952 protein-coding genes, 2 tRNA genes, 3 other RNA genes, 6 pseudogenes, 7 riboswitches and 10 other annotated features (2 of these 980 only partly in view) are annotated in these 922,746 nt (G+C 41.7%); of the genes and pseudogenes, 207 read left to right on the plus strand and 756 right to left on the minus strand.

Features of this window, described 5'->3' with window-relative positions:
• The 7 genes from AAYR28_RS08725 to AAYR28_RS08755 form a co-directional block, all read left to right on the plus strand.
• On the plus strand, positions 1-377 hold the 3' portion of the coding sequence (locus tag AAYR28_RS08725) for an RNA ligase (RefSeq protein WP_345808972.1). The gene continues 1,840 nt to the left of window position 1, outside the view; the window shows 377 of its 2,217 coding nt (coding positions 1,841-2,217); its start codon lies off the left edge, out of view; the stop codon is at positions 375-377.
• Between the two features lie 64 nt (positions 378-441).
• Complete coding sequence (locus tag AAYR28_RS08730; protein ID WP_061109909.1) at positions 442-1,152, plus strand: DUF421 domain-containing protein; 711 nt, start codon at positions 442-444, stop codon at positions 1,150-1,152.
• 228 nt (positions 1,153-1,380) lie between these two features.
• Positions 1,381-1,959, plus strand: coding sequence for a TetR/AcrR family transcriptional regulator (locus tag AAYR28_RS08735; RefSeq protein WP_345808973.1), 579 nt, complete (start codon positions 1,381-1,383; stop codon positions 1,957-1,959).
• A 21-nt stretch (positions 1,960-1,980) separates the two neighbouring features.
• A complete protein-coding gene (locus AAYR28_RS08740) occupies positions 1,981-5,124 on the plus strand; it encodes a bifunctional cytochrome P450/NADPH--P450 reductase (protein WP_345808974.1) in 3,144 nt (1,047 codons plus the stop codon).
• Positions 5,125-5,317: 193 nt separating this feature from the next.
• Positions 5,318-6,226, plus strand: a complete 909-nt coding sequence (locus tag AAYR28_RS08745) for a trypsin-like serine peptidase (protein WP_024425124.1) — start codon at positions 5,318-5,320, stop codon at positions 6,224-6,226.
• A 258-nt stretch (positions 6,227-6,484) separates the two neighbouring features.
• On the plus strand, positions 6,485-6,865 hold the full coding sequence (locus tag AAYR28_RS08750) for a NucA/NucB deoxyribonuclease domain-containing protein (protein ID WP_345808985.1): 381 nt from the start codon (positions 6,485-6,487) through the stop codon (positions 6,863-6,865).
• A 145-nt stretch (positions 6,866-7,010) separates the two neighbouring features.
• Complete coding sequence (locus AAYR28_RS08755; protein ID WP_342496180.1) at positions 7,011-7,859, plus strand: STAS domain-containing protein; 849 nt, start codon at positions 7,011-7,013, stop codon at positions 7,857-7,859.
• A gap of 32 nt (positions 7,860-7,891) precedes the next feature.
• On the opposite strand, the gene AAYR28_RS08760 is transcribed toward AAYR28_RS08755, so the two are convergent.
• Positions 7,892-8,434: an IseA DL-endopeptidase inhibitor family protein gene (locus tag AAYR28_RS08760; RefSeq protein ID WP_024425127.1), complete on the minus strand. Its 543-nt coding sequence runs from the start codon at positions 8,432-8,434 to the stop codon at positions 7,892-7,894.
• A gap of 295 nt (positions 8,435-8,729) precedes the next feature.
• Here AAYR28_RS08760 and AAYR28_RS08765 point away from each other — a divergent pair, with 295 nt between their 5' ends.
• On the plus strand, positions 8,730-9,173 hold the full coding sequence (locus tag AAYR28_RS08765) for a hypothetical protein (protein WP_034283419.1): 444 nt from the start codon (positions 8,730-8,732) through the stop codon (positions 9,171-9,173).
• A gap of 45 nt (positions 9,174-9,218) precedes the next feature.
• Here AAYR28_RS08765 and lexA read toward each other — a convergent pair whose 3' ends face one another.
• Entirely contained in the window at positions 9,219-9,839 is a 621-nt protein-coding gene (lexA, locus tag AAYR28_RS08770; RefSeq protein WP_034283422.1) for a transcriptional repressor LexA, read from the minus strand.
• A gap of 158 nt (positions 9,840-9,997) precedes the next feature.
• Here lexA and yneA point away from each other — a divergent pair, with 158 nt between their 5' ends.
• The 6 genes from yneA to AAYR28_RS08800 all read left to right on the plus strand — a co-directional run bounded on the left by yneA (position 9,998) and on the right by AAYR28_RS08800 (position 14,413).
• Positions 9,998-10,309 (plus strand): cell division suppressor protein YneA, encoded by a 312-nt coding sequence (yneA, locus tag AAYR28_RS08775; protein WP_024425130.1) that lies wholly within the window; start codon positions 9,998-10,000, stop codon positions 10,307-10,309.
• Positions 10,310-10,326: 17 nt separating this feature from the next.
• Positions 10,327-10,974: a YneB family resolvase-like protein gene (locus AAYR28_RS08780; RefSeq protein ID WP_034283427.1), complete on the plus strand. Its 648-nt coding sequence runs from the start codon at positions 10,327-10,329 to the stop codon at positions 10,972-10,974.
• 69 nt (positions 10,975-11,043) lie between these two features.
• Positions 11,044-11,274, plus strand: coding sequence for a DUF896 domain-containing protein (locus AAYR28_RS08785; protein WP_024425132.1), 231 nt, complete (start codon positions 11,044-11,046; stop codon positions 11,272-11,274).
• A gap of 187 nt (positions 11,275-11,461) precedes the next feature.
• A complete protein-coding gene (gene tkt, locus AAYR28_RS08790; RefSeq protein WP_024427083.1) occupies positions 11,462-13,465 on the plus strand; it encodes a transketolase in 2,004 nt (667 codons plus the stop codon).
• A 198-nt stretch (positions 13,466-13,663) separates the two neighbouring features.
• Positions 13,664-14,110 (plus strand): sporulation inhibitor of replication protein SirA, encoded by a 447-nt coding sequence (gene sirA, locus AAYR28_RS08795; RefSeq protein ID WP_024425134.1) that lies wholly within the window; start codon positions 13,664-13,666, stop codon positions 14,108-14,110.
• Between the two features lie 84 nt (positions 14,111-14,194).
• A complete protein-coding gene (locus AAYR28_RS08800) occupies positions 14,195-14,413 on the plus strand; it encodes a YneF family protein (RefSeq protein ID WP_003212379.1) in 219 nt (72 codons plus the stop codon).
• A 261-nt stretch (positions 14,414-14,674) separates the two neighbouring features.
• Here the strand turns inward: AAYR28_RS08800 and AAYR28_RS08805 are convergent, their stop codons facing one another.
• Complete coding sequence (locus tag AAYR28_RS08805) at positions 14,675-14,848, minus strand: aspartyl-phosphate phosphatase Spo0E family protein (protein ID WP_369810454.1); 174 nt, start codon at positions 14,846-14,848, stop codon at positions 14,675-14,677.
• 208 nt (positions 14,849-15,056) lie between these two features.
• Here AAYR28_RS08805 and AAYR28_RS08810 point away from each other — a divergent pair, with 208 nt between their 5' ends.
• Both AAYR28_RS08810 and AAYR28_RS08815 read left to right on the plus strand, forming a co-directional pair.
• Positions 15,057-15,764, plus strand: coding sequence for a cytochrome c biogenesis CcdA family protein (locus AAYR28_RS08810; protein WP_024427084.1), 708 nt, complete (start codon positions 15,057-15,059; stop codon positions 15,762-15,764).
• Positions 15,765-15,858: 94 nt separating this feature from the next.
• A complete protein-coding gene (locus AAYR28_RS08815) occupies positions 15,859-16,341 on the plus strand; it encodes a CcdC family protein (RefSeq protein ID WP_024425136.1) in 483 nt (160 codons plus the stop codon).
• Between the two features lie 222 nt (positions 16,342-16,563).
• On the opposite strand, the gene AAYR28_RS08820 is transcribed toward AAYR28_RS08815, so the two are convergent.
• The 4 genes from AAYR28_RS08820 to sspO form a co-directional block, all read right to left on the minus strand.
• Positions 16,564-16,992, minus strand: coding sequence for a DUF2621 domain-containing protein (locus AAYR28_RS08820; protein ID WP_024427086.1), 429 nt, complete (start codon positions 16,990-16,992; stop codon positions 16,564-16,566).
• Between the two features lie 262 nt (positions 16,993-17,254).
• Positions 17,255-17,656: an Hsp20/alpha crystallin family protein gene (locus AAYR28_RS08825; protein WP_041117524.1), complete on the minus strand. Its 402-nt coding sequence runs from the start codon at positions 17,654-17,656 to the stop codon at positions 17,255-17,257.
• A 102-nt stretch (positions 17,657-17,758) separates the two neighbouring features.
• A complete protein-coding gene (locus tag AAYR28_RS08830) occupies positions 17,759-17,905 on the minus strand; it encodes a small acid-soluble spore protein P (protein WP_003211331.1) in 147 nt (48 codons plus the stop codon).
• Positions 17,906-17,921: 16 nt separating this feature from the next.
• Positions 17,922-18,068 carry a small acid-soluble spore protein O gene (sspO, locus tag AAYR28_RS08835; RefSeq protein ID WP_034283440.1) on the minus strand — a complete coding sequence of 49 codons (147 nt, stop codon included), beginning with the start codon at positions 18,066-18,068 and terminating at the stop codon, positions 17,922-17,924.
• Positions 18,069-18,288: 220 nt separating this feature from the next.
• Between sspO and acnA the strand changes: the two genes are divergently transcribed.
• The 7 genes from acnA to AAYR28_RS08870 all read left to right on the plus strand — a co-directional run bounded on the left by acnA (position 18,289) and on the right by AAYR28_RS08870 (position 23,085).
• Positions 18,289-21,018, plus strand: a complete 2,730-nt coding sequence (gene acnA, locus AAYR28_RS08840) for an aconitate hydratase AcnA (RefSeq protein ID WP_120206952.1) — start codon at positions 18,289-18,291, stop codon at positions 21,016-21,018.
• 66 nt (positions 21,019-21,084) lie between these two features.
• Entirely contained in the window at positions 21,085-21,588 is a 504-nt protein-coding gene (locus AAYR28_RS08845; RefSeq protein WP_024425141.1) for a TlpA family protein disulfide reductase, read from the plus strand.
• A gap of 73 nt (positions 21,589-21,661) precedes the next feature.
• Positions 21,662-21,787, plus strand: coding sequence for an FbpB family small basic protein (locus tag AAYR28_RS08850; protein WP_003211002.1), 126 nt, complete (start codon positions 21,662-21,664; stop codon positions 21,785-21,787).
• A gap of 50 nt (positions 21,788-21,837) precedes the next feature.
• Positions 21,838-21,981, plus strand: a complete 144-nt coding sequence (locus AAYR28_RS08855; protein ID WP_008357830.1) for an acid-soluble spore protein N — start codon at positions 21,838-21,840, stop codon at positions 21,979-21,981.
• Between the two features lie 13 nt (positions 21,982-21,994).
• Complete coding sequence (gene tlp / locus AAYR28_RS08860) at positions 21,995-22,237, plus strand: small acid-soluble spore protein Tlp (protein ID WP_024425142.1); 243 nt, start codon at positions 21,995-21,997, stop codon at positions 22,235-22,237.
• A 107-nt stretch (positions 22,238-22,344) separates the two neighbouring features.
• Positions 22,345-22,770 carry an acyl-CoA thioesterase gene (locus AAYR28_RS08865; RefSeq protein WP_065214407.1) on the plus strand — a complete coding sequence of 142 codons (426 nt, stop codon included), beginning with the start codon at positions 22,345-22,347 and terminating at the stop codon, positions 22,768-22,770.
• A 3-nt stretch (positions 22,771-22,773) separates the two neighbouring features.
• Positions 22,774-23,085: a hypothetical protein gene (locus AAYR28_RS08870; protein WP_101677141.1), complete on the plus strand. Its 312-nt coding sequence runs from the start codon at positions 22,774-22,776 to the stop codon at positions 23,083-23,085.
• Positions 23,086-23,124: 39 nt separating this feature from the next.
• Here AAYR28_RS08870 and AAYR28_RS08875 read toward each other — a convergent pair whose 3' ends face one another.
• Positions 23,125-23,412 carry a HesB/YadR/YfhF family protein gene (locus AAYR28_RS08875; protein ID WP_024425145.1) on the minus strand — a complete coding sequence of 96 codons (288 nt, stop codon included), beginning with the start codon at positions 23,410-23,412 and terminating at the stop codon, positions 23,125-23,127.
• Between the two features lie 97 nt (positions 23,413-23,509).
• The gene (gene plsY, locus AAYR28_RS08880; RefSeq protein WP_024425146.1) at positions 23,510-24,091 is read right to left on the minus strand and encodes a glycerol-3-phosphate 1-O-acyltransferase PlsY; all 582 of its coding nucleotides are present in this window, start codon (positions 24,089-24,091) and stop codon (positions 23,510-23,512) included.
• Between the two features lie 154 nt (positions 24,092-24,245).
• On the opposite strand from plsY, the gene AAYR28_RS08885 reads away from it, so the two are divergent.
• From AAYR28_RS08885 to parC, 3 genes are all read left to right on the plus strand, one after another.
• Positions 24,246-24,659, plus strand: a complete 414-nt coding sequence (locus AAYR28_RS08885) for a CoA-binding protein (RefSeq protein WP_034283453.1) — start codon at positions 24,246-24,248, stop codon at positions 24,657-24,659.
• A 417-nt stretch (positions 24,660-25,076) separates the two neighbouring features.
• Positions 25,077-27,044 (plus strand): DNA topoisomerase IV subunit B, encoded by a 1,968-nt coding sequence (gene parE, locus AAYR28_RS08890; RefSeq protein WP_039178939.1) that lies wholly within the window; start codon positions 25,077-25,079, stop codon positions 27,042-27,044.
• 2 nt (positions 27,045-27,046) lie between these two features.
• Positions 27,047-29,485: a DNA topoisomerase IV subunit A gene (gene parC / locus AAYR28_RS08895; RefSeq protein ID WP_254001704.1), complete on the plus strand. Its 2,439-nt coding sequence runs from the start codon at positions 27,047-27,049 to the stop codon at positions 29,483-29,485.
• Between the two features lie 53 nt (positions 29,486-29,538).
• Here the strand turns inward: parC and AAYR28_RS08900 are convergent, their stop codons facing one another.
• From AAYR28_RS08900 to AAYR28_RS08910, 3 genes are all read right to left on the minus strand, one after another.
• Positions 29,539-29,664 (minus strand): hypothetical protein, encoded by a 126-nt coding sequence (locus AAYR28_RS08900; protein ID WP_255222231.1) that lies wholly within the window; start codon positions 29,662-29,664, stop codon positions 29,539-29,541.
• 43 nt (positions 29,665-29,707) lie between these two features.
• The gene (locus tag AAYR28_RS08905; RefSeq protein WP_034283456.1) at positions 29,708-30,043 is read right to left on the minus strand and encodes a hypothetical protein; all 336 of its coding nucleotides are present in this window, start codon (positions 30,041-30,043) and stop codon (positions 29,708-29,710) included.
• Positions 30,044-30,237: 194 nt separating this feature from the next.
• Positions 30,238-31,410 (minus strand): MFS transporter, encoded by a 1,173-nt coding sequence (locus AAYR28_RS08910; protein ID WP_254001705.1) that lies wholly within the window; start codon positions 31,408-31,410, stop codon positions 30,238-30,240.
• Positions 31,411-31,637: 227 nt separating this feature from the next.
• On the opposite strand from AAYR28_RS08910, the gene AAYR28_RS08915 reads away from it, so the two are divergent.
• Positions 31,638-32,207, plus strand: a complete 570-nt coding sequence (locus AAYR28_RS08915) for a sugar O-acetyltransferase (protein ID WP_254001706.1) — start codon at positions 31,638-31,640, stop codon at positions 32,205-32,207.
• Between the two features lie 136 nt (positions 32,208-32,343).
• Here AAYR28_RS08915 and AAYR28_RS08920 read toward each other — a convergent pair whose 3' ends face one another.
• The 4 genes from AAYR28_RS08920 to AAYR28_RS08935 form a co-directional block, all read right to left on the minus strand.
• Positions 32,344-32,778 carry a VOC family protein gene (locus AAYR28_RS08920; protein ID WP_046311224.1) on the minus strand — a complete coding sequence of 145 codons (435 nt, stop codon included), beginning with the start codon at positions 32,776-32,778 and terminating at the stop codon, positions 32,344-32,346.
• 179 nt (positions 32,779-32,957) lie between these two features.
• A complete protein-coding gene (locus AAYR28_RS08925) occupies positions 32,958-33,671 on the minus strand; it encodes a DsbA family oxidoreductase (protein ID WP_046311226.1) in 714 nt (237 codons plus the stop codon).
• 89 nt (positions 33,672-33,760) lie between these two features.
• Positions 33,761-34,381 carry an FMN-dependent NADH-azoreductase gene (locus AAYR28_RS08930; protein ID WP_061109931.1) on the minus strand — a complete coding sequence of 207 codons (621 nt, stop codon included), beginning with the start codon at positions 34,379-34,381 and terminating at the stop codon, positions 33,761-33,763.
• 154 nt (positions 34,382-34,535) lie between these two features.
• Positions 34,536-35,180, minus strand: a complete 645-nt coding sequence (locus AAYR28_RS08935) for an NAD(P)-dependent oxidoreductase (RefSeq protein ID WP_098676919.1) — start codon at positions 35,178-35,180, stop codon at positions 34,536-34,538.
• 226 nt (positions 35,181-35,406) lie between these two features.
• Here AAYR28_RS08935 and AAYR28_RS08940 point away from each other — a divergent pair, with 226 nt between their 5' ends.
• A complete protein-coding gene (locus tag AAYR28_RS08940) occupies positions 35,407-35,994 on the plus strand; it encodes a TetR/AcrR family transcriptional regulator (protein WP_034283465.1) in 588 nt (195 codons plus the stop codon).
• 357 nt (positions 35,995-36,351) lie between these two features.
• Here AAYR28_RS08940 and AAYR28_RS08945 read toward each other — a convergent pair whose 3' ends face one another.
• Entirely contained in the window at positions 36,352-36,933 is a 582-nt protein-coding gene (locus AAYR28_RS08945; protein ID WP_046311235.1) for an NAD(P)H-dependent oxidoreductase, read from the minus strand.
• Between the two features lie 122 nt (positions 36,934-37,055).
• Between AAYR28_RS08945 and AAYR28_RS08950 the strand changes: the two genes are divergently transcribed.
• A complete protein-coding gene (locus AAYR28_RS08950; RefSeq protein ID WP_267542745.1) occupies positions 37,056-37,400 on the plus strand; it encodes a winged helix-turn-helix transcriptional regulator in 345 nt (114 codons plus the stop codon).
• 568 nt (positions 37,401-37,968) lie between these two features.
• Here the strand turns inward: AAYR28_RS08950 and AAYR28_RS08955 are convergent.
• The 8 genes from AAYR28_RS08955 to AAYR28_RS08990 form a co-directional block, all read right to left on the minus strand.
• Positions 37,969-38,619 carry a response regulator gene (locus AAYR28_RS08955; RefSeq protein ID WP_034283472.1) on the minus strand — a complete coding sequence of 217 codons (651 nt, stop codon included), beginning with the start codon at positions 38,617-38,619 and terminating at the stop codon, positions 37,969-37,971.
• A gap of 5 nt (positions 38,620-38,624) precedes the next feature.
• The gene (locus AAYR28_RS08960) at positions 38,625-39,809 is read right to left on the minus strand and encodes a sensor histidine kinase (protein WP_034283474.1); all 1,185 of its coding nucleotides are present in this window, start codon (positions 39,807-39,809) and stop codon (positions 38,625-38,627) included.
• 101 nt (positions 39,810-39,910) lie between these two features.
• Positions 39,911-42,073: an MMPL family transporter gene (locus AAYR28_RS08965; RefSeq protein ID WP_345808975.1), complete on the minus strand. Its 2,163-nt coding sequence runs from the start codon at positions 42,071-42,073 to the stop codon at positions 39,911-39,913.
• A gap of 195 nt (positions 42,074-42,268) precedes the next feature.
• The gene (locus tag AAYR28_RS08970; protein WP_345808976.1) at positions 42,269-42,568 is read right to left on the minus strand and encodes a hypothetical protein; all 300 of its coding nucleotides are present in this window, start codon (positions 42,566-42,568) and stop codon (positions 42,269-42,271) included.
• 28 nt (positions 42,569-42,596) lie between these two features.
• Complete coding sequence (locus tag AAYR28_RS08975; protein ID WP_070325884.1) at positions 42,597-43,700, minus strand: threonine synthase; 1,104 nt, start codon at positions 43,698-43,700, stop codon at positions 42,597-42,599.
• A gap of 72 nt (positions 43,701-43,772) precedes the next feature.
• Complete coding sequence (locus tag AAYR28_RS08980; protein ID WP_024427108.1) at positions 43,773-44,147, minus strand: RidA family protein; 375 nt, start codon at positions 44,145-44,147, stop codon at positions 43,773-43,775.
• Entirely contained in the window at positions 44,144-44,809 is a 666-nt protein-coding gene (locus tag AAYR28_RS08985; RefSeq protein ID WP_070325885.1) for a helix-turn-helix transcriptional regulator, read from the minus strand. The genes AAYR28_RS08980 and AAYR28_RS08985 overlap by 4 nt, the downstream gene beginning before the upstream one ends.
• A 323-nt stretch (positions 44,810-45,132) precedes the next feature.
• Complete coding sequence (locus AAYR28_RS08990) at positions 45,133-45,360, minus strand: hypothetical protein (protein ID WP_335371283.1); 228 nt, start codon at positions 45,358-45,360, stop codon at positions 45,133-45,135.
• A 298-nt stretch (positions 45,361-45,658) separates the two neighbouring features.
• Here AAYR28_RS08990 and AAYR28_RS09000 point away from each other — a divergent pair.
• A pseudogene (locus AAYR28_RS09000) lies at positions 45,659-45,829 on the plus strand (YdhR family protein); the annotation flags it as partial.
• 858 nt (positions 45,830-46,687) lie between these two features.
• On the opposite strand, the gene AAYR28_RS09005 reads toward AAYR28_RS09000, so the two are convergent.
• The 14 genes and pseudogenes from AAYR28_RS09005 to AAYR28_RS19060 form a co-directional block, all read right to left on the minus strand.
• Entirely contained in the window at positions 46,688-47,554 is an 867-nt protein-coding gene (locus AAYR28_RS09005) for a sugar phosphate isomerase/epimerase family protein (protein ID WP_061109939.1), read from the minus strand.
• Between the two features lie 32 nt (positions 47,555-47,586).
• On the minus strand, positions 47,587-48,621 hold the full coding sequence (locus tag AAYR28_RS09010; protein ID WP_061109940.1) for a Gfo/Idh/MocA family oxidoreductase: 1,035 nt from the start codon (positions 48,619-48,621) through the stop codon (positions 47,587-47,589).
• Positions 48,622-48,649: 28 nt separating this feature from the next.
• Positions 48,650-49,840 carry an MFS transporter gene (locus tag AAYR28_RS09015; RefSeq protein WP_345808977.1) on the minus strand — a complete coding sequence of 397 codons (1,191 nt, stop codon included), beginning with the start codon at positions 49,838-49,840 and terminating at the stop codon, positions 48,650-48,652.
• A 49-nt stretch (positions 49,841-49,889) separates the two neighbouring features.
• Positions 49,890-51,350, minus strand: coding sequence for a CoA-acylating methylmalonate-semialdehyde dehydrogenase (locus AAYR28_RS09020; protein ID WP_024427113.1), 1,461 nt, complete (start codon positions 51,348-51,350; stop codon positions 49,890-49,892).
• Between the two features lie 25 nt (positions 51,351-51,375).
• A complete protein-coding gene (iolC, locus tag AAYR28_RS09025) occupies positions 51,376-52,386 on the minus strand; it encodes a 5-dehydro-2-deoxygluconokinase (protein ID WP_061109942.1) in 1,011 nt (336 codons plus the stop codon).
• Between the two features lie 2 nt (positions 52,387-52,388).
• Complete coding sequence (gene iolB / locus AAYR28_RS09030) at positions 52,389-53,216, minus strand: 5-deoxy-glucuronate isomerase (protein WP_024427115.1); 828 nt, start codon at positions 53,214-53,216, stop codon at positions 52,389-52,391.
• Between the two features lie 30 nt (positions 53,217-53,246).
• Positions 53,247-55,172 carry a 3D-(3,5/4)-trihydroxycyclohexane-1,2-dione acylhydrolase (decyclizing) gene (iolD, locus tag AAYR28_RS09035; protein ID WP_024427116.1) on the minus strand — a complete coding sequence of 642 codons (1,926 nt, stop codon included), beginning with the start codon at positions 55,170-55,172 and terminating at the stop codon, positions 53,247-53,249.
• Between the two features lie 104 nt (positions 55,173-55,276).
• Entirely contained in the window at positions 55,277-56,041 is a 765-nt protein-coding gene (locus AAYR28_RS09040; protein ID WP_061109943.1) for a DeoR/GlpR family DNA-binding transcription regulator, read from the minus strand.
• Between the two features lie 60 nt (positions 56,042-56,101).
• Positions 56,102-56,959, minus strand: coding sequence for a class II fructose-1,6-bisphosphate aldolase (gene fba, locus AAYR28_RS09045; RefSeq protein WP_024427118.1), 858 nt, complete (start codon positions 56,957-56,959; stop codon positions 56,102-56,104).
• A gap of 37 nt (positions 56,960-56,996) precedes the next feature.
• Positions 56,997-57,830, minus strand: a complete 834-nt coding sequence (locus AAYR28_RS09050) for a sugar phosphate isomerase/epimerase family protein (RefSeq protein WP_061109944.1) — start codon at positions 57,828-57,830, stop codon at positions 56,997-56,999.
• Between the two features lie 16 nt (positions 57,831-57,846).
• Positions 57,847-59,268: a sugar porter family MFS transporter gene (locus AAYR28_RS09055; RefSeq protein WP_024427120.1), complete on the minus strand. Its 1,422-nt coding sequence runs from the start codon at positions 59,266-59,268 to the stop codon at positions 57,847-57,849.
• A 22-nt stretch (positions 59,269-59,290) separates the two neighbouring features.
• A complete protein-coding gene (gene iolE / locus AAYR28_RS09060) occupies positions 59,291-60,187 on the minus strand; it encodes a myo-inosose-2 dehydratase (RefSeq protein ID WP_024427121.1) in 897 nt (298 codons plus the stop codon).
• A gap of 686 nt (positions 60,188-60,873) precedes the next feature.
• A pseudogene (locus AAYR28_RS09065) lies at positions 60,874-61,202 on the minus strand (alpha/beta hydrolase); the annotation flags it as partial.
• Positions 61,192-61,401, minus strand: coding sequence for a MerR family DNA-binding transcriptional regulator (locus AAYR28_RS19060; protein ID WP_051149979.1), 210 nt, complete (start codon positions 61,399-61,401; stop codon positions 61,192-61,194). The gene AAYR28_RS19060 and the pseudogene AAYR28_RS09065, both read right to left, overlap by 11 nt.
• Positions 61,402-61,664: 263 nt before the next feature.
• Between AAYR28_RS19060 and AAYR28_RS09075 the strand changes: the two genes are divergently transcribed.
• On the plus strand, positions 61,665-61,973 hold the full coding sequence (locus tag AAYR28_RS09075; protein ID WP_034283494.1) for a DUF4870 domain-containing protein: 309 nt from the start codon (positions 61,665-61,667) through the stop codon (positions 61,971-61,973).
• A 55-nt stretch (positions 61,974-62,028) separates the two neighbouring features.
• On the opposite strand, the gene AAYR28_RS09080 is transcribed toward AAYR28_RS09075, so the two are convergent.
• From AAYR28_RS09080 to AAYR28_RS09155, 16 genes are all read right to left on the minus strand, one after another.
• Positions 62,029-63,432 carry a HAMP domain-containing sensor histidine kinase gene (locus AAYR28_RS09080; RefSeq protein ID WP_120206944.1) on the minus strand — a complete coding sequence of 468 codons (1,404 nt, stop codon included), beginning with the start codon at positions 63,430-63,432 and terminating at the stop codon, positions 62,029-62,031.
• Positions 63,433-63,434: 2 nt separating this feature from the next.
• Complete coding sequence (locus tag AAYR28_RS09085; protein WP_061109948.1) at positions 63,435-64,142, minus strand: response regulator transcription factor; 708 nt, start codon at positions 64,140-64,142, stop codon at positions 63,435-63,437.
• 140 nt (positions 64,143-64,282) lie between these two features.
• A complete protein-coding gene (locus AAYR28_RS09090) occupies positions 64,283-65,548 on the minus strand; it encodes a glucuronoxylanase (protein ID WP_046311292.1) in 1,266 nt (421 codons plus the stop codon).
• A 35-nt stretch (positions 65,549-65,583) separates the two neighbouring features.
• Entirely contained in the window at positions 65,584-67,122 is a 1,539-nt protein-coding gene (locus AAYR28_RS09095) for a glycoside hydrolase family 43 protein (protein ID WP_061109949.1), read from the minus strand.
• 220 nt (positions 67,123-67,342) lie between these two features.
• Positions 67,343-68,803 (minus strand): CoA-acylating methylmalonate-semialdehyde dehydrogenase, encoded by a 1,461-nt coding sequence (locus AAYR28_RS09100; RefSeq protein WP_120206942.1) that lies wholly within the window; start codon positions 68,801-68,803, stop codon positions 67,343-67,345.
• Between the two features lie 313 nt (positions 68,804-69,116).
• Positions 69,117-70,448 (minus strand): alpha-glucosidase/alpha-galactosidase, encoded by a 1,332-nt coding sequence (locus AAYR28_RS09105; protein ID WP_034622049.1) that lies wholly within the window; start codon positions 70,446-70,448, stop codon positions 69,117-69,119.
• Positions 70,449-70,479: 31 nt separating this feature from the next.
• Positions 70,480-71,310 carry a carbohydrate ABC transporter permease gene (locus tag AAYR28_RS09110; RefSeq protein WP_024425187.1) on the minus strand — a complete coding sequence of 277 codons (831 nt, stop codon included), beginning with the start codon at positions 71,308-71,310 and terminating at the stop codon, positions 70,480-70,482.
• On the minus strand, positions 71,310-72,242 hold the full coding sequence (locus tag AAYR28_RS09115; RefSeq protein ID WP_120207546.1) for a carbohydrate ABC transporter permease: 933 nt from the start codon (positions 72,240-72,242) through the stop codon (positions 71,310-71,312). The genes AAYR28_RS09110 and AAYR28_RS09115 overlap by 1 nt, the downstream gene beginning before the upstream one ends.
• 31 nt (positions 72,243-72,273) lie before the next feature.
• A complete protein-coding gene (locus tag AAYR28_RS09120; RefSeq protein ID WP_120206940.1) occupies positions 72,274-73,530 on the minus strand; it encodes an ABC transporter substrate-binding protein in 1,257 nt (418 codons plus the stop codon).
• Positions 73,531-73,748: 218 nt separating this feature from the next.
• Positions 73,749-74,789 (minus strand): LacI family DNA-binding transcriptional regulator, encoded by a 1,041-nt coding sequence (locus AAYR28_RS09125; protein ID WP_025093198.1) that lies wholly within the window; start codon positions 74,787-74,789, stop codon positions 73,749-73,751.
• A 186-nt stretch (positions 74,790-74,975) separates the two neighbouring features.
• Complete coding sequence (alsE, locus tag AAYR28_RS09130) at positions 74,976-75,668, minus strand: D-allulose 6-phosphate 3-epimerase (RefSeq protein ID WP_034283513.1); 693 nt, start codon at positions 75,666-75,668, stop codon at positions 74,976-74,978.
• Between the two features lie 17 nt (positions 75,669-75,685).
• Positions 75,686-76,948, minus strand: coding sequence for a PTS ascorbate transporter subunit IIC (locus tag AAYR28_RS09135; protein WP_101677124.1), 1,263 nt, complete (start codon positions 76,946-76,948; stop codon positions 75,686-75,688).
• Between the two features lie 25 nt (positions 76,949-76,973).
• A complete protein-coding gene (locus AAYR28_RS09140) occupies positions 76,974-77,240 on the minus strand; it encodes a PTS sugar transporter subunit IIB (protein ID WP_024425192.1) in 267 nt (88 codons plus the stop codon).
• Between the two features lie 15 nt (positions 77,241-77,255).
• Entirely contained in the window at positions 77,256-79,328 is a 2,073-nt protein-coding gene (locus tag AAYR28_RS09145) for a BglG family transcription antiterminator (protein ID WP_120206938.1), read from the minus strand.
• A gap of 282 nt (positions 79,329-79,610) precedes the next feature.
• Positions 79,611-80,051, minus strand: coding sequence for a rhs-associated protein (locus AAYR28_RS09150; RefSeq protein ID WP_120206936.1), 441 nt, complete (start codon positions 80,049-80,051; stop codon positions 79,611-79,613).
• 89 nt (positions 80,052-80,140) lie between these two features.
• A complete protein-coding gene (locus AAYR28_RS09155) occupies positions 80,141-81,103 on the minus strand; it encodes a helix-turn-helix transcriptional regulator (RefSeq protein ID WP_111927456.1) in 963 nt (320 codons plus the stop codon).
• Between the two features lie 108 nt (positions 81,104-81,211).
• On the opposite strand from AAYR28_RS09155, the gene AAYR28_RS09160 reads away from it, so the two are divergent.
• Together AAYR28_RS09160 and AAYR28_RS09165 are read left to right on the plus strand one after the other, a co-directional pair.
• Positions 81,212-81,691 (plus strand): GyrI-like domain-containing protein, encoded by a 480-nt coding sequence (locus tag AAYR28_RS09160; RefSeq protein ID WP_120206934.1) that lies wholly within the window; start codon positions 81,212-81,214, stop codon positions 81,689-81,691.
• Positions 81,692-81,712: 21 nt separating this feature from the next.
• Positions 81,713-82,177 (plus strand): phage tail protein, encoded by a 465-nt coding sequence (locus tag AAYR28_RS09165; RefSeq protein WP_120206933.1) that lies wholly within the window; start codon positions 81,713-81,715, stop codon positions 82,175-82,177.
• A 424-nt stretch (positions 82,178-82,601) separates the two neighbouring features.
• Here AAYR28_RS09165 and AAYR28_RS09170 read toward each other — a convergent pair whose 3' ends face one another.
• The 3 genes from AAYR28_RS09170 to AAYR28_RS09180 all read right to left on the minus strand — a co-directional run bounded on the left by AAYR28_RS09170 (position 82,602) and on the right by AAYR28_RS09180 (position 85,356).
• A complete protein-coding gene (locus AAYR28_RS09170) occupies positions 82,602-82,883 on the minus strand; it encodes a hypothetical protein (RefSeq protein ID WP_101677119.1) in 282 nt (93 codons plus the stop codon).
• A 5-nt stretch (positions 82,884-82,888) separates the two neighbouring features.
• Entirely contained in the window at positions 82,889-84,616 is a 1,728-nt protein-coding gene (locus tag AAYR28_RS09175) for a ribonuclease YeeF family protein (protein ID WP_345808986.1), read from the minus strand.
• 320 nt (positions 84,617-84,936) lie between these two features.
• On the minus strand, positions 84,937-85,356 hold the full coding sequence (locus AAYR28_RS09180; protein WP_259455875.1) for a MarR family winged helix-turn-helix transcriptional regulator: 420 nt from the start codon (positions 85,354-85,356) through the stop codon (positions 84,937-84,939).
• 170 nt (positions 85,357-85,526) lie between these two features.
• Here AAYR28_RS09180 and AAYR28_RS09185 point away from each other — a divergent pair, with 170 nt between their 5' ends.
• Positions 85,527-87,047 (plus strand): MDR family MFS transporter, encoded by a 1,521-nt coding sequence (locus AAYR28_RS09185; protein ID WP_041117607.1) that lies wholly within the window; start codon positions 85,527-85,529, stop codon positions 87,045-87,047.
• Positions 87,048-87,085: 38 nt separating this feature from the next.
• On the opposite strand, the gene AAYR28_RS09190 is transcribed toward AAYR28_RS09185, so the two are convergent.
• From AAYR28_RS09190 to AAYR28_RS09210, 5 genes are all read right to left on the minus strand, one after another.
• Entirely contained in the window at positions 87,086-87,955 is an 870-nt protein-coding gene (locus AAYR28_RS09190; protein WP_120206921.1) for a class II fructose-bisphosphate aldolase, read from the minus strand.
• 2 nt (positions 87,956-87,957) lie between these two features.
• Positions 87,958-88,416, minus strand: a complete 459-nt coding sequence (locus AAYR28_RS09195) for a PTS sugar transporter subunit IIA (RefSeq protein ID WP_024427781.1) — start codon at positions 88,414-88,416, stop codon at positions 87,958-87,960.
• A 15-nt stretch (positions 88,417-88,431) separates the two neighbouring features.
• Positions 88,432-89,847, minus strand: a complete 1,416-nt coding sequence (locus tag AAYR28_RS09200) for a PTS fructose transporter subunit IIC (protein ID WP_120206919.1) — start codon at positions 89,845-89,847, stop codon at positions 88,432-88,434.
• A gap of 13 nt (positions 89,848-89,860) precedes the next feature.
• Positions 89,861-90,775, minus strand: coding sequence for a 1-phosphofructokinase (gene pfkB / locus AAYR28_RS09205; RefSeq protein ID WP_326136331.1), 915 nt, complete (start codon positions 90,773-90,775; stop codon positions 89,861-89,863).
• A gap of 130 nt (positions 90,776-90,905) precedes the next feature.
• Positions 90,906-91,682, minus strand: coding sequence for a MurR/RpiR family transcriptional regulator (locus AAYR28_RS09210; protein ID WP_034284000.1), 777 nt, complete (start codon positions 91,680-91,682; stop codon positions 90,906-90,908).
• Between the two features lie 159 nt (positions 91,683-91,841).
• Between AAYR28_RS09210 and AAYR28_RS09215 the strand changes: the two genes are divergently transcribed.
• Positions 91,842-93,248, plus strand: a complete 1,407-nt coding sequence (locus AAYR28_RS09215; protein WP_345808978.1) for a phospholipase D family protein — start codon at positions 91,842-91,844, stop codon at positions 93,246-93,248.
• A gap of 8 nt (positions 93,249-93,256) precedes the next feature.
• On the opposite strand, the gene AAYR28_RS09220 is transcribed toward AAYR28_RS09215, so the two are convergent.
• Genes AAYR28_RS09220 through AAYR28_RS09230 form a run of 3 tightly spaced genes read right to left on the minus strand, consistent with a single transcriptional unit; the run spans position 93,257 to position 94,883 of the window.
• The gene (locus AAYR28_RS09220) at positions 93,257-93,742 is read right to left on the minus strand and encodes a DMT family transporter (RefSeq protein WP_034284003.1); all 486 of its coding nucleotides are present in this window, start codon (positions 93,740-93,742) and stop codon (positions 93,257-93,259) included.
• 21 nt (positions 93,743-93,763) lie between these two features.
• A complete protein-coding gene (locus AAYR28_RS09225; RefSeq protein ID WP_098677256.1) occupies positions 93,764-94,444 on the minus strand; it encodes a Crp/Fnr family transcriptional regulator in 681 nt (226 codons plus the stop codon).
• A gap of 13 nt (positions 94,445-94,457) precedes the next feature.
• Positions 94,458-94,883, minus strand: a complete 426-nt coding sequence (locus AAYR28_RS09230) for a DMT family transporter (RefSeq protein WP_098677255.1) — start codon at positions 94,881-94,883, stop codon at positions 94,458-94,460.
• Between the two features lie 211 nt (positions 94,884-95,094).
• Here AAYR28_RS09230 and AAYR28_RS09235 point away from each other — a divergent pair, with 211 nt between their 5' ends.
• On the plus strand, positions 95,095-96,522 hold the full coding sequence (locus tag AAYR28_RS09235; RefSeq protein WP_095408710.1) for an aldehyde dehydrogenase family protein: 1,428 nt from the start codon (positions 95,095-95,097) through the stop codon (positions 96,520-96,522).
• 69 nt (positions 96,523-96,591) lie between these two features.
• Here the strand turns inward: AAYR28_RS09235 and AAYR28_RS09240 are convergent, their stop codons facing one another.
• Positions 96,592-96,990, minus strand: a complete 399-nt coding sequence (locus AAYR28_RS09240) for a DUF3221 domain-containing protein (protein ID WP_231122768.1) — start codon at positions 96,988-96,990, stop codon at positions 96,592-96,594.
• A 260-nt stretch (positions 96,991-97,250) separates the two neighbouring features.
• Here AAYR28_RS09240 and AAYR28_RS09245 point away from each other — a divergent pair, with 260 nt between their 5' ends.
• Together AAYR28_RS09245 and cysI are read left to right on the plus strand one after the other, a co-directional pair.
• Complete coding sequence (locus AAYR28_RS09245) at positions 97,251-99,071, plus strand: assimilatory sulfite reductase (NADPH) flavoprotein subunit (RefSeq protein ID WP_081124471.1); 1,821 nt, start codon at positions 97,251-97,253, stop codon at positions 99,069-99,071.
• Between the two features lie 33 nt (positions 99,072-99,104).
• Positions 99,105-100,823 (plus strand): assimilatory sulfite reductase (NADPH) hemoprotein subunit, encoded by a 1,719-nt coding sequence (cysI, locus tag AAYR28_RS09250; protein ID WP_034284013.1) that lies wholly within the window; start codon positions 99,105-99,107, stop codon positions 100,821-100,823.
• A gap of 28 nt (positions 100,824-100,851) precedes the next feature.
• Here cysI and AAYR28_RS09255 read toward each other — a convergent pair whose 3' ends face one another.
• The 10 genes from AAYR28_RS09255 to AAYR28_RS09300 all read right to left on the minus strand — a co-directional run bounded on the left by AAYR28_RS09255 (position 100,852) and on the right by AAYR28_RS09300 (position 112,967).
• Positions 100,852-102,786, minus strand: coding sequence for an AMP-binding protein (locus tag AAYR28_RS09255; protein ID WP_120206914.1), 1,935 nt, complete (start codon positions 102,784-102,786; stop codon positions 100,852-100,854).
• 13 nt (positions 102,787-102,799) lie between these two features.
• Positions 102,800-104,323, minus strand: a complete 1,524-nt coding sequence (locus AAYR28_RS09260) for an acyl-CoA carboxylase subunit beta (protein ID WP_120206912.1) — start codon at positions 104,321-104,323, stop codon at positions 102,800-102,802.
• A gap of 18 nt (positions 104,324-104,341) precedes the next feature.
• Entirely contained in the window at positions 104,342-105,124 is a 783-nt protein-coding gene (locus AAYR28_RS09265; protein WP_046311349.1) for an enoyl-CoA hydratase, read from the minus strand.
• 12 nt (positions 105,125-105,136) lie between these two features.
• Positions 105,137-106,045, minus strand: a complete 909-nt coding sequence (locus tag AAYR28_RS09270) for a hydroxymethylglutaryl-CoA lyase (RefSeq protein ID WP_120206910.1) — start codon at positions 106,043-106,045, stop codon at positions 105,137-105,139.
• Between the two features lie 11 nt (positions 106,046-106,056).
• Positions 106,057-106,272, minus strand: coding sequence for an acetyl-CoA carboxylase biotin carboxyl carrier protein subunit (locus AAYR28_RS09275; protein WP_034284022.1), 216 nt, complete (start codon positions 106,270-106,272; stop codon positions 106,057-106,059).
• Positions 106,269-107,618 (minus strand): acetyl-CoA carboxylase biotin carboxylase subunit, encoded by a 1,350-nt coding sequence (locus tag AAYR28_RS09280; protein ID WP_120206908.1) that lies wholly within the window; start codon positions 107,616-107,618, stop codon positions 106,269-106,271. The genes AAYR28_RS09275 and AAYR28_RS09280 overlap by 4 nt, the downstream gene beginning before the upstream one ends.
• Before the next feature lie 8 nt (positions 107,619-107,626).
• Entirely contained in the window at positions 107,627-109,264 is a 1,638-nt protein-coding gene (locus AAYR28_RS09285; protein WP_120206906.1) for an AMP-binding protein, read from the minus strand.
• A 42-nt stretch (positions 109,265-109,306) separates the two neighbouring features.
• Positions 109,307-110,449: an acyl-CoA dehydrogenase family protein gene (locus tag AAYR28_RS09290; RefSeq protein ID WP_120206905.1), complete on the minus strand. Its 1,143-nt coding sequence runs from the start codon at positions 110,447-110,449 to the stop codon at positions 109,307-109,309.
• A 148-nt stretch (positions 110,450-110,597) separates the two neighbouring features.
• Positions 110,598-112,136 (minus strand): glycoside hydrolase family 10 protein, encoded by a 1,539-nt coding sequence (locus tag AAYR28_RS09295; protein ID WP_342474487.1) that lies wholly within the window; start codon positions 112,134-112,136, stop codon positions 110,598-110,600.
• 24 nt (positions 112,137-112,160) lie between these two features.
• Entirely contained in the window at positions 112,161-112,967 is an 807-nt protein-coding gene (locus AAYR28_RS09300; RefSeq protein ID WP_176967384.1) for a tyrosine-protein phosphatase, read from the minus strand.
• A gap of 150 nt (positions 112,968-113,117) precedes the next feature.
• Between AAYR28_RS09300 and AAYR28_RS09305 the strand changes: the two genes are divergently transcribed.
• Entirely contained in the window at positions 113,118-113,882 is a 765-nt protein-coding gene (locus tag AAYR28_RS09305) for a DeoR/GlpR family DNA-binding transcription regulator (protein ID WP_034284036.1), read from the plus strand.
• Between the two features lie 18 nt (positions 113,883-113,900).
• On the opposite strand, the gene AAYR28_RS09310 is transcribed toward AAYR28_RS09305, so the two are convergent.
• Positions 113,901-114,479 (minus strand): hypothetical protein, encoded by a 579-nt coding sequence (locus tag AAYR28_RS09310; protein WP_034284037.1) that lies wholly within the window; start codon positions 114,477-114,479, stop codon positions 113,901-113,903.
• Positions 114,480-114,604: 125 nt separating this feature from the next.
• Between AAYR28_RS09310 and AAYR28_RS09315 the strand changes: the two genes are divergently transcribed.
• The 6 genes from AAYR28_RS09315 (at position 114,605) to AAYR28_RS09340 (ending at position 122,331) form a co-directional block, all read left to right on the plus strand.
• Positions 114,605-115,738, plus strand: a complete 1,134-nt coding sequence (locus tag AAYR28_RS09315) for a CdaR family transcriptional regulator (RefSeq protein ID WP_345808979.1) — start codon at positions 114,605-114,607, stop codon at positions 115,736-115,738.
• 78 nt (positions 115,739-115,816) lie between these two features.
• Complete coding sequence (glcD, locus tag AAYR28_RS09320; protein ID WP_345808980.1) at positions 115,817-117,226, plus strand: glycolate oxidase subunit GlcD; 1,410 nt, start codon at positions 115,817-115,819, stop codon at positions 117,224-117,226.
• Positions 117,223-118,563, plus strand: coding sequence for a (Fe-S)-binding protein (locus tag AAYR28_RS09325; protein WP_342496210.1), 1,341 nt, complete (start codon positions 117,223-117,225; stop codon positions 118,561-118,563). The genes glcD and AAYR28_RS09325 overlap by 4 nt, the downstream gene beginning before the upstream one ends.
• A gap of 73 nt (positions 118,564-118,636) precedes the next feature.
• Positions 118,637-120,121, plus strand: a complete 1,485-nt coding sequence (locus AAYR28_RS09330; protein ID WP_345808981.1) for a spore germination protein — start codon at positions 118,637-118,639, stop codon at positions 120,119-120,121.
• A gap of 12 nt (positions 120,122-120,133) precedes the next feature.
• The gene (locus AAYR28_RS09335) at positions 120,134-121,234 is read left to right on the plus strand and encodes a GerAB/ArcD/ProY family transporter (protein WP_061109567.1); all 1,101 of its coding nucleotides are present in this window, start codon (positions 120,134-120,136) and stop codon (positions 121,232-121,234) included.
• On the plus strand, positions 121,231-122,331 hold the full coding sequence (locus tag AAYR28_RS09340) for a Ger(x)C family spore germination protein (protein ID WP_081124484.1): 1,101 nt from the start codon (positions 121,231-121,233) through the stop codon (positions 122,329-122,331). The genes AAYR28_RS09335 and AAYR28_RS09340 overlap by 4 nt, the downstream gene beginning before the upstream one ends.
• Positions 122,332-122,337: 6 nt before the next feature.
• On the opposite strand, the gene AAYR28_RS09345 is transcribed toward AAYR28_RS09340, so the two are convergent.
• From AAYR28_RS09345 to AAYR28_RS09355, 3 genes are all read right to left on the minus strand, one after another.
• Positions 122,338-122,901: a hypothetical protein gene (locus AAYR28_RS09345; RefSeq protein WP_259455873.1), complete on the minus strand. Its 564-nt coding sequence runs from the start codon at positions 122,899-122,901 to the stop codon at positions 122,338-122,340.
• Positions 122,902-123,037: 136 nt separating this feature from the next.
• A complete protein-coding gene (locus AAYR28_RS09350) occupies positions 123,038-123,262 on the minus strand; it encodes a hypothetical protein (RefSeq protein WP_259455872.1) in 225 nt (74 codons plus the stop codon).
• Positions 123,263-123,392: 130 nt separating this feature from the next.
• Positions 123,393-123,623 (minus strand): excisionase family DNA-binding protein, encoded by a 231-nt coding sequence (locus AAYR28_RS09355; protein WP_120206895.1) that lies wholly within the window; start codon positions 123,621-123,623, stop codon positions 123,393-123,395.
• A 322-nt stretch (positions 123,624-123,945) separates the two neighbouring features.
• Between AAYR28_RS09355 and AAYR28_RS09360 the strand changes: the two genes are divergently transcribed.
• On the plus strand, positions 123,946-124,548 hold the full coding sequence (locus AAYR28_RS09360) for a DedA family protein (RefSeq protein WP_034284052.1): 603 nt from the start codon (positions 123,946-123,948) through the stop codon (positions 124,546-124,548).
• Between the two features lie 38 nt (positions 124,549-124,586).
• Here the strand turns inward: AAYR28_RS09360 and AAYR28_RS09365 are convergent, their stop codons facing one another.
• Positions 124,587-125,408, minus strand: coding sequence for a uroporphyrinogen-III synthase (locus AAYR28_RS09365; RefSeq protein ID WP_101676655.1), 822 nt, complete (start codon positions 125,406-125,408; stop codon positions 124,587-124,589).
• Between the two features lie 142 nt (positions 125,409-125,550).
• On the opposite strand from AAYR28_RS09365, the gene AAYR28_RS09370 reads away from it, so the two are divergent.
• Positions 125,551-126,171: an acetate uptake transporter gene (locus AAYR28_RS09370; RefSeq protein ID WP_024425703.1), complete on the plus strand. Its 621-nt coding sequence runs from the start codon at positions 125,551-125,553 to the stop codon at positions 126,169-126,171.
• Positions 126,172-126,209: 38 nt separating this feature from the next.
• Here AAYR28_RS09370 and AAYR28_RS09375 read toward each other — a convergent pair whose 3' ends face one another.
• Positions 126,210-127,229, minus strand: a complete 1,020-nt coding sequence (locus AAYR28_RS09375; protein WP_024427753.1) for an LLM class flavin-dependent oxidoreductase — start codon at positions 127,227-127,229, stop codon at positions 126,210-126,212.
• A gap of 182 nt (positions 127,230-127,411) precedes the next feature.
• On the opposite strand from AAYR28_RS09375, the gene AAYR28_RS09380 reads away from it, so the two are divergent.
• Entirely contained in the window at positions 127,412-134,284 is a 6,873-nt protein-coding gene (locus AAYR28_RS09380; RefSeq protein WP_427846922.1) for a hypothetical protein, read from the plus strand.
• Between the two features lie 21 nt (positions 134,285-134,305).
• Here the strand turns inward: AAYR28_RS09380 and AAYR28_RS09385 are convergent, their stop codons facing one another.
• From AAYR28_RS09385 to AAYR28_RS09425, 9 genes are all read right to left on the minus strand, one after another.
• Complete coding sequence (locus AAYR28_RS09385) at positions 134,306-134,866, minus strand: CatB-related O-acetyltransferase (protein WP_024428380.1); 561 nt, start codon at positions 134,864-134,866, stop codon at positions 134,306-134,308.
• Between the two features lie 63 nt (positions 134,867-134,929).
• Positions 134,930-136,297: an MATE family efflux transporter gene (locus tag AAYR28_RS09390; RefSeq protein ID WP_120208053.1), complete on the minus strand. Its 1,368-nt coding sequence runs from the start codon at positions 136,295-136,297 to the stop codon at positions 134,930-134,932.
• Between the two features lie 25 nt (positions 136,298-136,322).
• On the minus strand, positions 136,323-137,807 hold the full coding sequence (dacB, locus tag AAYR28_RS09395; protein WP_120208055.1) for a D-alanyl-D-alanine carboxypeptidase/D-alanyl-D-alanine endopeptidase: 1,485 nt from the start codon (positions 137,805-137,807) through the stop codon (positions 136,323-136,325).
• A gap of 126 nt (positions 137,808-137,933) precedes the next feature.
• Positions 137,934-138,908 carry a pectinesterase family protein gene (locus AAYR28_RS09400; protein ID WP_034280701.1) on the minus strand — a complete coding sequence of 325 codons (975 nt, stop codon included), beginning with the start codon at positions 138,906-138,908 and terminating at the stop codon, positions 137,934-137,936.
• Between the two features lie 88 nt (positions 138,909-138,996).
• A complete protein-coding gene (locus AAYR28_RS09405; protein ID WP_101676952.1) occupies positions 138,997-139,698 on the minus strand; it encodes a DUF421 domain-containing protein in 702 nt (233 codons plus the stop codon).
• A gap of 66 nt (positions 139,699-139,764) precedes the next feature.
• A complete protein-coding gene (nirD, locus tag AAYR28_RS09410) occupies positions 139,765-140,088 on the minus strand; it encodes a nitrite reductase small subunit NirD (protein ID WP_024422642.1) in 324 nt (107 codons plus the stop codon).
• Between the two features lie 23 nt (positions 140,089-140,111).
• Positions 140,112-142,523 carry a nitrite reductase large subunit NirB gene (gene nirB / locus AAYR28_RS09415; RefSeq protein ID WP_080943454.1) on the minus strand — a complete coding sequence of 804 codons (2,412 nt, stop codon included), beginning with the start codon at positions 142,521-142,523 and terminating at the stop codon, positions 140,112-140,114.
• Positions 142,524-142,592: 69 nt separating this feature from the next.
• Positions 142,593-144,752, minus strand: a complete 2,160-nt coding sequence (nasC, locus tag AAYR28_RS09420; protein WP_111926579.1) for an assimilatory nitrate reductase catalytic subunit NasC — start codon at positions 144,750-144,752, stop codon at positions 142,593-142,595.
• The gene (locus AAYR28_RS09425) at positions 144,749-146,998 is read right to left on the minus strand and encodes an FAD-dependent oxidoreductase (protein WP_098677734.1); all 2,250 of its coding nucleotides are present in this window, start codon (positions 146,996-146,998) and stop codon (positions 144,749-144,751) included. The genes nasC and AAYR28_RS09425 overlap by 4 nt, the downstream gene beginning before the upstream one ends.
• 168 nt (positions 146,999-147,166) lie before the next feature.
• On the opposite strand from AAYR28_RS09425, the gene AAYR28_RS09430 reads away from it, so the two are divergent.
• Entirely contained in the window at positions 147,167-148,369 is a 1,203-nt protein-coding gene (locus AAYR28_RS09430) for an MFS transporter (protein ID WP_034280687.1), read from the plus strand.
• 60 nt (positions 148,370-148,429) lie between these two features.
• On the opposite strand, the gene gltD is transcribed toward AAYR28_RS09430, so the two are convergent.
• Positions 148,430-149,914 carry a glutamate synthase small subunit gene (gene gltD / locus AAYR28_RS09435; RefSeq protein WP_024428371.1) on the minus strand — a complete coding sequence of 495 codons (1,485 nt, stop codon included), beginning with the start codon at positions 149,912-149,914 and terminating at the stop codon, positions 148,430-148,432.
• 16 nt (positions 149,915-149,930) lie between these two features.
• Complete coding sequence (gltB, locus tag AAYR28_RS09440) at positions 149,931-154,502, minus strand: glutamate synthase large subunit (RefSeq protein ID WP_120208057.1); 4,572 nt, start codon at positions 154,500-154,502, stop codon at positions 149,931-149,933.
• A 153-nt stretch (positions 154,503-154,655) separates the two neighbouring features.
• Here gltB and AAYR28_RS09445 point away from each other — a divergent pair, with 153 nt between their 5' ends.
• From AAYR28_RS09445 to AAYR28_RS09455, 3 genes are all read left to right on the plus strand, one after another.
• The gene (locus tag AAYR28_RS09445; protein ID WP_046311400.1) at positions 154,656-155,558 is read left to right on the plus strand and encodes a LysR family transcriptional regulator; all 903 of its coding nucleotides are present in this window, start codon (positions 154,656-154,658) and stop codon (positions 155,556-155,558) included.
• Between the two features lie 94 nt (positions 155,559-155,652).
• Positions 155,653-157,389, plus strand: a complete 1,737-nt coding sequence (locus AAYR28_RS09450) for an ABC transporter ATP-binding protein (RefSeq protein WP_046311402.1) — start codon at positions 155,653-155,655, stop codon at positions 157,387-157,389.
• Positions 157,382-159,211 (plus strand): ABC transporter ATP-binding protein, encoded by a 1,830-nt coding sequence (locus AAYR28_RS09455; protein ID WP_120208059.1) that lies wholly within the window; start codon positions 157,382-157,384, stop codon positions 159,209-159,211. Before AAYR28_RS09450 ends, AAYR28_RS09455 begins: the two co-directional genes overlap by 8 nt.
• 49 nt (positions 159,212-159,260) lie before the next feature.
• On the opposite strand, the gene AAYR28_RS09460 is transcribed toward AAYR28_RS09455, so the two are convergent.
• Positions 159,261-160,088 carry a MerR family transcriptional regulator gene (locus AAYR28_RS09460; protein WP_120208061.1) on the minus strand — a complete coding sequence of 276 codons (828 nt, stop codon included), beginning with the start codon at positions 160,086-160,088 and terminating at the stop codon, positions 159,261-159,263.
• 87 nt (positions 160,089-160,175) lie between these two features.
• Here AAYR28_RS09460 and AAYR28_RS09465 point away from each other — a divergent pair, with 87 nt between their 5' ends.
• A complete protein-coding gene (locus AAYR28_RS09465; RefSeq protein WP_120208063.1) occupies positions 160,176-160,748 on the plus strand; it encodes a GNAT family N-acetyltransferase in 573 nt (190 codons plus the stop codon).
• 66 nt (positions 160,749-160,814) lie between these two features.
• Here the strand turns inward: AAYR28_RS09465 and AAYR28_RS09470 are convergent, their stop codons facing one another.
• From AAYR28_RS09470 to proC (AAYR28_RS09480), 3 genes are read right to left on the minus strand one after another with little or no spacing between them, the layout of a single operon-like run.
• A complete protein-coding gene (locus AAYR28_RS09470; protein ID WP_120208064.1) occupies positions 160,815-162,083 on the minus strand; it encodes a glutamate-5-semialdehyde dehydrogenase in 1,269 nt (422 codons plus the stop codon).
• Positions 162,084-162,101: 18 nt separating this feature from the next.
• The gene (gene proB, locus AAYR28_RS09475) at positions 162,102-163,220 is read right to left on the minus strand and encodes a glutamate 5-kinase (RefSeq protein WP_120208066.1); all 1,119 of its coding nucleotides are present in this window, start codon (positions 163,218-163,220) and stop codon (positions 162,102-162,104) included.
• A gap of 27 nt (positions 163,221-163,247) precedes the next feature.
• On the minus strand, positions 163,248-164,045 hold the full coding sequence (gene proC, locus AAYR28_RS09480; RefSeq protein ID WP_024422653.1) for a pyrroline-5-carboxylate reductase: 798 nt from the start codon (positions 164,043-164,045) through the stop codon (positions 163,248-163,250).
• Positions 164,046-164,515: 470 nt separating this feature from the next.
• Here proC (AAYR28_RS09480) and AAYR28_RS09485 point away from each other — a divergent pair, with 470 nt between their 5' ends.
• Together AAYR28_RS09485 and AAYR28_RS09490 are read left to right on the plus strand one after the other, a co-directional pair.
• Complete coding sequence (locus AAYR28_RS09485) at positions 164,516-165,712, plus strand: cytochrome P450 (protein ID WP_120208068.1); 1,197 nt, start codon at positions 164,516-164,518, stop codon at positions 165,710-165,712.
• Between the two features lie 130 nt (positions 165,713-165,842).
• Complete coding sequence (locus AAYR28_RS09490) at positions 165,843-167,885, plus strand: molybdopterin oxidoreductase family protein (protein ID WP_120208070.1); 2,043 nt, start codon at positions 165,843-165,845, stop codon at positions 167,883-167,885.
• 41 nt (positions 167,886-167,926) lie between these two features.
• On the opposite strand, the gene AAYR28_RS09495 is transcribed toward AAYR28_RS09490, so the two are convergent.
• From AAYR28_RS09495 to xylA, 3 genes are all read right to left on the minus strand, one after another.
• Positions 167,927-168,610, minus strand: coding sequence for a glycoside hydrolase family 11 protein (locus tag AAYR28_RS09495; protein ID WP_034280656.1), 684 nt, complete (start codon positions 168,608-168,610; stop codon positions 167,927-167,929).
• Between the two features lie 87 nt (positions 168,611-168,697).
• A complete protein-coding gene (xylB, locus tag AAYR28_RS09500; protein ID WP_061109239.1) occupies positions 168,698-170,197 on the minus strand; it encodes a xylulokinase in 1,500 nt (499 codons plus the stop codon).
• 35 nt (positions 170,198-170,232) lie between these two features.
• Positions 170,233-171,570 carry a xylose isomerase gene (gene xylA / locus AAYR28_RS09505; protein WP_120208072.1) on the minus strand — a complete coding sequence of 446 codons (1,338 nt, stop codon included), beginning with the start codon at positions 171,568-171,570 and terminating at the stop codon, positions 170,233-170,235.
• Between the two features lie 210 nt (positions 171,571-171,780).
• On the opposite strand from xylA, the gene xylR reads away from it, so the two are divergent.
• Positions 171,781-172,941, plus strand: coding sequence for a transcriptional repressor XylR (xylR, locus tag AAYR28_RS09510; RefSeq protein WP_111926563.1), 1,161 nt, complete (start codon positions 171,781-171,783; stop codon positions 172,939-172,941).
• A 46-nt stretch (positions 172,942-172,987) separates the two neighbouring features.
• Here the strand turns inward: xylR and AAYR28_RS09515 are convergent, their stop codons facing one another.
• The 3 genes from AAYR28_RS09515 to csaA all read right to left on the minus strand — a co-directional run bounded on the left by AAYR28_RS09515 (position 172,988) and on the right by csaA (position 176,857).
• The gene (locus AAYR28_RS09515; RefSeq protein WP_120208074.1) at positions 172,988-174,595 is read right to left on the minus strand and encodes a glycoside hydrolase family 43 protein; all 1,608 of its coding nucleotides are present in this window, start codon (positions 174,593-174,595) and stop codon (positions 172,988-172,990) included.
• A 24-nt stretch (positions 174,596-174,619) separates the two neighbouring features.
• Positions 174,620-176,011, minus strand: a complete 1,392-nt coding sequence (locus AAYR28_RS09520; RefSeq protein ID WP_034280643.1) for an MFS transporter — start codon at positions 176,009-176,011, stop codon at positions 174,620-174,622.
• Positions 176,012-176,524: 513 nt separating this feature from the next.
• A complete protein-coding gene (gene csaA, locus AAYR28_RS09525) occupies positions 176,525-176,857 on the minus strand; it encodes a chaperone CsaA (RefSeq protein ID WP_034280640.1) in 333 nt (110 codons plus the stop codon).
• Between the two features lie 245 nt (positions 176,858-177,102).
• On the opposite strand from csaA, the gene AAYR28_RS09530 reads away from it, so the two are divergent.
• Entirely contained in the window at positions 177,103-177,582 is a 480-nt protein-coding gene (locus AAYR28_RS09530) for a hypothetical protein (RefSeq protein ID WP_024422662.1), read from the plus strand.
• On the opposite strand, the gene AAYR28_RS09535 is transcribed toward AAYR28_RS09530, so the two are convergent.
• From AAYR28_RS09535 to AAYR28_RS09565, 7 genes are all read right to left on the minus strand, one after another.
• A complete protein-coding gene (locus AAYR28_RS09535) occupies positions 177,579-179,204 on the minus strand; it encodes a YndJ family protein (protein WP_120208329.1) in 1,626 nt (541 codons plus the stop codon). The genes AAYR28_RS09530 and AAYR28_RS09535 overlap by 4 nt on opposite strands.
• A complete protein-coding gene (locus tag AAYR28_RS09540; RefSeq protein ID WP_345808826.1) occupies positions 179,197-179,805 on the minus strand; it encodes a DUF4166 domain-containing protein in 609 nt (202 codons plus the stop codon). Before AAYR28_RS09540 ends, AAYR28_RS09535 begins: the two co-directional genes overlap by 8 nt.
• Positions 179,768-180,649 (minus strand): SRPBCC family protein, encoded by an 882-nt coding sequence (locus tag AAYR28_RS09545; RefSeq protein WP_061109242.1) that lies wholly within the window; start codon positions 180,647-180,649, stop codon positions 179,768-179,770. Before AAYR28_RS09545 ends, AAYR28_RS09540 begins: the two co-directional genes overlap by 38 nt.
• A gap of 149 nt (positions 180,650-180,798) precedes the next feature.
• Positions 180,799-181,371 carry a TetR/AcrR family transcriptional regulator gene (locus AAYR28_RS09550; RefSeq protein WP_041117675.1) on the minus strand — a complete coding sequence of 191 codons (573 nt, stop codon included), beginning with the start codon at positions 181,369-181,371 and terminating at the stop codon, positions 180,799-180,801.
• Between the two features lie 3 nt (positions 181,372-181,374).
• Positions 181,375-182,094, minus strand: coding sequence for an MBL fold metallo-hydrolase (locus AAYR28_RS09555; protein ID WP_061109243.1), 720 nt, complete (start codon positions 182,092-182,094; stop codon positions 181,375-181,377).
• A gap of 36 nt (positions 182,095-182,130) precedes the next feature.
• Positions 182,131-182,604 carry a GyrI-like domain-containing protein gene (locus AAYR28_RS09560; RefSeq protein WP_120208076.1) on the minus strand — a complete coding sequence of 158 codons (474 nt, stop codon included), beginning with the start codon at positions 182,602-182,604 and terminating at the stop codon, positions 182,131-182,133.
• Between the two features lie 54 nt (positions 182,605-182,658).
• Positions 182,659-183,591 carry a helix-turn-helix transcriptional regulator gene (locus tag AAYR28_RS09565; protein WP_120208077.1) on the minus strand — a complete coding sequence of 311 codons (933 nt, stop codon included), beginning with the start codon at positions 183,589-183,591 and terminating at the stop codon, positions 182,659-182,661.
• Between the two features lie 117 nt (positions 183,592-183,708).
• Here AAYR28_RS09565 and AAYR28_RS09570 point away from each other — a divergent pair, with 117 nt between their 5' ends.
• Positions 183,709-184,233 carry a mother cell-specific membrane sporulation protein gene (locus AAYR28_RS09570; RefSeq protein ID WP_120208079.1) on the plus strand — a complete coding sequence of 175 codons (525 nt, stop codon included), beginning with the start codon at positions 183,709-183,711 and terminating at the stop codon, positions 184,231-184,233.
• Positions 184,234-184,264: 31 nt separating this feature from the next.
• Here AAYR28_RS09570 and czrA read toward each other — a convergent pair whose 3' ends face one another.
• Complete coding sequence (gene czrA / locus AAYR28_RS09575; protein WP_024422670.1) at positions 184,265-184,594, minus strand: Zn(II)-responsive metalloregulatory transcriptional repressor CzrA; 330 nt, start codon at positions 184,592-184,594, stop codon at positions 184,265-184,267.
• Between the two features lie 186 nt (positions 184,595-184,780).
• Between czrA and AAYR28_RS09580 the strand changes: the two genes are divergently transcribed.
• Positions 184,781-186,106, plus strand: coding sequence for an APC family permease (locus AAYR28_RS09580; protein WP_046311455.1), 1,326 nt, complete (start codon positions 184,781-184,783; stop codon positions 186,104-186,106).
• A gap of 97 nt (positions 186,107-186,203) precedes the next feature.
• The gene (locus AAYR28_RS09585; protein WP_120208081.1) at positions 186,204-186,866 is read left to right on the plus strand and encodes a lysozyme family protein; all 663 of its coding nucleotides are present in this window, start codon (positions 186,204-186,206) and stop codon (positions 186,864-186,866) included.
• 233 nt (positions 186,867-187,099) lie between these two features.
• Here AAYR28_RS09585 and prpB read toward each other — a convergent pair whose 3' ends face one another.
• From prpB to AAYR28_RS09605, 4 genes are all read right to left on the minus strand, one after another.
• A complete protein-coding gene (gene prpB / locus AAYR28_RS09590; RefSeq protein WP_120208083.1) occupies positions 187,100-188,017 on the minus strand; it encodes a methylisocitrate lyase in 918 nt (305 codons plus the stop codon).
• Positions 188,018-188,029: 12 nt separating this feature from the next.
• The gene (locus AAYR28_RS09595) at positions 188,030-189,466 is read right to left on the minus strand and encodes a bifunctional 2-methylcitrate dehydratase/aconitate hydratase (RefSeq protein ID WP_024422674.1); all 1,437 of its coding nucleotides are present in this window, start codon (positions 189,464-189,466) and stop codon (positions 188,030-188,032) included.
• A gap of 2 nt (positions 189,467-189,468) precedes the next feature.
• Complete coding sequence (gene mmgD / locus AAYR28_RS09600) at positions 189,469-190,611, minus strand: citrate synthase (protein ID WP_120208085.1); 1,143 nt, start codon at positions 190,609-190,611, stop codon at positions 189,469-189,471.
• Positions 190,612-190,779: 168 nt separating this feature from the next.
• A complete protein-coding gene (locus AAYR28_RS09605; protein ID WP_024422676.1) occupies positions 190,780-191,319 on the minus strand; it encodes a DUF420 domain-containing protein in 540 nt (179 codons plus the stop codon).
• Between the two features lie 198 nt (positions 191,320-191,517).
• Between AAYR28_RS09605 and AAYR28_RS09610 the strand changes: the two genes are divergently transcribed.
• Entirely contained in the window at positions 191,518-192,030 is a 513-nt protein-coding gene (locus AAYR28_RS09610; RefSeq protein WP_029708157.1) for a GNAT family N-acetyltransferase, read from the plus strand.
• 154 nt (positions 192,031-192,184) lie between these two features.
• Here AAYR28_RS09610 and AAYR28_RS09615 read toward each other — a convergent pair whose 3' ends face one another.
• The 8 genes from AAYR28_RS09615 to AAYR28_RS09650 all read right to left on the minus strand — a co-directional run bounded on the left by AAYR28_RS09615 (position 192,185) and on the right by AAYR28_RS09650 (position 197,926).
• Positions 192,185-193,006, minus strand: coding sequence for a LysM peptidoglycan-binding and 3D domain-containing protein (locus tag AAYR28_RS09615; RefSeq protein ID WP_024422678.1), 822 nt, complete (start codon positions 193,004-193,006; stop codon positions 192,185-192,187).
• Positions 193,007-193,240: 234 nt separating this feature from the next.
• Positions 193,241-195,043 (minus strand): DNA helicase RecQ, encoded by a 1,803-nt coding sequence (recQ, locus tag AAYR28_RS09620; protein WP_120208087.1) that lies wholly within the window; start codon positions 195,041-195,043, stop codon positions 193,241-193,243.
• A 133-nt stretch (positions 195,044-195,176) separates the two neighbouring features.
• Positions 195,177-195,362: non-coding RNA, 6S RNA (ssrS, locus tag AAYR28_RS09625), on the minus strand.
• Positions 195,363-195,494: 132 nt separating this feature from the next.
• Positions 195,495-195,995 carry a TraR/DksA family transcriptional regulator gene (locus AAYR28_RS09630; RefSeq protein ID WP_034280603.1) on the minus strand — a complete coding sequence of 167 codons (501 nt, stop codon included), beginning with the start codon at positions 195,993-195,995 and terminating at the stop codon, positions 195,495-195,497.
• A 91-nt stretch (positions 195,996-196,086) separates the two neighbouring features.
• Positions 196,087-196,734, minus strand: a complete 648-nt coding sequence (locus AAYR28_RS09635) for an SDR family oxidoreductase (RefSeq protein WP_041117693.1) — start codon at positions 196,732-196,734, stop codon at positions 196,087-196,089.
• Positions 196,735-196,909: 175 nt separating this feature from the next.
• Complete coding sequence (locus tag AAYR28_RS09640; RefSeq protein ID WP_024422682.1) at positions 196,910-197,248, minus strand: PH domain-containing protein; 339 nt, start codon at positions 197,246-197,248, stop codon at positions 196,910-196,912.
• Between the two features lie 278 nt (positions 197,249-197,526).
• The gene (locus AAYR28_RS09645; protein WP_080701155.1) at positions 197,527-197,664 is read right to left on the minus strand and encodes a DUF4025 domain-containing protein; all 138 of its coding nucleotides are present in this window, start codon (positions 197,662-197,664) and stop codon (positions 197,527-197,529) included.
• A 49-nt stretch (positions 197,665-197,713) separates the two neighbouring features.
• Positions 197,714-197,926 carry a DUF6501 family protein gene (locus AAYR28_RS09650; RefSeq protein WP_024422683.1) on the minus strand — a complete coding sequence of 71 codons (213 nt, stop codon included), beginning with the start codon at positions 197,924-197,926 and terminating at the stop codon, positions 197,714-197,716.
• 212 nt (positions 197,927-198,138) lie between these two features.
• Between AAYR28_RS09650 and AAYR28_RS09655 the strand changes: the two genes are divergently transcribed.
• The 4 genes from AAYR28_RS09655 to AAYR28_RS09670 all read left to right on the plus strand — a co-directional run bounded on the left by AAYR28_RS09655 (position 198,139) and on the right by AAYR28_RS09670 (position 203,514).
• The gene (locus AAYR28_RS09655; protein ID WP_034280593.1) at positions 198,139-199,623 is read left to right on the plus strand and encodes an aldehyde dehydrogenase family protein; all 1,485 of its coding nucleotides are present in this window, start codon (positions 198,139-198,141) and stop codon (positions 199,621-199,623) included.
• A 102-nt stretch (positions 199,624-199,725) separates the two neighbouring features.
• Positions 199,726-201,600, plus strand: a complete 1,875-nt coding sequence (locus AAYR28_RS09660; protein WP_120208088.1) for a terpene cyclase/mutase family protein — start codon at positions 199,726-199,728, stop codon at positions 201,598-201,600.
• Positions 201,593-202,414: a superoxide dismutase gene (locus AAYR28_RS09665; protein ID WP_034280588.1), complete on the plus strand. Its 822-nt coding sequence runs from the start codon at positions 201,593-201,595 to the stop codon at positions 202,412-202,414. The genes AAYR28_RS09660 and AAYR28_RS09665 overlap by 8 nt, the downstream gene beginning before the upstream one ends.
• A 149-nt stretch (positions 202,415-202,563) precedes the next feature.
• A complete protein-coding gene (locus tag AAYR28_RS09670) occupies positions 202,564-203,514 on the plus strand; it encodes a bile acid:sodium symporter family protein (RefSeq protein ID WP_034280586.1) in 951 nt (316 codons plus the stop codon).
• A gap of 35 nt (positions 203,515-203,549) precedes the next feature.
• On the opposite strand, the gene odhB is transcribed toward AAYR28_RS09670, so the two are convergent.
• The 7 genes from odhB to cdaS all read right to left on the minus strand — a co-directional run bounded on the left by odhB (position 203,550) and on the right by cdaS (position 213,787).
• Entirely contained in the window at positions 203,550-204,806 is a 1,257-nt protein-coding gene (odhB, locus tag AAYR28_RS09675; RefSeq protein WP_024422686.1) for a 2-oxoglutarate dehydrogenase complex dihydrolipoyllysine-residue succinyltransferase, read from the minus strand.
• Between the two features lie 14 nt (positions 204,807-204,820).
• Positions 204,821-207,655 (minus strand): 2-oxoglutarate dehydrogenase E1 component, encoded by a 2,835-nt coding sequence (sucA, locus tag AAYR28_RS09680; RefSeq protein WP_034280582.1) that lies wholly within the window; start codon positions 207,653-207,655, stop codon positions 204,821-204,823.
• A 224-nt stretch (positions 207,656-207,879) separates the two neighbouring features.
• The gene (locus AAYR28_RS09685; RefSeq protein ID WP_120208090.1) at positions 207,880-209,796 is read right to left on the minus strand and encodes a vWA domain-containing protein; all 1,917 of its coding nucleotides are present in this window, start codon (positions 209,794-209,796) and stop codon (positions 207,880-207,882) included.
• An 11-nt stretch (positions 209,797-209,807) separates the two neighbouring features.
• Positions 209,808-210,686, minus strand: a complete 879-nt coding sequence (locus AAYR28_RS09690; RefSeq protein WP_120208092.1) for an ATP-binding protein — start codon at positions 210,684-210,686, stop codon at positions 209,808-209,810.
• Between the two features lie 89 nt (positions 210,687-210,775).
• Positions 210,776-211,354 (minus strand): superoxide dismutase family protein, encoded by a 579-nt coding sequence (locus tag AAYR28_RS09695; protein WP_120208094.1) that lies wholly within the window; start codon positions 211,352-211,354, stop codon positions 210,776-210,778.
• A 78-nt stretch (positions 211,355-211,432) separates the two neighbouring features.
• Positions 211,433-212,755 carry a LysM peptidoglycan-binding domain-containing protein gene (locus tag AAYR28_RS09700; RefSeq protein ID WP_024428330.1) on the minus strand — a complete coding sequence of 441 codons (1,323 nt, stop codon included), beginning with the start codon at positions 212,753-212,755 and terminating at the stop codon, positions 211,433-211,435.
• Positions 212,756-213,160: 405 nt separating this feature from the next.
• Positions 213,161-213,787 (minus strand): sporulation-specific diadenylate cyclase CdaS, encoded by a 627-nt coding sequence (gene cdaS / locus AAYR28_RS09705; protein ID WP_120208096.1) that lies wholly within the window; start codon positions 213,785-213,787, stop codon positions 213,161-213,163.
• Positions 213,788-213,869: 82 nt separating this feature from the next.
• Between cdaS and AAYR28_RS09710 the strand changes: the two genes are divergently transcribed.
• The gene (locus AAYR28_RS09710) at positions 213,870-213,995 is read left to right on the plus strand and encodes a hypothetical protein (RefSeq protein ID WP_008359993.1); all 126 of its coding nucleotides are present in this window, start codon (positions 213,870-213,872) and stop codon (positions 213,993-213,995) included.
• Positions 213,996-214,054: 59 nt separating this feature from the next.
• Positions 214,055-215,416, plus strand: a complete 1,362-nt coding sequence (locus AAYR28_RS09715) for an MATE family efflux transporter (RefSeq protein WP_120208098.1) — start codon at positions 214,055-214,057, stop codon at positions 215,414-215,416.
• A gap of 45 nt (positions 215,417-215,461) precedes the next feature.
• Here the strand turns inward: AAYR28_RS09715 and bshB2 are convergent, their stop codons facing one another.
• The 4 genes from bshB2 to rarD form a co-directional block, all read right to left on the minus strand.
• Entirely contained in the window at positions 215,462-216,127 is a 666-nt protein-coding gene (bshB2, locus tag AAYR28_RS09720; RefSeq protein ID WP_024422693.1) for a bacillithiol biosynthesis deacetylase BshB2, read from the minus strand.
• A gap of 18 nt (positions 216,128-216,145) precedes the next feature.
• On the minus strand, positions 216,146-216,496 hold the full coding sequence (locus AAYR28_RS09725; RefSeq protein ID WP_008359999.1) for a YojF family protein: 351 nt from the start codon (positions 216,494-216,496) through the stop codon (positions 216,146-216,148).
• Entirely contained in the window at positions 216,493-216,774 is a 282-nt protein-coding gene (locus tag AAYR28_RS09730; protein WP_120208100.1) for a hypothetical protein, read from the minus strand. The genes AAYR28_RS09725 and AAYR28_RS09730 overlap by 4 nt, the downstream gene beginning before the upstream one ends.
• Before the next feature lie 78 nt (positions 216,775-216,852).
• Complete coding sequence (gene rarD, locus AAYR28_RS09735) at positions 216,853-217,764, minus strand: EamA family transporter RarD (protein ID WP_048239421.1); 912 nt, start codon at positions 217,762-217,764, stop codon at positions 216,853-216,855.
• Between the two features lie 86 nt (positions 217,765-217,850).
• Here rarD and AAYR28_RS09740 point away from each other — a divergent pair, with 86 nt between their 5' ends.
• Positions 217,851-218,324 (plus strand): Hsp20/alpha crystallin family protein, encoded by a 474-nt coding sequence (locus AAYR28_RS09740; protein ID WP_044332887.1) that lies wholly within the window; start codon positions 217,851-217,853, stop codon positions 218,322-218,324.
• 41 nt (positions 218,325-218,365) lie between these two features.
• On the opposite strand, the gene AAYR28_RS09745 is transcribed toward AAYR28_RS09740, so the two are convergent.
• Positions 218,366-218,584 (minus strand): hypothetical protein, encoded by a 219-nt coding sequence (locus tag AAYR28_RS09745; RefSeq protein WP_024422697.1) that lies wholly within the window; start codon positions 218,582-218,584, stop codon positions 218,366-218,368.
• 75 nt (positions 218,585-218,659) lie between these two features.
• Entirely contained in the window at positions 218,660-218,992 is a 333-nt protein-coding gene (locus AAYR28_RS09750) for a winged helix-turn-helix transcriptional regulator (RefSeq protein WP_098677493.1), read from the minus strand.
• A 138-nt stretch (positions 218,993-219,130) separates the two neighbouring features.
• On the opposite strand from AAYR28_RS09750, the gene AAYR28_RS09755 reads away from it, so the two are divergent.
• The 3 genes from AAYR28_RS09755 to AAYR28_RS09765 all read left to right on the plus strand — a co-directional run bounded on the left by AAYR28_RS09755 (position 219,131) and on the right by AAYR28_RS09765 (position 221,683).
• Entirely contained in the window at positions 219,131-219,748 is a 618-nt protein-coding gene (locus tag AAYR28_RS09755) for a nitroreductase family protein (RefSeq protein WP_024428323.1), read from the plus strand.
• Positions 219,749-219,986: 238 nt separating this feature from the next.
• Positions 219,987-220,190 (plus strand): DUF3311 domain-containing protein, encoded by a 204-nt coding sequence (locus AAYR28_RS09760; protein ID WP_024422700.1) that lies wholly within the window; start codon positions 219,987-219,989, stop codon positions 220,188-220,190.
• Positions 220,190-221,683 (plus strand): sodium:solute symporter family protein, encoded by a 1,494-nt coding sequence (locus AAYR28_RS09765; RefSeq protein ID WP_120208102.1) that lies wholly within the window; start codon positions 220,190-220,192, stop codon positions 221,681-221,683. The genes AAYR28_RS09760 and AAYR28_RS09765 overlap by 1 nt, the downstream gene beginning before the upstream one ends.
• A 39-nt stretch (positions 221,684-221,722) precedes the next feature.
• Here AAYR28_RS09765 and AAYR28_RS09770 read toward each other — a convergent pair whose 3' ends face one another.
• Positions 221,723-223,108, minus strand: a complete 1,386-nt coding sequence (locus tag AAYR28_RS09770; RefSeq protein WP_061109253.1) for a S41 family peptidase — start codon at positions 223,106-223,108, stop codon at positions 221,723-221,725.
• 150 nt (positions 223,109-223,258) lie between these two features.
• On the opposite strand from AAYR28_RS09770, the gene AAYR28_RS09775 reads away from it, so the two are divergent.
• Both AAYR28_RS09775 and AAYR28_RS09780 read left to right on the plus strand, forming a co-directional pair.
• Positions 223,259-223,957: a class I SAM-dependent methyltransferase gene (locus AAYR28_RS09775; protein WP_041117718.1), complete on the plus strand. Its 699-nt coding sequence runs from the start codon at positions 223,259-223,261 to the stop codon at positions 223,955-223,957.
• Between the two features lie 92 nt (positions 223,958-224,049).
• Positions 224,050-224,301: a hypothetical protein gene (locus AAYR28_RS09780; RefSeq protein ID WP_024422704.1), complete on the plus strand. Its 252-nt coding sequence runs from the start codon at positions 224,050-224,052 to the stop codon at positions 224,299-224,301.
• A 54-nt stretch (positions 224,302-224,355) separates the two neighbouring features.
• On the opposite strand, the gene AAYR28_RS09785 is transcribed toward AAYR28_RS09780, so the two are convergent.
• The 12 genes from AAYR28_RS09785 to cgeC form a co-directional block, all read right to left on the minus strand.
• Complete coding sequence (locus AAYR28_RS09785; protein ID WP_101676934.1) at positions 224,356-225,186, minus strand: M15 family metallopeptidase; 831 nt, start codon at positions 225,184-225,186, stop codon at positions 224,356-224,358.
• A gap of 68 nt (positions 225,187-225,254) precedes the next feature.
• Positions 225,255-225,950, minus strand: coding sequence for a purine-nucleoside phosphorylase (gene deoD, locus AAYR28_RS09790; protein ID WP_012010274.1), 696 nt, complete (start codon positions 225,948-225,950; stop codon positions 225,255-225,257).
• Positions 225,951-226,062: 112 nt separating this feature from the next.
• Positions 226,063-226,380: a hypothetical protein gene (locus AAYR28_RS09795; protein WP_034280548.1), complete on the minus strand. Its 318-nt coding sequence runs from the start codon at positions 226,378-226,380 to the stop codon at positions 226,063-226,065.
• Positions 226,381-226,434: 54 nt separating this feature from the next.
• Positions 226,435-227,043: a phosphatase PAP2 family protein gene (locus AAYR28_RS09800; protein ID WP_034280546.1), complete on the minus strand. Its 609-nt coding sequence runs from the start codon at positions 227,041-227,043 to the stop codon at positions 226,435-226,437.
• Between the two features lie 50 nt (positions 227,044-227,093).
• The gene (locus AAYR28_RS09805; protein WP_065214722.1) at positions 227,094-227,264 is read right to left on the minus strand and encodes a YozD family protein; all 171 of its coding nucleotides are present in this window, start codon (positions 227,262-227,264) and stop codon (positions 227,094-227,096) included.
• Positions 227,265-227,514: 250 nt separating this feature from the next.
• Positions 227,515-228,195 (minus strand): hypothetical protein, encoded by a 681-nt coding sequence (locus AAYR28_RS09810; protein ID WP_024422708.1) that lies wholly within the window; start codon positions 228,193-228,195, stop codon positions 227,515-227,517.
• A gap of 142 nt (positions 228,196-228,337) precedes the next feature.
• The gene (locus AAYR28_RS09815) at positions 228,338-228,562 is read right to left on the minus strand and encodes a YozE family protein (RefSeq protein WP_024422709.1); all 225 of its coding nucleotides are present in this window, start codon (positions 228,560-228,562) and stop codon (positions 228,338-228,340) included.
• A 79-nt stretch (positions 228,563-228,641) separates the two neighbouring features.
• Positions 228,642-228,923, minus strand: coding sequence for a YokU family protein (locus AAYR28_RS09820; protein ID WP_012010281.1), 282 nt, complete (start codon positions 228,921-228,923; stop codon positions 228,642-228,644).
• 2 nt (positions 228,924-228,925) lie between these two features.
• Positions 228,926-230,326 (minus strand): lysine 2,3-aminomutase, encoded by a 1,401-nt coding sequence (gene ablA, locus AAYR28_RS09825; protein WP_034280543.1) that lies wholly within the window; start codon positions 230,324-230,326, stop codon positions 228,926-228,928.
• 118 nt (positions 230,327-230,444) lie between these two features.
• The gene (locus tag AAYR28_RS09830; protein ID WP_120208104.1) at positions 230,445-231,821 is read right to left on the minus strand and encodes a sigma-54 interaction domain-containing protein; all 1,377 of its coding nucleotides are present in this window, start codon (positions 231,819-231,821) and stop codon (positions 230,445-230,447) included.
• A 146-nt stretch (positions 231,822-231,967) separates the two neighbouring features.
• A complete protein-coding gene (locus AAYR28_RS09835) occupies positions 231,968-233,263 on the minus strand; it encodes a glycosyltransferase family 2 protein (protein WP_120208106.1) in 1,296 nt (431 codons plus the stop codon).
• Positions 233,264-233,280: 17 nt separating this feature from the next.
• Positions 233,281-233,601 carry a spore maturation protein CgeC gene (cgeC, locus tag AAYR28_RS09840; protein ID WP_120208108.1) on the minus strand — a complete coding sequence of 107 codons (321 nt, stop codon included), beginning with the start codon at positions 233,599-233,601 and terminating at the stop codon, positions 233,281-233,283.
• Positions 233,602-233,807: 206 nt separating this feature from the next.
• Between cgeC and AAYR28_RS09845 the strand changes: the two genes are divergently transcribed.
• Both AAYR28_RS09845 and AAYR28_RS09850 read left to right on the plus strand, forming a co-directional pair.
• Entirely contained in the window at positions 233,808-234,209 is a 402-nt protein-coding gene (locus tag AAYR28_RS09845; RefSeq protein WP_024422714.1) for a hypothetical protein, read from the plus strand.
• A gap of 15 nt (positions 234,210-234,224) precedes the next feature.
• Positions 234,225-235,187: a CgeB family protein gene (locus AAYR28_RS09850; RefSeq protein WP_034280534.1), complete on the plus strand. Its 963-nt coding sequence runs from the start codon at positions 234,225-234,227 to the stop codon at positions 235,185-235,187.
• A gap of 29 nt (positions 235,188-235,216) precedes the next feature.
• Here the strand turns inward: AAYR28_RS09850 and AAYR28_RS09855 are convergent, their stop codons facing one another.
• Positions 235,217-235,939, minus strand: coding sequence for a cytidylyltransferase domain-containing protein (locus AAYR28_RS09855; protein ID WP_061109258.1), 723 nt, complete (start codon positions 235,937-235,939; stop codon positions 235,217-235,219).
• A gap of 246 nt (positions 235,940-236,185) precedes the next feature.
• Between AAYR28_RS09855 and AAYR28_RS09860 the strand changes: the two genes are divergently transcribed.
• Positions 236,186-237,214, plus strand: a complete 1,029-nt coding sequence (locus tag AAYR28_RS09860) for an SDR family NAD(P)-dependent oxidoreductase (protein ID WP_061109259.1) — start codon at positions 236,186-236,188, stop codon at positions 237,212-237,214.
• A gap of 51 nt (positions 237,215-237,265) precedes the next feature.
• Here the strand turns inward: AAYR28_RS09860 and msrB are convergent, their stop codons facing one another.
• Positions 237,266-237,697, minus strand: coding sequence for a peptide-methionine (R)-S-oxide reductase MsrB (gene msrB, locus AAYR28_RS09865; protein WP_061109260.1), 432 nt, complete (start codon positions 237,695-237,697; stop codon positions 237,266-237,268).
• Positions 237,697-238,230 carry a peptide-methionine (S)-S-oxide reductase MsrA gene (msrA, locus tag AAYR28_RS09870; RefSeq protein ID WP_024422720.1) on the minus strand — a complete coding sequence of 178 codons (534 nt, stop codon included), beginning with the start codon at positions 238,228-238,230 and terminating at the stop codon, positions 237,697-237,699. Before msrA ends, msrB begins: the two co-directional genes overlap by 1 nt.
• Before the next feature lie 138 nt (positions 238,231-238,368).
• Here msrA and AAYR28_RS09875 point away from each other — a divergent pair, with 138 nt between their 5' ends.
• The 3 genes from AAYR28_RS09875 (at position 238,369) to AAYR28_RS09885 (ending at position 239,901) form a co-directional block, all read left to right on the plus strand.
• A complete protein-coding gene (locus tag AAYR28_RS09875; RefSeq protein WP_007500780.1) occupies positions 238,369-238,800 on the plus strand; it encodes a MarR family transcriptional regulator in 432 nt (143 codons plus the stop codon).
• Between the two features lie 54 nt (positions 238,801-238,854).
• Positions 238,855-239,115 carry a hypothetical protein gene (locus AAYR28_RS09880; protein ID WP_061109261.1) on the plus strand — a complete coding sequence of 87 codons (261 nt, stop codon included), beginning with the start codon at positions 238,855-238,857 and terminating at the stop codon, positions 239,113-239,115.
• Between the two features lie 69 nt (positions 239,116-239,184).
• Positions 239,185-239,901, plus strand: a complete 717-nt coding sequence (locus AAYR28_RS09885) for a DUF4397 domain-containing protein (RefSeq protein WP_235046713.1) — start codon at positions 239,185-239,187, stop codon at positions 239,899-239,901.
• 32 nt (positions 239,902-239,933) lie between these two features.
• Here AAYR28_RS09885 and ypmT read toward each other — a convergent pair whose 3' ends face one another.
• The 7 genes from ypmT to ilvA form a co-directional block, all read right to left on the minus strand.
• A complete protein-coding gene (gene ypmT / locus AAYR28_RS09890) occupies positions 239,934-240,131 on the minus strand; it encodes a protein YpmT (RefSeq protein WP_024422723.1) in 198 nt (65 codons plus the stop codon).
• Positions 240,132-240,155: 24 nt separating this feature from the next.
• A complete protein-coding gene (locus AAYR28_RS09895) occupies positions 240,156-240,722 on the minus strand; it encodes a YpmS family protein (protein ID WP_024422724.1) in 567 nt (188 codons plus the stop codon).
• 10 nt (positions 240,723-240,732) lie between these two features.
• Positions 240,733-241,494, minus strand: a complete 762-nt coding sequence (locus AAYR28_RS09900; RefSeq protein WP_259455928.1) for an SGNH/GDSL hydrolase family protein — start codon at positions 241,492-241,494, stop codon at positions 240,733-240,735.
• Between the two features lie 69 nt (positions 241,495-241,563).
• Entirely contained in the window at positions 241,564-242,154 is a 591-nt protein-coding gene (locus tag AAYR28_RS09905; RefSeq protein WP_034280525.1) for an SCO family protein, read from the minus strand.
• A 23-nt stretch (positions 242,155-242,177) separates the two neighbouring features.
• Positions 242,178-243,020, minus strand: coding sequence for a DegV family protein (locus AAYR28_RS09910; protein WP_024422727.1), 843 nt, complete (start codon positions 243,018-243,020; stop codon positions 242,178-242,180).
• A 187-nt stretch (positions 243,021-243,207) separates the two neighbouring features.
• Positions 243,208-243,459 carry a YpmP family protein gene (locus AAYR28_RS09915; RefSeq protein WP_024428147.1) on the minus strand — a complete coding sequence of 84 codons (252 nt, stop codon included), beginning with the start codon at positions 243,457-243,459 and terminating at the stop codon, positions 243,208-243,210.
• A gap of 36 nt (positions 243,460-243,495) precedes the next feature.
• Positions 243,496-244,764, minus strand: coding sequence for a threonine ammonia-lyase IlvA (gene ilvA, locus AAYR28_RS09920; protein ID WP_024428146.1), 1,269 nt, complete (start codon positions 244,762-244,764; stop codon positions 243,496-243,498).
• A 181-nt stretch (positions 244,765-244,945) separates the two neighbouring features.
• On the opposite strand from ilvA, the gene AAYR28_RS09925 reads away from it, so the two are divergent.
• Positions 244,946-245,914: a sigma 54-interacting transcriptional regulator gene (locus AAYR28_RS09925; protein WP_024428145.1), complete on the plus strand. Its 969-nt coding sequence runs from the start codon at positions 244,946-244,948 to the stop codon at positions 245,912-245,914.
• 14 nt (positions 245,915-245,928) lie between these two features.
• On the plus strand, positions 245,929-246,567 hold the full coding sequence (gene trhA, locus AAYR28_RS09930) for a PAQR family membrane homeostasis protein TrhA (RefSeq protein WP_024428144.1): 639 nt from the start codon (positions 245,929-245,931) through the stop codon (positions 246,565-246,567).
• Between the two features lie 41 nt (positions 246,568-246,608).
• Here the strand turns inward: trhA and AAYR28_RS09935 are convergent, their stop codons facing one another.
• From AAYR28_RS09935 to AAYR28_RS09990, 12 genes are all read right to left on the minus strand, one after another.
• Entirely contained in the window at positions 246,609-247,232 is a 624-nt protein-coding gene (locus AAYR28_RS09935) for a lysophospholipid acyltransferase family protein (protein WP_024428143.1), read from the minus strand.
• Positions 247,233-247,251: 19 nt separating this feature from the next.
• On the minus strand, positions 247,252-247,737 hold the full coding sequence (gene folA, locus AAYR28_RS09940; protein WP_024428142.1) for a type 3 dihydrofolate reductase: 486 nt from the start codon (positions 247,735-247,737) through the stop codon (positions 247,252-247,254).
• Positions 247,734-248,528 (minus strand): thymidylate synthase, encoded by a 795-nt coding sequence (locus AAYR28_RS09945; RefSeq protein ID WP_024428141.1) that lies wholly within the window; start codon positions 248,526-248,528, stop codon positions 247,734-247,736. Before AAYR28_RS09945 ends, folA begins: the two co-directional genes overlap by 4 nt.
• 103 nt (positions 248,529-248,631) lie before the next feature.
• Positions 248,632-249,159, minus strand: coding sequence for a phosphatidylglycerophosphatase A family protein (locus tag AAYR28_RS09950; RefSeq protein WP_024428140.1), 528 nt, complete (start codon positions 249,157-249,159; stop codon positions 248,632-248,634).
• Positions 249,160-249,177: 18 nt separating this feature from the next.
• Positions 249,178-249,795, minus strand: a complete 618-nt coding sequence (locus AAYR28_RS09955) for a YpjP family protein (RefSeq protein ID WP_024428139.1) — start codon at positions 249,793-249,795, stop codon at positions 249,178-249,180.
• Positions 249,796-250,093: 298 nt separating this feature from the next.
• A complete protein-coding gene (locus AAYR28_RS09960; RefSeq protein WP_024428138.1) occupies positions 250,094-250,882 on the minus strand; it encodes a class I SAM-dependent methyltransferase in 789 nt (262 codons plus the stop codon).
• A 66-nt stretch (positions 250,883-250,948) separates the two neighbouring features.
• Positions 250,949-251,383 (minus strand): BrxA/BrxB family bacilliredoxin, encoded by a 435-nt coding sequence (locus tag AAYR28_RS09965; RefSeq protein WP_024422738.1) that lies wholly within the window; start codon positions 251,381-251,383, stop codon positions 250,949-250,951.
• 81 nt (positions 251,384-251,464) lie between these two features.
• On the minus strand, positions 251,465-253,141 hold the full coding sequence (gene ilvD, locus AAYR28_RS09970; protein ID WP_024422739.1) for a dihydroxy-acid dehydratase: 1,677 nt from the start codon (positions 253,139-253,141) through the stop codon (positions 251,465-251,467).
• Positions 253,142-253,448: 307 nt separating this feature from the next.
• Positions 253,449-254,585 (minus strand): conserved virulence factor C family protein, encoded by a 1,137-nt coding sequence (locus AAYR28_RS09975; RefSeq protein WP_120208112.1) that lies wholly within the window; start codon positions 254,583-254,585, stop codon positions 253,449-253,451.
• Positions 254,586-254,615: 30 nt separating this feature from the next.
• On the minus strand, positions 254,616-255,227 hold the full coding sequence (locus AAYR28_RS09980) for an HD domain-containing protein (protein WP_259455929.1): 612 nt from the start codon (positions 255,225-255,227) through the stop codon (positions 254,616-254,618).
• A gap of 13 nt (positions 255,228-255,240) precedes the next feature.
• Complete coding sequence (locus tag AAYR28_RS09985; protein ID WP_024428135.1) at positions 255,241-255,723, minus strand: glutathione peroxidase; 483 nt, start codon at positions 255,721-255,723, stop codon at positions 255,241-255,243.
• 74 nt (positions 255,724-255,797) lie between these two features.
• Entirely contained in the window at positions 255,798-257,480 is a 1,683-nt protein-coding gene (locus tag AAYR28_RS09990; RefSeq protein ID WP_120208116.1) for a formate--tetrahydrofolate ligase, read from the minus strand.
• 139 nt (positions 257,481-257,619) lie between these two features.
• Between AAYR28_RS09990 and metA the strand changes: the two genes are divergently transcribed.
• Together metA and AAYR28_RS10000 are read left to right on the plus strand one after the other, a co-directional pair.
• A complete protein-coding gene (metA, locus tag AAYR28_RS09995; protein ID WP_024428133.1) occupies positions 257,620-258,528 on the plus strand; it encodes a homoserine O-acetyltransferase MetA in 909 nt (302 codons plus the stop codon).
• A gap of 228 nt (positions 258,529-258,756) precedes the next feature.
• On the plus strand, positions 258,757-259,908 hold the full coding sequence (locus tag AAYR28_RS10000; protein ID WP_024428132.1) for a diglucosyl diacylglycerol synthase: 1,152 nt from the start codon (positions 258,757-258,759) through the stop codon (positions 259,906-259,908).
• Between the two features lie 33 nt (positions 259,909-259,941).
• On the opposite strand, the gene AAYR28_RS10005 is transcribed toward AAYR28_RS10000, so the two are convergent.
• A complete protein-coding gene (locus tag AAYR28_RS10005) occupies positions 259,942-260,643 on the minus strand; it encodes an AIM24 family protein (protein WP_024428131.1) in 702 nt (233 codons plus the stop codon).
• Positions 260,644-260,902: 259 nt separating this feature from the next.
• Here AAYR28_RS10005 and cspD point away from each other — a divergent pair, with 259 nt between their 5' ends.
• On the plus strand, positions 260,903-261,103 hold the full coding sequence (cspD, locus tag AAYR28_RS10010) for a cold-shock protein CspD (RefSeq protein WP_003215784.1): 201 nt from the start codon (positions 260,903-260,905) through the stop codon (positions 261,101-261,103).
• 51 nt (positions 261,104-261,154) lie between these two features.
• Here cspD and AAYR28_RS10015 read toward each other — a convergent pair whose 3' ends face one another.
• From AAYR28_RS10015 to AAYR28_RS10025, 3 genes are all read right to left on the minus strand, one after another.
• Positions 261,155-261,337 (minus strand): hypothetical protein, encoded by a 183-nt coding sequence (locus tag AAYR28_RS10015; RefSeq protein WP_008346368.1) that lies wholly within the window; start codon positions 261,335-261,337, stop codon positions 261,155-261,157.
• Between the two features lie 172 nt (positions 261,338-261,509).
• Complete coding sequence (locus AAYR28_RS10020) at positions 261,510-261,692, minus strand: zinc-finger domain-containing protein (protein ID WP_024422748.1); 183 nt, start codon at positions 261,690-261,692, stop codon at positions 261,510-261,512.
• Position 261,693: 1 nt separating this feature from the next.
• Positions 261,694-262,365 (minus strand): ribonuclease H family protein, encoded by a 672-nt coding sequence (locus AAYR28_RS10025; RefSeq protein ID WP_120208118.1) that lies wholly within the window; start codon positions 262,363-262,365, stop codon positions 261,694-261,696.
• Positions 262,366-262,459: 94 nt separating this feature from the next.
• On the opposite strand from AAYR28_RS10025, the gene AAYR28_RS10030 reads away from it, so the two are divergent.
• The 3 genes from AAYR28_RS10030 to AAYR28_RS10040 are packed head-to-tail and all read left to right on the plus strand — an operon-like array spanning position 262,460 to position 263,714.
• Positions 262,460-263,149, plus strand: a complete 690-nt coding sequence (locus AAYR28_RS10030; protein WP_024422750.1) for a queuosine precursor transporter — start codon at positions 262,460-262,462, stop codon at positions 263,147-263,149.
• Between the two features lies 1 nt (position 263,150).
• Positions 263,151-263,546, plus strand: a complete 396-nt coding sequence (locus tag AAYR28_RS10035; RefSeq protein WP_024428129.1) for a reverse transcriptase-like protein — start codon at positions 263,151-263,153, stop codon at positions 263,544-263,546.
• Positions 263,547-263,588: 42 nt separating this feature from the next.
• Complete coding sequence (locus tag AAYR28_RS10040; protein ID WP_003215584.1) at positions 263,589-263,714, plus strand: hypothetical protein; 126 nt, start codon at positions 263,589-263,591, stop codon at positions 263,712-263,714.
• A gap of 14 nt (positions 263,715-263,728) precedes the next feature.
• Here the strand turns inward: AAYR28_RS10040 and AAYR28_RS10045 are convergent, their stop codons facing one another.
• The 6 genes from AAYR28_RS10045 to AAYR28_RS10070 all read right to left on the minus strand — a co-directional run bounded on the left by AAYR28_RS10045 (position 263,729) and on the right by AAYR28_RS10070 (position 270,707).
• Entirely contained in the window at positions 263,729-264,616 is an 888-nt protein-coding gene (locus tag AAYR28_RS10045; protein WP_024428128.1) for a 5'-3' exonuclease, read from the minus strand.
• A gap of 277 nt (positions 264,617-264,893) precedes the next feature.
• On the minus strand, positions 264,894-265,157 hold the full coding sequence (locus AAYR28_RS10050; RefSeq protein WP_120208120.1) for a YpbS family protein: 264 nt from the start codon (positions 265,155-265,157) through the stop codon (positions 264,894-264,896).
• Between the two features lie 41 nt (positions 265,158-265,198).
• Positions 265,199-268,795 (minus strand): dynamin family protein, encoded by a 3,597-nt coding sequence (locus AAYR28_RS10055; RefSeq protein WP_120208122.1) that lies wholly within the window; start codon positions 268,793-268,795, stop codon positions 265,199-265,201.
• A 133-nt stretch (positions 268,796-268,928) separates the two neighbouring features.
• On the minus strand, positions 268,929-269,036 hold the full coding sequence (gene fbpC, locus AAYR28_RS10060) for a Fur-regulated basic protein FbpC (protein WP_306299200.1): 108 nt from the start codon (positions 269,034-269,036) through the stop codon (positions 268,929-268,931).
• A 64-nt stretch (positions 269,037-269,100) separates the two neighbouring features.
• Positions 269,101-269,610: an isoprenylcysteine carboxyl methyltransferase family protein gene (locus AAYR28_RS10065; RefSeq protein ID WP_061109269.1), complete on the minus strand. Its 510-nt coding sequence runs from the start codon at positions 269,608-269,610 to the stop codon at positions 269,101-269,103.
• Between the two features lie 2 nt (positions 269,611-269,612).
• Positions 269,613-270,707, minus strand: a complete 1,095-nt coding sequence (locus AAYR28_RS10070) for a type III polyketide synthase (protein ID WP_061109270.1) — start codon at positions 270,705-270,707, stop codon at positions 269,613-269,615.
• A gap of 573 nt (positions 270,708-271,280) precedes the next feature.
• On the opposite strand from AAYR28_RS10070, the gene AAYR28_RS10075 reads away from it, so the two are divergent.
• Positions 271,281-272,138 (plus strand): polysaccharide deacetylase family protein, encoded by an 858-nt coding sequence (locus AAYR28_RS10075; protein WP_120208124.1) that lies wholly within the window; start codon positions 271,281-271,283, stop codon positions 272,136-272,138.
• A 190-nt stretch (positions 272,139-272,328) separates the two neighbouring features.
• Here AAYR28_RS10075 and pbuX read toward each other — a convergent pair whose 3' ends face one another.
• The 12 genes from pbuX to AAYR28_RS10135 form a co-directional block, all read right to left on the minus strand.
• On the minus strand, positions 272,329-273,648 hold the full coding sequence (gene pbuX / locus AAYR28_RS10080; RefSeq protein ID WP_120208126.1) for a xanthine permease PbuX: 1,320 nt from the start codon (positions 273,646-273,648) through the stop codon (positions 272,329-272,331).
• The gene (xpt, locus tag AAYR28_RS10085; RefSeq protein ID WP_024422759.1) at positions 273,645-274,229 is read right to left on the minus strand and encodes a xanthine phosphoribosyltransferase; all 585 of its coding nucleotides are present in this window, start codon (positions 274,227-274,229) and stop codon (positions 273,645-273,647) included. The genes pbuX and xpt overlap by 4 nt, the downstream gene beginning before the upstream one ends.
• A 118-nt stretch (positions 274,230-274,347) precedes the next feature.
• A riboswitch (purine riboswitch) is annotated at positions 274,348-274,447 on the minus strand.
• Positions 274,448-274,583: 136 nt separating this feature from the next.
• Positions 274,584-276,089, minus strand: a complete 1,506-nt coding sequence (locus AAYR28_RS10090) for a carboxypeptidase M32 (protein WP_024428121.1) — start codon at positions 276,087-276,089, stop codon at positions 274,584-274,586.
• A 125-nt stretch (positions 276,090-276,214) separates the two neighbouring features.
• Positions 276,215-278,152 (minus strand): ATP-dependent DNA helicase, encoded by a 1,938-nt coding sequence (locus AAYR28_RS10095; RefSeq protein ID WP_046311556.1) that lies wholly within the window; start codon positions 278,150-278,152, stop codon positions 276,215-276,217.
• Between the two features lie 75 nt (positions 278,153-278,227).
• On the minus strand, positions 278,228-278,425 hold the full coding sequence (locus AAYR28_RS10100) for a hypothetical protein (protein ID WP_024428119.1): 198 nt from the start codon (positions 278,423-278,425) through the stop codon (positions 278,228-278,230).
• Positions 278,426-278,530: 105 nt separating this feature from the next.
• Positions 278,531-279,685, minus strand: a complete 1,155-nt coding sequence (locus tag AAYR28_RS10105; protein ID WP_024428118.1) for a THUMP domain-containing class I SAM-dependent RNA methyltransferase — start codon at positions 279,683-279,685, stop codon at positions 278,531-278,533.
• A gap of 108 nt (positions 279,686-279,793) precedes the next feature.
• An RNA gene (rnpB, locus tag AAYR28_RS10110) (RNase P RNA component class B) lies at positions 279,794-280,180 on the minus strand.
• 60 nt (positions 280,181-280,240) lie between these two features.
• Entirely contained in the window at positions 280,241-280,546 is a 306-nt protein-coding gene (gene gpsB / locus AAYR28_RS10115; protein ID WP_012010336.1) for a cell division regulator GpsB, read from the minus strand.
• A gap of 75 nt (positions 280,547-280,621) precedes the next feature.
• Positions 280,622-281,164 carry a DUF1273 domain-containing protein gene (locus AAYR28_RS10120; protein ID WP_029706022.1) on the minus strand — a complete coding sequence of 181 codons (543 nt, stop codon included), beginning with the start codon at positions 281,162-281,164 and terminating at the stop codon, positions 280,622-280,624.
• 48 nt (positions 281,165-281,212) lie between these two features.
• The gene (locus AAYR28_RS10125; protein WP_080652975.1) at positions 281,213-281,449 is read right to left on the minus strand and encodes a CotD family spore coat protein; all 237 of its coding nucleotides are present in this window, start codon (positions 281,447-281,449) and stop codon (positions 281,213-281,215) included.
• A 316-nt stretch (positions 281,450-281,765) separates the two neighbouring features.
• Entirely contained in the window at positions 281,766-283,013 is a 1,248-nt protein-coding gene (locus AAYR28_RS10130) for a ribonuclease H-like domain-containing protein (RefSeq protein ID WP_120208128.1), read from the minus strand.
• A 24-nt stretch (positions 283,014-283,037) separates the two neighbouring features.
• Positions 283,038-285,284, minus strand: a complete 2,247-nt coding sequence (locus tag AAYR28_RS10135; protein ID WP_120208130.1) for a DEAD/DEAH box helicase — start codon at positions 285,282-285,284, stop codon at positions 283,038-283,040.
• Between the two features lie 159 nt (positions 285,285-285,443).
• Here AAYR28_RS10135 and AAYR28_RS10140 point away from each other — a divergent pair, with 159 nt between their 5' ends.
• Positions 285,444-286,562 carry an NADH-dependent flavin oxidoreductase gene (locus AAYR28_RS10140; protein WP_024428115.1) on the plus strand — a complete coding sequence of 373 codons (1,119 nt, stop codon included), beginning with the start codon at positions 285,444-285,446 and terminating at the stop codon, positions 286,560-286,562.
• 57 nt (positions 286,563-286,619) lie between these two features.
• Here the strand turns inward: AAYR28_RS10140 and AAYR28_RS10145 are convergent, their stop codons facing one another.
• A complete protein-coding gene (locus tag AAYR28_RS10145; RefSeq protein WP_120208331.1) occupies positions 286,620-287,126 on the minus strand; it encodes a PTS sugar transporter subunit IIA in 507 nt (168 codons plus the stop codon).
• A 169-nt stretch (positions 287,127-287,295) separates the two neighbouring features.
• Between AAYR28_RS10145 and AAYR28_RS10150 the strand changes: the two genes are divergently transcribed.
• The gene (locus AAYR28_RS10150) at positions 287,296-287,715 is read left to right on the plus strand and encodes an Hsp20/alpha crystallin family protein (protein WP_120208132.1); all 420 of its coding nucleotides are present in this window, start codon (positions 287,296-287,298) and stop codon (positions 287,713-287,715) included.
• 20 nt (positions 287,716-287,735) lie between these two features.
• Here AAYR28_RS10150 and AAYR28_RS10155 read toward each other — a convergent pair whose 3' ends face one another.
• The 3 genes from AAYR28_RS10155 to AAYR28_RS10165 form a co-directional block, all read right to left on the minus strand.
• Complete coding sequence (locus tag AAYR28_RS10155) at positions 287,736-288,197, minus strand: YppG family protein (protein ID WP_034280480.1); 462 nt, start codon at positions 288,195-288,197, stop codon at positions 287,736-287,738.
• A 107-nt stretch (positions 288,198-288,304) separates the two neighbouring features.
• A complete protein-coding gene (locus AAYR28_RS10160; protein WP_224426683.1) occupies positions 288,305-288,685 on the minus strand; it encodes a YppE family protein in 381 nt (126 codons plus the stop codon).
• Between the two features lie 49 nt (positions 288,686-288,734).
• Positions 288,735-288,968, minus strand: a complete 234-nt coding sequence (locus tag AAYR28_RS10165; RefSeq protein WP_224426684.1) for a DUF5446 family protein — start codon at positions 288,966-288,968, stop codon at positions 288,735-288,737.
• Positions 288,969-289,165: 197 nt separating this feature from the next.
• Here AAYR28_RS10165 and sspM point away from each other — a divergent pair, with 197 nt between their 5' ends.
• Positions 289,166-289,270 (plus strand): acid-soluble spore protein SspM, encoded by a 105-nt coding sequence (gene sspM, locus AAYR28_RS10170; RefSeq protein WP_024422772.1) that lies wholly within the window; start codon positions 289,166-289,168, stop codon positions 289,268-289,270.
• Positions 289,271-289,293: 23 nt separating this feature from the next.
• Here the strand turns inward: sspM and AAYR28_RS10175 are convergent, their stop codons facing one another.
• Positions 289,294-290,250 (minus strand): DUF2515 domain-containing protein, encoded by a 957-nt coding sequence (locus AAYR28_RS10175; protein ID WP_061109278.1) that lies wholly within the window; start codon positions 290,248-290,250, stop codon positions 289,294-289,296.
• A 46-nt stretch (positions 290,251-290,296) separates the two neighbouring features.
• Here AAYR28_RS10175 and recU point away from each other — a divergent pair, with 46 nt between their 5' ends.
• Both recU and AAYR28_RS10185 read left to right on the plus strand, forming a co-directional pair.
• Positions 290,297-290,932, plus strand: a complete 636-nt coding sequence (gene recU, locus AAYR28_RS10180) for a Holliday junction resolvase RecU (protein ID WP_034280474.1) — start codon at positions 290,297-290,299, stop codon at positions 290,930-290,932.
• Between the two features lie 19 nt (positions 290,933-290,951).
• The gene (locus tag AAYR28_RS10185) at positions 290,952-293,657 is read left to right on the plus strand and encodes a PBP1A family penicillin-binding protein (protein ID WP_120208133.1); all 2,706 of its coding nucleotides are present in this window, start codon (positions 290,952-290,954) and stop codon (positions 293,655-293,657) included.
• 36 nt (positions 293,658-293,693) lie between these two features.
• Here the strand turns inward: AAYR28_RS10185 and AAYR28_RS10190 are convergent, their stop codons facing one another.
• The 17 genes from AAYR28_RS10190 to AAYR28_RS10270 all read right to left on the minus strand — a co-directional run bounded on the left by AAYR28_RS10190 (position 293,694) and on the right by AAYR28_RS10270 (position 308,645).
• Positions 293,694-294,203 (minus strand): YpoC family protein, encoded by a 510-nt coding sequence (locus AAYR28_RS10190; RefSeq protein ID WP_065214700.1) that lies wholly within the window; start codon positions 294,201-294,203, stop codon positions 293,694-293,696.
• Positions 294,200-294,862, minus strand: a complete 663-nt coding sequence (gene nth / locus AAYR28_RS10195; RefSeq protein ID WP_024422776.1) for an endonuclease III — start codon at positions 294,860-294,862, stop codon at positions 294,200-294,202. Before nth ends, AAYR28_RS10190 begins: the two co-directional genes overlap by 4 nt.
• A 17-nt stretch (positions 294,863-294,879) precedes the next feature.
• A complete protein-coding gene (locus AAYR28_RS10200; RefSeq protein WP_120208135.1) occupies positions 294,880-295,584 on the minus strand; it encodes a DnaD domain-containing protein in 705 nt (234 codons plus the stop codon).
• A 99-nt stretch (positions 295,585-295,683) separates the two neighbouring features.
• A complete protein-coding gene (gene asnS / locus AAYR28_RS10205; RefSeq protein ID WP_120208333.1) occupies positions 295,684-296,976 on the minus strand; it encodes an asparagine--tRNA ligase in 1,293 nt (430 codons plus the stop codon).
• 114 nt (positions 296,977-297,090) lie between these two features.
• A complete protein-coding gene (gene tseB, locus AAYR28_RS10210) occupies positions 297,091-297,576 on the minus strand; it encodes a cell wall elongation/penicillin-binding protein regulator TseB (protein WP_024422779.1) in 486 nt (161 codons plus the stop codon).
• A gap of 12 nt (positions 297,577-297,588) precedes the next feature.
• Complete coding sequence (locus AAYR28_RS10215; protein WP_065214698.1) at positions 297,589-297,759, minus strand: YpmA family protein; 171 nt, start codon at positions 297,757-297,759, stop codon at positions 297,589-297,591.
• A gap of 132 nt (positions 297,760-297,891) precedes the next feature.
• Positions 297,892-300,684 carry an ATP-dependent DNA helicase DinG gene (gene dinG / locus AAYR28_RS10220; protein ID WP_065214697.1) on the minus strand — a complete coding sequence of 931 codons (2,793 nt, stop codon included), beginning with the start codon at positions 300,682-300,684 and terminating at the stop codon, positions 297,892-297,894.
• 113 nt (positions 300,685-300,797) lie between these two features.
• Positions 300,798-301,181, minus strand: coding sequence for an aspartate 1-decarboxylase (gene panD, locus AAYR28_RS10225; RefSeq protein ID WP_024422780.1), 384 nt, complete (start codon positions 301,179-301,181; stop codon positions 300,798-300,800).
• Entirely contained in the window at positions 301,174-302,040 is an 867-nt protein-coding gene (gene panC / locus AAYR28_RS10230) for a pantoate--beta-alanine ligase (RefSeq protein WP_065214696.1), read from the minus strand. Before panC ends, panD begins: the two co-directional genes overlap by 8 nt.
• Positions 302,037-302,876 carry a 3-methyl-2-oxobutanoate hydroxymethyltransferase gene (gene panB, locus AAYR28_RS10235; RefSeq protein WP_024422781.1) on the minus strand — a complete coding sequence of 280 codons (840 nt, stop codon included), beginning with the start codon at positions 302,874-302,876 and terminating at the stop codon, positions 302,037-302,039. The genes panC and panB overlap by 4 nt, the downstream gene beginning before the upstream one ends.
• A 197-nt stretch (positions 302,877-303,073) precedes the next feature.
• The gene (locus AAYR28_RS10240; RefSeq protein ID WP_065214695.1) at positions 303,074-304,057 is read right to left on the minus strand and encodes a biotin--[acetyl-CoA-carboxylase] ligase; all 984 of its coding nucleotides are present in this window, start codon (positions 304,055-304,057) and stop codon (positions 303,074-303,076) included.
• Entirely contained in the window at positions 304,030-305,232 is a 1,203-nt protein-coding gene (locus AAYR28_RS10245; protein WP_120208137.1) for a CCA tRNA nucleotidyltransferase, read from the minus strand. The genes AAYR28_RS10240 and AAYR28_RS10245 overlap by 28 nt, the downstream gene beginning before the upstream one ends.
• Positions 305,225-306,370 carry an N-acetyl-alpha-D-glucosaminyl L-malate synthase BshA gene (bshA, locus tag AAYR28_RS10250; protein WP_081124530.1) on the minus strand — a complete coding sequence of 382 codons (1,146 nt, stop codon included), beginning with the start codon at positions 306,368-306,370 and terminating at the stop codon, positions 305,225-305,227. Before bshA ends, AAYR28_RS10245 begins: the two co-directional genes overlap by 8 nt.
• Before the next feature lie 2 nt (positions 306,371-306,372).
• Positions 306,373-307,077, minus strand: coding sequence for a bacillithiol biosynthesis deacetylase BshB1 (gene bshB1, locus AAYR28_RS10255; protein WP_046311596.1), 705 nt, complete (start codon positions 307,075-307,077; stop codon positions 306,373-306,375).
• Entirely contained in the window at positions 307,064-307,483 is a 420-nt protein-coding gene (mgsA, locus tag AAYR28_RS10260) for a methylglyoxal synthase (RefSeq protein ID WP_034280445.1), read from the minus strand. The genes bshB1 and mgsA overlap by 14 nt, the downstream gene beginning before the upstream one ends.
• A 17-nt stretch (positions 307,484-307,500) precedes the next feature.
• A complete protein-coding gene (gene dapB / locus AAYR28_RS10265; RefSeq protein ID WP_034280443.1) occupies positions 307,501-308,304 on the minus strand; it encodes a 4-hydroxy-tetrahydrodipicolinate reductase in 804 nt (267 codons plus the stop codon).
• A gap of 5 nt (positions 308,305-308,309) precedes the next feature.
• The gene (locus tag AAYR28_RS10270) at positions 308,310-308,645 is read right to left on the minus strand and encodes a nucleotide pyrophosphohydrolase (RefSeq protein ID WP_024422788.1); all 336 of its coding nucleotides are present in this window, start codon (positions 308,643-308,645) and stop codon (positions 308,310-308,312) included.
• Between the two features lie 137 nt (positions 308,646-308,782).
• On the opposite strand from AAYR28_RS10270, the gene AAYR28_RS10275 reads away from it, so the two are divergent.
• Positions 308,783-309,655 (plus strand): YitT family protein, encoded by an 873-nt coding sequence (locus AAYR28_RS10275; RefSeq protein WP_024422789.1) that lies wholly within the window; start codon positions 308,783-308,785, stop codon positions 309,653-309,655.
• Positions 309,656-309,685: 30 nt separating this feature from the next.
• On the opposite strand, the gene ypjB is transcribed toward AAYR28_RS10275, so the two are convergent.
• From ypjB to AAYR28_RS10455, 36 genes are all read right to left on the minus strand, one after another.
• Entirely contained in the window at positions 309,686-310,489 is an 804-nt protein-coding gene (ypjB, locus tag AAYR28_RS10280; protein ID WP_041109608.1) for a sporulation protein YpjB, read from the minus strand.
• A gap of 65 nt (positions 310,490-310,554) precedes the next feature.
• Positions 310,555-311,148 (minus strand): DUF1405 domain-containing protein, encoded by a 594-nt coding sequence (locus AAYR28_RS10285; protein ID WP_024428102.1) that lies wholly within the window; start codon positions 311,146-311,148, stop codon positions 310,555-310,557.
• 100 nt (positions 311,149-311,248) lie between these two features.
• Entirely contained in the window at positions 311,249-312,016 is a 768-nt protein-coding gene (locus AAYR28_RS10290) for a menaquinol-cytochrome c reductase cytochrome b/c subunit (protein WP_024422792.1), read from the minus strand.
• Positions 312,017-312,057: 41 nt separating this feature from the next.
• On the minus strand, positions 312,058-312,732 hold the full coding sequence (qcrB, locus tag AAYR28_RS10295; protein WP_003215804.1) for a menaquinol-cytochrome c reductase cytochrome b subunit: 675 nt from the start codon (positions 312,730-312,732) through the stop codon (positions 312,058-312,060).
• A gap of 2 nt (positions 312,733-312,734) precedes the next feature.
• Positions 312,735-313,241: a ubiquinol-cytochrome c reductase iron-sulfur subunit gene (locus AAYR28_RS10300; RefSeq protein WP_007500911.1), complete on the minus strand. Its 507-nt coding sequence runs from the start codon at positions 313,239-313,241 to the stop codon at positions 312,735-312,737.
• A gap of 144 nt (positions 313,242-313,385) precedes the next feature.
• Positions 313,386-313,832 (minus strand): YpiF family protein, encoded by a 447-nt coding sequence (locus AAYR28_RS10305; RefSeq protein ID WP_120208139.1) that lies wholly within the window; start codon positions 313,830-313,832, stop codon positions 313,386-313,388.
• Positions 313,833-313,893: 61 nt separating this feature from the next.
• Positions 313,894-314,433, minus strand: coding sequence for a ReoY family proteolytic degradation factor (locus AAYR28_RS10310; RefSeq protein ID WP_008344562.1), 540 nt, complete (start codon positions 314,431-314,433; stop codon positions 313,894-313,896).
• 75 nt (positions 314,434-314,508) lie between these two features.
• On the minus strand, positions 314,509-315,780 hold the full coding sequence (locus tag AAYR28_RS10315) for a tetratricopeptide repeat protein (RefSeq protein WP_034280436.1): 1,272 nt from the start codon (positions 315,778-315,780) through the stop codon (positions 314,509-314,511).
• Positions 315,781-316,060: 280 nt separating this feature from the next.
• Positions 316,061-317,347, minus strand: a complete 1,287-nt coding sequence (gene aroA / locus AAYR28_RS10320; protein ID WP_034280435.1) for a 3-phosphoshikimate 1-carboxyvinyltransferase — start codon at positions 317,345-317,347, stop codon at positions 316,061-316,063.
• 10 nt (positions 317,348-317,357) lie between these two features.
• Positions 317,358-318,473 carry a prephenate dehydrogenase gene (locus tag AAYR28_RS10325; RefSeq protein ID WP_034280434.1) on the minus strand — a complete coding sequence of 372 codons (1,116 nt, stop codon included), beginning with the start codon at positions 318,471-318,473 and terminating at the stop codon, positions 317,358-317,360.
• Between the two features lie 114 nt (positions 318,474-318,587).
• Positions 318,588-319,685 (minus strand): histidinol-phosphate transaminase, encoded by a 1,098-nt coding sequence (gene hisC, locus AAYR28_RS10330; RefSeq protein WP_024422797.1) that lies wholly within the window; start codon positions 319,683-319,685, stop codon positions 318,588-318,590.
• A gap of 11 nt (positions 319,686-319,696) precedes the next feature.
• Entirely contained in the window at positions 319,697-320,500 is an 804-nt protein-coding gene (gene trpA, locus AAYR28_RS10335) for a tryptophan synthase subunit alpha (protein ID WP_046311603.1), read from the minus strand.
• On the minus strand, positions 320,497-321,696 hold the full coding sequence (gene trpB, locus AAYR28_RS10340) for a tryptophan synthase subunit beta (protein ID WP_120208141.1): 1,200 nt from the start codon (positions 321,694-321,696) through the stop codon (positions 320,497-320,499). The genes trpA and trpB overlap by 4 nt, the downstream gene beginning before the upstream one ends.
• On the minus strand, positions 321,677-322,345 hold the full coding sequence (locus AAYR28_RS10345) for a phosphoribosylanthranilate isomerase (protein ID WP_120208143.1): 669 nt from the start codon (positions 322,343-322,345) through the stop codon (positions 321,677-321,679). The genes trpB and AAYR28_RS10345 overlap by 20 nt, the downstream gene beginning before the upstream one ends.
• Complete coding sequence (gene trpC / locus AAYR28_RS10350) at positions 322,342-323,094, minus strand: indole-3-glycerol phosphate synthase TrpC (RefSeq protein ID WP_120208145.1); 753 nt, start codon at positions 323,092-323,094, stop codon at positions 322,342-322,344. Before trpC ends, AAYR28_RS10345 begins: the two co-directional genes overlap by 4 nt.
• Entirely contained in the window at positions 323,087-324,109 is a 1,023-nt protein-coding gene (gene trpD / locus AAYR28_RS10355; RefSeq protein WP_061109290.1) for an anthranilate phosphoribosyltransferase, read from the minus strand. The genes trpC and trpD overlap by 8 nt, the downstream gene beginning before the upstream one ends.
• Entirely contained in the window at positions 324,081-325,628 is a 1,548-nt protein-coding gene (gene trpE / locus AAYR28_RS10360; RefSeq protein ID WP_046311614.1) for an anthranilate synthase component I, read from the minus strand. The genes trpD and trpE overlap by 29 nt, the downstream gene beginning before the upstream one ends.
• Positions 325,629-325,859: 231 nt before the next feature.
• Positions 325,860-326,243, minus strand: a complete 384-nt coding sequence (gene aroH / locus AAYR28_RS10365) for a chorismate mutase (RefSeq protein ID WP_024422804.1) — start codon at positions 326,241-326,243, stop codon at positions 325,860-325,862.
• On the minus strand, positions 326,240-327,331 hold the full coding sequence (gene aroB, locus AAYR28_RS10370) for a 3-dehydroquinate synthase (RefSeq protein WP_101676908.1): 1,092 nt from the start codon (positions 327,329-327,331) through the stop codon (positions 326,240-326,242). The genes aroH and aroB overlap by 4 nt, the downstream gene beginning before the upstream one ends.
• Positions 327,331-328,503, minus strand: coding sequence for a chorismate synthase (gene aroC, locus AAYR28_RS10375; protein WP_024422806.1), 1,173 nt, complete (start codon positions 328,501-328,503; stop codon positions 327,331-327,333). The genes aroB and aroC overlap by 1 nt, the downstream gene beginning before the upstream one ends.
• A gap of 73 nt (positions 328,504-328,576) precedes the next feature.
• Positions 328,577-329,356 carry a CheR family methyltransferase gene (locus AAYR28_RS10380; RefSeq protein ID WP_024422807.1) on the minus strand — a complete coding sequence of 260 codons (780 nt, stop codon included), beginning with the start codon at positions 329,354-329,356 and terminating at the stop codon, positions 328,577-328,579.
• 145 nt (positions 329,357-329,501) lie between these two features.
• Positions 329,502-329,948, minus strand: a complete 447-nt coding sequence (gene ndk / locus AAYR28_RS10385; protein WP_024422808.1) for a nucleoside-diphosphate kinase — start codon at positions 329,946-329,948, stop codon at positions 329,502-329,504.
• Between the two features lie 129 nt (positions 329,949-330,077).
• Positions 330,078-331,040 (minus strand): heptaprenyl diphosphate synthase component II, encoded by a 963-nt coding sequence (gene hepT / locus AAYR28_RS10390; protein WP_024422809.1) that lies wholly within the window; start codon positions 331,038-331,040, stop codon positions 330,078-330,080.
• 24 nt (positions 331,041-331,064) lie between these two features.
• Entirely contained in the window at positions 331,065-331,769 is a 705-nt protein-coding gene (locus tag AAYR28_RS10395; RefSeq protein WP_024422810.1) for a demethylmenaquinone methyltransferase, read from the minus strand.
• A gap of 3 nt (positions 331,770-331,772) precedes the next feature.
• Positions 331,773-332,540: a heptaprenyl diphosphate synthase component 1 gene (locus AAYR28_RS10400; protein ID WP_024422811.1), complete on the minus strand. Its 768-nt coding sequence runs from the start codon at positions 332,538-332,540 to the stop codon at positions 331,773-331,775.
• Positions 332,541-332,654: 114 nt separating this feature from the next.
• A complete protein-coding gene (mtrB, locus tag AAYR28_RS10405; RefSeq protein ID WP_008344541.1) occupies positions 332,655-332,885 on the minus strand; it encodes a trp RNA-binding attenuation protein MtrB in 231 nt (76 codons plus the stop codon).
• A gap of 24 nt (positions 332,886-332,909) precedes the next feature.
• A complete protein-coding gene (gene folE / locus AAYR28_RS10410; RefSeq protein WP_003215789.1) occupies positions 332,910-333,479 on the minus strand; it encodes a GTP cyclohydrolase I FolE in 570 nt (189 codons plus the stop codon).
• Positions 333,480-333,669: 190 nt separating this feature from the next.
• Positions 333,670-333,948, minus strand: a complete 279-nt coding sequence (hbs, locus tag AAYR28_RS10415; protein ID WP_003215863.1) for a non-specific DNA-binding protein Hbs — start codon at positions 333,946-333,948, stop codon at positions 333,670-333,672.
• 374 nt (positions 333,949-334,322) lie between these two features.
• Positions 334,323-335,801 carry a stage IV sporulation protein A gene (spoIVA, locus tag AAYR28_RS10420; protein ID WP_008344534.1) on the minus strand — a complete coding sequence of 493 codons (1,479 nt, stop codon included), beginning with the start codon at positions 335,799-335,801 and terminating at the stop codon, positions 334,323-334,325.
• A 204-nt stretch (positions 335,802-336,005) separates the two neighbouring features.
• A complete protein-coding gene (locus AAYR28_RS10425; RefSeq protein ID WP_025093054.1) occupies positions 336,006-336,731 on the minus strand; it encodes a hypothetical protein in 726 nt (241 codons plus the stop codon).
• 18 nt (positions 336,732-336,749) lie between these two features.
• Complete coding sequence (locus AAYR28_RS10430) at positions 336,750-336,953, minus strand: DUF2768 domain-containing protein (protein ID WP_024422813.1); 204 nt, start codon at positions 336,951-336,953, stop codon at positions 336,750-336,752.
• 266 nt (positions 336,954-337,219) lie between these two features.
• Positions 337,220-338,257, minus strand: a complete 1,038-nt coding sequence (locus AAYR28_RS10435; RefSeq protein WP_024428086.1) for an NAD(P)H-dependent glycerol-3-phosphate dehydrogenase — start codon at positions 338,255-338,257, stop codon at positions 337,220-337,222.
• 14 nt (positions 338,258-338,271) lie between these two features.
• The gene (gene der, locus AAYR28_RS10440; RefSeq protein ID WP_034280419.1) at positions 338,272-339,582 is read right to left on the minus strand and encodes a ribosome biogenesis GTPase Der; all 1,311 of its coding nucleotides are present in this window, start codon (positions 339,580-339,582) and stop codon (positions 338,272-338,274) included.
• A 159-nt stretch (positions 339,583-339,741) separates the two neighbouring features.
• Positions 339,742-339,936, minus strand: a complete 195-nt coding sequence (locus tag AAYR28_RS10445; protein WP_008344527.1) for a capping complex subunit for YIEGIA — start codon at positions 339,934-339,936, stop codon at positions 339,742-339,744.
• 6 nt (positions 339,937-339,942) lie between these two features.
• Positions 339,943-340,827: a YIEGIA family protein gene (locus AAYR28_RS10450; RefSeq protein ID WP_024422816.1), complete on the minus strand. Its 885-nt coding sequence runs from the start codon at positions 340,825-340,827 to the stop codon at positions 339,943-339,945.
• Complete coding sequence (locus AAYR28_RS10455; protein WP_418202179.1) at positions 340,824-341,426, minus strand: YphA family membrane protein; 603 nt, start codon at positions 341,424-341,426, stop codon at positions 340,824-340,826. Before AAYR28_RS10455 ends, AAYR28_RS10450 begins: the two co-directional genes overlap by 4 nt.
• Before the next feature lie 120 nt (positions 341,427-341,546).
• Here AAYR28_RS10455 and AAYR28_RS10460 point away from each other — a divergent pair, with 120 nt between their 5' ends.
• Positions 341,547-341,678 (plus strand): YpzI family protein, encoded by a 132-nt coding sequence (locus tag AAYR28_RS10460; protein ID WP_064497540.1) that lies wholly within the window; start codon positions 341,547-341,549, stop codon positions 341,676-341,678.
• Between the two features lie 16 nt (positions 341,679-341,694).
• Here AAYR28_RS10460 and fni read toward each other — a convergent pair whose 3' ends face one another.
• The 17 genes from fni to AAYR28_RS10545 all read right to left on the minus strand — a co-directional run bounded on the left by fni (position 341,695) and on the right by AAYR28_RS10545 (position 357,735).
• Positions 341,695-342,750 carry a type 2 isopentenyl-diphosphate Delta-isomerase gene (fni, locus tag AAYR28_RS10465; protein ID WP_120208147.1) on the minus strand — a complete coding sequence of 352 codons (1,056 nt, stop codon included), beginning with the start codon at positions 342,748-342,750 and terminating at the stop codon, positions 341,695-341,697.
• Positions 342,751-342,764: 14 nt separating this feature from the next.
• A complete protein-coding gene (gene rpsA / locus AAYR28_RS10470) occupies positions 342,765-343,916 on the minus strand; it encodes a 30S ribosomal protein S1 (protein ID WP_024422818.1) in 1,152 nt (383 codons plus the stop codon).
• 223 nt (positions 343,917-344,139) lie between these two features.
• Positions 344,140-344,817 carry a (d)CMP kinase gene (gene cmk / locus AAYR28_RS10475; RefSeq protein WP_024428083.1) on the minus strand — a complete coding sequence of 226 codons (678 nt, stop codon included), beginning with the start codon at positions 344,815-344,817 and terminating at the stop codon, positions 344,140-344,142.
• A gap of 71 nt (positions 344,818-344,888) precedes the next feature.
• Complete coding sequence (locus AAYR28_RS10480; RefSeq protein ID WP_024422820.1) at positions 344,889-345,071, minus strand: DUF5359 family protein; 183 nt, start codon at positions 345,069-345,071, stop codon at positions 344,889-344,891.
• Positions 345,072-345,134: 63 nt separating this feature from the next.
• Entirely contained in the window at positions 345,135-345,782 is a 648-nt protein-coding gene (locus tag AAYR28_RS10485) for a flagellar brake protein (RefSeq protein ID WP_024422821.1), read from the minus strand.
• A 102-nt stretch (positions 345,783-345,884) separates the two neighbouring features.
• On the minus strand, positions 345,885-347,234 hold the full coding sequence (gene ypeB / locus AAYR28_RS10490) for a germination protein YpeB (RefSeq protein WP_046311625.1): 1,350 nt from the start codon (positions 347,232-347,234) through the stop codon (positions 345,885-345,887).
• Between the two features lie 16 nt (positions 347,235-347,250).
• On the minus strand, positions 347,251-348,162 hold the full coding sequence (sleB, locus tag AAYR28_RS10495; RefSeq protein WP_101676905.1) for a spore cortex-lytic enzyme: 912 nt from the start codon (positions 348,160-348,162) through the stop codon (positions 347,251-347,253).
• Between the two features lie 133 nt (positions 348,163-348,295).
• Complete coding sequence (prsW, locus tag AAYR28_RS10500) at positions 348,296-348,952, minus strand: glutamic-type intramembrane protease PrsW (RefSeq protein WP_024422824.1); 657 nt, start codon at positions 348,950-348,952, stop codon at positions 348,296-348,298.
• A 154-nt stretch (positions 348,953-349,106) separates the two neighbouring features.
• Entirely contained in the window at positions 349,107-350,078 is a 972-nt protein-coding gene (locus tag AAYR28_RS10505; protein ID WP_034280402.1) for a YpdA family putative bacillithiol disulfide reductase, read from the minus strand.
• Between the two features lie 124 nt (positions 350,079-350,202).
• Positions 350,203-351,477 carry a Glu/Leu/Phe/Val family dehydrogenase gene (locus tag AAYR28_RS10510; RefSeq protein WP_007500982.1) on the minus strand — a complete coding sequence of 425 codons (1,275 nt, stop codon included), beginning with the start codon at positions 351,475-351,477 and terminating at the stop codon, positions 350,203-350,205.
• 196 nt (positions 351,478-351,673) lie between these two features.
• Positions 351,674-352,252 carry a genetic competence negative regulator gene (locus AAYR28_RS10515; RefSeq protein WP_024428080.1) on the minus strand — a complete coding sequence of 193 codons (579 nt, stop codon included), beginning with the start codon at positions 352,250-352,252 and terminating at the stop codon, positions 351,674-351,676.
• 165 nt (positions 352,253-352,417) lie between these two features.
• Positions 352,418-353,206, minus strand: coding sequence for a metallophosphoesterase (locus AAYR28_RS10520; RefSeq protein WP_120208149.1), 789 nt, complete (start codon positions 353,204-353,206; stop codon positions 352,418-352,420).
• Between the two features lie 87 nt (positions 353,207-353,293).
• Positions 353,294-353,749 (minus strand): DUF2663 family protein, encoded by a 456-nt coding sequence (locus tag AAYR28_RS10525; protein WP_070326536.1) that lies wholly within the window; start codon positions 353,747-353,749, stop codon positions 353,294-353,296.
• Between the two features lie 64 nt (positions 353,750-353,813).
• Positions 353,814-354,599 (minus strand): LysM peptidoglycan-binding domain-containing protein, encoded by a 786-nt coding sequence (locus AAYR28_RS10530; RefSeq protein WP_061109299.1) that lies wholly within the window; start codon positions 354,597-354,599, stop codon positions 353,814-353,816.
• Positions 354,544-355,185, minus strand: coding sequence for a CPBP family intramembrane glutamic endopeptidase (locus AAYR28_RS10535; protein ID WP_061109300.1), 642 nt, complete (start codon positions 355,183-355,185; stop codon positions 354,544-354,546). The genes AAYR28_RS10530 and AAYR28_RS10535 overlap by 56 nt, the downstream gene beginning before the upstream one ends.
• Positions 355,182-356,690, minus strand: coding sequence for a RecQ family ATP-dependent DNA helicase (locus AAYR28_RS10540; RefSeq protein WP_034280393.1), 1,509 nt, complete (start codon positions 356,688-356,690; stop codon positions 355,182-355,184). Before AAYR28_RS10540 ends, AAYR28_RS10535 begins: the two co-directional genes overlap by 4 nt.
• The gene (locus AAYR28_RS10545) at positions 356,683-357,735 is read right to left on the minus strand and encodes a helix-turn-helix domain-containing protein (protein ID WP_034280391.1); all 1,053 of its coding nucleotides are present in this window, start codon (positions 357,733-357,735) and stop codon (positions 356,683-356,685) included. Before AAYR28_RS10545 ends, AAYR28_RS10540 begins: the two co-directional genes overlap by 8 nt.
• Positions 357,736-358,002: 267 nt before the next feature.
• On the opposite strand from AAYR28_RS10545, the gene AAYR28_RS10550 reads away from it, so the two are divergent.
• The gene (locus AAYR28_RS10550) at positions 358,003-358,251 is read left to right on the plus strand and encodes a ferredoxin (RefSeq protein ID WP_008361239.1); all 249 of its coding nucleotides are present in this window, start codon (positions 358,003-358,005) and stop codon (positions 358,249-358,251) included.
• 34 nt (positions 358,252-358,285) lie between these two features.
• On the opposite strand, the gene AAYR28_RS10555 is transcribed toward AAYR28_RS10550, so the two are convergent.
• Positions 358,286-358,867, minus strand: a complete 582-nt coding sequence (locus AAYR28_RS10555) for an ECF transporter S component (RefSeq protein ID WP_034280389.1) — start codon at positions 358,865-358,867, stop codon at positions 358,286-358,288.
• A 144-nt stretch (positions 358,868-359,011) separates the two neighbouring features.
• A riboswitch (FMN riboswitch) is annotated at positions 359,012-359,142 on the minus strand.
• A gap of 286 nt (positions 359,143-359,428) precedes the next feature.
• On the opposite strand from AAYR28_RS10555, the gene serA reads away from it, so the two are divergent.
• Positions 359,429-361,003 (plus strand): phosphoglycerate dehydrogenase, encoded by a 1,575-nt coding sequence (gene serA, locus AAYR28_RS10560; protein WP_024422834.1) that lies wholly within the window; start codon positions 359,429-359,431, stop codon positions 361,001-361,003.
• Between the two features lie 235 nt (positions 361,004-361,238).
• Here the strand turns inward: serA and AAYR28_RS10565 are convergent, their stop codons facing one another.
• From AAYR28_RS10565 to AAYR28_RS10635, 15 genes are all read right to left on the minus strand, one after another.
• Positions 361,239-361,886 (minus strand): M23 family metallopeptidase, encoded by a 648-nt coding sequence (locus AAYR28_RS10565; RefSeq protein ID WP_075623421.1) that lies wholly within the window; start codon positions 361,884-361,886, stop codon positions 361,239-361,241.
• 104 nt (positions 361,887-361,990) lie between these two features.
• Entirely contained in the window at positions 361,991-363,097 is a 1,107-nt protein-coding gene (locus AAYR28_RS10570; protein WP_176967022.1) for a sigma X negative regulator, read from the minus strand.
• Entirely contained in the window at positions 363,009-363,617 is a 609-nt protein-coding gene (gene sigX, locus AAYR28_RS10575) for an RNA polymerase sigma factor SigX (protein WP_024422837.1), read from the minus strand. Before sigX ends, AAYR28_RS10570 begins: the two co-directional genes overlap by 89 nt.
• 203 nt (positions 363,618-363,820) lie before the next feature.
• The gene (locus tag AAYR28_RS10580; RefSeq protein ID WP_034280386.1) at positions 363,821-365,602 is read right to left on the minus strand and encodes an ATP-binding protein; all 1,782 of its coding nucleotides are present in this window, start codon (positions 365,600-365,602) and stop codon (positions 363,821-363,823) included.
• On the minus strand, positions 365,599-366,321 hold the full coding sequence (locus tag AAYR28_RS10585) for a response regulator transcription factor (RefSeq protein WP_003215596.1): 723 nt from the start codon (positions 366,319-366,321) through the stop codon (positions 365,599-365,601). The genes AAYR28_RS10580 and AAYR28_RS10585 overlap by 4 nt, the downstream gene beginning before the upstream one ends.
• 85 nt (positions 366,322-366,406) lie before the next feature.
• Positions 366,407-367,585 carry a c-type cytochrome biogenesis protein CcsB gene (ccsB, locus tag AAYR28_RS10590; protein WP_340907753.1) on the minus strand — a complete coding sequence of 393 codons (1,179 nt, stop codon included), beginning with the start codon at positions 367,583-367,585 and terminating at the stop codon, positions 366,407-366,409.
• A complete protein-coding gene (gene resB, locus AAYR28_RS10595) occupies positions 367,569-369,248 on the minus strand; it encodes a cytochrome c biogenesis protein ResB (RefSeq protein ID WP_340907755.1) in 1,680 nt (559 codons plus the stop codon). The genes ccsB and resB overlap by 17 nt, the downstream gene beginning before the upstream one ends.
• 1 nt (position 369,249) lies before the next feature.
• A complete protein-coding gene (resA, locus tag AAYR28_RS10600) occupies positions 369,250-369,780 on the minus strand; it encodes a thiol-disulfide oxidoreductase ResA (protein ID WP_041085967.1) in 531 nt (176 codons plus the stop codon).
• Between the two features lie 90 nt (positions 369,781-369,870).
• Positions 369,871-370,605, minus strand: coding sequence for a 23S rRNA pseudouridine(2605) synthase RluB (rluB, locus tag AAYR28_RS10605; RefSeq protein ID WP_024422842.1), 735 nt, complete (start codon positions 370,603-370,605; stop codon positions 369,871-369,873).
• Positions 370,606-370,740: 135 nt separating this feature from the next.
• Entirely contained in the window at positions 370,741-371,277 is a 537-nt protein-coding gene (locus tag AAYR28_RS10610; RefSeq protein ID WP_024422843.1) for a spore maturation protein, read from the minus strand.
• Positions 371,278-371,281: 4 nt separating this feature from the next.
• Entirely contained in the window at positions 371,282-371,869 is a 588-nt protein-coding gene (locus AAYR28_RS10615) for a nucleoside recognition domain-containing protein (RefSeq protein WP_034280382.1), read from the minus strand.
• On the minus strand, positions 371,857-373,008 hold the full coding sequence (locus tag AAYR28_RS10620) for a D-alanyl-D-alanine carboxypeptidase family protein (RefSeq protein ID WP_034280381.1): 1,152 nt from the start codon (positions 373,006-373,008) through the stop codon (positions 371,857-371,859). Before AAYR28_RS10620 ends, AAYR28_RS10615 begins: the two co-directional genes overlap by 13 nt.
• Positions 373,009-373,121: 113 nt before the next feature.
• The gene (locus tag AAYR28_RS10625; RefSeq protein ID WP_034280380.1) at positions 373,122-373,601 is read right to left on the minus strand and encodes a YpuI family protein; all 480 of its coding nucleotides are present in this window, start codon (positions 373,599-373,601) and stop codon (positions 373,122-373,124) included.
• 113 nt (positions 373,602-373,714) lie between these two features.
• On the minus strand, positions 373,715-374,308 hold the full coding sequence (scpB, locus tag AAYR28_RS10630) for an SMC-Scp complex subunit ScpB (RefSeq protein WP_342495548.1): 594 nt from the start codon (positions 374,306-374,308) through the stop codon (positions 373,715-373,717).
• The gene (locus AAYR28_RS10635; protein WP_034280379.1) at positions 374,298-375,056 is read right to left on the minus strand and encodes a segregation/condensation protein A; all 759 of its coding nucleotides are present in this window, start codon (positions 375,054-375,056) and stop codon (positions 374,298-374,300) included. The genes scpB and AAYR28_RS10635 overlap by 11 nt, the downstream gene beginning before the upstream one ends.
• A gap of 209 nt (positions 375,057-375,265) precedes the next feature.
• On the opposite strand from AAYR28_RS10635, the gene AAYR28_RS10640 reads away from it, so the two are divergent.
• Both AAYR28_RS10640 and AAYR28_RS10645 read left to right on the plus strand, forming a co-directional pair.
• Entirely contained in the window at positions 375,266-375,358 is a 93-nt protein-coding gene (locus tag AAYR28_RS10640; RefSeq protein WP_012010430.1) for a YjcZ family sporulation protein, read from the plus strand.
• 90 nt (positions 375,359-375,448) lie between these two features.
• Positions 375,449-375,973, plus strand: coding sequence for a DUF309 domain-containing protein (locus AAYR28_RS10645; RefSeq protein ID WP_024422849.1), 525 nt, complete (start codon positions 375,449-375,451; stop codon positions 375,971-375,973).
• Between the two features lie 24 nt (positions 375,974-375,997).
• On the opposite strand, the gene AAYR28_RS10650 is transcribed toward AAYR28_RS10645, so the two are convergent.
• The 7 genes from AAYR28_RS10650 to AAYR28_RS10680 all read right to left on the minus strand — a co-directional run bounded on the left by AAYR28_RS10650 (position 375,998) and on the right by AAYR28_RS10680 (position 380,353).
• Complete coding sequence (locus AAYR28_RS10650) at positions 375,998-376,351, minus strand: GNAT family N-acetyltransferase (RefSeq protein WP_024422850.1); 354 nt, start codon at positions 376,349-376,351, stop codon at positions 375,998-376,000.
• A 113-nt stretch (positions 376,352-376,464) separates the two neighbouring features.
• Positions 376,465-376,929 (minus strand): 6,7-dimethyl-8-ribityllumazine synthase, encoded by a 465-nt coding sequence (gene ribH / locus AAYR28_RS10655; RefSeq protein ID WP_029706184.1) that lies wholly within the window; start codon positions 376,927-376,929, stop codon positions 376,465-376,467.
• 26 nt (positions 376,930-376,955) lie between these two features.
• Positions 376,956-377,582 carry a 3,4-dihydroxy-2-butanone-4-phosphate synthase gene (gene ribB / locus AAYR28_RS10660; RefSeq protein WP_080701153.1) on the minus strand — a complete coding sequence of 209 codons (627 nt, stop codon included), beginning with the start codon at positions 377,580-377,582 and terminating at the stop codon, positions 376,956-376,958.
• Positions 377,583-377,593: 11 nt separating this feature from the next.
• The gene (ribE, locus tag AAYR28_RS10665) at positions 377,594-378,244 is read right to left on the minus strand and encodes a riboflavin synthase (protein WP_120208156.1); all 651 of its coding nucleotides are present in this window, start codon (positions 378,242-378,244) and stop codon (positions 377,594-377,596) included.
• Positions 378,245-378,497: 253 nt separating this feature from the next.
• A riboswitch (FMN riboswitch) is annotated at positions 378,498-378,639 on the minus strand.
• A 106-nt stretch (positions 378,640-378,745) separates the two neighbouring features.
• Positions 378,746-379,090: a hypothetical protein gene (locus tag AAYR28_RS10670; RefSeq protein WP_008344451.1), complete on the minus strand. Its 345-nt coding sequence runs from the start codon at positions 379,088-379,090 to the stop codon at positions 378,746-378,748.
• Positions 379,091-379,319: 229 nt separating this feature from the next.
• The gene (locus tag AAYR28_RS10675; RefSeq protein WP_061109305.1) at positions 379,320-379,556 is read right to left on the minus strand and encodes a DUF2164 domain-containing protein; all 237 of its coding nucleotides are present in this window, start codon (positions 379,554-379,556) and stop codon (positions 379,320-379,322) included.
• Positions 379,557-379,771: 215 nt separating this feature from the next.
• Positions 379,772-380,353, minus strand: a complete 582-nt coding sequence (locus AAYR28_RS10680; protein WP_034280371.1) for a TetR/AcrR family transcriptional regulator — start codon at positions 380,351-380,353, stop codon at positions 379,772-379,774.
• A 237-nt stretch (positions 380,354-380,590) separates the two neighbouring features.
• Between AAYR28_RS10680 and AAYR28_RS10685 the strand changes: the two genes are divergently transcribed.
• Positions 380,591-381,853, plus strand: a complete 1,263-nt coding sequence (locus AAYR28_RS10685) for an MFS transporter (RefSeq protein ID WP_120208158.1) — start codon at positions 380,591-380,593, stop codon at positions 381,851-381,853.
• 30 nt (positions 381,854-381,883) lie between these two features.
• On the opposite strand, the gene AAYR28_RS10690 is transcribed toward AAYR28_RS10685, so the two are convergent.
• The gene (locus tag AAYR28_RS10690; protein ID WP_008359679.1) at positions 381,884-382,321 is read right to left on the minus strand and encodes a peptidylprolyl isomerase; all 438 of its coding nucleotides are present in this window, start codon (positions 382,319-382,321) and stop codon (positions 381,884-381,886) included.
• A gap of 321 nt (positions 382,322-382,642) precedes the next feature.
• Here AAYR28_RS10690 and AAYR28_RS10695 point away from each other — a divergent pair, with 321 nt between their 5' ends.
• On the plus strand, positions 382,643-383,527 hold the full coding sequence (locus AAYR28_RS10695; RefSeq protein WP_081124552.1) for a DUF1002 domain-containing protein: 885 nt from the start codon (positions 382,643-382,645) through the stop codon (positions 383,525-383,527).
• 39 nt (positions 383,528-383,566) lie between these two features.
• Here AAYR28_RS10695 and lysA read toward each other — a convergent pair whose 3' ends face one another.
• The 23 genes from lysA to AAYR28_RS10810 form a co-directional block, all read right to left on the minus strand.
• A complete protein-coding gene (gene lysA, locus AAYR28_RS10700) occupies positions 383,567-384,892 on the minus strand; it encodes a diaminopimelate decarboxylase (protein ID WP_120208160.1) in 1,326 nt (441 codons plus the stop codon).
• A 115-nt stretch (positions 384,893-385,007) separates the two neighbouring features.
• Positions 385,008-386,480 carry a spore germination protein gene (locus AAYR28_RS10705; protein ID WP_034280365.1) on the minus strand — a complete coding sequence of 491 codons (1,473 nt, stop codon included), beginning with the start codon at positions 386,478-386,480 and terminating at the stop codon, positions 385,008-385,010.
• Positions 386,434-387,042 (minus strand): stage V sporulation protein AE, encoded by a 609-nt coding sequence (locus AAYR28_RS10710; RefSeq protein ID WP_046311665.1) that lies wholly within the window; start codon positions 387,040-387,042, stop codon positions 386,434-386,436. The genes AAYR28_RS10705 and AAYR28_RS10710 overlap by 47 nt, the downstream gene beginning before the upstream one ends.
• Before the next feature lie 6 nt (positions 387,043-387,048).
• Complete coding sequence (spoVAE, locus tag AAYR28_RS10715; protein WP_024422860.1) at positions 387,049-387,399, minus strand: stage V sporulation protein AE; 351 nt, start codon at positions 387,397-387,399, stop codon at positions 387,049-387,051.
• Positions 387,399-388,415 carry a stage V sporulation protein AD gene (gene spoVAD, locus AAYR28_RS10720; RefSeq protein ID WP_034280361.1) on the minus strand — a complete coding sequence of 339 codons (1,017 nt, stop codon included), beginning with the start codon at positions 388,413-388,415 and terminating at the stop codon, positions 387,399-387,401. The genes spoVAE and spoVAD overlap by 1 nt, the downstream gene beginning before the upstream one ends.
• A gap of 12 nt (positions 388,416-388,427) precedes the next feature.
• Positions 388,428-388,880: a stage V sporulation protein AC gene (spoVAC, locus tag AAYR28_RS10725; RefSeq protein ID WP_120208162.1), complete on the minus strand. Its 453-nt coding sequence runs from the start codon at positions 388,878-388,880 to the stop codon at positions 388,428-388,430.
• A 20-nt stretch (positions 388,881-388,900) separates the two neighbouring features.
• Positions 388,901-389,317, minus strand: a complete 417-nt coding sequence (locus AAYR28_RS10730) for a stage V sporulation protein AB (RefSeq protein ID WP_034280358.1) — start codon at positions 389,315-389,317, stop codon at positions 388,901-388,903.
• On the minus strand, positions 389,307-389,927 hold the full coding sequence (locus AAYR28_RS10735; protein ID WP_034280357.1) for a stage V sporulation protein AA: 621 nt from the start codon (positions 389,925-389,927) through the stop codon (positions 389,307-389,309). The genes AAYR28_RS10730 and AAYR28_RS10735 overlap by 11 nt, the downstream gene beginning before the upstream one ends.
• A 114-nt stretch (positions 389,928-390,041) precedes the next feature.
• Entirely contained in the window at positions 390,042-390,809 is a 768-nt protein-coding gene (gene sigF, locus AAYR28_RS10740) for an RNA polymerase sporulation sigma factor SigF (protein WP_024422864.1), read from the minus strand.
• Positions 390,810-390,822: 13 nt separating this feature from the next.
• Complete coding sequence (gene spoIIAB, locus AAYR28_RS10745; RefSeq protein WP_024422865.1) at positions 390,823-391,263, minus strand: anti-sigma F factor; 441 nt, start codon at positions 391,261-391,263, stop codon at positions 390,823-390,825.
• Positions 391,260-391,613 carry an anti-sigma F factor antagonist gene (gene spoIIAA / locus AAYR28_RS10750; RefSeq protein ID WP_024422866.1) on the minus strand — a complete coding sequence of 118 codons (354 nt, stop codon included), beginning with the start codon at positions 391,611-391,613 and terminating at the stop codon, positions 391,260-391,262. Before spoIIAA ends, spoIIAB begins: the two co-directional genes overlap by 4 nt.
• Positions 391,614-391,774: 161 nt before the next feature.
• Positions 391,775-392,929 (minus strand): D-alanyl-D-alanine carboxypeptidase family protein, encoded by a 1,155-nt coding sequence (locus AAYR28_RS10755; RefSeq protein WP_369810471.1) that lies wholly within the window; start codon positions 392,927-392,929, stop codon positions 391,775-391,777.
• A 159-nt stretch (positions 392,930-393,088) separates the two neighbouring features.
• On the minus strand, positions 393,089-393,901 hold the full coding sequence (locus tag AAYR28_RS10760) for a purine-nucleoside phosphorylase (RefSeq protein ID WP_041117867.1): 813 nt from the start codon (positions 393,899-393,901) through the stop codon (positions 393,089-393,091).
• 11 nt (positions 393,902-393,912) lie between these two features.
• Positions 393,913-395,097, minus strand: a complete 1,185-nt coding sequence (gene deoB, locus AAYR28_RS10765) for a phosphopentomutase (RefSeq protein ID WP_041117869.1) — start codon at positions 395,095-395,097, stop codon at positions 393,913-393,915.
• A gap of 153 nt (positions 395,098-395,250) precedes the next feature.
• Entirely contained in the window at positions 395,251-396,141 is an 891-nt protein-coding gene (xerD, locus tag AAYR28_RS10770; protein ID WP_120208164.1) for a site-specific tyrosine recombinase XerD, read from the minus strand.
• 6 nt (positions 396,142-396,147) lie between these two features.
• Complete coding sequence (locus AAYR28_RS10775) at positions 396,148-396,375, minus strand: YqzK family protein (protein ID WP_024428058.1); 228 nt, start codon at positions 396,373-396,375, stop codon at positions 396,148-396,150.
• A 117-nt stretch (positions 396,376-396,492) separates the two neighbouring features.
• Positions 396,493-396,945, minus strand: coding sequence for a ferric iron uptake transcriptional regulator (gene fur, locus AAYR28_RS10780; RefSeq protein ID WP_003215577.1), 453 nt, complete (start codon positions 396,943-396,945; stop codon positions 396,493-396,495).
• A 110-nt stretch (positions 396,946-397,055) separates the two neighbouring features.
• Entirely contained in the window at positions 397,056-397,700 is a 645-nt protein-coding gene (gene spoIIM / locus AAYR28_RS10785; RefSeq protein WP_024422873.1) for a stage II sporulation protein M, read from the minus strand.
• 116 nt (positions 397,701-397,816) lie between these two features.
• Positions 397,817-398,947 (minus strand): S8 family peptidase, encoded by a 1,131-nt coding sequence (locus tag AAYR28_RS10790; protein WP_081124553.1) that lies wholly within the window; start codon positions 398,945-398,947, stop codon positions 397,817-397,819.
• Positions 398,948-399,057: 110 nt separating this feature from the next.
• Entirely contained in the window at positions 399,058-399,279 is a 222-nt protein-coding gene (locus AAYR28_RS10795) for a hypothetical protein (RefSeq protein ID WP_034280349.1), read from the minus strand.
• A gap of 60 nt (positions 399,280-399,339) precedes the next feature.
• Positions 399,340-399,792, minus strand: a complete 453-nt coding sequence (locus AAYR28_RS10800) for a GNAT family N-acetyltransferase (RefSeq protein ID WP_034280347.1) — start codon at positions 399,790-399,792, stop codon at positions 399,340-399,342.
• On the minus strand, positions 399,779-400,960 hold the full coding sequence (locus AAYR28_RS10805) for a TIGR00375 family protein (protein ID WP_081124554.1): 1,182 nt from the start codon (positions 400,958-400,960) through the stop codon (positions 399,779-399,781). Before AAYR28_RS10805 ends, AAYR28_RS10800 begins: the two co-directional genes overlap by 14 nt.
• A complete protein-coding gene (locus tag AAYR28_RS10810; RefSeq protein WP_065214662.1) occupies positions 400,957-401,514 on the minus strand; it encodes an NUDIX hydrolase in 558 nt (185 codons plus the stop codon). The genes AAYR28_RS10805 and AAYR28_RS10810 overlap by 4 nt, the downstream gene beginning before the upstream one ends.
• 168 nt (positions 401,515-401,682) lie before the next feature.
• Between AAYR28_RS10810 and AAYR28_RS10815 the strand changes: the two genes are divergently transcribed.
• Positions 401,683-402,606 (plus strand): aldo/keto reductase, encoded by a 924-nt coding sequence (locus AAYR28_RS10815; RefSeq protein ID WP_024422879.1) that lies wholly within the window; start codon positions 401,683-401,685, stop codon positions 402,604-402,606.
• 135 nt (positions 402,607-402,741) lie between these two features.
• On the opposite strand, the gene AAYR28_RS10820 is transcribed toward AAYR28_RS10815, so the two are convergent.
• On the minus strand, positions 402,742-403,146 hold the full coding sequence (locus AAYR28_RS10820; protein ID WP_259455931.1) for an antimicrobial peptide LCI: 405 nt from the start codon (positions 403,144-403,146) through the stop codon (positions 402,742-402,744).
• Between the two features lie 195 nt (positions 403,147-403,341).
• On the minus strand, positions 403,342-403,566 hold the full coding sequence (locus AAYR28_RS10825; protein WP_120208166.1) for a YqkE family protein: 225 nt from the start codon (positions 403,564-403,566) through the stop codon (positions 403,342-403,344).
• Between the two features lie 122 nt (positions 403,567-403,688).
• On the opposite strand from AAYR28_RS10825, the gene AAYR28_RS10830 reads away from it, so the two are divergent.
• Positions 403,689-404,615, plus strand: a complete 927-nt coding sequence (locus AAYR28_RS10830; protein ID WP_034280338.1) for an alpha/beta hydrolase — start codon at positions 403,689-403,691, stop codon at positions 404,613-404,615.
• Between the two features lie 26 nt (positions 404,616-404,641).
• On the opposite strand, the gene AAYR28_RS10835 is transcribed toward AAYR28_RS10830, so the two are convergent.
• The 5 genes from AAYR28_RS10835 to AAYR28_RS10855 all read right to left on the minus strand — a co-directional run bounded on the left by AAYR28_RS10835 (position 404,642) and on the right by AAYR28_RS10855 (position 408,315).
• Entirely contained in the window at positions 404,642-405,904 is a 1,263-nt protein-coding gene (locus AAYR28_RS10835; RefSeq protein WP_120208168.1) for a tetratricopeptide repeat protein, read from the minus strand.
• Between the two features lie 302 nt (positions 405,905-406,206).
• Entirely contained in the window at positions 406,207-406,446 is a 240-nt protein-coding gene (locus tag AAYR28_RS10840) for a YqkC family protein (protein ID WP_061109315.1), read from the minus strand.
• A 12-nt stretch (positions 406,447-406,458) separates the two neighbouring features.
• Complete coding sequence (locus AAYR28_RS10845; RefSeq protein ID WP_024428050.1) at positions 406,459-406,785, minus strand: iron-sulfur cluster biosynthesis family protein; 327 nt, start codon at positions 406,783-406,785, stop codon at positions 406,459-406,461.
• A 79-nt stretch (positions 406,786-406,864) separates the two neighbouring features.
• The gene (locus AAYR28_RS10850) at positions 406,865-407,839 is read right to left on the minus strand and encodes a GNAT family N-acetyltransferase (protein ID WP_034280332.1); all 975 of its coding nucleotides are present in this window, start codon (positions 407,837-407,839) and stop codon (positions 406,865-406,867) included.
• Positions 407,836-408,315, minus strand: coding sequence for a GNAT family N-acetyltransferase (locus tag AAYR28_RS10855; RefSeq protein WP_024428048.1), 480 nt, complete (start codon positions 408,313-408,315; stop codon positions 407,836-407,838). Before AAYR28_RS10855 ends, AAYR28_RS10850 begins: the two co-directional genes overlap by 4 nt.
• 279 nt (positions 408,316-408,594) lie before the next feature.
• On the opposite strand from AAYR28_RS10855, the gene AAYR28_RS10860 reads away from it, so the two are divergent.
• The 4 genes from AAYR28_RS10860 to AAYR28_RS10875 all read left to right on the plus strand — a co-directional run bounded on the left by AAYR28_RS10860 (position 408,595) and on the right by AAYR28_RS10875 (position 412,224).
• Positions 408,595-409,044, plus strand: a complete 450-nt coding sequence (locus tag AAYR28_RS10860; RefSeq protein WP_024422888.1) for a YfmQ family protein — start codon at positions 408,595-408,597, stop codon at positions 409,042-409,044.
• A 152-nt stretch (positions 409,045-409,196) separates the two neighbouring features.
• On the plus strand, positions 409,197-410,429 hold the full coding sequence (locus AAYR28_RS10865) for a DNA polymerase IV (RefSeq protein ID WP_120208170.1): 1,233 nt from the start codon (positions 409,197-409,199) through the stop codon (positions 410,427-410,429).
• Between the two features lie 15 nt (positions 410,430-410,444).
• Positions 410,445-410,789, plus strand: a complete 345-nt coding sequence (locus tag AAYR28_RS10870; RefSeq protein ID WP_034280328.1) for a YolD-like family protein — start codon at positions 410,445-410,447, stop codon at positions 410,787-410,789.
• A 199-nt stretch (positions 410,790-410,988) separates the two neighbouring features.
• Positions 410,989-412,224, plus strand: a complete 1,236-nt coding sequence (locus tag AAYR28_RS10875) for an MDR family MFS transporter (protein ID WP_024428045.1) — start codon at positions 410,989-410,991, stop codon at positions 412,222-412,224.
• Between the two features lie 33 nt (positions 412,225-412,257).
• On the opposite strand, the gene coaA is transcribed toward AAYR28_RS10875, so the two are convergent.
• Complete coding sequence (gene coaA / locus AAYR28_RS10880; RefSeq protein WP_024428044.1) at positions 412,258-413,217, minus strand: type I pantothenate kinase; 960 nt, start codon at positions 413,215-413,217, stop codon at positions 412,258-412,260.
• Positions 413,218-413,405: 188 nt separating this feature from the next.
• Here coaA and AAYR28_RS10885 point away from each other — a divergent pair, with 188 nt between their 5' ends.
• The gene (locus AAYR28_RS10885) at positions 413,406-414,734 is read left to right on the plus strand and encodes a CoA-disulfide reductase (RefSeq protein ID WP_061109319.1); all 1,329 of its coding nucleotides are present in this window, start codon (positions 413,406-413,408) and stop codon (positions 414,732-414,734) included.
• Between the two features lie 63 nt (positions 414,735-414,797).
• On the opposite strand, the gene AAYR28_RS10890 is transcribed toward AAYR28_RS10885, so the two are convergent.
• On the minus strand, positions 414,798-415,574 hold the full coding sequence (locus AAYR28_RS10890; protein WP_061109320.1) for an SDR family NAD(P)-dependent oxidoreductase: 777 nt from the start codon (positions 415,572-415,574) through the stop codon (positions 414,798-414,800).
• A 12-nt stretch (positions 415,575-415,586) separates the two neighbouring features.
• Positions 415,587-416,537, minus strand: a complete 951-nt coding sequence (locus AAYR28_RS10895; RefSeq protein ID WP_061109321.1) for an MBL fold metallo-hydrolase — start codon at positions 416,535-416,537, stop codon at positions 415,587-415,589.
• Between the two features lie 168 nt (positions 416,538-416,705).
• Positions 416,706-416,917 (plus strand) — a binding site (T-box leader).
• 41 nt (positions 416,918-416,958) lie between these two features.
• Between AAYR28_RS10895 and proC (AAYR28_RS10900) the strand changes: the two genes are divergently transcribed.
• Positions 416,959-417,786, plus strand: a complete 828-nt coding sequence (gene proC / locus AAYR28_RS10900; RefSeq protein ID WP_061109322.1) for a pyrroline-5-carboxylate reductase — start codon at positions 416,959-416,961, stop codon at positions 417,784-417,786.
• A 50-nt stretch (positions 417,787-417,836) separates the two neighbouring features.
• Here the strand turns inward: proC (AAYR28_RS10900) and AAYR28_RS10905 are convergent, their stop codons facing one another.
• The 5 genes from AAYR28_RS10905 to AAYR28_RS10925 all read right to left on the minus strand — a co-directional run bounded on the left by AAYR28_RS10905 (position 417,837) and on the right by AAYR28_RS10925 (position 423,087).
• Positions 417,837-417,980, minus strand: a complete 144-nt coding sequence (locus AAYR28_RS10905) for a hypothetical protein (protein WP_155267113.1) — start codon at positions 417,978-417,980, stop codon at positions 417,837-417,839.
• 12 nt (positions 417,981-417,992) lie between these two features.
• A complete protein-coding gene (locus tag AAYR28_RS10910) occupies positions 417,993-418,481 on the minus strand; it encodes a DinB family protein (RefSeq protein WP_061109323.1) in 489 nt (162 codons plus the stop codon).
• A 19-nt stretch (positions 418,482-418,500) separates the two neighbouring features.
• Entirely contained in the window at positions 418,501-419,757 is a 1,257-nt protein-coding gene (locus AAYR28_RS10915; protein ID WP_061109324.1) for an MFS transporter, read from the minus strand.
• Complete coding sequence (locus AAYR28_RS10920; protein WP_034280314.1) at positions 419,757-421,106, minus strand: coproporphyrinogen-III oxidase family protein; 1,350 nt, start codon at positions 421,104-421,106, stop codon at positions 419,757-419,759. The genes AAYR28_RS10915 and AAYR28_RS10920 overlap by 1 nt, the downstream gene beginning before the upstream one ends.
• Before the next feature lie 364 nt (positions 421,107-421,470).
• Positions 421,471-423,087 (minus strand): M20/M25/M40 family metallo-hydrolase, encoded by a 1,617-nt coding sequence (locus AAYR28_RS10925; protein WP_061109325.1) that lies wholly within the window; start codon positions 423,085-423,087, stop codon positions 421,471-421,473.
• A gap of 140 nt (positions 423,088-423,227) precedes the next feature.
• On the opposite strand from AAYR28_RS10925, the gene namA reads away from it, so the two are divergent.
• Together namA and AAYR28_RS10935 are read left to right on the plus strand one after the other, a co-directional pair.
• Positions 423,228-424,244: an NADPH dehydrogenase NamA gene (namA, locus tag AAYR28_RS10930; protein WP_081124558.1), complete on the plus strand. Its 1,017-nt coding sequence runs from the start codon at positions 423,228-423,230 to the stop codon at positions 424,242-424,244.
• Positions 424,245-424,364: 120 nt separating this feature from the next.
• Positions 424,365-425,129: an alpha/beta fold hydrolase gene (locus AAYR28_RS10935; RefSeq protein WP_061109326.1), complete on the plus strand. Its 765-nt coding sequence runs from the start codon at positions 424,365-424,367 to the stop codon at positions 425,127-425,129.
• A 46-nt stretch (positions 425,130-425,175) separates the two neighbouring features.
• On the opposite strand, the gene AAYR28_RS10940 is transcribed toward AAYR28_RS10935, so the two are convergent.
• Entirely contained in the window at positions 425,176-426,483 is a 1,308-nt protein-coding gene (locus AAYR28_RS10940) for an aminotransferase class I/II-fold pyridoxal phosphate-dependent enzyme (protein WP_034280307.1), read from the minus strand.
• 139 nt (positions 426,484-426,622) lie between these two features.
• A complete protein-coding gene (gene rnz / locus AAYR28_RS10945) occupies positions 426,623-427,552 on the minus strand; it encodes a ribonuclease Z (RefSeq protein WP_061109327.1) in 930 nt (309 codons plus the stop codon).
• A gap of 221 nt (positions 427,553-427,773) precedes the next feature.
• On the opposite strand from rnz, the gene zwf reads away from it, so the two are divergent.
• Positions 427,774-429,249 (plus strand): glucose-6-phosphate dehydrogenase, encoded by a 1,476-nt coding sequence (zwf, locus tag AAYR28_RS10950; protein WP_034280304.1) that lies wholly within the window; start codon positions 427,774-427,776, stop codon positions 429,247-429,249.
• Between the two features lie 47 nt (positions 429,250-429,296).
• Here the strand turns inward: zwf and AAYR28_RS10955 are convergent, their stop codons facing one another.
• From AAYR28_RS10955 to AAYR28_RS11000, 10 genes are all read right to left on the minus strand, one after another.
• Positions 429,297-430,019, minus strand: coding sequence for a GntR family transcriptional regulator (locus tag AAYR28_RS10955; RefSeq protein ID WP_041117910.1), 723 nt, complete (start codon positions 430,017-430,019; stop codon positions 429,297-429,299).
• A gap of 189 nt (positions 430,020-430,208) precedes the next feature.
• The gene (locus AAYR28_RS10960) at positions 430,209-431,615 is read right to left on the minus strand and encodes a glycoside hydrolase family 1 protein (RefSeq protein ID WP_034280300.1); all 1,407 of its coding nucleotides are present in this window, start codon (positions 431,613-431,615) and stop codon (positions 430,209-430,211) included.
• Positions 431,599-432,945, minus strand: a complete 1,347-nt coding sequence (gene celB / locus AAYR28_RS10965) for a PTS cellobiose transporter subunit IIC (RefSeq protein ID WP_120208174.1) — start codon at positions 432,943-432,945, stop codon at positions 431,599-431,601. The genes AAYR28_RS10960 and celB overlap by 17 nt, the downstream gene beginning before the upstream one ends.
• Before the next feature lie 25 nt (positions 432,946-432,970).
• Positions 432,971-433,303, minus strand: coding sequence for a PTS lactose/cellobiose transporter subunit IIA (locus AAYR28_RS10970; RefSeq protein WP_120208176.1), 333 nt, complete (start codon positions 433,301-433,303; stop codon positions 432,971-432,973).
• A gap of 3 nt (positions 433,304-433,306) precedes the next feature.
• Complete coding sequence (locus AAYR28_RS10975; protein WP_024422905.1) at positions 433,307-433,618, minus strand: PTS sugar transporter subunit IIB; 312 nt, start codon at positions 433,616-433,618, stop codon at positions 433,307-433,309.
• 337 nt (positions 433,619-433,955) lie between these two features.
• Complete coding sequence (locus AAYR28_RS10980) at positions 433,956-434,741, minus strand: SDR family oxidoreductase (RefSeq protein WP_120208178.1); 786 nt, start codon at positions 434,739-434,741, stop codon at positions 433,956-433,958.
• A 12-nt stretch (positions 434,742-434,753) separates the two neighbouring features.
• Entirely contained in the window at positions 434,754-435,602 is an 849-nt protein-coding gene (locus AAYR28_RS10985; protein ID WP_034280777.1) for a GRP family sugar transporter, read from the minus strand.
• A 116-nt stretch (positions 435,603-435,718) separates the two neighbouring features.
• Complete coding sequence (gndA, locus tag AAYR28_RS10990; protein WP_034280291.1) at positions 435,719-437,128, minus strand: NADP-dependent phosphogluconate dehydrogenase; 1,410 nt, start codon at positions 437,126-437,128, stop codon at positions 435,719-435,721.
• 98 nt (positions 437,129-437,226) lie between these two features.
• Positions 437,227-438,471, minus strand: a complete 1,245-nt coding sequence (locus AAYR28_RS10995) for a DNA polymerase IV (RefSeq protein ID WP_046312288.1) — start codon at positions 438,469-438,471, stop codon at positions 437,227-437,229.
• A gap of 297 nt (positions 438,472-438,768) precedes the next feature.
• Positions 438,769-439,761 carry a carbon-nitrogen hydrolase family protein gene (locus AAYR28_RS11000; RefSeq protein WP_284381691.1) on the minus strand — a complete coding sequence of 331 codons (993 nt, stop codon included), beginning with the start codon at positions 439,759-439,761 and terminating at the stop codon, positions 438,769-438,771.
• A 180-nt stretch (positions 439,762-439,941) separates the two neighbouring features.
• On the opposite strand from AAYR28_RS11000, the gene AAYR28_RS11005 reads away from it, so the two are divergent.
• Both AAYR28_RS11005 and AAYR28_RS11010 read left to right on the plus strand, forming a co-directional pair.
• Entirely contained in the window at positions 439,942-440,223 is a 282-nt protein-coding gene (locus AAYR28_RS11005) for a hypothetical protein (RefSeq protein WP_024422910.1), read from the plus strand.
• A gap of 27 nt (positions 440,224-440,250) precedes the next feature.
• Positions 440,251-441,069 (plus strand): membrane protein insertase YidC, encoded by an 819-nt coding sequence (locus AAYR28_RS11010; protein ID WP_025093006.1) that lies wholly within the window; start codon positions 440,251-440,253, stop codon positions 441,067-441,069.
• Positions 441,070-441,105: 36 nt separating this feature from the next.
• On the opposite strand, the gene AAYR28_RS11015 is transcribed toward AAYR28_RS11010, so the two are convergent.
• From AAYR28_RS11015 to mce, 4 genes are read right to left on the minus strand one after another with little or no spacing between them, the layout of a single operon-like run.
• Positions 441,106-441,570, minus strand: coding sequence for a chemotaxis protein CheW (locus tag AAYR28_RS11015; protein WP_024422912.1), 465 nt, complete (start codon positions 441,568-441,570; stop codon positions 441,106-441,108).
• Positions 441,571-441,584: 14 nt separating this feature from the next.
• Positions 441,585-442,706 carry a M20/M25/M40 family metallo-hydrolase gene (locus AAYR28_RS11020; RefSeq protein ID WP_120208180.1) on the minus strand — a complete coding sequence of 374 codons (1,122 nt, stop codon included), beginning with the start codon at positions 442,704-442,706 and terminating at the stop codon, positions 441,585-441,587.
• Between the two features lie 16 nt (positions 442,707-442,722).
• Positions 442,723-444,186, minus strand: coding sequence for an acyl-CoA carboxylase subunit beta (locus tag AAYR28_RS11025; protein ID WP_120208182.1), 1,464 nt, complete (start codon positions 444,184-444,186; stop codon positions 442,723-442,725).
• The gene (mce, locus tag AAYR28_RS11030) at positions 444,179-444,601 is read right to left on the minus strand and encodes a methylmalonyl-CoA epimerase (RefSeq protein WP_120208184.1); all 423 of its coding nucleotides are present in this window, start codon (positions 444,599-444,601) and stop codon (positions 444,179-444,181) included. The genes AAYR28_RS11025 and mce overlap by 8 nt, the downstream gene beginning before the upstream one ends.
• Before the next feature lie 101 nt (positions 444,602-444,702).
• Between mce and prli42 the strand changes: the two genes are divergently transcribed.
• Positions 444,703-444,795 carry a stressosome-associated protein Prli42 gene (gene prli42 / locus AAYR28_RS11035; RefSeq protein WP_149126490.1) on the plus strand — a complete coding sequence of 31 codons (93 nt, stop codon included), beginning with the start codon at positions 444,703-444,705 and terminating at the stop codon, positions 444,793-444,795.
• A gap of 38 nt (positions 444,796-444,833) precedes the next feature.
• Here prli42 and AAYR28_RS11040 read toward each other — a convergent pair whose 3' ends face one another.
• From AAYR28_RS11040 to AAYR28_RS11065, 6 genes are all read right to left on the minus strand, one after another.
• Positions 444,834-445,343, minus strand: a complete 510-nt coding sequence (locus AAYR28_RS11040) for a L,D-transpeptidase (RefSeq protein ID WP_120208186.1) — start codon at positions 445,341-445,343, stop codon at positions 444,834-444,836.
• Between the two features lie 52 nt (positions 445,344-445,395).
• Positions 445,396-446,349 (minus strand): aromatic acid exporter family protein, encoded by a 954-nt coding sequence (locus AAYR28_RS11045; protein ID WP_024422917.1) that lies wholly within the window; start codon positions 446,347-446,349, stop codon positions 445,396-445,398.
• A 119-nt stretch (positions 446,350-446,468) separates the two neighbouring features.
• Positions 446,469-447,191 carry an amino acid ABC transporter ATP-binding protein gene (locus tag AAYR28_RS11050; protein ID WP_034280282.1) on the minus strand — a complete coding sequence of 241 codons (723 nt, stop codon included), beginning with the start codon at positions 447,189-447,191 and terminating at the stop codon, positions 446,469-446,471.
• Positions 447,184-447,840 carry an amino acid ABC transporter permease gene (locus tag AAYR28_RS11055; RefSeq protein WP_046312293.1) on the minus strand — a complete coding sequence of 219 codons (657 nt, stop codon included), beginning with the start codon at positions 447,838-447,840 and terminating at the stop codon, positions 447,184-447,186. Before AAYR28_RS11055 ends, AAYR28_RS11050 begins: the two co-directional genes overlap by 8 nt.
• A gap of 114 nt (positions 447,841-447,954) precedes the next feature.
• Positions 447,955-448,719 carry a transporter substrate-binding domain-containing protein gene (locus tag AAYR28_RS11060; RefSeq protein WP_041086095.1) on the minus strand — a complete coding sequence of 255 codons (765 nt, stop codon included), beginning with the start codon at positions 448,717-448,719 and terminating at the stop codon, positions 447,955-447,957.
• Positions 448,720-448,914: 195 nt separating this feature from the next.
• Positions 448,915-449,352, minus strand: a complete 438-nt coding sequence (locus tag AAYR28_RS11065) for a BrxA/BrxB family bacilliredoxin (protein ID WP_024428021.1) — start codon at positions 449,350-449,352, stop codon at positions 448,915-448,917.
• 169 nt (positions 449,353-449,521) lie between these two features.
• Between AAYR28_RS11065 and AAYR28_RS11070 the strand changes: the two genes are divergently transcribed.
• Positions 449,522-450,415, plus strand: coding sequence for a YegS/Rv2252/BmrU family lipid kinase (locus tag AAYR28_RS11070; protein WP_120208188.1), 894 nt, complete (start codon positions 449,522-449,524; stop codon positions 450,413-450,415).
• Positions 450,416-450,429: 14 nt separating this feature from the next.
• On the opposite strand, the gene AAYR28_RS11075 is transcribed toward AAYR28_RS11070, so the two are convergent.
• The 9 genes from AAYR28_RS11075 to AAYR28_RS11115 form a co-directional block, all read right to left on the minus strand.
• Positions 450,430-450,723, minus strand: a complete 294-nt coding sequence (locus tag AAYR28_RS11075; RefSeq protein ID WP_024428019.1) for a YesK family protein — start codon at positions 450,721-450,723, stop codon at positions 450,430-450,432.
• Between the two features lie 65 nt (positions 450,724-450,788).
• The gene (locus tag AAYR28_RS11080; RefSeq protein ID WP_120208190.1) at positions 450,789-452,045 is read right to left on the minus strand and encodes a dihydrolipoamide acetyltransferase family protein; all 1,257 of its coding nucleotides are present in this window, start codon (positions 452,043-452,045) and stop codon (positions 450,789-450,791) included.
• Between the two features lie 19 nt (positions 452,046-452,064).
• On the minus strand, positions 452,065-453,048 hold the full coding sequence (locus tag AAYR28_RS11085; RefSeq protein WP_120208192.1) for an alpha-ketoacid dehydrogenase subunit beta: 984 nt from the start codon (positions 453,046-453,048) through the stop codon (positions 452,065-452,067).
• Between the two features lie 12 nt (positions 453,049-453,060).
• Positions 453,061-454,053 carry a thiamine pyrophosphate-dependent dehydrogenase E1 component subunit alpha gene (locus AAYR28_RS11090; protein ID WP_034280276.1) on the minus strand — a complete coding sequence of 331 codons (993 nt, stop codon included), beginning with the start codon at positions 454,051-454,053 and terminating at the stop codon, positions 453,061-453,063.
• A gap of 17 nt (positions 454,054-454,070) precedes the next feature.
• Positions 454,071-455,495, minus strand: a complete 1,425-nt coding sequence (gene lpdA, locus AAYR28_RS11095) for a dihydrolipoyl dehydrogenase (protein ID WP_120208194.1) — start codon at positions 455,493-455,495, stop codon at positions 454,071-454,073.
• A complete protein-coding gene (gene buk, locus AAYR28_RS11100) occupies positions 455,485-456,606 on the minus strand; it encodes a butyrate kinase (RefSeq protein WP_070326509.1) in 1,122 nt (373 codons plus the stop codon). Before buk ends, lpdA begins: the two co-directional genes overlap by 11 nt.
• Positions 456,607-456,639: 33 nt before the next feature.
• The gene (gene bcd / locus AAYR28_RS11105) at positions 456,640-457,734 is read right to left on the minus strand and encodes a branched-chain amino acid dehydrogenase (RefSeq protein ID WP_120208196.1); all 1,095 of its coding nucleotides are present in this window, start codon (positions 457,732-457,734) and stop codon (positions 456,640-456,642) included.
• Between the two features lie 26 nt (positions 457,735-457,760).
• Positions 457,761-458,654 (minus strand): phosphate butyryltransferase, encoded by an 894-nt coding sequence (gene yqiS / locus AAYR28_RS11110; protein WP_065214644.1) that lies wholly within the window; start codon positions 458,652-458,654, stop codon positions 457,761-457,763.
• 124 nt (positions 458,655-458,778) lie between these two features.
• Complete coding sequence (locus tag AAYR28_RS11115; protein WP_034280272.1) at positions 458,779-460,851, minus strand: sigma-54 interaction domain-containing protein; 2,073 nt, start codon at positions 460,849-460,851, stop codon at positions 458,779-458,781.
• 149 nt (positions 460,852-461,000) lie between these two features.
• On the opposite strand from AAYR28_RS11115, the gene AAYR28_RS11120 reads away from it, so the two are divergent.
• The gene (locus tag AAYR28_RS11120; protein WP_024422931.1) at positions 461,001-461,237 is read left to right on the plus strand and encodes a DUF2627 domain-containing protein; all 237 of its coding nucleotides are present in this window, start codon (positions 461,001-461,003) and stop codon (positions 461,235-461,237) included.
• 36 nt (positions 461,238-461,273) lie between these two features.
• Here the strand turns inward: AAYR28_RS11120 and AAYR28_RS11125 are convergent, their stop codons facing one another.
• From AAYR28_RS11125 to AAYR28_RS11270, 30 genes are all read right to left on the minus strand, one after another.
• Positions 461,274-462,011, minus strand: a complete 738-nt coding sequence (locus AAYR28_RS11125; protein WP_120208197.1) for a glycerophosphodiester phosphodiesterase — start codon at positions 462,009-462,011, stop codon at positions 461,274-461,276.
• A 227-nt stretch (positions 462,012-462,238) separates the two neighbouring features.
• Positions 462,239-463,339, minus strand: coding sequence for a Rap family tetratricopeptide repeat protein (locus tag AAYR28_RS11130; protein ID WP_024422933.1), 1,101 nt, complete (start codon positions 463,337-463,339; stop codon positions 462,239-462,241).
• Positions 463,327-463,524: a hypothetical protein gene (locus tag AAYR28_RS11135; protein ID WP_024422934.1), complete on the minus strand. Its 198-nt coding sequence runs from the start codon at positions 463,522-463,524 to the stop codon at positions 463,327-463,329. The genes AAYR28_RS11130 and AAYR28_RS11135 overlap by 13 nt, the downstream gene beginning before the upstream one ends.
• Before the next feature lie 271 nt (positions 463,525-463,795).
• Positions 463,796-464,599 carry a sporulation transcription factor Spo0A gene (gene spo0A / locus AAYR28_RS11140; RefSeq protein WP_024422935.1) on the minus strand — a complete coding sequence of 268 codons (804 nt, stop codon included), beginning with the start codon at positions 464,597-464,599 and terminating at the stop codon, positions 463,796-463,798.
• Between the two features lie 285 nt (positions 464,600-464,884).
• Positions 464,885-466,162, minus strand: coding sequence for a SpoIVB peptidase (gene spoIVB / locus AAYR28_RS11145; RefSeq protein ID WP_120208199.1), 1,278 nt, complete (start codon positions 466,160-466,162; stop codon positions 464,885-464,887).
• Positions 466,163-466,362: 200 nt separating this feature from the next.
• Positions 466,363-468,096 carry a DNA repair protein RecN gene (recN, locus tag AAYR28_RS11150; RefSeq protein ID WP_034280267.1) on the minus strand — a complete coding sequence of 578 codons (1,734 nt, stop codon included), beginning with the start codon at positions 468,094-468,096 and terminating at the stop codon, positions 466,363-466,365.
• 33 nt (positions 468,097-468,129) lie between these two features.
• Positions 468,130-468,579: a transcriptional regulator AhrC/ArgR gene (gene ahrC, locus AAYR28_RS11155; RefSeq protein WP_024422938.1), complete on the minus strand. Its 450-nt coding sequence runs from the start codon at positions 468,577-468,579 to the stop codon at positions 468,130-468,132.
• A 163-nt stretch (positions 468,580-468,742) separates the two neighbouring features.
• Positions 468,743-469,597, minus strand: a complete 855-nt coding sequence (locus AAYR28_RS11160; protein ID WP_034280266.1) for a TlyA family RNA methyltransferase — start codon at positions 469,595-469,597, stop codon at positions 468,743-468,745.
• On the minus strand, positions 469,594-471,495 hold the full coding sequence (gene dxs / locus AAYR28_RS11165; protein WP_061109340.1) for a 1-deoxy-D-xylulose-5-phosphate synthase: 1,902 nt from the start codon (positions 471,493-471,495) through the stop codon (positions 469,594-469,596). The genes AAYR28_RS11160 and dxs overlap by 4 nt, the downstream gene beginning before the upstream one ends.
• 150 nt (positions 471,496-471,645) lie before the next feature.
• The gene (locus AAYR28_RS11170) at positions 471,646-472,542 is read right to left on the minus strand and encodes a polyprenyl synthetase family protein (RefSeq protein WP_198422863.1); all 897 of its coding nucleotides are present in this window, start codon (positions 472,540-472,542) and stop codon (positions 471,646-471,648) included.
• Positions 472,526-472,786: an exodeoxyribonuclease VII small subunit gene (locus tag AAYR28_RS11175; protein WP_003215880.1), complete on the minus strand. Its 261-nt coding sequence runs from the start codon at positions 472,784-472,786 to the stop codon at positions 472,526-472,528. The genes AAYR28_RS11170 and AAYR28_RS11175 overlap by 17 nt, the downstream gene beginning before the upstream one ends.
• The gene (xseA, locus tag AAYR28_RS11180; RefSeq protein ID WP_120208201.1) at positions 472,783-474,129 is read right to left on the minus strand and encodes an exodeoxyribonuclease VII large subunit; all 1,347 of its coding nucleotides are present in this window, start codon (positions 474,127-474,129) and stop codon (positions 472,783-472,785) included. The genes AAYR28_RS11175 and xseA overlap by 4 nt, the downstream gene beginning before the upstream one ends.
• A 70-nt stretch (positions 474,130-474,199) precedes the next feature.
• Positions 474,200-475,051 carry a bifunctional methylenetetrahydrofolate dehydrogenase/methenyltetrahydrofolate cyclohydrolase FolD gene (folD, locus tag AAYR28_RS11185; protein WP_024422943.1) on the minus strand — a complete coding sequence of 284 codons (852 nt, stop codon included), beginning with the start codon at positions 475,049-475,051 and terminating at the stop codon, positions 474,200-474,202.
• 11 nt (positions 475,052-475,062) lie between these two features.
• Entirely contained in the window at positions 475,063-475,458 is a 396-nt protein-coding gene (gene nusB / locus AAYR28_RS11190; protein WP_012010530.1) for a transcription antitermination factor NusB, read from the minus strand.
• Positions 475,459-475,665: 207 nt separating this feature from the next.
• Entirely contained in the window at positions 475,666-476,073 is a 408-nt protein-coding gene (locus AAYR28_RS11195; protein ID WP_034280262.1) for an Asp23/Gls24 family envelope stress response protein, read from the minus strand.
• Positions 476,074-476,098: 25 nt separating this feature from the next.
• Positions 476,099-477,448, minus strand: coding sequence for an acetyl-CoA carboxylase biotin carboxylase subunit (gene accC, locus AAYR28_RS11200; RefSeq protein ID WP_024422945.1), 1,350 nt, complete (start codon positions 477,446-477,448; stop codon positions 476,099-476,101).
• 11 nt (positions 477,449-477,459) lie between these two features.
• Positions 477,460-477,942 carry an acetyl-CoA carboxylase biotin carboxyl carrier protein gene (gene accB, locus AAYR28_RS11205; RefSeq protein ID WP_061109343.1) on the minus strand — a complete coding sequence of 161 codons (483 nt, stop codon included), beginning with the start codon at positions 477,940-477,942 and terminating at the stop codon, positions 477,460-477,462.
• A 194-nt stretch (positions 477,943-478,136) separates the two neighbouring features.
• Positions 478,137-478,769, minus strand: coding sequence for a SpoIIIAH-like family protein (locus AAYR28_RS11210; RefSeq protein ID WP_034280770.1), 633 nt, complete (start codon positions 478,767-478,769; stop codon positions 478,137-478,139).
• Positions 478,769-479,440, minus strand: a complete 672-nt coding sequence (gene spoIIIAG, locus AAYR28_RS11215; RefSeq protein WP_120208203.1) for a stage III sporulation protein AG — start codon at positions 479,438-479,440, stop codon at positions 478,769-478,771. The genes AAYR28_RS11210 and spoIIIAG overlap by 1 nt, the downstream gene beginning before the upstream one ends.
• Positions 479,433-480,065, minus strand: coding sequence for a stage III sporulation protein AF (spoIIIAF, locus tag AAYR28_RS11220; protein ID WP_034280256.1), 633 nt, complete (start codon positions 480,063-480,065; stop codon positions 479,433-479,435). The genes spoIIIAG and spoIIIAF overlap by 8 nt, the downstream gene beginning before the upstream one ends.
• Before the next feature lie 14 nt (positions 480,066-480,079).
• On the minus strand, positions 480,080-481,273 hold the full coding sequence (spoIIIAE, locus tag AAYR28_RS11225; RefSeq protein ID WP_061109344.1) for a stage III sporulation protein AE: 1,194 nt from the start codon (positions 481,271-481,273) through the stop codon (positions 480,080-480,082).
• Positions 481,274-481,292: 19 nt separating this feature from the next.
• Positions 481,293-481,706: a stage III sporulation protein AD gene (gene spoIIIAD / locus AAYR28_RS11230; RefSeq protein ID WP_101676878.1), complete on the minus strand. Its 414-nt coding sequence runs from the start codon at positions 481,704-481,706 to the stop codon at positions 481,293-481,295.
• Positions 481,703-481,909: a stage III sporulation protein AC gene (spoIIIAC, locus tag AAYR28_RS11235; protein ID WP_003153142.1), complete on the minus strand. Its 207-nt coding sequence runs from the start codon at positions 481,907-481,909 to the stop codon at positions 481,703-481,705. Before spoIIIAC ends, spoIIIAD begins: the two co-directional genes overlap by 4 nt.
• Before the next feature lie 19 nt (positions 481,910-481,928).
• Complete coding sequence (gene spoIIIAB / locus AAYR28_RS11240; RefSeq protein WP_024428003.1) at positions 481,929-482,444, minus strand: stage III sporulation protein SpoIIIAB; 516 nt, start codon at positions 482,442-482,444, stop codon at positions 481,929-481,931.
• Positions 482,438-483,361 (minus strand): stage III sporulation protein AA, encoded by a 924-nt coding sequence (spoIIIAA, locus tag AAYR28_RS11245; RefSeq protein WP_034280251.1) that lies wholly within the window; start codon positions 483,359-483,361, stop codon positions 482,438-482,440. Before spoIIIAA ends, spoIIIAB begins: the two co-directional genes overlap by 7 nt.
• 66 nt (positions 483,362-483,427) lie before the next feature.
• Positions 483,428-483,709: a YqhV family protein gene (locus AAYR28_RS11250; RefSeq protein WP_024422953.1), complete on the minus strand. Its 282-nt coding sequence runs from the start codon at positions 483,707-483,709 to the stop codon at positions 483,428-483,430.
• A gap of 170 nt (positions 483,710-483,879) precedes the next feature.
• On the minus strand, positions 483,880-484,437 hold the full coding sequence (efp, locus tag AAYR28_RS11255; protein ID WP_007501192.1) for an elongation factor P: 558 nt from the start codon (positions 484,435-484,437) through the stop codon (positions 483,880-483,882).
• Between the two features lie 25 nt (positions 484,438-484,462).
• Positions 484,463-485,524: a M24 family metallopeptidase gene (locus AAYR28_RS11260; protein ID WP_041117955.1), complete on the minus strand. Its 1,062-nt coding sequence runs from the start codon at positions 485,522-485,524 to the stop codon at positions 484,463-484,465.
• Positions 485,521-485,964, minus strand: coding sequence for a type II 3-dehydroquinate dehydratase (gene aroQ, locus AAYR28_RS11265; protein ID WP_034280247.1), 444 nt, complete (start codon positions 485,962-485,964; stop codon positions 485,521-485,523). The genes AAYR28_RS11260 and aroQ overlap by 4 nt, the downstream gene beginning before the upstream one ends.
• 108 nt (positions 485,965-486,072) lie before the next feature.
• Positions 486,073-486,600, minus strand: coding sequence for a YqhR family membrane protein (locus AAYR28_RS11270; RefSeq protein WP_034280245.1), 528 nt, complete (start codon positions 486,598-486,600; stop codon positions 486,073-486,075).
• Between the two features lie 223 nt (positions 486,601-486,823).
• Here AAYR28_RS11270 and AAYR28_RS11275 point away from each other — a divergent pair, with 223 nt between their 5' ends.
• Together AAYR28_RS11275 and AAYR28_RS11280 are read left to right on the plus strand one after the other, a co-directional pair.
• Positions 486,824-487,780 carry a DUF1385 domain-containing protein gene (locus AAYR28_RS11275; protein WP_039179902.1) on the plus strand — a complete coding sequence of 319 codons (957 nt, stop codon included), beginning with the start codon at positions 486,824-486,826 and terminating at the stop codon, positions 487,778-487,780.
• A gap of 38 nt (positions 487,781-487,818) precedes the next feature.
• A complete protein-coding gene (locus AAYR28_RS11280; RefSeq protein ID WP_034280242.1) occupies positions 487,819-488,214 on the plus strand; it encodes an SA1362 family protein in 396 nt (131 codons plus the stop codon).
• Here AAYR28_RS11280 and AAYR28_RS11285 read toward each other — a convergent pair.
• The 3 genes from AAYR28_RS11285 to AAYR28_RS11295 form a co-directional block, all read right to left on the minus strand.
• Complete coding sequence (locus AAYR28_RS11285; RefSeq protein ID WP_024422960.1) at positions 488,211-489,086, minus strand: patatin-like phospholipase family protein; 876 nt, start codon at positions 489,084-489,086, stop codon at positions 488,211-488,213. The two genes, AAYR28_RS11280 and AAYR28_RS11285, sit on opposite strands and share 4 nt — an antisense overlap.
• A 104-nt stretch (positions 489,087-489,190) precedes the next feature.
• The gene (mntR, locus tag AAYR28_RS11290) at positions 489,191-489,625 is read right to left on the minus strand and encodes a transcriptional regulator MntR (RefSeq protein ID WP_003215946.1); all 435 of its coding nucleotides are present in this window, start codon (positions 489,623-489,625) and stop codon (positions 489,191-489,193) included.
• Positions 489,626-489,710: 85 nt separating this feature from the next.
• The gene (locus AAYR28_RS11295; RefSeq protein ID WP_034280239.1) at positions 489,711-490,547 is read right to left on the minus strand and encodes a lipoate--protein ligase family protein; all 837 of its coding nucleotides are present in this window, start codon (positions 490,545-490,547) and stop codon (positions 489,711-489,713) included.
• Positions 490,548-490,766: 219 nt separating this feature from the next.
• Here AAYR28_RS11295 and AAYR28_RS11300 point away from each other — a divergent pair, with 219 nt between their 5' ends.
• Positions 490,767-491,147: a rhodanese-like domain-containing protein gene (locus AAYR28_RS11300; protein ID WP_024422963.1), complete on the plus strand. Its 381-nt coding sequence runs from the start codon at positions 490,767-490,769 to the stop codon at positions 491,145-491,147.
• A 45-nt stretch (positions 491,148-491,192) separates the two neighbouring features.
• Here AAYR28_RS11300 and gcvPB read toward each other — a convergent pair whose 3' ends face one another.
• Genes gcvPB through gcvT form a run of 3 tightly spaced genes read right to left on the minus strand, consistent with a single transcriptional unit; the run spans position 491,193 to position 495,106 of the window.
• Positions 491,193-492,653 (minus strand): aminomethyl-transferring glycine dehydrogenase subunit GcvPB, encoded by a 1,461-nt coding sequence (gcvPB, locus tag AAYR28_RS11305; RefSeq protein ID WP_345808827.1) that lies wholly within the window; start codon positions 492,651-492,653, stop codon positions 491,193-491,195.
• Positions 492,646-493,992, minus strand: a complete 1,347-nt coding sequence (gene gcvPA, locus AAYR28_RS11310) for an aminomethyl-transferring glycine dehydrogenase subunit GcvPA (RefSeq protein WP_024427996.1) — start codon at positions 493,990-493,992, stop codon at positions 492,646-492,648. Before gcvPA ends, gcvPB begins: the two co-directional genes overlap by 8 nt.
• Positions 493,993-494,008: 16 nt before the next feature.
• Positions 494,009-495,106, minus strand: a complete 1,098-nt coding sequence (gene gcvT, locus AAYR28_RS11315; RefSeq protein ID WP_120208207.1) for a glycine cleavage system aminomethyltransferase GcvT — start codon at positions 495,104-495,106, stop codon at positions 494,009-494,011.
• Between the two features lie 103 nt (positions 495,107-495,209).
• A riboswitch (glycine riboswitch) is annotated at positions 495,210-495,304 on the minus strand.
• A 3-nt stretch (positions 495,305-495,307) separates the two neighbouring features.
• Positions 495,308-495,414: riboswitch (glycine riboswitch) on the minus strand.
• Between the two features lie 253 nt (positions 495,415-495,667).
• On the opposite strand from gcvT, the gene AAYR28_RS11320 reads away from it, so the two are divergent.
• The 4 genes from AAYR28_RS11320 (at position 495,668) to sinR (ending at position 498,867) form a co-directional block, all read left to right on the plus strand.
• Positions 495,668-497,338: a DEAD/DEAH box helicase gene (locus AAYR28_RS11320; RefSeq protein WP_034280230.1), complete on the plus strand. Its 1,671-nt coding sequence runs from the start codon at positions 495,668-495,670 to the stop codon at positions 497,336-497,338.
• A 14-nt stretch (positions 497,339-497,352) separates the two neighbouring features.
• A complete protein-coding gene (locus AAYR28_RS11325) occupies positions 497,353-498,150 on the plus strand; it encodes a YqhG family protein (protein ID WP_034280228.1) in 798 nt (265 codons plus the stop codon).
• Positions 498,151-498,333: 183 nt separating this feature from the next.
• Positions 498,334-498,498: an anti-repressor SinI family protein gene (locus AAYR28_RS11330; RefSeq protein WP_075623492.1), complete on the plus strand. Its 165-nt coding sequence runs from the start codon at positions 498,334-498,336 to the stop codon at positions 498,496-498,498.
• A 33-nt stretch (positions 498,499-498,531) separates the two neighbouring features.
• Complete coding sequence (gene sinR / locus AAYR28_RS11335) at positions 498,532-498,867, plus strand: transcriptional regulator SinR (protein WP_024422969.1); 336 nt, start codon at positions 498,532-498,534, stop codon at positions 498,865-498,867.
• A gap of 67 nt (positions 498,868-498,934) precedes the next feature.
• Here sinR and tasA read toward each other — a convergent pair whose 3' ends face one another.
• From tasA to tapA, 3 genes are read right to left on the minus strand one after another with little or no spacing between them, the layout of a single operon-like run.
• Positions 498,935-499,735: a biofilm matrix protein TasA gene (tasA, locus tag AAYR28_RS11340; RefSeq protein WP_034280222.1), complete on the minus strand. Its 801-nt coding sequence runs from the start codon at positions 499,733-499,735 to the stop codon at positions 498,935-498,937.
• Between the two features lie 57 nt (positions 499,736-499,792).
• Positions 499,793-500,365, minus strand: a complete 573-nt coding sequence (gene sipW, locus AAYR28_RS11345; protein WP_034280218.1) for a signal peptidase I SipW — start codon at positions 500,363-500,365, stop codon at positions 499,793-499,795.
• Positions 500,366-500,417: 52 nt separating this feature from the next.
• Positions 500,418-500,945 (minus strand): amyloid fiber anchoring/assembly protein TapA, encoded by a 528-nt coding sequence (tapA, locus tag AAYR28_RS11350; RefSeq protein ID WP_120208209.1) that lies wholly within the window; start codon positions 500,943-500,945, stop codon positions 500,418-500,420.
• Positions 500,946-501,244: 299 nt separating this feature from the next.
• Between tapA and AAYR28_RS11355 the strand changes: the two genes are divergently transcribed.
• The gene (locus tag AAYR28_RS11355) at positions 501,245-501,523 is read left to right on the plus strand and encodes a DUF3889 domain-containing protein (RefSeq protein ID WP_061109527.1); all 279 of its coding nucleotides are present in this window, start codon (positions 501,245-501,247) and stop codon (positions 501,521-501,523) included.
• Positions 501,524-501,557: 34 nt separating this feature from the next.
• Here the strand turns inward: AAYR28_RS11355 and AAYR28_RS11360 are convergent, their stop codons facing one another.
• The 9 genes from AAYR28_RS11360 to AAYR28_RS11400 form a co-directional block, all read right to left on the minus strand.
• Positions 501,558-501,752: a YqzE family protein gene (locus tag AAYR28_RS11360; protein ID WP_120208337.1), complete on the minus strand. Its 195-nt coding sequence runs from the start codon at positions 501,750-501,752 to the stop codon at positions 501,558-501,560.
• Between the two features lie 59 nt (positions 501,753-501,811).
• Entirely contained in the window at positions 501,812-502,195 is a 384-nt protein-coding gene (locus AAYR28_RS11365) for a competence type IV pilus minor pilin ComGG (RefSeq protein ID WP_345808828.1), read from the minus strand.
• Positions 502,192-502,719: a competence type IV pilus minor pilin ComGF gene (gene comGF / locus AAYR28_RS11370; RefSeq protein ID WP_326487288.1), complete on the minus strand. Its 528-nt coding sequence runs from the start codon at positions 502,717-502,719 to the stop codon at positions 502,192-502,194. Before comGF ends, AAYR28_RS11365 begins: the two co-directional genes overlap by 4 nt.
• A complete protein-coding gene (gene comGE, locus AAYR28_RS11375) occupies positions 502,631-502,945 on the minus strand; it encodes a competence type IV pilus minor pilin ComGE (protein ID WP_208946439.1) in 315 nt (104 codons plus the stop codon). Before comGE ends, comGF begins: the two co-directional genes overlap by 89 nt.
• Entirely contained in the window at positions 502,929-503,375 is a 447-nt protein-coding gene (gene comGD / locus AAYR28_RS11380; protein WP_197172667.1) for a competence type IV pilus minor pilin ComGD, read from the minus strand. Before comGD ends, comGE begins: the two co-directional genes overlap by 17 nt.
• Positions 503,368-503,661, minus strand: coding sequence for a competence type IV pilus major pilin ComGC (gene comGC, locus AAYR28_RS11385; RefSeq protein WP_024422977.1), 294 nt, complete (start codon positions 503,659-503,661; stop codon positions 503,368-503,370). Before comGC ends, comGD begins: the two co-directional genes overlap by 8 nt.
• Positions 503,662-503,677: 16 nt before the next feature.
• Complete coding sequence (gene comGB / locus AAYR28_RS11390) at positions 503,678-504,718, minus strand: competence type IV pilus assembly protein ComGB (RefSeq protein ID WP_125586580.1); 1,041 nt, start codon at positions 504,716-504,718, stop codon at positions 503,678-503,680.
• Positions 504,699-505,769 (minus strand): competence type IV pilus ATPase ComGA, encoded by a 1,071-nt coding sequence (gene comGA / locus AAYR28_RS11395; protein WP_041117979.1) that lies wholly within the window; start codon positions 505,767-505,769, stop codon positions 504,699-504,701. The genes comGB and comGA overlap by 20 nt, the downstream gene beginning before the upstream one ends.
• Before the next feature lie 180 nt (positions 505,770-505,949).
• Positions 505,950-506,825, minus strand: a complete 876-nt coding sequence (locus tag AAYR28_RS11400; protein WP_024422979.1) for an STAS domain-containing protein — start codon at positions 506,823-506,825, stop codon at positions 505,950-505,952.
• A gap of 97 nt (positions 506,826-506,922) precedes the next feature.
• On the opposite strand from AAYR28_RS11400, the gene AAYR28_RS11405 reads away from it, so the two are divergent.
• Positions 506,923-506,993, plus strand: a tRNA-Gln gene (locus tag AAYR28_RS11405).
• Positions 506,994-507,048: 55 nt separating this feature from the next.
• Here AAYR28_RS11405 and AAYR28_RS11410 read toward each other — a convergent pair.
• A complete protein-coding gene (locus AAYR28_RS11410) occupies positions 507,049-507,429 on the minus strand; it encodes a Spx/MgsR family RNA polymerase-binding regulatory protein (RefSeq protein ID WP_007501232.1) in 381 nt (126 codons plus the stop codon).
• 212 nt (positions 507,430-507,641) lie between these two features.
• On the opposite strand from AAYR28_RS11410, the gene AAYR28_RS11415 reads away from it, so the two are divergent.
• On the plus strand, positions 507,642-507,884 hold the full coding sequence (locus AAYR28_RS11415) for a DUF2626 domain-containing protein (RefSeq protein ID WP_003217440.1): 243 nt from the start codon (positions 507,642-507,644) through the stop codon (positions 507,882-507,884).
• A gap of 46 nt (positions 507,885-507,930) precedes the next feature.
• Here AAYR28_RS11415 and AAYR28_RS11420 read toward each other — a convergent pair whose 3' ends face one another.
• Positions 507,931-508,569, minus strand: a complete 639-nt coding sequence (locus tag AAYR28_RS11420; RefSeq protein ID WP_034280195.1) for an MBL fold metallo-hydrolase — start codon at positions 508,567-508,569, stop codon at positions 507,931-507,933.
• A gap of 155 nt (positions 508,570-508,724) precedes the next feature.
• On the opposite strand from AAYR28_RS11420, the gene AAYR28_RS11425 reads away from it, so the two are divergent.
• Positions 508,725-508,898: a DUF2759 domain-containing protein gene (locus AAYR28_RS11425; RefSeq protein ID WP_003217333.1), complete on the plus strand. Its 174-nt coding sequence runs from the start codon at positions 508,725-508,727 to the stop codon at positions 508,896-508,898.
• Positions 508,899-508,921: 23 nt separating this feature from the next.
• Here AAYR28_RS11425 and AAYR28_RS11430 read toward each other — a convergent pair whose 3' ends face one another.
• From AAYR28_RS11430 to rpmG, 10 genes are all read right to left on the minus strand, one after another.
• Positions 508,922-509,236 (minus strand): MTH1187 family thiamine-binding protein, encoded by a 315-nt coding sequence (locus AAYR28_RS11430; RefSeq protein WP_024427984.1) that lies wholly within the window; start codon positions 509,234-509,236, stop codon positions 508,922-508,924.
• 76 nt (positions 509,237-509,312) lie between these two features.
• Positions 509,313-510,566 carry an MFS transporter gene (locus AAYR28_RS11435; protein ID WP_065214634.1) on the minus strand — a complete coding sequence of 418 codons (1,254 nt, stop codon included), beginning with the start codon at positions 510,564-510,566 and terminating at the stop codon, positions 509,313-509,315.
• A gap of 156 nt (positions 510,567-510,722) precedes the next feature.
• Positions 510,723-511,847, minus strand: coding sequence for a M14 family zinc carboxypeptidase (locus tag AAYR28_RS11440; protein ID WP_065214633.1), 1,125 nt, complete (start codon positions 511,845-511,847; stop codon positions 510,723-510,725).
• 86 nt (positions 511,848-511,933) lie between these two features.
• Positions 511,934-513,853 (minus strand): LTA synthase family protein, encoded by a 1,920-nt coding sequence (locus AAYR28_RS11445; protein ID WP_046311768.1) that lies wholly within the window; start codon positions 513,851-513,853, stop codon positions 511,934-511,936.
• 213 nt (positions 513,854-514,066) lie between these two features.
• The gene (locus tag AAYR28_RS11450; RefSeq protein WP_025092968.1) at positions 514,067-515,020 is read right to left on the minus strand and encodes an ROK family glucokinase; all 954 of its coding nucleotides are present in this window, start codon (positions 515,018-515,020) and stop codon (positions 514,067-514,069) included.
• 13 nt (positions 515,021-515,033) lie between these two features.
• The gene (locus AAYR28_RS11455) at positions 515,034-515,237 is read right to left on the minus strand and encodes a YqgQ family protein (RefSeq protein WP_008342322.1); all 204 of its coding nucleotides are present in this window, start codon (positions 515,235-515,237) and stop codon (positions 515,034-515,036) included.
• A 70-nt stretch (positions 515,238-515,307) separates the two neighbouring features.
• A complete protein-coding gene (locus tag AAYR28_RS11460; protein ID WP_081124577.1) occupies positions 515,308-516,846 on the minus strand; it encodes a rhomboid family intramembrane serine protease in 1,539 nt (512 codons plus the stop codon).
• 86 nt (positions 516,847-516,932) lie between these two features.
• Positions 516,933-517,106 carry a hypothetical protein gene (locus tag AAYR28_RS11465; protein ID WP_162176177.1) on the minus strand — a complete coding sequence of 58 codons (174 nt, stop codon included), beginning with the start codon at positions 517,104-517,106 and terminating at the stop codon, positions 516,933-516,935.
• 698 nt (positions 517,107-517,804) lie between these two features.
• A complete protein-coding gene (locus AAYR28_RS11470; RefSeq protein ID WP_034280180.1) occupies positions 517,805-518,365 on the minus strand; it encodes a 5-formyltetrahydrofolate cyclo-ligase in 561 nt (186 codons plus the stop codon).
• A gap of 48 nt (positions 518,366-518,413) precedes the next feature.
• The gene (gene rpmG, locus AAYR28_RS11475; protein ID WP_008360061.1) at positions 518,414-518,563 is read right to left on the minus strand and encodes a 50S ribosomal protein L33; all 150 of its coding nucleotides are present in this window, start codon (positions 518,561-518,563) and stop codon (positions 518,414-518,416) included.
• A 413-nt stretch (positions 518,564-518,976) separates the two neighbouring features.
• Between rpmG and AAYR28_RS11480 the strand changes: the two genes are divergently transcribed.
• The gene (locus AAYR28_RS11480) at positions 518,977-519,324 is read left to right on the plus strand and encodes a hypothetical protein (RefSeq protein WP_024422989.1); all 348 of its coding nucleotides are present in this window, start codon (positions 518,977-518,979) and stop codon (positions 519,322-519,324) included.
• A complete protein-coding gene (locus tag AAYR28_RS11485; RefSeq protein WP_268413857.1) occupies positions 519,321-519,821 on the plus strand; it encodes an endolytic transglycosylase MltG in 501 nt (166 codons plus the stop codon). The genes AAYR28_RS11480 and AAYR28_RS11485 overlap by 4 nt, the downstream gene beginning before the upstream one ends.
• A gap of 43 nt (positions 519,822-519,864) precedes the next feature.
• On the opposite strand, the gene pstB (AAYR28_RS11490) is transcribed toward AAYR28_RS11485, so the two are convergent.
• From pstB (AAYR28_RS11490) to AAYR28_RS11530, 9 genes are all read right to left on the minus strand, one after another.
• A complete protein-coding gene (pstB, locus tag AAYR28_RS11490) occupies positions 519,865-520,647 on the minus strand; it encodes a phosphate ABC transporter ATP-binding protein PstB (RefSeq protein ID WP_034280173.1) in 783 nt (260 codons plus the stop codon).
• Positions 520,648-520,662: 15 nt separating this feature from the next.
• The gene (gene pstB, locus AAYR28_RS11495) at positions 520,663-521,475 is read right to left on the minus strand and encodes a phosphate ABC transporter ATP-binding protein PstB (RefSeq protein WP_034280171.1); all 813 of its coding nucleotides are present in this window, start codon (positions 521,473-521,475) and stop codon (positions 520,663-520,665) included.
• Between the two features lie 23 nt (positions 521,476-521,498).
• Positions 521,499-522,383 carry a phosphate ABC transporter permease PstA gene (pstA, locus tag AAYR28_RS11500; RefSeq protein ID WP_046311778.1) on the minus strand — a complete coding sequence of 295 codons (885 nt, stop codon included), beginning with the start codon at positions 522,381-522,383 and terminating at the stop codon, positions 521,499-521,501.
• A complete protein-coding gene (pstC, locus tag AAYR28_RS11505; protein ID WP_024422994.1) occupies positions 522,383-523,309 on the minus strand; it encodes a phosphate ABC transporter permease subunit PstC in 927 nt (308 codons plus the stop codon). The genes pstA and pstC overlap by 1 nt, the downstream gene beginning before the upstream one ends.
• Positions 523,310-523,388: 79 nt before the next feature.
• Positions 523,389-524,306: a phosphate ABC transporter substrate-binding protein gene (locus AAYR28_RS11510; RefSeq protein WP_046311780.1), complete on the minus strand. Its 918-nt coding sequence runs from the start codon at positions 524,304-524,306 to the stop codon at positions 523,389-523,391.
• 213 nt (positions 524,307-524,519) lie between these two features.
• Positions 524,520-526,655 (minus strand): peptidoglycan D,D-transpeptidase FtsI family protein, encoded by a 2,136-nt coding sequence (locus tag AAYR28_RS11515; protein ID WP_024427976.1) that lies wholly within the window; start codon positions 526,653-526,655, stop codon positions 524,520-524,522.
• A gap of 122 nt (positions 526,656-526,777) precedes the next feature.
• A complete protein-coding gene (locus AAYR28_RS11520) occupies positions 526,778-528,064 on the minus strand; it encodes an MFS transporter (protein WP_034280166.1) in 1,287 nt (428 codons plus the stop codon).
• Between the two features lie 122 nt (positions 528,065-528,186).
• Complete coding sequence (gene sodA / locus AAYR28_RS11525) at positions 528,187-528,795, minus strand: superoxide dismutase SodA (protein ID WP_007501264.1); 609 nt, start codon at positions 528,793-528,795, stop codon at positions 528,187-528,189.
• Positions 528,796-528,977: 182 nt separating this feature from the next.
• On the minus strand, positions 528,978-529,463 hold the full coding sequence (locus AAYR28_RS11530) for a DUF456 domain-containing protein (RefSeq protein ID WP_345808829.1): 486 nt from the start codon (positions 529,461-529,463) through the stop codon (positions 528,978-528,980).
• Positions 529,464-529,607: 144 nt separating this feature from the next.
• Here AAYR28_RS11530 and AAYR28_RS11535 point away from each other — a divergent pair, with 144 nt between their 5' ends.
• A complete protein-coding gene (locus AAYR28_RS11535) occupies positions 529,608-530,366 on the plus strand; it encodes a DUF1189 domain-containing protein (protein WP_041117993.1) in 759 nt (252 codons plus the stop codon).
• A 72-nt stretch (positions 530,367-530,438) separates the two neighbouring features.
• Here AAYR28_RS11535 and AAYR28_RS11540 read toward each other — a convergent pair whose 3' ends face one another.
• A complete protein-coding gene (locus tag AAYR28_RS11540) occupies positions 530,439-530,984 on the minus strand; it encodes a GNAT family protein (RefSeq protein ID WP_342495572.1) in 546 nt (181 codons plus the stop codon).
• A gap of 200 nt (positions 530,985-531,184) precedes the next feature.
• Between AAYR28_RS11540 and AAYR28_RS11545 the strand changes: the two genes are divergently transcribed.
• Together AAYR28_RS11545 and ispG are read left to right on the plus strand one after the other, a co-directional pair.
• On the plus strand, positions 531,185-531,487 hold the full coding sequence (locus AAYR28_RS11545; protein ID WP_039180007.1) for a hypothetical protein: 303 nt from the start codon (positions 531,185-531,187) through the stop codon (positions 531,485-531,487).
• Positions 531,488-531,592: 105 nt separating this feature from the next.
• Complete coding sequence (ispG, locus tag AAYR28_RS11550; protein ID WP_345808830.1) at positions 531,593-532,708, plus strand: flavodoxin-dependent (E)-4-hydroxy-3-methylbut-2-enyl-diphosphate synthase; 1,116 nt, start codon at positions 531,593-531,595, stop codon at positions 532,706-532,708.
• 43 nt (positions 532,709-532,751) lie between these two features.
• On the opposite strand, the gene AAYR28_RS11555 is transcribed toward ispG, so the two are convergent.
• The gene (locus AAYR28_RS11555) at positions 532,752-533,114 is read right to left on the minus strand and encodes a DUF308 domain-containing protein (protein ID WP_342495573.1); all 363 of its coding nucleotides are present in this window, start codon (positions 533,112-533,114) and stop codon (positions 532,752-532,754) included.
• Between the two features lie 139 nt (positions 533,115-533,253).
• Between AAYR28_RS11555 and AAYR28_RS11560 the strand changes: the two genes are divergently transcribed.
• Complete coding sequence (locus AAYR28_RS11560) at positions 533,254-533,832, plus strand: 5' nucleotidase, NT5C type (RefSeq protein ID WP_327827634.1); 579 nt, start codon at positions 533,254-533,256, stop codon at positions 533,830-533,832.
• A gap of 66 nt (positions 533,833-533,898) precedes the next feature.
• Here the strand turns inward: AAYR28_RS11560 and AAYR28_RS11565 are convergent, their stop codons facing one another.
• From AAYR28_RS11565 to AAYR28_RS11585, 5 genes are all read right to left on the minus strand, one after another.
• Positions 533,899-534,816, minus strand: a complete 918-nt coding sequence (locus tag AAYR28_RS11565) for an ROK family protein (RefSeq protein WP_342495574.1) — start codon at positions 534,814-534,816, stop codon at positions 533,899-533,901.
• Positions 534,817-534,937: 121 nt separating this feature from the next.
• Entirely contained in the window at positions 534,938-535,366 is a 429-nt protein-coding gene (locus AAYR28_RS11570) for a Fur family transcriptional regulator (RefSeq protein WP_342495575.1), read from the minus strand.
• Positions 535,344-536,204 carry a metal ABC transporter permease gene (locus AAYR28_RS11575; RefSeq protein ID WP_034280150.1) on the minus strand — a complete coding sequence of 287 codons (861 nt, stop codon included), beginning with the start codon at positions 536,202-536,204 and terminating at the stop codon, positions 535,344-535,346. Before AAYR28_RS11575 ends, AAYR28_RS11570 begins: the two co-directional genes overlap by 23 nt.
• Positions 536,204-536,980, minus strand: a complete 777-nt coding sequence (locus AAYR28_RS11580) for a metal ABC transporter ATP-binding protein (protein ID WP_024423006.1) — start codon at positions 536,978-536,980, stop codon at positions 536,204-536,206. The genes AAYR28_RS11575 and AAYR28_RS11580 overlap by 1 nt, the downstream gene beginning before the upstream one ends.
• A gap of 135 nt (positions 536,981-537,115) precedes the next feature.
• Complete coding sequence (locus AAYR28_RS11585) at positions 537,116-537,997, minus strand: YitT family protein (RefSeq protein ID WP_024427967.1); 882 nt, start codon at positions 537,995-537,997, stop codon at positions 537,116-537,118.
• A gap of 140 nt (positions 537,998-538,137) precedes the next feature.
• Here AAYR28_RS11585 and AAYR28_RS11590 point away from each other — a divergent pair, with 140 nt between their 5' ends.
• Positions 538,138-538,392: a DUF2624 domain-containing protein gene (locus AAYR28_RS11590; protein WP_024423008.1), complete on the plus strand. Its 255-nt coding sequence runs from the start codon at positions 538,138-538,140 to the stop codon at positions 538,390-538,392.
• Positions 538,393-538,440: 48 nt separating this feature from the next.
• On the opposite strand, the gene AAYR28_RS11595 is transcribed toward AAYR28_RS11590, so the two are convergent.
• Both AAYR28_RS11595 and AAYR28_RS11600 read right to left on the minus strand, forming a co-directional pair.
• Positions 538,441-539,334 (minus strand): deoxyribonuclease IV, encoded by an 894-nt coding sequence (locus tag AAYR28_RS11595; RefSeq protein ID WP_041117997.1) that lies wholly within the window; start codon positions 539,332-539,334, stop codon positions 538,441-538,443.
• Positions 539,335-539,343: 9 nt separating this feature from the next.
• Positions 539,344-540,663 (minus strand): DEAD/DEAH box helicase, encoded by a 1,320-nt coding sequence (locus AAYR28_RS11600; RefSeq protein ID WP_034280145.1) that lies wholly within the window; start codon positions 540,661-540,663, stop codon positions 539,344-539,346.
• 155 nt (positions 540,664-540,818) lie between these two features.
• Between AAYR28_RS11600 and vrrA the strand changes: the two genes are divergently transcribed.
• Both vrrA and AAYR28_RS11610 read left to right on the plus strand, forming a co-directional pair.
• Entirely contained in the window at positions 540,819-541,523 is a 705-nt protein-coding gene (vrrA, locus tag AAYR28_RS11605; RefSeq protein ID WP_041117998.1) for a VrrA/YqfQ family protein, read from the plus strand.
• Positions 541,524-541,680: 157 nt separating this feature from the next.
• Positions 541,681-542,625 carry a 4-hydroxy-3-methylbut-2-enyl diphosphate reductase gene (locus AAYR28_RS11610; RefSeq protein WP_034280141.1) on the plus strand — a complete coding sequence of 315 codons (945 nt, stop codon included), beginning with the start codon at positions 541,681-541,683 and terminating at the stop codon, positions 542,623-542,625.
• 37 nt (positions 542,626-542,662) lie between these two features.
• On the opposite strand, the gene AAYR28_RS11615 is transcribed toward AAYR28_RS11610, so the two are convergent.
• The 25 genes from AAYR28_RS11615 to rpsU form a co-directional block, all read right to left on the minus strand.
• Entirely contained in the window at positions 542,663-543,784 is a 1,122-nt protein-coding gene (locus AAYR28_RS11615; protein ID WP_342495576.1) for a Nif3-like dinuclear metal center hexameric protein, read from the minus strand.
• Complete coding sequence (locus AAYR28_RS11620) at positions 543,777-544,493, minus strand: tRNA (adenine(22)-N(1))-methyltransferase TrmK (protein WP_345808831.1); 717 nt, start codon at positions 544,491-544,493, stop codon at positions 543,777-543,779. The genes AAYR28_RS11615 and AAYR28_RS11620 overlap by 8 nt, the downstream gene beginning before the upstream one ends.
• A 120-nt stretch (positions 544,494-544,613) precedes the next feature.
• The gene (gene cccA / locus AAYR28_RS11625; RefSeq protein ID WP_034280134.1) at positions 544,614-544,973 is read right to left on the minus strand and encodes a cytochrome c550; all 360 of its coding nucleotides are present in this window, start codon (positions 544,971-544,973) and stop codon (positions 544,614-544,616) included.
• A gap of 301 nt (positions 544,974-545,274) precedes the next feature.
• Positions 545,275-546,396 carry an RNA polymerase sigma factor RpoD gene (gene rpoD / locus AAYR28_RS11630; protein WP_008342392.1) on the minus strand — a complete coding sequence of 374 codons (1,122 nt, stop codon included), beginning with the start codon at positions 546,394-546,396 and terminating at the stop codon, positions 545,275-545,277.
• Between the two features lie 206 nt (positions 546,397-546,602).
• A complete protein-coding gene (dnaG, locus tag AAYR28_RS11635; protein WP_024423015.1) occupies positions 546,603-548,432 on the minus strand; it encodes a DNA primase in 1,830 nt (609 codons plus the stop codon).
• Positions 548,433-548,465: 33 nt separating this feature from the next.
• Complete coding sequence (locus tag AAYR28_RS11640; RefSeq protein ID WP_024423016.1) at positions 548,466-548,966, minus strand: YaiI/YqxD family protein; 501 nt, start codon at positions 548,964-548,966, stop codon at positions 548,466-548,468.
• Between the two features lie 261 nt (positions 548,967-549,227).
• Positions 549,228-550,049, minus strand: a complete 822-nt coding sequence (locus AAYR28_RS11645; RefSeq protein WP_008342399.1) for a pyruvate, water dikinase regulatory protein — start codon at positions 550,047-550,049, stop codon at positions 549,228-549,230.
• Positions 550,050-550,074: 25 nt separating this feature from the next.
• A complete protein-coding gene (locus AAYR28_RS11650; RefSeq protein ID WP_024423017.1) occupies positions 550,075-550,713 on the minus strand; it encodes a helix-turn-helix transcriptional regulator in 639 nt (212 codons plus the stop codon).
• 167 nt (positions 550,714-550,880) lie between these two features.
• Complete coding sequence (glyS, locus tag AAYR28_RS11655; protein WP_070326494.1) at positions 550,881-552,926, minus strand: glycine--tRNA ligase subunit beta; 2,046 nt, start codon at positions 552,924-552,926, stop codon at positions 550,881-550,883.
• Positions 552,919-553,806 carry a glycine--tRNA ligase subunit alpha gene (gene glyQ, locus AAYR28_RS11660; RefSeq protein WP_012010611.1) on the minus strand — a complete coding sequence of 296 codons (888 nt, stop codon included), beginning with the start codon at positions 553,804-553,806 and terminating at the stop codon, positions 552,919-552,921. The genes glyS and glyQ overlap by 8 nt, the downstream gene beginning before the upstream one ends.
• 111 nt (positions 553,807-553,917) lie before the next feature.
• Positions 553,918-554,095 (minus strand) — a binding site (T-box leader).
• 39 nt (positions 554,096-554,134) lie between these two features.
• Positions 554,135-554,905, minus strand: a complete 771-nt coding sequence (gene recO, locus AAYR28_RS11665) for a DNA repair protein RecO (protein WP_034280128.1) — start codon at positions 554,903-554,905, stop codon at positions 554,135-554,137.
• A 35-nt stretch (positions 554,906-554,940) separates the two neighbouring features.
• Positions 554,941-555,084: a YqzL family protein gene (locus tag AAYR28_RS11670; protein WP_003217288.1), complete on the minus strand. Its 144-nt coding sequence runs from the start codon at positions 555,082-555,084 to the stop codon at positions 554,941-554,943.
• Between the two features lie 148 nt (positions 555,085-555,232).
• Positions 555,233-556,138, minus strand: a complete 906-nt coding sequence (gene era, locus AAYR28_RS11675; protein ID WP_007501305.1) for a GTPase Era — start codon at positions 556,136-556,138, stop codon at positions 555,233-555,235.
• The gene (locus AAYR28_RS11680; protein WP_345808832.1) at positions 556,131-556,529 is read right to left on the minus strand and encodes a cytidine deaminase; all 399 of its coding nucleotides are present in this window, start codon (positions 556,527-556,529) and stop codon (positions 556,131-556,133) included. The genes era and AAYR28_RS11680 overlap by 8 nt, the downstream gene beginning before the upstream one ends.
• Before the next feature lie 113 nt (positions 556,530-556,642).
• Positions 556,643-557,029 carry a diacylglycerol kinase family protein gene (locus AAYR28_RS11685; protein WP_024423020.1) on the minus strand — a complete coding sequence of 129 codons (387 nt, stop codon included), beginning with the start codon at positions 557,027-557,029 and terminating at the stop codon, positions 556,643-556,645.
• Positions 557,007-557,486: an rRNA maturation RNase YbeY gene (ybeY, locus tag AAYR28_RS11690; protein ID WP_024423021.1), complete on the minus strand. Its 480-nt coding sequence runs from the start codon at positions 557,484-557,486 to the stop codon at positions 557,007-557,009. Before ybeY ends, AAYR28_RS11685 begins: the two co-directional genes overlap by 23 nt.
• A complete protein-coding gene (locus AAYR28_RS11695; RefSeq protein ID WP_369810472.1) occupies positions 557,487-559,598 on the minus strand; it encodes an HD family phosphohydrolase in 2,112 nt (703 codons plus the stop codon).
• Positions 559,599-559,712: 114 nt separating this feature from the next.
• Positions 559,713-560,672, minus strand: coding sequence for a PhoH family protein (locus tag AAYR28_RS11700; RefSeq protein ID WP_046311804.1), 960 nt, complete (start codon positions 560,670-560,672; stop codon positions 559,713-559,715).
• 3 nt (positions 560,673-560,675) lie between these two features.
• On the minus strand, positions 560,676-561,866 hold the full coding sequence (gene yqfD / locus AAYR28_RS11705; protein ID WP_034280120.1) for a sporulation protein YqfD: 1,191 nt from the start codon (positions 561,864-561,866) through the stop codon (positions 560,676-560,678).
• A gap of 18 nt (positions 561,867-561,884) precedes the next feature.
• The gene (yqfC, locus tag AAYR28_RS11710; protein WP_012010618.1) at positions 561,885-562,166 is read right to left on the minus strand and encodes a sporulation protein YqfC; all 282 of its coding nucleotides are present in this window, start codon (positions 562,164-562,166) and stop codon (positions 561,885-561,887) included.
• Between the two features lie 205 nt (positions 562,167-562,371).
• Entirely contained in the window at positions 562,372-562,869 is a 498-nt protein-coding gene (locus AAYR28_RS11715) for a hypothetical protein (protein ID WP_070326493.1), read from the minus strand.
• Between the two features lie 31 nt (positions 562,870-562,900).
• Positions 562,901-563,893: a flotillin-like protein FloA gene (gene floA / locus AAYR28_RS11720; RefSeq protein ID WP_024423026.1), complete on the minus strand. Its 993-nt coding sequence runs from the start codon at positions 563,891-563,893 to the stop codon at positions 562,901-562,903.
• Between the two features lie 27 nt (positions 563,894-563,920).
• On the minus strand, positions 563,921-565,234 hold the full coding sequence (locus AAYR28_RS11725) for an NfeD family protein (protein WP_120208223.1): 1,314 nt from the start codon (positions 565,232-565,234) through the stop codon (positions 563,921-563,923).
• Between the two features lie 139 nt (positions 565,235-565,373).
• Positions 565,374-565,823, minus strand: a complete 450-nt coding sequence (locus AAYR28_RS11730) for a GatB/YqeY domain-containing protein (RefSeq protein WP_034280115.1) — start codon at positions 565,821-565,823, stop codon at positions 565,374-565,376.
• 14 nt (positions 565,824-565,837) lie between these two features.
• Positions 565,838-566,011 (minus strand): 30S ribosomal protein S21, encoded by a 174-nt coding sequence (gene rpsU / locus AAYR28_RS11735; protein WP_003152957.1) that lies wholly within the window; start codon positions 566,009-566,011, stop codon positions 565,838-565,840.
• A 182-nt stretch (positions 566,012-566,193) separates the two neighbouring features.
• Between rpsU and AAYR28_RS11740 the strand changes: the two genes are divergently transcribed.
• Positions 566,194-567,123: a Na/Pi symporter gene (locus AAYR28_RS11740; protein WP_065214622.1), complete on the plus strand. Its 930-nt coding sequence runs from the start codon at positions 566,194-566,196 to the stop codon at positions 567,121-567,123.
• A 42-nt stretch (positions 567,124-567,165) separates the two neighbouring features.
• Here the strand turns inward: AAYR28_RS11740 and mtaB are convergent, their stop codons facing one another.
• From mtaB to gpr, 12 genes are all read right to left on the minus strand, one after another.
• Positions 567,166-568,524, minus strand: coding sequence for a tRNA (N(6)-L-threonylcarbamoyladenosine(37)-C(2))-methylthiotransferase MtaB (mtaB, locus tag AAYR28_RS11745; protein WP_024423030.1), 1,359 nt, complete (start codon positions 568,522-568,524; stop codon positions 567,166-567,168).
• Positions 568,524-569,294, minus strand: a complete 771-nt coding sequence (locus AAYR28_RS11750; protein ID WP_024427953.1) for a 16S rRNA (uracil(1498)-N(3))-methyltransferase — start codon at positions 569,292-569,294, stop codon at positions 568,524-568,526. Before AAYR28_RS11750 ends, mtaB begins: the two co-directional genes overlap by 1 nt.
• A 23-nt stretch (positions 569,295-569,317) precedes the next feature.
• Positions 569,318-570,253, minus strand: coding sequence for a 50S ribosomal protein L11 methyltransferase (prmA, locus tag AAYR28_RS11755; protein WP_024423032.1), 936 nt, complete (start codon positions 570,251-570,253; stop codon positions 569,318-569,320).
• Positions 570,254-570,275: 22 nt separating this feature from the next.
• A complete protein-coding gene (gene dnaJ, locus AAYR28_RS11760; protein WP_024427952.1) occupies positions 570,276-571,409 on the minus strand; it encodes a molecular chaperone DnaJ in 1,134 nt (377 codons plus the stop codon).
• A gap of 165 nt (positions 571,410-571,574) precedes the next feature.
• A complete protein-coding gene (gene dnaK, locus AAYR28_RS11765; RefSeq protein ID WP_024423034.1) occupies positions 571,575-573,413 on the minus strand; it encodes a molecular chaperone DnaK in 1,839 nt (612 codons plus the stop codon).
• A 24-nt stretch (positions 573,414-573,437) separates the two neighbouring features.
• On the minus strand, positions 573,438-573,983 hold the full coding sequence (grpE, locus tag AAYR28_RS11770; RefSeq protein ID WP_120208225.1) for a nucleotide exchange factor GrpE: 546 nt from the start codon (positions 573,981-573,983) through the stop codon (positions 573,438-573,440).
• A 63-nt stretch (positions 573,984-574,046) separates the two neighbouring features.
• Positions 574,047-575,078 (minus strand): heat-inducible transcriptional repressor HrcA, encoded by a 1,032-nt coding sequence (gene hrcA / locus AAYR28_RS11775; protein ID WP_120208227.1) that lies wholly within the window; start codon positions 575,076-575,078, stop codon positions 574,047-574,049.
• An 81-nt stretch (positions 575,079-575,159) separates the two neighbouring features.
• The gene (hemW, locus tag AAYR28_RS11780; protein WP_024423037.1) at positions 575,160-576,299 is read right to left on the minus strand and encodes a radical SAM family heme chaperone HemW; all 1,140 of its coding nucleotides are present in this window, start codon (positions 576,297-576,299) and stop codon (positions 575,160-575,162) included.
• A gap of 114 nt (positions 576,300-576,413) precedes the next feature.
• Entirely contained in the window at positions 576,414-578,252 is a 1,839-nt protein-coding gene (gene lepA / locus AAYR28_RS11785; protein ID WP_024423038.1) for a translation elongation factor 4, read from the minus strand.
• A 141-nt stretch (positions 578,253-578,393) separates the two neighbouring features.
• A complete protein-coding gene (locus tag AAYR28_RS11790; protein WP_024423039.1) occupies positions 578,394-578,726 on the minus strand; it encodes a YqxA family protein in 333 nt (110 codons plus the stop codon).
• A gap of 13 nt (positions 578,727-578,739) precedes the next feature.
• Positions 578,740-579,948 carry a stage II sporulation protein P gene (locus AAYR28_RS11795; RefSeq protein ID WP_120208229.1) on the minus strand — a complete coding sequence of 403 codons (1,209 nt, stop codon included), beginning with the start codon at positions 579,946-579,948 and terminating at the stop codon, positions 578,740-578,742.
• A gap of 66 nt (positions 579,949-580,014) precedes the next feature.
• On the minus strand, positions 580,015-581,130 hold the full coding sequence (gene gpr, locus AAYR28_RS11800) for a GPR endopeptidase (protein WP_120208231.1): 1,116 nt from the start codon (positions 581,128-581,130) through the stop codon (positions 580,015-580,017).
• A gap of 198 nt (positions 581,131-581,328) precedes the next feature.
• Between gpr and rpsT the strand changes: the two genes are divergently transcribed.
• Positions 581,329-581,595 (plus strand): 30S ribosomal protein S20, encoded by a 267-nt coding sequence (gene rpsT, locus AAYR28_RS11805; protein ID WP_024423042.1) that lies wholly within the window; start codon positions 581,329-581,331, stop codon positions 581,593-581,595.
• Positions 581,596-581,729: 134 nt separating this feature from the next.
• Here rpsT and holA read toward each other — a convergent pair whose 3' ends face one another.
• Positions 581,730-582,749: a DNA polymerase III subunit delta gene (gene holA / locus AAYR28_RS11810; RefSeq protein ID WP_034280095.1), complete on the minus strand. Its 1,020-nt coding sequence runs from the start codon at positions 582,747-582,749 to the stop codon at positions 581,730-581,732.
• Between the two features lie 236 nt (positions 582,750-582,985).
• On the opposite strand from holA, the gene AAYR28_RS11815 reads away from it, so the two are divergent.
• Positions 582,986-583,120, plus strand: a complete 135-nt coding sequence (locus AAYR28_RS11815; protein WP_012010638.1) for a YqzM family protein — start codon at positions 582,986-582,988, stop codon at positions 583,118-583,120.
• Positions 583,121-583,160: 40 nt separating this feature from the next.
• Here the strand turns inward: AAYR28_RS11815 and AAYR28_RS11820 are convergent.
• The 3 genes and pseudogenes from AAYR28_RS11820 to AAYR28_RS11830 all read right to left on the minus strand — a co-directional run bounded on the left by AAYR28_RS11820 (position 583,161) and on the right by AAYR28_RS11830 (position 586,745).
• Positions 583,161-585,488, minus strand: a pseudogene (locus AAYR28_RS11820) (DNA internalization-related competence protein ComEC/Rec2).
• Positions 585,481-586,050 carry a ComE operon protein 2 gene (locus AAYR28_RS11825; protein ID WP_120208234.1) on the minus strand — a complete coding sequence of 190 codons (570 nt, stop codon included), beginning with the start codon at positions 586,048-586,050 and terminating at the stop codon, positions 585,481-585,483. Before AAYR28_RS11825 ends, AAYR28_RS11820 begins: the two are co-directional and overlap by 8 nt.
• Positions 586,051-586,115: 65 nt before the next feature.
• The gene (locus AAYR28_RS11830; RefSeq protein ID WP_111926441.1) at positions 586,116-586,745 is read right to left on the minus strand and encodes a helix-hairpin-helix domain-containing protein; all 630 of its coding nucleotides are present in this window, start codon (positions 586,743-586,745) and stop codon (positions 586,116-586,118) included.
• 90 nt (positions 586,746-586,835) lie between these two features.
• Between AAYR28_RS11830 and comER the strand changes: the two genes are divergently transcribed.
• Positions 586,836-587,684, plus strand: a complete 849-nt coding sequence (gene comER / locus AAYR28_RS11835) for a late competence protein ComER (protein WP_070326486.1) — start codon at positions 586,836-586,838, stop codon at positions 587,682-587,684.
• A gap of 48 nt (positions 587,685-587,732) precedes the next feature.
• On the opposite strand, the gene AAYR28_RS11840 is transcribed toward comER, so the two are convergent.
• Genes AAYR28_RS11840 through AAYR28_RS11875 form a run of 8 tightly spaced genes read right to left on the minus strand, consistent with a single transcriptional unit; the run spans position 587,733 to position 592,751 of the window.
• Complete coding sequence (locus AAYR28_RS11840; protein WP_041106941.1) at positions 587,733-588,476, minus strand: class I SAM-dependent DNA methyltransferase; 744 nt, start codon at positions 588,474-588,476, stop codon at positions 587,733-587,735.
• Positions 588,473-588,829 carry a ribosome silencing factor gene (gene rsfS, locus AAYR28_RS11845; protein WP_003217467.1) on the minus strand — a complete coding sequence of 119 codons (357 nt, stop codon included), beginning with the start codon at positions 588,827-588,829 and terminating at the stop codon, positions 588,473-588,475. The genes AAYR28_RS11840 and rsfS overlap by 4 nt, the downstream gene beginning before the upstream one ends.
• A 13-nt stretch (positions 588,830-588,842) precedes the next feature.
• On the minus strand, positions 588,843-589,406 hold the full coding sequence (yqeK, locus tag AAYR28_RS11850) for a bis(5'-nucleosyl)-tetraphosphatase (symmetrical) YqeK (protein WP_120208236.1): 564 nt from the start codon (positions 589,404-589,406) through the stop codon (positions 588,843-588,845).
• Positions 589,396-589,965, minus strand: a complete 570-nt coding sequence (locus AAYR28_RS11855) for a nicotinate-nucleotide adenylyltransferase (RefSeq protein ID WP_098676957.1) — start codon at positions 589,963-589,965, stop codon at positions 589,396-589,398. Before AAYR28_RS11855 ends, yqeK begins: the two co-directional genes overlap by 11 nt.
• 13 nt (positions 589,966-589,978) lie before the next feature.
• On the minus strand, positions 589,979-590,269 hold the full coding sequence (gene yhbY / locus AAYR28_RS11860; RefSeq protein ID WP_008342507.1) for a ribosome assembly RNA-binding protein YhbY: 291 nt from the start codon (positions 590,267-590,269) through the stop codon (positions 589,979-589,981).
• A complete protein-coding gene (gene aroE, locus AAYR28_RS11865) occupies positions 590,263-591,105 on the minus strand; it encodes a shikimate dehydrogenase (RefSeq protein WP_061109378.1) in 843 nt (280 codons plus the stop codon). The genes yhbY and aroE overlap by 7 nt, the downstream gene beginning before the upstream one ends.
• A 21-nt stretch (positions 591,106-591,126) precedes the next feature.
• Positions 591,127-592,227: a ribosome biogenesis GTPase YqeH gene (gene yqeH, locus AAYR28_RS11870; protein WP_034661381.1), complete on the minus strand. Its 1,101-nt coding sequence runs from the start codon at positions 592,225-592,227 to the stop codon at positions 591,127-591,129.
• A gap of 2 nt (positions 592,228-592,229) precedes the next feature.
• Complete coding sequence (locus AAYR28_RS11875; protein WP_008356191.1) at positions 592,230-592,751, minus strand: YqeG family HAD IIIA-type phosphatase; 522 nt, start codon at positions 592,749-592,751, stop codon at positions 592,230-592,232.
• Positions 592,752-593,112: 361 nt separating this feature from the next.
• Between AAYR28_RS11875 and AAYR28_RS11880 the strand changes: the two genes are divergently transcribed.
• The gene (locus tag AAYR28_RS11880) at positions 593,113-593,253 is read left to right on the plus strand and encodes a sporulation histidine kinase inhibitor Sda (RefSeq protein ID WP_003217327.1); all 141 of its coding nucleotides are present in this window, start codon (positions 593,113-593,115) and stop codon (positions 593,251-593,253) included.
• A 135-nt stretch (positions 593,254-593,388) separates the two neighbouring features.
• Here AAYR28_RS11880 and AAYR28_RS11885 read toward each other — a convergent pair whose 3' ends face one another.
• The 4 genes from AAYR28_RS11885 to AAYR28_RS11900 all read right to left on the minus strand — a co-directional run bounded on the left by AAYR28_RS11885 (position 593,389) and on the right by AAYR28_RS11900 (position 596,448).
• Positions 593,389-593,538 (minus strand): hypothetical protein, encoded by a 150-nt coding sequence (locus AAYR28_RS11885; RefSeq protein ID WP_162842499.1) that lies wholly within the window; start codon positions 593,536-593,538, stop codon positions 593,389-593,391.
• A 78-nt stretch (positions 593,539-593,616) separates the two neighbouring features.
• On the minus strand, positions 593,617-594,345 hold the full coding sequence (locus tag AAYR28_RS11890; protein ID WP_259455941.1) for an SGNH/GDSL hydrolase family protein: 729 nt from the start codon (positions 594,343-594,345) through the stop codon (positions 593,617-593,619).
• A gap of 84 nt (positions 594,346-594,429) precedes the next feature.
• Complete coding sequence (locus tag AAYR28_RS11895; RefSeq protein ID WP_120208240.1) at positions 594,430-595,170, minus strand: polysaccharide deacetylase family protein; 741 nt, start codon at positions 595,168-595,170, stop codon at positions 594,430-594,432.
• A gap of 156 nt (positions 595,171-595,326) precedes the next feature.
• A complete protein-coding gene (locus AAYR28_RS11900) occupies positions 595,327-596,448 on the minus strand; it encodes a tetratricopeptide repeat protein (protein WP_024427938.1) in 1,122 nt (373 codons plus the stop codon).
• Between the two features lie 221 nt (positions 596,449-596,669).
• On the opposite strand from AAYR28_RS11900, the gene sigK reads away from it, so the two are divergent.
• Entirely contained in the window at positions 596,670-597,398 is a 729-nt protein-coding gene (gene sigK / locus AAYR28_RS11905) for an RNA polymerase sporulation sigma factor SigK (protein WP_034738387.1), read from the plus strand.
• A 663-nt stretch (positions 597,399-598,061) separates the two neighbouring features.
• Complete coding sequence (locus tag AAYR28_RS11910) at positions 598,062-598,544, plus strand: DinB family protein (RefSeq protein WP_120208242.1); 483 nt, start codon at positions 598,062-598,064, stop codon at positions 598,542-598,544.
• Positions 598,545-598,566: 22 nt separating this feature from the next.
• On the opposite strand, the gene AAYR28_RS11915 is transcribed toward AAYR28_RS11910, so the two are convergent.
• The 7 genes from AAYR28_RS11915 to AAYR28_RS11945 all read right to left on the minus strand — a co-directional run bounded on the left by AAYR28_RS11915 (position 598,567) and on the right by AAYR28_RS11945 (position 604,170).
• Positions 598,567-598,857, minus strand: a complete 291-nt coding sequence (locus tag AAYR28_RS11915; RefSeq protein ID WP_259455942.1) for a DUF3986 family protein — start codon at positions 598,855-598,857, stop codon at positions 598,567-598,569.
• 2 nt (positions 598,858-598,859) lie between these two features.
• Positions 598,860-599,288, minus strand: coding sequence for a hypothetical protein (locus AAYR28_RS11920; RefSeq protein WP_120208243.1), 429 nt, complete (start codon positions 599,286-599,288; stop codon positions 598,860-598,862).
• Positions 599,289-600,322: 1,034 nt separating this feature from the next.
• Positions 600,323-600,877, minus strand: a complete 555-nt coding sequence (locus AAYR28_RS11925; RefSeq protein WP_061109385.1) for a hypothetical protein — start codon at positions 600,875-600,877, stop codon at positions 600,323-600,325.
• Between the two features lie 256 nt (positions 600,878-601,133).
• Positions 601,134-602,528: a polysaccharide deacetylase family protein gene (locus tag AAYR28_RS11930; RefSeq protein WP_061109386.1), complete on the minus strand. Its 1,395-nt coding sequence runs from the start codon at positions 602,526-602,528 to the stop codon at positions 601,134-601,136.
• Positions 602,529-602,687: 159 nt separating this feature from the next.
• Positions 602,688-603,242, minus strand: a complete 555-nt coding sequence (locus AAYR28_RS11935; RefSeq protein WP_034280049.1) for a hypothetical protein — start codon at positions 603,240-603,242, stop codon at positions 602,688-602,690.
• A 16-nt stretch (positions 603,243-603,258) separates the two neighbouring features.
• Positions 603,259-603,858: a GNAT family N-acetyltransferase gene (locus tag AAYR28_RS11940; RefSeq protein ID WP_120208245.1), complete on the minus strand. Its 600-nt coding sequence runs from the start codon at positions 603,856-603,858 to the stop codon at positions 603,259-603,261.
• Positions 603,859-603,876: 18 nt separating this feature from the next.
• Complete coding sequence (locus AAYR28_RS11945; RefSeq protein ID WP_024423071.1) at positions 603,877-604,170, minus strand: spore coat protein; 294 nt, start codon at positions 604,168-604,170, stop codon at positions 603,877-603,879.
• Positions 604,171-604,420: 250 nt separating this feature from the next.
• Here AAYR28_RS11945 and AAYR28_RS11950 point away from each other — a divergent pair, with 250 nt between their 5' ends.
• Entirely contained in the window at positions 604,421-604,633 is a 213-nt protein-coding gene (locus tag AAYR28_RS11950) for a hypothetical protein (RefSeq protein ID WP_120208247.1), read from the plus strand.
• 40 nt (positions 604,634-604,673) lie between these two features.
• Here AAYR28_RS11950 and AAYR28_RS11955 read toward each other — a convergent pair whose 3' ends face one another.
• From AAYR28_RS11955 to AAYR28_RS11970, 4 genes are all read right to left on the minus strand, one after another.
• On the minus strand, positions 604,674-606,014 hold the full coding sequence (locus AAYR28_RS11955) for a sugar porter family MFS transporter (protein ID WP_034280034.1): 1,341 nt from the start codon (positions 606,012-606,014) through the stop codon (positions 604,674-604,676).
• An 81-nt stretch (positions 606,015-606,095) separates the two neighbouring features.
• Positions 606,096-607,517, minus strand: coding sequence for an L-arabinose isomerase (gene araA, locus AAYR28_RS11960; RefSeq protein ID WP_061109387.1), 1,422 nt, complete (start codon positions 607,515-607,517; stop codon positions 606,096-606,098).
• Positions 607,518-607,534: 17 nt separating this feature from the next.
• Positions 607,535-608,239: an L-ribulose-5-phosphate 4-epimerase gene (locus tag AAYR28_RS11965; protein ID WP_034280028.1), complete on the minus strand. Its 705-nt coding sequence runs from the start codon at positions 608,237-608,239 to the stop codon at positions 607,535-607,537.
• Entirely contained in the window at positions 608,233-609,858 is a 1,626-nt protein-coding gene (locus AAYR28_RS11970; RefSeq protein WP_345808833.1) for a xylulokinase, read from the minus strand. Before AAYR28_RS11970 ends, AAYR28_RS11965 begins: the two co-directional genes overlap by 7 nt.
• Positions 609,859-610,131: 273 nt before the next feature.
• Here AAYR28_RS11970 and AAYR28_RS11975 point away from each other — a divergent pair, with 273 nt between their 5' ends.
• A complete protein-coding gene (locus AAYR28_RS11975) occupies positions 610,132-611,220 on the plus strand; it encodes a GntR family transcriptional regulator (protein ID WP_025092855.1) in 1,089 nt (362 codons plus the stop codon).
• 18 nt (positions 611,221-611,238) lie between these two features.
• Here AAYR28_RS11975 and AAYR28_RS11980 read toward each other — a convergent pair whose 3' ends face one another.
• The 13 genes from AAYR28_RS11980 to AAYR28_RS12040 all read right to left on the minus strand — a co-directional run bounded on the left by AAYR28_RS11980 (position 611,239) and on the right by AAYR28_RS12040 (position 620,761).
• On the minus strand, positions 611,239-612,249 hold the full coding sequence (locus AAYR28_RS11980) for a serine hydrolase domain-containing protein (RefSeq protein ID WP_120208253.1): 1,011 nt from the start codon (positions 612,247-612,249) through the stop codon (positions 611,239-611,241).
• Between the two features lie 6 nt (positions 612,250-612,255).
• A complete protein-coding gene (locus AAYR28_RS11985; RefSeq protein WP_052470354.1) occupies positions 612,256-612,705 on the minus strand; it encodes a MarR family winged helix-turn-helix transcriptional regulator in 450 nt (149 codons plus the stop codon).
• A 100-nt stretch (positions 612,706-612,805) separates the two neighbouring features.
• Positions 612,806-613,531: a DsbA family oxidoreductase gene (locus AAYR28_RS11990; RefSeq protein WP_061109389.1), complete on the minus strand. Its 726-nt coding sequence runs from the start codon at positions 613,529-613,531 to the stop codon at positions 612,806-612,808.
• Between the two features lie 140 nt (positions 613,532-613,671).
• Complete coding sequence (gene hxlB / locus AAYR28_RS11995) at positions 613,672-614,229, minus strand: 6-phospho-3-hexuloisomerase (RefSeq protein ID WP_034280016.1); 558 nt, start codon at positions 614,227-614,229, stop codon at positions 613,672-613,674.
• Entirely contained in the window at positions 614,226-614,858 is a 633-nt protein-coding gene (hxlA, locus tag AAYR28_RS12000; protein ID WP_061109390.1) for a 3-hexulose-6-phosphate synthase, read from the minus strand. Before hxlA ends, hxlB begins: the two co-directional genes overlap by 4 nt.
• Before the next feature lie 239 nt (positions 614,859-615,097).
• A complete protein-coding gene (locus AAYR28_RS12005) occupies positions 615,098-615,454 on the minus strand; it encodes a winged helix-turn-helix transcriptional regulator (protein ID WP_029708013.1) in 357 nt (118 codons plus the stop codon).
• Between the two features lie 77 nt (positions 615,455-615,531).
• On the minus strand, positions 615,532-616,401 hold the full coding sequence (locus AAYR28_RS12010; RefSeq protein WP_101676850.1) for an alpha/beta hydrolase: 870 nt from the start codon (positions 616,399-616,401) through the stop codon (positions 615,532-615,534).
• A 55-nt stretch (positions 616,402-616,456) separates the two neighbouring features.
• Complete coding sequence (locus tag AAYR28_RS12015) at positions 616,457-616,831, minus strand: hypothetical protein (protein WP_041118065.1); 375 nt, start codon at positions 616,829-616,831, stop codon at positions 616,457-616,459.
• Between the two features lie 17 nt (positions 616,832-616,848).
• Positions 616,849-617,196, minus strand: a complete 348-nt coding sequence (locus tag AAYR28_RS12020) for a YxiJ family protein (RefSeq protein ID WP_101676849.1) — start codon at positions 617,194-617,196, stop codon at positions 616,849-616,851.
• 66 nt (positions 617,197-617,262) lie between these two features.
• The gene (locus AAYR28_RS12025; RefSeq protein WP_081124606.1) at positions 617,263-617,871 is read right to left on the minus strand and encodes a hypothetical protein; all 609 of its coding nucleotides are present in this window, start codon (positions 617,869-617,871) and stop codon (positions 617,263-617,265) included.
• 94 nt (positions 617,872-617,965) lie between these two features.
• Positions 617,966-618,580 (minus strand): hypothetical protein, encoded by a 615-nt coding sequence (locus AAYR28_RS12030; protein WP_120208259.1) that lies wholly within the window; start codon positions 618,578-618,580, stop codon positions 617,966-617,968.
• A 103-nt stretch (positions 618,581-618,683) separates the two neighbouring features.
• A complete protein-coding gene (gene blaBPU / locus AAYR28_RS12035; RefSeq protein ID WP_120208340.1) occupies positions 618,684-619,472 on the minus strand; it encodes a BPU family class D beta-lactamase in 789 nt (262 codons plus the stop codon).
• A 125-nt stretch (positions 619,473-619,597) separates the two neighbouring features.
• Positions 619,598-620,761, minus strand: a complete 1,164-nt coding sequence (locus AAYR28_RS12040) for an acyl-CoA dehydrogenase family protein (protein ID WP_034280002.1) — start codon at positions 620,759-620,761, stop codon at positions 619,598-619,600.
• Between the two features lie 144 nt (positions 620,762-620,905).
• Here AAYR28_RS12040 and AAYR28_RS12045 point away from each other — a divergent pair, with 144 nt between their 5' ends.
• Genes AAYR28_RS12045 through AAYR28_RS12060 form a run of 4 tightly spaced genes read left to right on the plus strand, consistent with a single transcriptional unit; the run spans position 620,906 to position 623,948 of the window.
• Positions 620,906-621,670, plus strand: coding sequence for an amino acid ABC transporter ATP-binding protein (locus AAYR28_RS12045; RefSeq protein WP_024427908.1), 765 nt, complete (start codon positions 620,906-620,908; stop codon positions 621,668-621,670).
• The gene (locus AAYR28_RS12050) at positions 621,667-622,527 is read left to right on the plus strand and encodes an amino acid ABC transporter substrate-binding protein (RefSeq protein WP_024427907.1); all 861 of its coding nucleotides are present in this window, start codon (positions 621,667-621,669) and stop codon (positions 622,525-622,527) included. Before AAYR28_RS12045 ends, AAYR28_RS12050 begins: the two co-directional genes overlap by 4 nt.
• On the plus strand, positions 622,524-623,222 hold the full coding sequence (locus tag AAYR28_RS12055; RefSeq protein WP_025092844.1) for an amino acid ABC transporter permease: 699 nt from the start codon (positions 622,524-622,526) through the stop codon (positions 623,220-623,222). Before AAYR28_RS12050 ends, AAYR28_RS12055 begins: the two co-directional genes overlap by 4 nt.
• A 12-nt stretch (positions 623,223-623,234) precedes the next feature.
• Entirely contained in the window at positions 623,235-623,948 is a 714-nt protein-coding gene (locus tag AAYR28_RS12060; protein ID WP_034279995.1) for an amino acid ABC transporter permease, read from the plus strand.
• A gap of 35 nt (positions 623,949-623,983) precedes the next feature.
• Here AAYR28_RS12060 and AAYR28_RS12065 read toward each other — a convergent pair whose 3' ends face one another.
• The 10 genes from AAYR28_RS12065 to AAYR28_RS12110 all read right to left on the minus strand — a co-directional run bounded on the left by AAYR28_RS12065 (position 623,984) and on the right by AAYR28_RS12110 (position 635,191).
• Positions 623,984-624,814, minus strand: a complete 831-nt coding sequence (locus AAYR28_RS12065; protein WP_041118071.1) for a manganese catalase family protein — start codon at positions 624,812-624,814, stop codon at positions 623,984-623,986.
• Between the two features lie 125 nt (positions 624,815-624,939).
• Entirely contained in the window at positions 624,940-625,980 is a 1,041-nt protein-coding gene (locus AAYR28_RS12070) for a 2,3-butanediol dehydrogenase (RefSeq protein ID WP_024427903.1), read from the minus strand.
• Between the two features lie 70 nt (positions 625,981-626,050).
• Positions 626,051-627,271 (minus strand): MFS transporter, encoded by a 1,221-nt coding sequence (locus AAYR28_RS12075; RefSeq protein ID WP_120208261.1) that lies wholly within the window; start codon positions 627,269-627,271, stop codon positions 626,051-626,053.
• Positions 627,272-627,641: 370 nt separating this feature from the next.
• On the minus strand, positions 627,642-628,391 hold the full coding sequence (locus tag AAYR28_RS12080; RefSeq protein WP_120208343.1) for an SDR family oxidoreductase: 750 nt from the start codon (positions 628,389-628,391) through the stop codon (positions 627,642-627,644).
• Positions 628,392-628,529: 138 nt separating this feature from the next.
• A complete protein-coding gene (locus tag AAYR28_RS12085) occupies positions 628,530-629,651 on the minus strand; it encodes an ABC transporter permease (RefSeq protein WP_120208263.1) in 1,122 nt (373 codons plus the stop codon).
• The gene (locus AAYR28_RS12090) at positions 629,644-630,810 is read right to left on the minus strand and encodes an ABC transporter permease (protein WP_120208265.1); all 1,167 of its coding nucleotides are present in this window, start codon (positions 630,808-630,810) and stop codon (positions 629,644-629,646) included. The genes AAYR28_RS12085 and AAYR28_RS12090 overlap by 8 nt, the downstream gene beginning before the upstream one ends.
• A gap of 19 nt (positions 630,811-630,829) precedes the next feature.
• Positions 630,830-631,774, minus strand: coding sequence for an ABC transporter ATP-binding protein (locus AAYR28_RS12095; RefSeq protein WP_120208267.1), 945 nt, complete (start codon positions 631,772-631,774; stop codon positions 630,830-630,832).
• Positions 631,775-632,099: 325 nt separating this feature from the next.
• Complete coding sequence (locus AAYR28_RS12100) at positions 632,100-632,873, minus strand: class I SAM-dependent methyltransferase (protein ID WP_120208345.1); 774 nt, start codon at positions 632,871-632,873, stop codon at positions 632,100-632,102.
• Positions 632,874-632,972: 99 nt separating this feature from the next.
• Entirely contained in the window at positions 632,973-634,187 is a 1,215-nt protein-coding gene (gene fdhA / locus AAYR28_RS12105) for a formaldehyde dehydrogenase, glutathione-independent (RefSeq protein WP_024423097.1), read from the minus strand.
• Positions 634,188-634,588: 401 nt separating this feature from the next.
• On the minus strand, positions 634,589-635,191 hold the full coding sequence (locus AAYR28_RS12110; RefSeq protein ID WP_024427897.1) for a class I SAM-dependent methyltransferase: 603 nt from the start codon (positions 635,189-635,191) through the stop codon (positions 634,589-634,591).
• A 268-nt stretch (positions 635,192-635,459) separates the two neighbouring features.
• Here AAYR28_RS12110 and AAYR28_RS19065 point away from each other — a divergent pair, with 268 nt between their 5' ends.
• Positions 635,460-635,585, plus strand: a complete 126-nt coding sequence (locus AAYR28_RS19065; protein ID WP_008342643.1) for a YjcZ family sporulation protein — start codon at positions 635,460-635,462, stop codon at positions 635,583-635,585.
• A gap of 43 nt (positions 635,586-635,628) precedes the next feature.
• Here the strand turns inward: AAYR28_RS19065 and AAYR28_RS12120 are convergent, their stop codons facing one another.
• From AAYR28_RS12120 to AAYR28_RS12150, 7 genes are all read right to left on the minus strand, one after another.
• On the minus strand, positions 635,629-635,790 hold the full coding sequence (locus AAYR28_RS12120) for a hypothetical protein (RefSeq protein WP_155267112.1): 162 nt from the start codon (positions 635,788-635,790) through the stop codon (positions 635,629-635,631).
• A gap of 159 nt (positions 635,791-635,949) precedes the next feature.
• Entirely contained in the window at positions 635,950-636,084 is a 135-nt protein-coding gene (locus AAYR28_RS12125; RefSeq protein WP_065214597.1) for a YrzI family small protein, read from the minus strand.
• 451 nt (positions 636,085-636,535) lie between these two features.
• Positions 636,536-636,766: a YrhC family protein gene (locus tag AAYR28_RS12130; RefSeq protein WP_034624035.1), complete on the minus strand. Its 231-nt coding sequence runs from the start codon at positions 636,764-636,766 to the stop codon at positions 636,536-636,538.
• A gap of 72 nt (positions 636,767-636,838) precedes the next feature.
• The gene (locus tag AAYR28_RS12135; protein WP_024423100.1) at positions 636,839-637,987 is read right to left on the minus strand and encodes a bifunctional cystathionine gamma-lyase/homocysteine desulfhydrase; all 1,149 of its coding nucleotides are present in this window, start codon (positions 637,985-637,987) and stop codon (positions 636,839-636,841) included.
• A gap of 1 nt (position 637,988) precedes the next feature.
• A complete protein-coding gene (locus AAYR28_RS12140; protein WP_061109398.1) occupies positions 637,989-638,912 on the minus strand; it encodes a PLP-dependent cysteine synthase family protein in 924 nt (307 codons plus the stop codon).
• A gap of 46 nt (positions 638,913-638,958) precedes the next feature.
• On the minus strand, positions 638,959-639,654 hold the full coding sequence (mtnN, locus tag AAYR28_RS12145) for a 5'-methylthioadenosine/S-adenosylhomocysteine nucleosidase (RefSeq protein ID WP_024423101.1): 696 nt from the start codon (positions 639,652-639,654) through the stop codon (positions 638,959-638,961).
• A gap of 15 nt (positions 639,655-639,669) precedes the next feature.
• Complete coding sequence (locus AAYR28_RS12150; protein WP_046311888.1) at positions 639,670-640,311, minus strand: class I SAM-dependent DNA methyltransferase; 642 nt, start codon at positions 640,309-640,311, stop codon at positions 639,670-639,672.
• Positions 640,312-640,497: 186 nt separating this feature from the next.
• On the opposite strand from AAYR28_RS12150, the gene AAYR28_RS12155 reads away from it, so the two are divergent.
• Complete coding sequence (locus tag AAYR28_RS12155; RefSeq protein ID WP_024423103.1) at positions 640,498-640,701, plus strand: YrzA family protein; 204 nt, start codon at positions 640,498-640,500, stop codon at positions 640,699-640,701.
• Positions 640,702-640,739: 38 nt separating this feature from the next.
• Here the strand turns inward: AAYR28_RS12155 and AAYR28_RS12160 are convergent, their stop codons facing one another.
• The 3 genes from AAYR28_RS12160 to greA all read right to left on the minus strand — a co-directional run bounded on the left by AAYR28_RS12160 (position 640,740) and on the right by greA (position 643,739).
• Positions 640,740-641,405 (minus strand): YrrS family protein, encoded by a 666-nt coding sequence (locus AAYR28_RS12160; protein ID WP_025092411.1) that lies wholly within the window; start codon positions 641,403-641,405, stop codon positions 640,740-640,742.
• A gap of 67 nt (positions 641,406-641,472) precedes the next feature.
• Positions 641,473-643,215 (minus strand): peptidoglycan D,D-transpeptidase FtsI family protein, encoded by a 1,743-nt coding sequence (locus AAYR28_RS12165; RefSeq protein WP_061109400.1) that lies wholly within the window; start codon positions 643,213-643,215, stop codon positions 641,473-641,475.
• A 50-nt stretch (positions 643,216-643,265) separates the two neighbouring features.
• The gene (gene greA / locus AAYR28_RS12170) at positions 643,266-643,739 is read right to left on the minus strand and encodes a transcription elongation factor GreA (RefSeq protein WP_008358505.1); all 474 of its coding nucleotides are present in this window, start codon (positions 643,737-643,739) and stop codon (positions 643,266-643,268) included.
• A 623-nt stretch (positions 643,740-644,362) separates the two neighbouring features.
• Between greA and AAYR28_RS12175 the strand changes: the two genes are divergently transcribed.
• Entirely contained in the window at positions 644,363-644,710 is a 348-nt protein-coding gene (locus AAYR28_RS12175) for an Ig-like domain-containing protein (protein WP_061109401.1), read from the plus strand.
• Between the two features lie 52 nt (positions 644,711-644,762).
• Here the strand turns inward: AAYR28_RS12175 and udk are convergent, their stop codons facing one another.
• From udk to AAYR28_RS12240, 13 genes are all read right to left on the minus strand, one after another.
• The gene (gene udk, locus AAYR28_RS12180) at positions 644,763-645,395 is read right to left on the minus strand and encodes a uridine kinase (protein WP_024423106.1); all 633 of its coding nucleotides are present in this window, start codon (positions 645,393-645,395) and stop codon (positions 644,763-644,765) included.
• 7 nt (positions 645,396-645,402) lie between these two features.
• Positions 645,403-646,671 (minus strand): peptidase U32 family protein, encoded by a 1,269-nt coding sequence (locus AAYR28_RS12185; RefSeq protein WP_024423107.1) that lies wholly within the window; start codon positions 646,669-646,671, stop codon positions 645,403-645,405.
• Positions 646,672-646,691: 20 nt separating this feature from the next.
• Entirely contained in the window at positions 646,692-647,621 is a 930-nt protein-coding gene (locus AAYR28_RS12190) for a peptidase U32 family protein (protein ID WP_120208271.1), read from the minus strand.
• Entirely contained in the window at positions 647,618-648,283 is a 666-nt protein-coding gene (locus AAYR28_RS12195) for an O-methyltransferase (protein WP_039180249.1), read from the minus strand. The genes AAYR28_RS12190 and AAYR28_RS12195 overlap by 4 nt, the downstream gene beginning before the upstream one ends.
• A 211-nt stretch (positions 648,284-648,494) precedes the next feature.
• A complete protein-coding gene (mltG, locus tag AAYR28_RS12200) occupies positions 648,495-649,577 on the minus strand; it encodes an endolytic transglycosylase MltG (RefSeq protein ID WP_120208273.1) in 1,083 nt (360 codons plus the stop codon).
• 73 nt (positions 649,578-649,650) lie between these two features.
• Positions 649,651-650,739 (minus strand): acetyl-CoA C-acyltransferase, encoded by a 1,089-nt coding sequence (locus AAYR28_RS12205; RefSeq protein ID WP_120208275.1) that lies wholly within the window; start codon positions 650,737-650,739, stop codon positions 649,651-649,653.
• The gene (locus AAYR28_RS12210; RefSeq protein WP_120208277.1) at positions 650,727-652,190 is read right to left on the minus strand and encodes an acyl-CoA synthetase; all 1,464 of its coding nucleotides are present in this window, start codon (positions 652,188-652,190) and stop codon (positions 650,727-650,729) included. The genes AAYR28_RS12205 and AAYR28_RS12210 overlap by 13 nt, the downstream gene beginning before the upstream one ends.
• A complete protein-coding gene (locus AAYR28_RS12215; RefSeq protein ID WP_024427872.1) occupies positions 652,187-652,753 on the minus strand; it encodes a biotin transporter BioY in 567 nt (188 codons plus the stop codon). The genes AAYR28_RS12210 and AAYR28_RS12215 overlap by 4 nt, the downstream gene beginning before the upstream one ends.
• A gap of 154 nt (positions 652,754-652,907) precedes the next feature.
• The gene (locus AAYR28_RS12220; protein WP_024423112.1) at positions 652,908-653,189 is read right to left on the minus strand and encodes a DUF1292 domain-containing protein; all 282 of its coding nucleotides are present in this window, start codon (positions 653,187-653,189) and stop codon (positions 652,908-652,910) included.
• Between the two features lie 15 nt (positions 653,190-653,204).
• Entirely contained in the window at positions 653,205-653,621 is a 417-nt protein-coding gene (ruvX, locus tag AAYR28_RS12225) for a Holliday junction resolvase RuvX (protein WP_034279935.1), read from the minus strand.
• Positions 653,622-653,624: 3 nt separating this feature from the next.
• Positions 653,625-653,891, minus strand: a complete 267-nt coding sequence (locus tag AAYR28_RS12230; protein ID WP_008358522.1) for an IreB family regulatory phosphoprotein — start codon at positions 653,889-653,891, stop codon at positions 653,625-653,627.
• Between the two features lie 89 nt (positions 653,892-653,980).
• Positions 653,981-656,617: an alanine--tRNA ligase gene (gene alaS, locus AAYR28_RS12235; RefSeq protein WP_120208279.1), complete on the minus strand. Its 2,637-nt coding sequence runs from the start codon at positions 656,615-656,617 to the stop codon at positions 653,981-653,983.
• Positions 656,618-656,697: 80 nt separating this feature from the next.
• Positions 656,698-656,905, minus strand: a binding site (T-box leader).
• A 44-nt stretch (positions 656,906-656,949) separates the two neighbouring features.
• A complete protein-coding gene (locus tag AAYR28_RS12240; protein ID WP_041118105.1) occupies positions 656,950-658,014 on the minus strand; it encodes an AI-2E family transporter in 1,065 nt (354 codons plus the stop codon).
• 230 nt (positions 658,015-658,244) lie between these two features.
• Between AAYR28_RS12240 and AAYR28_RS12245 the strand changes: the two genes are divergently transcribed.
• The 4 genes from AAYR28_RS12245 to AAYR28_RS12260 all read left to right on the plus strand — a co-directional run bounded on the left by AAYR28_RS12245 (position 658,245) and on the right by AAYR28_RS12260 (position 661,193).
• Positions 658,245-658,973: an amino acid ABC transporter ATP-binding protein gene (locus AAYR28_RS12245; protein ID WP_024423116.1), complete on the plus strand. Its 729-nt coding sequence runs from the start codon at positions 658,245-658,247 to the stop codon at positions 658,971-658,973.
• Positions 658,974-658,986: 13 nt separating this feature from the next.
• Positions 658,987-659,796 carry a transporter substrate-binding domain-containing protein gene (locus tag AAYR28_RS12250; RefSeq protein ID WP_034279926.1) on the plus strand — a complete coding sequence of 270 codons (810 nt, stop codon included), beginning with the start codon at positions 658,987-658,989 and terminating at the stop codon, positions 659,794-659,796.
• Positions 659,797-659,873: 77 nt separating this feature from the next.
• Positions 659,874-660,527, plus strand: a complete 654-nt coding sequence (locus AAYR28_RS12255; RefSeq protein WP_120208281.1) for an amino acid ABC transporter permease — start codon at positions 659,874-659,876, stop codon at positions 660,525-660,527.
• Positions 660,528-660,542: 15 nt separating this feature from the next.
• Positions 660,543-661,193 carry an amino acid ABC transporter permease gene (locus AAYR28_RS12260; RefSeq protein ID WP_024427867.1) on the plus strand — a complete coding sequence of 217 codons (651 nt, stop codon included), beginning with the start codon at positions 660,543-660,545 and terminating at the stop codon, positions 661,191-661,193.
• Positions 661,194-661,295: 102 nt separating this feature from the next.
• Here AAYR28_RS12260 and AAYR28_RS12265 read toward each other — a convergent pair whose 3' ends face one another.
• The 8 genes from AAYR28_RS12265 to cymR all read right to left on the minus strand — a co-directional run bounded on the left by AAYR28_RS12265 (position 661,296) and on the right by cymR (position 668,153).
• Entirely contained in the window at positions 661,296-661,427 is a 132-nt protein-coding gene (locus AAYR28_RS12265; RefSeq protein WP_003216198.1) for a YrzQ family protein, read from the minus strand.
• Between the two features lie 20 nt (positions 661,428-661,447).
• Complete coding sequence (locus tag AAYR28_RS12270) at positions 661,448-661,639, minus strand: hypothetical protein (RefSeq protein WP_003216308.1); 192 nt, start codon at positions 661,637-661,639, stop codon at positions 661,448-661,450.
• Between the two features lie 13 nt (positions 661,640-661,652).
• The gene (locus tag AAYR28_RS12275; RefSeq protein ID WP_051582016.1) at positions 661,653-662,171 is read right to left on the minus strand and encodes a PRC-barrel domain-containing protein; all 519 of its coding nucleotides are present in this window, start codon (positions 662,169-662,171) and stop codon (positions 661,653-661,655) included.
• Between the two features lie 73 nt (positions 662,172-662,244).
• Positions 662,245-664,629: an SF1B family DNA helicase RecD2 gene (gene recD2, locus AAYR28_RS12280; protein ID WP_041118108.1), complete on the minus strand. Its 2,385-nt coding sequence runs from the start codon at positions 664,627-664,629 to the stop codon at positions 662,245-662,247.
• Between the two features lie 17 nt (positions 664,630-664,646).
• Positions 664,647-665,300 (minus strand): tetratricopeptide repeat protein, encoded by a 654-nt coding sequence (locus tag AAYR28_RS12285; RefSeq protein WP_034279920.1) that lies wholly within the window; start codon positions 665,298-665,300, stop codon positions 664,647-664,649.
• Positions 665,301-665,359: 59 nt separating this feature from the next.
• A complete protein-coding gene (gene mnmA / locus AAYR28_RS12290; RefSeq protein ID WP_039180282.1) occupies positions 665,360-666,478 on the minus strand; it encodes a tRNA 2-thiouridine(34) synthase MnmA in 1,119 nt (372 codons plus the stop codon).
• A gap of 94 nt (positions 666,479-666,572) precedes the next feature.
• Positions 666,573-667,715, minus strand: a complete 1,143-nt coding sequence (locus tag AAYR28_RS12295) for a cysteine desulfurase family protein (protein WP_024427863.1) — start codon at positions 667,713-667,715, stop codon at positions 666,573-666,575.
• A gap of 18 nt (positions 667,716-667,733) precedes the next feature.
• Positions 667,734-668,153 carry a cysteine metabolism transcriptional regulator CymR gene (cymR, locus tag AAYR28_RS12300; RefSeq protein WP_024423125.1) on the minus strand — a complete coding sequence of 140 codons (420 nt, stop codon included), beginning with the start codon at positions 668,151-668,153 and terminating at the stop codon, positions 667,734-667,736.
• Positions 668,154-668,361: 208 nt separating this feature from the next.
• On the opposite strand from cymR, the gene AAYR28_RS12305 reads away from it, so the two are divergent.
• Entirely contained in the window at positions 668,362-669,627 is a 1,266-nt protein-coding gene (locus AAYR28_RS12305; protein ID WP_024427862.1) for a replication-associated recombination protein A, read from the plus strand.
• Between the two features lie 33 nt (positions 669,628-669,660).
• Here the strand turns inward: AAYR28_RS12305 and AAYR28_RS12310 are convergent.
• From AAYR28_RS12310 to AAYR28_RS12330, 5 genes and pseudogenes are all read right to left on the minus strand, one after another.
• A pseudogene (locus AAYR28_RS12310) lies at positions 669,661-670,426 on the minus strand (tRNA threonylcarbamoyladenosine dehydratase).
• A 92-nt stretch (positions 670,427-670,518) separates the two neighbouring features.
• Positions 670,519-670,699: non-coding RNA, 6S RNA (gene ssrS, locus AAYR28_RS12315), on the minus strand.
• 76 nt (positions 670,700-670,775) lie between these two features.
• Complete coding sequence (gene aspS / locus AAYR28_RS12320; protein WP_139142201.1) at positions 670,776-672,554, minus strand: aspartate--tRNA ligase; 1,779 nt, start codon at positions 672,552-672,554, stop codon at positions 670,776-670,778.
• A gap of 18 nt (positions 672,555-672,572) precedes the next feature.
• On the minus strand, positions 672,573-673,847 hold the full coding sequence (gene hisS, locus AAYR28_RS12325; RefSeq protein WP_041115117.1) for a histidine--tRNA ligase: 1,275 nt from the start codon (positions 673,845-673,847) through the stop codon (positions 672,573-672,575).
• Positions 673,848-673,920: 73 nt separating this feature from the next.
• Positions 673,921-674,160, minus strand: a binding site (T-box leader).
• A 58-nt stretch (positions 674,161-674,218) separates the two neighbouring features.
• Positions 674,219-674,389 carry a YrzK family protein gene (locus tag AAYR28_RS12330; RefSeq protein WP_003216250.1) on the minus strand — a complete coding sequence of 57 codons (171 nt, stop codon included), beginning with the start codon at positions 674,387-674,389 and terminating at the stop codon, positions 674,219-674,221.
• A gap of 137 nt (positions 674,390-674,526) precedes the next feature.
• Here AAYR28_RS12330 and AAYR28_RS12335 point away from each other — a divergent pair, with 137 nt between their 5' ends.
• Positions 674,527-676,107, plus strand: a complete 1,581-nt coding sequence (locus AAYR28_RS12335; protein ID WP_120208285.1) for an SH3 domain-containing protein — start codon at positions 674,527-674,529, stop codon at positions 676,105-676,107.
• Between the two features lie 97 nt (positions 676,108-676,204).
• Here the strand turns inward: AAYR28_RS12335 and dtd are convergent, their stop codons facing one another.
• The 8 genes from dtd to AAYR28_RS12375 form a co-directional block, all read right to left on the minus strand.
• Positions 676,205-676,648 (minus strand): D-aminoacyl-tRNA deacylase, encoded by a 444-nt coding sequence (dtd, locus tag AAYR28_RS12340; RefSeq protein ID WP_024427859.1) that lies wholly within the window; start codon positions 676,646-676,648, stop codon positions 676,205-676,207.
• Between the two features lie 18 nt (positions 676,649-676,666).
• A complete protein-coding gene (locus AAYR28_RS12345) occupies positions 676,667-678,877 on the minus strand; it encodes a RelA/SpoT family protein (protein ID WP_034279902.1) in 2,211 nt (736 codons plus the stop codon).
• Positions 678,878-679,018: 141 nt separating this feature from the next.
• Positions 679,019-679,531, minus strand: a complete 513-nt coding sequence (locus AAYR28_RS12350; protein WP_034279900.1) for an adenine phosphoribosyltransferase — start codon at positions 679,529-679,531, stop codon at positions 679,019-679,021.
• 23 nt (positions 679,532-679,554) lie between these two features.
• Positions 679,555-681,879, minus strand: a complete 2,325-nt coding sequence (gene recJ, locus AAYR28_RS12355) for a single-stranded-DNA-specific exonuclease RecJ (protein WP_034279898.1) — start codon at positions 681,877-681,879, stop codon at positions 679,555-679,557.
• Between the two features lie 81 nt (positions 681,880-681,960).
• Positions 681,961-682,311: a LapA family protein gene (locus tag AAYR28_RS12360; protein WP_120208287.1), complete on the minus strand. Its 351-nt coding sequence runs from the start codon at positions 682,309-682,311 to the stop codon at positions 681,961-681,963.
• A 101-nt stretch (positions 682,312-682,412) separates the two neighbouring features.
• Positions 682,413-682,901 (minus strand): cation:proton antiporter regulatory subunit, encoded by a 489-nt coding sequence (locus tag AAYR28_RS12365; RefSeq protein WP_041115109.1) that lies wholly within the window; start codon positions 682,899-682,901, stop codon positions 682,413-682,415.
• Between the two features lie 186 nt (positions 682,902-683,087).
• Positions 683,088-685,316: a protein translocase subunit SecDF gene (gene secDF / locus AAYR28_RS12370; RefSeq protein ID WP_061109412.1), complete on the minus strand. Its 2,229-nt coding sequence runs from the start codon at positions 685,314-685,316 to the stop codon at positions 683,088-683,090.
• A 41-nt stretch (positions 685,317-685,357) separates the two neighbouring features.
• Positions 685,358-685,654 (minus strand): post-transcriptional regulator, encoded by a 297-nt coding sequence (locus AAYR28_RS12375; RefSeq protein ID WP_003216788.1) that lies wholly within the window; start codon positions 685,652-685,654, stop codon positions 685,358-685,360.
• Between the two features lie 116 nt (positions 685,655-685,770).
• Between AAYR28_RS12375 and spoVB the strand changes: the two genes are divergently transcribed.
• The gene (spoVB, locus tag AAYR28_RS12380) at positions 685,771-687,321 is read left to right on the plus strand and encodes a stage V sporulation protein B (RefSeq protein ID WP_034279890.1); all 1,551 of its coding nucleotides are present in this window, start codon (positions 685,771-685,773) and stop codon (positions 687,319-687,321) included.
• 1 nt (position 687,322) lies between these two features.
• Here spoVB and AAYR28_RS12385 read toward each other — a convergent pair whose 3' ends face one another.
• Complete coding sequence (locus AAYR28_RS12385; protein WP_034279889.1) at positions 687,323-687,985, minus strand: DUF421 domain-containing protein; 663 nt, start codon at positions 687,983-687,985, stop codon at positions 687,323-687,325.
• A 152-nt stretch (positions 687,986-688,137) separates the two neighbouring features.
• On the opposite strand from AAYR28_RS12385, the gene AAYR28_RS12390 reads away from it, so the two are divergent.
• Positions 688,138-688,515 carry a TIGR04086 family membrane protein gene (locus tag AAYR28_RS12390; protein ID WP_034279887.1) on the plus strand — a complete coding sequence of 126 codons (378 nt, stop codon included), beginning with the start codon at positions 688,138-688,140 and terminating at the stop codon, positions 688,513-688,515.
• A 49-nt stretch (positions 688,516-688,564) separates the two neighbouring features.
• Here the strand turns inward: AAYR28_RS12390 and yajC are convergent, their stop codons facing one another.
• The 7 genes from yajC to AAYR28_RS12425 all read right to left on the minus strand — a co-directional run bounded on the left by yajC (position 688,565) and on the right by AAYR28_RS12425 (position 693,582).
• Entirely contained in the window at positions 688,565-688,831 is a 267-nt protein-coding gene (yajC, locus tag AAYR28_RS12395) for a preprotein translocase subunit YajC (RefSeq protein WP_008360993.1), read from the minus strand.
• 47 nt (positions 688,832-688,878) lie between these two features.
• Positions 688,879-690,024, minus strand: coding sequence for a tRNA guanosine(34) transglycosylase Tgt (gene tgt / locus AAYR28_RS12400; protein WP_024423141.1), 1,146 nt, complete (start codon positions 690,022-690,024; stop codon positions 688,879-688,881).
• A gap of 31 nt (positions 690,025-690,055) precedes the next feature.
• Positions 690,056-691,084 carry a tRNA preQ1(34) S-adenosylmethionine ribosyltransferase-isomerase QueA gene (gene queA, locus AAYR28_RS12405; RefSeq protein WP_041115105.1) on the minus strand — a complete coding sequence of 343 codons (1,029 nt, stop codon included), beginning with the start codon at positions 691,082-691,084 and terminating at the stop codon, positions 690,056-690,058.
• A gap of 34 nt (positions 691,085-691,118) precedes the next feature.
• On the minus strand, positions 691,119-691,319 hold the full coding sequence (locus tag AAYR28_RS12410) for a DUF2905 domain-containing protein (RefSeq protein ID WP_012010741.1): 201 nt from the start codon (positions 691,317-691,319) through the stop codon (positions 691,119-691,121).
• On the minus strand, positions 691,312-692,316 hold the full coding sequence (gene ruvB, locus AAYR28_RS12415; RefSeq protein ID WP_024423143.1) for a Holliday junction branch migration DNA helicase RuvB: 1,005 nt from the start codon (positions 692,314-692,316) through the stop codon (positions 691,312-691,314). The genes AAYR28_RS12410 and ruvB overlap by 8 nt, the downstream gene beginning before the upstream one ends.
• 11 nt (positions 692,317-692,327) lie before the next feature.
• Positions 692,328-692,933, minus strand: coding sequence for a Holliday junction branch migration protein RuvA (gene ruvA, locus AAYR28_RS12420; RefSeq protein WP_120208289.1), 606 nt, complete (start codon positions 692,931-692,933; stop codon positions 692,328-692,330).
• Between the two features lie 148 nt (positions 692,934-693,081).
• Positions 693,082-693,582, minus strand: coding sequence for an intercompartmental signaling factor BofC (locus AAYR28_RS12425; RefSeq protein ID WP_073979823.1), 501 nt, complete (start codon positions 693,580-693,582; stop codon positions 693,082-693,084).
• A 239-nt stretch (positions 693,583-693,821) separates the two neighbouring features.
• On the opposite strand from AAYR28_RS12425, the gene AAYR28_RS12430 reads away from it, so the two are divergent.
• Complete coding sequence (locus AAYR28_RS12430) at positions 693,822-694,466, plus strand: serine/threonine protein kinase (RefSeq protein WP_034279877.1); 645 nt, start codon at positions 693,822-693,824, stop codon at positions 694,464-694,466.
• Between the two features lie 32 nt (positions 694,467-694,498).
• Here AAYR28_RS12430 and AAYR28_RS12435 read toward each other — a convergent pair whose 3' ends face one another.
• Positions 694,499-694,681 (minus strand): hypothetical protein, encoded by a 183-nt coding sequence (locus tag AAYR28_RS12435; protein WP_008342761.1) that lies wholly within the window; start codon positions 694,679-694,681, stop codon positions 694,499-694,501.
• A 190-nt stretch (positions 694,682-694,871) separates the two neighbouring features.
• Here AAYR28_RS12435 and AAYR28_RS12440 point away from each other — a divergent pair, with 190 nt between their 5' ends.
• A complete protein-coding gene (locus AAYR28_RS12440; RefSeq protein WP_183002031.1) occupies positions 694,872-695,018 on the plus strand; it encodes a hypothetical protein in 147 nt (48 codons plus the stop codon).
• 35 nt (positions 695,019-695,053) lie between these two features.
• Here the strand turns inward: AAYR28_RS12440 and thiC are convergent, their stop codons facing one another.
• Complete coding sequence (gene thiC, locus AAYR28_RS12445; RefSeq protein ID WP_120208290.1) at positions 695,054-696,814, minus strand: phosphomethylpyrimidine synthase ThiC; 1,761 nt, start codon at positions 696,812-696,814, stop codon at positions 695,054-695,056.
• Positions 696,815-696,940: 126 nt separating this feature from the next.
• A riboswitch (TPP riboswitch) is annotated at positions 696,941-697,049 on the minus strand.
• A 235-nt stretch (positions 697,050-697,284) separates the two neighbouring features.
• Here thiC and AAYR28_RS12450 point away from each other — a divergent pair.
• Positions 697,285-697,917 (plus strand): LysE family transporter, encoded by a 633-nt coding sequence (locus tag AAYR28_RS12450; protein WP_041115101.1) that lies wholly within the window; start codon positions 697,285-697,287, stop codon positions 697,915-697,917.
• Between the two features lie 45 nt (positions 697,918-697,962).
• Here the strand turns inward: AAYR28_RS12450 and AAYR28_RS12455 are convergent, their stop codons facing one another.
• From AAYR28_RS12455 to nadB, 5 genes are all read right to left on the minus strand, one after another.
• Entirely contained in the window at positions 697,963-698,580 is a 618-nt protein-coding gene (locus AAYR28_RS12455; RefSeq protein WP_034279869.1) for a YhcN/YlaJ family sporulation lipoprotein, read from the minus strand.
• Positions 698,581-698,713: 133 nt separating this feature from the next.
• A complete protein-coding gene (safA, locus tag AAYR28_RS12460) occupies positions 698,714-700,012 on the minus strand; it encodes a SafA/ExsA family spore coat assembly protein (RefSeq protein ID WP_120208294.1) in 1,299 nt (432 codons plus the stop codon).
• A 131-nt stretch (positions 700,013-700,143) separates the two neighbouring features.
• Positions 700,144-701,253 carry a quinolinate synthase NadA gene (gene nadA, locus AAYR28_RS12465; RefSeq protein WP_034279863.1) on the minus strand — a complete coding sequence of 370 codons (1,110 nt, stop codon included), beginning with the start codon at positions 701,251-701,253 and terminating at the stop codon, positions 700,144-700,146.
• On the minus strand, positions 701,240-702,103 hold the full coding sequence (gene nadC / locus AAYR28_RS12470; RefSeq protein WP_098677001.1) for a carboxylating nicotinate-nucleotide diphosphorylase: 864 nt from the start codon (positions 702,101-702,103) through the stop codon (positions 701,240-701,242). Before nadC ends, nadA begins: the two co-directional genes overlap by 14 nt.
• Positions 702,085-703,659, minus strand: coding sequence for an L-aspartate oxidase (nadB, locus tag AAYR28_RS12475; RefSeq protein ID WP_120208296.1), 1,575 nt, complete (start codon positions 703,657-703,659; stop codon positions 702,085-702,087). Before nadB ends, nadC begins: the two co-directional genes overlap by 19 nt.
• A gap of 94 nt (positions 703,660-703,753) precedes the next feature.
• Between nadB and AAYR28_RS12480 the strand changes: the two genes are divergently transcribed.
• On the plus strand, positions 703,754-704,896 hold the full coding sequence (locus AAYR28_RS12480; RefSeq protein ID WP_183002032.1) for an IscS subfamily cysteine desulfurase: 1,143 nt from the start codon (positions 703,754-703,756) through the stop codon (positions 704,894-704,896).
• Positions 704,897-704,899: 3 nt separating this feature from the next.
• Positions 704,900-705,442 carry a transcription repressor NadR gene (locus AAYR28_RS12485; RefSeq protein ID WP_024423154.1) on the plus strand — a complete coding sequence of 181 codons (543 nt, stop codon included), beginning with the start codon at positions 704,900-704,902 and terminating at the stop codon, positions 705,440-705,442.
• Positions 705,443-705,465: 23 nt separating this feature from the next.
• Here the strand turns inward: AAYR28_RS12485 and pheA are convergent, their stop codons facing one another.
• The 20 genes from pheA to AAYR28_RS12585 all read right to left on the minus strand — a co-directional run bounded on the left by pheA (position 705,466) and on the right by AAYR28_RS12585 (position 723,633).
• The gene (gene pheA, locus AAYR28_RS12490) at positions 705,466-706,344 is read right to left on the minus strand and encodes a prephenate dehydratase (RefSeq protein WP_024423155.1); all 879 of its coding nucleotides are present in this window, start codon (positions 706,342-706,344) and stop codon (positions 705,466-705,468) included.
• Between the two features lie 18 nt (positions 706,345-706,362).
• Positions 706,363-706,806, minus strand: a complete 444-nt coding sequence (locus AAYR28_RS12495; RefSeq protein ID WP_008342790.1) for an ACT domain-containing protein — start codon at positions 706,804-706,806, stop codon at positions 706,363-706,365.
• 55 nt (positions 706,807-706,861) lie between these two features.
• On the minus strand, positions 706,862-708,148 hold the full coding sequence (obgE, locus tag AAYR28_RS12500; RefSeq protein WP_024423156.1) for a GTPase ObgE: 1,287 nt from the start codon (positions 708,146-708,148) through the stop codon (positions 706,862-706,864).
• Positions 708,149-708,169: 21 nt separating this feature from the next.
• Entirely contained in the window at positions 708,170-708,763 is a 594-nt protein-coding gene (locus AAYR28_RS12505) for a sporulation initiation phosphotransferase B (RefSeq protein WP_120208300.1), read from the minus strand.
• Positions 708,764-709,019: 256 nt separating this feature from the next.
• Positions 709,020-709,304: a 50S ribosomal protein L27 gene (gene rpmA / locus AAYR28_RS12510; RefSeq protein WP_003216586.1), complete on the minus strand. Its 285-nt coding sequence runs from the start codon at positions 709,302-709,304 to the stop codon at positions 709,020-709,022.
• 12 nt (positions 709,305-709,316) lie between these two features.
• Positions 709,317-709,655, minus strand: a complete 339-nt coding sequence (locus AAYR28_RS12515; protein WP_034621123.1) for a ribosomal-processing cysteine protease Prp — start codon at positions 709,653-709,655, stop codon at positions 709,317-709,319.
• A gap of 14 nt (positions 709,656-709,669) precedes the next feature.
• Positions 709,670-709,978, minus strand: a complete 309-nt coding sequence (gene rplU, locus AAYR28_RS12520; RefSeq protein ID WP_003216781.1) for a 50S ribosomal protein L21 — start codon at positions 709,976-709,978, stop codon at positions 709,670-709,672.
• Between the two features lie 12 nt (positions 709,979-709,990).
• Positions 709,991-710,063: a sequence feature (ribosomal protein L21 leader region), on the minus strand.
• 66 nt (positions 710,064-710,129) lie between these two features.
• The gene (locus AAYR28_RS12525; protein ID WP_120208301.1) at positions 710,130-710,999 is read right to left on the minus strand and encodes a M50 family metallopeptidase; all 870 of its coding nucleotides are present in this window, start codon (positions 710,997-710,999) and stop codon (positions 710,130-710,132) included.
• Complete coding sequence (locus AAYR28_RS12530) at positions 710,992-711,783, minus strand: M23 family metallopeptidase (protein WP_034621125.1); 792 nt, start codon at positions 711,781-711,783, stop codon at positions 710,992-710,994. Before AAYR28_RS12530 ends, AAYR28_RS12525 begins: the two co-directional genes overlap by 8 nt.
• Before the next feature lie 219 nt (positions 711,784-712,002).
• Entirely contained in the window at positions 712,003-712,806 is an 804-nt protein-coding gene (gene minD / locus AAYR28_RS12535) for a septum site-determining protein MinD (RefSeq protein WP_017358134.1), read from the minus strand.
• Positions 712,807-712,808: 2 nt separating this feature from the next.
• Complete coding sequence (gene minC, locus AAYR28_RS12540) at positions 712,809-713,492, minus strand: septum site-determining protein MinC (protein ID WP_046311942.1); 684 nt, start codon at positions 713,490-713,492, stop codon at positions 712,809-712,811.
• 54 nt (positions 713,493-713,546) lie between these two features.
• Positions 713,547-714,065, minus strand: a complete 519-nt coding sequence (gene mreD, locus AAYR28_RS12545; protein WP_061109422.1) for a rod shape-determining protein MreD — start codon at positions 714,063-714,065, stop codon at positions 713,547-713,549.
• On the minus strand, positions 714,062-714,961 hold the full coding sequence (gene mreC, locus AAYR28_RS12550) for a rod shape-determining protein MreC (protein ID WP_048239013.1): 900 nt from the start codon (positions 714,959-714,961) through the stop codon (positions 714,062-714,064). The genes mreD and mreC overlap by 4 nt, the downstream gene beginning before the upstream one ends.
• 27 nt (positions 714,962-714,988) lie before the next feature.
• On the minus strand, positions 714,989-716,008 hold the full coding sequence (locus AAYR28_RS12555; RefSeq protein WP_120208303.1) for a rod shape-determining protein: 1,020 nt from the start codon (positions 716,006-716,008) through the stop codon (positions 714,989-714,991).
• A gap of 89 nt (positions 716,009-716,097) precedes the next feature.
• The gene (gene radC, locus AAYR28_RS12560; RefSeq protein WP_034280738.1) at positions 716,098-716,772 is read right to left on the minus strand and encodes a RadC family protein; all 675 of its coding nucleotides are present in this window, start codon (positions 716,770-716,772) and stop codon (positions 716,098-716,100) included.
• A gap of 47 nt (positions 716,773-716,819) precedes the next feature.
• Positions 716,820-717,389, minus strand: a complete 570-nt coding sequence (locus AAYR28_RS12565; RefSeq protein ID WP_120208305.1) for a Maf family protein — start codon at positions 717,387-717,389, stop codon at positions 716,820-716,822.
• Positions 717,390-717,566: 177 nt separating this feature from the next.
• On the minus strand, positions 717,567-718,583 hold the full coding sequence (locus AAYR28_RS12570; protein ID WP_259455943.1) for an SPOR domain-containing protein: 1,017 nt from the start codon (positions 718,581-718,583) through the stop codon (positions 717,567-717,569).
• A gap of 157 nt (positions 718,584-718,740) precedes the next feature.
• Positions 718,741-719,472, minus strand: a complete 732-nt coding sequence (locus tag AAYR28_RS12575) for a prepilin peptidase (protein WP_120208309.1) — start codon at positions 719,470-719,472, stop codon at positions 718,741-718,743.
• 148 nt (positions 719,473-719,620) lie between these two features.
• On the minus strand, positions 719,621-720,925 hold the full coding sequence (locus AAYR28_RS12580; RefSeq protein ID WP_120208311.1) for a bifunctional folylpolyglutamate synthase/dihydrofolate synthase: 1,305 nt from the start codon (positions 720,923-720,925) through the stop codon (positions 719,621-719,623).
• 65 nt (positions 720,926-720,990) lie between these two features.
• Complete coding sequence (locus AAYR28_RS12585; RefSeq protein ID WP_120208313.1) at positions 720,991-723,633, minus strand: valine--tRNA ligase; 2,643 nt, start codon at positions 723,631-723,633, stop codon at positions 720,991-720,993.
• A 59-nt stretch (positions 723,634-723,692) separates the two neighbouring features.
• Positions 723,693-723,922: a binding site (T-box leader), on the minus strand.
• A gap of 168 nt (positions 723,923-724,090) precedes the next feature.
• On the opposite strand from AAYR28_RS12585, the gene AAYR28_RS12590 reads away from it, so the two are divergent.
• Positions 724,091-724,279 (plus strand): hypothetical protein, encoded by a 189-nt coding sequence (locus AAYR28_RS12590; protein WP_003216497.1) that lies wholly within the window; start codon positions 724,091-724,093, stop codon positions 724,277-724,279.
• A 51-nt stretch (positions 724,280-724,330) separates the two neighbouring features.
• Here the strand turns inward: AAYR28_RS12590 and ysxE are convergent, their stop codons facing one another.
• The 8 genes from ysxE to hemA form a co-directional block, all read right to left on the minus strand.
• Positions 724,331-725,362, minus strand: coding sequence for a spore coat protein YsxE (gene ysxE, locus AAYR28_RS12595; protein WP_034621137.1), 1,032 nt, complete (start codon positions 725,360-725,362; stop codon positions 724,331-724,333).
• 37 nt (positions 725,363-725,399) lie between these two features.
• Positions 725,400-726,722 (minus strand): LysM peptidoglycan-binding domain-containing protein, encoded by a 1,323-nt coding sequence (locus tag AAYR28_RS12600; protein ID WP_025092447.1) that lies wholly within the window; start codon positions 726,720-726,722, stop codon positions 725,400-725,402.
• Positions 726,723-726,858: 136 nt separating this feature from the next.
• On the minus strand, positions 726,859-728,151 hold the full coding sequence (gene hemL / locus AAYR28_RS12605) for a glutamate-1-semialdehyde 2,1-aminomutase (RefSeq protein WP_120208315.1): 1,293 nt from the start codon (positions 728,149-728,151) through the stop codon (positions 726,859-726,861).
• Between the two features lie 27 nt (positions 728,152-728,178).
• Entirely contained in the window at positions 728,179-729,147 is a 969-nt protein-coding gene (hemB, locus tag AAYR28_RS12610) for a porphobilinogen synthase (RefSeq protein ID WP_029706177.1), read from the minus strand.
• Complete coding sequence (locus AAYR28_RS12615) at positions 729,147-729,938, minus strand: uroporphyrinogen-III synthase (protein ID WP_120208317.1); 792 nt, start codon at positions 729,936-729,938, stop codon at positions 729,147-729,149. Before AAYR28_RS12615 ends, hemB begins: the two co-directional genes overlap by 1 nt.
• A complete protein-coding gene (hemC, locus tag AAYR28_RS12620; RefSeq protein ID WP_024423173.1) occupies positions 729,935-730,867 on the minus strand; it encodes a hydroxymethylbilane synthase in 933 nt (310 codons plus the stop codon). Before hemC ends, AAYR28_RS12615 begins: the two co-directional genes overlap by 4 nt.
• Before the next feature lie 37 nt (positions 730,868-730,904).
• Positions 730,905-731,735, minus strand: a complete 831-nt coding sequence (locus AAYR28_RS12625) for a cytochrome c biogenesis protein (protein ID WP_024423174.1) — start codon at positions 731,733-731,735, stop codon at positions 730,905-730,907.
• Positions 731,736-731,742: 7 nt separating this feature from the next.
• A complete protein-coding gene (hemA, locus tag AAYR28_RS12630; RefSeq protein WP_024427831.1) occupies positions 731,743-733,110 on the minus strand; it encodes a glutamyl-tRNA reductase in 1,368 nt (455 codons plus the stop codon).
• Positions 733,111-733,352: 242 nt separating this feature from the next.
• Between hemA and AAYR28_RS12635 the strand changes: the two genes are divergently transcribed.
• Positions 733,353-733,838, plus strand: coding sequence for a hypothetical protein (locus AAYR28_RS12635; RefSeq protein WP_034279808.1), 486 nt, complete (start codon positions 733,353-733,355; stop codon positions 733,836-733,838).
• Positions 733,839-733,880: 42 nt separating this feature from the next.
• Here the strand turns inward: AAYR28_RS12635 and yihA are convergent, their stop codons facing one another.
• The 14 genes from yihA to ilvE form a co-directional block, all read right to left on the minus strand.
• Positions 733,881-734,468: a ribosome biogenesis GTP-binding protein YihA/YsxC gene (gene yihA, locus AAYR28_RS12640; protein WP_024423177.1), complete on the minus strand. Its 588-nt coding sequence runs from the start codon at positions 734,466-734,468 to the stop codon at positions 733,881-733,883.
• Positions 734,465-736,789 carry an endopeptidase La gene (gene lon / locus AAYR28_RS12645; RefSeq protein WP_034279805.1) on the minus strand — a complete coding sequence of 775 codons (2,325 nt, stop codon included), beginning with the start codon at positions 736,787-736,789 and terminating at the stop codon, positions 734,465-734,467. Before lon ends, yihA begins: the two co-directional genes overlap by 4 nt.
• A gap of 171 nt (positions 736,790-736,960) precedes the next feature.
• Entirely contained in the window at positions 736,961-738,622 is a 1,662-nt protein-coding gene (gene lonB, locus AAYR28_RS12650) for an ATP-dependent protease LonB (RefSeq protein ID WP_024423179.1), read from the minus strand.
• A 137-nt stretch (positions 738,623-738,759) separates the two neighbouring features.
• Positions 738,760-740,025, minus strand: a complete 1,266-nt coding sequence (gene clpX, locus AAYR28_RS12655) for an ATP-dependent protease ATP-binding subunit ClpX (protein ID WP_024423180.1) — start codon at positions 740,023-740,025, stop codon at positions 738,760-738,762.
• A gap of 251 nt (positions 740,026-740,276) precedes the next feature.
• A complete protein-coding gene (gene tig, locus AAYR28_RS12660) occupies positions 740,277-741,551 on the minus strand; it encodes a trigger factor (RefSeq protein ID WP_034279803.1) in 1,275 nt (424 codons plus the stop codon).
• A gap of 240 nt (positions 741,552-741,791) precedes the next feature.
• Positions 741,792-742,799 (minus strand): DNA damage checkpoint antagonist DdcA, encoded by a 1,008-nt coding sequence (gene ddcA / locus AAYR28_RS12665; RefSeq protein ID WP_046311957.1) that lies wholly within the window; start codon positions 742,797-742,799, stop codon positions 741,792-741,794.
• A 125-nt stretch (positions 742,800-742,924) separates the two neighbouring features.
• On the minus strand, positions 742,925-743,524 hold the full coding sequence (gene leuD / locus AAYR28_RS12670; protein WP_024423183.1) for a 3-isopropylmalate dehydratase small subunit: 600 nt from the start codon (positions 743,522-743,524) through the stop codon (positions 742,925-742,927).
• Positions 743,525-743,537: 13 nt separating this feature from the next.
• On the minus strand, positions 743,538-744,953 hold the full coding sequence (gene leuC / locus AAYR28_RS12675) for a 3-isopropylmalate dehydratase large subunit (protein WP_025092482.1): 1,416 nt from the start codon (positions 744,951-744,953) through the stop codon (positions 743,538-743,540).
• 40 nt (positions 744,954-744,993) lie between these two features.
• The gene (gene leuB, locus AAYR28_RS12680; protein WP_120208319.1) at positions 744,994-746,091 is read right to left on the minus strand and encodes a 3-isopropylmalate dehydrogenase; all 1,098 of its coding nucleotides are present in this window, start codon (positions 746,089-746,091) and stop codon (positions 744,994-744,996) included.
• An 18-nt stretch (positions 746,092-746,109) separates the two neighbouring features.
• Positions 746,110-747,663 (minus strand): 2-isopropylmalate synthase, encoded by a 1,554-nt coding sequence (locus tag AAYR28_RS12685; RefSeq protein WP_034279793.1) that lies wholly within the window; start codon positions 747,661-747,663, stop codon positions 746,110-746,112.
• Positions 747,650-748,678 carry a ketol-acid reductoisomerase gene (gene ilvC / locus AAYR28_RS12690; RefSeq protein WP_024423187.1) on the minus strand — a complete coding sequence of 343 codons (1,029 nt, stop codon included), beginning with the start codon at positions 748,676-748,678 and terminating at the stop codon, positions 747,650-747,652. Before ilvC ends, AAYR28_RS12685 begins: the two co-directional genes overlap by 14 nt.
• Before the next feature lie 18 nt (positions 748,679-748,696).
• Positions 748,697-749,215 (minus strand): acetolactate synthase small subunit, encoded by a 519-nt coding sequence (ilvN, locus tag AAYR28_RS12695; protein ID WP_007501584.1) that lies wholly within the window; start codon positions 749,213-749,215, stop codon positions 748,697-748,699.
• The gene (gene ilvB, locus AAYR28_RS12700; RefSeq protein WP_120208321.1) at positions 749,212-750,936 is read right to left on the minus strand and encodes an acetolactate synthase large subunit; all 1,725 of its coding nucleotides are present in this window, start codon (positions 750,934-750,936) and stop codon (positions 749,212-749,214) included. Before ilvB ends, ilvN begins: the two co-directional genes overlap by 4 nt.
• A gap of 122 nt (positions 750,937-751,058) precedes the next feature.
• Positions 751,059-751,305: a binding site (T-box leader), on the minus strand.
• Positions 751,306-751,313: 8 nt separating this feature from the next.
• The gene (gene ilvE / locus AAYR28_RS12705) at positions 751,314-752,228 is read right to left on the minus strand and encodes a branched-chain-amino-acid transaminase (RefSeq protein WP_120208323.1); all 915 of its coding nucleotides are present in this window, start codon (positions 752,226-752,228) and stop codon (positions 751,314-751,316) included.
• Between the two features lie 432 nt (positions 752,229-752,660).
• Here ilvE and AAYR28_RS12710 point away from each other — a divergent pair, with 432 nt between their 5' ends.
• Complete coding sequence (locus AAYR28_RS12710) at positions 752,661-753,704, plus strand: lactonase family protein (RefSeq protein ID WP_034621158.1); 1,044 nt, start codon at positions 752,661-752,663, stop codon at positions 753,702-753,704.
• 231 nt (positions 753,705-753,935) lie between these two features.
• On the opposite strand, the gene AAYR28_RS12715 is transcribed toward AAYR28_RS12710, so the two are convergent.
• The 7 genes from AAYR28_RS12715 to AAYR28_RS12745 all read right to left on the minus strand — a co-directional run bounded on the left by AAYR28_RS12715 (position 753,936) and on the right by AAYR28_RS12745 (position 760,271).
• On the minus strand, positions 753,936-754,355 hold the full coding sequence (locus AAYR28_RS12715; RefSeq protein ID WP_024423190.1) for a YkvA family protein: 420 nt from the start codon (positions 754,353-754,355) through the stop codon (positions 753,936-753,938).
• A gap of 95 nt (positions 754,356-754,450) precedes the next feature.
• Positions 754,451-755,617: a D-alanyl-lipoteichoic acid biosynthesis protein DltD gene (gene dltD, locus AAYR28_RS12720; RefSeq protein WP_025092477.1), complete on the minus strand. Its 1,167-nt coding sequence runs from the start codon at positions 755,615-755,617 to the stop codon at positions 754,451-754,453.
• A complete protein-coding gene (gene dltC, locus AAYR28_RS12725; protein WP_024423191.1) occupies positions 755,617-755,853 on the minus strand; it encodes a D-alanine--poly(phosphoribitol) ligase subunit 2 in 237 nt (78 codons plus the stop codon). The genes dltD and dltC overlap by 1 nt, the downstream gene beginning before the upstream one ends.
• 21 nt (positions 755,854-755,874) lie before the next feature.
• Positions 755,875-757,059 (minus strand): D-alanyl-lipoteichoic acid biosynthesis protein DltB, encoded by a 1,185-nt coding sequence (gene dltB / locus AAYR28_RS12730; RefSeq protein WP_041107125.1) that lies wholly within the window; start codon positions 757,057-757,059, stop codon positions 755,875-755,877.
• Complete coding sequence (gene dltA, locus AAYR28_RS12735; protein WP_120208325.1) at positions 757,056-758,561, minus strand: D-alanine--poly(phosphoribitol) ligase subunit DltA; 1,506 nt, start codon at positions 758,559-758,561, stop codon at positions 757,056-757,058. Before dltA ends, dltB begins: the two co-directional genes overlap by 4 nt.
• A gap of 14 nt (positions 758,562-758,575) precedes the next feature.
• Positions 758,576-758,725, minus strand: a complete 150-nt coding sequence (locus AAYR28_RS12740; protein WP_024427820.1) for a teichoic acid D-Ala incorporation-associated protein DltX — start codon at positions 758,723-758,725, stop codon at positions 758,576-758,578.
• A gap of 253 nt (positions 758,726-758,978) precedes the next feature.
• Positions 758,979-760,271, minus strand: coding sequence for a Kelch repeat-containing protein (locus tag AAYR28_RS12745; protein ID WP_120208327.1), 1,293 nt, complete (start codon positions 760,269-760,271; stop codon positions 758,979-758,981).
• Between the two features lie 239 nt (positions 760,272-760,510).
• Here AAYR28_RS12745 and AAYR28_RS12750 point away from each other — a divergent pair, with 239 nt between their 5' ends.
• Both AAYR28_RS12750 and AAYR28_RS12755 read left to right on the plus strand, forming a co-directional pair.
• Positions 760,511-762,082, plus strand: coding sequence for a T7SS effector LXG polymorphic toxin (locus tag AAYR28_RS12750; protein ID WP_369877151.1), 1,572 nt, complete (start codon positions 760,511-760,513; stop codon positions 762,080-762,082).
• 20 nt (positions 762,083-762,102) lie between these two features.
• Positions 762,103-762,492, plus strand: coding sequence for an immunity 50 family protein (locus AAYR28_RS12755; RefSeq protein WP_120208740.1), 390 nt, complete (start codon positions 762,103-762,105; stop codon positions 762,490-762,492).
• Between the two features lie 265 nt (positions 762,493-762,757).
• Here the strand turns inward: AAYR28_RS12755 and AAYR28_RS12760 are convergent.
• The 6 genes and pseudogenes from AAYR28_RS12760 to AAYR28_RS12785 all read right to left on the minus strand — a co-directional run.
• Positions 762,758-762,988, minus strand: a pseudogene (locus tag AAYR28_RS12760) (HNH endonuclease); the annotation flags it as partial.
• Between the two features lie 172 nt (positions 762,989-763,160).
• The gene (locus AAYR28_RS12765) at positions 763,161-763,520 is read right to left on the minus strand and encodes a hypothetical protein (RefSeq protein ID WP_120208745.1); all 360 of its coding nucleotides are present in this window, start codon (positions 763,518-763,520) and stop codon (positions 763,161-763,163) included.
• A 225-nt stretch (positions 763,521-763,745) separates the two neighbouring features.
• Positions 763,746-764,177: a hypothetical protein gene (locus tag AAYR28_RS12770; RefSeq protein ID WP_120208748.1), complete on the minus strand. Its 432-nt coding sequence runs from the start codon at positions 764,175-764,177 to the stop codon at positions 763,746-763,748.
• 362 nt (positions 764,178-764,539) lie between these two features.
• Complete coding sequence (locus tag AAYR28_RS12775) at positions 764,540-765,805, minus strand: hypothetical protein (RefSeq protein WP_120208750.1); 1,266 nt, start codon at positions 765,803-765,805, stop codon at positions 764,540-764,542.
• Positions 765,806-766,093: 288 nt separating this feature from the next.
• Complete coding sequence (locus tag AAYR28_RS12780; RefSeq protein WP_183002037.1) at positions 766,094-767,005, minus strand: DUF2971 domain-containing protein; 912 nt, start codon at positions 767,003-767,005, stop codon at positions 766,094-766,096.
• A gap of 126 nt (positions 767,006-767,131) precedes the next feature.
• Positions 767,132-767,658 (minus strand): annotated as a pseudogene (locus AAYR28_RS12785) (site-specific integrase).
• Positions 767,659-767,837: 179 nt separating this feature from the next.
• On the opposite strand from AAYR28_RS12785, the gene AAYR28_RS12790 reads away from it, so the two are divergent.
• Together AAYR28_RS12790 and AAYR28_RS12795 are read left to right on the plus strand one after the other, a co-directional pair.
• A complete protein-coding gene (locus tag AAYR28_RS12790) occupies positions 767,838-768,818 on the plus strand; it encodes an SDR family oxidoreductase (protein WP_098677018.1) in 981 nt (326 codons plus the stop codon).
• A gap of 18 nt (positions 768,819-768,836) precedes the next feature.
• A complete protein-coding gene (locus AAYR28_RS12795; protein WP_183002038.1) occupies positions 768,837-769,001 on the plus strand; it encodes a hypothetical protein in 165 nt (54 codons plus the stop codon).
• Positions 769,002-769,175: 174 nt separating this feature from the next.
• Here the strand turns inward: AAYR28_RS12795 and AAYR28_RS12800 are convergent.
• The 10 genes from AAYR28_RS12800 to AAYR28_RS12845 form a co-directional block, all read right to left on the minus strand.
• Positions 769,176-769,249, minus strand: a tRNA-Arg gene (locus AAYR28_RS12800).
• A gap of 120 nt (positions 769,250-769,369) precedes the next feature.
• Positions 769,370-769,894, minus strand: a complete 525-nt coding sequence (locus AAYR28_RS12805) for a YfcE family phosphodiesterase (protein ID WP_024427164.1) — start codon at positions 769,892-769,894, stop codon at positions 769,370-769,372.
• A gap of 14 nt (positions 769,895-769,908) precedes the next feature.
• The gene (locus tag AAYR28_RS12810) at positions 769,909-770,511 is read right to left on the minus strand and encodes an XTP/dITP diphosphatase (RefSeq protein WP_162860205.1); all 603 of its coding nucleotides are present in this window, start codon (positions 770,509-770,511) and stop codon (positions 769,909-769,911) included.
• A gap of 10 nt (positions 770,512-770,521) precedes the next feature.
• Positions 770,522-771,250, minus strand: coding sequence for a ribonuclease PH (rph, locus tag AAYR28_RS12815; protein WP_024427165.1), 729 nt, complete (start codon positions 771,248-771,250; stop codon positions 770,522-770,524).
• A gap of 151 nt (positions 771,251-771,401) precedes the next feature.
• Entirely contained in the window at positions 771,402-772,463 is a 1,062-nt protein-coding gene (locus AAYR28_RS12820; RefSeq protein WP_024423204.1) for a GerMN domain-containing protein, read from the minus strand.
• Positions 772,464-772,564: 101 nt separating this feature from the next.
• On the minus strand, positions 772,565-773,383 hold the full coding sequence (gene racE, locus AAYR28_RS12825; RefSeq protein WP_369810464.1) for a glutamate racemase: 819 nt from the start codon (positions 773,381-773,383) through the stop codon (positions 772,565-772,567).
• 7 nt (positions 773,384-773,390) lie between these two features.
• The gene (locus AAYR28_RS12830) at positions 773,391-773,831 is read right to left on the minus strand and encodes a MarR family winged helix-turn-helix transcriptional regulator (RefSeq protein WP_024423206.1); all 441 of its coding nucleotides are present in this window, start codon (positions 773,829-773,831) and stop codon (positions 773,391-773,393) included.
• Between the two features lie 149 nt (positions 773,832-773,980).
• Positions 773,981-774,205, minus strand: a complete 225-nt coding sequence (gene gerE / locus AAYR28_RS12835; RefSeq protein ID WP_003184172.1) for a spore germination transcription factor GerE — start codon at positions 774,203-774,205, stop codon at positions 773,981-773,983.
• 205 nt (positions 774,206-774,410) lie between these two features.
• Complete coding sequence (locus tag AAYR28_RS12840) at positions 774,411-775,727, minus strand: CitMHS family transporter (RefSeq protein ID WP_025092462.1); 1,317 nt, start codon at positions 775,725-775,727, stop codon at positions 774,411-774,413.
• A 153-nt stretch (positions 775,728-775,880) separates the two neighbouring features.
• A complete protein-coding gene (locus AAYR28_RS12845) occupies positions 775,881-776,741 on the minus strand; it encodes a LysR family transcriptional regulator (protein ID WP_345808835.1) in 861 nt (286 codons plus the stop codon).
• 135 nt (positions 776,742-776,876) lie between these two features.
• On the opposite strand from AAYR28_RS12845, the gene AAYR28_RS12850 reads away from it, so the two are divergent.
• The gene (locus AAYR28_RS12850; protein ID WP_024427166.1) at positions 776,877-778,007 is read left to right on the plus strand and encodes a 2-methylaconitate cis-trans isomerase PrpF family protein; all 1,131 of its coding nucleotides are present in this window, start codon (positions 776,877-776,879) and stop codon (positions 778,005-778,007) included.
• 26 nt (positions 778,008-778,033) lie between these two features.
• Here the strand turns inward: AAYR28_RS12850 and AAYR28_RS12855 are convergent, their stop codons facing one another.
• The 5 genes from AAYR28_RS12855 to AAYR28_RS12875 form a co-directional block, all read right to left on the minus strand.
• Complete coding sequence (locus tag AAYR28_RS12855; RefSeq protein WP_024427167.1) at positions 778,034-778,753, minus strand: biotin--[acetyl-CoA-carboxylase] ligase; 720 nt, start codon at positions 778,751-778,753, stop codon at positions 778,034-778,036.
• 77 nt (positions 778,754-778,830) lie between these two features.
• Positions 778,831-779,292: an acyl-CoA thioesterase gene (locus tag AAYR28_RS12860; protein WP_024427168.1), complete on the minus strand. Its 462-nt coding sequence runs from the start codon at positions 779,290-779,292 to the stop codon at positions 778,831-778,833.
• Positions 779,293-779,413: 121 nt separating this feature from the next.
• On the minus strand, positions 779,414-780,178 hold the full coding sequence (sdhB, locus tag AAYR28_RS12865) for a succinate dehydrogenase iron-sulfur subunit (protein ID WP_024427169.1): 765 nt from the start codon (positions 780,176-780,178) through the stop codon (positions 779,414-779,416).
• Between the two features lies 1 nt (position 780,179).
• On the minus strand, positions 780,180-781,940 hold the full coding sequence (gene sdhA, locus AAYR28_RS12870; RefSeq protein ID WP_024423212.1) for a succinate dehydrogenase flavoprotein subunit: 1,761 nt from the start codon (positions 781,938-781,940) through the stop codon (positions 780,180-780,182).
• 37 nt (positions 781,941-781,977) lie between these two features.
• Positions 781,978-782,586 carry a succinate dehydrogenase cytochrome b558 subunit gene (locus tag AAYR28_RS12875; RefSeq protein ID WP_024423213.1) on the minus strand — a complete coding sequence of 203 codons (609 nt, stop codon included), beginning with the start codon at positions 782,584-782,586 and terminating at the stop codon, positions 781,978-781,980.
• 283 nt (positions 782,587-782,869) lie between these two features.
• On the opposite strand from AAYR28_RS12875, the gene AAYR28_RS12880 reads away from it, so the two are divergent.
• Positions 782,870-783,313, plus strand: coding sequence for a YslB family protein (locus tag AAYR28_RS12880; RefSeq protein WP_024423214.1), 444 nt, complete (start codon positions 782,870-782,872; stop codon positions 783,311-783,313).
• 154 nt (positions 783,314-783,467) lie between these two features.
• On the opposite strand, the gene AAYR28_RS12885 is transcribed toward AAYR28_RS12880, so the two are convergent.
• The 15 genes from AAYR28_RS12885 to zapA all read right to left on the minus strand — a co-directional run bounded on the left by AAYR28_RS12885 (position 783,468) and on the right by zapA (position 800,346).
• Positions 783,468-784,703: an aspartate kinase gene (locus tag AAYR28_RS12885; RefSeq protein ID WP_120208755.1), complete on the minus strand. Its 1,236-nt coding sequence runs from the start codon at positions 784,701-784,703 to the stop codon at positions 783,468-783,470.
• A gap of 132 nt (positions 784,704-784,835) precedes the next feature.
• A riboswitch (Lysine riboswitch) is annotated at positions 784,836-785,013 on the minus strand.
• A gap of 61 nt (positions 785,014-785,074) precedes the next feature.
• Positions 785,075-786,847, minus strand: a complete 1,773-nt coding sequence (uvrC, locus tag AAYR28_RS12890; protein ID WP_345808836.1) for an excinuclease ABC subunit UvrC — start codon at positions 786,845-786,847, stop codon at positions 785,075-785,077.
• Between the two features lie 139 nt (positions 786,848-786,986).
• Positions 786,987-787,301, minus strand: a complete 315-nt coding sequence (gene trxA, locus AAYR28_RS12895; protein ID WP_007501629.1) for a thioredoxin — start codon at positions 787,299-787,301, stop codon at positions 786,987-786,989.
• Positions 787,302-787,547: 246 nt separating this feature from the next.
• Positions 787,548-789,026 (minus strand): alpha-N-arabinofuranosidase, encoded by a 1,479-nt coding sequence (locus AAYR28_RS12900; protein WP_120208757.1) that lies wholly within the window; start codon positions 789,024-789,026, stop codon positions 787,548-787,550.
• A 75-nt stretch (positions 789,027-789,101) separates the two neighbouring features.
• On the minus strand, positions 789,102-790,079 hold the full coding sequence (locus AAYR28_RS12905; RefSeq protein ID WP_041115051.1) for an electron transfer flavoprotein subunit alpha/FixB family protein: 978 nt from the start codon (positions 790,077-790,079) through the stop codon (positions 789,102-789,104).
• A gap of 43 nt (positions 790,080-790,122) precedes the next feature.
• Positions 790,123-790,896, minus strand: coding sequence for an electron transfer flavoprotein subunit beta/FixA family protein (locus AAYR28_RS12910; RefSeq protein WP_065214553.1), 774 nt, complete (start codon positions 790,894-790,896; stop codon positions 790,123-790,125).
• 31 nt (positions 790,897-790,927) lie between these two features.
• Positions 790,928-791,707 carry an enoyl-CoA hydratase gene (locus tag AAYR28_RS12915; protein WP_101676785.1) on the minus strand — a complete coding sequence of 260 codons (780 nt, stop codon included), beginning with the start codon at positions 791,705-791,707 and terminating at the stop codon, positions 790,928-790,930.
• Positions 791,708-791,733: 26 nt separating this feature from the next.
• The gene (locus tag AAYR28_RS12920) at positions 791,734-792,318 is read right to left on the minus strand and encodes a TetR/AcrR family transcriptional regulator (protein ID WP_024423221.1); all 585 of its coding nucleotides are present in this window, start codon (positions 792,316-792,318) and stop codon (positions 791,734-791,736) included.
• Positions 792,319-792,486: 168 nt separating this feature from the next.
• A complete protein-coding gene (locus tag AAYR28_RS12925) occupies positions 792,487-794,205 on the minus strand; it encodes an AMP-binding protein (RefSeq protein ID WP_065214552.1) in 1,719 nt (572 codons plus the stop codon).
• 99 nt (positions 794,206-794,304) lie between these two features.
• The gene (locus tag AAYR28_RS12930) at positions 794,305-794,760 is read right to left on the minus strand and encodes an immunity 63 family protein (protein WP_120208881.1); all 456 of its coding nucleotides are present in this window, start codon (positions 794,758-794,760) and stop codon (positions 794,305-794,307) included.
• 162 nt (positions 794,761-794,922) lie between these two features.
• Positions 794,923-795,327, minus strand: a complete 405-nt coding sequence (locus AAYR28_RS12935; RefSeq protein WP_008345990.1) for a DUF350 domain-containing protein — start codon at positions 795,325-795,327, stop codon at positions 794,923-794,925.
• 14 nt (positions 795,328-795,341) lie between these two features.
• Positions 795,342-797,699: an endonuclease MutS2 gene (locus tag AAYR28_RS12940; RefSeq protein ID WP_034280729.1), complete on the minus strand. Its 2,358-nt coding sequence runs from the start codon at positions 797,697-797,699 to the stop codon at positions 795,342-795,344.
• 21 nt (positions 797,700-797,720) lie between these two features.
• Entirely contained in the window at positions 797,721-799,433 is a 1,713-nt protein-coding gene (gene polX, locus AAYR28_RS12945; RefSeq protein WP_034279715.1) for a DNA polymerase/3'-5' exonuclease PolX, read from the minus strand.
• Between the two features lie 114 nt (positions 799,434-799,547).
• Positions 799,548-800,081, minus strand: coding sequence for a CvpA family protein (locus tag AAYR28_RS12950; protein WP_024423226.1), 534 nt, complete (start codon positions 800,079-800,081; stop codon positions 799,548-799,550).
• A 7-nt stretch (positions 800,082-800,088) separates the two neighbouring features.
• On the minus strand, positions 800,089-800,346 hold the full coding sequence (gene zapA / locus AAYR28_RS12955) for a cell division protein ZapA (protein ID WP_012010831.1): 258 nt from the start codon (positions 800,344-800,346) through the stop codon (positions 800,089-800,091).
• Positions 800,347-800,525: 179 nt separating this feature from the next.
• Between zapA and rnhC the strand changes: the two genes are divergently transcribed.
• Positions 800,526-801,404, plus strand: coding sequence for a ribonuclease HIII (gene rnhC / locus AAYR28_RS12960; protein WP_061109533.1), 879 nt, complete (start codon positions 800,526-800,528; stop codon positions 801,402-801,404).
• A 37-nt stretch (positions 801,405-801,441) separates the two neighbouring features.
• Here the strand turns inward: rnhC and pheT are convergent, their stop codons facing one another.
• The 3 genes from pheT to AAYR28_RS12975 all read right to left on the minus strand — a co-directional run bounded on the left by pheT (position 801,442) and on the right by AAYR28_RS12975 (position 806,026).
• Entirely contained in the window at positions 801,442-803,856 is a 2,415-nt protein-coding gene (gene pheT / locus AAYR28_RS12965) for a phenylalanine--tRNA ligase subunit beta (protein ID WP_120208759.1), read from the minus strand.
• 15 nt (positions 803,857-803,871) lie between these two features.
• Positions 803,872-804,906, minus strand: coding sequence for a phenylalanine--tRNA ligase subunit alpha (gene pheS / locus AAYR28_RS12970; protein ID WP_065214549.1), 1,035 nt, complete (start codon positions 804,904-804,906; stop codon positions 803,872-803,874).
• Between the two features lie 376 nt (positions 804,907-805,282).
• The gene (locus tag AAYR28_RS12975; RefSeq protein ID WP_120208762.1) at positions 805,283-806,026 is read right to left on the minus strand and encodes a TrmH family RNA methyltransferase; all 744 of its coding nucleotides are present in this window, start codon (positions 806,024-806,026) and stop codon (positions 805,283-805,285) included.
• 113 nt (positions 806,027-806,139) lie between these two features.
• On the opposite strand from AAYR28_RS12975, the gene sspI reads away from it, so the two are divergent.
• Positions 806,140-806,361, plus strand: a complete 222-nt coding sequence (gene sspI / locus AAYR28_RS12980) for a small acid-soluble spore protein SspI (RefSeq protein WP_024425725.1) — start codon at positions 806,140-806,142, stop codon at positions 806,359-806,361.
• A 42-nt stretch (positions 806,362-806,403) separates the two neighbouring features.
• Here the strand turns inward: sspI and cstA are convergent, their stop codons facing one another.
• Together cstA and AAYR28_RS12990 are read right to left on the minus strand one after the other, a co-directional pair.
• A complete protein-coding gene (cstA, locus tag AAYR28_RS12985; RefSeq protein WP_046312019.1) occupies positions 806,404-808,200 on the minus strand; it encodes a carbon starvation protein CstA in 1,797 nt (598 codons plus the stop codon).
• A 345-nt stretch (positions 808,201-808,545) separates the two neighbouring features.
• The gene (locus AAYR28_RS12990; RefSeq protein ID WP_024425723.1) at positions 808,546-809,634 is read right to left on the minus strand and encodes a M42 family metallopeptidase; all 1,089 of its coding nucleotides are present in this window, start codon (positions 809,632-809,634) and stop codon (positions 808,546-808,548) included.
• A gap of 179 nt (positions 809,635-809,813) precedes the next feature.
• Between AAYR28_RS12990 and AAYR28_RS12995 the strand changes: the two genes are divergently transcribed.
• Complete coding sequence (locus AAYR28_RS12995) at positions 809,814-810,218, plus strand: hypothetical protein (RefSeq protein ID WP_024426127.1); 405 nt, start codon at positions 809,814-809,816, stop codon at positions 810,216-810,218.
• Positions 810,219-810,235: 17 nt separating this feature from the next.
• Here AAYR28_RS12995 and AAYR28_RS13000 read toward each other — a convergent pair whose 3' ends face one another.
• The 8 genes from AAYR28_RS13000 to AAYR28_RS13035 all read right to left on the minus strand — a co-directional run bounded on the left by AAYR28_RS13000 (position 810,236) and on the right by AAYR28_RS13035 (position 815,810).
• Positions 810,236-810,502 (minus strand): DUF1294 domain-containing protein, encoded by a 267-nt coding sequence (locus AAYR28_RS13000; RefSeq protein ID WP_034279690.1) that lies wholly within the window; start codon positions 810,500-810,502, stop codon positions 810,236-810,238.
• 63 nt (positions 810,503-810,565) lie between these two features.
• Entirely contained in the window at positions 810,566-810,925 is a 360-nt protein-coding gene (gene rplT, locus AAYR28_RS13005; RefSeq protein WP_007501659.1) for a 50S ribosomal protein L20, read from the minus strand.
• A 31-nt stretch (positions 810,926-810,956) separates the two neighbouring features.
• A complete protein-coding gene (rpmI, locus tag AAYR28_RS13010) occupies positions 810,957-811,157 on the minus strand; it encodes a 50S ribosomal protein L35 (protein ID WP_003216324.1) in 201 nt (66 codons plus the stop codon).
• Between the two features lie 24 nt (positions 811,158-811,181).
• Positions 811,182-811,697: a translation initiation factor IF-3 gene (gene infC, locus AAYR28_RS13015; RefSeq protein WP_024425720.1), complete on the minus strand. Its 516-nt coding sequence runs from the start codon at positions 811,695-811,697 to the stop codon at positions 811,182-811,184.
• Positions 811,698-811,767: 70 nt separating this feature from the next.
• Positions 811,768-811,899, minus strand: a sequence feature (ribosomal protein L20 leader region).
• A 128-nt stretch (positions 811,900-812,027) separates the two neighbouring features.
• A complete protein-coding gene (lrgB, locus tag AAYR28_RS13020; RefSeq protein WP_024425719.1) occupies positions 812,028-812,723 on the minus strand; it encodes an antiholin-like protein LrgB in 696 nt (231 codons plus the stop codon).
• A 14-nt stretch (positions 812,724-812,737) separates the two neighbouring features.
• A complete protein-coding gene (lrgA, locus tag AAYR28_RS13025) occupies positions 812,738-813,181 on the minus strand; it encodes an antiholin-like murein hydrolase modulator LrgA (protein WP_024425718.1) in 444 nt (147 codons plus the stop codon).
• 137 nt (positions 813,182-813,318) lie between these two features.
• Positions 813,319-814,056 (minus strand): LytR/AlgR family response regulator transcription factor, encoded by a 738-nt coding sequence (locus tag AAYR28_RS13030; RefSeq protein ID WP_120208765.1) that lies wholly within the window; start codon positions 814,054-814,056, stop codon positions 813,319-813,321.
• Complete coding sequence (locus tag AAYR28_RS13035) at positions 814,053-815,810, minus strand: sensor histidine kinase (protein ID WP_120208767.1); 1,758 nt, start codon at positions 815,808-815,810, stop codon at positions 814,053-814,055. Before AAYR28_RS13035 ends, AAYR28_RS13030 begins: the two co-directional genes overlap by 4 nt.
• Positions 815,811-815,986: 176 nt before the next feature.
• On the opposite strand from AAYR28_RS13035, the gene AAYR28_RS13040 reads away from it, so the two are divergent.
• Positions 815,987-816,766: an HAD family hydrolase gene (locus tag AAYR28_RS13040; RefSeq protein WP_120208770.1), complete on the plus strand. Its 780-nt coding sequence runs from the start codon at positions 815,987-815,989 to the stop codon at positions 816,764-816,766.
• Between the two features lie 56 nt (positions 816,767-816,822).
• On the opposite strand, the gene AAYR28_RS13045 is transcribed toward AAYR28_RS13040, so the two are convergent.
• From AAYR28_RS13045 to AAYR28_RS13140, 20 genes are all read right to left on the minus strand, one after another.
• Positions 816,823-817,743 carry a methyl-accepting chemotaxis protein gene (locus AAYR28_RS13045; RefSeq protein ID WP_120208772.1) on the minus strand — a complete coding sequence of 307 codons (921 nt, stop codon included), beginning with the start codon at positions 817,741-817,743 and terminating at the stop codon, positions 816,823-816,825.
• Between the two features lie 157 nt (positions 817,744-817,900).
• Positions 817,901-819,841 carry a threonine--tRNA ligase gene (gene thrS, locus AAYR28_RS13050; protein ID WP_120208775.1) on the minus strand — a complete coding sequence of 647 codons (1,941 nt, stop codon included), beginning with the start codon at positions 819,839-819,841 and terminating at the stop codon, positions 817,901-817,903.
• A gap of 45 nt (positions 819,842-819,886) precedes the next feature.
• Positions 819,887-820,134, minus strand: a binding site (T-box leader).
• Between the two features lie 43 nt (positions 820,135-820,177).
• Positions 820,178-821,047 (minus strand): putative sporulation protein YtxC, encoded by an 870-nt coding sequence (ytxC, locus tag AAYR28_RS13055; RefSeq protein ID WP_120208776.1) that lies wholly within the window; start codon positions 821,045-821,047, stop codon positions 820,178-820,180.
• Between the two features lie 60 nt (positions 821,048-821,107).
• Positions 821,108-821,746 carry a TVP38/TMEM64 family protein gene (locus AAYR28_RS13060; protein WP_024426136.1) on the minus strand — a complete coding sequence of 213 codons (639 nt, stop codon included), beginning with the start codon at positions 821,744-821,746 and terminating at the stop codon, positions 821,108-821,110.
• A gap of 33 nt (positions 821,747-821,779) precedes the next feature.
• Positions 821,780-822,709 (minus strand): primosomal protein DnaI, encoded by a 930-nt coding sequence (gene dnaI / locus AAYR28_RS13065; protein WP_024425710.1) that lies wholly within the window; start codon positions 822,707-822,709, stop codon positions 821,780-821,782.
• Positions 822,710-822,725: 16 nt separating this feature from the next.
• Positions 822,726-824,150: a replication initiation and membrane attachment family protein gene (locus AAYR28_RS13070; protein WP_024426137.1), complete on the minus strand. Its 1,425-nt coding sequence runs from the start codon at positions 824,148-824,150 to the stop codon at positions 822,726-822,728.
• A gap of 101 nt (positions 824,151-824,251) precedes the next feature.
• Positions 824,252-824,710, minus strand: coding sequence for a transcriptional regulator NrdR (nrdR, locus tag AAYR28_RS13075; RefSeq protein WP_003216720.1), 459 nt, complete (start codon positions 824,708-824,710; stop codon positions 824,252-824,254).
• A 4-nt stretch (positions 824,711-824,714) separates the two neighbouring features.
• Positions 824,715-825,101 (minus strand): hypothetical protein, encoded by a 387-nt coding sequence (locus AAYR28_RS13080; protein ID WP_024425708.1) that lies wholly within the window; start codon positions 825,099-825,101, stop codon positions 824,715-824,717.
• A gap of 183 nt (positions 825,102-825,284) precedes the next feature.
• Positions 825,285-825,665, minus strand: coding sequence for an adenosylmethionine decarboxylase (gene speD, locus AAYR28_RS13085; protein ID WP_003216492.1), 381 nt, complete (start codon positions 825,663-825,665; stop codon positions 825,285-825,287).
• 235 nt (positions 825,666-825,900) lie between these two features.
• On the minus strand, positions 825,901-826,923 hold the full coding sequence (locus tag AAYR28_RS13090; protein ID WP_046312033.1) for a glyceraldehyde-3-phosphate dehydrogenase: 1,023 nt from the start codon (positions 826,921-826,923) through the stop codon (positions 825,901-825,903).
• A gap of 172 nt (positions 826,924-827,095) precedes the next feature.
• Complete coding sequence (gene coaE / locus AAYR28_RS13095) at positions 827,096-827,701, minus strand: dephospho-CoA kinase (RefSeq protein WP_034279663.1); 606 nt, start codon at positions 827,699-827,701, stop codon at positions 827,096-827,098.
• Between the two features lie 13 nt (positions 827,702-827,714).
• On the minus strand, positions 827,715-828,347 hold the full coding sequence (ytaF, locus tag AAYR28_RS13100) for a sporulation membrane protein YtaF (RefSeq protein WP_034279660.1): 633 nt from the start codon (positions 828,345-828,347) through the stop codon (positions 827,715-827,717).
• 174 nt (positions 828,348-828,521) lie between these two features.
• Positions 828,522-829,355, minus strand: coding sequence for a DNA-formamidopyrimidine glycosylase (mutM, locus tag AAYR28_RS13105; protein ID WP_107163244.1), 834 nt, complete (start codon positions 829,353-829,355; stop codon positions 828,522-828,524).
• 26 nt (positions 829,356-829,381) lie between these two features.
• Positions 829,382-832,021, minus strand: a complete 2,640-nt coding sequence (gene polA, locus AAYR28_RS13110) for a DNA polymerase I (protein WP_061109458.1) — start codon at positions 832,019-832,021, stop codon at positions 829,382-829,384.
• A gap of 255 nt (positions 832,022-832,276) precedes the next feature.
• Positions 832,277-834,019 carry a two-component system histidine kinase PnpS gene (pnpS, locus tag AAYR28_RS13115; protein ID WP_034279651.1) on the minus strand — a complete coding sequence of 581 codons (1,743 nt, stop codon included), beginning with the start codon at positions 834,017-834,019 and terminating at the stop codon, positions 832,277-832,279.
• Positions 834,012-834,740, minus strand: coding sequence for a response regulator transcription factor (locus tag AAYR28_RS13120; RefSeq protein WP_342495669.1), 729 nt, complete (start codon positions 834,738-834,740; stop codon positions 834,012-834,014). Before AAYR28_RS13120 ends, pnpS begins: the two co-directional genes overlap by 8 nt.
• Positions 834,741-834,925: 185 nt before the next feature.
• Positions 834,926-835,864 (minus strand): malate dehydrogenase, encoded by a 939-nt coding sequence (mdh, locus tag AAYR28_RS13125; RefSeq protein ID WP_008356047.1) that lies wholly within the window; start codon positions 835,862-835,864, stop codon positions 834,926-834,928.
• 34 nt (positions 835,865-835,898) lie between these two features.
• On the minus strand, positions 835,899-837,170 hold the full coding sequence (icd, locus tag AAYR28_RS13130; RefSeq protein ID WP_024424789.1) for an NADP-dependent isocitrate dehydrogenase: 1,272 nt from the start codon (positions 837,168-837,170) through the stop codon (positions 835,899-835,901).
• 148 nt (positions 837,171-837,318) lie between these two features.
• Positions 837,319-838,437 carry a citrate synthase gene (gene citZ / locus AAYR28_RS13135; RefSeq protein WP_024424790.1) on the minus strand — a complete coding sequence of 373 codons (1,119 nt, stop codon included), beginning with the start codon at positions 838,435-838,437 and terminating at the stop codon, positions 837,319-837,321.
• A 376-nt stretch (positions 838,438-838,813) separates the two neighbouring features.
• Entirely contained in the window at positions 838,814-839,278 is a 465-nt protein-coding gene (locus AAYR28_RS13140) for a DUF441 domain-containing protein (protein ID WP_024424791.1), read from the minus strand.
• Between the two features lie 100 nt (positions 839,279-839,378).
• On the opposite strand from AAYR28_RS13140, the gene ytvI reads away from it, so the two are divergent.
• Positions 839,379-840,497, plus strand: a complete 1,119-nt coding sequence (gene ytvI / locus AAYR28_RS13145) for a sporulation integral membrane protein YtvI (RefSeq protein WP_345808837.1) — start codon at positions 839,379-839,381, stop codon at positions 840,495-840,497.
• A gap of 25 nt (positions 840,498-840,522) precedes the next feature.
• Here the strand turns inward: ytvI and AAYR28_RS13150 are convergent, their stop codons facing one another.
• The 7 genes from AAYR28_RS13150 to dnaE all read right to left on the minus strand — a co-directional run bounded on the left by AAYR28_RS13150 (position 840,523) and on the right by dnaE (position 850,953).
• Positions 840,523-840,912, minus strand: a complete 390-nt coding sequence (locus AAYR28_RS13150) for an FxsA family protein (RefSeq protein ID WP_024424793.1) — start codon at positions 840,910-840,912, stop codon at positions 840,523-840,525.
• Positions 840,913-841,011: 99 nt separating this feature from the next.
• A complete protein-coding gene (pyk, locus tag AAYR28_RS13155) occupies positions 841,012-842,772 on the minus strand; it encodes a pyruvate kinase (RefSeq protein WP_211043111.1) in 1,761 nt (586 codons plus the stop codon).
• Between the two features lie 27 nt (positions 842,773-842,799).
• Positions 842,800-843,759: a 6-phosphofructokinase gene (pfkA, locus tag AAYR28_RS13160; protein WP_024424794.1), complete on the minus strand. Its 960-nt coding sequence runs from the start codon at positions 843,757-843,759 to the stop codon at positions 842,800-842,802.
• A 342-nt stretch (positions 843,760-844,101) separates the two neighbouring features.
• Positions 844,102-845,079 (minus strand): acetyl-CoA carboxylase carboxyl transferase subunit alpha, encoded by a 978-nt coding sequence (accA, locus tag AAYR28_RS13165; RefSeq protein ID WP_345808838.1) that lies wholly within the window; start codon positions 845,077-845,079, stop codon positions 844,102-844,104.
• Entirely contained in the window at positions 845,064-845,939 is an 876-nt protein-coding gene (gene accD / locus AAYR28_RS13170; protein WP_034279640.1) for an acetyl-CoA carboxylase, carboxyltransferase subunit beta, read from the minus strand. The genes accA and accD overlap by 16 nt, the downstream gene beginning before the upstream one ends.
• 304 nt (positions 845,940-846,243) lie before the next feature.
• Complete coding sequence (locus AAYR28_RS13175; protein ID WP_025092260.1) at positions 846,244-847,476, minus strand: NAD(P)-dependent malic enzyme; 1,233 nt, start codon at positions 847,474-847,476, stop codon at positions 846,244-846,246.
• 141 nt (positions 847,477-847,617) lie between these two features.
• A complete protein-coding gene (gene dnaE / locus AAYR28_RS13180) occupies positions 847,618-850,953 on the minus strand; it encodes a DNA polymerase III subunit alpha (RefSeq protein ID WP_034279637.1) in 3,336 nt (1,111 codons plus the stop codon).
• Positions 850,954-851,090: 137 nt separating this feature from the next.
• Here dnaE and AAYR28_RS13185 point away from each other — a divergent pair, with 137 nt between their 5' ends.
• The 3 genes from AAYR28_RS13185 (at position 851,091) to AAYR28_RS13195 (ending at position 852,226) form a co-directional block, all read left to right on the plus strand.
• Positions 851,091-851,432, plus strand: a complete 342-nt coding sequence (locus AAYR28_RS13185; protein WP_024424798.1) for a YtrH family sporulation protein — start codon at positions 851,091-851,093, stop codon at positions 851,430-851,432.
• Positions 851,429-851,932 (plus strand): sporulation membrane protein YtrI, encoded by a 504-nt coding sequence (gene ytrI / locus AAYR28_RS13190; RefSeq protein ID WP_003216226.1) that lies wholly within the window; start codon positions 851,429-851,431, stop codon positions 851,930-851,932. The genes AAYR28_RS13185 and ytrI overlap by 4 nt, the downstream gene beginning before the upstream one ends.
• Positions 851,933-852,040: 108 nt before the next feature.
• A complete protein-coding gene (locus AAYR28_RS13195; protein WP_003216400.1) occupies positions 852,041-852,226 on the plus strand; it encodes a hypothetical protein in 186 nt (61 codons plus the stop codon).
• A gap of 52 nt (positions 852,227-852,278) precedes the next feature.
• On the opposite strand, the gene AAYR28_RS13200 is transcribed toward AAYR28_RS13195, so the two are convergent.
• The gene (locus tag AAYR28_RS13200) at positions 852,279-853,220 is read right to left on the minus strand and encodes a DHH family phosphoesterase (protein ID WP_024424800.1); all 942 of its coding nucleotides are present in this window, start codon (positions 853,218-853,220) and stop codon (positions 852,279-852,281) included.
• A gap of 147 nt (positions 853,221-853,367) precedes the next feature.
• Here AAYR28_RS13200 and AAYR28_RS13205 point away from each other — a divergent pair, with 147 nt between their 5' ends.
• A complete protein-coding gene (locus tag AAYR28_RS13205) occupies positions 853,368-853,670 on the plus strand; it encodes a YtpI family protein (protein ID WP_003216665.1) in 303 nt (100 codons plus the stop codon).
• 37 nt (positions 853,671-853,707) lie between these two features.
• On the opposite strand, the gene AAYR28_RS13210 is transcribed toward AAYR28_RS13205, so the two are convergent.
• The 14 genes from AAYR28_RS13210 to sppA form a co-directional block, all read right to left on the minus strand.
• Entirely contained in the window at positions 853,708-855,030 is a 1,323-nt protein-coding gene (locus AAYR28_RS13210) for a CBS domain-containing protein (protein ID WP_034279630.1), read from the minus strand.
• Between the two features lie 148 nt (positions 855,031-855,178).
• The gene (locus AAYR28_RS13215; RefSeq protein WP_345808839.1) at positions 855,179-855,862 is read right to left on the minus strand and encodes a metal-dependent hydrolase; all 684 of its coding nucleotides are present in this window, start codon (positions 855,860-855,862) and stop codon (positions 855,179-855,181) included.
• A 67-nt stretch (positions 855,863-855,929) separates the two neighbouring features.
• The gene (locus AAYR28_RS13220) at positions 855,930-856,685 is read right to left on the minus strand and encodes an SDR family oxidoreductase (protein WP_034279624.1); all 756 of its coding nucleotides are present in this window, start codon (positions 856,683-856,685) and stop codon (positions 855,930-855,932) included.
• A 95-nt stretch (positions 856,686-856,780) separates the two neighbouring features.
• Complete coding sequence (locus AAYR28_RS13225) at positions 856,781-857,689, minus strand: phosphotransferase (protein WP_176966879.1); 909 nt, start codon at positions 857,687-857,689, stop codon at positions 856,781-856,783.
• A gap of 118 nt (positions 857,690-857,807) precedes the next feature.
• On the minus strand, positions 857,808-859,181 hold the full coding sequence (gene argH / locus AAYR28_RS13230; protein ID WP_024424805.1) for an argininosuccinate lyase: 1,374 nt from the start codon (positions 859,179-859,181) through the stop codon (positions 857,808-857,810).
• A complete protein-coding gene (locus tag AAYR28_RS13235; RefSeq protein WP_024424806.1) occupies positions 859,178-860,389 on the minus strand; it encodes an argininosuccinate synthase in 1,212 nt (403 codons plus the stop codon). Before AAYR28_RS13235 ends, argH begins: the two co-directional genes overlap by 4 nt.
• A 172-nt stretch (positions 860,390-860,561) precedes the next feature.
• Complete coding sequence (locus AAYR28_RS13240) at positions 860,562-861,077, minus strand: MogA/MoaB family molybdenum cofactor biosynthesis protein (RefSeq protein WP_024426150.1); 516 nt, start codon at positions 861,075-861,077, stop codon at positions 860,562-860,564.
• A 105-nt stretch (positions 861,078-861,182) separates the two neighbouring features.
• A complete protein-coding gene (locus AAYR28_RS13245; RefSeq protein ID WP_024424808.1) occupies positions 861,183-862,367 on the minus strand; it encodes an acetate kinase in 1,185 nt (394 codons plus the stop codon).
• Positions 862,368-862,596: 229 nt separating this feature from the next.
• On the minus strand, positions 862,597-863,571 hold the full coding sequence (locus tag AAYR28_RS13250; protein WP_034279615.1) for a class I SAM-dependent methyltransferase: 975 nt from the start codon (positions 863,569-863,571) through the stop codon (positions 862,597-862,599).
• Between the two features lie 87 nt (positions 863,572-863,658).
• Positions 863,659-864,159 (minus strand): thiol peroxidase, encoded by a 501-nt coding sequence (gene tpx / locus AAYR28_RS13255; protein ID WP_024424810.1) that lies wholly within the window; start codon positions 864,157-864,159, stop codon positions 863,659-863,661.
• 112 nt (positions 864,160-864,271) lie between these two features.
• Complete coding sequence (ytfJ, locus tag AAYR28_RS13260) at positions 864,272-864,724, minus strand: GerW family sporulation protein (protein WP_007501733.1); 453 nt, start codon at positions 864,722-864,724, stop codon at positions 864,272-864,274.
• A gap of 14 nt (positions 864,725-864,738) precedes the next feature.
• Positions 864,739-865,446 carry a DUF2953 domain-containing protein gene (locus tag AAYR28_RS13265; RefSeq protein ID WP_345808840.1) on the minus strand — a complete coding sequence of 236 codons (708 nt, stop codon included), beginning with the start codon at positions 865,444-865,446 and terminating at the stop codon, positions 864,739-864,741.
• Between the two features lie 97 nt (positions 865,447-865,543).
• Positions 865,544-866,068, minus strand: a complete 525-nt coding sequence (locus AAYR28_RS13270) for an RDD family protein (protein ID WP_024424812.1) — start codon at positions 866,066-866,068, stop codon at positions 865,544-865,546.
• Between the two features lie 14 nt (positions 866,069-866,082).
• Positions 866,083-867,084: a signal peptide peptidase SppA gene (gene sppA, locus AAYR28_RS13275; RefSeq protein ID WP_345808841.1), complete on the minus strand. Its 1,002-nt coding sequence runs from the start codon at positions 867,082-867,084 to the stop codon at positions 866,083-866,085.
• Between the two features lie 445 nt (positions 867,085-867,529).
• Between sppA and AAYR28_RS13280 the strand changes: the two genes are divergently transcribed.
• From AAYR28_RS13280 to AAYR28_RS13315, 8 genes are all read left to right on the plus strand, one after another.
• Positions 867,530-868,333 (plus strand): NAD kinase, encoded by an 804-nt coding sequence (locus AAYR28_RS13280; RefSeq protein WP_034279604.1) that lies wholly within the window; start codon positions 867,530-867,532, stop codon positions 868,331-868,333.
• 114 nt (positions 868,334-868,447) lie between these two features.
• The gene (locus AAYR28_RS13285) at positions 868,448-869,890 is read left to right on the plus strand and encodes a DEAD/DEAH box helicase (protein WP_041115008.1); all 1,443 of its coding nucleotides are present in this window, start codon (positions 868,448-868,450) and stop codon (positions 869,888-869,890) included.
• A gap of 188 nt (positions 869,891-870,078) precedes the next feature.
• Positions 870,079-871,134, plus strand: coding sequence for a fatty acid desaturase (locus AAYR28_RS13290; protein WP_034279598.1), 1,056 nt, complete (start codon positions 870,079-870,081; stop codon positions 871,132-871,134).
• 116 nt (positions 871,135-871,250) lie between these two features.
• The gene (locus AAYR28_RS13295; RefSeq protein ID WP_034279595.1) at positions 871,251-872,387 is read left to right on the plus strand and encodes a sensor histidine kinase; all 1,137 of its coding nucleotides are present in this window, start codon (positions 871,251-871,253) and stop codon (positions 872,385-872,387) included.
• The gene (locus AAYR28_RS13300) at positions 872,384-872,983 is read left to right on the plus strand and encodes a response regulator transcription factor (RefSeq protein WP_041115006.1); all 600 of its coding nucleotides are present in this window, start codon (positions 872,384-872,386) and stop codon (positions 872,981-872,983) included. Before AAYR28_RS13295 ends, AAYR28_RS13300 begins: the two co-directional genes overlap by 4 nt.
• Positions 872,984-873,180: 197 nt before the next feature.
• The gene (locus AAYR28_RS13305) at positions 873,181-874,101 is read left to right on the plus strand and encodes an iron-hydroxamate ABC transporter substrate-binding protein (RefSeq protein WP_034279589.1); all 921 of its coding nucleotides are present in this window, start codon (positions 873,181-873,183) and stop codon (positions 874,099-874,101) included.
• A 109-nt stretch (positions 874,102-874,210) separates the two neighbouring features.
• Positions 874,211-874,900 carry a response regulator transcription factor gene (locus tag AAYR28_RS13310; RefSeq protein WP_065214755.1) on the plus strand — a complete coding sequence of 230 codons (690 nt, stop codon included), beginning with the start codon at positions 874,211-874,213 and terminating at the stop codon, positions 874,898-874,900.
• On the plus strand, positions 874,900-875,904 hold the full coding sequence (locus AAYR28_RS13315; protein WP_061109469.1) for a sensor histidine kinase: 1,005 nt from the start codon (positions 874,900-874,902) through the stop codon (positions 875,902-875,904). Before AAYR28_RS13310 ends, AAYR28_RS13315 begins: the two co-directional genes overlap by 1 nt.
• A 57-nt stretch (positions 875,905-875,961) precedes the next feature.
• Here the strand turns inward: AAYR28_RS13315 and AAYR28_RS13320 are convergent, their stop codons facing one another.
• Positions 875,962-877,215: an FtsW/RodA/SpoVE family cell cycle protein gene (locus AAYR28_RS13320; RefSeq protein ID WP_061109470.1), complete on the minus strand. Its 1,254-nt coding sequence runs from the start codon at positions 877,213-877,215 to the stop codon at positions 875,962-875,964.
• On the minus strand, positions 877,206-877,550 hold the full coding sequence (locus tag AAYR28_RS13325) for a PadR family transcriptional regulator (protein WP_061109471.1): 345 nt from the start codon (positions 877,548-877,550) through the stop codon (positions 877,206-877,208). Before AAYR28_RS13325 ends, AAYR28_RS13320 begins: the two co-directional genes overlap by 10 nt.
• 312 nt (positions 877,551-877,862) lie before the next feature.
• Here AAYR28_RS13325 and AAYR28_RS13330 point away from each other — a divergent pair, with 312 nt between their 5' ends.
• Together AAYR28_RS13330 and AAYR28_RS13335 are read left to right on the plus strand one after the other, a co-directional pair.
• The gene (locus AAYR28_RS13330) at positions 877,863-878,624 is read left to right on the plus strand and encodes an ABC transporter ATP-binding protein (protein ID WP_144496305.1); all 762 of its coding nucleotides are present in this window, start codon (positions 877,863-877,865) and stop codon (positions 878,622-878,624) included.
• Complete coding sequence (locus AAYR28_RS13335; protein WP_345808842.1) at positions 878,614-880,551, plus strand: ABC transporter permease; 1,938 nt, start codon at positions 878,614-878,616, stop codon at positions 880,549-880,551. The genes AAYR28_RS13330 and AAYR28_RS13335 overlap by 11 nt, the downstream gene beginning before the upstream one ends.
• A gap of 38 nt (positions 880,552-880,589) precedes the next feature.
• On the opposite strand, the gene AAYR28_RS13340 is transcribed toward AAYR28_RS13335, so the two are convergent.
• From AAYR28_RS13340 to AAYR28_RS13365, 6 genes are all read right to left on the minus strand, one after another.
• Positions 880,590-881,942, minus strand: a complete 1,353-nt coding sequence (locus AAYR28_RS13340) for an amidohydrolase family protein (RefSeq protein ID WP_345808843.1) — start codon at positions 881,940-881,942, stop codon at positions 880,590-880,592.
• 264 nt (positions 881,943-882,206) lie between these two features.
• On the minus strand, positions 882,207-882,821 hold the full coding sequence (locus AAYR28_RS13345) for a LysE/ArgO family amino acid transporter (RefSeq protein ID WP_034279570.1): 615 nt from the start codon (positions 882,819-882,821) through the stop codon (positions 882,207-882,209).
• A gap of 132 nt (positions 882,822-882,953) precedes the next feature.
• The gene (gene mbcS / locus AAYR28_RS13350; RefSeq protein ID WP_065214526.1) at positions 882,954-884,534 is read right to left on the minus strand and encodes an acyl-CoA synthetase MbcS; all 1,581 of its coding nucleotides are present in this window, start codon (positions 884,532-884,534) and stop codon (positions 882,954-882,956) included.
• Between the two features lie 226 nt (positions 884,535-884,760).
• Complete coding sequence (locus tag AAYR28_RS13355) at positions 884,761-884,973, minus strand: alpha/beta-type small acid-soluble spore protein (protein ID WP_024424829.1); 213 nt, start codon at positions 884,971-884,973, stop codon at positions 884,761-884,763.
• A gap of 89 nt (positions 884,974-885,062) precedes the next feature.
• Positions 885,063-886,268 (minus strand): tRNA uracil 4-sulfurtransferase ThiI, encoded by a 1,206-nt coding sequence (gene thiI / locus AAYR28_RS13360; RefSeq protein ID WP_345808844.1) that lies wholly within the window; start codon positions 886,266-886,268, stop codon positions 885,063-885,065.
• Between the two features lie 4 nt (positions 886,269-886,272).
• A complete protein-coding gene (locus tag AAYR28_RS13365) occupies positions 886,273-887,415 on the minus strand; it encodes a cysteine desulfurase family protein (RefSeq protein ID WP_061109477.1) in 1,143 nt (380 codons plus the stop codon).
• 186 nt (positions 887,416-887,601) lie between these two features.
• Between AAYR28_RS13365 and brnQ (AAYR28_RS13370) the strand changes: the two genes are divergently transcribed.
• Together brnQ (AAYR28_RS13370) and brnQ (AAYR28_RS13375) are read left to right on the plus strand one after the other, a co-directional pair.
• Positions 887,602-888,942, plus strand: a complete 1,341-nt coding sequence (brnQ, locus tag AAYR28_RS13370) for a branched-chain amino acid transport system II carrier protein (protein WP_070326332.1) — start codon at positions 887,602-887,604, stop codon at positions 888,940-888,942.
• A 215-nt stretch (positions 888,943-889,157) separates the two neighbouring features.
• Positions 889,158-890,501 (plus strand): branched-chain amino acid transport system II carrier protein, encoded by a 1,344-nt coding sequence (gene brnQ / locus AAYR28_RS13375; RefSeq protein WP_061109479.1) that lies wholly within the window; start codon positions 889,158-889,160, stop codon positions 890,499-890,501.
• Positions 890,502-890,542: 41 nt separating this feature from the next.
• Here the strand turns inward: brnQ (AAYR28_RS13375) and ezrA are convergent, their stop codons facing one another.
• On the minus strand, positions 890,543-892,246 hold the full coding sequence (gene ezrA, locus AAYR28_RS13380; RefSeq protein ID WP_345808845.1) for a septation ring formation regulator EzrA: 1,704 nt from the start codon (positions 892,244-892,246) through the stop codon (positions 890,543-890,545).
• A gap of 341 nt (positions 892,247-892,587) precedes the next feature.
• Between ezrA and hisJ the strand changes: the two genes are divergently transcribed.
• Positions 892,588-893,403 (plus strand): histidinol-phosphatase HisJ, encoded by an 816-nt coding sequence (hisJ, locus tag AAYR28_RS13385; protein ID WP_034624242.1) that lies wholly within the window; start codon positions 892,588-892,590, stop codon positions 893,401-893,403.
• On the opposite strand, the gene refZ is transcribed toward hisJ, so the two are convergent.
• Positions 893,373-894,038, minus strand: a complete 666-nt coding sequence (gene refZ, locus AAYR28_RS13390) for a forespore capture DNA-binding protein RefZ (protein ID WP_024426169.1) — start codon at positions 894,036-894,038, stop codon at positions 893,373-893,375. The genes hisJ and refZ overlap by 31 nt on opposite strands.
• A 126-nt stretch (positions 894,039-894,164) precedes the next feature.
• On the opposite strand from refZ, the gene AAYR28_RS13395 reads away from it, so the two are divergent.
• The 3 genes from AAYR28_RS13395 (at position 894,165) to AAYR28_RS13405 (ending at position 896,419) form a co-directional block, all read left to right on the plus strand.
• Positions 894,165-894,662 (plus strand): GAF domain-containing protein, encoded by a 498-nt coding sequence (locus AAYR28_RS13395; RefSeq protein ID WP_061109481.1) that lies wholly within the window; start codon positions 894,165-894,167, stop codon positions 894,660-894,662.
• 303 nt (positions 894,663-894,965) lie between these two features.
• Entirely contained in the window at positions 894,966-895,568 is a 603-nt protein-coding gene (gene rpsD / locus AAYR28_RS13400) for a 30S ribosomal protein S4 (RefSeq protein WP_024424838.1), read from the plus strand.
• A gap of 296 nt (positions 895,569-895,864) precedes the next feature.
• Positions 895,865-896,419 (plus strand): hypothetical protein, encoded by a 555-nt coding sequence (locus tag AAYR28_RS13405; RefSeq protein ID WP_041114979.1) that lies wholly within the window; start codon positions 895,865-895,867, stop codon positions 896,417-896,419.
• Positions 896,420-896,463: 44 nt separating this feature from the next.
• Here the strand turns inward: AAYR28_RS13405 and AAYR28_RS13410 are convergent, their stop codons facing one another.
• Both AAYR28_RS13410 and AAYR28_RS13415 read right to left on the minus strand, forming a co-directional pair.
• The gene (locus AAYR28_RS13410) at positions 896,464-897,030 is read right to left on the minus strand and encodes a cysteine hydrolase family protein (protein WP_041114978.1); all 567 of its coding nucleotides are present in this window, start codon (positions 897,028-897,030) and stop codon (positions 896,464-896,466) included.
• Positions 897,031-897,226: 196 nt separating this feature from the next.
• Positions 897,227-897,805, minus strand: a complete 579-nt coding sequence (locus tag AAYR28_RS13415; protein WP_369810476.1) for an esterase/lipase family protein — start codon at positions 897,803-897,805, stop codon at positions 897,227-897,229.
• A gap of 270 nt (positions 897,806-898,075) precedes the next feature.
• Between AAYR28_RS13415 and AAYR28_RS13420 the strand changes: the two genes are divergently transcribed.
• Positions 898,076-898,432, plus strand: a complete 357-nt coding sequence (locus tag AAYR28_RS13420) for an antibiotic biosynthesis monooxygenase family protein (protein ID WP_041114974.1) — start codon at positions 898,076-898,078, stop codon at positions 898,430-898,432.
• Positions 898,433-898,518: 86 nt separating this feature from the next.
• Here the strand turns inward: AAYR28_RS13420 and tyrS are convergent, their stop codons facing one another.
• Positions 898,519-899,787: a tyrosine--tRNA ligase gene (gene tyrS, locus AAYR28_RS13425; RefSeq protein ID WP_025092286.1), complete on the minus strand. Its 1,269-nt coding sequence runs from the start codon at positions 899,785-899,787 to the stop codon at positions 898,519-898,521.
• Positions 899,788-899,839: 52 nt separating this feature from the next.
• Positions 899,840-900,071 (minus strand) — a binding site (T-box leader).
• 59 nt (positions 900,072-900,130) lie between these two features.
• Positions 900,131-901,855, minus strand: a complete 1,725-nt coding sequence (gene acsA, locus AAYR28_RS13430; protein WP_024426174.1) for an acetate--CoA ligase — start codon at positions 901,853-901,855, stop codon at positions 900,131-900,133.
• Between the two features lie 155 nt (positions 901,856-902,010).
• Between acsA and AAYR28_RS13435 the strand changes: the two genes are divergently transcribed.
• The 3 genes from AAYR28_RS13435 to AAYR28_RS13445 are packed head-to-tail and all read left to right on the plus strand — an operon-like array spanning position 902,011 to position 904,481.
• Positions 902,011-902,643, plus strand: coding sequence for a GNAT family N-acetyltransferase (locus tag AAYR28_RS13435; protein ID WP_034279534.1), 633 nt, complete (start codon positions 902,011-902,013; stop codon positions 902,641-902,643).
• Positions 902,644-902,682: 39 nt separating this feature from the next.
• Positions 902,683-903,324: a CBS and ACT domain-containing protein gene (locus AAYR28_RS13440; RefSeq protein WP_034279532.1), complete on the plus strand. Its 642-nt coding sequence runs from the start codon at positions 902,683-902,685 to the stop codon at positions 903,322-903,324.
• A complete protein-coding gene (locus AAYR28_RS13445) occupies positions 903,321-904,481 on the plus strand; it encodes an acetoin utilization protein AcuC (RefSeq protein ID WP_081124681.1) in 1,161 nt (386 codons plus the stop codon). Before AAYR28_RS13440 ends, AAYR28_RS13445 begins: the two co-directional genes overlap by 4 nt.
• Before the next feature lie 43 nt (positions 904,482-904,524).
• On the opposite strand, the gene ccpA is transcribed toward AAYR28_RS13445, so the two are convergent.
• The 11 genes from ccpA to AAYR28_RS13500 form a co-directional block, all read right to left on the minus strand.
• Positions 904,525-905,526, minus strand: a complete 1,002-nt coding sequence (gene ccpA, locus AAYR28_RS13450; RefSeq protein WP_041114968.1) for a catabolite control protein A — start codon at positions 905,524-905,526, stop codon at positions 904,525-904,527.
• Positions 905,527-905,977: 451 nt separating this feature from the next.
• Positions 905,978-907,054 carry a bifunctional 3-deoxy-7-phosphoheptulonate synthase/chorismate mutase gene (locus tag AAYR28_RS13455; RefSeq protein WP_345808846.1) on the minus strand — a complete coding sequence of 359 codons (1,077 nt, stop codon included), beginning with the start codon at positions 907,052-907,054 and terminating at the stop codon, positions 905,978-905,980.
• Positions 907,055-907,275: 221 nt separating this feature from the next.
• Positions 907,276-907,599, minus strand: a complete 324-nt coding sequence (gene ytxJ / locus AAYR28_RS13460) for a bacillithiol system redox-active protein YtxJ (RefSeq protein WP_046312088.1) — start codon at positions 907,597-907,599, stop codon at positions 907,276-907,278.
• 33 nt (positions 907,600-907,632) lie between these two features.
• The gene (locus AAYR28_RS13465) at positions 907,633-908,103 is read right to left on the minus strand and encodes a YtxH domain-containing protein (protein ID WP_034279523.1); all 471 of its coding nucleotides are present in this window, start codon (positions 908,101-908,103) and stop codon (positions 907,633-907,635) included.
• 26 nt (positions 908,104-908,129) lie between these two features.
• A complete protein-coding gene (locus tag AAYR28_RS13470; protein ID WP_024424855.1) occupies positions 908,130-908,549 on the minus strand; it encodes a DUF948 domain-containing protein in 420 nt (139 codons plus the stop codon).
• 223 nt (positions 908,550-908,772) lie between these two features.
• Positions 908,773-910,071 (minus strand): UDP-N-acetylmuramate--L-alanine ligase, encoded by a 1,299-nt coding sequence (gene murC / locus AAYR28_RS13475; protein WP_345808847.1) that lies wholly within the window; start codon positions 910,069-910,071, stop codon positions 908,773-908,775.
• Between the two features lie 301 nt (positions 910,072-910,372).
• On the minus strand, positions 910,373-913,105 hold the full coding sequence (locus tag AAYR28_RS13480) for a DNA translocase FtsK (RefSeq protein ID WP_120208820.1): 2,733 nt from the start codon (positions 913,103-913,105) through the stop codon (positions 910,373-910,375).
• Between the two features lie 195 nt (positions 913,106-913,300).
• A complete protein-coding gene (ytpR, locus tag AAYR28_RS13485) occupies positions 913,301-913,906 on the minus strand; it encodes a YtpR family tRNA-binding protein (protein ID WP_024424858.1) in 606 nt (201 codons plus the stop codon).
• 16 nt (positions 913,907-913,922) lie between these two features.
• Positions 913,923-914,735: a DUF1444 domain-containing protein gene (locus AAYR28_RS13490; protein ID WP_034279516.1), complete on the minus strand. Its 813-nt coding sequence runs from the start codon at positions 914,733-914,735 to the stop codon at positions 913,923-913,925.
• Between the two features lie 20 nt (positions 914,736-914,755).
• On the minus strand, positions 914,756-915,076 hold the full coding sequence (locus tag AAYR28_RS13495) for a thioredoxin family protein (protein WP_024424860.1): 321 nt from the start codon (positions 915,074-915,076) through the stop codon (positions 914,756-914,758).
• Positions 915,063-916,091, minus strand: a complete 1,029-nt coding sequence (locus tag AAYR28_RS13500) for a PTS transporter subunit IIC (RefSeq protein ID WP_268414226.1) — start codon at positions 916,089-916,091, stop codon at positions 915,063-915,065. The genes AAYR28_RS13495 and AAYR28_RS13500 overlap by 14 nt, the downstream gene beginning before the upstream one ends.
• 200 nt (positions 916,092-916,291) lie before the next feature.
• On the opposite strand from AAYR28_RS13500, the gene AAYR28_RS13505 reads away from it, so the two are divergent.
• Positions 916,292-916,738, plus strand: a complete 447-nt coding sequence (locus AAYR28_RS13505; RefSeq protein WP_024426182.1) for a YtoQ family protein — start codon at positions 916,292-916,294, stop codon at positions 916,736-916,738.
• Between the two features lie 46 nt (positions 916,739-916,784).
• Here the strand turns inward: AAYR28_RS13505 and AAYR28_RS13510 are convergent, their stop codons facing one another.
• Positions 916,785-917,858: a M42 family metallopeptidase gene (locus tag AAYR28_RS13510; protein WP_034279511.1), complete on the minus strand. Its 1,074-nt coding sequence runs from the start codon at positions 917,856-917,858 to the stop codon at positions 916,785-916,787.
• 199 nt (positions 917,859-918,057) lie between these two features.
• Between AAYR28_RS13510 and AAYR28_RS13515 the strand changes: the two genes are divergently transcribed.
• A complete protein-coding gene (locus AAYR28_RS13515; protein ID WP_003217759.1) occupies positions 918,058-918,372 on the plus strand; it encodes a PepSY domain-containing protein in 315 nt (104 codons plus the stop codon).
• Positions 918,373-918,413: 41 nt separating this feature from the next.
• Here the strand turns inward: AAYR28_RS13515 and AAYR28_RS13520 are convergent, their stop codons facing one another.
• The 3 genes from AAYR28_RS13520 to trmB all read right to left on the minus strand — a co-directional run bounded on the left by AAYR28_RS13520 (position 918,414) and on the right by trmB (position 921,792).
• On the minus strand, positions 918,414-920,111 hold the full coding sequence (locus tag AAYR28_RS13520) for an NAD-dependent malic enzyme (protein ID WP_345808848.1): 1,698 nt from the start codon (positions 920,109-920,111) through the stop codon (positions 918,414-918,416).
• Positions 920,112-920,185: 74 nt separating this feature from the next.
• On the minus strand, positions 920,186-921,034 hold the full coding sequence (locus AAYR28_RS13525; RefSeq protein ID WP_340900043.1) for a YtnP family quorum-quenching lactonase: 849 nt from the start codon (positions 921,032-921,034) through the stop codon (positions 920,186-920,188).
• Positions 921,035-921,150: 116 nt separating this feature from the next.
• Positions 921,151-921,792 (minus strand): tRNA (guanosine(46)-N7)-methyltransferase TrmB, encoded by a 642-nt coding sequence (trmB, locus tag AAYR28_RS13530; RefSeq protein WP_024424866.1) that lies wholly within the window; start codon positions 921,790-921,792, stop codon positions 921,151-921,153.
• Between the two features lie 188 nt (positions 921,793-921,980).
• Between trmB and AAYR28_RS13535 the strand changes: the two genes are divergently transcribed.
• On the plus strand, positions 921,981-922,256 hold the full coding sequence (locus tag AAYR28_RS13535; protein WP_024424867.1) for a YtzH-like family protein: 276 nt from the start codon (positions 921,981-921,983) through the stop codon (positions 922,254-922,256).
• Here the strand turns inward: AAYR28_RS13535 and AAYR28_RS13540 are convergent.
• On the minus strand, positions 922,253-922,746 hold the 3' portion of the coding sequence (locus AAYR28_RS13540; protein ID WP_024424868.1) for a phosphotransferase family protein. 307 nt of this gene lie beyond the right edge of the window; only the last 494 of its 801 coding nucleotides appear in the window; its start codon lies beyond the right edge, outside the window; its stop codon occupies positions 922,253-922,255. The two genes, AAYR28_RS13535 and AAYR28_RS13540, sit on opposite strands and share 4 nt — an antisense overlap.

Below are 922,746 nucleotides of genomic sequence, written 5' to 3' on the forward strand. Positions count from 1 at the left end.
GAATATCCTGTAAGCAGGAAGTGGCTGTTTTCCATGATTGGACGTCTTTTTATAAATGGTATCAGGCGGTCTCTCATGATGACACAATAAAAGAAGAGGGATATGTCATTGAGGATGCTCGCGGCTTTATGACCAAACTCAAGCTTCCTTATTATCAATTCTGGAAGCAGATGCGCGGGATGAAGCAGCGCGTTGCAGAGAAGCGTTCCTCGCAAAAATTTATGCAGGCGTTGCAGACAGCGGAGCAAGCTAGGTTCTATACGTGGCTTCTTGAGCAAGAAGCAGATCATGTGAGGAATAGCACAATTATTGAACTGCGGTCACAATTTGAACAAAGCGGTACTGCCCAATTGAATAATGGTGGGATAAATGCATAGTCTAACAAAGAGTCTTTTCTAAGGAAAAGGCTTTTTTTGATGCAATTGAAAGGTGGACACTTGCATGCCTGACCATATTGAAGTCATTCTTCGGACGATGTTTGCTTTTGCAATTTTATTTGGAGGAGCACGTCTTTTAGGAAAACAAACCATTGCGCAAATGAATATTTTTGATTTTATAGCAGCCATCAGCTTAGGTTCAATTGCAGCGAACCTGGCGTTTAATACAACGCTCCCGCTTCAGCACACAACGATTTCCTTTGTGTCACTTGTCATGATTATTTATGTGATTTCCCTGCTTGCATTAAGAAGCCGGAAGATGAGAGGGTTTATGGCTGGTAAACCAACCCTTGTCATACAAAATGGAAAAATTCTTGAAGGAAATATGAAAGGGATGAGATATACCCTTGATTATTTAAATCAACAGCTGAGAGAAAAAGACATCTTTGATATTAGCGAAGTTGAATTTGCGATGATTGAAACAGATGGGCATATGTCAGTGAAAAAATACCCTTCGTTTGAAAAAGTCACGCGGAAAGACCTACATTTATTCATGGAGGCAGAGCGTTACATGCCGATTGAAGTCATCATGGACGGGAAACTCATCCAAAAGAACATACAAGAAAATCAATTAACAGAGCAATGGATAGAAGAAGAGCTTAAAAAAAGGCAGCTGTCCTTAAAGGACATTGTTTATGCTGTTCGTTCAAGTAATGGAAACTTATATATTGATACATATGACGACCATATTCATTCTCCAATAGATCAGGAATGAATGTGTAGTGCTGATGACACCTGTGTGACACACATTTGACAAACTTTATAAGTCCTTTGGGTGTCATACGACTAGGTAGCATTTCTCAATTATTATTATTTTCAGAAAATGTGATGACGGATTAAAATAAGTATGTTTAAGTATAAATAGATGGAATTAAAATATTAATATAATATACCGAAAGCGGAATGAACGTTCATTCCTATATTTTTATAAGGAGGGGATGAAATGCCAGCAGTGACTGATAAACAAGAACAGATCATGAAGGCTTCGCTGGAACTATTTATTGAACGAGGCTTTGACGGCACCACAATGCCGATGATTTCAAAAAGAGCAAACGTCGGAGCGGGCACCATTTACCGTTATTTCGACAGCAAGGAGGCGCTCGTCAATATTTTGTACCAGAGCAGTCTCTCAGCATTTATCGAAAAAATGAACACAAACAGTCCAGATCCAAAGTTAAGTATCCGGGCGTACTTTAAGCATGTATTTTATTGCTTGGTTTTATTTACAAAGGAGAATCCAAGCGGGCTGTATTTCTTAGAGATTGATAAACGGTCTCATTACTTAGACGAGACGAGCAAAGAGAAAATGCAGCATTTGTTACATGAGCTTTTCCTTATCTTTGAAGAAGGGAAAAAGGATGGAATTCATCCAAATCTCTCAGGCAGAACCATTTTATCTATTGTATTTGGTGCCTTCGTGCAGCTGCATAAACAAATTCTTGCAGAAGAAATAGAGCCAACGATTGATTTTTTAGAGGATATTGAGCAATGTTTATGGCGCGCCATCAGCGTTGCATCTTAAAGAGATAAAGGGAGTGGGCATATGAAGCAACCATCAATCATTCCAAAACCAAAAACATACGGACCTTTTAAAAATATTCCCCATATAAAAAAAGGAGAGCTTTCTCAAACCTTTTGGCGGCTGGCAGATGAATTAGGACCGATCTTTCAGTTTGAATTTTCAAATGCAACAAGTATTTTTGTTTCCAGCCATGAACTTGTCAAAGAAGTATGTGACGAGAGCCGTTTTGATAAATATATTGGGACTAGTCTGAGTAAAGTTAGAGCATTTTCAGGGGATGGACTATTTACAAGCTGGACAGAAGAACCGAACTGGAGAAAGGCTCATCAAATTTTGATGCCTGCATTCAGCCAGCAGGCCATGAAGGGCTATCATGAAATGATGCTCGATATTGCCACACAGCTTGTGCAAAAATGGCAAAGAACAGGCCGCGATGAAGAAATTGAAGTAGCTGAGGATATGACAAAGCTGACTTTAGATACAATCGGCCTTTGCGGTTTTGATTTTCGCTTTAACAGCTTTTATAAAGAAAATCAGCATCCGTTCATCGACAGCATGCTGAAAGGTTTAAATGAAGCAATGGAGCAGTCGAGCCGATTGCCAATTGCAGATAAACTGATGATCAAAAGAAGAAAAGAATTTGAACAGCATGTCGATTTTATGAAGAAATTAGTAGATGACATTATTCAGGAACGAAGAAAACAAGATAAAACGGGCGATGATTTACTGTCTCTTATGCTGCATGCAGAGGACCCTGAAACAGGTGAACGTTTATCCGATGAAAATATCCGTTATCAAATCATCACCTTCTTAATTGCAGGCCACGAAACAACAAGCGGGCTGCTATCATTTGCGATTTATTTCTTACTGAAGAATCCAGAGAAATTAAAGAAAGCCGTCCAGGAAGCAGATGAGGTGCTGCAGGGCGGGCTTCCGGCATTTAAACAGGTGCAAAAGCTAAGCTACACTCGTATGGTGTTAAATGAAGCTCTCCGCCTCTGGCCAACAGCGCCTACGTTCTCTCTTTATGCGAAAGAGGACACAGTAATCGGGGGGAAATATCCGATTCAAAAGAATCAAAGTGTCTCTGTTCTGCTCCCTAAACTACACCGTGATCAAGCGGTATGGGGAGAGGATGCAGAAGACTTTAAACCAGAGCGGTTTATGCACCCTGAGAAAATTCCGCAGCATGCCTATAAACCGTTCGGAAATGGCCAGCGTGCATGTATCGGTATGCAGTTCGCCCTGCATGAAGCTACGATGGTTCTCGCGATGGTTCTGCACAATTTAGAGTTAATTGATCACACATCTTATGAGCTAGATTTAAAAGAATCTCTCACAATTAAACCTAACGATTTTAAAATCAAAGTGCGGCCAAGGAAGCAGCAATTCTTTATGGCACCACCGAAGGAAGAACCGAAGAAAAACACCAATTCTAGTGAGTCAAAAGTGGCGAGTCACGGTACACCGCTGCTAGTTTTGTACGGATCAAATCTTGGCACAGCAAAGCAAATAGCGAACGAACTGGCTGAAGACGGGAAAGCAAAAGGGTTCGATGTAACCACTGCGCCGCTTGATGACTTTACACGCCAATTGCCAGACACAGGTGCTGTCTTCATCGTGACCGCTTCATACAACGGACATCCGCCTGACAATGCGAAGCAATTTGTGGATTGGCTGGCGCAGGATGAAGAGCAGGATTTATCAAACGTGACATTTGCTGTCTTTGGATGCGGAGATCGAAATTGGGCGAGTACGTACCAGCGGATCCCCCGTCTAATTGATGAAGCTCTAGAAAGAAAAGGAGCCAAACGTGTAGCTGATTTAGGAGAAGGGGATGCAGGCGGTGATATGGATGAGGATAAAGAAATCTTCCAGAAAACAGTCTTCGAACAACTTGCAAAAGAATTTAAGCTCACCTTCCAAGAAAAGGGGAAGGAAAAACCAAACCTATCAGTTTCTTATACGAATGAGCTAGTGGAGCGTCCTGTAGCTAAAATATATGATGCCTTTTCAGCTGTTGTATTGAGAAATGAAGAATTACAATCAGAAACAAGCACGCGTCAGACAAGGCATATTGAACTGAAATTGCCTGCTGGAAAAGCATACAAAGAAGGGGATCATATCGGGATTGTGCCGAAAAATAGTGATGCACTCGTTGAGCGTGTGACCCGCCGCTTTAAACTAGATCCAGAGCAGCACATTAAGCTTTCATCTGATAAAGAGGCAAGTCATTTACCATTAGATAAGCCGATTCCAATCAAAGAATTACTTGCCTCGCATGTTGAGCTTCAAGAGCCTGCGACACGTACACAGCTAAGAGAGCTTGCAGCACATACGGTATGTCCGCCTCACCGCGTGGAACTTGAACAAATGGCTGGTGAAGCATATCAAGAAGCCATCTTAAAGAAACGAGTAACCATGCTGGATTTATTAGATCAATATGAAGCATGTGAGCTGCCATTTGTACACTTTTTGGCGCTTTTACCAGCTTTAAAGCCGCGTTATTATTCGATCTCAAGCTCGCCAAAGGTAGATGAAGAAAAAGTCAGTATCACAGTGGCAGTTGTCAAAGGTAAAGCATGGAGCGGCAGCGGAGAATATGCCGGAGTCGCATCAACCTATTTATGTGGTCTGAAAGAAGGGGAAGAAGTAGCCTGCTTCCTGCATGAAGCCCAAGACGGATTCCAGCTGCCCCCTTCATCAGACATACCGATGATTATGATTGGACCAGGTACAGGAATCGCTCCATTTAGAGGATTTGTTCAGGCAAGAGAAGTGTGGCAGAAGGAAGGGAAGCAGCTAGGCGAAGCCCACCTATATTTTGGCTGCCGTCACCCTCAGGAAGATGATCTATATTTTGATGAAATGAAGCTTGCAGCGCAAAACGGCATTGTCCATATCCATCGTGCTTATTCTCGTTACGATGAGCAAAAAGTATATGTTCAGCATTTGTTGAAAGAAGACGGCGGCATGCTGATCGAATTGCTTGATCAAGGTGCTTATCTGTACGTGTGCGGAGACGGAAAAGTTATGGCCCCAGATGTAGAGGCTACACTGATCGATCTTTATCAAAACGAGAAACAATGCTCGAGAGAAACAGCTGAAAATTGGCTGACAACCCTCGCAAATGACAATAGATATGTAAAAGATGTGTGGAGCTGACAAAGAGGAAAGACCGCCTATTAGGCGGTTTTTTCTATTCTCATAGAAAGAGATCGATAGAATGAAGGTTGGGAAGTTACAAAACACCTAATTTGGAAATGAAATATTTTGTAAAAAATAAGAATATTCTCTCATTTACTCCAATATGAAACAATCGTATGATTTTTGATATAGGACATAAAGGAGGAATATGATGAAAAAGGTGAAAATGTTACTCCCTTCTCTTCTCGTTTTTGGTGCTTTAAGTGTGCCTAGTTTTGCCCATGCCGCATCGGATTCAGTACTAACGTCTGATTATGACATGGTGACTTCTGATGGTAAAGTGATTTCTTCAAGTGATTTCCACAATGATACGAAAGCCCCCTCATCCTTTGACAAAGTGGATGATCTTTCTTCTACTGTTGGCGAAAAAGTAAAACCACTATCAAAATATTTAAAAGATTTTCAAACGAAAGTCGTCATTGGAGACGATGGTAGAACCAAAGTAGCAAATACAAGAGTGGCACCATACAATTCGATTGCTTATATTACATTTGGCGGCTCAAGCTGTACGGGAACACTCATTGCTCCTAACAAAATTTTGACAAACGGACACTGTGTGTACAATACGGCATCGAGAAGCTATAGTGAGAAAGGGACTGTATATCCTGGTATGAATGATAGTACTGCGGTGAACGGTTCAGCAAAAATGACTGAGTTCTATGTGCCAAGCGGGTATATTAATACTGGTGCAAGCCAATATGACTTTGCCGTGATTAAAACCGATACGAACATTGGCAATACGGTCGGCTACCGATCCATCCGTCAGGTGACAAACTTGACTGGGACAACCATTAAAATCTCAGGATATCCTGGTGATAAAATGAGATCGACTGGCAAGGTGTCACAATGGGAGATGTCGGGTCCTGTGACGAGAGAAGATACGAATCTAGCATACTATACGATTGATACATTCAGCGGAAATTCAGGTTCTGCCATGCTGGATCAGAACCAGCAAATCGTTGGAGTTCATAACGCTGGGTATTCAAACGGAACGATAAATGGCGGGCCGAAAGCGACAGCTGCCTTTGTTGAGTTTATAAACTATGCGAAAGCGCAATAAAAAATAGAGCTTGTTTCCTTCATAGGGGACAAGCTTTTTTGTATGAATCGATTTGATAGGATTCATATTTCTAACCTGAGAGATTTGAGATTGAGAGCCTCATCATTTTTTTCTCATGTCATCTGCGCACCACTCATACATTAAAATGACACATTTCCTTTAAGTCAAGATGATGCTGAAGATGGATGAGGAGGTCACACGCTTTTGAAGATGAAAAGAGGCTGGATCGCTGCTGTCGCCTTATGTTTTGTGATATGGATGGGCACGTTGTTTGGCGGATTTGGAGAGAAGCAGGCAGCAAAAGGGGCTGATCGATATGATCATGTCGTTCAATTTCCAAAGGAAAGGTACCCTGAAACAGGCAGTCATATTCAAGAAGCCATTCGAAAAGGGCATTCAGATGTGTGTACCATTGACCGAAATGGAGCAGATGCCCGCAGGCAAGAATCATTAAAAGGAATTCCGACAAAACCTGGCTTTGACCGGGATGAATGGCCAATGGCGGTTTGTCTTGAGGGAGGAAAAGGCGCAAGAGTTCAATATGTCAGTCCATCTGATAATAGGGGGGCAGGCTCATGGGTCGGGCATCAAATCAGCGGGTTTCCTGATGGGAAAAGAATATTATTCATTGTGAAATAAATCGGAAAGAGTCTCCCTTGAGTGGGGAGCTCTTTTGTTTATCATCAGAGCCTATTCGAGCTAGCAGGGTCAAAAGATTCAGTGGTACAATCAATCTATAAGGTACAAAGACTGACAAGAAGAAAATGTGAAGGGACATTTGCTTATGGATAAGAACCGTGCATTATACGATTTTTTTATGCAGCATGCAGAGAAGCTGACTGAAACATGGTATGAATCAATTGAGGACGATGATCCAGAATCCATATATCGTTCAACAGATTCCAGCATCATAGCTGAGCTAAAACGGCAGAATCAAGATTATTACCAGCATTTTATACGAGCTATTATTGAAGATAAGACGTATTTACATACTGAATTTAAAAAATGGTCTGAGGATTTAGCCAGTGACCCAAAGCATTTAAATACACCATTAGATTATGTCGTGAGAGAATACATGTCCAATCAAAGAGTGGTTCTGCATTACTTAAAAGAATTTATCAAACAGCGTCAAGATGAAATTGATATTGAGCGCATCTTTTATTGGTATGATTTAATTTCCGAAGCGTTTAATATTTCAATCCATGTGTTTATCCAGCAATATGTGAAAAATACAACCGAAAAACTCGTGGCTCAAAGAGATATGATTTATGAATTGAGCTCGCCGGTAATTGTCCTAAAAAGCCAGATTGCGTTATTGCCATTAGTAGGTGACATTGACACAGCGAGAGCCAAGATTATTTTAGAAAATACGCTAAATCAGTGCTCGCAAAAAGGTGTTCAGCATTTATGTATTGATCTATCGGGTGTCGTCATGATTGATACAATGGTGGCTCATCAAATCTTTGATCTTGTCACGTCACTTCGGTTAATTGGAGTAGAGACGACCATTTCAGGGATTAGACCAGAAATTGCCCAAACAGCAGTGCAGCTTGGGCTTCCTTTTAATGAATTTCGCACGGCATCATCACTTGCTCACGCGCTGGACCGAATGACTGAATTTTCTTCAATATAAAAACCAGGCCGATGAAAGGCCTGGTTTTTTATTTAGATGACAGCGTCAATTTGTGTGACTTTCCAATTTTTTTGTACTTTTTCGTACGTAACAGTTCGTTTTACTTTGCGTCCATCAAGTGTTGGGACAGTAAATTCATATGTGCGGACCGTTTGTTTTTTAGAAACAAGTTTAGGTGTGGCTTTTTCCCAATTGAGCATGTTGTCTCCATCACCGACTGGAACAGCCATTTTGCCTTTATGAACAATGAACTGATAATCTTTTAAACCATGTTTGATGGCATCTGGAGTGAAAACTTGAGATAGGTAGCTGTTTAATTTTTTCTTTGTATCAAATGTTTTAGAAAGATAGTTGTACGTCATATCTTTATAGGTAAATGATTTTAATTTGACATTAGAATGGTCTTTAATTTTGTAGCCTGACATTGCACTCCAAAAATGTTCTCTTGCATCAAGGGCAATATGTAACGCTTCTTTATTTGTCAAAGCGGCTGATTTCTTGGAAGCGGCCAATGTTGTTGTTTGTAATGAGATCATAAGCATAATAGCAGTTAATAAAACAAATAATTTTTTCAAGGCGATTGCCTCCTTTTCTCAATGAAAACTTCTTATGTTACAAATGTTACAATAATTACAGTGATATTACAAGTATTAAATCTAAATGTTTTTTATTTCTTTTGTTTCTAATTATATAACGTTTGAGGGAGACAAAAAGTTTTCATTTTTTTTATTTTTCTTCTTAATCATTATTTAACCGTTCTAAAGAAGAACGAAACGTCTTTTGGAAAAATTTCTATTTAGACGTTTAACACTCTTTTTTATTTATGACATATACTGTCGTGATGAAAGTCTAAAGAAAGTGGTGTTTCGTATGTATCAACCGTATGAAGATATGTGGAATGGTTACTCATATGATAGGCAGATGCAGGGATTGCCATCGATTTCTATTCCTCAAATTGGAGGTTTTCCTGGGTTTCCGATTGGAGGAGGTACTTGGCCAGGTCAAGGGTCAGGCGGGCAATCGGCACCGCCAGCTCCGCCGCAGCATATCATTTCGCAGTATCAGCAAGCACTCTCTCAGCCTCAAAGTATGCAGTCGCTTATATCTGCGCAAAGTGCAGGAGGCCATCAAGCTGTTCATTTTGCAGCGGGCTGTAATAGAAGATGGACGATTGTGCTTTTGAGAAACGGTCAAGTATTTTTAATGTTTGTCCTTTCCTCACAGCCATTTGGCAGAACAACTGGCTTTATATGGCCGAACTTTACTTTTGGCTCCTTCCCAAGTTCAAGTATTCTTGCATATTCCTGTGCATAAGAAAAAGCCGGTTCTCATCAGCAGCTGATGAAATACCGGCTTTTTTTAATGAATATTTCGAAATACGCCAATCACTTTACCTAGTATACTCACATTCTGTAAAATAATCGGTTCCATAGATGGATTCTCTGGCTGTAATCTAAAGTGTGTATTTTCTTTATAGAAACGTTTCACTGTCGCTTCATCTTCCTCTGTCATGGCGACCACAATATCTCCATTGTTAGCGGTGCTTTGCTGACGCACAATGACATAGTCCTTGTCCAAAATACCTGCATCAATCATACTTTCTCCCATAATTTCAAGCATAAACACTTGTTCGTCTGGTGCTGCAAAAGTCTCTGGTAGAGGGAAGTATTCTTCTACATTCTCAACAGCTGTGATAGGAAGGCCGGCGGTTACTTTTCCGATGACTGGAACGTTCATTACAGCACTCTTTGGAATATTCATTTCCTCTTCATCTAGTACTTCGATCGCTCTAGGTTTTGTCGGGTCTCTTCTTATTAAGCCCTTTGTTTCCAGTCTAGCTAAATGTCCATGGACCGTTGAACTGGATGCTAGACCGACAGCTTCTCCAATTTCACGGACGGATGGGGGATAACCCTTGCTTTTTACTTCATCTTTGATGAATTTCAGGATATCGAGTTGTCTTTTTGATAGCTTCGTCATCTTTTGCACCTCAAAACGTCAATTTTAAAGAAATTATAGCATGTTTTTCCTAACAGTACAAACATAGGTTCGAAAAAACGTTTGACAGAAACGTTTGTTCGTATTTATAATGAGAGACAGAAAGAGCGAACACACATTCTATTAGGAGAGATGACATTATGAGGTTAAAAGAATCTATTATTTTTATTGGGGTATTCTCATTCATCGTTGGCATATTTCTCTCACTTATTGCAGTCACAAGCCATAATGATTCAAATCAATATGTTAAAATAGAGGTTCAATCAGGAGATACTCTTTGGGGATTAGCTGATCAAGTAAATGACAGCAAATCAATCGACAAAAATGCATTTATTGACTGGGTAACAGAACACAATGATCTTGCTTCAACAGAAATCCAGCCTGGAGACATTCTTGTCATACCCGTGAAAAAAGAGCATCCAGTCGTATATCAGCTTGCAACAGTACAGTAGAAAGGTCGATTGAAGACATGAACGCAATCATTTATGCGAGAGTAAGCACTGTGAAAGAAGAGCAGGAAACCTCGCTGAAAAGACAAGAAGAAGAACTGCTGGCTTTAGCTGCCATGCACAAGATGAATGTGGTCAAAGTCATCAAAGAAAAAGCAAGTGGATATGAGCTAGATCGTGATGGCGTGTTTGAAATGCTTGCTGCACTGAAGGAAGAGTCGATCGATGCCGTTCTTATCCAAGATGAAACACGTCTTGGAAGAGGACAAGCTAAAATTGCGCTTCTTCATTGTCTATTTAAAGAGAACGTAAAGGTATACAGCGTGTTTCATAGAGGAGAGCTTGAGCTTTCAGAAGCAGATGAAATGGTCATCGAGATTGTAGGAGTCGTCGAAGAGTACCAACGGAAAATTCATAACCTGAAAATCAAGCGGGGGATGAAAAGGGCTGTTGAGCGCGGATATCAGCCTGAACTAAATTTAAGGCAGCAGGACCATGCACCTGGCCGTGAGCGTATTGAAGTGCCTATTTCAGAAATTGTTCGATTAAGAAAAAATAACATGACGTTCGCCGAAATTGCCGCAACTCTTCAGGCATTAGGTTTTGACATTTCAAAAGCAACAGTGCATAGAAGGTATCAAGAATATGAAAAAGGCCTTACCACCTAAAGCGTGATTTGTTGTCAAAATGATTGATATTTAGTAGTATGTAGAGAAAATGCTTTAAAGGAGTTTGTCATGATTTCTAAAGAACAGCTTGCAAGAATAAATGAGCTTTCAAAAAAGTCGAAAGAAACCGGTTTATCAGACGCTGAAAAAACAGAACAAAAGCAGTTGAGAGAAGAGTATTTAAAAGCTTTTCGTTCTTCTATGAAAAATACACTTAAAACTGTCAAAATCGTTGACCCTGAAGGAAACGATGTCACACCAGAAAAATTAAAAAGAGAAAAAGATCAGAACCTTCATTAAGGCTGTGATTTCTTGAATTTTGAAAAGATGGGAAGAATATTCTCGTCTTTTTTCATATTTGCATAACTTTTTAGGTGATCGATAAACTAAATGTGACAAAATCCTTCTTTTTCAGCGTGAAATAGTTGTGAAAAAAGGACAGTAGATTTATGATAATGGTGTACACAAGATACGGAAGGGGATTTATATGGAAACGATTGAATTGAAATCTATTGCAACAATACGTACTCTCTCCATAGACGCAATTGAAAAAGCGAATTCCGGTCACCCAGGAATGCCGATGGGTGCTGCACCAATGGCATACGCTTTATGGACGAATCACTTAAACGTAAGTCCGCAAAATCCAAATTGGTTTAACAGAGACCGCTTTGTTTTATCTGCGGGCCATGGTTCTATGCTTCTATACAGCATGCTTCATTTAAGCGGATACAATCTGAGCATTGAAGATTTAAAACAATTCCGCCAATGGGGAAGCAAAACACCTGGACATCCTGAATTTGGACACACAGAAGGCGTAGACGCGACAACGGGTCCTTTAGGCCAGGGAATTGCTATGGCAGTAGGAATGGCACTTGCAGAAAGACATCTTGCGGAAACGTATAACAAAGACAACTTTCATGTTGTAGACCACTATACATACAGCATTTGTGGAGATGGAGACTTAATGGAGGGAATTTCCTCTGAAGCAGCTTCACTTGCTGGTCATTTAGGCTTAGGCCGTTTAATCGTTCTTTACGATTCAAATGACATTTCTTTAGATGGCGATTTAGATCGTTCATTCTCTGAAAATGTGAAGAATCGTTTTGAAGCGATGAACTGGGAAGTTCTTTACGTGAAAGACGGCAACAACATCGAAGAAGTAACAGCTGCTATTGAAAAGGCGAAGCAAAGCACAGACAGACCTACATTAATCGAAGTGAAAACAACGATCGGTTTCGGATCTCCAAACCGTGCGGGAACGTCTGGTGTGCATGGTGCACCGCTTGGCAGCGAGGAAGCAAAGCTGACGAAGGAAGCTTACTCTTGGACGTTTGAAGAAGATTTCCATGTACCTTCTGAAGTGTACGATCATTTCAAAGAAGCTGTCAAAGACGCTGGACAGAAAAAAGAAGCAGCGTGGAATGAATTGTTTGCGCAATACGAAAAAGAATATCCAGAGCTGGCAGCACAGCTGAAGCTTGCGATTGAAGGAAAGCTTCCTGAGAATTGGGATCAAGAAATTCCTGTTTATGAAGCAGGTTCAAGCCTTGCTTCCCGCGCATCTTCAGGTGAAGTGTTAAATGGCATTGCAAAGCAAGTACCTTTCTTTATTGGCGGGTCTGCTGACCTTGCTGGATCAAATAAAACAACGATTAAAAACACAGATGATTTCGGGAAAAATAATTATGCCGGCAAAAACATTTGGTTCGGGGTCAGAGAATTTGCAATGGGTGCAGCGCTCAATGGTATGGCACTTCACGGCGGTCTTCGTGTATTCGGCGGAACGTTCTTTGTTTTCTCAGATTACTTAAGACCAGCGATTCGTCTTGCTGCCTTAATGGGACTTCCAGTCACTTACGTCTTTACTCATGATAGTATCGCTGTTGGTGAAGATGGTCCAACGCATGAACCGGTTGAACAGCTTGCTTCACTGCGTGCGATGCCTAATCTTTCCGTTATCCGCCCAGCAGATGGAAATGAAACAGCTGCAGCGTGGAAACTAGCTGTATCTTCAACGGATAAACCGACAGCACTAGTTCTTACTCGTCAAAACCTTCCAACAATTGACCAGGCACCAGAGAAGGCATATGAGGGAGTAGAAAAAGGTGGATACGTTGTGGTTGAAGCAGCTGATGCACAGCCGGAAGCACTTCTACTCGCTTCAGGATCTGAGGTTGGTTTAGCCATTGAAGCACAAAAGGCACTTGAAAAAGAAGGTATCCGCGCGTCTGTTGTCAGCCTTCCTGCATGGGATCGCTTCGATCAGCAGTCAGACGAATACAAAGAATCCGTTCTTCCTAAAGCAGTACGTGCACGTATTGCAATTGAAATGGGTGCTTCACTTGGCTGGGAGCGTTACACGGGGCTTGATGGTGACGTGATTGCAATTGATAAATTTGGCGCTTCTGCACCAGGAGAAACCATTATCGAGAAATACGGCTTTACTGTCAGCAATGTAGTCAGCCGTGTGAAAGCGAAGCTGAATAAATAAACGAACTCCAAGCATCATGCTTTTTTGCTATCTGTTTGCAGAGCATTTTCATCCGCTCTGCAAACTTTTATCTTTTTTCTTGTTTTTTTGACAAAACTAGTTTCTTCTTGCTTCATATATAGACAATTCTTTCTTTCACATTTTTGTATAATACAAGCAATAAACGAGATTGACGAAATGTGAAAGGAAGGGATAGACATGGAACGTCATTATTATATTTATTGGATTGAGGATGAATTTGCGCATCACTATTTTGGCAGAGAATCGATTTTGTTTCATTTGTTTGAGTCGTTACATTGGACGAACCGCACTGACGATGAACTTGTAATGCTTGTGAAGCAAGTGGATTATGTGACGAAACGAATCCCTGCTTTTCATATGCACCAGCGTCTAATGAATAACTTAACGAACATTCACTATACACAAATAGGCTCGATTTACAGCGCTTCCTTACCAGATGGAAAAGGAACTGCAGCATTTATTATTAAAGACCGGTATATTCAAATGTCTGCCACTGGCAGTTATGAGGCAGAAGCGGTGTTTTTTGAAGTGCTGAGAAAAATCAGCCCTTGTTTTCTTGCGATGGACTTTAGTTCAAAGAAACACGGATGGCTCAATCCAGTAAAAGTGAGGAATTTTGTTTAAAAAAATAAAATTGAACGTGAAATGTTGTATAATAGCCTTTTGTTTAGTACACTTTATACGAGACAACATGAAGGAGGAAGAATTATGGATTTATGGGTTGTCATCCTTGTAGGCGTTGTTGCACTGCTTGCAGGAGTTGCACTCGGATTCTTTATTGCTCGTAAGTATATGATGAGCTATTTGAAAAAGAATCCACCGATTAATGAACAAATGCTTCGAATGATGATGATGCAAATGGGCATGAAACCGTCCCAGAAGAAAATCAATCAAATGATGAAAGCCATGAACAACCAAGCGAAATAATACGTACGATATTATGATCATAGATGGAACATGGTTTTAAAGAATGGACAAGCATTGTCCTTTCTTTATTCAATTCACCTTCATCAGACGCTTAAAACCACTGTACTTGCATGAATGAAGCAGGGAAGGTGGTTTTTATTATGGCGTCAAGAGTATGTAAAAAACAAAAAACCCCTATGTTAGAGGTTTTTGTTTCGTTTATGGTCACACATATCAACTGTTCTAAAAATGGTGCGGCATGTTTGATATCATGAAGTATGATTAGTTGGCTGAGTTTGAGTGTAAGTGTCGTTGATATTGTAAGAGGAGATGATCTAGCTGCTGGCTATGTTCGATGGTCACTGTTGATGTCATCCCATTATGCAAGACAACTTTCATCAGCTCTTCTCTTTTTTCTTCGATTTGAGTTAATAATGATGTTTTTACCAAAGTCATGTTCCTTTCATGCAAATCTTGATAAAAAGAATCGATTCTATTATATCCATTTTAAGGTTTATTTTCAAATTTAAAGGATTCATTATCTTGATGTCAAATTAAATTATATAAGGTTTTAAGAGAATAGACCATCTTTATTGAGGTGATGTAAAAAAAATGAAATGATTTTGTCATCTCTTATTGTATATTGTAAGAAGGGGGTGTTCTTTTGACAGATTTGAATTACTTTTTAGCATTTGGAGCAGGATTTCTTTCTTTTATTTCACCGTGCTGTCTGCCGCTTTATCCAGCATTTTTATCGTATATTACGGGCGTTAGTATAGATGAAGTGAAATCCGAGAAGGTGATGCTGAGAAGAAGAAGTCTGCTTCATACTTTATTCTTTTTAGTTGGGTTCTCTATTATATTTATTGCGATTGGCTTTGGGACATCGTTTGTCGGGAAGTTTTTTAATGATTATCATCAAGCGATTCGTCAAATTGGAGCCATCCTCATTATTTTCTTTGGTTTTATGACTCTTGGTGTATTCAAGCCCTCTTTTCTCATGGGCGAAAAGAGAATCCAGTTCAAAAATCGTCCTGCTGGTTTTTTTGGATCCATTCTCATCGGTATGGGCTTTGCCGCTGGATGGACACCTTGTACTGGACCTATTTTATCCGCTGTTATCACACTGGCGAGTAACCATCCTGAGTCGGCGGTTATGTATATGATTGCGTATGTTTTTGGATTTGCCGTCCCGTTTTTTATTCTCTCCTTTTTCATTACGAAAATGGCGTGGATCAGAAAACGTCAGCAGCTCATCATGCGAATTGGCGGAATCATTATGATTGTGGTAGGGATTTTGCTGTTCTTTGATCTTCTGACATGGATTATCATCATGTTCTCATCATTGTTTGGCGGCTTTACAGGCTTTTGAAATCGTTTTCTACAGTCGCGGCGAATGGTTTTTTTTCGTCAATTGGAGTATATTATACATAGGCTGACCTTAAAGAATAAAGGAATGATTTGATATGATGATCTTGATCTCTTCTATAATTGCGGTATGTATGGCGGTGGCCGTCATGTTTATTCGCATTAAGTCATCTGCAAAACCTGCAACTGCGAAAAAAATTATCTTACCTCCTATTTTCATGAGCACTGGTGCATTGATGTTTTTTGTTCCTATGTTTCGGGTAACTGGAGCTGAATTTCTAGAAGCGATCACAGTGGGGATGTTTTTCTCCATATTTTTAATCAAAACATCGAAGTTTGAAATTAGAGGTAATGACATCTACTTAAAACGGTCAAAAGCATTTGTGTTCATTCTCATTGGACTTCTTGTCCTTCGTATCGGGATGAAGACCATCTTGAGTTCTTCTATTGATTATGGTTCATTAAGCGGGATGTTTTGGATTCTTGCCTTTGGCATGATCGTGCCTTGGCGGGTTGCCATGTATTTATCGTTTAGAAAGCTGTCTAAACAATTAGATCCGCAGCAGATTCAAATGAATTAAACCTCCTTTTAATAAAGGAGGTTACATATTGTTGACAAAGGGCTAAAATGATCTTTTATTTTAGCCCTTTGTCTTCTATTCAGCGTTATTGAAAACCTTTGAAGTCTAGGAAGGACGAGCACTGGCGCGGAGCGAATTTAACATTCGTGAGCACCAGCGCGCAGGACTGACAAAGAATGCGAGGGTTTGTCTAAACGCTGAAACCTCCTTTATAAAAGGAGGTTATTTTAATAACGATTCATATGGCGAGTGATCAATGTTTTTTTCTTGAAGGCGCTTCAGTAAAAACTTATGATCCCGCTTTGGTGTGGCCATAATGTAGCCGCGAATGATTAAGTCTAAATTAATGCTGGCAGCCTGTTCTTTTAATGCCAGCTCACCGATTTTACCTGCAATTTTTTCTTTGGCAACATCTCTAAACAGCTCTGGAACAGGTAATACGAGTTCATTTAACAGCTGTTTGTCCTCATCCCGCCATAGGTGAAGGCTCTTTTGAATATATTCATCCTGCCAATCAAGCTCTGATTTCCCATCTTCCTTTGGCAATCGTTTTAAAAACTTGCGAAACATAAAAAAGCCACCGATTGCGAGTAATCCGATCATCACTGTACCCCAAAATAAAATGAACCACAAAAACCAGCCGCTTAACATGTTCTCACTCCTTATACCCCTTATCTCTCTATTTTATATTACATGAAGAGAGGATAGAAGAAAATAACAAAAATGTATGTCTATGATCTCTATAAATGCCCTTTTTCATTGATAGCCGCCCATTTACTAGAATGACCCAAACCAATTAATAGAAAAAGAATACATTATCATATAGCGACTCTACTATTTGGCCATGGTGGTTCGCAAAAGGTATTGACTTGAAACGAACGGGAAGAGAGCCCACCTATATAAAGGTGGGCTCTTAATGTTTGAAGTGCGGGATTTGAAAGGAAAATGCACCGTTTGGATGGTCGGAACATTTTTTAATTTTGATCGATATGACTCGGTTTTCATAATCTGTTTCAATGTCTTTGTCGTTTAAATAAAAAGGGAGCATCACGCTTTTTTCAATTGGCTGTTCGCCTTCACCATTTGCATGTTGTACTGTGTAAGTCAACGTTAGCTCATGTCCAGCGAAGGTCAGCTTTACATCAGTGATCGATAAGGTGGAGACATCGATTTCGATAATATAATCACGGCTTGTTTCATAAAGATCAATTGGGAGGTGTTCATCATACCAGGCAAATGGATCATCCATTAAAACATTGAGCCAATCATCTATTTCAATAAAATCAGAGGAATTCGATTGCTTTTCATTCTCCATAAACACTCCTCCATCACATCTCATAATAAATCATATGATGAAAATAGAAATGTGTGAAAGACCTAAAACATCCCGTGTGGTCACGGGATGAGAGGGGGATCATTACATATCATGATGAGAATTGTGCTTTTGTCTTGTATGGTTGCGGTTTTTCACTTTTTTACTGCCTGATAACGGCTCAGGCTGACCGCCTTGATGCTCCTTAGGAGAGTTTTGACGGATGTCTTTCCCTGTGTTTTTATTCGTCATGATGTTTGGCTCCTTCTTATTGATTCTTTTTACGTTTTTTATTGTTTTGCCTTTGTTCTTCTGTTAAAACGAGCTGATCATCTTCCGTATAGCCTGCGCCATTACCCTGGCTTTTGGCTGCGTTCATGCCATTAATGACATGATTCGCTTTGCGTTTTGTCATGTTTTATCACCTCATTTGTAGTATGAGCCCGCCCCGCTTCGTTTATGAAGAGTAATCATTTCCTAATGATAAGTTAAACTTATTGAATTTAATAAAAGCATTGTTATTTACTTATGTATGAATTTGTTTTAAGATGAAATTGTGAGAAAATTGTGGTGAAATACGACGATTTTTCTGAGAATTGAAATTGATCTTGATCATCAAAAGGGGGATTTTGGACATGTCGAAACAGCAGCAAGTCGCTAAACAAGACGCTTTTCAATCTAGAAAAACGTTTTCGACAAATGGGAAAACGTATCACTATTATTCGTTAGAAGCACTAGAGAAACAAGGAATTGGAAATGTTTCTAAGCTGCCTTATTCCATTAAGGTACTTTTAGAATCAGTGCTTCGGCAAGTAGACGGTAGAGTGATCAAGAAGGAACACGTTGAAAACTTGGCAAAATGGGGAACTGCCGAGGTAAAAGAAATTGATGTTCCATTTAAACCTTCTCGAGTTATTTTACAAGACTTCACGGGTGTACCAGCAGTCGTTGACCTTGCTTCTTTAAGAAAAGCAATGGCAGATGTAGGCGGGGATCCGGATAAAATCAACCCTGAAATTCCAGTTGACCTTGTGATTGACCACTCAGTACAAGTTGATAAAGCTGGAACTGAAGATGCATTAAACATTAACATGGACTTAGAATTCGAACGTAACGCAGAGCGTTATAACTTCCTTAGCTGGGCAAAGAAAGCGTTTAATAACTACCAAGCTGTTCCGCCTGCAACAGGAATTGTTCACCAAGTGAACTTAGAGTATCTTGCAAGTGTTGTTCATGCGATTGAAGAAGATGGCGAGATCATCACTTACCCAGATACATTAGTTGGAACTGACTCTCATACAACGATGATTAACGGTATCGGTGTACTTGGATGGGGCGTTGGCGGTATCGAAGCGGAAGCTGGTATGCTTGGTCAGCCTTCATACTTCCCAGTACCAGAAGTGATTGGTGCTAAATTAGTTGGAGAGCTTCCAAACGGAACAACTGCAACTGACCTTGCATTAAAAGTCACACAAGTCCTTCGTGAAAAAGGCGTAGTGAACAAGTTCGTTGAGTTCTTCGGACCTGGTGTTGCACAATTGCCATTAGCAGATCGTGCAACGATTGCGAACATGGCGCCAGAATACGGTGCTACTTGCGGATTCTTCCCAGTAGATGAAGAAGCCCTTGCTTACCTTCGCCTTACTGGACGTGATGAAGAGCAAATTAATATCGTTGAAGAATATTCTCGCGCAAATGGCTTATTCTATACGCCAGATGCAGAAGAGCCAATTTTTACTGATGTTGTGGAAATTGATCTTTCTAAAATTGAGTCAAACTTATCTGGACCAAAACGTCCACAAGATTTGATTCCACTTTCTCAAATGAAAGAAACGTTCCATCAACACATCGAAAGCCCAGCTGGTAACCAAGGTTTTGGCTTAGATAAATCAGAGCTTGATAAACAAATCGAATTTGATCTTGCAAACGGTGAAAAAGCTGTGATGAAGACAGGTGCGATTGCCATTGCAGCGATTACGAGCTGTACAAATACATCGAATCCATACGTGTTAATCGGAGCAGGTCTTGTTGCGAAGAAAGCAAGTGAGCTCGGTATGAAAGTGCCAAACTACGTCAAAACGTCACTAGCACCGGGTTCTAAAGTTGTAACAGGCTACCTTGTGAATTCGGGACTTCTTCCATATTTAAGAGACCTCGGATTTAACATTGTTGGATATGGCTGTACAACATGTATCGGAAACTCAGGACCGCTTGAGAAAGAAATTGAAGATGCAGTTTCTGAAAATGATCTGCTGATCACTTCTGTTTTATCAGGTAACCGTAACTTTGAAGGTCGTATCCATCCGCTCGTGAAAGGGAACTACCTTGCATCTCCACCATTAGTTGTGGCTTATGCACTTGCTGGTACGGTGAATATTGATTTAACAAAAGATCCTATCGGTGTCGATAAAAATGGCGAGAACGTTTATTTCAATGACATTTGGCCATCAATGGACGAAATCAACAGCGTCGTTAAAAGCACTGTCACACCTGAGCTATTCCGTTCAGAGTATGAAACTGTTTTTGACAACAATGAACGATGGAATGAAATTAAAACGACGGATGATGCATTGTACAAATGGGATGAAAATTCCACATACATTGATAACCCGCCATTCTTTGAAAACTTATCAGTTGAACCTGGTAAAGTTGAACCGCTTAAAGGCTTGCGCGTCGTTGCGAAGTTCGGTGACTCTGTCACAACTGACCATATTTCTCCTGCTGGAGCGATTGGTAAGGACACACCGGCGGGCAAATACTTGCAAGAAAGAGGCGTATCGCCTAGAGACTTTAACTCATATGGATCCCGCCGTGGTAACCACCATGTCATGATGAGAGGGACTTTTGCAAACATCCGTATTAAGAACCAAATTGCACCAGGAACAGAAGGCGGTTATACAACTTACTGGCCAACTGGTGAAGTGACATCGATTTATGATGCATGCATGCGTTATAAAGAGGATGGAACAGGTCTTGCGATTTTAGCAGGTAAAGACTACGGAATGGGTTCTTCACGTGACTGGGCAGCAAAAGGAACAAACCTTCTTGGAATTAAATTTGTTCTAGCTGAAAGCTTTGAGCGTATCCACAGAAGTAACCTTGTCTTCATGGGCGTACTTCCTTTGCAGTTTAAAGACGGAGAAAGTGCAGAAACTCATGGTCTAACAGGAACAGAAACATTTGAAGTTCATGTTGACGAAACAGTTCGTCCACGTGATCTCGTCACTGTGAAAGCAATTGACACAGATGGAAACGAGAAAACGTTTGAAGTGGTGGTTCGCTTTGACAGTGAAGTCGAAATTGACTACTATCGTCATGGCGGTATCCTTCAAATGGTACTTCGCGAAAAATTGGCAAGCAACTAATACAGCAAAGAAGAGAAGGCGATCCAACAGCTTTCTCTTCTTTTTTAAAATAGTGGAGGATCAATCATGTGGAAAAAAGGAATGGCAAGCGCTGTTTTACTTGTGTTGATTGGTTTACTTGCGTGGAATTTATTTGGGCCAAAAGAGCCCGCAATCGGTCTTGAAAAAGGCGATCAGGCCCCTGATTTTGAACTGAAAACCCTTGACGGCAAAACCGCCTCGTTATCTGATTACCGAGGGAAAAAGGTGCTCGTCAATTTTTGGGCGACATGGTGTAAGCCGTGCAGGACGGAAATGCCGGATTTAGACGCGATTAGGAGCGAAAATGACCAAGTTGAAGTACTAGCGGTGAATTTAACGACCACTGAAAAGAGTGTGGATCATGTGGCAGCATTCACAAAAGAATTAAAGGTGAGCTTTCCTGTTTTATTGGACCAAAAAGGCATTCAAGCAAGATATCAGGTGCTCTCATACCCAACGACATACATATTAGACGAAAAAGGACGCATCATGTCTGTGAAGCATCAAATGCTGACAAAAAAAGAAATTGAAAAAGAGCTGGATCTATAATGATTCAGCTCTTTTGCTTATTTTCTAAATGTTTTGGCGAAAATGTAATCATACATATATGGAGGTGAGTGGAATGAGAAGAAGAAAACGACGCACATTTGAAGAGCTTGTGCTTGAAAATAAAAAAGAATTATTAAGCAATGAGGAATTTTTAAACCAGCTTGAAGAAAAGTTGGAAGAGCGATTTAGACAGAAATAAGTTATGAATTATCCGTTTTCGTTCATCCTAAAGAAGAGGGAGGGATGATAATGGGTAGAGAGCATGATAAACAAGCGCAGTTTACACCAGACCATTTAGGGACAAAACCTGTAGCATACAAACGGAATAAAGGTAAAAAGATGCATAATAAATCAAATGAACAGCCTGATGTGATACAGACGAAGGGCGAATAAGGAGGGAATCATGATGAATGACAAGTCCTATCAATCCAATCCAGATGATCGTTCTGATAATGTTGAAAAGCTGCAAGATATGATCGAGAACACTCTTGACAATATTGATGAATCTGAAGCAGCGATGTCCGTTTCAACAGAGACAGAAAAGCAAATGATCAAACAAAAAAACGAAAACCGCAAAATGAGTATTGACGCGATGCGTTCTGAGATCAAGGACGAAGAAGCGGCAAGAAAGAATGGCTATACCGAATAAACCAGGGATTCCTGGTTTATTTTATTGCCTCTTTTTAGAAGAACCATTTGGAATGTGGTAAAATGGCAGAGACAGACCTTAGGTTTTGATAGGAGAGCGATGAAAACGTGTATGTATCCAAAAAAGAAATAGAAGTCCGTTATGCAGAAACAGATCAAATGGGCATCGTGTATCATGCCAATTATTTAATTTGGATGGAAGTCGGCAGAACAGCATTGATTAAAGAATTAGGGTTTTCCTATGCACAGCTAGAAGCAGACGGCGCTCTTGCACCTGTGATAGACTTGCAGGTTCAATATAAAAAACCATTGCTGTACGGTGAAACAGCAACCGTTCATACATGGATTGAAGAATATAATGGTGTCAAAACGGTGTATGGCTATGAAATTCAAAAACCTGATGGACAAACAGCGATTACAGGGACAACCTCACATATATGTGTGGATAAAGACACCTTTAGACCTATTCAATTTAGAAAAGCCTTTCCTGCCTGGCATAAAGTATATGAACAGTCGAAGAAGAAGCAGGTTTAATTTATGGCTTTTGGTATTAAACGAAGCGATTTAAACGCTTGGAAATCAGCTGTCCAGCAAGGAAAAGTTGCTTTTTTAACACACTACTGGCTTGATGACCGTTTTCCAAATGCCAATACTGTCACAAAAGCAGCCTGTCAGGATATGAAGCGGTTAGTTGAGTGGGGAGAAAGACATGGACTAAAAAAAGAATGGATTCATGACCGCGAAGGGTTTCCTCATTTTGACTTGATCGGTGAGCCGCAAAAAAGAATTCTGCAAAAGGAACGATCTTTAGGGAACATTCAGGAGTTTGGGCTGTATATTGAAGTGTAAAACAAAAAAGATACCCGAGGGATGAGGTATCTTTTTTGTTTATTCATAATGAAATTCTGGTTCTTTCACGGACTCGTTATAATCAATATGCAGATCATGGTTGTCAAAGTACCAAATATCACTTTCCTCAATAAAGAAAGTAATACCTTCTATTTCAGCGGTTGCGCCGGCATTTTGAGGTTCATCTTTTGCGACGCCTAGAGAAAAGCCTTTTTGTACATTACTGCACCCGCCATATCTCACAAAAAAGCGAACTTGATCACCTTTTTCTAAATCTAATTCATCCTTGTACCAATTGAGTGCATCTTCTTTTATCGTTAATTTCAATGTGATCGCCCCTTTTTGAAGTCATGCTGTTTTTAAAATGCAGGATGCAAAAACAGCTTTTCTTTACTTTTACCACATATTTAAATGGATGAAACGGCTAGAGCCATTTGATTTTCGGTTCAGTTTTGTTGAGAATTCGTTTGAGGTTGGCGATGTGTCTGTAGATCACAAAGCCAGCAAGAACGGCAACAACAATGATTAAGAAAAGGTCTTTGGTGAATATGCTGTAAATGAATGTATAGATCCCGGTCAGCATAGATGATAGTGAAACATATTTACTAATGTATAAAAATAAGAAAAAAGCAGCGATCATCGTGATAAATAGGAATGGGGCATAAAATAGCAGCACACCGCCTGATGTAGCGACTGCCTTTCCCCCTTTAAATTTTGCAAAGACAGGAAAGCTGTGACCGATAACAGCAGCAACTCCTGCTAATAAGGGATGGATGTCCAGCTGCATGAAAAACGGTAGAGCTGAAGCAAGCGTCCCTTTTAGGATATCAGCAGTAATCACAATAGACCCTGCTTTTACGCCAAGTGTACGAAATGCATTCGTCGCACCTAGGTTTCCGCTGCCATGTTCACGGATATCGATTCCCTTTGCAGCTTTCCCGACAATGAGACCGGATGGAATACTGCCGAGAAGATAAGCCAAAATAAACATCAAAGCAATTAACATCTGCATAACTCCTTTATATTCTCCCTCTTGTCTTACATTTTAACATGATCTTGTGAAAAACATGGGGAACTTTTTTTGAAAAAATCGAAAGCAGATGGATTCAGCTTTGTTTTTAAGCAGAAATTCGCTAAAATAGAGGAAAAGGAGTGTTTGGATGAACAATCCTACGAAAGAAGAAATTGGCCGTATATTAAAGAGCAGTAAACGAATTGCTGTTGTTGGTTTATCAGATCAGCCGCACCGGACGTCTTATATGGTGTCTAAAGCGATGCAGGATGCCGGGTATGAGATCATTCCAGTGAATCCAACGATCGATGAAGCTCTCGGTGTGAAAGCAGTCGCTTCTTTAAAAGACATAAAAGAGCCTGTTGATATCGTCAATGTTTTCAGACGTTCAGAGTTTTTACCAGAGGTGGCAGAAGAGTTTCTCGAAATAGACGCACCTGTTTTTTGGGCGCAGCAAGGCATATATCACGAAGAAGCGAAAAGGCTGATTGAGGAAAATGGCAAGGTCGCCATCATGGATTTATGTATCAAGGTGGCTCATGCGATGACAAAAACTCATTAAATCGTCAAAAATCCTTGGTTTTTCAAGGATTTTTGCTTTTTTGTTGAAGAAATATATTTGCGATTCTGAAAGAAAGCGATAAAATAAGGCGACAGGGACATATCGGCGGCCTTGCATATCGAGAAAAAGAGCGATAAGATAAATATAGAACATTTGTTCTGTTTTGCTAAAACCATCATATGATTGCATTTGGCTTATGAAACAGTCTTGTTTATAATGGACTTCTAGTTCTGATTGCAGAATGTAGAATGATTCTCATAGCTGTGCAAAAGAGCATGTATTGGTGAATGACACATGCATGATGATGATGCAGCTTATTAAAGTGGACAGTAATGAGCAGCATGATCATCATTAAAATCTAGAGAGATCATTTGATGATTAGCCGGTTATGTTTGTTAGTGAAAGGGGATTAAGCATTTGGTTAAAAAGCAGCAAGTAGATTATAACGATGATTCTATTCAGGTGCTAGAGGGGCTTGAAGCGGTCCGTAAACGTCCAGGGATGTATATTGGATCTACGGATTCGCGCGGTCTTCATCACCTTGTCTATGAGATTGTAGACAACTCTGTTGATGAAGTGCTCGCTGGCCATGGAGATCATATCATTGTCAAAATACATAAAGATAACAGCATTTCCGTCCAAGATAAAGGGCGTGGAATGCCTACTGGTATGCATAAGCTTGGAAAACCGACACCTGAGATCATTTTAACGGTCCTGCACGCAGGCGGAAAATTTGGTCAAGGCGGATATAAAACAAGTGGTGGCCTTCACGGAGTTGGGGCATCTGTTGTGAACGCGCTGTCAGAATGGCTCACTGTCACAATTGAACGTGACGGATTTATTTATCATCAGCGCTTTGAAAACGGCGGTAAACCAGTCACATCACTTGAAAAAGTCGGAAAATCGAAAAAAACGGGAACACTGATTCATTTTAAGCCTGACCCTACCATGTTCAGTGTTACGACCTATAATTTCGATACATTATCAGAGCGTTTAAGAGAATCTGCCTTTTTATTAAAAGGGTTAAAAATAGAGTTGATCGATGAACGGCATGATGTACAAGAAACGTTTTATTATGAGACAGGCATTGAAGCCTTTGTTGCTTATTTAAATGAAGAAAAAGATGTTCTGAGTGAAGTCGTCTCATTTGAAGGAGAGCATCAGTCCATTGAAGTAGATTTTGCTTTTCAATTTAATGATGGCTATTCGGAAAATATCCTTTCCTTCGTTAATAACGTCAGAACAAAAGATGGCGGTACACATGAGTCTGGTGCCAAAACGGCCATGACGAGAGCCTTTAACGAATATGCACGTAAAGTGGCCCTTTTAAAGGAAAAAGACAAAAATTTAGAAGGCACTGACATTCGTGAGGGACTGTCTGCTATTATTTCTGTCAGAATTCCTGAAGAGCTGCTTCAATTTGAAGGACAGACAAAAGGAAAGCTTGGGACAAGTGAGGCACGCTCAGCTGTTGATGCTGTTATTTCTGAAAAGCTTGCGTATTTCCTTGAAGAAAACCGGGAAACAGCCACTCTTCTTGTGAAAAAAGCGATTAAAGCGCAGCAGGCAAGAGAGGCTGCTAGAAAAGCCCGTGAAGAAGCAAGGAGCGGCAAGAAACGGAAAAAGTCTGAAGCAACACTGAGCGGAAAATTAACACCTGCTCAATCTAGAAACCCAGCAAGAAACGAACTATATCTAGTAGAGGGTGACTCTGCGGGCGGGTCAGCAAAACAGGGGCGCGACCGTAAATTCCAGGCGGTGCTGCCGCTGCGCGGAAAGGTCATCAATACAGAAAAAGCAAAGCTTGCTGATATTTTCAAAAACGAAGAAATCAACACCATTATTCATGCAATTGGTGGAGGCGTTGGAGTCGACTTTAATGTAGAAGACATCAATTATGACAAAATTGTGATCATGACAGATGCGGATACGGATGGAGCGCATATTCAAGTGCTTCTCTTAACATTCTTCTACCGCTATATGAAGCCGCTGATTGAGCATGGCAAAGTGTTTATTGCACTCCCGCCTTTATATAAAGTTAGCAAAGGCTCAGGAAAAAAAGAGATTATTGAGTACGCATGGTCTGATGAAGAAATGGATGACGTACTGAAGAAAGTTGGAAAAGGGTACACGATTCAGCGCTACAAAGGGTTAGGTGAAATGAATGCCGACCAGCTATGGGAAACGACAATGAATCCAGAATCGAGAACACTTGTCAGGGTCAAAATTGATGATGCTGCACGTGTGGAACGCCGCGTCACAACTCTAATGGGTGACAAAGTAGAACCACGCCGTAAATGGATTGAAAAGAATGTCGCCTTTGGACTTGATGAGGAAAGCAACATTCTTGAAAATGAAAACTTGTCGCTAGCTGAGGAGGTTTAAACATGGCACAACAAGAACGATTTCATGATTTACCATTAGAAGAAGTAATCGGCGACCGGTTTGGCCGCTATAGTAAATATATTATCCAAGACCGTGCGCTCCCGGATGCACGTGATGGTCTAAAACCTGTACAAAGAAGAATTTTATATGCGATGTACGCAGAAGGAAATACGCAGGATAAAAACTTCCGTAAAGCCGCTAAAACAGTCGGTAACGTGATTGGTAACTATCACCCGCACGGGGACTCATCTGTTTATGAAGCGATGGTAAGAATGAGTCAGGAGTGGAAAGTACGGAATGTACTGATTGAGATGCACGGGAATAACGGGAGTATCGATGGAGATCCGCCTGCTGCCATGCGTTATACGGAAGCAAGGCTGTCTGCTATTGCTTCAGAGCTTTTAAAGGACTTAGACAAGGAAACGGTCGAATTTGTCGCAAACTTTGATGATACAAGTAAAGAGCCCGTTGTATTACCAGCGATGTTCCCAAACCTTCTTGTAAACGGATCAACAGGGATTTCAGCCGGGTATGCCACAGATATCCCTCCGCATCACTTGGGAGAAGTCATTGATGGCGTTATTAAACGAATCGAACAGCCGCATTGTACGGTTGAGGATTTAATGACGGTCATAAAAGGGCCAGATTTCCCAACAGGCGGTATCATTCAAGGTGTAGACGGTATTAAGAAGGCGTATGAAACAGGAAAAGGAAAGATTATGATTCGAGGCAAAGCGGAGATTGAAACCATCCGCGGCGGACGCCAGCAAATCGTGATCACAGAAATTCCTTACGAAGTGAATAAGGCGAACCTTGTCAAAAAGATGGACGAGTTCCGAATTGAAAGAAAAGTAGAAGGCATTTCAGAGGTCCGAGATGAGACAGACCGTACTGGGCTTCGAATCGTAGTAGAGCTGAAAAAAGAAGCAGATGCAAATGGTGTGCTGAATTTCTTATATAAAAACTCAGATCTGCAAATCCCATATAACTTTAATATGGTAGCGATACATAATCGAAGACCGACCTTAATGACGCTGACAACTATACTAGATGCATATATTGCCCATCAAAAAGAAGTGGTAACGAACCGCTCAGCGTACGAGCTTCGAAAAGCGAAGGAACGCCACCATATTGTCGACGGTTTAATTAAGGCACTTTCCATCTTAGATGAAGTCATTGCAACAATCCGCTCCTCTAATGATAAGCGTGATGCAAAGAACAACTTGATGGCGAATTATGACTTTACAGAAGCACAATCAGAAGCGATTGTTTCACTCCAGTTATATCGTTTAACCAATACAGATATTACGCAATTAAGAGAGGAAGCAAGAGAGCTAGATGTGAGGATAGCAGAGCTTGAAGACATTTTAGCGAACGAGAAAAAGCTGCTGAAGGTCATTACAAACAGCCTGAAAAAGCTCAAAAAGACATATGCTGATGAGAGAAGATCCGTTATTGAGGAAAAAATCGAAGAAATTAAGATTAACCTTGAAGTGATGATCGCATCAGAGGATGTTTATGTGACAGTCACGAAGGATGGTTACATCAAGCGAACAAGCCAGCGCTCCTATGCTGCCTCTAACGGTAAGGACTTTGGCATGAAGGATACTGACCGTTTGATTCATCAGTTTGAAATGAATACAACGGATGTTCTTCTGCTGTTTACGAATAAAGGAAGCTACATTTATTGTCCTGTTCATCAGCTGCCAGATATACGCTGGAAAGACATGGGGCAGCATATTACGAATATCATTTCGATTGATCGCGAGGAATCAATCCAAAAAGCCATTCCAATAAAAGAATTTGATGAAACATCATATCTTTTATTCTTTACGAAAGGCGGAATGGTGAAGAAAACAGAGCTTCTTCAATATAAAGCGCAGCGTTATTCGAAACCGCTTGTCGCCTTGAACCTAAAAGGTGACGATGAACTCGTCGATGTTCATGTCACAACAGGACAGCAGGAATTGTTTATTGCAACGAAAAATGGTTACGGTTTGTGGTTTGATGAAGAAGAAGTAAGTGTTGTTGGACCGAGAGCGGCCGGCGTCAAAGGAATCAATTTGAAGGAAGGGGACGAGGTAGTCTCTGGCCAGATCATCGATCCGAAAAACGATGTCCTTGTGCTCACGACACAAAGAGGGGCTGTAAAGCGAATGAACCTCTCTGAGTTTGATAAAACATCAAGAGCGAAACGCGGGGTTCTTATGCTGAGAGAATTAAAGAAAAACCCGCACCGTATTGTGGCTGTGATCGCTGCATCTCTGCACGATACACTTGAAATAGATACAGAAAAGGGTACAACGATTCCGCTTGAAATCTCTACTCTAAGAGCAAATGACCGTTATAGCAATGGATCATTTATTGTAGATGAGGAAGAGCAGGGAGAAGTGACTCATGTCCTTCTGACGCCTGAACGTGTGCCAGATGACAATAAATAAGCAAACGAAAACCCCCTGCGACTGGCAGGGGGTTTCTTTTATATACGGGTCTTTTAGCTCTCGTGGTTGCCAAACATGCTTGAAATGGCGTGCACTACTTCAATTCCTTGGTAGACGAAAAGAGAAAGTGAAGTGACAGAGAATAGACCTAGAATGAAAATTCTTAAGAAAAATAACATCGTGTAAAACCTCCCAATTTTTGTTTTGATTTAGATGGTTGGGTTAAACACGAGCTAGTCGGAAATAAGAAGATTGGTAGAACACTGCAAGTAAATGCTTCTTTTTCCGGTCAAATCGATCAGTATGAGTGATGCGTGCAAATCCAGCTGTCATACTGCCAATAATCAGCAGTGCTGTAAATGCGGCAAATACTGCGCTCACATGTTTTTGTTTCTTTTCATCGCCCATTGTCTGAACGATTTTCATTTCATGTGATTCTTGATCGGCAACCACCTTTGCATGATGGTATACCTGAACGGAATGAGGCATTGAGAACAAATGAAAACTTGCAAGTGCTATGCATAAAACACCTAATTTTAATAGCATATTTTTTTTCATTTTTCTCACCCCTTCCTGGTTATTTTCATGATCTTACCACGTTTTCAGTTATTTGAAAAGTCTTATTTTTTTACTTTCCCTCTTTAAAAAAGCGATAAACATCAGGACATCTATAGGACTGTTTCACTTCATGAAAGGTTTCAATTTTATTTTTTAAATTTAAAAAAAGTGCCATGATCATGGATCAGACACTTTTAGTGAGCTTGTAATGAATGCGGTTTTGCTACAGCTTTAGTAAAGATTCCTGCAATACATATGGCAAATAGAACAAAGATAAAGGCATGAAGCAGTCCTACTTGATTGGCAAGCAGCCCTAATATAGGAGGGCCGGAAAGGGAAGCTGTGTAACCAGATAAGGACACAATACTGACGCGTTTGACAGCGTACCGGCTATCATCGCCAGCTGCAGAAATGGTCAGCGGAAAGCCTAAAGATGCGCCAAGTCCCCATAAAAAGATCGATATCATACATACAACAAGTGAAATTTTTAAAATGACTAAGAATAGGCCGGCAGCTGCTGATAAAATCGCAACTCTTAGCAATAACACTCTGCCAAAGCGATCGATCAAACGTCCGCTGATCAGTCTACCACTAATCATGCCGCACAAAAACAAAGCATAGATGACTGTACTCATGGAATGTGAAACTTGGTAGCCATCTACCATTGCAAGTGGAATCCAATCATTGGCCGAGCCTTCGACAAACGCAAGACATAAGGCGATCATCGCAAGAGATATCGTTCGTTTGTTCAGCCATGCCGTTTGACTAGACTCAACTGTATCGGGCTGCTTCTCATGCTGATCCTTTCCTGTCCCATGCGGGATAAACCGTGTACAAATCAATATGCTGAGGAACAGCAGAAGGGCAATAGCGAGAAGGTGTATCAATACAGAGATGCCTAGATGGATAAAAAGAATACCAGCACCTGCTCCAATTAAAGTCCCAATACTAAAGGAAGCGTGCAATATAGGCAGAATGGTTTTCTTGATGCTGTATTCAATCTCTGTTCCTTCTAAGTTCATCGCTACATTACACATGCCAGAGCCTGCGCCAAAAAGAAAAAGACCGGCAGTGACGACAAAGATAGAAGAGAGCGTTGAACCAATGGCAAGAGTAGTGAATCCAAGGAACATCAAAAAAGCACTGATCACAATCGCCACTCGGCCGCCTTTTTTGCGGACGAATACATTTGAAAGAACAAGCCCAACAATTGAACCAACAGATAAACCGAGTAAAATAAGTCCCATTGTTCCTGTGTTTGCTTGTAATAAATCTCTAACTTCCGGTGTCCGTGAAAACCATGTAGAAATGGAGATTCCAGACATCGTAAAGATCACAATAATTGCTTTATACCACTTTAATTCCATCTAATCCCTCGCATTTAAAGATATATATATGTTATTGAACAAATCTACTCGATTATAAATGAGACTTGCTGATTCGTAAATAACTTGCTGCAGGAACATGATTAATTCTAGCCAAAAGAAATCATTCCTTCCCAATTCTTTTGATGAGAAGGTAAAATAAACATAAAGAGGCGGTAGGATGGAAATCATATCGCATCGGTATAAATAGAAGGGAGGAGAGGAACAACATGAAAAGTGAAAAGGAAAAAATGATTCAAGGAGAACATTATGTATCTAGTGACCAAACACTGATCGCAGATCGTGAAAGAGCCAGACAATTGACATACGCATATCAGCAAACCAATCAGCAAGAAAAAAGAGCATCCATTTTAAAGGAATTATTAGGCGCTTGCGGAAATGATGTCGTTTTTGAAGGAAGACTGCAGTGCGATTACGGATACAATATCGAGATTGGTGAGCATTTTTTTGCAAATTTTGATGCAGTGTTATTAGACGTTTGCAAAATTACCATTGGACATCACTGTTTATTAGGTCCGAATGTACATATTTATACGGCTGGACACCCGCTTGATCCGATAGAACGTGCAAAGGGCATTGAATTCGGCAAACCAGTCACCATTGGAAACCATGTATGGATTGGCGGCGGTGCTATTATTAATCCAGGTGTCACAATTGGCGACAATGCTGTCATTGCATCTGGTGCCGTTGTGACAAAAAGTGTTCCAGCAAACGTGGTGGTTGGCGGAAATCCTGCGAAAATCATTAAATATCTTGATGAATCAAAATCTGGCGAATAAACGGCAGATTTTGATTTTTTCTATTTTGTCTCAATAAGATAAGTATACTTAATTATGAGACAAGAGAAATTCGTTTAATGTGTAGCTTCCTAGAATATATATTATGTAAACTAGGAAATGAGAATACATATTAGCGTCATTCCATTATTTGAATCTCCATCCCCCATGATGTTGTGATATAGAAAAATCCAAGAGGGCTCAGCTCTCTAACTTTAACATCAGGCTGTTCTGCAAAATATTTCAAAGCCTCTTCTATATTGGTCACTGTAATAGCTAAATGAGCTACACCGATATCACTCGGTTTTAGGTGAACATTCTGTTGATCTGGCGTCGACCATTGGACCAGTTCGATCTTTCTACCGCCGTATTGCAAAAATGCCGCCCCTTCTACAACTGAATGATCGTGAACCCCAAAGTATCTTTTAAAACTATCGTCTTCAAAGTGCATCCGTCCTGGCCGGAACAAGACTTCAAAACCCAAAATATTAGTGAAGAATTCAACTGCTGCTTCGATATCGGGTACTACAAATCCTGAATGCTCTATTGTGCCTTGAAAAATTGTATTTTTCATATCGCTAAACCCCTTTGATTTTTTTGGAAGTAAACGATTAATTATAAAGTAGTATTTAATGCAGCCATATAACACAAGTACCGATGATGTTGGCACTACTACAAGATTTAGAACAACAATACCTGAGCCTTGAGATACTATATTATTTTTTTGTAATTTCTATCTTTTTTGATTATCCATTAAAATTTACATGTTCCATCTGAACAATAATCATCGAGCGACGACTCTAATTTATGCTCTTCAACCTTAGCATTCGCGTACTCTTCTTTCCAAACCTGTTGTAATGTTTCTAAAAATACTTCGCTAGGTTGTGCTCCTGAGATGACATATTTATCATTCACTACGTAAAAGGGAACGCCCTGAATCCCAATTTTTGATCCCTCGGCTCTATCAGCTGCAATATTCTCGCTATATTTATCATTTGCTAAAACATCCAAAGCTTCGTTGCCATCAAGACCTATTTCACTTGTAAGTTGAGCAAGTGTTGCGTGATCACCGATATCTAGTGAATCCGTGAAATGAGCTTTCAAAATACGCTCCATAAACTCCCGTATCTTCCCTTTCTCTTTTGCATAATAAGAAAGACGAAGTGCATCATATGAATTCGTGGGAATCATTGTATCAAATTGATAATCTAATTCAACATCTTTTGCTTTCTGTTTCAATTGATTGTTCAGTACTTTTGCTTTTTCATATGGGACACCATGCTTGGAGGATAATACTTGATGGATATCCATTCCTGTATTTTTTTTCGCATATGGATCTAATTGGAAATGACGAAATAAGACTTCTACCTCTTCTTTATATTCAAACTGTTCTAACCCTATTTCAAATTGACGTTTGCCAATATAACAAAACGGACAAACAAAATCAGACCAAATTTCTACTTTCATCATATGTTCCCCCTTTATGATTTTGATGAATGTGCGAGGGGGATTATGTTAATAAACATCTTTTTAACTAATCCCACCAAAGCTCTTTTTTAAAAAGTTCGTGCTGCCGCTTTTGCCTTTTCAATTGCTGCAGCAACAACTTCTTCTTTCTTAGTTGGATCATAGTCAATACCTTCAACAAAAATCGTTGGTTCCACTTCAATTCCAACAAACTTTAGCGCACCTCTCACGTAAGAATCGGAATGTTCCATTCCAATTGCCTGCGAATAAAATCCTCCCATTCCATGAATATGGATTGCTTTTTTTCCTTTCATCAATCCTTCTGGACCTTCTGCTGTATATTTAAACGTTTTTCCAGCACTCATGATTGTATCAAAATAGGCTTTTAATAATGGTTGGATTCCTAAATTCCACATTGAAGACTGAATGATGTATTTATCTACTTCCATAAATTGCTTTGTGAATGCATTCACTGCTTCTATTTTTTGTGCTTCAACATCTGTTAGCGCTTCGCCACTTCTTAACTTCTTTTGTCCAGTTAAAAAATCAGCATCAATTAATGGAACATTTGCATAATAGACATCTACTTCTATTATTTCATCCGTTGGATTTACTTCCTTATATTCATTGATAAATGCTCTAGCAACTTGCGTACTTCTTGATTGTTCCTCACTTTGGGGTGTTCCTTTAACAAATAATACTTTTGACATAATCATTTCCCCTTTATGATTTTGATGAATGTTTTTTGTTCCTAAACATTTTTTGAATACTTATTAAAAGAATTTACACGTTTCATCTAAACAATATTTTCGGTATGATCCCTACAATTTTTGCTGAATCAACACCCTCACACAAAAAGCTGAATTAATGATTATAGACAATGGGCATTTTTCCGATTAATTGGCTTTGCCTAGCGGCTTCATACATGAGTTTAGCGACATTTTCCCTTGATACGGACATTTTAGCTGGCTGATCGCCGAATGAATAACCGTAAGATTGCCCTTTGTATTTGATATTAGGATTAATGATTCGAACGACTGTCCAATCCAGGTTTGATTGTTTAATCAGTTCTCCTATCTTCTTCATTTCGGCATAACCATTTGGCATGAAAAGTTTAGGTAGTATTCTCGGCAGTATCGTCGATAAGCTTTTCTTATCGTCTTCAGATTGCAAGGCTGGCGTCGCGAGTGTAATCAATCTTTTTTTGGTGAACTTCTTCATCGCTTTGACAATCCGGTTATGTCCGTCGGCAATCGGTGTGCCTTTTCGTTTTCGCGACAAATCAATCCCGGGGCCTAAGGTGCTTATCACGACATCAGCTTCTGAAACTGCCGTTTCAATAGCTGAAGTGTTCGTTAGTTCCCCCGTTACAATGCGTAAATTCGAATGCTTTTGCTTGATTTTCTCAGGGTTTCTAACATATACCGTAACGAAATCTCCGTTTTCTAATGCGAACTGTGTTAAAAGTTGACCGATTGCACCAGTTGCACCAAAAATAGTGATGTTCATGGTCTTCTATCTCCTTTTGTTATTCTGAATGATCACAATTATTTCCTTGATCAAAACTTTTTCGTAATAACATGTGTTATTTAAGCAACGCGCGTTGTATAATTTGATGATAAGATGAAAAAGAATAATAAACAATAACCAAAATAGCCAATATGTTGTTTACGCAACACTTCTATTGTATTGTCGTTTTTAAACACCATATGAACCCTTAAAAGGAGAAGAAAAAATGATTATGCCAAAAAAAGATCCAAGAACACTTCGTACAAGACAATTGATTGTAGACTCTTTTCTTTCGTTAGCTAGTGAAAAAGATTTCAACAATATAACGGTACGTGATATCACAGAAAAGGCTACTATTAACCGCGCTACATTTTATGCGCACTTTGACGATAAATTTGATTTATTACATTCTACAATCACCAATACATTTACAGACAAATTGAAAAAAAGATTAAATGATCACGATGGATTCAATGAAAAAGTCATTGCAAATATTTTTCTAGCCATGTGTGATCACCATAAAGAGCTAAGCGAATTATGTCCTAAAGGTTATCATTCTTTAGGAACGATTATAGAAAGTAAAATTAAAGAGGAGTTACAGAAGCTCATAGCTGATCTTGTGCTAAAAGGAACTGAAAATACGATTGAATTAGAGGATAAACAATTGATAACAATCCTATCTACTATGCTAAGTTGGGGGATATACGGAGCTGCATACACATGGAATAAGGATGGTAGACCTATTTCATCAGAAGAGCTAGTGACTAAGACCCTGCCTATCTTTAAAAATGGTATGAGTAAGTATTTTCTTTAATGAATATCAATTATTTTCAGCCATTTTAAAGTAGCCTTTATTAATAAATTACGCAACAAATCGTTATTAGAATAAAACAGTTGCTGTAATTGGCAGTGGGCATTCTTTAGCTGCCGATTATGAGCAGGCTCGATTTGTTTTTGCTTAAAGGACTGGTGATTAAGAGTCTGCTGAACGTATAGAACTTAAGTTACAAAGCTTTACCTTCTTGTACAGGTCTATCCTTTTGTTTGTCTAAATCTCACCTCTTTTAAATTTCAAAAACTTCTACGACCTTCTCAATAAATTAAATCGGTCGTAGAGGTTGGGCCTTTTTGGGCTTCCTTGATTTGTTACCGAATTTGTTGGTACTGTAAATCAAATATTCTGGGATATTTCTTTTAAAAATTGCTTTCTCTTTTCATCTGTTGTTAAGTTAACTCCCGAAAAATGAATCCATTTGGTGTCTTCATTTTTAATTCCCAAGTCAGCAAGAGTTCTGTTAATAAAAACGCTTTGAATCGCATTCCCGCCTTCAGATTCTATATAATCCTTATCTGTTGTAGATGTTGAGATGACGGTTGTTTTTTTTATATTTGTCAATAAACCTTTTAAAGCCCCAGTGTTTTTATCTTCCAAGAATGCGAAACCTCTTAACATGACTTTATCAATAAATCCTTTTAAAATTGCAGGTAAATCCCACCACCAGACAGGAAATATAAATATTAATTCAGTTGATTGACTTAATTTCTTTTGATAATCCTTAACTAATTGATAAGGCGTTTCTCCTTTATGAAAATACTTCAATTCCTCAGCTGAAAAAACGGGATTGAATCCATCTTTATATAAATCGATCACTTGAAATGGTTCTCTCTTTGTTTCTAGATTTTCTGTAATGGAAGTCAAAATGGCATGATTATAGCTTCCGTCCCAAGGATGTGCATAGACAATTGTTTTCATGATTCATTCACCCTTTTTTGTTATTTTCATCATATTTTGATGTACATTCATTTTATTGTATGCTATAACGTACTACAAGTACGGTAATTAAAGTGCGATACTAACCTAAAGGAGAGTGTAAAATGACTAAAGAATCCTTTACAGCTCATGTTGATCTAAAAGAAACTGGATTTGGGTACACTTTATCATTAATTGGTGGGAAATATAAGATGACGGTACTGTATGCTTTATATGCAAACAATGCGCCTATTCGCTATAATCAGTTGAAACGAATGCTTGGGGCAATCTCTTTTAAAACATTAACCAATACACTAAAAGAACTTGAAGCAGATCAGTTAATTAATCGTAAAGAATATCCTCAAGTGCCTCCAAAAGTAGAATATAGTTTATCGGAAAAGGGATTATCATTGATCCCTGTATTAGATGAGATTTGTTATTGGGGAGAAGAACAAATGAAAATGAAATAGTTAGGCTGGCAAATCTTTCTCCTCAAACACATCCTTTTTAATTTTAAGTTCATTTCTCTCAAAACGTGCTATATCTTTCCTCGTTCCGATGACAATTTGAGCTATCCGTTTGACCAAATCTCTTTCTGGTTGCATAACAGAGGCTGAAGTTTTTGTGTTGCAATTGATGAGCACAAAAAAAGAGCCTTTGCTGGCTCCTTATTGTTAATCATATAAAGTTGATCTTAAGACTTTGAAAAGCCTGTTCTCCATGTGGGATATTTAAGAATCCACCCAATTTCGTTCTTGGCTTTGTGGTTCGAGGCCCCTCTCTCCCAAGAGTTTGTTTGAGGATACGATGAACCAGTTTTGTCTTGAAGGGTGCCTTTTAAGAAGCTGCTGCACAACGGTACCACTTGGAATTTGTATCAATGCGAACAAAGAAGGACATTTTGTCCTTCCTTTCTTGTACCTGCTTGAGGTTATGCTTTGCAGATCAATATATAGCTCATTCGGGTAAATCCTTATTGCACTTTCACAATCTTATACTTATTCGACTTCCCCTATGCCCCTATGAAGAGAATGAAATCTAAAAATGAATGATTCCTAATTCTATTGATGTTTTAATTGCTTCAGCTCTTGAAGTCACATTTAGTTTTTGATATATGTTTGTTAAATGTGCTTTTACAGTTCTTTCAGAAATTCCCATATCGAATGCAATTTCCTTACTCCGGAACCCTCTAGCTACTGCTTGCAAAACGAGCATCTCTTTTTCGGTAAGCGAGTGGTTGTCTGTTTTCAATTTTTCTTGAGGTTCTTTGTGTGCGGTTGATTCAAACACCTTTGAGGCCACATTTGATTGAAGTAAAATGTCTCCTCTGATGGCTGCTTCAATTGTATTAAATAAGTTTTCTCTGCTGGTATCCTTTAAGAGGTAGCCTTTTGCACCAAGCTGTAACCCTTGAATCATTAAGTTCTCTTCATTATAAGTAGTCAGAATGAGTACGGGAACTTTTATTTGAAGAGACTGCATTTCTCTAAGCATATCAAGCCCGCTCATCATAGGCATGTTGAGGTCAAGTAATACAAGGTCTGGGGATTTTTCTTTTATGACATCTAACCCCTTTCCTCCATCTTCTGCTTCTCCAACAACTTCAAATCTTTCGTCTGTTTCAAGAATTAATTTTAATCCTTCTCTCACAACATAATGATCATCCACAATCACAATTCGATAAGACACTGTATTTACTCCTTTTTCAAAGGTATGTTTACTATTACTTGTGTACCTTCATTTTTTTTACTTTTCAAATGGATCTCTCCACCAAGCAGCCGGACACGTTCTGACATACCAATGATGCCGTAATGTCCAAAAGTGGATTCTCGTTTTTTCTCATCAAACCCCACTCCATTGTCTGCTATTTCCAAATGGATGTGATCACCTTGTTGTACGATCACTAACTCGACATGGCTTGCTTTGGCATGTTTTGAAACATTCGTTAAGCATTCTTTTATTATGTAAACAGTATGTTCAATAAAAAAAGGCGACATATTCTGAAGTACAGAGATCTTTGTGCGAATTGGGATATTCGTTGCTGTCGTAAATCGATTTACTTCATTTTTTACTGTTTCGGTTAAATCGTATTGATCATGACGATCCTTCCGAAGATCATCAATCACCATCCGTGCCTCACCTAGTGTTTTTCGCGCTTGGCTCATTGAGCCCTTGATAATGCTTTGAGCACGCTGGGTATTTTGATTCTCTAAATGTGCTTGAACAGCTTCCAATTGCATAATAATGCCTGCAAGCCCTTGTGCAAGGGTATCATGTAAATCTCTAGCCATTCTTTGACGCTCATTAGCAAGGGTTAACTCTTCCACCTGCTGATGTGCGAGTTCGAGTTCCTTTAGAAACGTTTGAGTTCGAATTCTAGCCTTTACTTGTCTAAAAAATAAGATAGAGTATGCAACGACCACAATAAGGATAAGAAATAAAATCGGAATGTAGACAGTCAGATCATCTGTATCATTAGCCAAAATAAGAGCTAGAAAAAAAAGCACATAAAAACAAAGTCCTGTCAAAATAATCTTTAATGTATGATAGTATACACCGATGCTCTGAGCAATTAATACCGGTAAAAGACCAATTAAAATAACAGGAGAGGCAGCTGGCATAGCTAAAACACAAAGTAGAATAACGATTCCTTGTATGAAGAAATAAATCCAAGGCTTCTTCTGGAACCAATAAAAAGACCACCAATGAAAAATGAGATGAATTGCAAAAAGGCCAGAAAAAAACAAACTTGAAAGCGATAGAGATACTGTTAAAAACTGAAAAATCATCGCTGCAACATACACAAGAATACCCCATAATAACGTGGGAATTCGGGAATAGATCATTTCATTAAATGGGTCTATCCGTTTCTTATCCATAAACGTTCACCTTCCAAACCCCATCATAACACGAAAAATACCGCCCGCCTTTGAAAGAGGCAATGGCGGTATTAGAATTTTAACATTTAAAGAAGAATAAATTATATAATCTTCTTTTCTTTTTGGGCAATTGACTCTCCTTCAATATCAATATGCGGAAGCAATCGTGCCAGCCATTTAGGTAAGTACCAATTTGCACGCCCTAATAGCATCATACAAGCGGGGATAAAGGTCATTCTAATAACAAATGCATCGAATAAAACCCCAAATGCCAATGTTAATCCCATTGTTTTAATAATCAAGTCTTGAGCAAAAATAAAGCTTGCGAAAACGAAAATCATAATTAAGCCTGCTGCAGTTACAACCCTGCCACTATGCTGTAATCCAGAAATAACAGATTTCTTTGCATCCTGAGATAGAAGAAATTCTTCCCTCATTCTACTAACTAAAAATACTTCATAATCCATTGCAAGACCAAATAATATTCCTGTTACTAGTACAGGCATAAAGTTCAACAGAGGACCTGCTGCAGGTATTCCAAACAATGGGGCAAGATGTCCATCCTGTAAAACAAAGACAGCAAAACCTAATGTAGCAGTTAATGTCATTAAAAACCCTAGTACAGCCTTTAATGGAACAAGGAATGATCTAAATACAAGAATCATTAACACAAAAGCAAATCCAATAATGACTCCTGCAAATTTTGGCAATGCTTGACTGAGTCTATCTGAAATATCTATATTCACGGCAGTAGAACCAGTCACAAAAAACTTTGTGTCAGTCACACTCGATTCATTTCGAATGTCTTTTACTAATTGCTTCGTTTCTTTATCCTCCGGACCACTTCTAGGTAAGATTGTTAACATTGCGTACTCACCCGATTGATCAGGGATCGCCGGCGTGATTTGTTTGATACCATCCATTTTTTCTAACAATTTTGATGATTCCTCGATGGACTTGGACTTCCTCGTTTCATCTGCTTGAGAGGCATCTATGATGACAACAAGTGGTCCATTAAACCCCTTGCCAAATCCTTCTGCTAAAAGATCGTATCCTTTACGTTCAGTTGTTTCTTTGCCTTTCATACCGTTATCCGGAAGGCCAAGCTCCATATGAAGTGCTGGCCAGCTTACCAATCCTGTCAATAAAATGACACCTAGCATTATTTTACCCGGATGCTTTTGAATAAATCTTCCCCAGCCCATTGTTTTTTTCTCTTTTTTTGGCTGTAATTTAGAAAATAACTTATTTTGTCTGGAAGGACTCACCTTATCTCCAAGAAGCCCTAGTATAGCTGGAACAATCGTCAGAGAAACAAGCATAACAGATAGTACCATAAAGGCTCCCACAAGGCCCATGATACCTAGAAACGGTATGTCAACTAATACAAGTCCACATAATGCAACAATAACAGTGACGCCCGCAAATAATACAGCACTTCCTGCGGTACCCACTGCTCTAGCAGCAGCCTCATTCAAATTGTTCCCTTCTGCTAACAGCTGTCGATATCTTGAAATGATAAACAGTGCATAATCAATTCCTACTGCAAGACCAATCATCACCGCTAATGTGAGACTAAATGCAGACATTTCTACAAAGTTTGAGGTGATTAAAATGACCATAACACCTATGACTAACCCGATCACAGCCGTCAATATTGGTAATCCTGCGACCAAAAGTGAAGCAAATGTAAAGACTAAAATCAAGAAGGCGAAGACAATCCCTATGATTTCAGAAATCCCACCTACTTCAATTTCAGAGAATGTGACGGAGCCGCCTAATTCCGTTTGGATGCCGGCATCTCTTGAAATCTTTATGCTATTTAATACTTTCTCTTTTGAGGATTCCTTTACCTTATCCGCTTTCACTCGATACGTAATATCCGCATATCCTATCTTCTTATCTTTACTTATCGTAAAGTTTTGATATAAATCGGTCACCTGCTTAACTGCTTTATCCTTTTTAATTTCTTTCATCGTCTCATTTATTTTATGTTTTACTTTCTTTGCTTCTAATGTTTCATCCTTAGGTGCTTTAAATATCAGACGAATCGTTCCCCCATCATCACCTGCTGGGAACTTCTTTTCCAAGAGATCCATCGCCTTTTCAGATTTTGTTCCTGGAATCGACATATCTCCATTAAATGAAACGCCTGTCCCTATTGTTGCTGCAACTACAGCTACTAAAATAAGTAACCAACCGATTAACATTCGTTTAGGCTTCATAAAAGCAAAGTTTCCTAAGTTATATAAAAATTTAGCCATTCACTTACTCCTTTTTCATCGAATTCATGATATTCACCTCTTTATTCTACGCAATGAAATAGTGAAGTAAAATTGTACTTTTGGGCAAAAGGGATTGTACATTCAGGCAAGAAAAAGAGCATCTCTCTTGAGATACCCTTCATATTTATATTCAAGATCTACCATATATCTGCTTCCTATATAAATCCCAATATCTCATTTTGTTGATGCGCTAGTTCCATTCCCTTTATCTATATCATCATCTGGCCAATGGCGGATCAGTTGACGCAATCTAGCTGCAACGGTCTGACAAACATCTGGTGATAAGCAGCTATCAGAATCGGGCTGTTCCAGCAATGGGATGATGTCATCTTGGTAGTTTTTAAAGGGTATTTCCCCACCAAACCCCTCCATATCATCTAAATTCATACCAATACAAGCAGCTAACCTTTTTCTAAAACCATGGAAGTCACTGTATGACCAATGTGCTTCGCAATGAGTAAAATCCAAACCCATGAAACATTCCTCCGATTTCAAGTTTGGGTTATTTTGATTTAATTCCTGCACCACAAAGAGGTATGACGATTGTTTCTTTTGATTTCTTTTTATATTTCATGTAGCCCGCAAAATTGACTGCAGATGTCACTTCCACATAAAATCCTTTCTCACTTAGTTTAGAGCGTGCATTCAATATCTCTTCTTCTTCAATATCTATAAATGTGCCATTGGTATTTTGTACAGCTTCTAGAATTTGTTTGGAGCGCGCTGGGGCAGCAATGGCTATGCCTTCTGCCAAGGTTCCTGTATTCGTAACAGGCGATGCTGATTCTTTCGCATTTTGATAAGCTTTCACAAGAGGTGCACAGTTTTTCGCTTGTATGGCAATGATTTTCGGTATTTGATGAATCAAACCATTTTCAAATAACTCTTTAAAACCATAATACGTACCTAGGAGGAGAGTACCGTTTCCAACTGGAATGATTAAAGCATCAGGTGCTCCTTTTATTTGTTCATAAATTTCATAGGCGTATGTTTTTGTTCCTTCAAAAAAATAAGGATGATACACATGGCTTGCATAAAAGACGTTTTCGTCGTCTACTGCTTTTTGGGCCGCGGCTGCAATATCCTCTCGTGTACCGCGAATTTCTTTAATCGTTGCTCCATGGGCTTTTATTTGAGCGACCTTTTTAGGTGAAGTTTCATCGCTTAGATAGATGTCACATGCAATCTCGCAGCGAGCTGCATAAGCGGCAATCGCCGTTCCTGCATTCCCGCTGCTATCCGCAATGACTTTTGATACCCCTAATTCCTTTGCCTTTGTCATTAAAACAGCAGCTCCTCGATCTTTAAAGGATAGCGTAGGCATCATATAATCAACTTTTACATAAGTGTTTGGCTCATTAGGATCTAAAACGATTAACGGAGTTTGACCTTCACCCATTGTCACAGATTCCCAAGTCTTAGAACCTTTTGAAAATGGCATGGTTTCAACATAACGCCATAAGGAGTTTGGGTAGTGATTCCAAGCCTCTATATCTATTTTAGGGGTATCTTTCACCAGATTTAATACGCCGTTACAATCACATTTCCATAAAGTTGGTGTCATCTCATACTTTTTGCCGCACTGGTTACAAATCAATTGATCCATCAATCATCAACCCCTTTAAATAATTTTTTATATGAAATATACTTTTTTATATAACATGTGCAAAAAAATATTCTAAATATAAGAAATAGCATCAATTTCAATTTTGAAACCAAAATGTAATTCATTCGTTGGTACAACAGTACGTGCTGGTTGATGTTCACCGAAAAATTCAGTATAAACCGCATCTACTTTGTCCCATAGTTCAATATCCGAAATGTATAATGTCATACGCAAAATCTTTTCTTTTTTACTTCCGGCTGCTTCTACAATCATCTCCACATTCTTAAGCGCTTGTAATGTCTCTTCTTCAATGGGGCCGAATTCTTTTTCTCTCGTTTCTGGATTGATGGCAAATTGTCCTGAAACGTAGACCGTGTTTTGATGAATGGTTGCGAATGCATAGTGTCCGTTGGATTTTAGATTCCCTACCTCAAGGATACTTTTCATTTCGTTTTCCCTTCATTCGATTTATGTTTGATCTCATCCAAATAGCTGTAGACAGTGACTTTAGAAATACCTAACATAGATGCGACCTTCTCAACCGAACCTTTCATTAAAAAGATTCCCTTTTCATCCATGAACCTTATTAATTCAATTTTTTCATGACGTTTCATAACTGGGTGGACACTGTTTTGAATGATCTGTTGAATCAATTGATCTACTATTCCTTCCACATTATCAAAATCATCATTTGGTGTTGTATCATTCTCTTGAACTTCAACTTTTGAAGAAAGAAAAGTATCCATAAATTGCTGCATTTGATTCAAAGCTTCAACATCAAAATTGATACAGAATGCTCCAACCACCTTTTTCTTAGAATCACGAATTAATGAAGTCGAAGAACGAATGGTACGGTTGTCTTCTGTTTTAAATGTATACCCAGCAAGATAATCTTCTTTAAAATCTTCTGATTGTAATACAGTCTTGACTAGATGATCAAATGATTGACCGATTTCTCTTCCTGTCACATGGTTATTTACTGTAAACATGACAGATGCTTGAGGGTTCGTTAAATCATGAATCACTACTTCACAATTTGGTCCAAACATTTTTGCCGTAGATTTTGCTAAAGGAATATAGCTCTCTAATAAATTCTTCGTATTTTCCATGCCTAAGCACCTCATTTGTTTATTCCACTAGATTATATAATTTTTTATATATAAAAACAATATATAGATTTTTTTATATATGTTGAAAAGGTTGAGAAAATATAAAAAAAGCAGCCATTGACTGCTTTTTGCTCGTGCTCCTTTCTAATTGATTTCTTGCTGGATTCCATACAAAATGACTTCAATTCCCCACCTGAACCGTTCCATTGATACGGTATCACCTGCAAACATTTCTTCTTTCAGGCTATGGATGAAAGAAATGCTGTCATCGTATGCATCTCCTCTTCTTTATGGAAATCGTTTAAAGCTACATCACATTTATATTATAACGTACACCGTTCGTTTAAAAAGTTTATTTCACGATTGTGTGTTTTAATGAAAAGAAACCAATCGTCCGCCATCATATGATACACTCCAACTAGGAATGTGATAACGATGATTCTTGAATCAGTCGTTTCCATTGTTCTAATTCTGAGTGTAAGAGGTGTTTCTATGAATAAATTATTGGCAACGTTGATATTAGGATTGGGCTTTAGTGGTGCTGCTCTCATTCTTTCTGTCCCTTTGTTATTCAAGTCCAAACCAGAACAATTTGAGCTGGTGTTTACTGCTGGATCAGCGGGCGCTTTCGCAGTATTCGCTGTCTCGTGCCTAGTTATTCGAAAACAATTCATTCGCTAAAAAACCTAAACACAATTGGCCATTAGAACAACAAGTCCAATTAATCCTGCTAGTTGACCCATCAGATGTACGTTTTTTTATGGAGAAGGAACTTCCGCGAGAGCAGTATCAAATGAAAGAAGTGCTGGGAGAACTCTATTTTACAACTTCAACATAAGGAGAATGACGATAGTACACTTATTACAGATAGATTTTAAGATGAAGGGTCCTTTCGGTGATGAAATGGCAAAAGAGTTTTCTGATTTAGCGAAAAGTATAAATGTGGAAGACGGATTCATATGGAAAATATGGACGGAGAATGCTCAAAAAAATGAGGATGAGGGTGAAATCATTATCTATACAATAGGTTCAAGACCTGTTTATTCCCTCGTCATAACGTTGCTTCATCAGGCATTCCCCCGTTTGAATGATGAGGAGAAAGCGATGTCAACTCTCCGTCTAGTTCAACCTATTTCTTGTCATTCCTATCTTATTTCCAGTAGACCAACTCTCTTACTAAGCCATTACCTGTGTAACCAACGTTTATATCATGCAGAATAACCATTAGAGTAATTAATAAAGAACGCACCCTCGTCATCTGTAGATTTTGAAAGTGACTTTGTATGTAGAGGGCTTACTCCTCAGTTTTCTTATCTAGAGATATGTGAAAGTTAGACTTATTAGATGAAAAGTAGATGTTATTATTGCTCTGAGTAGATGACGTGAATCCCACACAGTCTTTCATTGATACGTTAGAAAAAGTCTTCCCTGTGTTATCATAGTTGACTATTTCGCAACCCCTGTCCATTACCTCTGAAAAAGTTACAGCAAATTTACTATCTTTTAAGCTGCTTAACTCTCTTTTTGGAGAGTCTACCACTGCATCCTACTCTTTGAACATGCTGAGCAGATTAATACTATGGTGCAAATTGATACAAGTAATTTATAGTAATTCATTTAATCATCTCCTTTTTCAATTATAAACAAGCAAAGCAATCGGGAAGCCCGGCTGCTTAACCTCTCACTTTTTATGATAAAAGACTTTTGTGTTATTCGATTTGACAAATCCATTGGAACTTTTCTCAAGGTCGAATGGCGCCATCGCGACCGTGGTGTTAAAGACACATTTTGCATCGAGCACAAGCACTGAAAATATGCAATCGACACATATGAAAAACCAGCGTTCCCTTATTTGAGAATAAACGCTGGTTTTTTTTATTATTTGATGTTTAATCCTTCTTTAATGGACTTTAACGTGATTTCATTCGACCATTCTGGGCGATCAGAATATGCAAAGACTGCATTTGTAACAATTCCATCGAATTTCATTTCGCGTAATTTCCGGTAAAGTGCTTCAAAATTAATTTCTCCTTCACCAGGATTCAAGTGCTGGTGAACGGTTACATTGGCATCTGGTGGATTCACGATATAACGTAGCCCGTGAGCTGCTTTATGATTTAGTGTATCTGCGATTAATACATGTGCAAGCAGATCTCCTGCCTCACCAAGGTGCTTCTCTACATCACCAATCCCATCGTCATAGAAGAACGCATGGGGAACAGAATACACAAGTTTGATCCATTCTTTATCTAGTGCACGAATCATGCGGATCGCTTCAATGTTCAACTCTATAAAGTCATGTGGATGTGACTGAAGGTTTAGCTTAATCCCTTCTTTTTCAAAGATTGGCATCAGTTCGTCCATTGATCTGACAAATGCTGCTTCACTTTCTAAAGGGCGTGTTTTGTCTCCACTAAATTCACTGTTCATGAGATCAACACCAAGTTCTGATGTGATCTCAATACATCTTTTCCAGTTTCTCACTGCCGCTTGCCGCTCTTGCTCATTTGGTGAAGACCATTGTTGAACAGGAAGTACAGAAGAAATTTTTACACCTGCATCACGACAATATCTCTTTAAGTCTCTGATCAAATGTTTATCAACTTTTGGATAGTCATAAAACCAAATGAAATCTTTACGCGGGGACAGCTCTACATATTCATAGCCGAGTCTTGCAACGTTATCAATTGTATCTTTTAAATTTGTATGATCACGGTAATGAGACGGGTCGTATGCTAAAATCATGTTCAATCTCCCTTTCTTTTTCAGCTAAGTATTTATTTTTGGACGGTTGTTAATGCTTGATCATAAAATGCTGGGCGGTCATCAAGGTGAATCGGAGTGACTTCACCAGATACTCTCGCTTCTAAACATGCATCAGATGTGACTGCTGCGACATAACCATCCCATGCTGTTGGACCATTGACTTCCCCTTTTAATGTAGAATCAATCCAATCTTGTAGTTCAGCATCATACGCGCTTTTAAAACGAGCTTGCCAGTCTACTAAAATATCTTTTGAATGTTTTGCATCAGTACGCAAAACAACCGTAGCAGGCTCAGGAAGACTGGCAATTCCTTTTTCTCCAACGACTTGGCACTGAATATCATATCCATACTCACAATTGACAAAAATTTCTCCACTAATGAGTGCCCCACGTTTTGTTTTCATCAAGACTATGATTGGATCTTGAAGGTGATCGGCTGCTTGACTTGTTTTCTTTGGTGCAATTGTTTGTACTGACACATAGTCGTCGTTTAGTAACCAGCGGTGAATATCAATTTCGTGGATAAATGTATCGACAATTGACATATCACCAGTATAAGTTTCAGGTACTGTTGGGTTCCTATGTGCAGAATGAATGATTAATGGTTCACCAACAGTTCCTTGATCAAGAGTTGCTTTCAATGCTAGATAGCTTGGGTCATAACGGCGCATGTATCCAACCTGCACGAATAACTTCCCTGCTTCGATTTCAGCATTCACAATGCGCTTACACCCTTCTGCTGTTGTCGCAAGTGGTTTTTCGCAGAAAACAGGTTTTCCTGCTTGTATCGCAGCTAATACAAACTCTTCATGTGTTGGTCCCCAAGAAGTGACGATAATCGCATCAACATCATCAGCTTGAATGAGTTGATGGCCATCGTTGTAGACTGTTGCATCTAAATGTAATGCGTTTACAATCGCTTGGGCTTGCGCTTGATTCACATCTGTTACTGCCACAATTTTTCCTTTTGACAATGTATTTGTGATTCTTTTCATATGTTCTTGACCAATTGCTCCAGTACCAATAACACCAATTCTTAATTTCATTTGAGAACCCCCTCTGAATGAAAGCGCTTTATGTATGGCGCTTAATCGTGTGTGTATCATGATTTTGTATCTTTTCAAAAGTCTTTGTCATAATAAGTCCGACTGCACATACCCCTAAGATGGCTTCAAAATAAAATCCAAATGCGATGCCAAATACATGATTGACCATTCCTGCAATAAACGGACCACCGAAAATACCAAGTGCATATAATGCTTGATACGCACCCATGGCAGTCGCTCTAAAACTTTGTGACACAGATTCAATGGCCATTCCTAGAAGTATTGGAAAAATAAAACCTAATGCAAGTCCACCTACTCCTTGGTTGATATAAAAGATGACCTTTTGTTGAATAAAAGGAATCATAAAGATCGAAAATGAGGCAACCGTAAATGAACCGATTAAGATGTTTCTTTTATTCGCCTCCTTAAGCAGTCTCGCAAGTAATAAAGGTGCTAAGGTGTGCGGCATCATAAAAGAACAGACAACGTAAAAAAGTTCACTTTGTTTCATGCCGATGGTGAGTGCATACGTTGATGTAAATCCAAACATCGTCGTAAAAATCATACTGTGCGCTAAAATAGACAACAGTGAAATCTTTAGTAACGCTGGTTCTTTCGCGACTTTAATGAGTTGCTTCATTTTCAATTGGGTCTTGTTTTCTGTTTTTTGTTCGAGAATAAAAAGTGATAAAACAAGACCAATCAAGCCGATGAAGGATCCAATCCAAAACGGTGCTTTCCATCCAAAGATATCGACGATATAACCACTAAAGCTCATACCTAACAACTGCGCGAGGACAACGATAAATGAAATGTAATTCATTGCCTTCTGTGATTCATTTTCTTTGAAATAATTCGCATACATTATTGTGAAGGCAACCCATGTTGCTGCTGCTAAGCCAGCAAGACACCTCGCAATAAGCCCCAATATGAAGGCGTCCGTTAAGGCAAATAAAAGACAGCTACAAGTGGCCGTCATCATGCCGAAGACAATAAACGGTTTTCTCATGTTTAAGAAGTCGGAAAAGATCCCCACAGGTAGCCTGCAAAAAAGCTGCATCAGCCCGTAACTACTTAACACGATACCAATAAAGGTATAGTGTCCACCAAGTGTTTTTAAATAAGGTGATAAAATCGGGACATAGAGAAACTGTGTAAACCAAAAGAAAAATGAAATGATAGAAAATAGGACTTTGTCTTTCGCGATGACCACATCCATTTATTTGGCAGGCTGTGATCAGAAGGGACACAGCCGCCTGTTCGCTCGTTTACATATAACGAGCTGTAACCATTTTCTTTCTAGTATAGAATTCTACGCCGTCTGTCCCGTTGGCGTGAAGATCACCGTAGAATGAATCTTTCCAACCGGAGAATGGGAAGAATGCCATTGGAGCTGGGACACCCACGTTAACGCCTAGCATACCTGCTTCAATGTTTTCACGAAATTCTCGGACACTTGATGCACTGTCAGTGTAAAGGCAAGCACCGTTCGCAAATCTTGAATGGTTGGCAATGTCAATCGCTTCACCAAGTGATTTCACACGTACAACAGAAAGAACAGGTGCGAAAATTTCGTCTTGCCAAATTTTCATTTCTTCTGTAACGTGATCAAAAATCGTTGGTCCAACGAAGTAGCCTTCGCCTTCTGTCTCACTGTCTTTTCTTCCATCACGAATGAGGCATGCGCCTTCGTCTACTCCTGATTGAATGTATTGTAACGTGCGCTCTTTATGACCTTCACGGATGACAGGTCCAAGGAACACATCTTCCTCAATGCCATTACCAATGACAATTTGATTTGATTCAATTACTAATTTTTCAATGAATTCATCCGCAATCTCTTCTTCTACTGCCACAACAGCAGCTGCCATACATCTCTCACCAGCTGATCCGAACGCAGCACCGATGATTTGTTTTGTTGCCCCATCTAAATCAGCATCCTTTAAGACGATAGAATGGTTTTTCGCTCCAGCTAACGCTTGAACGCGTTTGCCGTGCTCTGTTCCTTTTTTGTATACATACTCTGCCACTGGCTGAGAGCCAACAAATGAAATCGCTTTGACGTTTTTGTGCTCAAGCAACCCATTTACCACATCATGTGCACCGTTCACAATGTTAAGTACGCCTTTTGGGAGACCAGCTTCTTCAAATAGCTCTGCTAATCTTGCGGCAAGGATTGGTGTTCTTTCAGATGGCTTTAAGACAAATGTGTTTCCACAAGCAATGGCGAGTGGGAACATCCAGCAAGGAACCATCATAGGGAAGTTAAACGGTGTAATCCCGCCAATGACACCGATGGGGTAGCGATACATACCAGACTCAAGTCCTGTTGCAATGTCAGGTAGTTGTTTCCCCATCATGAGGGTTGGTGCACCAGCAGCGAATTCCACACACTCTATGCCGCGTTGTACTTCTCCTTTAGCTTCTGTTAAGCTCTTTCCGTTTTCAAGCGTCACAAGCTCAGCTAATTCTTCCCATTTCTCCACAAGCAATTGCTGGTATTTGAAAAGGATACGCGCACGTTTTGGTACAGCTGTTTTGGACCAAGTTTTGAATGCTTCGTTTGCTGACTGGACAGCACGATCTACGTCTTCTATTGTTGATAAAGGTACTTCTGCAATTACTTCACCGGTTGCAGGATTGAAAACCTTTTCTGTTTGCGTTGTTGCAGCTTCGGTCCATTTGCCACCAATATAATTTTTCACTGTTTTTAAGGTTGTTTTTGCCATGTTTTTTCTCTCTCCTCTACTACTGTTATGGTTGATTTAGAATGAATTCTTCTGCTGTTGCCATAAACGCTTTGATTTCTTCTACAGATGGCATCGCATCAGATGAACTATGTTTTGAAATAACAATTGATGCTGAAGCACTGCCAAAGCGCATTGCTTCTTGAATTGTCAACCCATTCATTAGTGCATAAATGAGAGCAGATGCATATGAATCGCCAGCGCCAAATGTTTTCAGTACTTTCGTTTTAAAAATGCCCCCGCGATGGGAAAGACCATCTTTTGTATAGGCGATTGATCCTTCTCCTCCATGTTTAATGATGACAATTTTTGCATGATGTGAAAACCATTTATTTGCAGTGGATTCATCGTTTGATGGGCCGTCAACTGTCAATTTTTCCATCATGTCAAACTCTTCCCTTGTCCCGATGATCAAATCTGATTTTTCAGCAGCAAGGTTATAATAAATTGATGTTTCCTCTTCGGACTGCCAAGTATATGGACGATAATCGACATCAAAAATGATGGTCACTTGATGTTTTTTTGCATAATCTAGCGCAACGAAAACGGCTTCTCTAGAAGGACTTTTTGCTAGCGCTGTTCCTGAGATAAGAATGGCTTTCGCTTGTTTGATGTAATCTTCAGACACTTCGCTGATTTCAAGTTTAAGATCAGCGACATTGTCTCTATACATTAAAATGCTGCATTCTTCAGGGCTTTTAATTTCAGTGAATGCAAGGCCTGTCACCGCGCCTGTTCGATCAATGACAATTCCTTCAGTATCAATGTTGTTTTCTTGCAAATAGTGTGTCGCAAAACGCCCCATTTGGTCATCGGCAACCTTTCCGATAAAGCCTGACTTCATGCCAAGTCTCGCAAGACCGATGGAAATATTCGCAGGAGACCCGCCGACATATTTAGTAAATGTCACTGTTTCTTCCATTGGACAGTTGATTTCATTTGCATTTAAATCAATACATAATCTACCGATCGCAATGACGTCTAGTTTTCTATCTTGTTCAAAAGTTAAATAGGACATTGTCACTTCTCCTTGCTCGCAGCTAATTTGTGTTCCATAATCCACTCATGTTCCTTGCTGTTATGAAACTTCCATGTCCGAACAGGCCCTGCCATCACATTCAAATAGTAAATGTCATAACCAGGGGGCGCTGATACTGGATGATACCCTTTTGGTACTAAAACAGCACTGCCATCTTTGACAGCCATTGTTTCATCTAAAGAAAGGTCATCTGTATACACCCTTTGGAGCGCAAATCCGTGATCTGGTTTTACCTTATGATAATACGTTTCTTCTAAGTAAGATTCATATGGTAAATGATCTTGATCATGCTTATGTGGCGGGTAACTCGACCAGTTTCCTTCTGGTGTAAATACTTCGACTACAAGCAAATGATCTGCAGGCTCTTGCTCTGGTAAAATATTATGAACCTGCCTTGCAATATTGCCTGCTCCTCTATGTTCAACCCCTATATGTTCTGGGGTAATGAGGCGCGCTTTGTATGTGCCTTTTCCTGGAGCAGAGCAAATGGCTATTTCTACATCTGTTGTTGCCTTGATATCAAACTTGTCACCATTTGGTACATAGACAGAATATGGAGGAATCTTTTCAAAAATATCCATGCGCTCTCCGATGTTCTCCCATTTTTCTGTTGTTGTTGAAAGGTGGAGTTTACCAGAAAGAATGACAACACAAACCTCTTTGTCTCCCGTTTCGTGATGAAGCGTTTCACCTTTTGAGAGGGTATACACATCAAATCCAATATACGTCCAGCCTGCAGATTCAGGCGTGATGCTCAGCACCTTTCCCTCTTTATCACGTTTTTGTCCTGGTACGATTAGATCAGTCATGATGATCACACCTTTCGTTTTTTTAGCTTTTTAATATCTTCTTGCTTTGTTTAGTTGATTTTCCTTTGCTTCGAATGCTTTTTGCACAGACTCCTGCTCTGATACAGCTGCGATGCCAACATGCCACCATGAACCACCGTAACCGTCTGTCATCGTTTTTGGCAGCACTTTGATATCAATCAATGTGCTTACCGTTTGATGTTTTGCATCTTCAATCGCTGCTTTTAGCTCATCAAGTGTATACACTTCATACGTTTTTGCACCGTAAGCTGCTGCTGATTGAGCAAAATTGATTTTCATGATCTCGCCATCAAGCTGACCTGTCTTTTTATTTCTCATACGGAATTCTGTTGCAAAGCTGGAGATTCCGTTATCCATTTGAAGGTTGTTGATACAGCCAAAACCTGAGTTGTCAAAAAGCATAATGTTGATTTTATAACCTTCTTGAATACTCGTGACAAGCTCACTGTGTAGCATTAAGTAGCTCCCGTCTCCAGTCATCGCATATACTTCTTGGTCAGGTGCAGCCATTTTTGCACCGAATGCAGATGCGACTTCGTATCCCATACAAGAATAGCCATACTCTAAGTGGTACGTATTTCTCTCTTTTGCGACCCACATACGTTGCAAGTCACCTGGTAAACTCCCTGCTGCGCAAGTGATGATGCTATCTTTTGGAATCCATTCGTTAATGCAACCAAGAACGGTTGTTTGCGGGAGTGTTGTGTTTAATTCTTTTTTGTATTCTTCCATTTCTTCTTTGAAATGCCCTTTGATCTCTGGCTCAAAGTCATCGCCTGAGTATTCGATGTTGCGGAGTCTTTCAAGTTCTTGCTCCCACTTCGCTTTTGCTTCTTTAATCTCGTTCGTATAACCAGATTGATAGCCGTCTAGCGCTTTTCTTAATGCACGAAGTCCTAGTTTCGCATCAGCGATGATTTTTGTCGCTTCTAGTTTAGAAGCATGGAAGTCTGATAGATTAATTGTCAGGACATCTCTTTCTGCGTAAAAACGTTTGGATGATGTCGTAAAGTCAGTGAACCGAGTGCCTACACCGATGATCAGATCAGCATCATGTGAGATTTCGTTTGCCGAACTATTTCCTGTCACACCAAGTCCGCCAACGTTTAATGGGTGCGTGCTTTCAATTCCGCTCTTGCCAGCTTGTGTTTCACTAAATGGAATATTGAACGTTTCTGCAAATTGTTTGAATTCGTCAGCAGCCTCTGAATAGCGAACGCCTCCGCCAAGAATTAAGAGTGGTTTTTTCTTCGTTTTGATCAGCTCAGCCGCTTCTTCGATGCTTCTGGTAGAAGGCGCCTGCCGATCTAAGTAATGCGTACGTTCTTTAAAGAATGACATAGGATAATCCCATGCCTCGCCTTGTACATCTTGAGGTAAAGAGATGGTAACAGCACCTGTATCCATTTGATTTGTTAACACGCGCATGGCGCTGACCATTGCACTCATCAGCTGTTCTGGACGTGTAATGCGATCCCAATATTTGCTGACGGCTCGAAACGTATCATTTGTAGATAAGCTCAGATCATGCGTTTGTTCCATTTGTTGTAACACTGGATCTGGCTGACGAGTAGCAAAGACGTCACTTGGCAAAAGAAGAAGTGGAATTTGGTTCGCTGTTGCTGTTGCTGCCGCTGTCACCATATTGGCTGAGCCCGGGCCAACGGATGAAGAGCAAGCGATAATTTGTTTCCGGTGTTTTTGCTTTGCAAAAGCCATTGCCGCATGAGCCATTCCCTGTTCATTTCTTCCTTGATAGACTTCGAGTCTTCCTGGGTTTTCTTGAAGTGCTTGACCAATTCCTACAACGTTTCCATGACCAAAAATGGTGAAGATTCCTTTAATAAATGGTTCTCTCTTTCCATCGAACTCAACATATTGGGCATTTAAGAACTTGACCAATGCCTGACTCATTGTCAATCTAATTGTTTCCATCGTACTCCCTACCTTATCGTATAAATTTATTTCTGCTCTTGAGAGGGTCTCTCTTACCCAAACAGCCTCGCTTGTTTCAAACGTATCAATCATCATGTCAATACTTATTCTTTGTCTGTCGCTACAATCAATTTAATATCGTTTTGTTCAATAAAGTTGACATACTGTGTATTTAATGGATCATCAGTGATTAAATAGTCTATCTCATTCAAACCGCAGTAGGTAACCATTGCATATTTGTCGAACTTCGTATGATCGACAAGTAAAAAAACATCTCTTCCTTTTTTTACAACTAGCTCCTTCATAGTTGTTTCGACAGGTGATGAGTTGGTGACACCATTAGAGATGGAGACACCTGTAGATGCCATGAATACTTTATCAAAGTTATATAGATTTAACTCCTCAGCTATAGAATAGTTGGAAAAGGATTTCGTCTTTCGTTCTAATTGTCCCCCTGTCGAAATCACTTGTAGCTGTTTATAAGGCATTGCTTGAACGATGAAATCCACGTTATTTGTCACAACTGTTACCTGTTTGTTGTGAATGAAATGTATGAGCTCCAGTGTTGTCGTACCAGAATCAATAAAGATCACATCTCCATCCTTCACCCAGCTTGCTGCCTCTCTTGCAATCAGACGTTTTTGCGCTTGATTTCTAATTTGTCTGTCTTGAAAGGCTTCAAGCTTCGCATGATTTGCAGCAACTCCTCCGTAGACCTTTTGAATATGTCCTTCGTTTACTAATTTTTGGACATCACGTCGAATGGTATTTTTGGAAACGTCAAATGTCTCGACAAGGTCGTCTAAAGATACAGACTGATTTTTCAAGATATATTCTTTGATTTGTTGAATTCTTTTCATTTTTAACATCGTGATCTTCCTTTTCATCATGGCTTATGGAAGGCGGCTTCATGTGATGTGATGGGTTTTTTATCTGATGCGCTGGCTAGATCCGAATTCCCTCATTTTCATTTTGACCACACTTTTAATAGCCTCTGTACCTGGCGTTAGGATGGTTTGTGGATCGTATATGTCAGCATCCTCTTTTAATTTAGAGCGTATAGCTTGATTCCAAGCTAGTAGACATTCTGTATTGACATTAATTTTCGCATGCCCTAATGAAATCGCTCGCTGAATTTGTTCGACCGGAATCCCAGAACCACCGTGGAGTACTAATGGGATATCTGTGCGTTCAGAAATATCTTTCATTTCTTCAAATCCAAGCTTTGGTTCACCTTGGTATGGCCCATGTACTGAACCAAGTGCTGCCGCAAGTGCGTCTACATTGGTTTCTTGTACAAGTCGATGACAGTCTAATGGATTAGCATATACAATGTTGCCAATCATCCCATCTTCCATACCACCGACTGAGCCAACTTCTGCCTCTACTGATACACCTCTTTTCATCGCATAGCTGACAACATCGTTTGTCATACGGATGTTTTCTTTTAAAGAAAAGGATGAACCATCAATCATGACAGAGCTGAAACCTGCTTCAATGGCTGATTGGCACCTAGCAACGCTCGCCCCGTGATCAAGGTGCAAAGCAACTGGAACTGTAATCGATAAATCTCTCATCAATCCCTCTACCATTCCAACAATCGTTTGAAAGCCACCTAGGTAATCAACAAGTCGATCAGAAGCTGCAACAATGACAGGAGAGTTCTCTTCTTCTGCGGCAAGTAGAATGGCTTTCGTCCATTGCAATCCATTGATATTAAACTGCCCAATAGCATATTTTGCTTGCTTCGCTTCTTTTAACATCTCTTTCATTGAAACTAATTTCACATCAGTTACAGTCATTATGAACACTCCTTCATGGCAATTAGACCCCCATTTTTGTAAGTACGTTGTTTGTCGTTTGTTTGGCTTTTTTAATGACTACTTCTGCATCAAGGTTGTAATAATCGGGTCTAAATAGCTCAACAGATACCACACCGTCATATCCTTTTTCTTTTAAGATGCTGAAAATCCCTTGAAGATCGATGGCGCCTTCACCTGGCCATACGCGATCTTCATCTGTTAAAAAGCCGATTGGGAAGTCCTCTGTATCATCGATATGGACGATAAAGATTTTTGAAATATCAACCTTTTGTAAGTCCTCTAAACGTGAGCCCATTGCATGGAAATGAAAACAGTCTAGAACAAGCCCTACGTTGTCACAATTAACCTCTTCAATGATTTTGTATGCTTGAGACAATGTGTTGACAGTACATTCAGGGTGACCTACGAATTCTAAAGCGATTTTTACTTCATAAGGAGAAGCGAGCGTAGAAAGTTCCTTTAACACGCTTACACAACTTTTATGAATCTCTGATTTAAGAAATTTTTCTTTTGTTACTAGTGGAACGACAACTATGTAAGGTGCACCAATTGTTTTGGCCGTTTCAAGCATGTCTTTAAATGTTTGAATTGTCGCTTCGTATTGTTCTTTTGATTGATTATTGAAGAAGACGAGAGCATTTAAGGCAAGTGGTTTAATTGTGGTTGATTGAAAATAGTTGTTTAGATCCTCAAGTGAAGCAGTCTCAAGGTATTCTGGTAATTTATCCATTGTTCGAATTTCAATAAAATCATAACCGTGTTTTTCGCAAAGGTTTAAATCTTTTGATAAATTAGAATTTTTGAGAGTTGTCGCTTGGTTAAATGCAAGTTTCATTTATATACCTCTTTCATTAAGAAATTGTTTTATTATTTGATGTAACATCAACGCCTGAATGACCATGATTTCGGAAATTCGCTTCAAGTTCTTCTAATGTAAGCCCTTTCGTTTCTGGCAAGAATTTAGTAACAAACAATATTGACAAGATACCGAATCCAACGAAGATAAAGAATGTCACAGACAACCCAAGTTGAGATAGTAGAATAGGGAACGTTAGACCGACTAAGAAATTAACAATCCAAAGGCAGAAAACTGTGACACCCATGCCGAGCCCTCTAAGGCGGAGTGGAAATATCTCAGACAACATGAGCCAAGTCACTGGAGAAATTGCACCTTGTTGGAACGCAAGGAAGGTAATGGTTAATAATAACACGATATATGGAAGTAATTCTGACCCAGCAAAAAGATTTGAAAAAATTCCGATGAAAAGTAATGTTGTCGTTGTACCGATTAATCCTGTAATGAGCATAGGGCGGCGTCCGATTTTGCCTAGCAAGACAATTCCTACAATTGTCGCGATAACCGAAATAATACCATTTCCAATGTTACCAATCAACGCTGCTTTTGTATCAAAGCCGGCACCTCTTAATATCTCGGTTCCATAATACATAATAGAGTTGACACCAGTTATTTGTTGGACAATCGCAATCCCTACTCCGATGAGTACAAGCCTTCTCACCCAAGAAATAGAGAAATCTTTAAAGGTTGCTTTGTCAAGGTTCTTTTCTTTTTCATAGGCATTTTCAATCTCACTAAGCTCTCTTTCTGCATCTACCTTTGAGCGAATCTTTTGTAGCACTTGCAGGGCTTCATCTCTTTTCCCACTAGTGACAAGCCACCTTGGGCTTTCAGGGACTCTCAACATGCCAAAGAATAAAATGATCGCTGGAAGAGCAGCAATCGGTAGCATAATTCGCCATACAAATGGGTTCTCTCCTAATAAGTTACCAATGATAGCATTGAAAACGAACGCAAGTAATTGACCTGTTACGATCATCAATTCATTTTGTGTAACGATTCTTCCGCGCTGATTCGCAGGTGACATTTCTGCTAAGAAAGTTGGCACTGCAACAGATGCTCCCCCAACTGCTAGGCCAAGGAGGAATCGGAAAATAATCATAATTTCTGCATTCGGTGAAACTGTACAACCGATCGTGGAAAAAAAGAACATCGCTGCGAGAGAAAAAATCGTTCTACGCCTGCCATAACGGTCTGATAACCGACCGCATATCACTGCCCCAAATGCTGCCCCAAAAAGTAATGCACTTGTCACTAAACCTTGTGTAAGCGCTGTTAAATTGAGCTGCCCTGGTTGTGACATATATGGTAATGCCCCATTTAAGACGCCAGTATCATATCCGAAAAGAAGTCCGCCAAAAGTCGAAATTAAAATAATCGCCCTAAGATTTTGGTGTTGGTTGACTTGTTTATTCATGCTCGTTTTCTCCTGTTCTATTTTAAGTATGGATCACTAATTTCTCATCAATATACTTACGAGCCAACAGCGCATATTCAAGTGGATGTGCAATTGAAGGATCTTGCTCAGCTTCAACCACAATCCATCCGTTATAACCATTTTCTAATAGAACGCGGTATACTTCTTCAAAATTAATACATCCGTCACCTGGAACAGTGAAAATACCTTTAAGAAAGGATTGTAGAAAAGGCAAATCTTCTTGCTTACAAAGGTCCATTATTTCTTTTCTAACATCCTTAAAGTGAACATGATGTATGCGGTCAATATGTGTATGCAATAGGGGCATATAATCGCCATCTGATACGAAAATATGACCAGTATCATATAGAAGATGAACATATTTTTCGTCCGTTCCTTCTAATAAACGAGTAATATCTGATAAGGTTTGAACCCCTGTGCCAAGGTGATGATGGTACACAAGTTTCAGATTGAAAGCGTTAGCAATTTTGCCTAACTCATTTATTCCTGTGCAGAGTAAGTCCCATTCTTTATCCGAAAAAGTGGGTTGATTTTTGTAAACACTCACTTCTTTTTTTTGAATAGAGTACGTTTGTTCAGATACAACCGCTACACTTGCATTTACTTCTTGTAAATATCGACAATGATCAGTAAATTTTTTTTTCGTCATCTCTAGTCCGTCTTGTATGATGTAACTACTAAACCACTTGCCTGCAATTTTTAGATTACGTAATTGAAGCTCTTTATTTAAAATGTTGGGTTCGGGGAAAAAACCACCTACTTCAGTTCCTTGAAAACCAGCGACACATATATCGCTTAATAAGTGAGATAATGTATTATCAGCTCCTATCGTTGGAATATCATCATTCCTCCAGCCAATCGGAGCAATGCCCCACGAAATACAGTTCGGGTTGGTCACGCGTTTGTCAGCCTCCTTTATGACTAAATACTTGAAAAATAGAGTTAACCATAAGTTTTTCAAAAAATAATCATATTTTTGGTTAACTTATGGTTAACTTTGAAATAATCATAATATCAAAAGCGCTTTCAGTCAATTGTTTTTCGAAATTTTTTCATTATTTTAACTATTCATCACGAAAAAAAGCCTGATGCAATTGCACCAGACTAGACACCTATTAAAATTAAAGGCTATACATTGGATTTAATTTTAATGATAGCTTCTCCATATTGTTTCATGGCACGATTGAGTTCTTTCAGCATAGCTTGAACATTTTTTTTCAAAGTTCATGACCCCTTTATGCTTCATTCTCTTTTCATTATGAAGATGATGATTTCGTTTGGCAAAGTCAATGTATGCGCCAACAATCTTCATGAAAACGCAAACAACACTTGAAAACTTATGCATGTCTCATTTTCCTGCAATTTTTACAGGTTTTCTTTACTTGTGAATATTCATTGAAAAAGATCACTAATCTGTTCTTAGCCTTGTCAACTTGGCGAATATAAAAAACTTAAAATTGCCAGTGTGTGACGGTATTCTATCGGAGTACACTGATTTAATTTTTTCAGGATTCGGGAAAGGTGTTTCCATCAAATATTAAATTGAGTGTGTTTCATTTATTTCGTGACATAAAAGGACGATACCTAGCTATTAATGATCTGAATGATTTTTTGTTTAGCATCTTTTGCTTCTGGGATTAGCATGACAACAAACACATGAAGCATTTCCAGATAAACGTAGGTGTTGATCTCAATTCCTTGCTCTGTTAGTTTTTCATCAAGTTTTATCGCATCTGGATATAAAGCTTCGTGTGTGCCAATAAATGAGTGATTTTCCCCAATCCTTTAAAATCTCCGTAGATTGGGCTGATCAATGAGTCTGTTGGGTGTTTATCAGCAGCCCATATGTTTGTAATGACTTCCATTCCTTCACGAGCCAGCATCTGATTTTTTTCAGCATATTCAGGGAGTAACTAACGATTTAGCCCCTTTTATGAATTCAATTTTTAATAGGTCATCTTCTGTATATAATCGATAACCATTAGAATAGCGTATTGGGACAGGTAAAATGCCGTTTTCTTCATAGTACCGAATGGCAGCAGCGCTTATTCCTGTTCTTTTTGCAAGTTCACCTTTTGTCATCAGCTCTATTCCTATGTTCGTATTTTTCATGTATAGGTTAGTCACCTGTTGATATTTCCATTATAAAGGTTGAAGTATACTACAAGGTCAAGAATAAGGTCAAAAATATGGATATGTGATTTTCAATTTAGCCTTTTGAAACGGAAATGCCACTATTTATTCATTTTTAAGGTTGCTGTAAGGTTCGGATTAATACAGGTTAAGGTTGAGGTTGTACAATGGGTTTGTAAGGAAGTGAGGGATGAGTCGAATGATTCTCCTCCCTTCTAAATTAATCATAGAGGTGAAAAGTTTTGAGAGAAAATAAAATTTTGTCTTCATTATGTTACTTCAGTATCTTTTTTGCACCGTTTCTGTTTCCGATTATCGTCTACTTCTTAGGAAAGGATGAAGTGAAATATCATGCGAAAAAGTCACTATGGACGCATGTTATTCCTTATTTGATTTTCGGTATTGGTATTGTCGGTTCAGGTTTACTTGGCATGAACGATATCAGTCATGCTGGTCCGTTCTTAATTGCTACGTATGCTCTGACATTCCTTGTGGCGATTTACTTCTTCATTTGGAACATTGTGAAAGGCATTAAAGTGTTTTCAGAATAATAATAGATGAAAAAACGGTTCTGTCATTGAGCAGAACCGTTTTTTGTATGTCTATTCAAGTGGGTAATTGGATATCAATCGTTGTTCCTTCTCCAATTATACTTTGTATCGTAATATCTCCGCCGTGTTTTTGGATAATATCTTTTGCAATCGCCATTCCAAGACCAGAGCCAGCATGTGTCCCTGCTGTATTCGTCCCTCTATAGTAGCGGTCAAACACTTTTTCTAGCTCTGCCTCTTCAATTCCTTTGCCGTTGTCTTTAATTGTGATATGGGTATGTTCTTTTTGCTCAAGCTGTACAATGATTTTCACATCAGCATCATTGTGGACAAGGGCATTTAAAATGAGATTGGTGACTGCTCTTCGTATGAGGACCGTATCAATATTCAGCATGAGCTTGTCTACATTCGTTTGCAGCTCAATGCTTTGATCTGCATATCTCGAATCGTTTAGGATATCAATTAACGTTTTACGCAGCAACGGCACAATGTTCACAAGCTCTTTATGTAGCATCACGTCGTTATTTTTCAGCCTTGTTGTTAAATTTAGATCCTCCATGACATCTTTAATGTACAGTGATTTATTCTCTATGATGCTGGCATAATGCATCATCTCTTGATCTGAAAGAGGATAATTTCGATCCTTCATGATTTCAGCATAGCCTTGAATAGAGGATAATGGCGTTTTAATATCATGAGAAATATGGCTGATCCATTCTTCACGCATTTGTTCTAGTTTGTCTTTTTCTTTTTTGCTTGAAGCGAGCTGCTCTGATAAGTGATTGACATTATAGAAGACATCTTTATAAATTCCTTTAGCAGGCAGATTTGTCGTGTAATCTCCGTTTGCCAGCCGCTGGATGCTATGAATGGCACGGCCGAGCGGTTTTGTGAGCTGCCGGCTGAATAAGTAACCAATGAGTAATGCTATGATGGCATCAATTGATAATAAAATCATCGTCCCGATATTGAATCTTGTTACTAAATCCTTCGTGTCAAACGAGAATAGGTATTTTCCGATGGAAGGGTCTTTAAAACCGATAAAGTAGCTGTATTCTTTGCCCTTTACTTTTTTTCCGCCAGCATAAATGGTCGATAATAATTGCTTATCTTTATATTTATGTAAGTTCACGATGTCTATCGGTGTATATTTGTTCTTTAATCCTTTAGGTGCCTGCGCATGATACACGTTTTGGCCATTTTCATCTAAAATTTGAATCCATGCATTCTGTTGTTTTAAGGCTTTCTGCCCTTCTTTGTTTACGGTTATCCCTTGATCAGAAAAAGAGATGTATTGTTCAAATGATCTTGTGAAGGTTTCGGGCGTATTTTCCTCGTTATGCTGGCTGTTTGCCTGAAGTACGAGCCAAATCATAAATACGAATAAGTTGATAAAGACCGTGATAATGGTCACGATAATGACAGAGACCATATACCTGCCTGTTAATCGCCATTTCATCCTTACGCATCCTTTACAACAAATTTATAGCCAAGCCCTTTGACTGTGACGAGAAACTCTGGTGTTGACGGGGAATTTTCTATTTTTTCCCGAAGTCTTCGGATATGAACCATTACCGTATTGTCAGAACCGAAGAAGTCTTCCCCCCAAACAGTTTGATAAAGCGTTTCTTTACTGATGATGCGGTTCGGGTGCTGCAAGAAGTAGGTCATCAGCAGAAGCTCTTTCGGTGTGAGCTCAATGACCGCGCCATTTTTCTTCAGTTCTGCTTGCTGTTCGTTTAACTCAAACGGCCCTTTTTTGATGACGGGATCCGCTTGAGATGACTGCAAGTATGAGAGCCGTCTCAGCTGCGCTTTCACCCGGTAGGCGACTTCCTTTGGACTGAACGGTTTTGTAATGTAGTCATCCCCGCCGATGGCAAGACCTACAATTTTGTCTGATTCCTCTCCCTTTGCTGATAAAAAGATAATCGGAACATGGGAGGTCTCTCTGATTTGTCTGCAAATATCATAGCCTTCACCGTCTGGCAGCATAATATCAAGTATGACAAGATCAGGCTGTTCTTGGTGGAATTTCGTGAGCCCATCACGGGCAGTTGAAGCTGTTATAACGCGATCAATGCCTTCTCTTGTTAATACTGTGTTGATTAATTCCAAAATTTCTTTTTCGTCATCGATCATTAATACTTTGCTTTGATGCTTTGGCATACATTGATCACTCTCCTGAAGTCATTGCCATTATTATACCCAATGTAAGAACATAGTGAAAAAATCAACTTCCTATTTGCATAAAAAAAGCCAATTTTCTTTTGAAATGAGAAAATTGGCTTTTGGTGATTCAATTGATTCTAGCGTTTGACTACAAATGTTGTCACACTTTGAGCCGGGAGATGAGCCCAAAATTGATTACCTGATATATTTAAGTCTGTACCGGGCTGAAGGTTGCTGTTGCTGCTTGTAATCCATCTTGATGCTTGCGAAGCAGTTCCATTTTGCATCACAAAGTGCTGATTGACTCCTGTATTGTTTTTGTTAATCGCGACAATGACAACCTGATTGTTTCCTTTGTAGGCAGATACGAAAACATTTGGTTCAGGACTTTTCGTTGCATCAATTCTGACGTATCCTGGGCGTACAAACTTGGAGAAATGCGCCATGTTGTAACCGCGTTTACTGATCAGGCCATCTTCCTTCATAGGGCCGTAGGATCTGCGGATGTACCACCAAACATATGCCTGAAAGTCCCCTTCTACCATCGAATGGTGAATATGCTCTGAAACCCCTAATGCCTCAGGCCAGCGGTCCGCTGAATTGTTATCGCTATTCGGGTAGTAGACCTCTGTCATCCAAAGCTCCTTCCCCCCTCCTTTTTGTTTGAACAGAGGATATGGAAGCTGGCTGATTTGGGTTCCGTACAAATGGGCTCCGAGAATGTCCATATTTCTAAGCGCTTGCGGATCATTTAAGATAGGATCTGATATATTTTTAAGGTATTGAAAGGATTCTGGCGCAATCACGCGGGCATTAATGGAGCCGGCATTTTCTCTCATGAAACGCAGGATTTCCTGAGGAGTCCACCATGTCCATTCATGTGCATAATCAGGCTCGTTTTGTACTGATATCGCATAGAGATTGACTCCATTATTTTTCATATACGTCACAAAATCGTTCAGATGCTGAGCATATGCAGCGTATTGATTGTATCTCAGCCGCTTTGCAGTTGTACCATTACGGTTGAAAGTCTCGACCATATGGCTTGGAGGATTCCAAGGTGAAGCGATCACTAAAGCTCCATGCTCTATTGCTCTTTTGGCTGTGGCGACCTCTCTGTGCCAATTATTTCTGTTCTCATCTACAAAAATTCTTAGAATGGAAAACCCTAACTGATTCTGCCCATTGCCAAAAGCGGTTTCCCTTTGAGGTGCGGTCAAATCACCAATCCAAGCCGGGTGGTTCATTCCGCCAAAGCCGCGAATCACTTGTCTTTCTGCATTGATATTAATATTGGCATCTGCTGCTGAAACTTCAGTTGCGCCAGGTCCGATGAACATGACAGACAGCATGGTGAAGCAGATCAATAAAGTACAGATTGTTTTTTTGATCATTGACATCAAATTTTTCCACTCTCCTATCATTTTCTCATCCTTTGTTATTGAGTAAACCGCCAGGAATCAAACTGAAATAGGTTTGCACCTGTTCCAGTAAAGACAAAAAATACGTTGTGCACGCCAGCTGCTCCGTTTACTGTCGTTTCTACTTCTCGCCAATTGTTTGTTCCGCCTGTGGAAGGGACATTTAATGTTCCGACGAGTCTGCCGTCAGGGCTTCCGAGGCGTACTTCTATTTTTCCGCCTGCATTTGATGCTACATTCGCTTTAAATGTTCTTGCGCCGTTTGATCCGAAATCGACGTTACTGGCAGCCACCCAATCTCCGTTTTGAATGTTTGTGACATGCTGGTTATTGACCGGTCCGCCTGGAGCTGAAGAGGCCTCTGTCAAAATGCGTCCATTCCATGCAAATGTTTCAGCTTCTACCCGCTGATAAGGATTCAGGTTGGAAAGCTGTTTGACCCCTTCAAAATTGGCTGCAACCTCTCGAAGGGAGCCGTCAGCATTATGCACAAGCTTATTAATATGCGGAGATCTGTAGCCTTTTCCTGCCCCGTATAAAGCAGAGCTGACCGTTTGGGTATGATACACGACATACCACTCGTTTTTAAAATTGAACACCGCATGATGGTTGTTACCGCCGCCGCCAAAAAATGCACCCGGATTTTTCAGGAAATGCCCTCTATACGTAAATGGACCCATCGGACTTGAGCTCGTCATATAACCGATCTCACCAGGTGGTTTATCTGCTGGGTGGGAGCCGCCAAAGTTGATGCAATAGGAATAGTAATAGGTTCCGTTATACTTATGCATCCCTGAGTCTTCAAACATAAAAGGAGCATCAATGGTCGAGGCGCTACTGGCAACACTTGTCATATCAGGCCCTAGTTTTAAGACTCTTGCTGTTTTAGGATTGGCCCATTGTCCCTGCGTTGGATTAGAACCGCCTGGTACGCCTCCACCTGCATATAAATAACCAGTGCCGTCATCATCTACAAAAACGGCTGGATCAAACAGCCATACAACCCCGGACATTCCTGGTGTATTTGGCGTGACAAGCGCTTTTCCGATAGGATCTGTCCATGGACCGATTGGGGAATCTGCTGTCAGAACACCAATCCCTCCGCCGCTGTTCGCAAAATAAAGAAAAAATTTATCTTTCCCATTGATTTTTTTCACCGCCGCTGATGGAGCCCAGGAAGCACCTGCCCATTTAGCAATCCCTTTGCCGCCATTTGCCCCATTTGCACCGGCTACTGGAATCGCGCCATGATCTGTCCAGTTCACCATATCTGCTGAAGAGATGACGAAGACCCTATTCAAATTGGCAAAAGAATTATCTTTAATCGTACCGTTGCTGTGATATTCATAGTCATCACTCGACATATAAATGTACACTCTTCCGTTATAGGTGAGCGCAAACGGATCAGCGCCCAAGTGGTGGTCTATGAGCGGGTTTGCATTTCCTACACGTTTTGCAATTGTTGTGCTTGCCGCACTCGCATCATATACCGGTAAACAACTCAGTACCAAAGCAAAAATCAATAAACCAACGCCGCACTTCATCCTCGTCCTCATCGTTTCATTTCCTCCTGTTTTCATCTTCCTAATATTGGGGTTTAGGCCCAATTTCAAAATATGTTGATAGATACTGATGAAGAATGAATAGAAAGAATGATTTCTAGTGCAAATCCTTGCTGGAATCACGATGAAAACCCTTACTTTTTGACTAGAAGACAACAAAAAATGCAGTTCTCCTTTTGGAACTGCATTTTCTAAGTTAATTGATGAGTGTTGATCACATATAACGAGCGGTCACCATCTTCTTTCTTGTGTAAAACTCTACTCCGTCTGTTCCATTGGCATGCAAGTCTCCGTAGAAGGAATCCTTCCAGCCGGAAAACGGGAAGAATGCCATTGGTGCGGGAACACCGATATTGACGCCGAGCATCCCTGCTTCAATATTTTCGCGAAATTCTCTGATGCTTGATGCACTGTCTGTGTACAGGCAGGCACCGTTCGCAAATTTTGATTGATTAGACAGGTCGATCGCTTCTGTCAGTGAAGAGACACGAACTATTGATAAGACTGGGGCGAAAATCTCGTCCTGCCAAATTTTCATTTGATTTGTCACATGGTCAAAGATCGTTGGTCCAACGAAATACCCTTTTCCATTTGTTTCGTGATCTTTCCTGCCATCTCGAATGAGACTTGCGCCTTCTTCAATCCCTGACTGAATGTATTGAAGCGTTCGCTCCTTATGTTCCTCTCGAATGACTGGACCAAGAAAGACCTCTTCATTTATTCCGTTTCCAATGACAAGCTTATTCGATTCATCAACTAATTTTTGAATGAGATCATCTGCCACTTCTTCTTCCACTGCGACAACGGCCGCGGCCATGCAGCGCTCTCCTGCTGATCCAAAGGCAGCACCAATGATTTGTTTCGTTGTCGCGTCTAAATCTGCATCTTTGAGGACAATGGAGTGATTTTTTGCTCCTGCAAGTGCTTGGACACGTTTGCCATGCTCTGTGCCTTTTTTATAGACGTATTCTGCAACTGGCTGAGAGCCGACAAATGAAATGGCTTTGACCTTTTGGTGTTCAAGCAGACCATTGACGACATCATGAGCTCCATTGACAATGTTGAGAACCCCTTTTGGAAGACCAGCTTCTTCAAATAATTCGGCTAATCGTGCGGCAAGAATCGGCGTGCGCTCTGAAGGTTTTAAAACAAACGTATTTCCGCAGGCAATGGCAAGCGGGAACATCCAGCAAGGAACCATCATCGGAAAGTTAAATGGTGTAATTCCGCCGATGACGCCAATTGGATAGCGGTACATGCCAGATTCGAGTCCAGATGCGATATCTGGTAATTGTTTTCCCATCATTAAGGTTGGTGCACCAGCGGCAAATTCGACACATTCAATTCCGCGCTGCACTTCTCCTTTTGCTTCTGTGATGCTTTTTCCGTTTTCAATCGTTACGAGTTCAGCCAGCTCATCCCATTTGTCAACGAGTAACTGTTGGTATTTAAATAAAATGCGTGCACGGCGGGGAACGGGAGTTTTCGACCAAGTGGCAAATGCTTCTTGTGCTGCCTGTACCGCATGTTCGACATCTGTTTTTGTTGAAAGCGGCACTTCCGCGATGATTTCGCCAGTGGCTGGGTTATACACTGCTTCTGTTTGACTTGTTTCTGCTTCAATCCATTGTCCGCCGATATAATTTTTCAACGTTTGTACATCTGTTTTGGTCATGTTCCCTCTCTCCTCTTTTGTTAAAGATTGTCTTGTTAAAGGATGTGTATGTATCGTCATTGTCTCATCTAACGGGCATTCATCTGTATACACTCTTTGTCAAATCAAACGGCAGTTTTGGTTTACGTTGTGATAAACTGGTTTGTTTGTGACATGTGACACTAGAATGCCAAAAATTCATGATGTGTTTTTGGTTAACTGTTGATTAACTTTAGAAAAATCATAATATTAAAATTGCCCTCAGTCAATCCTCTTTTTGCTTCATAACAAAAACCTGATGCGCGGTGCATCAGGTAGAGACTGGTTCATTCTGTTATTTGGTTGATGCGGCATATTGATTTGGTTCTATATAATTTGGCAGCATTTCTCCATGTGCTTCAATGAGTTCATCACATAATTTAATGGTGTCATCAATTGATAATTCAGCGCTTGTGTGTGGATCCAGTAGAGCTGCTTGATAAATGTGTTCTTTTTTACCGCTGATCGCTGCTTCAATGGTCATCAGCTGTGAGCTGATATTCGTTCGGTTGAGTCCTGCCAATTGTTCAGGTATTTCTCCGACATAGCATGGCATGATGCCGCTTCGATCTGCCACACACGGTACTTCTACACAAGCTTTTTCAGGCAGGTTGTCAATGAGCCCGCCAGTGTTCAGAACATTTCCGCCAAATTTAAAGGGAACGTTCGTTTCAATCGCTTCAATGATCCGGGAACCATATTCTTTTGAGCGGGTATGTGTGATCTGTGTGTTTCCCACCAGGTCATGCTTCATTGTATTCCAATTGTTGATTTGTTCCTCGCAGCGTCTCGGGTATTCATCGAGCGGAATGTTAAACTGACCGATTAGTTCAGGGTACCGTGATTTGATGAAATATGGATGGTATTCGGCATTGTGCTCTGAGGATTCTGTGACATAGTAGCCGAATTTATCCATCAGTTCAAAACGAACCATATCATGATGCCGCGATTGCTGCTTTTCTTTTGCTCGTCTTTTGATTTCTGGATACAAGTCTTTTCCGTCCCGTTTTACTTCTAATAACCATGCCATATGGTTAATGCCGGCGATTTTTTCTTCAATGCCTTCATGTTCCATTTCAAGAGATTCAAATAGGTCCTTTGTACACACCTGCACACTATGACAGAGACCAACCGTTTGAATCTGTGTATAGCGAAGCATCGCACCAGTCAGTGTAGCCATTGGATTTGTGTAATTTAACAATAAAGCATTTGGGCAAACCTCTTCCATATCCTTTGCAAAGTCTAGCATGACAGGAATCGTCCGAAGAGAACGGAAGATGCCGCCGATCCCTACCGTATCCGCAATCGTTTGTCTTAATCCGTATTTTTTAGGTATTTCAAAATCAATGACAGTACTTGGCCGATAGCCTCCAACTTGGATGGCATTGATGACATATTTTGCATCCTTTAAGGCTTCTTTGCGGTTGTGATAGGACTGGATGGTCACGTTTGCACCGTAATTTGCTTTTAAATGCGACAGCATTGTTTCTGATTCTTTCAGCCGGTTGTGGTCGATATCATATAATGCGAATTCAAACCCTGCAAGGGCGGGAACAAACAGACAATCTCCTAATATATTTTTAGCAAACACGGTACTCCCTGCACCGATAAATGTAATTTTAGACATAGACGACTCTCCTTTTTACATCCATATTGGGCTAGCCTTTGACAGAGCCTTGTGAAAGCCCTGCGATAAAATATTTTTGCAAAAGTAAAAACATCGTGACCATTGGCAGCATCGCAATGAGTGCAGCTGCCCCAACGAGCTGAAGCTGATGCTGATTTTGACCAAAAAAATGGGATAAGGCGACTGTGAGTGTATGCATCTCTTTATCTTGCAAAAAGAAGATAGCAAATTGATAGTCGTTCCAAATATACACGCAGGCAATGATTAATACAGAAGCGGTAATGGGCTTCAAAAGCGGAAAAACGACTGTGAAAAAAACTCTGAGTGTCCCTGCTCCATCAATACGAGCAGCTTCTTCAAGCTCCTTTGGAATTGTCGACCGGATAAAGCCTGCGTATAAGAAAATTGTCAGCGGCAAAAAAGCAGCCACATTATTTAAAATAGCAATTTGATAGGTATTCATCATCCCGATTTGAACGACCATTTTATAGAGCGGGACAAGGGCTGTAAGCGGTGGAATGACCATAATGGCAATAAATAAAACATAGACTGCTTTATTCAGCTTTGTGTTCCTTCTTGCAAGCGGATAGGCTGCAAGAGATCCAAAGATAATGAGCAATACAGCGGAACTGAACGTAATGATCACTGTATTCAAAAAGGACTGGCCAAGCTGAGCCTCTGTCCATGCTGTGCGGAAGTTTTCAAGATGCAGTGCTTTCGGAAACAGCCATTTTGAACTGAAATCTCCTATCCCCTTTAATGATGTTGTCACCAAAATATAAAATGGAATGAGGTGCAGCAATGTGATCAATAGTGCGAGGACGGAGTACCATCTTTTCTTGCGTTTATAGGCGTTATCCATCACACCTCGGTCTCCTTTCGTTTGAAATAAATCAGCGCTGCGACACTAATGACAAGGATGATGACCGCCATGAACACCCCTTGCGTCGCTGCATAGCCTGCATCCTGACGTTTGAAATACAGATCATACATAAAGGTCGACATGGATTGCGAGGAATCTCCAGGTCCGCCGCCCGTGAGTGCCACAATGACATCAAAGAGCTTGAGCCCGCCAATGACATTCAGCACAACATTAATGGTGATCGACGGCATAAGCAGTGGCAATGTAATCCGCCTGAATTGCTGGAAGCTCGATGCGCCGTCTAATTGCGCCGCTTCATAATAATCCTTAGGAATACTTTGAAGTCCTGCTAAATAAATGATCATCGCAATCCCCACAAATTGATATGTGTTGACAAGCACAATGATCCATGTGTTGAATTCCGGATTGCCGAGCGCATTTATGTGATCGAATCCAAAAAGCGTCACCACATCATTTAAGGCACCGCCTTGGTAAGCAAACACAAAATACCAAATATAGCCCATCGCAATCGGGCTGATCATGACAGGTAAATAGATGACCGTTCTTGTGATGGCTTTCATCTTTAAGCTTTGATTTAATAAAAGAGCATATCCAAGTCCGATGATATTTTGCAAGATGGTGCTCCCAATTCCATAGAGAAGCGTGTTTTTGACAACAAGCCATGTCGCTTGATCCTGAAGCAGCCGCTCATATTGCTCAAGACCAATCCATTGATAAGTTTGTGAGAAACCGTTCCAATTCGTAAAAGAAAGCTGAATGCCGTTCAAAAAAGGATAAATGATAAAGGTACTGACGACGAGAACAGCTGGCATGTACATCCACCAAAGTGAGGAATTCTGGCGTTTTTGCATCTTTTGTTTTGGTAAAGAGGTGAATGCGGCTGGCTGCTTTGCTTTTGTGATGTTATTCATTGGCTTCACTCCTGTTTTCAGCATCCATCGGCTATTGTTTTTTCAAACGCTTATATTCCTCTTCCATTTTCTTTGATAACTGTTCTGGTGTGATCGAGCCTGCTAATAATTCTTGACCGGTTGTTGCCATGACCGCCCACATTCCGCTTGGTAAGTATTTTCGATCGAAATACGGTTCAATCTTCACCTGTTTGTATTGATCGTAAAATGTAGAGTAATAATTTTTCGCTTTCACTTGTTTTAGAGCTGTTTCAGAGGATGTGCCCTCTGCGATTTTTTTTGCGTTTTCAGGTTTTGCTAAAAAATCGATGAATTGTTTTGCTTCTTTTAGATGCTTAGAGCCTTTCCAAGCAGCAACAGTAAAACGTTCTCCGCCAATCCAGCTTTGTTCATCTGCTTTATGAATGGCTGGAACAGGCATCGTGCCTACTTTGATCGATGAATTCAGCTCTGTTGCTTCAGGTCCTAAGGATCCTCCGACAAAGGTGAAAGCGATTTTGTTTTGCGCCATGAGTTCAGGCGCTTGAGATAGTTTCGCTGTCAGGACATCCTTGTTTAAAAGGTCTTGATCCTTCAGATCTTTCATGAATTGTGCAAGCGGGGTATAGAGAGACCAATCAAATGATCCGTTTTCAAGTTCCTTTCCGTATTGATGCTTTTGATCGGTGATTAATAAAGGCGTCGCCAGCTCATCAAAGACTTGGGCAATATTTGAGTTATCTCCTCCTGGTATCCAGAGCGGCACAACATCTCCTTTGCTCTTTTCTTTCACTGTCAGCAAAGCAGATTTTAATTCATCAAGTGTTCTAGGCACTTCTATGCCATATTCCTTTAATAGATTGGCATTAAAGCTAAGCCCGTCTTTTGCTTGATTCAGCGGATAAGCGTACACTTTCCCATCTTGGTCTTTTAAAATCTGGTCGAGTGAAGGATCAAGCTGTTTGACCCAATCCATCTCTTTTAAATCAGCCACATACTCGCTATAGCGCAGTTTGGCCCAGCCATGTGTATCAAACAGGTCTGGCATATCGTTTGCTCCCATTTTGACGCGGATCATATCTTCATAGCTGTTGCCTGGGAAATTAGCATCGATTCGAATCTGCTCATGCTTCTTCTCAAACTCGCGAATGACTTCTTCAAACGCTTTTCTTTCCCCGCTGTTGCTCATCGTTGAAAATAGCGTCAAGGTGACCTTTCCATTTGCTTCAGATGAGCTGTTATTACCGCAAGCAGACAAAATCATGGTCAAGAACATGGCTGCAGTCAGCAGCATGATTTTTTTATTCATGGTTTCCTCCTTTTAATCACTGAAAATTCAGACGATAATCGGTAGAATTCATGCAGTTGCGGAAACAAAGGAAGTCCATTATACTGGAATTCTATTCTTTTCTAAGAGATAAGAGAGCATACCGGCAGGCTGCCTTGTTCTTAGCATGATCTGGCCATCATGCTAAGCAGCTTGCTTTCTGCTTTTTTGTCTCTTTTTTGTGTTCTGAAATCTATGGTTCACCCCCTTTCATGGATGAGACATGTACTGCCTCGCTCGATGAGTGTTGTTGGCACGACGACTTTCAGAGGAAGTTTTCTTCCGTTTATTCTCTCAAGCAAAAGCTTCAGACCGACTTCCCCCATTTCTTCTGTATATACTTTGACGGTCGTAAGCGGCGGGCTTGAAAATGACGCGGCTTCAATGTCATTAAACCCAACAATGGATACATCTGAAGGTACGTGTAGACCGGCTTCATGCAGAGCGCGCATTGCGCCGATTGCCATAGAGTCACTTCCAATGAAAAAGGCTTGCGGCAGTTTTCCCTTTTTGATCGCTTGCTGCATAAGCGTATAGCCTTCTTGCATGGAGTATTCACCAATGTGGATGTCTTCCATATGAAGAGCGCCCGCCTCCTGCATTCTTTTCATAAACGTCGTTTGTCTTTCGTCCTCAATCACAGCATTACCTTCAAAATAATGCTCCCGCTCTTTCCCGCCAATATAGCCTAGATGTGTATAGCCGAGAGATTGCAGATGACGAATGGCGCGATCTGCCGCTCTGACAAAATCCACATGTACACAATCATACAGATCTTCATCCGCATAATGATTGATAAAAACAATGTGTTCCATTCGATTTGTCATTTTTTCAACCGTATCGGGGCTGATTCGTCCAATGACGATCAAGCCGTCAATATCCTTTAGCATCGCCCCTTTATCCATGCTTCTTAGGCGAAAGGTATGGAGAGTGGACAGGCCTTGTTTGGCATATTCTTTTTCAATTCCTTTTCGAATCGATGAAAAAAAGGGATCATTTAATTCTTCGTCAATGGATTGAGCGACAACGACACCGATGACTGGGGATTCAGATGGGCTTTTTTCTTCTGCTTGATCGGCTTTTCTTGCTCTCACTGGGGTATAGTTTAACTTCTTAGCAATGTCGAGGATGTTTTGTCTCGTTGCGTGTGAAACGGCAAGCGTTTGATCGCCATTTAACACACGGGATACAGTGGAAACGGACACTTTTGCATCATGAGCAATATCTTTGAGTGTGGTCATAGGCAAACTCCTCATCGTTATTTGACTAAATATTTACTAAAGATATTTGAAGGATAACACATAAATAAAGCGCTTTCAATTATGAATTTTTGATTTTTATTTTGTTTTTGGGTAAGTTTTGGTGAATGAATTGTGTTTTAGTAAAATTTGCGTAAAAAAAGAGGATGGTTTTCATCCTCTCTTTTTCTAACGTGATTCGATTGAGGCTGTTTCTTTTGCAAATATTTGCTTCATTCTTTCCCAAGCAGTGTCGAGTTCTTTATGAAGTCCAAATAAACCTGAGGTGCCGATGATGTAGATCTCATTTCCAGCCTCAGCAAGCAGCCGGAACGTGCTCTCATTACAAGAGCCATCTACTTCAATTGAAAACGAGTATCCTTCGTGTTTTTTGATATCTTTCACCTGTTTAATTTTCTGAAGCATTTCTTTAATAAAAGGCTGTCCGGCAAAGCCTGGATCGATCGTCATGATCGTCACTCTGTCTATTAAATGAATAAAGGAATCTAATGCTGCAACAGGTGTGGCGGGATTTAGAACAAAGCCAACCTCACATTTTCTTTGGTGAATATGGCGTATGATTCGAAAGGCATCTTTTTGCACGACTTCTGGGTGTAAACAAATCATCGTTGCGCCTGCATCAATACATGCATCGATTAAAAATTCCTGCGGATGTTCGGCCATTAGATGAACATCAATCGGTAAATTTGTCAGTTTCCGAAGCTGTTCAATGAAAAAGGGTGATAACGTAATATTCTTCACATAATGCCCATCCATCACGTCGACATGGTACCGGTCTGCTCTCGTGTTGAGAAGATGAATTTGTTCACGGAAATGCGTTAGATCCATGCACATCAGTGAAGGTGAAAAAACGGCTGTCATTCTCAGGCTCCTCCTTTTTACAGTTGAAATAAAAACTTGATCAATCCAATCAAGATTCCGATGATACCAAAGTCTGTATCTCCAAACGTTGTCCCTTCAAAGCCAAGGGTTCCTAACACAGGTAATAAACAAGCAGGTAAAAAGGAAAGAAGCAATCCATTTACAAAGGCCCCAGCGACAGCCCCTCTAACCCCTCCTGTTGCATTGCCATACACGCCTGCTGTAGCACCGCAAAAAAAGTGCGGGACAAGACCAGGGACAATGACAGTTAAACCAAACAAAGGTAAAAGAAAAATGGATACGATGCCTCCTGCAAAGCTGCATAAAAAACCGATAATGACCGCATTTGGCGCAAATGGAAAAACGGTTGGCGCATCAAGTGCCGGCTTTGCCCCCTTCACGAATCGATCGGCAATCCCTTTAAATGCAGGCACGATCTCGCCAATGGCCATCCGTACCCCTGCTAAAATAATGTACACACCAGCAGCAAACGTAATCGCCTGAATGAGAATGAAGACAGCGAAGTTCGTGCCCCCGCTAATTTGTTCTATATAAGGAATTCCTGCAAACGGTGCAATTGCAAAGAACAGTAAAGCCATCGTAATCGAAATGGCAACAGATGTATCTCTTAGAAAACCGAGTGATTTAGGCACTTGAATGGTTTCCGTTGATTTTTCAGGAGAACCAACCCATTTGCCGATCATTCCCGCAGTAAAATACCCGAAAGTACTGAAGTGTCCGAGCGCGAGATCATTGCTTCCGGTGACTTTCCTCGTAAACGGCTGAAGGATTGCGGGTGCAATGACCATAGCTGCACCTAATATCATTGAGCCAGTAGAGATGAGCAGCCATCCGTGCAGGCCGGCTGTCGAGAGAACGACGGCGAGCATAGCCGCCATATACAACGTGTGGTGACCAGTCAAAAAGATGTATTTAAAGGGTGTGAATCTTGCAAGTAACAAATTGACCAGCATACCAAAAATCATGATAAGTGCTGTCTGTGTACCGAATTCCTTTTGAGCAATGGCGGCCATAGCATCTGTATTTGGGACAACCCCTTGAATGTGAAAGGCTGCTTCAAACATCTTTCGAAAAACCCCGAGTGAATCAGAGACGACTGTAGCGCCCGCCCCTAATATTAAGAAACCCATGGTTGTTTTCAAGGTGCCTGACACAGTGTCTGCAGCTGATTTTTTCTGTAAAAGTAAACCGGCTAGTGCAAACAAACCGATGAGAATGGCAGGTGTGCCCAATATATCGTTCATGATCAGTTCTATCATGATGTGAATCCCCCTTTTTCATGACTTAAATATGTTGACGAAGGACGTCTTTAATGGCTTCCTGGTCTAACAAATTGTTTAAGCCAGCCACATTTCTTGTGCCGTCATTCAGCTGGTCAATAATATCAGCTGCTCCGATATAAAGGTCTGCTTGTTCATTTTTACTTGTACTGAGATCGGTATGATCCACTTCAGCTTTAAGACCTAATTCTTCTAATGCTTTTTTGACATTCATTTCTACAATAAAGCTGCTTCCTAACCCGTTTCCACATACAACAAGAATTTTTTTCATTTTCTTTTTCCTCCTTTATACTTGTGAAAATTGATCAATTAGTTTTTGAACCGATGCTAAATCTTCTGCTTCAATCAATTGTTTCGTCTGTTTCTCTTCACTTAACAGCATGGTCAGCTGTTTGAGTGCTTTCAGGTGGCTCATGCTGTCAATAGCCGCTAGCACTATGACGAGCCGCACCTGTTTTTTTCCATCCTTTGAAAACGAAATGGGCTGTTTGAATGACATGAGTGTCATGCTCAATTTGTTCACGCCGTCCTCGGGCCTTGCATGTGGAATGGCCACTTGTGGTGCAATGACAATATAAGGACCATTTTGATGAACAGACTGTATCATGGCTTCTACATAACTTGGTTTAATAGCATGTTGATCAAGTAAAGGCTGCGCCGCTTTTGTAATCGCCTCTTGCCATGTGTCTGCTGTTTGGTGGAGCTTGATGGTTTGTTCTGTTAATAAATCATTTAACACTGGATTCCACCCTTTCTGATAGGATACATATGTGGGATAAAGCAGCTCCTGAATATCATGAAGCAGTGCTTGTTTATTTTGTACGATGGTATGCTGCTGAATGATGTTAAATAAAGCGTTTACATGCCCCTCTTCAATCTTCGTTTCTGAGCCTTTCCCGTATTGAAGTAATGTTTTTTTCTCATAGGCAGTTAAAATAGGATGAACGAGATGAACTGGTTTTCCTTTAAACGAAATAGGTGTTGTGGACACAACGAAATCTGCATCAACGGCTGTTAATTCTTCATATGCACGCTTTGATAACAGTCCGCGTACTTCAATGTAGCCGATTAATTCGAGAAGCTGAGTTTTCAGCATGTTACTTGTGCCGATTCCTTCTCCGCAGACAATGTATACAGAACGCCTGACAATGGATGAAATTCCTTCTCTTCTCATCCAGCTGCCAAAATGCATGGCGAGATATGCAATTTCATGGTCACTCAACTTTGAACAGACCGCCTTTTCTAAATGACAAGCAACTTTTTGAGTGATTTCAAACACTTCTGGCTGTGCCTTTTTTATAGAATCCGTCAATTCATTGATGATACCAATGTGATAGATGAGCCTGTAATAAGCTGGAATTAAATGCATTGTTAAGTTTTGCTCCAATGCTTTTGGTTCTTGAAAGGTAATACAAGCATATCTCTGAAAGTCAAATATCATTTGTCTGGCGATCGTGCGAATGAGATGTTCTTCTGGTTTTTTAATTGATGGAAGTTTTTGTTTTTTGGCACTGAGCCATAAGGTGCTAAGAAAATAGATCTCATCATCATGAACAATGAGACTGGCCTCTTTTTGAATCTGCGCCATGAAACGAATAGCAGCCAAGCATTCCTCTGTTTCCTGCAATGTTCGCTTTTCTTCGTTTGAAATGTGTACAGCATGCCCCAGCTTCATCCGCTTGAAGTAGAAAAAGAGATCCAAAGAGAGCTGTTCCAGCATCTCATCTGCAAATTCAAGCTTAAGTTCTTGTTCTGACTGCTGGAGGAGATGGTGTACCCGTTTGGATGAAATAGGTCCCTTTAACCAAAACGACGGAAACGTTTTTTCGTTTTTTATCATGGTGCGAATGAAATGTATATAAGGTTTGAGTGCCAATCGAATGGCCCTTTCGTCTCCTGAAATGACATAGCCGCTTGCTGCCTGATAGCGGAGTGTGATCTCCTGCTTTAAAAGCGCTTCTTTTAGCTGTTTCATATCCTCGAGCAATGTATTTCGGCTCACCTTTGTCATCTTCATAAAATCATCAATTCTTAGGCAATGCTGGCTGCATGCAATGGATAAAAGCAAAATGGCCCTTCGTTCCTTTACACATGGTTCATAATCGTGACCAATAAGAATGGTATCAGCTTTTTGAATAATGACTTCTTTTTCATGAGGGTTTAAATAATAGCCAAGTTGGCCTTTTCGCTGCACACCACTAAGCTGATGAGTTTCCAGCCAGCTGTTCATTCGTTTGATTTCAGCGTAAACGGTTCGAGTCGAGACATTCATTCGATTCTGTAAATCTTCTATTGATAGATAAGATGTCGTATGAAGCAGCATAGATAGTAACGTCGTGCCCCTTTTGGTTAAGTACAGTTGGAATTCCTCCCTTCTTCCCTTTGGTTATAAGTCTAATCAACTCACATGCATCAAAGAAGCCCAAATGTCTTCAGCACGTGCTGTGCAGCGATTGTGTGCTCTTTTCATAAGAAAAACACACCAATTGAGTGTGCTTTCAGGCTTGTATATAAAGAGTCCTTTGTCTTCTTTTAGTTGTTTAAGGACCAATAAAAGCAAAAAACCTAGAATGGTATAAAGCCAGTCAAGGTTTTTTCACTTCTTATCATCTTTTATTTTTCCTATATGTGAAGCTTAAAATTATTTTTTGTTTAAACTAAATCCGAAATCCAAATAGTTTTCAAATGAAATACAAATACACCAATCACCTTCTAACGATATAAAGTAGTGGTGCTGTGGGATATCTAAAAAATAGACTAGTAACTCTTTTGAATGTTTTAATTCAAACTGGTACCCAAACTCTGTAAGGTTATCCCCTATGTAAATTACTTGTAAGTCATTAGCTAAATATTTTTCTTTTAATTCAGTTATAAATAGAAGAGCATCAGAAAGTAACGATTCATTATTTGAGCTCTTACTATGGTGTTTATTGGTTTGTAACCAATTTATTTTTGAACCAGTAAAATCAAATTTTTGTTCTATTAAATCTAAATAAATTTCTGGATTTTCATGTACTTTGACATATTTAAGTAGGTCTTTTAATTCCAAATCCTTTATTAGATCTTCATCATAAGAATTCAATAAAATGAACCCCTTTATCTAAATGTATTTATTTAACTACCTTCTTGTCAAAATTCATAGGAATCGCTGTGAGGTCTAACCAGCATTGATTATGGACAATATAGGAGGAGTCTCTCTTGTAAACCTTCCAAGATTTCTACAGGCATTTCCCTGACCTTGATATCATCGCCTAGGAAAAATAGCCAATTTGTTATTTCGGTTATTTCTTCTGTATGATTAACATCGATAAAAGTCTTTAAAATGGCTGTAGTTTGGTAAGGATTCGTATAAGAAATTGACATTTTGAAAGGATGGTATTTTTTGAACTGTGCAATTGCCTTTGGACCAAGTTCAAGGACAAGGTTAATTACTTCTTCCTGTTTACTTAGTTTTTCTAAAATCTTTTTCCTGCTTAATCGAATATTTGTAGAGCATGGTTCTACATCTGTGAGATGGTCGACAGGCAAAATCCGTTTCTTCTCCTCCTTTAAATCAAAGCCTTCAATCAGCCACAGGCTTTTTTCACGATAAAGATTCAAGAGGTAAATAGGATAGGACTTTATCACGTTCTCCTCTCTTATGGTAATCAGTAAATATCGATCCAAAATAAGCAGTTGGATTAATTTTTCTAACATGGGATGAGGGAGATCTGTCAAATCAAGCAGATCAGGATTATTCGGATTAGTCCCTTCAAATAGTAAGAGGCGATTTAAAAGAACAAGGTCATCTTGCTGGGTTTCTGAGATGAGTCCTAGTAATTTTTCAGCTAAAGACTGACGACTCTTTAAATAAGGGAGTTGTTGGTTTCTCGTAGCCATAAAGGCAATAAAAAGAGCTTTAATCTCATTATCGGTAAAACGAACAGTTGGCAGGACAGAGTTGTTCATCACAAAATATCCCCCGTCCCTTCCGACTTCTGCGACAAGCGGCATCCCCATAGCTTCAATTTCTCTGATGTCTCTAATTGCTGTCGAACGAGAGATATTAAATTCTCTCATGATTTCAGAAATTGTAAAGTTGGCGCGGTTGTTGATATACCGCATGATGGTATTAATCCGTTCAACTTTTTTCATCTGGCCCCCCTAAACAGTATCATTTTTTGACATGGTTTAAGCCTATTATATATTTATCAAGTGAAAAGAAAAAACATTTGATCAATTTTTCAAAAGGAAGTGTTGAATATGGCAGATTATATACTAGAAGAAAAAGACAGCTTTCACGTGTTAGGTATTGGAACTGAACTTAAGAGTCATTACACAGACTATGCGGGCATAACGAAGGAAAAAGCAGACTTTTGGCAAGCAGTCACACAAGAAGGTAAGCTTGACACCTTAAAAGCCATTGCCTCAAATGACTGTATTTTTATCGTAAACGAAGCGGTAAATAACAAGCTGATGCATTATGTCGGGGTCATGACAGAGGAATCGTTACCAGAAGCGGACAGAGTGATTCAATTTCCTAAAGGGGAATATTTAATCGTTAAAGGGGAAGCTAAAACCGCTGATGATTTGCATCAAACGCTTACTGGCACTGCATTTGGTCAAGTCTTGCCTGAAGCAAAGAATTTCGCTTATGTTGGTGGACCAAATGCAGTGGTAGAGATGGGGCAGCGAAACGGCTTATTACTTGGTGAGATGTGGATTCCTGTTGTACGAAAATAAGAAGGATATGGAGGGATAGAAATGGCCTATATCGTTGATTTTAAAAATGTGTCTACGATTGGTTTAGAGTCTTCACCTGTAGCAGACGCACTTGCTGGCTTACGAGCGAATGAGGCTCGTTACTTTATGAACAAATATAAGCATGAATTTACAGTATTACCTGCCAGCGAAAGTCAGGATACCCTTGATTATGTGAACCGAGTGTTAAAAGAAGAACGTGAACTAGAGTTTGCAGCCAAACCTTTAGAAACGGCAAGTTTTCAAGTGGAAAATATCAAATGGACCTACGTCTTTTATGAGGATGGTCTTGCAATTAACGTCCTGTATACAGTCGATGACCCAAAAAAACGTGCTGTTGGTTTTAAGCTTTCTGAAGGGATGGAAGTACCAAAGGAATTAGAAGGGAAATTTAAATTTGCTAGGCAGAAGTCTAAACTAGCTGGAACGATTCGTGGGTCATTTTTTAAAATTAAAGGGGAATATTGAACTCGAATTTGTGAATCTGATGAAACAAATAAATTAAAATTATTTCCCCCTTCTAAACAGAGCAGCATTCTCTATGCATTATTAGAGGATGTTTTTCTGTTTATTGTACCAACTTTATTTTCTTATGAAGAAGTTCGCCGTTAAAATGGCTTGGCTATTGCACTGTTTAACATCTATACTTTTTTCAGACCTATATTCAAAGAAAATGATGTGAAGTATCCCTCATTCAAAAAAACACTCACCATAAAAGCTGTGAGTGCCTAGTTTTGCTTGTCTCTATCATACGATGACCCACACAGGAAAAAAGATCCCCATTCTCCTTTTGGTCGGTTTTTTCTCGGATAGGAGTCCAGAGTCCAATAAACACCAAAAACCTTGAAGCATTAGCCCATCAAGGTTTTATATAATCTATAAATTCTGTAAATCATCTCCACCGCCAGCTAATTTCCCTATCAGGATAAACTGCAGGTATATATATCCCCCTTCTTTTATTTTCATCATCAATAATGTACCAATTGTTATCCTCTAACCATTCTTCATTAAAATTTGTTTCTACAAAATCATTTTCTTCATCAACAAGTGCTGCGAAAAAATCATTAAATTTGTCTATATTATTTGAAGGGATAATCTCACCATTAACCCACATACCATCAACATTAATATCGCGTATATCTCCTAAAAACTCGTTTAGAAAGTATAATTTCACAATTCTCACTCCTTAGGTGAAACCTTAATATATTGGCTTGGAACTTCCCCTTTAATCAAATACTCATTATCCCTTTTAGTCCAATTAATCGCTCTTTTCTTCCAAAAATCAGAACAAGTAACATCTCTTTCAATCAACTTTTGAATTTGTTTTGGAGAAAGTATAACAACACCTTTTAGCTTTCCAGACTGTATATCTTTCCTTAAAGCTGATATGTTTAGTTCAATTGCATTTTCTCCATAATTTCCAATAACATTTTTGTTATTTGTAAAACTAGTATAAGGGCTATTAGATTTAGCTCCTTTTCTATAACCTCCAAGTATATGCTCTGTAACAGTCACTTCTCGTCCTTTATATAAACCTTCTTTACTAGCTGGTACTAAATCACCTGAACTTGATATATGAGGTTTACCAATTCCATTTGGTCTAGTTGGAGAGTGTAGTAAACTATCCCCTCTATATAAATTACTTTTGTTGGTTAAAGAAGCATCATCTATACCCCTAATCCCCATCTTCCCATGAAACCTCTTCGACCCGATCGGCAAAAGCATTCCAAGCGCCGCGTTCATACTCGCTTCCTGCTGTTCTTTCGAGATCTTATTTCCAAACATGTCTCGGCCTGTGATCGCTTCGCTGAAACCGTTGGTGGCGGTGAGACCATATAAGCCTTTTTGCGATGTTTTCAGGGCGTCAAAGGATTTTTGTGATGTCTTGTAAATGTCGACTGCCCTGACCGCGGCTGATGTGGCTTGGGTCGTTTTATAGACAGCTTTTCCGCCTTTGAAAATGCGGCCTGCCCAGCCGACGATTGGGATGTAGCCTGCGGCTGCCATGCCGCCTGCCGCGACTCGCTGTCCTGCGGTGAGTTCCTCGCCTGTGATTGGATCAACGCCCGTTGCGGCACGTTTTGCATCGTTCACGCCGGTCAGTTCATTCACGATGTTTCCACCATAATCGAGGGCTTTTTCATACCAAGGGCGGTTGGCGAGGGCTTCTTGTTCCTTTGCGATCTTGCGGGCTTCTTCTTGTTCTTTTTTGATTTTCAGATATTCAGCAGTTTGCTTCTCAATATCGCTCTTTGCCTTGTAGATTTCGCTATTTTGATACGCTTTCTTATCAAAATTCATAGGCGAAATCGCTTTTCCGTCATTTGTCGCATTCATCATTTCAGCGTACAATGCCATTGTAGCTTGCTGCTCCGTCTCTGACAAAGCATATTCATCTTTTAAATTTTGATCAAGCTCTCTCAGTTCTTTGACCGTCTTTTTTCGATCATCTTCCGCATCTTCTATTTTTTCATCAAAGGTTTGGCTATCAAATACCTCTAGGGAAATGAGGTCATCAATGTCTTGAAAAATCGTTTTGAGTGCCTTTTTTTGATCCTTTACAATGCTTTTGGCGTTTTTGATGCCTATATGTACTGCGTTGTCTAAAAAGTGTTCTTCTACAAAGGTATCGCCGCCAAAACTCGTATCATCCAGTGTTCCAGAAACACCTTCATGAAAGGCTTTTTGCTTATCAATGAAGCTGATAAACATGTCTACATTTCCAGCGAGCTCTTTATAGAAACTTTTAATATTATCGGCTCCTTTCCCAGTGAAATCATCACCGAGGTTGGCAACACCTTGTAATGCCTTTTTTAAATCTACCATTTGTTCGCGGAGTTCCTGATAGTGTTTTGCCCTTGTGTCCATGGCACTGGTTAGTGCTTTTGCATCAAGTATCTTACCCAGAAGAATTCACTCCTTCCTATTCATTGACAAGGTCAATTTTACCAATAAAAATTTTGTCATTAAATAGGAATATTGATACAAAAAACAGTACTTATTATATAAGTGGACAATGTTTCAATAGAATACTTTAGCTCCACTTTTGTCAGTAATAATTATGATGCGATATTTAGAACATCTTTTAAATAAATATTTTTTTAAGCTACTTCATTATAAAATTGTTATAGAGCACTTCCATGGTAAGGAAGATGTCACTAGTCGAGGCAATCCCTACATGAATTAGGAATGCACTTAGAAAAAGCACACCCGCATCAGTGTACTTTTTACGATTTAGACTTCAGCAATTGCAGCTCTTGCTCCATGATATCTGCTGCTTCAGTTATAAATTGAATAATTAAATCTAATTCTTCAGGTTTGTATTCATTTGTGAGTTCCTTCGTTGATGTTGATAAGGATCGAAAGAGTTCTTTTACCTGTGATTTCCCCGCTGTTAGAGGAACGATGATGACTCTTCGTTTGTCTTTTGAGTCCTTTTCTCTTTTGGCGTAGCCCGCTTTGACAAGGCGGTCAATGAGAGCTGTGACTGCACCTGAGCTAAGGCCTGTTTTTTCACTTAATTCCCCCGCTGTGAGGGGGCCGAGTTCGTTTAATAGATCGGCGGATTTGAGATCTGTTGGAAAAAGGCCGAGCGATTGAGCGGCCGCTTGGTGGAACAAGACGGTTCGTGTGGCGAGGCGCCTCATTGTATGGATGATCTGGGCTGCTCTGTCTTCAGCCTCGTTCTTTATTGACAACTTGTTCTCCTCCCTTTAAAATCAATTTATCTTGATCATCAAGATAAATGTTCTCTTACTTTATGGTTAAGTTGATCATAGCAAAAATAATGAGAGAACGTAAGCAGGAGGTAAATGAAATGAATCATGTGGATAAAGGCAAGGCATCCACTCGCTTTGTTGTCATCGGTTTGCTGTTAGGGATTTTTATGGCAGCGATGGACAATACCATTGTTGCAACAGCAATGGGAAGCATCGTAGCAGATTTAGGCAGTTTTGATAAATTTGCTTGGGTGACGGCTTCTTATATGGTGGCAGTGATGGCGGGAATGCCGATTTACGGAAAGCTTTCTGATATGTATGGTCGAAAGCGTTTTTTTCTGTTTGGACTTATTTTCTTTTTAATTGGATCAGCGCTGTGCGGTATCGCGCAAACGATGGATCAGCTCATTATTTACCGAGCCATTCAAGGGCTTGGGGGCGGTGCACTTCTTCCAATCGCATTTACGATTATCTTTGACATCTTCCCGCCTGAAAAGCGCGGAAAAATGTCTGGTATGTTTGGAGCAGTCTTTGGTTTATCAAGTGTACTCGGACCGCTTTTAGGTGCTATTATTACGGATTCGATCGGCTGGCATTGGGTTTTCTATATTAATGTGCCAATTGGTATTGTCAGTGTCTTCTTGATCGCCAGATACTATCAGGAATCGCTTGAACATCGTAAGCAGAAAATCGACTGGTCAGGTGCTATTACACTTGTCGTTGCGGTTGTCAGCTTAATGTTCGCGCTTGAGCTTGGCGGTAAATCTTATGCTTGGGATTCGGTGCAAATCCTCACACTTTTTGCTGTGTTTCTTGTGTTCGGTACGATCTTCTTTATTGTTGAGCGTAAGGCTGAGGAGCCGATTATCTCATTTTGGATGTTTAAAAATCGATTATTTGCAACATCTCAAATTTTGGCGTTTTTATATGGCGGGACATTTATTATTCTTGCTGTCTTTATTCCTATTTTCGTGCAGGCTGTGTACGGTGAATCTGCAACAAGTGCAGGGTTCATTTTAACACCGATGATGATTGGATCAGTCATTGGCAGTATGATTGGCGGAACGATGCAGACGAAAGTGCCTTTCAGACGTCTTATGACTATTTCTGTCATTTCATTTTTCGCTGGGATGCTGCTGCTTGCCAATATGTCACCAGATACAGCAAGACTGTGGCTCACACTCTTTATGATGATATCAGGCTTTGGCGTCGGGTTCAGCTTCTCCCTTCTGCCGTCAGCTTCAATGAATGATCTTGAGCCGCGCTACCGAGGCAGTGCAAACTCGACCAATTCATTTATGAGATCACTTGGAATGACGCTCGGTGTAACGATTTTCGGGACGATTCAAACCAATGTGCTGACAAATCGTTTAGCTGATGCCTTTAGCGGAATGAAAGGAGCCCCTTCTCAAGTAGGCGATCCACAGGCTATTTTCCAAGAAGGTGCCCGCTCACAAATTCCGCCTGATATTTTAAATAAAGTCATCGATGCGATGTCACAAAGTATTACGTACGTATTTTTGCTTGCATTATTCCCGATTGCACTTGCGGCGATTACGGTCGTATTTATGGGAAATGCACGGGTACGCACATCTAATGAAATGAAGGAAAACGAATAAAGGGAAAAAGCAGAGCGATAGCAGCTCTGCTTTTTTTCTTATTGATATAACGGATGGGCTTTGCCCTCACTGCCAACGATTCGTATTTTCGATTGGACCATGTCTTTTGCTGCTTGTTTTGCTTTTTGTAAATACATACGCGGATCTAAGCTTTCAGGTTCGTTTGAGAAATGATCACGTATCGCCTCGGAATATGCATTTTTCAGTTCAGTTGAGACATTCACCTTTGCCATACCAAGTGCAACGCATCGCTTGACATCCTCATCTGGTACAGCGGAACCACCGTGCAGGACAAGTGGTACATCGACCAGCGCTGCAATTTGTTCAATGCGGGCAAAGTCAATATCCGGCACCCCTTTATAAATGCCATGGGCAGTACCAATCGCAGGCGCTAAAGTAGGCACCCCAGTTTCTTCTACAAATTGGCGGCATTCTGATGGAACGGCTTTTTCAGCATCCTTTTCGTCGACGACGATATCATCTTCTACGCCGCCTACCTTGCCTAGCTCTGCTTCGACATTTACACCGACTTTTAAGGCAAGATCTACGACTTCTTTTGTGCGGCGTACATTTTCTTCATATGAGTGCATAGATGCATCGATCATAACGGATGTATATCCAGCCCTGATACAGGTGAGAATCACATCAAAGTCTGTGCAGTGATCCAGGTGAAGACCGATTGGGATTTGATATTGATCAGCCGCCGCCTTCACTGTATCTGCAATCGCTTTTGCTCCAAGAGATTGAACCGTTCCAACCGTTGTTTGCAAAATCACAGGTGACTTTAATTCTACAGCAGTTTCGAGCACCCAATAGATACTGTCAAAGGAGTGTACATTGAATGCCACAATTCCGTATTTTTCTTTTTTCGCAGCCTCAAGCATTGGTGTTGTTGAAAGTAAAGGCATGATCAAACATCCTCTCTAGTTAAAATATCCGTTTCTAATACAGCAAGCATGTCTTCATTTGTTCTTGTTTCCAGCAGTTTTTGACGTTTCGTTTCATCCATTAAGCCTCGTGAAAGGGCTGAAAGAGCTTTTAAATGAGTCGTCCCTGCTTCACTTTTAGGGATCAGTAAGGATAGGAAGAAAAAGCAAGGCTTCCCATCAAAAGCGTCCCATTCAATTCCTGTTTCCGTGCGGACGATCACAAGTGCTGGTTTCGTGATGGCTTCTGTTTGTGTATGCGGAATGGCAAATCCATCTTGAAATCCGGTTGTACTAAGTGCTTCCCTTTCCGCTAAACCTTTTTTGACATCCTCTGGTGAGGTGCAAATACCTGCTTTGTAGGCAATGTCAGCAATGGCTGCGAACACGCCAGCCTGTGAAGAAGCTGTTTCGTGAAGATTCATATAGATATGTTCCATCATTTCTCCTCCTCCGTTTTAAACTGCGGGGTTGTCTATTTTTTTACGGTAAAGTCCGTAGAGAATCGCACCTACTAGTGAGCCGATTAGTATGGAAAGCACCCATTGGAATGCACCTGTGACAACTGGGAGGACAAGGAACCCGCCATGCGGAGCTGGAACCTGTACGCCAAAGAGATACGTCAATATAGCAGAGATAGCCGAGCCAAACATGATAATTGGCAGGACAACGACCGGGTTTTTTGCCGCAAATGGGATGGCTCCTTCTGTAATATGTGTCGCCCCCAGAATATAGTTGATTGCCCCTGCATTTCGTTCTTGTGGCGTGAAATGTTTTCGGAAAATCGTTGTAGCAATCGCAATGATAAGCGGTGGTGTGATACATGCTGCTGACACACCTGCCATGAAGTAAAGGTTACCTTCTGCAAGTAAAGCCGTTCCTGTGACATAGGCTGCTTTGTTAAAAGGTCCTCCCATATCAAATCCACACATCGCTCCAACAATTAAGCCTAAAAGCAGAGGGTTTGTGGATTGTACAGATGAGAGAAAATCCATTAAGGAATTATTTAGCCCTGTGATTGGAACTAACAGCGGGGTCATGACAGCCCCGATTAAGAAAATACCGATGACAGGATAGATGAAGATCGATTTTAATCCATCAAGTGATGCTGGTAATTTTTGAAGCAAGAATTGAAGCAATAAAATGATATATCCTGCTGCAAAACCTGCGATAATACCGCCTAAGAAACCAGCACCTCCATCATTTGCAAGGAGACCCCCTATAAATCCAACGACCATCCCTGGGCGTCTTGCGATTGAATCAGCAATAAATGCTGCTAAAATTGGCACCATTAAGCTGAAGCCAAGTCCGCCAATGCTTTTCAAATAGGCAGCAAACGGATGATACGTTTCGTGCTTAGGATCAGCAGAGTAGATACCAAATAAGAAAGAAAGGGCAATTAAGACCCCGCCTCCAACGACAAATGGCAGCATGTGTGATACACCATTCATTAAGTGCTTATAGATGGTGTGTATCCATTTATTTGCCGACTTTTGTTGAGAGGATGAAGGAGCAGATGGTTTTTCTGTTCCAGAAGCTCTTCCTTTCACTTGATGAACGGGAGCATCTTCATTTATAATGCTCTGGATCAGCTCAGCCGGCGTGCGAATGCCTTTGGCTACAGGCACTTCAATCAGTGGTTTGCCGTGAAAACGATCTGTATTTACATCTTTGTCAGCTGCCACAATGACCCCATCTGCTTCCATAATGTCTTGATCAGTTAAAGCGTTTTCAATTCCTACTTGACCATGCGTTTCGACTTTAATGTCGACCCCTAGCTGCTCAGCAGCGATTTTTAATGCTTCAGCTGCCATGAATGTGTGTGCAATGCCTGTTGGACAGCCGGTTGCAGCGACAATTTTTTTACGGCTCATGTGTTATTCCCCCTTAGATCTTCTGAATGTGTACTTGCTCAATCAATGAATCAATATCATGTAAATCACTTAAGCCTTTCGAAAACGCAGTAGAGGCCCCCGTTGCAATGCCGTAGCGTAAGCATTCTTCAGGTGAATGTCCTTCAAGATGTTTACTAAGAAAAGCTGCGAGCATCGCATCTCCAGAACAAGCTGTGTTTACGACAGTGCCTGTTGGTGCGTTTCCTTTAAACACTGCGTCCTTCGTAATGAATAAAGCTCCTTCCTCGCCTCGGGAAATAAGCACTTGTTCTGCACCCATCTCAATGAGTTTCTCTCCTGATTGAATGAGTTCTATTTCTGACAAAGGATGTGTTTTGCCGAAAAAAGCAGCAATTTCTTCTTCATTCGGTTTTAGTAAATACGGCTTGTATTGAAGCGTCTCAAGAACTGCTGCTGAGCTTGTGTCTAAAATGAACTTGACCTTCTGTTGATGGCAAATAGCTGCTACTTCTGAAAAAATGCTGGCAGGAACGCCTTTTGGCAGACTGCCTGACATGATGAGGATGCCTCCCTGCGGGATAGCCGCAATTTTCTCACGAAAGGCGTGAAGCGCTTTTTCTTCAATTGCAGGGCCCTGATTCACGAGCTTGTATTCTTCTGTCGTATTGATAAAAACATTAATTCGTGTGATTCCTTCAACCGAGATAAAATCGGTCTGAATGGAGAGATCCTTTAAAGATTGTTCAATATAAGAGCCTGAAAACCCAGCAATAAATCCTAATGCAGTGCTGGTGAAGCCATATTTCTTTAGCATAATTGACACGTTCACGCCTTTTCCATTCGGCTGATAATCTTCATCTTCTGTGCGATTGACTGCATTTGCCCGCATTTCTTTTAATGCAATATATAGGTCAATAGCAGGATTTAAGGTGCAGGTATAAATCAATTGGTTTCACCTTCTTTCTTTTCTCTAAAGAAAGTATCTCATACGATTCAGTGAAAATGTTTTCAGAATGTGTAAAGGTTTTCATGAGAAAAAGCCTTCCAGATCAAAGTCTCGAAGGCTTTCTTATTGGTTATTTCATTCGGATCACATAAGCATCAAGTAAAATGCGGGCAATGACATGAAGAGACAGGCGGGATCTGACTTCATAATCTGGGAAGAAAGATTGTTCCCCTTTATATCCGACTAGTGTCATATCTGATATTTTGCTTAATGTAGAATCTATTCTTGTCGTAAGCGTAATAGTTGTGACTTGCTTCATGCTGAGGTTTTGACACGCTTCAACAAGCTCAGCTGTTTCGCCATTTAATGAAACAAAGATGGCAAGCTCACTTTTATCAATGTCTCGCGATTTCAGCCGAATGATATTCGGATCGTCGTGTACTTCACATGTTTTCCCGATGAGCTGTAATTTGATGGTCATCTCTTTGGCGATCATCTCTGAGAAGCCCCTACCGAAAATATAAATTTTGTCTGCATTATGTATTTTTTGAACGGCATCTTCAATTTGTCCAATACTTTGCAGCTGTATCGTTTTTAAAACCTCTTCTTCATTTTTCCGAATTGCTAGTTTGATGTCTTCATCAATATTTTTGAGCTGGTCGCTTGCATCTGTCATTTTCTTTTCTTGTTTCAATCGATATTTAAAGGATGTATAGCCGTTATAGCCAATTTTTTTCATCAGTCTGACAATCGTGGCCGTTGATACATTGGCTCTTTCGCTTAAAGTGACAATGGATAAGGTGGAGATATCCTCTAAATGCTGGTGAATATAATTGAGTAAATATCGTTCTGTTTCACTTAATGTTTGATATACATCACTTGGGATGTTAAATAATGATTCATTCAATTCGATTCCCCCTTATTCATTTCATACTATAATTAAATGCCCAATAAAAACAAGATGATTCTTTTGTCATGTATTTAGATAAAAGGCGAAAATGAGTGAAATTTTATTTTTGACATAAACTAAGGAAAAGTTGTGTCTATGTGAAAGGAGCTGATCCGTATGCTTCATCTTTTGTTTTTTCTGATCCTTCTCTATGTCGTTTATGTCTTTTTGACCGCATTTGTTTTGTTTTATTTACCGATCCAAAAAACATGCAAAGAACATTGTATCTATAAAGCCTCTTCGATCTCAGGAGACGATCAGGGCACAAATCAAGTGATGCTTCTTGACGATGGATTTGAGTCTGGTCAGGTCAGAATCCAAATGATTCGTGAGTCAAAGAGGATGATCCGCCTTAGTTATTATTCCATTCAAAAGGGAAAAACAGCCGAATGGGTACTAGGTGCTTTAATTGAAGCTGCTGATCGAGGGGTGAAAGTTCAGCTGCTTTTAGACGGCATCTGCCACAGTTTGCGTGGACCGCTAAAAGATTTACGATATGCCGTGGCAAATCACCCGAACATGGCCATTCGTTTTTATGAGCCCTTTCGGTTATTTAAGCCATGGACGTGGCATAACCGCCTTCATGATAAGCTGCTGCTGGCAGATGGCCGAGTGGCTGTGATGGGCGGAAGAAATATCGGTGATAAATACTTTGCAGATCAGCCCCCTAAAGATTTTGCATTTGACCGCGATGTGCTGCTTTATAACGACAAAAAAGGAAAAGTATTAGATGAAATGGAGCAATACTTCGTTTATTTATGGAATCATGACTTTACGAAAAGAACAAAAGCAGTGTTCTCTAAACAAAAAGCAAAGAAAGGCTTAAAACTAAGAAAGAAACTGCTTAGATCCTATCAGGAGGCAGTGCATGCGAAAGAACCTTTTGTGATGTCGTCCTTTAATTGGGCAGCAGATGGCACCTCAGTAAAGCAGATTGCATTTTTTACAAATCCTGTGGAGCGCTTCAATAAGCGTCCTCTTGTGCTCAAAAAACTAAACGATCTAGCTCACCGGGCAAAGCGTTCTGTGCTCATACAGACGCCTTATGTCATCCCGACACGACCCATGAAAGACGGCCTCACTCCCTTAGCCAGCGGGATTCAAACGACAGTTGTCACGAATTCTCTCACAGCGACGCCAAATCCGTTAGCTTTTGCAGGTTACTTAAGCACGAAAAAGGAACTGATGAAAACAGGCGTTCATTTGTACGAATATGAAGGTCCGTATTCCATTCATGCGAAATCAATGGTCATTGATGATTATTTAAGTATTATTGGCACATATAATTTAGATGCGAGGTCTAGTTTTTTAAATACAGAGTCAATTTTGGTCATTGATAGTGCCCCGTTTGCGCTATCACTTACTCAGGCAATAGAACGTAAAATTTCCTATAGTATACTTGTCGCGAAGGACAAAGCAGCCTATAAAGCGGAGTCCTATGGGCAGAAAAAAAAGCCTTTGATGAAAAGGCTCCTTTTAAATGGTTTATCCGCGATAACTGTTCTATGGCGGCGGTTGATCTAAAGGGCAGCTTACTCTTGTGGCAGCCCTTTTTCTTCTGATTGATCCTCTTCTGCTGACTCCAATTTGGTCAATTTAAACACTAGGATCCCCGCAACAATTACAATGACACCTAATAGTTTTGCGGGAGAAAATTCCACTTTCTCTAACCCAAGCCAGCCAAGCGAATCGAACAAAAGCGCAGAACCGAGCTGTGAAATCAGGACAATCGAGATTCCATAAGTCGGACCAAGACGTTTGATACTTTGAACGAGGCAGATGACCACCCCTACTCCAATGGCTCCGCTCATCCAGTACCACGCTTCCATATGTCTTAATTGAAACATGCCGGTTCCTTCTAGCAAAAGACCCATCAAAAGTGAAGCAATAAAGCCCATACCTAGAACGAGAGTGGTCGTTGACCAAGAGCCTGTCTGCTCATTGACCTTACTGTTAAAAATGGTTTGTAAGCTGACGAGTGCGCCAGCCGTGATGGCTAATCCTATTCCTATGATCATGTCTGAATCCCTTCATTTCTTCTATTCATAAATGTTTCGCTCCGCTATTTCTAAGAGTCCTTCCCGGTCAAGAATCGTAATCTTCCCTCTTCGCCTCTCTATCAGCCCTTTTTCACAAAATTGCTGAATCACCCGGTTAATATGACGGTAGCTTGTACCAATTAAGCTCGCCGCATCAGTAAGACGCAGTGCGCTCGCGCTGTTATCCCCTGTTAACACAGACAATAAGTAGCTTGCGAGTCTGACCTCTACAGGGTATAAAAGGTGGAAGCTCAAATCGTTTGATTTCGTATAAAATTTGTTTGTGATGCCCTTTAGTAAAAAGGTTAACACGCGGGGGTCATCCTTCGCATGGCGCATGAGCGCTTGATGAGAAATCCTTAGCATATGTACTTCTGTGACAGCCTCCACTGTATTGACCATATCAGTCTGCTGAACGTATTCAATATCTCCAATCGCTTCAAGAGGATGTTTAAAACAAAGAATGAAGGTCTTTCCTTCTTTTGTGGTGGTGAAAATCTTTAATTTTCCTTTTACTAACAAGTACAAGTGCTCCCTCTGATCTCCCTTTGAACAAATCAGCTCACCTTGCTCATAGCGCCATAAGCTGACGTGTGATATGAGTTTCTGATGAAAGACGTTTTCTAATTCATGTGCCTTGAGATAAGTGGAAAATAGAGATTCATCATGAAGCTCCTCCATCTGACGCCCTCCTTTATAGCTTTAAAATGATTACGCCTGCGATCATCAATAGAATTCCTGCATAATGCTGCCATTTCATTTTCTTCTTCTGTACACCAAACCATCCTTTTGCATCGATTGCAAAGGTGAAAGCAAGCTGAGCAATGAGTAAAGCAGCGATGGTCAGTGTGACACCGATCATTTGAATCGCAGTCACTTCATTGAAAATAATAATGGCTGCAAATGCGCCTCCAATTAAATACAGTGGCTTCACCTTTCGATATTCCCTGAAGTGTCCGTCACGTACGATCAGTAAAATGATCAGTGCGATCATAAAGCCGGTCAGCTGCGTGATGGTTGCCGCCTGCCATGTGCCGATATCCTGGCTGATCCTTGCGTTTGCTACGCCTTGCAGTGTAATACAAGCGCCTCCTAATAAAGCGAAAATAACACCTTTCATTCGTTCAAATGCTCCTTCTTTTTCAGTCTAGTTCCATTAAAAGATAGATGCCCTGATGTTGAAAAGGACATATGTCCCACTTTGCGTATTATATCAGAAACTTTTTCTTTTACAGTTGCATCGTTTTAGATTTTTCACAGTGGGTACAGTTTTATATCACCTGAAAACAGAATATTGAATGGAATCACATATAAAAAGGAGACATGTCAGAATGAGAAATCAAGAGAAACATTTTATTAACGGAGAATGGATCGCATCAACAGGAAACGAAACGACGGAAGTCATCAATCCTGCTACAGAGGAAGTCATTGGCACCATTAGTTTAGGAACAAAAGAAGATTTAGATAAGGCAGTCAAAGCTGCTCGTGCCGCCTTCCCTTCTTTCTCAAAAACATCTCGAAATGAACGCGTAAAGATGCTGGAAAACATTGTGCGTGGCTACGAAAAGCGTAAGGATGAACTAATTGAAGTCATGACACAAGAGCTCGGTGCACCGCTGAAAGTATCGGAAGAGGTTCATTACAAAATGGGACATGAACATTTTTCTAAAGCAGCGGAAGCACTTAAATCGTATACATTTACTGAGGACCGCGGCGGGCACACTATTATAAAAGAAGCGATTGGTGTCAGCGGATTGATTACACCTTGGAATTTCCCAACAAATCAAACATCACTTAAAATCGCGGGTGCCATTGCAGCTGGCTCACCAGTTGTCTTAAAGCCTGCGGAAATTACACCTTTTGCCGCAATGATTCTTGCAGACATCATTGATGAAGCTGGCGTACCGAAAGGCGTCTTCAACCTAGTTAACGGAACTGGTGATGTCATTGGTGACGGCATTAGCTCACACCCTGATATTGACTTTGTTTCATTTACGGGATCAGGTGCTGTCGGCTCTAAAATAATGGAAAATGCTGCAGACAATATTAAGAAAGTGGCTCTTGAGCTCGGCGGGAAATCCCCTCTTATCGTCTTAGATGATGCAGATGTGGATGAGGCAGCCGAAACAGCCGTTCATCATATTGCGATGAATACAGGTCAAGTGTGTTCCGCAGCTACACGTGTGCTGATTCCTGAATCAATGAAAGACGCATTTGAAAAAGCGCTGCTGAATGCTCTGCCTAAGTTTACAGTTGGTGATCCGAGAGAAGATCACGCCACTGGCCCGCTTGTGTCCAAAAAGCAATGGGATACTGTGCAGTCTTATATTGAAAAAGGAATTGAAGAAGGTGCTCACCTGCTTGCTGGGGGAACTGGTAAGCCGGACGGACTAGACAAAGGATATTTCGCCAAGCATACTATTTTCACAAATGTGAAAAATGATATGACCATTGCGCAAGAGGAAATATTCGGACCCGTCATGAGTGTGATCACATATAAGGACCTTGATCATGCCCTTGAGATTGCCAATGATACAGTGTATGGCCTTGCTGGCTATGTGGTTGGAAAAGATGAAAAAACATTAAAATATGTAGCTGAACATATTCGTGCCGGTCAAATTACCATCAACAATGCCGAAACAGATTACTTTGCCCCGTTTGGCGGCTTTAAGCAATCTGGTATCGGAAGAGAATGGGGAGACTTCGGAATCGAGGAATATTTAGAAGTGAAAGCTGTGATGGGACTTCCAACAGCATAATTTGATAAAGGAGAAAAACCTTAGGGTTTTTCTCCTTTATCTTGATAGAAAGAATCTGCCCCTGCTCCCCTACTTATCCACCAAGATGTGATATTTTTTGACCGTTGCTTTAGGAGGAAACGATTCTTGTAACTCATCAAACCAAACCTCAATCGTTTGACCCTGTGACAGCTCTTTAGAATCTACTTTTGTTAAATCCATAACGATGAGATTATTTTTATACTTTTCAATAAGAAGATGAGTTTTCAATGAATCATCGCTTTTTAGAGGCGTTTTATTGTTAATAAGAAGTAAGTTCGTTTCCCCTTTTCTTAGAAGGATGCCTTTTTTTGAAAAAGGTGCTGTTATTTTATTCTTATTGTCTGAATTCTTTATATGGCCCTTTGGTGAATGGCACGCTACTAATAAAATGAGAAAAATCAAGATGACAAGCCGAAAATATTTTGTGTTTTTAAATTTTAGCTGCATCAACTTTCATACACCCCTTTTCAATTCCTTACGATCGCTTCTTCATTCAAAACGGCTCATTTTTCTAAAGGTGCTTTATCCAGTTAAACGATTCACCTTCATGTTCCTTCACCTTGCAAAGGTATTAGAAATCTTAATCATGACAATCAATATTATATATTTTACTTAATGGCAAACTTTCGGTAAAGTTCAAATTGAACCTATATATATAATTCCTATCGAATTAATCTATGTTTATATTCCTTGTGAGGTGGATATCGTTGCAACTTCATGTATTGAACAGTCCGTTTAGTCAGGAGCAGGCAGAACTGCTTAATCAGCTGCTTCCGACTTTAACAGATCAGCAAAAAATTTGGCTTACCGGTTATTTATCAGCACAGGCAGCTTTAACCGGATTAGAAAATACTGCCCAAACCCCTTCTCCTTCTGCTGCAGCACCAGCGCAGCCTGTCAGTAAAGATGTGACCGTGCTTTATGGCTCGCAAACAGGCAATTCTGAAGGGTTAGCAAAAAAGACAGCGCAGCATCTTGAAGAGAAAGGTTTTCAAGTGACGCTCTCTTCTATGTCAGATTTTAAACCAAATAGTCTGAAAAAAATAAACAATTTACTGATTATCGTCAGCACACATGGCGAGGGAGATCCGCCTGATAATGCCCTTTCTTTCCATGAATATGTTCACGGCAGACGTGCACCAAAGCTTGATCATTTAAGCTTTTCTGTCCTTTCACTTGGTGACAGCTCTTACGAATTCTTCTGTCAAACAGGTAAAGAATTTGATGAGCGCTTAAAAGAGCTTGGCGGAACGCGTCTTTTCGATCGAGTGGACTGTGATCTTGATTATGATGAGCCGTTTTCTGAATGGCTTCAAGGGGTGGCATCTTCACTTAGCGAAGGCGGAGCCGCAGCAGCCCCGCAGGAATCAGCGGAAGCAAACACTCAAACAGCTGCATCTGAATACTCAAGAACAAATCCTTTTTATGCTGAAGTGCTTGAAAATATCAACCTAAATGGCCGCGGTTCTAACAAAGAAACCCGTCATTTGGAGCTTTCTCTTGAAGGATCAGGACTTGTTTATGAGCCGGGTGACAGCCTTGGTATTTATCCAACAAATGATCCAGCCCTTGTTGATGAACTGATCAAGGCATGCGGATGGGATGCAGAGGAAGCCGTAACCGTTCATAAAAACGGCGACACGCTTCCTTTAAAGGAAGCACTCACCTCTCATTTTGAGATTACTGTCTTAACAAAACCTCTTCTTCAAAAGATGGCGTCCTTTACAAAGAGCGAAGCCTTGCAGGCCCTTTTAGAAGAAGGAAACGAAGAAAAGTTAAAAGCATATATAGCAGGAAGAGATTTAGTAGATGCTGCTCGTGATTTCGGTCCTTTTGAAGGAACAGCGGCAGACTTCACTGCCATTTTAAGAAAAATTCCGGCACGCCTTTATTCCATTGCAAGCAGCCTTAAAGCAAATGAAGAAGAAGTTCATTTGACAATCGGTGCTGTGAGATATGATGCTCACGGAAGAGAACGTCAAGGTGTCTGCTCAATCTTATGTGCGGAGCGCTTAGAGCCAGGTGATAAGCTGCCTGTTTATATTCAGCACAATCAAAACTTTAAGCTTCCTGAAAACCCTGATGCACCGATCATTATGGTAGGACCAGGCACAGGCATTGCGCCTTTCCGTTCCTTTATGCAGGAGCGCGAGGAAGTCGGTGCAGACGGAAAGTCATGGTTGTTCTTCGGTGATCAGCACTTTGTGACGGATTTCTTATATCAAACCGAATGGCAAAAGTGGTTAAAAGATGGTGTGTTAACGAAAATGGATGTGGCTTTTTCAAGAGATTCAGAGGAAAAAGTATATGTCCAGCATCAAATGAAGAAACAAAGTAAAGAATTATTCGAATGGCTGGAGCAAGGTGCCTATGTATATGTCTGCGGAGATGAAAAACATATGGCGCATGATGTTCATGATACCCTTCTATCAATCATCCAAGAAGAAGGTGCGATGAGCAAAGAGAAAGCTGAAAGCTATCTAGCCAACTTGCAGCAGCAAAAACGCTATCAGCGTGACGTATATTGATTGAATGCTTGAAAGAAAGGAGCTTTTACTTACATGGTGAAGACAGCATTAACAGCGCCGGATGGACCTCCGAGCGACGTAGAGGAAATCAAAGAAAAAAGTGATTATTTACGGGGTACTTTAAAAGAAGTGATGCTTGATCCGATTTCAGCGGGTATTCCTGATGATGACAACCGTCTGATGAAGCATCACGGCAGTTATTTACAGGATGATCGTGACCTGAGAAATGAACGGCAAAAACAAAAGCTTGAGCCTGCCTATCAATTTATGCTGCGCGTCCGCCTGCCTGGCGGAATCGCTACATCCAAACAGTGGCTTGTGATGGATGAGCTTGCTCATCAATATGGAAACGGTACGTTAAAGCTGACAACTCGTGAAACCTTTCAGCTTCACGGTATTTTAAAATGGAACATGAAAAAGACCATTCAAGACATTCATTCCACTATGCTTGATACGATCGCTGCTTGCGGCGATGTGAACCGTAATGTCATGTGTACATCAAACCCCTATCAATCAGAAGTACACCATGATGTTTACGAGCTCGCCAAAAAATTAAGTGATGACCTGCTTCCGCAAACAAGAGCGTATCATGAAATTTGGCTTGATGAGGAAAAGGTAGCGGCAACGCCTGATACAGAGGTTGAGCCGATGTATGGACCGCTTTATTTGCCAAGAAAATTCAAGATTGGTGTGGCAGTTCCTCCTGCTAACGATATTGATGTGTTTTCGCAGGATTTAGGCTTCATTGCGATTATTGAAAATGATCAATTAGTCGGCTTTAATGTCGCGATTGGCGGCGGAATGGGCATGACTCATGGTGATACAGCGACCTATCCTCAGCTTGCAAAAGTAATTGGCTTTTGTACACCGGAACAAGTTGTAGAGATTGCCAAACAAGTGATCACCATTCAGCGTGACTATGGAAACCGTTCGGTGAGAAAAAATGCCCGCTTTAAATATACAGTGGACCGCCTCGGTCTTGAGAATGTAAAAGAAGAGCTTGAGCGCCGCCTTGGATTTACCCTATTAGATGCAAGAGATTATCACTTCGATCATAACGGTGACCGCTATGGCTGGGTAAAAGGCATCAATGGCAGATGGCATTATACGATGTTTGTAGAAGGCGGACGCATCACGGATTACGATGACTACCCGCTGATGACAGGCATTCGTGAAATCGCGAAGATTCATACAGGTGACTTCCGCTTAACAGCGAATCAAAATTTGATCATTGGAAACGTCACATCTCACAAAAAGAAACAAATCGAGCAGCTCATTGAGGAGTTTGGTTTGTCAGATGGACAGCAGCACTCTGCACTGCGCCGCAGTTCAATGGCCTGTGTTGCTCTTCCGACATGCGGCTTAGCAATGGCAGAGGCAGAACGCTACCTCCCGCGCTTGATTGACAAAATTGAAGAGATTGTCGAAGAAAATGGCTTAAGTGATAAAGAAATCACGATTCGTATGACTGGATGTCCAAATGGATGCGCCCGTCATGCGCTTGGTGAAATTGGCTTTATCGGGAAATCACCTGGTAAATACAACATGTATCTTGGCGCTGCGTTTGATGGCAGCAGATTAAGTAAACTGTACCGAGAAAATGTAGGAGAAGAAGACATTTTAAACGAGCTTGGCTCTCTTCTCCCCCGCTATGCAAAAGAACGCGAGGAACATGAACATTTCGGTGATTTTGTGATTCGGGCAGGTATTGTAAAAGAAACAACAGATGGCACGAATTTTCATGTGCAATAAAAAAGACAGGATGCTCTCCTGTCTTTTTTTATGGATTTTGTTTTCTTTTCAAGTATTCGCAAATGCTGTTATACACATCAGGATTATCTAGAGACGAAAGATCTGGTGAATGCTGCTGTTCATAAGCTCCTTTTAATAAACGACGGACGATTTTTCCGTTTCTTGTTTTCGGTAAAGCTGAAATGAGATGAATTTCCTTTGGTGTGAGCGCTTTTCCCGCATATGAACCAACATGTATTTTGAGCTCTTGAATGAATGCTGCTTCTTCTAAAGACTGTGAACTTGCCACAATGAAACAAACTAGTGCTTCTCCCTTCACCTCATCCTTTACTCCAATCACAGCAGCCTCATGTACGGCTGGATGCCCGACAAGAATGGATTCAATTTCAGCTGGACCAATGCGTTTACCAGCTGTATTAATGACATCATCCGATCTGCCCGTGATATGGAATGCGCCATCCTCTGATTGCATCACCCAATCACCGTGCGTCCACACCCCATCAAATCGTTTAAAATAGGTGTCTTCATATCGCTTCGGATCTTTCCAAAACCCACATGTCATGCCGACCCACGGCTTTTTCACAACGAGCTCTCCTACTTCATTTAGAACGCTCTCTCCTGCCTCATTATACACATCTGCCGCCATTCCTAAGATTGCCGCATTAAAAAGGATCGGTTTGATTGGGCGAAGCAGCGTACTTCCTACAATACCGCCAGAAACCTCTGTTCCCCCTGAGTAATTTAAGATCGGAATGTGCTTTTGACCAATGGTGTCAAAAAGCCATTGCCATGGTGCTTCATTCCACGGTTCACCTGTAGATATGATGGCTTTCACGTGCGGCAGCTCAATGTCTGAAAGGTTTTGCTGCATCGCAGATCGAACAAAAGTAGGTGAAAGTCCAAAATGGGTGACTTTTTGCTCGTGGATGAATGACCAAAGGTGCTGTTCATCTGGATAATCGGGTGCGCCGTCATATAAAACAATTGCAGCTCCATTGATCAAGCCGCCAAAGACGAGAAAGGGCCCCATCATCCATCCCATGTCTGTGAGCCAAAACAAACGGTCTCCTTTTGCAACGTCCATACAAAGACCGGCATCAAAAGCCGCTTTTACAGGAAAGCCTGCGTGTGTATGAACAGCCCCTTTGGGTGTACCGGTTGTTCCAGAAGTGTATAAGATCATAAGGGGATCTTCATTTGAAAGATAAGTCGTTTCACTCATTGGTTCTTCTTTTAACAAATCGTTTAGCTGAATATCCTCTTTATATCCAGTAGGAGAGGAAGCATGTACAATGACTGTTTGGACAGTCTTGGTTTTGTCGATTGCTTCTGCCGCACATTCACGCATGTTGATCGTCTTTCCCCGGCGCGTCACGCTCGAGCCTGTGACGACAATGGTTGCACCGGAAGCACGAATACGTACGGCTAGAGGCTCGCTTCCATAGCCGGAAAAGACTGGGCTAAAGATGACACCAATCTTTGCAAAGGCAAGCATGACAGCAGCCGTTTCCGGAAGCATCGGCATATAAATGACTGCCACATCCCCTTTTTGAATCCCCTTCTTCAAAAAACCAGCAGCGAGACGATTGACCTTTTCCTGAAGTTCGAGGAACGTCCATCTTCTCTCTTCGCCCGCTTCATTTCTCCAAATCACGGCTGGTTGATGCTGGGTTTCTTCATTCTCTGCCCATTTGTCAACAGCCGTTTCGACCACGTTGAGCCGGCCGCCTTTATACCAATTGGGCCACATGAATGAATCTTGGCCTAATGCGGCTTCATACGGCTCCTTCCACACGATGCCGACCGCCTTTTCGGCTTCTCTCCAAAACCAATCGGTGCGCTCGATACTAGCTTGATAGAACGCATCATAAGTAGAAAAACCAAGTGAATGCATCCATTTGTAAAGGCGTGTTTGTTTCATCATCTGCTCTTCGGGTATCCACGCTGGTTTTAGGTTCATCATGAGGCCGCCCCCTTTAGACCGGATAAACCGGGTGTTTTCGTCTTGTAAATGTCATTTCTTTAGAGGTATAGGCTTGTAATCTATGACAAAGCTCATCTCGCAAATGGTCAAATGGGATGACACCATCGACAATCATTTCAGAGGCAAGCTCATATATATTCATATCTTCCTGGTATTCCTTGCGTTTCTCTTGAATAAATGCTGCTCTTTCCTCAGCAGGCAGTTCGGCAATTTTATTCGCATAGACAGCATTTACAGCGGCTTCTGGCCCCATGACAGCAATTTGCGCCGATGGAAGAGCGAGACAGCAGTCCGGTTCAAAGGCTGGTCCTGCCATTGCATATAAACCTGCACCGTATGCTTTACGAACAATGACGGATATTTTCGGAACTGTTGCCTCCGACATGGCGGAGATCATTTTCGCCCCGTGCCTGATAATGCCTGCTTGTTCCACTTTTGTTCCGATCATAAACCCCGGTATATCGGCAAGGAAAAGGAGTGGAATATGAAAGGCGTCACATAGCTGAATAAACTTGGCGGCTTTGTCGGCTGAGTCATGGAATAAAACGCCTCCTTTTACCCTCGGCTGGTTGGCAATAAGACCGACAGGCTGACCATTCATACGGCCAAATCCTGTAATCAGCTCTGCGGCAAACAACTTTTTGATTTCAAAAAATGATCCTTCATCAATGAGTAAATCAATGAGCTGATACATATCAAAAGGGGTATTCTGCCCCTTAGGGATAAGGTCCTGGAGGGTGATCTCTGATGGTTTAGGTGCGATTGCGGCTGCCCGTTTTGGTTTTTCTGTATAGTTGGCAGGCATGTAAGTTAAATAAGTGCGGGCGGTTTGAATGGCTTCTTCCTCTGTTTTTGCTAATATATCGCCGCATCCAGAAATGCTGCAATGCATTTTTGCCCCGCCCATTTCTTCAAGTGATACTTTCTCTCCAATCACCATTTCGGCCATTCGCGGTGAGCCTAAGTACATTGAGGCATTCCCTTCGACCATGACGACGATGTCACAAAAAGCAGGAATGTAAGCACCTCCGGCTGCCGAAGGACCAAATAGTAAACAAATTTGCGGAATACGTCCAGACAGCTTCACCTGGTTATAAAAAATGCGGCCTGCGCCCCTTCTGCCTGGAAACATGGCGATTTGATCGGTGATTCTAGCACCCGCAGAGTCGACTAAATACAGCATTGGGCAGTTGAGCTTTTCGGCTGTTTCCTGGATTCTAATGATTTTTTCTACCGTTTTGACGCCCCATGATCCTGCCTTGACGGTAGAATCATTTGCCATGACGCAAACAGTCTGCCCATTCATCCGCCCTGTCCCTGTGATAACACCATCTGCTGGTAAATGTTCATTTTGACACTCGGCAAACATGGCATCCTCAATGAAAGAATCCTCATCTAATAACAACTGGAGGCGGTCACGGACAAACAATTTTCCTTTTTCTTTGTTTTTTTGATGGTATCGGTCTGCCCCGCCTTTCAGAATCTGCTGTTTTTTCAGTTCATATTCTTCGATCATACCCATTCCCCTTTCTTGCTACCTGCCTCTGTATTGAGGCGTGCGTTTTTCTTGGAAGGCTTGAAGACCTTCCGTTCGATCTTCTGTCTCAATGAGCCGTAGATAGGCTTCGTATTCCTTTGTCAAACCTGTATGCAAATCGTGATCAAGGCTTGATTGAATCGCTTGTTTCGCTTCTTTTAAGGCAAGCGGGCCATTTTTGATGATTTGTTTTGCAAGAGAGATGGCCTCGTTCATGAGGGAATCTGCTAAAGAGATATGCTCAATGAGCCCGATTTGAATGGCTTCTTCTGCTTGTAATGATGCGCCTGTGAAAATAAGTTCTTTTGCTTTACCGAGTCCAATGAGGCGCGGAAGCCGCTGCGTCCCTCCGGCTCCTGGTATGATAGCTAGTCCTGTTTCTGGCAGGCCGAGTCTTGCTCCGGCTCGTGCAATGCGGAGATCACAAGCGAGCGCGAGCTCAAGTCCTCCGCCTAGTGCGTGTCCGTTCATCACTGCAATGACAGGTACAGGAATGGATTCAATCTCGATAAACGTTTGCTGAATCGAGAGAACAGCTCCTTTCGCTTCTGCTTCTGTCATCAATCGTCGTTCTTTTAAATCTGCTCCAGCACAAAAGACTTTTGAACCGGCTCCTGTAATGAGCAGACAGCGAATGCTTTCATCGTGTTTGATTTCTTGAATGATTTGATTGATCTCCTCCAGCATTAGAGCAGATAGGGAATTCGCTTGTTCTGGCCTGTTTAAGGTCATGATGCCGATCTGTTCATCTTGTATCGAAAAATGGACCAATGATGTCATGTTATTCATCCTTTATGAAGTAGTCTGAGAGTGAAAAGCGCGTAAACAGTGACTAGGCAGGGTTCGATCTACTTTTGCTTCAATCCATTCTGCCGCTTTAATTAATGCAGGAAGGTGAATATTTGTCTCAATTCCTAGTTTTTGAAGCATATGCACCACATCTTCTGTCGCCACATTTCCGCTGGAGCCAGGTGCATAAGGACATCCGCCAAGCCCGCCGCTGGAGGAGTCAAATATGGTAATCCCTGCTTTTAATGCCGTATAAATATTGGCAAGAGCCATCCCCTTCGTATCATGAAAATGAAGAGCGATTTTATCAGCAGGAAAACGTTCAAGTAAAATGTCTAAGCGCCTTTCTACTTGAAGCGGATGGGCTTCACCGATGGTGTCACCGAGAGATATTTCATCAATGCCATAAGAAAGCAAAATATCCGTTAACCGCAGGACTTGATCCATTGGCACTTGTTTTTCATACGGGCAGCCAAACACAGTGGAAATATACGCGCGCGTGTTTTTTCCTGCTGCTTTTAAATCAGCTGTCATTTGTTTGATAACAGGAAGTGTTTCATGGATGGATTGATTCATATTTTTCTTGTTATGTGTTTCACTCGAAGAGATAAACATAGCGCCTGTGTCAAGATTGGCTTCAAAAAAATGAGCTAAGCCTTTTTCATTGGGAATGAGTGCTGCATAGGTGATGTCGTCTTCTTTGTTAAAGGATTGGGTGAGTTCTTTGGCATCTTTTAAGGCTGGAACCCATTTAGGATGAACAAATGATGTGACTTCAATATAAGGGAGCTGGGCTGCTGCGAGCAGGTCAATCCACGTTCGCTTCTCGCCTGTGTCCAGCCAGACTGATTCATTTTGCAGTCCGTCCCGCGGGCCGACCTCCCTGATAATCACACTCTTTGGTAATGCCATCTGGCTCCCTCCTATTCTGTCAGTTCTAGAAGAACCTCTCCTTCATCGACAAACTCTCCCTCTGCCTTATGCACTTTGCTGATGGTTCCGGTCTCTTCAGCAACGATCGGAATCTCCATTTTCATTGATTCTAAGATGGCAACCTCCTGTCCTTTTTGCACTTCATCGCCTTGTTTCACAAGAAGCTTCCATAAGTTTCCGGCCATTTGAATCGTGACAGTTTTCATGAACGGTTTCCCTCCCTTTTTTTCATGAGAAAATCGGTTGTGATGCTGCCTTGTAAGAAAGCAGAAGATCCGGCCATTTCCCTTAAAAGCGGTAAGTTGGTTTTGATCCCTTCTATTTCATATGCTTGTAGTGCCTCTTTTAATCGTTCTATTGCAAGTTTTCGCGTATCACCGTAAACGATCATTTTCGCCATCATTGGATCGTAAAAAGGGGTAATGAGGCTTCCATTTGTCACACTTGACTCATGACGGATATACGGAGCTTCAGGTGTGGAGAGCCGAGTGATTGTTCCTGGTGATGGATAAAAGGTGACGGGATCTTCCGCATAAATTCTAACCTCGATGGCATGACCGATTTGATGAATATCCTCCTGATTAAAGGAAAGCGGCTCACGTGCAGCGATTTTCAGCTGCTCCTCGACAAGGTCAATGCCTGTAATTTCTTCTGTGACAGGATGCTCTACTTGTAATCTCGTGTTCATTTCTAGGAAATAAAATTGTTGATGCTGATCGACTAAACATTCAATCGTTCCTGCATTTTCATACCCAATCGCTTTAGCTGCTTTGACGGCCATCTCCCCCATTTGATGTCTCACCGATTCATCGAGACAGGCGGCTGGTGCTTCTTCAATGATTTTTTGATGTCTTCGCTGGAGTGAACAGTCGCGCTCAAATAAGTGGACCCCATGGCCGAAGGAATCAAAAAGGACCTGAATTTCAATGTGACGCGCGTTTTCAATGACCTTTTCCATATACAGCGTCCCATCGTTGAAAAAGCTTTGCGCTCTTTTTTGATTCCCTTCAAAAGCCCTGTACAGCTCATCGTCATTTTGCACGAGCTGCATGCCAATTCCTCCGCCCCCGCTTGATGCCTTGAGCATGATCGGATAACCGAGTGACTGCGCTTGACTGACCCCTTCTTCTGCATCATGCAGCGGAGCTGAAACGCCTGGTACAATGGGGATACCTGCTTGAGCCATCGTTTTTCTTGCTTCAATTTTATTCCCCATTCGCTGAATGACTTGTGCGGATGGGCCAATAAAGGCGATTCCTTCGCTGCGGCAGCGTTCTGCAAAGTCTGCATTTTCTGATAAGAGGCCATATCCTGGGTGGATGGCATCTGTATTTGTCTGTTTGGCTGCCCTAATGATTGCTTCCATGTTTAAATAGCTTTCAGATACTTTCGCGCCTCCAATCGGATAGGCGCTGTCTGCTTCTTGCACATGAAGTGCATGTTGATCTGCTTCTGAATAAACGGCGACGGTGTAGATCCCGAGCCTTTTACACGTTCGAATAATTCGCCTGGCAATTTCGCCTCGATTTGCAATCAGTACTTTTTGAAACATCGCTGCCTTCACTCCTTTATTAGATCAAGCGCCTGCTTTTTCAGACGAAATTTTTGAATCTTCCCTGATGCAGTCATTGGATACTCGTCAGTGATGAAAAAATATTTAGGAATTTTGTAGCGTGCCATTTGCGACTGACAATAGCTGGTGAGTGTCTCAATCGTCACCGCCCTGCCTTGCTTGAGCCGAATGAATGCGGCGGCTTCTTCTCCATACGTCTCGTCAGGTATACCAACGACCTGTGCATCAAGAATGTCCGGATGAGTATAAAGAACGTCCTCAATCTCTTTTGGGTATACATTTTCCCCGCCTCTAATGATCATATCTTTCAGCCGTCCTGTGATTTTCACATAGCCGTCCTCATCCATCTCTGCTAAATCACCCGTATGAAGCCAGCCGTCCTGATCAATCACTTCATTTGTGGCTTCTTCATTTTTATAGTAGCCTTTCATCACATGATAACCTCTTGTACACAGCTCTCCTTGTTCTCCTCTTGGTACTTCCTCCGGTGTGCCTGGAACGGTGATTTTCACTTCGATGTGAGGAAGCGCCCGGCCGACCGTTTGAACCCGCCTTTCAAATGAATCATCCGTTCTTGTTTGGGTAATGACAGGAGAGCTTTCGGTCTGTCCGTAGGCAATCGTGAGCTCCTTCAATCCCATTTGTTCAATGACGGCCTTCATCACATGGGATGGGCAAAGAGATCCTGCCATAATGCCCGTTCGTAATGTGGACAGATCGTATTGGTGAAAATTCGGATGGTCGAGCTCTGCAATGAACATTGTCGGGACGCCGTGAAGGACGGTGCACTTTTCTTTTTCCACTGTTTGAAGAACTCTCTCTGGATGGAAGGATTCAATTGGAATGATCGTTCCTCCTTTTGTGAGACATGCAAGCACGCCAAGAACGGATCCAAAGCAATGAAAGAAAGGAACAGGGATACACATTCGGTCCTTTTGGGTGAGCTTCATACAATCTGCGATTTGGCTGGCATTGCAGACAATGTTTGTATGGCTGAGCATGACTCCTTTTGGATAGCCGGTTGTGCCTGAAGTATATTGCATATTAATGACATCATCAGGCGCAAGCTCATCCATTCGTTTCTCCCACTCATGATCCTCTGTTCTTTTAGCAGCTGCTTGAATACTATCCCAGCTGCGCATGCCCTTTGGCGTGTGCTCGCCAATATAGACGACACTTTTTAAATAAGGAAAAGATGAGGATGTGATCTCACCTTGATGAGCGTTTTGAAACTCCGGTATAAGTTCTTCAAGCATTTTGACATAGGATGTCTCTTTAAACCCGTCTACGATAAACAGCATGCTGCTATCAGAGTGCTTGAGTAAATAGGCGAGTTCTTGTGCTTGAAAATTCGTATTTACGGTGACAAGAACGGCTCCTATCGACGCGCAGGCGAATTGCAGCATGAGCCATTCGGGTACATTGGACGCCATGATGGCGATATGATCGCCTTTTTGAACACCTAATGCCATAAGACCTTTCCCGGTTTCCTTGACTTCTCGATAAAACGCTTCATATGAAAAACGTAAGGAACGTTCTGGATACACAATGGCTTCATGTGCTGGATGCTGCTCCATTTTCCCTTTTAATAAGGAACCGATCGTTTGTGGATGAATCGACATCATGGCTTTCCTCCTCCATTGATGGTAAGCGTTTTCATTATCGGATTACCCTAACAGTTGTCTTGCGATGACTAGACGCTGAATTTCAGAGGTCCCTTCTCCAATTTCCATTAGCTTCGCATCTCTCACAAGTCGTTCTACACCACATTCTTTCATGTAGCCTGTTCCCCCGTGAATTTGAACAGCATCAAGACTTGCTTTTGTCGCCATTTCAGAAGCGAAAAGTTTGGCATAGGCAGCTTCTTTTGTAAACGGCTTGCCGTGATCTTTCAGCCAAGCGGCTTTCCATACCATTTGTCTGGCGAGCTCTATTTGCATCGCCATATCTGCCAGCTTAAACTGAATCGCTTGGAAGGAAGAAAGGGTCTGCCCAAATTGCTTTCTTTCTTTTGCATGCGAGAGCGAAGCATCTAGTGCAGCTTGTGCGATACCAACTGATAACGCAGCAATTGAAATGCGTCCCCCGTCTAATGTATATAAAAATTGCTTAAAGCCTTTCGCTGGGTCTCCTAAAATATTCTGGGCGGGTACACGTACACCGTCTAAAATGATTTCTGCTGTATCTGAACCGCGCACGCCCATTTTGTCATATGGATTTGTAATGGTCAGCCCTTTTTGCCCTTTCTCCACAATGAAGGCGGAGATGATTGGGCGGCCGTTTTCATCATGATCCGAGACTGCAGTGACGATAATGGTTCTGGCAAAATTGGCGTTTGTGATCCAGCACTTCTCCCCGCTGATGACATATTCTTGTCCGTCTTTGACCGCTTTTGTTTTTGTCCCTTTTGCATCTGATCCTGCGTTTGGTTCTGTTAATCCAAAGGAGCCGAGTGCTGTTCCAGAAGCCAGCGGGACAAGGTGGTCCATCTTTTGCTCCTCTGTACCGAAGTAATAAAGCGGGCTTGCGCCTAAGGAGACGGCTGCAGCATAGCTAAGACCTGTACTACCGCACTGTTTGCCGATTTCTTCTACAGCCAGTGCATATGATATCGTATCTCCACCTGAGCCGCCGTATTTCTCTGGAAAGGGGATGCCCATAAAGCCGAGCTCCCCCATTTTTTGAAACGTTTTGACTGGGAATACGGCCTGTTCATCAATGGTTTGAGCGAGTGGTGCAATTTCTGCTTTGGCGAAATCTTTGACCATCTGGCGGATCATTTGTTGTTCTTTCGTTAATTCAAAATCCATCTTGTTTCCCCCTTTGGCTCTTTTCTATCATATTTATTAATCAAGCAGCTGCTTCATGCCAAGCTTGATTGAATTCAGAAAATTAAAACAAAAATAATAGAAAAAAAGCATGATTGAAGAAAAATCCTCATTCATGCTTTTTTTTCTATTATTTCACTATTTTTGTAGAAGGCTTGCTTTCGTGATGAAGACGATTAAGAGCCGTAATCTTGTAAGTATCCATTTTCTTTTGATTGACTGGGAGGTCTTTGATCGTTGTTATGGCGCCTTTTTCTTTTCTGACTGTTTGCAGTAATTCGTATGTTCCTTTATTTGTTAATCGATAGACTGCATAATAGGATACGGTAGAATGATCATTTTTGATTTGTAAAGCCGCACCATCCGCTGTCTTTTTCACAGATTGAATGATTGGTTTTTTAGGCGCTTTCTGATGAAGCCAAGGCATTTCTGGAATGAGAGCTGGTTTGCGGTATGACTCTTCTATCAATCGATCCTTTACATTCAAAGGGTTGCGATTGAGATCCTTCAGGCTGAAATGCATGCTTCCCTGCACGAGCTGTGACTGCCTGTTCAGCTCAATCTGCCTAAAATATTCTTCCGGGTCAGACCAAGCAGGATCACTGTTTTGATTAATTTTATACGCCGCTTGACCAATGTACAGGTGAACCGGCTCCCCTTTCACCTCATTTGACCACCATTTCGTCAGCACGTCATAAGCGGCAGCTTGAAAGCCGATGCTCCAGTAAATTTGTGGAGTGACATAATCAATATCGTGCTGCTGAATCCACTCTCTTGTATCAGCATACAAATCATCGTAGTTGGTCATTCCTGCTGTGGTGTTTGAACCAGTCGGGTCATCTTTTATGTTGCGCCATACACCGAATGGACTAATACCAAATTTCACATAAGGTTTTTCTTTCTTAATGGTGTCATTGATTTGCTTCACCAGCTGGTTCACATTATCTCTTCGCCAATCTTCTATATGTGTAAATGCTTTTTTTCCATATGTTTCATACGTTTCTTGATCTGGAAACGGGACACCAGCTATTTTATTAGGGTAAAAATAATCATCCATATGCACCGCATCAATATCGTAGTTTTTCACAACTTCTTCTATGCCGCCTACAATGAAGTCCTGAGCCTCAGGAATGCCTGGGTTGTAATAAAGCTGATTACCATATGCAATCGTCCAATCAGGATGCTCTCTTGCAGGGTGATCGGCTGACAAACGGCTGAGATCAGTATGATTCATTGTGATTCGATAAGGGTTAAACCAAGCGTGAAATTCAAGACCGCGTTTATGAGCTTCTTTGATCATAAACTCAAGCGGATCATACCCAGGATCTTTCCCTTGTGTTCCAGTCAAATATTCTGACCACGGCCCGTATGCTGAAGGATAAAAGGCATCTGCTGTTGGTTTAATTTGCATAATGACGGCATTCATATTCATCGCTTTGATCTCATCTAACAAACGAATAAACTCTTGTTTCTGCTCTGCTACGGGCAGCCCCTTCTTTGAGGGCCAATCTAAGTTATAAACTGATGCAATCCATACCGCGCGCATCTCTCTTGTGCTCTCAAGCTTCCCTTTTGGCACTGCACGAGCTGCTAGACTGCTAGAAGGAATCAATAAAAATACAAACATCAACATCAGTGTTAAAACTGTCATACTGATCTTTTTCAGCATGTTTTGCATCACCTCACCTTAAGTTTATTCCGCTTTTTGTGATGGAATGCCAGCAGATGGTGTAAGCAGAATATTTTTCATTTCCTTGAGCTGGGATTCAGGGACTTTGCAGGCTTCAATTAAATACTGCTCTGCACTCCCGTATGTCTCCAGCATTTCGTGCAGCACATCTTCAAGATAATCTTGCTGCACACCGACAAGCGGCTGAATTTGTTCTTTTGACACCCGGTATAAACTCATCAATCGGACAAATCGTTCCTGCCTTCTGACGAGCATTTGCACGCCTTCATTGGAACGCATATATTCACTTAAAACGACAGCCAGCGGTACACCTGCTGTTAACTGAATCAGGGCAGATAAAAAACCTGTACGGTCCTTGCCACTCGTGCAGTGAAGCATCAGCGGGTAATGGCTTTGATCTGAAAGCAGTGTGAACAGCTGCCGAATCTCTTCTTTACGCTCTGTCAGCATGCTTTGATATAACTCTTTCATGATCGGTGTAAATGAGAGAGACTTCCCTTCTGTTACCAGCATACGAAACATGGTCCATTTACTCGGCATCTTACTGTCAGGCTGCATCGGAATATGAACGATTTTGTCGTGTTCCTTGATCTTTGGCGGATGTGATTTACGTTCTGAGGCTGTACGGAGGTCACAAACGGTTTGAATTCCGAGTGCTGAGAATATCTCGATGTCTTGTTTCGTCAAACGGGATAAGTCTGCGGATCGATAAATCATTCCCTTTTTGATCACCATCCCATCTGTTGTTTGAAGTCCCCCTACTTCTCTAAAATTCGCAAGCTTTGAAAATGGGTTGTTTGATTGATTCATAGAAGTGAAAGTTCCTTTCTGGTTTCTTTCTTTTTTCTATCATACGCTTTTATATCAAAGGAGAAAAGAGAATCAATTGGCCTAATCCCAGTAAGAGAATTTATTGGTATAATGGAAAAAGGACATTCGGATTGATTGGAGATATGAAGTATGATAAAAACAAAACGGATTCAGCAAATCAAAGAGTATGTGTTTGACCGTGAATCTGCCTCACTTGATGAGCTTGTGGCGCATTTTGGTGTCTCAAAAAACACGATACGCCGAGATGTACAGGCATTGGTCGAGTCTGGCGTGCTCAAAAAAGTGTATGGCGGAGTGGCTGTGAACCATTCAACGTTAGTGGTGTATCAGGAGCGAAAGACCCGTCAGCTCAGTAAAAAGCAATTGATCGGTCAGACGGCTGCCGCTTTTGTGGAAAACGGGGATATGATTTTTATTGATTCTGGTACGACAACGCTTGAGATGCTCCCCTATTTGACTGAGAAACAGGTGACCATTGTGACCAATAATGTGGATTTCATTACACAGGCGATGCCTTATGAAAATCTCACCATCTTTTCCACTGGCGGGATGCTTGAAAGAAAAACGAATTCTTTCGTTGGCTATCAAAGTGTTGAGCGCTTAAAAGCTTACAATGTCAATAAAGCCTTTATCGCATCAACTGGTTTATCCATTGATCACGGCGTCACGAATTCGTCTCCGCTTGAAACCGATATTAAAAAGACGCTTGTTCAAAAAAGTGCCAAGACCTTTTTATTAGTGGATGATAGCAAATTCGATCATTACGCCTTGACCACGTTTTGTGATTTGCACGAGATTGATATCGTCGTGACCAATCAGGAGCCAAATGAAGATTATCTCCAATATGGAAAAGAGCATGATGTACGGTTTGTCACACCTTCATCGAATGAATAGATGGACAAAAAAAACGGCTCAGGAATTTGAGCCGTTTTTTGATTCATTGATTTCAAGCTGCATGATCATACGGAATAAAAATCGATACACGGCCGAGATGACGTCAATGAAAGCCGTATCTTCGTGGATATCCTCAAGCTCAAGAAGCTGCAAATTCACATCAAATAAGCCATCTTGTCCATTAAATTGAAGCTGAGCACCATTTAATGGCGATAGCATGTCCTTTAGAATATTCGTGTCTTTTTTAGGACGTTTTAAACCGAATAGGACGGTATACGTTTGAAACACTTCATCCCATTCAATGGCCAAGCCATCCACTTTCACGACATCAAACCACTTGGATTCGATATAAATGAATTCTTTTTGATGTTTTTTCACATATGTAAGCGGTGTGTTTAGAAATGAGGCGTTTTCTGTTTGAATCATGTTCTCTGATTCCTTGTCTACACGCTCTATATATACATCGCCAAAACGGGCTTCTTCTTTTATTCTCGCCCCTTCTAATGTCCAATTGCGGCGCGCCGCTTCATCATATTCAAAGTCGGTCAGCGCCTGTCCTTCTTTTAGTAAGTCTTGTAAGCGATTTTGCAGTGACATGGCTATGTCTCCTTTCTTCTCCTTCATGTGTGTTTATTATTTTAGCATAACTCATGAAAAGAAAGATATGTCCCAGCATATGATGGTATGATAGTGTCAAAAGAAACATCTCGGAGGGGTACGTTTTGCTCACAATGACACTGGCAGAAAAAATCGTAGACGAGGTTAAAAAGGTGCTGACTGAGGAAATCATCATCGCACAAACAAACGGCACCATCATTGCAGCAACAGATCCAGCGCGCGTTGGACAATTTCATGAAGGAGCGTATCTGACATCTTTTGAAGGACAGAAACGAATTCTCACAAAGGATGACCAGCAGCACATGAAAGGCGTCAAAGCTGGCATCAATCTGCCTATTTATTTTAAGCAAGAGGTCATCGGGGTCATTGGATTGACAGGAGATCCTGTACATGTGTCTCCTTTTGGCGAAATATTAAGAAAAATGACCGAGCTGCTTATTCATGAACATGAATTTTTTCAAGAAACTGAAACGGATGAACGTCAGCTCGAAGCGTTTGTATTCGACTGGCTTCATCTGCCAGAGACAGCGATTGATCTCACTGAAAAAGCGTCGCGGCTTCAGCTTGATATCACCAAGGAGCGCGCAGTTGTTCTGATCGATTGTCAGGATGAATCGTTTATGAAGCAGAATCAATACAAAGAATTGAAGGAAACGCTGCATCTCACTATGCAGGAGATCATCGTCCGCTGGGGGCATGCCCGTTTTTTGCTCATGCTGCAGACAACAGCAGATGATCGTAAAGCCTTGCAGCAGCGCCTGTTTCACATCCATGCCTCCCTTACGGCGCGGGGCACACAGGGGGTTTTGATTGGAACGGGAAAACCAGCAGCTGCTCATTTGATGAAGCAATCCTTTCAACAAGCCTTTCGAGCATTAAAAATGGCACATGCTGATACACCGATTGTATTTGATGAAGATTTAACGCTTGAACTTTTTATGGAGGAAGTGAGTCAGGAAACAAAAGAAGTGTTTCTTGATCGAACAATCGCCCCTCTTCTCCCCTATCCTGAATTAGTAAAAACATTGCGGGTGCTTATGACATCAGATTGCTCATTGAAATATACAGCAGAAGCGATGCATGTTCATATCAATACACTGCATTACAGGCTAAAACGCATCCAGGATTTAACGACACTTGATCCAAAGCGTATGCAAGATGCAATGCTCTTTTATTTAGCCTTCATGTTATTAGATCATGATCCAAAAAAACGAAGCGAACAGCCCGATATTTTGTAGAATCGTCCATAGGCATGAGGCGATTCTTTTTTTATACTGAAAGAAACGATACGTCTCATCAATAGGAGTTGAATGCGTATGTTACATTCTGAATTTTTAAATCAATTAAAAAAGATTGTCGGTGCGTCTTACATGCAGGACAGTAAAGCCGATCGGGTTGCCTACTCTTATGATGCAACACCAAATTTTCAGCATATGCCAGATGTCATCGTAAGCCCGCGCGCGGCTGAGGAAGTCCAGCAAATTGTCCGGCTCTGCGCCTCATATAACATACCGATCGTGCCAAGAGGATCAGGAACGAACCTTTGTGCAGGCACATGTCCCACTCAAGGCGGACTTGTGATGCTGTTTACAAGAATGAACCAATTAATAGAAATAGATGAAGAAAACCTGACAGCAACGGTGCAGCCTGGTTTGATCACACAGGAACTCATTCGCCAAGTAGAGGCGAAAGGCCTCTTCTATCCACCTGATCCAAGCTCTATGAAAATCTCTACATTAGGCGGAAATATTAATGAAAATTCAGGCGGTCTCCGGGGGTTAAAGTATGGAGTGACAAGAGATTATGTCCTTGGACTTGAAGTCGTTCTGCCAAACGGTGACATCATTAAAACAGGTGGCAAGCTTGCAAAGGACGTGGCCGGGTATGATATGACCCGTTTGTTCGTAGGTTCAGAAGGAACGCTCGGGATTGTCACTGAAGCCACGCTGAAGCTTTTGCCGCTTCCAGAAACAAAACAAACGATGCTTTGCTTATATGAAAACTTAGAGGAAGCCGCCGCTTCAGTATCGGCTATTATTGCCGAGCGTATCATCCCCGCCACATTAGAATTTATGGATCAGCCGACTCTGGAAGTCGTTGAAGATTTTGCAAAAATCGGTTTGCCGACTGATGTTCAAGCGGTGCTGTTAATCGAACAAGACGGCCATCCTGAGGCGGTTGCCCGTGATATGCAGAGCATCGCAAAAATTTGCCAGCAGTACGGTGCAAAAGAAGTGAATATCGCTCATTCTGAAGAAGAAGCAAATGCACTTTTAACAGCGAGACGATCCGCTTTATCTGCCCTCGCCCGCTTAAGCCCGACGACCATTTTAGAAGATGCCACAGTTCCCCGGTCTGAAATTGCCAGCATGGTGCGGGCGATCGAAGACATTGCGAAGGAGTACAAAGTGAAAATCTGTACATTTGGTCATGCAGGTGATGGCAATTTGCATCCTACTTGTGCAGCAGATGCAAGAAATGAAGAAGAAATGAAACGGGTGGAAGAAGCCTTTCAGGCCATTTTTGAAAAAGCAGTCTCACTTGGCGGCACCATTACGGGTGAACATGGCGTAGGTCTTATGAAAGCCCCTTACTTAGAACTAAAGGTTAAAAAAGAAGGCATTGCGGCAATGAAAGCGATCAAACAAGCGCTTGACCCGGAAAATATCATGAACCCTGATAAAGTGTTTGGAAAAGCCGAAAGAAAGCGGGTGGTGGTCTCATGAGTTCTAAACAAACAGAGATTCAGCAAACATTTCAGCAGCAGATGGACGAAAAAGAGCTGCTCAATTGCATGCGCTGCGGCTTCTGCCTCCCTTCCTGCCCTACTTATATTGAATCTGGTCAACAAGAAACACACTCTCCCCGCGGCCGAATTGCTTTAATGAAGGCGGTGAGAGACGGCGTCATTGAGCCAGATGAAGATGTCGAGCATTCACTGAATCTTTGTCTTGGCTGCCGTGCATGTGAACCGGTCTGCCCTTCCGGCGTCAAATATGGAAGGTTACTTGAGGATGCAAGAGACATCATTCAGCAGCACAAAAAACAATCCATCCCTGTCAAACTTGTAAGACGTGTCGTGTTTAAAGGTCTCTTTCCTTCACAAAGCCGAATGCGGAAAGCGGCAGGACTTCTTCGATTTTATCAAACATCTGGTCTGCAAACGGCTGCCCGCAAAACTGGCATGCTGAAGGTGCTTCCACCGCACTTACGCCTGATGGAACAGGCGCTTCCAAAGGTGCCGCGTCAACAGAAAAGCCGTTTGATGGAATACAAAGCCGCCGGGCCAGCGAGAAAACGTGTCGCCTTTTTTACTGGCTGTTTAATGGACACGGTTTTTTCCAGTACAAACGAAGCAACCATCCAGCTTTTGCAGCTGGCAGGCTGTGACGTCATCGTCCCTCCTATTCAGACGTGCTGCGGAGCGCTCCATGGCCATAGCGGTGAAAAAGAACAAGCGAAACAGTTAGCAAAGCGGAATATTGAAGCTTTTGAACAGATAGATGCGGATGCCATTGTCATGAATGCGGGCGGTTGTGGCGCTTTTTTAAGTGATTACGATCATTTGCTTTGCGATGATCCGGATTTTCAAAAGCGAAGTGAAGACTTCTCAAAGAAAATCACGGATATATCAGACATTTTAGTGGAGCTGGAATTTCACCGCCGCATGCCGCTTGCTTTGCCAGAGCAAGTCATCACCTATCAAGATTCTTGTCATTTGCGGAACGGAATGGGTGTACAGCATACGCCAAGGGTGCTGATGAAGGCCATTCAGGGTGTATCATTTAAAGAAATGAAGGATGCGGGCCGGTGCTGCGGCTCAGCTGGCATTTACAACATCTTGCAGCCAAAGATGTCAATGCAAATTTTAGATCATAAAATGACAGAAGCCAGCCAAACAAAGGCGGCTGCCATCGTTACATCTAATCCAGGCTGTCAGCTACAAATGGCAGCAGGCATCAAACGCTCAGGGCACTCGCCGAGCATGCGCGCGGTCCATTTAGCTGATTTATTATTAGAAGCCGTTCTATATGGAAAAAAAGCGTCCAGCCCATCAAGCTGAACGCTTTTTTTCATGCATATCTTTAGACAATTGGTTAGATAATAGAGGCAAATCGCCGAAGGAGCTGGTTCAAATGCTGAAGAAAAACAAACAACACAAGGACTCAAATTCAGTATTTGAAGCATTATCACGTTCTGCTGATTTTACAAATGAGCTGTCTCGAAATGGAGATTTCCTGTATAGGATTTCCTTTTTTCGTTCGTTAATTAATGGACATCTTCTACATGAACAAATCCTCCCCTCCCTCAAACAACTGCACCTGACACCCACTCTTGAAGAGCTGAAAGAACGAATTCCCATTGAGCAGGCTGTCATCACGAGCGATCTTCAAAAAGTGGAAGAAGCCCTTCACCGGGGCAGCATTGCCATTAGACTTGAGACAGACTGGGGCAAAACGCTTCTTTTGCCGATTGAAGAAAAGAAAGGCAGACAAGTAGGTCCGCCTGAGATTGAATTTGGCATTATCAGTGCTCAGGAAGCATTTGTGGAGGTTTTAGATACCAATTTAAATTTGGTCAGGCGGCGGCTGCCGACGCCTAACCTGAAAGTTGAGGAAAAGACGGTTGGTACGCTGTCTCAAACAAAAGTAGCCGTGTTATATATTGAAGAAATCGCCAACCCGGAAAACATCGAAACGGTTCTTCAGCGAATTGAGGACGTTAATTATGATCAGATTTTAGATGCGAATTACCTCGCTCAAATGCTTTATGATGTATCCAATACGATCTTTCCGTTGTTTTTGAATACAGAAAGACCCGACCGCGTGTCTTCAGGCTTATCAGAAGGGAAAATTGCCATATTAGTGGATGGTTCGCCTCATGTCTTGCTTGCCCCAACTATTTTACTTGAGTATTTTTCCACGATGGAAGACTACAATATGTCATGGATTGCGGCTTCTTGCTTTAGGCTGTTACGCATATTTGCTGTGATATTTTCCATTTTTGCGACACCTTTATATGTCGCCGTTTTAACCTTTCATTATGAACTGATCCCAAAGGATTTATTAGAAACCATTGTCTCCTCGCGCTATCTTGTGCCATTTCCTCCGATCATTGAGGCACTATTTTTAGAGATTTCGATTGAATTACTAAGAGAAGCAGGTTCAAGGCTCCCAGCTAAAGTCGGTCAGACGCTCGGGATTGTTGGAGGGATTGTCATTGGACAGGCTGCTGTAGCAGCAGGCTTAACGAGCAATATTTTACTCATTATTGTTGCCCTGTCTGCTCTCGCCTCATTTGTCACGCCTATATACAAAATGGGCAGTACCATTCGGCTGCTGAGATTTCCTTTTTTAGTTGCAGCACAGGTTTGGGGCGCATTAGGTATTGCTGTGATGGGATCTTTTCTGCTCACCCATTTAATGAAATTAACTTCAATTGGCCGGCCGTATTTAGAGCCTATTTTTCCAATGCGCCTTGCTGATTTAAAGGGCAGTTTGATTCGTCCTCAGCTCCGTTTTTTGAACAAAAGGCCGGAAAATTTACGTCCGCAAAATGAAACCATCCATCGCTCTAAGCCGAAGCAAGGCCGCAAGGGGAAAAATGATTTTTATGAATAAGGAAGTGAAGGCATGAGCTCTTCTTCTGTCAAAGAGAAATTTCAAGTATCCCCTTTTTTTGTGTTTTTTCTCATTAATGCCAATCAAGTAGGTGTCGGCATTTTAAACTTTCAAACGAACCTTGTCCGTTCCATGAATAATGACGGATGGATCGCCATTCTAATTTCTGGCATCAGTGTCAATGTGATGATCTTTCTGATTTACTTGATGTTTAAAAAGGCTCCTTCGGATGAATTTGTTCATATTACAAAATTCGTATTTGGTAAATGGATTGGGCAATTATTCAATATTCTCTACATCTTATACTTTTCATGTTTGTCGCTTACTGTCCTCGTCCATTATATGGATGTAATCCATGTGTGGCTGTTTAAAGAAATTCCGGGTTTTTTGTTTGCTGCTGTACTGCTTGTGCTAGTGTATTACATTCATACCGGCGGCTTTAGAACCATTGCAGGATGGGCGTTTTTTAGCATTATACTCACATATTGGATGACGTTTATTTGCTTTTACGTCATGAAATATAGTCACATTCGCTTTATGTTTCCAATGTTTGATCATACATTCTCGCAGCTGGTAATGGGTCTCAAAGATGCCTCCTTACCCATGTTTGGTTTTGGAACGCTGCTTGTCTATTATCCCTTTATTAAAAAAGCACAAACGTCACAAAAATTTGCCCACATGGGAGCATTATTCACGACATGCTTAAATTTACTTGTCTTTCTCGTATCCATTGCGTATTATTCGAGTGCTCAGCTTAAATTAACAAAATGGCCAACATTGACGTTAACAAGCATTGTGAAACTTCCCTTCATTCAGCGCTTTGAATTTATTGAAGTGTCTCTTTGGCTGCTTCTTATTATTCCAAATATCGCGATTCCATTATGGGCTGCGAGCCGAATGGCGAAACAAGTATTTCATACAAGCCAGCGCGTCAATTTAATCGGTCTCAGCATTCTCATTCTGATCATGTTTTCGTTTTTTGCCGGTGCAACTTCTTTTGAAACCTTTAATCAATGGGTGGAATATAGCGGATTCATTCTGATCTATGGATTGATTGTCTGTATGGTCATTGGACTGATGCTGAAAAAAAGGTGGGTGAAAAAACGAACATGAAACAGTATGTACTCATAGGTCTTATGTTGTTTAGTCTTTTGTTAACTAGCTGTGCACAGCCCCGGCTATTAGATGAATTAAATATCTCTCAGGCGGCAGGATTTGATTTAATGGAAGATGGCGAAATGAAGGGCTTTTTTGTCTTTCCCGTCTTTAAAAGTGAAGAGCAAGGCAGCTATCAAATATTAAGTGCAAAGTCAAACACGATTAGTAATATCCAATTTCTCGTGTCAGAAAAATCGCCTTTTCCGGTGGTTATGGGCCAGGTGCTCGTTATTTTAGTCAGTGAAAAGTTAGCAAAAGAAGTCGGCATGATCGATTTAATGAATTACATTTATCGTGATCCTATTATTGGTTCACGCCAAGTGTTTGCGATTGTTGGCGGAGAAGTCGAAGAATTATTATACACAAAAATGAATCAAACGAACTTAAATATAGGTGTATATCTCTCTGATTTGTTAACGCAAAATATGCGAAATGGCAATGAGCCGGTCACAAATCAGCATATTTTTATGAATCAGATGATGGCAAAAGGGGTCGATGCTTATCTCCCTTACATTGAAAGAACAAGCAATGCCATCAAGGTCTCGGGCGTTGCTCTATTTGATCAAGAAAAAATGGTGGGTCATATTCCAGGAGAAGACACGTTCACATTTAAAGCGATGATTGAAAATCATAAAAATGGCATCTATGAGTTTCAATTGCATGATCGAGCAAAGACTCATGTTGTCATTGAAAATATCAAATCACATGTGTCTTACCAGATCAAACCGACGAAAAACCTAACAAAAAAGCCTCATATCACGATTGATATCAAACTAAAAGGCGAATTAAAAGAATTCATGAAGTCCAAAAAAATTGATAAACCGAATATATTGGACCAAGTCGAAAAAGAAGTTGAAAAACGTATCACTCAGCAAGGAGAAGATCTTGTACAATCCTTTAAAAAGCAAAACATAGACCCGCTTGGACTGGGCCTTAGGTATAGATCAAAAGACAAGGCAATGACACCAGAAAAATGGCAAGACATTTATCCTGATGCGGATGTAAAAGTGAAATGCCGCATGAAAATTGTTCAAACGGGAGTCAGCCAATAAAAAGGCTTATTCAAATATGTCTTGTTTGTTCTCCAAGATATTGGACACTTTCATTTTCACTCGTGGAACCTGATCTTTTTGATTAACATCATGTAAAATCTTCTCTACTTCATTTTTATCAGTTTTAAGGATTTTAGGTGAAAATTGTTCCACAAGAGCCGGTCCATTCCCTTTTGCACAGTTTGCCATTGTATCTAGTGCAATGAAGCTGAAAGGCCTTCCTTTGTTTAGCCAAGATTTCATTCTTTCCCAGGTTGGACAGCTGACGGCTGCCAGCCTTCCCCACTGATCGTGAAAATGGGTGCAATTTGACTCCATCCAATCCAATATTTTGTGAGAACGGAAACGGTGCAGGCAAATAAAAGCCTCTAACGGCAATTCTTTTTCACTGATCGATTTCATTTTTTTCAATATATGGTGTAATCCCTCATCTTCTGGCAAACAGCTGGCTGCTGCCCACGAAAGCGGATAAAGGAATTCTTCGTCCGCCTGATCCAAAAGTTCCCTTACCCATTCAGCGGCAACTGTACCTAGAACATCAGCTGCGATTTCTAACATTCGTGATTTCACTTCGGCATGCTCCGTTTCATAAAACCTACTATGAACAGAATCCAAGATTTTTTGCCGGTCGTGCTGTTTCAGCGCATCGATGACATCATCCTCAAGAAACCATCTAGTAATTGAAAAGTCTATTAAAGACGCCAAATCATCTAACGACGTGTAATGTTGGTGCTTTCTCACTTTTGGTGACGATGACGTTCTTCTCTGATTGGAAAGCCTGTCCATCCTCTCCATAAAAATCATCGTGCAGTAAAAATTGATTAGGAGAATGGAGAACGGCTAAGTGATAAGGCTGTTTCGGTTCATCAGACGCTTCTACAACATTCATTTCGTTTTTTTGACAGGCTTCACATAAAGTAGTTGTCCCCACCATTTTCACTTCCTTTTACTGCTAATGATTGTCATTCGAGAAAGAGCGGAAACCATTTGAGCATAAGTTAATATAAAGATTATTCTTTCTACATTGATCCATGTTGAATCAATTGAAAAAATGACATATTCTAATCTTCATCCTTTACATCGGGGTCTTCCGGAATCGGTTCATTTAAGATCTCTTGGACGAGCTCTTTATATTGTTCGAGCTGCTTTAAATGGGTTTGAAACTGCCCTTGATAAATAAGATAAGATTCCCCGTCAAATACGTAACGGATCTTTTTTTGCTGGATTAATTTTTTAATATACGTTTCTGATACTTCCAAGTATTCAGCTGTTTCTGCAATTGTTAGATACATGTTTGTGCACCACCCGTTCGTTTCATCTAGCAAATTATATCATGTTCTGCTGAAAAAACGGATGCAGCCTATTCTTTTATGGTGACTATTTTTCACATAGCAAGTAGATCGTCTAAATGCCGGCAAATATGGTATGATAAAATCTGCTAGACGAGAGCTTTTTAACATAGACTTGATGAAAAAGGCAGGTTCAGTGGTGTCTGTATGAGCCGCAAGCCATCCTGGCATATATAGAAAGCATACTCATGAGAAAAGCAAAACAAGCATAGGCTCTTATAAGGATACTTGAAGAAAAATCGTATTTAAAGGCAGAGTGAAATGAATGGGAACCTTTTTTAATGAAATTTTAACCTGGCTGACAAGCCTTGGTTATGTAGGTGTAGCACTAGGGCTGATGATTGAAATCATTCCGAGTGAAATTGTACTTGCCTATGGCGGATATATGGTGTCAACAGGCACAATTGGTTTTGTAGGAGCTGTGATTGCCGGCGTCATCGGTGGTACGCTCGCCCAGTGTTTTATTTACTGGATCGGTCTGTACGGCGGAAGACCTTTTTTAACAAAGTATGGAAAGTATTTGTTCATCCATGAACATCATATCGCGACTGCAGAGCGCTGGTTTGACCGGTATGGAACCGGTGTAGTCTTTACCGCCCGCTTTATCCCTGTTGTCCGTCATGCCATCTCGATTCCAGCGGGTATTGCCAAGATGCCTTTTTTGAAATTCGTTTTCTTGACAGGATTAGCTGCCATCCCTTGGTCTATCTTATTTATCTATCTTGGCATGCAGCTTGGGACAAAATGGGATCATATTCAAAGTGTTGCTCATGCTTATACAACCCCTATTATGGTCATTGCCATTGTCCTGATTGTTCTCTACTTTGTACTCAAAAAAATTCGGACGAATCGAAAACGGACAATCTAACCAAAACGCCTTTCACTGATCTGGTGAAAGGCGTTTTTTTATGAGTGTGCTGATTGTTTTTCCATATATCGAGATAGCTCTATTATCATTGCACCCATTCTCTCAAGTGACGGGGCAAGAATTCGGTCTATTCCCTCTTCTTTTAAAGCTTCAGCAGTGACTTTCCCGACTGCTACTGCAAGCACGTGCTGCTCGAATAATGCTTGCAATTCTTCTTTTCTTCCCCATTCTGCAGCTAGTTTGAAAAAGGCGTGAACTTGGACAGCGGTTGTAAAACAAACGGCATGAACTTGTCCATCTTTCATTTCTTTCAGCAGCGTTTCAGCTGCCTCTGGTTCAGGAGGTGTGTGCTGATATGGTAAAAGCGGCAAAACATCTGCCCCTTTTTCATGTAAAAACTGAATGAGAGCTGGTGCATTTTCACCATGAAGCTGCACCATCACACGTTTGCCTTGAAATTCCTTGTCTTCAAGCTTTGAAATCAAGTCACGAACTGTACCGTCTTCATCAGAGACCTCAGGCTGAATTCCGCGTTTTTTCAAAGCAGCAAAGGTTTTGTACCCTCTTGAAGCAATATGGGCATTTGATAGAATGTTCATAAATTCTTTACCAAGCTGCAGCTCTTCTGCACTCTCAATCAATGTATCTGTACCGATGCCTGTTGTCAAGATCACCCAGTCGGCCCCTTGTTTCACAAAGGTTTCTATGCCTGGCTTTAATTCCTCTTTGGCTAAAAATACGGTTCCTTGAAGAGAACGAATAACGGCTTGTCCCCCTTGCTTTTCGACAAGTGTACGCATTTCTTCTGTTTTTCTCGTACCACAAATGGCAATCGTTTTTCCAGATAAGCCCTTCCTCATTTTATCCCTCTTTTTCTATCACATTTGATATGTATTAAATATAGATTTATTTGGAAGACGATGCAAGTGTCTACTAAAAAAGAGCTTGACGTTTCTATCGAATTCGAGTATCTTTTGTAAGTGCAAATTGTAGGAGGTCATTATGGAAAAACAGAATGTTCAAGCAATTCGATTATCAATTGCAGACCCAACACCACTTGGTTTGTTTGGTTTAGCAATGGTGACGCTCGTTGCGTCCTCACAAAAACTAGGAATCACAGATGGCACTTCCCTTATTTTACCTTGGGCTATCTTCCTTGGAGGAATCGCGCAGCTGATCGCGTCCATACAAGATTCAAAGCATCATAATATTTTTGGAGCCACTGCTTTTGGCGCATTCGGTCTTTTCTGGATGGGCGTTGGAACAACTTGGCTCATTCAAGCCGGCGTTTTTGGGAAAACGCTTGCGGGAGCAGCAGATCCAAAACAGTTAGGTTTTGCGTTTATTGGTTATTTGATTTTCAGCTTGTTTATGACGATTGGTGCAATGGAAACACATAAAGTATTATTTTTGATTTTCGTCTTTATTGATTTCTTATTCATTGGTCTTTCCCTTAGCACTTTTGGTGTGATGTACGATGTGACTCATACCATGGCTGGTATTGCAGAATTGATTATTTCCCTGCTTTCATTTTATGGTTCTGCAGCTGTTGTCCTTAATACACATTTTGGCCGTATTGTTCTGCCAATCGGACAACCATTTCGCATTTTTACAAAAGCTTAAATAAAAAAGAACTGCTCTGTGCAGTTCTTTTTTTATGTTTATTTTTCTTGTGCCTCTTGAAAGATCTCTCCGATGATTTCATACGAACGCATTCTTTCTTGATGATCGAACATATCAGAATTAATCATCACTTCATCTGCTTGAGTAGCTTCTATAAAGGCTTCTAATTCTGTTTTCACCTTTTCTTTATCCCCAATGATAGTCGAGCTTAATTGTTCATCCACCATCGCCTTTTCATATGGACTCCAAAGACCGTCCATGCTGTCGACAGGCGCCTTCAGTTTTCCTGGTGTGTTGCGAATGAGACTTAAAAACCGCTGATAATGAGAGGTTGCCAAGTATTCAGCCCGTTCTGTTTGATCTGCAGCAAAAACCGTCACACCGACCATGGCATAAGGCTCTTTTAATACATCAGAAGGTCTAAATGACTGTCTGTACAACTCTAACGCGGGAATTGTATTTTTAGGTGAGAAATGTGCTGCAAAGGCAAATGGTAATCCAAGTTCTCCTGCGAGTCTGGCGCTAAAACCACTTGAACCAAGGAGCCAAATCGGAATGTCCAGACCTTCTCCTGGAACAGCTCTTACATGTTTTTTAACCTGACCGGTCGGCTTGAAATATTGACGAAGTTCTTCAAGCTGCTCTGGGAAATCTTCTCCGTTATGAAGATTACGTCTAAGCGCTCTTGCTGTTAACTGATCCGTCCCTGGTGCTCTGCCAAGACCTAAATCAATTCTCCCTGGATACAATGTCTCAAGTGTGCCAAATTGTTCGGCAATGACAAGTGAAGAGTGGTTTGGCAGCATAATCCCGCCAGATCCTACTCGAATTTTTTCGGTTCCTCCCGCAATATATCCAATTAAAACAGACGTTGCAGAGCTCGCTACCCCTTCCATGTTATGGTGTTCTGCCAGCCAGTATCTATGATAGCCCCACTTCTCCGCCTTCTTTGCTAAATCCATACTACGATCAAAAGATTCTTTAATGGTACCTCCTTCTGTCACTGAGGATAAATTTAAAACGGAATAGGCTTTGCCTTGTAAAACTGATTGACTCATAAATGATGTCCCCATTTCTGTCAAAAATCATACTATTTTATACTTTCAACACCATAACACAAATCCATGAAAGATTTAAATGATTTGATTCGATGATTTTCGAAATGATGATTTCCTAGGTTTTACTTCCAATTTGAAAATTTGCACATAGAATGAAATATCAATTCTAGGAGATGGGCAATTTGTACAATCAATTCGAACACAAATGTCCCTTTTGCGGTAAATACCATGAACAGCCTCATTACAAAAGATCACGTCATGACCGTCCTCGAAAAAGAGACTGTCCATTCATTAAACAAGAATATCCAACACAAAAGATATCTCAAGGGAATCAACCTTGCCAGATTGCAAAAGGAATAAAACAATCAAAACCAAATCAAAGAGCTGGACCAAGAGGCCCGGCAGGCCCAGCAGGTCCCCCTGGACCAACCGGACCTACTGGACCCGCTGGCGGGTTAACCGGCGCTCTTCCTTTTGATCCCTCACAATCACAAGATTACGATGCAGGGCAAGTGGTCACGTTTAATGGCAGTACTTACATTGCCAATGTTGACGCTCCATCAGGAATACCTGGACTCTCCCCCGACTATACCCTTTTGGCTGCTTCTGGAGAAACTGGGCCTACGGGGCCTACTGGGATCGGATTAAGTGGTGTTGAAGCCTATGATCCTGTTATGGCAACAACATATTCAGTAGGGCAAGTGGTCACTTATGGTGGTGGTACGTATATAGTGGATTCTGCACCACCTTCAGGTACGCCAGATACGTCGTCAGATTACACACTTTTAGCAGCACCAGGTGAAACTGGGCCTGCAGGCGCTACGGGTATTACCGGATCTACCGGTCCTACTGGTGGCACTGGTATTACTGGACCAACAGGTCCTACGGGTGCCACGGGGATTACTGGAGCTACGGGTCCTACGGGTGCGACAGGGATTACCGGATCTACTGGTGATACAGGGGCCACGGGCATCACTGGACCAACAGGTCCTACTGGTGTGACGGGTATCACTGGAGCTACCGGTCCTACTGGCGCCACGGGGATTACTGGATCTACCGGTCCTACTGGCGCCACGGGGATTACCGGATCTACCGGTCCTACTGGTGCCACGGGGATTACTGGAGCTACTGGTGATACAGGGGCGACGGGCATCACTGGTTCTACTGGACCTACTGGTGCCACCGGTATTACCGGATCTACCGGTCCTACTGGTGCCACGGGGATTACTGGAGCTACTGGTCCTACTGGCGCCACGGGCATCACTGGTTCTACTGGACCTACTGGTGCCACGGGGATCACCGGTTCAACTGGACCTACTGGTGCCACGGGCATCACTGGATCAACAGGTCCTACGGGTGCCACCGGTATTACCGGAGCTACTGGTGATACAGGTGCCACGGGCATCACTGGACCAACTGGTCCTACTGGTGCCACGGGCATCACCGGTTCAACCGGATCTACCGGTCCTACTGGTGGCACTGGTATTACTGGACCAACTGGTCCTACTGGTGTGACGGGTATCACTGGACCTACCGGACCTACCGGTGCCACGGGCATCACTGGTTCAACTGGACCTACCGGGACCACGGGGATCACTGGAGCTACCGGACCTACTGGTGCGACAGGGATTACTGGATCAACTGGCTCTACCGGCGCTACGGGGATCACTGGTTCAACTGGACCTACGGGTGCGACAGGGATTACCGGAGCTACTGGTGATACAGGTGCCACGGGCATCACTGGACCAACTGGTCCTACTGGTGCCACGGGCATCACCGGTTCAACCGGATCTACCGGTCCTACTGGTGGCACTGGTATTACTGGACCAACTGGTCCTACTGGTGTGACGGGTATCACTGGACCTACCGGACCTACCGGTGCCACGGGCATCACCGGTTCAACCGGATCTACCGGTCCTACTGGTGTTACTGGTATTACTGGACCAACAGGTCCTACTGGTGTGACGGGTATCACTGGAGCTACTGGTCCTACTGGCGCCACGGGCATCACTGGTTCAACTGGACCTACGGGTGCCACGGGGATCACCGGTTCAACTGGACCTACCGGGACCACGGGGATCACTGGACCTACCGGACCTACGGGTGCGACAGGGATTACTGGATCAACTGGCTCTACCGGCGCTACGGGGATCACTGGTTCAACTGGACCTACGGGTGCGACAGGGATTACTGGATCTACCGGTCCTACTGGTGTCACTGGTCCTACTGGTGCCACGGGGATTACTGGAGCTACTGGTGATACAGGGGCGACGGGCATCACTGGTTCTACTGGAGCTACTGGTGATACAGGGGCGACGGGCATCACTGGTTCAACTGGACCTACTGGTGCCACCGGTATTACCGGATCTACCGGTCCTACTGGTGCCACGGGGATTACTGGAGCTACTGGTCCTACTGGCGCCACGGGCATCACTGGTTCTACTGGACCTACTGGTGCGACAGGGATTACCGGAGCTACTGGTGATACAGGGGCCACGGGCATCACTGGACCAACTGGTCCTACTGGTGTGACGGGTATCACTGGATCAACTGGTCCTACTGGTGCCACCGGGATTACCGGAGCTACTGGTGATACAGGGGCCACGGGCATCACTGGACCAACTGGTCCTACTGGTGTGACGGGCATCACCGGTTCAACCGGTCCTACTGGTGTCACTGGTATTACTGGACCTACCGGACCTACCGGGGCCACGGGCATCACTGGATCAACTGGACCTACTGGTGCCACCGGTATTACCGGATCTACCGGTCCTACTGGCGCCACGGGCATCACTGGTTCAACTGGACCTACTGGTGCCACGGGCATCACCGGTTCAACTGGACCTACCGGTGCCACGGGCATCACCGGTTCAACCGGATCTACCGGTCCTACTGGTGTCACTGGTATTACTGGACCAACAGGTCCTACTGGTGTGACGGGTATCACTGGAGCTACTGGGCCTACTGGTGCGACAGGTATTACTGGATCAACTGGCTCTACCGGCGCTACGGGGATCACTGGATCAACAGGTCCTACGGGTGCCACCGGTATTACCGGATCTACCGGTCCTACTGGTGCCACTGGTATCACCGGTTCAACTGGACCTACCGGGACCACGGGGATCACTGGACCTACCGGACCTACTGGTGCGACAGGTATTACTGGATCAACTGGCTCTACCGGCGCTACGGGGATCACTGGATCAACTGGTCCTACGGGTGCCACCGGTATTACCGGATCTACCGGTCCTACTGGTGCCACTGGTATCACCGGTTCAACTGGACCTACCGGGACCACGGGGATCACTGGACCTACCGGACCTACTGGTGCGACAGGTATTACTGGATCAACTGGCTCTACCGGCGCTACGGGGATCACTGGTTCAACTGGACCTACTGGTGCCACGGGCATCACTGGATCAACAGGTCCTACGGGTGCCACCGGTATTACCGGAGCTACTGGTGATACAGGTGCCACGGGCATCACTGGACCAACTGGTCCTACTGGTGCCACGGGCATCACCGGTTCAACCGGATCTACCGGTCCTACTGGTGGCACTGGTATTACTGGACCAACTGGTCCTACTGGTGTGACGGGTATCACTGGACCTACCGGACCTACCGGTGCCACGGGCATCACTGGTTCAACTGGACCTACCGGGACCACGGGGATCACTGGAGCTACCGGACCTACTGGTGCGACAGGGATTACTGGATCAACTGGCTCTACCGGCGCTACGGGGATCACTGGTTCAACTGGACCTACGGGTGCGACAGGGATTACCGGAGCTACTGGTGATACAGGTGCCACGGGCATCACTGGACCAACTGGTCCTACTGGTGCCACGGGCATCACCGGTTCAACCGGATCTACCGGTCCTACTGGTGGCACTGGTATTACTGGACCAACTGGTCCTACTGGTGTGACGGGTATCACTGGACCTACCGGACCTACCGGTGCCACGGGCATCACCGGTTCAACCGGATCTACCGGTCCTACTGGTGTTACTGGTATTACTGGACCAACAGGTCCTACTGGTGTGACGGGTATCACTGGAGCTACTGGTCCTACTGGCGCCACGGGCATCACTGGTTCAACTGGACCTACGGGTGCCACGGGGATCACCGGTTCAACTGGACCTACCGGGACCACGGGGATCACTGGACCTACCGGACCTACGGGTGCGACAGGGATTACTGGATCAACTGGCTCTACCGGCGCTACGGGGATCACTGGTTCAACTGGACCTACGGGTGCGACAGGGATTACTGGATCTACCGGTCCTACTGGTGTCACTGGTCCTACTGGTGCCACCGGGATTACCGGAGCTACTGGTGATACAGGGGCCACGGGCATCACTGGACCAACTGGTCCTACTGGTGTGACGGGCATCACCGGTTCAACCGGTCCTACTGGTGTCACTGGTATTACTGGACCTACCGGACCTACCGGGGCCACGGGCATCACTGGATCAACTGGACCTACTGGTGCCACCGGTATTACCGGATCTACCGGTCCTACTGGCGCCACGGGCATCACTGGTTCAACTGGACCTACTGGTGCCACGGGCATCACCGGTTCAACTGGACCTACCGGTGCCACGGGCATCACCGGTTCAACCGGATCTACCGGTCCTACTGGTGTCACTGGTATTACTGGACCAACAGGTCCTACTGGTGTGACGGGTATCACTGGAGCTACTGGGCCTACTGGTGCGACAGGTATTACTGGATCAACTGGCTCTACCGGCGCTACGGGGATCACTGGATCAACTGGTCCTACGGGTGCCACCGGTATTACCGGATCTACCGGTCCTACTGGTGCCACTGGTATCACCGGTTCAACTGGACCTACCGGGACCACGGGGATCACTGGACCTACCGGACCTACTGGTGCGACAGGTATTACTGGATCAACTGGCTCTACCGGCGCTACGGGGATCACTGGATCAACTGGTCCTACGGGTGCCACCGGTATTACCGGATCTACCGGTCCTACTGGTGCCACTGGTATCACCGGTTCAACTGGACCTACCGGGACCACGGGGATCACTGGACCTACCGGACCTACTGGTGCGACAGGTATTACTGGATCAACTGGCTCTACCGGCGCTACGGGGATCACTGGTTCAACTGGACCTACTGGTGCCACTGGTATCACCGGTTCAACTGGACCTACCGGGACCACGGGTATCACTGGATCTACCGGTCCTACGGGTGCCACTGGTATTACTGGAGCTACTGGTCCTACTGGCGCCACGGGCATCACTGGTTCAACTGGACCTACTGGTGCCACGGGCATCACCGGTTCAACTGGACCTACCGGTGCCACGGGCATCACCGGTTCAACCGGATCTACCGGTCCTACTGGTGTCACTGGTATTACTGGACCAACAGGTCCTACTGGTGTGACGGGTATCACTGGAGCTACTGGTCCTACTGGCGCCACGGGCATCACTGGTTCAACAGGTCCTACTGGTGCCACTGGTATCACCGGTTCAACTGGACCTACCGGGACCACGGGTATCACTGGATCTACTGGACCTACTGGTGCCACGGGCATCACCGGTTCAACTGGCTCTACCGGCGCTACGGGGATCACTGGTTCAACTGGACCTACGGGTGCCACCGGTATTACCGGATCTACCGGTCCTACTGGTGTCACTGGTATTACTGGAGCTACTGGTCCTACTGGCGCCACGGGCATCACTGGTTCAACTGGACCTACTGGTGCCACTGGTATCACCGGTTCAACTGGACCTACCGGGACCACGGGTATCACTGGATCTACCGGTCCTACGGGTGCCACTGGTATTACTGGAGCTACTGGTCCTACTGGCGCCACGGGCATCACTGGTTCAACTGGACCTACTGGTGCCACGGGCATCACCGGTTCAACTGGACCTACTGGTGCCACGGGCATCACCGGTTCAACTGGACCTACCGGTGCCACGGGGATCACCGGTTCAACCGGATCTACCGGTCCTACTGGTGTCACTGGTATTACTGGACCAACAGGTCCTACTGGTGTGACGGGTATCACTGGAGCTACTGGTCCTACTGGCGCCACGGGCATCACTGGTTCAACAGGTCCTACTGGTGCCACTGGTATCACCGGTTCAACTGGACCTACCGGGACCACGGGGATCACCGGTTCAACCGGATCTACCGGTCCTACTGGTGTTACTGGTATTACTGGACCAACAGGTCCTACTGGTGCGACAGGGATTACCGGAGCTACTGGTGATACAGGGGCCACGGGCATCACTGGATCAACTGGTCCTACGGGTGCCACCGGTATTACCGGATCTACCGGTCCTACTGGTGTGACGGGTATCACTGGATCTACCGGTCCTACTGGTGCCACGGGGATTACTGGATCAACTGGCTCTACCGGCGCTACGGGGATCACTGGTTCAACTGGACCTACTGGTGTCACTGGTATTACTGGACCAACAGGTCCTACTGGTGTCACTGGTATTACTGGACCAACAGGTCCTACTGGTGTGACGGGGATCACTGGATCAACTGGACCTACTGGTGCCACCGGCATCACTGGAGCTACCGGGGCCACGGGTATTACTGGACCAACAGGTCCTACTGGCGTGACAGGTGTCACTGGGGCTACTGGAACAGGTGGTTTTACAGATACAGCACTTTATGCTGCTAATAGTTCTGGCCCTACCATCGTTACTGTAGCAGGAGGAACGAATATTCCTTTGCCAAACTTTCAAAACATTACTGGTTTTACAGCAAACGGCACTAGTACTGTTTTTACCGTTCTGCAAACTGGTAAATATTATATTACGTATCAAATCAACACCACTACAGCTCTTTTGATTAATACACGTTTGCTTTTAAATGGAACAACTACTATTTCTGGTTCTGTTCAATCACCTGTTATCTCAACTTCATTAATCAACAACACTGTTATTGTTAATTTAACAGCTGGTAATACCATCTCACTGCAGTTTTTTGGGGCGGTTGTCACAGCTATTTTAGTTAGCGGAGGTGGTGCTGCTGGAGCAGCCTTGACCATCATACGTCTTAGCTAAACTAAAAAAAGAAAGGCTTTTTCAGCCTTTCTTTTTTATGTCTTCTATTACATTTATACACTGTTCAATATCATACGATTGCAAAAGATGAAAAATAGATTGGATGATTGAAAACTCTAAATTCCACCATTCTAATAACTGCAGTTTTTCGATTATTTCGGATGAAAATCGATATTTCATGAGCTGCTGGGGATTTCCTGCGGCAATTGCATATGGCGGCACATCTTTTGTGATCACACTATTTGCCCCGATCACGGCCCCGTTTCCTATACATACTCCTGACATAATCGTCGCACCATATCCAATCCATACGTCATGTCCAATATGAACATCTCCCTTCGATTTGGGATGTCCTTTAATGTCGGCAGCTTCTTTGAAAATTTGATTAAACGGATACGTTGTGACCCAATCTGTACGGTGTTCCCCGCCTAGAAAAATTTTCACTTCGTTTGCGATGGAACAAAACTTCCCAATATTTAATGTCGTTCCTTCCCCCCACGTCAGCACTTGGAAATCTGGTCCGGCATAAGAAAAGTCACCGATATTGTACGAGCTCAGTTCACTTCTTTGATTCAAAAACATAGAAGATCCGGCCTCCTTAAAGTGAGAGATCTTCGTATGTATATGCTGCTTTAACCCTTTACATTATGATTGAACAAGCGCTACAATTTGTTTTTTCTTCCATACGAGCTGATAGTAGCTGTATTGGAGGAGTAAGTTTACAAAGAAAGCTGCAGGGTAGCCAATCCATATTCCTTTAATGCCAAGGGATGTATAGTGTGATAGCACATAAGCGACTGGTACTTCTACAAGCCAAATGGAACAAATACTAAAGATCGTCGGCCAAAGAACCGTCCCGCTTGCTCTCATTGTGGCTGCAACAATTTGGGCCGTTCCAAAAATGAGATAGCTCCATAATGTAATGACGACCAAACTATAGGCAATGTCTATCGTCTTAGGATCTGTTAAAAAGATAGATAAAATCTGCGGTGCAAAAATATAAACGAAAATAATGATACATCCGCCTATGGCAAAGTTAAGACCTAACCCAATTTTAATGACATCTTTCAGTCGATTCATATTTCCTGCGCCAATGAATTGAGCTGCAAAGATCGAGACCGCAATGCCAAGGCTCACTGCCGGCATCTGCACATAACTCACAACTTGATTGACAACACCATAGGCAGCTGTCGCCTGTGATCCATAATCGTTGACGAAAGAAATAACGGCAATTTCTGATAAAGAAATGAGGATCATATTAATGCTTGATGGGATACTGAGCTTTAATAACGTTTTTAATAGATCCCCTTTCATCAATAAATGCTTTCTCACCGATGCATCAATGCGAAGCGGGTGCTTTGTCTTATATAAGTAGATGTGTAGAATGATAAATGTCACAATTGTTGAAATCACAGAAGCATACGCAGCGCCGTATAAGCCGAACGCTGGCAGTCCCAGCCATCCAAATAATAAAATGGGCAGCATCAAAATATTCGTTGCAGTACTAATCATTAAGAAATAAAATGGCGTTTTCGAATCCCCTGTCCCTCGCAAGAAGGTCGTATAAACAAAATAAAGAAATAAGATCGGCATTGAGATGAATAGAATTCTAGCATAGCCCGCACTTTCCTCCACGATATTGGCGGGTGTTCTCATAAGGTTTAAGATGTCTGTTGCGAAAAAACCTCCAATGATCGCTAAAGATACTCCGATCAAAAAAGTGAATGAAAGCGTTGTGCCAATAATTTCTTTTAATTTCTGTTCATTTTTTGCTCCATACGCTTGTCCAATAAGGATCGAGCTTCCCGATCCAATTCCAATGGAAAAAGAAACGAGTAAAAAGAAAAGCGGAAAGAATGCAGAAATGGCAGCTACTGCATCCTCTCCAATCCATCTTCCGACAAGAACAATAGACACTAATTGTCCGATCGATTGCAAAATATTACTTAGCAAAAGCGGGATGAGAAAAATGGACATGGTTTTTACTAAAGATTGATTATTATCTAACGTCATGATGGTTCTCCTTCTCTCTCTAAATCTAAAGATTCTCAGCTAGTATGCTGACAATACGGTCTTCTATCTCTTTCCCATTTTCGTCATCAACAAGGTGATTTAATAAGATGGAAAAAGCGAGCGTTTTCCCGCCCTGCGTGTCAATATATCCAGAAAGTGTGCTGACCGTTGTTAACGACCCTGTTTTTGCACGTACTTTTTCTAGTGTAGCTGGTTCCTTCAATCTGTTCCTTAACGTTCCCCCTACCATTCGTTCACTTGCCCCTGCTAAAGGGAGCGCATGTTCATAGGTTTTAAACCATTTTTCCTTTTGAATGTTTGTCAAAAATAAAGTGAACTGGTTAGCGGAGACAAGGTTAATAGGTGATATCCCCGATCCGTCACGCAGCACTGCAAGCGAAGGATCGATGCCAAACGCAGGAAGCCGTTCATTCATGACGTCCAGCCCAGCTTCAAAGCTCCCTTTGTTCTTCACTTTTTTCCCTAGTTCCTTTAGCAAAATTTCTGCATGGGTATTGTTGCTTAATTTCATCATAGGAACAAGCAGCTCAGATAATGGCATCGATGTATGGGAGGCAATTTTTTTGGCTTTTTTAGGAACTTGTTTTGATTTCAGCGGTCCCTTTACTTGAATCCCTTCCGCCTTTAACGCTCGTTTCATTAAGTCTAAAGCATAGACGGACGGATCCCATAAAGCTACCCATTGTTTAGATGAGCTCGCTTTAACCGGAATAGTCCCAGTCAACGTAATCTTGTTGGTTCCGTGAGAGCGCTTAAAAGAGATTTTCTTTTTTTCACCTTCTGGAACTGTTTTCACTTGATTGATGACTTGAGCGACATCCGTCTTTGGGATCATATCATATGCGGCTTTCTGTCCTGCTTTTTTTCCTGGTTTTACTTCGAGAATCACGGTCCCTGCATCATAATCTTGATTCGGTGAAGCCGTGAGAGCAGAAATTTGTGCCCCGTAATATTGATCCTCATCACTCCAAGGCAGGTCAATGGAGTATCTCGTGTCATCAAACCAAGTGTCATCTGCCGCAAGCTGCCCGCGAATGGTATGTATTCCGGCCTTTTTGACTTGTTTGGCAAGTGCTGCAAAATCCTCCTCTAATAAAGCCGGATCGCCGGTGCCGCGAAGATAAAGGCTGCCATGTAGCGTTTTCTTTTGAATGGAACCATCCATCCAGATGTCTGTAGGGAATGTGTGTGTTTCTCCAAGTATATCAAGTGCGATGGCTGATGTGAGCAGTTTCATATTAGAAGCAGGAGTAAGACGAATATCGGCTTGATGTTCATAAAGAAGAGAGGTGTCAGAAGTATCGCGGACGCTGATGCCAGAGATCGCGCCCTCTAAATCAGGTGCTGTTCGTATGAATTCGTCTAAAGCTGTCATCCATTGAAGTGAATCGTCACGAGCTTTGAGTTGTTCATCTTTCGCTGAAAAAGGGAGAAATAAAATCGACAGGATACATATTTGTAAAAACATGAGCTGTGAAAAACGCTTCACGCAATCCCTCCTTTTTGTTGCAGCCAATTTTAGAAGAATATGTTCATTATACACAAAAGAACGTTTGTTCTCAAAGGTTTTTTAAACAGAAAAGTCAGCTTTCTTTGACGAAAACTGACAAGCCCCTTACCTCTTTTCTGGATTCCAGCCATCGGTTCCGCGAAGAACAGCCTGAACCGTGATTTGACTTGCTTCATTTTGGGTTAAAATGGTTGACCATTTTACGCGGTTTGCTGGACTGCTTCCCGCTCCTGTCGATCCAAATTCTTTATATCTGGCCGTTCTTTCATTGTCACGGTTATCCCAGTTATGCCATCCCTCTGCTTTCACATGATCATCCATTTTTGTATGAAGGAATGTTACAGCCGAATGAGGTCTCCACGGACGTCCTAAATAAACCGATTGCGCAGCTGCCGTCCCCTTTTTCAGCGTAGAGTCCATGAATACATAGCCGTACCTTTGCGCTTCTGTTGTGGATGCTGCAGTAATATACCCATTTCCAAGGCTTTTTATTTCAGCTCTTTTAAACACAGCTGTGGCTGATCCAAAAATAAAATCAACCGTGCCCTCAATATAGCAGTTTTCATAATATTGCCGCCCTGTGCCTGTTGCATAAAGTGTATCTTGATAGCCTAACACGCGTATTTGTTTGAACACAGCCCGGTCGCCAGACACATACAGCGCAACTGCCTGACCAGCATGTCTGCCAGCTGTATTTTGAAAGGTGATATTTTCTGCATAAAAATCGTTTGCACGAATCATTGTGCTTGAGCTGTTTGTTGTACTCCCAGTGCTTGCATTTGTATCATCATACGTAAGGATCGTCTTGTGCTGGTTTTCGCCAATAAAGGATACGTGTGGTTTATTTTGCGGAAGCAAAATTTTTTCTTTATATACGCCATTTTTAATATAGATCGTTGCCGGTTGTTGATTGTTTGCTGGAATCGCATCAATGGCAGACTGAACGGTGCGGTATGTCCCGCTTCCCTTTTGATCAACGACAAGGACGCGGTTATGCCCGGCTTCTGCTGCTTGAAGTGAAGCGAAGTCAAAAAGAAAGAAAGACAAGACCATAACAATCCATACGTTTCTATATTTCATCACATATCTCCTCCTCATTTTGTGAACGTTTTCACCAAACATTCTTTTTGATCCTATTCCATACACGCACAAAAAAACACCCACGTTTTTATGTTGTGGATGTTTTTTTAGACTTTTCATATTGCATCGCATAAATCCCTTCATTTTCAACCCATTCACAAAATAGAACGTCTCGATAAGAGGAAATATGCTGCTTTTTTAATTGCTTATTCAGCCAGGATTCATCAAAGCCGGCTTCTTGTAAATCATCTTTTAAGATTTCGCCGTCAATAATAAATGTTCTAGGCAATTTCACTTCTTTTCCCTTCACGTTCACATCTTCTGCTGTGGCTGGCGCGTATTTCATTTTCGGAAGAACACTGACAGAACCGTCCGTTTCCAAAATGGCATATTCAATTTCATTCAGTGCAAAATGGCCTTTTGCGCGAACCAGTGTCTGCAGCTGATTGATATCAAGCATATTCTTCTTTAACCGATTGTAGTGAATCTTCCCCTTATCAATCACAAGAGTAGGTCTTCCTTCTAAAAAAGCGCGAATGGATTTAAAGCGCTGTGAAAGCCATTCAACTGTATAAATAAGTACGCCCCATACCGCAACAGCAAATAAAATGTGCTGAATCCTGACTTCTGGGTCAAAAATGGCGTTTCCGACCATTTCGCCTAAAATTAGTGCAGAAATAAAATCAAACGGTGTGATTTGTGCAAATTGTGTTTTCCCTAATAATTTTGTAATAAAAAATAAAGCGAAAAATCCGATTAAGAGTTCAATCAAAATATTAACGAACGGCACAAAAATTCCTTCCTTTCTTGCTGCATTTATATACAGCATATACATGAAAGGAAGGATCTAAACCATTTATGAAGGCAATAAAATAAAGACATTGTCCCCTTCAACGAATGTTTCATATGTTTTAACGCATCCGTGATCTGGTGCTTGCACGTTTCCTGATGAAAGATCAATTTTCCAATCATGCATTGGGCAGAAAACGTGATTCCCGCTGACCATGCCTTCAGCCAGAACGCCGCCTTTATGAGGACAGCGATTTTCAATGGCTTTGAACTGCTTATTAGAGGTTTGAAAAACAGCTAATTCAAGTGTACCGGCTTCAACTGTTTTACCTAGCTGTAGCGGAAAATCTGATAGGGTGCCAATGTGAACTTTAACAACTGAAACTGTCATATGATCTCATCCCTTCAATTGATTTATACGGAAGCCGTCGCTTTTTGAAATAATTGTCTCGTGTCTTTTTGACTCTCGCGAAGCTCCTGCCAAGGCTCTTCATATGTTGAAAGCGCAATGTCCATTCTTTCGATTAAGGCTGCTCGTTTTTCATCATCCAGGAGTACTGATTGAATATGATCTAACCCAAGTCGCTCAACCCAAGCAGAGGTTCTTTCTAAATAATTTGCCGTTTCTCTGTAATATTGCAGGTATGCTGCGGCCATTTGCTCTACTTCTTCTGCTGTACTGACCTTCATTAATAAATCTCCAGCCCGCAGGTGTGTGCCGCCATTTCCGCCGGCGTACAATTCAAACCCCCCATCTATCCCCACAATACCGAGGTCTTTAATTCCGGACTCTGCACAGTTTCTCGGACAAGCAGAGACGGCCATTTTTACTTTATGCGGTGTCGCAAGACCTTCAAATTTCTTCTCAAGTGCAATTCCAAGAGCCATGGAGTCCTGCGTGCCGAACCTGCAAAATTGTTCTCCAACACATGTTTTAACTGTTCTTAAAGATTTTCCATATGCATAACCCGATGGCATATCTAGATCCGCCCACACTTTAGGTAAATCTTCTTTTTTGACACCTAGAAGATCAATACGCTGACCGCCAGTCATTTTCACAAGCGGTATTTCATATTTGTCGACGACATCGGCTATTTTTCTCAAGTCATTTGCATTGGTGACGCCGCCGTACATTCGCGGAACAACTGAATAGGTGCCATCGTTTTGAATATTGGCGTGCATGCGTTCATTTACAAAACGTGAGCTCTTTTCATCTTTGTATTCAAGTGGATGAAGCATGCCTAAATAATAATTCAGTGCAGGGCGGCATTTTGAACAGCCCTCTTCTGTATTCCAGTCAAGTACATTCATCACTTCTTTGACATGCTGCAGCCCTTTCTCTTTGATTTCATGAATGACTTCATCTCGTGAAAGGGTAGTGCAGGCGCAGATGGTTTCTTTTTGGGCTGTCCGGCTTGCATCCTCACCTAGCGTATGCCAAAGAATCTCTTCGACAACAGGCTGACAGCCTCCGCAAGATCGTGAGGCACTTGTACATTGCTTGACTTCCTGAAACGTTGTTAAGCCTTCTTTCTGAATGGCTTCCACAATCTGCCCTTTTGACACGCCATTACAGCCGCAAACGATATGGTCGTTTGCCATGCTGTCAATCGTGCTTTCTTGCGCCGGATCATTGGAGGTTAAGACAGATACCTTCTCCATATCCGACATATCTATTCCTTCTTTAATGTACGAGAATAAACGAGGTCCGTCGCTTGTTTCTCCAAACATGACGGCGCCTACTAATCGGTTTTGCTGGAAGACGAGTTTTTGATAGATGCCTTTTTGTTCGTCAAAAATTTTAATCGCTTTTTTCTCATCGTTTTCAATAAAATCACCAGCTGAAAATACATCAACTCCTGATACTTTCAGCTGTGTTGACAGAACAGAGCCTTCATATGGAGCAGGGTTCAAGCCGCATACATGCTTGGCAAGTACAGTCGCTTGATCGTATAAAGGAGCAACTAATCCGTACGTTTGTCCCCTGTGTTCCACACATTCTCCGACGGCATAAATGCCCGGGACACTTGTTTCCATAAAATCATTGACGATAATCCCACGGTTCACTTCAAGCCCGCTTATTTCTGCAAGCATTTTACTTGGTTTAATTCCCGCAGCCATGACGACTAGGTCTGTCTCAAGTGTAGTGCCGTCTGAAAATGATAATCCTTCTACTCTTGTATCTCCTAAAATCTCATTTGTCTGTTTTCCTAACAGGAATTTCATCCCCTGTTCTTCTAATGCTTTTTGAAGAAGCTGGCCTGCAATAGGGTCTAGCTGGCGTTCCATTAAATGAGAGCTGAGGTGGATGACATTCACTTCCATGCCTAAGTTTAATAGACCGCGTGCTGCTTCAAGCCCAAGGAGTCCGCCTCCGATGACTGCTGCTTTTTTGTACATAGTAGAGGCATTGACCATTTCCTCAGTGTCTTGCAATGTACGAAAAGCCGTCACGCCTTTTTTATCACTCCCTGGAATTGGAAGGATGAATGGAAGTGACCCTGTTGCTAAAATCAATCGGTCATAATGCACGGTCCGTCCTTGATCACTGGTGACTGTTTGGTTCTCTGTATCGATCTTCACTATGGTCTCGTTTGTAAACAGTTGAATATCATGCTTTTGATACCAGTTCCAATCGTTTAACGTAATATCTTCGACCTTCGTATCCCCTTGAAGCACTTTCGATAAAAGAATTCGGTTATAGTTAGGATGCGGTTCAGTCCCAAATACCGTCATGTCGAAACGTTCGCCGTCTGTTTTTAAAATGTTTTCAAGGCTTCGAATGCCGGCCATACCGTTCCCCACTAATACGAGTTTTTCTTTCATGATAAAACACCCCTCATGTGATCATTTTTTAGAAAGTACCATAATCTAAACATAGATGGAAAATACATGTTAAAATTTCTCACATAGTTTTTCATTCACGTAGGCTGACAGCTGTACAGGACAATATTTAAAGCCTGGCATTTTACTGTGCGGATCTAGTTGGTCATCAATTAATTGATTAATTGATTGATGTTTGCTCCAGTGAAATGGAACAAATACGGTATCTTTTCGAATGGTGTCTGATATGCGGCATCTGATGATGACACTTCCTCTTTTTGACTTGATGGTCACGAGCTCCCCGTGCTGAAGTCCATACGTTTTCGCTGTGTCAGGGTGAAGCTCTGCATATGCTTCAAACTGTCTGGCAACAAGAGAGGTGCTCCTTCTTGTTTGAACGCCTGTTTGGTAATGAGCCATCACCCTGCCGGTCGTTAAATAAAGAGGGTATTCTTGACTGACGGGTTCCTTTGCAGCCTTTTTTCCATGTGTGACAACGGCAAACTTCGCTAAACTGTCAGAATGTGAGAATGCATGTTCAAATAATCTTTCAGTTCCCGGGTCTTCTAAATGAGTACAAGGCCACCTTATGCCTTGTTCCTTCCTCAGCCTTTCATAGGTTATGCCTGAATAATCAGCCTTTGCACCTTTCGTTACGGCTCTTATTTCCTCAAAGATCTCTTCTGCGGATGAAAAGGAAAAATGGCTGCCTTTGCCTAATACAGCTGCTATTTCACAAATGATTTGCCAATCGTGCTTTCTTTGGTGTTTAAGTGGATATGTTGCTTCTCTAAGCGTAACGCGCCCCTCTATGTTTGTCACGGTACCTTCATCCTCTAAATATGACGAAGTCGGTAAAATTACATCTGCCAGCGCAGCTGTCTCAGACATAAATAAATCAACGGCAACAAAAAAGGACAAGTTCTTGATGGCTTGCTGAATCAGGTGCGCGTTCGGCCCTGACTGGACAGGGTTTGAGCACATTAAAAAGAGCGCTTTGATCTCACCTGCCTCCATTTTTTCAAACATCTCAAAAGCAGACACACCCTTTCCTGGGAGTTCTTTTTCATCAATGTTCCATCGTTCAGCCATTTCTTTTCTGTGACCAGGGTTTGAGATATCTCGATATCCTGGAAGCTGATCTGCTTTTTGCCCATGCTCTCTTGCTCCCTGGCCATTTCCCTGGCCGGTTATTGCGCCATAGCCGCATCCAAAGCGGCCGATCTTCCCAGTAACAAGCAGAATATTCAGGAAATTACGCACAGAGGCTGTACCGTCTATTTGCTGCTCAATGCCTCTTGCTGTAAAAATCATGCCTGTCTTTTCTTGTGCGAATTTCCTTGCTATTTTCTGCATCACATCAATCGTCACGCCGGTTTGCTCAGCTATGTCTGGCAGGGAGATGCGTGAGATATGCTCCTTTAGTTCTTGGAAACCTGACGTTCGTTGATGAATAAATGATTCATCGATTAAATGCTCATGCATCATGATGTGCAATATGCCGTTTGCCAGTGCGGCATCTGACCCTGGTTTTAGGCTGACATGTAAATCGGCTAATTGGGCTGTCGGAGTTCTGCGCGGATCAATGACGATGAGAAATGCGCCATTGTTTTTCGCCTCTTCGATGTAGGGCAGGAAGGTTGGCTGACATTCCGCTATATTCGTTCCAACCAATATCAACACTCGTGCATGCTTGATGTCGCTGAGAGGAAAGGTCAGGCCACGGTCAAGTCCGAATGTTTGATTTGCGGCAGTTGCTGCCGAAGACATACATAGTCTCCCGTTATAATCGATGTATTTTGTTTTCAGCGCCACTCTTGCAAATTTCCCGAGTAAGTACGCTTCCTCATTTGTAATTGATGCGCTTCCGTACACACTGATCACATCATGGCCATGTGACAGCTGAAGAGATTCTATGTTTGTTTTGATTTCCTCAAGAGCCTCCTGCCATGTTGCTTTTACAAATTGTCCGTTTCTTTTGATCAGTGGGTGATTCAGGCGATCTTTATGAAGCGCGTGCTGGTGGGCATGCTGTCCTTTCATACAAAGTCTTCCGTGCGTAGTTGGATTGTGTACACCAATCGTTTGGTAGCGTGTTCGCCCTTCCACATGCTGCTCGATTAATTGCATTTTGCACTGCATACTGCAAAAAGGACATTGGGCTGGGAACACTCGCTTTTGTTCTTCCTGCTTTGATTTTTGCTGGGCATATTGTAAAAAAGATTGACTCATACCTTCACATCCTTATGACTTACATTTTCTTGTCTGCTTTGGTCAAATTGCGCACAGAGCTCTTCTCTTATTTCCTCATCAAGTAACTTTTCTCGAATAGAAATGTTCCCTTGCCGGGAAAGCCAATCACCAATGGATTCTTGAAAGTAAGCATTTTTTCTATACTCTTCAAGCAGCGCTTTTAAAAAAGGAATAAGCTCACTTGAATGAGCCAAGGTGTAAAAAAGCTGGCCTCCTATATAAATGTTCCATTCACCCAGCTGCTTTTTCAGACAGATGTCATCAATTGGAGCAAGTTTACACGTGCAGGAAGCACCGGTGATATGAATGGAGGTGACAGCTGGAAAAAGTGTATCTTCCACTTGTCTTTCCAGCTCTATCACAAGTGACGTGACTGCTGGATCACTGCAGTCGCATGAAAGGATATGAGATAGTCTTCTTTTCTCATTGGGCATAATTGGCCAATGATTTTTGACGATTTGTGCCGCCTGTTTTGACACACCGATAAGCCGTATTCGTTTATGCTTTGTCAGCTCTGCCTGCTCAATCAGCCTGTTCTCTAACAAAGACGTAATGATTTTCAAAAAATCCAAATCAAGCCGGCCTCCATATAATTGAGGAATCAACATGTCTTCCTGCTCAGCAGCGCCGATTTTTTCCACCGATCCTTGAAATTGCTCGAGATAGTATTGAATGGCCGGCCGGCAGATGCCGCAGCCGTGATTCGTTTTCCATTGAAAATGTCTTCTTATTTCTTCAGCATTCACCGGCTGCTGCTTTTTAATAAACGAAAAAATGGTCTGCTCATCTGCTTCTGTACATGGACAATAAAAGGCCTGCGATTCCGTTTGTTCATGTGATGATAACTGGCAGCAAGCACGGACGAGCTCTTGACACCCGCCGCACCCGGTTGCTGCCCCTGTCTGTTTTTTCACCTCTTCTAAGTTTGTCAGCTGATGAACCGAAATGCTTTTTAAAATCGTCCCTTTTGTAACGGTTTGACATTGGCAGACGAGATCTTCCATTTTTAATGAATCTAGTGGGGATGCTTGCTTTTCATAAAGGGATTTCATGACCACACTTTTATCACGTCCCACTTTCACATCTTGCAAAAGCTGATCGGCATGCTCCAGCTCTCCGACGAATAAAATGCCTGCCAGCGCCTCACGTTCAAAAACGAATTTTTTATATACCTCTTGCTCTTCATCTAAATAAGTCACAGCTGACATAAACGGAGAATGATGTTCAATACATCCAGCAGAATAAATCGGCAAATCAGGTACTTTTAATTTTGTTGAGTAAATGGGCTTGGGTGTATGTGTGATTTTTTCCCCTAAAAGATGCTTAGCGAGCACGCTTGCTTGTTCATAAATGGGCTGAACAAGACCGTGCACCATCCCTTTGTGCTCTGCACATTCTCCAATCGCATAAATATTTGGGATATTTGTCTCCATCACGTCATTGACAACAATGGCTTTTCTCGTGTGTATGCCATAATTCTCTGCAAGCTGTATATTCGGACGGATACCTGTTGTAAAAACAACAAGATCAGCCTCCACGATGTCGCCATTTTTCAATAGAACGCCTTCTACCCTCTCACCGCCTAAGCATGCAATGGTATGGGCATTTGTTTTCACCTGAATCCCTTTTCGTATAAATTGTCGCTGTAATAATCCGGCGGCTGTTTCATCTAATTGTCGCTGCATGAGCCGCTCCGTATGATGAATGATGGTGGTTTCCAGCCCCGCCATCTGTAGACCAGCTGCCACCTCCACACCAAGCACGCCGCCTCCGATCACTGCTGCTTGTTGATAATGCACCGCATCCGCACAAATGGCCTCATAATCATCAATTGTCCGAAAAGCGTATATCCCTTTTTTGGACACACCCTGAATAGGAAGAAAATTCGGCGATGAACCCGTTGCAATGACGAGCTTGTCATAGGGAATTTCCCGGCGCGCATCTGTCATGACACATTTTCGATTTGTATCGATATGTATAACTGATTCTCCTTTGTACAATGTGATGTCATGCGCTGTGTACCATTCTTTATCCTTTAGTTCAATTTGAGCTAATGATTCGCTTTTTTGTAAAATGGGCGAAAGTTTTATTCGATTGTAGGCAGAGTGCTTCTCTTTTCCAATGACTGTTATGGCGTAATGTTCTGGCTGCTTTTGAATGATCTCTTCGATACATTTCATACTCGCCATGCCGTTTCCGATAAACACAAGTTTGCGTTTTGTCATCTGAAATCAACCTTTCTAAGCCTCTGGCTCGAGCACTTTGTATGGATTGATTATGGCACACACTTGTAAAAAAGTGTTTATTCATGTCAATTTTTCTCACATAATACTTTCATTATATAAGTGAACTCGCTATCTTTAAGTCAGAAAATTCAATAGAGGAGGCGTTTTATGAAACTCTCAGAATTAAAATCAAGTGGTCATCCTAAGACATTGTTTGGTTCCTTTTTATATTTTGATGTGAGCTTTATGATCTGGGTTTTGTTAGGGGCGCTGGGTGCTTTTATTGCGCAAGATTTTGCTTTATCAACCGTAGAGAAAGGCATGATTGTGGCCATTCCAATTCTATCTGGTTCTTTTTTTCGGATTGTGCTCGGTTTATTCACCGATCGAATAGGACCTAAAAAGACTGCAGTGATGGGAATGCTTTTAACGACCATTCCGCTCATTTGGGGGTTTATCGCTGGTACAACCCTTTCAGAGCTCGTACTGATTGGGATTTTGCTTGGAGTAGCAGGAGCAAGTTTTGCTGTTGCTTTGCCAATGGCAAGCCGCTGGTATCCTCCTCACTTACAAGGAGTAGCTATGGGGATTGCAGGCGCGGGGAATAGTGGAACACTGATCTCCACATTATTTGGTCCAAGGCTTGCGGAGATTTACGGGTGGCATGCCGTAATGGGGCTCGCTCTGATTCCGTTAAGTCTTGTCTTTTTGTTCTTTATTTTCACTGCAAAAGATGCACCAAATCAGCCCGCTCCTCAGCCGATTCGGTCGTACTTTTCAGTATTTCAAGTGAAATCGACATGGTTTTTCTGTCTGCTTTATGCGATCACATTCGGAGGGTTTGTCGGGCTTTCTAGTTTCCTCAGTATTTTCTTTGTGGATCAATATGGGGTTTCGAAGATTCATGCTGGTGATTTTGTGACCCTTTGTGTGGCGGCAGGCAGCTTCTTTCGTCCTGTAGGCGGTCTCATTGCCGATAAAATAGGTGGAATGAAAGTACTGCTTGGATTATTCGGAATCATCGGCATCTGCTTAGGGGGAGTGAGCAGTCTTCCAGCTTTACCTGTGGTCATTGCGCTTTTATTTGCCGGGATGATGTGTCTTGGGATGGGGAATGGCGCTGTTTTTCAGCTGGTGCCTCAAGTATTTCATAAAGAAATTGGGATTGTGACCGGAATTGTTGGGGCTGCTGGAGGCATTGGCGGATTCTTTTTACCTAATATTCTTGGCAGTTTAAAAGAATTGACTGGCTCATATACGTTTGGCTTTTTGACCATTTCTCTTTTTGTTCTTATTGTCTTCCTCTGTTTAGTCGTATCGCAGCTTAAACGTAAAAAAGTGTTGATCAACCATACCATTTCTGAATCATAAAAAGCCATGACCACACGTTGGTCATGGCTTTTCTTTATATTGTAACACCCTTTGTTTGACCTATTTTGGCAGAACTGAACTCCCCATTAAATAACGGTCTACCTCGTGCGCCACTTGTCTGCCTTCATTAATTGCCCAGACAATCAAGCTTTGCCCGCGTCTTGCATCTCCCGCTGCAAATACGCCTTCTACATTTGTTGTATATTCCCCATACTTTGCGTCAATGCGATTGTTTTTGCTGTCCACGCCAAAGTGTTTCACAAGCGGCTGTTCAGTTCCCTCAAAACCAATTGCAATAAAGACGAGCTGAGCAGGCCATACCTTCTCTGTTCCTGGAATCTCATGAAATTCAAACTTCCCTTGTTCGTTTTTCACCTTTTCCATTTGAATGGTATGAAGCTCTTTTAATTTCCCATTTTTATCTGCCACAATTTTTGTGGTTTGAATTGAATATTGACGCGGATCTTCTCCGAATTTGGCTTGTGCTTCTTCATAAGCATAATCCAGCGAGAAGACATAAGGCTGTTCTGGCCACATGTTATCCCCTACACGTGTATCCGGAAGCTTTGGATGCTTCCCGAATTGAACAACACTTTTTGCTTTTTGGCGAAGTGCAGTTGCAACGCAGTCTGCACCTGTGTCTCCTCCGCCAATCACAATCACGTCTTTTCCTTTTGCATCAATGAAGTTTTTGTCTTTAAATCCTGAATCAAGCATGCTTTTCGTTGCGAGGGTTAAATAATCCATCGCAAGGTGAATTCCTTTTGCTTCCCGGCCTTCAATCAACAGATCACGCTGCTTTTGTGCACCTGTACAAAGGATAACGGCATCAAACTGCTCTTTCAGTTCATCAGCAGTAATATCCACACCGATTTCTGTGTTCGTCACAAAGTCAATGCCTTCTTGTCTTAGAAGTTTGACTCTTCGCTCGACCACTTCTTTATCGAGCTTCATATTCGGAATCCCGTATGTCAGCAGTCCGCCAAGACGGTCAGAACGCTCGAACACTGTTACAGCGTGCCCTGCTTGGTTTAATTGATCAGCACTTGCAAGTCCTGCTGGTCCTGAGCCGACAATGGCAATTTTCTTCCCTGTACGGCTTGAAGGGATTCTTGGTGTGATCCATCCATTTTCAAAGCCTTTATCAATGATCGTACGTTCGATATTTTTAATCGAAACAGCTGGATCATTGATAGCGACTGTACATGACCCTTCACAAGGTGCCGGACATACTCTCCCAGTAAACTCTGGGAAATTATTTGTTTTTTGAAGTCTTTCGAGAGCTTCTTTCCATCTTCCGCGATAGACAAGATCATTCCACTCTGGAATTAAATTGTAGATCGGGCAGCCAGACACGCCGCCCCTGATCTCCATCCCAATTTGACAAAACGGTGTTCCGCAATCCATACATCTAGCGCCCTGCTTTTTCAATACGTCATCTGTATAAGGAGCTGAATATTCTTTCCAGTCATTTTGACGAGTGAGAGGGTCACGTTCATTTGGCTTTTCTCTTTTATAATCCATAAAACCTGTTGCTTTGCCCATTGTCCTCTCCCCTTTCTTAATGAGCGAGGGCTGCTTTTTGCCCGTTTGCCGTTTCTTGATTTTTCGGTTTTGTGTTTGCTTCAAAGGCAAACATCACCGCTTCTTCATGACTGAGGCCCGCTTGTTTTTGTTCTTCGATGCTTTGAAGCATCATTTTGTAATTTCTCGGAATGACTTTGATGAATTGATCCTTTTCTTGCTCCCAGTTTTCAAGAAGTGCTGCTGCTTTTGAGCTGTTTGTATAATCAAGGTGTTCCTTGATCATTTGTTTCACTTCTTGTTCTTCTTCATGATCTGTGAGCTTTTCAAACATGATCATTTCCATATTGCACATTCTTTTGAACTGTTTTGCATCCGATGTATGGATGTAAGCCACACCGCCAGACATACCTGCACCAAAGTTTTTCCCAACGTCTCCTAAAATAACGACACGTCCGCCAGTCATGTATTCACAGCCGTGATCTCCGATTCCTTCAACAACCACATGTACACCTGAATTACGAACAGCAAATCGTTCACCAGCACGCCCGTTAATATAAGCTTTTCCGCTAGTTGCGCCGTAAAATGCGACGTTTCCTACAATGACGTTTTCATGTCCATTTTGTACAAAATGATCAGACGTTTTAACAGCAATTTTGCCTCCTGAGAGTCCTTTGCCGATATAGTCATTTGAATCACCTGTTAAATAGAGAGACATGCCCTTTGGCACAAATGCGCCGAAGCTTTGTCCAGCTGAACCAGTGAATCTTAGTGTGATGGTATCCTCTGGCAAGCCCTCTTCCCCGTAGCGCTTAGACACTTCACTGCCAGTAATAGTTCCGGCCACACGGTTGATATTGCGAATGTTCAATGATAGATCAACCGGTGTTTGATGATTCAGCGCTTCTTGCACATAAGGAAGGATTTCATTCATATCCAGCGATTCATCAATTTTATGATTTTGTGGTGTTCTGAATGTCCGCGCTCCTTCTGGCTGATAAAGCAATGTTTCAAGGTTTAGCTGCCCTGCTTTCCAGTGAGCTTTTGCTCGTTCACTGACCGCTAGGACGTCCGTGCGTCCGATTAATTCATCCATTGATGTAAAGCCGAGTTCCGCTAAGATTTCTCTTACTTCCTCTGCAATAAACATCATGAAGTTCACAATGTGATCGGGGTTACCCATGAATTTTTTGCGGAGCTCTGGATTTTGTGTGGCTACACCGACTGGGCAAGTATCTAAATGACATGCTCTCATCATCACGCAGCCCAGCACGACAAGTGGAGCTGTCGCAAAGCCATACTCTTCTGCTCCTAAAATCGCAGCCATCACAACGTCGCGGCCAGTCATTAACTTTCCGTCTGTTTCAAGAACGACTCTCTCGCGAAGACCATTTAACACAAGGGTTTGATGCGCTTCTGCCAATCCAAGCTCCCAAGGAAGCCCTGTGTGTTTAATACTCGTTTTCGGTGAAGCTCCAGTACCGCCGTCATAACCACTGATGACAATGACGTCCGCAGTTCCTTTTGCTACACCTGCTGCAATCGTGCCAACGCCGGCTTTAGATACAAGCTTGACACTGATGCGTGCATCACGGTTCGCGTTTTTCAAATCATGAATCAGCTGTGCCAAATCTTCAATGGAATAAATATCATGATGCGGCGGTGGTGAAATCAATCCGACACCTGGCGTAGAACCACGTACATCGGCAACCCAAGGATACACTTTATTTCCTGGCAGCTGTCCGCCTTCTCCAGGTTTTGCTCCTTGCGCCATTTTAATTTGCAGTTCATCTGCATTGACTAAGTAATGACTTTTCACACCAAATCGGCCAGAAGCGATTTGTTTAATTGCACTTCTGCGGTCATCACCATGTTCATCTACTGTAAAGCGGGCAGGATCTTCTCCGCCTTCTCCGCTGTTACTTTTACCGCCAATTCGGTTCATCGCAATCGCAAGTGCCTCATGCGCTTCTTTACTTAAAGATCCAAATGACATGGCACCTGTCTTAAAGCGGCGCACGATGGATTCAGCAGATTCAACCTCTTCCAGACGAACCGGCTTTTGTTTTGGCTGAAATGCAAACAAGTTTCTGAGGAAGCCGATTCTTTCTTCATCCGCTGCTTTTGTATATTGTTTAAATAGATCGTAATCTTCATTACGGCATGCCCACTGGAGCGTATGGATCGTTTTTGGGTTAAAAGCATGATGTTCTCCATTTTTTCTCCACTGGAATTCACTGCCTGATTCAAGTGTCTGGTCAGTTGCTGCTTGATACCCTGCTTCATGGCGGAGTTTTGCCTCATGAGCAATGGTGTCAAGATCAATTCCGCCAAGCTGAGAAGCTGTTCCTGTGAAATACACTTGAATGACGTCTTCACTAATCCCAACTGCTTCAAAGATTTGCGCGCCTCTATAGCTTTGCACAGTGGAAATCCCCACTTTGGACATGACTTTGACGACACCTTCTGTCACGCTTTTACCAAACTTTGTAACAGCTTCATCAAAGCTGATCGAAATCGCTTCGTCTGCAATCAGCTGTTTGTACGTTTCATAGACAAGGTAAGGGTGAATCGCATCTGCGCCGTAGCCAATTAGTGCGGCAAAATGATGGACCTCTCTCACCTCTCCAGATTCAACGATCAGACTGACCTTTGTCCGCAGGCCTTGACGCACAAGATGCTGATGAAGTGCACTTAGCGCAAGAAGTGGTGGAATCGGTACTTTTTGTTCTGTCATTTCACGATCTGAAAGGATTAATAAAGAGACACCTTCTCTGATCGCTTTTTCCGCCTCTTCAAACATCGCATCCAGTCCGCGTTTTAAATCATCGGTGAAAAGTGTATGGATTGTTTTGCTTTTAAAGGCATTATGAACAATCGTTTTCAAGCCGTTAAATTGCCCGCTCGTTAAGACCGGTGTATAAAGTTTAATTCTTCGGCATGAATATTCATTCGGATGTAAAATATCGCCTTCGGCACCTAACCAAGTCATGGTTGATGTCACGAGCTGCTCACGAATGGCATCAATCGGCGGGTTCGTGACTTGTGCAAACAGCTGCTTAAAATAATGAAAAAGAGACTGCGCACGATCTGATAACACAGCAAGCGGTGTGTCACTTCCCATTGAACCGATTGGATCCTTGCCTTCTTCTAGTAAAGGAATTAAATACTTTTGAATGTCTTCATACGTATAATGGAACGCACGCTGACGTGTCAATAAATCATCCATTATACTAGAATTTTCTGAATTTTCTTCCGAGCGATTGACGTGGACCATTTCTTCATCGAGCCATTTTTGATAAGGAAGTTCATTCGCAATGGTCGATTTCACTTCTTCGTCAGAAATAATTCGTCCTTCTTCTAGATCAATGAGCAGCATTTTACCAGGCTCAAGTCGATCTTTATACTTAACATCTTCTTCATTTGTGTCGATTACGCCAACCTCAGAAGAGAAAATGATATGATCATCATTCGTGACATAATATCTTGCCGGTCTTAATCCATTTCGGTCTAAGATGGCCCCGATTTGTTTCCCGTCAGTAAAGGAAATCGCTGTTGGTCCATCCCACGGCTCCATGAGAGAACTATGGTATTCATAAAATGCCCGTTTCTCTTTCGACATGTGCGTGTTTTCCGTCCAAGGCTCAGGAATCAGCATCATTGCTGTATGAGCAGGTGTACGGCCTGCAAGCACAAAGAATTCAAAGGCATTGTCTAAAATGGATGAATCACTTCCGTCTGCATTCAGTACTGGCAAAATCTTGTCTAAATCGTCTCCGAAGGCTTCAGATACGAATTGTTGTTCTCTTGCTCTCATCCAATTGATGTTCCCTCTTAATGTGTTGATTTCTCCGTTGTGAATTAAGTAACGGTTTGGATGGGCTCTTTCCCATGTAGGAAATGTATTTGTACTAAATCTTGAATGAACAAGCGAAAATGCAGAAACAAATGTTTCATCCTGTAGATCAAGATAAAAAGCATCGACTTGATCTGATGTTAAAAGCCCCTTGTATACGATGGTTTGACTAGACAGGCTGACAAAGTAAAATTGTTTTTCTTCTCTTGTTCCCCAGTTCTCAGCCTGTTTACGGATGACATATAATTTTCGTTCAAATGACAAACGATCTGTGATCTTGTCGTTTGCTCCAATAAAGACCTGTCTCACAACCGGACAGCTCTTCGCTGCGACAGTACCAATTTTTCCGGCATCGACAGGAACCGTTCTCCAGCCAATTAATGTTTGGCCTTCTTGTTTAATGAACCCGTTGATTTTCTGTTCGATGGCTTGACGCGTTTTTTCGTCATCATCTTTTGAAAAGAAGACCATTCCTACCCCGTAACGGCCTTTTTCAGGAAGTGCAAATTCTTTGCAGTTCTTTCTAAAGAAAGCGTCTGGCAGCTGTACCATTAAACCGGCACCATCACCTGTATACGGATCACTGCCTTGCCCGCCGCGATGATCAAGCTGGCACAGCATTTGTAATCCCTTTTTGACGATGCTATGTGTCGCCTCCCCTTTTAAATGGGCGTACAGTCCGATTCCACATGCATCATGTTCAAATTCAGGACGGTAGAGACCTTGTGGTTGTGGTAGTTGATTATAAGTCATCGTTTCTCTCCCCCGTTTAAAAGATCCGTTTTTTCACAGTAATAAAATCTCACAAACTCTGTAACTTATTTTAAGTTTTCAAATTGATATAAACAATATATAATTTAGATCAAAACAATCTCTTTTTGAGATAGATGGGTGTGAAGTGCAAAAATGGAGCTTCGTCAGTTACGTTATTTTGTAGAAGTCGCAGACCGTGAACACGTGTCAGAAGCGGCTGAAAACTTACATGTTGCCCAATCTGCCATCAGCCGGCAGATTGCGAATTTAGAAGAAGAACTTGGAGTGGCCTTATTCGAACGAGAAGGACGAAATATCAAATTAACGAAGATCGGCAGACAATTTTTAGAGCATGTCAGAACTGCACTCAAAGCCATTGATTATGCGAAAGAGCAAATTGATGAATACTTAGATCCGCACAAAGGAACGGTGAATATTGGCTTTCCTACAAGTCTAGCAAGCCAAGTACTCCCTTCTGTCATCTCCGCCTTTAAGCAGGAATATCCAGAGGTCGATTTTTTACTTCGTCAAGGATCCTATAAATTTCTTATTGAAGCGGTCAAAAATCGAGATATCGATCTCGCCTTTTTAGGACCCGTACCGACAAACGATTCTCAAATAGAAGGAAATATTTTGTTTTCCGAAAGCATTTATGCCCTTTTACCGGTTAGCCACCCCTTTAGTGGACAAAGAAGTATTCATTTAAGTGATTTAAGAAAGGATCATTTCGTGTTATTTCCTGAAGGGTATGTGTTGAGACAAATTGCGGTTGATGCTTGCAAGCAGGCAGGCTATGAGCCTACCATTTCATCTGAAGGAGAAGATTTGGATGCCATTAAAGGTCTCGTATCTGCAGGTATGGGCGTTACCTTATTACCCGAAAGCGCCTTTTATGAAACAACACCGCGATTTACAGTGAAAATTCCGATCGATTTCCCTCAAGTGAGAAGAACGGTTGGAATTATTGCATCTAAAACGCGCGAAATGTCTCCTTCTGCCCATGATTTTTATGTGTTTGTGAAGGATTTCTTTTCTAAAATTGAACAATATAAATAATTCACTAAAACAAGACATTTCATTTGTAGAAATAATCCCACTTTGTATATGATGGGTTACAGAACAAAAGACTATATGGAAGAAAGGTATTCATATGAAATCAATTTTATCGTTTTTAAAGCCGTATCGGCTGTCCGTTGTGTCCATTGTCATTCTCACCTTTTTAAGCAGTATGCTTCAGCTGTATTTACCGACGTTAACAGCAGATATCGTTGATGTCGGTATCGTCCAGGGAGATATTGCTTACATATGGAAGGTTGGCGGCTGGATGGTGGCTTGTTCTTTACTCGCCATTTTGCTCACCATTTGGAAGTCTTACTTGTCATCAAAAACAGCACTTGGCTTCGGGCGTGATATGAGAAGACAGCTGTTTGTGCATGTCGAACAATTTTCATTAGAAGAATTTCAAAAGATCGGCACGTCTTCCTTTATTACGAGATCAACAAATGATGTGAAACAAGTCCAAGATGTGACGATTATGATTTTACAAATGATGACGCGGGCCCCGCTCATGCTTGTAGGCGGAATTATTTTGGCTGTTTCCAGGGATGCTGTCCTGTCTCTTATCTTTTTAGCGGCCCTCCCCCTTCTTGGCGGATTCATCTATTTAGTGTCAAGAAAAGCCATCCCGCTATTCGGCCAGCTTCAGAAAAAAACAGACCGGCTGAATTTAATTATGCGAGAATCTCTTTCAGGCATCCGCGTCATTCGCGCCTTTAACCGTGTGGATGATGAAAAGGAGCGATTCCAAGAAGCCAACACGTCCTATAAGGATACTGGTCTTAGAGTCAACCGATTAATGGCTTACTTGTTTCCATTTATGCTGATTATCATGAACTTCACGAATATCGGCATTGTCTGGCTTGGCGCAAACCGAATTGATGCCGGAGAAATGGAAGTTGGAAATCTCATTGCCTTCATTCAATATGCGATGATGATTTTAATGGCGCTTATTATGCTGTCGATGAGCTTTATTATGGTCCCAAGAGCACAAGCGTCAGCTAAACGCATGAATGAAGTGTTAAACATGGAACCAAAGATTAAAGACAAAGAAGAGTCTATCACTGACCTTCACGAGCCCGCCCAATCCATTCGCTTTGAGGATGTGTCATTTTATTACTCAAATGCTGAGAAACCGGCCGTTCAAGGTATCACGTTTGAAGCTAAAACTGGTGAAACAACAGCCATTATCGGAAGTACGGGTTCTGGGAAAACAACACTTCTCCAGCTGATGACGCGCTTTTATGAAGTGACAGAAGGCCGGATTACACTAGATGGTGTAGATATTAGAGAGCTGCCTCAAGAGAAACTGAGAAACCAGATGGGCTATGTCTCTCAAAAAGCTGTTCTATTCAGTGGAACCATTGCCGAGAATGTACGCTTTGGCAAGCAGGATGCAAGCGATGAAGACATCTGGCAGGCGCTGCGAACTGCGCAGGCCGAAGAATTTGTTTTGCAAAAAGATGGCGGAATTGATGCAGAAATTGATCAAGGTGGTTCCAATCTATCCGGCGGCCAAAAGCAGCGGCTTTCCATTGCAAGGGCGCTAGTGAGAAAACCATCATTCTATCTGTTTGACGATAGCTTTTCAGCACTTGATTACAAAACAGATGCAAAGCTGCGGGCATCATTAGAAGCAGAAAAAGCTCATGCAGCCCTCATCATTGTGGCTCAACGAATCAGTACAGTGAAGCATAGTGATAAAATCATTGTACTTGATGAAGGAAAAATTGCAGGTATCGGAACACATGAACAATTAATAAAGGATAATCTTGTATATCAAGAGATTGTCGCATCTCAGGAAGGTCAGGAGGTGAGCGAGGATGAGTAAAAAAATGTCTTCCGGCATGGGCCATAAAGGCGGCCACCCTAAAGGGCCAGCCGCAAAACCAAAGGAATTTAAGAAAACACTGCTTCGTTTGACAGGCTATTTAAAACCAAGGAAATTTCAGCTGATCATCGTCTTTATTGCAGCGATTGGTTCAACTGTCTTTAATGTCATTAGTCCAAAGCTGCTCGGGGATGCCACCTCTTCCCTATTTGACAGCTTTACGAATGGAACAGACGTTCAATTTGATGTCATTTCACGAATTCTTTTGCTGCTTGTCGTGCTGTACGTCGTTGCTTCCCTCTTTTCATTCGTTCAGCAATATGTCATGGCTGGTGTCTCTCAACAGACCATTGCTGAATTACGGCAGGAAGCAAATGACAAGCTCACACGTCTCCCCCTTCGTTATTTTGATAAAACAACCCACGGGGACACGCTGAGCCGTGTGATGAATGATATCGATAATATTAATACATCGCTTCAGCAGGCGCTCACCCAAGTGATTACTTCTGTGATTACAGTCATTGGGATTGTCGTCATGATGCTCTTCATCAGTCCGCTGCTTACGTTGCTTGTTTGTTTGACGCTGCCACTCAGCCTGTTTGCGATTCGCGGCATTACGTCATTTTCTCAAAAGCATTTTAAAGCGCAGCAAAAAGAGCTTGGCACGATCAATGGACATATTAATGAGATGTTCACAGGACATCAGACTGTTCGTGCGTATGGCTACGAAAAGAAAGCAATCGATACATTTGATGAATTAAACGAAAAGCTGTATGAATCTTCAAGGAAAGCGCAGTTCATTTCTGGTTTAATGATGCCAATGATGACCTTTATCGGGAACCTTGGCTATGTGGCAGTCAGTGTAGCCGGCGGGATTCTAGTCATTAACGGGAATATTCGTGTCGGGGATGTGCAGGCGTTTATCCAATACACACAGCAAATGTCTCAGCCGCTTGTTCAAGCATCAAGCGTCGCAAACTTAGTTCAATCGGCGATCGCTTCTGCTGAAAGGGTGTTTGAAATCCTAGATGAGGAAGAAGAAAGTACCGAAGAAGATGCGGCAATTGATCTTGCATCACTCTCAGGCGATGTGAGCTTTGAACAAGTTCAATTCGGATATGAAAAAGATCATCCGATTATTAAAGATTTGAATTTAGATGTGCAAGAAGGACAGACTGTTGCCATTGTCGGACCAACAGGCGCGGGAAAAACGACCATCATTAACCTTTTAATGCGTTTTTACGAATTAGATCAAGGCTCCATACGCATTGGCGGTGTCAAAACAACTGACCTCAGCCGTCAGCAAGTACGAGAATTATTTGCGATGGTTCTTCAAGATACATGGCTCTTTGAAGGAACGATTTACGACAACATTGCCTATGGCAGGCAGCACGTTTCCAAAGAGGATGTCATCAAAGCCGCCAAACATGCCTATGCAGATGATTTCATCCGCACGCTTCCAGATGGATATGACACACTGTTAACAGAAGATGCAGGCAACCTGTCTCAAGGTCAGCGCCAGCTGTTAACCATCGCCCGTGCCATTTTATCTGATCCAAAGATCTTGATATTAGATGAAGCAACAAGCAGTGTGGATACACGGACAGAGATGCATATTCAAAAAGCAATGAATGAATTGATGAAAGGCAGAACGAGCTTTGTGATTGCACACAGACTTTCAACGATTAAGGATGCAGACCTTATTTTAGTCATGAAGGATGGAAGCATCATTGAAAAAGGATCGCACAGCGAACTCTTAAAACAAAAAGGCTTCTATGCAGACTTATATATGAGTCAATTTGCCGAAAATCAAGTGGGATAACATCAAAAAAGAGGATAGACACGCATGTCACATGCTGTCTATCCTCTTTTCAATTGTCATCTGCTCGCTTCTTCACTTTTACACTGAGCTTCGTTATATACTCTGCTTCATCTTTAGACATGAGCGAATGAAGTAAATACTCCTCAAATACATCTCCATCCAGCATCATGCCCTCTTTCTCGATTTCATCTAACAAATGCGAATAAGCAGATTCGATCTGATCAAATGCTCCTTGATCATACATCACCGCATAGAGCCCGCCAGGTTTTTTGACTGCCCCCGGGCCATCCATTCGGCAGAACAGCTGATCTGACTGATGATAGTGCCGCTTACGGAACTGCTCCTTTTTTAAGACAGAACCATTTGCCGCAGCCCCTTTTATGCCAACTCCCTTTAAAAATTCCCCTACAATACGTGATATTTCTTCTACAGGTGTATTGAAGTCGATCGGGTTTGATGCACTTAGTACAACGGGTTCTTCTGGCAGCTCTTGAAACAGGACCTCCCCTATTTTCACATTTGCTAATTCAAGTGTCGTCTCCATCACCCGCATAAGAAAAGCCTGGATGTCTTGAAGTTTTTCAATCTCTTGTTTGACCTTTTTTATTTGGTCGGCCGCTAGGCTTTGCAGTCTCTCGCGGGAAGGTTCTGTGAAATATTGTTTTAACTCTTTGATCGGAAATTGAACAGCTCGCAACGATTGAATCGCAATAAAATGGTCAAATTGCTCAAGTGTATAGTAACGGTATCCATTTTCGTGAACACCAGCCGGCTTAAATAAATCGATTTTATCATAATACAGAAGCGTATCTTTTTTGACATCAAATAGCTTGGCAAATTCTCCAGTGAAAAACGTTTTTTGCACATCATTGATCATGATAAAGGCTCCTTTCTTGACTATGGAGTAACTCCATCCTTTATCATAACATCCAGAAACACCACTACGCAGGGAAAGGATAAGAAAATGAACAAAATAATTCAACATGAAGTGACATTAGCACATGCAAATAAAGAGGACTTCCCTTCTATGAAAAAAGAGCTTCAGAAAGCTTTTACAGCAGGCGTGATCGACGCATTTGGCGATGCGCATGGTGGACCAATTCCTCCAGATGAAGTGATTGATGAATCTTTTCATTCCAATGACCACATTGTTTATCATATTATGCTAAATGGTGAAAAGGCAGGCGGCGTTGTGATCAAAATCAACCAAGAGACACATCACAACTCGGTTGATTTGCTATACATTTCATCATCCTCTCACGACCGGGGCATTGGTCAGGCAGCATGGAAAGCCATCGAGGCGCAATATCCAGAAACGATTGTATGGGAGGTTGTGACTCCATACTTTGAAAAACGCAACATTCATTTTTATGTCAATAAATGCGGTTTTCAAATAGTTGAATTTTATCACTTACACCATCCAGATCCAAACGCACATCATGAAGCACATCACGGCAATGAACCTTTAGCACCTGAGGAATTTGAATTTTTTAAATTTGAGAAGGTCATGAAGAAAAATTGTGCAAACGTAGGATAACGTGTATTTCTTTTAAATAAAGTTAAAAACACTACCTCATAAAAAGGTAGTGTTTCTTGAATCTTTCTAGCTTCTAATCTGACCATCACCACTTAGAAGCAGCTTAGTTGTCGTAAGTGCAGGGAGTCCCATTGGCCCTCTTGCGTGCAGTTTTTGAGTAGAGATGCCGATTTCAGCTCCATAGCCAAGTGCGCCGCCGTCTGTAAAGCGAGTCGATGCGTTATGGTAAACGGCTGCCGCATCGACTTCGTTTAGAAACGTGAGTGCATTTTTTTCATCTTCTGTCACGATGGCTTCTGAATGCTTTGTGCCGTACTGATCGATATGGCTGATTGCTTCCTCAATTGAATCGACTACCTTTACTGCAAGATCCAGACTTAAATACTCATCTGTCCAATCCACTTCTCCAGCAGGAACCGCGTTTGAGAAGTAAGACTCTGCTGCCTGGTCGCCATGTACAGTGACACGGTGCTCCTGCAAAGCTTCATTTAATGAGGCTGCATTCTCTTTCAGCCAATCGCGATGAATAATCAGCGTCTCAAGTGCATTACATACGGCCGGACGATTCGTTTTCGCATTGATTACAATCTCAATGGCTTTTTTCACATTCGCGGTTTGATCAACATAGACATGACAGTTTCCTGTCCCTGTTTCAAGCACTGGGATAGTGGATTCTTCTACCACTGTTTTGATTAAAGATGCTCCGCCTCGCGGAATTAAAACATCAATCCATTCTTTTAGTTGAAACATCGCCTGAACCGATGAACGGTCTGTTTGTTCAATCAATTGCACCGCATCACGAGGAATCTTTGTTTGATCCAATGCTTCATGGATCACACTGACGATGGCTTTGTTGGAAGAAATAGCGGAGGAACCGCCTTTTAAAATCACTGAGTTGCCTGCCTTAAGGGCAAGGCCTGCTGCATCGACAGTGACATTCGGTCTCGCTTCATAGATCATCCCGATCACGCCGAGCGGTACTCTTCGGCTTTTCACGTGTAAGCCGTTATCAAGAGTCCATTCATCCAATATTTCTCCAACAGGATCTGTTAATCTCGTCACAAGCCGCAAACTTTCAGCAAAATCGTGAATTCTTTCTTCATTTAACATTAATCGATCCATGAGTGCCTCTGAGAAGCCCTTTTCTTTCCCAGCATCTAAATCCTTTTGATTCTCCTGTAAAATGAAACGGCTGTTTTGCTCTAACGCTTCTGCCATTTTAAGCAGCGCGTCATTTTTTTCCTCTGTCTGAAGTAAACCGAGTTTTTTTGAAACATGCTTTGCTTTCTTCGCTTTTTCTTTGACCGATGTGACAACTTCAGCTGTCAGTGTCATGGAATTCCTCCCTTTTGGTTAACAAACTGGAATCGATAAATCTAAATGACAAACAAATGCTTCTAGATCGACGACATGCACGATTTCATCTTGTAACAAGTCACTCTTACGTGCGAGTTCATCTGATGCATAATTCACAACGCCAAGCCCTATTTCTCTTTTATCTTGATCTAAAATACGGACCACATCGCCTTTTTTAAATGAACCTTTCACATTGACAATCCCATCAGAATCAAGACTTCCCTCACGGTGCATGAGAAATTCCTGTGTTTTCTCTTGAACCACGATCTCACCCTTTGGTCCAGAATGAAAGGCAATCCACTGCTTCTTATAATTGAGCGGCGCTACATTTTCGTCAGCGGTAAAATAAGTGCCGTCCTCTGTCCCATTGATCGCTTTGTCTAAAATGTGAGGCGTATCTGCTTTTCCTAAAAAGCCGTTGATCCCTGCGGCCATTGATATTTTAAAGGCATCGAGCTTTGATTTCATTCCGCCTGTACCTACGCTGCTTCCTGAGTCTCCAGCAGCTGCTTCGATGTCTTCTGTGATGTCTGTCACTTCAAGAATTCTCTTCGCATTTGGATTTGTATGAGGATTATCTTCATACAAGCCATCAATATCAGATAAAATAGCAAGGAAATCCGCATCAATGAGTCCAGCTACTTTTGCAGACAATGTATCGTTGTCTCCAAACTTCAACCGATTGATCGTCACTGTATCATTCTCATTAATAATTGGGATGATGCCTCGATCCAATAACACGTTCATTGTGTTACGCACATTTTGATAGCGCGTTTCATCAGAAAAATCACTTCTTGTGATTAAGAGCTGTGAGGCAATATAACCGTGTGATAAAAATAAAGTAGAATATGATTCCATTAAAAGCCCTTGCCCAATTGAGGCAGATGCCTGCTTTTCCGGCAGTGTTTTGGGTCTATCGATAAATCCTAGTTTTCGGTAACCAGCTGCAACCGCACCAGATGAAACCAAAATGACTTCATGTCCTTCATCTTTGAGTTTCACAATTTGATTGACGAGGTTTTCTAGTTTTTTCAAACTAATCTCACCTTGAAAGCTAGTAAGAGAGCTGCTTCCGATTTTCACAACAATTCGTTTTCTCTCTTTATCTGCGTACACCTAATCACTCCTGTACCTGAGCTCTATTTATATAGATACTTTTTGTTTTTGCTGATTGCTTATCTCTTTTGATCGATTGGCAGCATGCTTAACAGCCTGCTTGATCGCTTCTCCTCCGCCAAAATCATCTAATGCATTGAGTCCTGCAGCAGTTGTTCCATTTGGTGACGTAATTTTCTCTCTTAGGACAGAAGGATTTTCCTCTGTTTCTTGCAGCATTTTTGCCGCACCGAGGAGTGTCTGCGCGCCAATTTGGCGAGACAATTCCTTTGATAAACCTGCCTCTTCTCCTGCTTCTTCGATTCTTTCCATTAAGAAATAAAAGTAGGCGGGCCCGCTTCCAGCAATTCCAGTAAAAATATCCATTTGCTCTTCCTGAATGGTATAGACTTCGCCCATTTCAGATAAAAGAGCCTGGCTTATGCTCATATGGTCGTTTTTCACGTAACGTCCAGCAGATAAAGCAGTCGCTGATGCTCCGATCGTACTTGATGTATTTGGCATGACCCTCATAACAGGCTGGCCTTCATGTAGCATGTCTTCAATATACGATAGCTTAACACCTGCAAGGACAGACATGATGAGCTGATCTGGCTGAATACGAGGTTTTAATGATTCAAGGGCTGCTTCAGCATCCTTTGGCTTCATGGCCAGGATCAACATATCCATTTCTTCAAAAGGAAATGAATCCATTGCGGCTGTTTGGATTCCGTATCGTTTCGTTAGTTCATTCAATCGAAGTTGATTTTGTCTGTTTGTTGCGTAAATTTGGTCTAGCGGCATCTGTCCTGATCGTACAATCCCTGCGATCATTCCTTCCGCCATAGAGCCTGCTCCAATGAAAGCAACTTTCTTTTGATCAATGATATTGATCCTCTCCCTTGTTCGCTTTTTGTTCGTGTTTTTCGCACGTTAGTAATCGTAACATGATGAGAAATCGTGTCAAGAAAGAGCCAGCGCTTTTCAAAAGTCCCGAATGCATGGCCGGCAGCTTGCTGCAAGTATGTTAGCCGTGTTTTTGAAATACAGTAATTTAGATCAAAAGAACTATGATCATTTGAATCATAGGACCCTTTCGTTCGACTGGATTCACCAATTTATTTTTGGTTTCGGTGACTTCAATTCTATTTTTCAGAAAGCGCTCTCATTTAATTGACTTTCTATTTTCCTATATAGTGAATGTGCTTGAATCTTTCGATTAGACTATTGACATATTTTAGAAAACATGTCCGTTGAAATGATATTTTACTGGTGATACCGTGAAAGAGAAATCATGTGAAAAAGGAGCGTTCATAATGAAAGTGAAAGAAAACTATGTCAATGTGATTCCAATGAAAGAAATCCGTTCTACCGATGACCTTCTTTTCCCATTCCCTATTTACAATGAGCTGCGTGCAGAGAGTGATATTAGATATGATGAGACAAGAAAGTGCTGGGATCTTTTTCGATATGCGGATATCCAGTCTGTTCTAAAGCAGCCTAAAGTGTTCTCTTCACAGCGAGGAAGAAGCACGTCTAAAACAAGTATTTTAACGATGGATCCTCCAAAACATACAAAGATGAGAGCGCTTGTGAATAAAGCGTTCACCCCAAAAGCGATCAAGCAATTAGAAGATAAGATCAAAGACTTGACACATGATCTATTAAATCAAGTTAAGGATCAACGTACGTTTGATATTGTGCAAGATTTAGCAGCTCCCCTGCCAGTGATGATCATCGCTGAGCTTCTCGGTGCAGAGGTGCAGGACAGAGAGCTGATTAAAAAACATTCTGATGCCCTTGTGGCAGGTGCTAAGGATGAATCAAAAGAAGCCATTCAGGCTGTTGTAGATATGCAGAAACGTGCTGAAGAGGAGCTGTCCGTTTATTTTGCTCATTTGATCAAAAAACGAAAAGAAACGCCTGCCGATGACCTGATCTCGCTTCTCATTCAAGCGGAAATCGATGGAGAGCGTTTAACCGAGAATGAACTGCTTGGCTTTTGTATTCTATTACTCGTTGCAGGCAATGAGACAACGACCAATTTAATAACCAATGCCGTACGACTGCTGACAGAGCAGCCGCATATCGCTGAATCAGTTCGGCAGGACCCCTCTCTTATTCCTCAATTGACTGAGGAAACGTTACGGTATTATCCCCCTGTTCAAGCCATTGGCCGAATCGCTGCAGAAGATGTTGAAATTGCAGGCGCGCACATTGAAAAAGGAGACTATCTCATCAGCTGGGTTGCTTCAGCAAATCGGGATGAACAGAAGTTTGAAGATCCAGATACGTTTCGGCTTGACCGGAAATCAAATCCACATATGAGCTTTGGGTTTGGCATTCACTTTTGTCTCGGTGCACCGCTTGCCCGGCTTGAAAGCAACATTGCGCTTGACGTTTTACTCCATACGTTTCAAGACATCACCTGTATTGCAGATCAGCTAAAACCTATTCAAAGCACGTTTGTTTTTGGGGTAAAAGAATTTCCTGTACAAGTCACCCGTTTTTAAAAGTCCCTTTTCAGGGGCTTTTTTTCATTTTCTTCAATTCATCATCTCTTTCTTACCTTCCTCCTCCGAACATGCTAAAATAAAATCCATACAAAGTGATAACGGAATGCAGAAAGGAAGCCGAAAACTCATGACCGATTATACAGCGATGAAAGACGGAATATTCAAATCAGTTTGTTCGTTAGACTGCCCGGATCAGTGCGGTCTTTTAATACATAAAGAAAATGGAAAGATCGTGAAAGTGCAGGGAGATCCGGACCACCCTGTCACACAAGGAAACATATGCAACAAAGTGCGTAATGTCACAGCACGTTTATATGATGAAAAAAGACTGACCACTCCGTTAAAACGTGTTGGCCAAAAAGGCGAAGCACAGTTTGTGCCGATTACGTGGGAAGAAGCCATTGAAACCATTCGTCAAAAATGGACAAAGCTGATCGAAGAAAAAGGACCAGAAAGCATTCTGCCTTACAGCTTCTATGGGAACATGGGCAATCTCAACGCAGAAGGAATGGACCGCCGCTTTTTTTATCGTCTTGGTTCAAGCCAGTTAGACCGGACGATCTGTCAGTCAGCAGGAACGACTGGCTATAAATATACAATGGGCGCAAGCATTGGGACAGATCCTGAAGACACCATTCATACGAAACTATTTATCTTTTGGGGCATCAATGCTGTGTCGACCAATATGCACCAAATCACCTTGGCACAAAAAGCGCGAAAGCAAGGAGCTAAGATTGTCGTGATTGATGTTCACAAGAACCAAACCGGCCGGATGGCAGATTGGTTCATTCCGCTTCGTCCTGGTACTGACAGTGCACTTGCCCTTGGCATCATGCATGTTCTTTTTAAAGAGGAACGTACAGATGAAGCCTTTTTAGAGACTTACACGGTCGGCCATAAAGAGCTGCGCGAGCATGTAAAGCAGTATGATCCAGACACAGTTGAGCGCATCACAGGTGTCCCTAAAGGCGACATCATTACACTTGCAAGAATGTACGCTGAGACATCACCCTCTCTTATTCGCATTGGGAATGGTTTGCAGCACCATGATAATGGCGGGATGAGTATTAGAACCATTTCCTGCCTCCCTGCCCTGACTGGCCAATGGCTTCACAAGGGCGGCGGCGCGATGAAATCAAACTCTTCTTTTCTCAGCTATAATGAAACAGCCCTTCAGCGGCCGGATTTATTAAAAGAACGCACGCCTAGATCATTCAATATGAATCAGCTGGGCAGCGTGCTGACAAGCGCAGAGCCTTCCGTTGATTCTCTCTTTATCTACTCGTGCAACCCAGCGGTTGTGACACCTGAAGCGAATAAAGTCAGAGAAGGTTTGCTGAGAGAGGACTTATTTACAGTGGTTCATGATTTATTCCTGACAGAAACAGCGGCGTATGCAGACATTGTCCTGCCGGCGACATCAGCCTTTGAAAACGAGGATTTCTATACATCATACTGGCATCATTATATTCAAATTCAGGAGCCAGTGATAGAACGCTACGGAGAAAGCAAATCCAATACTGAAGTATTCCGCCTGTTAGCCCATGCGATGGGCTTTGAAGATGAAGCCTTCCGCGAGACAGACGCTGAACTGATGGAACAAGCTCTTCATCATCCAGAAAATCCACATTATGAGGACATTTCATACGAAGCATTAAAAGAAAAGAAATGGATCAAAGCGAAACGTGGACCTTTCCAGGAATTAAAGCTTCAAACCCCAAGCGGGAAAATTGAGCTTTATTCTGAACAAATGAAAAAAGACGGGTATCCAGCACTTCCAACCTATGTGCCCCTTTATCAGGAAAGCGATTATCCGCTTACCTTTATACCGGGACCGAACCATAATTTTCTGAACTCCACCTTCTCACTTCATGAAAAGCATCAAAAGCTTGAGAAATTTCCGAAGCTTCACATGAATGAACAGGATGCAAAGGAAAGAAAAATTGAAGATGGTGACATGGTGCGTGTGCTAAACGACCGAGGAGAGTGTGAGCTTGTCGTGTCAGTCGGTCAAAATGTATTATCTGGTGTTGTGGTCAGTCAAGGATTATGGGCAGATCAAAAAGGCAAAAAGCATTTAGTGAATGGATTAACACCTGATCGATTGGCAGATATGGGCGGCGGCGCGACGTTCTTTTCTGGCAGAGTGGAAGTTGAAAAATTATCATAGAAAAAAGCCAGCCGTTTTTTGCTGGCTTTTTTCATATGCTTTTATCGAATCATCAGCTGATTCGTCATGACATTCGCACTTCCGTTGCTTCGGTAGCCTTCTACAGTTAATGCTGTTTCATACATTTTTCCCATTGGCATGCCTAAGCTTTCCCATTTTTTAAAATGCTCACTGACGGAGACAGTTCCGCTTGTGCGTTTTGTTTGACGTACACTCCAATATTGTTTGAAGGTAGCGTCTCCAATGATAGAAGGCTGATTGACACGGAGCGTTTCATATATGTCATATGTGCCTCCATCGGCATAAAATGATCCTTTATACGTTCCTGTTGGACGATATGTGCCCCATGACTCAACAATGTAGTATTCAGCTAATGGAGATTGTGTCCAGCCATAGACACATAAATAGGAATTCCCGCCCGGGTTAAAGGCTGCGTTGTAGTTGATGGAGATGTTGCCAAGTTGATGATGAGTTTTAGTGGAATCAAACTTCTTTCCTTTTCGAAATAAGGCATTTCCAATATTGTTCCAGCTTGCACTAAATGCCCCGCCGTTATTGAGTGTCATCGAGGTATTTCCGTAATCCTTCCATAATTCAAAATCGTATCCGCTGTGTGTCCCTATCCTATTATCATAAATCGTTTCCGCATGAGCTGGCACAGCCGTCAGTGTCAGCACAAATCCAATACACATCACAAACAACAGCCTCAATCTTTTCAATTTCATTTTCCATCCCTCTCCTTTTTTCATCCGTATTGTTCTGTCATCCCTAAGATGAAAAACCCATCACCTCCTTTCATGCAGCCCTTTCTGCTAGATGGAACGATACTGATTTAACCCTGCATGGATGTCTTTTGTTTGTGTATAAATCCTTTGATACAAATGAAATAGATCGGCATATACTTCTGCGTGCGGCTGATTTGGCTCATAAACAGCAGCTTGATGGATCAACTGATGTGCACATACTTCAAGTGATGGATACCATTCGCAGCCAACTGCGGCAAGCATCGCTGCACCTAAAGCGGGCCCTTGTTCATTGTCTAACTGGATGACTTCAGCCTGAAAAATGTCTGCTTGCATTTGAAGCCATGTCCGGCTTCTCGCACCGCCGCCAATAGATACAATAGAATCTATGTTTTTTCCTGCCTGCCGGAATAATGCGATAGATTCATTTAGCGAAAAGGTAATTCCCTCTAACACTGCTCTGACAACATGTGCCCTTTCATGCCTGCTGTCTAATCCAATCAAGCTGCCGCGAATGATCGAATCCGCATGAGGTGTTCTTTCCCCAACTAAATAGGGTGTAAAGAGCAATCCTTTCGCTCCTGGTGCAACATGAGCCGCACCTTCTAAAAGTGACTGAAACGATTCCTCAGGAGCCAGTAAGTGTTTTGCCCAGTTCAGGCTATATCCTGCTGAAAGGGTGACACCCATTGTGTAAAAAGCGTCTTTTTTTGCATGATGAAACAAATGCAAATTCCCTTGAAGCTCCCTTTCATGATCCTCTTCATAGGAAAGAATGACCCCAGATGTGCCGATACTGCATAACGTGCGGTCAGAGGACAAGATGCCAGCACCAATTGCTCCGCAGGCATTATCTGCCCCGCCGGCAAAAACCTTTGCGCCTTCTTTCATCCCAACTTCACGTGCAATGTGCGGCAAAAGTGTACCAACCTCCGCCTCTGATGTGACAAGCGGCGGGCAAATGTGAGGAGAAATATCAAACGCCTGACAAATCTCCTCACTCCACGTCTGTTCACCGATATTTAACAGCAAGGTGCCAGCCGCATCAGAATAATCCATATGGACTGCGCCTGTTAAACGAAATCTGACATAATCTTTTGGGAGTAAAAACATGTCGATTTGCTGATCAATATGTGGTTCATGTTCCTTTACCCATAATAATTTTGGCAGTGTGAATCCTTCTAACGCCTGGTTTTTTGTGATCTTTTGCAGCCGGTCTCCCAGCTTTTTTGTCATGTGCGTACATTGTGCTGTCGTCCGTGTATCATTCCATAAAATTGCAGGGCGGAGCACTTCGCGAGATTCATTTAATAGAACTAATCCATGCATCTGGCCGGAAAAGCTGATGCCTTCAACTCGTCTTGAATGAACAGGCTGCTTTGCCATCAGTTCTTTCATCGCAGCCATTGTCTGCTTTACCCAATCCTCGGGGTGCTGCTCACAATATCCAGGCTTCTCTTGAATGAGGCGGTACGGCTTAGAGGCTTCGCAGCACACCTTCCCGCTCTCATCAACTAATATCGCCTTGACCCCGCTTGTTCCAAGATCAATTCCCATCACATATTTCATGTTTTCACTCCTTCAAAACAGGTCAGCCCCTTCAATTAATCTTCTAACAAGTATTGATTTAAACGGGCTTTCAGCTGTTCCTCTCTTCCCGATTCGTTTCTGATCAAAGGATGTTTCAGCGCATATTCTTCTAATGTATGAAAGTTTGCCTTTCCTTCTGAAATATCACGTCCAATTCCTTCAGAAAAGCTGCGATACCGGTGCTTTATAACATCTTCAAACACACGGTCTTCTATGAGTCTATGAGCGACCCGCAGTCCTTTTGCGAATGCATCCATCCCGGCAATATGGGCATATAAAATATCTTCAAGTTCAAAGGAAGCTCTTCTCACTTTTGCATCAAAATTGAGGCCGCCAGACCCTAGACCGCCATTTTGCAGAATTTCATACATGGCAAGAGTTGTGGCATACAGATCGGTTGGAAATTCATCTGTATCCCAGCCAAGAAGCGAATTTCCTTGGTTTGCATCAACAGAACCGAGCAGCCCATGAATTCTTGCGACACGTAATTCATGCTCAAACGTATGGCCGGCCAGTGTCGCATGATTGGCCTCGATATTTAATTTGAAATGGGAATCTAATCCGTATTGTTTTAAAAAGGCGATGGATGTCGCTGCATCTGTGTCGTATTGATGAGTGGTTGGTTCCTTTGGTTTTGGTTCGATTAAAAATTGGCCAGTGTACCCAATTTCTTTTGCATAATCAACAGCCATATGCAAGAAAGCCGCCATGTGATCAAGCTCTCTTTTCATATCTGTATTGAGCAGCGTATCGTACCCTTCTCGTCCACCCCAGAAAACATAATTTTCTGCACCGAGTTCTTTGGCGGTTTCAATGCCTTTTTTGACCTGTGCGGCCGCATAGGCAAAGACATCTGCATGACAAGATGTCGCAGCACCGTGTACAAATCTAGGATGCTTGAACATATTGGCCGTGTTCCACAGCAGCTTTACTCCGCTTTGCTTCATGTATTCTTTCACTCTTTCTAAAATGATGTCTAATTGTTGATTGGTCTCTTGAAGCGTCTCCCCCTCTGGCGCGATGTCACGATCATGGAATGAAAAATACGGAACATCCAATAGGTCAAAAAGCTGAAAGGCGACTTCCAATCTAGCTTTTGCTAAATCCATTCCGCTATAAGAGTCCCACGCTCTTTGCATCGTGCCAGTTCCAAACATGTCTGTTCCATCAGCAGTTAATGTATGCCAATAAGCGACTGAAAAACGCAGGTGGTCTTTCATTGTTTTTCCGCCAATCACTTCGCTTGGATTATAGTATTGAAAGGCGAGTGGATTTTTTGATTGTTTTCCTTCATATTGAATTTTGCCGATTCCTTCTAAGCTGTATAACGTTTTCATATTTGATTTGGTCATTCTTCATTCCTCCTGAGTACACTTTGTAAGTTGATTCAACAAACTAATGATCAATCTATGAAAAAATCACTTTGAATTTTCCATATTTTTTAGTTTTTTAAAAATATTTTCGTTATAATAAAGTTAAAATCATTTATCTTACTAAATACATGCTGAAAAAAGCAGCTCTTCTCAACTTAATCTAAAGACGAAACAAATGGAGTGGATAACGTGGATATCGCTGATCAGAACTTTGTAAAAAAAATAAATCAAAAACTATTATTAAAAGAAATTCTCCAGCATGCGCCCATTTCGAGAGCAAAATTATCTGAACGCACTGGATTAAATAAATCGACTGTTTCTTCTCAAGTAAGTACATTAATGAAAGAACATCTTGTCTATGAAATCGGTCAAGGTGAGTCTAGCGGCGGGAGAAGACCGGTTTTACTAATGTTTAATAAACGTGCTGGCTGCTCCATCGGAATCGATGTCGGCGTTGATTATGTCAATGGCATATTAACTGACCTTGAAGGGTCCATTCTTTACGAAGAGCAGATCAAGCTCCCACCCAGCTCTCCTGAGGTCACAATACGTAAATTAATTGAATTAATACAGCAGCTCATCTCACGAATGCCCTCTTCCCCATACGGGCTCATTGGCATTGGCCTATGCATACATGGTTTAGTGGATGCAGGTGAACAAATCGTGTTTACGCCTCATTCCAAATGGAAAAATGTTGATCTGAAAACCACGCTGCAAGAGACATTCCAAGTACCGATCTTCATTGAAAATGAAGCAAATGCCGGTGCATATGGTGAAAAAATCTTTGGTGCCGCTAAACATTATGACCATTTGATCTATGCAAGCATCGGCACTGGCATCGGGATCGGAATCATCATCGATCATCATTTATACAGAGGGGCGTACGGCTTTTCTGGTGAAATGGGACATATGACAATCGATTTTAACGGACCGACATGCAGCTGCGGGAACCGTGGATGCTGGGAATTGTATGCTTCTGAGAAAGCCTTGTTTCAGTCTCTTCAAACAGATGATCAGCACATCTCCCATCAAGACCTGGAACAGCTGGCCAAGTTAAATGATATGAAAACGCTCAATGCCCTGCGCAACTTTGGCTTTTACCTTGGTGTCGGTCTCACAAACGTCCTGCATACCTTTAACCCGCAAGCCATTATTTTAAGAAACAAAGTGATCGAATCACATCAGGCGGTTCTACATGTGATTGAGGAGGAGGTATCCTCGCGAATGGATACGCAATTCAGCTCACATGTAGAGCTGCTCCCTTCATCATTAGGACACAATGCGCCAGTATTGGGGATGACATCTCTTGTCATAGAAGCTTTTCTGCAAGATGCCACCCTCACAACATGACCTATTTGTTTTTTAAAAAGAGACAGCTCGTAGCGAGTTGTCTTTCTTATTCGTCTGTTTCCTCATAGCGAAAATAGTGAAAATCAGCAGGAAGACGCTCGCCGCTCGTATCTTGGCACTGCATACCGACAAATGCCCCTGTAAAAAACCCCCCGCCTCGAATAAAATCATCGGATAAATGGATGGATTCAAGCGGTACATCAATTTCCTTCCACTCTTTCTGATCAAATGAATAAGAATATTTATATGTCTCTTTCCGAACGGTCACTTTTAAATAGACATAAGTGACCTCGTCAGGAATGATGATTTTATGTGCCAATGGCTGAGAAAAGGCAAGGTTTTCACAGACAGATAGTTCAAGCGTGCGGCCAAGTTCCTCATCATATGTCACCTGGAGTGCTGTCCAGTTTTCCGTATTATAATAATTCACAAGACCAGCTGATTGCTGAAAGTTTTCTGGGAAGAACGAAACAGCTGTCTCTGCTTCAAAATAAAAGCTTTGCCAGCGCCTTGCAACGAAAGCTTGGGTAAACTTAGACGTTAAAGATTCGTGACCGAATAACCTTAAATGCTGAGGTTTCTCCGTTAACGAACCAATCTGATCGGTAAACGGAATTCTTAATGTCTGGAAGTGCCTATTTAGTGTTGATTCTTTAAATTCATCGACTGTATGATAGGTTGGTGCAAAAACCTTTTCTTCGATCTTTGGCGCTTCAACCTCAAGCGTCCCCTCTTTTCCGCCTACAACATAAGGCCAGCCATCCTTCCATTCGAGCTTTTGTATCGCTGTTTCTCTTCCTAAAGGACACCAGCCTCTCTGTTGAAAAATAGATTCCTTGCTTGATTGAATTGGGCGGCCAGTGAGATGAGCGAGATACCATTCATTTGTATGCGTTTGAACGATTGAAGCATGCCCGCACTTTTGAAGTGGATGGTCAGGCGCATGGAAGGCACTTAAGATCGGGTTATCAGGATGAACCTCATAAGGCCCTTCAATATGCGAGGAGCGGGCGATCGTTGCTGCATGCTCATACCTGGTACCTCCTTCTGCCGTTAATAAATAGTAGTAGTCACCGATATGATACAGATGCGGCGCTTCTGTCAGTTTAATCGGTGTGCCTTTAAAAATGACCTTCCTTTGACCGATGAGCTTCTTTTCAGCCACACTATATTCCTGCAAGGCAATACCTGCAAAGGAATGATGCTTTTCCCTATGATCCCACAGCATATTTAAGACGTATTTCTTCCCGCTGTGATCATGGAATAAAGATGGATCAAAGCCGGAGCTGTTGAGCCGGATCGGTTCACTCCAATCGCCGTCCACTTCGCTTGCCGTGACCAAATAATTATGACCGTCTTTAAATGGACCATCCACTACTTTGATATCTGAATAAATAAGCCAAAACTGTCCATCGGCATAGCTTAAGCACGGCGCCCATACCCCGCCAGAATCAGGATTTCCCTTCATATCCAGCTGCGACGTTTTTTGCAAAGGACGCGCAGCAAGGCGCCAATGGACTAGATCCTTCGAATGATAAATTTGTACCCCTGGGAACCATTCAAATGTAGAGACGGCCATATAATAATCTTCTCCAACACGGCAAATACTTGGATCGGGGTTAAACCCTTTGAGCACTGGATTGATAATCTTCATTGAATTTCCTCCTCTTTCAGAGACCTACATTTTAAAATCGTCCATATGATCGAGATACACTTTGTCTCTATTCTCAAGTTCCCGTACGACTTTTTTATGTTTTTCTTCATCTAGGTTATAAAAATTAATATCCACCATCGCTAAAATCAGTAAGCATACAGGAATCACCGTTGTCGTGATTAAAATGCCCAGTAAAGCTTCTGGTGTTTGCATTTGGTTGGCAACATAGCCAAAGCGATCGAGTACAAGCCCTGGCACAATCCCGCCTAATGCCATCCCAAATTTAAAGAAAAATCCGATGATGGCATAGATGAGCCCGCCCATCCTTTTCCCTGTTTTATATTCGCCATATTCAACGGTTTCAGGAATGAGCGCCCACATGTAAGCACCGGCTGTAATACTTCCTGCAGCTGCAACGAGCCTAAAAATCAGTATTAAAGTGATTTGACTCGGCGGTATCACAAGTAATGCAAGAAGACCTACAATATTCAGCAATAATGAATAATTCAGCAGCTTTTTCTTTCCTAACAGCTTGTGCAGTTTTGGAATAAACGGCAGCACCATTAATGCTGGCAGACTGCCAATGAGTCCGTACCATTTCACTAAATCTTCTCTGCCGAGGTTATACGTCACATAATAGATCCCAACTGAATTACTGATCGAATTCACGCCAAAAATAATAATAAAGAAAATGCTTAATACAACAAGCGGACGATTGACACGTAACTGCACAAAGATATCACTGAACTTAATTTTTTCCTCCGGCTTTTGAAGCGTGACACGTTCATTCGTGCTTTTAAAACAGAAAATAAGTAATGCACCGCCAAGAACGCCGAGAAAAGCCATCGTCATCTGCCAGCCGAGGGCTGTATTTCCTGTTTTATCACTCAAAAAAGTCGCAAGAAAAGGAACAAAAAAAGCAACAACTAGACCTCCGAGATTAGCAAAAAGCATACGAACAGACGTAATACTGACAACCTCTTGGTTATTTCTTGTCATTGCTGATGTTAAAGCACCATAAGGAACATTGATGAATGTGTATGTAAGCGATAAACCAACATACGTGATGTAGGCATAAACGAGTTTACCCATTTCAGAAAGATCAGGTGTTGTAAAGCAAAGAATAGCAAGTACTACAAAAGGAAACGCACCGAATAACAAGTAAGGTCTGAACCTGCCAAAACGGCTGTTCGTTCGATCCACCAATGCACCAATAAACGGATCTGCAAGCGCATCAATGGCGCGGACAACTAAAAACATCGTCCCTGCTGCCGCCGCTGATAAACCATACACATCTGTATAAAAAAATAATAGATACGTAGAGACAGTTGCATAAATTAAGTTACATGCGAAATCTCCTGAAGCATATCCCACTTTTTCAGACATACGAATCTTTTTTAAATTCTCACTTACCATGAGCTTTCTCCCTTCTTCTCTTAGCCTCTTCTAACGAACAGATGATGGAGGGCAGCAGCAGTCAATGCGAAGAATATAAAGCGCTTTCAATTTGTTGTAAAAATGAAGCTGAACATCTGATCTTTCAGCTTAGCCCACATACGCAGCAAATGATTTGAATGACGGAATCATCCCCTTTAATGGTCGGATCATCACTTGGAATTCATCTTAGTTTATCGACTAAACAAACTAAGATGAATTCATTTTATAAAATCTGATCTGACTTTTCAATATTTTTCGAAAAAATAATCCAAATAATTGATTTCTTGTCATTTTTCCGGCTGAAATGACGTGAAAAACTGAAGTGAATCATTTAATGGTTGCAATTCAGCTCATCCCATGCTATATTTATCAAGCGATGAGCTGAATTGTGTAAGTCGGGTAACATGTCTCCTTGAGACACACACGAATGTGGCGTGTGGTTATTCCGCCTCAATACGCAAAAGACATCTTCTCAGGAAGATGTCTTTTTTCTTATCCTATTTTTGTTCCATTTTCAACAGGCTCATCTGTGGCTAGTAAAACCACGTCTTCTTTTGACGGCATGCCCCCTAAGACAAGCACTTCTGATTTGAACCCTGCAATTCTTCTTGGCGGAAAATTGACGACTGCTACGATTTGTCTGCCAGTGAGATTCTCAGCCGTATAACGTTTTGTCAGCTGAGCACTGGATTGCTTTAAACCAATCTCTTCACCAAAATCAATCTTGAGTTTCAATGCAGGAACTCTTGCCTCTGCAAAGAATTCTGCTTCAATGATCGTCCCAACACGAATATCTAACGCCAAAAACTGTTCAATATCTGCCATCTGTTTCTCTCCTCTTCTTTCAAGGGTAAGTTCATTTACTAGAGTCATCTATTGTTTTTTTCATTGTAGCACATTCATTTCGTAAAAAAGTGAGTCAAAAAGCCGATTCACGGCAAAAACCACCCTTTAGTTTACATAATGTTTTTATCGTCTTGTATTAAATGTTTGCATCCTGAAAATGAATTCAGTAAAATGGCAAATAATCCTACTGCTTCCTCCCAAATATATTGGGGAGGGGTTAACACTTGTTTACATTATCAGATATGTGGACATTTTGCTGGTCGTTTTTCGTCATTCTTCCTATCGTTGCCATCTTGCATCAGCTTGGCCATATTATGGTCGCATGGATGTTTGGCGCAAAGGTTTCTTTTGCTCTTGGCAGAGGCAAAAAAGTATTGAAAATAGGCGTTGTGGAAATTAGACGAATCTATTTTCTAGATGCATTTTGCCATTATGAAGAAATGAGGAAAAATAACCGATTCTCGCACATTCTTGTCTACCTAGGCGGATCATTATGCAACCTGCTCAGTGTTCTCATACTGAATACAATGATCGCCAATGATATCCTGCCAGAACATCAATTTTTCTATCAATTTGCTTACTTCTCAGTCTACTATGTATTTTTTGCACTGCTGCCAGTCCAGTATGCAGATCATCATCCAAGTGATGGGCAAGCAATTGTGAACATCATTCGGCACGGTGAACCATGTGACATCATTGATTAACAGGATGGCTTCCCGCTGTTAATTTGATAATGAATCGTTAAAAAGGGAATGCCGAATAGCTTCATTTGATGAACCGCTGTGAGACTTTTATCTGTCTCCGGCTTCATATGAAAGCTTTCTTCCATTGGCAGTTTCATGGTGATAAAAGGTGTATGCAAATACAACCCTTCGTCACCGGTACTGCCTTTTGGACATGCACTTTTTAATAGAAAGTCTTCCTTTTCATTAAAAGGTTTTAAAATGGCGGTCAGCTGAGAATATGGAAGCGGCAGCGCAATATTCATATAGCCCGCAGCTGCATCGTGATGATGAGCATAAAGTGCAAAAAAGACCTGCTCCCCTTTTTCGTTGTGACGAATCCACGCCCTGACATCCTTTCGCTCTTCTTTAGGATGTTGAAATGCAGTCAGACGTCCCTTCATTTCATACGGCTTACGAGATGTTCCCAAATAGAGCTGCCCTAGTTTCTTAAACATGGGCTGAAGTAAAAAAACAAACGGCCTCACCCACCAATGAAAACGGACTGCTGCTTTTAACGTAAAGGCCATCGGATTCTCATAAAACCTTCGAATCACAGGTGACACCCTTTCAGCTGAAAATGTCGTTCCATTTAAATCATCAAGTGAATCGACTAAACCGAGGTTCTCTCGATCACCCATTCTTTCCTTTTGAAAAGAGATTAAATGAAAACGGCCATGCACTTTTGATATCGGAAAGTCCTTCTGCTTCAATTGATCCTTTGGCCCTTCGATCAGCCATCCAATCAAACCTGGTAAAATCACAAAAAAGGCATTAATACTGCCATGAAACCAAATCATCTGATCAATGCTGATGTAGGTCACGCGCATGAGCATGCCAGCGGAATAAAGAAGAGATAGCACGATTGTTCCCATTAAGACGCAGCTAGAAAACACAATCAGCACTTTTGCCACAGTCGATCGAAACCTTGTTTTCATACAAAGAATGCCGTACAAGTAGAGGGCAATGACATATAGCGTGACGCTGAACGTATCAAATAGACGGGAGAAGCTAATCCCAACAGCGATCATCACAGGCGACAGCAAAATCACCCATCCTGCCGCTTTGTATAAAGCTGTCTCTTTTTCTCGATTTCTCCCTAATAATCCATAGAAAAGCGGGATAAAAAAAGCCGAGTAATGAAAATGAATAGCGGTCAAAAGCACGATGATTGGTGAAAAGGTCATTACCTGTATATCTGCCGTGTACAGCCAAAACCAAAGCCCTCCTAAAGCGAGATACATCCATGCACCACCCGTCATCAATTCATGAAGTGGAAAGATTCCCCTTTTCAGCAAACGAGTACAGCCATATAACGCCAAAAGAATCGTATACAAAAACCATCCCGATGCAAACAAGGCAGAATGATAGATGAATGCAGCCGTTGCACAAAGAGCAGCTAATGGAAAGGCTTTCATTAAAAAGCCGAGCAGTATCCACGGCTTACTCTCCCTCTCTTCCTTCACAAAAAAGGCTAAAACTGCAGGAAGGAAAAACAGAATCGCTATCAGTAAAAACAACTCTGCTAACGGACCTGTCATTAAACGGGTGGCGATAAACCAGCACATAAAGAGGAAGCTTGATATCAAATGCCATTTATTCATCATGAGACATCACCCTTTCAGTAAACCGGCCTTTATATGTAAAAAGGGTCCCAAACAGTCGATTTTTCACATGCACATCAATGGTATAATCACCCGCGTGCTCGTCGTAGCCTTCTGTGACATCTGACACACCGTAAAGCCATGAAGGCAGCGGCCACTCACGTCCTAACATCAACAGCTTCTGCCGGCCGGATTGAATGTGAAGGAACCCATGCTTTGTTACTGTAAAATGAAGCTCTGACATAAGAAGTCTAGGCTTTCCAAAATAGTCTAGTACTTTATGACTCTTCTGATCAATGATCATATCTGCATCAAAGTGACGTTCCTTCTTTGGGAAATAAAACGTACGGAACCAGTGCATGCCTTCCTCTCCCTTATTTGTCATAAAGGGTTTATTGACAATTCGGAAGGGAATGTTTTTTCCTCTCTCAGGGAAAAAACAGCGAAAGAGTGGACCAATTTTGAAGAAAAATCGAATGAGCCTCGTTCCGCCGCCTATTTCCTCCATAGTGCCTTCAGCGGTAAACGCACGGTTGTATCTCTCTTTTAATTTTGGATGAAGCTTATCGTAATCCTTTACTTGATGACGATGAACGACCATGTCTACCTCCCCTTTTTCGTTTGATCGAGAATACGTCTATACAATCTTTTAAATTAATCATTCCTGCAATGGATAGGATCAAAAATGCACTCATCACAAGCGGCTCATGGAGTGTCGTTTGGGGGGATAGGATCCCGATACAAAGCATCAGCAGCAGAAACACACTTTGAAGAATGAACAAATATTTCTTTGATAGCTTAGGTATCAGCCATGATACGCCTATAAGGGCATAAAACAACCGAAATCCGGTGCTATGATCAAAAGCAGAATGTGAAAAAGGGATAACCGCTTGGCATAGCCAGACGATGGCAAACAGCAAACAAATTCCATAATGGGCAAGTGTTCTCTCCAGTAACAACCGAGGGTGCGTACCCTTTTCAAGCCACGTCTTTAGTGCGCCAAAACTAAAGGCCGTCATAAGCCCCATCATCGGGCGAAAAAGTAATCGATCTGCCCACGCCCATCCTTTTCCTTCTTTCGGTTCATAATCAAATTGCGTTTGAAACACAATATGATCATTCGTTTTCACATATTTCCAATAGCCGCCGCCTTCTTTGATAAAAGACAACGGGTGTGACGATTTGAATTTAAGTGAGGATGACCTTTCATTTCGTTCATCCATCATTCTAGTTCGATATGCTCCTGTCCCTGTGACACTTACACCAAATCCAAGATGCTTTTCATACAAAAAGGTTTGGGGCTGTTCATCTTGAGGTCCATTTAATGAAATGGTTGAAAAACGCAAATCCCACTGTTCATGAAGCTTTGGATTTTGCGTATATTCCCATACTTTCTCTAAAGGTGCATGAATGGTTGTTTCCACATAAACAGGCTTTCTTTTCATCTGCCTCTACTCCTCTATGTGAATTATTTCACATAATAAGCATACCATGTTTCACAAAACTGTCAAATCTTTATTCGTTTTCTCTCAAAAAAATGGTTCCAGAAGGATGCTTCTCTATGATATCGGTTCACTGTAAAAAAAAAGACCTGTCAAATAGACAGATCTTCTTTTTGCAATACACCTGTGATATAGAGCCGAACTGCATAACTCACACTTTCTTCAAGCTGTTCTTTTCGTTGGAATCCCTTTTTATTAGAAATATCACCGAAGCCGTGCAGTAAGCTTCTCAGTCCTCTGACGACATGTGTCATTTCCTCTTCCTTTACACCAAAGCGTGACATGATGGTTTGGACAAACTGAACAAGGCGCTCTGCTGCAATACGTACTTCTTTTTCGTTCATATGTGAAAAGGCAGCTTCATAAAGACCTGGGTGTTCTCGGACAAAGTGCACATATTGTCTGGCAAAGGCTAAAACAGCTTCTCCTTTTTCCAGCCCCTCTGTGACTTGCATCCCTTCCTCACAAAGCATGGAGAGCCCTTTTACTGCGAGTGCTGCCTGAATCTCATGAAGGCCGGATACATGATTATAAAGAGAAGGCGGCCTGATATTCAGTCTTTTAGACAATGTAGCAATAGTCAAAGCGGAGAAGCCCTCTTCATCAACAAATGCAGCCGCTGTATCCATAATTTTTTCTTGTGTAATTCCCATTCTTGGAGACACGGTTTACTGCCCTCCTTTTTTTAGCTGGTGCTGTCTTTTTTTAACGGCAGCTTGAAGCTTTTCATGAGGCTCTATGATAAGGTCACCATGTCCTGCAGCAAGACAGGATATGCGCAATGTCAGTAACTTTTCAGCGCTTTTTAGTGCGGTTTCTGCATCCCATGTGGCAAAAGCCGGGAACGGGAAGCTCCACCGAAACTCACCCGTTACTGATAAGCCGCCTTTTGTCACAAGTGCATCCCCTGCAATGACAACTCCTGACCTTTCATCGTATAAAGAAATGCTGCCAGGTGTATGCCCTGGTGTTGCAATCACTTTGAGCGGCCCAATCTCATCTCCTTCTTCAACAAGCACATCTGGTTTTGTGTGAATATTTTTCATAAAACTGCCTTTAATTTTTTGCTGAGGTTCATCAGGGAGCAAGGAAAAGTCACCTTCAAAAAGGCGTGCATCACGTTTTGATAAATAGACAACTGCCTCTGGAAAAGCCTTCTTCACCTCATCTAATGCGCCGATATGATCCATATGGCTATGAGTGAGAATAATCTTATGAATTGGTTTGTTCTTTTTACGGGCAAATTCGATGATCGAGTTCGCCGCCATTTTTAAAGCAGCATCAATTAAGATGAGTCCTTCCTCTTCCTCAAAGACATAGCAATTTACCGGAAATAATCGCGGCATCAATGTAAGCTGGTGCAGACGGTCAAAAGTTGTTAATCTCATGATTGCCCTCCTAAAACTAATATCGTTAGTTTTATATTAACTAATAGCATTAGTTTTAGCAATCATTTTTTCATCAACCGCAATGTAAATATCAATTTGCGCTTCTTTTGGATCAATAGATCTTTCATCATACCATTCAAAATCACCTGTATAAGTGCGGTATTGACGCTGATCCCACGTCCAAATCTTGTGCCATGTTTCAAGCACGACCTCTTCAATCGGTCCTTTTCTCGTTTGAAATCTTGCGTAGGTGGACGCAGGAATCTCTTTTACATGTTCGATCTGCTGATCCGCGAACTCTCCAGCTGTAAATAAATAAGAACCATGTTCATCTTTTTCATAATCTGAATACAGCCCTATGACTGGAGCTTGTCCCCCATGTAGCTGCTGCGCAAAAAAATCCTGCCAAAGCGGTGCAATCTTACGCTCTTTTGTTTTCTCTATTTCATTTGTTGTTCGAACAGACAACCCTTTGACCCATTGTTTCTCTAATGTGACGATATCGTACATACATTCTCATCTCCTTTTCTCCCATCATATAAAAAGAAACCTGACAACAGTGTGTCAAGTTTCTATTCGCTTCATAAATTGTTTTAATTGGAGATCAAATGCTTCCTTGATGTGCTGCGGTGAAAGAATGTCGGCGTCCGGTCCTAAATGGAATAGGAAACTGTGCAGCCAATCATCTTGCGGCACGGTCAATGCTGCCAGATAGGTTCCGTCTGAACATACGATCAATTCGTTCTCATCCACCCATTCCTTCACTTTACCAACTGATGCTTCCGTTAACCTAAGCGTGAGGGTTGTGACTGAAGGTTCTTCATGCCAAGAGTCATTCCAAGGCTTCTCTTCATTTTTGATTCTTTTCGGCCTGAAATATGCTGAAATGGTGATGAGGTCTGTCATTCTGGTCAGCTTGAACAGACGAAAAGCATTTTTCACACAACAAAACGCATACAAATACCAATGCCTTCCTTTTAAGACAAGCGTATAAGGCTCCACTTTCCGTGGAAGTGTTTCACCTTTCGCATTGCGATAGGTAAACTGAATGTATTGTTGCGCGGAGGCAGCTGTATGGATCAGCTGGAGTTTCTTCTCTGCCTGGCTGTCTTTCCCCCATGAGCTTAAATCAATAAAGACATGGTGCTGTTTCTCGCTTTCATCAATATTTGGCGGAATGAGAGATTTGATTTTTTTCAGCACATGTTCGCTTTCTTTAAAGGAGTATGCACTCGTCATGCTTTCAAGGGCAGTTAAAATAAGCTCAATGTCATCATCGGTAAATAATTTTTTCTCTAAACGATAGTCGTCAACAAGCGAAATGCCCCCGCCTGCTCCTTGTGTTGTCACAACAGGAATCCCGGCTTGATTGATGGTCTCAATATCGCGATAAATCGTCCTCACACTCACTTCGTGAAGTTCAGCGAGGTCCTTCGCTTGTACTTGCTTCTTACTAATGAGCAGCATCACAATAGACAAAATACGATCAATTTTCATGACTTTTCCTCTTTTTCATAAATGTAGGTTTTGATTTGATAAAAAAAGAAAGAATGGTAAAGATAAGGAACAGCCAGCATCGTTTACATCCCTGCACATGCAGGAGGAGGTTGCATCATGACACATCACGTGTGGCAGTTATTCATCATTGGGAGCATTATGCTGATCTGCGTCATTTTTCGAATGAATCGAATGAGACGCTATCAGCTTGTGCGCCCGATCAGTCTTTTGATGAGAATGTATGTATTTGGACTCACTGCCCTTATTCTCTTATTAGAAGGCTGGCAAAATCACAGCATTTTCATCTACGCCGCTATTGGTATGCTCTTTGGAAGCAGTCTGGCCATTCATGCTTACGAGACGATCCGCATGAAAGAAGAAAGTGGCCGTCTTTATGTGAAAACGAGTAAATGGATTGAAAGCTTCATTTTATGCTTATTTTTATCTAGACTTAGTTTTAAGCTGGGTGAGCTGACGAACCATTCGCTCACAAAAATTGGTGTCGTTGAACTGTATCAGCATATTGTGAGTGATGATGCCCTGACCATGCTCAGCTTTTTTCTGTTAGCTGCTTACTATGTTGTTTTTTCTTATCAAATGATGAAAGCAGGTAAACGAACAGCACATACGCATCATGCGTAAAAACCTTCCTATTTGAGTAGGAAGGTTTTTATTAGTCATGCTGTGCATGATGAATCATTTGTTCAAGCACTTCCATCACATGCTGATCTTCAGGGCTGTAAAAAATCGATGTCCCTGCTCGTCTAGATTTCACGAGACGAAGGTTTTTTAAAAAACGCAGCTGATGAGAAACAGTTGATTGCATGAGATTCAGTGTTTCTGCGATATCATTTACCGAGTATTCACCTTGAGACAGCAGGTGCAGAATACGAATACGTGTCGGATCAGATAAGGCTTTAAACGTTTGGGAGACAAGAAATAAACTTTCTTCATCCAGCTCCATCCGTTCCTGTTCTTGATTTGTATTCAGTTCTTCCTTCATTTCGCTTCACCTTTCTTGTTAGTCAAATCACGACTTATTCTATGTATCATCATATACTAAAACGTCCGGCGTGCAAAGCGGGCACACTTTAGAAAAAAGATTTATTCAAATAGCATTGACACTTGGTAGCATTCTTTTTAAAATGAGCATTATTTATTCATTTTTTTAGAGGAGCTGATAGGCAAATTGACTGAAGAGCCAAGACTAAAACGCAGCCTGACTGTCTTTCCACTTGTTGTGATCGGGCTTGCTTATATGGATCCACTTGTCGTATTTGATTCATACGGCATTGTTGCTCAGCTGACGAAAGGACACGTCGCTGCAGCTTATATATTTACGTTACTTGCATTACTATTGACAGCGCTTAGCTATGGGAATATGGTGAAGGCTTTTCCAAAAGCAGGATCTGCTTATACATATGCGCAAAAAAGTATTCATCCTCATGTCGGCTTCCTTGTGGGCTGGACACTTTTACTGGATTATTTATTTCTGCCTATGGTGAATTTTGCGATTGGTAGTGCTTATTTAACCGCAGCCTTTCCTGATGTACCTCATTACATTTGGATCATCATACTTGCTATCGCCATAACGACTGTCAATGTCATCGGTATACGGCTTACAGCCAACATTACGGCGCTATTTGTGACGTTTCAGGTCATTGTCGCCGTCACCTTTGTTGGGTTTGTTATTTATGGGCTCACACAAAACACTGGCAGTGGAGCGTTATTGTCAGCCCGGCCTTTTTATTCAGCGAGCTTAGATCCAGCGCTTATTTTTTCAGGAGCGACCATTTTATGTTTCTCCTTTCTAGGATTTGATGCCATTTCGACGATGTCTGAGGAAACCATTAAACCAAAAAAGACCATTCCGCTTGCCATTTTCTTAACAGTTGCGATTGGAGGCGTACTGTTTACTTTGACGTCTTATTTTTTGCAGCAGGTGTTTCCAAATTTTCAGCAGTTCAAGCATCCTGATGCAGCCTCACTTGAAATTGCAGAATTTGTGGGCGGCGCATTTCTCCACTCGTTCTTTTTAGCAGGCACAATGGTGGCTGTCATTTCTTCCTCCTTATCGTCACATGCGAGTGCAGCAAGGCTTTTATATGCAATGGGAAGAGATCAATCGTTACCGAAGCGTTTCTTCGGGTATATTCATCCGAGATTAAAAACCCCTGTTTTTAATATTTTATTAATCGGAGCTTTCTCCTTAACCGCAGTCGTTGGCGAACTTGAAGTCATTTATTCCTTTATCAGCTTCGGCGCGTTAATTGGATTTACCTTTGTGAATTTGTCTGTTTTTGCGTACTTTTTCGTCAGACAAAAACAAAGAGGTGTGCTGAATACATTGAGATATGCAGTGATCCCTCTATGCGGGACGGCGTTTTGTCTTTGGCTGTTAACGAGCATCAGCACAAATGCATTAATCATTGGCATGATGTGGCTGATTATCGGTTTTGTTTATTTCTGCTTCAGGCTGAAAACACGACCTGAATTTACGTTTGGATATGATTGATTATAAGGTTTTCACTTGGTATCCTGCACAGGATATGGCATAATAAAAAGGCTGTACTTCCCTTTTAAAAGCGGGGCAAAACAGGGGTGAACTGACCTTGAAAAAGAAAAAAACAGGATGTTTTGCCATTTCAGGCTGTTTCACGATTTTTCTCTTTGTTTTCGTATTAGCAGCCATTGCCATCTCCTTTAATCAAAAGGAGTTAAAAAAGCTGCCGATTGATACGGAATCAATTGTTTTGTCGAGATTGGATGATTACAAACCGCTTGTAGAAACAGAGTTAAGAGATCAAGATTTAGATCAGTATACCGGGTTAATCCTCGGTATGATGTATCAAGAATCAAAAGGCAGAGGCGGAGATCCAATGCAGGCCTCTGAATCTCTTGGTTTGAAACGAAATGAAATCAATGACCCTCAGAAAAGCATTAAACAAGGAGTCCATCATTTTTCGACTATGTACAAGCATGGGAAGAAAAAAGGCGTTGATTTGGAAACCATTATTCAAAGCTATAACATGGGAATCGGCTATATTGATTTTGTTGCAAAAAACGGGGGAAAACATTCCGAGAAACTGGCAAAGCAATACTCCAAAAAGCAAGTGAAACGAAACCCCAAGGTCTATACGTGCGGCGGCAACAAAGATAACTTCCGCTATCCGTATTGCTACGGTGACTTCACTTACGCTGAAAAAGTAAAAGAAAAAACGAAAACAATTGAAGAAAAGATGAAATTGGCTTCTTCATCCACACCATCATCGTAAAAAAGCATTTCCGTCAAGGAAGTGTTTCAGATTGTTGTCAAAGTGCTAAAATAATCTTTATTTTAGCACTTTGTCTTTTTTCAGCGTGATAGAAAACCTTTGCAGCCCTAGGAAGGACGAGCACTGGCGCGGAGCGAATTTGACATTCGTGAGCACCAGCGCGCAGGACTGACAACGAATGCGAGGGTTTGTCTACACGCTGAAGCACTTCCGTAAAGGAAGTGCTTTTCATTTTATCGCTGTTCTTTCCCAATTTCCGGGAGGATTGTTTTTGCTAAATGCTGATCCATTTCCTCATATTCATCATAATGAATCGTTTCATACAGCTCTTTTCTCGTTTGCATATCCCCAAGTATCCCCTGCTGCGTTCCCTTTTCCATGATTTCTGTAAATAAACGCTCATACGCTTTTGCAGCAACTCTAAGTGATGACACAGGGTAAATGACCATTTGAAAGCCAAATACAGAAAATTCGTCTGCATGATAATAAGGCGTCTTGCCAAACTCCGTCATGTTTGCAAGGAGCGGACCTTTAATATTACTTGACGCATGCGTGAAGTCCTCCGCTGTAATGAGTGCCTCAGGAAAAATAGCGTCAGCTCCTGCTTCTACGTAAAGATTGGCCCGGCGGATGACATCCTCCATCCCATTTACGGACTTTGCATCGGTTCTTGCAATCACCAAAAGCGTTGGTGCCGCTTGTTTGATGGCTTTGATTTTTGCGACCATTTCTTCTACTGGAACGAGTGATTTCCCGTTTAAATGCCCGCATTTTTTCGGCATTTGCTGATCTTCAATTTGAACAGCTGCCACTTTGCTCTCAACCATTTCTTTTGCCGCTCTTGCTGCATTTAAAACACCGCCATAACCTGTGTCCATATCGACCAAAAGCGGCAGCTGGGAAGCTCGAATGATCTCCTTCGCTTTTTCTGCCATTTCTGTTGAATGGATCATGCCGAGATCAGGCAGTCCTTTGCTGGCACAAAAAGCGGCACCTGATAAATAGAGCCCTTGAAAGCCCATTTTTTTCGCATAGAGCGCAGACATTCCATCGTGAACGCCTGGAATTTGAAATAAAGCTGATTTGTTCATTTGTTCTTTAAAGGCTGCGGCTAAATCAGCCTGACTTCTTTCTTCATTCACGATCCACACGCTAGCTCCCCCTTATATGACGAATAAGTCCATAAATGCTGGTACTGTTGTTGTTTTTAATTGATTTGGATTTTGGCAGAGTGACACAATTTGATCCACTTGTTTTTGTGGAAATCTTGTCTTTAAATGATAGACCCATTTCTTTTCAAGCAGCGGAATGCCTTCCTGTCTTCTTCTGCGATGACCAAGCGGGTATTCAATTTCAATTCGGTCTGTCATCGTCCCGTCTTTAAAGAAAATTTGTACACAGTTTGCAATCGATCTCTTTTTCGGATCTAAATAATCCTCTGTGTAACGTTTATCCTCTTTCACAATCATTCGATCACGAAGACGATCAATGGCTGGATTTTGCGCCGTTTCTTCTTCATAATGGTCAGCTGTTAGTTCACCATAGATCAGTCCAATGGCTGTAATATACTGCAAGCAATGATCACGGTCTGCCGGATTATAAAGCGGCCCTTTCTTATCAATAATCCGAATTGCTGACTCATGTGTCGTAATCTCTACCCGGTCAATTTCATCTAAACGATCTTTTACAGCGTCATGCAGCATCACAGCCGCCTCTGCAGCTGTCTGTGCATGAAACTCAGCAGGATAAGCAATTTTGAAAAGAACATTTTCTATGACGTATGATCCAAGGGGCTGGGCGAGCGTAAGTGGTTTTCCTTTCATAAGAACATCTTCAAAGCCCCACTTCTCTGCACTGAGGGGCGTTTGATAACCCATTTCCCCTTTACGTGTCATCATTGCCAGCCTCACTCCGCGGCTTGTTGCGTCCCCCGCTGCCCATGATTTCCTCGATCCTGTGTTTGGGGCGTGGCGATACGTCCTAAGCGGGGAATTATCAACAAACGCTTGTGATAAAACATGCTGGACCTCTTCCTTTGTTCCGCCAAGCATTGCACACACAACTGCACTTGTTGCCACTTTGACAAATAAAACATGGTCCAATCCATTTCGATTTAGACAATTTTCTAAAGCAAGGACACCTTGAATTTCATGTGCCTTGACGATTGCATGCAGTACATCATTCATCGTTAGCGGCTCTTCTCCGTTTGCAAGGCGTGTTCTGCTGATATAATCACTTACAGCTAATATTCCGCCTAAGTTATCTGACGGATGACCCCACTCCTGTGCAAGCCACGTGTCATTATAATCTAACCAGCGGATCATACAGCCAATATCAAAAGCCGCTTGAACGGGATCTAGCACAAACGAAGTGCCTGGAACTCTTGCTCCGTTAGGCACGACTGTTCCAGGTACGATGGGTCCAAGGTGCTTCGTACATTCTGGAAAATTGAGCGCCAGCATTCCGCACCCGAGCGTGTCTATGAGCACATACCGCGCGGTTTCAATGGCCTCTTTGCTCGTAATTTCTCCGTCTACTGCATAGGCAGCGATTTCTTCTAATAGCTGATCTGTTTGATTGGCGACTGCTGTTTTGTTCATGTTCATTCCCCCGTTTTTCCATCATCATTTGAAACCTTTAATCCTCTTGGCCCTAGATACCGGACTCTCGGTCTAAAAATGCGATTATGCAAATGCTGTTCAATCACATGTGCGGCTAATCCGCTAGCTCTTGCAGCAAAGAAAATGGGTGTATAAAGTGAAATGGGGATTCCGAGCACGTAATAAATAGGTGCAGCATAATAATCAAGATTTGGATAAAGGTTTTTCTGCTCTTTCATGTATGCCTCTCCTGCTACACACATGTCATATAGTGTTGTATCTCCCTTTGATTCCGTAAGCGTTTTCAATGAACGTTTTAAAAGAGCGGCTCGCGGGTCCATTTTTCTCATGTATACCCTGTGGCCAAAGCCCATCATTTTTTCTTTTGCGGCTAATTTTCGTTCAATGAGCGCAAGGAATCCTTCTGTTGTTTTTCCTTCAAGAAGCATGTGCATGACAGCTTCATTTGCACCTCCGTGGAGGTCACCTTTTAATGAAGAGATCGCTCCAGTAAAAGCACCATACATGTCAGAATGCGTGGATGCAATCACTCTAGCCGCAAACGTTGAATTCGGCAGCTCATGTTCGCTATATAATGTGAGTGTTTGGTCAAAAGCGGTAATTTCGTCTTGTTCCGGGGTGCGTCCTGTTAGCATGGATAAAAAGTTTTCAGTGTAGGATTTGGTCTGATCTGGAGAAATAGCGGCGTCTTTTGTGAGAATATAATAGCTTCCAGCAACAATGGCCGGCAGCTGGCCTAGTAATCGAACTGCACGCCTTACTTGGCACGCTTCAGATCGATCATGTAATGCGTCATCATACCCTGCAAGAGCAGATAAGCACGTTCTCATCGCATCCATAGGGTGAGTGGTTTTTGGCAGATTCGTTAATATGGTTTGAATGGTTGGATGTAAGCTCGTTTGTGAGGATATATCTTGCTGAAATTGGTGATATTCCATCTGATCTGGTAATCTTCCATAAATAAGCAGATAGGCTGTTTCTAAATATGTCTTGTTTTGTGCCAGCTCAATGAGGTCGTACCCGCGAATCACAATTTCCTCTTGCTCCACATCTAAGTATGATATGGATGTTTCGCTTGCCACAATGTCTTCAAGCCCCGGTTTATACTGCAATTGTTCAGTCATCATATAACCCCCGTTTCGTCCAATTGTTGATCTCCAAACGAGCAAACGGCCAAAAATGATGTGAATCTATAGATGGGAAGATACCGTGCTAGTCGGATACCCAATTTCCATTCTATCCAAAGCACTTCATCTTGTAAATAAAAGAACGTATGTCCAGTTGGACATACGTTAGCTGTAATATGGAGAAATCATGATATAGACAATGACGCCAGTGAGACTAACATAGAGCCAAAGCGGCATCGTCCAGCGGGCAATTTTACGGTGACGCTCGACCTGCATCTGTGCGCCTCTAAATAGTGTAATCAGTGCAAGCGGTACAATAATAGCTGAGAGTACAATATGTGTAATCAAAATAAAGAAGTAAATCGGACGGATGATCCCTTCTCCTCCGAAGTGTGTATCAGCTGCCATTGAATGATATGTCACATAGGAAATTAAAAAGACAAGTGTTGTTGAAAATGCAGCAAAGATAAATCGTCTATGTGCTTTAATGTTCTTTTGTTTAATCATAATGAGTGCTGAAAGTAAGAAGATAAACGTAAAGCTGTTCATCACGGCATTCAGTAACGGCAGAAATGTAATATCCAGATGACTAAATTTATCTGTTTTTGGCATTAAAAATAATAAAGCGATTAATCCGTTTATGGCAATTGTTAAAATGACAACAATGCCGGTGAAATTTTTCGGTTTTTGATTCTGTTCGTTCATGTTTGAAAACCTCTCTTTATTAGTTCCGACTAAGAGTATGTTATTTAACTTTCTCTATAAAGTCAATGAATTCGCTGTCTTCGTCGAATTTTAGACAAACTTGCCGATTACTGGCGTTTTAACGGGTTGAAAGATTCATCCACTTCCTTTAAAATTGGAATTTATGTGATTTTTATCATTTCTTATATGAAAGGAGTAATGGACTTGTCAATCTTACAGGAAACACCCAAAGATGTGAAGGCGTTAGAGCAAGAATTACAGCAATTGCAGTTCCAAATGTATCGAATGCAAGAAAATATGAAAGATATTTCGAAAAAGGCAAAGATCATTGGCATTGATCAGGCGAAAGAAGATGAATGGATGATTGTCTCTGCCATTGAAAATGCTGATACATGTAAAATCATGCTGACTGATTGTGAAAAAGCTTTTCGCGGACAATCTGATTTTTCCTTAATTGCGGAATATCCTGAAGAAGGAAAGATTCATATTGCTGATATAAAAGGCCCTCCCGATAATGGGTACGGCTCAATCTGTATGAAGCATTTAAAAGAAATCGCAAGAGAGCAGAACATCCCAGTCATCACAGGTGACCTCGTCAAAAGAGATTGGAATCATGTGGACCGCTTGATTCATTTTTATGAAAAGCATCAATTTGATGTCCAAATCAATTGGAAAGAACAAAGCGGAGAAATTTATTGGGTGGACAGCTAACGACAAAAAACCAGTGTGTATGATGGAATATACGCTGGTTTTTGTCGAAAATGCAAATTTTTCTGAAAAATGTGTGTTTTTTTGACCAAAAAAAGGGTACAATAAAAGCATCAGGCCGCCACCTGATGCTTTCTTCCAAAAAAACAATAAGTTACTAGTTAAGTACTTTTACTTTGACTGATTTTACGCCCCAATTTTTTGCTTGGGATTTGCTTGGTACATGAACATCAATTTTGTTACCTTTAATTGCGCCGCCAGTATCTGCTGCGATGGCTTCACCGTAGCCTTCAACATAAACCTTACTTCCTAATGGAATGACATTAGGATCTACTGCAATCACTTTCGCATTTGGGTTTTTGTTTAAGTTTACCCCTGTTGCAGTGATACCTGAGATGCCACCATCATTTGCTGTATAAGCAGTAGCCGTTACAGTCATTTCTTTTTGTACACTTTGACTAGCAGAAGATGATTCTGCTTTAGCTGTTTCCTGTTTAGGAGCAGCTTTTTTCGGTGCTTCCTGTTTAGGAGCAGCTTTTTGTGTTGTTTGCTCTTTTTGGACAGGCTCCTGTTTTTGTACAGGCTCTGAGCTTACCGGAGCTGAGCTTTGACCAGCAACACTTAGTGTTGAACCAATCATAATTATATCTGAGTTTAAGTTATTCCAAGACTTAATATCGCTAATTGACACATTGAATTTTTGAGCGATTTTCCAGAGGCTGTCCCCCTTCTGGACTTTATACTGCTCCTGAGTTTTCTCTTTTGAAGAGATTGTCAATTTATCACCTACATAAATCATGTCTGTTGATAAATTGTTCCAACCCTTTAGGTCCTTTAGAGACACATCATTTTTTTGAGAGATTCCCCAAAGTGTATCACCTTTCTTCACAGTGATTTCCTTTGCAGAAGCTTGCTGTGCTCCAAATGCTGTTGTAGAGATTGCTGCAACAGCAACCAAGGACATAATAGTCTTCTTCATAAAGTAAATCCTCCCTTGTTAGCTTTTTATGGCGGCTAACGAGTGCTATCGTAACATATGTAAATGTCAATTCAATAACAAAACGATATGTTTTAGATTACAGTTCCTTTACATGAAACATCTCTCTCCATTGGTAAATCAGACCACAAAACAGCTCGATTACCCGCCATATCAAGGTTTTGAAAGGATCAGAAACCTCCTGTTGAAAACGTGTCCAAACGCAGCGAAAAAAATTTATTTTTCTTCTTCAACCTCTTTATTTTTTTCTTTTTCTATAAATAAACGGATTTCTTCTAAAAAAACATCCCCGTATTTCTCTCTTTTTTGAACGCCTATTCCCTTAATATGGAGAAGTTCTTCTTCTGTTTTAGGCTGAACGGCTGACATTTCCTTCAAGGTTTGATCAGAAAATACAACAAATGGCGGAACGCCCTGCTCTCTCGCCAGCTTCATTCTCACCGCTCTCAGCTGCTCAAATAATGCATCGTTTTCTTGAATCGCCTCTCTTTTCACTGCCTGTTTTTTATACACAGCCTCTTGCCCGACTAACACTTTCTTTCCTTTATGTGTCACTTTTAATGTTGGATAAGCTCCTTCAGACATGTGCAAATACTCTTCTGTAATTAAAAATTCGATGAAATCACTGATTTGCTGGGCTGATTGCTGCTTCATTAAAGCGTATGTAGGAAGACGGTCGAAACCGAGGTCAAGCACTTTTTTATTTTTAGAGCCTGCCAGTACTTGAGCAATCATCATTTTTCCAAACCGCTCGTTCATTCTAACCGTACACGATAAAACCATTTGCGCTTCTCGAGTGACCTCTTCACGCTCTCTTTCATCAAGGCAATTGCTGCATTTTTGGCAAGGGGTACTTGCTGATTGATCAAAGTAGTCCATCACAAATTGCTGCAGACATTGCTCAGTGTGACAGTAATCGACCATTTGTCTTAGTTTAAGCAGTTCATGCTGATAGCGCACTTCATCTTCTGTTGACTGTTCAATGAGGAATCGCTGCATTCGTACGCCCTGCGGCGAGAACAGTAAAATGCATTCACTTTGGAGCCCGTCTCTGCCGGCGCGTCCAGCTTCTTGATAGTAGCTTTCAATATCCCTTGGAATTTGGTGATGAATCACAAAACGGACATTTGATTTATTAATTCCCATGCCAAATGCAGATGTAGCGACCATAACCTGGATGTCATCATTTAAAAACAGGTTTTGCTGCTCTTCTCTTACATTGTCATCTAACCCGCCATGATAAATGCCAGCTTTGATCTTTTGTTTCTTTAGCCGATTGTAAATGTTTTCGGCTTCTTTTCTTGTAGCAGTATAGATAATGCCGGACTCAAGCTTATTTTTCTTCATATAATGTGTGATAAAGCGGTCACTATTTTCTCCTTTGACCACCTGAAAAGATAAATTTTCTCTAGCAAACCCAGTAAAAATGGTTTCTTCTTCATTCATGCCAAGCTGTTCACATATATCTCGGTGGACCTTTTTCGTGGCTGTAGCAGTTAATGCGACAATCACTGGCCTTTTTGTCAGCTGATTTAAGCATTCTTGAATAAAGCGGTAGCTTGGCCTAAAATCATGCCCCCACTCAGATATACAGTGCGCTTCATCAATTGCAATTAAAGGGATCGTTAACCGATCAAGCAGCTGAAAAAAACGCTCATTTTGTAAACGTTCAGGTGTGATATAAAGCAGCTGATATTCCCCATCTTCACATTTTTTCAGCCTCTTATTCATTTCAGCTGCGGAAAGTGTGCTGTTTAAAAAGGACGATCGTATGCCCATTTCATTTAGCGCATCGACTTGATCTTTCATTAAAGAAATTAGCGGGGATACAACGATCGTTGTTCCTTCCATCATCAGGGCAGGAATCTGGTAGCAAACCGATTTCCCTCCGCCTGTCGGCATAATACAGACGGTATCCTTCTGTTTGTTTACAATCGATTCAATGGCTTGTTTCTGTCCCTGCCTAAATGCGTCAAAGCCAAAGTATTGTTTCAGGAGTGCTTCTGCTTGTTCTAACATCCAATTCCCTCTCCGTCTTTTGTTTTGTCTATTTTAACATACATTCATGCCTCTTCCGGCAGACTGTGCAATTTCGTTTTTTCACAAAATAAAAAGCCATTTTCCGCAATGGAAAATGGCTTGAATCATCCTAGGAAAAGCTGCGGATGCCGTAATCTAAGTAAGAAAGTTTTAAACCACCACTCCTCAAAGTGGGTGTTTGCAGAAACGTTCCTGTCTTCCTCGCTAAGGAGGCATGACATTCCGGCTTCAATATAAAACTCCCTATTACAGCTTAAAGGTTAAAACTTAATTAACATTACGCGCATCGCAGCCTTTAAACTATATTACACGAAAGTTTATTAAATTTCAAGAGATCTTTTTTCTATGAAATACTCATGTATACAAGTTATTTGTTCATGTGTACATAAGAAAAAATTATTCTGAAAAAATTTAACCTTCGCTTATGATCCTATTTTTCCTCATCTACATCAACATCTTGCTCTTCCTCTAATCTTTCATACGTATCTGAATGCATCTGATCCATTGTTTCTCTATTTGTTAAATCGCGCATTTGATCGGAGAATGAACGGTCAAATTCGTTTGGATCTTGAGTGGTTTCTTCATTTTTCTTTGCATCGATTGAATAACGTGTATATGGAACTGCTTTTAAACGCTCGTATGGAATCTCTTTCCCCGTTTTCTCACATATCCCATATGTTCCGTCTTCCATTCGTTTCAGTGCTGCATCGATTTCACCTTCAAGCTGATCATCGACTTGATCCAGCGTTTGTTCTGTCATGCGGTCTAAATAGATGCTCCCATGATCAGCGATATGATTTCCAACACCATTTGAAATCTCACTCGATTCAACGAGCATCGATTCTTCTTTCTTTTTTGATCCCTTCACATCTTCTTTTAATTGAATCAATCTTTCGTATAAATCAGCTTGTTGTTCTTTCGTTAAGCCCACGGTCAATCACTCCTTTCTCATTACCTTCCCGCTGAAAGGGAAAAGAAAACATCAAAAAAGCCGCCGCCTCTTTGGCAGCAGCTTTCTTTTCTTACAGATGGCGAAGTGCTTCTTCTACTGATTTTTCGCCTTTCATCAAGTCGAAGGACTTATTTTTCACATTGGATTCTGTTAAGCTCTCCACAAGAACAATGGCTACGTCCTCTCTTGAAATCTCGATGTTTTGATCATCTGGAATATGTTCGGCAGCTTCAATCTTTCCTGTCTTCTCCTCATGCAGCAAGGCACCTGGGCGGACAATCGTATAGGAAAGACCAGACTGTCTTAAGTGCTCATCGGCTTTTCTTTTTGCTTCATAATAAGTTTCCATACTTCCTTGCCCTTTTCCTTGGTTCGGATCATCTGCATTATAGGCACTAAGCATAACAAAATGCTGGATGTTTTCTTTTTTCGCTGTATCAACGAGGCGTTTTGCACCTTCTTGATCGACCGCAATGGTCTTATCTGCACCTGTTTTTGAGCCTGAACCAGCTGCAAAGATGACAGCGTCTGCTTGTTTTACAGCATCTGTCACATCTTTTTCAAGATCACCGATGACAGGTGCTGCCCCAAGTTCCTTTAGTGCATCAGCTTGTTTTTCATCTCGAATGAGAGCAAGCGGCTCATGTCCTTTTTCTTTTAAATAACGAACGACAAGTCTGCCTGTATGTCCATTTGCTCCTGCAACTAACACTTTCATTGTTCATTCTCCTTTCTGTATCTGTTTCATCTTTATCCTTTTTTGCTATCATTCAAACACTTAAGCAGAAAAAAGCCCTTCCCATCAGATGGGAAGGACTTAGCAATGTGCGATCTATAAAAATAAGAACGAAGAATGAGAAAAGTGCATATGATCTATGTAATCGCAAGATTGATCAGCAAAGATGTTTTGTCAAAATGGCTTGCACATCACTCAAATCCGTCTCTTTGGAAAAGTCGAGTTCAAATACTTTTGAGCTTGTGACAAGCAGCATACCTGTGTCCTGATCAAACACGCCAGCTTCTTGTATGGCAAAACTTTCAATTGATCGATACGGCAAGGAGACCCTGACTTTCTTCTTAGAAAATACGCGGTTATCGCCAAAGATCAGTCGTTTATTGGTAAAGCAAATTTGGTCGTGACGCAGTCTGTAAACAGCCTCAATTCTTTCCCCTTCAATCAATAAGGATTCGAATTTCTTATCATTTTGTTTACTGACAGAAAAAATACCCACGTAAACCCCCTCTTCCTGCATCAAATTCCTTTATGACAAAACGGCCACACGGCTCTGTGGGTACGTTTTATTCTCACTTATAGAATACGCTATAAATGGTCGTTATTCCATTACGAATAGATTAAATTTCATTTAACTTTTTCTTTTTGATCCGATGCTCTTTCCTCTACTTATTTAGACTGTTAAAGCAGGAAAAAAGTTTCAGTTCTTTTCGAGAAAAAATGCTGCTTCATTCCAATAAAAAAACAGTGATTATGCAAATCACTGTTTTTAAATGACTATTCGTCTTTTGGTGTATCAATGGTTCCCTCGGCATACACGTCGGAAATCTGTTCAAGCGTAATTGCCATATCAGCGTCCTCATGTTCATGCCAAGCATGTTGACTTTTCTGCTCGTCATTTTGCTGCTTTTTCATCATCATCACCCTTTACTGTTTTTCTTAGTATGAGTGATGGTCCTCAAAATCATTCAGCTGAAATATCTTCGAAATACTCCTTGTAATACCCGCCTACTTTACCCGTGTTGTCAACGACAAACAGAAATTCTTCTGTTTCATTTTTCACTTCATATGTGCTTCCAACCGTTAATGCCCGATCGACCATATATTTTTTCGCATTTGTATGTACACATTTTACTTGTTTTAACGTTTGAGCCGTTTGCCAGTTTTGATGGATCATGATTTAAAAACTCCTTTTTTCATCTATACATTTATTGTAGCCAAATTTTCGCGAAATGCAATGAGTGTTATGGATTGCTTTCAAACATGTCGTGTAATATGATTATTGTATACGTTTACATCTTTGTGCGTATAAAGTTTCGTTGCATGTCCGCTTTTCCCACCTAGAACTCGCAGAAAACAATCCATATCTTTAAGGAGGTTTGTTTATTTATGAGCTCTACAACACTTCAAATTAGTTCAAAACTCGAATCTTTTCTCCAAGGGACGAAAAAACTCTACATTAATGGTCAGTTTGTCACAAGTCACGATAACAAAACCTTTGCTACTCCTAACCCAGCCACAGGCGAAACCCTTATTGATGTTTATGAAGCAGGTGCAAAAGATATTGATGAGGCAGTAAAAGCTGCAAAAAAAGCCTTTCATGGTCCTTGGCGCTCCATGTCTGCCGCTGAACGCGCCCGCCTCATGTTCAAGCTTGCTGATTTAATGGAAGAAAATCAGGAAGAGCTTGCACAGCTAGAAACTTTAGATAACGGAAAACCAATTAATGAAACAACAAATGCAGATATCCCCCTCGCTATAGAGCACATGCGCTATTATGCTGGCTGGACGACAAAAATGAATGGACAAACCCTTCCTGTCAGTCAAGGATATTTTAATTATACCCGACATGAGCCGGTTGGTGTTGTAGGACAAATCATCCCATGGAACTTCCCTCTGCTCATGGCTATGTGGAAAATGGGCGCCGCACTTGCAACAGGGTGCACCATCGTTTTAAAGCCAGCCGAACAAACTCCACTCTCTGCTCTTTACTTAGCAGAATTAGTGGACAAAGCCGGCTTCCCAGAAGGCGTGATTAACATCGTTCCTGGATTTGGCGAAACAGCCGGAGAAGCCTTAACTGATCATCCTGACGTGAACAAGCTGGCCTTCACAGGGTCAACAAGTGTTGGGAAATTAATTATGGAGAAAGCGGCTAAAACCATTAAGAGGGTCACATTAGAGCTTGGCGGAAAATCACCGAATATTATTTTACCTGATGCCGATTTAAAGAAAGCCATTCCAGGTGCTTTAAATGGCGTCATGTTTAACCAAGGCCAAGTATGCTGCGCGGGCTCCAGAGTCTTTGTTCATCGGAGCCAATATGATGAAGTGGTCGATCAAATGGCCAAATATGCAGGATCCCTCAAGCAAGGCGCTGGTCTTCATCAAGATACGCAAATTGGACCTCTTGTAAGTAAAGAACAGCACGAACGCGTGTTAGGCTATATTGAAAAAGGTAAATCCGAAGGGGCAACAGCCGTTGTCGGGGGCGATTGCCCTTATGAGGCTGGCTATTTCGTCTCCCCTACTATTTTTAAAGATGTAGAAGATGAAATGACCATTGCCAAAGAAGAAATCTTTGGACCTGTCTTATCTGCCATTCCTTACGATTCCATTGATGAAGTGGTCGAACGTGCCAACCAGTCTGAATATGGATTAGCAGCAGGACTTTGGACAGAAAACTTAAAGCATGCCCATGATATCGCTGCACGTCTTGAAGCAGGAACGATTTGGGTCAACTGCTATAATGTCTTTGATGCCGCCTCCCCGTTTGGAGGATATAAGCAATCAGGTCTTGGCAGAGAAATGGGATCATATGCCCTTAACAACTATACAGAAGTCAAAAGTGTATGGATTAATCTCCAAGACTAATGACGTAAAAAAAGCCGGTGACCGTGTCATCGGCTTTTTTGTGTTTGCATGTGACAGGCCGGCTCCTGAATATAGTATGAAAGGAAAGGAGCATGGCCGCATATGCAAGATTTTAAATTAAAAGTAAACGAATTTATCGAAGAATTGCACATAGAGATGCAGCGAAGACAACGAGAAGATGGCGCCTTTGTTTTCTGCTTTGAAGGTCCAATGATGACAAATGCTTTTTTGATTATGCTGTTAAAGGCTGTCGGCGATACGGATCAGGCTTTCGTTGATCAATTAGCAGAAGCGATACGCGAAAAGCAAAATGAGGATGGGTCTTTTTCTTTGTATCATGATCAAACGGGACATGTAACAGCCACTGTGCAGGGCTATTGCGGAATGCTCGTTTCAGGCAGGTTTCAACAAGATGAGCCTCATATGGAAAAAGCAGCGCAATATATTCGATCAAATGGCGGATTAAAGAACGTTCACTTTATGACAAAGTGGATGCTCGCCGTCAACGGCATGCACCCTTGGCCGTACTTCTATGCACCACTTTCCTTTTTACTCATCCCTACATACTTTCCGCTTCACTTCTATCATCTTAGTGCATATGCAAGAATTCACTTTGTACCAATGATGATTGCACTCAACAAACGATATACTTCTCATGAGAAATTTCCAAGCCTAGCACACCTTGATGCAAACATGTCTAAGAATCCATTTGACTGGTTTATGGCAAGAGAAGAACGTTCCACTCATCACTTTCTGACTTACATGCGATCGTATACAGCACTCGACAGCCGGCTGGACTTTTTCGGATATGAAGCAGCAAAGCGATATATGTTTGACCGCCTCGAAAAAGATGGCACACTGTACAGCTATTTAAGTGCAAGTATTTTTATGGTCTACGCACTTATGAGTCTTGGGTACTCCCCAGGACATCATCTCATTTTAAAAGCAGTCAAAGGCATGAAAAAGCTAGTTACTGACTGTCAGGGCAGAATGTATGCAGAAAATTCCACATCCACAGTTTGGGATACAGCGCTTGTCAGTTATGCTTCTCAAAAAGCTGGCAAAAAACAAGAAGACCCAGTCATCACAAAATCTTTCTCATACTTACTGAACCGGCAGCAAATGAAGAAAACAGATTGGGCGATTCATAACCGGCATGCTGCTCCGGGAGGCTTTGGTTTTTCAGATATCAATACGAATAACCCTGATTGTGATGATACGCAAATTGTCTTAAAAGCCATTCCGAAAACATACGCACCAGTTCAGTGGAAGCGAGGATTCAATTGGCTTCTTTCCATGCAAAACCGTGATGGCGGGTTCTCTGCCTTTGAAAAAAATCAAGATCACTTCCTGCTTCGACATCTGCCGCTTGAATCTGCGGAGGATGCAGCAATTGATCCATCGACTCCCGATATTACAGGCCGCGTGCTTCATCTCATTGGTCTTGAAGAGAAAAACATGTCACCGCCTGTTCACAGGCAAAAAGACCAATGTGTCAAATGGCTCCTAAATCATCAAGAGAAAAATGGATCATGGTTTGGCAGATGGGGTGTTTGCTATATTTATGGAACGTGGGCAGCATTAACAGGTCTAAAAGCTGCCGGCATCCCCTCCACCCATCCTGCTGTCCAAAAAGCATGCCGATTTTTAAAGCAGATTCAACGAGAAGATGGCAGCTTCGGAGAATCATGTAAAAGTGCAGAGGTAAAAACATATGTCCCCCTCCCGTTTGGCACAGTGGTTCAGACGGCTTGGGCAGCAGAGGCACTTTTACAATATGAGAAGCCCGATGACAAAACGATTTTAAAAGCCATCTCATTTTTGATCCATCATCAGCACACGAATGAAGCCTTGCACTATCCAGTAGGCATTGGCCTGCCAAAACAATTTTACATCACTTATCATAGCTACCCATTTGTCTTTCCGATGATGGCTTGTTCCACATTTTTAGAAGAAATGAGGCGTAAGAATGAATAAGGAAGAGTACCGTTTGCAGCTCAAAGAGTGGCTTAGCTCCATTCAACCCGCGATTCAAGATGACAACATCCGTCAGAAAGTAGACCATTTATGGTTCTCAATGGATGATGAACATTCCAGTGAACAAGAGTGGTACGAACTGGCAGAACGTATTGCTGAGGACATGAACCCACAAGAAGACATGCGAGAGGTAGCAGCTGGAAGTCACAAGTTACCTCCTCTCCCTTACCGGTATGATGCACTAGAACCGTTTATATCAAAAGAAATTATGTATTTGCATCACCAGAAGCATCATCAATCATATGTAGATGGTTTGAACCAAGCTGAGCTTGCATTAAAAAATGCAAGAAGAACCAATGATTTTAAAATGATTAAGCATTGGGAACGGGAGCTTGCCTTCAATGGTGCGGGGCACTATTTACATTGTATTTTTTGGTTTTCCATGAGTCCTTCAGGAAAACGAAAGCCCACTGGACAAATGCTTCGTCTCATTGAACAATCGTTTGACAGCTATGATGCATTTAAATCTCAATTTTCAGCAGCGGCCAAACAAGTAGAGGGTGTTGGCTGGGCCATTCTCGTATGGGCGCCCAGATCTCAGCGATTAGAGATTTTACAAGCAGAACGCCATCAATTTTTGTCACAATGGGACGTGATCCCCCTTCTAGCCCTTGATGTATGGGAGCACGCCTACTACCTTCAATATCTGAATGAAAAAGCGAAATACGTAGATCGTTGGTGGAGTGTAGTCGACTGGCGTGAGCCAGAAGCTAGGCTTAAGCAGGCACAACAAGTGAGATGGACCCCTTTTTAAAACGATGCTCCATATAGGCTAATGCTTATATGGGGTATTTTTAGTTTACATAATTTTATTATTAACACCTTTATAAAGAATGGGTTGTTTTTTCAGAAAATTCGTTTAAAATAGGAAAGATATGTGAGGAAAGTGAGATGAAGCAATGAATGAACATTCTTTTAACCATTAGTCAATTTGCAGGAAGAACCTTTGCAATCTGGGTCATTATCTTTGCATGTCTTGGATTTACTTTTCCTGACGTATTTTCTCAGATTGGACCGTATATCCCTTTTTTATTAGGTGTCATTATGTTTGGGATGGGGCTTACGTTATCTGGTGAAGATTTTAAGGAGCTTTTTCGTAAACCTCTCTATGTGTTAATCGGGGTTTTGGCGCAGTACACACTCATGCCGCTGATCGCCTTTCTATTAGCTTACGGATTACGGCTGCCGTCTGAAATTGCTGTAGGCGTTATTCTTGTGGGCTGCTGCCCGGGCGGTACAGCATCCAATGTCATGACCTTCCTTGCAAAAGGCAATATGGCATTATCCGTAGCGGTCACAACTATATCGACCCTTCTTGCTCCCTTTTTAACGCCTCTCTTTATCTATATTTTTGCAAGATCATGGTTACCTGTATCACCGGAGGCATTATTTTTGTCGATTGTCCAAGTTGTGCTAATTCCTATTATCCTAGGTGTTATCGTTAAGGTATTTTTCAAAAAACAAGTAAACTATGCAGTTCAAGCATTGCCGCTTGTATCTGTTGCTGGAATTGTGTTGATCATTGCAGCGGTTGTCAGTGCAAATAAAGAGCAGATTCTTCAATCTGGATTGCTGATATTTGCCGTTGTTATATTACATAATGGACTTGGTCTCTTATTTGGTTACCTGATCGCAAAGTGGTGCAGAATGGATATCCCTTCTCGTAGAGCGATCTCGATCGAAGTAGGCATGCAAAACTCCGGGCTCGGTGCAGCGCTAGCAACAGCACACTTCTCACCGCTCGCAGCCGTACCAAGTGCGATTTTTAGTGTGTGGCATAATTTATCTGGTTCCTGGCTTGCGACGTATTGGTCAAAACGAGGACAACATGACAGTGAAAAGAAAAAAAGCTAGCACCTTAACAGGTGCTAGCTTTTTATAATTGAAGATTATCCTTCAAGTAATAGCTGCTCAGGATCTTCAAGCAGATTTTTAATCGTAACGAGGAATCCAACTGCTTCTTTACCATCGACAATACGGTGGTCATAAGAAAGAGCTAAATACATCATCGGACGGTTCTCAAAACGTTCTTCATCAATCGCCACCGGACGAAGCTGAATTTTATGCATCCCTAAAATTCCAACTTGCGGGCTGTTTAAAATCGGAGTTGAAAGCAGAGAACCAAATGTTCCGCCGTTTGTGATCGTGAATGATCCACCTTGTAACTCATTAAGAGACAATTTGTTATCTCTTGCTTTTTTCGCAAGATGACCAATTTCTTTTTCAATTCCCGCAAATGACAATCTGTCTGCATCACGGACAACCGGTACGACAAGTCCTTCGTTTGCAGCAACAGCGATGCCGATGTCATAGAATTTCTTCAAGACAAGCTCATCACCTTGAATTTCTGCGTTAAGCAGCGGATACTTCTTCAGTGCTGCTACAACTGCTTTTGTAAAGAAGGACATGAAGCCAAGCTTGACATCATTTTGTTCTAGGAAGGCATCTTTACGACGCTTTCTTAAATCCATCACAGCTGTCATATCGACTTCATTAAATGTCGTCAGCATCGCAGCCGTTTGTTGAACTTCAACTAAACGTTTTGCAATTGTTTGTCTGCGGCGTGACATTCTTTCACGTTCAATAGGCTTTCCTGGTTGTTCAGTTTGCACCGCAGCATTTGCTTTTGGCGCGGCTTTTGGTGCACTTGCAGGTGCTTCATTCTTTTGATAAGAAGCGACATCCTGCTTTCGTACCCTGCCCAGCGGATCTACGGTTGGAATCTCAGATAAGTCTAATCCCTTCTCTCTCGCTAGTTTTCTAGCTGCAGGAGAAGCGATGGTTCTGCCATTACCAGCTTTCGGCTCTTCTTTCACTGCTTCTTCTTTTTGAGCAGCTGCCGGTTCTTCTTTCGAAGCTGGTGCAGAAGCTTGCTCAGGTGCTGGAGCTGCGGACTCGCTTCCGCCAGCTTCACCTGCTGCAATCGTTCCGATGACCTCTCCAACTTGTACAGTGTCACCAGAATCTTTCAGTACTTCTTTTAATACACCAGATTCTTCAGCAGTCAGTTCTACATTGACTTTATCTGTTTCAAGTTCCAGCAGGTACTCCCCCTGCTCCACATAATCGCCCGGCTGCTTTAGCCATTGAGCAATCGTTCCTTCCGAGATTGATTCCGCTAATTCAGGTACTTTAATTTCCGCCATTTTTCATTTCCCCCTTAGTTTTTGCGAGTCAAGCTATCAGATACAATTCGTTCTTGTTCTTTTTTATGCACAGTTGGATCACCCTCAGCCGTACTTGAACGTCTTCTTCGGCCGATGTAACGTACTTTTACTTTTTCAGGCGCAATTTCACGTAAATATGGCTCAATGTATCCCCAAGCTCCCATATTTTGCGGTTCTTCTTGCACCCATACGATTTCTTCTAAGTTTGTCAGCTTTGTTAAAATTCCTTTAATATCTTTGGCTGGGAACGGATATAGCTGTTCCACTCTTGCAACGTGAAGCCAATCTTTCGGCTCTTCCATTTGAGTAAAACGATCACTAATATCAATGGATACCTTCCCGCTAGATAGCACGAGACGCGATACTTTTTCGTGATCATGTACAAGACCCGGCTGTTCAAGAACTGGACGGAACTGTCCATCTGTTAATTCTTGGACTTCAGACAATGTGTTCGGGTTACGAAGCAGACTCTTCGGTGTCATAATGACAAGCGGACGAATCTCTTCACGAAGCAGCATTTTCGCCTGTCTTCTAAGAATATGGAAATATTGTGCTGCACTTGTCAGGTTCGCAACTGTCCAGTTATTCTCAGCAGCTGATTGCAGGAAGCGCTCTGTTCTTCCACTTGAATGCTCAGGACCTTGTCCTTCATATCCATGCGGCAGCAGCATGACTAAACCTGATTTTTGTCCCCATTTTGCACGGCCAGCTGAGATAAATTGATCGAAATACACTTGAGCCGCATTTGCGAAGTCTCCGAATTGAGCTTCCCAAATCACTAACGTTTCAGGAGAATAGACATTATAACCATATTCAAACCCGATGACTGAGCCTTCTGACAGTGGACTGTTATGAACTGTAAACGATGCATTCGCATCACTTAGTTCATGAAGAGCAATAAACTCATCTCCCGTTTGACTGTCGTGAAGAACAAGGTTTCTTTGAGCAAATGTACCACGCTCTGAATCCTGTCCGGTCATTCGAATTGGCGTACCGTCTTTTAATATAGATGCAAATGCAAGTGCTTCCCCAAGTGACCATTCTACTTTACGGTCATCTGTAAACACTTTTGCACGTTTTTCAAGGATCCGCTTCAGCTTACCAAATACTTGGAAATCATTCGGCCAGCTGATCAATTCTTCATTCAGCTTTCTGAGTACATCAAATTCTACTGATGTATCCACTGCTGGGAAGCCGTTTGATACAGGCTCTGGCAGTTCGATTTCTTGAATCGTATGCTCTTTCTTTGAAGGCACCTTTTTATAAGCTTCTTCTATTTTTGCTGTCACAGCCTGCTCGATTTCTTCACGCTGCTCTTTTGTCAAAAGACCTTCTGAGACAAGTTTATCTGCAAAGATATTCTTGACCGTTTTGTGCTTTCTGACCGCATCGTACAGCATTGGCTGAGTTGTAGAAGGCTCATCCATTTCGTTATGACCGTATCTGCGGTAACCAATCAAGTCAATAAGGAAATCCTTCTTGAAGCGTTTGCGGTATTCTACTGCTAGCTGAACAGCCGCTAAACACGCTTCTGGATCATCTGCATTGACATGAACAATAGGAATCTCAAATCCTTTTGCAAGGTCACTTGCATATTTCGTCGAGCGGGATTCATTGCTTTCTGTTGTAAACCCGATCATATTGTTGGCAATAATATGGATGGTTCCGCCTACTTGATAGCCTACAAGTTGGCTTAAATTTAATGTTTCTGCCACAATTCCTTCTCCAGGGAATGCTGCATCCCCATGAATTAAGATGGCTAACGCTTTTTCAACGTCTTGAACTGGATAGCCTTTTTGAGTACGTGATTCCTGAGCGGCACGCGTGCTTCCTTCAATGATTGGATCAATGAACTCCAAGTGACTTGGGTTATTAGCAAGCGTAACTCTCGCACTCTTTGTATCTTCGTCTTTGATTTGACGGTCAGCTCCAAGATGGTACTTAACATCCCCTGTCCATCCGTAGCTGATGCCAATAGAGCCTTCTGATGGAACGAGCTCTTTATTTGGCGCATGCTGGAATTCTGAGAAAATGATCTCATATGGCTTTCCTAACACATGTGCTAATACATTTAAACGGCCTCTGTGTGCCATTCCAATGTTAATATTTGAAGTCCCTTGTGTAACAGACTCTGAAATAATTTCATCAAGTACTGGGACAAGTGCGTCTAAACCTTCTATAGAGAAGCGCTTTTGCCCAACAAATGTTTTATGAAGAAACTGCTCGAACTGCTCAACTTCTGTTAATCTCTTGAAAACAGAAACTAATTTATCTGCTGGTTTTTTCTTAAATAGTTCACCAGATTCAATTGATTTTGAGAGCCAGTTTCGCTCTTCGAAGTCATGCACGTGATCAAACTCAAATGAAATGGTACGTTTATACGTATTTCTCAAATGGTTAATGGCTTCTATGCCGTTTGAAATGTGTTTTGGTGCATCCGGACTAATAATAGATATCGGAATATTCTTGACATCTTCTTCTGTTAAACCGTACTCCTTTAAAGGAAACAGCTCTTGTAATTCCTTTTCTTTGCGAAGAGGATTGACGGAAGCATTTAAATGGCCATACGTTCTGATGTCTTCTGCCAGTTTAACGACTGATGCTATCTTTTGGATTTGTTCAGAAGTAACTACGCTATTTTCTTTTTTCCCAATTTCCTCCTTCATTTCACTCGGTGGTGCACCAAGTTCATCAAATATGCCTCTTAGATCTTCATCAACACTAGTAGGATCCTGGACATACTGATCGTAGAGCTCGAGCACATAGCCGAGGTTCGGACCATGAAATTCTTCCCAACTCAACGGTTGTTTCACATCATTTTGAAACATTTTGAACACTACCCCCAACTTTGATCATCAAGTGATTGAACACTATCTCGATATAACTTCCAGAACACAATGACCAAATTTATGTAATAAAACGCTTCCAATAATATTCTACCACTGTTTTGGATTACTTTCTACATTCTTTGTTCAATTAAAGATAAAAAATTCACAGAAAAACAAAAAATTTAAATCATTCCGAAAAATAATTTGAAGAAAGGGGCAAAACCTTATGCCCCAATGCTTTTATGCAGCAGTTTCTTCAGTAATGGATATAAAACATCTGGCAATGTATCGACATCTGGTACAAAAATGCTGAACTTGCCATACATATCTTGAATGGTTTTCATCTGTGCTTCTTCTATCGGCGAATTGGATAAAAACACATTGATCACCTCAATGCCCTTTTTCCTCGCTTCAAGAACTGCTTCATGTGTATCGACAATCCCATTTTGTTCGTAGCTGAACGCAGCTGGCTCTCCGTCTGAAAAGACAATCAGAAACTTTTGCTCTTCTCTTCGCTTTAAAATCATCTTTGTCATTTGGCGGATCGCATAGCCATCCCGGTTATCCTCTTCTGGCTCAAGAGACATAATAGAAGGCCCTGCGTCAAATAGAGAATCTTTGAACGACACAACTGTGTTGAAGTAGTTTGGCTGACTTGTTTCTGTTGCGTCGTTTGTATCTTCCCAAAACCCAACAATTTGATGTGGGACTTGCACGGATTTTAACGCTTCATGAAAGAGAACAATGCCTTTTTTCGTCTCATCCATCTTGTCAAACATGCTCGCTGAACAGTCTACTAATAAGGTGAAAACAGCATCAATCTGAGAAGACGGTGCCTGTTTTTTATAGAAAAGACGCGGGTTAGACTCTGTAAAGTAGCGAATCAGCTTTTTGCTGAGACGTCCTGCATGAAGGTCTGTTTTAGGCCATGATTTTTTATGTTCAAGTGTTTTTTGGATCATTTGCTTTAAGCGTTTCTGATAAGGCTCAATTTCCTTCGCATGCTGCTTATATGCATCGATTTGTTCTGGCTTAGGAGGATCTGGTGAAATCATGACTGGAAACGCATATTTGTTTTCTTTTCCATTCTCATGACCATCTGCTCCGCTTTCTTCACCTTCAGCTTCTTCCAGCGCTTCAAGCTTTGAATAATCTTTTCGGTGTGTTTGCTTTGCAGAGCCTTGGACAGTTCCGAGTGCCTGATCTCCGTCATCACCTTCTCTTGCCGCATCCTTACCAAGATCACTTTTACCGCCGTGCTCTAAATCAAATTGAAGGAAGCTTTTGGATGGCGCTTCGGTTTCTCGATGCCACACTTCCATATACTCTTGGTGAATGTCTTCATCGCCTTCTTTTTCTCGGTCGACTTTAATGTCCTCACTTAATGTAGGTTTTCTTTTTAAGTCATGGAACAGCGGTTCTTTTGCCGCTTTTTCATAGTCCAATTCAGGGAAGAAAAAGTACGTATTCAGCATATCCTTTTCAAGGAGTTCATCGAAGCCTTCCATCAATTCTTTAACAATAGCTGCGATGTCTGCTGTTGAACCCGCATCATACACACGTTCAAGACTTGACTCAATAAACGGAATCATCGGGTTGATCTGCTCATGAAGAGGCGGAATCTCTTCGAGCGGAGAATCAGCTGTCAGCTTCACATAAATCGCACAAAAGAGTGCATCTGTTAAAATACTTCGTTCTTGGTTAATCGTTAATTGTGTCTTAAAGTGACGCCGGTACAGCTCTCTTCTTCGTTTAAATACCTTTTTTGTTCCTGGGCGGTCATGTTTAATCCGCTCTTCAATCCGGATATCTTCAAACAGCATAAACAATTGTTTACATACATCAGGAATGGATAATGTATGAGCAAAGCGAATGATCTCCTGAAATACCGTAAGATCACTATAAACCGTGCCTACTGCACGAAGGAACACATCACTTTTCAGCCCTGCTAGCATATCTTCTTGTTTACGATCATCCCAAAAATGACTGATGAAAATTTTCTTTTCAAACGGTTCATAGTAGGACTGTACACCGTATTCAAGCTCGACATCATCACTTTTTGCTAACGTTTTGGCTAAATCCGTTAATTCCATAAATAAAAATGAATCGATTCTGCTGTCATTAAATTTGATGAATTTCAAAAGTCAGAACCTCACTCGAATAATGTTTGAGCGATATTTCTTACCGCTGCTTTTTCCCGGTCATCTTCCAGCTTTTCAACAATGCCTCGTTCAACGGCACGAAGCGGCGGGATGTACTGCGCAAGATCACAAGTATCCAGGAGTGCGCGGATGGATGCTGCTTCTTCACTCACTTGTCCGTTATGAGCTTGTGTAATGAGGTCTGATGAGAGCTGAACGAATTGATCAATTAACCGCTCATCCTTTAAAACAGATTGAGATTGCAGTACATCTTTCAGGATACCGCCGCCGATATATGGAACGTCAATGACAACAAAACGGTTTTTTAACGCTTCATTTAGAGGTACTGTGCCGACATATCCTTCATTGATTGCCGCAATGACGCCAAAGCCTTCTTCTGCTCGAACAACCTCACCTGTAAATGGGTTTGTCATCATTTTTCTGTAGTCGAGTACACCATTTAAAATAGGGAGTGTTTCTGGCTTCGCCATGTTGATTTCATCAATATATAAAAGATGGCCCTTTTTCATTGCTTTTGTCACAGGTCCTTCAATGAATTCAATCGAAGCCACCTGACCATCATTGTGAATGGTTTTATAGCCAATCAAGCTTTCAGCATCAAGATCAACCGAGCAGTTCACACTGTGCATCGGCTGCTGAAAGAAAGCGGATAATGTTTCTGCTAGTTTGGTTTTACCTGAGCCGGTCGGCCCCTTTAAAAGAACGTTTTTTCCTAGTGCTAATGCAATCATGGCATCTTGAATGATAGAAGTATCCTGTGATTCATAGCCGCCTGTTCCAATAAGTGGACGAAATTCTTCTTCCAGCACTTTTGCTTTTGCTTCAACCATTGCTTGAATTTCTTCTGGGAGTGATTGTTCGTTAAACATGTATGATTAATTCCTCTCTTCGATCATTTTCCTCACCAAGTATACTAAAAAAACCTTTATGCACTCAATACATAAAGGTTAGACTTCTGTTATTTTACCATTTCTTTTGTGATCGATCCGCAAGCGATGCGTTTCCCTGAGTTTCCAGAAGGGTTACTTAAATAATCATCTGCTTCTGCATGAATGATAAAGCTTCGCCCATTTTGATCGATTAATTGATTCTGGCCTCCCTTTAACGTCACATCTGGTACGTTCACAACCACATCAATTTGTCCATCTGCCCCTACCTCTAAATTAGGCATATCTCCAGCATGGTGCCCCTTTGGATTGTCAAAACCATGCTCTCTATGGGTTGGATTAAAGTGAGCTCCTGCCGTTTCAAAATCTGGCGTTTCACATATTCCTGTTTCATGAATATGAAAACCGTGGGGACCTGGCGGCAGCCCTTTCGCTTTCACATGCAGATCCAGCCCATTTTCTGAGGACTCTCTTATTTCAATGCTTCCTATTTTTTGCCCGCTTTCGTTTATGAGTGACGTCGTGACGGGTGCTTGTTTAGGTGCTGAAACTTCGCTTGTTTCTTCTGTCGTTTCTTTTTTCGGCGGTGCATGACATGCTGATGCGGTAAAGATCAAACATATCATGATCATCCACACTGAATTTTTCATTTATGACTGCCCCCTTTTGTTACCAGTATGGACAATCAAAGCAGCTGGCAAACAAAAAAAGCCGAAAATCGGCTTTTTTTAGAAGAAACGTTTTGCACCTAAGTAGGCTTTTTTCCAATATGGGTTGCTTAAGTTCGAGATCCCTACTCCATTGTCACTTGCATGAAGGAAATCTCCTCCGCCAAGGTATAGTCCCATATGAGAAGGGCCTGCTTTGTACGTTGTAAAATAAACAAAATCTCCAACTTGTGGTGTGCTTACAGGAGTCATCATATTCCAGTAGCCAGCTGTGCTTAATCTGGATACAGATGAAACTTTGTTAATAAGATAGTAAACAAAGCCGCTGCAGTCAAATCCTGCTGGTGTATTACCGCCCCATCTGTAAGGAACGCCTGTCAGCTTTTTCCCCTCTTGAATCATTGTCGTGATCTTTGCATTCATTGGTACATCATTTTTGTTATTGTCGACTGGCTTTGTTGAACCGTTAGACGTAGAGCCATTCGATCCAGTTGAGCCGGAAGCTGCACCATTAATTTTTAATACTTGTCCAATTCTAAGCACATCACTTTTTAAGTTGTTGGCTGTGCGGATTGATTGAACCTGTACTTTGAATTGATTCGCAATTTTCCATAACGAATCGCCTGATTTTACAGTATAAGAGGTTGTTTTCCCGCTAGAAGACTGGTTACTGTTTGAATTGCTTGGTGTAGTAGGTTTTGACTGACTTGGTTTTGATGCAGCCGTTCCTTTTACTTTCAATACTTGATTCGGATAAATCATATCAGATTTTAGTCCGTTCAATGTTTTGATTTCACCAATCGACATATTTAGCGAATTCGCAATTTTCCAAAGTGAATCCCCTAATTTAACCTTGTATGTACTTGAAGATGATGAACTATTTGAGTTCGTTGTCTTGTTGCTTGAGCTGGAATTTGAAGATGAGTTTGAATTTGATGACTGGCTTCCGCTCGTCTTCGTGCTGCCAGATACCTTTAGCTTTTGACCAGGACGAATCAGGTCGCTGTTTAAGCTGTTTAGGCTTTTTAAGCTTGCAACTGACATTTTATGATTTTTTGCAATCAGCCATAAAGAATCGCCAAGCTTTACAGTATAGCTGGAAGTCGTTGAAGCACTTGATTTCTTTGCTTTTGACCCTGTTGATGAACTGGATTTCTTGCTTTTTTCACCAGGAATTTTTAAGCTTTGCCCTGCAAAAATCATTGTCGTTTTTAATTGATTAAGAGATTGAAGCTCCGAAATAGTTGTATTGTACTGTTCGGCAATCTTCCAAAGTGAGTCACCGCTTTTCACCTTGATCGTCTGTGCTTCTGCCGGTGCAGCAAACACAGCTGAGCCAGCGATCGCTGAAACTGTAAGGCCGGTTACTACTTTTTTCTTCATAGAGGAATCTCCGCCTTTCGTGATTTTGTCCATTAAGACGTATGTACTAGTTTTTGAGTTTAGCATTTAATGGTTCTGCTTCTCTTGCACTATTTTATCTTTATTTCTATTATATTACTCGACATGAAGACGTTGGGCAATAACAAATAGGCTAAAGCAGCCAACTCAAAATGCTAAAAAACAAAGCCATATCGTTTCTATCGGCTGTTTGTTGTATTTATAAACATTTTTTAAGGAATTTTTAAGTTGACGTTTAGAAATTTGTCAAAACAAGCACACTGCTAGTTTCATAGTTCTATTCTACATGACAAATTTTTCTGTATCAAATGACTTTTTACTTAATTGGTCGATTTTTCTCCGCAAATAAAAAAGCATCCTTCCGAATGAAGAATGCAGCGTTCGTTTTTATTTTCTTATTTCCGGATCTTTTACGGTAAGCGGGTAAAGCACGCCTTCTTTCGCAAACGACATTTTTCCCGTTTCTTCTGATACGACAAGAACAAGTGCATCTGTCATACCAGAGAGTCCGATCGCTGCCCTGTGCCTTGTGCCAAGCGAAGGACTCACTTTTTTCGATGTAAGCGGCAGCACATTTGCAGCAGAAACAAGTGTATTTTCTTTGACTAAAAGAGCACCGTCATGCAGTGGATTTCCCGGGTAGAAAATGCTTTCTATTAAGGAAGCGCTAATTTTCGCATGAAGGTTTGTCCCTTTTTGAATAAAATCCTCAACCTCATCGCGTCTTTGAATCACAATGAGTGCTCCATGCTTTTGTTTTGATAAATTCTCAATGGCTAAAGAAAATTGAGCAAATCCTGGTGTGAATTCTTCCATATACGCTTGTAAATAAAACGACGAGGCCTCTGCATGCATTTCATTAAACTGATCATGCAATGCTTCGAGATCACAAAGTAAACACTGCTCTGTTTCATCAAGAGAATCAATGATGTCACTTGCATCCTTTGTAATGTTCATCAAATGTGTTCTCATCCCGGCTTTAAATATCACTTCTTCGTTCGTCCGATGGATCATCTGACCTTTTCCCTCCTTCTTTCGCTTGTTGTTATAAAATAGCAAATTGTGCACATTCTATTTGTATGGAGGTGAGCTTAATATGACCATTCAGAAAATCATCCAATATGCTTGCAGCATTTTAGGTGTTGTCAGTCTTTCTTTTATTTATGCCCAAATGTTTAAAAAAACGAAGCCATCTAAGAAAAATAATCCGACGGAGAATTGATTTTTTTACATAGCGTGGTATAATTCCTCTCGTTATTTCTGTTCAGAGAGGAACTTATAATGAGAGAAACGAATAGCATTCGAGCAAAGCTGACACTATTTTTAACCATTTTGATTCCGATTTTAATTACCCAAGCAGGTCTTTCGCTTATTACCTTTTTAGATACGGTGATGTCTGGAAAAGTGAGTGCAGAAGACCTTGCGGGTGTTGCGATCGGTTCTAGTATTTGGACACCTGTTTATACGGGACTTGCCGGGATTTTGATGGCCGTTACTCCGATTGTGGCTCAGCTGATGGGCGCTGGGCATAAAGAAGATGTTCCCCGGGCTGTCTTTCAGGCGATCTATTTGTCCTTTCTTTTAAGTATCGCTGTGATTGTGATTGGTACGATCAGCGTTCCTTACATACTAGGAGGACTTGGACTCGAGCACTCTGTAGAGGATATTGCCCGGCATTTTCTCAGCTTTCTTGCTTTTGGCATCCTCCCGCTGTTTGGTTATTCGGTGCTACGGTCATTTATTGATGCATTAGGGAAAACACGTGTGACAATGTTCATCACGCTCACAGCACTTCCTATTAACTTTGTTTTAAATTACGTATTTATTTTTGGGAATTTGGGCTTTCCAAAGCTTGGCGGTGCGGGTGCCGGTCTTGCATCTGCAATGACGTATTGGGCGATTTTCATCATGAGTATTTGTATTGTCATTAAAGCAGAACCATTTGCCTCATTTCGTTTGTTTCAAAAACTGCCTCGAATGAATATCTCCCGTATAAGGCAAATACTGAAAATTGGCCTTCCTATCGGGTTTGCGATCTTTTTTGAAACGAGTATCTTTGCAGCAGTGACGCTATTAATGGGTCACTTTGATACCATTACAATCGCCAGTCACCAAGCAGCGATGAACTTTGCTTCTATTCTTTATATTTTACCGCTTAGCATCTCAATGGCGTTAACGATCGTTGTTGGGTTTGAAGCGGGGGCTAAGAGGTATAAAGACGCGCAAAGCTACAGCTATATCGGCATTGGAACGGCGGTTTTATTCTCATTATGTACGGCCGCCCTCATCTTGCTATTCAGACCAGAGATCGCTGGTTTATATACAGCTGAATCAGCTGTTTTACAAATGACACAGCACTTTTTGATTTACGCGATCTTTTTCCAGCTGTCAGATGCGATTGCTGCACCCATTCAAGGGGCTCTGCGCGGCTATAAAGATGTGAATTATACGCTCATTGCTGCTTTTGTCTCTTACTGGGTCATCGGTCTTCCTGCCGGTTATCTCATTGGCACATATACCTCCTTTGGGGCGTTTGGTTATTGGATCGGACTGATTGCCGGGCTTGCCGCAGGTGCCATCGTCCTCTTTATCCGTCTTAAGTTGATTCAAAAACGTCAACTCAGGCATGTATCGAATCACTAAATACAACACAAAAAAGCAGCTGACATAGATCAGCTGCTTTTTTGTTTAGTCATTCCATTGATACGTCCAGAAAATTTCTTCATCAAACCATTTTTGGACAACTGGTTCTTTGTTTTTCAGCTTTTGTTCAAGCTCTCTCAACATGCCCTCTGTTTGCGTTCTATGCGCTCTCAGTGCATTTAATTTGATATCTGCAACATCTGTAATATCAATCACAATATCCGCATGTCCAAGGACTTCTTCTCTATTTTTCGTAATGGCCATGCAGTATGTGACAGGACGGTCTTCTTTTTTCTTGCGGTAAAGAGCACGAATCACAGCTTCACCTGTCGCATCATGATCAGGATGTACACCGTGTCCTGGATAAAACGTCACAATGAGTGTCGGTTTGACTTCATCAATGATGGTTTCCATCACATCTGCTAAATACTCGTCGTCTTCAAATTCCAATGTTTTATCACGCAGGCCAAGCATACGTAAGTCTGTGATATCCATTTCTTTGCAGGCATTGATTAATTCCTGTTTTCTTAATTCAGGAAGTGTTTCACGGTTCGCATATGTCGGGCTTCCCATATTTCTGCCCATTTCTCCAAGTGTCCCGCATGCATATGTGACGGGAATTCCGCGTTTTCTGCTTTGTGCAATGAGACCAGCAACCCCAAAAGATTCATCATCGGGGTGAGGCAGCATCACTAGTACATGTTCGTTCATGACTTGTCACCCTTTCTTCTACACCTGAAATGGTGTTTCACTAATTTGTAATGAGATCGCTAGTTTGCCGTCTGGCAAGTGTCCAGCTAATAGCAGGCGGCCTTGGTCATCAAACACATAATCGGTTAATCCTTCTGCGTAAATCCAGCCATCTTCTGTTTTCATTCCAACTCGGTATGGACCTTGTCCTTTTATTTTCGCCTGTGAATAGACGACTTTCGCATTGCGGATATACGCCACAACCGTCATATTTTGTTCATTTACATGAGCTGAATAAGAACCAGTTGTCGTTTCAAGATGAACGAAGACTGGACGATTTAAAAACGATTCAAGATGGGCAGTGACATCTTCCGTTTGAATTGGTTTCATGAGTGGTTCCTTCCTTCATTTTGAATTAATTCTCGCAGCTTTTTCGTATGTAAGCTGATCAGCTGCAGCTGATGATCATGCTTAAGCTCACTTTCTAAAATTCTCTCCACAGCAAGCACATACTTTTGGTGTAATGATTTCCTTGCCCGCGGATGTGTTCGTGCATCGAATAAATCATCACATATGGCCTCGTGTAAAGAAGACATATCATCAACATCAAGCTGACGATTTTTCCATAAAGATTGATAGGCGGCTGCAAGCTCATGAGCTGACGACATATGATCACCTCTACAGTTTTGGTAACAATTTATTATGACATGATCCGCCTGCAAAAAAAAGCAAACTGCTCGTTTGGCTTAATGAGAATTCGCTGTTTTTTTCATGCGTAATTGAGAGGTGGTAAACAGTAAAATCGCCACCCAAATACAAAGGAATGTCACAATTTTAGCTGCGGATAAGTGTTCGTGATAGACAAACAGCCCTAAAAACAGCGTAATTGTCGGTGCAATGTATTGCAAAATGCCCACTTGATAAAGTGGAATTCTTTTTGCGCCTTCTGAGAATAAAAGAAGCGGCACGGCTGTAAAAACGCCTGCAAAAAATAAGAGACCGAGCGACCCGAAGCTGTTAGGATTCATAGTCACGACAGGTTCTTTTAAGAAAAATAATAAGTACACAAGTGCAGCCGGTGCGAGAAGCAGCGTTTCAATCGTCAAACCAATCGCGCTCGTGAAGCTCATCCTTTTTTTAATCAAACCATAAAAGCCGAAGCTAAGAGCTAATAAGAAAGCAACGACAGGAAATGACCCGTATTGAACTGTTGAAAGGATCACACCAAATGCGGCAATGAGGATGGCAATGGTTTGCAATTTATTTAGTCGTTCTTTTAAGAAAATAATGCCTAATAGAACGGATACAAGCGGATTAATATAGTACCCTAAACTTGCTTCTAGCATAAGACCATGATTGACTGCCCAAATGTAAACATACCAGTTGACCGAAATTAAAATAGCAGATAAAAGTAATGAAAAAAATGCTTTACCATCCAGTATGAGACCCTTCACTGTCTGCATTGCTGGGCGGACTTGTTTTAAATACAAAAGAATACCGCACATAAACACAAATGACCATAAAATTCTGTGCGCTAAAATTTCGCCTGACGAAATATGCTCCATCAGCTTCCAATATAACGGGAATAAGCCCCAGAGTGTAAAAGATGCTGCCGTGTAGAGAACACCTTTTGATTGCTGTTCGTTCAATGTAACCATCCCTTTCTAAATCTAACGTATATTATAGCACGCACGCAGGCGAATGGGCATATACTAATTCAGGGCATTTAGAAAGGATGATTCACATGTTTGACTGGAACCGATTATTCCCTTTTCAAAAGCAGTTCTCAAAAGAAGCCTTAAAGAATTCAGATCCTAAAGACGTTGAGCAGTATGTCAATCAAGTCATGGAAAGTGTATTCGGCTCCAATTATCCTGCTCAGTTCCCATTTCAGGACCCCCTTTCTCAAAATCAAAAAACGAGGGAAAATGATGTCGAAAAAGAAAAAGAGCCAGAAGTCGAAGTGTTCGAGACGACTGATCATGTGTTTGTCAAAATTGAACTTGCTCGTCCAAACACAGAAAAAGTCAAAATCAAACATACAGCCAATCTGCTGTTTATTGATCATTTTCCTGAAGAAGGAACGCAGAAGAAAGTCGTTCTCCCTGCTGCTGTGAAACGAAAAGGAACGAAGGCGTCGTATCAAGACGGCATTTTGGAAATTATGTTTTTAAAGCATGATGATCCAGGAATTTCTGAAATTGATATTCCATTATAAAAAGCCTGCTTTAAGACCGAAAGCAGGCTTACTCTTTTTTCTTAATAATATGGTGGATATCCGCCGCCATAAGGTGGTGGAGCAGGCGGTGGTGGTGGCGGGTAATATGGACGGGGATAATTAAAAATCGCACTTCCTAGAAATCCGCCAAGCAGTCCGCCGACTAAAGGAGCGCCAAAACCAAAAAACAAAGGGACTCTGGATTCATATGGCGGAATGCCAGGGGCGCCGCCTCGAAAATACGGAGTATGAGGGTACATGCATTTCTCCTCCTTTGTCATGTGCCTAACATCAGCATATTCATCAGGAGTCAAAATGTTTGGGCAAACCTGAAACTAGGCTTGCTCCTTTTTCTCGTGTGAGTCTGTATACTCCCCTGCCCACCGAGATACCTCATGAAACACATCATGTAACGCATTCCCTTTTTCAGTTAAACTGTAAATGACTTTGACAGGCGTCTCAGGCAGGACAGTCCGCTCTATAATCCCTTCTTGCTCGAGCTCTTTTAAACGCTCTGCGAGCATTTTTTGACTGATCGACGGGATCGTGTCTGTGAGGTCTTTAAAACGCTTTGGACCATCAAGCAATACATGTATAATGAGACCGTTCCACCTTTTGCCTAGGAGTAAAAAAGCTTGCTGAATGTGTGGACATAATTGGAATTCCATAAATTTCAGCCTTTCTTTTCATGATTGTTTGACAAACTAACGGTGTACAATTTAAAATAACTCTAGTTACAATAAGTAAGTTTCTCACTTTTTAGTTATTGTACCATATTATTTGCAAAAACGGGAGGAAATATCCATATGGCGACCGATCAAAAAACAATTGACATCTTAAAACAAAGAGCTTCAGTAAAAGAGTATGATACTTCTCATGAAATGACAAAAGAAGAGTTAACAGAGCTTCTTGAAATCACAACAAAAGCACCATCTGCTTGGAACCTTCAGCATTGGCATTTCACTGTTTTCCATAGTGCTGAAGCAAAAGCAAAATTACTTCCAATCGCTTACAACCAAAAGCAAGTATCACAGGCATCAGCTGTTATTGCAGTTCTAGGTGACCTTGAAGCTAACCAAAATGGCGAAAAAATCTACAGTGAGCTGGCAGAACAAGGCTTCATTACTGAAGACATTAAAGAAACATTGATGACTCAAATCAATGGCGCATACCAAAGCGAGCAATATGCACGCGAAGCAGCGTATTCAAATGCTTCATTAGCTGCTATGCAATTAATGATTGCGGCCAAAGCAATGGGCTATGATACATGTGCAATGGGTGGTTTCAGTAAAGACGCGTACATCAAAGAATTCAATGTAAGCGGCCGCTACGAGCCGGTTATGCTGATTTCAGTTGGTAAAGCAGCGAAAGAAGCTCATAAAAGCAACCGTTTCGACATCGAAGAAGTATCTGATTTCCTTTAAAAATTGGCAAAGCCTCAGCCTTTATGCTGGGGCTTTTTTATTGGCTTTAATTATTATTTCTACATACTTTCTTTCACCTTCCTCCTCTTTACAACTTCACTCTTTCTCCTTTTTCAAGAATGAAAGCGTTATATTAGTATGATATTCACTAAAATGATTGTTTTTTCTGAAAATGGTCTTGTGATCTAATCTGACAACTGCTATTATTATGAAATTACAAAATATTCAGGAGGAAATCATGAACAAAAAATTGATGCTGGCACTACTAATCGCGATTCCATTCATCGGACAGCTCGCATTGCTGCCTTTTGCGAACCGCATTCATCCATTTGTCATCGGGCTGCCCTTTTTCCACTTCTGGCTCTTACTATGGATTGTACTCACACCAATTTGCACATTTATCATTTATAAGATGCAACATTCAAATGGAGGAACTGACTAATGCAAGGAAATTTAACAGCTTTATTGATTACTGCAAGTATTATTTTCATCGTCGTGGTCATCGGATTTGCCGCTGGTCGTGACAAATCATCAAGACAGTCAGTAGAAGAATGGTCTGTCGGCGGAAGAAAATTTGGCGGACTGCTCGTCTGGTTCCTCGTTGGCGCAGACTTATATACAGCTTATACCTTTTTAGGGCTTACAAGTACAGCCTATACAGCTGGAAGCGTCGCTTTTTTCGCTATTCCTTATTCAGTCCTAGCTTATTTTATTGCTTATTTCTTTTTACCGAAACTATGGACGGTTGCGAAAAATCACAACCTTACAACACTTGCCGATTATGCACGTGAGCGGTTTGACAGCAAGCTGTTATCCAGTTTGATTGCGATTGTTGGAGTACTTATGCTGATTCCTTATATTTGTCTTCAGCTGAGCGGAATTCAAGATACGTTAACTGTCGCTGGAACGAATTATATTAATGTGAATGCAGTAGTTATTATATCGTTTATTTTAGTCGCACTTTATACATTTTTTAGTGGTATTAAAGGTCCTACATATACAGCCATTATTAAGGATATTCTCGTTTGGGTGATCATGCTGTTTATGGTCGTTTCACTGCCAATTATTCATTTTAACGGCTGGACACCGATGATGAACACGTTAGCCAAAGAAGCCCCTCAGCTTCTAACGATCCCTGAAGGCGGTCCTAAGGGCATTTTATGGTTCATTACTGCTTCAGGCGTTTCTGCTCTTGCTTTGTTTATGTGGGCACACGCAGCAACTGGGGTTTTTACAGCCAAAAGCGCAGATGCCATCCGTAAAAACAGCATGTTTTTGCCTCTTTATAATATTGTATTGATTTTGGTCATCTTCCTTGGATTTATTGCCTTTTTAGTCTTACCAGAAGATACAAATCCGAGATTTGCTCTTCTTCATTTAATTCAAACATCATATGGCGGCGTGATGCAGGGACTCGCCTATTCTACGATTGCACTGGCTTCCCTCATTCCATGCTCCATCATGGCCATTGGCGCATCGAATTTATTTGCCAATAATTTATACCGTGACTTAATTCATCCGAATGTGTCACCTAAAAGATTGACCATCATTACACGTTCGATGGTGTTTATCGTCATCGGACTCGCTCTTTTATTCGGGATGCTGTTCCCAACTGCACTTGTCACGCTTCAGCTCATTGGTGTTTCAGGAATGGTTCAAATCTTCCCAGCTATTGCCATCAGCTTATTCTGGAAAAAACAATCGGGAGAAGCAACGATTGCCGGGTTAGTCATTGGAATCATCGTTACCTTTACAGCGAATATCTCACAAGTCACGTTCGGCCTTTATGAAGGTTTTCTTGGTTTACTAGCAAACGTCATCGTCATCTTGATTTTGAATCCATTCTTCCAAAAGAAAGTCACATCCAATTCTGTCATGAATGATCTATTTGAAAAGGATCATGAAAAAAAAGAAGCGCTCACAAACGAAGTGTAAGGATAAGAAAAAGCAGTCCCCTGATGAGGACTGCTTTTTTTATTTCATTTCTTTTTTCAAGACTTCAATGGCTTTTTTCATTTGTGTATCGTTGTTCTTTAGCTTATCTTGGATCTTTGTCATCAGAACGTTCGTTGTATCTCCTGTCAGAATACCGTCTGATTTAAGATCGTTGTCTGTTTGGAAGCTTTTGACGATAGACTGGAATGCTTGATCGTACTCACCGTTTGCTTTTGCTTTGTAGCCAAGCGCTTGGAACATTTTTTGAGCTGCTTTGACTTCATCTCCATTGTCATTTAGCTCATATGATTTTTTCGGGCTTAAGTAAGGCAGCTTTGCATAACTCGGAAGAGCTGCTTTGACCTGTGGTTCGATACCTTTTTTGTGGATCCAAGAACCGTCTGGTGTCAGCCATTTTGCAATGGTTAACTTGACACTAGAACCATCATTATAGTTTTGCGCATTTTGAACAGTTCCTTTGCCAAATGTCTTTTCACCCACAATTTGAATGCCTGAAGATTGGTGCAGAGCCGCCGCCATGATTTCAGCAGCGCTGGCTGATCCTCCATTTACAAGGACAACTGCCGGCTGATGGACTTTGCGTTCTTTTTCAGCCTTGTACACTTGTTTCTTCCCTTTTTCTTCAACCTGCATGATGACTTTTCCTTTATCAATAAAGTCATTGCTCATTTCAATGGCTTCTGTCATGATGCCGCCTGGATTATCTCTCAGGTCAATGACAAAACCTTTTGCCCCTTTTTTCTCGAGGTCATCAATTGCTTTATCCAGCTCTTTCGATGTGGTTTCAGCAAAGGACGTAATTTGGATTTCTCCTATTTTGTCTTTTGTGAGTTTTGCATACACCGTTTCAAGCGGAATCGTGTCTCTTGTGATGGTCACATCTACATTACCGACTCCTTGACGATTGAGATGCAGCTTAACATCCGTTCCTTTTTTCCCTCTAATGAGAGAGACTGCTTTATTGACCGACATTCCTTTGGTGCTTTTTCCATCCACTTTTAAAATATGATCATGAGGTTTCAAACCAGCTTTTTCAGCAGGAGAGCCTTTAATCGGCGCGACAATTAAAATTTGTCCATCCTTCTCTTCTACTTGTGCACCAATTCCTTCAAATGAAGAAGAAATGGTATTGTTAAATCCTTCGGCTTCCTCCTGATCCATATATGTAGAGTATGGATCATCAAGTGATGCAATCATTCCTTGGATCGCACCATCTACTAGTTTTTGATCATCCGTTTTTTCGTAATACTCATCCTTTACCTTCGTATACGCAGCCATGAGTTTACTAAACTTCTCGTCTCCTGAGACGCTGACAGCACCTTGTTTTGTGATCACAAATGTAATCGCTGAGGACAGTGCAGCAGTCACCAGAATGGCTACCACGAACTTCATTTGTTTTTTCAAAAAAACACCACCTTTATCTCCTTTCATTATTATCAAGGACGATGCTTCATCCGTCAACCAAAGGATCAACTTCTATTTGAAAAGATAAGCCATTTGCCCCTCTATTGCATAATCTTTAGAGAGGAACAGGATAAGGAAAGAAGGGATTATATGAGTGATTATGTAGAAATGCTTGCTTATTTTGGCGTATCAGGTGCCCATCCTGGCGGAATTGAGTTAACAAAAACGATGATTGAGCATATAAAACTGCCGCCTCATGCACGAATACTTGACGCTGGATGCGGTACAGGACAGACCGCCGCCTATTTAGGAAATATAGGTTATCAGGTGGAGGCCATTGATACGCATCCATTGATGATTGAAAAGGCGAACCTGCGATTCAAACGGGAGGAACTGCCGATCCGTGCTTTAGAGGCATCCATTGAGCAGCTGCCCTTTCCAGATCAAGCGTTCTCTCTACTCATCAGTGAATCTGTTTTAAGCTTTACCAAGCTGCGTGATGCACTAGCTGAGATCAAACGTGTGCTTGCTCCTGGCAGTCAACTGATTGCAAATGAAGCTGTGTTAAAAGCCCCTCTTACGCCTGAAGAGCTTGCAGCGGTTCGGAATTTTTACGGCTTCCACTCGCTCTTGTCGCTTGAAGAATGGAAGGAGCAGTTAACCGAAGCGGGCTTCCGTGACATTCAGATCCTCTCATTCGATGAACATATGGGGCAGGAGGAGCCGACAGAGATGGAATTATCTGAACACATACCCCCTTCTCTTTACGAAACGCTGCAAACACACTACGATCTCATTCAAGCACACCGAAAGCAGCTAAGTCACATTCTATTTGAATGTACCGTATAAAATGAGCGAATCTCCTATATGTTTTGTCCAAACTCTATGAAGTCTCTCGCATAGGATAAGAGTGAAAAGAGTTTGTCATAAGGAGGAAAAACATGGAGCGCTACTACAAGCTTTGTCAGCAGCACATGGGGAAAGTCGCTAGAATCACTGACCGTAATGGCAGAGTACACGTCGGACGCATTGAGCGTGTGACAAACCGCAAAGTTTATATTCGTCCAGTCGGCGGGTCTCGCGGAGGCTTTGGCTTTGGCTATTGGGGCGGATATTATGGCTGGGGTGCAGCGTATGGCATCGGCCTCGGTTTCATTACCGGCTTCGCATTAGCAGGATTGTTCTTTTTTTAAAAGAAGAATAAGAGAAGGCCTCCCGAATAGCTGGGAGGCCTTTTACTTACTTGTTTAGATTTTCTTTACTTTGTTCATGTATTCTTCAAATGTTAAATCGTGATCATGCATCGCTTTTGCGGCTTCTTTTCCCACATAGCGCAGATGCCACGGCTCATATTCGTATTTCGTAATGTCTTCTTTTCCTTTTGGATAACGGATGATAAAGCCATATTTATAGGCGTTTTTAGCCACCCATTTGCCATCTGGTGTTTCACCAAACTTTTCAGAGATCTCAAAACCGGCACTTTTTGAGGAAATGTCCATGGCTAAACCTGTTTGATGTTCACTTTCGCCTGGTAAAGCGACTGCTTCTTGTGCTTTTTCTTTGCCTTTTAATTTGACCTCACTATCAAAAATGACTTTTTGACGGTCATAGGAGCGATAGCCAGATACTGCAGCAAGCTCGAAGTTTTTCTTTTTTGCACCTTTGAATAACTTCTCAAGCGCTTCCGCTGCTTCTTTGCGGATATATCGCTTTTCAATATCTTCCGAAAAAGAGAATTCTACTTTTGGTACAACGAGATCAGAAGGTTTATAGGTTCCTGGTAATGCATATTCTTTGTTGACAAGTGCTAGCACATTTTCAGGATTTTGAATGGTTTTCAGACCGCTCACAACCTTGATGTCATTGAAATATTCACTCTTTAACGTCAGCTCTTGATTCGATGAATCTGCCTTATCGTTTGAGTTGTGCTGGGGAGATGAACTTGCTGCGTTTTTTTGTTCGTTTGTTTTGTTTGATTCAGATGTACCGCTTTTTTGATCCAGCAACTGGCAGCCTGATAGCGCGGCTGTCAAACCAAGAATCGATGCGATTGAGAGTATTTTGTAGCTTTTCTTCATGACATACCTTCCTTTTGCTCTTCTAAAAAAATAAAGATGCGCTACATTGTAGCACACCCTTTATACTATTATAAAACGGAGTCTAGCGCAATTAAGATCATTTCATCAAACGTTGTTTGACGCTCTTCAGCCGTTGTTTCTTCTCCTGTTAGAACGTGATCACTCACAGTCAAAATTGATAAAGCTTTTCGATCAAATTTTGCTGCAAGAGAATAAAGAGCGGTTGTCTCCATTTCGATCGCTAGGATACCATATTGAGCCATGAGCTCAAGTGGTTTTTCATTGTAAAATTGGTCTGCTGTAAATACATTTCCGACACGTACAGCGACATTTTTTGCTTCTGCCGTGTCGTAGGCTTTCTTGAGCAGGCCAAAATCAGCGCATGGCGCATAATCAATCGGTCCAAATGCCACACGATTCATTTGTGAATCTGTTGATGATGTCTGGGCTAAAATGACGTCACGTACATTGACATCTCTTTTGATGGCTCCGCAAGATCCAACGCGAATTAAGTTTTGAACATCATAGCTTTGAATGAGTTCATTCACATAAATCGAAATAGACGGTACGCCCATCCCAGTGCCCTGTACAGAAACACGTTTTCCTTTATAGGTTCCAGTATAGCCATACATTCCGCGCACTTCGTTATAGCACTCAACATCTTCTAAATATGTATCTGCAATATATTTCGCACGCAACGGATCGCCTGGCAGCAATACCGTTTCTGCAATTTGTCCTTTTTCTGCTCCAATATGTACACTCATTTTTTAGCCTCCACTTACGTTTACTATGTATTTTATCCTATTTATTATAAACGATTGAGCTAAAAAAAGAAAATACCAGCTGAATCTCAAGCTGGCATCATCAATCATCTATTTAACTTATCGTCATCATTCGTTCACTGCGTTTCCATCCTGCCGGAGAGAGCTGATAATAGCACTTCCCCTTTTTCTTATCATCAATCACAACAATATCACCTGTTGTGATAAACCGCGCATTGTAATCATTAGGGACTGTATCATGTACATTAAATGTCGAGAATGCTTTTTCCAGTACATCAAGGTGTGTTCTGCCGCCAATCTTTGTCCGGTACACAGGCAGATGCCCGCTTGCAGCGCCATATTCAGGTGTCTGATAAATGGTTAAGTGAAATGCTGAAGGTTTCTTTTGAAAAAATCTCAACGTCAATTGCATTCAAATCCCTCCCCTTTTATATAAAATTGGCTGGGATCTGTCAATTTCCTTCTTCTATTTTTGTCGAATGACAGGCAATCTTTCGTCAATCTTTTTACAAATGAGAAATAAAGCGAGTCCTATCGCAAAGCCTCCTGCAACATCTGTCAAATAATGCACCCCGATATACATCCGGCTGATGCCAATGGCCAGAACGAAAAGCCCTGTGATCAAATAGACGATTTTTTGTCTTTCTTTCAGCCATGGGATCATTTCAACTAATAGATAAGCCATAAAAGGGTAGATGGTGGCTGCATTCATCGAATGTCCGCTCGGAAAGCTGTAATACGTTTCACCTACAAGGTGATCAAAGGCCGGACGCTCTCTAGCAAACAGCCCCTTTAATTCATGATTGATTGTTTTTTCTGTGAGATATAGTAGAAAGAGCATCATGATAGAGTAGTAGCGCTTATACATAAACAAGACCACACTAAAAATGAGCATGATTGGAACGAGCAGCGCGCTGATGCCTAAGTCCGTCAAAGCCAGCATGACATCATTTAAAAAAGGGAGTCTGATGCTTTCAAACCATAAGATGATCTGGTTGTCCAAATCTTGAAAAGCCCCAGATACCATGAGCGCAGCAATGGCGCCAAATAAAATGAAAAGATATAGGATGTACACGCGAAAGATTCCCCTCCCTCTCTCTTCAGAATCTCTTCAAAGTATAGTACCTACCACGCCTCTTCTTCAACTATCATTGCTTTTTTCAGCATATATTCAAATGTAATGTCAGCCAGCTCAAATGTTTCAAGCTCAGCAGGTATGTACCCTCTTTTGATCAGCTCCACGTAGAAGAACTCCGCAATTTCCTCTGTATCAATCACCAAATCTGCTTCTTTCATTGCATTCCGCCTCCTTTTTTATGATGTATGAACGCCGGCTGTTTTTTATTACAGTTTGTCATAATGGCTCATTCCATACATATAAATGCAGTAAACAAAAAGAAAAGGGGCTTGAGGCAATGAAATGGTTAAGCATATTAGATGGAGAAACTTTTGATCAGGTGATGGGCCGTATCTTGAGGGGATGGTTTTATGTGATTGCATTTTTCTGTGTGCCTTATTTTTTATTCGTGTTAGGACAAGTCTTTCTTTAACCAAAATGTTCGTGTAAACTTTCCAAAATAAAATCCATCATATCCTTATATTCTGGATCTTTGAAAAATTCATAGAGAATTTTATAATCGTTATAAATATCAAGAAGCTCATCCACTATAGATACAGCCAGAAATTCAAGTGAAGATTCGCTTTCTTGTTTCTCTTCCAGCTGCAATAGAGCCGTTTGGACCATATCTTCTTCTAACTCTTTTGAGGTTTCTCCGACGTAATGCACAAAAAGAAGCTGATGAACAAACTGGTCCATCTCATATTTTCTTAGGACAAGCGTTAAATCTTCCTCTTCTGTTTCCAGCCACTCTCCGTCTTTCAGCCTCGTGAGTTCGTAAATGACATCTTCCCAGCCATCTTCAAGGTAGCGCCAAATTTCAGTCCGATGACCGATGATTTTAAACAGCTCTTTTCCGTAATCTTTTACATATACAACATCGCCAATGAGGAACTCATATTCAATGTCCAGCTTTTCTGTATCGACAATCACTCCGCTATACTCATCGTAAAGCTGAAGTGATGTTTCAAAATAAAGCACCTCATTATGATTGACCTCATATAAATAGTGCTGGTCAATTTGATGGACTTTTGTAATCGTTCCGACTGTGCCGTACATGACAACGACGACAATATCCCCTACTTGATATTTTGGTGCTTTCGCCTTCATTCTGTCTCCCCCTTGCCCGACTTTTGGTCTTAACGTATCGTATGCCGGCGCAAGGAATTCTGCATGGGCAACCACACCATGCAAAACGCCATTTTATTTCTCATGAAAAAACCGCTTCTCCATCCGGATAAGCGGTTGTGTGTTATTTTTTTTTGACTTCTACTTCGTATTGCTCAAACGCTTCGTCAAATGTTGTCATTGAGCTTAAATAATCACCATTTAATTCTAAATAAGCGCACAGCTCATGATAATCTGTGGAAGCTTTAGGAAAGCTGTGATCCTCGTACGCAGCATTTGCGAAATGGCTGATTTCATCTTTCGGTTTTGGATGTCTGAACTTCATTAAATAATGGTAAAACGACTTCACCTGTTTTTCCCTCCGCGACACACTATTTTGTTGTTATATTATACAGCAATTTGATGACTTGTATAGGCGGAGGTACAACTTATGATGAAAAGTCAAAGTAATTTCGCTTTAATAACCGCTCCATGCTCATTAATTCTTCATAGGAGATTTTTTCTGGAAGTTTTGTCTGATCCACTAAAATTAATTGATCTTCAATCTCTTTGACCGTCTCATCCTTTTGATAGGTCATCCCGCAGTGCGTGCAGGAAATGGACGGCGTTTCGATGATTTCAATTGATTGTGTGCCCGTGATCAGTTCCCAATAGACTGTTGTCTGCTCCGCATTTGCTTTATTTTCCTCACACCAATCACATGTCAGCAAGGCTATTTCTCCTCCTTTACGGTTTGTTCTTTTTTGAGCTGCGCTTGATATTTCTTCTCTTTTAATTCATCTCGTTTTTCACGTTTGTTTTTAAGTGTGTCGTGCTCAGGATTTGTCTCATATGCTTCTCTACGTTTCATTCGGCTTAAATTCTCGGGCGTAAACGATCTCGCTTCATCCTCTAATAGTGCGGTAATACCAATTGCCGGTTCTTGTTTCTCTTCATAAATTTCATTAAAATACGCATCTGCCTGGCCTGCGACGTAATGCTCTGGTTCTGGATAAGAGGTGATGACACCTTCAAAGTTACGAAGGACGACTTTGTCAGGGCTTTGCGATAATAAATAATTTGGCTGTAAAGCAATTTTCCCTCCGCCTCCTGGCGCATCTACTACAAAGCTTGGTACTGCATAACCACTCGTATGTCCTCTTAAACCCTCAATGATTTCAAGCCCTTTTGATACCGGCGTTCTAAAGTGGCCAATGCCCTCAGATAAATCACATTGATAAATATAATATGGTCTGACCCGAATCTTCACAAGATCGTGCATCAGCTTCTTCATAATCGGCACACTGTCATTAATACCTGCAAGGATGACGGCCTGATTCCCTACAGGAACACCGGCATTCACAAGACGTTCGCACGCTTCTTTTGCTTCTTTTGTGATTTCAATACTTGTATTGAAATGGGTGTTCAGCCAAACTGGGTGATATTTTTTCAAAATCTCGCACAGCTCATCTGTAATACGCTGCGGAAAGACAACCGGCGCGCGGGTTCCAATCCGAATGATTTCAACGTGCGGAATATCCCGTAAGTTTTTCAAAATGTATTCAAGCACTTGATCATTGATTAACAGCCCATCTCCGCCAGAAATTAACACGTCCCGCACCTCAGGTGTTTCTCTAATATATCCAATTGCAGCATCTAACTGCTTTTTCGGCACACCCATACCAATCTGGCCGGAAAAACGTCTTCTCGTACAATAACGGCAGTACATGGAGCACTGATTTGTCACAAGAAACAGTACACGATCTGGATATCGGTGCGTGAGCCCCGGGACAGGTGAGTCCTCATCTTCATGCAGCGGGTCTTCCAGATCATATTTTGTTTTATGAAGCTCTTCTGCAATTGGCACAGATTGCATACGTATTGGACATCTTGGATCGTCTGGATTCATCAGTGAGGCATAGTAGGGTGTAATGTTGAGTGGAATGGTTTTAGTGGAAATCTTCACCCCTTCTCGTTCCTCTTCTGTTAAGTTTACGATTTTTTCTAAATCCTCAAGCGTTTTCACGGTATGCGTCAGCTGCCAAATCCAGTCGTTCCACTTTTCCTCAGGTACATCCTTCCAAAGCTCAATGTCCTTCCAGTGACGTGCCGGTTCATACAATTTCTGATTCATATCCATTCCCCCTATCAGCATTCACTTTATACTATGCAAGTTATGTGCCAACATGGGAAAATGCCCCTATTCTTTACAAAAGGAGCTTTTACCCGTCATATTCAATTGGATGTTGTGCCTATATTTCGGCATCTGCATATTTCTTTAATTTATATTGCAGCGTTTGTCGAGGGATTTTTAAAGCAGCGGCGGTTTTTTTAATATTTCCATTATGCTGATGTAAAGCTTCTTGGATCAATGTTTGTTCAAATGAAGACACTTGATTTTTTAAGGAGGATTCAGATGTTTCTTTTTCCAGCTTTTGCTCACGTAAATGAGCCGGAAGGTATAGAGGGATGATCTCTTCCGCTTCCTTTGGCATCATCAACACGGCATGCTCTATCGTATGTTTTAATTCTCTGACATTCCCAGGCCAGTGGTGCGCCATAAACAATCGTTCCGTTTCTTCAGAAAGGCGTGTAACGTTTTTTGAAAACTGCTGATGATAGGTTTGAATGAAGTGGCGGGATAGCAGCGTGATATCTTGCTTTCTTTCACGAAGCGGCGGGATATAAAAAGATGATACATGCAATCTATAAAATAAATCTTCTCTTAAAATTTGCTTTTTCACTGCTTCGAATGGGTCCATATTGAGCGCAGTAATGAGCCGAACATCCACTTGAATGGATTTTGCGTCACCGATGCGGCGGACAACGCCATCCTCTAACACACGTAATAATTTCGTCTGCAGCGTGAGCGGCATCGCTTGCAGCTCATCAAGAAAAAGTGTGCCCCCATCAGCTAATTCGAAAAGTCCCTTGCGATCAAGTGCGCCCGTATAGCTCCCTTTGACAGATCCGAACAATAAACTTTCAAGTAATGATTCTGGGAGTGCTGCGCAGTTTTGCGGAATGAACACTTGATTTTTCCGGTCAGATTCATGGACAATGGCTTGAACGAGCACTTCTTTTCCTGTCCCTGTTTCCCCGTAGACAACAACTGATGATGGATAAGCAGCTGCTTTTTTTGCCCTTTCAAGCATTTCTTTTAAAAGAGGATCATTTGTTAAAAATGAAGCAAAATCATGCATTTGTACGGCCTCAGCCGCGTCTTGTGTCCGCTTTTTTTGCCCTAACCGATTGGAAAGAGCCGACAGCTTTGATACATCTTTTGCGACTTCGACCGCGCCTATTAACTCGTTATCTTCGATAATAGGCAATGTCGTGTTCACTGTTTCAATCCTTTCTCCATTTTTATTCAAATAGGTTTGCAGCGAATGATAAATGGGCTTTCCTGTTCGCAACACATGCATGAGCGTACTTGTCTTTTCAGTTAAAGAGGGATACACATCAAGGATGTACTTGCCAATCACCTCTTCTTTTTGTAAAGAGTCAAACTTAGCGGCATTATGATTGTAAAAAATCGTCATCCCTCGATCATCTACAACGTGAATGGCTTCATCAATAGCTTCTAAAATCAATTCAAACCAATCTGCTCTTTCGACAACCTTCCCCATTCTTTCCCCCTCACTTTCAGTGCCAAAAAACCGGCATCAATTGCCAAGTTTTCAGCGGCTTGATCAATTCTTAAAGGTTCCTGTCCTTTTCATGTTTCGCTTTTTCCTTTCTACTTCCTGCAATCATTGCGAAAAAAGCACCCCTCTTATGAGGAGTGCTTTCGTCCGGATGTTTGATAAAGAGACATATCGAATTCTTGCAGCGATTCCCTATACAGCGGCACAATCGGCTTTCCTTCCTGAAAAAACGCAAATTGGGATGGGTACAGCTTAATCGGCTGATGATAAAAAGCGAATCGCTTCACGACCTCAGGATCAATACGGCAAAAGGCATAATGCACAAGTAAATAAACATCTTGTTTCCATTTAAACAGGCGCCTGTTTGGCGGACTGAAAACTGGAGAAGCCTGAATTATGCCGCCATCCTCAAATGCCTGAAGCTGATCATTTGAAATCGTATAGATCTCCTTAGGGTGAAACTGAAAATATTGCACGTCACGTTTTGAAGCAAACCGTCTTTTTTTCTGATCTTCAATATAAAAGAACGTTTTCCCATTATCTGCGGTAACGACTGTATAATTGGGTACTGCCAGCTTCTCTTTCATTTCATATTTCATCTCACATAACAGCGGAACACGGATCGCACGCCTGTTCTTTTCATTGATCCAGCGTTTTTCAATTCCATGAAGTTTCCCGTCTGCGATTTGATAATAATCTTCTTCTTTTTCAATGACCGTTCCGTCAATTAAATCATACGGCATACTCGAAAACAGATGATGAAAGGAATGGGGCGTTTTATACGTTGTATCCAGTACATCTTTTAATGGAAAAAACGCAGCGAAGTGATTCAGCCTCATCCAAAATACAGAATCTGCATGATGCCAGTGCTTTGGCTCATCGTCCCAATATTGTCCGTATTTTTCATAGATCAGTGGAAGCAAGCAGCTTCTGTGCATGACCGAACAATGGTCCACTTGAAAGGACGCATGCTCTAAGATTTGATCTGCTTCTCGAATAAAACTCATCGTTTCCACTAAATGCTGATCAACATGCACGACCCGCTGCGAGGAATACACAATATCTATGTGAGGCTTCGACCGAAAAACATCCACCATTTTAAGCAAACGATCTTGATGGTAGATGGTATCATCGGTTAAATAACAAATGAGCTCACCTGTTATACGGGTTAATGCTTCATTAATAAGCGTCGCATATCGTGCGGTTAACAGCCGTTTTGCTGGATGAACTGTGTGCGAATACAGCTGAATGCGTTCATCACTTAAATAGGGCTGGATCTTTTGAATGGTGCCCTCTTCTGAGCCATCATCCATAATCAAAAGCTCCCAATGCGGATACGTTTGATCTACCATACTCTTTAGCACACGATCAATGAAATCTGGTTTATTGTAGCTTGTTAAAATCACCGATACTTTCATGATCATTATCCTTTTTGATTAGATTAAAAAGCCCCCCAGCTGACAATGTTCACATAAGGAACACTCACTCTTAGCTGATTTGTCGCGTTTTTAAAGACTGCAACCGTATCAAACAATTGCACGACAACCACGTTTTGAAGTACATCTCCATTGACCAAATGAACACGCGGCAACGGAATGCCAAGCTCAAGCCATGGACGAAGTAATTCTTTGATGTCTGACACATTCTCTTCCCCACTTTCTTCTAAAAGACGAAGAAGAAGTAAAATCAAGATGATTTCAAGCACTCCTTCCGACTCTACTAATTCTTCGTTCCAACCATCTAATAATTGTTCAAATTCCATTCATAATCCCTCTCTCTTCACATTTAATCTTTACTAGAGTATGAGCGTCACTTCATTTAGCCTCAGCATTTGAAAACATTTTTAAAAATGTGTGAAGTGATTAAATGAAAAAAAGATCAGGAATCAGCGTTCTGCTTATGCCAAAAAAAAAGAACGGCATATACATAGGGGTGAGTTTGAATTGATGAAGAAAGGATGGGGAAAAAATGAGCGAAAAGCGTGCTGAATTAAAAAAGGAACTATTGAAAGTGTTTTTCAAACCAATTACTCATGCATTAACAGCTAATCTCGAAGAAGGAGGAGTTCAAATGGAAGAAAAATTGAACGATTTATTAAGTGAAGTGGCAGCTGAGGCATCACCTTCAGATTCTGCTACAACACTCGATGTATCTCAGCCAGCAAGATGGATCTTTGCAAGACTTGCACCAGGAACAGTCATTAGCATTGTCACTGACTCAGGAGATTTAATTGGGCCAGTTCAATTTGTATCATTCGATGCTTCAACAGGCGTTGTATTTGTTACACAAGAAAGCTCTGTCACACCTACAGGCTCAGCAACGACTCTATTAGATGTAGATAAAGTTGAAAGTGTTACATTCACATCTTAATGTGAGAGGATCATCATGAAGCTTCTTTATATCAGTTCTGGCTACGGCGGAATCTATCACATGTTTGATCAATGGGTAGAAGAAAGCTTCATTGATTCCCCCTTTTCATGTGTAAAGATTGATAGAGAATCTCTACCCACGAACATGCACAAAATCCGGACATTTTCTCCGGATTTTGTTTTGATAATGATCGGTGATCATGTTCCGAAAGATGTACTTCATCAATTCAAACAAGAAAAAATCCCGATTGTTCTTTGGATGACAGAAGATCCCTTTTATACAGATGTGTCAGCTGCTTGCGCACATGAAGCTCAGCTTATATTAACGATTGATGAAGGGGTTTTGCCATTTTATAAACAATTAGGCGCTGATCATACGCACTACTTTCCCATTCCGGCAAATACACGTGTCTTTCAGAAAAATGAATCGCCAGAAGAGATGTGCACGTATGACATTGCACTCATTGGCTACCCTTATCCCAACCGCATCAAAGCCATCGATACACTCTTGCAGCAAAACAAATGGCGTATTCTCGTTGCAGGTAAGGAATGGCACCGTCACTTAAACAAATCACGGAGACATTATCGTGATTTCACACTGATAACGAATTGGCTGAGTCCTCAGCAAATGGCGGACATCTATCAGCAGACAGCAATTGTCCTGAATCCGCATAGGCCGGCTCAATTTGCGTATAACAAAAACAAAGCCATGATTCAAAATATGAGCCTCAATAACAGAGCATTTGACATTGCTGCAACTGGGAGTTTTCAATTGACGGATCTACCTCCGCCGCCTGCTTTTTCAAGCTTTGCTTTTTACAAAGATGAGGACGATTTGATAGAACAGGTTGAATACTATGGATCAAATGCAGGTGAAAGAAAGGCGGCCGCACTGAACAACTACGAGCAAACCGTTCGCTGGAATACATTTGATACGATGCCACAAAGGCTTTATGACATTGTAAAAAGCGCCCTATAACTGGGCGCTTTTTCTCATTGAATGCCAGCTTATGCATGATCTTCCGCATCTCGGTGAGCTAATAAGATTTTCTCTGCCTCTTTCCGGTCTGCCTCCTGTTTCACCACAAGCGACCGCGTGCGATCCATCATATATGCTCCGACAGATCCTTCTAAAAAGGAATGAATGCATTCTTTTGCATAATGAGCATGAAAAGCATATACCGCACCATTTAGCCGGCCATACGTATATGGCTGCTCATGCTTTGGCATGAAAAAGTAATGATTGTCCTTATATAAAGTAGCTTCATTGTTTTCATGCAGTGTCCAAGTTTCATTTGGGTTTTCTAACGCCTCTGTAAAAGATGCGGTGCAGTCATATCCCCCTTCCACTAAAAGCTGCAAGCACTTCTCGATATCTGCCGGCTGTCTTAGAGGAGACGATGGATGCAGATACAGCACAATATCAAAGGTTTTACCCTCCCGCTCTAAATAAGCAAGCGCATGCTTCACAGCTAACAGTGACGGCGTTTGTTCTGTCACATGTGTGCTTGGCAGTTCAATCACATTTGCTCCGTAGTGAGATGAAATGATTTGCGTATTGACATCCTCTGAGGAGACGATGACTTCATCTAATTCAATCATTTGCAGTAACGGCTGAATGGTCCAATAGATAAGCGGCCTCTCTGCCAATATGCGTATGTGTTCATCATGCTGGCTGTCGTGACTTCTAAATGCAGGTATCATGGCTAAAATACGATTTCCCCTATACATGTCTTATCTTCTCCCCTCGCGCACAGCTCCCTTACCATTTTCTTCCCGAGCTGACCGCAGTACTGAAGTATTCAGGTCTCTCGTTTTTCTAGTTGATCTCTTATCTCTCCATATTCTATTAAGACGACTAGCAGATGGTTATAATTTGTTCACCTAATTTATGCATGAAGTGGTTCTTTTCCTCAAACGAATGCCGCTCTTTCACATATGATGCAAAGTAGAGAAATGAGAGTTGGGGGATTAGATATGTCCAAACAGATAGAAACGACTTTGAAGACCTTTTTTCGTGACAAAACGATATTGGTTACAGGCGGTACGGGGTCAATCGGCCGGCAAATCGTGAATAAATTAACAAGTTGCTCTCCAAAGAAGATAATCGTCTTCAGTAAAGATGACAGCAAACAATACATGATGAAAAATGAGTACGCAGAACATCCAGAAGTCGTATTCGCTTTAGGAGATGTCCGGGATGCAAGCCGCGTGAGACAGCTCGTCAAGGGTGTGGATATCATTTTCCATGCAGCGGCCTTAAAACAAGTACCCACTTGTGAAGATAATCCGTTCGAAGCCGTTCAAACGAATATCATCGGCGGACAGCACGTCATTGAAGCCGCCCTCGAACATGAAGTGAGTCATGTCGTCAACATTTCAACTGACAAAGCGGTTTCTCCGACGAATGCTATGGGTGCAACAAAATTGATTTCAGAAAAACTATTTTTCCAAGCAAACGAAAGTATTCCGAATCAAAAAACCAGGTTTTGCTCTGTACGCTTTGGCAATGTGCTTGGATCTAGAGGTTCCGTTATTCCGATCATGCTCCAGCAGCTATTAAATGAAAAACCTTTGACCGTGACTGATCCTCATATGACACGTTTTTTTATGTCTATTGAAGAGGCTGTTTCCCTCACACTTCAAGCAGCAATTATGATGAAAGGCGGCGAAACCTTCATTCTCAAGATGGAGTCCTTACAGCTTGCCGATCTCCTAAAAGCGTTTCACGAATATGCCGCTCAAATCAATGCTAAATCTCCAGATGTTCTTGTAGTCGGAAAAAGACCTGGCGAAAAGCTTCACGAGGAGCTCACATTCCCGCACGAAGCAGATGCACTGTTTGAACATGAACAATTTTATGCCATTTTACCAAGACCACATTTGCACCCTGCCTTTCAAAAAGTCGACTTAACGAATTACACCTCAAAAGAAGCACCGCTCATTACAAAAGAAAAGCTGTTCCACATCATCGAACAATTACATCATACACATCATAAAAAATAAAAAATCGTCACACGGAAGCAGCTGCTTTCCATGTGACGATTTTTAGATGGATCAATCAAATAGATGTTTCAAATTCCCGTAGCCTTCTTTTTCAAGATCATCCTTTGGGATAAACTTTAAAGCGGCTGAGTTAATACAATACCGAAGACCGTTTGGCCCTGGGCCATCAGGGAAAACATGACCTAGATGAGAATCAGCTGTTTTACTGCGAACCTCTGTCCGCACCATTCCATGACTCGTATCAACCTTCTCTGCTACTTCTTCCTCTTCAAGCGGTTTTGTAAAACTTGGCCATCCGCAGTGGGCATCAAACTTATCTAAAGAAGAAAAAAGCGGCTTTCCTGAAATGATATCCACATAGATACCTTCTTCTTTATGATCCCAAAATTCATTTTGAAATGGCGGTTCCGTGCCATTATTTTGCGTGACTTCGTACTGCATGCGGTTTAATTCTTTTATACGCTTTTCTTTTTCATTTGCCATTATTTATCACTCCAATGGGACTCAATAAAACCGGCTCTGCCCGAACCGACATGATATCGTTCGTAGTGCATTTTGTTTTTCTTATAATAATGCTGATGATATTCCTCTGCTGGATAAAAAGGACCTGCGTCTAAAATTTCTGTAACGATTGGCTTTTTGAAAATCCCGCTTTGGCTCAGCTGCTCTTTCGATGCTTCTGCTAGCTTTCGCTGCTCGTCATGATGAACATAAATACCTGTACGGTAAGATTCCCCTCTATCGCCAAATTGCCCCCCATCGTCTGTTGGGTCTATTTGCTGCCAATACAGCTCTAGCAGCTTCTCATATGGGAACACGTCAGGATCAAACGTGATTTGAACCGCTTCTCTATGTCCCGTTGTATTTGTACATACTTCCTCATAGGTCGGATTCACTGTATGTCCGCCAGTATACCCTGATTCAACTTTGATAATGCCCGGCTGTTCATCAAAAGGTTTAACCATACACCAGAAGCAGCCTCCTGCAAATGTGGCTAATTCTTGTTTTTCAGACATATTAGTGCCCCCTTCATTTAAAAAATGGTATCATCATATTATAACATGATAAAAAATAATGAAAATGATACGACTTGTATACCTAAAATAAAAGAAAGCATTCTGTCGTATCTTTAAAATATAATGGGGGTTTAATGATTGGAACAAAGAAAACAAATGATGTACGAAATGGACACTTTACTGAGAACCGTATTTAAGCAGATCCGTTATGAAATTAACAGCCTGCTCGAAAACGAATTATCTCGGAATGAATTTCTTATTTTAAATCTGCTCCGTGAGCAAGGTGCAAAAAAAGTAACGGAATTCGCTTCCATTCTTGGAGTGTCAGCAAGTCATATTACCGCTGTGACTGACACACTCGTAGAAAAAGGCTGGATCACCCGTATCCGCTCAAAAGAGGACCGCCGCATCATCAAAATCCACTTAACCGATAAGGGTAAGGAAATTACTGAGCATTTTGAGAAAAAGAAAACCGAATACTTTATGGAGCGATTTGAATCATTTGATGACGAAGAACTAAAAACAATGATCAAATTATTTAAAAAGCTGGATAAAAGTCAAAAGGATTAAGCATAGATTTTAGCGCTCAGGACATGCTACGGATAAAAAGAGGTGGAACAAACCATGACAAGCCCTTATCTTTGTCCAAACTGTAAAACAAACAGAACGCGCTTTAATCTCATTGAGCAACTTTCAGAACCTGTAAAGCTTGATCCAGCAACAGGAGCAGTTGTTGAAAGATACGAAGGAGAACAGCTGTCTCCTTTTCACTTGAGCTATCAAGGTCCTCAAATAAAAGTCCAGTGCGGTGTTTGTGGTTTAATTGAGGATGAAAAAACGTTCATTAAACTAGCTGAATATCATCAATATTCTTCTCCTTCTTAACATGCCGGCCTGACGGAAAACGTCAGGCTTTTTTCTATGCTTCTTTTGCCTATACAGATCGTCTTTTTCATGCATACGCTACAAAAAACACCATTGCATGAGAAAGAAGGGATTGATGACATGCAGCAGCTCTTTTATCATGACTTTCCATATCGGCCATTCGCTGACACCTACGAGCATCTTCAAAGCAGCCCTTCATCAAAAGCCTTTATTCGATTATTTCACGCTGCACCAGATCTCAGTGAGCTCGCTGTTTATGTGAACCGGAAGCAGATAATGAAACCAATGCCTTACAGCCATTTGACCGCTTATATGGAGTGGGATGAGGGAATGTATGAAATAGAAGTGTTCAAACTGGCTACAAATGAGAGAATTCTTCATTCCCGCATTCGATTTAAGAGCGGCGAGGTCTACACATTATGTATCACAGGTGCCCGTGCAGGCTTTGCACTCTTGACTGAGCAGCAGGCTACTTTGATCAAACAAGAAGACCTGTCAGCACTTACATTTGTACAGCTGTCTCCGGACCTTCCTTCTATAGATATATACGAACGAGACCATGGGGTTATATCGAAGGAGCTTGATTATGTAAACAGCACCCACATTCATCATTTCTCCCCGAACAAATATCATTTTGAATTGAAAGCCGCCGGCACTCAAAGTGTACTGCTTGATATCCCAAAAGTTCATCTGCAAACAAAGCGTGCATACCTGATTCTGCTTCATGGTTTTGCTAACGGAGATCCTGAACTTATGGCAAAGGTGGTCTTGTCTCGGCAATTATAAAAAAGAGCCTTTCCTAAAGTGGAAAAGGCTCCTTACGAGACATCTTCAGCTTTTTCTTGCTTTTGAAAATCAAAAGCAAGAATCATCGTGCCTAGAAATAATGCACAGTAGGCAATATTTAAGTAAAACTGATCGATATTTTCTGCTTTTAAAGCATTGGCAGCTGTTATGCCAAAGTACGCAGCAAATAAAAACGACAGTAAACTAAAATATTGATAGACTCGCTTCATGATTTCACTCCTGACTCACACGTTCTATTGCTTTGGATGATAATATGAGAATTCAATTTCATCGTTCTGCAGATCAATTTTATTTGCTTTCACATACATATCATTCGTCAGCGGCATTTCTGAAAGACGCACTTCAACCGTTTTTTGATCCGGTTTTACATGAACGAACTCTGGCAGCTCATAGAACTGACCCATGTAGCTTAAAACAAAACTAATCGGAATGCTCAATTGTCCAATTGAAAAGTCATCCACTTTCAAAAGCACATCACCATTATCTTCAACAGTTGGCGTAAATGAGACGTTTGCATCAATCGTTGAAGAGAAAGCTTTAATTGCGCCTGTTACTTTCACATCTTGATCGATTGCTACATGAAAGTCTGGCATATCATTTGATCCTTGATTTTTCAAATAATCATTCACAAAGCTGGTGAGTGATTCCTTTGAGCTGGATATATTAAAAGCATATTCGCTTTTCACTTCTTTGGTTGAAGCGGATTGACCGCCTGGCAGCAGCATCAAAATACCGCAGCCAATCACAATCAATAGATTGATTGCAAGTAAAATAAAAAATAAGCTTTTCCATTTTTTCATCTGTTTCACCCTATTCCTTCGGCAGTCCTTCTTTTTTCACTTCGGAGAATAAACGATTTGCCATAAGAGAGTACCCCTTTTGGTTTGGGTGGAAATCATCTTCTGCCAGTAATTTTTCATCAGAACCTTCTTCAAATAAATCTGCTACATTGATCATATCCGCATTGCCGTCTTTTTTGAGTTCCTTTTTGGCAGCGGCATTCCAGTCTTGAACGACTTGATCAATATCTCGCAGCTCAGACAAACTGAATTTAAAAGGATTGTACATGCTGACATACATGATTTTCGCATGGTCATTCTGTTCTCTCAGTTGAGCAAGAATGGTTTTAAAGCGCTCTTCAAAAGGACCTTGCTCTTTTTGAAAAGGAGCAAACGTCAAATTAAGCACATTTTGACGGACAACATGCATGAGATCATTCCCGCCGATCGTAAAGAAAATATAGTCAGCGTCTTTCAGTCCGTCCTGCACCTTTTTTTCTTTTAATCTTTTTAATAAATCTACTGTTCTACTGCCTTTAATGGCATAGTTTTTTAATGTGACAGACTGCACGCCGTCCACTGCTTCTATCTTGTCACGGGTTATGCCTGCATAGCCTTTTTTATCTTGATCTCCGATTCCTTCTGTTAAGGAATCTCCAACCGCTGCGATGGTAATATGTTCTTTTACTTTTGGTGTGTCTTCTAGTTTATCCTTTATGCCAGCCTCTTGCGCGGAACATGCAGAAAGAACAAAAGCTAGAGACATCACAATCAAAATCAAACGAGCCTTCAAACGATGATGTCCCTCCTTTTTCTGATTAAAAAAGTGTATCATGTTTTCGCCCATTTGAACATCCTTATGCTAGCTTCGGTTCAGCGTTTTGATGTCCTTGATGATATCATCATAAGGTGTGTTTTGCACGCCATCATAATTTTTCATCACTTTCCCATCTTGATTGACAAGAAAAAACAGAGACTGATGAATCACTTGGTCTTCATCTTCAGGTTTTTTTACAATGGTTTTAAAGCTTTTCATTGCGAATTTTTCAATTTCTGACTGTGAATACCCAGTGAGAAAATCCCAATTTTTAAAGGACAATGGATAGGCTTTTGCAAATTCCTTTAGCTTTTTCGGTGAATCGACCTCTGGGTCCACGCTAAAGGAAATGATATGCGCATCCAATTTTTCTTCTTTTAACCGTTTTTGCAGCTCTGTCATATGAGCAGTCATCGGCGGACAAATCGTTTCACAGCTTGTGAAAATAAAATCAGCTACCCATACTTTCCCCTTCAAATCATCCAATGACACCTTTTGGCCATCTTGGTTTTCAAACTCAAACGGCTCTATTTGATAATTTAAAGCATCCTTGATTTGCCCATTTGAACATGAGACTAAAAGAAGCACGCTTATCGTCATAAGCGCACCAAGTAAGGCTCCCCTTTTTCTATACATGATATGTCCATCCCCTTTTTCTATCAATCGGTATAAAAAGTAAAGCCTATTGCGCCCTTTCCGGTATGACAAGAAATAATCGGTGTTGTGTAGGCGATGTCAATCAGTGCTTCAGGTGTGTGGTCAAGTAGCGCTTTTTTTAGCTTTTCAGCGAGTTCTAATGCATCTGCATGTGCGATCCCAATGGCTTGAACTGTTTTTCCCTTCACCGCCTGTACATACTGTTTTGTCAGATGGCGGACAAGCGCAGAGTAGCTTCTCACATTCGCTTCTGGCGTATATACCCCGTCTGTCAAGCTGGCAATTGGTTTGATGTGAAGAAGTGAGCCGATCAGCGCCTTTCCTCTTCCGATTCTGCCGCCTTTGACGAGATTTTCTAATGTATCGATCGTGACATATAGCTTTGTTTGATGACGGATTTTATCTAATTCTGTGATAATATCTTCACGGCTTGCACCCTTTTTGGCTAGTTCTGCTGCTTTGATGACTTGAAATCCTAATCCATAGGAAATAAAATTCGAATCAATCACCGTGATATTTCCATCTACCATTTTCGAAGCGCTTTCAGCAGTTTGAACAGTACCGCTCATACCACCAGTTAAATGGATACTGATCACTTCGCTTCCATCTGCCGTCAGCTTTTCATATAATTCGACGAATTGACCGATCGCAGGTTGAGACGTTTTCGGCAGTTCCTCAGCAGCCTCCATTTTTTCAATAAATTCATCTGGCTGTATATTCACCCGGTCAATATAATCAACTCCAGAAATGGAGATATTGAGCGGAATCACGTGAATGGAAAGATCATTGATTTTTTCTTGCGGAAGGTCCACAGTTGAATCTGTTACAATTTTAATTTGTTTCACTATCGTCTCATCCTTGCTGTCTTAGTCTTTACTTATGATATTACCTTATTTCCTGCACACTTGAAAACAACTGACCTAACGTTTTTGAAATTGTCACATTTTCTTCTTGTCAAGAAAAAAATCCTTGCCAAACTGAGCAGCGGCCACTTCAAAATGGCTGCTTACCCCTTTTGACAAAGATTCCTGCTTACGCATTGTGTTTCAGTGTAGGCTCCTGATAGATCTGTTCATATGTGCTCCACTTGACGTTACGTTTCACATCCTCTCTGAAAGAGTACACAGTTCTCTTTCCTTTAGATACATAGACTTTTTTCAAGAAAGCTTCAAGTCTAAATGTGAGCATGAAACGATACGTCTCATCTCCCTTTAGAACAGGGACTTCTGTTACCTTGATCTGAGCTCCATCCATCCGTCTAAAACATATTGTTTTGAGCAGCACAAACGATCAATCCTCTTTTCCAATTATCTGTTAAGCCTAAATAAATAGGTGGAATAAATCTTGATCTTTATTCACTTCAACATAGTGAAAGCCTTTTCTATCCATCCGCTCAATCAGCGCTGCATAGTCATCTCTTTCTTTCAATTCGATGCCGACTAGCGCAGGACCTTTGCTTCGGTTATTCTTTTTCGTATATTCAAAGCGTGAGATATCGTCATTTGGCCCTAACACTTCATCTAAAAATTCACGAAGCGCTCCTGCTCTTTGCGGAAAATTGACAATAAAGTAATGTTGAAGCCCTTCATAGATCATCGAGCGTTCTTTGATTTCCTGCATTCTGCCGATGTCATTATTTCCTCCACTGACAATACAGACAACATTTTTCCCTTTGATCTCCTCGCGATGAGCATCTAATGCTGCGATTGGCAATGCGCCTGCCGGTTCTGCTACAATCGCACATTGATTATACAGCTCTAAAATCGTTGTACACACTTTCCCTTCGGGTACAAGACTGATTTTATCGACAACAGACTGAAGCGATGTAAACGTCTTTTCGCCAATCCGCTGAACCGCTGCTCCGTCTACAAACTTATCAATCGAATCAAGTGTCACAACCTCGCCCTTCTCATGCGAGGCATGCAGTGAAGCTGCGCCAAGCGGTTCGACTGCAATGATTTCGGTTTCTGGTGAGATATTTTTGATATATGTACCAACACCAGATAACAGACCTCCACCTCCGACACTTGCAAATAAAAAGTGAGGCTCCACTTCGATATCATTTAAGATTTCGACAGCAGTCGTTCCTTGTCCTGCCATCACATCCAGATCATCAAACGGATGGATAAATTCGCGCTTCTCTTCATCTCCGCATTTTACGGCTTCATGATACGAATCATCAAACGTATCTCCGGTTAAGATAATTTCAACATATTCTTTTCCGAACAGCTCCACTTGTGATACTTTTTGCCTTGGCGTCGTAGCAGGCATAAAGATTTTCCCGTGGATGCCTAAATATTTACAAGAATAGGCAACACCCTGTGCGTGATTTCCTGCACTTGCACAGACAATGCCATTTTCTAGTTTATCTTTTGGAAGCTGGCTCATTTTATTAAAAGCGCCTCTTAATTTAAAGGAACGAACTACTTGAAGATCCTCTCTTTTTAAGTAGACATTACATTCATATCGTTCAGAAAGTCGCTCATTTTTTTGAAGTGGTGTATGAATGACTACATCCTTCAAATTTTGATGGGCTTTTAAGATGTCTTTCACTTGAATTAGCGTATTTTCTTTGAGCAACGGTTTCATGTACAAGATCCTTTCTCTTTAACCTTATTTAATTTGTCATTATAACATGAATATTCAAAAAATAAACCAATAGATCATGGATCCATCATAAATTTTATAAACTTTTTCGTTTTCCTGTACATTTGTTTTAATTGGGTGTTACAATTGAACCAATTAGAACCACAAAGAAAGGAATCACCCAATGGCCACTCAATCATTCGCATCTATCTATGGTGATCATCAAGATATCAAGCATGCAATTCATCTGGCAAAACAATTTTCGAAAAACGAACAGCCGGTCTTGATAACAGGAGACATCGGCACAGGCAAAACGCTATTCGCCCAAGAAATGGCGAACGTATCTGTTCCACACGCATCACTGACACACATGTATTGCCCCATCTTGAATGAAGAAACCTTACAGAAAGCCTTCATAGAAAAAAACAATCAAATTCTTTATTTAGATGAAATCGGTGCATTAAGTATTTCTATGCAGCACCAGGTCATTCACTTTCTAGAAACGTCACCTGCAACAAAAGTAATCGCTTCTTCGTCTTTATCAATAGAGGCACTCAGGGTTTCTTCTACCTTTTTACCCGAGCTGTTTTATCGTCTGAATGTTCTTCATTTGGCCCTTCCAGCTTTAGCCGAACGAAAAACAGATATTCCTGTGTTAACAAATGCTTTCTTTCAAAAGCTGAACATGGCACCTGATATTGATCCAAGTGTTTGGGAAGCCTTGCAGCAGTATCCATTTGAAGGAAATGTCCAAGAACTCAAAAATATTGTTCATTACGCTGCGTCCATACTCGAGGGCCACACGGTATTTTTACATCATTTACCGCCCTTTGTGTTAGCACCTCTTCCCTCAGCCGTGAAAGGTAAAAAGGAAGAACACCAGCTTACACTAATGGAAAAACAAGAATTTGTTTTCTTGCTGGAAGCCATTAAATCTCTCAATGAAAAAGGAGAAGCAGCCAGCAGGCGCATCTTATCTGAATTAAGCAAACAAGGAGATATCCCGCTGACCCCTCAGCAGGTGCGAAACCGCTTAGATGATCTTGAGAAAAAAGCATACGTGACGAAAGGAAAAGGCAGGGCCGGAACGAAGATTACACTTGAAGGTCTTTCATTCCTGAAGTCGCTTGATGGTTATATACCGGTTCAATAAAAGGAGGACATCCATTGTTTACTGTAAAAGAAGAAATTGCGAACGCCATTACACATGGCATTGGTGTTATTTTATCCATCCCAGCCATTGTGTTTCTCGTCTTATTCGCTGTTCAATACGGCACTGTCACAGACATTATCAGCTTTTCGATATTTGGTGCATCCATGCTGCTGCTTTATTTAAGCTCAACCCTGCTTCATAGCATTCGGCACAAAAAAACAAAAGATATTTTTGAAATCCTCGACCACTCGGCTATTTATGTATTGATTGCTGGTACATATACACCCTTTTTACTTGGACCACTAAAAGGTGCACTCGGCTATACGCTCCTTGCCATTGTATGGGCGCTTGCTGCTGGTGGGATTGTCTTTAAAATCTTTTTCGTCAAACGCTTTATTATCGTATCTACCCTTGTCTATTTATTAATGGGCTGGATGATCATCATCGCCATCAAACCGCTTTATATCCAATTAACAGGTGCAGGATTTGGCCTCTTACTGTTAGGCGGCATATTATATTCAGTCGGAACCATCTTTTATATTTGGCGGAAAATTCCCTATCATCATGCGATTTGGCACAGCTTTGTTCTTGGCGGCAGCGCATCGATGTTCTTCTGTATTTTATTCTATTGCGTAAACATTCCTGCTGCATAGAATGAAAAAACCAGCATCCACTATTCGGATGCTGGTTTTTTCTATGCACGTTTTTGTGCGTAATCACTGATCATGACAGGAGCTTTAATATGAATATCGACATTAACAGGACGCAGTCTTTTCACGATCTTCCCAGTTAAAAGACGATCCGTTCCGCTAGTTTCAATTGGTACAAGCGGACAATCGTATTCTTCAGCAAGCGCCTCTGCAATATGACGATACGCTTCTGAAAGCAATAGACTCTGCCCAGACACGATTCTTTCCTTTGCTTCTTCTAATAAGACCTCATCCGTTTGATTCTGATGGATAACCGCCATTTTTTTGAGCCATTGTTTTAAAATCGGATACCGAAAGAGCTTCGGCTTTGCCATGAAAGCAAATGGCTTCTCAAGGTGGCCGATCAATAATGTCGTTGTGACTGGATTCAGCTCTTTTGTGACATAAATAACCGGGCCATCTGGCAGCTTCTTTTGCTGATGAATGGTCATGACTGATCCTGATTGATCAATACATCCCCGGGAAAACCTTTTTACATGCTCATGAATGAGATGCATTCGTTTCGTATAGGAAATGCGTGGATCCGTTAATTCATGATCGTACAAATGCCTCATACTTTTTAAAAAGGATACAACAACATAAATCGTTAAAAACCAATAACGAAACAACCGTACTCCTCCTACTCACTTATCCTTTTTTGTCATATACGACAAATTCATAATTGTAGGGGTTCTTTTCGTCACGATGGCCTTTTTCGCGTGATACAATCGTCCATTCATCTTCATTGTAATACGGGAAATAGCGGTCTCCTTCAAACGCATGGTGAATGTGCGTGATATAGAGACGATCAGCATATGGCATCATTTCTTCATACAGCTTAGACCCGCCAATGATAAATAGCTCTGTCTCGCTTTCCCCAATTGCCAAAATATCAGCAATTGAATGAACAACCTCGCATCCTTCTGCTTTAAAAGAAGAACTTGTGGTCAGCACAATATTTCGGCGGTTAGGCAGCGCTCGTCCAATGGATTCAAAGGTTTTTCTGCCCATGACAATCGTGTGACCGCCTGTGACTTTTTTAAAATACGCTAAATCTGCTGGTAAATGCCAAGGCATTTGATTATCTAGACCAATGACTCTGTCTTCTCCTGTCGCCGCAATCATGGAAATCATACACTGACTTCTCCTTTTATATGCGGATGCGGATCATAGTTCTCAAGCACAAAATCATCAAACGTAAAATCAAAAATGCTCTTTACATCTCTTGTAATACGAAGCGTAGGAAGCGTGCGTTCCTCGCGCTCTAGCTGCATTTTCACCTGTGGAAGATGATTTTGATAAATATGAGCATCTCCGAGTGTGTGAATAAACTCTCCTGGCTCAAGATTTGTGACTTTGGCAATCATCATCGTTAGAAGGGCATATGAAGCAATATTAAATGGCACGCCTAAAAAGATATCTGCCGATCTTTGATATAGCTGGCAGGAAAGCTTCCCGTTTGATACGTAAAATTGAAATAGACAATGACAAGGAGGCAGCGCCATTTGATCAATTTCCCCCGGGTTCCAAGCGCTGACGATCAGTCGTCTTGAATTCGGGTTGTGCTCAATATCATGAATCAGCTTTGTGATCTGATCCACTGTCTCGCCGTCTCCGCTCGCCCATGATCTCCACTGTGCACCGTATACACGGCCCAGCTCTCCATTTTCATCTGCCCATTCGTTCCAAATGCGGACACCATTTTCTTGAAGATATTTGACATTTGTATCACCTTTTAAAAACCAAAGCAACTCATGAATGATCGATTTCAGGTGTAATTTCTTTGTGGTTAAAAGAGGAAATCCTTCCTGTAAATCAAATCTCATCTGGTAACCGAACGTGCTGATTGTACCTGTACCCGTTCTGTCACCTTTTTCATCCCCGTGCTGTAATACATGACGGCATAACTCTTTGTATTGTTTCATTTTTTTCATCCTTTATTTATGTTCTTGTTGTAGTTTACCTTATTTCGGCTTTTCTTGAAACCAAAAAAACATGCCTGCATGATGAGCAGACATGTTTTTCTTTTTATGCTTGATTCACTCGTTCCTGCTCTTCATCCTTAATATCTTGGTGTGAGTGAGCAATGCGGCTTGCAGCTGCTGCGGCAAGTGCAGCGACTAGGTCATCAAGGAAAGTATGCACTTCACCTGGACGGCCTTCATCTAATTCACGAATAATACCAAATTTCTCTTTATCTAAATAACCGAAGTTGGTCAAACCGATTGATCCATATACATTGACAATGGAAAGCGGAATAATCTCATCAATTCCATATAGCGGCTCATCTGTTTCAACTAAGTGCTGTAAAGGTTCTGGCAAGAGCTTTTTTTCTGCCAGCTGATCAAGGGCAAGTCCTGTTAAAACTGCATGGACAATTTCTCTTTTATTCAGCACTTTTTCAACATTTTCAATACAGACACTAAGTGGAAGGTTTGGATGATATTTTTCTTGGAGCTTCAGCACAATGTGTGCGATATCTTCAATTTTCACTCCGCGATCATTTAACATTTGTTTTGTAATCTGCACCATTTCGTTCATTGTATATTTTTTCAATTGGCATGACATCTCCTTCTAGTGGCTCATCCAGCTCGGCGGGGTGTTTTTGTCCCAGTAAATATTACCGAGTTCGTGATGCGTCTGGAATCCATCTTCTGCTGTATGGTAATGAAAGTTAAACCAATATCCGCTGTGAGGCGGCTGATCTCTTCTGACATGAAAACGGAGCAAATCTTCTCCGGTCTTGCGGTTGTAAATGTGGAAGATTTTTTCGCCATTTCCGCTTGAAGGCTGATCAGTTAAAACAACATCTTGAAATTTTTCGTCATCTTTGAAATTTGTTAAATAGTCAGTTAACACTTGTTCAATCTTCGGCTGAATCTCTTCTCTGTACTCGTCCTCAATGACAGGTGTGATTTTACGGCCAAATTTGAGAAAGGATTGATTTTCTGCACTTGACAGCACCTCTTGCTTATATTGCTCAAAGGGATCTAACTGTTCTTTGCTTTCCTCTTGCGTTAGTTCCCAGCTGCGCATTTCATCTGATGTATCATAAACAGCTGTATAAGGCGTTTTATCAGATGAAGAAAGTTCAGAGGGCTTGTCTGTCATCAAAGCCGACGGAGGAGAGACTAAACCAAAAGTTGCAATTGTAAAGAGCGCAACAAGCGTTTTTCTCATCCACATCTTCATGATATCTAATTCCTTCCATAAGTTATCATACTGCTATTCTAGCATATAATGAATTTTCAGTCATTCAATTTGGTCACCGATTTGAGACTTTCTTTTTCATAATAAAACGTTTACAATGGCAGTAATGACGACTAAAATTTGGGAGGAATGGGTATGCTTGAAGGGTTTTTTATTACGGCTTCCTTGCTGACATTATTTTATTTTGTCTATATGGAGATTACAGATTAAAAGCCCTGAATAAGGGCTTTTTTAGATGATTGACAAGGAATTAAAAAGAATTGTCTGCACACCTGAACCTTTAGCGAGGGCTTTTTTCTTTCTCAATATATCCATAATGAAATTGGGCTGTTTTTCGTTTTAAAACGTGAAATTGATAGGATTCTGCTAGAAATCGGGTGCTTTTCCAATGATCTTTTAAAACCACTCTTTTTCTCGCCACTCTCAGCGCTTCTTGGACGGCTGTTTCGTGGTCAAAGTGGTGCTCTGCCGCATGACGGAGCGGTGCGATACTTGAAGATTCTTGAATCGTCTCCTCAAACATCGGGTCAAAATAGACGACATCAAATGATTCATCAGAGAGCTTTTTTAGCTGCTCGATACTGTCTCCACTTACAACAGATATCCGGTTCATCGCTTCATCTGCCTCTCTTACCCCTGTCTCCCATGTGTTTAATCCTTCTCGCACTAGCAATGCTGTCATCGGATTCTTTTCGATACCGACGACCCTTCCATTCGCACCTACTCGCAGGCTTGCTGTAATGGCATCTGATCCTAGGCCAAGCGTACAATCTAAAAAGGAATCGCCCGGCTGAAGCTGCGTGGCTTCGATTAAAGGATCCTTTTCCCCGCGCATGAGCCGCTTCACCCTGAACATCGCTGAGCTTGGATGGAAGAAAAACTTTTCACCATTTGGCTGATACCATTCAAATCTTTCTTTCCCCACAACAAGGACATCTCCTCGTTTCATCGCAAGCTGCTTGACGGATTGTTTGCGCCTTTCTACATACTCACCATGTAAATCCTCTGCAAGGGCTTTTGCTGTTTCAATTGTTTGTTCATTTGCTCTAAAGCTTGTTGTGATAAGCATGCGGTTCCTCCATCATGATCAAGAAAAAATGCCCTGACTTGATCACAGGACATTTCAACATGTGTATTAGCAATGTTTTTCAAATGCAGATAAGACGTTGTTCATGATGTCTTCCATTTCATGACCTTCAATCTCGTCACGCGGAATAAAATGAACGAGTTCATTTCCTTTTAAAAGTGCCATAGATGGAGACGATGGCTCTTCGCCTGTGAAGTATTCTCTCATTTTTGCCGTTGCTTCCCTGTCCTGACCAGCAAAAACTGTGACAATTCGATCTGGAGTTTTTTCTGCCTTCATCACAGCTTGAGTAGCAGCTGGGCGTGCTAAGCCGGCAGCGCACCCGCATACAGAATTAACAACTACAAATGTCGTTCCTTCTGCTTCTTGCATCGTTTGTTCTACTTCTTCTTCCGTTGTTAGTTCTTGAAATCCTGCACTTGTCAGCTCTTGACGCATCGGTACAACGAGCTGGCGCATGTATTCTTCATATGCCATTGACATAAAAAAGCCCCCTCTATAATCCTTATGTTGTGAATAAAGGATACTATAGAGAGAGCCAATTTTCAAATGTTCGATATCAGATTAAATTTTCATGATTCCGCCTGTATTGGCTGATGTCACAAGTTTTGAATATCTAGCAAGATAACCCGTTTTTACTTTTGGCTCAAAGCCTTTCCAGTTTGCTTTTCTTCTTTCCCATTCTTCCTCTGGAACATCTACGCTTAAAATGCGCTGTTCGATATCGACAACGACATGGTCACCATTTTCAACAAATGCAAGCGGGCCGCCCTCAGCTGCCTCTGGAGAGACGTGCCCAATAGACAATCCGCGAGAAGCGCCGGAAAAACGTCCGTCTGTAATTAAAGCAACCTTTGGTCCAAGTCCCATGCCGACGATTTGTGAAGTAGGTGCAAGCATTTCAGGCATGCCAGGTCCGCCTTTAGGTCCTTCGTAGCGAATGATGACAACATGTCCTGCTTCTACTTTTCTATTAATGATACCTTCAAGGGCTTCTTCCTGGGATTCAAATACGATCGCAGGCCCCTCGTGGCGTGTGATCCCGTCTTGTACCCCGCCCGTTTTAATGATGGCTCCATCTGGCGCAAGGTTTCCAAATAAAACGGCTAAGCCGCCTTTTTCAGTAAATGGCTTGTCAATTGGATAAATGACGTTATAATCTTTTACCTCATGCCCCGCAATGTTCTCGCCAAGCGTTTTCGCAGTGACAGTCATTGTATCTAAATGAAGAGCTCCTTCTTTTTTAGACAATTCATTTAGTGCCGCTGTAACACCGCCTGCTTCATGTAAATCCTCAATATAAACGTCTGAAGCTGGAGCAAGTTTTGATAAATGAGGCACACGTTCTGCTACTTCATTGATACGTTCAAGTGAATATTCAACACCTGCTTCATTCGCAATTGCCAATGTGTGAAGAACGGTATTGGTTGAACCACCAAGTGCCATATCTAATGCAAATGCATTATCAATTGCTTTTTCAGTGACAATATCCCGTGGTTTAATATCTTTTTTGATGAGCTCCATGAGTTGTTTTGCAGACTTCTTCGCAAATTCTCTTCGTTCTGGTGATGTCGCCAAAATCGTTCCATTTCCAGGAAGAGCGATCCCGAGTGCTTCCGCTAAACAGTTCATTGAGTTAGCTGTAAACATACCTGAACAAGATCCGCAGGTTGGACAGCCAAACTGCTCTAATTCATTTAACTCCTCTTCATTGATTTTACCTGACTGGTATGCACCAACGCCTTCAAATACAGAAGAAAGAGAAATTTTTCTGCCGTCACTTGTTCTACCCGCTTCCATCGGTCCCCCGCTCACAAAGACAGTCGGGATATTCACGCGCATCGCTGCCATCATCATTCCTGGTGTGATTTTATCGCAGTTAGGAATACAAACCATTCCATCAAACCAATGAGCAGATACAACGGTTTCTACAGAGTCCGCAATGATTTCACGGCTTGGCAATGAATATCTCATCCCGATATGACCCATGGCAATTCCATCATCGACGCCAATCGTATTGAATTCAAATGGCACTCCGCCAGCTTCACGAATGGCTTCCTTCACAATCTTCCCGAATTCCTGAAGATGGACATGTCCTGGGACAATATCAATATAGGAATTACATACGGCAATAAATGGCTTGCCGAAATCCTCATCCTTTACCCCCGCCGCTCTTAGTAAGCTTCGGTGAGGTGCTCTGTCGATTCCTTGTTTAATCATGTTACTGCGTAGTTCTGCCATCTGTTTAAAAAGCCTCCTATACTACAAGTCTTGTTGACTGCATGATTTTGAGTTGATTTTATTTTACAAATTTTCTGTTTATTTAGCCACCTATGAATGACCGATGACTAACATGGCTGCTGAAGCAAGCGCTCAGCAAGGTTCGTGTCATAAAATCTGACCTCCAATATTCTATATTGGTACTACTATATAGAGTTTTTTCGCATATTTCAACAATATTCAAAATAATTTTTCTAAAAAAATTTTTCTGTCTATCATTTTTAGAAAAACAAGCTGCTTTTCATTGGCAGCTTGTTCATCTTTCTCATCATTCTGATGCATTCTTTCTACTTTCTGTCATTTGCTTCCATACAGAGCCTTTTGCTTCTTCTCCATGCTCAATGCGCTCAATCGCCATTTTCACTTGAAGACTGACTTCAAACTCAGGGTCTTGCTCTGCTTCTTTTAATGCTTCAAGTGCCGTTTCGTCCCCTTCTTCATAAAGAAACATAGCTGCACGCCAGCGGACGAGCTTACTCGGGTCCTTTAATGCTGCGATCATGGCTTCGCTAGCACTCGGGTCACCAAGGTCAGAAATACAGTCACCAGCCGTTCTGCGGACCGTCACTGTTTTGTCTTCGAGCCCTTTATATAAAATAGGCAGAATGGCAGGATCTTCAATCATGCCAGCATTCACAACGGCTTGTCTGCGAATAGACGTTTTAGGATCCTCCATTGCTTTCGTTAAAACAGGTATATCCTTTAGCTCTGGCTGCATTTGCTCTAAATGGGCAAAACGTTTTTTCCAATCTTCCTCTTGCAGCATGTCTTCTGTTACATCATATGCCTTTCGGTTCACCTGTCTATCTACAGCTTCCTGCCCTTCTTTCACTGCCTCTGTTAAGCGGGCTAAACGCTCATCATCATAGGCTGCTTGCAGCTCCTCTGTGACTTCCTCACCGATATCAGCAAATTCTCCAAAACGAACGCCGTGTTCTTTCCACACACGTTCAAACACGACATTGTCTGAGCTGCTTCTAAGCTTTAAAATGGCTGCTTGAAAACGTTCAGGCATGCCAAACCGCTCTTCTCTTTCACCGTCTGACAGTTTGACCTGCATTGGAATCCCATTAAACATTTGGACAAACACTTTCACTTCACCAAATGTGTCATCGCCTGACTGCGATCCTTCCTGAAGACCTTCTGTTTCTTGTCCAAAGGCTTCTCTAACCTGTTGTAAAATACCCTGCCAGTCAAACTTTGCATTTCGCTCAACCGCTAAGAAATCTGCAACATGATAAACCCCTTTTACACCTTCAATGCTTAAAATACGCTTGATCATTTCTGGCGCTTCGTCTTTTTGATCCTTTTTGTAGTTGTTGCTTTTACCGCCGGCAAGTGCTTCTGTCAAAATCACCTTCATGGTATTCGGACTTGGCGTTGGTTCTATAGCTGTTATTTTCATTGATATATCCTCCTTACACACATAAAGACCCTACTCATCTGTAAGGCCGCATTCTTCTTTCCACTTCTTGATAAATAAACTCATCAATTCATGCCGCTCATCAGCAAGCTGCTTTCCTGCATGAGTGTTCATCAAGTCTTTTAATTTGAGTAGTTTTTCTTCCATATGCTTTAGCACAGAGCCCTGCTGCATGTCCTCTGTATAATGGGGCTCACCTGTTGCGCCAGCATACGTAAACACTCTAGCGATACCGCTTGCTCCTATCGCATCCAGCCTATCGGCATCTTGAACAATGGCCCCCTCTAACGTCATTGGCCTAAACTGCTTATGCCGATGACGAAAAGACATCGTTGTAATGATGTCCATGATATAGCGGACATCCCGCGTGTCCAATTCCCACAAAAGGAGCTGGTTCTCAAGCTGCTTTTCAGTGACCTTCCATTCACTTGACAGCTTTTCATCAATGACATCATGTACAATCGCTACCATCTCGATGATAAATAGAGAGCCGCCTTCCTGATTTGCAATACGGACGGCAAGCTGGCGCACACGAGCAACATGAGCCGCATCGTGTCCAGTCGGTTCATCCTTCAGCCTGTCTGAAACAAAGGAGGCAGCTGCCTCCAATTGTTTTCGCTGCATGACTGTCAGCATCTTATTTGTTGAGCAGAGCGATGATTGAGCTTTCTAATTCTTTTGGTGGTGTTTTCGGCGAGAATCGTTCAATAACTTCTCCGTCTTGGTCCACGATAAATTTTGTGAAATTCCATTTCACTGTTTTTGTCCCAAGCACACCTTTCGCTTGACTTGTTAAATGCTTGAACAGCGGGTGCGCCTCTTCGCCATTGACATCTACTTTCGCAAACATAGGGAAGGTCACTCCATAATTCAAAGAACAGAATTCTTGAATGGCTTCTTCTCCTTCTGGCTCTTGGTTCATAAATTGGTTACACGGAAATCCTAAAATTTCAAGGCCCTTTTCATGATATTGATCATATAACTCTTGTAATTGTTTAAATTGAGGAGTCAGCCCACATTTGCTTGCTGTATTTACAATAATGAGCACTTTTCCTTTATAATCTGCCATCGATTGTTCCTGACCGTTAATGGTCTTGACCTGAATATCATAAATTGACATCTCATAGCCTCCTAGGATTCACTTTTTCCTATCGTAACATGCTTCTTTTAGAAAATCGCTTTTTATGCTCCCGTTTAAAAGAGTCCTGTTACACTGCCGTCTTCTAATAAATCCATTTCAAGAGCCGCGGGTTTTTTAGGTAATCCAGGCATTGTTAAAATGCTTCCGGTTAAGGCTACAATAAACCCTGCTCCTACAGACGGCTTTAACTCTCGAATCGTAATGGTAAAGCCTTTAGGTCTGCCGATTAAAGCTGGATCATCCGAAAGAGAATATTGTGTTTTTGCCATACAAACCGGTAAATGAGCCCAGCCGTTTTCTTCAATGGCAGCCAGCTGCCTTCTTGCTTTAGTTGTAAGCGTGACCCCATCTGCCCCGTAAACCACTTTGGCCACTTTAGATAACTTTTCTTCGATGGAATCATTCTCTTCATACAAATAGGTAAAGTTGTTCTTTTTCTTTTCAATGAGTGCTGCTAGTTCCTCGGCAAGAGCTGTCCCGCCTTCGCCTCCTTCTTCCCATACATTCACGGCTTTGACTGGATGGCCATGTTTCTCGCACCAATCTTCTATCGCTTGAATCTCTTCTTTTGTATCCGTTATAAACCGGTTTACCGCCACAATATATGGAAGACCAAAAGCTTGCACGGTTTCAATATGCTTTTCTAAATTATGTATACCTTCTATTACGGCGTGTGCATTCTCTTCTTTGAGTTCGGTTTTCTTCATTCCGCCATGCATCTTTAATGCTCTCACTGTCGCCACAATGACAACTGCACCAGGTTTGAAATCACCAGCTCTTGTTTTAATGTGGAGGAATTTTTCTGCTCCAAGATCTGCTCCGAATCCTGCTTCTGTTACGACATAATCAGCTAATTTAGCTGCCATTTTGGTTGCAATTAAACTATTGCATCCATGTGCAATATTAGCAAAAGGACCGCCATGGACAAGGGCTGGGGTTCCTTCAATCGTTTGAACAAGGTTTGGTTTGAGTGCATCTTTTAAAAGTAGCGTCAGAACACCTTCATATCCAAGTGCTCCCACTGTGACTGGCTCGCCTTCTTGATTATAGGCAACAACAATAGAAGAAAGACGTTTTTTTAAGTCGTTTAAGTCTTCTGCTAAACAGAGGATCGCCATCATTTCGGAAGCCACTGTAATATCAAATCCGTCTTCTCTAGGATACCCATTTAACTGACCGCCAAGTCCGACAACGACCTGTCTTAATGCACGATCGTTTAAATCAAGCACCCGCTTCCACACAATGCGCCGCGTGTCGATGCCGAGTTCATTTCCGTGATGGATATGGTTATCAATAAATGCAGATAAGGCGTTATGTGCAGATGTAATGGCATGAAAATCCCCTGTGAAATGAAGATTGATTTCTTCCATTGGCAGCACCTGTGAATATCCTCCGCCCGCTGCACCGCCTTTAATTCCCATTGTAGGACCTAATGATGGCTCACGCATCGCAATGATCGCTTTTTTGCCAATTTTTTCGAAGGCTTGACCAAGGCCGACTGTTACCGTGGATTTCCCCTCACCTGCTGGCGTAGGGTTAATTGAAGTGACAAGAATCACGTGTCCTTCTTTTTGTTTCTTTAAACGGTCAAAAATAGTCAAAGATATTTTCGCTTTTGTGAAACCATAGCATTCTAATTCTTCGTCATGTATTTGCAGCTTTGCTGCGATGTCTTGAATCGGTCTCAGCTTAGCCTTTTGGGCAATGTCAATATCAGATAAATGCTTTGTGATCATAACAAAATGGCCTCCTTTTTTTACAGAAACAGCATTCTTTTTTGCTCTAATTTTCATTGTAACATAATTGAAACATTGAAATATCGCCAGAAAGTTCCTATAATGAAGTGAAATTAGCTTTGGTTCAGGGGGTGGCGAGTTGCCTATTAACATACCAGTTCATCTGCCGGCAAAACAAATACTAGAGAGCGAAAATATTTTCGTCATGGATGAGACAAGGGCATTCAAGCAAGATATCCGTCCTTTGAATATCGTGATCTTAAATTTAATGCCAAAAAAAATACAAACTGAAACGCAGCTGCTGAGAATGCTCGGAAATTCTCCTTTACAAGTGTACTTCACGTTTTTGATTCCAAGTACACATACACCGAAGAATACGTCGAGAGAGCATCTAGATGAATTTTATACGACCTTTGAATCGATCCGCCATAAAAAATTTGATGGAATGATCATCACTGGCGCACCAATTGAGCACTTACCTTTTGAAGAAGTTTCTTATTGGAAAGAGCTGCAGGACATTTTGGACTGGAGTAAAACCAATGTAACGTCTACCCTTCATATTTGCTGGGGTGCACAGGCAGGTTTATATCACCATTACGGGATTGAAAAAATCAAGCTTCCCGAGAAAAAATTTGGTGTATTTGAGCATATTGTGAAAGAGAAAAAAGAAAGATTAGTCAGAGGTTTTGATGAAGTATACTATGTCCCACATTCTAGGCATACAGATATTAATACAGAACAATTAAAAAACACGCCGAATTTGAAAGTCTTGAGTATGTCTGAAGAAGCGGGTGTTTGTTTAATTGTTTCAGATGATGATAAACAAGTATTTTTAACTGGACATCCTGAATATGATACAGATACATTGATGCAGGAATATGAAAGAGATTTGTTGAAACATGATACAGTCCAAAAACCTGTCCACTATTTTATAGAAGATGGTGACACATTAATCCCAGTAAATCGCTGGAAAGCCCATGCAACCTTATTGTTTATGAATTGGCTAAATTATTATGTTTATCAAGAAACACCATACGTTTGGGAATAAAATAGACTGTGGTCTGATGATAAATCGTCAAAATGTGTTAAAATACAAATGGCTCTGTCTTCCATTATCAATTGAATCTGTTTGTTTTTTAAAATTAGTTTAATTCTTTCGTAACGAATGATATGCTCTAACTGTTTATATGTTATCTTTATGTATATGTAGACCTATGAGATTAATAGTTTTCGTACGAAGTTTTGTTGTTGTTGATTACATTTGAGGTGAATATTCTTGAATACCAATAAAAAAATATTAATCTTGACCGCAAATTATGGAAATGGACATATGCAGGTAGCAAAAACACTGTATGATGAATGCAAATCCCAAGGGTTTGAACATGTTGTAGTTTCTAATTTGTATCAAGAATCGAATCCCATTGTGTCAGAAGTGACTCAATATTTATACTTGAAGAGCTTTTCCATTGGGAAACAATTTTATCGCTTGTTTTATTACGGTGTAGATAAAATTTACAATAAACGCAAATTTAACATTTATTTAAAGATGGGAAATAAGCGTCTCGATGAATTAATTCAGTTACACAATCCGGACATCATCATTATTACATTCCCGATGATTGTTGTACCAGAATACCGAAACAAAACCGGTAAAGTGATTCCGACTTTTAATGTCATGACAGATTTTTGTCTCCATAAGATTTGGGTACATGAAAACATCGACCGATACTATGTTGCAACCGATTATGTGAAACAAAAATTAGTGGAAATCGGCACACATCCAAGCGATGTCAAGGTGACAGGTATTCCTATTAGACCACAGTTTGAAGCAGACGTGCCACAATCGATGATCTATAAGAAATATGGATTATCATCAGATAAAAAAGTTCTTCTCATCATGGCCGGTGCTCACGGTGTACTAAAAAATGTGAAGGAATTATGTGAGGCGCTGCTTCTCGACAGTGAAGTACAAATTGTTGTTGTATGCGGAAAGAACGCCGCGCTGAAACAATCGCTTAGCGTTCTTGAACAAGCACACCCAGATCAATTGAAGGCGCTTGGATATGTGGAACAAATTGATGAATTGTTCAGAGTAACAGATTGTATGATTACAAAACCAGGCGGCATTACTTTAACAGAAGCAACTGCAATCGGTGTCCCGGTCATTCTTTATAAGCCTGTCCCTGGACAAGAAAAGGAAAATGCTCTTTTCTTTGAGGATTATGGCGCTGCCATTGTCATTAACCGACATGAAGACATTTTAGAATCTGTGACCAACTTGCTGCAGGACGAAGAAAAATTAGAAACAATGAAACAAAACATGAAAAAACTGCACTTAAAACAATCTTCTCAAACCATTTTGGAAGATATCGTTGAGCAGTCAGATCTCATCATGAATAACAAAACATATGCTCGCGCATTATCATAAAAAGGTGTCCGTCATTGACGGACACCTTTTTCCTCACCCTTGATTTCCATTTGTTGTGTATACTTCTTCAAACGGCTGAACGACAACAAAGCCGCTTCCGGTAAACTTCATTTGAATGGACTCTCCGCTTCCCCTGCCAATAAACGTTTTAAAGGAAACATCTGTCACAAATTCAGTTTTTAAATCCCCTGACCACGCAACAGTCGCATTCGGATCTGTATAAACAGAATCACCCGGCTGAACAATGAGTGTCAGCGGCTCATAATGACTTGTGATTGCAACTAAGCCCGCCCCTTCTAATTTGACATTAAATAATCCACCTGCAAGCATACCAGATACTTTTTTCATCAATTTGATATCCCAGCGGACAGATGGTTCAAACGCAAGCAGGTCGTTTCCATTCACAAAAATGGATTCTCCTTGAGCCAAACGAAGAATCGAGATTTTTTTACCTTGATCTGCCACGTATAATTTCCCATCACCTGTCGCCTTCATTAGTGAGGTGCCTTCTCCTGAAAGCATTTTTTTGAACATCTTGGAGACGCCGTGCTCAAAAACACCTTCACGTTCAAATTTGATTTTCCCTCGATAGGAAACCATGGAACCCGTTTTTGCCCAAATCGTGTCAGTCAAATTAATTTCTAAAAGTCTTGGTGTTTCAAGTTCGAAGACCCCTTCTCCTTTATCTTCTTGCTGCGTATTCTGAACAAATTCTTCAAGTGTATAACGATTCATGATTGCACCTCTTTCTGTATTTTTTTTATATACGGACAAGCTATACGTGAGGTTCCGAAAACGTTTTATATTTCATTGTTATTCACCAAAAAAACAAAAAAATCAAACATTCTGCTCAAAATTTGGCTCGCCTGCTTGACGCTTTACTTTTGATGGTGTATAGTGGAACCATCATTTAACAACTGCAAAGTCGTTAGGTGATGAAAATTTTTTTTAGTATGCCAAAAGGTGTGCTACAGTACTAGGAGGAAAAAGCAATATGCAAAACGGTAAAGTAAAATGGTTCAATAATGAAAAAGGTTTCGGCTTCATTGAAGTTGAAGGCGGAGACGATGTATTCGTTCACTTCACAGCTATCGAAGGTGACGGCTACAAGTCTTTAGAAGAAGGACAAGAAGTTTCTTTTGAAATCGTTGAAGGTAATCGTGGACCTCAAGCTGCAAACGTAACAAAAATCTAATCAACTAAATCAATGATGAAACGACAAAATAAAGAGAGGCATATGCCTCTCTTATTTGATTTTCAGCTGAATTTCAATTGCTAAAATATTTTGCTTCAGTCGTTGTTCAATTTCAGAAATATCTTTTTCGAGAAAAGGTCTTCCCTTCTTTGCTACATCTACTAGCTGCTCTAGATCGCTGTATACCTCTTGAAATGTTCGATGTAATACCGTTTCGAAATCCTTATTATCCATGCCGGCCTTCCCCTTTTCCTCTATTATCCGTCACTTAGTCAAAAAGTAACTCAACCAAAACTTTCTATAGTTATATCGGCTCATTTTTCAGAATATGTTCTCTTTTTACACATTCTATCCGTTTTTTTTCATGAGCGGATGTTTGAGCAGGGAAAACCGGGGCGGCAGCCGCTTACTTTTTAAGCAGCGTCTGTCCGTATTCTTTTATTTTCTCTCCTACTGTGCATTGCTGAATACAAAAGGAGTGGGCGTATTTTTTTCCATATTCTTTTCGAAAGTGCTTCTTAATCAAACAATCTGAACAATACGTGTCTTGGAGATCCGTCAATTCTTGTACTGCTGTTTTTTTATCCACATTATTCAGCTCCGTCTGCTTCTAATTTCAATTTACTTTCAATTGGAACGTCTGCAAGCATCTGCCTTGCAAGCTGATCCGCCTCTGCATTTTGTTTACGATCGATGACTTCATATGTTGGCGTAAGCCTCAGCTCCCTTAAAGCCGCTTCAATCCGGTCGAGCCATTTGTTATGTATATCATCATAACAAGGCCATTCTCCTTTTAACTGATTCATGACAACAAGTGAATCGCCTCTAATCGTGACAGAATTTCTGCTTGCTCCAAGATCTTTTAAAGCTTTGACAGCCTCAAATAAAGCCGCATATTCTGCTTCATTATTGGTGATTCCTTGGAAGGGCTGATTTTTTCTCAAACGATAAGCATCTTCTCCGAGCTTATAGTAAACGACAACCCCAAGACCAGAGTCGCCTGTTTCTTTGTGAAAACTTGCATCAAAATAGACCTGAAGCTGATCAGGTTCAAGCTTTAGTTCTTCATTTAGCTTTTCAAGTTCTTTAATAGACCACATCGCCCCTTTTTCATCTTCAAATGATAGGAGTGACTGTGGTTCTTTTTTGTCGATATGTTTGGCTAAAATCAAGGCCTCTTTTAGCTCCATCCAATCTTCTTGGAAAAAAGCAATGGACCCAATCGATTTCACTTTCATTGTATAGTGTGCTCTTAATTTCATTGATCACATCGCCTTCCCGTGCTTTTAAGGTAAACGTTCGTTATGCTATAATCAAAAAGTTACATTTCACAATGAGAAAGGAAGTTCATGTCACTTGTTTAATGAAGGTATTTGGATCTTATTTGCGATCATTAATTTTATCATTGTTCTTCTATTTTATAAAGGATTTGGCAAAATGGGCCTTTTCGTCTGGATTGGCTTTGCGACGGTTGCTGCAAATTTACAAGTGGTCAAAACCGTTGAATTGTTTGGCTTAACGGCAACACTTGGGAACATTTTATATGGCAGTGTGTTTTTTGCAACGGACGTATTGAATGAAAAATATGGACAAAATGAAGCGAGAAAAGCTGTCTGGATTGGTTTTGCCACTCTTTTAACACTAACCGTTGTCATGCAGGAGGCTTTACTTTTCCATCCCGCTCCATCCGACATTTCTCAAACATCCCTGGAAACCATTTTTGGCTTTATGCCAAGGGTCGCACTTGGCAGTCTTGCTGCTTATATCATCAGTCAAATGTTAGATGTTTATGTATATTCGTTTATTCGCCGGATATTTCCTTCCGATGGTGCGCTCTGGGTGCGCAACGCTGGAAGTACGATGATCAGCCAGCTGCTTGATACACTGATCTTCACAACAATTGCCTTTCTTGGCACCTATCCATTTCATGTATGGATCGAGATCTTCATCACGACTTATGTGATTAAATTTATCGTCGCCGCGATTGCGACACCATACGCGTATGCAGCGAAAAAAATGGTTCCGCTTGATGAAAGGGTGAAATAAATTGCCAGCTGAAATATACATTGATGGTGCTAGCGCAGGTAATCCGGGTCCTTCTGGCATCGGCATTTTCATTAAATATGATGGAAAGGCAGAATCTTTCTCGATTCCTCTTGGATCAATGAGCAATCACGAAGCAGAATTTTCCGCTCTCATTGAAGGGATGAAAATCTGCGTAGAAAAAGGACTGCGATCCGTTTCGTTTCGAACAGATTCACAGGTAGTTGACCGTGCAGCCAATGCAGGATTTGCTAAAAATCCAGCCTTTCAGCATTTTATAAAAGAGATGATCGAGCTTCAAAGCCAGTTTGATTTATTTTTCATTAAGTGGATTCCAAGCAAGGAAAATCATGTAGCTGATCAGCTCGCTAGAAAAGCGATTCACCTTTCTAAAGGATGAATCGCTTTTTTTCGGTTATGCTAATGTATGAGGTGATACTGATTGGATAAAGAAAATAAAGGTCGTGTCACAAATGGGACAACGCCTCAAGGTGATGCGCAAACAAAAGATAAGCAGCCACTATCTCAGCTCGAAAATAGAGCGAAGAAAAGCAATACAAAAAGATGAATTTAGGGATCAGCTTAGCTGATCTCTATTTTACTTAAACGATTCACCATCGGTTCAATTCCTTTGATTTGATGGTATCGCAGCATGGCAGCAGCCCGTTCTTGATTGATGTTCACCTTCGTCTCATCAATTGGACAGCTCAGCGGGACATCACATTTGATCTCTGCCAATAAACGGGAAAGCTTCAAATCTTCTAATCCTGCTTGCATTTTCTTTTGCTGGGCAGCCGTTAGTTCATGAACATTTTCTAATAATCCGTCAATGGTTTGATATGTTTGAATAAATTTTAATGCTGTTTTTTCTCCGATTCCTTTGACGCCTGGGTAATTATCACTTGAATCCCCCATAAGTGCTTTCATATCGATCAGCGCCTTTGGAGAGATGCCCATTTCCTCTTCAAATAAAGCTTTAGTATAATGTTTATAGTTCCCGATTCCTTTTTGCATTAGAGCAACCGTCACTTGTTCATTCAATATTTGCAGCAAATCTCTGTCCCCAGTTAGGACAGTCACACGTGCTTCATTCTGATAGACTGCCGCCAGCGTGCCGATACAATCATCTGCCTCAAAGCCCTTTATACCAACGTTTACAATTCCTAGTTCTTCTGTCGCTTCCTTTGCTAAATCGAATTGCGGAATAAGCTCGACAGGTGCCTCTCCTCGATTTGCTTTATAATCTTGAAACAATTCATTTCGGTATGTTTGGCTTCCCATATCCCAGCAGCAAACAATATGGGTTGGCTCAAATGTTTGAACAGCGGTTAATAAATGCTTCAAATAGCCATTTACTCCATTCGTCGGGACACCGTGATCATTTATCATAAAATTTCGATGGACAGCCGTTGCATAAAACGATCTGAATAGAAGCGCCATGCCATCAACAAGCAATACGTGTTTATTCATTCTTATAAACTCCCTTTTTCAAAACAATACTCCTATTCTATCATAGAACATAGAATTCGACATAAAAAAGGCGCCTTCTTCTTTTGGAAAAGAAGTGGCACCTGGGGATTACTTTTGACCATATTGCATTTTTTTCGATTCTGCTTCTGCGTAGGACGGCATCTCTTTTTGTTTAGGGTGACGCTCATCCTGCTTTTTTGCATGCTGTTTTTTTTCCATCATCATTCCCCTTTCTCGGTTCACTTGTTAAGATGACCAAAAAAGAGAAAGTTACTCTTTACTTCTGTTTTCGTTCTACATACTCCCTGACCATATCAATCGTGACATGCTTACGCAGCGGAACAATTCCGCCTCGTGCAAGCTCATTCATCTTCGAAGTAATTTCATTGATCTCGTCAGTTGTAAATAGCTCGTTTTGCTCACACTTGAAAACAGCAGTCTCTATTGCCTGCTCTCTTTTCTGCTCAAGCGCAAGAAACGATTTGATATGAGCATTCTGTTTTTGTGAATGTGCGGAAATTTCTTCGTGTACGCTCGTCATTTTTTATCAACTGCTTTCTTTTTTATTTAGTCTATCATGAATCAAATGGTTTTCAACTGGTTCTTCCATTCATTTGTTTGCTTGTATACTTGTTCTATCATCGCCTGCTCTTTCGCATCTGTCGTTAAGCTCATGATAAATGTTTGTTTTTGTTCACTCAGCTGCTTGAGCGCTTCTGTTTCATATCTTTTAGTAAAGGTCTTCACCATCATATCGTATCTGCTCTGTAGTTCTTCTTTTTCTTTATCTGCCCATTTCGTCGTTAACTGGAAAAGAACATCTCGAATCGCTTCTATAAACGCTGCCTTCCCGTTCTGTTCAAAGAAAGATTTCGCTGATTTTTGCTTCTTTAAGAGCGGCTCAAACGGCGTCAGGTCCGCTTCCACTTCAATTTGTTTCAGCTCGGCATTTTTCTCATCTGGCGGCGACAGCCGGAGAGAAAAGTAAGGATCTTCTGCACACGCAGCCTGTAATCCTTTCTCCCACTCCTCTTTGAAATATTGAGTGATAAACGATTCCATTCGAATATCAAGCGCTTTTATCTCCTGTACAAATTCAAATTCATAATCCTTTAGCGCCTGTTCAAGCGCTTTTTTCAACTCCTGTCTGAAGTCCCCTTGAGATATTCCAGGATAAAAGGCTGTCTTTAACAGATCATTAGCATAAAGTGACAAGCGCTGAACAATGTGGTAAAGCTGTTCGTGCAAGTCCTTTTTCACACTTTCTGTTACTAACTTAGATCGTTTAATATAGCTCATTTGATCAACGATCGCTTCATAGGATGTGTTTATCTTTTTCTTTTCTGCTTGCTTTTCATCTTCCGACTGATGCAGCGTCTCATGCAGCTTGTCAACTGTTCTACATAATGTACTAGCTTCAAAATACAGAAGCTCAATCGCATCTTTCGTTAATTCTTCCTCAATAAAATAGTCGAGCTGTGTTCTAAGCTGTGCATACTGGTTATAAGGCGACTGTCCCTTTCCTTCGATCTCTTCCTTACTCGATACGTGATGAAGGTTTGGATGCCGGATGCCTTCTTTTGTGAGCTCATTTTTCACATAGTCAAAGACGGTTTCAAGCTCTGCTTGATCCTTTGCGAGGTCAGCTGCATTGATAATAAAAAACATTTTATCCATGCTAAATGAATCTTTTACAAGCCCGAGTTTACGTAAAAATGACCGGTCTGCTTTTGAGAAAGAATGCTGGTAGTAAGTTAAATAAAGAAGGGCATCAGCATCCTTCATATATTGAAAGGCAATCTCTGTGTGACGTTTATTCATACTGCTGGCGCCTGGTGTATCAACAATCGTCAGTCCTTTATCTGTTAAAGGTGTACTTAAATAGACCGTCACTTCCTTCACCACACAAGAAACAGCCTCTTCAGCCACATATGGCTTTAATTCTTGCAGGGTGACATTGAGCGGCGTTTGTTTTTGAATCGAATCACGGAACGTTTCATGAGCGTTTAAAAAATGGTCAACAATGATGCGGTGATCCTGTTCAAGCACTCTTTTTTTCAGCGTCCGCTCGAGTTTCGCTTGAAACGTATCTCCCTTTTCTTCTGTTATAGAATAACCGAGAATTTGATCGAGCTCCTCTAATATTTCCTGCTCGGTTTTGAACACTACTTTCACACTTTCATGCGGATGGTCTTCTGTCGGCCGCGTCAGCTTATTGATCGTGGCCGTCGTTGGTGTAGGAGATGATGGCAGCACCTTTCTCCCAACAAGGGCATTGGCAAACGAAGATTTCCCCGAACTAAAAGCACCGAATAAGGCGAGTGTAAATTCCTTCGCTTGCAGCCGCTTTGTTCGTTTTTCAAAGGACTTTCTTTGAGACCCAAGCGCGTTTAATGGCATTAAAATTTGAGAAAGCTGCTCAAACTGGTCAATCGACTGCGCTGTCGGGATATGCTGTGATTGTCGCATTTGATCAAGCTCTGTCTGCTGCTGATTTTCTTTTTCGCTTTCTTCGGTATGAGTTGATGTTTGATTCTGATTTAGCTCGTCATGCTGCATCCGGTGTTTTTTCACATAAAACCAATCTTCTTCGATCTGCTCATTTGTTCCGTTTTGCCATATATCCCATACATGCTCAATATCTTTTCTGATGTGATCATTTTTTTCCATGCATTGCTCCAGCGCTTGGAGCTCCTGTGCTGCCTGGACCCATTTTTCTTGGTGCTTTCCCTCTTCATTCATGAGCTGGGTTTTCAGCATCTCGGTCATTTGTTCAATCAATGGTATTGCTTTCTGTTTCGTCTGTCTTTTCAGTGCTTCACCCGCATCTTTTGCATATTGCAAAACGTATTCATTTGAAAATGTCGCACCGTGATGGATCACGTTTTCAAGCAGTGATTCTTCTACAGGTGTTTCAAATGCCATCACTTGATTTAATAGCTCTTCACCAAGCTGATGTTTCTTGACTTCTTTTTTGAGCAGCTCAGCAATATGCCAGTCTACTTCTGCTTTCATTCTTGCTTTGACATCTGCTAAGAACTCGTTCGCCCGCTTTTCTTTTTCCTGCTCGGTTTTATTTTTAGCGAACAGCAGACCTACCTTAAAGCCAGGTGCTTTCGATTCAATATAATCACTTGCGAGCTCCCTCATTTTAAATGGGGTTAGATTTGCATTTTTTAAAATGTTCTCGACTTCAGAAGACACTTCATCTTCTAACTGTTTTGCTCCATTTTCAATGAAGCTGCTTCTCGCTTCAAGTTCCTTCACTTCTTTTCTTTTTTCTTGAAGCTGTAAATCCAGATCCTCTTCCTGCAGCTCTTCTTTTAATGAGTCAATATGTTCTTTTAAAACATGCTCTATTTTCTGCTCGGTATAGGCGCGAAGCGATGCTTTCGGCAATGTTTGTAATTCTTGCAGTTTCTCGATTAAACGAATCATTTCGTTTCTTGGATGCGACTCATCGGTTACAGATGTAAAGTATAGATGTTCTTCTTCAATGCCTTCTTTTTGAAGCATATCAACTACTTGATTTTTGTAGTCTTCAAACGCTGTCTCATGCTCATCATGTCGATCGACTTGATTGACGATGAAATAAAGATTTGGCACTTTCTCTTTAATGGAGCGAATGAAACGAATGTTTTCCTCAGAATGAACATGGTTGTAATGAACGACATAAAAAAGAGCATCTGCTTGATGAAGAATAGACGCAGCAGATAAAAAGTGAGCATGATCCGTTGAATCAATTCCGGGTGTATCAATCACTGCCACCTTTTCTTCCAGTCCTCTATAGTCCCCGCTAATTTCCACCATTTCAATCTGTTCTCCATCCTTACAAAAACGCTGAACTGCTTCTTTATCATAAGAACCGCTCATTTTTGCAAAACGGCCATCTGAGGTGTGAAGCTTTACTTCACTCTCCCCTTTCCTCACGACGACCAAGTTGGCACTTGTTGGAATTGGACTCGTTGGCAGGATGTGATCATGAAGCAGATGATTCACAAGAGATGACTTTCCAGCTGAATAGTGGCCGGTAAATGCGATATACACTTCTTCTTCTGCTTCCTTTTTGATAATTGATGCAAGTTTGGCTGCGCGTTCATGATCATCCCTTTTAAGAAGGCTTTGATATAAAGCACCTGTAGTTTGAACGAGCGAATCTCGAATAGACAAGTCTTCCATGACGATAAACCCCTTTGTTTTTAGAAAAGTCAGTTATGTATGTGATACCATTTTACACAAAATGAAGAGATTTTTCTTCTGATCTGAGGAAATAAAAAAAATCTGCTTCCCGATCAGTCGCAATTGACTGGGATCAGGAAGCAGATTTTTTAGAAACACCTTTTAATACGAAGCCAATTAATAGGCTGTATACACAGACCGTACCGAGTAAGAAAACCATTGTCATGTGATCACCGTCCATCCTTCGTGATTGAGAATGCTTATCATTAATGAAAGTGTATCACAATTGATAATGATTTTCAATATTAATTTAACAAATACTGATTGAGCGCTTTCTCTTCTGTTTGAATTCTCACGGCCATCATCCATGCATTTAAACATGTGAACAAAATGGCGGTAAAATAGGCATTAAACAATAGCGGGATCAGCATAAGCTCAATTGCCACCACTACATAGTTAGGATGCTTTAACCAGCGATAAGGTCCTTTTTTCACCATCATCGCATTTGGTACAACTAAAATCTTTGTATTCCAATACGTCCCAAGAGAATATAATGCCCAGTATCGAATCACCTGTGTGGCCAGCAGTACAATGAGCAGCACAAGAAAATAGCGTGACGGCGTCTTGTTTAATCCCCATACCTCAACCATGAGTGAGAGAAAAAAGCCCGCATGCATAGCGACCATATAAGGATAATGACTTGCACCAAATTCAATGGCACCGATCGCTTTTACTTTCTTTTCATTTCTTTTAGCCACAAGCATTTCAATAAGCCGCTGACAAACGAAGAAACCAATGACGAGCCAAATGATCATGATTAGACCTCCTCCCATTTCATGAGCAGCAGCTCTGAGGAAAAGCCCGGACCAAGCGCTCCGCAAAGACCCATATCTCCCGCTTCAGCGGATTGATGTTCAAGATAATGTTTGATCACATACAAAACTGTGGCAGAGGACATATTTCCGTGTTGTTTAAGTACTTCTTTTGATGAAAAAAGTTGATCCTCTTGTAAGGATAGACTTTCAATATAGGCGTCAATCACTTTTTTTCCTCCAGGATGGGCAAGAAAAACTGATAGATCTTCTGCTGAATACCCTTGCTGCTCTAAAAATTGATCGACCTGCTCTTTTAACCAGCCGGAAATAATGGAAGGAATGTCACGGGAGAAAATAACGCGAAAGCCCTCACTTGTAAATTCCCAGCCCATCACATCCTCAGACTCTTTCATTGTGACGGATTGTGTACCAATCACTTTAGGGACTGTTTTTAGATCGGCGTATTCAGATACACCTTTTTCTCCAGTTAAGAGTACCGCTGCTGTCCCGTCTCCGAACAAAGATGTACCGATTAAATTGCTTTTTGATTGATCTTGCGGCTGAAAGGTTAAACTGCACAGTTCACAGGCGACAACCAGCACCTTTGCTTCTGGAAATGCCCTTATGTATTCGTAAGCCCGGGACAACCCTGCCGCTCCGCCCCCGCACCCTAACCCCCAGATCGGCACTCGTTTCGTATAAGGCGAAAAAGGAAGAACGTTCATCAGTTTTGCATCAAGACTTGGTGTCGAAAGTCCGGTGCTTGAAATAAAAAACAATGCATCAATCTCTTCAAACGGAATCGGTTTTTTCAGGAACGCCTTCTCATGAAGACAGTGTATGACCGCTTCTTTTGCATGAGCCAATGCTTTTTCCAAATAGAGATTGTTTTTCTCCTCAAAAGAGTGGTGCGTCTGATACCATTCAATTGGCTGCACAAACTGTCTGCTCTCGATTTCTCCGTTTTGAAAAGCTCTCAGCAGCCGGTCGATATCTTTAAACGATCGTTTAAATTGGGATCTAGCAAAATCAGCCGCCTTTTTCTGATCCACATGATGTTTTGGCAGACTCGTTCCAACAGAAAGAATGTACGCCATCGGCTTCACCTCTTTTTTCGATTAATATCCCCTATCGAAAAAAGGATATACATGCCAAAACGTCACAATTCAGTCAAAATATTTTCCTCCGGCTAACTTTTTGTCTTGACGACAATTGATAAATATTGGATAATATAGGTGAAAACATGATGTAGTTTTCCTCCTTCACAGGTTCGTTCTAAGCCAAGCGAACCTGCTTTTTTTATGCAAAAAAACACCTCTAAAAGAGAAGTGTTCAGAACGTAGACACCCCCCCTTTACTTATACAACACTTTCATACGGAATCTCCCTTTCGCTTCGAATTAATGGTCAAATCTGCTGCTATCTTAGCTTATAAATATTAACGTTTCGATCATTATTCAGAATGATTTTATTTAAACATGAATGGATCACCTTTTTTTGCTGATCAACACAAAGTAACAACCATAAATTTCTAATTCATTTGAATTTTCTATATAAAAAGGATTTTTTCCACTATATATTTAATCAATATGAGTACCAGGAAAAACAGTGAAAAAAGAAAGAATCTACAACATGGTTCGGCTCAAAATTTAATTGACTGGAGTGATTGTAATGAAAAAGGTTTCCAAAAAAAAGACACCCTACAACACGATACTTCTCTCAAAGGTAATTGGTTTAGTGCTTCTTACACTGTTTCTCTTTTTTATCTGGGATATGTCTAAACCCCATTTGCAGGCGACCAATGGGCAAGCAAAAAATGCTGCCAGCAGTGACTTCCGTGACACAAGCATCAGTCTGAAAGCAAAAGATCAGTCTATAAGAACATTGGATACACATTTTAAGACCAATCCAAACCAACAGGCAACGAATAAAACAGTCTTTTTAACATTTGATGATGGTCCTTCTGCTACATCAAATCAGCTGTTAAATGTATTAAAAGCACATCACGTGAAGGCGACGTTCTTCATGCTTGGACCGCAAATCCAAGCACACCAATCAGCTGTGAAAAGACTTTATCAAGAAGGACATCAATTAGGTCTTCATGGCATGACGCATGATATAAACCTCTTTTATCAGAACAGCGAGTCTCCAGCAAATGAAATGAGAGAAGCTCAGCGTATTCTTGCCTCTGTTACAGGCGTCTACAGCCGTCTTGTAAGAACCCCCTTTGGCAGTGTTCCAAATTTAACATATCATCAAAAAGTACGTTTAAACCAAAATGGCTTTATTTACTGGGACTGGACGATTGATAGTCTTGACTGGAGATATAAAAACGCACAATATGTTCCAGAGGTATTGAATCAATTGCAAATGTTTGAGAAAAATAAACCATGGGAACCAAAAGTTATATTAATGCATGATCAACCCTCTACCACAAACTATTTAGATAGCCTGATTATACAGCTAAAAGCAAGGGGCTATACATTTGCAGTCATTAACGAAACAATGCCGCCGGTACAACATGAATAGTGCTAATCACAAAAAGCCCGTATCCAAAAGATGCGGGCTTTCAGCTTGTAGACAAACCCTCACACGCTCCTTCCTAGGATCCTAGGACTTCAAAAGTTTTTTATCAAGCTAAAAAGAAGACAAAGAGCTAAAATAAAAGGTCATTTTAGCTCTTTGTCCATAATCTGAACCGCCTCTCCAAGAGAGGGGTTTACATAACAGATTGCTTAGGTTCTTCTACCAGGTCATGCCCGGCTTCTTTTTTAAAAGGAATCATGTGATAAATAATATGAAGCAAAATAGCGGTAAAGCTTCCGGCCACAATGCCGTTACTTGTTAATAATTTAATCGAATCTGGCAGATGCTCAAACATTTGCGGTACGACAGTAACTCCTAAGCCGATTCCCACGGAGCAAGCGACGATCAGCAAGTTCTCCTGCTTTGAAAAGTCCACGCGCGAGAGCATTTTAATACCGTATGCAATGACCATGCCAAACATGGCAACCATTGCACCGCCAAGGACTGACTTTGGAATAATCGTCGTAAAGGCAGCGATCTTAGGAAAAAGACCAAATAACATGAGCAATGCCCCTGTGACGACAATGACTTGGTTTTTCTTGACTCCTGTTAACTGGATCAATCCAACGTTTTGCGAGTAGGCTGTGTATGGAAAAGCATTAAAGATTCCGCCTAATAACACAGCAATCCCCTCTGCCCGATAGCCTTTAGCCAAATCCTTCTCTTTTAATGGCCGGTTTGTTAAATCACCTAGTGCGAAATAAACGCCTGTTGATTCAACTAATGACACAATCGCAACTAACGTCATGGTCATGATCGGTGCAAATTCAAAGGTCGGCATGCCAAAATAAAATGGCTCAATCATGCGGAAAACCTGAGCGTTTGCCACCTCAGCTGTTTCCACTTTCCCCATAAACGCAGCAACTGCTGTCCCAAGAAGAATACCGATTAAAATGGCGATCGCCTTCATAAATCCTTTCGTGAATCGATAAAGCAGTACAATGATAAACAGTACAAGGAAAGCGAGTCCTAGATTTTCAAAAGAACCATAGTCTGCACTTCCTTCTCCTCCTGCCATATTGTTCATTGCTACAGGAATGAGGGTGATACCAATAATGGTGACGACAGAACCTGTGACAACGGGCGGGAAAAATTTCACAAGCTTTCCAAAGAAAAATGAAAGAAGAATGATAATACATCCTGAAGCGATAATACTTCCATAGATAGACGAAATCCCATACTTAGAGCCAATCGCAATCATAGGCGAAACCGCAGTAAATGTACAGCCTAATACAACAGGCAGACCGATCCCAAAGAAGCGGTTTTTCCATACTTGAAGCAATGTAGCAGCCCCGCACATGAAAATATCCGCCGAGATTAAGTAAGTCAGCTGTGCAGGCGTGAGCCCGAGCGCATCTCCAACAATGAGCGGCACAAGAACAGCACCGGCATACATCGCCAGCACATGCTGAATACCCAGTGAGAGCGTTTTGACTTTTTTAGCGGTACTCATGATTGTACCTCCCGTACAAACGTGACTTTCCCTTCCTCAAGTGATTCAATACGTGCGAGGGACTCAACGCGGTAGCCCATTTGCACAAGCGCATTTCTTCCAGGCTGGAATGATTTTTCGATGACAATGCCAAATCCGGCTACTTTTGCCTTCGCCTGCTTTGCAATTGCAGCAAGTCCTTTCGCAGCTTCACCATTCGCTAAAAAGTCATCGATGATTAACACACAATCATTTTCACTAAGATGCGTATTTGAGACAGCAATCGTGCTTTCTACTTTTTTCGTAAAAGAGTACACACTGGCTGTTAACAGGTTATCCGTTAATGTGAGTGATTGCCGTTTTCTTGCAAACACAACAGGTACTTGAAGAGCAAGCCCAGCCATCACAGCAGGTGCGATGCCAGAAGATTCGATTGTGATGATTTTTGTAATGCCATCGTGCTTAAATAATCTAGCAAACTCTTGCCCGATCTCATGCATTAACACAGGATCAATTTGGTGATTTAAAAAAGCATCTACTTTTAACACTTGATTTGACAGAACGATTCCTTCGTTCTCAATTTTTTGACGTAACAATTCCATCATTCTTCCCCCTAGCATAATTGGCAAACATTCAATTTTTGGCATAAAAAAAGCATTGCTGTCCATGAGGAGCAAGCAATGCGAAAACGATCAACGGATCTTCAGCTCAAACAAGAGCTGTTTCATTTTGCTCACTCATAGTCGGACCTTATCGGTGTCCGGTAGAAACTTGCGTGCCATCATCACGCGATTATATGAGTGTTATAGTGTTCAAATTATAACAAGATTTCAGACGCTTGGAAAGCACTTTTCTAGAAAAATACCGAACTTAAATAATAGATCAGAACAAAATGTTCGTTTTTAGAATATTCAAGCATCAAAAAAGCACCCCTCTCATGAAAGGGTGCCCTTCTTTTATGATAAATACAGTTTTGTATATTTATCTGTTAAGTAGTCGATTAAATATTGAACATTTAATTCTTCGCCTGTTGCATCTTGAATGATTTCAGATGGCTTTTTCCGTTTTCCATGCTGGTGAACATGTTCCGTCAGCCATTCTTTTATCGGTGCAAAAGACCCATTTTGAATAAGCTCATCAAAATTTGGTAAATCTTTGATCATTTGCTGCTTTAATTGCGCTGCATACATATAACCAAGAGCATATGAAGGGAAATAGCCAAAGCTTCCATCAGACCAGTGAACATCCTGCAAGATACCGAGTGCATCATTAGGAGGCGTAATGCCAAGATACGCTTGATATTTTTCATTCCAAAGTGCAGGCAGATCTTCAACTGCTACTTCTTCATTGAAAATCGCTTTCTCAATTTCATAGCGGATGATAATGTGAAGCGGATACGTCAGTTCATCGGCTTCAATTCGAATGTAAGTCGGCTTCGATTCATTCACTGCATGCACAAAGTCTTCTAAAGAAACATCTTTAAATTGCTCAGGAGAAGCTTCTTGCAGCTTTTGATAATACGTTTTCCAGAAATCTTCGTGTCTGCCGATAAAGTTCTCAAAGAAAAGAGACTGTGATTCATGGATTCCCATCGAAGTCCCATCACATAAAAGTGTTCCGCTCAGTGCTTCATCAATGTTTTGCTCATAGATCGCATGACCACATTCATGAATCGTTCCAAAGATCGCCATTCGAAAATCATGCTCATCATAACGGGTCGTAACACGTACATCGCCTCTGCTTAACGTTACAGCAAATGGATGAACTGTTGTATCCAGGCGGCCTGCGTCAAAGTCATATCCTAATTCTTTTAAGAAAAAGAGACTCAATTCCTTTTGTTTATCGATTGGGAAGCTTTTCGATAAAAATGAAGTATCCGGCTTATTAGGTGAGGCTTCGATTTTTTTCACAAGAGGAACAATAGCGTCACGAAGTGCACCAAACTTTTGATCAAGCTGTTCAACCGTCATATCTGGCTCATAGTTATTGAGCAGCACATCATAAGGCGTTTTTTTCACGCCCCAATATTGGATGAAACGCTTGTTAAAGTCAATAAGCTGTTTTAAGTATGGTGCAAAGAGTGAAAAGTCTGATTTCTCCCTTGCTTCTACCCAAACATGCTCCGCTTTTGATTGTAAAATCGAGTATTCTTTAAATTCTTCTTTCGGAATTTTACTGTTTTCATCATACTCTTTTTGTGATAATTCGAGCGCCTTCTGTGTATCTTTTGACAGCTCATCTCGGTGTTTGTTTAATGCGTGAAGAAGATCTCTCATTTCGTCAGAAGTCTTCATATTAAAAATATCACTTGATAATTGACCGATCGTTTCAGCTCTAAAATCCGCACTTTTTTTAGGTGCTTGTGTTCTAGAGTCCCAGTAAAGTAAATGGAGCGCCTCTGTATAATGGGCGATTTTCCCTAGTAATTGATAAAACGCTTTCTCAGTTGCTTCAAGACTCATGCGTTTGTTCCCCCAATCAATAAAATATGTATGTACGTTTCAAGGCTACTTCAATGAATGTTCTTTTGTCAATGAAAAAGGAGGATACACCGTGGTATCCTCCTCATTTGCAAGTTTTCAGCTATTTAAGATGTGATGATGGGCTTCACTGGCAGGACGGATTCAATTTTACTTTGAAGCTTAGTATCTTCTTTACGATCAAAGTAAATATGAATGCTTCCTGCGTCTTGGCTTGTCCGGATCAGTCTTCCGATACCTTGGCGTAAGCGAAGCAGCATATACGGAAGGTCAACTTCAGCATGTGCATCCTTTGCTTCATTCCGTTTCGCTTCAAATACCGGATCATGCGGCGGATAAGGAAGTCCCCAGATGATCACATTCGTTAATGATTGACCTGGAATATCAAGCCCTTCCCACAGATGAACAGAGCATAACACGGATGTTTCATCTGCTTGGAACTTTTGAACAATCGTGCTGATTTCCTCGTCTCCCTCAAAATATACGTCAAACGGCAGTGATTCATTTGATGCTTCAAGCTGTTTTCTAAAGAAATGAAGTTCATCAAATGAAGGGAAGAGAATCAGAGATCGTCCTCCATTTTCTTTCAGCTGAGTCATCACTTGCTGTGCTTTTGCCTCTTGCTCAGCGAGCTGCTGAATTCCATGGAAATAAATCTTCATTTGTTCATCGTAATCATACGGCGAAGCGACACTCATTGATAAGTAATCTTTAATCCCAAGACTTTCAGCTAAATAATCAAAGGATTGATTCTCAGACAATGTAGCGGAAGAGAAAATATATGGTCTTTTTTGCGAGAATACTTTTTCGCCAAGCACCTCTGCAACCGTCTTTGGCATCACAACAAATGTTGTATCTAATTCCTGTTTTTCCAGCCAGCTAATGGCATTTTTTTGATAAAGCGATAAAGAATACGCCATTTGTTCAATGTATTCTTCCACAACAGATAATTCGTATTGATCGATTGTATACATCTCAGATTCAAACACGAGCGCTTCTCCGATTTTTTCAAGCAAGTCACACAATTCACTTGCAGAACGCTTCACCTCATCGACACGCCCAATTTCAAGCCGGTGCGAGCCTTTGACTTCTTTGGCATGTGTTTTTAAGAGATAAAAGAACTCATCGTTTGTTGCAAGTGCATCTTCAACAAGCTCTGCAAATTCTTCGCGTATGTCGTTTTGCAAAAGACGTTCCAAAAATGTTTCGAGCGTTGATTGCTTCACTCGGTACGTTAACGCTTTTTGTGCGGCAAACTCGAGAAGATGTCCCTCATCAAATACGACGGAGCTATGCTCAGGAAGCAGCGGAAGCTGGCCCTCACGTTTCCGGGATTCCTTCGTCCACACATGCTCCATGTAAAAATCATGTGAACAGATGATGAGATCTGTCGCTTTCCGGTAATGATCTCTTGATAAATTCAAACCACAGCGATGACGCATATCGCACGTCAGACAGTCCTGAAACGAGTCATAGCCAATTCGTGACCATTCATCATTTGATAACTCCGGATACTCTTTTCGATCGCCATACGGATAAAAGGTTTGCATGCCATGTGATTCATGAACAAATGAAGGCAGTGATTCATAAATATCGAGCCACTTTTCATCATCTTCACGCTGCATCGTTTTCTCCAGCTTCTTTAAGCATAAATATTGATCATGCGATTTACTTAATCTCGCATCTATTTGAATATCAAGGTGATTGGCAATTTTATAGATATCACCTTCTTGTTTAACGAGCTGTTCAATTAACGTTTCGTCTGCACATGCAATAATCGCAGGCTTCCCTGTATACCTTGCATATGTGACGGCAAATAATAGATAGACGATAGTTTTGCCTGTGCCTACCCCAGCTTCGGCAAACATCACACTTTTTTCTTTAAAGGCTCTTTCTAGTTGAAAAGCCATAAATATTTGTTCATCTCGAAGATCAAAGCCCTTTTCTGGCAAAATGTCATAAAACACATCACCAATCCAGTTGCCCAGTTCTTCGTAAAAATTGTGTTCTTTTGATAATGAAAAAGGCAAACGAGATGCTGTCACCTGCTTCAACCCCCAACTTTTGAATCATTCAGACATTCAATAGTACCATTTACGCTGGGGAAAAACAATCTTTTTTTATGAGCGCAGGCGATGTTGATAGCTTTCCTTCATTAAAAATGCATGCTCAGAACGTTCTATGTATGCCTGAGCCAGCGCCAAATCTTCGATGGCTGCCGTAAGCTGAGCAGATTGTCCACCTTCATGCCCTTCTATTTCTTGAGCAGTCGAATTGAGTGCTTTTTGGATTAACTGAATTTGATCATAATGAATCATGAAGACACCTCTTTTTTTAAAATCAAGTTCAGTTTATTCCGCCACGCGAGTAGTTATACCTTTTCAGCATAAAAAAGCCGCACCTTCTTTCGGTGCGGCCATTTATTACGATTCGGTTGGTTGCTTTCTAGGCGGGCGTTTTCCCCAATATTGATAATAGTCTGTTTTAATAAATCCATTAAACAGCTTTCTCTTTTTCGTCGCTTTTCTTCCGAAGCACTCTTCGAATTTTTCGTGTGACGTTAAGATGTAAATGGACCATGTATCTAGGTTCTTAAACGCTTCACCCATTCCTTGATACATTTTTTCAACAGCTGGTTTATCACTCAGTCGTTCACCATAAGGAGGATTTCCAACAATCACACCGTACTCTTCTTTTGTTTGAAAGTCTTTTACTTGCATTTGTTTGAACTCAATCAGTTCACTCAGTCCTGCTTCTTCTGCATTCATTTTTGCGATGTCCACCATACGATGGTCGATGTCACTTGCGATAATGCGGAGCGGCTGATCATAGTTTGCTTTTTCTTCGACTTCCACACGCGCTTTGTTCCATACGTCTTCACCGATCCATTCCCATGATTCAGACGCAAAATCCCGGTTAAATCCTGGGGCAATGTTTTGTCCTATCATCGCTGCTTCTATGGCGATTGTTCCTGATCCGCAGAAAGGATCAACAAACGGACGGTCAGGTGTCCAGTTCGTTAATAAGACGAGCGCAGCAGCAAGCGTTTCTTTAATAGGTGCTCCGCCTTGATCCATGCGGTATCCGCGTTTATGAAGACCTACACCAGATGTATCAAGCGTAAGAACCGCTTTATCTTTTAAAAGAGCGATCTCGATTTTATATTCAGGTCCCGTCTCTTCAAGCCATTCAGACTGAATGTTGTAGGAGGATTTAAGCTTTTGAGCGATGGCTTTTTTGACGATGCGCTGGCAGTCAGGCACACTGGCAAGCTGAGATTTCACAGATTTCCCGATGACAGGAAACGTACTGTTTTTTGGTAAAAAAGCGGCCCAGTCAATCGCTTTCGTTTGTTCAAAAAGCTCATCAAATGTTTTTGCCGAAAATTCAGCAACTTGTACCTTGATCCGGTCTGCTGTACGCAGCCAAAGGTTTGCACGGCAAATGGCAAGAGCATCCCCCTTGAAAATCACTTTTCCGTTGTCGACTGTGCACTCATAGCCAAGGTCTCTTACTTCTTTTGCAACAATTGCTTCAATTCCCATTGGAGCTGTTGCGATGAGTGTATAGGTTTTCATTGATTTATCACCTGTTTTCTCGTCCTTTTATGTATTCAAGATAAAAGCTCTCCATATGTTGAAATAGGAGAGCTTTGTTTCATCATGTTTATGATAACGGATTTAACGTTCTGTAAGCCATGTTTTGTTCCATCGTACTGCAAACGGCAAATGCCTCGTACTCAGGTGGTAATCATCTATCTACAGAATTCTCTGTCCTTCTCTCCGTTTGGTTCCTTTGAGAAAGTTCCCCTACCAAGTTTGGGTTTCTCGCTCGAGGGGTTTACCGCGTTCCACTCTCACCATTTCTAGTGAGACTTCGTCACTGTGGCACTTTCAAGGATACTTTGCCATATCCTAAAAAGGACGTAGGCATTTTTCCTGCCGTCAGCCTTTCCCAGGCTGCCCTGGCTTATTTTTTCGCCAGGCACGAACACTACGGGCATCTCAGCACCGTGCGAGCATGGACTTTCCTCTGCAATGCACTAAATAGCATTACAGCGATTACCCGAACGTTAATCAATAAGCGTTATTATAAACGACAATGACATCTGACACAAGCTTTTTCAGCAAGACTCAATCATAAAGTTTGCTGCCGAAAACGTGTTTCTCAAGGTTCGATAGTCTTTTTAAAATATCAAAGTTTGTTGTATTAGACTGTGCAGGCTGTCTTTTCCCTTGTTCAACAGCTTCTTCAAGCTGTTTTGACAAGTGGAGGTTTTCTTGTTGAAGTTTTTCGATTTCTTGGTTGAATGTCTCATAGTCTTTAATGACCATATCTAAAAATTTATCGACTTCTTCTTGTTTGTACCCTCTGACACCTGTTTTAAATTCTTTTTCTAAAATTTCTTTCGCAGAAAGCTTTACTTTATCAGCAAGCATCTTTTTCACCTCATATCGTGAATTCATAGTATATTTTTTCAGAAATACGTGACGTTGTCAAATTTTCTCTTGCTTTTAATCAAAAAACGGATCTTCCGCCTCAACCTGCGCTCTTAGATCATCCATCGTGATGTACATAATGGGGTAATCGGTATAGGCTTCCGCCTCCCTGATCATATACTTCGGCGATCCCTCATGCTCGGGATCATATAAGACGAGAAGACCATCTGTTTTTTCAATAAAAAAGCGATTCTTTTGTTTAAATTGTGCCGGACTTTCGTACGGTCTATGCGTGACACTTTCTACAAAATCGGCCTGTGCAAGAATTCCTTCATACAACTCTTTGTTTTGTTCATTCCAGCGCTCTTCCTGTTCATAAAATGGCGTAATGACTGCAAGTTTTAACGCTGGATATTCCTCCTGAAGCTCAAACACCACTTCGGCTGTCCAAATTTCTGCCCCAAGCTGCCCTGATATGAGCACCCATTCCAGACCTTCTTCGATAAGGGCTGTCAGCCTTTTTTGAAGCTCCGCTTTTATGTATTGAAGTGCAGGCTCGTCTTGTTTGAATATCCCAAGCTCAAACGGCTTGTACCCTGTGACAGCAATAATTTTCATTTTTTCACCTGCTTTTAAAAAATGGGACTTATAAAAGTCCCATTCACTTTATCTGTTACAGCAAGGTCCACCGCAGTTAAAGTGTTGATGTGTTGTCGGGTCCACCTGAGAAAACGTATGCGGGAAGTAGTGAACATGTTTGAAATTATGGTGGTGAACATTTGTCACATGCTGCGGGTGGATATGCGGCACAATTGTTGTTGACTCGCTGTGTGTACAGCAATGATTCGTCGGATGAACAATTGGCTGTGTAACATTCGGATGGCAATGATGATGATGGTACATGTAGCATTCCCCTCTCCTTTATTTTCTTACATTATCAATGTATGAATCAAGAGGTGTACATGTACTAATGCATTAACCTATTTTAAAAGTTGGCAAGAAAAATATCTTTATAGTTTGAAAACACAAAAGCGACCAAAATGACCACAAGAAAAAACAAGTAGAAAAGACCCTTATACATGCTATACGCTCCTCATTCAATATCTAACGTTATTTTACAGGATTCGCGGACTTTCTACAATAAAAGTGCTAAACAATTTTTATTTTCGGCCGAGAGCCGAACGTTGTCATTTTTTGCGCTTTCCCGGGTAATATTATTTCATTGCCCAGCTTTTCTCAATAGCCGTTTTTTCCGCTTCTCAAGCTCTTTTGTGTCTCGCTCGCTTAACGATGAGAAAGATAATAAAGATTCCGTGATGGAAAGAGCTGACCTTGCATCTTTTTGGCGATGCTCTTTACACTTCGCAAGCTCTATACCTGCTTTTAATGCCAAATGGACATCACTTGATTCAAATAATGTTTCCCAAATTCGAACTGCTTCATCCCACTCGTTTAGCCGTTTATATTGTAATGAGAGATCAAAAGCCGCCTGATTGGCATGTTCAAAATCAGCACCTGTTAATTCCCGCAAATGCTTCGTAGCTTCCTGTACATCACGATGCGCAAGATGCCACCTAGCCAGCGCATATTTCTCATCATGTTCCTTTACCGCATCCATAGATAGAATTTTTTTGGATAGATGGATGTAAAGGCTGATTAACGAAAGGACGTCTAATTCATTATGAGTCAAAATCCCTTCGATGAGCTTCGGTTTTTGTTCCTTTAAAAAGTGAAAATAGATCATCGGTGCTAAAAAACCCGGTGTGTCGCCTTCCCGGTGGACGTGCAGCTCTTCTTTTTCAACCACAGACAGCGCCATTCGTTCATATTTATGCTTCCACAATCGTCTTGACCCATGCAGAAGATCAAAGTGGCCAAACTCTGGAAGCGCAGGGATTTGATCTCGCAGCAAAGTATGTCTCGTTTTCACTTGCGGCCAATCGAATGATTTTCCATTATATGTAACGAGTGATTCTACGTTCACTTCATCGAGAAAACTTTTATAAAGAGCCGCTTCATTTCCCGGATTTGTGAGCAGGTGCTGTTTCACCACTACTTTGTCAGTAAAAACCCGCGCATGTCCTAGCAAGAAGATCATATTTCCCGTTCCGCCAGATAATCCAGTTGTTTCTGTATCAAAGAAAAACAGTTCATGCGGCTTGTAACCTTTAGCCGATAGAGAATGCTGGATGCTGCTTTTGTTCCATGCCTCGATGACCTTTGGCAGTTCCGCAAACGAGTAGAGTCCATGCTTATCATCTAATGAATAGGTGACTTCTCGAATGAGACAAAAGGAATCCTCAAAGTGATAAGGAGCTGCACCCAATTGCTCCCATTCCTTTAAAAATGGAATGTTTTCGGCCGTCACAGGCTGAGGCTGCCCTTCCACTGTTTTTTGACGTTTTTCGTTTGGCTGGTTGTGCGATAGGTGCTTCTTCATTCGATTTAATTTCCCTTTTAAAGACATGAGTAGGTATCTTCCTCCTTCCTCTTAAAATGCAGACATCAATTCAACAATGCTGCTTTTTCCGCTCACCTCTTTCATTTCCATGCCAATGCAGGATGGACAGCCGTTCTCACAGCGGCACCGCTCTATCAGCTGAATGGCTGCACCTGCTATTTCATCGAAACGAGCTTGGACTTCTTTGCTTAAGCCGATTCCGCCAGGGTAGTGGTCATATAAAAAGACTGTCGGTTTACCGGTATGTGCCGCTTTAATTTGTGAAACAACATGAATATCTGAGCGGTCACACATCACAAAAGCAGGTACAATGTGCTGAAGAACATTTGCGATGCCAAGCAGGAGCTGTTCAAGTGTCTTCTCTTCAAATCTCCGCTCTGCCTCGTGTAATTCAAACCAAGCCGCACTCGTATGAATTTCTTCTTCCGGTAAGTGAATCGGTCCAGACCCGATATTTTCACCAGTACTCAGACGGATTTTCTTAAATATCGTAGGCATTGCGTTGACAGTCACATCACCGTAGTGAACAGATACCGCTTCTTTCTCTGTCGTCTGATCGATTTCAAGCACCTTGAGCTGAACAGCTAAATTAGCATCTGTATAGTATTCTACATCCACCTGTTTCACATAAGCCTTCAAATGCTCGTAATCTAGCTTTTCTACTTGATACTGAACCCCTTCGTGTAAATAAATCGCTTCATCATGCAGCAATGTCATTGCACTGAATCGATCCATCTCTCCAATAATCCGGACATTCGCTACGTCGGATTGATCCACAATCACCACATTTTCCTGACTTGCAGACCGCAGGCTGATGCCATGCGCTGGGAACGATTGATCTGACCAATAATACCGGTTCCCGCTAAAATGAAGAACCCCTTCCTCATGTAAGTATTGCAAAATGTCTTCTACTTCCATGCCGCCAAACTGTTCATCCGTCCGAAATGGCAGCTCGTAGGAAGCACATTTTAGATGATCCACTAAAATAATGAGATTTTCAGGATTGATTCTGGCTGCTTCAGGCGGTCTATTAAAGAAATATTCAGGGTGTCTGACAATATATTGATCAAGGGGTGAGGAGCTTGCCACCATGATAATAAGCGCCTCCTCATGACGCCTTCCAGCACGTCCTGCCTGCTGCCATGTACTCGCTACACTGCCAGGATACCCCGTCATAATGCATACCTTTAGCTGACCTATATCTACCCCTAATTCTAGTGCGTTCGTGCTGACGACACCTAGAATGTCTCCTTCTCTTAACCCCTTTTCAATCACGCGCCGCTCTTTTGGCAAATAGCCTCCGCGATACCCGCGAATCGATTTTGGACCGATTTCTTTTTTCACAAGCTCTTGAATATGACTTAAAATCACTTCTACTCGTACTCTGCTTCTAGCAAAAACGATCGTTTGAATTTTTTCTTTTAAAAATGTTTTAGCCAATTGGTTGACGACAGTGGCAGCGCTTTGTCTAATATTTAATGGTTTATTCACCACTGGCGGGTTATAAAACACAAAATTCTTTTTACCGCTGGGCGCTCCGTTTCGTTCAATAAGATGCACTTTGCTCCCTGTGAGCTGCTGCGCCAGCTCTTTTGGATTTGCAATCGTTGCTGAAGTACAAATGAAAATCGGATCACTTCCATAAAATGCACAAATACGTTTTAACCTGCGAATCACATTAGCCACATGACTGCCAAATACGCCTCGATATGTATGAAGCTCATCAATGACAATATACTTCAAATTCTCAAATAAACTGACCCATTTCGTATGATGAGGCAAAATAGCTGAATGCAGCATATCTGGGTTTGTGATAACAATATGTCCTGCTTGTCTGACTCGCTGCCGAATGGCCGGGGAGGTATCCCCGTCATATGTTTCACTATGAATCGGAACATCCATCTCGTGGATGATCTCGTTAAGTTCACTCTTTTGATCCTGCGCGAGCGCTTTTGTTGGGAATAAATAAAGAGAGCGGTTTGTCTGGTCTTCTGCGATCGACTGAAGAACAGGCAGATTGTAGCAAAGCGTTTTACCTGAAGCTGTTGGTGTAACCGTTACTACATGCTCACCATTCATTACTCGTTCAAAGGCTTCTTTTTGATGAATATACAACTCTTTCACGCCTCGTTTTTCAAGCGCCTTTTTTAGCCTGTCGTCCACTCTTTCAGGAACGGGTGAGGTCTGTGCAGGCTTTGCTTCAATTTCATGCCAATGTTCTACCTGTTCGTCTTTCTTTAATTCTTCTATCAGTTCGTTCATTGTTTTCTTTTTCATATTGCGTCCACCTCTCATTCTAGTGTACCGAATATTTGTTTGCATGACTAGGCGGCAATTTTTTGATGGAGACTTATGAGCAAATACTTTGAACTGTTGTAACAGTATCTATTACACTTCTAAAGTGAAATGATTTTATCAAGGAAGAAGATGATCAGATTGAAAAACGAATTTAAGCCTTTATTTGAACCATTTACGTTTCCAGGAGGCGCCTCTATTGATGGCCGGTTAGTGGTTGCTCCAATGACACACTTCGGTTCTCATGATGACGGCACCATTTCAAAAGACGAAATTGACTTCATTACAGCTAGATCAAGTGAAATGGGCATGGTGATTACAGCATGTGCGAATGTGACTCCAGATGGGAAGGCATTTGAAGGACAGCCTTCTATCGCAAGAGATGAAGATATCCCAGGCCTGAAAAAACTGGCTTCAGCTATCCAGGCAAAAGGAACAAAAGCCATCATTCAAATTCATCACGGCGGCTCTCAGGCTCTCCCTCATTTAGTTCCAAACGGTGATGTGGTTGCGCCAAGTGATGTGTTTAAAGATGGAAAACAAATTGCACGCGCTTTAAAAGAAGAGGAAATTACGCATATTATCGACTCCTTTAAAGAAGCGGCAAGACGAGCGGTTCAAGCAGGGTTTGACGGCGTGGAAATTCACGGAGCAAACGGTTATTTATTACAGCAATTTTACTCACCGCATAGCAATCAGCGTACAGATCAATGGGGAGGAAATGAAGAAAAACGTCTAGCTTTCCCTATTGCTGTTGTAGATGCAGTTAAAGAGGCCATCAAAGAACATGCGGCTAAACCGTTTATCTTTGGATACCGGTTATCTCCTGAAGAACCAGAAACACCTGGTTTAACAATGACAGAGACGTTTACATTAGTGGATGTTCTCAAAACAAAAAGCCTCGATTATTTGCATATCTCTCTAATGGAGATTGGCTCTAAAGCAAGACGAGGCGCAGATTCTAATAAAACTCGTATGGAACTGCTAAAAGAACGCTGCGGCGATGCTCTTCCGCTTATTGGAGTAGGCAGTGTCATTACAGCTGAAGATGCACTCCATGCTTACAATCAAGGGATTCCTCTCATCGCTGTCGCACGAGAGCTGATCGTCGACCCAGATTGGGCTAAGAAGATTAAAGAAGGCAGAGAACAAGAGATTGAAACCGTCATTAAACGCAGCCAAAAAGACAAGTATCTCATTCCAGAAGGATTGTGGTCTGTCATGGAAGCAAGTCAAGGCTGGGTTCCGATGGAGGATTAATGTCCTCAGCACGATAAAAAACTACCCTGTCAGTGGGTAGTTTTTTCTATTCATGGATTATTTCATTTTCACTGTAAAGAGCTTGGACATCTGCTTTTCTACAGAGCCTTTTGGTTCTTTATCAAGTCGTTCGATAAGGTCACCATTCATAATCACAATAGGTGTTACTGTACTTGATGCTTTCTCTTCAATCAGTTCTAAATCACATGTAATAAGAGGATCACCGATTTTCACTTTATCCCCTTCTTTCATGTGGGCTTCAAATCCTTCACCATTTAACCCAACTGTTTCAAGTCCGATATGAATCAGAAGCTCAAGCCCCGAGAGTGTTCGAATGCCAATTGCATGTTTTGTATGGAAGAGCTGAATGATTTCACCCTCTACTGGTGACACAATCGTCCCACTTTTTGGTTTTACTGCTACGCCGTCTCCCATCATCTTTTGAGAAAAGACGGGATCTGGTACATCAGTCATATCCATTAACTCTCCATCAACTGGAGAATAAATGACTTCTTCCTTTAGATCATCTTGGTTTTTTCCGAAACCGAATAATTTTTTCAGCAATGTCAATTTGCTCCCTTCAAGCTTTGCTTCTTAAATCTATTTCGTGTATGAAACTTTACGCCCATACACCTTGCTTCATTCAACACTATTTAATCATAATTTTTTCCTCTCATCAATTGATAACCGCCTGAGCCCCCTCTGCATAGGCTGTAGATGAGAGGTGATTCAGATGAAACATGAAGGCGAGAAAAAACATGAAATGCTGGCAAATGAAGATATGCTATATGAAGCGATTGAACAATTTTTTGCATCCTCCCCGTTTCACAAGATATTAAATAGTGCAGAGGCACTCATGACCACATCGCATTCACTTGCATCCATTATGACCGGTGTGACAGAGGATGAACAGAATGTGTATATCGAGATTCAATTTCCAGACCATTTTGTCGAAGGAGACATTGCGCTAGAAGTAAAAGCCCAATATTTACACTTATCAGTACAGGAAAAAATCAAAACAGATACGACTTCTTCGTATTCAAGCTTTACCAAAACCATTTTAATGCCGGCAAAAATAGATGAAACGAAAATGAAGAGTGTGTGGAAAGATCAATCGCTTCATGTGTCTGCGCCAAAGCAAACAACCCAATAGATCAATCTATTGGGTTTTAGCTATGCTTTAAAAATGCTTGTAAATCCTTTCGCCAATGAGCCTACTTGATTCATTGTACTCATCATTTGGCCAGCTGTATCAAACATTTTGTTAAAATCGTATTGCCCATTCGTTTTTTTGAATTGTGACAGCACACTTTTAAATTGAGATGGCTGCTGTTTTTGCGGCCTTGGCAATGGATAAGGGTTCATAGGCGGCTGCATGGGCATCATGCCTGGAGGCTGCTGCATTTGGGGTGGATTCATCGCTTCAGGCGGCTGTAAAGGCGGCACGTTTTCTTGGTATCCATAAGGCGGCTGATAAACAGTAGATGGTGCCTGATTCATTCCCCCTCCACCTTGATACGGCGGCATGAAATAGTCTGGAGGCTGCGGAGGCTGCTGCTGCATCTCTGGATACGGAAAAGGCCTTTGCTTGAATTGATTGAATTCATAAGGCTGCTGGTTTGAATAAGGGAACATCTATCTCGCTCCTCTCGCTCTCAACACATATTGATGTCACTCATATATTATGACCAAGAGCAGAAGATGTGCCTAAAGAAGCCATAAGAAAAACGCAGCATCATTCTTTAGCTGCGCTTTTTGATTTCTTCTATTAAAAGGTTCAGAGTGTAAACCACTGACTCAACTAAATTTTTTACACGGGGTGCGTGCTGTTTACCAAAATAAGATTGCAGGACAACCTCTTTTCCATTTTCTTTTACGGCTTCAAGCTGTTCTTGGTGTAAATATCTAGGTTTGGCCTGCTCAATAAACGAGATGGCAGCGGTGAGCCACTCCTCCATTTTCTGATCAAATGTAACAACGGCCGGCTGAATATCCGTATAAAAATCATACGATGGGTACTCCTCTTCAGCCTTTCCCTTTTGGTACTGCTCATACGCTTCTTCGATCCATATTCTCAAGTTTTGTGTATGTTCAAGTAATGTTTGATTATCCAAAGTGTTCACCTCTATGAACCATCCTATCAAACGTTTACCTATTGCTCAAATAGAAAGGCTATCCGGCGTGATATGCCGGTCTTGCTGCCAGTTTATACTCGGCTGCATGAAGCTTCACTTCACAGTCCTTTACTTCTGATTCAAGCCGGTCAATCATTTGTTCTTGCTCTTCTATCGCTGCACGTTTCGTCTGCTTCACAGCAAGAGACAGCTCTTCCTCTACCGCATCAATTTTTCGCTCGATTTCCTCTAACAACTGCATAATGGATTCTTTTGATACAAATTCGCTCATCATCAGATTCCTCCTTTATCGTCTCTCGTTACATTCTCTTTTCTTTCTCACCCTCCTTCACACATGACAAAACTAGAAGCAAATCGCCAATCTAAGTGTAGATAAGCGCTATTTCTTCCTTTTCGACAGATGCTTGTCCTTCTTTGTATGATTGCGTCCGATTGTGTAAATTCTAAAGACAAAAGGAGGTAGATTTCATGAAAAAGCAGCCAGCACCAAAAGAGCAAAAGCCAAAAGGGAAAGAAAACAGTCCAGATCAGCTGGATAAAAAGCTCGGCGGTCCTAATCGTCCATCTACGTAAAAAAAGCAGGCACCTCCTGCTTTTTATTTATGCAAAAAATAGTGCTCTAATGAGAAAAGAAAACGAAGCTGTCTTTTTTTATGAAAATACCAGTCGGTCAGCTCAATCTGCTTTGGCAGCGGCTCTGCCTCAAATAAAGATGGACTCAATTTCTTTTGAAACCAATCTTCCCTTTGATCGTCTAATGAATGTGTCATCACCGGATAAACCGTCCGAAGAAAAGGTGTTGACCTTCTAGCGATCCCTAAAAACGGTTCAAAATCAAACCGAGACCCCGTATGCGGAACGGTATGCAAAAAATGATAAAAATCCGAAAACAAATCGGCTCGAAATAATAGTTTCGCTAGTTTTTTACCTAATGTAATGCGATCCTTTACATTGGAAAACTTCCGTATGGTTAAGCCGTACAAATGCCCGTCCACCGTTGGAAAAACAACGGTTTGGAAATGTCCCCACTCGCTGAAAAGATATTGAATCGAGTGAAAAACATTCTTTTTCAGAAGAGGATTTTGTATAATAGGAGATTGTATAGTATATTGTTCATTTATGATGAGTGCATAAAGCAGACGCTCTGTGTCACGCTTTAGCCAGAAGCGTTCCCACTCAGCGCTCATAAAACGAGACACGGAGAAATAAGGAAGCAGATGAAACAAAGGTTTACTGCATCGCTTAGACCATTCGTACAAAAGAAGCTGAGGGTAAGCATCCGAAAAGATCAGCCAATTCGCTCTTTCATATGCTGTGAAAAAAAGGTGCCCCTGCTGATCCGTTAAACCTGGATGGAAGAGCTCGCCTTTTAAATCCGTCATGGACCACCCAGCATTTCTCGAGACAAAGGAAGCGAGCAGCGACCATTTCATCTCTGGATGCCGGTCATAAAAGCGCTTGTAGGCATTTGTCCTCGTCAGGTTGTCTTTATTTTTTGCTTTCGTTTCACGCAAAATTTGCTGAGTGATGATATGCTCTTCTTGGGACAACATGGTGATCTCTCCAATACAAAATGCATTAAAAGGAGGCTGAAACTTGATGATTCGGTATCCAAACGGAAAATCGTATCAGCCCATACAACAAATTGGGACAAAAAAAAGAATCAGCGGCGAATCCTCTTATAGTAACCGCGGGATGACGCTTGAGGCTGATTTAAATGAAACAAACCAATACTATTTGGTCAACGGGATCGCAGTCATTCATAAAAAGCCTACCCCAGTTCAAATTGTGAATGTGGATTATCCAAAAAGAAGTGCTGCTGTCATTAAAGAAGCCTATTTTAAACAATCATCCACAACAGACTATAACGGGGTTTACAAAGGCCGCTATATCGATTTTGAAGCAAAGGAAACCAAAAGCACTACCTCGTTTCCGCTCAAAAATTTCCACGACCATCAAATTGAGCATATGAAACAGGTTGAAAAGCAAGGCGGTATTTGTTTCGTTATTATATCCGCTTTTGGCTCCGTTTATTATTTGCCCGCTTCAGATCTCTTTTTCTTCTGGGAGCGGCAGAAAAAAAATGGCCGTAAATCCATTAGCAAAGACGAATTAATGGAAGCTGGCCACATAATGACACTTGGATATTCGCCAAGAATTGATTATATTAAAGTAGTGGAGACACTTCATTTTTCGGATGAAAGCAAGCAGCAATTACGTTCGAAAAAGGTTTAACACGAAAGGTTGAGATGTGATGTCTGATCAATTTACAAGTCGTGAACAGCGACGTAAAGCAAGTCAAGAAAACAATAAGAAGCAAAAGAACAAAAAAGGCAAAAAGAAAGCAGGTCTATTTAAAAAAATATTTTTATCTTTACTCGTGATCGGTCTACTTTGTTTAGTTGCCGGAATCACAACTTTTGCCGTTTTTGCATCAAGCGCTCCTTCTATTGATGATAGTAAGCTTAAAACACCATACTCTTCAAAGCTTTATGATAAAGACAAGAAAGTGTTTGCAGAAGTTGGTGCAGAAAAAAGAACGTATGTCTCGATAAAAGATATACCCGATGTAGTAAAAGACGCGTTTATTGCGACTGAAGATGCACGTTTTTATAAGCACCACGGGATTGATCCAATCCGTATCGGCGGTGCACTTGTCGCAAACGTTGAGGACGGCTTTGGTGCTGAAGGCGGAAGTACAATTACACAGCAGGTTGTGAAAAACTCCCTCCTGAGCAATCAAAAGACGTTAAAACGGAAAGTACAGGAAGTATGGCTCTCGATTCAGCTTGAGCAAAAATACTCTAAAGATGAAATTTTAGAAATGTATTTAAACCGTATTTTCTTCTCTCCTTATGCTTATGGTGTTGGGAAAGCAGCTGAACAATTTTTCGGAGTCACAGATTTAAATAAACTAACCGTTGCACAGGCTGCCACACTTGCAGGTATGCCGCAGAGTCCTTCTGCCTATAACCCAGTGAAACATCCCGAGGCAGCGGAAAAACGCCGTAATATCGTTTTAAGCCTTATGAAAAAACAAGGCTACATTTCAGAAAAAGACTATGACGCTGCAAAAGCAACCCCTGTCAGCAAGACAGTTGTTTCAGCTAGTAAATATAAGAGCCAAAACTCTAGTAAGTACTCTGCCTACATTGAAGAAGTGATGGAAGAAGTTCAGAAAAAAGCTAAAGTGGATGCGTCAACTGACGGATTAAAAATCTATACATCACTTGATCGAAAAGCCCAGGATCACCTAAATGATATCATTAATGGAGATTCAGTTGGATTTACGAAAGGGATGCAGGCGGGTGTCACCCTGCTTGATACGAAAAATGGTGAAATACGCGCCATTGGCGGTGGACGTGATGTACCAGCAGGCGGCTTTAACTATGCGACGGATGCAAAACGCCAGCCAGGGTCCACAATTAAACCGATCTTAGATTACGGCCCAGTCATTGAAAACAAAAAATGGTCAACATATCAGCAAATTGATGATGCACCGTATACGTACTCAAACGGTACGCCGATTAATAACTTTGACAGAAGACACTTAGGGAAAATGTCGATGAGAAGTGCTTTGGCACAATCACGTAACATTCCTGCCCTAAAAGCTTTCCAAGAAGCTGGTACAGACAATGCCGTTCAATTCGCTAATAACTTAGGTATGGACTTACCTTCTGACATTCCAGAGTCCTACTCAATCGGTGGATTTGACGATGGTGTCTCCTCCCTTAAGATGGCTGGAGCATTTAGTGCATTCGGTAATAACGGATACTATAACGAACCGCATGCTGTCACGTCTGTTGAATTTAATGACGGGACAAAACTTGACCTTACGCCGGACTCAAAAGCAGCAATGAGTGATTATACAGCATTTATGATCACAGATATGCTGAAAACTGCTGTCCAATCTGGAACTGGTACACTTGCACAAGTACCGAACGTTCAAGTAGCTGGTAAAACAGGTACAACGAACTTTATAGAAAAAGATATTAAGACACACAATATCCCTTCTGGCGGTGCAAAAGATTCGTGGTTTGTCGGTTATACTCCGCAATACACAGCAGCCGTTTGGACGGGAATCGGTAATTCAAAAGATGCAGACGGCAAAGTATGGCTGAATGAAAACGAGCAGCGTGTTGCCAAAATTGTCTTCCAGCGATTGATTTCTCAAATTGATGATGGAAGCGGCTCATTTGAAAAACCAGACAGTGTCGTTGAAGCTACGGTTGAAAAAGGATCCGATCCTGCAAAATTAGCCGGACCGAATACACCAAGTGACAAGAAGACAACAGAATACTTTGTAAAAGGTACGGTTCCAACAAAAGTGTCTGACACTTTTGAGAAAAAAGAAGCCGATAAGCCTTCTGACTTAAAAGCGGTGTATGATGAAGAGAAAAAATCCATCACACTGACTTGGGGCTATTCTGACGACGCTGATGCTACATTTAATGTCAAGCAAGCAGTTGATAATGGCGGCTATAAAGAGATTCAAAACAGCTCTGCTAAAGAAGCGGTCATCTCTGATGTGAAGCCTGGCTCCACATATAAATTCCAAGTGACAGCCACTGTAGATGATGTCACGAGTAAAGCGGCATCTACCTTCCTCACCATTAAGGATGACGCAGATGAGGAAGAAAAAGCGGATGATGAGAATAAAGAAGAAGAACCGCAGCAGCCTGACGACGAGCAGACAGACCAAACAGACGATAACAAAAATCAGCCCCCTGGCACTGATGAGCAAAAGCCTGATGACAAAAAAGATCAAGATAAGGATCAGGACCAAGGTGGAAATACAGAAAACGGAAATAATGGTTCTTCAGATAATGGCTCAGACAGTACAAATGGGAACAGCAACTCGCAAACTGATAATAAAGATAAAAAGAAAGATGATGAGAAAGCCAACTCTCAAAGTTCCAATTCGCAATCAAATGCTACTTCTCGAAAAGAAGATGAATAATGAAAAAGCACTTGCCTCCTATGGCAAGTGCTTTTTTTAACGCTGCTGTTTGATTTTTTTAAGTGCTTCATATTTTCCATACTGCTTTTTTAATTCCGTGTATAGCTCGTCCAATTGAATAAAGCAATGATATTGAGTTGGTTTTAGCAAAATGAACTCTAAACGTTCCGTCCAATTAATCGGAGCAACAGGAAATGTCTCTTGCTTGATATGTTCCCATTCAAACGTTTGGACACTCTCCCCTTTGATCCAGTAAAACATCGCAATCATACTGACGATTCCTTGCAGCATATCATCTTCTTCACAGCGGGATTTTCTTGTTTGGAAACGAGGAAGCATTTTTTCTTTTAATTCGTCCCACAGCTCAAACATCACAGGAACAAATTCTTCCGTTTCCTGCCATGGAAACTCGTCTGTTAAAGGTTCTGAAGATAGATCATATGCGAGCGGATTGGCCCTCAGTATATCTACTCGATCACCTTTAATCTCTACCTTTTTTTCTTTTAGCTTTTCGACATATGAGGTGAAAACAGCTGCCCCGCTCATGCCAGCTTCACCAATCCTTTTTTCAGCCTCTTCTGCCCTTCTCTGCACATATCAAGAAGTGGACACGATTCGCACTGCGGCCGCTGCGCCTTACAATGATATCTCCCAAAAAAGATCAGACGGTGATGCGTCACAGACCAATCTTCTTTTGGTACCTTTTTCATCAAGGTTTGCTCTACTTCAAGCACAGAATCTTTCCAGCGGCAGATGCCTAGACGTTTACTGACTCGTTCTACGTGTGTATCTACTGCTATTGCCGGTACACCAAAAGCGACCGAAACGACGACATTTGCTGTTTTCCGGCCAACCCCAGGAAGCTTAACAAGCTCATCCCGGTCCTTTGGTACTTCACCGCCATATTCTTCAATCAGCATTTTGCTCAACTTTTGAATGTTTTTAGCCTTATTTCGATAAAGACCAATCGAACGAATATCTTGCTGCAGTTCTTCAAGCGGTACACTTAAATAGTCTTCTGGTGTTTTATATTTTTGAAATAACGTTTTGGTGACCTTGTTTACAAGCACGTCCGTACATTGAGCAGAGAGCGCAACAGCAATCACAAGCTCAAATGGATTGGCATGAACAAGCTCACACTCAGCCTCTGGAAACATATCTCCTATAATGTCTAAACACTCATTGATTTGTTTTTTTGATAACATGCCTTCTCCTTTATTGGTTATTGTTCCAGCCAATTATAAAAAGGAACTTGTCGTTTATAAGTGGACGTCTCTTCGTTTGAAGGCGGCGTTTTCTGCTGAGAACGGAAGTGCTGGCTATGTTCTTTTGCTTCTTCCGCTGTTTTCAGCCCTTTCTTTTTCCACTCAAATAAAATTCGATCAATATAACGGAAATTTAATTTCCCTGATAAAACGGCTTCTCTTAGCGCCAGCCGAATCATCTCAGTATCATGATGGTCTTGATCCATCCAGATCGAAAGTGTTTCTCCTTCAAGAGGAGACAGCGGTCTGCCGAATTCATCTTCAAATAAAGCATATAAAGATTTTTCAGCCTGCACATGATGTTTTTGCGCTTCTTTCGCCTGTTTTGCTTCTAAAAAGTCATACAGCACGCCCCATAAAGGTTCTACTGAATAGCGGTCATGCTGAATACCAGACCTGTCTTCAAATGGCTGAATCGAGATAAATCCTTTTTGAATGAGATGCTGAACCATATACGCACACTCTTCCGCTGAAATGGTCATGCCTTGAGAAAGCTCTTCAAATGTTTGGAAGAAAACGCCTTGTTCTTCATTCATTTTAATTTTAAGCATCACCATCATCTGTGATTCATTCAGTCCTAACTGCTCATAATGAGCAATCAGCAAATTAGGCAAACTTGTCGACCCCATTTGCTGCATATTAATAAATTGCTGTCTATTCATCGGATACACCTCTTCATTTTAAGTATATCACGTTTTATTTCACGTGCCCCTCTAAAAAGACGTTTGAAAAAGCCTCCATTTGTTGGAGGCTTTCATGTCTTAAGGGTATAAACGGTTTAATAATCTTGGGAAAGGAATGGTTTCACGCACATGCGGCGCTCCGCTAATCCAAGCAACTGTACGTTCAAGTCCAAGACCAAAACCTGAATGCGGCACAGAACCATATTGTCTTAATTCTGTATACCATTTGTAAGTTTCCTGATCAAGCCCATGTTCATTCAATCTTGCTTCAAGAAGCTCTAAATCATGAACACGCTCAGAACCGCCAATAATCTCTCCGTAGCCTTCTGGTGCAATCAAGTCTGCACAAAGGACAACATCTTCACGATCAGGTGCTGGCTGCATATAAAACGGTTTTAATGATGTTGGGTAATGAGTGATAAACACTGGTTTATCATAGCTTTCGGCGATCGCTGTTTCGTGAGGCGCTCCGAAGTCATCTCCCCATTCGATATCATCAAAGCCTTTTTCCTGCAAGAATTTAATCGCTTCATCGTAAGTGATGCGCGGGAATGGTGCTTTGATATTTTCTAATTTTGCTGTATCACGGCCTAGTGTTTGCAGCTCCACTTTACAGTTTTCAAGTACACTTTGAACAACATGAGACACATAATTTTCTTGATACTCAAGGTTTTCATTAAATTCGACAAAAGCCATCTCAGGCTCGATCATCCAAAACTCAATTAAATGACGTTTTGTTTTAGATTTTTCAGCTCTAAATGTTGGGCCAAATGAGAATACTTTTCCGAGTGCCATTGCCGCAGCTTCCATGTAAAGCTGACCACTTTGAGAAAGGTATGCATCTTCATCAAAATATTTCGTAGCAAACAGTTCCGTTGTGCCTTCAGGTGCACTTCCAGTTAAAATTGGCGGATCTACTTTCACGAAACCTTCTTGATGGAAGTATTCATATGTAGCACGAATAATTTCGTTACGGATTTTCATAATGGCATGCTGTTTTTTAGAACGAAGCCATAAATGACGGTGATCCATTAAGAATTCTGTTCCATGCTCTTTTGGTGTAATTGGATAATCTGTCGCTTCATGAATCACTTCAATGGATTTCACTTGCAATTCAAAACCTAGCGGTGAACGCTCATCTTTTGTCACTTGACCTGTTACATAGACAGATGTTTCTTGAGTGACTGATTTCGCAAGCTTAAAGACTTCCTCTTCCACTTCTGCTTTTACTACGACTCCTTGAATAAAGCCTGTCCCGTCACGCAGCTGCAAAAATGCAATTTTTCCGCTTGAACGTTTATTGGCAATCCATGCGCCGATGGTTACTTCTTGATCGACGTGTTTGAACACTTGATTAATCGTTGTTTTCAACATAATTCCCTCCAAAGCCAGAAAGAAACTCACCTTTAGACAGGTGTGAATCTTTTTTCATACATTTTATTATAACCGTTCTAAATCAGCATGGTCAACGCAAGACAGGAGAAACTACGGTGTTAAATTTTTTTCCACGTGTCCTGTCGAGAAGTCGACATAGCTGAAGCTATATTGATTGTTCTCATTTAAGTATGTCACTTCCCAAAGAAGTACGTCACCTTCTCTCGCTAATTTGACTTCTTTTAGCTTAGAGACCGTGTTCTCCTTTTGAACGGCTTGTACTGCTTGATTCGAGGTAATACCTTCTTTTGCTTTTTTTGCGATCACTTTTTCTTTTTTGCTGGCAGGAACCCAAACGTAGGTCGTTTCATTCTGTTTGTTTTTCCCTTCAACAATAAATTGTTTTTCTTTCCCGACAAAGGTTTCCACTTGCTCCACTTGTACGATATTTGCTTGTTCTTTTGCTCGTTCAATCGCTGCTTCATGCCCTTGTTCTCTTTGCCCCATGGCAATTTGATAAATCCACGTAAAGCTGATGATGCCAATAAGCAGAACGAGAGCCACTACAGATGAAATAATCCAGACTATTTTTTTCATGTCAAGCTTCCCCTATGTGCGGTATATCGTAAATACCGCTTGATTTTGATCTTCTTGATCTAATGCTAATCCAAACATAAGATCTTCTCTTTTAAGCGTTCTGTTCAATAAGTCAACGATTTTGTACAGGTCTTCTGAATGCTTAATTTGAACAGTTGAAAGTACCTCTATTTTACTTTCCACTTCTAATTCCTCCTCGGTACGTAAATATTGTTAGTCATACTTTTCTGCACGGGAACCGATACTATTTTTACAACGGAACACAAAAAGCCGTTACGATAAATTAACTCCAAACCCACACCAGCTAAAGGCCGCTTATGACAGCGGCTTTTCGTTGTTAAGGTTTTCTATATACGCCTCAAGTGACTCTTTTGACATCTCGTGAACCGGCGCATGAGGGAGTGATTCTAAAAATAGTTTTCCATATGAAGCGGTTTTCACTCGGCGGTCTAAAATCAGCAATGTGCCTATGTCTTTTTCAGAACGCAGCAAGCGTCCAGCTCCTTGCTTAAAGGTTAACACAGCTTCTGGTAAAGCGACGGCTTTAAACGGATTTTTCCCTTGTTTTTTTGCTGCATCACATTTGGCTTCAATAAGCGGAGAATCAGGCGGCCGGAACGGAAGACGTGCCATGATGACTGTTGTCAGCTCTGAGCCCGGAAAATCAACACCTTCCCAAAAACTACCCGTACCAAGTAAAATGGCCTGTTTTGCTAATTTGAACATTTTCGTTAATTTTACGGGGCTTCCGCCTGTTAGACCTTGAGCAAAAAGGGCTGACTGCATCCCTTCTGTTTTTAGCTCTTCATAGACTGCTTTTAACATCTCATGTGAATTAAACAAAACCAATATTTTTGCATGCTGCTGCTTTTCCATGACCTTAATATATTGCGCAGCCTGCTTTACATAATCTCGTTCATCACGGTTTGTAATCGGCGGCATGTCTGCTGGAACAATGACCTTAAGCTGTTTTTCAAGTTCGAAAGGTGAATCAATTTGCACAAGATGAGGGTAAAAATCTTGCAGGCCAAACCGTTCCAAGCAATAATCAAAACGGTGATTAATGGTAAGCGTCCCTGATGTGAGGACAACACTCTTTTTGTTCATAAAGAAACGGTCAGCCAAAAGCTCCCCAGTATCTAACGGCTGTGCATGCATAAAGACAGCGTTTTTGGCACCTTTTGCATCAATTTCAATCCAAACCGTTTCATCGTTTTTCGGTTCAAAGATAAACCGGTACAGTGTACTGCAAAAGGTATGCATAAACGACATGACTTGGTCGTATTCCTCTGCTTCAAAGGCAAAGTGTTCTGTCAGCTGATCACTTTTTTGAAGAAGCTCATTTTTTTGCTGTTCATACAGCTTTTCACAAGCAATTAACAAGGAACAAAGCTTACTTGCCGTTTCTTTAATCCGTTTCCACTGAGCATGCTTTGAATGATGACGTACTCTATGAATGAGACGATTGATGTCGGCTTTTGGTTTTGTCCTTTTCACAAATGAATGGACGGTGCTAAAGAAAGCGTCACTTTCCATTTGAAGCTGATTGAGATACTCATCCATTTCAATAAAGGTGTCTGTCTGTAACCCAGCATGATGAAATCTCTTTTTCAGTTTCTTTAACAATCCGCCTTGCAAGGAGCCAAGCTGTGTTAACTTCGCGTGAAGCTGGATATAAGACGCGCTATCCCCTAGGGTTTCATTGGCTGTTTTCTCAAATTGATGGGCTTCGTCTATCACATATACGTCAGCATGCTGAAAGATAGACGATGCCTCCGTTTGTGATAAGAGCAGACGATGATTCGTTAAAATTAAATCTGCTGTTTTTGCCCTTTTTTTGGCGCGCTCATAAAAGCAATACTCTTTAAAACGGCGCTTTTTCGATGTAAACGGCATATGCACACAGGAAATGCGGTCTTTTATATTGGCAGCTCCTGACGGTAAATTCAGTTCAGATAAATCACCTGTTTCTGTTACAAGGAGCCACATTAAAATTTGCGCCTTCGTTAAGACGACATCATAGTTATCATCTTCCTCATGAAGCACATGCTCAAACTTATCTAAACAAATATAATGCGCCCGACCTTTAAATACACAGGCAGCAGGCTCAAACGGGAGCAATTGATTCAACATCGGCACATCACGCTGAAGCATTTGCTGCTGCAAAAGTATGGAATATGTACTAATAATGACAGGTTTTCCTGATTTCCTCGCTTCTAGAGCAGCTGGGATGAGGTAAGCGAGCGTTTTCCCAATACCCGGTGCCGCCTCAATTAATGCATAGGCTCTTTCATGAAACACATCTCTCACTTTATTCATCATTGTAAGCTGGCCTTCTCTTACCTCATAGCCTTCCACCGTTTGCGGAAGCTTCTTTTTGATTTCCTCAAACAGCTGTTCATCATCTTCACCTACTGAATGTGTCGCCCTACTGATAGGATTGGTGACATCTTTTACAGCAAAAGAGCCGACTTCCACCAAAGAATCTTCCCGGCTAGCATGACTTGTTTCAAGCTGCTGAATTAAAAGTCCTATATCACTTAGGAGATAAGAGGATAATCTGCGCAGCTGCTTCAGCACAATTTTCGGTGTATGTTTTAATTGATGTAATAAAGTTAAAAATAACATGGCAGTAACTTCCGCATCACTATCCGCCCTATGCGGGTGGTCATGTGGAAGCATGAGCTCTTCACTTAATTCAGTGAGCTTATAACCTTCAAGCTCAGGATAAAGAATTCTAGAGATCTCAACTGTATCAATTGCTAGCACATCCAGCTCATTTTTCCCGCATGCTTTTAGTTCATCATTTAAAAAATTCAAGTCAAAATGAACATTGTGCGCAACAAAATAAGCACCCTGTATGAGATCATACACCTCTTGGGCAATATCCTCAAAAAACACCGCATCCTCAACCATGTGCTGCTGAATGCCTGTCAGCTGTTCAATAAATCCAGGGATTGCTTTTCCCGGGTTCACATATTTTGAATACCGTTCGACAATTTGTCCATTTTCAATGACCACCGCAGCTATTTGAATGATTTTATCACCCTTTTTAGGTGAATTTCCGGTGGTTTCAATATCAACGACAACAAACCTTTGATCGGTCATAAAATGGACACCTCAATTCCTCGTTTCACCCTGAAGTGAAACACACTCTGGACAAAATAGATGAAACAGAACAGCCTCTCTTCTGAAACTGTTCTGTTTCCATGGAGCCTGCGTTATAAAATCGTTCTCGCAGGCTCTTGCCCAATCATTTGTTCAATTTGATTTTGTTTATTTAACACGACCACTTTTGGTGTATGTGTCTTTGCTTCTTCTTCTGACAGCATCCCATAAGCGATAATAATGACTTCATCCCCTGGCTGAACGAGTCTCGCCGCCGCCCCATTTAGACAAATGACACCGCTCTTTCTTTCGCCGGGAATAATATATGTTTCAAGTCTTGCGCCATTATGATTGTTGACAATTTGTACTTTCTCATTTGCCATCATACCTGCCGCATCAAGTAAATCTTCGTCAATTGTAATACTTCCCACATAATGTAAGTTTGCTTCTGTTACCGTTGCTTTATGAAGCTTAGATGTCATAAAGGTTCTATACATGTTTTTCACCGCTTTCAGGAACATGGAAAATCACATTATCAATCAGTCTTGCCCGTGAAAATTTCACCGCAATCGCCATAATGACTTGACCTGTTAACTGCTCAAGCGGCTCAAGTTCTGGATATGAGTAGATCTCAATATAATCAATTTCTCCGCACGTCTGAACAAGTTCCTCTTCAATCAGCTGGTATACACGACTGACATCACGTTCGCCTTTTTCAACAGCTGACCGGCCTTTTTTTAATGCGCGGTATAAAGCGGGTGCTTCTTGTCTTTCTTTTTCTGACAAGTACACATTCCTTGAGCTTTTCGCTAAACCGTCTTCTTCTCTGACTGTCGGTACAGATACAAGGTGAAGATCAAAGAAGAAATCCTTGATCATCGCATCGATCACAGCGACTTGCTGTGCATCCTTTAGTCCAAAGTAGACATTTGTTGGTGACACAAGATGAAACAGCTTTGTGAGCACAGTGACAACGCCGTCAAAATGTCCTGGGCGTTTTTTTCCGCATAAGACATCCGTCCGCTTTTGAACCGTCATCGTAATAGATGGTTCATTTTGGTACATTTCCTTCACATCAGGTGTAAATAAAATATCCACCCCTGCTTGTTCTGCAAGACGCTGGTCTCTTTCCATATCCCTTGGATAGGATTCAAAGTCTTCATTTGGTCCAAATTGCAAAGGATTGACAAAAATACTCATCACGACAATGTCATTTTGACCTCTTGCCTCTTTCGCAAGCGTCAGATGTCCTTCATGAAGAAAGCCCATCGTTGGGACAAAGCCGATGGAATGCTGGTTTTCTTGATGCTGCTTAATTAATTCTTTTAGCTCGTGAATATGGGTGACAACGTTCATTTTTTGATTCCCCCATATAAGCCATCAAGGACCTCTTCTTTAATATGAAACGTGTGCATGTCCTCTGGAAAGGTACGTGCTTTTACTTCTTTCGTATATTGAATGAGCGCTTCTTCTAAAACAGTATCAATTTGCGCGTATTGTTTCACAAACTTAGGTGTTCTAGACACCCCGTATCCTACCACATCATGGTAAACGAGAACTTGTCCGTCTGCCTCAGCTCCTGCACCAATTCCGATCACAGGAATCTTCAGCATGTCGGTAATTCGTTTTGTCAGTTCGCCAGGTACGCATTCCAGCACAAGTGCGATCGCTCCGGCTTCCTCACATTTCAAGCTGTCTTCAATCAATTTTTGAGCACTTTCGTGGTCTTTTCCTTGCACTTTATACCCGCCAAGTACACCAACTGATTGAGGTGTGAGGCCTAAATGACTGACGACAGGAATTCCGCCTCTTGTTAAAGCTTGAATGGATTCAAATACTCCATCTCCACCTTCTAGCTTTAAGGCATCGGCACCGCTTTCTTGCATGATGCGTGCTGCATTTTTCATTGTTTCTTCTAACGAATAATGGTAAGACATAAATGGCATATCAGTCACAACAAATGTGTCTTTTGCGCCTCTTTTCACTGCTTTTGTGTGATGGATCATATCATCCATCGTGACTTGAACTGTGGAATCTAGTCCAAGTACAACCATCCCAAGTGAATCACCAACTAAGATCATGTCGACTTCCGCTTTTTCCGCTTGCTTTGCAGCTGGATAGTCGTATGCGGTCAGCATCACTATAGGTTCGTTTTGTTCTTTCATTTTGAAAAAATCTAGCTTTGTCTTCATTTGTTCCTCCTCATTCTGGAGAGGAGATGGCTTGCCTCACATCACATGCTTTGATTTCTCATGTGCGGCGAATCATCCCTCTGTCCAAGTCCCTTAGGATCAAGGCAGAAATTTATCGAATTTTTCTTCCTAACAGGTACAGTTCTTTGCAGATACTGCCCACACGAAGTATATCAAAAATGTGCCGGGTGTTCCACTCAAGTTGACTTGATCTCAATGTCTGCGGAGTAGATTTTTTGGATACCGTCCTCCGTTTCAAGCAATAAAACACCTTCTTCATTGATGCCAAGCGCCTTCCCCGTATATTGCCCATTGACGGTGCGGGCAACAATATGTTGACCGATCGTCATCGCAAACGATTCCCATAATTGTTTAATCGGCGCAAATCCTTGCTTCATGTAATCGTCATACCTTTTTTCAAAAGTGGACATGATCTGTTGTATGAGTGCAGCCCGATCCACTTTTTCATTCAGTTCCATTCGCAGACTTGTGGCGACATCCTTTAGTTCATCCGGGAAGTCATCAGCTGTTTGGTTCACATTAATGCCCGGCCCAATGATGACCGCATGAACCTGGTCAGCTTCTGCTTTTAATTCAGTCAGAATGCCAACGACCTTTTTTCCATTCAACAAAATATCGTTTGGCCATTTAATAGATGGATTGAGTCCTGTTTGCTGCGCAATCGCTTCTGCGATGGCTACAGATGCCAAAAGCGTCATTTGCGGCGCTTTATGCAGCGGGATCTCAGGCCGGAGAATAAGACTCATCCAAATGCCTGTCCCATTTGGTGAATGCCACGTTCTTTGAAGACGCCCTTTTCCGTTTGTCTGATGATCGCTGACAACGATTGTGCCGTGGGGCGCACCTTCATTGACAAGATCATGGGCAATCAGCTGAGTGGAAGCGACTTCTTTCTGAAAGTAAATATGCCTGCCGAAACTCTCTGTTTCCAGACCAAACAGAATTTCGTCCTCACTAATTTTGTCCGGTTTACGAAGCAGACGGTATCCTTTTCTTCTAACTGCTTCTACCTCATACCCCTCTTTTCGCAAGTCCTCCATATGCTTCCACACAGCTGTTCGGGAGCAGCCAAGCTCATCACAAATCTGCTGACTTGAGACAAAATCCTGACTGGATGCTGTAAATAGTTCAATTAATCGTTTTCTAATTGCGGATCGCATGCTTTAAGCCACTCCTCTATGGCTTCTTTTCGGTTTTCTAAACGGTTTTGCAAAACGGCTTTTTTCACAAAATCAAGCTCCTCTGCAATCCATTTCCCAGACGGCTTTTGCCGAAAGGCCATTAAATCTTTTCCTGAAACAGCGAGGTCTTGGAGCTTTTTAATCGGAAGTGCATCATAAGAACGCTTCGCTGCCTCCAGCTCATCAAAGAAAATGCGGCGCTCATGTTTTAGCTGTGTGATCTTCAAACTAGATAAGAGCACGTGTTCACCAGCTTCAAACATGGTTTCCGCATCCCAGTCACAATCAACGTATTGACTAATAGCCACTGCGTCTTTCAAAAGCTTCGTTGACAGCTTCCATTCTTTTAAGAAGGCCGCAGCCTCCGCTTCATCTAGGCCGAGCAAATGGATGAAAGCCCCCCATACCTCTTCTAGTCCATCCAGTAAGTAATATGGAAAGGCTTGAAAGGATTCATGAAGACGCTCCTCTTTGAGACCTGGCAATTCTTCATATAATTTGGTTGAAATGAGTACTTGAATGCCCTTCTCACAATGACGGCCTTTTAAAAGCTTCTCCATTTCAATCTTTTTGCGCTCAACTGATATGTTGGCAAACAGATGCTTATCCTTTTTCATAGCTTCAGCCGTTTCATCAGCGAGTTCAAAGCCAAGCTGGCTTAAAAAACGGACAGCTCTCATCATGCGAAGCGCATCTTCTTGAAAGCGGCACGCAGGATCTCCTACGGTTTGAATTCGTTTCCGCTTAATATCCTGTTTTCCACCTACATGATCAATAATTTCCCCATTTATATCCATGGCCATCGCATTAATCGTTAAATCTCTTCTTAAAAGATCTTCCTTAAGCGACGTGATAAACGCCACTTCTTTCGGTCTGCGAAAATCTTCATATTCTGATTCCGTTCGAAACGTCGTGACCTCATAGCTGACACCATCATGCAACACAATGACAGTGCCATGCTCCTTACCGACATCTACTGTTTTTTCAAATAAGGACTCAACCTTATCAGGTGTTGCATCTGTCGCAATATCGATATCGCCGATTTCCCGTCCTAATAGAACATCTCTCACCGCTCCGCCGACAAAGTAAGCCTGATGCCCATGTTCGTGCAGTGTATGTAATATAGGGATCGCATGTGTGAATGGTTCATTCATCTTCATCATCACCTTCGATCAATTCTAGGTAAAGCTTCTCATATTCACTCACAATCTTATCAGAGGAGAAATGAGCCTGAACACTAGACTGAGCTGCCGCTGACACTTTTTCATGAAGCGCTTCGTCTTTCAGCAGAGACACTGCGTGCTTTGCTGCTCCATCTATATCGCCGAGCGGGACAAGAAACCCTGTTTCTCCATGTGTAATGACCTCTGGAATACCGCCGACATCCGTACCGATACAAGGGACACCGCATGCCATTGCTTCAAGAAGCACAAGCCCAAAGCTCTCCTTCTCCGAAAGAAGCAGCTTCAAATCACTTATTGAATAAAGCTCCTCAACCTTCTCTTGCTTGCCTAAAAACAATACGCGGTCTGTCAGTCCTAATTTTTTCACGAGTTCACATACAACCGATTTCTCAGGACCATCACCAATGAGCAGCAGCTTTGCCTGCACCTGTTCAGAAATCTTTTGAAACACATGAATCACATCATGCACCCGTTTCACCTTTCGAAAGTTTGATACATGGATGATGACCTTTTCGTTCGGTAAAAGACCATAATGTGTCTTTAACAAATCGTGATCTTCACGCAAATACACCCGTTCATCAACAAAATTATGAATCGTATCAATTTTTTTATCTGGTTTGATGAGATCGTACGTCTGCGCAGCTAATGAATGCGACACCGCTGTTACGCGGTCCGATGATTCGATGGCGAACCGGATCACTTCTTTTAATGATGGATCATAGCCTAAAACCGTAATATCCGTTCCATGAAGCGTCGTAACGACTTTCACAGAGTGTCCAGTCATTTGTTTGGCTAGAAACGCACAGACAGCGTGCGGGACTGCATAATGCGCGTGAATAATGTCAAGCTTTTCTCGTTTTGCGACTTCGGCCAATTTACTTGCCAGCGCAAGGTCATAAGGAGGATATTGAAAAACTGCATATTGATTCACATCCACCTCATGAAAATAAATATTCGGATATACTTTATTAAGCCTAAACGGAATGCTAGAGGTAATGAAATGAACATCGTGCCCTTTTTCAGCTAAACGTTTTCCAAGCTCCGTGGCGATAATGCCTGAGCCGCCGACACTTGGATAACAAGTAATTCCGATCTTCAGTTTTTTCATAATTACCCCCCAAGTAAGTCATCGTCTATCAAAAGTGGTTTCTTTGTGATAAACCCTTCTGCATAAGCTTTGTTGACTTCTCTTCCATACATAGACTCTCTCATTTTGACAAAATCAATATAACCGTTCACAAGAGGTGTCTCTACTGAGTTTGCCGATTTAACAAATTGGCTTTTATACGCGTGCAAGCTATCAATTTTTTGGTGCATTTCCTCAGAAATATCGATCACAAAATCTGGACGATGGTGCCCATTAATCATGTAATAATACATTTGGCTTATTTTATGCGCTGGCTGCTTGTATGAATCTTCAAATTTATGTATACCTGCAGAAAAAGCGGCCTCTTCTACAAGTGAGCCCGCATGGCCATGATCTGGATGCCGATCTTGGTGGTACGGAGCGAAAATCAGTTTCGGTTTGTATGTTCGAATCACGCCCGCAATTTCCTTCATCGCTTCATCATTTAGATACAGCCCTCTATCTGGCAGTGTGAGCTGGATTCTCGCTCTGACACCTAAAATAGCGGCGGCGGCTTTTGCTTCTTCTTTGCGGCTCTCTACCGTTCCATTTGAAGATAATTCGGCCTGAGTTAAGTCGCAAATCCCGACGCGCGCCCCTTTTTTTACGTATTTTGCAATCGTTCCGCCCATGCCGATCTCTACATCATCGCTATGGGCACCGAATGCAAGGATATCAAGTCGTTTCATTTGTTCCTCCGTTTTTTGCTACATCTCGAAAATCAAACGTACCTTTATTTAAATTCCTGACTAAAATTTCAGCGGTTCCCATATTGGTGGCTAATGGAATGGTATACACATCGCAAAGCCGGATGAGTGCAGATACATCCGGTTCATGCGGCTGCGCAGTTAGCGGGTCTCTAAAAAAGAGCACAAGATCCATTGCATTATCAGCAATTAAAGCACCGATCTGCTGATCTCCCCCAAGTGGTCCTGATTGGAAACGATGAATGGGAAGCCCCGTCGCTTCTTTCACTCTCAAACCTGTTGTCCCTGTTGCGTAAAGTGTATGATCTGCCAAAATATCACGATACGCGGTGGCAAACTGAATCATGTCACTTTTTTTCTTATCATGAGCGATTAAAGCAATGTTCATCAGGAATCCACTCCTTATTAGTCGATGATATTTTCTAAACCATAAACGAGCTGATCAATGTGCATGACCTGCTCTACTGAAAGCTTCACGCCTGACATAAAGGATGCACGGTTATAAGAATCATGACGAATGGTGAGCGTCTGTCCGTCCATTCCAAACAGCACTTCTTGATGTGCAATCATACCAGGAAGTCTCACGCTGTGCAGACGGATACCATCATAATCGGCTCCTCGTGCCCCTTCGATTAATTCTTTCTCTTCTGGATGTCCCTGCTTTTTGCTTTCTCTTACTTCTGCAATCATTTCAGCCGTTTTTAAGCCCGTACCGCTTGGGGCATCTAGTTTTTTATCGTGGTGAAGCTCAATGATTTCAACGTCAGGGAAATAATTCGCGGCCATTTTGGCAAATTTCATCATTAAGACCGCACCAACAGCAAAGTTTGGTGCAATAATACAGCCTATGCCCTTTTCTTCTGTTAATTGCTGAAGCTCTTTTAGGTCATCTTCTGAAAATCCAGTTGTTCCTACGACTGGACGCACGCCATGTTCAAGTGCTTTTTTTGTATGTACTTTCCCGATTTCAGGTGTTGTCAGATCAATTAATACATCTGGTGCTGTTTCTGAAAGACACACATCAATATCCGTATAAATCGGTGCATTAGATGTCGTATGAATCACATCAGATAATTTTTTTCCTTCATGCGTGTGATCAAGTGCGGCCACCAGCTCAAAATGGCCTGTTTCTTCCGCCAGCTTCACAGCCTCTATCCCCATTCTTCCTCTTGCTCCAGCGATTACTACTTTGATGGTTTCGTTTGTCATCGTCTCTACTTCCCTTCTTTTTTCGTCCAGCGGTCTTTATCTCTTGTATTGAATTTATGCATCACACGATCATGTGCTTCTTCTAGTGAAATATCAAGTGAATTAGCGAGGCATGTTAACACAAACAAAACATCGCCAATTTCTTCTTCCATGCTTTTTTCTGTTTCCGTTGTTTTTTTCGGCTTTTCTCCATAGTAATGGTTAACCTCTCTTGCCAGCTCCCCTAATTCTTCTGTCAGGCGGGCCATCATCGCAAGCGGGCTGAAATAGCCTTCTTTAAATTGTCCTATGTAATCATCTACTTCTTGCTGCACGTGACGCAGCGTTTTTTCTTTCGTCATGAAGCTCATCCTCCTATCCATCTCTTACATGTTAGCGAAATCATAAATATTTGACAAATGTTTAAGACTCAGTTTGCTTGTTTCTCTCCCATACCATATAATATTATCGCTGTCTAAGCAAAAAAAGGAGTGGTCTCTTGCTAAAAGAAATTCGTCTTAAAAATATCGTATTTATTTTAATAGGATCTGCGATTTTTTCTTTCGGTCTTGTTCATTTTAATATGCAGAACAATTTGGCGGAAGGCGGATTTACAGGTATTACACTGCTTTTATATTTTCTATTTCACATTGACCCATCTATTTCAAACCTTGTCTTAAACATTCCGATCTTTTTTATAGGCTGGAAAATGCTTGGCAGAACGATGTTTACTTATACAATTGTAGGAACAGTGAGTCTTTCTGTCTTTCTTGCCATCTTCCAGCGCTTTCAAATACATATGCCTCTCCAGCACGATTTAGCCTTAGCCGCCCTCTTTGCAGGTGTATTTATCGGAACAGGCCTCGGGATCATCTTTAAATTCGGCGGTACAACAGGCGGTGTGGACATCATTGCAAGACTGATCAACAAGCATTATCAGGTGGCAATGGGACGAACGATGTTCATCTTCGACGCATGCGTCATTACCATCTCTCTGACCTACTTAAATTATAAAGAAGCGATGTATACACTTGTCGCAGTGTTTGTTGCTGCGAAGGTCATTGACTTCATGCAGGAAGGCGCTTACGCTGCCAAAGGCGCCATGATTATCTCTGAAAAAGATGACATCATTCAAAAGAAAATCACGGATGAAATGGAGCGCGGTGTCACCATCTTAAAAGGGGTCGGTTCCTATACGAAACAGGAGCGCAACGTCCTTTATTGCGTCGTTCCGAAAAACGAGCTTGTCCACCTTAAAAGCGTCGTGACCTCAGTCGATCCTCATGCGTTTGTATCTGTCAGTGACGTGCATGATGTACTCGGTGAAGGCTTTACATTAGATGAACACAAAAAGCCGCTCAATCCGCATTAAAAAAGAAGCACCAGTTTTGGGCTTCTTTTTTTATGATTTAGGATAATCAGCCTGACGTTTTTGCTTCTTTTCTTTTTCAGCACGATATTTCCGAAATCCAACATACGTTAACGTTAATAAAATGATACTCCCGGTTGTTAAGATGACCCATAAAAGCGATGGATCAGCTTCATCTTCATCGACGTGAGCAAACACACTCGATAAATCCTCTTCCAGCTTCGTGAGACGTTCAAGCTTTGTCCCACTTGATGCTTTTAAAAACTCACCTTGCTCAATCACTTCCATGTGCTGCTTAATCGTCTGGAGCTTTTCAGGCGAAATATCAATGGTTAAACTCGGATAGATCATATCGTATAAAGAAACCAGCTCATTCCAAGTTTCATAAAATGTCGTCGACTCTGGATCTTTTACTTCTTTTTTCAAAGTAGGAAAAGACCCCATAATGGGCTTCTCCAGCGAACCCCAAAGAGGCTCAGAATCCGACTGGATCGCATCAAGCAGCATTCTAAATTGAGAGGCATAACGAAGCTTTTCGCGCTCATTCAATTCTTCTTGCGGCAGCCCTTTTATCATATCTTGATAGCCAAGTGTAATTTGCCGAATCTGCGTATTCGTCAAAGTTCCACGCCAATTCTCAGCTTTAAATGTCTTTTCAACATACAATGCGACTTGTAACGCCTCATCATATTTAGCTTGTCTCGTTAATTGAAAGATGGAATCTGATAGTTCCGTTAATTCTTGCAGCGTGTTAGCAGCTGTTTCCTCACCTTTGGCAACTGCTGGCTGTAATACGAGAAAAAATAATAGAATCATCGCGATTGGCTTTCGTTTCATGCAAGTCCCTCCTAGCCCTTCTCCTTACAGCGTATGAAGAAAAGGACAAGGTTAGACCAACATTGTTAAGGGAGTTCCAGCTTGACCGATTTTTTCGATAGAACGAGATAATACGAAACAAGAAGAACCGCAATACTTAGCCAAAACGTCACGTAGCCGATCTCGTTTGAGTAAGCAGACAGCATAGAATAACGGGGCATCATACCAAATACATAATCAATTACATCATTATGTAAGATCCAAATGCCTGCTACCACGAGATGACGCATTTGAAAACGATAATATGGCGCAAACAATACAGCCTGAACCGCCATCGCAAAGTGAGACCCAATCAGCATGTATCCTTCCCACGGAAAATCATCAACAGATAAAAGCACAAAGATATTCATTCCTACTGCCCATAACCCATATTTAATCAAGGTCACAAGAGCAAGTGCTTCAAAATAAGGAGCATTTCGTTTCATCAAAAACGCAAGTAATACAAATAAAAAGAAAAAGCTGGCCGTTGGACTGTCTGGTACAAAAGCTAAAAAGACAGCCGGTGTCTCTACGAGCTGCGGAATATACCAATAGTAGCCGTACACAGTGCCAAGGAAATTGATCATAAGCACCAGCACAAGCATGTAGCGCGTCGCTAGCAAATATTGAATCCATCTCATATGTCTCTTCACTCACGATCTGTTAAAATCAGAAAAAAGCTGACAGCGCCAGCTTTTTCTCTTTTGAGTATATCCTTGTACTTGCATTTAAACAACTGAATTATTTTGATTTGACCTCAGATAAATATTTAGAGAGCTTCTCGAGTTCTTCATCACTGCCTTTAAAAACACCCTTCGGCATGTTGCCTTTTCCTTCTACAGCGATTTTAGCGATCTCCTCAGGCGAAAGACCGTTGTCAACAAGTGACGGTCCAGCTGCTCCGCCCTGCATATTATCCCCGTGGCAGGAGATACATGTCTGCTCTTGATAAATTTTATACTCTTCAGCTGAAGTATCAATCTCTGCTTCTTTCTTAATCTCACCTTGTTTTGCCGCTGCTTCCCAATCATGAGTTGCAACAGACTCCCACGTTAAATATGTTGCTGCGCCGACTGCAAGAATCATCATCCCGACTGCAATTGGTCTTCTATACGGTCTGCGTTCTGGACCTGAATCAAGAAATGGTGCGAGCAAAAGTGCACCAAACGCAATTCCAGGCATAATCATCGCGCCGACGACAGTGAAGTTTCCTGCAGCAAATTCATATTTTAATAACTGGTACAAAAATAGGAAATACCAGTCTGGCAGCGGAATATAGCCAGTATCTGTTGGATCAGCCATCCGCTCAAGCGGAGGCGCATGAACAACAGTTAGGACAAGAAATCCAATTAAAAAAACGGCACCTACAAGCCATTCCTTTAAAAGAAAGTTCGGCCAAAAGGCTTCTGTTTTTCCCGGATATTCGGAATAGTCTTTAGGTATGTTAGGTTTTCTTTCTGCCGGTATTCTGGAATCTCCGACAAACTTCATCCCTTTTCCCCTATGCAAAGTCATCCCCTCCTCATTGAACATTCATCAAACGCAGCATTTTAAAGCGGTCCAGAAATTCCTTGCTTACGAATCATAATAAAGTGGGCAGCCATCAGCCCAAATAATGCCGCTGGCAAGAAAAAGACATGGATAGCGAAAAATCTCGTCAGCGTTTGTGCCCCTACAATGTCAGGATGACCTGCAAGCAGCGTTTTGATCTCTTTACCAATGAAAGGTGTTGCTTCTGCTATTTGAAGACCAACCTTAGTCGCAAACAGCGCCTTCATATCCCATGGTAAAAGATAACCTGTAAAACCAAGTCCAAGCATCACAAAGAAAATGAGCACACCAACAATCCAGTTCAGCTCTCTAGGCTTTTTATACGCCCCTTGGAAAAAGACCCTTAGCGTATGTAAAAACATCATCACAATAACTAAACTCGCACCCCAGTGGTGCATCCCTCTGACAATCTGGCCAAATGCCACTTCATTTTGCAAATAATAGACAGATTCCCAGGCATTTTTAATATCCGGCACGTAATACATCGTTAAAAACATGCCCGAAAGGACTTGAATGACTGTCACAAAAAACGTTAAACCGCCAAAACAATACACAAAAGCGGAGAAATGATGTGCTGGGTTGACGTGCTCTGGCACCTCGTGATCCGCAATATCTCTCCATATTGGTGTAATGTCCAGCCGCTCATCTACCCAATCGTAAATCTTGTTAAGCATCGTTACCCTTCCCCTTTCGGCACAGCTTTTCCAAGATAGAGGTATCCGTCCTTCACTTGCTGCTTATAATGGTCAAGCGGTGCAAGCGGTGGAGTTCCGGGTACGTTTGTACCATCCTTGTCGTACAGCCCATAATGGCACGGGCAGAAAAATTTGTTTGGATTTTTCGGATCACTGTTCCAGTTCACTGTACATCCTAAATGTTTACAGATTGGCGATAAAGCGACAATTTCATCCCCTTCTTTGTACACCCATGCTGACCTAGATTCCTTTGACTCGTACCATGCATCTACTTGATCAATTTTAAAGTCAAAGCGCTTCGGTTCCTTTGTCAGTTCATCTACACTGACAACTTGAACCATATCCTGATCCTCTGTTCCTTTTAGCACAGGGTCAAGCGCAAAGCGAACCATAGGCATGAGCATTCCAGCGGCCATAAATCCCCCCACGCCGGTCAACGTGTAATTCAAAAATTGACGCCTGGACACTCCATGTCTCTTCTCGCTCATTTTTTTCTCCCCCCCTCAGGTCGTCAGCTACTTTATAACTGAATTAGAAAAAATTTCATAAAACTAGGACACCCTCATAATATATCAATCTATTCACAAGGTCAACATCCTAAAAAGCTATGTACAATGCAAATGTAAGGGTTTTTATGAAGGGTTCCATTTTTGTAACAAAAAGTTCAAAATTTGTTCTACACTGTCTTGAATCACTTTTTGCTTTAATTCAACCTTCAAATGCTCCAGCGGAACCGGCTTGAGCAAAAATAGCGATTCACTGATCTCAGTATGCTCTTTCCACTGGTGATCAGATGTGATCAATACGACATGCTGAAAATGATCTTTGAGCGACTGCTTCATTGTGAGTATGTCTTCTTGTTTCCGGTCACTCACTTCCAAATATGTATGTGGCGGAAAAAGAAAAACCCGCCCTTTTAACTGTCTTTCAAGTTCATCTGCTACAAGAATAGTAAACTCTCCTAAAGACACGGTTTGTTTCATTTGATCGGCATTAATCCCAACTAATGGAATGATAGCGGTATCAATGTAAGCTTTAGATTGCAAAAAGCGATCCGCGTCCTCTGCTTGAAACTTCATCAATTTCCCCTCTTTCATGACATAAGCCCTGCCTGTATAGGGCAAGGCTTATTCGCTCAGTTTATGACAATAGGCTTAATTCTTTTGCCAGCTTATTAAATGTTTCTTGATCATGACGGTCAAGTGCTTCATCTATCTCTTTCATGAGCCGTTCTTTTTGGAAAGTTGCGATTGAGTGCTCAAGCACTTTCTCAGCAAGATCCTTATCTTTTTCGTTCTCATAAAGATCCTTTGGAATATGAGGATTTGTTTCAAGAACAGCTGCATATTCCGGCGAACGATAAGCAGAACGGAAATTCAATTGAATAAACAAATCCTGCTGTTTATTCAAACGAATATCATGAAATGACTTTTCAGCATCTGTCGTCATGATGTTTTCTTTATAAAATCTAAAGGGAACTTCATCCACACAGTGTGTTGACATGATGATTCCCCTTGGGCAAAATTCTGCTTGCTCTACAAAATGAACCTTTTCCATCAAAGAGTCGTGACTCATTAAATAATTTAATATCCAAACACACTCTCTTCGCTTTAGCTGATAATGGTTTAAGAACCACCGGATAAATTCCTTTTTTTCATTGACAGAAACAGGGGTCTGCATGTTATTCCCTCCTCTATCGTAAATTAAATTGCTATACATGAATTATTCAACAAACCAGTTCTTCATTCCTGCAAACTATAAGGAAATTTCGTCTTCAATTCTTAAAATCGTTTCTTCAATTTCTTCATTCGTGCCATCTTTCTCTAGAACTTTGCGTAATAACGGCAATGCTTCTTTTTGTCTGCCCTCTTCTAAAAGGAACGAAGCGTATTCATATAAAAAGTCACGTTCCTCATCAAAATCAGGCAGGGCAAGCTTGAAATACTCGGCAGCTTCTTTGTATTCTTCTCGCCCGACAGAAGCAGATGCAGCATACCAATTCCATTTTGGATCATCTTCCCCAAAGCTTTTAACCTCTTTAATAACATCCAGAATTTCATCAAACAGCTCTTCATTTAAATAGATCGCCAGCAATGTTTGAACTGCTTCAATATAACCCGGATCGAGAGCAAGTGCTTCTTGAAGCAGTTTTTTCGCATCTTCTGAATCCCCATTTTTCAAATCAATCTTGGCACCATATAAATATAATTCTTTGTTATACTCATCAACTTTAATACCCTCTTTTACTACCTCTAAAGCCTCGTGATATAGTCCTTCTTCCTCATAACTTTTCGCTAAAGGCATATAAAGTGACGAATAGGAGGGATCAATATCTTTCAGTTCTGTAAGCTGCTGAATGGCTGTTTTCGTTCTGCCAGCCCTCATTGCTGTAAATCCGTAGCCAAAAAGAGTATTCGGGTCTGCTTGATCTTTTACTGCCTTTTCATACCATTCAAGTGCATCCTCAAATTCTCCAGCTGTGCTGAGCGATTCAGCGAGCCGCTGATACACATTGACACCGCCAACCTCATGCTGTTGATCTGCCACTTTGTAGAAATAATCGGCCGCTTTCTTTGAAAGACCTTGAGAAAAATACAACTCACCTAATGCAAAATCGATGATGGCTTCATTCGGAAGTAGTTCTTTCGCTTTTAAAAGCTTTTGTTCACTGACTTCAAATAGTCCTTGCATTTGATACAAATCTGCCATTAACAATAAACTCTCTGGGTACGCATCATCATCTTCAGGAATCGTTTCTAATACTGCAATCGCCTTCTCTTCATCATCAGAGTCAATCAACAGCTCTGCATAAAAACACGTTAAACCTGTTTCCTCTGGATATAAATCATGTAAATCACTGATGAGATTCCGTGCTTTATCGATATCTCCCCAATCATAATATAATTGAGCCGCTTGCGCCTTTTCTTCATCATGCAAATGCTTCTCTGCTTGAGCAAGTGTTTGGAGTCCTTTTTCAGTCTCACCCGCCTCAACTAATTTTATGGCTTCTTGTAATGAACTATTCAAATCAAACCGTTCCTTTCTGTTTCCAAAAACCTAAACTATTGTTACTTCATATCATAATCGACAGGTACACATCCAGCAAATATGTTGCTCTTTTAAAATGAACCCATTTTTGTGTTTTAAAGACTGTTTTTCATTTCATCCTATACGAAACTGATGATTTGTAAACTGCAGACACTATTTTTATCGGACAAAATGTTTTTTTTCAAGGTTTCACCTTGAGACAAGCTATGCTATATTTCTGACAAATATGCAAAAGGAAAGAAAAAGCCTGAGGACCTCCTCAGACTGTTTTCGTTAAATATTCAATGTGTTCAAAGAAATTCGGGTATGAGACACGAACAGCATCTGTATCTTCAATCTCAATTGCTTGCTTTGTCACACATGCGGCAATTCCCAGCATCATACCGATACGGTGATCTCCGTAGCTTGAGACGACTGCGCCGCCTTGAAGCGTAGTTTTACCATGAATCTTCATACCATCATCTGTTGCTTCAATATCAGCACCGAGTTTTTTAAGTTCTGATACGACTGTATCAATTCGATTGGTTTCTTTAACTTTTAACTCAGCAGCATCTTTAATGATCGTTGTTCCTTCTGCTTGGGTCGCAAGAAGCGCAATAATCGGAATTTCATCGATGAGTCTTGAAATCATGTCACCAGAAATTTCAATCCCTTTTAATGATGAAGTAGAAATCGTTAAATCACCATACGGTTCTCCGCCTTTGGCATCTACTTCATTAATCTCAAGGTTTGCACCCATAAGTTTCAGCACATCAATAATACCTGTTCTTGTTTTGTTTAACCCGACATTTTTTAAGACAATCCGGCTGTTAGGAACGATTGATCCAGCTACAAGGAAAAATGCAGCTGAAGAGATGTCTCCTGGAACAAATATATCTGTTGCTGTTAATGTCTGGCCGCCTTCAATGGAAACACTTTGTTCATCTTCATCTAGTTTTACACCAAACATAGAGAGCATTCTTTCTGTATGATCTCTTGATTTATGAGGTTCAGTTAAAGTCGTTGTTCCCTCTGCTTGAAGTCCAGCTAAAAGGACAGCCGACTTAATTTGTGCACTTGCCACCGGGGACTCATAAGAGATTCCTTTTAAATGACCGCCACGAATAGACAGTGGTGTAAACTCGCCATTTGCTCTGCCGTCTATTTTGGCTCCTAGTTGTTTAAGCGGACCCGTCACACGTTTCATTGGTCTTTTGGCAATACTCTCATCACCGATTAGTGTACTGTGAAACTCACAACCAGCTAATATTCCCAACATTAATCGAATGGTTGTACCAGAATTGCCAACATCGAGAATGTCAGACGGCTCCTTGAGCTCTTTCAGTCCTTTACCATGAATGACAACATCTGTCCCTTTTTGTTCAATTTCAACGCCCATCTTTCTAAAGCAATCAATCGTACTTAAACAGTCAGCTCCAGGAAGAAAGTTTTTCACTACTGTGGTCCCTTCAGCAATTGCACCAAACATCACTGATCTATGTGAAATAGATTTATCACCTGGGATATGAATTTCTCCATTCATAGGAGCATTTTTATGAATTTTCATGTTTGTCACCTCAGTCAGCATAAAATGTATCGTAATTCGCTCTATTTTTTATACAGATTTCTGCACGCTTGCGGTCGTCGTCTGTTTGAAAACTAATGCGTAAAATCCCATTAATGTCTTCCCGCGTCTCAATAATACGGATATTTGTAATACTAATGTTTTCACTTGCTAGATGCCCTGTAATCTCCGAAATGACCCCAGGGTGATCCGGAACATCGACATACAGATCATAAAAAGCAGGAATGGCTCCTTTTTTCCTTAGAGGAAGTCCATCGCGATATTCCTTAGCATCTTGAAAATAAGAGAACAATCCTTCAGCATCTTCTTGCTCTACGAAGGTTTCAATGCGGTTAATCTCTTTTTTCCATTCATGGAATCGGTCTAAAATCTTGTGTTTATTGTGCAGCAGGATATCCCTCCACATTGCAGGATTGCTTGAAGCAATTCGTGTGATATCACGAAAGCCTCCAGCAGCAAACCTTTTAACAAGTGGGAATTGTTCTTCAAAATGATGTGCTTGATGCACAAGGCTGGCTGCAACAATATGAGGGAAATGGCTGATAACACTTGTCACAGCATCATGTTCTTCTGGTGTCATTTCGATGAAATGAGCATGTGTCCCCTTTAACAAATCCATCAACCGATCAACAGCTTGACGTTTTGTTTCCTTTGCAGGCGTTAAAATATAGAACGCATTTTCAAATAAAAAGTCTTTCGCTGCAATAACACCTGACTTATGAGAGCCTGCCATTGGATGTCCACCAATAAATTGGTACTGCTCAGGCAGCGCTTTTTCAGCAAAATGGACGACCTTTTGCTTTGTGCTGCCGACATCAGTGATTGTGAGCTCTCTTTCAATTCCAGAGTCTGCAATATCACTAAGCATCTTTATTGTTTGCTGGACAGGAGTTGCCAAAATAATGGTCGAAGATTCTTCTAAACCAGCCAAAAACGAATCAGCTGTTGCATCAATAATTCCCAGCTTTGTTGCAGCAACCATTTGTTCTTTGGAAACATCAAATCCTACAATTTTTTTATGAGGATGCTCTTTTTTAATTGAGAGTGCAATGGATCCCCCAATTAAACCGAGTCCAGCGATTAATATTGTTTCGTTTGCATCATTCATATTCATCACCTGATTTTTCGCGAAAATTAAACAACCTATTTCAACAGCTTATATGTATTGAGGTTGGTACAATGAAAGCCATATCCTGCCTTAGGATATGACTTTCTGGTTATGCTACGCACGAATGCCTTGCAGTAAATCGGCAAGTGTGCTTAGAATGTCTTCATTTTGCTCTTTTGTTCCGACGGTAATACGTAAAGAAGTCGGAAAACCAAGTGCTTTACCGGAACGAACAATGTAACCTTTTTTCAATAATGCATTGAACAATTCATCGGCATCTCTTTTAAAATCAATCAGCACAAAGTTTGTTTGAGATGGATAGATATATAGTCCAAAACGGTCAGCAAAATCTTGATATTGCTTGAGACCTGCTTCGTTTTTCTGTCTGCATGATTGTATGAAATCTTGATCTTTGATCGCTGCACGAGCAGCTGCCTGAGCGATACGGCTGGTATTAAACGGCTCTCTCGCTGGTTCAATGGCAGTAATCAGCTCTTCTGATGCAATTCCGTAGCCTACTCGAAGCGCTGCAAGTCCATATGCTTTAGAAAACGTTCGAAGTACAATGACATTTTGATAATTGTGTAATAAAGATAAACTGTTTGGAAAATCTTCTGCACGAACGTATTCAAAATACGCTTCATCTAGTACAACAAGCACGTGAGCTGGCACTTCATCTAAAAACGCCACAATCTCAGATTCTGACAAATGATTTCCTGTCGGGTTATTTGGATTACATACCCAGACAACCTTCGTGTTTTCATCGATCGCATCCAGCATGCCCTTCAGATCGTGAGCTCCTCCTTCTAAAAGAGGCACTTCTCGAATTTCAGCATGTTCAATCACTGCATTGTGACGGTATTGCGGAAACGATGGAGATGGGATGACGGTATTTGTATGTTGGTCAAGGAATGCTCTCGCAATAATTTGCACAAGTTCATCTGAGCCATTCCCGAAAATTAATTGTTTTTCACTTACTTGAAGAAACTCAGCAAGCTCCGTTCTTAAACTTGCGCTGTATCCATCAGGATAAATCGCTAGATGTTCGAGCTCGGCTTGTATTGCCTCTCTTGCATGTACAGAACATCCAAAAGGGTTTTCATTTGAAGCCAATTTCACAATTTTGTCTAATTGATATTCTTTTTTGACCTCTTCAATTGGTTTCCCAGGTTGATACGGTTTTAGCTGTTTTAATTGATCTTTGATTTGCAAAATGTTTCACCTCATTTGAATGAATAGAGGGGACTAAATGTTTTTGCATATGTTTCAAATTCTCTTAAAGCCTCTTGACGTGTATCACTTGCCAGCAATTGTTCTTGAAGCTCTTCAATTTTTTTCACAAGTGCACTTCCGACAACAACACCGTCACTCAGTTTATTCATTGAGTCTACCTGCTCTCTTGTTGAGATGCCAAAACCGACAGCAACCGGTATGTGACTCAGCTGTTTCACTTGTTGAATAAAATCTGTAATTGACGCGTCAAAGGATTGCCTGACACCTGTTACACCAAGAGATGAAACACAATACACAAAACCTTCTGCCTGCTCTACAATGTTTACTAATCGTTCCTTGCTTGTTGGTGCAACGAGTGAAATATATGAAATGCCATGTGTTTGACAGTTCTTTTGCAGCTCGCTGCTCTCTTCAAACGGCAAGTCGGGTGTTAAGAGTCCCGAAATATGATTTTTGCGCAGTAAAGCGAAAAAGTATTCTGTGTCTAATTGTAACACAGGATTATAATACGTAAATAGAATTACAGGAATTTTTACTCCGTTTTTTTTCATCTTCCCTGCTAATTCTATCGCTTTTACGATATTCATGCCATGATTTAGAGCTCTTTTGGAGGCTCTTTGAATGACAGGACCGTCTGCTAATGGATCGGAATAAGGAACACCGAGTTCAATCGCATGTGCACCGGCTGCTTGAAGAGAGACAGCTAAATCAATCGTAATGTCTTGTGACGGATCTCCCGCTGTGATAAATGGGATAAATAATTTTTCGCCTTGCTCTAATTGAAACGTGATCATTTTGTTTTTCCCTCACTTTCAAGCACGTTCATTAATGTATGCACATCCTTATCGCCTCTTCCTGACAGGCAGACAAGAACAATTTCCTCTTCATTCATCGTCTTGCTTACCTCAAACGCCTTGGCTAACGCATGTGCAGTTTCAATTGCTGGCAGAATTCCTTCTTTTTCAGTCAGCAGTTTTAGGGCATCTAGTGCTTCTTGATCTGTCGCACTCACATATTGAACCCGCCCGCTCGCATGTAAATATGCGTGCTCTGGTCCAATTCCCGGATAATCTAAACCAGCGGAAATCGAATATGGCTCAATAATTTGGCCAAATTCGTCTTGGATTAAGTATGTCAAAGACCCGTGGATCACACCTTTGGTTCCTTTCGTGATGGTTGCAGCATGGAGCGGCGTATCGATTCCTTTTCCAGCTGCCTCTACACCAATGATATCTACCTCTTCATCTAAGAATGCCCGGTACATTCCAATGGCATTACTTCCGCCGCCAACACAGGCAATGACTTTATGAGGAAGCCTTCCTTCTTTTTCAAGCAGCTGCTCTTTTGCTTCATCACCAATCATCCGCTGGAACTCACTGACGATTTGAGGATACGGATGAGGGCCTACAACGGAGCCAATCATGTAAAAATGATCACTGCAGTGCTGAACCCAATAGCGGATAGCTTCGTTGGTTGCATCTTTTAGTGTGCCATTCCCGCTTGTGACAGGTATGACTTCAGCGCCAAGCAGCTTCATCCGAAAGACATTGAGTGATTGTCTTTCCACATCTTCTTTTCCCATAAATACCGTGCAGGATAACCCGAACTTTGCGGCCACCGTTGCAGCAGCTACTCCGTGCTGGCCCGCGCCTGTTTCCGCGATGATGTTTGATTTCCCCATTTTTTTCGCAAGCAGGGCCTGACCAAGCGCATTGTTAATTTTATGAGCACCCGTGTGGTTTAAATCTTCTCTTTTTAAATAGATTTTTGCGCCGCCGAGGTATGCTGATAATTGGTCAGCATATGTAAGCGCAGTTGGTCTGCCTGAATAGTTTCGAAGTAGTGATACATATTCTGCTTGAAAAGCAGGGTCTTCTTTTAATTCACGAAATGCCTGCTCGATTTCTGCAAGTGGCTGCATGAGCGTTTCCGGGACAAATTTCCCTCCGAATTCTCCGTATCTGCCAATCTCATTTGGATATGCGTACATCATTTAACATCCTTTCTTCGAGCGCTTCGATCTTAGCGCTGCTTTTCTTCCCGTTTTCTTCTATTCCGCTTGAAAGATCGAGCGCTTCTGGACCATAAGCAAGGAGCTCTGCTACCGTTTCTGGTGTGATACCGCCTGCAATTATGCAAGTTTTCTCAAGCCGTTTTGCGTGCTGAACGTATGCAGGCACCGCCTCCCAAGTAAATGCTGTTCCAGAGCCGCCTCTCATACCTTTTACTTTCGCATCAATGAGGAAGCCATCGACAACAGGCGCAAATGCCGTCATTTTTTCGAGCGTACTTGTGACATTGGGCTCGTGATGGAACACTTTCCAAACGACAGCTCCTGTTTGTTGTTTAATTTCTTTTGCGTCATCCAGTGTTTCATCTCCATGAAGCTGTACGATATCTAAAGGTATATGTTTTGTGATCTCACACACTTTTTCGATCTTTTCATTTACAAATACACCGGCAATTTTTTTCTCACACTTTGTTTGAATGAGCCATTGTTTCACTTGATCTGGCTGGACTTGTCTTTTACTTGGAGCAAAAATAAATCCAATGGCATCTGCGTGAGATTGCGCAATACATTCCACATCGCCTTGTGATACTGCTCCGCAATATTTTAAGTAAGGCTTCATCCTGTTCATTCTCCAAACAATGTTTGAACGGCTTTTTCTTGTGATTGTTCTCTCATTAATGATTCTCCTACAAGAACTGCACCCGCTCCATGTTCCTTCACAAAGGTCAGATCATCAAATGTTTGAATACCGCTCTCACTCACTAGTAAGACATCGTTTGGAACGAGGGGTGCGATCTCTTTTGTTTGTTCAACTGTTGTTGTAAATGTATTTAAATTCCGGTTGTTCACTCCAATGATTTCAGGAGTGAACAACTTTAAAATATTTTCGAGTGTATCTGCTGCATGTACTTCGACAAGGACATCAAGGCCTTTCTCTTTTGCTTCAGCATAGAGCTCGTGCAGCTTTTGCGGCTCAAGTACTTCTCCGATTAATAAAATGGCATCTGCTCCTATACGTCTTGACTCTTCTACCTGTATGGAGTCAATGATGAAATCTTTTCTTAAAATCGGACGATCTACGTGTTTTTTAATGAGGGATAAGTATTCGTTTTTTCCTTGAAAGAACGGTTCATCCGTTAAAACAGATAAGCAATCAGCGTTTGATTTTTCGTAAGCTTTTGCTGTTTGTAAAGGATCAAAATTCGGTTGAATGATTCCTTTGGAAGGAGACGCTTTTTTCACCTCCGCAATGAGACCAATTGAGCGATGAGGATTCATGAGTGCTTTTTTAAATGATCGTCTTTCAAAGTGTTCATCCACTGGTAACTGCAATGTTTGGATATGTTCTTTTTTGCGGGCAATGATTTGATTAAGCATAGATCTCTTCCTCTCTCGTTTTTTGTTTTAAACGAGCCAATTGTTCTTTGGCTGCGCCGTTTTTAATCGTTTCAATCGCTTTTAATGTTCCGGCCATGAGGCTTTCTGACTTTCCTGCGACATATAAAGCCGCTCCAGCATTCAGGGCTGTAATATGAAGCGGCGCCCCTCCTGTTTGATGATTCAATATATTCTGAATCAATTTAGCACTCTCTTCCGGTGATTGGACCTGAATATCTGATAAATATCCTTTTTGCAGCCCAAAGTCTTCTGGATTGAGTGTATATTCTGTCATGACATCTTTTTTGAGTTCAATCACATATGAATTTGCTGTAATCGTTAATTCATCCAGCCCATCTTCTCCGCAAACAAACAGCACATGTTCTGGCTCTAACGGTGCAAGGGCTTTTGCCATTAATTTCGCCTTTTCCTTTGAGTAAACGCCGATGATTTGCTTTTTGGCTTGCATTGGGTGGCAAAGCGGACCTAATAGATTAAATACCGTCCGGAAGCCGAGCTGCTTGCGGACTGCGGCTACTTGTTTCATAGATGAATGATACAATGGGGCAAATAAAAATCCCATGTTTTTCTCTTGTATTTGTCTTCTTGTTTCTTCTGGTGTGGATTGAATATGAATCCCAAGACACTCAAGTACATCGGCACTCCCGCTTTTAGAAGAAACTGATCGATTTCCGTGTTTGGCGATTTTGGCTCCAGCAGCGGAAGCGACAATGGCGGCGGCAGTTGATATATTAAAGGTGGAGAGTCCATCGCCTCCTGTGCCGCAAGTGTCAACAACATCAAGCGATCGTTCCATTGGTGCTGCATTTTGCCGCATGGCTTTCACAAAACCCGTCATTTCTTCAGCGGTTTCTCCTCTATGCGCTAAAATCGAGAGACTAGCAGCGACTTCAGCATCTGTTAAAAAGCCGCTCATCATATCATGCATGAGTTTATTTGCTTCATTTTCTGATAGAAAGCCTCCATTAACAAGAGCTGATAGTCGGTGATTCATCCTGCACACTCTCCTTTTCTGAGAAAATATGTTCCGCAAGCTGAATGGCTTTCAAAAGTGCTCCTGCCTTGTTACAAGTCTCTTCCCATTCATTTTCCGGGACAGAATCAGCCACAATGCCGGCGCCTGCTTGTATAGAAGCGGTCTGATTTTTGACGCTCATCGTACGAATGGTAATACAGGAGTCGATATTGCCGTCGAATCCAATATAGGCAATACAGCCGCCATACGTTTCTCTTGGCTCAGGCTCCATTTCATTTAATAATTGCATCGCTCTTATTTTCGGGGCACCTGTTAATGTGCCTGCAGGGAATGCGGACATGAGCGCATCGACTGGATGTGTATCCCGCTTTAGCTTACCTGTCACAATGGAGATGATGTGCATGACATGTGAAAAATTCACTACTTTTGTAAAGGTAGGTACGGATACACTGCCGTATTCTGCCACACGGCCAACATCGTTTCTGGCAAGATCCACTAACATGTAATGCTCGGCTTTTTCCTTTTCATCTTCAAGCAGCTCTTTTGCTAGCTCAGCATCCTCTTCTATCGTTCTTCCGCGTTTTCTTGTGCCAGCAATAGGATGAATTTCTAAATGCCCATTTTTGGCATGGATTAATCGTTCTGGCGAGCTGCCGACTAAATCACGATCTTTTAATTTCATAAAATACATATAAGGAGATGGATTCACAATCCGAAGCACGCGGTATAATTCAAATGAACTCACTGACACAGGGATATCAAAGCGCTGCGAGAGTACGCCTTGAAAAATGTCACCCGCTCGAATGTATTCTTTTATTTTTTCAACATCTTTTAGAAATTGCGCTTTTTCATAGGTTGACGTCACATGTTCAAAGGACGGCGGCTCATTCATATTCCCTGATAAAATCAGTTCTTTCATATCAACCTTTGAATGAAGCTTGTGAATCATCTGTTCAAGTTGTTTTTGATTTTCTTTGTAAGCGCGTATTTTTTCGTCTTCTGTTTCATGTCCGGTTAGCTGGGTGTACTGGATAAAATGAACATGATTTGTTTCATGATCAAAAGCAATCATCGTTTGGCAGACAAATAATGTGCAATTTTCTGCCAGCGATGCGCTGCGGTGAGGCCTGACAGAAGGTTCAATGTTTGGGATTAGATCGTAGCTTAAGTACCCAACAGCCCCGCCTGTAAATGGGATATCAATATCTGGCGTTTTGATTTGATATTGCTCTTTCATCCAATCCAGCAGTTTTTTCAGCTCTTGCTTTTGCATGACTTCCTGCCCCGCAGCATCACGTGCAACGTATTTGTTTTGGTCATCATGTAAGGTTAAAAACGGATGCAATCCAATGAAGGAATATCTCGACCAGCTGGAAGACTCATCTTTGCTTTCTAGCAAATACACAATATCTTGTTTGAGCTTTTCAACAATTTGAATCGGTGAGAGCGTATCGACTGTAATGGTTTCAACAATTGGGATCGTTTTGTAGGACTCACTATCCTTTAAAAATTGGGTCAGATTTGATTGGGAATTCATAAGCACACTCCTTAAATGGAATTAAGGAGAATGAGGGGACATATAGAGGGTTTGTATGAGTATACGAAATAAGCCTAAAAGAGGGTTACTCTTTTAGGCAGTATGATTAAATAGAAGTATCGTATCTCTGCTCAACTCTACTCATCTCAACTACCCTAGTCTCATTCTCATCTTCTCTAAACTTGCAATGCCGTTTACACCTGTGTGTAAACTTCGGCTGTTCATATCGTATTATAATTCCTTGTTTTTTGTCAACTGTAAATCAGGGCGAAGCGTCACAGCTTCTTCCAAGTACACATGCTGTATGTCTTCCTGCTTTGTATCTGTCTGGACAGTCATTAAGACACGAATACATTGCTTTAAACCGCCATCAATGTCCAGTTCCTGCATGCATGTAACCGGTACATATGTCCATCCTTCAAACTGACGAAGTGCTTTTGCCGGAAAAACGGAGTGAATATCTTGTGTAGCTGAAATCAAGATCTGCACGACACGTTCTGGATCTACTTGGTTTCTTGAAATGATCGCTTCTAGCAGCTGTTTCGTTTTGTTTAACACTTCTGTTTCTGTATCTTCTATCACAGTTGTAGCCCCACGTATCCCGCGAAACATCATAGACATCCCTCCTCCCGTTTCCATTCTTCGAGCCAGTAGTGCAGCTCATCTTTTGTGAAAGACTGTAAGGTGACGTCTCCAACCTGTTTTAATAAAACAAATTGAACACTGCCGCCTCTTGCTTTTTTATCACCAATCATCCGGTCAACAAATGTTTTCGTGGAAATATCTTTTGTGACTTTGACTGGGAAACCGAGCTCTTTCATCCACTCTTTTAGTTCCAAACGATTAAGGCTGAGCCCCAGCTGCTTTTCGCTCACATACAGCGCAAACTGCATGCCGATTGCAATGGCATCTCCGTGCGTGATGGCGCCATATCCATACTCTGCTTCAATGGCATGCCCTAGTGTATGGCCTAAATTCAAAAATGCACGCACACCTTGTTCTTTTTCATCTTCTTTAACGATTGACGCTTTGACTTGAATGCCTTGATACAGCATATGTGCCAGCTCGCTTTTTGATAAATCCGTCAAAGAACGAATGGACATGAGTTCTGATAAAAATTCTTCACTTGAAATCAGTGCATGTTTGATGACTTCTGCAAAGCCTGATCTTCGTTCAATTTGAGATAAAGTCTCAAGCATACTAGTATCATAGATCACAGCTTTCGGCTGATGAAACGCACCGATTAAATTTTTACCGAGCGGATGGTTGATCCCTGTTTTCCCGCCAACTGCACTATCATGTGCCAGCAGCGTCGTCGGCACTTGGATAAAATCAATGCCTCTCATATAAGTGGCAGCAGCAAAGCCAGCCAAATCTCCAATCACGCCTCCTCCCAGCGCAATGATGCAGGAGGAACGATCAAGCTGAAATTGAATGGCTTTCGTATGAATATGCTCAAATTCGGCAAAGGATTTTGACTGCTCTCCGCTTGGCACAACCACTTTGTTCACAGGCCACTTCTGCTGAAGTAAGCGAACCATCTCATCCCCATAAATGGCATCAACAGCTGCATCTGTGACGATTAAGAGCTTCGTATAGGAATGCCCAGTGGAAGTTATCAAGTCGACGATATTGCGTTTAATCCCATCACCGATAAATACAGGATAAGTGGCTGAAGACGTCTTAACTTCCAGTGTTTTCATTAAAATTCCCTCTGAAGCTGGCGCATTTTCTCAACATTTTCTTTAATGCGGTCGATTTGGTCAAGGCCAAACTGCTCCACAACTGCATTGGCAATTTCCCATGCAACGACTGCTTCTGCAACAACACTTGCAGCAGGAACAGCACAGCTGTCAGATCGTTCAATACTTGCAGAGAAAGGTTCTTTTGTTTCAATGTCAACGCTTTGAAGCGGCTTATAAAGCGTTGGGATTGGTTTCATAACCCCTCTTACGACAATTGGCATACCGGTTGACATTCCGCCTTCAAGACCACCTAGGCGATTTGTTTTTCTCGTATAGCCCTTTTCTTCATCCCAGATGATTTCATCATGGACCTCACTGCCGTTTTTAGAGGCTGCCTCGAAGCCAATACCGAATTCAACCCCTTTAAAAGCGTTGATACTAAGTACAGCGCCCGCAAGCTTGCTGTCCAATTTACGGTCGTAATGAACATAGCTGCCAACCCCAACCGGCATCCCTTCAACGATGACTTCAACAATTCCGCCAATTGAATCGCCATTTTTCTTCGCTTCATCAATTGCATCCATCATTTTCTGACCTGCTTCACTGTCATAGCAGCGAACAGGTGATTCTTCTGTTACCTTCTGCAAATCTTCAATAGACTCATATGCTGTATGAGCTGCTTTCACTCCGCCAATTTCAAGAACGTGGCCAGCTACTTTAATCCCTAGATGTGCCAAGATTTGTTTGGCAACTGCGCCTGCTGCTACGCGAACAGTTGTCTCGCGGGCTGATGAGCGCTCTAATACGTTTCTCATATCACGGTGTCCATATTTGATCGCCCCATTTAAATCCGCATGTCCTGGTCTTGGACGGGAGATTTGACGCTTCATTTCACTTTCTTCTTCTTCTGTGATCGGCTCTGCCCCCATCACCTTTGTCCAATGCTTCCAGTCGTTGTTTTCAACAACAAGTGCGATTGGGGAACCTAATGTTCTCCCGTGGCGAACACCACTTAACACTTTCGCCTGGTCTTTTTCAATCTGCATTCTTCTTCCGCGGCCATGACCTTTTTGTCTTCTAGCCAATTCATAATTGATGTCATCCTGCTCTATGTAAAGTCCCGCTGGAACTCCTTCAATAATTGTGGTCAGTTGTGGACCATGTGATTCACCTGCTGTTAAGTACCTCATGACTCAATCTCCCTTCATCGCATTAACGCTTTTAAGTAAAAATATAATAACACACTTGCTACTAAAAAGTCAGCTACATACCCTTCTTTTGATAAAAGAAAGTATCAGCAGATGTCAGTCCAAACTTTTCTGGGTGAAAAATTTGCTCTGTAGAACCAACAAATAATACGCCATTTTGTTTTAAACTGCTGCTCATTTTTAAGTAAATTTCTTCTTTTGCCTCTTCAGTAAAGTAAATCAGTACATTTCGGCAGACGATGAGGTCAAGCTGTTTTTCATATGGATCTGCTAAAAGGTTGTGCTTCTTAAATTGAATATGCTTTCGAACCTCATCCTTCACAGTGTAAAATGAAGAATCTTCTTTTGTGAAATATTTTTGCTTGATATGATCTGGCACCTCTTGCAGAGAGCGTTCATGATATCTGCCTTTTTGAGCTGACTGCAGAACTTTATCATCAATATCAGTTGCAATAATTTGGAAGTCTTTCACAAGAGGATGACTTGACAGCAGCATGGAGAGTGTATATGGCTCCTCTCCTGTCGAACATGCTGCACTCCAAATCTTTAGGGTGCCGCCATTTTTCGAAAGCAGCGGCAGGATTTTTTGATCAAGTACTTCCCAGCGCTGATAGTTTCGGTAAAATTCTGACACATTTATCGTCATGCGGTCCATCGTCTCATCTAATAATGCTCTGTCCTTTTCAAGCGCGGCCGCGAATGCTTCAAAATCTTTATATCCTTTTTTATCATAAAGTGATGTTAATCTTCGTTTCATTTGTGCTTCTTTATATAAATTTAAATCAACCCCGGTTAGTTTTTTCCATTTTCCAACAAATACTTGATATGGATCCATCAATGTCCTCTCCTGTCTCATCTATCTTTGTCCTAGTATAGCTGTTTTTATCGAAAATTTGTATCTTCTCACGAGAAATTTCGTGTAGAAAGTTCAATATAAAAAAAGCCAAAGTGCTCATTAGATGAACACCTTGGCTTGAAACTTAATAAATCCAGCTTGAGATGGTTTGATCCCAGCTTGTGAGTTCTTCTTGTTTGAAGAATAAGTTAATTTCTCTTTCAGCACTTTCTGGTGAGTCTGACCCATGGATAATGTTTTTCCCAACAGTCAATCCATAGTCTCCTCTTATTGTGCCTGGAAGCGCTTCCTTTGGATTTGTTTTGCCGATAATCTGTCTTGTCACGTCTACTACCTGTTCACCTTGCCATACCATTGCAAATACAGGTCCTGACGTAATAAAGTCAACCAATTCCCCGAAAAACGGTTTTTCTTTATGCTCTCCGTAATGGGTTTCTGCTACTTCCTTTGGAATACTCATTAGTTTTGCACCAACAAGCTGAAGCCCCTTTTTTTCGAATCTTGACACAATGTCACCGATTAATTGTCTTTCCACACCATCAGGTTTGACCATAAGAAATGTTTTGTCCATATACGTTTTCCACCCCGTCGTTATGTATGTATAGGCTTACATTGTTACAAAGTGATCGTATCATTTTTTTTTATAATAATCAATTTTTGACATAAAATTTCACAAAAAAACCAATCAACATCACGTTGATTAGAATTTTCGTTTCCCAATATATTTTGCAATGGAGGCGAGTGACGTTCTCGCACGTCCTCGAGGAAGTTTGTCGAGCTGTTCAAAAGCTTTTTTCAAATACATTTCACTCACTCGAATCGAGCGGTCGATCGCATCTGTTTGTTTGAGGCTTTCAATGACAGGCTCCAGCTGCTTCTCCGTCGTTTCACTATTGATCAGCTTCAATTGACCTTCTAGTGTCGGATTTTTCAGTGCATATAAGACTGGGAGTGTGACATTCCCTTGTAAAAGGTCTCCTCCGACAGGCTTGCCCAGCTCTTCTTCAGTTGATGTGAAATCAAGGACATCATCAATGATTTGATAGGACATGCCGACATAGTATCCAAACCAATAGAGGGCTTTATGTGTTTTTTCATCTGTACCTGCTGCAATGGCGCCTAATTGACAGCTGCCTGCAATGAGCAAGGCTGTTTTTCGTTTGATTCTTCTTAAATATGTACGCAGGTTTTGATCCATATTATATTTATCTTTCACTTGCTCTATCTCACCAAGACAAAGCTCGACGACCATTTTTGACAAAATTTCATGTGCCATTGGGTGATTGATTTTTGTCATGTATTCAAGTGATCTCGCAAACATATAATCCCCTGTGTACATGGCAATTCTGTTATCCCATTTTGCCTTTATCGTTGGTTTGCCTCTTCTCAGCTCTGCATCATCAATAACATCATCGTGAACAAGTGATGCCATATGAATCAGCTCGAGGGCAACGGCAACATATTTAATTTTATTAATGTCATAGTCACCAAACATGCCTGAAAGGAGAACAAAAACGGGGCGGATTCGTTTTCCGCCCGCTTGCAGCAAATGAAGACCTGCTTCACTTAATAATGCATAATCAGAGCGAACTGTTTGTTCAAGCTCTTTTTCAATTATATCGATATCATGATTTAAAAAAGAGATCATTGCTTTTAATTTCATTATCTTCACCCAAATATCGTTTATTCAAAGCTTCTTTCCGATATGTGTTGCTGCTACACCGCCTGTAAATGGATGATACGAGACATCAGACAACCCGGCCTCTTCGAACAGAGCCGCCAGCTCTTTCATGCCAGGGAACGTTTTGGCTGATTCTTGAAGCCATGAATACTCCTGATAGCTTTTGGCAAACAATTTACCAAAGAGCGGCATAATGTATTTGAAATAGATGTAGTAGCCCTGTTTAAAGCCGATCATCTCAGGCTGTGAAGTCTCGAGACAGACAACCATTCCGCCAGGCTTCACTACTCTTGTCATTTCCTTGAGCACTGTTAAATAATCAGGAACGTTTCTAAGTCCAAAACCGATGGTGACATAATCAAATGAGTTGTCCTCAAAAGGGAGCTCCATCGCATTGCCATGAAGCAATTCAATTTGTTTGTAGCCCCCAGTCTTCACCTTCGTTTCTCCAACACTCAGCATGTTTTTACTGAAATCAAGGCCTTTGACCTCGCCTTTTTCTCCAACAGCATCTGCAAGCGCAATTGTCCAATCGGCTGTCCCGCAGCATACATCTAATGCTTTAGACCCTTTTTGCACATTCATAAGTTTCATTGTTTTATCGCGCCATTTTTTATGCTGTTTAAAGCTGATGACAGAGTTCATTTGATCATAGTTTTTATAAATTTTTTCAAATACACCGTGTACTCGCTGTTCTTTTGATTGCTGCATGACTTACCCTTCTTCCACTTTCTGATGGTACGCAGGCTCATTTTTCATATGATCCAAGCGATTTAATAGCTCTTTTTGAACGACCGGAGATGAAACAAGATGCTCCTTGATCGTTCGTTTGGCCTTTTCATAGCCTTCATTCTCAAAATTGTCAAAGCACGAATAGGCGTCCGTATAACGATCGTTCAAAAAAAGTTTTAAATGTTTGTCATTTTCTGCTTGTTTCATGAAGCGTTTATAAACAAGAAAACGACTTGCAATCTCATTCCAATGCGTTAATTGAAAATGCTCAGAAATCCTTTGGAAAAGCGCAGATTCAACTGTAGCTACACTTTTGTAAAAGTGCGCTGCATCTTGAATGGACCGGTCATACAGTCTAATTTTATGTTCATTGATCTCTTTGATCGCCGTAGCGAGCGTGCGGATCATATAAATGTCTTTCATGTCAGAGAGAAGAGAATAATAGAGACCGCTGAAATAGTCTCCTGCCAGGATGGTCAGCTGACGATTTTTGAATTCGTCTTGCTTGATGGCTGCAGCAGTTGTGACTTCGTCATGGGTATCAAGGGCAATTTGCACAAGCATCGCCGTTAAAATATAATTTTCTTTTTTCTCTGCATCAATTTGAGCTTCTTCAAACATTGCATGAAAAAGAAGGAGCTTATCTTCATCGATGAGTGGTGCGCGTAAATGCTTCGCCAAATAAGGATGAGAAAGCTTTTTATTTAATTTTATATTTAGATTAGATAAAATTCCGTAGATGTCTTGCAAAGATATCACCCTTGTCCCAAAAATTACAGTTTCATATGTAGACCTGCACATTGTATAGAGATTTATTATACCATATCAGCTCTCACTTTTATGCTATCAAGTGCTACAAGTTCTTTATTTCTTTGCTTCGCTTTGAATTTCGCCGAAGCTTGTTTGAATGACAGCATCGCCTCTTACTTTGATCGCTGACGTATGCTCAGTAAATTGTGCAATGATCACTTCACCTTTATCGAGTTTCTCGGAATGGTGAAATCTTGTATCAGAGCCTCTTGTTAGGCCGATGACGTTTACACCATTATCAATGGCTTTAATCACCACAAAATCAGATGCTTTATTTTCACTCATTTTGTTCACCTTCCATCTATTGAATTAGTCGTTTTTAATAAAGGAAAGCACTTCTGCTCTTGCGGCTGCATCATTTGCAAATGTGCCGCGGACGGCTGATGTGACTGTTTTAGCGCCTGGCTTTTTCACTCCGCGCATCGTCATACACATATGCTCTGCTTCAACGACAATCATCACGCCATGCGGATTAAGTGTTTCCACCATACTATCTGCAATGGTTGATGTAATGCGTTCCTGAAGCTGCGGGCGTTTAGCCACGGCTTCTACAGCTCTTGCCAGCTTACTAAGTCCCGTTACTTTTCCTCCGCGCGGAATATAAGCAACATGGGCTTTCCCGTAGAAAGGCACAAGGTGGTGTTCACACATTGAATGGAAAGCAATATCTTTTACAAGGACGAGTTCTTCGTGGTCTTCGCCAAAAATGGTTTTAAAATGTTCTTTTGGATCTTCATTTAATCCCGAGAACACTTCTTCATACATTTTTGCGACTCGTTTTGGGGTATCAAGAAGTCCTTCACGATCCGGATCTTCTCCGATTGCTTTTAATATATCGCGTACCGCATGTTCAATTAATTCTTTATTTATTTCACTCATGTATTATATCCTCCAAAGGCGATTACATTTCATTCAGATTCTAGCACACTTCAGATCCTAAAAGCAAAGGAGAGCGTTCTAAACGAACCTTTTGATTCAAAAGGAAAAGCCCCTTATGAAAGGGGCTTTTCTAGACCAGTGTGAAACTGTATATGTATAACTCCTTCAACAGGATCATTACACATAACGATTATTTACCTGCCACCGCGTCTTTAAGTGCTTTACCTGGTTTGAAAGCAGGTACTTTGCTTGCAGGGATTTCGATCTCTGCACCAGTTTGTGGGTTACGTCCTTTACGAGCTGAACGCTCACGTACTTCAAAGTTACCAAAACCAATAAGTTGGATTTTGTCACCATTTTTAAGTGCATCTAAAATTGTATCAAAAACAGAATCAACTGCTTTTGTCGCGTCTTTTTTAGATAACTCGCTTGCTTCAGCAACCGCGTTAATAAGTTCTGTCTTGTTCATGCCTTTCACCTCCTCCCAAAAATATGCATTCAGTAGATTGTTATCATTTCTTCACAATTCATCTTCTTTCTATACCCTTTTTCAGAAAAAAAGAGCGTCTAGAAAGCGTTATACATGGCTTTTCATTAGAAAACATCTCTTTGAAGGAATGTTTGTCCAACAAAGTGAAGATTTTCTGTAAGTAGATTAACACATATGAAATACCATATCAAGCATTTTAAAGGGAAGAATCCTTATTCGTCAAGGATTAAGGGCACTTTTGCGAACGAATATTCCTAATTTCAGCCTGAATCTGACTAATCTTTATACAATTGTCTTTTTATGACTCATTCTACACGCAAAAAAAAGACCCCATCAATGAGAGGTCTCACTTGCTATAAAATAATCGCGATCAAACCACCTGATCCTTCGTTAATGATTCTTTCAAGCGTTTCCTTCAGCTTATATCTTGCGTTTTCCGGCATGAGAGACAGCTTTGCTTGAATGCCTTCTCTGACAAGGGAGCTGAGGGAACGGCCAAATATATCTGAATTCCAGATCGAAAGCGGATCATCTTCAAAGTCTTGCATTAAGTAGCGGACGAGCTCTTCACTTTGTTTTTCTGTTCCGATAATCGGTGCAAATTCGCTCTCTACATCTACTTTGATCATATGAATAGATGGAGCGACCGCTTTTAATCTCACGCCGAATCTTGACCCCTGCCTAATGATTTCCGGCTCATCTAAACTCATATCTGATAGCGCTGGCGCTGCAATCCCGTAACCAGTCTGCTTCACCATTTTTAATGCGTCTGATACTTGATCATATTCTGTCTTAGCATGAGCAAAGTCTTGCATGAGCTCTAAAAGATGGTCTTTTCCTCTAATTTCTACACCAACCACTTCTTTTAAAATATGATCATATAGATCATCTGGCGCATACAGGTCAATCTCCGCAATCCCCTGACCCATTTCAATTCCTGCTAAACCCGCTCTTTCGATAAAATCAAATTCACTGAATTGACCAACGACACGGTCGACATCTCTTAATCTTTTAATATCCTTTACAGTTTCCTTTACTGAATCCTGATAGCTCTCTCTCAGCCAGTGATCTTCTTTTAGCACCATCACCCAGCTTGGCAGGTTCACATTCACCTCTAGAACTGGGAATTCATATAATGCTTCACGAAGAACGCTGAGTACGTCTTGCTCTCTCATACTTTCTACGCTCATGGCGAGTACTGGAATATCATACTTTTGGCTAAGTTCCTGCCGGAGCGCTTCTGTTTCAGGATGATATGGCCTCACAGAGTTAATGACCATAATAAACGGCTTTCCAACCTCTTTGAGTTCATCAATTACACGTTCTTCAGATTCAATATAATCATGTCTTGGAATTTCTCCAATGGAACCATCTGTTGTAATCACTACACCTATTGTTGAATGCTCTTGAATGACCTTGCGTGTACCAATTTCCGCTGCTTCATGAAACGGGATTGGCTCTTCATACCACGGCGTATTGATCATTCTTGGGCCATTTTCATCTTCATACCCGCGCGCACCAGGGACAGTGTATCCCACACAATCGACAAGTCTGATGTTGACATCAAGGCCGTCACTCACGTGAATTGATGCTGCTTGATTCGGTACAAATTTTGGCTCTGTGGTCATAATGGTTTTTCCTGCTGCGCTTTGCGGCAATTCATCCTGTGCTCTTGCACGATCTGCCTCATTATTGATATTCGGGAGCACCACGAGCTCCATAAACTTTTTAATAAACGTAGATTTCCCTGTACGAACAGCGCCAACGACTCCTAAATATATATCGCCTCCTGTTCGTTCAGCGATATCCTTGAAAATATCGACTTTTTCCAAGTGATCCCCTCCCGGACTTGCTATCCTCGTTTTCAAATGAAATACTCTATTCTTCAATCAAACTGTGCTTGAAAGGTGTCTGGACAATATATGTGTATGACGTTGTCCTATTTGAATATGACACCTTTTTGTTTTGAGAGTAAGTTTAGCCATAAAAAAACCTTTCTCCTCATTTATATGCAGAGGAAAAAGGTTCATTCTTGTTTATGACGTCTTTTTTTCTAAAAAGGCAGGCTCACCTTTTTTGTTGATGGTATATGGGACAGAAAACGCGGGTACAAACGGGGTTTCCTGCCAATATACATCTTGAATGTTTTCACCTGGTTTCAGCTTTTGCTTCGTATTCTTCAAAATGTGAGCAAAATCACTGCGGTAGTCCACATAGATGTCACCGTTTGATGAAATCAGTAATGGGAGGGAATTCCCTGTCACAGGACTTATCACCGCAGGCGGCGATTTTAATCCTAGTTTTTTTTCATTTAACGTATATAAATTGGCTGATACGACTTTGCCGTATGGCGGATATGTATGTTCATCTTGATACATCTTGATTCTAAGACGTAATTCATTGATGGTCTGTGTCATTTTGACATCAAGCAGTTTCACAGTGGGTTTCTTTTCGACGTCTGTGAGGACATAAATATATTCGCCCCCGCCTTCATAAGATGTAGACGGTACATCGTGTAAATATCTTGGTGACAAGCGCTTAAAGTCGATGACATATTTCTGATAAACCGGCGTGTCTGCTTCTTTCGTTTCTATAGGCAAAAGACCATTTGTTGCTTTTTGAAATTCCTCAATCGCTGTCTGTACACTTTGCAGCTGCTCTTCGTATGGCACCCGGTTCTCAGCTTTGCGATTTTCTGGATACAGACATCCTGATAATAAAATAAGTGCTAACAGTGTGACACTGACTTTTGCTTTGATCATCACATTCTTCCTTTTTCTTTATTCATTGACCGGTCCGCTAAAGACAACTAAAAACACAATGATACCTGATATCAGCATCAAGCTGTATGCAACGGTCGAGGCCGTTATTTTAAGAAATTTGCTTTTCAGCTTAAACCTGCTGAGATAAATGGTTACTACGGCTAAAAACATGAGCCCCATTGAACCAAGCGCAAACCACATCTTGATTAAAGCAAAACTCATCGTGCCTGTCCCCCTTCAAAACGAACGAATTGTAAGCGTTTATATTTCATTTTAAACCAAAAATAAGGTAAATATCAATCATTTTTCCAATCATTCAGAAAAAAGCGCATAAAAAAACTGAAGCAAAGAGGGGGACTCTGCTTCAGTCATTGGATCGACTATTTTCCTCATTCTGTAGAGGCAAAGCTCTATTCAAACTTCATTGCTATGTTATGCAAGTCTTCCCCTTCTTGCATCCTCTACATGCCTAAGTTCAGTCTTTCCTTTTATTTTGTTTGGTTTTCAAACATGTTCACAAGGTCTTCCATCTCATGTGTTTTCACACGTGCCATCAATGATTCTACAGCATCGTCCACCTTTTTCCCTTCAAACAGGACGCCGTAAAGAGCCTCTGTGATCGGCATGCTGACCTTGTATTCTTTGGAGAGCTGATAAGCGCCTTTTGTTGTGCGGACGCCTTCGACAACCATGCCCATTTTTTCAAGCACTTCTTCGAGCTTATATCCTTTACCGAGTAAATTCCCGCAGCGCCAGTTACGCGAATGAACACTTGTACATGTCACAATCAAATCGCCAACGCCTGTCAATCCAGCAAATGTAAGGGGATTCCCTCCCATTTTTGTGCCAAGACGTGCGATTTCAGCAAGTCCTCTTGTGATAAGCGCCGCTTTTGCATTGTCACCATATCCAAGTCCGTCTGTAATACCAGCCGCAAGAGCAATGATATTTTTCAATGCGCCGCCAATTTCCACCCCAATCACATCAGGGTTTGTGTACACTCTAAAATGATTGTTCATGAACAAATCTTGAACAAATTGAGCTGCTTCAATGTTTTCTGACGAGACAGTGACAGTTGTTGGATGACGCAGACCTACTTCTTCTGCATGACTCGGTCCTGATAGGACAACGACAGCCTCTCTTTTCTCAGATGGGACTTCTTGTTCAATCATTTGAGAAATTCTAAGAAGTGTATCTGGTTCAATTCCCTTACTGACATGGACAAATGGCACCTTCGATGAGATCAGCTCATTTGCCTGCTTCAATACCTCACGAATGGCCTTTGTTGGCACAGCGACAATAACCGCCTCTGTCCCCTCTAAAGCCTGCTTCATATCGGTTGTCGCCTGAATAGACGCTGGCAGTTCGACATTTGGCAAGTAATCATGATTTTCATGTTTCTCATTGATTTGATCAATGAGCTCTTGTCTATGTCCCCACATGTGTACATCATGATGATTATCAGCTAATACAAGCGCAAGAGCTGTCCCCCAGCTGCCTGCTCCAAGTACTGAAATTTTCTTCATCCTGCTCACCCTTTTTATTTTCTCGCTCTCGCAAATATTTTAATCGGTGTTCCTTCAAAACCAAATGCATCTCGAATGCGGTTTTCTAGGAAACGCTCATAAGAAAAGTGCATAAGCTCTGGATCGTTGACAAACACAACGAAGGAAGGAGGCTTAATGGCCACCTGTGTTGCATAGTAAATCTTTAGGCGCTGTCCGTTATGGGTCGGCGTTGGATTCATCGCCACCGCATCCATGATGATATCATTTAAAATATTGGTTTGAACGCGCATTGCATGGTTTTCGCTTGCTGTGATAATGGACGGCATTAATGTATGAATTCTCTTTTTCGTAAGAGCAGACATAAACAAGACAGGTGCATAATCAAGGAATTGAAAATGCTCGCGGATGTTTTGCTCAAATTCCTTCATCGTACGCTCATCTTTTTCAACAGCATCCCATTTGTTCACAATGATGACAACAGCTTTACCAGCTTCGTGTGCATATCCAGCAATTCGTTTATCCTGCTCAATAATGCCTTCCTCGCCGTCAAGTACAACAGCGACAACGTCAGAGCGGTCAATGGCTTTTAATGCACGAAGTACACTGTATTTCTCTGTTGTTTCATATACTTTCCCTTTTTTCCTCATACCTGCTGTATCGACAATGACAAAGTCACGCTGATTGTACGTAAACATCGTATCGACAGCATCTCTTGTTGTACCAGCAATGTTGCTGACAATGACGCGGTCTTCTCCGAGCATCGCATTCACTAAAGAAGATTTTCCTACATTCGGGCGGCCAATTAAGCAGAACTGAACAACTTCTTCAGCATATTGCGTATCCGGTAAGTTCTTAAAGTGTTCTGCCACTGCATCAAGCAGATCACCAAGACCTAATCCGTGCGTTCCAGAAATCGGAAACGGCTCGCCAAATCCGAGTGCATAAAAGTCATACACATCGCTTCTCATTTCAGGGTTGTCCAGTTTATTGACAGCAAGTACAACTGGCTTTTTCGTACGATATAAAATTTTTGCGACTTCTTCATCCGCAGATGTCACGCCATCTCGGCCATTCACCATAAAGATAATCACATCCGCTTCATCCATTGCGATTTCTGCCTGATGGCGAATTTGCGCCAAGAATGGCTCATCTCCAATATCAATTCCACCAGTATCTATTAAATTAAAGTCATAATTTAACCATTCAGCAGAGCTATAGATTCGATCTCTTGTTACACCAGGTGTGTCTTCTACAATCGATATTCTTTCGCCTGCGATTCGATTAAAAATTGTAGATTTTCCAACGTTGGGCCTTCCAACAATGGCTACGACAGGTTTACCCATAGTACCCTTCCTTTCAATCCAGCCGCGATTCAATATGTTCATCATCATGTTTCAACCGGGATTTATAATTTTCATTCAGTTTTATGAAATAAACCCTTCAAACATGAAGGGTTCAACTTATATATTATATCAATTTTTAATCAGACCACAATGAATAACTTAAAAATGTTTGACAATCAAGTAAAGATCTTCTCCAATGCCGTGTGCAATTCCATCTAAAATGGCCTCTAAATTCATGGCATACATGTCGAGCTCTTCTTTATTTTCACAGAAAAAAACCGCTGTTCCGCCAATGACCCGCTCTTTATTAGTTGTCGCCACAGCCAATATAAATTGTTCAATGGTGTTCGCCATATCTCGTTACCTCACTTTCTTTTTAATGAAATCTGTCGGCATTCTAATGGCATTTTCTAAAATAGGCACCTCTTCTAATACACGGACAGCCAAATCTTCACGCTGCCATTGCGGTAATATGAACACACCAAGTGTACCGGTATTCAGATCACGTTTTGCGAGCGGACAGAGCGATGGTTCACCAGAATCGCGGTACACGCCAAGCACGTTTGATAAATCAAATAAAATAGCTTGCCGCTGTCCAAGGTTGGCAATCGTTGTAGCAGAGTTGAAATTTTTCGGTGTCAAAATAAAGCCCATCCCATGTTCTAAAATGAGTTTTTGCTTTTCAGGCAGCCCGATATTCATAATGTATATATCATTCACATAAAGCCCTGCCCCATCAAAGCGAAGTTCCCCTTTTTGAATGCTGACGATATCCTTTAATTGACTGCCTGACATTAATAGCTTTGCCATGAAAAAACAAAGAATACCGACTACTGTTCCAACAACAAGCGAGAAGAAAATACAGGCTGTCGTTGTAATAAGTGCAGTGAGAATGGCAATATAATTTCGACTTTCAAAGGCAATAGCAATGCCTTCTATATATGTACTGCCTCGTGAGACAAGCTCATACGAATCCATTTGGGTTAACGTATTTCTTTCCATATTTCGGACATCTCGAAATTGTGTGGCTGCCAAAGTGAGAAAGGTAATCGCTGTAAATTCCTCCTGAATTAGTGCAGGCATAATGATCGCACCTAATCCTGACGCAATAAAACCAAGTGCAATGTGAATCACTTGTCCATGAATATACGTCGGGTATTGCCGGTAATCCGTTCTTAACATGTAAAGTCTGGCCGCCATCCCAAAGATGACACCAATAATCACAGGAAACGTATAGTCTGTCATGTTGATTTTGCAGCCCCTTTTACTGATTTTCTAGATGAACGGGCGTTTAAGAGCTTTTCAAGCTGATCGACACCTAATAGGAAGACCGCTCCTTGTACAACGAAGGAAAGAAAAGAGAGATCCCCTAGGACAATTGATGATGTGAGGCGGTGAATCGTCAGCGCATAAAGGGCTTCGCCGAGACATACTGACATCATCCATAAGGTGATTCTTTCCGTTAACGGCTGTCCATATGTCATACACATTAAGATCAGCAGGGCAAATACGACCCAATCCACCTTTATTATCGTGAACCAAACAGGGTCATATAATGCAAACATCATAAAAAAGGCATACGCGCTCACCATCGAGCCCAATTGCATGATTCTCATCATTCGGTAACTAGGCCTATATATGACGAAAGCAGCACATGCATATAAAAAAGTCATCAAGAATCCCGCATTGATGCTCATATCTAAAACGGATATCATGATATGACTGAATATAATATGGACAAGTACACAGATGCCCAGCACGCTGCGCCACAAACTTTTTTCCATGATAAATGTCACCATAATCCAAACGAACCATATAGACCAATAATAGTACAAAGCCTCCAACGCCTCATCACCTCAATTACATTATGGGAAAATCTCCAATTTTTAAACATGCGGATCGTTACCGGCTCTGTATGAAATAAACAAGAGGTGACACCCTAATAACCTGAGGAGGGATACATGATGGGAAAAGATAGACAGGAAAAACGTTTAAAGGCGTCAAAAAGAGTGGAATCTGACCGCGATCAATCCATTCATCATAAAGGTGCAACAGCATTAGAAGGTCCAGAAAGCGCTCGAAAAAGAAATCAATAAAAAAAGGCATGTGATATCACATGCCTCTCTGACTATAGTACGTTGTGTCAACGCCTCTTTCTTTGAGCCAATGACTTGTTTCCCCTGAGATCACAACTTGAGCCTGTCTCAGTTCTTCAATCGTCTTCACGCCAAGCACTGTCATCATCATCTTGATATCTTCTTGAAGTTCCATGATATCTTCGATGAGGCCGCTTTCTCCTCCACTGGTCAATGATTTTAAGAAAAATCCAGCTAGACCAGCAGCAGATGCGCCAAGAGCCATTGATTTGGTTACATCAAGAGCATCTTGAATACCTCCGGAGGCTAAAATCGTTTGACTCTGAAAGGCTGTATGTACTTCAGCAAGACTCGCTGCAGTTGGAATTCCCCATTGATCAAAATAACGAAGTGCTTTTTGGCGTCGGAGATTTTCAATCTTGGAGAAGTTCGTCCCACCAAATCCGCCTACATCAACGGCTGCAACCCCAGCATGAAATAACTTTCCTGCCGTCTCCTTGCTCATGCCAAACCCGACTTCTTTTACAACAACAGGCACACCAACAGATTCAACGATCGCTGCAATCCGCTCAAGCGCCCCTCTGAAATCGCGATCGCCTTCAGGCATGACAATCTCTTGGATGACATTCAGATGAATTTGGAGCATATTCGCCTCGAGCATGTTGACTGCTTCTTGAGCTTGCTTCATTGTCGCTTCACTGCCTAAATTCGCAAAGACAATTCCATCCGGATTTACTTTACGAACGACTTCATATGTTCGTCTTTCTTCTTTATCTTTCAGTGCAGCCATTTGTGATCCAACTGCTACTGGGATATTGGTCTCCTTCGCTGCGATCGATAAAGAGCGGTTGATCTCATAGGTGGATTCTCCGCCTCCGCCAGTCATTGCATTGATAAAAATTGGCGAACCGAAAGTCAGTCCGCCAATTGTCGTTTGTGTATCAATTTGTGATGTCGCAAGATCTGGTAAACTGGCGTGAACGAAGGAAACATCATCTAAACCTGTTGCTGCATGCTGGCCAGTGGACAACGCATGCTCAATATGCTGCTTCTTTCTTTCTGCTCGCGTCAATTTTGATCACCAAATTATTTTAGTTTATTGAGTTTATCGCCGATCAGGTCACCAAGCTGGAATCCGCTTGTATTTTCTTCTTTCGCCTGATATTGACGATAATCCTCTTCGATTTGTTTTTCAGGATTTTCTTCTAAATCACGGATGCTTAGTGAAATGCGCTCTTCGTCTTCATTCACATCAAGCACTTTCACTTTCACAGTCTGCCCTTCTTCAAGAACTTCTTGCGGCGTGCCGATATGTTTATGAGAGATTTGGGAAATATGCACAAGCCCTTCTACACCTGGCAGAATTTCAACAAATGCACCAAAGCTCACAAGACGTTGAACGGTTCCTTCAAGCACATCACCTTGTTTTACCTTTTCACCAATTTGGCTCCAAGGTCCTGGTAATGTTTCTTTAATAGATAGTGAGATACGTTCGTTATCACGATCAACAGCAAGTACTTTGACCTTGACTTCCTGTCCTTCTTCTACTACGTCAGATGGCTTTTCAACATGCGCATGGGATAGTTGAGAAATGTGAACTAATCCGTCAATGCCGCCAATGTCAACAAATGCACCAAAATCAGTAAGCCGCTGCACTTTACCATCAATCACACTGCCTACTTCAAGCTTTTGCAGGAAGTCTTGCTTTTTGTCTAATTGCTCTTGCTCAACGACTGCACGGTGCGAGAGAATCACGCGATTTTTTTCGCGGTCAAGTTCTACCACGACAAGTGAGAGTGTTTTTCCTTTGTAATCTGTGAAGTCTTCTACATAGTGTGCTTCTACAAGAGATGCAGGAATAAATCCGCGCACACCAATGTCAACGACAAGACCACCTTTTACAACGTCTTTTACTTCAGCTTCAAATACTTCTTTTGTTTCAAACTTTTTCTCTAGGTCTTCCCAAGCGCGGTCTGCATCAACAGCACGTTTAGATAAAATCAAAGCATCGTCTTCGACCTTTGTTACTTTAAGCTCTAACTCGTCGCCATCTTTCACGACATCTGATGCTTTTTCAACGTGAAGACTTGATAATTCACTGATTGGGATGATACCAGGTTGTTTCACATTGACGATATCTACATTGACATGCTTGTCCTCAACTTTAGAAACAATCCCTTTCACTACATCTCCAACCTCTGGTACCTGAACATCGATTTGATTCATTTCCTCTGTCATTTCGATAACCTCCTTGGTCCAAACCTACACAGCTTAGTTAAAACGACTGGGCGAATATGTGTCTTAAGCATGATGATTGCCAGCCGAATATGTATTATAGAAACATTCAAATCAATATAATTGCTTGAATGATCAATAAAAATAGTATTAGTATAAACTTCTAATAAAAGACCTTGTTTGTCAAGAGATAAACCTCTAACTTATAAAAGTTTTCTAAAATTTCTTACTGTTTCTCCACGCGGTCTGCTGCATCTAAAATTTTCCCTGCCACCTCTTGAATAGAAAGGGAAGTGGTGTCAATTTCAATGGCGTCATCCGCTTTCTTCAAAGGTGAAACTTCGCGCTCAGAATCAAGCTTATCGCGTCTTGCAATCTCTTCGATCAGCTGATCGTAATTGACATCGTAGCCTTTTTTCTGATTCTCTTCAAAGCGGCGTTTTGCTCTTTCTTCTACTGATGCAAGCAAGAAAATTTTCACTTCAGCATCTGGAAGTACATGAGTACCTATGTCTCTTCCGTCCATAACGACGCCGCCTCGTTTGCCAAGCTCTTGCTGCCTGCGGACCATTTCTTCCCGAACAGCTCTGTGCTTTGCAACAACCGATACCTGGTTGCTTACGCGGTCTGTGCGAATATCCTCTGTGACATCCGTATTGTTTAGATGGACTTTTTGACCCTCGTCTGTTGTTACTAGTTCAATGACCGTTTTTTTCAGTAATGAATCAAGTGCCTGTTCGTCTTCAAGGTCTACACCTTGATTGAGTGCCGCAAGTGTAATCGCGCGGTACATAGCACCTGTATCAATATAAATATATGATTTTTTGGCTGCGACAATTTTTGCCACAGTGCTTTTGCCTGCTGCTGCAGGACCGTCAATTGCTATAGATAATTTCTTTTTCATAATACCTCTCCTTGATTGAATCTCCCTTATGAATTGTAACACGATCACCGCTCAAACGGGGGAATTTTCTATCAATCCTTCTGCTTAAACGTTTCAATCCATTCTTCAATACTCATGTTATTCACACCCTCATACTGCACGACTTTTGACAAAAAAAGCTCTCCTTTCGTCAAATGAAGTGTAATCTGAACAGTTAGCAATAAAACAAGCTGAATGAGCACCACTTTCAATAACCATCTTTCCATTGTCTTCATACAAAAAGCCTCCACGCTAGATTCTTTCCTCTCTAGTATGGAAGCTTTTTACACCCTTTATTCTTATGCTTTTTTCACACGTGTTAAAAGCTGCTGCTGGAAGCAGTATTTCATGATGTGCTGCTGGTGATCATTTGTGATCTCTGAAAACTCCATGATCGCTCTTGTTTTGCCAGACTGTTCATCTTGATATACTCGATTCATCTCTGCAACCGCTTTTATTTTCACGGGCTCTTTTAGGGGAAGTTCAAACTCTGTGACCACTTCTCCATATTCTTTCAATGACACGCCCTCAGGAACAGAGATTGCTACGCCGCCAGCACTCATATTCACAATAAACGTTTCAAAGGCCTCTTCATCCGTTTGCATAATGGTGGCTTTGACCATCGTATCCACTCTCAGATATTCTCTTCGCTGAAGCCGAATCATTTCTTCTTTTGGCGGAATGGAAATAACAATCATCGGGATATCTTCTTTTCTTTTTCCGATGACTTCGCTTGTACATTTGTATGGAATTTGGTTTTCGTCAAAAAAGAAGACGGTGATTTCTGTTTGCTGGTTTAAGTAGATGGTGCGTCCCGTTTCTTTATCAGCTGGATAATTAATGCAAATATCATCGTTATTATTTTCCAAAACCTTCGATTTTGCTGTTTTCACTTCTTTGTTCTCATTGACATATTCAATTGTGATTGCATCCCCTATTTGTAACATTCCTCATCACTCTTTTCATCTGTGAAATCGTATCCTCTCCTATATTAAACCATGTCTAAAACAAAAGGAAAAGACTTATTAGCCTTTTCCTTGTTTCCTTTTCTATAGGTCTTTATATATAGGTTCTGCGTTTTTTAGTTTATCTACTCGTTCTTCTTTTCCAGTATCTGCATTAATGAACATGCGATACGTATCGTTTTTTATCGTTCCGAGGAACTCATAGCACAGAACTTCCTCTGACATATCATTTTGCACAATCGCTAAATGAGTATCTTCGATCTTTACATGCTGATTTAATGTTTTCTTCGCTTCTTTTTGCGAGATTTTAGGTGATTTAATGTCACGTGTTTTATGATTCGTTAAATAATCCTTCGCTGAAAACCCAACAACCTCACCATCGTCCAATGCGACTTTCATGCGTATGCTATCTGGATAAAGCAGAACATTTTTCTGAAGAGGAACATAGGTAAATACACCGATATTATCAAATTGTGCACTTTCATCTAAATGGAACGATTCTGTATCAAACCCTTGCTTCTTTAAAAAGCTGAGTGCTTTTTCTGATGCATCATTTAAACTGATTTTCTGTTTTTTCACGTCACGATTCTGAAGAAGGTAAACTGGGTGTCCTCCTTTTTCAGTTAAGTCTAAATAAAAGTTTGCATGGCTGTCTGGATCAGACATCGATAAGCTGTACACGTCGCGATTGGTTTTGCTGCCGCTTTTTCTCACTTTAAAATGTTGATTATGGTCAGGTGTGAATTGCTGTGCAATGCGGATCGCTTCTTTTTTTGAAATCTTATCGCCTTTTAAATGATTGTATCCTTGTGTTTCTTTTTCTGTGGACACATTTGTAGGCCCAAGATCGACATCTGCAAATGCATCTGCATTTCTCTCGACTGTTTTCAGCCCGTCAATGATGGTGTTGTCGTTCTTTCGATCGCCGTCAGCGAGCGCCATTTCAACATCCATCCATTTTAAGTTTTTATTAAGTACGAGGTGCTGCACTTGTCTAAGTTCGTTTTGGATATCTGACGCTTGATTATATAGAGCTGTAATGGTTTTGTGTGTATCTTTATTTAATGGTTCATCTGATAAAGATTTGACTGATGATTTGTAGCTAAAGTCTCCGACATTCGCCAGAAATTCTTCCGTTTTATTAAAAGGCATCAATGTAAGCGGGAGCTGGCTGACATTGTTATGCGCTTCTGATGACATTCTCCATACATCTGCAAGTGCTGGTGAGATGGATGTTTGGCTGTTCATCGCAAGTGTTGCGCCCAGTTTGTCATGCAGCTGATCCACCTGATACGTTAAATCGTGGAAGGCTCTTTGGTAGTTGTTCTCAGCATGAAGCAGCACGGCGTCTTTTTCTTGATGTTCTTTATAGCCCCAGTAACCTGTTGAGATGACAGCAATTCCTAAAATAGCAATCAATATTCCTCTGATCATTTATTTACACCCCTTTTTATTCGCAGAATATATGTTTCCCGATTCGTTTAATTTGTGGTCTTCCCCAAATCCATGGACTTGTTGCTGTATCAGGATTAAAGTAATAGATGGCGCTCTCAGATGGATCCCAGCCATTGATTGCATCAAATACAGCTTTTTTTGCCGTTTCATCTGGCGTCATATAAAATTGCCCATCTGCTACAGCAGTAAACGCAAGCGGTTCAAAAATGACTCCTGCGATCGTATTTGGAAAGGTCGGATTGTTCAAGCGGTTTAAGATAACGGACGCGATGGCCACCTGTCCTTCATACGGCTCACCTCTTGCTTCACTGTAAACAGCTTGCGACAAGAGCTGAATGTCATTACTAGAAAAACCACCAGGCATGTTGGCTGCTGTTTGTTTTGGTGTTTGATTTCCCTGCTGGCTGCCTGACTGATTGCCGGACTTCCCAGATGATCCACTTTGACTTTTTTGATTTTCTTTTGTACCTTGGGCTGTCTTTTTTTGCGAGCTTTTTTGCGCAGGAGCCTTTGTTTGCTGATCAAGAGGCTTTCCGCCATAATGGGTAAACTGGTTCCCTTGCTGCAGCTGTTTTTGAACAAACTCTTTGTAGTATTTCGTCTTTTGAACTAATAAGTTTTTTGTTTTCTCACCTACAAGTCCATCGACCTTCTTCATGCCAAATTGGCTTTGAAAGTTGCGAACGGCCCAGTACGTCCCCCAGCCATAGACGCCATCGATTTTGCCATTGTAAAACCCATTGTATTGGAGCCGCGCTTGCAGCTCGACTACATCTTCTCCTGTTGCCCCGCGCTGGATGACTTGGCCGGTGAATGCTTCACTTTTACTGGCTGTCAAAAGTGAAGACGCAAGAAGAACGATTGAGAAGATAAGAACAATTTGTTTCATGAAACGAGCTTTATCCATATTTGATCCTCCTGTACTTTTGATGTTTGAATATATGTTTCTTCCGATCCCTATTTTTATACATTCAACACAGGAGAGAATTGGATGGAAAAGACAAAAAAACGCCCTATAAACAAATAGGACGTTTTCCAAATTAAATTTGCACCATTTTTACCGCACGGGCTTTTTTTGCTTTCCTTAAACCAAACCACCATAAAAAAATCATGAACGGCACCATGATATATCCCCAGTTTTTCATCCCTAATAGAATGAAATCATACAGGCCGTGAAACAGCACAGGGAGCGTTAAAGAAAGGATCAGCCATTTGCGCTGCTCTTTTTTATCAGAGAAGCGGGCTTTTCCGATATAAAATCCCATCACAACACCAAATAATGCGTGACTTGATACAGGTAATAAAGCACGGGTAAACGCATATTCGACCCCGTGGCCGACTAAGTAAAGGATATTTTCAAGTGTTGCAAAACCAAGTGAGACACTCGTTCCATACACAATTCCGTCATAGTGTTCGTCAAACTGGGCATGTGCATAAACGCTGACCATTAAAATAAACCATTTTAATGATTCCTCTAAAAAGCCCGACGTCACAAATGAAATCAAGATAGGATTTGTTGCAATATTTTCCTCTTGAAGGACATATTGAATAAACATGGTTGGAAACACAAGTATGACACCTAGCATAAAAGATCTGATGACCATGTGAACCGGCTCATTGTCGTACTGATCTTTCAAATAAAAATAACTTAAAAGTGCGATGCCGGGAGCTAAACCTGCTGAGATGATTGCGATCATAACCAGACCTCTTTCCCTACATTATCCTTCATTATCGTACCATGATTTACCCTTTTTTTATATGACTCGGGCCCATTTTTCTAAAAATACCTTTCTATATAATCCCAATTTATAAAAAAAGAACCGAACCCCTTTGAAGGATTCAGTTCTTTTTTTATCCGTTAATTCTTTTTTTGATTTCTTCTGCAATGAGTCCGCCATGAAATCTTCCATTTTCAATAAAAATTTCATTGGCATTATTTCCAGCTGCAATGACTCCTGCAATGAAAATGCCTTCAACATTCGTTTCCATCGTCTCTTCATCAAATGCTGGACGGCCTGATTCTTGGTCAATCGTGACACCCATTTTTTCTAAGAAAGAATGATCTGGGTGATAGCCAGTCATGGCAAATACATAGTCACTTTTCACTCGATCCGTTTGATTTTGCTGGTTTGTGAAGATCACATCTTCTTCTGTGATTTCTTTCACCTGCGCACCAAACTCCATTCGAATCGTTCCATTACGGACAAGCGCTTCAAACTCTGGTAAAATCCAAGGCTTGATGCTGGATGAATATTCAGTTCCTCTATACAGCACAGTGACTCTGCTTCCGCATTTCACAAGTTCTAACGCAGCATCAACACTGGAGTTCTTCCCGCCGATCACCGTCACATCTTTATCAAAATATGGATGTCCTTCTTTAAAATAGTGATATACGTGGGGAAGGTCTTCTCCTTTGACGTTCATATAGTTTGGATGATCATAGTAGCCAGTCGCAATGACGACGTAATCACATGCATAGTCGTCTTTTGATGTATTCACCGTAAAACGGCCATCTTGTTTCGTCACGGCGTTTACTTTTTCAAAAGCATGCACACGCAGTTTTTTTCGTCTGACGACCTCTCGGTAATAGGAAAGCGCCTGAATACGAACGGGCTTACGGTTTTCAGTAATAAAAGCAACATCACCGATTTCAAGCTTTTCACTTGTACTAAAAAAGGTTTGATGTGTTGGGTAATGATAAATACTGTTCACGACATTCCCCTTTTCAATCACAAGTGCATCAATCCCAATTTGCTTGAATGCAATGGCAGCTGATAACCCGCATGGGCCGCCTCCTATTATGATCGCTTTTTCTTGTTTCATTTGTTCCACTCCTGTCATTTCACTGCAATAACAATTGCTGGGCTGTTTGATTCTTTGTTCCATTCCATAAAAAAATCTCCTATTTAAGGATAGGAGATTTTAAGGCGCGATGCAAATCAGCCGCTTAAATCCAGCCTCTGAATCGAGAAGCTTCAGCCATTTTACGTACACCGACCATATATGCAGCAAGACGCATATCAATTCGGCGGTTTTGCGCCATTTCATAAATATTATTAAATGATTTCACCATCATATCTTCTAAACGAGTTTCAACTTCTTCTTCTGTCCAGTAGAATCCTTGGTTATTCTGAACCCATTCAAAGTAAGAAACAGTTACACCACCCGCACTCGCAAGTACGTCTGGAACAAGCAGTACACCACGATCTGAAAGAATTTTGGTTCCTTCCAGTGTCGTTGGGCCATTTGCTGCTTCTACGACAATTTTGGCTTTAATGTTTGCCGCATTATCTTCTGTGATTTGGTTTTCAATGGCTGCAGGTACTAAGATATCACAATCCAGCTCAAGCAGCTCTTGGTTTGTAATTGTATCGTTAAATAGTTTAGTGACGGTTCCAAAGCTGTCACGTCGGTCAAGCAAGTAGTCAATGTCTAGACCATCTTCATCGTATAATCCGCCGTACGCATCTGAAATTCCTACGATTTTTGCTCCAGCATCATACATGAATTTAGCTAAGTAGCTTCCTGCATTTCCGAATCCCTGTACGACAACACGAGCCCCGTTAATGTCAATTCCTTTTTTCTTCGCCGCTTCTTTGATGCAGATCGTCACACCTTTTGCTGTTGCCGTATCACGTCCGTGTGATCCTCCAAGAACAATTGGTTTTCCTGTAATAAATCCTGGCGAGTTAAATTCATCAATTCTAGAATATTCATCCATCATCCATGCCATAATTTGAGAGTTCGTAAACACGTCTGGTGCTGGAACATCTTTTGTTGGTCCAACGATTTGACTGATGGCGCGAACATAGCCGCGGCTTAGTTTTTCAAGCTCTCTGAATGACATTTCTCTTGGATCACAGATAATACCGCCTTTTCCTCCGCCATAAGGAAGATCCACAATTCCACATTTTAAACTCATCCAAATTGAAAGCGCTTTTACTTCTTTTTCCGTAACGTTCGGGTGGAAACGGATTCCGCCTTTTGTTGGACCGACAGCATCATTGTGCTGTGCGCGGTAACCAGTGAAAATTTTCACCGATCCATCATCCATACGTACTGGAATTTTGACCGTTAATAGACGAATTGGCTCCTTCAGCAATTCATACACTTCCTGCGGATACCCTAATTTGTCTAGCGCTTTATGTATGACGGTTTGAGTTGACTTTAAAACATCTAGCTTATCTTCTGCGTTATGAGCGGCGTTTTGATCGGCTGCCATTAAAATAAACCCCCTAGAAATCTTTCATGATCTACTGCTCCCTTTCAAGCAATAGTATACACCTTCGTACTGGTAAAGCAAAGGTAAAAAGCGTTTTTTATCAAAATAAAATATCAGCGTTTATAAATATAAAAAAGGATATAAAAAAATACTGTTGTTTCATCACAACAGTATTAAATATAATAGAAAAAAGTGATTAAAAATACATTTGAATCGTTTTCACAGCATCTTCTTGCATGATCACTTTTCCATATTCTTTTAGCCGGTGAATGGTGAGTGTCGTAGGTGAACCAAACTCTGCTAAAATCGAAATGACTGTATCAGCAGATAATTCTCCAACATCATCCAGGCTGAGGTAATATTGACCTTCATAATGGTAAACTGTACCCCCTAAAAGTCCAATACGACTTAAACTATGGGACAGTTGAATCACATCTTCAAACGAGGCAAATTGATAGAGCACATGCTTACTCTCGTCGAGCTTGACTTGCATCTCAATGTAATCTTCATCAAACTCATCATCAGCATCTTCCTGCTGACTCTTTGTGACAATGACGACCATCCCCTGCGCCTGAAGAGAAAATACTTCAACAGCAATCGGTCCATTCGCTTCAAAACCGAGCTCCTGATTCGCTTCGTTCATCATGTCTTTAAACAGCTGATGGACTTTGAACGAATCTTTCCAAAGGTCTTCTTTCGTAAGACCTCGGTCTGTCAGGTCATCTAGTGTGAGAAAAATTTTGATTTTATTATAATTCAGACGCTCCAGTCGCATAACGTTCCCTCCTGCCTCTTCTAAACACACATCATACTGTAGTATATGAGATGATGAGTCATAGGTTCTTAATTTTGTATTCAGTTTACACTGTGTCATGACGGAAGACAAGCACGAAGCTACGCTTACGGTGACTTTTATGGAAAATATTGAGGGTGCCGCAAGTTAACGCGTTTTTAGAGGCATTAAATAGATCAGATGGGTTTCTGGTTCTGCTCCGAGACGCAAGGGAATTTTTGTTGTTCCGTAGCCATTACTAATGAGAAAGAACGCACCTTTGACCTGGCCTGTTCTTCCTTTTTCATACGGTCCAAATTTCCCAATTCGAATCTGTCCCCCATGCGTATGACCGCTCAGGACAAGATCGATTCCTTCTTCTTCACTCATCAAATGATGTACATCTGGATTGTGTGATAAGAGAATATTGACATCATCTTTCACAAAATCAGGCCGTATCGCTTCATAATCTGCTTTTTCAAGCCGAATATCATCAATTCCTCCAATTTTGATTCGCTGCCCTTCGAAATTCCATACAGCCGTTTCATTTTGCAAAGTCGTGACATCGTATGCATGAAGAATTTCTTTAAACCTTTGCTGGTGCAGCTCATGATCATTATTTCCCCAGACAAAATAAACCGGCGCAATTCTTGATAAACGTTTCACATTTTCTTCAATCCTTGCATAGGGTACACCTTTTTCTGCTAAATCTCCGCCAATCATAATCACATCTGGCTCTTCCTGTCTGATTTCTGCTAATAAAGTGTCACTGATGAGACGTCTGTGTGTATCAGAAATAAAGAAAATGACAGCAGGCCGGTCTGATTGAAGTGCTTCTATTGTAAAGTAATGCTTTTTGATGTTGTTTTGTTTTGCCGTTTTCACCATTTTTGCCGTTACACACACACCTGTTGTAACAGCCGCAATGGCGGCAGTAAATCCGATGGCATATTTCATCACAAATGGCTCCCTTACATATCTTTCTTTCATAAGACGCTTGAATGAAAAAAGACGTTTCAACTGTTAAACGTCTTTTTTTCTCATTTATTTACTTTCATAATAGAGATTAATGTCGTATTGCTTCTGCATATAGTGAAAAACCGTCTCGCGCTCTTTCCACTGATTTGATTGCGGCCATAAATCTGTGCTTTTTTGTATAATTTCACATCGAAGCCGATGATATTCATCCTCAGCCTTTTCTTCTTTTTTCTTGTAGTAATAAGAGGCGTAAAAAGCAAAGACTTCAGCCATGATCCAAAACAGAAAAACTTCATGACCAAGCAGTGTTGCAATCATGGCTTCCGGCTGAAGCGAGCCGCCTCCCGCATTTGCCGTGATCACAAAATAAAACAAAAGAATGGCCAGCGATAGAAGGGCTGTCCATTGCCATCTTTTGCACTGCTTGGCAAAGCCCTCATATTTATGCTTTCTTTTGATCAATGTTTCCATCATTTTCCGTGTCGGCTGATCCATATATCGGCTGATTGCGTGCAATGTCATCACATACACCCTGTCCCTTTTTTCTACATATGTATGTGCGTGCTTCTTCATTCATGTCAGGTGATTAGTTTTCTAGTGGAATATTCAGCACTTGACCACTATACACGCTGTTACCTTTCAAATGATTATAGGCTCTAATTTTCTCTTCACCCGAACGGTTTTTGTAATACTTCATTGAAATTCGATACAGGTTTTCCTCTGGACCAACGGTGTGCTGCACGACACGAACTGGTTTTTCTTCCTGCTTCTTTTTCTCTTCGGCCTCTTTTCGTTTTTTCTCTTCCTGTTGCTTTTGCAAGGCTAGCTGCTGCTGTTCACGCTTTTTGGCAGCTTCGGCTCTCGCGCGTTCTTTTTCTTTCGCTGCTTGTTCACGCTCTTCTTTCTCTTTAGCAGCTTTTTCTTTTTTCTGCTGTTCAGCTTTTTCTTTCGACCGCTGTTTTTCTTTCTCTTTCTTTTGCTTCTCATCATCAGACGCATCCGCTTTATCAACGCTTGAGTCATTTTTCGTTTCGACAAGTGCTGACGGGACTGGGTCTGTGTCAGCACTTGATGTAGAATCAATATTATATACATCTTGATTATTATTATGGTTGATTTCCTTTGATGTGTAGTAGATCAAAAGAAAGAACACTGTGACGACGATAATAGGAAAGATAATAGCAAGTGTTGTAAACAATGGATTACGCACCTTTTTCGTGCGCTGCTTTTTATATTCATGAAAATCTTCTCGTGTAGGAAAGTGAGAGTCATCTGAAGGCTGTACTTCTTCTTCAAAAATTTTCTCTGCATCATCGTCATGGATGTTTGTCAGCTGCTCCTTCTTTCTCTTCATTCTCGACATTTCTTCCATGTTCATCCCTCCCCCTATATTTCAAACGAATTTGACAAGCAAAGACTAAGTCAATGACAAAATGGGTCATGACAGGAACAAATAAATTCCCAGTCCACTCGTATAAAAGTCCTAAAAAAATACTAATTGAAACCACAAGGATAAACAAGAGTATTTTTGATAAGTAGCGAAAGTGAAGGAGCGCAAACACAATACTGGCAATCTCCAATCCAAATTGCTGCTGGACGATCCCTCGGAATAGAATTTCCTCTGAAAAGGCGATGAGCAGTGTTAACCAAACAATATGCGGGATGCTGCGGTTTTTGAACATTTTTTCATTTAATCCGCCATCATCATACATATGAGCAGGAAACACCTTCATAACAATCGCATCCACAATGATCACAACCGCAGCGCCGCCAATTCCATAAGTCAGTATCCGCGCATCTTGGATCTCCCAAAGGGATGTAAAATCTGTCCAATGATCGAACATAAATATACCTAGTAAAAAAGAAATGATCAGCATCAACAGCTGCGTGAAATACAGCTGTTCTACAACTTGTCGATCGGTTAATTTTTCGATGATTCGGCGATGTTGTTCAATCAATGCTGCGCCTCTTTTGTCAGATGAAACATACGATCCAGCACGGTCTTCCAGTGTTTCATTTCATTCAGCTCCAATGGTTGATCTTTTTTTTCATAATCAGACAGGTCAAGTCCGCAAGAAGAGCAGCAGCTGCCAGAGGATGCGCTCTCCGTTTGATCAAGCTGTTCGTAAAAGTATGATAACAGAGATTGTCTAAAGCAGCTATGATCTGTGATCCGCTCCTTAAATTGCCACACTTTTCTCAGTTTTTCAGTTTGTCTTTCCTGCAATTTCTCTTTCAGTTTCATCAGGAGCACACGAGGCTCGTCAGATTGATACATCCTGTAATAATGGATCAGCATTCTTGCACGTGTCTCCTGAAGCCCTGATTCCATCAATTGTTCACGTAATTTCTTTTCATCATTTGTCTGCATTTGTGTGAGTCTAACTAAGAAGAAATCAATTTCTGGATCATCAAAGCCTTCTGCTTGTATTAAATGCTGTTGAATATCCGCGTCCTCTTCTGTATATAAAAGAATGCTCACACTATTTTTCCCGTCCCGTCCTGCTCTTCCAATTTCCTGCATAAATGCTTCAATTGACTGAGGCGGGCTCATATGAATAACAAATCGTATATCTGCTTTATCAATTCCCATTCCAAAAGCACTTGTACAACAAATAAGATCAAGCTGTCCGCTGATAAATTGCTGCTGAATAAGCATGCGGTCTCCTGCATCCATTCCGCCATGGTAATACTCTACACGCTGATGGGTTTTTTGTTTCATTATGAGCGCCATATCTTCTGTCATTTGCCGGGTCGGGCAATAAATCAGGCCAGGGCCTTGCAGGAATTCCACAAGCTCAATGGCCCGTTTCTCTTTTGCTTCTTTCGTTTCGTGCGCTTCTTTGACTAATGCGATGTTTGGCCGGTTGACAGAATGGATATGAAAGTCTGGATGCTGCAATCTTAACGTTTGCACGGTATCTTTAAGTGTTTGTTTCGTTGCTGTTGCCGTCAGTGCTAAGGCAACAGGATGACCTAATGCTTCTCTCCATTCTCCCAGCTTGGAATATTCCGGACGGAAATCATGCCCCCATTCGGATATACAATGGGCTTCATCGACGACGAACAGACCAATATGCATCGATTTGAGCTGTTCTAGCAGCACCTCTGACATTAATGCCTCAGGCGCGACGAATAAAAATTTATATGATGGCAAATGCCGAATGATATGCCGTCTCTCCTGAAAAGATAATGTGCTGTTCAGTGCCGCCACTCGTTTTTCTCCGCGCATTTTCATTCGTTCGACTTGGTCCTCCATAAGCGATAACAGCGGCGAAATAATGAGAACTAATCCTTCAGTCATATAGCCGGGAATTTGATAGCAGATGGACTTCCCTCCGCCAGTAGGCAGCATGGCAACCGTATCTTTCTGATTCAGTACACTTTGAATAATGTCCTCTTGACCTGCTTTAAATGAGTCGTAACCAAAATATCGCATGAGCGTCTGATGAAGCTTATCCATTTGCTTTCACCATCCTTGTCAGAGCCAATCTTATTTGAAAATAAGTAAATGGATGTTCGAGTTTTTCTTTAATCAGCTTCATTTTATTTGTTTGAAGCTCCCTGGCTACTGCATGAATGGCCTGCTGCTCTTCTTCGCTCACATACGGCTCTATTGAGAAGCTCGGTTCATGTATGGACAGCTCGACAATATGGTCTTCGATCGTTGCCTTTTTTAATGAACGAATGTGAGCAATCTGATCAATATCATAGCCTTTTTGCACAAGCTCGAGCGTTTTATGGGTAGAGGTTGTTAGCACGCGTTTGAATTCAAGGTCACCTACGAGCTGCTGCATGACCTGCGCTTCACCTTTTTGGGCAGCATGAATAAAATAATGGAGGACATTCCAAAAAAGCAGGTACACATACCACACATCTTCTTTTAGCCACTCTGCCATTTGCTGATACGTACGCCCAATTCTTTCATTTGACGTCAATGAGTAAACAAAAATCAGCGCCTCTTGATCACTTATACGGGAAAGGAGCTTGTCTAGTTCATGATGCAGCTCTTCCGAAAGCTTATTCTTCTCGTGATGCTGTTTTAAGAAGGATTTCGTCCAGCTTTGTACAGATACATCTCTTTGTATTGGAACATATTGATGCGATCCAGCCAGATGGTGAGACAGCACTTGTACAAGTAAAGAGAGTCTCATCCATAGCACCTTTGCTTTATCATGATATTTGGCACCGTGAAAATAAGCGGGCATCGGTTTTTCTGAAAAATACTGGTTTAGCATACGCTGTCCTGCATTTGTAACAGTGAATGTCTCCCCTGTTTTTACGATGTAGTGCTTTTCGTCAAGCTTTATAGCAGAGCGATTCAGCTGATCCCTCGTAAACCCCGGGTAACAGCCGAAGTACTTTGAAAGCTGAAACAAACTGGCATCCTGTATGGTTTGTGATGATTTCTTTCCTTTAAAAAGATGGTAGACAGCACTTATGGAGCGTTCGCCGTTCAATTTATGTACGCTGTCCATTAACATGACATCCAAGTAATGAAGAGTCATTCGCCAAAGCACCTGTCTTCCTGACAAAATTCGAATATTTTCTCCCTTTATTTTAACAGATTTCATAGAAGAAGAAATGTTTAAACTCAATTTGTGGGGGAAAGTTATGAACAAACCCTTATGTGATAAGCATTCTCAATCACTTTACAGTTGAAATGTGAAATTAAAATCATTACAATAAGGTTTGAGGAAATTGTTTTTTATCGGTGAAACTAAAAAGGTTAGACCATTTGTTCCATCGAACAATCTGGGAGGTATTTTTTTAACATGGCAAAATATACAATTGTAGACAAAGACACATGTATTGCTTGCGGCGCATGCGGTGCAGCTGCTCCAGACATTTATGATTATGATGATGAAGGCATTGCATTTGTTACGCTTGATGACAACCAAGGGACTGTAGAAGTTCCAGAAGTGCTTGAAGAAGATATGCTTGATGCATTTGAAGGATGTCCAACAGATTCAATCAAAGTTGCGGACGAATCTTTCGATGGTGACCCGCTTAAGCATGAATAGTATAAAAGCCCCTTATGCAGGGGCTTTTTTTATATTAACTATTTTGAAGTCGTCGTTTATTTTCAAACCATGGACGCATTTTCACAAAAATGAGACTAAACACGATGGTAATGATGATGCCTTTAATAAAGTTAAATGGTAAGATCCCTGCTGTAATGGTCGTCTTGAGCGCATGATCGGATAGTTCTGGCGCGTTTAAGAACCATGTGTAAGCTGGCAGGAATAAGAAGTAATTTAAAATACTCATCATCACAGTCATAAGCAATGTACCCGTGATCATAGACCATGCCATCCCTTTTGCTGATTTGATTTTTTTAAACATAAAGGCGACTGGCAAGATAAATAGTGTGCCTGCAATGAAGTTCGCAACTTGCCCAACTGGAACGCCGGACATACTGCCTTGAATGAGATAATGCAGTACATTTTTTAATGCCTCAACAGCAATCCCTGCACCCGGTCCATAAATTAAAATCGCAATAATTGCCGGGATATCACTAAAATCAATTTTCAAATACGCTGGAAGACCCGGGAAAGGAAAATCCAATAAAATTAACACAAACGAAATACTGCTGAGCATACTGGTAACAACTAAACGCTTTACTTTACTTTGATTCAATATTCTCTCTCCTTTTCGATCAAATCTTTCGAAAAGAGGATTGTTCCATTTTAGCCACAAAAAAACCGCCCTTGAAAACAGGAGCGGGGAAATTGGGCTAGACAAATAAACGTGTGAACATCAATGTTTTCAACGTTTATGAACCTCCATCTTCTCCCATCCAGACTATACTGTCGGCTTCGGAATCACACCGAATCCTGCCAAAAAGGCTCGCGGGCTTAGAGACTATGCTCATCACCGCCGGTAGGGAATTACACCCTGCCCCGAAGATTGATCATTATTCAATTCGACATCATTATATATGATATATGAGCATTTGTACAGATAAAAATCTGAGCAAATTCATCAGTTTTAAGAAATCGTAAAAAACACAAAAATTATAATGACAAATGCGCAAAAATTGGTTATCTTTTGTTTAAAGGTGTTCATTCTTTATAAAGACACAAAGAAATGTTCGTGTTTTCTTTTTCACTTTACTGCTTTAATTTGATTGACACAGTGAAAAGGAATATGGTAAATTATCAGATATTTATGACGTTTATTTTAGGAGGAAATCTTACGATGTTTCGAGTATTAGTCTCAGATAAGATGAGCAATGATGGTCTTCTACCACTTTTAGAATCAGATTTTGTTGAAATTGTCCAAAAAAATGTAGCAGAAGCAGAAGATGAATTACACACGTTTGATGCCTTACTTGTCAGAAGTGCCACGAAAGTAACGAAAGAGCTTTATGAAAAAATGACTTCATTAAAAATTGTCGGCCGTGCCGGTGTGGGAGTAGACAATATTGACATTGATGAAGCGACCAAACACGGCGTCATTGTGATCAATGCACCAAACGGTAATACGATCTCGACAGCTGAGCATACGTTCGCTATGATTTCATCACTTATGCGTCATATTCCGCAAGCCAACATTTCTGTCAAATCAAAAGAATGGAACAGAGGTGCATATGTTGGTGCTGAGCTTTACGGAAAATCTCTTGGGATTGTCGGCTTAGGCAGAATCGGAAGTGAAATCGCGCAGCGTGCAAGAGCATTTGGCATGACAGTCAACGTGTTTGACCCATTTCTCACAAAGGAACGTGCAGAAAAAATTGGCGTCAATGCGAAATCACTTGATGAAGTACTCGAAGTATCAGATATTATTACTGTACATACGCCATTAACAAAAGAAACAAGAGGACTTCTCAATAAAGAAACGATTGCAAAAACGAAAAAAGGTGTTCGCCTTGTAAACTGTGCGCGCGGCGGCATTATTGACGAGGCTGACCTTCTTGAGGCACTTGAAAGCGGCCATGTCGCAGGAGCTGCACTCGATGTATTCGAGGTAGAACCGCCAACTGATAATCCGCTTGTGGATCATCCACATGTCATTGCAACTCCGCATCTTGGTGCCTCTACAAAAGAAGCACAATTAAATGTAGCGGCGCAAGTATCTGAAGAAGTCCTTCAATTTGCAAAAGGTCTTCCTGTCATGTCATCTATTAATCTACCAGCGATGACAAAAGACGAGTTCAAAAAGATTCAGCCTTATCATCAATTTGCAGGAAAACTTGGACGTCTTGTCTCTCAATCAATGAGAGAACCTGTAAAAGAAGTAGGCATTTCTTATGAAGGCTCTATTTCAAAACTCGAAACATCCTTTATCACAAAGAGTCTTCTGTCAGGCTTTTTAAAAGAGCGTGTTGATTCGACTGTGAATGAAGTAAATGCTGGAATGGTCGCAAAAGAACGAGGCATTAGCTTTAGTGAAAAAATTTCTTCCAGCGAATCTGGTTACGAAAACAGTATTTCTATTGAAGTCAAAGGTGATCTTTCAACCTTTACTCTAAAAGCGACTTACATCCCGCATCTAGGGGAGCGCGTTGTTTCTATTAATGGTTTTAATATTGATTTTTATCCAGATGGACACCTTGTCTATATCCAGCATACAGATGCACCTGGTGTGATTGGAAAGGTTGGACAGATTTTAGGCGACCATGATGTCAACATCGCCACAATGCAGGTGGGACGTAAAGAAAAAGGCGGCGAAGCCATTATGATGCTTTCTTTCGACAAGCATCTAGAGGACGAAATTGTGAAAAAATTAACTGAAGTGCAGGATATTCTTTCTGTCCGCCTGATTGATCTATAAAAAACAGTGATAAACCTCATGCTTTGCATGAGGTTTTAGATTGTCGACAAAGAGCTAAAATGATTTTCATTTTAGCTCTTTGTCTTCTTTTCAGCGTGATTGAAAACCTTTGCAGCCCTAGGAAGGGCGGCTTATCTTTGCGGAGCGAATTTGACATTCGTGAGCACCGGCACGCAGCCCTGACAACGAATGCGAGGGTTTGTCTACACGCTGACCTCATGCAAAAGCATGAGGTTTATTTAGTTGAAACCATTAAACGGTCTCCTGTTCGAATGAGGTGAGTGGTCAGCTCATTAATCTTTTTCAATTGTTCTACAGTCATTTCATGCGCCTTTGCTATCGACCAAAGGGTATCCCCTTGTTTAATGACATATGTATTTTTTTCATGTCCATTTACATGAAGAGCCGGCTCTTGGAAACGTTCCACAGCAATCATTTTGAGCGGATCTACCGCATCCTTTTTGCTGACTGACCAATTGCCACGATGTACTTCAAAATGCAAATGAGTGCCTCTGGAGGCTCCTGTGTTGCCAATTATGCCAATCGGCTGTCCCGCTTGTACATGGTCACCCTTTTTCACAAAACGCTCGTGTAAATGAGCGTAGACGGTTTCGTATCCATTTGGATGCTGAATAAATACAACTTCTCCATATGTAGCCGATACATACGAACGGGTGACCACACCTTCACTTGCAGCAAAAATGGATTCTCCTTCTGGCGCAGCTATATCTAATCCCTTATGCGAGCCGCCCCTTGTCCCAAACAAGTCAGTGACTTCTCCTTTCACTGGTTCCACCCATTCGTTTGTCTTCTGCGCATGTGCAAATGGCGCTAAGATCAAGAGCAAAAAACAGCTGGCACCTATGAAGCAATACCTTTTCATCAGTGACTCCCCTTTTTTGAGGTTCTTTTCATGACAGCTTAGTATACAGCAAGAAGACCCTTTTCTATACATCAAAAAAGAACGCAATGAAATGCTTGCGTCCTTTAACGATCTTTGATGACAACTGGATTCGGCAGGGCCGGAACCTCTATTGGTTCATTTAATTCATATGGTCCTACTTGATCTGTTCCTTCATATTGAATGGTGACATCTGTAAAACCAAAATCTTTCGCTGTGAGCAGCAGACCTTCAATGAGTAGAGTATGATCAATTGAGTCCGATAATTGTGCTGATGCTCCAAACGTGATGGTTACATGCTTACCTTTTGATGTCACTTCTTTAATGGGTTCTTCTTTAATTAATGGTTCAAGTCCAGAATCACTCGTGCGTTTCATGGCCTCTACAGCTTCTTCATAAGAAGAATAATGTGTTTTGGAGGGCACCAAAAAAGTCCCGCTCTTATTTTCTAACACGTAATAAGCTTTCTTCGTTTGTTTATCAATTGATATCGTGCCAAAGCTGCTAGTCCCTAATTGAAGATGAGAACCTTTAACTGACCTGACCTCCACCTGTTTATACCTGCTCCATTTGAGCGTTTCTTTTACCATATCTTTAAATCGATTGGCTTCCTTTATCGTATCAAGGGACAAATCATTTTTTAACTGAAAAACAAGTGTATTCCCATTTTCACGAAGGTCCACCATCTCAAGATAAGATTGAAGTGGCTTTGTCATTTCAGGCAGCTGCACCTGTTCATATGTGTTCATCATTTCCTGCAAATGGTCATGTTCATTCTCTTTTTCAATACTAATGGGAACCACTTGAGATGTTGATTCATCTATGTATGCAACCGTCATATACTTTTGCTTGTCTTCATGAGAAACAACGTGTGTGGTACCATTTGCCTGTTTGACCGGCTCTAATGTGGCATTTGCCTGTCCTTTGTCAGCACTTGATTCCATTTTCATCTGTTTATGCTGTTCTTGAGCAGCCGGCTGAAATAAATGAGGAGAAATTAAAAACGCCATAAATAAAACCACAACGGTTGCCACCGCTGGACCGATCCATTTGACACTTTTCTTTTTCTTCCCGCTTGCCATCAGCACCTGCTGGTATATCTGCTTAGATGAACGGTTGTCCTCCACCTTTGGAAGCTGACTTAGTAACACCTTGATTCGTTCTTCGCTCCAATCGGACCTGTTCGTTTTCATTCACTAGCTCCTCCTTCAAAAGCTCCATATGTTTTCGGAGCACTTTCAGGCCTCGGTGCTGCGTTGTTTTGACTTTGCTTTCCGAGAACTTTAGCGCCTTTGCCGTCTCCATGATTGAGTAGCCCTGGATAAACCTTAAAATGATGACAGCTCTTTGATCAATCGTGCAGTGATCAAGCGCGGCATAAATTTCTTTAGTATTTTCATCCTGTACAGCCAGTTCGTCTGGGAGCAAGTCTGGGTCTTTTACATCCTGCTTATCCCAATCAAACGTGCCGAGTACCCGTTGTCTAATGGTTTGCTGCTTGCGAAACCAGTCAATCGCCACATGCCTTGCAATTGAAAACAGCCATGTTTTCTCGCTGCTTCTTCCTTCAAAAGTTTTATATGAGTGAAGTACCCGAATGTAAACCTCCTGTACGAGATCCTCTGCCTGATTTTTATCTTTAACCATATAAAATAAAAACTGGTACAAATCTTGATGGTACGAATCATATATTTTTTGAAAGGTTTCATGCATAGGAAACCCCTCCGTTCACTTATTTTTGTCGAGTGACTCTTATAAAACGTTACATTACAACTTTATGACAAATATATTACAAGTTCGACAGTTTGGAAAGGGCTTTTTGTTTAACTTCTCCTTAAAAATTTTAAAATAGAAAAAACACTTCATTTTCTTTACGAAAAGAAGTGTTTCTCATGTAACAAGATTCTTCGTCAAGATTAGACGAGTTCCTGCTTTTTTCTCGGAATATAGAATGTGAAGTGTGTACCTGCCCCCGCTTTGCTGTGAGCATGTATAGAGCCTTGATGCGCCTCGATGATGTTCTTCACAATCGCAAGGCCAAGTCCAGTACCAGAACGCCCTCTCGTCCTTGCTTTATCGGCTTTATAAAAGCGTTCGAAAATAAAGGGCAGATCCTCTTCCGGAATTCCGCTCCCCGAATCTTTTACATCCATTTTCAGTCCGTTTTCCACCGATTGAACCGAGAAGTGAACCTCGCCGCCCTCTGGTGTATGACGAATAGCATTATCAATGAGATTCGTAAACACTTGCTCAATCTTATCTGGATCGAATACAAAGTGCGGTTCATCCACTTGAATATCATACGTAAGGTCGATTTGTTTTTCTTTCGCAATCCCGAGAAACTTACGGTAGATCTTCTCTGTCAGCTCTTCCGTATCTGTTGATTCAAGATTCAGTGTAATATGACCTGCTTCCATTCTCGCTAGATCTAGAAGGTCATTCACAAGACGTCCCATTCGAAGTGATTCATCATAGATAATTTGCGCAATCTCTTTCTTTTCCTCTTCTGATCCCGCAATATCATCTACAATTGCCTCACTGTACCCTTGCAGCATGGCAATTGGTGTACGAAGTTCATGACTGACATTGGCAATGAAGTCTTTTCTCAGTTTATCAAGTCTTCGTTCCTCCGTCATATCACGAAGGACTGCAACTGCTCCCCTGACATCCTGCTGATTATACAGCGGAGACATGAGAAGAACCCAGGTACGACCTTGCAGTGTAACTTCGATCATTTGCTCTTTTTCTGTGCTGACAGCTGTATGAAATAGCTCGCGCGCTTCTGGCGGCAGTTCATCTCCATCCTTGATCTTCATATTTTGCTCGTAATACCATGCCTGCAAAAATCGTTCTGCGGGAGGATTTGTCATCAAAATCGTTCCATCAATATTGATGGTGATGACGCCATCAGCCATACTGCTTAAAATATTAGATAAATGTTCTTTTTCTTGATTTAGGGCTGTGATATGGAATTTAAGCTGCTTCCCCATTTGATTAAAGGCGATTGCCAGTTCTCCAATTTCATCTTGCGTTAAAATAGGAATCTTTGTATCAAATTTCCCTTTCGCCAAATCTTGTGCACCCTCTCTCATCTTTCTGAGAGGGTAGGTGACACGTGTTGACAAGAAGAAAGCGAATATAGTGGTCAGTACAATCGCAATGCCGGCGGCTAAAAAGATGTAGCGTGTCGTATGTTTCGTTGTTTGTTCTACAGCGAGGAGTGATTGAGAAAGAAAGACCATGCCTTTTTTTCCGTTCGCCTCGTATGGAACACCGACTACAATCCGTTCATCTTTTCGATTGCCTGCATCAGGTTCTGCACGTTTACTGATTTTTTTACGATCTTTCAGTGCTTGATTTAAATCGTTGTCCGCTTCAATTTGTTTCTTTGTAATCGCAGGAAGCTTCCCGTCTTTTTCAGACGAATACCACTCTAGCCCGTCCTCTTGGATGATCGCAATACTCGTCAATTTGTCAGCAAGTTCTGATGTAATCGACCTCGCAAGCGATTGATCCTCATGGCTTTCTAAAATGACCGCTACTTTGTTTGCCATTTGTGTTAAATCAGATTTTGCTTCTTCTACATGATAATTCTCAATGAACTCTAAAAGAAGCACAGTTAAAATAGATAAAACGATCAGGACGAGGAAAAGAATGGTTAACCATAGCTTTCCTACAACACTTTTCCACAGTTTCATTCAGCGCCGACCTCAAATTTGTACCCGACACCCCATACAGTTACGATTTTTTTCGCTGCTTCTGGTGACACTTTATTCAGTTTTTCACGAAGTCGTTTGACATGAGTATCAACTGTTCGTAAGTCTCCAAAGAATTCATATTGCCATACTTCTTTTAGCAGCTTTTCTCTGTCATAGACCTTATCTGGTGTTTTTGCAAGGAAATATAAAAGCTCATATTCCTTCGGCGTGAGGCTGACTTCTTTGCCATCAGCCGTCACTCTATGTGCATCATGGTCAATAGAAAGATGAGAAAACACAAGAACATCCTTTGTTGTTGTCCCAGTATTCAAATAAGACGTTTGAGACGATCTTCTGAGCAATGCCTTTACGCGTAAAACCACTTCACGCGGGCTGAAAGGTTTGACGATGTAGTCATCCGTTCCTGCCTCAAATCCTTGAACACGGTTGGCTTCTTCTCCTTTTGCCGTCAGCATAATGATTGGAGTCGCTTTTTTATCTCGAATTTGATTACACACTTCGATTCCATCTGTACCAGGCATCATTAAATCGAGCAAAATGAGGTCGTAATCGGTTTGAAGCCCTTTTTGAATCGCTTCATCTCCATTTTCCGCTTCATCGATTTCATAATTTTCACGTTCTAAATACATTTTTAAAAGGCGGCGAATTCTTGCCTCATCATCTACGACTAATATTTTCGTTTGAGTTGTGTGTTCCATTAGACAGTCCTCCTGCTTTCTCCGTTGTTACATTCATTTTAACAAAAAGCCGAATTGAATCATAAAAGTTGGCTTTTCCTTGTGATTATGCGTAAGAATGAAGCCCCGCAATGACAAGGTTAACAAAGATGAGATTAAACATAATAATGGCGAAGCCGATCACAGCAAGCCATGCGGACTTTTCACCATGCCAGCCTCGCGACAAGCGAAGATGAAGATAGGCAGCATAAAAGAGAAACGTAATCAATGCCCATACTTCCTTCGGGTCCCAGCCCCAAAACCTAGTCCATGCAATTTGCGCCCAGATCATGGCAAAGATCAGCCCGCCTAACGCAAATACAGGGAAACCAATCGAAACAGCCCTATACCCAATTTCATCGACTAAATCTAGGTTCACCTGTTTCACTAACGGTTGAAGCAGTGCGCTCAGTCGTTTGCGAATGATCAATCGAATGAGTCCGTATATAATCAGCCCTACGCCAAATGACCATAACACTGTATTGACCTTTCTACCTGAAAAAACAGGCGGCAGCTCAACAAACGGTTCCAAACGATCTTCCGTCACAAGCTCCCCTTTATGAGGTCCGACAAGAGCTGGGAGCTCATAGACCATCTCACTTTTTTCTTTATTTTTATCAATCCAATTAAATGTTGCTTCATATCCTGTCATTCTAAAGATAGACGTAACAGCGATAAATGCAAGTGTGACCACAATCATAAACATGACAAGCTCTAAACCAAACGTCTTCTTCCCTGGCTTTGTTTGATCCACATGCTTTAGTAGAAAGATGACACCTGCCACAAAGCTGATGGCTAAAATGGCTTGGCCAAGTGCTGCTGTTGTCACGTGAATATAAAGCCAATTACTTTGAAGTGAAGGAATCAGCGGTGAAATATCTGATGGGAACATACTTGCATAGGCAATAATCAATAAAGCGATTGGAAGTGTAAATAAACCAAGTACAGACACTTGATACACAAAATATAAAGTGATGAATGCAAGCACCAGCATCATGCCAAAAGCCGTTGTGAACTCAAACAAATTACTGACAGGTGCATGACCAGATGCGATCCATCTTGAAATAAAATAGCCCAACTGGCTCAAAAAACCGATGATGGTAAGCGTAATGCCAATGAGTGCCGCCTTATTTCTGTGCGGTCCTTCTTCTTTCTTTTTTCCCTTAATGGCACCACCAAAAAAAGGAACTGCCGCTAAATAAAATAGAAAAGCTGCAAATAACAGATTTTCACTGACTGCCGCCATCTAATCCTTCCCCCTTGCTTTTGCTGATACTTGTTGTATCAGGCAGTTCTTTTTGATCAACTGGCTGTTTGATGCCACTGCCGTGCAGTAACACACCAAGATCGGACTTTAAGCCGAACCAGTTTTTGTTTGTATGTCCTGCCACCAATACTTTTCCATCCTTTGCCGACAGCCAGATTCTTCTATGCTGCCAATACATCCCCTGCACGACACCGATCATGAAGATGATTCCGCCTACTATGAGCACGCCAAGTGTTAAATCCTTTCTCACTGTTAACCCTGTGACGTTTTTCGTTTCGACCCGATCAAACTTCATTTTATATAGATTGTTATCAGAACCCTCTACTGTCTCTTGAATGGCGACAAAGCTTTTTTCACCTTTAGGTTTTTCAGGAGAAATCATTTCAAACACGAAAGCAGGATTATTCGGATTCCTTGTTTTCGTACTTGGCGTTCCATCATCGTCAAAATAAAAATCAGGCAGATAGCTCATCACCTTGACTTTGTAACCGCTACCAAGATCATATTCTGACTTAGGCTCCAGCAGATTAATCTTCACTGTACCGAAAGATTTTTCTGTATCTTTACGAATCAGCTGAAAGACCATTTGATCGAGTTCATTTTGTTTAAAATCCACTTGATATAATGAGAAATTGTCAAACTTGAGCGGTTCATTTACTTTGATATCGTGTTCTGTTACCTGCTTCAGCTTGGGCTTTTCACCAAATACAACTTCTCCTTCACGTTTGTATAAAATGGCATCCGTTTTATAGCTTTTCACCACTTGACCATCGCCAGCTTTTTCAATGGCATTCTCAAACACTTCTTTTTCATTTCCAGTTTCATAGCGATCAATTGAAAACGCATTATTTTTCAAGAAGTATTGACCATCCGTACCTGGAATTGGTGCAGTTTCCCCTTCTCTGACCCAAAGCGTTTCATCCACGTACATGCCCGGGACAAACCGGAGCATCGCTCCAATGAGAAAGATGATTAGTCCAATGTGATTGACGTAAGGTCCCCAGCGTGAAAAACGTCCTTTTTCGGCTAAAATATGCCCATTTTCTTCTCGCACGCGGTAACGCTTTTGTTTCATTGCTCTTATGATGCCTTCATATGTATGCTGATATAATGTTTTGTCTGTCTCGCTAAACAGACGCTGTCTTCTCATAAAGCCTTCTTTTTTGATAACCCCTTGGTTTTTGAGTGCTCGATAAAGAGGAATAACGCGGTCGAGACTGCAAATGACAAGGGAGATTCCGATTGATGCGACAAGAGCTAAAAACCACCAAGAATTATAAAGATCATGGAATCCAAGTGTGTAATACAGCTTGCCAAACGATCCATATTGCTCTTCATAATACGTGGAAGCAGATGCACCTGGCGGAATAAATCGCTCCTGCGGAAAAATCGTTCCAAGCGAAGAAGCGAGCAGTGTAATGACAATCAGCCACACACCCACTTTAACGGAAGAAAAAAAGTTCCATACTTTATCAACAATCGTTTTGTTGTATGTTTGCGAGCGTCTTGCACTGCCGTCATATCTCATATCAAGCAGCTTTGAAGAGTTTTTCTCTTTAGCCGCAATGGGATTCCCGCATGATTCACATAGAACAGTACCGATTGGATTAATATGTCCACACTCGCACTTTACCTCTTTCATTCTATGACCCCTTTGGTTTAATCAAATTCATATATTCATAGACATTACGTTCTGTCATCGTTCCCTTTATGACTTTGATTACCTTGCCTTCAGGATTGATTAAAAATGTGGTTGGCAGCGGCGTAATATCATATGCCTCTGTCACTTGACGATCTTTGTCCATGGCAACAGGAAAATTCACGCCATAGGATTCCATAAAATTTTTCACGGCAATCTTGGATTCCGCAACATTGACTGCAACAATTTCCACACCGCGATCCTTGAACACTTCATATTGATTCGCCATATAAGGAAATTCTTGTTTACACGGTCCACACCATGTACCCCAAAAATTAAGAAAGACACCTTTGCCTTTTAAGTCCTTTAACTCAATCCGATCCCCATCGACAGATTGAAGGACAAAGTTTGGCGCAATAGATCCTTCTTTGACTCGATCCTGTTTGGCAAATACTGAGTTATACATTGTATAACATAGTGCCGCAAGCATCACGAGGAGAATGCCCGTCCGTATGAAAAACCGTCTTTTTTTCATCTGAAGTACCCCTTCCCCATAGACATTCAGGTAAATTATAGCATTCTCCTTCTTTTGATGCTTCTTCATTTTTTGAAGTTTATGTGAAAATTAAAAAGCGCTTTTCCCATGATCGGCAATTGCTCTCAGGCGCTTTACTTCATGCGGAGACAATTCTCTGCGGTCTCCTGGTCTCATACCTTCAATATGAAGGAACGAATATTGCTCCCTTTTTAGCTTTAACACATCATGTCCAATCGCTTCAAACATGCGGCGCACCTGTCTGTTTCTGCCTTCGTGAATGGTTAATTGAACAATACAAGTTTGCTTTCGTTTATCAATAGAAAGCATTTTCGCACGAGCAGGTGCTGTTTTTTTATGATCTAACATGATCCCTTTTTCTAGCTTTCTAAGCAGTTCCTTTGAAGGAATGCCTTTTAGCTTCGCTGCATACGTTTTATCAATTTCGTATTTCGGGTGCATGAGCTTATGGGCAAATTCCCCATCATTTGTAATCAAAATCAAACCGCTCGTATCATAATCTAACCGGCCGATTGGATAAAGACGCTGCGGGACATCATCAAAGAAATCTGTGACGACCTTGCGTCCTTTATCATCCTCGGCAGCCGAAATGACGCCGCGCGGTTTATAAAGCATAAAGTAAACCGGTTCTTCTCTTTCAAGCTTTAATCCATTGACTTCAATTTTATCTGAAGAGCCCACCTTCACTCCGAGCTCTGTCACTGTTTGACCATTAACGGTAACTCGTCCTTCTTTAATTAATTCTTCAGCCTTTCGTCTTGAAGCGACGCCGGCATGTGCAATTACTTTCTGTAAACGTTCCATTTGTCTTTCACCTCATGTACTATCTTACTTGCTTGACTTAAAACAAACAAGCATTCGTGGAAAAATAAGCGTTTCGTCTGTCTAATTTCAGCTAAAAAGCGATTTTCCATCCATGAAATACAAAAAAGCGCCTGATTAGGCGCCGCTAAATAACAAACTGACGATAATGACAGATGCAATGACACCAATGAGATCTGCTAACAAACCTACTTTCAGCGCATCTCCCATTTTTTTAATCCCAACTGCTCCAAAATAGACCGTTAAAATGTAAAGGGTGGTGTCTGTTGACCCTTGCATGACAGCTGCAAGCTGGCCAATAAAAGAATCTGGACCATATGTCGCTATCAAGTCTGATGTCATTCCAAGTGCAGCCGTTCCTGATATCGGACGAATAAACGCAAGCGGCACCACTTCTGGCGGGAAACCAATCGCTGTAAAGACTGGTTTTAATAGTCCCATAACAAAATCAAGCGCACCTGACGCACGGAATATCGTAATGGCTACAAGCATACCGACTAAATAGGGAATGATTGAAAAGGCAATTTGAATGCCCTCTTTTCCTCCCTCCACAAATGTTTCATAGGTTGGTACCTTTTTAATGGTTCCAGCAATCAAAATTCCTGCGATGATCAGTGGTATCAAAGCAAGTGACAGCCAGTTAATAAATGCCACAAGATCACCCCCGCCTGCTTCTGCGATAGTGGAAATAACGATCGATGATAATTGCACCGATTCCTGAAATGAGTGTTGCTAAAATGGTTGGCCCTACAATGTCTGTTGGCTGATCTGCCCCATAGGTCATTCTTATTGCAATGACGGTTGTTGGCACAAGTGTGATAGAGGATGTGTTGACCGCTAGAAATGTAATCATAGAACGGCTTGCTTCATTTTTCCCGCCGTTTAATGATTTCATCTGCTCCATCGCCTTAATTCCAAGCGGTGTAGCGGCATTCCCGAGACCAAAGAAATTCGCCATGAGATTGGACAAAATATACCCCATTGCAGGATGATTAGGCGGAATATCCGGGAATAGCTTTGAAATAAAGGGCCGGCACAATTTACTAAAGAAATTTAACAGCCCTGCCTCTTCGGCAATCTTCATAAGCCCGAGCCAAAAAACGAGGACACTAATTAAACCAATTGAAATAGTAACCGCTTCTTTTGAGCCTTTAAATACAGCCTCGTTCACTTCCTGCATCGTTCCATTAAACATCGCATAGACAAGACCGATGACAGTGAGAAATACCCAAATTAGATTGACCATGAAGATCCGCCTATAGATGTCTGAAAGACAGACTTAAACATTTCTTGGAAACTTTTTTGAGGCATGCGGTTTCGTTTATTTTCATAAAAAATCGGTAATTGCTCGATCACCTGTCCATCTAATAAAATCGTCATTTTTCCGACAACATCTGGGATGGTTTCGGCGTTTTTTTTCCATTTCTTTTTTGGAGCGAGCATTTCCGTTTCAATTTTCACAAGTTTTTTTTCATCTTCATTTAAAAAATAGTCCACATCACGCTTGATAAACGCTTTTTTTTCGTAAAAGGTCCCTTTTAACGAAGCAAGCCTTCCTTTTTCAGCAAGCACATACGTTTTATAGTGATCAAATGCATATTCAAACATAGAGATATGATCCTTCCAGTCGTCCGGCGCATTAATGGTCACAGCGATCAGCTCGGCATCACCTTTTGCAGCGGTGGAGACAAGTGTTCGTTTTGCAAGCTTTGTATATCCTGTTTTCCCTCCAGTGGAATATTCGTATAAACCGGTGAGCAGCTTGTTTTTATTTTTCCAATAGCCTTCCATTGTCTTCGCTTTATAGAAAGTTGTACCGGCAATTTTTTGATATTGTTTATGCTTCATTGCGTATTTTGTTAGGATCGCCATGTCATAGGCTGATGAATAATGATTTTTATGATCATCGAGTCCGTGCGGATTTTGAAAATTCGTATTCTCCATTCCTAGTTCAGCCGCCTTTTGATTCATCATAAAAATAAAGCCTTCTAAGCTGCCGCCAACATGCTCTGCAATGGCAACAGCTGCATCATTTCCAGAACGCAGCATGAGCCCGTATGTCAAATCTTCTAAGCTCACCTTCTGCCCTTCCTTTAAATAAATGGATGACCCCTCTGCCCCAATCGCACGTTTTGATACTTTAACGGTATCTTTCATTTTTCCTGATTCAATGGCTAATACAGCCGTCATGATTTTTGTAATACTGGCGATTCTTCTTTTTTCGTGCTCGTCCTTTCCAAATAGGACTCTGCCTGACTGTCCATCTATTAAAATGGCGCTTCTTGCACTCACTGATAATGAAATGTCTGCTTTGGCATGTGAAGAAAAAGGCAGTAAGAGTGTAAATAGAAGAAGGACTGCTGTTCCAATTTTTAAATAGGGCATGTTCATTCACGTCCTTGTCCGTTTTGTACAAGTGTATGCTCAGCTGAAAAAGTTATGATGCCTCGTCCATAAAAAAAAGCGCCTCTACATGTAGAGGCGCTTCTTCAAGTTGCTTATACCATTTTCACTTGCTGATGAGATGCCGTATATTCCAGCTCTTCTCTCATCGCTAAAAAGTCTTTTTCTAATGAAGAAAATAATTGTTTCATATCAGCGGATACTTCATGGTGAAAGACAATGCTGCTTTTTCCTGTATAGGCCGATCGGCTGTCTTCATACCATGTATCCTTTTTTGGCGTGAAAAATTCTTCAATGCATTGATGATAAATACGGTGAAGCATCTGCTGTGCGGCCTGCTGCGGGAATGTCTGCTGCTGGCCCATTTTCCTGCAAACTGCTGCTGCATCCTCGCTGTACACTGCAAGCTTCCGTAATGTACTCAATATGTCACAATAATAGGCTTCCGCTTCGGGGTTTAATCGTTTCAAGCTTGATAAGGTGGCTTCGTTCAGAAAACCATTCATTTCAATTGCAACCTTTGATAAAAAGACGCCTGCTTGATCAACTTGAGCCTTTACATTCATATGTGCCATTTGTTTCGTGTTTACCTTCCCCTCATGGCTTTGACACCATTTTATCTGTCATCAAAAGATTTTAGACCTAAAATCTTTTTTATATTTTATCATACATTTTTCCTTCTTTTGAACTATTTTATGTCTTCAAATGTTTGATTGAAGTTTTCAAAAAATAGATCAGCCTCTTCTTGTACCCCGTCTGCTTCCACATTTTCTGGAAGCGGCGGTAATTCATCTAAGGCTTTTAAGCCAAATTGCTCTAAAAAGGTAGGGGTTGTCCCATAAAGAATCGCTCGTCCCGGACCATCGGCACGTCCTACTTCACAGAGCAGTGCTTTGGCTACTAAGCTATGAAGTACCCGCTCTGATTTGACTCCTCTAATCTCCTCTACCTCACTGCGTGTAATCGGCTGTTTATAAGAAACAATGGCAAGCACCTCCAGCGCTGCCTGCGACAAACCCTTGGATGGTGTCTCGACTAATTTTTTTAAATACATGCTGTATTCTTTTTTCGTCAGCAGCATATATGAATCTGCATATTCAATGAGCTCAATCCCTCGTTCTTGTTTTTGATATTCTTCCTTTACGGAAGACATAATGTCGAGTAATACCGACTCATCTACTTCAAGAACAGACATGAGCTGTTTTCTTGTTAAGCCTTCGTCACCTGCTACATACAGCAGCGCTTCTAAGATGGCTTTCCAATTCACGATATCAAGCGTCATGAATCGTTTCACTCCCTATGATATAAATGTCTTCAAAGTTCCCTTCCTGCTCTAGCAAGATTTGATGACTTTTCATCAATTCGAGAACAGCAAGAAACGTCACGACAAGGTGCTCCTTTTGATCATGTTGAAATAGAGTCATGAAATTGGTCCGCTTTTTTGTTTTTCTTAAATGGTTCATAATCTCATTCATTTTGTCTTCAATCGGGATTTCTTGTCTTGTAATCTTTGATGGTGCTGGTTTCGTTATTTTCTTTCGATTTAATACCTTTTGGAACGCACCTAACATATCATACACCGTTACGTGTAAATTTGTGTCCTTCGCTTCTGATTCTTTTGCAAATTCGCTTAAATCACTCGGTGGTTTTGTAAAGGCATTTTGCCTTTCTTCTTCGCGTTCCTTTAGTTCTTGTGCTGCATTTTTATACTTGCGGTATTCAATCAATTTGCCAATCAGCTCTTCTCGAGGATCTTCTTCCTCTTCGAGCAGGTCTTCATCAAACAGCTCTTCCTCTTGTTTTGGAAGAAGCATTCTGCTTTTAATACTCAGGAGGGTTGCAGCCATGACCAAATATTCGCTCGCAACATCGAGCTCAAGCTCCCTCATCGTATGGACATATAATAAATACTGCTCCGTAATTTTAGCGACGGGAATATCATAAATATCAATTTCCAACCGGTTAATTAAATGTAAAAGCAAGTCCAAAGGACCCTCGAACGAATCTATTTTCACCTGATATTCCAGCATCTTTTTCTCACCATTTCTACTGTCTTCTAAGTACCGTTTCACCGGCTAACCTTTAGTATAAGACAGGATAAAGCTCTCGTCCAATATAATTTCGGCCATAATGCCTTAGGCAAATCAAGAAAAACAGTGGATCCGCCCATACCAATAAGGGCATTTATACATAGAATACCATTGTAATCAGAACTGATGAAAAAGGAGGCCGTATCATTATGGGAGATGGCTATAACTTCGGTGGAGGATTCGCGCTTATTGTCGTGCTTTTCATCTTGCTGATCATCGTTGGCGCGGCTTGGGTTTATTAAAGAAACAGAGCGTCCTTTTCACTAAAGGGACGCTCTTTCTTCTTTTCTTTTCGATATGTTAGACTGAGAGTGGAAAAGGAGATGACCGCTGTGTATCCTGAAGCGTACGTGGCTTTTTTACACGAATTTCATACGACAAGAGATTATTTTGAGTGTCATGAAATTTTGGAAGAATATTGGAAAGAAGATCCCCCTGAGCAGCGCAAAGAATATTGGGTCGGGCTCATTCAGCTCGCTGTTGCCTTGTATCATCAAAGACGGGGAAATGGAAAAGGAGCAAAACGGCTCATTTCTAACAGTCTTCATTTGTTAGAAGCAAACCGTTCAGTATTATCGAATCTCGGTCTGGATGATGAGGCATTTCTGATGCTTCTGAGAACGCTGAAAAAGAAAATGGATGAAGATATGCCCTATGAAAGTGTGATGCTGCCGATCAAAGATGAAGCACTTCTTTCTTTATGCCAAGAAATGGCCCAAAAAGAAGGACTGCTCTTTGGACAGGAGAGCAACTTATCCCATACATTTTTAATCGAAAAACATAGACTCCGTGACCGGACAGAAGTTTTGCTGGAACGAAAAAAGCAGATTGAACGTAAAAAAAGCAGAGGACTGTAGCCTCTGCTTTTACATGTGTGATATTTAATTTGATTCGCTGTGACACTTATGAAAGAAGCCTTGCGTTAATTCATTTGGAATGAGTGTTTTGGTTTTAAATATTTCTTCCACGGCTAAAACCATTTCCTTGCCGATTCCTTGATCACGATGGGATGGATTCACACTAATATGCTCAATTTGTACTTGGTCGTCTGTTTTGAGCACACCAATAGCACCTACAATATCCTCGCCATCTTTCCATAGGAACAGCTGCCGATCTTCATCCATTTCATATGACTTCATCGTCTGCTGAAGCTGTTTGACGTCTTTCTCACCCGGCATAAAGGACAGAAGTCCCATGGCAATTTTTTCAAAAGACCTCTTGTAACGAATTAACATATATACCCCTCAATATTCAAATTATCCTAATTTCCAGCAAATGTCTTATGATTCATTTGCTCATCACACATTATAAACATTTTTATACCGTTTTTAAACTCTTTTTCACTAAATTAAGAGAACGTTCGATTGAGATTCGCCATTTCAATAGCAGCAGCAGCCGATTCGCTGCCTTTATTTCCTGCTTTTGTACCAGCTCTTTCAATGGCTTGTTCAATAGATTCTGTTGTGAGTACACCAAAGATAATCGGTACCCCTGTTGACATAGCACTCTGAGCAATTCCTTTAGCAGCTTCATTACAAACGTAATCATAGTGAGTCGTTGCGCCTCTGATCACGGTTCCAAGTGTGATGACTGCATCATATTTTTTGGTTTCTGCTAATTTTTTTGCCATGTACGGGATTTCAAAAGCGCCTGGTACCCACACAACATCGATATCATCACCATTTGCTCCGTGTCTGAGTAATGTATCTTCTGCTCCATCTAACAGTTTACTTGTAATAAAATCATTGAATCTCGCTACAACGATTGCAAATTTTAGTCCTTCTGCTACTACATGACCTTGTATTGTATTCATATGTTGATCATCCTTTTTTGTGATTTTTATTTTGTTTCAATAGCGGCTGTTCGATTGTTGTTTAAATATGTCTGTAATGCTTCGATTGTCAGCATCTTTAAATCATGCTGTTTTTGGATCTCCTTTAGTTCAGGGACGCGCGCCATTGATCCATCTGCATTCATAATTTCACATATGACACCCGCTGGCTCTGAGCCTGCCAGTTTAGCAAGATCAACCGCCGCCTCTGTATGACCCGGTCTTTCTAGTACGCCGCCCTCTTTTGCAATAAGCGGAAAAACATGACCTGGACGGGCAAATTCGTCTGGTTTTGCGTCTTTATTTAACATGGCCAGCATGGTCGTGGAGCGCTCAAAAGCACTAATACCAGTCGTCGTTGTCACATGGTCGATGCTTACTGTAAATGCTGTATGGTGTGCATCCGTATTATGTTCAACCATTGGATGCAGATTCAGGTGTTTTGCGATCGACGCATGGACTGGCGTACAAATGAGGCCTCTTCCATGTAAAGCCATGAAGTTAATCACCTCAGGTGTGGCATGCTCAGCAAGTGCCACAAAGTCTCCTTCATTTTCTCTGTCTTCATCATCCACTACGATAATGATTTCTCCTTGTTTAAGGGCATTTACTGCCTCATCAACGGAATGATACATACAATCGCCTCCTAGAATCCGTGCTCTTTTAGAAATGATGGGGTCAATCGAGATGGCTGTTTTTCGCTCTGCTCTTTTGTTAAAAAGCGATAAATGTATTTACCGATCATGTCACACTCTATATTCACGATATCCCCCATAGATTTAGTCGGGAAAATAGTTCCTTCAAGCGTGTGAGGAATAATAGAGACTGTGACATGTGAATCTCGCAAATCGAAAATGGTCAAGCTGACACCATCTATTGCGATCGAACCCTTTTGGGTGAGCATATCTGTGAGGGTCTTGTTCATCTTTAAATCATAGTAAATGGCATTACTCTTCTTTTCTATCCGGGTAATGACAGCCGTTCCATCAACATGGCCTGAGACAAAGTGGCCGCCAAATCGTCCATTTGAGGACATGGCTCGCTCTAAATTTACTGGACTGCCTTTTGTCAGCTGATCCAGCGATGTGGCTTTGACCGTCTCTGGCATCACATCTGCCGCGAACTGTTCTTTTGTGAAGCTAGTGACTGTGAGACATACTCCATTAATGGCGATACTGTCTCCGAGGTGAACATCTTCCAGCACACGGCTGCATGTAATGACAATTTCCATGGCATCTGCTGACTTTTTACTTAATGACTGAATGGTGCCAACTTCTTCAATTATCCCCGTAAACATGTGATCCTCCCTTTCGTTTCATTTGTATTTCTCACTTTTAAAAAAAGCGATGTTAGGGACATGTGATCGATTGAGCACCTTCGTCGCTTTTTATGGTCCATACAAGGTAGATGAGGGATCACCTAATAAACACTGCATGCAGTCTATTAACGACAAAATCATACAGAAAGCCCCGGAAAAAATTCCGGGGCTGTGGTTTTTTTGCATCAGAAATAAGACTATGATCAACAAATATTTTTCGTTCATAGCTTTCTTTATCCTTCTCCCATCCAGACTTTCACTGTCGGCTTCAGCTTTTCACTGAATCAACCGTTAATAAATTAACGGGTCACGGGCTGTAAAGCATTTGCTTTATTACCGTCGGTCGGGATTTTCACCCTGCCCCGAAGGATACAATCGATATTTAGCTGTCCTTAGGGGCTATTATAGCGATCCTTGTTGTCAAATGCAACAATCAAGATTTCTTCACAAAAAAAGCCTCCTTATAGGAAAGGAGACATGTTAATTGACGACTTTTACAACTTTTATCAGCCCATCTATTCTTTTTTCATTACTAAAGTAGGCTTTAATACGATCTCCTTTTTTCAGATCGGCCACATCATCTTCAAATTTCTTACCATTAAAAATGATTTTTGTGCCATTCTTCGCTTGACCGTAATATTCATCTCCATCAATTTTCGTAATGGTATATTCATAGATGGTGTAATCTTTATCATTATTTGTTAAGCTTTCGCCAATAGCTGTTGGCACATCTTCAATTTTCATGCCATTCATGTATAAATAACCTGCGCCTAAACAAAGCAGTAAAACAAATAAGATCGCAATTTTTAATTTAATTTTCCCCATATTTAGAACCTCCATCATCTGCACTTCGCCTATTTGTATGTTTTATTCCTTCTTTTATTGAAATAAAACCAAAAAAGCTGATTTTCATTAATGGTTACTTATATAACGATTCAGATGGCCCTTTGGTTCCACCTCTTAATCATTACATATGATACGAATATGCGTTCTTTATTAAGGGGGTCTTTTTCCTATTTATTAGTTCGTAACACACCATACTGCAAGCTTTTCATTATATTCTTTTTTCGAGTGCGAATAAGTCTTCCTCTAACAATTGTGACCGCTGAACAGCGATGCTGCGGCTGTCGCGAACCCCTTGATTATAGTAGTAGCTTCCAAGGTTTTTTGTGATAAATTCTAGTATATTAATGGCTGCTAATTCACCAATCTCTTCTTCTCGTTCTTCGGCAAAATAACGCTGAATAGCCATCGTCATTTGATTTCTCTCTTCTTTTGTGAGTGGTTTCAAAGTCTCCCCTTCTTTCTTTTCGCTTTCTACATTTGCATTCTGGATGTGCTGGAGCCCGCGCAAATACGAATGTTTGTTCTCTTATCATATCATAAAAACATATTCTGTGCATGACTGCCCTATAAGAAAAAGCGTATTTTGATGTAATGGATCAAATACGCTTTCACTATGCTGTATGATTTTTTCACGGAAGCTGTCATAGCGTGTTGTCCATTTTATTTTAAAATGGATAGGATCGTCGCTACAGAATGATCTACAAATGAACGCTCTGGACGTGACTTCATGAGGACGGTAAGCCCGATGAAAGAAACGACCAGCGTCTGTGCTAAGGCTTTAGCATTCAAGCTGCTTTCAAGCTCACCCGAGCGAATACCTTGCACAATCTTTTCTTCAAATATGACCGAAAGATACATCTGATGCTCTCTTGTCAGAATTTCAAATTTCTCTTCGTGTGGAGCAAGTTCCACTATCGTATTAATGCAAAAACAGCCTTTACTCGGGCCATCCCTATATTCCTCTTCCACTACATCTGTAAATAATGTATGAAATGCTTCCTTTACAGATTGATTGTTTTGAAGTTTTGTTCGAATACGGGCTGCATGCTGCTTTGTATATTTGCGTAAGGCAGCCTCAAATAACTCCTCTTTATCTCCAAAGGCTGAGTATAAGCTTGGCCGCTGTATTCCCATTTTTGCAGTCAAATCGCTTAACGTTGTAGCTCTATATCCCTTTTCCCAAAAAAGCACCATTGCATCATCCAACGCTTTTTCCTCATCAAACTCACGCTGTCGAACCATCATCAATTCCTCTTTTCAACAATAAAATCATTTCATGATAACATTACCAATCAGTACATTATAATTTTATTTTATTCACGTAAAATTGTCAAACTACCTTTCTGCTTTCAAGATTAACATAGAATAACTGGAATAAATCTTGACTTTAAAACATTTTGTTGGTTATCCTTAACAGGAATCATTTTATACCGATTAGTATATTATACTTTTTAGTACAAAAAAGAAGGGATGTAATGAATGGTTAAAGATAAAATGACTCCAAGAGATCATCCTGATATGAAAACGGCTCATTTTCGAATAAAGCCTGGATCAAAAATGACTCACTATATGGCACTACTTTTTGCAGCATCGTGCGGGATGGCTGTTGCAAACATATACTTCGCACAACCGTTACTAGATTCACTGGCAGACGAGTTCGGTATCACGTATTCATCCATCGGTATTGTCATTACGATTACTCAGCTTTGTTATGCAGCGGGGCTGCTACTGATAGTACCACTTGGTGATCTGTTGAATCGACGCCGGCTCATCATTGGTCAGATGCTTTTATCTGTGCTTGCCCTCATTCTAGTCGGCATTGCTCCTATCATCGCCGTCCTATTTCTAGGATTAGCAGTGGTCGGACTGCTCGCTGTAGTCACTCAGGTACTCGTTGCGTTTGCAGCAAGTTGGGCTGCTCCAGAAGAGCGCGGCCGTATAGTCGGCTTGGTGCAAAGTGGAATTGTAATCGGTATTCTTCTCGCCCGGACATTTGCCGGTGTATTAACCGATTTTGCTGGCTGGAGGTTTGTTTATCTTGTTTCTGCCGTCATCATGCTTATCCTGACTGGCGTATTGTTCCGAGTGCTCCCGCATGATGACAGCAAAAGAGAATCATTATCCTATGCTGATCTGCTTCGTTCAATGTTTACATTGTTTATACAAGAACGAATTCTCCGCATCCGTGGGATTCTGGCTCTTCTGATTTTTATTGTCTTCGGTACGTTATGGACTTCACTCGTGCTGCCTCTCAGTACAGCGCCATACTCTCTTTCACATACTGCTATTGGCGCATTTGGTCTTGCTGGGGCAGCCGGAGCGTTAGGAGCTGCTCGGGCTGGCAGCCTTGCTGATCGAGGTTTTGGACAGTTCACAACCGGTATAGCCCTTGTCCTCTTATTCATTTCATGGTTTTTCATCAGTTTGACTGAATATTCACTTATTGCATTAGTCATTGGCATTATTATTCTTGACCTATCTGTGCAGGCAGTACATGTGACCAATCAGAGTATGATTTTTACAGTACGGCCTGAGGCGAGAAGCCGGCTTACTGCCGCTTACATGATTTTTTACTCCATCGGAAGTGCGACCGGTTCAATTGTTTCAACCAGCATATACGCAGCCTATGGCTGGAGCGAAGTATGTCTTTTTGGTGCCTCTATCAGCGCTTTAGCCATTTTGTATTGGCTCATCACCTACCGCATAACGAAACAAATCACGGTAGAATCAGAAACAAAATAAAAAAACACCGCGATTAAGCGGTGTTTTAGATTAAGCATCTACAACTTCAACTTTTTCCATGCCTTGGCCTTGCTCCATATCAAGTACAGCCTCGATACCAGATGTTACCTTGCCAAAAACAGTGTGAACACCGTTTAAGTGCGGCTGCGGGTCATGTACGATAAAGAATTGGCTGCCGCCTGTGTCTTTACCAGCATGCGCCATTGATAATGAACCTCTTTCGTGCTGATGTGGATTTCCTTCTGTTTCACATTTAATTGTGTAACCAGGACCACCCGTTCCATTACCGTTTGGGTCGCCGCCTTGGCTGACGAAACCTGGAATCACGCGGTGGAATTTCAATCCATCGTAGAAGCCTTCATTCGCTAATTTTTCAAAGTTTGCTACTGTACCTGGAGCAGCCTCTGGGTAAAGTTCAAACTCAATTTTCTTTCCATTCGTTAATTGTATGTATCCTTTTTTCGCCATTTTTCACATTCTCCTTTCAGGTTAAACAACGCTCATTATAGCACATTTTCGGTGATGTTAAACATCCCCTGCTCTTCGATTGTCATTTACCTCTTAACTGATGATTGATAAAATAGGGTTGCTTGATTCTTTTTTCCTAATAAAATGATATCTGACTAAATGACATGTCTTCATTTATTGGAAAAGGAACACATCTTAAAAAGAAAATTGAAACGTCGAGCCAATTTGTTACGTCTATATGATGGAGTGCACTTCATCACGTGTACTCAAAAGATGAGTTTCTCTTGAAAGAGGAACGCTTTCGACTTGAAGGAGGTCAACATGTTTAAAAAAATGATGCTTGGTATGATGGCAGCGCTCCTTTTCCTAATTGGTGCGCCAAAAGTCAGCTTAGCGGATGCAGCTGTCGGCGATGTCATCGTCACACTCGGGCAAGACCTAACACCGGCTGATCGCCAGAAGGTGCTTGACGAGTTGAACCCACCTGAAAATGCGACAAAAATTGAAGTAACCAATAAAGAAGAGCACGAATATTTAGGAAAGTATATCCCTCGTTCTTCTATCGGGACGAGAGCATTATCATCTTCATCGATCACCATTGAAAAATCAGGTACTGGTCTGACTGTGGATACACACAACATCAAGACCATTACAGATGAGATGTATTTAAATGCTTTAATGACAGCAGGTGTCAAAGATGCCAAGGTTGTCGTGACTGCTCCATTTGAAGTATCTGGTACAGCCGCACTGACGGGCTTACTAAAAGCGTATGAGGTGTCAAGCGACAAAGCCATTCCAGAAGATGTGAAGCAGGTGGCAAACGAAGAGCTTGTGACAACTTCTAAATTGGGTGACTCTATCGGAAAAGACAACGCTTCTGCCCTTATTGCAAAAATCAAAGATGACATTGCAAAAAATGGTGTTCCTAAAACCACAAAAGAAGTAGAAGAAAAAGTGGATCAGGCTGCTTCTGATTTGAACTTAAATCTGACGCAGGATCAAAAAGATCAGCTTGTCTCGCTATTTGATAAAATGAAAAACATCAATATCGATTGGAATCAAGTAGGATCTCAAATTGATAAAGCAAAAGACAAGATTACTAAATTCATAGAATCGGATGAAGGGAAAAACTTTCTTCAAAAGATTTGGGATTTCTTTGTCTCCATTTGGAACGCGATCGTTTCTGTATTCACTGGAGGAAAATAATTCATGAAAAAAAGCTGCCTGAACACCAGGCGGCTTTTTTTAAGTAGATGATTTCACTTTTGATTGATACGGTAAATCAAGTTTGACAATGTCCTCATATGTTTCACGCTCAACCACAAGCTGCGCTTCCCCGTCTTCTACAAACACAACAGCTGGGCGCGGGATACGGTTATAGTTGTTTGACATACTATAGCCGTAAGCTCCGGTACAAAAGACAGCTAATAAATCCCCTTGTGATAATTCTGGCAGATCGATATCCCAAATGAGCATATCTCCACTTTCACAGCATTTACCGGCAATTGAAACCGTTTGATCATGCGTTTGGCTCATTTTGTTGGCACTTGCGGCTTCATATTTCGCTTGATATAAAGCTGGACGAATGTTATCACTCATTCCGCCATCTATCGCCACATAATCGCGGATGCCAGGTACATGTTTTGATGATCCGATCGTATAAAGAGTCGTCCCTGCATCTCCAACAAGAGAACGGCCTGGTTCTATCCAAATCTCTGGCATATCAAACTCATAGCGGGCAACGTTCTCTTTCACAGCTTGGATAATTCTCTCGACATATTCTGTTGCAGGAAGTGGTTCATCCTCTTCTGTATAACGAATCCCAAAACCGCCGCCTAAGTTTAATACTGTAGAAATAAAACCAAATGATTCTCTCCATTCATCCAGCTTCAAAAAGATTTTATCTGCTGCAAGGACAAAACCAGCCGTATCAAAAATTTGTGAACCGATATGACAATGGACTCCTAAAAGCTCGATGACTTCTGATCCAAGCACTTGTTTCACCGCTTCATCTGCTTGTCCATTGTGAAGATCAAAGCCAAATTTTGAATCCTCTTGACCTGTCGTAATGTAATCATGCGTATGCGCTTCGACACCAGGCGTGATGCGGAGCAATACTTTGACTTTTTTTGACAGCTCTTGACCAAGCTGTTCAATGAGCTTCATTTCATAGAAATTATCTACAACAATACAGCCGATCCCATGCTCTAAAGCCATTTTTAATTCTTCTCTGCTTTTATTATTGCCATGGAAATGAATTTTTTCTACTGGGAATCCAGCGCAAATGGCTGTGTGAAGCTCACCGCCTGATACGACATCAAGAGATAATCCTTCTTCTTTGGCAAGCTGAAACATGGCGATGGAGGAAAATGCTTTACTCGCATATGCTACCTGCGCCGTTAATTCTTCTTCTATAAACGCTTTTTGAAAGCTTTTTGCGCGCTCCCGTATTAAAGCCACATCATATACATAAAGTGGTGTCCCATACGTTTCAGCTAAAGAAACGGCATCAACACCACCAATTTCTAAATGACCGAGTTCATTTTGTCTGCAAGTGCCGTGTAAATACAATGTCATTCCCTCTTTCTCCGCTTCGGCTGAAAAAAGGCAGCTGCGTGAGCTGCCTTTTGCCGTGTCTCAAAGTTAAAAATACAATATCACAATCTTCAGCCACTTTCAATGAGCGTTAAGAATTTGGCGGAATTTTTGATCTGTTTTGAGGGTGAACGATGCTCGGCCTTACTTTTGAGCCAGGAACAGACGTCCGAATTAGCACTTGCCACAAAGCCTTTCCATTAAAAGGAATGAACGGCCACATATAAGGCGTCTGCAATGAACGAATGGATGTTAAATAAATGATTAACAACGTAAAACCAATGATGAGTCCATTCAGCTTAAAGATCGCTACTAGTGCTAGGATGATGAGCCTTACAATCTTATTGGCGACACTCAGCTCATAGCTTGGCGTTGTAAAGGTACCGATCGCCGCCAGCGAGACGTATAAGATGACCTCTGGTGTAAATAAACCAACATCAATGGCGATTTGTCCAATTAAAACAGCCGCAATCAGCCCCATGGCGGTCGACAATGCGGTTGGCGTATGAATCGCAGCCATCCTTAAAAATTCCACCCCGAAATCAGCAAGAAATACTTGGAGAATCACAGGGATATGAGAAGGTTTGTTAAATCCAATATAGCTTAAATTGTCTGGCAGGAGATTTGGTTCGAGGATAAAAAGAAACCAAATCGGCAAAAGAAAGGTAGAACATAAAATGCCTAAAAAGCGTACCCATCTTAAGAATGTACCAACGGCAGGTGCCTGGCGGTATTCTTCTGCATGCTGAACGTGGTGAAAAATAGTGGTTGGTGTAATGATGACACTAGGGGATGTATCCGTAATGATGATGACATGCCCTTCTAATATGTGGTTAGCGGCGACATCTGGACGCTCGGTGTAACGCACTAGCGGAAAGGGATTATATCCTTGCTTAATAATAAATTCTTCAATCGTTTTATCAGACATCGTCAGCCCATCGACTTTGATTCCTGATACTTCTTTTTCTATAATATCTACTAAGTCAGGGTCTGCAATATCTTCAATATAGCAAACACAGACATCCGCTTTTGAACGTTCGCCTACTTTGAGCATTTTGTATCGCAGCTTTTCATCCCGTACTCTTCTTCGAATCAGCGCTGTGTTTACAATAATGTTTTCAACAAAGCCGTCCCTTGCTCCCCGGACCACCTTTTCTGTATCCGGCTCCTCAGGCATTCTGCCAGGATAGCTTCTAACATCAATGATAAAGGCGTAGTTTTCACCTTCTACAACGACTGCTACAAGCCCAGACAGTACTTGATCCACTGCTTCATCCAGCGTTTCTACCTTGGACACCTGCTGATTGACAAGGCGGTTCTCGACTACATGTGCAAGATCATCTGATTCAGGTTCGTTGTCATTGATTTCGATTAGCTCTTTTAATAAGTAGATGACATACTGTGTATCACACAATCCGTTTACATAGTAAAGCTGGATTTCCTGATCGTGTATATAAATTTTCCGAACACCAAGGTCAAAGCTGAGACCCATCCCGACATTTTCCTTGAAGTAATCTTCATTTTTCTTCGGGTCTCGGTACACGTTTACCTTGTCTTTCTTCATGGTAACCACTCCTTTCTAGTATTAATTCCACTGCTTTCATCGTGATTGGAGATCCCTTGCTCAGATCATCTTTTCGTCCCATCTTGCCAATATCTCCAATCCCGACAACTAACGGAAGGTTGAGGGAGTCAAGGCAATACACTGTATCCCCGCTCATTTTATGGGGCTCCATTTCGGGAAGACCGTGTTTGTCGACACCATATTCTGTCAGTTCACCTTCCCGGTCAATCGAGACATGAACCTTTGTCCATTCTGCTTGATGCGTCTTGGATGCAACTGCGATCGCACCAATAACTTCGATTTCAGGGTGGCGCGCCACATGTTTCATCGCCGTCTCCCCTGTTCCTTCACCTGTCAGACCAGAATCATCAAACATCACAAAGACTGGATCATACGGCGTTTTTAAAATCATCTGAACAAGTTCAGGTCCTGTCCGTTTGCTTGGATTTCCTTTTGAACTGGAAATACATCGTCCGCCGACGTTTTTAGCAGCAAGCTCTATGGTTTTGGCAGCATATATATCTCCGTCTGTCACTAAAATGACTTTCCGTCTTTGCCCCATATTCGGTTATCCTTTCGGTTTAAAGATAAGTGCGACAATAAATGAGAATAAAATCGCAGCTGATATTCCAGCAGAGGTTAATTCAAAAATACCGATACCGATGCCGATGAATCCATGTACATCTGCCTGATGCATTGCCCCATGAAGCAAGCTATGACCAAAGCTGACGATTGGTACGGTTGCACCCGCACCTGCAAATTCAATAAATTTATCATAAATACCGAATCCATCTAAAATGGTACCCGCTACAACAAAAGTAGTCATGACATGTGCAGGCGTGAGTTTAAGTACGTCTAGTAAAAGCTGGCCAATGACGCAAATAAGTCCGCCTGCCACAAAAGCGATAAGATAATCCATTAGCTCTCTCCTCCTGCACGCTCAAATACGACACCGTGCGCAATGGTTGGAATGGTCTCTTTTTGCTGAACCATCATCGGGCTGAGTAACGCCCCGGTTGCCACAACAAGTACTCTTTGCAAATTCCCTGCTTTCATTTCTTGAAAAATATGACTAAATGTCACAATAGCTGAACAAGCACAGCCGCTGCCTCCAGCGAATACGTTTTGGTCGGGTGTATAGATAATTAAACCGCAATCATCGTGCTTTCGCCCAAGCTGAATGCCGTCTTCTTTCAGAAGATCCTTTAAGATCGGTGAACCAATGCCTGATAAATCACCAGTTAAAATCAGATCGTAATCATCTACTGTTCTTCCTAAGTCTTCTAAATGCTGCTTGATGGTGTCTGCCGCTGCCGGTGCCATGGCCGATCCCATATCAAATGGATCTGTAATGCCAAGATCCATGACCCTGCCCACTGTTGCGCTTGTAATTTGAATGTCAGAGATTTCTTGGCTGATAATAACGGCTCCGCTTCCTGTCACTGTACTTGTTGCTGTATCGGGCTTTTGTCCGCCGTATTCTGTCGGATTACGAAATTGGCGTTCTGCCGTCGCATTATGGCTGCTTGTCGCTGCAATGGCTCTATTTGCAAAACCGCCATCAATGAGCGCTGACGCAATGGCAACCGATTCCATTGAAGTCGAGCATGCCCCAAACAAGCAAAGAAACGGGATCTTCAGCTCTCTTGCCACATAGTTTGCAGTGACGTTCTGATTGAGTAAATCTCCAGCCAGCAACAGGTCAATATCGCTTTTTTGCAAATTTGCTTTTGATAAAGCGGTTGATATCGCATCATCCATGAGCTTCCTTTCAGCCATTTCCCAATTCTTTTGATCACAGTGCATTTCATCGTACGTTTTATCAATTAAATGGCCAATCGGGCCTTCTTTTTCTTTCGGTCCTGCAGCAGTTCCTTCTGCATTGACATAAAGCTTGTGCTCAAATACCCAAGATTGTTTACCTGTTAGTTTCACCTTTCATTCCTCCTACGAAAACATCTTTTCAAAGACGTATCGAATGATCCCTACGACATATGCGGAAACGACACCAAACACAATGACGTTCCCAGCGAGTTTAAACATATTTGTGGCAACACCTAAAACAAGCCCTTCACTTTTATGCTCAAGGGCAGCACTTGTCATACTGTTAGCAAAACCTGTCACTGGTACGGCCGATCCGGCTCCAGCAAACTGGCCGATTCTATCGTAAATACCGATACCCGTTAATAGAGAAGAAATTAAAATGAGGGTTGCCACCGTCGGATTCCCTGCTGTCTTTTCGTTAAAATCAAAAAAATGGATATAGAAATGTTGCAGCCCCTCACCTATCAGACAGATTAAGCCGCCAACTAAAAACGCCTTGATGCAGTTGATGACATAAGGAGGTTTGGGCTGATACGTTTTTACCTTAGATGGATAGTTCTCTTTTAAACTCGACACGTGTTGTTCCCTCCAATTTCTTAAATATAAATAAGCCAATGAAATAGTGAACCAAATACCTTTCCTAAGACGATGGCCATGAGCAGCAAAACAATTTTCCCGTCCATTCCAATTCTTTTCGTTAATATAGGAAGTACATTTAATACTTCAGTGAGTGCAGCTGCAAGCATGCCGACAAAGATACCTGATAAAAGACCGACCGGCAGTGCCAGCCATTTGGTTAAATGCAGATGTATTTGACTTAAGGTGGCCCAGCCGCCAACGACTGCACCGCTAATGACAGCCGCCTCGTACCCTTGTATGAAGCGCTGCGTTTTGGTTAATTGCATTAAGCGGGGAATGATGCCAAGCACTGTAAGAAATGCCACAAATCCTGCTCCAACCGTTAAACCGCCGCCAAGTCCAACGAGTACGACAAAAAGCCATTTACCGATCATGGATATCTTTCAATGTTTCTTTATTTTCGTTGAGTGCGACGTAATGATCGAGATCAAGCTGATATTTAAACATTTCCACCTCGAGCGGACTTGGTTCTTCATTTAAACGCTTTTTAAATACATGATTGAAAAACAAAATCATGCCAAAGCCGAGTCCAAAGCTATATGGAATTTGTAATAAATACGGATGCTCAACCGTTTTTCCAGTGATCATTTCATATAGACGGATATGAACGAGCCTCATACTGACATCCTCGTGGAAATTCATAATGGCAAGGGCCGCTCCGACAAATAATAAGAGCCATACAAACACAAATAAAACGGGAGAAAGCTGGCGTTTGCCTGTATCAATTTCAACAATAGCTTCAGAGCCGCCGACGGTTTGAATGTCGATATCCGGCCACGTTTTTTTGATCGTTTTGACGACATGCATGATATCAAGTACGACGATGTGACGATCCTTTTTGCTGACATGATACACCGGCATTTTGCTAAGCTTTTGCACAGCAAACTCATCACCAGTGATTTGGGCGATATCCTCTAAATAAATGAGCTGATCAATACCAGTTTTGATTCGATGGCGCAGCCGAATAAAGATTTGTCCGTCCATCCAAGTCACTTCCTATACGATGGGTTAAAAATAGTATGTGGTGAAAAATGGTTCTCATACTGATAGAACTTGATTTACCGGTAATTACCACACAAAAAAAGCCAGCCGAATTGGCTAGCTGTCTTTTTGATCCATTTGCATTTGGATTTGTTTTAAAATTTTCTTTTCAAGCCGTGAGACTTGTACTTGTGAAATGCCAAGTCTTTCTGCAACCTCAGATTGTGTCTGATCTTTATAATACCTTAAATACACAATGAGTTTTTCCCGTTCTTCTAATTCCTTGATCGCTTCTTTCAGTGCGATTTTGTCAAACCATCTTTCCTCAGAATGATCAGCAATTTGATCAAGCAATGTAATCGGATCCCCATCATTTTCATACACCGTTTCATGAATGGATGATGGGGAGCGCACCGCTTCTTGGGCGAGGACGACATCCTCTGGTGTGATATCAAGATATTCAGCAATTTCCTGAACGGTCGGCATTCTTCCATGAGACTTAGACAATTCATCCCTTGCCCGCCGAATTTTATTTCCGAGTTCCTTTAGTGACCGGCTGACTTTGACCGTTCCATCATCCCGAATGAATCGTTGAATTTCACCAATGATCATGGGAACGGCGTACGTTGAAAACTTTACATCATATGACAAATCAAATTTATCAACAGATTTCAGCAGTCCAATACAGCCAATCTGAAACAGATCATCTGGTTCATATCCCCTATTTAAAAAGCGCTGAACAACGGACCAAACAAGACGCATGTTTTTTTCTACGAGGAGGTCTCTTGCTTGCTGATCACCGTCTTGGCTTTTTTTGATGAGCTCTTTGACTTCATCATTTGACAGCTGGGCTTTTTTAGCTTGCTTTTTTACCTCCACATCCATATGAGCAGCTCCTTTAATTACAAAGCGCTTTGCTTTTTGATAGATGCTTTGTTAAACGAATGGTCGTGCCCATTTCTGGTGATGAGTCCACCATGACATCATCCATAAAATTCTCCATGATGGTAAAGCCCATTCCAGAGCGCTCTAAGTCTGGTTTTGTTGTAAAAAGCGGCTGTCTTGCTTCCTCAAGATCTGTAATACCCATACCTTCGTCACGGATGGTGAGGTAAACGACATGGTCATCAAGTGTGACATGAATATGCACCTTGCCATCTGGATTCCCATCATAGCCATGGATGATGGAGTTTGTCACTGCCTCAGATACAACGGTCTTGATTTCTGTTAATTCATCTAAAGTCGGATCAAGCTGGGCGATAAATGCCGCGACTGTCACCCTCGCAAACGATTCATTTTGGCTTAATGCCGAAAAAGTCAGGTTCATTTCATTTCTCATGATGCCACCCCCAATGTTTGCAAAGCCGTTTGCTCAGAAGGCTCCATCCGAATGATTTTAAACAAACCAGACATATCAAATAACCGGTTCACCGCTGGCGAGATGGCACAGACGACCATTTCCCCGCCAAGCTGCTTAATTTCTTTATATCTTCCTAAAATCACTCCGAGTCCAGAGCTGTCCATAAACGATAAATCAGCCAGATTCAGCACAATGTGGCGAATGTCCTCTGTTTCCAAATAATTCGTCACCTTTTGTCTCAATGTTTCTGCGGAGTGATGATCGAGCTCTCCTGTTAACCGAATGCAAAGTACGCTCTCTTTTACTTGAAAATCAATACCAAGGCTCATTTTTTTATTCCTCCTTGCTCTAATTTCGGATAAAGAATGTTTCTCTTTTATATGAAGTAAATCCTTCACCATGACAAAACTAGTGACCATTCGTCACATTTAGATGTTCTTTTCTTTTCCTCATAGCAAAAAGACTGCCAATTACAGCAGCCTTTCGCCTTTTATTTCCATTTCACAAAATCAGCCATTGCTCGTTTGAAGAAAGTCCAAACGCCTGCCTTTTCCATTCCTTCTTTTGCTTCTACAGGGCTTTCATGCAGCACTTTTCCGTCTTTTTTCAAGACGATCGTACCAAGTTCCGTTCCTTTTGAAAATGGAGCTTTGACATCATGAGACAATTTGATTTCTTTTTTGATCTGATCCACATTTTCGCCTTTTTTCGTTAAAAGGGATATCGGTTCAGAAGTAACGAGCTGAATGTTTTTCTTTTTCCCTTTGCTCACTTTGACCTCCGCCACATCTTGCCCTCTTTTGTAAAGCGGATGAGTCGTATATTGACTAAATGCGTAATCTAACATTTTGACTACCTGAGCATTTCTGTCTTTCGGAGTGCTTGCGCCGAAGACAACCGCAATGACGCGCATGTTGCCTTTTTTAGCAGATGCAGTTAAACAGTATTTCGCTTCACCTGTAAAACCGGTTTTCACCCCATCGACCCCTGGATAAAATTTAATCAGACGGTTTGTGTTGACAAGCCAGAATTTTTTATCTGTGTTTTGCCGTAAATAGTCTTCGTAGACACCTGTGAATTTGGTGATTTGTTCATATTTCAACAGCTCTTTTGCCATTTTTGCCATATCGTGAGCTGTGCTGTAATGGTCTTTTTCAGGAAGTCCTGTTGGGTTTTGAAAGACCGTTGAGGTGAGGCCAAGCTCTTTCGCCCTTTTGTTCATCTGCTCAACGAACTGTTCTTCAGATCCTGCAATATGCTCTGCCATGGCAACTGAAGCATCATTTCCTGACGCAATCGCAATGCCTTTCAGCATTTCTTTCACGGTCATTTCTTCTCCTGGTTCAAGGAAGATTTGTGAGCCTCCCATGGACGCTGCATAGTCGCTCGTTCTGACCTTGTCTGTCATTTTTAGTTTACCCTGATCAATGGCTTCCATGATGAGAAGCATCGTCATGATTTTGGTCATACTTGCGGGTGCAAGCTTTTCATCGCTGTTTTTATTGTAAAGCACCTTTCCCGTGTCTCGTTCTATTAAGATCGCTGATTTGGCTTCGTGTGCCAATTCTGATGTTTGTTTTTCTCCTGGTTTTTCAATCTTTTCTTTTGCTATCGCTGATGGTGAAACCATTGAGATAAGGATCATTAAAATAAACAATGCACATATATGACGTTTCAAGTGGCAGACCTCCATTATCGTAATCCTTTCTATTTTTTCCTCATACAGGCTGTTTTATTCAGAGATCGTATGATTGCAAATAAAAAAAGCCTTCTGCTTGGGTAGCAGAAGGCTTCTGGACACATGCTATGAAAGTTGTTTGACAATGTCTTTTACTAAATCAAGAAAACTTGCTTTCACTTTTTCCGTTACTTCGATCACTTCATCATGAGACAGCGGCTGATCCAAAATACCAGATGCCGCATTGGAAATGCATGAAATGCCAAGTACTTTGATTCCTGCATGACGCGCAACAATGACTTCTGGAACAGTCGACATTCCGACCGCATCTGCTCCAAGTGTTCTTAAGAAACGAACTTCAGCAGGTGTTTCATATGAAGGCCCTGTCATCCCTGCATAAACCCCTTGCTGTACAGATATACCTAAACGCTGGGCTGTTTCTTCTGCAAGTGCCAGCAGTTCTTTATCGTACGGTGCAGACATATCAGGGAAGCGAACGCCTTGACTGTCATTTGGGCCAATTAATGGATTGGTTCCCATCATATTGATATGATCTGTGATCAGCATGAGATCTCCTGGGCGGAATGACGTATTCACACCGCCGGCTGCATTTGTGACAATGCATGTGTCAATGCCAATTTCTTTCATCACACGGACAGGAAACGTCACTTGCTTCATATCATATCCTTCATAGAAATGAAAACGTCCTTGCATAGCGCAAACGACAGTGCCTTTCAGCGTTCCGATCACGAGCTGTCCTGCATGTCCCTCTACTGTTGAAACAGGGAATCCAGGAATATCTTCATATTTTATTTTGATTGGATTTTCAATCTCATCTGCTAAAATACCAAGTCCTGATCCTAAAATGAGCCCAACTGTTGGTACATATGTCGATGCTTGTTTAATGTATGCCGCCGCTTCTGAAAACTGTGCTCCCACGAAATTTCCCCCTATTTGAGTTTAGATAAAAAGCTTGTTCCGTATTTTGGCATCGTTGTCTTGAAATTATCTGCAACGGTTGCCCCAAGATCAGCAAACGTTTTTGCTGTTGGCAGTTCATTTGCTTCCTGATGCTTTTTGCTGTAAGCAATGAGCGGAACATATTCTCTTGTATGATCTGTTCCGTGATGAACTGGGTCATTACCATGATCTGCTGTGATCACAAGAAGGTCATCCTCTTTCAACAGGTCAAACACTTCAGGAAGACGTGCATCAAATTCCTCTAGTGCTTTTCCATAACCCTCTGGATCTCTTCTATGTCCGTAAAGAGCGTCAAAATCAACAAGGTTTAAAAAGCTGAGTCCTGTAAAGTCTGTTTTAAGTGTATCGACCAGCTTGTCCATTCCATCCATGTTTGATTTTGTTCTAAGAGATGATGTGATACCCTCGCCGTCATAAATATCAGAGATTTTTCCGATCGCAATGACATCGAGTCCATCATCTTTCAGTTCATTCATGACTGTACGGTCAAATGGTTTTAACGCATAGTCATGACGGTTTGGCGTTCTAACAAATGCGCCAGGCTCTCCGACAAACGGACGAGCGATAATCCGTCCAACCATATATTTTTCATCTAATGTAAGTTCACGGGCAATTTCACAAATACGGTAAAGCTCATCTAATGGCACAACTTCTTCGTGCGCAGCAATTTGCAGCACAGAATCCGCAGATGTATAAACGATTAAATCACCTGTTTTCATGTGCTCTTCGCCAAGCTCATCTAAAATTTCCGTACCAGACGCAGGTTTATTTCCAATAATACCTCGGCCTGTTTTTTCTTTTAGTTCATTTAATAGTTCATCTGGGAATCCTTCTGGAAAGACTTTGAACGGTGTGTCTATGTAAAGACCCATGATTTCCCAGTGTCCTGTCATTGTGTCTTTACCGTTTGATGCTTCTTGCATTTTTCCATAATACGCAAGCGGTTTTTCATCCGCTGGAATTCCTTTGATTTCTTTAATATGACTCAGCCCAAGCTTCGCCATATTCGGCATATGAAGCCCGTTCATTTTTTCAGCAATATGTCCAAGTGTATCTGCACCTACATCATTAAAATCAGCAGCATCTGGTGCTTCCCCAATTCCTACTGAATCCATTACGACGAGGAAAATGCGTTTATACTGATAATCAGGCATTAAAAAGCGCCTCCTTCAATATTCTTGTCTTTTGACCTTACAAACAGCGAGAGGTCAGACATCTCAAGTATAAACCGTTTACAAGCCAGTTGACAACCATAAACGGTGTAAACATGAAAAAGCATGACACCCGTTCACTGTGTCATGCTTTACTTATGCCCTTGGATGGAATTTGTGATACACATCTTTCAGTCTTGTTTTCGTCACATGTGTATAAATTTGTGTTGTTGAGATATCGGCATGTCCGAGCATTTCCTGTACAGCTCTTAAGTCCGCACCGTTTTCAAGCAGGTGTGTAGCAAATGAATGTCTGAGCGTATGAGGCGTCAGTTCCTTTTGAATCCCTGCTTCGATGGCTCGTTTTTTCAAGTTCTTCCAGAAGCCTTGACGCGACATTTTTTTCCCATGATGATTGAGAAATAGGGCATCGGACGGCTGTTTTTTTAACAGCTTGCTTCTTCCCTTTTCGATATATTCTTCAATTGCGCTTGCAGCAGCTTCACCGATTGGCACAATACGCTCTTTTCTTCCTTTTCCAAAACAGCGGACAAAGCCCATTGTGAGGTGAACATCGGCAAGGGTCAGATCCAGCATTTCACTGACGCGAATCCCCGTTGCATATAAGAGCTCAAGCATTGCTTTGTCTCGGTAGTCAAAGGGAGTGTGCTGATTTGGTGTATCAAGCAGCTTTTCGACCTCCCCTAATGATAAAACTTTCGGTAAAGTCCGCTCTGTTTTTTGCGTTTCAATGTTCCATGACGGGTCATCCGCTGTCACTTTTTCCCGAAGCAGAAATTGATGAAAGGAACGGATCGATGATAGATGCCGTACAGACGTTTTACTCGATTTCCCTTCCTCTTTTAGCTGCTTTAAATAATGAATGATATGCAGACGCGTGACATCGCTAATATCCGTCAGCTGTTCATGTGTCATTAAAAAAGACAAGTAGTTCTGTAAATCTCTTTTATAAGAAACAATGGTATTTTCAGAGAGTCCTCTCTCTACGGTCATAAAATGAATAAAGTCGGATAATTGATCGTTCAATGATTTCTACTCCCCGTTTTGATAAAAATAAATCAATCGGTCTTGCCAATTGTCTTGGTTCGGCTGATCCATTTCCATCACTTTAATTGCTGCACCCTCTGGTTTATCATAACGATGGTAGCTTTCATATTCTGAATTTATCCATATCATAGCATAATAGAACAGGACGGTAAAACCAGTGAACAAGATAAATACTTTGATCACTTCACCTGTTGTTTTGAGCCATTTTCGCATAAACTTCAAGTCCTTTCTCACCTTCTCATTACTTCAGCATATGCCAGGTGGGACAAGGAATATACAGCGAAAATGCAAAAAACCTCTTCATCTTAAATGAAAAGGTTCCAATTCGGATTATTTGCCGGATTCATCATCATGACACCGGTGGCAAATACCATGGAATGTCAATCTATGATCCTTAATTTTAAATTTCCAGTCACGTTCAATAATCTCTTCGACATCTTCTAATAAATCATCTTCTATCTCATCGACTGTTCCGCATTCCATGCAGACAAGATGATGATGGAAGTGAGCAGCTCCTTCTTTGCGAAGATCATATCGCGAAACGCCGTCTCCAAAGTTAATTTTATCAACAACTTTCAGTTCAGTGAGCAATTCTAACGTCCGATAAACAGTAGCAAGACCAATTTCAGGAGACTTCTCTTTTACGAGGAGGTATACATCTTCTGCACTTAAATGGTCTTCTTCATTCTCAAGCAGTACTCTTACTGTGGCTTCACGCTGTGGCGTGAGCTTGTAGCTGGAAGAATGAAGCTGCTTCTTAATTCGATCAATCCTATTTTCCATTGACTTTCCCTCCTACGCCACATTACTTGATCATTATATCAAATGATGTGCTGAGAGCCAACTATAATCATTTTAAATTGATAAATAAATTGATTATTAATTAATAACAATTATAAAAGAACACCTGCCAGCTTTTTCATCAGCATGAATGATATGTACGATTCAAAAAAAGACGATAGTGCAGCAAGCGCTAAAATCATCAGCAGAACAGATGCATACCGGCCAAACCACTGGACGGGTGCTTGACTGATGGTTTTTTTCATGAAGAGCTGTCCAATGAGACGGATGGAAAACGCAATTGCACAAGTGCCAATCACTAAATAGGCTGGAATGAGCAAAATGTTTTGCGGAAGCACCGATACAAACGAGAGAAAAAATCCACTCAGCCCCATTTGATTCACGAGAAAACCAACAGTAAACCCAACAACAATTCCTTTTAAAAAGATCATAAGAAAGATAAGCGGCAGACCAACGATGGAGATTCCCAGAATCCACATAAGGCCTAAATATTTCATATGATGCAGAAAGCTTTGTAAAAACATTTCTTTTGATTCTGCTGCTTTCTCATTTGTCAGCTGACCAAAAAATTGATTTAAATAATAGAATAAATCCTCTTTCTGGCTGAATGTCATGCTATTGACAATGATGGCCCCGAAAATCACACCCATTAAAAAGAGTACAGAGACAAATAAATAAATCGAGAGATGATCTTTTACGTGCTGAAGAAGATGCTCCTTCCAAGACTTTTTCCGCATGTGTCTTCCTCCCAAATAGTAAGGTTACTAGATTCTATGAGAGAGATTACGAAACATGACAGTTTTATCGAAAGAAAAAAGAGAAAGCAGCCTGCTCACTGCTTTCTCTTTTTCATTTATCGTGCGGCTTTTTGTACGTTCACAAGCCCGGCACCGTAATAAAAAGGTTCTCCAAGCTTTGTCGCCGTTTTTGACAGTCTCTCGCGTACTTCATCGTTTGTCAGATTCGGATGTTTTGATAGAATGACAGCCGCTGCGCCCGCTACATGCGGTGATGCCATTGACGTTCCGCTCATGTAGCCATATTCGTTATGAGGGATGGTGCTCAGCGTTGAAACGCCTGGTGCTGAGACTTCCAGTTCTTCGCCAACAGATGAATCAAAAGCTCTTTGCTTTTTTTGGTCAACAGAGGCAACCGCCATCACGGAACTGTATTTAGCCGGATAGTCAATCGTATTGAGAGAGCCATAGCTTCCTTCATTCCCTGCAGAAGCCACAATGAGAATCCCTTTATCATACGCTCGATCTACCGCTTCTTTCAGCGCCTCAGATTCACTTGCTCCCCCCATACTAATATTGATGACATCCATGTCATTCTCAATGGCCCATTCAATCCCTTTTATGATCCAGCTATAGTAGCCGTCACCATTTTCATCTGCCACCTTGACAGCATAGATAGAAGCTTTTGGTGCAACACCCACGACACCTACCTTATTATCTAATGCTGCAATTGTGCCTGCCACATGCGTTCCATGTTTATGCGGATCAACAAACGGATCAGACTCTGCCGGTACAAAGCTCACGCCGCCGGTGACATGTAAATCCTCATGTTTGCCGTCGATGCCGCTGTCAAGAACGGCTACTTTGACATTCTGTCCAGCGTATCCATGTTTATGTACCTTTTGTGCTTTGATGCTTTTGATGCCGTATGGAATCGTTTGAGCGCTTGTTTTTGCTTTTTGGTCTTCCTCGATAAAGGTCACTTCTTTTGCTTCATTCAGTTTCTTTTTCGAAGTCTCATTCAGCGACACTTTCATCATATCTATTTGCTCTATTGATTCTTTCACATGCCCGCCAGCTTCTTCTACAAGCTGTTTTTGTGTTTTGTCTTGAACGGAAGAAGAAAAGCCGATCATGTACTCTTTTTTTGTTTGCTCCTTTGCAGAAATATCTGACGCGCCAAACATGACGGATGTCACAAGCACACTTGCCATACAAAGCCCTGCTCCAAATGACTTGACGTTCACGATACTCACTCTCCCTTTCGTTTCTTTTTGTCATTTAACTACATATTTAGACAAAAAGAAACGACCGTTTGTCCTATTTTTTAAATTTTTCCATTTATTTGATCTAGTTGTCACAAAAAAGCAAAATAAAAATGCTTATGATCCTCTTGATAGTGATCATAAGCATTTCGTCCTTTATGTTTCTTCATCATATGCTGCAAGGCTTCCTGTTTTGTTTTTGTCTTCCTTTCGTGTGTGCTAAAATGCGGCATGTTTCCTCTCGACAGTTCTGGATTACGGCTCTGCTGCCTTTGGATATGCTCTCGTTTTTTCTTTGCTTTGCTTTTTCCCATTTGGCAAAACCCCTTTCGTTGACGTTATGATACACGATGTTACATAAAAAAGATAGACGTCTATCTTTCTGTTTTCACCATATCAAGATGCGGAATCCCATCTTCATCATAAACATCTGAGACAGCCTTGAAACCAAATGATTCGTAAAATGACTTCAGGTAGGCTTGCGCCTGTATTTTGACACTTGTTTCACCTAGTTCACTAAGCTTTTCCAAAGCCTTGATGAGCAGCAGCTTTCCATAGCCTTTTTTCCGCCCGGCCTGCGTCACAAGCACGCGGCCGATGGACGCCTCCTTGTACATGATCCCGTTTTGGAAAATTCGGCAATAAGCCACAATCGTGCCGTTCTCTTTTGCGATGAGATGAAGCGCATCTTGGTCCCGGTGATCAATTTCAGGGTAAGGGCATGTTTGTTCTACAACAAACACGTTGACTCTTTCCATAAGAATCAAGTAAAGATCCTCTTTTGACAATTGTTCAAACGTTTGACATGTCCATTTAATGTGACTCATGATTGATATCCACCTTACCGTACACTCCGCCTCCACCAGCGATCAGTCCGACTTCGCCCTTCCTTGCTTTGATGATGTAGCCCGCTGTCTTTTCTGGCAGAACGGCTTTTAGTTCTTGTTCTGTTGCTTGATGTAGAATATTCATCTCTGTGTGAAACACGGCTTTAAGCTTCTCCAGCGTTTTAGGTCCAACACCCGGAATAAACTGAAGCGGGAGCTGATGAACATAAGGAGGTCTCGTTCCTTTTTCACTTTCTTGGTCAGCAAGCTCTTTTAAACGTTCACTTACTCCTTTTGTCATCCGTGTATGTCCGCATACATGGCACTCTTCTTGATCTGGTGCGTGAGGTCTAACCCCGCATTTCTCGCAGGTCGTATGATAATACTTCCCAAGCCGCGGAGCAAGTCCATAATTTCCTGTGACGGCTCTGCCATCTTTTTCTTCAAGAGCTAGCTTGAATTCGGCAAAAGAGGCATGATCCATTTTGATTTTTGTATATTCCCGCGCGATTTTTCCTAAAGAATGAGCATCTGAATTCGTTAAAAAAGGATACCGGTTCAGCTCACTCAGCTGGGACGCCATTGACGTATCACAGCTAAGACCAAGCTCAACAGCATCAATAAGGTCAGGATCAAATACTTCAGTTAAAGAAGTGTTGACCCCTTTGCCGTATAGACTTTTATGAGGCGTGAATATATGAGCAGGAATAAACAATCCTCCCAGCTCCTTAACCTTGCGCTGAAGTGTTTTCCCATCAACATAGAGGCGCTGTGAACTCAAATGCACATTTTTCATATGAAGCGAAAGCCATGCGGAAAACTCAGACATTTTGTGTAGTGTGGGCATAAATGCCAGCACATGAATCGGACCCTTTGAATGGTCATCATTGATTTCTAATTCACTGCCTAAAAGCAGCACTGTCTGTCCAAATGATAAACCGCCGTCATTTAGTTCCGTGTACCTGCCTTCCTCTACACCTTCTATTAATTCTTCTAGGACTTCTGGAGATTGTGCATCAATCACACCAATCATCCCCATCCCTTTACTTTCTGCTGCTTCAATAAGAATTTGATCAATTGTCAGTGACCTTGCACCTGTAATTTTGACAGCTCTGCCTGTTCTTGTTCTGCCAATATGGATATGGATGTCTGCAAAAAATTCCTTCATTTTGTTGACTCAAGTACCTCTTGCAGTTGTAAGTACTGAATGGCATAGGCTGTTTTTGCATCATAAATATGCTGCTTTTCAATGAGGTGCAGAGCTTCTTCTAATGAAACTTCCATTACTTCGACAAATTCATCTTCATCCAGCTCTCTTTTTTCTTCAAGCGGAACTAGCTGATCTGCTAGATAGATGTGAACAATTTCATCTGCAAAACCAGGTGATGTATAAAAGGCCGTCAGCTTTTGAAGCTGCTGGGTTGTATATCCTGTTTCTTCTTCTAATTCTCTTAATGCTGTATGTGCCGGCTCTTCCCCTTTTTCTAGTTTTCCGGCTGGAATTTCAACGATGGCTCTCTCTAGTGCTTTACGGTATTGTTTGACCAAGATGATTTTATTTTCGGCTGTACGTGCAATGACGGCTACTGCACCAGGATGTTTAATGATTTCGCGTTTGCCTTGTTTTCCGTTAGGCAATTCTACATCTTCAAGAACCAAATCAATGATTTTTCCGTTGTATAATTCTTTCGACGATAATGTTTTTTCTTCAAAGTCCTTCAATTTTGTCAGCTCCTCGTTCTACTTTCACTTTTTACTTCATTTATTTTAACATAGATGATTTAAGAGAAGCGAAAAGCGAAACGCTTGCTTCAATGCGCCATTTGAAATCACCTAGCTTGAATTCCTGATTTTTTTCACTTAATGTGAAGGGATAGGAGTGTGATGGAATTGAAAAAAAGACGAATTGGCACCTCAGATCTCTTAGTGAGCGAGGCGGCACTAGGATGCATGTCTCTTGGGACTGAAAAAGAAAAAGCGCTCTCTTTATTAGATGAGGCCATTGATCTCGGAATTAACTATCTGGATACAGCCGATTTATATGATTTTGGGACAAATGAGGAAATTGTCGGGGAAGCCATTAAAAACAGACGGCAGGATTTGATTTTGGCGACAAAAGGCGGCAACCGCTTTGAAAAAGGCAAACCAGGCTGGGACTGGGACCCTTCAAAAGCGTACATAAAGGAAGCAGTAAAACAAAGCCTCAAGCGGCTTCAAACAGATTATATTGATTTATATCAATTGCACGGAGGCACGATTGATGACCCCATTGATGAAACGATTGAGGCTTTTGAAGAATTGGTAGAGGAAGGCGTAATTCGCTATTATGGCATTTCATCTATCCGTCCAAATGTCATTAAAGAATATGCCAAAAAGTCCAATATCGTAAGCGTGATGATGCAATATAGTTTACTCGACCGCCGCCCAGAAGAATGGTTCTCTCTACTTGAAGAACAAAGCATTAGTGTCGTCGCAAGAGGTCCTTTAGCGAAAGGATTATTAACTGAAAAGCCACTTTCTCAAGCAAGTGCAGCGATTCAAAAAAACGGCTATCTTCAATATTCATTTGAAGAGCTTCAGCAGATCATTCCTTCTTTAAAGAAAGTCGCTTATGACCTATCACTCACTGAACTGTCCATTCAGTATATACTGAAACATTCTGCGGTCAGTTCCGTTGTATTTGGGGCAAGCTCAGTGGATCAGTTAAAAGAAAATATAGCAGCAGCAAATGCACGTTCATTAAGTGACCAAGAAGTCAAAGCATTAACTTACTATACAAAACCATCTGTGTATGAAACGCACCGGTTCAAATAACAAAAAAGATCACATGATGTGATCTCTCAGATTGTAGAAGAACTCATGTTTTTCTACAATCTTTTTATTTTAGCGTATGTATGATGCTAGTGTTTCTCTATTAAAAATGAGGAGGGGCTAAAAGCCCCGTTGTCCTTATCTTGCACTTTCATAATATGCATAATTTCCAGATTTGCCTTTAAGATAAAATGTAGTACCAAAGCGACTGAAACTATTTGCAAAAGAACCATTATCTGAATACATACATAGTCGATTACTTGCGCCTTTAAAAGGGGTTACAGAACAATCAACAATTGAAGTAGCCTTTGTACTTAAATCCGCATTCGTTAAATCATTTGTAGCAAGAGCTTGTCCAGAAACAGGTAAAAGCAATCCTAAAGATAAAGCGACTCCAGCCATTGTTTTTCTCAATTTCATGTGAATCATCTCCATTCCCAAATTTTGTAATACACCTTCATTATAAGGAGAATGATCCTCTATCAAAAGGGTATTAATAACCATATTTTCAATAAAAAGGAATTTAAATAATTCATTACTCACCTTTTTACTTCTATCTTAAACACAAGTTATGGGATTTCGTTTCGTTTGACTGTAAATATCATACTGTCACGATTCTGGAATGAAGTGATATGAAGGGGGCAGAAATGCTTTTCTCTTTATGGACCTATGTTTATTCTCTGTGGATCTATCTCAATGATGATGACATGAAAAAAAGGAGCATCATTGCTCCCTTTTTTAGCTTTTATACTTTCTCCAGTCTAAATGGCTTTCATCTAGCAGCTCTGAAAAGCTTTTGTTTTTTTCTTTTTCTTTCTGCTGCCGAAGGAGGTCTTGTCGTTTTTGTTCTTCTCTTTTTTCTGTCTCGACGGCAAGGTTCTGCTTCATTTGAAGAAGCTGCTGTTTGACATCATCGTTTATGCCGTCCTTTAATTTCGCTTGATCTTGTTTGGCCTTTTTCATTGTGCCTCTCTCCTTTTGATTTAGTGTATCATCCGTTTTATTTTCTGAGCAAGAGGCACGCCAATCTCCCAAGATGTGGTATGATCGTCATAGAAAAAACCTGGAAAGGAAGAATCGGCTAGATGAAGAAATGGATCGCTATATTTGCCTTCATATTATGTCCACTCGCTGCAATCGGTATTTTTTTCACCAATAAAATGATGTATATTCGAAAATTAACGGATGAAGAGCTCATCAAACGAGAATCAGATGGAGGCCATTATCACCACGAGGAATTTCAACAGCTCAAAAAAGAGAAAGTGTGTATTCCTTCAGCATTTGGTTATGATCTCCATGGCTATTTTGTGCCGTATCCCCATACAACACGCACAATCGTCCTTTGCCACGGTGTTACAGTCAGTTTGATTAACTCCGTTAAGTATATGAAATTATTCCAAAAGCTCGGATGGAATGTGATGCTTTATGATCATAGAAGACATGGAATGAGCGGCGGGAAAACCACAAGTTATGGATATTATGAAAAAGAAGATCTAGCAAAGATCGTAAAGTGGCTCAGACAAAAACTCGGAGAAAGTGCCATCATTGGGATACACGGAGAATCAATGGGCGCAGTCACGACCTTGTTATATGCCGCAAAGCCGGAAGCAAACGCCAATTTCTACATAGCAGACTGCCCTTTTGCTTCTTTTGAGGACCAGCTTCTGTATCGATTAAAAACAGATTTTCGCCTTTCAGGAAAATGGATTCTTCCACTAAGTGATCAAGTGTTAAAATGGCGGGACGGATACCGCATCCGGCAAGTTTCCCCTCTTGATGTGATCGATCAGGTGAAAGAACCTGTACTTTTTATTCATAGCCGCCATGACGACTATATCCCCTGTGAGCAAAGTCAGCAGTTATATACACGAAAAAAGGGTGACAAACAGTTATTTATTGCGCCACACGGTGCGCATGCAATGTCTTTTAGCGAAAATAAGGAAGCTTATGAGCAAGAAATTCAAGCATTTCTTCAAAGATTTGAATTGAATGAAAATAAAAGAGGAGAATGAACAGCAGTTCGTCCCCTCTTTTTGAGCTAACTTATGCGATAGTCACCACTGTTGTATGGTGTCTGCCCGCAAGCTCCATATGGCTCTCTTCCGATTGCTGCTGACTCATGACCGATAATCCTGCAGTTGCTGCCAATAAAAGAACTATCAAACTCGTTTTCATATAAATGACCCCCATTTTGAATTTTTGATATGGCTTGAATTTTCCTTTCGTAAAACTGGGTAGATACTTCAAACAGTCCAAGCTCATTGTAATAATGAGCCGCATCAAGTGCCAATTCCTCAATATCTGGGTATAAGCGCTTGTCCTCGAGCAGGTCTAATGTATCGTCTATGATTGTTATGTCTGCATCAACGTACAATGCTTTTAAGAATTGAAATTTGCAGATGTAAATTTCATCTTCTAATTCACAGGCCTTTATAATACCTTGTTGATAGAGGGTTAATGACTCTTCTATTTGTTTTTGTTTAAACAGGATTTGTGTCAGCATAAATAGTGGGTCTAGAGAGCGATTAAGATGGGTTAAATTCTCCTTTTCAAACACTTCAATAGAGTCTTTCAGATAACGCCTTGCTTCCGCAAGATCGTTCATTTGATAATAACAGTTACCTAAGTTGAAAAGGGCCGAACCTATGACTCGAGGGTTTCCAATTGAGCGTGCTCGCTTTAGAGCATTTTTAAAGTAGGGCAATGCATGTTCATAGCATTTCAAATCATCATAGTTTGCACCAATGACAAATTCACAGTGGATGATTCTCAGCGTGTACGTTCTGTAGGCAGAATACGTATCTAACGCTTGCAAGGCATAGTGCATCGAAAAGTGGGTTTGTTTCATGTGGTAGTAAATTTCTGCTAATTTAAAGTAAAATTCTGCTCTTTCTATATCATCTGATATGAGATTGAGCTTTTTTTCTGCTGAGCGGTAATAAGCAATGGCACTTAAATAGTTTCTCTGTTCAAATTCAAACATTCCTGTGAAAAAATGAACATAGTATTCAAGCATATCCGTTAATTTCGTTTGTGAATGTTCAATCGTTTCTAGCAAATTCTTAATCTCTTCATCATTCGAGGCTTTCTTTGCCGGTTCAAAATATTCAAGCATCACCTTGTGGCGAAAATCCATCAGCTGGTAAAACAATAATAAGTTTTGATCCTGCTCCATCTCCAGGATTTCCTGCTCGATCTCCGCCTTCAGCTTCTCTGCTTTCATCACATGAAATCCGCAAATCTGCCTATACCATTCGTTTATTTTGATTCCAACCTGAGGCGATGACAGCTTGAGCTTCAATTCACTTTAGCACCTCCCTTCTCATATACGATACATGTTGTATTCTATCACATTTCCTCGAATGGAAGAAATATGAAAAGTCATTTTTCGCAAAGTTTTCGGTATCCCGCAATAAACGCTGCAAATGCCTATTTTTCGGCATTTACAGCCATTATTTTTTTATTTCCAGCTTGCTCATTTTGTCGAATTGTTTGTTGAAAAACAGGTTTTTCCGTTCCCAAAAGCTCATTTTCCGGATTAGACAGCCATGCGGTGTGATGAGATGATGAACGCACGAAAAAAACCCTTTCGAAAAAGGGCTTTTATAATACATCTGTTACTTGGTCCATATTCTCTTTGATCCAATTGACAGCTAAATCGAGCGTTGGAAATTCTTCTGTTTCAAATGTGACTTCATCTTGAAGAAGCCAAACGTCCTTTTTCACCGAATCCATTCCACCTATTGACCAGTGCAAAAGGCTATAGGGATGATTGTTATTTAAAAACGACACCCATGTTTTATTTTGTGCCGTATTTTGTATTGCTTTTAGCTTTTGATCCACTACATTTCCACCTTACTTTACAAGTATACCCATTCTCGGGCTGAGTATTTGTTGAGGACTTTTCAACATGAGTGTGTTGGCTTTTTCGTTAAAATCAATCGTCATTTCCTCGTCAAAAAAGACCTTTTGTGCTGTGTGTATGTACAGCTTAAAGAGCTGATTATGCTTGAGTTCTTCCCATTCGCCTGTTCTTTCGCCTGTGAGCCAAATCATTGGGACACCGCTTACCGCACAGCCGCACCCATCTGAATCATATCGAAGGAGCAGTTCTTTTGTTTCATGCCCTGCTTGTTGTTTTGTAAGGAACGCTGCTGCTGGTTCTGTTATATGAATATACATGCCGAACATCCTTTTTTCGTTGATTGTTACATTGTAACATATCAGTCATCAATTAAACATGTTCACGCCCTGTCAGCTCTTATGTCTGATCATTTGTCTTTAACTGGTCTGACCAATTGTACGCTTCTTGTTCAATTTCTTTAATGAGCTCATCTTTTCCTTTGATATAACTTGCCATATCTTCAGGATAGGCTTTTGCCAATTGACGCTTTTTATCTGCATAGACTTTGGCACGGTCAGGTGCAGCTTTTAAATAATCTCGGAACACCAAATGCCTTTTTACATCATCATGTCCGGCTTCATAGGCGTGAACGTGATGTGTTCGGTTCAAGCCGCCTTTTCTAAAAAAACGTCTTCCCTTGAGTCCATTTTCTCCGAGCGGTTCATATCCAAGCTGGCGAAACAGATGGTTACACTCATCTAAGCTGCTGATATGCTTCACCTCTAGCAAGATATCAATAATTGGCTTAGCCGCCATTCCTATGACTGACGTACTGCCAATATGGTGGCCATATACCCAGTTGTCGCCAACTATCTTTTTCAGCTTGTCATGCTCATCTTGAAATTGTTTTGGCCAGCTCGATTGGTATTCAATCACTTCCACCTTTCGAAGCATCAAACGTTCCATCTTTGTTAACATCAGATTGTTTTCCACCTGCAAACGGGCCTTCTGTTTAAACCCTAATTTTTCATAAAGCTTGATTGCTGGTGTATTTGCCTCTGCTGTTGTGAGCTCGATTGTTTTTTGATGCTGGATAATGGATTGCAGGAGCGCTGTCCCGATTCCTTGATTGACATGATGTGGGTGCACAGCTAACCGGCTGAGGATGATCCGATCGTCATGTAGTTCATATGAAGCGATCCCTAACAAATGCCCCTCTTTTTCAAATCCTATGAAAATCTCATCTGTTTCTATTATGTCTTTAACCGTTTCTTTTAAGGGCGGTAAATCTTGATAGCCAATTTGTTCTGCCTCCCGCTGATATGCGGCTAATTGTATATGTAACAGCTCTTTTGCTATTTCTTTATTTTTTTGATCCAGTCTGATGATCATGCTTTCGCCTCCAGCTTTTTCACAAATAGCACCCGGTCTTCATGAATGCCGTCGTAATCTGAAAAAACTGAAATGCCATCCACTGTTTTATCTCCCTTTTCTATCTGAAAACCGAGCTTTGTATGGTAAGCAATCGAGACTTTATTGACAGGAGCTGTGATGGCCTTAATCGTCGTTCTTCCTTCCTTTTCAGCCGCTTCATAAAACGCTTGATAGAGAATTTTGCCAATCTTTAATTTCCGGTGGTCTGGATGTACCCCGACAAAGTGAATATACGCTTCATCTGAATGTGATTGCGATAAAAAACCGACTAAAAAGCCGATCAGTTCACCTTTTTCAACAACAACAAAACTTGTTTGCTGAAAATGTTCGAAAAATAGCTTTGGCAATTTTGCGCGCAAATCTCTGCCTCCCCACCAGCTTTGAATGACTGATGTGACCGCATAAAAATCTGACGGTTTTACTTGACGTATCATGATGACCTCGCCCCTTTTCATTTTTAGCTGTACCGCTCTTTTTTCACAAAAAATCAACTGTTTCAATAGTCTACCTGTCTGATCAATTGTTTGTAAAGGTGATGTATCAGCCTTTTTTCCTTTCAGCTTTGTTGGTTCTTCGTTCTTTCGCTGTCATCTCCTTTTAAATCTTCACACTTATTTCAAAAAGTTCACTTTTTGTGCGAAAGTTTTATTCTTTTGTTATGTTAAGATGGATCATATAGGAAATGGAACAAACGTTTATTGGAGATGATGATATTGGTTTGGATTGTTACTTCACTTGTTGTGTTTAGTCTTTTAAAGTTGCTTGTCACTTCGCTGCCTTCGGGTGTTGTTGAACGCCTTTTTAGTCGTTATGCGGTGCATGCAAAAGTAACAAGTGATCAAACAACGATGACGTTTCAAGGACGTCCACTCGATGATCAGCAAACATCTGAAATTATTCAACATTTTAATGATGCGATCTTTATTGAACGCTACTATATTTACCCTGGTGATGAAGAGCGTTTTCTTCATCCACAGGAAGGACCGGCGCCGCTTACCATGCAAACAAAGCTTGGCAAGCATGATGTAACCCTTTATCTGTATCATTACGATGACCACGTGGATGTGGTGCGGCAGTTTACCCATAAGCCTAAGAAAAAACTAACGGCCTATCGTTTGCGTTCTGAGCCGCTCCAAACATCCAACAACTTGGCACATGCTTAAAATGACTCATTTTACCCAGATGAGACGAAGTGGAGACACTTCGTCTTTTTTGTATGGATTTACACTCTTCTCTTTGAATGATTTACCAGTATCAATTTCACCTTCTGCCGGTTAAAATGTATACAGAACATACGTTCTAAGAGGTGAAAATCATGAATGAACGAGCCATTCTGCTTGTGGATATGCAGTCGTTTTATGCGTCAGTCGAAAAAGTGGAGGCTCCCCATTTGAAGGATGTGCCGCTCATCGTTTCAGGAGATCCCGAGCGGCGGAGCGGGGTCGTACTTGCGGCCTGCCCGCTCGCTAAAAAACGGGGCGTACAAAATGCATCAAGATTATGGGAAGCAAAGGAGAAATGCCCTGAAGCCGTCGTTGTACGTCCACGTATGCAGCGCTACCTTGATGTCTCTGTCATGATGACAGAACTGCTGGAACAATACACAGATCTTGTCGAACCCTATTCAATTGATGAACAGTTTCTCGATATTACGGGGAGTGTGACACTACTCGGTTCACCCCGCGAGATCGCTCAAAATATACAAACGACCATTATGAACCAGACGGGCATTTACGCACGTGTTGGTATTGGTCCTAATAAAGTGCTCGCTAAAATGGCCTGTGACCATTTTGCTAAAAAAAACACATCTGGCATCTATGAACTTCGTGCAGACCGGGTTGCGGCTGATTTATGGCCGCTTCCGGTTGGAAAATTATTTGGTGTCGGCAAACGGATGGAGCACCACTTAAAACGAATGGGCATCAGTACCATCGGGACACTTGCTGCTTATCCGTTAGACCGGCTAAAAAAACGCTGGGGAATCAACGGGGAGCTTCTGCAGCGAACTGCTTTAGGACACGACCCTTCCCCGGTCACTCTTCACACACATGATCAGCAAAAAGCGGTTGGGCATCATATGACCCTTCCCCATGATTATGCGTCCTTTGAGGACATCAAAGTCGCCCTTCTTGAATTGAGTGAAGAAGTGGCAAGACGTGCGCGCTTTAAGCATTATGTTGGGCAAACGGTGTCTGTTGGCGTAAGAGGCGCTGATTTTTCTCATCCGACTGGATTTCATCGACAAATCAAGCTCCATTCACCCACACAGTACGGGACAGATATTGCAGAAGCAGCTATTCAGCTATGCCAGCAGCACTGGGACGGCCAGCCCATTCGCAGTGTAGGTATTACTCTCTCGCAGCTGCAGCCTGACAGCCAATATCAGCTGAGTTTATTTGATCACCATTTAAAAAAAGACAGACTCAGCAAAGTATTTGATGCGATCCATATGAAGTATGGACCTGCTGCACTCTTGCACGCTTCGTCACTAACAAGCGCAGGGCAGGCGTATCACCGCGCCGAAAAAATTGGTGGACATTACAAATAACGGAGGCGAACAGCCATGAATCCCAATAAATTAACACCTGGATACAACATCATGTGGGAATCAAGCCGAATGATGCTCCCAGAGCACCGTGAACAGCTGCTTGCTCAAAAACGGAAGAAAAAAGAATACACGCCTCCTCCGCTGAGTACTGATCAGCTAGAGGAAATGAATTTTTTGATCACACAGTCGATTACAGAGGACCAAGCGATTTGCGTGACATATGCTGCGGCAGGTATGAAACAGCAGTTTTGGGGCTGGGTGAAAGCCATTCATTATGAAACCCGGCGCATAAAAATCGTCAATGATGAAGATGTTCTCCACCTGTCCTTGCAGCAAATTGTCGCGATTGATCTTGATTAAATTGTCTTTAAGTGATCGTACGAATCAGCATACTAAAAGACATAGAAGCATCGGCAGAAAAAAACATGCTCTCCAAATTTGCGAGCTATTTGGGGCTCCTCTGTCCTATGGCGGATGTCTCCTCCATCAAATTGTGTATTTAATTTGCACAATTTTTCATGTATGATTGGAACATCTTAACACTCAGGGGAGAAACAGCATGAAAAATAACTTACGTACTTTACATCCACTTAGTTGGACGATCATCATCGGCACCATATTCGGCCGAATGGCGACGTCCATGAGCATTCCTTTTTTGGCCGTTTATTTGACACAAGTCAAAGGGGCTTCAGCTTCTTCAGCTGGGTTAATCATTGCCGTCAGCTCCCTTATTGGGATCGTGGCGAGTTTTTACGGCGGCTATGTTTCTGACCGAATCGGCAGGAAAAAGGTCATGCTTCTATCCATCTTCGGCTGGACACTTGTCTTTGTTGGCTTTGCGTTTGCAGATGCCATTTGGGTCTTCTTTCTCATGAACGCTTTAAATGGACTGTGCCGGGCACTGTTTGAACCGACGTCTAAGGCACTCTTATCCGATGTCACCCCATCAAGTATTCGGTTGTTTGTTTTTAATTTACGGTATACGGCCATTAATATCGGGGTGATCTTCGGCCCGCTGCTTGGCTTATATCTAGGATCATCGAAAACAACATTTCCATTTCTTGTCGCTGCCTTCATTTATTTGTTATATGGATTAACACTGGCCTGGCAATTTCAGAAGCATCCAGTTGCTGCTCCAGAAAGTACGAAACAAATCAGCGTCAAAAAAGCCCTTTCCATTATCCAAAAAGATACGGTCTTTAGCATCATCCTCATCGGCGTTACCTTATGTTCGTTCGGGTATTCGCATTTAAGCTCAACGCTGCCTCAATACTTATCAGCGTCACCTATGATTGAGGATGGTCCTAAACTGTTTGGATATCTTTTATCTTTAAATGCAGTGGTTGTCATTGTTGTACAATATCCGCTCATCATGATTGCGAAGCGCTACTCCACCATTTTGTCGCTGACCACCGGGAATATTCTTCTTGCCGGCAGTTTGTTTGCCATTGCTTTTTCACAGAGTCTCGGCATGCTTGCTTTCATCATTGTCGTGTTTACGATTGGGGAGGTTCTGCTGTTTGCGATGATGGATCTTTTTGTAGACAATATTGCAAAGCCTGAAGTGAAGGGATCGTACTTTGGGGCGATGGGATTTTCTCAGCTCGGCAGCGTCATCGGACCATTTGTCGGCGGACTGTGCATTGACTATTTTGGCGCAGCCCATCCCCTCTCCATTTTTACGGTCTTGTCAATGATCACCATCGCAGGCGTTCCATTTTTACTCATTGGATATTACCGTCTAAAAAAGCGATCGGCAGCAGCCATAGCTGTTAAAGTAAGTGGAGATCATTAAAAAAACCGCTCTTTCGTTTGAGCGGTTTTTTCTTTATACCCGGCGGATGGCGATCTCTTCCACCTTGTGCTGATCCCCTTTTTTCAAAATGAGATCAGCCCGATATTTTGTCGGTAAAATATTTTGATATAAATTTGGGCGGTTCACGGTATTCCAAATGGTGCTTGCCATTTGATCTGCCTCTTCATCCGTCAAATCTTTATATTGATGAAAGAAGGATTCAGGGTCTTGGAAGGCTGTTTCCCTGAGCAAACGAAATCGTTCTTTATACCATGATTGAATTTGCGTTTCAGCGGCGTCTACATAAATCGAAAAATCAAAGAAATCTGATACAAACACACGCGGTTCATCCTTCAGATCATCCAGCGCTGGTGATTGGAGCACATTGATTCCTTCAATAATGACAATATCCGCATCCTCTACTGTTTCATACACCCCTTCTAGCCGGTCATAGGTCAGATGCGAATATACCGGGGCATGCACAGTTTGTTTACCTGATTTTAATTCATTCAAAAAAGACAGCAGGGCTTTGACATCATAGCTTTCCGGGAAGCCCTTCTTTTCCATCAGCCCTCGATCCTTTAATTCTTTTTGAGGATATAAAAAGCCATCTGTTGTCACAAGACTCACCTTCAGCCCATCTCCAAGCCTCGATAAAAGCGTTTCAATGATACGAGCCGTTGTGCTTTTCCCGACAGCTACACTTCCAGCAATCCCAATTAAAAAGGGAATTTTGGCATGGTGCGGGTAGTTTAAAAAGGCATTCACATGCTGGTTTTTTTGTTTTTCTGCAAAGACATGTAATGTCAAAAAACGAATAAGCGGTATGTAAATATCTCGAACTTCTTCCAGCGATAAATAGTCATTTAACCCTTGCAGCGCTCTCGCTTCCTCTTCTGAAACAGATACCGGCATATATTCTCCAAGAGCTGCCCAAGCCTCTCTCGTATGGCGCGTGTATAGCGTATTAAAATCTAGTCTCGTGTCACTCAAAGTCTTTCCCACCAATCTTCACTAAACTCGTAACCCAAAAAGACGATAATCCGATTGTAGCTTAAAATGAAGGCGCTGTCTTTATTTTTCAACGAAAGTTTACTTCTTTTGCAAAAAAAAGCATTAAAAAAAGGAATATGAGGGTAAATAAGAGTATTCAGTACGATAGATAGAAGGGAGCAAACCAAATGAAATATGTGATGATTGGCGGAGACGCAGCAGGAATGAGCTGCGCTATGCAAATATATAGAGAGGATCCAGATGCACACATTGTTGCTTTTGAAAAAGGAGAGATTTTCTCATATGGACAGTGCGGACTCCCCTATTTGATCGGCGGTCTCATTGATCATCACAGAAAGCTGATCGCACGCAGTGCTGAAACCTTTCGCGAGAAATATGGAATTGACGCCAGATGCTTACACGAAGTGACCTCTATTGACCCAGAGCAAAAAACAGTGTCGGGTCATCATACGAAAACAAAAGAACCCTTTACAGAAAGCTATGACCGCCTCTTAATTGCGACAGGAGCAAGCCCTGTCACACTGGATTTAGACAGTCAGCCATTAGAAGGCGTACACGTATTAAAAACCATCCCGCATGCGCTGTCCATTTTAGACCATTTAAAAAAGGACGTCACACATGTCACGATCATTGGCGGTGGATATATCGGTCTTGAAATGGCTGAAAATTTAAAAGCGCTCGGAAAAAACGTACATATCATTCAGCGGGGAGCAGCACTCGGCCCGGGCTTTGACTCCGATATGGCAAAACACCTTAAAGAAGAGGCTGACGCCAAGGGCATTCACGTATCGCTCGGAGAAACGGTACAGCAATTAGAAGGCAAGTCACATGTCACAGCTGTTATCACAGACAAACAAACCATTCAAACAGATATGGTCATCATGGCCATCGGTGTCACTCCGCAAACCTCCTTTTTACATCATACCGGAATCAAGCGTCTTCAAAATGGCGCTATTGCAGTAAATGAATACATGCAAACCAATATAAAAGACATTTATGCTGCCGGTGATTGCGCAGCAACCTATCACCGCATCAAAAAATCACTGGATTATATTCCGCTTGGCACAACTGCGAATAAACAAGGGAGAATCGCAGGATTTCATATGACAGGAACAAACCGGGCATTTCAAGGCGTGACTGGAACAGCCGTCATGAAATTTATGGACGTGACAGCGGGACGAACAGGCTTATCAGAAAAAGAAGCAAAAGAGGCAGACATTCCTTTCTCCGTCATCACCATTGATAGTACAGATCACGCGAAGTATTACCCAGAAGCGCAGAAAATGAAAGTGAAACTGATTTACAGAAGCGATGACCATACCTTGCTTGGTGCCCAAATCATCGGCAGAAACGGTGTAGATAAACGGATCGATATCGTGGCGGCTGCCCTTTACCAAGAGCTGACCATAACAGATCTTGAAGATTTAGATATTAGCTATGCACCGCCTTTTAACAGTGTATGGGACCCGCTTCAGCAAGCGGCAAGACGGATATAGAAAGTGTCACAATGAAGCCTTACCTCAAAAAAAGAAACCAGTTCAAAACCGGTTTCTTTTTTGTTACTTTTTCATCATCGCTTTTCGTGCTGCTTTTTCAAATAAAAATGGGAATAACTGATACAATTTGCTGCCAGCGTTCATCCAGCCGGGCAGATTAATCTCTCTCTTTTTCGTCATCATGGCAGATACGACCTTCCCTGCCACCTTGTCCGCACTCAGCATCATAAAATCAACGTTCTTCACATATTCACCGCTGCGGTCAGCGATGGTAAAGAAGTCTGTGGCGATCGGTCCGGGATTGACCGTTGTCACGTGAATGCCTGAGTCTGCCAGCTCCATTCTGAGGCTGTTTGAAAATCCAAGAACGGCATGCTTTGATGCGGAATAAATAGCAGATTTGGGAGTCGCAATCTTTCCTGCCTGAGATGCAATATTGATAATATGTCCCTGCCCTCTTTGCTTCATCTCAGGGATGACCTTTTTCGTGCAGGCGATTAAGCCAAACACATTCACCTCAAACATCGACACCATTTCCTCTATGGAGGCATCTTCGACGAGATCGAATACGCCAAAGCCGGCATTGTTGACCAAAATATCGACCGGCCCCACTTCTTCATACGCGCGATCAATGTCCTCAAGCTGGCTGACATCAAGCTGAGCGATGTGACACACCCCGCCAGCACTCATAATTTTTTCTTTCACACTAGTAAGCTTTTCCACTCGTCTTGCTGAAATAATGACTTCTGCGCCTTCTTCTGCTGCCAAGTACGCCATTTTTTCACCAATGCCCCCAGATGCGCCAGTAATCCAAATCCTTTTTCCTGTCAATCGCCCCATGCGTTTCACTCCTTAGTTTGCTCTGTAATAGACGATTCCGTCTTTTGGCATTTCTTCAATTTGCCCAGCCTCTAAGAGCACATCCAGCTGACCGACTGTCTCAGACATCGTTAAAAACAAGGCCTCTTCATACATCACAGGAAATAGCTTGCGGCAAAGATGAAAGGCCGTCATTTCTTTTTGTTTAAGCAGCTGATACATCGTATTTGCTCGTTTCTCTTGTTTCTTAAATCTTTCTTCAATCAATTCATGGTGGGACGTGATGAGCTGACCGTGTCCTGGATAAATCGTCTTGATTGGCAGACGCAATAACCGATTGAGTGATGCTTTATATTGAAGCAGTGATTTTTGACGTTCCTCGCCTACATACGGTGCTTCCATTAACGGATTTGAAGAAATGGTCGTCAAAAGCAGGTCGCCGCCAATAAAATTCCCCGTTCTTTCATCTAAAAAAGAAAGATGAGATTGTGCGTGTCCGGGTGTTTCCATCACAAAGAAGTGTTCATGCCCGCTTAAACGATCACCTTCTTTTATGATCTCATCTACATGTGAAGTACAAGAATATGTATAAGATTGCTTCACCATTTTTTCACACTCATTTTGCCGAAGCGGGACACCTAACTGCTGAAAAAAAGGAATCATAAAGTCCACTTGGCGCTGCTTAAAGACTGGATCCTGACTAATATACGGCTCATTTAGCTGGTGTCCGATCACACGGACATGAGGTTTCATCAGATTTAACAGACCGACATGATCTGCATGATGATGGGTCAGCACCACTTGATCAATATCGTCTATCGATAAACGATGTTCCTTTAATTGCGTGACAAAAGCATGCTCTGCCTCTTCTGTCATCGGCCCGCAATCTACTAAGGTGACGGCCTCTCCTTTTAATACATATGCATACACATCCCCAACAGCAAACGGCGTCGGGATGGATAATTGAATGATGTTTTCTTTCACTTTTATACGTCATCTCCTGCTTTTTGACTCATGATTGTGGGTACTTAAGCCTTCATACTTCATTGTATCTTGCAAAAGGCAGACTGTCATGCGGTTTAGATGGGCAATTTTTTAAACTGCCCTATTGACATAAACTTGTCCATCGTTGCATAATGAACAACAAATATATGATGCGCGATGATAAGGATTAGTAAGCAAAATAACGATGCAAGAGAGTGAGGTCCGCCGGCTGAAAGACTTCACCATCCTCTTATTTGCTGAACCTGCCCTTTGAGCTGTTAGGCAAACCTAAACGTTTCCCGCGTTAAGGGACTAGAGCTGAGTATGCAGGTTTGCATGCTAATTGAGGGTGGTACCGCGAAAAACCTTTCGTCCTTTTCAGGCGAGAGGTTTTTTTATTTTCTACAAGGAGGAGCAGCTTATGAGTAAAATTGGATTTATCGGTGCAGGCTCAATGGCAGAGTCTATGATCAAAGGTTTATTAAAAAGCGGCATGATGTCGAATGAAGATATCATTGTTACAAACAAAACGAATGAAAAACGATTAGAAGAATTACAGGTACGTTATGGGGTCAAAACGGATTTCGCTCGGTCCTTTATTTATGAAGAAGCGGATATTCTCGTTTTTGCCTTAAAACCGAAGGATGCAGAAAGCGGAATTTCTGAAGTCCAGCCTCATTTACATGGACAGCTGATCATTTCTATTTTAGCTGGTATTTCCATTGAAACGATTCAACACTATGCTGGCGGAAAGACAGCAGTCGTTCGTGCGATGCCAAATACATCAGCGGCGATTCAGCAGTCAGCAACAGGTATTGCCGTAAGTCATGAAGTGACAGAGGAGCAAAAGAAAACAGCCGTCGAGCTGTTTGAAACAATCGGGCATGTCACAGTATTAGATGAATCGCAGCTAAATGCTGTGACAGCCATCGCAGGCAGCGGCCCAGCCTTCATTTATCATTTGATTGAAGGAATGGAGCGAGGAGCTTCGGAACTTGGAATGGACCAAGCAACTGCGAAATTACTCATTTGCCAAATGATTGCAGGCGCCGCCAATATGCTTCAAGACAGCGGAAAAGAGCCTGCCCAACTGCGCAAAGAAATTACAAGTGAAGGCGGTACAACAGAAGCCGGCCTGAACACACTGGCTGCCTATCAATTTGAAGAAGCCGTTGTCGATTGTGTCAAAACAGCTACTAAACGCGCAGCAGAATTAAACGAAATGTTTTCAGCAAGCACGTATAAATGAAATTGAAAAGCACCTGTTTTGATGACAGGTGCTTTTTCACATATGACCCTCTATTTTTTCTCGCTGGCCACTGGGTGTGAATTGCGTGATTCACACTTCGGTTCTTTCTGTTCTTTACTAGAAATGGCTTGTTCTAATAAAGAATCACGTGCCTGATAAAAATTCACATCAACTAATAATTCTTGATGCTTCACTTTAGCACCTCCTCATGTAGGTGATTCACTCATTGACATGATGGCTTTGATTTGATCCAGATGATGTTGTTCATGTAAAGCGATAGTTTCAGCTAATATTTGGACGGTCATCACTCCTTCTTCCGGATGCAGGCCTGATTGTTCCCAAATATCTTTTTCTAATAGCCGAAGCGTGTTGTTTCTTCTCTCTTTCATCCGTTTGATCAATGCTTTGATATCGTCAGCGTTATACCATTCATACGCTCTTTCTTTCACGTATATTTCAGGATCATACGATTGAAAGGGCGTGTGATCATCTGATATCGCTTGCTCTATCCGCTCTGACCAGACTTCTTCTGTGTCATACAAATGCCCGGCAAGCTGCTTGATTGACCACTTCCCCTCCCCCAAAGATTGATCCAGTGTGTAATCATCACAAGCCTTCACTATCTTCTCTAGTTCACTCATACTTTCCTGAAGCGATGTGATGATGTCTGTTCTTGTTAATTTCCCAGTTTCCATTACGCAATCAACGTCTCCTTTACAGTGAATGCATTTCTACTTTTGATTTATCTTGATGCTTTCCTTTTAGTAGCAGTAAGCTGTTCATCAAACCTGCTACTATCACAAGCCCTGCCATCCCTATAGCGATGACATGTATAGGAATCAAATCTCCGATAAATGCCATGAGGATAAACCCACTAATATAAAATATGCGTGATAATGCAAGACCTGCTGAAAACACACGGGCTCTTAAATGACTGCTTGCATATGTCATAATATTAGTAGAATACAAAACTTCGATTGGGCTATATAATAGATTGGCTAATAAAACAACAATCAAAAATCCAATAAAAGTCGTTTGTTGATACGACAATGCATGTAATATCGCAAGCAATATAACCGCTAATGTAGACCACCTTTTATAAAATTGAAAGGAGAATTTCACTTTTTTGAAGTACGCTGCAAGTGTAAATCCACCGATAATTTGCCCTAGTCCACTAATTGTATGACCAAGCCCCAAGCCAAAATTCCCTTCTCTTGCCACTTCTAAAATATACAGACTAAATAAAACATAAACGATGCTTAAAGCAAATTCTCTTGACATCAATATCCATATGGCGCTTTGAATTTTGGGTGATCCCTTGATTTCTTTAATTCCTTCTTTAAAACTTTGAACATATGACACATACTCTTTTTTTTCCGATGCTTCTTTCGCTTTAATTGGAATTAACAGCATAGCTGATAATAAAAATGTCAGCGCATCTACTAAATAAATTGTGGAAATTGACCAAATTTCTGTCACCAACCCGCCTAATCCTGTCGCAATGAGCATCGATGCGCTAAAAGATGTGGCCAGTATACTATTCCCCTTAGAAAGCTGCTCCTTATCAAGGATTTCAGGTATCATAGATGAACGAGCAGGCAGATATATACCAGAGAAAGCACCATTTAACGCTAATAATAAATAAAGGATAAACGGTGTAACATTCATTGTGACAACTAAAACAAACCCCAGTCCAATGATAAAACGTGCCACATCTGCGAATATCACAACTTTTTTGTAAGAAAACTTATCTATAATTGGGCTCAAAAGCATAGATGTTAAAATGAGAGGGAGCATGGAACAAATAAATAGAATGCTTAGATGGGTCGCTTTCCCAGTAAGCTCATAAATTAAACCAATCGTCGCTATCGTTCTAAACCAATCTCCAAAAGCAGATAAGTTTTGCCCAATAAAGAAACAGACAAAATTTTGATCTTTGAATAGCGATGTCGTTTCTTTCTTTGAAATCATTAGAGGAGCACCTCAGTCGACTCGTACCAGCCTAACTCTTTTTGCATAAACTCCACGGCTTGATCATAATTTTCTCTCTCTTTTTCTGGGATAAGATCAACTAAGATCGCTGGATACCATGGCTTCGCTTCTTCTTTGATTACAAAATATTGCTCCGCTTCTTCAACTACTCCTTTCATTATGAGCAGTTGTAGTTTACGATAGATTTCCTCACGCTTTGGCATTCGATTGAGATGCGTTTTTTCTATTTTCATTGTTTTAGGGAAGAAGACGAGTCTTCTATCAAAAGCATGATATTCTCTAGATTTAACAATAGGTAATTCTTGATTCGTCAGGCTTTCGATATACTTTTGCGTATTTCCTTCATTTGACCATATCATGCCTTGCATGTAGGAGATCGCTCCTGTTCCCAAACCAATATATTGATCTTCATATCCCCCGTAAATCACTTCGCCATATTGAAAACGTTTATTCTGATGCTCTGGAGCCATAAACGTATACACATAATTTTGATGCCAGCCATTCTTTTTTAAATGACGATATAATGTATCACTAAACTCAAATTTTTCTTTAGGATTTGGCGGCATTGGCACCTTGCCTTTGTTAATTTTTGATAACCATCCCTTCGAACAAGCAATATATTCTAGTGGATACGTATCAATACTTGTGCTTCCTAATGACATCACTCCATTTATGTCCTCTATCATCTCTTCTTTCGTTTGTCCAGGCAGCTGATAAAGCAAATCAATGTTATAAGATTGGAAATGACGTTTCATTAAGTCCACAGTCTGAGAGATTTGATCAAAACTAGCCGTTAAGTTGAACATTTTCCGATAGTGTTCATTTAATGTTTGGACACCAAAGCTCCCTCTGTTGGCTCCACCTTCAGCCATAGCAGCCACTCTTTCTGGTGTAGCTGTTTTTGCTTCACATTCAAATGTCCATTCATAATCAGCAGATAATGAGAAATTTTCTTTTATAGCGGTCGAAAGTCGATAGATTAGTTCTGGGGGCATTATGGAAGGAGTACCTCCACCAACGAACACCACATCAAACGTCATTTTTTGGATATTAGGGGATTGGGATAAGATACGCATCTCATTGATTAAAGCATCTATATACTTTCCGATAATGGGCTCATATTTCGTAGATTTAATAAAAGGACAAAACGAACAGATCGTATCGCAGAAAGGGATATGTAAATATAAAGCGTTTTTCCCTTTTTGAAATGTTCGTTCTTTCTGAATGAATTCTGTCACACGAGATTGTGCTCCTTCTTGGCTCGCTTGGCCAAAAAAAGGATAAAGAAAATTCCATAAAGACGGATGCTCATCATAATAACTTTTCATATTTGACAATTCTCTCACCCAACTCTCGTCTATTTTTATCCCACATACAAATTCACAGAGAAGCTAAGAAAATCACTTCTCTGCGAAACACTCTTTTCAGTAAGTATTGATTCCATTCATTAGATTGCAATCCACTCGTTACGCTTCATTTTCATCACCTCCTTTTAATTAGATAAATTGTAACTTAATTACATAATTGATTATAATAGACTTTTCTGAATATTTCAATCATTTTCACTATTTTTTGTAAGGACTATTGTTTTATATACAATTTACGTATGAAACTTTTGGTATAACCATGAAAATATAGACTGATCATTCACAACCAAAAGCCCTATCATTAAGATAGGGCTCTTCATTACATCTACTTACTTTTCTCTAATAAAGCATGAATCGTTGATTCTAATAATTCTGGCAAAATGCCAAAAGAGAACGGGACGTGCAGCCGCTCTGTCCATTTGTGCGGGTCCTTTCCTAGTGGACCTACGTTGATGACTGGAACGTAAAGGGCTTCCTTTTCTCCTTGCGGTAAAGAATAGCCTTTTTGGTAAAGCGGCATATTGGTTGTATAATGACCTACTTCCTGCTTTTCGAGCTGTAAGTAACTTAAATCAGACAATCCCGGGAAATATTTCACTTCCTCTACTTCAAGTCCATATACCTCTTTTGCCTCTTTTTGAATCTTCTTGAATGTCTTCTGAATATGCGTATCTTCTGTTGAGGACACCGAAGGGTAAAATGGCGGACTATAAAATAGAACAATCAGCGGCCCTTCTTCCTTACATAGTGTCGTCAGCTCCGAGACAATTTTCGTTGAAAAATCACGATCTCCAAGTTCACCTCGGTTGGCGAATGCATAGTTGACAATGCGCTCGACTTCCTGTTCACCAGATCGATCTGCGGCTTTTTGATACAGCTCGTGATATGTGAGAACCGTCACCTGAGTGTCTATTGGTGTAAAGTGTTTAAAGCGCTGAAAGTCAGCTGTTTTCTGCCGAAGATTTGCCTCGATTTGGTCTGCTGCTTGTTTCGCAGTTTCATAGAGAAGTCCGTGCAGTTCTTCACTTGAACGTTTCATCATGAGCACATTAAATAAAGATACGGCTGTGTGAGGTGTTTGAACGGAATAGGCTTCTTTCAAGTCCTTTTGCATTAAGTTCGTTGGAGGCGGCGTTACTTCACCATCTACTTCCTCACAATAGTCACTATTGAGCTCTAACAGCCGGTTTAGTTCAGATACCATAAAATTCGCATTTAAGCCTGAGAAAGGCTCTCCTACATGCGTTTCGATCCCTTTACAGAAAAATCCGGCTAATACCTTTCCTATACTGCCTGTATACATATAATGATGTTCATCCCCTGGATACTTTTCAAACATCGGCTCACTGTTTAAACACGCGGTATAGTCAAGGTCATGTTTTTCTTTAAGCTCTTTTAATTTCGGCACAGCCTCAAGCATTCCTTGTGAATTTACTTCCTCATCAGGAACTGTGACGAGCAGGACATTTCCATCAAATGTTTCTGTCATCGCTCTTTCCAGCATAGAAAGCTGTACGGTGAGACCTGCTTTCATATCCATGGCCCCTCTTCCAAACAGCCAATCGCCTGAAGCAAGGTCCTCTCTTGCCCTCTTTGGAAGAAGCTCACTTTTTTGCGAAAAGGAAGTCATTAACTCTTCAGGCTTGCATGCCATGTTTTGAAATTCGCCGTAATCTTCTGTATCGACTACATCAAAGTGACTAAGAAGCAGCACGGTACGCTGCAGCGTACTTCGCTTCACAAGTGCCGTTAAATAATACCGGCCATCTTTCATCGGATGCAAAGCCAAATGATCAGGGTTCTGCTCAAAATAAGGCCGCTCCCTCAGCAAATAATATAAATATTCCGCTAACGCGACTTCTCCTGTTGTACCTGATATGCTTTCATACTGCATAAGAGCTGTCAGGAGCTCCTTTCGTTCACTCTCTTTTTGCCATTTCATCCGTTCTCCCCCTTTGATGTCTCTATCTCTCCATTATACAAAAACGTGTATAAAAGCTATATTCTTTGAGCACCTTTTATGACGAAAGTTTGAATGGCTGTTATAATCGGCTATACAATTCCATGAGGAGGCGAAGGTATTTGGAAACAAAACTCTTTTCACCTTGGACATTAAAAGGTGTTACACTGAAAAACCGCATCGTGATGTCCCCGATGTGTATGTATTCATCCTATGACCGTGATGGGAAATTACAGCCTTTCCACTTCACACATTATATTTCCCGTGCACAAGGTCAGGCTGGCCTCATCATGGTGGAAGCCAGCGCTGTATCTCCCGAGGGAAGAATTAGTGATCAAGACCTCGGTATTTGGAGCGATGAGCACATTGAAGGTTTCGCTTCATTAAACGAACAAATCAAAGCATACGGAACGAAGACAGCCATCCAGCTAGCCCATGCAGGACGTAAGGCTGAACTTGATGGAGACATTCTTGCACCATCAAGCATCCCATTTGATGAAACATCTAAAACCCCTGTCGAGATGTCTGTTGACCAAATCAAAGATACCGTTCAGGCGTTTCAGGATGCAGCTGTACGGGCAAAAAAAGCGGGTTTTGACATCATTGAAATTCATGGTGCACATGGCTATTTGATCAATGAATTTCTTTCACCGCTGGCGAACCACCGAACAGACGACTATGGCGGTTCACCAGAGAACCGTTATCGTTTCTTAAGAGAAGTCGTAGATGCAGTCAATACCGTATGGGACGGACCTTTATTTGTCCGTGTGTCGGCTTCTGATTACACGACAAAAGGACTTGATATTGCAGATTATATTGGGATTGCCACTTGGCTCAAAGAGCAAGGTGTCGACTTAATCGATGTCAGCTCAGGTGCTGTCGTACAGGCGAAAATCAATACATTCCCCGGCTACCAAGTCACATTCGCAGAGAAAATAAAAGAAGGTGCCGGCATTCAAACAGCTGCTGTCGGTCTCATCACATCTGGTGTACAGGCAGAGGAGATTTTACAAAATCAGCGTGCGGATTTGATCTTTATTGGCAGAGAGTTTTTACGGGATCCATACTTCCCAAAAACAGCTGCTCAAGAACTCCGTACATCCATCGAAAGCCCGCGTCAATATGATCGCGCTTGGTAAAAGCTCTTAGGAAAAAAGGTGTCTATTTTTCGAAATAGGCATCTTTTTTGTTTTTAAGAGAAACATATCTGCCTTTTGTGCCGTCTTTTAGCTAAAGAACTGCTTAGAGGAGATGGAAGAATGAATTCGGTAATGATTGAAAAAATGTATCATATAGATGGACACCACTTTTATACAAAACATCGTCAAGGCAAAAGGCAAGCCACGATTATCTTTGAAGCAGGCTACGGCATTTCTAGTGATACGTGGTCGAATATGGCACGTGATATTGACCCAGAGCTTGGGGTTTTCTTATACGACCGTTTAGGAAATGGAAAGAGCAGTGAGAGCGGTGAAGGAAGAACCTTGCATGACCTCGCTGATGATTTAGATGCGCTGCTGAAAGAAGCCAATATTCAGCCGCCATTTCTTATTGTCGCTCACTCATTTGGCTCTCTTGTCAGCCGGTTATGGGCAAGCCGCAGAGGAGATGATGTCATTGGCATGGTGCTGTTAGACCCAGCAAGCGAGGAGCAAGAGCAGATGATCCTGCCGCTTTTATCAAAGGAAGAACGCACTTCATATATGGCGCAGTTTACAGCAGAATGTACGCATGAGGACTTTCAGCAAATGTTAAGCACAATGAAAGAGGAGCAAACTCATTATGGAATGATGCCGCTTCTTGTCATTTCATCAGGTAAGAGCCGATTGTTTCACCCAGCTCATGAAGCTTGGCTCAGACTTCATAAACGCATGCTGTCTTTGTCATCCCAAAGCGGATGGATTCAGGCGCAAAACAGCTCGCACTATATTCATCATGATGAACCGCATATTGTACAGCTTGCTATCTATGATGTATGGTGCGCAGCCAAACAACCTGTCTCCTATTATCAAACTGCTAATTAAAATAAAAAACTCCTTGACCCGTTATGAGTCAAGGAGTTTCTTCTATTTATGCCGTTGGAGCAGATTGACTTTTTTCAGAAAGCAGCTTTTCAATGCTGACAAGCTGAACACATAATGTAAAGATGTCAATCGCTTGCTCTAGTTCTTCAAGAGCCGGGAATGTTGGTGCAATGCGAATGTTGCGATCAAGCGGATCTTTTCCATATGGATATGTTGCACCTGCACCTGTCATTGTGACACCTGCTTCTTTTGCTTTTTGCACAACAGCTTTTGCACAATGATCAAGTGTATTTAAACTAATGAAATATCCGCCATTTGGCTTGTGCCATTCAGCGATGTCTTTCCCGCCAAGTTTTTCGTCAAGAATGGAAAGAACGAGGTCAAATTTTGGCTTAATGATCGCCGCATGCTTTTTCATATGTTCCTTCAAACCTTCTGGATTTTGGAAGAAACGAAGATGTCTTAGTTGATTGATTTTGTCTGGTCCGATCGTTTGAATCGATAATTGCTTTTGAGTGAAGCTCACATTGTCAGGGCTAGACGCCATCAGTGCAACACCTGAGCCTGGGAATGTAATTTTAGACGTAGACGCAAACATAAACACACGGTTCGGGTATCCTGCCTCTTCAATTGCTTGAAAAATATCTTTTAACGTATCAGGTGTATCCGTTAGATGGTGGACCGCATATGCATCATCCCAAAAAATGCGGAAGTCGTCTGCTTTTGTTTTCATTGAAGCTAGGCGGTCAACGACTTCATCTGAATACGTAATGCCGTCTGGATTGCTATATTTCGGTACACACCAAATGCCTTTAATCGCTTCATCTTCTGCGACCAATTTTTCTACCTGATCCATATCAGGTCCATCAGCCTTCATATCGACCGTGATCATCTCTATGTTAAATAGCTCACAAATGGCAAAATGACGGTCATACCCTGGGCTTGGTGCAAGGAATTTTACCTTTGGCAGCTCTCCCCAAGGAGTTTTGCTGTCACATACGCCGTGAGTCATCGCACGTGCAATGGTATCATGCATCATATTCAGGCTAGAATTACCGCCGATGATGATTTGTTCTGGCTTTAAATTGAGTACTTCTGCAAAAAATGTCTTCGTTTCAGGAAGGCCTGTCAAGCCGCCATAGTTTCGCACATCTGTGCCATCTTCAGCTGTCATTGCATCCTTTGATGTCACAACATCGAGCATGCCCATAGACAAATCGAGCTGTTTTGGTGAAGGCTTCCCTCTAGACATGTCTAAGTGCAAGTTTTTACTTTTGTAAGTTTCATACTCATTTTGTAGTGCCACATATAGGTCATTCAATTCTGCTTCACTTAATGCTGTAAAACCGCTCATCTTTGATTGTGCCTCCCGTATTCTTCATAGTTTAATTCGTCATTTGTTTTTTCTTCACCATTTTACCACTACCTGAAAAAGAGCGTCATCATAAATATCAAAAAAATCACACAACTTTTTTTGACGATTCATCCAATTTTTACAGGGTGCGTTCAATGGGGAAAGAAGAGAAATCATGTGCAGCTTCTGTCAGCGGGAATATATCGCGCGCTTCTTTCAACAGTTGTTTCAGTGCCTCTTCTCCTTGGTAACGTGCACTTATATGGGTCAAAATGAGCCTTTTTGCGCCTGCTTCCTGTGCTGTTTTCGCTGCTTGTTCTGTTGTACTGTGATAATAATTGTAGGCTAAATCTGCATCTTCTTTACCGAATGTTGCTTCATGGACTAACACATCCGCATTTTTGGCAAGCCTTGTTATATTCTCGCACAAACGGGTATCTCCTGAAAATGCAACGATTCTCCCTTTTTTAGGGGGTTCCAAATAATCGGTTCCATCAATGGCTCTTCCATCTTCGAGTGTCACGGTTTCCCCATTTTTCAACTTCTGATACAAAGGTCCAGGTTTTACACCGATTTCTTTTAGGTCTTCGGCTTTTAATGAACCAGGCATATCTTTTTCCACAACCCGATAGCCGTAAGCTGGAATCCCGTGAGAGACTCTTCTTGCTTCTACTTGAAAGGTATCATCTTCAAAGACGATCCCTTCATCTATTTCTATGATATGCAGCGGATATGTCAAATGCGTTTGTGTAGCTGAAAGTGCTGCATTCACAAAGGCCTTGATGCCCTTTGGTCCATAGATCGTCAATTCATCCTCCCCGCCTTGAAAGGATCTGCTGCCAAGGAGTCCCGGAAGACCATATACATGATCACCGTGCATATGTGTGATAAATATTTTCTCGATCTTTCTCGGTTTAATCGTTGTATGTAAGATTTGATGCTGCGTTGCTTCTCCGCAATCAAAAAGCCACACTGCATTTCTTTCTTCTAAAAGCTTTAGCGCTGTGCAAGTGACGTTTCTTGTTTTTGCAGGTATGCCTGCACCTGTTCCTAAAAAGAGCAGTTCCATTACTTTTCCTCCTAAAGCCGGTATACAATATCTTCATTCATATAGAATACATGAAGACAAGGTAAATGTGAATTCAGCGGAATTATTGAAAAAAGTGAAACGAGAGCAGAAAAAGTCGAATCAAATGTTTGCTTTACGAACAATGAAGCTTTAAAATAAAGAAAATGTACATACATTCTCGGTTTTTACAACAATGCTACGAATAAAGTGAGGTACTTCTCGTGAATACAGAAACTAACAACCCTAAAGCAGTCATTGTCATTTTTGGCGCAACAGGAGACCTTGCCAAACGCAAGCTCTACCCTTCTATACATAGACTTTACCATAGCGGAAAGCTAGGTGATCAATTCGCTGTTGTCGGAGTTGGACGCCGCCCGTGGTCTCATGAGGACCTCAGAGCTGTGGTAAAGGAATCTGTTTCTTCTGATGATGCAGAAGCGAAAACAGAGGAATTCATTTCACATTTCTATTATCACGATTTTGACGTATCAAGCCCTGCTTCCTATCAATCGCTAAACACGCTTTTAACAGGCCTTGAAGATACGTACAGTATCCCAAATAACCGCATGTTCTATTTAGCTATGGCACCGGAATTTTTCGGAACGATTGCGAAGTTCCTAAAGAGTGAGGGCGTATCAGAAACAACCGGCTGGTCACGACTTGTCATTGAAAAGCCATTTGGGCACGATCTGCCAAGTGCCAAAACATTAAATGAAGAAATTCGTGATGCATTCACAGAAGATCAAATTTATCGTATTGACCACTACCTTGGTAAACAAATGGTTCAAAACATTGAAGTCATCCGATTTGCAAATGCCATCTTTGAACCACTTTGGACAAACCGCTATATTTCAAACATTCAAATTACATCCAGTGAATCCTTAGGGGTTGAAGACCGGGCTCGATATTACGAAAATTCTGGTGCACTAAGAGATATGGTCCAAAACCATATGCTTCAAATGGTTGCCCTTTTAGCAATGGAGCCGCCAATTAAACTGAATACAGAGGAAATCCGCAGCGAAAAACGGAAAGCACTGCGCGCTCTTCGTCCTTTCTCTAAAGATGAGGTCGATCAATTCTTTGTCCGCGGTCAGTATGATACTGGTACGATGAATGGCAATGTCGTTCCTTCTTATCTGGAAGAGCAAAATGTTGACCCGAACTCAAACACAGAAACATTTGTGGCAGGGAAACTGCTGATTGATAACTTTAGATGGGCCGGGGTGCCATTTTACATTCGGACAGGAAAACGGTTAGAAAAGAAATCTACTCAAATCGTGGTTCAATTTAAAGACATTCCAATGAACCTGTACTATGGAAACGGGAATGCCATGCATCCAAACTTACTCGTCATTCATATTCAGCCAGATGAAGGCATCACCCTTCACTTAAATGCTCGCAAGCTGGATGGCGGCACGTATGCGAAACCGATTAAGCTCGACTACCAAACAAACTATAACGACATCATGAATACACCAGAAGCATATGAAAAGCTGATTCATGACTGCTTGCTAGGCGATGCGACAAACTTTGCTCACTGGGACGAGGTGGCACTTTCTTGGAACTTTGTTGATCCGATTTCTGAGAAATGGGCAGAAAGCAAAACATTAAAACCAAACTATCCTGCTGGTTCTATGGGACCGAAAGAAGCTGATGAGCTTCTAGAAAAAGATGGATACCATTGGTGGAATATATAAAATCATATGAAAAAAGAGCAGTCTCCCTTGGGGGTTCTGCTCTTTTTTTAACGTCCTGTTTTCGTTATTTCAACCGTTGAAAAGTCAAATTTATCATAGCGATGATGGCTAAATGAATATTCAAACGGCTGCCCTGCGTTTAAATAAGCAACCTGCTCGACTTCAAGCACAGGATCTGTGGGGTCACACCCTAAATACTGCTGATCCAGCTGATCTGATTTAGCCGCTCTAATTTTCTTGTGCGCTCCTGCTATTTTTAGATGAAGCTGATTTGAAATGTAGCCATAGATAGAACCCAGTAGAACTTCTTCATCTATGCCCTTAATGAGATTAACAGGCATAAACGTTTTTTCTAATACATAAGGCTCTTCATCCACAAGACGGAGCCGGATGATATCATAAATAGGTGTGGTTGAGTCAATAGATAGATGGGCTGCCACCTCTTCGCTTGGAAAATGGACATCAAAATGAATGATTTGAGTCGTGACGTTTTTATCTGCCATGACTTTTGTGAACCCTTTATTTTCATGGCCTGATACATTGATTGCCCCTTGATTGAGCGCTGCCTTTACAATAAATGTACCGTGGCCTCTTTTTCTAAAGAGCAGACCTTCTGCAACGAGAAGATCGAGCGCACGTTTCATTGTCATTCTGCTGCATTGAAATTCGGCGGCAAGCGAGTTTTCATCTGGAATGGGTTGATCTTCTGGATAATATGCTGTTCCTATTCGTTTTCTGATTTCTTCTGAAATGAGTTCATACTTCTTCATCTCACACCACCAACTGACTTGTTTTTTCATAGCGCTTTATTCTAGATGGAAATATGGCGTTTTTTAGCCTTCCTCTCATTTTACACTAAGGGATGTGAGCTTAAAAGGTGCCAGCCATTTTTGTTTCATCCACTTCCCGTCACATAAGAAAAATACCTGCTCTTTTCAAGGAAAGAGCAAGTATTTTGATTAAAAGCCGTTATTCTTTGAAACGGATTGAAACCAGTATCCGCTTTTCTTAATCGTTCGTTTCCCGTCTTTTTGAAGATCGACTGAGACAAATCCATAACGATTTTTATATGCATTCGACCAGGACCAGTTGTCCATAAAGGTCCATAGATGATAGCCTTTCACATTGCTTCCTTCTTGAATAGCTCGATGAACCCATTTGAGATGCTCAGAAATAAAGTCAATGCGGTAATCGTCATGAATCATTCCTTCTTCATCCTTAAACCGCTCTTCTCCTTCGACACCCATGCCATTTTCAGAAATAAAACATTCAATATTATCATAGTCTGTTTGGACTTTTTTCAATATGTCATAAATGCCCTTTTCATAGATTTCCCAGCCTCGATACACATTCATTTTTCTTCCCGGCATCTCAAAAGAATCAAAATAATGGTTCGGCATAAATGGTGCTTGAGGGTGCGGCATATGCTCTTTCGCTTTCACTCTTCTTGGCTGATAATAGTTGATGCCAAGAAGATCAATCGTATTCTCTCGAATGAGCTCAAGGTCCCCTTCTTCCATACTTGGCATAAAGCCTTCTTTCTTTAAGACTTCTACTAGCTTTTCCGGGAAATGCCCCTTCACCGCAGGATCTAAGAAGGAACGGTTAAAGAAAGCATCGGCCATCTCTGCTGCTTCTACATCGCGCGGATGCTGGCTTCGCGGGTACGAAGGAGTCAGGTTTAGGATGATGCCAATCTTACCGCCTTGCTGCAGCTTTTTATAAGCCGCAATCGCCTTCGCATTTGATAAAAGTTCATGAAAACCGACCTGTACAGCCTTTTGGAAATCGACTTCGTTTGGATAATGAAAGCTATACATATATCCGCCTTCTACAGGCACAATCGGTTCGTTATGGGTAAACCATTTTTTCACCCGGTCACCAAATAATTGGAAGCATAATGCCGCATAGCTGACATAGTCGTCGACCACCTGTCTGTTCACCCAGCCGCCCTTCTCCTGAAGCGCCATTGGCATATCGAAATGGTATAGGTTCACAAATGGCTCGATATCATGTGCAATCAGTTCATTGATCACATCATTGTAAAAAGACACCGCTTCTTCATTGACGGCACCTGTTCCTTCAGGTAAGAGGCGTGACCATGAAATCGACAGCCGAAATGAATTGTGGCCAATTTCTTTCATGAGACGGATATCCTCTTTATATTTTCGATAAAATTGAGATGTCACGTCCGGCCCTACGCCATCAAAAAAACGAGTCGGCTCTTGTTCAAACCAATGATCCCAAATGTTCGGTCCCTTTCCATCGCCGGGGACGCTCCCTTCTGTTTGCGTCGCAGAAGCAGAAGATCCCCACCAGAAACCTTCTGGGAATGTATATGATTGCTTGTTAGTTTCCATCGACATGTATTGAGTCTCCTTCGCCTTTGATATTTGCTGCCTTCGTTTTTTCTGTTGTCGTTATTTTTTCATTTTTCACATTCATACGGTCAATAAATTTCAGGAACGGGAACCAAATGACAAACACAATCATCAGGTTAAACAGCTGAAGCAGACCGCCCGCTAATGAATTTGTTGCCATCATTCCGCTAATAAAGATCGGTACTGTCCATGGGATATTCACGCCTGTCGGCGGCGGTACAATGCCTGATGCCATCGCAAAATAAGTAATACATGTAATGACCATTGGCGCCAAAATCCACGGAATGAGAATAAGCGGATTCATGACAATCGGTAAACCGAAGATAATCGGTTCATTGACGTTAAATAATCCTGGTCCTAAGCCCAGCTTGGCTACTTGTTTTAATTGCTTACTTTTCAGGAAAATTAAAATCGTAAACACAACAGCAAGCGTCATACCGGTTCCACCCATTCCAACCGTATAAATTTCAATAAACTGCTTGCTGATGATATTAGGAACCTCACCTGTTTTTGTATAGCTTTCCAGGTTTTGTATGGATAATGTATTCCAAATCGGATCCATGACAGAGTTGATAATAATTTGGCCATGGAGCCCAAAGAACCAAAGAATTTGTATAAAGAAAACAGCGATCAACGTCGGAATAATACCGCTTCCAAGACCGACAAGCGGCGCCTGAATGGCATGATAAATCAAATCATGCATATTTGTTTTGAAGCCTTGTGTAATGATGATATTAATGAACAAAAAGGTTGTAAGTGTCAAAGTAGCCGGGATCAGTGCAGCAAAAGACTTGGAAACAGCTGGCGGAACCCCTTGCGGCATATTGATCACAAATTTCTTCTGGACAAAATAACGATAAATTTCAGCAGACAAAAAGCCTGTGATCATTCCTAGGAACATTCCCTTTGCACCTAAACGATCAACTGGGATAACGCCTGCAATCGTTGCACCGCCTTCTTGTTCTAGTAAAAACGGAGTTAGAAGCAAGAAAGAGGCTAAAGCAATCACGCCGCCAAAGACAGCTTCTACATCATAGCTTTTTGATAAATAGTAGCCGATCCCAAATACAACAAACACACTCATAATGCTGATGGTCGCACTCGGTGCGATATTCAGTGCAGACTGGACGCCTTCCAGTACGGTTTTACTCATGATTTTATCTAAAAATGGCAAATTCATCACAACAACCATAATGGAACCAAAGATGGTGAGCGGGAACGCAAGCATAAAGGCATCACGTAAAACGCCTAAATAGCGGTTGTTGTTCAATCTCCCAGCAATCGGAACCAAAATGGCACTTATTTTATCAAACATTGGTTTCCCCCCTTGTTTACACCCTTTATTGTTTAAGCGATTGGAATATCGGCAGGAGCTCTCCCACAAGCTCCTTGATGGTAATGGTCGACATTAAGTGATCTTCAGCGTGCATGAGCAGTAAGGAAAAGGATGCCCTTTCTCCGCCTGCCTCTTTCTGCACGAGTTGAAAATGGATGTCATGTGCAAGCCGTAAATCTTCTTCCGCTTCTTTCATAAGATCAAAAGAATCTTCTTCTAGACCTTCTCGATATTGTTTTAGAGCCTGAAGCAATTTGCTGCGTGCATTCCCGCTGTGTAAGATCAATTGAAAGCTCACTTGTTCCTCCGTGAGCCCTTCGAGTGTTTTCTTTTCCATCCTTTAAGATTCCCCCATCAATGTAAGTGCCTGTTCATACGCTTTTTGTCCATCGGCAAGCCCGTATGCCTGCATATCAATGACCTCTACCTCAATCCCGTATTTTGTTGCTTCTTTTTGGAGGTCTCCTTTTAAAAAGCTCATTTGCGGTCCGATTAACACAACATCTGCATTCGCCATTTCTTTTTTTGCTTGATCTTGACCAACTGCCCAAATTTCTGCTTCGTCCCCAATTGAATCGGCATGTGCTTTCATCTTTGTCACTAGTAAACTCGTAGACATTCCCGAACTGCATGCTAATAAAATACGTTTCATTTCTCTCACCCCATTGTTGTAATAAAAGCGCTTCCAATTAATATTATATATTTTTATTTTTAAATGTCTAGACATTTAATTTCATTTGTCTGTATTTAATACAAAAAAGAGCGTATTTTACGCTCGTTCAGATTGTTGACAAAGGGCTAAAATGCTTGATTTTAGCCCTTTGTCTTCTTTTCAGCCTGATAGAAAACCTTTGTAGCCCTAGGAAGGACGAGCACAGGAGCGGAGCGAATTTGACCTTCGTGAGCACCGGAGCGCAGACCTGACACCGAATGCGAGGGTTTGTCTACACGCTGAAAGAGCGTATTTTACGCTCTTTGTCTTCATTGTCTTATCCTTTTCCTGCCTGGAACCCAGGATACTTTGTCATGCCGCCGTCTACATATAACGTCAGGCCTGTGACATAGCTCGCCTCTTTTGATGCCAGCCAGACAGCGCATGCTGCCACTTCTTCTGGCTTTCCAATATAGCCGATTGGAATCAGCTCAATCACGCCTTTTTTCAATGCTGGATCATCGAATTTCTCCGCATTAATCGGGGTATCAATAGCGCCAGGTGCAATGCTGTTTACACGGATTTTTTTAGGGGCATATTCAAGCGCCAATGTTTCTGTCAAAAGCTTTGCGCCTCCTTTACTGGCTGCATAATGCACGAAATGAGGCCAAGGGATTTGCTGATGAACCGACGACATATTAATGATCGAGCCTTCTATCCCATGATCTGTCATATACTTCAGTGCATCACGGCATCCTAGAAACATGCCTGTTAAATTGGTAGACATCACTTTGTTCCAATTATCCAGCGTCATTTCGGTAGAAGGTACTTCATTTTCAATGCCTGCGTTATTGATCATCACATCAAGACTGCCAAATGTATCAATGGCTTTATCAATCATCGCCTGCATATCCTCTTCCTTTGATACGTCTCCCTTGATTTTCACAGCCTGTCCGCCATGTTTTTGAATATCTGCAATGGTTTCATCCGGATTTTCTTTATCGGAGAAGTAATTGATCACCACATTGGCTTTTTCTTGTCCAAATCGGCGGGCCATCGCTTGACCAATCCCTGTACCTGCACCTGTAATCAGAACTGTTTTTCCTTCTAAATCTGGATACATTCGTGTAACCTCCTATTTTGTAAAGCCTAGCAGCACACCGCCTGCAATAATCATCAAGCAGCCTGCAATGACAAAGCTTGTTCTAGATGCTTTCTCTTTTAATAAGTAAATGCCGCCTAGTGTTGAGATAACAATCCCTGTTTGTGACATCGAAAAGCTTACGGCTACGCCGATTAATGGAATGGCCAAAAGCAGACCAAGATTTCCTGTTGACCAAACAAGACCGGCAATGATATTTCTAAACGTATATTTACTAAATGGATCCTGCTTTAAACTAATCGCTAAGGATGAAAGCAGCATGCCGACGGATTGCGGGACAAGTGCAGACCAGCCATCAATATCAAACCATCTTAAAATGACGACATATCCGACGTAGCCAACGGTTGAGATGAGCAGAATAATAATCCCTTTTTTAAAATTGCCTCTGCCATCCCCGCCGCCATTCTTTTTTTGACCGAGCGATGTCATCACAACACCTGCAATGATCAGTAAAATGGCGCAAGAACCAATGAGTATGACCGTCATCGTCTGCCATTCTTTGAAGACCATGACACCAAATAGCGTTGTGCTCACAAGCTGCATGCCCGTTGATAAAGGAACCGCTTTAGATACACCGAGAAAAGCAACACTTGAAAGCTGATTCATTTGTCCAATACTCCAGAAGATGCCTGAAATGACGGAAACCGCAAAAATAAGCGGTGTCAGCTCTGGCATTTTGATGAAAAACGCTGCAATCGAAAATAAAAATGCGCCGAGCGTAATGCCGAGGGTTTGCTGATACGCATTCCCGCCTAGTTTGACACTGATGAGAACAATACTTCCCCAAAATATCGCTGGGAGAAGTGCATATAAAATGCCCACTTCTATCCCTACTTTCTTGTCTTTTTTACATAGCATCCCTCTTTTTCACATTTTTAGCCGAAAAGATACAAACAAAAAAACCTTACCAAAGGTAAGGTTTTTCAGTCGTTCTCTATTTATTTCATCCATTCAGTATGGAATACGCCTTCTTTATCTGTGCGCTCATACGTATGTGCACCGAAATAGTCACGCTGTGCTTGAATTAAATTCGCTGGAAGGACAGCTGTGCGATAGCTATCAAAGTAAGCAAGTGCACTTGAGAATGAAGGAACAGGAACTCCTTGTTCCACTGCAAGTGAAATGACTTTACGAAGTGATGATTGATAGTTTTGAGCAATATCCTTAAAGTATGGATCAAGCAATAGGTTTTTCAGTTCAGGATTACGGTCATATGCTTCTTTAATTTGTTGTAAGAAGGCTGCACGAATGATACATCCGCCGCGGAAGATCATCGCAATTTCACCGTATTTTAAATCCCAGTTATATTCATCAGACGCTGCTTTCATTTGCGCAAAGCCTTGTGCGTAAGAGCAGATTTTACTCATGAATAGGGCTTTTCTAACCGCTTCGATCAGCTCTTGTTTATTCTCAGCTGATTGCGCTGGCTCAGGACCTTCGATCAATTGACTTGCTTCCACACGCTCATCTTTCATTGCAGAAATGTAGCGCGCAAAAACAGACTCAGTAATGATTGGAAGCGGGACACCTAGATCAAGTGAGCTTTTGCTTGTCCATTTTCCAGTTCCTTTTTGACCAGCTTTATCTAAGATCACATCCACAAGCGGCTGGTTTGTTTCTTCATCCACTTTTGTGAAAATGTCAGCTGTAATTTCGATTAAATAGCTGTCAAGCTCGCCTTTATTCCACTCTGAGAATACTTCATGAAGCTCCGCTGCTGACAAACCAGCAACATGCTTCAAGATAAAGTATGATTCAGAGATCAATTGCATATCTCCGTACTCGATACCGTTATGAACCATTTTGACATAATGTCCTGCTCCATCTGGGCCGATATACGTTGTACAAGGCTCGCCATCTACTTTCGCAGAGATCGCTTCTAAGATTGGTTTCACTAGCTCATGCGCTTCTTTTTGACCGCCTGGCATGATGGAAGGGCCTTTTAGCGCGCCTTCTTCACCGCCGGAAACACCTGTACCAATGAAGTGAATACCACTCTCTGCAAGCTCTTGGTTACGTCTTTGTGTATCCTTGTAATATGTATTTCCACCATCAATTAAAATGTCACCTTTCTCTAGGTGAGGAAGTAATGATTGAATGGTTGCATCTGTTGCTGCACCAGCTTTTACCATTAAAAGAATTTTACGCGGTGTTTCAAGCGACTGAACAAATTCTTCGATGCTGTATGTGCCAACAACGTTTTTTCCTTCTGCTTCTTGAAGAAACTCTTCTGTTTTGCTGCTAGATCTGTTATAAACGGATACGGAGAAACCGCGGCTTTCAATATTGAGGGCAAGGTTTTTCCCCATAACGGCTAGTCCAACCACACCGATTTGTTGTTTTGACATAATTCTGACGTCCCTTCTAACACACTATATTGATTACTGCTGAAATGATGTACCCTTTGAAATTACCACAACATCACCTCTTTTATCAAGTTTTCAGGCTAGTCATTTCCTCTTTCGTCCTGAAAAAAATCTTTATTAAAACTTGTCCCGCTTGTTTTGCTCTCTTTTTCCTTAATGGTGACCCCTCTTTGCACCAATGACTTTCCATATTTTTCTTTCAGTCCATCTAAAATGGTTTGGAGGGGCTCTTCTTTTGCATCTTCTGTATATGAAAATAAATCAAGCTGTTTAACAGCTGCTTTTCGTTCGACAAGGTCTGTCCCCGTCACACCTAAGAGCCTCACTGGCTGGTCATTCCAATGTTTAAGGAATAACTGCTTTGCCGCTTCAAATATATCTTCCTTTCGATCCGTTGGATTCGTGAGCATGACACTTCGCGTGATATTTTTCCAGCTTGCATACCGAATCATGATGAGCAGCCGGTTCGCCATCACTTCTTTTCTCCTTAACCTTGCACTCACAGATTGTGACAGCTTATCAATTAACGTGACAAGTTCATCTGAATCATCCGAATCATGAGGCAGAGTGGATGAATTGCCGACGGATTTAAATTCGTATATTCTTTCTGGGTCCACGATGCCGTCATGTTCACCATTCGCCTTTTGCTTTAATCTCGGTCCATTAATGCCAAGCAATTCTTTTAGCGTATACTCATTCGCTTTCGCTAAGTCTTCAATAGTATGAATTCCGATTTTTTTTAATTTATCTGCCGTTTTTTGTCCAACCCCGTGCATATCACCAGCAGGGAGCGGCCAGAGCATATTCGGAACATCTCGTTTACGCAATATGGTGATGCCCATTGGCTTTTTCCAATTAGACGCCATTTTCGCTAAAAATTTATTCGGTGCAATGCCGATACTTGAAGGTAGCATCAGCTCCTCTACAAGCCTTGTTTGAATATCATGAGCCGTTTTTACCGCATGCTCGGCATATGGTGTATGCGTTAAATCAATATAGCCCTCATCAATCGATACAGGTTCGACTAAATCACTGTATTCTCTAAGTATTGTAAACATCTCTTGTGAGGAGCTGCGGTATCGGTCAAAGTTCGGTGTGCGGACAATGAGTCCCGGACATAGCCGCTTCGCCTCCCATAAGGGCATCGGGGGCTTCACACCTAGTGCTCTTGCCTCGTAGCTGCACGTCACAACAATCCCTTTACGCTCTTTTGCATTTCCGCTGATGGCTAAAGGTTTCCCCCGCAAAGAAGGATCATACGCCATTTCTACATTGGCATAAAAAGCATTCATGTCTATATGAAAAATAATATTTGACATTGGCATAACCCCATTTTCTTGTCTACCTGTATTTTGATCAGCTGTTTCCTCATATATCAAACATGATGGATCCCTTTTATGCTCAATTATACATTGATTTATTTCATCTTTCCTCAAAAAAACCTTCTCTAAAAAAGAGAAGGTCCAGATTGTTGACAAAGGGCTAAAATGATCTTGATTTTAGCCCTTTGTCTTCTTTTCAGCGTGATCAAAAACCTTGGCAGCCCTAGGAAGGACGAGCATCGGAGCGCAGGACTGACACCAAATGCGAGGGTTTGTCTGCGCGCTGGGTTTCACGTTCATTTACACTTTTTCTTCAAGTATACCATGTTGATATTGAATGTCCTCATATGTGAATACTTCATTTTTTTGATGATATAAATGTTTCACAACCTGTGTGGACTGTTGATTAAAATTCATACTCAAACTTTGATTGGAGTAGTGTCCAGCCGGATCAATATAATACTTGTAATCAATGACTCTTTCTACATCAATTTCAGCGTAAGCAATTCCCTCTGTTTCAGCTGGAACCATATCACTAATCGGTTCCCCATCCGGCCCGTAAATGCACGTATGCCCGCTCTTAAATGTTTCAAAGTAATCTCTTTGCTCCTGCGTTAAGCAAATCATCTCTTTCATTTCTTCCGTATATATAGATGAAGTCATCAGCACAAATGTCTGTGTCGCGATGGCATAATATCTGCTTGAAATTTCATCGTCAAAATAACCTGGCCAAGAGGCTACATGTACCTGCTCATTTTGGGCATTCATCGCCATAAGATCAAGTGGAACTTGATGCTCCCAGCACATTAATCCGCCAAGGTTTCCAATGTCAGTTTGAAACACCGGCATCATACTTCCACTTCCGTCCCCCCAAATGAGTCTTTCTGCAACAGAAGCTCTCATTTTCCGATGTTTTCCAATCAAATCCCCATTCGGATTAAACCAAAGCTGAGCTAAATAGAGAGATCCGCCATCTTTTTCACTGCATGATATACAAACGTACGTTTCATTTCTTTTTGCTGCCTCACTGATCTTTTGAATGGCTAAGCTAGGGATTTCAACTGCATTTTTATATAATTCATGATAGAACTTTCTCGTGTATTCTGGATGACCAATAAAAGCAAACCAAGGATAACCAGGTAAAAATGCTTCTGGGAATGCCACAAGCTTTGCACCATTTGAAGCTGCCTCGTCGATCAGTTCACATGATTTCTCAACGGTTGCTTCCAAATTTAAGTAGACAGGTGCTGCTTGTACCGCAGCTGCTCGAAACTTTGGGTAAATACTTGTCATATTCAAAACCTCCATTTCTTTTTATCCCCCTCATTATAGGATAGGAAATATGAAGTTTGGATGACATTTACTATTTTATACAAAATAAGGAATTTTATTTAATAGAGAAAACACGTGGTTCTGTTAGACATTTAACCATGTGTATAGTACACTGTGAGTAATGAAATGGATGTGATAATCATGATTATTGATACATTCAATGAAGTCTTTTTCCTTGTTGAATTCTTTACGATTATTCTTCCAGCGCTGACGGCCATCGGCATTGCGTTTTTACTAAAAGACTGCCGTATGAACGAACACCTTGGTGGACATCGTTTGGAAGAGTTGGACGCATCTTGCTTGAATCGAACAGACTTTCTGTTTATCATATATGATCGCATTACAACTTGGATTAGTAAAGTCATTCGAATGAAAAGATCATCTAATGATGATGAAGACCATTCGCTTCCTCTCACTAATTAAATTTTTTAATCATGAGGAGGAAACGAATTGAAACGTTTATTGACTGTTTTTACGACTTTATGTTTGATGATGATTGCGTCACCTGCATTTGCAGCGAGTGCGCAAACGAATACGAGCTCTGATGGGTTTTTCCATCATTATTTTGTTCAGCCTTTTTCTGAGCTGATCATTTGGCTTGCGAACTTTTTCCATGATGATTATGGTTTATCCATTATGTTCGTCACCTTGATTGTCCGCCTGCTGATTTTCCCGCTTTTTGCGAATCAATTTAAGAAGCAAAGAGTCATGCAGGAAAAAATGGCACTGGTGAAACCTCAGATTGACCAAATACAAAGCAAATTGAAGAAAACGAAAGATCCTGAAAAACAAAAAGAACTGCAAATGGAAATGATGAAAGTATATAAAGAGAACAATGTGAACCCGCTGGCAATGGGCTGTCTGCCTATGCTGATTCAAATTCCAATTGTTCTTGGCTTTTACTCAGCAATCCGCTCAACACCTGAGATCGCAACTCATACGTTCTTATGGTTTAACTTAGGACAAACCGATTTATTGGTGGCAGTCTTTGCAGGGGCTATGTATTTCTTGCAATTTTATGTCACGCAAAAATATGCGAAGCAATCAGGCACCCAGACAGAGGCTGCGCTGAAGCAAGCGAAAGTAATGGGCATGATTTTCCCAATCATGATGCTGTTTCTTTCAATTAATGCACCCGCTGCTCTTCCTTTATACTGGATGACAAGCGGACTACTACTCACGATACAAACGATTATTTTAAATGTCATGTACCAAAAATCAAAAACGAAAGCTGCGGCTAACGAACAAGCCAAACCAGCTGCTGAATAAAAATAACCCCCTTATCTAAAGATAAGGGGGTTTTCATTATGCCAACTCTTCTTTCAACCGGTCTGGCAATTGATCGAGGTCCTCAATTTTCCCAAGGAACTTATTTGGGTCCACTTGTAAAATCATTTTGTTTTCTCTCTCCACAACGCCGAAGAAATATTCAGAGGCCTTCGTGTTCATATGAAATGGCTTGATCTCGCTCTGCTCGATATCGATGATATCTTTTGCATCTGAGACAAGACAGCCAATCATTTGATCGTTAACTTCAAATAAAAGTACCTTTGACTGCTCGTTCACATCAAGAGGCTTTCCGTGAAGCATCACGCCTGTATCACTGACAGGAATGACCTCTCCTCTTAATGACATCAGGCCTTTAATTTCTTTTGGAAGATTCGATACTTCTTGTAAGTAAGGGACCTTTTCAATCGAACGAATATGCTCTACACTGATGCCAAACTCCTCTTGTCCCACCTGAAAAATAATAATCTTTTGCGTGCTCACAGAGTCTCCTGCCTTTACGATGGATTTGTCGTTTCTTCGATAATGGCGAGAACCATTTCAGCTGTTTTGACTAATTCTTCAATCGGCATTTTCTCATTTTTCGTATGAATATCTTCATATCCAACAGCTAGGTTGACAGTTGGGACGCCGTTGCCTGCAATGACGTTTGCATCACTGCCTCCGCCGCTCGTCTGCAGTTCTGAAGGACGGCCAATTTTTGCTGCCGCTTTTTTCGCCACTTCTACGACTTGATCGCCGTGTGAGAATTTGAAGCCTGGATACATGATGTCAATTTGTACATCGGCACTTCCGCCCATTTCTTTAGCGGTTTTTTCAAAGGCTTCTTTCATCTTCGCTACTTGAGCTTCCATTTTTGCTGGTTCTAAAGAGCGTGCTTCCGCCAAAATATCGACTTGATCGCACACAATATTCGTTTGTGTTCCGCCTTCAAAACGGCCGATATTCGCCGTTGTTTCTTCATCAATCCGGCCAAGCGGCATGCTGGCAATTGCTTTTGATGCAATGGTAATCGCAGACACACCTTTTTCTGGCGCGACACCTGCGTGAGCAGTTTTTCCGTAAATCGTTGCGCGTACTTTTGCCTGTGTTGGTGCAGCTACGATAATCGTACCAACCTTGCCATCTGAATCAAGGGCATAGCCGTATTTCGCTGTCATCAAATTCGGATCTAACGCTTTTGCTCCAACAAGTCCTGATTCTTCACCTGCTGTGATCACAAATTCAATTGTTCCATGCGGTAAATTTTTCTCTTTCAGCACGCGGATCGCCTCAAACATAGCAGCAAGTCCTGTTTTATCGTCAGCGCCAAGAATGGTTGTTCCATCTGTTTTCACATAGCCGTCCTCAATGACTGGTTTTACGCCATTCCCCGGTACAACTGTATCCATATGAGAAGTGAAATAAATCGTACCTGCCTCTTGATTTCCTTCTAATGTGCAGACAAGGTTGCCTGCGCCGTGGCCTGTTACCGCTTTTGAATCGTCTTCAACCACTTTTAGACCAAGCTGCGAGAATTTTTCTTTTAGGACTTCAACAATTTTCTCTTCGTGTTTTGTTTCTGAATCAATCTGAACTAATTCTAAAAATTCATCTAGTAAGCGTTTTTCATTGATCATAATGATGCTCCTCCTCTTATAGCGGCATGTTGCCATGCTTTTTTAACGGTCTATCTTCTTCCTTACTGCGAAGCACATCAAATGAGCGGATCAATCGCTCTCTCGTTTCAGCCGGCATGAAAATATCGTCTATCAGACCTGCCTGAGCCGCTTTCCATACACTTGGTTTGTTCTCAGTCTCGCGCGAAGCAGGATGAACGATTTCGTCTGCGAACGTTTTCCCCATGACATCAATTTCGGCCTCTGGCCATGCATAAACAAAGTCAGCGCCTAAGCCCTTGCTATTCATCGCGACATATGCACCGCCAAACGCCTTTCTTAAAATCACAGTGATTTTTGGAACGGTTGCTTCAGCGTACGCATATAAAAGCTTTGCACCGTGGCGGATAATTCCCGCATGCTCGGCTTTCTCCCCTGGTAAAAAACCAGGAACGTCCACAAGGGTTAAGATCGGAATATGAAATGCATCGCAAAATCGAATAAACCTGGCCGCTTTATCGGCCGCGTCAAGATCAAGGCTGCCTGCCAGCACCTTTGGCTGATTGGCAACAACACCAATGGAAGCTCCTTGTAGTCTGGCAAAACCAGTGACAATATTTTTTGAGAAACAAGGCTGCGTTTCAAAGAATGAGTCTGGATCGGTTATCGCTGTCACCACTTGTTTGACATCATAGGTGCGTGATGGATCCTTTGGCAAATTGCTGCCTGGATCAGCGGTATCTTGCTTTCGTGCTTCAGCCTGCATGACAGCCTGTTGTTTCGTTGGTATGTACGTTAAAAGAGTTCGAACCGCTTTTAACACGTCCTTCTCATCTTCCCCAGTATAGTGAACATTTCCGCTTGTCTGATGCTGTACACTTGCACCGCCAAGACGGTCAGGACAGACCGTTTCTCCTGTTGCCTTTTCTATTACTTTCGGACCAGTTAAAAACATATGAGCTGTTTGCTCTGTCATGAAGACAAAATCAGTCAATGCAGGAGAATAGACTGCACCTCCAGCACATGAACCTAAAATAACAGATATTTGCGGGATTAGACCAGAGTACAGCACATTCCGTTTAAAAATCTGTCCGTATCCTTCTAATGATACCACACCCTCTTGAATTCTCGCACCACCTGAGTCTTTTAGACCGATGACCGGCATCTGATGCTTAGCTGCCAGATCCATTAAAGAGGTAATTTTTTTGGCATGCATTTCGCCTAATGAGCCCCCATATACGGTTGCATCTTGTGCATAAACACAAACGGGCTTACCGTGAATGAGTCCCGTGCCAATGACGACGCCGTCACCAACATGCTCTGACAGACCGCCTGTTGCAAATGACTGAATTTCCATCAAGCTGCCCTCGTCAAGAAGTTCGTGCAGTCGCTCTCGAACCGTCAGCTTTCCTTTGCTTCTGTGAGCTGCTGCTCGTTTTTCGCCGCCGCCCATTAACGCTTTCTTCCGCCATTCGGACAAGTCATTGAACGATTCATTCATCGCTATGTTTCTCTCCTTTCAAGGACCCGCACAATTCAAATAACACACCTGACGTTTCTTTAGGTGAAATAAATGCAATCTGCTTTCCGCCGGCGCCCATCTGTGCTGTTTTTTGGAGAAGCTCCACGCCAAGGTGATCGAGACGGCTAAGATCCATTTGAATGTCATCTGACTTTAACGCAATATGATGGAGCCCCTCTCCTCTTTTTGTTAAAAAGGTATGTAGTTTACTGCGGGCTGAGATGGGCTCAATTAATTCAATGTGCAGATCATCAAGTAAAGCGAAGGACGCTTTAATCTCCTGCTCAGGAATCTCTTGTATGTCTGAAAAATGCCAGTTAAATAGCTGATGAAGCGTTTGAGATGTTTCTTTAATAGAAAAGACGGCAATGGCAATATGATCGATTTGGTTCATCCGTTCACTTCCTTTGCTGATCACTTGTCGCATATGAAAAAACCAGATAAAATAAAGACAAGTGCGCTTGTCGCAAAAATCTTCGGTTATAGGGGTGCGATATGTCTCAAAAATTCATGAAATTTATGGTATTGCTTATGATTAGCCTGCTGTTAGTTTCTTCACTTTTAGCAGGAGCAGCAGCCTTTTTATAAGGTTTGAATAAAAGCAGACAAGCAGGTGATTCGCGATATCAACGAATGGCCTGTTTGTCTTTGGCAAGTTTTTCAAAGGAATCGTTTGAGGTTGTAATCCATACCTTTGTACCAATTGGAAGCTGATCAAACAATAGCTCTACATCTTGATTATGAAGCCTTACACAGCCTGCTGTGATAAATTTCCCAATCGAAGTTTCGTCACTCGTTCCGTGAATTCCGTAGGTTCTGCCATCTGTTCCTCGTGCATCAAATCCAATCCATCTTCGCCCAAGAGGATTATTCTTCGCACCGCCTTCAATATTCTTTCTTCTGTAATAGGGATCTTTCGCTTTGATCATAATCGTAAATTCACCTTCTGGCGTTAAATCTGCTGTTTTTCCTGTAGAGGCAGGATATACTTTTTGAATTTTCCCTTGATCAATAAAGGCAAGTTCATTTGTTTGTTTATTAATAATGACAAATGGGTCACCTGGCAGCGGGTTTTGTCCAAGCGGCCAGATTGGTGAAAGGGACATGGTCAGTACGGTATAAAATAAAAGACGCATAGGCTCCTCCTTTTTCATTAGATTGACCAATGAAGGAGGAACTCATGCGTCTCTATTCTTTCATCCCTTTAAAATAGCTTTTCAGTACTAAATATTGTTCCATTTCACCGAGGAAATGAAAGAGTGCCGCTCTTGCCTCAAATTCTTCTCGTGTTTGCGGGAGCGGAAGTGCATCGAACTCTTCTTTCATATCAATGAGACGTCTTAAAAACTTATGCGCTGTGTTCCCTGGGTGAATATGTTCGCGTAAGTCTCTAATGTATTCTGCAATGATTTGTCCATGCTCCGTTGTGACGGAAATCGACGTAATTTTAGGCAGCACACGCTCAATGATTTCAAATTGCTTTTGTCTCATGTTGAAATAATGATAGTACAGGTTTTCATGTCTTAATACATGGTTTTCAACATCACGATATGCGAGAGCTTTTGCTTCTTTAATCAATTGATGTGTCTCTGGTATTTCTTTTCCTGTCCAGTCTTGTTTCCCTGTCATTAAGTATTGCTCGATTTCCTCAAAGATTTTAGCAAAGTTGGCTTCAATCTGTTCGCTGTAGCGTTTGAGTTTTTTATCAACACTTGGCATATAGAGGTTCATAATCAGCGCTACCCCAACACCAATGGTAATCAGCAGCAGTTCATTCCAGATGAGATGCAGGGTAATCCCGCCAGACATGTATAAATGGAGGATGATGACTGAACTTGTGACAATCCCTTCTTTAATTCGAAGCAGAACCGTTGTCGGAATAAAGACAAGCAGCATCAAACCGATCACAAAAGGATGATACCCAATCAGATCGAAAAATAAATAAGAAAATAAAATGGCAAGACTGCAAGCTGCAAAGCGGGCCCCCGATGCTAACAGGGATCTTTTCTTTGTCACCTGAATACAAAGGATCGTAATAATCCCGGCAGCTGAATAATTTTGCAAGCCAAGCAATTGTGCAATATAAATAGCGATCGCTGTTCCTAATGCTGTTTTCAGCGTTCGGTAGCCGATTTTAAACATGATGTGATTCACTCTTTTCTGTCTTGTTTCCATTCACTTTTGTGAAATGATGAACTTTTTTTACTTTCCCCATTATAATCAAAAAAAGAAGGAGATGTTAAGTCTCCTTCTCTTTTTCTTTATAATATTTTTTGTAAGAAGTCTTGCGCACGCTGTGAAGACGGTGATTCAAAAAATTGTACAGGGTTTGCATCCTCTACAATTTTCCCATCATCCATAAAGATCACGCGGTCAGCCACTTCTTTTGCAAAGCCCATTTCATGTGTGACGATGACGAGTGTCATTCCAGATTGAGCCAGCTCTTTCATGACCTCTAATACTTCCTTGACCATTTCTGGATCTAGGGCTGACGTTGGTTCGTCAAACAGCATAATGTCTGGTGTCATCGCAAGCGCACGCGCAATCGCCACACGCTGCTTTTGACCGCCGGACAAACGGTTCGGGAAATCATCTTTTTTCTCTAAAAGCCCTACCTTTTTGAGCAGGTCTTCAGCTTGTTTGATGCTGTCTTCCTTCGATTGATTCTTCACATTCATTGGCGCATACGTGATATTTTCCAGCACCGTTTTATGCGGGAACAGATGGAAATGCTGAAATACCATTCCGATGTTCTCACGCACTTTTAGTGCATTCGTTTTTGGGTTGGTGATTTCGGTGTCCTTAATCGTAATGACACCAGAAGTCGGCTTTTCAAGTAAATTGATGCAGCGAAGGAACGTCGATTTTCCTGAACCAGATGGTCCAATGACCGCAACAACTTCTCCTTCTTTAATGGTGGTGTCGATCCCCTTTAACACTTCATTTTTACCAAAAGATTTTGTGAGTTTCTCTATTTTAATCATTTGATTTTAACTTCCTTTCCACCGATTTGCCGACAAAGGTGAGAACAAGCACGATGACATAATAGATAAGACCCGCAAAAATAAGCGGTTCAAGATAATTATACGTAACGGCCCCTGCTTGATAGGCTCGTCTCATGACATCCCCCAGTCCGATGACTGTTACAATCGCTGATTCTTTTGTCAGTGTAATCGTCTCATTCACAAGTGCAGGTGAAATATTTTTAAACGCCTGCGGAAGCAATAAGTCCTTCATCATTTTAGCATAAGGGATGCCTAAAGCAACGGCCGCTTCTTTTTGACCTTTATCAATGGCATTAATACCCGCACGAATAATTTCAGATACGTATGCCGCCGAGTTGAGTGAAAATGCCGCTACAGCAGCCCAGTATTGGTCGATTTGAAACCCAAGAAGCTGAGGCAGACCAAAATAAATAATGAGCAATTGAAGCACAAGCGGTGTGCCTCGGAAAATTGACGTATAAAAATCTGCAAGCCAAATGAGCGGTTTAAACACACTAATTTTACAAAGCGTTAATAAAATTCCTAAGATAAATCCAAGTAAAAGGGACACCAATACTATAGAAAGCGTGACCTTAAGTCCTTCTAGAATAAAGGGCATCTGAGGTATTACATCTTTAAAATCAAACATGACATTCTCCTTTTTTCTGCCTTCATACAAAACAGGAAAAAAGTTCAACATGAGTTGAACTTTTCAGCGCTTTTCTACTTGATTTTCTTGAATGACGCTGATCCTTTTCCTGACTTACTTTTCATCAGCAAACCATTTTTTAATTAATTTATCAAGTTCGCCATTATCTTTCATTTCATTTAATGATTTATTAAATTTCGCTGTTAAGTCGCTATTTTTCTTGAATGCAATGGCTGAACCTTCGTTTGAGCTGTTCAATCCAAATGCTTGGAAGTCTTTTTCCTTTTTCAAGTAACCAGCAGCTACTTTATCTTCAATAATGGCTGCATCAAAACGGCCTGCTTTAATCTCTTGAATGATATCAGAAATTTTATTACGGTCTTCAACTGTTAGATTATATTTCTTTTGCAGTCCATTTGCTTCATCCTGTTGAATAGAACCTAATTGAACGCCGACTGTTTTGTCTTTTAAATCTTTCTCTGCCTTAATACCGCTAGATTTCTTTGATACAACCAAGTTTTTAGCATTGTAATAAACATCAGAGAAATCAACTTGCTTTTTACGTTTTTCTGTAGGTGTCATCCCTGCAAGGACAATATCAGCTTTGTTTGTTTTGAGGGCTGATACAAGGCTAGCAAAGTCCATATCTTGAATTTCTAGCTTGTAGCCGTTCTTTTTCGCTAGTGCTGTTGCAAGATCTACATCAAAACCGACAATTTTATCTCCGTCTTTTGATTCAAATGGCGGATAATCTGCTGATGTCGCCATCACGAGTGTCTTGTCATCTCCTGATGCGTTTGAATTATTAGAAGAAGTTCCGCATGCCGCGAGTGCAGCTGCAAGACCAGCTGTCATAAGTAATAATAACCACTTTTTCATATGATGATGCCTCCCAGTATTTAAAATCATGTATTGATTTGAATATTTATTCACTATAATGTATTTTAAACACTTTCTTTTTAAGATGCAATAGTATTTTGCTAAAATTATTTTGATTCTATTGTCTTATAAAACAAAAAGCAGACCGATCTAAAGACCGGACTGCTTTATATTTATTCATTCAAACGTCATATGTTAGATTTCTTCGCAATGCTCATCAAAAGCGGCTTGTAGTTTTGACACGACTTCCATTGGCTCATGCCCTTCAATTTCATGACGCTCGACCATTTTAATGATTTTTCCATCTTTTAATAAGGCAAAGGATGGTGAAGATGGCGGGAAGCCTTCAAAGTATTCACGAGCTCTTGCTGTTGCCTCTTTGTCCTGCCCAGCAAACACTGTCAGCAATTGATCTGGACGCTTATCGTAATGAACAGAATAGCCGGCAGCTGGTCTTGCAATACCGCCTGCACAGCCGCATACTGAATTCACCATGACAAGTGCCGTCCCTTTTTTAGTCAGTGCTTCGTCTACTTCTTCAGCTGACGTGAGCTCAGTGTAGCCTGCCTGCTTAATTTCTTCTCTCGCTTGTTTCACAATATCATTCATAAATAAATTAAAATCAATATTCATGTCCGTCCACTCCTTTTGCGTACCATAACCATTTTAACTCCATCATATCAAGGAAAACGCCTGCGGGCAAATGTGTTGTCTTATCCGCCGCCTCTTTTTCCGAACCTCGTTTATGAGCTGTCAAATTGGGGAAAAGTGATGATAAAGAGATGAAAGGGAGAACTGCGTGATGGCACAATTCAAAAAAGCGATGCTCATTTATAATGGAAATGCTGGACAAAAAAACATGGAAAAAACACTCGGTCAAACAGTGCCTCTTCTTTCACTACATATTGATGAACTCATTTTGAAACCAACAAAACAGCCAAATGATGCTTATGATTTCTGCCGTCAAATTGATGAGACGGTGGAATTGCTCATCATATTAGGCGGAGACGGGACCGTGCATGAATGCATGAACGGCATAGGCGATTTAGAAAAAAGGCCCGCTGTAGCGATATTACCAGGCGGGACATGCAATGATTTTTCTAGAACACTAGGTATTCCTCAACAAATGCAAAAAGCCGCTCAAATGATTGTAGACGGCAAAGAGAAAAAGGTCGACTTAATCAAAGCAGAAGATCGATACGTGTTAAACTTTTGGGGAATTGGGCTGATCGCAGACACGTCCAACAATATTAATGACAAAGAAAAAGCCGTACTTGGCAAAATCAGCTACTTCACAAGTGCTCTGCGCACCCTGCAGCAAACAGATCCTTTTCACGTACGCATTGAGACCGAAGAGGAAAGCTGGGTAGAGGAAGCTGTCATCGTTCTTGTCATGAATGGACATTTTATCGGTACAAATAAAATTGATTTGCCTCATGCAGCCATTGATGATGGAAAAGCTGAAATCTTAATTTGCAGAAATACGAGTTTCTCTGCTTTAAAAGAAATCTTCTCAATGAACCGGGAAGAGCTGGAGGATTTCACCGGTGATCTGTCTCTCATTCAAGCGTCCAGTATTCATATCCACACAAAAGAGGAAATGGATGCTGATACAGATGGTGAGGTTTATATGACGGCCCCCTCTTTTTTAGAAGTGTTAAAACATCATTTGACCTTTATTGTTCCAGCAGAATAAAAAAACGCCCGATATCATTTTGATTCGGGCGTTTTTTTGATATAGCGTCTGTATAAATATTCAAGTGCATATCCGAGCAGCGTCCCGGCGAGAAGTGATATTCCTAAAAAGCTATTGGCTGCTCCTTTAAACCCGCCGACAATCAGCAGACAGTACACGATTTGAATGATTGAAACGATCGATATGATAAGCAGTAATCGTTCAGGATGATTGCGTGATTTAGAAATGTATCGCAGAAAAGCGAAGGCAATCGCTGTGATAAACATGAGACCAATCGTGAGAAAAGCAAAAAAATCTAGTCCAGACATATCATCGCTCCTTTCTCCTAGATGTGGAAATCCCCCTCTCATGCCGGGAGGGGGAAAATAATGTTTTAATAAACAGATGTCTGCTCGTCGATACCTTCAAGGATTTGTTTAATTCGTTGAAGAAATCTGCCGCATACAAGACCATCTAGTACTCTGTGATCTAATGAGAGACAAAGATTGACCATGTCTCTTGCCGCAATCATTCCGTTTACGATCATTGGACGCTTCACGATCGATTCTACTTGTAAAATCGCCGCTTGCGGATAATTAATGATTCCCATTGATTGTACCGAACCAAATGATCCCGTGTTGTTGACAGTGAAAGTACCGCCTTCCATATCACTTTGCTTGAGCGTTCCTTGTCTCACCTTAAACGCAAGCTCATGAATTTCTTTGGCAATGCCCTTAATGGTCTTTTCATCCGCATCCTTAATGACTGGAACAAAAAGCGCGTCATCTGTAGCGACAGCAATCGAAACATTGATTGCTTTCTTCTGCACAATCTTATCTCCGGCCCACATACTGTTCATTTCAGGGAATTCCTTTAAGGCCTGAGCCACTGCTTTGACAAAGAACGCAAAGAACGTCAAGTTAAAGCCTTCTTTTGCTTTAAACTGATCCTTCAGCTGATTTCTTCTTGTCACTAGATTTGTCACATCGACTTCCATCATCGTCCATGCATGCGGAATTTCATGTTTGCTTCTCAGCATATTGGCGGCAATTGCCTGACGGATCGGCGTGACTGGCAGCTCAACATCACCAGGCATAGAAGGGACAGCAGGCGCCGCTTTTGCTTTAGATGACTGCGCAGGCTCCGGTTGAACGGCACGTTCATTGACAGGTGCTGTCTTCTCTTTGACGCCGCCGTTTTCAATAAGCTGCAGCAAATCTTTTCTAGTAATTCGGCCGCCAGCTCCCGTACCTTGAACAGCCGCTAAATCAATGCCATGCTCATCTGCTAAACGAAGAACGGCTGGAGAATAACGTTTCTTTTGACTTTGATTCTCATTTGTTTGATCTGCTTCAGGCGTTTCGCTTAGCTCAGGTGCTTCTTCTTCTTTCACGCTCTGCTGCTCGCTTCCTTCGACTTCAATTTCACAGAACACTTCTCCTACTTGCAGCGTTTCGCCTTCCTCAGCCGATAGCTTTGTAATCGTTCCTGTAAAAGATGACGGGACTTCTGCGTTCACTTTATCCGTCATGACTTCCGCAATCGGATCGTATTTATTCACATGATCGCCAGGTGAAACGAGCCATTTGCTAATGGTTCCTTCTGTTACACTTTCACCTAGCTGAGGCATTTTCATTTGTTCAATTGCCACTTTGAAACCCTCCTCTTTCTTAAAACGCCGCCAGCTTTCTCATTTCAGCTTCTACCTTATCCGGGTTGACCATGAAGAATTTCTCCATTGTCGGCGCATAAGGCATTGCCGGAATATCTGGTCCTGCCAGGCGTTTGATTGGTGCGTCTAAATCAAATAAGCAATGCTCCGAAATGATCGCCGCAACCTCACTCATGATGCTGCCTTCTTTTGTATCTTCCGTTAACAGAAGCACTTTCCCTGTTTTAGAAGCCGCTTCTATAATCGCTTCCTGATCAAGCGGGTACACTGTTCTCAAATCGAGAATATGAGCGGAAATGCCGTCTTTTGCAAGGCGGTCTGCTGCTTGCAGCGCAAAATGGACACAAAGGCCATATGTAATGACCGTGATATCATCGCCTTCACGTTTCACATCTGCTTTTCCAATCGGTAGAGTGTAATCCTCTTCAGGCACTTCTCCTTTAATCAGGCGGTATGCACGTTTATGTTCAAAGAACAATACAGGATCTGGATCACGCACTGCAGCCTTTAGAAGACCTTTGACATCATAAGGTGTAGAAGGCATCACAATCTTCAAACCTGGCTGGTTAGCAAAAATGGCTTCGACCGATTGTGAATGATAAAGCGCCCCGTGTACTCCGCCCCCATAAGGTGCGCGGATGACCATTGGACAGCTCCAATCATTATTTGAACGGTATCTAATTTTTGCAGCCTCTGAAATGATTTGGTTGATTGCAGGCATAATAAAATCCGCAAATTGCATTTCTGCAATTGGGCGCATTCCATACATCGCTGCCCCAATACCTACACCCGCAATGGCTGATTCTGCAAGAGGTGTATCCATGACGCGCGCTTCTCCAAATTGCTCGTAAAGACCCGCTGTCGCTTTAAATACGCCGCCTTTTTTCCCGACATCCTCTCCGAGCACAAACACTTTCGGATCTCGCTCCATTTCTTCTTTCATCGCCAGTGTAATGGCGTCTATATATGACATAACAGGCATTTTTCTTCCCCCTTACTCCGCATACACGTAACGAAGTGCGCTTTCTGCCTCAGCATAAGCTGCGTTTTCCGCTTCATCAGTAGCTTCGTTTACGATTTGCATGATTTCTTTTGTCATCTCTTCTTTCATTTCAGAAGTCATGACCTTTCCTTCGATTAAATACGTTTCATATTGGATGAGCGGATCTTTCTTTCTTGCTTCGAGCACTTCTTCTTTTTCTCGATAGCTTGAATCATCGTCATCACTTGAATGCGCAGTTAAACGGTAAGAGATTGTTTCAATCAATGTCGGACCTTCACCTCTAGCCGCACGGTCTCTCGCTTCTTTGACAGCGGCATATACTTCAAGCGGATCATTTCCATCAACAGTTACGCCAGGCATCCCATATCCAACCGCACGATCTGAAATGCGTTCACAGGCTACTTGTTTGTCATATGGCACGGAAATCGCATACTTATTGTTTTCACACATGAAAATAACAGGCAGTTTATGCACAGCAGCAAAGTTTGCGCCTTCATGGAAATCACCTTGGTTTGATGAGCCTTCACCGAACGTGACAAAGCTGACAAAGTTTTTCTGCTCTAATCGTCCAGCAAGGGCAATTCCCACCGCGTGAGGAACCTGCGTTGTGACAGGTGACGACCCAGTCACAATTCGATTTGCTCTTTGCCCAAAATGCCCTGGCATTTGTCTTCCGCCTGAGTTTGGATCGTCTTGTTTTGCGAAACCAGACATCATTAAATCTTTTGCTGTCATCCCAAAAGCAAGGACAACCCCCATATCACGATAGTAAGGTAAGACGTAATCTTCTTCTCTATTAAGAGCAAATGCAGCGCCGACTTGCTGCGCTTCCTGCCCTTGACAAGAAATGACGAATGGAATTTTCCCGGAACGGTTTAAAAGCCACATCCGTTCATCGATTTTTCTTGCTAGAAGCATTGTTCTGTATATATCAATTGCTTGTTCATCTGATAATCCTAATTCCTGATGACGCATGTTACTCATCATGTTTCCCTCCTTGATTAAAAATGGATCGCCTTCCCGTCAACAGCAAGGGCTGCCTCGCCAATCGCCTCTGATAAGGTCGGATGCGGGTGTATCGTCTGCCCCACTTCCCACGGGGTTGCATCAAGTACTTTGGCTAATCCAGCTTCAGATATCATATCTGTTACATGAGGACCAATCATATGAATTCCTAAAATATCATCTGTCTTTTGATCGGCAATGATTTTGACGAATCCATCAGACTCCCCGTACACAAGCGCTTTTCCAATCGCCATAAATGGAAATTTCCCTATTTTGACTTCAAAGCCCTGCTCTTTTGCCGCCTGTTCAGTGAGTCCAACACTAGCGGTTTCTGGGTGAGAGTAAACACATTTAGATACGAGCGTTTCATCGAGCGGCTTTGGATCTTTCCCAGCCATATGTTCAACAGCAATCATACCTTCGTGAGAAGCCACATGTGCCAGCTGAAGCCCGCCGATGACATCTCCTATTGCGTAAATATGCGATTCTTTCGTTTGATAATGTTCATTCACGACAATGCCTTGTTTTTCGGTTTGGATGTCCGTGTTTTCAAGACCTATGCCTTCGATATTAGGTACTCTGCCGACTGAAAGAAGGAGTTTTTCCGCTTCAAACGTCTGAATGTCTCCATCCTTTTCCGCTTGAATTGTCAAGAGATTTCCCTGCTTTTCTACGCTATCTGGCAGTACCTTCGCATTTGTCACAAAAGTGATGCCTTTTTTAGATAATAGCTTTTCCATTTCTTTAGAAATGTCATGATCCTCTGTTGGCAAAATGCGGTCTGCAAACTCAAGCACAGTGACGTTCACACCAAAATCATTGAGCATGGAAGCCCACTCGATTCCGATCACTCCGCCCCCCACAATCAGCATTGACTGCGGAAGCTCTGGCAGTTCAAGTGCATCATCTGAAGTGAGGATGTGTGTTCCATCTGCTTCAAGCCCTGGCAGCACACGCGGTCTTGATCCTGTCGCGATGATGACCTGCTTTGGAATGAGCATTTCATTTTCCTCTCCATTTGCCATTTCTACGGAGATCGTTCCTGACATTGGCGAAAAGATAGACGGGCCAAGAATACGGCCGATCCCTTCATATACATCAATTTTTCCTTGTTTCATTAAATGTTTGACGCCGCCTGCTAGTTTTTCGACGATCTCTGTTTTTCTTTTCTGCACATTGGCAAATTGCAAGGCAACGCCGCCTGCCTCAACACCAAAATCAGCTGCGTGTTTGACGGTTTGATAAACTTCTGCACTTCTGAGCAGCGCTTTAGACGGGATGCAGCCTTTATGAAGACATGTTCCGCCGAGCTTTTCTTTTTCTACAACTGCTGTTTTCAATCCAAGCTGTGAGGCACGGATGGCCGCTACATAGCCGCCTGTGCCTCCACCCAGAATGACGAGGTCATATTCAGTTGCCATGACTTGTCACTCCTTTCTTTTCCTGTTGATCATTTGGGTATTCTTTCGGTGATTCTTCTTCTTTTAAAATACGAAGCGCACCTTCTGCTAACGATTGCAGCTCATTTTCACCTGGATACACGACAACATCTGAAATCCAGTCAATATAACCGCGAATACTTGACGTAATTTGTTTGCTGTACGCAAGGCCGCCTGTTAATACAATGACGTCAACTGCTCCTTTTAAGACAGCGCTAGCCGCACCGATTTCCTTGGCAATCTGATAGCACATTGCTTCATAAATGAGCGCTGCCCGCTCATCACCCGCTTCAATCATGCGTTCCACTTTCACAGCGTCTGTCGTGCCAAGATAGCCCGCAAGCCCGCCTTCACCAATAATGCGTTTGAGCATTTCTTCTTGGGTATACTCCCCCGAAAAACAAAGATTCACAAGATCACCTGTCGGCAGGGTTCCCGCACGCTCTGGGCTGAAAGGACCTTCGCCATGCAGACCGTTATTCACATCGATGACTTTTCCTTTTTCATGAACACCAATGGTGATACCGCCGCCCATATGAGTAATAATCATGTTCAAATCTTCGTAACTTTTTCCAAAAGAAGCCGCTGTTTTTCTTGCGACTGCTTTTTGATTTAATGCATGAAAGATGCTTTTTCTTTCGATCGTTGGCAGCCCTGAAATACGAGCAATTGGTTTTAGTTCATCCACTACAACTGGATCGACAATAAAGGCTGGGATATTCAGGCCAAGTGCAATTTCCCTCGCGATGATTCCACCGAGATTGGATGCGTGCTGGCCGGCATATCCTTCTTTTAGGTCTTCCACCATTTGCTCATTGACTTCATATGTGCCTCCTTCAATCGGACGAAGGAGACCGCCGCGCGCGCAAACTGCATCAAACTTTGAGATGTTCATCCCCTGTTCATGCAGTGTTTTCAATATGGTTTCTTTACGGAATGAAAATTGATCAATGATATGAGGAAACTGCTTTAATTCCTCATCTGTATGTCTTAGTGTCGTTTCAAAAATAGAACGTTCATTGTGAAACACACCGATTTTTGTTGAAGTAGAGCCAGGATTAATCGTGAGAATACGCCATTCTTTTGTCAGCAAAAACAAAACCTCCGTTTCAACTCATTCTTCAATTTAGCGACGGCTTAAAATATGTTGACCATTTTGCAAGAATTGACTTCTTGATTTGCGCATTCTTTCAATTCGCTCTTCAGCCAATCGGTCTGCCGCTTTATAAGTTGGAATGGCATCACGGTTTGAAATTTCAATTACACGTTCAATATTTTGATAAATGCCTTCGACTTTTTTCATCGCACGATCTGCATTATAGCCATAAAGCTCATCAGCCACGTTAATCACACCGCCTGCATTGATCACATAGTCAGGAGCATATACAATTCCCATCTCATGGATAAGGTCTCCGTGATGCGTTTCTCTTAGCTGGTTATTTGCAGCACCTGCAATCACCTTTGCTTTTAACTTAGGAATGGTCACATCGTTAATGGTTGCACCAAGTGCGCACGGTGCATAAATATCACATGCTTGATCATAAATATCGTCAGGGTCGACTGCTTTTGCGCCGAAGTCTTCAACAGCTCGCTTGACAGAGTCTTTGTTGATATCTGTGACAATGAGCTGCGCGCCTTCTTCATGCAGATGTTTACACAGGTTGTAAGCGACATTTCCAACACCTTGGACGGCAATTGTTTTTCCTTCTAATGAATCGGTCCCAAATGCAGCTTTGGCAGCGGCTTTCATCCCTTTGTATACACCGTAAGCAGTGACGGGAGACGGATTTCCAGAAGAACCAAATGCAGGAGAAATCCCTGTGACAAAATCGGTTTCTTCATGAATGAGATCCATGTCTTCTACCGTTGTACCGACATCTTCTGCTGTAATATAGCGGCCATTCAGCCCTTGAATGTAACGTCCAAATGCACGGAACATTTCTTCATTTTTGTCTTTTTTCGGATCGCCGATGATGACCGTTTTTCCGCCGCCAAGATTAAGTCCTGCTGCCGCGTTTTTATAAGTCATTCCTCTTGCTAGACGCAGTGCATCCTCAATGGCTGCTTCTTCGTTTTCATACGTCCACATTCTCGTTCCGCCTAGTGCCGGCCCAAGTGTTGTATCATGAATCGCAATAATCGCTTTTAAGCCAGACTGCTCATCCTGACAAAATACAAGCTGTTCATAATCGTATCGTTCCATATATTTAAAAAGTTCCATCGTGTTATTCCTCCTATTACTTCCGCTTAATTTGATGTACAGATGGCAAGCGCAATTGAATAAAGCTTACTTTCGGCTGAATCAGACCGGCTTGTTAAAGCAATCGGCGCCTTCGCTCCTGCCACCACAGCTCCCACCTTTGCATGTGCAAAGTAGATGAGAGATTTATAAAGAATGTTCCCTGCCTCAATTGTTGGCACAAGCAAAATATCTGCATGGCCGGCTACATCACTCGTAATATTTTTATGAGAAGCTGCCGTTTGAGAAATGGCATTGTCTAAAGCAAGAGGCCCATCAATCAGGCAGCCAGAAATTTGCCCCCGCCGATTCATTTGTGCAAGACTTGCCGCAGTCAAAGTTGAATCCATTGCCGGATTTACGACCTCCACCGCAGACAATACTGCAACCTTCGGCATGTCGTTTCCGACAGCTTTTGCTACTTGAACAGAATTGATCGTAATCTCTTTCAGCATATTTAAATCGGGCGCGATGTTCATCGCAGAATCTGTGACATAAATAAAGCGGTCAAAGCCTGGCACTTCAAATGCCGCGACATGTGATAGGACACTCGCTGTCCTGAGCCCATATTCTTTATTCAGTACCGCTTTTAAAAGAACGGCTGTCGGGACATGCCCCTTCATCAAAATATCTGCATGCTTCTCGCTTACTGCCTGCACGGCAATTTTGGCCGATTCTTCGGGAGAATCTGAATGAATAATATCTATCCAGTCCTCATTGATTTCATGCTGCTTCACTAGCTCCTTCAGGTTGCGTTTGTTCCCAACCAGGAGAAAGCGAGCGACCTTACGCTTAATTGCCATCTTGATGGCATGAAGCACTTCTTCGTCTTCTGCATGAGCCACAGCCGCCGTTTTATTCTGCAGCTGGGCGGCTTTCATAATCAGATCGTCAAGCTTCATATATGCCCACCTTTCCTTGTGCTCGGTTCATGTTTTATATGCAAGTTCCGTGCCAGTTTGAAATGCAGTGAAAATGAGGCAATTTGCATGACATTCGTGCAATCTTTTGCAGGTTACATGCATTTTATTGCATGCTATCTTTTGCAAGTTGATATTTATCCATTTTATAGTAAAGGTTCCGAATGCTGATCCCTAACGTTTTCGCTGTTTTCGTGCGATTGAATTGATGCTTTTCAAGGGTTTGTTTAATCAGCTGCGCTTCAAATGCCTCAACAGCATCAGAAAGTGTCTCTCCCTCAAATTGACTGACAGCCAGTTCCTGCTGCTCTTTTTCTTCCTGATCTTCTGACTCCATGAAAGAAATATGCCCTTCATCAATCCATTCTTCTTGCGGGTTCAAAAAGATCATGGCTCGTCCAAGTACATTTTCAAGCTCTCTTACGTTTCCAGGCCACTTATATGATCGCAGTCTTTTGAGTGCCTGTTCCGTTAACCCGCTCACGTTCCGTCCATAGTCTAAATTGATCTTTTGGATGAGACGTTTGCTTAACGAATCAATATCCTCAAGACGCTGCCTTAGAGGCGGGATGGAGATCGGGTATCTGTTCATTCGATAATATAAATCTTCTCTGAACTTTCCTTCCGCCATCGCTTTTTCAATATTGACATTTGTCGCCGTGATCACACGAACATCGACTGGTATGGCCTTTGTTCCGCCTACTCTTACAATTTCTTTCTCCTGCATCACACGAAGCAGTTTCGCCTGTGTACTTGGCGTCATTTCACCAATTTCATCTAAAAAAATGCTGCCTTGGTTTGCCTCTTCAAACAGCCCTTTTTTCCCGCCCCGCCTTGCACCAGAGAACGCCCCTTCTTCATAGCCAAAAAGCTCTGACTCTAAAAGGGTCTCAGATAAGGCCGCACAGTTGACCCGTACAAAGCGATTATATTTCCGGTCACTTTCATTGTGAATGGCGTGCGCAAACAGCTCTTTTCCAGTACCTGATTCTCCCCGGAGTAAAATCGTGGCTGGCGTTTTCGCGCCTAGCTTTGCCTGCTCAAGTGCCACAAGCATTTGCTCACTTTCTCCAATGATGTCTTCAAAAGTGTACTTTGCTTCAAGTGTCCGGATGAGCTGCCTTGCTTTATTTAATTCATTCGTGAGTGATTGAATTTCTGATACGTCATGAATGACCCCGACACTGCCTTTTAAAATGCCATCAACGATGACTGGCGCTACGTTGACAATCACATCTTTTTTATTCGGTCCGACTTTCATTCTGACGCCTCGAACTGGTCTCCTTGTTTCCAGTACCTTCAAATGCATGCTTTCTCCTTCAGAAATATCTGCACCTGCTGGTTTCCCCACAACTTCTTTATCTGTTAATCCAGTCATTTTCGTGTATGCCCGGTTGATTAAGATCCCTTTTCCCTGCTCATCAACAACCGATATGGCTTCATCCGACGATTGAATGATCGCCTCCAGCATCGTTCGTACTTCTTTAAGGTTGGTCACTTCCTCCGCAAGTTCAACGGCATCTGTAATATCTTTAAAAATGGATAAAGCACCTAGCATTCTCCCCGCGTCATCAATAATTGGCAAACGCGTTGTCACAATTTGTATTTGCTGATTCAGAAATTGTTTTTGATTAAATTCTGGCTCTCTCGATCTTAAAATGTCGGGAAGCTTTGTATTTGGGATCACTTCTCGTATATGACGGCCAATCGCATCTTTTTGCGAGCATCCAACCATTTTGGCCGCTGATCGATTAAACAGGACGACTTCTTCATCCATGTTTATAAAAATCATCCCGTCGTTCGTTGCATTAAAAATGCGGTCATGCTTATAGGTTTGTTCCTTTAATATTTGAATCAGCTGCTGTTTTTCTGACATTAATTCTGATATGACGTAAGCCATTGAACTTGGCACAATGACTGCGTGCTCTGGCTTTTTTTCAATCAGTTCTTTCAGCACTGCTGAACTGCCTGTTGTTTCAATGATGATATCAATGTCATCTTTTATGTATTCTTTCCAATCCGTTGTCGTCTCAATTCCATTCTTTTTCGCTTCTACCATCCCCGGTGCCTCAAGATCAAGGTCGGCGATCGCAATGATTTGAATCGTATTTGTTTTCAGCAATGTTTCAAGCAATGCTGATCCACCTTGTCCTGCACCGACAATCAAGACTCTCTGCATCCCGTTACCCCTTTATATGAAAAAATTTGCACACCATATTTTTCCGTTGCAAAAAATTGCACAACTCTTATATTACCACGTTTTCCTTTCTTGACAAAATATTTTTTGAATTAGACAATGGAAGTAAATGACGTTTAAGGGGACATTTGATGGGGAGAATACTTGCACTAGTGATTATTTTAATACCTGGCGCGCTTGCAGCACTTGGGATTAAGCTGCTGCGTGACACTGTTTTCGGCATCATCATTGCACCATTTCCATATTTATGGCTGCAAGGAATTGCAGGGTTGTTATTTTTAGGGGGAGGTCTTTATGTAGTGGCTGGCTTTATTTTATATAGAGACCGTAAACGAAATAAAGTGACTGCTCGCTTTAAGCAGAGATAAAACGTGTAAAAAGACCCGCTGATTTAGAGCAGGTCTTTATTTCATTTCTTCTCTTATTTTCACGGCTCGATCAGGAAAATCAGTGAAAATGCCATCGACACCTAAGGAAAACATGTTTTTCATTTGCTTTTCACTATTTACTGTAAACGGCCTGATCACTTGCTGAGCGGCATGGAGTGCTGACACCACCTCTTTGGTCACGCCGGCACCCTTTATATTCGGATGGTAGCCTCTTGCTGGTACTGTTTTTATATACATCTCCGGCTGATGGATCACATCCATTGTAAGAACAGCTAGTTCAACATGCGGCATCAGTTTGTGAAAAAGAGCTAAACTGCCGTGATGAAACGATGAAACAAGTACACGATCTTCTATTTGAAAATGCTCGATTTGCTTTTTTACTTTCTCTTCGATACCCAGATATCGATAAATGGAGTTTTTCAGTTCAATATTGATGATGAGTGATGATTGCTGCGTCACTAGCTCTAATACTTCCTCTAAAAGAGGAATGGATACAGCACCGGTTTCTTCGTAGAAAGAATGACTCGCATCTCCTGCTTTTAATTCTTCATATGTATGGTCTTTTACTAAACCTTTCATGTTCGTTGTTCTGTTCAGTTTCTCATCGTGAATGACAGCAAGTCTTCCGTCTTTCGTCAGCTGAACATCCAGCTCAATTCCGTCAGCTCCCGAAAGAAGTGCATGCTCGAAAGCTATCATGGTGTTTTCAGGATAAATGCCTTTAAAGCCTCTGTGTGCAAAAATTTTCGTCATAGGTCACCTCTAAATATGATGCTTCCTTTCATTATGACGTGTCTTTTTTCGTTTTTCCAGTTTTGAGCGCATAAAAAAACCTCTTCTGATTCATACGAAGAGGTTGACAGATAAATTCGATCACGTAATCGCTCTGATGGCTTGCTCTGTCGTCTCTGCGTCAAGAGCAAAAAGGGAAGAAACAACTGCGACTGCTGTAACAACGGTTACACCTAACAACAACTTTTTCATAAGATAACCTCCACTTTCTTTTGAAGTATTTGTGCATCGAATTTCTTTTCAAGAAAACGAATGGCATTTTGATAATCATTTCGTTCCTTGAAGTATTTCGATATTTGTTCAGACAAATCCTCAAGCTCCACATATAATCTATTTTTTTCTATGTAGTCTAATTTTTCTGAGAATACGTCTGCTGCCCCACTATTCTCGCACATCAAATCCAAAATTTCAAATTTTACTATATATTCATTATTTTGGATATCACAACTATACAAAATACCCTCTTTAATATATTCCCTCGCCTCTTGATCTCCTAAATGAACCAAGGCATTCGCCAGAACATATAAAGATTGGATGTAATAATGGCTATTGTCACGGTGAATTTGAATGCCCATCCCTTTTTTGGCATAATGTGCGCTTTTTTCATAATCATGCTTTGCATAATAAAGAACCGCTAAATTGTGATAGCATTTCCCAATGAGCACTTCATTGTTAATGCGCTTACTTTTCTCAAGTGCTTCTTTATACTTTTTCTCTGCTTCATCGAATTGGAACAAATCAATACAATTACTTGCATGTAAAATTAAGCTGTCAATCGCCTGCGCTGTGTACTCTTCATGCGCTTTGAACGTATCGATGGCTTTTTTAATATGATTAATGGATATGAAATTTTGTTTCAGTTCGTAATAGATCGAAGCAACCTTATGGTGAAAAGTTCCTACTTCCAGGTCTTCATTCACACGTTTTAGCCGCTGTTCTGCAATTTTGTAAAAGCTAATGGCTTCATCATACTTTTTCACATATGCAGCATATTGGCCTTTGTAAAAGTAAAAATAAAAATTAATAATGTCATCTGCCTTCTCATCGAGCGTTCCGACACTTTTCATAATTTGATTGGCTTTTTCAATATTTCCAAGTAACATTTCATGTCTGCCGTCAACAAGCTGATAATAAAGGAGAACTTCACGGTCTTCATCTGTATTTTTTAGCAAATTCTGAATTTTCTCTTTATAGACAGCAGATTTTTCTAAGTCATTCTGAGAAATGACCCTCGTCCACTTGCTAATTTCGTTCGCTACCTCAGCAGAGTGGATTTTCAGCTTTCCCATAACCTCACCCTCTTCTTTTCATTATTATAGCATAGTAAAAGAATGTGAAAATTATTAAATTCGACAATGGGAATATTCAGTTCAAATGGCACAATCTCTAAGAAGCCAGTGACTTTAAAACGCCAACCAATCAGGTCAATAGAAATAGAACTTTCGATCTCGTTTGCTTTAATTACCAAATCCATGAGACCTTTTCCTCTCATCCTTTTTCTTACGAATGAGCGTTTTCTTCTTCTATTTTGAAGACTTCATGATCAATTGGCGCAGCTGATTACCACTACTTTATGTCTTTTTTATTTTTTTCATGCTTTATTTTTCATTTTATTCTGAAAATAAAGCAGCCCGTTTGTCCAATTTAAACATTAAGATGATTTTATCAACCTAACCAATTTTTGACAACATCTTTCAAAATAAAAAAACGTCTCAATGAAGAAACGTTTTTTCATGAAAAAGATACTAGCTTGCTCTATGCTCTAATCGCAAACGATCAGCTACCATGGCAATAAATTCTGAATTGGTTGGTTTCGCTTTTGACATGCTGACAGTATAACCAAAGAGTGAGGAAATGGAATCAATGTTTCCTCTGCTCCAAGCGACTTCAATGGCATGACGAATCGCTCGTTCTACCCTGCTGGCAGTCGTGTTAAATTTCTTTGCAATGTCTGGGTACAACACTTTAGTAATGCTTCCGAGAAGCTCAATGTCATTGTACACCATAGAAATCGCTTCTCTTAAGTATAAATAGCCTTTAATATGAGCGGGCACGCCAATCTCATGAATAATGGTCGTAATGCTCGCATCTAAGTTTTTACGTTTCGGTTCAGGTTTGTTACGAAGAACACTGTTTTGGATTGATGAAGAGCGATGGGTAACTTGTGTGCCGTTTCCACTGACTTGACGAATATGACCTACTAGGTTTTCCATATCAAATGGCTTTAAAATGAAATAGGATGCGCCCAAATCAACTGCTTTTTTCGTGACATCTTCTTGTCCAAATGCCGTTAGCATAATCACACTTGGCTGTTTTGTCATTTCATTGTTTTCACGGAGGCGTTCTAGTACAGCAAGACCGTCTAAATGAGGCATAATAATGTCTAAGAGGAGAACGTCGGGCTCTTTATCTTTAAATAATGTCAGGCATTCCTGACCATTATACGCCACGCCAAGTACTTCCATATCTTCCTGTCCCTCAATGTACTCTGTCAAAAGGCCAACAAGCTCTCGATTGTCATCAGCTACACACACTTTAATTTTCTCCACGTTCTTTCCTCCCCAATGTCGATTCCTTTAGTCTTTTGCATTTCTCTTCTGAGTGTTCAATTCGACAAAACCATGCTATCCCCTTTAAAAAACTTTAATTTTCCGAATAATAGAGCATTATCTAGCTTTTTCTACGTTTTTCTTAACGAATCGACGATTATTGCAATTTGACAACAAGCTTTTTTCCATTTTGTCGAAAAATCTCTTTTTCCTTATTTTATAACATGATGGAAGAGAAAGAAAGGGTAGAAAAAAACTGCCGGAAAATTCGCGGCAGTTTGATGATCAGCTTGCTTTTTTGTTTTTTTGATAAAGGTCGATTCCTGCTTCTGACAGCATCCATTCAATGTGTACGCCGTACCCGCTAGTCGGATCATTGACGAATACGTGTGTGACAGCTCCAATGACTTTGCCATTTTGCATGATGGGGCTTCCGCTCATTCCTTGGACGATTCCGCCCGTTTTGCTTAAGAGCCGCTCATCTGTTACCTTTAATACCATTCCTTTAGTTGCTGGGAATTTCTGCGGTGTTGTGCTGACAATTTTAATATTAAACTTCTCCACTTTATCATGATCCACAACGGTTAAAATTTCTGCTGGGCCTTCTTTTACTTCATTAGATAAAGCGACTGGAAGTGGTTTATCTGCTACATGATTTTTAAGCTTTTCGGTTAACGTACCAAAGATACCAAAAGGGCTGTTGCGGGAGATATCTCCTATTGTTTTTCTTTCGGAAGAGAATCTCGCCAATTTTTCTCCAGGATTGCCTCCTGTGCCTTTTTCAATCGATGTCACGGTTGATCTAACAATTTCACCATTGTCGACAACAATTGGTTTTTTTGTATCCATGTCAGAAATCACATGCCCAAGGGCACCATATTTTTTAGATAAAGGTTCAAAAAAGGTCATCGTGCCGATTCCTGCTGCAGAATCACGAATGTAAAGACCAATTCGATAGATGCCTTCACTTGCATCTTTTGCGGGTGTTAATGTTGTTTGAAAGGTTTTATGATCTCTCTTTATGAGCAAACGAAGCGTTTCACCCGTTTTCCCTGCTTTCTGAATAAATGGGGTGAGGTCATTCATTTTCTCCATTTTTTGACCATTGATTTCAATGATCATATCCCCTGATTGAATGCCTGCGGCTTCACCTGGTGATTTTTTGCCGTCTGCTGTTGTGATTTGATGAAAACCTACAACGAGAACTCCTACAGAGTGGAGCTTGACGCCAATGGATTGTCCTCCAGGAATGACTTTTAATTCAGGGAGAACGTCAACTTTTGTTTTCTTAATAGGAAATCCTTTAAAATCATAAACAATTTCGGCTTTTCCCGCCTTTTGTCCTGTAATATCCAGCTGATTCTTTTTCTCTGAAAGGCTAAAGGCTGGTGAAGAAGCATTGGCTGACGCTTCAATCGATGTGTCAATTGAGTGCTTTTGTTTTTCAAATACAGCAACATTTGTTGGAATGCTGATGTACTCCTTCACTATGCTCATAAACCCTGTACTTATTAAAGAAACAAGGAGAATCACACCAATGGCTTTTCTCATCTTTTCGGGCATTCATTTTTCACTCTCCTCGCTCCTTACCCACACCAGAACACTCATGTTTTGGCTACATCTTTACTTTTGCCTTCTTCGAGAGGATTTATAACCGGCAGCTTTAGAAAATGATTGGATAAATTGATAAAAGAAAAAGACGATTTTATGGGTATATACGCCGGCTTTTACACAACATAAAAAAAAGGCAGCTGATGATTCAGCTACCCTGTTGTTTTGACATCATTTGCTTGGTGCAATAGTTCTTTTGCGTGCTGTTTTGTCAGCTCAGTCACTTCCACACCGGCAATCATCCGGCCAATTTCACTCACTTTTTCTTCATGACTTAATGGTTTAACACTCGTCAGTGTTCTGCCCGCTTTCGAGCGTTTAGAAATGAAGAGATGCGTGTCAGCCATTGCGGCTACTTGAGGCAGGTGTGTAATACAGAGCACTTGTGATCCAGACGCAACTTTGTAAATTTTCTCAGCAATGGCTTGTGCCACTCTGCCGCTGACACCTGTATCAACTTCATCGAAAATAATGGATGTGACGTCTTGTTTAGCTGAGAAAATACTCTTCACAGCGAGCATGACACGTGAAATTTCTCCACCTGAGGCTACTTTCGATAAAGATTTCATCGGTTCGCCTGTATTTGTAGAAATGACAAATTGTGCTTGGTCGATTCCATTTTTCCCGAGCTGGACAGGTTTTCCGTCTAATAGCGGACAATCAGTGCTGCCAAATGGCGCATATCGAACAGAAAAAGCTGTGTCAAATGATGACTTCTCCATATACAAATCCTTGAGCTCTGTTTGAATTTGCTTTGCTAGCTTTTTGGCCCATTTTTTACGCAGCTCCGAAACGTTAAGTGCTTCCAGCAGAGCATCACGGCTCATCGCATCTAATTTATTTTTGAGCGTCTGCAGATGGCTGTCTCGATTTTGGATTTGATCTATTTCTTCTTCAATCTTCGCCGCATACTCCAAAATTTCCTCAACGGTTGTGCCGTATTTTCGTTTTAACTGCTTCATTTCATTCAGCCTGGACTCAATAAAATCAAGACGAGCCGGATCAAATTCTAATTGGTCCAGCATGCTTCGCATTTGGAAAGTTGAATCCTCTAATAAGTAGTAGGAGTTCGACACTTGTTCAGATAACTTTTTCAAATCATCGTTGATTTCAGACACTTGCTCAAGCTCGCTTGAGGACATACCAACCCAATCTAGTCCTCCTTGCTCATTACGCAAAGCGTTGTACGCGTTTTGGAGTGAGGAATAGATTTTTTCGTAGTTGCTGATTTGATGTCGCTCTTCCTGAAGCCTCTCATCTTCCCCCGGCTCTAATTGTGCCGCCTCAATCTCCTCTAGCTGAAATTGCAGTAAATCTAAGCGGTGCACCATTTCCTGCTCATTCTCAGACAGCTGCCTGAGCTTTTGAGCCGTCTTCATATATTGATCATATGCTTCTTGATACTGCAAGAGAGCCGGTGCAATTTCTTCTGCTCCAAATTGATCGAGCAAATGCAGATGATTTTCATCTTCCATGAGCAGCTGGTTATCGTGCTGTCCATGTATATCAAGCAAAAGCCGTCCTACTTCCCGTAAAAGTGAGATGGTGACAAGCTTTCCATTAATCCGGCAAATGCTTTTCCCGCTGTTGTTAATATCACGGCGGAGAATCATCATTTCATCTGATGCGTCAATTCCCTGCTCTTCGCATAGAGCAAATACAGGATGATCGGCTGGTACAAGAAAAAGCCCTTCCAGCTCTGCCTTTTTTTCACCGTAGCGGACAAATTCAGAGGAACCTCTTCCTCCCACGAGAAGTGAGACAGCGTCAATCATGATGGATTTTCCGGCACCTGTTTCCCCCGTTAGAACCGTTAGTCCTTTTTCAAATGAAACCGTTAACTCTTCAATGATTGCAAAGTTTTTAATGGTTAGTTCTGCTAACACTCATTTGACACCTCTTTTAGTAAACCTAATTCTTTATAGAAGCTCTAAAATTTTGCTCGAAACTGTCTCTGTATCATCTGGGGTGCGGCAAATGATTAAAATGGTATCATCCCCGCAAATCGTTCCCATAATTTCTTCCCAATCTAAATTATCCATTAAAGCACCAATCGCCTGAGCATTACCCGGCATTGTTTTAAGAACAATTAAATGACTGGCAGCATCCATTTTAATAAATGCATCCATTAGGGACCGCTTCAGCTTTGACAGCGGATTAAACCGCTGATCCGCAGGAAGACTGTATTTATATGTTCCATTGTTCGTCGGAACTTTCACTAAATGTAATTCTTTAATATCTCTAGAAACGGTCGCTTGTGTGATGTTATATCCATCGGCTTTCAAAATATCGACCAATTCATCTTGTGTTTCGATTTCTTGGCTTGCAATGATTTCTCTAATTTTAATATGCCTTTGACCTTTATTCATATTTGACCCCCCTAGGCGTTTCATTCTCAGTTTGTCTTTACGTTCTATGTTATATGATGCACAGTTCAAAAAACAAGCATTACGTGAGATACGGCCAATTCTTGTCTTTTGACCATGTAAAAAGGAATAATAGCGAGCTATTATTCCTTTTGTTTCAATGATTTCATGTGTCAGCCGGCTCAGGGCTGTTTTTCTTTTCTTTCAATACAGAATGGGCTTCCTTCACGACCTTCTCAAGTTGTGAAGCAGGAAGTGCCGCATTTTCTTCTTGATCAGGATGAAGCACTAAATGAAGCAGAAATTCAATATTTCCATCTCCACCAGTGATAGGCGAAAATGATACATCCTTTACATCATAACCTTCTTTTGCAGCAAATTGATTCATCTCTTCTAGTACACCAAGGTGGACAGAGGGCTCACGCACGATGCCTTTTTTCCCAACAAGCTCTCTGCCTGCTTCAAATTGAGGCTTGACGAGCGCAATACAGTCACCACCCGGCACAAGAATATGCTTTAAAGCCGGCAGAATGAGTTTGAGTGAGATAAAAGATACATCAATCGATGCCACTTCTGGCAACCCTTCAGTAAAATCAGCTGGGACGGAATGGCGGAAATTGGTGCGCTCCATGACGATGACCCTGTCATCCTGCCTTAATTTCCACGCAAGCTGATTGTAGCCAACGTCTACAGCATATGATTTGACTGCTCCATTTTGAAGAGCACAATCTGTAAATCCGCCTGTTGATGAGCCAATATCAATCAGCAATTTCCCTTCAACTGTCAGATCAAATTCTTTTAGCGCTTTTTCAAGTTTTAACCCGCCGCGGCTTACGTATTTGAGAGGGTTCCCCTTCACTGTAAGCGGCGTATCACGAGCAATTTTCTCTCCTGGTTTATCCAAACGGTTTTCATTTGAGTAAACGATCCCTGCCATGATGGCACGCTTTGCTTTCTCTCTTGTTTCCATTAGTCCTTGTTCGACTAATAAAACGTCAAGTCGTTCTTTCTTTGATGTCATGATCCAATTCCTTTTCTTGGTGCTGCTGGAAGCAGGTCACGTAAAGTCTCAGCAACATGTGCTTTCGTCAGTCCAATTTCTTCAAGCAGGGCATCAACACTTCCATGCTCAATAAATTGATCTGGGATACCCATGCGTTCTACTTTGATATGTGATGCTTTCTTGTCGTGTAGATATTCTAATACGCTGCTGCCAAACCCGCCTTGGAGCACAGCTTCTTCAATCGTTAAAATCGGAATCCCTTCAGAAAGAATGTCGTTTAGCATCGCTTCATCAAGCGGCTTAATAAACCGAGCGTTGACGACACGAATTGATTTCCCTTCTTTTTGAAGTTCCTCAGCTGCTTGCAGCGCCATTTTAATCGTCGTACCGAATGTTAAGATGACGGCATCCTTCCCTGGTCGAAGAACCTCCCAAGATCCAATCGGAATGGTTTTGAGCTGTTCATCCATTTTCACACCAAGCCCATTTCCGCGCGGGAAACGCATGGCAATAGGACCGTCATCATACTGAATGGCTGTATTGACCATGTGCTGGCCTTCATTTTCATCCTTCGGCATCATGAGCACCATATTCGGCATATGACGCATGAAGGCAATATCAAACACACCTTGATGCGTTTCTCCATCAGCACCGACAAGACCCGCACGGTCAATTCCGATAAAAACATTAAGGTTTTGGCGGCAAATATCATGCAGCACTTGATCATAAGCTCTTTGCAGGAACGTTGAATAAATCGCTAAAAATGGCTTCATATCCTGCGTCGCAAGCCCAGCTGCCATTGTGGCTGCATGCTGCTCAGCGATCCCTACATCAAACATTCGCTCAGGAAATTCCTTTGCGAAGCCTTCAAGTTTTGAGCCAACAGGCATCGCAGGCGTGATGGCCACAATTCGCTCATCTTTCCGCGCCAGCTTTCTGACTGTTTCACTGACAAGACCACTCCATGACGGTGCAGCAGCTGCTGGTTTTACAAAATCACCTGTATCAATTTTGTATGGACCTGTGCCGTGCCAAGTCCCGATTTTATCGGATTCTGCCGGCTGATAGCCTTTTCCTTTTTTCGTGATGACATGCAGCAGGACAGGACCTTTTGTTTTCTTTGCATATTCAAGGTTTTCAAAAAGATCTTCATAAGAATGTCCATCAACAGGACCTAAGTAAGTGAATCCCATTTCCTCAAAGAACATGCCAGACACTAGTAAATACTTGAGGCTGTCTTTAATACGCTCTGCTGTGGCAGCAAGCTTTCCGCCTACAGCTGGAATCCGCTTAAATAAATACTCGAGCTCGTCCTTTACCCATTGGTACTTGCCTGCTGTGCGCAGTCTGCCAAGCATGGTGTGAATTGCACCGACGTTTGGTGCAATACTCATTTCATTATCGTTTAAGATGACGATCATATCTTTCTTTTCATCACCGATATGATTCAGAGCTTCAAGCGCCATACCTCCGGTTAATGCACCGTCTCCGATAATCGGCAGGATATATTCATTTGTCCCTTTAATATCCCGCGCCGCCGCCATCCCCATCGCGCCAGATAATGAGGTTGAGCTGTGGCCTGTTTCCCAAACATCATGCTCACTTTCATTTCGTTTAGGAAAACCGCAAAGTCCTTTATATTGACGAAGTGTATCAAACTCCGCCCCTCTTCCAGTTAACAGCTTGTGAACATAAGACTGATGTCCAACATCCCAAAGGAATTTGTCTTTCGGGCTGTCAAATACTTTATGAAGGGCAACCGTGAGTTCAACGACACCCAGGTTCGGACCGATATGCCCGCCAGAGTTAGCCAAGGACTCAATTAAAAACATGCGAATGTCAGCACTAAGCTCCTCTAATTCTGCATTTGACATTCCTTTTAGAAACGTTGGATTTTTTATTGATAAAAGATCCAATCAGGATCAACTCGCTTTCAACAAAATTTCTATCTACATATATAATGCCTTATTCCTATGAAAACCAAGCGGGAATAAGAGTTGTCTCATCATGATAAACTGTTTACAGTTTACCACAATTGCTCGAAGACCCTCAAATCTAGGCTGTTTTTAATGATCTCTTGAGGCGATCAGATCACATAACTCATGCAGCAATTGCTGCTCTAATTCAAGATTTGAGACAATTTCTTTTGCACGTGTGATGTGCTCGTGCAGCTTTTCTTTTGCTCCTGAAAGCGTTAATAAAGAAGGATATGTCGACTTTTCATTCGCTGTATCAGAGCCGACCCGTTTTCCTATTTTTTCTTCGCTACCTTCGAGGTCTAAAATGTCATCACGGATTTGAAAAGCAATGCCAATATGATAGCTGAACTCTCTTAGTTTTTCGATATCGTCATCTGATGCTCCTGCCAGCATTGCACCTGCTGTGACGCTGAATGTGAGAAGCTTTCCTGTTTTCCGGGCATGAATGGATTCTAGTTCAGCAAGCGGGACTTGTTTTTGCTCTGCTTCCATGTCATCAAATTGACCGCCTACCATTCCTAGTGCACCTGCTGACCGCACAAGCTCATCTACGATTCTCAGCTTTTGGTCAGGAGAGACGCTGCTAGATAGCTGCGATGTAATCAGGCGGAAGCTTTCCGTTAAAAGTGCATCACCAGCGAGAACCGCGGTTGCTTCCCCGTATACTTTATGGTTGGTCGGCTTTCCTCTGCGAAGGTCATCATCGTCCATGCAAGGCAGGTCGTCATGTATCAATGAATACGTATGAATCATTTCTACAGCACAGCCAACCGGTATGCCATCTTCTTCGTTTTTTCCGTAGGCATGTAATAAAGCAAGAACGAGAACAGGGCGAAGTCTTTTCCCTCCAGCTTCAAGAGAGTAAAGCATCGAAGATTTTAGTTCTTCTGGAATCTTCAATTCCTGAACATATGTAAATAAATACTCTTCAATGGCCTGTTTTCGTGTTGTTAAAAAATCCTGCAAATTACTTGTCACCAGCATCTGCCTCCTTCACCGAGAAAGGAGCCAGCTCACCGTCCTCTTTTAAAATGAAATCCATCTGCTTTTCAACGTGCTGTAATTTTTCATGACAAAGCTTTGAAAGTGTCATGCCTTCTTGAAAATAATGAATGGCTTGCTCAAGTGGTACATCTCCTTCTTCGAGCTTTCCAACGATCTCCTCAAGACCTTTCATCGCTTCTTCAAATGTCATTTGTTCTTCTTTTTGTTTATTTGATTCTGTCATGATGATTGCCCCTCCTTCTCAATAACCTCACAAATCAGACGTCCATCCTTCATGGTGATAGCCAGCTGATCTTTCGTATCGACTTGGTTTACACTTTTAATCAGTTCATCGTCTTTATAAGCTAAACTATAGCCTCTTTCCATCACTTGAAGTGGATTTAATGCATTTAGTTTACCAAGAACAGATTGGAACTGCGAATGAATTGTTTTCATTTGCACATTCATGCTGCGGATGAGCTGTTCTGTTTCATTGGCGTGGCGTTTTTTCGCCTGAAGCAGCTGCTCTTTTGGATGAAGCGGCTTCAGCCTGTATGTCTGGCGGTCTAGTTGACTGCGTTTTTGTTCAATTTGTCTCGTCAGCTGTTTTTGAAAACGGTCAAATACCAAATCGAATTGCTGCTCTTTTTGCTCCTGCAATCGTTTTGGAAAACGGAAGGCATAAGAGGATTGCAGCGCCACAAGACGGTCTTTCGCTTGTGAAGTTCGATTCTTTACGGCCCTTGTAAGCCGAATATCGATGGATTTGATTCGTTCTATTAAATCGGCTGTACTTGGAACAGCGAGCTCGGCTGCTCCTGTTGGTGTGGGTGCTCTCATGTCTGCAGTGAAATCACTGATCGTAAAGTCCGTTTCGTGCCCTACTGCAGAAATGATTGGAATGTCTGATGCGAAGATCGCTCTTGCGACAGCTTCTTCATTAAAGGCCCAAAGTTCTTCGATCGAACCGCCTCCTCTTCCGACAATCAAGACATCACAGAGCTGTTTTTCATTTGCTTCCTTGATCCGTTCTACGATTGAACGGATGGCATTTTCACCTTGGACAAGCGCCGGAAGCACAATGATTTTCGCCTGCTGATAACGCCGGTTAATCGTTGTGATGACATCTCGAACAGCCGCTCCTGTTGGGGATGTAATGACACCAACAACCTCTGGATATTCAGGAATTGTTTTTTTATAGCGCGCATCAAATAAGCCTTCACTTGCCAGCTTTTTCTTCAGCTCTTCATAAGCGAGATGAAGAGCACCAACACCATCAGGCTGCATTTCTTTTGCATATAATTGATAGTTGCCGCTTGGTTCATATACTTGAATCCCGCCGCGTACAAACACTTTCATTCCGCTTTTTGGTGAAAAAGGCAGCTTTGCTGCGGAACGCTGGAACATGACGGCTTGCATGCGTGCGTTTTCGTCTTTTAAGGTGAAGTACACATGACCTCTTGAATGAATCTTCACATTGGATAACTCACCTTTGATCCAAATATCTTCTAAATGCGGATCAACATCAAATTTTCTTTTTATGTATTTTGTAAGGGCTGTGACCGTCACAAAGGCTTTTTCACTCATGACGTATTCCTCCTCTTCAAAAACGCACATTCATCCACCGGCAGCATGCAGGTGGATGAATGGATAAAGCTTATGCTAATGTACGTTTTGCTGATTTAACCGTATTGTGTGCAAGCATGGTAATCGTCATTGGACCGACTCCGCCAGGGACTGGTGTGATATAAGAAGCTTTTTCTTTCGCTTCTTCAAAATCAACATCCCCAACAAGCTTCCCAGTATCTAAACGATTGACTCCTACATCGATGACAATTGCGCCTTCTTTGATTTGGTCAGCTTTAATAAAGTTTGCTCGACCGACGGCAACAACTAAAATGTCCGCTTTTAACGTATGTTCTGAAATATTCGCCGTTCTTGAATGGCAGTAAGTAACCGTTGCATTTTCATTTAACAGCAATTGTCCAACTGGTTTGCCGACAATATTGCTGCGCCCTACAACAACCACTTCTTTTCCAGAAAGACTGACACCCGTTTTGTTCAGTAATTCAACAATGCCTGCTGGTGTACAAGGTAGGAATGTATCTTCTCCAAGCAGCATTTTCCCGATATTTAATGGATGGAAACCATCTACATCTTTCTCAGGTGAAATACGTTCAATGACGGCTTTTTCAGAAATATGTTTTGGCAGTGGAAGTTGAACAAGAATCCCGTGGAATTGATCGTTCGCATTGTACTGATCAATCAGCTGAAGCAATTCTTCTTCTGTTAAAGAAGCATCTAAATGATCAAGCTGAAAGTGCATGCCCATTGCTTCTGCTGCTTTTTTCTTCCCGCGTACGTAAGAAAGTGAAGCCGGATCATCACCGATTAGAATAACGGCAAGACCAGGTGTGACTCCTTTTTGTTTTAGCTCTTCTACTTCTTTTGCTAATTGTTCACGCTTTTCTTTTGCTGTTTCTTTCCCATCGATGATTGTTGCTGTCATGTCGAATCCTCCTATTGCTGCTTTAGGTCGTTTTTAATGTTCGAAAGTACACCATTTACAAATTTCGGTGCTTTATCATCGCCGAATAATTTAGCGAGTTCAATCGCTTCATTCATCGAGACACTAACTGGGATGTCTTCTTGATACACCATCTCGTACACAGACAGCCTTAAAATGGCTCTGTCTACGTTTGCAATACGGTCGAGTTTCCAATTCACTAGATGCTGTGAGATCATGTCATCAAGCTTGTCCTTTTGTTCAAGCACACCGAAAACCAGTTCCTCGAAAAAAGGATCTGATTCTTGTTCATCCAGCGCATGTGTAATGGCCTCTTTCGGATCAATATTGCTCACATCAATTTGAAATAATGTTTGTAGCGCCTTTTCTCTTGCAGTTCTTCTTTTCATTATTTACTCCTTTAACCACTTTATCCGCTTGTCGTTAAGCCATACAGAGATCATAACATATTTTGACCGTGGTCGCACCAAGATCCATGCGAGCTGTGACGAAAAACGAATCAATCAACGTGTGATTATCAATATTCGGAAATTACTCAAAAATGGGCTTTAAAAAACCAAAGAGGCAATGCCTCCTTGGTTTCACTTGAACCCTTTTTACATTTCTTGATCTACTTCAGCCTCAGGTGCTTTTGTATCAAATTGAATGCCAACGACATGAATGTTAATTTCATTAATTGTTAAGGCAGTCATGTTCAAAAGGGTTTGACGGATATTTTCTTGTACAGCAGTGGATACCTTTGGAATGGATAGGCCAAATTCAACCACACAATACACATCGATTGTGATGCCTTCATCAGAGACATCTACTTTTACACCTTTACGGTGATTTTTCTTACCAAAGCGTTCTGCTACATCAGCAGCGAAATTGCCGCGCATTTCGGCAATGCCTTCGACTTCTGAAGCGGCGATCCCAGCAATGACTTCAATCACTTCTGGTGCAATTTGCACTTTTCCCAATTGATCTTCATCAAGGTTCATTTCAAGCAAATTGTTTTCTGACACGATCATTCACCTCCGAAAGCTGTGATTATTTCATGATTTGGTATGTTTCTAAAAACTTCGTATTAAAGTTACCGCTCACAAATGTTTCATGCTCGAGCAATCTAAGGTGGAATGGAATCGTTGTGTAGACTCCTTCAATGACGAATTCTTGAAGCGCCCGTTTCATTTTTGCAATCGCTTCTTCTCTTGTCTTACCATATGTGATCACTTTGGCAATCATGCTGTCATAATATGGCGGAATCACATAGCCCGGATAAGCGGCAGAATCAACTCGTACACCTAAACCGCCTGGCGGAAGATACATTTTAATTTCACCAGCTGAAGGCATGAAGTTTTTCTCTGGGTTCTCTGCATTGATGCGGCATTCGATCGCCCAGCCTTCATATACGACATCTTCTTGTGTAAGTGAAAGCTTCTCACCTGATGCAACCTTGATCTGTTCTTTGATCAAGTCTACACCTGTGACCATTTCTGTCACAGGATGCTCTACTTGAATACGAGTATTCATTTCCATGAAGTAGAACTTCTCTTCATTATAATCATAAATGAATTCGACTGTTCCAGCACCTGTATATTCAACAGCTTCTGCTGCTTTTACGGCTGCTTCACCCATTTGCTCACGGATGTCTGCATTTAGTGCTGGTGATGGCGTTTCTTCAAGAAGCTTTTGCATTCTTCTTTGGATCGAGCAATCACGCTCTCCTAAATGAATCGTATTGCCATGCTGATCTGCAAGCACTTGAATTTCCACATGTCTAAAGTCTTCAATGAACTTTTCTAAATAGACACCAGGGTTCCCAAAGTTTTGCGCCGCTTCCTGCTGCGTGATGGTGACTCCGTTAATAAGCTCTTCTTCTGTACGAGCCACACGGATTCCTTTACCGCCTCCGCCTGCAGTTGCTTTAATAATCACAGGATACCCAATACTAGCTGCTGTTGAAACAGCATCATCAAGATCTTTTACAATTCCTTGAGAACCAGGGACGATCGGAACGCCTGCATTCTTCATTGTTTCTCGCGCGACATCTTTCGTTCCCATTTTGGAAATCGCTGACGCAGTTGGTCCAACAAAGATCACATTACATTCCTCGCAAAGCTCTGCAAAGTCTGCATTTTCTGCTAAAAAGCCGTATCCTGGATGGATGGCATCTGTTCCTGTTAATTTTGCTACGCTGACAATATTCGTGACATTTAAATAACTATCTTTAGAAGCAGTCGGTCCGATGCAATATGCTTCATCAGCCATTTGTACATGCAGCGCATCGCGATCCGCTTCAGAAAATACCGCAACAGTTTCAATTCCAAGCTCTTTACAAGCGCGGATAATTCTAACTGCGATTTCTCCTCTGTTTGCAATTAATAGCTTTTTAATCATGATCGTACTCCTTACTCTGCTTTCACTAGAAAGAGGGGTTGTCCGAATTCTACAAGCTGACCGTTTTCAGCTAATACTTCGACGATTTCACCTTTTACTTCTGCTTCGATTTCATTAAACAGTTTCATCGCTTCCACGATACATACAACTGAATTTTCCTTCACCTTAGAGCCTGTTGTCACGTATGGATCTGCTTCTGGTGAAGAGGAAGCATAAAATGTGCCAACCATTGGGGATGTGATTTTATGCAGATTTTCAGACGCAGCTGCCTCTTGTGCAGGGGCTTCGGTCTGAGCTGGAGCTTGTGCTGTAGGAGCTTGTTGAGCTGGAGCTGCTTGGACAGGAGCCACTGGTGCTTGTGCCGCAACTTGCTGAACGACTTCTTTATTTTTCTTCAGTTTGATTTTTGCACCTTCGTTTTCGTACGTAAACTCATCGATAGTAGAGTCGTCAATTAATTTAATCAGTTCATGAATTTCTTCGATTTTTAACATGGATTTGCACCCCTATGTATGGATTTATCTTTTTATTATAGGCTAGTACTAAAAGTACATACTATAACCATCTTACAGGAGGATTTCGATGAATTCAACTACTATTGTGGCGAAGCGCCTCGCGTAAGCACCTTGGAGAGGGCGTCAAGCCGCATCAAAAAACGCCCTTTTCCGCAAAGGGCGCCAGTTCTTTTTTATTGATTAGTGGGCTCGAAAGTGACAGCTACGTTATCAAGACCTCTCATTTCTTTTGTGACCATATCAATAATATCGGCCGCTTGAGATTTTGATTTTTTATCAGAACGAACCGTGATACTCACTTTATCTCCTTCAGCACTTACGAGCGCATCTTTATAGCCTTTTGTTTTGATCAAGGTCTCAAGCTGACGCTCAGTTCCTTCTGCTTCACTGAGCGCTGTCATTTGATCGTATGCTTCACTTTTTTCTTGGGCTGTTGCATCGTCACTGGAGACAATTTCGTTGTATTCTTCGCGCTGCTTGCTTCGTTTATCTTCAAGCTCTAGTCTGTATGTTGTAAAAAGCTCATCGTCTGTTTGCTCTGACACAGCCTTTCCTTCTTCACCGCTTGTTTCGATATCCTCTTGTTTGCCGTTTGTTTCTTTGTCAGTGGATTTCTTATCAGCACCTTTTTCCGTTCCTTTATCCGTCCCTTTTTCTGTTTCAACCTTTTTCTCTTCAGTGCCTTTTGATTTCGTATCTTCTACTGTCACTGCATTTTCACCCTGTGGAGACATGATATAGTACACACTTAATACGACAACTAAACTTAGCATCGTTAATAGCCAAACCGTTTGTTTTTTTAACATCATTCCGAATCCTCCTTGATTTTTTTAGGGGCAACAGCCACTCTATGGCTCGGTACATCAAGCACTCGTGTAACCGCTTCAATGATGGTTTTCTTTATTTGAACGTTGTCTACTCCTTGAGCAACAACGAGGACACCTCGGATTTCTGGTTTTTTCGTTTGAACAACGACTGGTGTTTCTTCATTGCCATTTTTAATGATGACGACTTCTTCTTCTTTTGTTTGATCGGTGACACTTCGCACGCCGCCTTCTTTATCTGTTTCCTCGGTCGTTGTACTTTTATTGGATTTGTTTTTTTCAAACACTTTTAAAGACGTTGCATCTACATTGACCACGATTGATACATCCTCAACGCCGATAATGGTCTCTAAAATTTCTTTCAGCTGATTTTCGTATTCTCGCTCCACGTCCTCAATTGAATTCTTTGGTTTACCTGAGGACGCCGGTTTGAATACCTCCTGCTCTTCTAAGGATGTTTTTTTAGAAGCAGGAACCGCAGCTTGTTGTTTGCTTGATGGCGGTGACAAGATCTGACTGACTAACATGAAAGATACGCCGATAATGAATACAAGCAGCAAGTAATGGTGCTTCGTTAATTTGGGTTTCCCTTCACCTTTTTCAGGCGGCTGGAAGAATGATTTCAACTTTTGTTTCCAGTCCTTGTTATTCATGATCTGCTGCGTCACCTCCCTCAATGTTTAGCGCGATGTGCTCAGGACTCGTATTCCAAACATCAGCAAGTGTCTCTTTCACCCTCGTGATCTCTTTGCTAGAAGATCCAGCGCTTTCCTCCTTTTGCTTGGAGAGATCAATGTCCACCTTTGCCACCGTTTCTACAGCATCACCTGTGAGCGGGGAAAGAACTGCTTTGATGCGAAATTGATCCGCCTCCATATTCTGATCCAGATGCTCCTCATCAGCCAGCACTTCTACGTGTTTCATTTCATAGCTCTCCTTCTCCAGTGGCTCCTTTGCGCTTTTTTCTAGTTGGACAGCCATTTGCTTTAAAATATATGCACGCTGAGAGGCTTGTATTTCTTTTTTTTCTAAATTCATCTGATTTTTTATTTCTTCTGACTGCGCTTCTTCCTTCCCTTTCATCAATTCTGAAAAAATTTGATCAGGATCTGCTCGAAATAAAGCAAAAATCGGATTGAGCATGACCACGATGAGCAGCAGGCTGACGACCATTTTTGCATACTTTTGCATGCTCGAATTGGGAAGCAGAAGATCAATAACAATCGCAAATAAGATAAAGAGAATAATACTTGTGATCCATTCCGTGAGAAAACTCAAAAGGTGTCCCCTCCTTACTTCATCATCATGGTCAGGTTACCCGCAGTAATGATGACGGTAATGCTTAAAAAGAACATGAGCGACACAACAGCAAGTGCGGCAAATATATACAGCACACTTTTTGAAATGACATCAAGACAGCTGATGATGGGTCCGCCTCCTAACGGCTGAAGGATGGCAGCAGCAAGCTTATAGATAAGGGCTAACGAAAGTACTTTAATCGCCGGGAAAGCGGCAATTGAAATCAAAATGGCAACCCCAACTAGTCCGACTGTATTTTTGAGTAAAACAGAGGCGCTGATCACGGTATCGGTCGCATCTGTAAACATTCTGCCTAGGACAGGGATGAAGTTTCCGGTAATGAATTTGGCTGTACGAAGAGCGATTCCATCCGTAACGGCCGCAGATGCACCCTGAACGGAAATGACGCCGAGAAAAACGGTTAAAAAAACGGCAAGCCCGCCAATTGCCACATTTCTTAACAGCTGGGCAAGCTGGGTGACCTTGTATTGTTCGGTCAGCGTACTGATAATGCTCAATATTGCAGATAAAAAGATGAGCGGGAGAACGACATACTGAATGAAAACACCGCTCGTGTTCATTAAAAATAAAATAACGGGATGAAAGAATCCGGCTGAGACAAGCCCGCCTGATGAAGCAATAAGCGCTAGTAAAAGAGGAATAAGAGCAAGAATAAAACTGGTCATCGTTTGAATGGCTTCTGTGGCATAAGAAATCGCCACATGAAAGCTGTTTAGTGCAATAATAATCAGCACCATATAAACAAGAGCATATGCGACTTTGCTGACGGTGCTTTGTTCAAATGCATTTTGTAAAAGCTGCAAAAGCGAACAAAAGATGGTGAGTAAAATCAGAGTACCTAGGAGCTTTCCGTTTGCAATGACCTCGTGAAACAGATAATGTACAAAGGCTTTCAGCCATGTTTGGGGAGACAGCTCTTTATCGCCGTCAATCATTTCCTTCACTGTGCCCTTTTGGCTTTCTGGCAAAAAGCCGCCATACTCGTCCAAAATGGTTTCCCAAAAGTCACTGATGGAATGAAGCTCAAGTGCATCAGCCTGTCCATTCGCCACTTCCTGTGCTGCTGGCTGTTCATTAGATAAAGGTTCTTTTTCTTCTGCTCCTGCATGCGGAGCAATCAGCCAAAAGAAAAGCATCAATCCCATTACAGCGGTCACCTGCTTCATTGTCATCACCTCTTTTCATTTACGTCATGGACGGGATCATTCCTAAGATCGTCTCAATGATGACAGTTAAAATCGGGACTGCCATCACCAAGATGAGGATCTTGCCGCCTAGCTCTATTTTGGATGCAATGGCGCCTTGTCCAGCATCCTTTGTCAGCTGAGCGCCAAATTCCGCAATATAGGCAATGCCAATAATCTTCAATATGGTTTCAACATACTTCATATTGACGCCGGCACTTGCTGCAATTTTTTCAATCATCGAGATAATGGCATAGATTTGATCAATTAAATAAAGAAAAATGACACATCCGGTAAACACAACAAGCATAAAGGCGAAGGTTGGCTTTTGTTCTTTGACGATTAATGCTAAAAAAGTAGCGATTAAACCAATTCCAACAATTTGTATGATTTCGATTTGTAAGCCCTCCCCTATCCTTGAAATAGAAATACGGCTTTAATCTTTTTAAACAAATCGTCTACAATGGTTGCCACCATAAACAAAATGTAGATAAACCCAAGCAGCGTCACCCATTGAGCGTACTCTTTCTTCCCCATTTGGTCTAAAATCGTATGGAGAAAGGCCACGACGATGCCTACTCCGGCAATTTGAAAAATGACGTTTACATCAACGCCCATGCTCTCGACTCCCTTCCTCTCACATCAATAAAAGAATCAGTAGTAATCCGCTTAAAAATCCGAGGCTTCTGACCATTTTTTCATTTTTCGCTTGGGCGATTTCAGCTTCTTTCTCCTCTGATTCCAAATGACCTAAAGCAAGCTTGATATACTTTTGCTGAGAAGTGACATCATGCTGGCCAAGTGTTTCTCCAAAGTGTTTCAGCGCCTCATATTCGCCTTTTTTCAATACGGTTTTTTTCCAAACATCCTCAAGACTTTCGTTCCACGCATGACGTGCAGAAAAGGTCCCCACTTTCAGCTTTTCTGCAAATTGTTCAAACAGCTGATTCACAGGTGGACCTACCTGCGCTGCAATTTGCTCTGCCGCCCGTGCTAAAGGGGTTTGACCATACATAATTTCAGCTTCAAGAGACTGGAGAGCAAACCGCAGCTGCCGAATTTGTTTAGGTCTGTCGCTATATCGTTTGGCAAACTCGAATCCTCCCCATGTCGTGGCCGCGACAATGAAAATAGCGCCAATGAGCTTTAACATACGTCCACTCCCCGCCTCCATTTCATCTCTTGGCCGTCCCCGCCGTACATCCGCCCGATCGTGCCAGGCCCATTGTTTCGATTTAATTCAACATATCGTTCAAACACACGAAGCTCCCATAACGGTTTAAATGAAGGTCGTTTATATACATCTTCAAGTGAATAGCCATGAGCTGAGACGATGATGCTGACTCCGGCATGAATCGCTTCTAAAAGTGCCTCTACATCCTCACTTTTTCCGATTTCATCGACAATCATGACCTCTGGGCTCATAGACCGAATCATCATCATCAACCCTTCAGCCTTTGGACACGCATCGAGTACATCAATCCGGTGGCCAAAATGGTGCTGCGGCACCCCTCTGATACATCCAGCGATTTCAGAACGCTCATCAATAATGCCTGTTTTTCTAGGAGGGATTGTCTTTGTGCCGGTACTAGCAAGACGTGCTATATCCCGGAGCAGTGTGGTTTTCCCCGTTTGCGGGGGACCGATGATGAGTGTATTGTGCCAGTGCTCTTCATATAAATAAGGAAGAAAAGGAAGCGCAATTCCGATTTTTTCTTTGGCAATGCGGATATTAAATGAAGAGATATCTCTTAACCCTTTGACGAATCCGTTTTCAACGATCACCTTTCCTGCAAGTCCCACCCGGTGTCCGCCAGATATGGTGATATAGCCCTGTTTTAGCTCTTCCTCAAGTGTGTACATGCTGTAATTGCTCAGCCTGCCTAATAGCTGAGACGCATCTTCCCAGGTGGTGTGATAAGAAAGGAAACGTGGTTTTCCTCCCTGCATCAATTCGATAGGACGATCCGTGCGAATGCGGATTTCTTCTATTTGCGCCCATTCTGCCTCTTTCAGCAGCCTGAGTTCTTGTCCAATCGAGTGCGGGAGAATATCCAACAAACTCCGCAACGAATTCCCCTCCTTTTTTTCTTCTCTAAAATGTATGATGTGAGCCGTTAATTATGCCAAGCCGTTTCACTTATAGATCCCAACAAGAATAAACACGACACCAATGAAAATGAACACGAGCTTTGCATAGGATAGCTGCCCGGCAATTTGATAGATTCCAATCGTCATCGTGATAATAAAAATGAGCGGCCCGATGATTGCCAATATACTATTGATGACTACCGCTTTCCGTACATCATTTGTGATTAAAATAAGGATGGCTGCCGTCAGTTCAATGGCGGCGGATAAGAATCTCATGCCTGCCATTGCAGCGACTGACGGGTGTAGACCTGGGAGAAATTGTTTCATATAGAACCTCCAGCTTTTTTTACACTATATGCTTGACCAGCTGGAAGTAGTCTTGTTTTTCAGGAAGGAAGAGAGATGAATGAGAGAATTGAGAGAAGGCCTGTCTTGAGGAGTCATTTTTCCAATAAAAAAAGACTGTAAACACGAGGTTTACAGTCTTTTTTCGTTCATTACGCTCTTGAAACGTATGAGCCGTCAGATGTATTAATCACTAGTTTATCTCCTTGGTTCACAAAGAAAGGAACGTTGACGATTAAACCAGTTTCAGTTTTTGCAGGTTTTGAGCCGCCTGATGTTGTGTCACCTTTAATACCAGGCTCTGTTTCTACTACTTCTAGTTCTACTGTGTTTGGAAGTTCTACTCCAAGTGTTTCATCACCGTACATCACGATTTGAACAGACATATTTTCAAGCAAATATTTCAGCTCATCTTTAATTTGTGCTTCACTTAGTTCAAGCTGTTCATAAGAACTTGTATCCATGAAGACGTGCTGATCGCCATTTGCATACAAGTATTGCATTGTTTTTGTTTCGATTTGTGCTTTCGCTACTTTTTCGCCTGCGCGGAATGTTTTTTCTTGAATGGCACCTGTACGCAGGTTACGCAGTTTCGAACGAACAAACGCTGCGCCTTTCCCTGGTTTTACGTGCTGAAAATCCACTACTCTCCAAATACCGCCGTCCACTTCAATTGTCAGGCCAGTACGAAAATCGTTTACTGAAATCATTTTGTCATCCTCCTACATTTCACCATCATAATATGATAAGTTCTTTCGGTGAGTGGGTCAATCGTTTATTGCCGTCAGCTGTCAGGACAATATCATCCTCAATTCTCACGCCGCCGACATCTGGCAAGTAAATCCCCGGCTCAACTGTGACGACCATTCCCTCTTCTAAGACGACCTCTGATCGTGAGGAAAGGCCTGGCGCTTCATGTACTTCCATACCTAGCCCGTGCCCGGTTGAATGCCCGAAGTATTGACCATAGCCATACTTTTCAATGATGTCTCGTGTGATGCGATCAGCTTCTTTTCCTGTTAAGCCTGGCTTGATTCTATCCACACCAGCGTTTTCTGCTTCTAATACGATATGATAAATTTCCTTTAGCTTGTCGCTTGGTGTTCCGACAGCAATCGTTCTTGTCATATCAGAACAATAGCCTTTATAGTAAGCACCGAAATCGAGTGTCACTAAATCACCAGATTCAATCACCTTTTCACTCGCTCTTCCGTGAGGCAGGCTTGAACGAACACCTGAGGCCACTATCATATCGAATGAAGATCCTTCAGCACCTTCTTTTCTCATGAAAAATTCAAGCTCGTTCATGACAGCAATTTCCGTCAGGCCCGGCTTGATGTAAGTGAGAATATGATCAAAGGCGTGATCTGCAATCTTCGCAGCTTCCTCTAATATCTTAATCTCTTCACTAGACTTAATCAAGCGCAACTTTTCAACTGATTCAGAGACTGGAACAAGCTCTATACCGCCTGCTTTGGCTGCGTACTGCTGGTACGTGGCAAATGTCATATGGTTTTGTTCGAACCCAAGGCGTTTCACTCCAAATTCCTTTGCCGTTTGAGCAGCCGTTTCCACAATGTTTCCTTTATGTTCAATGATGTCATAGCCTTTGACTTGGTCCTTCGCTTGCTCTGTATAGCGGAAGTCCGTGATAAAAGCTGCCCGGTCCTTTGAAACGACAGCAAGACCGGCTGATCCGGTAAAACTGGTCATATACTGTAAATTAAAACTGCTTGTAATGACAAGGCCATCGATCTCTAATTCACTTAAAAGTGTTCTTAGTTTTTCAAGTTTCATGATACTGCTCCCCCTTCACTGACTAAATAACGAATCGCCAATTTATACCCTTCTAAGCCAAGCCCAACGATTTGCCCTTGGCATACTGGAGCAAGTACAGAATGATGACGGAATTCCTCTCTCTTATGAACATTTGAGATATGTACTTCAATGACTGATAAAGAAATACTTGCAATGGCATCTCTCAGCGCATAGCTGTAGTGGGTAAATGCACCCGGGTTAAACACGACACCATCGTACTGATCTTCTGCTTCATGGAGCGCATCAATCAAATCCCCTTCGTGATTTGATTGAAAGAACGTTAATTGGATGTTTGCTCGTTCTGCGAACTGGAACAAATCCGTCTCTAAATCTGTCAGCGTCTTACTTCCATAAACAGCAGGCTCTCTTTTGCCAAGCCTATTTAAATTGGGTCCATTTAGTACAAGAAAATGAGGCATATGACCACTCCTTCACCCTAATTCAATCTATATCGAGATCTGTTTCTTTTTCCTTAGAAACCTTTCGTTTCCAAAAATATTTTATCATATGAATAGGTGATTTACACTTTATTCTGTCTTTTTCCCGAGGGCCCTCGCAAGCTTCTGACTCGTCAATTCATTATATTCAAACGAAATGCTGTACCCGACAAACATGCCGTATAAAATATATAGGCAAAATGTCGTGACAATGGTGCTTTGCTGCAACTCTTGTACTTGCTTTACATCTGGGAAAATGGGATTAAATACGTAAAAAACGAGCAGCCATAAAAGCCCGCCATATACTAAACCCATCCAAAAGCCTTTGATCCTTTTTAAAAGCCCAAAATAAATAAAGGCGGCTCCAATCGATAAAATTCCTAACAGCACAATACTGATAAAAGTACCAAGTCCTCCCTTTTTCCATTCTCCAAGCACAAATGGCTGAAGCAGCATATTGGGACTCACCTCTGAAAAATGAAACACATGGGTCAGAAACCCGATAAAGCCCCAAAAAACACCGCCGACAAAGCCTGTAGCAGCCGCTCTTGCCACAAGTGAAGTCGTTTGCACGGACTGATTTTTTTCTTCTTGGTTTTTCTTTTCATCACGTTTCATTTGTGAACACCTCCAGCAAGTAGTATGTCCAAAATGTCATGAAAAAAAAGGATTTCCATGCGTGAGTGTAAAATTTTTAAAACAGGGTATACTGGCTAAAAAGAGGTAGATAGAATTCTAGTAGATAATCGACCTGTGAGCTAGTGATTTCCCCTCATTTCCTGTACAATAAAGGTATAAGGAAATGCATGTAAATTACAGGAAACAGGCAGGTTGATGAAATATGTCCAATCAAACAAAACCTCCAGCTTATGGAGGGCAGGCAGTTGTCGAAGGTGTCATGTTCGGTGGTAAGAAGAACTATGTGACAGCGATTCGGCGAAAGGACCAGTCCATTGAGTTTTTGAAGCTTCCCCGGACCTCCAATAAACGAACCGCCTTTCTCAAGAAAATCCCCTTTGTCAGGGGTGTTGCTGCACTTGTTGAAGCAAGCGCAAACGGCAGTAAGCACTTAAACTTCTCCAGTGAGCGATATGACTTAGATCCTTCTGAAGATCATACTCTTGAAAAAGAACAAAAAGGCTCGAAATTATCCATGATCTTCGGCATTGCTGTGATCGGAGTTCTCTCTCTACTCTTTAGTAAATTTGTCTTTACCCTGGTACCTGTCTTTTTAGCAGAGCTTGTGCGCCCTATCTTTTCAGGGAATTTCGCACAAATCGCAGTGGAAACATTCTTCAAATTGGTCCTTTTATTAGGCTATATTTACTTTATTTCCATGACCCCTTTAATTAAAAGAGTATTTCAATATCATGGGGCAGAACATAAAGTCATAAACTGCTATGAACAGAACCTTGACATCACAGTGGAAAATGTCCAAAAGCAGTCCCGCCTGCATTATCGATGCGGCAGCAGCTTTATTTTATTCACTGTCATTGTCGGGATGTTCGTCTATTTACTCGTACCGACAGATCCTTTATGGGTGAGAGTTCTGAACCGCTTGGCACTTATTCCGGTTGTTTTGGGCATTTCATTTGAAGTGCTTCAGCTCACGAACAAACTCCGAGAAGTGCCTGTGCTTAAAGTGCTTGGCTATCCTGGCCTTTGGCTGCAATTGCTCACAACAAAAGAACCTTCTGACGATCAAGTCGAGGTAGCCATTGCAAGTTTTAATGAACTTCTTCGTTTAGAGGAAGCGTCACTGAAACAAGCGTCAGATTCTGCTCATCAAGTGATCTAACTTATAAATCCGGTAAATTCCTTCGGAGGTGGACAGTTATGAATCGCCGAGTACATCCTGCTTTTACCATTATTTTCGCTTTAGGTGTTTTGGGGTTTGTGTACTTACTCACAACGAACCCAGGCAGACTTTTTACCATGCTGCTGTCTGTTGTGATCGTTGGAGCGGCTCTATTTTTCCTATTTAGATGGCTGATGAATCGAAGAACTGGAACAGAGGGAAATCTTTATCGTAAAGCAGTCAAACAATCAAAACGTCGCTACCAGCAGCCTAAACCAAAAACGAAAAGCCAGATGAAAAATCGGGTCACTCATCTGCGAAGCGTGCCGACTGACCACAAGTCTAAGCCCGTCCTTCTCAAAAAGAAAAGCCAAACACATTTGACTGTGATTGAAGGCAAGAAAAACAAAAAGAAGAATCGCGCCTTATTTTAAAATGTCCAGCTTTTTAAAAATTGCTCGGCCTTCTGTCTGCCTAGATCGACGAGCGCCTTTTTCTTTTCTGTCATGAGTTGAAAATCAGTGGCAATGACGTGTTCTACAGGAATAAAAATAATATGACGTTCGTGTTTTGTGGCGATATGTCTTTCGTCATGAGCACCACGCATCGTTTCAAAAAGAGCGCCAAACAGTTCAAACGCATTGCGGATGGAGTGTTGAGGGCGTTCTTTTTCGTTTGGCGTTAATGTGACACCGACGAACGGTCTTTTTTTCTCTTCAGCAAACAGCCAAATTGGAAAATTGCTCAGCACTCCTCCATCTACAATGGTACAAATGCCTTTTGAAGACTTCAGTTTGACAGGTTCGAAAAAATACGGCAGGCTGCAGCTCATTCGAATAGCCCTCGCCACGGAAAACCGCTCTGGATTTAAGCCATATGAAGGAAGGTCGTCTGGCAGCACGAGGATTTTTCCATTCGTTAAATCGGACGCAACGATTTTCAGTGAATCTTTTTTGAGGTCTCCAAACACGGTGACCCCTTTTCGTTTTAGCACATCGGTCAGCCATTTTTCCAGCCGGTCTCCTTTATAAAGACCGAGACGCCAGTAAATGGATACCCACCTGAGCATTTTAAACGGGATGAATTGACATCTCCTATCAAGCAATTGATGCTCATCCATTTCATCTAAAAGCGTACGAATTTCCTGGCTTGTAAAACCTGCTGCGATGAGTGAAGCAATGATTGCTCCAGCACTTGTACCAGCAAGACGGACAAATTGAAATCCTCTCGCTTCAAGCGCTTCATAGGCACCTGCAAGCGCTGCCCCCTTAATGCCTCCACCTGAGAACACACCATCTATCTTCATCAAGGAGCCCCCTTTGATTTCACGCTAATAATAGTGTAGGAGCTTTTGCTTTCAATTAGAACTTTAATCAAAAAGGACACCCATGCTGAGGGTGTCCTTTTTGATTAAGATTCTTGATTTGTTTGTTCGTTTTTCTTTTGAATCGCTTTCAGCTGAACAGATCGCTCATCGTTTTCTTCAAAAAATTGAACGAGATCGCCGATGCGGTCAATGCTGTTCCAGCTGAGATGATGTTCAATGCCTTCTACATCATCATAAATTTTCTCTTCATCTACACCAATGATTCTTAAAAATTGCTCTAGCAGTTCATGTCTGTATACGAGACGTTTTCCAATTTTTTTGCCTTTCGGGGTTAAAATTAGACCACGATACTTCTCATAAATGAGGTATTCATCTTTATCTAGCTTCTGAACCATTTTTGTTACAGAGGAGGGATGGACAGCGAGTGCTTCTGCAATATCAGAGACTCTGGCATATCCTTTTTCTTCTATCAGCATATAAATTTGTTCAATGTAATCTTCCATACTAGGTGTAGTCATAAAACCCCTCCATAATGCACCTTTACTTAATAATCAATCCAATTCTACACCATCGTTCATTAAAAAACAAGGAGTGTCCTTCGGCTTAACGCTTGTAATTCCAATCATCTGAGGCATATTTCGTTTTGGCGAGATGATGGACAAACGCTAATTCTTCATCTGTCAGCTCATAAGGTTCAAGCTCAATATTTAATCCTTTTTCAAACCCTCTTTTAAACGCAGCACGCGCATCGTCTATTGTACATGTTCGGTCTGAGATTTCATTGATGGCAACCGCTTTGTTTTTAAAGCTTCGCTGCATCCGCTCTCTCACCCGGTCGTTTGGATAAAGGAACAAATCGAACAATTTGTCCTCATCAAGGTCAATTAAAATAGATCCATGCTGGAGAATGACACCTTTTTGTCTCGTCTGAGCACTGCCCGCTACCTTTCTGCCTTCTACAACAAGCTCGTACCAAGAAGGGGCATCAAAGCATACAGATGATCTTGGGTTCTTTAAGCTTTCCTTTTCTTTATCTGTACGAGGAATGGCAAAATACGCATCGAGTCCCAGCTCTTTAAAGCCCTCTAAAATGCCTTCTGAAATAACGCGGTACGCCTCTGTCACCGTCGCTGGCATTTCTGGATGTTCCTCTGACACAATCACGCTGTAGGTCAGCTCCTGGTCATGAAGTACTCCCCGTCCTCCGGTTGGTCTGCGGACAAATCCAAGACCATATCGCTTGACGGCTTCTAGGTTGATTTCTTTTTCAACGTTCTGAAAATACCCAACAGATAATGTCGCCGGATCCCATCCATAAAAGCGGATAACAGGCGGGATGAGCTTCTCGCTATGCCAATAAAGCAAGGCTTCGTCCATTGCCATGTTAAAGGCAGGGTCTTGGTTTCCTGAATCAATGAAACACCATTTCTCTTTTTGCATATAAAATCCCTTCTCTTTTACGTAGTCAATGATAGATGATGGTGGTGACCACCGGTTTTCTCTCTTCATCAGTCTATCAAATAGGGACGGAATTGAAAATAATTCTTACCATTTATGATGACAAGTTTCTTATGCTTTACTATAATAGTATTTGTCTAAAACGTACCATCAGACAGGCTACTGTGCTGATGCTCAAGAAGGAGTCGAGTTGTATTGTCAATATTCAACTATATCGTCCTCTCACTTTGTGGACTTTTCGTTCTTTATTCCATCGGCAGCTACATTTATCAGCAGCGCATTATGAAAACGCTGACGGAAGAAGAATTTATTAAAGGTTACCGCAAAGCCCAGCTCATTGATGTGAGAGAGCCAAATGAGTTTGAAGGCGGACATATTTTAGGGGCAAGAAATATCCCCCTTTCCCAGCTAAAGCAGCGTAAAAACGAAATACGTCCTGACAAGCCTGTTTATCTCTATTGTCAAAATAATTTTAGAAGCGGAAAAGCAGCCCAAACTTTACGTAAAAATGGCTGCCGTGAGATTTATAATTTAAAAGGCGGCTTTAAAAAATGGGGCGGCCGCATTAAAACGAAGAACTAACTAAAAAGACTCTGGGAGCATGATTCCCCCTGAGTCTTTTTTTCTTTATTTTCTTTCAAAAACGAGAACTGGATTCCGTGCGGCCTTTGTTTCATCCATACGTTTGACAACCGTTGTATGCGGCGCTTCCTGCACCACTTCAGGATTCTCTTCTGCTTCTTTCGCTATCTGAATCATTGCTTCGATGAATGCATCAAGTGTTTCTTTTGATTCTGTTTCAGTCGGTTCAATCATGATACATTCCTCTACATTGAGCGGGAAATAAATCGTTGGCGGATGATAGCCGAAATCAAGTAATCGTTTGGCAATATCCAGTGTCCGCACACCTAATTTTTTCTGACGTTTACCTGAAAGAACAAATTCATGCTTACAGTGACGATCAAACGGCAAATCATAATGAGCACTTAAGCGGCGCATCATATAGTTCGCATTTAACACGGCATTATCGGTTACAGCCTTTAAACCGTCTGGCCCCATAGAGCGGATGTACGCATAAGCTCTGACGTTAATGCCAAAGTTGCCATAGAATGGCTTCACGCGCCCAATTGATTCTGGACGGTCATGATCAAAGTAAAAACGGCCTTCCTTCTTCACAAGCACCGGCTTTGGCAAATACGGAATCAAATCCTTATTGACGCCAACAGGACCTGAGCCAGGACCTCCGCCTCCGTGCGGGCCTGTAAAGGTTTTATGAAGATTTAAGTGGACAACATCAAATCCCATATCTCCTGGTCTTGCTCTGCTTAAAACAGCGTTCAAGTTGGCTCCGTCATAATAAAGCTTACCGCCCGCTCCGTGAACGATTTCAGCCATTTCTAAAATATTCTCTTCAAAGAGGCCTAGTGTATTCGGGTTTGTAAGCATTAAAGCAGCTGTTTCTTCATTAACAACGCGGCGTAAATCTTCTAAATCAACAAGCCCGTTTTCGTCAGATGCGACGGTAATGGTTTCAAATCCAGCGACTGTCGCAGATGCCGGGTTCGTTCCATGAGCAGAATCAGGCACAATGACTTTTGTACGCTGATGATCTCCCCTTGCTTCATGATACGCACGGATCATCATGAGTCCCGTCCACTCGCCATGTGCTCCTGCCGCAGGCTGTAATGTCACAGCGTCCATTCCCGTAATTTCTTCAAGATGTTCACCTAGATCGTATAGTAATTCTAATGCACCTTGCACAGTGTCTGCCTCTTGTAGCGGATGAACCTGTGAGAACCCTGCAAGCCGTGCAACCTTTTCATTAATCTTTGGATTATATTTCATCGTGCATGAGCCAAGAGGATAAAATCCGGAATCGACCCCATGATTGCGTCTTGATAATGCTGTATAATGACGCATAATATCAAGCTCAGATACTTCAGGAAGCTCAGCATCCTCATCACGGATGTACGTCTCATCAAATAAAGACGGGATCTCCTGTTCAGGTACATCTAAATCAGGCAGGCTGTACCCTATTCTTCCTTCTCTAGATAATTCAAAAATAAGCAGCTGATCTTGTTTATTCATGGCGATCCCCCAATTCCTTGATAAACGTATCAATTTCTTCTTTTGTTCTTAGCTCTGTCACGGCTACAAGCATGTGCTGCTGAAGCTCTGGGTAGTCTAGCCCCAAGTCGTAGCCGCCGATGATTCCTTTTTCAAGCAATCGTTTATTGGCTTCTTTCACAGGCTCCTGTAACTTGATCACAAATTCATTAAAATGAGCCCCTTCTACATCCGCCTGCAGTCCATATTTTTCTGCCTGCGTCTTGGCATAATGGGCTTTTTGCACGTTTTGATAGGCGATATCTTTTATGCCTGTTTTCCCTAGTGCCGTCATGGCAACAGAAGCAGCTAATGCATTTAATGCTTGGTTTGAGCAAATATTTGACGTCGCTTTATCTCTTCGAATGTGCTGCTCACGCGCTTGAAGGGTCAGAACAAATCCACGAACACCATTTTCATCTTCTGTCTGCCCGACTAAACGACCTGGCACTTTTCTCATCAACTTTTTCGTCACAGCAAAATATCCGCAGTGAGGTCCGCCAAATGCAGCCGGGATGCCGAACGGCTGCGCATCACCAACGACAATATCTGCCCCGAGTTTTCCAGGCGGCGTCAATAGTCCGAGTGCGAGGGGATTGCTAGAGACAATGAATAGGCTTTTTCCTTTATGTGCAATGGGTTCAATGTCTTTTAACGGCTCGACTACACCAAAAAAGTTTGGATATTGCACGAGAACTGCTGCTGTATCATCGCAGACCGCTTTTTCCAATGCAGCTAGATCTGTCTGCCCTTTTTTCGCAGGCACTTCAACAACTTCAATGTTTTGTCCTTTGGCGTATGTTTTCAGCACCGCTCTTGATTCAGGGTGAACCGTTTCAGAAACAACCACTTTTTTCTTCTTTGTGTGTCCCGCAGCGAGCATTGCCGCTTCAGCCAGTGCCGTCCCGCCATCATACATCGAGGAGTTGGCAAGATCCATACCAGTCAGCTCAGCAATCATTGTTTGAAATTCAAAGATCGCTTGCAATTCACCTTGCGAAATCTCCGGCTGATAAGGTGTATACGCTGTATAAAATTCAGAGCGTGAGATCACATGATCGACAATGACAGGCTGGTAATGATCATATACACCTGCACCAAGAAACGATGCATAGGAAACTGTATCCTTATTCTTTGCAGCTAGTCGGGATAATTCCCTGACAAGCGCTGTTTCAGATGCGGCTTCTTTGATGTTGTATGCTCCTTTGAATCTAACTTTCTCTGGGATATCTGAAAAAAGCTCATCAATCGACTGAACGCCGATGACATCCAGCATTTCTTTTTGATCTTGCTCTGTTTGCGGCAAATACCTGTGCTTCATCCTCTATTCCCCCTCGTTATTTGGCTCTTTTATAAAATGGTGTTGCGACGATTTTGGCTTTTAGACGTTTTTTGCGAACTTGTACTTCCACCTCTGATCCAAGCTCCGCCTCTGAGGTTTCGATCAAAGCAAGCCCGACATTTTTCTTTAATGTTGGGGATTGAGTGCCCGTTGTGACAATCCCAACCTGCTTTTCTCCTGAAAAGACTGGATAATCTGTACGCGGAATCCCTTTATCAATCATTTCAATGCCGACAAGCTTTCGCTTCAGTCCCTCTTCTTTTTGTTTTTTAAGTGCTGCTTTTCCGATAAAATCAGCTTCTTTATCCGTTTTGACAGCAAAACCAATTCCGCCTTCTAATGGAGAGATATCCTTTGTCAGCTCCTGGCCATAAAGCGGAAGTCTTGCTTCAAATCTTAAGGTGTCACGTGCACCGAGTCCGCATGGAATGAGTCCTTTCGGCTGCCCCGCTTCTAATAAAGCTGACCAAAGGTGGACCGCATCTTCTGACTGGCAGTAGATTTCAAAGCCATCTTCCCCTGTGTAGCCTGTTCTGGAAACGAGCACTTCTTTATTTGCGACCTCAGCTTTTGATAAAAATGTAAATGGCTTAAGCGATGTCACCTCTTCACCCGCCACCTCTTTGATGATGTCAGCTGCAAAAGGTCCTTGAAGCGCTAGCAAGGCGGTTTGATCAGACATATTTTTGATCAATACATCATCCTTCTCTTGGTGCTTCAAAAGCCAATCCACGTCTTTATCGATATTTGATGCATTGATGACAAGCAAATAGTGATTCTTTTCTTTTTGGTAGACGAGCAGGTCATCTACCGTTCCGCCATCTTCATAACACATGGCTGTATATAGTGCTTTACCGTCTGTCAGCTTAGACACATCATTGGTTAATAACCTTTGTAAAAATGGAAGGGCATCTTGACCTTTGACGTCCACCTCACCCATGTGAGACACATCAAAAAGCCCTGCTTTTGTTCGAACAGCTTCATGTTCTTCTTTAATGGAAGAAAATTGGACAGGTAATTCCCAGCCCCCGAAGTCAATGGTTTTTGCGCCAAACGTTTCATACGCATGAAAAAGCGGTGTTCGTTTCAACATCAATCGTTTCCCCCTTTTTTCTCACAGTGCAAATGCAAGCTGAATTTTCAGAAAAAAATCACAGCAAAAAAGGACAGAGCGCTCCCTTTTATCAAAAAGAAGTCTCTGTCCTTGCACCTGAAAGTTTACAGCACAATATCATTGTGCGTTTTCCCCTTTGGTGGTTTGCTAAAACCCTTAAGCAAACACTCTCCAGAGTTGCGTCCGGTAAGAGTACTTTTGCCTGAGAGATTCACTGAATCATTCAGCTTGCTCCTTCGGCGCCTGCCAGTGCAAAATAACCGCCAAGTCTCTCCCCATACCATCATCCGCTCATATTTTTCACATTTATTGGACATACTATCAAAATGGGTGACTTATTTTCTAGATCACTTATCAACATCCTACCATTAGAAATGGATGAAGAGCAACAGAAAAATCATTAACATTTTTAAAATAACCCTTCGATATCGTTCGCTTTTATTCATATATCTAGTCTTTTAGAGACCTCCAAAAAAATGAAGCGTTTAAAAACAGAACAATTTCATCAGATCCTACTAGAAAGAAAGGCAGGCGACCACATTGAATATTCAAACGATTTTTGATCAGGAATGGGCAAATGAATTTCAGCAGCGGCTTTCAGCAGACGGCCCCTGGGCGAACTGGGATATGTATCGTTTAGCGACGCAGGTTCAAAAAGTCACAGCCATTGATTCATTCGAGGGACTGCAAGCTCCCGCGCACCTGCCTGCATTCACACCTTTAAAGCACCAGCTCGAAGTAGCCAGAAGAGTCGTAGAAGAAATGAATGGGAAAGCCATTCTAGCAGATGAAGTGGGACTTGGAAAAACCGTAGAAGCAGGACTCATTATCAAAGAATACATGATTCGTGGACTTGCCAAAAAGATTCTCATTCTCGTCCCCGCCTCCCTTGTGTCTCAGTGGGTACAGGAGCTGCGGACGAAATTTTATATTGATGCTGTTGAACAAAAAAAGAGCTATGTGTGGGAGCAGTGTGACGTTGTCGTTTCCTCTATTGACACAGCCAAAAGACAGCCGCATCGAGACACGATTTTATCGATTGCCTACGATATGGTCATTATCGATGAAGCACACAAACTGAAAAACAATAAAACGAAAAACTATGAATTTGTGAGAAACCTGAATAAGAAGTTCTGCCTGCTGCTGACAGCCACTCCTATTCAAAACCGGATTGGAGAAATATTTAATCTTGTTTCCCTTCTGAAGCCAGGCCACCTAGGAAATGAACATCAATTTAAAGATCTCTTTGCCAAAAAGGACTTGCAGCTTGAAGACCATGACCGATTAAAACAGCTCGTCAATAAAGTGATGATTCGAAACCGAAGACAAGACACAGGCATCGAGTGGACAAAACGGCATGTCAAAACGATTTCCATTGATTTCTCTCCGACAGAACAAGCATTGTATGATGAAATCTGCAAGCTGAAAGAGAATCCGTCTTATACAAAGCATATGTTTTCCATTATGACCTTGGAACGAGAATGCTGTTCAAGCCGTGAAGCAGTTTATATGACGATTAAAAAAATGCAGGAAGAAGAAAAGCATATTCTCGGATCTTCTGCTATAACGCAAATCATGGAGAAAATTAATCAAGTGGAGCAAAACTCAAAGGCGCTTGAAGTGGTCAAACTCATTCAGCAGTTAAATGAGAAGGTCATTATTTTCACCGAATACCGCGCCACACAAATTTATTTACAATGGTTTCTACAGCAAAATGGCATCAGCTCTGTGCCATTTCGGGGCGGCTTTAAGCGGGGCAAAAAAGATTGGATGAAAGATTTATTCAGAGAAAGGGCGCAGGTGTTAATTGCGACAGAAGCTGGCGGCGAAGGGATCAACCTTCAGTTTTGTAACCAAATCATCAACTACGACCTCCCGTGGAACCCGATGCGTTTAGAACAGAGAATTGGACGTATCCACCGCCTTGGCCAAGAGCGGGATGTGCACATTTACAATATGTCAACAAACGGAACAGTTGAAGAGCATATTTTAAAGCTTTTATATGAGAAAATTCAGCTGTTTGAAAACGTCATAGGCGATTTAGATGATATTTTAACGAGAATTGATATTGAAGATGTCGAAACAAAGTTGCATCAAATCCTCTTCCAGCATGAATCAGGCGGAGACATGAAAAAGAAATTAACCCAGTTTGCTTCTTATTTAACTGAAGCACAAACACCACTTTTAGAAAAAAGACAGCAGGGCTCATAAAGGAGAGTTGATCAATGGAGCAGCATGACATTCACACCTTTCTTCTCCGTTTTTTCAAGGCGAATCAATGCAGCATATTAGAAGAAAGTGCAGGACATATGACCGTACAGCTGACAATCGAAATGGATAAATTAATTATGAACCGTCCTTTTTATTGGCACTGGCTTGAAAAAACTGGCGGTGTACCTGAACCGCGGCAGTTGACATTCATCACAGATCAAAAAAAAGCGGGTGATACGACCAGTGGTGAATTTATCCATTTCGGCTCCCCACGGTTATTTCAAATATTTGAGGCGGTCAAAGAGCAGGGCCGTTTTATCCGGCTTTATGAACGAGTCAGCCCGCTCACGAACAACCAGATCGCCCTTGAGCCATGGCTTGGTCTCAATGTAAAAATCTCTTATCTGGCAGACCGGAAGAAGGATAAGCTTTTATCATTAGGCCTTCATCTCATTCGCGGAGAAGTCATTGAACAATTTCAAGAGAAGCTGGAAGCTCGTGAGCTGTCATCTCAAATTCCCGATTATTGCTTTACGATGAGTACAATGATTAAGCCAGAAAGCGGAATCAAACGGCTCTACAGCCTCATGGAGCGTTATGCCCATGAAGAGCCAGATGACTGGGCAGTTCGAGCCGTTCAAAAATGGAAGGAAGACTCCGAACTTTTAAACCAATTTTATGAAGGGACTTCAGACACATCTGTAGAATATGAAATAGAAAGACAAGCACTTAAAACTTTATATGAACCAAAAATCAGTCTTACGATTGAAAATGGCGGACTTTTTTACTTACAGCAAAAAAGAGGAGGTTGACTCATGGTCCCCCTCCCCTTTTATGTGACATACAATTTTCGATCAGTCTAAAGCAAAGTTTGTCTGTTTGTATTGGGCGGAAACATGACGCAAGCAAACTATGAGGTCTTACCACCTATGTCTTTCCATTTCATGCGTTAAGTGCCTGAAATACATGATTCAGTATTTTAGGAGGGTATTTGTATGGAAAAGAAAACGAACAAATTAGACAGTGAATGGATTCAATTATTACGCGAAGCTCGCAAGGCAGGACTAACAGTTGAAGAAGTCCGTCATTTCCTCAAATCAAATGAAAAGTCCTCTGAGTCTCCCCCTCTGGTAAGAAGTCATTCTATCAAACCTTTCTGAATGTGCTATAATATCGAAAGGAAGGTGATGACATTGATTGGCCAGCGTATTAAACAATACCGCAATGAAAAAGGCTACTCACTATCAGAACTGGCCGAAAAGGCTGGGGTAGCGAAGTCTTATTTAAGCTCAATAGAAAGAAACTTGCAAACAAACCCCTCCATTCAATTTCTTGAAAAAGTCTCCGCTGTTCTGGACGTCTCGGTTCATACACTTTTAAACGAAAAAGATGAAACCGAATACGATGGTCAATTAGATAGTGAATGGGAAAAACTAGTTCGAGATGCAATGACATCAGGGGTTTCGAAAAAGCAATTTCGTGAATTTTTAGATTATCAAATCTGGAGAAAAAAGCAAGAAGAGGAGTAAAGCGCACGTTTTAGCGCATACTCCTCCAATTGCTATGCAGACCTTGATATCAGCCTAAAGACTGGCTTTATTTTTTATCTTCGCTGTGTGCTTTTTCGTTTTCTTTCACGTAGCCTTTTTCATCCGTATGCTTTTTTGGATTGATCGTTAAACCATTCCACTGAGTCGCTTCGAAGGAAAGATCAATTTGAATCGCATCGCCTTGGTATTTATTTTGGATATAGTGACCAGCTTTATCCTTCGTCTGGTCATTGATAAATTCAATGATCATTTCCACTTTATCGTAATCAAACGGATTCTTTGGAATGCCGTCATACTCTGGAGCCACTGTTCCATCAACAGTTGCTACATTAATTTTCCCACTTTCATGTAAAAACTTCTCATCGACGGCATGACGAAGCTTTTCAAATGCGGTCTGATCCTGTTTTGACGTTAATTGATGCAAGTCAAGCAGGTTTGCATGGTCTAAAATAATATTTTTCGGATAACCATTTCCACCTTCGGCTCCAACCGTAAGAACACTCACCTGAAACTGGCTGAGAAATTCTTCAGCTGTATTTTTACCGCCATTCTTCGCGGAAGATCCATCTGTAAACTGGCTATAATCAAGACTCATCAGCACTTGGTTTATCGCTAATGATCCCTTATTATCAAAATGAAATTCTTTCTTGATCCGATCACCAGGTTTTAAGTTCGCAAGGTTGATGGCGCCGGAGTTCTCTTTAGCAGATAAATCCAGCTCTCCTGTTGAGTAGACCGCGTTTGCCTTTTCAATATCATTAAACGCCGCCCATGTTCCCCCGCCAATTAATGCAAGACCTAAAGCCCCTGATAATACACCTAAACGAATTGATTTCTTCATTGCCATGAATAATAAACCCCCTAATTTATTGTTTTATTGAAACCTGATTAGGTTACAAACGATTTAAGCTTGTTCCTCTTTCATATGTACATCAGCCGTGTGTCTACGATGTTTCGCTGCGCCCACAAAATGAATGGTTGAATAAACGAGCAGCATGACACCTGGTATGATAAGGAGTAAAGCAGTTCCAGCAGATGTCCCTGCATACGAAAGAAGCTTACCCGCATAAGGAATGTTCACTCCCATATACTGCGCAGTTACCTGATCCGCTTTTACCAGCGTGCCGTCCTGATACATATTGTTGTCACCCTTCGTCTCAAACGCTTTATATGCACCCTTTCCCTTCACCCCAACAATTCGGTGGGTCACAAAGGACTGATCCTGCTTTGTTTGAAACGTAATAATATCTCCTTTTTTGAGCGTCTCAGGTGAGGCGACCTGTTTTACGACAATCAGTGACCCAGCTGAAAATTCTGGTTCCATCGAACCTGATAATACTTGCTTCAATTGATAACCGAAGATCTGAGGTTCTCCTCCTGTTGTTCTTGATGACAACACGACAATAATAGAGGCTATCATCACCGTGAACACCATCACATAAAGAATACTCCCAGACATCTTCATCCATTTTTTCATAACCCCTTCTCCCCTTCGCCTATCATTTTTTCCCTTTAAAAGACAGCTCCATTCAGGACGCCTTTTCTTGACACTTTGAGAGCACCATCGGTTTCGACCAAAAGTACGCCTGATCAGATGCGCCAAACCCTTTAGGATAATAGATTTTAAATGCATAGCTTCCATTTGTTTTTGCTTTTTCTGTCGTGACAGTCGCTGTTTCTTGCGACAACAGGGACTTTATGGACCCCTTTTCAAGAATATGACCATCTTGTAATGGCTTTTGATCATTTCCTATTTTATGTAATTCCCACTTCCATTCAGAGTGCGCAATAGGCTGTCCACTATTTTTTAGTGTCATGCTCAGTTTTTGAGGTGCGCAGACTGTTCCTTCGATCATCGTTTGATCGATAAGCTCCAATTGACTTTCATCCCATTTTTTAGGCTGACAATGCTGATCTGTCTGTTCAAAATTTTCACATGTTTTCATGACAAAGTTTTTGTGCTCGACATCGTTAAAAGAAGCATTCGTTGGTGTCATGATGGAAGACGTCAAAATCAAACAAATGGCACAAAAGAGTACAAAGAGCGACTGTTTCATTCATTCCTTCAACTCCTTGAACTTTTGTTCTTTAAAAAGAACGATTATATACAGTATAAGGAAATACCTATAAAACCCAAAACGTCAAATTAGTCCATTTTGTTCTTAAACAAGAACCATTACGAGAAAATTCTCCCATTTTCTCATTTTTTCACCATTTTCAATATTTTTTTGTGTGACATTTGTACTTCTTAAAACTTACATAAAAATGTAGGATTTGGTCAGGATATGAAGAGGTGAGGTGATGTTAAGTGCAATATGGAAAAATCATAATCATGCTCAGTTTACTGCTGAGTCCTATGATGCTAGAGTTCAAACCCGTTGATGCGAGAGGTTTGACTGCCGCCGCAGATCAATGGGAAACGCGGGCAGTCAAAGAAGCAAAAAAAAGATACCCGCTAACGCAAGTATTATTTAAACAAAAAGTATGGGACCGCCACCGCGATAAGGAATCTGTGAAGCAGTATCATATTACCTTAAAAGACCATACAAAGGAATTTGGGGTGTTTGTCACCATTTCCTATAATCCTTACTCAAACAAGGTGAATAAAGTGATTGTTGTGGAGGAATACAGCTAAAACGGCATAGAAAAACCGCCTGCTGGGCGGCTTTTTACTTTCGTTGATGGCGCTGGCGTTTTTTAAGCATCATGGATAAGCCAAACGGCAGAACCCCAAATAAACGCTGTGAAAACGGCGGTTTCGTTTCCATTTTTTCTTGTTTGTGTTCCTTCCGTTCGTCACGTGGTGTATTCATATATTTAATGATTTCCTGCGTCATATATTTTACATAGTCATTTGTTTTCAAGCACATTCACCTCTTCTTCCTTCAAGTCTTTCCAGGAAGAGGATGATTTTATACACTGGCTAATCAGGATTTGCCCATCTCATGATTTCACCGGTCTTCCAATCCAGCATCAGTTCACGCTCATCGGATAAACCATCTTTTGTTTTCACCTTCACCAAAACAAGGACAAGTTTTTTCTTAAGATCGCATTTCATCCGCTTCAATGTCACACGGCCTTCTTCAGTATCAATATGGGTTTTCTGTTTCGCACAAATACGTTCTACTGTGCTGGCAGCTTGACTCACACCCACCCTAAAAAGCTGCTGTTTTTTATAAAAGGAAATCGTCAGCTCTGCACTTTTCAGTTCTTTTTGAAACCCCATCGTTATTGCCCCTAGGATCAAGAGAAAAAATAAAATCGCCGCAAGTGCATGCGGATAGATAAACCCTTCCTCTCTTTTCACGATTTACGAACCACTCCTTTATATGTGAAAAAAACGGCTTCATACACTTTACCAGATCCATCTGTGACTTTCAGGATGGCTCTATGCTGACTCGTTCTCACTTGAAATTGTTTCACCTTATGCAATAAAGGAAGATGCCCAGCTTGATCCGTTCGTTTTCGAAGCATCTCTTGATATGGCTCAATCGTTACCACTCGCCCTTGATCAGAAATATACTCTAACGCTTTTCCACCTTTCACTGATTTCACAGCATCTGCACGACTTAATTCCTCATCTAATTGCAGGACAGTCTGTTTCCACTCCATTTGGGAAAATCCGTTGATGTCTTCAAATGGACGAGCTTTCTCCGCTGCTGAAAAGATCAGTCCACAGCCAAAAGAAAGAAATAGAAAGAGCTGCAACTGCCACAAAGCTTGTAAAAGGGTAAAAGCTTTGTCATCGCTCCACATGCTGAAAGCATATGGTCTCTTTTTTTTGTACTTTGTATGAAACACATCCCTTCTGTTTACGCCAATTGAAAACATATGTGATCTCGCCTCTCTTCTTTTTGATGGAAGATGTTGTCCCATTTATGAACGCTTCATTCATCTGTTCATGTAAAATCTGATAAGCTTCAAGCTTGGCTCTCACTTCCTTTTTCCCCATCATGAGTTTTTCATAGGCTGGCATGAGCACTAGGGCAGCAAATAGAAAGAGATGACAGGCAAACAGTGTTTCAAACGTACTAAATCCTCTATTGTTTTTGAACATGGATTCGCCCGCTTCCTAAATAAATCGTCAGTTTATACGTTTGACTGCCAAATTCGACAATGAAAGATCCACCACTGCTTGGATGTCCGTTTGCATTAAAATAGATACCTTGCGAGAATGTAGAAGTTTTGATGCTGCCCTTTTTATGTTGATATGAAGCAATGACTTCGTTACTCTTTTGGTCTATTACCTGATAAGATACATGCGGCGGATGGATCCCAACATGTACACGTGTTTTTTTGATAAATGCAGTATATGATGCCAATTGAAGATCTTGTTTCATGATGTTTACTTGTCTTTTGGCTTCAGCGTTTTCTATTATTTTTGGGATTTTCCCTCCCATGATCGACAATACAATCGATAAAACAAGTAAGATCATCAGCTGTTCAATCAGGGTAAAACCCTTCTCATGTAAAAATAATTTATTCATGCTTCACGTTGCCGTTTTGAATGACAATCGCTTTTCCATTAGGACAAGTTAATCCCTTTTTGACATAACCTTCTTTTTCTAATTCAGCTAAAGATGGCGTCTTCCCATCATGCTCCAATTCATATGCCATCACTTGTGTGCTGACCATTGATTTAAGCCCTTCACAGCCCTTTGCCTGAATCGCTTGGTGATGACGTGTGATATTCGGTATGGTAATGAGTAAAAGAATGGATATTACGAGCATGACTATTAACATTTCTAACAGGGTAAATCCTTTATCATTCATGTCTCTGTCCTCCTTCTTACACTTGCTCCATTAGTTGATACATTGGTAAAAGAATAGATAAATACACGATGAGTATAAGAAGTGCTGTTACCCCATAAATAACTGGCTGCAGCCAAGAAATCCATTTTTCAATTTTTAGCTCTGCATTCTCTAATAGAAATTGGCTGTACGTGTACATTTCTCTCGCAAGCATTCCGCTGGCTTCACCATGCTTGATAATGGCTGCAAAATGTTTTTCGAAAAAAGGAGACACGCTTACTTGATGGGCCATGCTTTCTCCTTTTCTTAACTCTTCCATCATTTGTTCACCTATTTCTTGAAGAAAAGGCAGGTAGCTTTGCTGTTTAAAAGCTTGCAAACCTTCGTACATCGATAATCCAGCTTGAAGCAGTCCGCTGAGCTGAAGAGAAAAAAGGTACGTATGCATCAGCTGCATCCCTTTATATAAAAAAGGCAGCTTACTCATCACCCTCAATTTCTCAAGGGTCGACTTTTTCCTAAAAAAAACAGCATAATATCCAATAAGACAGATACACAGACAACTAGTGATGAGCAGAAAAGCATGAAGGAATTGAAATAGTCCAAACATCCCTTGAATCAGCCAAGACATGCGGGTATCCATTGATGAGTACAAAACAGAAAATTGAGGAATGATCATTTGCTGAACGAGTACCAGCACGACCAAAACCGTGAAGATAAGGAAAAGCGGGTAACGTAACATACGTTTAAACGTGTCTAACTGTTTGATTTTTTTCTCTAAAAAACGGGCGCTTTGTTCTAAAGCACGGGCTAGACTGCCATGCTTCTCAGAAAAACATAGTATAGCGATGACTTCCCGCTGAAAATGGAGTCTCTCCAGCACTACATAAAAAGGCTCGCCTTCGTGAAGCCACTGAATACCTAGTTTTAATTGCTGCCGCTGTTGTTTTGATAACTGGATATTCACCATCACTAATGCCTCAATCAATGTATATCCAGCCTGAATTAATTGAGCCAGTTTTGATAGGCATTCAGCTTGGTCCTTTTTAGACCATACTTTAGAGACTCGCTTCTTCATAAACCCAGCGATGATAAGTGTTTTTTGATAAATAGCCGAGTGCCACTCCTTTACGAATTAATCTTTGCAGTGTTTCATATGACGAGTGAGCATATTCTCCTTTAGCCTCCTTGATACACTCACCAAGCTCTTTTCCGAACAGCAGTTCAAATACATTTGTTCGTCTGATTGGTCGATTTAATTTACAGTAAAGCTGACATCTTTCTCCGCAAAAAGGACAGGTGAGCTCGATTAATCGCTGCGCAGCAATTGCAACCATCGTTTGCTCAAGTTCATTCATCGTGACACCAAATTCAAGCATGCGGTAAAGGGCTCCTTTTGCATTTTTTGCATGGAGCGTACTCAATACTAAATGGCCTGTCAGTGCTGCTCTAATCGCCGTTCTGGCCGTTTCAGCATCTCTTATTTCTCCTAGCACAATCACATCTGGATCATGTCTTAATATAGCGCGTAATCCAGCGGCATACGTGATGCCGGCTTTTTCATTTACTTGAACCTGCAGCACTTCTTCATTCCTTGTTTCGACAGGATCTTCAAGGGTAATAATATTTCGGTTGAAATTCTTTTTTGCAAACTGGATCAGTGAATAGAGGGTTGTTGTTTTCCCCGAATTGGTTGGCCCAGTAAATAAAATGAGTCCATGCGAGTGGTTTAAAAAGGATAATAATCTGGCTGAGGCTTTCGGAAATAATGATAGATGTTTAATTTTCGGAACATGATCCTGCGGTAAAATTCTAATCACTAAGCTCTCATCATTCACTGTCGGCAAGGTAGACATCCGAATAAACACTTGACCGTTTCTTAGCATCACAGCTAGTGAACCATTTTGCGGCCTCCTTTTTTCCCCGATATCCATAGAAGATAAAAACTTAAAATGTGCAATAAGCCGCTCTCCGCTTTTTTTATCAATCGTTCGCTGCTGGATTAAATCTGAGTCAACACGAAATGAGACCGAAGCTTCCTTTTCTTTTGGCACAATATGCACATCAGAAGCCCTCATGCGGCATGCTTCTTCTAGCAGCTCTTGCCTTAAATATTCAATCCCATACAAGTGGATCACTACTCCTTTCTGTGATCACATTGTAGAATGGCGGAACGTGAATGACAAAAGAGCAATTTATGATTTTCATGACTAATAAATGATGAAAACCCTCAACTCACGATGCATTACATCATTTTTTAGAAAAGAGCATATAAAAAAACCTGACTTTTACAAGTACAGGTTTTTTGGTCATGATGTGGCTTCTTGCGGCTGCTCTTCAAAGATACGAAATCCTCTTTTTTCTAAAGCTTTTGCAAGGCTGTGTTCTGTATTTACTTTTGAGAAATCAATGCCGAGTTTCACTACAGTTTGAGCGATCTCTGGGCGGATGCCTGAAATAATCGTCTCAATTCCTAGCAGCTTCGCACTATCGACCACTTTAAACAGCTGATAGGCCACCATCGTATCAACAACGGGAACACCAGAAATATCAATAAATAAATGCGTTAGACGCAGTCTTGAAGCCTGTTCTAGTACGGATTCCAGAATGATTTTGGCCCGGTACGTATCGATCTCACCAATCAGCGGCAAAATCCCAATTTCCTTTGATACTGGAATAACTGGGGCACTTAGTTCTTGAATCATCTCTCTTTGTGCATTCAGCTGACTAAGTGTCACGCGGTCATATTCTTCTGATAAACGCTCAATCATGTCATCAAATGTGGCGTGAAAGTGCTGATTCCACTGACACACATCTTGCAGCGTCACTTCAAGCTCTGTTTCTTGGGTGAATGTCTCAATTCTCGAACAGAAAATGTGGCGGAAAATCTTAAACTGTCCAATGATTTCATATAACGGCACCTCGTGCACTGCTCGATCACGTGCAATATCAACAGACCACTTTTTCAAATGGTTTTCTACTTTGTCAGACAGTGTCACAAGCGTGGCTGCAATGGTTTGAATAAACGCTGTGTTCTGTTCCTTCAGCTTCTTTTCCGTTTCCTCTGAAGCATGTTTAGAATATAATGAGCCTTCTTCTGTTCTTGTTTTTAGCCATTCTTCGGTCATGACAGGGGCTTCTTTTAGGATAAATTCGTATAATTGCTTTGATTTTTCATTTTTCATTTATTTCTTTCGCTCCTTTTTCACTAAAACTCGTGACATACAACTTTTATGTATAAATGACCGCAGATGGTGAACAATAACATTACACGTTTGATATTGGGCTATAGCCAAGTGGTAAGGCAATGGACTTTGACTCCGTGATCGTTGGTTCGAACCCAGCTAGCCCAGTTCAGCACAAAAACGAAGACGGCTGAAGCTTGTTTCAGCTGATCTTCGTTTTTTATTAGGATACCGATTGATGAATCGCTTTCTTCTTTGATATTTTCATAAGTTCTCCGGGATTATAGCCGACCACTAATTTATTCCCATCAATGATGATTGGTCTCCGGAGCAGCTTTGGTTTTTCAATGAGAAGCTGTAAGACCTCGTTTACTTTTAAGTCATTAATATTTAAATTTAAGCTTTTAAAAGCCTGACTTCGTGTGGCTAAAATTTCATCCATTCCCTCTGTTGTTAAAGAAAGAATCTTTTTTAATTCATCTAGTGTTGGCGTTTCTCTGAAAAGGTGACGCTCTTTAAAATCAATTTGATTCGCCTTTAACCAATGTTTTGTTTTGCGGCAAGACGTGCAGCTCGGGTATGAATAAAAAGTAATGTCACTCATTAGTCTTCCTCCTTAGGTCGTTAACCTTTTCTCTTATGGAGTAAGTACCCTCATGTTTTTCGGCATAAACACTTTTTCATCATTTTTTCAAAAAAATTTTTTCTGCATTCAAAATAAATTGTTCACATGATGTCAAAAATGTAAATGTTTACATAACAAGTGATGATCAGCTATAATATGAATCAAAGGGGTTTTTAAGGGGAGGGAAAGAAATGAATCGCATGTTCCGCGTGCTTGGCTTTTGGACGGGTATTTTTGCTGTCATGTTCTATTTAGGACATATGAAAGATGCATCGCTGCTATTCTTCGGTCAAACCGTTCTTTTTGTATTTTTATCCTACTTGAATTTATCCGAAAGAATGTATATTTACATTTTCGGAGCGTACTTGACGATTTTCTTTGCCGGATTTACATATTATTCGATTTTCATCATGGTTCCCGGTACCGGACATTAATTGAAAAAAAGCATCTCTATAAAAAGAGATGCTTTTTTTCATACGTTTAAAGAGAAAATCCATTAATAAACGGATTTTGCTCCTGCTCCGTCAGCACAGTGGTTTCTCCGCCATGTCCACTTAAAACAAGAGTTGATTCTGGCAATGACAATAATTTATGATGGATTGATTGAAGCAGCACTTCCTGACTGCCGCCTACTAAATCTGTTCTTCCGATACCGCCTTCAAATAGCGTGTCACCAGAAATAACAAATCCTTCTTCCGCCGAATAGTAAGACACACTGCCAGGTGAATGCCCTGGTGTATGGAACATTTCTAATGTAAACGACCCAATTTGAAGCGTTCCTTCTGACGTAATCAATTTTTCAGCTTCTTTGACCGTAATTCCATTCCCAATCAAACGAGCTGAACCATTTAATTCAGCGTTCGTGAGCCATTCTTTTTCATTTTCATGTACATACAGCGGCACTCCCCACTCTTCGCGCACCTCATCTGCCGCTCCAATATGATCAAAATGAGCATGTGTCAATAAGACAGCAAGCGGTGTGAGCTGTTTTTCTTTTACATAGGAAATCAGTTTTTGCGCTTCACCGCCTGGATCAAAAATTAAGCATTCTCCCTGTTCATTTTTCCAAATATATGCGTTCGCTTGTACATAGCCTAGTGGCATTCTTCTCCAATTCATTTTCATCACCTACTTTATTCATTCTTTTTTATTATGAAGGCTATTCAATAAAAATTCAAACAATCGTCAACTGGAATCTACTCGACAAGCTTTATGAAAACGGTTAAAATGAAAAAAGGAAATCAAGGGGATTGATGACAAAGGGGGACTTTCACATGATGCTCGTCATTATTTTTGGTCTAGTCACGATTTTAGCTGCGCTCGGCATCTATCGCTCACTAAAAAAAGTGAACGTACTTGCCATCGCTTTTGCAGGCGCTACATTTTTGGTTTTTGGATGGTTCACTGTCATGACCATCATCTATAGCGGTTATCCAACTGCACATTAAAAGCCTGCTTATAGCAGGCTTTTTTATTGATTTAAATGCTTATTCACGCTTTCTAATTTGCTTGTAAGTGTTGTGGTTTGATCCCGTCTGTCATCGATGCGAATATTGGTCGCTACTCGGTGCAATCCCTTTTCAAAAGGGGCTTCATGAATGCGCTGAATGACCTCAAATAAAACGGATAATTCACCTTCAATTAACGTATTCATCGGTGTTAATTGATATTTGATTTTCCCTTCTTGTTGAAAGCCTTCTAAAATTCTTTGTACATCTGCTACATAAGCACTGACACTTGGTGTTTCAGTGCCTATCGGAATGATGGTGACGTCTGCTATAGCCATAATTTTTCCCCTTTCCATTAAATTCTCATGTTTTCTCGTCCTCATTGTAACCTATCCTCATTCAATCATGCCATGCTTACGTTGCGTTTACGGCAGGTTTGTCTCGTTCTATCGTCAAATCCGCTCTCTCTACCTTCCCGATCTTTGTAAACAGAAGCAGGCATATACCTGAAACAGCTTCAATGATGCCGCCGGCCGCAATGACATACCCAGATCCAAATATTGTTGCCATATAGCCGCCAAGGAGGGCGCCTAACGGAATCATTAAGTAGGAAATCATGTTGATGATCGCATACACTTGCGGCTGATCCTCTGCCTTTACTGACAATTGAATCATCGTATGTTCGGGTACGTTAACTGCACTAATGGCTGCTCCTAAAGCAAAAGCTGATATAAACACAAGAGGCAACAATGCGTTCATACCTGTGATGAAGAAGGCGATTCCATCAACGATCCCAGCGCCTATAAACAGCAATCCATACCGATTCACTTTTATCTTTGTCAAAACAAACCCCATCAAAAATGCGCCTAGTGCAGTTGTGACTTTGATGAATGAATAGACGACCGGTCCACTATGTAAGTCTTCTGTTAAATAAATAACAGACAATGCTTCCCATGGTGCCGCAGCAAAGTTTGAGCAGACACAAAAAATCGCTAATGGAAACAAAATATGGTGGCTTCTAACAAGTGAAAAACCTCGAATTAATCTTTTGCCGTAAGATAATCCTTTTTTGGCTTTATCGATGATGACGTCTGTTTGATATGAAATCAAGAACACCAATAAAGCGGACAAAAGGTAAAGAGGAATGATCACAAGCATTGTATAACCTACGCCTGCAAATGCAATCATGACACCACAAATCGTGACCGTCACAAGTCTTACTACATGACTTGCTGATTGGATGGTTGCATTCGCTTTTTGTATGAGGTCCTCATGGACAAGCTTTGGAATAATCGATACAGATGCCGGTTCATAGGAACCTCCTGTCGCCGAATGCAGCAGCATACAGCCAATGATGAGGACTAATGGTGTGAAACCATAAAAGTAACTAACCACAATTACAAGGATAATCGCTGCTCTTGTTAAATCAGCAAAGCACATCCAGAATTTCAATTGATGCGGCTTCATCATGGGCGTAATAAATGGCCCAACAATCGCTTGAGGGACAAAGCTGACCGCAATAAAAAAAGCTGTCCCTATGGCCCCTTTCCCTCCTAGTACTAAAAGCCACAAGATGGTGTTGAAAGATAAACTATCAGCCGTAATTTTGCACATTTTAGAAACAAATAAATAAGTAAAATTTCTTTTCCACAGGCTTTGCGCACTCAATAGTCGACATCTCCCTAAATCATATCCTTTTTTTTACATCCATATCTTTCACAATAGCTTACAAGGAGACCTTCGTCAATTGCTTCAACATTGTTTTTATTGACCATAAGCAATTGATTGTTTCTCAGAATATGAAAAAGCACCAGACAGGTGCTTTTAACACTTACACGCTTCCCACAAAAGCCGCTTTGTTTTTTCATAGATCGAATCAAATTGAACCATGGAAAGAGGATTTTTCCCTAGACCAAGCTCGACTGTATAGCCCTCATTATGAAATTGATAAATAAACCAATCGCGATAGCCTGCATAGCTGTCGAGATATTGGATCGGTTTGTAGCCGCTCACTTGTTCGAATCGTTTGACCGTTTCTTTTGAGATGGCTGGCTCATGGCCAAGAAAACCCCAATAGATCTCTTCTCCTTGTGTATGAAGGGCGATCAGCCGGTCAAATCGTTTTCGCAACGCAAGATTTGCCATCGCTTTCGCTTCTGGTTCTGTTAATGGCTCGCGCCCAGGATAATCCCGGTAGGACGGTGCTTTCGCCTGATGACGATAGTACTCGATCTCCCAATAAGCAGGGAACTGATTGTTTAAATCCACCCCTCGAATATTTGCTTTCCATTCCCGGTAATCGGAATATCCACCGTTTAGCAGAGTGAATTCTTCACGATGAAGACCTAGTGACTCCGGTCCATTACGTACCAAATCGACTCCATCTGGATTAACCATTGGCACGATGGATAAAGCGGTGGTCTGCAGGATATGAACCGCTTCATAATGTCTTGCCTGCACTGGGTCAGACGCTGCTAAGCAAAGCGATTTCAGCCATTTTAATAAAACAGACGTCGTGATCCATTCATTTGCATGAAATGAGGCATTGAGATGAATAGAATGTAAATGCTGAACAGGCTCTGTTCGGATCTCATAAATAGGTGTATCAAGCACTGAATGGCCAATGACGCTGATATGAAGAAAAGGAAATACAGCTTTCAAGCGGCTCAGCTCTTCTTCTAATTGAGCGCTATCATATTCAAATGTTCCATTGATCCAATCATCGGATTGCTGCAGTCTGTAAGGTGCAATAAATCTCTGCACATCACCTATCGAATCAAATACATGGACTCCTTCTGGAAGTCTATATCCTGGTAAAAGAAGCTCATCAGTGCTTGTTTGATTTGATAAATGAAAAGCCGCTTTTCCTATGCCAAGCTGCTTTGCCACAGCATCCCTCCCTGCTTCATCCAGCTGCCATTCAATTTTTCCAAACGACGTTGTCTTCATTTACATCCCTCCTCTCATACTATATGAGCCGGAAGGCAAAAAAAGAAAACCCCTGCTTCTAAAAATAGCAGAGGTTTTTTCATCTATTAGGACGCCTTTTTCAGCTCCGTTTCACCTTCTTTTTTGGATGGTGAATGGTCCGGGCTGTTTCGATCATAAAATCTAAGGAGATCCCCGTAGATGATTTGATCAGAGAACTGAAGCTCCTGCTTCGCCTTCTCTTCATAAGACTGACACACGTTTTTATCATCTGCTGGCTCGCCTGTTTCTTTATTGTAGCAAACACCATCTGTAAAAATGCTGTCTTTCGTAATAAAGCTTCCATCACGGAGTACTGTAAAGTCATTCTTATCTTTCGATAAAAGGTCATGACCAAATTGAATTTGTTTACTTGTATCAATCCCTAGAAGATTGAGTACAGTTGGGCGGATATCGACCTGACCGCCTACCGTATCAATTTCTTTTGGATGTTGATCTGTCACCCCTGGAATGTGTACAACAAACGGGACTTTTTGAAGCTGTACTTCTTCAAATGGCGTAATCTCTTTATTTAAAAATTGTCCCATGGCTTCGTTATGGTTTTCAGAAATTCCGTAGTGATCCCCATACAAAACAAAAATGGAGTTATCGTATAACCCAGCTTCCTTCATCTTTTTAAAGAAAAGCTTAAGGGCTTCATCTTGATAACGCACTGTAGGGAAGTACTTGTTCAGCGTTTTGCTCTTTGAATCATATTCATCAATGAGCTTATCTTCTTCATCTAAATCAAAAGGGAAATGGTTCGTTAATGTAATCAATCTCGTATAGAAAGGCTGCGGGATCGATTTCATTAATTCAGCGGACTGCTCAAAGAACGGACCATCTTTCAGTCCCCAGCCAACTGAGTTTTCTTCATTCACATCAAATGATTTAATATCAAAAAACTTATCGTAGCCAAAGCTATCGTAGATAAGGTCACGGTTCCAGAAGCTTTTGTTATTCGCATGAATAACAGAAGAGTGGTAGCCCTCATCCTTTAACAGCTCAGGTGTCGCTGTAAACTCATTGCTTGGATTTGTGAAGAACACAGCCCCTCTTCCAAGTGGATAAAGAGAATTATCTACAATAAACTCTGAATCAGATGTTTTCCCTTGACCTGTTTGGTGATAGAAATTAGTAAAGTTATAGCTCTTCTTGATCAATTTGTTTAAAAACGGAGTAATTTCTTTCCCGTTTAATTTTTCATTGATCACGAAACTCTGTGTAGATTCAAGTGATACAAGAATGACATTTCGTCCTTTTGCTTGACCAAATGTCTTTTCATTACGGTCCGTTTGATTTGCGCTTACATAGTTTTCAATTTCAGTTAAGCTATTACTGTCAGCAAGAGCTCGTTGGGCGGACTGCTTCGATTGCAATACCCCATCATAAATATGGAAGTTATATAAGCTGATATTTTTCACCAGCATCTCACGGTCAAATGAGCGAGTAAGAAGTTCTGGTCGTTCTGTTTCAGCTAAACCAAGGTTAAAGAAGAATGTAGCTGCCACAAATAAGTAATAGGCCGCTCGTTCTTTTCGTGAAATTGTGACATCTGTTCTAAAGGAAGGCTGTTTTTTATAGAGCCAAATTAAAATGATGATATCAACAAACATCAGTAAATCGACTGGTTCAATTAAAGAGGTAATACTTGACCCGAGGTCACCCATATTGTTTGTTTGAAATAGGACGGGGATGGTTAGAAAATCACTATAGAATCGATAAAACACAATGTTGGCTAACAAAACGAATGTTAGGATAAAGCTTGTCACGATGATATATCGATTGCGGTTTTTTTCTTTGAAAAATAAACCGATACCGAAGATAAACAAGAGAAAGCTAAGCGGATTAATAAACAGGATAAACTCCTGCATGAAATTTTCAATTTTAATATTGAAGCTAGATTTATAGATAACATAGGTTTTGACCCACATCAGCAATGTCGCAATCAGTAAAAATGAAATCGCCTTTAATCTATTCTTTCGCATTGTAACCTCCTTATGCTAAGCGCGCACCCAGGCTCTGGATATACCCTAATTATTGGTGCTTCTAGAAAAATAACTAAAGTATATCTTATCCTGTATATGATGGAAAATCAATGTCTTTTTCCTCATGACAAACTTATGAATATGCTAAACATCCAATTTCATGCCTATCTATCGCTTTTTTTAATAAAAATGACATCATTATGACTTTTTTGTTCAAGACAGCCATTTGGTTTTTGCCATCCATGCCCCGCCGATAACACCCGCATCGTTTCCGAGGGATGCAATTACCACTTCAACATCGTCAGCGCAAGGCGGGAAAGCATGTTGTTTCACAATGCGCTCTACTTTACTGCGAAGAAGCTCACCTGCTTTTGAAACACCGCCGCCAATCACAATTTTTGTTGGGTTTAAAGCACTAGCAAGATTCGCTAGGACAAGTCCAAGATGTGTCGTCACTTCTTCTACGACACGCATTGCAAGATCATCTCCGTTTTCTGCCGCCTCAAATACATTCTTTGCCGATAGCGAAGCGAGCTTGCCAAGTGAAGATGTATGCTGCTCGGTTTCTAATTTATCCTTTGCAATCCGGACGATGCCAGTTGCAGATGCGATCGTTTCAATACAGCCTGTTCTTCCACAGTTACACGGTGCACCTTGAAATGGAACAGCACAAATATGGCCAATTTCTCCGCCAGCTCCTGTTTCCCCTTGAACAACTTCACCGTTGACGATGATGCCGCCGCCAACCCCTGTTCCAAGTGTGACCATCAGGATATTTTTTGCGCCATCGCCTGCCCCCTTCCACATTTCACCGAGTGCAGCAATATTCGCATCATTTTCAATGACAGATGGAAGTCCCGTCTCTGCCTCTAGGTGATCTTTCAAGGGGTAGTTTGTCCAGCCCAGATTCGTTGTTTTATAGACGATGCCAGATACTTTATCTACAGGTCCAGGTGCACCCATTCCGATCCCAATAAGTGCTGATTTCGGCATACTGATCTCAACCAGTTTATGGTCAATTGATTTGGCAATATCGACTGTGATCGTCTGCCCGGATTTATCCGTAGGAATCTCCCACTTATGCTGAATTTCACCATATAGATTAATGAACGCAAGCTTAATTGTCGTACCGCCAAGATCAATACCTACAAACCAATCCCCTGTCATATGCCCTCCACCTTCACATTGTTTTTCGATTTAATTTGGCTAGCTCCATTTGAAGAATCGTCATTGCGTTTGACCATTCGGTCCGGTCAATGATGCCTGATGTATACATTTCCTTCAATTCGTCTGCCATAAATTCTAATTCTACTTCACGATCTCCGAAATACACATAATTTCCAAATCTCATGAGCAGCTGCTGTACATCATATAACGTTTTCATTGTTTCCACCATTTCTTTTCATCAACAGTTAGGATAAGCGTATTCATAAATGCGCTTTCAGTCAAGTCATTCAACGTGTTTGACTATTTTCGATATATTGTTTCAGCTTTAAAAATTGATCATTTTGAGGATCTTGTTTTAACGCTTTCGCTAATAGATCCTCTGCTTTCGCTGTCTCTCCTTTTTCTACGTATAAAAGCGATAAATGATACAGTTTATTTGGATCATCTGGATCTTTTTCAAGCGACTTTTGTAAAAATTGAATAGCCTTATCAAGTCGGCCCTGCTGCGCTTCCGATAGTGCATAGATATGAAGTGCCTCAGCTGATGCATCTTTATCGTGCACATATTCCTCTAGTCGTTCACTTGCTTCGCTGTACTTTTTCTCATCAAATAAACTCGCTGCCTCACTTGCTGCCGCTGCTTTCTTTTGATTGTCAGAATGAAACCCTGTATACAATCCAAAACCGCCAATAAAGAGCAAAGCAGCACTCGCAAGAAGCATTTTGACAGGCTGCACCTGTTTAGGCAGACGGACTGCTAATGCGGTGAAAAAACCGCCAACCAGGCCGCCAAGATGCCCTGCGTTATCAATACCTGATACAGTGAAGCCTATTCCTAGGTTAATGAGGATAATGACAATAATATTTGTCCCCATCGTCCGAAAGAAAAGCTTTCGATTTGAGATGGCTAAATATAACAGTGCGCCTAAGCAGCCAAAGATCGCGCCAGATGCGCCGGCTGCAATTGCCGTATTAAACACAAAGCTCGCTATGGAGCCAAAAATGCCGGAAATGAAATAGATGAGCAAAAATCTTCCCGACCCATAAATTCTCTCAACAGCCGCTCCAACGGACCAAAGAGCAAAAGTATTAAAGAGTAAGTGCGTCAAGCCAATATGCAAAAACATTGGTGTCATCAGGCGCCACCATTCACCCTCTAAGATCAGCACATTATTTTTAGCACCAAATGCTGTTAAAGTTGCGGTATTGGTACTTCCGCCTGACAGCTCAAGTAAAAGAAACATCACCACTTGGACAGCGATCAGCAAGTAGGTAAAAATGGGTCTGCCATTTTGAAACACGGCCCGTTCTCGTTCTCGCTGCTTTTCCTGATCATCAAATGCCTGAAGCACGTTCCTTTTCAGCTGCATGGCATCCTCAGCTGTGTCTTCCTTCGCTTCTTCTACATTTACTGCAAGCGATGTATTCAGCCATTTTTGCAGTTCGTTTACATCGTTTTGAAGCGTGTCTGCATTGAGTAATACAGGAGTAACTGTCACCTTATTCTCTTTTTGCGGCTGACCGTTTAGGTCTTCCCAATCATCTACTGGAACATCAGTTGTAAATTGCAGCTGCAGGAGATGAAGAGATCGTTTACGCATAGCTTCTCTCAGCTGATTGATCCGATATGTTTGCTCCTCGATATCTCGAACGATCTCCTGCTTGAAATTCACATCTTTTCTATATAGACGGATGAGATCATAACCTGAGTTTCGTGGTGCTTCAAAAAATATTTCATCTTCTGGGTACGGACTTTGAATCATCTCGTATCCTTTTTGTCTTAGTTCATCAACAACTCGCCAAAATAAACTATCTATGACATTCATACATTCGCGCTCCATTTTTTACATTATTATAGCAAGAATCGTTCTTATCCGCATTTCTAAACAAAAAAATCCCGGCTTTTGCGGGATTAGAATGCTTGGCGAATAAATTTCGTCCGAAAATATGGGATTTTCATCAGCCATTTAATCAAAAAGTGCCGGACTTGATTTTGCCCTAAAACCAAATTCATGAGCCGATAACGATTTTGCACGAGAACGAATGCAAATAGTGTGAACACAATGCTCCAAATCATTTTATTCATCCATATTCCCTCCTATGTTCGTATCGTGGCTTAAATAGTATTTGTTTATGCATGAACCATCGTTTTTATCGCTTAAAAGGTTCATTTCATAAGCAGGCCTTCACAATCTAATCCCTTGCTCTTTTGATTGAATATAATAGACCTCTCCGCACTCTGATTGATCATAAGAAACGTCAAATTGATGAAGGTCGATTAGTCCCCATGAAAGTATGGGGCAACTTACAATTCTGCTCTAACTCCTCCACCTTGTGCGGAAAGTAACTGTCGTATGGATTTGGTGTATAAACATATACAGCGTCTAAACAGGGTCATGTTCGTGAATACAAATCCAAGTTTGGTATGGGCTTTTCAAAGCCTTCTAGCTGTTTTAGCAGCCTATAATATAAAGCGATATGAGCTTTGATATGCTCTCTTCTTATTTTTAAGCTATTTCCCCCGACTCCAAAAAAATCAAGGTGCGTATGCCAAAAATAAAACCATGAATCACGATCAAGTTTTAAGTCACAAGTATTTACTTCCTCCCACATATGACGGAAGTATCTTTTCTTTCCGCGAAATTTTTTCAAAACATATCCCCCGTCAGCTAAAATGCCTTTTAATGAAGAATGTTGATCGCTATCGTGTATGTGACTTTTGATCATAAGCAAGCACCTTCGCTCAACACAAAAAGCCCGTTCTTACGTATAAGCAGCGGACTTTTATTTTGGATATATGGTACCTTTCTCACTGACCATGATTGAGACCGGGATGTCGTGCGTTTCAGCCGGAATATGCTCAGTTTGCTGTACTGTCAAGCAAAGGGCAAGCGTTTCGCCGTGATAGTCAGCTAAGTAGCGGTCATAATAGCCGCCCCCATATCCGATACGGTAGCCTTGTCGATCGAAGCACACACCAGGCACAATGATCAAATCGATTGATTCTTTAGATGCAGCAGCCGACGCCAGAGGGTCTGGCTCTATTAGCCCAAAGTAGCGGGATATCATTTTCGTTTCCGGTGTATATTCATAAAACGTCATCTCTTTTGTTTCCGGAAAACAGGTGGGTACACATACTGTTTTCCCCTCCTGCCATGCTTTTTCAATTAGAGGCATTGTTGGTACCTCTTTTCCTCTAGACATGGTGAGTGCAATCGTATCCGCTTGTTTCCATGCTGACAGTTGAAACAAGTGCTCATGAAGTAAAGCGGTGCTTCGCTTGAATTCCTCGGCACTCATCTGGTCCAGCTTGGCTAATGTTTGAAGACGAAGCTCTTTTTTCACACAGATCATCTCCCATCATAAAAAAACAGCAGGAAAATTCCCTGCTGCTTACTTTGTTTCACGATGTAAAGTTTGTTTTTTATCACGTGAGCAATACTTTTTGAATTCAACGCGATCTGGATTGTTTCGCTTATTCTTTTTAGTAATATAGTTACGCTCACCGCATTCAGTGCAAGCTAGAGTAATATTTACGCGCATGTTTTTCCCTCCAAACTAAAATCAATTCACATTCAGACCTAACTATAATACCACTTCTAGCTTAGGAATGCTAGAATGTTTTTTCACCAATTTGAATTTCAGTCAATCCCGTCCGCGTTCTGATCCATATCACACGGTCATTTCATGAAAAATGGCCTGCTCCCCTATAAAACCTCAATCTTTGTCGTACTGTATACATGAGGAACCCTCTTTTATTTTGACAGCGAGCAAGATTTTCATACTCGTTTTTCATATAAAAAGAAAAAAGATGAAAAAAAGGTGATTTTTTCAGCAATTCCTTTTGAAACTAGCTTTTTTATGGTATAAAAAAGAAGGGTCGAAAACTGTCTGAAACAATCATGAAAGCCTTTTATGGCTTTCAGCATTAAAATATGAATAAAAGGTGATGAAACATGGAAATTGCAATTATCGGATTGCTTGTTGTCAGTATCGTACTGATCGCATTCTCATATTTTCAAAGAGAGCCGATTAAAGAAGTCGAGCAGGAACTTGAAACACTTCAACTATCTGCAATGCAAGAAATCTATAAACTGAAAAAGAAAATGAAGGTTCTTGAAGAAGAATTGCTTGAAACAAACATTGTCGTCCGCAAACATTCAGAAATTGATCCATCTATCGCAAGACAAATCATTTCAAAGCATCAAAATGGCATGTCTCCTGAGGCCATTGCGCGCGCTGAGCATGTATCTGTAGATGAGGTCAACATGATCATTAAAGACAACGAGAAGGTGCTTGTATGACGAAAAAAAGCATCCAAACGTTTGCGGCAGGTATGATTCTTGCAACTGGTGTTCTGGCGATCGTTTTTTTCCTCACTGGAAAAGATGAAGCGGCGGCTGATACAACCACAAAAGAAACGCTCGCAGCGAAAGTAACAGACACTGATGTGAAAAACTATTTAGACTCTAAAAAAGAAGTCTCCGTCAGCCGTGAAACATATCAGCAGCTTCTTAATTATAAAGAAAAAGCACTGAAGGCAAATGAAGACGGCGATTCTAAAAATGATAAAGAAACATCAGACAAGCCTAAAGGCAAATCGGTCAAATTTGTTATTAAAAACGGGATGAGCACAAGTGATGTTTCAGACATGCTTGAAAAGGACGGAATCATCAATTCGTCTAAAGATTTTAATGATTACGTGATTGACGCTGGCTACCATAAAGAAATTCGTGCAGGCAAGTTCAATTTAAAAACAGGGATGACGTTTAAACAAATCGTCAAAGCCTTAACAAAATAACAACAAAAACCCCCTGGCGGCGCTGACCTCCAGGGGGTTTTTGTTATCCAAATCGACCAGATATATAATCATTTGTTCTTTGATCATTTGGCTCAGAGAACATCACATTCGTATCATTGACCTCAACAAGCTCTCCCATTAAAAAGAAGGCTGTTCTATCTGATACCCTCGCCGCTTGCTGCATGTTATGCGTCACAATGGCAATCGTGTATTTCTCTTTTAATTTCATAATCAATTCTTCAATCTTTAATGTTGAGACAGGATCAAGCGCTGATGTTGGTTCATCCATTAGTAAAATATCTGGGCTTGTGGCAATAGCTCTTGCGATACAAAGACGCTGCTGCTGACCGCCGGAAAGACCTAATGCAGGCGCACTTAAACGATCTTTCACTTCATCCCAAAGGGCAACATCACGAAGCGCTTTTTCAGCGATTTCTTTCAATTGCTGCTTGCTCTTCACGCCATGAATTCTTGGTCCGTAGACGACATTATCAAAGATTGACTGAGGGAATGGGTTCCCTTTTTGAAAGACCATCCCGACGTTTTTACGCAGTTCCACTAGATCAACGCGGCCTTTTAAAATATTGTCGCCGTTATACATCATATCTCCAGTGATTTTCACACCTGGCACTGTTTTGACCATAAGATTTAAGGTCTTGATAAACGTTGACTTCCCGCAGCCGGACGGACCGATAATTGCTGTGACTTCATGCTCTCTAATGTCTAAATCAATATGCTTCAGTGCGTGATGCTGTCCGTACCAAAGGTTCATATCATTCACACGAAACACTTCTTTTTTGGCTGTTTCAGTAGCTATTGCATTCATCAAAATCCACCCGCCTTATCCAAATCGACCATTGATATAGTCTTCTGTTTTTTGCTGCGCAGGACGTGTAAAGATACGTTCAGTGGCATCATATTCTACTAGATCACCGTTCAGGAAAAAGGCTGTATGATCAGATACACGCAACGCTTGCTGCATGTTGTGTGTCACAATGACGATCGAATAATCATTTTTCAACTCTGATAATAACTCTTCAATTTTTGCATTTGAAATCGGGTCTAGGGCAGATGCGGGTTCATCTAATAAAAGAACGCTGGGCTTCATCGCAAGTGTACGCGCAATACAAAGGCGCTGCTGCTGACCACCGGATAATGACAAAGCCGAGCGGTGCAGACGATCTTTGACCTCATCCCAAAGCGCTGCTTTTGTTAAGCTTTCCTCTACCGCATCATCAAGCACTGATTTTCTTTTTTCCCCCGCATACTTTAACGCATGGGTAATGTTATTGTAGATCGATTTAGGAAATGGGTTTGGTTTTTGGAAAACCATGCCGATTTCTCTTCGTAAATTCACCACATTAATGCGGTCATCCAAAATATTGAGCCCTTCGTACATGATCGCCCCTTCACTTCTCGCACCTGGGATCAAGTCGTTCATGCGGTTAATGCTGCGTAAAAAGGTTGATTTCCCGCAGCCAGATGGGCCGATTAATGCGGTAATTGCGTTCTTCTCAATTTCAAATGAAATGTGATTGACTGCTCTTTTTTCACCATAATAAATGCTTAAATCCTGCACCTGTAAAATCTGTTCCGCTTGAAGTGGAGCCTTTTTTGCTGCAATCTCTTTTTTTTCTGCTAGCATTTGAACCATATCCCCTTCACACCTCTCTCACATTATTTTGACGTAAGCTTTTTATGAATAAATGAACCAAGCCATCTAGCTGCTAAGTTGAATACTAAAACTGAAAGCACAAGTACGGCTGATGCACCATTTGCAATGGCCTCTGCATCTGGAATGATTCCTTGTGTATTGACGTTCCATATATGAACGGCTAATGTTTCTGCCGGTCTAAAAACATTCAGCGGTGACGTATCAGAAAATGGACTCCAGTTTGTAAAATCAAGACGCGGTGTGGTGAGGCCTGCTGTGAAAAGAAGCGCTGCTGCCTCCCCGAAGACTCTTCCTGATGCTAAAATCGCACCGGTAATAATAGAAGGAATCGCTCCTGGAATCAGGACCGTCTTCACTGTATGCCATTTCGTCACACCAAGCGCTAGTGATGCTTCCTTTTGATCCTTCGGTACAGAGCGAAGCGCGTCTTCTGTCACCCTCACCATCACTGGCAGGTTAAACACCGTGAGCGCAAGAGCTCCTCCGATGATCGTATAGCCCCAGCCTGTTAAATTGACAAACATGAGTAAACCAAACATACCAATGACAATAGAAGGAAGTGAAGACAGCACTTCAATACATGTGCGAATAAAATCAGTGACTTTGTTTTGAGGCGCATATTCAGCCATGTACACTCCGCCGCCGACACCAAGTGGTACTGTGATCAGCATTGTAATAAACAAAATGTAAAACGAGTTAAACAGCTGATCCCTAATACCGCCGCCAGAGCCAATTGCACTTGAGCGGGTTGTCAAAAAGTCGAAATTTAATTCTTTTGCACCGTTGAAGATGATATAAGAAAACAAACCAACTAGGATCGCCGTAATAATGGCAGCACATAATCCAAAAACAAACGTGGCAAAACGATCGGTCATTTTGCTATTCATTAAATCTTCCTCCTAGACGACAAGTATCTGATAATGAGTATGAACATAAACGATACAACTAGAAGGACAAGCCCCATTGACCAAAGTGTATTGTTTTCAACACTTCCATACGTTGTGTGACCCATGTTTAACGTAATAATGGTTGTTAATGTACCAGCTGTATCCATAATGCTCTCTGGTAAATTACGCGTGTTTCCAATGACCATCTGAACGGCAAGGGCTTCTCCAAATGCTCTTGCCATCCCAAGAACGACTGCTGTCATTAATGTTGGAAGAGCTGCCGGTACAAGTACACGTCTAATCGTTTGCCATCTTGTAGCGCCAAGTGCATACGATCCCTCACGTAAGCTTTTTGGAAGGGAAGCCATAGCATCAGTTGCAATGGATGTAACGGTTGGCAGAATCATAATAGACAGGACAATCGTTCCTGCTAACACGCTATGCCCTGAGCCGCTTGACTTGAAATGTCCGATAAACGGCACCAATACTGTAAGACCTATGAATCCGTAAACAACGGATGGAATCCCTACAAGCAATTCAATGACTGGCTGGAGAATTTTCCGGCCCCATGCAGGTGCAATTTCTGTCATAAAGATCGCTCCTGCGATGCCTAGCGGCGCTGCAATAAGTGCCGATAGAAGCGTGACGGCGATCGATCCAAAAATAAAAGGAAATGCGCCGTACTCCGGGTTTTCTGCTGTTGGGTTCCAATTGATACTGGTTAAGAACTCAATTGGGCTTACACCATTTACGATGAAAGATTGTAAACCCTTAATGCCAAGGAAGATGGTGATGGCGATGGATACTGCAATCATTAAGAATGCGCAGAATTTCACCAAAATACTTCCTCTTACTTCATCCATTTGCCTATTTTTCTTCGAGCTGATCAGCCGATCGCTCGCTTCTGTATGTTCTATCTGCTTCATCTTTTTCTACACTCCTATGAATGTCATAAAAGGAAAAGTGAAATGCTCCACTTTTCCTTCATCAGCAATTCAAGACCTCTTACTTATCTGATTGTTTGCCTGTTGCGTCTCTTTCTACTTTCATATTAGAGACTGAGATGTAGCCTTGGTCTTTGACGATTTCTTTTTGTACTTCGTCACTCATAAGGTAATCTAAGAATTGTTTTGTTAGACCTTCCGGCTCACCTTTTGTATAAGAGTGCTCGTATGCCCAAATTGTATATTTACCGCTTTCTACATTGCTTTCTTCTGGTTTCACACCATCAATGCTGAGCGGTGTAATTTTGTCATCTGTTAAATAAGAGAATGCTAGGTATCCAATCGCACCTGGTGTTTCTGCAATCAGCTTTTTCACTGTGTTTGAAGAATCTTCTGTGATTCCTTCTGCAGGTGTTGCACCATCAAGTGCATATTTCACAAATGTGGCACGAGTTCCTGAAGAATCAGGTCTGTTGACAAGCGTGATTTTTTGGTCTTTCCCGCCAAGCTCTTTCCAGTTTTTGATTTTACCAGTGAAGATTTTTTTCAATTCGTCCTTTGTGATGTCTTTGACACCCACTTCAGGGTTTACAGCTGCGGCCATTCCAACAACTGCTACTTTGTGGTCTTTTAAAGCTTTTGCGTCGATTCCGTCTTTCTCTTCAGCGAATACATCTGAGTTCCCAATTTGCACAGATCCTTCTGAAACTTGAGAAAGTCCTGTTCCTGAACCGCCGGCTTGTACTTGAATATCGGCTTTTGGATGTTTATCCATGAATTTTTCTGCTGCCGCAAGAACTAAAGGCTGCATCGCAGATGATCCTGAGATGGTAATGGAACCTGATGCCTCATCTTTGTTTGAAGCATTTCCTTTACTGTCTTTTGAATCTCCGCTTGAGCTGCTGTTTCCGCATGCTGTGACGAATGCTAACAATGCGATAGTAAGGAAAGTAAGCAGCCATAATTTGTTCTTTTTCATTTCAAGAATACCCCCTGAATAATTTGTCCTACGAGTAATACATTAAAGGTTCTTTATTAATTTCGTTTAAATGGAATGTTAAGGTTTTGTAAATGTCGAAGTTTTGTAGAGAAATTGCGGCGTTTTTATGAATTTTGTCAATTTATATCGAAATTTTTGAAGAAAACGTAAAAAAACGCCCACAAAAAGTGAGCGTTTTTACCTATGAAAGGTCTAGTTATTTGTTTCTGCTTCATTTTCAATTTTGTTTTTGTTTTTCGCCTGTGTATCATTGCTTTCCTGTTTTGATTTCAGTTCAAAGTACTTATCTAATACTTGTTCACCAATATCATTTGTAATTGGATAGCGCTGGTTGTAGTCTTGATACACCCATGGCACGACAACGGAAATGGCCACTTCTGGATTGTCAGCAGGCGCATACGCAACAAGAGTTGTGTTATACGTCGGTGTACCGCGCTTGCTTTTAATTGGACCGTCATAGAATGATTGAGCGGTTCCTGTTTTGCCAGCTGGATTATACTTTTTGTTGCCAAAGTTTGAATAGGCTGTCCCTCTTGGGTTCTGCATCACAAGCTTGAAGCCTTGCTGGACACGCTTGATTTCATCACTTGTCATGTCTAGCTTATTCAATACATCCGGTTTGACGGATTCCGTTACAGCTCCAATGCCTCGCTGCGGATCTGGCTCTCTCACTTCTTTAACAAGCTGCGGACGTAAACGGTACCCGCCATTTGCAATGGTTGAAACGTATTGCGCCATTTGCAGCGGTGTAAACGTATCATACTGTCCAATCGCATAGTCAAGTAAGAGCCCCGATTGTGTAGACGTTCCTCTGTAGCCCGTTGCTTCGTTTGGCAGGTCAATACCTGTTTTGACGCCAAGACCAAATTTACTGAAATTGTAGCGGAACGTATCAAATGCTTTCGGATCAATTGGGAGCGCCTGATTCTTACGATATTCGCTTTTCCCAATGGCGATTGCGGTTTTGAACATATATACGTTTGATGAACGCTCTAGTGCTGTTAAATCATTAATGAGTCCCATATTTTGATAGGATTTCTTTGGCGGCGACTGGGCGATATAGAGAGGTTCATCGTATTGGGTACTTCCAATATGAATAGCACCTGTTTTATATCCAGTCAGTACAGTGGCCCCTTTTACGGCTGATCCCATCGCATATGAGGAGGTCATTGTTCCTAATGCGTAGTCATCGAATTTGTATTTTCCGTTTTTGTTTGAAATCTGCTTACCCGCAACAGAGAGAACCTCTCCATTTCTCGGGTCCATCATGACAACAAATGCGCGGTCAAGAAGCTCAGTTCCCCCTCTTTGTTTCGCACTTCTCAAGTTCTTTTCAATAATTTTTTCAACCGCTTTTTGCAGCTGAATATCAATTGTAAGCACAAGGTCTTTCCCGCTCTTACCTTCTGTTAACACTTTAGAGCTTGTGACATTGCCCTGTTTATCAGTTGTACTCTGTTCTTTTTCCTTTTGGCCCTGCAGGACATCTTCATATTGATATTCGAGATAGCTTTTTCCTACACGGTCATTTCGGCTGTAGCCGAGTGATAGATAATGCTCAAGAAGTGACTGCGGAAGACCTTCATCACTCGAAGACACACTGCCGAGCATACTGCGGAGCAGTCCTTTATACGGATAGCTGCGTGACCAGTCTGTCGTCACATCAACACCTGGCAGCTCGTCCAAATGCTCAGAGACGTAAGCAATTTCGCTTGGCTTTACATCTTCATTTTTAATAAATTGAGGTGTAAGTGCATAGCCTCCATCCATCTGCCTTTTAATGGCAAGCACTTGTAAATCTTTTTTCGTCAGTTGATTTAATTCCTTGTCTGTGATGCGTTTTAGCTGAAGCTCATATAGTTTATCATCAGAGACCTTATCGTCACCCTTTAATTCTGATTCTTTTTGAACAAGCTTTTTCGCTTCATTCGGATGCGTTAAGATCCAGAAATCTTTTTTGTCACGATCTGTGATTTTTTTCGTACTCACATGAATCATATCCGCTAATTTTGATGCCACTTTGAGCCGCTCTTCTTGTGAAGTCGTCGAGGTTCTCGTATATGTAATGGCATTCAGCGCTTTATTGCTGACAATCGTATTGTAGTTTCGATCATAAATTTTTCCGCGCGGAGCAGATGAGCTGACATTCACATCCTCTTGTTTTTCTGCCTGCTTTTTATAATCTTCTCCATTGACAATTTGCACAAACCCGAGTCTAACGACAACGCCGGTAAAAATAATAAAGGCAGCTAAAAATAATAAATTCAGCCGGATCGGAAGTGTTTTGCGCCCTTCCTTCGCGTCTTTTTTGTTTTTCTTGTTTCTCATCACATCACCTTTTCTATCAAGAAAGAAATGGCACCCCTTTTTGTGTATAAAAGGTGCCATCATCATTTTAGCGGTTTTTCTATCATTTATCTAGAAATTTGATGTTCCATTGGTAAGAAATTTTACCTTTCTCCCTTAATAAGGTTCGTTTGAGAAACTGGCTTTTGACCGTCAGCCTCTTTCATATCAGCTGTTTTTTCTTTCAAATGAATATCTTTTACAAAGTAATAAATGAGGGTGTGCCCCGCTCCGAGCACAACAAGTGATGCAGGGATTCCGAGCTCATCACCTAGTAAGGTGACAGACAGCAGGAACAAAACAATCGAACAAATACGGCCGGCATTTAAAAATAGCTCTCTGACCACAATATATTCAATTCGGGCCTTTCTGGCGTACCTTGCATGGCCGATGACATCATATGTTAAGGATACATAAGGAACAAGCAGGAGCGGATATCCTATTGCAATGGCTACCGCATACATCAGAAGTGATACATAGGACAAGTGGAAAACGATTAAAAACAAGGCGCCGTATAAAATCAGCCCGCCAAGCATGATGGCCTTCTTCCGCCACTTTTTCTTAATCAAACGTGTAGCGAAGAAATAAGTAAAAAAGGCAACACCTGAATTCACTAAACCAAACGTCCCGAGAGCAAGCTCACTGTTTGTTGCAATAAACACAAAGACACTGATTAAGAAGACAAAGACCCCTTCACGAAGCCCTTGAAAAAAGTGAGCTGTTGTAATCCTACGCCAATTCTCATCTGCATGACGTTCTTTCCAAATTTGTTTGATCATAAATTTGCCTTTTGACTGCCTTCTTTTGAGGAAAAAGCTCATCACAACCGCTAGTGAAAACAAAAAGAGCGATAATGTGAAAATGACGGTGTAGCCTGTATCATCCGTTAACTGAGAAATGACAATTCCCGCAATGAGCGGACCGATCATGCCGGCAGTTGAGGAAAGCACCCCAAGAAATCCATTAAAGAAATCTCTTGTTTCAGGCTCAGTGATCTCAAAGGTGAGTACGTTAAAAGCAAGCCAGTAAAAACCATAGCCGATCCCAAGGACACTTCCCAATAAAACTAGCCGTGCGGCCGCTTGTTCTCCTGCCATTAAGACAATTAAATAAAAAGCGGCTAAAAAGATGACACCGAAACGAAGGACAAACGCCCGGTCTATTTTTTTTGCGAGCCGGCCAGCGAATAAAAATGTAATGGGCTGAAGCACCACAATGGCCAAATTATAAATCGCAAGATCTGTGAATTTCCCGGACTGTTTCCATAAGTACACATTTACAAACGTATTCGAAAGCGCAATGGCAAGTGCGTATAACCCGCCAATCGTGAGGAGGAGCAATAAATCTTTTGTAACATCCATGTCCCCGAACATTTTCTTTAATCTGCTCATACCATTCATTCTCCTTTTCTACACAATAGTCTGTCTCATCAAAAGGCAGATATGTAAAAAAAGGAGGGAAAATATAAAAAGACCTGCTTCTCTAAAGAGCAGGTCTTTTCAAATCAAATGATTTATTTAGCTTCGCTGTAAAGGCGAGCTACTTCATCCCAGTTCACAACATTCCAGAATGCTGAAATGTAATCAGGACGACGGTTTTGGTAGTTTAGGTAGTAAGCATGCTCCCAAACGTCTAGTCCTAGAATTGGCGTTTTTCCTTCAGTTAAAGGAGAATCTTGGTTTGGCGTGCTTGTGATTTCAAGTTTTCCGTTGTTCACAACAAGCCATGCCCAACCAGAACCAAAGCGTCCTGCAGCTGCTGCAGCGAAATCAGATTTGAATTTTTCAAATCCGCCTAATTCTTTTTCGATTGCATCTGCAAGTTCACCAGTTGGTGCGCCGCCACCGTTTGGTGAAAGAAGCGTCCAGAATAATGAGTGGTTCGCATGTCCTCCGCCATTGTTACGTACAGCTGTACGAATGTTTTCAGGCACTGAGTTTAAGTTAGCCACTAGCTCTTCAATTGATTGATCTTCAAGAGCTGATACACCTTCGATTGCTTTGTTTAAGTTTGTTACGTATGTGTTGTGGTGTTTAGTGTGGTGAATCGTCATTGTTTCCTTGTCGATATGTGGTTCTAATGCATCGTAAGCATATGGTAATTCTGGAAGTTTAAAAGCCATGGTTAAATTCCTCCTTAAAATGTATGTACTGAAATGCTTCCTTTGTAAGTCAGCAATTCACCCTACTCAAAGAGTATCAAAAGAAACAGCTTGTTTCAACGTTATTGCTCATGTTCTGAAACATTTCAGTGTTTATTTTGTATTTAGCCCTTTTGAAAAAGTTTTAAACACCCTTTTTCAACTTAGCGAAGGACATAAAATAAAAAGATGCCAAGCATCAGCGCTTGAATCAATCCTTTTGCAAAAACACCTGATACAAATCCAATTAATGAGCCTAATCCGACTTTCACACTCGTCTTCAGATCTTTTTGATGAACAAGGAGCTCTGCAACGACACTCCCGAGAAATGGACCAATAATAATTCCTGCAATGGGTATCACAAAAGGACTAGCTAATAACCCAATGGTGCTTCCCCAAATAGCTGCCTTGCTGCCGCCAAAGCGCTTTACCCCAATCAGGTTTGAGACATAATCTGCCGCAAATAAGACGGCAGTAAACATGGCTTGAATAAGCCAGAACGTCAGTGTAAGCGGCTCGAAGCTAAAGAAGAAACCATATAGAATAAATCCGAGAACCATAAAGACTACACTCGGGATAATTGGATAAACCAGTCCAACAAACGCAATGATAAATGCACAGCCAATCAGTATCCAATACAAAATGTCCAAGACCCTGCCGCCTCCTTTTATATGCTGTATACATTATGCCTCATTCCTTCTATCTTAACCAGTGATAAAGGCCATACTTGTACTTGATGGATAGACATTGATACAATATGAGAAATAGAAAAGAATGTAGGAAGTGAATGGGTATTGAACGTATTTAATCTATTGTTAAAAGGAATTTATTCACCAAAAGATATTGCTAAAGCACGCTTTACAGGGATCGGTAAAGCAATTTTATTCATTTTTATCCTTTCAATCATCGCAGCAGTTCCTCAGGGCTATCATATGAGCCAAGAGATCTCGAATGCGATGTCAGGATTTCAGCATGTGATCAAAAAAGATTTACCCGACTTTTCAATTGAAAAAGGAAAACTTCAAGCGGATCAAAGTGCACCAATAGAAAAAGAAGAAAACGGCATCACGATCATCTTTGATCCTGCTGAAAAAATAAAAGCAAGTGAGCTTGAATCAAAGCAAACGGCCATCGCTTTATTAAAGGAAAAAGCAGTGATTGCCATTGATGGGCAAATGACAGATATCCCCTACCAGCTTCTTGGCGGAACGCTGACAAAAGATGAACTCGCCCGCGTCACAAATCAGAACCAAGCGATTATCATCCCTGTGATCTGTGTACTGCTATATCTATCAACTGCGGCTCTCATGTTTATCAGCGCAACATTCCTTGCGATGCTTGGTACATTTATTAAACGAATGCAGCAAAAAGAGCTGTCCTTCCAAATGCTTTGGAAGCTCTCCGCTTATTCACTCACATTAACAACGGTCTTTTTCGCCATTATGAGTGCATTAAACACGCCTGTTGCAAACTCATTTTTATTAAATTGGGTCATTAACTTTATCTTTTTATATCTTGTTGTTAAAGAAATTCCTGCAAAAAAAAGCAAATGATCCACCCAACAAGGATTTGTCTACACAATGAAAGCTCCCCCGTCTTGGAGGAGCTTTTTATGTATGTTCATGCTAGGACTCATCTGGATGGATGATCGCAAACAAATAGTGATCCTCCCATATTCCATTAATCTTTACTTTTTTACGATTTAGTCCCTCATGTTCAAAACCTGTCTTTTCAAGTACACGAATGGAACCCTTATTACTCGGCTTTACTCCAGCCTCAATACGATGGAGATTCAACTCAAAAAAGGCATAGTCAATGATTAAGCGAATGGCTTCTGTCATATATCCATTTCCGCCCTGCCTTTGATCGAGTACATACCCGAGCCAAGCTCCTTCTATCGGACCTCTTACGACAGAACTTAATGAGATCGTCCCAATTAAAGCATCGGTTTCATTTAAGAAAATACCGTGCATGTAAGATTCATCTTGTACACTTCTTTGCCTACTCCGCTGAATTCGCTCAATTTGGCGAGTTAACGTGAAGAAATCATCTTTGACCAAAGGTGTAAATTCCTGAAAATATGAGCGGTTCTCAAGCTCTAATGTTAACAGTGATTCTGCATCATTTTCTGTTAGTGTTCTCACATATATATGCTGACTAACCTTCTTCATAAAATCCCCCCATTATTATTTTATCATACTGGCCATATGAGGTTGCTCTCCTATTTACTACACCAACGACCCAAGAAGTTTTTATTACAAGACATACTAGGACTAACTAGAACCATCCTTTCCAGCTTTTCTCCTCTTTTTGGTTCTATCATTTCAGGACATGCATAGACTGAAGTAAACTCTTAAAAGCGGTGAGTAAAATGCGGCGAATTCTTTTTTTACTAATCAGTTTGTTTGTCCTCTTTATTATCTTTTTTGATTTGAAAAATGGAACCATTCCTGTTGAGGAAAACCCAGCCGTTCCAGCAAGTGCCCTTCAAACAGCTGAGAAAAAGACATATAAGAACGTCACTGTAAAACAAGGTGAAACGGTCCTCTCCATCGTACATACAAGCAAGCCGCTTGATGACGTCATTAAAGATTTCGAGGAGCTGAATCAAGGTGTGAAAGCGAACGAAATCAGGGCAGGCAGCACATATAAGTTTCCTGTCTACAAGAGATAAAACGTTAATTCCTTGTCATTCATACAAAGAGACTGTTACAATATGAACTGTAAAACACGACGTACACGGCAAAGGATTGCTTGTACACTAAGGAGCGATTGACAAGTGAGTGAAGTCACACATCGTACTAAAACGCGTCCCGTCAAAGTGGGACCTTTAACTATAGGTGGAAATAATGAGGTTGTCATTCAAAGTATGGCAACAACCAAAACACATGATGTCGAAGCGACAGTCGCTGAAATTAAACGTTTAGAAGAGGCAGGCTGTCAAATCGTGCGTGTCGCATGTCCAGATGAGCGTGCAGCAAATGCAATTGCGGACATTAAAAAGCAAATTAACATCCCGCTTGTTGTGGATATTCATTTTGACTATAAGCTTGCCCTGAAAGCGATTGAAGCAGGCGCAGACAAAATCCGAATCAATCCAGGAAACATCGGAAGAAGAGAAAAAGTCGTAGCGGTTGTCAAAGCAGCAAAAGAAAAAGGCATTCCAATCCGTATTGGCGTAAACGCTGGTTCATTAGAGAAAAAAATTCTTGATAAATACGGCTACCCAACAGCAGATGGTATGGTCGAAAGTGCACTGCATCACATTAAAATTTTAGAAGACCTAGACTTTCATGACATCATCGTCAGTATGAAAGCATCTGATGTAAACCTTGCAATTGAAGCATACGAAAAAGCCGCTAAAGCCTTTGATTATCCTCTTCACCTTGGGATTACAGAATCAGGTACGTTATTTGCAGGTACAGTCAAAAGTGCAGCTGGACTTGGCGCTATTTTGAATATGGGAATTGGGAACACACTCCGCATTTCATTAAGTGCTGACCCAGTTGAAGAAGTAAAAGTAGCACGTGAATTGTTGAAATCATTTGGTCTTGCATCAAATGCAGCAACACTGATCTCCTGCCCAACTTGTGGACGAATTGAAATTGACCTCATCAGCATTGCAAATGAAGTCGAAGAATATATTTCTAAAATCAAAGCACCGATTAAAGTAGCAGTTCTCGGCTGCGCTGTTAACGGTCCAGGTGAAGCACGTGAAGCGGACATCGGAATCGCAGGCGCTAGAGGCGAAGGCTTATTGTTCCGTAAAGGTGAAATTGTTCGTAAAGTACCGGAAGAAACAATGGTCGAAGAACTGAAAAAAGAAATTGATAAAATCGCTGAAGAACATTATGCGAAAATGGAAGCTGAAAAAGAAAAACAAGCGAATGCCTAACAAAAAACGCCTGACTGTGACGTCAGGCGTTTTTCTGTTCTTGTTAAAAGAACGGGGTGATAAATATGCCTAGGATGACGGAAACAATTCCGATCCCAATTGACCACGCGCCAAGCGCATGTGCTCCTTTTCTTCGTGCAATATAACCAACGACGATTGCCGCTACCCCTAATAGCACCGGCAAGACAAATAATGAGATAATCGCAATCGCGAGTGCTGTATAGCCTATCCCTTTACTGCCTGAATTGTCACCTGCATGGTCACGTCCTCGTCTATCTTCTCGATCTCTTGAAGCTTGATATGGCTCTGCAATTTCAGCAGCTGTTTCCTCTAAATAGCCATCATCATTACTAAAGTGTGTGTCGATTTCACGATCATTTCTTCTGAAATCCTCGTCTCTTTCCATGATCAATTCCCCCTTTTGGTTAATAGAAAGGAGCTTTTTTAGTATGAGCAAAAATGTCTGTTTCATGATTGCTAAAACTTGCTGGAATTGTGAATTGATTATGTTACACTTTAAGAGTATAAAAATGAGGAGTGTGGGCATGTTACGTTTAGGAATTGATATTGATGGTACAGTGACGGCGCAGGACACCTTTGTTCCCTACTTAAATGAGTCGTTCCAATGTGCCATGACACTAGAAGATATGACAGAGTATGATTTGACGAAGCTTTTAAAGATTTCTCAAGAAGAATTTTGGGGCTGGATGGATCAGCACGAGCCTCTTATTTATAAACAGGCAGAGCCTGCTGAGGGTGCAAAAGAGATCCTCGAACAAATGAAGCAGCAGCACAGATTGATTTATATTACCGCAAGAAGGCAGCAGCATTCGGATATCACCTACAAGTGGTTTCAAGAACATGACGTACACTATGATGCTATTGAGCTGGTTGGCGGTCATCATAAGCTGGAAGCCGTTCAAAAGCACAAAATTGATGTATTTTTTGAAGACCATCATGGCAATGCCACAATGATTGCAAAAGAAGCTGACATCCCGGTTATCCTTTTTAACTCCCCTTATAATCAAATGCCCGTTGACGACAGGATTATTCGCGTGAACAACTGGCAGGAAGCGTCTCAATGGATCAAACAATACGAACAGCGTCTGCAAACTGCTTATTAATGTAACTGAGCGAGCACCGAAGCGGAACAAACACGAGGATTTGTCTACACGCTGAAGCCGATACATTTAATGTATCGGCTTTTTTAATGGAGCAAGCTGCCCTTCTTTCATGAGGAAATGGTAAAGTGCCCCCTTCATGCCTGCCTGATTCAAGTAGCAGCAAGTTTCCAGCTTCACCTGAATGTTCTTCCATGCATGCAGTGTATGTAAATGTTTTTCAATGTTTTGTAATAAATCTGGTCTTGCACTTACGCCTCCGCCAATGAGGATTTTCTCCGGGTTAAGAACAGTCGCTACATTGTAAACGCCAATGGCTATTCGCTTGTACCATTGATCCACCAGCTTCTCAATGGCCGGATCATGCTTCGCCTTTTCAAAAATTTCTTGACCGTCTATTTGAGTACTTTGCGGTATTCCTTGCTTTTCTTTATAGCTCCGAATTAATCCAGCCGTTGAAGCGCTGCTGTTAAGAGTTGTAAACTGGCCATTTTCTGTCTCTGTCAGCATCATGCCGAATTCACCACCGCGGAATGATGCACCGCGCACAAGCTGACCATTAGCAAAAATACCCCCGCCGACACCAGTGCCAATTGTCATACAAATAAAGCTGTCACAATCTTTCGCATGACCGCTGTATTTTTCTGCGAGAGCTGCACAGTTCGCATCATTTTCCACTTCTACACGAAGAGACGTTTTCTCTTCTAAAAGTGCTTTTACATTTTGACCATTTAAGGCGATGATGGCACCTGCAAATTCTGTATAACCTGAATCACTGTCCACAAAGCCTGGTAGACTGATGGCGATACCGCTGACATTCGTCATCCTTTGATATTCCTTGACCACATCTGCCATGGCTTCTAAAAACGGTTCAAGCTGCCGGCAGTTCGTCTGATAGTCACCGCTAGAGACCAGCTTTCCATCCTGATCCATTAATCCATGTTTCGTTCTCGTCCCGCCTACATCAAACACGACATAATAGGCCACACTTTTACCCCTCCCTTTACTTCAAAATGTAGTACCTTGATCTCATTTTAATGAAACAGCCTCCCTTTGTAAAACGTTTTCAAAAGAGAAAACAAAAAAGCCAGCTCCATGGCTGGCTTCCTCATGAGTGAACTTCCTTCGGTTCGCAGGAAGGACACATTCCATATATTTCAAACTTATGTCCGCTAATATGATAATCCTCTAAATCGGCGTCGAGCTTGTCCATAGGGCAGGCATCAATCTCTTTTGTTTTCCCGCATGTAAGACAAATAAAGTGATGGTGATGATGGGAAAATGAACATTTAAAACGGAATAGTTTCTCCCCTGACAATTCTGTTGTTTCTAATATTCCAAGGTCTTCATATAGTGACAAATTTCGATAAATCGTATCAAAGCTGAGACCAGGGTAGTCTTCACTTAGTGCCGTCAGCACATTTTTAGCCGTCAAGTATTTATCAGAATCAGAAAACAATTGAAGCATGTCTTCACGTTTGCTTGTATATTTGTAGCCTTTTTCCTTTAATAAATCAAGCGCTTCTTGTACGTTCATGTTGATTCCCCCTTCTGAATTTCCCAATACTAATACACCCGATTAAAATCAAGATAGACAGCATCACAATGGTTCCGCCTGGCGCTAAATCAAGATAATAGCTTAAAATCAATCCGGCCAATACAGACAATTCACCAAATAAGATCGAAAGGAAAATTGCCTGTTTGAATCCTTTGGCAATGCGGATACTTGCCGCAACAGGAAGCGTCATGAGCGCCGACACAAGCAGTGTACCGACGATACGCATCGATGCCGCAATGACAAGTGCAACGACTAAGATAAAAATAAAATGAATCCATTTTGCTGAAATACCAGAAGCCTTTGCATGCTCTTCATCAAAAGAAAGCAGAAACAATTCTTTATATAAAAGCACAACAACTAACACAACAACGAGTGAGATCCCTACAATAATCCAAAGATCAAGTCTTGAAACCGCACTGACACTTCCGAATAAATAACTAAACAAATCTGTATTAAAGCCATTCGCTAGTGAAATGAAGATGACGGAGATCCCAATACCCCCTGATAAAATAATAGGAATGGCAAGCTCCTGATAATGCTTATACACTGAGCGCAGGCGTTCAATAAACAATGAACCCGCAACAGAAAAAGCCATCCCTAAGTAGAGCGGGCTTACCCCTGTCAAAAGGCCAAACTTTTTATCAAGAAATAGACTTGCGGCAATACCGGCAAGTGATACGTGACTGAGGGCATCTGCAATAAGCGAGAGCCTTCTTACGACAATAAATACACCAAGTAAGGGCGCAATAAAACCAATCAGTATACCTGCGATAAACGCATTTTGTAAAAATTCATAATGAAAAAATGGAAATAGCATTATTCATGTCCCCCATGATGGTGATGGTCGTGATGAATCACTTGAATGTCATGCCCGTAAAATTGCGATAGCGCCTGATCATCCATTGAATCAAACGCTTCTGCATCCCCGTGGAAATGCAGTGTCTGATTTAAACAAGCCACATGGGTGACTTTATCAGAAACGGTGCCAACGTCGTGTGTGACGAGAATTAAAGACATTCCTTTTTCTTTGTTCAATGTTTCGAGCAGCTGATAAAAGCCTTCTACTGTCCGCTGGTCTACTCCAACCGTGGGCTCATCCAAAATGAGCAGCTTCGGCTGGCTGACAAGCGCACGGGCAATAAATGCACGCTGCTGCTGTCCGCCAGAAAGCTCACCGATGTTTTGATGCTTTAAATCTTGTATGCCAACTGAGCGAATGGCATCTTCTACTTGCCATTTATCCTGCTTGCTCATTCGTTTAAACAAACCAATTTTCGCGGTCAGTCCGCTTGCGACGACCTCATATACAGAAGCAGGGAAACCCGTATTAAAGCTATTCGCCTTTTGAGAAACAAATCCAATTTGATCCCAGTCTCTAAATTTTGAAACAGGCGTGCCAAATAGCTTTAATTCACCTTGCTGCGGTTTAATGAGCCCAAGCAGGCATTTTAATAAGGTTGTTTTACCAGAACCATTCGGTCCAACAAGTGCTAGAAAGTTTCCTTCCTCTACTGTTAAATGAATGTGATCAATGACATTTCGCTGTCCATACGAGTACGAAATGTCCTTCATTTCAATAATTGGCTTTGCCATGAATCTTTCCACCTTTAATCAATATAAAAAGAATGATTACGATTTATACAACAAAAAGAAAATGGCTTTTGCCATTTTCTCTGTCCATACATACATTTCATTATATAAAAGAAAGATAAAAAAGTAAAATAAAAGCTAATGAATGGCTGTTTTGAACTTACCGCCTTTTGTTTCATGCGTATCCATAATCGTGATAAATGCTTGATCATCAATTTCAAAAACAATGGATTTCAGCTTTGTAATTTCAAGCCTTGTGACAACGGCGTAGATGACATCTTTTTCTTCATCTGTATAGCCGCCTTTTCCTCTCAGCTTTGTCGTTCCCCTGCCGAGTCGATGCAGAATCGCATCTGAAATTTCATCATAATAGTCTGATACGATAATCACAGCTTTTGTTTCATCAAGCCCTTGAATAACAGCATCAATTGTTTTCATTGCCAAATAATATGTCATGACAGAATACATAGCCTGCTCTGGTCCGAAAACAAAGCCTGCCCAAATAAAAATGAACACATTGACGATCATGACAAACTCACCGACGGAGAAAGGAATTTTTTTCGTCAGAAGAATTCCCAAGATCTCTGTTCCATCCATTGAACCTCCATTACGGATGACAAGTCCAACACCAAATCCAAGTAATAGCCCTCCAAATACAGTGGCTAAGATCGGCTGTGTTGTAAATGCCTCCACATGATGAAGTGAAGATTCAATCACGGCTAAGCTGACAATCCCAATCACAGTGGAAATCAGAAAGGTTTTCCCAATATGCTTGTATCCTGATATCATAAATGGAATATTTAAAATGACAACAATCGTCGCAAAATTTATAAACGGGTTATCTGTAAAGAGATAATCCAAAATAAGCGAAATGCCGATGATGCCTCCATCAATAATATTGTTTGGCACTAAAAATAATTCAATGCTGACTGCTGCACATGCAGCTCCTACTAGAATCAGAAAAATTCTCAAAATAAAATGAGGCACTGATTCCTTTCTATGCTGTTTACTATTTGCCATACGTTCTCCCTTCTACACATGTTAAATTTTCAATGAACATTTTATTCACTTTACTATTTTATCATTTCACAGAATAAAATAAAATTTTTTGCACATTTTCCGTTTTCGCCCATACATTGTTACAGAGGGGAGGAATGGAATTGATTTTAATTCAAAAAATTGTCCTGCAGCGGCTCAATCAGATCACAGCAAACGATCTGTTAAGGTATGCGAAACAGTACGGCGTCAGTTTAACGTCTCATCAAGCTGCTGAGGTTGCCAAACTCATGAACGGGAAAAACATCAATATTTTTAATGACTCAGAGCGTAACCGGCTTCTTAAGCAAGTGGAAGCGATTACTTCTAAACAGACAGCACAGACTGTGAATGATTTGTTTAACCAGTTTACAAGTTAAGCAAAAAAGGGCCGCATTTAGCGGCACCTCAACATGTTGCATCCTTTTTTACTGACCCGTAATTTTATCTAGTAAGCCTTCATCAAATTGCTTTTCTTTCAGCATCGCAATTTCGAATTTGTAAGGTGGTTTTTTGTTCTTTTTATCTTCACCTACATAAGGCGTTTCTAGAATTTTCGGCACATCTTGAAGCTGCGGATGATGCACAATATAGCTCAGTGCATCGAAACCAATTTCACCAAAACCGATATTTTCATGTCGGTCTTTTCTTGCGCCTTGTACGTTTTTACTGTCATTAATATGAAGAACTTTGATTCGGTCAATACCGACGATTCGGTCAAATTCTTCTAATACACCATCAAAGTCACTCACAATCGGGTAACCAGCATCATGCGTGTGACACGTATCAAAGCAGACAGAAAGAGCTTCGTTATGTGTCACTCCGTCGATAATTTGGGCAAGCTCTTCAAAGCTTCTTCCGCACTCTGATCCTTTTCCTGCCATTGTTTCAAGTGCAATTTGAACCTCTTGACCTTTTACAATGACTTCGTTTAAACCTTCAATGATTTTTTGAATCCCTGCTTCTGCCCCTGCTCCGACATGCGCACCAGGGTGGAGAACAATTTGTCTTGCTCCCAGCGCTTTTGTACGCTCAATCTCAGATCGAAGAAAGTCTACACCAAGCTCAAATGTCGCTGGATTCACTGTATTTCCAATATTGATAATATACGGAGCATGCACGACGATATCCGTCATGCCATGCTCTTTCATATGCGCTTGTCCAGCTTCAATATTCAGGTCTTCAATTTTTTTGCGGCGCGTATTTTGCGGTGCACCTGTATAAATCATAAACGTATTCGAACCATAAGAGGCAGCTTCCTCACTCGCTGCAAGAAGCATATGTTTTCCGCTCATGGATACATGTGAACCAATCTTTAACAATGTTTCCCCCTACTTTCCATTACGCTTTGACTTTCTACGTTCCTGTCTTTTGATTTTATCCATCTCACGTGTCATTTTCTTTTTATATCCAGGTTTGACGGCTTTCGGTTTTCTCACAAGACGTTTTGCTTTTTCTTCAATTTCATTCGGGGCTTTTTTACGTCTTTGACGCTTCAGACGGTCATCTGCATCCCGCCATTCGCCATGAACAATGGTTTTGTTTTCAAACACAACGCCCATTTTTTCAATTTGAATGAGTGCATCCTCATCAGCCAGCTCATAAATGGTCATGGCAATTCCAGATGAACCCGCACGAGCTGTTCTTCCAACACGGTGCACATAAAAATCAAGATCAGATGGAAGTTCATAGTTAATCACGTGGCTGACGCCTTTAATGTCAATCCCGCGTGCTGCAAGATCAGATGCCACAATATAAGTGAACTCCAAATCTTCAATTTGTTTCATGACTTTTTTACGTTCGCGCGGCGTTAATCCGCCATGGAGCACACCGATTTTCATTCCTTTTTCTTGTAAGAATGCTGCGATTTCATCAACAGTTGTTTTTGTATTGGCAAAAATGATTCCTAAATAAGGCTGTACATTCGTCACCATTTCATGGAGCAATTTTAATTTATCACGCTGTTTAGACGGAACTAAAATATGCTGAATGTTTTCTGCTGTAATCCGTTTTGGTTCAACATGCGCATACTTTGGATTGTCCATATATTTTTTCAGGAAAGGCTTTAGTTTTTCTGGAATGGTTGCAGAGAACACAAGCATTTGCAGCTGTTCTGGCATTTGTGCACCAATACGGTCCACATCTTCTAAAAATCCCATATCCAGCATTAAATCAGCTTCATCAATAACAAGAGAGGTCGCTTTATAAACATTCAGCGCCTGCTCATGAATGAGGTCAGCAATACGTCCAGGTGTACCGACCACCAAATGCGGCTGGTTTTTTAGCTTTTGAATTGATTTCTGCTTGTCCGTTCCGCCAATGTAAAGCTTTGCTTTGATCTCTTCTTCTGGAGAAGCATTCTTTAAAATCGTTTGAGCTTCTTTGAAAATTTGATTGGCTAATTCTCTTGTAGGTGCAGTAATCACTACTTGTACCTGTTCTTTGCTTGGATCAATTGAATGAATCAGCGGCAGTAAGTAGGCATGAGTTTTTCCTGTTCCGGTTTGTGACTGGCCAATCACGCTTTCTCCTTTTAAAACAGCAGGGATGATTCTTTTTTGAATATCAGTCGGCTCATAAAAGCCTAGTTCATGAATAGCATCTATAATAAAAGGCTTTAATTCATATGTCGTAAATTTCGTTTCTTTCATGTTTTCACTCCTTAAGGCAATGCCTTTTTGCTCATCTCCTCATTATAGCTGATTTTCAGTAAAAAAACCATGTCCGCTTTTCCTACAGGAAACCAATTGGTGCTTCCTTGCATAACCTATGAAGAGAAAGAGAATGCAGTAAGGGAGGTACAAGTATGTTAGGGCAAAGGCCTATGGGCGATTTTCAGCCGCGCCGTCCCTCACGCCGGCACCTTGGAAATGGCGGACAGCCCGGAATGTTTCAAAGAGGGCAGCAGCCTCCTATCCAGCAGCCTTTTCAAGGGCAGGGCAATCCATTTCAGCAAATGATGCCTCGCTCCCCGTCTGTACAGGGAGGCGGTTTACCCGGGATGGGCGGTATTCCAGGAGGTGAGAGCCGTGCACTAGGCGGCGGAGCAGGAATTAAAGGCATGCTCTCTAAATTTCTTCCTGGCGCAGGAGGAGCTGGAGTCTCTGGAGGTGGTGCGGGATTACAAGGAATCCAGAGCTTCACAAATCCTGCAACCCTCTCAAGCATGTTAGGAAATGTTCAAAAAGTGCTCGGGATGGCGCAGCAATTTACGCCAATGATTCAGCAATACGGTCCTTTAGTAAGAAATTTGCCTGCGATGATTAAACTGTACAGCCAGCTTGGCAGTGCGGATGATGATGAAGAAAGTGCAAATGATGCTGATGCAGAATCAGCGGAGACCAGCGCGGAAACAGAAGTGCCCGAGGAAGAAGCACAAACTGACGAAATAGAAAAAAATAAAGAACCAGAAGACATCCTCGTCAAAAAAACAGCACCACACACATCACCTGCTCCTCAAGCAAAACCGAAAAAAAGATCTGGCAGCTCTGTTCCAAAACTATATGTCTAGTGATCTTTTAACGGCGAAGTGTTCACTGCGTATAACAATCTTTGATATATACGCTTACTTTGGCTATAATGGAAGCAAGAGAATGATAAAAAGCCGTTTTTTACGGCTTTTTATATTGTTCTTCTCTAGCAGCACTTCCCTACAGGAGGACGAATAAATGAATGTAATTAAAATATCGCCGCGTGGCTATTGCTATGGCGTTGTGGATGCAATGGTCATTGCTAAAAATGCCGCACTTGATAAGAACTTGCCACGCCCAATTTATATATTAGGTATGATTGTGCACAACAAACATGTCACTGATGCCTTCGAGGAAGATGGAATTTACACACTGGACGGACCAAACCGCTTAGACATTTTAAAGCAGGTTGAAAGCGGAACAGTCATTTTCACGGCTCACGGCGTTTCTCCTGAGGTTCGTCAAATCGCAGAAGAAAAAGGCCTTGTCACCATTGATGCGACCTGTCCAGATGTAACGAAAACTCACGAACTCATTTCAGAGAAAACAGCCGATGGCTATGACATTATTTATATTGGGAAAAAGGGTCATCCTGAGCCAGAAGGAGCTGTCGGAGTAGCCCCTGACAAGGTACACCTTGTCGAAACAGAAGCTGACATTGAGGCACTCGATTTAACATCAGAAAAACTGCTTATCACGAACCAAACGACGATGTCGCAATGGGATGTCCACGACCTGATGGAGCTGATTAAAGAGAAATACCCTCACGTCGAGTATCATCAAGAAATTTGCCTTGCGACACAGGTGCGTCAGGAAGCAGTATCGCAGCAAGCTGGCCAAGCCGATTTAACCATTGTTGTCGGCGATCCAAAAAGTAATAACTCTAACCGTCTCGCACAAGTGTCAATGGAGATTGCCGGAACGCAGGCTTACCGTATTGGCGACTTAAGTGAACTTAAGCTGGAATGGCTGCAGGGCGTCAAAACCGTTGCCGTTACTGCTGGTGCTTCAACACCAACACCTATTACAAAGGAAGTCATTCGTTTCTTAGAAAACTATGAACCAGATGATGAAACAACTTGGAAGATTGAACGAACCGTTCCTCTTTCTAAAATTTTACCTCGCGTCAAAACAAAGAAATAAGAAAACGTCAGAGCATATCCGCTCTGACGTTTTTTGTTTACATAAATTGAAATGGGTTTGTGTTTGATTCAGAAACAAAGAGCTGTACGTTATATTTTTTATCCGCACATAGCGATTGAAGCTTCGCCTTTACGCCCTCTTTCATAATTTTTTCAGCATAATGCCCCGGGTCCACAACGTTCAGCCCTAGCATCATGGCATCGTGCGCAACATGGAAATAAAGGTCTCCTGTTACATACACATCTGCACCCATTCTTTTCGCTTGATGGATGTATTTATTTCCGTCTCCCCCAAGCACCGCCACTTTTTTCACAACAGCGTCTTGATCTCCTACAAAACGAGCACCATTCACATCTAGCTTCGTTTTCACAAATTGTGTGAAATCTCTCAGTGTCATTGGCTCATTTAGCTCTCCAATACGGCCAAGACCTTTTTGAATAGGAGGAAGATCTGTCCTGTGTACACTATAGGCGACTTCTTCATAAGGATGTGCTTTGATCATTTCGCGAATCACTTGTTTTTCTATACTTGCTGGGAAAATGGTTTCAATCCGCACTTCTTTCACAAATTCTAATTGACCCGACTCACCAATAAACGGCTCAGCTTCTTCTGATGGCAGAAAGCTGCCTGTCCCTTCATTTGAAAACGCACAATGGCTGTAGTTGCCGATATGGCCGGCGCCCGCATTTCCTAAAGCTGTCCGGATGGCCTCTTCAAATTCCTCTGGGACATACAGAGCAAGCTGTTTGATTGGATCTTCGTATGTCGGCACTAACACTCTTGTTTCTTCAAGCTCTAAGGCCTCAGCAAGCAGGTCATTGACTCCGCCATCAGCTACGTCTAAATTCGTATGTGCCACATATACCGCAATATCATGTTTGATGCATTTTTCAATGATACGTCCAGTCGGCTGATCCGTCGCTACATGTTTTAATGGACGGAAAATCGGCGGATGGTGGGCAATAATAAGATCCACTTTTCGCTCGATCGCCTCATCTACTACATTCTCTAATACATCTAGGGTGATCATCACATTGGTTACTTTTTTATTTAAAGTCCCAATCTGAAGACCAATTTTATCCCCTTCCATGGCGTATGCCTTTGGTGAAAATTGTTCAAACAATTGGATGATTTCATGCCCGTTTACTGTTTTAGCCAACAGTCAAAACCTCCTTTAGCATCTTTATTTTCGCATTCAGCTCTTCAAGGCGTTCTTTATTTTCTTCTGTCCGCGCTGCCTGCTGAATTTGACTTTCTATCTTCTCCATATGCTGAAGCTCTTGCATCCACTTGCGCCGGAAGACGTCATTTTGCTCTTTCGCAAGGAACGGACCAACCAGCATGCCTGCTTCAAGTGACATTCCTTCATAAGCTTTATCTTTATCGCCTTTTTCTGCGATGATGATTTCGTATATTTTGCCGTCCTCTTCTAAGATGACTTCATCTAACAAATCATACCCCTCTTGATAAAGCCATAAACGAATATGATGGGCATGGATATTCGGCTGAAGAATGAGCCTCTCATGGCCTGCGAGCTTATGCCTTCCTTCATTTAGAATGCTTGCGATGAGCGCCCCGCCCATACCTGCAATCGTCACTGCATTCACTTCGCCTTTTTCAATGACTTCAAGGCCATTTCCTTTTCTGACCGAAATTGCTTCATCTAATTCAAGTCTATGTACTTGCTGCTGCGCCGATTGAAGCGGTCCATCGGTAATTTCACCAGCAATGGCTTTCACTGCTTTTTGATGCAGGATCGCATAGCATGGTAAATAGGCATGATCTGAGCCGATATCAGCGAAGACTGCCTCATCTGGTAAAAAGTCTGCGACTTTTTTTAATCGTTTCGATAAATTCATTTCATTCATACGTATCACTACTTTTCTTTAATGTTCATACTTGTCTATCTTATATAAATTATGGACTTTTTAAAAGTCGTTTTCAAATGAAAAAAGCTCTTCTTTTGAAAAAGAGCTTTTTGTGTAAGATTATTTAATTTTAGACACCCATTCCGCCATTTCATCGAGCTTTTCATTTGGAATCAGCCCGCCTGGCATCCCGTTGCCGCCTTCTTGGATTTTCTTCTTGATGTCAGCTACTTCAAGCTTGTCTCCAACACCTTTTAATGCAGGACCTGCGCCGCCTTCATAGTTTTCCCCGTGACAGCTTAGACAGTTCTGCTTATACAATTCTTCCGGCGTTGCATTTGCTGTCTCTTCTTGCTTTTGCTCTTTGCCCCCAGAGGCAATTTTTTCTTCATCTTTCAGCCCCTTCATTGATAAGAAAAAAGTGAGTCCAATACCTAAAATGGCAATCAATAAAAATGGTATAAGTGGATTCCGTTTCATTTCTTTCATCCTCCCCTTTGTGAAAACCCCTTCGAGACTATGCAAACAATTCTAATTCTACTTTAATTTTACAAAAAGTAAACGAATTATGATACAAAACTTTGGTCAAGTTCACAGATTAGACAAAAATGATTCAAGATGAGAAATGAAGCCTTCAGCACATTTAGATGTATTTTTTATACATCTTTTCTCTAAGAACGTTGCAAATTCATTTGTTATTCAGTAAAATATAATCAGATTGAAAAAAGCGTTTTCATTTTTGATAAGAAAGAACGGATCTCTTTTAAGATCCGTCCGGTTTCTACTCTAAGAAGTCTTTTAATCGTTTACTTCTGCTTGGGTGTCTTAATTTACGAAGAGCTTTCGCTTCAATTTGTCTGATACGCTCTCTTGTTACGCCGAACACCTTTCCAACCTCTTCTAACGTGCGAGTTCTTCCGTCGTCTAGTCCGAAACGTAGTCTCAGCACATTTTCTTCACGGTCCGTCAGCGTGTCTAATACATCTTCAAGCTGCTCTTTTAAGAGTTCGTACGCAGCGTGGTCAGATGGAGATGTCGCCTCTTGGTCTTCGATAAAATCACCAAGATGCGAGTCATCTTCTTCACCAATAGGTGTTTCTAAAGATACAGGCTCTTGCGCAATTTTAAGAATCTCTCTTACCTTTTCTGGAGTTAAATCCATGTCTTCAGCAATTTCCTCAGGCGTTGGTTCTCTGCCTAGGTCTTGCAGAAGCTGTCTTTGAACACGGATCAATTTATTAATCGTTTCCACCATATGAACCGGAATCCGGATTGTTCTCGCCTGATCGGCAATCGCACGTGTGATCGCCTGTCTAATCCACCAAGTCGCATATGTTGAGAATTTATATCCTTTGCGGTAATCAAACTTCTCAACCGCCTTCATTAGACCCATGTTTCCTTCTTGAATCAAGTCAAGGAACAGCATACCACGACCGACATAGCGTTTCGCAATGCTGACAACGAGACGAAGGTTCGCTTCCGCTAATCTTCTTTTTGATTCCTCATCGCCCTCTTCGATCTTTTGAGCATACGTAATTTCTTCTTTAGCAGATAACAAATTGACGCGTCCGATTTCTTTTAAGTACATACGAACAGGATCATTGATTTTGACACCTGGTGGTACGCTTAAATCATTTAGGTCAAATTCTTCTTCTGCTTTAGCCAGCTGCTGAACATTTGGGTCTTCTGTCTCTTCGTTTTCACTAATGAGCTCTACACCCTGTTCGCCTAAGTATTCATAGTATTCATCCATTTGGTCTGATTCAATTTCAAAGCTAGACATACGCTCTGCAATTTCTTCGTATGTTAAAACGCCCCGTTTTTTACCCGTTTCAGTGAGCTTATCTCTCACCTGTTCAAAGGTTAATTCAGTTTCGGTTTCGTGGGCTTGTTTATCAGCCATTATGGATCCCTCCTTCCAAAGCTTGCAACGAATTCTAAAGTAACTTGCGATTTACTTCCGCCCTGCTTTTCTCTCTCTATCAAACAGATGACGAAGCAAATAGGAAATAAAATAAATAATGATGAAGGCAAGATGCTTGCGGTCTTATGCTCCTCCCGTAAAGGATTCATTGCCAGCCGTAAGTCCTCTCATTAATAATAGACGTATTACTTCAGCGAACGGTTCAACTGAATAATTTCTTTTGCAAGTGTTGCCGCTTTGAAGAAATCTTTTTGCCTCTCCGCTTCTGCACGTTCTAGTTCTTTTTCCTTTATCATTGACAAATTCCGATGATTCAACACTTTTTTTACATAATCACTTAATTCAGCTTCACTTAGTTCGTCTCCGACTTGAATCATCAATATATCCGTCAACAGCTGATTCATGACATCATCTTCTATACGGTTCATCAGGTGCTGCGGCGTTGGTTCTTTGCCTTCTTCATACAAGGCATAAATGTACGTTGCCAGCGCCCTGTGCGAATCTATATTAAATTCAATCCCGATTCTGTCAAGTACTTTGCGGATCACGTCATCGCTTTTTAACATATGAGCAAGCAGCATTCGCTCTGCATTTTCATATGCCGGCCGCAGACGCTTTCTTCTCACTTGTGTTGACAGATGTGCACGCCGTTTTTCAAGCCCGTTTTCTTCCTGCGTGCTTTTGGTTTCTTGCCGTTGCTGTTTTTCAAACAGCTCCAGTTGTTCTTTTAATGAATCAAGTGAGATCGAAAACTCCCCAGCAAGCTGTTTCATGTAAATCTCTTGCTCCAAAGAGCCGTTTAACCGGCTGATTTCTCGGAGAACCTGCTTCATATAAGTAAGTCGGTCTCCTTCGTCTGATAAGTTTTTTCCTCTTCGGAAAAAATTCATCTTAAACGTCATTAATGTCACACTTGCATCTATGATGTCATTCCTAAATTTCTCGCCGCCATATTTACGAATGTAATCATCTGGATCAAGTCCATCTGGTATCATGGCAACGCGAACTTTACATCCTCTTTTTCCAAGCAAATCTGATGCTTTCATGGTCGCTTCGTATCCGGCCGTATCAGAGTCATAGCAAAGGATGATCTCTTCTACGTTCCGCCTGAGAAGCTTTACGTGCTCTTCTGTAAGAGACGTACCCATTGTTGCAACACTTTCACCGACACCTGATGTAACAGCTGAGATGACGTCTGCAAATCCTTCAAAAAGAACCGCCCGTTCGCGTTTGCGAATATGCATACGTGCGTCATGAAAGTGATAAAGCAGCTTACTTTTATGAAAAAGCGGCGTTTCAGGACTATTCATATATTTAGGCTGCTGATCACCAAGCGATCTTCCGGAAAAAGCGATGACCGTTCCATGATGATCATGAATGGGAAACATGACACGATCTCTAAAGCGGTCAAAAAAGCCTGTGCCGTTTTCACGTTGAATCAAAAGACCAGCCTTCTCCATCATCACAGGATCAAATCCTCGTTTTTCTAAAAACTTGGTCACGAAATCCCAAGAATCAAGAGCATACCCGATCTCAAACTTGGCAATTGTTTCATCCGTAAAGCCTCTGGACCGTAAATAATCGAGTGCGTTTTGACCTTCCTTTGTATTTACCAGCAAATGGTGGTAAAATTTCTTAAGAAGCTCATGGGCCTCAATCATTTTATGATCTGCAGTGTCCTCTTGCTGAGAGGAACTCATCTGAGCATTCGCTACCTGATCAGGCAGATCAATATGGTACTTATCAGCCACATGTGAAACGGCTTCAATAAATGAGTAGCCTTCCATTTGTCTGAGGAAAGAAAACACATTGCCTCCTGCACCACAGCCGAAACAATGGAAGATTTGCTTATCTGCTGAAACAGAGAATGAAGGAGTATTTTCACCATGGAATGGACAAAGACCGAAGTAATTTCGACCTTGCTTTCTAAGCTGTACGTATTCTCCAATCACTTCGACAATGTCTGCGTTTTTTTGGATCTGCTCCAAAAGTTCATCTGGTATACGTTTGCTCATCCTAATAACACTCCGTCGTACATTATTCGCCTTTTAATTTAAAAATCCTTCATGATTCGACAGGATTTTTTGTAGTTGCGCCATAAATCGCTTCTTATCCTCTTCTAAAAGCTTTTTGGGACCTTTTCCGTATACACCTTTTCTTCGCTGTTTGCTAGAAACATGCCTGCGTTCCAAATCAAAATCAATTGTTTCGTTTGTGTACATTCGTCCTCTTTCAGACAGAACAATGACCTGTCTCGGAAGCAGTAAGGAGGCAAGACCAATATCTTGGGTGACGACAATATCATGTGCGGCAGCTGAGTTTGCAATGACTAAATCCGCTGCTTCCTTATGTGTATCTACAAACCGCCAATCTTCAAGTGGAGATCTTTTGGTTTGAAAATGCTCATATGAAGCAATGAATGTCACTGGTACTTGAAATTGAGATGCGACAGAAAGGATTTCGTCTTTTACAGGACAAGCATCTGCATCGACATAAATCGTCCTCTCTTTTTTACGTTCATTCAGGTGACTAATTCTCCATCCCTCCACCTTATTCCTGCTTTAGAGAAGCAAAAAGACCATACTTTTCCCCCATAAAGCAATCAACAGTAAAACTCATTTTGTCGAAAAGTTATGTTCAGAATCACTTGACTTCTGCCAATATTAGTTTATTCGTTCTTGACTTAACTTAAACCTAAAATCAATCATTTTATCACAATTTTTTATTATAATACAAATGCAGCAAATATGCCATTGTTTTTGTTTACCCGTTTCCCACCATAGGAAAAACCCAGGAGGAGCATCCTGAGTTTATTCGGAACCTCTTTTGGTCAGCATTTGATGAATAACATTTGCCGTTTCCTCAACTGCTTTATTCGATACATCAACGACTTGACAGTTAATGCGGTCAACCACTTTTTCAAAATACTCTAGTTCCTCTTTAATCCGCTCAATGTTCGCATAAATAGCGCGATCATTTAAACCAAGAGATTTTAAACGCTCTTTGCGAATATGATTTAGTTTGTCTGGACTAATTTTTAAACCGATACATTTCTTCGGATCAACTGAAAATAACTCTTCTGGCGGATCAACTTCAGGTACAATTGGAACGTTCGCTACCTTCAGCCGCTTATGTGCCAAATATTGAGATAATGGTGTCTTGGACGTGCGTGATACACCAATGAGCACAATATCAGCCTTTAGAATACCTCTTGGGTCTCTGCCGTCATCGTATTTCACAGCGAACTCGATGGCTTCTACCTTTTTAAAATAGTCCTCATCTAATTGACGTACACGACCCGGCTCATGTTTCGCTTCATTTCCATATGCCGTTTCCATTTTATCAATGAGCGGACCGATGATGTCATAATAAACGACACCGTTTGCTTCTGCTTCCTCGATTAAGAATTGGCGCATTTCTGGCACAACAAGAGTAAAGCAGACGATCCCATTATCTGCTTTCGCCAGTGAAATGACTTCTTTAATCGTACCAACATCTTCTACATACGGGATTCTTCTAATATTTGAATGGTCTGATGAGCCGCCATCAAATTGGCTAAGTGCCGCTTTGACCACGAGCTCTGCCGTTTCTCCAACTGAATCTGATACCACAAAAATTACGCGATTACTCATAACATCCCCTCGCAGTCTTCTGTCATTAGATTATTTCGTTCTCCGATAAGCTGACAAGTATTTTCGTCATATTTGTTTTCGTAATTCTTCCGACCACTTCAAAGCCTTTATCCGTATCTTTTATCACAGGAAGTGCATCTATTTGCTTTTCAATCAAGTGCTTCGCCACATCCATAATGAAATCTTCCTTGCGGCAAACGGTGATGTTCGGCATTCTTGTCATAATAATATGGACAGGGATAGATGGAAGCTCCTGTTTCCCTATACTTGCGCGAAGGAGGTCTTTTCTGGATAACACGCCTGTTAAAATAGAGTGATCGTCCACAACGAATAATGTGCCCACATCCTCTAAAAACATCGTACAAATCGCATCATAAACCGAAACATTCTCATGTATTACCACTGGAATGGATTGAAAGTCTTTCACTTGAAGTTTTTTCAGCTTATCTGCGAGAAGCTGCGTGCCTGTTTTTCCTGTGAAAAAGTAGCCGACCCTTGGTCTTGCTTCTAAAAAGCCTGACATTGTTAAAATGGCTAAATCCGGTCTGAGGGTCGCCCTTGTTAAGTTCAGCCGATCGGCGATATGCTCTCCAGTGATCGGACCATTCTCTTTGACAATCTGTAAAATCTGCTCTTGCCGTTTATTTAACTCGATTGTACTCACCACCTTTAAATAGAGAGAGCGAAATCTTTATTTTATGTATATCATTTTCATAACTCATCATATTATAGCGCATCTTTGTCCGAATGAAACAAAAATCCACTCAAAAACCTTGAATTAAATGAGTAAAAAACGATTGCCCTTCGGAAAAGGCAACCGTTCTTAGGTATTTATTTTACAATTAAATTGTTCATATTCGCAAATGATTGAATGACTTTGGCTAGTTTGACCATTTGTGCTAAACGATTTCGCTTCAGTTTTTCATCATCCGCATGAACCATTGTATGATCGAAATAATGAACAATCGGTGTTTTTAACGTATCCAGCGCCTCAAGTGCCAAGCTGTATTGTCCTGCTGCTACATGTTCCTTTACAGCTTTCTCTACTTGCTGATACGCCTCAAACAGCTTTTGCTCATGTTCATTTTCAAACAGTTCAGGCTGAATCTCTGCATCTTCCCCTTTTTTACTGATTGAAATGACGCGTCCCAATGCTTCAGCCGTTTCTTTGAAGCTTTCTTGTTTCACACTCTCTTCAAGAACAGCTGCTTTTTTGACGACTGCATATGGCTCAATATTTTCAACATCCAGCACTGCATCAACAACATCATGGCGGATATGCTCTGCTTGAAGAACATATTTTAAACGATGCGTTAAAAATTCAATCAGAGCAGCTTCATGTTCTGCCTTTACTTGTGCAAGTGCTAGCAGCTCTTTAAATGAAATATTCCAATGACGGTCGAGCAGGATTTGAACGATACCGCTCGCTTGTCTTCTAAGTCCATAAGGGTCTTGAGAACCCGTTGGGATCACATCAATTGAGAAGAATGAACAAATAGAATCAAGCTTATCTGCTACTGCCACAATCGCACCAATCAAAGTGGATGGCGCCTCGTCACCAGCAAAGCGCGGCATATAGTGCTCGTTGATGCTTCTTGCTACTTCTTCATGTTCACCAAGAGCTCTTGCATATTTCTCACCCATGATTCCTTGTAATTCTGGGAATTCATAGACCATTTGAGTCACAAGGTCAAACTTCGAAATACTTGCTGCTCTCGCCACACGTTTAGTGGTTTCGTCATCTGCTCCGACATGCGCCGCTAGACGGGTTGCAATGTCTGTCACTCTCTTCAGCTTGTCGCCGATTGTTCCAAGTTTCTCATGGAATACCACTTTATCAAGCTTTTTAATATTGTCTTCAATCACTAGTTTTTCGTCTTCTTTATAGAAGAATGCAGCATCTGATAAACGCGCACGAAGTACTTTTTCATTCCCTCTTGCGACATTTTCGAGCGCCTCACTGTTTCCATTTCTGACTGTAATAAAGTGCGGCAATAATTCCCCTTGCTCATTTTTTACAGGGAAGTAGCGCTGATGCTCTTTCATTGTCGTCACCAATACTTCTTCCGGCAATGCAAGAAACTCTTCTTCAAAGGAACCAGACAGCACAGTTGGATATTCTACAAGGTCGTTCACTTCTTCTAAAAGTTCAGGATCAACAGGAATGACCCAGCCTTTTTCTAAAGATAGCGCATCTAGCTGTTCAGTAATGAATTGTTTTCTTTTCTCTGAGTCTGCAATCACAAATTGATCGCGCAAAGTTTGTTCATAGGAAGCAGGTGTGTCAATGCTGGCTGTCGTTCCAAGGAAACGGTGTCCTCTAGTCTCACGGCCGCTTTTCACCCCAGCAATTTCAACAGGTACAATCTCTTTTCCAAATAAACAAACAATCCATTTAATCGGACGGATATAGCGTAAATCCTCGCTTCCCCATCTCATGTTCTTTGGAAAACTTAATGAAGCGGCGATTTCACCTAACGCTGGCAGAAGGTCTTTGACTTGCTTTCCTTCTTGAAACTTTTGGACATGGACATAATCCACTCCTTTGATCTCTTTGAAATAGAGATCATCTGTTGAAGCACCTTGTCCTCTTGCAAAGCCTTCAGCTGCTTTTGTCCAATTGCCTTCAGCATCTTGGGCAATCTTTTTAGCTGGGCCTTTTGCTTCTTCTTTGATGTCTTCTTGTTTTTCTGCGACACCTTTCACAAGTACAGCAAGACGTCTAGGTGAGTTAAATAAAGAAGTCTCTTCGAATGAAATATTTTGCGTTTCAAACCATGCTTTTACTTTCTCACCCAGCTGCTTTGTGCTCTCTGGCATGAAACGAGCCGGCATCTCTTCTAAGCCGATTTCAAGTAATACATCTTGTTTATTCATGAGAAGCCGCCTCCTCTTTTAGCATAGGGAATCCCAGTTTTTCGCGTTCTTCATAATAGGTTTTGGCTACTTTTCTTGCTAACTGACGCACTCTTCCGATATAACCAGTTCGCTCAGTCACAGAAATAGCACCCTTTGCATCGAGCAGGTTAAACGTATGAGAGCATTTGAGGACATAATCGTATGCCGGGTGAACAAGCCCTTTGTCCATTTGGCTATGTGCTTCTTTCTCATAGGTTGTAAATAGCTCGAACAGCATGTCAGTATTAGATGTTTCAAATGTATAAACAGAGTGCTCGTATTCAGCCATTAAGAATAAATCTCTGACCGTAAATCCGTCTGTCCATTCAAGATCGAAGACATTTTCTTTGTCCTGGATGTAAGAAGCAAGACGTTCAATACCGTATGTGATTTCAACAGAAACGGGCTTACATTCTAAGCCGCCGACTTGTTGGAAATACGTGAACTGCGTAATTTCCATCCCATCAAGCCATACTTCCCAGCCAAGTCCTGCACAGCCAAGAGATGGATTTTCCCAGTTATCTTCCACAAAACGAATATCATGTTTCAGCGGGTCAATGCCAAGTGCCTTCAATGATTCAAGATATAGCTCTTGAATATTGTCAGGTGATGGCTTAATGATCACTTGAAATTGGTGATGCTGATACAATCTATTTGGGTTTTCTCCATATCTGCCATCAGCCGGGCGTCTTGAAGGCTCTACATAAGCTACCTTCCACGGCTCTGGGCCGATGCTTCTGAGGAACGTGTATGGACTCATCGTTCCGGCACCTTTTTCTGTGTCATACGCCTGCATTAATACGCAGCCTTCATTTGACCAATGCTTTTGCAACGTCAAAATCATGTCTTGAATATTCAATGATTGCACCTCCATCTTTTCTAGACCAACCGCTATGTATGGCGGGTGGGATGAGAACCTTGTAAGAGAACACAAAAACTCCCGTCTCTATGCTCGCAAGGTTCTTGCAAACATAGGGACGAGAGTTTTTCCCGCGGTTCCACCCTATTTGCTGGTGTAGTAGCACCCAGCCGCTTTGTTTTACGTTGCTCAAGAATGCCTTTCGTTACGCCTCCATCCTTAGCTCACACCGCCCTAAGGTCGCTTTTATGGATTTTACGTAAGTACTTCTTTCTGTCAATGCAACATATTTTATCTTAGATGATCTTACAAAAAGTCATGGGAGATGTCAACTTTTGTTTTCCCCGCCCATTAGCTTTTTCATGGATTCCATCTGATTCATGAATTTTTTTGATTTTAAATAGAGGCCGGAATATTCGTCATAGTAGTGATCAAGCACTTGACGAATTTCTTGTTTCGTCTGCTGTTTCACATCAACCTGACCAAGCCTTGATAAATCAAAATAATGAAACAAACGGAGCAGCCTTGCAGCTGCGGGGGATAAGGGCAGTTTATATGGATCTTTCGAAAAACAATTTTGGCAAATGAAGCCGTTATCTCTTATTGAGAAATGGAACTGCCCTTCTTTTTGACCACAGTGCACACATTGATCAAGTTCAGGCTTCATCCCCATCACTGATAACATTTTGACCTCTACGATAAATAAAATAATATCAGCATCTGTACCTTCGTTGAGATGACGCAGAGATTGAAGCAGAAGCTCAAACAAATAAGGGTTTGGCTTTTTTTCTTCTGTCCCTTTATCCATCAATTCCGTCATATATGCGGCATATGCGGTCAGAAATAAGTCTTCCCGAATGGCCCGCATACTTTCAATCATTTCGCCTTGCTGGAGCGTTCCAAGTCCTGTTGATGATTGGATCAGGAAGGTTCCGTATAAAAACGGCTGGCTTATGGCTGACAGGCGGCTGTTTGATTTTTTTGCGCCTCTTGCCATGACACCAATTTTCCCATGTTCTCTAGTGAGCAGCGTGACAATTTTGTTTGTTTCGCCATAATCTGTTGTTCTAAGGACGATTCCTTCACTTTTAATGAGCATTTGTCTACACTCCGAGCATTGGAGGGGGTCAAGAATTATAAGATTGGAAAATCAAATCGTGCTATCTCTTCTTCAAGTACATCGGGTCTTTCCAGGTTCTCCTTTTCTAACTCTTTGAAAAGCAGATACGTGTCAACGCTTCCTGTTTGTGAAAATACGTTCCATGTAAAATTCAACATAAAAACCCCACCTTTCTTTATTAGAAGCAGCAACGCTACATCCAACATATTAATTTTATCTTGACCAGGCTACCTCCATTTCATGATAAACAATTTTTACTAATCGAACCGCACCATTGTCAGATTTGCTGACAAATGCAGCGATTTTTTAATATTCGTCTTCTCTAAATCCAAAATCACGCAGGTGAGTGGATTTATTACGCCAGTCCTTCTGAACTTTGACCCAAAGCTCTAAATACACTTTTGAGCCTAGAAGTGCTTCAATATCTCTGCGCGCTTTTTGTCCCACTTCTTTTAACAAGCTGCCACGTTTACCAATGACGATCCCTTTTTGCGAATCACGTTCTACGACAATGGTCGCCGCGACATGAATCTTGCCATTTTCATCTGGCTTAATCGATTCAATCGCAACCGCAATACTGTGCGGAATCTCTTCTCTCGTTAAATGCAGCACTTTTTCACGAATTAATTCAGAAATAATAAACCGTTCTGGATGATCTGTTACTTGATCTGCCGGATAAAATTGAGGGCCCTCTGGAAGATAACCTTCAATCTGCTGAAGAAGCGTGTCGATATTGTTTCCTTCAAGAGCTGAAATTGGCACAATTTCCTTGAATGGGTAACGTGTGCGGTATTCATCAATTAAAAGGAACAGTTCATCTGGATGAATTTGGTCAATTTTATTAACGACTAGGAACACCGGTGTAGATGTTTGCTTTAGTCGTTCAATGATGAATTCATCACCTTTGCCATAGCCTTCCTGTGCGTTAATCATAAACAAGATCAGGTCGACTTCCTTCAGTGTATTTTGAGCCACCCTCATCATAAAATCACCAAGCTTATGCTTAGGTTTATGGATCCCCGGTGTATCGATAAAGATCGTTTGTGATGTGTTTGTTGTCAGAACACCTTGCACTTTGTTTCGCGTCGTTTGGGGCTTATCGCTCATGATGGCGATCTTTTGTCCAATGACACGATTAAGAAAGGTTGATTTCCCTACATTTGGTCTTCCAATAATTGATACAAATCCTGATTTGAAGCTTTCGTTAGTCATTTAAATCCTCCGGTGAAAATGCGCCTGGCAATAGTTCGTTTACTGTTGTTTCGTATATATGTCCTTTTAAGTTCGTTAGAATCAATGGCATATCAGGTGCACATAGCTCTGAAATGACCTGTCTGCATGCGCCGCACGGCGAAACAGGACGGTCTGTATCAGCCACCACTGCTAACATTTGAAAAGATGTAATGCCTTCTGAATAGGCTTTAAAAAGTGCTGTTCTTTCCGCACAATTACACATACCATATGCTGCATTTTCAATGTTGCAGCCGCCATACACTTTTCCATTATTCGACAGTAATGCTGCACCGACTTTGAATTTAGAATAGGGTACATATGCAAAATCTCTTGCTTTGATTGCTTCTGAAATCAACTCTTGTTTGTTCATTCCTAGTTCCCACTTTCAGAAGAAATGGTACCACTGTCACATTTATATTTTACATAATTCACGTGACATTTTCACGCCCATTTCTAAAAATGTTAATAAATAGTAATATTGTTCTATTGCATGATCTTCGGTAAGAAGATGATCAACCCAATCATAACCGAAATCGCGGCGTAAACGCAAACAGCGCCTGCCGCAGCGTCCTTCGCTCTCTCTGCAAGCGGGTGCCTTTCTTCTGTCATCAGATCCACTGTATGTTCAATGGCTGTATTGACAAGCTCAAGTGCAAACATCCCCCCGCAAAGAAGAAGAACGATCAGCCATTCAAATGGGTCTATGCGGAACCAAAAGCCGCAGATCACCACGATGATGGCTGCGACTGTGTGAAATCGAAAATTCCGTTCATTCAAGAAAGTTCGCCATATTCCTCTAAATGCATAGTAAAAACTCCGAAAAAAACGGGCGAGCGGCCTTCTTTTCTTACGATGATCTCGAAAGGCCATAATCATCCAGGATTTTTGTCTGTTTGGCGAACATTTCTTTTTCATCTTCCTCTGTCATATGATCGTACCCGAGCAAATGGAGGAAGCCATGAATCGTTAAGAATCCAAGCTCTCTCATAAAGGAATGTCCATATTCCTCTGCCTGCTCTTTCGTTCGATCCACACTAATGATAATGTCACCAAGTACAGGCGGGATATCATCTGCTCCAATGATTTCAATCTCCCCTTCTCCTTCTTCCTCAAGTGCAAAGGAGATCACATCTGTTGGTGCGTCTTTTCCGCGGTATTCTTTATTGATTTGATGAATCTCTTCATTCGAAACGATCGTCACTGATACTTCCGCTTGATCCTTGACCTCAAGTTCGTCTGCAGCAAACTGAAGAAGCTTTTCCACTTCTTCAAGCTGCTCTTTTGATACTTGTCCTGTTTCATCTATTAAATCGATTAACAATGTCATTTACTTCACCTTCTGCTTCGGGGCATCTGGATATTCAATCCGAGAATGGAAAATCCCCTTTAATGTTGTACAAATCGTTTGGCTGATAATATTTAATTCTTTAAATGTGAGGTCACATTCACTAAATTGCCCGTCCTGCATTTTATCTGAAATAATGCCTTTGACAAGCTTTTCAATCCGCTCTGGATTTGGATTATGCATCGAACGAACCGCCGCTTCAACGCTGTCAGCCACAGAAATAATCGCTGCTTCTTTTGATTGCGGCTTTGGACCAGGGTAACGGAATTCTTCTTCTGTCACCTGATCATCACGCTCTTTCGCCTTATAGTAAAAGAACTTTAAAAGAGACTTCCCGTGATGCTGTTCGGCAATGTCGACAAGTTCTTCAGGAAACTTCTTTTCTCTCAGCATATCAGCGCCATCTGTCGTATGGGCAATAATAATATTTTTACTCAGCTGAGGAGAAAGCTTGTCATGCGGATTATCAATGTTCATTTGGTTTTCGATAAAGTACTGCGGTCTTTTCGTTTTCCCAATGTCATGATAATAAGCACCGACCCTTGCTAAAAGACCATTTGCGCCGACTGCTTCACATGCAGCATCCGCTAAATTCGCCACCATAACACTATGATGATATGTACCTGGTGTCTCGGTTAAAATCTTTTTGAGCAGCGGATGATTTGGATTGGATAATTCAATCAGTTTCATTGTGGAAAGAATACCAAACATGCTCTCAAAAACAGGCATTAACCCAATGACCAAGATAGATGATGCAAACCCTGACACAATCGCCATCATGAGGTTCACACCGATTTCAAGCCCTGATGGTGAAGAATTTTGGATGAGTGTAATGGATAAAACCACAAGTACATTCACCAAAGCAACCAAAAGCCCAGCCTGCAATATTTTTGATCTTGCATTATGTTTTCTTAAAAATAAAATACCCGCCATCCCGCTCATCAGATAATAAGCGCAGATCACATAGTTAAAGACGCCGGTTACTCCTTGATTAAACATCATACTGCCGCAAAGAGCAAATACAAGACCGGAGAAGATCGCCAGCCGCTCATTAATAAGCAGCTTGATCAGCATCGTGCCAAGTGCCACTGGCACGACATAGCCTATCGTCGTATACTTCGTTTCCTGGAAGAGGCTGAACACTTCCATGATAATTAATATAATCGTGAAAATAAGCGAGTAAAGCAGTAACGACTTATTCTTATGGACAAGCGATTTTTTCCTCGATTCAAGGGAATGAACAATCGCTGCTAAGAAAAGTCCAATTAATATGAGAAGACCACTTACAGGCTTAAATAAATTTGAGCTGTTTAACAGACCCGTGAGTTCTAATTTGCGATAAACTTCCCGGTCAATGAGCTCTCCTTCTTCAACTAAGATTTGCCCCTGCTTAATTTGCACAGGCTGAATATTGTCAGCCGCTTCCTGTCTTTTCTTCTCTGTTGCCACTGGGTCAAATACATAGTTTGGAATGATCGCAAATTCACCGATTTCTTTCGCCGCATTTAAGTATTTTGATGGAATCGAATTGTTTTTAAGCTCTGTTTTGACTTGTTTTTTCTCATCTTGTAATTTCGCTGCTGTGATTTCTTTACTCATCAGTGAATTCACCACTGTAATGATGGAATCCTTAGTAAATGAGAGATTTTCATCACTTGCTTGGAGCAGTGCTTTGATGGATTGATCCGAAACAGCTTCCTGCATATCTGTTGTGAGCTTTTCTTTGACACGCTTGACCATTTCTTGATCTGATGGCGCGTTCTCTTTATCATCAGCTGCTTTCTTCTCTTCTTTAATGGCTTCAAAGAGGGATGAGATGAGGTCTACGCGATTATCAGAATACGCTTTTTTGAGCGTATATTGATCTTCTACCTGATCTGTTGCTTCTTGTTTCTTTTCTTCTGTCGCTTCTTGATCATCAACGGTTGACGGAGAATAGATGGTCTGTTCGCTCACTGAAAATAAATCTAAGTCGAGCGATTCAGGCTTTACATGGAAGAAGAGCACCACGAATAAAATGGCTGCTAAACCAGCGTACAGCAAAACATTTAAATAACGTGAGCGCTCCATTTTCTGAGGTTCTTTTTTAGACAGCAGTCTTTTGCGCTTACTGCCTTTTTGATTCTTTCTCAAGGAAAGTACCTCCTTTTTTACTTTAAACCACGATCGAAACAAAATGACCCGATGAAGACGATCGGGTCACTCAGTTCATTTTTGCTTTTCGTATGCGCCAATGATCTTCGCCACAAGCGGGTGTCTGACCACATCTGTCTGGTCTAATTCAATAAATGAGATGCCCCTGATCTCTGCAAGCATGTCCTTTGCAGCTGCAAGACCTGACTGCATGCCCTTTGGCAGATCAATCTGTGTAATATCTCCTGTAATGACCATTTTAGAGCCAAACCCAAGTCTCGTCAAAAACATTTTCATTTGGGCAGGTGTTGTATTCTGCGCTTCATCTAAAATCACAAATGCATCATCAAGCGTCCGACCTCTCATATAGGCAAGGGGCGCTATTTCAATCACGCCGCGCTCGATCAGTCGTTCCGTATGATCACTGCCAAGCACATCATGCAGGGCATCATATAGTGGTCTTAAATAAGGATCTACTTTTTCCTTTAGATCGCCTGGTAAAAAGCCAAGACTCTCTCCTGCTTCAACAGCTGGTCTTGTCAGGATTATCCGTTTCACATGTCCATTTTTCAGCGAATGGACCGCATTGACGACTGCCAAATACGTCTTCCCTGTACCAGCAGGTCCAATTCCAAAGACCAGGTCATCTTTTTTCATCGCCGCAGCATATTCACGCTGGCCGATTGTTTTCACCCTGATCGACTTTCCTTTGGCATTTTTCGTAATTTCATCTTCATACATATTTTCAAAATAATTCAGCTTGTTTTTTTGCGCCATTTTAATGGCATAGACGACATCCCGTTCAGATATCTCAATTCCTTTACGGATGAGATGTAAAAGAGATGTGATCAAACGGCTTACTGTATCTCTCGATGCTTCCTCACCAGAAACATACACTTTTTCTCCACGCGTAATAATGGAGACGTTCAGCTCGTTTTCCATTAGTTTCAGATAAGCATCTTGATTGCCAAATAAAGCAATCGCTTCGTTTGGGCTATCCAATTTTTGTTGAATCTCAAGTAAATGTTCTGTCATTCTCTAGTCTCCCTGAACAATAGGTGTTGGTTGAACAATATCTTCTATTACTTGGTAAAGGATGATTAACTTAACTTTACCATTCCCTGTTGTCTCGTGCAAAACTTTTTCACTTTTCACCTCTCCTGTTTGACCTAGCTTCTCTTCTAATTCTTTTTTACCCATTTTAATCCCTGCTTGAACCGCTTCTTTATTTGTGTATTCGCGATTTATTTTCTCACTTTCGCGTGTAATTTCCTTTTCATAAGAGAATGGGAGCTGAATGTTTAAGAAATGAAGCGGATGAACTTCTGTTTCTGTTTTTGGCTGCTTAAAATCATCCTTTTTAAAAGAAAAGCCCCAAAATGGCAGTGAGCCTCCAAATGCGGAGAGCTTGTGCTTTGTCTTCATTTTACCCGTAAAGACGTCAAAAGATGTTCGAAGAGGGACAGAAACTTCTGAACGATACCACGTTTCACCATAGATTTTCGCTTTGGCTCCTACCGTTTTTTGCTGATCTTCGCTGCCAATGAGTCCAGAGACAAGCATCTGTCCTTTCTTTACATGTTCATCAACCGCGGCAAGCGGCTCCCCTTTTTCTACATACATTCTCGTGATGACAGCCTTTTTCTTGGCGACGATATGCTGAGGACTCGTGTATTTTTCTTTTTCAGGTTCATTTTTTTCCACAACTTTCATTTGAAAGGTTGTGCCGTTTAGTTCTACGCCGACCCATGTGATGCTTTGAATATTGGTTGTCAGGGATTTTTGAATTTTTTCAGGTGTTCCCATTAGAAACTGAAAACGTCCTTTTTGCACCCCAATGTCGTCTAAATGCTTTCTCATTTGATGTTCAGTTTCTGGATTGGCTCCTTTAATATCGATTTTCCATACCATGTTTGAAAGCGCCAATATCGTCACTAGAAAGCATACAATCCCAAGGGTAAATCCGATATTCTTCCTTGACCATAGGAGTAGAAATGGAAAGCCCTTTTTTTGATGAAATGAACATGTCACGTCATGATGTCTGCGTACCTTTCTGAAGGCATGTACATCTGATAAGCGAATAAATAAGCGCACGCTGTCTTGACGGCGGCTCACTTGAAACATTGTGATCCCCTGCCTCGTGCACTCATTAATGAGCCGCTCAATGCCATTTCCTTTGATCTCCACTTCCACTCTGCCAATAAAATAGGCGAACCATTTATTCTTCACGCTTCTCCCCTCCGTCAGTTAAGAATCAATATAACGGACCTCATCGATTTTCCCTTCCAATAAAATCTCTTCTGGCAAAATCGTTTTAATCACAAAATCTTTCCCTGAAATAATGCATTGTCCCTGTTTGAGCATCAGCCTTACCTCTTGATCACTGAAAAGCAAAAGCCCTTTATGGTTCTCTATGTAAATGTGGAGTCTGCCAACCATCGTAATACGGGGAAGATCCATCATCACGTCTGGAGGGATTTCAAGTGTTCTTGTCAGCCATGCTTTAAGTCGATTTTTTCTTTTTCCCATTCAATAAGAACCCCTTCCCACCTCATGTGTATGAGATCAAACTGAAAGATGGTGAGACTGATGAGAAAGCCTCTATATCATCCTATTCCTCAAGGGTTCATATCATGCTAATGAATCCCGTAAAATAACTGTTTCAGCATTTTCTTTAAGAAAAAATGTCATCAGGCAAAAAAAGCCCCCTTTTTCATAAAGGGGGCTTTCTTCTTTATCTTTTATATGGCCGTTTCATCGTTCTGTGCGGCTTTTTCGCGCGCGGCTCTCCAAATACTTCTCCAAGGATCATTCCTTGAACAATAGTATCTTGGTTCAGCTTCTCAATGAATTTTGGCCTCATTTCAGCAGATGCAGCCTTTGGCCTTGTCAGCTCTCTTTCAAGCGATTGGAACTCTTTGTTCAGCTCGTTTTTTCTTTCTTCCATTTCGGCAAGTGTAGCCGTATAGCGATCTTGTAAGGACGGAGAAGTTTTTTTCTTCATCCCGCCATGATCATGTACATCACCGAAATCGTCCAGCTGATCCGTCACGACTGGATCTGGACTTGTTTGCTTTGTTTGCTTTTGGGGCACCTGCTTACGCTGAGGAGCGGGCTTCTTTTGCTGATTCTGCTCTTCGTTCTCCTCTTGTTTGCCGATCTTCCCAAAGACGGCAGAGATGATACCGATGATAATCGCAATTAGTAGCGGATTTTCAAATAGAATGTCCAATGGGCTCCCTCCTTAAAGCGTGAGAGGATGCTTATTTGTTTTCATTATCAGATGGACCTTTTGTCATTTTGCCAAATGAATCTCTCATATCCGTATCAGCATCGATATTCTTAATGTTCATGTAGTCCATGACACCAATATTGCCTTCACGTAATGCTTCAGCCATTGCAAGTGGTACTTCAGCCTCTGCTTCTACGACTTTCGCGCGCATTTCTTCAACTTTCGCACGCATCTCTTGTTCTTGTGCAACAGCCATTGCGCGGCGTTCTTCTGCTTTCGCCTGTGCAATGTTTTTGTCTGCTTCTGCTTGGTCTGTTTGCAGGATCGCCCCGATGTTCTTACCGATATCAACATCTGCGATATCAATCGAGAGAATTTCAAATGCAGTACCTGAATCTAATCCTTTACCAAGAACCGTTTGAGAAATCATATCAGGGTTCTCAAGAACCTTTTTATGATTATCTGATGAACCGATTGTAGAGACAATCCCTTCACCTACACGGGCAATAATTGTTTCTTCCCCTGCACCACCGACAAGTCGGTCGATGTTTGCACGAACTGTAATACGTGCTTTTGCTTTGACTTCAATCCCGTCCATCGCAACACCAGAGATAAATGGTGTTTCAATGACTTTAGGGTTTACACTCATTTGAACTGCTTCAAGTACATCACGGCCTGCTAGGTCGATGGCTGCACAGCGAGCAAAGTTCAATTCGATATTCGCGCGTTGAGCTGCAATTAGTGCGTTCACAACTCGGTCCACGTTACCACCTGCAAGATAGTGGCTCTCCAGCTGGTTAATCGTCACATCAAGACCTGCTTTATGTGCTTTGATGAGCGGGTTGACCACTCGGTTTGGAATCACTCGGCGCAGTCTCATTCCGACAAGTGTAAAAATGCTCACTTTTACGCCAGCCGCTAGGGCAGAAATCCACAGCATCACCGGTACAAAAGTGAAAAAGATCGATAGAACAATCAAACCTGCTGCGATAATCACAAATAATAGTAAAGTAGATGGATCCATTTTATTCCTCCTCTAAAATCAGTATATCTATACTTTCCTCACGACAATGCGTGAGCCTTCCGCTTTCACAATTTTTACTTGTTCATCTTTATCGATAAATGCACCTTCTGACACCACATCAATGCGCTCATCTCCGAGTACGATCGTACCAGATGGACGAAGTGCAGTGGCTGTCACTGCGATTTGTCCAACAAGATCCTCTCTTGTTTCATTTGAGACATAACCGCTTTCCTTATTGGTTGAATCGGTTAAAATGAACTTTTTAAAGAATTTCATACGTTTCCCCAACACCTTTGTCAATAAAATAACTGCTATGGTTGAAACAGCAGTGGCAATCAAGATGGAAATCGCCATTTCTGTAAAGCTTCCAGCTGCTAAAAATAAGCTGATAACGACACAGATCAGTCCAATGACACCTACGATTCCCCCTGGCAAAAACAATTCCAGAATGATGAGTGCAATCCCTGCTAAAAACAGGAACAACGTCTCATATCCTGCAAAACCTGCCACGAGATGACCATAAAAGAATAGCAGAAGCGCTGTCACTCCCATTGTGCCCGGGACCCCAAAGCCAGGAGAATAGAGCTCAACAACTAACCCTAAGCTTGCAATGGATAAAAGGATTGGAATGACAATTGGGTGCGTAAGAAAACGCGCAACCTTTTCAGCAAAGCTCACTTCATCGTATTGAACAGAAGCGTCTTGTAATTTCAGCTTCTGAAGCAAGTCATCCATATTTTTTGCTTCCCCTTCTGCATACCCGAATTGAAGCGCACGGTCTGTATTGAAGGTGAGCAATTCTCCTTTTGGTGCACCGGCTTCTTTTGCGTCTATATCTACATCCGCCATGGCAAGAGCATACTTTGGATCACGCCCCTGCTTTTCGGCAGCATCACTCATTTCAGCAAGCCATAGAGATTCAGATTTTTGATCGGCAGCATTGCCTTCTCCATCAATGATCGCAGCAGCCCCCATTTTTCCATTCGGGGTCATATAAATTTGATCGGCATTTAGCGCGATGAAGGCCCCGGCTGAAAGCGCTCTATGATTGACAAACGCTGTCACTGGGATATCGGAAGCACGAATCGTATCTGCGATTTTAAGCGCTGCATCAACTGCACCACCCGGTGTATTGATGTCGAGAATAATATGCTTCGCCCGTTCCGACTTTGCCTGCTCAAACGATCGTTCAATGAATTTAGAAAGTCCTTTTTCTACTGTATCTTCAATTGGGATAACATGAACTTTCTGATCTGCTGATTTCGCGGTCAATTGAACCCCTAATAACAAGCATATTATAAAACAACTGAAGAGAGCAATAGAAATTTTTATTTTTTTCATCTATTTGGTGATCCCTCCTCTCTTTCTTCATTTTACCGTTCCTTTACATACGTTACAAATGTATCATAGGTTTCATTTTTATATGACAGAATCACGAGGGCATAAAAAAAGTATCCTTCTAACAATAGAAGGATACTTTTTATTGAGACAGCTGCTCGCTGACAAGTCTGTTAATGACAGCTCCATCAGCTTTACCTTTTACTTTTGGCATAATAGCGCTCATGACTTTACCCATGTCAGCCTTCGAGGAAGCACCTGTTTCAGCGACCGTTTCTTTCACGATCGTTTGCAGTTCTTCTTCAGAAAGCTGTTCAGGTAAATAAACGTCTAATATGTCAATCTCTTTTTGAACTTTATCTACTAAATCTAAGCGATTAGCTTTCGAAAATTCACGGAGGGAGTCTTTACGTTGCTTAATCTCGCGGGAAAGGACGGTTAGTTCCTCATCGCCGGTCAAACTGTCTTTCTTAAGCTTAATTGCTTCATTTTGCAGCGAAGCCTTTACCATACGAATGACAACAAGCTTGTCTTTCTCACGGTTTTTCATCATAAGCTTCATATCAGAATTTAATTGCTCAAGAAGACTCATAAAATCCACCCTCTTTAGAATTTACGTTTTCTAGCAGCTTCAGACTTTTTCTTACGCTTTACGCTAGGCTTTTCATAAAATTCACGCTTTCTTGCTTCTTGCAATGTTCCAGTTTTGGATACACTGCGTTTAAAGCGACGAAGAGCATCTTCAAGCGATTCGTTTTTTCTAACGACCGTTTTTGACATTCTCTTTCCCTCCCTCCGAATACACCAATCGACTGCATTAAAAAAAGATATACATGCAAAACATGTACCTAGACATTATAATATAAGCCCAGTGTGAGGTCAACTAAGTGATTTGGAAATATATTTTCGTCATGAGCAGGTAGACAAGTCCATATATTCATTGGTAAGAGGAGGACTTTTCTATGATGGCGATTATTTATTTTTGTGCACTTATTTTCATTTTTTTATGGTCAATGGGTTTGCTGAGAAAAGGATTAATGGCGCTTGCGTCGTCTCGTATTGAGAAATCACTTCTTCTCTTTACAGATCACCCGGTCAAAGCATTCTTGGTCAGCATTGTGTTTACAGGGGTTCTACAAAGCAGTTCTGCTTTTATGGTCATCGTCATTGGCTTTGTCAGTACTGGCATTCTCTCTTTTAAAAAATCGATTCCAATGATTCTTGGAACCAATATCGGCTCAACGTTTACGACAGAATTTATCGCCATTAAAATGGACGTATTCATGTGGGTTTTGATCATAGCCGGTCTTGTATGCATTCTTTTTGGCAGGACATCTTTTAGACATGCAGGAAAAAGTTTATTTGGGCTCGGGATGATCTTTTTTTGCATACAAGGCTTTTCAAAAATTGCAGGGATGATGACAAGCCAGCCTGAGACATTGCGTTTTCTTGAAATGATGCAGCATTCAGACTGGACAGCGCTGCTTTCGGGTACCATTTTCACAGCAATTGTTCATTCGAGCTCAGTCTGTATCGGTATTTTAATGGGATTTATGAATGAAGGAACTGTGGCACTTCAGGAAGGCATCAGCTTTGTGTTGGGGTCCAATATTGGGACATGTATTACGGCTGTGATGGCTGCGATATCCGGCGGCTACGCAGCACGTCAAACGGCTTATGCACACGTCGTATTTAATGTGCTCGGGGTTCTTTTATGCCTGCCGTTTCTCGCCCTGATCACAGAGGTTGTTGCCCTTCTCGCAAGCTCTCCTGCCCAGCAGATTGCGCATTTCAGCCTGCTGTTTAATGTGGCAAGCTCTCTCCTCTTCTTTCCGTTCATTCGCCCTTTTCACGGATTGATCTTGTGTCTCATGCCGAATCAGTCAAAATAAAAGAAACCGGCTTGCTCTTTTGGCTGCCGGTTTTTTTATCTATTATGAGGTCATTCTCACTTTGTCTGGCTGCACATCATCGCTGATGCGAACGAATTGTCCTTCGTTATAAGGATAGCCCGCTTTCGTAATTTTCACTTTGACCAGACGGCCGATCATGTCCTCTGTCCCTTCAAAAACAACTTTCATGTAGTTATCGGTATAACCAACATAAAGATTGTGGTTTCCTTCTTGTTCTTTGAAGGATTCTTCCGGAATAATCTCTAGCACATCACCTTCGTATGCTGATGCATACTCTTTCGCAAGCTGGTCAGAAAGAGCGATCAAACGGTGGACACGTTCGTTTTTCACATTCTCATCCACTTGATCTTCCATTCTTGCAGCCGGGGTACCTGTACGTTTGCTGTAAGGGAAGACGTGCAGCTCAGAGAATTGATGATCTTTGACAAAATTGTACGTTTCCAAGAACTCTTCTTCTGTTTCCCCAGGGAATCCAACGATTACATCAGAGGTGACAGCAAGTCCCGGCAATGCTTTTTTCAGCTTTGTTAAACGCTCTGCAAAGAATTCCATCGTATATTTACGGCGCATTCTTTTCAGCACAGTATTTGAGCCAGATTGAAGCGGGATGTGTAAGTGTCTGACAATTTTATCTGACTGATCAAGCACTTCAATCACTTCATCTGTAATTTGACTTGCTTCAATAGATGAAATACGGATTCGTTTTAAGCCAATAACACGTTCATCTAATTCTCTCAGAAGCTTTGCAAAGTTATAATCCTTTAAGTCTTCTCCGTATCCGCCTGTGTGAATACCTGTCAGCACAATTTCTTTATAGCCCGCATCAACAAGCTGCTGCGCTTGATTGATGACCTCTTCTGGATCACGAGAACGAAGAAGTCCGCGCGCCCAAGGAATAATGCAGAATGTACAGAAATTGTTACAGCCTTCTTGGATTTTTAATGAAGCGCGCGTTCTGTCTGTGAAGGCAGGAACATCAAGTTCTTCAAACACACGTGCTTTCATGATATTGCCAACCCCGTTGATCGGCTGTCTTTCTCTGCGGTATTCTTCAATATAGCCTAGTAATTTATGTCTGTCCTGTGTTCCAACCACAATATCAACACCAGGAATCGCCATGATTTCTGCTGGTGATGTTTGCGCATAGCAGCCTGTTACACAAATGACACCATCCGGGTTATGACGAATGGCTCTCCTAATGACTTGGCGGCTTTTCTTATCGCCTGTATTCGTGACCGTACATGTATTAATGACATATACGTCTGCTTTTGATTCATACTCTTTTCTTTCATAGCCAGCTTCTTTAAACAGCTGCCAGATCGCCTCTGTCTCATAGTGGTTGACCTTACAGCCAAGTGTATGGAACGCTACTGTTCCCATCATGATTCACCTCTTAATAACTCTGTTTGATAAGATATAGCGGAAAGCGCATATAAAGGAGCAGTTTCTGTTCTTAAAATGCGTGGTCCAAGCCCGCAAATGACTGCACCAAGCGTTTCAAGCTCTTCAATCTCCTTTTCTGCCAAACCGCCTTCAGGGCCAAAAACCACTAGCAAGGTTTGTCCGCCTTTCATCTGTTGAAGCACAGTTTGAAAACGGCTTTGCTCTCCTTCTTTCGATGATTCTTCGTATGCAACGACACATTTATCGAATTCACCAGCTAATTGCGTCAGCTCTTTAAACGTTGATACTGAATAAACACGGGGAATGATATTCCGGTAGGACTGCTCGGCTGCTTCTTTCGCGATTTTCTCCCAGCGCTCTCGTTTTTTATGGGACTTTTTTTGGTCAAGCTTTGTAATAGAACGAGCCGCTTGAAACGGGATAAAAGCACTTGCGCCAAGCTCTGTGCCTTTTTGGATAATGAGCTCAAGCTTATCTCCTTTTGGAAGACCGCTTGCAATCGTCACCCTAATCGGAAGTTCTCTGTCTTGATTTGTCCAGCTTTCAAGGTGACAAATCACTTCTTCCTTTGTTATTGTATCAATTTTACTGAGCGCTTCAAAGCCGTCTGTCGTTAGACAAAGGATTTCCTGTCCTGCTTTCATCCGCATGACATTGGAAAGATGATGTACATCTTCACCTTTTATAACGATGGCTCCCTTTAACGTCACTTCTTCTTTCGTGAGGTCGATAAAATATCGTTGCATACGTGTCCTGACACCTACTCGCTTTATTTTTTCGCTATAATGCTGACCCAATCTTCCATTGACAGCACTTCAACAATGTCAAAACCCGCCTCTTCTAATGCTGTTTTGACCTGTAATTTCTTTTGTCCAATGATGCCTGATGTAATGAAATAGCCATCTTTCTTCAATAGGTCATAGGCTTGATCTGTAAAGCGCAAAATCACTTCTGCCAGAATGTTGGCGACAATCACATCACGCTCACCTGAAATCCCATCAAGCAAATTGTTTTGTTTGACCGTCACTTGGTCACTTACACCATTTAATTCGATGTTTTGCTTCGCACTTTCTACCGCAACGGTGTCGAGATCAAAGGCTTGAATGTCCTTTGCACCAAGCATCGCTGCTGCCACACTTAAAATTCCAGAGCCTGTTCCAACATCAATCACCGTATCGTTTTCCTTCACGTAGCGCTCAAGCGCCTGAATGCAAAGGACGGTTGTTGGATGCGTACCTGTTCCAAATGCCATTCCAGGGTCCATTTCAATAATCAGTTCATCAGAATGAACCGGTGTATATTCTTCCCACGTTGGAACGATGGTGAATTTTTCAGAGATTTTCACAGGATGATAGTATTTCTTCCATGCGGTGGCCCATTCTTCTTCATTTACTTCACAAATTGACAGTGTATTGCGTCCAAGGTCAATATCGTATAGAAGAAGGTTGTTGATGGCTTCTTTGATCTCATCTACCGTTTCCATCAAAAAGCTGTTCATTGGAAGATAGGCTTTCACAATGACACCTTCATCTGGATAGTCATTTGGATCGAGCTGGTAGATCTCACCGTATACATTTTCACGTTCCTTGACTAAATCAAGCGGGTCCTCAATCACGACACCACTTGCACCTGCTTCATGCAAAATATTGGTGATCGGTTCCACCGCTTCATTTGTTGTATGGACGCTAATTTCTGACCACTTCAATACTACCAACTCCTTATCCGTCTTACTCGCCTTTAAATGCGCGTTTTACCTTATCGAAAAAGCTCATTTCTTGTTCGTCTGGTTTATTTCCGCTCACTTCAGCAAATTTTCTAATGATATCTTTTTGATTGTCTGTTAAATTTGTCGGTGTGACGACACGTACAACGATATGCTGATCGCCTTGGCCGTAGCCGCGTACATTTTTCACACCTTTTCCTTTGAGTCTAAACTTCGTGCCAGTTTGAGTGCCAGCAGGAACTTTTAATTTTACTTTTCCGTGTAATGTCGGCACTTCAATTTCGTCACCTAATGCAGCCTGCGCAAAGGTAAGCGGCATCTCGCAGTAAATGTCATCTCCATCACGTTCGAAGAATTCATGCGCACGCACATGGAATACAACAAATAGATCGCCTGGAGGTCCTCCATTTACGCCTGGTTCACCTTGCCCAGACACTCTGAGCTGCTGGCCATCATCAACACCTGCAGGGATCGTCACGTTAATTTTCTTACGCTTACGCACTTTGCCAGATCCGCCGCATGTTGAACATTTATGATCAATTTGTTTCCCTGTTCCGCTGCAGTAGTTACATACTCTGCGGTTGACCACTTTACCAAACGGAGTAGATTGCTCAACATTTAACTGACCAGAACCGCCGCAATGTGAACAAGTTTTTGCCTGCGTACCAGGCTTTGCACCTGATCCATGACATGTCTCGCAAGATTCTTCACGAGGGATTTCAATCGTTGCTTCTTTTCCAAATGCCGCTTCTTCAAACGAAAGCGTCATTGTATATTGCAGGTCCGCTCCTTGGCGCGGTGCATTTGGATCTCTTCTTCTGGCTCCGCCGCCAAAAATACTAGAGAAGATGTCATCAAAGCCGCCGAAGCCGCCAAAGTCTCCTCCTCCGCCAAAACCGCCGCCGCCAAAGCCTTGGTTTGGATCGGTATGACCGAACTGGTCATAATGCGAACGTTTTTGATCATCAGAAAGGGTTTCATAGGCTTCTTTTACTTCTTTGAATTTCTCATCTGAGCCAGCTTCTTTATTAATATCAGGGTGATACTTTTTTGAAAGCTTGCGGTATGCCTTTTTGATTTCGTCCTTTGAGGCGCTCTTACTTACGCCAAGCACTTCATAGTAATCACGCTTACTCATCTCTTCACACTCCCGATTTTCTCACATAAATACGATTGTATCATTTTGATTTAACCTTTTTCAATTCCTTTCATCGTTGAAAAGAAAAAAAGTCAAAGCCAAGAGATCCTGACTTTGACTTTCTGACGAGTACGTTTCAGCAGTCTTTTTCAAAAGTAAAGGTGATTATTTTTTCTCTTGATCGTCGTTTACTTCTTCGTATTCTGCATCCACTACATTGTCATCTGCTTTTTGAGCACCTTCAGCGCCTTCTTGCTGAGCTTGTGCTTGTTTTGCAGCTTCTTCATAGAGCTTTGTCGTTAATTCTTGAACGATTGTTTGCAGCTCATCTTTTTTCGCTTTGATGTCTTCAAACTCGCCTTTTTCGATCGCAGCTTTTAGCGCATCTTTCGCGTCATTTGCTTTTTTCACTTGCTCTTCATCGATTTTGCCTTCTAGATCTTTTAATGTTTTTTCAGTTGTAAACACTAATTGATCTGCTTCGTTGCGCACTTCGATTTCTTCTTTTTTCTTCGCATCTGCTTCAGCATTTTCTTCTGCTTCTTTGACCATTTTTTCGATCTCATCATCAGAAAGACCTGAAGAAGATTTGATTGTGATGTTTTGCTCTTTGCCTGTACCCATATCTTTCGCACGTACGTTGACAATACCGTTTTTATCGATATCAAAAGATACTTCGATTTGCGGTACGCCGCGTGGTGCCGGCGGGATATCAGTCAATTGGAAGCGGCCTAATGTTTTGTTATCTGCAGCCATTGGGCGCTCACCTTGAAGGACATGGATATCTACAGCTGTTTGATTGTCAGCAGCTGTTGAGAATACTTGTGATTTACTTGTTGGAATTGTTGTATTACGTTCAATCAGCTTCGTGAATACGCCGCCCATTGTTTCAATTCCTAAAGAAAGTGGTGTTACGTCAAGAAGAACAACGTCTTTGACATCTCCTGTGATCACTCCACCTTGGATGGCTGCACCAAGTGCAACTACTTCATCAGGGTTTACACCTTTATGAGGCTCTTTGCCTGTTTCTTTTTTGATTGCTTCTTGTACTGCAGGAATACGAGTTGATCCACCTACAAGGATGACTTTATCAATCTCGCTAGCAGATAAACCAGCATCTTTCAGTGCTTGACGTACAGGTGTCATTGTACGCTCTACAAGATCTGCAGAAAGCTCTTCGAATTTAGCACGCGTTAACGTTAATTCAAGGTGAAGAGGTCCTGCTTCTCCAGCTGTGATAAATGGCAGTGAGATTTGTGTAGAAGATACACCAGAAAGATCTTTTTTCGCTTTTTCAGCAGCATCTTTTAAACGCTGAAGCGCCATTTTATCTTTAGAAAGATCAATGCCATTTTCTTTTTTGAATTCAGCCACTAGGTGATCAATGATGACTTGGTCAAAATCGTCTCCACCTAGACGGTTGTCCCCAGCAGTTGAGCGCACTTCAAAGACGCCGTCTCCAAGCTCAAGGATCGATACGTCAAATGTACCGCCGCCAAGGTCGTATACAAGAATCGTTTGATCTTCTTCTGTTTTATCTAAACCATACGCAAGTGCAGCTGCTGTTGGTTCGTTGATGATACGTTCTACTTCAAGACCAGCAATTTTACCAGCATCTTTCGTTGCTTGACGTTCTGCATCGTTGAAGTAAGCAGGAACTGTGATAACAGCTTTTGTTACTTCTTCGCCAAGATAGCCTTCAGCGTAAGATTTAAGGTGCTGAAGAATAATCGCAGAGATTTCCTGCGGTGTATAGTTCTTACCTTCAACTTCTACTTTATAATCAGTACCCATATGTCTTTTAACAGACATGATCGTGTTCGGGTTTGTAATTGATTGACGTTTTGCTACTTCACCTACTTGGCGCTCTCCGTTTTTAAAAGCGACAACAGATGGTGTTGTACGTGCTCCTTCAGCGTTAGCAATGACTTTTGGCTCGCCGCCTTCAAGTACTGCAACACATGAGTTTGTTGTTCCTAAGTCAATCCCAATGATTTTACTCATATTCGATGACCTCCCATTATGTAGTTATTGATTTACTTTTACCATTGATGGACGAATAACTCGGTCTTTGAGTTTATAGCCCTTTTGCAATTCTTCTACAACGATATTTGAATCGTAGTTTTCATCTTCAACTTGCATGACGGCTTGATGAAGGTTTGGATCGAACTCTTTGCCGACAGCTTCAATTGGTTCAACGCCTTCATTTTTCAACGCTTCTACCAGCTGGCGGTAAACCATTTGCATTCCTTCTAACAAACTTTTCGTCTGCTCATTGTCTGGATCAATTCCAAGCGCTCTTTCAAAGTTATCAAGAGCTGGGAGAAGATCACTGACAACATGTTGAGAACGATATTTTTGCACGGTCTCCACTTCAGTTCGAGCACGGCGTTTATAGTTTTCAAAATCTGCTTGAACACGCAGAATTTTGTTTTCTTTTTCATCTAGAAGCTGCTGCAATTCATCGATTTTTTCTTGGAAGGCAGACTGTTCATCATTTGTTACTTCCTCAGTATCTGCTTGAACTGCTTCTTCTTGTGCTTCTTGCTCAGGTGTCTGTTTTTCTTCTGACATTGTGTTCACCTCCCTCAAAAGATTCAAAAATACGAAGGGGCTGTGCCCCTATCTTTTATCACCCTACTCATCATACAAATTGGAAAGTGCGTTTGACAAGTCTTTTGATACATGATGCAAGAGACTGACAACCCTGCCATAATCCATACGGGTTGGACCAATGACGGCAATGGAGCCGAGTGATTTTTGATCAATCGCATAAGTAGCTGTGATTAAGCTGCAGTTCTCCATCGCTTCCAAATTGTTTTCTGAACCGATTTTAATGGTGATTCCTTGCTGATTTGGATGAAACAGCTGCATGACATCATTCTTTTGCTCAATAAGCATCATGAGTGAACGGATGCGGTCAATGTCATGAAACTCCGGCTGATTCAACATATTAATCTTCCCGCCAAAGAAAAGTTTTGATTCATTTTGAGTCGATGTAAATGTATTGCCGAGCGCATCTAAAATATGATCATAATCTTTTAAATGCGTACGAAGAAGCATCACAACTTCTTTATACATTCTGTCCTTCAGCTGATCCATCGGGACTCCGGCTAGGCGGCTGTTTAAAATATTCATCAGCTTCTCAATATCGGAGACATCGAGATGCTCAGAGAAGGTAATGGTTTTGTTTTCAACATGTCCGCTGTCTGTAATCATAATCGCCACTGCTTTGTTTGGCTGAACAGGGACAAGCTGAATTTGCTTTAATCGATTTTCACTTAGCTTTGGACCAAGCACAATCGATGTATAGTTTGTGAGATCTGATAAGATTTCCGCCGATTTTTGAACTGTCTTTTCCAGCTCAAAAATTTTCTCCTGAAAGGCCGACTGGATGAGCACAAGCTCTTTAGACGACAGTTTTCGCGGAGAGAGCAAATGATCTACATAATAACGATATCCTTTTTCGGAAGGAATTCTTCCTGATGAAGAATGGGTCTTTTCAATAAAACCAAGTTCCTCCAAATCAGCCATTTCGTTTCTAATCGTCGCAGAGCTGAATGTAATGTCTTCTTTTTTAGAAAGAGTCCTTGATCCAACTGGCTGCGCCGAACGAATAAAGTCATTAATGATGACTTGCAGAATCAAAAGCTGACGATTTGTTAACATCATCATCACCCCTGTTAGCACTCTCTTTCAACGAGTGCTAATTGTATAAACAAAATTACCAAACTCAAATTAAAATGTCAATTATAACTCACCGAGAAACGCTTGAAATACTTCATTGCCTAACAATTTTCCTTTTCTTGTTAAACGTATCCCCTTGTCATCTTTTACAATGAGGCCTTTTTCTTCTAAATCTTCAAGAACAGTGGAAAAAAGTGCTTCTGGTGCAGCACCATATTTTGCTTGGAAATCAGCGCTTTTCACCCCTTCGATTTTTCGAAGACCTAAAAACATTTCTTCTTCTATTTGCTCTGCTTTTGTGACCTGGTGTGTTTCCTTATACGGGAACCCTGTTTGGTCAATCAGCTCCAAATAATGTTTCACCGGCCCTGCGTTCACATTTCGGATGCCATCTACATACCCGTGTGCGCCTGCACCAAAACCGAAGTAATCTTCATTGCTCCAATAGGTCAGGTTATGCTGGCTTTCAAAGCCAGGTTTGGCGTAATTGCTAATTTCGTACTGCTTTAATCCATGGCGCTCCATTTCATCCATCACAAGCTCATACATTTCAGCCTCACGTTCTTGCGGCGGTAAATGAAGTTTTCCTTTTTGCATTAAGTTGTAAAAAACGGTTTTCGGCTCGACGATGAGTGAGTAAACCGAATAATGCTCTGCCCCCAGTGAGAAAGCTGTCTCAAGTGAATTCATCACATGATGCTTTTCTTGATGCGGCAAGCCAAACATGAGATCGAGGCTAATATTATCAAATCCAACCGCTCTAGCTCGCTCAAAGGATGTAAGGACATCCTTCTTTTGATGAACTCGTCCAATTTTCTTGAGCAAATCGTCTTCAAAAGTTTGAACGCCAAAGCTCAGCCGATTCACGCCGGCTGCTTTAAGCACATGCAGTTTCTCAAGCGATAATTCATCTGGGTTTGCTTCTACTGCAAATTCAATCAGATTTTTTGTCGGCTTTAATACGCTGTGAATGCTGTTCATGAGCTTGTCTAGCTGACTGACAGTCAGTGATGTCGGGGTTCCCCCGCCAATAAAAATTGTCTTTAGTTCCTGCTCGCCTTTTTGCTCGATCGTGTGCTGCATCTCTTTCTCAAGAGCCGCTAAGTATTCGTCGACTGGCTGCGTTTTGATGAAAAATTTATTGAAATCACAATAGTGGCAAATATGCTCACAAAATGGAATGTGAATGTATGCTGCTTTCATTAGATGACACCTTCTTTACAGGTAAAGAGCCGCAGTTTATCGCTGCGGCGTCTTTGTTTGTTATCGACTATAAACGTCAAGGCAGACATTGTAAAGCAGGTAGCCTTGAGGATGTTATTTTTTTGGTGTGCTGTCGTCCATCTTCAGCACAGCCATAAATGCTTCTTGCGGGACTTCAACAGAGCCCACTTGCTTCATGCGCTTTTTCCCTTCTTTTTGCTTCTCAAGAAGCTTTCTTTTCCGGGAAATGTCTCCACCATAACATTTAGCAAGTACGTTTTTACGCATCGCTTTAATGGTGGAACGAGCAACGATTTTTTGACCGATTGCTGCTTGAACCGGTACTTCAAAGTGCTGGCGTGGAATCAATTCTTTTAACTTTTCTACGATGATCTTGCCTCGTTCATATGCATAATCGCGGTGAACAATAAAGGAAAGGGCATCGATTTTTTCGCCATTCAGCATGATATCCATCTTCACCAGCGTCGAAGGACGATAGCCAATCAGCTCATAATCAAAGGACGCATAGCCTTTTGTGTTGGACTTTAACTGATCAAAGAATTCGTATACGATCTCTGCCAAAGGAATTTCGTACACAATGCTCACGCGGTTCGCATCAAGATACTGCATATCAATGAAATTCCCGCGCTTTCCTTGGCAAAGCTCCATCACAGAGCCTACATAATCATTCGGCACCATCATTGTGGCTTTTACATACGGTTCTTCAATTCGCTCAATCTTTTGCGGATCAGGCAGATTGGACGGGTTATCTACGACAATTTTTTCTCCATCTGTCATATATACATCATAAATAACACTTGGCGCTGTCGTAATCAGATCAATTTTAAATTCACGTTCAATCCGTTCCTGGATGATTTCCATATGAAGCATTCCAAGGAAGCCGCAGCGGAAACCGAAGCCAAGTGCTTGGGATGTCTCTGCCTCATATTGAAGTGAAGAATCATTTAATTCAAGCTTTTCTAACGCTTCACGTAAGTCATTGTATTTCGCTGTATCAATTGGATAAAGTCCGCAGTATACCATTGGGTTTAGCTTTCTGTATCCTGGAAGTGCTTCTTTCGCAGGGTTTTCCGCGCTTGTGATCGTATCCCCTACACGTGTATCACCGACATTTTTAATCGCAGCGGTTAAGTAGCCAACATCTCCAACGGTGAGTTCGTCTGTTGGCATGGCTTTTGGTGTGAAAACGCCAACTTCAAGTACTTCAAATTCTTTCCCCGTCGCCATCATTTTAATTTTCTGACCAGGTCTGACGGTTCCTTCGACAATTCGTATGTACGCAATAACGCCGCGATACGCATCGTAAAGAGAATCAAAAATAAGGGCTTGAAGTGGTGCTTCTGGATCTCCAGCGGGAGCCGGCACCTTTTCAACGATTTGTTCTAAAATATCCTCGATTCCAATACCCGCCTTAGCAGAGGTGAGAACAGCTTCAGACGCATCCAACCCGATGACATCTTCAATTTCTTCTCTTACACGCTCAGGCTCTGCACTTGGCAGATCGATTTTGTTGATAATCGGAAGAATTTCTAAGTTGTTATCAAGAGCTAAATAAACGTTCGCAAGTGTCTGTGCTTCAATTCCTTGTGCTGCATCTACTACGAGAATCGCACCCTCACAGGCAGCTAGGCTTCGAGATACCTCATAGGTGAAGTCGACATGCCCTGGTGTATCAATCAGGTGCATGATATATTCTTCTCCATCCTTCGCCTTATACTTCAGCTGGACAGAGTTTAATTTAATCGTTATGCCGCGTTCACGCTCTAAATCCATGGAATCAAGCAATTGTTCTTTCATTTCTCGCTGCGTAATCGCCGCTGTTTTTTCCAAAATACGGTCCGCCAATGTGGATTTCCCATGGTCAATATGGGCGATAATGGAGAAATTTCGAATTCTTGATTGCCGCTCTAATCGTTTTTCTTTATCTGTCACAATCTATCACTCCTACTATAAAACGCGGGTTGCGCTAGGTTAGATTATATCAATAGGGCTGTAAAGATTCAATCGAAATCAAGAAAAGCCGCTTATTGGTCAGCGGCTTTGATCAAAAGGGTGATATCTCATGAAATTCGTTTATTTCCCATTCACCCAATCATAAAGAGAACGGGCTGCATGTGTCATGCCATCAGACAGGGCTTTTCCTGCCTTGGAAAAGGCATTAAAGCCCTCTATTTCCTCCAGCTGTTTTTGTTTTTCGGCAAGATCCTTTTCTGTAACAGCCGTTCCTAAGATAGAAGCTTCCTTCTCTTCATTGTCGTTCATTTGAATGGAGAAAGCTCCTTTTAATTGCGGATCATGGTAGCCCTTCATTTGCAGCATGCCATTATTCGCTTGCTGCATTCCTAAAAAGACACCAAACAGCAAGACCAATCCTAAAATAATGGTTTTTCCAATAAATGAGCCCATATCCGTCACCACCTTAAGAGCGTTTTTTCTCATCCTTTGCTTTGCCGTCAACCTTTTCCGCGTCCCAGAAAATGTCGCTGAATACATCAGCTGCCGCATTGGATGCATTTCTCAATTCTTCCATATTATTATCTACTCCACCAAATTCTAAAAGAAGGGCTTTGTCGGATAAATCTTGATTATAGATTCCATTATCGCCAATTTCTCCTTTGGCAAACACACCGACACTAAGACCTTTATATTTTTTCTCCATCAAATGGTGGAACTCTGTCGCAAGCTTTAAGTTTTTCTCATAGCTTTGATTCTTCTTCCCAACAACAAACGCAATTCTCGCATATTTTTTCCCTTTGATTTCGACAGTCGTATCTTTCTTTCTTCTTGAGTCCCGGTGAATATCAATTAAATAATCGAGGTCATCATTTTTCGCTAAGGCTTCTTTCACGACCAATCTTGATTCATTATAAGACTGCGGATACTTTAATCCTTTTTTTAACAGTCTTTTTTCAATTTCCGTTTTGTCGACAGTATTGCCGATTCCTTGCTGATCAAGCGCCTTTCCAAACATGTCGCCGACAAGGGTGACATTCACTTTTGAGTGCCGTGCATTATTTGGATTCGTTTCTCCTTTTAAAAATGGTAAATATGATTCCGTATTATGTGTGTGGTAAATGTACACAGCTTTTCGTTTTCCTGTTGACCGGTCAGGTTCTTTGGCAGGCTTTTTCGGCGTATCATCATCGAGCTTGTCCAGCTCAGCCAGATTTGCTTCTTTTTCATCTTGGATTACTTCACTAGGCGGCGGCGATTCCATTGGCATATTGGTATAGTCTGTTCCTTCACCCGCTAAGATGATTTTTGTATCAAAATGTTCAAAGCCTGGGAGTTCTCTTCCTAGGAAACTGCGCGGGTCTTCTAAATTAATACTGGTTGCAAGCTTCAGTGACAGCCCAGAGAAATGAAATCCTTTTTGAGCTTCTGGAACTGCTGAGGCGAAATATTGGTTTTCCATGCCCATTAATGTGGCAAAAAATGCGCCAGAGAGCTCATCTGCTACACCATATAACGAGGCTTGCGGCCTCAGCTCGGGTTTTAAAGAGGTCAAAGCCCCTGTCATTACAAACACCACAACAAGAGAGGCAATAAATAAGAAGATACTTTTTACTACTTTCGTTCCATTAATCGCAACGACCAACTGTCGAGGACGGCGGGGTCTCTTTTTCATGATTTACTCCCTCCAGCACGCTTTCTAGTAATTACACTATGAGCGAGCTAGAGAAAGTAGAACCGATTAATGATTATATGAACCCATGTTATCTTGAGTGATTTTTTGATGAAGCGCTGTGTTTAATCCGTTGGCAAGTACGTTTGCCATATCATCAATGAATGTATCGACTTCCTTAGGCGTGACCATTAAATTTTGCCCCAGGGGCGCAAGCACTTCGTGGATCAGCTGCCTTTTTTCTTCTTCAGGAAGGGTTCCTACGATGCCTAAGAATGATTGACGCGTTTCTTCATCTGGCAAGTCCTCTTCTTTAAGCACTTTTTTCTTCCCGAATGTCAAACCAGCTGGCACAAGAGAGCGGGATGGTCTATCATCTTTTAGTTCTCTACCAAAATGCTTTAAGACATAATCAATTGTGTCACTTGCAATGGTTACTGCATCCACCACTGTCGGAACGCCAATCGCAATCACTGGAATTCCCAATGTTTCTTCGCTTAATTCTTTTCGCTTATTCCCTACACCAGAACCGGGATGGATACCTGTATCAGAAATTTGAATGGTTGTATTCACTCGTTCCACCGCACGAGCAGCAAGGGCATCGACCGCGATGACAAAATCAGGCTTAGACCGCTCAATCACACCTTGGATAATGTCACTTGTTTCAATACCGGTCAGTCCCATCACACCAGGTGACAAAGAAGAAACCGGGCGATAGCCTTCCTGAACATTTTCCGGCTGTAATTCAAAGAGATGGCGGGTTACAAGCAGGTTTTCAACTGTGAGAGGACCTAGTGCATCTGGCGTGACATTCCAGTTTCCCAGCCCTACTACAAGGCAGCTCGCATCAGCCTGAATGCCTCGGTCTTTTAAAAACTGAGCAAAATGACGTGCAAAGACTTCGACGACTTTTTCTTGCATCTCAGAGTCTTTCTCCCGAATGCCTTGTGCCTCAAACGTCAAGTATGTCCCTGCCTTTTTGCCGGTCAGCTCCTCCCCTTCTTTCGTGATTTCCACAGTACGTATGCGGATGCCCTGCTCTTCTTTTTCCTTTTCGACAATCCCTTGGATCCCGTCCTTTTTGACGACATTCGGATTGTTCTCTTGTTCTAGTATCTCTTTTGTTTCAACAGCGAGGTCTGTCCGGATTTGATAAACGCTTAAATCAAGTTTCTGTTTCTCCATAAAAAGACTCCTTCCACCAAGTAATTAACAGTAGTCTTTCCATCTCTTGAAAGAAACATTCGAGTACGTCATCAATGAAAAATACTTTACATTTATATTGCATTCTAAAGGTGTGTTTGATAGAATACAATTTGTTCTATTGTGAAGATTTAACCTTAAGACAATTGTGTTTAGGTTGTATCTTAGGAGGTGAAACACATGCCAAATATTAAATCAGCGATCAAACGTACAAAAACGAATAACGAACGCCGTGCACATAACGTAACAATCAAGTCTGCGATGCGTACTGCGATTAAACAAGTTGAAGTTTCTGTAGCTAACAACGATGCTGAGCAAGCAAAAGCTGCTCTTGCTTCTGCTGCAAAACGCATTGACAAAGCCGTTAAAACTGGTCTTGTACACAAAAACGCAGCTGCGCGTTACAAATCAAGACTTGCTAAACAAGTAAACGGACTTTCTGCATAATGCTTGCAACGCCTCAGTGATGAGGCACCTGTTTAACTGTACGTCCGTCCTGACCGGCCGAGCCTTAAGGACAGACTGGCAATTATACATCTAAACAAAAACGACCCTCTTTTTAGAAGGTCGTTTTTTTATGTTCAAGCGCCTAACAAACGAAGCAGGAACAATTCTAACAGCAGCTGCTTGTCCTTTTTACCGGTTTTCATTTCATAATCAATCGTTGAAAGCTCTTTGACGATCTGCTTGAGCTCTTCTTCTGAAAACAGTCTTGCCTGATCCATCGCAAGTTTGACCCGAAACGGATGGACTTTTAGATTTGAAGCAATTTGTTTTTGTCCATAGCCTTGCTGAGCGAAGTACTTCGTCTGCAAAATCAATCGAAATTGAGTTGAAATGAGTGCTAATATTTTAATGGGTTCCTCATTTTGCTTCAGCAGGTCATAAAACATCTGCATGGCCTCAGAGCGGCGCCTGTTTACGATTTGATTAATCAGCTCGAAAATATTTTGCTCTAAGCTTCTTGCAACGAGCTGATTGACATCTGCTAACTCAATTTCTTCCCGCTCTCCAATATATGTACTTAGCTTTCGAACCTCTTGGAATAGAGAGGAGAGACTTCCGCCGCATAGCATCACAAGCTGCTCAGCCGCTTCAGATGTAATCGTCTTTCCTTCTGTCTTCACCAGTGTGATGGTGAAATCAGTTGTTTCTTTTGGGTTTAACTCTTTCGCCTCAACGACAGCAGCTTTCTTTTTTAGCAATTTGGTGATTTTTTTACGCTCATCCAGCTTTTCATATGGTGCCAATAACACGAGAATGGTATAGGGCGCTGGCTTTTCTAAATAAGCTTCTAATACAGAAAGCTCATGCTCAATCTTTTCCTTTTTCTTTTCAGCAGTAAGAAAATAAGGATTCTTGATCACGACGAGACGTCTTTCTCCCATAAACGGAAATGTTTCTGCATCCGTCACAGCCTGTTCAAGCGGCACTTCTTCCATATCGAAGACGGAGTAATTAAAATCCTTCGTTTCTTCCTCTACTACAGCTTGTCTCAATTTAGCAGCGGTTTCTTGCAGTAAATATGTTTCTTTCCCATATAAGCAATAAACGGGATGGATATCCCCTCGTTTTAAATTGTTCCATACATCAAAGACCATCAATTGACTCCCTCTCTTTCACTTCCTCCTCTATCCTAAAGTGTGTGAAGACATTAGTAAAGAGGAAGCTGAAAGTGCCGCCTCCTCATTTATAGTAAACGTCCGGCGCAAGCTCCCGGGTCAGCCTGCTGTCAGACGATATTCATAAAATGATCATAAAATGGAAAACGGTTACTTTACCTTCTAGCAATTCCAAATGAGTTCAAGTATACTAAAATTAGCCAGGAGGGATGAAAATGAATGAATTTGAAAAAAATGTTCAAAGCAAGCGGAATGATGTGACCGACTCAGCCGTTGGTTTTATCGTCACATTCGGATTTTTCGCCTCAATGTTTATTTTGGCAACCATTATACACCTCGTTGGATCTTAACTTCATGAAGGTTACATGAACTGCCGTTTCGGCAGTTTTTTTATTGATTTTGTAAGATATCATATGGAGGATGAGTGTAAAACGTTCCTTGCTCATCGAGAAATTCATACGTCACGCTCCCATCGATATCTGTCCGATACACTTTCATTTGTTGATCCTTTAATTTTTTCAATACTTCCTGATGTGGATGCTGATAACGATTGCGTTCACCTGCTGAAATGAGTGCATGTGAGGGCTTGAGATGCTGAAGCCATTCTTCGCTTGTTGACCCTTTACTCCCGTGATGTCCAACCTTTAAGATATCTGCCCGCAGATGAGGAAAGGCTTCTATCATGTCTCGCTCCCCTTCTTGTTCAAGATCTCCAGTGAGCAGAAACCGCTTCCCGCCTAGAGTAAATGTCAAAACGAGTGAATCATTATTCTTAGTTGTAACCCGATCACGCGATGGATGAAGGACCTGAAATATTTGCTCTCCAATCTGAAGCTGATCTCCTCTCTCTAATTCATCAATCATAATCCCTTGATCAGCTGCTTCTTTTAACAGCTCCGCATCCTCTGCACTCCGTGCAAAGCCTTTTGGAATAGCCAGCCGCTTTACTTTATTTCGTTTGATTAAACGAGCTGCTTCTCCCATATGGTCTTGATCCGCATGTGTAAGAATAAGAACATCAAGTTTTGCTATTCCTTTAGAATGCAGAAACGGGATCAGCGTTTGATCACCGATCGTAGACACCTTACGTCTTTTTTTCCACGGTTCTTCTTCAAAAGAAAGTCTGCCTCCTGTATCCACAAGCAGGTGCCCCTTTCGATAGGGCAGCTGAATAAACAAACTATCCCCCTGTCCTACATCCAGCATCGTCACTTCCCCTTTTTCGAAAAAATTCGGGGTGAAATAGTGTGCACTCAAGACACCAATAAGAAAAAGGATCGGCAGTGCATAGGATTTCACAGAAGTTTTGCTCTCCATCACAAATAACAGAACAATTAAGGCGCTCACCTCAAGCAGAATATGCCACCAAGCAGACTTCATAAAAATCAAGTTGAATTCATCAAAAACAGCCATATTGGCTGACAATTGATGACTAAGCTGAATCACCGAATCAAGCAGCTGAAACAATGTTTGTCCAAGCGGAAGATAAATGATAGTGAGAATAAAAAAGAGTAAGGACAGCGGCATAACGACCGTCGTATATAAAGGAACAAATATCATGTTCAAAGGTACGCTCAGTAAAGAGAATTGATGAAAATGATATAAAAGAACAGGAAGTGAAGCAAGCTGTGCAATAAAGGAAATCAGGAATAATTGCATGACTGAACTTTTTGCTTTTGATAAAATCCTAGTCGATAACAAAATAAAAAACGTGACCGCGAATGAAAGCTGAAATCCGATATCAAATAAATAAAGAGGATGAACCGCTAATAAGAGTAAAAACGTTGCACTTAATACCACAGCAGAAGGCTGTTTCATTTCTTTTGGCAGACTAGTCATCACTAAATAAATTCCTGCCATGAGGCAAGCTCTTAAAACAGATGGTGCAGCACCTGTCAAACAAACATAAATAGGAAGAAAGCATAATAGAAGAATACGTGCTGTCTCTCTTGTCACGCCTGCACGAAGGAGACACCAAAATAAACATGCAAGGAGCGTTTGCACATGCAATCCTGAGATCGCTAGTAAATGAATAATGCCGAGCATTTGATAATCTCTTAATGTGTCAGGTTCTATCAACTCACGATCGCCAAAAATTAGTGCCTGTACAATGCCAACAGAGTGTTTAGGCACATGATCTTCTAAAAATTTCAAACCCTTTTGCCTTATCACTTGAAGAAAATAGGAAGACCCGTCTTTTTTTGTACAGTTTTTGATCGACTGTGGCAGAAAAATGGCGTCAATGCCTTTTCATTTTAAAAATTGATCGTATTGAAACCCGTTAGGAATGGTTGCGTGCTTTGCTGGACGAACATCACCTGTCATGTGACAGCTCATACCAGGTTCTACCTCTTTTAATGCCTCTTTTTCATGCTCTGTTTGAATTGTATAAAAAGTGGCTAGTTGTTCATGGTCTGTTGAAACAGTCGCTGAAAAACGATTGCCATCTGTTTTCGGAATACTTTCAATCACAACGGAACCAGATAGGAATTTTTCTAGTACGGGTTGATCCGTTTCAAGAGACTCATGAATCATAAAAATGAGTATATAGACAGCCCCGCATAGGCTGACCATTAAAAAGAGCTGAGGCATTTTTTTCAGTAGGCTGAGAAGTAATATGATGAGAAGAAAGAGAAGGAAATACATATGAAGATGATATGCAGCCAGAGCAATTCCAACAGCTGCTGAAATTGCCCCAAACGGCAAATATTTAAACATAGGAAGTAAATAATTGATTCGCCTTCTCATGCATATCGCGAATTTCTGTTTCGCTAAGTCCTGATTCACTCAGCTTCCCAATTAAATCTGCAACAAAGGCCAATTTTTCTTGATTTTTTAAGTCGATGATCATTTCATCTAATTCAACTTGCTCTATTTGAACACCCGCCTGCTCGAATAAATCAATCGCATATGGATGATTTTTATAATCCTTTGCATAGTACACTGTTCGTATGCCCGCTTGAATGATGGCTTTACAGCACTGTAAACAAGGAAAATGTGTGACATATATTTCAGCATCAGCTGTAGGTGCACCAAATTTGGCACATTGTAAAATAGCATTCATTTCCGCATGGATGGTGCGAACACAGTGATGATCAATGACATAGCACCCTACATCCGCACAATGAACATCACCGGCAATGGAGCCATTATACCCCCCTGCAATGATGCGCTTGTCCCTTACGATGGTCGCCCCAACAGCTAACCGCTCACAGGTGCTTCGTAAAGCAAGCAAATGGCTTTGTGCCATAAAATATTGATTCCATGAAATTCTTTCCACGAGCTGATCCCTCCAGAATGATGGTTGATATTAAGTGTACATGCCTTTCTTCTCTAACGTCAATTCTACTTCACGGTCAATTGACTTTTCAGCCGTTCAATCGTCTTTTCCCCAAAACCTGAAATGTTCCGCAAGTCTTCAATTTGTTGAAATTCTCCGTGTTCCTCTCTATACATAATGATAGCTTCGGCTTTAGCTGGTCCTATGCCGTTAATGGTTTGCAATTCGGCTGCATCGGCCTGATTGACATTCACACCTTCACTCTTTTCAACGCCCGTTGATGCGTCAGCTGATGCTGTTTGCGTCTCTCTTTCCGCTTCCCCCTGCTTCCGAACATAAATCATCATACTATCCTCTAATTTAGCTGCTTGGTTGATTTCAATCGAGTCTGCTTTGCTGGTAAAGCCTCCTGCCCTTTGAATCGCTTCCTCTACCCGAGCATCAGATTGAAACGTATAAACACCTGGCTTCCTTACAGCTCCTTTGACCTCTACAAAAATCGTCGATGGCTCTTTTTCTGTCTTTTCTTGTTTGTCTTCTAATGTGACTTGTATGTCTTTATTTTCCTTCGATACACTTGGCTCTCTGTTGCCCTCTCCTTTTCCAGTAAAAAAGAAGAAACTGAAGATGATCACGACTATGAGTCCAGCGGCGATATAAAGACTGTATTTTTTTAATGAAATGAGTCGTTTCACTTACTCACGCTTCTTTCAATCATATTTTTCTACTGCTCAACATACTGTTTAGAAGATAACAGATCCAATGCGTCTAAGGAGGGAGAACGTTTGAATATAGGGTTAATCGGTACAGGAAACATGGGTACCATACTTACTGAGGCATTTATTGAATCAAAGGCAGTCAATCCCTCATCGATTACTATTACAAACCGAACCATTGAAAAAGCGTTCAATATAAAAAAGAACCATCCAGAGCTTGAAGTAACGAAACAGCTTTCAGGGGCTGTCACGAATAAAGATTTCATTTTTGTTTGTGTCAAACCACTTGATATTTATCCACTTTTAAAAGAGCTGAGCCCTCTTTTAACGGAGCAGCAAACCATTGTCATCATTACAAGTCCGGTTCATCCTGAACAGCTTCAGGATATCGTTCCTTGTCAAACAGCCAGGCTGATTCCAAGCATTACAAACCGCGCTTTATCAGGCGCATCACTTTTAACTTTTGGTTCATCATGCAATGCCGCGACGAAAACTGCGTTAAGACAGTTAGCTTCGTGCATTTCAACACCTATCGAGATCCATCATTCAATTACAAGAGCGGCTTCCGATATTGTCAGCTGCGGACCTGCTTTTATCAGTTTTCTCGTTCAGAAAATGATTGAAGCAGCCGTAGAAGAAACGGATATTTCTAAAGAAGAAGCCACCACCTTATCAGAGGATATGCTTGTTGGTCTTGGCCGTTTGATTGAAAAAAGAGTCTATACCCTTCCGACACTGCAAGACAAAGTATGTGTGAAAGGCGGCGTCACTGGTGAAGGCATTAAAGCACTTGAAGCAGGTGTGCAAGATATGTTTCACCGTCTCTTTCAAAACACCCATGAAAAATTCGATGAAGATCTAGAGGCGGTTGCGCTTCAATATCCGCCAAGCGTGTTCACTGATGATCGCAGAAATTAATCACCTTTGCAACAAGCGAAAAAAGGGTTTTAAAAAACCATCGTTCTATTAAACGATGGTTTTTGGTTTCTTAGCTGAGATGAAATACCTTTCGGCGAATTCACCGGGGGCTTCATTTGTAAAATCAGCAGTCACTTCTATTTGTTCAAAGCCAGCGGACTCAAGGAACGCTGCATATGTTTCAAATGGAAATGTGCGCTGTTCATGTGTCTCATCATAACGCTGATACATGTCTCCGTCTTTTACAAAAAAGCTTAAATCATGAATGACCGAATACATGTCATCCCCTTTATCACTCTGCCAAATATAGCTGATCTCTTCATCTTGATCTGCATAAGTCGAACCCGGGAATACCTCTTCCATTTTATAAGGCGTATGAACATCAAAAAGTAAAACCCCATCTGCCTCTAAAAGCTGAAACATGTTTTTAAAGGTTTTTTTGACGTCATTTTCGTTTTTTAAGTAATTCAAGGAATCACAGCAAATAACAGCTGCCTGGAAGGCTTGCTCAAAGCCCGTAACCTCTCTCATATCTTGATGTAAAAATTGAATCGACTGCTTTTTCGCCTGCGCTTTTTGCTGCGCGAAGGCCAGCATTTCTTCACTGAGGTCAATTCCTGTGACCTTGTGGCCCTTTTCAGCTAACCGAAGAGAAATCTCTCCAGTTCCACAGCCTACATCGATGATGGCAGCATTCGGCTTCATATACTGCTGGATCCACTGAACCCATTCATCATAAGGTGCATGTGTCATGAGCTCGTCATACACACCTGCAAACCCTTGATAAATCATGAGTTAATGCCAAGTGAAAGCGTTTCTCTCGGCGCATCTCCCCATAGCTTTTCTAGATTGTAGTATCCTCTTTCTTCTTTGTGGAACACATGGGCAATGACATCACCTAGGTCAATCAATACCCATCTTGCTTCATCAAAGCCTTCCATCTTCTTCACTTCGATTCCGCTTTCCTCTGCAAGATGTTTTACTTCTCTTGCAATGGCTTGCACTTGTTTATCAGAATTCCCGTGACAAATGAGAAAATAATCTGCAACAAGTGAGATTCCTTGCATATTAAGGGCAATAATATCCTCAGCCCGTTTATCATCGCATGCTCCTGCTGCGACGTTTAAAATTGATGATGAATCCATCCAAAATTCCTCCTTAGTTCTTCTTATGCACAAGCGAGTTGTAAGTAGCAAGCGTATCTGGAAAGACTGGCTGATTCTTTTTCATTAGAAAACTGATGGTGTTTTTTAATGATTGGATCAGTGCACGATCTAGATCATGTTCTGCTAACTCCCTTACTTCTTCGACACCAGGGAAATGACGTCCTGGTTCAATATAATCTGCGACATAAATGACTTTTTCAAGTAAGGTCATGTCTGGTCTGCCGGAAGTATGAAATTCAATAGCTGTTAAAACATCTTGATCATCAATTCCAGCTTCTTTTTTGACCAAATAGGCACCAACCGGGGCGTGCCAAAGCTCGGGCGAATATTCAAGCAATAAAGGGTTCATCTGTTCTTTTTGGATAATCCCCTTCATTTCTTCTTTTGGTCTAAATTTCGCATAATCATGAAAAATAGCGGCGATCTCTGCTTTTTTCATATCTGCACCGAATCGTTCCGCTAATGAAATGGCTGTCTCCATGACTCCGAGTGTATGTGTATATCTATGCTCTGTTAACTGCTCTTTGACACAGTTCAATGCTTCTTCACGATTCATATAAATGATGCTCCTTTATATAACGCTCAACAGCTTTCGGAATCAAATAATCGACAGGGTTCCCCTGCTCTATTCGCTGCCTAATCAATGTCGATGATACATCAAAAGCTGGAACATCTGCAAATAAAACAGGATATGCCGTACTTCCAACGTAACCCGGCCTTTTCATCCCAATAAAGGTGATCATTTGAAGCAAATCATCGATCCGATGCCATTTTGGCAAATACTCGACCATGTCCGCTCCTATCATAAAAAAGAACTGATCTTCTGGATGACGCTTCTTTAACAGATCGACTGTATCTACCGTATAAGACGGACCCTCCCGCTCCATTTCAATGAGCTCGAGCCGAAAATATGGATTTGACTGAATCGCCGCCTCCACCATTTTTATCCGGTGATGACTATCTGCTCGTTTCCGTCCAGTTTTATGAGGAGGCATATGGTTTGGGATAAACCAAATTTCATCAAGCCCCACTTGAATCCGCACCTCACTTGCCATCAGCAAATGCCCGTTATGGGGAGGATCAAACGTACCGCCGAACAACCCTATTTTTTTCATATCGCATCCACCTTTACGGCAGCTTAATTTGTTTATTTTCCTTAGATTCTTTGTAAAGGACAATCACATTTCCGATCGTTTGAACGAGTTCAGCCTTTGCACCTTTTACAAGTGCTTTCGCAACTTCCGTTTTGTCCTCGTCGCAATTTTGCAATACGCTGACCTTTAACAGTTCTCTTGCTTCAAGCGCCTCGGAAATTTGCTTGACCATATTGTCATTTACCCCGCCTTTTCCAACTTGAAAAATAGGTGATAAATGATGTGCTTGTGCACGTAAAAAACGTTTTTGCTTACCTTTTAACATGGTGTTCCTCCTAATTTCTCTATGACAATTGACTTCATTTTTCCGGCGTCAGGCGTAATGCCTGTCCACAGTTCAAAGGCTCTTACTGCTTGTCCAACAAACATGCCAACCCCATCCACTGTTTTCAAGCCTAAACCTGCTGCTTCACTGAGCAGTTTTGTTTCTATTGGATTATACACAATATCACAAACGACCGCTGTTTTTTTTGCGTTCGCTAAAGAAATCGGGGTTTCTTCAACATTCGGATACATGCCGATCGAGGTCGTATGGATGATGACATCATATTCCCCAAGCCGCTCTTCTGCTGCATTTAATGTGATTGCTTGAGATGTGATTTTCCCCTCTGCACTTTCAATTAAAGCTTCAGCTTTTTCAATGGTGCGGTTCGTAATATCAAAGCTCTTCGGTGCATACTGAGCAATTGTCGTATAAATCGCTCTTGCCGCTCCGCCAGCACCAATCAAGAGAAATGACAGCTCTGATAGCGGCTGATCCAAGGCTTCAAGCAATGAATGAAGGAAGCCTTCTCCATCTGTATTGTACCCAACGAGCTGATCTCCTTCGAGCCTCACCGTATTGACGGCACCGAGGCGTTCAGCTGTCACATCAATTTTGTCGAGGTACTGCATGATTTCTACCTTGTGAGGAACAGTGACGTTAATGCCGCTGATTCCTAAGGCTTTCATGCCGCTAATCGCATCTTTCAGGTCATCACTTTCTACTTGAAAGCCATGATAATGTCCATCAATTCCAGCATCCTTTAATGCTGCATTATGAATATCCGGAGACATTGAGTGGCCAACAGGGTTACCGATTACTCCGTATAAAGGTTTCAAGGTCTCTCCCCCTTTGAACATTTAAATTAACGAACGTCTCATAAACACATGAACGCCTTTTGGCGCATAAACTTTGATTTGCTTGCCCGCATCATTTGCAGTGACCCAGCCTAAACCTGAAAAGACGATGTCCATTTTTGGCTGATCAATGGTAAAGGTATGCGGAACGAGCGGCGGGAAATCTTCCATTCCCTCTTTTGATGGCGGTGACAGCAGTTCCCCTGCATGTTTTTCATATAAATCATCTGCGTTCTCCAGCTTTGTACGGTGAATGTTCAGCTCATTTGGCATATAGCAGACAAATGATGTTCTGCCGCCTTTTACGTAATCAAATCGAGCCAGTCCGCCAAAATAAAGCGTTTGTGCTTCATTTAATTGGAACGTTCTCGGTTTCAATTCTTTTTTCGGCGTTAAAATCTTCAAGTCATTTTTGCTGACATAGTGCGCCATTTGATGGCGGTTGATGATGCCCGGCGTATCAAATAAAGCAGACCCGTCATCAAGCGGAATTTCAATCGCATCAAGTGTAGTACCTGGATATTGGGATGTAGTAATAACGTTCTCTTCGCCAGATACTTCTTTGATGATTCGATTGATAAATGTTGATTTTCCAACATTCGTACAGCCGACGACATAGACATTTCTTCCCTCGCGGTAATGATCGATCGCTTCCATCACCTCAGGTACGCCCTGGCCTCTGCTTGCACTGATCAAGAAAACATCGATAGGGTTTAATCCGTTTTCCTTTGCTTCCCGTTTCATCCAATGAATCAGACGATCTTTTTTCACGGATTTCGGTAAAATATCCACTTTGTTGCCGACAAGTAAAATCGGATTACCGCCGACAATACGGCTCAGTCCATTGATCCAGCTTCCGTTAAAGTCAAAAATATCAACGACCTTCACAATGAGAGAATCTGTCTCTCCAATGCTGTGCAATATATTTAAAAAGTCGTCTTCTGTTAAAGAAACATCTTGAATCTCATTGTAGTTCTTTAACCTAAAACAGCGCTGACAGATCACATCTTCTTTCAATAGAGATGCTGCCGGCGCATATCCTAATTGATCTTTATCTTCCGTCTGAATGGCTACACCGCAGCCAATACAAACAACCTTTTCCATTATTACTCTTCCTCCCACTGAATGTGGCCCTTACGCTTTAAGGCTCCTAAAATTCTGCGTTCAATCTGCCTGTTAAACTTTGTGAAAAATCCGTCCGAGGCAGCAACAGGAACGACCAAAATCGTATGGAAGCCATGACGATTCCCGCCAAGAACATCTGTCATGAGCTGATCTCCAATGACAACCACATCTTCTTTTTTCAACTGCATATCAGCGACTGCCTTATTAAAGGCTCTTCCCATAGGCTTTCTCGCTTTATAAATAAACGGAATATGAACCGGTTCAGAAAAAAGCTTGACCCTTTTTTCATTATTGTTCGATACAATCGTCACTTGTATCCCGTGATCTTTCATTTCTTGAAACCATTCAATTAAGCGCGGTGTCGCACTTGGACGGTCCCATTCTACTAGTGTGTTATCTAGATCGGTAATAATTCCTTTTACATTTCGTTCTTTTAATTTTTGCGGTGAAATGTGGAAAATACTTTTCACAAATTCATCCGGTAAGAAATACTTCTTTAGCACAATTTGCACCCTTTCTTCCATTGGTTTTCAGCGATTGTGTCGAATCAAATCACAATTTGTCTGTCTATCGAATACAATGAAAAAGTTTTCGACATATGATGAGGACCTTCAACAGGTGTGGATAATTTTACACACATTATCCACCTATATTCCATCACGCTTTCATTCAATTATAAACACTCTACCCACAAGTTATCCACTTAACCATGTGGATAACAGAACGATTGTTCTTGTTTCCCATTCATGGTAGATTAAAGGTACTTCAAAGACAGTCGATCAACCTATGATGATATGTCTTTTCCTCAAATTTTATGCCAACTTTTTCAGGGGAGGTGTTTTTCCCATCATATGGGTTTCTAGTATGAAAAAGCTGTCAGATGATTTACTTATAGAATCGTATTATAAAGCAAATGAAATGAACTTAAATCGCGACTTCATTGAATTAATTGAGACAGAAATGAAAAGACGTTCGCTCGGGCATATGCTCTCTGTTTCCTCTTAATTCCATATCACAGGAACCATGCCTCCCGAGCACTCTCCTTTTTTAAACTCAGGTGACTGATATTATATCACTTGCGCTATAGGCTTACTACTATTTTCCGTAAAAAACACCCCTTCTGATGAAAGAAGAGGTGTCTTAATTGCAAGGCTGTTCATTCCAAAACCATAACCCTCCGCCTACGACTAAAATGACCACAAGGAACACAACAAGAAAAGCGTAACCGATTCCTGCTCCTTGTGCTGGATAAGGCGAACACGCAGGGTAAGGATAAGGACATCCCCACATATCAGTTACCTCCTTCTAGGAAGATATACTGTTAGACTATGCTGGATGGATGGTCTTGTTTAGGCAGATGGCCATCATTTAAAAATGTTTGATGACATCACGCTCTTTGATTTCGTTATAAATAATTCTCGCCCCTTTTGGTGTCATATGATTGCCAGAAGGGTCGATCAAACCTGACTGAATCAGGGCATGATCACTATCTTCTCCAGCTTCTCGGATGAAAGCTTTCCAGTTGTCGACAAGCGGCACCTGCTCATCATTCGCTACTTCTCTGGTGATATCATTATAAGAGTTTTGCCAGGCTCTTGCCCCGCCTCTCCCGGCAAAATAAGATGACTTATATCTAGAGTAATAATACAAGCCCTTTTTCCCGCCTTCTACAACAGGCACACAGGTCATGAGAATCGGGGTTATGCCTTCTTTTCTACTTTCAGAAACAAAGTAGATTAAATTTTCTTTAAACCGTTTTTTCGTCACTCGGGGATGTTTCCCGTCTAAAATCGCCGCATCATTCGTGCCGAACATGATGAGGACGTAAGTTGGTTTCTGGTTTAAAATATCCTGCTCAAAGCGCAGTTTCGCGTCTTCAGTCGTCTGCCCGCCAATGCCTGCATTCTTCACTTGAATTTGGCCGCGCTCGACGTTTTTCATGAGATTCACCCATTTTTCAGATGTTGGATAATCTCGAAAGTCCCAGTTTGATCCTCTTGTATTGCTGTCACCAAATGCAATGACGCTTTCTTGTACTGGCTTAGAGCATCCAGCAGCAACACATAATAGGATGAAAAGGAAAACATATTTCTTCACAACATTCACCTCCAAAAGCCCTCTTCATATAGTAAACGACAAGACTTTTGGTTTCAATGAATGAATGTTTTTGACGAATGCTGCCTATTGCATCTGAACAGGCATATATGCTTTGTCGTGGTGCAGCAGTTCACTTACTTTTACAAATTCATAGCCCCTCTTCTTCAACTCAGGAATTACTTGTTTCAATGCTTCTACCGTTTGCTTGCGATTTCCCCCGCCATCATGTAAAAGGATAATATCGCCGCCTTGAATATGATCAATAATTCGACTAGCAATTTTACGTGCGCCTGGTCTTGACCAGTCCTTCGGATCTTGCGTAAAGGACCACATGACCACATCGTACCCTTGCTTTGACAGAATGCGGAATGATTTCATTGTTAAGCGTCCACCAGGAGGGCGAAATAATAAGGGACCGCCAGGCTGGAGTGAAGCGATATGGGCCGCTGATTCTTTTAATTCCCGCTTGATCTCCTTTGACGACAAAAGGTCAAAATACGTATGATTCATCGTATGATTGCCTAGTTCATTCCCCTCGTCCACAATCCGTTCTGCGATCATTGGATATGTATGAATTCGGCTCCCTATCACAAAAAAGCTTGCATTCACTTGATGCTCCTTCAGCACATCCAATATCTGATTTGTATACACTGGATGAGGTCCATCATCAAAGGTGATCGCAATCTTGTTCCGTTCCGCTCTCACATCCCAAAAGGCACGTCCCGTTTTTTCAAGATCGACTCGTTTTAATGTACGTGCCTCTATTTTATTAGGAATAAAAGCACATAGCAGCCATATACACATCAAGATATGCAGCCCTCTCATTCGACCGCCTCCTCCACCGAACATCATTACCGATAAATTGCCCGCTTTCTCATCAATTCATGCTCATATCCGCTTTTTTTCAAATAAAAAAAGCCGGCCATATTGGCCCGCTCTTTGTTTCACGTTTGGTTTCTCTCTTCAACTGTCGAACGTTGCTTAGAATTCATACAGACACTCTCCTTCTTGGATTTGATTTTGAGCCCATAATAATTTCTGATAATACTGGTTGGACTTCTTGTATTGTTGAGAGGCTTCTAAGGCTGTCGCAATTTCTAGTGAGATATCCTCTATATAAGAGTATAGGCTAAGTTTTTCCAAATAATCAATGGTTTTTTGCAGTTGGTCTTCATTGATTTCCTGAACATATAAAGCATCCAGGTACTCAAACATATGACAGAACAGCTGGTCTTCATGCTTCTTTGCAGCCAATTTCCCATCTTCTAATATGCGCAGGGCATCCGCCTGTTCATTCTGTCTAAAAAGCAGCTTCGCCAGCGTATAGAGCGTATGCGGAAGCGTTGGAAGCAGCTCTTTGCGGGCAAGATCAGCAGATTCCGTTAAATATCGTTCCGCTTCCTCTCTATAGCCAAGCTCACCATAACATTTTCCTAAATTATAGAGCGCTGAACTGTATATGCGCGGGTGATCAATTTGAGATGCGAGCTGTTTTGCCTTTTTTAAATGAGGCAATGCCCGGTCTTTTCGTTTTAAATCTTGATAATTTCCTGAGATGACAAAGAGACATTGAATGATGCGAATGGTATACGCATCATGCTGATCGTATATTTCCAGCGCCTTTAAAATATGGTGCATGGAGACATGTGTTTGTTTCATGATATAGTAGGCTTCTGCCACTTTAAAATGAAACTCTGCCTGCTCAATATCATCAAATACCATGGACAGCTGCTTTTCTGCGACTCGATAATATTTGACGGCTTCTAAATATTCTTTTTGACTAAATTCATGCATGCCACGAAAAAATGCATGGTAATAATGCAGCATATCAGATAACTCATGATTGGAGTTTTCGATTTTATCGACTAGATTAGATACTGAGAAAGGTTGATATTTTGAAGGGTGTATATAGTCAAGCATGATTTGGTGCCGAAAACACATGAGCTGATAATAAATCAGTAAATGCTGGTCCTCTTCCATCTGTTCAATTTCCGCTTCAACTTCCGCTTTCAAGATTTCCGCATCTGGAACACTGAACTGCCGTATCATTCGATACCATTCATTAATTTTCATACCTACATGTGAAGATAGAACCTTCCCCATGTTCCGAAAAAACCCCTTCCTTTTCGGTCTAATATTACATATTTTAGCACGCTTCTTGACCGCCAAGCACCGCAAAGAAACCGCAAACATATGAGGGGAGCTGTAAAAAGAGACGAACATTTTTCGAAAAACATGATTTTTTCATCGTACAGACACAGACAATCCCCCCTTCACATACATTTGAGGATATAGGCAGCGGCCTAAACATGGTGGAGGTGAAAATCGTGGCAGGAGTATTTACAGCGATGGGATTGATGGTCAAAGAATTGGTGTTTTTAGTGTCCTATGTCAAAAACAATGCCTTTCCACAGCCCCTTTCGGGAGATGATGAAAAAAAATACTTAGCCCTCATGGCACAGGGCGATGAACATGCAAGAAACATGCTGATTGAACATAACCTTCGGCTCGTCGCCCATATTGTAAAGAAATTTGAAAATACCGGGGAAGACGCTGAAGACCTCATCTCCATCGGGACGATCGGACTCATTAAAGCCATCGAAAGCTATTCCTCTGGAAAAGGAACAAAGCTGGCAACGTATGCGGCGCGGTGTATTGAAAATGAAATTCTCATGCATTTACGCGCGCTCAAAAAAACGAAAAAAGATGTCTCCTTGCATGATCCCATCGGTCAGGATAAAGAAGGCAACGAAATTTCATTAATCGATGTCTTAAAATCTGAAAATGAAGATGTGATCGATACCATTCAGCTCAACATGGAGCTTGAAAAAGTAAAAGAGTATATCGACATTCTCGACGGCCGAGAAAAAGAAGTCATCGTCGGCAGGTTCGGCCTTGATTTAAAGAAAGAAAAAACGCAGCGGGAAATAGCCAAGGAGCTCGGGATATCGCGGAGCTATGTGTCACGTATTGAGAAGCGCGCGCTGATGAAGATGTTTCATGAGTTTTACCGGGCGGAGAAGGAGAAACGAAAGCGGGAGAAGGGGAAGTGAAAATGGATTTCCCTAACTTCTAACAAAAACAGACCTCGCGAGGTCTGTTTTTGATTTCGGCACTAAGCTACTGTCTCTCTGCATTTCTTTTGATAATAGCTGCCGCCTTAGCCCTCAAGGACAGTGGCAAGGTTTTGGTCATGAACTAAGGCATGAAGGAAATCAATTCATTATGCTCCACTATTTAGAGTACTGCAGGAAATGATGGCAAAGCGATTTGCATATAAGTATTGTATTCTGCATTAATACTTAAAAAATTTAAATACGAAAAAATAAAATATGATGCTTCGTGTATTCTTGCTAATCAATTTTTTTGAAGAGAAAAAGGCTCTGTTAAAAGTAAATGTTGATATTTGATACCTGTCAGAAAGCTTAGTATAATCAATACAAGAACAAACATTCGGGATATTAGAAGTATGAGGAAGGCGTTTAGTAATTTGTTAAAACACATTGATAAACTACCGCTTACCCAAAAGAACAACTTGCTGCAAGAGACCCTATAAACGTAACAGTTTCCAAGGGTCATGTTATGAAAACAAGGTTGATAGTATGATTGTTTCTAAACTGACACCAGATCATGTACATTGTGTCGTTTAATCCAACAAGAATATCTTTAAGAGATAGCAGTAATTAAACAAACAATTTAACTTTGGAGTGATCATAATGATTAAGTTTTTTGAGTACAACTGGCAGGTTAGAGACGAATGGGTTAACTGGTGTCATCAACTAACAACAGAAGAGTTGTTAAAAGACTGCATAGGTGGAGTAGGGAGTATTTTATACACTCTTTTTCACATTATTGATGTTGAATATAGTTGGATTCGTGGTATTCAGGGTAAAGAAGACGTGGTATTAGATTTTGATGATTACAAGACTCTGGCGAAAGTAAAAACACTCTCAATGACTTTACGACATGAAATCGTTGAAATTTTAAAGTTTCATTTAGATGAAAAACAAGATCGAATAGTAACAGTTCCTTGGGATGAAGATGAATACACTAAAAATGAAATATTACATCATATAATTGCCCACGAAATTCACCATATCGGTCAACTTTCTGTTTGGGCAAGAGAAAAAGAATTAACACCTGTATCTGCTAATTTTATCGGTAGAAAGTTAAAATCAGTACATTCTTATGAAAAGTAAGGTCAGTTAAAGATCCATTCATTTATTCCACTATGCCATTTTCTTTTAAAAAGCACTCAAATAATTGCTGACCTTTCTCTTCGATTTGAGCATCTTCAATTGAATATTCCCCAATGAATAAGCCTAAATGATCGTATTCCTCATAACTCTTTAAGAGATTCAACCCGTAACTTTTTTGATCAAAAAACAATAACCATCTTCCTGTTTCTAAACTCTTAAAAAACACGCCTTCATAATCACAACCTTGTTCATAATATCCTACATGTACATGCATACTCTCATCTAACCTATGTATTCTTTCATCTGTACACACTTTTATCTTGCTCCCTTAACTTTCATATCTTGCTGAAAATCAATATTCCTCAACTCAACCCAATCAACAAAATCAGGTACCGTTTTTGTCGTCAAAAAGTATTGGACGATTTGATAAGCCTGATGACGGTCGACATAGCTGCACGATGGCACATACAATGGTGATCCTGCTATGAAATGCTCGATCGTTTCGATCTTTTCTACCTTTTGAAAAGGGACTAAACAATCTGGATATCTGATGATAAAGAATCCATACTGCTCAGTATAAAAGAAAACTAGAGTCTCGCATTCCCAATCTTCCTCTATCTCAATGGAAGATTCCCCGTTACCTTGTTTCCAATACTCTTCACCCTCCTGAAAGAAGATCTTTTTCATGAATTTTTCTCCCGGATTTTCTACTGGAGCTCCTGTAGGCCCGTAGTATAAAAACATCAATATCGCTCCTTCATGCCTATATCAATTTGGATTTAACCAATTGTTCTATTCCCCTCAAAATCATAAAAAGCTTGTGTTTGTTGGTTTAATTTTAGCATGTGATATAGCTTTGGGTTTAGCTTTTGAAAGGTTTGAGTGCTGACCCATTTTACTTCTTCAATATCCTGATCCGGATCTAGAATGTTCATCTGGCCGTCAATGATTTCGGCAAAGAAGGTCATCATAGGCCTATGATACTTTTAATGCTTCTCACTCACCTCATGGATCCCAACAACAATAATGAAAACCAAACCTGATACATTTAAATACTCAAAAAATGGATGCTCCTCTGCCTCAAATACTCTACCCTTTCAGTCATACTTTAGAGGCAACTTAATTTCAATTAATTAAATTTTTTAGATAAGTAAAATGAAGAATTGAGAAAAACAAAATCAATATTGAGCTATAAATCTACATCCTATATGCACTTGAATTAAAGAAAAGAGATTGGGACAACTTGAAGATGTGTACCCGATTGTGTAACTAAGCTTATAGAAATATTTCATGTCATTATAGAGGGAGAAAAAATGAGGAAAAGTTTGAAGGAAAGCATTGAAAAAACAAAAGAGTTTTAATCTATTAATTTTCAGTGAAATTAAATCGAAAATTTAGATAATAAAAAGGGGCAAAAGCCCCCTCTATTACCCATATTTAGAATACCATTTTAAAAGCAAAGAATATAACTAATGTAGCGAATATTTGACTTCCAATAAATATTACATACCCTTTCCGCACTTGTTTATGTTGCAGAAATTCATTTCGTTTTTGAAATTTAAATTGTTTTTTTTCTTCAAAATATTTAATTAAAAGATATTCTGACGCAAAACATGTGAAATTTGCAAGAAACAGAAAAATAATAGTTAAATACATTCCATTATCTTCACCACTGAATGCACGGGAAAATAATATAATAGTTATACCTAAAAAAATATAAGAAAAATAAAACTTCTTAAGATAATTCATTATATCCAATCCCTTTTTTAATTTTAATATTATTTACAAAGCGTGCTTCCTAAATAATATGCAGTAGATATGATAAACGGAATAGAAGCAGAAAGTCCACCTGTAATTCCTAGAGCAAGAGCAGCAGCAGTATATGAGCCTGCATGAATTAATCCAATAGCCCCTAGTACATTACTGCATGAAATAGCACCTTTAACACTAATTTCGCTATTTGTATCTTTATTTATTAAACTAGAAAGTTCATTAGATACATTCTTAGTGAACTCTGATAATTTTTTATCATCATTAATTAATTCATTGAAATTTTCAACATAAGACACTAATTGAGAAGAAGTCATCGGATAATCTAAATTAGCAAGTTCTTTGTCTAAAGTCTTCTTCTTTAAAACTCTTATAATCTTATATCCATTCTTATCAGTATAAGTATCTAGGTGTTTCATAATTACTTCTGCTGCTTTGAAATCTTTTTCTTCCCAAAGTTCATTTACTGTCTTTGTTGAAGTGTTTTTCGCTTCTAGTGAACTAGAAAAAACACTAAACATAATAAACAAACTCAAAGAAATAAGTAAAAACTTTTTAAACACTGAAAACACTCCCATATTTTATATTTTTTTCAATATAATTACAATTTAACATATCTTATAATGAAATTACAACACAAAATTTAGAAATGTTTTCTAAGTAAAAAAGTAAGAATAAAATAAATCTTTAAAATTTATTTATACAAGTATATTTTATTTCAAAAGGAGTTCTAATTGATAGAAACTTTTGAACTAAATATAATTAAGCACAAAATCATATAAGCTAATAAACATCAAAAATGCTAATTTTTATTCCAAATTAATCAGTTTGTGCTTCCTTCCACTGCTCAAGCTCCGATACTGTTAGTAATTGATATCCTTGTTTGGTCAATTCCTTGATGATCGTGACAGCCGCGTTTGCAGAAGTGTCATAGATATCGTGCATTAAGACGGTTTCTCCACTAGACGCATGTGTGAGAATGTAGTTGGCGACGTATTGGCTGTTTCGATATTTCCAGTCTTCAGGATCTACGTCCCAAAGTGTGACTTTCATGTTGACAGCCGCGTTGATCTGACTGTTTGTTCCACCATATGGCGGTCTAAAGTGAGTCGGTGTGAACCCGCCTGCTTTTTCAATGATTTGCTGTGTATCTTCTACTTGTTTGATAGCTTGTTTTAATGGCAGTCTTGTGAGTAAAGGGTGGTTATAGGAATGATTTCCGATTTCATTTCCACCTTTTCTGATTTCACCCAGCATATCAGGATAATATTGAACCCTGCTTCCTAATACAAAAAATGTCGCATGTCCTTTGTTTTCTTTTAAAGCTGTTAAGATTTTTGAGGTCGTTGATGGATTTGGTCCATCATCAAATGTAAGGGCAATGGCTTTTTGATTTGGGTTGAATACTCCCTGTTTTGGCAGTTTTACGATCTTTCTTTTTGCGATCGGTTCTTTTTTCTCGTTTTTGTTCTTTTCTTTATTGATGTATTCTGGCTTTAACATGCCTTTAAGCAGTGTTTTCTTAATCGCCAGCACTTGAGGGCCTTGATTGACTGGTGCAATTTGCCCTGCTGGAAAGTAAAATTCAATAAAACGATCTTTGATGGCAAAATACTGATAATGCTCTGCCTTAGGAGACGTTCCTTGTTTGAGCAAATGCTCGTTTTCAGTAAGAGAGCGATCTTTTTTCAACTCCTCAAATGTCATTTGAGACAGTTTTTGCAGACTTTTTTTCTTTGATAAAAATAGATCATCAATTGATAAAAACTGCTGTTTCTTGAAATCAAAATTGAATATCTTCGTTTCTTGTGCGCCTTTTACTCCGCCTTTCAATTCATATGTATTGAATTTGATCGCAGCAGTTTGTTTGGCATAATGAGTAATCTCGTAATCTATGTTTAATTCGTATCGATGATCTTCATCGACATCACTTGCTTCACTAAACGATGTTTTGAATTTGTCCAGCGCTGTTTCTGCAAATCTTTTCATCTCTTGATCTAGCTTTTTTTGATGAAACACAGGATAGTTCACAGCATATCTCAAGTATCTCCCGTCATTCACGAGGGTCACAATTTCAACTTCTTTATAGCTCGCATCTGGTTCTACCTTCTTCTTCTCTGTCCCGCTTGCCTGCTGATTATGATAAAACGCAGCGATTCCGATGATCATCGCAAGTCCGCATAGGACGAGACTGACTTTCCATTTCATTGACACAATGATTCTCCTCTCGTGATGCCGTCATGCCTGAATGACGTGTGTTTGTAGGATAGACTTTGCATGCACCCTTTTTAGTTTGCAAATCACATAACTGTCACATTTTCGACACATTTTTAGAGAGGAATAAAAAAAGGACTTGATTTCTCAGTCCTTTGATTACTTTTGCATATATAGTTGAAATAATTTCGTTTCTTCATCAATGGAACGCGCTCGATCAAATGCCGCTCTGACCGTCTTTGTATTGTTCATGAGCTCGTACAGCATGGTCAGCACAAAAATAAATGCTGCATTCCCATCGATGTAATCGTCCGGTGCCGTATAAGATGTAGCTCCTGACTCTAAGAAAGCATCTGCTAAATTTTTCTCTCCTAGTGTGCAGCCTGTAGAGATGACATGAACTCCTTTTAAGGAGGCATACCGCTTGATTTCATCCACTCCAAAGGCAGTATCTCTAGGCTCCTCATCTTCGTAAACATCTTCCCCTAATTCAGGCATGATAAATGCTCCTTCTTCACCGTGAAACGATAAAAGAAGGTAATCTATTTCACCTCTAGCTCTACCAGATAACACATGAATCAGATCATTCGGTCTTCCGATCCAATGCATATCGACTTTCACGCCGAAGTTTTCAAGTGCTGCACGCAGGGCAAAAGATTCCAGCTCACTATTGGGTCCTGCTGCTAATATGATACGCATGGCCTGTTGATCCACTTCTATCTCCTCCAGACTATGATAAAAATAAAACCATTTTTTCCTCATCTGCATATGTATCAGCCCATTTTAGCGCTTTTTCTTCGACAGCGTACGACTCAAATCCAACGGAGCGATAGAGGCGCTTGGCTGAGTGATTAGTTGTCACCACTGATAAATACATTTGCTCGATATCCTGCCGTTCTCGCGCAAAGGAAAGAGCTTTTGTCATCAAGGCCTGGCCTGCTCCTTCTCCGCGGGCACTAGGTGTTACATACATCGCTGTCAGATTCGCTCGGTGCTTTAACTTCTGCAAGGTTTCTTGGATGAGCGTGACTGCCCCCACAAGCTGCCCTTGATGAAAAGCGCCAAAAGTCCACATAGATTGGGCCGAAGCAAAACGCGCTTTATATTTGTCCTTTGTATTGATTTGCTCTTCCTCATAGCTCATCGCAAAACCCTCTGGATTTAATCGCAGTGCTTCTAGTCTGAGTGCTGCATATTCTTCAGCATCATCTGGTGTTAACAATCGAATATTCAGAAAACCGCCTCCAAAAGAATGATGGATACTTCTAATTTTATCTTGAAAGGAGATTTTGATCAAAATTTTATTTCTGAATATAAAAAGGCATCCCATAAAAGGATGCCCCCTTCATTACCACTTACAGCGCTTCACCGGACGGCAGCAAGGGTTTTTGATATCACTGCCGCAATCGTATTCTTCTACAATATACTCGTTGTGAGTCGATTCAGTGACAGGATAGTAGTTTTCGATTCTTTTGATGTTTTTATTGACGTTTGTGATATGCGTTGGATGAATTTTTCTGATCGTTTGTTCATTCGTTCTTGTGTTGACAATTTGACGTGTGGGGAAAACAACCGTTTCGTCTCCTCCTTGGTTTCCTCTGCGAGGTCCAAAGAAGAAATCATCTAATCGATTTCGGCTCATCTCAACACCCCTTCAAGTTGTCTTTCACTTACACTCTATCGTATGTCAGAGGCACCTTTCGTGATTAGATGCTTGTCTATTTTTAAAAAAATCCACTATCGACCTCGTTTTCTCTTTCTTTACAAAAGGACAATTTTAACATATTATACAAATGATATCTTACGAAGACAGGTCATCCATGAAAACAAAACATCAGCTCTTTTTATTCAATGCATTTTTTCCACTCATTATCAAATAAGAGGTGAACGATATGATCAACACGACACAGCCATTCGAACGAAACAAGCTAGACATTGCACTTGAACTAACTCAATTACATCTGAATCAATATCAAACAAACCATCCTGATCAGCTGACTGAAATTTACGCGAAATATTACGCACTGCTTGAAGTGCTGGATTTGTCTTCCTATGATCAATTGATTGATTTACTGCCAAATGAGCTCAAACAAACGCTTGAGTAAAAAACCATCTACCCACATGGGATAGATGGTTTTCTTAAATTTATACACGTGCAGCCATATCGGTTTCGATTTGCTCTAAACTTCTTCCCTTTGTCTCGACTAGCACAAATCGGGTGAATAACAGCCCGATTAAGCAGATGACTCCGAATGAGGAGAAAATGACCCCAAAGCTGAATTGATCAGCCAGAATAGGGAAAACAAGTCCAACTGCTAATGATCCGGTCCAGTTAAAAGCAGAAGAGATACCTGCTCCGATGCCTCTGACAGAAAGCGGGAAGATTTCGCCGATGATGATCCAAGTGATCGGTGCCCACGAGAAGGCATAGCACAAAATAAAGCAGCAAAGTGAAATCAATGTCACCCAGTTTAAAATTCCTTCACTAACGCCAAGTGCCCCTAATGCGGCTGGAGCAAAGAAAGAAAGGGCCATGCCCGATCCCCCTACGGTGAGAATCGTTCGGCGGTCGAAGCGGTCAACAAATTGTAAAAAGATCACGGTCGTGACGACGAAAATGACACCGACAATGACTGTAAAACCTGCGGCGACCTGCGGCGCAAGACCTACATTCCGAGCGATACTCGTTGCATAATAGACAATGGAGTTCGCGCCTTGAATTTGCTGAAGGGTTGCCATTCCAACCCCAATGAAAAGAGCCATTCGGAATTTCTTTTGAAACAATTCACGAATCCCCGAGCGTTCTTCTTTGGCGACTTCTAAAATTTCCTGCATTTCTGATTCGATTTCTTCACGGGAAGAACGCAGTGATCCTAATACTTCCCGTGCTTTATGAGCCATTCCGTGTTTAATCAAATATCTCGGAGATTCAGGAAGCTTCAGCATGCCAATATAAAGCACGATCGCAAATAAAGCGGCACTTCCCAGCATCCAGCGCCAGCTGTCCGGGATGGGCTCAAACACAAACGCAACAATATAGCTGAGCAATAGACCCGTTACAATCATGAGCTGATTGAGCCCAGATAATTTCCCGCGGATTTTAGCAGGAGCGATTTCAGACATGTAAGCAGGAACCAAAGATGAAGCTGTTCCTACTGCTGTCCCTAAAAAGATTCGAGCGATGGTGAGTGAAATCTCTTCTGGTGCGACAGCTGATCCGATCGCCCCGACAAAAAAGATCACGGATGAGACCAAAATGAGTTTTCTGCGGCCAAATTTATCCCCTAAGAGACCGCTTAAGATGGAGCCAATGATGGCCCCGCCCATTAATGAAGAGACAACGATTCCAAGCCATAATGGGCTGAGCTGAAATTCTTCCTGAATATGTCCCTCTGCCCCTGCAATAATCCCAATATCATATCCAAATAAGATGCCTGCAAAGGACCCGAAAAAGAAGATAAATTTGCTTGACACTTTTTTCTCCAAGTGGATGACCCCCTCACTTAATTAACCGCTTTCATTTCACCCGATGCTTCTACTGTAACCAGTAGAAGACCTTTCCCCCTTCTATAAAACCACATATTCTGCATTGGCTAGCTTTGCAAAGTGAACAATTTGATCAACCTTTAAATTGAGAGACACGACTGTATGATGGCCCCCGCCTTCTTTAATCCATGCTTTGACGCCATCCTGAAAATTCGGTTTGATTTTCCACAATACACGCGCAACTGGTAAATGAGGTGCTGCTTCCTCTGGCTCAAAGGCTTCGACTTCTTGTATGAGCCATTTGAAATGTGTTCCAAAATCCGCTATAGAGACAACGACACCCTCGCCTGCTTTTCCATCAAACACAAGACGTGCTGGATCTTCCCGGTTTCCAATTCCAAGTGGAGACACGACAATGACAGGTTTTGTATGGGCGAGCGCTGGATCTACTTCCAGCATATGAGATTGCAGCACTGCTTCCTCTCCAAACGTCATTTCATATGTGTAGTCCTCCATAAAACCAGTGGATTGATGATGGCTCATCACTTTTAATAAGCGGTCCAGTGCGGCCGTTTTCCAATCACCTTCCCCAGCAAAGCCGTAGCCCTTTGCCATCAGTCGCTGTACCGCAAGTCCAGGCAGCTGCTTCATCCCATGTAAATCTTCAAAGTTTGTTGTAAAGGCATTATAGCCGCCTTCATCTAAGAAACGTTTGATGGCGATCTCATATCGCGCCTGCACCTTGACACTTTTTTCCCACTCTTCAACTGAATACGTTCCATAATTCACATCATATTGCGTTAAATACTCAGCAAATAATGCATCTACCTCTTCGTCATCTACTGCATTTACATATTCGACGAGATCGCCTATTCCAAAGTAGTCAACGGTCCATCCTAATTGAATCTGTGCTTCGATTTTATCGCCTTCTGTCACAGCCACATGCCGCATGTTGTCACCAAACCGGGCTACTTTGATGTGAAAGCTCTCATGATAGGCAGCCGCAACATCCATCCAATCCGCAATTTGCTGCTGCACTTCCGGCTTTGACCAATGACCGGTCACAATTTGGTTTTGTTTATTTAAACGTGCATTAATATAGCCATATTCTCTGTCTCCATGTGCGGATTGATGGAGATTCATATAGTCCATGTCGATCGTGTCCCATGGAATCTTTTCATAATATTGTGTAGCAAGATGCAAAAGAGGCTTTTGCAAAAGACTGGTGCCGCGTATCCACATTTTTGCTGGAGAAAAAGTATGCATCCACGTCATCACACCGACAACTTCATCGCGATAATTGACCTCTTTCATAAGCTTTGTGATTTGATCGGCACTGACAGCCAGGTCCTGCAAGATCACTGGATAAGGAAGTAAACCGCTCTCATTTAAAGCATCCGTCATTTTTTGTGCATCTGCTTTTACTTTTTGCAGTGCTTCATCACCATATAAATGCTGTGACCCAACGATAAACCAAAACTCTTTTTTCAGGCTTGTTAACATAAATATCCCTCGTTTCTTTATCTTGAAGGTTTTTGTCCGTAATACGCATGCTTTCCATGTTTTCTTAAGTAATGTTTATCTAAAATTCGCTGCGGCAATGGCTCAGCAAATTCGTTCAATTGCTTGGCAAAAAGATTCATCTTGGCGACTTCATCTAAAATCACACTGTTTGTGACCGCACTTTTAGCATCCTTCCCCCATGTAAATGGACCATGCCCTTGAAGCAATACACCCGGCACCGCCATCACATCTAGGTTTCTTTTCTCAAACGTTTCGATGATCAGCTTGCCCGTTTCTACCTCATAACCCCGATTGACTTCTTCTTCTGTTAGAAAACGAGCGCACGGAACGGCGCCGTAAAATGTATCGGCATGTGTTGTGCCCATTGCTGGTAAATCAAGTCCTGCCTGCGCCCAAACGGTTGCCCACATGGAATGGCTATGTGAAATGCCGCCAATTTCCTCAAAGTGTTTGTAAAGAACTGCATGTGTAGCTGTATCTGACGAAGGGCTCAATTCTCCTTCCACCACTTCACCATCAAAGTTCACCACGACCATATCTTTTGCTGATAGTTGGTCATACGCTATGCCACTCGGCTTAATCACAAACAAACCACTGTCACGATCACATGCACTGACATTACCCCATGTAAATTTCACAAGTCCGTATTTTGGCAAATCTAAATTTGCTTGATACACTTCTTCTTTTAAGCGATCTAGCATACCGTCGTCACTCCTTTCTTTGGCATGAGATGCGCTACCGCTGCTTCTTCAATCGCAAGACCATTTTGATAGCGCTTTAAAAATTCGTTAAAGCCTTTGACATCGAGTGGATCGGGCTCCATGAGTTCTTCTGATGTATGGGCAAATACGCGATGGGTGAGAAATTCAGCCAATGTTTGCTGCTGCTGATGGACCATATATGAAGCAAGGACAGCCATCCCAAATGCACCGCCTTCTCCCGCTGTTGAAACGACTGATACAGGTGTATCCAGCGCTGCGGCAACCATTTTTTGTCCAACGAGCGGTGTTTTAAATAATCCCCCATGCCCTAGTAAGCGGTCAATCACTACATGTTCCTGTTCCTTTAACCGGTCCATACCTATTTTCATAGCACCAAAAGCAGAGAACAAATGGGTGCGCATGAAATTAGCGAGGTTAAAGCGGCTTTCAGGAGACCTGACAAAAAGAGGTCTTCCTTCTGGCAGTCTCGTAATATTTTCACCAGAGTAATAGCCATAGCTTAAGAGTCCGCCGCCATCTCGATCTGCTTTTAAAGCTTGCTGCAATAAGGATTCGTATAACCTTTCTGACTCCACTTGCAGGCCAAGTGCTTCAAATGCCTCTCTGAATATATTCATCCAAGCGTTTAGGTCACTTGTACAGTTATTCGCATGAACCATGGCAACTGGCAGTCCATCCGGCGTCGTGACAAGATCCACTTCTGGATACACACCTTTTAGATCCTGCTCCAGCACAATCATGGCAAAAACCGACGTCCCAACAGAAATATTCCCGGTCCGTCTTTCTACACTGTTTGTCGCCACCATTCCCGTTCCAGCGTCACCTTCCGGCGGGCAAAATGGAATGCCTGGCTGCAAATGTTTTCCTTGATCCAAAATGGCTGCTCCTGCTGCCGTTAACATGCCTGCCTCTTCGCCTGCTAAATAAACACGCGGCAGAAGGTGCCGGAGCTTCCACGGATAGCCTTTTTCTGCAATCAATGCTTCAAATTGCTGGAGCATTTCTTCATTGTAGTCCTTCGTTTGTTCGTCAATTGGGAACATACCTGACGCATCGCCAATACCAATGGCCTGCTTTCCGGTTAACAGCAAGTGAATATATCCAGACAAAGTGGTCATATATTCTAATCGGGATAGATGTTTTTCCTCTTCTAATACCGCTTGATACAAATGGGCTATGCTCCATCTTTCTGGAATATGAAATTGAAATACGTCTGTCAGCTTTTGACTCGCCTCGATAGTCGTTCCGTTCCGCCATGTTCGGAACGGAACGAGAACCTCTCCTGTATGATCACATGCCACATAGCCATGCATCATCGCTGATACCCCGATTGAGCCAATGGTTTGAATGGTCACACCATACTTTTGCTCGGCCTGTTCTTTCATCTCTCGATACGCCACTTGCAGACCTGTAATGATATCAATTAAGTTGTACGTCCATATTCCATCTTGGAGAAAACTTTCCCATTCATATGCACCTTGTGCAATTGGCTGAAATTCCTCATCTATTAAAATCGCTTTAATTCGTGTTGAACCAAATTCAATGCCTAAAGATGTCCGTCCTTCTTTCAAGGCTTTGGCCGTCTCTTTGTGATCCACTCTACGTTCACCCCCATTTTTGATAGCGGTTTCAATTTTCTTTTTCTAGATTCATTGATTCTCTGGTACAATCACAATATAATATTTGTACGTACATATGTCAATAATAAATATAGTTGTACATACATAATGCGACAAAAACTTTCATTTTTTCTGAAGGGGTCATAACAGAAAAGGGAAGCGCCTGTTTTTGATCCGACAACCATGTTAAAATATGTCCATACAATTTCTTCTCAATCCGAGTAGATGATCAACTGAGAAAGAAGTGAAACGATGAAAAAGAAGTACCAGATCATTATTGATGATATAAAAAGCAAAATACTCACAGGGGATTATCGGATCGGGGAGCGTATTCCAACCGAATCAAGCCTGCAAGACATGTATCAAGTGAGCAGACATACAGTTCGAAAAGCCATTTTGGAATTGTCCAGCGAAGGATTTTTGCGCAGCGAAAAAGGTTCAGGCACATTTGTGACCAATCAATATCAAACAAAACCTGCGGGACATGCACATATGAAAACGATTGGTGTCATTACAACATACATATCCGATTACATTTTTCCTTCTATCATTCGGGGCATTGAAAGCCGTTTAAACGAAGAGAACTATTCTTTATTACTGGCAAGCACAAATAACGATGTTGAGCAGGAGAAAAAAGCGCTTGAAATGATGCTGTCGTTTGGTGTGGACGGACTTATCGTCGAGCCGACGAAAAGCAATTTATATAACCCAAACATCTCGTACTATTTATCCTTTAAAGAACAGGATGTACCGCTCATTATGATCAATGCCTATTATGAGCAGTTAGAGGTTCCTTTTCTCTGTTTGGATGATGTGAAGTCCAGCTATTTAGCCACAAAAGAGCTGATCACCTCTGGACATCAGCAAATTGGGCTTATTTCAAAAACAGATGATTTACAGGGAAAATATCGGATGAAGGGCTATATTCAGGCGCTAGGTGAAGCGAAGCTTAATTTCCTGCCTGAGCATGTGCTTTTTTTCGATACAGAATCGAAGCAGCATTTAGGGGAGCAAATTTCCACATTCCTGATGGCGCACAGGCATGAGCTGACTGCCCTTGTTTGCTATAACGATGAGGTGGGTTTAGAAGTAGCCAATGTATGCAGCGAAATCGGGCTGTCCATTCCAGATGATCTCTCGATTATTGGACAGGATAATTCATATATCGCCCAGAAAAATGCCCATGTGAAGCTGACAACACTGACCCATCCTCAGGAGCAAATGGGCCGTGATGCAGCAGACTGGATGATTAAAAAAGTACAAGGAAAAAAGAATCTCCCTGATCAAACGTTTTACGAGCCTGAATTGGTTCCAGGTGAAACGATCAAACGAATAAAATGAGCCCCTACTCCAAGTGGCTCATTTTATTTTAGATTCCAGCATATCCAGCAGATCATACGCTATACGATCGAGAGAGTCTTGCGTGATTCGATTACGGTAGTTGGATAAAACGACCACGCCTGTTTTTGAATGCGGGCGGAAGCCCATGAAACTGGAGAATCCAGACGTCGCCCCATTATGGCAAATGAGTCCTGTGTCATCGATGACCCAGCCGAGTCCCATTGACATGTTCCTGCCCATATCCCGTCTTGGTTCATGCGTGATTTTCCAAAAAGAATCCGCATCTGCGTGTAGATGGCTAGAGAGAAATGACAATAAATCTGTGATGGTCGAGCGAATAGCGCCAGCTCCTTGATAGTCAAGCATATGAAGCGGCGGAACCTCTTTTCCATTTTCCCGATGCCCTAAGATCATCTTTGCTTCTACATTATCCTTAATCGTAATAAAGGTACTTGATAGATGAAGCTCATCCACGATATATTCCATCAATAGCTGTTCATATGTTTTGTGACGAGACCAGCCCATGATTAAACCAAGCAGACCCATACCCACATTGGAATAACGAGATGGAAAGCTTTTTGGCTGATTCCACTTTTTCGAATTTAACAGTTTCATTAATTCATCGAGTGAATACTGACAGAATATATCTCTTCTCACTTTAGGAAGGAAGCATAGCTGCAAATCTCTAAGAAGACGATGCGGAGGAAGACCAGACGTATGGGTTGCCAGCTGCTCTATTTGAATGGGGTGATTCTTTCGAATGTGAGGACAATACAGAGAAATCGAATTATCGAGTTTCATCTGCCCTTTTTGCATCATGCTTGCCAATATACTTGTCGTAAAGACTTTTGAAATCGAGCCAATCTCAAAAATGACATCCTCTGGCTGCACTCGCTTTTGTATAGGGTGATCCCCGAAATGAAAGACATGCGTTTCCCCTTGATGAATCAGTCCGATCACAAGCAGCGCCTCCTTCTTTTTCTCTGTATAAGAGGAAGCGATTTTCTGTACTTCTTGTTTGAGCGTCATTCATTCTCATCCTTTCTCTTCGTTTTGATGTGGGATCAATTGATCAAGCTTTTCATAAATCGATGTCAATGTGGAGATCTCATCGAAGGATAATGCTGAATAATATTTTTCAATAATCGCAAGCTCTACCTTTCGCATATTCTCAAGGTACGTTTTTGCCTTCTCAGAAAGTTCAACATGCAATTCCCTCCGGTTATTCGGGTTAATGCTGCGGCGAATCCATTCTTTTTTTTCAAGCGTGTTTAACAATTGACTCACTGCACTTTGAGTGATGCCTAATTGCTGGGCAATTTGAATAGGAGAACTTCCCCCTTTCTGCTCAATAAAATTCAGTACAATATGCTGCTTATCGGTTAACTCATCTACAAATAATTCTTCAAACTCTAATCGGAGCTTTTGATGGATGCGGGCTTCGATATTGTTTAGCTCTTGAATCATAGCTGTTTTGGATGTCACTTTTATCACCTTCATAATTAAGATAACTTAAGTATAAAGCAACCTTTATATTAAAACAAGAAAAAATCCCCATCTTTTAGAAAGATAGGGAACTTGCCTATTACACTTCTTCTTTAGGGGTAGGCACCGCACATACGCCATCTGCACATGCTGCTTCAAATGAATTGGCAGACGCTTTCTCTGCTTGAGCTGCTTCCTCTGTCCAAGCTGTTTCAAGTGCGCGCAGGAACGTATCGGCCGGCTGCGCACCTGCAACTGAATACTTGTCATTGATCAAGAAAAACGGAACAGCATTGATACCAAGCTGTCTCGCTTCTTGTTCATCTTTTCGGACATGATCGGCAAATGCTTCGCTGCCCAAAACTTGCTGTACTTCCTTCTCATCAAGACCTGCTTTTTCTGCAATTTGTAAAAGGGTTTGACGATCACCAACATGCTTTCCATCTGTAAAATATGCTTGAAACAGTTCTCCCATGACAAAATCGCCTTTCCCCATTTGACCAGCATATTGCGCCAATCGATGAGCATCAAAGGTGTTTGTCAACACGAGCGGATCAAATTGAAAATCGATTCCTTTCTCTTTGCCGGCCTGCTTCACCTGCTCATTCATCGCCATGGCCTGGCTGCGGCTCATGCCATATTTTTTGACGAGCATATCATGAACGTCATAATCGACTTGAGCAGGTGCATGTGGATCAAGCTCAAAGCTTTTAAACTCTATCTCTACCTGGTCCTTCTCTGGGAATTGTTCTAGCGCTGTTTCCAGCTGTTTTTTTCCTATATAACAAAAAGGACAGGCGATATCTGACCAAATTTGTACTTTCATGTTCATCTTCCTTCCGTGTTTACGCTTTTTCTTTAACGATGTAACTATTATAGTTACATCAAATCGGTTATGTCAAGATTCTGGGCTTGATTGAAATGAAAAAGCCTCTCCTTTTAAGAAAGGAAAGGCGTTGAAAATGACTATTCTAAATTTGCATGGTGACCGTACATTGTATGTGTATCGAGCTCTTTCATTTCCATTAACCGCAAAATGACCCCATCGTAAGTCAAAAGAAGTAGCTGCTCAAATAGTGAACCCATTGGCTGAATGGTATGATGACTTCCTTCCTGTTGATCCTTCGGTGCACCTGACAATAAGATGACTTCATCCGATAGATCAGCTAAAGGTGACTCAGCAGAAAGCGTGAACGCTGCCACTTTTCCGCCAATTGCTTTTGCCTTTTTTGCAAGGACAAGCAAAGACTCTGTGCGGCCAGAGCCGCTCCCCACAATCAAGAGATCCTTTTTGGTAAAAGAAGGCGTATTCGTTTCTCCAATGACATAAGCCTTGACGCCAATATGCGTAAGTCTCATCGCAAACGATTTTCCCATCAAACCAGACCTGCCTGCACCTGCCACAAAGACTTTTTGTGCAGATAAAATACTTGTGACCAGGCGCTCTGCTTGTTCGTCTTGAATGGCTGGCGAATGCTCAGAAAGCTCATTTAAAATGGCCTTCACATAGTCGCTGGTCTTCATGATTGTGCGATCATCTGCTTCATTTTTGCCGCTACTTCTGCTTTATTGTCCTGGCTTGCGATACCGCCGCCGACAATGATTAAATCAGGGTTTAATTTCACAACTTCAGGTAACGTATCAAGCTTAATTCCGCCTGCAATCGCTGTTTTTGCCTGCTTGACGACTTGTTTAATTGTCATAAGGTCAGCAAATGAGTTTTGACCAACCGCTTGCAGGTCATAGCCTGTATGCACACAAATATAATCGACTCCAAGCGCATCCAGCTCTTTTGCCCGGCCTGCGATATCTTTGATGCCAATCATATCAACTAAAATTTGTTTTCCTCTTGCTTTCGCTTCTTTCACCGCTCCTTGAATGGACATATCTTCTGCCGCTGCAAGAATGGTGACGATATCTGCTCCAGCTTCGGATGCCTGCTGCACTTCATAGCCGGCAGCATCCATAATCTTCAGATCAGCGAGTACACGTAAATTCGGAAAAGCCTTCTTGACTTCTTTTACAGCACGAAGCCCTTCGTTAATCACAACAGGTGTCCCAATTTCGACCACATCAATGGATGCTTCTACTTCTTTGATCAGCTCAATTGCCTCTGGTATATTCACTAAATCTAATGCTAATTGTAATTTCATCAACTTTCACTCCCGTTTTTCATCTCATCTTCAAGAGCTCCGCGGATGATGCATCTTGAACGATGAAATGAGTATAACAACAGGATGGACGCAATCCAAGTACGCACTTTTTTTTTACATACTATACTTTTCCGCATATGGTTACAAAAAAGATACTGTCTTTTGGCCAGTATCTCAGCGTAAAGACAAAGGGCTAAAATAAAGTTATTTTAGCCCTTTGCCTACAATCGGTAGTCTTTCTATTTATCATCTTTTAAAAAATTACTGTCGAGATACTGTTTTCCCCAATCATACATCGCCTCTAAAATCGGCATTAAGCTTTCTCCTAGTTCTGTGAGAGAATACTCAACCTTTGGCGGGACGACAGGATAAACCTCCCGGTGCACAATGTGATCTTCCTCTAATTCTCTTAGCTGATTGACAAGCATTCTTTGCGTAATCCCAGGCATTAACGACTTTAACTCACCAAAACGTTTTGTCCCTTCTCTGCCAAGGTGCCATAAAATCAGCATTTTCCACTTACCGCCGATAATATTCAGCGTCAGCTCTTTTTCGCAATTGAATACTTTATTTTCCATTCGTGATGACAACAACATACACTCCTTTAATTTCAAACCATTTACGCTTTATCATATACTGCGGCAAAATGAATTGCCCAAGCATACGGTCTTCGTTATTGATTTTGTTTTTTGACAAAAGCCATCACAGCCTCTGTCATTTTTTGTGCTTCTTTTGGCGCTCTGTCTGATCCAAACCATTTGTTCAGATCACTATGGCTTAACGTATGAACCCGAAAAACAAACCGAGAGCCTTTATCATGATTTAGTTTTTCTGCAAATCGGTACACCTCAGGATTTTCCCAGCCCGTCACCAAATAGACAGGCGGTACATTCGCTTGATTCATATAAGTGACAGGTGATGCCTTTGTCCAGTTCTTCTCTTGTTTGCCAAAGACTTTTTTGTACGATGGGATGGCTTGTATAAATTGATTGAGGTTTAACGGTCCATCTAAAATCACGATGGAATTGATCGCTTTTGGCGACAGCCCCACACGTTTTAAGTAGGTCGAATCTGTGGCAACCAATGCAGTCAAATGACCGCCCGCTGAGTGACCCATGACATTGATTTTTGATGAATCAATTTGATATTCATCCGCATGATCCTTCACCCATTTAATGGCGTTTGCTGTATCATCTGCCATCTGCTCATAGTTGGCATCAGGGTGAAGCCTGTAATTCATCGAAACAAACGCATACCCTTGACCAGTAAAATAATCAGCCTTTGAAGCAACTCTATTCTTATCTCCGCCTGTCCAGCCTCCGCCATGGAGATAGATCATGACTGGATGCTTCTTCTTTTTGTCTTCATCTTTGCCCTTTGGCATGTACATATCGAGTGTTTGCTGTTTGTTTTGTGTGTCTGCATAATGGATATTGGTTGTCGGCTTAGGCTGGTTGAAACGGAACACAAAGAATGCGCATACCAATAAACCAGCGATGACCGCCGCAAATAAGAGCCATTTCATGAATCGATTCAATGTCATTGCACCTTTCTGTGTTGGGATGGGGAAGTATATTTAGGCATATGTTGGTAGACTATCACGATTCATTTGATACGACTTGTATGACTTGAACCGTTTGACAATAAAAAGAAAAATACTGTTCTTCAAAGTCTTCGACAAAGTAATTCAAATTTTCCCAGCCCCTATCCAAAAGCTGAATGTCCAATAAAATATAGTCATCGTTTGTTAACTCCAAATCTTTGATTTGAACAGAAGAGACATTGGTGAATTTCAGATAAATGTCTGCTTTATGGATCGCAGATTCGTATGGGATGTGTAGATTAATACAGTTGATTAAGTCGTAATGTTCATTATACTCTTTAAAATAGTGAAATTCATTGATTTGCTTTAGATGGTTGATATTGAAATCAGGGATTTGCTTCTGGATTTTTTCATCTAAAAACCATGTCATCGTTTGTCCCCCATAGGTTATTGTATAAGTGCAATGATTCGTTTTCTTGTTTCTTCATGGTATTGAACGTAGGAATGTAATAAAGGATACGATTCAAGGATGTGTTGAAACGCTTTGATTTGAGGGTATTGCTCTTCAAATGATTGACGCAGCACGTTCAATTGTTTTTTCGGTATTCGTTTGTTATCGATCACATAACTTAAGCTTCCTGTTACAAGTGTGAAAAATTCATAAAAATCATCGGACCAAATGCCAGTTTCCTCCTCAAAAGATACGATATCTTCTGGATAAGCGGAATGAAAACAATATTGATAGCGCTGCTTCAAATCATTGATTAATTCTTGTTTATCTTGGCTGGTGTTCATGGATCCACTACACCTTTCTCTCAATGCTTTTAGGTAGGTTAAAATTTAAGAAGAATATAGTCCTTATTATTCAATATTTGTGTAATTTTGAATGAATTCATTTCTAAAATCTTCCGGAAGTTTCTGATTTGGAAATACAACAGAAATCCAACCTAATACAACCTCATTTAAAGTTCTCCACGTTTTTAACGTTTGGCTATTCATCTGTTCTAATTGATGAATAGCTAATACTCCAATCTCATAACCCCTTTCGCCATAAATGATCCATTTCGCAGAAGGGGAAATCCATATCACACGTGAAGCAATATTCATTAAACTATCATTTACGCTATGTATCGGATAATCCGTTAAAATATCAAGGTAATCACTTGGTGTTATATTTAAAGGAATTTTCACCCAAGGATAATAACCAAATTCCCGATAAAAATCATTCATACATCTCGAATCATCTAAAGCAGCCATTAGTATGTATTCATCTCTGTGTTTCAAAGCTAAACCTTTTAACATCTCCCAGCTATCATCTGATAACAACCAATGAAATTCTTCAAATAAATAATGAGGTTTTTTTGTTTTAAACACTTGATCAGGGAATGTTTTTGTACTGTGAACGAGCGAATGAATAAACGATTGAACCTGTTCAAGTTCTTTTGGATCGGATATAAATAATTTTTTCACTTTATGCTCCTCTCATATCTTCGGGTGACTGATGATCATTTCTTTGGCTATTTTATCAAATCATTGATACTCTCCACTTCAAACCTCATGAACATTACGAATAATTTGATAGCAATTGAGTGAAATATTCATTGAATGTTTTTTGATCTTTCAATAACAGTTCTAACCAACTTGCTAAATCAGGATGATCCAGTGGTTTCCATCCTTCTTCTAATAAAATATTTTGGGGACACTCTTTTTTTGATACCATACCTATTATACAAATTTCCATATCTCTATCTGCCCAAATCGCCCACTGCAAAGAACGGGATAACCAAACCACTATGTTTGAGTTCGTAATTATATTATCAGCTATAGAACCTTTTGGGTGCATCCATAGTGCATTTACATAATCCTCACCTGAAATGTTCACACTCGCTTTCAGCCAATGATAATAACCAAACTCCTTCAAATAGTAATCAACTGGATCTGGCTTAAGGATTGCGGTCAAAAATTCTCTATCACGTGTTGAATTTGATAACTCCTTGATTGTTGGTAAAATATCATCACTTAATGCCCAATCAAACTCTTGAAACAAAAAACAATCAAAATTCTTACGGAAGACTTGCTGTGGCAGCCCTTTATTTTGATCAAATACATGATCCACTAAATTCTGATAGAACCTGAATTCTTTTTCTGAACGAACAAATAAGGGCTCAGGCTGGTTCAAGCAAAAAGCCTCCTTCTCATGTGATATCACTATCATTTTCCTAAAACTAACCCATATATCATCATCTTATCAAAATATCCCCTTTTATATATAAAAAAGCACCCTAAACGGATGCTTCCATCAAATGATATTTTTTCAAAATACGATAGGTAATTTCTTTTGCTTCTAGACCGGTGCCTTCGATATTTGTGGCGAAAATGTAGGTTTTGTTTTCATGTTTGATGAAGCCTGCGTACCAGCCGATGCCTGAGCCGGAGCCTGTTTTTCCGTATAGGGTGGCATGTTTCTCTTCTTCTTGTATCATCATTCGTTTGACGGTTCTCATGACAGATAGGTCAAATGGTAGACTTTCTTCATATAGCTGTTTAAGAAAATGGACTTGTTCTACTGGAGAAATGCGCAACGTACTGCTTAACCAAAATTGATCGATTCCGCCAGATATGTCTTCATTCCCATAATGAATGGCTTTCACCCAATGGCTCATGCGTTCTTCTCCGATGTCACGTGCCATGGCTTGATAGTACCAGACGACTGAATCTCTCATGCCAGAGCCCAGTGTATGATCCTTATTCCAGTTATCAATCTCTCTTTTCACTCCGTCCCAATATTTGATGTCGTATTCATCTCTCACTGCGCCTGTTTGGAGCCCGATGAGGGCATTTGCCACTTTAAATGTCGATTGTGGGGCAAAGCGCTTATTCGCTCTTTTTTGGTTATACACCCATGGCGATTTTTCTTTTACTTCTTGGATGACAAATGTGCCTTCTCGGTCTTTCATGAATTCATCTACTGACCAAGCTGGAGATGTTCCCTCACTTGATGAAGGCTGGCCGATACAAAATGCCATCAGCATGATGGTGCAAAACAGCCATTTCATATGCTTTTTCTTCAAAAAAATCGCTCCTTTTCCTATGATTTGTATCGATTGTAGCATGCCTGAGTGATGAGACATAAGGTACGCTTGTCCTCTTTTCTGCCAAATAAAAAAAGCCGGTTTCATCCGGCTTTCTGATCATATTAGCTTTCTTTTTTCTCTTCAATGGCCTGCTTCGCAATTTTTGAAATCGTCATATCATCCATTGGCGGGTTATGGAGCCCAGCCCGGATATCTCGATAGTAACGCTGAAGCGGACAGCCGAGGCTTAAGCTTTTTGCACCGACTAAACGCATGGCTTTATCGACCACTTGCAGACTATGATTAACGACTGTATGCTTCACAGCACCGAATTCATTGATTAACAGCTCTCTTTTCTCAGGCTTTTCATACAATGTTGTCGTTGAATAGATGACGTGGCGTGCTTGCTTTAGTAGTAAATCAATTTCGCCAATCAGTGTTTGGACATTCGGCAGGTCACTAATCGTTCCGCTGATACTGTTCGGTGAATGTGTGATGGCATACTGTACAGCATAGTCTCTTGCCGCTTGTGCAATTCCTAAATAGCAGGAAGGAATATGGGCGATCCAAGGGTTTAACGTACCGCCCCGAGGTCCTTTTTGCACTTCAACAAGCATATCATCTGATACCACAACTTGATCTAAAATTAAATCATGGCTTTCTGTTCCTCTCATGCCGACAACATCCCATGTTTCTTCTATAGAAACACCTTCTGTGTCACGGTGAATTAAGAAGAATCCCATCGCCTCTTTTTCTTCGATCCATACGCCGACTAAAAAGTATGTGAGAGCTGGTGACATTGTTGTGAAAATTTTACGTCCATTGATCACCCAGCGATCACCTGATTTCATCGCTGTTGTCCCAGGCTTGCCGCCTCTTGTTGGGCTGCCTGTCTGCGCCTCACTCACAGCGCGGTTGACAAGGGCGCCCTTCTTCACTTCTTCCGCAAAGAATTGCAGCTGCTTCTCATTCCATAGTTTCTTTTCATAAATTTCACCAACAACTCCTTGGTGCCAGCCAATCGATAAGGCAGTCGCTCCGTCCATGCTGCCAAGCGTTTCTTGAAATAGAACCATATCCGTTACAGATTGACCCCCGCCTCCATATTCAGCGGGAAGAGACAGGGCTGTATATCCCATGTTTACTAATGATTCGATATTCTGTTTAGGAAAATAAGCGCCTTCATCATGTTTTTTTGCGTTTTGTTCAATCGTTTCACGAAGAGATTCCAGCTGATTAAGCCATGTTTTTTGAAAATCGGTATCGACAAATAATGCTTTAGACAAAACGTATCCAACTCCTCTGTTTCTCACAATCTATGATATCTCATTTTTCCAATCGGAATGAATAAAACACACTTTACTTATAGGATTTAATGTGTTAAATTTTATCAATATTAAGTACATCTGTCAAAGGAACGTGATGCTTTTATGATCTCAGCTACTAATCTACATAAATCTTATGGGCAGACCCATGTGTTAAAAGGCATTGATTTCACCGTACAAGAAGGTGAAGTGGTCGCAATTATTGGACCGAGCGGATCAGGAAAAACAACACTTCTCCGCAGTTTAAACAGCCTCGACATTCCAGACAAAGGAGAGCTGACTGTTGGAGAAGCCACGATTCAATTTGAACGATATCATAAAAAAGATCTTTTAAAACTAAGGCAGCAATCTTCCATGGTATTTCAGCATTATCACTTGTTTCAAAATAAACGAGCACTTGAAAATATTACAGAGGGATTGATTGTGTCCCAAAACATGTCTAAAAAAGAAGCTGAAAAGGTTGGAGAGCAATTTTTAGCGCGGATTGGACTGCTTCATAAAAAGGATGCATTTCCGAGTGAATTATCTGGCGGTCAGCAGCAGCGGATTGGAATTGCCCGCGCTCTTGCGATGAATCCTGCGGTGCTTTTGTTTGATGAACCAACGTCCGCACTTGACCCAGAGATGGTCGGAGAAATCCTTGAAATGATCAAAGATATTGCGAGCCAAGGGATGACGATGGTCATTGTGACGCATGAAATTTCGTTTGCAAAGGACGTAGCGGATACCGTGATCTTTATGGCAGATGGGGAAATCGTTGAAAAAGGCTCCCCAGAAGACGTCCTCATGAAGCCTCAGCATGAACGAACGAAACAATTTTTATCCAGGATTCATCGCGGAATGTGGCAAGGATCGGAGGAAGACATATGAAGCAAAAGACAGCATTCATGACAGCTGGTGTCCTTCTGATTCTCCTCTCCCTGATTGGCTGCAGCAGTGTGAAAACAACAACAGATGATGGAAAACAAATTGTGAAAGTCGCACTGAGTGCAGAGGTCAATCCACCCTTTTTAGCCACAAATGACCGAAACGAACCGATTGGCTATAACATTGATTATTTAAATGAAGTGGAAAAAAGACTTCCACACATACATTTTGATTACATCTTTGGCGAGGAAGAATCCAATTTAATTGGTGTTGGCGCAGGGAAGTTTGAAATGGCAGCTAATTGGTTTTTCAGTAACCCTGAACGCGAAAAACGGTTTCTTTATCCTCAAGTTCCGTACGGCTATTCGATGACAGGATTAATTGTGAATGAATCAAACCGGGATATTCAATCGCTTGATGATATGACATCAAAAAAGCTCGCTCCTGTCAGTCCCAGCGGCGGATTGCGTTCCATATTAAATCAATATAATGAAGAACATGATCCAGATATTCCGCTGACAACCATTGAAAGCCCTTCAAATGAACTCAACTTAAAGCGCGTTGAAAGCGGACGGTCTGATGCGGCTTTTATGAATATTTCGACCTTCGATACCATACAAAAGCATCTCAACCTAAAGGTCAAAGTTGGCGGCATTGTGTCAAAGGAGCCGATTTATCTTGTCTTACAGCCGAGTGAGAAGCAGCTTGCAGCAGATTTGGACCGGGTCACACAAGAGATGATTGATGATGGAACACTACCTAAGCTTGCGAAAAAGTGGTTTGGGGTTGATTTCTTTCAAGATATTGACTACATCTCAGAGCAAGGCTATCAATATGAAGAAAGGAAGGAAGCGTCATGACGTTTACAGCTGGAGATTGGCTGCGAATTTTTTTACAGGTGCTTGAACGCCTGCCACTCACTTTTCTCATTATTGCGGTGTCATTGTTTTTCGCCATCATAATAGGGCTCTTATTTGCATGCATTCGTATAAAACAAATCCCAGTGCTGAAGCAATTGGCTGTTATCTATTTATCTTTTACACGAAGTACGCCATTAATTGTTCAGTTATTCTTGATTTATTTTGGGCTTCCTCAGCTTTTACTTGTAGCAGGAATTCAAATCAATCATTGGGATCGTGTGTTATTTGTGATGATGACGTTCTCTTTACATACGGGGGCTTATTTATCTGAAGTTTTTCGCAGTGCGTATTCGTCTGTTGGGAAGGATCAGCTGGAAGCCGCCTACATTGTGGGGATGACAGATACACAGGCCTTGATCAGGATCATTATCCCGCAGGCCTTTCTCATTGCCCTGCCAAACCTCGGAAATTACACCATTGATCTTGTGAAAGACACGGCGATTGCCTTTACGATCGGACTCATCGATATTATGGGACAGGTGAAGATCATCTTAGGAAATAACTATGGAATCGGCATGTTTGAAGTGTATGTGATCATAGCGATTGTGTACTGGCTCATTTGTATGAGCATTGAACTAGTCACCATGCTGCTTGAAAAGAAATTTGTAAAAGGCCGTACCAGTCTGTCACGTTAAGGAGGCGATTTGATGCAAACCATTGATATTCCATTTGCGATTGACCAAGTACCACATATTCTAAAAGGTGTTCCTTTCACATTATTAATTGCTCTTGTTTCCATGGCTGTGAGTCTTGTGATCGGATCTGTTTTTGCTTTCATTCGCCTCTTTCGCATCCCTGTACTCAGACAGCTCGTTACGCTATACGTCTCCTTTTTTAGAGGAACGCCGCTTATTGTTCAACTGTTCGCTTTCTTTTATGGGCTCCCTTTTCTTCTAACCAGTATGAGCGGCACATTCGGACTGACCTTTCATCCAGATATGGTCTCCCCTTTAGCTGTGGCTCTTATTACCTTCAGCCTGCATTCAGCCGCTCATTTAACAGAGGTGGTCCGAAGTGCACTTCTGGCAGTAGACAAAGGGCAGCTTGAAGCGGCAAAAATTGTAGGCATGACCACACGTCAGGCGATGATACGCATTATTTTGCCGCAGGCATTTGTTGTGGCCTTACCAAACCTAGGCAATCAGCTCGTTCAGTTATTAAAAGCGACATCTCTTGCGTTTACAATTGGGGTACTCGAAATCATGGGTATTTCCCGGATCATTGCAAATGACGGCTATCAGTTTTTAGAAACTTATCTCGTCTCTGCTTTGATCTATTGGCTGCTGAGCATTGTCTTTGAATTAGCCTTTGCATTATTAGAGAAACGTGTCAGTGTATACGGAAGAACTCTCGGACGTTAAAAAGTCGATCAGGCACAAAAACCTGATCGACTTTTTTATTCACCCTTTTTTGGTGTGTTAAATAGTTCTTTTGGTGCGGGTTTGAGCTTTGGTGCAGAGCCGAATACGACAGGTGCAGAAATATATCTGAACTCTCCTTTTCCATCCATGCTGCGGCCATGTGCCCATCTGCCTTGCTTACTTTCTTCCCCTCTTGAGAAGTTAAACAAGTCATAGGATACTTGCTGTTTTTCTAGTGAACGAGGGAAGGTGGTTGGTACGACGACATCTCCTTCTCGCTCTTCTAATTCTTTAATTGCGGCAATCCACATATTTTGATGATATGTATCACGAGCAATGAGGAAGGAGAGCATATCTTTGACGCCGCGGTCATCTGTCATTTCGTAAAGTCTTGTGACCTGAAGGCGGCCCTGGGCCTCTGCATTTAAATTGGCTCTGAAATCCGCCATTAAATTTCCGCTTGAAATGATGTATTTGGCATTCCACGGGTATCCTTGACTATCCGCTGCCATTGCCCCTAAACCTGCAACAATCGCATGCTGCGGGTTCATTCCGCCCATGACAGCTGCAAGTGCAGGATCACTTTGATACGCTTCTTCTTGTTCCTTAACTGGTGCATTATCAAGTAAACGCGCAATCATCGTTGCCAGCATTTCGACATGACCAATTTCCTCTGTTCCCACGTCAAATAATAAATCCCTATATTTTTGATCTGCCCGGCAATTAAAGCCTTGAAATAAATATTGCATCATCACGCTGATTTCACCATATTGACCGCCTAATACTTCTTGTAATTTCTTTGCATACACCGGATCCGGCTTTGAGGGCTTTGCTTCATATTGCAATTCTTTGATGTGATAAAACACGATGTCATCTCCCTTATCAAAAACATCTTTTCACTTATCACTATTCGACCGCAGCTCCCTTTATGAAAATGATCTGAATACATAAAAAAAGAGAACGGCTTATGCCATCCTCTTTGTTATCTTACTTATTCAGCACTGACTAAAATTTTCACTTGATCTTTTTCATTGATTAATGCATGGAAGCCATCCTCGATCACATCGTCCAGCTTGATTTTTTTCGTGACGAGTGTGTCTGCAGAGAAATAGCCTTTTCTCATTAAGTTTAATACAGATGGGAATACGTCTCTGTAGCCGATAATTCCTTTTACTGTACGTTCTTTAATGACAATGTCATTCGGCATAATTTCAGCGCCTTTTTCCCAAATGCTTACAATGACTGTTTCGCCTGAAATTCTAGTTGATTGGATTGCTTGCTTCAATACAACAGGTACACCTGTCACTTCAAAAGAAACATCGACGCCACCGTTTGTACGGCGAGCAATTTCTTGAACAACATCTTCATACTGAGATGGATCAACAATGATCGCTCCAAGCTCTTTTGCTTTCACTTGGCGCTCTTTTGATAATTCAACTGCATAAATATCAGTAGCACCAGCTGCTTTTAATGCTTCAATGACAAGTAAACCGATTGGTCCGCAGCCAAACACAGCCGCTGTATCCCCAGCTTGTACTTTACTAGAACGAACCGCATATAAAGCAACTGCAGAAGGCTCGACAAGCGCGCCTTGCTCATATGAGATTTCGTCTGGTAATAAATGAAGTAATTCTTCATCGACTGATACATATTCAGAGAATCCACCGCCGCCTCCGGCAAGCCCTAAAAAGCCCATGTTTTCATCTAAGTTATAAGCACCTTGATGTCCGTGAGTTGCAAAAATAGGTTCAACAACCACTCGGTCGCCTACTTTGTAATTGCTCACGCCTTCTCCTACTTCAACAACTTCACCAGAGAACTCGTGTCCCAGTGTAACGGGTGCTTTTTCTTTTGTAAGTGGATGAGGTTCATTCACAGGAATGAAGATCGGTCCGCCTAAATATTCATGTAAATCACTACCGCAAATGCCGCACCATTTTACTTTCAGTTTCACTTTTCCTGGAGCAACTGTTGGTTCATCAATTTCCTCTAGTCGAATGTCCTTTTGATCGTGCCAGCGTAGTGCTTTCATTTGTAAGACTCCTTTTCTCATCAATTTAATTAACTTACTTAAATAATGATAACATAATTTTTTTAATTTTCTAAGTAGGATGCACTATTTTTTTGGCAGTCAATGGACGAAAGATGACAAAACATAGCAATAGACAGATAAGAAGCATACATAGACACCCGATGATGACGGAAATTCTGATCGATAGAATATGAGCGAGTCCGCCGAATATTCCTGTCATGGTCATCGTCAGAATGGCTTCAACCAAAGCATAAAAGCTGGCTACCCTCCCCATCACCTCTACGGGGATATTTGTTTGATAGAACGTCATAAAACCTGTATTCGCAAATGCTAAAAAGAAGGCTAATATAAAAAATCCACCGGCGGCTGCAACTAGACTGCTGGAAAATGCATAAATAAGATAGCCAAACGCCACAAACAAACTGCCGATTCCAAGCATCAGCGAAACTGACAGCCTTTCGACAATGACCGAATTAAGACTTGCCCCTGCGATAATACCCGCTCCAGCTATACTGACAAGAAGGCCATATTGTGTATCAGTCAGCATCAATACTTCTTTTGCAAAGGCTGTTTCAAGTGAGTCTATGGCCGTAGGAAGGACCGATATCGCGGCACTAAATAATAAATATACCGTCATGATCTGGCGTGATGTCAGACTAAAACGCAGAACAAGCTTTGCATCCTCTTTTAACATTGAAAGGGAAAACCGCTTTTGGGCAGCATCTGTTTTGAGCAAATTCGGTAAACACATCGTTAACAGAGCAGATATCAACAGGCAGATTGCATTTACATATATTGAAAGAACAGGCGTCCCGATGAGAAAGAGCAGACCTGCTGCCGCGGGCCCAAGTAAAAATCCACCGGATTGTAATAAAGAGCGAATGGCATTAAACCGTTTTCGGTTATCCGCCGGGATTAGTCCTGTCATATACACCATCGACGCTGGATGAAACATCGCTTGTGCCATCTGTATGAAAAACACCATGACATACAGAATGAGCAGATGTCCTGAAAATAAGGCAAAAGGGATGCATGCAATGAGCAGAGCACGGATAATATCTAAACTGATCATCACATTCCGCTGATTCAGCCTGTCAATCAAACTGCCGGACCAGCTATTGGTCAAAAGAGCAGCAGCCGGTCTTAGTAAATAAACTGCTGTTACAGCAAGTACAGAGCCCGTTTCTTGAAAAATAAGCAGATGGAGGGCAATCATATAAATCCATTCTCCTATGTTCGCAATCCCGATGGCTCCAAGTAAAATACTCATATCCCGCCAATGTTTTTTCATCATGATCCCCCTATTTGTCATAAAAAAATCCCGCCCCCAAGACATGTCTGTCTTGAGGACGGGATTTACTCCGCGTTGCCACCTCAGTTCATTCATCTGTTGCCAGATGAACCTTAGCGGGTGATCATTCACCCTTCTCTGTAACGGGAGAAGTTCGCTGCACCACCATCCGAGGGAATCCGGTGCAGAGCTAAGAGGCTTGGTTCCATCATGCTTCCCAGCTCCTTCTCAGCTTGACGGAGTTCTCTGTGTGGGGCAGCTATGATGTACTCTTCTCTATTTGCGCTGTGTCTTTTTTTCATCACGATCTTCAGCTGAATTGTTACATATTGTACTGCGCCTCGATCAAAGCGTCAATATTTTTTTCATGTTAATCCGCATAAATCATTTTTCTAGTCATGCCGCCATCAACAACCAAATCTGTGCCGGTCACAAATTGATTGTCTTCATCTGTTAAATAAAAACAGGCTTTCACAATATCCTTTGGCGTGCCGACTCGATTGGAAAGATGCTGCTGATGGTCAATTTCTCGAAGACTTTTCTCATCCTTCGTTTCAATCCATCCAGGGGAAATGCTATTCACCGTAATGTGATCCTGACTAAAAGAAACCGCCAAGGCATGAGTAAGCGCGGAAATCCCGCCTTTTGATGCAGCATATGCTTCCGTATGAGGCTCTGACATGGTCGCACGAGTAGATGAAATGTTCACAATGGAACCGCCGTTTGGATTCTCTTTGATATAACGTGCTGCTTCTCTAGCGCATAAAAAAGTCCCTCTTACATTTGTATGCAGCACATGATCCCACTCATCGACCGTTAACTCATAAGGCGATACTGTGCACATGACGCCAGCATTGTTGATGAGAATATCAATCGTTTTGCAGTGCTCCGCAGCAAACGACATTAAGCGCTGAATATCCTTCTCCTGTTTCACATCCGTTTTAATGAAATAAACTTCATAGGACTCCTTTCTCAGCTGCTCCTCCAAACGCTTCCCCTTCTCTTCATCTATATCCGCAAGCACCACACGCGCCCCTTCTTTTGCATAACCGGAGGCGATCGCTTCACCAATACCATTGGCTGCGCCTGTGATGATGACGGTTTTATGTTGAAAATTCATCATTCATCCAATCCTTTCTCCATGAGATGTTGTCGTCTATCATATCATTTTGAGGAGTACGCATGAATAAAAAACCCTCTATCGCAATTGAGAGCCATAGAGGGTTTTTAAAAACTAAAATGAAACGAAGAAAAGTGATTAATAGGATCTGATATTTTTCAAACCAATCACCATAAAAACAATCGTAAAAGCAGCTAAAACTGTTATGTCTAATAATAAGATTGATTGGTTGACAGTACCGCTCATGATCTCACCAAAACCAGACATCATCCACGTTTGCGGTATAGCCAAAGAGACCTTCTTCATAATGTCTGGAACGATATCTAAAGGCCAATAAATACCACCCAGCATGCACGATCCTACAATGACAATTGCACTAAATACTTCAGCCTGCTTTTTTGTATGAGATAAGGCGGCAATCATAAAACCTAAACTCACGACTAGCCCTATAACAAATGATCCGAACACTAAAATAAGAAACAGATTGCCTAAATACACATGAAAGAACACAGATAAGACGGTCAAAAGAACACCCAGTTGTATCCATCCAAGAAGGAAATAAGCCATTAAATAGCCCAGCAGCACATATATTTTATGAATTGGGCTCGAAAGCAATCTTTGCCATGTATAATCTTTATACTCCAAATGAATAGATGACACAGAGCTTGAAATCGCAAACATCATAAACATAATGGTAAAGCCAAGCGGTATTAAATTTGGTTGCTGGCTTGCTTGATCATCTTGATTTTTTTCAATCAATGAAATGGTGCCAGATTCATTTAACTTGTTCAATGCATTAGTGAGAGAAACACTTTTCTGCTTTTTCACACCCTGATTGATTTGATAAATGATGGTAGCTGTCTCTTTTAAATAAGGAGATAAGACTGCATATTCTTCAGTTTTCTTATAAACTGTCACATCAAAAATTTCTTTATTTTCTTTTAGATGGGACTTTAATTGGTTTGCGACTTTCACAGACGCCACTACCTTTTCTTCAGATACTAAATCTTTTGCGTCCCTTTCAGTCGCCTTTACCCAGAGAAATTTGGTGTTTTTTTCGAGAATTTGAAAAATTTCTTGATCCAGTTTACCTTGACTAGGCTCTAGAATAAAAGCAACTGTAGGTTTCTTTGAATCAGATGCGGTACTTCCAAAGATAAAACTAAATACAATTGGCATAACAAATAAAAAAATGAGGGTCAATGGGGACTTTAATGTTTCTTTTAACTTTAACGTTATAATGGCTAATATTTTATGCATAACGATGCTTCCTTTCAAAAGACATTCTTAATAAAGCAATGATGAAGAAAGCTAGTCCCATCCCACAGCTAAGTAATAATCCGCTTTGAATTTCACTAAAATCAGCACCTGCCATATTTTTCAAAAACATTTGAAGTGCAAGAGAATTAGGTAAAAAATAGCTGATATCAATCACCCATTGTGGGAATAAGTATAAGGGCACCATACTCCCACCTAAAGCAGCTAACACTTGAGTTCCTAAAATCCCCACACTATTAAACGTTTTTTCTCTATTGATAAAAGAACCAATCAGCACCCCGAAACCCGCAGCATTTAATATAAAACTACATCCGATCATAACAACAGTAAAAGGCTCTCCCCAGTTCACCTTAAAGACAAAACTAGTAAATAAAATAATAACCGCAAGTTGAATCATACTCATCAAAACAATACCTAATAACTTCCCAACGATGTAACTAGTATTGCTTAATTTTGATACAATCAGCCTTTTATAAACATCTTCCTCTTTTTCCTCTATCATACTTCCAACTAAAAAAACAACAGTCATTAATAAAAAAAGCACACCCATCCCACCTGCGTAGTATTGGAAGGATGTAATCGGCTGGCTGTTGATATGAATATTCCTCTCGTTCACCAGTTCTTTTTTCAGTTGATCAGACGCGATTTCTACTTCTTTACCTTGATTCAACGGCACCAGAATACGATTCATATGATAATTTTGAAAGAATTGCAAAACCACATTTTTCAGAACCATTTCCTGTAAGTTTGAATTAGGCCCTTTCAAAATATTCAATTGCACATGATCATGATTCAATAGGCTTTTTTCAAAATTCGGCTTGATGATTATACCCATTGTAATGTCTCTACTATTTAAATCTTTCTCTAGCTGATTTTTCGAGGTGACCTTCACATCAAATATGTCACTTAGTTCACTCTTAGACACTGTTGAAAGAAACATTTTACTTGTAGCGGACTTATCTTGATCTGTTATTCCTACTCGAAATGAATTGATCCTGATTTCACTATCTTTCTTCATGTTATCTCCAAATGCTGCACCTAAAATAGCAATTAATATGATAGGCATAAAAAAAAGTGTAAAAAAGCTTTTCTTATCCCTAAAAAACAATAATAGATCTTTCAGTACAACCCAAATGCTCATATGCTCACCTCCAAACAGCCTAATCTCTCAATTTTTTACTAGTTAAATATAAAAAAACATTTTCTAAGTTTGGTTCTACGATTTCTGCTGAAATAATTTGAACATTTAATGCAGTCACACCTTGAATGAGACGACTTAATAGCTGTTGAGGATGTTGATCAAATATTTTAATTTGATTTCCATGAATCACGATTTCCTTTAACGGATCTTCATCATTTATGTATTGGCACACACGATCTATTTCGCTCTGTCCATGTTCACGTTTAATAGTAAAAATAATTTCCCTTTGATTGCCGACAAGCTCACTTAATTCATGTTGATCCCCCATTGCAATGATCGATCCGTGGTCCAAAATAGCCATTCTTTCACATAAATATTCGACTTCTTCCATGTAATGACTAGTATATATAATTGTCATCCCTTCACTATTTAACATTTTTACTGTTTCTAGTATGTGATTTCTTGATTGTGGATCTATACCTACAGTCGGTTCATCCATGATTAATAGTTTCGGTTGATGCAAAATCGAGCATCCGATATTCACTCTTCTTTTCATTCCTCCAGAGAATACTTTCACTTTGTCATTTGCTCTATCTTCAAGACCAATTAACTGAAGTGTTTCTTGTACTCTGCTTTTTAACTCCTTTCCTTTGAGTCCGTACATTCTCCCCCAAAATATTAAATTTTCTTTTGCTGTCAAATGTAAATATAACGCGATCTCTTGCGGGACAATACCAATCATTTGCTGTGCTCTATTTGTTTCTTTGTTTAAATCTAAACCTTCAATCGTTACAGAGCCGCTAGTTGCTCGGATAAGCCCTGTCAAGATGCCAATTAATGTGGATTTCCCAGCACCATTCGGTCCCAATAGACCAAATGATTCTCCTTTTTTTAAGTGAAAGGTTACCCCTTTTAATACCTGCTGATTCTCATAATTTTTCTTAATGTCTTGTACTTTTAGCAACCTATCTCTCTCCTCTATTCTGTCTATCTTTCTCTCACATAAAATCCCTTATAATAAATATCATCCAATCAAATCTTAATATATAGTAAAGAAATCTACTAAATACTTATATTTCCAATCTTTTCATTTTAACATGTTACGGAATGCAGGAGAATAGTACAGGCTTTTTTAAATCTTGAAAACAAAAAACTTACAAGGTGTTCTTGTAAGTTTTTTAATCAATTTATGCGGATCAAATACAAATTTCGGTCATATTACAGCACAGGGGTGTCACCCTTCACAAATGTTTGAGTCTGTTTTGTCCAGAAAAGTTTAATCAACATTTTTATTCTTTCCTGAAAAGAGCAATCCAGTCATCCACCTCTATTGATTCTATCTGATCCTCTGTCATGTTCAATCTATAATATTGCTTTATTTTCTCGTTAGCATCTAACATGTATTTTGTAACGATCTCTTCTTCCTTTAAAGTTTTCGTTGTTCGCTTGACCCATTCTTGAAAAGGGTAACGTTTTTTTCGTTCCATTGATCTTACTTCTTTTATTCCCTCTTTATAAAACAATTTCCGCCATTGTTCTGTAGATAGACAGGACACATGACTTGGGTCTCTCAATCTTTCCAGCTCATTGATAAATAGTGCAAGCTCTTCATCATTTGGCGAAACATTATCAATAAAGAAAAACAGACCATTTGACTTTAATACGCGAGATGCCTCTTTGGCAAACTGTTCAGGGTGCGGGAAATGGTGTGCTGCAATTCGGCATGTGACCATATCAAATGTGCCATCTAAAAAAGGAAGGCTTTCTGCATCCGCTACTACATAAAAAATTTGTGGATACGCTTTTAAATGAAGTGATGTATGCGAAAGCATCTCTTTCGTTAAATCCGTCGCAAATACTTGATTCACATATGGAGCCAATGCTTTTGCGGTATGCCCGCCACCAGTTGCTATATCGAGGACGGTCCAGCTTTCTTCTGGAGCTGTCCATTCAACAATTAGATCCAGGTCTGCTCCCTTTGCATGAGTTTGACTCGTCACATACTTTTCTGCATTTCTCCCAAATTGTTCTACAACCCTTCTTTTGGCTTGATCTGAATTCATCCTAATTCCTCCCCCTTGAAATGGATTTGTATATTCTATGTGATTTTCCACAATAAAGAGCCGTCCCATTTTATTGAGCGGCTCCTTTCATGTTAAAAATTATCGAGAAAGCATCCCGTGCGGGTCAATGACAAATTTCTTCGCCACACCCGAATCAAAGTCACTATATCCTTTAGGGGCTTGATCAAGGTCAATGACGGTCGCATTGACGGCTTTAGCGATCTGTGCTCTGCCGCTTAAAATGGATTTCATTAGACTGCGATGATATTGCATAACAGGGGTTTGACCTGTCACAAAGGTATGAGCTTTCGCCCAGCCAAGTCCAATTCGCACTTTCAGAGAACCGACTTTTGCATCGGCATCCACTGCTCCTGGATCTTCTGTGACATAAAGCCCTGGAATTCCAAGCTTGCCGCCAACTTTAGTAATATCCATAATCGTATTTAAAACAGTTGCTGGTGCTTCTCCCTGGTCTCCATGACCCGAAGCTTCAAAGCCGACACAATCGACGGCACAATCAACTTCTGGCTCCCCTAAAATATTCGTAATTTGTTCGCCGATTCGATCATGTTTTCGTAGATTGATCGTCTCACAGCCGAAGCTTCTTGCCTGTTCCAGTCTTTGCTCATTCAGATCTCCAACAATCACAGCAGATGCGCCAAGAAGCTGAGCCGAATGTGCTGCTGCAAGACCTACTGGCCCAGCACCTGCAATATATACGGTCGAACCAGGCTTTACTCCAGCCGTATAAGCACCATGAAAACCTGTCGGGAAAATATCGGAAAGCATCGTGAGATCAAGTATTTTTTCCATCGCTTGATCTTTGTCTGGAAATTTGAGCAGTTGAAAATCTGCATATGGAACCATGACATACTCGGATTGGCCGCCAACCCATCCGCCCATATCTACATATCCATAGGCAGAGCCAGGGCGGTCCGGGTTTACATTTAAGCACACATGGGTTTTTTGTTCCTTACACATGACGCAGCGTCCGCATGCAATATTAAACGGAACGGACACGAGATCTCCTTTTTGAATAAACTCTACATCTCGCCCAACTTCCACGACTTCACCTGTAATTTCATGACCAAGGACAAGTCCTTCAGGTGCAGTCGTACGCCCTCTCACCATGTGCTGATCACTTCCGCAAATATTCGTCGTCACTACTTTTAAAATGACGCCATGCTCACATTTGCGCCCCACATTGGCTTTAGGTACACCCGGGCCGTCTTTTAAGACCAAATCAGGGTATCCAATATCCTCAACTGCTACTTTTCCTGCTCCTTTATAAACGACACCTTTGTTTCCCGACATGATTTCATTCCTCCCTTTTGTTTAAAAATGAAGTCTCTACAATTTTCTCTATTTCTTAAGCAATTTCCTTCTTCAAACAGCACATTATGTGAAAAAGAGGGAGTCACATGTCTATGTGAGAAAGAAAAATGTGTCTTTCAGCGAAATAAAAAAGAAAATATTGAAAAAAAAGCTAAACTTTTGCAGAACGGTGTCGATATAAGAAATAAGCCAGACAGGTATCCTTAATCGACAAACAAATTCCTTATATATACTATCATTCCTTACACACCTGGCTGGCGCCTATATCACATACAAAAGGCTCTTCTGATGAAGAACCTTTTTTTATAGCAGGCAAAGAGGCTCCTCTGACGAAGAGCCTCTTTTTTGAGTGCTTGTTCATTACCTGGGAAATATTTTCATCATTTTAAGGCTTTGATACAGATGTATGTATCATAGTGATAAACCGAGACTTCTCTAAAGTGATATGCTGAAAACAGACGGCTGATCTCTTCTTCACTGTACGATGAAAAAGATGTTGACCGTTTTTGTTCGTTGATCAGCTCCTGCTTTTGGAAAGATAAAAATACTTCTCCATCCACTTGAAGGACGCGGTACACTTCCTTCATGACTTGCTCAATATCCTTCAAGTAATAGATCGTCTGCACCGTAAATAATTTATTGAATGATCTGTCTTCAAAAGGTAATTGCTCAGCCTTACCAAGCGTAATGACGGCTTTGTCCTGTTCCGCAAGCTTCTTATGTTTTCTTTTTGCATATTTAATCATATGGCGAGAGGCATCCACTCCATATACTTTTCCGCGGTCAAGTTTTTCAGCTACCTTTGATAAGGTGATGCCTCTTCCAGTCCCAATTTCTAAAATTCGGTCATTTTCTTGTATATTTAAGAGTTGAATCGTCCATTCATTGATATTATGATGATTTTTTTCCATATAGCGGGCAACCCATTTTGAGAACAAGCCTTTTGGTTCCCTCATTTGTTTTCCAATCCAGCTTTGAATCAATGTTAACACCTGCTTTTCACCAGTAAATAAAACTATTTACAAATTTCCTTACTTTTCATATCGGCTCTCACCTTACAAAAATTAAGACCTAGTCCTAATTTATTTGTCTCTTATAAGACGCTCCTTTTCAGAAAATGTTTCGCAGAAAGTGAAAATTTTTTTAACCTGAATAGGCGTTTTCATTATTTGTGCTCAGATTGATTTCGTTTTCTGCATGAGCTGCATAATTTATAAATGTATCTTGATTAGATAAAGGTGGTGCTAGATTATGGGCTTTGGCGGTTATTCTGGAGGCTACTGCGGTGGCTACGGTGGCGGTTTTGCAGGCGGATTCGCATTGCTTGTTGTACTGTTCATTTTGTTGATCATCATTGGTGCAAGCTGGATTTGCTAACGTAAAAGGAGCAGGAAACGTCATGGTTTCCTGCTCCTTTTCTTTAATACCAATAAGTCCGGTACTGGTACATATAACGTCTGAGCATTTCCTCTTGCTCTCTTTGCATGCGGTATGGATTGCCGTATCCGTGCTTTAAGGAATGCGGAATAGATGCATACCCGTGCCCCACAGACGGAAATCTCATATATGGTGACATCGACATTCATTGATCACCTCACAATCACCTTTTACGGTATCATATGTGCAGGTGATCAATGTGGAGCGTGTCTAAACCTGGTCCTTCTCCATCGTATAACAATCAAGCATGGCAAGCATCATAAACATGTCAATCTCCTCCTTTTCACATTTTTCATTTCCTGTTTTAGTTCATATACTTTAGTTGTTTCTGTTTCATTTCTTCATAAATTGTTTCGACTTCTTGTTCGTAAAGAACGGTCTCAATGTCCTTGTATTTCCGCTTAATCGTCAAAGTAATAAAAAATAAATGGATTGTCATATACGCTCACCTCCCTTCAGTTCGCAGCACGCGAAATAGCCCGCAGATCTTCTTTATCAGTTGACCTGCGGGCACACAAAAATGCAGATCAAAAGACAGTGTCTTCCAACCTGCAATGGATGATACGTGTGAAATCCTCGTTTACTTAAACAGTTTTGAAGCGTGCACCGTATAAGGCAAAGGAAGGACACGAACTCTTCCACAGGCTGATGACATGATGAAATTGTTGGTTGAATTGATCACAAGTAGATACGAATAACATATTCTTCAGCCTCCTTTACGTTTTTTTTTTAATTACTTTGTAAGTATATCCAGCAAGCACCATTTTGTAAACCTGTTTTTAGTAATATAGATGAATTTTGTGTTTTTGACTAAATTTCTACTGTTATTCTTGTCCATTTATCCAATACAATAAAAAAAGCCTCCTCAGGCAAATGAGGAGGCTTTCGAATTAATCTTCGTCTAATTCTTGCAGTTTCTTTTGAAAGAAAATCGCGCGTTTAACACAAATAAAAGCTGCTAATAAGAAAACACAATCTATTCCCATCATCAGCATTTTTGGAGATGCTTCGATGTGCTGGTTCGGTAAGATCGTACCAATATATAAAAAGGTGCTGACAGCAAGCAAAATAAAAGCGTACTGCTTGTAATCTGTCACTAAATCACTCCACTTTTTCTTCACTTGTTTCACCTTCCAGTTATCAATGTCTATTCATAGCTTAACATAGTGAGAGAAAGCGAGGAGCATGTAAATCTATCCATTCGCCAGTGCGCTTAGTCCTTGCTTGATATCATGTAGTAAATCATCCACATCTTCAATTCCGACGGAAATACGAATTAAACCATCTGTGATGCCAAGCTCCTCCCGGCGGTCTTTTGGAATGGACGCATGGGTCATCCGGGCAGGGACAGAAATTAAGCTTTCAACCGCTCCAAGGCTTTCTGCGATTGTAAACAGCTTAAGCTGGCTCAAAAATACATCGACATGTTCTTCTTTTCCAATATCAAAAGAGATCATGCCGCCGAAGCCGGATGCTTGTGTTTTCGCAAGTTCATGTCCAGGGTGTGTATCGAGACCTGGATAATAAACACGTGTGACGGCTGCATGTTGCTTTAAAAACTCAGCGATTTTCTGTGCATTTTGTTGATGTGCTTCCATTCGTAGTCCAAGCGTTTTCATCCCTCTCATGAGAAGCCATGAATCCTGCGGTCCAAGAATTCCGCCTGTCGAGTTTTGAACAAAGTGCAGTTCTTCTCCAAGCTCTTTCGTCGCTGTGACGACAAGCCCGCCTACAACATCACTATGGCCGCCTAAATACTTAGTCGCACTGTGCAAGACAATGTCTGCGCCATATTCAATCGGCTTTTGGAAATACGGTGTGAAAAATGTATTGTCGACAATCATCAAGATGTTGGCTTCCTTTGTCAATTCGCCGATGGCTTTTAGATCCGTCATTTTGAGTAAAGGATTGGTTGGTGATTCAATGTAAACGGCTTTTGTTTCAGGTAAAATGGCTTTTTTCACTGCTTCAGGATCACTTGTGTCAACAAAGGTTGCAGTAATGCCAATACGGTTTAGCACCTTTGTGATGACGCGGTAGGTTCCGCCGTACACGTCATCTGTCAGGACAATATGATCTCCGCTGTTAAACAGCATCATCACAGCCGTAATGGCTGCCATCCCTGAACCAAATGCGTAGCCGCTTGCTCCTCCTTCAAGATCACGAATGACTGTTTCCAGTGCAGTTCTTGTTGGATTTGCTGTTCTGGAGTATTCATACCCCGTATGTTCGCCTGCTTTCGGCTGCTTATAAGTACTCACTTGATAAATCGGCACAGACACGGCGCCTGTTCTTTCATCACCCGTTGTTCCGCTGTGAATCATCATTGTTTTTGGTTTCATGCTATTTTCCTCCCTCATAAATTCCTTTACTTAAATATCGCTCACTGCTGTCAGGAAAAATGGTGACAATGACTGTCCCAGGTGCTGCTTTCTTTGCTTCCTCTAAAGCGGCAAATAAAGCGGCACCAGAAGAGCTGCCGATGAGAACACCTTCTTTTTCAGCTGCTTCTTTCACCATTCGAAACGCATCATCATCACTGACAGTGTAAATCTCATCGAATAAAGCCTGCTCCATATAGTCTGGGATAAATTCAAGGCCAATTCCTTCCGTTCTATGCGGGCCCGGGTCCCCTCCATTTAAAATTGATCCTTCAGGCTCCACAACCACTGTTTTTAACGCCTGATGCTGCTCTTTTAAATAGGCGGCACACCCTTGAAAAGTCCCGCCAGATCCTGCTCCAGCCACGAATACATCGATATTCCCTTTTAAGTCGGACCATAATTCGGGACCGAGTGTTCTGTAGTAAGTCAATGGATTTACTTGGTTTTTAAATTGTAAAACACAATAGGCATTGTCAAGGCTTGCCTCTAGTTCAAGGGCTCGATCAATCGCACCCTTCATGCCTTCTTTTCTCGGCGTATGAATAATTTCTGCACCGAGCGCCTTCATCAGCTGTTGTTTTTCTTGACTAAAATGTTCTGGTACACAAAAAATGGTATGCAATTGCTGCTTTCTTGCACTTAGGGCAAGCCCAATTCCTGTGTTTCCAGCAGTTGCTTCAATAATAGTTCCGCCTGGACGCAGTTTGCCAGATGCTAATGCTTCTCTGATGAGCATGTCACCTAAACGATCCTTAATACTTCCACCTGGATTCATCATCTCAAGCTTTGCATACACCTCAACGCCTTTTGGGACGCCAATCCCTGACAGCTTTAAAAGCGGTGTGCGGCCAATTAATTCAGTAATATCCTTTATGACAGCCATATGATTCCCTTCCTTTGCATGGAAAAGAAGGGGGAAACCCCTTCTTTTATTGTGTTTGCTTTATCATACGCAAGACAAGGTCGGTTGAGTGAATCGCTGCTTGCTCAAGGAATTGATCAAAGGAGATATTGGATTCTTTCCCTGCAATATCCGATAGCGCACGAACGACAACAAATGGCGTACCAAAGAGCTGGCAGACCTGTGCAACGGCTGCGGCTTCCATTTCCACCGCATACAGCTCTGGAAACTTCTCTCTCACAAACGCTACACGATCCGGATCATTCATAAACGAATCTCCTGTTGCAATCGTTCCTTTTGCCACTTGAATATGATCAATTTCTAAAGCAGATTCTTCTGCCAGCTTCACAAGCTTTTCATCTGCAATGAAAGCAGCTGGAAGTCCCGGCACTTGTCCATATTCGTAATCAAAGATGGTCACATCTACATCATGATGTCTCACATCAGTAGAGATGACAATATCACCTACATTTAATGAGTGGTGAAAACCGCCAGCAGATCCTGTATTGATCACATAATCTGGCTGAAAGCGGTCAAGCAGTAATGTTGTGCTGACCGCTGCATTTACTTTTCCAATCCCTGATTTTAATAAAATCACTTCTTTATCTTCATAAACACCTGTTGTAAATTCACACCCAGCGATGTTTTCTTGTGTAGCATTTTTTAGTTGATCTCTTAAAATCGTCACTTCTTCTTCCATTGCACCTATAACTGCGATTTTCAAATCAAAAACATCCTTTCATTCCCTTTTCTTCGCTTCTACGATCCAAACAAAATCATTCATTTGATGAAAGGACGTGCTAAAACCTTCTTCTTCAAAGATTTGCTTTAGCACATCAATGGATGGATAATATTCCGTTTCTAAATCCTCTGCAAGCTGATCGAACCCTGCGGCTCTCGCTTTGTCGATCTGAGCTTGATGTGCTGCTTGATTTTGAAACATTGTATCAGCAAAGACTATTTTACCATCTGAGTGAAGGATGTTGCTATAGGTGTGAATGGCTTGTTTTTTTTCTTCATCCGTTAAATGGTGGAATGCATATGAGCTGACGATCGTATCTGGCTCAAAAGGCGGCGCTGGAAATGATAAAAAATCCCCATCATGAAATAGATCTGGCAGTCCTTTTTGAAGAGCCGCTTTCTTCATGGCATCTGATGGTTCAACACCAAACACGTTTTTATCAGCTGCAAGGAGCAGCGCTGTTAGATTCCCCGTACCGCTTCCAAACTCAAGAACATCTTGGCCTGAACGGCGGGCAATTTCTTTTAAAATAGCCGGATACCGGCGAAACACTTCTCTATACTGCTCGTCATGACCACTTACCGTGTCGTCATAAGAGTCGGCCCAATGATCAAATAAAGAAAGAAATTCGCGTCCCATTTTCTTTCCCTCCACTTTATCTATTTATTCCTATGCGTATAGTATGTTTTATTCCGTCGAACAGTTCCTATCCTACCACAACTTCTGTTTCTTTCCTACTAAAAAATACTGGGAGAGACAGAAAAACATTTGCCCTTCTGAGGGAGAGAGATTAAGATGAATGAAGAGTATAGAGAGGTGAATCAAATGGATTTTCAGCTGGATTTTTTAAAGGATAAAATAGAATTTTTTGAAGCTACATCTTTAAAAGAACTTGAACAAAAGATCCAAAAACAAATTGAACATAATCAGGCGATTCTGCTGACCGTTCATTCTGTCAGTCATCAAACGACTGTGATCGATGAGCGGATTTTGTATACAGCAGTTGTTCATTTTAAAGCAAATGTTTAAACAAAAAAGATAGCATATCTGCTATCTTTTTTTCATGTTCATCTTAATTTTTCAACCTTCACAGGTTTCCAGCCTTTTTCATCTACCCATGTAATTTCCACACGGTAGCGTTCACCTGTTGATTTATCACGGATGGTTCCTTTTGCATCTTGAGGACCTCCGTTATTTCCTAACCAAAGAACGGTCATTTGATCTTCTGAAATTCCTGTCGCATAGGACATGGCTTTGATCATTTCTTTCCAGTCTTTTGAGCTGGAATCATAGGTTGCTGTATGTGAACCGGATTGCTCTGTTCCTACAGGCTCCCAGTCATCATTTTCGTATGTTTTGTCTACATCACTCGTTTTGCCGCCATCTGTTTCTTTGGCGTCTTTTAACGCATCTTTATTAGGTTTTTCTTCATCATCTGTCTTCTTCGTTTCGTCGTCTTGATCAGATGAATCATCTTTTTTTGCATCTGAATCATCGGATGTGTCTTTCTTTGGATCTTTCACATCTTCTTGTGAGTTTTGTTTATTTTCACTTGTTGCAGGTGCCGTTTTTGATGGCGCATCCGCTACATCAGGATCTTTCGGCTTATTAAAAATTAACAAACTCGATGCGACAACCAAAATAAGCACCACAACGATACCAATTAATATGTTAAGCACCATATTTGCCTTTCTGCGCTTATCACGATGTTCAAATCGAGAATTTCTACTCAAAATCTCTGCACTCCTTTGCCTCTGTTCCCTAAGTCGTTACTATTCTAACATGTCATGAAGGGATGTTCTATGTCTGTTTCTTTTCAATTTCATTGACCTTTTTTACAATATCATAAAACGCATCATTTGTCTTAGCCCGGCCACTTGTCTCGTCAAGGTGAACAACGACAAGGGCGTATTTTGGTTTTTCTACCGGAAAGTATCCTGCAAACCACTTATGATAAAGCGGATTCCCCTTTTTGTCTTGATTGCCGGTTTGGGCAGTACCTGATTTTCCCGCTACATCGAATGGCAAATCTTGAAACCTTCTTCCTGTTCCCTTGTCAGAGGTCACCACCTGCCTTAAGAATTTTTGCAGCTTTTGAGCTGTATAGCGGTCAATGCTGCCCCCTTCAGGCCGTTTGTTTTGAAAGGACAGCATCGTTGTTCCGTTTTGATACAGCACTTTTTCTGCGATTTTCACTTCTTTTCGTTCTCCTCCTCTTGCGATCGCAGCCATCATATTCGCGATTTGCAGAGGTGTCGTTTTGACATTTTTTTGTCCTATTGCGGTTTGTGCAATGGCTTTTTTGACATGCTTGTCTCTTTTATCTCCCCACACACTGCCTGTTTCTTCACGATCAAACTGTTTGAAGTGATGCTTATGATAGACATCCCCTTCCCAGCCAGCTCGATCTATGAGTCCAAGCTTTGCAGCCGTCTTTTCGATGATTTGATCATCTGTTTGAATGAGCTTTTCAGCAAGTGCCGCAAAGGTATAATTGCAGCTCTGCGAGAAACTGTCCGTCAGATTCAGCACTTCCTGTTTTCCTTCAGGCTCTCCATATAAATTCTTTCGACAGTCATACATGGTTTGTGGCTGGTCAAGGTTTTTTTCGATTGCTGCGGCAAGTACAGCTGTTTTAAAGACAGAGCCTGGAGCAATCGCTGTCAGCATGTAATTTCTTGCCTCATGCCGATTTTTGCTTGTGACATTTGGGGTACTTGCCATTGCCAGTACACTGCTGCTTTCAATGTCGAGCAGAACGGCACCGCCTTTTTCAACGCCTTGGTCTTTGAGCACCTTCTCCATTTCAGCCTGCATGTCTTCATCTATCGTTGTCTGTACCTGAAGTGGATAAAAGGAATGAGCTTCTGCTGTATATTTGACGTCCATACCGAACAAAGGGTTTCCCCTTCCGTCCACATGATATAACAATTTTGTGTCTTGCTCGGGTAATAGAAATTCGTCAAAGGTGCTTTCCAGCCCAAATGTGCCGATTTCAGTACGTATGGAAAGCTCTTTTTTGTCAGGATAACGCTTTCTGAGTAGTTCTGGATTTTCGCTTGTGAAACCTAATGTGTGGAGGGCAAGTCTTTTTTTGTCCTTCTCTTTCATATATACGCCGTACACACCTGAATATTTCATATCATTGATGTCTTTCAGTTTTTTTTTCGTGATGTCATCTTTTAAAATGAGAGGTTTTTTCGTTTCTGTTAACTGTTTTTTGAGTTCATCCTCTTCCATCTCAAGAATAGAGGCGGTTTGCTGCAAGCGTGGAAGATCATATTGCAGGAAAGGAAATAAGATAACCGCAGGCTGTTCTTTTGTAAGAAGTGCTTGGCCGTTTCGATCTAAAAACTCACCGCGCCCGTCTGAAATAACGACTTCTTCTGTTCGCTGTTTGACACTTTCTTGTATTAAATTGATATCAAGCTTTGAAAACGATTCTGTGAAGAACAGCTGAATTTCTGCCAGTCTCATCAGAAGACCGAGCAATAGTATAAAAATAATCGCACCTGTCCATTGAATTCTTCTTTTTTTGCGCATAAAAACACCTCGTCCCTATTGTGGACGAGGTGTTTACCTGATAAACGTGATTATGAAATTTTTACAATTTGGACGAACATTTCTCCGCCAGGTGTTTGAACGGTTACTTTGTCGTCTACTTGTTTACCTAAAAGGCTTTTTGCAATAGGTGAATCGTTTGAAATCTTGCCTTCGAACGGATCAGCTTCTGCACTTCCAACAATTGTGTAAGACTCTTCTTCCCCGTCTGGTAATTCAACGAATGTCACCGTTTTACCAAGTGAAACCACATTTGAGTTTCCTTCATCTTCGATAATTTTAGCATTACGAATCATATTATCAAGCGTTGTAATACGGCCTTCTACAAACGCCTGCTCTTCTTTAGCAGAATCATATTCCGAGTTTTCAGAGAGGTCTCCAAAACTTCTAGCGATTTTAATACGCTCTACAACCTCTTTACGTTTAACCGTTTTCAAATATTCAAGCTCTTCTTCTAATTTACGTTTTCCTTCTTCTGTCATTGGAAATACTTTCTCTTGTGCCATGAATCATTCACTCCTTCTATTAATCCTCATCATACAAACTTTCTGCACGTGAGTGACGACTGAAATATACAAGAATGAGGACATGTTCAGGCCCTCATTCCTTCTGTACCATATTCGTAAAAGTCCATCTTACATGGCGTCCCTTTTAGATGCAACTATTATGCCTTTTATTAGACAGGACCACTCGCAGCGGTCTAAAATCGCACAAACTGTGGAAAGGCACAGGAAGCTCCTGTACCTCGTTCGGCCATTTCGATCATATGTAGAAGAATAGCTTATCCATTCTCCATCTTCCAATACATAATATGGTCAGTGTACGATATGTCTATGCTATATTATTACAAAATTGCATTTTGATCAAGAATTGTTTGAAAATTTGTGATGATTTGTTTGTCGTTTTTTTAATATACTTTTTCAACTTCATTCTTTCGCTATGTGGTAGTGATTTCTCCATCTCTTCTTTTCTTCATTGTTTTCTTATCATATCAAACCCTTAAGATTTTTTCCGAGAATGCTGCTTTAATAAATGTTCACATATAATTAACAAATATTAACAAGGAAATATTTGGTTTTTATTGAATTTTATCAATGCAAGACCAAATACACGCTAGGGAGTGTTTTAAATGAACATGAAGAAAACAATTGTTTCTGTTCTATCCATCACTACCTTATCTTTTTCACTAATGGGCATGGCTTCAGCCAAAGAAACAGCGGATTTCACAGTCAATAGCAGCTCTTCTGGATTTCAAACTTTAGATGTGATTTCGATTCAAGATTACAGTGTATCTTTAAGAGTTGGTGAGCAATACTCGGTCTATAATTCTGCAGCTACACGTTATTGGACAGATAAACAGAGTGTAGCTTCTGTTAGCTCTAATGGAATAGTGACCGCTCATTCACCTGGCAAAGCCACTATCACTCTTTATAAAGGGACGTCTGTCTTAGGACAAGTTTTCGTGACTGTTTATTAATATGATGCTGAAAAGACCTTTACACTGTAAAGGTCTTTTTCTTCTCCACCATTTACTCTGCTCGGTTTTGAAGAATCGTTTGAATTTTTGTCACCATTAAGTCTATCGCCACATGGTTTTGGCCGCCTTCTGGGATGATGATATCGGCGTATCGTTTCGTCGGTTCAATGAATTGATTATGCATCGGTCTGACAACAGATACATATTGTTCAATCACAGAATCGATCGACCGGCCTCTTTCCTTCGTATCGCGTAAAATACGGCGGATGATGCGAAGGTCTGCATCTGTATCAACATACAGTTTAATATCCATTAAATCTCTCAAACGTTCGTCTTCGAGCGCAAAGATACCTTCAACGATAATGACATCCTTCGGCTCAACATGAACCGTCTCTTCTGAACGTGTGTTTAGTTTAAAATCATATATTGGTTTTTCAATGGATTCATACCTTAAGAGCTGTTCCAAATGCTCAAACATCAGGTCATTGTCGAATGCAAGCGGATGATCATAGTTCGTGAGCAGGCGCTCTTCAAATGGCATATGACTTTGATTTTTGTAATATAAGTCTTGCTGAAGCATGAGGATGGAATGTCCTTTAAATTTTTCATAGATCGAATTGGTGACGCTCGTTTTACCTGAACCCGAGCCGCCAGCAATACCAATGACAACTGGTTTACTCCTCATGTGGCTGTTATTTCCCCTTTCTCATCATGTTGCTAGGGTATACTTTTTGATCAAGCTTGAATTTGACGATTTGCAGCGGATGACGAGCAGCATCTAGTTCATTTCCTTTTTCATCCCAAATCGTTTCAATTTTGCATGTGAAATTCTCAATTTCTGGTCCGAAGAATTCGACTTCGTCGCCTTGCTTAAAGAAGTTACGCTGCTGCAATGTCACGATTTGTTCTTTTTCATCATAATGAAGAACAAGACCTGCGAAATCAAATGTCGTTTTCTTCCCATGGATGCCAAACATTTGTTCATCCGTTCCTGGTACGCCTTCGAAAAAGGCTGGTGCTGTGTCACGGTTTGCACATTTATCTAATTCATCTAACCATTCCTGCTGAATGACAAAATTGTCTGGATCAGCACAATACGCATCAATGACTTTGCGGTATACACTTACAACAGTGGCAACATAATGAATGGATTTCATCCGTCCTTCGATTTTTAAGCTGTCAATTCCCATTTCGATCATTTGAGGAATGGATTCAACAAGCTTCAAATCTTTTGGACTCATTGCAAATGGCGCATCTTCCTCACCAAATAAAGGCGCTTCCTCAGAACCTTCTAGTTTATAAAGATCATAATCCCAGCGGCAGGACTGGCAGCAGCCTCCGCGGTTAGAATCTCTTGCCGTCATATGGTTACTGAGCACGCAGCGGCCAGAGTATGCGATACACATCGCACCGTGAATGAATGTTTCGATTTCAATATCGACCTTTTCTTTCATTTCTCTAATTTCTAGCGCACTAGTTTCACGTGCGAGCACCACACGCTCAAGCCCTTCTTCCTTCCAAAACTGAACAGCTTTCCAATTTGAAAGAGATTGCTGTGTGCTTAAATGGACTTCAAGCTTCGGTGCAACACGTTTACATGTTTCAATGATCAGTGGATCAGCTACAATAATGCCTGCTACTCCAGCGCCTTCGATCCCTTGAAGGTATTCCTCCAGCCCGTCCATATTTTCATTGTGAGCGAAGATATTTGTTGTCACATAAATGCGTGCACCATATTTGTTTGCAAATGCGACACCTTCTGCCATTTCTTCAATTGAAAAGTTATCTGCATTTGAGCGAAGTCCAAATTCTTTCCCGCCAATAAAAACAGCGTCAGCTCCGTAATGTACAGCAATTTTCAGCTTTTCCAAGTTTCCTGCGGGTGCAAGCAGTTCTGGTTTTTTTGTAATGACACGTTTCCCATCAATCATTTCAGAAATACCATCTTTCAATAATGCCATTTCCTCTGCCTCCTCTTATCTTAATAAACCGTTTCTTTAAAGAAGAACCCTGTATCAATCGAACGATTCACTGGCTGAATCTCTTCAATCCGCTTCACCCAGTCTTCTTTCTGATCTTCATACGCGTCTTTGTCAGTCGTTAGTAAATCAATTGCTTTTCTATAAAGTGATGTCACCTCTGTCATATAAGAAAGTGACTTTAAAATTCCGTCAATTTTAAATGAGTCAATGCCTGCGTCAACAAACTCTTCTAATTCGTCAATCATACACACATCATTTGGACTCATAATATGTGTCCCGTTTGCATCCTCGAAAATAGGGTATTTGTTTTGACGCTCTTGGTCATGCAGGAATAGCCCTTCCTCCATATTTCTGCCTTCGACATCCATTTGCTTGCCCTGGTATTCAAAGTAGTTGCCGATGAGCGTACGTTTTGATTGAAACATACATGTCATGCCATGAACTTGAATTTCAATCTCCACCTCAGCATTTTCTTTGATGTCGATCACACTGTCCATATTCAGCTCTTTTGCAAGAACAGCACGCGATGCGCCTTTTCTGCCCCAGTAGTTACAAGTGTAATAGTTGGTCCCAGTCGTTTCTGTACTCCAGTGAAGATTCAGGTTCACTCCTGTTTCCTTTGCTGCCATGATCACGGCTGGGTCTCCAAAGACGACGCCGTCCACGCTTAATGAATCGAGAAAGGTTAAATAATCTCCAAGCAGCTGCACGCGGTCATTATGAAAAATCGCATTCATCGCCACATACACTTTTTTGTGATGGGCATGTGCAAGCTGAACCGTTTGTTTCACATCTTCTCTTGAAAACTCACCTGCAAGACGAATACCGTATGTTTGTTCGCCTATTAAGAATGCATCAGCTCCTGCCTCAATTAATGGCAGTACGTCTGACACGCTGCTTGGCGTCACAAGCAATTCTGGTTTCTTCATGATTGGTCACCTCTTTTTGTACTAATGGCGATCCCGTCTCCAACTGGAATAATGCACGTTTGGAAATCAGGGTTTGACATGAGCCATTGATTGTATCGATCAATTTTTCCAATTAATTGTTTTTTTCGTTTATCTTCAATTTCTTCTTCATAATTTGTCGCCACTAAGCCTTTGAATAAGACATTGTCTGTAATAATCATTCCGTCATGAGCAAGCATCGGTTCAAACAATTCAAAAAAACGCTTGTACTGCCCTTTTGCGGCATCAATAAAGATCACATCATAGGGCGCCATCGTTTGAACCGTTTTAGCCGATTCCATCGCATCACCAAAAAACACGTGTATTCTTTCTTTTAACTTTAATTCCTCAATATTCCGTGTTGCTTCTTCATAGCGCTTTGCATTGCGCTCAATCGTATAAATCTCAGCATCTGGCAGAGCTGTTGCCATTCGAATGGCGGAATAGCCAATCGCTGTCCCAACCTCAAGAATTTTTTTCGGCTTTTTCATCGAAAGCAGCTGCAGTAAAAGCTCAATGCTCACCTTTTCCATAATTGGCACATGATGCTCTTTTGCATAGATCTCTAATTGAGCGATTGCATCAGGACTTGGGTGAATTAAATGTTCAATATAATCATTTATTCGATCATCTTCGATAGTCATTATCTGTCTAGCTCCTTCATGACCTGAAAAAGAAGAGTCCTGCCTATTGCAGCTCTCTCTCTCGTCAATCTTTCGTTCATCTAAGTAAAAACAACCCGATATATTTTACCACAAAGAAGTGGCAATTGCGAACCTATAAAATGGAGATTCCAACGAAAAAAACTGCAGGCAATCTCGTATTGTCTACAGTCTTTTTCGATTCACTTGTACATTAATTGCTGCCTGTGATGTATTTCGCTTTTGCTTTATTATGTTCATTTAACGTTTTCGTAAATACGACCTCTCCATTTTTCTTCGCAAGGAAGTAAACGTAATCCGTTTTCTCTGGATGCAGTGCGGCTTTCCAAGAAGATTCACCAGCATTTGCAATAGGTCCAGGCGGCAGCCCTTTGTTGTTATACGTGTTATAAGGAGATTTCACTTTTAGGTCTTTGTAATACACGCGGGATTTATGCTCACCAAGTGCATAAAGAACGGTTGGATCAGTTTGAAGCGGCATGTCCTTTTTCAACCGGTTATAAAATACACTTGAGATTTTTGCCCGATCTGTCTTTTCTGTTGCTTCCATTTCAATCAGTGATGCCATCGTTAACACATCATGTATGGACATGTTTCTCTTTTTCATGTCTTTTTCATACGTTTTCACGTATTGATCTGTTTGTTTAATCATCGTTTCAATGATCGTTTCGAGTGATTCATCCTCACGATAAAATGGATATGTAGCAGGGAATAAATAACCCTCCAACGGATGTTTCACCTGTTTTCCTTCCACCTGTGATGTCACGGTTTTCGGATATTTTTTCATTAGTGTTTGAATAAAATCAGGATCATCCAGCTTCGCTTCAACTTCCTTCGCTGAAAAATTCGTCTGATTTGCAATAATGGCTGCAATATCAGACAGCTGTCTTCCCTCTGGAATCACAAGCTGAAAGGCGTAATCTGTCCCGCCAGATGTCAGCTTTTTGATCAGCGTGTCTGCGTCCATTGTTTGTTTTAAATGAAAATATCCCGCTTTAAAGCCGGACGCCTTTTTGTATTTTGCATAATAAGTAAAAATCGCGTCATTCGAAATGAGCCCATTTTCTTTTAAAATGCCCGCAATTTCGCGGACAGATGTCCCATTTGGAATATGAATATTAATGGTTTGTTTACTTTTTTGATCGACCGGTCCGAGTGCTGATTTAACATATAAAAAGCCTGATAATGCTGCAATGATGATGACAGCAAGGACAGATAACAGGACGATCCCCATTTTTCTTTTGAAGAATGGTCGTTTCTTTTGTTCTGAAAACATGCATGGCCCTCCTCACATCTAGCTTTTATAGTACATGATTCGACGGAGTTCGGCAATTCCTTGCTTATGCATGTCATGACAGAACTTGCCACAAAACGGCTAAACCAACGCCGCCACCGCTTCCAATAGCAGCCATGACATAGCTTCCATTCGGTAAGGCGCGCCCTTCATAAAATAATCTCACCATCATAGCAGCTCCTGACGCGCTGTAAGGATGCCCAAGGCAAAGTGCACCGCCTCTTCTATTGATCCGGTCATATGGTATCCCCAGCGTCCGGGCAATAAGTGCAGCTTTCAGCGCAAACGCTTCATTGATTTCAAATAACGCCACTTCCTCTGCCTTGATGTTCTCTTGATGTAAAAGCTTCTTGATCGCATCAATTGGTGAAGCAGCTGGAAAATGAGGATGTATCGCTGTCACAGCACTTCCGGCGTATCGTAGCATTGCCTTATATCCACTTGCTTCCGCTAGCGATCTTTCCATCACAGCGACGGCGGCTGCTCCGTCTGCTTCCTTACAGCTATTGGCGGCGGTCACAGTTCCTTTTCCCGGTAAAAATACAGGCTTTGCCCGCTTGATCAGCTTTGCCATCGGTCTTATTTTAGCAGCCGCTTCATCTATGTTCATCCCGTCAATCGAAACGATTTCTTCTGAATATGTACCATGTGTGAATGCTGCTAAACTTCTTTCCCAGCTTAAAAGGGCATAGTCATCTTGTTCTTTTCTCGTGACAGAAAATGCCGACGCGGTCAGCTCTGCTGCTTCTCCCATATGCGGATCTCCTATCCGCTCCGGTGAAAAGCGGGCTCTCTCTTTCATTGGTGATCTGGAAATGCTCTCAGTCCCGCCAGCGATATACATCGTGCCCTCCCCCGATTGAACCATGACGCAAGCTGTTCTGATCGCTTCAAGACCAGAGGCACACTGCCTGTCAATCGTCATACCGGGAACGTGTAAAGGAAGACCTGCTTCTAAGGAGGACAGACGGGCCATATTTCCACCGCCTCCGACGACATTGCCTAATATGACGTCATCCGGTGTCCTCATCTGAGACAAATGCCGAATAAGGGGAGCGGCTAATTGCTCTGGGCGATAATTTTTCAGCATCCCATTTTTGTCACCGAAGGGTGTTCGTTTTGCTTCTACGATCACTGCTTGCATGACAATTGCTCCTCCGCCCACTTTTTCATGCTCGCGCGGGCTATTTTTCCGCCGGATGTTTCAATCATTTGATCAATCACAAGCCATTTTTTTGGTACCTTGTATGCCGCCAGCTTTTCTTTAACAGCTTGTCGAACCCCCTTTATTTGCGGCACTTGCTCCAATATGGCAACAGGGATTTCACCCCAATATGGGTCAGGAACGCCAACCACAATCGACCGTTTGACCTCTGGCTGTTCATTTAGCACACGCTCAATTTCTTCTGGGAAAATATTTAGTCCTCCATAGACAATCATGCCATTCTCACGACCGCACATATACAGATAACCGTCTTCATCCAGCCATCCCATATCGTAAACTGTCAGCCACTCCTCCGGCGGTTTCTGCTCATGCAAGTAACCTGAAAAAGTCATTGGGCTCTTTACATAAATCCTCCCTGTTTCATTTGGCTGACAGACAGATTGATCGGGCCGCCTTACTTCTACTTGAATGGAGGAGAAAAGCCGTCCAACAGAAGTAGGTTTTTGCATAAAGTCATTTGAAGACAAATAAGAGACAAAACTTAACTCTGATGTGCCATAAAAATCAAAAAAAGTGACATGTGGATAGTTGGTCACGAGCTGTTCTTTTGAAGAGATGCTCCAATCTGCTCCCGATGACATGACAAGAAGCGGATTGTCTTCTCTAAAAGCTTCGATTTGCAGTAACGTTTCTGTCATTGTTGGGACAGTATACATCACGGTGATATCACCTGTCTCTAAGGCTTTCTTCGCTTTTACTGGCACAAATTTTTCTAAAAGCGTCACTGTGCCGCCAAAATATAATGTACTGATGGCACCATATAAAAAGTGAGAGGATAAGAGTGTACCTAATATAAGAGCATGATCTTGATGAGTGATTCCAAATGAAGCAGTGGTCATTCGAAAGCTCTCGATCCAAGACTGCTGACGCCTAATAAAGGCTTTCGGTGAGCCCGTTGATCCTGACGTAAACCCCATATAAAAGACAGGATCCTTCTCGGTATCGCAGCTGTTATATGGACTGTCTGTGAGAAGGCTCATTCTTTCCTTCCATTCAGATAAAGAAAGAAGCGGCATGTCCACGCTTCCCTGTTCAAATCTCTTTATCAATCGATCCTCTATAATGGCGAGATCCGCCTCACTTAACAGGAGCTTTTCGACACATTCTTCATGACTCCATCTCGGATCAAGCGGAACGGCTGTCCATCCTGAATAAGCAGCGCCCGCAAATATTTGCAAAAAAGAAGCACCATTTGATAATAAAAAAGCGATTCTTTTTTGCTGATGAACCGTTCCTTGTAACCACTGTGCTGATCTCTGCACACGTTCATACCAATCTTGATATGTAATGCTTTCTTGCTCATCTATGATGGCAATCTGATCTGGTTTCATTTCTGCATGTACTGCATAGCTTTCCGTTATTCTGTTCAAACTGCACGCCTCCCTTTATGCAGATCCCTTTTTCGATATGACATGGCCTGTATGATTTTGACCGTAAAGACAGCACACATTCCCGCTTTGATGAGATCACCTGGAAGATAAATCAAACTAAGGAAAGCCGCCTGCGAGACCTTCATATGCATCATCATGGCTTGAAAGGGGATGCCGCACATATACAAAATCACAATACTGCAAACCGCATAGATCACAAAAAGACGCAGTGCGGTTACTTTTTTCAGCCGGTTCACCCATAAGCTGATCATGAAGGCAGCAACAGGATAAGCAAGAAGAAAACCACCGCTTGGACCAAAAAAGACCCCTATCCCGCCTCTCCCGCCTGACAAAAGAGGTGCGCCTGCTGCCACAACCAAAAGAAAAAGACATAAACTGATTAGTGCTTGTTTAGGCTTTAACAGCCCCCCAGCAAGCAAAAGACCTGCGGTTTGCAATGTAATCGGTACAGGTGTAAATGTAAGTAAAATCGGCGGGATTAAGCCTAACATCCCGATGACCGCTGTCATTAACGCTATTTGCATCATATCTTGTATTTTCAATCTCCATGCTCCTCACTCAATTTATTGTTAAAAACAGAGTAAAAGGTACAATTCATTATGTCAACATAAAATCAAATTAAGTTAACATATTGATCGTAAAAAAAGACCTGTGAAGAAAGATCAAGAAGATCTGTTCACAGGCCTTTTATTTGTTCTATTCTTCGTCTTCTTGATCTAAGAACGTATTTAACGTTTCTTCAATCATGTCCCATTCTTCATCCGTTTCAATCGGCTCTAGCTCGCCATCTTCACCGTCTTCGTTCGGTGTAAAGCTTGATGCATGAATCTCAATTTCCTCATTGTCTTGCTCAGAAATTGGGTAGTAAAGAACATAAGATTTGTTAAAATGGTCGCTTTCAAAAGTAAATAGTACTTCGCAAAGCTGTTCATTTCCATTATCATCAACGATTGTAATTTGCTTTTCTCCGTGTTCCATTTGATTCACCTCATTTTAATTTAAGCTGTCTAAATACCCTTGCAGGATCATAACAGCCGCCATTTTATCAATGACTTTTTTACGCTTTTGTCTGCTCACATCTGCAGAGATGAGCATTTTTTCCGCTGCCATTGTTGACAGACGCTCGTCCCAAAGCACAACAGGAACATTGTACGTGTTTTCTAGCACTTTCGCAAATGATTGGCTGGCTTCGCCTCTAGGACCGACCGTGCCGTTCATATTTTTTGGAAAGCCAAGTACAATTTTATCTGCCCCGTATTCTGCAACGATCTCAGACAGGCGGCTGAGACCAAAGTCTCCGCCTGCTTCATCAATTTTAATGGTTTCAATCCCTTGCGCTGTCCATCCCATTTCATCACTGATCGCAACACCAAGGGTTTTCGTGCCTAAATCTAAGCCCAGAATTCTCATGTTTTACGCCTCTTTATGTGTCTCTAAGTACGATTTAACCAATTCCTCAATTAATTCGTCTCGTTCTAGTTTACGAATTAGGTTGCGTGCATCCTGATGTCTTGGAATATAAGCAGGGTCGCCTGACAGCAAGTATCCGACAATTTGATTGATCGGGTTGTATCCTTTTTCTTGGAGTGCGTCATGAACTGTAATGAGCACTTCATTCACATTGGTTTCAGCTGAATCATCAGAGAAGTTAAACTTCATTGTCTTATCAAATGAACTCACTGCTTCTTGCACCTCTCTTCCAACATTCTACTAGCAAGCTTTTTTCTAACCGCTCATCTAATACCATTATTCTACACTACATCGCCTGATTATAAAACGGATTTGACAGATTCTTCGACAGTTGCCAGTGCTTCTTCAAGCTTTTCTGGTTGTTTTCCGCCTGCTTGTGCCATGTCTGGACGTCCGCCTCCGCCTCCGCCGCAGATTTCAGCTGCCTGCTTCACAAGCTTTCCTGCATGAAGACCTTTTTCGATCACGTCTTTTGTCACTCCTGCTGAAATGTTTACTTTTCCGTTTTGAACGGCTCCCAGGACGATGACAGCTGATCCTAATTTAGCTTTTAAGTCATCAACCATTGTTCTTAAATGGTTCATGTCTTTAGCATTTACTTTTTCAGTTAATACTTTCACTCCGCCAACTTCTGTCACTTTCTCTAAAATAGAGCCTGCTTCTGCTTGGCTTAATTTCGCAAGGAGAGATTCGTTTTCTCTTTGAGCCTCTTTTAAATCTGCCTGTAATGAAGCAATCCGTTTTGGTACATCCTTCGTATTTGACTTCAGCTCACTTGCTGCCTGTTCTAAAATCGCCAGCTGGTCATTTAATTCTTCATAAGCGCCTTTACCAGTCACAGCTTCAATACGGCGTGTTCCAGCACCAATACCCGACTCAGACGCGATTTTAAACAAACCGATTTCCGCAGTGTTCTGCACGTGACAGCCGCCGCATAGCTCGATGCTGTAATCGCCCACTTGGACAACACGGACAATATCGCCATACTTCTCGCCAAAGAGCGCCATTGCACCCATTTCTTTTGCTTCAGCAATTGGTTTCAGATCAATAGCAACTGAGATACCTTCCCAAATCTTTTCGTTCACGATTTTTTCAATCTGAGACAATTCTTCTTTCGTCACTTGTCCAAAGTGAGAGAAATCAAAGCGAAGTCTGTCTTCATTCACCAATGAACCTGCTTGGTTTACGTGGCTGCCTAATACATCTTTCAGCGCTTGATGCAGAAGGTGTGTCGCTGTATGGTTTTTCACAATGCCTTTTCGAAGAGCTGATTCCACTTCAGCAGTGACCTCGAGACCTTTTTGAGCCGTACCGCTTACGACGACTCCTTCATGGACATGCTGACCGTTTGGTGCTTTTTTCACGTCTTTGATCTCAATGATGGCTTCTGCACTTTTTAGTGTCCCTTTATCAGCCACTTGTCCGCCGCTTTCCGCATAGAAAGGTGTTTCATCTAACAAGATTTGCACCGTGTCTCCTTCATGTGCTTCAGAGACAAGTTCACCATTTTGAAGCAGTTCGATAATGCGAGTTTCCGCAGTTAAATTTTCGTAGCCAACAAAGGTACTTTCCACTTTAATATCACCTAAAGCGCCGCCTTGAACCTGCATACTGCCGACATCTTGTCTCGCATTTCTTGCCCGTTCACGCTGCTTCTCCATTTCCGCTTGGAAGCCTTCTCGATCAACTGTCATGTTTTCATCTTCTGCGTATTCTTCTGTCAGCTCGACAGGGAATCCATACGTGTCATACAGCTTAAATACATCTTCACCTGAAATTTGTGAGCTGCCTTTGTCTCTTTCTTTTTTGATCACTTCTGACAAAATCGCTAACCCTTCGTTCAGTGTTTCGTGGAAACGTTCTTCTTCGTTTTTGATGACTTTCGCAATAAATTCTTCTTTTGCTTGTACATCTGGGTAGAAATCCTTCATGATCTCAGCAACAACTGGCACTAGATCATACATAAACGGACGGTGGATATGGATCGTTTTTGCATAACGCACAGCGCGGCGCAGCAAACGTCTTAATACATATCCGCGGCCTTCATTGGAAGGAAGCGCACCGTCGCTTACAGCAAAGGCAACTGTCCGGATATGGTCAGCAATGACTTTAAATGCTGTATCTTTTTCCTTCGCCAAACCATAGCTTTCTCCAGAAATGGTTTCGACTGCACGAATAATCGGCATGAAAAGGTCTGTATCGAAGTTCGTTGGCACATTTTGAATGACAGATACCATTCGTTCAAGGCCCATCCCTGTATCTATGTTTTTCTTCGGCAGTGGGGTATATGATCCATCTGGATTATGGTTGAATTCAGAGAACACAAGATTCCATACTTCTAGATAACGCTCGTTTTCCCCGCCTGGATATAATTCTGGATCGTTCATGTCGTCACCGTATGATTCACCGCGGTCATAGAAAATTTCTGTATTCGGTCCGCTTGGGCCCTCGCCAATATCCCAGAAGTTTCCTTCAAGGCGAATAATACGTTCTTCAGGCACACCAATTTTATCTCTCCAAAGAATATATGCTTCTTCGTCCTCTGGGTGGACTGTCACAGATAACAAATTCGGATCAAAACCAATCCACTCTTCACTTGTGAGGAATTCCCACGCCCATTCAATGGCCTCTTCTTTAAAATAGTCACCAATAGAGAAGTTGCCAAGCATTTCAAAGAACGTGTGATGGCGTGCTGTCTTCCCTACATTTTCAATATCATTCGTACGAATCGATTTTTGCGCGTTGCAAATACGCGGATTGTCAGGTACGACGCGGCCATCAAAATATTTTTTTAATGTTGCCACCCCACTGTTGATCCATAAAAGTGTCGGATCGTCATGCGGTACAAGTGACGCACTCGGTTCTACAGCATGTCCTTTTTCTTTAAAAAAGTCTAAAAACATTTGACGTACTTGAGCTGAAGTTAAAGTTTTCATTCAAAAATCCTCCCTTTTCATTCATCAATCTCCACACAAACGAAAAAACACCCCGCCCTATGCAAGCACAAAACGACTTACACAGGGACGAGATGTTCTCGCGGTACCACCCTGATTATAGACAAATTCGTCTATCACCTTCACATCCGATAACGCCGGAAGAGAGCGGCAGTGTTTATCTGCACTCGGGACTAGCTTCCGTTAAAGGTCTGATAAGGCTTTTCACAGCAAATAAAGCCTCTCTCTGCAACAGCTTTTTAACGTACTCGGGTCCGTCATTGAATTTCAATATGTATGAATCGAAATTATTATAGACAACTCGGCTCGTCTTGTCAATGAACGCTTCGCCTCATCAGGATATATTGCACAATGATCACCCTGATAATCGCAGCTGCTGGTACGGCTAAAATCATCCCAATTAAGCCAAACAGCTCCCCTCCTGCAAGCAAGACAAGCATAATGACGACAGGATGCATATGAAGGCTTCGCCCTACAATGATCGGGCTGAGGACATTGCTCTCTAAAAATTGCAGCACCGCTACTGTGATCAATACAATGATGACCGATTTCACTGAGATGGTAAACGCAATAAAGATGGCAGGAACTGCGCCAATTATCGGTCCAAAATACGGAATCACGTTCGTTGCTCCTATCAGCATGCCAAGAACGAGCGGATACGGGATATGGAAAAGCCAGAGCACAATGGCTGCTGCACCCCCGATTAAAGAACAGACAAGCAGCTGCCCTCGAATATAATCACCAAGCGATTCATCCACTGCTTTGACAAAGGCATGCCCCCTCTTCCTAAATGATGGCGGCGTTAAATACCATGCCGCCCGCTTCATCGTGTTCATGTCTTTTACCATATAAAAAACAAGAAAAGGGATGAGTGCTGCAACTAAAACGTAATCAAATAAAACTTTACAGCTAAGAATCATCCGCTCAGCGCTATTGGCTGCATATGTCTCCGATTGAACAATGAAGCGGTCCAAGCGGTCGTGAAGTCCGTCAGGCCAGTGGCTCGTATGATGATGAATATGTGATAAAGCGCCATTATACGTTTCCGCGATGACAGGAATTTGTTCTGACAGCTCATTTAACTGTGCGATCATAACAGGCGCTCCTTTATAAACCGCAAAACCAATCCCGCCAAAAAACAGGACATAGATGAGTAAGAGACTGATTGTTCTCGGCAGCCCTCGTGCATGCAGTCTTTCGACAATAGGATAAAGCAGGTAAGAAATAAAAATGGCGATGAGAAGCGGAATGAGAACCGCCTTCAGCAATACAAAAACAGGCATCCATAACTCGTCGAGCTGCAGTAAAATGAGCAAGGATGCAAGGACAAGCAGGACCCCTGCAGCATATATCAGAAATTGGATCGGACGTTTCTTCACCTTTTTCACCTCTTTCCTTATTGTTTAACCATTTTCTGCAATTATCCACGTAAATAAAATTTGTCCTAACTTTGTTAAAAATGAATACACATGAAACATACAGCTCCATCCAAAGTCACTGTTTGCAGTAAAATCTCGTCAGAAAATATTCCATTATTTACTTCTTTTTACACAAGCTGTGCTAGAATCCACTTTAGCTTTAGCCAATGAAACACAAGAGGAGGTTCTTCATGATCACATTCGAAGAAGTCAACAAGCATTATGGCCAGTTCCATGTACTTAAGGACATTAACCTACATATTCAAAAAGGGGAGGTTGTTGTGATCATCGGTCCTTCAGGGTCTGGTAAAAGCACGATGCTCAGGTGTATCAATCGTCTTGAAAGCATTGATGCGGGAAAAGTTCTCGTCAACCAAGTGTCTGTTCAGCATCCGAAGACCAACATCAATCTTGTCAGGCAAAATATCGGAATGGTCTTTCAGCATTTTCACCTCTATCCGCATAAGACGGTGCTTGAAAACATTATGCTTGCGCCGATGAAGGTCAAAAAAGTAAGCAAGGAAGAAGCAAAGGAAACAGCTGAATTTTATTTAAATAAAGTCGGCATTCCTGAAAAGGCAGACACCTACCCTTCACGACTCTCTGGCGGACAGCAGCAGCGCGTTGCCATTGCAAGAGGGCTTGCGATGAAGCCGGAGGTGATGCTTTTCGACGAACCGACATCTGCACTTGATCCAGAGATGATCGGCGAGGTATTAGATGTGATGAAGCAGCTGGCCCGTGAAGGCATGACCATGGTTGTCGTCACACATGAGATGGGCTTTGCCCGCGAAGTGGCCGACCGCATTGTCTTTATTGATGAAGGCAGAATTCTTGAAGAATCAACACCGGCTGCATTTTATGAAAAACCGCAAGAGAAACGCGCTCAATTATTTTTAAGCCGTATATTAAATCACTAGGGGGAATGGTTTGATGAAAAAAATGAAACGCTTTGGCCTGATGCTCTTTATGACTTGCTGCATTGCCGCTTTGGCTGCTTGTGGATCAACTGAAAAAGGGTCAACTGATGCAAAACAAGGAAGTTCTTTAGAAACCATTAAGAAAGACAAAAAAATCATTTTCGGTGTAAAAAATGACACACGTTTATTCGGTCTAAAAAATCCGAGCAGCGGTGATATTGAAGGATTTGATATTGACATTGCAAAAGCCATCACAAAGGAAATACTCGGCGATGAAGGAAAAGCAGAATTCAAAGAAGTCACATCTAAAACGAGAATTCCTTTACTTCAAAAAGGAGATATTCATGCGATTGTTGCGACCATGACAATTACAGAAGAACGTAAAAAAGAAGTCAATTTCTCAGATGTATACTTTGAAGCAGGACAATCACTGCTTGTGAAAAAAGGAAGCGACATTCAATCCATTGATGATCTTAAAAAAGGAACGAAGGTACTGGCCGTAAAAGGCTCTACTTCTTCTCAAAATATCCGTGAGAAAGCACCTGAAGCATCCGTATTAGAATTCGAGAACTATCAGGAGGCTTTTACAGCATTAAAATCAAACCAAGGGCAAGTGCTGACAACTGATAATGCGATCTTATTTGGTATGGCAGATGAGGATTCAAATTATGAAGTGGTCGGCGGCACCTTTACAGATGAGCCTTATGGCATTGCTGTGAAAAAAGGAGATCAAGAATTAACAGATGCGATCAATAAAGCCTTAAAAACGTTAAAAGACAATGGAGAGTATGACAAGATTCTTAAAAAATGGATCAAAGAATAGCATTTGATTCGTCAAGATCAATGCCTCAGGTGAGCCGCTCCTTGGCTCCCCTGTTGATCAGGAAGGAAGTGAACTGATTGCTGCGGTTTTCCATTCTCACTGAAAACGTTCATCTTTATTTAGAAGGCTTTAAATATACCATTGGTGCAAGTGTCAATGCTCTGATTGGAAGCTTTTTGATCGGTACACTCATTGCCATTATGAGAATTGCGCCACTCAGGCCGCTCAACTGGTTAGGGACGGCTTACGTGGAATTTATTCGGAATATTCCGTTATTATTGATCACCTTTGTTTTCTTCTTTGGTTTACCAGTGCTGGGTATAGTAGCAGATGGTTTTACTGCTGGAACGATCGCTCTTGCCATTTATACCTCTGCCTTTATTGCTGAAGCCATTCGTGCAGGGATACAAGCTGTGCCGCTTGGACAAATGGAAGCAGCCCGTGCTTCAGGTCTGTCATATGGCGGGACGATGCGGTATATCATTTTGCCGCAGGCGATTAAAATCGTCATTCCCCCTCTTGGGAATCAATTTATTAACCTTGTCAAAAACTCCTCTATTTTAGGTGTCATTGCAGGGTTTGATCTTATGTATCAGGGAGACCTCATTGCGTCTAGAACATTTGTGACGTTTGATGTCTACATCTTTGTCGCCATGTTCTATCTGCTATTAACTATTCCGCTCAGTCTAGGTGTTGGTTATTTAGAAAGAAGATTAGCAAGAAGCCACTAGAAAGGAGGAAACATCATGGATTTTATAGGTGCCTACCAGCCTGATCATCTCGCCTTTTTACTTGAAGGATTTGCTGTCACCTTAAAAGTGGCTTTTATTTCCATCATTTTGAGCTTTATCATTGGATTAGTCGTTGGCACATTGCGGTTCGCTCAAATTCCGGTTTTATCAAAAGTGCTTGCGGTTGTTGTAGAAACCATTCGGAACCTGCCGCTTTTACTGATCATCTTTTTCACATATTTTGCATTGCCTGAAATCGGCATCAAGCTGAGCATCACAGCATCTGCTATTGCAGCTTTAACCGTGTTTGAATCTGCGATGCTGTCAGAAATTATTCGGAGCGGCCTTAAATCAATTGATAAGGGTCAGATCGAAGCAGCCAGGTCTTCTGGTTTAACCTATATTCAAACATTGAAAATGATTATTATGCCGCAGGCCCTGCGCCGAATGGTGCCGCCAATTGTCAGTCAATTCATATCCCTTTTAAAAGATACGTCGCTTGCTGTTGTCATTGCGCTTCCAGAATTATTACATCACGCACAAATATTAAATGGGCAAAGCCAATCCTATTTACTGCCGATATTCCTATTGGCAGCTATGATGTATTTTGTCGTCAATTTCAGCTTATCTATTCTTGCAAGACGATTAGAATACAGGCAGGCATAAAATGAACATCCGCTCTTGACGGATGCCTCAGCGTAAAGACCGGTTTGCGATCACGCTAAAAAAACAAAGGGCTAAAATGAAGATCATTTTAGCCCTTTTTGTTTACATCATTCTCATAACACGTTTTCTTAGCTTTTTCATATCCCGCTTTGATGGCATATCATATCGGCTTGCAAAGTGATATGCGAGTGCACCTGCACCAAGCGTTAATAGTGAAGAAGTCATTTTGCCCATTCGAAATTCCCCCTTAACACTTATAGTTGAATTGAACGTTCATCGTCACTAAACAGATCATCTAAGCTACTTAGTGTCCCGTCTTCCTCCACTTGGTGTGTAGATATTTTGCCTTTTGACAGCGTCAATTCAATAAAACAGCCCCAGCAATAATATTGATTGACCCCAATTTTTCCGATGTCTTTACATTTGCAATTTGGGCAAATGAGCATAATCAGCACCTCTTTACGTTCGGTTTAGAACCAGTGCTTCCTTTTGAACGTTCATCAAGGTTCCGGCAGCCTGCAGCTGTTTCCGAATCCCTGATAGCTCTGTAAAGAAGCCGTCCGAGAGTTCATATGCTACGATTGTGCCCGAATTTGAGCAAAAGTATACATCTTCCAAAATGCCTAAATTTTCACCATCAGGCGACTGCATCATTTTCTTTTTTAATTTTGAAAATAACAAGAATGGAGCAGAGGAATCCATGCCCACTCCCTCCTGACAGCTCACATACAAACCTTTATCTGTCAGCTGATCAAAAGCAGAGAATGGAACGAGTGCACAGTCTTTCTTTTTCCCCTCTAACACATATCCTCCGCAGCTGCCTCCGGCTAAAAAGCAAATATCTTTTATGGAACCAAGTGATTGGGACAGCTCATCTGTATAGATCGTCATTCCTTCAAGTTCTCGGCATGTTCTCAAAATGTGCTCAACCACCTTTTGCGGAACAGTCTTATCGTGTGCGTTTGCTTCATGACTCATACGAAGAAATGGCTTCCATGAACAGATTGGGAGAAGTTCTTTTCATACTAAAAGGCTTCCATATGGAAGCCTTCTACTCATGCATAAAATCAAATGGAGTGATTCCCTCCATGCCAATATTTGCGTCATGTACGCTAAACGGAAGCTCTTTTTGGAGCGCTTCAAGTTCTGCATCCATGATTTGTTCGGTTTGCACTAGCCGCATCGTTAAGGACGTTTGTCTAAGGGAATCCTCATTGTTTTTCACGCCCCATTCCAGCGCTGATTCCTCGCCGCACAGTATTAAAAACTTTTTACTGCGTGTAATGGCTGTGTACAGCAGATTCCGCCGAAGCATTCGGTAATAGCTCCTGACGACTGGCAGCACAACAATCGGGAATTCACTTCCTTGTGATTTGTGAATGGAGCAGCAATAAGCATGGGTAAATTGATGAAAATCCTTTTTTGTAAAGGTGATTTCATTCCCATCAAAGGAGATCACGGCCATGTCTTCTTTTTCTGTATTTTCTTTTGCATAAAAAATCGAGACAATTTCGCCGATATCGCCGTTAAAAATGTTGTTCTCCGGCTGATTCACAAGCTGAAGCACCTTATCACCTGTCCGGTACACCACATCACCAAACGGGATTTCTCTGCCTTTTGGTTTTTTAGGATTCAAAATGTGCTGCAGCATTTTGTTGAGCTCATTGATGCCTGCTTTTCCTTTATACATTGGTGCGAGCACTTGAATGTCCTTTGCCGAAAATCCTTTTTGAGCAGCATTGCTGACAACTTTCTCAATGACTTCTTTCATTTGATCAGCTGAACACCGAATGAAGGACCGATCCTTTGAGCGTGCAGTAATATCCTTTGGCAGCACACCATTTTTCATATCATGTGCCAGTTCAACAATGGTTGAGCCGTCTGCCTGCCGGTAAATATCTGTCAGGGTAACAGCCGGCACGGCTTTTGAGGCAAGCAAATCCCGTAAAACTTGGCCTGGTCCGACAGATGGCAGCTGATGTTCATCCCCTACCATAATCACTTGGATATGATCAGGAATCGCTTTAAACAAATGATTCGCCAGCCAAATATCCAGCATACTTGATTCATCAATGATGACAAGCTTTCCTTCAATCGGCTGTTCCTCATCATGCGAGAAGCCCTCCGAACCGTTCCAGCCTAGCAGCCGGTGAATGGTGACAGCTGGAAGCCCTGTTGATTCTGTCATCCGCTTAGCCGCCCGTCCAGTTGGTGCCGCAAGCACAAATGGGAAGGATTCATCTTTTTTATAATCACTCGGATCAAGAGAAACACCGTGAAGATCACTGTAAAGCTCGACAATTCCTTTAATGACCGTCGTCTTCCCTGTTCCAGGCCCGCCTGTTAAAAGCAGCATCGGGGACATGAGTGCCTTTTGAATCGCTTCCTTTTGTGTCGGAGCATACTGGACGCCTAACCGCTCCTCCAGCTCGCCAAGTGCTAGCAGGAATTCTGATTCAGGAAATTGATCTGCATATTCTGTTTGGGAGACGATTTTTTGAATGCGTTTGGCGACACTTTGCTCTGCATAAAATAAGGATGGATGATAGCAGCGGTCGTCTTCAATGATCATTTCTTTTCCTTCGCCAAGTGCAATGATCTGATTGGCAACATCCATTTCAGTCACTTTGTAATCATTGCCTGTTTGGTTGAGCAGCTTGCGGGTTTCGACGATCAAATCTTTCGTTTGTATGTACGTATGACCGTCCTGTAGACTGGCTGTCTCCACTGTATATAGCAAGGCGGCGCGAATCCGCTCTGGGTCATTACCTGAGATGCCTGTTCTAGCACCAAGCTCATCCGCCTTAATAAATCCGATTCCCTCGACATCCTTGACAAGCTGATAGGGATTTTCCTCGATTTTCTGCAGCGTTTCACTCTCGTATACTTGGTAAATCTTCATGCTGAGCTGCGGACCAAAACCATACTGATTCAGGCTGATCATGATTTGTTCCAGCCCTTGATGCTCCTGAAGCGCTGCGGCCAGCTTATCCGCCTTCTTTTTTGATAAGCGCGGTACATCATACAAAACAGCTGGGTCACGCATAATCTTATGAAGCGTCTGATTGCCAAGCTTCCCGACGATTTCTTCCGCCGTCTTTTTCCCTATCCCCTCAAATAAATCACTTGAGAGATAATGTATGATTCCTTGCTTCGTTGTTGGTACTTCCTTTTGAAAATGAGTGGCCTGAAACTGTTCACCAAATTTCGGATGGCTTGTCACTTTGCCATAAAAGGTGTAGGTTTCCTCCTCATGAAGTGCTGGGAAGTAGCCTGTGACAGATGCTGTTTTTTCCTCTAAGTTTTCCGATGTTTCAATGACTTTTACCTTTAACACCGAGTATAAATTACTTTCATTATGGAAAATAACGGCTTGAATGGTCCCCTTTAAAAACGGTTCGTCCTCAAGCTTCATTTGATCTGGATGTTCCTGCACAGGTCTTCCCTCCTTCTCTATTCTGCCTCTTGAATCAGCTTTTGCGCATGTAGTGCCAGCATATGGTCAGGCTGCACGTCAATGGCTTTACCCAGCATCTCAAGTGCTTCGTCTTTTTTCTCTAAGTACGCATACGCAACACCTAAATTATAAAAGGCATCTGCATGCTGCGGATCACGCGTGATGACTTCACTAAAAGTTGTCACCGCTTCTTCCAGCATGTGTTCATTGGCTAAGCACATGCCAAATTGGAATCTTGCTTCATTATCTTCTTCATTTAGTTCAACAGCACGCTGAAGATACGGCATCGCAAGCTTTGGCTGCTCTAATTTGATGAGCGTCTGCCCGAGCATATAAAACAAATCACTATTTTCCATGCCCGCTTTTAGTGCTTGTTCAAAGTAGTCTTTCGCTTTCATAAAGTCTTCTTTTAATGTATATACATTTCCTGCTCCATAATAGGCTGCAGCTGCGGTATGATCAAGTTCAATTGCTTTCTGAAAAAAGTTTAAAGCGCGTTCAAATTCATTGATACTTGAAAGTAAGTTCGCAAAGTTAATATATGGAACCGGGTCCTTCGGGCTTTCTTCGATCGCTTTTGTAAAAGCTTCAGCTGCTTTTTCGATATTCCCTTGATTCAAGGCTTCTATGCCGATTTCGTTATAATTCATTCGCTCTCTCATCCTTTCATTAAAAAACCTCAACAGCGACGTTGAGGTTTTGAAACATACTACACATACGACAGCTTTTGACCATCTTTGAAGACATCGTCAATTGTACCGCCGCCAAGACATTCGTCGCCATCATAAAAAACAACCGCTTGTCCCGGGGTAACAGCACGAACAGGCTCATCAAAGATCACCATCGCTTCTTGCTCACCTGTCATTTTGACCTTCACATGGTGATCTTCTTGACGGTATCTGAATTTTGCTGTGCAAGTTAATTCACCGTTTTCTCCGACAATATGAGGACGAGTCCAGCTGATATTAACAGCTGAAATGCTTTCAGAGTATAAAAGTGGATTGTGGAAGCCTTGTTCAACAAACAAGATGTTTTTCTCCAAGTCTTTTCCAACGACAAACCAAGGATCACCGCTGCCGCCAATGCCAAGTCCTTGGCGCTGACCGATCGTGTAATACATCAGTCCATCGTGCTCCCCTTTTACTTCTCCGTCCATTGTCTGCATCACACCAGGCTGTGCAGGCAAATATTGACTGAGGAACGTTTTAAAGTTTCTTTCTCCAATAAAGCAGATACCTGTTGAATCTTTTTTCGTTGCTGTTGCGAGCTCTGCTTCTTTTGCCAATTCACGAACCCTTTTTTTCTCTAAATCACCGATTGGGAACATGACTTTATCAAGTTGTTCCTGTGTCAGCTGATTTAAGAAATACGTTTGGTCTTTGTTTGCATCAAGACCTCGCAGCATTTTGACTTCATCACCAGTTCGATCAACACGAGCATAGTGTCCTGTTGCCAAATAATCCGCACCAAGTGAAAGTGCATGCTCAAGGAATGCCTTGAACTTAATTTCTTTGTTACACATGACATCTGGGTTTGGCGTTCTGCCCGCTTTATATTCATCAAGGAAATATTGGAACACTTTGTCCCAATATTGCTTCTCGAAATTCACTGCATAATAAGGGATTCCAATTTGGTTACATACGCGGATGACATCCTCATAGTCTTCCGTTGCTGTACAAACACCATTTTCATCGGTGTCATCCCAGTTTTTCATAAATATGCCGATGACATCATAGCCTTGCTCCTTTAACATAAGAGCGGCAACTGATGAATCGACTCCTCCGGACATACCGACCACAACTCTTGTATCTTCTGGTCTTTTTGTCATCTTCATCAACTCCAATTTCAATGAAACAACATGCGCGTTTCGTTCTTCAGGTGCTTCGCTGTTTCATTTTTCACACACGAACAAAAGGAAGCATTTATTTGGCTAGGCGTTTGACAACAGCCGCTATCTTATGTGCCGCCTGCTTCACATGATCTTCTTCATTCCCAAGACCGAAGCTTATTCTGACTGAGGATGTCAGCTCTTTTGCTTCTGCGCCATACATGGCGCTTAACACGTGCGAAGGAAGGACAGATCCAGCCGTACATGCCGATCCGCTTGAAACAGCAATTCCTTCCATATCTAAATTCACAAGCAACGATTCAATGGAGACGCCCGGGAAATGAACATTTAAAATGTGCGGCAATGTCTCTTTCGGATGTCCATTGATAGAGAAATTGAGAGATTCCTCTTCGAATACTTGCAGCATGGTTTCTTTGAGCTTACCATAATGCATCGCTTTTTCTCTTCTATTTTGCTTCGTTAATTGAACAGCTTCTGCAAGCCCAACAATTCCTGCCACATTTTCAGTACCGGCACGGCGCTTTCTTTCTTGTTCGCCTCCGAATATTTGCGGAGAAAGTTTCACGCCTTCGTTTACATATAAAAAACCTGTTCCCATCGGACCATTCAGCTTATGGCCAGAAGCAGATAAAAGATCAATATGGAGATCTGCTGCATCAATGGGCACTGTGCCAAACGCCTGCACTGCGTCTGTATGAAAATGAGCAGTGTGATCACGCAGAAGTTCGCCAATGGCTTTGATTGGCTGAATCACACCTGTTTCATTATTGCCGTACATGACGGTCACAAGAATCGTATCATCTCTCAATGCTTGTTTTAATTGATCAAGATGAATCAATCCTGTTTCGTCCACATCTAAATATGTCACTTCAAATCCTAGTTTTTCTAGGCGTTCACATGTATGCAGCACCGCATGATGCTCTGTTTTCACTGTGATGATATGTTTTCCTTCATGCTGTCTTGCCATGGCAACACCTGTAATTGCCAGGTTGTCCGCCTCGGTTCCACCGCTTGTGAGGATGATCTCCTGCGGTTTACAGTGTAATTCTCCTGCAATGACTTCTCTTGCTTCATCGAGCCACTTTCTTGCCTCGCGCCCATATGAATGAATACTAGAGGGATTGCCAAATATCTCTGTAAAGTACGGCATCATCTTGTCCACAATACGCTGATCCATCGGCGTTGTGGCCGCATGATCTAAATAGATTCGTTCCATTTCCGGTACACCTCTGATCTAAATATAGAACATATACGAGTCTTGATCCCCGTCATCTGTGTAGCTTGCCAAGTCTTCAAGAGTTGTATTGTCTAGTACGTCTTTTACTGCATCACGAATACGAATCCATAGTTCACGCTTTGCTGGTTCTTCGTTTTCGATGACTTCAACAGGACTAATGGGTCCTTCTAATACACGAATAATATCACCTGCTGTGATCTCATTTGGTTCATGTGCAAGAACATAGCCGCCATACGCTCCGCGGATACTTTTTACAAGACGGGCATTGCGGAGTGGTGATACAAGCTGCTCTAAATAATGCTCAGACAAATCATTGTTTTGAGCGATTGATTTTAATGATGTAGGGCCTTCGCCATGTTTTTTGGCTAATTCGATCATGATCGTCAGACCATATCTGCCTTTAGTTGATATTTTCAAGTTAAACACCTCTGCGTTTTCTATTCTATGTCATCAATTATTTTTCTGATTTCATATACGCCGATATATAGACCAGAAGCAATTATATCATACTTTCAGCCAACTTTCATTTACGGGTTCTGAGCATGATAGAAGGACGAATCCCTTTTCTATTTGAAGAAATTTCGGTACTCTATACAAACAAGACATTGCTATAGGAGAGATAATTATGAAACCTTTAGCGTACCGGATGCGCCCAAGTCATATTGAAGACATTATTGGGCAGGAGCATCTTGTTGGAGAAGGTCAAATTATTAGGCGAATGGTCGAGGCAAAACATTTATCCTCGATGATTTTATACGGACCGCCGGGCATCGGCAAAACATCGATTGCAACCGCGATTGCTGGCAGTACAAGCATTGCTTTTCGAACGCTGAATGCGGTCATTCATAACAAAAAGGATATGGAAGCTGTTGCCGCTGAAGCGAAAATGAGCGGCCAGGTGATCCTTATTTTAGACGAAGTCCACCGGCTTGATAAAGGAAAGCAGGATTTTCTTCTTCCTTATTTAGAAAATGGCATGATCATTTTAATTGGGGCAACGACGGCTAATCCCTACCATGCGATCAATCCTGCCATTCGAAGCCGGACACAAATATTCGAGCTGAAGCCGCTTGAAACAGAGCAGATCAAAGCTGCGTTAACAAGAGCCTTACAGGATGAGCATCGAGGGCTTGGCGGCTATGAGGTGACAGTGGACGATGAAGCGATGAATCATTTTGCCAATGGATGCGGAGGAGACGTGCGTTCTGCTTTAAATGCACTCGAGCTCGCTGTCTTATCGACAAAAGCTGATGAGACAGGGCATATCACAATCACTCTTGCCGCAGCAGAAGAATGTTTACAAAAAAAGAGCTTCTCACATGACAAGAATGGTGATGCTCATTATGATGTCCTCTCGGCTTTTCAAAAATCCATTAGGGGATCTGATACAGATGCGGCGCTGCATTACCTTGCCAGACTGATCGAAGCAGGAGACCTTGAAAGCATTACAAGGAGATTACTCGTGATGGCTTACGAGGACATTGGCTTAGCCAGTCCGCAGGCTGGCCCCCGCGTGTTAAGCGCAGTACAAACAGCAGAAAGAGTCGGCTTCCCAGAAGCACGGATTCCACTGGCGAACGCAGTGATTGAGCTGTGTCTTTCTCCTAAGTCTAATTCGGCATATAAGGCGATTGATGCGGCACTTGGTGACATTCGTACAGGGAAAATTGGAGAAGTTCCAGTTCATTTAAAGGATGCTCACTACAAAGGCGCCACAGCACTCGGAAGAGGCGTCGATTACTTATACCCGCATGATTACGAAAACGGCTGGGTGAAGCAGCAATATTTACCTGATCCGTTGAAAAACAAGCAATACTATGTACCGAAACAAACCGGAAAATTTGAAGGTGCATTGAAACAGGTCTATGAAAATTTAAAACGCCAGAAATAAAAAAAGCCCCCTGCATGTTAGCAGGCGGGCTGTTTATTTATCCTTCACACGTGTAATTGGAATATCTTTTAAAAGCTTCATAATGACATGACCACCCATGATCAGTCCGGCAACAGACGGAACGAATGCATTGGATGATGGCGGCATTTGTGCCTTGCGAATCTTCGCTTCATCATTTCCAACTTCTTTTCTGACATCTTCACGAATGACAATCGGACTTTCATCAGAGAAAATGACTTCAATTCCTTTACGAATCCCTTCCTTACGCAGACGTGTTCTCACAACTTTTGCAATAGGGTCGGTATGTGTTTTTGAAATATCATCAATTTTGAAGCGTGTCGGATCTGTTTTGTTCGCAGCTCCCATACTTGAAATGATGTTCACACCTCGTTTCAGACACTCTTTCATTAAATGAATTTTATAGTGAATGGTATCTGAGGCATCAATGACATAATCAAGCGGATACTCAAAAAATTGTTCGTATGTTTCCTCTGTATAAAACATCTTTAGCGCAACAACTTCACATTCTGGATTAATATCAGCGATTCTCGCCTGCATTAAGTCAACCTTTGGCTGGCCAACTGTTTGATAGCAATGCTGGAAGCTGACGATTTACATTTGTAATATCAATATCATCTTTATCAACAAGAACAATACGGCCAACGCCTGAACGAGCGAGTGCCTCAACTGCGAATGAACCAACGCCGCCCACACCAAGCACTGCAACTGTACTGTTTTTTAGTATATTTAAGCCTTCCTTGCCAATGGCAAGCTCGTTTCTTGAAAACTGATGTAACAAGTGCCTCACTCCACCTTTATTTAAAATGAATCGAAAGAATCATATCATATACAGACTTCTTCGTCATCCTTCTCTAAAAGAAAAAAACACAAAAAAGTCCCGATGACGCCGCCAGCATTTCCTTCGTTTTGAACCCCGCACCATGCAGGTGGGTGCTTTCTTCCTGACTTTATAAGTCCTCTAAAGAGGCATTTATGCAGAAAGGAAAGGCAAGCTCCCGTATAAAAAAATGTTCGGTCAAAACTAGGTAACCACCGTACGTATCAGGACTTTATTTATTATTGATGAAAGCATATCATAGGCATATTTCTTTTTCAAGCGTTTACATACCTATAAACATGCGCCTATTTTACTGTTTTACTTTTGTTTTAATCGCTAAACTCAGCTCATCAAGCTGCGCCTCGCTTACATGGCCAGGGGCATCTGTGAGAACGCAGCTCGCACTTGCCGTTTTTGGGAATGCAATCGTATCTCTTAAGTTAGAGCGGCCTGCAAGCAGCATCACTAAACGGTCAAGACCCAGCGCGATTCCGCCATGCGGAGGAACACCATGCTCAAACGCATCCAGCAGGAAGCCAAATTGTTCGTAAGCTTCTTCTTTTGAAAAACCAAGTAAGCCAAACATTTTTTCTTGAATGTCCTTTTCGAAAATACGAATAGAACCTCCGCCAAGCTCGTAGCCATTCAGCACAAGATCGTAAGCCTGTGCCTTCATGTCTTCCGGGCTTGTTTCAATTAATTCAAGATCCTCGCGAACTGGCATTGTGAATGGATGATGGGCAGCATAGAAGCGGCCTTCTTCTTCATCTTTTTCAAGCAGCGGCCAATCGACAACCCATAAGAAATTGAATACAGACTCATCGATCAGTCCAAGCTCTTTACCTAGTTTTAAGCGAAGTGCACCAAGCGCATCATGGACAACAGACGTCTTATCTGCAACAAAAAGTAAAAGGTCGCCTTCTTCAACTTGCAGCTGTTCTTTTAATTCAGCTTGCTTTGCTTCATCAAAGAATTTAGCGATCGGCCCTTTTAATTCAGTCCCTTCTGCTTTTAGCCAAGCTAGACCTTTTGCACCGTAGTTCGCTGCAAATGCACCAAGTGCATCAATGTCTTTTCTTGAGTAGTTCGCTGCAGCCCCTTTTACATTGATGGCTTTCACAGACCCACCATTTTTCACAGCTCCGCTAAACACTTTGAAATCGGAGTCTTTTACCGTGTCTGAAATGTTCACTAGCTTCATCTCAAAGCGTGTATCCGGCTTATCAGATCCATAAGAATTCATCGCTTCATCGTATGTCATACGAGGTAATGGCAATGTAAGGTCTACTCCTTTGACATCTTTCATCACCTTCGCCATCATCTCTTCAGCAAGCGTCATGATATCCTCTTGACTCATAAAGGACATTTCAATATCGACTTGTGTAAATTCCGGCTGACGGTCAGCACGCAAGTCTTCATCTCTAAAACAGCGGGCAATTTGATAATAACGGTCCATTCCAGAAACCATCAGCAATTGTTTAAATAATTGCGGAGACTGAGGCAATGCATAAAATTCTCCCTCGTGTACACGGCTTGGAACAAGATAGTCACGCGCACCTTCTGGGGTACTTTTCGTTAAAATTGGTGTTTCAATGTCTAGAAAGCCGTTGTCGTCTAAGAAATGGCGGAATGCTTTTGTGACTTCATGTCGCATTTTCATTGTTTCAAACATTGCAGGGCGGCGAAGATCCAGGTAACGATATTTTAAACGAACATCTTCTGATACCTCATCTGCTTGATCTGAAATCACAAAAGGAGGAGTCTTCGCTTCATTTAAAACGGTGACCGTTTCGACTTGAATTTCAATTTTGCCCGTTTTTAAATTTGGGTTGATCGTTGCTTCTTCTCTTGCAACAACCGTTCCTTTAATATCAAGGACATATTCATTACGAATTGATTCTGCTGTCTCAAGCGCCTCTTTTGATAGGTCTGGATTGAAGACAACTTGTACAATCCCTGTACGGTCGCGCAAATCAATAAAGATTAATCCGCCTAGGTCACGCCTTTTTTGAACCCATCCTTTTAATACAACTGACTGACCGATTTGGTTTTCTGTTACTTCTCCACAATAAAAAGTTCTACCAAACACAAACATTCCACTCCTTCTTTACGCTTTCTGGTGGGCCTTCAACATTTGAATCAGCTCATCAAGCTTCACTTCAATTTGTTCACCCGTTGTCGTATCTTTCACATTCACAATTTGCTGCGCAAGCTCATCTTCACCAAGAACTGCAATAAATTTGGCTTTTAATCGATCAGCCGCTTTAAATTGTCCTTTTAGTTTCTTCCCTGTATAGTCCATTTCACTTGAGATACCTTCTTTTCTCAGACGGTTTAATAATGAAACAGAATAATCCTTCGCTTCATCTCCGAGAGCAGCAATGTATAGATCAATACCATCTTGCAGAGGAAGCTCAATTCCTTCAGCATCGATCGCAGATAAGAAACGCTCAATACTCATCGCAAATCCGATCCCTGGTGATTCAGGACCGCCAATTCCTTCAACGAGCCCATCATAACGGCCGCCGCCGGCTAATGTTGTAATCGCACCAAAGCCTTCTGCATTACTCATGATCTCAAATGCTGTGTGATTGTAGTAATCAAGACCGCGTACTAAATTTGGATCAACGACATACTCAATGCCTATATCCGATAAGTATTGTTTAACCTTTTCAAAATAAGTCCGCGATTCTTCATTTAAGAAATCTTGAATGGATGGAGCTGTTGCCATCAATTCATGATCACGATCCTTTTTACAATCAAGAATACGAAGCGGATTTTGATGTAAACGCGTTTGACAGTCGTGACAGAATTCCTCAATTCTTGGTTCAAAGTGCTTGACCAGTGCTGTGCGGTAGTCTGCACGGCTCTCTTTGTCACCAAGGCTGTTAATGACGAGCTTTAAGTTAGAAAGACCTGCTTTCTCATACACACTCATCGCAAGCGAAATGACCTCAGCATCAATGGCAGGATCTTTGGAACCAATCGCTTCTATCCCAAATTGATAAAATTGACGATATCTTCCTGTTTGCGGACGTTCATAGCGGAACATTGGTCCGATGTAATACAGCTTTGTTGGCTGAGCAGGCTGTGCAAACAATTTATTTTCAACATAAGAACGGACGGTTGAAGCTGTTCCCTCTGGACGAAGTGTGATGCTGCGTCCTTTTTTATCTTCAAATGTGTACATCTCTTTTTGAACGATATCAGTTGATTCGCCTACTCCCCGTGCAAACAGCTCAGTATGCTCAAAAATCGGTGTGCGGATTTCTTTGTATTGAAAGGCTGCACATGTATCTCTCGCAATTTGTTCAACATACTGCCAGCGTTCTGACTCTCCAGGTAAAATATCCTGTGTGCCTCTTGGAATATTAAAACTCATTTTTCGTCCTCCTACGACCATCATTCATTTTTTATGTGGACATATAAAAAACCCCCGCCTCTACTATGTGTATAGTAGGGACGAGAGTTATACCCGTGGTGCCACCCTAGTTGGAACATGATCCAGCCATGTTCCCGCTCAAATCCTTAACGCAGATTCACGTTCTCCGCCTATTGACTCATTTTTAGAGCGTTCAGCAGGAAACCTACAGAGTGTTCTTTCGTGATAAATGCCATGCGGATTCGCTTTCAGCCTAAGGCGATTCCTCTCTGCTCACGCAATTTACCCTACTATTCTCTATCATCAGTTCCACATTTTAAATTTTCAAGTGTGTTGATTTATATTATAATAAGGTCGGTGCTGCCACTCTGTCAACCCTTGCCGTGCCTCTTTTTCTTTTCCAGCTCTTCTTTTGACGTACATCCGTATTCAGATGCGGTCTCTTCAAGGAAGCCTGGCTGATCCATTTCGTCGTGCTGCCAGCGGTCGATATCACGATGTCCATTATATTGCACTCGTCCTAATTTTCTGCTTAATCTCATGTTTGTACATCCTTTTATCACATTTTTATTTAGTATAAACAGATTGATTCATTTTTATTAGGGAAACTGCAAGGAATTCATCCACTACATAACGAATTAACATTCATCGGTTTTACAAGGGAGGGGAAAACACCGTTTTGAATCTGAAAAAACATAATCAAATGATGATGCTGCTTACTTGTTTTGTTCTCATCGCGAGTTCTTTGCCTATGACACATGCTACAGCACAAACAGATCAAGCTGTTGTCGCAACAGATGAAATCAATGTGAGAACGGGCCCTGGTTTAAGCTATGGAATTGCAGCTGTTGTGAAACGCGGCGAAAGTTATCCCATTCTCACTGAACAAGGAGAATGGGTGCAGATCCAATTATCAAACGGACAAAAAGGCTGGGTCGTCTCATGGCTGATTACCACATCATCCGGCGCTCAAAAATCCGCGAAGCCAAAGGCGCAAGGTCAAAGCACGGCTGGAGGCAGTACAATTACTTCAACAGCTTCCGACCTTCGCATCCGGACAGGCCCCGGGACTTCCTATCAAGTGATTGGTACTTTCCCGCAAGGTGCTACCGCTAAAAAGCTCGAGACAAGCGGCGAATGGACGAAAATTTCGTATAAACAAGCAGAAGGCTGGGTTCACTCTGATTATGTTTCAGAGGGGCAGAAAACTTCTCAATCAAGCTCCGGCGAGTCCTCTCGCTCTAACCAGACAGGCACAGTTGGCGTATCGAGCTTGAATGTAAGGCAATCGGCCGCACCAAATGCACAAGTCGTCGCTTCACTTGCCCGCAACACACAGATCACCATTTTGCGAGAGCAGAACGGCTGGTATGAAATTGAGGGGAAAGGCGTAAAAGGCTGGGTTGCAAGCTATTACATTGTCACAGGCAAAGGAGCAGGCTCTGCACCTGAAAAGAGTTCATCCTCTTCGGCTTCTGAACAAAAAGCGTACATTGTCTATGATGGCACCAATATTCGAAAAAGCGCTTCTACCTCTGCTGGGATTGCAGAAAGAGCAACAAAAGGAGCTGCCTATCAAATCGTTCGGACGCAAGGTGACTGGTACGAGGTGACACTATCAAACGGCGGAACTGGCTATGTGGCGAGCTGGGTCGTTCAAACGAAGAAAAATAGCAGCGACGCGCCAAGACCTCAGCAGGATTCATCGTCTGGAACTGGTTCTTTAAAAGGGAAAACGATTGTTCTTGATCCTGGTCATGGCGGAAAAGACAGCGGCACAATCGGCGCAGACGGTGCTTTTGAAAAGAACATCACCATCAAAACCGCCAATTTACTGGCAGGCAAATTAAGGGCTTCTGGTGCAAATGTATATTTAACAAGAAGTGATGATACCTTTATCAGCCTTCAATCAAGGGTGGCAACATCTCATTACCGAAATGCAGATGCATTTATTAGTCTTCATTACGATAGTTTTATGGATCAAAGTGTTAGAGGAAGTACAGCGTATTATTATCAAGCAGCAAAAGATCAGCAATTAGCGTCAAGCGTTCATTCAGAAGTTGCAAAACGCTCTCAAATCCCTGATAAGGGTGTCAAATTCGGAGATTACTTTGTTTTAAGAGAAAACAAACGCCCTTCCCTTTTATATGAACTCGGGTATTTAAGCAATCCTCAGGAGGAAGCGATCATTTATAGCGCCTCTTACCAAGAACGAGTCACAGAAGGAATGACTGAAGGATTAAAACAATATTTCCGTTAAAAAGAAAGAGGCCGCTGCGCCTCTTTTTTGTTTATCCGCAAAAGAAAAAGACTCTAAACAAACTCCCGCATGAGTTCATCTACAGTCTAAAGAGAATCTATTCTTTGCTGTCCATCAAGATCGTGACTGGTCCTGAATTGGTCAATGACACGTCCATCATCGCACCAAAACGGCCAGTTTCGACATGGATGCCTTTTTCTCTAAGGGTTTTATTGAAACATTCATAAAGCGAGTTGGCTGCATCCGGCTTGGCGGCTTTCATAAAATTCGGCCGTCTGCCCTTTCTCGTATCACCATATAGGGTAAATTGTGATACAGACAGAACGCTTCCTTTTATGTCCAATAATGAACGATTCATTTTCCCATTTTCATCTTCAAAAATACGTAAATGTGCAAGCTTTTCAGCTAAGTAAAGCACATCTTCTTCTGTATCTTCGTGTGTGACACCAACAAGCACCATATATCCTTCGTTGATGGCACCTGTGATCTCTTCTTCTACCTTCACAGATGCATTTGTCACACGCTGTACAACAAGCCTCATAGACGATATACTTCCTTTCTAATTCATGAATCGGCGAACAGAGTAAATGTCTTTGATTTGTTTAATGCGTTCGACCACTTTGTGCAAGTGATTAATATTTTGAATAAAGATCGCCATATGGATCGTCGCCACTTTGTTACGATCAGACTTCCCAGAAACAGAGGAGATGTTCGTTTTGGTTTCGTTGACTGCTTGAAGCACCTCATTGAGTAAGCCGCGTCTATCATATCCTAATATTTCAATTTCTACATTGTATTCTTTACGGTTTTGAGCAGGCTGCTCATGCTCCCACTCGACGGGAATTAACCGCTCCTGCGCTTCTCCTGTCTTCACGTTCGGACAGTCGTCGCGGTGAACAGATACGCCTCGGCCCTTCGTAATAAAACCGACAATGCTATCGCCAGGAACAGGATTACAGCACTTAGATAAGCGGACAAGCAGGTTATCAATTCCTTTGACCCTTACGCCAGCTTCCCGTTTTTTCCCGTGATACGTCTTCGGTTCCACCGTCACTTCTTGAACGGTTTTCTCTTGCTCTTCTTGATCTCTTTGTTTTCTTTCTTTTTCCGTTAAACGATTGGCGACCTGCAGTGCAGTAATGCCGTTATATCCAACAGCTGCATACATGTCCTCTTCGTTTGAAAAATTAAATTTGTCAGCCACTTTTTGCAGGTTTTCTGCTGTCAGAATGTCTTTGACGTCAAACTCAAGGTTTTTGATTTCTTTCTCCACGAGCTCTCGGCCTTTTTCGACATTTTCTTCACGGCGCTGTTTTTTGAAAAACTGTCTGATCTTGTGCTTCGCTTGGGAGGTTTGGGCAAGCTTGACCCAATCCTGACTTGGCCCGTAGCTGTGCTTTGATGTCAGAATTTCAATAATGTCACCTGTTTTTAGTTTGTGATCGAGTGTGACCATCTTGCCATTGACCTTGGCACCGATCGTTTTATTCCCAATTTCCGAGTGAATCCGGTAAGAGAAATCAATTGGAACTGAGCCCGACGGCAGTTCAATGACGTCTCCTTTTGGAGTAAACACAAACACCATATCAGAGAAAAGATCAATCTTTAACGACTCCATAAATTCTTCTGCATCTGTGGATTCGTTTTGAAATTCAAGAATTTCTCTAAACCAAGAGAGCTTCTTCTGGAAGACCGCTTCTTCCGTTGATTCTGCTGACTCTTTACCTTCTTTGTATGCCCAGTGTGCCGCAATCCCGTATTCTGCGATTTCATGCATTTCCACTGTACGGATCTGAACTTCAAGCGGATCGCCTTTTGGTCCAATCACCGTTGTATGAAGAGACTGGTACATGTTCGGCTTTGGCATCGCGATATAATCCTTAAACCTGCCTGGCATCGGCTTCCAGCATGTATGGATAATCCCGAGCACAGCATAACAGTCTTTAATGCTGTCAACCAAAATACGAACGGCAAGCAGATCATAAATTTCATTAAACTGCTTATTTTGCAAGACCATTTTGCGATAAATACTATAAATATGTTTTGGTCTGCCGGAAAATTCAGCCTTGATGTTTACCTCAGACACGCGGTCTTTCACTTCATTGACAACCTCGTCCAAGTATTCCTCACGTTCCGCTCGTTTGCGCTTCATCAGATTCACAATCCGGTAATATTGCTGCGGATTTAAATAGCGGAGTGCTGTATCTTCAAGCTCCCACTTAATCTTTGAAATCCCTAATCTGTGCGCAAGCGGTGCAAAGATTTCAAGTGTTTCATTTGAAATTCTCCGCTGCTTTTCCTGCGGAAGATGCTTGAGCGTTCTCATATTATGAAGACGGTCTGCCAGCTTAATCAAGATCACGCGGATATCCTGCGCCATTGCAACAAACATTTTTCGATGGTTTTCGGCCTGCTGTTCTTCTTGTGATTTATATTTAATCTTCCCGAGCTTTGTGACACCATCAACAAGCATTGCTACTTCCTCGTTAAAATGCTCTTTTAAATCCTGTAATGTCACATCTGTATCCTCAACTACATCGTGCAGGAAACCGCCTGCAATGGTTGATGGGTCCATTTCAAGATCAACAAGAATACCCGCCACTTGAATTGGATGGATAATATAGGGCTCACCAGATTTCCGGTATTGCTCCTTGTGTGCATTTTCAGCATATTCATATGCTCGCTCTATAAATTGAATATGTTCAGCGGACAGGTATTCTCTTGCCTTGTCAATGACCTGCTGCGCCGTTAAAACTTGTTCGTTCGCCATGGAATCACCTTTTTAAATGAAAACTGTATTGTAGTTTATTATCAAGAAAAATTCGATAGATGTAAAGAGAAGAAGTCCGCTAAAAGATTTTTGATAGGAAAAAAGCACCCTTCTTACTGAGTGCTTTTTACGAAAACTCCATTAGTATTGCATTAACGTCATGATGTCGTAGCCGTCAAGCTTCTTTCTGCCGTCCAGATACGTCAGTTCAATCAAAAATGCAATCCCTGCCACAACGCCGCCTAATTCCTCTACAAGCTTAATGGATGCTTCAATTGTTCCACCAGTCGCAAGTAAGTCATCAGTAATCAGGACACGCTGACCAGGACGAATCGCATCTTTATGAATCGTTAATACATCTTTACCATATTCCAAGCCGTAATCGACTTTAACGACTTCACGAGGAAGCTTTCCTTCTTTACGAACCGGTGCAAAACCTACACCAAGTGCGTATGCTACAGGGCAGCCAATAATGAATCCACGCGCTTCAGGTCCAACAATGAGATCAATGTCTCTTTCCTTCGCGTAATCAACGATTTGATCCGTTGCATAACGGTACACTTCGCCTTTATCCATTAACGTTGTAATATCTTTAAATTGTACACCTTCCTTTGGGTAGTCAGGTACAACTGTCACATATTGTTTTAAATCCATCTTTTCCTTTTCCTCCTCGTACGTCAAAGCACAGGTGAGACTTCGCTCATCATGCTATTCAGCCATTCCTTCAGCTCTTTAGCTGAGGAATATGTTAGTGTTTGATCGAGTTCCATCAATCGTTGTTTTGCTGTATAGGATGCTGATGCCGTTAAATCTTTTTTAGGGGCATCAAGTACTATTGACAGCACACCATTCTCTATTTTAACAAAACCGAGTTCAAAAAACACCTTTGTCATAAAAATGATTGTATCTTTTGTCCAGCCTCTATGTTTGGCAAGGTCCATTCCTTGTTCTTTGATAGGAAAACTTCCCCGTTTAAACAAGAACCCATAAAACCATTTGAATTGGTCACGGCTTGGGAAAGAGGACATAAAATGATCTTCTTTTCTTTGAAAAACGGTATAAATTCTGGCAGGCTTTTGATTTTCTAAAAGCTGCTTCAGCAATTGCTCATCTGCGGGAACATCCGCAAAGACCACATATTTGCCCTGTACATCAAACGTTGATACATTTTCTGCATGAACATGATGAATGGGGATATCGACGTCCTGTTTTGTTGCTTCATCAAAACAGACAACCAAAGATTTTTCTGAATCAAGCGTCGAGACTTTCTTCTCCCAATCCTTTTTCCCGCGCAGATCAAACAGCTGCCATTCATCAACTCGTGCATCTTTTAGCATCAGCTGGGGCTTCTTCCGGTTATTCCATTCATTGACGGACATTTCTCCAATCACGGAAATGCGGCTTCCTGGAACAATTTCTTCTTTTAATTTCCCTTGGTGAAAACCGACACAGTCAAGCAGCTTGTCTTCGTCTTTCAGAGACATTTTAATATGGTTGTGATTTGCCCCAATCGTTCGAATATCTTCAAGCTTCGCATCTTCAATCATAATGAACGGTTTTGGGTTTGACATACCGAATGGTGACAGCATCCCCGCTTCTTCAATCGCTTCAACCGTCAATTCGTCTACCTTGCATACTGCATCGACCCGCTGTATTGGAATAAAATCTTCTTCCGTCAATGTTTCATTTGCATATTGATTTAATCTTTCCCTTAGTAAAGCGACATCATCCGCTCGAAGTGTCATCCCTGCTGCCATCGGGTGCCCCCCGAAATGCGGCAGGATGTCGCGGCATTTGCTTAGATGGAAAAATAGATCGAAGCCAGGAATACTCCGGGCTGATCCTTTTGCCATTTGCGTCTCTTCATCTATTCCAAGCACAATCGCCGGACGAGAAAAAGTATCCGTCAATTTAGAGGCAACAATTCCGACAACGCCCGGATTCCAGCCAGCTTTCGCTACAACGATCGCAGACTGGTCATCACCTGCCTCTTCCACCATTTGAATGGCTTCTTCTGTGATCGTACTGACAATCTTTTGTCGTTCTTTATTCAGTTCCTGTACAAAACGAGCGAGCTCTTCTGCTTCATCCTTATCCTCAGTCATCAGAAGATGAACGGCAGGATCTGCCTGTTCAATTCGTCCTACAGCATTCAGCCTTGGCGCAATTTGAAAGCCGACCGTTTCCTCATTGGCTTCTTCTAGAGTGGCTCCCGCTTCTTTCAATAACGCTTTCAGCCCCGGTCTATTCGACTGCCGAAGCTGCACAAGGCCTTTTTTGGCGAGCCACCTATTCTCATCATGAAGCGGTACAAGGTCCGCAATTGTCCCGATTGCTGCAAGATCTAACAGCTGAACTGGCAGCTTCCCAAGCAGTGCATGCGCCACTTTAAACGCTACGCCTACACCAGCAAGTTCTTTAAAGGGATACTCACAGCCAGGCTGCTTAGGATGGACAATAGCAAGTGCCTCAGGCAGCTCCTCACTTGGTTCATGGTGATCTGTAATGATTAGGTCTAACCCTATTTCTTTTGCAATACGTGCTTCATTTACAGCAGCAATGCCTGTATCGACCGTGATGACAAGCGATGCTCCTTGCTCCTTGATATATCGAAATGCCTGTTCATTAGGCCCATAGCCTTCTTTAAATCGATCTGGAATATAAAAGTCTACTATCGCAGACCGCTCTTTTAATGTATGTAAAAGTACAGACGTACTTGTCACACCATCTGCATCATAGTCTCCGAAGATCACAATCGATTCCTGCTCTTCGATCGCTTTGTTGATGCGCTCTACTGCTTCTTTCATTCCTTTTAATAGAAATGGATCATGAAATTCGGCTTTTTGATCAAATAAAAAAGACCTCGCCTCTTCTACTTCTTCAATTCCTCTTTTTACGAGAAGCGATGCAGTCAGCGCTGAAATATTCAGATTTTCAGAGAGTGATTTCACTTTTTCTTCGCTTGGATGTTCATATTCCCAGCGCATTTTGGATAATAACATAAATTCACCCCTCAACCACACTATTATACTAGAGTGGCCTGAGGGGTTTCAATTTTTATTTTATGAAATTGTGCTGGAAGATTATTTTCCCTTCCGGTCAAATGATGCTGGCTGTTCTTTTAAAGGCGTGACATGAGATTTCTTTTGAAGATCTCTGTCTGCCTTTTTCGTCGCCGCAGCAGGTGCAGCGGCTGCACGCTCAGCTTTTAATGCTTTTAGTTCACGTTTCAGTTTCACAATTTGGAAGATCCCTGCAAATGCCACAATCAGCCCGCCCATTAAAACTGAACCGATAATGACAAGGATCAGCGGCCATTCAGCCGTTCCAAATAAGTAGTGTACCTCGACAGGCCGTACATTAATCACGGCAAATACTGAGACAATTAATACGAAAATAAATGCGAGTATGATGGTCCATTGTTGTTTGTTCATCTACATATCCCCCAAGCTTTTTCTTTTATTCTTCCCTTTTCGCTGCCTTTTTTAAACACCGAAAGAAAGCAGTGGAAGAAAACCTATCAGCATGGGCATCATCAGCTGCTGAGTTTTTCTTTAATCAGATTCTTTAATTCTTTTCTTTCTCCAGAAATGACAAGGGTATCCCCTTCTTCGATGATGGTATCTGGTCCTGGATTTAAAATCTTCTCATGTGATTTTCTCACAATGGCGATGACTGTTACTTGATAGTTTTGGCGAACATTGAGGTCACCGATGCTTCTTTGAACAGCTGGTGCATTCTTTTCAATTTTAAACCATTCAATCACCAGTTCATCAATGGCTACCTCTACGGTTTCAAGCGCTTTCGGCTTATAGACCATGCCGCCTAAAATAGCCGCAATTTGTCTTGCTTCTTCATCGTTTAGCAGGATGCCAGAAATCGTTTCTTCATGGTCGTCCTCCTGAAAATGATACATTTCTCTTCTGCCGTCATCATGTGTAATGATGGCAAGCTTCTCATTATTTCTTGTGATCATTTCGGCTTTATGACCGATACCTGGCAGTTCAGTTTCCCGAACCTTCATAACAGCCCCTCCAATGAATAAAGCCAAATGCCTAAACAGACACTTGCTTTCTATACTGGTCTAAACGTAAGTCATTATAGCAAAAGACCATTTCAAGATCAATGAAACCCGAAATGTTTTTTCAAATCATCTTATTTTCAGAAAAATCGATAGAAAAAGACTGCCGAAAAAGGCAGTCTTTCTAGATTAAATATCTTGTTCTGTATCAATCTTAGCTGGTTTTTTCAGCTCACGGCCTTTCCACATCAGCCAAATTTGTGCCGCGATATAAAGGGATGAGTACACCCCTGTTAATAAGCCGACAAGTAAGGCGATGGAGAAGTTTGTAATCGACGCTGATCCGAAGATAAGCAGTGCGACAACAACGACAAGTACAGTCAGCACCGTGTTGACAGATCGCGTAAAGGTTTGCTGTAAGCTTAAGTTCACAATGTACGATAGATCTTCAATGGTTTTCGGTTTACGTTTCTTCATTTGCTCACGAACCCTGTCGAAGGTAACGATCGTGTCGTTGATCGAGTACCCAATGACCGTGAGGATCGCGGCAATGAAGGTGACATCCACCTCTAAGCGCGTAATACTAAAGAAGGCGACAATAAAGAATGCATCGTACAGCAGTGAGATAATCGCCGCAATCGCCATCTTATACTCAAAACGGACGGATACATATAAAATGATCCCAATGGAAGCAATGATGACGGCATACAGCGCATTACGGGCAAGTTCTTTTCCGACAGTCGGTGATACTGTACTTACGTTCGGCTCAGTGCCGTATTTATCTTTGAAGTAATCCTTCACTTCAGCGATTTTTTCTTTGTTCGGCACCCCGACAAATCGAGCAGCTGCTTGATTTTCTTTTTGCCCCGACAGCACAACACTGTCTGCTTCAAGACCAAGCTTTTTAAAGTCTTGCTCTACTTGTGCAGTTGTCAGCTTGTGATCGCTTTGAACATCGATTCTCGTTCCACTAGCAAAGTCAATACCAGCATTGAGCTTGAAGATCGAAAGGACGATGATTCCCGCAATAGTAACAGCTATGGAGAAAATCATAAAGCCTTTACGTTTGCTGACGAAATCCCATTTATCAAATGGCGTTTTCGGTTCGGTATTTTCTGTTGTTTCGTGGATACTCATGATGTCTTTTTTGCGGACACCAAACCAGCCTTTTTTGCGGTCGAGCGCACGGCTTTCTACAAGCAGTCCAAGAAGGAATCTTGATAGGAATACAGCCGTGATAAAGCTTGTTAAAATCGAGAGGATGAGCATTGTTGCAAATCCTTTTACAGAGCTTGTCCCGAAGAAGAACAGCACTCCGCCGGCAATAATACTTGTTAAGTTTGCATCAAAGATGGTCGCAAATGATCTGCGGTTCCCTGACCTGAAAGCAGAACGGACAGATTTGCCGAGCTTCAGCTCTTCTTTGATCCGCTCATAAGTAATAATGTTGGCATCAACAGCCATCCCTACCCCTAGAATAAGTGCGGCAATTCCAGGCAGTGTCATGACCGCGCCCATCCAGTCAAACACTTGCAGCGTAATGTAGATATAGGCTGAGAGTGTGATGACAGCTATAAGACCAGGTAATCGGTAATAAAGCAGCATGAATAAGAAGATAAATGCGATTCCTACAATTCCTGCGAACACTGTTTCGTTCAGTGCTTGTTCACCAAACTGTGCACTCACAGATGTGGAATATTTTTCTGTTAATTTTACTGGCAATGCCCCGGCATTTAAAATACTTGCGAGGTCTTTTGCCTCTTGGACAGTAAATTTCCCTTCAATTTGTACGTCACTGCTGTTAATCTCTTGATTCACATTTGGTGCAGATACATACTTGTGGTTTGATTTTGAGACTTCTTTTTTGAAGGAATCTCCTTTGTGATAATCAAGCCAAATGACAAGCTGGTTATTCGGCGCCATCGCCGCTACTTTTCTTGTGACGTCACCAAATTTTTTCGCATCCTTTAGTTTAACCGTCACAATTGGCTCATTCGTTTGACTGAATGTTTGTTTTGCACTGTTTTCGACTAGGTCAGCCCCGTTAAGAAGTTCTTTATCATTCGTATCTCTGAAGGATAGCTGTGCTTCAGTGGAAAGAATCTCCCTAGCTCTGTTTTGATCTTTTACCCCTGCAAGCTGCACACGGATACGATTATTGCCTTCAATCGAGATGTTCGGCTCACTTACACCTAGCACATTGGCTCTTCGGTTTAAAGCCTCCACTGTACTAACGAGAACACTATTTGTGATCTTGTCCTCTTTTTTCACTGGATGTACATCATACAGGACTTCAAATCCACCCTGTAAATCCAGCCCTAGCGTCATATCTTTCGCAACAGGCTTTGTCAGTAAGCCCACGCCAGTTCCGATTAACAGAACCACTAAGAAAAACGCAAGAATGCGCCCTTTTTTCATTATGTATTTCCTCCTTAAACACCTGAATCCATTAAGATGGCTTATTTCAACAGTTCATCAAGCATATTCTTGCCATCTTCACTGTCCAAAAAAGCAGACGTTTTAAACGACTGAACGGTTGCATAGTTCATAAATTCGCCTATTTTCACAGATAAAATATCTGCAACCATTTCATGAATCGGATACTCTTGTTTTTTCTTCCACTTCTTATTCTCTAAGTATGACCATAATTCCTCTAAATCTACATCTTTATAGCCCAAAACGATGAATTCTTCAAGCTTACTGAACAGAAAAGGCTTTAAATGGTCTTTGTATATAGCAGCTGGGTGTTGTGTCATTGCGTAGCTCCCCCTTTTCAGTTTTTTATCGAGAGACTTGTCATGCTTGGACGATATACACGCATATCTTATTGTATATGATTCTATGTCGTTTGAGAAGGCAGGTGATCTGTGATTTGACGAAGCAAACGTTTTTAAAGGGGACCATTATTTTAATTTTAGCAGGTTTTATCACGAGAATATTGGGTTTTGTCAATCGAATTGTCATTGCGAGGTTCATTGGCGAAGAAGGGGTCGGGCTTTATATGATGGCTGCACCTACCTTTTTTCTCGCCGTGACACTCACACAATTCGGACTGCCTGTCGCCATTAGTAAGCTTGTCGCAGAAGCAGAAGCCCGGGGTGACAAACAGAAAACAAAACGTATTCTGGTCATGTCCCTTGCGATAACAGGAACACTCAGCCTGATATTCACGCCGCTCTTTTTATGGTTTGCGCCCATCATGGCAGAAAATATGCTGACTGATCCTAGAACGGTCTATCCACTGCTTGCCATTACACCCGTCGTACCAGTCATCGCCATTTCCAGTGTGTTAAGAGGCTATTTCCAGGGCAGACAGCAGATGAGCCCGCTTGCGATGTCTCAAGTTCTGGAGCAGGTCGCAAGAATTTCACTAGTGGCAGTATGTACAACGGCTTTCCTTCCTTACGGGATTGAATTTGCGGCAGCAGGTGCGATGATTTCATCTGTGATTGGAGAGATGATTTCACTTGCTTACTTACTGATCGCCTTCCGCTATAAAAAGACGATTCGTATTCGAAAACGATTTTTTAAGGCGATTCATGACGGGAAGGACACGTTTAAACAGCTGATGAGCATTGCCCTGCCAACAACAGGCAGCCGTTTTATCGGGAATATTTCGTGGTTTTTAGAGCCGATTGTTGTCGCGCAAAGTCTTGCCATTGCTGGTTATGCGGCTGTAGAGGCGACAAGGCAGTACGGGGAGTTGACTGGTCTTGCCCTGACCCTTTTGACACTGCCTAGTTTTATTACGTATTCACTCTCCACTGCATTAGTTCCGGCGATCAGTGAAGGAATGGAGCAGAACAAACGTAAAACGGTCGAATACCGGCTGAAGCAGGCGATGCGCCTTTGTTTACTCAGCGGAGGCATTTCATGTATTATTCTTTTCGTTTACGCAGAAGATTTAACGCTCTTTATGTATGGTTCATCGCACGCGGCCATTTATGTGAAATTCATGGCGCCATTTTTCCTTCTTTATTATTTTCAAGGGCCCCTTCAAGCCGTGCTTCAAGCACTCAATTTAGCTGGTGCGGCGATGACCAACAGCCTGATAGGTGCAATTGTGAAAACAGGGATGATTTTTGTCCTTGCTTCCCAGCCTGGCTTTGGCATTATGGGCGCAGCACTTGCGATCTTAATCGGCATCATCCTTGTCACGCTGCTCCATGCGGCAACTGTCGGAAAGGTGCTGCCTATTCATTTACCATTAAAGGAATATGGACTATGCGTCCTTGTGATTATCGGTACAGGGGCTGTCAGCCTCTGGCTGAAATCTCAAGTAGACGGACTCTTTTCTGCTCCTATTGAACTTGTGACGCTCATTTTTGTTACGTGCACGCTCTATGTCATTCTATTAATCTGCCTAGGGCTAGTGAAACGAGAAGAGCTGCGCCGCATCCCGTTCATTGGGAAGCTGTTTTAGCTCATCTCTTTTTGATCACTTCATCTTTCAAATCAATATAAAATGTTTTTTGATTAAAGCTGCAGTAAGAGATTTGATCGATATCATGATAGCCTCTTTTAGCAAGCTCATCTTTCAGCCACTGTTCATTTTGATTGATTTGCTTAAGGTGGTCATGCTGCACGACACCGTCCGCAACAAGTGGAAGCTCAAGCGCTGCATGTTTGCGCTTGTTTTCTTTTTCGACAACGGCGAGCTTTCCAGACGGCTCTAAAATGGCGTAAGAGACATCCTGAATGCTGTCGATGTTATTTTCTCTTAATTGAATGAGAAGGTCATCAAAATTGTATCGCTGTTTTCTCATTGCACCCTCGTCTATTTTCCCATTGATGATGAGCAGGGCCGGTTTGCCGTCAAGAAAGCGCCGGACGCCTTGGAATTTCAGTGAGAGGTAAGCAAGTGTGATTTGAATGAAGGTTAACAGCAGGATTGGCCATACCGTATGTAACATGTGATCCTCTACTTCTTCTATGGCGAGAACCGCAATTTCTGCGATCATCATAAAAATGACTAGATCTAAAATGCTCAGCTCGCCAATTTCCCTTTTGCCCATTAAGCGAAATATAAACCAAATAAGAAAATATAAAATGATGGTTCTCATGGAAATGATCAAGATATCCTGCATGTGATGTAAACCCTCCTTCTCCAACATAGCTTGTGTCAAAACACTTTATTTATGTAGAAAAGAAACGTCTGAAACATGTCTATTTTTTCTTCACTGTGAATACATTTTAGTAAAAGACAAGCTTCGTTCAATTGGAGAGGAGACGAATCTACATGCAGGAAACGAAACATATTGGAAAAGGCATTTTATCCGGCTTAATTGCCATTTTTGTCGTGATGGTTGTCACAAGTTTACTTGTGTCGCTCATGCTTACATTCACAAGTATGCAGGAAACATCATTTAAATGGATGATTATGATTTTGTCCTTTGCTGCCCTTTTATTAGGAGGCATCATTTCTGGAGGGAAAGCAAAGGAGCGTGGCTGGCTGATTGGTGCGGTCACGTCTATCATTTTTTCCCTCACTGTATTTCTATTTCAATATTTGGGATTTGGAAAAACGTTTTCACCAGAGCAGTTTATCTATCATGGAGCATTTTTAGGCATTTGTATGCTGGGGGGAATGATTGGCGTCAATCTTCGAGGCAAATAAAAAAAGAGCGGTTATATCGCTCTTTTTTTTATGGCTATGTATCAGAGGATTAGCCTTTGTCAGCTAATTCTCTAATAGCACGACGATCGAAAGTTAAACGGTTGTTTTCGCTTGTTTTGATGACCACTTTTGATTCATCAATTGAGTCGATTTCACCGTGTAAACCACCGATTGTGACGATTTTATCGCCTTTTGATAAAGATTGCTGCATCTGACGCACAGCTTTCTGTTGCTTTTGCTGTGGACGGATTAACAAGAAGTAAAGCACAGCAAACATGACAACAATCATAATGATTGAACCCATACCACCATCCATTCTATTTCACCCCTTTCTAAAGCATTGTAAAGCCTTTCGTTTATGCGTTAAAAGTTTTTCGCATTCGGTTTGTTAAAGCCGTAACGCTCAAAAAACTCTTCTTTAAAATCACCTAAACGATCCTCACGGATAGCTTCTCTCACTTGCTCCATTAATTTTAACAGAAAATGAAGATTATGATAAGTTGTTAATCGAATTCCGAACGTTTCATTTGTTCTGATGAGATGTCTAATATAGGCGCGTGTATAGTTTTTACATGTATAGCAGTCACAGTTTTCATCGATTGGTCTAAAGTCACGCTCATATTTTGCATTTTTCACAACAAGACGGCCTTCACTTGTCATCAAGGTGCCGTTTCTTGCAATTCGCGTCGGCAGTACGCAGTCAAACATATCTACACCGCGAATGGCGCCGTCAATTAAGGAGTCTGGTGAGCCGACACCCATTAGGTACCTCGGCTTGTCTGCCGGTAAAAATGGTGTTGTGAACTCTAGTACACGATTCATCACATCTTTTGGTTCCCCTACAGATAAGCCTCCGATGGCGTAACCTGGGAAATCAAGTGAAACAAGGTCTTTTGCACTTTGTTTTCGAAGCTCTTCGTATTCTCCGCCTTGGACAATCCCAAACAGCCCTTGATCTTCAGGACGCTGGTGTGCTGTTAGACATCGCTCTGCCCATCTGCTTGTCCGCTCCACAGAACGTTTCATATAATCGTACTCTGCAGGATACGGCGGGCATTCATCAAATGCCATCATAATATCAGAGCCAAGTGCATTTTGGATGTCCATGGCTTTTTCAGGAGATAGGAACAGCTTGTCTCCGTTTAAATGATTACGGAAGTGAACGCCTTCTTCTTCAATTTTTCTAAATTCACTCAATGAAAAAACTTGGAATCCGCCTGAATCTGTTAGGATTGCTCGATCCCAGTTCATAAATTTGTGCAGACCGCCTGCTTCCTTTACGATATCGTGACCTGGACGGAGCCATAGGTGGTACGTATTGCTTAAGATGATGCCTGCATCCATAGCCTTTAATTCTTCAGGCGCCATTGTTTTGACTGTAGCCAGTGTACCTACTGGCATAAATACAGGTGTTTCAAAGGAGCCGTGCGGTGTATGAACGCGGCCAAGACGTGCACCTGTCTGTTTGCATGATTTAATGAACTCATAACGTATCGGTAATTGCGACAAAAATGAGCCCTCCTGTCTTTGTTGTATGATGTTATTGAATCAGCATGGCATCGCCAAAGCTGAAGAATCGGTATTCCTCTTTAACAGCCTCATTGTACGCTTTAAGTACGTGCTCTCGTCCAGCTAATGCGCTGACAAGCATAATTAACGAGGATTTTGGCAGATGGAAATTCGTGATCATGCCGTCAATTGCCTTGAATGTGTAGCCAGGGTAAATAAAGATCGACGTCCAGCCGCTTGAGGCTTTGAACTCACCATCATGTGCACTTGCAATGGTTTCAAGCGTTCTTGTTGACGTTGTGCCGACTGAAATAATCCGCCCGCCTTCCTTGCGAATGCGGTTAAGCTCATCAGCTGTTTCTTCATTCATTTCATAAAACTCTGCGTGCATTTCGTGTTCTTCAATACGTTCTGCACTTACCGGACGAAATGTGCCAAGCCCTACGTGCAGCGTAATGAAAGCAATGTGTACACCTTTCGCTTTCAGCGCATCCAGCAGCTCGGTTGTAAAGTGGAGACCGGCAGTTGGCGCAGCAGCGGAGCCAACCTCTTTTGAATAAACGGTTTGATAGCGTTCACGGTCGTCAAGCTGCTCTTTAATATATGGAGGCAGCGGCATTTCACCAAGGGATTCAAGCACTTCATAAAAAATGCCTGTATATTGAAACTCGACTTTTCTTCCGCCATGTTCCATTTCCTCTGTGCATACTGCTTTGAGCCGTCCATCACCAAACGTGATAACCGTCCCTTTTTTCACCCGTTTGGCTGGTTTGACAAGTGTTTCCCAGTGGTCTCCCTCTTCTTGTTTCAATAGAAGCAGCTCTACTTTGGCACCTGTATCCTCTTTCATACCAAACAGACGTGCAGGCAGAACGCGCGTATTGTTTAGAACGAGACAATCACCCTTTTGAAAATAATTGATGATTTGTGAGAATGTATCATGTGTAATCGCACCCGTTTGTTTGTTTAAGACCATCAGTCTTGATGCATCTCTTTTTTCAAGCGGCACTTGTGCAATCAATCTTTCTGGTAAATCAAAATCAAATAGTTCTAGCTTCATTTCCTTCACCTATTCTGTAGTTAACTAGTTAACGTTATTTCATCCGTCCAAAGATATTAAGTAATATGGTTAGCACGATGCTAATGACAATGCATGTAATGACAGGAAAAAAGAACGTTACATTTCCTTTTTTCACAAAAATATCACCTGGAAGCTTACCAACCAATTGAAAAACTAATCCTGCGGCAAAAAGGACACCACCTAAAATCATTAATATTTTAGGGAATTCAGTCACGAATCGGAACCTCCATTTGAAAATGTTCATACGCTTCTCTTGTGACGACCCGCCCTCTTGGTGTTCTTTGCAGGAAACCAATTTGCAGTAAGTACGGTTCGTACACATCTTCAATCGTATGTGATTCTTCTCCAATTGTCGCTGAGATCGTATCAAGCCCAACAGGACCGCCTCTAAATTTTTCGATCATACTTAAAAGCAGCTTATGGTCTATATGATCAAGGCCAAGCCTGTCGACTTGAAGACGCTCTAGGGCATCTTCCGCAATATCCTGCGTAATGGCATGATTCCCAAGCACCTGCGCAAAATCTCTTACTCTTCTGAGCAAACGATTGGCAACCCTCGGTGTTCCCCGGGAACGTCTCGCAATCTCTTCAGCAGAGCGAATATCGATCCCAATCTCAAACAGCTCGGCTGTTCTTGCCACAATGTGAGCCAAATCTCTTTGTTCATAGTATTCCAATCTTGCATGTACCCCAAACCTGTCACGAAGCGGCGCTGTTAACAGCCCGACACGGGTTGTTGCACCTACAAGCGTAAATGGCGGTAAATCAAGCCGTACAGAGCGTGCTGTATCTCCTTTTCCAATGACAATATCTAAACAAAAGTCCTCCATTGCTGGGTACAGCACTTCTTCAATTGAGCGCTGCAAGCGGTGAATTTCATCAATAAACAATACATCACCTGGCTCAAGAGATGTTAAGATGGCCGCCAAATCACCAGGACGTTCAATCGCTGGTCCTGACGTTGTACGCAGCTGAACATTCATTTCATTGGCAATGATCGACGCAAGCGTTGTTTTCCCAAGTCCAGGAGGTCCATATAAAAGGACGTGATCAAGCGTTTCCTGCCTCATGCGGGCAGCTTCAATAAATACGCTGAGGTTATCCTTTACTTTTTGCTGACCGATATATTGGCTAAGTGTCTGTGGCCGCAGACTTTGCTCAATGGCTGATTCATGGTTGTCTGCTTCAGTTGAGACGAGCCGTTCATCCATGAGACATCACCCTATTTCAACATTTTTTGTAAAGCTTTTTTCACATATTGATCGGTTGTGAGATTCTTTTCTTCTTTTAATAATGGAAGAACCTTTTTGATTTCACGATCACCGTATCCAAGGACATTTAAGGCTTCAAGCGCTTCATCTAATGCAGTTTGCTGCGTTTCGACCTGAATGTGGTCCTCGTGATTAAATAAGTTGCCAATCATCTCTGGCACCACATCTGCCAGTTTGCCTTTTAGATCCAGAATGATTTGGCGTGCTGTTTTTTTGCCCACACCAGGGAATTTAATCAGGAACGCTTCATCTTCACGTTCTATCGCTGAAATGACAGCGCCAGGATCCCCGGAAGCAAGAATGGCGAGTGCGCCCTTTGGCCCAATTCCTGTGACATTTAACAGTTTTGTGAACAGCGCTTTTTCTTCTCGTGTTTGAAAACCGTATAACGAAAAGGCGTCTTCCTTTATGTAATGATACGTATAAATCGTTTCTTGTTTATTTACTCGATAGATAAACGGGTTTGGGGTATAGACTTGATATCCCACTCCGCCGTTTTCAATGACAACATATTGCGGGCACACATAATCAATGGTCCCTTTTACAAACTCTATCACCGTTTTCACCTCTTTGACTGTTCTTCATTGTAACATAAATCGAAGAGAAAACCGCAATAAAAGTTAACATACGTTCGCTCAGTACATTTTTATGATGAAACCACGAAAAACAGCTTGTGGCCTTCACACCAGCAAGCTGTTACACGCTTTAAAACGAAATTTCATTTCGGTAAGGCTTCATGACTTCAAGCACATGCTCAAATTCATCCTTTGTTCGAAAAGGAATGCCTTGCTCAAGCTGCTTTTCCACATGACTTTCTAAACGGGACGTATCAATTTGAAAAAAGAGATGAATAGGCTCCGCCCAGCCGTCAGGCCTTCCATGAAACGTAGAAATCACACCGTCCTCTGATAATCCGATATATCCATTTGCTTTACTTAATGGAGAGATATCATCAATTTGCTTTCTAAAAAGGGCAAAATCCTCTTTTTGTTCTACGAGCGTCCAGCCTTTATACTGCGCCCAGAATGTGTCTTTGTCTTCTAATGATGCCCGGTGTCTTTCAATACTCACATCGCCGTCTAGATAGACTTTTTCAAGCTGGACGGTAATAGAGTTTGACTGCTTTTGCAAGTGTTCTTTCCCTTCCATATCCGCAGCAAAAAAAAGCACACTTGTCATGATAAGTCCTGTAACGAAACATTTCATCTTCACTTTCACTATTTACACCTCTTTAGAACATGAGATCGATGCATGACATATGTAGTTTGACCCATTTTTCTAAACATTAACCAAATCGATCATTCAAATGTATGGTAAGAGTCTTTCGTTGTATCCTTCATTCGTAAATGTTATGTTTTATACAATCCATTGCTTTATCGAATGACACGGTTTTTTCATCATTCGTTTTTCAGCCGCATAAACTGAAACCAAAGAAGGTGAAGTCAATGTCAGATGTCAAAAGATTAGCCGAATCGATTCAATATCATGAAGAGAAACGTTTTCATAAGCTTGCCTATAAACCGGCAGAGCTTGAACTGTGCGGCAAAGGAAGAAGTGCCTATGTCTTTTTATACAAAAAAGACGGCAAGAAAATGGCACTAAAAGTTTTTTTCCCTTCTTATCAGCATATTGCCCGCAAAGAGGCTGCCATTTACGAAAAACTTTCTGGTTCGTCTTACTACCCTGAGATTTATGAGTCTGGGGATCAGTATATTTTAATGGAATATATTAAAGGCTACACATTCTATGAATGCCTTACAAAAGGAATTCCTATTAAAAAACAAATGATTGAACAAGTCGATGATGCGCTGGAGGAAGCGCGCGAGAAAGGATTGAATCCTTCTGATATTCATCTGCGCAATTTGATCTTAACAAAAGAAGGACGGATCAGGGTCATTGACGTTGCCAGATTCACGCAAACGAAAGCATGTCATCAATGGGATGATTTAAAAGCCGCTTATGCCTATTACCAAAAACCTTTTTTCCCTAAAAAAGCACCGCGTCTGTGGCTTGAAGTCATTGCATATTTGTATAAAAAGAACTGGCTGTCCCGCGGGCAGCTTAATAATCGAAATGATTTTTCTGCATAATGAAAGCCGCTCTCTTTGAGCGGCTTTCTGCGTTATTCTGTTTCTACATGGATACTATTGACGTTTAATAGGTTAATGATTTCATTATTCAGCTTAAACCAATGATTGGCTTCTTCAATTTTTTTATACACATCATAGGTAGCTGGACGTTTGAGCTCGAAATCAAGCACTTCCCCATTGTTCATATGAAATGTTACCTTAAATACTTTCATCATAAGATCACCTTCCACTCTTCTTGTTCGCTGGTCAAATAGATCAGCTCTTTTCATTCATTCTCTATTGAACTCGTTTCCCCTCCTTGTTTCCATTCAAACCCAAGAAGTTTAAATTTTGTTTAAATTCGCACAAACATCTATCTCTCAAATCTGCAAAGAAGTATATTAGTTAAAAAGGAGGCTGCCCTTGATGAAGCAAAAAAAGAAACGAACATCTCCAGAAAGAAAAACAGTCTTTTTTCATTTAACAGATGCCCTCATTCCGAGTGTGGACATGATGGTATATGCAGTAAAGGCATTTTTTCACCTTTTAAGAAAAGCCTTCTCAGCCGTTTGATAAAACCCCGCACAGCATCGTGCGAGGTTCTTTTTTTAGGGCTGATAAATTTGACTTCCCTGGCTGACAAACTCCTTCGCCTTCTTTTCCATCTCTCTTTTCACTTCTTCAGATTGATTGCGGATATCATGAGAAATTTTCATACTGCAAAACTTCGGTCCGCACATCGAGCAAAAGTGAGCGGTCTTAGCACCTTCGGCAGGCAATGTTTCATCATGGAACGCCAAGGCTCTTTCTGGATCAAGTGACAGGTTAAATTGGTCCCGCCACCTAAATTCAAATCTCGCTTTCGATAAAGCATCATCGCGCTTTTGAGCCGCAGGATGTCCTTTTGCTAGATCAGCGGCATGTGCGGCAATTTTATAGGCGATCACGCCTTCTCTCACATCTTCTTTATTCGGCAGACCTAAATGCTCTTTTGGCGTTACATAGCATAGCATGGCTGTTCCGTACCAGCCGATCATGGCCGCACCGATGGCGGATGTAATGTGATCATACCCCGGCGCAATATCTGTTGTAAGAGGCCCTAATGTATAAAATGGGGCTTCCTTGCAAATGTCCATTTGCTTGTCCACATTCTCTTTAATTTTATCCATTGGCACATGACCGGGCCCTTCAATCATCACCTGCACATCATGTTTCCAAGCGATCTCTGTTAACTCACCTAACGTTTCCAGCTCTGCAAACTGCGCCTCATCATTGGCATCAGCAATCGAACCTGGTCTTAGTCCATCTCCAAGTGAAAAGGCAATATCATACGTTTTCATAATTTCACAAATGTCTTCGAAGTGCGTGTAGAGGAAATTCTCTTGATGATGAGCAAGACACCATCTTGCCATAATTGCCCCGCCTCTTGAAACAATTCCGGTCACCCGATCAACTGTTAGCGGAATATATCTTAACAGCACGCCCGCATGAATTGTAAAATAATCTACACCTTGTTCTGCTTGTTCAATTAATGTGTCCCTGTACACGTCCCACGTCAAATCTTCTGGGACTCCATTCACTTTTTCAAGGGCCTGATAAATAGGAACGGTTCCTACTGGAACTGGGCAATTCCGAATGATCCATTCTCTCGTTGTATGAATATCCTTTCCAGTAGACAGATCCATCATTGTATCTGCCCCCCATCTGATCGCCCATGTCATCTTTTCTACCTCTTCATTAATGGATGACGTGACAGCTGAATTGCCAATATTCGCATTGATTTTGACATGAAAATTCCTTCCGATAATCATTGGTTCACTTTCTGGATGGTTAATATTCGAAGGAATAACGGCTCTTCCGCTCGCTACTTCCTCTCTAACGAACTCAGGGCTTAGCTCTTCTCTTATTGCGATAAACTCCATTTCAGGCGTAATGATGCCTTTTTTGGCATAATGCATTTGCGTCACGCGCGCTCCTTGTTTCGCGCGGAGCGGCTTATGATGAAAATCAGTTTGGACAGAATGGAAGGACTCCTTCTCCCTTGACCGATATCCGTTATCTTCCGGTTTTACATGACGCCCTTCATAGCTTTCTGTATCTCCTCTTTCTTCAATCCATGCTGCCCTAAGACGCTTTAATCCTTTTGTGACGTCAATATGAACGTTCTCATCAGTGTACGGTCCACTCGTATCGTATACACGGACTGGTTCATTTTTTATGTCGCCCGCCTCTGTCACAGTATGTGAGAGCGCAATCTCTCTTTTCGGCACTAAGATATCGGGCCTTGATCCTTTCTCATACACCTTTCGGCTGCCATCAAAGCTGGATAATAATGATTGGTTGGATGGGACACTTTTCTTTTCCTTCATTTGCTGTTCTCTCCTTTTCTTCTTGTCACCGGACAGGATGGAATCAGCACCAGCAAAAAACCAGGCTCTATTTAAAGAACCTGGTTTCGTCGTCAGAAATAAACATGCATATCATTGATAGGATACATGCATCATCTTCAACTTCCCCACGCTGGTACGAGCCAGATCAGGTCCAAAGGGTTAAGAAGTTTATGCTTCTCTCTCAGCCCATTTACGGGCACCCCTAGTCATTTTTATTGATTTCCACATCAGTGTAGCATAGAGACATCATGAAGAAAAGAAGATTCAGGAAAATAGTTCCTTTCCCCTACAAGCTTTATGGATTATATTGATATACAGATTTCTATACATGATCTGTCTCTCTCATTTCAATTAAATCTGAAATAATCGTTGATCCTTTTCTCCTATTATGTATAATTAATCTAAACGGAGAATTTTTATACAATTTATTCAAAGGAAGTTCTAGTCGATTGCAAACATTTCTCACATTTATCGTCGTAGGATTCTCAATTGCTCTGCCTGTTGGAGCGATCACGGTTGAAATGACAAAACAGGGACTCAAAAACGGATTCTTTCATGGTTTAACTGTCGGAGCAGGCGGTATGACCATAGACTTATTACTTATCTTGGCTTTATATGCTGGATTTGCTCAGTTTTTATCTTTGCCGTTTGTTCAAATCCCGCTCTGGCTGATCGGAGCTGTATTTTTAATGATTCTCGCATACGACTCCATTAAACACGCGGATCAAGATATCCATTTAGCAGGAGAAAAGGTCAATAAATCATTCGCAAAAACATATCGAAACGGCTTGCTCGTGGCGGTATCTCCTGGAAATCTTGTGTTCTGGGTTTCTGTTTTTGGTGCTGTACTTGCGGATGCGTATACAAAAACAGATTCATCTGAATTTATGCTGGCTGCCGGCGGTATCTTGGCAGGGATTTTCCTTCATGACATCGGTCTTCTCACACTTGTATCGTTAACAAGAAAAGTGATGAATCGGACGATGATCAAGTGGACATCCATTATTGCTGGTATTTTATTACTAGGGTTTGGCTGTTATTTCTTTTACGAATTTTATATAGGCATCAAGGTTTATTTTTAAGAAAAGGCTAAAGTTCGTGATGAACTTTAGCCTTTTTGTGTCAAACTATCGGGTCATGCCTGTTTGGCCTGTTTCAAATTGCGTTCTTCTCATGTCTCTAAAGCGTGTGAATGCACCTTCATCTTTTATGACTTGGACTGCTCTTCCATCCGCATAACGAGTCGCTGCTTCTTCTACTTGTGATACGCCTTCTGACGTCAGGCGGCCATCTGATTTAATGGCAATATACACATTCTCATCCGTCACCATGACTTGAGAGTCTGCCACGTGATTCATTTTATTGACGCGGTTGGCAATTTTTCTTGAACGCTGAATGTTCTCTTGTTTATCATAGCCTGAGAACGACATTTGGTTATGATAATTCATATCTCCATGACTGTAGCGTCCATCTCCACCTGTGAGAGGCATTCGATCATCCGTTTGAGGACGTGTACGGTAATCAACATTTGTTGTATTTCTCCCGTTCATTCCCTCCATAAGTTCAGAAACTGGTCCTTGATGATCTTGGTTGTTGTCTTCTGCTCGTTGATTTGAATGATAACCAACCGGCTGGCCTGATTGATTATGACGTGTATCGACACCTGCGTTATTATTTGCACCACATGCCGTTAAACCAATAGGAAGAAGCACTAATGCGATTGTTTTTTGCCATTTTTGTCTCAAACGAAAAACCCCCTGTACAAATTCAATCTCATGAGCGCGAAACAGGCTCTGTTTTAGCATGTACAGTTAGGAAAAAAATCAAGCTGTCAGTTATAAACAAAAAAAGGAACGATTGAGATCGTTCCTTCTGTCATTAATCTTCTTCCTCTTCCTCCGGCCTTGCAAAAACGGATTGACCTGGATATGGCTGCATATAAGGCTGAGCTGGATAAGCCCCCATTTGGCCATAAGGAACAGGATTCGGATCATGTCCTGGCCAAGGCTGATGATGCTTCATGCCATCATCGCATCCGCAGTCTCCCTTTCCATATGCTGGATTTGAAACATTTGGATAAAACCCTTGATTTGCGTTGGCATTTGCGTTGGCGTTTGAATGCATATGGTGATGCCAGTGATGTCCGTCGTTTGCATGGTGCTCATGATTCTCTCCGTAGTAAGCTGGCGCTTGATACGCAGGATAATACGGATGAGCCGGGTATGGATATGGCATCATATGATGATGATAATATGGCTGGATTGGATAACATAGGCCTGATCCCGGTAAAATTGGCGATGCCGGCACCATTTGCTGCGGATATGGATACATCGCCGGCATGTAATGACCATAACCAAAATAAGGATCATATGGTTCATGATGATGGTGCTGATGATGATGCTCGTTATTTTCAGCCACTCCCCCTACCGCTGCCCCTCCCATATTTGGCATTTGCGGGAAGTTAGGAAGGTTCGGATAATTGCCATGCTCCATGTCTTTTCCCTCCTCTTTTTGATGCGGAATATGAATAAACGGATCATACCCCTTCGCCACTTCTTCTTTTAGATGACCTTTATTTTCATGATGAAAATGGTCCTTGTTATCTTTATGTTCCTTATTTTCATGATGAAAATGATCCTTGTTATCTATATGTTCCTTATTTTCATGATGAAAATGATCCTTGTTATCTTTATGGTCTTTATTTTCGTGATGAAAATGATCCTTGTTATCTTTATGGTCTTTATTTTCGTGATGAACGTGATCTTTTTTCTCATGATGATCTTTTTTGGGAGGAGGCGTGAATGGCTGGTAGAGATTGGTCTGATAATAGTTCACATCGACTTGCGGAAAAACTGGCTGCTCGATCTTTGGCACTGGCGGTACATATGGTACCGGTTCATTTGGCTTTTCCTTCGGTTTCGTATCTTGCACTTGCACAACATCTTTTGGCTTTTCTTTCACATACGGATGTTCTTTCGTTTTTGGCATTTCTTTTGCTTTGTGATGATCTGTTTTCACAGGAACACCACTAGATGGAATTTTAATCTTCATACCCGGCATGATCAAATCAGGATTACTGAGCTGTGAATTTAGTTTTTTCAATTCTTGAAAGTCGACTCCGTATTTCTTTGAAATTTTCCAAAGGGAGTCTCCTTTTTGCACAATATGAATTTTCAACGTTTTCCCCTCCTATGCAAAACGTGAACGTAACGGTTATGTCAGAAGTACAATATGTTTCAACATAAATTTATGCCTATTTACAAGCCGATATGATAAAAACTTGTTTTCTGATAGGAGGGGCTGATTCATTATTTAATGGTGAGCATTTTCTTGAGTGCAAGCAATGCGTCTTTCGTGATGTCTTCATTGACCTGTATCAACCCGGCCGGCTGACCCTTCTCAATGCTTTCAAGTGACCATAACAAATGAGGCAGATCAATCCGGTTCATAGTCAAACATGGACACATATCTGGGTTAAGGGATTCAATTTGTTTATCTGGGTGCTGCGCTATGATCCGTTTGACTAAATTCATCTCTGTTCCAATCGCCCATTTGCTTCCTGCTGGTGCCTGTTTGATCGTATCAATAATAAATTTCGTTGAACCTGCTAGGTCAGAAGCCCTTACGACCTCATGCGTGCATTCAGGATGGACAAGAATTTGAATGTCACGGTCTTTTTTTCTCATTTCTTCTATATTCTGAACGGTAAACTTCTCGTGTACGGAGCAATGGCCTTTCCATAAAATCATCTTAATACGAGAAAGCGGCTGATCGGTGATGAGCTTTTCTTCTATCTGATCCCACACAGCCATTTCTTCTAGCGGAATACCTAAATCAAAAGCCGTATTACGCCCTAGATGCTGATCAGGGAGAAACAGAATCCGCTCTTTTTGTGTCAGTGCCCACTCGAGTACTTTTTTAGCGTTTGACGAAGTAACAGTCGCCCCGCCATGCTTGCCGACAAATGCTTTAATATCTGCTGTTGAATTGACGTACGTAAGCGGAAGTATTGTATCCCCAAACAGATCAGTGAGCTGCTCCCATGCTCTGTCTGTTTGTTTCATGTTCGCCATATCTGCCATTGAACAGCCCGCCCTCATATCTGGCAAAACGACGCTTTGATTCTTGTTTGACAGCATATCTGCCGTTTCTGCCATAAAGTGAACACCGCAGAACACAATGTATTCAGCCTCGTGATTGTCGGCAGCTATTTGTGCCAGCTGCAATGAATCTCCTGTGGCATCTGCAAATTCGATGACCTCATCCTTTTGATAATGGTGGCCCGGTATAAAAAGCTTTGAACCAAAAGCCCGCTTAATTTCTAACACTCGCTGCTTCATCTCATCATCAGAGCGGTGTTTATATTCATCTGGCATCATGACTGCATGTTGATTGGCTAATACATTAAGCATAGACATGAGTCGTTCCCCCTTTATGACTGAATTCCATATTCATACTAAAATCAAACGCTGGAGCAGAATGAGTCAGAAAACCAAGTGAAATAAGATCGACTCCTGTCCCCCTGTAGCTTGGCAATGTCTCTAACGTGATGCCCCCTGAAGCCTCTGTCAGAATGGACTCTGGCGTCATTTGTTTAAAACGTTTTACCTCGTCCGGAGAGCAGTTATCAAACATGATGACATCCGCTTTTGCTTCAATGGCTTCCATTAGCTGCGTTTCTGATTCAATTTCCACTTCAATTTTCACCATATGACCGGCATATGCTCTTGCTTTCTCTACAGCTTCACGGATAGAACCGCATGCGGCAATATGATTATCTTTAATCATCACCCCATCCGATAAGCCAAAGCGATGATTCTTACCACCGCCTGTCTTTACTGCGTATTTTTCTAACATACGCAAGCCGGGTGTCGTTTTTCTCGTATCACAAATCGTAATAGACGGGTCACCTAATCGCTGCACCGCCTCATGTGTTAAGGTGGCAATACCTGTCATTCGCTGCAATAGATTTAAAATGACCCTCTCTCCCTTTAATAAGTCGTTGACTGGGCCCTTTATTTTCGCCAGTACAGCGCCTGAATGAATCCAATCACCTTCTTGAAAAAACAGCTCAGTTTGAATCTGTTCATTCAACAGGCGGTACCCTGTATCAATCAGTTGTGATCCTGCCAATACACCAGATTGTTTCGCAATGATAAGAGCTGTTCCTTTCTTGTCTCCAAAGATGGCATCAGCTGATACATCTCCAAAACCAATATCTTCTGTGAAAAAATGAGTGAGCATTTGTTTTAACTGTAAACGTTCCATTTGGCACCGATCCTTTCATTTTTCATAATGTGAATGTGGCCTTTTTCATGAACAATCTGCCTGCCCCGCCACAACGCATCACTCCGCTCTGGATAATCCATTCGATAATGGCCGCCTCTGCTTTCTGTACGAAGTAATGCAGATTTAGCAAGGCAAACCGCTAATGCCCATTGATTGCTTAATTCGACCTGTTCATTTGTGATATCCTTCACATTAATTTGCTGAAAATTGACATGTTGCAACGAATGAAGCAAAGTCTGCAAGCCTTTTTCATCTCTCACAATGGCCGCAAATGTAGTCATCCATTGTCTCAGCTGAGCTGTTGAAATCATTGGGACCATCCATATTTCTTGAATAGAAAAAGGTGGACTTGTTTCTTTCAGTTTAGGCAGCTGTTCAATTCTCTGTGCCGCTTTGCTGCCTAACACGAGACCTTCCAGAAGAGAATTACTCGCCAATCGATTCGCACCGTGTAAGCCAGTGCAGGCTGCTTCTCCAATGGCAAATAGTGCTGGAACAGTCGTTTCTCCATATTCATTCACGCTGATACCGCCCATTAAAAAGTGCATACCTGGGGAAATTGGCAGCCTGCCGCTTGCCATATCGACGCCTGCACGCTGGCACATCTGAGCTATGGCCGGAAAACGAGCTGAAAAATGCGGAATATCATGGATGTTAAGATACAATTGATGACCTAATTGCTGCTCATGAAAAATCGCTCTAGCAACCACATCTCTAGGTGCTAAATCAGCTTGCGGGTGAATATCTTTCATGATCCGCCTGCCTGTTTCATCTTCTAAATAAGCTCCCTCTCCCCGTACTGCCTCTGAAATGAGGCCAACTGCTTTTCCAGCGATTGTTAAAAGAGTTGGATGGAATTGAACAAATTCGAGATCCACTAATTGTGCCCCGGCTCGATAGGCCATCATCAGTCCGTCTCCTGTTATAGAAGGATCATTTGTGTTTGTCTCATATAGGGAGCCGCAGCCGCCAGTTGATAATACAACGGCATCTGCGGTCATCGTATGTACGTGTCCTGTCTCGTCTTTCCATACAACACCCGTACATGTCCCTTCATGAATCAATAGATCAATGACATGATGATATTCGTATAAATGAATATGTGAGCCGAGCTGACTTTTCAGAAACTGTACAAGGGTTTTACCTGATTGATCTCCTCCTGCATGCAAGATGCGATGAGTGGTATGTGCTCCCTCTTTGCCTAATTGCGGCTCTCCTGCCTCATCTTGATCAAATGGACAGCCTTCTGCTACGAGCTGCTCCACAAGGTGTTTTCCAAGTCTCACGATTTCTTGTACGGTTCTTTCATCATTGTGATCACAGCCGGCAGCTAGTGTATCTTGCACATGCTGCTCAGCTGAGTCATGTGCTGAAAAGGCAGCAGCGATTCCTCCTTGAGCCAGCATGGAATTACTAGATGAACATTGTTTTTTTGTCATCATGATGACCTGGCAGCTTTTCGAAATGGTTTTTGCAAAGGAAAGCGCTGCAATGCCTGATCCCACCACAATGACTTTTTTGATTGATGACACCATTGCCCCTCCTGTCATTTACACCTGTCTTGACACATATCATTACACAACACTAAAATAAATACAAGAAAAAATTTTCACACGGGAGATGGATGGGTTGGTTTATTTAGATTACGCAGCTTCTACACCTGTTTCAGAGGAAGCGCTGCATGTTTTTGAGCAGCTAAGCAAAAATTTTTACGGAAATGCAAGCAGCCTTCATGATGCTGGGGGAAAAGCAAATGACATATTGACTTACAGCAGACAATCACTCGCTGCCATGATCGAGGGTGAACCGGATGGGATCTATTTTACAAGCGGTGGAACTGAATCCAATCTCCTTGCGATTCAATCGATCATCAATGGACTGCCAGCACATCAACAGCATGTCATCACAACTTCAGTTGAGCATCCTTCTGTTCATTATGCAGTTAGCAGCTTAGAGCGTTTTGGCGTAAAAGTCACGATCATTGAACCGAATCAGGATGGAATCATAACAAAGGACATTCTCAAAAAAGCATTATTGCCTGAAACAGGACTAGTATCTATTCAGCATGCTAATTCAGAAACAGGAATTATCCAGCCGCTTGCTGAATTAGCGCCTCTTTTAAAAGAAAGGAACATTCTTTTTCATACAGATGCTGTGCAAACATTTGGAAAGATTCGTGTGTCCATCAAAGAACTTGGAGTCGATGCTGTGTCCATCTCAAGTCATAAAGTGTATGCTCCTAAAGGCGCTGGTGCCGTTTATATGGGCGCTCATGTTCCTTGGAAACCTTTATATACAGGAGCAGTTCAGGAAAATGGCTTACGTCCAGGGACAGTAAACGTTCCATGTATCGGTGCTTTTGCTGCCGCAAGTGAACAAGCGATGCTTAGGCTGGATGAACAGCAAAAATTAGATAAGCAGCTGCGTGATTATTTTCTTCAGCAGTTAAAAATAAGACAGCTGCCAGTTCATACATTTCAGGACAATGACAATCGCCGCACGCTTCCTCATATTATTGGTTGTTTTTTTGAAGGGTTTGAAGGACAATATGTAATGTTAGCATGTAACCGGCATGGGATTTGTCTATCTACTGGAAGCGCATGTGCTTCCGGTTATCACCATCCTTCCCCTGCTGTGAAGGCATTGCGTGTATCAGATCGTGATGCCCTACAATTTATTCGACTATCATTTGGATATCAGTCATCAAAAGATGACATCGATCAGCTTTTGCATACATTTGAGCATTTGCAAAAGGAGAAGAAGGGAGCTTAGGACGTGGAGCAAGAGAGGAAACTCATTGGCGAAGAAAGAAGAAACGCCATTTTAGAGTGGCTGAAAGAAACAGACACACCGCTTACTGGAAGCTTTTTAGCTAAAAAGGCGGCTGTCTCTCGGCAAGTCATTGTACAAGATATTTCATTATTAAAAGCAAAAAACGAACCCATTATTGCCACAAGCCAAGGCTATGTGTATATGGCAGCGCAGCATGCGCCAGAAAGAGAAATTGAACAAATCATCGCCTGCAAACATGATCCTGCTCGTACAGAAGAGGAACTGACATTGATTGTAGACTTTGGAGTGACGGTGAAAGATGTGATCATTGAGCACCCTGTTTATGGTGAACTGACGGCCTCTATTCGCGTCAGCACACGGAAACAAGTCGCTGATTTTGTCCATCATATTTCTAACACCGGCGCGTCCTACTTGTCAGAACTAACAGACGGCGTGCATCTGCATACTCTCACTTCTTACAGCCAAAAGCAGCTTGACCAAGCCATTCAAGCGCTGGATGATGCTGGGTTTTTAATAAAAGACTAAAAAAATAGTGTCCTCACGGGACACTATTTTTCATTCGTTAATTCATATGTTTGATAGCTGCCAAGCAGCTTGACCTCACAGCCAATCGCTTCTAATTCTTGAATCGCACCGGGGACGAGGACATCATCCATTTCTTTTTCAATGTCAATAATAAATAAATAATGTCCAAGACCTGTTTTTGTCGGACGAGATTCAATTTTTGACAAGTTGAGATTCCGCCAAGAAAAAGCAGACAGCACGCGGTGCAATGCGCCTGATTGGTCATCCTTAGGCAGACTGACCACAATGGTCGTTTTTGGCTTTGATGAGAAACCAGAATTCATTGGGAACGATGCGTTAGGATCTTTATGTAAAATCACAAAGCGTGTATGGTTGTGCGGATAATCATGAATGTCTTTTTTTGCAATCGTCAAACCATACGTTTTTGCGGCAATTTCATTGGCAATAGCCCCGACAGCTTCATCTGGATGCTCACTGATGTATTTTGCTGCATAGCCTGTTGATTCCACTGGCCGATGAGGAATATGAGGGTACTGCTTTTTCAGAAATTGATGACACTGGGCAATCGCGTGAGGATGCGATTGAATGACATCTAACGTCTCCCAGCTCTCCGCTCTTGATGGGTGGACAAGCAAATGCTGCCGAATTGGTGCTGTCATCTCCCCCACAATGGACAGCGCTTCTTCATGAATTAAATAATCAATCGTTAAGTTCACAGAGCCTTCGAGTGCATTTTCAAGTGGAACGACCGCCAAATCGACTTCGCCTTTTGACACAGCATCCATACATTGCGGAATCGTTGCATAGGCACGCTGCACCGCATCTTTTGGAAAACAAGAGCATACGGCCAAATGAGTAAATGTTGCTTCTGGTCCAAAATAACCTACAGTTAATTGCTTCATCTGCTATGATCTCTCCTTTTACGCCCCAGAACCGAGAATTTCGACTTTTTCGACAAATTCAAGCTTTCTTAATTGATTCATGACGGTGTTGATATCATCTGCCATACCAGCTGTACTAATTGATAAGGTGACATTCGCTCTTCCTTGCAGCGGAATCGTTTGGTGAATGGATAACACATTACAGCCAGAGTCAGCCACAATTTGAAGCAGTCTTGATAAAGCCCCAGACCGATCCTCAAGGTGGAAAAACAATGTGATGATCTGCTCTTTCACCATTGTATAAAATGGAAAAACAGCATCTCGGTATTTATAAAAAGCACTGCGGCTTAAATCCGCTTTTTGAACAGCATCGGCAACTGAATCCGCTTTTTTGCGATCGAGAAGCTTTTTGACTTCAAGCGTTTTTCGCATCGCATCTGGAAGTACATCCTCTCTTACTAAATAGAACGTTTCTTCTTTCACCTGTTTTCTCCCCTTTTAAAAACGGGAGAGCCCATGGTCTGGACCCTCCTTTTGATCAATCAATAAATTCGAATTCAAATTCAAGCAGACGAATGATGTCGCCATCTTTTGCTCCACGCTCACGCAAGGCATCATCGACACCCATTCCGCGCAGCTGTCTAGAGAATCGTTTAACAGATTCATCTCTTGAGAAGTCTGTCATCTTAAACAGACGCTCAAGTGCTTTACCCGTTAAGACAAATGTGCCATCAGGATCTCTAGAGATCTCAAATGGTGCATCGCCTTCATCAAACCTGTACATCACGCGGTTATCCGACAGCTCCTCTTCATTATAGAGCGGGAATTCCGGTGTTGTTTCAAGCTGATTGGCGATTTCAAATAAGAGCTCACGAAGCCCTTCTCTTGTGATCGCACTAATCGGGAACACTTTATAGTCATCCGTTAATTTTTCTTTAAATGCCTCTAGATTGTCAGCTGCATCTGGCATGTCCATTTTGTTCGCAACAATGATTTGCGGACGCTCTGTCAATCTCATATTGTACTGCTCAAGCTCTTCATTAATCGTCACGTAGTCTTCGTATGGGTCACGCCCTTCAAGTCCAGACATATCAATGACATGGACAATGACACGTGTACGCTCAATATGACGTAAAAATTGATGACCTAAGCCAACGCCTTCGTGCGCTCCTTCGATCAGTCCTGGCAGATCCGCCATAACAAAGCTTCGGTTATCGTCTGTTTCAACAACCCCGAGGTTCGGTACAAGCGTTGTAAAATGATAATCCGCAATTTTTGGTTTCGCAGAAGAGACAATCGAGAGCAGCGTTGACTTCCCGACACTTGGGAAACCAACAAGTCCAACATCTGCAAGTACTTTTAATTCTAAGATGACGTCACGTTCTTTACCTGGCTCACCGTTTTCAGACAGCTGTGGTGCAGGGTTTGCTGGTGTTGCGAAGCGTGAATTCCCACGTCCGCCACGTCCGCCTTTGGCAATTACAGCCCGCTGCCCATGCTCTGTCAAGTCAGCTAGTACTTGTTCCGTCTCTGCATCTGTCACAACCGTACCCGGCGGAACTTTGACAATCATTTCTTCCGCATTTCGGCCATGCTGGTTTTTACTCATTCCGTGCTCGCCGCGGTCAGCCTTGAAATGGCGCTTATAACGAAAGTCCATTAACGTTCTAAGTCCTTCGTCTACTTCAAATACAACATCTGCACCATTTCCGCCGTCGCCGCCTGCTGGGCCGCCCTTTGGTACATATTTTTCACGACGGAACGCCACCATACCGTTTCCGCCGTCACCGCCTTTAACATACACTTTAACCTGATCTACAAACATAACTTCCTCCGTTTCTCTGCATCACATATCTCGTTCTTGCCTCAAACAAAGCTCAATCATGGACTCATGAGGCGTCACATGAAATTGCGTTATACTCATACATGAATAGTTTGCGTCATGAAACGCATTTAACGCATCCAAACTTGTTAATTTTCCTTTGAAATCAAAATATAAGATCACATCATTTTCTTCATGATCTGTTTGGAAAGTGACCGTTAAATGATTTTCAGTTTTTTGGCAAACTGATTGATCGAATATCGAAAACAACTCCTGTGATACCGTTAGCAGCTGCGATTCATATGCTGATAAGTCTCGGGTTTCACCAAGCACTTCATATTCTAAGGTGATAAAATGCGACTCCCAATTAAATGTTAGAAAGTAATAGGCCAATTGGGGAATTTTTAAATTTGAGAGTTTGGATTCATGCTGTGCTTCAATGACCATTTCTTCTATAATTTCAAACACGCGGTCATATTTTTCTAATGTCAAGTTGCCTTTGATCAGCTGTAATTTATTCATCCAGTCGTGTCTTGAACGACTGAGCAGATAGATCAATTCATTTGTTAATGCAACGTGAGTTAATTTTTCATTTTCTTTACTTGGTATCTCTTCCATTATCGCACTCCCAATCGTTTGGTCTCTCTTTTAGGAGTCTTATCATCAATATGTCTCCCTGAATTATAACAGAGAAGACAGCATAGAAAAACACTAGTTATGTGAGGAAAGGTTGTTTTTTCTGATCGTATAGGAGAAAATGAGGCAAAGTCAGCAAACGTTCTTTGATATTTATGGAGTGCATCTTCTTTTATCATCTTCGGTACTGCTTGTAAAAAGTGAAAAAACTCCAGTCAATGACCGGAGTTTTTAGCAATTATTGTGCCGCAGGATATACGCTCACTTTTTTACGGTCACGACCGAAACGTTCGAATTTAACTGTTCCGTCGATTTTAGCGAAAAGAGTGTCGTCGCCTCCGCGTCCAACGTTTTCACCTGGATAGATTTTCGTTCCACGTTGACGATAAAGGATAGAACCACCAGTTACGAATTGACCATCAGCACGTTTAGCGCCTAAACGTTTAGACTCAGAGTCACGTCCGTTCTTTGTAGAACCTACCCCTTTTTTAGATGCGAAAAATTGAAGATCTAATCTAAGCATGAAGTTCACCTCCTATTTTTTTGTTGATATTCTCACATAATCGTGATAATCTCGTTCAATTGTCTCTAAGGAAACGACCATGCCTTCTAAAAGCAGCTGGGCTTTTTCAAAGGATACTGGATCTGTATCAGCCGGCAGTTCAAAAGAGAAGTAGCCGCCATCTTCACCAATATCAAGCAGTGGGTCCAATCCTGTCAGTGCAATAATTGAATTGACTGAGCCAAAAACAACAGCAGATACACCTGCACAAACGAGATCCTGACCTTTTTCAGCAAACTCGGCATGTCCAGTCATCTGAAAAGACGTAATGCTTTCATCTGCTGAAGACCGAGTAATGGTTGCTTTGATCATATCACTCACACGCCTTAAGCGTTGATTTTTTCGATAACAACTTTAGTGTAAGGTTGACGATGACCTTGTTTCTTGTGGTTGTTTTTCTTCGGTTTGTACTTGAACACAGTAATTTTCTTACCGCGACCTTGTTTTTCAACTTTAGCCGTTACTGTTGCTCCAGCAACTGAAGGGTTACCCACTTTGACAGTGTCTCCGCCGACAAACAATACGTTTTCGAAAGTTACTGTTTCACCTGCTTCAGCAGCTAGTTTTTCAACATAAACAGTTTGACCTTCTTCAACTTTTACTTGTTTACCACCAGTTTCGATAATTGCGTACATCTCTGCACCTCCTAATAAACTCAGACTCGCCGAATACAGGGGGCCATAGGCACTTTACACCTGCTCCGCGCGGTTGTAGCACGGGTGCTACATATCCATAACATTAAAAAATATATCAAACTAGACGCAGAATGTCAATGTATTTTCACTATTAGTACGGTAAAAGAAGCTCTTCCATTGAGGAGGTGGTTCTGCGATCTGAAAAATACGCATGGAGCAGTTCATTTTCATCAAGCTGGCTCATCTTCACGCCATCTCTTTCAATAATAATCGGATGCTTGCAGCCCCTTTGAAATCGTGCCATCACTTCGTATACTTTTTCCTCTGCACTTGCTCTCAGCGGAATCAGTTTTTCTACCTTCTGCTCTTTTTTACCGTAATACCGTTCTAGTAAGAAGCGAACCCTGACGTAATGCCGCTGCCTGTGTTCCATCACGAGTGAATAAGCTAAAAAAGTAAGCAGCACCCAGCCATTGAATTGCAGCGGTGCAAATAAAAGTAACCCTCCTGTCAATAGACCGAAAAAGACAAGTGAGCCTTTTATTGCTAGGGCATGTGCACGTTGGAAAGGGTAAAAAACAGATAAGAGCAAAAAGAATAATTTTCCGCCATCAAGCGGCCAAACGGGCAAAAGATTCACAAGGAAAATCGCTATATTATAAAAGGTAAACATGGTAAAGACATCGTGCGAGATAAGAGAAGCCTCCATGAAAAGCCATGCCATGAGCTGGAGCGGTATATGCTGAAGCGGCCCGCACAAAATGACCGCCAGCTCTTCTTTTAACGGACGGTTCCCATGTTCCTCTACTTCCACCGTTCCGCCAAATGGCAGTAAAAAAATCCGCCGAATGCGCCAATGATAATAGCAGGCAGCCGCTGCATGTCCAAGTTCATGGACACAGACAATCACGAGCAGACAAAGCAGCGGCTTGATTTGACCTGACAGAATCGCAAACGCCATCACAATCCACAGCAGCGGATGGATGTGAATTTTCGTCAGCATGAGCAGCCATCTATTCAAAGGTCATCACCTGAATAGGATCGATAAATTGTTCATTTTGCTTAATGGCAAAGTAATACGTGCCCTTCCCTTGATCATCAAGTGAAATCTGGCCAATTTTTTCACCCTTATCGACAAAATCGTATAAGGCCACATCGGCTTTCTTTAATTGACCGTACCAGCTATAGCTGTTATCTGCATGCTGCACTACAACAGTAAGCCCTGTATCGCTTTGCTTTTTCACCTCGACCACGTAGCCTTCCTTCATACTATCAATGGCTTCAGCGGATGTCTCCACTTTGACACCTGCTCCATTTTGCGTAAAGGATTCCTGCACTTTACCAGAGGCAGGAACAGCTAGTTCTTGATTCGCTTGTACGTCCTTTTGGCCATCTTTTTTCTCTGTTAAAAAGGCCAGCGGATGTCCAACTGTTTTTTCAAACCAGCGGTTAGCAGCAGCAAATTGAAAATCTTGCTCAAAAGTCTGAGTAATCATCGGCTTCAGCTGCTGAAACGGACCTGTCTGACCTTTAAATGAAATGGCTGCAATCAAAACAAGGGACGCTGATAATAAGCATTTAAGCACAAAGGTATTCGGGTTAAATAAGGGATGACGATATTTCTTTGGCTGATGGGACGCCGATTCATAGGAGGTCGAGCCAGAATGCTTTTCTTCCTCTGTCAGCATAACCCATGGCGGGATATCTTCTTTTTTCTTGAAAGCCGTCTTCTTAGGGGGAGCAGCTGGCTGCATCATTTTGCGGCGCTGTGCGATTTTCTTTCGGTACTCGTCCACTCTTTTCATGAGATCACCCTTTACATACAAACAGTTTGTACATTTTATGTGACAACCCCATCTGATATGCAACAAAAAGACCGATTCTCATCGAATCGGCCTCTGCGTGCAGACAAACCCTCGCATTCGGTGTCAGGTCTGCGCTCCGGTACTCACGAATGTCAAATTCGCTTCGCAAAGGTAGCCGTCTTTCCTAGACTGCAAAGGTTTTCTATCACGGTTCAGTGATTATGCTCTTACACCAAAAAATGCTTTGAGCTTTGCAAACATTCCCTTGTTTTCTTCTTCAAAAGATTGAAGCGGAACAGATTCGCCTAGTACCCGGCGGGCAATATTGCGATAGGCAATCGATACTTTGTTTTTAGCATCCATAACAATTGGTTCACCATTGTTTGAAGCCTTAATCACATCATCATCATCTGCTACAATGCCAAGTAGATCAATCGATAAGTGATGTACCACTTCATCTACATCCATTGAATCGCCATTTTTCGCCATGTGTGTACGAATACGGTTGACAATCAAACGAGGCGGTTCGATATCTTCTTGTTCTAACAAACCGATGATTCGGTCCGCATCTCTCACAGCTGAGATTTCAGGCGTCGTCACGACAATCGCCTTGTCTGCACCGGATACAGCATTTTTAAAGCCTTGCTCAATTCCAGCAGGGCAGTCAATGACAACATAATCAAAGTCTTGTTTCAATGATTGAATTAATTCTTTGATCTGTTCCGGCTCTACAGCCGTTTTATCGCTTGTTTGAGCAGCAGGTAAAAGATACAAAAGATCCTCGAAACGCTTATCTTTTACAAGCGCTTGGTGAATTTTGCATCTTCCTTCTACTACATCGACTAGATCATAAATAATGCGGTTTTCAAGCCCCATCACGACATCCAGATTACGAAGGCCGATGTCGGTATCAACTAGACACACCTTTTTCCCTTGAATTGCTAGTGCTGTGCCTAAGTTTGCAGATGTTGTTGTTTTGCCAACGCCGCCTTTTCCTGAGGTAATCACAATAGCCTCGCCCAATTTCACATTCCTCCCTCAAGCCTTGTCAGATTAGGTCTTATATGAGCCAATTGCTGCAGGCGTTCAATGATCATATTGCCATCTATATCTAAATAAGCACATTCCATTTCATTTCCATCTTCTTTTTGGTCTGGTGCACGGTTAATAACTTGTGCGATGCGAAGCTGTGTTGGAATCATATGTGATGCCGCAATAACAGCCTGTTTGTTGCCATTACATCCAGCATGCGCCACACCTTTTAATGCGCCAAGTACAAAAATATTTCCCCCTGCGCGAATCGTTCCGCCAGGATTGACATCTCCTATTAATAAAAGATCTCCTTCGACATACAGCACCTGTCCAGAGCGTACAATTTTTGCTACAGAAGTAATTTCAGCCTCTGCTTTTAATCGTCTCGCCTCTTCAGTTGACATGACGTCACTTTCAATGGAGTGGATAACGAGATGTTCATTTTCAGACACCGCTTCGGTCAAACGTGTCTCCTGATCCTCTGTTAAATAACGAAAACCAAGCTTAATATGCACATTGACTTTATGTCCTTCTCTTCCATCTGTATATTGCTCAAGTAATAGAACCTCTCGCAAGCCAGAAAGAAGGTCATCAAACGAACAGTCATCATTTAACTGTAATGTTAATCCGTTTTTTGTGCCTTTTATCGTCACATATTGCTGTTTTTGAGTTTTCAAGATGCTCACCTCAACAACATACTCATTTCGCCGTAATTGGACAAACTCCTGCTTTTATTCGTCGATCAGTTCTTGTTTCACATGGGTGAAAAAGAGCCTTAGCGGCACAACAAGTATGAGAGACGCAGCAGTATTTAAAAGAATCGTTGGAATAAAACGTTCGATGACATACGTATTAAACGGCATAATCCCTGGTTGAATTGTCGCTTGAACGCCGTATACATAAAACTCCATCACGGAAACAGCAATAATCGACAGAAAGACGACAACTAACATATTCGTTTGCAGAACTTTAAAGGCTTTTGCTAACAAATAGCAAAGCGCCCCAAAGCCAAACATATGAACACCAAGTATACCTGTATATGAAATATCATATAAAAGTCCAAAGATAAATCCGTAAATCACACCATATTTTTGATTCACAAAAGCAGTCATAAATACAAGTGCGAGTAAAATGAAATGAGGAGCTAAAATTTGATTCTCTGAAACAAATGGGAGCTTCACTAAATCAACAAAAATGCTGTCAAATACGAAGATAAACAACATGACGAAAGCAAGAAGGACACGTTTCACGAGCCTTCCTCCTTCGTCAATTCAGATGCATCTGCTGTACTTGTGCTGCGATTCACCACAATCACGCGGTCTAAATTGTTGAGTTCAGCCGCTGGTTCTACGTAAATGATCTTTGTCAGGCCGTAATGGTCTGGCTCAATTTCACTCACCTTACCAATCGTTAAGCCTTGCGGGAATACGCCCCCTGCTCCAGATGTTTCAACAAGATCTCCTTTTTTGACATCCCCATCTGCATCGGATTTCAGAATATTCATAGTCAGCATTTTTTTCTTGCTGTCATAACCGTTAATGATTCCATTGAGTTCTTCTTTGCCCTTTTTCGCAAAAATTTTCGTTGAAATTCTATTATTTTGGTCAGTAGAGCTTAGCAACCTTACAGTCGAAGTAAAATTGTTGAGCTTATCACTTTCAATTTTCCCAATTAACGCACCACTCTCATTTGTGACCGCCATATCTTTGTCCACGCCTTGTTTTTTCCCTTTATCAATCATCACAAAGCTATCCCAAAGAGATGGGTTTCTTGCGATAACAGTTGAGAGAATTGGCGTGTAGTCACGAATAGAGTTCACATAGCCAAGCTGTTTGCGAAGCTTTTTGTTCTCATCTTCTAGTTCTTGAAGTTTCGCCTCATATTGGGTTTGTCCATCAAGTTTTTTTCGAAGACGCTCGTTTTCATCATATGTGTTCTTTAAATCTTGTACGTTCCCATAAATACCGGCAATAAATTGTGATGGTTTATGAAAGACACCTTGAAAAAAGCCTGTCGTATCCCCCACTAATTTTTCCGGCCATGAAGCACCTCTGCCGCTTTTCACTGAAAAACCAATCATGGCCACCAGTACGATGACACAGACAAGGAGCAACATTAATCTTTTATTCATAAAAAACTGCGGCATGTCTTACACCTCTTTAATTACGACCGATTATCGATTATCTTTTGATTTTCCTTTGAACAAATGAATATGTTCTAGTGCTTTCCCTGTTCCGATTGCCACACAGTCAAGCGGGTCTTCTGCAATAATGACTGGCATTTTCGTTTCATCACTAATGACTTTGTCAAGATTACGAAGCAATGCACCGCCTCCTGTTAAAACAATTCCGCGGTCCATAATATCTGCTGCCAGCTCAGGCGGGGTTTTTTCAAGAGTCATTTTCACTGCATCGACAATTGTTTCCACCGTATCGCGAAGCGCTTTTGCAATCTCTTCTGCCGTAATAGAGATTGTTTTTGGCAGACCTGTTAAAAGGTCACGGCCGCGAATGTCCATCTCATCATGTACATCAGGCTGCGCAGAACCGATTTCCATTTTAATCGCTTCTGACGTACGATCACCGATCATTAGGTTATACGTTTTACGGATGTAGTTGCTGATCGCATCATCCATTTCATCTCCTGCCACGCGGATTGATTGTGATGTCACAATGCCGCCAAGAGAAATAATCGCTACCTCTGTTGTACCGCCGCCAATGTCCACAACCATACTTCCTGTTGGCTCCCATACAGGCAGGTTAGCACCAATTGCCGCAGCAAATGGCTCTTCAATCGGGTATGCGTCACGTGCACCAGCTTGTCTTGTTGCATCAATGACTGCACGCTCTTCTACAGCTGTAATACCAGATGGTACACATACCATGACGTAAGGTTTACGAGCAAAAAGCCCTTTGCCTTTTAATGCTTGATTAATGTAATATTTCATCATTGTTGCTGTCGTCTCGTAATCTGCAATGACTCCGTCTTTCATTGGGCGTAATGCCACAACATTACCAGGTGTACGGCCAATCATGTTTCTAGCATCATTTCCGACTGCCACTATAGACTTCGTATCAGTTTCCAAGGCTACGACCGAAGGTTCTCTCACAACAATGCCTTTTCCTTTAATAAAAACAAGCGTATTCGCTGTTCCAAGATCTATTCCAAGGTCTTTTGTACCAATTCCAAACATATGTATGTATCTTCCTTTCTTAAACCAAAATTCCCTTAGGGAAAAACTCATAAACTCTATTATATCGTAAAACATTGAAAAAAAAAGTGTTACAAATACCCTTTTTCCTTCAAACTCACAAATTTTTGATCACCTATGACAAGATGATCAAGCAGCTGTATTCCAATCAGCTTTCCACATTCAAAAAGTCGCTGTGTGACTTCAATATCTTCCCTGCTCGGCGTCGGGTCTCCAGATGGATGGTTGTGCACACATATAAATGAAGCAGCCGAACGTTTAAACGCCTCTTTGAAAATTTCACGCGGGTGAACGATGGATGAGTTCAAACTTCCAATAAACACAGTATGTTTATGAAGAACTTGATTTTTTGAATTGAGATAAAGACAAACGAAATTCTCCTGTTGTAAAAACCTCATATCTTCCATCACATATTTTGCCCCATCCTCTGGTGTGCGGATCACATAGCGGTTGTCCGTCGTTTGATGGTGTAATCTAGTGCCGAGTTCTAAAGCAGCTAATAGAGAGACCGCCTTCGCCTTTCCAACTCCTCGAATCTTCGACATTTCTTCAATTGAGGCTTCTCTTACAGAGCGAAGACCGCCAAATGTTTGCAGAAGTCTTGCAGAAATTTGGAGAACTGATTCCTTTTTTGTGCCTGTCCTTAAAAGAATCGCAACAAGTTCATGGTTTGACAGACTGCCGGGACCATATTTCATAAATCGTTCTCTCGGCTTTTCATCTTGAGGAAAATGCTTTAGCAACATAGGGAAATCGTTCATGATGCCCACTCCTTTTAGATTCCTTCCTGTCATCAAAAAGGGGTGATTCCAAATGTTTCGAGCACTCTAACTGTTTTGGCAATAGGGAGACCGACAACGGAAAAATAATCACCATCTATTTTTTGAACAAACAGTGCGCCTTTTCCTTGAATGCCATAGCTTCCCGCTTTATCAAGCGGTTCTCCCGTTTCGATATAACGGTCTATTTCATTTTGCGCAAGTGTCCAAAACGTCACTTCTGTTTGTTCATAAAATGTTTCTTTTCTATTCTCTGACTGAATCGTGACACCCGTCAAGACTTGATGTGTCTTTCCTGACAATAATTGAAGCATTGAGGCCGCTTCTTCCTTGTCTTTTGGTTTCCCAAGACATTTGCCGTCAATTGCAACAATCGTATCTGCACCAATAATCACAGCTTCGGGATATAATCTTTGAATATTACTTGCTTTTTGTTCTGCCAACCATTGGACGTTCTCTGCAGGAGAAAGGTTTCGATTTATTTCTTCTTTTAATTGACTTGCTTGAATGTCATAAGAAAACCCTGCTAGATCAAGCAATTCTTTTCTTCTAGGGGATTGAGATGCGAGAATCAATTGGTTCATGTTTGTTCATCCTTTCAGGGTTTAGCCTAAGAAGTAAGATACCCATTCATCCTATCAAATGTACATCTTACCGACAATTTACGAAAATTCATTTTTCATGTTCCTTCATCATTATGTTGGATGCAAAAGAAAAAAACTAGTCATTTTTTGACTAGTTTGGTTTCTTAAAATATGATTTTACGTATTTAATTGATCAAGCAGTGCCTGCTGAGATTTCCACCCGTTTTCAGCAGTAGGTTCATTTAACAGCTGCACCGCTTTCAGCAAACTGCTTTTAGCTGGTGCGTCCGTTGTTTTGGCACTTTCAAGCTCAGAGATCAGCTGCGCAACGTCCTTTTGATCCACATCATCCCCTGCAATGACCTTAGAGGATAAAACAGATGCCTTTTCTATTAAACTAGTCAGCTCCTCCGGTACTTGAAATGAGAGCTCCTTGCCTCCCCACGCCTCAAAGTGCTGATCAATCAGCTTCTTCCCAACAGCACTTGTCATGCCCTGTTCTGTCGCAAGCCCGGCAATAACATAATAGCCATCATCCATTGAGACCTTTTTCCCCGCGTATCCTGCTTCTTTTAAACTGCCAACTAATTCATCTGCTCCTTTTTCAGAGGAAAACTTTCCAGCCTGTACAACATATGTTGAAAAGCTGCCAGAGGCGCTTTTTTCATCTTTATTCTCTTTTGATTCATCAGCAGTATCTGCTGGCGGCGCATCCCCGCCCGCTCTCATCGATGATTGATTTCCGGAAGCTGAAACGCTGATATCTCCCCCTGATGGATTCTGATTACCATCTTGACTTAAGCTAAGTGCAAACACACCTAGGCCTGTCCCAAGAACCACTGCAAACACAATCGTTGTCATCACTCTCTTAAACGGGCCGCGGTTTTTACCGAACTTCTGATCAAAGGAGCCTTTTTTCTTTTGATAAGGTGTGACGACCTTTGGATCAGAATGATAAATATGATCAGCTGCATCATCCCACTGGAAATCTTCTTCTTTCGGTTTAGCCGGTTCTTCCTCGGAAGCAGCAGTCTCCAGTTCTGACTGCCTTTTTTCCTCCCAATTCGAAAACGTCACTTGATCATCCTCTTGTTGTTTTAGCGGCTGATGGTCATCTTCATGAAGCATTTCTTCTTTGCCATTAATATTGACTTTTAACCCTTGTTTTTTTGCCTGCCTTTTTTTCACTGTCATTCCCCGCTTTCTGACATTGTTTGTAAGAAAGACCTTTTTGTCCAATGAATCAGCGCGAATGTAACCCGTCCTTCTTTCTGTTTCACACTTTAACATAGCGGATAAAAAAAAGAACAAGACTTTTGTCGGCAGGGAAAAAAAGTGTTCGCCAATTTTTTCAACCGGTCGACCCGGTGAACGGGAGCATGACATGAGCTCCATAGAGATACAGCCAAAAAGAAAAAGAGATCGCAGGAACAAAGGGAAATGGCTCATCTAATCGAAAGGAAAAAACCTTCGCATAGACGATTCCAGCAATACACGAGAGGAAAAGAATGAGAAGGAATGGCTTGAATCCTAAGCAAAATGCAATTACTCCGAACAGCTTGACATCAGCTCCGCCCATGCTATTTGGCTTGAGACGATCTAAACTATAAAACAAGAGAAAGCAAAAAAGAAGCGAAGCCGCTCCTTCCCACCAAATAAGAAGAGGTTCAAGCGTGCGGTATATGACGAAAAGAGGGAAAAAGAAGAGAAACAGCTCGTTTGGCACCCTCATATAAAGGAGATCGCTCACGACAGCAATCACAAATAAACTACAAAGAATCACAAGAAAAAGACCTTCAAACGAAATACCAGCGATTCTATACATGAGCAAAAAAAGACTGCCTGACAGCAGCTCAATCAGTGGATATAGCAAAGACAGCCGAGTGCCGCAATGTTTACAAGTCCCCCTCAATAATGCATACGAAACTAGCGGAATCATCTCGCGCAAGGAAAGCGGCTGTTTACAGGCTGTGCAGTGAGAACGAGGAAAAAGAATAGACCGCTTCAGTGGCAGCCTTTCACCAACTAGATGAAAGAACGACCCCATGGTGATGCCTGCAAGAAACACAAAAATGCCTATCATATATCGTGACCCCTTCCGAGAATAAGATAGACCGGATTTTACCACGACCGTATTCATTGAGCACATAGCGAAAATATGATTTTACTTCCCTTCTGCGTATCAAAAGGAAAAAACGCAAGAGGCATTGAAGCCACTTGCGTTTTTTTTGTTACCCGATCATACGATTTCGTATATCTGAAATAAAATAAAGAGAGCCTGTCACAAGAATCACCGCTGAAGGATCATCACTTTTTTTCTGAATGAACTCAAGCACTGTACGAGGGTCATCATCATAAGACTTTGCGTCTAACTGACTGCATACATAAAGCTTTTCAGCTGATTCGGCTCTTGGAAAATCAAATGAAACAAAATGGATAGAAGAACTAACGGCTTCAAGCTTTTGAATCATTTGCTTGTACGGCTTATCTTTTAAAGCACTAAAACATATATGCACCTGTTTAGTAGAAAAATGAGCTTGCACAGTTTCAATTAAACGGTCGATCCCTTCTTCATTATGAGCACCGTCTAAATACACTGGAGGATGATCTTTGACTTTTTCAAACCTTCCAGCCCAAACTGCCTGCCGAATGCCTTCATATATTTGCCCTTCTGTCACGCTAATATAGCCTTCTTGCTCCAGCCATTCAATGAGTAAAACAGCAAGGGAAGCATTTTGCCTTTGATGCGTTCCAATTAATCCTGTTTCAAGCTGAGGATACTGCCTTTTTGATGTGCGTAACGTGAATCGTTCACCTGTTTCTGTCGGCTGCTGCTCATCAAAACTACAAGTATCATGTAATGAAATACATTCGGCATTCTTTTCTTTGGCTGTGTTTTGAATGACAGAAAGAGCTTCAGGCTGGTGAACTGCCGTGATCATCGGAATACCCTCTTTGATAATGCCCGCTTTTTCAGCTGCAATTTGTTCAAGTGTGTCACCTAAAATGGCCATATGATCATGACCAATCGATGTAATCGTTGTTAAGATAGGCACAGCAATATTTGTAGAATCAAGCCTTCCGCCAAGCCCTGTTTCCAAGAGGACAAAGTCTACTTGGTGCACATGATCAAAATAAGCAAATGCACATGCTGTAATGATTTCAAATTCTGTTGCTGCGCCAAGCTCTGTTTGATCTAATTCATCAACAAGAGGCTTGATTTCATTCACCAAACTCAGCCATTCTTCATCCTCTATAGGCGCTCCGTTCACGCTGATTCTTTCATTGAACGTTAGTATAAATGGGGAGGTGAAAGTTCCGACCGAATAGCCGGCTGCCTGTAAAACAGAACGCGTAAACGCAATGGTTGATCCTTTACCATTTGTACCTGCAACATGTATTGCTTTTATGCTTTGTTCCGGATTTCCTAGTCTGTTCATCAGCCATTTCATTCGTTCAAGACCCGGTTTTACACCAAAGGCCAGTCTGCTGTGAATCCACTCAATCGCTTCATGATAGGTTGTAAACAATGTCATCTCTCATTTCATACGAAATTTTCAAAAAAGACGACTCCATTTCATTAGGAGCCGTCTTTTCAACCTTATGCTTTCAGCTCTTCAATACGCTTTTGAACAGCTTCGCGTTTTGCGACATAATCACGTTCTTTCGCACGCTCTTCTTCTACGACACTTTCAGGTGCTTTTTTCATAAAGCCTTCGTTGCCAAGCTTTTTCTGTACTCGTTCCACTTCTTTTGTCAGCTTATCAAGCTCTTTTTGCAGACGTGCAATTTCTTCATCCAAGTTGATTAAGCCTTCAAGCGGCAGAATGAGTTCTGCTCCAGAAATAACAGCCGTCATCGCTTTATCACTAGCTGGAACATCTGTGCCAATTTCAAGAACACTTGGGTTCGTGAAGCGCTCAATATATGAACGATTTTTCTCTAAACGTTCCTGAACATCAGACGTAGATGCTTTAATGTAAAGCTCAACTTGTTTGCTCATTGGCGTGTTCACTTCACTGCGAATGTTACGAACAGAACGAATGAGTTCAACAAGCAGCTTCATATCAGCAGAAGCTTGTTCGTTGGAAAGCTCCGGCTTCACTTCAGGCCATGCCGCTACAGTAATGGACTCACCTTCATGCGGTAGATGCTGCCAGATTTCTTCTGTTAAGAACGGCATAAACGGATGTAGAAGCCTCATCGTTTGATCTAATACATACGCAAGGATCGAACGAGTCGTTTTCTTCGCCGCTTCGTCTTCACCATAAAGCGGAAGTTTCGCCATTTCAATGTACCAATCACAGAAATCATCCCAAATGAAGTTGTATAAATGTCTGCCCACTTCACCGAATTCATACTTGTCAGCAAGCTGTGTGACACTTTCAATTGTTTCATTTAAGCGTGTTAAAATCCATTGATCAGCAACTGATTTTTCTCCTGATAAATCAAGCTCATTATACGTTAAACCATCCATATTCATTAAAGCAAAACGGGATGCGTTCCAAATTTTGTTCGCAAAGTTCCAAGTGGATTCAACCTTTTCAAAGCTAAAACGAAGATCCTGACCTGGTGAGCTTCCAGTCGCTAAGAAATATCTTAATGAATCCGCACCGTATTTGTCGATGACCTCCATTGGATCAATTCCGTTGCCAAGCGACTTACTCATTTTACGTCCTTGTTCGTCGCGGATGAGCCCATGAATGAGGACATCTTTAAACGGTTTTTCTCCTGTGAATTCAAGACCTTGGAAGATCATGCGGGATACCCAGAAGAAAATGATGTCATAGCCTGTTACAAGCAGATTGGTTGGGTAGTAGCGCTTGAAGTCTTCACTGTCTGCATCTGGCCAGCCCATTGTAGAAAACGGCCACAGCGCTGAACTAAACCATGTATCAAGTACATCGTTATCCTGTTCCCAGTTCTCAATATCTTCTGGCGCTTCAAGTCCAACGTATACTTCTTTCGTTTCTTTATGATACCAAGCCGGAATGCGGTGTCCCCACCATAGCTGACGAGAAATACACCAGTCACGGATATTTTCCATCCAATGTAAATATGTCTTTTCAAATCGGTCTGGAACAAATTGAACTTGGTCGTCTCCTTTTTGCAGATGAATGGCTTCGTCTGCCAGCGGCTGCATTTTCACAAACCATTGTGTCGATAAATACGGTTCAACGACAGCTCCACTTCGCTCACTATGACCAACTGAATGCATGTGGTCTTCAATTTTGAACAAAATGCCTTCCTCTTGTAAATCCTTCACAAGCTGTTTGCGGCATTCGAAACGGTCCATTCCTTTGTATTTAAGGGCATTCGCATTCATTGTGCCATCTTCATTCATGACAAGAATACGCTCTAGCCCGTGGCGGTTTCCAAGCTCAAAGTCATTCGGGTCATGAGCAGGTGTAATTTTCACAGCACCTGAGCCAAACTCCATATCGACATAGTCATCACCGACGATTGGGATTTCACGGCCTGTAATTGGTAAAACCACTGTTTTTCCAATCAAATGCTGATAGCGTTCGTCATCAGGGTGTACGGCTACGGCTGTATCCCCCAGCATAGTTTCAGGTCTTGTTGTCGCAATTTCAATTGAACCTGTTCCATCTGAAAGCGGATATCTCAAGTGATAAAACGCACCTTGAACATCCTTATAAATCACTTCAATATCAGAAAGTGCCGTTTTCGTTGCTGGATCCCAGTTAATGATGTACTCTCCGCGATAAATAAGCCCTTTTTCATACAATTGAACAAACACTTGGCGAACGGCTTTATTCAGACCTTCATCTAAAGTAAAACGTTCACGGGAGTAATCGAGGCCAAGACCCATTTTCGCCCACTGGCTGCGAATAAAATCTGCATATTCTTCTTTCCACTTCCACGTTTCTTCCACAAATTTCTCCCGGCCAAGGTCATACCGGCTTACGCCTTCTTCGCGAAGCTTTGCCTCGACTTTTGCTTGAGTCGCAATACCGGCATGGTCCATACCTGGAAGCCAAAGAACGTCATAGCCCTGCATCCGTTTCATACGTGTCACGATGTCTTGGAGTGTAGAATCCCATGCATGCCCAAGGTGCAGTTTTCCTGTCACGTTTGGTGGAGGAATGACGACTGTATATGGATCTTTCGTTTTGTCATTTTGTGCTTCGAAGAATTTCCCTTCAAGCCAGTACGTATAGCGGTCTTTTTCAATCGCATTTGGATCGTACTTTGTTGGCATTTCTTGATTATTTGTTCCCATTTGTGTAACCTCCACATTTTTTCGGCTGATGAAACATAAAAAAAGCCTTTCCATCCTTATAAAAGGACGAAAAAGCTTTTTCGCGGTACCACCTTTTTTCACGAGACACATATACGTGTCCCATACACTCTAAAGGATAACGGGGTTCTCCCGAATTTCTCTACTTGTTCATTCAAGAAATTAAGCTCACAGGCGACCTTCCAAACAAGTACATCCTAGGAAACCTTTCAGCTCTTGGCTTCCCTCTCTTTAGGGTCTTGCTCGTACTCTTCCTGATCCACGCTTACGATATATCACGTTCATCAGCACATACTCATCTTTTATTAATATTACTAAATGCCTTTTGTTTTCGTCAATCATCTTTTCCGCTTTTCTTCTTCTTTATACAAATTGGGCAGGCACCCTTCGCCCTTTTGCCCATATGATAATAACAAAATGAAGAAGGAGGGCGTTTGATTTGAAGAAGATCAATCCTTACACACTTCCCCCCTGGCTGAGACAAATTCGGGCAGTTGCTTCCCAAGTCGTTCTCCCGATTGCTATATTTCAAGGATTTCGTACGATCATTTTCCCTACGACATTTGACGTCCTCATTCTAGGTATTCTTATTTTTCTCGCCTGTGCCTTTCATCTTGATTGGTTTTAAAAACTCATCATTATGTACCTGCCCATATAAAGCCAACGCAGTATAACCTCGTCATTCCGCCGATGACGAGGCACTTTGTTCTTCTTCAAGCCGTCTAGCCTGCTCAATTTCGTGAATTTTCATGACGGTCGGCTCAGAATTTTTCATCTGCCAATACGCTCTTAACAGCTGCTGGCAGCTTTCCATTTCATCCTGCCCGCCTGCTTCATAGGCTTTTACTGTATCAAACAGCCCTTGCGGATAAGCGAGGTAGCTTAGGAACAAATGCAGTTCTTCCTCCCGAAGAGGGTTTCCTTTTTGATACGTATAAAACAAAGAAGTGCATTCAGGACAAGACGTAGGATAGGTTTTGAAAGTCCGAAAGTAAAAGGTCAGAAGATCATAAATGGGGGAGGCTTTTTTAGACCGCTCGAAATTGGTGAAATGTCCTGTCCCTACATCATTATACAAAAAGTGATGGATCGATAGCTGCCCATGATTTAGCACAACACGCGTTGTCTCTTTGTCTTTCATTTCTTCATGCCAATCTTCTAAACGTTCAAGCGCAAATTCACTGGCAGACATCGCCTCTGAAAAATACATAGCAGCGGCCAGCTCAAATGGCGACATATACCACGTTTGTTCTGCCCGCTCTATGAATCGTTCATACATGTCTTTCTCTGTTTCCCATTTGGTCTTGATTTGTGTGTAATGTGCTTCTATCTCTTGCTCTGTGATATCCATCATGACTTCAGTCCGCTTATGAAGTCTTGCAATCTCTTGAAATAAATATTCGTGCTTATCGTCCTGCTCTTCTCTCTTTTCATTCGTCAGCCACGGCATCAGATAGTATGCATACTGGCTTTCCCGATGACTTGAGAAAAAGGAACCGCTCGTCGTCCGATAAATCGGCACAAAGGAGCGATAGCCCTTTGATTCCAGTTCAAGCATTTGTTCTGTAAATTGCATATGCCGGCTGGCTTTTACTCGCTTTAGAGCAAATACACCCTGCTTTGTATATACCTTAATGACAGCAGGACTGACAGGTTCAATATATTCAGCCTCAAGTCCGTATTCGTATAAGACAGATTGGATTTCATCCACGTTCACTCACCACATTTTCTCGGTCAGTCATCGCTTGCTATGCATTGCTTTTTTGATATTCAGGAATATAAAGAATCTGCCCTTCCTCAAGCTCCGCATCAATCGATAATGAGTTTGTGCGAAGAAGCTGCTGCACATTCAACTGATATCTCTCACAAATACGATCGACCGTATCTTCTTGCTGAACTATACATATTTTCATGCGGGAAAAATCTTCCTCCTCCTGCTTAGCGAACAGCTTTGTTAAATAAAGAGAATTCTCACTGCCAGACGTTTCTCTCACGTCTTCTTCAAGCTCCTCTTCTTCTTGAGCTGACTCATATATTTTAGGTGCTTCCCGTTCATATAACCGCCCGAGCTGATATTCATCATCGTGCGCCTCATGCTCAGGCTCCACTTGATCAGCAGGTGATTCAAAAGCCGGATACGACTGTACCGTTTCTTCCTGCTCTTCAGCAGCTTCCGGATCCTTTCTTACTTCCACTTCAAAGAACGGCTCTTCCCGCTCCTCTTCTTCTAATAGCTTTGGCGGTTCAAAAAATGGCGGTTCCTGCACCTGAGCTTCAGGGATGGATCGATAACCAAGCGCCACAGCTTCTTCTTGATTATTCGGCTGTTCTGGCTGTTCTGGCTCTTCAGGTTCTTCTAATTCTTCAGGTTCGTCGGACGCTTCCTCTACTTCCCTGTTCACCAATTCTATCTCAATTTCTTCTTCCTCTTCTTCTTGTACTTCCTGCACTTCCTGTTCCTCTTGCTCCGCGCGCGTATCATGTTGGAATACAGGCTGATTCTCATCATGCTCACGTTCTTCGCCTTGCAGCTCTTCTTGTTCTTCTTGTTCTGGCTGCAACTGATAATCGTAGGCCATATCGCCATAATCCACTTCAGGACGATGGACAAATTCATACGGCTCCTCTACAGGCGCCGGAGGCGTTTCCTCGTCTAATAAGCCCTCAATGGCTAAATCAGCCTGAATGGTGAGCAAACGATTCTCTGTCAGCTGGTAATCAAACGCATCAATAAACACAAACACATCATTTAAATGACTAATTTTGTTCTTCGGAATGGTGATATCGACTGGAAATTGATGCAAAAGCTCCGCCGTTCCGTCTTCTCTGACCTTTACCTCATCTGCTTCCCTGTATGTTGGAAAGGAACTCAATTCACCCAATAGCTCCTCTTGATTTATGTTGTATTCTCCTGTTAGCTCGAGTGAACCTCTAATAGAAACATAATCATTCACTTCTTGAACGAGAATGTCAGGGTCGAGAGAAATTGACAGCAGCTCACTGACTTCCTGTCCGCTTTTAAAATAAATGGATTCTTCTACCGAAAACTGTAATCGATTGTTTTGAGACAAGTCGGTGTCCTCCTTTCATCTAATCCTTAAAAAATAAAATTAGATGTCAATACAGTTGTATGAGGGAGGAAGTGAAAATATGATTGGTTTTCTCTAATGCAAAAAAGCCGATATGTCTCCATATCGGCCTTTTGTTTTATCGACGTAGTTTTTGAAAAACCTTTTCCACTGTCTCAATCGTATATTCGATGTCTTCATCTGTATGAGCTGTTGACAGGAATAGTCCTTCAAATTGAGAAGGCGGGAGGAAGATGCCGTGATCGGCCATTTCCTTGTAAAATTCAGCGAATAAAGCAAGATCAGCTGTTTTCGCTTTGTCATAATTGATCACTTCTTCATTTGTAAAGAAGAATCCGATCATGGAACCCGCACGGTTAAATGTTAATGGAATTCCGTATGCTTTTGCCGCTTTCGAAATGCCTTCTTCTAAACGGTCACCTTTTCGTTTAAATTCTTCATAAGACTCAGGTGTCAGCTGTTTTAGGGTTTCTAAGCCTGCTGTCATCGCAAGAGGGTTACCAGATAACGTTCCTGCTTGATATATTGGACCGCTTGGCGCAATTTGTCTCATAATATCCGCTCTTCCGCCATAAGCACCGACCGGAAGACCGCCGCCAATCACTTTACCAAGGCACGTCAGATCAGGTGTGATGCCAAAATAGCCTTGCGCGCAGTGATAATCCACACGGAAGCCTGTCATGACCTCATCAAAAATAAGCAATGATCCGTATTGCTCCGTGATGTCTCTTAGTCCTTGCAAGAAACCTTCTTGCGGAGGGACAACCCCCATATTTCCTGCGACCGGCTCTACAATAACACCAGCGATATCATCTCCGAATTCTTGAAAAGCAAATTGAATACTTTCTAAATCATTGTACGGTACTGTGATTGTGTTACTTGCAGTCCCTTCAGGAACACCAGGACTATCCGGCAGTCCAAGCGTTGCTACTCCAGAACCAGCTTTAATGAGCAAAGAATCACCGTGGCCATGATAGCAGCCTTCAAATTTCACAATTTTATTTCTGCCTGTAAAACCACGAGCTAGACGAAGTGCACTCATCGTCGCCTCTGTACCAGAGCTGACCATGCGAATAACTTCGATGGAAGGAACCCGTTCTGATACAAGTTTAGCTAATTCATTTTCAACTAACGTAGAAGCACCGAAGCTTGTCCCATTTTCCGCTACTCGCTGAATGCTTTCAACGACACGGTCATTCGTATGTCCTAAAATAAGCGGTCCCCATGATAAAACATAATCGATGTATTCATTTCCATCAATATCATAGATCTTGGCGCCTTTGCCTCGTTCCATAAAAATCGGGTCTGTGTTGACTGATTTAAATGCACGCACAGGGCTGTTGACACCACCAGGCATTAATTGCTGTGCTTCTTCAAATGCTTGCTTTGATTTTTCATAGCTACGTCCCATTTCAACGTCCTCCTGTCTATCCGTTCTTTATTCTGAGAGCCATTTTGCTGCATCTTTTGCATGATACGTAATAATGAGTTCTGCTCCTGCACGTTTCATGCTTGTCAGCATTTCAAGAACAAGCTCTTTTTCAGAAATCCAGCCATTTTGAGCGGCGGCTTTCACCATCGCATACTCTCCGCTCACATTATAAGCAACAACAGGGAGTGTAAATTCATTTTTCACATCGCGCATAATGTCTAAGTAAGAAAGAGATGGTTTGACAATCAAGAAGTCAGCTCCCTCTTCTACATCAGATTGCGCTTCTCTTAGAGCCTCTAAACGGTTTGCAGGGTCCATTTGATATGTTTTACGATCTCCAAACTGCGGTGTACTATGTGCCGCATCACGAAACGGACCGTAAAATGCACTTGCATATTTCACCGCATATGACATGACAGGTACATGAATAAAGCCTGCTTCATCAAGTGCCTCACGAATGGCAACAACAAATCCGTCCATCATATTTGAAGGCGCGATGATATCTGCACCTGCACGCGCTTGGCTGACAGCAGTTTTCGCTAATAGCTGAAGAGATTCATCATTTAAAATTTCTCCATCTTCAACGATTCCGCAATGTCCGTGATCTGTATATTGGCATAAGCAAGTGTCTGCAATGACCACGAGCTCTGGGAAATGCTTTTTGATTTCAAGCGTTGCTCTTTGAACAATGCCATGATCGTGATACGCCTCACTGCCTACATGATCTTTATGATCCGGCACACCAAATACAATGATCGATTTGATGCCAAGATCAACAAGCTCTTGGACTTCTTCTTTCACGAGGTCTACAGAAATGTGATATACACCCGGCATTGAAGAGACTTCTTTTCGTACATTTTCTCCCTCTACAAAAAAGATCGGGTAAATGAAATCAGATGGTCTTAAAAAGGTTTCTCTGACTAATTCTCTCATTCCTGCACTTGTCCGCAATCTGCGGTGTCTGTTAAATTTCATCAATGGTTCAACTTCCTTTCAGATAAACGGCACATTAAATCAAGCATTCCGTCTATCGTATAAGTATCTGGGGTTTCAGAAGAAATCCCGTATTGAAGCAGTGCCTCTTTTGTCAGAGGACCGATCGTCACAAAACAGGTGTCAGATGCAGCCAGCATCGCTGCGTCTGGTTCCATCACATGCATAAAAGAATGAACAGTGGATGAGCTCGTAAATGTAATAAAATCAAATGATTGCTTTGTCATTGCCGATTTAAGTGCAGCAATTCCTTCCTCATCCTTGACTGTTTCATATAAAATCCATTCTTTTACTTCTATGCCGAGCGGAACGAGGGTCTCTTTCACCACATCTCGTGACAGATGCCCTTTTGCTACAAACACACGCTCTCCTGGGCGTACATGATCAAGTAATGCATCTGCCAGCTCTTCCGCTATAAATCGTTCTGGCACCACATCCACCTTCAAGCCGTGCTGCTCAAGATAGGCAGAGGTTTTCTCTCCTACAGCAGCGACTTTCAAATGGGTTAAGCTCTTATGTAAATGATGGTCTTTTATGTAATTCAGAAAAAAAGACGCACCATTCACACTCGTGAAAACAAGCCAGTGGCTATTTTGTAAGTCCTTTAAAAAGGCCTGCGCTTTTTCTTTTGTGAGCGTAGGCTCAAACCGAATAAGAGAGGTTAAAACCGCATGGCCGTTCAGCGCTTCGATCTTTTGCTGAAACACGCCCGCTTGACGTTCATTTCGAGTGACAAGCACCGTCTGTCCGTGAAGCGATTTGCCTATGCTCATTGAGACAGATCCTTTTTCACCTTGTCGATCAAATCCTTTGCTCCCTTATCGGCCATCTGCTTCGCACACGCTGTTCCTATGGCTTCAGGGTCAGTGCCTGTGACGGTTTCTCGAATAATCGTGTGCCCATCAGCAGATGCAACAAGACCTGTTAGTTCAATTTCATTATGCTCATTCATCGTTGCATAGCCGGCGATCGGCACCTGACAGCTTCCATCCATTTGTTTGAGGAAGGCTCTTTCTGCGAGGACCGTTTTCTTCGTATATTCATTCGTAAATTGGGCGAGAAGCTTAAGCAGCTCTTCATCATCCCCGCGGCACTCAATCGACAGCGCGCCTTGTCCAACGGCAGGAAGGCACGTCTCAGGAGATAAGAATTCCGACACGACCTCTTTGCTCCATCCCATTCTAGACAGACCGGCGGCCGCTAGAATAATGGCATCATACTCTTCATTTTTCAGCTTTTCCAATCTTGTATCAATGTTTCCTCGAATCCATTTAATCTCAAGATCTGGTCTCTCCTGAAGAAGCTGGGCGCTGCGCCGTAAGCTGCTCGTTCCCACAATTGCGCCCTTAGGCAGTTCGCTGAGACTCAGATGATCCTTCGAAATAAGTGCATCCCGCACATCTTCACGCTCAGGAATACAGCCAATCACTAAACCTTCCGGAAGAGCAGCCGGCATATCTTTCATGCTGTGCACCGCCATATCGATGTCATGATTCAGCATCGCCTGCTCGATCTCTTTAACAAACAGTCCTTTTCCGCCAACCTTAGATAAGGTCACATCTAAAATTTGATCACCCTTTGTCACAATTTCTTTTATTTCAAAAGAATAAGAAGGGTTTAGTTCAGACAGCTTTTGAATGACCCATTTTGTTTGTGTAATTGCCAGCTTACTTCGTCTAGAACCTACTTTAATTGTACGCAATACGTCTTCCTCCCGACAATGCCTTTAAGACTCATCATTATTGAAACCAATGAAAGGTTGATAAGCTACCAAGCAGAAAATAATTGATCATCAGCACAAGAAATGAAGCGACATTCCATAGTGCCACGATTTTGCCCTGCATATTTCTCACCAATCTGATATATAAGTAAAAGCCGTATAAAAACAGCATAATAAACGAACCAAGCACCTTTGCATCTGTCCAGTACAACGTATCATACGAAATATATGCCCAAATGATGCCAAGAATTAAACTAAGCAAGAGCATTGGCACACCAATAATGTTTAATACGTACGCCATATGATCGAGCTTTGATAAGTCTTCAATTCTCAGAAGCCATTTTCCCCATTTTTTCTTTTTCAGTAAACGATATTGAAAGAGATAAAGCAGTGAAAACGCAAATGAAAGTGAAAAGGCACCGTAGGATAAAATCGCCATCGTAATATGAATCACGAGCAGTTCACTCGTGAGCTTCCCCGTTAGTTCTGCTGAATGGAGGTCAGATGGTGTAAAGGTGTGAATCGCCATCATGGAAAAACCGATCACATTTGTAAAAAAGACAATAAATTCAACGCGCAATACCTTTGTTAGGACAAGAGAAAGTGTCACAAGCACCCACGTATAAAAATATAACCCCTCTGCTACATTCAACACAGGGAATCGGTCTGTTTCCATCATAATATAGAACATGTAGACTGTTTGCAGCAGCCAGACAATAGAAAGCAACCAGAAAGCCATTTTTCCAGCCTTCCGGTTGTGTTGAAGAAAATCTATGAAATAGAACAAGACACTTAGTGCATAGATTAAGATCGTCGCTTCATTGAGTCTCGCTACAATGGATTCCATCATCGCTTAATCACTCACTGGCAACTGTAGCAAAGCCTTGTGCCATATTTGGTTTGAACAGCTGAAATGATCCTTGCTCCACCTGCATTGGCTCGACCTTTTGCTCTTCATCTTCAACCTGTAAATCAAAGATTTCTTTAAAGAGTAAAAGCTTTTCCTCTGCATTCGGCTCCGCGGCAATTTCTTTTGCCTTTAAGATAGGATCTTTCAACATTTGGTTGATGATGCTTTTCGTATGTTTATTTAACAGCTTCATTTCACGGTTTGTGAGGTTTGGAAGCTTCCGCTCAATACTCTGCATCGTATCGGCTTGAATTGTGAGTGCCTTTTCTCTAAGTGCAGAAATGACCGGAACAACACCTAACGTATTCAGCCATTGCTTAAATTCCACAATTTCTGCTTCAATCAGGAGCTCGACCTGCTCAGCCACTGCACGGCGCTCTTTTAAGTTGGCAGCCACGATGCCTTCAAGGTCATCAATGTCATACAAAAAAGCACCTTCTACTTCAGAAATAGCTGGATCTAAATCACGGGGTACAGCAATATCCACCATAAATAGAGGTCTGCCCTTCCGTTTTTTATTCGCACTTTCGACCATTTCTTTTGTAATGACAAATTGTTTCGCACCCGTTGAGCTGATTAAAATGTCCGCTTCGGATAATGTTTTTTCTAATTGGTTTAAGCTCTTAGGCTCTCCTGAAAAACGACCGGCCAATTCCTTTGCTTTTTCAAACGTTCGATTGATGACCGTTACTTGGCCGATTCCTTGACCTTGAAGGTTTTGAGCCGCCAGTTCGCCCATTTTGCCCGCACCAAGAATCAGGACATGCTTATCAGAAAGACGTCCAAAGATTTTTTTGGCAAGCTCAACAGCTGCATAGCTGACAGATACGGCGTTAGACGCAATATCTGTTTCCGCATGAGAGCGTTTTGCAACGGTTACCGCCTGTTTAAATAAATAATTGAAAACGGTACCAATGGTCTTCTCCTCTTGAGCTACTTTAAAGCTGGAGCGTACTTGACCGAGTATTTGCGTTTCACCAATGACCATGGAATCAAGCCCACAGGCCACACGGAATAAATGCTCAACCGCTCCATCGTTTTCATAGAACTTCAAATATGGAGAGACATCTTCCTTTTCTAAACCGAACCAATCGGCTAAAAATCTTTTTATATAAAACCGTCCAGTATGAAGCTGATCTACTACTGCGTAGATCTCTGTTCGATTACATGTTGAGATGACGATATTCTCTAGAATGCTTTTTTCTTCTTTAAGCTTGGACATCGCTGTTCCGAGCTCACTCGGTTCAAAGCTCAGCTGTTCCCGTATCTCAACAGGGGCTGTTTTATAATCTAAACCCACAACAAGAATATGCATAACTTCAGCTTGCACCCCCAACGCCCTGTCTAATTTATAATAATTACAATATAGAATTTATTATTTATAATGATTATAACATATATTCATTTTTAACTGGATAAAAATTGTGAACAGATTTCAAAAATGTTGTGATATAGTAGAAAAATGTTCGACACTGTTTATGCCATATCATCACTTCAAGCAATTTACCAGATTTGGCGCGTGCGGACAAATGATCTGCTTAAAAGAAGGTGACATCTTTGAAGAAGAAATCCATTTTGCTGCCGCTTACTTTACTGGCTGTAGCGCTATATGCCATTCTCTCAGGAGGTCAATTTGACATTTGGAAGGATCAAGAGAAATGGTATACACTTGTACTGCTTTTTGGTCTCGCTTTTTTATATCAAGGAAAGAAGGAGCAAGAAAGCGCTCATGTGTTTATCGGTATGCTTATGACAGGCCTTTCGCTACACTTTATTCTACAGCCTAAATTGGACCACTGGCCAGACACATTTACAATGATTGTATTCATCGTAGGACTTGCACTCTTTGTGAAATCATCTCAGAAAAAAGAATATCGTATTGAAAGTGTTGTGCTGATCGCACTCGGTCTGTTCCTTTATTTCTTTCAGCAAATTACAAAACAGCTAAGTTCCCTTTCGATTCCTACTTCTGGCTTTGAATTGTACTGGCCTTATGTACTGATTGCTGTCAGTCTCCTCTTATTATTTTTAAAAAGGAAATAACTTATACAATAAAAAAGCATCTGCTCATGGCAGATGCTTTTTTTAGCCGTTTACTTTCGCAAGGATCGCATTCCAGGCTTCGTCTTTTCCCTTTTTTGTTTCAGAAGAGAATAAGATGAGTTCATCTGATGGGTCAATGTCGAGCGTCTGTTTGACGACTTTCGCATGTTTTTCCCATTTGCCTTTTGGAATTTTATCCGCTTTTGTTGCGATGACGATCACGGGAACTCCGTAATATTTAAGGAATTCATACATGTTCACATCGTCTACTGATGGCTTATGGCGCAGATCCACAATTTGGACAACTGCTTTTAATTCTTCACGCATTGTAATATACGTTTCGATCATTCTACCCCAGGCTTCGCGCTCTGTTTTTGATACTTTGGCAAAACCGTAGCCCGGAACGTCCACAAAATGGAGCATATCATTAATAATGTAGAAATTAAGCGTCTGGGTCTTACCTGGTTTAGAAGACGTACGCGCTAAATTTTTACGATTAATCAATGAGTTGATGAACGAGGACTTTCCAACATTTGATCGTCCAGCAAGCGCGATTTCAGGCAGCCCGCCGCTCGGGTACTGCTCTGGTTTCACCGCACTAATGACGATATCTGATTTTGTTACTTTCATCTTCCCTCTCCTACCAACGCTTTCTCAAGCACCTCATCTAAATGTGAGACCGGAATAAAGGTTAGTCCTTCTCTCACACTTTCAGGAATATCATCAATATCCTTTTCATTGTCCTTTGGAAGAATAATGGTTTTCAATCCTGCACGATGTGCGCCTAATGCTTTTTCTTTTAGTCCGCCAATCGGAAGCACTCTTCCTCTTAACGTTATCTCTCCTGTCATACCAACCTCTTTTGACACAGGACGTCCTGTGAGTGCTGATACAAGAGCCGTCGCAATGGTGATACCAGCTGATGGCCCGTCCTTTGGAACCGCACCCTCTGGAACATGGATATGAATATCGTGCTTTTCATTAAAATTAGGATCAATGTTCAGTTCATCTGCTTTGGACCGAATATAACTGAATGCCGCCTGTGCAGATTCTCTCATGACATCACCTAGCTTACCTGTTAACAAGAGCTTGCCTTTACCAGGCGAGAGTGATACCTCAATTGATAAAGTGTCTCCGCCAACAGTCGTATACGCAAGTCCTGTGACAACCCCCACTTGGTCTGTCGTTTCAGCCTGACCATAACGGTAAAGTCTTTTTCCGAGAAATTCAGATAAGTTCTTTTCCGTCACTGTGATGCGTTTGCGGTCTTCAGCCACAATCGCTTTTGCCGCTTTTCGGCAAATGGCCGCAAGCTGACGCTCTAATCCACGAACACCCGCTTCTCTTGTGTAATAGCGAATCGTATCATAAATCGCGGCTTCACGAAGCTGCAAGTTCCCTTTCTTTAATCCGTGCTCCTTTAGCTGCTTCGGCAGAAGATGGTCTTTCACAATCTCTGCTTTTTCAACCTCTGTATACCCTGCAATCGTGATAATCTCCATTCTATCACGAAGTGGACCTGGAATGGTTGCTAAATTGTTGGCAGTGGCAATAAATAACACCTGCGATAAATCAAATGTCTCTTCAATATAGTGATCGCTAAAGTTGTGATTTTGCTCAGGGTCCAGCACTTCAAGCATCGCAGAGGACGGATCACCTCTAAAATCAGAGGACATCTTATCGATTTCATCTAAAAGAAACACTGGATTCATAGTGCCTGCCTTACTCATCCCGCGAATGATACGGCCTGGCATCGCCCCTACATATGTTCTTCTATGTCCACGAATCTCAGATTCATCACGCACACCGCCAAGAGAGATACGGATAAACTTTCGGTCAAGTGATTTAGCAATCGATTTGGCAAGTGACGTTTTCCCTACCCCAGGAGGTCCTGCTAAGCAAAGAATCGGTCCTTTTAATGAGTTGGTCAGCTTCTGTACAGCAAGGTATTCAAGCACACGTTCTTTGACTTTCTCCAGCCCATGATGCTCATCATCTAAAATTTCACTTGCAAGCTTTAAATCTAGACGATCTTCTGTATAGATGCCCCATGGGAGATTGATCAGCCAATCAATATAATTCCGAATGACAGAGCTCTCCGCAGAGCTTGAAGGAATTTTTTCATAACGGTTCAATTCTTTTAATGCCGTTTCACGAACAGAATCCGGCATGCTGGACTCTTCAATTTTAGACATTAATGAACTGACTTCGCCTGTTTTTCCTTCCTTGTCTCCAAGCTCCTTTTGAATGGCTTTCATTTGTTCACGCAAATAATATTCTTTTTGCGTACGTTCCATTGAACGTTTGACGCGCTGTCCAATTTTCTTTTCAATTTCCAGCACTTCTTTTTCATTGTGGATTAAGCTGATGACGCGATTCAGACGTTTTTTGACATCCACTGTTTCCAGCACTTCTTGCTTGTCCTTTAACTTGAGCGGCAGGTGAGAAGCGACGATATCTGCCATTCTCCCCGGTTCTTCAATATCCGTCACCGTTGCATATGTTTCAGCTGAGATTTTTTTTGAAATTTTTATGTACTGATCAAAATGATCTAACAAAGTGCGCATGAGTGCTTCTGCTTCTGCGTCTTTTAATTCTTCTTCTGCCAATTCTTTAATATCGACGGACGTATAGTCCTCAAGCTCCACGTATGATTCGATCTGCGCTCGATTTAAGCCTTCAACGAGTACACGAATCGTTCCATTCGGCAGCTTCAGCATTTGTTTGATTTTTGTGTAGGTGCCGACTTTGAAAATTTCCTCTTCACCTGGTTCATCTATTGAAATTTCCCGCTGTGTTGCTAGAAAAATCATATGATCGTTCATCATCGCCTGTTCTAAAGCTTGAACAGACTTCTCGCGTCCAACGTCCAAATGCAAGACCATTGTTGGATAAACAAGCAAGCCTCGCAGTGGAAGGAGCGGAACATTCTTTTTGATTTCATCTGCCATGTTGATTGACACCTCCGTCACTAGTATGAATCATTATAATATACCTGTTTCAGTCTTGTACAATGTAAAAGACTTGAGAAATGATGATCTTACCGTAGTATACCCTTTCTTTTTATCTTGAAAAAGAAAAAAAGATCTATTTCACTAAAAAATCCCCATATGTGATGGGGATTAAACAGATTTTCTTTTCATTTCCTCTTCTAGTCCATCTTTCTTCTCGTCTGGCGGGTTGACCAAACACTGATCCAGCACCTCTTGGAAGTGCTTCACAGGCACAATGGTGACGCCTTCAATCTCTTTTAAGATCGACTGCTGGTTGTCATAAGGAATAATGACGGTTGTGGCACCAGCCTGCTTCGCCGCCTTAATCTTCGGAATCACACCGCCGATCGGCTTCACTTGACCCTGCAATCCGATTTCACCTGTCATCGCTGTCAGATGATCAATCGGGATTTGATGAATGGCAGAGAAAATCGCCGCCGCCATGGCAATCCCAGCAGACGGTCCATCAATAGGGGCACCGCCTGGAAAATTAATATGGATGTCATATTCATTTGTCCGTATGCCCAAGTTTCTCAGCACTGTTAATACATTTTCAACTGATCCTTTAGCCATACTTTTTCGTCTAATGGATTTCGATTGACTGCCAATGCTTTCTTCTTCTGCAATGCCTGTAATGTTGATACTTCCTTTTTCAAGCGCCTTACATATATTCACTTCAATCTCAAGCAAGGCCCCGCTGTTTGGTCCGTAAACAGCCAGACCATTCACTACACCGACTTTTGGCTTTTCCGGTACTTTTTGTTCATATCTTGGTGTCAACTGGCTCGAATGAATGACCCACTCGACATCGGCGATCGTGATGTCTTTTCGGTTTTCTGTGACAGCCATTCCAGCAGCGATCTGCACCATATTGACAGCTTCACGGCCATTTTTCACATATGAGGTTAACAGGTTCAGCCCTTCATCACATAATTCCTTTTGGATTTTCTGGACAGCCTTAGCAGCGACAATTTTCAGTTCATGCTGGTCAAGGTCCTTAAAGAAAATTTCCAAACACCTCGATCGAATCGCTGGTGGAATTTCTTCAGGTGTTCTTGTCGTAGCACCAATCAATCGAAAATCAGCCGGAAGCCCATTTTGAAAAATATCATGAATGTGATTAGGAATTTGAGTGTTTTCCTCACTGTAGTAAGCACTGTCTAAAAATACTTTCCGATCTTCAAGGACTTTCAGCATTTTGTTCATTTGGATCGGATGCAGTTCGCCAATTTCATCAATAAACAGAACCCCGCCATGCGCATGCGTAACGGCTCCTTGTTTTGGCTGCGGTATGCCGGCCTGTCCCATCGCTCCTGCCCCTTGGTAAATCGGGTCATGCACGGAACCAATGAGTGGGTCTGCGATACCTCGTTCATCGAATCTTGCGGTTGTGGCATCGAGCTCTACAAATACCGCATCTTTCTTAAACGGTGAATCAGCATGACGTTTCGCTTCTTCCATGACAAGACGGGCAGCGGCTGTTTTACCAACACCCGGGGGTCCGTAGACAATGACATGCTGAGGATTCGGTCCGCACAGCGCTGCTTTTAGAGCACGAATGCCGTCTTCCTGCCCTACAATATCTTGAAATCCCTTTGGCCGGACTCTCTCTGATAAAGGCTCACTCAGCTTGATTGACCGCATCTTTCTGAGTGCTTCCATTTCTTTTTTTGATTCTTTGTCTATCGTCACCTTTTGTGTGCGCTGATTTCGCAGTAAGTTCCAAAAGTACAGCCCGATGACGATACCAAAGAACAGCTGTATAAATAATACGATTCCTGTCCAGCTCAATCGGTGCTCCCTCCTTCATCTATCGTATGTATTGGTTTCTGTCTGCTAGTATTTCCTAGAGCTGGACGGAATAAACACGTCTTCTGCGATAAATAAAAAACTCCTGAATCAAAATGATTCAGGAGTGATAACTTCTCTTATGCAGATGTTTTTGTATCTTTATTGACGACTGTGCCATCCTTTAGCACAAGACGCGGCGGCTCACCATCAGCAACCGTTGCACCAGTGATGACACATTTTTCAATATCATCACGAGATGGAAGGTCAAACATGACATCAAGCATGATGCCTTCAATGATCGAGCGAAGACCACGAGCCCCTGTTTTACGCTCAATTGCTTTTTTCGCAATTTCGCTAAGAGCATCTTCTTCAAATTCAAGCTCTACATCGTCAAGCTCAAGCATTTTTGTATATTGCTTAACAAGCGCATTTTTAGGCTTCGTCAAGATTTCTACAAGTGCTTTTTCATCTAACGGCTCTAGGCTTGCAATAACCGGCAGGCGGCCGATGAATTCTGGAATTAAACCGAAGCGAAGCAAGTCTTCTGGCAGTACTTTTGATAGAAGGACTTCTTTTTCAAGATCTTCGACTTTATTTTCCGCACCGAATCCAATTACTTTTTGACCTAAGCGGCGTTTGATGATTTGCTCAATCCCGTCAAAGGCTCCTCCACAAATGAAGAGGATGTTCGTCGTATCAATTTGAATGAATTCTTGATGCGGATGCTTACGTCCACCTTGAGGCGGTACACTAGCGACTGTTCCTTCAAGAATTTTCAAAAGGGCTTGCTGGACGCCTTCCCCAGATACATCGCGAGTGATAGAAGGGTTTTCTGATTTTCTTGCTACTTTATCGATCTCATCGATGTAGATAATGCCTTTTTCCGCTTTTTCTACATCATAATCCGCTGCCTGGATCAGCTTTAGTAAAATATTCTCTACGTCTTCACCAACATAACCTGCTTCAGTTAATGATGTAGCATCTGCGATCGCAAATGGAACATTTAAAATACGTGCAAGTGTTTGAGCAAGTAATGTTTTACCGCTTCCTGTTGGTCCAATCATAGAAATATTACTTTTCGAAAGCTCAACATCATCAATCTTGCTGTTTGAATTGATCCGTTTGTAGTGGTTATACACCGCTACAGCTAAGGATTTTTTCGCATTGTCTTGTCCGATGACATATTCATCAAGAATCTCCCGAATTTCATGAGGCTTCGGAACATCCTTGAATTCAACTTCTTCCTCAGTGCCGAGCTCTTCTTCAACTATTTCCGTGCAAAGCTCGATACATTCATCACATATATATACGCCAGGTCCTGCGACCAGTTTACGCACTTGATCTTGCGTTTTTCCGCAAAACGAGCATTTTAATTGACCTTTTTCCTCGTTGAATTTAAACATTCTTTCACCCCTTATTCTTCTTCACTTGCCTGTAGCTAACAGTCAGCTACCTTTCTGGGTCCAGTATGTATGCATTTTACCATACTTTCCTAAAAGACGGTAACGATGTGTTTCTAACACTGCACATTGAGATATGTATGACAGAAAGATGCGACTTACACTATCGTTTCCAAAAGAAGCGATGATAAGTCAAAAATTGTACAAAACAAGGCACGAGTCACTCGCGCCCTGTTTTATTATTATGCACCATATTAACGGTTTTCTACAAGAAAATCAATTGCTTTACGAACTTTTAGATCTTCTTTCATTGCTTCAGTAGATCCGATCGCTTGTTTGATATTTTCAATTGGCATGTTGTATGCTTCAGCCATTTTTGAAAGTTCTTCTTCCACTTCTTCGTCAGACACTTGTAAGTTTTCTGCAGCAGCAATCGCTTCAAGTGTTAGGTTAGATTTTACGCGTTTAGCAGCATCTTCTTTCATTTGCTCTTTCAGCGCATCTTCATCTTGTCCAGAGAATTGGAAGTAAAGCTCAAGGTTCATTCCTTGCATTTGAAGACGTTGTTCGAATTCTTTCATCATGCGGTCTAGCTCTGTGTCAACCATCGCTTGTGGGATGTCAACTTCCGCATTTTCAGAAGCTTTCGCAACTAGCTCTTCACGAAGTTTTCCTTCTGCTTCGTTTTCTTTTGCTTCTTCAAGACGTTTCTTCGTTTTTTCAGTTAATTCAGCAAGCGTTTCTACTTCTTCATCAACATCTTTAGCGAACTCATCGTCAAGTGCTGGAAGTTCTTTTGCTTTGATTTCATGAATTTTCACTTTGAATACAGCTGGTTTACCTGCAAGGTCTTCAGCGTGATATTCTTCTGGGAATGTAACTTCTACGTCTTTTTCAGCGCCAGCTTCAAGACCAACTAATTGCTCTTCGAAACCAGGGATGAATGAACCAGAACCAACTTCAAGAGAGTAGTTCTCAGCTTTTCCGCCTTCGAATGCTTCTCCATCAACGAATCCTTCGAAATCAAGAACAACTGTATCGCCATTTTCGATTGCGCCTTCTTCTTTGACAACAAGCTCAGCTTGACGGTTTTGCATGCCTTTTAGCTCTTCTTGTACATCTTCATCAGTGACAGCTGTGTCGTCTTTTTCTACGTTAAGACCTTTGTAGTCACCAAGTTTTACTTCAGGCTTCACTGTTACTTTTGCAGTGAAGATTAAGCTTTCGCCTTTTTCGATTTTCTCAACATCGATTTCAGGGCGGTCAACTGGCTCGATACCAGCTTCGTCGATTGCTTTTGGATATTCAACTGGAAGAAGAATATCTAATGCATCTTGATAAAGAGATTCTACACCAAAACGCTGCTCGAAAAGACCACGTGGTACTTTCCCTTTACGGAATCCAGGAATCGATACTTGCTTAACCACTTTCTTAAATGCATCATCAAGTGCTTTGTTAAATGTTTCAGCGTCAACTTCTACAGTTAGAACGCCTTCGTTACCTTCTTGTTTTTCCCATTTTACTGACATGTGTGTTTCCCTCCAAAAATCTATTCAGATTGTGCGTTGCTCCATTCTAAAGCATCATAAAGACTTCGTCCAATCAAAAACCACGCACTCCGCTAAGAAGCTTGCATTATGTATACAACATTTGACTTGATTATACATATCGTCTTTCAACCGTTGGAATCTGACAACTGCACTATATATGCACAAATACAACCATTATATTATAACATAACAAGTCCGTCTTTCAACTAAATCGACAAATTACAAATAAGAAATTTCTTCAATATCTTTCAGCATTGTGCAAGCTTCTCTCAGCTCTCGTTCGTTAAATTCATACAATAGATGCAATTCTTCGAGTTCAATCTCAATCCCATGCATTTCATAGCCGACTTTATGAAGTGCCGCTGCCCAAAGACTCGGATCTGTGTACTTAGGAAGAAATGGATACAGCACAAATAAGTGCCGGCGCCATAACTCTTCCACGCCTTGGTAAAGGGTCGGATTCTCATTGCCGAGCGTGTCATCGAGCATACGAAGCACTTGCTGGAGAAGCGGCATCTGCTCTGGCTTTACAGCCTCAGAAGGAATAAGGGTTAAAGAATCACCGAATTTCGTCACATGAACCGGCTTTGCCACATCATGATCTGCCAGAAGCTGCAGGATCATTGATTTGACCAAAGGGTTCCCATCAGGGTTTTGTAAGATGGTATTTAATAGACCCATGTGCGGTGTAATATTCCGGTCTTTCAATGAATGAATGTACTGGACCTGTTCTTCCGGACGCTTCAGCATATCATCTATGTTGACCTCACTTCCGGCGTCCTCATCTTCATCTAAAATCTCTTCAGGTGATTCGATCATTTTTCTGCTAAATTCGAGCAGCTTGTAAAAATGCTCCGCGCTTTCTGCTGGAAGGTGGTTTTCCTCGAGCACAGCCTCAATCGTCTGTTTGACTTCTTCATATTCTTTCAGCTGAATGAGGATCGTCATATACACTTGTAGCACAGTGAAATAGTGACCATATCCTTCATGCAGCATTTTTTCACAAACACGCTTTGCATCCTGCAGCTCACCCAGCTCCAGAAAACAAATGGCCATTCCGAGGTGAATATCGGATTCTTCATCGTCATCATACGATTTTGCTTCTGAAAACAAGTGAAGCGCCTCTTGATACTGTTTATCTTTTAATGCTGCCATTCCTTTTTCAATCAGTCTTTCTTTCAGACCAGGAAACAAAATGACATTATCTTTCTTCTTGTCATGCTTCATGCTTACGTTCCTTTCGGGCGCATATTTTTTATCAGTTTACCAACGAAGATTAGTAAACACAAGTAACGAGAGGTTTTCATGCAAAAAAGAAGCCGTCACACCTCGGGCGGACAGCTTCTCGTTGCTTAAGCGCGCAGCCAGCTGCTGCGCTTTTCTTCAAATGCTTGAATGTCATCTTCTAATAGTAATGTTAATGAAATCTCATCATAACCATTTAGGAGCATTTCTCTCCAGTGAGGGTCGACTTGAAAAGGGGTGATATTCCCTTCGTGATCTTCTATCTGCTGTTTTTCAAGATCAACCGTCATCTCATACCCTTTGTTCTCATATGACGCAGCGAAGGTTTTCCACACATCATAATCAAGACGAATTGGAAGCATCCCGTTTTTAAAGCAGTTTTGATGAAATATATCTGCGAATGATGGTGCGATGACAATTTTAAAGCCATAATCATCAAGCGCCCAAGGAGCATGTTCCCTAGATGATCCGCAGCCAAAGTTTTCTCCTGCGATCAAAATGGATGCTCCTTCATAGATCGGCTGATTTAGTTCGAAATCTGGATTTGGGCTGCCATCGGCTAAATAACGCCAGTCGAAAAATGCAAAGCGGCCATATCCTGTTCGTTCGATTCTTTTTAAAAATTGCTTCGGAATAATTTGATCTGTATCTACATTGATACGGTTAAGCACAGCGGCTTTCCCTTTATGAGTGACTAAAGGCTCCATCTATGACAACTCCTTACACGACTGTTTTCTCTTGATTAAACTTCCTGACATCGACAAAGCGGCCATGTATCGCAGCCATTGCAGCCATTGCCGGGCTGACAAGATGCGTTCTCGCACCCTTCCCTTGACGCCCTTCAAAGTTACGGTTTGATGTGGACGCGCAGCGTTCACCCTCCGGTACCACATCGTTATTCATACTAAGGCACATACTGCAGCCTGATTCTCTCCATTCAAATCCTGCTTCAAGGAAGATTTCATGAAGACCTTCTTTTTCTGCTTGCAATTTGACACTTTGAGAGCCAGGCACCACAATCGCTCTGACATGATCTGCTACTTTTTGTCCTTCAATCATAGAAGCGGCTTGGCGTAAATCAGTCATTCTTGAGTTCGTACATGAGCCGATAAAGACATGCTCAATCGTAATATCTTCTATACGCTGATGCGGATGGACACCCATGTATTCATAAGCACGAATCGCTTCTTTTTGATCATCTTCTTGTGCAAAGTCCTCAGGTCCTGGGATCGATGCATCCACAGGGAGTACCATTCCTGGGTTAATTCCCCACGTAACCATTGGTGAAATCTGATTTCCATCTAATACAATGGTTTTATCGTAGGTTGCACCTGGATCTGTTCTAAGTTCTTCCCATTCTTTAATAGCTGCTTCGAAGTCTTCGCCCTGCGGTGCATATTTGCGGCCGCGGCAATATTCGAAGGTGACTTCATCAGGTGCAATCAATCCTGCTCTTGCGCCTGCTTCAATTGACATATTACAAACGGTCATCCGCTCATCCATCGTCATGTTTCTGAATACTTCCCCAGTGTATTCAATGACATAACCTGAGCCGAACTTCACGCCGTGCGCACCAATGACGGCTAAAATGACATCTTTGGCGGTTACCCCTTTTTGAAGCTTTCCGTCTACTCTAATTTCTAGCGTTTTCGGACGCTGCTGCCAAAGTGTTTGTGTAGAAAGTACATGTTCAACCTCACTAGTACCGATCCCAAAGGCAAGTGCACCAAATGCGCCGTGAGTTGATGTATGACTATCTCCACAAACGATTGTTTTCCCCGGAAGTGTCAATCCAAGCTCAGGTCCAACGACATGGACGATTCCTTGGTCAACACTGTGAAGGTCAGCAAGACGAACGCCAAATTCCGCACAGTTGCGCTCTAAGGCACTCACTTGCTTTTTAGCAATCTCATCTTTGATCACAAATCGATTCACAGTTGGGATGTTGTGATCCATCGTCGCAAACGTGTTTTGAGGTCTTCTCACCTTGCGCCCTTTTTGTCTTAATCCTTCAAATGCTTGAGGTGATGTCACTTCATGCACCAAGTGCAGATCAATATATAAAAGGTCTGGTTTTCCCTCGCCGCTTTTGACTACATGCTGATCCCATATTTTTTCGATGATTGTTCGAGGCATAACCCTTTTCCTCCCTCTACCTAATTCCACAAGATTCTATTTACACAATGGTTTGCACGCGCTGCTTGAGTGCGTCTACAACCGCATTAGTGATTTCTTCAGTCGTTTGATAAGTTCCCTCTTTTGCTGCTAAATCTTTTGTTCGTTTGCCAGAGGCAAGAACAGCTTCGACAGCTTCTTCTATTGCAGCCGCTTCTTCTTCTAATGCAAAGGAAGTTCTAAGCAAGCTTGCTGCTGATAAAATGGTTGCCAGAGGATTTGCAACGTTTTGCCCCGCAATATCGGGTGCTGAACCATGAATTGGCTCATATAAATGAAGACCTGTGCTTGATAAACTAGCAGATGGCAGCATGCCGAGTGATCCAGTAATCATCGAAGCTTCGTCACTTAAAATATCGCCGAACATATTCTCTGTCACAATGACATCAAATTGAGCGGGCTTGTAAATCAGCTGCATGGCAGCATTGTCGACGAGCATATGCTCAAATTCAACTTCTGGATATTGAGCAGCAACTTCTTCTACCGCATCCCGCCATAGTTTACTAGAAGCAAGAACATTCGCTTTATCTACAGACGTCACTTTTTTCCGTCTCGTTAACGCCATATCGAACGCTTCTTTTAATACGCGGACAATTTCTTCCTTTGTATAAAGGAGCGTATCAACGGCAGCTTCTTTTCCTTCATCATCCGTATAGCGTTCGCTTGGTTCACCAAAATAGAGACCGCCTGTTAATTCACGAACGATGACGAAATCGACTCCGTTAATGTGATCCTGTTTTAACGGAGATGCCCCGCTTAAACTATCGAACACCTTTACAGGGCGGATGTTTGCAAATAAGTCCAGCTGTTTACGAATGGCGAGCAGGCCTTTTTCTGGACGAAGCTCTGGCGGGTTTTGATCCCACTTTGGTCCGCCGACTGCTCCTAATAAAATCGCATCAGCGTTTTTGCATACTTCTACTGTTTCCTTTGGAAGCGGGTTGTTTTTATCATCTATTGCGATACCGCCAATGAGCGCAGTTTCAAATTCGAATTCGTGCCTAAATTGAGCCGCCGTCTCTTGAAGGACAGCGACTGCAGATGTCACGACTTCCGGTCCGATTCCATCGCCGGGCAAAAGTGCAATTTTCTTTTTCATGAGAACCTTCCTCCTTTCCTATGAGATCGCGTGATGTTTCTCAATTTCAATCAGATTTGATTTGAAGATTAAATGCCTGTTTACTGCATTGACGTAAGCTTTCGCCGATGCTTCAAGCACATCTTGCGCTACACCGCGTCCTGCTGTTTCTTTTCCTTCTATTGAAACAGTGACATATACTTCTGCTAGTGCATCTCTGCCTTTTCCATTTGATTGAATGCGGTAGTCCAGCAAATGAATTCTTTCTTCCATACAGCGCTCAAGCGTGTTGTACACAGCCTCTACACTGCCTGCACCTGTAGCTGCTTCTTGAATGACTTCCTGTGTTTCTTGATTTTTCAGAGAAACTGTTGCTGTTGGCATTTGTTCTGTTCCATAGTGCACTTGCAGACTTTCAAATTCATAGCCGATTTTTCGGTCTGCTACTTTTTCTTCTAATATAATAGAGATCAAATCATCATCTGTAATTTCTTTCTTCTTCTCTGTCAAGTTCTTGAAAGTCTCAAAGAATTTATTGATTTCGTCTTCCGTTAGTTTAAAGCCTAGTGTTTTCAGACGGTCTTTAAACGCGTGTCTTCCGGAGTGTTTTCCAAGGACAAGCACATCTGTTGTCACGCCGACAAGCTCTGGAGAAATAATTTCATAGGTTGTTTTTTCTTTGAGGAAACCATCTTGGTGAATACCTGATTCATGTGCAAATGCGTTGTTTCCAACGACTGCTTTATTACGCGGCACAATCATTCCTGAGTATTTGCTCACTACATCACTTGTACGCTTAATTTCATTCAATTGAATCGTTGATTCGACCTGGTAAAAGTCTTTTCGAATATGAAGAGCTACTGCAATTTCTTCTAAAGCAGCATTTCCAGCGCGCTCGCCAATTCCGTTGACAGCCGTTTCAATTTGATCTGCTCCATTTTCAATGGCAGCAAGTGAGTTTGCCACAGCCATTCCTAGATCATCGTGACAGTGAGCGGACAAGTTGACGCGGTCGATATTTGGAACGTGTTCCTTCATATATTTAAAGATGTTTCCGTACTCTTTTGGCGCTAGGTATCCAACTGTATCTGGCAAGTTAATGACACTCGCCCCAGCGTCAATCACCTTTTCTACAATTTCTGCCAAGAAAGCAAGATCTGTACGGCACGCATCTTCTGCTGACCATTGGACAACTGGAAAACGTTCTTTCGCATATTTCACCATTGCGACTGCCTGTTCTACGACTTCTTCACGTGTTTTCTTGAGTTTATGCTTCAGGTGAATGTCAGAAGTGGCAATAAAGACATGAAGCCTTGGCTCCACTCCATCTTTTAATGCTTCCCATGCAGCATCAATGTCACCTTTCACACATCGTGCAAGACCAGCTACAGAACAGCTTTTAATCGTTCTTGCTATTTCTTGTACGCCTAAGAAATCCCCTCGGGATGAAGCGGGAAATCCCGCTTCAATGATATTAACCCCAAGGCGCTCAAGCTGCTTTGCAATGATTAGCTTTTCTTGTGCATTTAAGTTCACTCCTGGAGATTGCTCTCCATCTCGAAGTGTTGTGTCAAAAAAATTAATTTTCCGCACCGACGCTCACCGCTTCCTTTTTCTTTCCTTGTTTAACGAAAGGCATCATTTCACGAAGCTTTCTACCAACGATTTCAATTTGGTGCTCATTTTCATTTGCATTGATTGCATTGAAACGTGGACGATTCACTTGGTTTTCAACAATCCATTCTTTTGCAAATGTTCCGTTTTGGATATCAGTCAAAACAGCTTTCATTGATTCTTTTACTTTTGCATCCACAACACGTGGTCCTGATACGAAGTCACCCCATTGTGCTGTATCAGAGATTGAATATCTCATGCCTTCTAAGCCTTCTTCATACATAAGGTCAACGATTAATTTTAGTTCATGCAGACACTCGAAGTATGCAAGCTCTGGCTGATAACCAGCTTCTGTTAACGTTTCGAATCCTGCTTTTACTAATGAAGTAAGACCTCCACAAAGAACTGCCTGCTCACCGAATAGATCCGTTTCTGTTTCTTCTTTAAATGTTGTTTCAAGAACGCCCGCTCTTGCTCCGCCGATTGCTTTTGCATAAGCAAGTGCTTTGTCTTTCGCTTGGCCAGATACATCTTGATAGATAGCAAATAGGGCAGGTACACCAGCGCCTTGCTCATATGTTCTTCTCACAAGATGTCCTGGACCTTTTGGAGCTACAAGATACACGTCTACGTCACTTGGAGGAACAATTTGATGGAAGTGAACGTTGAATCCGTGTGCAAATACAAGTGAGTTGCCAGCTTCTAATTGATCTTTGATTTCTTCATCATATACTTTCTTTTGCTGCTCATCTGGAAGTAGTACCATGACTACGTCTGCTTGTGCTGCTGCTTCTTTTACTGTAAATACTTGATGACCGTCTTCTTGTGCTTTTGTATAAGATCCGCCTTTTCTTACGCCGACGATCACATCTACGCCGCTTTCTTTTAAGTTCAATGCATGTGCATGACCTTGTGATCCGTAGCCAATGATCGCTACCTTTTGACCATTTAATACGTTTTCTTGAATATCACCGTTATAATATACTTTTACCATTTGACTCTCTCCTTTTGTTTAGACAATTGAAATTGTTTTATTTGTTTGCGGCTTTTGCTGATTATCTCTCGCAAAGGCCGTGGTGCCAGTTCTGGCGACTTCTTTAATGCCGTATGGCTTAAGTAATTCAATGAGTGCTTCAATTTTTGAAGACTCACCTGTCACCTGAATGACGACACTCTCTCTGCTTACATCTACAATAGAAGCTCTAAAAGGTTCAATGACCCCTGTGATCTCCATTCTTGATGCAGGTGCAGATACGACTTTTATCAAAGCCAGCTCTCGCTGAACGATTGATTGGTTTGTAATGTCTGTTACTTTCAGCACATCGATTTGTTTGTTCAGCTGTTTTGTCAGCTGTTCGATGTCTTTCTCCTGGTCTACATGGACGACGAACGTGATGCGTGATACATCTTGAATCTCAGAATGGCCGACCGTAATGCTTTCAATGTTGTAGTGTCTTTTGGTAAAGAGGCCTGTGATTCTGTTCAGTACGCCTGATCGATTTAATACAGTCAACACAATAATTCTTTTCAAGGTTTCACCCCCACCATCTCATGAAGTCCTTTCCCCGGTGCTACCATCGGGAATACTTTTTCATCTCTCGCTACATTGACATCGATGAAAACAGGCTCTCTAGAGGTTAAGGCTTCTTCAAGCTTTTCTTTCGCCTCTTCGTCTGATGAGATTCTGATTCCTTTAATGCCATAAGCTTCAGATAATTTGACGAAGTCTGGCTGCTCTGAAAATTTAGAATGTGAGTAGCGTTCTTCGTAGAAAATTTCTTGCCATTGTCTTACCATTCCAAGGCAGTGATTATTTAGCACAATCACTTTGACTGGAAGGTTCAGCTCACGGATAACGGCAAGTTCTTGCAGGGTCATTTGGAAACCTCCGTCTCCTAAAATTGCCACAACAGTTGCCTCTTGATCAGCCAGCTGAGCGCCGATGGCTGCTGGTAATCCGAAGCCCATTGTGCCAAGACCTCCAGATGTGACCCACTTATCTGCATTTTCAAATGGATAGAACTGTGCCGCCCACATTTGATGCTGTCCGACATCAGTTGCGACAATGGCTTCACCTTTTGTGAATTGATGAATGTATTCAATCAGCTTTTGAGGCTTAAAGCCTTCTGCTTCGTTTTCAACGTACCAGAGTGGATATTCTTCCTTCCACTGATCTAATTGATTTTTCCATTCGTCTGATTCCCCTTGCTTCCCGTCTTGCTTGATCAGTTCTTCAAGAACGAGCTTACTGTCTCCAACAACCGGGATATGGGTATGAATGTTCTTGCCGATTTCCGCTGGGTCGATGTCAATATGAGCGACCTTCGCATGTTTCGCAAAATGATTGAGGTTGCCTGTTACCCTGTCATCAAATCTTGCTCCGATTGAAATAAGCAGATCACATTGATGAAGAGCCATGTTCGCTGCATATGTGCCATGCATACCGGCCATCCCTAGGAAAAGAGGATGCTTTGCCGGGAATCCGCCAAGTCCAAGCAATGTATGAGCGACTGGGATTTGCTGCTGCTCTACATACTGTCTTAATTCTTCAGATGCTTTGCCATGAAGAACGCCAGCTCCTGCTAGAATAACTGGTTTCTTCGCTCTGCTGACAGCTTCTACTAATTTGCGAATTTGCAAATAGTTCGGCTCTACTTTTGGCTGATAACCAGGTAAATCAATTGGCTGATCATATTCAAACGTTCCTTCAATACCTGCGACATCTTTTGGAATATCAATCAAAACTGGACCAGGTCTGCCTGTTGTTGCGATATGGAATGCCTCTTTAATGACACCCGGTAATTCCTCTGGATTTCTTACTTGGTAGCTGTGCTTTGTAATTGGCATTGTGATGCCGAGTACATCTGCTTCTTGGAAAGCATCCGATCCAATGACTGACGTTGCCACCTGCCCTGTGAATACAACAAGGGGAAGTGAATCAATCATCGCATCTGCAATTCCTGTCACAAGGTTTGTCGCTCCCGGCCCTGATGTGGCTATGACAACACCCGGTTTACCAGATACTCTTGCGTATCCTTCTGCTGCGTGAATCGCTCCCTGCTCATGTCTTGGCAGGACATGAAATAAACCAGAATCGTAAATTTTATCGTAGATTGGCAAAACCGCTCCGCCCGGATAGCCGAAAATGACTTCTACTTTTTCTCTTTTAAGTGCTTCAATTAACATGAGTGCACCGTTCATCGTTTGTGGCGCTTTTGATTTTTCCGTCTCCATTTGTACATTTGTCCCCATTTGATTTCCTCCTCTTTGTCTTGCTTCAGTCAAGTCCTTTCACCCTTTTCTATTCAAGATAGAGATATGAGACCATATAAAAAAGCCTTCTCACCCCACAATGACACTACTTTTCACTAGGTCAAAGGGGCGAAAAAGCTTTGTTTTTCGCGGTACCACCCTTGTTCACGGCAAACCCTGCTGCCGTCTCATGGACATCTTTCGTCCATTTTGGTAACGAGTGAGCAATGTCACTCGGTCTGCCCTACTATCATTTCAAGCAGACACTCAGAGGTGAGTTCACTTTAGAAAGTAACACCGGTTTCCAGCTAGCACCGGCTCTCTGTAGATACTGACTCTAAAGCTACTAGTCCTCTTCAACGTTTATCGATATCTATTTAGCTTGCATGAATGTTTTCATCTGCAAAAACGACTTTTTCTCCTTCTTCAACTACTCGCTTGCGGAATTGTTCAAGAAGTTTGTTTGTGTGGAACCCAGGTTTCCCTTCACCGATTGTACGGCCGTCAACTTTTACAACGGCGATGACTTCGGCTGCGGTTCCTGTTAGAAATACTTCTTCAGCTGTATACACATCATGTCTTGTGAATGGTTCTTCTTTCACTTCGTAGCCTAAGTCTTCTGCAATCTCCATGAGGGCATTTCTTGTGATGCCTTCAAGTGCGCCGATATAACCTGGCGGTGTATAAAGCTTGCCTTTTTTATAAATAAACACGTTGTCTGCAGAACCTTCCGCCACGTACCCTTGATCGTTCAGCATCAATGCTTCACTCACACCGGCCATATGGGCTTCGATTCGGACAAGAATGTTATTCAAATAATTTAATGATTTCACTTTTGGGCTAAGGACATCTGGACGATTTCGTCTTGTTGGAACCGTTACAATATCAATACCCGTTTCATATAGGTGCTTTGGAAAAATGGCCAGCGGCTCTACAATGATCACTGTATTGGCTCTCCCGCAGTTGTTAGGATCTAATCCAAGATCACCTGCTCCTCTTGAGACGACAAGGCGGATATAGGCGTCCTTTAAGCCGTTCCTTTCAACTGTATGAATCATTTTTTCCGTGAGTTCCTCAAGTGAATATGGAATGTTCAGCATAATGGATCTAGCGGAATCATACAGGCGGTCTAAATGTTCTTTCATTCGAAAGATATTTCCGTTATACACGCGAATCCCTTCGAAAACACCGTCGCCATATAAGAAGCCATGATCGTAAACTGAAATTTTCGCATCCTCTTTTTTCACGAGTTCATCGTTTAAAAAGATCCACTGTTCCTTTTGGTCTTCCATTTTCAGTGAGCACCCTCTCTTTCAAACAAAAAGTAGTTGAATTTTCAGACACTTTATATTGAAGTGTCTCTCGCTTGCACTGCGTGTTTGTTTAGCTTTTGTTGAACCCATCTTACGCCGCTTTCCATACAGTGTCAACAGCATTTTTAAAATTATTAGACAATTTAGACTAATCAAAATTAAATGTATACGCTTACACCTTTGCTAGACAAGGAATGAAAAAACTTAAAATTTTTTGTATTTTTTCTTCAATTTATTTACTTTACATGAACGGTTTTCTTTTGAGAAAACTTTTGTGATATTTTTTCACAACATTTTTGATGAATATTGTGAGATTTCTTTGGCTTTGTTTTTCTTTTGGCATGCCTTTCTAAAGCGTTTTCCTATGAATTTATGATAGAATGAGAGCATCTAATAGAAGGAGGGCAATACATGGCTAACATCAGAGGTTATATCGGTACGTATACAAAGGGAGACAGTAAAGGTGTTTATACGTTTACATTAAATACGGACAAGCAGCAGATTGAGCAAGTAGAAGTCGCTGCTGAGCTTGAAAATCCTACATATTTAACCGTGTCAGAGGATCAAAAGTTTGTTTATGCTGTTGTGAAAAAAGGATCACAGGGCGGCCTTGCTGCGTATCAAATTGATTCAACAACAGGCAGACTTCACTTCATCAACCAAGAGCTTGCCGATGGAGCTTCTCCTTGCCACGTCAGCGTGGACAGTCAAACGAAAACGGCGTATACAGCGAACTATCATAAAGGGACAGCAGAGATGTATGAAATCGATGCTGAAAACGGCTCAGTGATCCGCACGCTCTCACAGGCGCAGCATGAAGGAACTGGCCCTAACGAAGATCGTCAGGAAAAGCCGCACACTCACTTTATGGGTCTCACGCCAGATGAACAATTTGCAGTGGCTGTTGACCTTGGAACAGATGGAATTTATACGTATAAGAAAGAAGACGGCAAACTTGAGCTTGCTCATACATTTGAAACAAAGCCAGGCAGCGGACCTCGTCATATCACATTCCACCCAACGAAACCTGTGGCATATGTCATGACAGAGCTAAGCTCAGAGGTCATTGTGCTTCGTTACTTTGAAGATGGTCATTTTGAAGAGATCCAAACAATCGCGACCATTCCAAGCGATTTTACAGAGAACAATCAAGGCAGTGCCATTCATGTCTCTTCAGACGGACAATTTGTTTATGCAGGAAATCGCGGTCATGACAGCATTGCGATTTTTAAAACAGACGCTGACGGCCAATTAAGCCTTGTCGAGATTGCTTCTTCTGAAGGAAACTGGCCTAGAGATTTTGTGCTTGATCCAACAGAAGAATTCCTCGTCGGTTCAAACCAAGAATCTAGCAATCTTGTGTTATACAAACGCGACAAAGAAACAGGACGACTCACTGTCTTACAATCAGACATTACCGTCCCTCATCCAGTTTGCGTGAAATTTTTAGGGTAAAGAAAAAAGCCTCCAATAACGGAGGCTTCAGATTGTTGCCAAAGGGCTAAAATGAAAATCATTTTAGCCCTTTGTCTTCTTTTCAGCGTGATAGAAAACCTTTGCAGCCCTAGGAAGGACGAGCACCGGAGCGGAGCGAATTGAAACATTCGTGAGCACTGGAGCGCAGACCTGACAACGAATGCGAGGGTTTGTCTACACGCTAAAGCCTCCAATAACGGAGGCTTTTCTTTATACAGACGGCATACCGCCATCCTCAAGCTTTTGATCAATCAAAGACGTATCGGTTTTTTCGCCGAACCATTTTGACAGCCTGTCTTTTGCTTTCCCTTTCACATCATCATCAATGTACATTGCTACTTGAAGCAAAGCAAATGTAATGGCTCCTAAATCATCTGTATAGCCGACACCAATCAATGTATCCGGAATGAGATCAAGTGGAAGGATAAAATAGCCGAGTGCTCCAATAATCAAGGTCTTTGCTTTGACCGGCACTTCGGGTTTTTGCAATGTATAGTAAAGTAATAGCACAGCATAGACAAGAGAGACACCAGCTTTTTGTGCCGTCTTTTTTAACTTTTCCCAAAAGGCATGATCATTAAAATGCTTCTTCGAACGCTTTAATAGTTCTTTTTTCTCAGAACGATTCATCATATCGCCTCCATCTACAGCATAGCCCTTTTCCCTTAGTTATACAAGATATCCGCCGATTCGACAAACAAAAAGCAGTAGAAAGCTGCTGCATTCTACTGCTCTTTGTAAAACTTTTCAATTGCCTTATCGATGTACACCCATCCTTTATAAGACACATGAATCGTATCTTTAAAGAAATAAGGATCGTACTCATGCTTAGTCAAATCTGCGACTTCATACCCATTATCTCGAATTTGACGATTGATTTTTTCATAATAACCTGTACGGCCTTCTTTCGGAAAACCTGTGTAATCATACCACTTTCCGTTGACAGGAATCGTTACAAACAAAGGCTTTGCCCCTGCCTGTTTTAAAATATCAAGCATGATTTGAAAATCTTTGTATTCTGGTGATTCCGCATAAGAATGACCTTCACGGGAATCCTTCATCTTTTTCATGATCGGTTTCAGCTTGTGGTCAAACAGTTTTTGATTAATATAAAACGGGTTGTCCCCTGCTCTTTTCGCACCAAAAATGCTCGCTTCTTTTTCAAGCTCAGCCCATGTTTTTCCTTTGACTGAAGGAGACGGTTGAAGCTTGCGCTCATGCCCCGATCCAATCGTATAGTACATGTCTTTCTTTTGAAGCATGCCATAATACATTTTCGCAATAGGAGAAATCGCGCCATAAGCGAACTTGTTTCCAGATAGCTCTGCTTTAAAAAGCTCTGTAATCACCATGTCGTTTTTGACTGCTTTAAACTTCATGATTCTTTTGATCAGCTCTTTTTTCACAGTTGGATCAATTTCTTTATTATAGGCGAGATTAAGCGCTTGAAGCGCTGAATAGTTAGGGGCAAAGTGATTCTCGTCAGATCCCCATTTCACAAACCACTGCGGGGACACGATAAATACAAGCTTCTTCCCTTTTAATTCATCCATATGCGCTGCAAAGTTCATCGCATGAATTAATGATTGCGATCCACCTTTTCCAATAAGATAAGGTGTAAACCCTTGAGGATTCTCATGAAAGAAATTCGAAGGGTGATATGGATCAAAACGTGATAGTTCAGAAGATCCATAGATCGGCAAATAAGTTGGATCTTTTAGCATTTCATCTTGTAAATAAAGCCCTTGGAACATCCCTGGATCTAATTCTGTGGCTGACTTTTGTAATTTGTCTTTTGGGATCAGGTGTGAGAGCCATGCATTTGGTACAAGAAGAACACCAATGAATAGAACAGCCGCTAAAATAAGCGGCCCAAAAAAACGCTTTTTCATTACTTCATCTCTGCCAGCTGCTCAGCAATATGATTCGGCGTATCCCACACATCACGATCGAATTCTGTAATCGGAACAGTGATTCCGAGTTGACTTTCAATTGCCATAAGCAGTTCTACTGTACCAAATGAATCAAGAAGACCTTCTTCAAAAATCGCAATCTCTGGATTTTCTTTCACAACGTCATCCTGACAAACCTCTGCAATAATACCGTATACTTGATTTTTAAATTCCATAATTTTCTACTCCCTTAATCATTAATGATGAAATGGTTTTCCTGAAAAAATATAAAATCCGAAACAAATCACATGGAATGTAATAATGATCGACACAACCATTGTGACCTTATTATCCGGCCACCACTTGTGCTTTTTATTCCATTTCTCAAATAAATTGTAACCGGACATGACAACTGCATGATATAGTCCGTAAATAATATATTGAAGGGCAAGACCATGCCAAGCACCCATCAATAGAAAGAGGACAAAGTACCCGATATTTGATACAGCCATTCGGTTCTTGATCCACTTCTTTTTAGTCATAAAGAACACAAATCTCATAAACACGTAGTCTCTGAACCAGAAGGACAAGGACATGTGCCAGCGATTCCAGAAGTCTTTAATATTTCGGCTGATAAACGGTTTATTAAAGTTCTCTGGCGATTTAATACCCATAATATAACTCACACCTACAGCAAACATTGTATATCCAGCAAAGTCAAAGAACAAATACATGCTGTAAGCATACATATACGTTAACTGCTGAACAAAGTGACTGCTGCTAATATGATGAATATTCATCAGAATATATGTGTGAATTAGATAACCAATAATGAACTTATATAAGAAGCCAATGAAAATTTTATGAATACCGGCATATAGAAGATCACTGTATGCTTCCTTTTCAGGCGGCGTATCCATATCCTTTTCAAATCGGCGGTAACGGTCAATCGGACCTGATGAAATCGTCGGGAAAAAGACAATGAAATAGACCAAACGGTGAATCGGAATTTTCTTCTTAATCAAGCCGTCTCTTGTCTCAATAATTAACTGAACACCTTTAAATGTTAAGTACGAGATCCCCAAAAAGCTCAGCCAGTTCATTGGCGGCGGCTGGTGCGGCTGATGAGTTAAAAAGAACGGTAAAATCTTTGACAGCACAAGCGGCAAAATAGATGCCACCACTGCTGCATAGAAAACAGATGCCTGATTCGCCTTTAACCTGTATGCAAGGTACAGGCGGATGATGAAGACTTGCCACACCGTGAACAAGAAGAGCAGCAACGCGCCATGTGCATCCTTTGAGAAAATAAGCGCCAGCGCCACAACCGTTGCAAACATGTTGTAGCCCTGCATTCTTTTGCCGCGAAGACCAAGAATGATCGTCGGCAAAAGAAGAATACCAATTAGAATGAAGAAAAAGAAGGAACTAAACGGAATCATAGAAGAACCTCTTTCGCGATTCTCTTACGGTCAACCTTCCCGTTTGGCGTCATGTACAGCTGCTCAAGATAGACAAACTTTCTTGGGATCATGTACGCTGGCAGTGAATCCGCCATTTCTTTCTTAATCGCGCTTGTCAGCTGATACTCTTTTTCAAATGAATGAGCTGCTGGAACAATCGCTGCAATCAAGTACTCGACATGACCGTTTGGCTGGAATGGCACAATCACACAAGCATTGACATAGGTTGTCTCGCTTACATGATATTCAATTTCTTCAAGCTCCATCCGGTATCCATGAAGCTTAATTTGATAGTCGAGACGGCCATGGCACGTAATTAAACCATCTTGCGCCACACCTGCGTCACCTGTACGGTAAGCAGGACGTCCTTCGTATTCAAAGAACACTTTATCTGTCAAGGCTTGTTCACCTAAGTAGCCTCTCGTGACGCTTGGCCCCACGATGACAATTTCTCCTTTTTCACCATCAGGAAGTGTCTTGCCTTCTTCATCTAAAATGACGATGTCTGTATCAGGTTTGGCATAGCCGACTGGTAAAGAATCGTGCTGATCAAGAATCTCCTGCGTGACTTCAATCGATGTGATTGCAACAGTTGCTTCAGTTGGACCATACGTATTAAAGACCTGCGCCTTTGGAAAACGCTCCAGAAGTGCACTTGCTACAGCTACAGGAAGCGCCTCACCGCAGAACAAGAAAACTTTCAGCTCAGGTAAAAGCTCCCCTGTAAAGGAAGGGTCCATTAAGCACATTTGCACAAAGGATGGTGTGGATGTCCACACTTCAACGTCAGATTGACCAAGTGCTGCAAACATATCCTTTGGCTTGTTGACGAGATCTTTTACTAAACAGTAAAGCGTGCCGCCTGATTGAAGCGCTGGATAGAGATCCATCACTGATAAGTCAAAAGAAAATGGTGCTTGATTTAAGAATGTGCGTCCCTCACCAATTGGGAAGTCACGGCACATCCAGTCTGTAAAGCTTTCTAAATTATTGGCTGTTACCTGAACGCCCTTCGGTTTTCCAGTACTGCCAGACGTATAAATAATGTAAAAAACATCATCTTGTTGAACCCACTGCGTGGATGGCGGTGCTTCTTTTTCAAGTGCTAAAAGTGATGCCGCACTCTTCACTTCAATGTGCTCTTCTACATCTAATACATTCTGCTCATTTGCACAAATCAACAGACTGGCTTTTGAGCTTTCAATAATTGAGATGATGCGCTCGACAGGTATTGAGATATCGACCGGAATATACGGTCTGCCTGATTTCACACTGCCTAAGAAAGAAATCAGCATCTCTGGCTCCATATGACCGTATACAATGACAGGTTCACTGCCAGCTGCGACTGCATCGATCGCACCAGCTATTTGGTCTGATAAATGCCAAAGCTCATCATATGTGATCGACGCATGTTGAGAAACAAATGCTGGCTGTGTTGGTTTCGTTTGCTGGTATTCATGAATCGTTTGTAATAGTTTCATAATTTAATCTCCAATTAAAAATCGTTGTAAATGAATGATCCCGTATTTGCTGTGTGGAATCCGTAAATAAAGAACAATAATAGCAAAATAAGTAAGTAAAAGCTTGTATATCCTATCCATTTTACAGACTTATTTTCTGATAGCTTTTTGAATAGCATATTGATAACCTCTTTTCTTTTGACACTTATAGAGACGCATGACTCATTCAAAGAGTTTCATATCAAACGATAAAATTTTTAAGAAATACTAAAAAAAATGTCGAACCTTGGAACGTCTCTTTTGAGCAAAGCTGTCTTATTGTAACAAAGATTTAATACATTTGAAATGAAATCCGATCTTAAATTTGCCTTAAAATTGCTGAAAGCTGTCGAACTAACGCAAAAGCCACCTAGGTGGACTAGATGGCTTTGATTTCAATTACTTCTTATATTTATTGACTTCGAACATGAGAATGTTTTTAAACACTACATAATCCTTTTTACTTTCAAATGGACCTTTGTTGTTGTCATGCTCATCAATTTCATAAAAACCTGGTCCTTCTCCGGCATCACGTTTTTTGTACCAGGATATGAAGGCGTTGACTTCTTTCATGGAGAGGTCATATTCTTTCTGTAAGCCATTGACCATTGTGATGACGAGAAGGGCATCGCCGTCTTCATCTGTTGTATCGTCTTTAGGCGGTGTGGTTGGTTCTGGGTCTTTGTCTCCTGGATTTGTAGAATCATCTTTTGGTGGTGTTGTCGGTTCTGGATCTTTGTCACCGGGTGTTTCTGTGTTGTTTGGAAGTTCCAGGTCTTTTAAGGAGATAGAGATGACCGATTTATAGTTTCTATCAGCTAATTGAGTAAAATTATTGTTGGGTATTCTACCTCCTATGATATATAAAGTATCATCTATAATCACAGAAGAATGAGCAATACGCATATCGCTTTGCGGCGTATTCACATAGGATTTCTGTTCTGTATTAACGTCATAAAGATATTGATATTTTGGAGCAACTGCCGTAACTAATATATTTTCTTTATAATTAACAGCAGACAAATACTCCCCTTTAAATCCGTCTTTTTTTTCTGTCCACTTATTATTAGAAGGGTTGTATTCATAGATTATAGATTTTGTATTACCGGAAACTGCATAAAACTTCCCTTTCAAAACCACACTTGTGGCATTTTTAATTATTACACTTGGTTGTGGTTCTTTTACCCATTCGTGTGTGGTTACATTATAACTATAAAATTCATCTCCCCCACCTAGAACATAAATTTTGTTATCAATAGCTCCAGCCTGTACATTATATGCTCCTTTTAATGACTTAAACGGAACATTTTCTAACTTAGTCCATTCATCTTTTTTTGCATCATAAACTTCAAAGCTATTAAACTTTCTATCTTCAGATCCCCCTGCTATAACATAAATTTTGTTGCCAATTGTTACTGTGGCCGCACCTCCTCTAGCAGTTGGCATTACACTTTTTTCAAACCATTTGTTCATGCTGGGATCATACATATAAGTTTGATCTGAATATCCTTTATTATAAGAACCTCCCCCTATAATATAGATATTTCCGTCTACTACTCCTGTACTAGCACCAATTCTTGCCTCCGGTAAGTCCGCAAGCTTTTTCCATTCTGCAGTTGCAGCTTGTGCTACTTGATGTGATTGCAGAATAGCAAGTACAAACAAGATCATTACTAATAACCATTTTTTCAAGAATATCACTCCTTCAGATAGTCTTACTCTATATGTATCGGATTAAACTGTACATTTTCTACCACAAAATAGAAGTGAATTTAGAATAGTAGTGTTCTTCTCTAATTCACTTTCATATCACTCGATACTTTTTACCTATTCATTACCTATTTTTATATTGTTAAAATAAAACATAATTAATTGAGAAGGGAGTGAACCTTCTGGGCAAGATACTTGATGCAAAAGCACTAACCAGTGCCATGGACACAAGGGCAAAACACTATCAGGAACTCCGCGAACAAATGGTATATTTAAAAAAGGCATTACAAGGTGTGGCCAACCTCGGTGACGACTTCACTGGGAAAGGTGCCGATAACATTAAAAGCTTTTATAAAGAGCTCGCCGGAAATGTAGATATGTTTATCAGCTTCATTGATAAGCAAAAAGCCTTTCATGAAGGTGTTTCTGGAACACTGGATGATACGAGCTTTGGCGGCGATACCTTTATAGAAGAACACTTTTTAGACAACGCAGTACATATGGGCATCAAGAATGCCAAAAGCATTGTGAAAGATCAAAAAAAGGCACTCAAAACGATTTTTCAAGACATTGATGACCTCATTTCCCTAGAGGTATTTGATAGCCAAACCTTTGATGAAAAAATAGATGATGCGGAAGATGAACGAAAAAAGACGGTCAAAGAACTAAGAGAGCTTGATCAAAATTTAAAAGATGAATATGCTTTGTCAGAGACGGAGCAGCAAGCTACAATGGCATTGTACGCTGAAATGATGAATGCGACAAATGACGGAAAAGCGATTTCGCCTATGAATTTTGACAAGAAAGCGTATCAAAATAGCGAAATCTACAAGGCAAAGAGCGATATTGAGAAGCAAACTTCTGAATATCTGAAAATCAAAAAAGAACAAGAAGAAGCCCGCGAAATCGCAAAGGAACAAGAAGCCCTCGCCAACCGCCCTTGGTATGAAAAAGCCCTCGATTATGGTGGAAACATCGTGAATGAACTGACCGGCGTGAACGATGCAAAACGTGCCGCAACAGGCGTTGATCCAATCACAGGCGAGGAACTCACCGCAGGACAGCGAGTCGCGGCAGGAGGCATGGCAGCCGCAGGCTACATCCCAATCGTCGGCTGGGCAGGCCGCATTTTCAAAGGCGGGAAAGCAGTCTATAAAACGACCCAAGCCACATCAGCCGCAGTCAGGGCAGTCGACATTTACAAGACATCACAAAAATCCTTTGACGCCTTAAAAACATCTCAAAAAGGTTTATATGGTCTCACAGCCACTAATGGCTTCAGCGAAGCGATCACAGGCCGGGATATGTTTGGAAACAAGATCTCAAAAGAACAGCAGGAAGCGAGTATGAACGCAGCGCTTGGAATGCTTTTGCCGTTTGGACTAAATGGTGTAAATAATAAATTAAAAAATAAAGCAACACTAGACGTACAGAAAAACTTAAATAAAAACCATCATGAATCTAGAAAAGCTAGTTTAAAAGAAATTAAACGCCAATTAAATATACCAAGAACACAAAACCCTGAAAGTCAAAAGATGGTGCCCTTAACAGATAAAAATGGAAAAAGAATATTAAATGAAAAAAACCAACCAATCCTTACGAGAGAGCTTACGTATGAAGTTAATGGTAAAAAGATTGTTATTCAGGATCATTCAAATGGTCACGATTTTGGAGAAGGAGGCATCGGAAACCAACCTTCACACCACAATGTAAGACCTGAACATAACACCCGCAATGGTAAAGTCGAAGGTGTAGAAGACCATTATTATTTTGAAAGAAGAAACAATAAATAACTCAAACGAGGAGTATCCAAATGATTAGAGAAGAAAAATTTATGAACCCACAAGCGATGACTCAAATTTTCGGGGGGATCCCCCATTTTAAAAATGCAGAAATCATGAATGTTGATTTAAACAGAGATGGTCCTACCCTATTTATAAGACTAATGACAAAAGACTCCGTGAAGAATAAACCTAAACGTTGGGGGAATTTTGATGTTGTCTACGTTGAATTATCATTCATTGGTGTAACGGATTTAAAAATTAATCATTTAGGAAATAATAATATAATTGATCATTTTGAGATTAGCACAACAGAGAATGAAGGATTTCTAAAAATAAATTGTAAGAATCAAATGCAAATCGAAACCATATTTGATTGGGCAAGGGTTGAACAAATTTCACCTGGGCTAATTGGTTCTTAAAATCGTTTCGCAGTACGAAAGTGGCTGAAGCCACTTTCGTATAAAACCTCATAATACATGATCAAAAGATGCTAGATAGATCGTGCTGCTTCATAGGACAGAGTCTGTCTGACATGTAGTAAGCTGTCTATAGCTTGCCTGTCCCTCACACCGTAAGAACCAAGCATGCCTAAATCCCCTGATGATCTCCCCATCTGCCCATATGCATCCCCTTTTATTAGGGCTTTAAGTCCGTTATACAATAGGGATTTGATGACGGGGGGTACTATGACCCTCGCTTGCCATGAACCTTGTTGTGACAGCTATTGCACATGCTTTCGAGGTTATTTAAATCTAATCGTTTGTTCCAATCCTGTTTAAGCTCCACTATGTGATGAACCATGACAGCAGGAACGACACGATCTTGTTTTAAACAGCTTTGACAAAGGTAATTGTCTCGCAATAGAACAAGTTGTCTTGTCTGTTTCCATTCTCTTGATTTATAAAAACTTGTTGACCCAGTGGTGGTTGCGTGTCGTACTGTTTGTACAATACTATTCTTCCTTCTGTGCTTCCGTATGAACATCTAAGCAACGACAATTTCGCCCCCATCTGGTTCAATAAAAAAACGCCCTTCAAGACGAAAGGGCCGTTGCATTTAAGTTTTCTCTGAAATTAAAAATATCCCTTTAATAACAAATTGATCCAGCTTCCCCTATTTCGTTTATATTTTGAGCATTACCAAAATGAAGGTGAAATCTTCCCTGCTTGTAGCTTACGTAGGACATATTTCCATAATTAGGATCACTTGGGTTATTTGTAGGATGGATATAATTTAAAAATACATTACATATTTTTTTTCCAGGTTCCCGCATATCCACTGTTTTATTTAAAAATGGGCGTACTTGTGTTGGATTAAGGACAAACCTGTGCTGCCCTGGTTGCTCATTTATTTCATTAACTTCTGGTTTATAATTAGGGTGATTATTTAGAAAAGGATTTTGGTAGTGATATCCATAGTAATATGGATTAGGATTGTAATAATACATTGATCATTCTCCTTTAAAGTTTGATTGCTTTATCATATGTTAAACGCCTAACATTGTTACAAATTCTTCGATTAAAACATGATAATATTCTTTCTGAACTGACAATAAAAACGACCTCCACAATGGAAGTCACCCTCAATTTATAACCTAATACCATATTAACAGTTCTAAATCAAAATGCTTTGCCAAGATCATGCCACAAATGTGCCAAATATAAGTTCCTTTTTATTTTTTTATTGATAATTCTTTTTTCATCACATCTTTTATTTTTTCTATTTGATTGCTTAGATCTTTTTTCATCTTTTCTAATTTATCCAACTCCGTACTTTTTTTACGTACATGATATTTATACAATCCAAAAATGTAATCCTTAAGAAGTTTAACAACCTCATTTGGAAAATAAAGCTCATGTTGATGCAGGTAATTTTCCACTTCTACTATTTTTTGTTTTGCTGTTCTTTCATTAAACGCTTTTTTGTATTTATTTATCAATTTTTCAGCTTCAACAAATTCTTTATTTTCCCACAAGACTAGTACTGATTCAACTTTTCCAAATGGCATGAAACCCTTTACATATTCTTTAATGTCTTTATCGTTATATCCCCTAATGCTATCTGATTCTCTATAGCCACTCAAAACATCTAAATCTGCAATCAAAGTCTATAAGTTTCTGCATAATGAATATATCTTTGTTCGTTGTATAGATGGTAATCATTTTTTTGTATCTCTAATTTTGAATTTATTCTTCTCCCGAGAACTAGCAGGATTATTGAAAAAAACGATGTTATTACAGTAGAAATAAAACTGAGCCATTCCATAGAAAATCTGCCCCCTTCATACATTCTGTGTCCCTATCCAAGTAATGGTACTAACATCATATCACTTTTATCCACCAATTAACCATATCTGTTAATACGTCATTCCCTTGCCAATAAAAAGCGACCTCCGCAATGGAAGCCGCTCTCAATTTATCACCTAATACCATCATAACCGCTCTCCGACAAAATGTTTTGCCAAAATTAAAAACCAAGGTTGTCTGCAGGGGTAATATCTAAAATCTCGCATATTTCTATATATTTATTTCTTTTTGAGACATCGCTAAAGTAAATTTTCAATGTTTCTCTCATTTTATAGGGATGATTTGTACGATCGAATGTTCTGTTTATCGACTTAACTATTTCTTCGTCTAATCCTATAACATTTAAATGTTCAGCTATCGTATTACGACCTTCATTATTCGACCAATTAAAATCACCCAGTAGGTCGTCAGAGAAGGCCAGTTCTTTATATTTCTCGAAATAACCATAAAAATTCAAATCAGGAATTATTCCAACAGGAAAGGTATTCCGCTTAACATATATATTTTTTATGAAATGCTCAATTGCCTCTTCTTTATCTTCCTGAAACAAACCGCTTCTCAATAGTGATGCTAAAATAATAAATTTCGTAGGGGTCATCTCAGGAAGTTTTGTCCGCCAAAAATTCCGCAAATCTTTTTCTTCAGAATAAAATAACGTAGTATTATTGGGGTATGCCCCTAAATACTGTTCTTCGAGATATATGCGATCATCCTTAATATATTCAATTGTTTTTTTAGATATAAGTAAGTCTAACTTTATTAATTCATTATAGAACGAAAGCGTCCGATTAGAAATAGAGAGCGGATAATCGGCCTCATCATTATATAATATATCTCCTAATTTATCTAAGAAATAATCCATTTCTCCTTCGGTAACTGCCAAAGGAACTTCCTGAATTAAATGTTTAAAATCAGCACTTTTACTGGTGAAATTTAGATCAAAGTGTTTTTGGATATCCTGTAATAAAGCTTTAACACCACCATCAACAAAAAATTTAGGTAAATTAGAACTTAAAAATAGCCAGAATGATTCCACATGAGAATAGCTAATAGTATTCGGTTTTGAATGAGCACAATCATTCCTTCTCCCTTTCCAATATAGTGCTTGGTCTCTTAAATCTTGTGTTATATTAAATAATCTTTTTTCCTCATTATTTATTTTTATACTTTCAATTACCTCGATATCCCACTTATCCTCATTTCTAAGGTTTTTATGTATCTTTTCCCATGTGTATTCATTGTGGTTTTTAGGCATTTCAGCTTTAAGAATTCTTTCCTTGATAACTGATTGAAATCCGAAAAATGAAAAGAGAAAAGATGCTCTATATGCAGAAACCTTATAACAGGTTATTGATTCTTCAAATAAACTATTTATATCCTCATTAAAATTTTGTTGATCTAGCCATTGTTCAATTTCCAACTTCATTATATTCCCTCCCTAATTCTAAAATTATATCCTTATTTATCCACACAATCCACCAATTCACCAATTCACCATAGCTATTATCGTGTCTAACTCAGGGAACCCTAAGCTCATTACATTTAAGCTATACACCAAAAATAAATTAGACATTAACTCATTTTGGTGAACTCGCAAAAAAACAAAAAACTCACTGTCGCTATGTTGCTAAACAAGTGAGTATAAATTATTAAGTGATTGAATGGATTAAGAAATAATCTTTCTAATAACGGAAGAACAGTAAACTAATTATATTTAAAATCTGTAAGGTATGTTAGACTTTTTAACTCCATAGTCAGGGATATCAAATTCATGTAAATTAAGAAATTTATGTAACCCCTCCAAGTTAATATCCATATTGTTCTTTGGACCAACAGTGATACTAGAAACTGCTTTTTTATTAAAAGACCTTTCTATATAAGGAATAAAAGTTCCATTTGATGGTCTGCATTGGTAATTTTCATTTGGATTTAGTATAAATACTATTCTAAACTCTTCTTCTTGAGAAAATACACTGTCCTTGAAAAAGAAGAAAAACCAAATTAATACATTTGAAGCAGCTATAGCTTCTTTTCCCAATGGAAACTTCCCATCTGCAGTATTATTCATAATAAGAGTCAATATATCTTCTAATAAACTCTTAAGTATTTTTGTTTGTTTTTCTTTATCATAAAAAACATAAGAACACATAGCTGGCTCAATACTTCTTATGAATAATCTAAAATCAAACCCAATATTGTATCCATCATTTTTTGAGTAATTCGACCACAATAAATTTGAATCGGAATTAGTACTGAAGGACAAGGCATAATAATTACCTTCAAATTGAACATAATTGATTTCAATAAGTTGTTTATATAAATGAATATATTCATCTGTTTTTTCTTGATTTAATCTTTTTTCTTTACATATATTTTTAAATATCTGTATACTTAAATCAATTGTATAATTTACTTCTGTTCTGTCATTTAAAAAATCGGTATTTGAAACCCAGAATTCTCCCTTCCCCTCAAGTTTCTCTTTTTTCTTCAATATCCCATCTAGTCCATAAATATCTGTATAATGATAAATTGATACTGGCTGTGCTCTTTCTTTAAGTACTGGGATGATATGCTTGTGATAATATTCATTGTTCACTTCAATATTATTTTCATTATTATCTTTCAATATTTTCACTCCAAATTATTATTGTTACCTCTAAATATAACTTTAACATAAATTAAATCAAGAAATATTTAGGATAACTTCCAAGAAAGTGTATCGCATTAAAGATTCACATCTTTTGAACTTTAGTTATAATCCAAAGTTGTCCATTGTATCCTGAGTAATTCCAATGTATCTCAATGTAATGTCTGGACTTGAGTGATTAAACATTTCTTGCAGTAAGGCCACATCCTTGAATTTCTTATAATGCCAGTAGCCGAACGTTTTTCGTAGTGTATGAGTTCCTATATATCAAGCCCCACATGCTCCGCTGCCTCTCTCAATATATTGTATGCACTGCTACGGCTGATAGGCTTGTTTAGCCCCTCCCTGCTTCTAAGTACATACTCTTGATCATCACAATCTTTAATATATTGATCTAGCGCTTTCCGAAGCGTCTTGTTTATCTTGATTCTTTTTTCTTTGCCTGTCTTCTTCTCCCTCAAAGACACATATTGTTTCTTAACATCTTTGACACGTAATTGAAGAAGATCAGATATTCTCAAGCCCAAATTGATTCTGGCCACAAAAAGCAGCAGGTTTCGTTTGTTCCGCTCTTTAAGATATTTTTTAATGTAGTGATCTAGGATTAAGGAAAAGAGTGTGATAGTTGACATAATACGTTATAATACTTGTTTTCGAACGCGTTCAAATATCTAGAAATTCCAACCTACTCATAAAAGCTTACTAAAACCCTTCAAATAACTCCTTCACAAGTTTATTCATTATTAATACTTGGATTAGCAGTAAACAACATAGATATTAAAAGGGAATAAGTACGTTTGGAGGGAATTAAATGGCACAAGATTCTGATGAGCGTAAGTTGCAACAAATAAAACAAATGCAACAGATGTTTTTAGAGAAAATGAAAACTCAACCTTATCCCATGTACCCTAATTACGGAAAAATCACACGCTATGAAGAAATCCCAATTAATTTACCTGAACAACGTCAACTTCGTCATCCTGGTGTAGAAGGTTTAATGGTACCACTTCCAATTATTGAAAATACAAATTACAAAGGGAGTGGTAAGTTAGCGGGAAAAGTTGCTCTTATTACAGGAGGGGATAGCGGTATTGGTGCAGCCGTAGCCATTGCCTTCGCAAAGGAAAGTGCTGACGTTGCGATTGCATACTTAGATGAACACGAAGATGCTAATAGAACAAAAGCAAGAATTGAAGAACTTGGGCAACGTTGTTTATTGATGCCAGGAGACTTGCGAGATAAAAGGCAATGTATCACCATTGTAGAGAAAACAGTAAAAACCTTCGGACGTCTAGATGTTCTATGTAACCACGTTGGTATCCAATTTCAACAACCAAGCCTTCTTGACATTACAGACGAACAATTCGATGACACTTTTAAAGTCAACATATACTCACATTTTTACACAACCAGAGCAGCTCTTCCTTACTTAAAACCAGGCAGTTCTATTATCGGTACTTCTTCAGTCGTAACGTATGTAGGTGAGCAACAAATGATTGATTATACAGCCACAAAAGGTGCAATTGTTGGCTGGACACGTGCTTTGGCTAAAAATGTTGTAAAAAAAGGAATTCGTGTAAACGCCGTTGCTCCAGGTCGAATCTGGACGCCGCTTATTGCAGCAAGCTTCTCGTCAGATCAAGTGGCTGTATATGGAGCGTTTAACCCAATGGAACGAGTTGCCCATCCATTTGAACTCGCACCAACATTTGTTTATCTCGCTTCTGATGATTCACGTTTTGTTACAGGTCAAGTGCTGCATGTTGACGGCGGGGAATCCACACATTCCTAATATAAGGAGGTCATTGGATTGAGATATGAATTTAATCCAGAAGTAGAGTTATTACTTGTGAACCATTCAATGGAAAAAGTCACCATGGTTTATATGGAGCATTCATGGCTAATGCCTAAAATCGGACGTAGACCGCCTTATTATTGCTACCCAAATTACGAACTGAATGATCCAATCATTTAAATAAATCGCAGTTATGCAGGCATACAAAAACAGGGAACGGAAATACTTAAAAATAAATCCGCTCCCAACCCGCTCCCAAAACCCTGTTTTGAAGCGAGTTACGAACTTATGTTCCAAAGAACAAAAAAGCCTGAAATCCTTGATAATAAAGGGTTTCAGGCTTTTAATTTAGTACGTCCCAGGAGAGATTCGAACTCCCGACCGACGGCTTAGAAGGCCGTTGCTCTATCCTGCTGAGCTACTGGGACATGTTGTTATGTATTGTGCTTTGGTGTATTACCTCAGCGACAAGATTTATTATATTACTATTGTTCTTTAAAGTCAACGGTTTTTCGAAAGTTTTTTCATAAGGGGCAAATGCTGCACCCTTATGAAATACCTTCCAATGTGACAGTGTTTTCGAGGTCTTGTATGACCTGACCTTCGTCCGTGAAAAACTGTACGTTTGCTTCGCTTCCATCTAGTGTCAGTATAGCATAGCTGCGCTCTTTTCGCACTCTTGGCAAGTGCACGCTGCCTGGGTTAATGAGGAGTTTTCCTCTTAGCAGTTCACTGCCTGGAATGTGCGAGTGGCCAAAGCAGATAATGTCTGCGCCCAGCTCTTCTGCACGGTAGTAGACTTGAAGCAAGGATTGTTTGATGCCATGCAGATGTCCGTGAGTGAGAAATAGTTTTCCGCCTCCATCAAGTGGGAGCAGGAGCTCTTCTTCAAAATCGCCCATAAAGTCACAATTTCCTTTGACGACTTTGTATCCTTCGAGTGCTGGGTGGTTCGTTTCGAGTTCTGAATCTCCGCAGTGAATCATCATGTCAACTTCAGCCGCATGCCGTTTGGCAATGGTTTGAAGTTCGTCTGTGAGTCCATGACTGTCACTAATGATGAGTATCTTCATGGCTTCATTCCCCCTTATTCATTTGCGTCTAGCAGTGATGAAAGCTTTTGAAGCGCGACCGCTCGATGGCTGATCTTGTTTTTCTCCTCTGGTGATAATTCGGCCATCGTCTGGTCTTTGTCTTTGACGATGAAAATTGGGTCGTATCCGAAGCCATTTTCGCCGATTGGTTTTTCTGCGATGAAGCCTTCTACTGATCCTTCTACCGTCTTTGTTTCTTTTCCCGGTATGCTGACAGCAAGGGCACATCTGAATCTGGCTGTGCGGTCTTCTTTTTCAATGCCTTGAAGTTCGCTCAGCACTTTTTCCACATTCTCCGCATCGTCTTTATGCTCACCTGCGTATCTCGCTGAATACACGCCAGGTTTTCCGCCCAGATAATCAATCGACAGACCGGAATCGTCTGCAATGACCATTTCACCTGCTTTGGCTTGAATGGCCTCCGCTTTGATGATGGCATTTTCTTCGAAGGTTTGTCCTGTTTCTTCAATTTCTTCAGTAAAGCCAATGTCTGCTAGTGTTTTGACCGTGAATCCTTTTGGCTCAAGAATGGCTTTGAATTCTTTCGCTTTGCCCGCATTGTGCGTTGCAATGATGGCTGTTTTCATCCTGATCAAACCCTTCTCTTTATTCGATGACTTCTCCTGTTACTGCTTTTTGCTTTTCGATTAATTCTTTGATGCCCTTTTCGGCTAAATCAAGCAGTCCGTTTAGCTGTTCTCTTGAGAATGTCGCTTCTTCGCCTGTTCCTTGAAGTTCAACAAAGCGACCAGCGCCTGTCATGATGACATTCATATCTACTTCAGCAGAAGAATCTTCTTCATAGTTTAAATCTAACAGAAGACCTTGCTGAGAATCAATTCCGACGGATATCGCCGCTAAATAATCAGTAATCGGGTTTTCTTTGATGACTCCTTCAGCTCGCAGCTTTTGAATCGCAAGTGTCATGGCAACAAAAGCACCTGTGATGGATGCTGTGCGTGTGCCGCCGTCTGCTTGAATAACATCACAATCAATCCAAATGGTGCGTTCGCCAAGCTTTTCTAAGTCAACGACTGCGCGGAGTGCTCGTCCAATTAAACGCTGAATCTCCATGGTACGTCCTGTGACTTTTCCTTTAGATGATTCTCTTATCGTTCTTTGTGCAGTTGCTCTTGGAAGCATGCTATATTCTGCTGTAATCCAGCCTTTTCCTTCTCCTCTTAAAAAAGGAGGTACGCGGTCTTCGATCGATGCGTTACAAATCACCTTCGTATTTCCCGCTGAGATTAAGACAGAGCCTTCTGGATGCGTGATGTAGCCTGCCTCTATTTCAATTTTTCTCAATTCGTCATATTGTCTTTCATCTAATCTCATGTTTTACCTCCGTTACGATATACATTCCTCGCGAGTGCCAGCGGGGTTCTCCTACTAACTTTGACAACCTCAGCTCGTTCTAATCGCTTGGAATAAAAAAGAGGCAGCGAATATGCATGCCTCTTTTTCTCCATTATATCAATGTGTGACGTTAAAAACTACCTGTATTCACTTGTTCTGGTCGTGAAACCGGCTTTGTGAGCTCTGCTCCTTTTTCGTTCACAAGCTCAGCCTTGCCGTTCACCTTGACAGATACGCTTTTGACGTCCGGCAGCTCGGTTAATGTGAGCACAATGCTATCAAGAACTTTTTGTGAAATAACCTTTTTCTTTTCATCCGCACTGCCAAAAATAGATTCGTTGAAATCAAGTGTCACATGGCCATCTTTTACTTTTGGTACATCATTCAGCTTCACATCTTGATCAAAGTCTGTAAGCAGATGGCTTTTTTTGCTTGGTCCAGAGACGAGCTCATCAATTGCTGCTGTAATCGGATCATCCTCGTCTTTTGGCGCTCTTTTGGTCACCGGAACGTAGTACGTCTGTTCATCAGATTCAGCTAAATAGTAAACCGTCACTGGCTTTGTCGCTGTCATATCAGCAGCAGCCTCGTGCTGGATATTAATACCGTCTTCTCTGCTTAAATCATCTGAGATAGGTGTACCGTTCACTGGCATTTCTTTTAGTTCATGTCCATTCATCTTCAATTTGACTTTGGCTATGGAATCAAACTGAGTTAACGTCCAAGTGACAGATTGCAAAATGCGCTGCTCGTCTTCTTTTTTATAGTTTTTAAATTCATTTGAAAAATCGACAACCGCCGTTCCGTCTTTAATATCGACAGATACGCGCGTATCCGCTGGCAGCACTGCTCTGAAGCCATTCGGCATTAAGTTAGAAATAGGTCCCCCGTCCACGAGATATTCAAGGGTTTGTTTGGCACTTCCTTCATTTTTCGGCAGTGGAATGGATTGAGATACGACATACCCGTTTTTATCAATTAAATATAATTCTCTCATGACCGTATCTGCCTGCTTCTCTTCTTTTCCTTCTTTGGCTGTTTGTTTATCTTCTTTATTTTCTTTCACATATGTGACGTTTTGTGGTGGATCAATCTCTGTTTTCGCTTGGTCTGTTTGAAACAATCCGCATCCTGACAAAAGCATGGCTGACGCGATACACGTAACAGCTGCTGTAGATCCTTTTTTCAGCATACTTCACCCTCCTCTAGTAGTTTGTACTACTATGTATACGAGCTCCCCCAGAGGATTAGACCCTTTTCATAAAAAAATAACCCACTTCAAATAGAAGCGGGTTATTGCTGGTAGATGTGTTCAAGTGACACGGTTTCGACCTTCCCTGGCAGGTAGCCAAACCAGTCACGAGCGATGTTTTGAAAATTTTGCTGCTGCCCTGTTGTGTAAAATGTATGGACAGGCGTTTCTTTAGAGGTATTTAATAGCCCTTTATATGAAAGAATCGTACTTGCTTCTCTCGCTGTCTCATCTCCTGATGAAATAATGCTGACATCACTGCCCATAAAGCGCTGAATCGGCTCTTTTAAAATCGGATAGTGTGTGCAGCCAAGAATAAGAGTGTCAATTCCTGTTTCTTTCATCGGTTCAAGGGAATCTTTGACCACTGCCTCTGCTGTCTGATCTAAAAACGTACCGCTTTCCACAAATGGAACAAGGAGCGGACACGCCAGACTTTGAACCGTTAGACCTGCTTTTAGTGACAGCAGCGCTTCTTTGTATGCCTCGCTTTTGATCGTATTGATTGTGCCAATAACGCCAATATGCTGGTTGTTTGTCACCTTGATCGCTGTACGGGCGCCAGGCTGAATGACGCCAATGACCGGAATATCAAGCGTTGCTTTGATTTCATCCAGTGCGATCGCCGTTGCTGTGTTGCATGCAATGACGAGCATTTTAATATGGTGGTGTTTTAGTAAGTAGTGTGCCATTTCCCACGTATATTGAAGAACTTCTTCTTCTTTCCGCGGGCCATATGGACATCGTTTTGTATCGCCTACATAAATGATTTTTTCTTTTGGCAGTTGTCTCATGATTTCCTTTGCAACGGTTAAACCGCCGACGCCGGAATCAATGACGCCGATTGGTTGATCCAACAAAATCGCCTCATTTTCTTTTCATTTGCTGCTGTAGTTTCGTTAAGGATTGGTTGAAAACGATGGCTTCTTCTTCTGAGAAAGCCCCTAGAAGTTCACTGACGTATTCTTGGCGTTTAGCAATCACTTCTTGAATGATCCGCTCGCCTTCAGGCAATAAATGAATGCGAACCACGCGGCGGTCAGATGGATCTTTCACCCGTTCGACAAGTTCACTTTTTTCCATTCTATCAATTAAATCAGTGGTTGTGCTGCAAGCCAAGTACATCTTTTGTGACAGCTCACCTATTGTCATATCTCCGAATTCATAAAGCCACTGAAGCCCGATGAATTGTGGAGGTGTAATCGTATATTGATTGAGGATTTCTCTGCCTTTTTGCTTAATAATTGCGGCAATGTGGCGTAATGATTTTTCAATCTCTGCAACATGGCCTGATTCATTCGTTTCCATTTTATTGATACCTCACTATAGCATCTCACTTTGATTAAAACGTATATGTCTATTTTCCTCGTTTTTTAAAGAAAATGCAAGAAGAGACTCATGGAAACCATATAGAAATAACCGGTTCCTCCCCAATATGGAAGGAAAACCGGCTGACTTTAGAGCTCTAGCTCACCCATACGCAGAAGCTCGACTACGGCCTGTGAACGGCCTTTGACTCCTAGCTTTTGCATGGCATTCGAAATGTGATTTCGAACAGTCTTTTCGCTAATAAAAAGCTCGCTTGCAATTTCTTTTGTTGTTTTATCTTGGACGAGCAATTCGAATACTTCTCTTTCTCTTTTGGTTAATAGCGGCTTGGATTGAAACTCTTTCTCCTTCAAGTATTGTAACCCTCCTTGCTAAGGTGAGAGCTCTAGTCTCTATAGAATGGGATTCTGTATAGTCGAGATATCATATGCCGGGTGCCTGAGGTAGGTGACGTTAAAATCAAGAAATCCCGCATATCAGCGTCCAATTTCTGCGCTTTCCTCCACGCAAAAAAGGACGAGTCTCCTCCCCGAGACATCGTCCTTTTTTGCGTGGTATTTAAAAGATTGAAATGGCGCCTGTTAACAATGCAATAAGTGTTGTAAAAAGGGCAGTTAACACGGTCCATAGTAGTGCATATTTTTGCAAATCACCAATATCTTTGTTCAGCATACTGACAAGCAGCAGTGTTGAAGCTACAAGCGGACTCAGTAAGTGAACAGGCTGCCCTATGATAGAGGCACGTGCAATTTCCACCGGATCAATCCCATAAGCTGCGCCGGCTTCAGCCAGGATTGGCAGCACTCCGAAATAGTAAGCATCGTTTGAGAGCACAAATGTAAATGGCATACTCGTCAAAGCAACAATCAGCGGGAAAAATGAGCTGTAGGAATCCGGAATCATGTAAATGACCAAATTGGCAATGGACTCAACCATTTTTGTTCCAGAAAAAATCCCTGTGAAAATCCCTGCGGCAAATACAAGTGTGATAACCGTTAATGCGTTTCCTGCATGAGATAAAATTCGCTCGCGCTGATCTTCAACCTTTGGATAGTTGATCATCAGAGCGATGACAAATCCAATTAAGAAGAGTACAGGAATTGGTATGATATCCATGACGAGAGTGACCATGACCGCAATTGTTAAGAAGAAGTTAATCCAAATCAGATTCGGTCTCTTGATATCGGCTACTCCATCTTCAATTGACGCAGCCAATTCAGGAGAAATGGACGGCTCTTCTTTGTACTGAATCTCTGCAATTCCAATCCGTTTTCTTTCTTTTTTCCCAAGTACATAAGCAGTAAAAAGTATAAAAAGACCGCCTCCAACCATCGTTGGGAGTAATGGAATGAAAAATTCGCCTGCATCTAATCCAAGCGCCGCGATTGCACGAGTAGCTGGACCGCCCCATGGCGTCATTCCGCTCATAATTCCTAATGATAATAATGAAATTGTTCCTAAAATTAATGGGTTCATCCCAATTCTTAAGAAAAGTGGCAGCATAGCTGATACGGTAATCATGTACGTTGTTGTTCCATCACCATCTAATGCAACAAGCATAGACAAAATCGCTACCCCAAAAGCAATTTTGACAGGATCACCTTTTACAATACGTAGAATGAGTTTAATCAGAGGATCAAACAATCCAGCATCCAGCATGACACCGAAGAATAAAATCGCAAATAACAATAAAGCAGCTGATGGTGCAACAGTTTTCAGTCCATCAAGCATCATGTCCCCTAACCCTTTGTTAAAGCCGCCGATCAATGCAAATATGATAGGTACAACGGTTAGAGCCACCACCGGATGCATACGTTTTGTCATAATGAGAAATGTAAATGTCAAGACCATCAAGATCCCTAAAATAGCTAGCACTTTATATCCCTCCATCCTCTTCTTTACATGATCTGCAAGCGCCCCCTTGCACTTGCGATCTATATGTTAGCGCTTTCTATTTCAAGGATATAATAGCTTTTTTTATAATGAAAATATCGATTTTTTCGTATATTCAATAAATTTCTTTTATAATCAACCTTGCTGATTTCTTAAAAACTCAATGAACGCTTTCACCACAGACAAATGAAGTGAGTCTGGCTGGTACATGAGCCATGTATCTCTTAAAACAGGCTGTCCATCTTTATACGAAAGTCCTTTTACAAATAACTCATCACTTGGTCTGAGGCAAATTTCTGGGACAATGGCATAGCCTAAACCACGCTTCACCATCTCTTTCGATGTATCCTGACGGTCTGTCTCCATCGTCACAAGCGGAGGCATTGTGAATGTTTCCTGCCACCATCTGTTAATCAGCCGTTTTAATGAACTGTCTGTATGATAGTCAATGAGCGGCAGATTCGGGAGATCCTTTAGCTGAATTTCTGATTTTGAAATAATGCAAAGACGCTCTTTATCAAGCAAAAAACGCTCTCCATTCCAGTCATAATCGCCTCTTAAAATCCCTAAATGCACACTTGATGTTCCTAATAAATCCATTACCTTTGTGCTCCAGCCTGTGTTGACCATAAATTGAACATGTGGATACTGCTTAGAAAATTCTTTTAATATTTCTGGCAGTTTATACTGGGCAAAGTTACTTGAGACCCCTAACCGGATCGTTCCTTTGACCTTTTTTTGCATATTGAGCATGCCATCTTTCGTTTGCTGCAGCTGTTTGAGCATGTCATTTGCGTATTTAGCCAAGTATTCGCCCTCTGATGTAAATTCAATTCCTCGTTTTCTTTTAAAGAAAAGTTTCATATCAAACTCCTCTTCAAGCTGTTTCAATCGATAGCTTAAGGCAGGCTGAGAGACAAATAATTTTTCTGCCGCTTTTGTGATGTTCTTTTCTTCATAAAGTACCTTTAAAAACCGCCAATCTTTTTCATCCATTGTATGCCCTCCTTTTTTACTAATTATAAAATATTTTTATTGATTTCTCTTAAAATAATGTATTTAACTTATTTCTTATTATACTTTACCATTTTGGTTAGATAAACAGTTCATTAAAAATTGAGGGTGAGAGTCATGAGAAAAGTTCCAATCACAATCATGCGAGGCGGTACAAGCAAAGGAGTATTCATTCACGCTGACAATGCACCATATGAACACGATGAGCTCGAGGCATTTCTATTAGACATTATGGGCAGTCCTGACCGGCTGCAGGTCGATGGGATCGGCGGCGGTAATTCTTTAACAAGTAAAGTGGCCATTATCGATAAAGCCACACGCCCGGATGTGGATGTGAACTATACATTTGCACAGGTCAGTATTAATGAGAGATATGTCGACTTTAAAGGAAACTGCGGGAACATCTCATCAGCCGTTGGACCATATGCGATCATTAAAGGACTTGTTCAAGCAGTTGAGCCCATTACGACTGTACGTATCCTCAATACCAATACAAATAAAGTCATTACGGCAGAGGTCGAAGTTGAAAATGGGGAAGTAAAATTTGAAGGACAGGCAGAAATTCCAGGCGTAAAAGGAACTGGTTCTCCCATTTATTTATCCTTTGAGAAACCTGAAGGAGCTGTCACAGGTAAAACCTATCCGACTGGAAACAAAATTGATACGATTCAAACAAAGTTTGGGGAGATTCCAATCTCGATCGTTGACATTGCAAATCCAATTGCCTTTATTCGCGCGAAAGATATTCAATTAAAAGGAACTGAATTACCTGAAGAGTTTACAGACGAATTACTGGATGATTTAGAAGAAATTCGTTCCCTCGCTGCTGAAATGTGTCACTTTGCACCAAAAGAAATGGCCACATTACAGTCTCCAGCTGTTCCAAAGCTTGCGCTCATCAGCGAGCCTGCTGATTATGTAGATACAAATGGAATCTTGAGACGAGCAGAAGATATGGACATCATCGTTCGTATGCTATCGATGCAAAGGCCACACCAAGCACTTGCCATTACCGGTTCTGTCTGTGTGACGGCCAGCTGTTTCTTGGATGAAACGCTTCCTTCTCAGCTGTTCCAAGGTCAAGATGACACCCTTCGTATTGGGCATCCTGCCGGGATTATGCAAACGGAAATTGACATCTCTCAAAACAGAGTCAAAGTCATTCGAACTGCAAGAGAAATTCTAGACGGAGTTGTTTTCACAAAACAAGACTATGTGATTCAGCCTCATATTAAAAGAGAAGCTTAAGCAGACGAGAACATCGTCTGCTTTTTTTAATGCTGTAGCGGTGCATCGATATCTCCGGCAGAATGAGCTTTTATTTGCCCTTTCTCATCTTTGAGCTGGAGATGACCGTAGCGGTTGACTCCGCAGCAAATGCCCTCTTCCCATGTTTGTTTTTCACGGTCTAACGAGATCCGCAGCGGTTTATGAAGACGATATAACCGTTTGTTATAGAGGGAAGTGAGTGCTTCAAACCCTTCATTCTTCCAGCGTGTATGATATTTTTCAAAAGCGGCGGCAAGTTCCTTCACAAGCTGATCGGCTTTTACCTCTGTAAGCTCTGATAGGCAAATGGTTTTGTACGGAACATGCTCCGGCTTTGTCTTCACATTGATGCCAACCCCGATATAAATGGCGGTACGGTCCGCTTCAATCAATGTGCCTGATACCTTTGCTTCATTGATGAGAATATCATTTGGCCATTTGATCGCAAGCTGATCCTCAGCCCTTATGAGAGGTTTGAGTACATCGTAGATCGCTAGTGCCGTCAGCGGAGCAATCGTTGACTGGGTGGAGAGTTCTTCTGGCGGCAAAACCGTCATGGTCAAAGCGACATTCCCTGCTGGCGTTTCCCACGGCCTGCCTAGCCTGCCTCTCCCTTCTGTCTGCTGATGTGCATAGACAGCAAATGAAGGTTTTTCTCCTTGCTGAATGAGCCTTTTCGCTTCATTATTTGTACTATCAATGGTGTCATATTGAAAAATCTTCATGTGTTCTCCTTTTGTTCTTCTTAATATGCTCTTTTTATTATAACAAAATGAAGCTTACACGTTGCTGAGGCTGCATGCTACCCATTTCGCTGAGCTTGAAATGTCTCTTTTTCTTCTTCTGTAAATGGGACTGCTGCGCCTGTTTCTTTATTAATTTGCACCATGGTAACTGAGCCTGTAAAGCATGGTTCCTGCTGCTCGTTTTCTCCTAAATAATGAAGGATAAGTGAGCTTGATCCGACTTTTTCCGGCTTTACATACACACGAAGCCTCTCCCCAATCTCCACCTGTTTGATGTAGTCACATTGCAGGTTTGCCACGACTGTAATTGTCTCTTTCACACGTTTTATTCGTTTATCCACAATTCCTGTTTTTTGAAAAAAGGCAATCCGTGCTTCTTCAAAATACACAAAAGGGGTGACATTGTTCATATGGCCGAACATATCCGTTTCTGAAAAACGGACAGTCGTTTCGACATAAAATCGAAAGGATGCCCTCCATTCTTCAAATGGTTCCTCAATATATGATGGAAGTCTCACTTCATCATCTCCTTATTCATCAATAAACGCCTCTCCCATATTGGAAGAGGCGTTTATTTTGTGTTCCATCCAGCCTCTTGTAAACACTCATCATGATTGGCAAAGAGGACTGAATGTGATGTTATTCTGCGTGATCGCTTCCGAAGAAGTTACGGAAAGCTTGTAATGTTGTATCTCGGTTAAGTGCTGCAATTGACGTTGTCAGCGGGATTCCTTTCGGACAAGCCTGCACACAGTTTTGAGAGTTCCCGCAGTTCGCAAGACCGCCGTCACCCATAATTTCTTCTAGACGGTCAGACTTATTCATCGCACCTGTCGGATGTGCGTTAAATAGACGAACTTGCGAAAGCGGAGCAGGGCCCATAAAGGAAGACTTATCATTTACGTTTGGACAAGCTTCAAGGCAGACACCACATGTCATACATTTAGAAAGCTCATACGCCCATTGACGTTTTTTCTCAGGCATTCTTGGTCCAGGTCCAAGATCATATGTGCCATCGATCGGCACCCATGCTTTTACTTTTTTCAAGGAGTTGAACATGCGGCTTCTATCAACCTGCAAGTCTCTCACCACCGGGAATGTCTTCATCGGCTGGAGACGGATCGGCTGATCTAACTGGTCAATCAAGGCTGTACATGACTGGCGTGGTTTTCCATTAATAACCATAGAACAAGCACCGCACACCTCTTCAAGACAGTTCATGTCCCAGTTGATCGCTGTTGTTTTTTCACCTTGTTTATTGACCGGGTTACGTCTAATTTCCATGAGTGCAGAAATGACGTTCATATTCGGACGGTAAGGGATTTCAAATTCCTCATCATAAGACTTTCCATCTGCTGTATCTTGACGTGTGATTATGAAATGAATTGTGTTTTTTTCACTCATCTTATTTCTCCACCTTTTTCTTCGAGTAATCTCGTTTACGAGGTGCAATTAACGATACATCGACGTCCTCATAGTGGAATGCAGGCTTTTGATTTTTCCCTTTGAACGTAGCCATCGTTGTTTTAAGGAATTCTTCATCGTTTCTTTCTGGGAATTCCGGTTTATAGTGTGCGCCTCGGCTTTCATTCCGGTTATATGCCCCAATCGTAATGACTCTTGCCAGTTGAAGCATGTTGTCAAGCTGACGTGTGAAGGCAGCGCCTTGGTTGCTCCATGATGCGGTATCATTGATGTTGATCTTCTTGTAGCGTTCCATTAGTTCTTCGATCTTCTGATCTGTTTTTAAGAGTTTGTCATTGTAACGAACCACTGTAACGTTATCCGTCATCCATTCTCCAAGCTCTTTATGAAGCACGTACGCATTTTCAGTACCATCCATGCTGAGGATGTTGTCCCATTTCTCCTGCTCTTTCTTCACGGCGCTGTCAAATAGTGCAGAAGAAAGGTCTTCCGCAGATTTTTCCAGACCGTTAATGTACTTCACCGCATTTGGTCCAGCGACCATTCCGCCGTAAATCGCAGAAAGAAGTGAGTTTGCACCAAGTCTGTTTCCGCCGTGCATTGAGTAATCACATTCTCCGGCAGCGAATAGACCTTTGATATTCGTCATTTGATCATAATCGACCCATAATCCGCCCATAGAGTAATGAACAGCCGGGAAGATTTTCATCGGCAGCTTACGCGGGTCGTCACCCATGAATTTTTCATAGATTTCAATGATTCCGCCAAGCTTAATATCAAGCTCTTTTGGATCTTTGTGAGAAAGATCAAGATATACCATGTTCTCTCCGTTGATGCCAAGCTTTTGCTCGACACATACGTCAAAGATTTCACGCGTTGCGATGTCACGCGGTACAAGGTTCCCGTATGCTGGGTATTTTTCTTCAAGGAAGTACCAAGGCTTCCCGTCTTTATATGTCCAAACACGTCCGCCCTCACCACGAGCTGATTCACTCATAAGACGAAGCTTGTCATCTCCTGGGATCGCTGTCGGGTGAATTTGAATGAATTCTCCATTTGCATAATGCGCACCTTGCTGATAGACGATAGATGCTGCAGATCCAGTGTTAATCATAGAGTTTGTTGATTTACCGAACACGATTCCAGGACCGCCTGTTGCCATGATGACTGCATCTGATCGGAAGGATTCAATTTCCATTGTCGTCAAGTTTTGCGCGACAATCCCGCGGCATACTTCCTCGTCATCTAAAACAGCGCCAAGGAATTCCCAGCCTTCATATTTCGTGACAAGTCCTGCTACTTCATAGCGGCGAACCTGCTCATCCAGTGCGTATAATAGCTGCTGGCCTGTTGTAGCTCCAGCAAACGCTGTACGGTGGTGCTGTGTTCCCCCGAAGCGGCGGAAGTCCAATAATCCCTCTGGTGTTCTATTAAACATAACACCCATACGATCAAGTAAGTGGATAATGGACGGCGCTGCTTCACACATTGCCTTTACTGGCGGCTGGTTGGCTAAGAAATCTCCGCCGTATACCGTGTCATCAAAATGCTCATAAGGTGAATCCCCTTCACCCTTTGTATTGACCGCTCCGTTGATTCCGCCCTGTGCACATACAGAATGCGAACGTTTCACAGGTACGATTGAAAATAGTTGAACAGCTGTTCCCGCTTCTGCTGCTTTAATAGTTGCCATGAGACCAGCTAAGCCGCCTCCGACAACGATGATGCTAGAATTACTCATTGTAGCCCCTCTCCCTCTTCTACTAATCTATTTCCTCTTAAACAAAAGCGAAAATTGCTCTTAGCCCTACATATGAAAGCGCTATAAATATACCTAATGTCACATATGTGGAGATTCGTTGTGAGCGTGGTGAAACGGTAATTCCCCAGCTGACAGCAAATGACCACAAGCCATTAGCAAAGTGGAAAATAGTAGATAAAACGCCGACAATATAGAAGCCTAGCATAAATGGAGAGCTTAAAATATTCGCCATCATGTCATAGTTGACTTCAGCTCCAAGCTGAGCTTGAATTCGTGTTTCCCATACGTGCCAAGAGACAAAAATCAATGTGATAATACCTGAAATTCTTTGCAATCTGAACAGCCAGTTTCTTAAGTAACTGAAGCGAGACGTGTTGTTTTGTGCCGTAAAGGCTATGTACACCCCATAAACAGCATGATAGATCAGTGGTAAGAAAATCACGAACAGCTCAAGTGCATATCTGAAAGGAAGCTGTTCCATAAAGTGTGCAGCTTTGTTAAACGCCTCTGGTCCATTTGTCGCAAAGTGGTTAACCACTAAGTGCTGTATTAAAAATAGACCGACCGGAATGACGCCAAGCAAAGAATGCAATCTCCGATAAAAAAATTCTTTGTTCCCCGACATTACTTTACCCCCTAGTAAAAAAAGTGCAATTGCTTGAAAATTGTCTTACCCCCGCTTCTTTCAATTGTAAGCACTTTATTCAAATTTATTGACAATTTCATTTTACTCCTATGTCAAAAAAGCGTCAAGAAACCGCGTACATAAATTAAAATTTTCCGAAATTTAAAAGTTTTAAATCAAAATTCGTTTTACTACAATAAGAATTTCTTAGACTTCAGGGAAAACTCTGTCATCATATGCCCACATAAGCTATAATAAATTGTTGAAAGAGGGGAGCCGTACAATGAATAAATTCGAATCTAACTTAGAACAGCTAAAAGAAATTGAAGTCAATGGATTTGCCTACGAGCTGATACGCGAAGTTCTGCTGCCTGATATTCTTGGTCAGGACCATTCATCTATGATGTATTTTGCGGGTAAACTGCTTGCTCGTAAATTTCCTCAAGAGTCATGGGAGAAGATCCCCGAATTTTTCCATGATGCCGGATGGGGGACTCTCACGATGGTCCATTCGAAAAAACAGGAAATTGAGTTTGAGCTCGAAGGTCCACTAGTATCAAATCGACTCACCTATCAAAAGGAGCCATGCTTTCAGATGGAAGCGGGTTTTATTGCTGAACAAATTCAGCTTCTGAATGAGCACGTGGCTGAATCCTACGAACAAGTGAAAAAGCGTGCTGAGAAAGTCATTTTAACCGTTAAATGGGATTTAAGAGACCCTAGCTAATACTCTTGATAAAAGGCGCGGACTTCAGGTCACGCCTTTTTTATATGTCTACATCTATCATAGCATACTTAATGAATGGGTTTACGCCCGTTTCAGCCGTTTCCATATAGAAAAAAGAGGCGACCCTCTTTCATGAGATCACCTCTTTACCTTTTTAAGAGTGAGCAGCGGCGCTCACCTTTGATAAATCAAACGCGTCATGCAGCGCTTCAACCGCTTTGACCATATCATCACGGCCAACGACCGTTGAGACTTTGATTTCAGACGTACTGACCATTTTCACTTGAATGTCTTTTTGCGCTAACACAGCAAACATTTCAGCAGCTACCCCTGGATTTGAGACCATTCCAGATCCCACGATGGATACTTTCGCTAATTTGCTTTCTGTCTCAATCTGCTCGTAGCCAAGCGCCCCTTTATATTCTTCTAATACTTCAACTGTTTTGGACAAATCATCCGTTTTGACAGAGAAAGAGATGGAAGTCTGGTTAGTGCTTGTGACGGACTGAATGATGATATCCACATTGATATTCTGTTTCGCAAGCGTCGTAAAAATGGTCGATAATGTTGTTAAACCACTTGAAAGCCCGCACACTGTCACACGTGTAATCTGATCTTCAAATGCAATGCCTCTGACGACTAAGTTTTGTTCCATGGACGATTCCTCCTCAATTAATGTACCCGATTCATTTTCAATACTAGAACGGACTTCTAGCGGGACTTGATAATTTTTCGCAAATTCAACAGCTCTTGGATGCAGAACCCCAGCTCCTAAATTAGCCAGCTCAAGCATCTCATCGTATGAAATGCCCGCAAGTTTCCGCGCAGATGATACATAACGCGGATCTGTCGTAAACACTCCTGGTACATCTGTGTATATATCACATTTATCAGCTTTTAGTGCGGCAGCTAGTGCCACAGCTGTTGTATCTGATCCGCCGCGGCCAAGAGTTGTGATATGTAAGTCATCTGCAATTCCTTGGAAGCCTGCCACAACAACGACTTTCCCCGCACTTAATTCCTCTTTTATTCTTGATTCATCAATGTCCACGATTCTTGCATTTCCGTGTACGTGCTCTGTTTTCATACCAGCCTGCCAGCCTGTAAAGGAAATGGCATCATAACCTCTTGTTTGTAGCGCCATCGATAATAATGAAATGGTCACTTGCTCACCAGTTGCGAGCAGCATATCCATTTCTCTTTTGCTTGGATCGTCTGTGAGTTCTTTCGCTAGGTCTACTAGAACATCCGTTGATTTGCCCATCGCTGATACAACCACAACCACATCGTGTCCTGCCTCGCGTTCAGCGATCACTCTCTCTGCGGCATTGCGAATTTTTTCTGTCGACCCAACGGAAGTTCCGCCAAATTTTTGTACAATTAATCCCATGTCTACCACCCTTTTTCAAAAGTTCACGTGTGAGAGAAGAGGCAGCTTGGAGACTGTCCGCTCACTGCAAATAAAAAAGCAATGAGAGAACAAATCTCCCATTGCTTTAAAATCATCATTAAACGATGCAAACAATGAGATAGCCCTCCAAGAAATGAATTCTTGACAGCCCTACATTTCTTCAATGTACAGCCAGCGAATAAAATGAGTGGATTTTATTCACTTCGGCGACGCTCCCCTTTCAGCCCTCTTCTTAGATCCCATCGATCTCCGAAGGCTTACTCTTGAAGTTCGCACCTCTATCTTCAACAAACAACACGTTCATTTATTAAATTAGTCACATCTTAACAGACTTTTAATAAAAGTACAATCTATTTTTTTAATGCTTCCATTAAAAGTTCAGCCGTCTGTTTCGGAATGCCAGCCTCCTGAAAGTCTTGGATAGAGGCTTCCTTCATCTTTTTCACAGAGCCAAAATGTTTAAGGAGCTGCTTTTTACGCTTTTCTCCGATACCTGGTACATCGTCTAAAATAGACTGGAATGCATTTTTTCCGCGGAGCTGCCGGTGAAAGCTAATGGCGAAGCGGTGCACTTCATCTTGAATGCGCTGCAATAAGTAAAAGGCCTGGCTATTCCGCTCCAGCGCAACAATTTCAAGTGTATCTCCCATCATGAGATTCGATGTCCTGTGTTTTTCATCTTTTACAAGACCTGCGACTGGGACAGACAGATTCAATTCATTTTCAAGCACATCGATGGCTGCGTTGATCTGTCCTTTTCCTCCGTCAATTAAAATTAAATCTGGCAGCGGCAGTTCATCCTTTAACACACGGGTATATCGTCTTCTAATGACTTCACGCATGGATGCATAATCATCTGGCCCTGAGACGGTTTTTATTTTGTATTTTCGGTATTCCTTTTTATAGGGCTTCCCGTCCTGAAAGACGACCATGGCAGAAACCGGGTCTGCTCCTTGAATATTTGAGTTATCAAATGCCTCGATTCTGTATGGCATATAAATATTAAGTGCATCCCCGAGTTGCTTCACCGCACCAATTGTCCGCTCTTCATCACGCTCAATGAGCGAAAATTTTTCTTTTAAGGCGATTTTGGCATTTTGATGCGCAAGTAAAAGCAGATCCTTTTTCTTTCCTTTTTTCGGCTGGTGAACGTTCGTCTCAAGCAATTGCTCAATCATCTCTTGATCAACACTGTCCGGCACCAGAATTTCCTTCGGCAGAAAATGATTGTTCTTTTCATAAAATTGCCCCATAAACGTGAGGAACTCTTCCTCAGGGTCCTGATACATAGGGAACAGGCTGACATCACGTTCAATCAATTTCCCCTGTCTGATAAAGAAAACTTGGACACACATCCAGCCTTTATCATAGGCATAGGCAAAGACATCTCGATCTGATAAATCACTCATCGTCATTAACTGTTTTTCCATCGTTGAGTCGATATATGCGATTTGGTCTCTCAGTTCTTTTGCCCGTTCAAACTCTAAATTTTCAGCGGCTTCCTGCATCTTTTCGGTGAGTTCTTTTTTGATTTGCTGATGTCCCCCGTTTAGAAACCTTGTGATTTCGTCCACGAGCTGCTTATTCGTTTCCTCGGAAATGTCATACACACATGGCGCAAGACATTGTCCAAGATGATAATAAAGACAGACGCGGTCAGGAAGGGTGGCGCATTTTCTCAGTGGATATAGGCGGTCGAGCAGCTTTTTTGTTTCTCGAGCTGCTTGTACGTTTGGGTATGGACCGAAATATTTTCCTTTGTCCTTTTTTACATTGCGGGTGACGATCAGCTTAGGATGGCGTTCATTCGTAATTTTTATAAAAGGATACGTCTTGTCATCCTTGAGCATGACATTGTATTTTGGGTCATATTTTTTGATTAAATTCAGTTCTAAAATGAGCGCTTCGATATTAGAAGAGGTGACAATGTATTCAAAATCTTCAATTTCACTGACAAGCCGCTGCGTTTTGGCGTCATGTGATCCAGTGAAATAAGAGCGCACCCTGTTTTTTAAAACCTTTGCTTTTCCTACATAAATGATCGTATTTTGTCTATCTTTCATTAAGTAACAGCCTGGTTGATCCGGCAGGACTGACAGCTTTTCTTTGATTAGTTTGTTCATCTTTTCATCCGTCCTTGTTTTCCTCTTTCACTCCTTCTAGTGTATCACGAACATTTGTTTTATACCATGTTGAAAGAAAAGCGGCTCTCGTCTTTACGAGAACCGCTTCAATGATTATGCCGCTTGAGCATAGATTGGTTTATAGATGTTTGTTGACAAGCTCAGCAAGTGCTTCTTTTGGTTTGAAACCAACAGAAGTTTCTACAACTTCACCGTCTTTTAAAACAAGAAGTGTTGGGATACTCATAACGCCGTATTTACCAGCAGTTTCTTGGTTATCGTCTACATCAATTTTTACAATTTTCATTTTGTCGCCCATTTCTTGATCAAGTTCTTCAAGAACTGGAGCAATCATTTTACAAGGTCCACACCATGGTGCCCAAAAGTCTGCAAGAACAACACCTTCTGCAGTTTCTTGTGAAAATGTTGCGTCAGTAGCTTTTACGATTGCCATTATTCATTCCTCCAATGTAAATTATGCTTTTTAGTATAGCATCTACCAATGTGACTTGCGAATGAAATGCTTACGAATCATTTTTTAGGAAATGAATTAAAAAACAAACCGTATAATCGCACCAATAACAACAATCGCACCGATGATCATAAGAATGGTTCTAAGCATATGACATGACACCCTTTCCGCTTCATTTACAATGTATGATGCCCCAACATTCTTCTCATCAAACATCGAAATATGCAATTAAGCGAGGTCGACAGTTATCATGACCACTGACATTGGCGGCAGCTCCACCGTTAAATCGCCGGACTTTACAGCCATTTGCTGAAAGTCTTTTGGCTGAACAGAATGAGGATCATCGAATGTATTATGGGCATTCATGCGATCAGCCGTCAGTACACGTCCAGTGACTTTCGTTTGTTCTTCAATCCCTGCAATGGCAAGGGATATCTCTGTTTGTTCATGCGGATTCAAGTGACAGTAGCTAATATGCATCTTACCTGATGAACGCGAGGCTGACACACTGACCTGAGGAATTTTTTCACCTCTTCGTTCATACGGCGGTGAAACGAACTCCACTTCAAGCGCTTCTTCCTCTTGATGCACTTGAAACATGTGAAATACATGATACGTAGGTGTCAGAAGCATCTTTTCGTCCTTTGTTAATACCATCGCTTGCAGCACATTGACCGTCTGAGCAATATTTGCCATATGAATCCGCTCGCAATGGCGATGAAAAATATGAAAATGGAGTGCGGCCACAAGGGCGTCTCTTAGTGTGTTTTGCTGATATAAAAACCCAGGATTTGTCCCTGGCTCTGGGTCATACCATGTCCCCCATTCATCAATAATCATCCCGATTCGCTTGTCTGGGTCATAACGATCCATGATTTCTCCATGGTCTTCGACAAGCCGTTCCATCTCATAGGCCTTTTTCAGCGTGATAAACCATTCATCCTCATCGAATTCAGTCGCTGATCCTTTCTTCTCCCATGTACCCGGTACGGTGTAATAATGTAAACTGAGCCCATCCATCCACGGTGCGGCCCGCTCCATCAATACCTTCGTCCAATTCACGTCATTAGAGTTCGCGCCGCAGGCGATTTTATAAATACGCTGCCCTGCAAACTCTCTTACGTACGTTTGATAGCGTTTATATAAATCTGCATAGTATTCAGGCGTCATATTCCCGCCGCAGCCCCAGCTTTCATTGCCTACACCAACATAGGTCAGCTTCCAAGGTTCTTGTTTTCCATTTTTAATGCGCCAATCTGACATAGGTGTCCCTTTTGGAAATGTCATGTATTCGATCCAATCGGCTAATTCTTGAACAGACCCGCTTCCCACATTGCCGCAAATGTAAGGTTCACATTCAAGCAGCTCACACAATGCCATAAATTCATGCGTACCAAATGCATTGGATTCAACCGTACCACCCCAATGGGTATTGACCATCGGCTTTCGTTCACTCAGATCACCTACACCATTTGCCCAGTGATACTCGTCTGCGAAGCAGCCCCCCGGCCACCTCAGCACCGGAATATGTAATGCTTGAAGGGCCTTCAGTACATCAGTACGAATCCCCTCAATATGATCAATCTCTGAGTCTTTTCCTACCCAAATCCCGTCATAAATCCCTCTTCCTAAATGCTCTTGAAAGTGCCCGTAAATGTGTTTAGAAATGCGTCCGATCACGTCATTGACTTTTACTGTCCCCTTCACTTGTCAACCGCTCCTTTTCTTCTTAATAACATACAAAAAAACCCAGAATACCTAGGCATTCTGAGTGTATGAGCGTTACGAGTGGATATTCATCTTTTTTAACTCTTCATTCAAAAGCGGTACCACTTCAAACAAGTCACCAACAATTCCATAATCGGCGATTTTGAAGATTTCCGCTTCTGGGTCTTTGTTGATGGCCACAATGACTTTACTGTTAGACATTCCCGCTAAATGCTGAATCGCTCCTGATATCCCGCATGCAATATAAAGGTCTGGTGTGACGACTTTTCCTGTCTGGCCAATTTGCAGGGCATAATCACAGTAGTCGGCGTCACAGGCGCCGCGCGAGGCTCCGACTGCTGCACCCAGCGTCTCAGCGAGTTCATTCAGCGGTTCAAAGCCTTCCTTGCTCTTAACCCCGCGCCCTCCAGCAACAATGACCTTTGCTTCTGATAAATCTACACCTTCTGACGTTTTTTTAATGACTTCCTTCACGATCGTCCGAAGGTTTTGAATGTCGACAGAAACTGGTGTGACTTCTCCGCCTCGTGACGTATCCCGCTCAAGTGGTGCCACGTTATTTGGCCGGATGGTTGCTAGAAGCAGACGGTCTGTCGAAATGACTTTTTCGAAGGCTTTTCCAGAGTAAATCGGTCTAGTGAAAACAAGATGTTCACCGGTAACGCTTACATCAATCGCATCTGAAATCAAGCCAGTCTGGAGACGTGCGGCTATTTTCGGCGACAAGTCTTTTCCGATAGATGTATGGCCAAAGAGTACAGCATCTGGATCAACCTGATCTAATATGGCTTGAAGCGCCTGCGCAAAACCATCTGACGTATAATATGAAAGGTGCGGATGCTCCACAATCATGACATGATCCGCTCCATAGTAAAGCAGTTCATCCGCTAGGCCTTTGACGTCATCCCCTATTAACACGCCAATGACCTCACCGCCCTCTGCCACTTTGTGAGCGGCAGCAATGGCTTCAAATGTCACATTTCTTAATTTACCGTCACGACTTTCTCCAAGTACAACAACTTTTTTACTCATCTTCAAGCTCCCCCTTGTTCTCGTGATATCGTAAAGTGGATGTTTAGATGACTTTTGCTTCATTTCTGAGTAGATCTGTCAGTTCTTTGACTTGATCCTGAAGCTCGCCGCTCAGCACCTTGCCACCCTCTTTTTTCTCCGGTAAGAAACGTTCAATTGTTTTGATTTTATATGGTACATCGTCTTCATCCAGATCTAAATCATCAAGTTCCAATTCTTCTAAAGGCTTTTTCTTTGCCTTCATAATGCCTGGTAATGATGGATAGCGAGGCTCATTGAGTCCTTGCTGAGCTGTGACGACAAGCGGGAGTTCGGCAGAAATGACTTCCACATCCCCCTCTGCATCTCGTTCAATCGATACAGAGCCGCCGTCAATTTGAATACTTGTTATCGTAGTCACATATGAAAAACCGAGTAATTCAGCAAGACGCGGGGCTACCTGTCCAGAGCCGCCGTCAATTGCTACATTCCCTGCTAAGATCAAGGAAGCCTCTTTGTCTTTTAAATAGTGATAAAGAATGGTAGAAGCTGAATATTGGTCCCACTCTTCTAAGTCATCTTCGACGTTTAACAAGACAGCTTGATCACAGCCCATAGCAAGCGCTGTTCTCAGCTGTTTCTCTGCATCCTCACCGCCAACTGTCACAACGGTCACTTCTCCCCCGTGCTCATCACGAAGCTGAATGGCTTCTTCAATGGCATACTCGTCATAAGGATTAATAATGAACTCTGCTCCATCTTCTTGAATTGCACCAGACTGAATCAAAATTTTCTCTTCCGTGTCAAACGTACGCTTCATCAAAACAAATATATTCATTTATTTCTCCCCCTTGTGTCGTACTTATCCCTTATTCCCCTTTAAAGTTCGGTTTGCGCTTTTCAATAAAGGCCTGGATGCCTTCTTTGGCGTCATTTGATTGGAAAACCTCACCAAATTTTTTGGCTTCCAGTTTCATTCCGCCGTCATATGAATACAGTTTTGTTGCGTTCAATAAATCAAGCACATATTCAAGTGATTTAGGGCTTTTTGCCGCAAATTTCCCCGCAAGTGTTTTGGCCGCTTCGAGCGCTTCTTCCTCTGTTTCTGCCAGCTTTGTAACAAGGCCGCACGTAAATGCTTCTTCACCTGTAATCGGTTCAGCTGTTCCCATCATTTCAAGTGCTTTAGCAGAACCAACGTAGCGCGGGAGGCGCTGCGTGCCGCCGAATCCTGGAATAATGCCAAGGTTTAGTTCTGGCAGTCCAAGCTTTGCATCTTTTGTTGCGATTCGGATATCACAAGACATAGCAAGCTCAAGGCCTCCGCCTAATGCTGCTCCGTGAATCGAGGCAATGACTGGCTTTGGACACTGTTCAATCCGTTCAAAGACTTGCTGTCCTCTATCAGCGAGGCTTGCATAATCAGACTCTTCCTGTAAAGTCGTAAATTCTTTAATATCAGCACCTGCTGAGAAGAATCTGCCTTCCCCGTGGATCACAATCGCTCTTACTTCTTCATTCTGTTCGATCTCTTCGAACATGTCATTAAGCTCAGTGAGCAGCTGAGAGGATAAGGCATTTGCAGGCGGGTTCTGAATCGTGATGAGCGCTGTCTGTCCTTCATGATGTAAGCTGAGTATTTTTTCCATGTCAATCATCCTTTTTCACATTGTCTTTAGGATTGATGTATTCCGTTTAACAGCAGATCATGTACATTTTCTGCGAGTGCAGGCAGATCATACTTTTGATCATTCATGACCCATGTTGTTGCGGTTTCATCAATCGTCCCAAATACCATTTGTCTCGCTAAGCGGACATCTAAATTTTGTCTAAATTCTCCTGTTTTCTTTCCTTCTGTTAAAATAGACTCGAGCATATTTAAATACCCTTTTAGCACCTCATTGATTTTTTGCCGCAGCTCAAGGTTTGACTGCCTGAGTTCAAGCTGTGTCACAAGAGCCAAATGATGATTCTGCGCCAGCATGCGAAAATGCTCCTCAATCAACAGTAGAAGCTTTTCTTTGGCAGATGGCTTCTTTTGGATATCTGTTTCCATCCGTTCGATGAATTGTCCCATTTTTTCTTTGAACAATGAGATGAGAATATCCTCTTTGTTTTTGAAATAAAGATAAATGGTTCCGTCTGCCACCCCTGCTTGTTTCGCAATCTTTGAAACTTGTGATTGATGATAGCCGTTCTCCGCAATCACCACAACTGCTGCATCAATAATTTGCATGTACTTCGGTCTTTTCTGCTTCAATGTGCTTCGTCCCTTTCTAAATTGAATGAGCATTCATTCATAACTTTATGTTAAAAAGAAACGGGTGATTTGTCAAGAGATCTTCTTCTTTCTTTTCAACCTTTATCATACCAGAGCAGACTGTCATCATTCAAATCATCCGGCCGCTCGACCGGATGATGAAGGTCGTTATTTCTTCAATTGATCGACAGGTGTCTCAGATGATGAAGCTTGCTTTCTTTTTTCTTCTTCAATTAATACTCTGCGCAAAATTTTTCCGACAGCCGTTTTAGGCAGTGATTCTTTAAATTCATACACGCGCGGTACTTTAAATGAAGCAATTCTCGTTCTGACAAAGCGATCGAGTTCATCCTCTGTTAAATAAGCATCCTTTTTCGGCACAACAAACGCTTTTACTGTTTCTCCTCTATAAGGATCTGGTATGCCTGCGACAACGGCTTCTTGTACAAGCTCATGCTCATAAAGGGCTTCTTCGACCTCTCTTGGGTAAATATTATAACCGCTCGCAATAATGACATCTTTTTTCCGGTCAACGATATAGAAAAAACCGTCCTCATCCATATACCCAATATCTCCGGTGAAAAACCATCCATCCCTTAATACAGCTGCTGTCTCCTCTGGCTGATTCCAGTAGCCTTTCATAATTTGCGGCCCTTTGACGATAATTTCTCCGTGCTCATACGGCTCTTTAAGGCCACCCGTTTCCTCGCAATAAATGCCTGCGTCTGTCCCAGGCCACGGGCAGCCAATGCTGCCTGTTTTGTTCGCTCCCCATAAAAAGTTAGAATGGGTCACTGGCGAAGTTTCTGAAAGACCATACCCCTCTACTAAACGCCCTCCTGTTAATTTCTCAAAGCTCTGTTTGACTTCAACAGGAAGAGCCGCCGAGCCGCTTAAACATGCAGTGATGGACGACAGGTCATACTTTTCAATGTTCGGATGATGCAGCAAGGCAATATACATGGTGGGTGCACCTGGAAAGAGCGTCGGTTTCTGTTTTTCAATCGTTTTGAGGGTATCAGCTGCGTCAAATCGCGGAAGGAGAATCATTGAATGCCCTTCTTTGACAGCAAGATTTAATACGGTCGTCATTCCGTATACATGAAAAAACGGAATGATGCCAAGGATTCGTTCTTTGCCTCTTGTTGTTTTATACATCCAAGAAGCGCACATTTCAGTATTCGCTAAAATATTTTCATGCGTCAGCATGACCCCTTTTGGTAAACCAGTCGTTCCGCCTGTATATTGCAAAACAGCGACATCCTCTTTCGGTTCAAAGGCAAGCGCCGGAATCTGTTCTTCTGACGATTCTTTCATAATTTGTGAGAAGTGATGAATGGTCTCGCTTTTCTCTACTTGGATGACCATTTTATTTTTTCTTTTTTGGACGATAGGAAACAGAATGTTTTTCGGAAATGGTAAATAATCCTGCAGTTTGGTGATGATCAAGTGCTCCATACTTGTCAGCGCTTTCATTTTATAGGCCTTTGGATACAATAAATCCAGTGTAATCAGCACTTTTGAGCCACTGTCCTCCATTTGATATGCCAGTTCTTTCTCCGTATAAAGCGGGTTCGTTTGAACAACGATGCCGCCTGCAATTAAAACAGCATAATATGAAATGACAGATTGAGGACAGTTTGGCAGCATGATTGCTACTCTGTCGCCTTTTTTCACGCCAATTTTCATCAGGTGACCAGCTAGTTTCAATGCTTCTTCCTGGAGCTGTTCATAGGTGATGTTTTTTCCTAGAAAATGAATGGCTGTATGCTCAGGTGCAGCCTCTGCGGAGCTGAATAAGTAAGATTGTAACGTCTCATTTGGAATGGTGAGTTCGTGGGGAATTTGATTCGGGTAATGCAGAAGCCAACGTTTATCTGACTGCATAAAAACCCTCCTTCCTGAACTTTCGTACTATTTTATTATAGCAAACTTTTCCTTAAGGCAGTTTTCTTTTTTCAAATAGAGCTTGGTTCCATGGCATCTTTACTTCTTTGCCGGTGTTTCGATCGATGCTCTTTTTCCTTCATGATGCCAATGTTCATATAATCCACCGATTGCACGAAATGACTCATTTACTCTCTCCACGATCTGTTGATGGATACTCGGGTCATTAGGTAAATGCGTCTGGATGTTGTCGACTTGATACTGCCTCATCATATCTATGTAGACTGTAAGAAAGATTGTGTCTTCTAAAATCCAGTAAATGACTTCATCCGCCGCTTTTGTTCTTTTATGCAGCATTTGGATTCCTCGTTCATATTGAATAAGAATATAGCCACTCGGATCGATTTGAATATAAGGGCTCAAATCATCAAAAAATCCAGTCGTTTGAAATGGACGTGCAATATACGGTTCGTATATGTCTCTTGGCAGGGAAGTCATTTGGAGACAAGTATCAATTCGCTTTATGAGTTCGTCTTTTTGCAGAATTTGCTTCATGTGATTCACCGCCTTCTGGTGAGATAAAAGCTGCCAAGGAATCCCTGACAGCTTTCTCACTTTGTCTTCTTCATTTCACAGGAACATGTAAACGGCACCAATGACCGCAAAAGTGCAGGCAACTACGATTAATACTTTTGCTAGCTTTTCCATGTCGTCTCCTTAAATGCCGGCTGCTACTACATAAGACAGCCCAACTGAAATAATGAGTGAAATAAACCCGACCGCTCTATTATCATTCTCAATTTCTTTGTCTACTTTAAATCGTGGTGTTAAAAATTCAAAAATGAAATAGCTGACAAGCAGCATCACAAAGCCGTATACGCCCCATCCAATCATTTGCAGAAGGGAATTGTGCTGTGCGATAGAATGCTGAAACACATTCGCAATCCCAAAAATCTTTCCGCCTGTTGCCATGGCAACAGCTAAGTTCCCCCGCTGGATCTCTTCCCAGTTTTTATAGGAGGTAACGAGTTCAAAAATGGTTAGAAATAAGACAAGACATAGGACGGCCACGCTGTAATAGGCGGCAATTTCCACAAGTTCATTTTCCCAAAAGGCTTTCATGCGTTTTCTCCTTTTTACTTTAATTCGACGATGGTAACGCCTGATCCTCCCTCGCCTTGTTCCCCAAAACGAGCATTTTTCACACTTCGGTGCTGTTTCAGTAATTCCTGAACCCCTTTTCTAAGGGCGCCAGTTCCTTTTCCGTGAATGATTGACACACGCGGATAACCAGCTAAGACAGCATCATCTAAATATTTCTCGACTCTGCTTAAGGCATTTTCATAACGCTCTCCCCTTAAGTCAAGCTCAAGCGATACATGATAGTCTTTTCCTTTGACTGCCGTAATGGCTTTCTCCTGCTTAAATTCAGGTGCTGATTTGATAAATTCCATGTCTTTTTCTTTTACTTTCATTTTCAGAATGCCCATTTGGACACTCCATTCTTTGTCACCTGTTTGTTCAAGCAGCGTTCCTTTTTGCCCGAAGGTGAGCACTTTCACTTCGTCGCCTGATTTTAGCTGTCTTGCTGCTTTTTTCACCGGCTCTGGCTTTTTCTTCCGGTCAAACTCAGGGACTGCTTCTTCAAGACGCTTTCTCGCATCGATGAGTTCATGTTCTTTAAATGATCGATGCTCATTTTTTATCGAACGAAGCTCTTGAATGATGTCTTCTGCTTCTTTTGAGGCTTGTTCAATTTTTTCTGCCGCTTTTTTTTCAGCTTCTTCAAGCAGTTTGTCCTTTTGCTCATTCCATTCAAGAATTTGTCTCTGCAATTCTTTATGAAGCTTTTCTGCTTCTTTTCTATAGACTTCTGTCTCATGCAGCTCTTCTTCTGCTTGTTTCTTGCTGTCTTCTAATGAAGCAATCATTTGGTCTACTTCATTATGCTCGGCATGCATATCCGCTTTTGCACGGTCAATGAGGTGATCTGGCAACCCAAGACGTTTAGAAATTTCAAATGCATTACTTCGTCCGGGCACACCGATGAGCAAGCGGTACGTTGGTGATAAGGTTTCAATGTCAAACTCCACGCTCGCATTTGTGACACCTTCCCGGTTATATCCGTAAGCCTTCAGCTCAGGATAATGGGTCGTTGCGATGACGCGTGCATTTGTTTGATGCACTTCATCTAAGATACTCATGGCCAGCGCGGCACCTTCTGCAGGGTCTGTTCCTGCCCCTAATTCATCAAATAACACGAGTGAGTTAGATGTCAAATTCTTTAAGATATCTACAATATTGACCATATGAGATGAGAACGTACTCAAGCTTTGCTCAATAGATTGTTCATCTCCAATATCAGCAAAGACTTGGTCGAATACAGCCACTTCCGAGCCTTCTTCAACTGGAATATGAAGGCCTGCCTGCGTCATCAGCGTAAGAAGACCAAGCGTTTTCAAGGTAACTGTCTTACCCCCTGTATTTGGGCCAGTAATAACGATGGTTGAAAAATCTTTGCCGAGCTCAATGTCATTTGCCACAACCTGATCCCTAGGCAATAGAGGATGTCTTGCCCGCTTTAAATAAATCTCCCCTTGATCGTTCACAGCAGGCTTTGTGGCTTTTTCAGCCTTTGCATATTTGGCTTTAGCAAAAATAAAATCTAACGTCTGAAGCTCCTTTACATTGTGAAGCAGTTCTTCAATGTGTTCTGACACGCTCGCTGTCAGCATTTGGAGGATCTTTTCGACCTCTTGTTTTTCTTTTAAACGGGTTTGCTGCAAGGTGTTATTTAAATCCACGACCACTTGCGGCTCAATAAAAAGGGTTGCCCCAGATGATGATTGATCGTGAACAATTCCGCCGTAATTCGAGCGGTACTCCTGCTTTACCGGAATCACAAACCGATCATTACGAATGGTGACAATCGTGTCTGACAGCATTTTTGAAGCAGATTGTGAGCGAATCATGGATTCTAATTTATCTCGAACTTTTGATTCTAATGAACGTAATTGCGTACGTATTGTTCGTAGCGCCGGAGTTGCGTGATCAAGCACTTCTCCATTATCACCAATACAGCTTTCGATTTCTTTTCTGACTTCAGGCAGTAATATCAGCGTCTCTGCATATGTATGAAGGCGAGGTATGTCTACACCATCTTCATACAGGGACGTGAGAAAGTGCTTCATATTTTTCGCAGTGTATAACAGCGCTGCAATTTCCATGAGCTCAGATGGGCTTAATGTACTGCCGATTTCTGCCCGTTTGACCCCGCGTCTAATATCCGTCAGCCCGCCAAATGGCGCCGATCCCTTTAAGCGGATGACATCCTGTGCTTCTGCTACCTCTTCCAGCAAATGCTGAATGGTTTCTATATCCGTCAGCGGCGTTAAATCCTGCGCTCTTTCTTTTCCTAATGAGGATGCGGTATAGGACATGACTTTTTCTTTTACTTTATGAAATTCTAATGATGCTAACACTTTTTGTTGCAGCATGGTCCAGCCTCCTAACGACTACCTGTCACGCGTTAAAAACTTTTTGATCTCGTTTAGAGAAAAAGTATTCACGACATTTGCTTTTGGTGTCCAGCCTTTTCTTGCAGCTGTTACACCAACTTCCATATGATCCAGCATGGTGATATTGTGTGCATCTGTATTGATCATGATGTTCACACCTGCTTCGTTTGCTTTCATTAAATGCTCTGCTTTTAAATCAAGTCTTGACGGGTTGCTGTTGAGCTCTAGTGCAGTTCCCGTTTTCTTCGCAAGCTCTATGAGCTGATCTATATTTAAGGCATAACCGTCCCGTCTGCCGATCAAACGGCCTGTTGGATGTGCAATTAAATCCACATGCTGATTCCGCAGGGCATTTTCAAGGCGCTCCATAATGACTTCTTCCGGCTGAGAAAAGCTCGAGTGGATAGACGCAATGACAAAATCCATGTCTGCTAAAAAGTCATCATCATAATCTAATGATCCATCCGGGAGAATATCCATTTCGACCCCTTTGAAAATGTGAAAATGCTCGAATTCTTGATTCAGCTTGTCAATTTCTTTTGCTTGCAGACGTAAACGTTCTTTTGTTAAACCGTTTGCTACTTTTAAATATTGCGAGTGGTCTGTAATCGCCATGTATTCATAGCCTTTTGCGATACATGCCTCTGCCATTTCGCGAATAGAAAATGCGCCGTCACTCCATGTTGAGTGCATATGAAGGTCGCCTTTGATATCTTTTAACTCTACAAATTGCATACTTTCTTTATACGTATCAATCTCCGCTCCGGTTTCACGAATTTCTGGCGGGATGAGCGGAAGTTGAAAATGCGCATAAAAAGCGGCCTCGTCTTCAAACGTTTTGACTTCTCCAGTTTCAATTGTTTCCACACCATATTCACTAATACGCTCTCCGCGTTCCTTCGCCAGCTGTCGCATGCGAATATTGTGATCTTTTGAGCCAGTGAAATGGTGCAGCGTTGTTGCAAATTGGTCTGTTGTCACAAGCCGGAAGTCTACACTGATCTCAAAATCAAGGGCAAGAATGACAGATACCTTCGTATCACCGCTTGCGATGACGTCTTTGACATCATCAAGTGCAACGAGCTGCTCTCTGACTTGTTCAGGATCGCTGGTCGCAATGATATAATCTAAATCTTTGACAGTTTCTCGTGCACGTCTTAGACTGCCAGCTCTAGAAAAACGAAGAATCCCCTTCATCTGTTCAAGCGCATGATCAATCCGCTCTGCCACATCTAATGCAAAGCCAATTGGCAGTCGTTCTGGCTGTTTTCCAGCCTCCTCAAGAGCGGCGAGTATCTTTTCTTCGGTTTTTTTACCGAAGCCTGCAAGCGCTTGTACTTTTTCCGCTTCGCATGCTTCTTTTAATGACTGTGCATCATGGACGCCAAGCTCTTGGTAAAGCTTCGCAATCTTCTTCCCGCCAAGCCCTTGCAATTTTAAGAGCGGGACAAGCCCTTCAGGCACTTCCTTTTTTAATTGTTCGAGTGTTTCTGATTGTCCTTTTTCGATATACTCTGTGATCACAGCAAAGGTTCCTTTTCCAATGCCGGGTAATGCTAATAAATCATCTATTTGAGAAAGGCTGCGGTCGTCTTGTTCCAGTGCCGCTGCTGCTTTACGAAAGGCAGAAATTTTAAAAGGATTATCTCCTTTTAGTTCCATATATACTGCAATTGTTTCAAGAAGTTTGATAATATCTTTTTTATTCATCTCTCATCCTCCAGCCGCTTTGGCATCTTCCTATATAAATATACAAACTTTCCCTTCATCCTACAACTTTCTGTCATGTAATGAGAAAAAACTTCTCCAGAAAAGGAGAAGTTTTTAAACTCCATACGTCGACCATAGGTCTTTGACAAGACCGGACAGGTAAGGGGTGTTGTTTACGATCACATCTGCTAACATTGATTTGCTCATCATTGTTTGCAGCGCATCTACTGGAAGTAGTGCAGCCACAAACAATAGAATAAACACAAATAAATAGGTTTCAAGAAATCCTAAAACACCGCCAAGCAGTTTGTTCACCTGTTTAATCACAGGTATACTTGCAATGGTTGTGAGCAATCCGCCAATGATGGCGAGCAGGATTTTGGTCAAGATAAACAGAATGATAAACGCAATGGTATTATAATAAGCTGTTTCTAAATTCCCGCTAAAGAAAGCGAGCTGCGGTTGACCGCCGCTAAAATTAGGTGCCGGAATCCACGTAAGCTGTGGTGCAAGTGACTGATAAAACATAGAAGCCACTAAGATAGAAACAACAAAGCTGATCAATTTAATAAATTGAAGAATAAACCCGCGCTTTAGACCGACAAGCGTTCCCATAAGAAGCAAAAACAAAATGATGATATCGATCACGGTAATTTCATTCCTTTTCTTTTAGCTGAATCTCTAATTTTTCGTATTGCTCTTTTAATTTCAAGTAGTCGTGGACGACATTGACTGCTGTCAGTACAGCTAATTTGTTTATATCAAGGTATGGATTTTTTTCATTTATTTCTCTCATTTTATCATCAACAATTGACGCAACATGTCGCATATGCATCTTCGTTTCTTGTCCGATGATCGTATAGGACTGTCCGTAAATCTCAACTGTTGTTTTCGTTTTACCGCCGTCAGACAACGTTTCTCCTCCATTCCACGAGAATCCTAGTCTCTATCATAACATGTTTAGACATTGAATGGAAAGACGAGCCCTTCCCTGTTATGGTACACTTTAGAAATCAATGATATCAAGGTAAAAAGGAGTTATCCACTGTGCCCCAATCCGTTTTAAAAGCAACATCAGAAGACCTTAAAAAAATGAAGAGCGCGTATGCGCAGCATTTAACAGACAATTTGCCACCAGGCGCCCTCTTTCAAGCAAAAGTCCCTGGCTGTACGATTACAGCCTATCGATCTGGAAAAGTATTGTTTCAAGGACAAAAGGCAGAAGCTGAAGCCAGTCAATTCAGCCACTTGCAAGCAGCTGATACGAAAAGTCAAAAATCACCTGCTGTTACAAAATACAGTCCGCCGCCCGGCATTGCTTCCATGTCGGTCATCGGTTCAGATGAAGTAGGTACAGGTGATTATTTCGGACCGATCACAGTCTGTGCGGCCTATGTTGATGCCAGCCAGCTTGCTTTAATGAAAGAGCTTGGCGTAAAAGACTCAAAAGGGCTAAAGGACCCGCAAATTATCAACATTGCCAAGGATCTCATCAAAACCATTCCGTTCAGCCTTCTCGTTCTCCGAAATGAAAAGTACAATACGATGCAGGAAAAGGGCATGAGTCAAGGAAAAATGAAGGCACTGCTTCATAACCAAGTCATCACCTCTGTGCTAGAAAAACTGGACGGACAGCAGCCTGAAGCCATTTTGATTGACCAATTTGCAGAACCAGGGATTTATTTCAAGCATCTTGCCGGGAAAAAAATCATCCGGGAGCGGACGTATTTTAGTACAAAAGCAGAAGGCATCCATTTGTCAGTCGCTGCAGCTTCCATTATCGCAAGGTACGCCTTTTTAATTGAAATGGACAAATTATCACAGGCTGCAGGCTTTGACATCCCAAAAGGAGCCGGTCCTCATGTAGACAAGGCCGCCGCCAAGCTCATCAAGCTGCACGGTGAAGATGCTTTACGTCAATTTACAAAGCTGCATTTTGCCAACACACAAAAAGCGAAAAAAATGCTATAAAAAAAGCTAGAGCCCATGAGGCCCTAGCTTTTTTCCTTTAACCGCGTAAGACGGCTTGATACGTATCTTCTAGTGCTTTCAAAACTTTTGTGTGAACAGCTGTGACTTCTTCCTCGGTCAACGTTTGTTCAGGATTTAAATATTGAAGAGAGAATGCAACAGATTTTTTGCCTTCTTCCATATGTTCCCCTTCGTACACATCAAATACAGATAGGTCTGTGAGTAATTGACCGCCTGCTTCATAGATCACACGCTCCAGCTGTCCGCTTGAGATATGCTGATCAACAACAAGTGCAATATCTCTTGTCACAGCAGGGAATCTCGGAATCGCCGTATATTTCATATCCTTCGTTTCAGATGTCATCACATCTGTTAAATCAAACTCGAAGACATACGTTTCTTTTAAATCCAATTCCTTTTCAACGACTGGATGCAGTGCGGCAACAAAGCCAATGACTTGACCATTTAAGTGAACATCTGCAGTTCGCCCTGGGTGAAGACCCTCACGCTCTGCTTGAACATAAGTGATTTGGTCTGACACACCAAGCTTTTCGAACAATCCTTCAGCAATTCCTTTCGCTACATAAAAATCGACGGCTTTTTTCTCGCCCTGCCAAAGATTTTTATGCCATAAGCCTGTCAGCGCACCAGCGACATGTTCTTTTTCCACTGGTTTTGCCCCTTCAGCTTCTGCTAAGAAAACAGAGCCCGTTTCATAAAATCCAAATGAATCAGCTTGTCTTGCCAAGTTATATGCAACAGAATCAAGTAAGTTTGGCAGAAGACTTTGTCTCAGCACACTGCGTTCCTCACTCATTGGCAGAGAAAGCCTTGTTTCATAGGCTGGATGCAGTGCAAAAGCTGTGGACTTATGCTGATTCGTCAATGAATACGTAATCGCTTGAGAAAGTCCTGCCCCCTCTAAGAAACGTCTCACCTTTCTGCGCTTTACTTGATATGGCGTGAGGCCGCCAACGGTGCCAGCTGTCCTAGGCAGTGTAGATGGAATATTATCGTAGCCATATAATCTTGCCACTTCTTCAATGAGGTCTTCTTCAATCGTAATATCCATTCTGCGGGAAGGAACTGTTACGACAAGAACATCATTTGATTCGCCCACTGTGAAGCCTAGTTTGTTGAAAATCTGAATCATATCTTCTTTTGAAATGCTCATTCCAAGCACCTTGTTCACACGCTCAGTTGATACGTGGATGACATTCATACTTGCTTCAAGGTGATTTTCCTCAACTGTACCGCTTAGCACTTCACCGCCTGCATACATGCTGATCAATTGAGCTGCTCTTTCTGCTGCCGGTTTCGTACGCTGCGGATCGAGGCCTTTTTCAAATCGTGTGCTTGATTCACTGCGAAGCCCTAAGTCTCTAGATGCTTGACGGACTGTTTGACCGTTGAAATATGCCGCTTCTAAAAGAATCGTCGTCGTCTCATCCCGTACCTCTGATTCAAAGTCGCCCATGACGCCTGCTACCGCGTGCGCTTTCGTTCCATTCGTGATGACAAGGTGCTTTGATGACAATGTACGCTCTTGCTCATCGAGTGTTTGAATGATTTCGCTGTCAGACGCTTTACGAACGACCACCTGCTTTGAACCAAAGCGGTCATAATCAAAGGCATGAAGCGGCTGGCCGTATTCAAGCAGTACAAAGTTTGTAATATCCACGACGTTGTTAATTGGACGGATACCTGCATTCATCAACCTTGTTTGCATCCAAAGCGGTGCTGGTCCAACCTTTACATTTTTAATGATCTTCGCTGCATAAAGTGGATTCGCTTCTTGATCCTCAATTTTAACAGAAATATAGTCTGCTGCTTTTTCGGAAGAAGTGTCATGTGCTGTATCAGGAAGCTTGATGTCTCTTCCTAAAATGGCGGCAACCTCATAAGCGACACCCAGCATATTCAGGGCATCGGCACGGTTTGGTGTTAAGCCAAGCTCAAGCACCGCATCATCTAATTGAAGTGCTTGAAGGGCATCATCTCCTGGTTTCACGTCGTTCGGGAAAACAAAGATGCCTTCTGCATATTCTTTTGGTACGAGCTTGCTCTCTACGCCTAATTCTTGCAGAGAACAAATCATGCCATGAGACTCTTCACCGCGCAGTTTTGCTTTTTTAATTTTAAAGTTGCCAGGAAGGACTGCGCCCACCGTTGCGACGGCCACATACTGTCCTTTCTCCACATTCGGAGCCCCGCAAATAATTTGCACTGGTGCTTCTTCGCCGATATCAACAAGACATTTGTTTAATTTATCTGCATTCGGATGCTGTTCACGTTCAATGACGTGTCCAACGACAACTCCTTTGATGCCTTCGCCTTTATATTCAACGGCTTCCACTTCAATTCCGCTTCTTGTGATTTTTTCTGCTAATTCAGCCGGCTTGATGCCTTCTAAATCGACATAGTCTTCTAACCATTTATATGAAACAAACATGTTGATTTCCTCCTCTTAGTCCTGCTTGAATTGCTTTGTGAATCTAATGTCGTTTGTGTAGAAATGGCGAATATCATCAATGCCGTATTTCAGCATCGCGATCCGTTCCACACCCATTCCAAAAGCAAAGCCTTGGTAAGTCTCTGGATCAAACCCGCTCATTTTCAGGACATTCGGATGAACCATTCCTGCACCTAAAATCTCAATCCAGCCTGTTCCTTTACATACAGAGCAGCCCTTCCCGCCGCATTTAAAGCAAGACACATCGACTTCGACAGATGGTTCTGTGAATGGGAAAAAGCTTGGACGCAGTCTAATTTCACGATCTTCACCAAACATTTTTCTTGCGACTGTCTCCAGTGTTCCTTTTAAATCACTCATGCTAATATTGTGATCGACGACAAGCCCTTCAATTTGCATAAATTGATGTGAATGAGTCGCGTCATCACTGTCACGTCTATATACTTTCCCAGGACAGATGATCTTCACAGGACCTTGTCCTTTATATTTCTCAAGTGTACGTGCTTGTACTGGTGATGTTTGTGTTCTCAACAGTGTATCTTCAGTAATATAGAAGCTGTCCTGCATATCACGTGCCGGATGCTCCTTTGGAAGATTCAGCGCTTCAAAGTTATAATAATCCGTTTCTACCTCAGGACCTTCCTCAACGGTATAGCCCATGCCAATAAATAAATCTTCAATATCTTCGACAACTATCGTTAATGGATGTCTTGCTCCCATTTTGATCGGACTTGCCGGTAAAGTAACATCGATCGTTTGAGACGCAAGTTTTTTCTTCACTTCTTCTTTTTCCAGCTGTTCATTTTTTTCAGCAATGGCACTAGCAATCTGCTCTCTTACTTCGTTTGCGAGTGCACCCATTTTCGGTCTTTCTTCTGCGGAGAGCTTGCCCATTCCGCGAAGTACTTCTGTAATCGGTCCTTTTTTCCCTAAGTATTGAACACGAATGTCATTGACCTCTTTGAGCGAGCTAGCTGCTTCAACCTTCGCTATCGCCTCTGTTTCAAGCTGTTTTAACGTTTCTTGCATGAGTGTAATCCTCCTTTTGATATACAAAACCCCTCGGATAAACGGCTGTTTGATCGTTTGAAGACAATAAAAAAACTCGTTCCTCCATAAAAGAAGGGACGAGTTGTGGTCGCGGTACCACCCTTGTTAAGCACAAATGCATGTGCGAATAAGCTTCATTGACATAACGGAATCAAACGAATCCGGTTCACCTTTACGCAAAGCCTGCGGTCCCGGTGACAACTCCAGAGGTGAATTCCTGTTTCAGCATTCCTTAAATGCACTTTCAGTCTACGATGCATTCTCCCTAAAAGGCCGCTTCTTGAAACAATCTTCCTCTATCATGGTTTTTAAAATATTAGTTTCATTATAGTGAAAATGAGCACTTGATGCAACACTATCCGCGCAAATGATAGACAAGAACAGCTGCTGCAACAGCGACATTTAATGATTCTGCCTGCCCATACATTGGCACATATAAATTTTGATCTGTCATTTGCAGAATCGCTGGATCAATACCTGCTCCCTCATTTCCAACAATTAATGCAAACGGACCTTCTGCCGTTACGCTTCTATACTCTTTCGCATCTTTTAAGGCACTCCCGTATACAGGTATGCCTCGTTCTTTCAGTTCGGTGATCGCCTGTTGAAGGGTTTGCTTTAAGATAGGCAGGTGAAAATGAGACCCTTGTGCCGAACGGAGCGTTTTTCCGTTAAACGCATCAACTGTTCCTTCTCCTAAGATCACAGCATCAAGACCAGCGGCATCTGCTGTTCGAATGAGTGTGCCTAAATTCCCCGGGTCCTGCACTGCGTCTAATAGAAGAATTCGTTCAACCTTCTTTTCTTCAAAAACAGGAACTGTACAGACTGCGGCAATGTGCTGAGGCGTTTCTGTTTCTGTCATGGCAGAAAAGGCCTCTTCGCTCAGTTCATAAAGCTCAATGTCAGGCTGGATATGAGAAGGAAGCATATCGGGCGAGGTGACCATTAATTCCTTCACGAACCCGCTCTTTAATGCTTCTTCGACTAAATGTATTCCCTCAACGAGAAATAGCCCCGTTTTCGTTCGTTCTTTTTTCGTATGGAGCTTCTTCCACTGTTTAATGTTTGTGTTTTTAGCTGATTCTATATATTTCAAGCGACGTTAACTCCTTTAATTATCATGAATTTATTATATCTCATGCACACTACATAATAAACCTGTCTTTGAGACAGAATAGGGCTATTACCATCAAAAAAGGAGTGTGGGCAATGGATTTTAATTTAAGAGGCGCAGTCATTCAAAACATTACTGGCCATAATCAAGAACAGCTTGAACATACGATTTTAGATGCGATTCAAAGCGGCGAGGAAAAAATGCTGCCAGGCCTTGGCGTGTTGTTCGAGGTGCTTTGGCAAGAAGCATCAGAAAACGAGAAAAATGAGATCCTTGAAACATTAGAGCAAGGCTTAAAGCCTCAACAGCAGCAATAAAAAAAGCCGGTTTGCTTATAAAAGCAAGCCGGCCTTTTTCATTTAGCCAGTGATAGGCGTTTCCATTCGAAGCGCTGGATCACGCCAGATTTCGACCCATTTTTTTATCGCAAACACAATAATCACAAAACCTAAGATCAGCATGATGATCGACAGCACCGCATTCAGCACGCTGTAACCGGATGCTTCAGGATTGAGATATACATTTGCTACCATCCAATAGCCTGCATAATTCACCGTCACATATAAGTAAGCAAGCGGAATTAAACAAGTCAGCATATATCGTCTTTTATCTGCAATTTTTAATACAACGGTTGCCCCGATGATCAACCCAACCGAGGCCATTAACTGATTTGAAACCCCAAACAGCGCCCAAATAGACCCGATGTCCCCTGAGTAAAGTAAGTATCCCCACATAAAACAAGCAAGCGCACTTGCAAACACCGAACCAGGTATCCAGTCAGTTCGTTTAAGCGGTTTATATGCTTCACCTAAGAAGTCTTGAATCAAATAGCGTGCCACACGTGTCCCCGCATCAATAGCAGTTAAAATAAAGACAGCCTCAAACATAATGACGAACTGGAAGAAGTAAGAAGCCAAATGACTAAAGAACGGAATCCCCGTAAAGATATACGCCATCCCTACCGCTAATGTTACGGCACCACCCGTTCTTCCTTCTAAGTCAAGGCCGATTTCCTTACTCAGCTGCGGAAGGTTTTCGACACTCATACCGAGTGTACGGAACACTTCGGGTGTACTGTTTATCGCAAAATAATCTCCTGGATGCAGAGCAGTAGCTGCAATTAAAGCCATAATCCCAACTAAGCATTCCACAAGCATTGCGCCAAACGCAACAGGCTTCATATCACTCCATCGGTCCAGCATCTTAGGTGTTGTCCCTGAACCAACAAATGCGTGGAAACCAGAAATGGCACCGCAAGCAATGGTAATCGAAATAAATGGCCAGACAGGACCAGCTAATACAGGTCCTCCTCCATTCACAAACTCTGTAAACGCGGGGAATTGAATGGACGGATTCACGACAAAGATACCAGCAATCAGCGCAATGAATACACCAATTTTCATAAAACTACTTAAATAGTCCCTCGGTGCAAGCAGCAGCCAAACTGGCAGAGCCGCAGCAAAAAAGGCATAGATCGGCAGGGCAAGAGCAAGCGTTTTTGTATCAAGTGTTAAAAAATCACCTAGTGCCGTTCCTTGAATATTTGGACCAAGGAATACCCCAAACATCAGCAAAATAAATCCCGCAGATGTCGCCAGCTTTAAATTGCCTGTTTTTTTATAATACAGACCAACCCCCATCGCAATCGGAATCGTGATTCCAACTGCAAATGTCCCCCAAGGGTTACGTTCTAAAGCATGAAGCACAACCATAGACAAACCTGCCATTGTGATTGTAATAATAAACAGCATCGCAAGCCCTGTACAAAACCCGGCAACAGGTCCCAGCTCTTCCTTCGCTACCTCTGATAATGATTTCCCCTTTTTTCGCATCGATGCAAATAAGACGACTAGATCATGTACAGCTCCGCCTATGACTGCTCCAATTAAAAGCCAAAGGAGACCAGGTAAATACCCAAATTGAGCGGCTAAAATCGGACCCACTAACGGACCAGCAGCTGCAATGGCAGCAAAGTGATGCCCAAATGTGACCCATTTATTTGTCGGCACATAATCTTTCCCGTCCTCTAGCGTGTGAGCCGGTGTAGGATGATCATCTGTGACCTTTAATACCTTGACCATCATAAATGTGCCATAAAGACGATAGGCAATCGCTAAAATACACATAGATCCTATTACAATTGTAACCGCATTCATTTAACCATCCCCTTTGCATAAACAATTTGTTACAAATATAACATAAATTGATTGATCTTTCTTTCTTTTAAAACCAAGTTGACAAATAAGAATAATATGTTTATTCTTAAGGTAGCTTCACCTACTTCCATAAACTCTCTTTTGACAGGGCATTCTATGGCTCTGTCCTTTTTATTGCTTTCATCTTACAAAAATAAACGCTCGATCACACGTGCCTTATTCACTAGGAAACATTCTCTTCTTTTACCAAAAATAGTTCTTTCGACTCACTTCAAACACACCGTTCATTTCCTGGGAAATTCAATAAAAAAGCCTTTCCCCTGTACTGAGGAAAGGCTTTCTTACTTAAGAACCGTACGTAATCTGTTCAACGGTTTTTTGATCAAGTCTTTTGATCACTTCTGTTAAAAGCTTCACTGCATTTTCATAATCATCTCGGTGAATCATTGCGGCATGGGTATGAATATATCTGCTAGGAATTCCGATAGATAGTGATGGAACACCATGGCCTGTTAAATGAATACCGCCAGCATCTGTCCCGCCGCCAGGCATTGAGTCATATTGATAAGGAATGTTCAGTTCATCAGCTGTTTGGACAACAAAATCACGAAGTCCTTTATGAGAGACCATTGAAGCATCAAATACAACAATCGTTGGGCCTTTGCCAAGTTTGCTAGTTGCTTCTTTCTCAGTGATGCCCGGTGTATCTCCTGCTACACCTACATCAATGGCAAATCCAATATCAGGCTGAATCGTAGCCGCTGCTGTTTTAGCTCCGCGCAGGCCTACTTCCTCTTGGACAGTTGCGACGCTGTAAGCAATATTCTCATGCTGAGCATTGTGCAAATTTTTCATGACATCAATGGCGACTGCACAGCCAATGCGGTTGTCCCATGCTTTTGCAAGGAGCATTTTTTCATCATTCATGACTGTAAACTCAAAGTAAGGAACGATTTGATCTCCAGGCAGCACGCCCCACTCCATTGCCTGTTCTTTGCTTGACGCCCCAATATCAATAAACATATCCGTAATCTCAATTGACTTTTTACGAGCTTCAGGTGACAAGACGTGTGGTGGCTTTGAACCAATTACCCCTGTGATCTCTCCCTTTTTCGTCACAATGGTGACACGCTGGGCGAGCATGACTTGTGACCACCAGCCGCCGACTGTTTGAAAACGAATGTAGCCTTTGTCATCAATTTTTGTCACCATGAATCCTACTTCATCTAGGTGACCAGCGAGCATAATTTTAGGTCCGTTAGCGTTTCCTTCCTTTTTAGCGATCAAGCTGCCAAGGCGGTCTGTAGAGACTTCATCTGCATATGATTCTATGTATGTCTGCATGACTTTTTTGACATCACGTTCATTTCCTGGAATCCCTTTTGCATCCGTTAGGTCTTTGAGCATAGTTAATGTTTGATCGAGCTTTGTCATTCCATTTATCCTCCTTTATCTTCATGGTGCATTCTTATTATACAAAACCTCTTTCGTTCAATACGATCTTTTTATGAATATTTTTTCGTTTTACGAAATATTTTTTTAAAAAAAGTTGAAACCTTTTGGCGTTTTCATTCGTAGTACATCAGATAACGGTATTGGAGGTGCATCCTGTCATGTTTGTAATCCTCATGAGACTAGCTCTTGTTGCACTGCTTGTCTACATCTTCTACATGGCGGTAAAATTCTTCTCAAATCCGAGAAGAAAGCTGAAACAAGCACAATTAAAAGAAGGCTTTTATTTTATGGATGAACAGCAAAATGCGCGCAAAAATTTTAATTTCGTCTATAAAGGTGTCTTGTTTGAAGGGGAGAAGCATGTTCCTTCTAAGGATCATCCTCTGTTTGTCCACTCCATTTACGTTTGGACGGAGTCACCTGAGAAGCTGAGTGAATTTACATTAGAAGACTTTGAAAAACTGGAGGAAAACATTATCGAGCGTTATCCTCAAACAAAAATTGATTGGGATCAGCCCATAAAAAAAATCAAACAAAAAAAAGGAGCAGACACGCCGTCCTAATGGCGTCTGCTCCTTTTTCAAATAACTTGGATATATCCCAATAGGATCAACTGCAAAATAATTAATAAAGGCATGCCGATTTGAAAGGCAGGATGCTTTGTTTTATGCCGGAAATACTGCATTCCTAGATACGACCCGGCAGCGCCAAAAAGAACCGCAGCACTCCATAAATGCGCCTCTGAAATTCTCCATTTATGTGCTTTGGCCCGGCGTTTGTCTTCACCCATGAGAAAAAAGCCATAGCCATTCACCAAAATAAGCAGCAGGATCAAAGCCATATTCATTCATTTCACCTCACATGATGAGAAAAAAAGATCACCCCTCGAAGGAATGATCTTTTATAGAACTTACTTGTCTAGTTGTGCTTTTGCAGCATCAGCAAGCTGATTGAATGCATTTAGGTCATTCACAGCAAGGTCAGCAAGCATTTTGCGGTTTACTTCGATACCAGAAAGCTTTAAGCCATGCATTAAACGGCTGTAAGAAAGACCGTTCATACGAGCTGCAGCGTTGATACGAGTGATCCATAGTTTACGGAAGTCACGTTTTTTCTGACGACGGTCACGGAAAGCGTAGTTTCCAGATTTCATCACCTGTTGGTTTGCTACTTTGTATAATCTATGTTTTGAACCGAAATAACCTTTTGCTAATTTAAGAACCTTTTTACGACGCTGACGCGACACAGTTCCGCCTTTTACTCTTGGCATTGTAATTCCCTCCTATGATTCCTATTCCAAATTACTTAATGTTTGCAAGTTGTTGTTTGATACGTTTGAAATCTCCAGCACTTACGATTGCACTCTTACGCAATTTACGTTTTTGCTTTGTAGATTTGTTAGCGAACAAGTGACTTGTGTACGCATGAGAACGTTTAAGTTTACCAGAACCTGTTTTTTTGAAACGTTTAGCAGATCCGCGGTGAGTTTTCATTTTTGGCATTGGATGTTTCCTCCCTCTGTTACTTTACTTTTCGACTTTTGGTGCAAGCATGAGGAACATGCTGCGTCCGTCCATCTTAGGTTTTGTTTCTACTGTTGCTACTTCAGCGCAGGCTTCAGAGAAACGGTCTAACACGCGCTGTCCGATTTCTTTATGCGTAATCGCACGGCCTTTAAAGCGGATAGAAGCTTTCACTTTATCTCCCTTTTCAAGGAATTTGATTGCATTACGGAGCTTCGTGTTAAAATCATGTTCATCGATTGTCGGGCTCAACCGAACTTCTTTTAAGCTAATGATTTTTTGATTCTTACGTGCCTCTTTTTCCTTCTTCTGCTGTTCGAATCGGAACTTACCATAGTCCATGATTCGGCAAACAGGTGGTTTTGCATTTGCAGCAACTAACACAAGGTCAAGATTAGCTTTAGCAGCAATTTCCAGAGCTTCCTGGCGGGTTTTAATCCCAAGCTGATCGCCATTTTGTCCGATCAAACGAACTTCACGCGCACGAATACCTTCATTAACTAATTGATCTTTGCTAATAGTGAGCCACCTCCATGAGATTTTGAATTGAGTTCACAATTCATTTGACCATTTCGTTGTATGTTTTACAGGCAAACAAAAAGTGTGGGCATATAAAACACCCACACTGCGAACATTTGCATGAAAAAATAAATGTACGGTCAACCTGTCAACTACAAACATGTGTCAATCAGGTGAGAAGCGGGTGCTTCTGCTTGTGATATCTATTCAATTCGTTAATTATTCTACACAATTTTCATTCGTCCGTCAAGTAACCGAACTCTTGAAACAACTTTTTCAGTTTAACATGATGAGACGAATTGGGCAAGACTTTTTCACACAATGACACCATCAAAGAATCAACTGCATAAAGATTGGGATGACGATAACGGTCACAACTCCTACGACCACAACGGCGATACTTGCCATCGCTGCTTCTACTTCTCCCATCTCAATTCCAACAGAAACCCCAAGTGCATGTCCTGATGTACCAAGTGCAAGACCTTTTGCCACTGGGTTTTTAATGCGAAATAATTTTAAGAAGAAGGCACCTAGTGCATAGACAATGACTGCGTTAAATATGACCGCAAAGGCTGTGATATCTGCGATTCCGCCAATATCCTTTGCAATCGGAAGAGCAATCGCTGTTGTCGCTGCTTGTGGAAGCATGCTTTTCATCACAGCCGCATCTAAATGAATCCCTTTCGCTACGAGATATACGATCGTAATGGAACAAAGTGAACCTACAAAAATAGCGGATAAAATTTGCCACCAATATTTTTTAAGCAAGGCTCTCTGCTTATAAAGCGGGATAGCGAAAGCAATCGTGGCAGGCTCTAAGAAAAATTTGATAATCTTGCCGCCCTCATTATAATCTGCGTAGGAAAAACCGCCAACTTTCAAAAATAAAATGCCTAGTACCATCGCCACAAACAGCGGGGTGAACAAGAAGAAACCTTTTGATTTTTTAAATAAGAATGTCCCTATCCCAAAGGCGACTAATGAGACGACAATGCCAAAATAAGGACTCATTGTACTTGTACCCATTTTGCATCTCTCCTTTAATGCGTACTTGAAGCTGGTTTATTTGAATGAGAAGGAGCAGATTTACTCTCCTTTGTCTCTTTACGTTTCTGCGGTCTTTCTGATAATTGCATGAGAAGCTGCGAAAACAGCCCTGTCGCTGCAAGTAGCATAATGGTTGCAATGATAATGACGCCGACTACTTGCACACCTACTTCTTGCATGACACCTAGTGATTGAATGACTGAGATTCCAGAGGGAACAAATAGAAAGCTAATGAGTCCTGTCAATGATGTTCCTAATTGCTCCACCTGCTCCAGTTTAACGATTTTCGTTGTTAACAAAACAAATAATAGAACCAAACCAATGACAGATGCGGGCATCGGAATCGGTAAATACATTGAAATGAGATTAGAAACAAACATTACGGTTGCAAAAATAAATGCTTGAGATAGAAATCCATATACTTTCGTGGCACTCATGCCGCTTCACCTCTTTCTTCGACTGCCCTCAGTATAAGGCATGAAATAAACGAATGAAGCGTTTACAATAAAACTCGCTGGATTCAATGACTGAAATGCAAAATACGAGTATTGAAATACAAACAAAAAAAGCCCTCCTACTCTAGCAGGAGTGACTTCTTTAATTCTTTGGCATATGTGCGGCTGACAGGAATGATCGACCCGTCTGTCATATGCAGATTATACGTCGAATTAAACCAAGGCTGTACTTCTTTCATATGAGAGGTATTCACGATATAGCTGCGATGGACCCTCATAAAGTAAGCCTCAGGAAGTTTCTTTTCAATGACCACCAGCGGTTCTGAGACCTCATACATGTGATCCTTTGTTTTCACGACCTTTTTCCCCTCGCTGAGTCCTACATACATGATCTCTTCAACTCGCAGGATCACAATTGAGTCATCGACTGAGATCGCTAATTTTTGCTGGTGGGGCGCTTTCTCATCTGACAGCTGGTGCTCTTGCGTCTCAACAGATTTCCACTTTTTAAACTTTTGAATGGTCTGGAGCAGCCGCTCTTCATCAAATGGTTTTGTTAAGTAATCAAGGGCACTTACCTCAAACGCCTTCAGCGCATATTGATCAAAGGCTGTCGCAAATACAACCGCTGGCGGATCAGACATCCGGTTGAGCCTTTTCGCAATATCAAATCCGTTCTCACCAGATAAATCAATGTCTAAAAAGAGCAGATCCGGTTTATGATCGACCATCCGGTCAAAAGCAGATTCTATATTTTCTGCTTCCTGTATTTGAACATCCTCTTTCGTTCTTCGTAATAAGTATTTTAATTCATCTCTTGCTAACACTTCATCATCTACGATTAATACTTTCATCAACGAGAATCATCCTTTTTTACATAGTCCATCGGAATGCGAAATGAGATGTCAGTGCCTTTGTCACTATGAATGGATAAAGCGGCTTGTCTGCCAAAAATCCCTCTTAACCGCTGATCTAAATTAAAAAGGGCTGTCCCTGTTCCTTCTAGTGATTCGACAGGCGCTTTTAATAGCTGAGCCATCTTGTCATCATCGATCCCTTGTCCATTATCTGTCACTTTCATATAAACATGCCCATCTTTCATCAAAGCAGATACGATGACTTCACAATTCTTTTGATGTTTAGGAAAAGCATGTCTCACTGCGTTTTCAACAAGCACCTGAAGCACAAAGGGCGGAATCATCACCTGCTCCAGCTCCTTTTCGATTTGAAAGGTCACATGGTACCTATTTGGAAACCTTGCTTGTTCGAGTGATAAATATGCCTCCACATGCTGAATCTCTTTCTGCATTGGAATCAGCAGCTGGCGGGCGCCTTGCATATTTGAACGAAAATAAATACTTAGCTGAAGCAGCAGCTTCCTTGCCATCTCCACATTGGTTCTGCATAAAACAGAGATGGTATTAATAGCGTTAAATAAAAAGTGCGGGTTCACTTGTGCTTGAAGTGCTTTGATCTCTGCATCTTTTAAGAGGCGGCTTTGAGTTTCCGCCTCCCCCAGCTCAAGCTGTGTGGAAAACAGCATCGCCAAACCTTCTGCAAGCTCCTCTTCCACCCTGCTTAATCCGACCGGAGAATTGAAATACATTTTTAACGTTCCAATCGTTTGACCGTTAGAAGTGAGCGGCAGCACGATGGCCGCTTCAAGAGGGCAATGGGCGACTGAACAATTGATTTCGCCCTTCGAATGTGCCTTCATAATCTTGCCGCTCATCAAGACCTGTTTCGACAGCCCTGTAATCAGGCTTTTAGATGGAATATGATGATCTGTTCCATCTCCGACATGCGCTAAAATCTTTTCTGTGTCTGTTAAGGAGACTGCATCTGTTTCAGTCAACCGATGAATGATCTCCGCCACACTTTTACATGACTGTTCATTTAACCCTTGGCGGAAAAAAGGCAGTGTTTGATCGGCGATCGAAAATACACGATGTGTCTGCATCGCTTTTGCCTGCTCTTCTTGCCGAATGACTGACTGTAAAATAGATAAAAAGATAAAGCTGCCGATTCCATTCACAAAGATCATCGGCAGGGCGATGATACTGACAAGCCCCCATGCATCCGCAAATGGCTTTGCAAACAGAAGGATAATGATCATCTGTAATGATTCCATCGCCACCCCAAAAAGAGCTGCTTGGCGAGGTGTCACCATTCGATTCCTCCGCTTAAACCTGCTGCCGACATAGCCTGCAATGACACCCGCTAAAATGGAAGAAATCGCACAGCTGAGCGCGGTGCTTCCTCCTAAGGAATAGCGATGAATTCCAGCTAAAAGCCCTGCGCCAATCCCTACAAACGGCCCCCCGATTAAACCACCCATTTCGATCCCCATAATTCTCGTATTGGCGATAGAGCTTGACGAGCCAAGGTGATAAGAAAACTCATGATTCATGACAATTTGCTGCTGAATTTCAATTCCTGTGTAATTGCTGATAATACTAAAAGAAGCAAAAATGAAGACAAGAATTGCCTTTTTCCGAACCCCTTGATTATGTAGCAATAGATTGCGAAAACCCTTCACATGGGCAAGCACAAATCCTAAAATAACGATGATCCCCACACGCTCGATCATCATGATAATTAAATGAAGCAAACTGGCCACCTCAAATGATGTATGTCATATCTACTGTCTTTCTATTCTATCATGTGCGGTCAATGATCAAATATCTCTCAAATCTTTTCTTTATTGCCCTCTTCTTCTATTGTAAAATGAACATGAGCCTGTCACTTGCAATTGAAGGTAACACATACATAACAAGGGAGAAGATCATGAAAGCCGTATTTTTCGATTTAGATGATACTTTGCTTTGGGATGAAAAAAGCATTCACGCAACTTTTCAGGAAACTTGCCGGGAAGCGGAAAAGAAATATGGACTTGATCCAGAATCGTTTGAACAGCTTGTACGTGAAGAAGCAAGAAAGCTGTACTCTTCCTATGAAACATATGATTATACTGTCATGATCGGCATTAATCCTTTCGAAGGACTGTGGTCGAATTTTAGTGAACCGATTAGCGAAGGCTTTCAAAAGCTGAACGCCCTTGCACCTGAGTATCGCAAAAACGCTTGGACCAATGGCTTAAGGGCAGCGGGAATTGACGATGAGGCATTTGGACAATATTTGGCTGATTTCTTTGCAGCAGAGCGCAGAAAACGCCCATATGTCTATGAAGAAACATACCCTGTTTTAAACCGCCTGAAAGGCAGCTACGAATTGCTCCTTTTAACAAACGGAGATCCTAGCCTTCAAAAGGAAAAACTGGCAGGTGTTCCTGAGCTTGCCCCTTATTTTAACGAAATTGTGATTTCAGGAGACTACGGGAAAGGCAAACCTGATCCGGGTATCTTTGAGCACTGCCTTCAGCTGTTAAACTTAACAAAAGACGAAGTGATCATGGTTGGAGATAATCCGAAAACAGATATTCTCGGCGCATCTCGCGCTGGCATCCAAACCGTTTGGATCAATCGCCATGGCAAGAAAAACGAAACAGATGTGACGCCTGATTATGAAATCAAAGACTTACATGAATTGTTTGATATATTAAAATAGAACAAAAAAACACCCTTCTCCTGACGACGAGATTGGGTGTTTTTGTAGTCTTAGAGCTATATGATTGCCGCTAGACTTTGCGCTTGCCGGTCTAAGCCGCGTGCTGCTTCTCCTACAATGATGAATTCCTCACTTGCCTGCTTTACAAGATCCCGGTTAGTAAACACGGTTGTCTTTGCCCGGCTTGTTCCGCTGCTGACTTTCTCTACTTCTGCATGAATCGCCTTCACGTATTGATCTACCTTGACGATCGCTTCTTTTGAATTTGTCGCTAGCTTTCGAATTTCTGCTGCCACTACACTAAAGCCATTTCCATAGGAACCCGCATGTGCCGCTTCTATTGCCGCATTTAAGGCGAGCAGCTGGGTTTGTGAAGAAATGCTGTTAATGCTTGCAGCAATGGAGCTGATGGACTCTACCCGCTCGGTTAATCCTTTTAGCAAGCTCATATTTTGATCGGTTTCGTTTGCTATATGATCAAAGGAGGCATTGACACTTTGACTATGCTGAATGCCAACTTCTGCTCGTTCCATTAATTTTGCAGACATCTCCTTTAAGTCTTCTACGACTTGCTTCATTGTATGTTCTCTCTCCGTAATATCTGTCGCCACTTTCACAACACCTACTACAGTTCCTTCTTCATCTCGAACAGGTGAATATGTCGCTTCAAGCCATAAGCTGCTGCCGTTTTTCGTGATCCGCTGCACTTTTTCTTGAAAAACTTGACCTTCTCTCAAACGCTTCCAAAACATGTGATAGCTCGTGTGTTCTGTAATATGCGGAGGACAGAACTGTCTATGTTGAAGACCGATCATCTCTTCTTTAGAATATCCCATGGCTTTTGCAAAAATATTGTTCACCCATAGAACTTCACCTGTCACATTAAATTCAATCATTGCCAGCGAGTGCTCTAATGCACGAAGAACAGCTGATTGCTCCAATACATGTGACGATAAATTGTTTGTTGTTTGCATCATCGCTTTCATTCCCCCAATTTGTCTCGAACCAATAGTACATACTTACCCTTACTTTTGTACTATCTAAACGTCTCTTTTTAGGAATTGGATCACTAGTGGAGGTGTTTTCCAAAAAGAAAAAAGCCAGTGACCTAAAGAGAATCACTGGCTGTGCTTATTATTTCTTTGCTTCTGCTACTGCATGTTTCACAAAGGCTTCAAGATCCATTGTTTCTGAATCTTGTTCCCCGTACTTTCTTACATTGACAGCGCCATTTTCTGCTTCTTGATCTCCGACGACAAGCATGTACGGAATCTTTTGCATTTGCGCTTCTCTAATTTTGTACCCAATTTTTTCATCGCGGCTGTCAAGCTCTACACGAAGACCTTTAAGCTGCAAACGTTCTTGTACTTTTTTCGCATAGTCTAAATGAACAGACGGTGAAACTGGGATGACTTGGAATTGTACAGGTGCCAGCCATGTTGGAAGGGCTCCTTTGTATTCTTCAATTAAGAAGGCAACGAAACGTTCCATTGTAGAAACAACGCCTCTATGAATCACGACTGGACGATGGTGCTTTCCATCTTCTCCGATATATGTGAGATCAAAGCGTTCTGGAAGTAAGAAATCAAGCTGTACAGTGGATAATGTCTCTTCTTTTCCAAGAGCTGTCTTCACTTGTACATCAAGCTTCGGCCCATAAAATGCCGCTTCGCCTTCTGCTTCATAGTAGTCGTGACCAAGCTCGTCCATTGCATCCTTCAGCATCGATTGTGCTTTATTCCACATCGCATCGTCATCGAAATACTTCTCAGTATCTTCTGGATCACGATAAGATAAGCGGAATGTGTAGTCATTCAAGCCAAAGTCTTGATACACTTCTTCAATTAAACGAACTGTACGGATGAACTCGTCTTTGATTTGATCTGGACGAACAAAGATGTGTGCATCGTTTAATGTCATACCGCGAACACGCTGAAGGCCGGATAAGGCACCTGACATTTCATAGCGGTGCATTGTACCAAGCTCTGCAATACGAATTGGCAATTCGCGATAGCTGTGCGGCTCGTTTTTGTAAATCATCATATGGTGCGGACAGTTCATCGGACGAAGAACAAGATCTTCGTTGTCCATTTCCATTACTGGGAACATGTCTTCTTGATAATGCGCCCAGTGTCCTGATGTTTTATACAATTCAACACTTGCAAGAACTGGTGTGTACACATGTTCATAGCCAAGACGCACTTCTTTATCGACAATGTAACGCTCAATGACGCGGCGGATTGTAGCGCCTTTTGGCAGCCAAAGCGGAAGTCCTTGACCAACCTTTTGAGAATTCGCAAACAGTTTCAGCTCTTTTCCAAGCTTACGGTGATCGCGTTCTTTCGCTTCTTCCAGCAGACGTAAGTGCTCATTTAAATCTTCTTTGCTGAAGAAAGCTGTTCCGTAAATACGCTGAAGCATTTGGTTGTTACTGTCGCCTCTCCAGTATGCACCGGCAAGGCTTAACAGTTTAAACTCTTTGATTTTTCCTGTAGACGGCAAATGAATCCCGCGGCAGAGGTCAAAGAATTCCCCCTGCTCATAAATCGTCACAGCTTCACCTTCTGGAATCGCCTCTAACAGTTCAAGCTTTAATTCATCACCAATCGCTTCAAAGCGCTTTTTCGCTTCTTCTCTTGATACTTCAATTCGCTCAATTGGCAGATTGCTGTTAATGATTTTCTTCATTTCTTTTTCAATCTTTGGTAAGTCTTCAGGTGTGATTGCAACATCGATGTCCACATCGTAGTAGAAGCCATTTTCGATGACAGGACCTACGCCAAACTGAACGTGATGCTCTTTTCCATACAGACGTTTGATCGCCTGCGCTAGCAAATGAGCTGTGCTGTGGCGCATAATGTCGAGTGCTTCTTCACTTTTATCTGTGATGATCTCGATTGTTCCACTTTCTAATAGCGGCGTACGCAGATCTATTTCTTTACCGTTCAATTTACCGGCAAGTGCTTTTTTCTTTAGGCCCGGGCTAATTGATGCCGCGATGTCTTCTGTTGTAGCTGTTTTGTCAAACTCCTTGACTGCTCCATCTGGAAATGTAAGTTGAATTTGTTCTGACATCTCTGGTCACTCCTTTTTTTGGCAATATAAAAACCCCGCCCCCTGGAAAGGGACGAGGTTGAATAAACGGAATCGTGGTTCCACCCTTTTTCCCGTATTTGCAGCTTGCTTTTTCATAAGCAAATACGGCTTGCGGTTCGATAACGGGAATTCCCGTCAGCCATTACTAAAAAGTTCACAGCTGATGTTCAAAGGTGGTAAAGCAAATGGTCCTCTGCTAGGAAGCTTTCAGCCGCGGCTTCCCTCTCTTTAAGCGGGTGTTCATTTGTTCATGTCCTTATCAATACGGTCTCTGTATGAAGTTACACCGTATTATAAAACGTTTTTTCGTGAAAATCAAGAAAGCTTTTCACTTTTCTTGTTGAAATGAGCATGTACAAATTGAACATTCTGCTCTTGGAATGAATGAGACGGGAACACCTCGACCCTTTCTTGAAAAATATTTTGAATGGTTTGCACCATCGAGTGACCTGTATCATTTGTAAATAGGTCAATTTTTTGCGGTGCAATGGAGACAAGCGGTGCAATCAGCTGCGAATCAATATACATTGGATGCTCTCTTACAAACTGTCTGTCTATGTATTGTTTTTGATCACGCTCAGAAGCGTAGCGAAATTCCCAAATCACCAGGCGGTCCTGATGCACAACATGTACTTTTTCGAGCCTAGGCTCTCTTGCCATCACATAGTCTCGAAGTGATTGAATGAAATTTTGATACTCTTGCTCCATTTTGTATTCTTCAATGGACACTTCAACATAGTTCTTCAGCCTTCGGTCATACTCTGACAGTCTAAATGTCATAAATGAACCAATTGAAAAAACGCCTTGCTGTAAAGAAATCGCTTCAAGCTCCTTTCTTAAAAGGGCTTCTCTTGACGGGTCTTGCTGAATGCCGGGAATATCATCTAAGTCCCCGTTCATGATACTGTGTGCGATGGAAAGAATTTGGTGCTGCTCTTCAGGATCTTTAAACAAATAGGTGTTTTCAAGGATGCTGCGCATGCGCTCATTTTCTTTGCATTCCAAAAAAAAGTGAACCAGTAATGGCCGCACAATGTGCTCAAGTGCTTCTTCGGATTCCTTCGCCTCTATGAGAAGCCGGTCTTTCCCTTGTTGAATTGACATGTGATGCCGACTGTCTAAGTGTTCAGCAAGATGTAAAAAAGCGGCGGTATCATATTCATCTTCAAAGATTATTTCAAGCATGTTTGTCCCCCCTAACGACATCTGTTACATATATATGGGGGGAACATAAAAAATAGACGCCTAAAATAAATCAGGCATCTTTCTTTTTAAAATGAGTGGAACAGAGATAAAGATCAAATAAATCAAACAAACAACCACTAAGGCGGCATAATTTCCGCTGACAAAGCTTGAGCCGAGAACATTTAACGCAATTGTCCCCGGTATTAAGCCTAAAAAGGTGGCTGTCACAAATGCACGATAATTTGCACGTGAAGCAGCTGCCGCATAGCTGACAAAATCAAAGTGAATCGGTGCAATACGCAATAACAAAATATAAAGAAATCCATGCTCCTGAATGCGGGACGTCACCGCTTTCAGCTTTCGGCTGTTTGATTCCGTTTCCTTCTTTTTTGCACGAAAGGTTGAAGCAATCATGAAAGAGCCTGTTGCCCCGGCTGTCGCTCCAATGAGGGCATAAATCGTCCCAAGGACACTGCCGAATGCCAAACCTGCCGCCAAAGAAAAGACCGTAATCGGGACGAGAACAAACGGGCGGAAAAGAGATAAGAAAAGAAAAACAAAGGGAGCCAGCATTCCAAATTGAAGCACCCAATTCTTCACATCTTTTGGCGCCAGCTGAAGATGCTGTTTATTCAGCCACCACAGCGCAGCAGCAAGAATGCCAATCACAAGAAAAAGCAGCCATTTTCTTTTGTTCATTTCATTTGCTCCTCCTTCAGGTGACATACGCTTTTATAAATGACGGCGGTTTTCTCCTTCGAGCAACACTGGCTCTGCTAAATAGAGAATCCGTTCCATTAAACGAGCGGCTTTGACCTCTTCTTTTTCTCCCCGCTGTGAGTACGTAAAGTGATGCTTCAGCTCGTTTGGTGAGAAATTAGAAGAGAAAAATGTCGGCAGCTGCTCTGCCATACGGTATTGTAAGATCGTACCGAGCAGTTCATCCCGCACCCAGCTTGTCATCGATTCTGCCCCAATATCATCAAGCATTAAAATAGGAGTGGACTTGACCATATTCAGCTTTTCTTCTAGCGTATGATCGGCTAATGAATTTTTTAACTCTCTTACAAATTCAGGCACGTAAACAAGGAGAGATGGGTATTCTTTCTCCGCTAGCTGCTGCGCAATAGCTGCCAGTATATACGTTTTTCCTACTCCAAACTTTCCGTGTAAATACAAGCCTTTTCCTTTTCCAGTCTCATCATAGCTTTGGAGGAATTGACCTACTTTTTGAATGACCTCTTGTCTCCCCACAACGTTCAGATCAGCGAACGTCGCTTGAAGGACATTTTGCGGAATATACATGCTTTTCATCAGCTCTTGCTGTTTCTTCTGTCTATCGAGCCGCAGCTTGACTGGGCAAGGAGAATATTCAATATCAATACTCTGACCTTTGATCACAAGCTTCGGGTGATACCCATCTAAAATCGCATTAACGTTTTCGTCATCTAAGCAGTAAGAGCAGCCCTTCGACTGCTGCACATATTCAAAGAGCCGGTTCAAGCTGCGATTGATCATGTCTTCATGTATCTCTTCTTGATGCTTCTGTAAAAAAGCCTTCACATCTTCATCAGATAACACACTTTCTTTAATCTGATTGTATCTCACGCGAAAATCTACTCGTCCTTTTAGCTGTTCAAATGAACGACCGATCGGTTTCATCCCATCTCACCTCACCTTAATGTGCATTGTACTTTTTCATATTTTTAAACTGATCTAACAGTTTTTCTTTTTCTCGTTCGAGGTCTTCTGTAGACAGATTGTCCGTTTGCTCTTTTGCCGGCTGTTCTTTTGTTTCGGTTTCTTTCATCCAGTCAGGCAGTTTCTCTTCCCGGACAACTTTTCCTGTACCATATGGGCTGCGCTGCTTTTTCTGCTGCGCCCACTCTGTCATTTGTCTGTTCTCTTCTTTGGCAATTTTCATGGCCGCTGCTACGGTTTTGATTTTCTTCCTCACCCAATGAGCGGCGATTTTTTGCATATATGTTTTTGACAGCTTCATATCTGTTTTGAGTAATGTATAGTAGATGAGAACATTCATGACACCTGGCTCTAGCTGCTGCTCGAGCATGATATCTTCGACAATTCTTAAGTCGGCATACGTTGGCTCAATACCATCTGCCATGTCTTTTAGCAGCTCTCTAGGCGAAATATGATCCAGTTTTTCAATCAATTTTGCATCTGGAGTATCAGCCGCCGGCGTCTTTGAAGCATCTTGGCGCAAGTGTCTTGGCTGTTTTTGATCAATCAGCTTTGGCTGTTCGCCTCTGTATTCAATTTGGTACCAGTCTCTTGCTGCTTTTCTCAGCTCTTCTGTTGAGATCATTTGATCCGAACCGCATGCACCTGCTACAATATTTTGCATTTGAAGCGGGGTGATGCCGTATACAACAGCTAACTTCTTAATTGTTTCTTTTACCTGCTTTGTCAAAGCCTTTCTTGGAATCATCATGTCAGACATACCTGCTAATAATAGATCGAAATCAAAGGATTCGTCTGAGAGCGGTGCCGGCTGACTCGATCCAACGGTCACATATTCATAGCCTTGATCAAGCGATGACGCCTGATGAATTTCTTCTGTCATCTTGCGCTCGCCTGGCTGCAATACGTGAAAGACTTCTTCAAACGACCGTGAAATGTTCTTTGCTTCTGCAGGAACACCTGGATAGGAGAAATAATCACGCAGCTGCATATATTTTGCTTTCTCAACCCGATGGTACAGCAGGACATTCAGCATACCATCTTGGAAAAACTCATCTGGTCTTAGCGGCGGTACAAGCTCATATGTAAACAGTCTGCCTTCTTCCGTTTCCTGTTCATATGTGCGGAGTAAGCCGATCGCTTCAAGCTTTAAACGTTCCTCAAAAATATCATTTAAATTCGTCTGCAGCATGACCATGAGCTGCCGATGAGGTGCAGGTTTCCCCCACATACGATTTTGTTCCAGCTCACCCCACAGCGTCATGTATAAGCTGAAAGCGGACATGCCAATAAGCGGCTGATATAAAAGAGTGATGAGCTGTCTATCGATGTCACCGAGCAATGAAGCGCTTTTGACGACATACGGATCGACGGCTAGCACTTCCTTCCAATGCTCTGTCATATGCTGATCCTCCCCATGAATTGCGATTGTTTCCATTGTACACTCTTTTTACGTTTTACGCTTTACGCAGGAAAAAGAGCATGAAGAATCTCCAGCTCTTTTTAGCGTTCTTTCTTTAATAGATCTTTTAATTCATCAATAAAAACATTGATGTCTTTAAACTGCCGATAAACCGAGGCAAACCTGACGTAAGACACTTCATCAATTTTCGCCAGCTCGTCCATGACCATTTCACCTACAAGCTCGCTTTTCACCTCTGACATGCCTTGATTGCGCAGTTCTTTTTCGATATTAAAGCAGACATCCTCCAGCTGCTTTAAAGCGACAGGACGCTTTTCACACGCTTTGATGAGTCCTCTCAGCATTTTTTCCCGGCTGAATTCTTCTCGAATCCCTTCTTTTTTCACCACAATCAGCGGTAATTCTTCTAATTTTTCAAACGTCGTAAAGCGATATTGGCAGCTTTCGCACTCTCTTCTACGACGGATGGATTTCCCTTCATCTACTGGTCTTGAATCAAGCACCCTTGTGCCAAGGTGCTGACATGTGGGACATTTCATTTCATCAGCTCCGATCTATTCTTGGAAGTTGTTTGTCTAGTTCATCATAAAGGGACAGAACGGTCTTTTGACTATAGCCGAAATCTGTTGGCAGGGCCGTTTCTGTTGTCACATTAAAATCGACAGCTGTTTCAAAAGGACGAATTGAAATGACAGTCGCCACGAGAAAGGCTTTTTTCGGCAATCGTATGTTTGCGCTGATTTCACCTCGTTCTGCTGAAACAGATGTCACTTGATAAGAATCGCTTCGGGAAAGAATGGTTTCCACCGCTTGAAAAACTTGTGCATTCGTCGATTTGTAGTAATGGCTTTTCAGTTCTGACACTGGATGCTCGTCAGATGTTTCTGTATGGTTTGACATGAATCGCTTAAACTTTTGTCTTAAAGTCATACACGTATCCCCTTTGCCATAATGCCTCTTTCTTTATTTTATAAAAAAAACCTTTGTTTTCCTAGAACAAAAGTATAGACAAGCTGGGGAATGTTGGATTTTTTATCAAAAAAATATAAAAAGGAGCATAACACAAAGGCATTCAATGCTTTTGGCCAGCTCCCATTGCAATCTTTTTTATGTTTACAGTGCTTTGGCTTGTGCCTGTTTTACTTGTACAGGTCCCATGCCTCGAGGAATTTCGATGTTTTCTCTTGTTTCAGCACCTAATTCATCTCCGATATGATCTGCTGCAATATTCGGATCTAGGTCACCGCAAGTATAAACATCTATGCTCGCATAACCATGTTCAGGAAAGCTGTGAATTGTCAGATGAGATTCAGAAATAATGACAACTCCACTTACTCCTTGAGGTGCAAATTTGTGAAAAGCAACCTCTCTTACCTCAGCTCCTGATTTCAAAGCTGCATTTACAAACGTTTTTTCAATAAAATCCATGTCGTTCAGTTTATCACAGTCGCATCCCCATAGCTCGGAGATAACGTGACGTCCGATTGTTTCCATCATGGACCCCCCTTTAAACAAGAATGAAAGAGTGAAGTTCTAAGCAGCCGGACCGGACATATACCACGGGGGAAAGTTAGTCCTAAGAGGTCCTAACCCTTTAAGTATACCCGAATGAGTCTGCGAACAAGAAGTTCACGAAAAATAGTATACTTTGTTTAGACCCATTTTGCAAGCTGTGTTTTTAGTGGGATTTTCTCTCATTTCTTGAAAAGGGACGATCGTCTTCTTCATTTCAAACAGCAGACAGCTCTTTCATCTGTGCGCCGACAAACTTTACAAGGTCAACCACTCGGCATGAATAACCCCATTCATTGTCATACCATGCAAGAACTTTCACTTTTCTCCCTTCCATTACCATCGTTGTCAGTCCATCAACGACTGCTGAATAAGGATTTGTGTTAAAGTCCGTAGAGACAAGCGGCTCATCTGTGTAATCTAAAATACCGGCAAGAGATGTTTTAGATGCATTCGAGAAGGCTGCATTGACTTCTTCTGCTGTGACATCTTTTTTCAAGTCAACGACAAGATCAACCATCGACACATTGGAAACTGGTACGCGGAGTGCAAGTCCGTGTAATTTCCCTTTCATGTGCGGAAGCACTAAAGAAAGCGCTTTAGCGGCACCCGTCGTAGTTGGAATAATGGACTGAGCACATGCTCTTGCCCGGCGCAGATCCTTATGCGGGTTATCGATATTTTTTTGATCATTTGTATAAGCATGAACCGTTGTCATTAAACCATTGTCGATGCCAAATTCATCATCTAACAGTTTCACAACTGGTGCTAAACAGTTTGTTGTACAAGATGCGTTTGAAATAATGACGTGCTTTTCAGGATCAAGATCATCCTCATTGACACCCATCACAATCGTAATGTCTTCATTTTTACCTGGAGCTGTTAGAACGACTTTTTTCGCTCCGGCATCTATATGGCCCATCGCTTGTTCTTTTGAATTAAATTTACCTGTTGCTTCAATGACGATATCAATCCCAAGCTCTCCCCATGGAAGCTGCTTCGGGTCTCTATTATTAAGCAAAAGAACTCTTTTGCCATTCACAATCAAGGCGTCATCTTCTGCTGTCACATCACATTCGTAACGTCCATGATTTGTGTCATATTTAATTAAATGTGCTAGCGTTTCGGCAGGATAGCTTGCGTTCACCGCTACAATTTGAATTTGATCATCAAGCATTGCTTTTCTGAAGACCATGCGTCCAATTCTGCCAAACCCATTGATCGCTGCTTTTACCTTCATGAACAGGTCACTCCTCTATTATGTGTTATACTCAATAAATTTATTTATGAAATTAGTATATCACATTAGAATGTAATTGCCAGTATATAAACGTATATTTTCTAAAAAGGGCTGTTCTTTTCAAAGGAAATCAGAATAAAGCATAAAAAAAGAAGAGTACGTGTATGTACTCTTACTTATCTGTATGTTCCCATTCATTTAATATGTTCTGCAATTGCTTTCTAATAAACGCGAGATCTTGTGTGTTCTCTATCACGCGGTCTGCTTTTTTACATTTCTCCTCAAGAGGCTGCTGAGAGTGAATACGATTCAGCGCTTCTTCCTCGCTGAGGTCATTTCGATTCATGAGCCGCGACAGCTGCAATTCGGGCGTTGTATACACCACAATGATGCGGTCGACGAGACTTTCAAGCTGACTTTCAAATAAAAGCGGGATATCGAGGACAACGAAGGTTTCCTTCTGACTAACCCCTTCATCTCTCTGTTTGAGCATTTCTTTTCTCACTTCAGGATGAACAATCGCATTCAGCTGCTTTCTTTTCTCTTCATCAGAAAAAATGACGGCTCCTAGCTGCTGCCGGTTCAGCTCCCCATTCGGCAGGAGAACATCCTCACCAAAGGTTTGAACGATTTGTTGAAGAGCTGGTGTTCCTTTGGCAACTGCTTCTTTTGCAATGACATCTGCGTCCACGACCCGGATGCCCTGCTCTTTTATCATTTGCGAGACGGTGCTTTTTCCACTAGCAATCCCGCCTGTTAATCCAATGACAAGCGTCAATTGATTTCCTCCTTTACAGCTTCCACACCCCAATTAAAATGAGCAGAAGCCCTGGTAAGCATGCAAGTTTATCGATCCAGCGCCAATTGGCCAAGTAATGACCGGAACGGAGCCCGATACACACAAAAAGTGAGCTCATCACGGCCACAGTGATACTCATGACAATTGGAGAAAAGCCTAGAATCGCAGCGCCAATCCCTGCGCCAAATGCATCAATGGATAAAGCAATCCCAAGAAGCACCGCTTCTATTCCATTGATCGTCCCAGAACGGTCAATATCTGCACTTGTCGGCTTTCGCAAAATTTGAATGACAAGACCAAGCGATTGCACTTCCACATTGAGCAATGTCTTTTCATGAAGAAGCAAATCACGCTCTTTCGCTGGTTTGTAAAATTGATAAAGGACCCAAAGTCCAATGGCGATTAAAATGCCTCCACCAAGTTTATCTGTCACTGAGACAGGGAGGAATGTCGTCAGCAGGCTGCCAATCAGCATGGAAATGAGCAGCACAATCCCTGAACAGCACGCAATAATGACAATCGCTTTAAATGGAATCTTCATTTTACGAAGTCCATACGTAAATCCTACAGAAAAGCTGTCAATGCTGACTGCAATAGCTAAAAACAGGAGCGAAATCGAAATCATACCTGAACTCTTCCTTTCTGTTCATGCAACGATGATCAAGAGTCTCTAGGCGTCCTTAGACTCTTCTTCACTATATGAAGAGCAGGTGGGCTGTGTGTCAGTCTACACCTTGCTGAAAAATGAATGTTTTTTATCGTATGCACAGCAAAAAGGAAGCATGCTGATGGCTGATTTTTATTGAGGACGCTTTTGGCAGGTCACACAAAAATGAGTGCCGCGCCCTCCGACTACTGTTTTCTCAATGATGCTTCCGCATGTTTGACAAGGCTCTCCCCGCCGGTCATACACAAGAAGCTGCAGCTGAAATGTTCCAATATCACCTTGTGAATTGATATATGAGCGAATCGTGCTTCCTCCTGCATCTACCGCTACTTGAAGTGTATCGATAATATGCCTGTGAAGCACTTTGCACGATTCAAGGCTGAGCTGATTCGCTTTTGTTTCTGGATGAATGCCTGCTTTAAACAAAACCTCATCTACATAAATATTACCTAGTCCCACGACAATCTTTTGATCAAGCAGCGCTGTTTTAACCACACGGGATGTTTTTTTCAATTGCTCCCATAAATATTCCGGAGTGAATTGATCATCAAAAGGCTCATATCCCAGCTGTGAGAGCGGGAGTTCCTTTTCTTCTTCACCCGGCTGAAATAAATGCATCGTGCCAAATTTACGCACATCATGATACCGAAGCTCAGTACCGTCTGTAAACGTAAAGACGACGTGTACATGTTTATCGTATGGCTCATGCGCTTCATGTACACGGTATTTCCCTTCCATCCTTAAATGGGAGACCATTACGTAGTGGTCTAAATGAAAGAGCAGGAACTTTCCTCTTCTTTCAATGGTTTGTATCGTTTCTCCTACCATCCTTCTTGCGAACTCTTCCGGCTCCCCAGGACGTTTGATGATATTTGGCCATTTGATATTGACCGTTTCAATCGTCTTTCCTTCGACTAACCGCTTGAGTGTGCGCCGGACGGTTTCAACTTCTGGTAATTCCGGCATGCTCCTCGCTCCTTTTTCTCTCTCTATTATTTTGCGTCGTACCAAGATGGCCCTGAAGCAAAATCAACTTTTAGCGGCACATCTAGCTGAAGTGCATTTTCCATGACTTCAGGAACAATTTTTTCGAGTATGGCAATTTCTTCTTTCGGCGCTTCGAAAATCAATTCATCGTGCACCTGTAATAAAAGATTTGCCTGCAAGTTTTCTTCTTTTAATTTACGCGCCATATCAATCATGGCCTTTTTAATAATATCAGCTGCACTTCCTTGGATCGGTGTGTTCATGGCTGTTCGTTCGGCAAAGCTTTTGATATTAAAATTACGGCTTGTGATATCCGGGATATACCGTCTGCGTTTGAGAAGCGTCGTGACATATCCTTTTTGTTTCGCTTCCTGCACGATCTCTTCCATATAGGTTTTCACGCCTTTAAAGCTTGTTAAATAGCGTTCGATAAAGGCAGCTGCTTCTTTTCTTGTGATCCCAAGGTTTTGAGATAACCCATAATCACTGATCCCATATACAATACCGAAGTTGACAGCCTTGGCTTGTCTTCTCATAGAGGAAGTCACTTCTTCTTCTGAGACATGGAACACGTCCATCGCTGTCTTCGTGTGAATATCCATATCTTTCGTAAACGCTTCGATTAAATTCTCATCCTGAGAAATATGAGCGAGTACACGCAGCTCAATTTGAGAATAGTCAGCAGCAAACATGAGCCAGCCTTCTTTTGATGGAACGAATGCTTGTCGAATCTTTCGTCCTTCTTCTAAACGAATTGGGATGTTTTGCAGGTTTGGGTCTGTCGAGCTTAGTCTTCCTGTTTGCGTGAGCGCTTGATTAAATCGTGTATGCACTTTATGGGTATCCTTGCGCGTTACTTTCATTAAGCCTTCCACATAGGTCGATTGGAGCTTTCCAATTTGGCGGTAATGCAGAATAGACCGAATGATCTCGTGCTTATCTTCAAGCTTTTCAAGAACATCCGCAGATGTCGAGTAGCCCGTCTTTGTCTTTTTAATAATCGGCAGTCCTAATTTTTCAAAAAGAATCACGCCAAGCTGTTTAGGAGAATTGATGTTAAATGTTTCACCTGCTAAGCGGTGAATGGTTTCTTCATATTCTTTCAGCTTTTTCGTTAACTCTTCACCCATCTTCTCTAGGCGCTCAATATCTACCTTTACCCCAAGGGATTCCATTTCACCTAGGATGAGGGCAAGCGGCAGCTCTAAGTCTTCATATAGTTCATGCTGATCATTTTTTTCTAACGCTTCAAGTGTTAAATCATGCAGAGCAGAGATCGCCGCTGCTTTTCGTCCAAGATGTTCCTTCAGTTCATCTTCAGGTGGAATCGCCTGCTTTGCTCCTTTTCCGTACACTTTTTCATCAGAAAGAGCGATGTTAAGACCATATTCCTTCGCCACACTTGCGACGTCCTCATACGATTTCTGAGGGTTGACGACATAGGAAGCGAGCAGGACATCGTTATCGACACCTTTTAGATCGACATCATGCCATCTGAGGGCGACAACTGCTCTTTTTGAATCAAAGACCCATTTCTTCTTCGTTTCATCCTGTACCCACTGTTTAAATGCGTCTGATTGAAGCGCATCTTCTTTCGTGATAAAAAACGCACCATTTTCATTATGGATCGCAAAACCAATCAAATCTGCTTCATGATAATTATCTCCAAGCTGCTCTACCACAAGAGCAGCTTGATCTGTCAGCATCTCATCCGTTACTTCGGTCATTTTTTTCACTTCTAATGCTTCTACTTCGACCTGTTCACCTGTTTCTGGTGCTTCTCCTAGACGCTCTAGCAGCGTTTGAAAGCCTAGTTCTTTATAAAGAGAGATCACTTGATCCATATGAGGACCTTCATATGCGAGATCCTTGCTTGATACATCAATTGGCGCTTCTACAAGAATCGTTGCGAGTTTTTTACTCATCACCGCCTGCTCTTTATATTCTTCAAGCTTTTCTTTGAGTTTTTTACCGCTGACTTCGTCAATATGTTCAAGCAGGTTTTCAACCGTTTCAAACTGCTTTAACAATTTAATCGCTGTTTTTTCGCCTACACCCGGCACCCCTGGGATATTATCTGAGGAATCTCCCATCAAACCTTTCATATCGATGATTTGATCTGGGCGCAGGCCATATTTCTCTTCAATATGAGCCGGTGTGTAATATTCTACTTCTGTAATGCCTTTTTTCGTAATTGCCACCGTCGTATGGTCTGTTGAGAGCTGCGTTAAGTCCTTATCTCCTGAGAAAATTTTGACTTCAAAGCCGTCTTTTTCTGCCTCCACAGCCAATGTCCCGATAATATCGTCTGCCTCGTATTGAGGAAGCTCGTACCTTTTCACCTGATAGGCATCTAATAACTCACGGATGAACGGCATTTGTTCTGATAGCTCTGGCGGCGTTTTTTGTCTTCCGCCTTTATATTCTTTAAATGTCTCGTGGCGGAACGTTGTTTTTCCCGCATCAAATGCGACGAGCATATGGGTTGGCTTCTCGTCCTCGAGCATCTTCATTAAGATCATCGCAAAGCCGTAAATGGCATTTGTGTGGACGCCTTTATCATTTGATAATAACGGCAAAGCAAAAAAGGCTCGATAAGCGAGACTGTTTCCATCCACTAGTACTAATTTCTTTTTGTCTGTCATGTTTTAATCCTCCATCGGCTGAGCCATTTCAGCCGTCTCTTTCACACATTGTATCATCATTTTATCAAAGTTTATTTTGAAAAGAAAATAGTCGAGCCTGCATAAAAAAAGGGACGAAAACAACAAGTGTTTTCGTCCTTACAAAATTGGCTCCTTGGATGAAGGGGTTCCTATTCATCCTACCAATGATTGTTTAACTAAACATGAATCCATTGTAAAGATCATGTAAATTTTAACGCGACTTTCCTTTTTTCCCTATTTTGATTTCAGGCTCACTGTAAAAGTCGTTCCTTTACCTTGTTTGCTATGGACCGAAATCGTCCCTTCATGCGCCTCCACAAGGTGTTTGACGATGGCAAGACCAAGTCCTGTACCGCCTGAATTTCTACTTCTATCTTTATCAATTCGATAAAATCTCTCAAATATTCTTGGAATCTCGCTTTTCTTCATGCCGATTCCTGTATCTGCTACATCAAATTCATAGGCGCCTTTCCGCGGTCTTGCCGAAATGGTGACACTCCCTCCCTCTGGTGTATAGGTAAGGGCATTGTTCACGAGATTGAGGAAGATTTGTTTTAACCTCAGCGGATCTGCCATCACATAGACAGGCTCTTTCGGGATACGCACTTGTAGTTGAATGCCTTTTTCTGCGGCCTTTTGTTTTAAAAGGACTTCAATCTCTTGAATGATTTCTGTCGCATTGGCGTCTTGAATATTCAGTTTGAAATGCTGTTGCTCGATTTTGGAAAGATCGAGTAAATCTTGAATGAGTGTTTCGAGACGGACACTCTCTTTTAGAATGATGGAAAGGAATTGTGTCAGCGCTTCTTTGTCATCAATCGCTCCATCAAGAAGAGTTTCAGAGAATCCTTTAATCGACGTAATCGGTGTCTTTAACTCGTGAGACACATTGGCGACAAAATCTTTTCGCATCTGCTCCAGCTGCTTTGTTTCTGTCACGTCATGAAACACAAGGACTATTCCTTTCCATTCATCGTCTGTACTTAAAATGGGAACACCATCCACCTGGAAGTAGCGCCGTTCAATGTCAACGGCCAGGCGTAAAAACTTCCGCACCTTCGTTTCTGTCATGAAAATTTCGTCAATCAGCTCAATAATTTCTTCATGTGTAAATGCTTCATGATACAGCTTGTGCATGTAAATGTGCTTTTGCACCTTAAACTGCTTGCGGAAAGTTCGATTGACTAGGTTAATATACCCCATCTTATCAATCAAAATAATCCCTGCTCCGATGTTTTCAATGACTGTTTGCAGACGGTCTCGCTGCATCTCCCCAGTGCTTGTCATTTCTTGAAGGCTTTCTGCCAGGCGCTTCATTGATGTATTAAGCTCACTTGTTTCAATGATGAGCTCTTCATAATGATTGGTATCATAGTTCCCTCGTTCCAGCTGTTTGGCTACCTTTGTGGCATAATCTATCGGTTTTACATATTTCATCGACATGCGGTATCCAAAGAAAACGATAATAATAATCGCCGTTCCAAGACAAACGGCTAATGCGAGCCAAAGCTGGCCGTCAATTTCATTTAAAGGCTGGAATGACGCATGGAGAAATAAATAGCCTGCCGGTTCATTTTGTTTCAGGATAGGGACTGCGTAATGAAACAGCGCATCCTTTTCATCCTCAATGACGACTCCTTTTGTTTGAAGGCGTTCATTGTTCAGTGTGTTTTGAATGATGCCCCTTTGCTCCGCTTGACCTGTTGTATGTATGATATTCCCCTTCAGGTCCACAATTGACGCATTCATATCGAGATGCTGCTTTGCCTGATTGAGGATCTCCTTGTTTTGCTTCGCCTGCAGATCATCACCATCCATGGAAGAAAGAAGAAAGCTCGATTCATTTTCCATTCGTTCCGTTAATTTAGTTTCATAAAAAACATGGAACATGTGATCCAAAAAAAGGCCAAGTGCAACAAACACAATAAAAAGGAGAAAAATAAGTCCCGAAAACAGGCGGGTTCGAATTTTACTCATTTGGCTTTGGCTCCTCCAATTTGTAGCCTAAGCCGCGAATGGTTTTAATGTATGTTGGTTTTTTCGTATTCTTTTCAATTTTGTCCCGCAAGTGGCTGATATGTACATCCACAATACGAGTGTCACCTGCAAAGTCATAATTCCAAACGGCACTTAGCAGCAGATCACGTGTGAGGACACGTCCTTTATGCTTGGCCAAATAAAGCAGCAGTTCAAATTCCTTCGGCGTAAGCTCTAGGCGTTCTTCTTGGAAGTAGACTTCATAGTGTTCTGGTAAAATGCGCAGTTCACCAATTTTAATTTGGTCTGCAATGACCTCTTCCCTCTCCTCTTGCGCGGGGACAGGCTGAGATTGCTGCGCTCTTCTCAAGATGGCTTTTACCCGAGCACCCACTTCTCTAGGACTGAATGGCTTTGTCATGTAATCATCGGCTCCAAGTTCAAGACCGAGCACCTTATCAAATTCATCGTCCTTTGCTGTCAGCATTAAAATAGGGAACATCATTTTTTGAATTCTCAGTTGTTTGCACACTTCAATACCGTCCATTTTCGGAAGCATTAAATCTAATACAATGAGATCAGGCTGTTCACTTGCTGCTTTTTCAAGCGCTTCTTCCCCATCTCTTGCTGTGACGACATCATAGCCCGCCCTTTCAAGGTTATAGCTTAGAAGTGTTACAATCGATTCTTCATCATCCACAACTAATATTTTTTTATTCATGTTGTGCCTCCAATTAGTGATTTCCCCTGCATCCTTTTTTTTGTATCTTATGTGAAAAGCGAGAAGTCATGCTTTCTCTTTCATTTTAACGAAAGCTTAACAAGAGGACAATTTAAAATTTCGACAAGATTGGTTTTGTAAACAAAAAGAAGGCCCCTCATAAGAGAAGCCTTCTTTTTTTCATATTAAGACAATACTTTCATGACGTTCTTAACAGATTCAACAGAACGGTCAAGCTGACTTCTTTCTTCTTCTGTCAGCTCAAGCTCAATGATCTGCTCAAGGCCGTTTCCACCTACGATTGTTGGTACACCAAGGTAAATGCCTTCGTAGCCATATTCACCTTCAAGGTATGCAATCGTTGGGATCACGCGGCGCTGATCTTTTAGAATCGCCTCAACCATTTCTACTAGTGAAGCAGCAGGTGCATAATAGGCACTACCGTTACCTAATAGGTTTACGATTTCGCCGCCGCCTTTTCTTGTTCTTTCAACAATCGCATCAATACGATCTTTTGGAATCAATGTTTCTAGCGGGATACCGCCTGCGTAAGAGTAACGAACAAGCGGAACCATGTCATCGCCATGTCCACCAAGCACAAAGCCCGTCACATCTTTTACAGATAGGTTTAATTCTTGAGCAACAAACGTACGGAAGCGTGCTGTATCAAGAATGCCCGATTGTCCAATGACTTTTTCTTTTGGTAATCCTGATTCTTTATAAACGGCATATGTCATTGCATCAACAGGGTTTGTTAACACAACAATAATGGCTTCTGGAGAATATTTAACGATTTCGCGTGTCACGCTGCGCATGATTTTTTCATTTGTTGACACGAGATCGTCACGGCTCATTCCCGGCTTTCTTGCAATTCCTGCCGTAATGACCACGACATCAGAACCGGCTGTATCTTCGTAGTTAGAAGTGCCTGTAATGTTCGCATCGAAGCCTTGAACAGGGCTTGCTTCCAGCATATCAAGAGCTTTCCCTTTTGTTGGGTTCTCAAGCTGCGGGATATCAACTAATACGACATCCGCTAATTCTTTTTGAGCCGTTAGAAATGCTGTAGTTGCTCCTGTAAAACCTGCTCCGATGACAGATACTTTTTTACGCTTGTTTGCCATTTCCTTTTTCCCCTTTAACTTTAAAGTTTAAGAATCAAGACAAGTTTTTGATGAGCTCGTCAGCAAACTCAGAACATTTCACTTCTGTTGCGCCATCCATTAATCTAGCAAAATCGTATGTGACGACTTTAGATGCAATTGTTTTTTCAACAGATTGAATCACTAGATCAGCTGCTTCCTGCCAGCCAAGGTGCTCAAGTAAAAGCACGCCTGATAGAAGAACAGAAGATGGATTCACTTTATCAAGACCAGCATATTTTGGTGCTGTTCCGTGAGTCGCTTCAAAAATAGCGTGTCCTGTTTCGTAGTTGATGTTTGCACCTGGTGCGATACCAATTCCACCAACTTGAGCTGCAAGTGCATCAGAGATGTAATCTCCATTTAAGTTCATTGTAGCCACAACATCGAACTCAGCTGGACGAGTTAGGATTTGTTGAAGGAAAATATCTGCAATGCTGTCTTTGACAATGATTTTGCCAGCAGCTTCTGCTTCACTTTGCGCTTTGTTTGCCGCATCTTTTCCATCTTGTTCTACAATACGATCATATTGTGCCCATGTAAAGACTTTGTCGCCAAACTCTTTTTCAGCCACTTCGTAGCCCCAGTTTTTGAAGGCACCTTCTGTAAATTTCATGATGTTTCCTTTGTGAACAAGCGTCACAGATTTACGGCCTTGGTCAATTGCATATTGGATAGCCGCTCTGACAAGACGGGATGTTCCCTCTTCAGAAACTGGCTTGATTCCGATACCTGACGTTTCTGGGAAACGGATTTTATTCACACCTAATTCGTTTTTCAAGAAGTCAATTAACTTCTTCACTTCGTCTGAACCTTTTGCATACTCGATACCAGCATAGATATCTTCTGTGTTCTCACGGAAGATCACCATATCTGTGTCTTCTGGACGTTTCACAGGAGAAGGTACCCCTTTGAACCAGCGAACAGGACGCAAGCATGTGAATAAATCAAGCTCTTGTCTAAGTGCCACGTTTAATGAACGGATTCCTCCGCCAATTGGTGTTGTTAGTGGCCCTTTAATCGCAATTAAGTATTCGCGAATGTCTTCAAGCGTTTGCTCAGGAAGCCACTCTCCAGTTTTATTGTAAGCTTTCTCACCTGCATATACTTCTTTCCAAGTGATTTGCTTTTCACCTTTATATGCTTTTTCTACAGCTGCTTCAAGTACTCTTGATGCTGCTTTCCAAATGTCAGGACCGATTCCGTCCCCTTCAATAAACGGGATAATTGGATTATTTGGTACATTCAATACGCCGCCAGTAACTGTAATTTTTTCGCCTTGTGACAATGATATTACCTCCCAGGTTATGTAGTGAATATTTGAAACTTCTTGGCTTGATGTCTGCAAACAAAGAAGTTTTTCACGTGATTCGTTTTTTTGTTGATATGGAGGCTGATTGGCCTTTTGAAATCAGCCCCCGCTTATTCTATAAACATTAGTCTCTTTCACTGATCGGAACAAAGGTTTGAAGATCAGGTCCAATGTAGTCAGCTCTTGGACGGATAAGACGGTTGTTGTCATATTGCTCTAGAATGTGAGCAATCCATCCAGAGAATCGGCTGATCACGAAAATTGGTGTAAACAAGTCATGATCAATCCCAAGACTGTGATATACAGATGCAGAATAAAAATCAACATTTGGTGGAAGATTTTTCTCTGATGTCACGATTTCCTCTGCGCGAACAGACATTTCATACCATTTCGGCTCGCCAGTGAGGTTTGTTAAACGCTGGCTCATTTCTTTTAGATGCTTTGCACGCGGGTCACCTTGACGGTATACACGGTGGCCAAAGCCCATAATTTTTTCTTTCTTCTCTAGCTTACCATGAATATAGGAATCTACGTTTTCAACTTCGCCAATTTCTGAAAGCATCTTCATCACGCCTTCATTAGCGCCGCCATGAAGCGGTCCCTTCAGCGCACCGATAGCCGCTGTCACACCAGAGTAGATATCTGATAGTGTAGCAACACATACACGTGCTGTAAATGTCGATGCGTTTAATTCATGATCCGCATGCAGAATAAGTGCCTTATCAATGGCTTCAATTTCTACTGGTGACGGCTCTTCGCCATTTAGCATATACAAGAAGTTTGCAGCATAGCTGTATTCTTCTTTTGGCTGTACAGGCTCAAGCCCTTTGCGGATGCGTGAAAACGCAGCGACTAGTCCAGAAATTTTCGCCTGTAAGCGAATCGCCTTTCTGTAATTCGCTTCTTTGTCCATAATCTCTGATTCGTCATCAAGTAAACCTAGTAAAGATACTGCTGTACGAATCGCAGACATTGGATGAACCCCATCAAGCGAATAAGATTTAAAATGCTCAATGATTTCTTGCGGAATCTGAGCATTTTCATTGAGCTGCTGTTTTAATTCACTCAGCTCCTGCTCATTCGGCAGCTTTAAGTGCCATAACAGGTAGACAATTTCTTCGAATGTAGCTTTTTCAGTTAAATCATCGATATTGTACCCTACATAAGTAAGAGTATCATCAATAATTGAGCTTACGGATGAAGTTGTTGCCACGATACCTTCAAGACCTCTTGTTGCTGTCATGTTCAATCTCCCCTTTTTAAAAAGATTCCCCTTCGTTGCAGAATTCTCACTTTTTGAAAGCGCTATCCAATCCGGATAAGATAGCAGGCTCAGAAAAGAAAATGCTTACATTTACCTATACGGTTAGAGCGCTTTTAGCCTCATATCTCTTGTGTGATCAATGAGTTCAAAATTAAGCCTATTCCCATTATAAACAATAATCAGACATTTGTTAAATGTTTAACTATAATTTTTTTTGATATTTTTTTTTCCAGTCTCCCATATCAGGCATGGAATAAAGGGATTTTGCTTCTTTTAATATATTTAATTATGTTTTTTTGCAAAAGCTCACGCAAGAAAAAATTTAAAAAAGAAAGTGGCAGGAACCACTCTCTTTTCACCCGCTGAAAAATTTCACAGCCTGCATCGCCAAATAAGCAATTCCAGCCCCGATAAGCGGTCCAACTGCCACACCTTTAAATAAGCTGACTGCCAAAATGGTACCGAACACAAGCGCTGCCGTAATATGCGGATCATTTTCGAGTAGCACAATCCCGTTTTTTGCAATTAATGCTACTAATATACCCGCTCCAAGAGCTATCCAAGCATAGGAAGATTTCATCGCTTCTCCAAGCTGCTTAAATCCAATGTCACCTGTTGCAATCGGGACCAGAACTGCAATGGTAATAACGGTGACCCCCCAATTAATGCCTTTAGATTGGAGAACCGGGAAAATTTTTTGATCCAGGCCAATCAGCTTAATCGCGATCAGCACAGAGACTGCTACAATTAACGAATTGTTTTTTGCAATAAGTGCAATAACGAGTAAAAGAACCAAAAACAAATTTGCTTGAGTAAACATACGCCGCTCCTTTCTTTCTTTTTATTGCGACCTTTTCATATTACTAATCTTTTTGAATAAAATGAAGTATCGGACATGCTTGTTTTTTGGAGGGGATTGTGTGAATCACGCCTATGTGGCCATTTTTCTTCGAAGTTTGATGATGATCAGCATTGCTGTTTTTGCGGTTGTCTTTTTATATCAGTCTTTTCCGTTTTTATATCCTTTTTGGATCGCCCTTATCGTGTCTTGTTTAATTCATCCTGCCGTCTGCAAAATCGAAGAGATCACCGGGATGCCAAGAGGATTTGTTGTGGTCATTGTGCTCTTGCTCTTTTTAGTCGCAGCCGCCGGCTTAATGACGCTTTTAGTTGCGGAAATCATTTCAGGAAGTGCTTATTTGGCAAAGGTGCTGCCCCGTCATCTTGATCAAATGATTGGGATTGTAGAGCAATTTTTCACAGACAAGATTCTGCCTTTATATCATGATGTGACGGCCCAATTTAATACGCTTCAAGCAGGTCAAAAGGAATCGATTTTGGGACAAATTCAAGCACTTGGTGATGAAGCGGCCGCAAAAATCGGGTCTTTTCTTTCAAAAACATTCGAGCTTATTCCGGCTTTTTTAGGTCTTTTGCCTGATGCAGCAGCCACACTGTTATTTTCTGCTCTGGCGACTTTTTTTATCACGAAAGATTGGTTTACGTTAAAAACATATGGCTCACGTATCTTTCCCGCAAAATGGATGCAGCATACACGCGCTATTTTATCTGAAATCAAAAAAGCCATTACCGGCTTTATGAAGGCTCAGCTTCTGCTTGTTGCCATGACGATTGGTATTGTATTGATTGGACTCATCATTTTAAAGGTCAAGCATGCCTTCGTTATCGCTCTATGTATCGGGCTCGTCGATTTACTTCCATATATCGGGAGCGGCACTGTTTTTCTACCGTGGATCATTTATTCTGCTATGACAGGAAATCTTTCCCTCGCCATTGGACTGGGCATTTTGTATATTGTCGTCCTCATTCAAAGACAAATATCAGAGCCAAAAGTCTTAAGCAAATCCATCGGACTTAATCCTTTAGCAACGCTTGTGGCGCTATTTGTCGGGTTAAAATGGTTAGGTTTTCTAGGACTTGTGATTGGCCCTGCTGCCCTTGTCGTGTGGCAGGCATTCCGTAATGCAGGAGTTTTCAGAGATATTTATGAGTACATTCGGTATGGATTGCAAAAATAAAAGAGACCTTCAGCTGAAGGTCTCTTTAACGAATGATCGTGTAGCGGTTGCGATTAGACATGTTTCTAAGCCAGCGTTCAAAGAGTGGCTTGATTCCCTTTCTCGTCACCGGAATGAGCAGCAAAGCCCCAATGAGATCCGATAAGAAGCCTGGAATGAGCAGCAGCAGACCGCCGATTAGAATACAAAAACCATCGACAATCGCTCCCCCTGGCATCTTGCCATATTGTAAATCTCGCTGCACTTTTTGGAAGGCTTCTATACCTTGTTTTCTTGCAAAATAAGCACCTAAGGCACTTGTCAGCACGATGAGCAGCATGGTTGGCAAAATGCCAATGATTTTACTTGAGATTAAAAATAAACTAATTTCCACCGCAGGGAACAGAATTAATAATAGTAGAAAATATTTCTTCAACCATATCACCTCATGGGGTATCTTTCATCGAAAGCTGTTTACTTTTTTTAGTGTAACATAAAAAAAGAGAGGAGTCAGACAACTCCCCTCTTGGATGATTTAAAGGACGCTCGCACGGCCTTTGTAGATCGCTCCGCGTGCTGGATCTACTGTAATCTCTTCGCCTTCTTTTAATAGTGTCGTTGCGCTGTCAAGACCAACAATCACTGGAATGCCGAGGCTTAGTCCAACAACTGCTGCATGGCTTGTTAAACCGCCTTCTTCTGTGATAAGGGCAGATGCTTTTTCTAAAGCTCCCATCATATCACGATCTGTGCAGTTTGCAACCAGGATCGCACCATCGTACATTTTTTCTTCTGCTTCTTTTCCGCTTTGTGCAATGACAACCGGTCCAAATGCAGATTTACGGCCAATACCTTGACCTTTCGCAATGATGTCACCGACAACATATACTTTCATTAAGTTCGTCGTACCTGTTTCACCAACTGGCACACCTGCTGTAATCACGATTAAATCGCCGTGTCTTACATAGCCTGTTTCAATTGACTTTTCTACTGCATTCTCAAGCATTTCATCAGTAGACGTCGTTTTTGATCCGCTCTTTGCAAATACACCGAATACGAGTGAAAGCTTTCTCGCCACTGATTCGTTTGCAGTAACTGCTACGATTGGTGCTTTTGGTCTATATTTTGAAATCATTCTTGCTGTGTGTCCGCTTTCTGTCGGTGTCACAATGGCTGCTACATCAAGCTTCATTGCTGTATGGGCAACAGATTGACCAATCGCGTCTGTAATGCTGACTTCTACTTCTTCGCTTCTGCGAGAAAGAATGGCTTTATAGTTTAGTGCTTCTTCTGAACGTGATGCAATGTTATGCATTGTTTGTACGGCTTCTACTGGATATGTTCCTGCTGCTGTTTCACCAGAAAGCATAATCGCATCTGTGCCGTCAAAAATAGCATTTGCCACGTCACTTGCTTCCGCACGGGTAGGACGTGGGTTACGCTGCATGCTGTCCAGCATTTGAGTCGCTGTGATGACAGGCTTGCCTAAACGATTGCATTTTTTGATCAGCATTTTTTGAACAAGCGGTACTTCTTCTGCCGGGATCTCTACACCAAGATCTCCACGCGCAACCATTAAACCGTCAGATACCTCAAGGATCTCGTCGATGTTATCAACACCCTCTTGGTTTTCAATCTTAGGGATGATTTGAATATCAGTCGCATTGTTCTTTTCAAGAAGCTCACGAATTTCAAGAACATCAGAAGCTCGTCTCACAAAAGAAGCTGCGATGAAATCGACGCCTTGTTCAATTCCAAACAGAATATCATTGGCATCTTTTTCTGTAATACCTGGCAGGTTCACACTGACGCCAGGTATGTTGACGCCTTTTTTGTTTTTGAGCGTGCCTGTATTCATGACTTTAGTGAGGATTTCTTTGCGGTCCTTGTTAATTTCTTTTACTTCTAAACCAATCAGACCATCATCTAATAGAATCGTTGAGCCTACTTCTACATCATGAATTAAATCTTCGTATGTCACACTAATTTTTTCCGTATTTCCAACAATGTCTTCCATACTCACGATAAGATCAGCACCAGCGACTAGCTCAATTGAGCCGTTTTCAACTGTACGTGTACGGATCTCTGGACCTTTTGTATCTAGAAGGATCGCAATGTCCTTGCCTAATGTTTTACCTGCTTTACGTATGTTTTCAATGCGTGCACCATGCTCTTCAAAATCTCCATGGGAGAAGTTTAGTCTGGCTACATTCATTCCTGCTTCAATCAATTCAGTCAGCTTTTCAATGCTTTCACTTGCTGGACCGATTGTACAAACGATTTTTGTCTTTCTCATTACTGTTCCTCCTAAGGTCTTCTCGTTTTATATAGAGAGCTCTTGTGAAAGTCGGTACATATTTTTATCGACTGTATGTTTTTTATCTAAGATTTCTAAAATATCGTGATGAACGAGTTCATTGCTTTGAATGCCTACACAGCGTCCGCCTTGTCCTTCAAGAAGAAGCTCAACTGCATATGCTCCTAAACGGCTTGCCAGTACACGGTCAAACGCACTCGGAGAACCTCCGCGCTGAATATGCCCTAAGACAGATACACGTGTTTCAAGGCTTGTCTCCTCTTCAATCCGCTTACCAAATTCAACACCGCTGCCTACGCCTTCTGCAACGATGATGATACTATGCTTCTTGCCGCGTTCGTGACCTCTTCTTAACCTAGCAATAATTTCGTCCATGTCATAGTCTGCTTCAGGAATCAAAATAGATTCGGCTCCGCCCGCAAGACCTGACCAAAGGGCAATATCACCAGCATGTCTTCCCATTACTTCCACTACGTATGTACGTTCATGAGATGTGGCTGTATCACGAATTTTATCAATGGCATCAATGACAGTATTCAGTGCTGTATCAAAGCCAATAGTGAAATCAGTACCTGGAATATCGTTGTCAATCGTGCCTGGAACACCTACACATGGAAAACCGAGCTCTGTTAATTTCTTCGCTCCCATAAATGACCCGTCTCCACCAATGACTACAAGTCCTTCAATACCGAATTTTTTTAAGTTTTCAATTCCTTTTTCACGACCTTCAACTGTCTTGAATTCAGGACATCTTGCCGTGTAAAGTTTTGTTCCTCCACGATGAATGATATCGCCTACTGAACCTATTTCGAGTTTCTCAATTTTACCGTTAATTAGACCTGAGTATCCATTATAAATACCGTAAACTTCAACATTATGGTAAATTGCTTTCCTTACAACTGCGCGCACAGCTGCATTCATTCCTGGGGAATCCCCACCGCTTGTTAAAACTCCTATACGCTTCATCTTTTTCACCTCAGAGACCATATATGAATTAAACATACCATTTCCACTGCTTGAAAACAATCATGAGCAAATTTGGATGTTTTCAATACGAATTTCTAAAACCGTACTTATTATACAATTAAATAAACCGTTTTTAAACAAAAGTTAAGAACGTCATGAAAGCAAATCTCTCTGAAATCTGTGAAGGGAGGTGCTATAAACCTTATCATATCAAGGTTTTCAGACGTTTCAAATTTTATGAAAACAAAAGAAAATTATTTTCAAATAGCGCTTACATGAAGTCGGTTTTCATGAAAAAAGATGAAAAAAAATAAACGCCAGCCAAAATGGCTGTACGTTTATTTAGTTTACCCCAATATATTGATTTTCAATCGATACTTTCCCGATTGCTTTATATTTTTCATATCTTTGTTCGACTAGTTCTTCAGGTGTTAGTTTGAGCAAAGATGTAAGTGACTTTTTTAATGTTTTTTCCATGTAAGCTGCTTGTTGTTTCACGTCTCGATGTGCTCCACCTTGCACTTCTTTAATAACATCATCTATAATATCTAATTCTTTTAGGTCTGGAGCGGTAATTTTCATTGATTCTGCAGCTTTTTTCGCAAGTGATGAGTCCTTCCAGAGCAGCGCTGCTGCACCTTCAGGTGAAATCACTGAATACGTTGAGTTTTCTAGCATGAATAGGTGGTTTCCTACGCCTAAGCCTAGTGCGCCGCCGCTTCCGCCTTCTCCAATGACAATACAGACAACTGGTACACGAAGTCCTGCCATTTCGAATAGGTTTTTCGCAATTGCTTCACTTTGTCCGCGCTCTTCAGCTGCTTTACCAGGATAAGCTCCTTTTGTATCAATAAAGCAAATGATCGGGCGATTAAATTTATCTGCTTGTTTCATCAAGCGCAGCGCTTTACGATAGCCTTCTGGATGAGGCATTCCGAAATTACGGCGCAAGTTTTCTTTTGTATCTTTACCGCGCTGATGGCCAATAACAGTGACAGGAAGGCCTTTAAACGTGGCAATTCCTCCAACGATCGCTTCATCATCACCATAAAAACGGTCACCGTGACATTCGAAAAAGTTGTCAAACAGCTCTTGAATGTAATCGAGAGTTGTTGGGCGCATCGCATGCCGAGCAATCTGCACTCTGTCCCACGGCTTTAAATTTGTATAAATGTCTGCTTCAAGCTTGCTCAGACGTGTTTCAAGGCGCTCAATTTCTGCACTTAAATCCATTTCTGAGTTTTGTGTGAACTTTTTCAGTTCATCAATTTTCGCTCGAAGTTCAATGACAGGTTTTTCAAATTCTAGTTCTCCAGCCACTCTCGTTCACCTCCTGTGCTGTGTAGTGCTAAGATTCGGCCTAGTGTTTCTTTCATTTCTGCACGATGGATGACAGCATCAAGCTGTCCATGCTTCATTAAAAATTCAGCCGTCTGGAAGTCCTCTGGCAGGTCTTCACGAATCGTTTGTTCAATGATTCTTCGTCCTGCAAAACCAATTAAAGCACCAGGTTCTGCAAAATTGTAATCACCGAGAGACGCAAAACTAGCTGATACACCGCCAGTTGTTGGGTTCGTCATCACAGAGATAATCAAACCTTGATCCTCGCTGAACAGTTTTAATGCTGAACTTGTTTTTGCCATCTGCATGAGACTAAGAATTCCCTCTTGCATTCTCGCTCCGCCAGATGCAGTAAAGATAATAAAAGGCACCTTGTCCGCTTTTGCTTTCTCGATCGCCAGCGTGATCTTTTCACCAACAACGGATCCCATGCTGCCCATACGGAACGTGGCATCCATGACAGCAATCACAGCACTTTGGCCTTCAATTTCACCTTTACCTGTGACAATGGCTTCATTCAAAGATGTCTTTTCTCTGTCTTTCTCAAGCTTTTCTTCGTAGCCTGGGAAACCGAGCGGGTTTGCTGAAATGAGGTGCCCGTTAAATTCTTCAAATGTGCCTTCATCTACAAGGCTTTCAATACGCTGTTTTGCATTCATTTGCAAATGTCTGCCGCAATTCATACAAACACGTAAATTTTTATCTAGTTCTTTGGTGAGCATTATTTTTTTACATTGCGGACATTTGGTCATGATGCCTTCAGGCACATCTTGACTTGCCTGTTCAGAGGGTACAGATGCATATTTTTTCTTTTTACTGAAAATATTCTTGATTGACAAATGACTACCTCCCTTTTTGAAGGGTTTTTTCTTTACACGCACATCCACTATTATAGGACATGTCATAACTGTACCGAAACTATTGTACTTTTTTTGTCAAACGCTGTCATCCTTCATTCAATTTTTTCAGTGGGGAATTGATGAGAAATGAGTATGTGTTTGGGGCGCTGAGCAGTTGATATGTTTGAATTGTGAACGTCTACAAAAAAATCTCATTCCGGATGAAAAATTTTTCGCATAAGAGAGGAAATGGTGCACGTTTTTCCTCCAGTTTCAGAAAGAACGTGCACACTTTTCCAGTTGATTATTCGCCGATAATCGTTAATTTTCTTGTTTTTTCAGCGACAGCTTCTGGGTCGACCTTGATTCTTGCAACGCCAGTTTCCATTGCTGCTTTTGCCACCGCTTTTGCTACCGCTGGTGCTACGCGTGCATCAAATGGTGCAGGGATGACATATTCAGCTGACAATTCTTCATCTGAAACAAGAGACGCAATCGCTTCAACAGCTGCGATTTTCATTTCTTCGTTAATGTGAGTCGCACGTACATCTAATGCTCCGCGGAAAATTCCTGGGAATGCCAGTACGTTGTTCACTTGGTTCGGGAAGTCAGAACGGCCAGTTCCTACAACACTTGCACCTGCTGCATGTGCATCTTCTGGCATGATCTCTGGATTTGGATTAGCCATAGCAAAGATGACAGGATCTTTTGCCATTTTTCCAACCATTTCTTTTGTTAAAGCGCCTGCTACAGAAACCCCGATAAAGACGTCTGCACCTTCAATGACTTCTTCTAATGAACCTTCTTTGCGGTCTTGGTTCGTGAATTTAGCTACTTCGTTTTTCACTGCATTCATACCGTTCGGGCGGCCTTCGTAAATAGCACCTTTCGTATCACACATAATGATATCACGTACACCGAAATGATAAAGAAGTTTGATAATCGCAATTCCTGCTGCCCCGGCGCCGTTTGCCACTACTTTGATTGAAGACATGGATTTTCCAGATAGCTTCAGTGCATTCACAAGTCCTGCTACTGTCACAATGGCTGTTCCGTGCTGATCATCGTGGAAAACTGGAATGTTTGTCTCTTTTTTCAAGCGCTCTTCGATGATAAAGCAGTTAGGTGCTGCAATATCTTCAAGGTTCACACCGCCAAAAGTCGGCTCAAGAAGCTTCACTGTTTCAACGATTTTGTCAACATCGTTCGTTGCAAGCGCGATTGGGAAAGCATCCACGCCTGCAAAACTTTTGAATAATACAGCTTTCCCTTCCATTACTGGAAGAGATGCTTCTGCACCAATATTTCCAAGCCCTAAAACAGCGCTTCCGTCTGTGACAACAGCGACCATATTGCCTTTCATTGTATAATCATACACTTTGCTTGTGTCGTCATAAATATCTTTACATGGTTCTGCAACACCAGGTGAATAAGCCAAGCTCAAGTCTTTCGCATTTTTCACTTGTACTTTTGATTTTGATTCGAGTTTGCCTTGATTCTCTTTGTGCATATGTAATGCTTCTTCTCTTAATGACATGTGATGAACACTCCTTCAAGTGGAAAATGATTTAATGATTTGCTAAGTTGATAAGCACATACTGGCAGTTTTAAATACACAGAATCTTTAAAATGATAACACAATAGGTGAATTTGTAAAACATATTCAGGCGATTTGTCATCATTTAATCACAACGTTTTGTTCACCGAGCAGCTCTTTTAACTGGAAAATCACAGCATGATTTGCATGAACTTTGTATGCATCTGGAAGTCTCATCGTCTTTTTTTGCTTCTCATAATACAAATAGACATCTGCTTCTCCGCTGTGCATCGAGAGGACTCGTTTTACTTGCTCTAGCAGCTCCTGCGTATGATTCTCTTCTTTGACCCGAATGTAGACAGACTCTTTTCTTTTTGCGTCCATCTCTTCCAGCAAAGCAGCTTCTTGCACGATGATTTGACTGCTGTCATTTCTGACCTCTACTCTGCCTTCAACATAAAGCATGGTGCCCTCCTCAAGTAAGGGGGACAGCTTTCTAAATTGCTCTGGAAAGACGACGCCTTCCATTTCTCCCGTTTCATCCCCAAATGTAACAAATGCCATCGATTGTCCATTTTTTGTCCGAATCGATTTCACTTTTGTCAAAAGACCACCCATTGAGATTTTACGCTTTATATAGGAAGAAAGTCTGATGATTTCCACTGCACCATTCTCTCTTAAGCGGTCTCGGTACGCTTGTACTGGATGATTTGATAAATATAAACCGAGTGCCTCTTTTTCAAATTGCAGGAGGTCAACAAGCGGCATTTCTTCTATCTCCGCATATTTTGGCTTAATGGAGAAGGTTGTATCCCCAAGAAAGTCCAGCTGATCCTCTGGATTTAAAAATGACACGTGGTCTAACGCAATATCTATCGATGCTAATAACGAAGCACGATTGGGATAAAATTCATCCATCGCCCCTGAAAAAATGAGCGCTTCAATCGTTTTTCGGTTGACACTCTTTGGTGATACTCTTGCGCAAAAATCAAATAAATCTTCAAACGGCTTTTCCTGTCTTGCTCTGTATATATCCTTTACAGCTGACACTCCGACATTTTTGATCGCTCTTAAGCTGTAGCGGATCTCCCCTTTTTCAACCGTAAATGGAAACTCACTCTTATTAATAGAAGGCTTCAACACAGATATCCCTTTTTCCTTCGCCTCATAGAAATATTGAGCAACTTTGTCTTCATTTCCAATTACACTCGTTAAAAGACCGCACATAAAATATAACGGATAATGCGCTTTTAAATAAGCAAGCTGAAAGCCAATCATGCTATATGCAACAGCATGGCTTCTATTAAAACCATAGTTTGCAAATTTGACGATTAAGTCATAAACGTCATTTGCAATGTTAACAGGATACTCCTTTTTTAGGCATCCTTCAACAAAATGGCTTCGCTCTTCATCAAGGACCTTTTTATCCTTCTTCGAAACAGCTCTTCTTAATAGATCTGCCTCGCCCAGCTGAAAACCAGCCATCTTCGCTGCAATCAGCATGATTTGCTCCTGATAGACGATGACCCCATATGTATCCTTTAATATGTCATACAAATCAGGATGAGGATAGGAGACCTTGACTCTGCCATGCTTTCGGTCGATAAAAAGCGGGATATTTTCCATTGGACCTGGACGATAGAGGGCATTGACCGCCACGATATCTTCTAAACTAGACGGCTTCAGGCGTCTCAGCACCTGTCGCATTCCCTGTGATTCAAGCTGGAATATTCCAGTTGTATCTCCGGCGGATAACAATTCAAACGTTTTCTGATCCTCGTATGAAATGTCACTAAAGTTAATGTGGACGTTTTCCTGTCTTTCAATCTGGTTTTTAATGGATTCAATTAATGTTAAGTTTCTGAGCCCTAAGAAATCCATCTTTAAAAGTCCAAGGTCTTCTAAATAATTCATGGCGTACTGCGTTAAATACACACCTTCATGGCCGTCTTGAATCGGAACGACCTCTGTCAGCGGCTCTTCGCTCAGCACCACGCCGGCTGCATGTGTCGAGGTGTGTCTTGGCAAGCCCTCTACTTTTAAAGCAGTTTGGAAGACCTTTCGAAGCTCTTCGGATTGCTGAAGCATCGTTTTTAATTCAGAAGATGCAGTCACCGCTTCTTTCAGCGTCGTTCCTGGCTTTGATGGAATCAGCTTGGCAAGACGGTCCGCTGCTTTTGAATCAATTCCCATCACACGTCCAACATCCCTTAAAGCAGCTTTTGCTGCAAGTGTTCCAAACGTGACAATTTGCGCCACATGCATGTCTCCGTATTTGTCTTTTACATAAGAAATGATTTCATCTCTTCTCGTATCGGGGAAATCAATATCTATATCTGGCATACTGATCCGCTCTGGATTTAAGAAACGCTCAAATAAAAGACCGTGACGGATCGGATCGACATCCGTAATAAACAGAACATAAGCAACAAGTGAACCCGCTGCTGATCCCCGTCCAGGGCCTGTGACAATCCCTTTGTCATGCGCATACTTCATAAAATCCCACACAATGAGAAAATAATCACTGAAATTCATTTTTTGGATAATGCTCAGCTCATATTCAAGCCTTTTAACATACATGTCATTTGAAGCAATCTTTCTTTGCTTCATCCCTTCTGCGCACACTCTGCGTAAAAACTGATCTGCTGTTGATTGATCAGGAGTTGGATAGGATGGAAGTTTTGTCTGCCCAAGATTTAAATCGACTTCACAGCGGTCTGCAATCTCCACCGTTCTTGTCAGCAGCTCTCGATCATCTCTATACCATTCCAACATTTCATCAAAAGATTTGAAATGCTTTTCTCCTCGGTCTTCCTCTATCTCTGAAAGCTGCTTACCTGCTTTAATCGCCTTTAAGCACGTATAAGCCATTTTGTCTTCTCGATTGATATAGTGAACATCACCCGTCGCAACAAGAGGAATGTCCGTACTTTGTGAGACGTCCCGCAGTTTGCCGGCGAGCGATTCGTCCTGCTGAAATGGCTGAAGTGCGATATACACATGTCCCTCGCCGAATATATGCTTCAATTGTTTGGCGGCTTCACGCGCTTCTTCTAACTGATCATGCTGCAAAAGCGTTTCAATATACCCAGATGCGCCTGGTGTGATGGCAATGAGCCCGCGGTGATAGCTTTTGAGCCATTTCTCTTTCAATCCGGCTTTTGATTTTGATTTCAGCACACTGCTGATTTTGATCAGGTTTTGATAGCCTTCATTGTTTTTTGCAAGGAGTACCAAGGGATAAGCCTCTGTCTCTTGTTCATCTATGAAGACAGAAGCTGTTAAACCGATAACCGGCTTGATGCCATGTTTTTTACATTCCTTATAAAATTCAACCGTGCCATACATCACATGGTCATCGGTAAGAGCAAGCGCCTTGCAGCCAAGTTCTTTTGCTTTCAGCACAAGCTCCTTTACTTTAGCTGCACTGCTTAACAAGCTGTATCCACTGTGGACCTGAAGATGAACATAAGACATGCTTAATCCACTCCTTTCGTCTAAAGTCATTCTTTCATTATAAAACGCGATGCGATGAGAAACAAATGTTCTTTCTTTTCTGTCCGTTCATACTTGTCCAGCACACGCCATATATTGAATAGAGTGAGGTGGACAAAATGGATGTGAAGGAAGCTTTTATTCCGAATTTTATCAGCTGTTATTTTATCGCCCTTGGGGTCATTTTGGGTGGTGCTATCATAGGCGGTGTTGGTGCGTATTTATCTGGTCAGCCGCCTTTATCCATTATTACTAGTCTTGCCAACCGTTTAAAGATTTGGGCGCTTGTCGCCGCTATCGGCGGAACATTCGATGCTGTTTATAGCTTTGAACGAGGCATTTTCGAAGGAAACACGCGTGATATTTTCAAGCAGATTTTATTAATTATCTCTGCCATGGGCGGTGCACAAACGGGGTATCTCATTATTACGTGGCTCACCCAGGAGCATGTGTCATCATGAGGGTGCCGGAGCTGTATAAACGCCCAGGCTGGCAGCGTTTTTTTGCAGGAATGATGTTTGGTGCGATTGTAAGCTGGCTCATTTTTCTCTTTACATACGGAACCTTTCAGGAAAAGCAAGTGACACTGCTGAGAAGCCAGCAGCATCATATGGACAGTCTGAAAGAACAAATCACACTCTATCGGGAAGATTTGCATAAGTTAAATGAGGATAATAAGAAGCGGCTGCTGATTCAAAGCGTAGATGTTCATCTCGTGAATCGTGAGCAGTATAAAATCCCAGAGCCAGATACGCTAAAGTTTGAAGATCAGGTCAAGGAGGATATCTCAGAAGTCATTACAAAGGATATTGAAAGTGTCTATAAAACAAAGGAATTACTAAAACGGACAGTGGAAAATAAAGAATATACCATTCGGGAAAAGGCATATCGCGCGAAAGTGACAGAGCTGACAATTTATACGAAGCTTTCACTTGAAGTACGTATTTCATTTGCTGAATAAGGAGGTTGTGGAATTTTTATGAATTTCTGCCCTCAATGATCGCTTTTCACGCTTCATTTTTATACACTAAAAGTAGAACGAAATCTTAAATAGAAAGAGGTGAGGACAATGGAGGTTTACAGCTATCGTCAAATGGCACGAGACAAAGCAAGCCGGATCAAAGACGGCATGTGCGCCTATGCTGAGACAGAAATGATGGCTCATTTAATTAAAAAAGAATTAAAGCATCAAAATCTCCAAGCCTATGAAGATTCAACAGACATCGGCTGCTGGTTTATCCCTGTATGCAAGTAACCCTTTTCTCCATGACAAAAAAGAGAGAAGGGACTTAAGTATCCCTCCTCTCTTATGATGATGATTTACATACTTCCTCTAAATCACGCAAAATCTCATCTGCTACTGCCCAATCATAAATGGACGCACCGGCTGCAAGCGGGTGGCCGCCGCCATGATATTTTTTCGCAATGGTGTTAATGACGACTCCTTTAGAGCGGAATCTAACACGAATCTGATCGTTTTCTTCCACAAAAAAGACCCATGCCTTAATGCCTGCAATATTTCCTAGTGTCCCAACAAGCTGTGAGGCTTGCTGCGCTGTTGTTTGGAACGATTCCAAAATTTCACGCTTAATGAAAACAGATGCAACCCCGTTCTCTGACAAAGAAATATGTTGAAAAATATAACCATTTAATTTCACGACATTCAAATCTGTCTCATACAATTGATTGAAAAGATCTGAAGATGAAAATGGATATTCGATGAGTTCACCTGCATATTTGAGTGTCTTTTTCGTTGTGTTTGGGAAAAGGAAGCGGCCTGTGTCTCCTACAATGCCGGCATAGATCAATTCAGCCGCCTTTGTATTCAGCTGATATCCTTCTTCTTTCCCCTCTAAGTACAATTCATAAATCATCTCGCTCACAGAGCTTGCCTCTGTATCCACCCAAAGCAAATCACCATAAGGATCTTCATTTGGGTGATGGTCGATTTTCATCAGCTTATCGCCCATTAAATAGCGCTGATCATCGATTCTTGCTTGATTGGCCGTATCACAGACAATGACAAGGGCCCCTTTATACACGTCGTCTGGTACCTCATCGAGTTCATATAAAAATGAAAGGGATGGCTCAGGCGTTCCTGTCGCATAAATATTTTTTTCTGGATAGGTGGCACGCAAGATTTCCGTAAGGCCGCACTGCGATCCATACGCATCAGGATCTGGTCTTACATGTCTATGGATGATGATGGTGTCATATAATGATATGGTTCTAATCAGTTCTTTTTTCATAAAAACTCCTTCTCATGCGATACTCTTTTTATTATTAAATCATAATCTATCGTGACGGAAAAGTGAGGAATAGACAATTTATTCTAGTAAGCAAGCCTATTTACGTTTAAAATAGGGTTGTAACCACTTACAATGGAGGCTTGGCACATGCTTGTTTTGATTGTGTTTATTATTTGTTCTGCCATGTTTTATTTATACTACAAAGCAAAAAATGTCCGTACGAACCGGCCAGTCGAGAAAAAATTCTGGTCGGCGAAATCCAGTATGGCACTTGGCTGCTTTGTCCTGCTCTTCGGTGTGAATCAATTATTTTTAAACCGCTCGTCACTCGCATTTGTCATCGGATTTATTTTTGTTGCCGTCGGTATCGGCAGTACGTGGGCTGGGTATAAAGCCTACAAGCATTACCTTCCGCTCTTCTTAAAGGAAGGCGAAAAAGATCACGCGTAATAAGGAAAGGGGCGACATAAGTTCGCCCTTTTTATCATTATCCCCTCTCCATCAGCTGCACCATCAGCATCGCTTTGCCTACGATATTCGATTGGTGATAAACCTCCACTTCCAGCTTTCCAAACTTGCGCCCTACTTCTAAAATATTCGGCTTAATCTGGATTGTGGATTCCATTTGGACCGGTTTTAAGAAATAGACAGAGAGACTCTCGACGATCAGTTCGCCCTTTTTATGAGATTTTAAGAAGCGGTTGGCAGATTCGATTAAAATTTGTGTGAACACCCCATATGAAATGTTTCCAAGCTGATTCGTCATTTGCGGGGTAACCTCGTATTGATAAACCGCATCCGCTTTTGGTTTCTCTGTATCGGTTTCTTTAAACCCTCTTGAGACAACATCATCCAGCTTTTCTCCGACCTGCGGCTGCTTTTGAATCATTTGGAGCGCCTTGAGCACATCCTGACGGCTGATCATACCGATCAGCTTCGCATGATCATCCACAACTGGCAGCACCTCAATGCCTTCCCACACCATCATTTGTGCAGCTGAGGCGACAGATGTTTTGCCAATGACCGTCAGTGGATTTTTCGTCATCACTTTTTCAATCGGTGTGGAGCGGTCATGCCCCGCAATATCCTTTGAGGTGAGGATTCCGTGAATCTTCATTTGATCATCTGCGACCGGGAAACGGCCGTGGCCAGTTTCATAATTCTTTTCATACCATTTTTCAAGCTTATCCTCTGGTGATAAATACACGGTGCGTTCAATCGGCGTTAAAATATCTTCTACAAGCACAATTTCTTTTTTAATTAATTGGTCATAAATGGCTCTGTTAATGAGGGCCGCTACGGTAAATGTATCGTAGCTTGTCGATAAAATCGGCAGCTCCAGCTCATCTGCGAGCTGAATGATTTCATCATCTGTTGAGAATCCGCCTGTGACCAGCACAGCCGCCCCTGCCTCTAATGCCTGTCTGTGGGCATTGATTCGGTTTCCGACGATGAGCAGGTTGCCAGCAGCCGTATAGCGCATCATTGCGTCCAGCTCCATCGCTCCAATGACAAATTTGTTTAACGTTTTATGTAATCCGGCGCGTCCTCCAAGGACCTGGCCATCAATGACATTGACCACTTCTGCATATGTCAGTTTTTCAATATTTTCTTTTTTCTTTTGTTCAATTCGAATGGTGCCGACTCGTTCAATGGTACTGACGAATCCTTTATTTTCAGCATCTTTGATGGCCCGGTAAGCGGTGCCTTCACTCACTTTCATTTCTTTCGCTATGCGCCGGACAGAGATTTTCTCCCCGACATCTAATGAATCAATATACGATAAAATTTGCTCATGCTTTGTCGCCAATCCCGTTCACCCTTTTTGTTTTCAGCGTTTTCATCTATGTTTCATTATAAGGGCAGGAGGCTTTTAATAGCAATTTGTCTTTTCTTTCAGCAGATGAAGGCAAATAAAAAAAGCCGGCATTTGTGTGCCAGCTTTATTCATATGAGGATTAAATCTCGATTGATTCCCCGCTGTTTAACACATGACCGACGCCGCCATGCAGGCTGTCTGCAAATGCATGCGGATCCTGTTCAATTGGCGGGAATGTGCTGTAGTGAATCGGAACGACCTGTTTTGCCCGCAGCCATTCTGCTGCGATTCTTGCATCCTCCGGTCCCATCGTGAAGTTATCACCAATTGGAAGGAATGCGAGCTCAATATGATTCAGTTCACCAATCAGCTTCATATCTGAAAAGAGTGCAGTGTCTCCAGCATGATAAATGGTTTTGCCCTCTGCGGTAAATAAAATACCTGATGGCATCCCTGTATACGTAATCGTCTGTGCCTCTTCATCAATGACAGCTGAACCATGGAACGCTTGCGTGAGCTTCACTTTACCAAATTCAAACTCACGGCCGCCTCCAATAGAAAGCGGGTGCGTTTTCACCCCTTGCCAGCTTAAATACGTGGCAAGTTCGAAAGGCGCGACAACAAGTGCATCATTGTTCTTAGCCATTTCAATGGTGTCGCCGATGTGATCTCCATGTCCATGTGTCAGTAAAATGACATTCGCTTTCACATCTTGCGGTTTGATCTCTGTGTGCTTATTTCCATTTAAAAATGGATCAATCCAAATATGGTATCCGTTTGTTTCAATGTGTACAACTGAATGTCCATGATATGTAGCTTTCATGTGAGTATATCCACCTTTCAATTTTTGATCTCATATCATTTATTCCCTCTATAAAAAGCTGAAAAACTTAATGCCTGTGAATCACGTTAAGACCACCTGTTGCTTCAATGACGGTCCCTGTAATAAGATCTGAACGGTCATCGCATAGAAATGAGATGATACGTCCTATATCCTCTCCAGTGCCAGACCTGCCTATCGGCGTTTCATCGTCTTTGATTTGACGGGCTTCCTCTATTGTCGATTCTTTCATGTCTCCAACGATTTTGCCTGGACACACCATATTGGCCGTGATACCATTTTCGGCTTCTTCAATCGCAATGGTTTTCGTCAATGACGCAAGGCCCACTTTTGCCGCTCCAAAGGCTGATCTGTGCATCCAGCCTGGCGCATGGTCTGCACCTTGGAAGCCATAAGTGATAATGCGGCCAAAGCCTTGTTTTCTCATCATTGGGATGACCATTCGGAACAAATGGAATACTGCTGATAGGTTGCCTTCCATCATTTGATACCATTCATCCTCAGAATAATCCGCCAGTTTTTTTCGTTCAAAAATATAAGGGCCAGCATTGTTAATCAGGGCATCAATCCGCCCAAATCGCTCTGCTGCCAGCTCTACCATGTTTTTTAAATCTTCTTTTTTTGTCACATCACCTTGGACAAATTGAAGCTTATCTTCGTACTGCTGTAGTTCTTCTTTCATCTGCCGGACAGCTTCATCATCACTTCGATAATTCACTGTCACAGAATACCCCATATTCAGTAAAGACTCGGTGACTTTCCGGCCAAGTCCTTTAGAACCCGCTGTTATTAATGCGTGTCGCACACAATCTCCTCCTAAAGCAAAGGTTGCAAGTTCACGTGTTTCTTTTGTTATCTTTACTTTACTATAAACCGGCATCTGGCGCACTTATGAACCCTTTATCGATATGAGTCAAACAGTATAGGGTGATTCATCCACTTTTTCAAATCCCAAGAGCCATGGATATCGAGCAGCAGCGAAACAAAACGATAGCATTCTCTCACCTCATGAAGATCGCGAGGAAGCGGGCAAATCTTTTCATAACCCAATTGAACATTGCGGGCAGCTTCTTTCGTCAAAAGGTATTCCAATGCAATAAAATCAAACGCAGCTGGTCCATATACGACATATTCTGTATCAACTAAACTCGTCACTTGATCATCATTTTCAATATATTGAGACGGATCTAAATCAATTAAAATAAGACTGGCTGAATCAGGCGTCCTTAGCTTTTCGATCTTTTGCAGCACAATTTCTGCATAACAGTGAAATTCAGGCTGATCAGCGTAATAGCGGTCTATGAGTTTGGATACAGCCTTTTTTAACACAGCATGGAATTCTCTCAAATGCTTCTTTTCAGCTCCGTAGACTGCACCAAAAAAGTCAATACGATATGAATGAAGTTGTGCTAGTTTCCTCCCATAATCCTTATAAAAGTCTGATGAACGTCCCTCAAAAGATGTACAAGTTGTTCCTTCTACTTTTTCCATTACATAAAAATGTCTCCCTGCCTTCTTCACTTTACGAACAACTTCTGGAATATGAAAGGAAGAATTCATATGAGACAACTTTTGATTGATTTGATCGATATGCTCTTGTACAGTACGGTCATCTACTCCATAGATCATCTTGATCCCAAACACAAATTCACTTTCTTCTCTTGCAGTTTTAGGAGATTTGACTACATATTCCGTTTTATCTTGTAAGGAGATCAGCCACACATCATTAACCCGTCCGTCATATTGTTCTCCTAACGTTTTCACTGATACGATTGGTTGATGAAACAAAGCCTCAAGCGTTTTCTTCATGATCTGCTGTCACTCCCTCTTCTGCTTGACGCAGGTATGCTTTCATTTCTCCAATGATCATCAATCTCCTTTTTCCATGACAAAAAAACCATCCGTATAAACGAATGGTTTTGATAAGTTATGCCAGGCAGGCTTTTGCTTTTTCTAAAGCGAGCTGAATTTGTTTGAATCCAGTTCCGCCTGCACTTGTTCTTTTTTCAACAGCAACATATGGGTCAAGAACTGTGTAAATGTCTTGTTCAAAAAGTTCGCTTGCTTCTGTAAATGTTTCAAAAGGAAGATCACTTAGATAGATGCCTTTTTGAATACATGTATACACAAGCTTGCCAACGATTTCGTGTGCTTCACGGAATGGCATGCCTTTTTTCGCAAGGTAGTCTGCCACTTCTGTTGCGTTTGAGAAATCTTCTTTTGTTGCCTTTTTCATGACATCTTCGTTCACTGTCATCGTTTGAATCATGCCTGTGAAAATTTGCAGGCTGCCAGCGATGGTTTTCACTGTATCAAACATGCCTTCTTTATCTTCTTGCAGGTCTTTGTTATACGTAAGCGGCAAGCCTTTCATAATCGTGAGAAGCCCCATCAGATTGCCATACACGCGGCCTGTTTTCCCGCGGATTAATTCAGCCATATCCGGGTTTTTCTTCTGCGGCATCATGCTGCTGCCTGTTGCATACGTGTCATCGAGTTCAATGAATTTGAATTCTTGCGAGCACCATAAAATGATTTCCTCACAAAAACGTGAGAGATGCATCATCACAAGGCTGCTATTAGATAAAAACTCTAAAATGAAGTCCCGGTCACTCACACCATCGAGGCTGTTTTCGTAAATGTGGTCAAAGCCAAGCTGCTCTGCTGTATATTCACGATCAATCGGGAATGTCGTTCCTGCTAACGCTCCGCATCCAAGTGGAGACACGTTAATTCGCTTCAATGAATCTTGAAAGCGCGCTTTGTCACGCTCAAGCATCCAAAAATAGGCGAGCATATGATGGGCAAACGAAATAGGCTGTGCACGCTGCAGGTGCGTATATCCTGGAAAAATTGTTTCAACGTGCTGTTCTGCCTTTTCTACAAGCACCGTTTGAAAGGAAGAGATCAGCTCAATAATATGCTCGACTTGGTTATTCAAATATAAGTGCATATCGGTTGCAACCTGATCATTCCGGCTTCTCGCTGTGTGCAATTTGCCGCCAAGCGGACCAATCTCATCAATGAGCATTTTTTCAAGGTTTAAATGAATGTCTTCATAATCGACTGAGAATTCCAGTTCATCCGCCTCTGCCTTTTTCATGAGCGTATTTAGTCCGTCTTTGATGGCAGCGGCCTCCTCATCGCCGAGGATACCGCATTTATTCAGCATACTTGCATGAGCAAGGGAGCCGGTCAAATCTTCTTTGACTAATTGTTTGTCGAAATGAATGGACGCGCCAAACTCATCGACCCATTTTTCTGGTGTTTTTTGAAATCGGCCTCCCCAAAGCTTTTTCATGCTTTAACCTGCTCCTTTTTATTCACGATGCTGTTTACTTTTGTCGGTAAGCCCCAAAGGTTAATAAATCCTACAGCTGCATCATGATCGAATTCGTCTGCTTTTGTATAAGTTGCTAGATTTTCATCATAAAGTGAATATGGTGATTTACGTCCTTCTACAATGGCATGACCTTTAAATAGTTTCACACGTACAACACCCGTTACGTTCTGCTGTGTTTCTTGTAAGAATGCATCTAGTGCTTCTTTAAGCGGTGAGAACCATAAGCCGTTGTATATTAATTCAGCCATTTTTTGTTCAACGATTGGTTTAAAGTGTGCCACTTCCTTGACAAGCGTTAAGTCTTCAAGCTCTTTATGTGCTTTAAGAAGTGTGACAGCACCTGGGCACTCGTACACTTCACGGGATTTGATGCCAACAAGACGGTTTTCAACGTGATCGATTCTGCCTACACCATGCTGACCAGCGACTTCATTTAAATGAAGGATGAGATCAGATAATGAATATTGGATACCATCAATCGCAGTCGGTTTTCCTTTTTCAAACGTGATCTCAATGATTTCAGGTGTGTCAGGCGTTTTTTCAAGTGGATTTGTCAGATCGTATGCACCCTCTGGCGGCGCAGCCCAAGGATCTTCTAAAATGCCACATTCGTTACTTCTGCCCCAAAGGTTTTGGTCGATTGAATATGGGCTGTCTAAGTTAATCGGAATTGGAATACCGTGTTTTTGTGCATAATCGATTTCTTCATCACGAGACCATTTCCATTCACGCACTGGTGCAAGAACTTCTAGGTCTGGATTCAATGCTTTAATGGATACTTCGAAACGAACTTGGTCGTTCCCTTTTCCAGTACATCCATGAGCAACTGCTACTGCATTTTCTTTTTCTGCCACTTCCACTAATTTTTTTGCAATAAGCGGGCGGGATAGTGCAGATACTAGTGGATATTTTCCTTCATACATTGTGTGTGCTTGTAATGCAGTGAGCGCAAACTCTTCAGCAAATTCTTCTTTTGCGTCAATCATGTATGATTGAACAGCTCCGACTTGAAGTGCTTTTTGTTGAACGAATGCTAAATCTTTTCCTTCACCTACGTCCAAGCAGCAAGCAACGACTTCGTATCCTTGCTCTTGTAACCATTTAACTGCAACAGAGGTATCAAGACCTCCGGAATATGCTAATACGACTTTTTTATTTTGTGACATGATTGAAAAGCTCCTCTCGCTTGTTTTGATTCTGTGAATGTTTTTGCATAAAAATAAGTTTTAATTTATAAACATGCATTTAGTATGTATACACTGTAACAAGGAAAAATTGTTTTTTCAACCCCTTTATGAAAAAAACTCTGCCAAATTTTCTTGGCAGAGTCATTTTGGGCTATTTTTGATCCTTTTCAAGCTCTCGTAAGACATGAGGAAGCTCTGGAATCACGAGTTTGGTCATGGCTAAACGAACGGCTCCGGTAGATCCCGGCGTGGCAAAGACAGCCTTTTGATTGACGACCCCTGCCGTTGCCCTGGATAAAATAGCAGCTGAACCTATGTCTTCTGTATAACTGAGCATGCGGAAGATTTCGCCAAAGCCAGGCAGTTCCTTGGAAAAAAGAGGGGTGATTGCTTCAATGGTCACATCCCTTGCAGCAATTCCTGTGCCGCCATTTAACAAGACGGCATCTATTTTCGGTTCGCTTGTTCCCTCCAGCACAGCGTCTTGAATCGATCCTATATCATCTTTTACAATATCGTATGCAAGAACAAGATGTCCCTGTTCTTTGAGCAAATCAATCATCAGACGGCCGCTTTTATCTGTATCTTTCGTTCTTGTATCACTGACCGTAATGACTTTCACATAAAGCCTTTCTTTCGCCTCACGTTTATGTTCTGTCACGCTCATCTTTCGCACCGCTCCCTTTTGCTTCATATTGGACAACATTATAGCATGCTGCTTTTAACAGAAAAAAGCTCTTTTCCTTATTGGAAAAGAGCTTCTCAAACTTGATTACGCTAAACGCATAACGTCTCTTGCAATCATTACTTCTTCGTTTGTTGGGATGACGATTACTTTTACAGGTGAGTGCGGGTAGCTGATGAATGCTTCTTCGCCTCTCATGTTGTTTAGGGATGGATCCCAGTAAACGCCCATGAATTCTAGACCACGAAGTACACGTGCTCTTACTTCTGAACTGTTTTCACCGATTCCAGCTGTGAAGATGATCGCATCTACGCCATTCATTCTAGCTGCATAAGAGCCGATGTATTTATGAATACGGCTCGCAAAAATATCAAGAGCAACTTCTGCACGGTCGTTTCCTTCTTCTGTTGCTTCTTCGATATCACGAAGGTCACTTGACAGACCAGACACACCTAAAAGACCACTCTTCTTATTCAAAGTAGAAAGCACTTCTTCAGCAGTATGTCCTGTTTTTTCCATAATAAATGGAATAAGGGCAGGGTCAATGTTACCAGAACGTGTACCCATTGCAACACCAGCAAGTGGTGTAAAGCCCATAGATGTATCGATTGATTTTCCGCCTTCAACTGCTGCGATACTCGCACCATTTCCAAGGTGGCAAGAAATCAGACGAAGCTCTTCTAGTGGACGGCCTAATAGCTCTGCTGCACGCTCTGTAACGAACTTGTGGCTTGTCCCGTGGAATCCGTATTTACGAATACCAAAGTTTTTGTAGTAGTCGTACGGAAGGCTGTATAGGTAAGACTGCTCTGGCATAGTTTGGTGGAATGCTGTATCGAACACAGCAACCGCTGGTACGTCAGGCAGAATTTGTTTGAATGCTTTGATTCCTACAACGTTTGCAGGGTTGTGAAGTGGTGCAAGCTCTGAAAGCTGATCAATGTCATTGATCACTTCATCAGTTAAAAGAACAGAATCGCTGAATTTCTCTCCGCCGTGAACAACGCGGTGTCCTACGCCATCAATTTCATTAAAGTCTTTGATGATGTGAAATTCAGTTAGTTTTTCAAGCAGCATTTTGACCGCTACTGCGTGATCTGGAATATCTGTCACTTCTGTTTTCTTTTCTCCATCTACAGAGATCGTGAAGATACTGTTGTCCATTCCGATTCTTTCAACAAGCCCTTTTGTTAAAACGGTTTCTTCTGGCATGTCGAACAATTGGAATTTAAGAGATGAGCTTCCTGCGTTGATTGCAATAATTTTGGACATTACTGTCGCTCCTTTTACTCAGTTGTTATATAAGGTTTCACGTTTTTTCCGGTGCTATATTCAACCTGTTTGACGGGTCTTTTATAGTTTAACGATAAGTCCGAAAAATATCTGACTTTTTCATTTAAACATTGAAAACTTTGCATTTCAAGTGCACCTTCAAACTGTTATCGCTTACATCAATAAGTCGTTATTTTCTGAATAGTAAAATAGCCAGAAATCACTCTGGCTATTCTTTCGTTTCTTTTTCTTCTATAAACCACTGGTCTAGTTTTCTCATCACACCGACCATTGCTTCCTTCTGTGAGAAAGATGGAAGATTGGCAAACAGCATTCGTTTTGGTGCTTCCAGCCCTTCTTTTTTCTTCTGCATCACAAATAAGCTTTTGGCGTGTTTTTTATCCTTAAACATGGACACTGGCAGCTGAATTAACGCATTCATATACGCATGATCTTTGATGAAATCCTTTAATTGTACGCTCTCTTTTCCTTCAAACAAATCATTTGGAATGATGAAGAATAGGAAGCCGCCTTCTTTTGTGTAGCGAAGGCTTTGTTCAATGAATAAATAATGGGCAAAAGCATGTCCTTCTTTTGCCTTTAATTCAAAGTCTGCTGCACGCTCATCATTTGGATAATAGCCGACTGGGAGACTGCATACAGTGACATCTGCCGGTGAGATCAGAAGCGGCTCAAGACTGTCCTGGTGGAAAAGCTCAACTTCTTTCTCCTCTAAATTCGCCTGCGCCCAAGCAATTTTAATGAGCACATCATCAATTTCAGACGCAAAGCCGCGTTTTGTTTCTGCAGTGAGATTATTTAAAACAGCAAGAAGTAAGTTTCCTGTTCCCGCTGCTGGATCAAAGACTACAAGCTCTTTTTGACCATCTAAAAATTTGTTCACCAAATAGCTGACAAACAGTCCAATCGTATCTGGTGTCATCTGGCGATTTGGATGAGAAATATCCTTTTGACCTTTCAATACGGCGAGCTGAAACGCTTTACGAATCTGCTCATGATCATAAGAAGCAAAATCTGCTTTCTCTATCAAATCCTTTAATAAACCGTTTCGATCATTTGCTTGGAAAAAGGCTTCTCCTGCTTCTGCCAATGCTTCAATATAAGAAATGCTCTGTTCCTTTTTTAATCGAATAGAAGCTGTATCGAGCAGTTCAAAAATCGTACTTACTTGATCTTTCTGCAATGCTTTTCTCTCCTCGCTTTGTAAAAGCTATATGTTCTCATTGAAAAGAGCCCCAGGATGAAGCCGGAGCTCTTGTCGATGCTGCTTTTATAACAGTGATTTTGCAGCTTCAATGGCTTTTTCATAATTTGGGTGATTCGTTGCTTCACTTACGTATTCAGTGTAAACCACTTTTCCGTTAGGGTCTAATACGAAGACTGCGCGCGCCAATAAACGCAATTCTTTCATATACACACCGAATGCTTCACCAAATGACATATCTCTGTGATCAGATAATGTTTCGACATTTTCAATTCCGTTTGCTCCGCACCAGCGTGCTTGTGCAAATGGAAGGTCTGCACTAATCGTATAAATATTGACAGGACCTAAACCCGCTGCCTCTTCATTGAAACGTCTTGTTTGTGCGTCACACACACCTGTATCAATAGAAGGAATCACTGAGATGATCGTCACTTTTCCTGCTAAATCAGAAAGTGAAACTTCTCCAAGTGAGTTCGTTAATACCGTAAAATCAGGAGCCTGCTCGCCTACTTTTACTTCATTTCCTACAAGCGTGACAGGACTTCCTTTAAATGTGATCGATGCCAAAACAATTCCTCCCTTTTCAAATGTATGGTTCTATCATAGTAGAGAAAGCAAAAAACTGCAAAGCCTAATCGTCCATTTTGCAAAAAAAGTTAACTGCAGCGCAGCTAACTTTTTAAAGGTCTATGTCATCTAGTTTTCGTTCTTTGTGACGGTGCTCCCGCTCATCCTTCTTAAACATGTGCTGAAGACGTTCAATTGCTTGAGGAGCAGAATCCAATATTTTATCGAGCAGATGGGTGTGTTCATCCAAATGAAGCATTCGAACTCCGTTTGTTCCTACAATTAAGAAGGCGATTGGTGTAATCGACACCCCGCCGCCGCTTCCGCCGCCAAATGGGAGTCTCGGCTCTTTTCGTTCCTGTTCATCAGAACGCTTTTCTTTCTTTTGGTTCCCGTTAAATTCACTGCCGCCGGCTGCAAACCCAAAACCAACCTTTGACACAGTGAGAATGACACTGCCGTCAGGGGTTTCGACTGGATCGCCGATGATTGTATTCACATCTATCATTTCTTTTAAGTTTTCCATCGCTGTCTTCATGAGACCTTGGATTGGATGATCTGCCATTTTCGGGTTCCTCCTTAAACAGATGATTCATTCTTCGTTGCTTGAAGAGAGGCATTTTTTCTCGCCTTTCTTCCTTTTAACCAATGGACAAGTAAACGAATGGCTGCAAGCATAGCATGTCCAATACGGAAATAAGCTATACATGCAAACTGAGTCTGTGACACATTGTGCTGAAAGGCCGGAATGACTTCATATATCGGTTTATGCTTAAAGGTGAGATGCTCCTGCATAAAAGCAAGCAGTGCTCCTTTAACTGACCATACACCGCCGGCTGCTACACCTGTTAATGCGGCGTCTTGAAAGCCGATCCATGTCGACCAGTGAAACGAGACAATCTTTACGTGGATGAAGAACTTGCGCATGATCCGGTTTAAATCGACAATCTCTTTTGTGATGCGCTCCATTTGATGAAGGATCTGCTTCATATCACGTTTTCCTACTTTTTTATGCATCGATTCTTTTTCGTGATCAGGCGTTTTGGCGCTCTTCATTTTCTTCTCACAAATATCAATCGTTTGGTCTTCTGGATTGACCCTCACCATCGGAATCTCTTTTTTGAGTCTGACCAATCCATATAAGGTGATGACCTTCAGTGCAATGTGGTCATTGTCGTTTGTATGCGAATAGTCCAGCGAAATGGTTACTTTCATGAAAATCAACAAGATCACAAGAAACAAAAACGCTGCGATCCAAACGTACAGCACTGTGCTCACTTCCTCCATAACAAATGATGCTTCCCCTACGATTATGGCTCTCATTCTGGATTTTATACCCAATCAACAAAAAAGAGTTTGACCGTTACGGCCAAACTCCCTCTGATTATACGTTTGATTCTGTTTTTTCATATAAATGTTCATGGACGACCACCGTATCGGCAAAGTAATCATGAACCCCTTGCTTTTTCGGTGAGAACCCAACGATAGCATAGAGAATAAAGATCGTATTAATGTAGCGTCCCACAATCTCTCTAAAGAAAATAACATCCCATGCCAGCTTCTTCTCAGGCTGAAGTGAGACCACTTTAATCCCAAACACCATCTTGCCAAGTGTTTGTTGAAAGATTTTCGTCATGATGGCGAAATAAAGGAGGAATACAATCGTCGTTGTGACGGAAAATGGAGAAAACCATCCCCCTCCTTTGGACCAGCCAAACAGACTAAAGATTGGAGAAACCGTCAAATGGTTTACACCCCAGACGACGAGCCAATCAAGAATAAATGCCCAAAATCTAATCCAAAAACCTGCAAACGCCTGTGCTTCAATTGAAGCGCGCTTCACAAAGGCCGGCTTCGATTCTTCCTCTTGGCTGCGGCTTTCGCTTACTTCATCGAATGTAGAATCCATCTATGATCCCTCCTTTATTTTGAATAGAGATACATCGGTTTAGACCCATTTGAGCCAGCCAGTGTTTCTTTTAAATTCAGAAAATCAATTTCGCTTTTAAAGAGCTTGCTTGCACTCATGTTGAAAAGAGAGTTCCAGCCAAAGCTTTGAGAATAGCTGACCACTGTTGCTCCTTTTAAGCCTTTTTCATTTTTCTTCATCGCTTTTAATGCATCTTCATAATACCCAAGCTCATCGACTAATCCGTTCGATTTTGCCTGTGTCCCGTCATATACCCGGCCGTCAGCGATTTTCTTGACTTCCTGTTTTGACATACCGCGTCCTTCAGAGATCACTTTGACAAATCCTTCATAAGAGCTGTCGACCATGCTTTGCATGATGTTGCGCTCATCTTTTGTCATATCACGGTTTGGAGACATGATATCTTTGAATTTCCCGCTCTTAATCGTTTCATATTTAATACCCAGATTATCTGCGAGCTTTGAATAATTCAAGCTTTGCATGATGACACCTAACGATCCTGTTAATGTTTCAGGTGAAGCAAAGATTTTCTTCGCTGGAGTTGACACGTAGTAGCCGCCTGAAGCTGCCATGGATCCCATAGATACGTAAATCGGCTTCTTCGCTTTTTTCACTTCTTCTAATTTTTTATGTATTTCAGCACTTTCATAGACACCGCCGCCAGGAGAGTTTACGCGCAGAAGTACACCTTTTACCGAAGCATCCTCTTTCGCTTTATCTAGTTCCTTGAGGAATGCACGATGATCATAACCTTCTCCGCCTAATAGGCTCGATGCGCCGCCATTATCTTGAATGGTTCCATTAATCTCAAGAACAGCAATCTTGCCTGCACCGCTGCCATTCTCTAGTACCTTCTCTTCTATTTCATCCCCGAATTGATAGCTTATTTTATTGTCATTGAAGCTATCGAACAAGGCCATCGTGACACTAATCACAATTGAAAATCCGAAAACACCAAGTGCAATAATTAGTGCTACCCATCTTTTCGCATTCATCTTTTTCTCCTCCTTTTTATCTCACTTCATTCATACGAATGCCCACACGAAATGTTTCACAGGAATTGTGGTTTTTTTACATTTCATGTAGGCATATGATAGCACCTCTCTTAAATAACGATCAACTTTACATCGTCTACTTAGACATGCGCATGACGAAAAATTGGCTTTTTTATCCTCTCCCTGCACCTAATAGGCTAGATCATCACCGCAACGAAACACCTAAACCATTCTTTCATGAGAAAACGGCTATTCAATTATGCTCAGAATTCAGCCATTTCAAATCACTCACATCGACTCATTTCTCATAAAGCAATCCGATCATCAGATGGTTCTTTCTAAAATTTTTACTTTCATATGAAAAAAGTGTAAAATGTGAGCAAGGGTTTTCATGTAAGCCCTTTATCATTGAAAATTATTTTTGACAGCAAAGGGGAGAACGTCAATGACAGACAATCGTCGCAATGTATTTTTCTTTTACAAAAAAGATCATGAATTGGATGGACACATTTCTTCTCTCGAGAAGCTCGCTACTGATCAAGGCTTTCACGTCGTCAAGCGTGCAGAGGATGCCCACATTATTGCTTCAATTGGCGGGGATGGCACATTTCTTCAAGCAGTACGTAAAACAAAATTCCGGGATGACTGCTTGTATGTAGGGGTATCAAAATCAGAGAATACGCACCTATACTGCGATTTCTCGTTAGAACATTTTGATAAAATGATTGATGCCATGAATACTGAACAGCTTGAAGTGAGAAAATATCCGATCATCGATGTAAGCGTTGACAGCACAAACCAGTTCCATTGCTTAAATGAACTGTCAATCCGCTCCAGCATTATTAAAACATTTGTGATCGATGTGTATATAGATGATTTCCACTTTGAAACTTTTAGAGGCGACGGCATGATTATTTCCACTCCGACTGGCTCAACGGCCTACAATAAATCCGTGAGCGGCGCCGTGGTTGATCCGATGCTTCCTTGTATGCAGGTCACAGAACTTGCATCGCTGAATAACAACTCTTACCGTACATTAGGCGCTCCTTTCATCTTGAGCAGTGACCGCAAGCTGACGCTGAAAGTAGTGCAGGATGGAAACGATCATCCAATTATCGGGCTTGATAACGAAGCACTCGGCACAAAACACGTCAAACAAATTGACATTGGCCTTTCAGGAAAAGTCATTAAAACGGTGAAATTAAAAGACAACTCTTACTGGGAAAAAGTAAAACGCAGATTCCTTTGAGAATTTGTCCGCACGCTGAAAGCTCCTTTACGGGGCTTTTTTCTATGTCTTTTCATTCACGGTCATGGTTATGGTATGATGTCACAAGTATGAATGTACGAAAAGGAGAACACGATGACATTACAACATTTTGATCAATATCCATTAAGTGATGAATTGAAACAAGCGTTAGAAGCGCTTCACTTCCATACACCTACACCTGTTCAGCACGAGACATTATCAATTGCTTTTTCAAAGCAGGATTTAATCGTCAAATCTCAGACTGGGAGCGGCAAGACTGCAGCCTATGGTCTGCCGATTTGTGAAATGGTTGATTGGGCTGAAAATAAACCTCAAGCCCTCATCCTCGTTCCAACACGAGAGCTCGCCATGCAGGTCAAACAAGACCTCACAAGCCTCGGGCGATTCAAACGAATCAAAGCCGCAGCCATTTATGGAAAAGCCCCTTTTCAAGCGCAGAAAGTAGAGCTTTCACAGAAAAACCATATTGTGTGCGGGACACCAGGCCGCATTTTGGATCACCTTGAGAAAGGCACCCTTTCTTTAGAAAATCTCAAATTTTTCGTGTTAGATGAAGCGGATGAAATGCTGAACATGGGATTTATCGATCAAGTCTCTTCTATTATTCAATATCTGCCTCCAAAGCGCATGTCGATGCTGTTTTCAGCGACAATGTCTGATGACATGAAGAAATTGAGCGAACAGTTTTTACAATCACCCAAAGTCATTGAGATCGCACGTGAAGAAACGTCTGTACAGCAAATCACTCACACCGTGATTGAAACAGAAGAAGAATCGAAATTCTCCCTTCTTCAGCGTACGATCGTCATTGAAAATCCAGATAGCTGCATTATTTTCTGTAATACACAAGACCGGGTGAATGAACTCACGCTGAAGCTGGACGAATGGGATGTGCCCTGTGACAAAATTCATGGCGGCATGAGACAGGAAGACCGCTTTGATGTGATGGATGAATTTAAAAAAGGTGAATTCCGATATCTGATCGCAACAGATATAGCAGCCAGGGGAATTGATGTGAGTGATATGACGCATGTCATTCATTATGATCTTCCTTATGAAAAAGAGCGCTATATTCACCGGACTGGCAGAACAGGCAGAGCGGGAAAAAGCGGGAAAACGATTGCGTTTATGACAAAGAATGCAAAACCGCTTATTGATGAATTAAAGCAGGATGCCGGCATAGACTTTCAAACTCAGCCTTATCCGACAAAGGAAGAAGCAGAAAAGCATGTAGAAAGCTTTGAAGAAAAGATTGAAACGCCTATTCAAAAGGAAAATAAACAGGCTGGCGTTGAGAAGGATATTATGAAGCTTTATTTTAACGGCGGAAAGAAAAAGAAACTGCGGGCTGTTGATTTCGTTGGGACCATTGCCAAAATAGAAGGCGTTGCATTCGATGACATTGGGATTATTACGATTCAAGACACGAAAACATATGTCGATATTTTAAACGGCAAAGGCCCTCTTGTGCTGAATGCTATGCGCCACACAACCATTAAAGGCAAGCAGTTAAAAGTACATGAAGCTCGTTCATAAAAAGTAAAGGCCCAGCGCCTTTACTTTTTTTATTGATGAGAAATAAACTCAAAACCGTGATCCCATCAGCCTTTTTGAGGTCAAACATGACAAATGTCATATTGAATACATGATGGGTGCTACTATGAGTATGACACCTTTCCTTCTATACTTTGAAGTAGAAAGAAACGGAAAGGACTTGAACGTTCATGACGACTTCAACAAACACACAGCAGCAAGCCTCTTTAAGAAAACAAGTTGGCCAATTCTCTGGTGCTGATTCAAAAAAAAGTATCATTCAACTCTTTAATACATTCATCCCATTTTTGGGGCTTTGGTTTCTTGCCTATTATAGCCTGAACATCTCCTACCTTTTAACCCTCTTCTTTGCGGTTATTGCAGCTGGTTTTTTAGTACGTGTCTTTATTATTTTTCACGACTGCTGCCATCAATCCTTTTTCAAACAGAAGCCGCTGAATCACCTGTTCGGTTTTTTAACGGGCGTACTCACCCTTTTCCCTTATCTTCAATGGCAAAGAGATCATTCAATTCACCATGCCACAAGTAGTAATTTAGACAAACGAGGTACTGGCGACATTTGGCTCCTGACAGTCAAAGAATATCAAGAAGCATCAGCATGGACAAAATTTCGCTACAGATTTTACCGTAACCCTTTTGTGATGTTTATTTTAGGTCCGATCTTTGTCTTTCTCTTAAAAAACCGTTTCAACGTCAAAAATGCTCGTAAAAAAGAGCGCTGGAACACGTATTTCACAAACGTGAGCATCATTGCGCTAGCAGCTGCAACGTGTCTTCTTTTTGGCTGGCAGGAGTTCCTGCTTGTCCAAGGTCCAATCTTCCTGATCTCAGGATCAATCGGTGTATGGCTGTTTTATGTTCAGCATACGTTTGAGGATTCTTACTTTGAAGCAGATGAACATTGGAATTATGTGCAGGCAGCGGTAGAAGGCAGTTCTTTTTACAAATTGCCAAAGCTTCTTCAGTGGTTAACAGGCAATATCGGTTATCACCATGTCCATCATTTAAGTCCGAGGGTACCGAATTATCACTTGGAGCATGCACATGATCATAGTGAGCCGCTTCAAAATGTTCCAACCATCACTTTAAAAACAAGTATTGAATCAATGAAATTTAGACTTTGGGATGAAGAAACGAAAGCATTCGTTACCTTTAAAGAAGCACGGCAATCTAAGAAGATGCCCGCACCTGTCATTAAAGGAGACATTCTAAAGAAAAATGCATAATTGGTGCAAGCTCTTTCTTACACTAGAAGGAGCTTGTTGTCATTTACAGGATGCAACCATAAGTTGAATTTGATAAAGTAAGGAAAAAGAACGAAAACGGAAAAGGTGGCACACGGATGAAAAAACAGTTTAAAATTCAAAAGTTGCATGGGATTTCTCCCTATATATGGGCCATTTTTTTCATCCTGCCCTTCTATTTTATCTTTAAGACACCTTCGACTTTAGGTATTGTGATCGGCATTATTTTGAACGTCGTCTTTTTCGCTGTGTATCGTTTTGCCTTTGTCGCAAAAGGCTGGTCTTTATATGTCTTCGGTCTTTTATTGATCGGTATTTCAACTGGTTATGTGATGCTCTACAGCTATATTTATTTCGCTTTTTGCATCGCCTATTTCAATGGGCATATTAAAAGAAAAGTACCTTTTTATATCTTATACTATATTCATCTAGGGAGCGCTGCTATAGCGGTGAACTTTAGTTTGATCTTAAAAAAGGGCTGGTTTCTCACACAAATTCCTTTTGTCGTGATCACCCTGATTAGTGCCATTCTTCTTCCTCTCAGCATTCGGAGCAGGAAGGAACGTGAACGGCTTGAGGAGAAATTAGAATATGCCAATGAACGGATTGCTGATCTTGTGAAGCTTGAAGAAAGGCAGCGCATTGCACGCGACCTGCATGACACCCTTGGACAAAAGCTTTCTTTGATCGGGTTAAAAAGTGATCTTGCCCGTAAACTCGTGTATAAAGACCCTGAACAGGCCCGTGCCGAACTCAAAAGCGTCCAGCAGACCGCCAGAACGTCTCTCAATGAAGTACGGAAGATTGTTTCCTCCATGAAGGGGATCCGAATCAAAGAGGAAATGTCGAACATCGAGCAAATTCTCGATGCAGCCGGAATTGAATTGATCTATGATGAAAAGGAAGCACCGAAACACATCTCACTTCTGAACGAAAACATTGTGAGCATGTGCATCAAAGAGGCGGTGACAAATGTCGTCAAACATAGTGACGCGACTGTTTGTAAAATCACCATTCACCAAAAATCAAAGGAAGCCATCATCACCGTTGAGGACGACGGAACATTTAAAGGCGACTATCCGCCCTCTCAAACGAAGGGTCACGGCCTTTTAGGAATAAGAGAAAGATTGGAATTTGCAAATGGCCGCCTGCGTATTGAAACAAAAGACGGGACAAAGCTCATTATGAGCATTCCAAATGATTCAGCAGCAAAAGAAAAGGAGGGGATGAAATGATCAACATCTTTATCGCAGAAGATCAGCAAATGCTGCTTGGTGCACTCGGTTCACTTCTCGATTTAGAAGACGATATGACGGTTGTTGGGAAAGGTACGAACGGCCAAGATGCCATCGATTTTGCCAAAACACACCCTGTTGATATTTGCTTAATGGATATTGAAATGCCGGGAAAAACCGGGCTTGATGCAGCGGAAGAGCTTAAAGGATCAGATGTGAAAATCATCATTTTAACGACCTTTGCCCGCTCCGGTTATTTCCAAAGGGCGCTAAAAGCTGGCGTCAGCGGCTACATGCTGAAAGACAGCCCAAGCGAGGAGCTGGCAAGTGCCATTCGCAGTGTGATGAAAGGGAAAAAGGTGTACGCACCTGAATTGATGGAAGACTTATATAGTGACGAAAACCCTTTAACGGAGCGAGAGAAATCGGTTCTTGAACTCGTCGCAGATGGTAAAAACACAAAAGAAATTGCAAAAGAACTCAGCATTAAAAGCGGCACTGTCCGGAACTACATTTCCATTATTTTAGATAAGCTGGAAGTGAAAAACCGCATCGAAGCCATTACACGATCAAAAGAAAAAGGCTGGTTTAAATAGAAAAAAGATCAGGACACATGCTGCCTTGATCTTTTTTTTATCGAAAATCCCCTCTTTATTTTTTATCACCAGCTATCAAAATGTCATTGACAACAGCCCACAGTTCTATGATATGATATCCAAGTGATAATAATTATCATTATCACTAATACCACCAATATCCGGCTTATGTGCCGATTTCAAAGGAGTCTACATTCATGAAGAAAATATTGTTCCCTCTGATGCTCATCTTTGTACTTGCATTGAGCGCATGTGGCAATAGCAGCAGCTCTTCCTCAAATAAAGGAAATCAATCCACATCATCAGACAAAATTACATATCAATCTGAAAATGGGCCTGTGAAGCTGCCAGCGCATCCAAAACGTGTTGTTGTGCTCGGTTCTTACACAGGGAATGTCATGTCACTTGGTGTGAACCTTGTCGGCGTTGACTCTTGGTCCAAAAAGAATCCGCGTTTCCAAAAGAAATTAAAAAATGTGGAAGAAGTATCTGATGCAAATGTAGAGAAAATCATGAAGCTAAAGCCTGATGTCATCATTGGCTTAAGCAATACTAAAAATGTAGAAAAGCTCAAAAAAATCGCACCAACCGTTTTATTTACGTATAACAAAGTTGATTACCTTCAGCAGCACATTGAAATTGGAAAAGTTTTAAACAAAGAAAAAGAAGCAAAAGCTTGGGTAAAAGATTTCAAAAAACGCGCAGCTGAAGCTGGAAAAGAAATCAAAGCAAAAATCGGCGAAGATGCAACCGTTTCTGTCTTTGAAAGTGGCACAAAAGATCTTTACGTCTTTGGAGATGCATGGGGCCGCGGAACAGAAATTCTCTATCAAGCCATGAAACTGAAAATGCCTGAGAAAGTGAAAGAAAAAGCATTAAAAGCCGGCTACTACGCAGTTTCACAGGAGGTCATCCCTGAATTTGCAGGAGACTATATGATCATTAGTAAAAACAGCGAAATGGACAATTCCTATCAAAACAGTGAAATTTACAAGTCCATCCCGGCTGTCAAAAAACATCGTGTGTATGAAGCCAATGCAGAGGAATTCTATTTTAATGACCCACTCACACTTGAATTCCAACTATCATTCTTTAAAAAGCACTTTTTAGGTAAATAAGCTGAAGCAAGGGACCTCTTCCCTTGCTTTTTTCTTGTCTGCTTCTAGCGGCAGGGACTTTTTTCCGCTACAATGACAACAAGCGAATACAAAAAGTGTGGTGCTGATTTTGTTTAAGATTCTACTGATTGAAGATGATACAACCCTCTTCCAAGAAATCAAAGAACGTCTAGTCAACTGGTCCTATGATGTCTATGGGATTCAAGATTTTCATCAGGTGCTGCAGGAATTCACGTCTGTCCAGCCTGATCTCGTCATTATTGATATACAGCTGCCAAAATACGATGGCTTTCACTGGTGCCGGATGATTCGGCATCATTCAAATGTTCCGATTATCTTCCTCTCCTCAAGAGACCACCCTGCTGATATGGTCATGTCGATGCAGCTCGGAGCCGATGATTTTGTGCAAAAGCCCTTCCACTTTGACGTACTCATTGCCAAAATTAGTGCTGTTCTTCGCCGTGTGCATGATTATAATGCAGAACCGGCCAGCCTAAAGGTATGGTGCGGCGCTACGATTGACCTAGAAAAAAACACCGTAACAAATGATCACGGTGAGGTTGAATTAACGAAAAATGAGTTATTTATTCTCAAGGAATTGATTCAGCATAAAAATCATATCGTCAGCCGTGAATCACTCATTCAAGCATTGTGGGAGGATGAACGGTTTGTCAGTGATAATACACTGACTGTAAACGTCAACCGCCTCAGAAAAAAACTAGACGAGATCTCCCTTGGCGCCTTCATTGAGACAAAAGTGGGTCAAGGCTATCTTGCAAAGGAAAAGGATGATCAATGATGCTGCAAGCATTTTTAAAAGAACGAAGAAGCTGGATTCTTTTCTTTCTTAGTTTGCAGCTCCTCATTCTGTTTGTTGCTTATTTGGATACGACCATTCCAATCGCTTCTCTTTTTTATATTGTGCTATTGTCTACATTTCTCATGATTGTCTTTCTCTTTTTTCGATATCGAAAAGAAACGGCTTATTATGAGAGGCTCAAAGAATGGGATGATGACATTGAACATCAAATGCGGTTAATCCCCTCTTCCCCATTTGAGCAGCTCATCCATGATGCGACGTCAGAGCAAATTGCACGCTACCGGCGGATGGCAGCAGAGCAGAAAATCGCTCTTGAAGAAGAAAAAGATGAATTGCTCTCTTGGATACATGAGGTCAAAACACCGCTTACAGCGATGCGCTTAATGATTGACCGTTTAACAGATCAGCAGCTGAAATCAAATATGACGTATGAGTGGCTCAGAATCCATTTATTACTTGATGCCCAGCTGCACCAAAGCAGAGTACGTCATATCGAAAATGATTTATTCATTGAAAAGCTGGACCTGCAAAGCATCATAGCGAAAGAAATCAAGGCTCTCCAATCATGGTGTATGCAAAAAGGAATCGGCTTTGAGCTGACGCTGGAGGAACGTACCGTATTAAGTGATATAAAATGGTTATCCTTTATGATCAGACAGGTACTCACAAATGCAGTCAAATACAGCCATTCTTCCGATATTGTCATTGAAAGCAAGCAAATAAATGATCAAGTCATGCTGACGATTACAGATCAAGGCAGAGGAATTGATCCAAGAGACATCTCTCGTATTTTTGAAAAAGGCTTTACCTCAACAAGACATCACAATGACACCGCCTCAACGGGAATGGGGCTCTATTTAACGAAAAAAGGAGCAGACGCTCTTCATATCACGATCGAGGTCAACTCCACGATAGATGAAGGTACAACCTTCACCTTCATCTTTCCGAAAAAGAATGATTTTGTTCATATTGCGAGCATGTAGCAACCGCAATCTCTTCGCGGCTGTCAAAACTTGCGCGAAGAGATTGCGGTGGTTTACTTAGGAAATACTCCCCGCTTCTTGGCGAAAAACATCTCCCATCTGTCTCCGTCTATAAATACTTAAGATCAGCCCAACAGCCATCATTTCTAGAAGAATATGTGAACCTCCATAACTCATGAAAGGCATAGACACTCCAGATAAAGGCAGAAAGCCAAAGTTTGTGAAAATGCTTAAGAGACATTTTGCTGCAAACACAGCGGCTAAACCTGTCATGACCATTTTGCCATAAGCCATTTTCACTCGTTTTGCTGTATGAAATACTCTGTGAATAAAGATGACAAACAACAGGAGCGCAATCAGCCCTGCCAACCAGCCAAATGAATAAATGATATATGTAAACATCCAATCCGTGTGAACTTCAGACATGGCATAAGGTGTGATCTGAAGCCCGTTTGAGCTGAATTCATGAATTCTATAAAAGGAAAGGTGCCCATCTGCTTGAAAAAGAGAAAATAATTCAACCATCAGATATAAAATGCCTGCTGCTGTCAGCATAATGATTTGCCATAAACTTGCGCTAGACACATACATCACGGTTAAGCACATGACCAGACAAATAACGGTCGCAGGAAGAAAACCAATCGTACTGATTAAAATAATCGGTAAAGCCATCATCCCTACTCCAAGCCAAGCTTTGAGCCCATTCTCCCAACTCCAATTGTGAAAGATACCTGCTAAAGAAATAGCTAGAAGAAAAGGCATAATCTCAGTCAAATTTATTGATACATCACTTATTCTTAAAAAAAGTATACCGTTCACTCTTGCCCCGAACATCATCGAAAAAATCAGCATTCCGAGTGTCCCAATGTATAAATGCCAAGAGTATTTCAATAAGCGCCGATAATCGAATGAAAACAAACCAAACATAAGTACTAGACCAACTAGATTAAAGGCAAGACTCTTATAAAAAATATTCATGTTTTGAAAATTTGTAAATTCTGAATGAAACTGCAAAAAGTACATCACAAGCAGCCCGCAAGAACAAGTGGCTAATACTAGAAGAATCATTTTAAAATCGATTTGGGTTTTATGTGTTTCATGAAGCTGCGTTCCGAGGATTTCCGCATCACCAATTTGGTTCAACGCTTGATCTACCGCCTCTTCTTCAGACTTCCCTGCATTCATCGCTTCCTCTTTTAATGTGTATAGATGATCCATCAGTTCAAGCTTTACACTTGAATGAACATCTTTATTTTTAATTCGTTTACATACACTTTTGACATACTTCTCGAACTTTTTATCTAATCCCATGCGATTTTCTCTCCATTCAAAACGCCATCAACTGCATGTTTAAATACTTTCCATTCTTCTTTCTTTTCCTGCATCAATGCTTTCCCTTGTTCATTGATTTTGTAATACTTTCTTTTCCGGTTGCCACTCCCTTCGCCCCAGTAAGAGATAATGAATTCTTTCGCCTCCAAATTGTGCAGTATAGGATAGATTGTCCCTTCTTTAAAACTGAAAATCCCTTCCGACTTCGCCTCCAATTCTTTAATCATTTCATATCCATACATTGGTCTTTCATTTAATAAGCTTAATATAAGGGTAGCTGTACTTCCCTTTAGAAGCTCTTTACTCACTTTCATTCTTAGTTACCTCCAATACATAGATTTACTATGCATATCATACATGAATAAAATGACCATGTAAAGCTTCCAAACAACATCATGACATGAAAAATCAGAGAAGATTGATCCATAAGAGTAAAAAACAGATAAAATAAATGGGGAAAGAAAACTCACCCTGATAAGAAACTGGTATACATACAATTTGTTTAAAAAACAAGCATGTGACAACAATGTCACATGCTCGTCTATTTTGTTCGCCAAATCGAAGGACGTCTAGCAGGCTTCTTTTTATACTAGAGATATCAATTAAAAGAAAAAGGGGTTCAGCAAATGAACATTTTAGAAGCTCGCAAAATTTATAAAAGCTATGGAAATAAATTCAACAAACAAGAGGTACTGAGCGGTATTGATTTGACCATTGAAGCCGGGGAATTTGTCAGTATCATGGGGCCATCAGGCTCGGGGAAAACAACCCTTCTGAACGTATTGTCCTCTATCGATCATGTGTCCAGCGGATCCATTCGTATTGCAGATGCTGAGATGACGCAAATGAAGGATCAGCAGCTTGCGGAATTTAGAAAAAAGCAGCTTGGCTTTGTTTTTCAAGATTATAATTTACTTGATACACTCACGGTCAAAGAAAATATTCTTTTGCCTTTATCCATCTCCAAAACACCAAAAAAAGAAGCTTTTGAACGTTTTCAACAGCTTGCAGAAGACATGGGGATTTATGAACTAAGAGACAAATACCCGAACGAACTCTCTGGCGGACAAAAGCAGCGGACATCGGCGGTTCGTGCCTTCATTCATGAACCAAGTCTTATTTTCGCTGATGAACCTACAGGGGCACTTGATTCCAAATCTGCATCTGACCTGCTCAACAAGCTGCAAGATTTCAATCGTAAACGAAAAGCGACCATTGTGATGGTGACACATGATCCTGTCGCAGCCAGCTATTCAAGCCGCGTCATTTTTATCAAGGATGGACAGATTTATACACAGTTGAATAAAGGCACTTTAGAAAGAAAAATGTTTTTCGAGGATATTATGAAAACGCAAGGTGTCTTAGGCGGTGTGAAGCATGAACATTAATCAGCTCATCTTCCGTAACCTGAAGAAAAATTTGAAGAATTACTATTTATACGTGTTTGCTCTCGTGTTTAGTGTCGCGCTCTATTTTTCCTTTGTCACCTTGCAGTACTCACCAGCACTTGATGATGTAAAAGGCTCCATTAAGGGCGGTGCGGCGATCAAAGCCGCTTCTGTACTACTCATTGCCATTGTTGGGATCTTCCTGTTATATGCGAACAGCATTTTTATTAAACGCAGAGGAAGAGAAATAGGCCTCCTTCAGCTCATTGGCATGACGAAACAAAAAATTGCCAAACTGCTTAATGCAGAAAATTTTATTCTATACGTATTCTCCATGGGTGTTGGCATCATAGCTGGATTTATCGGTTCAAAACTCATGCTGATGGTGCTATTTAAAGTAACCGGCGTCAGCGCCATCGCCAACCTGCACTTTTCAGGCATGGCCCTTTTACAGACACTTATCGTCTTTTTCATCATCTATGGATTAATCATGTTAAGAAATAGATGGTTTATTAATAGACAGACCATTTTATCTTTGTTTAGAACAACATCTTCGACAGAACAGCGTGTGAAAAAGATCTCTGTGTTTGAAATCATCATTGGGGTTTTCGGTATTGTCTTGATCAGCTCAGGCTATTATATTTCTTCTAAGCTTTTTACCGGCTCATATAAGTCGATGCTTGAGTTACTTTTAGCCATGATTTATATTTTAGCCTCTGTCATCATCGGTACCTTTCTTTTTTACAAAGGCTCTGTTTCTTTCATTGCCAATATCGTACGTAAAAGAAAAAATGGCTATCTCGCCATTCATGAAGTGTTATCTTTGTCATCCATTATGTTCCGGCTAAAATCAAATGCACTGCTTTTAACGATTATTACAACCGTATCTGCACTTGCCATCGGTTTGCTGGCTCTTAGCTACATTTCCTATTACTCAGCAGAAAAAACCGCTGAGCAGCAAATTCCAGCTCATTTCGTCATGGGCTCAGAAAAAGAAGCAGCAACCTTCACTCGTGCACTTTCTGACAAACATATTGCTTATGATCAAAAGCAGGTCAAAGTGATTCAAGCAAAATTTGATGCGAAAAAAATCATGGATTCAGAGTTGAAAAATATGAATAATGATCCAGGCGTATTGACACTGCCTGTGATCAGTGAGAAAAACGCACCAAATATTCATGTGGAGAACAATGAAGTGATTTTAAGCGGCTACAGTGATCTATTAAAGAAATTCATGCCGATTCAAAGCTCAGGCGATGTGAAGCTTCTCATCAAGGAGCCTGTTGATTTGAAAGTCATGGATATGAAGAAAGATTATCTCATTTCTTACAACTTCACTTTTGGCGGTCTGCCTGTTGCCGTCGTGAGTCAAAATGTTTTTGAGGAGCTCGACAAGCAGAAAGATCCAAAGCTGCAGCTTGAGAATAGCCAATATAACGCAGTTAATATAAAAGATGATAAAAATCTTGAACAAGCAAATAGCGTGTTTACATCTTTAAAACTAAGTGACAAAAGCATGTCTCAATTAGCTTCAGCTCAGCAGCAAAAACAAACAATAGGACTGATGATGTTTGTGGTCGGATTTTTAGGTCTCAGCTTCCTTGTCACATCAGGCTGTATTTTATACTTTAAACAAATGAATGAAAGTGAAGAGGAACAAAGCTCCTACACGATCTTGCGTAAGCTTGGTTTTACTGAGAAGGATCTATTAAAAGGCATCCGGCTTAAACAGCTGTTTAACTTTGGGATTCCGCTCATCATCGGATTGCTGCACAGCTACTTTGCTGTACAATCAGGCTGGTTTTTGTTCGGCGGAGAATTGTGGACTCCAATGCTCATCGTCATGTCGATTTACACTGCCCTCTATTCTGTCTTCGGATTTCTGTCTGTCCAATATTATAAAAAGGTCATTAAAGAATCCTTGTAATCAATTCCCCATAGGCATCGCCTATGGGGTTATTTTATTTACGAAGGTGTTGATTCAAACTTGTGTGATAAAATATGGTCTCTTGCTGCATAAGCTTTTCGTTTGACCTCTTCTAGATTCACACCGACAAGCTTTCCGTTTTGTTTCACGGCTTTTCCAGCCACATAAACAGAATCAACATTTGAAGGGTGTGCCGTTTGGACAACCGCGCCAGCCGGATCTGTCATCGGCAGAAGATTCATGCTTGTCCGGTCGATTAGGATGAAATCAGCTTCTTTTCCAGGTGTAAGCGACCCAATTTTATGATCGAGCTGTAATGCACGAGCGCCATTGATCGTCGCAGCCTCAAGCATTTGATAAGCAGACAGCCCAAGTTCAGGCCCCGGCATGATCCCATCCATTAACAACGATTGATTTTGGATCGCGCGCTCTGCCTGAAGTCCGAATTTCATTTGGGCAAATAAATCTCCTCCTGTCGCTGTCACTACGTCAACACCGAGCGTTGGAAGAACACCTTGTGCAATCGCAAGTCCTGTGACAGGATAACCGTGACCCATCATCATTTCAATTTCAGGGGTAATGGATATGGAGCTTCCGCTGTCTGCCAGCATCTTCATTTGATCCGCATCGATTGCATTAATATGCACCATGTTCAAATCCGGCCCGAGTAACCCTGCTTTGTGAAGCCGCTCAATCGATCGATCCTCCGCTCCCCAATTCCCAAAGCCAATGTGCATACTGCATAGAGCATCTAGAGACCGGGCTGTTTCAATTTCAAATACCGACGTCTCCCATGAAGAAAACTCTGGACCACGAATCGCAAGTCCCATTGTTAAAAGCTGATCTGATGATTGAAAATGCGCTTTTTTCACACGTGCTGCGTCCTCCATATTGGTGAGCGTACTCTCTCTATCCCAATATTCAGCATCTCCAGAGGAACCAAAAGCAAAAACAGCTCGAATACCCGCATCTTTTAATCCTTCAATGAGCTCTTCTGTATGATCCATTGAATTGATCATCGTCCAGTCTAGAAATGTGGTCACGCCTGCATCTAAAGCCTCTAATGCCCCTAAATAATTGGCGATTCGATCGTCGGATGGGCGTCTCATCGATCCATAGTTGCCATAATAGATTTTGCTCAAATATGTCTGCAAAGACCAATCTGTTCCTATGCCCCGGATGACAGACTGCCACACATGCCGATGTGTATCTACAAGACCTGGCATGATGACCATATCAGATGCATCAACAATGTCAGCATCACTTACTTCAATTGAAGGTCCAACTTCTAAAATATGTTTCCCTTCAATTAATAAATCTCCCTTTTCAAGAAAACCTAAAGATGGATCCAGTGTTAAAAGAGCTGCATCTTTAAACAATGTTTTTTTCATCCATATCCCCCTTTTCAAATGACGAGGATGAGTGACCCCGTCTCAATGTCATTTTAAAACAGAAAAGGATCAAATTAGAAGAAAAGTGACTTATCTCAACATATGAAGAGCAGACGTTTCTGAAATAGTTCTTTCGATCATCCCAAACTCAAAGAATTTCATAGGTTTGATTCCGATATATTGTAAGACTGCTACACTTCCAACATAAAAAAAGCGCAGGATCATTACGTCCAAACGCTTCTTTGTTTGATTCTCTATGTACCTTTACACAATCAATTGATACGCAATGTATAACGCAACCAGCCAGATCATGACCGCTGAAGCCTTATTAATACGGTTCATCCATTTGCCGTTTGTATCTAACTTTCCTAACATCTTCCCTAAAAGGGCGAGCCCAATAAACCATAACCAGGACACGATGATACAGGCAAGTGTAAACGCCAGCTTTTCTGCTCCGCTATATTGCAGCGAATTCGTACCAATGACACCAATCGTATCGAGAATCGCGTGGGGATTTAAAAGAGAAACTGAACAAGCAAATAAAATTTGTTTTCTTGCAGGCATTAATTTCTGCTTCTCTTGATCCCCTGCTGATGAGCTTGTGTTCCATACAGACCATCCCATATAAACTAAAAAACAGAAACCAATGATATAAAGACCGATTTGCAGCACTGGAATGGTAAACACCACAACAGAAACACCTATGACAGCTAAAGCAATTAAAAGTGTGTCACAAAGAGCAGCCGTGATGACGACAGGCAATGCTCGATATAATCGAGGCTGCAGCGCTCCTTGTTGAAATACAAATACATTTTGTGCGCCCAAAGGTAAAATGAGACCAAAGGCAAGTACAATTCCATGAATGATCGCAATGGACATCTACTAACATTCTCCTTTTTCAGAAATTCCTACATATTTTAACATAAAGCACCCTGCCTGCTTTCAATAAATTTCATTTTCCGTACAAAAAAAGCGCTGGATGCTTCCATCCAAACGCTTCTCATTTATTCATTATTTATTTTTTCGTGCAAGCTCTCTTTCTCTCAGCTCTACACGGCGAATTTTCGCTGACGGTGTTTTTGGCAGTTCGTCAATGAATTCGATTTCTCTTGGGTATTTGTATGGTGCTGTTGTGTTTTTCACATGTGTTTGCAGCTCTTTGATCAATTCATCACTTTGCACAGTTCCATCACGAAGGACGACGTATGCTTTCACGATTGATCCTCTGATTTCATCCGGGCTTGCCACAACTGCACATTCCTTCACTGCTGGATGCTTGATCAGCGCATCCTCTACTTCAAACGGTCCAATTGTATAGCCTGAGCTGACAATGATGTCATCTCTGCGGCTTTCAAACCAGAAGTACCCATCTTCGTCTTTTTTCGCGCGGTCACCCGTAATAAAGTAATTTCCGCGGCGCTGCGCCTTTGTACGCTCTTCGTCTTTATAGTATTCCTTAAATAAAGCCGGCGTTTCAAGATGGACCGCAATGTCACCAATTTCTCCAGGTGCGCAGACGTTTCCATCCTCATCAATGATATCTACTTCGTTGCCAGGGGTTGGTTTTCCCATACTGCCTGGCTTGATGTCCATTCCTTTTAGCACCCCTACGAGCAGTGTGCTTTCAGTTTGGCCATAGCCGTCTCGTACTTCTATATCGAAATGCTTTTTGAATGTATCAATGACTTCACGGTTCAGCGGCTCTCCCGCAGAAACAGCACTATGCAGCTTTGGCAGCTCGTACTGACTTAAATCATCTACTTTTGCCATAAAGCGGTATTCTGTCGGTGTACAGCATAGGACATTGATTTCATTTTTTTGAAGCAGCTCTAAGTATGTATTTGGATTGAATTTCCCTCCATACACAAAGCCTTCTGCTCCACTTCCTAACACAGATAAGAGGGGGCTCCACACCCATTTTTGCCAGCCTGGTCCTGCTGTTGCCCATACTTTATCTCCTTCACTAATGGAGAGCCATGCTTTTGCAGCTGTGCGTAAATGTGCATACGCCCATCCGTGTGTATGAACAACCCCTTTTGGGTTCCCTGTTGTACCTGATGTGTAGGATAAAAACGCCATGTCTGTGCGCTTTGTATCTGCCAATTCAAGTTCGTTTGATTGCTCTTCTTTTTGCGCTAGAATGTTTCTCCAGCCATGATCGTTTTCACCGATTGAGAATGTTTTAAAATCGTTTGGCTGTTTGGTTCCGTCGAACGATTGAATGAATGAAGAGTAAACGATCGCTCCCTTTGCTTCTGCATGTTCAATTCGATAATCTATATCTTTTGCACGCAGCATTTCTGAACAAGGAATCACGACCATTCCTGTTTTCAAAATCGCTAAATAAATGCTGTATGCCTCGAGCATGCGCGGCACCATCACAATGATTTTATCGCCTTTTTTGAAGCCTGCTTTTAATAAAACATGTCCAATTTTATTTGCCTCTTCCACTAATGCTGCATACGTCACATGTGCTTCGTGGCCATTGCCGTCCTGCCAGTGCAGGGCCATTTTCTCCTTGTCATGACTGAACGCTTCAATCTCGCTGACTAAGTTATATTGTTCTGGTGCAATTAAGTCTTCTCTTTTCATGGTACAGCTCCTTTTAGCCTCTTTCTTATGAAACGAAACATGTTTCAATTTACCTATTTTAACACTCATAACTGAAAAATGCTTGAATTAGGACCTACTCCTAGTATTATGCCATAATTTTTTTCATCCGTCTCCTTTTTTAAAAATATTCTAACTATTTATATGTACAAAAAGAAAAGAGCGGGAAGGATCCCGCTCATAAGCCATAGCTTTTAAATTGTGTGTCTTAGAAAGATCCGCCACCCATATGTTGTTGAGCGTAAGATACAAGACGCTTAGTGATTTCTCCACCAACTGATCCGTTAGCGCGAGATGTAGTTTCTGCACCAAGGTTTACACCAAATTCAGAAGCGATTTCGTACTTCATTTGGTCGATAGCTTGTGCAGCGCCTGGTACTAGTAATTGGTTAGAACTGCTTTGTCTGTTTTGTTGAGCCATGTGTTCTCACCTCCTTGTGAATATAGAATGTGTAGAAACACATGACTTCATGCGATTGATTTTATGGTAATTATTATGAAATTTTCGTTTTAGAATAAATTAGCGAATTCGTCTGCCGCTTTCTTTTCATTTGTCACAATAATTGTTTCAATTTGCTCTACTGCCTCGTCCAGCATCGGCTCGAAATCAGCAAAGCTTTCGTAGCGTTCTACCTTCTCAAGCTTTGGTTTTGTTTTAGGGGACGGCGGCGTAAAGATCGTACAGCAATCCTCGAAAGGCTGAATGCTTGTATCGTATGTGCCAATTCTTCTCGCTTCATCAATAATGTCATTTTTATCGACAGCAATGAGCGGGCGGATGATTGGTGTATTGGTCACATGGTTAATGGCATACATGCTTTCAAGTGTCTGACTTGCCACTTGACCAAGGCTTTCTCCGGTAATAATCGCAAGGGCATCGCGCTTTTCTCTTATTTTGTCAGCTATTTTCAGCATCATTCTTCTTGTTGATGTCATCGTATAGTTTTCAGGTACTTGTTTGTGAATCAGCTCTTGAATTTTTGTAAAAGGTACGATGTGAAGCTTCACTTCGCCTCCATATGCTGCCAGGCATTCTGCAAGATCAATGACCTTTTGTTTGGCACGTTCACTTGTATACGGCGGACTAAAGAAATGCACAGCTTCAATTTCAATTCCGCGTTTCATTGCTTGATAGCCGGCAACCGGGCTGTCAAAGCCGCCGGAAAGCATGAGCATCGCTCTTCCGCTAGAACCGACCGGCAGGCCGCCTGCACCTTTAACATCTTTAAATGTAATGTACGTTGCGTTCTCTCTGATTTCTATGCGTAAATGCACATCCGGCTGTTTCACATTGACCGTTAAGTTTTCCGTATTCCTTAGAACATGTCCGCCAATTTCACGGTTCATTTCATTTGAATCAAGTTCAAATTGTTTATAAGAGCGTTTCGTTGAGACTTTAAATGTATTTCCTTGTTCATACACTTCCTGTACCGCTGTTAGTGCCGCTTCTTTAATCGCATCTAGATTCGTCTCACATTTAACCGCAAGACTAAAACTCTGAATGCCAAATACACTTTTGAGCTGTTCTGAAATTGGTTCAGGGTCTTCTCCGTTCAGCATAATCGTGATGCGGTCTCTATCAGATGCAACCTTTAATGCTCCAAAATCCTTTAAGACGAATCGAATGTGCTGTCTTAGTTTTTCAATAAATTTCTTTCTATTCTTCCCTTTTGTTGAGATCTCACCAAAACGGACTAAAATATGATCATATTTCATGCTGTTATCTCATTCCTTTTAATTTTTTCACACTTTGTGCGATCGATGTGATGATTTGCGGCGTTAGCTCTGGTCCTTGTCCATACGTTAAGCTGATTCTCATACTGCTTTTGGCTACTTCCTCTGGTTTTCCCATTGCCAGCAGGACACGGCTTGGCTCTTTTTTCTTAGCTGAGCAGGCAGAGGTTGTAGAAACATATATGCCTTCTTTTTCAAGCATATGGAGGAGGACCTCAATTTGAATACCCGGCACTGAAAAATTCACAATGTGCGGCGCACTTAGCGCCTGCGGTGTGTTCATCACAATACCTTCTATGTCTCCAAGCTGTTTTTGCAGCTGCGTTTTTAAGTTCAGCATCTCATCATGATACTTGTCAAGCTGTTCAAATGATTGTTTCATGGCTTTTGCTAAGCTGACAGCTCCAGCAGGGTTTTCAGTACCTGAACGAAGCCCTAATTCCTGCTCTCCCCCAGTAATGAAAGGGGCGAGAGTGACATCTTTCTTTAAAAAGAGTGCTCCAGTGCCTTTTAAACCATGAATTTTATGGCCTGACATCGTCAAAAGGTCTACATCCAGCTGTTTATTGAGTGCTACCTTGCACATTCCCTGCACCCCGTCGACATGAAAAAGTGCGTTTTCGGCATGCTCGCGAATAATGCCAGCAGCTTCTTCAATTGGCTGGATGGCACCGGTTTCGTTATTGACGTGCATCATGCTGACAAGCACTGTATCAGGGCGAAGCACTTCTTTTAAATGAGTCATATCTGCATGGCCATGCTCATTTACTTGAATATAGGAGATGTCAAAGCCAAATAACGCCTTCAGCTGTTCAAACGATTCAATAACAGAAGGATGCTCTATTTCTGTGGTCACAATATGCTTGCCCCGGTTCATTTTGGCAAGTGCTGCCCCTTTAATGGCAATGTTATTCGCTTCTGTTGCACCAGAAGTAAAAATAATCTCATATTGTTTCAAGCCCGTGTAGTGAAGCATTTGTTTTCTCGTTTCATTTAACAGCCGGCTTGCATCAATTCCGAGCTGATGAAGCGAAGATGGATTTCCAAAATAACGTTCACTCACTTGCTGATATACTTGTAAAACCTCAGGGTACGGTTTTGTGGTTGCACTATTATCAAGATACATCATGGCGAAACTCCTTATCCTCTTGCGTTTAACTAATATGATCCGAATTCCTTTTATTTCAATATAAAGCGGTATATTGACAACCTCATCAATTCACTATATCATGCATAGTGCCATTGTCATATTTTTTCCTAAATTGACAGAATATTTAAACATGGCGGAAAAATAAAATAATAGGGGGATAACCTTATGAATAATAAGTTAAGTCAAACAGACACATTAGCCATCGGCTTAATGTTGTTTGCACTCTTTTTCGGCGCAGGCAATATGATATTCCCTCCTGTACTTGGACAGTACGCAGGTGAAAACGTATGGCTTGCGATCGGTGGATTTTTACTGACAGGAGTTGGACTTCCGCTCTTAGGTGTCATCGCCGTTGCCCTGACAGGAACTGGAGCAAAAGGGCTTGCTGACAAAGCTCATCCTACATTCGGTACCATTTTCACCGTCATTTTATATTTATCCATTGGGCCTTTCTTTGCGATCCCTCGTACTGGAACGGTTTCTTATGAAATTGGGCTGGCGCCGTTTCTGACTGAAGCGCAGTCTGAATCATGGATTCCATTATTCTTGTTTTCGATTGCTTTTTTCGGCATTACTTATGCTCTTGCTTTAAATCCATCGAAACTCGTTGACCGAATCGGTAAAATTTTAACACCAATTTTACTCGCTGTCATTGCTTTAATTGTGATAAAAGCCATCGCGACACCAATGGGTGGAATTGGCAGTCCGCATCCAACTTATGAAGGAAGCCCGCTCTTTACCGGGTTTTTAGAAGGCTACAAAACGATGGATGCTCTTGCTTCAATCGTTTTCGGAATTGTCGTTGTCACGGCTGTGAAAGAACGCGGTATTACAGAACGAAAATCGATTGCCGCAGCCTGTATTAAAGCAGGGCTTGTCGCAGCTGCTGGACTAGCTCTTGTGTACATATCACTCGCTTATGTCGGAGCGTCAAGTCCTGAGGCTACAGGCATGGTCGGGGCAAATGAAGGCGGAAAACTCCTTTCGCTTGCGGCGAACTTTTTATTTGGTTCTGCTGGTAATATTGTGCTAGGGGCTGCGATTTTATTTGCATGTTTGACCACAAGTATTGGACTGGTTTCATCCTGCGGGGAATATTTTTCTTCACTATTTCCACGCTTTTCTTATCGTACAGTTGTTTTAGTTGTATCTTTATTCAGTACAGTTGTAGCAAACCTTGGACTGGCACAAATTATTTCGCTCTCTGTTCCGGTTCTTGTTGCGATTTATCCGTTAGCCATCGTGATCATTCTCTTATCTTTTCTTGATCGCTGGATCAACGGAAGACGGATTATTTATATCGCTTCACTCATTTTTACAGGTATCTTTGCCGTAATCGACGGGTTAGTGGCAGCGAAGATTCCTCTTGGCGGATTAAATAAAATTTTAGAAGCTACTGTTCCTTTATACAAACTTGGGATCGGCTGGGCCATCCCTGCCGTACTTGGAGCCATTATTGGTCTTCTTATTTCTTTGTTTACGAGTCCACCTAAACAGCCTGCTTAATCAAGCATCAAAACTAAAAACATCCCTTTCCATAAGAGAAAGGGATGTTTTTTTATGTTCTTCATATACTAAAATAGAAAAATTCATGACTTTTGTATGAAAACACATGTTGACATCAGGCGTACATCCTTTATAATTAGTGAATGTTAATGAAGAACCGTTTTAGCAGCTAATTAACAGAATATTTCAACATAATATTGGAGGCTTTATATTCAATGAAGGCAACATTGTCGACGAAAGATACGATTATTATAGGTTTTATGTTATTTGCTTTATTCTTCGGCGCCGGAAATATGATTTATCCACCAGAGCTTGGGCAATATGCCGGAACAAATGTATGGAAAGCAATGGGCGGATTTTTATTAACAGGTGTCGGTTTACCTCTACTCGGGATTATTGCAATTGCTTTAACAGGGCGTGATGCAAAAGGACTTGCAGATAAGGCTCACCCAGTGTTTGGAACAGCATTCACCGTCATTTTATATTTATCCATTGGACCGCTTTTCGCTATTCCGCGTACAGGAACAGTTTCGTATGAGATTGGGGCATTACCATTTTTATCAAGTGTACCAGCTTGGCTGTCCCTTCTTTTATTTACACTCGTCTTTTTTGGTATTACGTATTACCTTGCTTTAAATCCAACGAAAATCGTGGATCGTGTAGGGAAAATTTTAACACCGATTAAATTTACGATTATTTTTATTATCATTGTAAAAGCCATTTTGACGCCGATGGGCGTGATTGGTACACCAGATGTATCTTATAGCAACGGATCGTTTTTCAAAGGATTTTTAGAGGGCTATAAAACAATGGATGCTCTTGCTTCTATTGTGTTTGGAATTGTTGTCATCAACGCGATTAAAGGACGCGGTGTGACAAGCAAAAAGGCACTGGCTTCTGCTTGTATCAAAGCGGGTTTGATTGCAGCTGCTGGATTAACCTTCGTTTACTTATCGCTTGCGTATCTAGGCGCTTCTAGTACACATGCCATTGGATTCGTTGGAGATGGAAGCAAAATCTTAGCTCAGTCTTCTCAGTTCCTTTTCGGCAGTCTAGGAAATATTGTGTTAGGTGCTGCCATCACAGTCGCTTGTTTAACAACAAGTATCGGTCTTGTCACATCATGCGGAGAGTATTTCTCAAAGTTACTTCCTAAACTTTCTTATAAAATGGTCGTGACACTTGTTACATTATTTAGTTTCATCATTTCTAACTTTGGACTTGCTCATATTGTTGCTTTCTCTGTTCCAGTCTTAACAGCGATTTATCCGCTGGCGATTGTGATCATCGTTCTATCACTTGCTGATAAATGGCTTGGACATAGAAGACCTGTGTATGTCCTCTCGTTAATTTTAACAGGGTGCGTCAGCTTATTTGACGGCTTAGCAGCAGCAAAGCTTCCAATCGGTCCAGTAAAAGACATTTTACAAACAGTGCTGCCTTTTTATGACCTTGGCATTGGCTGGCTTGTCCCTGCGATACTTGGGGTCGCCATTGGGTTCGTGATCTCACTTTTCACTTCTTCTGCTTCAGAAGAACGCCAGAAACAGGCATCATAATACAAAAAAAGCTGAAGTCCTATCAATGGACTTCAGCTTTTTTATTGATGCTGATATTCTTTTTCGTGCTGAGCTAATAGCTTCTGAACGGCTCCAGGTGATGCTTTTTCCACAGCTGATGCTGCTACATCAAATGAACCATTATAATCATACGCATAAAATCTTCGCTCTGCCTCTTTTAATTGTTCTGAAAGAATATGATTTTGGCTTCTAAAACGATTGCCATATTGAATGATTCGTTCAATTTGATCCACTTTAGTGAGCATTTCTTCCGTCTCATTCACAGCATGTCTCACTGTGTCGGAGGCTTCTTTTAATTGCCCATTCACAGCTGGCATGTTGAGCGGCAGGTTCTCCAGCTGCTCGTGCACTTGCTGAATCATCTCCTGCGCTTTTTCAGCCTGCTCTTTCATATCAGCAGGTATACCTGGAATATTGCTTTTTTGCAGCTGACGCACTGTATCTGTCAGCATCGTTTTGAGCTCAGCCAGTGTTTCTCTCGCTTGCAGCTCTTCTTTTCTTAATGATTGAAGATGATCCTTAAATGTATCATGCAATGTTTTTGCATCATCGATAAAGGTCTCAAGCTGATTGATTTCATTCATTAATAGTGAATATGCAACATGATCACGATCAAGCTTCTCGCGAATTTGTTTCATGAGCTTTTCAATTTCTTCTAAGCGTTTCTCGAACGCCTTCTGTTGATCAAGCTCTCCGGCTGTCAGTTTGTAGCTTTCTTTTACAAGAGCTGTTTCTGCCTTTGTTTGGGTGTGATCCTGCTCGAGCTTTTCAAATGCTTCCGTCAGCTCAGGCATTTTACTTTTGATTTCCTGACCTGCTTCTACTTCCGCTTCCAGCTGATCATACAGTGTCTGAATGGCATCATCAATCATTTGCAAAACGCTTGATGCTTCTACCAGATTGAGTTCATCAATCAGTAGTTTTTCCGCACGGGTCAGCTGTTTGTTTAAGTTCTCAAGCTCTTTAGTGATCTGGATGTGCTCGAGCTTGTAGCCTTTGTCTGTCATTTCTTTATATCCGTCTTTCAGCTTCGTCAGCTGGCCTGGTACGGTTTGTTTACAGTCTGCAATGAGCTTCGGTACATCATTGATATACAGCTGAAGCTGATCGAGTCTGCGGTCTTGCTCAAGCAAAATCTTTCTTGCTTTCATATAGTTGCCGTTTTCTGTCTCTTCTTCGTACTGCTTGATCCCTTCCCAGGCTTCATCTAAGTCCTGCTCCATTTTGTCATAAAGGGTGCCGTATAAATGGCTGTACGCAAGCAGATTTTTTCGAACTGTTTGATATTGTTCTTTGACCTTTTCAATGTCCTTGCGATTTTGCTCCTCGCTTGTGACAAGGTCTGCAATCTCTTTTAAAATGTCTTCAATGTTCGAATCAGCAGCACTCAGCAAGTCCTCAATGTGCGTAAGAACCTGCTTGGCTTTGGAGAATCGATATTTATCAGAATACTCTTCTGCATCATATAATAGCTCTTCTACCTTTGGAAGATGGGCTGTGACGATATCGTCCCACTCTGCACGCCATCTTTCAAAAAATTGCTCTGTTTCTCCGGTCATTTTTAAATGTTTGATCTTTGAAATTTCTTCTACAATTGATCTGTTTAAAATTTCAATTTTCCATGCTTCCAATCGGTCAATCTCTTTATATATATTTTTTCGCAGGAAATAACCGACTGAAAACAAAGCAAGCAAAATGACAATTAAACCGATGATTAACTCCATAATGAGCCCCCTTGTTGTGATCTAAGTGATGTCAGGGTAAAAGTGTCCCGAGTAGACCTGAGAACCCTTTCGTGTCCGCTTTGCATTTGTTTTTTTATAAGCAGGATCGTATGTTTTCCAATACCATCCATTCACGGTTTTATGTATGTTTTTTCAAGAAAGTATTTGTGCGCTTTCTATCATTTGATCACACGTATCAATGTGACCTGCTTTTATGTATGCGGAAGCTGTCGTTTTCATTGTTATTATGATACCATGTAACCAGCATTTTTGGTCATGATTTTTCATTATTTTCGCTGATAAACATCACGTTTTTCAAAATATCGACAAGAGGTGACGACATGCTGAAACAAGATGCACATCTACATACACCGTTTTGCCCGCACGGTTCGCTTGATTCTTTTCATTCTTATATTGAAAAAGCCATTAAAAAGGGATTTGATTCCATAACCTTTACCGAGCATGCCCCGCTGCCTCCATCGTTTCAAGATCCAACACCTGAGCAGGATAGTGCCATGAAGCTCCAAGACCTTGAAGCGTATATAACGAAACTGGCTCAGCTGAAACAAGAATACAAAGGACAATTAATAGTAAAAACTGGGCTTGAGGTTGACTTTATCAAAGAGTATGAAGAGGAAACAAGAACCTTTTTAGACTGCTACGGTCCAGAACTAGACGACGCCATTTTATCTGTTCACTTTCTTCCTGCTGGCGATGATTATATTTGCCTTGATTTTGACGAGCATGCCTTCCAGCAGCTAATAAGCATCTATGGCAGCATCGAACAGGTCTATCAAAGCTACTATGACCAAATTCATTCTTCTATTCTATCATCTTTAGGCCAATATAAGCCAAAGAGAATCGGTCATATCACCCTTGTCCAGAAATTCAAACAGCTTTTTCCATATGAAATGTCACCTGAACTTTGTCAAAAGGTCACCCTCTGCCTTGAAGAAACGGCAAAAAAAGGCATGTCCTTAGATTTTAATACATCAGGTCTTCGTAAAACATATGCCAGAAGTATCTATTTAGATCAATGGATGATTGAGCTTGCAAAAAAGAAAAAAATTCCGCTCATATTCGGCTCTGATGCCCATCAAGCGGAAGATCTCGGATATGCGTATGATCAATTCGAGGACATCATGAGGTTCAGATGAGAATCTAGTGCCGGCTCTTTTGGTTCTAACAGATAATGAAGCGAGCGGCTCAGCTCCTTAAAGTACATTTGATAGAAATACGGCTCACTTGGGTTCAAATAAAGCACCTCTGTTAAATATTGCGGCTGTAAATATGGCATCATGAGAAGTGATTTTAGCTGAATCATAAAGGATGCGAGTGAAAGCTGCTCACAAATGACATGGGTGCTTTTTCCTTTTTCAATGATAAGCTGAAACAAATACTTTTCTTTTGTTAAATATGTCGACATGATTTCTCTGATGAGTGTCGAATCAATCGTCACCTCCCGATAAACGAAACGGGTTAATTGACGGTGCTTGTGCTGATAAGATAAAATATCAAAAACCACATGTAGTAAGCATTCTTTTGCATGACGGGTTTCCATGTGATGGAGATGTGATTCAATCATGTGAATGTAACCTTCATAAAAATCGGATACGAGCTGCTCAAGCAGCCCTCCTTTTCCTTGAAAGTAATAAGAAATGTGGGCAACGTTGACGTTTGCTTCCTTCGCAATCTCACGGACAGAGGTTCCAGAAAATCCTTTTTGGTTAAAAAGTCTGATGGCAGCATCCATAATACGGTCTTTTGTTTGCACGGTTGTTGATGTTTTCATCCGCTCACCCCTCTTCATGTGTACATACTTCAAGATGAAGGCGGAAGTTCCTTTTACAATTGCTCGACAAATCCCACATGCGAGACGCAAGTTATGTATTTTTAAGATAGAAAGTAGGAGATTTTCATGTTTCATGTCGAAAAACAGTCTGGCGATCCTTCAAAAGACTATCAATTGCTTGTCAAACAGGTAGAAGCCATTACAGATGGTGAACCTGATCTGATTGCCAACTTGGCAAATGCAGCTGCGCTGCTCTATCACTCACTTCCTGAAGTCAATTGGGCAGGGTTTTATTTAGCAAAGGGCGGCGAGCTTGTGCTTGGACCGTTTAACGGACTGCCTGCATGTGTGCGCATCCCTTCTGGAAAAGGCGTTTGCGGTACAGCGTTTGCGACAGGTGAAGTGCAGCGTATCGCTGATGTCCATGCATTCCCTGGACATATTGCCTGTGACGCAGCATCGCAATCTGAAATAGTCATTCCGCTCAAGGTCAATGGACAGATCATTGGGGTGCTCGATATTGACAGCCCTGTGAAAGACCGCTTCAGTGAAGTAGATGAGTCCTACCTTATTCAATTTACAGAAATTCTCCAACAGGCGTTATCCGTCTCTACGGATGCGTAATCATGAAGAAAAAGCAGGCACATTGTCTGCTTTTTTATGTTTCTTTATATAATGGAGAACGTCACCTCTGTCTCTAAATAGGTTGACTTCTCCTACCCAGCGTCATATAATAGAGTTTGTGTGAAATATGGCAGCCTTTTTGTTCGGCTTTTTTGTATCATTTTGTTCCTTCTATATTATGAAGGTGTATCTTGTAACTCCCTGCTGCTGGAGCGAGGATGCATGAAAACATAATGACGAAAAAGAGGAAGAACAGACGGTTTTTATTTTTCACAAATAAAAACAATAAGGAGGAGTCACATTATGGCTCGCTATACAGGTCCAAGTTGGAAGATTTCCCGCCGTTTAGGCATTTCATTAAGCGGAACAGGTAAGGAACTTGAAAAACGCCCTTACGCTCCAGGCCCACATGGTCCAGGACAACGCAAAAAACTATCTGAATACGGTTTACAATTACAAGAGAAGCAAAAGCTTCGTCACATGTACGGTGTCAACGAACGTCAATTCCGTACACTATATGACAAAGCTGCTAAACTTCCTGGTAAACAAGGTGAAAACTTCATGATCCTTCTTGAAACTCGCCTTGACAACCTAGTATACCGTCTTGGCCTTGCTCGTACTCGCCGCCAAGCTCGTCAGCTAGTAAACCATGGTCACATCCTTGTTGATGGAAGCCGTGTAGACATCCCATCTTTCTCTGTGAAACCAGGTCAAACGATTGCTCTTCGTGAGAAATCTCAAAACCTTGCAGTAGTGAAAGAATCAGTTGAAGTAAACAACTTCGTTCCTGAATACCTTTCTTTCGATGCTGAAAAGCTTGAAGGAACTTTCACTCGTCTTCCAGAGCGTTCTGAATTAGCGCCTGAAATCAGCGAACAACTAATCGTTGAGTTCTACTCTCGTTAATTTCATTACTTCTCTAAGAGAGAGCAAACAAACCCTAGATCCCTTGATTGTTCAAGGATTTCTAGGGTTTTTTGTATGTTCTCAATTATACATGAAATCATTTGAAGTCATCTTCCATTTTCAACACTTATTTTCCCCGGCTGCCTGCTCCATTCTTACTTCAATCAAACCTGTCTCTATTTTTATATACAAATATAGGAAACATTTCATTGAAGTGTCTTTTTTCTATTGGTACAATCATGATAGATGACACATCAGTCGTATGGTCTTCTATAGTACTTAGATGGAGGAGTTCCATGTATAGTATCACGATTATTCTATTCTTACTTTTAACCTTATCAGTGATTGCCTATTCTCTTCTAAGAAAAAAACAGATTATCGATGAGCCGCCCAATAGATTTGCTGCAAGTCTGTTTATCTTTCTGCTCTTTTTTTCTATCTGCTTTGTGATCGCGGTTCCAAGTGTATTGCTATACATCACCGTTTTAGGCGTGAATTTTCTTTTTGGAGAAACCATCACGTATGATTCTTTTTTTTCTTTGATCTCTTTCTCTTTGTTAGTGAGTGTTATCGTCGTTTTTTGGTCACCTGTCCTTCTATTCATAGGAAAAGGACTGGCTTATCTCCTTAAACTTCCTATATGGCTCACTTATACTTTGGAATGGGTGAGTTCTTGGATCGTTTTACATCTCTCTATCAAGTATGTCCTTTACTTAAACTTAATGAATGTATCGATAGAGGATTCCGGCGTATTGATTTTATCATTCTTTGTCAGTTTTTTATTTATTGAGATTGATCTCGTTTACTCACGTAAGAAACAACGAAAACAATCGCTGGACACATATACTTAGCATAAAAAAAGCTCCTAGATCTCTTCCTAGGAGCTTTCAAACGTTCATTCTGGACTTGTCCATTTTGCGATGAGCTGCTCTGTTGTCATGACAGTCGCAAATTCATCATGCAGGGTTGCAAGTGAGAGCCGGTGGATCGTTTCTGGGTCAAAATATGTACCATTTTGATCTGTTAGTCCAAAGGCGGCTGTTGCATCTGAGATCAGATACGTATCAAAGCCAAGATTTCCGCTCATTCTTGTGGTCGTTGATACGCAGTAAGGGGTTGTTAATCCTGCGATCACGACCGTGTCAACCTGGTTTGATCTTAGATGTTCCTCTAAGTTAGTACCAATAAAGCTGCTGTTGACTTTCTTTTGTATCACCATTTCTTCCTCTAGCGGTTTAGCCATATCTTTGAAAAGGTGCCCTTCATTTGCTGGATGAAATACAGAGTCCGGATTGTCGGATGTATGCTGAATATGAATCACTTTCCAGCCTTTCTCTCTCCAAAACGTTAATAGCCGGCTAATATTCTCCTCTGCCTCTAGGTTATTGCGTTCTCCCCATTTTTCATGCTCGAACGCCTTTTGTACATCGACAATGATCAAAGCCTTTTGATTCGTTTTCACAAACGTCCACCTCCGAATATTCACATTCACTACATGTAGTGTAAGGAATGGCGATCGTTTTGTACATGTTTTTATTCAGCTATGTACGATGGTCTGTTTGTGTATCATCGTTTTGCCACCCTTTTCAATATCTCTAGCTGCCATATGCCAGCTGACATCAAAAAAGACAGCATATGCCGCTGTCTTTTTTCGTTTTTTAATTCGTATTTTGTCCTCCGCCGTTCAGTCCTTCTTTAATATACCCTTTCACTTGGCTTGAGGTTAATAGACCGATATGACCAACGCCATGGATCAGGATGTTTCTTGCGCCAATTAAACGAGAGAGGCTGTTGACGACAATAAGATCTGCTGAGCTATAGACGGATGTGTAAAGAATTTTTTGATTTGGATCTGTGCCTGGTAATGCTCTGCTTGAAACGAGTCCGTTTGCTCCACCAATTGTGACAACGTTCTCAATTTTATCGCCGCCATCTAGATTCTTAATATAGTATAGCGTGTTCGCCCCGCCCATACTATGAGCCACAATATCTACTTTTTTGGCACCCGTTTTGTCTAACACATCTTTGACGAATCTCGATAGACGCGGACCATTGTTGCGGTTATTTCCTGTTTTGTCTATGAAATCAATAGCATATAATTGGTTTCGATCCCAGCCTTGTGTGGCCAAATAACTTTTAATAGAAAAAAAGTTATAAGAGGCACCGCCAATGCCGTGCACCATCACAACCGGATTATGCTCAGCCGCCTTCGCCTCTTTCGGCTGGATAAACGCCATTGAACCAATCACCAATGCAAGCGCAATGAGAATTTGCAAACTCCTTTTCTTAACAAACATCACTTTCATTCCCCCTTATTCATCTTATACGACTCTATTTTATACAAGAAAAATATGTCAGAAAAGTGAACAAGGTAATGTTTATGAGATGATTTTACAAAAATATAAATAATCAAAAAGCACCTTGGACTTTTTTAAATTAAAACAAAAAGACTACGAGACCTTCTTTCTTTCATATATAATATCAATAGACTAAGGAGGTTCTACTAGATGCTATTTACTCAAACACCTGCACCACCCTACTACGCCGCGATTTTCACATCAAAACGAACAAATGTCGAGCAGAAAGAATACGCTGCTGCTGCTCAAAAAATGGAAGAATTAGCGAAAGATCTAGATGGGTTTCTTGGAATGGAAAGTGTACGAGATGAACATGGTGTTGGAATCACTGTCTCTTACTGGGATTCATTAGAAGCCATCAAAGAATGGAAAGCACATACAGCACATCAGCGTGTTCAAAAAAAGGGAAAAAAAGATTGGTATGAATCCTATACAACCCGAATTTGTAAGGTAGAACATGCTTATACAAACAAAGATTCACTCCTTGAACAAGAAGCAGACGAATGAGCTACTTCTACATAAAAAAGAAAAGCACCTCAATGTATACGAACATTTGAGGTGCTTTTCCATGATGCTTACTGTTTCATAAAGATTTATTTATACGTCACGAGGAAGTATTTCTTTTTCCCTCTTCTTAAAACGGTAAATTGGTTTTCAATTCGGTCGTCAGCGGAAAGAACATAATCTTTATCTGTTTGTCTCTCTCCGTTGATGGAGACAGCACCATTTGTGATATCTTCACGCGCTTGACGCTTTGATGGAGACAGCTTTGATTCCACAAGGATATCGACTAGTGTTAATTCTTCTGTGCTGCTTTTCTCCATTGATGGAACATCCTTAAAGCCTACTTTCACTTCTTCAGCTGTAAGAGATTTGATCTCACCTTTAAATAGCGCATTTGAGATGTTAACAGCCTGTTCTAGTGATTCACGGCCATGTACAAGTGTTGTCACTTCCTCTGCTAAACGGCGCTGCGCTTCACGCTTTTCAGGTGCTGTTTGCACTTTTTCTTCGTACGATGCGATCTCTTCTTTTGATAAGAACGTAAAGTATTTTAAGTATTTCACGACATCACGGTCATCTGTGTTGATCCAGAATTGGTAGAACTCGTATGGAGACGTTTTTTCTTTATCTAACCAGATGGCGCCGCCTTCTGTTTTACCAAACTTTGTGCCGTCTGCTTTTGTGACAAGCGGCATCGTCAGACCAAATGCTTTTGCCCCTTCTGCTTCAGACTTACGGATCAGCTCAAGTCCAGATGTGATATTTCCCCACTGGTCACTTCCGCCGATTTGCAGCTTACAATTTTCATTTCTGTAAAGATTTAAGAAGTCTAAAGACTGAAGGATAACGTAGCTGAATTCTGTGTAAGAAATCCCTGTTTCGATACGTGAGCTCACGATATCTTTTGCCAGCATGAAGTTTACACCAAAGTTCTTTCCAACATCACGAAGGAACGTGATGACATTCATTTGGCTGATCCAGTCGTAGTTATTCACGATAACGGCTGGATTCTCCCCTGCTTCAAAATCAAGAAATTGAGACAGCTGTCCTTTGATTTTTTCTGACCACTGTTCGACGATTTCTGCTGGGTTGAGTGAACGTTCTGCTTTTTTGAAGCTAGGGTCGCCGATTAGTCCAGTTGCGCCGCCAACAAGAGCAATCGGATGATGACCTGCTTCTTGGAATCTGCGTAATGTTAAAATTGGCAATAGATGACCAATGTGTAAGCTGTCAGCTGTCGGATCAAAGCCGGAGTATAGTTTGATTTTTTCTTCTGCTAATAATTTTGTTAAACCTTCTTCATCTGTTTGCTGCTGAATTAATCCTCTGAACGATAGCTCTTCCATCAATTGACTCATTTCCAAATCTCCTTTTTTTACAATTCAACAAAAAAACGCCCCTTCGAATGAACGAAGGGACGATATATATCGCGGTACCACCCTGCTTAAAAGACAAAAAATCTCGTCTTTTCACTTACACTGATAACGGACAGATCCGTTCTTTCACTAATCAGGGCATGCTCCTTTTCGTAAAAGCGGTTCGTGAGGGTAATTCGAATATCTCTTTGTACTGACTCGCACCAGCCGTCAGCTCTCTTCAACAGGGAAAGATCATTCTACTGAATCTCAGTCAAAACCTTTTCATATTCAACTAATGTCATTTTTAACACACTTTTGATATCAAGTCAACTGATGAAAAAATTTAATCTTCCATTGTCGAAAGGTCGCCAGCAGGTAAATTCAGCTCCCACGCCTTTAGCACACGTCTCATAATTTTTCCGCTTCTCGTTTTCGGCAGTTTGTCTTTGAACTCAATTTCTCGCGGTGCCGCATGTGCTGCGAGTCCTTTTTTCACAAATGTACGAATCTCTTCTTTCAGCTCATCTGTCGGCTCATATCCGCTTCTAAGCGCTATAAATGCTTTAATAATTTCACCGCGGACCGGATCTGGCTTTCCAATGACACCAGCCTCCGCAATAGCTGGATGTTCGACCAGTTTACTTTCCACCTCAAATGGACCGACCCGCTCTCCTGACGTCATGATGACATCATCGACACGTCCCTGGAACCAAAAGTATCCGTCTTCGTCCATATAAGCTGAATCTCCTGAAACATACCAATCTCCCGGCATAAAGTAAGATTCATATTTTTCAGGATTGTTCCAGATCGTATGCATCATAGAAGGCCAGCCTTTTTTAATCGCAAGGTTGCCCATCCGGTATGGCGGAAGTTCATTTCCTGCATTATCAACAATTGCCGCTTCTACGCCTGGAATTGGTTTTCCCATCGAGCCTGGCTTGATGTCCATGCATGGATAATTACAAATCAGCTGTGCACCCGTTTCTGTCATCCACCAAGTGTCGTGAATTCTCTTGCCAAAAACAGCATCTCCCCAGCGGATGACTTCTGGATTAAGCGGCTCTCCCACACTTAAAACATGGCGGAGCGAGCTGAGGTCATATTTTTGAATGAGATCATCCCCTGCCCCCATGAGCATTCTAAAGGCGGTCGGGGCACTGTACCAAACAGTTACACCGAGTGATTCAATGGTTTCATACCACGTATCAGGATTAAACCGGCCGCCTAAAATCACATTCGTCGCCCCATTTAACCACGGTGAAAAAATACCGTACACTGTGCCTGTAACCCAGCCTGGATCAGCTGTACACCAGTAAACGTCATCCTCTTTCAAGTCAAGCACCCATTTACCAGTCTGGCCTTGCTGGACCATTGCACCATGGACATGAAGCACACCTTTTGGCGTACCAGTAGATCCTGATGTGTAATGAAGCAGGAAGCCGTCTTTTTCATCCATCCATTCAATCTCAAGCTCCTTTGCTGCCTCCTCAAACGCCTTTTCATAGTGAATTGTCCGCACACCATCGACGTCTTCGTTTTCACCGCCGACAATGACGACAGATTCAAGCTTCGGAAGCTCTGCAAATGGAATTCGCTCAAGCAGATCAGGTGTTGTCACGATCACCTTTGCCTCGCTATTCTCTAAACGGTCTTTGACAGCACCTTCCATAAATGCCTCAAATAACGGGCCAACGATCGCTCCAATTTTAACCGCACCAAGCAGAAGAAAATAGAGCTCAGGTGATCTTGGCATAAAGATAAACACGCGATCCCCTTTTTCTACATGTGCCTTTTCTCTGAATAGATTTCCCGCTTTATTTGTGTTGATTTTCATATCCCTGAACGTATACTTTTCATCCCGCTGTGAATCTTTGTAGTGAAGCGCCACCTTGTTCTGACGAAACGAGTCCGCATGTCTGTCAATCGCTTCATAGGCTGCATTTATTTTTCCTGTTTCATACCAGGAGAAGTTTTTTCTAGCTTCCTCCCATGAAAAATCTTTGTATGCCTGCTCATAATCATTTAAATGATAATCCCCTTTTACTGATGGTAGCGTTTCCAATTTCATCAAACAGTCCCCCTTTGCATACGTTTACAATGACCATTATAGTATAGATGACTTTTTTTCTCAATTTTTAAAAAACTTCTGATGAAACCGTTTTAATTATTGCAAGTTTTAAGATAGAATAGAGACGACTCACTAGAATTAGGGGCGGTGGATACGTGGAGCATCCTAAAACTTATTATTCAAAAACCATTGAGCGAGAAACAGGTTCCATCCTGGTTGAAGGACCGGTACCTGCATCAGAGCTTGCGAACTATACGTTTCATGAAGGACTAACGGCATTTCGCACGCCTGAGGAACAGAAACAAGCACTTGTTGAAATAGCAGATCTTCCAGAAGGACGTATTATCATTGCAAGAGCGAATGAGCTTGTCGTAGGCTATGTCACGTATTTGTATCCTGATCCACTTGAGCGCTGGTCAGAGGGCAAAATGGACAATTTAATTGAGCTTGGCGCGATTGAGGTCGCTCCTCCATTTAGAGGATGCTCACTTGGCAAGCATTTGCTTGATGTGAGCATGATGGATGAGCAAATGGAGAATTACATCATCATTACAACTGAATATTACTGGCATTGGGATTTAAAGGGGACAAAGAAAAACGTTTGGGAGTACCGCAAAATGATGGAGAAAATGATGAACGCAGGCGGTCTTGTCTGGTTTGCAACAGACGAGCCAGAAATCAGCTCACATCCAGCCAATTGTTTAATGGCCAGAATTGGGAAACATGTGAGTCCTGATTCGATCGAGCGTTTCGATCGTCTTCGCTTCCATCAGCGTTTTATGTATTAACGTTCAATTCGTTTTTTTGGCAAAGGGGATTGGTAAACAATGATGATTGAACAAATTATGGAGCGTGATGTGATCACGCTGCGAAAAACCGATACGATTGAAGAAGCCATTCAAAAAATGAGTGCACACCACATCCGGCATATCCCGATCGTATCTGATCAAGGGTCTGTCATTGGGATGGTGACAGATCGGGATATTAAAAATGCCAGTCCAAGTATTTTTGAAACAGAGAAAAGGAAGCTCTTTATTCAGCGGCCAGTAGAAGAGATCATGGTATTAGAGACGATCACGGCTCACCCGCTTGATTTCGTTGAGGAGATATCAAGTGTCTTTTTTGAGCACGGAATTGGCTGTCTTCCAGTGGTGAGACGCGGCAAGCTTGTAGGCATTATCACAAAAACAGATCTGCTTCGTACGTTTGTAAGACTGACAGGTGCAGATCAGCCTGGGTCGCACTTAGAGGTTGAAGTGGAGCAGATGACAGAAAGCCTCGCAGATATTACAGCCATTTTAAAGGAGCAGCATATTCAAATGCTGAGTGTGCTCGTGTACCCGCATGCCAATGAGGCATCTAAAGTGCTCGTATTCCGCCTTCAAACCATTCATGCAGATCATGTGACGAAGCTGATTCGCGCAAAAGGCTATAAAGTGCTCTGGCCTATGGAGCAGACGATCAAATGAAGGAAGCGACCTTTGTTTTTTCACCATCTTTTCAAACGTACCAATTTAACCAAGATCATCCCTTCAATCAGCTTCGTGTCTACTTAACTTATGATCTTCTTCAAAAAATGAAGGCGTTAACAGAGGATGAAATCGTTGCACCGCGTATGGCTACTCTGGAGGAATTAAAGCTCGTCCATACAGCAGATTATATCCAGGCTGTGCAGCGGGCAAGTGAAGGAAAGCTGTCTACGGCAGAGGGTGAACGATACGGTCTTGGCACTGAAGATACACCGATGTTCGCAGGCATGCATGAGGCGGCATCTCTCCTTGTTGGCGGAACATTAACAGCGGTTGACCAAGTGATGCTCGGTCATTCGCAGCATGCCCTCAATCTTGGTGGCGGGCTTCACCACGGATTCAAAGGGCGTGCATCTGGCTTTTGTATTTATAATGACAGCTCTGTGGCGATTCAATATATTCAAAAGACATATGGCGCTAGAATTTTATATATTGATACGGATGCTCATCACGGCGATGGTGTCCAGTTCAGCTTCTATGACGACCCAGAGGTATGTACAGTCTCCATTCATGAAACGGGACGCTACTTGTTCCCAGGAACCGGACAAGTACAGGAAAGAGGCCACGATAAAGGCTATGGCTATGCTTATAATATTCCACTAGATGCATTTACGGAAGATGAATCGTTTCTCGAAGCATACCGAACAGCAGTGACTGAGATTGCTGCTTTTTTTAAACCAGATGTGATTTTGACGCAAAACGGGGCAGATGCACACTACTATGACCCGTTAACTCATTTATCTGCCACCATGAAAATATATGAAGAAATTCCTAGACTTGCTCATGAGCTTGCGCATCAATATTGTGACGGCAAGTGGATCGCTGTTGGCGGAGGGGGATATGATATTTGGCGAGTCGTTCCAAGAGCGTGGAGCCGTATTTGGCTTGAGATGAAAGGCATTACACCGCCAGATGAGCTCCCTCAGGGCTGGATTCAGGCATGGAATAAGCAATCGCCTGTTGCCCTTCCACCTACATGGAAAGATCCTGACGATTTATATCCACCGATCCCAAGAAAAGCAGAAATCACAGAAAAAAATGCACAAACAGTAGAAAAAGCACTTATGCCTGTTAGAAGAGAAAAGAAAAAGGCATAAGAAAAGCAGGCTATCCCTCATAAGGTAGCCTGCTTTTTTTGCTTTATTTCGTTGATTGTCTTTCTTCAATTCTGTGCGGAAGCTCAACAATTTGATCGTCCACTTGTTCTTTGTTCATCAGCTTTGTGAGCAATCTCATCGCAACAGCACCAATATCATATGTCGGCTGTACAACTGTTGTCAGCTGAGGACGCACCATGAGAGAAAGTCTTGTGTTATCAAAGCCAATCACTTCTAAGTCTTCAGGAATAGATACCCCTCTGTCTTGTGCTCCATGAATGACACCTAGAGCCATTTCATCTGTAGCTGCGATAACAGCTGTCGGCTTGTCAGACTGCTCAAGCAGATGAGCAAGTGATTCAATTCCAGAATCATACGAGTAATCGCCTTCAGCGACGAGCGTATCGTCAAACGCTATGCCCGCTTCTTCAAGTGCTCGCTTATAACCTGCAAGCTTTCTCACGGAATTAATTGGTTCTGACATTGGACCAGAAACAAACGCAATTCGTTTATGTCCTTTTTCAACTAACAGCTGAACTGAGTCATAAATGGCCTGCTCATAGTTGATGTTGACGGATGGTGTTTGAGCCTGCTCTTCAACAGATGCTGCAAGAACAATCGGCACAGGAGAGCGCTTAAATTCTTCCACATGCACATCTGTGATATTTCCGCCCATAAAGACAATTCCGTCTACTTGTTTGCCGAGCATCGTATTTAACAAATGAAGCTCTTTATCTGTATTTTGATCTGAGTTGCTCAAAATAATGTTGTATTTATACATCGTAGCGATGTCTTCAATACCGCGTGCTAATTCCGAATAGAAGATACTAGAAATATCAGGGATGATGACTCCGACTGTCGTTGTTTTTTTACTTGCTAGGCCTCGAGCCACTGCATTCGGACGATAGCCAAGGCGGTCAATTGCTTCAAGCACCTTTTTTCTTGTTGTTGGTTTTACGTTTGGATTACCATTTACTACGCGTGATACCGTTGCCATACTTACATTTGCTTCTCTTGCTACATCATATATTGTAACATTATTCACATAAATCACTCCTTCAAATACACTTCATATCTATAGCATTCACCAATTGGATAGAGACATGTCAGATACGAGGAAAATAATATCCTATTTGTCATTAAAACGATGAAAAGAGACACATAATTTTTCAATCTACATCAAAATGACATTCTTTTATGAAATTATACACGTTTTTTTGTCATATGAAAACGTTCCCTTTCTTTTTATAACTAAATTAAACAAACTTTAATCAGCTTGTTACCTGTAAATTGAATCATATTTCATAAAAAAACATTGAGAACGCCAGCTATGACAATGATCTTAGCAGATTCTATCGAATTTTAAAAATGAAAACATTGTGAACAAGCACTTTTTAGGGTTGCAATGTGCTTTCTTCCTTTCATTCCCAAACTTCATGGTATTTCTCCATCAAAAAACCGCCGGGCAGTTATCCGGCGGCTATTTCTATCTATGATTACGCGTGAATATTCACAAGTGGTCTTAATGCATCTAACCATTTTTCGAATTGTGGAATGTCCATTTGCTGCGCTGAGTCAGACAGTGCAACAGATGGATCTGGATGTACTTCTGCCATGACACCGTCTGCTCCAATCGCAAGAGCTGCTTTTGCTGTTGGAAGGAGGAGATCTCTACGTCCAGTTGAGTGCGTCACATCAACGAAGACTGGTAGATGTGTCTCTTGTTTTAAGATTGGCACTGCCGAGATATCTAGTGTATTTCTTGTCGCTGTTTCGTATGTGCGGATACCGCGCTCGCAAAGGATGATTTGATCATTTCCTTGGGCGATGATGTATTCAGCTGCATTGATGAATTCTGAAATGGTCGCTGCAAGACCGCGTTTTAAAAGAACTGGTTTCTTCACGGAACCGGCTTCTTTTAATAGCTCGAAGTTTTGCATGTTACGTGTCCCAATTTGGATGACATCGATATGCTCAATCGCTTCTTCAATATGAGCAGGATTGACAATTTCACTAATGACAGCAAGACCGTATTCATCCGCTACACGCTTTAGAATCTTTAGACCGTCTACACCAAGTCCTTGGAAGTCGTATGGACTTGTGCGAGGTTTAAATGCGCCACCGCGAAGTAGTTTTAATCCCTGCTGTTTCGCTGCTGCCGCTACTTCTGCGACTTGCTCGTAGCTTTCAACGGCACATGGTCCAACGATGAAACGCTGCTTTCCATCACCGATCGCTTCCCCATTGATATTCACGATTGTGTTTTCTGGCTTTTTCTTACGAGAAACAAGAAGTGCTTTGCTGTGGTCATCTTCTTGAAGCTCTAGACCTGCTTTGAAAATCTCTTTGAAAATATGCTGAATCGTTGAGTTTTCAAATGGCCCATCATTTTCTTCAAGAATTTGGTTCAGCATTGTGCGCTCTCTGACAGGATCATAACGGTTGACACCTTGCGCTTCTTTTGCTTTTCCAATTTCTTTGACAATGTTTCCTCTTTCATTGATCAGTTTTAGAATTTGAAGATTTAGTTCATCTGCTTGCTGCCTCAATTTTTCTAGTTCATTGTTGCTCATTTTTGTCATCCTTTCCTCTGCCTGCTCTCGCTTTTTATTTTTTCATTCTTGCATGATAGGGTTTATTATAAACAAAGATTTCGGAATTGTCACGAAAATTTTCTTTATTACCCAAACGCTTTTAAGCGATAAAGTATTGTATGTAAGATTATAGCATACTTTTTGTTCAAGTAAACCTTTTTTATAAAAAAAACGTCAGCCGCTGCTGACGTTTCTTTCTTTTACAGATTATGTTCAAGCGCTTCTTTTGTAATGCTTGAGTGAGAAGCATGCCATTTTACTTTTCCACCGCTAAAGACGAGTGCCTGCGGACTTTCGTGCTTTACACCTGATTTTTCAGCCACGTAGGATGAAAGCTCTCTCGTGTTTTGAATTTGCAAGAAATACGTTGGCACGTCTTCATGTGCAGACGCAAATGCTTCAAACTCTTGAAAAGCCGCTTGGCTGATCGGACATGTCAAACTGTGCTTAAAAAAGACAAAGGTCCCATCTTGATTCGTTAGTTGATCAAACTGTTCTTCTGTTTCAATGAGTTGTTTTGACATGATGTTCTCCTTCTTCACTTCGAGCAGTGAGAGTTAGCCTTTAGTAGATTGTTCTACTTTTTCTTTGACATCTTTGATGCCGTCTTCAATTTCTGATTTTGCTTCTTGTGCTCTTACTTTTGCTTCATCTGCTACATCAGATGCTTCGCTTGCCAAATCCGCTGCCGCATCTTCTGCTTCATTTTTCACATGATTAGCTTTTCCAGCCGCACGCTCTTTTATGTCTTTCACTTTGTCTAAAATCTGGTTTGACTGCTCTGCTACAAGCTGAGACAATTCAGACGTTTTATCTTTTGCAATCGTCACATATTCAGTGCCTTTTTCTTTTGCATCTGTTGTGAGCCGGTCTGTTTTTTCTTTTAACGCATTCGCTTGGGTGTTCAAATCATCGCGAAGCTCTTTCCCTGACTTCGGTGCTAAAAATAATGCTGTTGTTGCACCAACAATTCCACCAATAAGTGTTCCGATCAAAAAGTCTTTGCTATTGATTCCGTCTTTGCTCATGATTATTCCTCCTATGCGAATATGGTTTATTTTTGATGTTTACGCTGTTTCCATTTTTTATAAATTTCAAGTGCTGCGTTACTCCAGCTTACCACATCCGTCACTTTTTCTTGATTTCTTTCAACGGATGAAGAAACCGCACCAGCTGCCTGCTTTATGCTTGTATTAAATTGGTTGATCGAGCCGCCAATTCCCTGCACCGCATCCACAACTGTGTTAAGTTTTGCTGATTTGTCTTGAATATCTTCAGCAAGCTGATTCGTCTTATGTAGCAACTGTGCTGTCTCTGTGGTGATGCCTTGCATCTGACCTTCAAGACCTTCTAAAGTTGATGCAACATTCTTTAATGTCAGCTGTAAGGATTTTAATGTTTTGGACAAATAGATGACAAGAATGAGGAAAGCAATTGCGATCAGTGCAACGCTTAGATATAGAATAATAATCATCTGATACCTCCTTTGCTGCGGGCATATTCAATTCATTACCCTCTCGTTGTATCATTCAAACATCGCCTAGAATGACCGATTGAATAATAATTCTACACTTATTCGCTAATTCCTGTCCACAGCGAACGAAAAAAAGCGCCGCATGTTGACACATTTAGCCCTTTTGTCACATTTTATTCAAAATAAAAAAAGTGCCGTGTGAAACGGCACTTTTTTAAAGCATTTATACAGCGACTTTTTCATAAGCACGCAAATACTTCTGAATGTCTCCTGCTCCCATAAAGATCAGAATCGCATCTTCGTGCGTTTTCAGCACAGATGTATCTTCTTCCTCAATTAATTGGGCCTGCGGGATTTTTTCTCGTAAATCTTCAATGCTCAGCTTCCCAATGTTTTCACGGGCTGAACCGAAAATATCACAAAGGTAGACATAGTCGGCTTTCTTTAGACTGTCAGCAAATTCACTTAAGAATTGCTGTGTACGTGTGAACGTATGCGGCTGGAAGACAGCCACAATATCACGGTCCGGATATTTTTGGCGAGCTGCTTCAATCGTGACTTCAATTTCAGTTGGATGATGTGCATAATCGTCAATTAAGACCTGCTCACCGACCACTTTTTCATTAAAGCGTCGTTTCACACCGCCAAATGTCGTTAATGCGCCTTTGATAAGCTCTACATCAATGGACTCATAGTGACATAATGCAATGACAGCTAACGAGTTGAGGACATTATGATTTCCGTAGGCAGGAATGTAGAAGGTATCATAAAACGTATTGCGTACAAATACATCAAATGTGGTACCTTCCGTATTTTTCACAACATTGCGTGCTTGGAAATCATTTTCTTCGTTGAAACCGTAGTACACAACAGGTACCTTCGCTTGAATCTTTGGCAGATGCTCATCATCACCGCAGGCAATAATGGCTTTTTTCACTTGAAGCGCCATGTTTTGAAACGCATCAAACACGTCATCAATATCCGAGAAATAATCAGGATGATCAAAATCAATATTGGTCATGATCGCATAATCTGGATGATAGCTGAGGAAGTGTCTGCGGTATTCGCATGCTTCAAAAACAAAATACTCGCTGTTTTCTTTCCCCATTCCAGATCCATCACCGATTAAGTACGAAGTAGGTTTGGCTGACTGCATGACGTGAGCAAGCAGTCCTGTTGTCGATGTTTTGCCATGAGCACCAGTAATCGCAACGTTTGTGAATGAATCCATGTATTCTCCAAGGAATTTATGGTAACGAATGACAGGAATCCCTTCAGAAAGGGCGCGTTCAATCTCAGGGTGTGTATCAGGGAATGCATTTCCTGCGATGACCGTCATCCCTGGCTGAATATTATCTGGGTCAAATGGTAGAATTTTAATATTTCGTTCTTCTAATGCTTTTTGTGTAAAGATATGTTTTTCGATATCCGATCCTTGGACAGTATACCCAGTATCATGAAGAATTTGGGCCAGTGGACTCATACCTGTCCCTTTTATTCCAACAAAATGATAAACAGTCATAATTGTACCTCCAACAAACGTCTATCTGACTTACAGTATATGACGCTCATTTCAATTTGCAACTTGTGATTTTGCCTCTAGCTGATCACAGATCGCAGCTCCAAATAAAGATTTTTTCCGATCTTCCTATTCTAATCAATATTAACTATGATTAGTATCCGACAACTTTCCCATTTCTAACACCTGTTTCCGCTTATTTTACATAAAAAAGCGCTCTGACAGACATGCGAAAAGCGTCCAATTACAAAATTGCACCTATGTGCTATCATACCATGTTTATGAAAAAAATGAAGTGGTTTGTTTAGATCAACTGTTCTAAGTCACTCAGTGTCATGAGCACTTCTCTTGGCTTACTGCCTTTCGCACCAGAGATCATCCCCTCGCGCTCCATCATGTCAATCAACCTGGCTGCACGGTTGTAGCCAATTCTAAATCTTCGCTGCAAACTTGATGTACTAGCGCTATTCTGCTCGATGGCAAAACGGCAGGCATCCATAAACAATTCATCTTCGTCTGTAATCGCAGAGCCCTGCAGCATGAGTTCCTCCTGTTCAAAAAGGAACACTGGCTTGCGCTGCTTTCTCACATGTGCCACCACTTGATCAATCTCACGGTCTGATACAAAGTTCCCTTGCAGCCTTGTCGGTTTGCCGGAGCCATTTTCTAAGAAGAGCATGTCTCCTTTTCCGAGAAGCTTTTCTGCACCTGCCATGTCAATGATCGTTCTTGAATCCACCTGACTTGAAACAGAAAACGCAATTCTTGTTGGAATATTAGCTTTAATGAGACCTGTAATGACATCAACAGAAGGTCTTTGTGTCGCAATCAATAAGTGAATGCCGCATGCTCTTGCTTTCTGTGCAATTCGGCAGATGCTTTCTTCGACTTCATTTGGTGCGACCATCATTAAATCAGCCAGCTCATCGATCACCACGACGAGATAAGGCAGTTTTTCTCCCATTTGTTTTTCTTTCACAAGCTCATTGAATCGTTTAATTTCTCTCACGCCAGAGTGTGCAAATAGTTCATAGCGTCTTTCCATTTCATCCACTACCCATTTCAGAGCAGCAGTTGCTGTCTTGGCATCGGTGATGACTGGACTCACAAGATGCGGAATGTGGTTATACGGCGCTAATTCAACCATTTTAGGATCAATTAAGAGCATTTTCACTTCATCTGGTGATGCTTTAAACATGAGGCTCACTAAAATCGTATTAATGCAGACGCTTTTTCCTGAACCAGTGGCTCCGGCAATTAAGCCATGCGGCATTTTTTGCAGATCAACCACGACAGGCTGGCCTGAAATATCTAATCCGAGTGCCGCTGTTAAAGGAGATGGATTGTCTCTAAACGCACTGCTTCTGATCATTTCTCTTAAGAACACCATTTTACTATGCAGATTTGGCACTTCGATCCCGATCGTGTTTTTCCCTGGAATCGGGGCTTCAATTCGAATATCCTTTGCGGACAAACTAAGTTTAATATCATCTGACAGGTTCGTGATTTTGTTCACTTTGACACCTGGTTCTGGATGTACTTCAAACCTTGTCACAGAAGGTCCCTGTGTGACGTGAACAACACTAGCTCTTACGTTGAAATTTTTAAGTGTCGCATTGAGCAGCTCAGCCCGCTCTTTCACCCATGTGCCGTCCTCTTCTTTTTGAGCTGGCGGTACGTCTAAAAGGGCGAGACTTGGAAAAACATACCCTTGTGTATCGGCTGCTTTCTTTTGTCCTTGCACGCGCTGATCGCTTTTTAACATCATGACATTAAACGGAACCGTAGAGGTTTGCCCGCTTGTGCGTTGTGGCTGCGGGGATGTCTGTTTTGGTTCTTCTTTCTTGACTTCATGCGTTTGTTCTTGCTGCTCTGTCTGCTCTATAACCGTTTCTGCCGCTTCAGATGCAGTTTGTTCCTCTGTTACTTGTTCTACTGGCATCACTTGATCTTCTTCAATTTCAGCTTCTTGGACCAGCTGATCTTCCTGCAGGTCATGTTTGACTGGCTCAGCTTCTTCAAATGCTGCCGCAGGCGCTTCTTCTTGTTTGTCTTCTATTGGATCAGCCGCTAGTTCTTCCACCGGTTCTGCTGAAATGTTTTCTGTTAACGCCGCTTCTTCTGATGGCATGTCTACTTCCATTTCAATCGCTGGCTGCGAAGGTTCCGGTGTTTCGAAGGTCAACATGTCTATTTCCTCAGTATGATCTTCAAACTGATGGACAGGCTCGTCCTTTATTTCTTCTTCATCACCGGAGACAGTCTGTTCCGGCTCAGACTCAACGGGCTGCTTCTGATAGACTTCTGCTTGCTGCTTATGTACATCAGCTTCATGATGATCTTCTGGCTCGTTTTCTTCTTGCTGGACGAACGGCTCGTCAGTTAAACGTTCCATCGTCGTTTGAACATGATCTTGATAAGCGAGTTCTTCTTGCAATGTATGCGGGGTTACTGCTGGCTCTTTGTCCGTTCTCTCTTCTGCTGACGCTGAAGCCATTTCCTCGATACGTTTTTCTTTCTGTATAGACGGGATGTTCATTTGCTGTCTGACATTCCGTTCACGCTCTGCCTCTTCTGATAACAGTGTGACACGCTGCGCCGTTTCTTCTGCTGATTTCCTTTGAACTGAAGCTGTTTCTTCTTTTGCATCTGCCCGTTTTGGACGCATATCCTGATGATAGCCATAGATCGGTGATGGAATTTGCTCTGGCTTGAATGGCTTTTTATTTATATCAGGCTGAAGCGTTTGTTTAGGCTGATAGGTTTTCTGCTTTGCCTTTGGCTGGCTTGGTTTCACGCGTCTTCTCTCCTGCTTCACTCCATCACGCTGGGGTTCATCTGGAACGAGCGGAAAGCGAAAGTTCCCTTTTGGATATTCATAATACACTTTCGTATCTTCGATTTTTTTATATTCTTTATGCGGTTCAAAAGCTGGCTGCTTTGGTGCAGCTAGATCTTCTTCAGGTCTTGCAGCTTTTTCTTCTTTCTTTTCTTCTCCTAAAAATACACTGAAAAATTTATCTAACCAACTCATCATTTATCACTCACTTTAACTCCCCTTACGTTTTCTTGGGCGATTTTTAGTATACCATTGCTTTTTCATGCAGAAAAGCGAGAAAAGTGCCGCTTTATGCTGTTCATGCTGTTGTAGATGAAAAAAAGTCACTAAGTACGTACTTAGTGACTTTTGGTATAACACATTCTTCGCTCCTATGTGCCCGTTTATGGGAGGTTACGCTTTAAAGGGTTCGCCAGCTTGATGGCTTCCATCTAAAACAAGAATCCCTTTTTCAGCAGGTGCGTCTGGAAGATCTAACTCTTTTGCAGAACAAATCATACCGCTTGATGGAACGCCTCTTAGCTCAGCATCTTTGATGACCATACCGCTTGGCATCACTGCACCGACCTTCGCCACCACAACATATTGACCTTGGTCAACGTTTGGTGCACCGCACACGATTTGTAAGGTTTCATCGCCCACATCAACTTGGCAAATGTTTAATTTATCTGCATTCGGATGCTTTTCTTTTTCCTTTACATAGCCGACAACAAATTTTGGTGATAGATCCACAGTCAACGTTTCACTGACACCGTTACGGTTTAAAATTTCATTGATATCTTGAACAATGGTTTCAGAAAGCGGAACAGATCCGTTTTCTTCAATTTTCATGTAAGTGGATGCATTGAAGATATTAAAGCCTGTTGTTTCTTTTGTTTCTTGATTGAAGATTCGTACAACATCTCCAAACGTCTCATGACCTACTTCTTCTCTCGTCACATCTTTCAATGAAATAAGGAGTGTGTCGCCTACACCTTCTGCATTATAAAAAACGTTCATTCTTCAAAATTCCCTTCTACTGCTGTTTTGGTCTGCTTTTTGCAAGTATAAAGATCGGTTCAAGCTTACCCTCGTCATATAAAAATGACAATGCGGTAATCGGAACCGTGCCGCTGGCGAAGAAGCTCATCGACATCTGTCCTAAAATATCATAGCCTGAATCATTGCGAACATCAGCAATGATGAATACATCTTGATGGGGAACAGAAATTGCCATCTGCCCTTCTATTTTTTGCGCGTATTCTTGTAATAACGATTCATTTAAAAGTCTGCTGGCGTCATACCCGTCATTTGCACGGAAGAAATAAAACCGGTTGCCTGCCACTTCATCCATTTTCACTACTGTTTCTAGAGAACGGACGTTGAAGCTTGCAGTTTCTCTGATTCGCTCTTTTGTCCAGTTTTCCTTTTGGAGCATCTTTTCATCAATTAATCGGTAGGTGCTTCCAAGGTCAAGCGCATAGTAGATTCTCGTTTCTGCTGTATGCTCATCAAACACAAGCGGAATCCCATCACTTGATGCCTCAGGAAAGGAAGTGGAACGAATGACCGGATAGATCTGCTTTTCTTTTCCTGAGATGTGCTGCGCTTCGCCTTTCATGGCACTCAGCGCTTCTTTCACATAATAGACGATCTCATCGATGGTTTCATCAGGCTTTACTTCCCACTTTGCAATAATTGGCGGGAGCTCTAGTGTGATGCCTTTGCCTGTTTGTTTATCTTCAATACGAAGCGTATCTTTTTCCCGGTCAAACTCGTGTGACCAGCTGTCGTTCGTCAGACGGCTTTTGAGTTCATTCGCAAGCTGTCTTGATGTCATTTTTGCCATCGTTTTAGACTCTCCTTTCGTTATTTAGAAAGAGAATCTGTTAAAAATGCTTCAATCTCTTCCTTTGTCTTACGATCTTTGCTGACAAAGCGGTTAATCTCTTGTCCGTTTTTAAAGACTAAAAAGCTTGGAATACCGTAAATTTCCCACTCTGCACAAGTGTCAATGAACTTGTCTCTATCGACATAGAAGTACTCAAATTCTGGGTAGTTTGCTTCAAGCTCTGGCAAGAATGGCTCAATAAATGTGCAGTCCGGGCACCAGTCAGCTGAAAATAGCAATACCGTTAAGTCTTCTTGAATCACTTTTTGTAATTCTTCGTTTGATTCAATTTTTTTCATGTTTCATTCCTCCAGTTTGTATGGTTAAATCTCCGAATTGTATATAGCCTTTCTTTCTCATCCATTCTGATACTACCAAACTAATCACTGCCGGGCCAACGATATGCAAGAGAGCGATCGCCAGAAATACAGATGGATGAAATCCCATGACGGTCAGGGTCATGAGCTGTCCAACAAGGCCGCTCGTTCCCATTCCCGCTCCTGCCGCATTATTGACCATCCCAAAGCCAATAATACCAATTGGCGCGAGAATCAGACCAGCAATCGTCGGCGGAATCAGGATGAGGGGGTTTTTCACAATGTTCGAAAGCTGCAACTTTGACGTTCCAATGCCGACAGCCGCAAGACCGCCAAAGCGATTTTCTCTAAAGCCTGCAGCAGCAAAGCCGACCATTTGAGCACAGCAGCCAATCGTTGCAGCACCAGCAGCTGTCCCGCTTAAGTCAAGCATGAGCGCAAGTGCAGCACTTGAGATCGGAGAACTGAGAGCAAGTCCAACAATGGTCGCTACCAGCATGCCCATGAGCAGCGGGCTTTGATCTGTCCCCCACATGATGAGCCTGCCGAGCCCTGTCATCATGGCTTCAATTCCAGGTCCGATTAGGGCAGCGGTGAAAAAGCCAGTGATAATGGTGACAAGCGGCGTTAAAATAATATCAATTTTTGTCTCACCACTGACCAGCTTGCCTAGTTCCACACCAATTAATGCTGCGGCAAAGCTTCCAGCAGGCCCCCCAAGCTCTGCTCCTGCAGCGCCTGAGACAACACTTGCAAAAATGATCAAAGGAGATGCATGTAAACGGTACGCAACCGCTACGCCGATCGCCGGTCCCATGAGCCCCATGGAAAGGGTTCCCATTTTAATGATGAGTGGAAGTGATAACAGACCGCCTGCTGTTTTTAAAATCAGTCCTACCACTAATGTAGCAAATAGACCTAAAGCCATATAAGAAAGTGCATCAATGAAATACACCTTTGGCGAAAGGGAGATCCCCTTTCTTTTTAAATAAGTCATCAACGTCGTCTTCCTGCTTTCTCATAGGAAAGACGAAGAGGCCTGTCCTTCCCATTATATGTAGTATTCTTGCGATGAAAAATAGTCTCTACCATGAATATCATAATCATATTTTTTTTGCTTTATCAAGCACTTCTTGTGTAACATGAAAAGAAACAGGACAAACCTTTACTAAGTTTGTACAAAAGGAGGAGATCGTTATGCAATTAACTGTCTATTTAGCTGGAGAAATTCATAGCCAGTGGCGTGATGAAATCAAGGAGAAAAGCCAATCTTTGAAGCTGCCGGTGACATTTGTCGGTCCAATGGAAAATCATGACCGCTCAGATAACATCGGTGAGGATATTTTAGGTGAGCAGCCGAATGCCATTTTCAAAGATGATGCTGCTTCTGATTTGAACAATTTCCGCACTGAAATTTTATTAAACAAAGCAGATGTCGTCATTGCGCGCTTTGGTGAGAAATATAAGCAGTGGAACACAGCCATGGATGCATCTGCTGCGATTGCAAAAGGTAAACCTCTTATTTTAATCCGTCCAAAAGAGCTGCACCATCCGTTAAAGGAACTATCAAACAAAGCGAATATCACTGTGGAAACCGTAAACCAAGCGATCAAGGCGTTATCTTATGTGTTTGAACAGCAATAAGAAAAAAGGCTGCTCTCATTGAAGAAGCAGCCTTTTTCTATTCTATTTATACTTGTTGGTAAATAGAATCAACTGTACTTTGATCACAATTTTTGACAAGGCGGACAATTAACTCTTTTGCCGCTGCGTAATCGTCCACATGCAAAACAGAATGACTTGTATGAATGTAGCGTGCGCAAACCCCAATGACAGCAGAAGGCACACCTTGGTTTGAAATATGAACACGTCCAGCGTCCGTACCACCCGGTGATACGAAATATTGATATGGAATGTTGTTTGTCTCAGCAGTATCAAGCACAAAGTCTCTCATTCCGCGGTGCGTAATCATTGTCCGATCAAAAATACGCAGAAGTGCACCTTTTCCAAGCTGGCCGAACTGTGTTTTGTCACCTGTCACATCGTTTGCAGGACTCGCATCTAAAGCGAAGAAAAGATCTGGCTGAATCATATTCGCAGCTACCTCAGCTCCTCTAAGCCCTACTTCCTCTTGAACAGTTGCTCCTGAGTACAGCTGACATGAAAGTGATTCGTCTTTTAATTCTTTTAATAATTCAATTGCAAGGCCGCAGCCATAGCGGTTATCCCAAGCCTTCGCTAAAATCTTTTTTGGATTCGCCATTGGGGTAAAAACCGTTGCAGGAACGATTTGCTGTCCTGGACGAACGCCAAGCTCTTTTGCCTCTTCTTCACTGTCTGCACCAATATCAATGAGCATATCTGACGGCTTCACAGGTTTGCTTTTTTGTTCTGGCGTGAGAAGGTGAGGAGGTGTACTAGAGACGACACCAGGAATTGGCCCGTGATCGGTATGGACGTCCACACGCTGCGCCAGCATGACTTGACTCCACCAGCCGCCAAGTGTTTGAAAACGAATCATCCCGTTTTTCGTAATCGATGAGACCATGAATCCGACTTCATCCATATGACCCGCTACCATAATTTTCGGTGCGTTTTCCGGTCCCTTGCGTACGCCAAACACTCCGCCAAGACGGTCTTGAATGAGTTCATCAGAATATTTCTCAAGTTCCTTTTTCATAAAAGCACGCACATGGTGCTCATTTCCTGGAGTTCCCTGTAATTCTGTTAAATTTCGGAAAAGCGACAATGTTTCTTCGTTCATTCTACAGTTTACCTCGTTTCTATGTAATGACCATATATATTCCTATAAAAATAACACTCACTTTATACTATAAGAATTCTTTCGGTTTTCCAAGTATCTCTCCAGAAATTTTGAATATGCTTTCAAGTATTCGGATTCCTTAACATCGTTGGACAAGTTTTGTATAATGGAAAAAACAGCAATACGGAGGTGCAGCACGTTGAAGTTAAAACATGTTCTGATTGGTGCGAGTATTGGCGTAGCCGCTGCAATTGTTGCAAAGAAAGTATTTTTCCCTACGTATATCTCATCTGAAAAAGCATTAAAAATTGTGAAATCTGCTTTTAAACAGCGCGGCCCGATTGATGGCTCTTGGATTTATACTGTACCAGAACCGTATACCGTAAATGGCGAAACGATTGATGTATACAAATCTGGCATTACCCGCTCTGCCTTTGGTGAGCTTGAACAGTATGAAGTGATGATTGATGCCAAAACTGGCATGATCGTGGATGTAATTGATTCTGTTGCTTGATCAAGAAAGCTTCGCAAAGACATGTCCTTGCGAAGCTTTTTTTATATGGCTTTGATTTTTTTGTAAACAGGATGCCACATAGCGTCCTGCACAGCCTGAATGAGATCATCAGGCGTTTCTTCTGCAATTCCTTCATCAATTGCTGCCTGCGCCACACGGACGGCTACTGTCGCTGAAACGGTTCGAAGCTGATCGACACTTGGCAGCATCGCTGCACCCGGCTTCCCAACATTGACCATGCTTGCAATGGCTTCAGCACTCGCAACAAACATACTGTCTGTCATGAGGCGTGCTTTTGACACAATTGTGCCTAGACCAAGGCCTGGGAAGACAAGGGCATTATTCGCTTGTCCAATTTCATATGTGACACCGCCATATTCGACAGGATCAAATGGACTTCCCGTTGTCACAAGGGCACGTCCTTCAGTCCACTCGATCAGATCTTGCGGCTTTGCTTCTGAAAGAGGTGTCGGATTCGACATCGGTAAAATCGCAGGACGCTCCACGTGTGACGCCATTTCTTTTACAATTTCCTCTGTAAATGCTCCTCCGACCGTCGAAGTGCCAATTAAGATTGTTGGTTTCGCCTGCTTGACGACCTCTAATAGATCAATCGAATGCTTTGGACCATTACGGGCATAATTCTTTACTTCGTCAGAGCGCCTTGCATACGGCTTTTGAAATGGCTGAATGTCAGGTGAATCATCTGTGAGCAGCCCCGTTTTATCAATACACCAGAAATGATCGTAGGACTCCTCTTCATTGACTCCATCTCTGACAATGGCATCACGGATTTGCTCGGCTATGCCAATACCTGCCGTACCCGCTCCAAAAATGACAATACGGTGATCTTTCAGCGGAACCTTCGAAGCTTTTGCACATGCCAGAACTGCAGCAAGTGAAACGGCGCCAGTCCCTTGAATGTCATCGTTAAATGTACAAATACGGTCCTTATATTTTTCCAATATCGCACGGGCATTCTTTGTCCCAAAGTCTTCCCAGTGAAGGAGTGCATTTGGGAAAGTAGCGCGGGCAAGCTCGACATATTGATCAATGAACTGATCATAGCGCTCTCCTCGAACGCGGGAGTGCTGGTTTCCAACATAAAGCGGATCATTCAAGAGACTTTCTTGGTTCGTTCCGGCATCAAGCACTACTGCCAGCACGCGGCTGGGATCAATGCCTGCTGCAGCTGTATAAACAGCAAGTTTTCCAACTGAAATGGCAATCCCGCCAACGCCCCAGTCTCCAATGCCTAAAATGCCTTCTGCATCCGTTGCAACGATTAAGTCGATTGATTCATCGACACCATAAGAGGCAAAAATCTCTTCCATGCCTTCCAGATCATCAATCGATAAATACAGCCCTCTTGGCTTTCGATATTCATGGCTATAACGCTGAATAGCCGTTCCTACAGTCGGCGTGTAGACAATCGGAAGCATTTCCGCCAAGTGCTCATTTAGCAGTTTGTAAAAAAGCACTTCATTTCTGTCATGAAGCGCTGTTAAATACACATTTTTCCCCAGTTCATCAGGCTGTGCCTTGAACTGTTCATATGCACGCTTTGCCTGATCCTCTAAGGTTAAGACCTTAGGCGGAAGAAATCCCTTTAACCCGAGCTCCTCCCGCTCTTCCTTTGTAAATGCAACCCCTTTGTTTAAATAAGGGACTGACATGACTTCCATTCCTCTTAATGGTGTTTCGATCACATCACCATGTACACGATAAAATTGGTTCACCTGCACTCTTCCTTTCACAAGTTCATTTTGTCGTTATTTTGTGTGAAAGGTGAAAAAAACATACAGATGATCTTTTATCTTCCTGTTTCTCTTTTGATTTCGTGTGTGATCTGCCCGTCTTCGTCCCATTTTACAGCACGATAAATGGCATCATGATAAAACAAGTACCACGCATTTTTTTCTTCTGCAAATGTCTGCCACTTTTGCTTGGCTGGAATCGAGGTCATTGGGTAATCATCATATGCCAAAACCCAAAGTGGATTTTTATGAGCATGTGTTGGCATGATATCAGCTAAATGAATCGCTGTTTCGCCCTCACTTGTGAGCGTTAAAATGCTATGACCATTGCTATGGCCGCCTGTATGATGTAGCTCGATTCCTTCTGTCACTTCGATGCTTTCTTCAAATGTGACCACTTGGTCTGCCACAGGCTCCCAGTTTTCTTTCCAATATGTATTTCTTGAGCGAATGTTTGGCGCTCTCATTTCATCCCATTCGATTTTCGATGTGATGATTTTTGCCTGCTGAAAAACAGACACGAGCTTATCGCCTTCACGTTTTGTTAATCCGCTGGCATGATCAAAGTGCAGATGTGTCATCAATACGTAATCAATATCTGCTGGGCGCAGGCCAAGCGCCGCTAGAGATTCTTCCAATTTGGTTTCCTCTGTCACGCCGTAATTGCGTTTTTGTTTATCTGTCAGCTTCCCTGATCCGATGCCGGAATCCACTAACAGGTGAAGACCCTTCCACCGAATGAGAATTGGATCACATCGTAATTCAATTTGATTGCGGTCATTTACCGGGTATTTTTTTGACCATAATGGCTTTGGCACGACACCAAACATCGCTCCGCCGTCCATGTGCGTATCTCCCCCGTTTAACCAAAACAGTTCCATTTCACCTATTTTCATTGTCTCCATTGCTGTCATCCCTCCTTTTTCTATCGTAGCAAATACAGCCAAAAATCGCATGCACCAATCTTTTCATAAAAAAAGCTGACTGCCATTTTTCTTTGCAGCCAGCTTGATATCACTTGTTATTCTGGGAATTTGACTTCTGATCGATAGATGGGTTGTCCCATAGACGAGAATTTCTCTTCATATTCAGTCATCACGTTTCCTTCTAAGCCGTCCTCATGTAAATCTAGGCTGACATACGTTAAAAGAAGGCCATATGCAGAAAAACTTTTTAAGGAATATTCAAATAACCCGCGGTTATCTGTTTTGAAATGTAACTCACCGCCTGGACGGAGTATATGTTCATATCGCTCTAAAAAGGTTTTAAACGTCAATCTGCGCTTTTCGTGTCTTGCTTTTGGCCACGGATCAGAGAAATTCAAATACACCCGGTCAATCTCATTTTCCGCAAACACATCTGTCAGCGTCTCAGCATTGATGTTCAAAAGCTTTACATTTTCAACATCTGTCTCTTTGATTTTATCTACTGCCGTCACAATAACACTTTTAAATAATTCAATGCCAATATAGTTGATATCAGGATGAAGCTTGCCCATTCCAGCAATAAAGCTCCCTTTTCCTGTCCCAACTTCGATATGGATTGGATGATCATTTCCAAACAGCTCATGCCATTTCCCTTTATATTGCTCGGGACTTGCTAAAGCAATATGAGCATTCTCAGCTAAGTAATCATCCGCCCATGGTTTATGTCGCATTCTCAATTTGATACACCTCTATTTTCTTTACATTTTATCAAGATACCATGAAACATAAAGACCCGCAAGACAGCATCTTCTATGTCCATATAAAAAGACCAGCCCTTCGCTTGAGCTGGTCTGCCGCATGTATAAATTGGACGCTGAATGCACAGTTTAACCTCATAAATGACACGCAGGAAAGGAGCATTTGTATGGGTTTAAACCGTCAACATCAGCTTCAATTAATCAAAGATATTTTAACCGATCACCAGCTGGATTGCTGCGGGACTGTTGCAGAATATGAACAGGTGGGACGCGTGATTCAATTAATGCTGGCAAAAGAAGATCTGGATGCCGACATTCGTCAGCTGTTAACAGATATTTATGATTACAGCCAAAAGGGCACCTCTGTCAGTTCAATTGATGCACATATTGAGGAGCATCAATCACATCTGTCTGAGTGGGTCGAGAACATTCCACTGTCTTAATGGATGTTTAACCGTTTTAAGAGTGCATTTAGCTCCGCTTGCACTTCTTTTTGCGCCTTTTCATTCCCTTTTCGTTTATGCCAAACGACAAACGATACGGTTTCAGCGAGCACGTACCACGCCATGCGCTTTCGCAAATTGTCCGTCAGCGGGGCGCCGTACATAGAGAGCCAGCTTTCCCAGTTCTCTTCCTCAACATAATGGTATAAAAGCGGTCCAAGATCAATCGCTGGGTCTGCAATCATCGCCCCATCCCAATCGATCAAATAGAGCTGGTTTTCATCTGTCAGCAGCCAATTATTATGATTGAGATCGCAATGACAGACGACCTTGTCCTCAAAATGGACAGCCTCCACATGCTTCTCTAAATACTGGATGGCACGCGAAATGTCTTGTGAATCAATTTGCTCGTTTAATATGGACTGTTTCAGATGCATCAGAATGGATTCTGGGTCTAGAGAGTGCTTCTCTAATCGTTTCAGCATATCGA

The organism is Bacillus safensis (assembly GCF_039619585.1).
Taxonomy (GTDB): domain Bacteria; phylum Bacillota; class Bacilli; order Bacillales; family Bacillaceae; genus Bacillus; species Bacillus safensis.

Coding starts and splice junctions, on each gene's coding strand:
- AAYR28_RS08730 (WP_061109909.1), top strand. CDS start 442: ATGCCTGACCATATTGAAGTCATTCTTCGGACGATGTTTGCTTTTGCA.
- AAYR28_RS08735 (WP_345808973.1), top strand. CDS start 1,381: ATGCCAGCAGTGACTGATAAACAAGAACAGATCATGAAGGCTTCGCTG.
- AAYR28_RS08740 (WP_345808974.1), top strand. CDS start 1,981: ATGAAGCAACCATCAATCATTCCAAAACCAAAAACATACGGACCTTTT.
- AAYR28_RS08745 (WP_024425124.1), top strand. CDS start 5,318: ATGAAAAAGGTGAAAATGTTACTCCCTTCTCTTCTCGTTTTTGGTGCT.
- AAYR28_RS08750 (WP_345808985.1), top strand. CDS start 6,485: ATGGGCACGTTGTTTGGCGGATTTGGAGAGAAGCAGGCAGCAAAAGGG.
- AAYR28_RS08755 (WP_342496180.1), top strand. CDS start 7,011: ATGGATAAGAACCGTGCATTATACGATTTTTTTATGCAGCATGCAGAG.
- AAYR28_RS08765 (WP_034283419.1), top strand. CDS start 8,730: ATGTATCAACCGTATGAAGATATGTGGAATGGTTACTCATATGATAGG.
- lexA (WP_034283422.1), bottom strand. CDS start 9,839: ATGACGAAGCTATCAAAAAGACAACTCGATATCCTGAAATTCATCAAA.
- yneA (WP_024425130.1), top strand. CDS start 9,998: ATGAGGTTAAAAGAATCTATTATTTTTATTGGGGTATTCTCATTCATC.
- AAYR28_RS08780 (WP_034283427.1), top strand. CDS start 10,327: ATGAACGCAATCATTTATGCGAGAGTAAGCACTGTGAAAGAAGAGCAG.
- AAYR28_RS08785 (WP_024425132.1), top strand. CDS start 11,044: ATGATTTCTAAAGAACAGCTTGCAAGAATAAATGAGCTTTCAAAAAAG.
- tkt (WP_024427083.1), top strand. CDS start 11,462: ATGGAAACGATTGAATTGAAATCTATTGCAACAATACGTACTCTCTCC.
- sirA (WP_024425134.1), top strand. CDS start 13,664: ATGGAACGTCATTATTATATTTATTGGATTGAGGATGAATTTGCGCAT.
- AAYR28_RS08800 (WP_003212379.1), top strand. CDS start 14,195: ATGGATTTATGGGTTGTCATCCTTGTAGGCGTTGTTGCACTGCTTGCA.
- AAYR28_RS08805 (WP_369810454.1), bottom strand. CDS start 14,848: ATGACTTTGGTAAAAACATCATTATTAACTCAAATCGAAGAAAAAAGA.
- AAYR28_RS08815 (WP_024425136.1), top strand. CDS start 15,859: ATGATGATCTTGATCTCTTCTATAATTGCGGTATGTATGGCGGTGGCC.
- AAYR28_RS08820 (WP_024427086.1), bottom strand. CDS start 16,992: ATGTTAAGCGGCTGGTTTTTGTGGTTCATTTTATTTTGGGGTACAGTG.
- AAYR28_RS08825 (WP_041117524.1), bottom strand. CDS start 17,656: ATGGAGAATGAAAAGCAATCGAATTCCTCTGATTTTATTGAAATAGAT.
- AAYR28_RS08830 (WP_003211331.1), bottom strand. CDS start 17,905: ATGACGAATAAAAACACAGGGAAAGACATCCGTCAAAACTCTCCTAAG.
- sspO (WP_034283440.1), bottom strand. CDS start 18,068: ATGACAAAACGCAAAGCGAATCATGTCATTAATGGCATGAACGCAGCC.
- acnA (WP_120206952.1), top strand. CDS start 18,289: ATGTCGAAACAGCAGCAAGTCGCTAAACAAGACGCTTTTCAATCTAGA.
- AAYR28_RS08845 (WP_024425141.1), top strand. CDS start 21,085: ATGTGGAAAAAAGGAATGGCAAGCGCTGTTTTACTTGTGTTGATTGGT.
- AAYR28_RS08850 (WP_003211002.1), top strand. CDS start 21,662: ATGAGAAGAAGAAAACGACGCACATTTGAAGAGCTTGTGCTTGAAAAT.
- AAYR28_RS08855 (WP_008357830.1), top strand. CDS start 21,838: ATGGGTAGAGAGCATGATAAACAAGCGCAGTTTACACCAGACCATTTA.
- tlp (WP_024425142.1), top strand. CDS start 21,995: ATGAATGACAAGTCCTATCAATCCAATCCAGATGATCGTTCTGATAAT.
- AAYR28_RS08870 (WP_101677141.1), top strand. CDS start 22,774: ATGGCTTTTGGTATTAAACGAAGCGATTTAAACGCTTGGAAATCAGCT.
- plsY (WP_024425146.1), bottom strand. CDS start 24,091: ATGTTAATTGCTTTGATGTTTATTTTGGCTTATCTTCTCGGCAGTATT.
- AAYR28_RS08885 (WP_034283453.1), top strand. CDS start 24,246: ATGAACAATCCTACGAAAGAAGAAATTGGCCGTATATTAAAGAGCAGT.
- parC (WP_254001704.1), top strand. CDS start 27,047: ATGGCACAACAAGAACGATTTCATGATTTACCATTAGAAGAAGTAATC.
- AAYR28_RS08900 (WP_255222231.1), bottom strand. CDS start 29,664: ATGTTATTTTTCTTAAGAATTTTCATTCTAGGTCTATTCTCTGTCACT.
- AAYR28_RS08905 (WP_034283456.1), bottom strand. CDS start 30,043: ATGAAAAAAAATATGCTATTAAAATTAGGTGTTTTATGCATAGCACTT.
- AAYR28_RS08910 (WP_254001705.1), bottom strand. CDS start 31,410: ATGGAATTAAAGTGGTATAAAGCAATTATTGTGATCTTTACGATGTCT.
- AAYR28_RS08915 (WP_254001706.1), top strand. CDS start 31,638: ATGAAAAGTGAAAAGGAAAAAATGATTCAAGGAGAACATTATGTATCT.
- AAYR28_RS08920 (WP_046311224.1), bottom strand. CDS start 32,778: ATGAAAAATACAATTTTTCAAGGCACAATAGAGCATTCAGGATTTGTA.
- AAYR28_RS08925 (WP_046311226.1), bottom strand. CDS start 33,671: ATGAAAGTAGAAATTTGGTCTGATTTTGTTTGTCCGTTTTGTTATATT.
- AAYR28_RS08930 (WP_061109931.1), bottom strand. CDS start 34,381: ATGTCAAAAGTATTATTTGTTAAAGGAACACCCCAAAGTGAGGAACAA.
- AAYR28_RS08935 (WP_098676919.1), bottom strand. CDS start 35,180: ATGAACATCACTATTTTTGGTGCAACTGGTGCAATCGGTCAACTTTTA.
- AAYR28_RS08940 (WP_034283465.1), top strand. CDS start 35,407: ATGATTATGCCAAAAAAAGATCCAAGAACACTTCGTACAAGACAATTG.
- AAYR28_RS08945 (WP_046311235.1), bottom strand. CDS start 36,933: ATGAAAACAATTGTCTATGCACATCCTTGGGACGGAAGCTATAATCAT.
- AAYR28_RS08950 (WP_267542745.1), top strand. CDS start 37,056: ATGACTAAAGAATCCTTTACAGCTCATGTTGATCTAAAAGAAACTGGA.
- AAYR28_RS08960 (WP_034283474.1), bottom strand. CDS start 39,809: ATGGATAAGAAACGGATAGACCCATTTAATGAAATGATCTATTCCCGA.
- AAYR28_RS08965 (WP_345808975.1), bottom strand. CDS start 42,073: ATGGCTAAATTTTTATATAACTTAGGAAACTTTGCTTTTATGAAGCCT.
- AAYR28_RS08970 (WP_345808976.1), bottom strand. CDS start 42,568: ATGGGTTTGGATTTTACTCATTGCGAAGCACATTGGTCATACAGTGAC.
- AAYR28_RS08975 (WP_070325884.1), bottom strand. CDS start 43,700: ATGGATCAATTGATTTGTAACCAGTGCGGCAAAAAGTATGAGATGACA.
- AAYR28_RS08980 (WP_024427108.1), bottom strand. CDS start 44,147: ATGAAAAGTATCCTTGAGGTAGGGAATCTAAAATCCAACGGACACTAT.
- AAYR28_RS08985 (WP_070325885.1), bottom strand. CDS start 44,809: ATGGAAAATACGAAGAATTTATTAGAGAGCTATATTCCTTTAGCAAAA.
- AAYR28_RS08990 (WP_335371283.1), bottom strand. CDS start 45,360: ATGAGAGCAGCACCACTAAAGCCCAATCCTAATATCAACGTTGCCAAT.
- AAYR28_RS09005 (WP_061109939.1), bottom strand. CDS start 47,554: ATGATTTTAGCATACGACCCGTCTCATTACCGTGATCATACAAATTTA.
- AAYR28_RS09010 (WP_061109940.1), bottom strand. CDS start 48,621: ATGAAATTAAGAATTGGTGTTATTGGTACTGGAGCAATTGGTCAAGAA.
- AAYR28_RS09015 (WP_345808977.1), bottom strand. CDS start 49,840: ATGGATGTGGTCATCGCGAAAGACAAAGTCCTATTTTCTATCATTTCA.
- AAYR28_RS09020 (WP_024427113.1), bottom strand. CDS start 51,350: ATGGCAAAAACAACCTTAAAAACAGTGAAAAATTATATTGGTGGCAAA.
- iolC (WP_061109942.1), bottom strand. CDS start 52,386: ATGTCCTATTTAACTTTTGAACAAGATAGAAAACTAGACGTCATTGCG.
- iolB (WP_024427115.1), bottom strand. CDS start 53,216: ATGACTGATCTAATCGTACCAGGACAAAAACGTGATAAAGAGGGAAAG.
- iolD (WP_024427116.1), bottom strand. CDS start 55,172: ATGGAAACAATTAGATTGACAATGAGTCAGGCATTGGTCAAGTTCTTA.
- AAYR28_RS09040 (WP_061109943.1), bottom strand. CDS start 56,041: ATGTTAAAAATGAAAAGAATTCAACAAATCAAAGAATATATCTTGAAA.
- AAYR28_RS09050 (WP_061109944.1), bottom strand. CDS start 57,830: ATGAAACTTGCATTTAACCAAGCGACAACTCTCAAAAATTCTAATTTA.
- AAYR28_RS09055 (WP_024427120.1), bottom strand. CDS start 59,268: ATGAATAAACAAGTCAACCAACACCAAAATCTTAGGGCGATTATTTTA.
- AAYR28_RS19060 (WP_051149979.1), bottom strand. CDS start 61,401: ATGAAAAATACGAACATAGGAATAGAGCTGATGACAAAAGGTGAACTT.
- AAYR28_RS09080 (WP_120206944.1), bottom strand. CDS start 63,432: ATGAAATGGCGATTAACAGGCAGGTATATGGTCTCTGTCATTATCGTG.
- AAYR28_RS09085 (WP_061109948.1), bottom strand. CDS start 64,142: ATGCCAAAGCATCAAAGCAAAGTATTAATGATCGATGACGAAAAAGAA.
- AAYR28_RS09095 (WP_061109949.1), bottom strand. CDS start 67,122: ATGAGGACGAGGATGAAGTGCGGCGTTGGTTTATTGATTTTTGCTTTG.
- AAYR28_RS09100 (WP_120206942.1), bottom strand. CDS start 68,803: ATGACCAAAACAGATGTACAAACGTTGAAAAATTATATCGGCGGACAA.
- AAYR28_RS09105 (WP_034622049.1), bottom strand. CDS start 70,448: ATGTCTAAAATTACATTTATCGGTGCAGGGAGTACCGTGTTTGCTAAA.
- AAYR28_RS09110 (WP_024425187.1), bottom strand. CDS start 71,310: ATGGATAACGCCTATAAACGCAAGAAAAGATGGTACTCCGTCCTCGCA.
- AAYR28_RS09115 (WP_120207546.1), bottom strand. CDS start 72,242: ATGAATAACATCACAAAAGCAAAGCAGCCAGCCGCATTCACCTCTTTA.
- AAYR28_RS09120 (WP_120206940.1), bottom strand. CDS start 73,530: ATGAATAAAAAAATCATGCTGCTGACTGCAGCCATGTTCTTGACCATG.
- AAYR28_RS09125 (WP_025093198.1), bottom strand. CDS start 74,789: ATGACCACACTCAAAGATATTGCTCATGATGCAAAAGTGTCCGTTTCC.
- alsE (WP_034283513.1), bottom strand. CDS start 75,668: ATGACAGCCGTTTTTTCACCTTCACTGATGTGCATGGATCTAACGCAT.
- AAYR28_RS09135 (WP_101677124.1), bottom strand. CDS start 76,948: ATGATAGAACTGATCATGAACGATATATTGGGCACACCTGCCATTCTC.
- AAYR28_RS09140 (WP_024425192.1), bottom strand. CDS start 77,240: ATGAAAAAAATTCTTGTTGTATGTGGAAACGGGTTAGGAAGCAGCTTT.
- AAYR28_RS09155 (WP_111927456.1), bottom strand. CDS start 81,103: ATGAAAAAAGTTGAACGGATTAATACCATCATGCGGTATATCAACAAC.
- AAYR28_RS09160 (WP_120206934.1), top strand. CDS start 81,212: ATGGCAGATTATATACTAGAAGAAAAAGACAGCTTTCACGTGTTAGGT.
- AAYR28_RS09165 (WP_120206933.1), top strand. CDS start 81,713: ATGGCCTATATCGTTGATTTTAAAAATGTGTCTACGATTGGTTTAGAG.
- AAYR28_RS09180 (WP_259455875.1), bottom strand. CDS start 85,356: ATGAGGCGCCTCGCCACACGAACCGTCTTGTTCCACCAAGCGGCCGCT.
- AAYR28_RS09185 (WP_041117607.1), top strand. CDS start 85,527: ATGAATCATGTGGATAAAGGCAAGGCATCCACTCGCTTTGTTGTCATC.
- AAYR28_RS09190 (WP_120206921.1), bottom strand. CDS start 87,955: ATGCCTTTACTTTCAACAACACCAATGCTTGAGGCTGCGAAAAAAGAA.
- AAYR28_RS09195 (WP_024427781.1), bottom strand. CDS start 88,416: ATGATGGAACATATCTATATGAATCTTCACGAAACAGCTTCTTCACAG.
- AAYR28_RS09200 (WP_120206919.1), bottom strand. CDS start 89,847: ATGAGCCGTAAAAAAATTGTCGCTGCAACCGGCTGTCCAACAGGCATT.
- AAYR28_RS09215 (WP_345808978.1), top strand. CDS start 91,842: ATGCTTCATCTTTTGTTTTTTCTGATCCTTCTCTATGTCGTTTATGTC.
- AAYR28_RS09220 (WP_034284003.1), bottom strand. CDS start 93,742: ATGATCATAGGAATAGGATTAGCCATCACGGCTGGCGCACTCGTCAGC.
- AAYR28_RS09225 (WP_098677256.1), bottom strand. CDS start 94,444: ATGGAGGAGCTTCATGATGAATCTCTATTTTCCACTTATCTCAAGGCA.
- AAYR28_RS09230 (WP_098677255.1), bottom strand. CDS start 94,883: ATGAAAGGTGTTATTTTCGCTTTATTAGGAGGCGCTTGTATTACACTG.
- AAYR28_RS09235 (WP_095408710.1), top strand. CDS start 95,095: ATGAGAAATCAAGAGAAACATTTTATTAACGGAGAATGGATCGCATCA.
- AAYR28_RS09240 (WP_231122768.1), bottom strand. CDS start 96,990: ATGCAGCTAAAATTTAAAAACACAAAATATTTTCGGCTTGTCATCTTG.
- cysI (WP_034284013.1), top strand. CDS start 99,105: ATGGTGAAGACAGCATTAACAGCGCCGGATGGACCTCCGAGCGACGTA.
- AAYR28_RS09255 (WP_120206914.1), bottom strand. CDS start 102,786: ATGATGAACCTAAAACCAGCGTGGATACCCGAAGAGCAGATGATGAAA.
- AAYR28_RS09260 (WP_120206912.1), bottom strand. CDS start 104,323: ATGATCGAAGAATATGAACTGAAAAAACAGCAGATTCTGAAAGGCGGG.
- AAYR28_RS09265 (WP_046311349.1), bottom strand. CDS start 105,124: ATGACATCATTGGTCCATTTTTCGATACAAGATGAACAGATCGGCATC.
- AAYR28_RS09270 (WP_120206910.1), bottom strand. CDS start 106,045: ATGGCATTACCAAAGAGTGTGATTATCAGGGAGGTCGGCCCGCGGGAC.
- AAYR28_RS09275 (WP_034284022.1), bottom strand. CDS start 106,272: ATGAAAACTGTCACGATTCAAATGGCCGGAAACTTATGGAAGCTTCTT.
- AAYR28_RS09280 (WP_120206908.1), bottom strand. CDS start 107,618: ATGTTTCAAAAAGTACTGATTGCAAATCGAGGCGAAATTGCCAGGCGA.
- AAYR28_RS09285 (WP_120206906.1), bottom strand. CDS start 109,264: ATGATGTCGATTCATCCACAAACGATCGGTTCCTTATTAAAAGGGAAA.
- AAYR28_RS09290 (WP_120206905.1), bottom strand. CDS start 110,449: ATGGATTTTGAATTAACGAAAGAACAACAAATGATCCGCCAGATGGTC.
- AAYR28_RS09295 (WP_342474487.1), bottom strand. CDS start 112,136: ATGCTGAAAAAGATCAGTATGACAGTTTTAACACTGATGTTGATGTTT.
- AAYR28_RS09300 (WP_176967384.1), bottom strand. CDS start 112,967: ATGAATCAATCAAACAACCCATTTTCAAAGCTTGCGAATTTTAGAGAA.
- AAYR28_RS09305 (WP_034284036.1), top strand. CDS start 113,118: ATGATAAAAACAAAACGGATTCAGCAAATCAAAGAGTATGTGTTTGAC.
- AAYR28_RS09310 (WP_034284037.1), bottom strand. CDS start 114,479: ATGTCACTGCAAAATCGCTTACAAGACTTACTAAAAGAAGGACAGGCG.
- glcD (WP_345808980.1), top strand. CDS start 115,817: ATGTTACATTCTGAATTTTTAAATCAATTAAAAAAGATTGTCGGTGCG.
- AAYR28_RS09325 (WP_342496210.1), top strand. CDS start 117,223: ATGAGTTCTAAACAAACAGAGATTCAGCAAACATTTCAGCAGCAGATG.
- AAYR28_RS09330 (WP_345808981.1), top strand. CDS start 118,637: ATGCTGAAGAAAAACAAACAACACAAGGACTCAAATTCAGTATTTGAA.
- AAYR28_RS09335 (WP_061109567.1), top strand. CDS start 120,134: ATGAGCTCTTCTTCTGTCAAAGAGAAATTTCAAGTATCCCCTTTTTTT.
- AAYR28_RS09340 (WP_081124484.1), top strand. CDS start 121,231: ATGAAACAGTATGTACTCATAGGTCTTATGTTGTTTAGTCTTTTGTTA.
- AAYR28_RS09355 (WP_120206895.1), bottom strand. CDS start 123,623: ATGTATCTAACAATTGCAGAAACAGCTGAATACTTGGAAGTATCAGAA.
- AAYR28_RS09360 (WP_034284052.1), top strand. CDS start 123,946: ATGGGAACCTTTTTTAATGAAATTTTAACCTGGCTGACAAGCCTTGGT.
- AAYR28_RS09365 (WP_101676655.1), bottom strand. CDS start 125,408: ATGAGGAAGGGCTTATCTGGAAAAACGATTGCCATTTGTGGTACGAGA.
- AAYR28_RS09370 (WP_024425703.1), top strand. CDS start 125,551: ATGGAAAAACAGAATGTTCAAGCAATTCGATTATCAATTGCAGACCCA.
- AAYR28_RS09375 (WP_024427753.1), bottom strand. CDS start 127,229: ATGAGTCAATCAGTTTTACAAGGCAAAGCCTATTCCGTTTTAAATTTA.
- AAYR28_RS09385 (WP_024428380.1), bottom strand. CDS start 134,866: ATGTTTTTGAATCAAAGAAGTGAACTGAGCTCGTACAATATCGGTGAC.
- AAYR28_RS09390 (WP_120208053.1), bottom strand. CDS start 136,297: ATGACGTTAGATAATAATCAATCTTTAGTAAAAACCATGTCCATTTTT.
- AAYR28_RS09400 (WP_034280701.1), bottom strand. CDS start 138,908: ATGAAATATAGAAACGTATGGATTGTTATGGTCTTGTCTTTCTTTCTT.
- nirD (WP_024422642.1), bottom strand. CDS start 140,088: ATGACAGTTTCAGTTGTTAAAGTTCACATTGGCACCCTATCAGATTTT.
- nirB (WP_080943454.1), bottom strand. CDS start 142,523: ATGAAAGAAAAACTCGTATTAGTGGGGAACGGTATGGCCGGCATTCGA.
- nasC (WP_111926579.1), bottom strand. CDS start 144,752: ATGAGTCAATCTTTTTTACAATATGCCCAGCAAAAATCAAAGCAGGAA.
- AAYR28_RS09425 (WP_098677734.1), bottom strand. CDS start 146,998: ATGACAAAACGCAAACTTGTGTTTATCGGAAACGGCATGGCGAGTATG.
- AAYR28_RS09430 (WP_034280687.1), top strand. CDS start 147,167: ATGAAACTCTCAGAATTAAAATCAAGTGGTCATCCTAAGACATTGTTT.
- gltD (WP_024428371.1), bottom strand. CDS start 149,914: ATGGGCAAAGCAACAGGTTTTATGGATTATAAAAGAGAAAAGCCAAAT.
- gltB (WP_120208057.1), bottom strand. CDS start 154,502: ATGACTTATAATCAACTACCACAACCACAAGGTCTCTACCGTCCTGAA.
- AAYR28_RS09445 (WP_046311400.1), top strand. CDS start 154,656: ATGGAGCTTCGTCAGTTACGTTATTTTGTAGAAGTCGCAGACCGTGAA.
- AAYR28_RS09450 (WP_046311402.1), top strand. CDS start 155,653: ATGAAATCAATTTTATCGTTTTTAAAGCCGTATCGGCTGTCCGTTGTG.
- AAYR28_RS09455 (WP_120208059.1), top strand. CDS start 157,382: ATGAGTAAAAAAATGTCTTCCGGCATGGGCCATAAAGGCGGCCACCCT.
- AAYR28_RS09460 (WP_120208061.1), bottom strand. CDS start 160,088: ATGATCAATGATGTGCAAAAAACGTTTTTCACTGGAGAATTTGCCAAG.
- AAYR28_RS09465 (WP_120208063.1), top strand. CDS start 160,176: ATGAACAAAATAATTCAACATGAAGTGACATTAGCACATGCAAATAAA.
- AAYR28_RS09470 (WP_120208064.1), bottom strand. CDS start 162,083: ATGACACTGACAGCTGAAGTTGTCACATCGGTCAAAGAAAAAGCGAAG.
- proC (WP_024422653.1), bottom strand. CDS start 164,045: ATGGCGGAAGGAATGATCGCAGGGATTGTACGATCAGGACAGATGCCG.
- AAYR28_RS09485 (WP_120208068.1), top strand. CDS start 164,516: ATGAAAGTGAAAGAAAACTATGTCAATGTGATTCCAATGAAAGAAATC.
- AAYR28_RS09490 (WP_120208070.1), top strand. CDS start 165,843: ATGACCGATTATACAGCGATGAAAGACGGAATATTCAAATCAGTTTGT.
- AAYR28_RS09495 (WP_034280656.1), bottom strand. CDS start 168,610: ATGAAATTGAAAAGATTGAGGCTGTTGTTTGTGATGTGTATTGGATTT.
- xylB (WP_061109239.1), bottom strand. CDS start 170,197: ATGAAATATGTGATGGGAATTGATCTTGGAACAAGCGGGGTCAAGGCG.
- xylA (WP_120208072.1), bottom strand. CDS start 171,570: ATGACCAAATCAAATATGAAAACGTTATACAGCTTAGAAGGAATCGGC.
- AAYR28_RS09515 (WP_120208074.1), bottom strand. CDS start 174,595: ATGAAGATTATCAATCCAGTGCTCAAAGGGTTTAACCCCGATCCAAGT.
- AAYR28_RS09520 (WP_034280643.1), bottom strand. CDS start 176,011: ATGGTAAGTGAGAATTTAAAAAAGATTCGTATGTCTGAAAAAGTGGGA.
- csaA (WP_034280640.1), bottom strand. CDS start 176,857: ATGGCAGATATTGAACAGTTTTTGGCGTTAGATATTCGTGTTGGGACG.
- AAYR28_RS09535 (WP_120208329.1), bottom strand. CDS start 179,204: ATGAATAAATGGCATTTGATATCAAGCTTCCTCTTTATGTGCTGGTTT.
- AAYR28_RS09540 (WP_345808826.1), bottom strand. CDS start 179,805: ATGGTCGTTCATCGTCATCAAGTAAAGGATTACGATAAGCTTCATCCA.
- AAYR28_RS09545 (WP_061109242.1), bottom strand. CDS start 180,649: ATGAAAAGAAAGCCTGTTTATGTGGAAACAACCATTCATGCACCTTTA.
- AAYR28_RS09555 (WP_061109243.1), bottom strand. CDS start 182,094: ATGAGATTAACAACTTTTGACCGTCTGCACCAGCTTACATTGATGCCG.
- AAYR28_RS09560 (WP_120208076.1), bottom strand. CDS start 182,604: ATGTACGATATCGTCACATTAGAGAAACAATGGGTCAAAGGGTTGTCT.
- AAYR28_RS09565 (WP_120208077.1), bottom strand. CDS start 183,591: ATGAAAATTGATCGTATTTTGTCTATTGTGATGCTGCTCATTAGTAAG.
- AAYR28_RS09570 (WP_120208079.1), top strand. CDS start 183,709: ATGACACATCACGTGTGGCAGTTATTCATCATTGGGAGCATTATGCTG.
- czrA (WP_024422670.1), bottom strand. CDS start 184,594: ATGAAGGAAGAACTGAATACAAATCAAGAACAGGAACGGATGGAGCTG.
- AAYR28_RS09595 (WP_024422674.1), bottom strand. CDS start 189,466: ATGAACAAAACAGCAGTCGCCAATCAAACAGATCAGCTATTAGAAGAA.
- mmgD (WP_120208085.1), bottom strand. CDS start 190,611: ATGACTGAACAATTGCAGTATAAACCGGGGCTTGAAGACATTGTGGCA.
- AAYR28_RS09605 (WP_024422676.1), bottom strand. CDS start 191,319: ATGAACGAACAGAATCAAAAACCGAAAAATTTCACCGGCATTGTTGTC.
- AAYR28_RS09610 (WP_029708157.1), top strand. CDS start 191,518: ATGGACTTGTCAATCTTACAGGAAACACCCAAAGATGTGAAGGCGTTA.
- AAYR28_RS09615 (WP_024422678.1), bottom strand. CDS start 193,006: ATGAAGAAGACTATTATGTCCTTGGTTGCTGTTGCAGCAATCTCTACA.
- recQ (WP_120208087.1), bottom strand. CDS start 195,043: ATGTTAGAACAAGCAGAAGCACTCCTGAAACAATACTTTGGCTTTGAC.
- AAYR28_RS09635 (WP_041117693.1), bottom strand. CDS start 196,734: ATGAAAGTGTTAGTTGCAGGAGCAAATGGACATACAGGCAGACTTGTC.
- AAYR28_RS09645 (WP_080701155.1), bottom strand. CDS start 197,664: ATGAAAAAGCAGCAAAATGACGAGCAGAAAAGTCAACATGCTTGGCAT.
- AAYR28_RS09650 (WP_024422683.1), bottom strand. CDS start 197,926: ATGATCCATCAAAACTGGCAAACGGCTCAAACGTTAAAACAAGTAAAA.
- AAYR28_RS09655 (WP_034280593.1), top strand. CDS start 198,139: ATGAGCTCTACAACACTTCAAATTAGTTCAAAACTCGAATCTTTTCTC.
- AAYR28_RS09660 (WP_120208088.1), top strand. CDS start 199,726: ATGCAAGATTTTAAATTAAAAGTAAACGAATTTATCGAAGAATTGCAC.
- AAYR28_RS09665 (WP_034280588.1), top strand. CDS start 201,593: ATGAATAAGGAAGAGTACCGTTTGCAGCTCAAAGAGTGGCTTAGCTCC.
- AAYR28_RS09670 (WP_034280586.1), top strand. CDS start 202,564: ATGAACATTCTTTTAACCATTAGTCAATTTGCAGGAAGAACCTTTGCA.
- odhB (WP_024422686.1), bottom strand. CDS start 204,806: ATGGCGGAAATTAAAGTACCTGAATTAGCGGAATCAATCTCGGAAGGA.
- sucA (WP_034280582.1), bottom strand. CDS start 207,655: ATGTTTCAAAATGATGTGAAACAACCGTTGAGTTGGGAAGAATTTCAT.
- AAYR28_RS09690 (WP_120208092.1), bottom strand. CDS start 210,686: ATGTTTAACGAACAATCACTCCCAGAAGAAATTCAAGCAATGGTTGAA.
- AAYR28_RS09695 (WP_120208094.1), bottom strand. CDS start 211,354: ATGAAAAATTCAGTGTGGATGATCATGATATGTTTGATCTTTACCGCA.
- AAYR28_RS09700 (WP_024428330.1), bottom strand. CDS start 212,755: ATGAAGAAAAAAGTAGTAACCGGCCTTACAGTTTCAGCGATCGCTGGC.
- cdaS (WP_120208096.1), bottom strand. CDS start 213,787: ATGATCCATCGGACGAACGAAGAAGTGATATTTAAAGCCGGGATGAGA.
- AAYR28_RS09710 (WP_008359993.1), top strand. CDS start 213,870: ATGACCATTCAGAAAATCATCCAATATGCTTGCAGCATTTTAGGTGTT.
- AAYR28_RS09715 (WP_120208098.1), top strand. CDS start 214,055: ATGAGAGAAACGAATAGCATTCGAGCAAAGCTGACACTATTTTTAACC.
- bshB2 (WP_024422693.1), bottom strand. CDS start 216,127: ATGAACGAACATGTACTAGTGATGCTGCCTCACCCCGATGATGAATCT.
- AAYR28_RS09725 (WP_008359999.1), bottom strand. CDS start 216,496: ATGAAACCAATTCAAACGGAAGATGTCACTGCCCATCTTGAATCGTTT.
- AAYR28_RS09730 (WP_120208100.1), bottom strand. CDS start 216,774: ATGTCGTCAGCTCATGAGCTTGCAGCCGCCTATCAATCTTTATGGAAA.
- rarD (WP_048239421.1), bottom strand. CDS start 217,764: ATGGTTACATTGAACGAACAGCAATCAAAAGGTGTTCTCTACACGGCA.
- AAYR28_RS09740 (WP_044332887.1), top strand. CDS start 217,851: ATGTTTGACTGGAACCGATTATTCCCTTTTCAAAAGCAGTTCTCAAAA.
- AAYR28_RS09745 (WP_024422697.1), bottom strand. CDS start 218,584: ATGTACCCTCATACTCCGTATTTTCGAGGCGGCGCCCCTGGCATTCCG.
- AAYR28_RS09750 (WP_098677493.1), bottom strand. CDS start 218,992: ATGGAATTCCAATTATGTCCACACATTCAGCAAGCTTTTTTACTCCTA.
- AAYR28_RS09755 (WP_024428323.1), top strand. CDS start 219,131: ATGGCGACCGATCAAAAAACAATTGACATCTTAAAACAAAGAGCTTCA.
- AAYR28_RS09760 (WP_024422700.1), top strand. CDS start 219,987: ATGAACAAAAAATTGATGCTGGCACTACTAATCGCGATTCCATTCATC.
- AAYR28_RS09765 (WP_120208102.1), top strand. CDS start 220,190: ATGCAAGGAAATTTAACAGCTTTATTGATTACTGCAAGTATTATTTTC.
- AAYR28_RS09775 (WP_041117718.1), top strand. CDS start 223,259: ATGAGTGATTATGTAGAAATGCTTGCTTATTTTGGCGTATCAGGTGCC.
- AAYR28_RS09780 (WP_024422704.1), top strand. CDS start 224,050: ATGGAGCGCTACTACAAGCTTTGTCAGCAGCACATGGGGAAAGTCGCT.
- AAYR28_RS09785 (WP_101676934.1), bottom strand. CDS start 225,186: ATGAAGAAAAGCTACAAAATACTCTCAATCGCATCGATTCTTGGTTTG.
- deoD (WP_012010274.1), bottom strand. CDS start 225,950: ATGAGTGTACATATTGGAGCAGAAAAAGGACAAATTGCAGAAACGGTA.
- AAYR28_RS09795 (WP_034280548.1), bottom strand. CDS start 226,380: ATGCAATTGACGTTGAGATTTTTTCAAAAGAAACCTTCAGCATTTCAC.
- AAYR28_RS09805 (WP_065214722.1), bottom strand. CDS start 227,264: ATGAAAGAAGCAGATTTGGTGATTGATACAGAGGAAATTGCGGAGTTC.
- AAYR28_RS09810 (WP_024422708.1), bottom strand. CDS start 228,195: ATGAAGGCGAAAGCACCAAAATATCAAGTAGGGGATATTGTCGTCGTT.
- ablA (WP_034280543.1), bottom strand. CDS start 230,326: ATGAATCAGAAATTGTATGAACCGGCACGTCACTGGAAGGACATTGAG.
- AAYR28_RS09830 (WP_120208104.1), bottom strand. CDS start 231,821: ATGGGGAAGGTTGTCGAAAGAGCAGATTGGTTTGAATTGATTTTAGAA.
- AAYR28_RS09835 (WP_120208106.1), bottom strand. CDS start 233,263: ATGATCATGAAAGTATCGGTGATTTTAACAAGCTACAATAAACCAGAT.
- cgeC (WP_120208108.1), bottom strand. CDS start 233,601: ATGGAATTTGAACAATTATTAGATGGTTGGAACGAAGAATTAGTAGAG.
- AAYR28_RS09845 (WP_024422714.1), top strand. CDS start 233,808: ATGAGCGAAAAGCGTGCTGAATTAAAAAAGGAACTATTGAAAGTGTTT.
- AAYR28_RS09850 (WP_034280534.1), top strand. CDS start 234,225: ATGAAGCTTCTTTATATCAGTTCTGGCTACGGCGGAATCTATCACATG.
- AAYR28_RS09855 (WP_061109258.1), bottom strand. CDS start 235,939: ATGTATAGGGGAAATCGTATTTTAGCCATGATACCTGCATTTAGAAGT.
- AAYR28_RS09860 (WP_061109259.1), top strand. CDS start 236,186: ATGTCCAAACAGATAGAAACGACTTTGAAGACCTTTTTTCGTGACAAA.
- msrB (WP_061109260.1), bottom strand. CDS start 237,697: ATGGCAAATGAAAAAGAAAAGCGTATAAAAGAATTAAACCGCATGCAG.
- msrA (WP_024422720.1), bottom strand. CDS start 238,230: ATGTCTGAAAAACAAGAATTAGCCACATTTGCAGGAGGCTGCTTCTGG.
- AAYR28_RS09880 (WP_061109261.1), top strand. CDS start 238,855: ATGACAAGCCCTTATCTTTGTCCAAACTGTAAAACAAACAGAACGCGC.
- AAYR28_RS09885 (WP_235046713.1), top strand. CDS start 239,185: ATGCATACGCTACAAAAAACACCATTGCATGAGAAAGAAGGGATTGAT.
- ypmT (WP_024422723.1), bottom strand. CDS start 240,131: ATGAAGCGAGTCTATCAATATTTTAGTTTACTGTCGTTTTTATTTGCT.
- AAYR28_RS09895 (WP_024422724.1), bottom strand. CDS start 240,722: ATGAAAAAATGGAAAAGCTTATTTTTTATTTTACTTGCAATCAATCTA.
- AAYR28_RS09905 (WP_034280525.1), bottom strand. CDS start 242,154: ATGTATAGAAAAAGGGGAGCCTTACTTGGTGCGCTTATGACGATAAGC.
- ilvA (WP_024428146.1), bottom strand. CDS start 244,764: ATGAAACCGTTGCTCAAAGAAAATACGCTAATTCAAGTGAAAGACATC.
- AAYR28_RS09925 (WP_024428145.1), top strand. CDS start 244,946: ATGGCCACTCAATCATTCGCATCTATCTATGGTGATCATCAAGATATC.
- folA (WP_024428142.1), bottom strand. CDS start 247,737: ATGATTTCCATGATTGCGGCGACAGGAGAAGACAGAGTCATTGGTCTA.
- AAYR28_RS09945 (WP_024428141.1), bottom strand. CDS start 248,528: ATGAAACAATACAAAGAGTTATGCCGTCATGTATTACAGCACGGGGAT.
- AAYR28_RS09955 (WP_024428139.1), bottom strand. CDS start 249,795: ATGAAGATGTGGATGAGAAAAACGCTTGTTGCGCTCTTTACAATTGCA.
- AAYR28_RS09960 (WP_024428138.1), bottom strand. CDS start 250,882: ATGCTTATCACAACAAGCTTTAGAGCAAATGAACAAACAATTGAAACA.
- AAYR28_RS09965 (WP_024422738.1), bottom strand. CDS start 251,383: ATGTCAATGGCATATGAAGAATACATGCGCCAGCTCGTTGTACCGATG.
- ilvD (WP_024422739.1), bottom strand. CDS start 253,141: ATGGCAGAACTACGCAGTAACATGATTAAACAAGGAATCGACAGAGCA.
- AAYR28_RS09975 (WP_120208112.1), bottom strand. CDS start 254,585: ATGAAAATAACAGCTATAGAACCAACGCCAAGTCCGAATACCATGAAG.
- AAYR28_RS09980 (WP_259455929.1), bottom strand. CDS start 255,227: ATGCAGCGAAAACAATTGGAGGCAGCTGCCTCCTTTGTTTCAGACAGG.
- AAYR28_RS09985 (WP_024428135.1), bottom strand. CDS start 255,723: ATGTCAATTTATGATATTCAGGTCAAGACCATTAACGGTCAGGAACAA.
- AAYR28_RS09990 (WP_120208116.1), bottom strand. CDS start 257,480: ATGATCACAAAGCATTTATCTGATATTGACATTGCCCAAAAGGCTAAG.
- AAYR28_RS10005 (WP_024428131.1), bottom strand. CDS start 260,643: ATGAATCGTTATACACTTGAAGAATTTGTTCAGAATACGCAGCAAGAA.
- cspD (WP_003215784.1), top strand. CDS start 260,903: ATGCAAAACGGTAAAGTAAAATGGTTCAATAATGAAAAAGGTTTCGGC.
- AAYR28_RS10015 (WP_008346368.1), bottom strand. CDS start 261,337: ATGGATAATAAGGATTTCGAAACGGTATTACATCGAACATTTCAAGAG.
- AAYR28_RS10025 (WP_120208118.1), bottom strand. CDS start 262,365: ATGAAATTAAGAGCACACTATACAATGAAAGTGAAATCGATTGGGTCC.
- AAYR28_RS10045 (WP_024428128.1), bottom strand. CDS start 264,616: ATGAATAAACACGTATTGCTTGTTGATGGCATGGCGCTTCTATTCAGA.
- AAYR28_RS10050 (WP_120208120.1), bottom strand. CDS start 265,157: ATGACGAGCGTACACGAAGAAATTTCCGCACATTCACAAAAACAGAAT.
- AAYR28_RS10055 (WP_120208122.1), bottom strand. CDS start 268,795: ATGGAAGACTTGTCTATTCGAGATTCGCTCGTTCAAACTACAGGTGCT.
- fbpC (WP_306299200.1), bottom strand. CDS start 269,036: ATGGACGGTGATCACATGACAATGGTTTTCTTACTCGGTACGGTCTGT.
- AAYR28_RS10065 (WP_061109269.1), bottom strand. CDS start 269,610: ATGATCATTTGGCTCGTCATTGGTTTCTTCGTTTGTCAGCGGCTTATT.
- AAYR28_RS10070 (WP_061109270.1), bottom strand. CDS start 270,707: ATGGCGTACATTCTTTCTGTTGGAACGAGTCTGCCAAAACATCATGTG.
- AAYR28_RS10075 (WP_120208124.1), top strand. CDS start 271,281: ATGAAAAAGGTTTCCAAAAAAAAGACACCCTACAACACGATACTTCTC.
- pbuX (WP_120208126.1), bottom strand. CDS start 273,648: ATGAGTACCGCTAAAAAAGTCAAAACGCTCTCACTGGGTATTCAGCAT.
- xpt (WP_024422759.1), bottom strand. CDS start 274,229: ATGGAATTGTTACGTCAAAAAATTGAGAACGAAGGAATCGTTCTGTCA.
- AAYR28_RS10090 (WP_024428121.1), bottom strand. CDS start 276,089: ATGAGTCTTGAAGCAACTGAGAAAGCGTTTTATCAATTACTAGGGAAA.
- AAYR28_RS10100 (WP_024428119.1), bottom strand. CDS start 278,425: ATGATTCATTATGATCAAATTCAGTTAATCCAAAAAGCACTCAATTCG.
- AAYR28_RS10105 (WP_024428118.1), bottom strand. CDS start 279,685: ATGAAAACCTATACACTCATCGCAACAGCTCCAATGGGAATTGAAGCA.
- gpsB (WP_012010336.1), bottom strand. CDS start 280,546: ATGCTTGCTGATAAAGTAAAGCTTTCTGCGAAAGAAATTTTAGAAAAA.
- AAYR28_RS10120 (WP_029706022.1), bottom strand. CDS start 281,164: ATGAAAATTATTGCTGTCACAGGGTACAAGCCGTTTGAGCTTGGGATA.
- AAYR28_RS10125 (WP_080652975.1), bottom strand. CDS start 281,449: ATGTACCATCATCATCATTGCCATCCGAATGTTACACAGCCAATTGTT.
- AAYR28_RS10130 (WP_120208128.1), bottom strand. CDS start 283,013: ATGTCTTTAAAAGGGAAATTAAATCGAATGAAGAAGCACCTATCGCAC.
- AAYR28_RS10135 (WP_120208130.1), bottom strand. CDS start 285,284: ATGAAAAAGAAAACAATGAACGAACTGATAGAAGAATTAAAGAAAGAC.
- AAYR28_RS10150 (WP_120208132.1), top strand. CDS start 287,296: ATGAAACATGAAGGCGAGAAAAAACATGAAATGCTGGCAAATGAAGAT.
- AAYR28_RS10155 (WP_034280480.1), bottom strand. CDS start 288,197: ATGTTCCCTTATTCAAACCAGCAGCCTTATGAATTCAATCAATTCAAG.
- AAYR28_RS10165 (WP_224426684.1), bottom strand. CDS start 288,968: ATGAGCGAATTTGTATCAAAAGAATCCATTATGCAGTTGTTAGAGGAA.
- sspM (WP_024422772.1), top strand. CDS start 289,166: ATGAAAAAGCAGCCAGCACCAAAAGAGCAAAAGCCAAAAGGGAAAGAA.
- AAYR28_RS10175 (WP_061109278.1), bottom strand. CDS start 290,250: ATGTTGTCCCAAGAAGAGCATATCATCACTCAGCAAATTTTGCGTGAA.
- recU (WP_034280474.1), top strand. CDS start 290,297: ATGATTCGGTATCCAAACGGAAAATCGTATCAGCCCATACAACAAATT.
- AAYR28_RS10185 (WP_120208133.1), top strand. CDS start 290,952: ATGTCTGATCAATTTACAAGTCGTGAACAGCGACGTAAAGCAAGTCAA.
- AAYR28_RS10190 (WP_065214700.1), bottom strand. CDS start 294,203: ATGAGCGGGGCAGCTGTTTTCACCTCATATGTCGAAAAGCTAAAAGAA.
- nth (WP_024422776.1), bottom strand. CDS start 294,862: ATGTTATCAAAAAAACAAATCAATGAGTGTTTAGACATTATAGGAGAT.
- AAYR28_RS10200 (WP_120208135.1), bottom strand. CDS start 295,584: ATGAATAGACAGCAATTTATTAATATGCAGCAAATGGGGTCGACAAGT.
- tseB (WP_024422779.1), bottom strand. CDS start 297,576: ATGAAAAAAATAGTCTGGATTATTTCATCTGTAGTGGCTCTCGTTCTG.
- dinG (WP_065214697.1), bottom strand. CDS start 300,684: ATGACCGATCAAAGGTTTGTTGTCGTTGATATTGAAACCACCGGAAAT.
- panD (WP_024422780.1), bottom strand. CDS start 301,181: ATGTATAGAACCTTTATGACATCTAAGCTTCATAAAGCAACGGTAACA.
- panC (WP_065214696.1), bottom strand. CDS start 302,040: ATGAACGTTGTCACCCATATTCACGAGCTAAAAGAATTAATTAAGCAG.
- panB (WP_024422781.1), bottom strand. CDS start 302,876: ATGAAGACAAAGCTAGATTTTTTCAAAATGAAAGAACAAAACGAACCT.
- AAYR28_RS10240 (WP_065214695.1), bottom strand. CDS start 304,057: ATGCGATCCGCAATTAGAAAACGATTAATTGAACTATTTACAGCATCC.
- AAYR28_RS10245 (WP_120208137.1), bottom strand. CDS start 305,232: ATGAATGAACCATTCACACATGCGATCCCTATATTACATACACTGCAC.
- bshA (WP_081124530.1), bottom strand. CDS start 306,370: ATGAAAAAACTGAAGATCGGAATTACTTGTTATCCAAGTGTCGGCGGC.
- bshB1 (WP_046311596.1), bottom strand. CDS start 307,077: ATGAAACGACTTGATATCCTTGCATTCGGTGCCCATAGCGATGATGTA.
- mgsA (WP_034280445.1), bottom strand. CDS start 307,483: ATGAACATTGCTTTAATCGCTCATGATAAGAAAAAAAGTGACATGATT.
- dapB (WP_034280443.1), bottom strand. CDS start 308,304: ATGACAAACGAAACCATCAAAGTAGTAATCGCTGGAGCAAGAGGAAGA.
- AAYR28_RS10270 (WP_024422788.1), bottom strand. CDS start 308,645: ATGACGAAAGAAAAAACGCTGCGTCACGTGCAGCAAGAAGTAGATGAT.
- ypjB (WP_041109608.1), bottom strand. CDS start 310,489: ATGAAACGAAAGCCAATCGCGATGATTCTATTATTTTTTCTCGTATTA.
- AAYR28_RS10285 (WP_024428102.1), bottom strand. CDS start 311,148: ATGAGATGGATTCAATATTTGCTAGCGACGCGCTACATGCTTGTGCTG.
- qcrB (WP_003215804.1), bottom strand. CDS start 312,732: ATGCTTAACAAGATTTACGATTGGGTAGATGAGCGGCTGGACATTACA.
- AAYR28_RS10300 (WP_007500911.1), bottom strand. CDS start 313,241: ATGAGCGAGAAGAGACATGGAGTGTCCAGGCGTCAATTTTTGAATTAC.
- AAYR28_RS10305 (WP_120208139.1), bottom strand. CDS start 313,832: ATGAAGTTTCAAGCAGAGGACGCGGATCGCTTTTTGCAATCTAAAGCT.
- AAYR28_RS10310 (WP_008344562.1), bottom strand. CDS start 314,433: ATGCAGACCCCTGTTTCTGTCAATGAAAAAAAGGAATTTATCCGGTGG.
- aroA (WP_034280435.1), bottom strand. CDS start 317,347: ATGAAAATTCATAAAAATGCTCCTATGAATGGAGAAATTCATATCCCA.
- AAYR28_RS10325 (WP_034280434.1), bottom strand. CDS start 318,473: ATGAATGATGCAAACGAAACAATATTAATCGCTGGACTCGGTTTAATT.
- trpA (WP_046311603.1), bottom strand. CDS start 320,500: ATGATCACGTTTCAATTAGAGCAAGGCGAAAAATTATTTATCCCATTT.
- trpB (WP_120208141.1), bottom strand. CDS start 321,696: ATGTACGCATATCCAAATGAGATTGGCAGATACGGAGAATTCGGAGGG.
- AAYR28_RS10345 (WP_120208143.1), bottom strand. CDS start 322,345: ATGAACAGGATGAAGCCTTACTTAAAATATTGCGGAGCAGTATCACAA.
- trpC (WP_120208145.1), bottom strand. CDS start 323,094: ATGCTTAATCAAATCATTGCCCGCAAAAAAGAACATATCCAAACATTG.
- trpD (WP_061109290.1), bottom strand. CDS start 324,109: ATGAATCACCGACTATCAGCTCTTGTTAATGGAGGCTTTCTATCAGAA.
- trpE (WP_046311614.1), bottom strand. CDS start 325,628: ATGAATTCCCAATCAAATCTGACCCAATTTTTAAAGGATAGTGAGTCC.
- aroH (WP_024422804.1), bottom strand. CDS start 326,243: ATGATGTTTCGCGGGATACGTGGGGCTACAACTGTGATAGAAGATACA.
- aroB (WP_101676908.1), bottom strand. CDS start 327,331: ATGAAAACACTGGAAGTTAAGACGTCTTCAGCCACTTATCCTGTATTT.
- aroC (WP_024422806.1), bottom strand. CDS start 328,503: ATGAGGTACTTAACAGCAGGTGAATCACATGGTCCACAACTGACCACA.
- AAYR28_RS10380 (WP_024422807.1), bottom strand. CDS start 329,356: ATGGATCCATATCAAGTATTTGTTGGAAAATGGAAAAAACTAACCGGG.
- ndk (WP_024422808.1), bottom strand. CDS start 329,948: ATGGACAAAACATTTCTTATGGTCAAACCTGATGGTGTGGAAAGACAA.
- hepT (WP_024422809.1), bottom strand. CDS start 331,040: ATGAAATTAAAAGCAATGATCTCTTTTTTAAATCATGATATCGATATA.
- AAYR28_RS10395 (WP_024422810.1), bottom strand. CDS start 331,769: ATGCAGCAATCAAAAGAACAGCGAGTACACGGTGTATTTGAAAAAATT.
- mtrB (WP_008344541.1), bottom strand. CDS start 332,885: ATGAGTGAAAATAAAGCATCTGATTTTGTGGTGATTAAAGCCATTGAT.
- folE (WP_003215789.1), bottom strand. CDS start 333,479: ATGAGTGAAATAAATAAAGAATTAATTGAACATGCGGTACGCGATATA.
- hbs (WP_003215863.1), bottom strand. CDS start 333,948: ATGAACAAGACAGAACTTATTAACGCGGTTGCTGAAGCAAGCGAGTTA.
- AAYR28_RS10425 (WP_025093054.1), bottom strand. CDS start 336,731: ATGATCAAAGCAAAAGTCAGTGTCACACTGTTAGCACTTATTTTATTA.
- AAYR28_RS10430 (WP_024422813.1), bottom strand. CDS start 336,953: ATGAGTTTTGCTTTAATCAAGATGTGGTTTGCGCTTGGTTCAATGGGG.
- AAYR28_RS10435 (WP_024428086.1), bottom strand. CDS start 338,257: ATGAAGAAAATTTCAGTACTTGGAGCAGGCAGCTGGGGGACAGCTCTT.
- der (WP_034280419.1), bottom strand. CDS start 339,582: ATGGGTAAACCTGTCGTAGCCATTGTTGGAAGGCCCAACGTTGGAAAA.
- AAYR28_RS10445 (WP_008344527.1), bottom strand. CDS start 339,936: ATGGCGAACACCATTGAACAATTTATATTGGCTGTGGCGACAACTAAT.
- AAYR28_RS10450 (WP_024422816.1), bottom strand. CDS start 340,827: ATGACAGACTATACGTTTCCTGTGATTATTGGTGTCATCTTTGGGATG.
- AAYR28_RS10460 (WP_064497540.1), top strand. CDS start 341,547: ATGGGAAAAGATAGACAGGAAAAACGTTTAAAGGCGTCAAAAAGAGTG.
- rpsA (WP_024422818.1), bottom strand. CDS start 343,916: ATGACAGAGGAAATGAATCAAATCGATGTTCAGGTACCAGAGGTTGGA.
- cmk (WP_024428083.1), bottom strand. CDS start 344,817: ATGAAAAAGAAATTATCTATAGCAATTGACGGTCCTGCAGCAGCAGGC.
- AAYR28_RS10480 (WP_024422820.1), bottom strand. CDS start 345,071: ATGAAGACAATGGAAAGATGGTTATTGAAAGTGGTGCTCATTCAGCTT.
- AAYR28_RS10485 (WP_024422821.1), bottom strand. CDS start 345,782: ATGTTACAAATAGGGGATGCAATCACAATTGAATATGTCAATGAGAAC.
- ypeB (WP_046311625.1), bottom strand. CDS start 347,234: ATGATCAGAGGAATATTGATTGCTATTTTAGGAATTGCTGTCATCTCA.
- sleB (WP_101676905.1), bottom strand. CDS start 348,162: ATGGATAAAGCTCGTTTCATGAAACAAATTGTTCTTATCTTCTCAATC.
- prsW (WP_024422824.1), bottom strand. CDS start 348,952: ATGATCGCAATCATCTCAGCAGGTTTAGCTCCCGGCATCGCACTTTTA.
- AAYR28_RS10505 (WP_034280402.1), bottom strand. CDS start 350,078: ATGAAACAAGAAAAAGCGATCATAATAGGAGGCGGCCCATGCGGGTTA.
- AAYR28_RS10510 (WP_007500982.1), bottom strand. CDS start 351,477: ATGGCAGCCGATCAAAACGCCGCTCATAACGCAGAAGATAAGCTAGAT.
- AAYR28_RS10515 (WP_024428080.1), bottom strand. CDS start 352,252: ATGCGACTGGAGCGTCTGAATTATAATAAAATCAAAATTTTTCTCACA.
- AAYR28_RS10520 (WP_120208149.1), bottom strand. CDS start 353,206: ATGAAATATGCCATCGGATTTACTGCCGCCATTGCGGCTGTTACAACA.
- AAYR28_RS10525 (WP_070326536.1), bottom strand. CDS start 353,749: ATGACATTGCACGCAATCAGCCGATATATGGATCAGCCGACACGGAAA.
- AAYR28_RS10530 (WP_061109299.1), bottom strand. CDS start 354,599: ATGGAAGAAATGTCGAGAATGAAGAGAAAGAAGGAGCAGCTGACAAAC.
- AAYR28_RS10540 (WP_034280393.1), bottom strand. CDS start 356,690: ATGGATAAGCTTCATCAGACGCTCATGCGATATTTTGGTTACGACTCA.
- AAYR28_RS10545 (WP_034280391.1), bottom strand. CDS start 357,735: ATGACTCTTCATTACTTGGATGTCATGTTAATGGACAGCGTACATAAA.
- AAYR28_RS10550 (WP_008361239.1), top strand. CDS start 358,003: ATGGCAAAATATACAATTGTAGACAAAGACACATGTATTGCTTGCGGC.
- serA (WP_024422834.1), top strand. CDS start 359,429: ATGTTTCGAGTATTAGTCTCAGATAAGATGAGCAATGATGGTCTTCTA.
- AAYR28_RS10565 (WP_075623421.1), bottom strand. CDS start 361,886: ATGAAAAGGTATTGCTTCATAGGTGCCAGCTGTTTTTTGCTCTTGATC.
- AAYR28_RS10570 (WP_176967022.1), bottom strand. CDS start 363,097: ATGAAAACGAACAGGTCCGATTGGAGCGAAGAACGAATCAAGGTGTTA.
- sigX (WP_024422837.1), bottom strand. CDS start 363,617: ATGCATGAAACCTTTCAAAAAATATATGATTCGTACCATCAAGATTTG.
- AAYR28_RS10580 (WP_034280386.1), bottom strand. CDS start 365,602: ATGAAACTGTGGAAAAGTGTTGTAGGAAAGCTATGGTTAACCATTCTT.
- AAYR28_RS10585 (WP_003215596.1), bottom strand. CDS start 366,321: ATGGAACACACAACTCAAACGAAAATATTAGTCGTAGATGATGAGGCA.
- ccsB (WP_340907753.1), bottom strand. CDS start 367,585: ATGGCGGCAGTCAGTGAAAATCTGTTATTTGCAGCTTTTCTATTTTAT.
- resB (WP_340907755.1), bottom strand. CDS start 369,248: ATGAAAGAGGTAAAGTGCGAGTGTGGACATATTAATCCAATCGGTACT.
- resA (WP_041085967.1), bottom strand. CDS start 369,780: ATGAAAAAAAGACGGTTTTTCATACGGACGGGCATTCTCCTCGTGATG.
- rluB (WP_024422842.1), bottom strand. CDS start 370,605: ATGGAACGTTTACAGAAAGTAATTGCACATGCCGGCGTCGCTTCAAGA.
- AAYR28_RS10615 (WP_034280382.1), bottom strand. CDS start 371,869: ATGGTCAATCTAATTTGGGTATTTCTCACTGTCATCGGTCTTGTCTAT.
- AAYR28_RS10620 (WP_034280381.1), bottom strand. CDS start 373,008: ATGCCCTATTTAAAAATTGGAACAGCAGTCCTTCTTCTATTTACACTC.
- AAYR28_RS10625 (WP_034280380.1), bottom strand. CDS start 373,601: ATGGCACATATGAATGTAAAGGCTCAAGTTGATCAAGCAGGCGTCTTT.
- scpB (WP_342495548.1), bottom strand. CDS start 374,308: ATGACGCTTGATATCGTGAATTGGAAAGCCATCTTAGAAGCGCTGCTG.
- AAYR28_RS10635 (WP_034280379.1), bottom strand. CDS start 375,056: ATGCTGGAATATCAGGTGAAAATAGATTCGTTCGAGGGTCCTTTGGAC.
- AAYR28_RS10640 (WP_012010430.1), top strand. CDS start 375,266: ATGGGAGATGGCTATAACTTCGGTGGAGGATTCGCGCTTATTGTCGTG.
- AAYR28_RS10650 (WP_024422850.1), bottom strand. CDS start 376,351: ATGTTAATTCGTTACAAGAGGTCTTTTGAAAAAATTGCCATGGGACTT.
- ribH (WP_029706184.1), bottom strand. CDS start 376,929: ATGAATACAATACAAGGTCATGTAGTAGCAGAAGGACTAAAATTTGCA.
- ribB (WP_080701153.1), bottom strand. CDS start 377,582: ATGTATCATTCCGTTGATGAGGCAGTAAATGCCCTTAAACAAGGAGAA.
- ribE (WP_120208156.1), bottom strand. CDS start 378,244: ATGTTTACGGGGATAATTGAAGAAGTTGGCACCATTCAGTCATTAAGT.
- AAYR28_RS10670 (WP_008344451.1), bottom strand. CDS start 379,090: ATGGGGAAAATTAAATTAAAAATTGCGATCTTATTTGTTTTACTGCTT.
- AAYR28_RS10680 (WP_034280371.1), bottom strand. CDS start 380,353: ATGGTTCGACAGCGTGAGTTTGATGAGGAAAAAGCGTTGGATGATGCA.
- AAYR28_RS10685 (WP_120208158.1), top strand. CDS start 380,591: ATGGTTAAAGATAAAATGACTCCAAGAGATCATCCTGATATGAAAACG.
- AAYR28_RS10690 (WP_008359679.1), bottom strand. CDS start 382,321: ATGGCGAAAAAAGGATACATACAATTAACGAATGGAAAGAAAATTGAG.
- AAYR28_RS10695 (WP_081124552.1), top strand. CDS start 382,643: ATGTTTAAAAAAATGATGCTTGGTATGATGGCAGCGCTCCTTTTCCTA.
- AAYR28_RS10705 (WP_034280365.1), bottom strand. CDS start 386,480: ATGAAGAAAGACAAGGTAAACGTGTACCGAGACCCGAAGAAAAATGAA.
- AAYR28_RS10710 (WP_046311665.1), bottom strand. CDS start 387,042: ATGGGGCAAAGACGGAAAGTCATTTTAGTGACAGACGGAGATATATAT.
- spoVAE (WP_024422860.1), bottom strand. CDS start 387,399: ATGGATTATCTTATCGCTTTTGTGGCAGGCGGACTTATTTGCGTCATT.
- AAYR28_RS10730 (WP_034280358.1), bottom strand. CDS start 389,317: ATGATCGGTAAATGGCTTTTTGTCGTACTCGTTGGACTTGGCGGCGGT.
- AAYR28_RS10735 (WP_034280357.1), bottom strand. CDS start 389,927: ATGGACGGACAAATCTTTATTCGGCTGCGCCATCGAATCAAAACTGGT.
- sigF (WP_024422864.1), bottom strand. CDS start 390,809: ATGGATGTGGAGGTAAAAAAGCAAGCTAAAAAAGCCCAGCTGTCAAAT.
- spoIIAB (WP_024422865.1), bottom strand. CDS start 391,263: ATGAGAAATGAAATGAACCTGACTTTTTCGGCATTAAGCCAAAATGAA.
- spoIIAA (WP_024422866.1), bottom strand. CDS start 391,613: ATGAGCCTTGGTATTGATTTTCAAGTAAAAGAGAGCGTACTTTGCATT.
- AAYR28_RS10755 (WP_369810471.1), bottom strand. CDS start 392,929: ATGATCCTTATCTCAATGGTTTCACCATCAGCGATAGCAAAAGAAAAG.
- deoB (WP_041117869.1), bottom strand. CDS start 395,097: ATGCCTGATTATCAGTATAAACGCATTTTCCTCGTCGTAATGGATTCA.
- AAYR28_RS10775 (WP_024428058.1), bottom strand. CDS start 396,375: ATGCGAAAATGGCTCAAAACAACAGGTGAAGTGATCAAAGTATTTATC.
- fur (WP_003215577.1), bottom strand. CDS start 396,945: ATGGAAAATAGGATTGATCGAATTAAGAAGCAGCTTCATTCTTCCAGC.
- spoIIM (WP_024422873.1), bottom strand. CDS start 397,700: ATGCGGAAAAAGTCTTGGAAGGAGCATCTTCTTCAGCACGTAAAAGAT.
- AAYR28_RS10795 (WP_034280349.1), bottom strand. CDS start 399,279: ATGGGAAAAAGCAAAGCAAAGAAAAAACGAGAGCATATCCAAAGGCAG.
- AAYR28_RS10800 (WP_034280347.1), bottom strand. CDS start 399,792: ATGAGTCACATTAAATGGACATGTCAAACGTTTGAACAATTGTCAAAA.
- AAYR28_RS10805 (WP_081124554.1), bottom strand. CDS start 400,960: ATGAAGGAATTTTTTGCAGACATCCATATCCATATTGGCAGAACAAGA.
- AAYR28_RS10825 (WP_120208166.1), bottom strand. CDS start 403,566: ATGAAAAAGGCCAAACAAGATCAAGCGAAATTAAAGGACGGCATAAAC.
- AAYR28_RS10830 (WP_034280338.1), top strand. CDS start 403,689: ATGAAGAAATGGATCGCTATATTTGCCTTCATATTATGTCCACTCGCT.
- AAYR28_RS10845 (WP_024428050.1), bottom strand. CDS start 406,785: ATGTATATTCATATAACAGAACCAGCAGCAGCGTTCCTTACAAAACAA.
- AAYR28_RS10850 (WP_034280332.1), bottom strand. CDS start 407,839: ATGATCATCAGACTGGATCAAAAAAATAAAGAAATAGCAAAAGAGCTG.
- AAYR28_RS10855 (WP_024428048.1), bottom strand. CDS start 408,315: ATGATACGTCAAGTAAAACCGTCAGATTTTTATGCGGTCACATCAGTC.
- AAYR28_RS10865 (WP_120208170.1), top strand. CDS start 409,197: ATGAATGAACGAGCCATTCTGCTTGTGGATATGCAGTCGTTTTATGCG.
- AAYR28_RS10870 (WP_034280328.1), top strand. CDS start 410,445: ATGAATCCCAATAAATTAACACCTGGATACAACATCATGTGGGAATCA.
- AAYR28_RS10875 (WP_024428045.1), top strand. CDS start 410,989: ATGAAAAATAACTTACGTACTTTACATCCACTTAGTTGGACGATCATC.
- AAYR28_RS10885 (WP_061109319.1), top strand. CDS start 413,406: ATGAAATATGTGATGATTGGCGGAGACGCAGCAGGAATGAGCTGCGCT.
- AAYR28_RS10890 (WP_061109320.1), bottom strand. CDS start 415,574: ATGGGGCGATTGACAGGAAAAAGGATTTGGATTACTGGCGCATCTGGG.
- proC (WP_061109322.1), top strand. CDS start 416,959: ATGAGTAAAATTGGATTTATCGGTGCAGGCTCAATGGCAGAGTCTATG.
- AAYR28_RS10910 (WP_061109323.1), bottom strand. CDS start 418,481: ATGGAAACTGGGAAATTAACAAGAACAGACATCATCACATCGCTTCAG.
- AAYR28_RS10915 (WP_061109324.1), bottom strand. CDS start 419,757: ATGATTTCAAAGAAAGAAACGACATCGCTATTCAAAGATCAAAATTTT.
- AAYR28_RS10920 (WP_034280314.1), bottom strand. CDS start 421,106: ATGAAAAGTTATTATGATGAGCATCCGTCTTTATGGAATTTTCTTTAT.
- AAYR28_RS10925 (WP_061109325.1), bottom strand. CDS start 423,087: ATGAAATGGCAAAAAGAGAGTGAACGAAAGGAGCTCCTGACAGCTCTT.
- AAYR28_RS10935 (WP_061109326.1), top strand. CDS start 424,365: ATGAATTCGGTAATGATTGAAAAAATGTATCATATAGATGGACACCAC.
- AAYR28_RS10940 (WP_034280307.1), bottom strand. CDS start 426,483: ATGAGCGGTTTTACAGCATTAAGTGAAGCAGAATTGAATGACCTATAT.
- rnz (WP_061109327.1), bottom strand. CDS start 427,552: ATGGAACTGCTCTTTTTAGGAACAGGTGCAGGCATACCTGCAAAAACA.
- AAYR28_RS10955 (WP_041117910.1), bottom strand. CDS start 430,019: ATGAAGAAGTATGAACTCATTTCAGAAGAAATCAGAAAACGAATAGGA.
- AAYR28_RS10960 (WP_034280300.1), bottom strand. CDS start 431,615: ATGTCGATGGAAACTAACAAGCAATCATATACATTCCCAGAAGGTTTC.
- celB (WP_120208174.1), bottom strand. CDS start 432,945: ATGTTTGATAAAATAAGTGCCATTTTGGTTCCGATTGCTGGGAGATTG.
- AAYR28_RS10970 (WP_120208176.1), bottom strand. CDS start 433,303: ATGGAAAAGAAAACACTCGAAGGGCTCACGGAGGAACAAGTGAGCTTT.
- AAYR28_RS10975 (WP_024422905.1), bottom strand. CDS start 433,618: ATGAAACGTATTTTATTAGCATGCAGTTCGGGAATGTCTACGAGTTTA.
- AAYR28_RS10980 (WP_120208178.1), bottom strand. CDS start 434,741: ATGTATCCAGATTTAGAAGGAAAAACAGTTCTGATTACAGGTGCAGGT.
- gndA (WP_034280291.1), bottom strand. CDS start 437,128: ATGTCAAAACAACAAATCGGTGTGGTTGGACTAGCCGTTATGGGGAAA.
- AAYR28_RS10995 (WP_046312288.1), bottom strand. CDS start 438,471: ATGCCAATGTCAAATATTATTTTTCATATAGACATGAATGCTTTTTAT.
- AAYR28_RS11000 (WP_284381691.1), bottom strand. CDS start 439,761: ATGACAAGTATTTACCCAAAGTTTCGAGCAGCTGCGGTACAAGCAGCA.
- AAYR28_RS11005 (WP_024422910.1), top strand. CDS start 439,942: ATGATTATTGATACATTCAATGAAGTCTTTTTCCTTGTTGAATTCTTT.
- AAYR28_RS11020 (WP_120208180.1), bottom strand. CDS start 442,706: ATGATCAATGAAAAACGCTTACTAGATGAATTTTTAGAATTAGTTCAG.
- AAYR28_RS11025 (WP_120208182.1), bottom strand. CDS start 444,186: ATGAATGAATCGTTCAATGACTTGTCCGAATGGCGGAAGAAAGCGTTA.
- mce (WP_120208184.1), bottom strand. CDS start 444,601: ATGAACCAAATCGATCATATTGCCATTGCCGTCTTTTCTATTAAAGAA.
- prli42 (WP_149126490.1), top strand. CDS start 444,703: ATGTCTCAAAAATTCATGAAATTTATGGTATTGCTTATGATTAGCCTG.
- AAYR28_RS11040 (WP_120208186.1), bottom strand. CDS start 445,343: ATGCGTCTTTTATTTTATACCGTACTGACCATGTCCCTTTCACCAATC.
- AAYR28_RS11045 (WP_024422917.1), bottom strand. CDS start 446,349: ATGTTTAAAATCGGCTACCGAACGCTGAAAACAGCATTAGGAACAGCG.
- AAYR28_RS11050 (WP_034280282.1), bottom strand. CDS start 447,191: ATGATTAAAATAGAGAAACTCACAAAATCTTTTGGTAAAAATGAAGTG.
- AAYR28_RS11055 (WP_046312293.1), bottom strand. CDS start 447,840: ATGTTTGATTTTAAAGATGTAATACCTCAGATGCCCTTTATTCTAGAA.
- AAYR28_RS11060 (WP_041086095.1), bottom strand. CDS start 448,719: ATGAAAAAGTGGTTATTATTACTTATGACAGCTGGTCTTGCAGCTGCA.
- AAYR28_RS11065 (WP_024428021.1), bottom strand. CDS start 449,352: ATGAATATTGATTTTAATTTATTTATGAATGATATTGTGAAACAAGCG.
- AAYR28_RS11070 (WP_120208188.1), top strand. CDS start 449,522: ATGGCACAATTCAAAAAAGCGATGCTCATTTATAATGGAAATGCTGGA.
- AAYR28_RS11075 (WP_024428019.1), bottom strand. CDS start 450,723: ATGTCTGGACTAGATTTTTTTGCTTTTCTCACGATTGGTCTCATGTTT.
- AAYR28_RS11085 (WP_120208192.1), bottom strand. CDS start 453,048: ATGCCTGTTATGTCATATATAGACGCCATTACACTGGCGATGAAAGAA.
- AAYR28_RS11090 (WP_034280276.1), bottom strand. CDS start 454,053: ATGAGTAACATGCGTCATCAGGAATTAGGATTATCAGATGAACAAGCA.
- lpdA (WP_120208194.1), bottom strand. CDS start 455,495: ATGGCAACTGAATATGACCTCGTCATTCTGGGTGGAGGCACAGGCGGC.
- bcd (WP_120208196.1), bottom strand. CDS start 457,734: ATGGAACTTTTTAAATATATGGAACGATACGATTATGAACAGCTTGTA.
- yqiS (WP_065214644.1), bottom strand. CDS start 458,654: ATGAAGCTTGACGATCTGATTATGAAAGCCGCCCAGCTGCAGAATAAA.
- AAYR28_RS11115 (WP_034280272.1), bottom strand. CDS start 460,851: ATGCAGAGAGTCTTGATTGTCGGTGCAGGACAAGGTGGATCAGCATTG.
- AAYR28_RS11120 (WP_024422931.1), top strand. CDS start 461,001: ATGGGGAGAATACTTGCACTAGTGATTATTTTAATACCTGGCGCGCTT.
- AAYR28_RS11125 (WP_120208197.1), bottom strand. CDS start 462,011: ATGACGAAAATTTTTGCACACAGAGGCTTTAAAGGCATTTATCCTGAA.
- AAYR28_RS11130 (WP_024422933.1), bottom strand. CDS start 463,339: ATGGGAAAGCTGAAAATCCACTCTGCTGAGGTAGCGAACGAAATTAGC.
- AAYR28_RS11135 (WP_024422934.1), bottom strand. CDS start 463,524: ATGGATTTGGTAATTAAAGCAAACGAGATCGAAAGTTCTATTTCTATT.
- spoIVB (WP_120208199.1), bottom strand. CDS start 466,162: ATGCCCGAAAAGATGAGAAAAGCCATTGGTGTGATTCTCCTTGTTTCT.
- ahrC (WP_024422938.1), bottom strand. CDS start 468,579: ATGAATAAAGGTCAAAGGCATATTAAAATTAGAGAAATCATTGCAAGC.
- AAYR28_RS11160 (WP_034280266.1), bottom strand. CDS start 469,597: ATGACATCAAAGAAAGAACGACTTGACGTTTTATTAGTCGAACAAGGA.
- AAYR28_RS11170 (WP_198422863.1), bottom strand. CDS start 472,542: ATGCTGGTGACAAGTAATTTGCAGGATTTTTTAACAACACGAAAACAG.
- AAYR28_RS11175 (WP_003215880.1), bottom strand. CDS start 472,786: ATGACAGAATCAAATAAACAAAAAGAAGAACAAATGACATTTGAAGAA.
- xseA (WP_120208201.1), bottom strand. CDS start 474,129: ATGAGTGAAAAAGCCTTTGTGACGGTCACAGCCCTTACAAAATACATA.
- folD (WP_024422943.1), bottom strand. CDS start 475,051: ATGACAGCAACAATCATCGATGGGAAAGAAACAGCAAAAGAAAAGCGT.
- nusB (WP_012010530.1), bottom strand. CDS start 475,458: ATGAAAAGAAGAACTGCAAGAGAAAAGGCGCTACAAACATTATTTCAA.
- accC (WP_024422945.1), bottom strand. CDS start 477,448: ATGATTAAAAAGCTATTAATTGCAAACAGAGGAGAAATCGCAGTTAGA.
- accB (WP_061109343.1), bottom strand. CDS start 477,942: ATGTTAAAAATCGAAGAAATTCATGAACTGATTAAATTAATTGACGAC.
- AAYR28_RS11210 (WP_034280770.1), bottom strand. CDS start 478,769: ATGTTAAAAAAACAAACGGTTTGGCTATTAACGATGCTAAGTTTAGTT.
- spoIIIAG (WP_120208203.1), bottom strand. CDS start 479,440: ATGAATAACAAGGACTGGAAACAAAAGTTGAAATCATTCTTCCAGCCG.
- spoIIIAE (WP_061109344.1), bottom strand. CDS start 481,273: ATGAAGCAGGTGACCGCTGTAATGGGATTGATGCTTTTCTTTTGGCTG.
- spoIIIAC (WP_003153142.1), bottom strand. CDS start 481,909: ATGGGCGTTGATGTAAACGTCATTTTTCAAATTGCCGGAGTAGGCATC.
- spoIIIAB (WP_024428003.1), bottom strand. CDS start 482,444: ATGTTAAAGCTCATTGGCGCTATTTTCATTGTCGCGGCCACGACATGG.
- AAYR28_RS11250 (WP_024422953.1), bottom strand. CDS start 483,709: ATGAAACAATTTCTCCCAGGTCTACACCCGTCAGTCGCTGCAATGGCA.
- efp (WP_007501192.1), bottom strand. CDS start 484,437: ATGATTTCAGTAAACGATTTTCGTACTGGCCTGACAATTGAAGTGGAC.
- AAYR28_RS11260 (WP_041117955.1), bottom strand. CDS start 485,524: ATGAAACTTGAAAAACTAAGAACACTTTTAAGTGAATTAGAGATCGAT.
- aroQ (WP_034280247.1), bottom strand. CDS start 485,964: ATGCCTCATTTTCTTGTACTAAATGGACCCAATTTAAATAGGCTTGGC.
- AAYR28_RS11270 (WP_034280245.1), bottom strand. CDS start 486,600: ATGAAACGTGATGAAAAGAAAAACCAAGAAGAAAAAAATCAGTCCGTG.
- AAYR28_RS11275 (WP_039179902.1), top strand. CDS start 486,824: ATGTCCAATCAAACAAAACCTCCAGCTTATGGAGGGCAGGCAGTTGTC.
- AAYR28_RS11280 (WP_034280242.1), top strand. CDS start 487,819: ATGAATCGCCGAGTACATCCTGCTTTTACCATTATTTTCGCTTTAGGT.
- AAYR28_RS11285 (WP_024422960.1), bottom strand. CDS start 489,086: ATGAAGATAGATGGTGTGTTCTCAGGTGGAGGCATTAAGGGGGCAGCG.
- mntR (WP_003215946.1), bottom strand. CDS start 489,625: ATGACTACACCTAGTATGGAAGATTACATTGAACAAATTTATATGCTG.
- AAYR28_RS11295 (WP_034280239.1), bottom strand. CDS start 490,547: ATGCAAAAAGAGAAATGGTGTTTCATTGATTCAGGAAACCAAGACCCT.
- gcvPB (WP_345808827.1), bottom strand. CDS start 492,653: ATGAATAAACAAGATCAGCTGCTTATTTTTGAATTATCTAGAGAAGGA.
- gcvPA (WP_024427996.1), bottom strand. CDS start 493,992: ATGAAGCACAGGTATTTGCCGCAAACAGAGCAAGATCAAAAAGAAATG.
- gcvT (WP_120208207.1), bottom strand. CDS start 495,106: ATGTTGAAACGAACACCGCTTTTTCATGCGTATGAAACGTTTGGCGCA.
- AAYR28_RS11325 (WP_034280228.1), top strand. CDS start 497,353: ATGGAGCAGCATGACATTCACACCTTTCTTCTCCGTTTTTTCAAGGCG.
- AAYR28_RS11330 (WP_075623492.1), top strand. CDS start 498,334: ATGGAAAAGAAAACGAACAAATTAGACAGTGAATGGATTCAATTATTA.
- tasA (WP_034280222.1), bottom strand. CDS start 499,735: ATGGCAATGAAGAAATCAATTCGTTTAGGTGTATTATCAGGGGCTTTA.
- sipW (WP_034280218.1), bottom strand. CDS start 500,365: ATGAAAAAATGGATGAAGATGTCTGGGAGTATTCTTTATGTGATGGTG.
- tapA (WP_120208209.1), bottom strand. CDS start 500,945: ATGAAACAGTCGCTCTTTGTACTCTTTTGTGCCATTTGTTTGATTTTG.
- AAYR28_RS11355 (WP_061109527.1), top strand. CDS start 501,245: ATGATGCTAGAGTTCAAACCCGTTGATGCGAGAGGTTTGACTGCCGCC.
- comGF (WP_326487288.1), bottom strand. CDS start 502,719: ATGTTTTCAATTGGCGTAAACAGAAGGGATGTGTTTCATACAAAGTAC.
- comGE (WP_208946439.1), bottom strand. CDS start 502,945: ATGTTCAAAAACAATAGAGGATTTAGTACGTTTGAAACACTGTTTGCC.
- comGD (WP_197172667.1), bottom strand. CDS start 503,375: ATGAATAAATTATTTTTACATGAGAAGGGTTTTACCCTGATTGAACAG.
- comGC (WP_024422977.1), bottom strand. CDS start 503,661: ATGAATGATAAAGGATTTACCCTGTTAGAAATGTTAATAGTCATGCTC.
- comGB (WP_125586580.1), bottom strand. CDS start 504,718: ATGAAGAAGCGAGTCTCTAAAGTATGGTCTAAAAAGGACCAAGCTGAA.
- AAYR28_RS11400 (WP_024422979.1), bottom strand. CDS start 506,825: ATGAAAAATGAAAAATCAAAGCAATTATACGAATTTATCCTAAAAGAA.
- AAYR28_RS11410 (WP_007501232.1), bottom strand. CDS start 507,429: ATGAGTGACATTACTTTTTATTCATACCCGAGCTGCACGTCTTGCCGC.
- AAYR28_RS11415 (WP_003217440.1), top strand. CDS start 507,642: ATGAATCGCATGTTCCGCGTGCTTGGCTTTTGGACGGGTATTTTTGCT.
- AAYR28_RS11420 (WP_034280195.1), bottom strand. CDS start 508,569: ATGAATTGGAGAAGAATGCCACTAGGCTATGTACAAGCGAACGCATAT.
- AAYR28_RS11425 (WP_003217333.1), top strand. CDS start 508,725: ATGATGCTCGTCATTATTTTTGGTCTAGTCACGATTTTAGCTGCGCTC.
- AAYR28_RS11430 (WP_024427984.1), bottom strand. CDS start 509,236: ATGGCTATAGCAGACGTCACCATCATTCCGATAGGCACTGAAACACCA.
- AAYR28_RS11440 (WP_065214633.1), bottom strand. CDS start 511,847: ATGAAGACAACGTCGTTTGGAAAAATTGAATGGCAGCTGGATGAAGCA.
- AAYR28_RS11445 (WP_046311768.1), bottom strand. CDS start 513,853: ATGCGAAAGAATAGATTAAAGGCGATTTCATTTTTACTGATTGCGACA.
- AAYR28_RS11450 (WP_025092968.1), bottom strand. CDS start 515,020: ATGACAGGGGATTGGTTTGTAGGTATTGATCTTGGCGGTACGACAATT.
- AAYR28_RS11455 (WP_008342322.1), bottom strand. CDS start 515,237: ATGAAAACGTTATATGATGTACAGCAGCTGCTCATGAGATTTGGAAAT.
- AAYR28_RS11460 (WP_081124577.1), bottom strand. CDS start 516,846: ATGAATGTCATAGATAGTTTATTTTGGCGAGTTGTTGATGAACTAAGA.
- AAYR28_RS11465 (WP_162176177.1), bottom strand. CDS start 517,106: ATGAATAAAATGATTTGGAGCATTGTGTTCACACTATTTGCATTCGTT.
- rpmG (WP_008360061.1), bottom strand. CDS start 518,563: ATGCGCGTAAATATTACTCTAGCTTGCACTGAATGCGGTGAGCGTAAC.
- AAYR28_RS11480 (WP_024422989.1), top strand. CDS start 518,977: ATGGAAATTGCAATTATCGGATTGCTTGTTGTCAGTATCGTACTGATC.
- AAYR28_RS11485 (WP_268413857.1), top strand. CDS start 519,321: ATGACGAAAAAAAGCATCCAAACGTTTGCGGCAGGTATGATTCTTGCA.
- pstB (WP_034280173.1), bottom strand. CDS start 520,647: ATGAATGCAATAGCTACTGAAACAGCCAAAAAAGAAGTGTTTCGTGTG.
- pstB (WP_034280171.1), bottom strand. CDS start 521,475: ATGGTTCAAATGCTAGCAGAAAAAAAAGAGATTGCAGCAAAAAAGGCT.
- pstA (WP_046311778.1), bottom strand. CDS start 522,383: ATGAATAGCAAAATGACCGATCGTTTTGCCACGTTTGTTTTTGGATTA.
- pstC (WP_024422994.1), bottom strand. CDS start 523,309: ATGAAGCAGATAGAACATACAGAAGCGAGCGATCGGCTGATCAGCTCG.
- AAYR28_RS11510 (WP_046311780.1), bottom strand. CDS start 524,306: ATGAAAAAGAACAAATTATGGCTGCTTACTTTCCTTACTATCGCATTG.
- AAYR28_RS11515 (WP_024427976.1), bottom strand. CDS start 526,655: ATGAGAAACAAGAAAAACAAAAAAGACGCGAAGGAAGGGCGCAAAACA.
- AAYR28_RS11520 (WP_034280166.1), bottom strand. CDS start 528,064: ATGAGCAGATTAAAGAAAATGTTCGGGGACATGGATGTTACAAAAGAT.
- sodA (WP_007501264.1), bottom strand. CDS start 528,795: ATGGCTTTTAAACTTCCAGAATTACCATATGCTTACGATGCATTAGAA.
- AAYR28_RS11540 (WP_342495572.1), bottom strand. CDS start 530,984: ATGAAGAAGGTTAGTCAGCATATATATGTGAGAACACTAACAGAAAAT.
- AAYR28_RS11545 (WP_039180007.1), top strand. CDS start 531,185: ATGCGGCGAATTCTTTTTTTACTAATCAGTTTGTTTGTCCTCTTTATT.
- AAYR28_RS11555 (WP_342495573.1), bottom strand. CDS start 533,114: ATGGAAAGAGACGAGGATTTCAGAAGAAATGATCGTGAAATCGACACA.
- AAYR28_RS11560 (WP_327827634.1), top strand. CDS start 533,254: ATGTTACGTTTAGGAATTGATATTGATGGTACAGTGACGGCGCAGGAC.
- AAYR28_RS11570 (WP_342495575.1), bottom strand. CDS start 535,366: ATGAACGTACAAGAAGCGCTTGATTTATTAAAGGAAAAAGGCTACAAA.
- AAYR28_RS11575 (WP_034280150.1), bottom strand. CDS start 536,204: ATGCTATTTCCATTTTTTCATTATGAATTTTTACAAAATGCGTTTATC.
- AAYR28_RS11580 (WP_024423006.1), bottom strand. CDS start 536,980: ATGGCAAAGCCAATTATTGAAATGAAGGACATTTCGTACTCGTATGGA.
- AAYR28_RS11585 (WP_024427967.1), bottom strand. CDS start 537,997: ATGGCAAATAGTAAACAGCATAGAAAGGAATCAGTGCCTCATTTTATT.
- AAYR28_RS11600 (WP_034280145.1), bottom strand. CDS start 540,663: ATGAAAGAAACGAAATTTACGACATATGAATTAAAGCCTTTTATTATA.
- vrrA (WP_041117998.1), top strand. CDS start 540,819: ATGTTAGGGCAAAGGCCTATGGGCGATTTTCAGCCGCGCCGTCCCTCA.
- AAYR28_RS11610 (WP_034280141.1), top strand. CDS start 541,681: ATGAATGTAATTAAAATATCGCCGCGTGGCTATTGCTATGGCGTTGTG.
- AAYR28_RS11620 (WP_345808831.1), bottom strand. CDS start 544,493: ATGAATGAAATGAATTTATCGAAACGATTAAAAAAAGTCGCAGACTTT.
- cccA (WP_034280134.1), bottom strand. CDS start 544,973: ATGAAACGGAATCCACTTATACCATTTTTATTGATTGCCATTTTAGGT.
- rpoD (WP_008342392.1), bottom strand. CDS start 546,396: ATGGCTGATAAACAAGCCCACGAAACCGAAACTGAATTAACCTTTGAA.
- dnaG (WP_024423015.1), bottom strand. CDS start 548,432: ATGAGCAAACGTATACCAGATGAACTTTTGGAGCAGATCCAAAAAAAC.
- AAYR28_RS11645 (WP_008342399.1), bottom strand. CDS start 550,049: ATGAGTAATCGCGTAATTTTTGTGGTATCAGATTCAGTTGGAGAAACG.
- glyS (WP_070326494.1), bottom strand. CDS start 552,926: ATGAATAAACAAGATGTATTACTTGAAATCGGCTTAGAAGAGATGCCG.
- recO (WP_034280128.1), bottom strand. CDS start 554,905: ATGCTCATTAAAAGTGAAGGAATCGTCCTTAGAACAACAGATTATGGC.
- AAYR28_RS11670 (WP_003217288.1), bottom strand. CDS start 555,084: ATGTTGAATTTTACATGGAACGTATTTTCACAAACAGGAAGCGTTGAC.
- era (WP_007501305.1), bottom strand. CDS start 556,138: ATGACTAACGAAAGCTTCAAATCAGGATTTGTATCAATTATTGGAAGA.
- AAYR28_RS11680 (WP_345808832.1), bottom strand. CDS start 556,529: ATGAACAAACAAGAGTTGATTTCAGAAGCAATCAAAGCAAGAGATTTT.
- AAYR28_RS11685 (WP_024423020.1), bottom strand. CDS start 557,029: ATGGCCTTTCGAGATCATCGTAAGAAAAGAAGGCCGCTCGCCCGTTTT.
- ybeY (WP_024423021.1), bottom strand. CDS start 557,486: ATGACATTGTTAATCGATTTAATAGATGAAACAGGACAAGTATCAAAA.
- AAYR28_RS11700 (WP_046311804.1), bottom strand. CDS start 560,672: ATGACAGAACATTTACTTGAGATTCAACAAAAATTGGATAGCCCAAAC.
- yqfC (WP_012010618.1), bottom strand. CDS start 562,166: ATGGGAAAAAGAAAAAATCGACTTAAAGCATGGCTGACAAGAACACTT.
- floA (WP_024423026.1), bottom strand. CDS start 563,893: ATGGATCCATCTACTTTACTATTATTTGTGATTATCGCAGCAGGTTTG.
- AAYR28_RS11725 (WP_120208223.1), bottom strand. CDS start 565,234: ATGAAAAAAATAAAAATTTCTATTGCTCTCTTCAGTTGTTTTATAATA.
- AAYR28_RS11730 (WP_034280115.1), bottom strand. CDS start 565,823: ATGAGTCTTCTTGAGCAATTAAATTCTGATATGAAGCTTATGATGAAA.
- rpsU (WP_003152957.1), bottom strand. CDS start 566,011: ATGTCAAAAACGGTCGTTAGAAAAAACGAATCGCTTGAAGATGCTCTT.
- AAYR28_RS11740 (WP_065214622.1), top strand. CDS start 566,194: ATGATGGCGATTATTTATTTTTGTGCACTTATTTTCATTTTTTTATGG.
- mtaB (WP_024423030.1), bottom strand. CDS start 568,524: ATGGGAACAGTAGCGTTCCATACACTTGGCTGTAAGGTCAACCACTAT.
- AAYR28_RS11750 (WP_024427953.1), bottom strand. CDS start 569,294: ATGCAACGATATTTTATCGACCTCACGAAAGAAGAAGTGACGTTAAAG.
- dnaJ (WP_024427952.1), bottom strand. CDS start 571,409: ATGAGTAAGCGTGATTACTATGAAGTGCTTGGCGTAAGTAAGAGCGCC.
- dnaK (WP_024423034.1), bottom strand. CDS start 573,413: ATGAGTAAAATCATTGGGATTGACTTAGGAACAACAAACTCATGTGTT.
- grpE (WP_120208225.1), bottom strand. CDS start 573,983: ATGTCAGAAGAAAAACAGACACCTGAGCAAGAAGCACAAGAAGAAGCA.
- hrcA (WP_120208227.1), bottom strand. CDS start 575,078: ATGTTAACAAATCGTCAGCTTTTGATTCTGCAAGTCATCATTAATGAC.
- hemW (WP_024423037.1), bottom strand. CDS start 576,299: ATGAAAGCAGCATACATTCACATTCCATTTTGTGAGCATATTTGCCAC.
- AAYR28_RS11790 (WP_024423039.1), bottom strand. CDS start 578,726: ATGGGCTCATTTATTGGAAAAACCATTATTTTAGGATTGGTCTTGCTG.
- AAYR28_RS11795 (WP_120208229.1), bottom strand. CDS start 579,948: ATGAAAAAGAGACCCCGCCGTCCTCGACAGTTGGTCGTTGCGATTAAT.
- gpr (WP_120208231.1), bottom strand. CDS start 581,130: ATGGAGAAACAGAAACTTGATTTAAGCGTTTATCAAATCCGGACAGAC.
- rpsT (WP_024423042.1), top strand. CDS start 581,329: ATGCCAAATATTAAATCAGCGATCAAACGTACAAAAACGAATAACGAA.
- holA (WP_034280095.1), bottom strand. CDS start 582,749: ATGGTCTTTGATGTATGGAACAATTTAAAACGAGGGGATATCCATCCC.
- AAYR28_RS11815 (WP_012010638.1), top strand. CDS start 582,986: ATGAATGAATTTGAAAAAAATGTTCAAAGCAAGCGGAATGATGTGACC.
- AAYR28_RS11840 (WP_041106941.1), bottom strand. CDS start 588,476: ATGATTTATCAAGGGTTTGCAGGTGTGTATGACGAGCTCATGACACAT.
- rsfS (WP_003217467.1), bottom strand. CDS start 588,829: ATGGATTCATCATCAATTTTAAACGTCGCAGCAGGAGCATGCGATGAT.
- yqeK (WP_120208236.1), bottom strand. CDS start 589,406: ATGAATCGTGAAGAAGCATTGAACTGTGTCAAAGAGCAGTTAACAGAG.
- AAYR28_RS11855 (WP_098676957.1), bottom strand. CDS start 589,965: ATGAAAAAAATAGGGTTGTTCGGCGGTACGTTTGATCCTCCCCATAAC.
- yhbY (WP_008342507.1), bottom strand. CDS start 590,269: ATGTTAAAAGGTAAGCAAAAACGTTTTTTACGTGCACAAGCACATCAT.
- yqeH (WP_034661381.1), bottom strand. CDS start 592,227: ATGGAAAAGGTTGTTTGTATTGGCTGCGGTGTAGCCATTCAGACGGAA.
- AAYR28_RS11880 (WP_003217327.1), top strand. CDS start 593,113: ATGAAAAAGCTGTCAGATGATTTACTTATAGAATCGTATTATAAAGCA.
- AAYR28_RS11885 (WP_162842499.1), bottom strand. CDS start 593,538: ATGTGGGGATGTCCTTATCCTTACCCTGCGTGTTCGCCTTATCCAGCA.
- AAYR28_RS11895 (WP_120208240.1), bottom strand. CDS start 595,170: ATGAGAGGGCTGCATATCTTGATGTGTATATGGCTGCTATGTGCTTTT.
- AAYR28_RS11900 (WP_024427938.1), bottom strand. CDS start 596,448: ATGGGGAAGGTTCTATCTTCACATGTAGGTATGAAAATTAATGAATGG.
- AAYR28_RS11910 (WP_120208242.1), top strand. CDS start 598,062: ATGATTAAGTTTTTTGAGTACAACTGGCAGGTTAGAGACGAATGGGTT.
- AAYR28_RS11920 (WP_120208243.1), bottom strand. CDS start 599,288: ATGTTTTTATACTACGGGCCTACAGGAGCTCCAGTAGAAAATCCGGGA.
- AAYR28_RS11940 (WP_120208245.1), bottom strand. CDS start 603,858: ATGGGATGCCTTTTTATATTCAGAAATAAAATTTTGATCAAAATCTCC.
- AAYR28_RS11945 (WP_024423071.1), bottom strand. CDS start 604,170: ATGAGCCGAAATCGATTAGATGATTTCTTCTTTGGACCTCGCAGAGGA.
- AAYR28_RS11950 (WP_120208247.1), top strand. CDS start 604,421: ATGATCAACACGACACAGCCATTCGAACGAAACAAGCTAGACATTGCA.
- araA (WP_061109387.1), bottom strand. CDS start 607,517: ATGTTAACAAGCCTGAAAAAAGAGTTTTGGTTTATCGTTGGGTCACAG.
- AAYR28_RS11965 (WP_034280028.1), bottom strand. CDS start 608,239: ATGCTAGATCGCTTAAAAGAAGAAGTGTATCAAGCAAATTTAGATTTG.
- AAYR28_RS11975 (WP_025092855.1), top strand. CDS start 610,132: ATGAAAAAGAAGTACCAGATCATTATTGATGATATAAAAAGCAAAATA.
- AAYR28_RS11980 (WP_120208253.1), bottom strand. CDS start 612,249: ATGACGCTCAAACAAGAAGTACAGAAAATCGCTTCCTCTTATACAGAG.
- AAYR28_RS11990 (WP_061109389.1), bottom strand. CDS start 613,531: ATGAAAGTACAAATTTGGTCAGATATCGCCTGTCCTTTTTGTTATATA.
- hxlB (WP_034280016.1), bottom strand. CDS start 614,229: ATGAAGACCAGCGACTATGTGAAGGCCATTTTAAATGAGCTTTCTGAG.
- hxlA (WP_061109390.1), bottom strand. CDS start 614,858: ATGAAATTACAATTAGCATTAGATTTAGTGAATATACCAGAGGCAATT.
- AAYR28_RS12005 (WP_029708013.1), bottom strand. CDS start 615,454: ATGTTGTTGTCATCACGAATGGAAAATAAAGTATTCAATTGCGAAAAA.
- AAYR28_RS12010 (WP_101676850.1), bottom strand. CDS start 616,401: ATGACATTGAATCGATTCATGAAATGGCTCTTATTTGCGGCGGTCATC.
- AAYR28_RS12015 (WP_041118065.1), bottom strand. CDS start 616,831: ATGACATGGTTTTTAGATGAAAAAATCCAGAAGCAAATCCCTGATTTC.
- AAYR28_RS12020 (WP_101676849.1), bottom strand. CDS start 617,196: ATGAACACCAGCCAAGATAAACAAGAATTAATCAATGATTTGAAGCAG.
- AAYR28_RS12045 (WP_024427908.1), top strand. CDS start 620,906: ATGATCTCAGCTACTAATCTACATAAATCTTATGGGCAGACCCATGTG.
- AAYR28_RS12050 (WP_024427907.1), top strand. CDS start 621,667: ATGAAGCAAAAGACAGCATTCATGACAGCTGGTGTCCTTCTGATTCTC.
- AAYR28_RS12055 (WP_025092844.1), top strand. CDS start 622,524: ATGACGTTTACAGCTGGAGATTGGCTGCGAATTTTTTTACAGGTGCTT.
- AAYR28_RS12060 (WP_034279995.1), top strand. CDS start 623,235: ATGCAAACCATTGATATTCCATTTGCGATTGACCAAGTACCACATATT.
- AAYR28_RS12070 (WP_024427903.1), bottom strand. CDS start 625,980: ATGAAAGCACTACGCTGGCACGATCAAAAGGACATTCGACTAGAGGAA.
- AAYR28_RS12075 (WP_120208261.1), bottom strand. CDS start 627,271: ATGAAAAAACATTGGCGGGATATGAGTATTTTACTTGGAGCCATCGGG.
- AAYR28_RS12080 (WP_120208343.1), bottom strand. CDS start 628,391: ATGAATTTTCAACATAAAACCGTCATCATCACAGGCGCAGCCAATGGT.
- AAYR28_RS12085 (WP_120208263.1), bottom strand. CDS start 629,651: ATGCATAAAATATTAGCCATTATAACGTTAAAGTTAAAAGAAACATTA.
- AAYR28_RS12090 (WP_120208265.1), bottom strand. CDS start 630,810: ATGAGCATTTGGGTTGTACTGAAAGATCTATTATTGTTTTTTAGGGAT.
- AAYR28_RS12100 (WP_120208345.1), bottom strand. CDS start 632,873: ATGAATTCAGATCAAGCCAAAAGAAGGGTTGTAGAACAATTTGGGAGA.
- fdhA (WP_024423097.1), bottom strand. CDS start 634,187: ATGTCGGGAAACAAAGGTGTCGTTTATAAAGGAGCAGGAAAAGTAGCA.
- AAYR28_RS19065 (WP_008342643.1), top strand. CDS start 635,460: ATGGGCTTTGGCGGTTATTCTGGAGGCTACTGCGGTGGCTACGGTGGC.
- AAYR28_RS12120 (WP_155267112.1), bottom strand. CDS start 635,790: ATGTCGATGTCACCATATATGAGATTTCCGTCTGTGGGGCACGGGTAT.
- AAYR28_RS12125 (WP_065214597.1), bottom strand. CDS start 636,084: ATGACAATCCATTTATTTTTTATTACTTTGACGATTAAGCGGAAATAC.
- AAYR28_RS12135 (WP_024423100.1), bottom strand. CDS start 637,987: ATGAAACCAAAAACAATGATGATTCACAGCGGAACAACGGGTGATGAA.
- AAYR28_RS12140 (WP_061109398.1), bottom strand. CDS start 638,912: ATGGCTGTCATAAAGGATATTACTGAATTAATTGGCCGCACACCGCTT.
- AAYR28_RS12150 (WP_046311888.1), bottom strand. CDS start 640,311: ATGGGACGCGAATTTCTTTCTTTATTTGATCATTGGGCCGACTCTTAT.
- AAYR28_RS12155 (WP_024423103.1), top strand. CDS start 640,498: ATGGATTTTCAGCTGGATTTTTTAAAGGATAAAATAGAATTTTTTGAA.
- AAYR28_RS12165 (WP_061109400.1), bottom strand. CDS start 643,215: ATGCGCAAAAAAAGAAGAATTCAATGGACAGGTGCGATTATTTTTATA.
- greA (WP_008358505.1), bottom strand. CDS start 643,739: ATGGCACAAGAGAAAGTATTTCCAATGACAGAAGAAGGAAAACGTAAA.
- AAYR28_RS12175 (WP_061109401.1), top strand. CDS start 644,363: ATGAACATGAAGAAAACAATTGTTTCTGTTCTATCCATCACTACCTTA.
- udk (WP_024423106.1), bottom strand. CDS start 645,395: ATGAGGAGTAAACCAGTTGTCATTGGTATTGCTGGCGGCTCGGGTTCA.
- AAYR28_RS12185 (WP_024423107.1), bottom strand. CDS start 646,671: ATGGCATTATTGAAAGATGGTATTTCTGAAATGATTGATGGGAAACGT.
- AAYR28_RS12190 (WP_120208271.1), bottom strand. CDS start 647,621: ATGAAGAAACCAGAATTGCTTGTGACGCCAAGCAGCGTGTCAGACGTA.
- AAYR28_RS12195 (WP_039180249.1), bottom strand. CDS start 648,283: ATGACTATCGAAGATGATCGAATAAATGATTATATTGAACATTTAATT.
- mltG (WP_120208273.1), bottom strand. CDS start 649,577: ATGTTTTCAGAACAAAAGAAACGACCATTCTTCAAAAGAAAAATGGGG.
- AAYR28_RS12205 (WP_120208275.1), bottom strand. CDS start 650,739: ATGCAAGCAGTGATCGTAGAAGCAAAACGAACACCCTTCGGTGACAAA.
- AAYR28_RS12220 (WP_024423112.1), bottom strand. CDS start 653,189: ATGGAACACGGAGAAAAGCAAATTACAATCGTTGATGATAATGGAAAT.
- ruvX (WP_034279935.1), bottom strand. CDS start 653,621: ATGAGAATTCTGGGCTTAGATTTAGGCACGAAAACCCTTGGTGTTGCG.
- alaS (WP_120208279.1), bottom strand. CDS start 656,617: ATGAAAACTTTAACTTCAGCTCAAGTACGTCAAATGTTTTTAGACTTT.
- AAYR28_RS12245 (WP_024423116.1), top strand. CDS start 658,245: ATGATCACATTCGAAGAAGTCAACAAGCATTATGGCCAGTTCCATGTA.
- AAYR28_RS12250 (WP_034279926.1), top strand. CDS start 658,987: ATGAAAAAAATGAAACGCTTTGGCCTGATGCTCTTTATGACTTGCTGC.
- AAYR28_RS12260 (WP_024427867.1), top strand. CDS start 660,543: ATGGATTTTATAGGTGCCTACCAGCCTGATCATCTCGCCTTTTTACTT.
- AAYR28_RS12265 (WP_003216198.1), bottom strand. CDS start 661,427: ATGGGCAAAATGACTTCTTCACTATTAACGCTTGGTGCAGGTGCACTC.
- AAYR28_RS12270 (WP_003216308.1), bottom strand. CDS start 661,639: ATGCTCATTTGCCCAAATTGCAAATGTAAAGACATCGGAAAAATTGGG.
- AAYR28_RS12275 (WP_051582016.1), bottom strand. CDS start 662,171: ATGAGTCATGAAGCAAACGCACACGATAAGACTGTTCCGCAAAAGGTG.
- AAYR28_RS12285 (WP_034279920.1), bottom strand. CDS start 665,300: ATGAATTATAACGAAATCGGCATAGAAGCCTTGAATCAAGGGAATATC.
- mnmA (WP_039180282.1), bottom strand. CDS start 666,478: ATGACAAAAAGACCAGAAGATACAAGAGTTGTGGTCGGTATGTCCGGA.
- AAYR28_RS12295 (WP_024427863.1), bottom strand. CDS start 667,715: ATGGAACGAATCTATTTAGATCATGCGGCCACAACGCCGATGGATCAG.
- AAYR28_RS12305 (WP_024427862.1), top strand. CDS start 668,362: ATGAAACCTTTAGCGTACCGGATGCGCCCAAGTCATATTGAAGACATT.
- hisS (WP_041115117.1), bottom strand. CDS start 673,847: ATGAGTTTTAATATTCCAAGAGGCACACAGGATATTTTACCTGGAGAG.
- AAYR28_RS12330 (WP_003216250.1), bottom strand. CDS start 674,389: ATGAGATTAAGCAGAAAATTAGGACGAGTGCAATATAATGGACATCGT.
- dtd (WP_024427859.1), bottom strand. CDS start 676,648: ATGAGGCTTGTTGTACAGCGTGTGACAAATGCATCTGTGAAGGTAGAA.
- AAYR28_RS12345 (WP_034279902.1), bottom strand. CDS start 678,877: ATGGCGAACGAACAAGTTTTAACGGCGCAGCAGGTCATTGACAAGGCA.
- AAYR28_RS12350 (WP_034279900.1), bottom strand. CDS start 679,531: ATGGATTTAAAACAATATGTGACAGTTGTACCTGACTACCCAAAGGAA.
- recJ (WP_034279898.1), bottom strand. CDS start 681,879: ATGTTATTATCCAAAATGCGCTGGGAATATGAACATCCAAGCGAAGAA.
- AAYR28_RS12360 (WP_120208287.1), bottom strand. CDS start 682,311: ATGAACAAACAACAATGGACCATCATACTCGCATTTATTTTCGTATTA.
- AAYR28_RS12365 (WP_041115109.1), bottom strand. CDS start 682,901: ATGAAGGTTCGGGAAACTGAACTGCCAGGTATCGGTCATAAAGCCGAA.
- secDF (WP_061109412.1), bottom strand. CDS start 685,316: ATGAAAAAAGGGCGCATTCTTGCGTTTTTCTTAGTGGTTCTGTTAATC.
- AAYR28_RS12375 (WP_003216788.1), bottom strand. CDS start 685,654: ATGACACAACACCCAGCTGCTATATACAAAGACCATTTAAAGCCTTTT.
- AAYR28_RS12385 (WP_034279889.1), bottom strand. CDS start 687,985: ATGCAGGATATCTTGATCATTTCCATGAGAACCATCATTTTATATTTT.
- AAYR28_RS12390 (WP_034279887.1), top strand. CDS start 688,138: ATGCAGGAAACGAAACATATTGGAAAAGGCATTTTATCCGGCTTAATT.
- yajC (WP_008360993.1), bottom strand. CDS start 688,831: ATGGATGGTGGTATGGGTTCAATCATTATGATTGTTGTCATGTTTGCT.
- queA (WP_041115105.1), bottom strand. CDS start 691,084: ATGAAGCTAGAACTATTTGATTTTGATTTACCAGAAAGATTGATTGCA.
- ruvB (WP_024423143.1), bottom strand. CDS start 692,316: ATGGATGAACGGCTCGTCTCAACTGAAGCAGACAACCATGAATCAGCC.
- AAYR28_RS12425 (WP_073979823.1), bottom strand. CDS start 693,582: ATGAAATGTTTCGTTACAGGACTTATCATGACAAGTGTGCTTTTTTTT.
- AAYR28_RS12430 (WP_034279877.1), top strand. CDS start 693,822: ATGTCAGATGTCAAAAGATTAGCCGAATCGATTCAATATCATGAAGAG.
- AAYR28_RS12435 (WP_008342761.1), bottom strand. CDS start 694,681: ATGATGAAAGTATTTAAGGTAACATTTCATATGAACAATGGGGAAGTG.
- AAYR28_RS12440 (WP_183002031.1), top strand. CDS start 694,872: ATGAAGCAAAAAAAGAAACGAACATCTCCAGAAAGAAAAACAGTCTTT.
- thiC (WP_120208290.1), bottom strand. CDS start 696,814: ATGAAGGAAAAGAAAAGTGTCCCATCCAACCAATCATTATTATCCAGC.
- nadA (WP_034279863.1), bottom strand. CDS start 701,253: ATGTCTATGCTTAATGTATTAGCCAATCAACATGCAGTCATGATGCCA.
- nadC (WP_098677001.1), bottom strand. CDS start 702,103: ATGGAACGTTTACAGTTAAAACAAATGCTCACTCATTTTTTCACAGAA.
- nadB (WP_120208296.1), bottom strand. CDS start 703,659: ATGGTGTCATCAATCAAAAAAGTCATTGTGGTGGGATCAGGCATTGCA.
- pheA (WP_024423155.1), bottom strand. CDS start 706,344: ATGAAGCAATTAACTGTAGGTTATTTTGGACCAGAAGCAACATTTACT.
- obgE (WP_024423156.1), bottom strand. CDS start 708,148: ATGTTTGTAGATCAGGTTAAAGTGTATGTTAAAGGCGGTGACGGCGGA.
- AAYR28_RS12505 (WP_120208300.1), bottom strand. CDS start 708,763: ATGGAAGAGATACCAAGTAAAGAAAATGAAAAATTAACTCACGTTGCA.
- rpmA (WP_003216586.1), bottom strand. CDS start 709,304: ATGCTTAGATTAGATCTTCAATTTTTCGCATCTAAAAAAGGGGTAGGT.
- AAYR28_RS12515 (WP_034621123.1), bottom strand. CDS start 709,655: ATGATCAAAGCAACCATTACTCGGTCTTCAGCAGATGAAAGCATTACG.
- rplU (WP_003216781.1), bottom strand. CDS start 709,978: ATGTACGCAATTATCGAAACTGGTGGTAAACAAGTAAAAGTTGAAGAA.
- AAYR28_RS12530 (WP_034621125.1), bottom strand. CDS start 711,783: ATGAAAAGAGTGGACGAGTACCGAAAGAAAATCGCACAGCGCCGCAAA.
- mreC (WP_048239013.1), bottom strand. CDS start 714,961: ATGCCGCAGTTTTTTATGAATAAAAGATTAATGTTGCTCCTTGTCTGT.
- AAYR28_RS12555 (WP_120208303.1), bottom strand. CDS start 716,008: ATGTTTGGAATTGGTACAAAAGACCTTGGAATAGATCTTGGAACAGCG.
- radC (WP_034280738.1), bottom strand. CDS start 716,772: ATGTTGCTAAAGCATTTTCCTCAAGATGAAAAGCCGAGAGAACGATTT.
- AAYR28_RS12565 (WP_120208305.1), bottom strand. CDS start 717,389: ATGAACCAATTGATTCTCGCATCTCAATCCCCTAGAAGAAAAGAATTG.
- AAYR28_RS12570 (WP_259455943.1), bottom strand. CDS start 718,583: ATGACAGTGAAAAAAAGGCAGGCAAAAAAACAAGGGTTAAAAGTCAAT.
- AAYR28_RS12575 (WP_120208309.1), bottom strand. CDS start 719,472: ATGATAGGCATTTTTGTGTTTCTTGCAGGCATCACCATGGGGTCGTTC.
- AAYR28_RS12580 (WP_120208311.1), bottom strand. CDS start 720,925: ATGACATTGTTTACAACCTATCATGAAGCGATTGAGTGGATTCACAGC.
- AAYR28_RS12585 (WP_120208313.1), bottom strand. CDS start 723,633: ATGGGAACAAATAATCAAGAAATGCCAACAAAGTACGATCCAAATGCG.
- hemL (WP_120208315.1), bottom strand. CDS start 728,151: ATGGGACGTAGCTATGAAAAATCAAAGCAAGCATTTGAAGAAGCACAG.
- hemB (WP_029706177.1), bottom strand. CDS start 729,147: ATGAAATTTAACAGACACCGCAGATTGCGGACAAGTGCAGGAATGAGA.
- AAYR28_RS12615 (WP_120208317.1), bottom strand. CDS start 729,938: ATGAGCATAGGCAAATCGCTTCACGGACAGACGGTGCTTGTCACTCGA.
- AAYR28_RS12625 (WP_024423174.1), bottom strand. CDS start 731,735: ATGATGGAATCCATTGTAGCGAGACTCAATGAAGCGACGATCTTAATC.
- hemA (WP_024427831.1), bottom strand. CDS start 733,110: ATGCATATTCTTGTTGTGGGTTTAGATTATAAAACAGCCCCTGTTGAG.
- yihA (WP_024423177.1), bottom strand. CDS start 734,468: ATGAAAGTAACAAAATCAGATATCGTCATTAGTGCGGTGAAACCAGAG.
- lon (WP_034279805.1), bottom strand. CDS start 736,789: ATGGCAGATGAAATCAAAAAGAATGTTCCGCTCCTTCCACTGCGAGGC.
- clpX (WP_024423180.1), bottom strand. CDS start 740,025: ATGTTTAAATTCAACGAGGAAAAAGGTCAATTAAAATGCTCGTTTTGC.
- tig (WP_034279803.1), bottom strand. CDS start 741,551: ATGTCAGTAAAATGGGAAAAACAAGAAGGTAACGAAGGCGTTCTAACT.
- ddcA (WP_046311957.1), bottom strand. CDS start 742,799: ATGAAGCATGACAAGAAGAAAGATAATGTCATTTTGTTTCCTGGTCTG.
- leuD (WP_024423183.1), bottom strand. CDS start 743,524: ATGGAGCCTTTAGTCACTCATAAAGGGAAAGCCGCTGTGCTTAACCGT.
- leuC (WP_025092482.1), bottom strand. CDS start 744,953: ATGCCTCGAACAATCATCGAAAAAATATGGGATCAGCATGTAGTCAAA.
- leuB (WP_120208319.1), bottom strand. CDS start 746,091: ATGAAAAAGAAAATTGCACTTTTGCCCGGCGATGGAATCGGACCGGAA.
- ilvC (WP_024423187.1), bottom strand. CDS start 748,678: ATGGTAAAAGTATATTATAACGGTGATATTCAAGAAAACGTATTAAAT.
- ilvB (WP_120208321.1), bottom strand. CDS start 750,936: ATGGGGACAAATGTACAAATGGAGACGGAAAAATCAAAAGCGCCACAA.
- ilvE (WP_120208323.1), bottom strand. CDS start 752,228: ATGGAAGACCAAAAGGAACAGTGGATCTTTTTAAACGATGAACTCGTG.
- AAYR28_RS12710 (WP_034621158.1), top strand. CDS start 752,661: ATGGCTAACATCAGAGGTTATATCGGTACGTATACAAAGGGAGACAGT.
- AAYR28_RS12715 (WP_024423190.1), bottom strand. CDS start 754,355: ATGAATCGTTCTGAGAAAAAAGAACTATTAAAGCGTTCGAAGAAGCAT.
- dltD (WP_025092477.1), bottom strand. CDS start 755,617: ATGAAAAAGCGTTTTTTTGGGCCGCTTATTTTAGCGGCTGTTCTATTC.
- dltC (WP_024423191.1), bottom strand. CDS start 755,853: ATGGAATTTAAAAATCAAGTATACGGTATTATTGCAGAGGTTTGTCAG.
- dltB (WP_041107125.1), bottom strand. CDS start 757,059: ATGATTCCGTTTAGTTCCTTCTTTTTCTTCATTCTAATTGGTATTCTT.
- dltA (WP_120208325.1), bottom strand. CDS start 758,561: ATGAAACTATTACAAACGATTCATGAATACCAGCAAACGAAACCAACA.
- AAYR28_RS12750 (WP_369877151.1), top strand. CDS start 760,511: ATGGACACAAGGGCAAAACACTATCAGGAACTCCGCGAACAAATGGTA.
- AAYR28_RS12755 (WP_120208740.1), top strand. CDS start 762,103: ATGATTAGAGAAGAAAAATTTATGAACCCACAAGCGATGACTCAAATT.
- AAYR28_RS12765 (WP_120208745.1), bottom strand. CDS start 763,520: ATGTATTATTACAATCCTAATCCATATTACTATGGATATCACTACCAA.
- AAYR28_RS12775 (WP_120208750.1), bottom strand. CDS start 765,805: ATGAAGTTGGAAATTGAACAATGGCTAGATCAACAAAATTTTAATGAG.
- AAYR28_RS12790 (WP_098677018.1), top strand. CDS start 767,838: ATGGCACAAGATTCTGATGAGCGTAAGTTGCAACAAATAAAACAAATG.
- AAYR28_RS12805 (WP_024427164.1), bottom strand. CDS start 769,894: ATGAAGATACTCATCATTAGTGACAGTCATGGACTCACAGACGAACTT.
- rph (WP_024427165.1), bottom strand. CDS start 771,250: ATGAGATTAGATGAAAGACAATATGACGAATTGAGAAAAATTGAAATA.
- AAYR28_RS12820 (WP_024423204.1), bottom strand. CDS start 772,463: ATGCTGAAAAAAGGATCTACAGCAGCTGTTACGTGTATCGCGTCAGCC.
- AAYR28_RS12830 (WP_024423206.1), bottom strand. CDS start 773,831: ATGGAAACGAATGAATCAGGCCATGTTGCAGAGATTGAAAAATCATTA.
- AAYR28_RS12845 (WP_345808835.1), bottom strand. CDS start 776,741: ATGGATGAAAAAGATTGGCGGTTTTTAAAGGTACTTTATGAAGAAAAG.
- AAYR28_RS12850 (WP_024427166.1), top strand. CDS start 776,877: ATGAGAAAAGTTCCAATCACAATCATGCGAGGCGGTACAAGCAAAGGA.
- AAYR28_RS12855 (WP_024427167.1), bottom strand. CDS start 778,753: ATGAAGATTTTTCAATATGACACCATTGATAGTACAAATAATGAAGCG.
- sdhB (WP_024427169.1), bottom strand. CDS start 780,178: ATGAGTGAAAAAAACACAATTCATTTCATAATCACACGTCAAGATACA.
- sdhA (WP_024423212.1), bottom strand. CDS start 781,940: ATGAGTAATTCTAGCATCATCGTTGTCGGAGGCGGCTTAGCTGGTCTC.
- AAYR28_RS12875 (WP_024423213.1), bottom strand. CDS start 782,586: ATGTCGGGGAACAAAGAATTTTTTTATCGGAGATTGCATTCTTTGCTT.
- AAYR28_RS12880 (WP_024423214.1), top strand. CDS start 782,870: ATGAATAAATTCGAATCTAACTTAGAACAGCTAAAAGAAATTGAAGTC.
- AAYR28_RS12885 (WP_120208755.1), bottom strand. CDS start 784,703: ATGGGATTAATTGTACAAAAATTTGGCGGAACTTCCGTTGGGTCGACA.
- uvrC (WP_345808836.1), bottom strand. CDS start 786,847: ATGAACAAACTAATCAAAGAAAAGCTGTCAGTCCTGCCGGATCAACCA.
- trxA (WP_007501629.1), bottom strand. CDS start 787,301: ATGGCAATCGTAAAAGCTACTGACGCAACATTTTCACAAGAAACTGCA.
- AAYR28_RS12905 (WP_041115051.1), bottom strand. CDS start 790,079: ATGAGTAAAAAAGTTGTTGTACTTGGAGAAAGTCGTGACGGTAAATTA.
- AAYR28_RS12910 (WP_065214553.1), bottom strand. CDS start 790,896: ATGAATATATTTGTTTTGATGAAGCGTACGTTTGACACGGAAGAGAAA.
- AAYR28_RS12915 (WP_101676785.1), bottom strand. CDS start 791,707: ATGGAAAAAATACTCAGCTTACATCATGAAGGACAGACAGCGCTCATC.
- AAYR28_RS12925 (WP_065214552.1), bottom strand. CDS start 794,205: ATGCAGTCAGATAAACGTTGGCTTCTGCATTACCCGAATCAAATTCCC.
- AAYR28_RS12930 (WP_120208881.1), bottom strand. CDS start 794,760: ATGAAGCAAATTCTGCAAAAAGACGAACTCATAAAGCGAATTGATACT.
- AAYR28_RS12935 (WP_008345990.1), bottom strand. CDS start 795,327: ATGAAAGCCTTTTGGGAAAATGAACTTGTGGAAATTGCCGCCTATTAC.
- polX (WP_034279715.1), bottom strand. CDS start 799,433: ATGAATAAAAAAGATATTATCAAACTTCTTGAAACAATTGCAGTATAT.
- rnhC (WP_061109533.1), top strand. CDS start 800,526: ATGAAGAGCGCGTATGCGCAGCATTTAACAGACAATTTGCCACCAGGC.
- pheT (WP_120208759.1), bottom strand. CDS start 803,856: ATGTTTGTTTCATATAAATGGTTAGAAGACTATGTCGATTTAGAAGGC.
- pheS (WP_065214549.1), bottom strand. CDS start 804,906: ATGCAAGAAACGTTAAAACAGCTTGAAACAGAGGCGATAGCGAAGGTT.
- sspI (WP_024425725.1), top strand. CDS start 806,140: ATGGATTTTAATTTAAGAGGCGCAGTCATTCAAAACATTACTGGCCAT.
- cstA (WP_046312019.1), bottom strand. CDS start 808,200: ATGAATGCGGTTACAATTGTAATAGGATCTATGTGTATTTTAGCGATT.
- AAYR28_RS12990 (WP_024425723.1), bottom strand. CDS start 809,634: ATGACAAAGCTCGATCAAACATTAACTATGCTCAAAGACCTAACGGAT.
- AAYR28_RS12995 (WP_024426127.1), top strand. CDS start 809,814: ATGTTTGTAATCCTCATGAGACTAGCTCTTGTTGCACTGCTTGTCTAC.
- AAYR28_RS13000 (WP_034279690.1), bottom strand. CDS start 810,502: ATGAATATGGCTTTGATCCTGCTGCTTATTTTGGTGAATGGCTATGGC.
- rplT (WP_007501659.1), bottom strand. CDS start 810,925: ATGCCAAGAGTAAAAGGCGGAACTGTGTCGCGTCAGCGTCGTAAAAAG.
- rpmI (WP_003216324.1), bottom strand. CDS start 811,157: ATGCCAAAAATGAAAACTCACCGCGGATCTGCTAAACGTTTCAAAAAA.
- lrgB (WP_024425719.1), bottom strand. CDS start 812,723: ATGGGTACAAGTACAATGAGTCCTTATTTTGGCATTGTCGTCTCATTA.
- lrgA (WP_024425718.1), bottom strand. CDS start 813,181: ATGAGTGCCACGAAAGTATATGGATTTCTATCTCAAGCATTTATTTTT.
- AAYR28_RS13040 (WP_120208770.1), top strand. CDS start 815,987: ATGAAAGCCGTATTTTTCGATTTAGATGATACTTTGCTTTGGGATGAA.
- AAYR28_RS13045 (WP_120208772.1), bottom strand. CDS start 817,743: ATGATGCAAACAACAAACAATTTATCGTCACATGTATTGGAGCAATCA.
- thrS (WP_120208775.1), bottom strand. CDS start 819,841: ATGTCAGAACAAATTCAACTTACATTTCCAGATGGAGCAGTCAAGGAG.
- ytxC (WP_120208776.1), bottom strand. CDS start 821,047: ATGCTTGAAATAATCTTTGAAGATGAATATGATACCGCCGCTTTTTTA.
- AAYR28_RS13060 (WP_024426136.1), bottom strand. CDS start 821,746: ATGAACAAAAGAAAATGGCTGCTTTTTCTTGTGATTGGCATTCTTGCT.
- dnaI (WP_024425710.1), bottom strand. CDS start 822,709: ATGAAACCGATCGGTCGTTCATTTGAACAGCTAAAAGGACGAGTAGAT.
- AAYR28_RS13070 (WP_024426137.1), bottom strand. CDS start 824,150: ATGACAGAGCATTGGAAGGAAGTGCTAGCCGTCGATCCGTATGTCGTC.
- nrdR (WP_003216720.1), bottom strand. CDS start 824,710: ATGAAATGTCCCACATGTCAGCACCTTGGCACAAGGGTGCTTGATTCA.
- AAYR28_RS13080 (WP_024425708.1), bottom strand. CDS start 825,101: ATGACTTTAAGACAAAAGTTTAAGCGATTCATGTCAAACCATACAGAA.
- speD (WP_003216492.1), bottom strand. CDS start 825,665: ATGGAAACAATCGGACGTCACGTTATCTCCGAGCTATGGGGATGCGAC.
- AAYR28_RS13090 (WP_046312033.1), bottom strand. CDS start 826,923: ATGAAGGTAAAAGCAGCGATCAATGGGTTTGGCAGAATTGGACGCATG.
- ytaF (WP_034279660.1), bottom strand. CDS start 828,347: ATGATTTCGATTTCGCTCCTGTTTTTAGCTATTGCAGTCAGCATTGAC.
- mutM (WP_107163244.1), bottom strand. CDS start 829,355: ATGCCGGAATTACCAGAAGTTGAAACCGTCCGGCGCACACTCAAGCGG.
- polA (WP_061109458.1), bottom strand. CDS start 832,021: ATGACAGACAAAAAGAAATTAGTACTAGTGGATGGAAACAGTCTCGCT.
- pnpS (WP_034279651.1), bottom strand. CDS start 834,019: ATGAGTAAAATTCGAACCCGCCTGTTTTCGGGACTTATTTTTCTCCTT.
- AAYR28_RS13120 (WP_342495669.1), bottom strand. CDS start 834,740: ATGAATAAAAAAATATTAGTTGTGGATGATGAAGAATCGATTGTAACA.
- mdh (WP_008356047.1), bottom strand. CDS start 835,864: ATGGCAAACAAGCGTAAAAAAGTATCTGTCATCGGAGCAGGTTTTACA.
- citZ (WP_024424790.1), bottom strand. CDS start 838,437: ATGACAGCAACAAGAGGTCTTGAAGGTATCGTGGCAACAACTTCATCC.
- AAYR28_RS13140 (WP_024424791.1), bottom strand. CDS start 839,278: ATGTTTACTCAAGCAAATTTGTTTTTGGTTCTTTTACTCGTTATTGCA.
- pyk (WP_211043111.1), bottom strand. CDS start 842,772: ATGAGAAAGACAAAAATCGTTTGTACAATCGGTCCAGCAAGTGAAAGC.
- pfkA (WP_024424794.1), bottom strand. CDS start 843,759: ATGAAGCGTATAGGAGTTTTAACAAGCGGTGGGGATTCCCCAGGAATG.
- AAYR28_RS13175 (WP_025092260.1), bottom strand. CDS start 847,476: ATGTCATTAAGAGAAGAAGCATTACATATGCACAAAGAGAATCAAGGC.
- dnaE (WP_034279637.1), bottom strand. CDS start 850,953: ATGTCTTATGTTCATCTTCAGGTCCACAGTGGATACAGCTTGTTAAGC.
- AAYR28_RS13185 (WP_024424798.1), top strand. CDS start 851,091: ATGGATGTGAAGGAAGCTTTTATTCCGAATTTTATCAGCTGTTATTTT.
- ytrI (WP_003216226.1), top strand. CDS start 851,429: ATGAGGGTGCCGGAGCTGTATAAACGCCCAGGCTGGCAGCGTTTTTTT.
- AAYR28_RS13195 (WP_003216400.1), top strand. CDS start 852,041: ATGGAGGTTTACAGCTATCGTCAAATGGCACGAGACAAAGCAAGCCGG.
- AAYR28_RS13200 (WP_024424800.1), bottom strand. CDS start 853,220: ATGAAAAAAGAACTGATTAGAACCATATCATTATATGACACCATCATC.
- AAYR28_RS13205 (WP_003216665.1), top strand. CDS start 853,368: ATGCTTGTTTTGATTGTGTTTATTATTTGTTCTGCCATGTTTTATTTA.
- AAYR28_RS13215 (WP_345808839.1), bottom strand. CDS start 855,862: ATGAAAGCTACATATCATGGACATTCAGTTGTACACATTGAAACAAAC.
- AAYR28_RS13225 (WP_176966879.1), bottom strand. CDS start 857,689: ATGAAGAAAACGCTTGAGGCTTTGTTTCATCAACCAATCGTATCAGTG.
- argH (WP_024424805.1), bottom strand. CDS start 859,181: ATGAAAAAGCTTTGGGGAGGCCGATTTCAAAAAACACCAGAAAAATGG.
- AAYR28_RS13235 (WP_024424806.1), bottom strand. CDS start 860,389: ATGTCACAAAATAAAAAAGTCGTATTAGCATATTCCGGAGGTCTTGAT.
- AAYR28_RS13240 (WP_024426150.1), bottom strand. CDS start 861,077: ATGAGCGTGACAGAACATAAACGTGAGGCGAAAGAAAGGCTTTATGTG.
- AAYR28_RS13245 (WP_024424808.1), bottom strand. CDS start 862,367: ATGTCCAAAATTATTGCAATCAACGCAGGAAGCTCATCTCTTAAATTC.
- ytfJ (WP_007501733.1), bottom strand. CDS start 864,724: ATGGCAGATCATCCAATCCAAGGTCTCATGAAGACAGCGATGGAAAAC.
- AAYR28_RS13265 (WP_345808840.1), bottom strand. CDS start 865,446: ATGGAGGAAGTGAGCACAGTGCTGTACGTTTGGATCGCAGCGTTTTTG.
- AAYR28_RS13270 (WP_024424812.1), bottom strand. CDS start 866,068: ATGGATTCTACATTCGATGAAGTAAGCGAAAGCCGCAGCCAAGAGGAA.
- sppA (WP_345808841.1), bottom strand. CDS start 867,084: ATGAATGCGAAAAGATGGGTAGCACTAATTATTGCACTTGGTGTTTTC.
- AAYR28_RS13280 (WP_034279604.1), top strand. CDS start 867,530: ATGACAGACAATCGTCGCAATGTATTTTTCTTTTACAAAAAAGATCAT.
- AAYR28_RS13285 (WP_041115008.1), top strand. CDS start 868,448: ATGACATTACAACATTTTGATCAATATCCATTAAGTGATGAATTGAAA.
- AAYR28_RS13290 (WP_034279598.1), top strand. CDS start 870,079: ATGACGACTTCAACAAACACACAGCAGCAAGCCTCTTTAAGAAAACAA.
- AAYR28_RS13295 (WP_034279595.1), top strand. CDS start 871,251: ATGAAAAAACAGTTTAAAATTCAAAAGTTGCATGGGATTTCTCCCTAT.
- AAYR28_RS13300 (WP_041115006.1), top strand. CDS start 872,384: ATGATCAACATCTTTATCGCAGAAGATCAGCAAATGCTGCTTGGTGCA.
- AAYR28_RS13305 (WP_034279589.1), top strand. CDS start 873,181: ATGAAGAAAATATTGTTCCCTCTGATGCTCATCTTTGTACTTGCATTG.
- AAYR28_RS13315 (WP_061109469.1), top strand. CDS start 874,900: ATGCTGCAAGCATTTTTAAAAGAACGAAGAAGCTGGATTCTTTTCTTT.
- AAYR28_RS13320 (WP_061109470.1), bottom strand. CDS start 877,215: ATGGGATTAGATAAAAAGTTCGAGAAGTATGTCAAAAGTGTATGTAAA.
- AAYR28_RS13325 (WP_061109471.1), bottom strand. CDS start 877,550: ATGAAAGTGAGTAAAGAGCTTCTAAAGGGAAGTACAGCTACCCTTATA.
- AAYR28_RS13330 (WP_144496305.1), top strand. CDS start 877,863: ATGAACATTTTAGAAGCTCGCAAAATTTATAAAAGCTATGGAAATAAA.
- AAYR28_RS13335 (WP_345808842.1), top strand. CDS start 878,614: ATGAACATTAATCAGCTCATCTTCCGTAACCTGAAGAAAAATTTGAAG.
- AAYR28_RS13340 (WP_345808843.1), bottom strand. CDS start 881,942: ATGAAAAAAACATTGTTTAAAGATGCAGCTCTTTTAACACTGGATCCA.
- AAYR28_RS13345 (WP_034279570.1), bottom strand. CDS start 882,821: ATGTCCATTGCGATCATTCATGGAATTGTACTTGCCTTTGGTCTCATT.
- mbcS (WP_065214526.1), bottom strand. CDS start 884,534: ATGAAAAGAGAAGACTTAATTGCACCAGAACAATATAACTTAGTCAGC.
- AAYR28_RS13355 (WP_024424829.1), bottom strand. CDS start 884,973: ATGGCTCAACAAAACAGACAAAGCAGTTCTAACCAATTACTAGTACCA.
- thiI (WP_345808844.1), bottom strand. CDS start 886,268: ATGAAATATGATCATATTTTAGTCCGTTTTGGTGAGATCTCAACAAAA.
- AAYR28_RS13365 (WP_061109477.1), bottom strand. CDS start 887,415: ATGATGTATCTTGATAATAGTGCAACCACAAAACCGTACCCTGAGGTT.
- brnQ (WP_070326332.1), top strand. CDS start 887,602: ATGAATAATAAGTTAAGTCAAACAGACACATTAGCCATCGGCTTAATG.
- brnQ (WP_061109479.1), top strand. CDS start 889,158: ATGAAGGCAACATTGTCGACGAAAGATACGATTATTATAGGTTTTATG.
- ezrA (WP_345808845.1), bottom strand. CDS start 892,246: ATGGAGTTAATCATCGGTTTAATTGTCATTTTGCTTGCTTTGTTTTCA.
- hisJ (WP_034624242.1), top strand. CDS start 892,588: ATGCTGAAACAAGATGCACATCTACATACACCGTTTTGCCCGCACGGT.
- refZ (WP_024426169.1), bottom strand. CDS start 894,038: ATGAAAACATCAACAACCGTGCAAACAAAAGACCGTATTATGGATGCT.
- AAYR28_RS13395 (WP_061109481.1), top strand. CDS start 894,165: ATGTTTCATGTCGAAAAACAGTCTGGCGATCCTTCAAAAGACTATCAA.
- rpsD (WP_024424838.1), top strand. CDS start 894,966: ATGGCTCGCTATACAGGTCCAAGTTGGAAGATTTCCCGCCGTTTAGGC.
- AAYR28_RS13405 (WP_041114979.1), top strand. CDS start 895,865: ATGTATAGTATCACGATTATTCTATTCTTACTTTTAACCTTATCAGTG.
- AAYR28_RS13415 (WP_369810476.1), bottom strand. CDS start 897,805: ATGGCGTTTATCCAGCCGAAAGAGGCGAAGGCGGCTGAGCATAATCCG.
- AAYR28_RS13420 (WP_041114974.1), top strand. CDS start 898,076: ATGCTATTTACTCAAACACCTGCACCACCCTACTACGCCGCGATTTTC.
- tyrS (WP_025092286.1), bottom strand. CDS start 899,787: ATGAGTCAATTGATGGAAGAGCTATCGTTCAGAGGATTAATTCAGCAG.
- acsA (WP_024426174.1), bottom strand. CDS start 901,855: ATGAAATTGGAAACGCTACCATCAGTAAAAGGGGATTATCATTTAAAT.
- AAYR28_RS13440 (WP_034279532.1), top strand. CDS start 902,683: ATGATGATTGAACAAATTATGGAGCGTGATGTGATCACGCTGCGAAAA.
- AAYR28_RS13445 (WP_081124681.1), top strand. CDS start 903,321: ATGAAGGAAGCGACCTTTGTTTTTTCACCATCTTTTCAAACGTACCAA.
- AAYR28_RS13455 (WP_345808846.1), bottom strand. CDS start 907,054: ATGAGCAACAATGAACTAGAAAAATTGAGGCAGCAAGCAGATGAACTA.
- ytxJ (WP_046312088.1), bottom strand. CDS start 907,599: ATGTCAAAACAACTCATTGAAACAGAAGAACAGTTTGATCAACTAACG.
- AAYR28_RS13465 (WP_034279523.1), bottom strand. CDS start 908,103: ATGAGCAAAGACGGAATCAATAGCAAAGACTTTTTGATCGGAACACTT.
- AAYR28_RS13470 (WP_024424855.1), bottom strand. CDS start 908,549: ATGATTATTATTCTATATCTAAGCGTTGCACTGATCGCAATTGCTTTC.
- murC (WP_345808847.1), bottom strand. CDS start 910,071: ATGACTGTTTATCATTTTGTTGGAATAAAAGGGACAGGTATGAGTCCA.
- AAYR28_RS13480 (WP_120208820.1), bottom strand. CDS start 913,105: ATGATGAGTTGGTTAGATAAATTTTTCAGTGTATTTTTAGGAGAAGAA.
- ytpR (WP_024424858.1), bottom strand. CDS start 913,906: ATGAACGTTTTTTATAATGCAGAAGGTGTAGGCGACACACTCCTTATT.
- AAYR28_RS13490 (WP_034279516.1), bottom strand. CDS start 914,735: ATGGCAAAAATGACATCAAGACAGCTTGCGAATGAACTCAAAAGCCGT.
- AAYR28_RS13495 (WP_024424860.1), bottom strand. CDS start 915,076: ATGAAAAAAATTGAATCAAACGAAGAATTACAAAAAGTGATTCAAGAA.
- AAYR28_RS13500 (WP_268414226.1), bottom strand. CDS start 916,091: ATGACTTATTTAAAAAGAAAGGGGATCTCCCTTTCGCCAAAGGTGTAT.
- AAYR28_RS13505 (WP_024426182.1), top strand. CDS start 916,292: ATGCAATTAACTGTCTATTTAGCTGGAGAAATTCATAGCCAGTGGCGT.
- AAYR28_RS13510 (WP_034279511.1), bottom strand. CDS start 917,858: ATGAACGAAGAAACATTGTCGCTTTTCCGAAATTTAACAGAATTACAG.
- AAYR28_RS13525 (WP_340900043.1), bottom strand. CDS start 921,034: ATGGAGACAATGAAAATAGGTGAAATGGAACTGTTTTGGTTAAACGGG.
- AAYR28_RS13535 (WP_024424867.1), top strand. CDS start 921,981: ATGGGTTTAAACCGTCAACATCAGCTTCAATTAATCAAAGATATTTTA.